At 71.8% G+C, this 910,038-nt stretch carries 786 protein-coding genes, 11 tRNA genes, 3 rRNA genes, 1 other RNA gene, 19 pseudogenes and 3 riboswitches (2 of these 823 running past the window's edge); of the genes and pseudogenes, 365 read left to right on the top strand and 455 right to left on the bottom strand.

Annotation, left to right across the window (positions count from 1 at the left end; all coding sequences use genetic code 11):
- Positions 1-743: pseudogene (locus RIU97_RS26625) on the top strand (GNAT family N-acetyltransferase); it begins 492 nt to the left of the window's first position.
- A 25-nt stretch (positions 744-768) separates the two neighbouring features.
- Here RIU97_RS26625 and RIU97_RS26620 read toward each other — a convergent pair.
- Positions 769-1,578: an Fpg/Nei family DNA glycosylase gene (locus tag RIU97_RS26620; protein ID WP_404960117.1), complete on the bottom strand. Its 810-nt coding sequence runs from the start codon at positions 1,576-1,578 to the stop codon at positions 769-771.
- Between the two features lie 70 nt (positions 1,579-1,648).
- The gene (locus RIU97_RS26615) at positions 1,649-2,134 is read right to left on the bottom strand and encodes a ribose-5-phosphate isomerase (RefSeq protein ID WP_250739491.1); all 486 of its coding nucleotides are present in this window, start codon (positions 2,132-2,134) and stop codon (positions 1,649-1,651) included.
- A gap of 219 nt (positions 2,135-2,353) precedes the next feature.
- Between RIU97_RS26615 and RIU97_RS26610 the strand changes: the two genes are divergently transcribed.
- Entirely contained in the window at positions 2,354-3,787 is a 1,434-nt protein-coding gene (locus RIU97_RS26610) for an amino acid permease (protein ID WP_404960116.1), read from the top strand.
- Positions 3,788-3,914: 127 nt separating this feature from the next.
- On the opposite strand, the gene RIU97_RS26605 is transcribed toward RIU97_RS26610, so the two are convergent.
- Positions 3,915-4,499, bottom strand: coding sequence for a biotin transporter BioY (locus tag RIU97_RS26605; protein WP_404960115.1), 585 nt, complete (start codon positions 4,497-4,499; stop codon positions 3,915-3,917).
- 310 nt (positions 4,500-4,809) lie between these two features.
- On the opposite strand from RIU97_RS26605, the gene RIU97_RS26600 reads away from it, so the two are divergent.
- Complete coding sequence (locus tag RIU97_RS26600; protein ID WP_404960114.1) at positions 4,810-6,207, top strand: amino acid permease; 1,398 nt, start codon at positions 4,810-4,812, stop codon at positions 6,205-6,207.
- Between the two features lie 72 nt (positions 6,208-6,279).
- On the opposite strand, the gene RIU97_RS26595 is transcribed toward RIU97_RS26600, so the two are convergent.
- Positions 6,280-7,062: an SDR family NAD(P)-dependent oxidoreductase gene (locus RIU97_RS26595; RefSeq protein WP_404962947.1), complete on the bottom strand. Its 783-nt coding sequence runs from the start codon at positions 7,060-7,062 to the stop codon at positions 6,280-6,282.
- A 181-nt stretch (positions 7,063-7,243) separates the two neighbouring features.
- Between RIU97_RS26595 and RIU97_RS26590 the strand changes: the two genes are divergently transcribed.
- Together RIU97_RS26590 and RIU97_RS26585 are read left to right on the top strand one after the other, a co-directional pair.
- Positions 7,244-8,644 (top strand): amino acid permease, encoded by a 1,401-nt coding sequence (locus RIU97_RS26590; protein WP_404960113.1) that lies wholly within the window; start codon positions 7,244-7,246, stop codon positions 8,642-8,644.
- A 160-nt stretch (positions 8,645-8,804) separates the two neighbouring features.
- Positions 8,805-9,461 (top strand): superoxide dismutase, encoded by a 657-nt coding sequence (locus tag RIU97_RS26585; protein ID WP_030016698.1) that lies wholly within the window; start codon positions 8,805-8,807, stop codon positions 9,459-9,461.
- A 128-nt stretch (positions 9,462-9,589) separates the two neighbouring features.
- Here RIU97_RS26585 and RIU97_RS26580 read toward each other — a convergent pair whose 3' ends face one another.
- Positions 9,590-10,234 (bottom strand): DsbA family protein, encoded by a 645-nt coding sequence (locus RIU97_RS26580; protein WP_388832810.1) that lies wholly within the window; start codon positions 10,232-10,234, stop codon positions 9,590-9,592.
- A gap of 137 nt (positions 10,235-10,371) precedes the next feature.
- Here RIU97_RS26580 and pepN (RIU97_RS26575) point away from each other — a divergent pair, with 137 nt between their 5' ends.
- Together pepN (RIU97_RS26575) and RIU97_RS26570 are read left to right on the top strand one after the other, a co-directional pair.
- A complete protein-coding gene (gene pepN / locus RIU97_RS26575; RefSeq protein ID WP_404960112.1) occupies positions 10,372-12,957 on the top strand; it encodes an aminopeptidase N in 2,586 nt (861 codons plus the stop codon).
- 279 nt (positions 12,958-13,236) lie between these two features.
- A complete protein-coding gene (locus RIU97_RS26570) occupies positions 13,237-14,199 on the top strand; it encodes a hypothetical protein (protein WP_404960111.1) in 963 nt (320 codons plus the stop codon).
- On the opposite strand, the gene RIU97_RS26565 is transcribed toward RIU97_RS26570, so the two are convergent.
- A complete protein-coding gene (locus RIU97_RS26565; RefSeq protein WP_404960110.1) occupies positions 14,175-15,068 on the bottom strand; it encodes a pyridoxamine 5'-phosphate oxidase family protein in 894 nt (297 codons plus the stop codon). The genes RIU97_RS26570 and RIU97_RS26565 overlap by 25 nt on opposite strands.
- A complete protein-coding gene (locus tag RIU97_RS26560) occupies positions 15,068-15,526 on the bottom strand; it encodes a VOC family protein (protein WP_404960109.1) in 459 nt (152 codons plus the stop codon). Before RIU97_RS26560 ends, RIU97_RS26565 begins: the two co-directional genes overlap by 1 nt.
- A 133-nt stretch (positions 15,527-15,659) precedes the next feature.
- Between RIU97_RS26560 and RIU97_RS26555 the strand changes: the two genes are divergently transcribed.
- Entirely contained in the window at positions 15,660-16,220 is a 561-nt protein-coding gene (locus tag RIU97_RS26555; protein ID WP_404960108.1) for a CGNR zinc finger domain-containing protein, read from the top strand.
- Between the two features lie 273 nt (positions 16,221-16,493).
- Positions 16,494-19,817, top strand: a complete 3,324-nt coding sequence (locus RIU97_RS26550; RefSeq protein ID WP_404960107.1) for a S8 family serine peptidase — start codon at positions 16,494-16,496, stop codon at positions 19,815-19,817.
- 86 nt (positions 19,818-19,903) lie between these two features.
- On the opposite strand, the gene RIU97_RS26545 is transcribed toward RIU97_RS26550, so the two are convergent.
- Positions 19,904-21,397, bottom strand: coding sequence for a M28 family metallopeptidase (locus RIU97_RS26545; protein WP_404960106.1), 1,494 nt, complete (start codon positions 21,395-21,397; stop codon positions 19,904-19,906).
- 260 nt (positions 21,398-21,657) lie between these two features.
- Between RIU97_RS26545 and RIU97_RS26540 the strand changes: the two genes are divergently transcribed.
- Positions 21,658-22,686 (top strand): aspartate-semialdehyde dehydrogenase, encoded by a 1,029-nt coding sequence (locus tag RIU97_RS26540; protein WP_404960104.1) that lies wholly within the window; start codon positions 21,658-21,660, stop codon positions 22,684-22,686.
- A gap of 165 nt (positions 22,687-22,851) precedes the next feature.
- On the top strand, positions 22,852-25,458 hold the full coding sequence (pepN, locus tag RIU97_RS26535) for an aminopeptidase N (RefSeq protein ID WP_404960102.1): 2,607 nt from the start codon (positions 22,852-22,854) through the stop codon (positions 25,456-25,458).
- 194 nt (positions 25,459-25,652) lie between these two features.
- Here pepN (RIU97_RS26535) and RIU97_RS26530 read toward each other — a convergent pair whose 3' ends face one another.
- Genes RIU97_RS26530 through RIU97_RS26515 form a run of 4 tightly spaced genes read right to left on the bottom strand, consistent with a single transcriptional unit; the run spans position 25,653 to position 29,833 of the window.
- On the bottom strand, positions 25,653-26,552 hold the full coding sequence (locus RIU97_RS26530) for a LysR family transcriptional regulator (protein WP_404960100.1): 900 nt from the start codon (positions 26,550-26,552) through the stop codon (positions 25,653-25,655).
- Positions 26,553-26,562: 10 nt separating this feature from the next.
- On the bottom strand, positions 26,563-27,486 hold the full coding sequence (locus RIU97_RS26525) for a DMT family transporter (protein ID WP_404960099.1): 924 nt from the start codon (positions 27,484-27,486) through the stop codon (positions 26,563-26,565).
- A gap of 53 nt (positions 27,487-27,539) precedes the next feature.
- Positions 27,540-28,472 carry an EamA family transporter gene (locus RIU97_RS26520; RefSeq protein ID WP_404960098.1) on the bottom strand — a complete coding sequence of 311 codons (933 nt, stop codon included), beginning with the start codon at positions 28,470-28,472 and terminating at the stop codon, positions 27,540-27,542.
- Positions 28,473-28,522: 50 nt separating this feature from the next.
- A complete protein-coding gene (locus RIU97_RS26515) occupies positions 28,523-29,833 on the bottom strand; it encodes an MFS transporter (protein ID WP_404960097.1) in 1,311 nt (436 codons plus the stop codon).
- 108 nt (positions 29,834-29,941) lie between these two features.
- Between RIU97_RS26515 and RIU97_RS26510 the strand changes: the two genes are divergently transcribed.
- Positions 29,942-30,433, top strand: coding sequence for a MarR family winged helix-turn-helix transcriptional regulator (locus tag RIU97_RS26510; RefSeq protein ID WP_404960096.1), 492 nt, complete (start codon positions 29,942-29,944; stop codon positions 30,431-30,433).
- A 153-nt stretch (positions 30,434-30,586) separates the two neighbouring features.
- Here RIU97_RS26510 and RIU97_RS26505 read toward each other — a convergent pair whose 3' ends face one another.
- Together RIU97_RS26505 and RIU97_RS26500 are read right to left on the bottom strand one after the other, a co-directional pair.
- The gene (locus tag RIU97_RS26505) at positions 30,587-30,826 is read right to left on the bottom strand and encodes a hypothetical protein (RefSeq protein WP_404960095.1); all 240 of its coding nucleotides are present in this window, start codon (positions 30,824-30,826) and stop codon (positions 30,587-30,589) included.
- 20 nt (positions 30,827-30,846) lie between these two features.
- Positions 30,847-32,862, bottom strand: a complete 2,016-nt coding sequence (locus tag RIU97_RS26500; protein WP_404960094.1) for a 4-alpha-glucanotransferase — start codon at positions 32,860-32,862, stop codon at positions 30,847-30,849.
- Between the two features lie 226 nt (positions 32,863-33,088).
- Here RIU97_RS26500 and RIU97_RS26495 point away from each other — a divergent pair, with 226 nt between their 5' ends.
- Positions 33,089-36,100 (top strand): beta-N-acetylglucosaminidase domain-containing protein, encoded by a 3,012-nt coding sequence (locus tag RIU97_RS26495; RefSeq protein ID WP_404960093.1) that lies wholly within the window; start codon positions 33,089-33,091, stop codon positions 36,098-36,100.
- Between the two features lie 156 nt (positions 36,101-36,256).
- Here RIU97_RS26495 and RIU97_RS26490 read toward each other — a convergent pair whose 3' ends face one another.
- Positions 36,257-36,793 (bottom strand): HNH endonuclease, encoded by a 537-nt coding sequence (locus tag RIU97_RS26490; RefSeq protein WP_189737015.1) that lies wholly within the window; start codon positions 36,791-36,793, stop codon positions 36,257-36,259.
- Between the two features lie 269 nt (positions 36,794-37,062).
- Between RIU97_RS26490 and RIU97_RS26485 the strand changes: the two genes are divergently transcribed.
- The 14 genes from RIU97_RS26485 to RIU97_RS26420 all read left to right on the top strand — a co-directional run bounded on the left by RIU97_RS26485 (position 37,063) and on the right by RIU97_RS26420 (position 56,296).
- Positions 37,063-38,160: a mechanosensitive ion channel family protein gene (locus RIU97_RS26485; protein ID WP_404960092.1), complete on the top strand. Its 1,098-nt coding sequence runs from the start codon at positions 37,063-37,065 to the stop codon at positions 38,158-38,160.
- Positions 38,161-38,308: 148 nt separating this feature from the next.
- On the top strand, positions 38,309-39,553 hold the full coding sequence (locus RIU97_RS26480) for an ROK family protein (RefSeq protein WP_404960091.1): 1,245 nt from the start codon (positions 38,309-38,311) through the stop codon (positions 39,551-39,553).
- 78 nt (positions 39,554-39,631) lie between these two features.
- Entirely contained in the window at positions 39,632-40,966 is a 1,335-nt protein-coding gene (locus RIU97_RS26475; protein ID WP_404960090.1) for an ABC transporter substrate-binding protein, read from the top strand.
- Positions 40,967-40,971: 5 nt separating this feature from the next.
- Positions 40,972-41,913 (top strand): carbohydrate ABC transporter permease, encoded by a 942-nt coding sequence (locus RIU97_RS26470; protein WP_404960089.1) that lies wholly within the window; start codon positions 40,972-40,974, stop codon positions 41,911-41,913.
- Positions 41,910-42,749, top strand: coding sequence for a carbohydrate ABC transporter permease (locus RIU97_RS26465; RefSeq protein WP_319731260.1), 840 nt, complete (start codon positions 41,910-41,912; stop codon positions 42,747-42,749). The genes RIU97_RS26470 and RIU97_RS26465 overlap by 4 nt, the downstream gene beginning before the upstream one ends.
- Positions 42,750-42,754: 5 nt before the next feature.
- Entirely contained in the window at positions 42,755-44,020 is a 1,266-nt protein-coding gene (locus tag RIU97_RS26460; protein WP_404960088.1) for a 6-phospho-beta-glucosidase, read from the top strand.
- Positions 44,011-45,006, top strand: coding sequence for an N-acetylglucosamine kinase (locus tag RIU97_RS26455; protein ID WP_404960087.1), 996 nt, complete (start codon positions 44,011-44,013; stop codon positions 45,004-45,006). Before RIU97_RS26460 ends, RIU97_RS26455 begins: the two co-directional genes overlap by 10 nt.
- A 214-nt stretch (positions 45,007-45,220) precedes the next feature.
- Positions 45,221-46,618, top strand: coding sequence for a hypothetical protein (locus tag RIU97_RS26450; protein WP_404962946.1), 1,398 nt, complete (start codon positions 45,221-45,223; stop codon positions 46,616-46,618).
- 200 nt (positions 46,619-46,818) lie between these two features.
- A complete protein-coding gene (locus RIU97_RS26445; RefSeq protein ID WP_404962945.1) occupies positions 46,819-47,769 on the top strand; it encodes a glutamate ABC transporter substrate-binding protein in 951 nt (316 codons plus the stop codon).
- 119 nt (positions 47,770-47,888) lie between these two features.
- Entirely contained in the window at positions 47,889-49,193 is a 1,305-nt protein-coding gene (locus tag RIU97_RS26440) for a hypothetical protein (RefSeq protein ID WP_404960086.1), read from the top strand.
- A complete protein-coding gene (locus RIU97_RS26435; protein ID WP_404960085.1) occupies positions 49,190-52,231 on the top strand; it encodes a tetratricopeptide repeat protein in 3,042 nt (1,013 codons plus the stop codon). The genes RIU97_RS26440 and RIU97_RS26435 overlap by 4 nt, the downstream gene beginning before the upstream one ends.
- A 3-nt stretch (positions 52,232-52,234) precedes the next feature.
- Entirely contained in the window at positions 52,235-53,866 is a 1,632-nt protein-coding gene (locus RIU97_RS26430; RefSeq protein ID WP_404960084.1) for a protein phosphatase 2C domain-containing protein, read from the top strand.
- A gap of 31 nt (positions 53,867-53,897) precedes the next feature.
- Positions 53,898-55,223 carry a VWA domain-containing protein gene (locus RIU97_RS26425; protein ID WP_404960083.1) on the top strand — a complete coding sequence of 442 codons (1,326 nt, stop codon included), beginning with the start codon at positions 53,898-53,900 and terminating at the stop codon, positions 55,221-55,223.
- A 44-nt stretch (positions 55,224-55,267) separates the two neighbouring features.
- On the top strand, positions 55,268-56,296 hold the full coding sequence (locus RIU97_RS26420; protein ID WP_404960082.1) for an FHA domain-containing protein: 1,029 nt from the start codon (positions 55,268-55,270) through the stop codon (positions 56,294-56,296).
- Here RIU97_RS26420 and RIU97_RS26415 read toward each other — a convergent pair whose 3' ends face one another.
- A complete protein-coding gene (locus RIU97_RS26415; RefSeq protein WP_404960081.1) occupies positions 56,297-57,286 on the bottom strand; it encodes a methyltransferase domain-containing protein in 990 nt (329 codons plus the stop codon). It lies immediately after the preceding gene.
- Between the two features lie 113 nt (positions 57,287-57,399).
- Here RIU97_RS26415 and RIU97_RS26410 point away from each other — a divergent pair, with 113 nt between their 5' ends.
- Positions 57,400-57,804 carry a globin gene (locus tag RIU97_RS26410; RefSeq protein WP_404960080.1) on the top strand — a complete coding sequence of 135 codons (405 nt, stop codon included), beginning with the start codon at positions 57,400-57,402 and terminating at the stop codon, positions 57,802-57,804.
- Between the two features lie 21 nt (positions 57,805-57,825).
- On the opposite strand, the gene RIU97_RS26405 is transcribed toward RIU97_RS26410, so the two are convergent.
- The 3 genes from RIU97_RS26405 to ettA are packed head-to-tail and all read right to left on the bottom strand — an operon-like array spanning position 57,826 to position 60,708.
- Positions 57,826-58,542, bottom strand: a complete 717-nt coding sequence (locus tag RIU97_RS26405; protein WP_404960079.1) for a hypothetical protein — start codon at positions 58,540-58,542, stop codon at positions 57,826-57,828.
- A complete protein-coding gene (locus RIU97_RS26400; RefSeq protein WP_404960078.1) occupies positions 58,539-59,033 on the bottom strand; it encodes an acyl-CoA thioesterase in 495 nt (164 codons plus the stop codon). Before RIU97_RS26400 ends, RIU97_RS26405 begins: the two co-directional genes overlap by 4 nt.
- A gap of 10 nt (positions 59,034-59,043) precedes the next feature.
- Positions 59,044-60,708, bottom strand: a complete 1,665-nt coding sequence (gene ettA, locus RIU97_RS26395) for an energy-dependent translational throttle protein EttA (protein WP_404960077.1) — start codon at positions 60,706-60,708, stop codon at positions 59,044-59,046.
- Between the two features lie 139 nt (positions 60,709-60,847).
- Here ettA and RIU97_RS26390 point away from each other — a divergent pair, with 139 nt between their 5' ends.
- Positions 60,848-61,306 (top strand): hypothetical protein, encoded by a 459-nt coding sequence (locus tag RIU97_RS26390; RefSeq protein ID WP_404960076.1) that lies wholly within the window; start codon positions 60,848-60,850, stop codon positions 61,304-61,306.
- 6 nt (positions 61,307-61,312) lie between these two features.
- Here RIU97_RS26390 and RIU97_RS26385 read toward each other — a convergent pair whose 3' ends face one another.
- The 5 genes from RIU97_RS26385 to RIU97_RS26365 form a co-directional block, all read right to left on the bottom strand.
- Complete coding sequence (locus RIU97_RS26385; protein ID WP_404960075.1) at positions 61,313-62,800, bottom strand: bifunctional phosphatase PAP2/diacylglycerol kinase family protein; 1,488 nt, start codon at positions 62,798-62,800, stop codon at positions 61,313-61,315.
- A 105-nt stretch (positions 62,801-62,905) separates the two neighbouring features.
- Positions 62,906-64,093, bottom strand: coding sequence for a thioester domain-containing protein (locus RIU97_RS26380; protein WP_404960074.1), 1,188 nt, complete (start codon positions 64,091-64,093; stop codon positions 62,906-62,908).
- A gap of 161 nt (positions 64,094-64,254) precedes the next feature.
- Positions 64,255-64,662: a single-stranded DNA-binding protein gene (locus tag RIU97_RS26375; RefSeq protein ID WP_404960073.1), complete on the bottom strand. Its 408-nt coding sequence runs from the start codon at positions 64,660-64,662 to the stop codon at positions 64,255-64,257.
- A 99-nt stretch (positions 64,663-64,761) separates the two neighbouring features.
- Complete coding sequence (locus RIU97_RS26370) at positions 64,762-66,624, bottom strand: GTPase (RefSeq protein WP_404960072.1); 1,863 nt, start codon at positions 66,622-66,624, stop codon at positions 64,762-64,764.
- A gap of 4 nt (positions 66,625-66,628) precedes the next feature.
- Positions 66,629-68,248, bottom strand: coding sequence for a dynamin family protein (locus tag RIU97_RS26365; RefSeq protein ID WP_404960071.1), 1,620 nt, complete (start codon positions 68,246-68,248; stop codon positions 66,629-66,631).
- Positions 68,249-68,580: 332 nt separating this feature from the next.
- On the opposite strand from RIU97_RS26365, the gene RIU97_RS26360 reads away from it, so the two are divergent.
- The 3 genes from RIU97_RS26360 (at position 68,581) to RIU97_RS26350 (ending at position 71,134) form a co-directional block, all read left to right on the top strand.
- Positions 68,581-68,653, top strand: a tRNA-Arg gene (locus tag RIU97_RS26360).
- A 167-nt stretch (positions 68,654-68,820) separates the two neighbouring features.
- Complete coding sequence (locus tag RIU97_RS26355; protein WP_404960070.1) at positions 68,821-69,720, top strand: serine hydrolase domain-containing protein; 900 nt, start codon at positions 68,821-68,823, stop codon at positions 69,718-69,720.
- Positions 69,721-69,820: 100 nt separating this feature from the next.
- A complete protein-coding gene (locus RIU97_RS26350; protein WP_404960069.1) occupies positions 69,821-71,134 on the top strand; it encodes a phosphoribosyltransferase family protein in 1,314 nt (437 codons plus the stop codon).
- A gap of 225 nt (positions 71,135-71,359) precedes the next feature.
- Here the strand turns inward: RIU97_RS26350 and RIU97_RS26345 are convergent, their stop codons facing one another.
- Positions 71,360-71,821: a phospholipase gene (locus RIU97_RS26345; RefSeq protein WP_404960068.1), complete on the bottom strand. Its 462-nt coding sequence runs from the start codon at positions 71,819-71,821 to the stop codon at positions 71,360-71,362.
- Positions 71,822-72,014: 193 nt separating this feature from the next.
- Here RIU97_RS26345 and RIU97_RS26340 point away from each other — a divergent pair, with 193 nt between their 5' ends.
- Positions 72,015-72,494 carry a hypothetical protein gene (locus tag RIU97_RS26340; RefSeq protein WP_404960067.1) on the top strand — a complete coding sequence of 160 codons (480 nt, stop codon included), beginning with the start codon at positions 72,015-72,017 and terminating at the stop codon, positions 72,492-72,494.
- 67 nt (positions 72,495-72,561) lie between these two features.
- Here the strand turns inward: RIU97_RS26340 and RIU97_RS26335 are convergent, their stop codons facing one another.
- Entirely contained in the window at positions 72,562-73,068 is a 507-nt protein-coding gene (locus RIU97_RS26335) for a MarR family winged helix-turn-helix transcriptional regulator (protein ID WP_404962944.1), read from the bottom strand.
- Positions 73,069-73,296: 228 nt separating this feature from the next.
- Here RIU97_RS26335 and RIU97_RS26330 point away from each other — a divergent pair, with 228 nt between their 5' ends.
- Together RIU97_RS26330 and RIU97_RS26325 are read left to right on the top strand one after the other, a co-directional pair.
- Positions 73,297-74,427 (top strand): NADH:flavin oxidoreductase, encoded by a 1,131-nt coding sequence (locus RIU97_RS26330; RefSeq protein WP_404960066.1) that lies wholly within the window; start codon positions 73,297-73,299, stop codon positions 74,425-74,427.
- A 151-nt stretch (positions 74,428-74,578) separates the two neighbouring features.
- Positions 74,579-75,466: a hypothetical protein gene (locus RIU97_RS26325; protein WP_404960065.1), complete on the top strand. Its 888-nt coding sequence runs from the start codon at positions 74,579-74,581 to the stop codon at positions 75,464-75,466.
- Positions 75,467-75,833: 367 nt separating this feature from the next.
- Here RIU97_RS26325 and RIU97_RS26320 read toward each other — a convergent pair whose 3' ends face one another.
- Positions 75,834-76,655, bottom strand: a complete 822-nt coding sequence (locus RIU97_RS26320) for an alpha/beta fold hydrolase (RefSeq protein WP_404960064.1) — start codon at positions 76,653-76,655, stop codon at positions 75,834-75,836.
- 151 nt (positions 76,656-76,806) lie between these two features.
- On the opposite strand from RIU97_RS26320, the gene RIU97_RS26315 reads away from it, so the two are divergent.
- From RIU97_RS26315 to RIU97_RS26290, 6 genes are all read left to right on the top strand, one after another.
- The gene (locus RIU97_RS26315; RefSeq protein ID WP_404960063.1) at positions 76,807-77,220 is read left to right on the top strand and encodes a GNAT family N-acetyltransferase; all 414 of its coding nucleotides are present in this window, start codon (positions 76,807-76,809) and stop codon (positions 77,218-77,220) included.
- Between the two features lie 195 nt (positions 77,221-77,415).
- Positions 77,416-78,369 carry an IS481 family transposase gene (locus RIU97_RS26310; protein ID WP_404960062.1) on the top strand — a complete coding sequence of 318 codons (954 nt, stop codon included), beginning with the start codon at positions 77,416-77,418 and terminating at the stop codon, positions 78,367-78,369.
- Between the two features lie 78 nt (positions 78,370-78,447).
- Positions 78,448-79,677, top strand: coding sequence for a S8 family peptidase (locus tag RIU97_RS26305; RefSeq protein ID WP_404960061.1), 1,230 nt, complete (start codon positions 78,448-78,450; stop codon positions 79,675-79,677).
- 211 nt (positions 79,678-79,888) lie between these two features.
- The gene (locus RIU97_RS26300) at positions 79,889-81,181 is read left to right on the top strand and encodes a hypothetical protein (RefSeq protein ID WP_404960060.1); all 1,293 of its coding nucleotides are present in this window, start codon (positions 79,889-79,891) and stop codon (positions 81,179-81,181) included.
- 85 nt (positions 81,182-81,266) lie between these two features.
- Positions 81,267-82,319, top strand: a complete 1,053-nt coding sequence (locus tag RIU97_RS26295) for a WxL protein peptidoglycan domain-containing protein (RefSeq protein ID WP_404960059.1) — start codon at positions 81,267-81,269, stop codon at positions 82,317-82,319.
- Positions 82,320-82,382: 63 nt separating this feature from the next.
- Positions 82,383-83,549 (top strand): hypothetical protein, encoded by a 1,167-nt coding sequence (locus RIU97_RS26290; RefSeq protein ID WP_404960058.1) that lies wholly within the window; start codon positions 82,383-82,385, stop codon positions 83,547-83,549.
- 87 nt (positions 83,550-83,636) lie between these two features.
- On the opposite strand, the gene RIU97_RS26285 is transcribed toward RIU97_RS26290, so the two are convergent.
- From RIU97_RS26285 to iolC, 4 genes are read right to left on the bottom strand one after another with little or no spacing between them, the layout of a single operon-like run.
- Entirely contained in the window at positions 83,637-85,136 is a 1,500-nt protein-coding gene (locus RIU97_RS26285; protein WP_404960057.1) for a CoA-acylating methylmalonate-semialdehyde dehydrogenase, read from the bottom strand.
- A gap of 12 nt (positions 85,137-85,148) precedes the next feature.
- Complete coding sequence (gene iolD, locus RIU97_RS26280; protein WP_404960056.1) at positions 85,149-87,023, bottom strand: 3D-(3,5/4)-trihydroxycyclohexane-1,2-dione acylhydrolase (decyclizing); 1,875 nt, start codon at positions 87,021-87,023, stop codon at positions 85,149-85,151.
- Positions 87,020-87,994 carry a 5-deoxy-glucuronate isomerase gene (gene iolB / locus RIU97_RS26275; protein WP_404962943.1) on the bottom strand — a complete coding sequence of 325 codons (975 nt, stop codon included), beginning with the start codon at positions 87,992-87,994 and terminating at the stop codon, positions 87,020-87,022. The genes iolD and iolB overlap by 4 nt, the downstream gene beginning before the upstream one ends.
- Positions 87,995-88,001: 7 nt before the next feature.
- A complete protein-coding gene (gene iolC / locus RIU97_RS26270; protein ID WP_404960055.1) occupies positions 88,002-88,967 on the bottom strand; it encodes a 5-dehydro-2-deoxygluconokinase in 966 nt (321 codons plus the stop codon).
- Between the two features lie 49 nt (positions 88,968-89,016).
- Between iolC and RIU97_RS26265 the strand changes: the two genes are divergently transcribed.
- The 3 genes from RIU97_RS26265 to RIU97_RS26255 all read left to right on the top strand — a co-directional run bounded on the left by RIU97_RS26265 (position 89,017) and on the right by RIU97_RS26255 (position 91,398).
- The gene (locus RIU97_RS26265) at positions 89,017-89,931 is read left to right on the top strand and encodes a sugar phosphate isomerase/epimerase family protein (protein ID WP_404960054.1); all 915 of its coding nucleotides are present in this window, start codon (positions 89,017-89,019) and stop codon (positions 89,929-89,931) included.
- A 20-nt stretch (positions 89,932-89,951) separates the two neighbouring features.
- Entirely contained in the window at positions 89,952-90,965 is a 1,014-nt protein-coding gene (locus tag RIU97_RS26260; protein WP_404960053.1) for a Gfo/Idh/MocA family protein, read from the top strand.
- A gap of 232 nt (positions 90,966-91,197) precedes the next feature.
- A complete protein-coding gene (locus tag RIU97_RS26255; protein ID WP_030710687.1) occupies positions 91,198-91,398 on the top strand; it encodes an AlpA family transcriptional regulator in 201 nt (66 codons plus the stop codon).
- Between the two features lie 89 nt (positions 91,399-91,487).
- Here RIU97_RS26255 and RIU97_RS26250 read toward each other — a convergent pair whose 3' ends face one another.
- Positions 91,488-93,761, bottom strand: a complete 2,274-nt coding sequence (locus RIU97_RS26250) for an MMPL family transporter (RefSeq protein ID WP_404960052.1) — start codon at positions 93,759-93,761, stop codon at positions 91,488-91,490.
- A 130-nt stretch (positions 93,762-93,891) separates the two neighbouring features.
- On the opposite strand from RIU97_RS26250, the gene RIU97_RS26245 reads away from it, so the two are divergent.
- From RIU97_RS26245 to RIU97_RS26235, 3 genes are all read left to right on the top strand, one after another.
- On the top strand, positions 93,892-94,551 hold the full coding sequence (locus RIU97_RS26245) for a TetR/AcrR family transcriptional regulator (protein WP_404960051.1): 660 nt from the start codon (positions 93,892-93,894) through the stop codon (positions 94,549-94,551).
- A gap of 264 nt (positions 94,552-94,815) precedes the next feature.
- On the top strand, positions 94,816-95,049 hold the full coding sequence (locus RIU97_RS26240; protein WP_319724103.1) for a cation transporter: 234 nt from the start codon (positions 94,816-94,818) through the stop codon (positions 95,047-95,049).
- Between the two features lie 129 nt (positions 95,050-95,178).
- Positions 95,179-97,479 (top strand): heavy metal translocating P-type ATPase, encoded by a 2,301-nt coding sequence (locus RIU97_RS26235; protein WP_404960050.1) that lies wholly within the window; start codon positions 95,179-95,181, stop codon positions 97,477-97,479.
- A 422-nt stretch (positions 97,480-97,901) separates the two neighbouring features.
- On the opposite strand, the gene RIU97_RS26230 is transcribed toward RIU97_RS26235, so the two are convergent.
- The gene (locus tag RIU97_RS26230) at positions 97,902-99,191 is read right to left on the bottom strand and encodes a citrate synthase (protein ID WP_267718657.1); all 1,290 of its coding nucleotides are present in this window, start codon (positions 99,189-99,191) and stop codon (positions 97,902-97,904) included.
- Positions 99,192-99,373: 182 nt separating this feature from the next.
- On the bottom strand, positions 99,374-101,620 hold the full coding sequence (locus tag RIU97_RS26225) for an ATP-dependent RecD-like DNA helicase (RefSeq protein WP_404960049.1): 2,247 nt from the start codon (positions 101,618-101,620) through the stop codon (positions 99,374-99,376).
- A gap of 264 nt (positions 101,621-101,884) precedes the next feature.
- Between RIU97_RS26225 and RIU97_RS26220 the strand changes: the two genes are divergently transcribed.
- Both RIU97_RS26220 and RIU97_RS26215 read left to right on the top strand, forming a co-directional pair.
- Positions 101,885-102,421 (top strand): DUF937 domain-containing protein, encoded by a 537-nt coding sequence (locus tag RIU97_RS26220; RefSeq protein ID WP_404960048.1) that lies wholly within the window; start codon positions 101,885-101,887, stop codon positions 102,419-102,421.
- Positions 102,422-102,463: 42 nt separating this feature from the next.
- Positions 102,464-102,976 (top strand): annotated as a pseudogene (locus tag RIU97_RS26215) (GNAT family N-acetyltransferase); the annotation flags it as partial.
- Here RIU97_RS26215 and RIU97_RS26210 read toward each other — a convergent pair.
- A complete protein-coding gene (locus RIU97_RS26210) occupies positions 102,882-103,862 on the bottom strand; it encodes an EamA family transporter (RefSeq protein WP_404960047.1) in 981 nt (326 codons plus the stop codon). The pseudogene RIU97_RS26215 and the gene RIU97_RS26210 overlap by 95 nt on opposite strands.
- An 82-nt stretch (positions 103,863-103,944) precedes the next feature.
- On the opposite strand from RIU97_RS26210, the gene RIU97_RS26205 reads away from it, so the two are divergent.
- Both RIU97_RS26205 and RIU97_RS26200 read left to right on the top strand, forming a co-directional pair.
- Positions 103,945-104,841 carry a LysR family transcriptional regulator gene (locus RIU97_RS26205; protein WP_404960046.1) on the top strand — a complete coding sequence of 299 codons (897 nt, stop codon included), beginning with the start codon at positions 103,945-103,947 and terminating at the stop codon, positions 104,839-104,841.
- A 348-nt stretch (positions 104,842-105,189) separates the two neighbouring features.
- A complete protein-coding gene (locus RIU97_RS26200; RefSeq protein WP_404960045.1) occupies positions 105,190-106,998 on the top strand; it encodes a glycoside hydrolase family 3 N-terminal domain-containing protein in 1,809 nt (602 codons plus the stop codon).
- 52 nt (positions 106,999-107,050) lie between these two features.
- Here RIU97_RS26200 and RIU97_RS26195 read toward each other — a convergent pair whose 3' ends face one another.
- From RIU97_RS26195 to RIU97_RS26185, 3 genes are all read right to left on the bottom strand, one after another.
- Positions 107,051-108,484, bottom strand: coding sequence for a S28 family serine protease (locus RIU97_RS26195; RefSeq protein WP_404960044.1), 1,434 nt, complete (start codon positions 108,482-108,484; stop codon positions 107,051-107,053).
- A gap of 84 nt (positions 108,485-108,568) precedes the next feature.
- Entirely contained in the window at positions 108,569-108,967 is a 399-nt protein-coding gene (locus RIU97_RS26190) for a hypothetical protein (protein ID WP_404960043.1), read from the bottom strand.
- 87 nt (positions 108,968-109,054) lie between these two features.
- The gene (locus RIU97_RS26185; protein WP_404960042.1) at positions 109,055-110,575 is read right to left on the bottom strand and encodes an aldehyde dehydrogenase family protein; all 1,521 of its coding nucleotides are present in this window, start codon (positions 110,573-110,575) and stop codon (positions 109,055-109,057) included.
- A gap of 168 nt (positions 110,576-110,743) precedes the next feature.
- Here RIU97_RS26185 and RIU97_RS26180 point away from each other — a divergent pair, with 168 nt between their 5' ends.
- Positions 110,744-111,298 (top strand): EF-hand domain-containing protein, encoded by a 555-nt coding sequence (locus RIU97_RS26180; protein WP_404960041.1) that lies wholly within the window; start codon positions 110,744-110,746, stop codon positions 111,296-111,298.
- A 15-nt stretch (positions 111,299-111,313) separates the two neighbouring features.
- Here RIU97_RS26180 and RIU97_RS26175 read toward each other — a convergent pair whose 3' ends face one another.
- Positions 111,314-115,144 (bottom strand): ABC transporter ATP-binding protein, encoded by a 3,831-nt coding sequence (locus RIU97_RS26175; protein WP_404960040.1) that lies wholly within the window; start codon positions 115,142-115,144, stop codon positions 111,314-111,316.
- Positions 115,145-115,367: 223 nt separating this feature from the next.
- On the opposite strand from RIU97_RS26175, the gene RIU97_RS26170 reads away from it, so the two are divergent.
- Positions 115,368-116,375, top strand: a complete 1,008-nt coding sequence (locus tag RIU97_RS26170) for a hypothetical protein (RefSeq protein ID WP_404960039.1) — start codon at positions 115,368-115,370, stop codon at positions 116,373-116,375.
- On the opposite strand, the gene RIU97_RS26165 is transcribed toward RIU97_RS26170, so the two are convergent.
- The 4 genes from RIU97_RS26165 to speB all read right to left on the bottom strand — a co-directional run bounded on the left by RIU97_RS26165 (position 116,365) and on the right by speB (position 120,387).
- A complete protein-coding gene (locus RIU97_RS26165) occupies positions 116,365-117,003 on the bottom strand; it encodes a hypothetical protein (protein ID WP_404960038.1) in 639 nt (212 codons plus the stop codon). The genes RIU97_RS26170 and RIU97_RS26165 overlap by 11 nt on opposite strands.
- A gap of 135 nt (positions 117,004-117,138) precedes the next feature.
- Positions 117,139-117,486, bottom strand: a complete 348-nt coding sequence (locus RIU97_RS26160; RefSeq protein WP_404960037.1) for a UTRA domain-containing protein — start codon at positions 117,484-117,486, stop codon at positions 117,139-117,141.
- Positions 117,487-117,692: 206 nt separating this feature from the next.
- Entirely contained in the window at positions 117,693-119,375 is a 1,683-nt protein-coding gene (locus RIU97_RS26155) for a thiamine pyrophosphate-binding protein (RefSeq protein WP_404960036.1), read from the bottom strand.
- Positions 119,376-119,421: 46 nt separating this feature from the next.
- Positions 119,422-120,387 (bottom strand): agmatinase, encoded by a 966-nt coding sequence (speB, locus tag RIU97_RS26150; protein ID WP_215020202.1) that lies wholly within the window; start codon positions 120,385-120,387, stop codon positions 119,422-119,424.
- Between the two features lie 116 nt (positions 120,388-120,503).
- On the opposite strand from speB, the gene RIU97_RS26145 reads away from it, so the two are divergent.
- From RIU97_RS26145 to tesB, 4 genes are all read left to right on the top strand, one after another.
- The gene (locus RIU97_RS26145) at positions 120,504-122,006 is read left to right on the top strand and encodes a PucR family transcriptional regulator (RefSeq protein ID WP_404960035.1); all 1,503 of its coding nucleotides are present in this window, start codon (positions 120,504-120,506) and stop codon (positions 122,004-122,006) included.
- Positions 122,007-122,113: 107 nt separating this feature from the next.
- Positions 122,114-123,184, top strand: coding sequence for an FUSC family protein (locus tag RIU97_RS26140; RefSeq protein ID WP_404960034.1), 1,071 nt, complete (start codon positions 122,114-122,116; stop codon positions 123,182-123,184).
- A gap of 187 nt (positions 123,185-123,371) precedes the next feature.
- Entirely contained in the window at positions 123,372-124,529 is a 1,158-nt protein-coding gene (locus tag RIU97_RS26135; RefSeq protein WP_404960033.1) for an acyl-CoA dehydrogenase family protein, read from the top strand.
- 26 nt (positions 124,530-124,555) lie between these two features.
- The gene (gene tesB / locus RIU97_RS26130) at positions 124,556-125,434 is read left to right on the top strand and encodes an acyl-CoA thioesterase II (RefSeq protein WP_404960032.1); all 879 of its coding nucleotides are present in this window, start codon (positions 124,556-124,558) and stop codon (positions 125,432-125,434) included.
- Between the two features lie 6 nt (positions 125,435-125,440).
- Here tesB and RIU97_RS26125 read toward each other — a convergent pair whose 3' ends face one another.
- The gene (locus tag RIU97_RS26125) at positions 125,441-126,274 is read right to left on the bottom strand and encodes a DUF4253 domain-containing protein (protein ID WP_404960031.1); all 834 of its coding nucleotides are present in this window, start codon (positions 126,272-126,274) and stop codon (positions 125,441-125,443) included.
- A 243-nt stretch (positions 126,275-126,517) separates the two neighbouring features.
- A pseudogene (locus RIU97_RS26120) lies at positions 126,518-126,610 on the bottom strand (hypothetical protein); the annotation flags it as partial.
- A gap of 74 nt (positions 126,611-126,684) precedes the next feature.
- Between RIU97_RS26120 and RIU97_RS26115 the strand changes: the two are divergent.
- The 3 genes from RIU97_RS26115 to RIU97_RS26105 are packed head-to-tail and all read left to right on the top strand — an operon-like array spanning position 126,685 to position 128,387.
- Entirely contained in the window at positions 126,685-127,365 is a 681-nt protein-coding gene (locus RIU97_RS26115) for an RHS repeat-associated core domain-containing protein (RefSeq protein ID WP_404962942.1), read from the top strand.
- A gap of 27 nt (positions 127,366-127,392) precedes the next feature.
- Entirely contained in the window at positions 127,393-127,896 is a 504-nt protein-coding gene (locus RIU97_RS26110) for a hypothetical protein (RefSeq protein ID WP_404960030.1), read from the top strand.
- On the top strand, positions 127,896-128,387 hold the full coding sequence (locus RIU97_RS26105) for a hypothetical protein (RefSeq protein WP_404960029.1): 492 nt from the start codon (positions 127,896-127,898) through the stop codon (positions 128,385-128,387). The genes RIU97_RS26110 and RIU97_RS26105 overlap by 1 nt, the downstream gene beginning before the upstream one ends.
- A gap of 59 nt (positions 128,388-128,446) precedes the next feature.
- On the opposite strand, the gene RIU97_RS26100 is transcribed toward RIU97_RS26105, so the two are convergent.
- The gene (locus RIU97_RS26100) at positions 128,447-129,253 is read right to left on the bottom strand and encodes a phosphatase (protein ID WP_404960028.1); all 807 of its coding nucleotides are present in this window, start codon (positions 129,251-129,253) and stop codon (positions 128,447-128,449) included.
- Between the two features lie 56 nt (positions 129,254-129,309).
- Positions 129,310-129,888: a TetR/AcrR family transcriptional regulator gene (locus RIU97_RS26095; protein WP_319722960.1), complete on the bottom strand. Its 579-nt coding sequence runs from the start codon at positions 129,886-129,888 to the stop codon at positions 129,310-129,312.
- A gap of 112 nt (positions 129,889-130,000) precedes the next feature.
- On the opposite strand from RIU97_RS26095, the gene RIU97_RS26090 reads away from it, so the two are divergent.
- From RIU97_RS26090 to RIU97_RS26030, 13 genes are all read left to right on the top strand, one after another.
- Positions 130,001-131,617 (top strand): carboxyl transferase domain-containing protein, encoded by a 1,617-nt coding sequence (locus RIU97_RS26090; RefSeq protein WP_404960026.1) that lies wholly within the window; start codon positions 130,001-130,003, stop codon positions 131,615-131,617.
- A gap of 16 nt (positions 131,618-131,633) precedes the next feature.
- The gene (locus RIU97_RS26085; RefSeq protein WP_404960025.1) at positions 131,634-133,736 is read left to right on the top strand and encodes an acetyl/propionyl/methylcrotonyl-CoA carboxylase subunit alpha; all 2,103 of its coding nucleotides are present in this window, start codon (positions 131,634-131,636) and stop codon (positions 133,734-133,736) included.
- Positions 133,733-134,668 (top strand): hydroxymethylglutaryl-CoA lyase, encoded by a 936-nt coding sequence (locus RIU97_RS26080; protein ID WP_404960024.1) that lies wholly within the window; start codon positions 133,733-133,735, stop codon positions 134,666-134,668. The genes RIU97_RS26085 and RIU97_RS26080 overlap by 4 nt, the downstream gene beginning before the upstream one ends.
- A gap of 7 nt (positions 134,669-134,675) precedes the next feature.
- Entirely contained in the window at positions 134,676-135,836 is a 1,161-nt protein-coding gene (locus RIU97_RS26075; RefSeq protein ID WP_404960022.1) for an acyl-CoA dehydrogenase family protein, read from the top strand.
- A 143-nt stretch (positions 135,837-135,979) separates the two neighbouring features.
- Positions 135,980-137,017, top strand: a complete 1,038-nt coding sequence (locus tag RIU97_RS26070; RefSeq protein WP_404960021.1) for an ABC transporter substrate-binding protein — start codon at positions 135,980-135,982, stop codon at positions 137,015-137,017.
- Positions 137,018-137,089: 72 nt separating this feature from the next.
- Positions 137,090-137,995 (top strand): siderophore-interacting protein, encoded by a 906-nt coding sequence (locus RIU97_RS26065; RefSeq protein WP_404960020.1) that lies wholly within the window; start codon positions 137,090-137,092, stop codon positions 137,993-137,995.
- A gap of 146 nt (positions 137,996-138,141) precedes the next feature.
- On the top strand, positions 138,142-139,632 hold the full coding sequence (locus tag RIU97_RS26060; RefSeq protein ID WP_383567545.1) for a pyridoxal phosphate-dependent decarboxylase family protein: 1,491 nt from the start codon (positions 138,142-138,144) through the stop codon (positions 139,630-139,632).
- A complete protein-coding gene (locus tag RIU97_RS26055) occupies positions 139,616-140,917 on the top strand; it encodes a lysine N(6)-hydroxylase/L-ornithine N(5)-oxygenase family protein (protein ID WP_404960019.1) in 1,302 nt (433 codons plus the stop codon). Before RIU97_RS26060 ends, RIU97_RS26055 begins: the two co-directional genes overlap by 17 nt.
- Positions 140,914-141,507, top strand: coding sequence for a GNAT family N-acetyltransferase (locus RIU97_RS26050; RefSeq protein WP_404960017.1), 594 nt, complete (start codon positions 140,914-140,916; stop codon positions 141,505-141,507). Before RIU97_RS26055 ends, RIU97_RS26050 begins: the two co-directional genes overlap by 4 nt.
- Entirely contained in the window at positions 141,504-143,285 is a 1,782-nt protein-coding gene (locus RIU97_RS26045; RefSeq protein WP_404960016.1) for an IucA/IucC family protein, read from the top strand. Before RIU97_RS26050 ends, RIU97_RS26045 begins: the two co-directional genes overlap by 4 nt.
- A gap of 196 nt (positions 143,286-143,481) precedes the next feature.
- The gene (locus RIU97_RS26040) at positions 143,482-144,585 is read left to right on the top strand and encodes an alpha/beta hydrolase (protein WP_404960014.1); all 1,104 of its coding nucleotides are present in this window, start codon (positions 143,482-143,484) and stop codon (positions 144,583-144,585) included.
- Positions 144,542-144,958, top strand: coding sequence for an alpha/beta hydrolase (locus RIU97_RS26035; RefSeq protein ID WP_404962941.1), 417 nt, complete (start codon positions 144,542-144,544; stop codon positions 144,956-144,958). The genes RIU97_RS26040 and RIU97_RS26035 overlap by 44 nt, the downstream gene beginning before the upstream one ends.
- Before the next feature lie 164 nt (positions 144,959-145,122).
- A complete protein-coding gene (locus tag RIU97_RS26030) occupies positions 145,123-145,494 on the top strand; it encodes a hypothetical protein (RefSeq protein WP_404960012.1) in 372 nt (123 codons plus the stop codon).
- Positions 145,495-145,687: 193 nt separating this feature from the next.
- Here RIU97_RS26030 and RIU97_RS26025 read toward each other — a convergent pair whose 3' ends face one another.
- A complete protein-coding gene (locus RIU97_RS26025) occupies positions 145,688-147,286 on the bottom strand; it encodes a beta-N-acetylhexosaminidase (protein ID WP_404960011.1) in 1,599 nt (532 codons plus the stop codon).
- A gap of 51 nt (positions 147,287-147,337) precedes the next feature.
- On the opposite strand from RIU97_RS26025, the gene RIU97_RS26020 reads away from it, so the two are divergent.
- The 3 genes from RIU97_RS26020 (at position 147,338) to glmS (ending at position 150,477) form a co-directional block, all read left to right on the top strand.
- Positions 147,338-148,222, top strand: a complete 885-nt coding sequence (locus RIU97_RS26020; protein ID WP_404960010.1) for a DUF4429 domain-containing protein — start codon at positions 147,338-147,340, stop codon at positions 148,220-148,222.
- A gap of 96 nt (positions 148,223-148,318) precedes the next feature.
- On the top strand, positions 148,319-148,594 hold the full coding sequence (locus RIU97_RS26015) for a hypothetical protein (RefSeq protein WP_030008735.1): 276 nt from the start codon (positions 148,319-148,321) through the stop codon (positions 148,592-148,594).
- A gap of 65 nt (positions 148,595-148,659) precedes the next feature.
- A complete protein-coding gene (gene glmS / locus RIU97_RS26010) occupies positions 148,660-150,477 on the top strand; it encodes a glutamine--fructose-6-phosphate transaminase (isomerizing) (RefSeq protein WP_327414143.1) in 1,818 nt (605 codons plus the stop codon).
- 108 nt (positions 150,478-150,585) lie between these two features.
- Here the strand turns inward: glmS and RIU97_RS26005 are convergent, their stop codons facing one another.
- Both RIU97_RS26005 and RIU97_RS26000 read right to left on the bottom strand, forming a co-directional pair.
- Positions 150,586-151,152 (bottom strand): acetate uptake transporter, encoded by a 567-nt coding sequence (locus RIU97_RS26005; protein WP_404960008.1) that lies wholly within the window; start codon positions 151,150-151,152, stop codon positions 150,586-150,588.
- A gap of 98 nt (positions 151,153-151,250) precedes the next feature.
- Positions 151,251-151,784, bottom strand: coding sequence for a universal stress protein (locus tag RIU97_RS26000; protein WP_319722977.1), 534 nt, complete (start codon positions 151,782-151,784; stop codon positions 151,251-151,253).
- A 321-nt stretch (positions 151,785-152,105) separates the two neighbouring features.
- Between RIU97_RS26000 and RIU97_RS25995 the strand changes: the two genes are divergently transcribed.
- The 4 genes from RIU97_RS25995 to RIU97_RS25980 all read left to right on the top strand — a co-directional run bounded on the left by RIU97_RS25995 (position 152,106) and on the right by RIU97_RS25980 (position 154,987).
- On the top strand, positions 152,106-152,561 hold the full coding sequence (locus tag RIU97_RS25995; protein ID WP_404960007.1) for a hypothetical protein: 456 nt from the start codon (positions 152,106-152,108) through the stop codon (positions 152,559-152,561).
- Between the two features lie 376 nt (positions 152,562-152,937).
- Positions 152,938-154,110, top strand: a complete 1,173-nt coding sequence (locus tag RIU97_RS25990) for a helix-turn-helix domain-containing protein (RefSeq protein WP_404960006.1) — start codon at positions 152,938-152,940, stop codon at positions 154,108-154,110.
- 104 nt (positions 154,111-154,214) lie between these two features.
- Positions 154,215-154,817: an oligoribonuclease gene (orn, locus tag RIU97_RS25985; protein ID WP_189737213.1), complete on the top strand. Its 603-nt coding sequence runs from the start codon at positions 154,215-154,217 to the stop codon at positions 154,815-154,817.
- Between the two features lie 97 nt (positions 154,818-154,914).
- Positions 154,915-154,987 (top strand) — tRNA-His (locus RIU97_RS25980).
- Between the two features lie 47 nt (positions 154,988-155,034).
- Here the strand turns inward: RIU97_RS25980 and RIU97_RS25975 are convergent.
- Complete coding sequence (locus tag RIU97_RS25975) at positions 155,035-156,060, bottom strand: LacI family DNA-binding transcriptional regulator (protein WP_404960005.1); 1,026 nt, start codon at positions 156,058-156,060, stop codon at positions 155,035-155,037.
- Positions 156,061-156,162: 102 nt separating this feature from the next.
- Between RIU97_RS25975 and RIU97_RS25970 the strand changes: the two genes are divergently transcribed.
- From RIU97_RS25970 to RIU97_RS25950, 5 genes are read left to right on the top strand one after another with little or no spacing between them, the layout of a single operon-like run.
- Complete coding sequence (locus RIU97_RS25970) at positions 156,163-157,512, top strand: ABC transporter substrate-binding protein (protein ID WP_404960004.1); 1,350 nt, start codon at positions 156,163-156,165, stop codon at positions 157,510-157,512.
- Between the two features lie 7 nt (positions 157,513-157,519).
- Positions 157,520-158,515 carry a carbohydrate ABC transporter permease gene (locus tag RIU97_RS25965; RefSeq protein ID WP_404960002.1) on the top strand — a complete coding sequence of 332 codons (996 nt, stop codon included), beginning with the start codon at positions 157,520-157,522 and terminating at the stop codon, positions 158,513-158,515.
- Positions 158,512-159,336, top strand: a complete 825-nt coding sequence (locus RIU97_RS25960) for a carbohydrate ABC transporter permease (protein WP_327414150.1) — start codon at positions 158,512-158,514, stop codon at positions 159,334-159,336. Before RIU97_RS25965 ends, RIU97_RS25960 begins: the two co-directional genes overlap by 4 nt.
- Positions 159,333-160,679, top strand: a complete 1,347-nt coding sequence (locus RIU97_RS25955; protein WP_404960001.1) for a GH1 family beta-glucosidase — start codon at positions 159,333-159,335, stop codon at positions 160,677-160,679. Before RIU97_RS25960 ends, RIU97_RS25955 begins: the two co-directional genes overlap by 4 nt.
- Positions 160,680-160,688: 9 nt before the next feature.
- Positions 160,689-161,594 (top strand): hypothetical protein, encoded by a 906-nt coding sequence (locus RIU97_RS25950; RefSeq protein WP_404960000.1) that lies wholly within the window; start codon positions 160,689-160,691, stop codon positions 161,592-161,594.
- Positions 161,595-161,636: 42 nt separating this feature from the next.
- On the opposite strand, the gene RIU97_RS25945 is transcribed toward RIU97_RS25950, so the two are convergent.
- On the bottom strand, positions 161,637-162,452 hold the full coding sequence (locus RIU97_RS25945; protein WP_404959999.1) for an SDR family oxidoreductase: 816 nt from the start codon (positions 162,450-162,452) through the stop codon (positions 161,637-161,639).
- Between the two features lie 83 nt (positions 162,453-162,535).
- On the opposite strand from RIU97_RS25945, the gene RIU97_RS25940 reads away from it, so the two are divergent.
- Positions 162,536-163,114, top strand: coding sequence for a TetR/AcrR family transcriptional regulator (locus tag RIU97_RS25940; protein ID WP_404959998.1), 579 nt, complete (start codon positions 162,536-162,538; stop codon positions 163,112-163,114).
- A gap of 18 nt (positions 163,115-163,132) precedes the next feature.
- On the opposite strand, the gene RIU97_RS25935 is transcribed toward RIU97_RS25940, so the two are convergent.
- Entirely contained in the window at positions 163,133-163,954 is an 822-nt protein-coding gene (locus tag RIU97_RS25935) for an NAD(P)H-binding protein (protein WP_404959997.1), read from the bottom strand.
- 105 nt (positions 163,955-164,059) lie between these two features.
- Here RIU97_RS25935 and RIU97_RS25930 point away from each other — a divergent pair, with 105 nt between their 5' ends.
- Both RIU97_RS25930 and RIU97_RS25925 read left to right on the top strand, forming a co-directional pair.
- Positions 164,060-164,563 carry a MarR family winged helix-turn-helix transcriptional regulator gene (locus RIU97_RS25930; protein ID WP_404959996.1) on the top strand — a complete coding sequence of 168 codons (504 nt, stop codon included), beginning with the start codon at positions 164,060-164,062 and terminating at the stop codon, positions 164,561-164,563.
- 154 nt (positions 164,564-164,717) lie between these two features.
- On the top strand, positions 164,718-166,061 hold the full coding sequence (locus RIU97_RS25925) for an MFS transporter (RefSeq protein WP_404959995.1): 1,344 nt from the start codon (positions 164,718-164,720) through the stop codon (positions 166,059-166,061).
- A 34-nt stretch (positions 166,062-166,095) separates the two neighbouring features.
- Here the strand turns inward: RIU97_RS25925 and RIU97_RS25920 are convergent, their stop codons facing one another.
- From RIU97_RS25920 to RIU97_RS25905, 4 genes are all read right to left on the bottom strand, one after another.
- Positions 166,096-166,398, bottom strand: a complete 303-nt coding sequence (locus RIU97_RS25920; RefSeq protein ID WP_404959994.1) for a hypothetical protein — start codon at positions 166,396-166,398, stop codon at positions 166,096-166,098.
- Positions 166,399-166,494: 96 nt separating this feature from the next.
- Positions 166,495-167,166, bottom strand: coding sequence for an NADPH-dependent F420 reductase (locus tag RIU97_RS25915; RefSeq protein WP_404959992.1), 672 nt, complete (start codon positions 167,164-167,166; stop codon positions 166,495-166,497).
- Positions 167,167-167,475: 309 nt separating this feature from the next.
- Positions 167,476-168,873: a sensor histidine kinase gene (locus RIU97_RS25910; RefSeq protein ID WP_404959991.1), complete on the bottom strand. Its 1,398-nt coding sequence runs from the start codon at positions 168,871-168,873 to the stop codon at positions 167,476-167,478.
- 7 nt (positions 168,874-168,880) lie between these two features.
- Complete coding sequence (locus RIU97_RS25905; RefSeq protein ID WP_361766617.1) at positions 168,881-169,570, bottom strand: response regulator transcription factor; 690 nt, start codon at positions 169,568-169,570, stop codon at positions 168,881-168,883.
- 79 nt (positions 169,571-169,649) lie between these two features.
- Between RIU97_RS25905 and RIU97_RS25900 the strand changes: the two genes are divergently transcribed.
- On the top strand, positions 169,650-170,192 hold the full coding sequence (locus RIU97_RS25900; protein ID WP_404959989.1) for a hypothetical protein: 543 nt from the start codon (positions 169,650-169,652) through the stop codon (positions 170,190-170,192).
- A gap of 24 nt (positions 170,193-170,216) precedes the next feature.
- On the opposite strand, the gene RIU97_RS25895 is transcribed toward RIU97_RS25900, so the two are convergent.
- The 4 genes and pseudogenes from RIU97_RS25895 to RIU97_RS25880 form a co-directional block, all read right to left on the bottom strand.
- On the bottom strand, positions 170,217-170,855 hold the full coding sequence (locus RIU97_RS25895; RefSeq protein WP_404959987.1) for a class I SAM-dependent methyltransferase: 639 nt from the start codon (positions 170,853-170,855) through the stop codon (positions 170,217-170,219).
- A gap of 213 nt (positions 170,856-171,068) precedes the next feature.
- Positions 171,069-171,218, bottom strand: a pseudogene (locus RIU97_RS25890) (spermine synthase); the annotation flags it as partial.
- 95 nt (positions 171,219-171,313) lie between these two features.
- Positions 171,314-172,192 carry a spermidine synthase gene (locus tag RIU97_RS25885; RefSeq protein WP_404959985.1) on the bottom strand — a complete coding sequence of 293 codons (879 nt, stop codon included), beginning with the start codon at positions 172,190-172,192 and terminating at the stop codon, positions 171,314-171,316.
- 34 nt (positions 172,193-172,226) lie between these two features.
- Positions 172,227-172,634 (bottom strand): hypothetical protein, encoded by a 408-nt coding sequence (locus RIU97_RS25880; protein WP_404959984.1) that lies wholly within the window; start codon positions 172,632-172,634, stop codon positions 172,227-172,229.
- A gap of 250 nt (positions 172,635-172,884) precedes the next feature.
- Between RIU97_RS25880 and RIU97_RS25875 the strand changes: the two genes are divergently transcribed.
- Positions 172,885-174,207: a tetratricopeptide repeat protein gene (locus RIU97_RS25875; protein WP_404959983.1), complete on the top strand. Its 1,323-nt coding sequence runs from the start codon at positions 172,885-172,887 to the stop codon at positions 174,205-174,207.
- An 18-nt stretch (positions 174,208-174,225) separates the two neighbouring features.
- Here RIU97_RS25875 and RIU97_RS25870 read toward each other — a convergent pair whose 3' ends face one another.
- The 3 genes from RIU97_RS25870 to RIU97_RS25860 all read right to left on the bottom strand — a co-directional run bounded on the left by RIU97_RS25870 (position 174,226) and on the right by RIU97_RS25860 (position 176,033).
- Positions 174,226-174,567, bottom strand: coding sequence for a VOC family protein (locus tag RIU97_RS25870; RefSeq protein WP_404959982.1), 342 nt, complete (start codon positions 174,565-174,567; stop codon positions 174,226-174,228).
- A gap of 323 nt (positions 174,568-174,890) precedes the next feature.
- Complete coding sequence (locus RIU97_RS25865) at positions 174,891-175,373, bottom strand: hypothetical protein (protein WP_404959981.1); 483 nt, start codon at positions 175,371-175,373, stop codon at positions 174,891-174,893.
- A gap of 63 nt (positions 175,374-175,436) precedes the next feature.
- The gene (locus RIU97_RS25860) at positions 175,437-176,033 is read right to left on the bottom strand and encodes a histidine phosphatase family protein (protein ID WP_404959980.1); all 597 of its coding nucleotides are present in this window, start codon (positions 176,031-176,033) and stop codon (positions 175,437-175,439) included.
- A gap of 198 nt (positions 176,034-176,231) precedes the next feature.
- On the opposite strand from RIU97_RS25860, the gene RIU97_RS25855 reads away from it, so the two are divergent.
- The 3 genes from RIU97_RS25855 to RIU97_RS25845 are packed head-to-tail and all read left to right on the top strand — an operon-like array spanning position 176,232 to position 180,306.
- Entirely contained in the window at positions 176,232-177,371 is a 1,140-nt protein-coding gene (locus RIU97_RS25855; RefSeq protein ID WP_404959979.1) for a hypothetical protein, read from the top strand.
- Positions 177,368-178,969 carry a hypothetical protein gene (locus tag RIU97_RS25850; RefSeq protein ID WP_404959978.1) on the top strand — a complete coding sequence of 534 codons (1,602 nt, stop codon included), beginning with the start codon at positions 177,368-177,370 and terminating at the stop codon, positions 178,967-178,969. Before RIU97_RS25855 ends, RIU97_RS25850 begins: the two co-directional genes overlap by 4 nt.
- Positions 178,966-180,306: an AAA domain-containing protein gene (locus RIU97_RS25845; RefSeq protein ID WP_404959977.1), complete on the top strand. Its 1,341-nt coding sequence runs from the start codon at positions 178,966-178,968 to the stop codon at positions 180,304-180,306. The genes RIU97_RS25850 and RIU97_RS25845 overlap by 4 nt, the downstream gene beginning before the upstream one ends.
- 14 nt (positions 180,307-180,320) lie before the next feature.
- Here the strand turns inward: RIU97_RS25845 and RIU97_RS25840 are convergent, their stop codons facing one another.
- The 4 genes from RIU97_RS25840 to RIU97_RS25825 all read right to left on the bottom strand — a co-directional run bounded on the left by RIU97_RS25840 (position 180,321) and on the right by RIU97_RS25825 (position 185,568).
- A complete protein-coding gene (locus tag RIU97_RS25840) occupies positions 180,321-181,427 on the bottom strand; it encodes a helix-turn-helix domain-containing protein (protein WP_404959976.1) in 1,107 nt (368 codons plus the stop codon).
- Positions 181,428-181,995: 568 nt separating this feature from the next.
- Complete coding sequence (locus tag RIU97_RS25835) at positions 181,996-182,580, bottom strand: recombinase family protein (RefSeq protein ID WP_404959975.1); 585 nt, start codon at positions 182,578-182,580, stop codon at positions 181,996-181,998.
- Between the two features lie 546 nt (positions 182,581-183,126).
- Positions 183,127-184,785, bottom strand: a complete 1,659-nt coding sequence (locus RIU97_RS25830; protein ID WP_404959973.1) for a recombinase family protein — start codon at positions 184,783-184,785, stop codon at positions 183,127-183,129.
- Between the two features lie 303 nt (positions 184,786-185,088).
- Complete coding sequence (locus RIU97_RS25825; protein WP_404959971.1) at positions 185,089-185,568, bottom strand: MarR family winged helix-turn-helix transcriptional regulator; 480 nt, start codon at positions 185,566-185,568, stop codon at positions 185,089-185,091.
- A 112-nt stretch (positions 185,569-185,680) separates the two neighbouring features.
- On the opposite strand from RIU97_RS25825, the gene RIU97_RS25820 reads away from it, so the two are divergent.
- The 5 genes and pseudogenes from RIU97_RS25820 (at position 185,681) to RIU97_RS25800 (ending at position 188,620) form a co-directional block, all read left to right on the top strand.
- The gene (locus RIU97_RS25820; RefSeq protein WP_404959970.1) at positions 185,681-186,250 is read left to right on the top strand and encodes an NADPH-dependent FMN reductase; all 570 of its coding nucleotides are present in this window, start codon (positions 185,681-185,683) and stop codon (positions 186,248-186,250) included.
- Between the two features lie 100 nt (positions 186,251-186,350).
- Complete coding sequence (locus RIU97_RS25815) at positions 186,351-187,235, top strand: aldo/keto reductase (protein ID WP_404959968.1); 885 nt, start codon at positions 186,351-186,353, stop codon at positions 187,233-187,235.
- A 187-nt stretch (positions 187,236-187,422) separates the two neighbouring features.
- The gene (locus RIU97_RS25810) at positions 187,423-187,764 is read left to right on the top strand and encodes a hypothetical protein (RefSeq protein WP_404959967.1); all 342 of its coding nucleotides are present in this window, start codon (positions 187,423-187,425) and stop codon (positions 187,762-187,764) included.
- A 173-nt stretch (positions 187,765-187,937) separates the two neighbouring features.
- Positions 187,938-188,556: pseudogene (locus RIU97_RS25805) on the top strand (bifunctional DNA primase/polymerase).
- Positions 188,547-188,620: transfer RNA gene (locus RIU97_RS25800), tRNA-Lys, on the top strand. Before RIU97_RS25805 ends, RIU97_RS25800 begins: the two are co-directional and overlap by 10 nt.
- A 64-nt stretch (positions 188,621-188,684) precedes the next feature.
- Here the strand turns inward: RIU97_RS25800 and RIU97_RS25795 are convergent.
- Positions 188,685-189,923: a M6 family metalloprotease domain-containing protein gene (locus RIU97_RS25795; RefSeq protein WP_404959966.1), complete on the bottom strand. Its 1,239-nt coding sequence runs from the start codon at positions 189,921-189,923 to the stop codon at positions 188,685-188,687.
- A 345-nt stretch (positions 189,924-190,268) separates the two neighbouring features.
- On the opposite strand from RIU97_RS25795, the gene RIU97_RS25790 reads away from it, so the two are divergent.
- The gene (locus RIU97_RS25790) at positions 190,269-192,164 is read left to right on the top strand and encodes a putative bifunctional diguanylate cyclase/phosphodiesterase (RefSeq protein WP_404959965.1); all 1,896 of its coding nucleotides are present in this window, start codon (positions 190,269-190,271) and stop codon (positions 192,162-192,164) included.
- A 118-nt stretch (positions 192,165-192,282) separates the two neighbouring features.
- Entirely contained in the window at positions 192,283-192,846 is a 564-nt protein-coding gene (locus RIU97_RS25785) for an ALF repeat-containing protein (RefSeq protein WP_404959964.1), read from the top strand.
- Positions 192,847-192,916: 70 nt separating this feature from the next.
- Here RIU97_RS25785 and RIU97_RS25780 read toward each other — a convergent pair whose 3' ends face one another.
- The 4 genes from RIU97_RS25780 to RIU97_RS25765 all read right to left on the bottom strand — a co-directional run bounded on the left by RIU97_RS25780 (position 192,917) and on the right by RIU97_RS25765 (position 196,049).
- On the bottom strand, positions 192,917-194,233 hold the full coding sequence (locus RIU97_RS25780; RefSeq protein ID WP_404959963.1) for a tachylectin-related carbohydrate-binding protein: 1,317 nt from the start codon (positions 194,231-194,233) through the stop codon (positions 192,917-192,919).
- Between the two features lie 97 nt (positions 194,234-194,330).
- The gene (locus RIU97_RS25775; protein ID WP_404959961.1) at positions 194,331-195,536 is read right to left on the bottom strand and encodes a peptidase S1 and S6; all 1,206 of its coding nucleotides are present in this window, start codon (positions 195,534-195,536) and stop codon (positions 194,331-194,333) included.
- A gap of 43 nt (positions 195,537-195,579) precedes the next feature.
- Entirely contained in the window at positions 195,580-195,855 is a 276-nt protein-coding gene (locus RIU97_RS25770; protein WP_404959959.1) for a hypothetical protein, read from the bottom strand.
- A 5-nt stretch (positions 195,856-195,860) separates the two neighbouring features.
- Positions 195,861-196,049 carry a hypothetical protein gene (locus RIU97_RS25765; protein WP_404959958.1) on the bottom strand — a complete coding sequence of 63 codons (189 nt, stop codon included), beginning with the start codon at positions 196,047-196,049 and terminating at the stop codon, positions 195,861-195,863.
- A gap of 265 nt (positions 196,050-196,314) precedes the next feature.
- Between RIU97_RS25765 and RIU97_RS25760 the strand changes: the two genes are divergently transcribed.
- Positions 196,315-197,301, top strand: a complete 987-nt coding sequence (locus RIU97_RS25760; RefSeq protein WP_404959957.1) for a LuxR C-terminal-related transcriptional regulator — start codon at positions 196,315-196,317, stop codon at positions 197,299-197,301.
- 3 nt (positions 197,302-197,304) lie between these two features.
- Here the strand turns inward: RIU97_RS25760 and RIU97_RS25755 are convergent, their stop codons facing one another.
- The 4 genes from RIU97_RS25755 to RIU97_RS25740 form a co-directional block, all read right to left on the bottom strand.
- A complete protein-coding gene (locus tag RIU97_RS25755) occupies positions 197,305-197,538 on the bottom strand; it encodes a DUF397 domain-containing protein (protein ID WP_404959956.1) in 234 nt (77 codons plus the stop codon).
- Complete coding sequence (locus RIU97_RS25750) at positions 197,525-198,373, bottom strand: helix-turn-helix transcriptional regulator (RefSeq protein WP_404959955.1); 849 nt, start codon at positions 198,371-198,373, stop codon at positions 197,525-197,527. The genes RIU97_RS25755 and RIU97_RS25750 overlap by 14 nt, the downstream gene beginning before the upstream one ends.
- A 176-nt stretch (positions 198,374-198,549) precedes the next feature.
- Positions 198,550-200,232: a glycosyl hydrolase family 18 protein gene (locus tag RIU97_RS25745; RefSeq protein WP_404959954.1), complete on the bottom strand. Its 1,683-nt coding sequence runs from the start codon at positions 200,230-200,232 to the stop codon at positions 198,550-198,552.
- Between the two features lie 254 nt (positions 200,233-200,486).
- Positions 200,487-201,602 (bottom strand): LLM class flavin-dependent oxidoreductase, encoded by a 1,116-nt coding sequence (locus RIU97_RS25740; RefSeq protein ID WP_404959953.1) that lies wholly within the window; start codon positions 201,600-201,602, stop codon positions 200,487-200,489.
- 229 nt (positions 201,603-201,831) lie between these two features.
- Here RIU97_RS25740 and RIU97_RS25735 point away from each other — a divergent pair, with 229 nt between their 5' ends.
- Positions 201,832-202,590: an IclR family transcriptional regulator gene (locus RIU97_RS25735; RefSeq protein WP_030718073.1), complete on the top strand. Its 759-nt coding sequence runs from the start codon at positions 201,832-201,834 to the stop codon at positions 202,588-202,590.
- 103 nt (positions 202,591-202,693) lie between these two features.
- Here RIU97_RS25735 and RIU97_RS25730 read toward each other — a convergent pair.
- The 7 genes from RIU97_RS25730 to RIU97_RS25700 form a co-directional block, all read right to left on the bottom strand.
- A tRNA-Lys gene (locus tag RIU97_RS25730) sits at positions 202,694-202,767 on the bottom strand.
- A gap of 39 nt (positions 202,768-202,806) precedes the next feature.
- Positions 202,807-203,109: a hypothetical protein gene (locus RIU97_RS25725; RefSeq protein ID WP_404959952.1), complete on the bottom strand. Its 303-nt coding sequence runs from the start codon at positions 203,107-203,109 to the stop codon at positions 202,807-202,809.
- Positions 203,110-203,217: 108 nt separating this feature from the next.
- Positions 203,218-203,628: a hypothetical protein gene (locus RIU97_RS25720; protein ID WP_404959951.1), complete on the bottom strand. Its 411-nt coding sequence runs from the start codon at positions 203,626-203,628 to the stop codon at positions 203,218-203,220.
- Entirely contained in the window at positions 203,625-205,364 is a 1,740-nt protein-coding gene (locus RIU97_RS25715; RefSeq protein ID WP_404959949.1) for an AMP-binding protein, read from the bottom strand. Before RIU97_RS25715 ends, RIU97_RS25720 begins: the two co-directional genes overlap by 4 nt.
- A gap of 26 nt (positions 205,365-205,390) precedes the next feature.
- Positions 205,391-205,984 carry a lytic polysaccharide monooxygenase gene (locus tag RIU97_RS25710; protein WP_404962940.1) on the bottom strand — a complete coding sequence of 198 codons (594 nt, stop codon included), beginning with the start codon at positions 205,982-205,984 and terminating at the stop codon, positions 205,391-205,393.
- Between the two features lie 220 nt (positions 205,985-206,204).
- A complete protein-coding gene (locus RIU97_RS25705) occupies positions 206,205-208,151 on the bottom strand; it encodes an SPFH domain-containing protein (RefSeq protein ID WP_404959947.1) in 1,947 nt (648 codons plus the stop codon).
- Between the two features lie 1,433 nt (positions 208,152-209,584).
- Positions 209,585-210,934, bottom strand: a complete 1,350-nt coding sequence (locus tag RIU97_RS25700; RefSeq protein WP_404962939.1) for a peptidoglycan-binding protein — start codon at positions 210,932-210,934, stop codon at positions 209,585-209,587.
- 226 nt (positions 210,935-211,160) lie between these two features.
- Between RIU97_RS25700 and RIU97_RS25695 the strand changes: the two genes are divergently transcribed.
- Positions 211,161-211,234: transfer RNA gene (locus RIU97_RS25695), tRNA-Lys, on the top strand.
- A 78-nt stretch (positions 211,235-211,312) separates the two neighbouring features.
- On the opposite strand, the gene RIU97_RS25690 is transcribed toward RIU97_RS25695, so the two are convergent.
- The 13 genes from RIU97_RS25690 to RIU97_RS25630 form a co-directional block, all read right to left on the bottom strand.
- The gene (locus tag RIU97_RS25690) at positions 211,313-211,972 is read right to left on the bottom strand and encodes a class F sortase (RefSeq protein WP_404959946.1); all 660 of its coding nucleotides are present in this window, start codon (positions 211,970-211,972) and stop codon (positions 211,313-211,315) included.
- Positions 211,973-212,037: 65 nt separating this feature from the next.
- Positions 212,038-212,643 carry a hypothetical protein gene (locus tag RIU97_RS25685; RefSeq protein ID WP_404959945.1) on the bottom strand — a complete coding sequence of 202 codons (606 nt, stop codon included), beginning with the start codon at positions 212,641-212,643 and terminating at the stop codon, positions 212,038-212,040.
- 123 nt (positions 212,644-212,766) lie between these two features.
- Positions 212,767-213,546, bottom strand: a complete 780-nt coding sequence (locus tag RIU97_RS25680) for an HAD-IIA family hydrolase (protein ID WP_384228836.1) — start codon at positions 213,544-213,546, stop codon at positions 212,767-212,769.
- Positions 213,547-213,711: 165 nt separating this feature from the next.
- Positions 213,712-215,250 (bottom strand): alkaline phosphatase family protein, encoded by a 1,539-nt coding sequence (locus tag RIU97_RS25675; RefSeq protein WP_404959943.1) that lies wholly within the window; start codon positions 215,248-215,250, stop codon positions 213,712-213,714.
- A gap of 131 nt (positions 215,251-215,381) precedes the next feature.
- On the bottom strand, positions 215,382-216,449 hold the full coding sequence (locus RIU97_RS25670; protein WP_404959942.1) for a 2-aminoethylphosphonate ABC transporter substrate-binding protein: 1,068 nt from the start codon (positions 216,447-216,449) through the stop codon (positions 215,382-215,384).
- Positions 216,450-216,485: 36 nt separating this feature from the next.
- Positions 216,486-217,283 (bottom strand): ABC transporter permease, encoded by a 798-nt coding sequence (locus tag RIU97_RS25665; RefSeq protein WP_404959941.1) that lies wholly within the window; start codon positions 217,281-217,283, stop codon positions 216,486-216,488.
- Positions 217,270-218,163, bottom strand: a complete 894-nt coding sequence (locus RIU97_RS25660; RefSeq protein WP_404959939.1) for a 2-aminoethylphosphonate ABC transporter permease subunit — start codon at positions 218,161-218,163, stop codon at positions 217,270-217,272. The genes RIU97_RS25665 and RIU97_RS25660 overlap by 14 nt, the downstream gene beginning before the upstream one ends.
- A 97-nt stretch (positions 218,164-218,260) precedes the next feature.
- Positions 218,261-219,337 carry an ABC transporter ATP-binding protein gene (locus RIU97_RS25655; RefSeq protein WP_404959938.1) on the bottom strand — a complete coding sequence of 359 codons (1,077 nt, stop codon included), beginning with the start codon at positions 219,335-219,337 and terminating at the stop codon, positions 218,261-218,263.
- Positions 219,334-220,029 carry a phosphonatase-like hydrolase gene (locus RIU97_RS25650; RefSeq protein ID WP_404959936.1) on the bottom strand — a complete coding sequence of 232 codons (696 nt, stop codon included), beginning with the start codon at positions 220,027-220,029 and terminating at the stop codon, positions 219,334-219,336. The genes RIU97_RS25655 and RIU97_RS25650 overlap by 4 nt, the downstream gene beginning before the upstream one ends.
- A 5-nt stretch (positions 220,030-220,034) precedes the next feature.
- Positions 220,035-221,156 carry a TIGR03364 family FAD-dependent oxidoreductase gene (locus tag RIU97_RS25645; RefSeq protein ID WP_404959935.1) on the bottom strand — a complete coding sequence of 374 codons (1,122 nt, stop codon included), beginning with the start codon at positions 221,154-221,156 and terminating at the stop codon, positions 220,035-220,037.
- A 159-nt stretch (positions 221,157-221,315) separates the two neighbouring features.
- Entirely contained in the window at positions 221,316-222,080 is a 765-nt protein-coding gene (locus RIU97_RS25640) for a GntR family transcriptional regulator (protein WP_404959934.1), read from the bottom strand.
- Between the two features lie 520 nt (positions 222,081-222,600).
- Positions 222,601-223,338 carry a hypothetical protein gene (locus tag RIU97_RS25635; protein WP_404959932.1) on the bottom strand — a complete coding sequence of 246 codons (738 nt, stop codon included), beginning with the start codon at positions 223,336-223,338 and terminating at the stop codon, positions 222,601-222,603.
- Between the two features lie 996 nt (positions 223,339-224,334).
- Entirely contained in the window at positions 224,335-225,474 is a 1,140-nt protein-coding gene (locus tag RIU97_RS25630; protein WP_404962938.1) for an ROK family protein, read from the bottom strand.
- A gap of 127 nt (positions 225,475-225,601) precedes the next feature.
- Here RIU97_RS25630 and RIU97_RS25625 point away from each other — a divergent pair, with 127 nt between their 5' ends.
- Both RIU97_RS25625 and RIU97_RS25620 read left to right on the top strand, forming a co-directional pair.
- The gene (locus tag RIU97_RS25625; RefSeq protein WP_404959930.1) at positions 225,602-226,705 is read left to right on the top strand and encodes a Gfo/Idh/MocA family oxidoreductase; all 1,104 of its coding nucleotides are present in this window, start codon (positions 225,602-225,604) and stop codon (positions 226,703-226,705) included.
- A 79-nt stretch (positions 226,706-226,784) separates the two neighbouring features.
- Complete coding sequence (locus tag RIU97_RS25620) at positions 226,785-227,153, top strand: ALF repeat-containing protein (protein WP_404959929.1); 369 nt, start codon at positions 226,785-226,787, stop codon at positions 227,151-227,153.
- 277 nt (positions 227,154-227,430) lie between these two features.
- On the opposite strand, the gene RIU97_RS25615 is transcribed toward RIU97_RS25620, so the two are convergent.
- The 5 genes from RIU97_RS25615 to RIU97_RS25595 all read right to left on the bottom strand — a co-directional run bounded on the left by RIU97_RS25615 (position 227,431) and on the right by RIU97_RS25595 (position 231,864).
- Positions 227,431-228,288: a fumarylacetoacetate hydrolase family protein gene (locus RIU97_RS25615; RefSeq protein WP_404959928.1), complete on the bottom strand. Its 858-nt coding sequence runs from the start codon at positions 228,286-228,288 to the stop codon at positions 227,431-227,433.
- A 172-nt stretch (positions 228,289-228,460) separates the two neighbouring features.
- On the bottom strand, positions 228,461-229,291 hold the full coding sequence (locus tag RIU97_RS25610; protein WP_404959927.1) for a YidC/Oxa1 family membrane protein insertase: 831 nt from the start codon (positions 229,289-229,291) through the stop codon (positions 228,461-228,463).
- 132 nt (positions 229,292-229,423) lie between these two features.
- The gene (locus RIU97_RS25605) at positions 229,424-229,741 is read right to left on the bottom strand and encodes a DUF6412 domain-containing protein (protein ID WP_404959926.1); all 318 of its coding nucleotides are present in this window, start codon (positions 229,739-229,741) and stop codon (positions 229,424-229,426) included.
- Between the two features lie 81 nt (positions 229,742-229,822).
- Positions 229,823-230,617: a class E sortase gene (locus RIU97_RS25600; protein WP_404959925.1), complete on the bottom strand. Its 795-nt coding sequence runs from the start codon at positions 230,615-230,617 to the stop codon at positions 229,823-229,825.
- Between the two features lie 41 nt (positions 230,618-230,658).
- On the bottom strand, positions 230,659-231,864 hold the full coding sequence (locus tag RIU97_RS25595; RefSeq protein WP_404959924.1) for an RNA-guided endonuclease InsQ/TnpB family protein: 1,206 nt from the start codon (positions 231,862-231,864) through the stop codon (positions 230,659-230,661).
- Between the two features lie 154 nt (positions 231,865-232,018).
- Here RIU97_RS25595 and RIU97_RS25590 point away from each other — a divergent pair, with 154 nt between their 5' ends.
- Positions 232,019-233,014, top strand: a complete 996-nt coding sequence (locus RIU97_RS25590) for an SEC-C metal-binding domain-containing protein (protein WP_404959922.1) — start codon at positions 232,019-232,021, stop codon at positions 233,012-233,014.
- A gap of 36 nt (positions 233,015-233,050) precedes the next feature.
- Here RIU97_RS25590 and RIU97_RS25585 read toward each other — a convergent pair whose 3' ends face one another.
- From RIU97_RS25585 to RIU97_RS25575, 3 genes are read right to left on the bottom strand one after another with little or no spacing between them, the layout of a single operon-like run.
- Entirely contained in the window at positions 233,051-233,977 is a 927-nt protein-coding gene (locus RIU97_RS25585; protein WP_404959921.1) for a YDG/SRA domain-containing protein, read from the bottom strand.
- 30 nt (positions 233,978-234,007) lie between these two features.
- Positions 234,008-234,304 (bottom strand): hypothetical protein, encoded by a 297-nt coding sequence (locus RIU97_RS25580; RefSeq protein ID WP_404962937.1) that lies wholly within the window; start codon positions 234,302-234,304, stop codon positions 234,008-234,010.
- Positions 234,305-234,343: 39 nt separating this feature from the next.
- Positions 234,344-234,625, bottom strand: a complete 282-nt coding sequence (locus RIU97_RS25575) for a hypothetical protein (protein WP_404959920.1) — start codon at positions 234,623-234,625, stop codon at positions 234,344-234,346.
- 176 nt (positions 234,626-234,801) lie between these two features.
- On the opposite strand from RIU97_RS25575, the gene RIU97_RS25570 reads away from it, so the two are divergent.
- Positions 234,802-235,338, top strand: a complete 537-nt coding sequence (locus tag RIU97_RS25570) for a GNAT family N-acetyltransferase (RefSeq protein WP_404959918.1) — start codon at positions 234,802-234,804, stop codon at positions 235,336-235,338.
- Between the two features lie 34 nt (positions 235,339-235,372).
- The gene (locus RIU97_RS25565) at positions 235,373-236,365 is read left to right on the top strand and encodes a hypothetical protein (RefSeq protein ID WP_404959916.1); all 993 of its coding nucleotides are present in this window, start codon (positions 235,373-235,375) and stop codon (positions 236,363-236,365) included.
- A gap of 11 nt (positions 236,366-236,376) precedes the next feature.
- Here the strand turns inward: RIU97_RS25565 and RIU97_RS25560 are convergent, their stop codons facing one another.
- The 5 genes and pseudogenes from RIU97_RS25560 to RIU97_RS25540 all read right to left on the bottom strand — a co-directional run bounded on the left by RIU97_RS25560 (position 236,377) and on the right by RIU97_RS25540 (position 241,745).
- Positions 236,377-237,591 (bottom strand): DUF445 domain-containing protein, encoded by a 1,215-nt coding sequence (locus tag RIU97_RS25560; RefSeq protein WP_404962936.1) that lies wholly within the window; start codon positions 237,589-237,591, stop codon positions 236,377-236,379.
- Between the two features lie 648 nt (positions 237,592-238,239).
- Positions 238,240-238,860, bottom strand: a pseudogene (locus RIU97_RS25555) (DUF1707 domain-containing protein); the annotation flags it as partial.
- A gap of 146 nt (positions 238,861-239,006) precedes the next feature.
- Positions 239,007-239,999, bottom strand: a complete 993-nt coding sequence (locus tag RIU97_RS25550; RefSeq protein WP_404959914.1) for an ATP-binding cassette domain-containing protein — start codon at positions 239,997-239,999, stop codon at positions 239,007-239,009.
- A 2-nt stretch (positions 240,000-240,001) separates the two neighbouring features.
- Entirely contained in the window at positions 240,002-240,766 is a 765-nt protein-coding gene (locus tag RIU97_RS25545) for an ABC transporter permease (protein WP_404962935.1), read from the bottom strand.
- A 175-nt stretch (positions 240,767-240,941) separates the two neighbouring features.
- Positions 240,942-241,745, bottom strand: a complete 804-nt coding sequence (locus RIU97_RS25540; RefSeq protein WP_404959913.1) for an ABC transporter permease — start codon at positions 241,743-241,745, stop codon at positions 240,942-240,944.
- Positions 241,746-241,931: 186 nt separating this feature from the next.
- On the opposite strand from RIU97_RS25540, the gene RIU97_RS25535 reads away from it, so the two are divergent.
- Positions 241,932-244,451, top strand: a complete 2,520-nt coding sequence (locus RIU97_RS25535) for a transglycosylase domain-containing protein (protein WP_404959912.1) — start codon at positions 241,932-241,934, stop codon at positions 244,449-244,451.
- 16 nt (positions 244,452-244,467) lie between these two features.
- Here RIU97_RS25535 and RIU97_RS25530 read toward each other — a convergent pair whose 3' ends face one another.
- The 3 genes from RIU97_RS25530 to RIU97_RS25520 form a co-directional block, all read right to left on the bottom strand.
- Positions 244,468-244,788: a multidrug efflux SMR transporter gene (locus RIU97_RS25530; RefSeq protein WP_319728230.1), complete on the bottom strand. Its 321-nt coding sequence runs from the start codon at positions 244,786-244,788 to the stop codon at positions 244,468-244,470.
- Between the two features lie 31 nt (positions 244,789-244,819).
- Positions 244,820-244,889, bottom strand: a riboswitch (guanidine-III (ykkC-III) riboswitch).
- A 63-nt stretch (positions 244,890-244,952) separates the two neighbouring features.
- The gene (locus RIU97_RS25525; RefSeq protein ID WP_030009035.1) at positions 244,953-245,294 is read right to left on the bottom strand and encodes a co-chaperone GroES; all 342 of its coding nucleotides are present in this window, start codon (positions 245,292-245,294) and stop codon (positions 244,953-244,955) included.
- A gap of 43 nt (positions 245,295-245,337) precedes the next feature.
- Positions 245,338-245,658 carry a DUF3618 domain-containing protein gene (locus RIU97_RS25520; RefSeq protein ID WP_404959909.1) on the bottom strand — a complete coding sequence of 107 codons (321 nt, stop codon included), beginning with the start codon at positions 245,656-245,658 and terminating at the stop codon, positions 245,338-245,340.
- A gap of 103 nt (positions 245,659-245,761) precedes the next feature.
- Here RIU97_RS25520 and bcp point away from each other — a divergent pair, with 103 nt between their 5' ends.
- From bcp to RIU97_RS25505, 3 genes are all read left to right on the top strand, one after another.
- Positions 245,762-246,229 carry a thioredoxin-dependent thiol peroxidase gene (gene bcp, locus RIU97_RS25515; protein ID WP_404959908.1) on the top strand — a complete coding sequence of 156 codons (468 nt, stop codon included), beginning with the start codon at positions 245,762-245,764 and terminating at the stop codon, positions 246,227-246,229.
- Between the two features lie 145 nt (positions 246,230-246,374).
- On the top strand, positions 246,375-247,013 hold the full coding sequence (locus tag RIU97_RS25510) for an HNH endonuclease (protein ID WP_404959907.1): 639 nt from the start codon (positions 246,375-246,377) through the stop codon (positions 247,011-247,013).
- A 48-nt stretch (positions 247,014-247,061) separates the two neighbouring features.
- Positions 247,062-247,134: transfer RNA gene (locus RIU97_RS25505), tRNA-Leu, on the top strand.
- 49 nt (positions 247,135-247,183) lie between these two features.
- Here the strand turns inward: RIU97_RS25505 and rdgB are convergent.
- The 4 genes from rdgB to RIU97_RS25485 form a co-directional block, all read right to left on the bottom strand.
- A complete protein-coding gene (gene rdgB / locus RIU97_RS25500) occupies positions 247,184-247,798 on the bottom strand; it encodes an RdgB/HAM1 family non-canonical purine NTP pyrophosphatase (protein ID WP_404959906.1) in 615 nt (204 codons plus the stop codon).
- A 7-nt stretch (positions 247,799-247,805) separates the two neighbouring features.
- On the bottom strand, positions 247,806-248,186 hold the full coding sequence (locus RIU97_RS25495) for a hypothetical protein (RefSeq protein ID WP_404959905.1): 381 nt from the start codon (positions 248,184-248,186) through the stop codon (positions 247,806-247,808).
- Between the two features lie 116 nt (positions 248,187-248,302).
- Positions 248,303-249,028 carry a ribonuclease PH gene (gene rph / locus RIU97_RS25490; RefSeq protein WP_030717976.1) on the bottom strand — a complete coding sequence of 242 codons (726 nt, stop codon included), beginning with the start codon at positions 249,026-249,028 and terminating at the stop codon, positions 248,303-248,305.
- Positions 249,029-249,123: 95 nt separating this feature from the next.
- Complete coding sequence (locus RIU97_RS25485; RefSeq protein WP_404959904.1) at positions 249,124-249,408, bottom strand: glucose PTS transporter subunit EIIB; 285 nt, start codon at positions 249,406-249,408, stop codon at positions 249,124-249,126.
- Positions 249,409-249,588: 180 nt separating this feature from the next.
- Between RIU97_RS25485 and RIU97_RS25480 the strand changes: the two genes are divergently transcribed.
- Together RIU97_RS25480 and RIU97_RS25475 are read left to right on the top strand one after the other, a co-directional pair.
- A complete protein-coding gene (locus RIU97_RS25480) occupies positions 249,589-250,890 on the top strand; it encodes a PTS transporter subunit EIIC (RefSeq protein ID WP_404959902.1) in 1,302 nt (433 codons plus the stop codon).
- Between the two features lie 312 nt (positions 250,891-251,202).
- Positions 251,203-252,429, top strand: coding sequence for a PTS transporter subunit EIIC (locus RIU97_RS25475; RefSeq protein ID WP_404962934.1), 1,227 nt, complete (start codon positions 251,203-251,205; stop codon positions 252,427-252,429).
- Positions 252,430-252,502: 73 nt separating this feature from the next.
- Here RIU97_RS25475 and RIU97_RS25470 read toward each other — a convergent pair whose 3' ends face one another.
- Complete coding sequence (locus RIU97_RS25470) at positions 252,503-253,255, bottom strand: MBL fold metallo-hydrolase (RefSeq protein ID WP_404959900.1); 753 nt, start codon at positions 253,253-253,255, stop codon at positions 252,503-252,505.
- Between the two features lie 239 nt (positions 253,256-253,494).
- Between RIU97_RS25470 and RIU97_RS25465 the strand changes: the two genes are divergently transcribed.
- Together RIU97_RS25465 and RIU97_RS25460 are read left to right on the top strand one after the other, a co-directional pair.
- Complete coding sequence (locus RIU97_RS25465) at positions 253,495-253,914, top strand: hypothetical protein (RefSeq protein ID WP_404959899.1); 420 nt, start codon at positions 253,495-253,497, stop codon at positions 253,912-253,914.
- 5 nt (positions 253,915-253,919) lie between these two features.
- Positions 253,920-254,267, top strand: coding sequence for a DUF488 domain-containing protein (locus RIU97_RS25460; RefSeq protein WP_404962933.1), 348 nt, complete (start codon positions 253,920-253,922; stop codon positions 254,265-254,267).
- Positions 254,268-254,479: 212 nt separating this feature from the next.
- Here the strand turns inward: RIU97_RS25460 and RIU97_RS25455 are convergent, their stop codons facing one another.
- From RIU97_RS25455 to clpS, 7 genes are all read right to left on the bottom strand, one after another.
- A complete protein-coding gene (locus tag RIU97_RS25455; RefSeq protein WP_404959897.1) occupies positions 254,480-255,430 on the bottom strand; it encodes a PLP-dependent cysteine synthase family protein in 951 nt (316 codons plus the stop codon).
- Positions 255,430-255,717, bottom strand: a complete 288-nt coding sequence (locus tag RIU97_RS25450) for a MoaD/ThiS family protein (protein WP_319728248.1) — start codon at positions 255,715-255,717, stop codon at positions 255,430-255,432. Before RIU97_RS25450 ends, RIU97_RS25455 begins: the two co-directional genes overlap by 1 nt.
- A 90-nt stretch (positions 255,718-255,807) precedes the next feature.
- On the bottom strand, positions 255,808-255,915 hold the full coding sequence (locus RIU97_RS25445; RefSeq protein WP_312847437.1) for a putative leader peptide: 108 nt from the start codon (positions 255,913-255,915) through the stop codon (positions 255,808-255,810).
- 77 nt (positions 255,916-255,992) lie between these two features.
- On the bottom strand, positions 255,993-256,415 hold the full coding sequence (locus RIU97_RS25440; protein WP_404959896.1) for a Mov34/MPN/PAD-1 family protein: 423 nt from the start codon (positions 256,413-256,415) through the stop codon (positions 255,993-255,995).
- A gap of 144 nt (positions 256,416-256,559) precedes the next feature.
- Positions 256,560-257,999: an amino acid permease gene (locus RIU97_RS25435; RefSeq protein WP_404959894.1), complete on the bottom strand. Its 1,440-nt coding sequence runs from the start codon at positions 257,997-257,999 to the stop codon at positions 256,560-256,562.
- 357 nt (positions 258,000-258,356) lie between these two features.
- Positions 258,357-258,956 (bottom strand): DUF2017 domain-containing protein, encoded by a 600-nt coding sequence (locus RIU97_RS25430; protein ID WP_404959892.1) that lies wholly within the window; start codon positions 258,954-258,956, stop codon positions 258,357-258,359.
- Complete coding sequence (clpS, locus tag RIU97_RS25425) at positions 258,956-259,270, bottom strand: ATP-dependent Clp protease adapter ClpS (protein WP_030717942.1); 315 nt, start codon at positions 259,268-259,270, stop codon at positions 258,956-258,958. Before clpS ends, RIU97_RS25430 begins: the two co-directional genes overlap by 1 nt.
- A gap of 80 nt (positions 259,271-259,350) precedes the next feature.
- Between clpS and RIU97_RS25420 the strand changes: the two genes are divergently transcribed.
- Together RIU97_RS25420 and RIU97_RS25415 are read left to right on the top strand one after the other, a co-directional pair.
- A complete protein-coding gene (locus RIU97_RS25420) occupies positions 259,351-260,679 on the top strand; it encodes a nicotinate phosphoribosyltransferase (RefSeq protein ID WP_404959891.1) in 1,329 nt (442 codons plus the stop codon).
- 155 nt (positions 260,680-260,834) lie between these two features.
- Positions 260,835-261,458, top strand: coding sequence for an isochorismatase family protein (locus RIU97_RS25415; RefSeq protein ID WP_404959889.1), 624 nt, complete (start codon positions 260,835-260,837; stop codon positions 261,456-261,458).
- A gap of 37 nt (positions 261,459-261,495) precedes the next feature.
- Here the strand turns inward: RIU97_RS25415 and RIU97_RS25410 are convergent, their stop codons facing one another.
- Positions 261,496-261,798 carry a hypothetical protein gene (locus RIU97_RS25410; RefSeq protein ID WP_037807208.1) on the bottom strand — a complete coding sequence of 101 codons (303 nt, stop codon included), beginning with the start codon at positions 261,796-261,798 and terminating at the stop codon, positions 261,496-261,498.
- A gap of 112 nt (positions 261,799-261,910) precedes the next feature.
- Positions 261,911-264,271, bottom strand: coding sequence for an immune inhibitor A domain-containing protein (locus RIU97_RS25405; protein ID WP_404959887.1), 2,361 nt, complete (start codon positions 264,269-264,271; stop codon positions 261,911-261,913).
- 472 nt (positions 264,272-264,743) lie between these two features.
- Between RIU97_RS25405 and RIU97_RS25400 the strand changes: the two genes are divergently transcribed.
- Positions 264,744-265,058, top strand: a complete 315-nt coding sequence (locus tag RIU97_RS25400; RefSeq protein ID WP_404959886.1) for a hypothetical protein — start codon at positions 264,744-264,746, stop codon at positions 265,056-265,058.
- 112 nt (positions 265,059-265,170) lie between these two features.
- On the opposite strand, the gene RIU97_RS25395 is transcribed toward RIU97_RS25400, so the two are convergent.
- Together RIU97_RS25395 and RIU97_RS25390 are read right to left on the bottom strand one after the other, a co-directional pair.
- The gene (locus RIU97_RS25395) at positions 265,171-265,854 is read right to left on the bottom strand and encodes an RDD family protein (protein WP_404959885.1); all 684 of its coding nucleotides are present in this window, start codon (positions 265,852-265,854) and stop codon (positions 265,171-265,173) included.
- A 266-nt stretch (positions 265,855-266,120) separates the two neighbouring features.
- A complete protein-coding gene (locus tag RIU97_RS25390) occupies positions 266,121-267,584 on the bottom strand; it encodes an RDD family protein (RefSeq protein ID WP_404959884.1) in 1,464 nt (487 codons plus the stop codon).
- A gap of 255 nt (positions 267,585-267,839) precedes the next feature.
- On the opposite strand from RIU97_RS25390, the gene RIU97_RS25385 reads away from it, so the two are divergent.
- Entirely contained in the window at positions 267,840-268,319 is a 480-nt protein-coding gene (locus RIU97_RS25385; RefSeq protein WP_404959882.1) for an SsgA family sporulation/cell division regulator, read from the top strand.
- A 145-nt stretch (positions 268,320-268,464) separates the two neighbouring features.
- On the opposite strand, the gene RIU97_RS25380 is transcribed toward RIU97_RS25385, so the two are convergent.
- Positions 268,465-269,847 carry an FAD-binding oxidoreductase gene (locus tag RIU97_RS25380; protein WP_404959881.1) on the bottom strand — a complete coding sequence of 461 codons (1,383 nt, stop codon included), beginning with the start codon at positions 269,845-269,847 and terminating at the stop codon, positions 268,465-268,467.
- A 124-nt stretch (positions 269,848-269,971) separates the two neighbouring features.
- Here RIU97_RS25380 and RIU97_RS25375 point away from each other — a divergent pair, with 124 nt between their 5' ends.
- Positions 269,972-271,513, top strand: a complete 1,542-nt coding sequence (locus RIU97_RS25375) for a tetratricopeptide repeat protein (RefSeq protein WP_404959880.1) — start codon at positions 269,972-269,974, stop codon at positions 271,511-271,513.
- Between the two features lie 106 nt (positions 271,514-271,619).
- Here RIU97_RS25375 and hppD read toward each other — a convergent pair whose 3' ends face one another.
- Positions 271,620-272,774, bottom strand: a complete 1,155-nt coding sequence (hppD, locus tag RIU97_RS25370; RefSeq protein ID WP_030717898.1) for a 4-hydroxyphenylpyruvate dioxygenase — start codon at positions 272,772-272,774, stop codon at positions 271,620-271,622.
- Positions 272,775-272,915: 141 nt separating this feature from the next.
- Here hppD and RIU97_RS25365 point away from each other — a divergent pair, with 141 nt between their 5' ends.
- From RIU97_RS25365 to RIU97_RS25355, 3 genes are all read left to right on the top strand, one after another.
- Complete coding sequence (locus RIU97_RS25365; protein ID WP_404959879.1) at positions 272,916-273,395, top strand: Lrp/AsnC family transcriptional regulator; 480 nt, start codon at positions 272,916-272,918, stop codon at positions 273,393-273,395.
- A gap of 93 nt (positions 273,396-273,488) precedes the next feature.
- Positions 273,489-274,136: an ArsR/SmtB family transcription factor gene (locus RIU97_RS25360; protein WP_404959877.1), complete on the top strand. Its 648-nt coding sequence runs from the start codon at positions 273,489-273,491 to the stop codon at positions 274,134-274,136.
- 75 nt (positions 274,137-274,211) lie between these two features.
- A complete protein-coding gene (locus RIU97_RS25355) occupies positions 274,212-275,552 on the top strand; it encodes an MFS transporter (RefSeq protein ID WP_404959876.1) in 1,341 nt (446 codons plus the stop codon).
- Here RIU97_RS25355 and RIU97_RS25350 read toward each other — a convergent pair.
- From RIU97_RS25350 to RIU97_RS25340, 3 genes are all read right to left on the bottom strand, one after another.
- Complete coding sequence (locus RIU97_RS25350; protein ID WP_404959874.1) at positions 275,482-276,279, bottom strand: S16 family serine protease; 798 nt, start codon at positions 276,277-276,279, stop codon at positions 275,482-275,484. The genes RIU97_RS25355 and RIU97_RS25350 overlap by 71 nt on opposite strands.
- A gap of 289 nt (positions 276,280-276,568) precedes the next feature.
- Positions 276,569-277,210, bottom strand: coding sequence for an IclR family transcriptional regulator (locus tag RIU97_RS25345; RefSeq protein WP_007264382.1), 642 nt, complete (start codon positions 277,208-277,210; stop codon positions 276,569-276,571).
- Between the two features lie 384 nt (positions 277,211-277,594).
- Positions 277,595-278,809, bottom strand: coding sequence for an IS110 family transposase (locus RIU97_RS25340; RefSeq protein ID WP_404953105.1), 1,215 nt, complete (start codon positions 278,807-278,809; stop codon positions 277,595-277,597).
- Positions 278,810-279,118: 309 nt separating this feature from the next.
- Between RIU97_RS25340 and RIU97_RS25335 the strand changes: the two genes are divergently transcribed.
- Positions 279,119-280,495: a hypothetical protein gene (locus tag RIU97_RS25335; RefSeq protein WP_404959873.1), complete on the top strand. Its 1,377-nt coding sequence runs from the start codon at positions 279,119-279,121 to the stop codon at positions 280,493-280,495.
- 104 nt (positions 280,496-280,599) lie between these two features.
- On the opposite strand, the gene RIU97_RS25330 is transcribed toward RIU97_RS25335, so the two are convergent.
- The 4 genes from RIU97_RS25330 to RIU97_RS25315 all read right to left on the bottom strand — a co-directional run bounded on the left by RIU97_RS25330 (position 280,600) and on the right by RIU97_RS25315 (position 284,619).
- Complete coding sequence (locus RIU97_RS25330; protein ID WP_404959871.1) at positions 280,600-282,384, bottom strand: DEAD/DEAH box helicase; 1,785 nt, start codon at positions 282,382-282,384, stop codon at positions 280,600-280,602.
- Between the two features lie 115 nt (positions 282,385-282,499).
- Complete coding sequence (locus tag RIU97_RS25325) at positions 282,500-282,913, bottom strand: type II toxin-antitoxin system death-on-curing family toxin (RefSeq protein WP_404959870.1); 414 nt, start codon at positions 282,911-282,913, stop codon at positions 282,500-282,502.
- Complete coding sequence (locus RIU97_RS25320; protein ID WP_404959869.1) at positions 282,910-283,110, bottom strand: hypothetical protein; 201 nt, start codon at positions 283,108-283,110, stop codon at positions 282,910-282,912. Before RIU97_RS25320 ends, RIU97_RS25325 begins: the two co-directional genes overlap by 4 nt.
- A gap of 54 nt (positions 283,111-283,164) precedes the next feature.
- Positions 283,165-284,619, bottom strand: a complete 1,455-nt coding sequence (locus tag RIU97_RS25315) for an MFS transporter (protein WP_404959868.1) — start codon at positions 284,617-284,619, stop codon at positions 283,165-283,167.
- A 181-nt stretch (positions 284,620-284,800) separates the two neighbouring features.
- Between RIU97_RS25315 and RIU97_RS25310 the strand changes: the two genes are divergently transcribed.
- Positions 284,801-284,872, top strand: a tRNA-Cys gene (locus RIU97_RS25310).
- A 60-nt stretch (positions 284,873-284,932) separates the two neighbouring features.
- On the opposite strand, the gene RIU97_RS25305 is transcribed toward RIU97_RS25310, so the two are convergent.
- From RIU97_RS25305 to RIU97_RS25250, 12 genes are all read right to left on the bottom strand, one after another.
- Entirely contained in the window at positions 284,933-285,481 is a 549-nt protein-coding gene (locus RIU97_RS25305; RefSeq protein WP_404959867.1) for a hypothetical protein, read from the bottom strand.
- Positions 285,481-287,763, bottom strand: coding sequence for a hypothetical protein (locus tag RIU97_RS25300; protein WP_404959866.1), 2,283 nt, complete (start codon positions 287,761-287,763; stop codon positions 285,481-285,483). Before RIU97_RS25300 ends, RIU97_RS25305 begins: the two co-directional genes overlap by 1 nt.
- Positions 287,764-287,776: 13 nt before the next feature.
- Positions 287,777-288,214 (bottom strand): hypothetical protein, encoded by a 438-nt coding sequence (locus RIU97_RS25295; protein ID WP_404959864.1) that lies wholly within the window; start codon positions 288,212-288,214, stop codon positions 287,777-287,779.
- 17 nt (positions 288,215-288,231) lie between these two features.
- A complete protein-coding gene (mycP, locus tag RIU97_RS25290) occupies positions 288,232-289,398 on the bottom strand; it encodes a type VII secretion-associated serine protease mycosin (protein WP_404959863.1) in 1,167 nt (388 codons plus the stop codon).
- 26 nt (positions 289,399-289,424) lie between these two features.
- Positions 289,425-290,828, bottom strand: a complete 1,404-nt coding sequence (locus RIU97_RS25285; protein ID WP_404959862.1) for a WXG100 family type VII secretion target — start codon at positions 290,826-290,828, stop codon at positions 289,425-289,427.
- Between the two features lie 41 nt (positions 290,829-290,869).
- Positions 290,870-291,403: a hypothetical protein gene (locus RIU97_RS25280; protein WP_404959860.1), complete on the bottom strand. Its 534-nt coding sequence runs from the start codon at positions 291,401-291,403 to the stop codon at positions 290,870-290,872.
- A 159-nt stretch (positions 291,404-291,562) separates the two neighbouring features.
- On the bottom strand, positions 291,563-293,860 hold the full coding sequence (locus RIU97_RS25275; protein ID WP_404962932.1) for a xanthine dehydrogenase family protein molybdopterin-binding subunit: 2,298 nt from the start codon (positions 293,858-293,860) through the stop codon (positions 291,563-291,565).
- Between the two features lie 50 nt (positions 293,861-293,910).
- Entirely contained in the window at positions 293,911-296,190 is a 2,280-nt protein-coding gene (locus RIU97_RS25270; protein WP_404959858.1) for a 2Fe-2S iron-sulfur cluster-binding protein, read from the bottom strand.
- Positions 296,187-297,080, bottom strand: coding sequence for an FAD binding domain-containing protein (locus tag RIU97_RS25265; RefSeq protein WP_404962931.1), 894 nt, complete (start codon positions 297,078-297,080; stop codon positions 296,187-296,189). The genes RIU97_RS25270 and RIU97_RS25265 overlap by 4 nt, the downstream gene beginning before the upstream one ends.
- A 374-nt stretch (positions 297,081-297,454) precedes the next feature.
- Positions 297,455-299,119, bottom strand: a complete 1,665-nt coding sequence (locus RIU97_RS25260) for a beta-N-acetylhexosaminidase (protein ID WP_404959856.1) — start codon at positions 299,117-299,119, stop codon at positions 297,455-297,457.
- A gap of 166 nt (positions 299,120-299,285) precedes the next feature.
- Positions 299,286-299,570 carry a DUF3039 domain-containing protein gene (locus RIU97_RS25255; protein WP_063754862.1) on the bottom strand — a complete coding sequence of 95 codons (285 nt, stop codon included), beginning with the start codon at positions 299,568-299,570 and terminating at the stop codon, positions 299,286-299,288.
- A 28-nt stretch (positions 299,571-299,598) separates the two neighbouring features.
- A complete protein-coding gene (locus RIU97_RS25250; RefSeq protein ID WP_327414269.1) occupies positions 299,599-300,159 on the bottom strand; it encodes a YqgE/AlgH family protein in 561 nt (186 codons plus the stop codon).
- 264 nt (positions 300,160-300,423) lie between these two features.
- Between RIU97_RS25250 and murA the strand changes: the two genes are divergently transcribed.
- Positions 300,424-301,764 (top strand): UDP-N-acetylglucosamine 1-carboxyvinyltransferase, encoded by a 1,341-nt coding sequence (gene murA / locus RIU97_RS25245; RefSeq protein WP_404959854.1) that lies wholly within the window; start codon positions 300,424-300,426, stop codon positions 301,762-301,764.
- 359 nt (positions 301,765-302,123) lie between these two features.
- Here murA and RIU97_RS25240 read toward each other — a convergent pair whose 3' ends face one another.
- The 8 genes from RIU97_RS25240 to RIU97_RS25205 all read right to left on the bottom strand — a co-directional run bounded on the left by RIU97_RS25240 (position 302,124) and on the right by RIU97_RS25205 (position 312,214).
- Positions 302,124-302,405, bottom strand: coding sequence for an HU family DNA-binding protein (locus RIU97_RS25240; protein ID WP_007264399.1), 282 nt, complete (start codon positions 302,403-302,405; stop codon positions 302,124-302,126).
- 340 nt (positions 302,406-302,745) lie between these two features.
- The gene (locus RIU97_RS25235) at positions 302,746-304,149 is read right to left on the bottom strand and encodes an NAD-dependent malic enzyme (protein ID WP_404959853.1); all 1,404 of its coding nucleotides are present in this window, start codon (positions 304,147-304,149) and stop codon (positions 302,746-302,748) included.
- Positions 304,150-304,665: 516 nt separating this feature from the next.
- Positions 304,666-306,972: a HelD family protein gene (locus RIU97_RS25230; protein ID WP_404959852.1), complete on the bottom strand. Its 2,307-nt coding sequence runs from the start codon at positions 306,970-306,972 to the stop codon at positions 304,666-304,668.
- Positions 306,973-307,075: 103 nt separating this feature from the next.
- Positions 307,076-307,648: a CGNR zinc finger domain-containing protein gene (locus tag RIU97_RS25225; protein WP_404959851.1), complete on the bottom strand. Its 573-nt coding sequence runs from the start codon at positions 307,646-307,648 to the stop codon at positions 307,076-307,078.
- 269 nt (positions 307,649-307,917) lie between these two features.
- Positions 307,918-308,484 (bottom strand): GNAT family N-acetyltransferase, encoded by a 567-nt coding sequence (locus tag RIU97_RS25220; RefSeq protein ID WP_404959850.1) that lies wholly within the window; start codon positions 308,482-308,484, stop codon positions 307,918-307,920.
- A gap of 9 nt (positions 308,485-308,493) precedes the next feature.
- Positions 308,494-309,681 (bottom strand): uroporphyrinogen-III synthase, encoded by a 1,188-nt coding sequence (locus RIU97_RS25215; RefSeq protein WP_404959849.1) that lies wholly within the window; start codon positions 309,679-309,681, stop codon positions 308,494-308,496.
- Between the two features lie 99 nt (positions 309,682-309,780).
- Complete coding sequence (locus tag RIU97_RS25210) at positions 309,781-311,151, bottom strand: nitrate/nitrite transporter (RefSeq protein WP_404959848.1); 1,371 nt, start codon at positions 311,149-311,151, stop codon at positions 309,781-309,783.
- Between the two features lie 97 nt (positions 311,152-311,248).
- On the bottom strand, positions 311,249-312,214 hold the full coding sequence (locus tag RIU97_RS25205) for a LysR family transcriptional regulator (protein ID WP_404959847.1): 966 nt from the start codon (positions 312,212-312,214) through the stop codon (positions 311,249-311,251).
- Between the two features lie 147 nt (positions 312,215-312,361).
- Between RIU97_RS25205 and RIU97_RS25200 the strand changes: the two genes are divergently transcribed.
- A complete protein-coding gene (locus RIU97_RS25200) occupies positions 312,362-313,627 on the top strand; it encodes an MFS transporter (RefSeq protein ID WP_404962930.1) in 1,266 nt (421 codons plus the stop codon).
- Positions 313,628-314,698: 1,071 nt separating this feature from the next.
- On the opposite strand, the gene RIU97_RS25195 is transcribed toward RIU97_RS25200, so the two are convergent.
- Positions 314,699-314,917, bottom strand: a complete 219-nt coding sequence (locus RIU97_RS25195; protein WP_404959846.1) for a hypothetical protein — start codon at positions 314,915-314,917, stop codon at positions 314,699-314,701.
- A gap of 157 nt (positions 314,918-315,074) precedes the next feature.
- Here RIU97_RS25195 and RIU97_RS25190 point away from each other — a divergent pair, with 157 nt between their 5' ends.
- Positions 315,075-316,319, top strand: a complete 1,245-nt coding sequence (locus RIU97_RS25190; protein ID WP_404959844.1) for a Twin-arginine translocation pathway signal — start codon at positions 315,075-315,077, stop codon at positions 316,317-316,319.
- A 1-nt stretch (position 316,320) separates the two neighbouring features.
- A complete protein-coding gene (locus tag RIU97_RS25185) occupies positions 316,321-316,635 on the top strand; it encodes a 4a-hydroxytetrahydrobiopterin dehydratase (RefSeq protein ID WP_404959843.1) in 315 nt (104 codons plus the stop codon).
- Positions 316,636-316,737: 102 nt separating this feature from the next.
- Here RIU97_RS25185 and ssrA read toward each other — a convergent pair.
- The 5 genes from ssrA to ftsE form a co-directional block, all read right to left on the bottom strand.
- Positions 316,738-317,126: a transfer-messenger RNA gene (gene ssrA / locus RIU97_RS25180) on the bottom strand.
- An 84-nt stretch (positions 317,127-317,210) separates the two neighbouring features.
- Entirely contained in the window at positions 317,211-317,696 is a 486-nt protein-coding gene (smpB, locus tag RIU97_RS25175) for an SsrA-binding protein SmpB (protein WP_351297541.1), read from the bottom strand.
- Between the two features lie 18 nt (positions 317,697-317,714).
- The gene (locus RIU97_RS25170) at positions 317,715-318,896 is read right to left on the bottom strand and encodes a S41 family peptidase (RefSeq protein WP_404959842.1); all 1,182 of its coding nucleotides are present in this window, start codon (positions 318,894-318,896) and stop codon (positions 317,715-317,717) included.
- Positions 318,897-318,963: 67 nt separating this feature from the next.
- Positions 318,964-319,932: a permease-like cell division protein FtsX gene (gene ftsX, locus RIU97_RS25165; protein WP_351297535.1), complete on the bottom strand. Its 969-nt coding sequence runs from the start codon at positions 319,930-319,932 to the stop codon at positions 318,964-318,966.
- Between the two features lie 16 nt (positions 319,933-319,948).
- Entirely contained in the window at positions 319,949-320,638 is a 690-nt protein-coding gene (gene ftsE, locus RIU97_RS25160; RefSeq protein ID WP_030011324.1) for a cell division ATP-binding protein FtsE, read from the bottom strand.
- A 238-nt stretch (positions 320,639-320,876) separates the two neighbouring features.
- On the opposite strand from ftsE, the gene RIU97_RS25155 reads away from it, so the two are divergent.
- Positions 320,877-321,068 (top strand): hypothetical protein, encoded by a 192-nt coding sequence (locus RIU97_RS25155; protein ID WP_030662818.1) that lies wholly within the window; start codon positions 320,877-320,879, stop codon positions 321,066-321,068.
- A gap of 113 nt (positions 321,069-321,181) precedes the next feature.
- Here the strand turns inward: RIU97_RS25155 and prfB are convergent, their stop codons facing one another.
- Positions 321,182-322,291: a peptide chain release factor 2 gene (prfB, locus tag RIU97_RS25150; RefSeq protein ID WP_404959841.1), complete on the bottom strand. Its 1,110-nt coding sequence runs from the start codon at positions 322,289-322,291 to the stop codon at positions 321,182-321,184.
- Positions 322,292-322,607: 316 nt separating this feature from the next.
- On the opposite strand from prfB, the gene RIU97_RS25145 reads away from it, so the two are divergent.
- A complete protein-coding gene (locus tag RIU97_RS25145; RefSeq protein ID WP_404959840.1) occupies positions 322,608-323,609 on the top strand; it encodes an isopenicillin N synthase family dioxygenase in 1,002 nt (333 codons plus the stop codon).
- A gap of 162 nt (positions 323,610-323,771) precedes the next feature.
- Here the strand turns inward: RIU97_RS25145 and RIU97_RS25140 are convergent, their stop codons facing one another.
- Together RIU97_RS25140 and RIU97_RS25135 are read right to left on the bottom strand one after the other, a co-directional pair.
- Complete coding sequence (locus tag RIU97_RS25140; protein ID WP_404959838.1) at positions 323,772-325,019, bottom strand: serine/threonine-protein kinase; 1,248 nt, start codon at positions 325,017-325,019, stop codon at positions 323,772-323,774.
- Between the two features lie 159 nt (positions 325,020-325,178).
- On the bottom strand, positions 325,179-326,990 hold the full coding sequence (locus RIU97_RS25135; protein ID WP_404959836.1) for a protein kinase domain-containing protein: 1,812 nt from the start codon (positions 326,988-326,990) through the stop codon (positions 325,179-325,181).
- A 459-nt stretch (positions 326,991-327,449) separates the two neighbouring features.
- Here RIU97_RS25135 and RIU97_RS25130 point away from each other — a divergent pair, with 459 nt between their 5' ends.
- The 5 genes from RIU97_RS25130 (at position 327,450) to RIU97_RS25110 (ending at position 336,709) form a co-directional block, all read left to right on the top strand.
- Positions 327,450-330,563 carry an FHA domain-containing protein gene (locus tag RIU97_RS25130; protein ID WP_404959835.1) on the top strand — a complete coding sequence of 1,038 codons (3,114 nt, stop codon included), beginning with the start codon at positions 327,450-327,452 and terminating at the stop codon, positions 330,561-330,563.
- Positions 330,564-330,660: 97 nt separating this feature from the next.
- Positions 330,661-332,022, top strand: coding sequence for an ABC transporter substrate-binding protein (locus tag RIU97_RS25125; protein ID WP_404959834.1), 1,362 nt, complete (start codon positions 330,661-330,663; stop codon positions 332,020-332,022).
- Positions 332,023-332,026: 4 nt separating this feature from the next.
- Positions 332,027-333,349 carry a carbohydrate ABC transporter permease gene (locus RIU97_RS25120; RefSeq protein ID WP_404959832.1) on the top strand — a complete coding sequence of 441 codons (1,323 nt, stop codon included), beginning with the start codon at positions 332,027-332,029 and terminating at the stop codon, positions 333,347-333,349.
- Complete coding sequence (locus tag RIU97_RS25115; RefSeq protein WP_404959830.1) at positions 333,346-334,347, top strand: carbohydrate ABC transporter permease; 1,002 nt, start codon at positions 333,346-333,348, stop codon at positions 334,345-334,347. Before RIU97_RS25120 ends, RIU97_RS25115 begins: the two co-directional genes overlap by 4 nt.
- Before the next feature lie 109 nt (positions 334,348-334,456).
- Positions 334,457-336,709 carry a CDP-glycerol glycerophosphotransferase family protein gene (locus RIU97_RS25110; protein ID WP_404959829.1) on the top strand — a complete coding sequence of 751 codons (2,253 nt, stop codon included), beginning with the start codon at positions 334,457-334,459 and terminating at the stop codon, positions 336,707-336,709.
- Positions 336,710-336,824: 115 nt separating this feature from the next.
- On the opposite strand, the gene RIU97_RS25105 is transcribed toward RIU97_RS25110, so the two are convergent.
- On the bottom strand, positions 336,825-337,439 hold the full coding sequence (locus RIU97_RS25105) for a TetR/AcrR family transcriptional regulator (RefSeq protein WP_404959828.1): 615 nt from the start codon (positions 337,437-337,439) through the stop codon (positions 336,825-336,827).
- 134 nt (positions 337,440-337,573) lie between these two features.
- Here RIU97_RS25105 and RIU97_RS25100 point away from each other — a divergent pair, with 134 nt between their 5' ends.
- A complete protein-coding gene (locus tag RIU97_RS25100) occupies positions 337,574-338,482 on the top strand; it encodes an ABC transporter permease (protein ID WP_404959826.1) in 909 nt (302 codons plus the stop codon).
- Complete coding sequence (locus tag RIU97_RS25095; protein ID WP_404959825.1) at positions 338,475-339,251, top strand: ABC transporter ATP-binding protein; 777 nt, start codon at positions 338,475-338,477, stop codon at positions 339,249-339,251. Before RIU97_RS25100 ends, RIU97_RS25095 begins: the two co-directional genes overlap by 8 nt.
- Before the next feature lie 209 nt (positions 339,252-339,460).
- Here the strand turns inward: RIU97_RS25095 and RIU97_RS25090 are convergent, their stop codons facing one another.
- From RIU97_RS25090 to RIU97_RS25080, 3 genes are all read right to left on the bottom strand, one after another.
- Positions 339,461-344,440 carry an NAD-glutamate dehydrogenase gene (locus RIU97_RS25090; RefSeq protein WP_404959824.1) on the bottom strand — a complete coding sequence of 1,660 codons (4,980 nt, stop codon included), beginning with the start codon at positions 344,438-344,440 and terminating at the stop codon, positions 339,461-339,463.
- A 365-nt stretch (positions 344,441-344,805) separates the two neighbouring features.
- Positions 344,806-345,468: an HAD family hydrolase gene (locus RIU97_RS25085; RefSeq protein WP_404962929.1), complete on the bottom strand. Its 663-nt coding sequence runs from the start codon at positions 345,466-345,468 to the stop codon at positions 344,806-344,808.
- Entirely contained in the window at positions 345,468-345,968 is a 501-nt protein-coding gene (locus RIU97_RS25080) for a DUF6912 family protein (protein WP_404959823.1), read from the bottom strand. The genes RIU97_RS25085 and RIU97_RS25080 overlap by 1 nt, the downstream gene beginning before the upstream one ends.
- Before the next feature lie 302 nt (positions 345,969-346,270).
- On the opposite strand from RIU97_RS25080, the gene RIU97_RS25075 reads away from it, so the two are divergent.
- On the top strand, positions 346,271-346,717 hold the full coding sequence (locus RIU97_RS25075; RefSeq protein ID WP_404959822.1) for an Rv3235 family protein: 447 nt from the start codon (positions 346,271-346,273) through the stop codon (positions 346,715-346,717).
- 237 nt (positions 346,718-346,954) lie between these two features.
- On the opposite strand, the gene secA is transcribed toward RIU97_RS25075, so the two are convergent.
- Complete coding sequence (gene secA, locus RIU97_RS25070) at positions 346,955-349,762, bottom strand: preprotein translocase subunit SecA (RefSeq protein WP_404959821.1); 2,808 nt, start codon at positions 349,760-349,762, stop codon at positions 346,955-346,957.
- 241 nt (positions 349,763-350,003) lie between these two features.
- Here secA and RIU97_RS25065 point away from each other — a divergent pair, with 241 nt between their 5' ends.
- Positions 350,004-350,585 (top strand): GNAT family N-acetyltransferase, encoded by a 582-nt coding sequence (locus RIU97_RS25065; protein ID WP_404959819.1) that lies wholly within the window; start codon positions 350,004-350,006, stop codon positions 350,583-350,585.
- Between the two features lie 9 nt (positions 350,586-350,594).
- On the top strand, positions 350,595-351,755 hold the full coding sequence (locus tag RIU97_RS25060) for a winged helix-turn-helix domain-containing protein (protein WP_404959817.1): 1,161 nt from the start codon (positions 350,595-350,597) through the stop codon (positions 351,753-351,755).
- 39 nt (positions 351,756-351,794) lie between these two features.
- Here RIU97_RS25060 and RIU97_RS25055 read toward each other — a convergent pair whose 3' ends face one another.
- The 6 genes from RIU97_RS25055 to mtrA form a co-directional block, all read right to left on the bottom strand.
- On the bottom strand, positions 351,795-352,547 hold the full coding sequence (locus RIU97_RS25055; RefSeq protein WP_383577554.1) for a response regulator: 753 nt from the start codon (positions 352,545-352,547) through the stop codon (positions 351,795-351,797).
- A gap of 193 nt (positions 352,548-352,740) precedes the next feature.
- Positions 352,741-353,436 carry a ribosome hibernation-promoting factor, HPF/YfiA family gene (gene hpf, locus RIU97_RS25050; RefSeq protein WP_404962928.1) on the bottom strand — a complete coding sequence of 232 codons (696 nt, stop codon included), beginning with the start codon at positions 353,434-353,436 and terminating at the stop codon, positions 352,741-352,743.
- Between the two features lie 293 nt (positions 353,437-353,729).
- Positions 353,730-354,533: a ComF family protein gene (locus tag RIU97_RS25045; RefSeq protein WP_404959816.1), complete on the bottom strand. Its 804-nt coding sequence runs from the start codon at positions 354,531-354,533 to the stop codon at positions 353,730-353,732.
- Between the two features lie 142 nt (positions 354,534-354,675).
- Entirely contained in the window at positions 354,676-356,538 is a 1,863-nt protein-coding gene (locus tag RIU97_RS25040) for an LpqB family beta-propeller domain-containing protein (protein WP_404959815.1), read from the bottom strand.
- Positions 356,528-358,483 (bottom strand): MtrAB system histidine kinase MtrB, encoded by a 1,956-nt coding sequence (mtrB, locus tag RIU97_RS25035; RefSeq protein WP_404959814.1) that lies wholly within the window; start codon positions 358,481-358,483, stop codon positions 356,528-356,530. The genes RIU97_RS25040 and mtrB overlap by 11 nt, the downstream gene beginning before the upstream one ends.
- Before the next feature lies 1 nt (position 358,484).
- Positions 358,485-359,174: a two-component system response regulator MtrA gene (mtrA, locus tag RIU97_RS25030; protein ID WP_327735705.1), complete on the bottom strand. Its 690-nt coding sequence runs from the start codon at positions 359,172-359,174 to the stop codon at positions 358,485-358,487.
- Positions 359,175-359,435: 261 nt separating this feature from the next.
- On the opposite strand from mtrA, the gene RIU97_RS25025 reads away from it, so the two are divergent.
- The 5 genes from RIU97_RS25025 to RIU97_RS25005 all read left to right on the top strand — a co-directional run bounded on the left by RIU97_RS25025 (position 359,436) and on the right by RIU97_RS25005 (position 365,434).
- Positions 359,436-360,683 (top strand): glycerophosphoryl diester phosphodiesterase membrane domain-containing protein, encoded by a 1,248-nt coding sequence (locus tag RIU97_RS25025; protein ID WP_404959813.1) that lies wholly within the window; start codon positions 359,436-359,438, stop codon positions 360,681-360,683.
- On the top strand, positions 360,683-361,318 hold the full coding sequence (locus RIU97_RS25020; protein WP_404959811.1) for a DUF4129 domain-containing protein: 636 nt from the start codon (positions 360,683-360,685) through the stop codon (positions 361,316-361,318). Before RIU97_RS25025 ends, RIU97_RS25020 begins: the two co-directional genes overlap by 1 nt.
- 347 nt (positions 361,319-361,665) lie before the next feature.
- Positions 361,666-363,141 (top strand): DUF4350 domain-containing protein, encoded by a 1,476-nt coding sequence (locus tag RIU97_RS25015; protein WP_404959810.1) that lies wholly within the window; start codon positions 361,666-361,668, stop codon positions 363,139-363,141.
- Positions 363,138-364,124 (top strand): MoxR family ATPase, encoded by a 987-nt coding sequence (locus RIU97_RS25010; RefSeq protein ID WP_327414306.1) that lies wholly within the window; start codon positions 363,138-363,140, stop codon positions 364,122-364,124. Before RIU97_RS25015 ends, RIU97_RS25010 begins: the two co-directional genes overlap by 4 nt.
- Complete coding sequence (locus tag RIU97_RS25005) at positions 364,124-365,434, top strand: DUF58 domain-containing protein (protein ID WP_404959808.1); 1,311 nt, start codon at positions 364,124-364,126, stop codon at positions 365,432-365,434. Before RIU97_RS25010 ends, RIU97_RS25005 begins: the two co-directional genes overlap by 1 nt.
- A 408-nt stretch (positions 365,435-365,842) precedes the next feature.
- On the opposite strand, the gene rrf is transcribed toward RIU97_RS25005, so the two are convergent.
- The 4 genes from rrf to RIU97_RS24985 all read right to left on the bottom strand — a co-directional run bounded on the left by rrf (position 365,843) and on the right by RIU97_RS24985 (position 372,559).
- Positions 365,843-365,959, bottom strand: a 5S ribosomal RNA gene (gene rrf / locus RIU97_RS25000).
- A 76-nt stretch (positions 365,960-366,035) separates the two neighbouring features.
- Positions 366,036-369,157: ribosomal RNA gene (locus tag RIU97_RS24995) — 23S ribosomal RNA — on the bottom strand.
- A gap of 277 nt (positions 369,158-369,434) precedes the next feature.
- Positions 369,435-370,959, bottom strand: a 16S ribosomal RNA gene (locus RIU97_RS24990).
- Together the 16S, 23S and 5S rRNA genes form the textbook arrangement of a ribosomal RNA operon.
- Positions 370,960-371,551: 592 nt before the next feature.
- Positions 371,552-372,559, bottom strand: coding sequence for a stage II sporulation protein M (locus RIU97_RS24985; protein WP_404959807.1), 1,008 nt, complete (start codon positions 372,557-372,559; stop codon positions 371,552-371,554).
- 111 nt (positions 372,560-372,670) lie between these two features.
- Between RIU97_RS24985 and RIU97_RS24980 the strand changes: the two genes are divergently transcribed.
- Entirely contained in the window at positions 372,671-373,609 is a 939-nt protein-coding gene (locus RIU97_RS24980) for an RDD family protein (protein WP_404959806.1), read from the top strand.
- A 4-nt stretch (positions 373,610-373,613) separates the two neighbouring features.
- On the opposite strand, the gene RIU97_RS24975 is transcribed toward RIU97_RS24980, so the two are convergent.
- The gene (locus RIU97_RS24975) at positions 373,614-374,234 is read right to left on the bottom strand and encodes a hypothetical protein (RefSeq protein WP_404959805.1); all 621 of its coding nucleotides are present in this window, start codon (positions 374,232-374,234) and stop codon (positions 373,614-373,616) included.
- A gap of 118 nt (positions 374,235-374,352) precedes the next feature.
- On the bottom strand, positions 374,353-375,789 hold the full coding sequence (gene ahcY / locus RIU97_RS24970; protein ID WP_401247637.1) for an adenosylhomocysteinase: 1,437 nt from the start codon (positions 375,787-375,789) through the stop codon (positions 374,353-374,355).
- 286 nt (positions 375,790-376,075) lie between these two features.
- Here ahcY and RIU97_RS24965 point away from each other — a divergent pair.
- A pseudogene (locus RIU97_RS24965) lies at positions 376,076-376,648 on the top strand (PTS fructose transporter subunit IIC); the annotation flags it as partial.
- A gap of 116 nt (positions 376,649-376,764) precedes the next feature.
- Here the strand turns inward: RIU97_RS24965 and RIU97_RS24960 are convergent.
- The 6 genes from RIU97_RS24960 to RIU97_RS24935 form a co-directional block, all read right to left on the bottom strand.
- A complete protein-coding gene (locus RIU97_RS24960) occupies positions 376,765-377,688 on the bottom strand; it encodes a cation diffusion facilitator family transporter (protein ID WP_404959803.1) in 924 nt (307 codons plus the stop codon).
- A 72-nt stretch (positions 377,689-377,760) separates the two neighbouring features.
- A complete protein-coding gene (gene manA / locus RIU97_RS24955) occupies positions 377,761-378,921 on the bottom strand; it encodes a mannose-6-phosphate isomerase, class I (protein ID WP_404959801.1) in 1,161 nt (386 codons plus the stop codon).
- 40 nt (positions 378,922-378,961) lie between these two features.
- Entirely contained in the window at positions 378,962-380,095 is a 1,134-nt protein-coding gene (locus RIU97_RS24950) for an SIS domain-containing protein (protein WP_404959800.1), read from the bottom strand.
- 82 nt (positions 380,096-380,177) lie between these two features.
- Positions 380,178-380,363, bottom strand: a complete 186-nt coding sequence (locus RIU97_RS24945; protein ID WP_319733427.1) for a Trm112 family protein — start codon at positions 380,361-380,363, stop codon at positions 380,178-380,180.
- 219 nt (positions 380,364-380,582) lie between these two features.
- Positions 380,583-381,953 carry a phosphomannomutase/phosphoglucomutase gene (locus RIU97_RS24940; RefSeq protein ID WP_404959799.1) on the bottom strand — a complete coding sequence of 457 codons (1,371 nt, stop codon included), beginning with the start codon at positions 381,951-381,953 and terminating at the stop codon, positions 380,583-380,585.
- Between the two features lie 77 nt (positions 381,954-382,030).
- On the bottom strand, positions 382,031-382,405 hold the full coding sequence (locus tag RIU97_RS24935; RefSeq protein ID WP_404959797.1) for a DUF3499 domain-containing protein: 375 nt from the start codon (positions 382,403-382,405) through the stop codon (positions 382,031-382,033).
- Positions 382,406-382,498: 93 nt separating this feature from the next.
- Between RIU97_RS24935 and RIU97_RS24930 the strand changes: the two genes are divergently transcribed.
- Entirely contained in the window at positions 382,499-382,975 is a 477-nt protein-coding gene (locus RIU97_RS24930; RefSeq protein ID WP_361756220.1) for a metallopeptidase family protein, read from the top strand.
- Between the two features lie 55 nt (positions 382,976-383,030).
- On the opposite strand, the gene RIU97_RS24925 is transcribed toward RIU97_RS24930, so the two are convergent.
- The 3 genes from RIU97_RS24925 to RIU97_RS24915 form a co-directional block, all read right to left on the bottom strand.
- Positions 383,031-384,515: a DUF5719 family protein gene (locus tag RIU97_RS24925; RefSeq protein ID WP_404959796.1), complete on the bottom strand. Its 1,485-nt coding sequence runs from the start codon at positions 384,513-384,515 to the stop codon at positions 383,031-383,033.
- Positions 384,512-388,129: a glycosyltransferase gene (locus tag RIU97_RS24920; protein ID WP_404959795.1), complete on the bottom strand. Its 3,618-nt coding sequence runs from the start codon at positions 388,127-388,129 to the stop codon at positions 384,512-384,514. Before RIU97_RS24920 ends, RIU97_RS24925 begins: the two co-directional genes overlap by 4 nt.
- 244 nt (positions 388,130-388,373) lie before the next feature.
- Positions 388,374-388,637 carry a WhiB family transcriptional regulator gene (locus RIU97_RS24915; protein ID WP_003983763.1) on the bottom strand — a complete coding sequence of 88 codons (264 nt, stop codon included), beginning with the start codon at positions 388,635-388,637 and terminating at the stop codon, positions 388,374-388,376.
- Positions 388,638-389,268: 631 nt separating this feature from the next.
- Between RIU97_RS24915 and RIU97_RS24910 the strand changes: the two genes are divergently transcribed.
- The 3 genes from RIU97_RS24910 to RIU97_RS24900 all read left to right on the top strand — a co-directional run bounded on the left by RIU97_RS24910 (position 389,269) and on the right by RIU97_RS24900 (position 392,217).
- On the top strand, positions 389,269-389,838 hold the full coding sequence (locus tag RIU97_RS24910; RefSeq protein WP_404959794.1) for a cysteine dioxygenase: 570 nt from the start codon (positions 389,269-389,271) through the stop codon (positions 389,836-389,838).
- A 109-nt stretch (positions 389,839-389,947) separates the two neighbouring features.
- Positions 389,948-390,907, top strand: coding sequence for a 2-phospho-L-lactate transferase (gene cofD / locus RIU97_RS24905; protein WP_404959793.1), 960 nt, complete (start codon positions 389,948-389,950; stop codon positions 390,905-390,907).
- 53 nt (positions 390,908-390,960) lie between these two features.
- On the top strand, positions 390,961-392,217 hold the full coding sequence (locus RIU97_RS24900) for a coenzyme F420-0:L-glutamate ligase (protein ID WP_404962927.1): 1,257 nt from the start codon (positions 390,961-390,963) through the stop codon (positions 392,215-392,217).
- A 25-nt stretch (positions 392,218-392,242) separates the two neighbouring features.
- On the opposite strand, the gene RIU97_RS24895 is transcribed toward RIU97_RS24900, so the two are convergent.
- The gene (locus RIU97_RS24895; protein WP_404959792.1) at positions 392,243-393,241 is read right to left on the bottom strand and encodes a DNA-3-methyladenine glycosylase family protein; all 999 of its coding nucleotides are present in this window, start codon (positions 393,239-393,241) and stop codon (positions 392,243-392,245) included.
- Positions 393,242-393,443: 202 nt separating this feature from the next.
- The gene (locus RIU97_RS24890) at positions 393,444-394,850 is read right to left on the bottom strand and encodes a peptidoglycan recognition protein (RefSeq protein WP_404959791.1); all 1,407 of its coding nucleotides are present in this window, start codon (positions 394,848-394,850) and stop codon (positions 393,444-393,446) included.
- Between the two features lie 139 nt (positions 394,851-394,989).
- Here RIU97_RS24890 and RIU97_RS24885 point away from each other — a divergent pair, with 139 nt between their 5' ends.
- From RIU97_RS24885 to RIU97_RS24870, 4 genes are all read left to right on the top strand, one after another.
- Positions 394,990-395,742, top strand: coding sequence for a TIGR03089 family protein (locus tag RIU97_RS24885; protein ID WP_404959790.1), 753 nt, complete (start codon positions 394,990-394,992; stop codon positions 395,740-395,742).
- 184 nt (positions 395,743-395,926) lie between these two features.
- The gene (locus RIU97_RS24880) at positions 395,927-397,225 is read left to right on the top strand and encodes an LCP family protein (protein WP_404959788.1); all 1,299 of its coding nucleotides are present in this window, start codon (positions 395,927-395,929) and stop codon (positions 397,223-397,225) included.
- Between the two features lie 222 nt (positions 397,226-397,447).
- The gene (locus RIU97_RS24875; protein ID WP_404959786.1) at positions 397,448-399,187 is read left to right on the top strand and encodes an LCP family protein; all 1,740 of its coding nucleotides are present in this window, start codon (positions 397,448-397,450) and stop codon (positions 399,185-399,187) included.
- A 59-nt stretch (positions 399,188-399,246) separates the two neighbouring features.
- Positions 399,247-400,956: an LCP family protein gene (locus RIU97_RS24870; protein WP_404959785.1), complete on the top strand. Its 1,710-nt coding sequence runs from the start codon at positions 399,247-399,249 to the stop codon at positions 400,954-400,956.
- A gap of 99 nt (positions 400,957-401,055) precedes the next feature.
- On the opposite strand, the gene RIU97_RS24865 is transcribed toward RIU97_RS24870, so the two are convergent.
- Entirely contained in the window at positions 401,056-402,081 is a 1,026-nt protein-coding gene (locus RIU97_RS24865; RefSeq protein WP_404959784.1) for a glycosyltransferase family 2 protein, read from the bottom strand.
- A gap of 290 nt (positions 402,082-402,371) precedes the next feature.
- On the opposite strand from RIU97_RS24865, the gene RIU97_RS24860 reads away from it, so the two are divergent.
- Positions 402,372-403,754, top strand: coding sequence for an LCP family protein (locus tag RIU97_RS24860; protein WP_404962926.1), 1,383 nt, complete (start codon positions 402,372-402,374; stop codon positions 403,752-403,754).
- A 38-nt stretch (positions 403,755-403,792) separates the two neighbouring features.
- Here the strand turns inward: RIU97_RS24860 and RIU97_RS24855 are convergent, their stop codons facing one another.
- Entirely contained in the window at positions 403,793-404,329 is a 537-nt protein-coding gene (locus RIU97_RS24855) for an acyl-CoA thioesterase (RefSeq protein WP_361756158.1), read from the bottom strand.
- Positions 404,330-404,435: 106 nt separating this feature from the next.
- Between RIU97_RS24855 and RIU97_RS24850 the strand changes: the two genes are divergently transcribed.
- On the top strand, positions 404,436-405,740 hold the full coding sequence (locus tag RIU97_RS24850) for an LCP family protein (protein ID WP_404959782.1): 1,305 nt from the start codon (positions 404,436-404,438) through the stop codon (positions 405,738-405,740).
- Between the two features lie 30 nt (positions 405,741-405,770).
- Here RIU97_RS24850 and RIU97_RS24845 read toward each other — a convergent pair whose 3' ends face one another.
- On the bottom strand, positions 405,771-406,853 hold the full coding sequence (locus tag RIU97_RS24845) for a sugar phosphate nucleotidyltransferase (protein ID WP_404959781.1): 1,083 nt from the start codon (positions 406,851-406,853) through the stop codon (positions 405,771-405,773).
- 108 nt (positions 406,854-406,961) lie between these two features.
- The gene (locus RIU97_RS24840; protein WP_327414339.1) at positions 406,962-408,134 is read right to left on the bottom strand and encodes an acyl-CoA dehydrogenase family protein; all 1,173 of its coding nucleotides are present in this window, start codon (positions 408,132-408,134) and stop codon (positions 406,962-406,964) included.
- A gap of 206 nt (positions 408,135-408,340) precedes the next feature.
- Between RIU97_RS24840 and RIU97_RS24835 the strand changes: the two genes are divergently transcribed.
- Entirely contained in the window at positions 408,341-409,684 is a 1,344-nt protein-coding gene (locus RIU97_RS24835) for a UDP-glucose dehydrogenase family protein (protein ID WP_404959780.1), read from the top strand.
- 120 nt (positions 409,685-409,804) lie between these two features.
- Here the strand turns inward: RIU97_RS24835 and RIU97_RS24830 are convergent, their stop codons facing one another.
- The 4 genes from RIU97_RS24830 to RIU97_RS24815 all read right to left on the bottom strand — a co-directional run bounded on the left by RIU97_RS24830 (position 409,805) and on the right by RIU97_RS24815 (position 413,848).
- On the bottom strand, positions 409,805-410,860 hold the full coding sequence (locus tag RIU97_RS24830) for a membrane dipeptidase (RefSeq protein WP_404959779.1): 1,056 nt from the start codon (positions 410,858-410,860) through the stop codon (positions 409,805-409,807).
- 140 nt (positions 410,861-411,000) lie between these two features.
- Entirely contained in the window at positions 411,001-412,179 is a 1,179-nt protein-coding gene (locus tag RIU97_RS24825; RefSeq protein ID WP_404959777.1) for a dipeptidase, read from the bottom strand.
- Positions 412,176-412,712 carry a 5-(carboxyamino)imidazole ribonucleotide mutase gene (purE, locus tag RIU97_RS24820; RefSeq protein WP_351298959.1) on the bottom strand — a complete coding sequence of 179 codons (537 nt, stop codon included), beginning with the start codon at positions 412,710-412,712 and terminating at the stop codon, positions 412,176-412,178. Before purE ends, RIU97_RS24825 begins: the two co-directional genes overlap by 4 nt.
- Positions 412,709-413,848: a 5-(carboxyamino)imidazole ribonucleotide synthase gene (locus tag RIU97_RS24815; RefSeq protein WP_404959776.1), complete on the bottom strand. Its 1,140-nt coding sequence runs from the start codon at positions 413,846-413,848 to the stop codon at positions 412,709-412,711. The genes purE and RIU97_RS24815 overlap by 4 nt, the downstream gene beginning before the upstream one ends.
- A gap of 197 nt (positions 413,849-414,045) precedes the next feature.
- Here RIU97_RS24815 and RIU97_RS24810 point away from each other — a divergent pair, with 197 nt between their 5' ends.
- On the top strand, positions 414,046-414,588 hold the full coding sequence (locus tag RIU97_RS24810) for a GtrA family protein (RefSeq protein WP_404959775.1): 543 nt from the start codon (positions 414,046-414,048) through the stop codon (positions 414,586-414,588).
- Positions 414,589-414,623: 35 nt separating this feature from the next.
- Here the strand turns inward: RIU97_RS24810 and RIU97_RS24805 are convergent, their stop codons facing one another.
- Together RIU97_RS24805 and RIU97_RS24800 are read right to left on the bottom strand one after the other, a co-directional pair.
- The gene (locus RIU97_RS24805) at positions 414,624-415,889 is read right to left on the bottom strand and encodes an ATP-binding protein (protein ID WP_404959774.1); all 1,266 of its coding nucleotides are present in this window, start codon (positions 415,887-415,889) and stop codon (positions 414,624-414,626) included.
- A gap of 140 nt (positions 415,890-416,029) precedes the next feature.
- A complete protein-coding gene (locus RIU97_RS24800) occupies positions 416,030-416,707 on the bottom strand; it encodes a response regulator transcription factor (protein WP_030659823.1) in 678 nt (225 codons plus the stop codon).
- A gap of 499 nt (positions 416,708-417,206) precedes the next feature.
- Here RIU97_RS24800 and RIU97_RS24795 point away from each other — a divergent pair, with 499 nt between their 5' ends.
- Positions 417,207-418,721, top strand: coding sequence for a peptide MFS transporter (locus tag RIU97_RS24795; protein ID WP_404959773.1), 1,515 nt, complete (start codon positions 417,207-417,209; stop codon positions 418,719-418,721).
- A gap of 62 nt (positions 418,722-418,783) precedes the next feature.
- Here the strand turns inward: RIU97_RS24795 and RIU97_RS24790 are convergent, their stop codons facing one another.
- The 8 genes from RIU97_RS24790 to hutU all read right to left on the bottom strand — a co-directional run bounded on the left by RIU97_RS24790 (position 418,784) and on the right by hutU (position 428,575).
- Positions 418,784-420,088 carry a hypothetical protein gene (locus tag RIU97_RS24790; protein ID WP_404959772.1) on the bottom strand — a complete coding sequence of 435 codons (1,305 nt, stop codon included), beginning with the start codon at positions 420,086-420,088 and terminating at the stop codon, positions 418,784-418,786.
- Positions 420,085-421,221 carry a hypothetical protein gene (locus RIU97_RS24785; RefSeq protein WP_404962925.1) on the bottom strand — a complete coding sequence of 379 codons (1,137 nt, stop codon included), beginning with the start codon at positions 421,219-421,221 and terminating at the stop codon, positions 420,085-420,087. Before RIU97_RS24785 ends, RIU97_RS24790 begins: the two co-directional genes overlap by 4 nt.
- Positions 421,222-421,226: 5 nt before the next feature.
- The gene (locus RIU97_RS24780; protein WP_404959771.1) at positions 421,227-422,264 is read right to left on the bottom strand and encodes a hypothetical protein; all 1,038 of its coding nucleotides are present in this window, start codon (positions 422,262-422,264) and stop codon (positions 421,227-421,229) included.
- Between the two features lie 16 nt (positions 422,265-422,280).
- Positions 422,281-422,958 carry an LPXTG cell wall anchor domain-containing protein gene (locus tag RIU97_RS24775; protein WP_404959770.1) on the bottom strand — a complete coding sequence of 226 codons (678 nt, stop codon included), beginning with the start codon at positions 422,956-422,958 and terminating at the stop codon, positions 422,281-422,283.
- Positions 422,959-423,071: 113 nt separating this feature from the next.
- On the bottom strand, positions 423,072-424,250 hold the full coding sequence (gene hutI / locus RIU97_RS24770) for an imidazolonepropionase (protein ID WP_404959769.1): 1,179 nt from the start codon (positions 424,248-424,250) through the stop codon (positions 423,072-423,074).
- A 109-nt stretch (positions 424,251-424,359) separates the two neighbouring features.
- The gene (locus tag RIU97_RS24765) at positions 424,360-425,697 is read right to left on the bottom strand and encodes a formimidoylglutamate deiminase (protein ID WP_404959768.1); all 1,338 of its coding nucleotides are present in this window, start codon (positions 425,695-425,697) and stop codon (positions 424,360-424,362) included.
- Entirely contained in the window at positions 425,688-426,878 is a 1,191-nt protein-coding gene (locus RIU97_RS24760) for an allantoate amidohydrolase (protein ID WP_404962924.1), read from the bottom strand. The genes RIU97_RS24765 and RIU97_RS24760 overlap by 10 nt, the downstream gene beginning before the upstream one ends.
- An 11-nt stretch (positions 426,879-426,889) precedes the next feature.
- Positions 426,890-428,575 carry a urocanate hydratase gene (gene hutU / locus RIU97_RS24755; protein ID WP_404959767.1) on the bottom strand — a complete coding sequence of 562 codons (1,686 nt, stop codon included), beginning with the start codon at positions 428,573-428,575 and terminating at the stop codon, positions 426,890-426,892.
- Positions 428,576-428,679: 104 nt separating this feature from the next.
- Between hutU and RIU97_RS24750 the strand changes: the two genes are divergently transcribed.
- Complete coding sequence (locus RIU97_RS24750; protein WP_404959766.1) at positions 428,680-430,035, top strand: diaminopimelate decarboxylase; 1,356 nt, start codon at positions 428,680-428,682, stop codon at positions 430,033-430,035.
- Positions 430,036-430,094: 59 nt separating this feature from the next.
- Here the strand turns inward: RIU97_RS24750 and RIU97_RS24745 are convergent, their stop codons facing one another.
- Positions 430,095-430,937 carry a MurR/RpiR family transcriptional regulator gene (locus RIU97_RS24745; protein WP_404959765.1) on the bottom strand — a complete coding sequence of 281 codons (843 nt, stop codon included), beginning with the start codon at positions 430,935-430,937 and terminating at the stop codon, positions 430,095-430,097.
- Positions 430,938-431,077: 140 nt separating this feature from the next.
- Here RIU97_RS24745 and RIU97_RS24740 point away from each other — a divergent pair, with 140 nt between their 5' ends.
- On the top strand, positions 431,078-431,458 hold the full coding sequence (locus RIU97_RS24740; protein ID WP_404959764.1) for a hypothetical protein: 381 nt from the start codon (positions 431,078-431,080) through the stop codon (positions 431,456-431,458).
- A gap of 337 nt (positions 431,459-431,795) precedes the next feature.
- Here RIU97_RS24740 and RIU97_RS24735 read toward each other — a convergent pair whose 3' ends face one another.
- Positions 431,796-433,181: a cystathionine beta-synthase gene (locus tag RIU97_RS24735; RefSeq protein WP_404962923.1), complete on the bottom strand. Its 1,386-nt coding sequence runs from the start codon at positions 433,179-433,181 to the stop codon at positions 431,796-431,798.
- Between the two features lie 128 nt (positions 433,182-433,309).
- Here RIU97_RS24735 and RIU97_RS24730 point away from each other — a divergent pair, with 128 nt between their 5' ends.
- The 3 genes from RIU97_RS24730 (at position 433,310) to RIU97_RS24720 (ending at position 437,318) form a co-directional block, all read left to right on the top strand.
- Positions 433,310-434,323, top strand: coding sequence for an SGNH/GDSL hydrolase family protein (locus tag RIU97_RS24730; RefSeq protein ID WP_404959763.1), 1,014 nt, complete (start codon positions 433,310-433,312; stop codon positions 434,321-434,323).
- 420 nt (positions 434,324-434,743) lie between these two features.
- Positions 434,744-435,964 carry an acetyl-CoA C-acetyltransferase gene (locus RIU97_RS24725; protein ID WP_404959762.1) on the top strand — a complete coding sequence of 407 codons (1,221 nt, stop codon included), beginning with the start codon at positions 434,744-434,746 and terminating at the stop codon, positions 435,962-435,964.
- A 538-nt stretch (positions 435,965-436,502) separates the two neighbouring features.
- Positions 436,503-437,318, top strand: a complete 816-nt coding sequence (locus RIU97_RS24720) for a hypothetical protein (RefSeq protein ID WP_327419269.1) — start codon at positions 436,503-436,505, stop codon at positions 437,316-437,318.
- Here RIU97_RS24720 and RIU97_RS24715 read toward each other — a convergent pair.
- Positions 437,302-437,646, bottom strand: a complete 345-nt coding sequence (locus RIU97_RS24715; RefSeq protein ID WP_404959761.1) for a hypothetical protein — start codon at positions 437,644-437,646, stop codon at positions 437,302-437,304. The genes RIU97_RS24720 and RIU97_RS24715 overlap by 17 nt on opposite strands.
- A 101-nt stretch (positions 437,647-437,747) precedes the next feature.
- Between RIU97_RS24715 and RIU97_RS24710 the strand changes: the two genes are divergently transcribed.
- Positions 437,748-437,978 (top strand): DUF4287 domain-containing protein, encoded by a 231-nt coding sequence (locus RIU97_RS24710; RefSeq protein ID WP_319721871.1) that lies wholly within the window; start codon positions 437,748-437,750, stop codon positions 437,976-437,978.
- 117 nt (positions 437,979-438,095) lie between these two features.
- Here RIU97_RS24710 and RIU97_RS24705 read toward each other — a convergent pair whose 3' ends face one another.
- Together RIU97_RS24705 and RIU97_RS24700 are read right to left on the bottom strand one after the other, a co-directional pair.
- Positions 438,096-438,947 carry a Bax inhibitor-1/YccA family protein gene (locus RIU97_RS24705; RefSeq protein WP_404959760.1) on the bottom strand — a complete coding sequence of 284 codons (852 nt, stop codon included), beginning with the start codon at positions 438,945-438,947 and terminating at the stop codon, positions 438,096-438,098.
- Positions 438,948-439,093: 146 nt separating this feature from the next.
- Positions 439,094-439,175: transfer RNA gene (locus RIU97_RS24700), tRNA-Leu, on the bottom strand.
- Between the two features lie 411 nt (positions 439,176-439,586).
- Here RIU97_RS24700 and RIU97_RS24695 point away from each other — a divergent pair.
- Positions 439,587-440,351, top strand: coding sequence for an ABC transporter ATP-binding protein (locus tag RIU97_RS24695; RefSeq protein ID WP_404962922.1), 765 nt, complete (start codon positions 439,587-439,589; stop codon positions 440,349-440,351).
- 59 nt (positions 440,352-440,410) lie between these two features.
- The gene (locus RIU97_RS24690) at positions 440,411-442,963 is read left to right on the top strand and encodes an ABC transporter permease (protein ID WP_404959759.1); all 2,553 of its coding nucleotides are present in this window, start codon (positions 440,411-440,413) and stop codon (positions 442,961-442,963) included.
- 94 nt (positions 442,964-443,057) lie between these two features.
- Here RIU97_RS24690 and RIU97_RS24685 read toward each other — a convergent pair whose 3' ends face one another.
- From RIU97_RS24685 to RIU97_RS24645, 9 genes are all read right to left on the bottom strand, one after another.
- Entirely contained in the window at positions 443,058-444,440 is a 1,383-nt protein-coding gene (locus RIU97_RS24685) for a class I SAM-dependent methyltransferase (protein ID WP_404959758.1), read from the bottom strand.
- Between the two features lie 145 nt (positions 444,441-444,585).
- Entirely contained in the window at positions 444,586-445,962 is a 1,377-nt protein-coding gene (locus RIU97_RS24680; RefSeq protein WP_404959757.1) for an NAD(P)/FAD-dependent oxidoreductase, read from the bottom strand.
- Positions 445,963-446,352: 390 nt separating this feature from the next.
- A complete protein-coding gene (locus RIU97_RS24675; protein WP_404959756.1) occupies positions 446,353-447,294 on the bottom strand; it encodes an exopolyphosphatase in 942 nt (313 codons plus the stop codon).
- The gene (locus RIU97_RS24670) at positions 447,291-447,830 is read right to left on the bottom strand and encodes a DUF501 domain-containing protein (protein ID WP_404959755.1); all 540 of its coding nucleotides are present in this window, start codon (positions 447,828-447,830) and stop codon (positions 447,291-447,293) included. The genes RIU97_RS24675 and RIU97_RS24670 overlap by 4 nt, the downstream gene beginning before the upstream one ends.
- 47 nt (positions 447,831-447,877) lie before the next feature.
- Positions 447,878-448,366 carry a septum formation initiator family protein gene (locus RIU97_RS24665; RefSeq protein WP_404959754.1) on the bottom strand — a complete coding sequence of 163 codons (489 nt, stop codon included), beginning with the start codon at positions 448,364-448,366 and terminating at the stop codon, positions 447,878-447,880.
- 100 nt (positions 448,367-448,466) lie between these two features.
- Positions 448,467-449,753 carry a phosphopyruvate hydratase gene (gene eno / locus RIU97_RS24660; RefSeq protein ID WP_393749080.1) on the bottom strand — a complete coding sequence of 429 codons (1,287 nt, stop codon included), beginning with the start codon at positions 449,751-449,753 and terminating at the stop codon, positions 448,467-448,469.
- A gap of 273 nt (positions 449,754-450,026) precedes the next feature.
- The gene (locus RIU97_RS24655; RefSeq protein WP_404959753.1) at positions 450,027-450,719 is read right to left on the bottom strand and encodes a transglycosylase family protein; all 693 of its coding nucleotides are present in this window, start codon (positions 450,717-450,719) and stop codon (positions 450,027-450,029) included.
- A 3-nt stretch (positions 450,720-450,722) separates the two neighbouring features.
- Positions 450,723-450,895, bottom strand: a riboswitch (cyclic di-AMP (ydaO/yuaA leader).
- Positions 450,896-451,174: 279 nt separating this feature from the next.
- On the bottom strand, positions 451,175-452,230 hold the full coding sequence (locus RIU97_RS24650) for a transglycosylase family protein (RefSeq protein ID WP_404959752.1): 1,056 nt from the start codon (positions 452,228-452,230) through the stop codon (positions 451,175-451,177).
- Positions 452,231-452,300: 70 nt separating this feature from the next.
- On the bottom strand, positions 452,301-453,608 hold the full coding sequence (locus tag RIU97_RS24645; protein WP_404959751.1) for a cytochrome P450: 1,308 nt from the start codon (positions 453,606-453,608) through the stop codon (positions 452,301-452,303).
- A 121-nt stretch (positions 453,609-453,729) separates the two neighbouring features.
- Here RIU97_RS24645 and RIU97_RS24640 point away from each other — a divergent pair, with 121 nt between their 5' ends.
- Positions 453,730-454,950 (top strand): globin domain-containing protein, encoded by a 1,221-nt coding sequence (locus tag RIU97_RS24640; RefSeq protein WP_404959750.1) that lies wholly within the window; start codon positions 453,730-453,732, stop codon positions 454,948-454,950.
- Positions 454,951-454,961: 11 nt separating this feature from the next.
- On the opposite strand, the gene RIU97_RS24635 is transcribed toward RIU97_RS24640, so the two are convergent.
- Positions 454,962-455,981: a nucleoside triphosphate pyrophosphohydrolase gene (locus tag RIU97_RS24635; RefSeq protein WP_404959749.1), complete on the bottom strand. Its 1,020-nt coding sequence runs from the start codon at positions 455,979-455,981 to the stop codon at positions 454,962-454,964.
- 28 nt (positions 455,982-456,009) lie between these two features.
- On the bottom strand, positions 456,010-456,633 hold the full coding sequence (locus tag RIU97_RS24630) for a SurA N-terminal domain-containing protein (RefSeq protein ID WP_404959748.1): 624 nt from the start codon (positions 456,631-456,633) through the stop codon (positions 456,010-456,012).
- Positions 456,634-456,810: 177 nt separating this feature from the next.
- Here RIU97_RS24630 and RIU97_RS24625 point away from each other — a divergent pair, with 177 nt between their 5' ends.
- On the top strand, positions 456,811-459,165 hold the full coding sequence (locus RIU97_RS24625) for a YfhO family protein (protein WP_404959747.1): 2,355 nt from the start codon (positions 456,811-456,813) through the stop codon (positions 459,163-459,165).
- Here the strand turns inward: RIU97_RS24625 and RIU97_RS24620 are convergent.
- Complete coding sequence (locus tag RIU97_RS24620) at positions 459,153-460,673, bottom strand: protein kinase domain-containing protein (protein WP_404959746.1); 1,521 nt, start codon at positions 460,671-460,673, stop codon at positions 459,153-459,155. The two genes, RIU97_RS24625 and RIU97_RS24620, sit on opposite strands and share 13 nt — an antisense overlap.
- Complete coding sequence (locus RIU97_RS24615; protein ID WP_404959745.1) at positions 460,670-461,296, bottom strand: hypothetical protein; 627 nt, start codon at positions 461,294-461,296, stop codon at positions 460,670-460,672. Before RIU97_RS24615 ends, RIU97_RS24620 begins: the two co-directional genes overlap by 4 nt.
- Before the next feature lie 220 nt (positions 461,297-461,516).
- Between RIU97_RS24615 and RIU97_RS24610 the strand changes: the two genes are divergently transcribed.
- Positions 461,517-462,218 (top strand): hypothetical protein, encoded by a 702-nt coding sequence (locus tag RIU97_RS24610; RefSeq protein WP_404959744.1) that lies wholly within the window; start codon positions 461,517-461,519, stop codon positions 462,216-462,218.
- Between the two features lie 60 nt (positions 462,219-462,278).
- Here RIU97_RS24610 and mfd read toward each other — a convergent pair whose 3' ends face one another.
- On the bottom strand, positions 462,279-465,818 hold the full coding sequence (mfd, locus tag RIU97_RS24605) for a transcription-repair coupling factor (RefSeq protein ID WP_404959743.1): 3,540 nt from the start codon (positions 465,816-465,818) through the stop codon (positions 462,279-462,281).
- Positions 465,819-466,258: 440 nt separating this feature from the next.
- Between mfd and RIU97_RS24600 the strand changes: the two genes are divergently transcribed.
- Complete coding sequence (locus RIU97_RS24600) at positions 466,259-467,518, top strand: DUF2079 domain-containing protein (protein ID WP_404962921.1); 1,260 nt, start codon at positions 466,259-466,261, stop codon at positions 467,516-467,518.
- Between the two features lie 86 nt (positions 467,519-467,604).
- Here the strand turns inward: RIU97_RS24600 and RIU97_RS24595 are convergent, their stop codons facing one another.
- Positions 467,605-470,190: an ABC transporter permease gene (locus tag RIU97_RS24595; RefSeq protein WP_404959742.1), complete on the bottom strand. Its 2,586-nt coding sequence runs from the start codon at positions 470,188-470,190 to the stop codon at positions 467,605-467,607.
- Positions 470,187-470,963 carry an ABC transporter ATP-binding protein gene (locus RIU97_RS24590; RefSeq protein WP_279399180.1) on the bottom strand — a complete coding sequence of 259 codons (777 nt, stop codon included), beginning with the start codon at positions 470,961-470,963 and terminating at the stop codon, positions 470,187-470,189. Before RIU97_RS24590 ends, RIU97_RS24595 begins: the two co-directional genes overlap by 4 nt.
- A gap of 377 nt (positions 470,964-471,340) precedes the next feature.
- On the opposite strand from RIU97_RS24590, the gene RIU97_RS24585 reads away from it, so the two are divergent.
- The 3 genes from RIU97_RS24585 to RIU97_RS24575 all read left to right on the top strand — a co-directional run bounded on the left by RIU97_RS24585 (position 471,341) and on the right by RIU97_RS24575 (position 474,498).
- Positions 471,341-472,951, top strand: a complete 1,611-nt coding sequence (locus RIU97_RS24585) for an MFS transporter (RefSeq protein ID WP_404962920.1) — start codon at positions 471,341-471,343, stop codon at positions 472,949-472,951.
- Between the two features lie 113 nt (positions 472,952-473,064).
- A complete protein-coding gene (locus RIU97_RS24580) occupies positions 473,065-473,928 on the top strand; it encodes a hypothetical protein (protein WP_404959741.1) in 864 nt (287 codons plus the stop codon).
- 3 nt (positions 473,929-473,931) lie between these two features.
- Positions 473,932-474,498 carry a hypothetical protein gene (locus tag RIU97_RS24575; RefSeq protein ID WP_404959740.1) on the top strand — a complete coding sequence of 189 codons (567 nt, stop codon included), beginning with the start codon at positions 473,932-473,934 and terminating at the stop codon, positions 474,496-474,498.
- Positions 474,499-474,515: 17 nt separating this feature from the next.
- On the opposite strand, the gene RIU97_RS24570 is transcribed toward RIU97_RS24575, so the two are convergent.
- Complete coding sequence (locus RIU97_RS24570; RefSeq protein WP_404959739.1) at positions 474,516-475,079, bottom strand: CGNR zinc finger domain-containing protein; 564 nt, start codon at positions 475,077-475,079, stop codon at positions 474,516-474,518.
- Between the two features lie 81 nt (positions 475,080-475,160).
- On the opposite strand from RIU97_RS24570, the gene RIU97_RS24565 reads away from it, so the two are divergent.
- On the top strand, positions 475,161-476,075 hold the full coding sequence (locus RIU97_RS24565) for an alpha/beta fold hydrolase (RefSeq protein ID WP_404959738.1): 915 nt from the start codon (positions 475,161-475,163) through the stop codon (positions 476,073-476,075).
- 55 nt (positions 476,076-476,130) lie between these two features.
- On the opposite strand, the gene RIU97_RS24560 is transcribed toward RIU97_RS24565, so the two are convergent.
- The 3 genes from RIU97_RS24560 to RIU97_RS24550 form a co-directional block, all read right to left on the bottom strand.
- Positions 476,131-477,003, bottom strand: a complete 873-nt coding sequence (locus tag RIU97_RS24560; protein WP_404959737.1) for a cellulose-binding protein — start codon at positions 477,001-477,003, stop codon at positions 476,131-476,133.
- 134 nt (positions 477,004-477,137) lie between these two features.
- Positions 477,138-479,765, bottom strand: coding sequence for an SUKH-4 family immunity protein (locus tag RIU97_RS24555; protein WP_404959736.1), 2,628 nt, complete (start codon positions 479,763-479,765; stop codon positions 477,138-477,140).
- 7 nt (positions 479,766-479,772) lie between these two features.
- The gene (locus RIU97_RS24550; protein ID WP_404959735.1) at positions 479,773-480,786 is read right to left on the bottom strand and encodes an SMI1/KNR4 family protein; all 1,014 of its coding nucleotides are present in this window, start codon (positions 480,784-480,786) and stop codon (positions 479,773-479,775) included.
- Between the two features lie 230 nt (positions 480,787-481,016).
- Here RIU97_RS24550 and RIU97_RS24545 point away from each other — a divergent pair, with 230 nt between their 5' ends.
- Complete coding sequence (locus RIU97_RS24545) at positions 481,017-481,595, top strand: YwqJ-related putative deaminase (RefSeq protein ID WP_404959734.1); 579 nt, start codon at positions 481,017-481,019, stop codon at positions 481,593-481,595.
- A 2-nt stretch (positions 481,596-481,597) separates the two neighbouring features.
- The gene (locus tag RIU97_RS24540) at positions 481,598-482,107 is read left to right on the top strand and encodes an SUKH-3 domain-containing protein (RefSeq protein WP_404959733.1); all 510 of its coding nucleotides are present in this window, start codon (positions 481,598-481,600) and stop codon (positions 482,105-482,107) included.
- A gap of 806 nt (positions 482,108-482,913) precedes the next feature.
- Here the strand turns inward: RIU97_RS24540 and RIU97_RS24535 are convergent.
- Positions 482,914-484,206 carry a sensor histidine kinase gene (locus tag RIU97_RS24535; RefSeq protein WP_404959732.1) on the bottom strand — a complete coding sequence of 431 codons (1,293 nt, stop codon included), beginning with the start codon at positions 484,204-484,206 and terminating at the stop codon, positions 482,914-482,916.
- Positions 484,207-484,337: 131 nt separating this feature from the next.
- Between RIU97_RS24535 and RIU97_RS24530 the strand changes: the two are divergent.
- From RIU97_RS24530 to pth, 6 genes and pseudogenes are all read left to right on the top strand, one after another.
- Positions 484,338-485,063: pseudogene (locus RIU97_RS24530) on the top strand (helix-turn-helix domain-containing protein).
- Between the two features lie 22 nt (positions 485,064-485,085).
- Positions 485,086-485,157, top strand: a tRNA-Gln gene (locus RIU97_RS24525).
- Between the two features lie 110 nt (positions 485,158-485,267).
- Complete coding sequence (gene glmU, locus RIU97_RS24520; protein WP_404959731.1) at positions 485,268-486,713, top strand: bifunctional UDP-N-acetylglucosamine diphosphorylase/glucosamine-1-phosphate N-acetyltransferase GlmU; 1,446 nt, start codon at positions 485,268-485,270, stop codon at positions 486,711-486,713.
- Between the two features lie 133 nt (positions 486,714-486,846).
- On the top strand, positions 486,847-487,824 hold the full coding sequence (locus RIU97_RS24515) for a ribose-phosphate diphosphokinase (RefSeq protein WP_030723354.1): 978 nt from the start codon (positions 486,847-486,849) through the stop codon (positions 487,822-487,824).
- Between the two features lie 182 nt (positions 487,825-488,006).
- Positions 488,007-488,591 (top strand): 50S ribosomal protein L25/general stress protein Ctc, encoded by a 585-nt coding sequence (locus RIU97_RS24510; protein ID WP_404959730.1) that lies wholly within the window; start codon positions 488,007-488,009, stop codon positions 488,589-488,591.
- Between the two features lie 99 nt (positions 488,592-488,690).
- Positions 488,691-489,281, top strand: coding sequence for an aminoacyl-tRNA hydrolase (gene pth, locus RIU97_RS24505; protein WP_404959729.1), 591 nt, complete (start codon positions 488,691-488,693; stop codon positions 489,279-489,281).
- 77 nt (positions 489,282-489,358) lie between these two features.
- Here pth and ppc read toward each other — a convergent pair whose 3' ends face one another.
- Positions 489,359-492,121, bottom strand: a complete 2,763-nt coding sequence (ppc, locus tag RIU97_RS24500) for a phosphoenolpyruvate carboxylase (RefSeq protein ID WP_404959728.1) — start codon at positions 492,119-492,121, stop codon at positions 489,359-489,361.
- A gap of 347 nt (positions 492,122-492,468) precedes the next feature.
- On the opposite strand from ppc, the gene RIU97_RS24495 reads away from it, so the two are divergent.
- Positions 492,469-493,449, top strand: coding sequence for an acyl-CoA desaturase (locus RIU97_RS24495; protein WP_404959727.1), 981 nt, complete (start codon positions 492,469-492,471; stop codon positions 493,447-493,449).
- A 172-nt stretch (positions 493,450-493,621) separates the two neighbouring features.
- On the opposite strand, the pseudogene RIU97_RS24490 reads toward RIU97_RS24495, so the two are convergent.
- Positions 493,622-493,759: pseudogene (locus RIU97_RS24490) on the bottom strand (helix-turn-helix domain-containing protein); the annotation flags it as partial.
- A gap of 98 nt (positions 493,760-493,857) precedes the next feature.
- On the opposite strand from RIU97_RS24490, the gene RIU97_RS24485 reads away from it, so the two are divergent.
- Positions 493,858-494,529, top strand: a complete 672-nt coding sequence (locus RIU97_RS24485) for a TetR family transcriptional regulator (protein ID WP_404959726.1) — start codon at positions 493,858-493,860, stop codon at positions 494,527-494,529.
- A 97-nt stretch (positions 494,530-494,626) separates the two neighbouring features.
- Here RIU97_RS24485 and RIU97_RS24480 read toward each other — a convergent pair whose 3' ends face one another.
- Together RIU97_RS24480 and RIU97_RS24475 are read right to left on the bottom strand one after the other, a co-directional pair.
- Positions 494,627-495,019 carry a VOC family protein gene (locus tag RIU97_RS24480; protein ID WP_404959725.1) on the bottom strand — a complete coding sequence of 131 codons (393 nt, stop codon included), beginning with the start codon at positions 495,017-495,019 and terminating at the stop codon, positions 494,627-494,629.
- A gap of 2 nt (positions 495,020-495,021) precedes the next feature.
- Positions 495,022-495,879, bottom strand: a complete 858-nt coding sequence (locus tag RIU97_RS24475; RefSeq protein ID WP_404959724.1) for a trans-aconitate 2-methyltransferase — start codon at positions 495,877-495,879, stop codon at positions 495,022-495,024.
- 161 nt (positions 495,880-496,040) lie between these two features.
- On the opposite strand from RIU97_RS24475, the gene RIU97_RS24470 reads away from it, so the two are divergent.
- Positions 496,041-496,538, top strand: a complete 498-nt coding sequence (locus RIU97_RS24470) for a MarR family winged helix-turn-helix transcriptional regulator (RefSeq protein ID WP_030386194.1) — start codon at positions 496,041-496,043, stop codon at positions 496,536-496,538.
- On the opposite strand, the gene RIU97_RS24465 is transcribed toward RIU97_RS24470, so the two are convergent.
- The 13 genes from RIU97_RS24465 to rsmI form a co-directional block, all read right to left on the bottom strand.
- Entirely contained in the window at positions 496,497-497,264 is a 768-nt protein-coding gene (locus RIU97_RS24465; RefSeq protein ID WP_404959723.1) for a LuxR C-terminal-related transcriptional regulator, read from the bottom strand. The genes RIU97_RS24470 and RIU97_RS24465 overlap by 42 nt on opposite strands.
- A gap of 481 nt (positions 497,265-497,745) precedes the next feature.
- Positions 497,746-498,705, bottom strand: a complete 960-nt coding sequence (galE, locus tag RIU97_RS24460) for a UDP-glucose 4-epimerase GalE (protein ID WP_404959722.1) — start codon at positions 498,703-498,705, stop codon at positions 497,746-497,748.
- 112 nt (positions 498,706-498,817) lie between these two features.
- Positions 498,818-499,510 (bottom strand): response regulator transcription factor, encoded by a 693-nt coding sequence (locus RIU97_RS24455; RefSeq protein ID WP_383577333.1) that lies wholly within the window; start codon positions 499,508-499,510, stop codon positions 498,818-498,820.
- A 127-nt stretch (positions 499,511-499,637) separates the two neighbouring features.
- Positions 499,638-501,407: a PQQ-binding-like beta-propeller repeat protein gene (locus RIU97_RS24450; protein ID WP_404959721.1), complete on the bottom strand. Its 1,770-nt coding sequence runs from the start codon at positions 501,405-501,407 to the stop codon at positions 499,638-499,640.
- Between the two features lie 43 nt (positions 501,408-501,450).
- Positions 501,451-503,091, bottom strand: a complete 1,641-nt coding sequence (locus tag RIU97_RS24445) for a PQQ-binding-like beta-propeller repeat protein (RefSeq protein WP_404959720.1) — start codon at positions 503,089-503,091, stop codon at positions 501,451-501,453.
- A 156-nt stretch (positions 503,092-503,247) separates the two neighbouring features.
- Positions 503,248-505,056, bottom strand: coding sequence for an ABC-F family ATP-binding cassette domain-containing protein (locus tag RIU97_RS24440; protein WP_404959719.1), 1,809 nt, complete (start codon positions 505,054-505,056; stop codon positions 503,248-503,250).
- A 53-nt stretch (positions 505,057-505,109) separates the two neighbouring features.
- Entirely contained in the window at positions 505,110-506,441 is a 1,332-nt protein-coding gene (locus RIU97_RS24435; RefSeq protein WP_404959718.1) for an acyltransferase, read from the bottom strand.
- Between the two features lie 210 nt (positions 506,442-506,651).
- The gene (locus RIU97_RS24430) at positions 506,652-507,563 is read right to left on the bottom strand and encodes a 4-(cytidine 5'-diphospho)-2-C-methyl-D-erythritol kinase (protein ID WP_404959717.1); all 912 of its coding nucleotides are present in this window, start codon (positions 507,561-507,563) and stop codon (positions 506,652-506,654) included.
- Entirely contained in the window at positions 507,560-508,480 is a 921-nt protein-coding gene (rsmA, locus tag RIU97_RS24425; RefSeq protein WP_404959716.1) for a 16S rRNA (adenine(1518)-N(6)/adenine(1519)-N(6))-dimethyltransferase RsmA, read from the bottom strand. Before rsmA ends, RIU97_RS24430 begins: the two co-directional genes overlap by 4 nt.
- A 79-nt stretch (positions 508,481-508,559) precedes the next feature.
- Positions 508,560-509,861, bottom strand: a complete 1,302-nt coding sequence (locus tag RIU97_RS24420; protein WP_404962919.1) for a ubiquitin-like domain-containing protein — start codon at positions 509,859-509,861, stop codon at positions 508,560-508,562.
- 444 nt (positions 509,862-510,305) lie between these two features.
- On the bottom strand, positions 510,306-511,187 hold the full coding sequence (locus RIU97_RS24415; RefSeq protein ID WP_404959715.1) for a TatD family hydrolase: 882 nt from the start codon (positions 511,185-511,187) through the stop codon (positions 510,306-510,308).
- A gap of 10 nt (positions 511,188-511,197) precedes the next feature.
- A complete protein-coding gene (locus tag RIU97_RS24410; protein ID WP_404959714.1) occupies positions 511,198-511,698 on the bottom strand; it encodes a hypothetical protein in 501 nt (166 codons plus the stop codon).
- Positions 511,699-511,859: 161 nt separating this feature from the next.
- Positions 511,860-512,714 carry a 16S rRNA (cytidine(1402)-2'-O)-methyltransferase gene (gene rsmI / locus RIU97_RS24405; RefSeq protein ID WP_404962918.1) on the bottom strand — a complete coding sequence of 285 codons (855 nt, stop codon included), beginning with the start codon at positions 512,712-512,714 and terminating at the stop codon, positions 511,860-511,862.
- Between the two features lie 152 nt (positions 512,715-512,866).
- On the opposite strand from rsmI, the gene RIU97_RS24400 reads away from it, so the two are divergent.
- The 3 genes and pseudogenes from RIU97_RS24400 to RIU97_RS24390 form a co-directional block, all read left to right on the top strand.
- The gene (locus tag RIU97_RS24400; RefSeq protein ID WP_404959713.1) at positions 512,867-514,636 is read left to right on the top strand and encodes a dolichyl-phosphate-mannose--protein mannosyltransferase; all 1,770 of its coding nucleotides are present in this window, start codon (positions 512,867-512,869) and stop codon (positions 514,634-514,636) included.
- A gap of 374 nt (positions 514,637-515,010) precedes the next feature.
- Positions 515,011-515,247, top strand: a complete 237-nt coding sequence (locus RIU97_RS24395; protein WP_404959712.1) for a helix-turn-helix domain-containing protein — start codon at positions 515,011-515,013, stop codon at positions 515,245-515,247.
- Positions 515,248-515,316: 69 nt separating this feature from the next.
- Positions 515,317-515,696: pseudogene (locus RIU97_RS24390) on the top strand (site-specific integrase); the annotation flags it as partial.
- Positions 515,697-515,809: 113 nt separating this feature from the next.
- Here the strand turns inward: RIU97_RS24390 and RIU97_RS24385 are convergent.
- Positions 515,810-516,475, bottom strand: a complete 666-nt coding sequence (locus RIU97_RS24385) for an IS5 family transposase (RefSeq protein ID WP_404959711.1) — start codon at positions 516,473-516,475, stop codon at positions 515,810-515,812.
- Between the two features lie 157 nt (positions 516,476-516,632).
- Between RIU97_RS24385 and RIU97_RS24380 the strand changes: the two genes are divergently transcribed.
- Both RIU97_RS24380 and RIU97_RS24375 read left to right on the top strand, forming a co-directional pair.
- Complete coding sequence (locus tag RIU97_RS24380) at positions 516,633-516,947, top strand: hypothetical protein (RefSeq protein ID WP_404959710.1); 315 nt, start codon at positions 516,633-516,635, stop codon at positions 516,945-516,947.
- Positions 516,948-517,953: 1,006 nt separating this feature from the next.
- A complete protein-coding gene (locus RIU97_RS24375; protein WP_404959709.1) occupies positions 517,954-519,249 on the top strand; it encodes a flavin monoamine oxidase family protein in 1,296 nt (431 codons plus the stop codon).
- Between the two features lie 174 nt (positions 519,250-519,423).
- On the opposite strand, the gene RIU97_RS24370 is transcribed toward RIU97_RS24375, so the two are convergent.
- Positions 519,424-519,696 (bottom strand): hypothetical protein, encoded by a 273-nt coding sequence (locus RIU97_RS24370; protein WP_404959708.1) that lies wholly within the window; start codon positions 519,694-519,696, stop codon positions 519,424-519,426.
- Positions 519,697-519,898: 202 nt separating this feature from the next.
- Positions 519,899-520,594 carry a histone deacetylase gene (locus tag RIU97_RS24365; protein WP_404959707.1) on the bottom strand — a complete coding sequence of 232 codons (696 nt, stop codon included), beginning with the start codon at positions 520,592-520,594 and terminating at the stop codon, positions 519,899-519,901.
- A gap of 140 nt (positions 520,595-520,734) precedes the next feature.
- Between RIU97_RS24365 and RIU97_RS24360 the strand changes: the two genes are divergently transcribed.
- A complete protein-coding gene (locus tag RIU97_RS24360; protein ID WP_404959706.1) occupies positions 520,735-522,360 on the top strand; it encodes a penicillin-binding transpeptidase domain-containing protein in 1,626 nt (541 codons plus the stop codon).
- Between the two features lie 69 nt (positions 522,361-522,429).
- On the top strand, positions 522,430-522,924 hold the full coding sequence (locus RIU97_RS24355) for a YbaK/EbsC family protein (RefSeq protein ID WP_404959705.1): 495 nt from the start codon (positions 522,430-522,432) through the stop codon (positions 522,922-522,924).
- Here the strand turns inward: RIU97_RS24355 and RIU97_RS24350 are convergent.
- The 4 genes from RIU97_RS24350 to RIU97_RS24335 form a co-directional block, all read right to left on the bottom strand.
- Positions 522,913-524,070 carry a serine hydrolase domain-containing protein gene (locus RIU97_RS24350; protein WP_404959704.1) on the bottom strand — a complete coding sequence of 386 codons (1,158 nt, stop codon included), beginning with the start codon at positions 524,068-524,070 and terminating at the stop codon, positions 522,913-522,915. The genes RIU97_RS24355 and RIU97_RS24350 overlap by 12 nt on opposite strands.
- A 222-nt stretch (positions 524,071-524,292) precedes the next feature.
- Positions 524,293-525,066, bottom strand: coding sequence for an energy-coupling factor ABC transporter ATP-binding protein (locus RIU97_RS24345; RefSeq protein ID WP_404959703.1), 774 nt, complete (start codon positions 525,064-525,066; stop codon positions 524,293-524,295).
- Complete coding sequence (gene cbiQ, locus RIU97_RS24340; protein ID WP_404959702.1) at positions 525,054-525,815, bottom strand: cobalt ECF transporter T component CbiQ; 762 nt, start codon at positions 525,813-525,815, stop codon at positions 525,054-525,056. The genes RIU97_RS24345 and cbiQ overlap by 13 nt, the downstream gene beginning before the upstream one ends.
- 1 nt (position 525,816) lies before the next feature.
- Entirely contained in the window at positions 525,817-526,866 is a 1,050-nt protein-coding gene (locus RIU97_RS24335; RefSeq protein WP_404959701.1) for an energy-coupling factor ABC transporter permease, read from the bottom strand.
- A 177-nt stretch (positions 526,867-527,043) separates the two neighbouring features.
- Here RIU97_RS24335 and RIU97_RS24330 point away from each other — a divergent pair, with 177 nt between their 5' ends.
- A complete protein-coding gene (locus tag RIU97_RS24330; RefSeq protein ID WP_404959700.1) occupies positions 527,044-527,478 on the top strand; it encodes an SsgA family sporulation/cell division regulator in 435 nt (144 codons plus the stop codon).
- A gap of 88 nt (positions 527,479-527,566) precedes the next feature.
- Here RIU97_RS24330 and RIU97_RS24325 read toward each other — a convergent pair whose 3' ends face one another.
- Together RIU97_RS24325 and RIU97_RS24320 are read right to left on the bottom strand one after the other, a co-directional pair.
- The gene (locus RIU97_RS24325; RefSeq protein ID WP_404959699.1) at positions 527,567-529,777 is read right to left on the bottom strand and encodes an MMPL family transporter; all 2,211 of its coding nucleotides are present in this window, start codon (positions 529,775-529,777) and stop codon (positions 527,567-527,569) included.
- Between the two features lie 128 nt (positions 529,778-529,905).
- Positions 529,906-530,496, bottom strand: a complete 591-nt coding sequence (locus RIU97_RS24320) for a TetR/AcrR family transcriptional regulator (protein WP_404959698.1) — start codon at positions 530,494-530,496, stop codon at positions 529,906-529,908.
- Between the two features lie 168 nt (positions 530,497-530,664).
- Between RIU97_RS24320 and RIU97_RS24315 the strand changes: the two genes are divergently transcribed.
- Positions 530,665-533,928, top strand: a complete 3,264-nt coding sequence (locus RIU97_RS24315; RefSeq protein WP_404959697.1) for a S41 family peptidase — start codon at positions 530,665-530,667, stop codon at positions 533,926-533,928.
- Positions 533,929-534,024: 96 nt separating this feature from the next.
- Here RIU97_RS24315 and RIU97_RS24310 read toward each other — a convergent pair whose 3' ends face one another.
- The 4 genes from RIU97_RS24310 to RIU97_RS24295 form a co-directional block, all read right to left on the bottom strand.
- Positions 534,025-534,201, bottom strand: a complete 177-nt coding sequence (locus RIU97_RS24310) for a hypothetical protein (RefSeq protein WP_404959696.1) — start codon at positions 534,199-534,201, stop codon at positions 534,025-534,027.
- A gap of 76 nt (positions 534,202-534,277) precedes the next feature.
- Positions 534,278-535,162, bottom strand: a complete 885-nt coding sequence (locus RIU97_RS24305; RefSeq protein WP_404959695.1) for an SDR family oxidoreductase — start codon at positions 535,160-535,162, stop codon at positions 534,278-534,280.
- Positions 535,159-536,085 (bottom strand): alpha/beta fold hydrolase, encoded by a 927-nt coding sequence (locus tag RIU97_RS24300; protein ID WP_404959694.1) that lies wholly within the window; start codon positions 536,083-536,085, stop codon positions 535,159-535,161. Before RIU97_RS24300 ends, RIU97_RS24305 begins: the two co-directional genes overlap by 4 nt.
- Positions 536,082-537,800 carry a flavin-containing monooxygenase gene (locus tag RIU97_RS24295; RefSeq protein ID WP_404959693.1) on the bottom strand — a complete coding sequence of 573 codons (1,719 nt, stop codon included), beginning with the start codon at positions 537,798-537,800 and terminating at the stop codon, positions 536,082-536,084. The genes RIU97_RS24300 and RIU97_RS24295 overlap by 4 nt, the downstream gene beginning before the upstream one ends.
- A gap of 123 nt (positions 537,801-537,923) precedes the next feature.
- On the opposite strand from RIU97_RS24295, the gene RIU97_RS24290 reads away from it, so the two are divergent.
- Positions 537,924-538,631 (top strand): MerR family transcriptional regulator, encoded by a 708-nt coding sequence (locus RIU97_RS24290; protein WP_404959692.1) that lies wholly within the window; start codon positions 537,924-537,926, stop codon positions 538,629-538,631.
- On the opposite strand, the gene RIU97_RS24285 is transcribed toward RIU97_RS24290, so the two are convergent.
- Entirely contained in the window at positions 538,613-539,416 is an 804-nt protein-coding gene (locus RIU97_RS24285; protein WP_404959691.1) for an exodeoxyribonuclease III, read from the bottom strand. The two genes, RIU97_RS24290 and RIU97_RS24285, sit on opposite strands and share 19 nt — an antisense overlap.
- Positions 539,417-539,533: 117 nt before the next feature.
- Here RIU97_RS24285 and RIU97_RS24280 point away from each other — a divergent pair, with 117 nt between their 5' ends.
- The gene (locus RIU97_RS24280) at positions 539,534-540,025 is read left to right on the top strand and encodes a GNAT family N-acetyltransferase (protein ID WP_404959690.1); all 492 of its coding nucleotides are present in this window, start codon (positions 539,534-539,536) and stop codon (positions 540,023-540,025) included.
- Between the two features lie 114 nt (positions 540,026-540,139).
- Here RIU97_RS24280 and RIU97_RS24275 read toward each other — a convergent pair whose 3' ends face one another.
- Positions 540,140-541,483, bottom strand: coding sequence for a CoA transferase (locus RIU97_RS24275; RefSeq protein ID WP_404959689.1), 1,344 nt, complete (start codon positions 541,481-541,483; stop codon positions 540,140-540,142).
- Positions 541,484-541,985: 502 nt separating this feature from the next.
- Here RIU97_RS24275 and RIU97_RS24270 point away from each other — a divergent pair.
- Positions 541,986-542,645, top strand: coding sequence for a LuxR C-terminal-related transcriptional regulator (locus RIU97_RS24270; protein ID WP_404959688.1), 660 nt, complete (start codon positions 541,986-541,988; stop codon positions 542,643-542,645).
- Between the two features lie 21 nt (positions 542,646-542,666).
- A pseudogene (locus RIU97_RS24265) lies at positions 542,667-543,164 on the top strand (aldo/keto reductase); the annotation flags it as partial.
- Between the two features lie 126 nt (positions 543,165-543,290).
- On the opposite strand, the gene RIU97_RS24260 reads toward RIU97_RS24265, so the two are convergent.
- The 8 genes from RIU97_RS24260 to galU all read right to left on the bottom strand — a co-directional run bounded on the left by RIU97_RS24260 (position 543,291) and on the right by galU (position 553,055).
- Positions 543,291-547,280, bottom strand: a complete 3,990-nt coding sequence (locus RIU97_RS24260) for a hypothetical protein (RefSeq protein WP_404959687.1) — start codon at positions 547,278-547,280, stop codon at positions 543,291-543,293.
- A gap of 365 nt (positions 547,281-547,645) precedes the next feature.
- A tRNA-Ala gene (locus tag RIU97_RS24255) sits at positions 547,646-547,719 on the bottom strand.
- A gap of 78 nt (positions 547,720-547,797) precedes the next feature.
- The gene (locus tag RIU97_RS24250; protein WP_404959686.1) at positions 547,798-548,832 is read right to left on the bottom strand and encodes a hypothetical protein; all 1,035 of its coding nucleotides are present in this window, start codon (positions 548,830-548,832) and stop codon (positions 547,798-547,800) included.
- A 169-nt stretch (positions 548,833-549,001) separates the two neighbouring features.
- Positions 549,002-549,631: a GNAT family protein gene (locus tag RIU97_RS24245; RefSeq protein WP_327419282.1), complete on the bottom strand. Its 630-nt coding sequence runs from the start codon at positions 549,629-549,631 to the stop codon at positions 549,002-549,004.
- The gene (locus tag RIU97_RS24240) at positions 549,628-550,251 is read right to left on the bottom strand and encodes a molybdenum cofactor biosynthesis protein B (protein WP_404959685.1); all 624 of its coding nucleotides are present in this window, start codon (positions 550,249-550,251) and stop codon (positions 549,628-549,630) included. The genes RIU97_RS24245 and RIU97_RS24240 overlap by 4 nt, the downstream gene beginning before the upstream one ends.
- Positions 550,248-550,727 (bottom strand): cyclic pyranopterin monophosphate synthase MoaC, encoded by a 480-nt coding sequence (gene moaC, locus RIU97_RS24235; RefSeq protein WP_030706954.1) that lies wholly within the window; start codon positions 550,725-550,727, stop codon positions 550,248-550,250. Before moaC ends, RIU97_RS24240 begins: the two co-directional genes overlap by 4 nt.
- A gap of 74 nt (positions 550,728-550,801) precedes the next feature.
- On the bottom strand, positions 550,802-552,148 hold the full coding sequence (gene glp / locus RIU97_RS24230) for a gephyrin-like molybdotransferase Glp (protein ID WP_404959684.1): 1,347 nt from the start codon (positions 552,146-552,148) through the stop codon (positions 550,802-550,804).
- Positions 552,149-552,152: 4 nt separating this feature from the next.
- Positions 552,153-553,055: a UTP--glucose-1-phosphate uridylyltransferase GalU gene (gene galU, locus RIU97_RS24225; RefSeq protein ID WP_404959683.1), complete on the bottom strand. Its 903-nt coding sequence runs from the start codon at positions 553,053-553,055 to the stop codon at positions 552,153-552,155.
- A gap of 94 nt (positions 553,056-553,149) precedes the next feature.
- Between galU and RIU97_RS24220 the strand changes: the two genes are divergently transcribed.
- Positions 553,150-553,764, top strand: a complete 615-nt coding sequence (locus RIU97_RS24220; RefSeq protein WP_404959682.1) for a 5-formyltetrahydrofolate cyclo-ligase — start codon at positions 553,150-553,152, stop codon at positions 553,762-553,764.
- On the opposite strand, the gene RIU97_RS24215 is transcribed toward RIU97_RS24220, so the two are convergent.
- Positions 553,759-556,623, bottom strand: coding sequence for a penicillin acylase family protein (locus RIU97_RS24215; protein ID WP_404959681.1), 2,865 nt, complete (start codon positions 556,621-556,623; stop codon positions 553,759-553,761). The two genes, RIU97_RS24220 and RIU97_RS24215, sit on opposite strands and share 6 nt — an antisense overlap.
- Before the next feature lie 257 nt (positions 556,624-556,880).
- Here RIU97_RS24215 and RIU97_RS24210 point away from each other — a divergent pair, with 257 nt between their 5' ends.
- From RIU97_RS24210 to mscL, 9 genes are all read left to right on the top strand, one after another.
- A complete protein-coding gene (locus tag RIU97_RS24210) occupies positions 556,881-558,365 on the top strand; it encodes a potassium/proton antiporter (protein ID WP_404962917.1) in 1,485 nt (494 codons plus the stop codon).
- Between the two features lie 366 nt (positions 558,366-558,731).
- The gene (locus RIU97_RS24205) at positions 558,732-560,096 is read left to right on the top strand and encodes an MFS transporter (RefSeq protein ID WP_404959680.1); all 1,365 of its coding nucleotides are present in this window, start codon (positions 558,732-558,734) and stop codon (positions 560,094-560,096) included.
- 67 nt (positions 560,097-560,163) lie between these two features.
- Positions 560,164-560,469, top strand: coding sequence for an FmdB family zinc ribbon protein (locus RIU97_RS24200; protein ID WP_404959679.1), 306 nt, complete (start codon positions 560,164-560,166; stop codon positions 560,467-560,469).
- 74 nt (positions 560,470-560,543) lie between these two features.
- A complete protein-coding gene (locus RIU97_RS24195; RefSeq protein WP_404959678.1) occupies positions 560,544-561,377 on the top strand; it encodes an S-methyl-5'-thioadenosine phosphorylase in 834 nt (277 codons plus the stop codon).
- A 65-nt stretch (positions 561,378-561,442) separates the two neighbouring features.
- Complete coding sequence (locus RIU97_RS24190; RefSeq protein ID WP_404959677.1) at positions 561,443-561,937, top strand: hypothetical protein; 495 nt, start codon at positions 561,443-561,445, stop codon at positions 561,935-561,937.
- A gap of 82 nt (positions 561,938-562,019) precedes the next feature.
- On the top strand, positions 562,020-562,577 hold the full coding sequence (locus RIU97_RS24185; protein ID WP_404959676.1) for a carboxymuconolactone decarboxylase family protein: 558 nt from the start codon (positions 562,020-562,022) through the stop codon (positions 562,575-562,577).
- A gap of 16 nt (positions 562,578-562,593) precedes the next feature.
- Complete coding sequence (gene pyrF, locus RIU97_RS24180; RefSeq protein ID WP_404959675.1) at positions 562,594-563,313, top strand: orotidine-5'-phosphate decarboxylase; 720 nt, start codon at positions 562,594-562,596, stop codon at positions 563,311-563,313.
- Positions 563,314-563,533: 220 nt separating this feature from the next.
- Positions 563,534-563,977 carry a hypothetical protein gene (locus RIU97_RS24175; RefSeq protein WP_404959674.1) on the top strand — a complete coding sequence of 148 codons (444 nt, stop codon included), beginning with the start codon at positions 563,534-563,536 and terminating at the stop codon, positions 563,975-563,977.
- A 123-nt stretch (positions 563,978-564,100) separates the two neighbouring features.
- Positions 564,101-564,601: a large conductance mechanosensitive channel protein MscL gene (gene mscL, locus RIU97_RS24170; RefSeq protein ID WP_404959673.1), complete on the top strand. Its 501-nt coding sequence runs from the start codon at positions 564,101-564,103 to the stop codon at positions 564,599-564,601.
- Between the two features lie 31 nt (positions 564,602-564,632).
- Here the strand turns inward: mscL and RIU97_RS24165 are convergent, their stop codons facing one another.
- Both RIU97_RS24165 and RIU97_RS24160 read right to left on the bottom strand, forming a co-directional pair.
- Positions 564,633-564,845 carry a hypothetical protein gene (locus tag RIU97_RS24165; RefSeq protein WP_404959672.1) on the bottom strand — a complete coding sequence of 71 codons (213 nt, stop codon included), beginning with the start codon at positions 564,843-564,845 and terminating at the stop codon, positions 564,633-564,635.
- A gap of 37 nt (positions 564,846-564,882) precedes the next feature.
- Positions 564,883-565,722 (bottom strand): hypothetical protein, encoded by an 840-nt coding sequence (locus tag RIU97_RS24160; RefSeq protein ID WP_404959671.1) that lies wholly within the window; start codon positions 565,720-565,722, stop codon positions 564,883-564,885.
- A 302-nt stretch (positions 565,723-566,024) separates the two neighbouring features.
- Here RIU97_RS24160 and RIU97_RS24155 point away from each other — a divergent pair.
- The 3 genes and pseudogenes from RIU97_RS24155 to RIU97_RS24145 form a co-directional block, all read left to right on the top strand.
- Positions 566,025-566,231: pseudogene (locus tag RIU97_RS24155) on the top strand (low temperature requirement protein A); the annotation flags it as partial.
- 1,793 nt (positions 566,232-568,024) lie between these two features.
- Positions 568,025-569,131 carry a helix-turn-helix domain-containing protein gene (locus RIU97_RS24150; protein WP_404959670.1) on the top strand — a complete coding sequence of 369 codons (1,107 nt, stop codon included), beginning with the start codon at positions 568,025-568,027 and terminating at the stop codon, positions 569,129-569,131.
- Between the two features lie 846 nt (positions 569,132-569,977).
- Positions 569,978-570,574, top strand: a complete 597-nt coding sequence (locus RIU97_RS24145) for a hypothetical protein (protein WP_404959669.1) — start codon at positions 569,978-569,980, stop codon at positions 570,572-570,574.
- A gap of 17 nt (positions 570,575-570,591) precedes the next feature.
- Here RIU97_RS24145 and RIU97_RS24140 read toward each other — a convergent pair whose 3' ends face one another.
- From RIU97_RS24140 to RIU97_RS24130, 3 genes are all read right to left on the bottom strand, one after another.
- Complete coding sequence (locus RIU97_RS24140) at positions 570,592-571,689, bottom strand: phage major capsid protein (protein WP_404959668.1); 1,098 nt, start codon at positions 571,687-571,689, stop codon at positions 570,592-570,594.
- Positions 571,690-572,144: 455 nt separating this feature from the next.
- Positions 572,145-572,411, bottom strand: a complete 267-nt coding sequence (locus RIU97_RS24135) for a hypothetical protein (protein WP_404959667.1) — start codon at positions 572,409-572,411, stop codon at positions 572,145-572,147.
- A gap of 497 nt (positions 572,412-572,908) precedes the next feature.
- Positions 572,909-574,606 (bottom strand): recombinase family protein, encoded by a 1,698-nt coding sequence (locus RIU97_RS24130; RefSeq protein ID WP_404959666.1) that lies wholly within the window; start codon positions 574,604-574,606, stop codon positions 572,909-572,911.
- A 108-nt stretch (positions 574,607-574,714) separates the two neighbouring features.
- Here RIU97_RS24130 and RIU97_RS24125 point away from each other — a divergent pair.
- Positions 574,715-575,674: pseudogene (locus RIU97_RS24125) on the top strand (low temperature requirement protein A); the annotation flags it as partial.
- A 167-nt stretch (positions 575,675-575,841) separates the two neighbouring features.
- Positions 575,842-577,089: a cytochrome P450 gene (locus RIU97_RS24120; RefSeq protein WP_404959665.1), complete on the top strand. Its 1,248-nt coding sequence runs from the start codon at positions 575,842-575,844 to the stop codon at positions 577,087-577,089.
- 86 nt (positions 577,090-577,175) lie between these two features.
- Here RIU97_RS24120 and RIU97_RS24115 read toward each other — a convergent pair whose 3' ends face one another.
- On the bottom strand, positions 577,176-577,670 hold the full coding sequence (locus RIU97_RS24115; RefSeq protein WP_319731091.1) for a DUF5949 family protein: 495 nt from the start codon (positions 577,668-577,670) through the stop codon (positions 577,176-577,178).
- Positions 577,671-577,727: 57 nt separating this feature from the next.
- Positions 577,728-578,327, bottom strand: coding sequence for a DUF4352 domain-containing protein (locus tag RIU97_RS24110; protein ID WP_404959664.1), 600 nt, complete (start codon positions 578,325-578,327; stop codon positions 577,728-577,730).
- 16 nt (positions 578,328-578,343) lie between these two features.
- Here RIU97_RS24110 and RIU97_RS24105 point away from each other — a divergent pair, with 16 nt between their 5' ends.
- Positions 578,344-578,967, top strand: a complete 624-nt coding sequence (locus tag RIU97_RS24105) for a DUF6299 family protein (RefSeq protein WP_404959663.1) — start codon at positions 578,344-578,346, stop codon at positions 578,965-578,967.
- A 173-nt stretch (positions 578,968-579,140) separates the two neighbouring features.
- Here RIU97_RS24105 and RIU97_RS24100 read toward each other — a convergent pair whose 3' ends face one another.
- The 5 genes from RIU97_RS24100 to RIU97_RS24080 all read right to left on the bottom strand — a co-directional run bounded on the left by RIU97_RS24100 (position 579,141) and on the right by RIU97_RS24080 (position 584,579).
- Entirely contained in the window at positions 579,141-579,308 is a 168-nt protein-coding gene (locus RIU97_RS24100) for a hypothetical protein (protein WP_404959662.1), read from the bottom strand.
- A gap of 71 nt (positions 579,309-579,379) precedes the next feature.
- Complete coding sequence (locus RIU97_RS24095; protein ID WP_404959661.1) at positions 579,380-581,467, bottom strand: SpoIIE family protein phosphatase; 2,088 nt, start codon at positions 581,465-581,467, stop codon at positions 579,380-579,382.
- Positions 581,468-581,479: 12 nt separating this feature from the next.
- Positions 581,480-581,776 (bottom strand): hypothetical protein, encoded by a 297-nt coding sequence (locus tag RIU97_RS24090; protein WP_404959660.1) that lies wholly within the window; start codon positions 581,774-581,776, stop codon positions 581,480-581,482.
- Positions 581,777-581,800: 24 nt separating this feature from the next.
- A complete protein-coding gene (locus RIU97_RS24085; RefSeq protein WP_404962916.1) occupies positions 581,801-583,102 on the bottom strand; it encodes an NAD(P)-binding domain-containing protein in 1,302 nt (433 codons plus the stop codon).
- Between the two features lie 67 nt (positions 583,103-583,169).
- On the bottom strand, positions 583,170-584,579 hold the full coding sequence (locus RIU97_RS24080) for an ATP-grasp domain-containing protein (RefSeq protein WP_404959659.1): 1,410 nt from the start codon (positions 584,577-584,579) through the stop codon (positions 583,170-583,172).
- A gap of 294 nt (positions 584,580-584,873) precedes the next feature.
- Here RIU97_RS24080 and RIU97_RS24075 point away from each other — a divergent pair, with 294 nt between their 5' ends.
- Positions 584,874-586,688: a glycosyl hydrolase gene (locus tag RIU97_RS24075; protein ID WP_404959658.1), complete on the top strand. Its 1,815-nt coding sequence runs from the start codon at positions 584,874-584,876 to the stop codon at positions 586,686-586,688.
- 5 nt (positions 586,689-586,693) lie between these two features.
- On the opposite strand, the gene RIU97_RS24070 is transcribed toward RIU97_RS24075, so the two are convergent.
- The 9 genes from RIU97_RS24070 to RIU97_RS24030 form a co-directional block, all read right to left on the bottom strand.
- On the bottom strand, positions 586,694-587,836 hold the full coding sequence (locus tag RIU97_RS24070) for a GNAT family N-acetyltransferase (RefSeq protein ID WP_404959657.1): 1,143 nt from the start codon (positions 587,834-587,836) through the stop codon (positions 586,694-586,696).
- Positions 587,833-588,711 (bottom strand): lipopolysaccharide biosynthesis protein, encoded by an 879-nt coding sequence (locus tag RIU97_RS24065; protein ID WP_404959656.1) that lies wholly within the window; start codon positions 588,709-588,711, stop codon positions 587,833-587,835. The genes RIU97_RS24070 and RIU97_RS24065 overlap by 4 nt, the downstream gene beginning before the upstream one ends.
- A gap of 47 nt (positions 588,712-588,758) precedes the next feature.
- Positions 588,759-590,147, bottom strand: coding sequence for a glycosyltransferase (locus RIU97_RS24060; RefSeq protein ID WP_404959655.1), 1,389 nt, complete (start codon positions 590,145-590,147; stop codon positions 588,759-588,761).
- Complete coding sequence (locus RIU97_RS24055) at positions 590,144-590,920, bottom strand: polysaccharide deacetylase family protein (RefSeq protein ID WP_404959654.1); 777 nt, start codon at positions 590,918-590,920, stop codon at positions 590,144-590,146. The genes RIU97_RS24060 and RIU97_RS24055 overlap by 4 nt, the downstream gene beginning before the upstream one ends.
- Entirely contained in the window at positions 590,910-592,829 is a 1,920-nt protein-coding gene (locus RIU97_RS24050; protein ID WP_404959653.1) for a lipid II flippase MurJ, read from the bottom strand. Before RIU97_RS24050 ends, RIU97_RS24055 begins: the two co-directional genes overlap by 11 nt.
- A gap of 503 nt (positions 592,830-593,332) precedes the next feature.
- Positions 593,333-594,721, bottom strand: coding sequence for an O-antigen ligase family protein (locus RIU97_RS24045; protein WP_404959652.1), 1,389 nt, complete (start codon positions 594,719-594,721; stop codon positions 593,333-593,335).
- Entirely contained in the window at positions 594,721-596,259 is a 1,539-nt protein-coding gene (locus RIU97_RS24040; RefSeq protein WP_404959651.1) for an exopolysaccharide biosynthesis polyprenyl glycosylphosphotransferase, read from the bottom strand. Before RIU97_RS24040 ends, RIU97_RS24045 begins: the two co-directional genes overlap by 1 nt.
- A complete protein-coding gene (locus RIU97_RS24035; RefSeq protein WP_404959650.1) occupies positions 596,256-597,455 on the bottom strand; it encodes a glycosyltransferase in 1,200 nt (399 codons plus the stop codon). Before RIU97_RS24035 ends, RIU97_RS24040 begins: the two co-directional genes overlap by 4 nt.
- Before the next feature lie 19 nt (positions 597,456-597,474).
- Complete coding sequence (locus RIU97_RS24030; protein ID WP_404959649.1) at positions 597,475-598,563, bottom strand: DUF3344 domain-containing protein; 1,089 nt, start codon at positions 598,561-598,563, stop codon at positions 597,475-597,477.
- 174 nt (positions 598,564-598,737) lie between these two features.
- Here RIU97_RS24030 and RIU97_RS24025 point away from each other — a divergent pair, with 174 nt between their 5' ends.
- The 5 genes from RIU97_RS24025 to RIU97_RS24005 all read left to right on the top strand — a co-directional run bounded on the left by RIU97_RS24025 (position 598,738) and on the right by RIU97_RS24005 (position 601,661).
- Positions 598,738-598,992 (top strand): chaplin, encoded by a 255-nt coding sequence (locus tag RIU97_RS24025; protein WP_404959648.1) that lies wholly within the window; start codon positions 598,738-598,740, stop codon positions 598,990-598,992.
- 118 nt (positions 598,993-599,110) lie between these two features.
- A complete protein-coding gene (locus RIU97_RS24020) occupies positions 599,111-599,521 on the top strand; it encodes a rodlin (RefSeq protein WP_404959647.1) in 411 nt (136 codons plus the stop codon).
- 238 nt (positions 599,522-599,759) lie between these two features.
- Complete coding sequence (locus tag RIU97_RS24015; RefSeq protein WP_351288079.1) at positions 599,760-599,993, top strand: chaplin; 234 nt, start codon at positions 599,760-599,762, stop codon at positions 599,991-599,993.
- A gap of 119 nt (positions 599,994-600,112) precedes the next feature.
- Positions 600,113-601,120, top strand: a complete 1,008-nt coding sequence (locus RIU97_RS24010; protein WP_404959646.1) for a chaplin — start codon at positions 600,113-600,115, stop codon at positions 601,118-601,120.
- Positions 601,121-601,313: 193 nt separating this feature from the next.
- Complete coding sequence (locus RIU97_RS24005; protein WP_404959645.1) at positions 601,314-601,661, top strand: hypothetical protein; 348 nt, start codon at positions 601,314-601,316, stop codon at positions 601,659-601,661.
- An 85-nt stretch (positions 601,662-601,746) separates the two neighbouring features.
- Here the strand turns inward: RIU97_RS24005 and RIU97_RS24000 are convergent, their stop codons facing one another.
- Both RIU97_RS24000 and RIU97_RS23995 read right to left on the bottom strand, forming a co-directional pair.
- On the bottom strand, positions 601,747-601,986 hold the full coding sequence (locus RIU97_RS24000; RefSeq protein ID WP_404959644.1) for a chaplin: 240 nt from the start codon (positions 601,984-601,986) through the stop codon (positions 601,747-601,749).
- A 155-nt stretch (positions 601,987-602,141) separates the two neighbouring features.
- Positions 602,142-602,717 (bottom strand): hypothetical protein, encoded by a 576-nt coding sequence (locus tag RIU97_RS23995; protein WP_404959643.1) that lies wholly within the window; start codon positions 602,715-602,717, stop codon positions 602,142-602,144.
- Positions 602,718-602,988: 271 nt separating this feature from the next.
- On the opposite strand from RIU97_RS23995, the gene RIU97_RS23990 reads away from it, so the two are divergent.
- A complete protein-coding gene (locus RIU97_RS23990; protein ID WP_404959642.1) occupies positions 602,989-603,399 on the top strand; it encodes a rodlin in 411 nt (136 codons plus the stop codon).
- 111 nt (positions 603,400-603,510) lie between these two features.
- On the opposite strand, the gene RIU97_RS23985 is transcribed toward RIU97_RS23990, so the two are convergent.
- A complete protein-coding gene (locus RIU97_RS23985; RefSeq protein WP_404959641.1) occupies positions 603,511-604,152 on the bottom strand; it encodes a vitamin K epoxide reductase family protein in 642 nt (213 codons plus the stop codon).
- A 192-nt stretch (positions 604,153-604,344) separates the two neighbouring features.
- Between RIU97_RS23985 and RIU97_RS23980 the strand changes: the two genes are divergently transcribed.
- Positions 604,345-605,115 carry a DUF6227 family protein gene (locus RIU97_RS23980; RefSeq protein ID WP_404959640.1) on the top strand — a complete coding sequence of 257 codons (771 nt, stop codon included), beginning with the start codon at positions 604,345-604,347 and terminating at the stop codon, positions 605,113-605,115.
- A gap of 51 nt (positions 605,116-605,166) precedes the next feature.
- On the opposite strand, the pseudogene RIU97_RS23975 reads toward RIU97_RS23980, so the two are convergent.
- Both RIU97_RS23975 and RIU97_RS23970 read right to left on the bottom strand, forming a co-directional pair.
- Positions 605,167-605,497: pseudogene (locus RIU97_RS23975) on the bottom strand (PfkB family carbohydrate kinase); the annotation flags it as partial.
- A 141-nt stretch (positions 605,498-605,638) separates the two neighbouring features.
- The gene (locus tag RIU97_RS23970; protein ID WP_404959639.1) at positions 605,639-607,201 is read right to left on the bottom strand and encodes an MFS transporter; all 1,563 of its coding nucleotides are present in this window, start codon (positions 607,199-607,201) and stop codon (positions 605,639-605,641) included.
- 62 nt (positions 607,202-607,263) lie between these two features.
- Between RIU97_RS23970 and RIU97_RS23965 the strand changes: the two genes are divergently transcribed.
- Positions 607,264-608,220: a helix-turn-helix transcriptional regulator gene (locus RIU97_RS23965; RefSeq protein ID WP_404959638.1), complete on the top strand. Its 957-nt coding sequence runs from the start codon at positions 607,264-607,266 to the stop codon at positions 608,218-608,220.
- Between the two features lie 187 nt (positions 608,221-608,407).
- Here the strand turns inward: RIU97_RS23965 and RIU97_RS23960 are convergent, their stop codons facing one another.
- Complete coding sequence (locus tag RIU97_RS23960; RefSeq protein WP_404959637.1) at positions 608,408-609,385, bottom strand: RNA polymerase sigma factor RpoD/SigA; 978 nt, start codon at positions 609,383-609,385, stop codon at positions 608,408-608,410.
- 196 nt (positions 609,386-609,581) lie between these two features.
- Between RIU97_RS23960 and RIU97_RS23955 the strand changes: the two genes are divergently transcribed.
- The gene (locus RIU97_RS23955; RefSeq protein WP_404959636.1) at positions 609,582-610,112 is read left to right on the top strand and encodes a GNAT family N-acetyltransferase; all 531 of its coding nucleotides are present in this window, start codon (positions 609,582-609,584) and stop codon (positions 610,110-610,112) included.
- Between the two features lie 54 nt (positions 610,113-610,166).
- Here the strand turns inward: RIU97_RS23955 and RIU97_RS23950 are convergent, their stop codons facing one another.
- The 3 genes from RIU97_RS23950 to RIU97_RS23940 all read right to left on the bottom strand — a co-directional run bounded on the left by RIU97_RS23950 (position 610,167) and on the right by RIU97_RS23940 (position 613,473).
- Entirely contained in the window at positions 610,167-610,985 is an 819-nt protein-coding gene (locus RIU97_RS23950) for a dioxygenase (RefSeq protein ID WP_404959635.1), read from the bottom strand.
- A 107-nt stretch (positions 610,986-611,092) separates the two neighbouring features.
- A complete protein-coding gene (locus RIU97_RS23945) occupies positions 611,093-612,631 on the bottom strand; it encodes an MFS transporter (RefSeq protein WP_404959634.1) in 1,539 nt (512 codons plus the stop codon).
- Positions 612,632-612,693: 62 nt separating this feature from the next.
- Entirely contained in the window at positions 612,694-613,473 is a 780-nt protein-coding gene (locus RIU97_RS23940; RefSeq protein ID WP_404959633.1) for a TetR/AcrR family transcriptional regulator, read from the bottom strand.
- A 301-nt stretch (positions 613,474-613,774) separates the two neighbouring features.
- On the opposite strand from RIU97_RS23940, the gene RIU97_RS23935 reads away from it, so the two are divergent.
- Both RIU97_RS23935 and RIU97_RS23930 read left to right on the top strand, forming a co-directional pair.
- Entirely contained in the window at positions 613,775-615,052 is a 1,278-nt protein-coding gene (locus tag RIU97_RS23935) for a M6 family metalloprotease domain-containing protein (RefSeq protein ID WP_404959632.1), read from the top strand.
- An 89-nt stretch (positions 615,053-615,141) separates the two neighbouring features.
- Positions 615,142-615,603: a hypothetical protein gene (locus RIU97_RS23930; RefSeq protein WP_404959631.1), complete on the top strand. Its 462-nt coding sequence runs from the start codon at positions 615,142-615,144 to the stop codon at positions 615,601-615,603.
- A 16-nt stretch (positions 615,604-615,619) separates the two neighbouring features.
- Here RIU97_RS23930 and RIU97_RS23925 read toward each other — a convergent pair whose 3' ends face one another.
- The 8 genes from RIU97_RS23925 to RIU97_RS23890 form a co-directional block, all read right to left on the bottom strand.
- The gene (locus RIU97_RS23925) at positions 615,620-616,372 is read right to left on the bottom strand and encodes a thioesterase II family protein (protein WP_404959630.1); all 753 of its coding nucleotides are present in this window, start codon (positions 616,370-616,372) and stop codon (positions 615,620-615,622) included.
- A 119-nt stretch (positions 616,373-616,491) separates the two neighbouring features.
- On the bottom strand, positions 616,492-617,913 hold the full coding sequence (locus RIU97_RS23920) for an NAD(P)/FAD-dependent oxidoreductase (RefSeq protein WP_404959629.1): 1,422 nt from the start codon (positions 617,911-617,913) through the stop codon (positions 616,492-616,494).
- Positions 617,906-619,096 carry a DUF6545 domain-containing protein gene (locus tag RIU97_RS23915; RefSeq protein ID WP_404959628.1) on the bottom strand — a complete coding sequence of 397 codons (1,191 nt, stop codon included), beginning with the start codon at positions 619,094-619,096 and terminating at the stop codon, positions 617,906-617,908. The genes RIU97_RS23920 and RIU97_RS23915 overlap by 8 nt, the downstream gene beginning before the upstream one ends.
- Positions 619,097-619,148: 52 nt before the next feature.
- A complete protein-coding gene (locus RIU97_RS23910) occupies positions 619,149-619,736 on the bottom strand; it encodes a toxin-antitoxin system, toxin component (protein WP_404959627.1) in 588 nt (195 codons plus the stop codon).
- Between the two features lie 17 nt (positions 619,737-619,753).
- The gene (locus RIU97_RS23905) at positions 619,754-620,386 is read right to left on the bottom strand and encodes a hypothetical protein (protein ID WP_404959626.1); all 633 of its coding nucleotides are present in this window, start codon (positions 620,384-620,386) and stop codon (positions 619,754-619,756) included.
- 84 nt (positions 620,387-620,470) lie between these two features.
- Positions 620,471-620,839 (bottom strand): hypothetical protein, encoded by a 369-nt coding sequence (locus RIU97_RS23900; RefSeq protein ID WP_404959625.1) that lies wholly within the window; start codon positions 620,837-620,839, stop codon positions 620,471-620,473.
- A complete protein-coding gene (locus tag RIU97_RS23895) occupies positions 620,836-621,408 on the bottom strand; it encodes a hypothetical protein (RefSeq protein WP_404959624.1) in 573 nt (190 codons plus the stop codon). The genes RIU97_RS23900 and RIU97_RS23895 overlap by 4 nt, the downstream gene beginning before the upstream one ends.
- Positions 621,405-621,755 carry a hypothetical protein gene (locus RIU97_RS23890; protein WP_404959623.1) on the bottom strand — a complete coding sequence of 117 codons (351 nt, stop codon included), beginning with the start codon at positions 621,753-621,755 and terminating at the stop codon, positions 621,405-621,407. Before RIU97_RS23890 ends, RIU97_RS23895 begins: the two co-directional genes overlap by 4 nt.
- Positions 621,756-621,854: 99 nt before the next feature.
- Between RIU97_RS23890 and RIU97_RS23885 the strand changes: the two genes are divergently transcribed.
- Complete coding sequence (locus RIU97_RS23885; protein ID WP_404959622.1) at positions 621,855-622,115, top strand: hypothetical protein; 261 nt, start codon at positions 621,855-621,857, stop codon at positions 622,113-622,115.
- A 751-nt stretch (positions 622,116-622,866) separates the two neighbouring features.
- Here the strand turns inward: RIU97_RS23885 and RIU97_RS23880 are convergent.
- Both RIU97_RS23880 and RIU97_RS23875 read right to left on the bottom strand, forming a co-directional pair.
- Positions 622,867-623,418, bottom strand: a complete 552-nt coding sequence (locus RIU97_RS23880) for an ImmA/IrrE family metallo-endopeptidase (RefSeq protein WP_404959621.1) — start codon at positions 623,416-623,418, stop codon at positions 622,867-622,869.
- Entirely contained in the window at positions 623,415-623,948 is a 534-nt protein-coding gene (locus tag RIU97_RS23875; RefSeq protein WP_404959620.1) for a helix-turn-helix domain-containing protein, read from the bottom strand. Before RIU97_RS23875 ends, RIU97_RS23880 begins: the two co-directional genes overlap by 4 nt.
- 136 nt (positions 623,949-624,084) lie before the next feature.
- Here RIU97_RS23875 and RIU97_RS23870 point away from each other — a divergent pair, with 136 nt between their 5' ends.
- From RIU97_RS23870 to RIU97_RS23855, 4 genes are read left to right on the top strand one after another with little or no spacing between them, the layout of a single operon-like run.
- Positions 624,085-624,348, top strand: coding sequence for a hypothetical protein (locus RIU97_RS23870; protein ID WP_404959619.1), 264 nt, complete (start codon positions 624,085-624,087; stop codon positions 624,346-624,348).
- 15 nt (positions 624,349-624,363) lie between these two features.
- The gene (locus tag RIU97_RS23865) at positions 624,364-624,807 is read left to right on the top strand and encodes a hypothetical protein (RefSeq protein WP_404959618.1); all 444 of its coding nucleotides are present in this window, start codon (positions 624,364-624,366) and stop codon (positions 624,805-624,807) included.
- Positions 624,804-625,304: a hypothetical protein gene (locus RIU97_RS23860; protein WP_404959617.1), complete on the top strand. Its 501-nt coding sequence runs from the start codon at positions 624,804-624,806 to the stop codon at positions 625,302-625,304. Before RIU97_RS23865 ends, RIU97_RS23860 begins: the two co-directional genes overlap by 4 nt.
- The gene (locus RIU97_RS23855; RefSeq protein WP_404959616.1) at positions 625,294-626,775 is read left to right on the top strand and encodes a ThiF family adenylyltransferase; all 1,482 of its coding nucleotides are present in this window, start codon (positions 625,294-625,296) and stop codon (positions 626,773-626,775) included. The genes RIU97_RS23860 and RIU97_RS23855 overlap by 11 nt, the downstream gene beginning before the upstream one ends.
- 345 nt (positions 626,776-627,120) lie before the next feature.
- Here RIU97_RS23855 and RIU97_RS23850 read toward each other — a convergent pair whose 3' ends face one another.
- Positions 627,121-627,441: a hypothetical protein gene (locus tag RIU97_RS23850; protein WP_404959615.1), complete on the bottom strand. Its 321-nt coding sequence runs from the start codon at positions 627,439-627,441 to the stop codon at positions 627,121-627,123.
- 776 nt (positions 627,442-628,217) lie between these two features.
- A complete protein-coding gene (locus RIU97_RS23845; RefSeq protein WP_404959614.1) occupies positions 628,218-634,574 on the bottom strand; it encodes an RHS repeat-associated core domain-containing protein in 6,357 nt (2,118 codons plus the stop codon).
- 544 nt (positions 634,575-635,118) lie between these two features.
- Here RIU97_RS23845 and RIU97_RS23840 point away from each other — a divergent pair.
- The 4 genes from RIU97_RS23840 to RIU97_RS23825 all read left to right on the top strand — a co-directional run bounded on the left by RIU97_RS23840 (position 635,119) and on the right by RIU97_RS23825 (position 641,672).
- The gene (locus RIU97_RS23840) at positions 635,119-639,099 is read left to right on the top strand and encodes a LamG-like jellyroll fold domain-containing protein (protein WP_404959613.1); all 3,981 of its coding nucleotides are present in this window, start codon (positions 635,119-635,121) and stop codon (positions 639,097-639,099) included.
- Between the two features lie 122 nt (positions 639,100-639,221).
- A complete protein-coding gene (locus RIU97_RS23835) occupies positions 639,222-639,692 on the top strand; it encodes a hypothetical protein (RefSeq protein ID WP_404959612.1) in 471 nt (156 codons plus the stop codon).
- A gap of 10 nt (positions 639,693-639,702) precedes the next feature.
- On the top strand, positions 639,703-641,142 hold the full coding sequence (locus RIU97_RS23830; RefSeq protein WP_404959611.1) for a hypothetical protein: 1,440 nt from the start codon (positions 639,703-639,705) through the stop codon (positions 641,140-641,142).
- A 38-nt stretch (positions 641,143-641,180) separates the two neighbouring features.
- On the top strand, positions 641,181-641,672 hold the full coding sequence (locus tag RIU97_RS23825; RefSeq protein ID WP_404959610.1) for a hypothetical protein: 492 nt from the start codon (positions 641,181-641,183) through the stop codon (positions 641,670-641,672).
- A gap of 572 nt (positions 641,673-642,244) precedes the next feature.
- Here RIU97_RS23825 and haaN read toward each other — a convergent pair.
- From haaN to RIU97_RS23790, 7 genes are all read right to left on the bottom strand, one after another.
- Positions 642,245-642,718, bottom strand: coding sequence for a cyclophane-containing RiPP N-acetyltransferase HaaN (haaN, locus tag RIU97_RS23820; RefSeq protein ID WP_404959609.1), 474 nt, complete (start codon positions 642,716-642,718; stop codon positions 642,245-642,247).
- Positions 642,719-642,796: 78 nt separating this feature from the next.
- Positions 642,797-643,951, bottom strand: coding sequence for an FxsB family cyclophane-forming radical SAM/SPASM peptide maturase (locus tag RIU97_RS23815; RefSeq protein WP_404959608.1), 1,155 nt, complete (start codon positions 643,949-643,951; stop codon positions 642,797-642,799).
- Positions 643,952-643,964: 13 nt separating this feature from the next.
- A complete protein-coding gene (haaA, locus tag RIU97_RS23810) occupies positions 643,965-644,156 on the bottom strand; it encodes a HaaA family cyclophane-containing RiPP peptide (RefSeq protein WP_383923002.1) in 192 nt (63 codons plus the stop codon).
- 106 nt (positions 644,157-644,262) lie between these two features.
- Positions 644,263-647,040: a cyclophane-containing RiPP biosynthesis TPR protein HaaT gene (haaT, locus tag RIU97_RS23805; protein WP_404959606.1), complete on the bottom strand. Its 2,778-nt coding sequence runs from the start codon at positions 647,038-647,040 to the stop codon at positions 644,263-644,265.
- A 464-nt stretch (positions 647,041-647,504) separates the two neighbouring features.
- On the bottom strand, positions 647,505-650,927 hold the full coding sequence (locus RIU97_RS23800; RefSeq protein WP_404959605.1) for an ATP-binding domain-containing protein: 3,423 nt from the start codon (positions 650,925-650,927) through the stop codon (positions 647,505-647,507).
- A 92-nt stretch (positions 650,928-651,019) separates the two neighbouring features.
- Positions 651,020-651,394, bottom strand: a complete 375-nt coding sequence (locus tag RIU97_RS23795; protein WP_404959604.1) for a hypothetical protein — start codon at positions 651,392-651,394, stop codon at positions 651,020-651,022.
- The gene (locus RIU97_RS23790; RefSeq protein ID WP_404959603.1) at positions 651,391-653,850 is read right to left on the bottom strand and encodes an AAA family ATPase; all 2,460 of its coding nucleotides are present in this window, start codon (positions 653,848-653,850) and stop codon (positions 651,391-651,393) included. The genes RIU97_RS23795 and RIU97_RS23790 overlap by 4 nt, the downstream gene beginning before the upstream one ends.
- Positions 653,851-654,149: 299 nt before the next feature.
- Between RIU97_RS23790 and RIU97_RS23785 the strand changes: the two genes are divergently transcribed.
- The 6 genes from RIU97_RS23785 to RIU97_RS23760 all read left to right on the top strand — a co-directional run bounded on the left by RIU97_RS23785 (position 654,150) and on the right by RIU97_RS23760 (position 666,131).
- On the top strand, positions 654,150-656,345 hold the full coding sequence (locus RIU97_RS23785; RefSeq protein WP_404959602.1) for an N-6 DNA methylase: 2,196 nt from the start codon (positions 654,150-654,152) through the stop codon (positions 656,343-656,345).
- Positions 656,346-656,435: 90 nt separating this feature from the next.
- Positions 656,436-658,445, top strand: a complete 2,010-nt coding sequence (locus RIU97_RS23780; RefSeq protein WP_404959601.1) for an N-6 DNA methylase — start codon at positions 656,436-656,438, stop codon at positions 658,443-658,445.
- Complete coding sequence (locus RIU97_RS23775) at positions 658,442-659,752, top strand: restriction endonuclease subunit S (protein WP_404959600.1); 1,311 nt, start codon at positions 658,442-658,444, stop codon at positions 659,750-659,752. The genes RIU97_RS23780 and RIU97_RS23775 overlap by 4 nt, the downstream gene beginning before the upstream one ends.
- Positions 659,753-659,754: 2 nt before the next feature.
- Positions 659,755-662,955: a type I restriction endonuclease subunit R gene (locus RIU97_RS23770; RefSeq protein ID WP_404959599.1), complete on the top strand. Its 3,201-nt coding sequence runs from the start codon at positions 659,755-659,757 to the stop codon at positions 662,953-662,955.
- Between the two features lie 130 nt (positions 662,956-663,085).
- Positions 663,086-664,342 carry a hypothetical protein gene (locus tag RIU97_RS23765; RefSeq protein ID WP_404959598.1) on the top strand — a complete coding sequence of 419 codons (1,257 nt, stop codon included), beginning with the start codon at positions 663,086-663,088 and terminating at the stop codon, positions 664,340-664,342.
- Between the two features lie 199 nt (positions 664,343-664,541).
- Positions 664,542-666,131 carry a protein kinase domain-containing protein gene (locus RIU97_RS23760; RefSeq protein ID WP_404959597.1) on the top strand — a complete coding sequence of 530 codons (1,590 nt, stop codon included), beginning with the start codon at positions 664,542-664,544 and terminating at the stop codon, positions 666,129-666,131.
- Between the two features lie 496 nt (positions 666,132-666,627).
- Here RIU97_RS23760 and RIU97_RS23755 read toward each other — a convergent pair whose 3' ends face one another.
- Positions 666,628-667,716 carry a helix-turn-helix domain-containing protein gene (locus RIU97_RS23755; protein WP_404959596.1) on the bottom strand — a complete coding sequence of 363 codons (1,089 nt, stop codon included), beginning with the start codon at positions 667,714-667,716 and terminating at the stop codon, positions 666,628-666,630.
- Positions 667,717-667,788: 72 nt separating this feature from the next.
- Positions 667,789-668,421, bottom strand: a complete 633-nt coding sequence (locus RIU97_RS23750) for a hypothetical protein (protein WP_404959595.1) — start codon at positions 668,419-668,421, stop codon at positions 667,789-667,791.
- Between the two features lie 185 nt (positions 668,422-668,606).
- Between RIU97_RS23750 and RIU97_RS23745 the strand changes: the two genes are divergently transcribed.
- Complete coding sequence (locus RIU97_RS23745) at positions 668,607-669,104, top strand: NUDIX domain-containing protein (protein WP_404959594.1); 498 nt, start codon at positions 668,607-668,609, stop codon at positions 669,102-669,104.
- A 22-nt stretch (positions 669,105-669,126) separates the two neighbouring features.
- Entirely contained in the window at positions 669,127-670,470 is a 1,344-nt protein-coding gene (locus RIU97_RS23740; RefSeq protein ID WP_404959593.1) for a hypothetical protein, read from the top strand.
- A gap of 7 nt (positions 670,471-670,477) precedes the next feature.
- Here the strand turns inward: RIU97_RS23740 and RIU97_RS23735 are convergent, their stop codons facing one another.
- Positions 670,478-670,846 carry an aminotransferase class I/II-fold pyridoxal phosphate-dependent enzyme gene (locus RIU97_RS23735; protein WP_404962915.1) on the bottom strand — a complete coding sequence of 123 codons (369 nt, stop codon included), beginning with the start codon at positions 670,844-670,846 and terminating at the stop codon, positions 670,478-670,480.
- A gap of 11 nt (positions 670,847-670,857) precedes the next feature.
- On the opposite strand from RIU97_RS23735, the pseudogene RIU97_RS23730 reads away from it, so the two are divergent.
- Positions 670,858-671,917, top strand: a pseudogene (locus RIU97_RS23730) (MFS transporter).
- Here the strand turns inward: RIU97_RS23730 and RIU97_RS23725 are convergent.
- Positions 671,895-672,152, bottom strand: a complete 258-nt coding sequence (locus tag RIU97_RS23725) for a hypothetical protein (protein ID WP_404959592.1) — start codon at positions 672,150-672,152, stop codon at positions 671,895-671,897. The pseudogene RIU97_RS23730 and the gene RIU97_RS23725 sit on opposite strands and share 23 nt — an antisense overlap.
- Positions 672,153-672,393: 241 nt before the next feature.
- A complete protein-coding gene (locus RIU97_RS23720; protein WP_063890625.1) occupies positions 672,394-672,717 on the bottom strand; it encodes a helix-turn-helix transcriptional regulator in 324 nt (107 codons plus the stop codon).
- Positions 672,718-673,248: 531 nt separating this feature from the next.
- Here RIU97_RS23720 and RIU97_RS23715 point away from each other — a divergent pair.
- From RIU97_RS23715 to RIU97_RS23690, 6 genes are all read left to right on the top strand, one after another.
- Entirely contained in the window at positions 673,249-673,710 is a 462-nt protein-coding gene (locus RIU97_RS23715; protein WP_252309401.1) for a hypothetical protein, read from the top strand.
- 261 nt (positions 673,711-673,971) lie between these two features.
- Positions 673,972-674,631 carry a hypothetical protein gene (locus RIU97_RS23710; RefSeq protein WP_252309402.1) on the top strand — a complete coding sequence of 220 codons (660 nt, stop codon included), beginning with the start codon at positions 673,972-673,974 and terminating at the stop codon, positions 674,629-674,631.
- A 225-nt stretch (positions 674,632-674,856) separates the two neighbouring features.
- A complete protein-coding gene (locus RIU97_RS23705) occupies positions 674,857-675,795 on the top strand; it encodes a hypothetical protein (RefSeq protein WP_252309403.1) in 939 nt (312 codons plus the stop codon).
- Entirely contained in the window at positions 675,788-677,263 is a 1,476-nt protein-coding gene (locus RIU97_RS23700) for a hypothetical protein (RefSeq protein ID WP_404959591.1), read from the top strand. Before RIU97_RS23705 ends, RIU97_RS23700 begins: the two co-directional genes overlap by 8 nt.
- Before the next feature lie 396 nt (positions 677,264-677,659).
- Positions 677,660-677,732 (top strand) — tRNA-Arg (locus tag RIU97_RS23695).
- Between the two features lie 231 nt (positions 677,733-677,963).
- Positions 677,964-678,830 (top strand): nitroreductase/quinone reductase family protein, encoded by an 867-nt coding sequence (locus RIU97_RS23690; protein WP_404959590.1) that lies wholly within the window; start codon positions 677,964-677,966, stop codon positions 678,828-678,830.
- On the opposite strand, the gene RIU97_RS23685 is transcribed toward RIU97_RS23690, so the two are convergent.
- From RIU97_RS23685 to RIU97_RS23660, 6 genes are all read right to left on the bottom strand, one after another.
- Positions 678,754-680,052, bottom strand: coding sequence for an ATP-binding protein (locus RIU97_RS23685; RefSeq protein ID WP_404959589.1), 1,299 nt, complete (start codon positions 680,050-680,052; stop codon positions 678,754-678,756). The genes RIU97_RS23690 and RIU97_RS23685 overlap by 77 nt on opposite strands.
- Positions 680,049-680,294, bottom strand: a complete 246-nt coding sequence (locus RIU97_RS23680; RefSeq protein ID WP_404959588.1) for a hypothetical protein — start codon at positions 680,292-680,294, stop codon at positions 680,049-680,051. Before RIU97_RS23680 ends, RIU97_RS23685 begins: the two co-directional genes overlap by 4 nt.
- A gap of 127 nt (positions 680,295-680,421) precedes the next feature.
- Positions 680,422-681,090 (bottom strand): sortase domain-bontaining protein, encoded by a 669-nt coding sequence (locus tag RIU97_RS23675; RefSeq protein WP_404959587.1) that lies wholly within the window; start codon positions 681,088-681,090, stop codon positions 680,422-680,424.
- Between the two features lie 183 nt (positions 681,091-681,273).
- Entirely contained in the window at positions 681,274-681,477 is a 204-nt protein-coding gene (locus tag RIU97_RS23670) for a hypothetical protein (RefSeq protein WP_404959586.1), read from the bottom strand.
- Positions 681,478-681,607: 130 nt separating this feature from the next.
- Positions 681,608-683,650 carry an MFS transporter gene (locus RIU97_RS23665; RefSeq protein WP_404959585.1) on the bottom strand — a complete coding sequence of 681 codons (2,043 nt, stop codon included), beginning with the start codon at positions 683,648-683,650 and terminating at the stop codon, positions 681,608-681,610.
- A 110-nt stretch (positions 683,651-683,760) separates the two neighbouring features.
- Positions 683,761-686,340 carry a D-alanyl-D-alanine carboxypeptidase gene (locus tag RIU97_RS23660; RefSeq protein ID WP_404959584.1) on the bottom strand — a complete coding sequence of 860 codons (2,580 nt, stop codon included), beginning with the start codon at positions 686,338-686,340 and terminating at the stop codon, positions 683,761-683,763.
- A gap of 186 nt (positions 686,341-686,526) precedes the next feature.
- On the opposite strand from RIU97_RS23660, the gene RIU97_RS23655 reads away from it, so the two are divergent.
- From RIU97_RS23655 to RIU97_RS23645, 3 genes are all read left to right on the top strand, one after another.
- The gene (locus RIU97_RS23655) at positions 686,527-687,261 is read left to right on the top strand and encodes a GPP34 family phosphoprotein (protein WP_030390041.1); all 735 of its coding nucleotides are present in this window, start codon (positions 686,527-686,529) and stop codon (positions 687,259-687,261) included.
- A gap of 275 nt (positions 687,262-687,536) precedes the next feature.
- The gene (locus RIU97_RS23650; RefSeq protein WP_361762318.1) at positions 687,537-688,421 is read left to right on the top strand and encodes a helix-turn-helix transcriptional regulator; all 885 of its coding nucleotides are present in this window, start codon (positions 687,537-687,539) and stop codon (positions 688,419-688,421) included.
- A 216-nt stretch (positions 688,422-688,637) separates the two neighbouring features.
- Positions 688,638-688,847, top strand: a complete 210-nt coding sequence (locus RIU97_RS23645) for a DUF397 domain-containing protein (RefSeq protein WP_319722484.1) — start codon at positions 688,638-688,640, stop codon at positions 688,845-688,847.
- 231 nt (positions 688,848-689,078) lie between these two features.
- On the opposite strand, the gene RIU97_RS23640 is transcribed toward RIU97_RS23645, so the two are convergent.
- A complete protein-coding gene (locus RIU97_RS23640) occupies positions 689,079-689,936 on the bottom strand; it encodes a hypothetical protein (RefSeq protein ID WP_404959583.1) in 858 nt (285 codons plus the stop codon).
- A 129-nt stretch (positions 689,937-690,065) separates the two neighbouring features.
- Between RIU97_RS23640 and RIU97_RS23635 the strand changes: the two genes are divergently transcribed.
- From RIU97_RS23635 to RIU97_RS23585, 11 genes are all read left to right on the top strand, one after another.
- Positions 690,066-691,298 (top strand): PLP-dependent aminotransferase family protein, encoded by a 1,233-nt coding sequence (locus tag RIU97_RS23635; RefSeq protein WP_404959582.1) that lies wholly within the window; start codon positions 690,066-690,068, stop codon positions 691,296-691,298.
- 222 nt (positions 691,299-691,520) lie between these two features.
- Positions 691,521-692,006 (top strand): hypothetical protein, encoded by a 486-nt coding sequence (locus RIU97_RS23630; RefSeq protein ID WP_404959581.1) that lies wholly within the window; start codon positions 691,521-691,523, stop codon positions 692,004-692,006.
- Positions 692,003-692,638 (top strand): hypothetical protein, encoded by a 636-nt coding sequence (locus tag RIU97_RS23625; RefSeq protein ID WP_404959580.1) that lies wholly within the window; start codon positions 692,003-692,005, stop codon positions 692,636-692,638. Before RIU97_RS23630 ends, RIU97_RS23625 begins: the two co-directional genes overlap by 4 nt.
- Positions 692,635-697,239: a putative T7SS-secreted protein gene (locus RIU97_RS23620; protein WP_404959579.1), complete on the top strand. Its 4,605-nt coding sequence runs from the start codon at positions 692,635-692,637 to the stop codon at positions 697,237-697,239. The genes RIU97_RS23625 and RIU97_RS23620 overlap by 4 nt, the downstream gene beginning before the upstream one ends.
- Positions 697,240-697,284: 45 nt before the next feature.
- Positions 697,285-697,782 carry a S1 RNA-binding domain-containing protein gene (locus RIU97_RS23615; protein ID WP_404959578.1) on the top strand — a complete coding sequence of 166 codons (498 nt, stop codon included), beginning with the start codon at positions 697,285-697,287 and terminating at the stop codon, positions 697,780-697,782.
- Entirely contained in the window at positions 697,779-698,543 is a 765-nt protein-coding gene (locus tag RIU97_RS23610; RefSeq protein ID WP_404959577.1) for a hypothetical protein, read from the top strand. Before RIU97_RS23615 ends, RIU97_RS23610 begins: the two co-directional genes overlap by 4 nt.
- A 29-nt stretch (positions 698,544-698,572) precedes the next feature.
- Entirely contained in the window at positions 698,573-699,124 is a 552-nt protein-coding gene (locus tag RIU97_RS23605) for a hypothetical protein (RefSeq protein WP_404959576.1), read from the top strand.
- A 2-nt stretch (positions 699,125-699,126) separates the two neighbouring features.
- Complete coding sequence (locus RIU97_RS23600) at positions 699,127-699,504, top strand: hypothetical protein (protein ID WP_404959575.1); 378 nt, start codon at positions 699,127-699,129, stop codon at positions 699,502-699,504.
- The gene (locus RIU97_RS23595) at positions 699,501-699,839 is read left to right on the top strand and encodes a colicin immunity domain-containing protein (RefSeq protein ID WP_404959574.1); all 339 of its coding nucleotides are present in this window, start codon (positions 699,501-699,503) and stop codon (positions 699,837-699,839) included. Before RIU97_RS23600 ends, RIU97_RS23595 begins: the two co-directional genes overlap by 4 nt.
- A 105-nt stretch (positions 699,840-699,944) precedes the next feature.
- On the top strand, positions 699,945-700,727 hold the full coding sequence (locus RIU97_RS23590) for an SDR family oxidoreductase (RefSeq protein WP_404959572.1): 783 nt from the start codon (positions 699,945-699,947) through the stop codon (positions 700,725-700,727).
- A gap of 51 nt (positions 700,728-700,778) precedes the next feature.
- Positions 700,779-703,355: a bifunctional FO biosynthesis protein CofGH gene (locus RIU97_RS23585; RefSeq protein ID WP_404959571.1), complete on the top strand. Its 2,577-nt coding sequence runs from the start codon at positions 700,779-700,781 to the stop codon at positions 703,353-703,355.
- A gap of 64 nt (positions 703,356-703,419) precedes the next feature.
- Here the strand turns inward: RIU97_RS23585 and RIU97_RS23580 are convergent, their stop codons facing one another.
- The gene (locus RIU97_RS23580; protein ID WP_404959570.1) at positions 703,420-704,505 is read right to left on the bottom strand and encodes a tyrosine-protein phosphatase; all 1,086 of its coding nucleotides are present in this window, start codon (positions 704,503-704,505) and stop codon (positions 703,420-703,422) included.
- A 1,486-nt stretch (positions 704,506-705,991) separates the two neighbouring features.
- On the opposite strand from RIU97_RS23580, the gene RIU97_RS23575 reads away from it, so the two are divergent.
- The 5 genes from RIU97_RS23575 (at position 705,992) to RIU97_RS23555 (ending at position 709,496) form a co-directional block, all read left to right on the top strand.
- Positions 705,992-707,209: an ADP-ribosylglycohydrolase family protein gene (locus RIU97_RS23575; protein ID WP_404962914.1), complete on the top strand. Its 1,218-nt coding sequence runs from the start codon at positions 705,992-705,994 to the stop codon at positions 707,207-707,209.
- Positions 707,210-707,320: 111 nt separating this feature from the next.
- Positions 707,321-708,181 (top strand): TIGR03619 family F420-dependent LLM class oxidoreductase, encoded by an 861-nt coding sequence (locus RIU97_RS23570; RefSeq protein ID WP_404959569.1) that lies wholly within the window; start codon positions 707,321-707,323, stop codon positions 708,179-708,181.
- A 45-nt stretch (positions 708,182-708,226) separates the two neighbouring features.
- A complete protein-coding gene (locus RIU97_RS23565; RefSeq protein WP_404959568.1) occupies positions 708,227-708,508 on the top strand; it encodes a type II toxin-antitoxin system Phd/YefM family antitoxin in 282 nt (93 codons plus the stop codon).
- Positions 708,509-708,511: 3 nt separating this feature from the next.
- Positions 708,512-708,790 (top strand): type II toxin-antitoxin system RelE/ParE family toxin, encoded by a 279-nt coding sequence (locus tag RIU97_RS23560; protein ID WP_404959567.1) that lies wholly within the window; start codon positions 708,512-708,514, stop codon positions 708,788-708,790.
- A gap of 133 nt (positions 708,791-708,923) precedes the next feature.
- The gene (locus tag RIU97_RS23555) at positions 708,924-709,496 is read left to right on the top strand and encodes a hypothetical protein (protein ID WP_404959566.1); all 573 of its coding nucleotides are present in this window, start codon (positions 708,924-708,926) and stop codon (positions 709,494-709,496) included.
- Between the two features lie 20 nt (positions 709,497-709,516).
- Here RIU97_RS23555 and RIU97_RS23550 read toward each other — a convergent pair whose 3' ends face one another.
- Positions 709,517-709,957, bottom strand: coding sequence for an ATP-binding protein (locus tag RIU97_RS23550; protein ID WP_404959565.1), 441 nt, complete (start codon positions 709,955-709,957; stop codon positions 709,517-709,519).
- A 129-nt stretch (positions 709,958-710,086) separates the two neighbouring features.
- Between RIU97_RS23550 and RIU97_RS23545 the strand changes: the two genes are divergently transcribed.
- Entirely contained in the window at positions 710,087-710,923 is an 837-nt protein-coding gene (locus RIU97_RS23545; RefSeq protein WP_404962913.1) for a Scr1 family TA system antitoxin-like transcriptional regulator, read from the top strand.
- The gene (locus RIU97_RS23540; RefSeq protein ID WP_404959564.1) at positions 710,920-711,165 is read left to right on the top strand and encodes a DUF397 domain-containing protein; all 246 of its coding nucleotides are present in this window, start codon (positions 710,920-710,922) and stop codon (positions 711,163-711,165) included. Before RIU97_RS23545 ends, RIU97_RS23540 begins: the two co-directional genes overlap by 4 nt.
- 80 nt (positions 711,166-711,245) lie before the next feature.
- Here RIU97_RS23540 and RIU97_RS23535 read toward each other — a convergent pair whose 3' ends face one another.
- On the bottom strand, positions 711,246-711,755 hold the full coding sequence (locus RIU97_RS23535; protein WP_404959563.1) for a hypothetical protein: 510 nt from the start codon (positions 711,753-711,755) through the stop codon (positions 711,246-711,248).
- A 202-nt stretch (positions 711,756-711,957) separates the two neighbouring features.
- On the opposite strand from RIU97_RS23535, the gene RIU97_RS23530 reads away from it, so the two are divergent.
- Positions 711,958-712,356 (top strand): VOC family protein, encoded by a 399-nt coding sequence (locus RIU97_RS23530; RefSeq protein WP_404959562.1) that lies wholly within the window; start codon positions 711,958-711,960, stop codon positions 712,354-712,356.
- Here the strand turns inward: RIU97_RS23530 and RIU97_RS23525 are convergent.
- Complete coding sequence (locus RIU97_RS23525; protein WP_404959561.1) at positions 712,320-712,499, bottom strand: hypothetical protein; 180 nt, start codon at positions 712,497-712,499, stop codon at positions 712,320-712,322. The genes RIU97_RS23530 and RIU97_RS23525 overlap by 37 nt on opposite strands.
- A 59-nt stretch (positions 712,500-712,558) precedes the next feature.
- Here RIU97_RS23525 and RIU97_RS23520 point away from each other — a divergent pair, with 59 nt between their 5' ends.
- Both RIU97_RS23520 and RIU97_RS23515 read left to right on the top strand, forming a co-directional pair.
- Positions 712,559-713,173 carry an NAD(P)-dependent oxidoreductase gene (locus RIU97_RS23520; RefSeq protein ID WP_404959560.1) on the top strand — a complete coding sequence of 205 codons (615 nt, stop codon included), beginning with the start codon at positions 712,559-712,561 and terminating at the stop codon, positions 713,171-713,173.
- A complete protein-coding gene (locus tag RIU97_RS23515) occupies positions 713,170-713,601 on the top strand; it encodes a nitroreductase/quinone reductase family protein (RefSeq protein WP_404959559.1) in 432 nt (143 codons plus the stop codon). Before RIU97_RS23520 ends, RIU97_RS23515 begins: the two co-directional genes overlap by 4 nt.
- 7 nt (positions 713,602-713,608) lie before the next feature.
- Here RIU97_RS23515 and RIU97_RS23510 read toward each other — a convergent pair whose 3' ends face one another.
- Both RIU97_RS23510 and RIU97_RS23505 read right to left on the bottom strand, forming a co-directional pair.
- Positions 713,609-713,887, bottom strand: a complete 279-nt coding sequence (locus RIU97_RS23510; RefSeq protein ID WP_404959558.1) for a hypothetical protein — start codon at positions 713,885-713,887, stop codon at positions 713,609-713,611.
- A 139-nt stretch (positions 713,888-714,026) separates the two neighbouring features.
- Complete coding sequence (locus RIU97_RS23505) at positions 714,027-715,592, bottom strand: APC family permease (protein WP_404959557.1); 1,566 nt, start codon at positions 715,590-715,592, stop codon at positions 714,027-714,029.
- Between the two features lie 312 nt (positions 715,593-715,904).
- Between RIU97_RS23505 and RIU97_RS23500 the strand changes: the two genes are divergently transcribed.
- The 3 genes from RIU97_RS23500 to RIU97_RS23490 all read left to right on the top strand — a co-directional run bounded on the left by RIU97_RS23500 (position 715,905) and on the right by RIU97_RS23490 (position 719,679).
- Positions 715,905-716,597 carry a hypothetical protein gene (locus tag RIU97_RS23500; protein ID WP_404959556.1) on the top strand — a complete coding sequence of 231 codons (693 nt, stop codon included), beginning with the start codon at positions 715,905-715,907 and terminating at the stop codon, positions 716,595-716,597.
- Between the two features lie 94 nt (positions 716,598-716,691).
- Positions 716,692-717,780 carry a DNA alkylation repair protein gene (locus RIU97_RS23495; protein ID WP_404959555.1) on the top strand — a complete coding sequence of 363 codons (1,089 nt, stop codon included), beginning with the start codon at positions 716,692-716,694 and terminating at the stop codon, positions 717,778-717,780.
- 54 nt (positions 717,781-717,834) lie between these two features.
- Complete coding sequence (locus RIU97_RS23490; RefSeq protein ID WP_404959554.1) at positions 717,835-719,679, top strand: hypothetical protein; 1,845 nt, start codon at positions 717,835-717,837, stop codon at positions 719,677-719,679.
- A gap of 91 nt (positions 719,680-719,770) precedes the next feature.
- Here the strand turns inward: RIU97_RS23490 and RIU97_RS23485 are convergent, their stop codons facing one another.
- From RIU97_RS23485 to RIU97_RS23465, 5 genes are all read right to left on the bottom strand, one after another.
- Positions 719,771-721,246, bottom strand: a complete 1,476-nt coding sequence (locus tag RIU97_RS23485; RefSeq protein ID WP_404959553.1) for an aldehyde dehydrogenase family protein — start codon at positions 721,244-721,246, stop codon at positions 719,771-719,773.
- Positions 721,243-722,982: an amidohydrolase family protein gene (locus RIU97_RS23480; RefSeq protein WP_404959552.1), complete on the bottom strand. Its 1,740-nt coding sequence runs from the start codon at positions 722,980-722,982 to the stop codon at positions 721,243-721,245. The genes RIU97_RS23485 and RIU97_RS23480 overlap by 4 nt, the downstream gene beginning before the upstream one ends.
- Positions 722,983-723,154: 172 nt before the next feature.
- Positions 723,155-724,276, bottom strand: a complete 1,122-nt coding sequence (locus tag RIU97_RS23475) for an LLM class flavin-dependent oxidoreductase (protein WP_030706821.1) — start codon at positions 724,274-724,276, stop codon at positions 723,155-723,157.
- A gap of 114 nt (positions 724,277-724,390) precedes the next feature.
- Positions 724,391-725,176 (bottom strand): SDR family NAD(P)-dependent oxidoreductase, encoded by a 786-nt coding sequence (locus RIU97_RS23470; RefSeq protein WP_404959551.1) that lies wholly within the window; start codon positions 725,174-725,176, stop codon positions 724,391-724,393.
- Positions 725,177-725,186: 10 nt separating this feature from the next.
- The gene (locus RIU97_RS23465) at positions 725,187-726,134 is read right to left on the bottom strand and encodes a TIGR03619 family F420-dependent LLM class oxidoreductase (RefSeq protein ID WP_404959550.1); all 948 of its coding nucleotides are present in this window, start codon (positions 726,132-726,134) and stop codon (positions 725,187-725,189) included.
- A 165-nt stretch (positions 726,135-726,299) separates the two neighbouring features.
- Between RIU97_RS23465 and RIU97_RS23460 the strand changes: the two are divergent.
- From RIU97_RS23460 to RIU97_RS23450, 3 genes and pseudogenes are all read left to right on the top strand, one after another.
- Positions 726,300-726,554: pseudogene (locus RIU97_RS23460) on the top strand (hypothetical protein); the annotation flags it as partial.
- A gap of 34 nt (positions 726,555-726,588) precedes the next feature.
- On the top strand, positions 726,589-726,930 hold the full coding sequence (locus RIU97_RS23455; RefSeq protein ID WP_404962912.1) for a hypothetical protein: 342 nt from the start codon (positions 726,589-726,591) through the stop codon (positions 726,928-726,930).
- A gap of 69 nt (positions 726,931-726,999) precedes the next feature.
- Positions 727,000-727,671, top strand: a complete 672-nt coding sequence (locus RIU97_RS23450) for a hypothetical protein (RefSeq protein ID WP_404959549.1) — start codon at positions 727,000-727,002, stop codon at positions 727,669-727,671.
- Here the strand turns inward: RIU97_RS23450 and RIU97_RS23445 are convergent.
- From RIU97_RS23445 to RIU97_RS23435, 3 genes are read right to left on the bottom strand one after another with little or no spacing between them, the layout of a single operon-like run.
- Positions 727,643-728,431, bottom strand: a complete 789-nt coding sequence (locus RIU97_RS23445; protein ID WP_404959548.1) for a L,D-transpeptidase family protein — start codon at positions 728,429-728,431, stop codon at positions 727,643-727,645. The genes RIU97_RS23450 and RIU97_RS23445 overlap by 29 nt on opposite strands.
- Before the next feature lie 26 nt (positions 728,432-728,457).
- Positions 728,458-729,789, bottom strand: coding sequence for an ATP-binding protein (locus RIU97_RS23440; protein WP_404959547.1), 1,332 nt, complete (start codon positions 729,787-729,789; stop codon positions 728,458-728,460).
- A complete protein-coding gene (locus RIU97_RS23435) occupies positions 729,786-730,448 on the bottom strand; it encodes a response regulator transcription factor (RefSeq protein ID WP_404959546.1) in 663 nt (220 codons plus the stop codon). The genes RIU97_RS23440 and RIU97_RS23435 overlap by 4 nt, the downstream gene beginning before the upstream one ends.
- A gap of 90 nt (positions 730,449-730,538) precedes the next feature.
- Here RIU97_RS23435 and RIU97_RS23430 point away from each other — a divergent pair, with 90 nt between their 5' ends.
- The 5 genes from RIU97_RS23430 (at position 730,539) to RIU97_RS23410 (ending at position 734,685) form a co-directional block, all read left to right on the top strand.
- Complete coding sequence (locus RIU97_RS23430; RefSeq protein ID WP_404959545.1) at positions 730,539-731,033, top strand: hypothetical protein; 495 nt, start codon at positions 730,539-730,541, stop codon at positions 731,031-731,033.
- Positions 731,030-732,148 (top strand): peptidoglycan-binding protein, encoded by a 1,119-nt coding sequence (locus tag RIU97_RS23425; protein WP_404959544.1) that lies wholly within the window; start codon positions 731,030-731,032, stop codon positions 732,146-732,148. The genes RIU97_RS23430 and RIU97_RS23425 overlap by 4 nt, the downstream gene beginning before the upstream one ends.
- Before the next feature lie 5 nt (positions 732,149-732,153).
- Positions 732,154-732,846 carry an ABC transporter ATP-binding protein gene (locus RIU97_RS23420; protein ID WP_404962911.1) on the top strand — a complete coding sequence of 231 codons (693 nt, stop codon included), beginning with the start codon at positions 732,154-732,156 and terminating at the stop codon, positions 732,844-732,846.
- 83 nt (positions 732,847-732,929) lie between these two features.
- On the top strand, positions 732,930-734,114 hold the full coding sequence (locus tag RIU97_RS23415; RefSeq protein WP_404962910.1) for an ABC transporter permease: 1,185 nt from the start codon (positions 732,930-732,932) through the stop codon (positions 734,112-734,114).
- Positions 734,115-734,241: 127 nt separating this feature from the next.
- Entirely contained in the window at positions 734,242-734,685 is a 444-nt protein-coding gene (locus RIU97_RS23410; protein ID WP_383571251.1) for an NUDIX hydrolase, read from the top strand.
- Positions 734,686-734,829: 144 nt separating this feature from the next.
- Here RIU97_RS23410 and RIU97_RS23405 read toward each other — a convergent pair whose 3' ends face one another.
- Together RIU97_RS23405 and RIU97_RS23400 are read right to left on the bottom strand one after the other, a co-directional pair.
- Positions 734,830-735,687, bottom strand: a complete 858-nt coding sequence (locus RIU97_RS23405; RefSeq protein WP_404959543.1) for a trypsin-like serine protease — start codon at positions 735,685-735,687, stop codon at positions 734,830-734,832.
- 81 nt (positions 735,688-735,768) lie between these two features.
- On the bottom strand, positions 735,769-736,260 hold the full coding sequence (locus RIU97_RS23400; RefSeq protein WP_404959542.1) for a GNAT family N-acetyltransferase: 492 nt from the start codon (positions 736,258-736,260) through the stop codon (positions 735,769-735,771).
- Positions 736,261-736,366: 106 nt separating this feature from the next.
- On the opposite strand from RIU97_RS23400, the gene RIU97_RS23395 reads away from it, so the two are divergent.
- Positions 736,367-737,719: a ricin-type beta-trefoil lectin domain protein gene (locus tag RIU97_RS23395; RefSeq protein WP_404959541.1), complete on the top strand. Its 1,353-nt coding sequence runs from the start codon at positions 736,367-736,369 to the stop codon at positions 737,717-737,719.
- A 205-nt stretch (positions 737,720-737,924) separates the two neighbouring features.
- On the top strand, positions 737,925-738,458 hold the full coding sequence (locus RIU97_RS23390) for an NUDIX hydrolase (protein WP_404959540.1): 534 nt from the start codon (positions 737,925-737,927) through the stop codon (positions 738,456-738,458).
- On the opposite strand, the gene RIU97_RS23385 is transcribed toward RIU97_RS23390, so the two are convergent.
- Together RIU97_RS23385 and RIU97_RS23380 are read right to left on the bottom strand one after the other, a co-directional pair.
- Positions 738,428-739,072 (bottom strand): hypothetical protein, encoded by a 645-nt coding sequence (locus RIU97_RS23385; RefSeq protein WP_404959539.1) that lies wholly within the window; start codon positions 739,070-739,072, stop codon positions 738,428-738,430. The genes RIU97_RS23390 and RIU97_RS23385 overlap by 31 nt on opposite strands.
- 232 nt (positions 739,073-739,304) lie before the next feature.
- Positions 739,305-739,784 (bottom strand): helix-turn-helix domain-containing protein, encoded by a 480-nt coding sequence (locus RIU97_RS23380; protein ID WP_404959538.1) that lies wholly within the window; start codon positions 739,782-739,784, stop codon positions 739,305-739,307.
- A 742-nt stretch (positions 739,785-740,526) separates the two neighbouring features.
- Between RIU97_RS23380 and RIU97_RS23375 the strand changes: the two genes are divergently transcribed.
- The 3 genes from RIU97_RS23375 (at position 740,527) to RIU97_RS23365 (ending at position 742,762) form a co-directional block, all read left to right on the top strand.
- Complete coding sequence (locus RIU97_RS23375) at positions 740,527-740,682, top strand: hypothetical protein (RefSeq protein WP_404959537.1); 156 nt, start codon at positions 740,527-740,529, stop codon at positions 740,680-740,682.
- A gap of 89 nt (positions 740,683-740,771) precedes the next feature.
- Positions 740,772-741,983, top strand: coding sequence for a JmjC domain-containing protein (locus RIU97_RS23370; protein ID WP_404959536.1), 1,212 nt, complete (start codon positions 740,772-740,774; stop codon positions 741,981-741,983).
- Positions 741,917-742,762, top strand: a complete 846-nt coding sequence (locus RIU97_RS23365) for an aldo/keto reductase (RefSeq protein ID WP_404959535.1) — start codon at positions 741,917-741,919, stop codon at positions 742,760-742,762. The genes RIU97_RS23370 and RIU97_RS23365 overlap by 67 nt, the downstream gene beginning before the upstream one ends.
- Here RIU97_RS23365 and RIU97_RS23360 read toward each other — a convergent pair.
- Entirely contained in the window at positions 742,719-743,609 is an 891-nt protein-coding gene (locus tag RIU97_RS23360; protein ID WP_404959534.1) for a hypothetical protein, read from the bottom strand. The genes RIU97_RS23365 and RIU97_RS23360 overlap by 44 nt on opposite strands.
- A gap of 170 nt (positions 743,610-743,779) precedes the next feature.
- Between RIU97_RS23360 and RIU97_RS23355 the strand changes: the two genes are divergently transcribed.
- Positions 743,780-744,097 carry a hypothetical protein gene (locus RIU97_RS23355; RefSeq protein ID WP_404959533.1) on the top strand — a complete coding sequence of 106 codons (318 nt, stop codon included), beginning with the start codon at positions 743,780-743,782 and terminating at the stop codon, positions 744,095-744,097.
- Between the two features lie 456 nt (positions 744,098-744,553).
- Here RIU97_RS23355 and RIU97_RS23350 read toward each other — a convergent pair whose 3' ends face one another.
- Positions 744,554-744,751, bottom strand: coding sequence for a hypothetical protein (locus RIU97_RS23350; protein WP_404959532.1), 198 nt, complete (start codon positions 744,749-744,751; stop codon positions 744,554-744,556).
- A 535-nt stretch (positions 744,752-745,286) separates the two neighbouring features.
- On the opposite strand from RIU97_RS23350, the gene RIU97_RS23345 reads away from it, so the two are divergent.
- A complete protein-coding gene (locus tag RIU97_RS23345; protein ID WP_404959531.1) occupies positions 745,287-746,549 on the top strand; it encodes an MFS transporter in 1,263 nt (420 codons plus the stop codon).
- Here the strand turns inward: RIU97_RS23345 and RIU97_RS23340 are convergent.
- Entirely contained in the window at positions 746,512-747,738 is a 1,227-nt protein-coding gene (locus RIU97_RS23340; protein WP_404959530.1) for an amidohydrolase family protein, read from the bottom strand. The two genes, RIU97_RS23345 and RIU97_RS23340, sit on opposite strands and share 38 nt — an antisense overlap.
- A gap of 132 nt (positions 747,739-747,870) precedes the next feature.
- Here RIU97_RS23340 and RIU97_RS23335 point away from each other — a divergent pair, with 132 nt between their 5' ends.
- The 4 genes from RIU97_RS23335 to RIU97_RS23320 all read left to right on the top strand — a co-directional run bounded on the left by RIU97_RS23335 (position 747,871) and on the right by RIU97_RS23320 (position 753,183).
- Complete coding sequence (locus RIU97_RS23335) at positions 747,871-750,972, top strand: BTAD domain-containing putative transcriptional regulator (protein ID WP_404959529.1); 3,102 nt, start codon at positions 747,871-747,873, stop codon at positions 750,970-750,972.
- A 171-nt stretch (positions 750,973-751,143) separates the two neighbouring features.
- Entirely contained in the window at positions 751,144-751,356 is a 213-nt protein-coding gene (locus RIU97_RS23330; protein ID WP_404959528.1) for a hypothetical protein, read from the top strand.
- Positions 751,357-751,521: 165 nt separating this feature from the next.
- Positions 751,522-752,247 carry a methyltransferase domain-containing protein gene (locus RIU97_RS23325; protein WP_404959527.1) on the top strand — a complete coding sequence of 242 codons (726 nt, stop codon included), beginning with the start codon at positions 751,522-751,524 and terminating at the stop codon, positions 752,245-752,247.
- Between the two features lie 96 nt (positions 752,248-752,343).
- Positions 752,344-753,183 carry a hypothetical protein gene (locus tag RIU97_RS23320; RefSeq protein ID WP_404959526.1) on the top strand — a complete coding sequence of 280 codons (840 nt, stop codon included), beginning with the start codon at positions 752,344-752,346 and terminating at the stop codon, positions 753,181-753,183.
- An 8-nt stretch (positions 753,184-753,191) separates the two neighbouring features.
- On the opposite strand, the gene RIU97_RS23315 is transcribed toward RIU97_RS23320, so the two are convergent.
- The 4 genes from RIU97_RS23315 to RIU97_RS23300 form a co-directional block, all read right to left on the bottom strand.
- Positions 753,192-753,857 (bottom strand): ABC transporter ATP-binding protein, encoded by a 666-nt coding sequence (locus RIU97_RS23315; protein WP_404959525.1) that lies wholly within the window; start codon positions 753,855-753,857, stop codon positions 753,192-753,194.
- A 38-nt stretch (positions 753,858-753,895) separates the two neighbouring features.
- Positions 753,896-755,803: a hypothetical protein gene (locus RIU97_RS23310; protein WP_404959524.1), complete on the bottom strand. Its 1,908-nt coding sequence runs from the start codon at positions 755,801-755,803 to the stop codon at positions 753,896-753,898.
- Between the two features lie 331 nt (positions 755,804-756,134).
- On the bottom strand, positions 756,135-756,419 hold the full coding sequence (locus RIU97_RS23305; protein ID WP_404959523.1) for a lactococcin 972 family bacteriocin: 285 nt from the start codon (positions 756,417-756,419) through the stop codon (positions 756,135-756,137).
- 232 nt (positions 756,420-756,651) lie between these two features.
- Positions 756,652-758,298 carry a FadD3 family acyl-CoA ligase gene (locus tag RIU97_RS23300; protein ID WP_404959522.1) on the bottom strand — a complete coding sequence of 549 codons (1,647 nt, stop codon included), beginning with the start codon at positions 758,296-758,298 and terminating at the stop codon, positions 756,652-756,654.
- Positions 758,299-758,392: 94 nt separating this feature from the next.
- Between RIU97_RS23300 and RIU97_RS23295 the strand changes: the two genes are divergently transcribed.
- The 3 genes from RIU97_RS23295 (at position 758,393) to RIU97_RS23285 (ending at position 760,824) form a co-directional block, all read left to right on the top strand.
- The gene (locus tag RIU97_RS23295; protein WP_404959521.1) at positions 758,393-759,544 is read left to right on the top strand and encodes a lipid-transfer protein; all 1,152 of its coding nucleotides are present in this window, start codon (positions 758,393-758,395) and stop codon (positions 759,542-759,544) included.
- Between the two features lie 81 nt (positions 759,545-759,625).
- Positions 759,626-760,051: a Zn-ribbon domain-containing OB-fold protein gene (locus RIU97_RS23290; protein WP_404962909.1), complete on the top strand. Its 426-nt coding sequence runs from the start codon at positions 759,626-759,628 to the stop codon at positions 760,049-760,051.
- Positions 760,048-760,824 (top strand): enoyl-CoA hydratase/isomerase family protein, encoded by a 777-nt coding sequence (locus RIU97_RS23285; RefSeq protein ID WP_404959520.1) that lies wholly within the window; start codon positions 760,048-760,050, stop codon positions 760,822-760,824. Before RIU97_RS23290 ends, RIU97_RS23285 begins: the two co-directional genes overlap by 4 nt.
- 35 nt (positions 760,825-760,859) lie before the next feature.
- Here RIU97_RS23285 and RIU97_RS23280 read toward each other — a convergent pair whose 3' ends face one another.
- Positions 760,860-761,351 (bottom strand): hypothetical protein, encoded by a 492-nt coding sequence (locus RIU97_RS23280; RefSeq protein WP_404959519.1) that lies wholly within the window; start codon positions 761,349-761,351, stop codon positions 760,860-760,862.
- A gap of 179 nt (positions 761,352-761,530) precedes the next feature.
- Here RIU97_RS23280 and RIU97_RS23275 point away from each other — a divergent pair, with 179 nt between their 5' ends.
- Entirely contained in the window at positions 761,531-762,055 is a 525-nt protein-coding gene (locus RIU97_RS23275) for a hypothetical protein (RefSeq protein ID WP_404959518.1), read from the top strand.
- Positions 762,056-762,159: 104 nt separating this feature from the next.
- Here RIU97_RS23275 and RIU97_RS23270 read toward each other — a convergent pair whose 3' ends face one another.
- From RIU97_RS23270 to RIU97_RS23260, 3 genes are all read right to left on the bottom strand, one after another.
- Positions 762,160-762,657: a peptidylprolyl isomerase gene (locus RIU97_RS23270; RefSeq protein ID WP_404959517.1), complete on the bottom strand. Its 498-nt coding sequence runs from the start codon at positions 762,655-762,657 to the stop codon at positions 762,160-762,162.
- 68 nt (positions 762,658-762,725) lie between these two features.
- The gene (locus RIU97_RS23265; protein WP_404959516.1) at positions 762,726-765,122 is read right to left on the bottom strand and encodes a PQQ-binding-like beta-propeller repeat protein; all 2,397 of its coding nucleotides are present in this window, start codon (positions 765,120-765,122) and stop codon (positions 762,726-762,728) included.
- Positions 765,123-765,490: 368 nt separating this feature from the next.
- Positions 765,491-766,282, bottom strand: a complete 792-nt coding sequence (locus tag RIU97_RS23260) for a VOC family protein (RefSeq protein WP_404959515.1) — start codon at positions 766,280-766,282, stop codon at positions 765,491-765,493.
- A gap of 285 nt (positions 766,283-766,567) precedes the next feature.
- Here RIU97_RS23260 and RIU97_RS23255 point away from each other — a divergent pair, with 285 nt between their 5' ends.
- Positions 766,568-767,215 (top strand): TetR family transcriptional regulator, encoded by a 648-nt coding sequence (locus tag RIU97_RS23255; RefSeq protein WP_362811166.1) that lies wholly within the window; start codon positions 766,568-766,570, stop codon positions 767,213-767,215.
- Positions 767,216-767,280: 65 nt separating this feature from the next.
- On the opposite strand, the gene RIU97_RS23250 is transcribed toward RIU97_RS23255, so the two are convergent.
- Together RIU97_RS23250 and RIU97_RS23245 are read right to left on the bottom strand one after the other, a co-directional pair.
- On the bottom strand, positions 767,281-767,763 hold the full coding sequence (locus RIU97_RS23250; RefSeq protein WP_404959514.1) for a nitroreductase family deazaflavin-dependent oxidoreductase: 483 nt from the start codon (positions 767,761-767,763) through the stop codon (positions 767,281-767,283).
- Positions 767,763-769,025, bottom strand: a complete 1,263-nt coding sequence (locus RIU97_RS23245; protein WP_404959513.1) for an acyl-CoA dehydrogenase family protein — start codon at positions 769,023-769,025, stop codon at positions 767,763-767,765. The genes RIU97_RS23250 and RIU97_RS23245 overlap by 1 nt, the downstream gene beginning before the upstream one ends.
- A 172-nt stretch (positions 769,026-769,197) precedes the next feature.
- Here RIU97_RS23245 and RIU97_RS23240 point away from each other — a divergent pair, with 172 nt between their 5' ends.
- Positions 769,198-770,391 (top strand): thiolase C-terminal domain-containing protein, encoded by a 1,194-nt coding sequence (locus RIU97_RS23240; protein ID WP_404959512.1) that lies wholly within the window; start codon positions 769,198-769,200, stop codon positions 770,389-770,391.
- Positions 770,392-770,448: 57 nt separating this feature from the next.
- Here RIU97_RS23240 and RIU97_RS23235 read toward each other — a convergent pair whose 3' ends face one another.
- Positions 770,449-770,655: a DUF4287 domain-containing protein gene (locus RIU97_RS23235; protein ID WP_404959511.1), complete on the bottom strand. Its 207-nt coding sequence runs from the start codon at positions 770,653-770,655 to the stop codon at positions 770,449-770,451.
- A 181-nt stretch (positions 770,656-770,836) separates the two neighbouring features.
- Complete coding sequence (locus RIU97_RS23230) at positions 770,837-771,076, bottom strand: hypothetical protein (RefSeq protein WP_404959510.1); 240 nt, start codon at positions 771,074-771,076, stop codon at positions 770,837-770,839.
- A gap of 154 nt (positions 771,077-771,230) precedes the next feature.
- Between RIU97_RS23230 and RIU97_RS23225 the strand changes: the two genes are divergently transcribed.
- Entirely contained in the window at positions 771,231-771,947 is a 717-nt protein-coding gene (locus RIU97_RS23225; protein WP_404959509.1) for a pyridoxal 5'-phosphate synthase, read from the top strand.
- On the opposite strand, the gene RIU97_RS23220 is transcribed toward RIU97_RS23225, so the two are convergent.
- The 3 genes from RIU97_RS23220 to RIU97_RS23210 form a co-directional block, all read right to left on the bottom strand.
- The gene (locus tag RIU97_RS23220; RefSeq protein ID WP_404959508.1) at positions 771,872-772,363 is read right to left on the bottom strand and encodes a Zn-ribbon domain-containing OB-fold protein; all 492 of its coding nucleotides are present in this window, start codon (positions 772,361-772,363) and stop codon (positions 771,872-771,874) included. The genes RIU97_RS23225 and RIU97_RS23220 overlap by 76 nt on opposite strands.
- Positions 772,360-772,812 (bottom strand): DoxX family protein, encoded by a 453-nt coding sequence (locus RIU97_RS23215; protein WP_404959507.1) that lies wholly within the window; start codon positions 772,810-772,812, stop codon positions 772,360-772,362. Before RIU97_RS23215 ends, RIU97_RS23220 begins: the two co-directional genes overlap by 4 nt.
- 83 nt (positions 772,813-772,895) lie before the next feature.
- Positions 772,896-773,666, bottom strand: coding sequence for a maleate cis-trans isomerase (locus RIU97_RS23210; protein WP_404959506.1), 771 nt, complete (start codon positions 773,664-773,666; stop codon positions 772,896-772,898).
- Between the two features lie 147 nt (positions 773,667-773,813).
- Here RIU97_RS23210 and RIU97_RS23205 point away from each other — a divergent pair, with 147 nt between their 5' ends.
- The 3 genes from RIU97_RS23205 (at position 773,814) to RIU97_RS23195 (ending at position 778,560) form a co-directional block, all read left to right on the top strand.
- Positions 773,814-775,004 carry a flavin-containing monooxygenase gene (locus RIU97_RS23205; RefSeq protein ID WP_404959505.1) on the top strand — a complete coding sequence of 397 codons (1,191 nt, stop codon included), beginning with the start codon at positions 773,814-773,816 and terminating at the stop codon, positions 775,002-775,004.
- Between the two features lie 390 nt (positions 775,005-775,394).
- Positions 775,395-777,629: an acetate--CoA ligase family protein gene (locus RIU97_RS23200; protein ID WP_404959504.1), complete on the top strand. Its 2,235-nt coding sequence runs from the start codon at positions 775,395-775,397 to the stop codon at positions 777,627-777,629.
- A 127-nt stretch (positions 777,630-777,756) separates the two neighbouring features.
- The gene (locus tag RIU97_RS23195) at positions 777,757-778,560 is read left to right on the top strand and encodes an enoyl-CoA hydratase/isomerase family protein (protein WP_404959503.1); all 804 of its coding nucleotides are present in this window, start codon (positions 777,757-777,759) and stop codon (positions 778,558-778,560) included.
- 1 nt (position 778,561) lies between these two features.
- On the opposite strand, the gene RIU97_RS23190 is transcribed toward RIU97_RS23195, so the two are convergent.
- Positions 778,562-779,353, bottom strand: a complete 792-nt coding sequence (locus RIU97_RS23190) for a VOC family protein (RefSeq protein ID WP_404959502.1) — start codon at positions 779,351-779,353, stop codon at positions 778,562-778,564.
- A gap of 149 nt (positions 779,354-779,502) precedes the next feature.
- Positions 779,503-779,769: a hypothetical protein gene (locus RIU97_RS23185; protein WP_404959501.1), complete on the bottom strand. Its 267-nt coding sequence runs from the start codon at positions 779,767-779,769 to the stop codon at positions 779,503-779,505.
- 373 nt (positions 779,770-780,142) lie between these two features.
- Here RIU97_RS23185 and RIU97_RS23180 point away from each other — a divergent pair, with 373 nt between their 5' ends.
- On the top strand, positions 780,143-780,760 hold the full coding sequence (locus RIU97_RS23180; protein ID WP_404962908.1) for a flavin reductase family protein: 618 nt from the start codon (positions 780,143-780,145) through the stop codon (positions 780,758-780,760).
- Here the strand turns inward: RIU97_RS23180 and RIU97_RS23175 are convergent.
- From RIU97_RS23175 to RIU97_RS23160, 4 genes are all read right to left on the bottom strand, one after another.
- Positions 780,750-781,082 (bottom strand): hypothetical protein, encoded by a 333-nt coding sequence (locus tag RIU97_RS23175; protein ID WP_404959500.1) that lies wholly within the window; start codon positions 781,080-781,082, stop codon positions 780,750-780,752. The genes RIU97_RS23180 and RIU97_RS23175 overlap by 11 nt on opposite strands.
- 102 nt (positions 781,083-781,184) lie before the next feature.
- The gene (locus tag RIU97_RS23170; protein ID WP_404959499.1) at positions 781,185-782,252 is read right to left on the bottom strand and encodes a Zn-dependent alcohol dehydrogenase; all 1,068 of its coding nucleotides are present in this window, start codon (positions 782,250-782,252) and stop codon (positions 781,185-781,187) included.
- Positions 782,249-783,460, bottom strand: coding sequence for an acyl-CoA dehydrogenase family protein (locus tag RIU97_RS23165; RefSeq protein ID WP_404959498.1), 1,212 nt, complete (start codon positions 783,458-783,460; stop codon positions 782,249-782,251). The genes RIU97_RS23170 and RIU97_RS23165 overlap by 4 nt, the downstream gene beginning before the upstream one ends.
- Before the next feature lie 16 nt (positions 783,461-783,476).
- Positions 783,477-784,388, bottom strand: coding sequence for an SDR family oxidoreductase (locus tag RIU97_RS23160; RefSeq protein ID WP_404959497.1), 912 nt, complete (start codon positions 784,386-784,388; stop codon positions 783,477-783,479).
- A gap of 108 nt (positions 784,389-784,496) precedes the next feature.
- Between RIU97_RS23160 and RIU97_RS23155 the strand changes: the two genes are divergently transcribed.
- The 3 genes from RIU97_RS23155 (at position 784,497) to RIU97_RS23145 (ending at position 786,808) form a co-directional block, all read left to right on the top strand.
- Positions 784,497-785,423, top strand: a complete 927-nt coding sequence (locus RIU97_RS23155; RefSeq protein ID WP_404959496.1) for a cyclase family protein — start codon at positions 784,497-784,499, stop codon at positions 785,421-785,423.
- A 146-nt stretch (positions 785,424-785,569) separates the two neighbouring features.
- Positions 785,570-786,256 carry a hypothetical protein gene (locus RIU97_RS23150; protein WP_404959495.1) on the top strand — a complete coding sequence of 229 codons (687 nt, stop codon included), beginning with the start codon at positions 785,570-785,572 and terminating at the stop codon, positions 786,254-786,256.
- A 99-nt stretch (positions 786,257-786,355) separates the two neighbouring features.
- Positions 786,356-786,808 (top strand): hypothetical protein, encoded by a 453-nt coding sequence (locus tag RIU97_RS23145; protein WP_404959494.1) that lies wholly within the window; start codon positions 786,356-786,358, stop codon positions 786,806-786,808.
- A gap of 153 nt (positions 786,809-786,961) precedes the next feature.
- Here RIU97_RS23145 and RIU97_RS23140 read toward each other — a convergent pair whose 3' ends face one another.
- From RIU97_RS23140 to RIU97_RS23125, 4 genes are all read right to left on the bottom strand, one after another.
- Positions 786,962-787,426: an ATP-binding protein gene (locus RIU97_RS23140; protein WP_404959493.1), complete on the bottom strand. Its 465-nt coding sequence runs from the start codon at positions 787,424-787,426 to the stop codon at positions 786,962-786,964.
- Positions 787,427-787,750: 324 nt separating this feature from the next.
- The gene (locus tag RIU97_RS23135; RefSeq protein WP_404959492.1) at positions 787,751-788,650 is read right to left on the bottom strand and encodes an acyl-CoA dehydrogenase family protein; all 900 of its coding nucleotides are present in this window, start codon (positions 788,648-788,650) and stop codon (positions 787,751-787,753) included.
- Between the two features lie 5 nt (positions 788,651-788,655).
- Entirely contained in the window at positions 788,656-789,810 is a 1,155-nt protein-coding gene (locus RIU97_RS23130; protein ID WP_404959491.1) for an acyl-CoA dehydrogenase family protein, read from the bottom strand.
- Positions 789,810-791,030: an amidohydrolase family protein gene (locus tag RIU97_RS23125; protein WP_404959490.1), complete on the bottom strand. Its 1,221-nt coding sequence runs from the start codon at positions 791,028-791,030 to the stop codon at positions 789,810-789,812. The genes RIU97_RS23130 and RIU97_RS23125 overlap by 1 nt, the downstream gene beginning before the upstream one ends.
- Before the next feature lie 133 nt (positions 791,031-791,163).
- Here RIU97_RS23125 and RIU97_RS23120 point away from each other — a divergent pair, with 133 nt between their 5' ends.
- Entirely contained in the window at positions 791,164-792,717 is a 1,554-nt protein-coding gene (locus RIU97_RS23120) for a class I adenylate-forming enzyme family protein (RefSeq protein WP_404959489.1), read from the top strand.
- A gap of 186 nt (positions 792,718-792,903) precedes the next feature.
- Here RIU97_RS23120 and RIU97_RS23115 read toward each other — a convergent pair whose 3' ends face one another.
- Positions 792,904-794,187: a maleylpyruvate isomerase N-terminal domain-containing protein gene (locus RIU97_RS23115; RefSeq protein WP_404959488.1), complete on the bottom strand. Its 1,284-nt coding sequence runs from the start codon at positions 794,185-794,187 to the stop codon at positions 792,904-792,906.
- Entirely contained in the window at positions 794,184-794,747 is a 564-nt protein-coding gene (locus RIU97_RS23110) for a sigma-70 family RNA polymerase sigma factor (RefSeq protein WP_361771257.1), read from the bottom strand. The genes RIU97_RS23115 and RIU97_RS23110 overlap by 4 nt, the downstream gene beginning before the upstream one ends.
- Positions 794,748-795,049: 302 nt before the next feature.
- On the opposite strand from RIU97_RS23110, the gene RIU97_RS23105 reads away from it, so the two are divergent.
- On the top strand, positions 795,050-795,568 hold the full coding sequence (locus RIU97_RS23105) for an EF-hand domain-containing protein (RefSeq protein WP_404959487.1): 519 nt from the start codon (positions 795,050-795,052) through the stop codon (positions 795,566-795,568).
- Positions 795,569-795,806: 238 nt separating this feature from the next.
- Here the strand turns inward: RIU97_RS23105 and purU are convergent, their stop codons facing one another.
- Both purU and RIU97_RS23095 read right to left on the bottom strand, forming a co-directional pair.
- Positions 795,807-796,685: a formyltetrahydrofolate deformylase gene (gene purU / locus RIU97_RS23100; protein ID WP_404959486.1), complete on the bottom strand. Its 879-nt coding sequence runs from the start codon at positions 796,683-796,685 to the stop codon at positions 795,807-795,809.
- Between the two features lie 14 nt (positions 796,686-796,699).
- Positions 796,700-797,146 carry a hypothetical protein gene (locus RIU97_RS23095; protein WP_404962907.1) on the bottom strand — a complete coding sequence of 149 codons (447 nt, stop codon included), beginning with the start codon at positions 797,144-797,146 and terminating at the stop codon, positions 796,700-796,702.
- A 196-nt stretch (positions 797,147-797,342) separates the two neighbouring features.
- On the opposite strand from RIU97_RS23095, the gene RIU97_RS23090 reads away from it, so the two are divergent.
- On the top strand, positions 797,343-798,632 hold the full coding sequence (locus tag RIU97_RS23090; protein ID WP_404959485.1) for an ABC transporter substrate-binding protein: 1,290 nt from the start codon (positions 797,343-797,345) through the stop codon (positions 798,630-798,632).
- Positions 798,633-798,635: 3 nt separating this feature from the next.
- On the opposite strand, the gene RIU97_RS23085 is transcribed toward RIU97_RS23090, so the two are convergent.
- Together RIU97_RS23085 and RIU97_RS23080 are read right to left on the bottom strand one after the other, a co-directional pair.
- Complete coding sequence (locus RIU97_RS23085; protein WP_404959484.1) at positions 798,636-799,910, bottom strand: hypothetical protein; 1,275 nt, start codon at positions 799,908-799,910, stop codon at positions 798,636-798,638.
- Between the two features lie 363 nt (positions 799,911-800,273).
- A complete protein-coding gene (locus RIU97_RS23080) occupies positions 800,274-801,656 on the bottom strand; it encodes a transcriptional regulator (protein ID WP_404959483.1) in 1,383 nt (460 codons plus the stop codon).
- Between the two features lie 216 nt (positions 801,657-801,872).
- Here RIU97_RS23080 and RIU97_RS23075 point away from each other — a divergent pair, with 216 nt between their 5' ends.
- From RIU97_RS23075 to RIU97_RS23065, 3 genes are all read left to right on the top strand, one after another.
- Complete coding sequence (locus tag RIU97_RS23075; protein WP_404959482.1) at positions 801,873-802,559, top strand: bifunctional DNA primase/polymerase; 687 nt, start codon at positions 801,873-801,875, stop codon at positions 802,557-802,559.
- Positions 802,560-802,668: 109 nt separating this feature from the next.
- Complete coding sequence (locus RIU97_RS23070; RefSeq protein WP_404959481.1) at positions 802,669-803,511, top strand: ABC transporter ATP-binding protein; 843 nt, start codon at positions 802,669-802,671, stop codon at positions 803,509-803,511.
- Complete coding sequence (locus RIU97_RS23065) at positions 803,508-805,238, top strand: transporter (RefSeq protein WP_404959480.1); 1,731 nt, start codon at positions 803,508-803,510, stop codon at positions 805,236-805,238. Before RIU97_RS23070 ends, RIU97_RS23065 begins: the two co-directional genes overlap by 4 nt.
- Positions 805,239-805,306: 68 nt before the next feature.
- Here the strand turns inward: RIU97_RS23065 and RIU97_RS23060 are convergent, their stop codons facing one another.
- Complete coding sequence (locus RIU97_RS23060) at positions 805,307-805,441, bottom strand: hypothetical protein (protein ID WP_404959479.1); 135 nt, start codon at positions 805,439-805,441, stop codon at positions 805,307-805,309.
- A 122-nt stretch (positions 805,442-805,563) separates the two neighbouring features.
- Between RIU97_RS23060 and RIU97_RS23055 the strand changes: the two genes are divergently transcribed.
- The 3 genes from RIU97_RS23055 to RIU97_RS23045 all read left to right on the top strand — a co-directional run bounded on the left by RIU97_RS23055 (position 805,564) and on the right by RIU97_RS23045 (position 806,785).
- On the top strand, positions 805,564-805,722 hold the full coding sequence (locus tag RIU97_RS23055; protein ID WP_404959478.1) for a hypothetical protein: 159 nt from the start codon (positions 805,564-805,566) through the stop codon (positions 805,720-805,722).
- An 8-nt stretch (positions 805,723-805,730) separates the two neighbouring features.
- Positions 805,731-806,303 (top strand): hypothetical protein, encoded by a 573-nt coding sequence (locus RIU97_RS23050; RefSeq protein ID WP_404959477.1) that lies wholly within the window; start codon positions 805,731-805,733, stop codon positions 806,301-806,303.
- Between the two features lie 170 nt (positions 806,304-806,473).
- The gene (locus RIU97_RS23045; RefSeq protein WP_404959476.1) at positions 806,474-806,785 is read left to right on the top strand and encodes a contact-dependent growth inhibition system immunity protein; all 312 of its coding nucleotides are present in this window, start codon (positions 806,474-806,476) and stop codon (positions 806,783-806,785) included.
- Positions 806,786-806,822: 37 nt separating this feature from the next.
- Here the strand turns inward: RIU97_RS23045 and RIU97_RS23040 are convergent, their stop codons facing one another.
- Positions 806,823-807,683: an alpha/beta fold hydrolase gene (locus tag RIU97_RS23040; protein ID WP_404959475.1), complete on the bottom strand. Its 861-nt coding sequence runs from the start codon at positions 807,681-807,683 to the stop codon at positions 806,823-806,825.
- Between the two features lie 351 nt (positions 807,684-808,034).
- Entirely contained in the window at positions 808,035-808,727 is a 693-nt protein-coding gene (locus RIU97_RS23035; RefSeq protein ID WP_319726830.1) for a metal-dependent transcriptional regulator, read from the bottom strand.
- 193 nt (positions 808,728-808,920) lie between these two features.
- On the opposite strand from RIU97_RS23035, the gene RIU97_RS23030 reads away from it, so the two are divergent.
- Positions 808,921-809,676, top strand: coding sequence for an SIS domain-containing protein (locus RIU97_RS23030; protein WP_404959474.1), 756 nt, complete (start codon positions 808,921-808,923; stop codon positions 809,674-809,676).
- A gap of 26 nt (positions 809,677-809,702) precedes the next feature.
- Here the strand turns inward: RIU97_RS23030 and RIU97_RS23025 are convergent, their stop codons facing one another.
- Positions 809,703-811,019, bottom strand: a complete 1,317-nt coding sequence (locus RIU97_RS23025) for a PAS domain-containing protein (protein ID WP_404959473.1) — start codon at positions 811,017-811,019, stop codon at positions 809,703-809,705.
- Between the two features lie 273 nt (positions 811,020-811,292).
- Here RIU97_RS23025 and iscB point away from each other — a divergent pair, with 273 nt between their 5' ends.
- On the top strand, positions 811,293-812,492 hold the full coding sequence (gene iscB / locus RIU97_RS23020) for an RNA-guided endonuclease IscB (protein WP_404959472.1): 1,200 nt from the start codon (positions 811,293-811,295) through the stop codon (positions 812,490-812,492).
- Positions 812,493-812,815: 323 nt separating this feature from the next.
- On the opposite strand, the gene pdxH is transcribed toward iscB, so the two are convergent.
- The gene (gene pdxH, locus RIU97_RS23015; RefSeq protein ID WP_404959471.1) at positions 812,816-813,478 is read right to left on the bottom strand and encodes a pyridoxamine 5'-phosphate oxidase; all 663 of its coding nucleotides are present in this window, start codon (positions 813,476-813,478) and stop codon (positions 812,816-812,818) included.
- A gap of 200 nt (positions 813,479-813,678) precedes the next feature.
- Between pdxH and RIU97_RS23010 the strand changes: the two genes are divergently transcribed.
- Positions 813,679-814,785, top strand: a complete 1,107-nt coding sequence (locus RIU97_RS23010; RefSeq protein ID WP_404959470.1) for a citrate synthase 2 — start codon at positions 813,679-813,681, stop codon at positions 814,783-814,785.
- 112 nt (positions 814,786-814,897) lie between these two features.
- Here RIU97_RS23010 and RIU97_RS23005 read toward each other — a convergent pair whose 3' ends face one another.
- The 7 genes from RIU97_RS23005 to RIU97_RS22975 all read right to left on the bottom strand — a co-directional run bounded on the left by RIU97_RS23005 (position 814,898) and on the right by RIU97_RS22975 (position 823,904).
- Positions 814,898-815,503: a TetR/AcrR family transcriptional regulator gene (locus tag RIU97_RS23005; RefSeq protein ID WP_404959469.1), complete on the bottom strand. Its 606-nt coding sequence runs from the start codon at positions 815,501-815,503 to the stop codon at positions 814,898-814,900.
- Positions 815,491-816,228 carry an enoyl-CoA hydratase family protein gene (locus tag RIU97_RS23000; RefSeq protein WP_404959468.1) on the bottom strand — a complete coding sequence of 246 codons (738 nt, stop codon included), beginning with the start codon at positions 816,226-816,228 and terminating at the stop codon, positions 815,491-815,493. Before RIU97_RS23000 ends, RIU97_RS23005 begins: the two co-directional genes overlap by 13 nt.
- A gap of 303 nt (positions 816,229-816,531) precedes the next feature.
- Positions 816,532-817,701: an acyl-CoA dehydrogenase family protein gene (locus tag RIU97_RS22995; protein ID WP_404959467.1), complete on the bottom strand. Its 1,170-nt coding sequence runs from the start codon at positions 817,699-817,701 to the stop codon at positions 816,532-816,534.
- The gene (locus RIU97_RS22990; RefSeq protein WP_404959466.1) at positions 817,698-819,629 is read right to left on the bottom strand and encodes an acetyl/propionyl/methylcrotonyl-CoA carboxylase subunit alpha; all 1,932 of its coding nucleotides are present in this window, start codon (positions 819,627-819,629) and stop codon (positions 817,698-817,700) included. The genes RIU97_RS22995 and RIU97_RS22990 overlap by 4 nt, the downstream gene beginning before the upstream one ends.
- Before the next feature lie 8 nt (positions 819,630-819,637).
- Positions 819,638-821,236: an acyl-CoA carboxylase subunit beta gene (locus tag RIU97_RS22985; RefSeq protein ID WP_404959465.1), complete on the bottom strand. Its 1,599-nt coding sequence runs from the start codon at positions 821,234-821,236 to the stop codon at positions 819,638-819,640.
- Positions 821,233-822,993, bottom strand: coding sequence for an acyclic terpene utilization AtuA family protein (locus RIU97_RS22980; RefSeq protein ID WP_404962906.1), 1,761 nt, complete (start codon positions 822,991-822,993; stop codon positions 821,233-821,235). Before RIU97_RS22980 ends, RIU97_RS22985 begins: the two co-directional genes overlap by 4 nt.
- A gap of 98 nt (positions 822,994-823,091) precedes the next feature.
- A complete protein-coding gene (locus RIU97_RS22975) occupies positions 823,092-823,904 on the bottom strand; it encodes a TIGR03084 family metal-binding protein (RefSeq protein WP_404959464.1) in 813 nt (270 codons plus the stop codon).
- A 313-nt stretch (positions 823,905-824,217) separates the two neighbouring features.
- Between RIU97_RS22975 and RIU97_RS22970 the strand changes: the two genes are divergently transcribed.
- Complete coding sequence (locus RIU97_RS22970) at positions 824,218-825,840, top strand: CocE/NonD family hydrolase (protein ID WP_404959463.1); 1,623 nt, start codon at positions 824,218-824,220, stop codon at positions 825,838-825,840.
- Positions 825,841-825,997: 157 nt separating this feature from the next.
- The gene (locus tag RIU97_RS22965) at positions 825,998-826,339 is read left to right on the top strand and encodes a DoxX family protein (protein WP_404959462.1); all 342 of its coding nucleotides are present in this window, start codon (positions 825,998-826,000) and stop codon (positions 826,337-826,339) included.
- Positions 826,340-826,394: 55 nt separating this feature from the next.
- Here the strand turns inward: RIU97_RS22965 and RIU97_RS22960 are convergent, their stop codons facing one another.
- Genes RIU97_RS22960 through RIU97_RS22950 form a run of 3 tightly spaced genes read right to left on the bottom strand, consistent with a single transcriptional unit; the run spans position 826,395 to position 830,607 of the window.
- Positions 826,395-826,754 (bottom strand): DUF1801 domain-containing protein, encoded by a 360-nt coding sequence (locus RIU97_RS22960; RefSeq protein ID WP_404959461.1) that lies wholly within the window; start codon positions 826,752-826,754, stop codon positions 826,395-826,397.
- Complete coding sequence (locus RIU97_RS22955) at positions 826,754-827,710, bottom strand: EamA family transporter (RefSeq protein WP_404959460.1); 957 nt, start codon at positions 827,708-827,710, stop codon at positions 826,754-826,756. Before RIU97_RS22955 ends, RIU97_RS22960 begins: the two co-directional genes overlap by 1 nt.
- A 47-nt stretch (positions 827,711-827,757) precedes the next feature.
- Positions 827,758-830,607 carry an FAD-binding and (Fe-S)-binding domain-containing protein gene (locus RIU97_RS22950; RefSeq protein WP_404959459.1) on the bottom strand — a complete coding sequence of 950 codons (2,850 nt, stop codon included), beginning with the start codon at positions 830,605-830,607 and terminating at the stop codon, positions 827,758-827,760.
- Between the two features lie 84 nt (positions 830,608-830,691).
- Here RIU97_RS22950 and serC point away from each other — a divergent pair, with 84 nt between their 5' ends.
- The 3 genes from serC (at position 830,692) to RIU97_RS22935 (ending at position 836,006) form a co-directional block, all read left to right on the top strand.
- Positions 830,692-831,810 (top strand): phosphoserine transaminase, encoded by a 1,119-nt coding sequence (gene serC / locus RIU97_RS22945; RefSeq protein ID WP_404959458.1) that lies wholly within the window; start codon positions 830,692-830,694, stop codon positions 831,808-831,810.
- Positions 831,811-832,251: 441 nt separating this feature from the next.
- On the top strand, positions 832,252-832,848 hold the full coding sequence (locus RIU97_RS22940) for a sortase domain-bontaining protein (RefSeq protein ID WP_404959457.1): 597 nt from the start codon (positions 832,252-832,254) through the stop codon (positions 832,846-832,848).
- Between the two features lie 32 nt (positions 832,849-832,880).
- The gene (locus RIU97_RS22935; RefSeq protein WP_404962905.1) at positions 832,881-836,006 is read left to right on the top strand and encodes a sacsin N-terminal ATP-binding-like domain-containing protein; all 3,126 of its coding nucleotides are present in this window, start codon (positions 832,881-832,883) and stop codon (positions 836,004-836,006) included.
- A gap of 447 nt (positions 836,007-836,453) precedes the next feature.
- Here the strand turns inward: RIU97_RS22935 and RIU97_RS22930 are convergent, their stop codons facing one another.
- Together RIU97_RS22930 and RIU97_RS22925 are read right to left on the bottom strand one after the other, a co-directional pair.
- The gene (locus tag RIU97_RS22930; protein ID WP_404959456.1) at positions 836,454-837,248 is read right to left on the bottom strand and encodes an SGNH/GDSL hydrolase family protein; all 795 of its coding nucleotides are present in this window, start codon (positions 837,246-837,248) and stop codon (positions 836,454-836,456) included.
- Positions 837,235-837,804 (bottom strand): PadR family transcriptional regulator, encoded by a 570-nt coding sequence (locus RIU97_RS22925; protein ID WP_404959455.1) that lies wholly within the window; start codon positions 837,802-837,804, stop codon positions 837,235-837,237. Before RIU97_RS22925 ends, RIU97_RS22930 begins: the two co-directional genes overlap by 14 nt.
- An 86-nt stretch (positions 837,805-837,890) precedes the next feature.
- Here RIU97_RS22925 and RIU97_RS22920 point away from each other — a divergent pair, with 86 nt between their 5' ends.
- Positions 837,891-838,313, top strand: a complete 423-nt coding sequence (locus RIU97_RS22920; RefSeq protein ID WP_404959454.1) for a nuclear transport factor 2 family protein — start codon at positions 837,891-837,893, stop codon at positions 838,311-838,313.
- Here RIU97_RS22920 and RIU97_RS22915 read toward each other — a convergent pair.
- Positions 838,310-840,763, bottom strand: coding sequence for an HAD-IC family P-type ATPase (locus RIU97_RS22915; protein WP_404959453.1), 2,454 nt, complete (start codon positions 840,761-840,763; stop codon positions 838,310-838,312). The two genes, RIU97_RS22920 and RIU97_RS22915, sit on opposite strands and share 4 nt — an antisense overlap.
- Positions 840,764-840,950: 187 nt before the next feature.
- The gene (locus tag RIU97_RS22910; RefSeq protein ID WP_404959452.1) at positions 840,951-841,247 is read right to left on the bottom strand and encodes a DUF2530 domain-containing protein; all 297 of its coding nucleotides are present in this window, start codon (positions 841,245-841,247) and stop codon (positions 840,951-840,953) included.
- A 128-nt stretch (positions 841,248-841,375) separates the two neighbouring features.
- On the opposite strand from RIU97_RS22910, the gene RIU97_RS22905 reads away from it, so the two are divergent.
- A complete protein-coding gene (locus RIU97_RS22905; RefSeq protein WP_404959451.1) occupies positions 841,376-842,824 on the top strand; it encodes an NCS2 family permease in 1,449 nt (482 codons plus the stop codon).
- A gap of 13 nt (positions 842,825-842,837) precedes the next feature.
- Here RIU97_RS22905 and RIU97_RS22900 read toward each other — a convergent pair whose 3' ends face one another.
- Entirely contained in the window at positions 842,838-843,020 is a 183-nt protein-coding gene (locus RIU97_RS22900) for a hypothetical protein (RefSeq protein ID WP_030156886.1), read from the bottom strand.
- Positions 843,021-843,149: 129 nt separating this feature from the next.
- On the opposite strand from RIU97_RS22900, the gene RIU97_RS22895 reads away from it, so the two are divergent.
- From RIU97_RS22895 to thpR, 3 genes are all read left to right on the top strand, one after another.
- On the top strand, positions 843,150-843,587 hold the full coding sequence (locus RIU97_RS22895) for a MarR family transcriptional regulator (protein ID WP_319728456.1): 438 nt from the start codon (positions 843,150-843,152) through the stop codon (positions 843,585-843,587).
- 25 nt (positions 843,588-843,612) lie between these two features.
- The gene (locus tag RIU97_RS22890; RefSeq protein WP_404959450.1) at positions 843,613-844,971 is read left to right on the top strand and encodes an MFS transporter; all 1,359 of its coding nucleotides are present in this window, start codon (positions 843,613-843,615) and stop codon (positions 844,969-844,971) included.
- Between the two features lie 92 nt (positions 844,972-845,063).
- Entirely contained in the window at positions 845,064-845,618 is a 555-nt protein-coding gene (thpR, locus tag RIU97_RS22885; protein ID WP_404959449.1) for an RNA 2',3'-cyclic phosphodiesterase, read from the top strand.
- Between the two features lie 137 nt (positions 845,619-845,755).
- Here the strand turns inward: thpR and RIU97_RS22880 are convergent.
- Positions 845,756-846,633, bottom strand: a pseudogene (locus RIU97_RS22880) (aldo/keto reductase).
- A gap of 47 nt (positions 846,634-846,680) precedes the next feature.
- On the opposite strand from RIU97_RS22880, the gene RIU97_RS22875 reads away from it, so the two are divergent.
- The gene (locus tag RIU97_RS22875) at positions 846,681-848,330 is read left to right on the top strand and encodes a recombinase family protein (RefSeq protein WP_404959447.1); all 1,650 of its coding nucleotides are present in this window, start codon (positions 846,681-846,683) and stop codon (positions 848,328-848,330) included.
- Positions 848,331-849,476: 1,146 nt separating this feature from the next.
- Here the strand turns inward: RIU97_RS22875 and RIU97_RS22870 are convergent.
- From RIU97_RS22870 to RIU97_RS22845, 6 genes and pseudogenes are all read right to left on the bottom strand, one after another.
- Positions 849,477-849,581, bottom strand: a pseudogene (locus RIU97_RS22870) (DUF2199 domain-containing protein); the annotation flags it as partial.
- Positions 849,582-849,607: 26 nt separating this feature from the next.
- Positions 849,608-849,829: a hypothetical protein gene (locus RIU97_RS22865; protein ID WP_404959446.1), complete on the bottom strand. Its 222-nt coding sequence runs from the start codon at positions 849,827-849,829 to the stop codon at positions 849,608-849,610.
- A 263-nt stretch (positions 849,830-850,092) separates the two neighbouring features.
- Positions 850,093-850,923, bottom strand: a complete 831-nt coding sequence (locus RIU97_RS22860; protein WP_404959445.1) for a helix-turn-helix domain-containing protein — start codon at positions 850,921-850,923, stop codon at positions 850,093-850,095.
- A complete protein-coding gene (locus RIU97_RS22855; RefSeq protein ID WP_404959444.1) occupies positions 850,920-851,444 on the bottom strand; it encodes a DUF6879 family protein in 525 nt (174 codons plus the stop codon). The genes RIU97_RS22860 and RIU97_RS22855 overlap by 4 nt, the downstream gene beginning before the upstream one ends.
- Positions 851,428-851,619: a hypothetical protein gene (locus tag RIU97_RS22850; protein WP_404959443.1), complete on the bottom strand. Its 192-nt coding sequence runs from the start codon at positions 851,617-851,619 to the stop codon at positions 851,428-851,430. The genes RIU97_RS22855 and RIU97_RS22850 overlap by 17 nt, the downstream gene beginning before the upstream one ends.
- A gap of 146 nt (positions 851,620-851,765) precedes the next feature.
- A complete protein-coding gene (locus RIU97_RS22845; RefSeq protein WP_404959442.1) occupies positions 851,766-852,086 on the bottom strand; it encodes a tetratricopeptide repeat protein in 321 nt (106 codons plus the stop codon).
- A 152-nt stretch (positions 852,087-852,238) separates the two neighbouring features.
- Between RIU97_RS22845 and RIU97_RS22840 the strand changes: the two genes are divergently transcribed.
- A protein-coding gene (locus RIU97_RS22840) for an IS5 family transposase (RefSeq protein ID WP_404953116.1) occupies positions 852,239-853,047 on the top strand; the annotation gives its coding sequence in 2 pieces (ribosomal slippage) (positions 852,239-852,571 and positions 852,574-853,047; 807 coding nt in all).
- A 13-nt stretch (positions 853,048-853,060) separates the two neighbouring features.
- On the opposite strand, the gene RIU97_RS22835 is transcribed toward RIU97_RS22840, so the two are convergent.
- Positions 853,061-853,336, bottom strand: a complete 276-nt coding sequence (locus RIU97_RS22835) for a hypothetical protein (RefSeq protein WP_404963121.1) — start codon at positions 853,334-853,336, stop codon at positions 853,061-853,063.
- Positions 853,337-853,563: 227 nt separating this feature from the next.
- On the opposite strand from RIU97_RS22835, the gene RIU97_RS22830 reads away from it, so the two are divergent.
- Positions 853,564-854,553: an aldo/keto reductase gene (locus tag RIU97_RS22830; RefSeq protein ID WP_404959441.1), complete on the top strand. Its 990-nt coding sequence runs from the start codon at positions 853,564-853,566 to the stop codon at positions 854,551-854,553.
- 84 nt (positions 854,554-854,637) lie between these two features.
- Here RIU97_RS22830 and RIU97_RS22825 read toward each other — a convergent pair.
- Positions 854,638-854,790, bottom strand: a pseudogene (locus RIU97_RS22825) (aldo/keto reductase); the annotation flags it as partial.
- Between the two features lie 59 nt (positions 854,791-854,849).
- Positions 854,850-855,536: a GDSL-type esterase/lipase family protein gene (locus tag RIU97_RS22820; protein WP_404959440.1), complete on the bottom strand. Its 687-nt coding sequence runs from the start codon at positions 855,534-855,536 to the stop codon at positions 854,850-854,852.
- 76 nt (positions 855,537-855,612) lie between these two features.
- Here RIU97_RS22820 and RIU97_RS22815 point away from each other — a divergent pair, with 76 nt between their 5' ends.
- A complete protein-coding gene (locus RIU97_RS22815; protein ID WP_404959439.1) occupies positions 855,613-856,611 on the top strand; it encodes a WD40 repeat domain-containing protein in 999 nt (332 codons plus the stop codon).
- Positions 856,612-856,731: 120 nt separating this feature from the next.
- Here the strand turns inward: RIU97_RS22815 and RIU97_RS22810 are convergent, their stop codons facing one another.
- The 3 genes from RIU97_RS22810 to RIU97_RS22800 all read right to left on the bottom strand — a co-directional run bounded on the left by RIU97_RS22810 (position 856,732) and on the right by RIU97_RS22800 (position 859,560).
- Positions 856,732-858,207: a flotillin family protein gene (locus tag RIU97_RS22810; RefSeq protein WP_404959438.1), complete on the bottom strand. Its 1,476-nt coding sequence runs from the start codon at positions 858,205-858,207 to the stop codon at positions 856,732-856,734.
- Between the two features lie 138 nt (positions 858,208-858,345).
- Positions 858,346-858,576, bottom strand: a complete 231-nt coding sequence (locus RIU97_RS22805) for a hypothetical protein (RefSeq protein ID WP_319728442.1) — start codon at positions 858,574-858,576, stop codon at positions 858,346-858,348.
- Positions 858,577-858,630: 54 nt separating this feature from the next.
- A complete protein-coding gene (locus tag RIU97_RS22800; RefSeq protein ID WP_404959437.1) occupies positions 858,631-859,560 on the bottom strand; it encodes a DUF3027 domain-containing protein in 930 nt (309 codons plus the stop codon).
- Positions 859,561-859,887: 327 nt separating this feature from the next.
- On the opposite strand from RIU97_RS22800, the gene RIU97_RS22795 reads away from it, so the two are divergent.
- From RIU97_RS22795 to RIU97_RS22780, 4 genes are all read left to right on the top strand, one after another.
- On the top strand, positions 859,888-861,255 hold the full coding sequence (locus tag RIU97_RS22795) for an MFS transporter (protein ID WP_404959436.1): 1,368 nt from the start codon (positions 859,888-859,890) through the stop codon (positions 861,253-861,255).
- A 241-nt stretch (positions 861,256-861,496) separates the two neighbouring features.
- Positions 861,497-861,991, top strand: coding sequence for a DUF2771 domain-containing protein (locus RIU97_RS22790; protein ID WP_404959435.1), 495 nt, complete (start codon positions 861,497-861,499; stop codon positions 861,989-861,991).
- Between the two features lie 13 nt (positions 861,992-862,004).
- Positions 862,005-862,730 carry a futalosine hydrolase gene (locus RIU97_RS22785; protein WP_404959434.1) on the top strand — a complete coding sequence of 242 codons (726 nt, stop codon included), beginning with the start codon at positions 862,005-862,007 and terminating at the stop codon, positions 862,728-862,730.
- Positions 862,717-863,568 carry a 1,4-dihydroxy-6-naphthoate synthase gene (locus tag RIU97_RS22780; protein ID WP_383569903.1) on the top strand — a complete coding sequence of 284 codons (852 nt, stop codon included), beginning with the start codon at positions 862,717-862,719 and terminating at the stop codon, positions 863,566-863,568. The genes RIU97_RS22785 and RIU97_RS22780 overlap by 14 nt, the downstream gene beginning before the upstream one ends.
- A 72-nt stretch (positions 863,569-863,640) precedes the next feature.
- On the opposite strand, the gene RIU97_RS22775 is transcribed toward RIU97_RS22780, so the two are convergent.
- Complete coding sequence (locus tag RIU97_RS22775) at positions 863,641-864,024, bottom strand: cold-shock protein (protein WP_030012939.1); 384 nt, start codon at positions 864,022-864,024, stop codon at positions 863,641-863,643.
- Positions 864,025-864,202: 178 nt separating this feature from the next.
- Between RIU97_RS22775 and RIU97_RS22770 the strand changes: the two genes are divergently transcribed.
- Positions 864,203-864,454 (top strand): hypothetical protein, encoded by a 252-nt coding sequence (locus RIU97_RS22770; protein WP_030727717.1) that lies wholly within the window; start codon positions 864,203-864,205, stop codon positions 864,452-864,454.
- Between the two features lie 67 nt (positions 864,455-864,521).
- On the opposite strand, the gene RIU97_RS22765 is transcribed toward RIU97_RS22770, so the two are convergent.
- Both RIU97_RS22765 and RIU97_RS22760 read right to left on the bottom strand, forming a co-directional pair.
- Positions 864,522-865,148, bottom strand: coding sequence for an HAD family hydrolase (locus RIU97_RS22765; protein WP_404959433.1), 627 nt, complete (start codon positions 865,146-865,148; stop codon positions 864,522-864,524).
- A gap of 164 nt (positions 865,149-865,312) precedes the next feature.
- Entirely contained in the window at positions 865,313-866,323 is a 1,011-nt protein-coding gene (locus RIU97_RS22760; protein ID WP_404959432.1) for a hypothetical protein, read from the bottom strand.
- 86 nt (positions 866,324-866,409) lie between these two features.
- Between RIU97_RS22760 and RIU97_RS22755 the strand changes: the two genes are divergently transcribed.
- Both RIU97_RS22755 and RIU97_RS22750 read left to right on the top strand, forming a co-directional pair.
- Complete coding sequence (locus RIU97_RS22755) at positions 866,410-868,893, top strand: helicase C-terminal domain-containing protein (protein ID WP_404959431.1); 2,484 nt, start codon at positions 866,410-866,412, stop codon at positions 868,891-868,893.
- A gap of 135 nt (positions 868,894-869,028) precedes the next feature.
- Positions 869,029-869,661 (top strand): DUF4291 domain-containing protein, encoded by a 633-nt coding sequence (locus tag RIU97_RS22750; protein WP_404959430.1) that lies wholly within the window; start codon positions 869,029-869,031, stop codon positions 869,659-869,661.
- On the opposite strand, the gene RIU97_RS22745 is transcribed toward RIU97_RS22750, so the two are convergent.
- From RIU97_RS22745 to RIU97_RS22735, 3 genes are all read right to left on the bottom strand, one after another.
- Complete coding sequence (locus tag RIU97_RS22745; protein ID WP_404959429.1) at positions 869,636-870,184, bottom strand: DoxX family membrane protein; 549 nt, start codon at positions 870,182-870,184, stop codon at positions 869,636-869,638. The genes RIU97_RS22750 and RIU97_RS22745 overlap by 26 nt on opposite strands.
- Before the next feature lie 126 nt (positions 870,185-870,310).
- The gene (locus RIU97_RS22740) at positions 870,311-870,775 is read right to left on the bottom strand and encodes an N-acetyltransferase (RefSeq protein ID WP_404959428.1); all 465 of its coding nucleotides are present in this window, start codon (positions 870,773-870,775) and stop codon (positions 870,311-870,313) included.
- A complete protein-coding gene (locus RIU97_RS22735; RefSeq protein WP_404959427.1) occupies positions 870,772-871,344 on the bottom strand; it encodes a peroxiredoxin-like family protein in 573 nt (190 codons plus the stop codon). Before RIU97_RS22735 ends, RIU97_RS22740 begins: the two co-directional genes overlap by 4 nt.
- 120 nt (positions 871,345-871,464) lie before the next feature.
- Here RIU97_RS22735 and RIU97_RS22730 point away from each other — a divergent pair, with 120 nt between their 5' ends.
- Complete coding sequence (locus RIU97_RS22730) at positions 871,465-872,085, top strand: TetR/AcrR family transcriptional regulator (protein WP_404959426.1); 621 nt, start codon at positions 871,465-871,467, stop codon at positions 872,083-872,085.
- A 375-nt stretch (positions 872,086-872,460) separates the two neighbouring features.
- Positions 872,461-874,104, top strand: a complete 1,644-nt coding sequence (locus RIU97_RS22725; protein WP_404959425.1) for a DNA repair helicase XPB — start codon at positions 872,461-872,463, stop codon at positions 874,102-874,104.
- On the opposite strand, the gene RIU97_RS22720 is transcribed toward RIU97_RS22725, so the two are convergent.
- Entirely contained in the window at positions 874,070-874,828 is a 759-nt protein-coding gene (locus tag RIU97_RS22720) for a glycosyltransferase family 87 protein (protein WP_404959424.1), read from the bottom strand. The two genes, RIU97_RS22725 and RIU97_RS22720, sit on opposite strands and share 35 nt — an antisense overlap.
- 143 nt (positions 874,829-874,971) lie before the next feature.
- Complete coding sequence (locus RIU97_RS22715) at positions 874,972-875,157, bottom strand: hypothetical protein (RefSeq protein WP_351296420.1); 186 nt, start codon at positions 875,155-875,157, stop codon at positions 874,972-874,974.
- Positions 875,158-875,456: 299 nt separating this feature from the next.
- Between RIU97_RS22715 and RIU97_RS22710 the strand changes: the two genes are divergently transcribed.
- Positions 875,457-877,511, top strand: coding sequence for a HelD family protein (locus RIU97_RS22710; RefSeq protein WP_404959423.1), 2,055 nt, complete (start codon positions 875,457-875,459; stop codon positions 877,509-877,511).
- A 186-nt stretch (positions 877,512-877,697) separates the two neighbouring features.
- Here the strand turns inward: RIU97_RS22710 and RIU97_RS22705 are convergent, their stop codons facing one another.
- A complete protein-coding gene (locus RIU97_RS22705; RefSeq protein ID WP_404959422.1) occupies positions 877,698-878,384 on the bottom strand; it encodes a copper homeostasis protein CutC in 687 nt (228 codons plus the stop codon).
- Between the two features lie 109 nt (positions 878,385-878,493).
- Here RIU97_RS22705 and RIU97_RS22700 point away from each other — a divergent pair, with 109 nt between their 5' ends.
- A complete protein-coding gene (locus tag RIU97_RS22700) occupies positions 878,494-879,207 on the top strand; it encodes a hypothetical protein (protein WP_404959421.1) in 714 nt (237 codons plus the stop codon).
- A 54-nt stretch (positions 879,208-879,261) separates the two neighbouring features.
- A complete protein-coding gene (locus RIU97_RS22695) occupies positions 879,262-880,473 on the top strand; it encodes a Cmx/CmrA family chloramphenicol efflux MFS transporter (protein WP_404962904.1) in 1,212 nt (403 codons plus the stop codon).
- A 6-nt stretch (positions 880,474-880,479) separates the two neighbouring features.
- On the opposite strand, the gene RIU97_RS22690 is transcribed toward RIU97_RS22695, so the two are convergent.
- The 4 genes from RIU97_RS22690 to RIU97_RS22675 all read right to left on the bottom strand — a co-directional run bounded on the left by RIU97_RS22690 (position 880,480) and on the right by RIU97_RS22675 (position 882,816).
- On the bottom strand, positions 880,480-881,430 hold the full coding sequence (locus RIU97_RS22690) for an IS481 family transposase (protein ID WP_404959420.1): 951 nt from the start codon (positions 881,428-881,430) through the stop codon (positions 880,480-880,482).
- Positions 881,431-881,581: 151 nt separating this feature from the next.
- The gene (locus RIU97_RS22685) at positions 881,582-882,106 is read right to left on the bottom strand and encodes an SMI1/KNR4 family protein (protein WP_404959419.1); all 525 of its coding nucleotides are present in this window, start codon (positions 882,104-882,106) and stop codon (positions 881,582-881,584) included.
- A 55-nt stretch (positions 882,107-882,161) separates the two neighbouring features.
- The gene (locus tag RIU97_RS22680) at positions 882,162-882,434 is read right to left on the bottom strand and encodes a DUF4031 domain-containing protein (RefSeq protein WP_362859540.1); all 273 of its coding nucleotides are present in this window, start codon (positions 882,432-882,434) and stop codon (positions 882,162-882,164) included.
- Positions 882,435-882,441: 7 nt separating this feature from the next.
- Complete coding sequence (locus RIU97_RS22675; RefSeq protein WP_361759131.1) at positions 882,442-882,816, bottom strand: hypothetical protein; 375 nt, start codon at positions 882,814-882,816, stop codon at positions 882,442-882,444.
- A 100-nt stretch (positions 882,817-882,916) separates the two neighbouring features.
- Between RIU97_RS22675 and RIU97_RS22670 the strand changes: the two genes are divergently transcribed.
- From RIU97_RS22670 to RIU97_RS22655, 4 genes are all read left to right on the top strand, one after another.
- Entirely contained in the window at positions 882,917-883,858 is a 942-nt protein-coding gene (locus RIU97_RS22670; protein WP_404959418.1) for a MurR/RpiR family transcriptional regulator, read from the top strand.
- A 130-nt stretch (positions 883,859-883,988) separates the two neighbouring features.
- Positions 883,989-884,912, top strand: a complete 924-nt coding sequence (murQ, locus tag RIU97_RS22665; RefSeq protein ID WP_404959417.1) for an N-acetylmuramic acid 6-phosphate etherase — start codon at positions 883,989-883,991, stop codon at positions 884,910-884,912.
- Between the two features lie 42 nt (positions 884,913-884,954).
- A complete protein-coding gene (locus tag RIU97_RS22660; protein ID WP_404959416.1) occupies positions 884,955-886,439 on the top strand; it encodes a PTS transporter subunit EIIC in 1,485 nt (494 codons plus the stop codon).
- A 72-nt stretch (positions 886,440-886,511) separates the two neighbouring features.
- Positions 886,512-887,747 (top strand): MFS transporter, encoded by a 1,236-nt coding sequence (locus RIU97_RS22655; protein ID WP_404959415.1) that lies wholly within the window; start codon positions 886,512-886,514, stop codon positions 887,745-887,747.
- A 118-nt stretch (positions 887,748-887,865) separates the two neighbouring features.
- On the opposite strand, the gene RIU97_RS22650 is transcribed toward RIU97_RS22655, so the two are convergent.
- Positions 887,866-888,087, bottom strand: a complete 222-nt coding sequence (locus RIU97_RS22650) for a hypothetical protein (protein ID WP_404959414.1) — start codon at positions 888,085-888,087, stop codon at positions 887,866-887,868.
- A gap of 136 nt (positions 888,088-888,223) precedes the next feature.
- Here RIU97_RS22650 and RIU97_RS22645 point away from each other — a divergent pair, with 136 nt between their 5' ends.
- Positions 888,224-889,171 (top strand): GNAT family N-acetyltransferase, encoded by a 948-nt coding sequence (locus RIU97_RS22645; protein WP_404959413.1) that lies wholly within the window; start codon positions 888,224-888,226, stop codon positions 889,169-889,171.
- A gap of 5 nt (positions 889,172-889,176) precedes the next feature.
- Here the strand turns inward: RIU97_RS22645 and RIU97_RS22640 are convergent, their stop codons facing one another.
- Entirely contained in the window at positions 889,177-890,610 is a 1,434-nt protein-coding gene (locus tag RIU97_RS22640; protein WP_404959412.1) for a hypothetical protein, read from the bottom strand.
- Positions 890,611-890,728: 118 nt separating this feature from the next.
- Between RIU97_RS22640 and RIU97_RS22635 the strand changes: the two genes are divergently transcribed.
- The gene (locus RIU97_RS22635; RefSeq protein ID WP_404959411.1) at positions 890,729-890,932 is read left to right on the top strand and encodes a hypothetical protein; all 204 of its coding nucleotides are present in this window, start codon (positions 890,729-890,731) and stop codon (positions 890,930-890,932) included.
- Between the two features lie 29 nt (positions 890,933-890,961).
- Here RIU97_RS22635 and RIU97_RS22630 read toward each other — a convergent pair whose 3' ends face one another.
- Positions 890,962-891,618: a hypothetical protein gene (locus tag RIU97_RS22630; RefSeq protein ID WP_404959410.1), complete on the bottom strand. Its 657-nt coding sequence runs from the start codon at positions 891,616-891,618 to the stop codon at positions 890,962-890,964.
- Positions 891,615-891,836 carry a hypothetical protein gene (locus tag RIU97_RS22625; RefSeq protein ID WP_383569812.1) on the bottom strand — a complete coding sequence of 74 codons (222 nt, stop codon included), beginning with the start codon at positions 891,834-891,836 and terminating at the stop codon, positions 891,615-891,617. The genes RIU97_RS22630 and RIU97_RS22625 overlap by 4 nt, the downstream gene beginning before the upstream one ends.
- A 156-nt stretch (positions 891,837-891,992) precedes the next feature.
- Between RIU97_RS22625 and RIU97_RS22620 the strand changes: the two genes are divergently transcribed.
- From RIU97_RS22620 to RIU97_RS22610, 3 genes are all read left to right on the top strand, one after another.
- Entirely contained in the window at positions 891,993-892,787 is a 795-nt protein-coding gene (locus RIU97_RS22620) for a Scr1 family TA system antitoxin-like transcriptional regulator (protein WP_404962903.1), read from the top strand.
- On the top strand, positions 892,771-893,025 hold the full coding sequence (locus tag RIU97_RS22615) for a DUF397 domain-containing protein (protein WP_404959409.1): 255 nt from the start codon (positions 892,771-892,773) through the stop codon (positions 893,023-893,025). The genes RIU97_RS22620 and RIU97_RS22615 overlap by 17 nt, the downstream gene beginning before the upstream one ends.
- Before the next feature lie 121 nt (positions 893,026-893,146).
- Entirely contained in the window at positions 893,147-893,695 is a 549-nt protein-coding gene (locus RIU97_RS22610; protein WP_404959408.1) for a Uma2 family endonuclease, read from the top strand.
- A 1-nt stretch (position 893,696) separates the two neighbouring features.
- Here the strand turns inward: RIU97_RS22610 and RIU97_RS22605 are convergent, their stop codons facing one another.
- Positions 893,697-895,097 carry a PQQ-binding-like beta-propeller repeat protein gene (locus RIU97_RS22605; RefSeq protein WP_404959407.1) on the bottom strand — a complete coding sequence of 467 codons (1,401 nt, stop codon included), beginning with the start codon at positions 895,095-895,097 and terminating at the stop codon, positions 893,697-893,699.
- Positions 895,098-895,163: 66 nt separating this feature from the next.
- Entirely contained in the window at positions 895,164-896,360 is a 1,197-nt protein-coding gene (locus RIU97_RS22600) for a S8 family serine peptidase (protein ID WP_404959405.1), read from the bottom strand.
- A gap of 363 nt (positions 896,361-896,723) precedes the next feature.
- Here RIU97_RS22600 and RIU97_RS22595 point away from each other — a divergent pair, with 363 nt between their 5' ends.
- Together RIU97_RS22595 and RIU97_RS22590 are read left to right on the top strand one after the other, a co-directional pair.
- Positions 896,724-897,065 carry a protease inhibitor I9 family protein gene (locus tag RIU97_RS22595; RefSeq protein ID WP_404959404.1) on the top strand — a complete coding sequence of 114 codons (342 nt, stop codon included), beginning with the start codon at positions 896,724-896,726 and terminating at the stop codon, positions 897,063-897,065.
- Positions 897,066-897,167: 102 nt separating this feature from the next.
- Positions 897,168-898,781 carry a serine/threonine-protein kinase gene (locus RIU97_RS22590; protein ID WP_404959403.1) on the top strand — a complete coding sequence of 538 codons (1,614 nt, stop codon included), beginning with the start codon at positions 897,168-897,170 and terminating at the stop codon, positions 898,779-898,781.
- 37 nt (positions 898,782-898,818) lie between these two features.
- On the opposite strand, the gene RIU97_RS22585 is transcribed toward RIU97_RS22590, so the two are convergent.
- From RIU97_RS22585 to thrC, 8 genes are all read right to left on the bottom strand, one after another.
- Positions 898,819-899,562 (bottom strand): SDR family oxidoreductase, encoded by a 744-nt coding sequence (locus RIU97_RS22585; RefSeq protein WP_404959402.1) that lies wholly within the window; start codon positions 899,560-899,562, stop codon positions 898,819-898,821.
- 84 nt (positions 899,563-899,646) lie between these two features.
- Complete coding sequence (locus RIU97_RS22580) at positions 899,647-900,246, bottom strand: phosphoribosylanthranilate isomerase (RefSeq protein WP_404959401.1); 600 nt, start codon at positions 900,244-900,246, stop codon at positions 899,647-899,649.
- A 29-nt stretch (positions 900,247-900,275) separates the two neighbouring features.
- Complete coding sequence (locus tag RIU97_RS22575; RefSeq protein WP_404959400.1) at positions 900,276-900,824, bottom strand: hypothetical protein; 549 nt, start codon at positions 900,822-900,824, stop codon at positions 900,276-900,278.
- 19 nt (positions 900,825-900,843) lie between these two features.
- The gene (locus tag RIU97_RS22570; protein ID WP_404959399.1) at positions 900,844-901,440 is read right to left on the bottom strand and encodes a hypothetical protein; all 597 of its coding nucleotides are present in this window, start codon (positions 901,438-901,440) and stop codon (positions 900,844-900,846) included.
- A 157-nt stretch (positions 901,441-901,597) separates the two neighbouring features.
- On the bottom strand, positions 901,598-903,220 hold the full coding sequence (gene groL, locus RIU97_RS22565) for a chaperonin GroEL (RefSeq protein WP_362815150.1): 1,623 nt from the start codon (positions 903,218-903,220) through the stop codon (positions 901,598-901,600).
- 349 nt (positions 903,221-903,569) lie between these two features.
- Positions 903,570-903,776: a cold-shock protein gene (locus tag RIU97_RS22560; protein ID WP_030009783.1), complete on the bottom strand. Its 207-nt coding sequence runs from the start codon at positions 903,774-903,776 to the stop codon at positions 903,570-903,572.
- Positions 903,777-904,190: 414 nt separating this feature from the next.
- A complete protein-coding gene (locus RIU97_RS22555; RefSeq protein WP_030718872.1) occupies positions 904,191-904,469 on the bottom strand; it encodes a MoaD/ThiS family protein in 279 nt (92 codons plus the stop codon).
- 37 nt (positions 904,470-904,506) lie between these two features.
- Complete coding sequence (thrC, locus tag RIU97_RS22550; protein WP_404959398.1) at positions 904,507-905,796, bottom strand: threonine synthase; 1,290 nt, start codon at positions 905,794-905,796, stop codon at positions 904,507-904,509.
- 17 nt (positions 905,797-905,813) lie between these two features.
- Positions 905,814-905,970, bottom strand: a riboswitch (SAM riboswitch).
- A 185-nt stretch (positions 905,971-906,155) separates the two neighbouring features.
- Between thrC and RIU97_RS22545 the strand changes: the two genes are divergently transcribed.
- Together RIU97_RS22545 and RIU97_RS22540 are read left to right on the top strand one after the other, a co-directional pair.
- On the top strand, positions 906,156-907,133 hold the full coding sequence (locus RIU97_RS22545) for a glucosyl-3-phosphoglycerate synthase (RefSeq protein ID WP_404962902.1): 978 nt from the start codon (positions 906,156-906,158) through the stop codon (positions 907,131-907,133).
- 49 nt (positions 907,134-907,182) lie between these two features.
- Positions 907,183-908,646: a trehalose-6-phosphate synthase gene (locus RIU97_RS22540; RefSeq protein ID WP_404959397.1), complete on the top strand. Its 1,464-nt coding sequence runs from the start codon at positions 907,183-907,185 to the stop codon at positions 908,644-908,646.
- 273 nt (positions 908,647-908,919) lie between these two features.
- On the opposite strand, the gene otsB is transcribed toward RIU97_RS22540, so the two are convergent.
- On the bottom strand, positions 908,920-909,768 hold the full coding sequence (gene otsB, locus RIU97_RS22535; protein ID WP_404959396.1) for a trehalose-phosphatase: 849 nt from the start codon (positions 909,766-909,768) through the stop codon (positions 908,920-908,922).
- A gap of 52 nt (positions 909,769-909,820) precedes the next feature.
- On the bottom strand, positions 909,821-910,038 hold the 3' portion of the coding sequence (locus RIU97_RS22530; RefSeq protein WP_037924728.1) for a DUF3263 domain-containing protein. It continues 19 nt past the right edge of the window; 218 of the gene's 237 nt are visible here — the last part of the coding sequence; its start codon lies beyond the right edge, outside the window; its stop codon occupies positions 909,821-909,823.

Below are 910,038 nucleotides of genomic sequence, written 5' to 3'. Positions count from 1 at the left end.
GCGCTGGCCGACTGCGAGCGGGTGTACGCGGCGCTGGTCCCGCGGCGGCCGGGCATGCCGGCCCGGCAGCCGGGCTGGGAGGGGCAGCCGCTGCTGGACCCGGCCGGGCAGCGCTCCGGTTCGTCCCCGCTGAAGTGCGTGATCGCCGAGCGGGCGGACGGTGAGGTGGCCGGGTACGCCCGCTACCGGGTGAGGGCGGACTGGGACCGGTCCGGCTCGGACGGCAAGGTCGAGGTGAGCGACCTCGACGCGCTGGACCCGGCGGCGACCGCGGCGCTGTGGCGCTTCCTCTTCTCGATCGACCTGACCTGGAGCGTACGGGCGTCCCGGCGGCCGGTGGACGATCCGGTGCTGCACCTGGTCACGGACGTACGGAGGTCGCAGCCGCGGGTCCGGGACTCGCTGCACGTACGGCTGGTGGACCTGGCGGCGGCGCTGGAGGCGCGGACGTACGGGGCTCCGATGGACGTGGTCCTGGGGTCGAGGACCTCTTCTGCCCGTGGAACGCGGGGCGGTGGCGGCTGGTCGCCGACGGCAAGGGCGCCGCCCGCTGCACGCGGACCGAGGAGCCGGCGGACCTGGAGCTGTCGGTCCGGGAGCTCGGGTCGGCGTACCTGGGCGGGTTGACGCTCACCTCGCTCGCCGCGGCCGGCTTCGTGCGCGAACTGCGCCCGGGCGCCCTGACGGAGGCCTCGCGCGCCTTCGCCGGTGACGTGGCCCCGTGGCTCCCGCACGGCTTCTAGTGCCGGTTCCGGTGCCGGGGCCCGCCTAGCGCTGCTGGCAGGCCGGGCACCAGAAGAGGTTGCGGGCGGCGAGATCGGCGGTACGGATCTCGCCCCCGCAGATGTGGCAGGGCAGGTTCGCCCTGCGGTAGACGTACACCTCGCCGCCGTGGTCGTCCACCCGCGGCGGCCGGCCCATCGCCTCGGGCAGGTGCTCGTCGCGGACGGTGTCGATGCGGTTGTTGCGCACGCCCTCGCGCATCAGGGCGGCCAGGTCCGCCCACATGGCGTCCCATTCGGCGCGGGTGAGGTCCTTGCCCGCGCGGTACGGGTCGATGCCGTGGCGGAAGAGGACCTCGGCGCGGTAGACGTTGCCGATGCCCGCGACGATCTTCTGGTCCATCAGCAGGGCGGCGACGGTGGTGCGGGACCGGGAGATCCGGGCCCAGGCCCGGCCGGGGTCGTCGCCGCGCCGCAGGGGGTCCGGGCCGAGCCGCTCGCTTATCGCCCGCTTCTCCTCGTCGGTGATCCACGCGCAGGTGGTCGGGCCGCGCAGGTCCGAGAAGTACGCGTCGTTGGCCAGCCGCAGCCGGACCGTGTCGGTGGCCGGCGGGGCGGGTGCGGGGCCGAGCGCGTACTTGCCGAAGAGTCCGAGGTGGATGTGGATCCAGCCGCTCTCCTCGAACCCCAGGAAGAGGTGCTTGCCGTGGGCGTCGACGCCGTCCAGGATCCGGCCGTCGAGCAGGGCCGCGCTCTCTGCGAAACGCCCCTGGGGGCTGCTGACGGCGACCTCCCACCCGGCGAACCGCTGCAGGTGGTCCTGCGCGAGGCGGTGGATCGTATGCCCCTCGGGCACGGCGAACTCCTGAGAAGAATGAAAACGGCCGTGCCACCCCCCGCAGGGAGCGGCACGGCCGGAAGCGGGATCAGCCCTGCGGGTGGTGGGCCGGGATCGGAGGGAGCTCGCCGGTCGTCTCGTAGGCGGAGAGCATGTCGATGCGGCGGGTGTGCCGCTCCTCGTCGGAGTACGGGGTCTTCAGGAAGGCGTCGATGAAGCTGACGACCTCGTCCTGGGTGTGCATGCGGCCGCCGACGGAGATGACGTTGGCGTTGTTGTGCTCGCGGCCCAGCTCGGCGGTCTGGACGCTCCACGCGAGGATGGCGCGGATGCCCTTGACCTTGTTGGCGGCGATCTGCTCGCCGTTGCCGGAGCCGCCGATCACGATGCCGAGGCTGCCGGCGTCCGCGGCGGTCTTCTCCGCCGCGCGGAGGCAGAACGGCGGGTAGTCGTCCACCGCGTCGTAGATGTGGGGCCCACAGTCGACGGGCTCGTGGCCGTTGTTCTTGAGCCAGTCCACCAGGTGGTTCTTGAGCTCAAAGCCGGCATGGTCGGATCCGAGGTACACGCGCATGGGACGAGTGTGGCACGAAGGCGCCCGGCGGCCCGCAGGGGGTGTCGCGTAAGTCACTTCTAAAGCTCAAGTAAACCCAAAGAGCGCAGATGGGACACGGCAGGACCTTGGTCCGGGACGTTCGTCCAAACGCAACGATCCGGATTGAGGTCTTCCGTCCTGCGTTCATCTCAGGTTTGAATGCCGGGGCTCGCAACCCGAGAACCTAAGGATCCGTCCATGAGCTCCACGACGACCCTCCAGAAAGAAGGCAACCCCACCGGCAACTCCGGTGAGGGCCAGCCCTCCGATGGTCTGAAGGCCGGTCTCAAGAACCGCCACCTGTCCATGATCGCCATCGGCGGCGTCATCGGCGCCGGCCTCTTCGTCGGCTCCGGTGGCGGTATCGCCAAGGCCGGTCCCGCCATCCTGATCTCCTACGCGCTGGTCGGCGCGATGGTCGTCTTCGTGATGCGGATGCTGGGCGAGATGGCCGCCGCCAGCCCGAACTCGGGCTCCTTCTCCGCCTACGCCGACCGGGCGCTCGGCCGCTGGGCCGGCTTCTCCATCGGCTGGCTCTACTGGTTCTTCTGGGTCGTCGTGCTCGCCGTGGAGGCCACCGCCGGTGCCGCCATCCTGGAGAGCTGGATCCCGGCCGTCCCGCAGTGGGGCTGGGCGCTGATCGTGATGGCGGTGCTGACCGCCACCAACCTCGGCTCGGTCGCCTCCTACGGCGAGTTCGAGTTCTGGTTCGCGGGCATCAAGGTCGTCGCCATCGGCGCGTTCGTGATCGTCGGCATGCTGGCCGTCTTCGGCCTGCTGCCGGGCTCGGACAACCCGGGCGCGGGCTTCGCGCACCTGACCGACGCGGGCGGCTTCTTCCCCAACGGCTACGGCGCGGTCCTCACCGGCGTGCTGATGGTCGTCTTCTCCTTCATGGGCAGCGAGATCGTCACCCTGGCGGCCGGCGAGTCGGAGAACCCCCGCAAGGCGGTCACCCGGGCCACCAACTCCGTCATCTGGCGGATCGGCGTCTTCTACCTGGGCTCGATCTTCATCGTGCTGACCCTGCTCCCGTGGAACGACAAGTCGATCACCGAGAAGGGCTCGTACGTCGCCGCCCTGGACTCGATCGGCATCGCGCACGCCGGCACGATCATGGAGGTCATCGTCCTGACCGCCGTGCTGTCCTGCCTGAACTCGGGCCTCTACACCGCCTCCCGCATGGCCTTCTCGCTCGGTGAGCGCGGCGACGCCCCCAAGGCGTTCGCCAAGGTCAACTCCCGTGGCGTGCCGGTGGCCGCGATCCTGGGCTCCACGGTCTTCGGCTTCGTCGCCGTCTACTTCAACTACGCCTTCAAGGACACGGTCTTCAACTTCCTGCTGAACTCCTCGGGTGCCATCGCGCTCTTCGTCTGGCTGGTGATCTGCTTCACCCAGCTGAAGATGCGCGGGATCCTCGTCCGCGAGGCCCCGGAGAAGCTGACCGTGAAGATGTGGCTCTTCCCGTGGCTGACCTGGGCCACCGCCGCACTGATCATGTTCGTGATCGGCTACATGTTCGTGGACGACGCCAACCGCGAGGTCGTCACCCTGTCCACCCTGGTGGCCGGCGTGGTCGTGCTGGTCGGTGTGGTGCTGGACTTCCGCCGCAAGCGGGCGCTGCAGGGCTGACCCCTTGCACCCGTACGTACGCCGGAGCCCGGCCCGCCAGTGATGGCGGGCCGGGCTCCGGCGCGTTGTGGAGACTGCTCAGCCGGGGACTGCTCAGCCCGGGGACTGCTCAGCCGGGGACTGCCGGTCAGCCGCGGCGGCCGACCAGCTTCCAGACGGCCGGCAGGACTCCCATGGCCAGCGCGGCCTTGAGGGCGTCGCCGATCAGGAACGGAACCAGGCCCTTCGCGACGGCGACGCCGAGGGACATCCCGGTGGCGGCCATCAGGTACGGCACGCCCACCGCGTAGATCACGGCCGAGCCCAGCACCATCGCGCCGGCCATGCGCAGGACCGAGCGGTCGGCGCCGCGCCGGGCGAGGGCGCCGACGAGGGTGGAGGCCAGCAGCATGCCGAGGACGTACCCGAAGGTCGCGCCGCCCGCACCGGAGCCGCCGTCCGCGAACCACGGCACGCCGGCCATGCCGACCAGGGTGTAGAGGGCGAGCGAGAGGAAGCCGCGGCCGGCGCCGAGGGCGGTGCCGACGAGCAGCGCGGCGAAGGTCTGACCGGTGATCGGCGCGGCCAGGCCGTCGACGTGAACGGAGATCTGGGCGGCCAGCCCGGTGAGCGCGGCGCCGCCGGCGACGAATGCGATGTCGCGGACGCGGCTCGCGGGCAGCAGGTCGGCGAGGACGGCGCCGGACCGGAGGGAGACGGAAGCAGTGCTCATGAGGGGGCTCCGCGTGAGGGTGGCCCCAGCGGTGGCTGGGGGGACGGGAGTGGCAGGACGATCACCGACGTTAGTCCGCGGTCCACCGCGCCCTCACCGTCGCCCGGGACAAAGCCCCGCTCCCCGCTTTGGTGGGGATGTCACAAAGCCGGCTCCCCCACCCGAGTCGACGTGATCCTCGTCACGAGGAACAGGAGACGACACGTCCGTTTTGCGCGGACGGCCGCCGCTCAGTGAGACTGTAGGGTCCCGCCAATCCTGTTGCGGAGCCCACACCACCGCTGGGCCGAACGAGAGTACGAGCACCCTCATGCGTGAGCCCCTGCAAGAAGCACCTCCCACGACGGGCGACCTGCCCGCGGAACCACTGAGCCACAGCCTCAAGCAGCGCCACCTGACCATGCTGGGCCTGGGCGGCGTGATCGGCGCCGGGCTCTTCGTCGGCTCCGGAGCCGGCATCGGCATCGCCGGCCCCGCGATCATCTGCTCCTACCTGCTCGCGGGTGTCCTCGCGATGCTGGTGATGCGGGCGCTCGGCGAGATGTCGGCCGCGATGCCCGCCTCCGGCTCCTTCTCCGTCTACGCGGAGAAGGCGCTCGGCCGCTGGGCCGGTTTCTCGGCGGGCTGGCTGTACTGGTTCCTGCTGGTCGTGGTGCTGGCCGTGGAGGCCACCGGCGCGGCGAAGATCGCGAACGGCTGGGTGCCCTCGATCGACCAGTGGGTCTGGGTGCTGCTGTTCATGGTGGTCTTCACCGTGAGCAACCTGGCCGCGGTGAAGAACTTCGGCGAGTTCGAGTTCTGGTTCGCCGCCCTCAAGGTCGGCGCGATCGTGCTCTTCCTGATCCTCGCCACCCTCGCGATCTTCGGCGTCCTCCCGGACACGGACCCGGTCGGCACGGCCAACCTCACCGGCCACGGCGGCTTCTTCCCCGAGGGCTTCGGCGGAGTGGTCGCCGGCATGCTGGCCGTCATCTTCGCCTTCGGCGGCCTGGAGGTCGTCACCATCGCGGCCGCCGAGTCGGACGACCCCGCGCGGTCGGTGTCCCGGGCGGTGCGCAGCGCGGTGTGGCGCATCCTCTTCTTCTACGTCGGCTCGATGGTGGTCATCGTGACCCTGCTGCCGTGGGACTCGCTGAAGCCGGGCGAGAGCCCCTACGTCGCGGTCCTCGACTCGATCGGCATCCCGGCGGCCGGTCAGATCATGAACATCGTGGTGTTCGTGGCTCTGCTGTCGGCGCTGAACGCGAACTTGTACGGGTCCTCGCGCATGGTGTTCTCGCTGGCCGAGCGCGGCGAGGCGCCGAAGTCGCTGCTGAAGGTCTCGGGCGGCGGCGTGCCGCGGCGCGCGGTGTTCGCGTCGGTGGCCTTCGGCTTCGTGTCGGTGGTGCTGAACCTGCTGTGGCCGGACACGATCTTCCTCTACATGCTCAACGCGGTCGGCGCGGTGCTGCTGTTCGTGTGGGCGCTGATCGCGGTCTCCCAGCTGAAGCTGCGCCGGATCATCGAGCGGGACATGCCGGAGCGGCTGACGCTGCCGATGTGGCTGTTCCCGTACGCGACCTGGGCGGCGCTGATCGGGATGGCGGCGGTGCTGGTGCTGATGCTGTTCGACGACTCGGCCCGGCCGCAGCTGCTGTGGTCCACGGGTGCGGCGGCCCTCGTCCTCGTGGTGGCCTTCGTACGGGAGCGGCGCACCCCGAAGCCCTGACCGGCCCCCGGCCCAGGGCCGGAAACCCGTGCGAAGGCCCCCCGCGCACCCGGCGCGGGGGGCCTTCGCGCGTCAGGTGCGCAGGTACGAGGCTCCGTTGACGTCGAGCACGGTGCCCGAGCTCCAGCGCGCGGCGGGCGAGGCCAGGTGCAGCACGGCGGCGGCGACCTCCTGCGGGGTGCCGACCCGGCCGAACGGGCTCTGCGCCCGGATCCGCTCGCCCTCCTCCCCCTCGAGCCGCCCGGCGACCCGCTCGGTGGCCACGAAGCCGGGCGCCACGGAGGCCACGGCGATGCCGTGCGGGGCCAGGGAGACGGCGAGGGACTGGCCGAGTGCGTGCAGGGCCGCCTTGGTGGCGCCGTAGGCGGGGTGGTCGGGCTCGCCGCGGAACGCCCCGCGCGAGCCGATGTTGACGACGCGGCCCTCCCGCCGGCCGGCGATCATGCGGCGGGCGACGCAGTGGGTGAGGTTGGCCGGGGCGAAGAGGTTCACGGCTGCCGTCTGCCGCCAGGCCTCCTGCCAGTCGGCGTACGAGGTGGTGGCCAGCGGGTGCGCGAGCATCACGGCGGCGTTGTTCACGAGGACGTCGATGCCGGCGAGCGCCTCCTCGGTCTCGGCCGCGAGGGCTTCCACGCGGGCCGGGTCGGCGAGGTCGCCGCTGACGAGGACGTGGCCCTCGCCCGGCAGGTCCGCGAGGGTGCGCTCGGCGTCCGCCTGCCGGACCGTGCAGTGCACCGCCACCCGGTCGCCCCGCTCGGCGAAGGCCGTGGCGATGGCCCGCCCGATGCCCCGGGAGGCTCCGGTGACGAGCACCCCCCGGCCCGTGGCGGCCAGTTCCCGTATGCCGTGGTCCATTCGTCCGTCCACCGGTCCCCCTGTCGTCGCGTCACCCTCATCCTGTCGGCAGCGTACGGGGATGATCACGGCCGGTCATCCGGCTGTCCGTATATCGGACGTCGACCATCCGAAGATCGGACAGAGGTGAGACTGGGGCACCTCATCACGTCCCCCCGCACACCGGACAGGCACACCCCCAATGAGCCAGAGCACCCTGACACCCACCGAACCGCCGCAGACCGACGCCGGCTCCCCGCTCGGCAACGGGCTCAAGCAGCGCCACCTCTCGATGATCGCCCTCGGCGGGGTCATCGGCGCCGGGCTCTTCGTCGGCTCCGGAGCCGGCATCGCCGCCGCCGGCCCCTCGATCGTGCTCGCGTACGCCGCGTCCGGGCTGCTCGTGATGTTCGTGATGCGGATGCTCGGCGAGATGTCCGCCGCCAACCCCGCCTCCGGTTCCTTCTCGGTCCACGCGGAGCGGGCGGTCGGCCCCTGGGCGGGATTCACCGCCGGCTGGATGTTCTGGACGCTGCTCTGCGTGGGCGTGGCCATCGAGGGCATCGGCGCGGCGCACATCATGACGGGCTGGTTCCCGGGCACTCCCTCCTGGATGTGGGTGCTGGTCTTCATGGCGGTGTTCTGCGGCTCCAACCTGGCCGCCGTCTCGAACTTCGGCGAGTTCGAGTTCTGGTTCGCCGCCCTCAAGATCGGCGCGATCGCCCTCTTCCTGGGCCTGGGCGTCCTGGCCGTCCTCGGCCTGCTGCCCGGCACCTCCTCCCCCGGCGCCGCCAACCTGCTCCACGACGGCGGCCTGCTGCCCCACGGCGTGGACGGCCTGCTGGTCGGACTGCTGGCCTCGGTCGTCGCGTACGGCGGGCTGGAGACGGTGACCATCGCGGCCGCCGAGTCCGAGAACCCCGTCGCGGGCGTGGCCAAGGCCGTGCGGACCACCATGTGGCGGATCGCGATCGTCTACGTCGGCTCCATGCTGGTCATCGTCACCCTGCTGCCGTGGAACGACCCGGCGGTCACGGCGGACGGCCCGTACGCCGCCACCCTGGACCACCTGGGCATCCCGGCCGCCGGCGAGATCATGAACGTGGTCATCCTGATCGCCCTGATGTCCGCGATGAACGCCAACATCTACGGCTCCTCGCGCATGGCCTACTCCCTCGTCTCCCGCGGCCAGGGCCCCAAGGCGCTGGGGAAGGTCTCGGGCGGGGTGCCGCGCCGGGCGGTGCTCGCCTCCTGCGGCTTCGGCTTCGTCACCGTGCTGCTGTCGTACTGGTACCCGGACACCCTGTTCGCCTGGCTGCTCAACATGGTCGGCGGGGTCATCCTCGTCGTCTGGGGCTTCATCGCCGTCTCGCAGTTCGTGCTGCGCCGGCGGCTGGAGCGGGAGGCCCCCGAGAAGCTCGTCGTGAAGATGTGGGGCTTCCCCTACCTCACCTGGGTGGCGCTGGCCGGGGTGGCCGGGATCCTGGTGCTGATGGCACTGGGCGAGGACACCCGGGTCCAGGTGGTCTTCACCGGCGGGCTCACCGCCGCCCTCGCGGTGACCGGATACGTCATGCAGCGCCGCGCCGCAGCCACGCGCTGACCCACGCTCCACCGCAGGCGGGCCCCGTGCATGCGCACGGGGCCCGCCTGCGTTTTACAGAGGTGACCCTTACATGTGAGGTGGAATAGATACTGCTAGCGTGCAGTTGCGCATTGATTGCAATAAGCAGTTGGCACGCTGAGGGGACCGGATAACACGCATGGCCATCTACACGCTTCCTGAGCTTCCGTACGACTACGCGGCGCTGGAGCCGGTGATCAACCCGCAGATCATCGAGCTGCACCACGACAAGCACCACGCGGCCTACGTCACGGGCGCCAACAACACGCTGGAGCAGCTGGCAGAGGCGCGCGACAAGGAGAACTGGGGCGCCCTCAACGGCCTCGAGAAGAACCTCGCGTTCCACCTCTCCGGCCACATCCTGCACAGCATCTACTGGCACAACATGGCCAGCCCGAAGACCGGCGAGGGCGGCGGCGAGCCCACCGCCGCCGACGGCCTGGGCGATCTGGCCGACGCGATCACCGAGTCCTTCGGCTCCTTCGCGAAGTTCAAGAAGCAGCTGACCTTCGCCTCCTCCGCCACCCAGGGCTCCGGCTGGGGCGTGCTCGCGTACGAGCCCGTCAGCGGCCGTCTGGTCGTCGAGCAGGTCTACGACCACCAGGGCAACGTGGGCGTGGCCAGCACCCCGATCCTGGTCTTCGACGCCTGGGAGCACGCCTTCTACCTGCAGTACAAGAACCAGAAGGTGGACTTCATCGAGGCGATGTGGAACGTCGTCAACTGGCAGGACGTGTCCAAGCGCTACGCCGACGCCAAGGCGAACACCCCGCTGCTGATCCCCGCCAAGGGCTGATCGCAGTACGAGCCCGTCCGCCTCGTGATCGTCTTCTCAACCTTCACCGGCGGGCGTGTCCAGCAGAAGACCCCCGCGAGGACGTGACTCGCGGGGGTCTTCCGTGTCCGAAGGTACGGGCCGGCGGACTACTCGAAGGACGGGCCCTTCGTACGGGTCCGCTTGATCTCGTAGAAGCCGGGCGTGGAGGCGACGAGCAGGGTGCCGTCCCACAGCCGGGCCGCGGCGTCGCCGCGCGGGGTCGGGGTGACGACCGGGCCGAAGAAGGCGACGTCGCCCTCGGCGCCCGGAACCGAGATCACCGGGGTGCCGACCTCCTGGCCCACGCGGTCGATGCCGTCGTTGTGGGAGGCCCGCAGCACCTCGTCGTACTCGTCCGAGTCGGCGTACGCGAGCAGTTCGGCCGGCAGGCCGACCTCGGCCAGCGCCTCGGCGATCACCTCGCGGGTCGGGCCCTTCTCGTCGTTGTGGATGCGGGTGCCGAGTGCGGTGTAGAGCTTGCCGGTGATCTCCTCACCGTGCTTCTGCTGGGCGGCTATCACCACGCGCACCGGAGCCCAGCCCTTGGGGCCGAGCAGCTCGCGGTAGGTCTCGGGCAGCTCGTCGAGCTTGTTCTCGTTGAGGACCGCGAGGCTCATCACGTGCCAGCGGACCTCGACGTCGCGGACCTTCTCGACCTCGACCATCCAGCGGGACGTCATCCAGGCCCAAGGGCAGAGCGGGTCGAACCAGAAGTCGACCGGGGTCTTCTCGCGCACCTGGGTCTCGGTCATGTCTCTCCTCGGTCTCGTCTCAGCGGAAAAGGGCATCACTGGCGCATGTTCTCCGTGGCCAACCAGTACGCCGTCGCACGCATTCCCCTCGTGCGAGGATTCGACCCAAGAACGCGATCACGCACGAAGGAGTGCACGTGCCCGGTGAGAATCTGTCCCGCGACGAGGCCCGCGAGCGGGCCGAACTTCTGTCCGTCGACGGGTACGAGGTGGTCCTCGACATCACGTCCGCGGTGGACGAGGCCGAACCGGCCGAGGGCCCCCGGACCTTCCGTTCGGTGACGACGATCCGCTTCCGGGCCGCGGCCACCGGCAGCTCCACCTTCGCGGACCTGATCGCCCCCTCGGTGAACGCCGTGACCCTCAACGGCCGGGCGCTGGACGTGGCCACCGTCTTCGACGGGGCGCGGATCGCCCTGGACGGGCTGGACGCCGAGAACGTCCTGGTGGTCGACGCGAACTGCGCGTACAGCCGGACCGGCGAGGGCCTCCACCGCTTCGTGGACCCGGAGGACGGCGAGGTCTACCTCTACACCCAGTACGAGCCGGCGGACGCGCGGCGGGTGTACGCGAACTTCGAGCAGCCGGACCTGAAGGCGCCGTACCGCTTCGAGGTGGCCGCCCCCGAGGGCTGGCAGGTGTGGAGCAACGGCGCGGAGGAGTCGCGCGAGGCCGGGGTCTGGCGGTTCGCCGAGACCCGGCCGATCTCCACGTACATCACGTGCGTGGTGGCCGGCCCCTACCACTACGTCACGGACACCTACACGCGCGGGGACCTGACCATCCCGCTGGGCGCGATGTGCCGCAAGGGCCTGGCGAAGCACTTCGACGCGGACGACGTCTTCCTGGTCACCAAGCAGGGCTTCGACCTCTTCCACGAGATCTTCGACTACCCGTACCCCTTCGGGAAGTACGACCAGGCCTTCGTGCCGGAGTACAACCTGGGCGCGATGGAGAACCCGGGGATGGTGACCTTCCGGGAGGAGTACATCTTCCGCGGCAAGGTCACGCAGGCCTCGTACGAGCGGCGCGCGAACGTCATCCTGCACGAGATGGCGCACATGTGGTTCGGCGACCTCGTCACCATGAAGTGGTGGGACGACCTGTGGCTGAAGGAGTCCTTCGCGGACTTCATGGGCTCCTTCGGGCTCGTCGAGGCCACCCGCTTCGACCAGGCGTGGGTGACCTTCGCCAACAACCGCAAGGCGTGGGCCTACCGCGCCGACCAGCTGCCCTCCACGCACCCGATCACGGCCGACATCCGTGACCTGGAGGACGCGAAGCTGAACTTCGACGGCATCACCTACGCCAAGGGCGCGGCGGTGCTCAAGCAGCTCGTGGCGTACGTGGGCCGGGACGCGTTCCTGGAGGGCGCGCGGCGCTACTTCAAGGCCAACGCGTACGGGAACACCACCCTGGACGACCTGCTGTCGGTCCTCGCGGAGGTCTCCGGGCGGGACATGGCCGAGTGGTCGCGGGCCTGGCTGCAGACGGCCGGGGTGAACGCGCTGACCCCGGTGGTGACCTGCGACGCGGGCGGCCGCGTGACCGAACTCGCCGTGGTCCAGGACGGCGACGCGGTGCCCGATCGGCCGACTCCGTCGGCGGGGCGCCCGCACCGGGTCGCGGTCGGCCTGTACCGGCTGGACGCGGACGGCTCGCTGGTGCGGTACGCCCGCGCCGAGGCGGACGTCGCGGGGGCGCGGACGGTCGTCGCCGAGCTGGCCGGGCAGGAGAAGCCCGCCCTCGTGCTCGTCAACGACGAGGACCTCACCTACTGCAAGATCCGCTTCGACGCGGTGTCGCTGGCCACGCTGCGCACGCACCTGGGCTCGGTGGCGGACCCGCTGGCCCGCGCGCTGTGCTGGTCGGCGCTGTGGAACCTGACGCGTGACGCGCTGATGCCGGCGCGGGACTTCGTCTCGCTCGTACTGGCCCACGCGGGCCGGGAGACGGACGTCGGCGTCCTGCAGATGCTGCACTCGCAGGCCTTGGCGGCGGTCACCCACTACGCGGCGCCGGACTGGCGGGAGCAGGGCGGCCGGGTGCTGGCGGCGTGCGCTCTGCAGGAACTGCGGTTCGCCGAGCCGGGGTCGGAGCACCAGCTGACCTGGGCCCGGTTCTTCGCGGCGGGCGCGACGACCGAGGGGGACTTCCAGCTGCTGCTCGGCCTGCTGGACGGCTCGGCCCGGATCGACGGCCTGGAGGTGGACCAGGAGCTGCGCTGGGACTTCCTGCTGCCGCTGGCCGCGCACGGGGCGGTGGACGAGGCCGTGCTCGCCACCGAACTGGCGCGGGACGACACGGCGTCGGGCAAGCGGCACCAGGTGCGGTGCCTGGCGGCGCGGCCGTCGGAGGCCGTGAAGGACCAGGCATGGGCGGCGGTCGTCGAATCGGACGCGCTGTCCAACGCGCTGGTGGAGGCGACGATCGCGGGCATGCAGCAGTCTTCGCAGCGGGGCCTGCTGGCGGCTTACGCGGGGCGCTACTTCGAGGTGATCGAGCGGGTGTGGGCGGACCGGTCGATCCAGATCGCGATGGACGTGGTGAAGGGCCTGTACCCGTCGCTGCAGAGCGACGCGGCCACGCTGGACGCCACTGACGCGTGGCTGTCGGCCCATGCTTCGGCTCCGCCGGCCCTGCGCCGTCTGGTGCTGGAATCCCGTGACGACCTGGCCCGGGCCCTTGCCGCGCAGCGGTGCGACGCGACGGCAGGCAACTAGCCTGCGGCGCCGCTGCTGGGGCTCCGCCCCAGACCCCGCGCCTCAAACGCCGGCGAGGCTGTATTTCAGCCCCGCCGGCGTTTGAGGCACGGGGGTTCGGGGGCGGAGCCACCGCAACGGCGCCGCGCCCGGGCCCCCTTAGCCGCCCCGCGCCGGATCCCCCGACCGGCGGAGCCATCGGCAGTCGAACGCCCGTACTTTAGCCCCAGCTTGTCCGGATTTGTCGACGAGCGTGTAACAGGGGTTAGCAAGGCCATGGCCTGAGGGAATCACCGCGTCATGAACCACAACGCACCCCTCCCCCTCGCCCACCTCACCGGCAGCCGCCCCCGCGTGCTGACCCTCGCCCAGCTGCGCGAGCACGGCGTCACCGCCTCCGACGCCGCCGAGCGGCCCTGGCAGCAGATCCTGCCGGGGGTGTTCCTGCTCCACTCCGGTCCCGCGACCAGCGAGGAGCGGCTGCACGCGGCGCTGCTGTACGCGGGGCGGCGCGGGGCGGGCGAGGCCATGATCACCGGGCTGGCGGCGCTCGCCCTGTACCGGTTCGCCTCCGCGCCCGCGCTGCTCGCCCTCTCGCACATCGACGTGCTGGTGCCCGGGACCCGGCGGCTGCGGTCCACCGGGGACGTGCGGATCGTGCGCGCGCACACCCCGCCCCGCTCCCAGGAGGTGACCGGCCTGCCGGTGGCGCCCGTCGCACGGGCCGTCGCCGACGCCGTCGCCCAGCTCTCCGACGCCGGCACCGTACGCCGCCTGCTCAGCGAGGCCGTCCGCGCCGGGCACTGCGAACCGGCCTCCGTCGTACGGGAGCTGACGGTGGGCCGGCTGCTGAACCGGCCGCACGTGGTCGACGCGGTCGAGTCGCTCCTCGCCGAGGGGCGCGCCATCGCCGAGGACCGGCTGTACCACCTCGTACGGGGCTACGAGCTGCCCGAGCCCGTGTGGAACGTGGACCTGCGGCTGCCCGGCGGCCCGCACCTCGGCGGGGTGGACGCGTTCTGGCCCGAGCAGTCCGTTGCCCTGGAGATCGACACGCGCGCCCCGCGCCAGGGCGAGGACGAGGAGTGGTCGGAGTCCGTCCGCAAGCGGGAGACGCTGGAGCGGCTCGGGGTGACCGTCATCCACATCACCCCGCGCAAGCTGCGCGACTGGCCCGAGCAGCAGGCCGCGGTCGTCCGGACCGCCCTGACGGCGTCCGGCGACCGCGAGCCCGCCGCCTATCTGGTGGTGCTCCCCAGGTGAGGCGAGTACTCCGGGGTGCTCCAGAGCAGCCGCCCCGGATGCAGGCTCTCCACCACCGACTCCACCCGGAAGCGGGTGCGGCGGCTCCCGTCGGCCCCGAACTCCGTCCCGGCCCGGCCGCTCAGCTGGAGGACCGCCCCGCTCTCCCAGTCCGGGAAGAGCAGCCCCGCCCGCGGGTCGGCCGTCAGGTTCCCCAGGGTCAGGAACATGGCGTTGCCCGCGTAGTCCGGCCAGGCCAGCTCGGTGGGCGAGAGCACCTCGACGAAGCCGGGCAGCCCGCCCCTGTGACTGGCGTCGACTCCGTCCGCCTCCGCGGTGGTGGCGACGAAGAAGGTGTCGGCGGCGCGGACGGCCCGTTCCTGACCGGGGGTGAGGGCGGGCCCGCGCCACAGGACGCCTGCTCCCTGCGCGGCGAGCTCCAGGGGCTGCCGTTTCTGCAGGTACTTGGGGCAGTTGGCGAAGACCTGCTCGGCCCGGACCGCGAATCCGCGACCGGTCGTCTCCAGGGTCCCGTTCAGCCTCATCCGGCGCCGGGTGCGCGGGTCGAGCGCGATGGTGCCGACCCGGGTCCCGTCCGTGGCCAGCGCGCCGGCGAGCGGATCGCCCGCCGGCAGTCCGCCGGCGACCGTGATCCGGTCCGGCCCGGTGGCCCGTACGAAGCCCGGCGGACCGGTGAGCAGGGAGGCCCACATGCGCCCCGAGGCGTCGGCCGCGCCGACGACGAGGTGCGGCTGGAGCCCGAGGAAGGCCGCGGCGACGTCCCGGACCCCCGCGCCGATCGAGCGGCCGACGTGCTCGGCGAGCTCGCGCACACCGACCCGCTCCTGCACGGCCAGTGCGCCCCAGTGGTACGCCCGCACCCCGGACATCAGAAGAAGCCGCAGGTCGGTGCGGATTCCACGGGGGCGGGTGCGTGCTCGGCGCCGGCCGGTACGGAGATCTCCAGGCGGGTCCCGTCGGGGTCGTGGAAGAAGATGCCACCGGACGCCGCTCCTTCGCGGTGGGCGACGACGCCGTCGTAGGCGAACTCGACGCCCAGGTCGCGCAGCCGCGCCTCGTACTCCCGCACCTCCTCGATCGCGCCGGCGGAGAGCGCCAGGTGGTGCAGTCCGGCCGCGGCCGGGGCGTACGCCCCGTCGGCCTGCTGCCACAGGGTGAGGACGAGCTCCCCGTCCTGGCCCAGGAAGGCGAAGCGGCGGTCCCGCTCCTTGCCCTCGCCCAGCACCTGGAAGTCGAGGGCGTCCCGGTAGAAGGCGAGCGAACGGTCGAGATCGGTGACGTTGAGGCCCACGTGCCCGGTGCGGAGCCTGCTGATGGCGGTCGTCATGACGGGTCCTTCCCCGAAAGCGGCATGCAAGGATTCCTAACCTTCTAAATAGAGATTAAAGGTTAGGCGGGGAGGCGTCAACCGTTCACGTACTCTTGAGGGGTTAGCGAACCGCCCAGGAGACGAGACGGACATGACGGCGGCGGACCCACGACCCCTGACCGGGGAGCCGGTCGCGCTCGACCTGCTCAACACCCGCTGGATGATCGACGGCGAGCTGCAGGACCTCTTCGCCGGGGCGGCCGGGCTGACCCGCGTGCAGGGGCTCGCGGTCTGGCTGGAGAGCACCGGCCTGGCCGGCCGCTTCCGCGCCGACGCCGCGACCCTCGTCCACCTGCTGACCGCGCGCGAGGCGCTGGCCCGCGCGGTCGCGGACCCGGCCGACGAGAGCGCCCGTACGCTGGTCGACGCCGTGCTGGAACACGGCCGGATCCGTGCCACCCTGACCGCCGAGGGCCCGGGCGAGCGCGCCGAGTTCGACGACCCGACCTGGGGTCCGGCCTGGACGGCGGCCCGGGACTACCTGGAACTGCTGGGCTCCGCGCCCGAGCGGATCCGCAAGTGCGCGTCCGGGACCTGCGTCCTGCACTTCCACGACGTCTCGCGCAACGGCACCCGGCGCTGGTGCTCGATGGCCGCCTGCGGAAACCGGGCGAAGGCCTCGCGCCACTACGCGCGCACGCGCGAGCGCTGAGCGGGCGAAATCTGTCACACCCGGACCGGGGCGCGACCGCGCTCCGGCACCGGCGCATGGCCGCCAAGTCGATAAATCGACTCTCCAGCCCCTGAGGTTCGCACCACTGTGCCCCGGTACGGCCGCGCTGGCGCATACTCCGCACTGGCGAGAGTCCGCCATGACAGGTCTCGGTCAATGACAACTCTCCCCAAAGAGCTGTCGCGTGAGGAAAGCTGACCGGTCACCCGGCACCGAAATCCGGACCGTATCTTTCACTTACCAGGGATGCTGATGACCCTCGAATCCCCCAGCTCCATACCCGGGGCCAGACGCGTCGCCCGCGTCGCGGCCGCGGCCGGTCTGGTCGCCGCCCTCGCGGCCACCGGCGCCGGACCCGTGTTCGCGGCGACCGGCGCGGACAACCCGGGCACCACGCCGGCCGTCAAGTCGGCCGACCAGAAGCTCGGTTCGGCCGACGCCGAGCTGCTCCAGGAGGCCAAGGCCAAGGGTGACGCGAACGTCACCGTCATGGTCGCGACCGCCCCCGGCCAGACCAAGCAGGTGGCCGAACAGCTCGACGCCGTACAGGGCGCCTCGGTGGGCCGGACGTACGACAACCTCGGTTACGTGCGCGCCACCCTGCCCACCGGCAAGGCGGAGGCCGCGCTGAAGGCGGCCGCCAAGCTGTCCTCGGTGCACGGAATCGACCTGCGGCACGAGATCCAGCTGCCGGACCCCCGTCCCGACGCCAAGGGCGAGTCGGGCGCGGTCAAGAAGACCGCCGCCGAGACGTACCCGGCGCCGGACAAGAACACCCCGGCGAAGAACCCGTACAACCCGTCCTTCGAGACGGGCGCGGTCGATTTCGTCAAGAACAACCCGCAGGCCGACGGCCGTGGCGTGACCATCGGCATCATGGACTCGGGTGTCGACCTCGGTCACCCGGCCCTGCAGAAGACCACCACCGGCGAGCGCAAGATCGTCGACTGGGTGACGGCCACCGACCCGATCACCGACGGCGACGCCACCTGGCGCGCCCAGATCACCCCGGTCACCTCCGCCGGCGGCACCTTCACCGCGGGCGGCCAGAGCTGGAAGGCCCCCGAGGGCAACTTCCAGTGGAGCCGGTTCAGCGAGTCGATCACCGCCACCGGCGACATGAAGGGCGACGTCAACCGGGACGGGGACACCACCGACCGGTTCGGCCTGCTCTACGACGTCGCCGCCGGCACCGTCCGCGTCGACACCGACCAGGACGGCGACTTCACGAACAACGAGCCGATGAAGCCGTACAAGGACGGCTACCAGATCGGCTACTTCGGCACGGACAACCCGGCGACCGACGTCGCCGAGCGCATCCCGTTCGTGATCGAGATCCGCAAGGACGTCCCGATGGACCCGCTGGGCGGTGACTGGGTCGGCAAGAAGGCCGACTTCGTCAACGTCGGCATCATCGAGTCCGAGCACGGCACCCACGTCGCCGGCATCACCGCCGCCAACAGCCTCTTCGGCGGCAAGATGAACGGCGAGGCGCCCGGCGCGAAGCTCGTCTCCTCGCGCGCCTGCTCGTGGTCCGGCGGCTGCACCAACATCGCGCTGACCGAGGGCATGATCGACCTGGTCGTCAACCGCGGCGTGGACATCGTCAACATGTCCATCGGCGGTCTGCCGGCGCTGAACGACGGCAACAACGCCCGCTCCGAGCTCTACAAGAACCTCATCGACACCTACGGTGTCCAGCTCGTCATCTCGGCGGGCAACGAGGGCCCCGGTGTCAACACCATCGGCGACCCCGGTCTCGCGGACAAGGTCATCTCCGTGGGCGCGGCGGTCTCCAAGGAGACCTGGGCGGCCAACTACGGCTCCGGCGTGGCCAAGAAGTACAACATGTTCCCCTTCTCCTCGCGCGGTCCGCGTGAGGACGGCGGCTTCACGCCGACCATCACCGCCCCCGGCGCGGCCATCAACACCATCCAGACCTGGCTGCCCGGCGCGCCCGTGAAGGAGGCCGGCTACACCCTGCCGGCCGGTTACGGCATGCTCCAGGGCACCTCGATGTCCTCGCCGCAGGCGGCGGGCGCCAGCGCCCTGCTGATCTCGGCCGCCAAGCAGCAGAACATCAAGCTGACCCCGGCGAGCCTGCGCGTGGCGCTCACCAGCACCGCGAAGAAGATCGACGACGTCCCGGCGCACGCCCAGGGCTCGGGCCTGATCAACGTCCCCGGCGCGTGGGAATCCATCCAGCGCGACGCGAAGGCCAACGAGTTCACCGTCAAGGCGCCGGTCGACACCGCGATCGACCAGTTCCTGAAGACCCCGGGCTTCGGCACCGGCCTCTACGACCGCGAAGGCGGCCTCAAGGTCGGCCAGAAGAAGGTCTACGACGTCGTCGTCACCCGCACCACGGGCGTGAAGTACGGCACCCGGCACAACCTGAGCTGGCGCAACAACGACGGCACCTTCAAGGTCATCGGCGGCTACGACTACGTCACCCTGCCGCTGAACAAGCCCGTCACCATCAAGGTCGAGGCCAAGGCCACCTCGGGCGGCGTCCACAGCGGCATCCTGCAGCTGGACGACGAGACCACCGAGGGCATCGACAAGCAGATCCTGACGACGGTCGTCGCGGCCAGCCCGCTGACCGCGCCGAAGTACACGCTGTCGGACACCTCCTCCGTGCAGCGCAACAGCCACAAGTCGTACTTCGTCACCGTGCCGCAGGGCGCGAAGACGCTGGAGGTCGCCCTCGGCGGTCTCCAGCCGGGCAGCCAGACGCGCTTCATCTCGATCCACCCGTACGGCGTGGGCGTCGAGGACAGCGCGACCACCCAGTGCTACCCGAACTACGACAACCCGGCCAACACCTGCCGCCCCGACCTGCGCTCGTACGCCGAGCCGCAGCCGGGCGTCTGGGAGATCGAGGTCGAGTCGCGCCGTACGTCGCCGCTGCTCGACAACCCGTTCAAGCTCGACGTCTCCGTCCTCGGCGCGGCCTTCGACCCGGCGGTCAAGGTCCTCCCCGAGGTCAAGCAGGGCACCCCGGCGCCGGTCCAGTGGACCGTCAAGAACGACGCCGCGGCCATCTCCGGCGGCAAGCTCAAGGGCGGCCCGCTCGGCTCCGCGAAGGTCGCCAAGCCGACCATCGCGAACGGTGAGACCCAGACCTCCGAGGTCACGATCGGCGAGGGCGTCTCCCGCCTCGACGTCGCCATCGGCAAGGTCTCCGACACCGGTGCGGACCTCGACCTCGAGGTCTACAAGGACGGCGTCAAGGTCGGCTCCTCCGCCGACGGCGACTCCGAGGAGGCCGTGAGCCTGGTCAACCCGGCCGCGGGCACCTACAGCGTCAAGGTCATCGGCTACGCGATCCCGGCCGGCACCACCACGTACGACTACCGCGACGTGTACTTCTCGGCTGCCCTGGGCTCCGTCCAGGTCGACGAGGCCGCCGCGGTGAACCTCGCCAACGGCGCCTCGGCGTCCGTCTCGGCGAACGTCCTGGTCAACAGCGCGGCCCCCGAGGGCCGTCAGTTCTTCGGCCAGGTCCAGCTGCTCAACGCCCGCGGCACCGCCGCCGGCACCGGCAGCGTGCAGATCGAGAAGGTCCTCCCGTAACCCGGTAGGAACCTGAGACGACAGCGGGGGCGGTGCTCGTACGAGCACCGCCCCCGCCTGTCTCCCCCGACCCGCGCGCTACGGGCCTACTTGCCCGGCGAGCGCAGCGACTCGGCGTAGGTGCCGACCGCGTGCGCGATCACGTCCAGGTTGGTGTCGAAGGCCTTGAGGTCCAGGTTCTTCAGGTCGTCGCCCGCCCCGTGGTAGTTCGGGTCGTACGGGGCCCCCGCGGTGCCGCCGTGACGCTTGGCCTGCTCTGCGGTCTTGATGCCCTCGGCGCCGGTGAAGGTACCGCCGGCCGGGATGCCGTTCGCGATGAAGGGGCCGTAGTCGGAGCGGCCGTCGAAGTCACTGCCCTCGTGCGGCTTGCCCTTCTTGTCGAGGAAGCCGTTGATCAGCGCCTCGATCTGCGCCGAGCCCGCCGGGCCGGCGCCCGCGCCCGTCTTGTCGGAGTCGTCGCCGTCGTAGACGAACTGCACCGGGTTCGGCGAGGCGATCATGTCGAAGTTCAGGTAGAGCGCGATGTCCTTCTTCTGCTTCTCGGACAGCTGCGCGACGTAGTGCTCCGAGCCCAGCAGGCCCAGTTCCTCCGCCGACCACCAGGCGAAGCGGACCTTGTTGGCGGGCCCCTTGCCCTTCTTGTCGGCTCCCTCGTCGGCCAGCTTCAGGGCCACCTCCAGCAGACCGGCCGAGCCGGAGCCGTTGTCGTTGATGCCGGGGCCCTCGGGGACCGAGTCCAGGTGCGCGCCGACGGTCACCACCCGGTCGGAGCGGCCGCCCCGGGTCTCGGCGATCACGTTGCGGGTGGTCTTCTTCTCGTGCTCCTGGTCCAGGTCCAGGCGTACGCTCACCTCGCCCCGGGCCGCGGCCGCGGCCAGCGCCTCGCCGTCGGCCAGCGTGATGCCGGCGCTCGGGATGATCCCCTCCTCGGGCGAGGAGAACCCGCCGCGCACCGGGGTGGTGCCGCTGTGGTTGTAGACGATGACGCCGACGGCGCCGGCCGCGGCGGCCGCCCGCTGCTTCTCCACGAAGGTGCAGGCGCCCCGCTTGACCAGGGCGATCTTCCCGGTGAAGGCACCGGCCCGGTAGTCGTCCGCCGTGCAGCCGGGGGTCTCGTCGACCCGCGCGAGGGCGAGCGGGGCGGCCAGGCCGCCGGCCGGGGTGGACTTGGTGAAGGTGAAGGCGGCGGTGGCCAGCTCGCGGCCCCCGGCGCCCTCGGCGCCGCCGAAGACGAAGGTCTTCTCCGTCTTCGTGTGCGCCTCGTAGATGTCGAAGTCCTGGTACGAGACCTGGTACCCGGCCTTCTTCAGGGTGTCGTGCACGTAGGCGGCGGAGGCCGCGTGGCCGGGCGTGCCGGCGGCCCGGTTGCCGCCGTTGGCGTCGGCGATCTGCTGGAACTTCGCCAGGTGGCGGTAGGCGCCGCGGGCGGTGACCTCCTCCACCAGCTCCTTGGCGAGCCTGCCCTCCCGCGGGTGGGCGGCCGCCGGAGTGGCGGTCAGCAGGACGGGTGCGGCGACGGCGGCGGCCGCGAGGGCGGCGAGCGCCGGTATGGACCGGCGGCGGTGGCGGATGGCGCGCACGGTGGATCTCCCCGAGTCGGATGTTCGTTCTGCGGTCGGCCATGTCCGGAATACGGGTCATGGCAGATCGGACGCTAACCGGCTCTGACCTGGCAAAACGAAGGTTCAGCGGCACTGCAACACGCCCGCCACGGACTCGTCACACGCGTTCGCATTCAGGACACCGTCCGTTCCTCGGACAATGGATTGGACAAGGCTCGTGGGGTCGAACGCATGATGGCTTCACGCGCGCCCGCGTCGTACGTACCAAAGGAGTCACCGTGAGGGTCGGAATCGTCGGAGCCACCGGACAGGTCGGCGGAGTCATGCGCGGCATCCTCGCCGAGCGGAAGTTCCCGGTGGACGAGCTGCGGCTGTTCGCCTCGGCCCGTTCCGCGGGCTCCACCCTCGAGTGGGAGGGCCGGGAGATCACCATCGAGGACGCGTCCACGGCCGACTACGCGGGCCTGGACATCGTGCTCTTCTCCGCGGGCGGCGCCACCTCCAAGGCCCTGGCCGAGAAGGTCGCCTCGCAGGGCGCCGTCGTGATCGACAACTCCTCCGCCTGGCGCAAGGACCCCGAGGTCCCCCTCGTCGTCTCCGAGGTCAACCCGCACGCGATCAAGAACCGCCCCAAGGGCATCATCGCGAACCCGAACTGCACCACCATGGCCGCGATGCCGGTGCTGCGCCCGCTGCACGACGAGGCCGGCCTGTCCGCGCTGATCGCCACCACCTACCAGGCCGTGTCCGGCTCGGGCCTGGCCGGCGTCGCCGAGCTGCGCACCCAGGCCTGCGCGGTGTCCGAGGCCGCCGACCAGCTGACCTTCGACGGCGGCGCGGTGGACTTCCCGGAGCCGGCCGTCTACAAGCGCCCCATCGCCTACAACGTCGTCCCGCTCGCGGGCTCGATCGTCGACGACGGCTCCTTCGAGACCGACGAGGAGCAGAAGCTCCGCAACGAGTCCCGCAAGATCCTGGAGATCCCGGAGCTCAAGGTCTCGGGCACCTGCGTGCGCGTGCCGGTCTTCTCCGGCCACTCCCTCCAGATCAACGCCCGCTTCGACCGACCGATCAGCGTCGAGCGTGCCTACGAGCTCCTCAAGGAAGCCCCCGGCGTCGAGCTGTCGGAGATCCCGACCCCCCTCCAGGCCGCCGGCAAGGACGCCTCGTACGTGGGCCGCATCCGCTCCGACGAGACGGTGGAGAACGGCCTCGCGCTGTTCCTCTCGAACGACAACCTCCGCAAGGGCGCGGCCCTGAACGCGGTCCAGATCGCGGAGCTCGTCGCGGAGGAGCTCCGCGGCTGACGCCGCCCGCACGGGGAAGGGGAGGAAGCCCGCACGGCTTCCTCCCCTTTCGCCGTATCCGGCCGGTTTCCGCCCCCCGTGTTCGCCGGTGGATTACTCCGCGCCGGTGACGCTCCCCTCGTGGAAGGATGACGGGGCAACGTCACCATCGAAGGAGATGACCGCGTGCCAGGCACGAATCTCACCCGTGAAGAGGCTCAGCAGCGGGCGAAGCTGCTCACCGTCGACTCCTACGAGATCGAACTCGATCTCAGCGGAGCGCAGGAGGGTGGCACCTACCCGTCCGTGACCACCGTGCGCTTCCAGTCGGCCGAGGCCGGGGCCGAGACCTTCATCGACCTGGTCGCACCGGCCGTGCACGAGGTGGTCCTCAACGGCAGGTCGCTCGATGTCGCGGCGGTCTTCCGGGACTCCCGGATCGCACTGGCCCATCTGACGGCCGGGGCCAACGAGCTCCGGGTCGTCGCGGACTGCGCGTACACGAACACCGGCGAGGGCCTGCACCGCTTCGTGGACCCGGTCGACCAGCAGGCCTACCTCTACACCCAGTTCGAGGTGCCGGACGCGCGGCGGGTCTTCGCCAGCTTCGAGCAGCCCGACCTGAAGGCCACGTTCCAGTTCACCGTGACGGCCCCCGAGGGCTGGACGGTCGTCTCGAACTCCCCGCGCGACATCTCCGAGGGGGCCGAGGCCGCGGACGTCAAGGACAACGTCTGGCGCTTCGAGCCGACCCCGCGCATCTCCTCGTACATCACGGCGCTCATCGTCGGCCCGTACCACGCGGTGCACAGCTCGTACGAGGGCAAGGACGGCCAGTCCGTGCCGCTCGGCATCTACTGCCGGCCCTCGCTCGCCGAGTTCCTCGACGCGGACGCGATCTTCGACGTGACCCGGCAGGGCTTCGACTGGTTCCAGGAGAAGTTCGCCTACGACTACCCCTTCGCCAAGTACGACCAGCTCTTCGTCCCCGAGTTCAACGCGGGCGCCATGGAGAACGCGGGCGCGGTCACCATCCGCGACCAGTACGTCTTCCGCTCGAAGGTGACGGACGCGGCGTACGAGGTGCGCGCGGAGACGATCCTCCACGAGCTCGCGCACATGTGGTTCGGCGACCTGGTCACCATGGAGTGGTGGAACGACCTGTGGCTGAACGAGTCCTTCGCCACGTACACGTCGATCGCCTGCCAGGCGTACGCCGAGGGCTCGAAGTGGCCGCACGCGTGGACCACGTTCGCCAACTCCATGAAGACGTGGGCGTACCGGCAGGACCAGCTGCCGTCCACGCACCCGATCATGGCGGACATCCGTGACCTCGACGACGTCTTGGTCAACTTCGACGGCATCACGTACGCCAAGGGCGCCTCGGTGCTCAAGCAGCTCGTCGCCTACGTCGGCATGGACGCCTTCTTCAAGGGCGTGCAGGCGTACTTCAAGGCGCACGCCTTCGGGAACACCCGCCTGTCCGACCTGCTGGGCGCCCTGGAGGAGACCTCGGGCCGCGACCTGACCGCCTGGTCGAAGGCGTGGCTGGAGACGGCCGGCATCAACATCCTGCGCCCGGAGATCACCACCGGCGCGGACGGCCTGATCACCGCCTTCGGCATCCGCCAGGAGGCGCCCGCGCTGCCCGCCGGCGCCAAGGGCGAGTCCACCCTGCGCCCGCACCGCATCGCGGTCGGCCTGTACGAGCTCCAGGACGGCGCCCTCGTGCGCACCGACCGGATCGAGCTGGACATCGACGGCGCGCTCACCACGGTGCCGGAGCTCGTCGGCCGGGCCCGCCCGGCGGTCGTCCTGCTGAACGACGACGACCTGTCGTACGCGAAGGTCCGCCTCGACGAGGAGTCCCTCGCCACGGTCACGGCGCACATCGGCGACTTCGCGGAGTCCCTGCCGCGCGCGCTGTGCTGGGCCTCCGCCTGGGACATGACGCGGGACGGCGAGCTCGCCACCCGCGACTACCTCGCGCTGGTCCTCTCGGGCATCGGCAAGGAGTCCGACATCGGCGTCGTCCAGTCGCTGCACCGCCAGGTGAAGCTGGCCGTGGACCTGTACGCCGACCCGGCGTGGCGGGAGCAGGGCCTGGCGGCCTGGACCGAGGCCACCCTGGAGCACCTGCGTGCGGCGGCACCGGGCAGCGACCACCAGCTGGCGTGGGCACGGGCCTTCGCCGCCACGGCCCGCACCGAGGGGCAGCTGACCTACCTGTCGGCGCTGCTCGACGGCGCGGCGGAGATCGAGGGCCTGGCCGTCGACACCGAGCTGCGGTGGGCGTTCCTGGAGCGCCTCGTCGCCACGGGCGTCCTGGACGAGCCGGCCATCGCGGCGGAGCTGGACCGGGACCCCACGGCGGCCGGCGAGCGCCACGCGGCGACCGCGCGGGCGGCGCGGCCGACGGCGGAGGCCAAGGCTCTGGCGTGGGCCTCGGTCGTGGAGTCCGCGGACCTCCCCAACGCCGTGCAGGAGGCCGTGATCGGCGGCTTCGTCCAGACCGACCAGCGCGAGCTGCTGGCCCCGTACATCGCGCAGTACTTCGCGGCGGTCAAGGAGGTCTGGGACACGCGCAGCCACGAGATCGCCCAGCAGATCGCGGTGGGCCTGTACCCGACGCTCCAGGTCTCTGCGGACACCCTGGACGCGACGGACGCGTGGCTGGCCTCGGCCGAGCCGAACGCGGCCCTGCGCCGCCTGGTCTCGGAGTCCCGCGCGGGCGTCGAACGCGCCCTGAAGGCCCAGTCGGCCGACGCCGCCGCCGCTGCCGCTCAGGTCTAACGGGCCCCCGGCCTCCGCCCGCACCCGCGGAAGCAACGCCTCCCGCGGGTGCGGCGCCGTTTCCGGGGGGCCAGCCCCCGGACCCCCGCGCCTCAAACGCCGGCGGGGCTGTATTTGAGCCCCTCCGGCGATTGAGGAGCGGGGTCCGGGGCGGAGCCCCAGGACGGGGTCCGGGCGGAGCCCGCAGCCCGCGCTCAGGGTGCGGCGGCGACGGCGCGCAGGGCGGCCAACACGTGGGACAGGGCGGGCGCGGATTCGGCGCCCCGCCGGACCGCGGCGATCACATGCCGCGTCGGCCGGTCCCGCGACAGCACCCGCACCGCCACCCCCGACGCCCGGCTCGACACCATGCGCGGGACCAGCGCCACCCCCATCCCCGCCTCGACCATGGCCAGGATCGCCGTCCAGCCGGAGGCCGAGTGCGCCTGTTCCGGGACGAAGCCCGCCGCCTCGCACGCGGTGCGGGTGATCTCCGACCAGGGGCCGCTGCCCCCGTAGATCCACCGGTCGCCGGACAGGTCCGCCAGCCGAAGCCCCGCCGCGCCCGCCAGCGGATGCCCCGGCGGGAGCGCCACGTCCAGCGGGTCCTCCAGGAGCGTCACCCGGGTGAACCGGGCGTCCCGCGCGGTCGGCGCATGGGCCGCCAGCGACAGCGCCAGGTCGACGCCCCCGGCCGACAGGAGCTCGTACGACTCCGCCGCCTCGGCCTCCCGGACCCGTACCTCCACCCCCGGACGGGTCGTGCGCAGCGCTGCCACCGCCGGGACCACGAGTGCCGGAACGGCCGTGGAGAAGGCGCCGACCCGTACCTCCCCCGCGTCCCCGGCCAGATACCCGGCCAGCTCCGCGTCGGCCGCCTCCAGCTGTGCGAACACCGCCTCCGCGTGCCGCAGGACGAGGTGGGCCGCGTCGGTGAGGCGGACCCGCCGGCCCTCGGCCTCCAGCAGGGTCACCCCCAGCTGCCGGGCGAGGTTCGTCAGCTGCTGCGAAACGGCCGAGGGCGTCATGTGCAGCGCCTCGGCCGTCGCGGTCACGGTCCCCTGTTCGGCGAGGGCCCGCAGGATCCGCAGCTTCTTGATGTCCCACTCGGTCATGGGCCCGAACCTACCGCCGGGCACCGAGCCCGACACCGCCCAGGATCAGTGCCATGCAGAGCAGTTGCGCGGGGCCGGTCTGCTCGCCCAGCAGCAGGAAGCCGAGCCCCGCCACGCACACCGGCTGGAGGTAGTAGACGACTCCGGCGCGGGCCGCCCCGATGATCGAGATCGCCTTGTTCCAGGCGAAGAAGGCGACGGCCGAGGAGAACACCCCGACGTACAGCAGCGGGCCCACGGTCCCGGTGGTGATGTCGAAGCCGCCCTGGACGGAGACGGAGACGGCGTAGACGGGTGCCAGCATCAGCGCGCCGAGCACGAAGGTGGTGATCAGGAAGGCGAGTCCGCCCAGTTCGGCGGGCTTGCGCCGCAGCAGGGCGCTGTACGTGGCGAAGGAGAGGGCGGCGCCGAACATCCACAGGTCGCCGGCGCCGAAGTCGAATCCGAGGGAGCCGTCACCGACGAGGAGCAGCACGCCGAAGGCGGCGAGCAGCATTCCGAAGGTCCGCCGGGGGCCGAGCCGTTCGCCGCCGAGGCGGGCGTAGAGCGCCATGATGACGGGCGAGGCGGCCATGATCATGCCCATGTTGGAGGCGGAGGTGGTCAGTCCGGCCTGGTGCACGAGCGTGTTGTAGAGGGCGACGCCGAACAGCGAGGCGAGGGCGATGTAGCCGAAGTGCCGCCGGATCAGGGCCCGCTGCTGCCAGGCCTGGCGGGCGGCGAAGGGGGCGACGGCGATCAGGGCGATGATCCAGCGCCAGAAGACCGCCTGGACGGGCGGGACGGTCTCGGCCATTCCCCGGGTGGCCACGAAGCTGCCGGACCAGACGACCGTCGCGGTCAGGGCGAGCAGGACGCCGAGTCCGGCGGCGCCCTTCTTCGCCGTGCTGCCGGGCTCGGCGTGCGAAACGGTACGGACGCGGTCGCGGTCCATGACGGCCACTGTGTGTCTCCCCCTCGGAGTCGGTCGGGCTCTGTGTCGTCGGACTACCGTCGCACCCTCTCATCGGTCAGGTCCATCGAAATGTTTTGATTGTTCTGTTCAGTAGAACTGAAAGGTCGCGGCTGGCGGGCGGCCGCCAGCTGACCGGCGACGGTGGCCCCGAAGGCGATCGCCATGCCCACGAGCTGTACGGGCGACAGAGCCTGGCCGAGGGCGGCCCAGCCGATGACGGCGGCGGTGAGCGGGGAGAGCGGTCCGAGCAGGGTGACCGAGGTGGCGGTGAGCTGTCCGATGCCGCGGAACCAGAGCCAGTACGCGATACCGGTGTTGATCAGCATCATGTAGCCGTAGCCGAGGAGGGCCTTGCCGTCGAGCGCGGGCGGGGCTCCCTCGACGAGGGCGGCGACCGGGATGATGAACAGCCCGCCGGCGGTGAGCTGCCAGCCGGTCATCGCCAGCGGGCCGACGCCTTCGGGGCGGCCCCAGCGCTTGGTCATGACGGTGCCCGCACCCATCGAGGCGGAGGAGATCACGCCGGCGATGACGCCGACGGCGTCGAGTCCCGCCTCGGCGGTGAGGACGACCATGCTCACGCCGAACGCCCCCACGACGGCCGCCAGTACGGTGCGCAGGCTCGCCCGCTCCCCGAGGACGAGGGCGGCGAGTCCTACGACGAACAGCGGGCCGGCGGCGCCCAGTACGGCGGCGACACCGCCGGGGAGCCGGTAGGCGGAGAGGAAGAGGAGCGGGAAGAAGGCGCCGATGTTGAGGATGCCGAGGACGGCGGACTTCCACCACCACTCGCCCTTGGGCAGGGTGCGGGCCAGGGCGGTCAGCAGCAGGCCGGCGGGCAGGGCCCGCATGACCCCGGTGAACAGCGGCCGGTCGGGCGGTAGCAGTTCGGTGGCCACGGCGTAGGTGGAGCCCCAGGAGATGGGGGCGAGGGCGGTCAGGGCGACGGTGGCGAAGCGCTTCATGGCGGGTGGCTCCTCGATCGGGTGAGGAAGGCGGGACCGGGCGGGACGGTTCAGGCGGCGACGGCGGCCGGCCGGCGCGCGGGGGCCGGCCCGCCCCCGGCCGCGACACGCGGCTCGGCGTGCACGGCCTCGGCCGGCAGGTGCCGCTCCAGCCGGACCAGCGCCAGGGCCGCGCCGAGGGCGGCGACGGTGAGGACGGCCCAGGGCAGGCGGCCGTCGACGGCGATCAGGGCGGTGAAGAGTGAGGGGGCGAGCGCACTGGCCAGCGAGTAGGACAGCTGGTAGGTGGCCAGGTAGCGGCCGCGGACGGCCTCGGGGGCGGCGGAGACCGACAGGGCGCCGCCGGAGGGGCTGTGCACGAGTTCGCCGACGGTGTAGACGACGACGATGACCAGCAGCGCGACCAGGGTCACGGTCTGGCCCGGGCGCAGCGTGCCGAGGACGATCTGTCCGACGAAGGCGGCGGCGAAGAGCAGGGCGCCGAGGGCGGCCGAGCGGGTGCGGCGGGCACCGGAGCGGCGGACGCGGCCCGCGATCAGCACGCCGGTCCCGGCGCACAGGACGGTATTGACGGTGAAGGCGGCGCCGGTGAGGGAGTCGGGGGCCGCCAGCCAGGTGGAGAGGTAGAGCGGGAAGAGGACGGAGAGGGCGGAGTAGCCGAGCGCGGCGAGGAAGTTGGCGGCGGTCAGTCCGAGGAAGGGGCGGTCGCGCAGGACCATCCGGTATCCGGCGGCGGCCCGCCCGGCGGAGCCGGCCGCGGCGTCGCGGAGCGTGCGGACCCGGCTGACGAGCAGTCCGGCGAGGGCGAAGGCCAGGGAGTTTCCCCAGGCGGTGTACGTGAATCCGCCGGTCCCCCACAGCGCCAGCACTCCGGAGACGAGCAGGGCGCCCGCGCCCATCCCGGCGTTCTGCAGGGCCCGGGTGGACGCCTGGAGCCGGTCGCGGGCGGCGCCCCGCGCCACCTCGCCGATCAGGGACTGCTGGACGACTCCGAAGGAGCGGTCGGCGAGCGCGGTGACGAGGGAGACGGCCGCGAAGGCGGGCAGGGAGCTCGCGAGGGGGTAGAGGGCGAAGCCGAGCGCCCGGATCCCGTAGAGCACCAGGCTGACGTTCTTGGCGCCGAAGCGGTCGACGGCCGAGCCGGCCAGCGGCATGAACGCCAGCCCGGCCAGTCCGGTGACCGTCATGACCAGGCCGACGAGGGTGAGGGAGAGGCCGGTGACGTGGTGGAAGAAGACGAGCGAGAACGGGACGTACATGCCGATCCCGATCGCACTGGTGCCGATGCCGAGGAGCAGCGACCGCTCCCCCGCGACCTTCGCCTCCCCGGCTGTCGCCGTCCTGCTCCTGAACACTGCCATGACGGCCTCTCCCCCGGATTCGGTTGCTCGTAAGTAGCTTATCGCTAAGCTACTTTTCGTCAAGCAACTTTCTTGCGAACGATCTCAGGGAAGCGGAATACTGCACTCATGAGTGACGACAAGGACGCCGTCGACGCGATCACGGCCCAGTGGTTCGCCGTGCGCCCCGACCTGGACACGGCCCCCATGGCCGTCTTCGGACGCATCTACCGGATCGCCAAGGCCATGGGCGACGCGATGGAAGAGCGCTACTCGCGCTTCGGCATCTCGCGCGGGGAGTTCGACGTCATCGCCACCCTGCGCCGTTCGGGCGCCCCGTACACGCTCTCGCCCCGCCAGCTCTCGGCCACCCTCATGCTCACCACGGGCGGCATGACCGGGCGGCTGGACAAGCTGGAGAAGGCCGGGCTGCTCTGCCGCAAGCCCGATCCGCACGACCGGCGGGGGCTCCAGGTGACGATCACCGACCGCGGCCTCGCACTCATCGACGAGGCGGTCGCCGCCGGCCTGGAGGTGCAGCGCGACGCGCTGACCGGGCTGAGCGACGAGGAGGTCGGCGTACTCACCGGCCTGCTGCGCAAGCTACTGGCCGGCATCTGAGGAATCCGAGGCGTCCGAGGCGTCCGAGGCGCCCGAGGCGCCCGAGGACACGACAAGGCGCCGGGGGTCGCCACACGGCCGATGCGAATCGGCGGTGCGGACCCCCGGCGCCCGGAAAGTCCTGCGGTCCCGACCCCGCGAGGCCTGACCTGCTCAGGCCTGCTTCTGCTGCCTGTCCGACTTGTCGAGGACCATCACGAGACCCGCGATGACCAGGAACAGCACGATCGGCAGGGCCACGTACAGGCCGAGCGTCTCGCCAATGCTGAGGCCCGGGCCCGGGTCGTCACCGTCGTCGCGGGTCAGCGCGAGGGCGGGAGACGTCATCAGCAGCATCATCAGCGTCGTTCCGGCCGTGACGGCGCCGGCGCGCAGAGCGTTCTTCTTGTCCACGGTGCAAACGTAGCGAACACCTAAACGGGGCGCGCGCCCGGGGGTGCCGTACGAGGTCGCACGCCCTCTGCCAGCGCCCCCAGCAGGGCGTTCGCCCGGGGCGAGGCGACCAGCTCCTCCAGCGTCAGCGGCCGCCCCCCGGCATCCGCCACCGGAAGCCGCCAATTGGGGTACTGGTCCCAGGTGCCGGGCAGGTTCTGCGGCCGCCGGTCCCCCACCGCGTCCGGCAGCCACACTCCGACCAGCCGCGCCGGGGTGCGCAGCAGGAACTCGTACAGGGCCCGTACGGCGGCCTCCTCGCCCTTGGTCTCCAGGCCGAGCCGGTCCAGCAGCTCCAGCCACTCGGCGGTGTCGGCGGCGTCCTCGGCCCGTTCCTGCGCGGCCGGGCGGGTCAGCAGGCCGAGCCGGTCGCGCAGTTCCACGTGCGCCCCGGCGAGCTTGGCGGCCGTGGGCGGCAGGTCGTGGGTGGTGGCCGTGGCCAGGCAGTCGGCCCGCCAGGCCTGCGGCGGAAGGGGGTTCCCGGTGCCGGCCCAGTCCCGTTCGAACCAGAGCACCGAGGTGCCGAGCACCCCGCGCCGGGCCAGCTCCTGACGGACCCGCGGCTCCACCGTCCCGAGGTCCTCGCCGATGACCAGGGCGCCGGCCCGGTGGGCCTCCAGGACCAGGATGGCCAGCATGGCCTCGCCGTCGTAGCCGACGTACGTGCCCTCGGCGGGCGGGGTCCCCTCCGGGATCCACCACAGCCGGAACAGGCCCATGACGTGGTCGATCCGCAGCGCGCCGGCGTAGCTGAACACCCCGCGCAGCAGCGACCGGAAGGGGGCGTAGGCGGTGGCGGCCAGCACGTCGGGGCGCCATGGCGGCAACCCCCAGTCCTGGCCGCGCGCGTTGAAGGCGTCCGGCGGGGCGCCGACGGAGATGTGCCGGGCGTAGCTGGGCGACCCGAAGACGTCGGAGCCCTGCGGGTGCACCCCGACGGCGAGGTCGTGCACGATGCCGACGGCCATGCCCGCCTCCCGGGCGGCCCGCTGGGCGGCGGCGAGCTGGCCGTCCGTCAGCCAGACCAGCCAGCGGTGGAAGTCAGCGCGCTCCTCCGGGTCCTCCCCCGCGTGTCCGGCGCACCAGGCGGCGTGCACGTCCAGTGCAGCGCCCTGCCCGTCGAGGAACGCGCGGTAGGCGGTCTCGCGTTCGGGCGTGCGCGGGACGGCGTACAGCAGCTCCAGGGCCTGCCGCTTGAGGTCCCATACGGCGTCCCGGTCGATGAGCGCGCCCTTCTCCAGCACCTCGTGGCGCAGTTGCGCGCCCTGGCCGACGAGTTCGGCGAGGGCCGCGCGGTCGGGGCAGTCGGCGTACTCCGGTACGTCCTCGATCCGCAGGTGGACCGGGTCCGGGAAGCGGCGCGAGGACGGCCGGTACGGGGAGGGGTCGGTCGGGGTGCCGGGCACGGCCGCGTGCAGCGGGTTGACCTGGATGAAGCCGGCGCCGTACGTGCGGCCGGCCCAGCGGGCGAGCGCCGCGAGGTCGCCGAGGTCGCCCATGCCCCAGGAGCGTTCGGAGAGCAGGGAGTAGAGCTGGACGAGCAGCCCGTGGGCCCGCTCGGGTGCGGCCGGGGCCCGCTCCGGGGCCACGACGAGGGTGGCCTCGGCGGTCCGCCCGTCGGGGGCTTCGGCGGTCACCCGGTGGACCCCGAGGGGCAGGCCGGGGCTCCACGGCACGTGCCCGCCGGTGTCCTCCAGCGCCACCCGGAGCCGGGTCCCGGGCGGCAGCGCGGCCAGGGCGGGCGGCCGCGCGGGAGGGACGGACGCGGCGGCGTCCCCCCGCCACTGCACCAGGGTGGGCGGCAGCAGCCGCGCGGCCCTCTCCCGCTCGGCGCCGTCGGCCTCCGCCCGGACGTCCCCGGGGGTGTCGGTGACCACCCCGATCAGGCCGAGGACGGCCTTGACGGTGGCCTCCGGGACCGGGACGGTGACGTCCTTGGCGGGCTGATAGGTGGTGGCGATGCCGTGCAGGGCGGCGAGCCGGGCCAAGTCGTCCATCTACGGGCGCTCCTTCGTGCGGCATGAGGCGGTGAGGGTGAGTCAGAAGAGTGGTGCAGAAGGGCGGGACGCCGCCGGGGAACACGGCAGCCATACCCACTCGGAGGGACCGCATTCCTGGCATATCCGGGTCAGATCACCCACCCGCATTGACACTCCAGCCGCACGGGTGGTGGGCTCGGGCTCATCCGTGCGAGTGGGGAACGTCTCGGGACGAGGAGGCTCTGTGCAGCTCAGGGGCAGGAAACGGTCGACGGCCGCCGCCATCGCGGTGATCGGGTCGCTGCTCGGCGGCGCCGTGGCCGCCGCGCCGCCCGGCAGCCTCACGGCGCCCTCCGTCCCGGACGCGCCGACCCTCGCACCGGGCGGCGGCGGCGCCGCGGTCGCCGCCAACGGCACCGTCGGCCCCGTGCTCGACCCCGGCGCCGACACCCCCCGGGCGGCCTCCGAGGGGCCCGCCGTGTGGCCGCGGCCGCAGTCGATGACCGCCGATCCGGCGCGCGAGGTGCCGCTGGGTGCGGAGGCCGTGCTGGTGGCGCCGGCCGACGCCGATCCGTACGCCCTCCAGGTGGTGCGGGACGCCCTGCGCCGGGCGGGCGTACGCACCCTCCACGAGCCGGCCCCGGGGACGCCGGTGCCCGAGCGGGGCACCGTCGTGCGGCTCGACGACGCGGGTGCCGAGCAGGCGCTGCGGGCGCTGGGCGCGGCCGCGGCGAAGGACCTGCCGGACGGGGGCTACCGGCTGGCGGTGGGGCGGCCCGGCGGCCGGGACACGGTCGCGCTGGCCGGCGTAGGGGACGCGGGGCTCTTCCACGCGGCGCAGACGCTGCGCCAGCTGCTCGCGGCGGGCCGCGGGAAGGTGCCCGGGGTACTGGTGCGGGACTGGCCGATCGCGCCGGTGCGCGGGATCACCGAGGGCTTCTACGGGCAGCCGTGGACCAACGAACAGCGCCTCGCCCAGCTGGACTTCATGGGGCGCACCAAGCAGAACCGGCTGCTGGTCGCGCCCGGGGACGATCCGTACCGGACGACGGGCTGGCGCACGGACTACCCGCAGGCGCAGCAGGAGGAGTTCCGCGCGCTGGCCGAACGGGCCCGCGCCAACCGGGTGGTCCTGGCCTGGGCGGTCACCCCCGGCCAGTCGATGTGCCTGTCCTCGGCGGCCGACCGGGCGGCGCTCGCGCGCAAGCTGGACGCGATGTGGGACCTCGGCTTCCGTGCGTTCCAGGTGCAGTTCCAGGACGTCAGCTACTCGGAATGGGGCTGCCGCGCGGACCGGGAGCGGTACGGGAAGGGCCCGGCGGCGGCCGCGAAGGCGCACGCGGAGGTCGCGAACGAGCTGGCCGCGCACCTGGCAGCCCGGTATCCGGGCGCGCCCGCCCTGTCGCTGCTGCCGACGGAGTACTACCAGGAGGGCACCACCTCCTACCGGACGGCCCTGGCGGGCGCGCTGGACCCGCGGGTGGAAGTGGCCTGGACGGGCGTCGGCGTGGTGCCGCGCACGATCACGGGCAGGGAACTGGCCGGGGCGCGCTCCGCCATGGGGCAGCAGCCCCTGATCACCATGGACAACTACCCGGTCAACGACTGGGATCCGGGCCGCATCTTCCTCGGCCCGTACGCGGGCCGCGATCCCGCGGTGGCGGGCGGCTCGGCGGCGCTGCTGGCCAACGCGATGCAGCAGCCCATCCTGTCGCGGATCCCGCTCTTCACGGCGGCGGACTTCGCCTGGAACCCGCGCGGCTACCGGGCCGGCGAGTCCTGGCAGGCGGCGGTGCGCGATCTCGCGGGCTCCGACCCGCGGGAGCGCGAGGCGGTGGCGGCGCTGGCCGGGAACACCGCGTCTTCGGGTCTGAAGCAGGAGGAGTCGGCCTATCTGAAGCCGCTGGTCGAGCAGTTCTGGAAGGCCCGCGCCGCAGGCGATCCGGCGGCCGGGGCCGAGCTGCGCAAGGCGTTCACGGTCCTGCGCGAGGCCCCCGGCCGGCTGCCGGCCCTGTCGGACGAGGCGGGGCCCTGGCTGGAGCGGCTGGCGCGCTACGGAGCGGCCGGCGAACTGGCCGTGGACGTCCTCCAGGCCCAGGCCCGCGGGGACGGGGCCGCCGCCTGGCAGGCGTCCCGGGCCCTGGCCGAGGCCCGCGAGGCACTGGCGGAACCGGGGACGGCCCGGGTGGACAAGTCCGTCCTGGAGCCCTTCCTGACGAAGGCGGCGGCGGAGGCGGACGCCTGGACCGGCGTCGCCCGCACCACGGGCACGGTGACGAAGGAGCCCGAGGCCTGGACGGTCCGGCTGGACGCCGCGCGCCCGGTGTCGGCGGTGACCGTGATGACGGAGCCGTTCCCGGCGGGGGCGCGGGGCGCGGCGGTGGAGGCGCACGTACCGGGCGAGGGCTGGCGCAAGGTCGCCGACGCCGCGGCCTCGGGCTGGACCCAGGTGGACACGGCCGGGCTGAGCGCGGACGCGGTCCGGCTGTCCTGGGCCGGGACGGGCGCCGCACCCGTGGTGCACCGGGTGGTCCCGTGGTTCGGGGACGGCCCGCGGTCCCGCTTCGAGCTGGCCGACGGGGCCGCGGCCGACGCCGAGATCGGCGGCGCCCCGCGGCGGCTCTCGGCGCAGCTGTCCGCGCTGGGCCCCGGCGAGGTCCGCGGGCCGCTGTCGGCGCGGCCGCCGGCGGGCATAGAGGTCCGTCTCCCGGAGGCCGCGGTGGCGCCGCGCGGCGGGCAGGTGTCGATCCCGCTGGAGGTCGTGGTGGCGCCGACCACCGCGCCGGGCACCTACCAGGTCCCGGTCACCTTCGACGGCGAGACCCGGACCCTGACCGTACGGGCCGTGCCCCGCACCGGCGGCCCGGACCTGCTGCGCACCGCGCGGGCGAGCTCCTCGGCGGACGAGACCCCCGCCTTCCCGGCCTCGGCGGCCGTGGACGGCTCCGCGGCCACCCGCTGGTCCTCGCCGCCGGTGGACGGAGCGTGGTGGCAGGCGCAGCTGCCCGCCCCGGCCCGGGTCGGGCGGCTGGAGCTGCACTGGCAGGACGCGTACCCGTCCGCCTACCGGGTGGAGACCTCCGCGGACGGCGTCACCTGGCGCCCGGGGGCGGCCGTCACGGCCTCGGCGGGCGGCCGCGAGTCGCTCCGCCTGGACGCGCCCGACACCCGCTTCCTGCGCATCACGTGCGACCGCCGCGCCACCCGCTACGGCTGCTCCCTCTGGTCGGTGGAGGCCTACGCGGCCACGCCGTAGCCCTGGCCGGGCGGTCGCGCGTTCGTCGGGCCGGTCTCCGCTCCCGCCCGAATGCGGCGCCGTTGCGGGGGCCGGCCCCGGGAGGCCGGCCCGCGGCCGGCCGGCGGGCGGGCGCAACCCGGTGGAGTCCGCTGCGTAGCCCCCGGCCGGGGCCCGTCAGGACGCCGCGACCCCGATGCGCTCCAGCGCGTCCTCGGCCCCGTACGGCTGGAGGTACGGCATCCAGCGGGGGTCCCGGTGCCCCGTCCCGATGATCCGCCAGGCCAGCCCGGAGGGAGGCGCCGGCTGGTGGCGCAGGCGCCAGCCCAGCTCCAGCAGGTGCCGGTCGGCCTTGACGTGGTTGCAGCGGCGGCACGCGGCGACGACGTTGTCCCAGGCGTGCTGCCCGCCCCGGCTGCGGGGGATGACGTGGTCGACGCTGGTGGCGACGGCGCCGCAGTACATGCACCGGCCGCCGTCCCGCGCGAACAGGGCGCGCCGGGTGAGTGGAACGGGCCCCCGGTAGGGGACCCGCACGAAGCGCTTGAGCCGTACCACGCTGGGAGCGGGGACGACCCTCGTCGCGCTGTGCAGATAGGCGCCGGATTCCTCCAGGGAGACCGCTTTGTTCTCCAGGACGAGGACGAGCGCGCGGCGGAGCGGTACGACGCCGAGGGGCTCGTACGACGCATTGAGGACCAGGACGTGCGGCACGGACTGCCTCCTTGTACGTCGGCGGCGCGTGGCTCGCGCCGGGACGATCTGCTCTCCAGTCTCTCCTTACGGCTGGTCGAAGCGCCACCACGCGCCCGTAACGGGTCCGAGGTGTTTTCAACCACAGTCAGTCATCCCCAGGTGAGTCTGGTCTCTCCCTCGAACACGGCACCAAGGTGAAGGGATTGCCCCGTTAGTGTGGATGGTCTGGCCCGTACGACCTCCCCCGGACTCCGTCCGGGGGGACCCCGGCGGGCAGACCGCTATACATGGAGGTTCCCGTCGTGCCCTGGCCCGCCGCTCTGCTGCCGTTGGCAGCCGACGTTCCGGACGCGCCCGCCTCGGTCAAGGAGGCGCAGGCCAGCGTCACCGAGGCCGCGAGCTTCATCGAGCAGAACTGGGCCACCTGGCTGAGCATCGGCCTGCGGATCCTGCTGATCGTGGTGATCGCGGGGGTCATACGGTCGATGGTCCGCAAGGCGCTGACCAAGCTGATTACCCGGATGAACACCAGCGCGGAGGCGGTGGAGGGCACCGCGCTCGGCGGGCTGCTGGTCAATGCCGAGCGGAGGCGCCAGCGTTCGGAGGCGATCGGCTCGGTCCTGCGTTCGGTGGCCTCGTTCCTGATCCTCGGCACGGCCGCGCTGATGGTGCTGGCCGCGCTGAAGATCGATCTGGCCCCGCTCCTGGCGAGTGCCGGTGTGGCCGGTGTGGCCATCGGTTTCGGCGCCCGGAACCTGGTCACGGACTTCCTGTCCGGCGTCTTCATGATCATGGAGGACCAGTACGGCGTCGGTGACAAGATCGACGCGGGCGTGGCCTCGGGCGAGGTCATCGAGGTCGGGCTGCGCGTGACCAAGCTGCGCGGGGACAACGGCGAGATCTGGTACGTGCGCAACGGCGAGATCAAGCGGATCGGCAACCTCAGCCAGGGCTGGGCGACCGCGGGCGTGGACGTCCAGGTCAAGCCCACGGAGAACCTGCCGCGGATCCGCGAGGTGGTCCAGGAGGTCGCCAATGCCCTGGCGAAGGAGTCCCCGTGGGACGAGCGCCTGTGGGGCCCGGTGGAGGTACTCGGCCTGGACGAGGTGCTGCTCGCCTCGATGACGGTGAAGGTGTCGGCGAAGACGATGCCGGGCCAGCAGTTCGCGGTGGAGCGGGAACTGCGCTGGCGGATCAAGGAGGCCTTCGACGCCGCGGGCATCCGGATCATCGGCGGCATGCCGGCCGCGGAGGACGAGGACGAGGCCCCGGCGGACCCGTCGGCCTCCGTCGCCGCGCCGTCGGCACTGGCGAACCCGGCCTCCCCGCAGTCGCTGGCCACCGCCCCGATCCCGCCGCCGGCCGGCCCGCGGATCACGAAGTAGCCGCTGCGCCCCCGTTCCGCCCCCGCTGCCCCGCAGGTCATTCGTGAATGACCTGCGGGGCAGCGGCATCGAACAGCGGCATTGACACGGATCGCACGGTGATAGGAAACTTACCTAACAGATCGCCTCGGTGAGGGAGAGCCGCTCCATGCCCGCCGCCACGCCCGGAACGCCCAGTCTGCTGCGCGCCATGAACGACCGGGCCGCGCTCGAACTCCTGCTGACGCACGGCCCGCTGTCGCGGACCCGCATCGGGCACCTGACCGGACTGTCCAAACCCACCGCCTCCCAGCTGCTGGCCCGCTTGGAAGCCGCCGGACTCGTCCTGGCCACCGGCACCGCCGGCGGCCGCCCCGGCCCCAGCGCCCAGCTGTACGCGCTCAACCCCCGCGCCGCGTACGTCGGCGGACTCGACGTCACCCCGGGGCGCGTGCTGGCGGCCGTCGCCGACCTCACCGGGACGGTGATCGCCTCCCACGAGGTTCCGTACACCGAGGGCGCCCAGGCCGTGGACCAGGTGACCGAGGCCCTCGGCGGAGCCGTCAAGGCCGCCGGACTGCACCGCTCCGACCTGCACCGGGTGGTCATCGCCACCCCGGGCGCCTTCGACCCGCAGAGCGGCCGGCTGCGCTACGCCAGCCACCTGCCCGGCTGGCACTCCCCCACCCTGCTCGAAGACCTGGCCGCGGCCCTGCCGATGCCCGTCGAGTACGAGAACGACGTCAACCTCGCCGCGGTGGCCGAGCAGCGCCTCGGCGCGGCCCGCGGCCACGAGGACTTCGTCCTGCTCTGGAACGAGGAGGGCCTCGGCGCCGCCCTGGTGCTCGGCGGCCGGCTGCACCGCGGCTGGACCGGCGGCGCGGGCGAGGTGGGCTTCCTGCCCGTGCCCGGCCGCCCCCTGGTCCGGCAGGTCACCCGGGCCAACTCCGGCGGCTACCAGGAGCTGGCCGGCGTGGAGGGACTGCCCCGGCTCGCCGCGGAACTGGGCATGGAGGCCGCGACCGGGCACGACGCAGACTCCGACGACGCCCCCGGCGGCCACGGCGGCCCGCACAGCCCCGAGGTCGCCGCCGCCGTCGCCCTGCTCGGGCGGGCCGCCGCCGCCCCGGAGGGCGCGCACCTGAGCTTCCTCCAGGCGTACGCCACCGCGCTCGCCACCGGTCTCGCCTCGCTCGTCGCCGTGCTGGACCCGGAGATCGTGGTCCTGTCCGGGGCCGCGATCAGCGCGGGCGGCGAGCCGCTGCGTGCGCTGCTGGAGGCCGAGCTCGCCGAACTGGCCCCCTCCCGGCCCCTGCTGGTCGCCGGCGAGGTGCGGGAACGGCCGGTCCTGCACGGCGCGCTGGAGAGCGCGCTGGCCGCCACCCGGGACGAAGTGTTCGACACCTCCCGCTGAACCGCCCCACCCGGCCCCGCCCCGCCCCGCCCCGCCCCCCACCGGAAGTTTCGTCCTCCGCAGAGAGCGAGCCCCGCCATGCCCAGAACCGGACGCCTGACCACCGCAGCCGCCCTCCTCGCCGCGATATCCGCACTCGCCACGGCCTGCACGGGCCAGAGCGCGGACACGGCGTCCGACGACCCGAAGGCGGACGTCACCCTGAACTTCTGGCACGGCTGGTCCGCGCCGAGCGAGGCCAAGGCGATCGAGGACAACATCGCCCGGTTCGAGCAGGCGCACCCGAACATCAAGGTCAAGGTCACGGGCAACATGACCGACGACAAGATCAACCAGGCCCTGCGCGCGGGCGGGGACAAGGCCCCCGACGTGGTGTCCTCCTTCACCACCGACAGCGTCGGCAAGTTCTGCAACTCCCGCGCCTTCGCCGACCTGAACCCCTTCCTCCAGAAGTCCGGGGTCGACAAGACGAAGGTCTTCCCCAAGACCCTGCTGGAGTACACCCAGTTCAACGGCAACCAGTGCACGCTGCCGCTGCTGCACGACGCGTACGGCCTCGTCTACAACAAGACCGCCTTCGCCGCCGCCGGCATCACCGAACCCCCCAGGACGTGGAGCCAGTTCACCGAGGTCGCGCAGAAGCTGACCAAGCTCAAGGGGGACTCGTACGAGCAGGTCGGCCTGATGCCCACCTTCCACGGCTACGAGACCACCCCCATGCGGCTCGCCGCCCAGTGGAGCCCCGCCTACTTCGGCGCGGACGGCAAGTCCGGCCTGGCGAAGGACCCGGGCTTCGCGAAAATGCTGACCGCGCAGAAGGACCTGGTGGACAAGCTGGGCGGCTACGAGAAGCTGGAACGCTTCCGCAGCACCTTCGGCGACGAGTGGAGCGCCGAACACCCCTTCCACACCGGCCAGGTGGCCATGCAGATCGACGGCGAATGGCGGGCCCCGATGGCCAAGGAGGCCGGGGTCGCGTTCGAGATCGGCACCGCGCCGCTGCCCGTACCGGACGAGCAGGCCGCCGACTACGGCAAGGGCTACCTCTCCGGCACGATCATGGGCATCGCCACCGGCAGCAAGAAGCAGAACGCGGCCTGGGAGCTGGTCAAGTACATGACCACCGACACCGAGGCGGTGGTGGCCTTCGCCAACGCCATCCACAACGTGCCGTCCACGCTGGCCGCCCTGGAGTCCCCGAACCTCCAGGTGACCCCGGAGTTCAAGACCTTCCTCGACATCGCCCGGCACCCCAAGTCCGGCACCACCCCGGCCCAGGCCGACGGCGGCACCTACCAGCTGACCTTCCAGGACTTCGCGTACGCGGTCGAGAAGGGCGACGTCACCGACATCCCGGCCGGCCTCGCCAAGGCCGACCAGCAGATCGACACGGACATCGCGAAGGCGAAGTAGCCCGGATGACCACCCCCACCCTGCGGTCGAAGCGCCGCCGCTCCGCCCTGCGGACCGCGGCCTTCATGTCCCCCTGGCTCATCGGGTTCGCGGTCTTCTTCGCCTACCCCCTGCTGTCCACCCTGTACTTCTCCTTCACCAAGTACGACGGCTTCCGGCAGCCCGCCTTCAACGGCCTGGACAACTGGAGCTACGTCTTCACGGACTATCCGCTCTTCTGGCCGGCCATGCGCAACACCCTGTGGCTGGTGGCGGTGATGGTGACCTGCCGGGTCGTCTTCGGCCTCGGCGTCGGCCTGCTCGTCACGAAGATCAAGACGGGGACCGGGATCTTCCGGACCCTGTTCTACCTGCCCTACCTGGCCCCGCCCGTCGCCGCGACCCTGGCCTTCGTCTTCCTGCTCAACCCCGGCACCGGACCCGCCAACACCCTGCTGGACGCGGTGGGACTGCCCACCCCGGGCTGGTTCACCGACGCCGACTGGTCCAAGCCGGCGCTCACCGCCCTCGCCCTGTGGGGGGTGGGCGACCTGATGGTCATCTTCATGGCCGCACTGCTCGACGTACCGAAGGAGCAGTACGAGGCCGCCGAGCTGGACGGGGCCGGGGCCTGGGCGCGGTTCCGGCACATCACCCTGCCCAACATCTCGCCGATCATCGCGTTCGCGGTGGTCACCGGGGTCATCCAGGCCATGCAGTACTACGCCCAGCCACTGGTCGCCGGAAAGGTCGCGGCCGGAGTCATCGGCGGCTCCGGCCAGCAGTTCGAACCCGGCTACCCCGACAAGTCCACCCTGACCCTGCCGCAGCTCGTCTACAACCTCGGATTCCAGCGCTTCGACTACGGCACGGCGTGTGTCGTCGCGCTCGTCCTGTTCGCCCTCTCCATGGCCTTCACCGCGCTCCTGATGCGGCGCCGTGGCGGACTGATCGGAGCAGGTGAGTGAGCACGCACGGACGCAAAGCCGTACTGCACTGGATCGGCGTCCACGCGCTCGGCGTAGCCGCGGCCCTCTTCTTCGTCCTCCCCTTCGTCTTCATCCTGCTCACCTCCCTGATGGGCGACCGGCAGGCGCTCACCCGCGACCTGTGGCCCGACACCTGGGAATGGGACAACTACGCCACCGTCTGGAACACGCCCGGATTCCTGACCTGGTGGCGCAACACCCTGTTGTACGCCGGGCTCGGCACCCTGTTGACCGTGGTCTCCTCCGTGCCCGTCGCGTACGCGCTCGCCAAGTTCCGCTTCCGCCTGCGGCGCCTCTCCCTGCTGCTCGTGATCGCCATGATGATGCTGCCGCCACAGGTGGTGGTCATCCCCATGTACCTCTTCTGGGCCAAGCAGCTCGACCTGTCCGGCACCCTGTGGCCGCTGATCGTCCCGATGGCCTTCGGCGACGCCTTCTCGATCTTCCTGCTCCGCCAGTTCCTGCTGACCATCCCCGACGAGTACCTGGACGCGGCCCGCGTCGACGGCTGCGGCGAGGTGCGCACCCTGCTGCGCGTGGTGCTGCCGATGGCCAAGCCCGGGATCGCCGCCGTCGCGCTGTTCCAGTTCTTCTGTGCCTGGAACGACTACTTCGGACCGCAGATCTACGCCTCCGACAACCCGGCCGCCTGGACCCTCAGTTACGGACTGGAGTCCTTCAAGGGGGCGCACCACACCAACTGGAACCTGACCATGGCCGCGACCGTGCTGGTCATGGCCCCGGTGATCGTCCTCTTCTTCTTCGCCCAGAAGGCGTTCGTCGAGGGAGTCACCCTGACCGGCGTGAAAGGCTGACGGCAATGAAACTCGCAGTGGTGGGCGGCGGTTCCACCTACACCCCCGAACTGATCGACGGCTTCGCACGGCTGCGCGACACCCTGCCGGTCACCGAACTCGTCCTGATCGACCCGGCCACCGACCGGCTGGAACTCATCGGCGGCCTGGCCCGGCGGATCTTCGCCCGGCAGGGGCACCCGGCCCGGGTGACCACCACCGCCGACCTCGACGCGGGAGTCGACGGGGCCGAGGCGGTCCTGCTCCAGCTGCGCATCGGCGGCCAGGCCGCCCGGCTCCAGGACGAGACCTGGCCCCTGGAGTGCGGCTGCATCGGGCAGGAGACCACCGGTGCGGGCGGCCTCGCCAAGGCGCTGCGCACGGTCCCGGTGGTCCTCGACATCGCCGAACGGGTCCGCCGGGCCAGCCCGGACGCGTGGATCATCGACTTCACCAACCCGGTGGGGATCGTCACCCGGGCCCTCCTCCAGGCCGGGCACAAGGCCGTCGGGCTGTGCAACGTCGCCATCGGCTTCCAGCGGAAGTTCGCGGCCCTCCTGGACCTGGCCCCCGGCGACATCCACCTGGACCACGTGGGCCTCAACCACCTCACCTGGGAACTGGGCGTGCGCCGGGGCGGCCCGGACGGCGAGGACCTGCTGCCGCGGCTGCTCGCCGCGCATGGCGAGGCGATCGCCGCGGACCTGCGCCTGCCGCGGGCGGTGCTGGACCGGCTCGGCGTCGTGCCCTCGTACTACCTGCGCTACTTCTACGCCCACGACGAGGTCGTACGGGAACTCGGCACGAAGCCCTCGCGCGCCGCCGAGGTCGCCGCGATGGAGCGGGAACTGCTCGCCCTGTACGGCGACCCCGCACTCGACGAGAAGCCGGCCCTGCTGGCGAAGCGGGGCGGCGCCTTCTACTCCGAGGCTGCCGTGGACCTGGCCGCCTCCCTGCTGGCCGGCGGCGGCCCGGCCGTGCAGGTGGTCAACACGTACAACAACGGCACCCTGCCCTTCCTGCCGGACGACGCGGTCGTCGAGGTGCAGGCGCGCGTCGACGCCTCGGGCCCGCGGCCGCTGGCCGTCCCCCGGCTGGACCCGCTCCACTCCGGGCTGATCTCGCACGTGACGGCGTACGAGGACCTCGCACTGGACGCGGCGCTGCGCGGCGGGCGCGAGCGGGTCTTCAAGGCACTGCTCGCGCACCCGCTGGTCGGCCAGTTCGACCTGGCGGAGGGGCTGACCGACCGGCTCCTCGCGCACAACAAGGAGCACCTCGCATGGGCGTGAACCTCTGTTCCGTCCTGGCCATCGACGCGGGGAACAGCAAGACCGACGTGGCCCTGCTCGGCCCGGACGGTTCGGTGCTGTGCTCCGGGCAGGCCGGCGGCTTCCAGCCGTCCCGGACGGGGGTGGCCGCGGCCGTCGACGTACTGGCCGAGGCGATGGCCGACGCCGGCCTGGACTACCGGGAGGGACGCGGCCTCGGCCCCTGCGCCGAGCACGTGTCGGCCTGCCTGGCCAACGCGGACTTCCCGGTGGAGGAGTGGAAGCTGGCGCGCGAGATCAAGCGCCGCAACTGGGGGCGCGTGACGGAGGTGCACAACGACACCTTCGCCCTGCTGCGCGCCGGCCTGCCCGTGGGCGCCGAGCCGCGCGGCGTCGCGGTGGTGTGCGGGGCCGGCATCAACTGCGTCGGGATGACCCCCGACGGGCGGACCGCGCGCTTCCCCGCGATCGGGCGGATCTCCGGCGACTGGGGCGGCGGGGGCGGACTGGCCGACGAGGCCATGTGGTTCGCGGCCCGGGCCGAGGACGGGCGCGGCGAGCCGACGGAACTGGCCCGGGCGCTCCCCGCGCACCTGGGCCTCGACTCGATGGCCTCGCTCATCGAGGCGATGCACCTGGGCCGGATCCCGGCCGGGCGGCGGCACGAACTGACCCCCGTGCTGTTCGCGGTGGCGGCCGCCGGCGACCCGGTGGCGCTGTCGCTGGTGCACCGGCAGGCGGACGAGATCGTGGCCATGGCCTCGGTGGCACTGGGCCGCCTGGGCCTGCTGGCCGAGGAGGTGCCCGTGGTCCTGGGCGGCGGCGTCCTGGCGGCCCGGCACCCCCAGCTGAACGACCGCATCGCGGCCCGCCTCGCCGACCGCGCCCCGCGCGCCCGCATCCACGTGGTCACGGCCCCGCCGGTCCTGGGCGCCGGCCTCCTCGGCCTCGACGCCCTCGGCTCCCCACCCCTCGCCTACGGAAAACTCCGTGCCCATTTCGGTTGAACCCGCCCCTGAAGGCCGCCGGTCTGGAACCGTTGGCGCTCGTGCAGGCGTATTGACGGTGAAGGGGTGACGGAGGGCGCCCCAGGGGGTGGATCTCCCCGGATGCAGCACCGGGTGCTGTGGTCGGCCGGCACTACGTCCATACTGCTGCGCAGGGGGTGCCTCCCGCCGTTGGCTGGGGGACTACAGGACCGAGGGGGAGGTCACGGTGGCGATCACATCACGCGCGCCCGGGGTCGGTGGTGCCGTGCCGCCCGCGGGGGCACCGGCTTCACCGCCCGACGGACCGCCCGGGCGGAGCACCGCCTGGGCCGAGGGTGTGGAGCGGCTGCGCGAGGCGGCGACCACCGAGCCCGGCCGCCTGCGGATCATCGGCGCCGCCCTGGCCGCCCTGATCGTGCTGTTCGGCACGGTGAGCGTCTTGGAGATCTCCGGCCGGACCACCGCCGCCGATGACGTGGTGGGCCGCAGCCAGCCGCTGAGCGCGGACGCGGCCAGCATCTACCGCTCCCTCGCCGACGCCGACACGACCTCCTCCAGCGGCTTCCTGCTGGGCGCCCAGGAGCCGCGCGAGGTCCGGCAGCGGTACGAGAAGGACATCGCGAACGCCTCCAAGCTGCTGGTGAGCGCGGCCGCCAACACCGGCGGCAACGAGGACTCCCGCGAGCAGATCACCCTGCTGAGCGAGCAGTTGCCGCGCTACACCGGCCTGATCGAGCAGGCCCGGGCCACCAACCGGCAGGGCCTGCCGCTGGGCGGCGCCTATCTCCGCTACGCCAACGAGCAGATGACCACCCAGCTGCTGCCCGCCGCGCAGCGGCTGTACGAGGCGGAGACCGGCCGGCTCTACGAGGACTACGACGACGCCCGCTCCTGGCCGCTGGCCTCGCTCGCTGCGGGCCTGCTCGCGCTCGCCGGGCTGGTGTGGGCGCAGCGCCGCAACTACCGGCACACCAACCGGGTCTTCAACCACGGACTGCTGGCCGCGACGGCCGCGTCGGTGGTCGTCCTGCTGTGGCTGGCCGTCGGCCACACGGTGGCGCGGTCCTCGCTGAGTGAAGCGCGGGCGGACGGGCAGGAGTCGATGAAGGTGCTCAACGACGCGCGGATCGCCTCCTTGCAGGCGCGGGCCGGTGAGAACCTGACGCTGATCGCGCGGGGCGCCGTACTGGCGGAGGACAAGAAGTCCGACAAGTACGACGTGGACTTCACGAACAACATGAAGCAGTTGGACGCCGGGCTGGCGACCGCGCTGCGACTGGCCGACGACGAGGCCGGCCGGGGCCCGGTGAACCGCGCCGTGGACGGTGTGGAGCAGTGGAAGCAGCGGCACACGGCGGCCAGGGAGGCGGACTTGAAGGGCGACTACGAAGCCGCGCTGCCCCAGGTCGTCGGGGACGAGAAGCACAAGGAGAGCAGCGGGGCCGCCTTCGACACGGTGGACGCCTCCCTGGAGCAGGCCGTGGCCCACGAGCAGCGGGAGTTCACCCGGGCGGCCCGGGACGGCATCGGCGCGACGGGCGGTCTGGTGACGGGCTCGGCGATCCTGGTGGTCATCGGCGCGGCGGCCGCCCTGCTCGGTATCGGGCGCAGGCTTTCGGAGTACAGGTGAGAGCGATGCGGATACGAGCGAGGCGGGCCGCCGAAGGTCACGAGCAGTACGAGGGGCACGGGTCCTACGAGGGCCGGGAGGGGCACGCGGGGCACGCCGGGCACGCGGCCCTCGAGGGCCGTGCCGGGGCTCCGGGCGGCGCCGCGTCCGGGGTGCGGCGGGCCGCGGGCCGGCTGCGCGGCTGGGGCGGCGTGAGCGCGATGGCCGTCGCCTGTGCGGTGACGGCCGCGGTCGTGCTGCTGCCGCTGGCCCACGCGACGCCCGACACCGGCGGTCCGGCGGTCCGCAAGCCCGCCGCGATGGCGGCGGCCCCGGCCGCGCCGTGGACCCAGACCGACACCTGCCAGGACCCCGAGGCGAGCCTGCGCCCGTCCGACGTGGACGGGGCGGCCATCGCGCGGATCAAGGCGGCGGGCAAGCTCGTCGCCGGCGTCGACCAGAACAGCTTCCGCTGGGGCTACCGCAACCAGACCGCGGAGGGCAACCACCTCGACGGCTTCGACATCGACCTGGTCAAGGCCATCGCCAGGGACATCCTGGGCGACGAGAACGCGGTCATCTACCGGGCCATCCCCACCAGCCAGCGCGTCCCGGCACTCCAGGAGGGCCGTGTCGACGTCGTCGTGCGGACCATGACCATCAACTGCAAGCGGCTGGAGGACGTCGCCTTCTCGACGGCCTACTTCGAGGCCGGGCAGCAGGTGCTGGCCCCCAAGGGTTCGCCGATCACCGGGTACGACACCTCGCTGAAGGACAAGCGGATCTGCTTCGCGGCCGGTTCCACGGCGGAGGCGGCGCTGAAGTCGCAGTCGTACGGCTCGGTCCCGGTCACCGTGGCCAACCAGCTGGACTGCCTGGTGCGGCTCCAGCTGGGCGAGGTCGACGGCATCATCACGGACAACGCCCTCGCGGCCGGCCAGGCCGCGCAGGACCCCTCGGTGCAGCTGGTGGGCTCGCCCTTCACCCGGGAGTTCTACGGGGTGGCGATGAACAAGGACGCCTCGGACCTGGTCCGCCGGGTCAACAAGGTGCTGGAGAACTACCGCGCGGGCGGCAGTGACAGCCCCTGGATGAGGGCGTACCTCAAGCACCTGCAGCCCGTGCTGCCCGGCGTGTCCGCGCCGCCCGCTCCCAAGTACCGGGACGGCTGAGGCCGGTGGCGGTTTCGGGTACGGGACCGGGTGCGGGGCCGGACACGGAGCACGCGCAGAGGGATTCGGAGGCGGCAGCGGAAGCGGAGGCACAGTCGGTGGAGGCGGGTTCGGCAGTGATGGACCGGGACGGCGTCGACCGCGCCCTGGCCCGGCTGGGCGCGGAGCACGAGGCCGTCGAGACCTCGCTGCTCGCCCTCCAGGACCACGCGGGGCGCCGGCTGCTGGAGGGCGCCGCGCTGACCGGGATCACCAAGGACCGGTGGACGGCCGCGGACGCGGACATCAGCCGGCTGTGGACGTACTTCGACGCCTACAGCGGGGCCCTGGCCGCGGCCCGGGAGGTCCGGGAGCGGCGGCGCTGGCCGAACCGCGAGGACCTGATCGAGCTGACGGAGCGGCTGCGCGGGCCCGGGGTGCTGATCGCGGGGGCGGCGGCGGAGGGTGTCGCGCTGGCGGAGCGGCTCTCGCTCGCCGAGCTGGTGGCGCGGATGAACGATCTGTACGCGCGTTCGCTGGACGTGGTGGTCGCCGCCGACGCCGTGTGGTCGGCGCTGCCCGCCCGGATCGACCTGCTCGCCGCCGAGCTGCACCGCACCCGCTCGCTCGCCCACTCGGTGGGCGTGCGCCCGGGCGAGCATCCCTCGGGCGACGACCTGGAGGACATCACCGCGGAGCTGACGCAGCTGCGGGCGCAGGTGATCGCGGACCCGCTGGCCTTCTGGCTGCCGGTGACGGGGAGCGCGGCACCCGGCGGTGGCCGTCCGGACACGGGGCGCTACGACCGGGCCGCGCTCGCGCTGGAGGACGTACGCCGGGAGGTCGAGGCGGTGCTGGACGTGCGGCAGGACGCCGAGCAGCGGCTGATCAGCCTGCGGGACGTGCTCTCGCGGGCCGACCGGACCCTGGCGGAGGCGCGGACGGCGCGCGGTGAGGTGCTGGCGAAGATCGCCGCGTCCGAGGTGCCGGCGGTGAGCGGCCCGCCGACGGTGCTGCAGGAGCAGCTGGCGGCGGCTGCCGAGCACCGGCGCCAGTCGCGCTGGCACCGGCTCTCGCCGCTGCTGGAATCGCTGGAGGTCCGGGCCGAGGAGGAACTGCGACGGGCCCGTGAATCGTTGACGGCCGTGACGGCGCCACTGGCGGTACGGGCCGAGCTGCGCGGGCGGCTCGACGCGTACAAGGCGAAGGTGGCCCGCCACGGAATGGCGGAGGATCCGGTGCTGGTCGAGCGGTACGACGCGGCCCGCCGGATGCTGTGGAGCGCGCCCTGCGACCTGCGGGCGGCCGAGCAGGCCGTTCTGCGGTACCAGCAGGCGGCGGCGGAGTCGCTGGTGCCGCAGCAGGCGAGGCACGAAGATCACCGGCCCGAGCAGTTCCGGCCCGAGCAGTTCCGGCCCGACGGGCCGGGGAAGGAGGACGCATGAGTCTGGTCGGAACCGCGTGCGTTCGCCCCGGCTGCCCGGGGACGTACGAGGACATGGGCGGCGGCGAGCTGTACTGCGACACCTGCGGGCTGGCGCCGGTCGGCTCGGTCGCGGCGGGCGCGGACGAACTGGTGTCGCCCCCGACGGGGATGACGAGCGCGGCCCGGGGCTCCCTGGGATCCGGCGGGTCCCGCGGGTCTCGTGGGTCGATGGGGTCGCAGGGTTCGCACGGCTCGGCGCGGTCCTCGGCCTCGGCCCGCTCCTCCCGGTCCTCGTCCTCGCGTCGCTCGGTGTCGGGGCGGCTGTCGCGGTCCCTGCCGGGGACGGCGTCCACCCGGTCGGTGTCGGTGCGCAGTTCGGGCTCGGCGGCGTCCTCGGGGCGCAGCCGGCTGGGCGCCGGGCTGGTCAACGTCCCGGAGGTGCCGCGTCCGAATCCTTCGGCGGCGGTCCTGGAGAACCCGGAGGTGCCGGAGCGCAAGCGGTTCTGCTCGCGCTCGGACTGCGGGGCGCCGGTGGGCCGGTCCCGCGGGGACCGGCCGGGCCGGACGGAAGGGTTCTGCACCAAGTGCGGGCACCCGTACTCCTTCGTGCCCAAGCTGAACGCGGGCGACGTGGTGCGCGGCCAGTACGAGGTGGCGGGCTGCCTCGCGCACGGCGGTCTCGGCTGGGTGTACCTGGCGGTGGACCGGGCGGTCGCGGACCGGTGGGTGGTCCTCAAGGGCCTGCTCGACACCGGCGACCAGGACGCGATGGAGGCCGCGATATCGGAGCGGCGCTTCCTCGCGGAGATCGAGCACTCCAACATCGTGCGGATCTACAACTTCGTCGAGCACCTGGACCAGCGGACCGGTTCGCTGGACGGGTACATCGTCATGGAGTACGTCGGCGGCAAGTCGCTGAAGGAGATCGCGAACGAGCGGCGGCGGCCGGACGGGCGGCGCGATCCGCTGCCGGTGGAGCAGGCGTGCGCGTACGGGATCGAGGCGCTGGAGGCGCTGGGTCACCTGCACAGCAGGAACCTGCTGTACTGCGACTTCAAGGTGGACAACGCGATCCAGCAGCAGGACCAGCTGAAGCTGATCGACATGGGCGCGGTGCGCCGGATGGACGACGAGGAGTCGGCCATCTACGGCACGGTGGGCTATCAGGCGCCGGAGGTCGCGGAGCTGGGCCCGTCGGTCGCCTCCGACCTCTACACGGTGGCGCGGACGCTGGCGGTCCTGACCTTCGACTTCCAGGGCTACACCAATGTGTTCGTGGACTCGCTGCCGGACCCCGAGCACATCGAGGTGTTCAGACGGTACGAGTCCTTCTACCGGCTGCTCGTACGGGCGACCGACCCGGATCCGGGGCGGCGGTTCTCCTCGGCGCAGGAGATGGCGGACCAGCTGACGGGCGTGCTGCGCGAGGTGGTCGCGCTCCAGACGGGCCGGCCGCGGCCCCAGCTGTCGACCCTCTTCGGCCCGGAACTGCGTGTTCCGGACACTCAGCTGTTCGCCGACGCCGCCTCGGGCGCGGTCGTGTCCCGGCTGGGCCACCGCCCGCTCGCCTCCCGGCCGCTCGCCTTCCGGCGGGGTGGCGGGCTGTTCGGGGCGCTCGGCCGCACCCCGGCCCGCTCCGCAGGAGCGCACGCGCCGGGCGCGGCCCCGCCCGGGGCTTCCGGCCCGTGGGGACCCCAGCACAGCGGGACGGCTCTGCCCGCCGGCAACCGACCCGGAGCGGCCGGGCTGCCCGGCACCCCGCCGGCAGGCGTCGCCCTGCCGGCCGGAGCACCCGGGGCCGGGGGGCCGTACGGCCCGGGTTTCCCGGCCGGGGCGGCAGGAGGCTCGGTGTCGCCCGCCGGGGCGTTCGGCCCGCAGGGCCACGCGCTCACCGGCGGCACCCCGCCGGGCGGGACGCCCCTGCCCGGCGGCGCGAGCCCGTCCGCGGCGGCCCCCGGCGGCACGCCGGGTGCATGGGCGCCCGCGTCCGGCGGTGCGGCCGTGCCCGCGCTCGGGAGCACCGCCACGCATGTGGCGGCGCCCGTGCCCCGGGCCCGTCAGGCTCCGGCGGCGGGGCCCGCACCGGCCCCGGTGTCCCCGGCCGCTCCCACCGCGGCAACGGCCACGGCGGGAGCGACCACCCTCGACGCCGGCGACACCGCGCTGGCCCTGCCCGTGCCGCTGGTGGACGCGGGCGATCCGAACGCCGGTTTCCTCACCGGTCTGCTGGCCTCCGCGCCGGGCGACCTGCTGGGCGCGCTGGCCTCGGCGCCCACCGACTCGGCCGAGCTGCGGCTGCGCGAGCTGCGGGCCCGGCTGGAGCTGGGCGAGCTGTCCTCGGCCGGGCGCACCCTGGCGGAGCTCGAGGCCCGGCATCCGGACGACTGGCGGGTGGTGTGGGCCCGTGGCATCGCCTCGCTGGCCACCGGTGAGAACGAGATCGCGGCCCTGTCCTTCGACGCGATCTACGACGCCTTCCCGGGCGAGCCCGCGCCGAAGCTGGCCCTCGGGCTGTGCGCGGAGGTGCTGGGCCAGCTGGATAACGCCGCCGAGTACTACCGGCTCGTGTGGATCACCGACCCCGGATTCGTGAGCGCGGCCTTCGGGCTGGCCCGGGTCCAGCTGGCCGCCGGCGACCGGGACGCGGCGGTGCGCACGCTGGAATCCGTGCCGGAGGCGTCCATCCACTACACCGCCGCCCGGGTGGCGGCCGTACGCGCACGTCTGCGCGACCGGTCCCCGGAGGAGGCTCTGCTGGCCGACCTGGCGGCCGCAGCCGACCAGGTGGAGGCCCTGCGGCGGTTCGGGCTGGACCCGGAGCGGCAGGAGCGGCTCGCGACGGAGGTTCTGGGCTCGGCCCTGGACTGGGTACTGTCGGGTAGCCGGGGTTCCGACCCCGGCCGGACCTCGCTGCTCGGCAGTCAACTGGACGAGCGGGGCCTGCGCTTCGGACTGGAGCGCTCGTACCGCGTCCTCGCACGGCTGGCGCGGCGTGGCGAGGAGAGGATCGAACTGGTGGAGCGGGCAAACCGTTTCCGTCCCCGGACGTGGGTGTGAGTGATGTCGATGCATCGGCTGTCGGGCTGCCCCAGCTGCGCGGAACCCCTGGAGGAGGGTGACCGTTTCTGCGGCGTCTGCGGCTACGCCGTGACCGCTCCTCCCCCGGCTGCGTCCGCGGACCACCCGACCATGCCCATCCCGCCGGCGCCACCGGCCCCGCCGGCCGCCCCCGCGGGCGGTTACGGGAGCCCGGCCGCCGCCCCGGCCCACGGCGCGTCCCACGACGCCGCCGAACCGGCGCCCGGCTGGGGCAGCGTGGCCGCGGCCGCGCCGACGCTGGTCGACGAGCCGGCCGGCTGGAGCGCCACCGTGGCGGAGCCCGGGCTGCTGCCGCAGCCGGGCCCGGCCGGGTCCGCGTACGGGAGCGCGGGCCACGAGAGCCCGTACGGCACCGGCACGCCCCCGGAGGGCACTCCGTGGGGAGCGGGCGACGGTTCGTACGCCTCCGGGTCCGCTCCGGAGCAGGGGCACGTCGGGCGGCCGCGGGGCAGCGCCGCGGAGGGCTTCGAGCGTGAGCCGGGCGGCCCGTCCGGGCCCTCGGGCCCGCAGGGCTGGGCGGACGGCGCCGAGACCCGCCACGACCGGCCCGGCGACAGCTCCGGCACGCCCCCGGAGGGGACGCCCTGGGGCGCCGCCGAAGCCCCGTACGAGACCCCGCCCCAGTCCGGCGCGGCGGTCGGCGGGAAGACCTGTGTCGCCTGCCGGGCCGGCCACGTGGACACCGACGGGTACTGCGAGCACTGCGGGCACGCACAGCCCCGGGAGCGGGACCACCTCGAAGAGGAACTGGGGAGCGTCGCCGCCGTCAGTGACCGGGGGCTGCGCCACCACCGCAACGAGGACTCCTTCGCGGTGGCGGCCACCGCCCTGCCCGACGGATCCGCCGCCACCGTGGCCATCGTCTGCGACGGCGTCTCCTCCGCGAGCCGCCCCGACGAGGCTTCGGCCGCCGCGGCCGCCGCCGCCAACGAGGCACTGCTGGACGCGCTCCCCCGTGGCGCGCACCCCCAGGAGGCCATGCACGAGGCGATCCTGGCCGCCGCCGCCGCGGTGAACGCCCTGGCCCCGGAGACCCCGGGCGCGCAGAACGCCCCCGCCTGCACCCTGGTGGGCGCCGTCGTCAGCGGCGGCCTGCTGACCATCGGCTGGGTGGGCGACAGCCGTGCCTACTGGGTGCCCGACGACCGCGTCGCGCTGCCCCGCCGTCTCACCGAGGACGACTCGTGGGCCGCGCAGATGGTCGCCGCCGGGCTGATGGGCGAGGCCGAGGCCTACGCGGACGTCCGCGCGCACGCCATCACCGGCTGGCTGGGGGCCGACGCGTACGACCTCGAACCGCACACCGCGACCTTCAAGCCGGACCACCCCGGGGTGGTGGTGGTCTGCACCGACGGACTGTGGAACTACGCGGAGTCCGCGCGGGAGATGGCGCAGGTGCTGCCCGCGGACGCGGCGACCCGCCCGCTGCACAGCGCGCAGGTGCTGGTGGGGCACGCCCTCGACGGCGGCGGCCACGACAACGTCACCGTGGCCGTGGTGCCGTTCGCCACGGACCCCGAGCAGCAACCGGGACCCGAGGTGGAGCCGGGCCCGGCAGCACGACCGGAACCGGAAGCGCGCCCGCAGGTCTGACCCGCCTGCCCGAGCCCTAGGAGTCCCATCGATGGCGAATTTCGCCAAGCCGAGCGCCCCGCGCTTCAGCGTGGAGGTGTACCAGAACGAGTTCCTCCCCGAGGGCGGGCGTGACGTCCACGCCATCGTCACGGTCACCGCCACCGGCGGTGCCACCGCCACCCGGGCGGCGGCCGCCGACGGCACGGCCGCAGTCGTGATCATGGTCGACTGCTCGGGGTCCATGGAGTACCCGGCGGAGAAGATGCGGGGCGCCCGCGAGGCCACGGCGGCGGCCGTCGACACCCTGCGCGACGGCACCTCCTTCGCCGTGATCGCCGGTACGCACGTGGCCAAGGAGGTCTACCCGGGCCAGGGCCGCCTCGCCGTGGCCGACCCGGCCACCCGGGCCCAGGCCAAGGAGGCCCTGCGCGGGCTCAGCTCCGGCGGCGGCACCGCCATCGGCACCTGGCTGCGCCTCGCCGACGGCCTGCTGCGCAGCTCGACGGCCGTCATCCGGCACGGCATCCTGCTCACCGACGGCCGCAACGAGCACGAGGAGCCGGCCGTGCTCCGGGCCACCCTCGACGCCTGCGCGGGCCGCTTCACCTGCGACGCCCGCGGGGTGGGCACCGACTGGGAGGTCAAGGAGGTCACGGGCATCGCGAGCGCGCTGCTCGGCTCCGCCGACATCGTGGCCGACCCGGCGCACCTCACCGAGGACTTCACGCACATGATGGAGAACGTCATGGGCAAGGAGGTCGCGGACGTCGCGCTGCGCCTGTGGACCCCGGTCGGCGCGGAGATCCAGTACGTGAAGCAGGTCGCGCCGACCGTGCAGGACCTGACCGACCGCCGTACCGCGGCGGGCCCGCGCGCCGGCGACTACCCGACCGGCTCGTGGGGCGACGAGTCCCGCGAGTACCACGTGTGCGTGCGCGTCCCGGGTGCGGCCGTCGGCCAGGAGATGCTCGCCGCCCGCACCACGCTCGTCCTGCCGGGATCGGCGGGCGGGTCCGAGACCGTTCTCGCCCAGGGCCTGGTGCGCGCGGTGTGGACGACCGATCTCGCCGCGTCCACCGCCATCAGCCCGCAGGTCGCCCACTACACCGGACAGGCGGAGCTGGCGCAGGCCATCCAACAGGGTTTGGAAGCCCGCAAACTGGGCGATGTCGATGGGGCCACGGCCAAACTGGGGCGTGCGGTACAGCTGGCGAGTGCCTCCGGGAACGCCGACACAGCAAGACTGCTGTCGAAGGTGGTGGATGTCGTGGACGCCGTGGCGGGTACTGTGCGGCTGAAAGCGAAGGTCGCCGATGCCGATGAGATGACTCTGGAAACGCGATCGACGCAGACCGTCCGAGTGAAGAAGACCTGAGACCTGACGTGAAGACGCAGGGAGAAGAAGGGGGAAGCGCCGCCATGCCGACCTGCCCGAACGGGCACCAGTCCGCCTCCGACGACTGGTGCGAGGTCTGCGGCCACCGCATGGGTGCCCCGGACGGCCCCCCCGCGGTGCCCTCCTACGGCTACGGTTTCCCCCCGACCGCCGGTGAGCCGACCGCCCAGGCCGAGCTCTGCCCGCAGTGCCGGACCCCGCGCGAGGCCATGGCCCCGTTCTGCGAGGAGTGCCGGTACAACTTCCTCACCCGTACGGCGACCTCGTACGCCCCGCCGGCGCCTGACCCCGGCCCGCAGCCGACCGGCGCGGGTGCCGTTCCCGGCCCCGGCCCCGGTGGCACGCCTCCGCCGCCCGTGCCCGCTCCCGGGAACTACTCCCAGGACCACTTCGAGTACCAGGGCTCGCGGCCGTCCCGGGTCAACCGGCCGGCCGAGCCGCTGCAGCGCGAGGACGACTGGCTGCTGCCGCCGCCCGCGCACGAGCAGCCGCACGAGTACCAGCAGTCCGCGCAGCCCCAGTACCAGCAGCAGCCCCCGCCGCAACAGCGGGAGTACCAGCAGGAGTACCAGCAGCAGGCCCCGCCGCAGCAGCAGTACCAGCAGCAGCCTCCGCCGCAGCAGCACCAGCCGTTCCCGCCCCAGGGCGGCTCCTGGTCCGCGACGATCGGCCCCGACCGCTCGTACTTCATGGCGATGATGCAGCGCAGCGGCCCCGAGGCGGCCGGGCTCAACCTGCCCGCCTACTCCCCGGAGCAGCACCTTCCGCTCGTCGGCGGCCAGATCACCATCGGCCGCCGCCGCGCCTCCAGCGGCGAGTCCCCCGACATCGACCTGTCGGTGCCCCCGGAGGACCCGGGCGTCTCCCACCAGCACGCGGTCCTCGTCCAGCAGCCCGACCTCAGCTGGGCGGTGGTGGACCAGAACTCCACCAACGGCACCACCATCAACGGCGGCGAGGAGCCGATCCAGCCCTACGTCCCGGTGCCGCTCACCGACGGCGACCGCGTCCACGTGGGCGCCTGGACCACGATCACCATCCGCCGCGGCTGATCACGCCTCCCCCAGGGGCCACACGTAGGGCCCCTGGGGATCGTCCAGCCACGCCCACTGGCCCTCCGCGCTGACCGAGACCCCGAAGCGCTCGCGGGCCGGGCGCCCCTCGCTGCGCCACAGGTCCAGGGCCTCGCGGGGGTGCAGTACGCCCGCGGTCAGCACGAGCATGAACTGGAACCGCTCGTTCTCCACCAGTTCGTACGGGATCCCGTACGCCACCCCGTCCGGGTCGGGCGGCGGCGCGGCCGTGGCCCCGCGCAGCGGGACGAAGTAGGCCGCGGTGTGCAGGAAGCGGCCCTCCGCGAAATCGGCGTCCCGCACCGTGAGCGCGATCAGCCCGGTCGACAGCGGGGCCAGGATCCGCGCCCCCGGCCGGCACTGGCCCAGCCAGGCGTGCGGGATCAGGGGCAGCGTGCAGGTCACCATGATCCGGTCGAACGGGGCCCGGGAGGGGCAGCCGCGCGCGCCGTCCCCGGTGACCACGGCCGGATGGTAGCCCAGCTGGGCCAGGTGCGCCCGTGCGGACTCGGTGATCTCCTCGTCCAGGTCCACGGTGGTGACGTGCTCCTCGCCGAGCCGGTGGCAGAGCAGGGCCGCGTTGTAGCCGGTGCCCGCGCCGATCTCCAGGACGTCGTCTCCGTCGTGCACGTCGAGGGCGCCCAGCATCTTCGCCATCAGGGAGGGCTGGCTGCTGGAGGAGACCAGCCGGCCGTCGCGCAGCCGGGTCGCCAGCGGGGTGTCGACGTAGACCCCGCGCAGCCAGCGGGCCCGGCGTTCGGGGTCGGGGTCCTCGGCCCAGAGCCGCTCGTGGCCGGCGCCGCGGCCGGTCCAGAAGTAGGGGACGAAGAGGTGCCGGGGCACGGCGGCGAACGCCGACCGCCAGAGCGGATCCTCCAGCACCCCGGCAGCGGTCAGCTCCCGCACCTGGGCCGCGTGCGCGGTCTCCCGCAGATCGCGCGTCTCGGTGCGTGCGGTGTGTGCGCCCATGCCTCCACTGTCCTGCGCACGGCCTCCGCGTGCGAACGCGCGGCCCCGGCGGGCCCCCGTCGAAGAGTCCTAGGACCCCGGTCCTCCGTCCGGGTGTCTGAGACGATGGTCGGGTGAATGACATTCCGCGGGGCACGGTTCAGGAGCAGACCTTTTACGAGCAGGTCGGCGGCGAGGACACCTTCCGCCGCCTCGTCCGGCGCTTCTACCAGGGGGTCGCGGAGGACCCGCTGCTGCGCCCGATGTACCCGGAGGATGATCTGGGGCCCGCCGAGGAGCGGTTCGCGCTGTTCCTGATGCAGTACTGGGGCGGGCCGGCCACCTACAGCCAGCACCGCGGGCACCCGCGCCTGCGGATGCGGCACGCGCCGTTCCAGGTGGACGCGGCGGCGCACGACGCCTGGCTCAAGCACATGCGGGTCGCGGTGGACGAGCTGGGCCTGGCGCCGGAGCACGAGGCGCAGCTGTGGAAGTACCTGACGTACGCCGCCGCGTCGATGATCAACACGGCGGGTTAGGGCAGGGGCCCGGCCTACGGATCAGACCGGACGGACCTGGAGGGCGGCCAGGCCGCCGGTGACGCCGGGGCGGCGGGTGGCGACGGAGCCGTACGGGGTGCGCAGCCGCAGCCAGCTTCCGGCGGCGAGGAGCGCCACGGGGTCGGGGGCGGCGGAGGCGGTGGCGGCGGAGGCGGGCACGGCGGCCCGTACCGGCCGCAGGAAGCCCAGGGACTGCGCGGCGTGCACGGCGCGCAGCGGGAGTTCGGTGTCGCCCAGGGTGCGGGACCAGATCTCGCGGCCGATGCGGTCGCGCTCGGACCGGGTCCGGTGCTGCGCGGGCAGGGCCTCGTCGCGGGCGCGGAACTCGGCGACGGCGGCCGCGACGGCCTCTCCCATCGCCCGGGGGCCGGGCAGCCCCGGCAGCTGCCGCCAGCCGCCGCGGGGCGGGAGCACCCCGGTCCAGGGCGGTCCGGTGACCGGCGCGGGCACGGTGGCCGCGGCCGAGGCCTCGTCGACGGACTCCAGGAGCTCGCCGGCGGACACGGTCAGGTCGAGCGGCGTGGCGACGGGCGCGGCGAGCCGCACCGTACGGATGGCCAGGACCTCGAAGGACGGCGGCCGTCCGAAGACGCCGAGCGCACCGCCGCCCGCCTGGAGGCGGACGGCGGCGGCGCGGTCGTAGTGCACCAGCCGGCCCAGGAAGGCGGCGAGGTCCGCCGCCTCCCCGGAATCGGCGAAGCGCAACTGCTCGTTCATGCCGCGAGGCGTCCTGCCCGGCCGCCGCCGGAAGCGGAGGCCGATGCGGACGCGGACGCGGTCACGGGCTCGTCGAGGTACTCCTCCAGGAAGCGCCTCTCCTCGGCCGTGATGCGGCGGGGCCGCCCCGCGGCGAGGTCGTAGGGCACGACCACGGTCTCGGCGCGCACGTAGACCGTCTCGGGCGCGTCCTCGGTCGCCTCGTCCTTGACCTCGTAGCGGATGGTCAGGGACGCGGCGCCTATCCGGGTCACCCAGGACTCGATGAGGACCGGCTCGTGACGGTGCACGAGGGGCAGCTTGTAGTCGATCTCGTGGCGGGCCACGACGGAGCCGCCCGTGAAGGATTCGCTGCCCTCCCCCGGCGCGAGGCGGAACATGAAGTCGATCCGCGCCTCCTCCAGATAGCGGAGGAAGACGACGTTGTTGACGTGCCCGAAGGCATCCATGTCCGCCCAGCGCAGGGGGCACCGGTAGTGGTGTCTGGCCATGACGGCTACCTCAGCCTCGGGTGAGCTTCTTGTAGGTGGCGCGGTGCGGGCGGGTGGCGTCCGCACCGAGACGCTCGACCTTGTTCTTCTCGTACGACTCGAAGTTGCCCTCGAACCAGTACCACTTGGACTCGCCCTCGTACGCCAGGATGTGCGTGGCCACCCGGTCGAGGAACCAGCGGTCGTGGGAGATGACCACGGCCGCACCGGGGAATTCGAGGAGCGCGTTCTCGAGCGAGGACAGGGTCTCGACGTCGAGGTCGTTGGTGGGCTCGTCGAGGAGCAGCAGGTTGCCGCCCTCCTTGAGCGTCAGCGCCAGGTTGAGGCGGTTGCGCTCACCACCGGAGAGGACGCCGGCCGGCTTCTGCTGGTCCGGGCCCTTGAAGCCGAAGGCGCTGACGTACGCGCGGGACGGCATCTCGACCTGGCCCACGTTGATGTAGTCCAGCTCGTCCGACACGACCGCCCAGAGGGTCTTCTTGGGGTCGATGTTGGCGCGGGACTGGTCGACGTACGAGATCTTGACGGTCTCGCCGATCTTGACGGAGCCGGAGTCCGGCGCCTCCAGACCCTGGATCATCTTGAAGAGCGTGGTCTTGCCGGCGCCGTTGGGGCCGATGATGCCCACGATGCCGTTGCGCGGCAGGGTGAAGGACAGATCGTCGATCAGCACCTTGTCGCCGAAGGCCTTGGAGAGGTTGTTGACCTCGACAACGATGGAACCGAGGCGCGGGCCCGGCGGGATCTGGATCTCCTCGAAGTCCAGCTTCCGCATCTTGTCCGCCTCGGCCGCCATCTCCTCGTAGCGGGCCAGACGGGCCTTGGACTTGGTCTGGCGCCCCTTGGCGTTGGACCGCACCCACTCCAGCTCTTCCTTGAGGCGCTTCTGGCGCTTCTCGTCCTTGCGGCCCTCGACCTTGAGACGGGTGGCCTTCTTCTCCAGGTAGGTGGAGTAGTTGCCCTCGTACGGGTGCGCGCGGCCTCGGTCGAGCTCGAGGATCCACTCGGCGACGTTGTTCAGGAAGTAACGGTCGTGGGTCACGGCCACGACGGCGCCCTTGTACTGGGAGAGGTGCTGCTCCAGCCAGTTCACCGACTCGGCGTCGAGGTGGTTGGTGGGCTCGTCGAGGAGGAGCAGGTCCGGGGCCTCGATCAGCAGCTTGCAGAGCGCGACGCGGCGCTTCTCGCCACCGGAGAGGTTGGTGACGGGCCAGTCGCCGGGCGGGCAGCCCAGGGCGTCCATGGCCTGCTCCAGCTGGGCGTCGAGGTCCCAGGCGTTGGCGTGGTCCAGGTCCTCCTGGAGCTTGCCCATCTCGTCCATGAGCGCGTCGGTGTAGTCGGTCGCCATCAGCTCGGCGACCTCGTTGAAGCGCCTGAGCTTGCCCATGACCTCGGCGGCGCCGTCCTGGACGTTCTCCAGAACGGTCTTCGACTCGTCGAGCTTGGGCTCCTGCATCAGGATGCCGACGGTGAAGCCGGGCGAGATGAAGGCATCGCCGTTGGACGGCTGCTCCAGGCCCGCCATGATCTTCAGAACGGTGGACTTACCGGCGCCGTTCGGGCCGACCACACCGATCTTCGCGCCGGGCAGGAAGTTCAGGGTGACGTCATCAAGAATCACCTTGTCGCCGTGCGCCTTGCGCGTCTTGCGCATGGTGTAGATGAACTCAGCCAAGAGAAACCGTCCGGCAGATCGATGGTGGGCAGATACACCCCATCTTGCCGTACGTCCATACCCGTGGGCGAATGGGCAGAGCCGGTGAGCTGGGGCGCGGCCCGCAGCGAGCCTCACGCCCTGGCCACCCCGGGTCGTCGTGGGTCGCCCTTCGCTGGACCTCGGGGACGAATCCGGAGCGGGTGGCCGCGCGCCGGCCGGCCGCGGTCAGCCTGCCGGCCGGCAGGCCGGCTACCGCCGCTACCGCGTGGAGCTCATGAACTACCTGTGGCTCGTCCACAGGGGAGAGGTCGCGCCGCAGGGACGGGCGGACCTGGAGGACGCCCGGCACGCCATGCACGCCGCGTTCTCGGAGGCCCAGATGATGGCCTCCGACCCGGTGCTCGCCGAGCTGGACGCCATGACCATCACCCTCTCCCAGGCGTACAGCCGGACCATGCGTCTGGAGGAGGGCAACCCGCGGCCCGGGCAGTCGTTCGAGGAGATGCACGCCACCCTGACGGGTGTCGAGGACCAGTGGCAGGCCATGCGCGGCGCCATGCGGGCCGACCTGGGGGTGGGCCCGGCATCGGACGGCCCGCCGGCGGTCGGCCCGTGAGCGGGATCAGCGGGGGCGGTAGATCGTGAGCGCGTCGGGGAGTTCGTCGAGGACGAGGGCGGGTGGGGCCTCGGCGTATTCGCCGTCGTAGGCGAGCGGGGTGCCCTTCGGGATGTCGCCGATGCGCAGGCTGCGCAGGCGGGTGGCGGTGTGGACCGGGGAGCGGCTCAGGGGGCCCGCGAGGGCGGCGGCCAGGAGCCGGGGGCCGGGGCGGCCGCCGCCGTAGACGATCCGGAGGTCGAGCAGGCCCTCGCCGAGGCTGTCGCGGCGGCGGGGGGTGGGGCCGGTGCCGTGGTAGGTGCCGTTGCCGGCGAACAGAAGCCACACGCTCCGGGGCCGCCCGGCCAGCCGCAGCCGCACGGGCCGCTGGGCGCGCAGCACCCGCCAGGCCGCCAGCAGCGCGGCGGGGCCGCCGCCGATGCGCGGGCCCCAGCGCAGCCGGTGGCCCAGCAGCTCCGGGTAGGCGCCGATGCTGAAGTTGTTCAGGAAGTAGCCAGGGTCCGCGCCCGGAGCGGCACCGGGGCCCGGGGAGAAGCGGCCCACGCCGACGCGGATGGCGTGCCCGTCGGCCACGGCTCGGCAGGTGTCCTCGCTGCCGCCGAGGCCGAGGTCCATCGCGAAGTGGTTGAGGGTGCCGCCGGGGAACACGGCCAGCGGCACCCCGGCGCGCAGGGCGGCGGTGGCGGCCGCGTTGACCGTGCCGTCGCCGCCGCAGACCCCGAGCACGGTGGCCCGCTCGGCCGCCGCCGCCAGGGTGGGGACCAGGTCGGCACCCTCGCACTCGATCACCTCGGCTTCGGGAAGCCGGGTGCGCAGGAGGTCGAGCCCCGCGACGGCGGCGGTCCCCGACCCGGTGTTGACCACCACGGTCAGCCCGGCCCCGTCGGGCAGCGCGGGCGCCCCGGCGGCCGTCCGTTCGTCGCCCGGCACGACCCGGGCCTCCTGTACGTCCCGCGCGAGGCGGCGTACGACTCCGGCCGCAGCCACCCCCAGCGCCGCGCCCGCGAGCACGTCGGAGGGGTAGTGCACGCCGGTGTAGACGCGGGAGAACGCCACGGACGCGGCCACCGGAGCCACCGCCGCGGCCCAGCCCGGGGACTCCAGCGCCAGCCCGGCGGTGAAGGCGAACGCCGATGCCGAGTGCCCGGACGGGAAGGAGGTGGTCTGCGGCTGCGTCGCCAGCTGCCGCACCGCGGGCACCCCGTCCAGCAGCGGCCGCGGCCGGCGTACGGACCACTTGCCGACGGTGTTGATGGTCGCGGAGGCCAGCGCGAGCGAGGCGACCGCGCGCCCGGCCGCCTTGCGGCCCCGGGCCGAGCCGAAGACGGCGATCGCCGCGGCGGCACCGCCCCACAGCACGCCGTGGTTCGCGGCCCGACCGAGCCGGGGCAGCACCCGGTCGGCCCCCGGCCAGTGCCGCCGGGCCACCGCGTCGAACAGCAGCCGGTCCCACCGCGCGACGGCACCCTGCCAGGTCAGTTGCTGATCAGCCATTTCCTGCCCCTACCCGGGGCGGCCGATCCGAATCTGCCCCGGCGGCCACCCGGCCCAACGGATCCACCGGGCCCGCGGGTCCCGCCCGGCGGCGCGCCGCGAGGGCTACGCCTCATCCTCCCCGTCCAGCGGGCGCTTGCGCAGCAGCAGGACCACCAGGCCGCCCAGGACCACCAGGCCCACCGCCAGGGAGGCGATGACCGGGGTGGCCGCCGAGCTGCCGCTGGTAGCCAGCCGCTCCTCGTCCGGGGAGGTCGTCGGGACGGCCGCCGACGGTGCGCCCAGCGCCACCGCCTCCGAGCCGGAGGCCGTGCCCGCCTCGGTCACGGGGGCCGGCGGCCAGAGCGCGGTGGCCGTGGCGGCGGCCGCGGACTCGCTGGAGCCCGCCACGATCTGCGTCTGTGCGGGCACCCCGCTGGTGAAGACCCGCCCGACCGGCACCTTGGTCGCACCGTGGACGGTGACCGAGGCCGTCCCGTCGGGGGTGCCCGCGGGCACCTCGAAGTACAGCCGGCTGCCGTTGGCCGCGGTGTCCACGGGCTGCCCCTCGGCGTCCACCACCCGCACCCCCATCGCAACGGCCGCCGCGTCCGGCACGACCGACACGCTCCGCGCCCCGGTCCGCACGGTCACCGGGCCGATCCGGGTGCCGACCGGCCCCGACACGTCGCCCGGGTCCAGCCCCAGCGAGGCCGGCGGCTCCGGCAGCTGCCCGGCCGCCCGCTGCAGGTAGTCGGCCAGCTTCTCCGCCGCCGGGTCCGCCGCCTCGACGTGCACCCCGTCCGCGAGCCGCCAGATCGCCACCTGGGTTCCGGCCGCCGCGCTCTCCGCGGTGAGCGCGTCGGCCCCGGCCTCCTTGGCGAGCCCGGCCAGATCGTTCAGCTGTGGGTAGGAGTGCTCCAGGACCCAGCGGATCCGGCCCGCCTCCCGGTTTCCGGCGAGCGGGCTGCCGCCCCAGCCGCTCTCGGTGTACCGGGCCTGCGGCTGGGCGTTGCCCGCCACGCCGACCCCGTACGTCTGGAGCATCCCGCCGCCGTCGACCCGCATCTCGTAGAGTCCGGCCGGGATCTGCCGGACCGATCCGTCTCCGGAGCGCAGGACCGCCTGCCCGTACGTCTTGAGCCCGTCCAGGACGGCGCTCGCGCCCTCCGGCGCCCGGGGCGCCACCGGGTCGGAGTCGGCGGCGGCCCGGGCACCGGGCGCGGCGGTGAGGGCCGCGGCCAGCAGGGCCACCGCCAGCGGCCGGCGCGCGGAGCCCCGTACCGCGGCGGGAGGTTCGAGAGGAGCAGGCACAGCAGTGGAACGAGGAACCGGGCCGGCGGCGGAACGAGGCGCGGAGCCAGGAGCGGGATCAGGAGCGGAGGATGCGGGAACGGCAATCGACACAGTCTTCCCCTTCGGGCCAAAGACCCAGGTGCCCGTGAGTACCGGGGAATCCTAACCGCCTCGAACACTCAGACCACCGCCGCCTTCTGAGTGGCCATCAGCGGGGTGTCCGTCCGCACCACGCGCCGGAAGGCCGCCGTCCCGCGGTTCAGGTCGTGTCCGATGGCGGAAGCGTCGATCTCCGCGGAGACCCACCGCTTGCCGTCCCCGTCGGGCGGGTCCTCCCGCACGCGCAGCCGCCCGTGCACCACCAGCGGTTCGCCGACCGATACGGAACCGGCGAGATTGACGGCGAGCGCCCGCCGCGCCCACACCGTGTAGAAGCTGGTGGTCCCGTCCGTCCAGGCTTCCTTGCGCCGGTCGAAGTACCTCGGCGTCACCGCGAACCGGAACCGCGCCGACGGACCGTTCACCGTTTCCTTGTAGTCGATCTGCGTGGCCACGCAGCCCACCAGCGTCACCTGGGTGTCGTTCATCCCGGCCGCCCTCCCCCGTCGTCCGTGCCCGCGCGGACCATCCGTACGAGCTACGACCCATGCTGGGGCGGGCCGCGGTTCCCCGCTCCGGCCTGTGGATTACTGGCGGGTTGTGGACAACCTGCTCCCCCCTGCGGCCACCGTGGCGTACTGCTCCCGCACCTCCCGGTAGCGCAGCAGCTCCGCCGCCACCGGTTCCAGCACCCGGGCCCGCCCGCAGCCGGCCGCCGCCTGCCGCAGCCTGCGCTCCGCGTCCTGCCCGTACCGGCGAGCCGGGCCCCGGGCCGCGATCGAGCAGGCCCATTCCACGAGGGGCCCGCCGATGATGCCCGCCACCATCAGCAGCACCGGCGGCAGCAGTCTGGGCTCCAGGACCCCGACGATCTGCCCGACCAGCCACAGCCCGCCGTAGATCTGCACGAGCGTCATGGCCGCCTGCGCCAGTACGGCCGCCGGCCACCACGTGGGCCGCGGCGGTTTGACGCTGGGCACCGCGACCGCCGCCCCCAGCGTCACCGCGATCTCGTCCAGCGCCTCCGGGAGCCGGTCGGCGCCGCGCACCGCGGTCTCCCGGACCGCCTGCGCCCACGGGTCGGGCAGGCCGGCCACGGCCTCGTCGGCGACCGCCCTTACGGCCTGCTCCACCCGCTGACGGGCGGTCACCTCCTCCTCGACCGGCACCTGCGCGACCGTCGTGCCCCGGCCGCCGATCGCCGCCAGCGCGGCCAGACCGGCCAGGGAGCGCGGCGCGCGCCGGCTCTCGTACCACCGCCACAGCCGCAGCCAGGGCGTCCCGCACGCCTTGCCGGCGTTGCGCCGCCAGGCGCGCTCGGCGGCGAGCCCGGCCGCGTACGCCCCGACCGCCTCGGCGAGGCGGTCCTCGAACTCGGCGCGCGCCGCCTCGCCGATCTCCGGCCCGGCGTGTCCGTCGGCGACGTAGAGCGGCCGCAGGCGCCCGGCGGCGCGGTCGACGTCGGCGGAGATCCGCCGGGTGGCGGCGCCCTTCTCCTGGGTGAACTGTCCGAGGAGTTCGCGCAGTTCCCCGACGCCCTCCCCGGTCAGCGCGGACAGCCCGAGGACCGTGGCGCCGGGCTCGCCGTGCTCGCCGAGCGCGATGCCGTCGTCGTCGAGGAGCCGGCGCAGGTCGTCCAGTACGAGGTCGGCGGCGTCGCCGGGCAGCCGGTCCACCTGGTTCAGCACGACGAAGGTCACCTCCGCGTGCCCGGCCAGCGGCCGCAGGTACCGCTCGTGCAGGACCGCGTCCGCGTACTTCTCCGGGTCCACCACCCACACCACGGCGTCGACCAGCGCCAGGACGCGGTCCACGTGGTCCCGGTGCGCGCCGACCGCCGAGTCCAGGTCCGGCAGGTCGACGAGGACCATGCCGCGCAGGGCCTCCGCCTCCGAGGTCTCGCGGGGCCGGCGGCGCAGCCGGCCCGGGATCTCCAGGCGGTCCAGCAGTCCGGCGGCCCCGTCCGACCAACTGCACGCGATGGGCGCCGCGGTGGTCGGGCGGCGCAGCCCGGTCTCGGAGATCTGCACCCCGGCGAGCAAGTTGAAAAGTGTGGACTTGCCGCTTCCGGTGGCTCCGGCGATCGCGACGACCGTGTGCTGCGGGGAGAGTCCGCGGCGCGCCGCCGCCTCGTCGAGGACCCGCCCGGCCTCGGCGAGGGTCTTGCCGTCGAGCCTGGTGCGGGACAGCCCGACGAGCTGGCGCAGCGCGTCGAGCCGCAGGCGCAGTGCCTGCGCCTCGGGGCTGAGCGGGGGCGCGGGCGACTTGCCGCCGTCGCTGCCCGCGCCGGAGACGGCCCGTACGAGCGCCTCGTCGCCGATGTCGCCCTCGTCGTCCCCGTCGGTCCCGTCGGTCCCGTCGTCCTCGATCCCTCCGGCGGCCCGGGGCCGCGAGCGCGCGATGAGTCCGTCGTCCCAGCGGTCGTCGGTCCGGTCGGTCAGGGCGGTCACCGCGTCACCTCTCCTTCTGCAGTACGGACAGCGCGGCAATGAGCTCGGCCTGTGGTTCCGGGGTCACTTCGAGCGCTTCGAGCGGGGCGAGCCGGCGGTCGCGCTCGGCGCGCAGCACCTGGTCGAGGTGGTCGCCGACCAGTTCGCCGCCCCGGTCGCGCAGCCGCAGGGCAGCCTGGGCGCCGATGCGTTCGGCGAGCTTCTCGCCCGCGGGCCGGGCACGTTTGCCGCCGAGGAGGGCGGCGACGAGCAGAGCGGCGACGCCGTCGGGGTCGGGTGCGGGCTGCTTGTCGAGCCGGGCCACCTCCTCCTCGGCGAGTTCCTCCAGCACGCGCCGCCAGCGCCGTACGGCCATGCCGATACGGTCCCCCGCTTCCCTGTCGGGCGCGGGCAGCGATACCGCGCCGGCGGCGGGCTCGCGCCGCCAGGCATCGGCGATCCGCTCGTCGGCGGCGGCGACGGCGCACTGGAGCAGGGCGGCGAGGGACTCGGCGAGGGAGTCGAGCAGTTCGTCGGCGCTCGTGTCGAGCGGGTAGCCGCGCCACCGGGTCAGCGCGTCCCCGGCCAGTACGGCGCCGTGGTCGAGGCGGTTGCGGACGCGCTTGCCCTCGCGCCGGTACGCGTCCTCGACGGCCGACGTCAGCCGTACGGCGGCGGCGTGCTGGGCGGCGACGGCGGAGGCGAGTTCCGGCATCCGGCGGCGGAGGGAGTCCAGCGCGCCGAGCGCGGTCCGCCCGACGGCGTACTGCCGGGCGGCCGGGTCCTGGGCGTGGTGGGCGAGCCAGGCGAACAGCGGGGCGACGGCGCTGGCCGGCAGCAGCCCGCCCCCGCCGGTCGATTCGGGCAGTTCGGGGACGGTGAAGCGCGGTACGTCGCCCAGCCCGGCCTTGGTGAGCAGGGCCCCGTACTGCCGTGAGACCTCGGCCAGCACCTGGTGCGGCACCCGGTCGAGGACGGTGATGAGGGTGGCCTTGTACTGCTTGGCGGTGCGCAGCAGGTGCCAGGGGACGGCGTCGGCGTACCGCGAGGCGGTGGTGACCATCACCCAGACGTCGGCGGCGCAGATGAGTTCGGCGGCGAGTGTCCGGTTCTCGACCACGAGGGAGTCGATGTCGGGGGCGTCGAGGATGGCCAGTCCGCGCGGCAGGCTGGATACGGTCTCGATGCGCATCTCGCGGGTGGCGTGGGTGTCGCCGTGGGCGCGGTCGCGGGGCCGGGACCGGGACTTGGCCGAGGGGGCCTCCTCCTCTTCGTGGGGCACCCAGACGCGCATCAGATCGGGCAGCACGCGCATTCCGGCGAACCAGTGATGGTCATCCGGATGGCAGACGAGCACCGGTGTGCGCGTGGTCGGGCGCAGCACTCCGGCTTCGCTGACCTGCCGTCCGACGAGGGAGTTGACGAGGGTGGACTTACCGGCCCCGGTGGACCCGCCGACGACGGCGAGCATCGGCGCCTCGGGCGCCTTCAGCCGGGGTACGAGGTAGTCGTCGAGCTGCGCGAGCAGCTCGGCTCTGGTCTGGCGGGCGCGCGGGGCGCCGGGCAGAGGCAGCGGCAGACGCACGGACGCGACCCGGTCGCGCAGGGCGGACAGGGCATCGAGCAGCTGAGGCCGAACATCCAAGGTCACCACATGCGAAGAATGCCCAATTTGGGACCATTTTTGAAGCTTATACGTCCTCTGCGCGCCGACCGCGACTCCAGTGGGACATTCTGGGCACGACGGACGAGTGGGGCGCAGGCATAACGAGTGCACAACACCAAGGGCGCCGCGGCGCAAAAGCGATGCGAGAATCGCACCTGCCTGCGATTATCGGGACCGCTTCACCGAACCTCCACATCGTGGCCCGCGAGTGAAGCAACCGGGACAAGGCGACCGGAGCCCTATCCTTGACCCGGCACGGACCACAGTCCCACCCCCACCAGGGGCTCCAGGCCCACCACGGCCACCTTCCGGCCCCCGTAGCTCAGTGGATAGAGCAGGTGCCTTCTAAGCACTTGGCCGCAGGTTCGAGTCCTGCCGGGGGCACTCTCTCCGCACCACCCGAGCCCTCCCTCCGCGGAGGGCTTTCGTGCAGGTCAGGGGCGTTTTTAGGACTGGCTCGGCCGCACCGCGGACGGGACGCTCCTACGCTGATGGGGACACCTTCGGGGGCTCGGCGACGTCTGGGCGAGCCAGATCGAAGGTGACCGGCCATGGGCAGGAATCACCCGTTCCGGGGGCGGTGCCGCCGGGCCGCCACACCCGCCGCGGCGGTTGTCCTGCTCGCCGCCCTGTGCGCGGGAACCGCCCCGGACCGGCACCTTCCGGCCTCCGTACGGCAGGACTTCGACACGGCCACCGTGGAGAAACTGGACGCGGCGCTTGAGAAGATCATGAAAGATGCCGATATCCCGGGCCTCAACGTCGGCCTGTGGATACCCGGCCGCGGCGTGTACGAGAAGTCCTTCGGCGTCGCCGACAAGAAAACCCTCACGCCGATGAAGACCGACCTCCACACGAGGATCGGCAGCGTCACCAAGCCCTTCACCGTCACCGCCGTCCTCCAACTGGTCGACCAGGGCAAGGTCGGACTCGACGATCCCATCTCGCGGTACGTCACCGGAGTGCCCGGCGGCGACGCCCTAACCGTCCGCCAGCTGGCCGACATGCGCAGCGGTCTCTTCGACTACACGCAGGACCAGAAGTTCCTCGCGGGCCTGCGCGACCACCCGCACCGCGCATACACCCCGCGCCAGATGCTGGACATGACTTTCGGCCACCCGCCGACCTGGGCGCCGGCCCTGGTGGACGGCCGGCTGCTGACCGAGAAGACGCAGGCGGAACGGCTCCGTACGCTCCCGACCGGGCTCCCCGGGATCTCCAACGGCCTCGGCATCCTCGACACCAACGGCTGGCTCGGCCACAACGGGGAGATCCCCGGCTACGAGTCCATCACCGCCCAACTCCCCGCCGAGCGGGCCTCCCTCGTCGTGCTCGTCACGTCCGACGTCGACCACGACGGCAAGAACCTGCCCTCCCCCGTCGGGAACGCCGTCACCTCCATCGTCACCCCCGACCACCTCTGGCCCGCCCCTGGTGCCCACCCACCCTGAGTAGCCCCCGGCGCCGACTTGCGGACGGCCCGCGGATGGGGTTGCGTCGAAGTAGGTGTGTGCGTGGTTTCCGTCTCCCCTGGTTTGGGGGTGAGCCCCCGTGCTGTTCATCCATCGCACGGACGCGGGAGAGCGTCTCGCCGAGGCGCTCCTTCACCTGCAGGGGGAGGACCCGGTCGTACTGGGCCTGCCCCGCGGCGGCGTCCCGGTGGCCTTCCAGGTCGCGCGGGCACTCGGCGCCCCGCTCGATGTGATCGTGGTCCGCAAGCTCGGCGTCCCTTACCACCGGGAGCTCGGCTTCGGCGCCATCGGCGAGGGCGGGGTGCGCGTCATCAGCGAGGACATCGTCCGCAGCAGCCGGGTGCGGCAGCAGGACCTCGCCGCGGTCGAGCACGCCGAGGAGGCGGAGCTGGCCCGGCAGGCGCGCAGATTCCGCGGCGACCGGCCGCGGGTGGCGCTCGCGGGCCGCACGGTGATCGTGGTCGACGACGGGATCGCCACCGGGGCCACGGCCGCGGCCGCCTGCGAGGTCGTACGGGCGCAGGGCGCGGCCCGGGTGGTGCTGGCCGTTCCGGTGGCGCCGCCGGACGCGGTCGCCCGGCTGCGCACCGAGGCCGACGAGGTGGTGTGCCTCTCCGCACCGCCCGCCTTCCGCGCCGTCGGCGAGTGGTACGAGGACTTCTCCCAGACTCCCGACGAGGAGGTCGTCGCCCTGCTGACGCGGGCGGCGGCCGGTCCGGGCCCGGCATCCGGCCCGGCCGCCCGGGCGGCCGCGGTCGAGGTGGACGCCGACGGCCTCATCCTGGCCGGGGACCTCGCCCTGCCGGAGGGCGCCGGGGCGGTCGTGGTGTTCGCCCACGGCTCGGGCAGCAGCCGGCGCAGTCCGCGCAACCGCGCGGTGGCGGCGGAGCTGAACCGGGCGCGGCTCGGCACCCTGCTCTTCGACCTGCTCACCCCCGCCGAGGAGGCCGACCGGGCCAACGTCTTCGACATCGAGCCCCTGGCCGGCAGGCTCGCGGAGGCCACCCGCTGGCTGCGGCGCCGCGTGCCCCTCCCGGTCGGCTACTTCGGGGCGAGCACCGGAGCCGCGGCGGCGCTGTGGGCCGCGGCGGGCGCCGCGAACGCCGGTGCGGACGCCGGTGCCGACTCCGGGATCGGCGCCGTGGTCTCCCGCGGCGGCCGGCCCGACCTCGCCGGCCCGCGGCTCGCCGCCGTACGGGCGCCCACGCTTCTCGTGGTGGGGGGCCGGGACACGACGGTGCTCGACCTCAACCGCGGGGCCCAGCGCGAACTGCGCTGCGAGAACCGGCTGGAGATCGTCCCGGGGGCCACCCACCTCTTCGAGGAGCCGGGGGCCCTGGACGAGGTGGCCGCCCTGGCCCGGGACTGGTTCGCCCGGCACCTCGTGCGGTGAGGGGCACCCGGCCGGGCCGCCCCCACAAGCCGCGCATGGCCGGAAATCGGCTGTGGGGCACACGGATTGGTGAAGCAGAAACGGGAGAACGTGTGAACGGGAAGAGGAGGCGTACGCGCCCCCGGGCGACCGCGCGCGCCGGCCGGCGGGCCACGCGATCGCCGTGTGATCCCTGGGCGATTCCCAGGGGATTGCCGGGAGATCCGTACGGGATCCCTACGAGAGCTACGAGATCCCGAGGAGCCTGACCGCCTGGTAGTACGTCCACGCGGTGCTCTCGCACGAGCCCTTGCGGCTGCCCGAGTACTGCGCGCAGACCCGCTTCATGTCCGCGAGGAACGCCTCGTCTAGCCGTGCCTTGGCGGCCGGAAACAGCCCTGCCGCCCGGTGGTTGCGGTAGCCGAAATCGTGGCGGTCGCAGGCGGTGGTGAAGGGGAAGCCGAAGGGGTTGTCCGGGGAGGAGGTGCAGTGGTCGGTCGACCAGTCGAAGCCGTACGCGGCCCACGCGCCCCGGTGCTCGCGCGCGTCGGCCCACGCCTGGTAACTGGCGGCGCTGCGCTGCGTCCAGCGGCTGAGCACCAGCGGTTTGTCGGCCGGGACCTCCGGTGCGGCCCAGGCGGCCGGAGCGAGGGCGAGCACCACGGCGGCGGCGGTGGCGAGAGCGGGGACAAGGCGGCGACGGCGCATGGAAGGTCCTCGGGGCCGGGGCGGACGGATCACCTCCGGCCAACTCCCGCGGACGGCGCCCGGTTACTGCGCGGCGGCCGGACCCGAACCGGTGCCCCTCCCAGGTATGAGACCGGATCAGACTTCCGGCCCACGCGCGGTTCGTCCTGCGGAGGGACGCGCGCGGAGCACCTCCCGGCGGAGACTGGACGGTATGAACCGCCGCCCGCTCGTCGTCGCCGCCACGGTGGGAGTCCTCGCCACCGCGGGCTTCGCCCTGCCCAACCTGCCGCCCAACCCCGTGACCGACAGGATCGACCAGCAGGTGTTCAAGGAGAAGGGCCGGCGTTTCGCGACCGCCGCCGATGCGCCCCCGCGCGGGCGGTCCGGCTTCGCGCTGCCGTCCTGGATACCCAGGGACGCCACCGACGTCCGCATACGGATGCGCACCAACGGCGAGGCCCGGATGATCCGGTTCACCCTGGGCGCGACGCCGCTCGACGGCCCGCAGTGCAGCGCGGGCACACCGAAACAGCTGGGCGCCCCGGACCTGCACGCCCGGTGGTGGCCGGGCAGCCTCCGGGCCGGGGTGCGGTCCGAGTGCCGGGACGCCCACCAGTACCAGGTCGCGGTGCGCGGCAAGCGCGTCTACGCCTGGACCGATGGCACCCCGTCCCCGGGCGGCGGGAACTAGATCCTGTCCGGGCGGTCTTCGCGAGCCCGGAAGGGGACCAGGGCTTGTCTCCCTGATCCGCGCACATTCAGTTCGCTGTGGGAGTCGCGGGTGCCTGCGGAGCAGGAGTCGGGGATTCGTCTGGGACCGGCGGGTGGCATGCGATGCGGGTGTCGCCTTCCTCCGTGCGCGGCCAGTACCGGCCTTCGAGGGCCTCGGCACTGCGGTTGAGCCGGACCAGGGCGTCCTCCAGCTCCCTTATTTCCTCAGGGGACCAGTCGGCGACGACCCGGGCCAGGCAGGACCGGTTGACCTCACGGTCTTCCGCGAGCCGGCGCCCGCCCTCAACGGTGATGCACAGCTTGCGGGCCATGCCGCCGTCCGGGTCCGCGACGCGCTCGGCCAGTCCGCAGCGCAGCAGCGCGGCCGTCTGGCGGTTCACGGTCGAGGTGTCGAGCCCGAAGGCCTCCGCCAACTGTCCGATGGACATGGGGCCTTGTGTGTCGATCCGGCTGAGCAGCAGGTACGCCGACCGCTCCAGGCGTTCGGGGTCGCGCTCGCGCCGGGCAAGCACTTGGTGCCGCGAGAGCAGCATCAGCTCCCGCTCCAGTTTCTCCAGCACTGCGCCTCCCGCTCCTTCCGGCGCTCCATTATCGCGGACCTGTGAACCCGGCGACCGGCGGACCCCTGCACGGCTCGGGCTCGACCCGCGGGCGGCGCCGCACGACGGCCGGACACAGCAATATGCATGATACATAGCATGTGTACTATGCATTTCTCGTTGTCACCCTGACGAGCCACAGTCTCAACCCGGAGGACCCGCATGACCGTCACCACGTCCACCGCCTCCCGCGCGGCCGAGATCCTGTCCCGGCCCGTCAAGCTGAACGGCCTGACCGTCCCCAACCGCATCGCGATGGCGCCGATGACGCGGATGTTCTCCCCCGGCGGCGTGCCCGGCGAGGACGTGCAGGCGTACTACGCCAGCCGGGCCGCCGCGGGTGTGGGCCTGATCGTCACCGAGGGCACCTACGTCGGTCACGACTCCGCCGGGCAGAGCGACCGGGTGCCGCGGTTCCATGGCGAGGACCAGCTGGCGGGGTGGGCGAAGGTCGCCGCGGCCGTGCACGAGGCGGGCGGCACGATCGTGCCTCAGCTGTGGCACATAGGCATGGTGCGCAAGCAGGGCGAGGCGCCGTATGCCGATGCCCCCGCTGTAGGCCCCTCCGGCATCCGCGTCGACGGCACCGAGGGGACCGGCAAGGCGATGACCCGCGCCGACCTCGACGACGTCATCGGCGCGTTCGCTCACTCCGCCGCGGAGGCCGCGCGGATCGGCTTCGACGGCGTCGAGCTGCACGGCGCCCACGGCTACCTGCTCGACCAGTTCCTGTGGGAGCGGACCAACCGCCGCACCGACGCCTACGGTGGCAACGCGGTGGCCCGGACGAAGTTCGCCGCGGAGATCGTGGCCGCGGTCCGCGAGCGCGTCCCGGCCGACTTCCCGGTGATCTTCCGCTACTCGCAGTGGAAGCAGGAGGCCTACGACGCACGGCTCGCGCAGACCCCTGAGGAACTGGAGGCGATCCTGGCCCCGCTGGCGGCGGCGGGCGTCGACGCGTTCCACGCCTCCACCCGGCGTTACTGGCTCCCGGAGTTCGAGGGCTCGGACCTGAACCTGGCGGGCTGGACCAAGAAGCTCACCGGCCGGCCGGCCATCACCGTCGGCTCGGTCGGCCTCGACGGCGACTTCATCCGTGCCTTCGTCGGCGAGGGTGCGGCCCTCGGCGACATCGACAACCTCCTGGACCGTATGGAACGCGACGAGTTCGACATGGTCGCCGTAGGCCGGGCGCTGCTCCAGGACCCGCAGTGGGCGGCGAAGGTCCTCGGCAACCGCTTCGACGAGCTGAAGCCGTACGACGCGGCGGCGCTCACGTCGCTCAGCCGGTAGCGCACGACCAGGCCCCCGGCTGCCCTCACCCAGGGCGGCCCGGGGGCTTCTTTGCGTTCTCCCGTCGTGCTGTGTGCTCGTGCTGCTGGTCGACGCGCGGTGTCCTGCGAGGTGTCGGCCGGGCCGCGGCGCGGGCGGGAGACTTGCGGGCATGGACGTGGAGTCGGTGGCGGTGGAGTTGTCCGAGCTGAGGCCGTCGGAGTTCACCGCGGCCCGGGACGAGTACGTGGCCAAGGCCCGCAAGGCCGGGGACAGGCAGCTCGCCGCCGCGATCGCGGCATTGCGGAAGCCGACCGTTGCGGCGTGGACGGCCGGTCTGCTGGCCCGCCGCAGGCCGAAGGAGGCGCACGGTCTCGTGCAGCTCGGCGAGGCGCTCCGTACCGCGCACCGGACGCTGGACGCCGAACGCTTGCGGAAGCTGTCGCATGATCAGCATGTGGAGATCGGGCGGCTCGCCCGTACAGCGCGCGCGCTGGCCGCTGAGGCCGGGCAGGCGGTGAGCGAGCCGGTGCTGCACGAGGTCGAGCAGATCCTCCACGCGGTCCTCGCCGATCCCGACGTCGCTGCGCAGTGGGCGGCGGGCCGCCTGGTGAAGGCCCCGGACGCGGTGCTGGGGTTCACCGGCTTGGAACCCCTGCCCGGCGCCGTTCCTCCCCGACGGGTGCAGGCGGCCCAACACGCCGGATCCACGACGGAGCACGTACGGCCCCCCGAACCGGATACGGGCGGGCGGGGGGTGCGGGCGCGCCGCGAGCGCGCGAAGGCGGCCCGGGCGGAGCTGGCCGAGGCCCGGGCCGAGGCGGAGCACCTGGAGGCTGCGCAGGCCGCCGCGCAGGAGCTGGTGGAGCGCGCTCGCGCGGCTGTGACGGCGGCGGAGGAAGGCGTGAAGGCTGCTGAGGAGCGGCTGGAGACGAAGCGCGCGGCGAGCACCGACGCGGCCGCCCGCCACCGGGAGGCCGGGCGAGAGGCTGTGAAGGCGCGGGCGCGGGTGGCGGCGGCGACACGGAAGGCCGAGAAGCTCACCAGCGCCGATGGGTGAAGCGCATCCTTCCTGCAGAGGGGCATGCACATGCTGCGCGGCGACCAGCCGCCCCCGGCAACGCTGGGGGCCGAGGGCGCGAGGGCGATGGTGGGCCGTGGTTCAATCCACGAGCGAGGTAGGGATGAAAACGGCCAGAGATGACCGAGCTGCCCGGCAGCGCAGGGCGGTCCGCATGGTGACGGTGGCGGCGTCCTCTCCGGACCAGCCGGCCAGGGCGGTCTCCAGCTTGCAGGCGAGGGCGACCGCGGTCCCGCAATGTCTGCTGGGCTTGTCACCAGGCGCTGTCGTCGGACCCCGGGATCGGCAACAGTGATCAGACCGATACTGATCCCCCAGATCGGCGACGAAGTCATCGCCTCCTGCTCTACTTGGGCGGTGCTGAACCCATTCGCGTAGAGCCGGTCGAGGGCTGAAGGCCACCGCAGGCCAGCGCCGTCGCGGTGGCGCGGGCGAAGCCGTCGGGGTTGTCCAGCATGATGTTGTGCCCGCAGTCGGGGACGGACACCACGGCGACGCCGGCCGCCTCCAGGGCCTCGGCGCCGGGAAGCGGGCCGTCCGCCGCCGGCAGCAGGTAGGTGCGGGGGACCTTCAACTCCCGCAGCAGCTCACGCATGGTGGGCGTGGTGCCCGCCGCGAGGTGGACGGCCGAGCGGTGGAGGGCCGTCCGGCCGGCGAGGCGCATCGTGGACCACCAGTGCGCGCCGACCCGGTCGCGCACCTCCGCCCAGCCGCCCGCCAGGAACTCCTCCTCCGTGTAGGCGGCGATCCCGCTGCTCCCGGGCGCCGCGGGGACGGGCGGAACCGGATCCAGGTTGGCGTCGACGAGCACCAGCCGGGAGACCAGGTGGGGATGGCGGTCGGCGAGCACGATCGCCACGGCTCCGCCCATGCTGTGGGCGATCAGCTCGGCGCCCGCCACGCCGGCCGCGCCGAGGGCGGCCGCCAGGGCGTCGGCGTGCGCCTCCAGGGTGTAACCGAACCCCTCGGGCCGGTCGCTGTGCCCGTGGCCCAGCAGATCGACCAGCAGGGAGCGCCGCCCCGCCAGCAGCGGATGCGTGGCGCTCGCCGCGAAGTAGGCCGGCGAGGTGGCGCCGAGCCCGTGCACGTACACCCGGGCCGGCTCCTCCCCCGGCAGCTCGACCCAGCGGATCCGGTCGTCCTGCGGTGTGACGACGGCGCTTCTCACGAGGCTCCCCCTCAGTCGTTCGACGGACGATCAGGCCCGTGCCGCGACCGTAACCCGCCCCGCGGCCGTCCGGTCGGGAGTTTCCGGCCGCCCGCCACGCCGCGGCGGGCTTCGGCTCACCATCCGTCATGCGCGCATTATCGTGGCGGGCATGGACATCCGCCGGGCCCTCACCCCCGCCGAGCTCGCCGCCGCCGAATCCCTCTTCGACGGGCCCGCCCGCGAGGAGTGGTCCGAGCGCTTCCTCGCCGCCCCGGGGCACGTGATGCTCATCGCCTACGTCGACGGCGTGCCCGCCGGGATGGTCTCCGGCATCGAGATGAGCCACCCCGACAAGGGCACCGAGATGTGCCTGTACGAACTGTCCGTGGACGAGGGCTACCGCCGCCGCGGGTTCGGCCGCGCCCTGACCCTGGCCCTCGCCGACGAGGCGAAGGCCCGCGGCTGTTACGGCATGTGGGTGGGGGTCGACACCGACAACGAGGCCGCCCTGGCCACCTACGACGCCGCCGGCGCCCGCGACGAGGGCGTCTTCTCGATGCGCGGCTGGCCCCTCACCCCGTAGGCCGCCTCGTTCGGATCCCGCCTGACCCGCGCCGCCCGGCTTGACCGGCACGATCCGAAAGGGACGACCTAGCTGTATTGCCCCGGGAGGTTGTGGACGGGTGATGCAGGTCTCGGCTGAGGCGTCTTGAACGGGTGAGGGCCTTCCGGGTTCGGTGTGGATTGCGACATCTCCACCGAACGACAGAAGGCCCTCATGCCCCACCGTAATGCACCCCTGACCGAGACCGGACGGCTGCGCCTGGCCCACTGCGTGGTCGTGGACGGCTGGCCGCTGCGGCGGGCCGCCGAGCGTTTCCGGGTCTCGCCGACCACGGCCCAGCGGTGGGCCGACCGCTACCGCGATCACGGCGAGGCCGGCATGCATGACAGGTCCTCGCGCCCGCATCACAGCCCACGCCGGATCCCGAACCGCACCGAACGCCGGATCATCAAGGTCCGTGTCCTGCGCCGCTGGGGACCGGCCCGCATCGCCCACCTGCTGGATTTGGTGCCCTCGACCGTGCACCGCGTCCTGACCCGCTTCGGGCTGGCCCGCCTGAGCCATCTGGACCGGGCCACCGGCCGTGTCATACGCCGCTACGAACGCGAGAAGCCCGGCGAACTGGTGCACGTGGACATCAAGAAGCTCGGCAACATCCCCGACGGCGGCGGCCACAAGACCCTGGGCCGCCAGGCCGGCCGCAAGAAACGCCCCCGCCTGGGCTACAGCTACATCCACACCGCCGTCGACGACCACTCCCGCCTCGCCTACAGCGAGATCCTGACCGACGAGAAGAAGGAGACCGCGACCGCCTTCTGGCAGCGGGCACAGGCGTTCTTCACCTCGTGCGGGATCACCGTGGAACGGGTCCTGACCGACAACGGGGCCTGCTACAAATCCCACACCTGGCGCGACGCCCTGGCAGCGGCCGGGATCACCCACAAGCGAACCCGGCCCTACCGGCCCCAGACCAACGGCAAGGTCGAACGCCTCAACCGCACCCTCCTGGAGGAATGGGCCTACGCCCGTCCCTACCAGTGCGAGCAGGAACGACGCGACGCGTTCCCGCAGTGGCTACACACCTACAATCACCACCGCGGACACACCGCGCTCGCAGGCAAACCACCCGCCAGCCGCGTCCCCAACCTCACAGGGCAATACACCTAGCCCGCACGGCGGCGTGTCGTGCGTCCACTCGGCGCACCCTCCGCGCGCCCGCGCCGCCGCTCGCCGAGCATCGGCCGCATGACCGCATTCGTCCCGCTCCTCCCCGCCGTCGCACTCCTCGCGGTGGCCACCACGGCCGCCGTCCTGCCGCCGCACCCCTCCTCCGCGGCCTCCTCCGCCGCAGCGCCCGTCACCCCCTACGTCGTCGTCCTCAAGGACACCAGCTCGCGCGCCCCGACCCGCGCCCTGGCCGCCGAGGCAGCGGACTCCGGCGACGAGGTCGGGCCGGTCTACGACGCCGCCCTCAACGGCTTCGCCGTCCGTACCACCGCCGCGCGGGCCGCCGCCCTGGCCGCCGACCCCCGGGTGGCCTCCGTGGAGCCGGACGCGGAGTTCCACACGAGCGCCGGCGCCGGCGCCGCAGCCCCCGCCTCCGCCCCCGCCGACACGCAGCCGCAGGCCCAGGCGCACGCACCCTGGCCGCTGGACCGCATCGACCAGCACGAGCTCCCGCTCGACGGCTCGTACACGTACCCCACCAGGGCCGAGGGCGTCACCGTCTACATCGTCGACACCGGGATCAACACCCTCCACGAGGAGTTCGGCGGCCGCGCCCGGTTCGGCTACAACGCGGTGTTCCTCGGGAGCTCCCGCGACTGCAACGGCCACGGCACGCACGTCGCGGCGACCGTGGGCGGGGAGACGTACGGGGTCGCGAAGGGGGTCTCGCTCGTCGGAGTGAAGGTGGCCGACTGCCGCGGTGCCGGAAGCCTGTCGGCCATCCTCAAGGGCCTCGACTGGGTGGTGAAGGAAGCCGCGAAGGCCCCGGAGACCCCGGCGGTGGCCAACATGAGCATGGGCGGCACCCCCAGCTACGCCCTCGACGCGGCGGTGATCCGGGCCGTGGCCTCCGGGATCACCTTCACCGTGGCCGCCGGCAACGACGGCAAGGACGCCTGCGCGGGATCCCCCGCCTCGGTCCCGCAGGCGATCACGGTCGGCGCGACCGACGCCGACGACCGGCGCGCGCCGTTCTCCAGCCACGGCCCCTGCGTGGACCTCTCGGCCCCGGGCGTGGGCGTCACCTCGGCATGGAAGGACTCCGCCACCGCCACCGCCCGCGCTTCCGGCACCTCGATGGCCGCTCCGCACGTGGCGGGGGTCGCCGCGCTCGTCCTGGCGAGCGGTACGGCCCGTACCCCGGCGGAGGTGACCGAGACGCTGCTGGACAGCGCCGTGCCCGACCGGATCACCGCGCTCCCGGCCGGCACCCCGAACCTGCTGCTCCACCTCCCCACCGCCCGCTAGACCCCGCGCACCCAGCCACCCCGACCAGTCGGTATCCGATGGGCCATCAGACTCTCCCTGATGGCCCATCAATTTCTGTGTGCTTCGGGCGAAAGCAAGTCATTGACTTCTCATCACCGTGACGCGTCAATATCGGCCACCGCACCGGCTCGGCCTCCCCCACACAGCGGGTGGGGGGAGGGGTTCGTCATGACGAAGGAGTCGCGACCCAGTGAGTACGAGAACGCTCAGACGAAGAGTGCTGGCCGGGGCGGGAGCCCTGTCTCTGGCCCTGACGGGCGGCGTGGTGGGCCTGGCAGGCTCCGCGCAGGCCGCGACGAAGACCACCGCCGTCTTCGAGAACTGTGACGCCCCGGCGCCGCAGCCGGACGGCTCGGGCAACCAGAACTGGACGGTCACCCTGCCCGACGGAGCCAAGGCCGGCGACGTCGTCCCGATCACGATCGACCCGGGCGCGAGCCCGCTGATCCCCGGGTTCTCCGTCACCACGGTGAACACCTCCAAGATCACCCTCAAGGTCGGGACGACCACCCAGGTGGTCACCAGCCCGCCCGAGACGGTCAGCGTCGTGGCCGGGCAGCCGCTCGACCCCAAGGCGTTCTCCGGAACGATCAAGATCCCGGACGGCACCGAGGGCACCACCGTCAACGTCGCCCTCGACCTGGCGGTGACCGACGCGGACCTCTCCGGTTCGGTCTTCACCACCACCTGTACCCCGGCGCCCCGCCCGAGCGCCTCGCTCGGCTCGGTCGCGGTCGAGGCCCTGCCCAAGGACCCGATCACGACGAAGCTGACGCCCAACAGCGGCCCGGCGGGCCAGGAGGTCGTCGTCAGCGGCGCCAACATGCCGCCCGGCCCCGTCACCTGCTCCGCCCTGCTCGCGGGTGCGCCGACCGGTGACAACGGCAACGGCACGGCGGACGCCGGCGGTGTGGCCACGTGCACCCTCACGGTCACCAAGAAGGCCGACGCGATCAAGATCAACGGTGCGACCACCTCCAAGCCGTTCGTGTTCGTGGAGGAGCAGGCCGGCGTCAAGAACCCGGTCGACGTCGAGGTCCTCCCCGGACCGCTGGCCCTCGGCCCGAAGGACGGCCAGCCGGCCGTCAACTTCGGCTCGGTCACCATCAACGGCAAGGCCCAGTCGGTGGTCGGCGTCTTCAACGCCGCGACCGTCCAGGACTTCCGCGGCGGCTCGCTGGGCTGGGACGTGACGGCGACGCGTACGCCGTTCCTGAACCAGGCCACCGGCCACTCGATGGCGAAGGCGCAGATCGGCATCCAGCCGTCCTGCACCGTGACCAACCCGGACAGCCCGAGCACCTGCACCGCGGGCACGCCCGGCGCGATCTCCGACGTCCCGATGAAGGTGGCCTCCCAGGCCGCCGGCGGGGACGAGCTGACCGGCGGTGAGTTCGCCGTCGGCGGCGCCGGGATGATCCAGCTCCCGCCCTTCATGTTCGCCGACACCTACCAGACGGTCGTGACGTTCTCGATCGCCTGACCCGTACGGCCCGCTCCTCCAGGTTGGTGCGGCGCTCCGGCGCCGCACCACCCCTTCCCCTTCCGGCGCCGACTGGAGACCGCCCATGCGCACCCGCAGCAGTACGCGTAGCCGCACCCGCACCTCTCTCCACGGGCTGCTCCTCGGCCTGCTGCTCCTGGGTGCGGGCCTGCTCCCGGCCACCGCGGCGAGGGCGGCGGACAACGGCACCTGGGGGGTCTTCCCCACGCCCGCGGCCGGTGCGGCGATGACCGACCGCGCGTACTTCTTCCACCAGGGCGCGGCCGGAACCTCCCTCGCCGACAGCGTGACGATCCTGAACTCCTCCGACAAGGACCTGACGTTCCGGATCTTCGCCACCGACGCGATGAACACCCCGGCGGGCGGCGCCTTCGCGCTGCTGCCGGCGGAGACCAGGCCCAAGGACGTCGGCGCGTGGATCGCGCTGCCGCCGGAGACCGCGGGCACCGTCACCGTGCCGGCCAAGGGCCGCAAGGACATCCCGTTCACCGTGAAGGTCCCGGCGGACGCAACGCCCGGTGACCACGTCGGCGGGATCGTCGCGCTGAACACCGCCGTGGAGGGCGTGCAGCAGGAGGGCAAGGTCCAGGTCGGGGTGAAGCGCTCGGTGGGCGCCCGGCTGTACTTCCGGGTGCCGGGTCCGCTGACTCCGGGTCTGAGCGTGGAGGACGTGCGGATCAGCCGGTCGGCGCCGCTGCTGCCCTGGGTCAAGGACGCCCGCGCCACGGTCTCGTACACGCTGGTCAACCGGGGCAACGTGGTCGTCGAGCCCAAGGTGACGGTCTCCGCCGAGGGCCTGTTCGGGCGCGGCGTGCTGGACCGGCCGGCCCGGGAGCTGAAGCTGACCCTGCTGCCCGGCCAGCGGATCGAGCTGACCGAACCCTGGCCGGACGCCCCCCAGTCCGACTGGGTGACCGTCCGGATCACGGCGGGAGCGACCGCCCACCCCGATCTGGTCTCGCGGTCCGAGACCGGCTTCATCGCCGTCCCCTGGCCGGCCGTGGGCCTGTTCCTGGTGCTGGCGGGCGCCGGGGTCACCCTGTGGGTGCTGCGCCGCCGGCGCCGCGCGGAACTCGAACAGGTGGAATCCGTCCCGGACTTGGCTCAGGCGCGCTGACCGGCGAAGGTGTCCCCGGGTGACGGTATTCGGCCATCACCCTGGGGCGGGGAGGCACCTTCGATGGAACGACAGCACGGCGACGCGGCCAAGGGCACGGGGCTGCTGACCCGCATCGAGCGCGCGCTGGGCACCGGCACCGCCGTCTATCTGCCCGGCAACGGCTGGATCCGGCTCACCCTCCCGCTCGACGACGGCGGCCCGGCACCCGTCACGGTGGACGTGATCGCGGACACGACGCGGGCGCCGCAGGGGATCGCGTACCTGCTGCCCGGCGGCGGCCTGAACTTCGCGGCGGACTTCTTCACCCCGGGCGGCCCGGACGACCACAACCTCGCCCACGAACTACGCCGCCGCGGCCTGCTCGTCGTCGGGGTCACCCCGCGCGAGGACGCCGCGTCCCCCGCCGACATCACCGCCGACTGGGGGCTCGCGGCGCACCGCCGGGACCTGGCCCGGGTCGTGGACGCGCTGGACTCCGTACTGCGGCTGCCCTACCAGTACGCCGGGCACTCCGCCGGGGCCGCCCTCGCCCTGGACGCGGCCTCGCACGACACCTCGCCCCGGCTGCGCCGGGTGGTGGTCCTCGACACGACCGGGCCGTACACCGGTGACCTGGCGCTGCGCGCGGCCGACACACGGGACGCGTACGCCACCCAGCTCGCGCAGGGCGTCCACATCGTCGACCCGGGACTCACGGCCGTGATCGCCGAGGCGGTGGCCGATCCGGACGGCGTCTCCCCGGCGCCCTGGCCGCCGGACCCGACCCGGCGCTTCACCCACGCCGGGCTCGCCCACTTCGCGCTGATCCGCACGGCCGCCCTCCCGGGGCCGGCGAACTGGATCTACGCCCAGGGCCACAGCGCCGGCGGCTACGCGTTCGGCGCGGCCCCCGTGGAGGACCGCTTCACCCTGACCCGCACCCCGCTGGCCACCTGGCACGCGGCCACCGCCGCCCTCGGCAGCGGCCTCCTGCCGACGGCCCTGATGCGGGATCTCGCCGCGGTCTGGGCGGGCGACGACGCCACGTACCGGATCGCCTGGGACCGGATCCGCGCCGAGGTGGCCTGGGTCAACACCGAGCTCGGCCGCGGTGACCACCCGCGCGGCGCGGAACTGATCCGCGCGTCCGGCAACGACCGCGTCGCCTTCACGGTGGTCCCGGGCTACGGCCACGGCGACGCGGTCTGGGGCACGGAGGCGGCGAAGGACGTCTGGTCGCTGCTCTGAGACGCGGCTCGCCCCCCGCGGTGAGAGGTGCGGGGGGCGAGCCGGGCCTACGGCGCTCGCGCGCGGTCAGCGGTGGGTGCTCAGTTCTCAGTGGTTGCGGGGGAAGCCCAGGTCCACGCCGGCCGGCGCGTCCGAGGGGTCCGGCCAGCGGGTCGTGACGACCTTGCCGCGGGTGTAGAAGTGGATGCCGTCGTTGCCGTAGATGTGGTGGTCGCCGAAGAGCGAGTCCTTCCAGCCACCGAAGGAGTGGTAGCCCACCGGCACCGGGATCGGGACGTTGACGCCGACCATGCCCGCCTCGATCTCCAGCTGGAAGCGGCGGGCGGCGCCGCCGTCGCGGGTGAAGATCGCGGTGCCGTTGCCGAACGGCGAGCCGTTGATGAGGGCCACGCCCTCCTCGTAGGTCTCCGTGCGCAGCACGCACAGCACCGGACCGAAGATCTCGTCGCGGTAGGCGTCGGAGTCGGTGTTCACGTTGTCGAGCAGGGAGAGGCCGATCCAGTGGCCGTTCTCGTTGCCCTCGACCGTGTAGCCGGTGCCGTCCAGGACCACGTCGGCGCCCTGGGCGGCCGCGCCCTTGACGTACGAGGCGACCTTGTCGCGGTGGGCGGCCGTGATGAGCGGGCCCATCTCGGAGGTCGGGTCGTTGCCGGGGCCGATCTTGATCTTCTCGGCGCGCTCGCGAATCTTGTCGACGAGGGTGTCGGCGATGGAGCCGACGGCCACGACGGCGGAGATCGCCATGCAGCGCTCACCGGCCGAGCCGTAGGCGGCGGAGACCGCCGCGTCGGCGGCCGCGTCCAGGTCGGCGTCCGGGAGCACCAGCATGTGGTTCTTGGCGCCGCCCAGCGCCTGCACGCGCTTGCCGTTGGCGGAGGCGGTGGTGTGGATGTGGCGGGCGATCGGGGTCGAGCCCACGAAGGAGACGGCCGAGATGTCGGGGTGGGCGAGGAGGGCGTCCACCGCCACCTTGTCGCCGTGGACCACGTTCAGCACGCCGGCCGGCAGACCGGCCTCGCTCGCCAGCTCGGCCAGCTTGTTGGAGGCCGACGGGTCCTTCTCGCTCGGCTTGAGGATGAAGGTGTTTCCGCAGGCCACGGCCAGCGGGAACATCCACATCGGCACCATCGCCGGGAAGTTGAAGGGGGTGATGCCGGCGACCACGCCGAGCGGCTGGCGGATGGCGGAGACGTCGACCCGGTTGGAGACCGAGGTCGACAGTTCGCCCTTGAGCTGGGTGGTGATCCCGCAGGCCAGCTCGACGATCTCCAGGCCGCGCGCGACCTCGCCCAGCGCGTCCGAGTGGACCTTGCCGTGCTCGGCGGTGATCAGCTCGGCGATGGCGTCGCGGTTGGCGTCCAGCAGGGCGCGGTAGGCGAACAGCACCTTGGTGCGGGCGGCCAGCGAGGACTGTCCCCAGGTCTGGAAGGCCTCCTTGGCGACCTGTACCGCCGCGTCGACCTCTTCGGCCGAGGCGAGCGCGACCTGCGTGGTGACCTCGCCGGTGGCCGGGTCGGTGACCGGGCCGTAGTTGCCCGACGCGCCCTCGACGGTCTTGCCACCGATCCAGTGGTTGACGGTCTTCATTGCCTTGCTCCTTCACAGATGGCGACGTCGCTGCGCGGCTTGCCGGTCGTACTCTTCACGGGCCTGGGCCGCCGCCCTGCGGGTCGCGGTCTCGGCCACAGGAACATCCCACCACGCCTGTGCCGGGGGCGGGCCCGACACAGTGTCGGGCGTTCGGGTCTGTGTGTAGACACATGTGGGACGCGTCGCCGAGCGGGCCTCGGCGAGGGCTTCGCGCAGGTCACGTACGGTGCGGGCGCGGATCACGGCCATGCCGAGGGAGGCCGCGTTGGCCGCGAGGTCCACCGGAAGGGGGTCCCCCGTGTACGAGGCGTCGGCCGCCCGGAAGCGGTATCCGGTGGCGAAGCCCTCGCCGCCCACCGCCCCCGAGAGACCGCCGATGGAGGCGTAGCCGTGGTTGTCGAGGATCACCACCTTGATCGGGACGCCCTCCTGGACGGCCGTGACGATCTCGGTCGGATTCATCAGGTACGTCCCGTCGCCGACCAGCGCCCACACCGGCCGGCCGGGCGCGGCCAGCGCCACCCCGATGGCGGCCGGGATCTCGTAGCCCATGCAGGAGTACCCGTACTCCAGGTGGTACTGGTCCGCCGACCGGGCCCGCCACAGCTTGTGCAGGTCGCCCGGGAGCGATCCGGCCGCGTTGACCAGGACGTCGGTCCCGTCGACCAGCCGGTCGAGCAGCCCGAGGACCTGGGCCTGGGTGGGCGGGAGGTCCTCGTCGGGGGCGGAGACGGCGTACGCGTGGTCGACGCGGCGCTCCCACGCGCTCTTGCGCTCCGCGTACGCCGTCTCGTAGGCGGGATCCACCCGGTGCCCGGCGACCGCCTCCCGGAGCTCGTCGAGCCCCTCGCGCGCGTCGGCGACCAGCGGCCGGGCAGCGAGTTTGTGGGCGTCGTACGCGTCCAGGTTGAGGCCGATGAACCGGACGGCCGGATTCTGGAACAGGGTCGCGGAGGCGGTGGTGAAATCGGTCAGCCGGGTCCCCGCGGCGATCACCAGATCGGCCTCCCGGGCCAGCTCGTCGGCGGTGGCCGTCCCGGTGTGGCCGATCCCGCCCACCTCGGCGGGGTGGTCGTACGGGAGCACGCCCTTGCCCGCCTGCGTGACGGCGACCGGGATCCCGGTGGCGCCGGCGAAAGCGGCCAGGGCCGCCTGGGCCTCGCTGTGCCGGATCCCGCCGCCCGCGATGATCAGGGGGCGCGCGGAGCCCCGTACGGCCTCGGCGGCCGCGGCGAGCTCGGCGCGGTCGGGCCGGGGCCGCCGTACGCCCCACACGCGCTCGGCGAAGAACTCCTCGGGCCAGTCGTACGCCTCCGCCTGCACGTCCTGCGGCAGCGCCAGGGTGACCGCGCCGGTCTGGACGGGGTCGGTGAGCACCCGCACGGCCTGCAGGGCGGCCGGGATCAGGGCCTCGGGGCGGGTGATGCGGTCGAAGTGGCGGGAGACGGGCCGCAGCGCGTCGTTGACGGAGAGGTCCCCCGCGTACGGGACCTCCAGCTGCTGGAGCACCGGATCGGCGGGCCGGGTCGCGAAGGTGTCCCCGGGGAGCAGGAGCACCGGGATCCGGTTGATCGTGGCGAGGGCGGCGCCGGTGACGAGGTTGGTGGCACCGGGCCCGATGGAGGTGGTGACGGCGTGCGCGGAGAGCCGGCCGCGCTGGCGGGCGTACCCGACGGCGGCGTGCACCATGGCCTGCTCGTTGCGCCCCTGGAGGAAGGGCATGGCCTCCGGGTCGGCCTCCAGCAGCGCCTGCCCGATGCCGGCGACGTTCCCGTGCCCGAAGATGCCCCAGGTGGCGGCGATCAGCCGCTGCCTGCGGCCGTCGCGCTCGGTGTACTGGCGGGCCAGGAAGCGTACGAGCGCCTGGGCGACGGTGAGCCTCACCGGGTTGCCTCCTCGGAGGGGAAGGGGAGCCGGGGGTCGATGTCCTGGCCGTCCCAGCTGCCGCGGATCCAGCCGTGGTCGGGGTGGTCCCGGATCAGCCACTCCCGGGTCTCGCCCGGCCCGGCCATCACGTTCAGGTAGTACATGTCGTGCCCGGGGGCGGCGATGGACGGCCCGTGCCAGCCGTCGGGGATCAGCACGGCGTCCCCGGTCCGCACCTCGGTGAGGATGTCGGTCTTCCCGGCGGGCGAGGGCGAGACCCGCTGGTAACCGAGCCCGGGGGTGTCCCCGTGCGGGGCGATCTCGAAGTAGTAGATCTCCTCGAGGCGGGACTCCTCGCCGGGATGGTGCTCGTCGTGCTTGTGGGGCGGGTAGGAGGACCAGTTCCCGCCGGGGGTCAGCACCTCGACGGCGATCAGCCGATCGGCGGGGAATGCGCCGGCCGCGGCGAAGTTGTTGACCTGCCGGGAGCACTGACCCGCGCCCCGCAGCTCTACGGGCACGCCGCCGGCCGGGCCGTACCGTGCGGGCAGCCGCCGCCGGCACCGCGCCCCTGCGAGCGCGAACCGCCCTCCCTCTGCCGAGGAGACCTCCATGTGCGCGTCCCTGGGCACGTAGGCGAAGTCGGTGGGCCCGCGGAACACCCCTTTCCGCCCGCTCAGTTGGAACACCTCCGGTTGACTGTTGGGGGCGCCGCCCCCAAACCCCCGCGCCTCAAACGCCGGCGAGGCTGAAATGCCCGGCCCCGCCGCACCTTCCAGCCCCTCCGGCGTTTGAGGAGCGGAGTCCGGGGCGGAGCCCCGGTCTTGGAGACCCGCCGGCGATTGCGGCGCGGGGTCGGGGGCGGAGCCCCGGGAGTGGACCTCGCAGCCGCCCGCGAGTGGGAGCACGATCCACTCCGACTCCCCGCACTCGTGCGCGTACACCTCCCCCGGCGCCAGGTCGAGGACGACCAGCCTCGTCCAGGACATCCCCCACTCAGACACCACCGGCACGCCCCAACACCTCCTCCACCTCGTGAGAGAACGGCATCGCGGTCGAGCACGCCAGCCGCGAGGCCACGATCGCCCCCGCCGCGTTCGCGTACCGCATCACCCGCTCCACCGGCCACCCCGCCAACAACCCGTGGCACAGCGCACCCCCGAACGCGTCCCCCGCCCCGAGCCCGTTCACCACCTGCACGGCAACCGGCGGCACCTCCGCCACCGTCCCGTCGCGGTGGACCGCCAGCACGCCCTCCGGGCCCCGTTTGACCACCGCCAGTTCCACCCCGGCGGCGAGCAGCGCCCGCGCCGCCGCGTACGGATCGGACTCGCCCGTGGCGATCTCGCACTCCTCTGCGTTGCCGACGGCCACCGTCGCCCACGCCAGCGCCCGCTCGTAGTACGGCCCGGGTTTCTCGCGCCACAGCATCGGCCGCCAGTCCAGGTCGAACACCGTCGTCCCCGTCCGGGCCCTGGCCTCCAGCGCCGCCAGCGTCGCCGCCCGCGAGGGCTCCTCGCTCAGGCCCGTGCCCGTCATCCAGAACACGCGGGCCGCCCGTACCGCCTCCAGGTCCACCTCGTCCGGGGCGATCTCCAGGTCCGGGGCCTTCGGCAGCCGGTAGAAGTACAGCGGGAACCGGTCCGGCGGGAAGATCTCGCAGAAGGTGATCGGCGTGGGCAGGCCCGGGACCTCGGTAGCCCAGCGGTCGTCCACCCCGAACCCCCGCAGCTCGGAGCGCAGGTACCCGCCGAAGGGGTCCGCGCCGGTACGGGTGATCACCGCCACCCGCCGTCCCAGCCGGGCGGCCGCGACGGCCACGTTGGCCGGGGAGCCGCCCAGGAACTTCCCGAAGGTCTCCGCCTCGGCCAGTGGTACGCCGGTCGTCAACGGGTAGAGATCCACCCCGATCCGGCCCATCGTGATCAGGTCGAACGCGAACGGATCGCCGGTGCCGGTCACAGTCACTCCTCCCACTCGTCTCCCTCGTCTCCCGCCTAAGGTGGCCGCTATGACGTCCTCCCCGCCCGCGTTGACCCGTATCCGCATCGGTTCGGCTCCGGACTCCTGGGGTGTCTGGTTTCCCGACGACCCCCGGCAGACCCCTTGGGAGCGTTTCCTCGACGAGGTCGCCGACGCGGGGTACGAGTGGATCGAGCTCGGCCCCTACGGCTACCTGCCCACCGATCCCGCCCGACTCGCCGAGGAAACGGCCAAACGCGGGCTGCGGGTCTCGGCCGGAACCGTCTTCACCGGACTCCATCACGGGCCCGCCGTGTGGGAGGGCACCTGGGAGCACGTGTCGCGGATCGCGGCGCTCACCCGGGCCATGGGCGCGGCCCATCTCGTCGTCATCCCCTCCTTCTGGCGGGACGACAAGACCGGGGAGGTGCTCGAGGACCGCGTCCTCACCCCGGCCCAGTGGCGTGAACTGACCTGCCAGACCGAGCGGCTGGGCCGGGAGGTCCAGGACCGGTACGGGCTGCGGATCGTCGTCCACCCGCACGCCGACACCCACATCGACACCCCGGAGAACGTGGCCCGTTTCCTGGACGCGACCGATCCCGGCCTCGTCTCGCTCTGTCTGGACACCGGGCACTACGCGTACTGCGGCGGCGACAGCGTCCGGGCGATCGAGACCTTCGCCGAGCGGATCGGCTACCTCCACCTCAAGCAGGTGGACCCGCGGATCCTCGCCGAAGTCCTCGCGGAGGAACTGCCCTTCGGGCCGGCCGTGGGCCGCGGGGTGATGTGCGAACCGCCGGCGGGGGTGCCCGCACTGGAACCCGTACTGGCGGCGGCCCAGCGGCTGGGCGTGGACCTGTTCGCGATCGTGGAGCAGGACATGTACCCCTGCCCGCCCGACCGGCCGCTGCCGATCGCCCGGCGCACCCGCTCCTACCTGCGCTCCTGCGGCGCCCGCTGACCACCCGGAGGGAACACGACATGACCAGCACGCTCGGCATCGCCGTCATCGGCACCGGGAAGATGGGCGCCGACCACGTGCGCCGGATCGGGCGGACCGTGGGCGGGGCCCGGGTGGTGGCCGTGGCCGACCCGGACGGGGACCGGGTCAAGGAGGTCGCGGGAGCCCTGGACGGCGCGAGTGCGCACACCGATCCGGCGGCCGCGATAGCCGCGCCGGGGGTTGAGGCCGTACTGATCGCCTCCCCGGGTCCCGCCCATGAGGAAGCGATCCTGCACGCTCTGGAACGGGAGCTGCCGGTGCTCTGCGAAAAGCCGCTGACCCCGGACCCGACGGGGGCGCTGCGCGTCATGGAGGCCGAACGGCGGCTGGGCCGGCGCCTGGTGCAGGTGGGCTTCATGCGGCGGTTCGACGCGGAGTACGAGCGGCTGAAGGAGCTGCTGGACGCGGGCGGGATCGGACGTCCCCTCTTCCTGCACTGCAGGCACCGCAACGCCTCCTCGCCGTCCTTCTTCACCAGCGACATGCTGATCAGCGATTCGGTGGTGCACGAGGTGGACGCGGCGCGCTGGCTGCTGGGGCAGGAGATCACCGCGGTGACGGTGCTGTCCCCCCGGCCCACGGCGGCCGCCCCCGAGGGGCTGCGGGATCCCCGGCTGGTGCTGCTGGAGACCTCCGGCGGGGCCGTCGTCGACGTGGAGATCTTCGTCAACTGCGGCTTCGGCTACCAGGTGCAGTGCGAGGCGGTCGGCGAGGCGGGCAGCGCCCGGATCGGCGACGGCCACGCGATGGTGATCCAGTCGGCGGGCCGGTGGGGCGGCGAGATCGTCCAGGACTTCACGGTGCGCTTCGCCGACGCCTACGACCGGCAGTTGCGGCGCTGGGTGGCCGCGGCCGCGCGCGGCCGGGTGGCGGGTCCGGACGCGTGGGACGGCTATGCGGCGGCCGCCGTCTCGCAGGCGGGGCTCGCGGCCGCGCGCAGCGGCGTACGCACCCTTGTGGAGCTGGCGGAGCGGCCCGCGCTGTACCGCTGATCCCTCCCTGCCCCGCAACCGACCCCTGTGCCGCATCTGTCACAGGGGTCCCCCTTGTGTCACGCATATCCGCATGACGCGGGTTTTCCGTCACAGGCGTTCGACAGCCCCTCCCCTGCCGTCACTCCGCGTCGTTCCCCGGGCACAACCCGAGTGTTCGTCAGCGTCCATGCGCCGGCTCCCCCGACGGCCTCCCGGCCGACCCTGCCGCGTGGACCAGGAGGTGTCCCGCATGAGCGACCGACAGCTGTGGTCGTACAAGGAAATCGCTGCCCACATCCGGGTCCAGCCGGACACCGTGCGCTCCTACCGCAAGCACGGCCTGCTCCCCCCGCCCGACCACGTGGAGGGCGGCAAGCCGTACTGGTACGCCGACACCGTCCGGGCCTGGGTGGCCCGCCGCCCCGGCAACCGGGGACGCCGCGAGGACTGATCCGTCCCCGGTACGGGGCGGGGCCAGCCGAGCCCCGCCCCGCCCCCCGGTCCTCCCCGACCGGCCCCGACCGGCCCGCCGGCTCCCGGCTAGGCGGTCCCGGCGGGCACCTTCTCCGGCTCCGGATCCGGCCTCGGTTCCGACTCCGACTCCGACTCCGGCTTCCGCTCTGCCACCGGCGGCAGGGACTCCCCCTCGCTCAGTCCGAACCTCTCGTGCAGTCGGCGCAGCGGGCCCGGCGCCCACCAGGTGGCCTTCCCGGTCAGCTTCATGACCGCCGGGACGAGGAGGCTGCGCACGACCATGGCGTCCATCAGCACCGCCAGCGCGATCCCGAGCCCCAGCATCTTGGTGTTGGTCACCCGCGAGGTCCCGATGGCCACCATCACCACGGCCAGGATCACGGCCGCCGCGGTGATCAGCCCGCCGGTGCGGGCCAGTCCGGTGCGCACGGCCCCCTCGTGGTCCCCGGTCCGGTCGTACTCCTCCTTGATCCGGGATATGAGGAACACCCCGTAGTCCATGGACAGTCCGAAGGCGATGCAGAACATCAGGACCGGCAGGTTGGTCTCGATGTCGCCGGTGGAGGTGAAGGAGAGCAGTCCGGAGAGGTTGCCCTCCTGGAAGACCCACACCACCGCGCCGAACATCGCCGTCAGGCTCAGTGCGTTGAGCAGGACCGCCTGGAGCGGTATGAGCAGGCTCCCGGAGAGCAGGAACACCAGCAGCAGCGTGGCGAGCACCACCACGGCCAGCGACAGGGGCAGCTTCTCGCCGATCGCCTTCTGTGCGTCGACGAGCACCGCCGCCTCTCCCGTCACGGAGGTCCGGAAGTCCGCGTCCACCGTGCGCACCTCGCCGACCAGGTCCTGGGCCTGCTGCCCCACCGCCTCGCCCTCGGTGGTGACCGAGAAGTAGGCGTACCGCGACGGGTCCGCGGAGCTCACCGGCCCGTCGACCCGGGCCACCCCGGCCAGGTGGGCCAGGCGTTCCCGGTAGGCGGCGAGCTCGGCGGGCCCGGCCGCGTCCTCGGCGAGGACGGTGAGCGTTCCGCCCGGGCTGCCCGGGAAGGCGTCCCGTATCTGCTGCTGGACCACATGCGACTCCGCGGTCTTCGGCAGCTGCCGGTCGTCCACCGTGCCGAACTTCACGCCGAGGAAGGGCAGTCCGAGGAGCAGCAGTCCCGCCGTCGTGGCCACCGCGAAGACGGGAGCCCGGCGCATCACCAGACGAGCCACTCGCGCCCAGCCCCGCCCCGGTTCGGCCGACACCTCCGCCGGCCGCCCGCGCCGCCACAGCCGCCGCAGGTCCAGGGAGTTGACCCGCTCGCCGAGCAGCACCAGGGCCGCCGGAAGCAGGATCAGCGCGGCCCCCGCGGCGAGCAGGACCACCGCCACCCCGGCGTAGGCGAAGGAACGCAGGAAGTACATCGGGAAGAACAGCATCGCCGAGAGCGAGACCGCGACGGTCAGCGCCGAGAACAGCACCGTGCGGCCGGCGGTGCGCAGGGTGTCCCCGACGGCGGCCACCGGGTCCCGTCCGGCGGCGAGTTCCTCGCGGAACCTGCGGACGATGAACAGGGCGTAGTCGATCGCGAGCCCGAGTCCGAGCGCGGTGGTCAGGTTCTGGGCGAAGACGGAGACGTCGGTGAACTCGGTGAGGCCGCGCAGCACCGCGTTGGTGCCGAGGATGGCCACGATGCCGACGCCCAGGGGCAGCAGGGCGGCGACGGCGCTGCCGAAGACGAGGATGAGCAGGACGAGGGTGACCGGCAGGGCGATCATCTCGGCGCGCAGCAGGTCTTCCTGGATGGTGGCGGTCACCTCGCGCTGGACCGCGGCCGGCCCGCCGAAGGAGACCCGCACCGGGCCGTGCTCACCCCGGTAGTGCGGGACGATCCGGTCCAGCACCGCGGTGGTGGTCTTCTCGTCGCCCAGGATCCGGGCGGCTATGAGGGCCTGCCGGCCGTCGCCGGAGCGCAGGGCGGGCAGCTGCGTGCGCCAGTACGAGCCGACGCCGACGACTCCCTGCTCGGCGGCGAGCTGCGCGGTCAGCCGCTCCGCCTCGGCCGCCACGGCGGGATCGTCCACACCGGCGGTTCCCGGACCGGCATCGACGAGCAGCAGCAGATTGGGCTGGGAGGCCGGGAACTCGCGCTCCAGGGCCTTGGCGGCGTAGGTGGACTGGGCGCCCGGGTCCTCCCAGCCACCGCTGCCCATCCGTTCGGCGGCGCCACCGCCCGCGAACACGGCCAGGGCCGTGACCACCAGGGCGAGCAGCAGCGAGATCCGCGGCCGGGCCGTGACGAACCGGGTCCACCTGCCGCTCTCCCCGGACGACGGCGGATTCTTGACTTCGGACATGGCTCGGTGTCCCCTTCACCGTGATTGCCAGGCCAAATAGACTGGCAAACACGAGCAGTCGCTCGCGTTTCTCCAGAATGCGAGCGACCACTCGCGTTTGTCAATCGCCCACGGGAAGCAAGGGATGGGAATGCCGGGGACACCGAAGGGCAAAACAACTGAAAACGGTGAAACCGCTGCACCGCGCCGCCGCCAGGCACGGGGCGAGCGCCGGGTCTCCCAGCTCCTGGCCGCCGCCGCCGGGGTGTTCTGCCGCACCGGCTACGCCGCGGCCAGCACCAACGCCATCGCCCGCGAGGCCGGCGTGTCGCCGGGCACGCTCTACCAGTTCTTCCCGAACAAGGAGGCCATCGCGGTCGAGCTCGGCGGACAGCTGCTCCAGCAGGCCCACGAGATGCACGGACAGGCCTTCCTGCCCGAGAACCTCCAGCGGCCCCTGCCCGAGCTGCTGGACGCCGTCCTGGACCCGGTCATCGCCTTCAACTGCGAGAACCCGGCCTTCTGGGCGCTCATGCACGGCTCCGGCATCCCGGGCGCCATCGACCAGGAACACTGGAAGCTGCACTCCAGCCTGCTCACCCGGATCGAGGGCGTGCTGCACACTTTCTGCCCGGAATCCGGGCCCGCCGAGCTCGCCCACACCTCGAACATGATCCTGGGCATCTTCAAGTCCTCGCTGGACCTGATCCTGGCCCACGAGGGTGCCGAGCGGGAGGCGTACATCGCGGAGCTGAAGACCGTCCTGCTGCGCTACCTCGAGCCGATGATGACCACGCCCCACGCCGACTGACCCGCCCCCGAGGCCACCGGCGTCCCGCGGCACGGGAGGTTCACGCCCGCCCGGGCCGGCCGGCAAGGCTTCCCGGGTGATCCGCTTCCGCCATTTACGTAGTTTTCAGCCAGGGTGGCCAGTTGTGCGCGCAGGAGCGAAAGACTGGACTCCGAGACTCGCTTTCATACCCCCCAGGGGTATAGTCTCGAAGAGTCGGGAGGACGGTGGAGTCGTCGGCCACCCCTCCCGGTGACCGGACACGCCCCTGAAGAGGAGAACGACATGACCGCCGAGACGGACACCCAGACCACCACCGTCTACCGGGTGACCGGCATGACCTGCGGCCACTGCGAGGGCGCGGTGACCAACGAGATCTCCGCCCTGGCGGGCGTCAGCACGGTCAAGGCCGTCGCCGCGACCGGCGAGGTCACCGTGGTCTCCGCCGCCCCGCTCGCGGACGAGGACGTCCGCGCCGCCGTGGACGAGGCGGGCTACGAGTTCGCCGGCCGGGTCTGAGCGGCACCCGCTCCCTCGGCAGCAACCGCGGCGGCCCGCACCACCCCAGCACCCGCGGTACCCCGCCGGGCCGTGCCGGCCAGCTCATACTGGACCCGTACGGCCCGGCCCTCCCCCTGGAGCCGGAACATGAGCAGCACAGTGCACGACGGACCGATAACGGCGGTCGAACTCTCGATCGGCGGGATGACCTGCGCCTCCTGCGCGGCCCGCATCGAGAAGAAGCTCAACCGGATGGACGGCGTCGAGGCCACGGTGAACTACGCCACCGAGAAGGCCCACGTCTCCTACACCGGTGACGTGCGCGTCTCGGACCTGATCGCGACCGTCGTCAAGACCGGCTACACCGCCGAGGAGCCCCCGCCGCCGGCCCCGGCCCAGGCCCCCACTGACGACGCGGCCCGGGCAGCGGCCCCGGCCGAGGCGCCGGCCGACGCCCCCGACGCGGCGCTGGCCGCGCTGCGCCAGCGGCTGCTGGTCTCCGCCGCGCTCGCCCTGCCCGTCGTCCTGCTCGCGATGGTTCCCGCCCTCCAGTTCGACAACTGGCAGTGGCTCTCCCTGACCCTCGCCGCCCCCGTCGTCGTCTGGGGCGGCCTCCCCTTCCACAAGGCGGCCTGGACCAACGCCCGGCACGGCGCCGCCACCATGGACACCCTGGTCTCCGTCGGCACGCTGGCCGCCTTCACGTGGTCGCTGTGGGCCCTGTTCTTCGGCCACGCGGGCATGCCCGGCATGCGGCACGGCTTCGACCTCTTCACGGCTCAGGGGGGCAGCATCGCGCGGACGGACGGGTCCTCCGCCATCTACCTGGAAGTCGCGGCGGGCGTCGTCTCCTTCATCCTGCTCGGCCGCTACCTGGAGGCCCGCTCCAAGCGGAAGGCGGGCGCGGCCCTCAAGGCCCTGCTGGAGCTCGGCGCCAAGGACGTCACCGTCCTGCGCGCGGGCCGGGAGGTCCGCGTCCCGGTGAGCTCGCTCGCGGTCGGCGACCGGTTCGTCGTCCGCCCCGGCGAGAAGATCGCCACCGACGGCACGGTCGTCGAGGGCAGTTCCGCCGTGGACGCCTCCATGCTGACCGGCGAGTCCGTCCCGGTGGAGGTGTCCGTCGGCGACTCCGTCACCGGAGCCACCGTCAACGCCTCCGGGCGCCTGGCCGTCGAGGCCACCCGCGTCGGCGCCGACACCCAACTGGCCCGGATGGCCCGGATGGTGGAGGAGGCCCAGACCGGCAAGGCCGAGGTCCAGCGCCTCGCCGACCGGATCTCCGGGGTCTTCGTGCCCGTCGTACTGCTGCTCGCGCTCGCCACCTGGGTCAGCTGGCTGCTGATCACCGACGACCCCGCCGCCGCCTTCACCGCCGCCGTGGCCGTCCTGATCATCGCCTGCCCGTGCGCCCTGGGCCTGGCCACCCCGACCGCGCTGATGGTCGGCACCGGACGGGGCGCCCAGCTCGGCATCCTGATCAAGGGGCCCGAGGTGCTGGAGTCCACCCGCCGCGTGGACACCGTGGTCCTGGACAAGACCGGCACCGTCACCACCGGCCGGATGACCCTCACCGGCGTCCACCCCGCCGAGGGCGTCGACGAGCGCGAACTCCTGCGCCTGGCCGGATCCCTGGAGCACGCCTCGGAGCACCCGATCGCCCGGGCCGTCGCCACCGCGGCGGCCGGGAGGGCCGGCGCCCTGCCGGTCCCGGAGGGCTTCGAGAACCTCGCCGGCCTCGGCGTCCAGGGCGTCGTCGACGGACACGCCGTGCTGGTCGGCCGCGAACAGCTGCTCGCCGACCGGTCGATCACCCTGCCGGCCGGGCTCGCCGCGGCCCGGGCGGCCGCCGAGGCCGAGGGCAGCACCGCCGTCCTCGTGGCCTGGGACGGGGCGGCGCGCGGGGTGCTGACCGTGGCCGACGCCGTCAAGGAGACCAGCGCCGAGGCGGTCGCCCGGCTGCGGGCGCTGGGCCTCACCCCGGTACTACTGACGGGCGACAACAGGGCCGTCGCCGAGACGGTGGCCCGCGAGGTGGGCATCGACGAGGTGATCGCCGAGGTGCTCCCGCAGGACAAGGTGGACGTCGTACGCCGCCTGCAGGCGCAGGGACGTACGGTCGCCATGGTCGGCGACGGGGTCAACGACGCGGCCGCGCTGGCCCAGGCGGACCTGGGGCTGGCCATGGGCACCGGCACCGACGCGGCCATCGAGGCCGGGGACCTGACCCTCGTACGGGGCGACCTGCGGGTGGCGGCGGACGCGATCCGGCTCTCGCGCCGGACCCTGGCCACCATCAAGGGCAACCTGTTCTGGGCCTTCGGCTACAACGTGGCGGCCCTGCCGCTGGCGGCCGCGGGCCTGCTCAACCCGATGATCGCGGGGGCCGCGATGGCCTTCTCCTCGGTCTTCGTGGTGACCAACAGCCTCCGGTTGCGCTCCTTCCGCTAGTGGATCTCCTCCCCATCACACACACAGTTTCTTCACGGGAGACGCAGATCACAGTGACCGCAACGTAACCATCCGGGGTCGTCACGGGTCTAATGGGGCGATGCAAAGAACGTCTTGGGGGACGTTCGACGGAAGCCCTGGGGGACTTCTGTGGCATCAGCCGGCCGGGACGCGTGCCCGCGGGAGGCTTTGAGCGGCCCTCCCGAACCGAACGGGTCCCGGCACACTGACGCCCCGACTCGGGTCCCGTGGGGGGAATCCGTTTCGGGGAAAAGGAAAGCGCCCCGACCGCCGACCCGTGGGGGGATCGACGGCGGGGCGCTTTTCGTACGCCTGGGGGTTACCTGCGGTGCTGTCCGCGCGGCCGCACGCCGCGCGGTGGAGAGCCTCGGGTCAGCGGGCCTCGGTCAGCGGGCCTCGGGTCAGCGGGACTCGACGGGCACGAAGTCGCGCAGGACCTCGCCCGTGTAGATCTGGCGCGGGCGGCCGATGCGGGAACCCGGCTCCTTGATCATTTCGTGCCACTGGGCGATCCAGCCGGGGAGCCGGCCGATCGCGAAGAGCACGGTGAACATCTCGGTCGGGAAGCCCATGGCCCGGTAGATCAGACCGGTGTAGAAGTCCACGTTCGGGTAGAGGTTGCGCGAGACGAAGTACTCGTCGGCCAGCGCGTGCTCTTCCAGCTTGAGCGCGATGTCCAGCAGCTCGTCGCTCTTGCCGAGCGCCGAGAGGACGTCGTGCGCCGCCGCCTTGATGATCTTCGCCCGGGGGTCGAAGCTCTTGTAGACGCGGTGCCCGAAGCCCATCAGGCGGACGCCGTCTTCCTTGTTCTTCACCTTGCGGATGAAGGCGTCGACGTCGCCGCCGTCGTTCTTGATGCCTTCCAGCATCTCCAGAACGGACTGGTTGGCGCCACCGTGCAGCGGGCCCCACAGGGCCGAGATGCCGGCGGAGATCGAGGCGAACATGTTCGCCTGCGAGGAGCCGACCAGACGCACGGTGGAGGTGGAGCAGTTCTGCTCGTGGTCCGCGTGCAGGATCAGCAGCTTGTCGAGCGCCGAGACCACGACCGGGTCCAGGTCGTACTCCTGGGCCGGCACGGAGAAGGTCATGCGCAGGAAGTTCTCGACGTAGCCGAGGTCGTTGCGCGGGTAGACCACCGGGTGGCCGACCGACTTCTTGTACGCGTAGGCCGCGATCGTCGGGAGCTTGGCCAGCAGCCGGATCGTCGAGAGGTGGCGCTGCTTCTCGTCGAACGGGTTGTGGCTGTCCTGGTAGAACGTCGACAGCGCGCTGACCACGGAGGACAGCATCGCCATCGGGTGCGCGTCACGCGGGAAGCCGTCGTAGAAGCGCTTCACGTCCTCGTGCAGCAGCGTGTGCTGGGTGATCTCGTTGCGGAACGACGCGAGCTGGTCGACGGTCGGCAGCTCGCCGTTGATCAGCAGGTACGCGACCTCGATGAAGGTCGAACGCTCGGCCAGCTGCTCGATCGGGTAGCCGCGGTAGCGCAGGATGCCCTGCTCACCGTCGAGGTAGGTGATCGCGGACTTGTAGGCGGCGGTGTTGCCGTAGCCACTGTCCAAGGTGACGAGCCCGGTCTGGGCCCGCAGCTTCGAGATGTCGAAGCCCTGGTCACCGACGGTGCTCTCGACCACCGGGTAGGTGTATTCACCGTCCGCGTACCGGAGTACTACAGAGTTGTCGCTCACGTCATCCCTCACCGACGTAGTGCCTCTTCTTCGAGGTGCCCTGACTGCCTCTACCTTCCCCCATTTGGCGCAGGAGAGTGCACTCGGGGTCGGCGTTTGGTGCTTTCGACGGCACTGAGTGCCGTCAAGCTGCTCATCCTGCCCCCTCCGCACCGGTGGTGGAACCCCAAATGATCGATCATCTAGGTGATGTTTCCCACCGGTATCCGGCCGGACAGCCGGGGCGCGACCGCCGTGTACCTCCTGCCTGCGGAAACGGTACGCACCGCCTGCCCGAGGGCCTTGCGGGACCCGACGAGGACGACCAGTTTCTTCGCCCTGGTCACCGCCGTGTAGAGCAAGTTGCGCTGGAGCATCATCCAAGCTCCGGTGGTGACGGGGATCACCACCGCGGGATATTCACTCCCCTGGGAGCGGTGGATGGTGACGGCGTACGCGTGGGCCAGCTCGTCGAGCTCCGCGAACTCGTACCCGATCTCCTCGTCCTCCTCCGTACGCACCGTCAGGCGCTGTTCGTCCAGGTCGAGCCCGGTGACCACGCCGACCGTGCCGTTGAAGACGCCGTTCGCCCCCTTCTCGTAGTTGTTCCGGACCTGGGTCACCTTGTCGCCCACCCGGAAGACCCGGCCGCCGAACCGCTTCTCCGGCAAGTTGGGCCGGGCCGGTGTCATCGCCTGCTGCAGCAGCCCGTTGAGGTTTCCTGCGCCGGCCGGTCCCCGGTGCATGGGAGCGAGCACCTGGACGTCCCGCCGCGGGTCGAGCCCGAACCTGGCCGGAATCCTGCGCGCCGCCACGTCCACGGCGAGTACCCCGGCCGCCTCGGTGTCCTCCTCCGGGAAGAGGAAGAAGTCCGGCAGCCCGTCCGTGATCGGCGGCACCCCGGTGTTGATCCGGTGGGCGTTGGTGACCACGCCGGACTGCTGGGCCTGCCGGAAGATCCGGGTGAGGCGGACCGCGGGCACCGGACCGCCCTCGGCCAGCAGGTCCCGCAGCACCTCCCCGGCCCCGACCGAGGGCAGCTGGTCCACATCGCCGACCAGCAGCAGGTGCGCCCCCGGCGCCACGGCCTTGACCAGTTTGTTGGCCAGCAGCAGGTCCAGCATCGAGGCCTCGTCGACGACGACCAGGTCCGCGTCCAGCGGCCGGTCCCGGTCGTACGCCGCGTCCCCGCCCGGCTTGAGCTCCAGCAGCCGGTGCACCGTGGAGGCCTCGGCCCCGGTCAGCTCGGACAGCCGCTTCGCCGCCCGGCCGGTGGGCGCGGCCAGCACCACCTTGGCCTTCTTGGCCCGGGCCAGCTCGACGATCGAGCGCACGGTGAAGGACTTTCCGCAGCCCGGCCCGCCCGTGAGGACGGCGACCCGGCGGGTCAGCGCCAGCTTGACCGCGTCCCGCTGCTCGGGGGCGAGCGTGGCCCCCGTCCGCCCGGCGAGCCAGCCCAGGGCCTTCTCCCAGTCCACGTCCCGGAACGCCGGCATCCGGTCGTCCTCGGCGTTCAGGAGCCGGCGCACCTGCCCCACCAGCGACAGCTCGGCTCGGTGGAAGGGCACCAGGTACACGGCGGTCAGCGGGTCCGGCCCGCCCTGCGGGTCGGGTACGGGCTCCCGTACGACGCCCTCCGGATCGGCGGCGAGCTCGGCCAGGCAGTCGATCACCAGCCCGGTGTCCACCTGGAGCAGCTTGACCCCGTCGGCGATGAGCCGCTCCTCGGGCAGGAAGCAGTGCCCCTGGTCGGTGGACTGGGACAGGGCGTACTGGAGGCCGGCCTTCACCCGCTCGGGGCTGTCGTGCGGGATGCCGACGGCCTGGGCGATCCGGTCGGCGGTGAGGAAGCCGATGCCCCAGACGTCGGCGGCCAGCCGGTAGGGCTGGTTCTTCACCACCGAGATGGAGGCATCGCCGTACTTCTTGTAGATGCGGACCGCGATGGAGGTGGAGACGCCGACTCCCTGGAGGAAGACCATGACCTCCTTGATCGCCTTCTGTTCCTCCCAGGCGGCGCCGATCAGCTTCGTCCGCTTGGGGCCGAGCCCGGGCACCTCGATCAGCCGCTTCGGTTCGGCTTCGATGACGTCGAGGGTGTCGGTGCCGAAGTGCTCCACGATCCGGTCGGCGATCTTCGGGCCGATGCCCTTGATCAGGCCGGATCCGAGGTAGCGGCGGATGCCCTGGATGGTCGCCGGCAGCACGGTCTTGTAGTTCTCCACGGAGAACTGCTTGCCGTACTGCGGGTGGGAGCCCCAGCGGCCCTCCATGCGCAGCGATTCGCCGGGCTGCGCGCCCAGCAGCGAGCCGACCACGGTGAGCAGGTCACCGCCGCCCCGGCCGGTGTCGACGCGGGCGACCGTGTACCCGCTCTCCTCGTTGGCATAGGTGATGCGCTCGAGCACCCCCTCGACCACCGCCAGTTGCACCGCACCGTTCGCCGCCATGACCCGAAGCTACCGGGTGGGACCGACAGCGCGTGAGGCCTGTGGACAGCGCGAAGGGGGTCCCGCCTCGCGGCCGGACCCCCTCACGGTTACCCCTCCCGTGTCGGACTTCCCGATCCCCCCAGATCCCTCCCCGGAAGTGCCGACGCAACATACGACCCGCGATACCCCCGCAGGGTTGCATCCGGAACCACAGCTTTACTTTTCCGTTACCCGACGCCCACTCAAGGTGCCACCAAATCACCGCAGAAGTAGCGTTCCGGCATGAGCCAATCCTCATTCCAGGACGACGTGCTGACCGAGCTGGGCGACGACAAGCTGACCGAGATCGCCGGGCTCCTCGGCACCGACACCGCCGGCGCACGGGACACCGTCGCGCAGACGGTCGGCGCGATGACCGGCGACCTCCAGCAGAAGGCCGGCGCCGATGACGACGACGGCGTGGAGGTGCGCCAGGCCTTCGCGGAGGTGGCCGAGCCGCCGCTGCAGGGCGTGGCCACCCTCGGCGGCGGCCTCGGCGGCATGCTCGGCGGCGGAATGATGGCCGGGGTGCTGGCCAAGGTGAGCAAGCCGGTGGCCAACGCCGTCTCCAAGAAGACCGGCATCCCCGCCCCCACCGTCGCCCGGGTCATCGAGCTGCTGATCCCGGTCCTGCTGGCCGTCTTCGCCAAGCGCGCGGCCGCCGGCAAGGCCGCGGGCGCCCCGGCCGCGGGCGCGGCTCCCGCCACCGCCCCGGCCGCGGCGGACGGCGGCGGCCTGGGCGACCTCCTGGGCCAGATCCTCGGCGGCGGCAGGAAGTAACCCGTTCGGGGGCCCGCGGCCATCCGGGCGGCCTAGAGTTGGCCCATGGCTGAGAGTGTGCGGCTGCGGGACCCGGAACCGGGCGACCTGGGATGGATCGTGCAGCGCCACGGCGCGCTGTACGCCGCCGAGTACGGCTGGAACAGCGACTTCGAGGGCCTGGTCGCCCGGATCGTCGCGGACTTCGCCCAGGACCACGACCCCTACCTGGAACGGGTGTGGATCGCGGAACTGGACGGCCGCCCGGTCGGCTCGGTGATGTGCGTGCGCGAGGACGGCGCACCCGGCACCGCCCGGCTCCGCCTGCTCCTGGTCGACCGGGAGGGGCGCGGCCGCGGCATCGGCACCCTGCTGGTCGACACCGTCGTCGCCTTCGCCCGCTCGGTCGGCTACCGCGAGCTGGTGCTGTGGACCAACGACGTGCTCACCGACGCCCGCGAGCTCTACCTGAAGGCCGGGTTCACCCTGATCGCGGAGCGGCCGCACCGCTCGTACGGAGTGAGCCTGACGGGGCAGGACTGGCGACTGCCCCTGCAGGAGGGCTCCCCGCGCTGACGCCCGAACCGACCCCCGTACGGTTCGAAGCGCGCGCGGGGGCCAGCGAGGTGAGCGCGACCCCGCCGACCAGGAGCACGGCCGCCAGCCAGCGCAGTCCGGAGACGGACTCCCCCAGCACCAGGGCCGCCGAGGACATCCCGAACACCGGCACCAGCAGCGAGAACGGCGCCACCGACGAGGCCGGATACCGGCGCAGCAGATGGCTCCAGGCCCCGAACCCGAAAATGGTGGAGACCCACGCCACGTACCCGATGACGCCCACCCCGGACCAGTCCAGCCCCCGCAGCGCGGCCAGGTCCCGCTCGAGCCCCTCGAACAGCAGCGACAAGGCGAACAGCGGCAGCACCGGCACGGTGCACACCCACACCATGAAGTTCAGGGCGTCGGGCGGGGAGGCCTTGCGGGTCAGCACGTTGGACACGCCCCAGCCGGCGGCGGCCGCGACGACCAGGGTGAAGCCGAGCACCGGCCCGCCGGTGCCCCCGTCCGCGGCGGCCACCGCGATCCCGGCGAGCGCGACGCCCATCCCGAACACCCGCACCCGGCCGGGCCGTTCGCGCAGGACCACCGCCGCCAGCACGGCGGTGAAGACGGCCTGGACCTGCAGCACCAGCGAGGACAGCCCGGCGGGCATCCCGGCCGCCATGCCGGTGAAGAGCAGCCCGAACTTCGCGATGCCGAGGGCCAGCCCGACCCCGAGGATCCACTTCCAGGCGACCTTGGGGCGCCCGACGAAGAACACGGCGGGCAGAGCGGCGACCAAGAACCGCAAGGCTGACAACAACAGCGGCGGAAAATGATCGAGCCCGATCTCGATGACGACGAAATTGACCCCCCAGACGGCGGCGACGAGCACGGCAAGTGCGGTGTGTACGGGACGCATGAACCCACCATCGCCGTCCCCACCATGTAGCACCAGCGCGAATCACTTCCGCACTCGATGAAGCATTGCTTACGATAGAGACATGCTCGATCTCGCCCGGCTGCGCGCCCTGCACGCCGTCTCCGTCCACGGCTCGGTCGCGGGCGCGGCGGCCGCCCTCGGCTACACCCCCTCCGCGGTCTCGCAGCAGATCTCCAAGCTGGAGCGGGAGACCCGGACCACCCTGCTGGAGCGGCGCGGGCGCGGGGTCGCGCTCACCGAGGAGGCCCGCCATCTGGCCGACACCGCCCAGCAGTTGCTGGCTATCGTGGAACGCGCCGAGACCACCCTGGAGGAGCGGCGCGGGCAGCCGAGCGGGCTGCTGACGGTGGCCGCGTTCGCCTCGGCGGCGCGCGGGCTCATGCCGGGCGTACTGGCCGATCTGGCCCGCCGCCACCCCGCCCTCGAAGTGCGCCTCACGGAGGTGGACCCGCACCTGTCCGTCGACCTGGTGGCACGAGGCGTCACCGATCTGGCGGTGGCCCACGACTGGGACATCGCCCCGCTGCCCGCACCCGAGGGGATCGAACAGGCGGTGATCGGCGACGACCTCTGCGACCTGGTCGTCCCGGCCGGCCACCCCTTCACCACGCGCCGGACCATCCAGCGCAGCGACCTCGGCGGCGAGCGCTGGGTCTGCCAGCCGCCCGGCCGCGTCTGCCACGACTGGCTGGTACGGACCCTGCGCACGGCCGGCTTCGAACCCGACATCGCGCACGTGGCCGAGGAGAACCACACCATCGTCGCCCTGGTCGCCGCCGGCCTCGGCGTCGCCGTCGTACCCCGCCTCGGCACCGGACAGCTGCCGCCCGGCGCGGTCGCGGTCCCCCTGGAACCGGGCCCCGTACGCCGCCTGTACGCGCTGTGGCGCACCGGAGCCGCCCGCCGCCCCGCCATCACCGAGGCCGTGCAAACCCTCCAGTCCCACTGGCCGGCGTAACCGCACAGGGCACCGAACCGGCCACGGCCCGGCCCTCCGACCCCCAGGGTGGTCTCGGCGGGGCCGGGTGTGTGCCGGGGCGCTCCCCGCAGGGCGCCGAACACAAGGTGCCCCGGCCCTCCGACCCCCCGCCACGTTCGGCGCCCGAGGAGACGCCCCGGCGCGCGCCCGGCCCCACCCCTCCCACAGGCCCCGCCCGGCACGGGCAACGGCACGGGCAACGGCACGGGCAACGGCACGGGCAACGGCACGGGCAACGGCACCGGCGGCACCGACAACCGGAGGTACTTGCCCAACACACCCCCGCACAGCCACCCCGCCCGGAGGGCAACCGGTAGGGTCCGGCCCGTGCCGCCCCACGCCTCCCGCCGGACCCTGCTCACCGCAGCCGCCATGGTCGCCGTCACCGCCGCGGGGGCCGCCTCCGCCGCGCTCGGCACGAGCAACACCCCCGACGACCCGCGGTCCCCCGAGGGGCCGCCGGGCCACCGCCCCGACCGGGCCCGCCTGACCCGCTTCATGGGCCGGATGGGCCTCGACGAGAAGGTCGGGCAGCTCTTCGTCTCGCGGGCGTTCGGCCACTCGGCGACCGACCCCGACCCGGCGGACGCCGAACAGAACCAGACGCTGTTCGGGGTGCGCACCGCCGCCGAGCTGGTCTCCCGCTACCACCTCGGCGGGATCGTCTACTTCTCCTGGGCCCACAACACCCGCACCCCGCACCAGATCGCCGCGCTCTCGGTCGGCCTCCAGCAGGCCGCGCTCACCTCCGGCGCCCGGATCCCGCTGCTGCTCTCCACCGACCAGGAGCACGGCGCCGTCGCCCGGATCGGCGCCCCCGCGACGCTCCTCCCGGGGGCGATGGCGCTGGGCGCGGGCGGCTCCACCGCCGACGCCCTGCGGGCCGCGCGCGTCGCGGGCGCCGAGCTGGCCGCCCTGGGCATCCGCCAGGACTACGCGCCGGTGGCCGACGTCAACGTCAACCCGGCCAATCCGGTGATCGGCGTACGGTCCTTCGGCTCCGACCCGCACGCCGTGGCGGCCCTGGTGGCCGCCCAGGTGCGCGGCTACCAGGGCGCCGGGGTGGCCGCCACCGCGAAGCACTTCCCGGGCCACGGGGACACCGAGACCGACAGCCACGCCGGCCTGCCGGTGATGCGGCACACCCGCGCCGTCTGGGAGGAGCTGGACGAGCCGCCGTTCCGGGCCGCGGTGAAGGCGGGCGTGGACGCGGTCATGACGGCGCACATCGTCTTCCCCGCGCTCGACCCCTCGGGAGACCCGGCGACCCTCTCCCGCCCGATCGTCACGGGCATCCTGCGCGAACGCCTGGGCTTCCAGGGGGTGGTGGTCACCGACGCCCTCGACATGGCCGGGGTCCGCCAGAAGTACGGGGACGACCGGGTGCCCGTACTGGCCCTGCTGGCGGGCTGCGACCAGCTGCTGAACCCGCCGGACCTGGGGCTCGCGTACCGCAGTGTGCTGGCGGCCGTCGAGGCGGGCGAGCTGACGGAGGCCCGGATCGACGAGTCGGTGCTGCGGATCCTGGAACTGAAGTCCCGCCGGGGGCTGTTCGACGAGGCCTACACGAAGACCGGGGCGGTGGACGCCACCGTCGGCATCCGCAGGCACCGGGACGCCGCCGACGAGATCGCGGCGGGCACGACGACCCTGCTGGCCAATCCCCGCGGGCTGGTGCCGATCGATGCGACGTCCGGGCCCCGGCTGCTGGTCACGGGGACGGACCCGGCCTCCCCGACGGGTACCACGGGTCCCCCCACGGCCGTACTGGCGCGCGAGCTGACCGCCCTGGGCTGCCGGGCCACGGCGGTGCCGCCTGCCCGTGCGGTGGCCGCTGCGGCCGGTCACGCGGCGGTGCTGGTGTGCACGTACAACGTGCCGGAAGAGGACAATCCGCAACGCCGGCTGGTGACGGACCTGATCGCGTCCGGCGTCCCGGTGATCCTGCTGGCGGTCCGCAATCCGTACGACCCGGCCCGGCTGCCGGCCTGCGCGGCCGAGCTGGCGACGTACTCCTGGACGGACGTGGAGATGCGGGCGGCGGCCCGGGTGCTCACCGGGGCGGTCCGGCCCGCCGGCCGGCTCCCGGTCCCGGTGCCGGGCCGCTACCCGCTGGGCCACGGGCTGACGCGCTAGTTCCGGCGTCAGCCCGCGGCCCGTGGTCCGGGACCCCGGGGTCCCGGCCCGGTCACGGCCGCAGCTGCGGCTCGCGCTCCAGGTCCTGCTGGTCGAGCTGCGCGTCGGCGGCCGCCAGCGGCGCCGCCTTCGACTCGTCGGCGATCGTGGCGGCCGGAGCCACCCCGGCCCACTGCAGGATCTTCGCGGTCGCGAGGGTCTTCTCGCCGTCCTGGAGCTTCGCGACGTTGGCCCCGTGGTTGGCGCCCGGCGCGATCATGACGTAGCTGTCGCGCACGCCGTACCCGAGGTGGAACGGCTCGGCGCCCCACGGGTCGTTCTGGCCGTACACGAAGAGCATCTGGTCGGCGTTGTTGCGCACCCACTTGTCCACGTCCGCCATGACCCCCTGCTGGAAGGTCATGGGGATGTCCCGGGGCACGAAGTTGCGCGGCGGCTGGTAGCCGTAGCGGCTCAGGTTGCCCAGGTGCGGCTGCTTGATGTCCGGGGAGCCGAGCTGCGTACCCGCCTGGTAGTAGTACGGCGCGTACGTCTCCAGGCCCTGGTCGGCGTAGGCGGAGAAGCCGGAGATCGCGTCGATCGTGTCCCAGATCTCCTGGTCGGTGGCGGTGGCCGCGGTCGGGATGGAGGCGCAGTCGGCGAGCAGGCTGTACTGCCAGAAGGCCCACACGTAGTCGAGGACGACGGCCTCGTAGGCCTTGTCGAGGTTGCCGACGGTGGTGAAGGTCCAGCCGTTCTCGGCCGCGGCCACGGCGTACTTGGCCTCCAGGGGCTCGCGGCGCACGAGCGCTTCGCGCTGCACCGCGTTCAGCTTGTCGCGGCACTCCTTGGTGCCGACCTTGGCGAAGAAGCGGTCGTAGGCCGAGTCCTCCTTGTTGACGACGTCGTTCGGCGCGACGTACGCGACGACTCCGTCCATGTCGCGCGGGTAGAAGCGCTCGTAGTAGGTCGCCGTCATCCCGCCCTTGCTGCCGCCCGTGGCCAGCCAGTTCTTCTTGTAGATCTTCTTCAGGGCGGTGAAGACGCGGTGCTGGTCACTGGCGGCCTGCCAGATGTCCAGGTTCCCCCAGTTGGCCGGGTCGGGCCGGGAGGGTGTGAAGAATCGATACTCCAGAGACACCTGGTTGCCGTCGACTATCGTCGTCGGCTCGCTGCGGCGCGGGCTGGTGCTGACGTTGTAGCCGGAGGTGAAGAACACCGACGGCCGCGAGACGTCCTTGTGCAGAAGGGTCAGGCGCTGCTTGAAGGTCCCCTTCCACGGCTGCCGGTGGTCCACCGGCTGCTCGTAGTTCAGTACGAAGAAGCGGTAGCCGGGGTACGGCTTCTCCTCGATCAGGCTCATCCCGGGAATGCCGAGGATCTGGTCCTTGATGTCCGTGGCGGCCGACGGCTGTGCGGCTGTGGCCGCTTGCGCCGTGGAGCCGGCCGCGCCCATCGTGCCGATGAGCACCACGAGCGACAGGAGCCATCCGAGCGTCTTGCGCATTCACCCTCCCCTTGAGTTCACTTCGGTCGCCGTGAACCTAGCCGGGGCAACACTCTGCTGAACAGACCTAGTTGGGCCGCTACCTCAGCACAGGATCCAGCCGGAGGTGGCCGATCCGGCACCCACGCTGCCCCTTACGTACACGCAGCGGGTGATCGCGCCGACGGTGACGGGCCCGGCGTGACGGGTGAATCGCCCGGCTTCCCGGACGGGGGCCCCACCGCGCGGCTGGATGCTCACCGCCATCTGCCGCCGCTCGCCGGGAACGCGGGCCACGGTCACCGCGCAGGCCTGGTTGCGGCTCTTGTAGACGCGCACCTCGCCCGTGTCGAAGGACACCGTCCTCGCCAGCCGGCCCCCGCAGCCGTCGGCCGCCGCCTGCGCGGGCGGTGCCGTGAACAGTCCGCCGGCGCAGAGCCACAGCGCCGTCGCGAAGACCCCCGGGGACGCGACCCCGCGGGCCCGTCCCCTCCACCCCTGCAACAACCTGCCCCCCGATCGGTCGTACGCACGGCACACGTACACACGTACGACGTCTGCACCCCGCGGAAGGTTGCGGTGAGCAAGGACTCACACGGCGGCCGCCGCGTGGTCGAAGACCGCTTCCCGGGGCCGCAGCGCGGTGGCGACGGCGATCGACTGGAGGTGTGTGGTGCGCACGGCGGGCTGGTTGGCCTCGCCGAAGACGCCGCCCGTCGCGCCCGTGCCGCCGTTGTACGGGAGTACCGGCAGGCAGCCGATGTGCGAGTCGTTGACCTTCAGCATGCCGCCGTTGACCACCTCCCCGCAGAAGCGCTCGACGACCGCCTCGTCCTGCGTCCACAGGGAGTTGCGCAGCCCGTAGCGGTTGGCGTTGAGGAAGCCGATCGCCTCGTCGAGCCCTGCCGGGGCCTCGGGAACGACCACGCACAGCAGCGGGAAGAAGGTCTCCTCGCGGAAGGCGCGCAGCCGGGCGGCCGCGGCCAGCCCGTCCACGCGGACGACGGCCGGGCGGATGAACGGCCCCGCGGCCGCCGGCACATCGTCCACGTCCACGAACTCGCCGCCGCACAGCAGTTCACCGCCGGCCGCCAGAACTTCGTCGAGGTACTCGGCGAACTCGGCCCGCTTGACCACCGGGCTCAGCACGGTGTCCGGATCCTCGGGCGGCCCCGGCCGGATGTCCCGCACCCGCTCCACGAGCTCCTTCAGCAGCCGGTCCGCCGCCTCCGGGTGGACGATCGCGAACTTCGGGGTCATGCAGATCTGGCCGGAGCCGTAGTACCGCTCGCACAGGGCCCGCGCGGCGAGGTCGGCCTCGGCGTCGGCCCACACCAGCACGCCGTCGTTCCCGGAGAGTTCGAGTACGGGCTTCTTGCCCGCGATGACGCACTCCCGCTCCAGCTTGAGCCCCTGCTCCGAGCCCCCGAAGAAGACCACGTCGTCGCAGTCGGGGCTGTCCAGCCACTGCCGCATCACGGCGCGGGCGTGCGTCGACAGGACGTTCAGGGTGCCGGGCGGGGCGCCGAGGCGCTCCAGGAGGGGGGCCACGATCTCCCGGTACACGAAGCTGACGCCGAGCGGGGCGGTCGGCGGCGCGTTGACGATCAGGGCGTTGCCCGCGGCCAGCGCCACCACCCCGTAGAAGGAATTGGAGGTCGGCGCGTTGCGTGGCGGGCTCAGGCACACCACCCCGTCGGGCTTGCGCACCATGCGGATTCGCCGGCCCGCCTCGGTCCGCTCCGGCTGCCTGAGCTGGGCGGCGTACTCGGCGACGGAGTCCGGGTGCAACCCGCAGGCCGTGGAGGCCAGTTCCCAGGCGGCCAGCCGCACGGGGTGCCCCTCTGCGACCAGCAGGCCGGTCAGCTCGTCGTACCGCTCGGCGATGGCCCGGTAGACCCCGTGCAGCAGCTCCAGCCGGTCGTCGAGCGGGACCCTCGCCCAGGCGGGCTGGGCGGTGCGGGCGGCAGCCAGAGCTCGCAGGCCCTGTTCGGGGGTGGACATGGCGACGCGGCCGGCGAGCAGGCGGTCGTCGTACGGGAGGTCCTCACCACGTTCCAGGCGGGCCTTGAGGGCGAGCACCTCGAACGGCTCGCGCAGGAGTTGACCCACCCGAGGGCAATAGACCCAACGGGTACCGGGCTCTTCCGCGCCGGCCACCCATACCTCGTAAGAGTGCATTCACAACTTCCTAGCGGGAGAACGGGAGTTCGCGATCAAGGCGGACATTACGCTAGGTGATCGAGAGCACGCTCACCGTAGCCGTGAAAGGCACTTGAAATGACGAACGACCTGCTCGACCGCAAGCTGGACCGCGCCTTCACGCACCTGGACGCCGACCGGAGCGGGGTGATCGACTCGGCCGACATCATCGCGCTCGGATCCCGGCTGCTGTCGGCCCTGGACGAGCCGGCCACTTCGCCCAAGGCCACCCTGGTGATGGGCGGGCTGGTCGACTTCTGGCAGGACCTCTTCACCGAGCTGGACATGGACCGGGACGGCAAGGTCACCCCCGAGGAGTACAAGCTGGGCATGACGCGCCTGTACGCGCAGGGCGGGCCCGCGTACGACCGGTCGTTCCGGCCGATGGTGCAGGCGATCCTCACGATCGTCGACACCGACGGCGACGGACGCATCAGCCCGGAGGAGTTCCACAAGGCCCAGGGGGCCTTCGACACGAAGCTGAGCCCCGCCGACGCCGAGGCGCTGTTCCAGCGGATCGACGCGGACGGGGACGGCACCCTGACGGTGGACGAACTCCTCCGCGCGGTACGCGAGTACTACACCGGCACCGACGAGGACGCCCCGGGGAACCTGCTCTTCGGCGAACTCTGACGTCCTGGCGGCCGCTCAGGCCGCGGCGCGCTCGTCCTCCCCGACGAAGGTGCGCCACAGCTTGGCGTACCGGCCGCCGCGCGCCAGGAGTTCGGTGTGGGTGCCGTCCTCCACCACCTGGCCGCGGTCCATGACCACGACCCGGTCGGCGCGCGCGGCGGTGGTCAGCCGGTGCGCCACCACCAGGGTGGTGCGCTTGCCGGCGAGCCGGTCCGTCGCCTGGTTGACCTGGGCCTCGGTGGCCAGGTCGAGGGCGGCCGTGGCCTCGTCGAGCAGCAGCACGTCCGGGTCGACGAGTTCGGCCCGGGCCAGCGCTATCAACTGGCGCTGGCCGGCGGAGAGGTTGCGGCCGCGCTCGGCGACGGTGTGCAGGTAGCCGCCGTCGAGGGTGGCCACCATGTCGTGGGCGCCGACCGCGCGGGCGGCGGCCTCCACCTCGGCGTCGCTCGCCTCGGGCCGCCCGTACGCGATGGCGTCGCGGACGGTCCCCGGGAAGAGGTAGGACTCCTGGGGGACGACGCCCAGGCGGTGCCGGTACGCCGTCAGGTCGAGCTCCCGCAGGTCGGCGCCGTCGGCGGTGATCCGGCCGGAGGTCGGATCGTAGAACCGGGCCACCATCTTGACCAGCGTGGACTTGCCGGCTCCGGTCTCGCCGACGAAGGCGACGGTCTGCCCGGCCGGTATCCGCAGGCTGATGCCGGCCAGCGCCTCGCCCTTCTCGCCGCGCTCCTCCGCCGTCCCGTACTGGAAGCGGACGTCCTCGAAGGCGATCTCCCCGCGCAGCGCCGGCACCTGCCGGGGCTCTTCGGGGAGCGGGGTGGTGGTGGGCTCGCGCAGCAGCCCCTGGATGCGCCCCAGGGAGACGGTGGCCTGCTGGTAGCCGTCGAAGACCTGGGAGAGCTGCTGGACGGGCGCGAAGAAGAGATCGATGTAGAGCAGGTACGCGACGAGCGCGCCGGTGGTGAGCGTCCCGGCCTCCACCCGGTTCGCGCCGACGATCAGCACGGCGGCCGCGGCGCCCGAGGACAGCAGCTGGACGAAGGGGAAGTAGACGGATATCAGCCACTGGCCGCGGACGCGCGCCTCGCGGTACGAGTCGCTGCGCTCGGCGAAGCGGGTGGCGCCGGAGCCCTCGCGGCGGAAGGCCTGGACGATGCGCAGGCCCGAGACGGACTCCTGGAGGTCGGCGTTGACCAGGCTGACCCGGTCGCGGGCGAGCTCGTAGGCGGCGACGGACTTGCGGCGGAACACGATGGTGCCGACGACGAGGACGGGGAGGGTCGCGAAGACGATCAGCGCGAGCTCGACGTCGAGGACGAGCAGGGCGACCAGGATGCCGAAGAAGGTGAAGACGGAGACGACGGCGGTGACGAGCCCGGTCTGCAGGAACGAGCTGAGCGAGTCCACGTCGGTGGTCATCCGGGTCATGATCTTGCCGGTCAGCTCGCGCTCGTAGTAGTCGAGGCCGAGGCGCTGGAGCTGGGCGAAGATCTTGACGCGGAGGGAGTACAGGACGCGCTCGCCGGTCCGGCCCGTCATGCGGGTCTCGGCGAACTGCGCGGCCCACTGCGCCACGACGAGGGCGAGGGCGAGCCCGGCGGCCACCCAGACGGCGCCGAGCACGGCCTGCTCCACGCCCTGGTCGATGCCGTGCCGGATCAGGATGGGCAGCAGCAGTCCGGCGCCGGCGTCCACGGCGACGAGGCCGAGGCTGATGGCGAGGGGCGCCCAGAAGCCCCCGAGCAGGCGGCGCAGGCCGTAGCTCTCCTCGGCGGCCACGGCGCGGGTCTCGTCCACCTCGGGTTCGTCGGTGGCGGGCGGCAGCGCGGCCACCTGCGCCAGGAGTTCGGGCGTCGCCGGCATGCCGGCGACGGCCCCGGCCATCGAGTGACCGGCTCCGGGGGCGGCGCTCGCGGCCGCGGGGGCCTGGCCGGTCTGCTCGTCCCGGCGCCGCCAGAGCTCGGGGGTGATCCCGGCCGCGACCCGGCGCTTGGCGTTGACCGGCTCGGAGTCGATCTCGGCTTCGAGCTCGATGTCCCGTTCGAGCTTGCGGTCGAGCTCGCGCTCGAACTCGGTCATCAGGGGCGCGTCCGGGGTCCGCGGCGAGCCGGCGCCGAGCGCGTCGGGGTCGGTGAGCAGCCGGCGGTAGAGCGCCGACCGGCTCTCCAGCTCCTCGTGCGTCCCGATGTCGGCGAGCCGCCCGCGGTCGAGTACGGCGATCCGGTCGGCCAGCGCGAGCGTGGAGCGGCGGTGGGCGATCAGCAGGGTGGTCCGGCCGGCCATGACGGAGCGCAGGGCCTCGTGGATCTCGTGCTCGACGCGGGCGTCGACGGCGGAGGTGGCGTCGTCGAGGAGGAGCAGCCGCGGGTCGGTGAGGATGGCCCGGGCGAGGGCGATGCGCTGGCGCTGGCCGCCGGAGAGGGTGAGCCCCTGCTCGCCGACCGTGGTGTCGTACCCGGCGGGCAGCGCCCGGATGAAGCCCTCGGCCTGGGCGGCGCGGGCGGCGGCCTCGATCTGCTCGTCGGTGGCGCCGGGGTGCCCGTAGGCGATGTTGGAGCGGATGGTGTCGGAGAAGAGGAAGGAGTCCTCCGGGACGAGCCCGATCGCGGCGCGCAGGGAGCCGTAGGTCAGCTCGCGGACGTCGTGGCCGCCGACGCGGACCGTGCCGCCGTCGGTGTCGTAGAAGCGCGGCAGCAGCAGCGAGACGGTGGACTTGCCGCTGCCCGAGGCCCCGACGACGGCGACGGTCTCGCCCTCCGCGACGGCGAGCGAGAAGCCGTCGAGGACGGGCCGCTCGGTGTCGTAGCCGAAGCGGACGTCGTCGAACTCGACGGTGGCGGGCGCGTCGGCGGGCAGCTCGTGGGTGCCCTCCTGGATGGAGGGCTCGGTGTCGATGAGCTCGAAGACCCGCTCGACGCCGGCGCGGGCCTGCTGGCCGACGGTGAGGACCATGGCGAGCATCCGGACCGGGCCGACGAGCTGGGCCAGGTAGGTGGAGAAGGCGACGAAGGTGCCGAGGGTGACCTGCCCCTTGGTGGCCATCCAGCCGCCGAGGGCCAGCATGGCGACCTGGGCGAGGGCGGGTACGGCCTGGAGCGCTGGGGTGTAGCGGGAGTTGAGCCGGATGGTGCGCATCCGGCCGGCGAACAGCCTGCGGCTCGCCGCGCGCAGCTTGCCGGTCTCCTGCTCCTCCTGGCCGAAGCCCTTGACGACGCGGACGCCGGTCACGGCCCCGTCGACGACGGTGGCGACGGCGGCGGCCTGGCCCTGGGCCCACCAGGTGGCGGGGAAGAGCTTCTTGCGGCTGCGCTTGGCGATGAACCAGAGGGCGGGGGCCATCAGCAGCGCCACGACGGTCAGCAGCGGGGACAGCCACAGCATGACCCCGAGGGATATCCCGAAGAGCAGGAAGTTCCCGATGGTCATGGGCAGCATGAAGAGCAGGCCCTGGATCAGCTGGAGGTCGGTGGTGGCCCGCCCGACGACCTGCCCGGTGGACAGCTCGTCCTGGCGGCGCCCGTCGAGGCGGGCGATGGTGTCGTACATGTCGGTGCGCAGGTCGTGCTGCACGTCGAGGGCGAGCCGCCCGCCGTAGTACCGGCGTACGTAGGTGAGCACGTAGACGAGCAGGGCGGCCGCTATGAGCAGCCCGGCCCAGGGCCCCATGGACTTGGTCTGGTCCCCGATGACGTCGTCGATGATCACCCTGGTGACCAGCGGTACGAGCGCCATGACGGCCATGCCGGCCAGCGAGGAGCCGAGTGCGAGCAGCACGTTCAGCCTGTACCGCCAGGTGTAGGCCGCCAGCCGCTTGCCCCAGCCCTGTTTCTCCCCAGCCGCCGTCACGTGGTGCCTCCCCGTTAGTCATGTCCTGCCGGAAGCGGCAACGCCCCGACCGGCGGATTTCATCCCGCCGCAACAATTCGAACGTGTACGCCGGGCGGCTCCGGCGCACGCGGGGAGCGCCCGGACGGGGGCCGGGCGGGTTCGATCGCCGGTTCCGCCCGGGGGTCAGCCGTGCGGCGCCGCCCCGGGTGCGGGTCCGGGGACCGGCGGACAGACTGGGCGCATGTCGGAGCCGCAGGAGCAGCCGCCGCCGGTACCGCAGGCGGCCGGACCGCAGGGGGCGGGTACGCAGACGGCCGGTACACAAGCGGGCGGTACGCAGGCGCCCGGCACGCGGGCGGCGAGCCCGTCGAAGGCGTTCCTGGAGAAGGTGGCGTACATCGCGGCCCCGGGGACCATCGTCCTCGGCCTCCTCTACTACTTCGGCAGCACCTACACCGAGGCGTACTACGCCACCTTCGGCGTGCCGGCGGCCGACCTCCAGCTCTCCGTCCAGGCCTACCTGGTCAGGAGCCCGGGCGCGATCTTCTTCCCGCTCTGGTTCCTGCTGTTCTGCGGGCTGGCCGTGCTGCTGGCACTGGGGTGGGCGGGACGGCTGCTGGCCGGGCCGCGGCAGAAGGTCCGGCGCGCGAAGGTGACCCGCTGGCTGCTCGCGGCCGGACTGTTCCTGGTGCTGGCGGGCTTCCCGGTCTTCTTCTGGGAGGACCGGCTGCCGCGGCTCCCCCGGGGCTGGCCGCGCGAGTTCGTGCCCTGCCTGGCAGTGGCCCTGGGTGCCACGCTGGCGTTCTTCGCCGTCCAGTTGCGCCTGAGCGCCGGGGACCCCGACGGCCAGGAGGGGCAGCACGGGGAGAGCCGTACGGCCGACCGGCTGTGGCTGGCTGCCGGCGCCCTGCTCCTCGGGGTGCTCACGATGAGCCTGTTCTTCGGCATGGCACGGTACGTGGCCATGGCCGGCCACAGCGAGGCCGTGAGCGACGCCGCGGAAGGCTACGTCTCCAGCCCGAGGCTGGTCGTCTACTCCCGGGTGCCCGTGACCCACCACGCGCCGGGCATCGTCTTCGACGACCTGGGCAGCGGCAAGGGCCCCTACCGCTACCAGTACCGCGGCTTCCGCGTCCTCGCGAAGACGCCGGCCCGCTTCTACCTCGTCTCCTACCTGCCGGGGCAGCGGGAGCGCACGCTGGTGGTCCTGCCCGACGACGACTCCGTCAGGATCGAGATCAGTCCGTGAGGGACGGCTCGGAAGTGTAGGCCTCGGGGGTCGGCGACGGAGACGACGACGGCGAGGGCGAGAGGGAGGGGGAGGGCGAGAGGGAGAGGGACGGCGACGGTGTCTCCGTGCCCGTGGTGTCCTCGTCGCTGGGGGTGGCCTCGCCCATGGCCTCACCGGAGATGGCAGCGGTCAGCACGTTGCCGTCGGACGTCGTCGCGGTCAGCTCGCCGGTGTAGGGTCCGGCCTCGGTCGCGATGTGCTGCACCCGGATCCGGCAGCTGCCGCCCGGCGGCAGTTCGACGCCCGTGCAGGCGTCCTCGACGATCGAAACCTCGCCGGTGTCGGTGGTGGCGGCGATGTTCTGGACGGTGACGGGGTCGCCGCCCGGGTTGACCACCGCGACGTCCCCGCCGGCCGGCTCGCCGACCTTCGCGGTCGGCACGCTGACCTGCGAGGTGGAGACGTCGGCCCCCTGCCCCAGGAACACCGAGGACGAGGCGGCCGGGGTGCTCTCCTGGATTGCTGTCGTCGGGATCGGGAGCGGCGTTTCGGCCCCGTCGGCCGACCCTGTGCTCTGGCACCCCGCGCTCGCGGCCAGCACCCCGGACACCACTGCCACGGCAAGACCGCGGACGACTGCGCTCATCACGGCACCACCACCTCCGCTCCCATTCCGGCCCGCCGCCCAACGTCCCACACCCGCGGCCCACCCGGCTCGATGACACAGCGTCATCACCTGAAGGAACGCGTCCGCAGGGACCGGCAGATGGCCGGGGCGCGGCTACGAGGCTTCGAAGTCGTACTCGAGGACGTAAGCCGAGGCGTCGAGGACCATCTCGTTGACCTCGACCACCTGCCCGTCGTCGGCGAAGGCGGTACGGACGACAAGGACGACGGGGGTCCCGGCGGCGAGGCCGAGGCCCGCCACCTCCTCCGCGTTCGGCATCCGGGAGCGGAGCTCTTCACGGAAGCGGGCGGGCTTGCACCCCAGCTCGGCCAGGCGGGCGTAGATGCCGCCGGGCCCGGTGTCGGGCTCCGCGACGGGAGTACCGGCCACGAGTGCGGCATCGAGGTACGAGGTGGCGACCATGACGGGCTTCCCGTCGAGCAGGAACCTGCGCCGGCGCACACAGGCGCGCGCCGCGCCCCGGTGTGCGCATGCAGTTCGCCGAGTGGAACGTCGGCGCGGACCCCCGCCGAAACAGCAGAGCTGCTGCTCTCCGAGCTGGTCACCAACGCCGTACGGCACGCCCGCGCCCCGCAGGGGCGGGACCCCCGGCAGAACGGGATCGGCAAGGCTGTCTGGGCCGAGGTCGGAGACGGGCCGACGCCCCGCTAGACGTGCGTCGGGGCGAACATCTTGAGGCGGGCCGGGAGGACGACGACCGAGGGGCCCGGGGTGGCGAGGGCCTTCTTGAGGTCGGCGGTCAGGGATTCCGGGGTGGTCGTGGTCGCCGGGACGTCGAAGGACGCCGCCAGGGCGGCGAAGTCGGGGCGGGTGAGTTCCGTGGCGGTGGCGCTGCCGAAGGACTGGGTCATGTACTCGCGCAGGATGCCGTAGCCGCCGTCGTCCACGATCAGCCAGGTGACGTCGAGGTCGTGCTGGCGGGCCGTGGCCAGGTCCGCGATCGAGTACATCGCGCCGCCGTCGCCGGAGACCGCCAGGACGGGCGTGCCCGGTTCCGCGACGCAGGCGCCCAGGGCGGCCGGGAAGGCGTAGCCGAGGCCGCCCGCGCCCTGGGCCGAGTGCATGGTGTTGGGGTGCTTCGCGTCGAAGGCGGACCAGGCCCAGTAGGACAGGATCGTCATGTCCCAGAAGGACGGGGAGCGCGGAGGGAGCGCGGAGCGGATCGAGGTCAGGAGCGAGCGCTCCAGGGCGACGTCCTGGGTGGCGAGGCGGGCCTCGATGTCGTCGAGGACCAGGCGGACGCGCTCGGGGGCGGCGGGGTCCTCGCGCTCGGCGACCGTCTCCAGCAGGGCCTGGAGGGCCAGGCGGGCGTCCGCGTGGATGCCGAGGGCCGGGTGGTTGGATTCCAGTTTGCCGAGGTCCGCGTCGATCTGGACGATCCGGCCCGTGGGGAAGAACGTGTGGTAGTTCGAGGAGAGTTCCCCGAGGCCCGAGCCGACGACCAGCAGGACGTCCGCGTCCTCCAGGAAGTCCGTCATGTGGCGGTCCTCCAGCCAGGACTGGAGGGAGAGCGGGTGGGTCCACGGGAAGGCGCCCTTGCCGCCGAAGGTGGTGACCACCGGGGCGTCGAGGCGTTCCGCCAGCTGCTTGAGCTTGCCGGCGGCGTCGGAGCGGATGACCCCGCCGCCCGCGATGATCACCGGGCGCTCGGCCGAGGAGAGCCAGTGCGCGGCCACGGCGGTGAGTTCCGGGCGGGGGGCGAGCTCGTGCGGGGTCGCGTCCATGCCCGTGACCTGGGGAATGAACGTCTCTGCGCGCAGGACGTCCTCCGGGATCTCCACCCAGACCGGGCCGTGCGGAGCCGTCAGCGCCGACTCCCAGGCCTCCGCGACGACGGAGGGGATCTGGGACGGGGTGCGGGCGGTGTGGACCGACTTCACCACGTCCCGGAAGGACGCCGACTGGTCGCGCAGCTCGTGCAGGTGACCGCGCCGGCCTCCGCCCAGGCCCGCGACGGGGACCTGCGAGGAGATGGCGAGCACCGGGGCGGAGGCCGCGGCCGCCTCCGCGAGCGCGGGCAGGGCCATGAGGGCGCCCGGGCCGGTGGAGAGGAGGAGGGGGACCGCCTCGCCCGTGATGCGGCCGTAGGCATCGGCGGCGAAGCCCGCGTTGTTCTCCGTACGGAGTCCGACGAGGCGCAGGTCGGAGCGCCCCACCGCGTCGAAGAGGCCGAGGGCGTGCTGCCCGGGCAGCCCGAAGACGGTGGTGGCGCCGAGCGAACGCAGCGTTTCCACGACCAGGTCCCCGCCCGTCCGCCCCGGCGGCGGGGCCAGGGCGGCGGCCGTCTGGGCCTCGGTGGGACGGAGTACCAGGTCGTGGTCGTGCGTCACGTGCGCTTACTCGCCCTTCGTGTTCGCCTTCGCCGCCGCGCTGTGCTTATCGGCCCTGCCTGGCGGCAGCGATCTGACGGCTCATGATCGTGGTCAGCTCGTACGCGGTGTGCGAGGCCGCGACCGAGGTGATCTCCGCGTGATCGTACGCCGGGGCCACCTCGACGACGTCCGCCGAAACCAGGTTGCAGGAGGACAGGCCGCGGATGATCTCCAGCAGCTCGCGGGAGGTCATGCCGCCCGCCTCGGGGGTGCCGGTGCCGGGCGCGTGCGCCGGGTCCAGCACGTCGATGTCGATCGAGATGTAGAGCGGGCGGTCGCCGATGCGCTGGCGCAGCTGGTCGGCGACCTCGTCGGCGCCGCGGCGGTAGACGTCCGCCGAGGTGACGATGCCGAAGCCCATCTTGGCGTCGTCGTCGAGGTCCTGCTTGCCGTACAGCGGGCCGCGCGTGCCGACGTGCGAGAGCGCCTCGGTGTCGAGGATGCCCTCCTCCACCGCCCGGCGGAACGGCGTGCCGTGCGTGTACTCGGCGCCGAAGTACGTGTCCCAGGTGTCCAGGTGCGCGTCGAAGTGCAGCAGGGCCACCGGGCCGTGCTTCTTCGCGACCGAGCGGAGCAGCGGGAGGGCGATGGTGTGGTCGCCGCCGAGGGTCATCAGGCGGGAGCCGGAGGAGAGCAGCTCGTCGGCCGCGGCCTCGACCGTCTCCACGGCCTCGTTGATGTTGAAGGGGTTCACGGCGATGTCGCCGGCGTCCGCGACCTGCGCGAGGGCGAAGGGGGAGGCGTCCTGCGCCGGGTTGTACGGGCGCAGCAGGCGCGAGGCCTCGCGGATGGCGTTGCCGCCGAAGCGGGCGCCGGGGCGGTAGGAGACGCCGGAGTCGAAGGGCACGCCGACGACGGCGACGTCGGCGGAGCCGACCTCGTCGAGGCGGGGCAGCCGGGCGAAGGTCGCCGGGCCCGCGTAGCGCGGGATGCGGGAGGAGTCGACGGGGCCGCGCGGCTGCGTGCTCATGGGGGGTGCCCTTCTGGAGGTCCTACAAGTGCGGTCCTTCGAGCGTAAGGCGGCGCCCACCGGGCGCGAAGTGTACGTACCATCCATACGACGCCCCTGATCTGTACGGAGTATCCATGGAGGCCCCGCCCACCACGCCGCCCCCGCCCACTACGCCGGTCCCCCTCGGCGCGCTGCTGCCCGACCGGGAGCTGGGCCTGCGCAGGCTCGCGGGCCCGGCCGAGGCCGATGTGCACGGGGTGCACGCCTCCGAGATGGCGGACCCGTCCCCGTACCTGCTGGGCGGCGAGCTGCTGCTGACGGCCGGGGCCGGGCTCGGCGCGGATCCCGACGGCTACGTCGCCCGCCTGGCCGAGGCCGGGGTGGCGGCGCTCGGCTTCGGCGTGGCGCCCGTGCACGAGCGGGTGCCGGCCGGCCTGGCCGAGGCGTGCGAACGCCACGGGCTCCCGCTCCTCGAAGTCCCGCCCGGCACCCCCTTCAGCGCGGTGGCCCGTACGGTCTGGCGGCTGATGGCGGGGGCCCGTACGCGGGAGCTGCGCCGGGTCACCGAGGCCCAGCAGTCCCTCGCGGCGGCGGCCGCCCGGCCCGATCCCGTCCCGGCGGTGCTGTCGCGGCTCGCGGCGAGCCTGGGCGGCCACGTCACGCTCCGCCCGGACGACCGCTCCGCGGGGAGCCCGCCGCCCGCGGAGGCCGCGGCTGCCCTCCGGGCGCTGCTGGCCCGCGTCGGCCGGGCGTGCGGGCCCGCCACCGCGACCGACCGGGCGGGCGGGTGGCACCTCACGGCCCACGCCCTGGGCGGCCCGGCACCCGCGGCGGGCCCGGCACCCGACGGCCTCCCGGGCCCCGGCACCCCGCCCGGGCCGGAAGCCCCGCCGCGGCCCTCGGCCGAGGCGGGACCGGAACCCGTACGGGCGCTCGGCACCGCCACGCCGGCCCGCGCCCCCGGCGACCACACCATCGCCTCGGTCGCGGCGGTGCTGCTGACCCTGCTCACCGCGCACCGCCCGGCCGGACCGGAGGCGGCGGCCCTGACCCGGCTGCTCCTCGACGGCGATCCCGCCGCGGCCCTCTCCCCCGGGCCCTGGCACGTGGTGCACGCCCGCGGGGCGGGCGACCCGCAGGCCCTGGCGGCCGCGCTGGGCACCGCACTGGTGGACCCGCGCGGGGATCGCGTACGCCTGCTCACCGAGCGGGATCCGGGCGCGCGGCCCGGGTGGCGCCTCGGGGTGAGCGCCCCGGCCGCACCCGACGCGCTGCCCGCCGCCGACGCGCAGGCCCGGCGGGCCCTGGAACGCGCCGAAGCGGCCCGCACCCCCCTGGCCCGGCACGCCGCCCCCGGCTTCTCGGGCCTGGTCGGCGAGGCGGAGGCCCGCGCGCACGCCGCGGCCCTGCTCGCGCCCCTCTCCCCCGTCCTGCGGGAGACGCTGCGCGGCTGGCTGGCGCACCACGGCGGGTGGGACCGCACCGCCGCCGCCCTGGGCGTGCACCGCAACACGGTCCGCCAGCGCCTGGCCCGCTGCGCGGAGCTGCTGGGGCGGGACCTGGACGACCCGGATACCCGGATGGAGCTGTGGTTCGCCCTGCGCTGGGAGGAGCCGCCGCGGGGGCCGGGCGGCTGAACGGCTCCCCGGCACCCGCCCCTTCGCCCCGGCCGGGCGGCTGACCGCGGGGGCGCGCGGCTCCTGCGGGCCCGCCGGGGACGGCGGGCGCCCCTACGATGTGCCGCATGCTCGCCAGCACGTCCGTTGCGGCGCTGAGCCGCCCCTTCGGTGAGCACCTGGCGCCGGCCGCCCGGCTGCTGGTGTGCGCGACCGTCCCCTGGTTCGTGTGCGTGTGGCTCGGCACGAGCACGGCCCCCGTGCCCGCGGCCCTGCCCGCCGTCCTCATCCTGCGCGACGACGTGTTCGCGGCGCCCCGGCTGGCCCTGGAGCGGCTGGTGGGGGTGGTGGTGGGCGTGGTGCTGAGCGTGCTGGTCCTGCACTGGCTGCCGACGGGCTCGCTGTCGTTCCTGGTCCTCGTCGTGTGCGCCTGCGCCGGGATGTACCTGCTGAGCCACAACGGCTCCCCCAACCAGCAGGTGCTGGTCACCGCCCTCGTGATCTACGCGACGCCGGTGCCGGGGTATCCGCTGGCCCGGCTGGAGGAGAGCGCGGTCGGCATCGCCGTCGTGGCGCTCCTCGGTCCGCTGCTGTGGCCCCCCGACCCGTACCGGGAGGCCGCGAGCGGCCTGGAGGAGTACCGCACCGGTCTCGGCGTCCTGCTGGAGCGGGTCGCGGCGCGGGCCGCCGCCGGGCGGCCCGCGGGCCCCGCCCCGGCTGACCCCTTCGCCCGGTGGCGCCGCCCGTACGAGCTGTCCGCCGCGCTGGACCGCAGGACGGAGCGCCTGCTGCTCCTGCCGCCGAGGCGGGCCCCGGCCGGGGCGGCGGACACGCTCCGCCCCCGGCTGCGGCTGGCCGCGCGGACGGCGCCCGCCCTGCTGTTCCTCTTGCGGGAGCTGGAGATCCGGTCCTCCTCCGCCGACGGGGAACGACGGGAAGCCGGCGAGGAGCCGCCGGAAGCCGCCCGGGGCGGGGCCGACGAGGCGCTGCGCGCCATGGCGCCGCTGATCGGGGCGACCGCCTCGGCCCTCGACGCGGCCCTGCGCGGCGAGGACTGCGCGCAGCGGCTCCGGCTCGCCCGCGGGCTCGAACTGCGGCACCGGGCCGCCCACCCCGGCCGCCGCGACGCGGTGCTGCGGGCCGGACTCCACCTCACCCACGAGGCGCTGGCCGAGCACCTCGACCCGGGCGCGGGCTGAACGCCTCGACCCGGGCGCGGGCTGAACGCCCCGACCCGGCCGCGGGCCGAGCGCACCCGCCCGGCGCCGCCGGCCCCGCATGAGGTCGGTCACCCACTATGGACAGGAGAGACAACCCGCCGGTAACTTAATCTGAGCAAGCGCTTAGATTCAGGCGGCGGACTGCCGCGACCGAAGGGAGCCGGCCGTGCGCCGTACGGTGTTCAACGAGGACCACGAGGCGTTCCGCGAGACCATCCGCGCCTTCATCGAGGCCGAGGTCGTCCCCGTCTACGACGAGTGGTTCGCCGCCGGACAGGCGCCGCGCGACTTCTACTACAAGCTCGGCGAGCTGGGCATCTTCGGCATCAACGTCCCCGAGGAGTTCGGCGGCGCGGGCCTGGACACCCACAAGTTCGAGGCCGTCCTGTACGAGGAGACCTCGCGCGCGGGCGTCAACTTCGGCGGCTCCGGCGTGCACGTGCTGCTCGCCCTGCCCTACATCAAGATGCTCGCCGACGACGAGCAGAAGAAGCGTTTCCTCCCGAAGTTCGTCTCCGGTGAGGAGATGTGGGCGCTGGCGATGACCGAGCCGGGCACCGGCTCCGACGTCGCGGGCATGAAGACCACCGCCAAGCTCTCCGAGGACGGCACCCACTACGTCCTCAACGGCGCCAAGACCTTCATCACCGGTGGCGTGCACGCCGACCGCGTGATCGTCTGCGCCCGCACCTCCGCCCCGAGCGCCGAGGACCGCCGCTTCGGCATCTCCCTCTTCGCCGTGGACACCAAGTCCGAGGGCTACTCCATCGGCCGCAAGCTGGACAAGCTGGGCCTGCGCACCTCCGACACCGCCGAGCTGGCGTTCGTCGACGTGAAGGTCCCGGTCGAGGACCTGCTCGGCGAGGAGAACAAGGGCTTCTACTACCTCGGCGCGAACCTGCCCTCCGAGCGCTGGGGCATCGCCTTCGGCGCGTACGCGCAGGCCAAGGCCGCCATCCGGTTCGCCCAGGAGTACGTGACGGAGCGCACCGTCTTCGGCAAGCCGGTCGCGCACTTCCAGAACACCAAGTTCGAACTGGCCGCCTGCCAGGCCGAGGTGGACGCCGCCGAGGCCGTCGCCGACCGCGCCCTGGAGGCCCTCGACGCCGGTGAGCTGACCGCCGCCGAGGCCGCGTCCGCGAAGCTGTTCTGCACCGAGGTCGCGCACCGCGTCATCGACAAGTGCCTCCAGCTGCACGGCGGCTACGGCTACATGAACGAGTACCCGATCGCCCGCCTGTACGCCGACAACCGCGTGAACCGCATCTACGGCGGCACCAGCGAGGTCATGAAGTCCATCATCGCCAAGTCCATGGGCCTGTAAGGAATCCGGGCACTTACCCTTCCCCCATGAACGAGGCACTGACGACGCTCCTCGATCTGCTCGACCTCGAGCAGATCGAGGAGGACATCTTCCGCGGCACCAGCCGGCCTTCGCTGGTCCCGCGCGTCTTCGGCGGTCAGGTCGCGGCCCAGGCTCTGGTCGCGGCCGGGCGGACCGTCCCCGCGGACCGCACCGCCCACTCGCTGCACTCGTACTTCCTGCGCACCGGCGACACGGGCGCGCCCATCGTGTACTCGGTGGACCGGATCCGTGACGGACGCTCCTTCACCACGCGCCGCGTCGTCGCCGTCCAGCACGGCCAGCCGATCTTCCACCTCTCCGCGTCGTTCCAGACGTACGAGGACGGCCTCGACCACCAGGTCGCGATGCCGTCGGCCCCGGACCCGGAGTCCCTGCCCACCGCGGCCGAATCGCTGCCCGCGTACCGGGAGATCTTCCGCGACCCGGGCACGGTGGAGCGGCTGATCGAGACCCGCGAGGCGGTGGACCTCCGGTACGCCACGACCCCGCCGTGGGGCAGCGTCGGCGAACCGGTGGAGCCGCGCTCACAGGTCTGGTTCCGTACGGCAGGCAAGCTGGACAGTGCCGATCCCCTGCTGCACACCTGCCTGGCCACCTACGTCTCCGACATGACCCTGCTGGACTCGGTGCTGCTCGCGCACGGCCGGGGCGGCTGGGCGGTGGGTGACGTGGTCGGCGCGTCGCTGGACCACGCGATGTGGTTCCACCGGCCGTTCCGCGCGGACGAATGGCTGCTGTACGACCAGGAGTCCCCCTCGGCGGCCGCCGGCCGGGGCCTGGGCCAGGCCCGCATCTGGACGCAGGACGGCCGACTGGCCGTGACGGTCATCCAGGAGGGTGTCGTCCGCGTCCCGCGCCCCTGACGGGTCTCAGTCCCACCAGAAACCCCAGAGGCTGCTGCCGGTGACCGCCTCGTCGGCGTAGGCACGGATCGTGCCGCAGCCCTGCCATATGTTGTCGGGCGCGAAGGCGAAGTGCTCCGCGGCCACCGGCAGCGCCCCGGCGACCGTACGCGGCGGGGCCGCGACCGAAACGTACAGCTCGTCGAAACCGAGGGCGACGACGCGGGCGCCGAACCGGTCCTCCCAGGACCGCAGGACCGCGCTGATGCGGGCGGTGTCGTTCTCGTGGTTGGTCGGCCCGCACCAGCCCATCGCCGTGGGTACGTCGGCTCCGCGGGCCGCGGGGACCAGCGCGAGCCGCGGGCTCGGCAGGGAACCGCCCCCGATCAGCTCGTCCGCCAGCTCACAGGCCGCGACCTCCGGATCCGGCCCGTTCTTCCCCGCGACCCCCGGCTCCGCGAGCCCCGGCCAGTCCCGGCCGAAGGGGGCGATGAGCTCCTCGCCCTCCTCCCCCTCCTCGGGGTCGGGGACCACGCCGTGCCAGAACTCGCGCAGCACCGGCTCGACGTGGTGGTCGTCCGGGTCGGACATCCGCTGCGGCCGCAGCTCCCGGTCCCTCCACCACTCCTCCAGGCCGCGCCGCCCTTGGAACAGCACCGCCTGCAGCCCTGCGGCCGCCAGAGCCGGGCTCCGGCACGCGGCGAGCGCACCGACACCCACGGGCCCGTCGGAGACCCACAGCAGCGGCCCGCCCCTCGCGGGCAGCACCGCACCGGGCGGCAACTCCAGCCCCAGGGAAAGCCCTTGAGGATCACCGGCCAACACGGACAACGAGGGGTGCGTCTTCGGCGTCTTCGGCATGCAAACGACCGTAGCCACCACCACTGACAAGCGGAGGGGGGTGAGGTCCCGCGGGACCTCACCCCCCTCACTGATGGGTCGGGATCAGAGAACGATGTCGTATCCGGTCCAGCCGACACCGATCAGGGTGCTGCCGGTGCCGGTGAAGTCGTGGAGCTCCCCGGTACGGGTCACACCGACCTGTTCCGGCTTGCCGTCATTGTTGAGGTCGCCGGCGAACGGGCTCCATTCGCCGTTCCACCAGCCCTCGCCGACGATGCTGGGGCTGCCGAGGCTGATGGAACCATTGCTGGTGTTCGGGTAGAGGTAGAGCTTGCCGTTGTTCCGGTGCGCCAGGATGTCGATCTTGTTGTCGTTGTTGAGGTCGGCGAACCAGCTCCTACGTCTACGACACCAGCGGCAACCGCCTCCTGCACAAGGAGAAGGACGCCACCACGCTCTACCTTCCGGCCGGCAACGAGCTCAAGCTCGACAAGGCCGGAACGGTCACCGGCACCCGCTACTACGGCGAGGTCGCGATCCGGACGGGTGGCAAGCTCGCCTTCACGCTGGCCGATCACCACAAGACCGGAACCACCCAGATCACCGCCGACGCGACGCGGACCGTCACCCGGCGCAAGACCGGTCTCTTCGGTGAGAACCGCGGCACCCAGCCCACCGGCTGGAGGGGCGACAAGGGCTTCGTCGGGGGGACCAAGGACACCGACACGGGCCTCACCCACCTCGGAGCCCGCGAGTACGATCCGTCGACCGGCCGATTCATATCCGTCGACCCGGTCATGGACGTCAAGGACTCGCAGCAGCTCCACGGCTACACCTACTCCAACAACAACCCGATGACCAACTCCGACCCTAGCGGCCTCAAGTACTTCGAAGGCGACGAAGACGGCGGCTTCCAGTCCTCGCCCCAGAACGTCGTCGAAGCGGCGACGAGGTACAGCGCCGGATACGGCACGAAGCGGACCTATCGAAAGCTCTCCTCGTGGGGAAATTCTTCCCCACGAAACCCATCAAAGAATCAACCTTTCGCATCCAAGAAACACACATGGCCCCTCTCAAAGATGGTACTTGACGCGAAAGTGACCAAGTAGGAGACATTGGGCGGCGGAGCCTGCGTCGTGGGCCTGATGCTCACCTGCGATTTGTGGGACCACTATCTGACCGGCGGCGGCATGGACAAAAATGTGGATGTGGACGAACTCCTGGCGACAGACGAAGGCTTCCGCATCGGAGATGAGAACGACCACGACAAGGCAGTGGGGGTTGAGGAAATCCTCCAGGAATGGGCGGCGGAGGCTAGCGCAGGTTGCGGCACCGCGGAGAGCTGCTCATTTGAGGGCGACAGCGAGTGGAGAGGAACCCATTTCACAGACCCTGACGGCGCGTTCGGAATCGGCAACGCTGAGATGCGAATCACCGCGCAAATGGACGTAGTGAGGTCGGGGTCCGAGCAACAGGTGAAGGCGCGCTACACCGTCGAACTCTACAAGGACTGGAATTTCGACAAAAACAAGTCGGCTTTGGGGATCAGCTTGGAGCCGTTCGCCGAAATGCACGAGTACGGCGTCGCACGCGAATATGCAATGGTGGGCAAGAGCAGCACCAAGGAGGACACGTACTGATGGGAACACGGTTCCAGCAGTCCGTTGCGCTCGCTTTCGCACTGGTCGGATTCATCTTTCTGACCGGATGCTCCGTCTGGAGCGGAGGGGAAGCGCGCTGCACCGCCACCACCATTTCACCGTCACTTCGTGAAGTTTATTCACTTCCCGAACTCCCGAAGGGCGCCGACGAAATTCGGATCTGCGAGGCGTCGGACAAGGACGGAAGCTGGGCCCAGCTGACGTTCAAGAGTCAGCCGGACGAAACCGTGGCCTACCTGAAGAGCCTCGACATGGACCCCGCGAAATTCGCCCCGGTGCCCCCCAAAAAAATGAATGAGCTGACGGATCGCGATGGAGACGGATGGGAGTTGACCAAGGGGCTGGACTATAAACGAGGCGGGAGGTCGATCAACTACAACGGTCACTGCCTCGTGCACTACAAGGCGTATGTCCAGAACACAGCAGAGTGGGACGGCCGCGTGTACCTGGGTATCTACTGCGCAAACTGACGCCTAGAGAACGGGCCCCGGCCGGGAATCCCGGTCGGGGCTTTTCTCTGTCCACCGCGCTACGCGCCCTGCAGGTCCGCCGCGTTCAGCAAGTACGCCACCATCGGGTCGTAGAAGCGCGGGTCGCGGACGTGGTCGTCCAGGGGGATCGCCACCTGGAGGGTGCCTTCGGCCTCGCCGAGGAAGAGGGCCGGGTCGTTGCAGTCGGCGTAGCCGACCGCGTCCAGGCCGCGCTGGGCCGCGCAGCCCGCCCAGCCATGGTCGGCGACGACCAGGTCCGGCTGCGGGCGGTTCTCGGCCATCAGGCCGTCCAGGATCGCGGCCATCGGCTCTGGCGAGTGGGTGTGCCACAGGGTCGCGCCCCGCTCCAGCACGGCGACGTCCGCGAACTGCCACACCGAACCCTCGTCGGCCAGCAGGCCCGAGGGGATGACGACGATCTCGCAGCCCGCGGCGCGCAGGGCCGCCGCCGTGGCCCGGTGGACGTCCAGCAGCCCGCCCGGATGCCCGGTGGCGAACAGCACGCTCTGCCGGTCCAGCGCCGCCTTGCGCAGCCGCGCCGCCAGCCGGTCCAGGCCCGCCACGGTCAGCTCCGGGTCGATGGTGTCCTGGCCGTACCGGAACGCCGGGTCGTCCACGACCCCGCACCGCTCCGCCATCACCGCGAGCACGTCCTGCTCGTCCGTCCACCGGTCGCCCAGCTCCAGGCCGAGCCAGTAGTGCCGGTCGCCGTTGGCGAGCTTGCGGTAGTGGCTCAGGTTGTTCTCGCGCGGGGTCGCGACCTGTCCCGCGATCCGCGTGCGGACCAGATGGTCGATGAGTTCGGCACGGCTCGGCGTCTCTATCGGCTTCGGCATGCGGGCCATTCTGCCGCCGCGCGGGCGGAGTCGGCGCGTCCATTCCGGTCGGCGGACGCCCCGGCTCATGCCGACAGCGCCCCGAACGCCCCGTGCGCGAGGCGGCGCAGCAGCGACTCCGTGGCCTCCCGCCCCAGGGCCGCGAGGTGGGGGGTGGAGTTCAGCAGGCCGAAGACCGCGTGCACGGAGACGCGCACCTCCGCCTCGACGACCTCCGGGTGCAGTTCCCGTACGACCTCCACCCACAGCTCCACGTACTGGCGCTGCAGCTGCCGTACGAGCTTGCGGTCGGCGTCCCGGAGCCGGTCGAGCTCCCGGTCGTGCAGGGTGATCAGCGCCCGGTCGTCGAGCGCGAAGTCGATGTGCCCGTCGATGAGGGAGGACAGGACCCGCTCCGGGGCGCCCGCCGCCTCCGCCACCCGGTGGCGGCCGCCGGTCAGCAGCCGTTCGCTGATGCCGACGAGCAGCTCCGCGAGCATGGCGTCCTTGCCCGCGAAGTGCCGGTAGAGGCCGGGGCCGCTGATGCCCACCGCGGCGCCTATCTCGTCGACGCCGACGCCGTGGAATCCGCGCGCGGCGAAGAGACGGGCAGCCTCACTGAGGATCTGCTCGCGACGGGTGGGGGCGGCCGCTCTGGTGCTCATGGGAAACCATTCTAGACAGGGCCGTTAGCGCTCGTTAACCTAGGCCGTACAGACGTTAACGCTTATTAACAGCGTGTACCGAGCAAGTGGAACGAGCAAGGGAGCTCGACCGATGCAGCAGGCACCAGTGCTGACGAGCGCCGCGGACCCGGCGTCCGAGGCCTGGCGGACCAACGAGGCCGCCCACCGCGAGCTGACCGAGGGCCTCCGCGCCCGGCTCGACGCGGCCCGGCTCGGCGGCGGCGAGAAGGCCCGCGCCCGCCACACCGCCCGGGGAAAGCTCCTTCCGCGCGACCGCGTGGACACCCTCCTCGACCCCGGATCGCCCTTCCTGGAGCTGGCCCCGCTGGCCGCCGAGGACATGTACGGGGGCGCGGCCCCCGCCGCCGGGGTCATCGCGGGCATCGGCCGGGTCAGCGGCCGCGAGTGCGTGATCGTCGCGAACGACGCCACCGTCAAGGGCGGCACGTACTACCCGATGACCGTCAAGAAGCACCTGCGCGCCCAGGAGGTGGCCCTGGAGAACCGTCTCCCCTGCCTCTACCTGGTCGACTCGGGCGGCGCCTTCCTCCCCATGCAGGACGAGGTCTTCCCCGACCGGGAGCACTTCGGCCGCATCTTCTACAACCAGGCGCGCATGTCGGGGGCCGGGATCCCGCAGATCGCCGCCGTCCTCGGCTCCTGCACCGCGGGCGGGGCGTACGTACCGGCCATGAGCGACGAGGCCGTCATCGTCCGCAACCAGGGCACGATCTTCCTCGGCGGCCCGCCGCTGGTGAAGGCCGCCACCGGCGAGGTGGTCACGGCCGAGGAGCTCGGCGGCGGCGAGGTCCACTCCCGGATCTCCGGCGTGACCGACCACCTCGCGGAGGACGACGCGCACGCGCTGCGGATCGTACGGAACATCGTGGCGACCCTCCCCGAGCGCGGGGCCCTGCCCTGGTCGGTCGAGGCACCGGAAGAGCCGAAGGTGGACCCGCACGGGCTGTACGGCGCGGTCCCCGTCGACTCGCGCACCCCGTACGACGCCCGCGAGATCATCGCGCGGATCGTGGACGGGTCGCGCTTCCAGGAGTTCAAGTCCGAGTTCGGCCAGACGCTGGTCACCGGCTTCGCCCGGATCCACGGACACCCGGTCGGGATCATCGCCAACAACGGCATCCTGTTCGCCGAATCCGCCCAGAAGGGCGCCCACTTCATCGAGCTGTGCGACCAGCGCGGGATCCCGCTCCTCTTCCTCCAGAACATCTCGGGCTTCATGGTCGGCCGGGACTACGAGGCGGGCGGCATCGCCAAGCACGGCGCCAAGATGGTGACGGCGGTGGCCTGCGCCCGGGTCCCGAAGCTGACGGTGGTGGTCGGCGGCTCGTACGGCGCCGGCAACTACTCGATGTGCGGCCGGGCGTACTCGCCCCGCTTCCTGTGGATGTGGCCCAACGCCAAGATCTCCGTGATGGGCGGCGAGCAGGCGGCCTCGGTCCTCGCCACCGTCAAGCGCGACCAGATCGAGGGCGCGGGCCAGGAGTGGCCGGCCGAGGACGAGGAGGCCTTCAAGGCCCCGGTCCGCGCGCAGTACGAGGAGCAGGGCAACGCCTACTACGCCACGGCGCGGCTGTGGGACGACGGGGTCATCGACCCGATGGAGACCCGGCAGGTGCTGGGACTGGCCCTGACCGCGTGCGCGAACGCCCCGCTGGGCGACTCGGGCTTCGGCATCTTCCGTATGTGACGTGAGGACCTCACTGATGTTCAGCACTGTTCTGGTCGCGAACCGCGGCGAGATCGCGGTCCGGGTCATCCGCACGCTGCGGCAGCTCGGCATCCGCTCCGTGGCCGTCTTCAGCGACGCCGACGCGGACGCCCGTCACGTACGGGAGGCCGACACGGCCGTCCGCATCGGTCCGGCCGCGGCCGCCGAGAGCTACCTGTCGGTGGAGCGGCTCCTCGACGCCGCCCGGCGCACGGGCGCCGAGGCGGTCCACCCGGGCTACGGCTTCCTCGCCGAGAACGCCGCCTTCGCCCAGGCCTGCGCGGACGCCGGGCTGGCCTTCATCGGGCCGCCGGCCTCCGCCATCTCCCTGATGGGCGACAAGATCCGCGCGAAGGAGACGGTGAAGGCCGCCGGGGTTCCGGTCGTGCCCGGCTCCTCGGGGAGCGGGCTGACCGATGCCGAACTGGTCGCGGCCTCCACGGAGATCGGCATGCCGGTGCTGCTGAAGCCCTCGGCGGGCGGCGGCGGCAAGGGCATGCGGCTGGTTCGCGACGAGGCGGTGCTGGCCGAGGAGATCGCGGCCGCCCGCCGCGAGGCCCGCTCCTCCTTCGGCGACGACACGCTCCTCGTCGAGCGGTGGATCGACCGGCCCCGGCACATCGAGATCCAGGTACTGGCGGACGCCCACGGGAACGTGGTGCACCTCGGCGAGCGCGAGTGCTCGCTGCAGCGCCGGCACCAGAAGGTGATCGAGGAAGCGCCGTCGGTCCTGCTCGACGAGAAGACCCGTGCGGCGATGGGCGCGGCGGCGGTCGACGCGGCCCGCTCCTGCGGGTACGTCGGCGCGGGCACGGTGGAGTTCATCGTCCCGGGCGGCGACCCGTCCTCCTACTACTTCATGGAGATGAACACCCGTCTCCAGGTCGAGCACCCGGTGACGGAGCTGATCACCGGGCTGGACCTGGTGGAGCTCCAGCTGCGGGTGGCGGCGGGCGAGCGGCTGGGCTTCGACCAGTCGGAGGTCCGGCTGACGGGTCACGCGATCGAGGCCCGCGTCTGCGCGGAGGACCCGGCGCGCGGGTTCCTGCCGTCCGGCGGTACGGTCCTGGCCCTCTCGGAGCCGGACGGCGGGGCGGTGCGTACGGACTCCGGGCTGACGGCGGGCGTGCCGGTGGGCTCCACGTACGACCCGATGCTGTCGAAGGTCATCGCGTACGGGCCCGACCGTGCGGCGGCCCTGCGGGTGCTGCGGGCGGCTCTGGCCGACACCGTGATCCTGGGCGTCCAGACCAATGCCGGGTTCCTCCGGAGGCTGCTGGCCCACCCGGACGTGGTCTCGGGCGATCTGGACACGGGCCTGGTCGAGCGCGACCTCGCCGGGCTCCTGCCGGAGGGGGTCCCGCCCGAGGTGTACGCGGCCGCAGCCCTGCTGGCGCACGGACCCCGGGCTCTGCCCGGACCCGCGCCGCAGACGCCGGCGGGGCTGGGAGTTTCGGCGAGGCCGGACGGATGGGTCGACCCCTTCGACGCCGCCAGCGGCTGGCGCCTGGGCGGCACGCCCGCTTGGACGGTCCACCACTTCCGCCTTCCCGGCCAGGACCCGGTGGCGGTCCGATCCCGCGCCAGGGGCACCGGCCACGAGCTGCTGATCGACGAGGCCGGGGCCGGTTCAGCCCGGCCGGCGATCGAGGCGCGGGGTCCGGGGCATAGCTCCGGCGCACCGGCCCTCGGCCGGATCATCACCCGCACCCCCGACACCGTCACGATCGAACTCGACGGCGTCACGCACCGGTTCAGCCACGCCGCCTCCCCGGAGGGGACCTGGCTCGGCCGCGACGGAGACAGCTGGCACGTCCAGACGTACGACCCCGTCGCGGCACACCTCAGCGGGGCCGGACGCGGCGGCGCCGAGACGCTCGCCGCCCCCATGCCCGGCACCGTCACCGTCGTCAAGGTGGCCGTCGGCGACAGGGTGACGGCCGGGCAGAGCCTGCTCGTGGTCGAGGCCATGAAGATGGAGCACGTCATCTCCGCCCCGCACGCCGGCACCGTCACCGAACTCGACGTGACCCCCGGGACCACGGTCGCGATGGACCAGGTCCTGGCCGTCGTCACCCCGGACGAGGAGAGCGAATGACCGGCCTGCCCATGACCGTCCCGGTCCCCGGCCTCCCCGCCCGGGTCCGGATCCACGAGGTCGGGGCCCGTGACGGGCTCCAGAACGAGAAGAGCGCCGTACCGACCGAGGTGAAGGCGGAGTTCATCCACCGCCTGGCCGCCGCCGGGCTCACGACCGTCGAGGCAACCAGCTTCGTGCACCCCAAGTGGGTCCCGCAGCTGGCCGACGCCGAGGCGCTGTTCCCGCAGCTCGCGGACCTCGACGGGGTCGCCCTGCCCGTCCTCGTCCCCAACGAGCGCGGCCTGGACCGCGCGCTCGCCCTCGGTGCCACCCGCATCGCCGTCTTCGGTTCGGCCACCGAGACCTTCGCCTCCCGCAACCTCAACCGGACCGTCGCCGAGTCCCTCGCCATGTTCGAGCCCGTGGTGGCCCGCGCGAAGCAGGAGAAGGCGCACGTCCGCGGCTATCTCTCGATGTGCTTCGGCGACCCCTGGGAGGGCTCCGTCCCGGTCCACCAGGTCGTACGGGTCGCCACGTCCCTGCTCGACCTCGGGTGCGACGAGCTGAGCCTCGGCGACACCATCGGCGTCGCCACCCCCGGCCACGTCCAGGAACTGCTCAGCGGCCTGAACGAGGCGGGCGTCGGTACCGACCGCATCGGCGTGCACTTCCACGACACCTACGGCCAGGCCCTCTCCAACACCCTCGCCGCGCTCCAGCACGGTGTGACCACCGTCGACGCCTCCGCAGGCGGCCTCGGCGGATGCCCGTACGCGAAGAGCGCCACCGGCAATCTCGCGACCGAGGACCTGGTGTGGATGCTCGACGGTCTCGGCATCGAGACCGGGGTCGATCTGGCCGCCCTCACCGCCACGAGCGTGTGGATGGCCGAACAGCTGGGGCGGCCCAGCCCCTCACGTACCGTCCGCGCCCTCTCCCACAAGGAGTAGTCACACCATGTCCCTCGACCACCGGCTCACCCCTGAGCACGAGGAACTCCGCCGTACCGTCGAGGCGTTCGCGCACGACGTCGTCGCCCCGAAGATCGGCGACCTCTACGAGCGGCACGAGTTCCCCTACGAGATCGTCGCCGAGATGGGCCGCATGGGCCTGTTCGGCCTGCCCTTCCCGGAGGAGTACGGCGGCATGGGCGGGGACTACCTCGCCCTCGGCATCGCCCTGGAGGAGCTGGCCCGCGTCGACTCCTCGGTCGCCATCACCCTGGAGGCCGGCGTCTCCCTGGGCGCCATGCCCCTGTACCTCTTCGGCTCGGAGGAGCAGAAGCGGGAGTGGCTGCCGAAGATGTGCTCCGGCGAGGTCCTCGGCGCCTTCGGTCTGACCGAGCCCGGCGCGGGCTCCGACGCCGGCGGCACCCGCACCACGGCCGTCAAGGACGGCGACGAGTGGGTCATCAACGGTTCGAAGTGCTTCATCACCAACTCCGGTACGGACATCACCGGTCTGGTCACGGTCACCGCCGTGACGGGCCGCAAGGCGGACGGCCGCCCGGAGATCTCCTCGATCATCGTCCCGTCCGGCACCCCCGGCTTCACGGTGGCCGCCCCCTACTCCAAGGTGGGCTGGAACGCCTCGGACACCCGTGAGCTGTCCTTCGACGGCGTACGGGTGCCCCTGGCCAACCTCGTGGGCGCGGAGGGCCGCGGCTACGCCCAGTTCCTGCGGATCCTCGACGAGGGCCGGATCGCCATCTCGGCGCTCGCGACCGGTCTGGCGCAGGGCTGTGTGGACGAGTCGGTGAAGTACGCCAAGGAGCGGCACGCCTTCGGCAAGGCGATCGGCGACAACCAGGCCATCCAGTTCAAGCTGGCCGACATGGAGATGCGCGCCCACATGGCCCGCATCGGCTGGCGCGACGCGGCCTCCCGGCTGGTGGCCGGCGAGCCGTTCAAGAAGGAGGCGGCGATCGCGAAGCTCTACTCCTCGACGGTCGCCGTCGACAACGCCCGCGAGGCGACCCAGATCCACGGCGGCTACGGGTTCATGAACGAGTACCCGGTGGCCCGGATGTGGCGGGATTCCAAGATCCTGGAGATCGGTGAGGGCACCAGCGAGGTCCAGCGCATGCTGATCGCCCGTGAACTGGGCTTCTCCGCCTAGTCGCAGGGCTCGTCCGCGTCCGGGCGGAACGAGGGGGCCCGAAAAAACTTAGGGCCCCCTTATCGTTTTCGGCCAAGGTTAGGCTAACCTTCCTCACGAACGGCTCAGTGGCCGCCCGGATACGCACGAAAACGGACATCGACATGCCCAAGTCCCGTACCTCCTCCCTCACCCGTCGCGGATTCATCGCGGCAGGCGGCGCCCTCGGCCTCGTGGCGGCGCTCGCCGCATGCGGTGGCACCGACTCGGCGAAGGGCGACGGCGGCAAGGACAACGGCGCTGCGGCCTCCGGCCCCTGGACCTTCAAGGACGACCTCGGCAAGGAGGTCACCACCAAGGCCAAGCCGAAGAACATCGTCGCCTTCACCGGCACCGCCGCCGCGCTGCACGACTACGGCATCCCGGTCAAGGGCGTGTTCGGCCCGACCACGACCGCCGACGGCAAGCCCGACGTCCAGGCCGGTTCGCTGGACGTCACCAAGGTCGAGATCCTCGGCAACGTCTACGACCAGTTCAACGTCGAGAAGTACGCCTCCCTCCAGCCCGACCTCCTCGTCACCAACACCTGGGACGGCTCCTACTGGTACGTCCCCGAGGCCTCCAAGGACAAGATCCTGACGCTGGCCCCGGCCGCCGCCATCTCCGTGGGCGGCGACACCTCGCTGCCCAAGGCCCTGGAGCGCACGGCCGACCTGGCCAAGTCCCTGGGCGCCGACCTGGGTGCCAAGAACGTCGTCGACTCCAAGGCGCGCTTCGAGGCCGCCGCCGCCAAGGTCCGCGAGGCCACCAAGGCGAACCCCGGTGTCAAGGTGCTGGCCGGCTCCGGCGCGGACGCCCTGTACTACGTCTCCACCCCGAAGACCGCGGCGGACCTGAAGTACTTCGAGGAGCTCGGCGTCGAGTTCGTCGTCCCGGAGAAGCTGGACGAGGGCGGCTTCTTCGAGAGCCTCAGCTGGGAGAACGCCGGCAAGTACAAGGCCGACGTCATCCTGCTCGACAACCGCACCGGCACCCTGCAGCCCGAGCAGCTGAAGGCCAAGCCGACCTGGGGCGAGCTGCCCGCGGTCAAGGCCGGCCAGGTCGTCCCGCGCGTGTCCGAGCCGATCTACTCGTACGACAAGTGCGCCCAGATCCTTGAGGACCTCGCCAAGGCCATCCAGGGCGCCAAGAAGGTCGGCTGACCCGGTCGACCCGCGGCGCCCGGTGACCCCGGGCGCCCGTAGGCCGTTCCGACTTCCAGGGGGATCCTCCGCATGACCGTCACCGCGTCCGACGACACCGCTCCGGCCGTCGCCCACTTCCGGTTCTTCGCGCTCGAAGTGGTCCGCACGCGCCGCCTCGGCCACTCGTTCCTGCGGGTCACGTTCGGCGGGGAGTCCCTCGCGGACTTCCGCTCGGGCGGCTTCGACCAGAGCCTGTCGCTCTTCCTGCCCCCGTCCGGCCAGGAGCACACGGTGCTCCCGTCCACGGACGAGGACACCTGGTTCGCCGCCTGGCGCGGGATGCCCGACGAGGAGCGGCCGGTGATGCGCTCCTACACGGTGCGCGAGCAGCGCCGTACGCCCGAGGGGGCGGTCGAGGTCGACATCGACTTCGTCCTGCACGGCGATGCGTCGCCGGCCTCCCGCTGGGCAGGGCGCGCGGTCACCGGCCGGCGGATCCTGGCCATCGGCCCGGCCGTCGCGGAGAACAAGTCCGTACGCTTCCAGCCGCCGGCCGCCACCGACGCGATCTGGATGTACGCGGACGAGACCGCCCTGCCGGCCGCGGCCGCGATCCTGGACCGGCTGGCCGCCGGGACCCGCGTCCGGGCCTGGTTCGAGGTCCCGCACGAGGACGACCGGATCGCGCTGGACACGCTCGCCGACGCGGACATCACCTGGATCGTGCGCGAGGGCCACGGCCGGGAGCGGACCGAGCAGGTGCTGAACGTGCTGCGCCCGGCCGAACCGCCCGCCGCCGAAGTCCCGTACGTCTGGCTGGCGGGCGAGGCCGGCACCATTCGCGCGGTGCGCCGCCACTTCGTGCAGGAACGATCCGTCGACCGCCGCGCGGTGCGGTTCACCGGCTACTGGCGGCTCGGCGCGAGCGAGGAGCAGCTCCTCGCCGAGGCGTACGCCGGCAAGGCGCCGAGCGAGGACCCGGCGTCCGAGCTGTAGTCGACTGCCGCATCCCGTAACACCGTTGGAGAGGGGCCCTGGCTTTCAGCCAGGGCCCCTCTCCATTTGGCTTGAAGTTAAGGTTAGGCTAACCTAAGCATCACACACCCCACTCTCCCCTTCTCCCCCTGCCCGGAGGAAAGTTGATGCGCTCGCATCTGCTGAATGAGACGACCGCGGACCTCTACCGGCGTTCCGTCACCGAGGGCGTCGACCGCGTCGCCGCCAAACTCGCGACCACGGAGCGGCCTCACACCGGTATATCCGTCGACGAACTCGCCCCGGTCATCAACGGGATCGACCTGGACAAGCCGCTCGCGGACGCGGCCGCCGTCCTGGACGAGCTGGAGGACGTGTATCTGCGCGACGCGGTGTACTTCCACCACCCGCGCTACCTCGGGCACCTCAACTGCCCCGTCGTGATCCCCGCGGTGCTCGGCGAGGCGGTCCTCTCGGCCGTCAACTCCTCTCTCGACACCTGGGACCAGTCGATCGGCGGCACGCTGATCGAGCGCCGCCTCATCGACTGGACCGCCCAGCGCATCGGCCTCGGCCCCGCCGCGGACGGCATCTTCACCTCCGGTGGCAGCCAGTCCAACTTCCACGCCCTGCTCCTCGCGCGTGACGAGGCCTGCCGCATCGTCATGAAGAAGGAGCTGGACGAGGGGCGCGAGCTCACCAAGGCCGAACTCCTCCCGAAGCTGCGCATCTTCACCTCCGAGGCCAGCCACTTCAGCGTGAAGAAGTCGGCCGCCATGCTCGGGCTCGGCTACGAGGCCGTCATCGCCGTCCCGGTCGACCGCAACCGCCGGATGGACACCGCGGTGCTCGCCCTGGAGCTCGAGGAGTGCGCCGCCGAGGGCCTCTTCCCCATGGCCGTCGTCGCCACCGCCGGCACCACCGACTTCGGGTCCATCGACCCGCTCCCCGAGATCGCCCGCCTGACCGCCGAGCACTCCGCGTGGATGCACGTGGACGCCGCCTACGGCTGCGGACTGCTGGTCTCCCCCACCCGCCGGCACCTCCTCGACGGCATCGAGCACGCCGACTCGGTCACGGTCGACTACCACAAGTCGTTCTTCCAGCCGGTCAGCTCCAGCGCGATGCTGGTCCGCGACCGCGACACCCTCAAGCACGCCACGTACCACGCGGACTACCTCAACCCGCGCCGCATGGCCGAGGAGCGCATCCCCAACCAGGTCGACAAGTCCATCCAGACCACGCGCCGCTTCGACGCGCTCAAGCTCTGGATGACCCTGCGCGTCATGGGCGCCGACGGCGTCGGATCGCTCTTCGACGAGGTCATCGACCTGGCCGCCGCCGGCTGGGACATCATCGACGCCGACCCGCGCTTCGAGGTCGTCGTCAAGCCGCAGATCTCCACCCTCGTCTTCCGCTTCCTGCCCGGCGAGGAGGTCCCCGCCGACCTCCTCGACGAGGCCCAGCTCCACGCCCGCAAGGCGCTCTTCGCCTCCGGCGAGGCCGTCGTCGCCGGGACGAAGGTGGACGGGAAGCAGTACCTGAAGTTCACCCTCCTCAACCCGCAGACCACGACGGCCGACATCGCTGCCGTCCTCGACCTCCTCGCCGCACACGCCGAGCAGTTCCTGGGAGAATCCCTTGCCGTCCACCACTGAGCCCCACGACTTCATCGGTATCGGCCTCGGCCCCTTCAACCTGGGACTCGCCTGCCTCACCGCGCCGATCGACGAACTGAACGGCCTGTTCATCGAGTCGAAGCCGCACTTCGAGTGGCACGCGGGGATGTTCCTGGACGGCGCGCACCTGCAGACGCCGTTCATGTCGGACCTCGTCACCCTCGCCGACCCGACGTCGCCGTTCTCCTTCCTGAACTACCTGAAGGACCAGGACCGGCTGTACTCCTTCTACATCCGGGAGAACTTCTACCCGCTGCGCGCCGAGTACAACGACTACTGCCGCTGGGCCGCCGACCGGCTCGACAACGTCCTGTACTCGACCTCCGTCACCGAGGTCACCTACGACGAGCAGGCCGCTCTCTACGAGGTCCGCACCGACAAGGGCGAGACCCACCGGGCCCGCCGCCTGGTCCTGGGCACCGGCACCCCGCCCTTCGTCCCGGAGGCCTGCGCCGGCCTCGGCGGCGACTTCCTGCACAACTCCGCCTACATGCAGAACAAGGCGGAGCTGCAGAAGAAGAGGTCCATCACGCTGATCGGCTCCGGCCAGAGCGCCGCCGAGATCTACTACGACCTCCTCGCCGAGATCGACACGTACGGCTACCAGCTCAACTGGGTCACCCGTTCCCCGCGGTTCTTCCCGCTGGAGTACACGAAGCTGACGCTGGAGATGACCTCCCCCGAGTACGTGGACTACTTCCACGCCCTCCCCGAGGACACCCGCTACCGGCTGGAGACCCAGCAGAAGAACCTCTTCAAGGGCATCGACGGCGACCTGATCAACGCCATCTTCGACCTGCTCTACCAGAAGAAGATCACCATGCCGGGGCAGGTGCCGACCACCCTGCTGACCAACACCTCCCTGAACAGCACGGCGTACGACACCGCCACGGGCACCTACACCCTGGGGCTGCGCCAGGAGGAGCAGGAGCGGGACTTCACCCTCGCCTCCGAGGGCCTGGTCCTGGCCACCGGCTACAAGTACCAGGTGCCCGAGTTCCTCGCCCCGGTGCGCGACCGGCTGAACTTCGACGGCCACGGCCGCCTCGACGCCGGCCGCAACTACAGCGTCGACACCACGGGCCGCGGGGTGTACCTCCAGAACGGCACGACCCACAACCACTCCCTGACCTCGCCCGACCTGGGCATGGCCGCGTACCGCAACGCCTACATCGTGGGCGAACTCCTCGGCCGCGAGTACTACAAGGTCGAGAAGTCCATCGCGTTCCAGCAGTTCGCAGCCCCGGAAGGCACGCACGTATGAGCACCACCACCGGTGAGATCCTCTTCACCCGCACCGACGCGGCCCTCGGGACCTTCGCCATCCGCCCGCTGGACCCCTTCGCCGATGCGGAGCTGCTGCACGGCTGGGTCACGCACCCCAAGGCCTCGTTCTGGATGATGCAGGACGCCTCGCTGCCGGACGTCGAGCGCGAGTACATGCGGATCGCCGCGCACGAGCACCACCACGCCTTCATCGGCCTCCACGAGGGCCGCCCGGCCTTCCTGATGGAGAGCTACGACCCGAGCGAGCTGGAACTGGTCGGCCTGTACGACGCCCAGCCCGGCGACGTCGGCATGCACTTCCTCGTCGCGCCGAGCGACCGGCCCCTCAGCGGTTTCACCCGCGCCGTGATCACCACGGTGATGGCCGCCCTCTTCGCCGACGAGGAGACGGAGCGGGTCGTCGTCGAGCCGGACGTCCGCAACACGGCGGTGCACGCCCTCAACGCGGTGGTCGGTTTCGCCCCCGAGCGCGAGATCCAGAAGCCGGAGAAGGAAGCCCTCCTCAGCTTCTGCACCCGCGCCCAGTTCGAAGCAGCCACCGGCATCACCCAGGAAGTGTCGATATGAGCCTGGCCGACGCCGTCTCCCACCTCTCCCCGGAGCTCTGGGCCCGCGCGAACCGCGCGCTGGTCCGCAAGGCGCTCGCGGAGTTCTCCCACGAACGCCTCCTGACCCCGAAGCCGCTGGGCGACTCCTGGTACTCGGTCCTGAGCGACGACTCCACGGTGGAGTACCGGTTCAAGGCCGTCCTGCACGCCCTCGACCACTGGTCGGTGGACGAGTCCTCGGTCACCCGCCTGCAGGACGGCGCCGAGCTCCCGCTGGACGCCCTCGACTTCCACATCGAGCTGCGCGAGGCGCTGGGCCTGAGCCCGGAGGTCCTGCCCGTCTACCTGGAGGAGATCTCCTCCACCCTGGCCGGCACGGGCTTCAAGTACACGAAGCCGCAGATCTCCTCCGACGTCCTCGCGAAGTCCTCCTTCCAGGACATCGAGACCGGCATGACCGAGGGCCACCCCTGCTTCGTGGCGAACAACGGCCGCCTCGGCTTCGGCGTGCACGAGTACCTCTCGTACGCCCCGGAGACGGCGAGCCCGGTCCACCTGGTGTGGGTGGCGGCCCGCAAGGACGTCTCCACCTTCACGGCGGGCGCGGGCCTGGACCACGACTCCTTCGTCCGCGCCGAGCTCGGCGAGGAGACGATCGCCGGGTTCGCGGCGCAGCTGGAGGCCCTGGACCTGGACCTGGCCGACTACCACCTGCTGCCGGTCCACCCCTGGCAGTGGTGGAACAAGACCACGGTCACCTTCGCCGCCGAGATCGCCAACCGCCGCCTCGTGCTGCTGGGCGAGGGCTCGGACGCGTACCTGGCGCAGCAGTCGATCCGTACGTTCTTCAACCAGAGCGCGCCGGAGAAGCACTACGTCAAGACGGCCATCTCGGTGCTCAACATGGGCTTCATGCGCGGGCTCTCGGCCGCCTACATGGAGGCCACCCCGGCCATCAACGACTGGCTGCACCAGCTGATCGAGGGCGACGAGGTCCTGCAGTCGGTGGACTTCTCGATCATCCGCGAGCGCGCGGCGATCGGCTACCACCACCGCCAGTACGAGCGCGCCACCGACCGCTACTCCCCGTACCGCAAGATGCTGGCCGCGCTGTGGCGCGAGTCCCCCGTCAACTCCCTCAAGGGCGACGAGCGGCTCGCCACCATGGCCTCGCTCCTGCACGTCGACGCCGAGGGCAAGTCCTTCGTCGGCGCCCTGATCGAGGAGTCGGGCCTGACCCCGGCGGAGTGGCTGCGCCACTACCTCCGGGCCTACCTGGTCCCGCTCCTGCACTGCTTCTACCAGTACGACCTCGCGTACATGCCGCACGGCGAGAACACGATCCTCGTCATCGAGGGCGGCGTGGTGAAGCGGGCGATCTTCAAGGACATCGCCGAGGAGATCGTCATCATGGACCCGGACGCGGTCCTGCCGCCCGCGGTCGAGCGGATCCGGGCGGACGTCCCGGAGGACATGAAGCTGCTGTCCGTCTTCACGGACGTGTTCGACTGCTTCTTCCGCTTCCTGGGCCCGATCCTGGCGACGGAGGGCATCTGCGAGGAGGACACCTTCTGGCAGGCGGTGGCCGACTGCGGTCACGCGTACCAGGAGTCGGTGCCGCAGCTCGCGGAGCGCTTCGCGCGGTACGACCTGTTCGCGGAGGAGTTCCAGCTGTCCTGCCTGAACCGCCTCCAGCTGCGGAACAACAAGCAGATGGTCGACCTCTCCGACCCCTCCGCCGCCCTGCAGCTGATCGGCACCCTCAAGAACCCCGTCGCGGCCTTCGCCCGGCGGTGACGCACGGGGCGGGTGTGCCGACTACGGTCCCTCGGCACACCCGCCCCTTCCGCGTCCCATGAATGAGCAACCGCGATGCCCGAACTCTTCGCACAGCTGCTCCGCCAGGACTTCTCCGACATGGACGCCGCCGCCGCGTCCTGGAAGAAGCTCGCCAAAGCCTTCGACGACACGCAGAAACGGCAGCCGCAAGCGCGTGACCGGCCCGCTGCACAAGGCCGGGTGGGCTGGTGTCAGCGCCACCTACGGCTTCGCGGCCATGGAGGCGACGGAGACCAAGCTGAACACGGCAGAGGTCAACGCCCGCCTGATAGCCACCCTCCTCGACGCGCTCAGCACGAAGATGCAGAACGCCCAGCGCAATCTGCGCAACGCGGTCAAGGATGCCGAGGCGGCCGGGCACAAGGTCCGTGACGACGGCTGGGTCGAGTCCAAGCAGGCGGTCGACCCCAAGTACCACAACGATCCCGACTACGCGGGCCTGCAGCGGGAGGCCAACGCCGGCCTGGGCGGGTTCCGTGCCCGGATCGACGCCGCGGTGGAGGAAGCCAGGACGGCCAGCCAGACCGCCGCAGACGCGCTCCACCAGTTGGACCCCTTCGACCTCGACAAGCGCTACGGCGGCGCGCACGCGGAGGAGGACGTGGCGCGTGTCGCCGAGTTCGCCGGCATCAACCCGAAGGACATCCCGGACGGCAAGGACCCACAGCGGTCCAAGGACTGGTGGGCCGGCCTGAACGAGGAGCAACGGGGATTCTTCCTCGCCGCCTACCCGGACCGGATCGGCACTCTGGACGGCCTGCCCGCACCCGTCCGCGATCAGGCCAATCGCGACACCCTCGACTTGCGCCTGAACGACTACGCGGTGCGGGAGGGAAGCCTCGGCTACCACGACCGGAGCATGAACAGGTCCCTGACCTCGCTCAAAGTCCGGCTGGAGAAGTCGGACACCGGCCCGGACCGCAAGCAGATGTACCTCCTCGGCTTCGGCACCGAGAGCGACGGGCGCGCCATCGTGGCGCTGGGCAACCCGGACACCGCCCGGCACACGTCGGTCCTCGTGCCGGGGACGGACAACCAGCTGGACAACTACGACGGTCAGCTGGACCGCATCGACAAACTGCAGGACGCGTCGGGAAAGTGGAGCGAGGGGCACGGAGACGATGTCTCCGTGATCAGCTGGATGGACTACAACGCCCCCGAAATGGACAACACCGTCGCAAGCCGGAGCCGGGCGCAAGCGGGGGCGGAAGGACCTGCGGGACTTCACTCACGGCCTCCGGGCCGCACACGAGGGTGAGCGCGGGCACCTGAGCGTCATCGGCCACAGTTACGGGTCCACCATGACCGGAGCGGCCGATGCCGGCGGATCCGGTCTGGGCGCGGACGACGTCCTCGTCGTCGGCAGCCCCGGCCTCACCGTGGATCGTGCCGATCAGCTGCACGTGAATCCCCGACACCTGTGGGTCGGAGCCGCCCCCGACGACTTCGTCTCCAACCACACCTCGGGACTCACGCTCGGGGTGGACCCCAAGGACCCGGAATTCGGGGCCCAGAGAATGTATGTGGACACCGAAGGACACAGCGGCTACTGGGACGACGGCAGCAAGAGCCTGGACAACCAAGGCCGCATCATCGCCGGAATCCGGCCCCAGACACAGCCGCGCTCGTGATCCGAAGGAGACCACGACCCATGCCCACGATGCGCAGGGCCTCCCTTGTCCTCGCCCTCACACTGCTGCTCGGAGGATGCATGTCAGACAGTGGCGCCAACGATCCGCTTCCCCGTATGAGCAGGGAAAGGGCTGAGACTTGGGCGCAGCACTGGGTCGACTCCATGGCTCGCACGACCAAGTCCGAGATCGTTTCGGGCACGCCCAGGGCGAATTTCACCAACTGCACCGGCAAGAAGGGCGAGACGGCCCACGACGGCCGGTTCACGCTGATGTACGACGCGCGCGCCAAGCTTCCTCGCGCCCAGTACGCCGAGGCCATGAGGGCGCTGCGGGACGAACTCAAGGCCCAGGGTTTCGAGATCGTCGGCTATCAGGAAGGCCCCGGGCAGGAGCGCGGAGCCTATCTGGTGCAGGCGGAGCATCCGAAGGACAAGCAGTACGTCTCCGTCGGCGACGTGACCGAGGACACGCTGACCCTGTCCGTCAACACCCCCTGCCTCCTCCCGCCCGACGCTGATCAACAGCAGCTCTGACGGGCGCGGGCCGGGGGCCGACGGCGGGCGCACGCTCCGGGGCGGCAAGGACACCGGCGGAGGCGGCTTCCGCAGCACCCCCGTGCCCGCGGAAGCCGCCTCCGGCTCTTCGGACGCCCCCGCGGCCCGCCCGGTTCCCAGTGTGGCCGGGCAGAAGGATGCCGTGGAGTCGATTTCTAGAAATATTTTCTAGTTACTGCGCCCACGGCACGTCCGGGGCCCGGTAGAAGCCGATGCCCTGCGCGTCGAGGCGGGGCTGCTGGGCCGCCAGGCGACGGCTGTACGAGGGCCAGTCCAGCGAGCCCGCCGGGGACCAGCCGAGCTCCGCCAGGCCCAGGACCCGCGGGAACGCCATCAGCTCCCAGTCGGCCCGCGTCGCGACGTTCTCCGTCCACAGCGGGGCCTCCACGCCCAGGACGGCGGACTCCGGGACCCCGGCCAGATAGGCCCCCGGGTTCCAGGAGTACGCCCGCCGCACCGGTACGTACCCGGCCCACGCCAGCCCCGGCTTCGTCGCCGCCTCGTACTTCATGTCCAGATACAGCCGGTCCGCCGGCGACAGGACCAGCCGGTGCCCCGCCTTCGCCGCCGCCACCACGGCCGCCCGGTCCGCGGCCGCGGTCTTGTCGTGGCCCCAGTACTGCAGCACCGCCCCCTGCGCCGGCCGCGCCGCCGCCAGCTGGTGCCAGGCCATCACCGTCTTCCCGTACCGGCCCACCACCGCCTGCGCCCGGTCCATGAAGGCCGCGTAGTCCGCCGCCGGCGTCGCGTGCGCCTCGTCGCCGCCGATGTGCAGGTAGCGGCCCGGGGTCAGCGCCGCCAGCTCGCCGAGCACCTCGTCGATGAACTCGTACGTCCGCTCCTTGCCGACGCACAGCGAGCTGAAGCCCACCTTCGTCCCGGTGTACCGGTCCGGGGCCTTCCCGTCGCAGGTCAGCTCCGGATAGGAGGCGAGCGCCGCGTTCACGTGCCCCGGCATGTCGATCTCCGGGACCACGTCCACGTACCGCTCCCCCGCGTAGGCCACCAGCTCCCGGTACTCCTCCTTCGTCCAGTGCCCGCCGGGGCCGCCGCCGACCTCGCTGCCGCCCCCGTACTCCGCCAGCCGCGGCCAGGAGTCGACCGCGAGCCGCCACCCCTGGTCGTCGGTCAGGTGCACGTGCAGCGTGTTGACCTTGTACTGGGCGAGCTGGTCCACGTACCGCTTGACCTGCTCCACCGAGAAGAAGTGCCGCGCGATGTCGACCATCGCCCCCCGGTACGCGAAGCGCGGCCGGTCGGTGACCGTCCCGCCCGGCACCGTCCCGGGGCCGGCCACCGGCACCAGCTGCCGCAGCGTCTGCCCCGCGCGGAAGAGGCCGGCCGGGGTCCGCGCGGTGAGGGTGATCCCGCCGGGACCGGACTCCAGCCGGTACCCCTCTTCGCCCAGCCCCTCGGCCTCCTCGTCGATGCCGAGCCGGATCCCGTCGCCCTGCGCCCCGTCGACCACCGGCAGCGGCAGCCCGCTCGGGCCGCGCAGCTGCTCCGCGAGGAGCTCGCCCACCCGGCGGACCTCCTCGTCCGCCCCCCGGCCGGTACGGATGACCGTGCCGGCCCCGAAGGAGTAGCCGGGCCCTTCGGCGCGCGCGGAGAGCGGCGCCGGCAGCAGCCGCTCGAAGGGGGCGAGGGCCGCGGGCGGATCGTCGCCGGGTCTGGCGTCGTCCCCGTGGGCGGTGGTGCAGGAAACGGAACCACCGAGGGCACCGAGGGCGAGGAGGGTGCCGAGCGTGCGTCGCAGTCGCAGGACTCTCATGGCCCAGGTATAGGCCAACTGGCCCGTCCGTGACGGTGGGAGAATCGCCGGATGGCGGAAATCATCCAGAAGGACGGCACTTGGAGCTTCGACGGGGACGCGGTGCGCATCGTGCCGGGCCGCGACAAGGGGGTGGCACTGTTGCGGCAGACCCTCGGCGAGGTGGTCGTGCCGCTGCGCGCGCTCGCGGGGATCTCGTACGAGCCGAGCCGCAAGGCGGGCCGGCTCCGGCTCCGGCTGCGTGACGGCGCGGACCCACTGCTCCAGGTGACGGGCGGACGACTGCCGGAGGCATCCGACCCGTACCGGCTGACCGTGGAGTCGGACCGCAGCGGGGTCGCGGAGTACTTCGTGGACGAGGTCCGCAACGCCCTGCTGCTGGACCAGGTGGACCTCGGCCCGGTGGACACGTACCTGCTGCCGGGGCCGCCGGTGCCGATCGCGGTGGGCGCGGGCGACGGGACGGCGGCCTTCGACGGCGACCGGGTGGCCCTGGACTGGAACTGGACCACGGAGGAGGCCAAGCGCTCCGGCGGACCGCGGGAATTCCGGATCGCCGATCTGCGCACGGTGGAGTGGTCCCCGTCGAAGGGCCTGGAGAACGGCTGGCTGCGCTTCACCCTGACGGGCGCCCCGCCGGCCCCGGCGCCCAAGTACGACCCGCACACCGTGGAGCTCTTCGGCTTCAAGAAGGACCCGCTGATGGCCCTGGTCGCGGCGGCCGTGGCCGTACGGATGCCCCACCCGGCGGCGCCCCAGGAGGGCCCGGCCGACGCGGTCGCCGCGCCCGCGGGGCTCTCCCCGACGGCCGCCCCCGCCGAGGACCACGACGCACTGCTGCGGCGGCTGCGCGAGCTGGGCGATCTGCACCAGGCGGGAATCCTGACGGCCGAGGAGTTCGCCGCGGCGAAACAGGCTGTTTTGCAGCGTTTCTAACCGGACCGACCCGCTCCCTGGTCCAGACCAGGAGGATCCTGCCCGATTTCGGGCAGGATCTTTGCGTTCGGCGCCATTAGCCGCCAATATCTACGAGTGCTCGATCGCCGCCCGTCGCATGACGACCTCGTCGACCACCTGGTGCGCAGCACCGCGCTGCAGCGCGGCGAGGCCGCCCGGGTGGTGCTCGACGTGCTCGCCTACTTCGACGAGACGACCGAGGAGTTCGTCCGCCGCCGCCACCGGGAACTGCAGTCCGGCGGAGCGGTCAACGCGGAGATCTTCGAGCGGATCGCGGCCGAGCTGCCGCACCGCGCCGTGGCGCCTCCGGAGCTCTCGCTCCGGCAGCTGCGCCGCATCGTCTACGGCTGAGCCGGCGGCCGCGGGCGCGGCTGTGGGCGAGTACACGAACCGAACTTCAGGAGGGGCAAAACCGTATGTGCGGAATCGTCGGTTACATCGGCAAGCGTGACGTGGCACCGCTGCTGCTGGAGGGCCTGCAGCGGCTGGAGTACCGCGGATACGACTCCGCCGGCATCGTCGTGAACAGCCCGAAGGCGTCCACCCTGAAGGTGGTCAAGGCCAAGGGCCGCGTCCGCGAGCTGGAGTCCCGCGTTCCCAAGCGCTTCACCGGCACCACCGGCATCGCCCACACCCGCTGGGCCACGCACGGCGCCCCGAGCGACATCAACTCGCACCCGCACCTGGACGCCGAGAACAAGGTCGCCGTCGTCCACAACGGCATCGTCGACAACGCCTCCGAGCTGCGCGCCAAGCTCGAGGCCGACGGCGTCGTCTTCGTGTCGGAGACCGACACCGAGGTCATCGTCCACCTGATCGCCCGCTCCGAGGCCGACTCCCTGGAGGAGAAGGTCCGCGAGGCCGTCAAGGCGATCGAGGGCACCTACGGCATCGCCGTCATGCACGCCGACTTCGCCGACCGCATCGTCGTCGCCCGCAACGGCTCCCCGGTCGTCCTGGGCATCGGCGAGAAGGAGATGTTCGTCGCCTCGGACGTCGCCGCCCTGGTCGCGCACACCCGCCAGGTCGTCACCCTCGACGACGGCGAGATGGCCACCCTCAAGGCCGACGACTTCCGCACCTACACCACCAGCGGTGCCACCACCACCGCCACGCCGGAGACCGTGGAGTGGGAGGCCGCCTCCTACGACATGGGCGGCCACGACACGTACATGCACAAGGAGATCTCCGAGCAGCCCGACGCGGTCGACCGCGTGCTGCGCGGCCGGATCGACGACCGCTTCAACACCGTGCACCTGGGCGGCCTGAACCTGGACCCGCGCGAGGCGCGCGGCATCCGCCGGGTCAAGATCCTCGGCTGCGGCACCTCCTACCACGCGGGCCTCATCGGCGCCGGCCTCATCGAGGGGATGGCCCGCATCCCCGCGGACGCCGAGCCGGCCTCCGAGTTCCGCTATCGCAACCCGGTCGTGGACCCCGACACCCTCTACATCGCGGTGTCGCAGTCCGGTGAGACCTACGACGTGCTCGCGGCCGTGCAGGAGCTCAAGCGCAAGGGCGCCCGCGTCCTCGGCGTGGTCAACGTGGTCGGCTCCGCGATCGCCCGCGAGGCCGACGGCGGCGTGTACGTGCACGCCGGCCCCGAGGTCTGCGTCGTCTCCACCAAGTGCTTCACCAACACGGTCGTGGCCTTCGCGCTGCTCGCCGTGCACCTGGGCCGCATCCGGGACCTCTCCGTCACCGACGGCAAGCGGATCATCGAGGGCCTGCGCAAGCTGCCCGCGCAGATCCAGGAGATCCTCGACGGCGAAGAGGACATCAAGAAGCTGGCCGCCGAGTTCGCCGAGGCCAAGTCGATGATGTTCATCGGCCGGGTGCGCGGCTACCCGGTGGCCCTGGAGGCCTCCCTCAAGCTGAAGGAGATCTCCTACATCCACGCCGAGGCCTACCCGGCCTCCGAGCTCAAGCACGGTCCCCTCGCCCTGATCGAGCCCTCGCTGCCGACGGTCGCGATCGTCCCGGACGACGACCTGCTCGAGAAGAACCGCGCGGCGCTGGAGGAGATCAAGGCCCGCAGTGGCCGGATCCTGGCGGTCGCCCACCGCGAGCAGGAGAAGGCGGACCACACCATCGTGGTCCCGAAGAACGAGGACGAGCTGGACCCGATCCTGATGGGCATCCCGCTCCAGCTGCTGGCGTACCACACGGCCCTGGCCATGGGCCGGGACATCGACAAGCCGCGCAACCTGGCGAAGTCGGTCACCGTCGAGTAGCCGACGGCCCCCGTCACATGAGTCGACCCCCGTGCGCCGTGCGCACGGGGGTCGACCCCTTCGGACCCCTGCGAAATCCCTGCGGATCCGCGCGGATCCCGGTGGTGCTCAGCTCGCGGCGACCGCGCCGCGCCGGGACTTGCCCACGGCCATCGGCCAGTGCGCCAGGGCCGCGGTGGCCCCGTACCAGGCCAGCAGCCCGGACACGGCGGCGACCCAGCCGCCCGCCTTGGCGAGCCCGCCGCTGTCCATGAACGAACCTATGGCCAGCAGGACGAGCGACAGGGTCAGCAGGCCGTAGACGCCCTGGCTGAACAGACCGCCCGCGGCGGCGACCGTGAGGGTCAGCGCGAGCATCGCGAACAGGACAAGAAACGTTCCGGCGGCTTCGTCGGAGACCGAAGCCCCCGCGCCCTTGGCCCACGTGAACCAGAAGATGCCGAGGCCCGCGAACGCGGTGCCGTTGAACCCGTTGCCGCCGCGGTACTCGAGGAGCCCGAGGAGGAACAGGGCCGCGCCGCCGACGTACATCGCGAGCGACACGGAGCTGGCAGCGGACACTCCGTCGATGACACCGGTGTGGCCGATACCGAATGCGAGAAGGGTGAGACCCAGGGCGATGTTCCCGAGGGTCGAAGTCGAGGCCGTGCTTCCCGCAGAGACACCATTGTCCACGGCGGGCTCCCTTCGATCTGCAGTTGTTTGCTGCGTCCCAGCAGCATTTATCTACCCTTTACACGAGGGCACAACCGCACAATCGACTTAACAGGGGGTCACGGAATGACAACAACCGGTCGCTGCGCGCGCTTGGCCAGACGGCCGGCCACCGATCCGAAGATCCGGCCCACGATCCCGTGCGTGGAGCCCACCACGATGGCGTCGGCCGAATACTCCCGGCCGACCTCCTCGAGCTCATGGCAGATGTCACCGCCCCGCTCGACCAGGATCCACGGCACTTCCGCCAGGTAGTCCGCGCAGGCGAGCTCCAGCCCGAGCACCTCGGTGCGGTGGTCCGGCACGTCCACGAAGACCGGCGGCTCGCACCCCGCCCACACGGTGGTGGGCAGCCGGTTGGCGACATGGACGATGATCAGACCCGATCCGGAGCGCCGGGCCATGCCGATCGCGTACGCGAGGGCGCGCTCACTGGACGTGGATCCGTCGAATCCCACCACGACTCCGTGCCGGAAGGCCGGATCGCAGGGCAGACGTGTCTGTTCCACCGCACGCAGATCGGCGGCCGACGCGGGGTCGGCGAGGCGTTTGCGCTTGCGGTCCGCGGGTTCGGAGAATTCGTGACCGGCCATGGGTATCTCGGCGAAGAGGTCCTTGGAGGAAGCAACAGGGGCGAAATCGGCGACACAGTGTGACGGAGCTCTGTCCGGGAAGCATCTTCCCAAGCCCATACCCACCAGGGTACGGCGACACTCCTGTCCTGCACAGGGCTTGCCGCCCTTGGAGAGCGTCCCAGGGAGCATGCCGGAGCGAGCGCTCCTTGGCAATGGCCACTGTCCCCTACAGCCAGTGACGAGTGGGGCCCCGCAACCCTTGCGCGCAGTGACCGAGCCGCGCCGCGCGGCGTTGGACACGAGTCCGACCGTCCAGGAAGAGCCCGCAGGGAGCACGCCGTGCCCGGTCATCCGGTTCACCCCGTCCAGCCAGCTCAGCCGACGCAGTCCGTCCGGTCCCTCCATCCCGCCGACGCGGGCCCGCACTTCACCCCGTCGCCGCGCCCCGGACTCCACCCGGCCCTTCACCCGTCCGTGCAGTCCGCCGGACGCGCCCATGACGACCCTGCGGGTGACGTGGTGCGCTGGGCCGCCTTCAGCTGCCTGCTCGTCCCCGTGGTCCTCGTCGTCTACGGAACCTCCTTCGGCGGGGCGGCCGTCGCGACCCTCGGACTGCTCGCCGTGACGGCCGCGTGCCGGGCCCTGCTGCGCCACTCGGAGAAGAACGAGCGGGCGGCGGCCCGGGTCCTGGCGGAGGAGCGGCCTGCGCCCTCCCGCCGCCGCCGGCACTCGCGCGGCGGGGCCGGGAACCGCCGCGGCTGCCACGGCTCCGGCGCCGGGTCCCCGCACGACTGACTCATTCGCACACCCACACACGCATGTTTTCAGCCAACTTCCCGGCAGGGCGCCCCCCTTGCCGGAATGTCCCCCCACCCCCCTCACCACCAGCGACTACGAGCCCCGGGGGGCGTAGCGGCCCTACGGGTACTGGCCACGGCCGGTGGGCGGACTTCCCATTCGGGTAGCGGAGCGGAACGCTTACTGATCGAATGCTTTTCGCCAAGTTGAGAAGTCGACATAGCGCTGCGTGCTGAACTTGTCACGCCGACACCACGGGACGCAGTAGATTCGATCATGTATTTACGGCGGGGGAGCCACGTGCAAGGCCGAGGGGAAACGTGCAGGTGCGACCAGACCAAGGAGTCGCGACACCCAAGGGGGGCTTAGCGCCATGAGCCAGGATTCCACCGCCGTCGTCACAGACGCCGGCCGGAAGCTCGCGGGGCGTCGCCGCAGGGAGATCGTCGCGGTGCTGCTCTTCAGCGGCGGACCGATCTTCGAGAGCTCCATTCCACTTTCCGTGTTCGGCATTGACCGGCAGGACGCGGGAGTTCCACGCTATCGACTGCTCGTGTGCGCCGGTGAGGACGGTCCGCTCAGGACCACCGGCGGACTCGAACTGACCGCGCCGTACGGGTTGGAGGCGATCGCCCGGGCAGGCACGGTCGTCGTTCCCGCCTGGCGCTCCATCACATCACCGCCGCCTCCGGAGGCGTTGGACGCACTGCGTCTGGCGCACGAGGAGGGGGCCCGGATCGTCGGACTGTGCACGGGAGCCTTCGTGCTCGCCGCCGCCGGTCTGCTGGACGGCCGGCCCGCGACGACGCACTGGATGTACGCGCCGACGCTGGCCAAGCGCTACCCGTCCGTCCACGTCGATCCGCGCGAACTGTTCGTCGACGACGGCGACGTGCTCACGTCCGCGGGCACCGCTGCCGGAATCGACCTGTGCCTGCACATCGTGCGCACGGACCACGGCAGCGAGGCGGCCGGGGCCCTGGCCCGCAGGCTCGTCGTGCCGCCGCGCCGCACGGGCGGACAGGAGCGGTATCTCGACCGGTCCCTGCCGGAGGAGATCGGCGCCGACCCGCTGGCCGAGGTCGTCGCCTGGGCGCTGGAGCACCTCCACGAGCAGTTCGACGTGGAGACCCTGGCGGCCCGCGCCTACATGAGCAGGCGCACCTTCGACCGCCGGTTCCGCTCGCTCACCGGCAGTGCGCCGCTGCAGTGGCTGATCACCCAGCGGGTGCTCCAGGCGCAGCGGCTGCTGGAGACCTCCGACTACTCGGTCGACGAGGTCGCCGGGCGCTGCGGGTTCCGCTCGCCGGTCGCCCTCCGGGGTCACTTCCGGCGGCAGCTGGGGTCCTCCCCGGCCGCCTACCGCTCGGCCTACCGGGCACGCCGGCCGCAGGCCGACGTGGCGCAGGTGTCCGAGATCTCGTCGGGGCCGGTTCCGCACCAGCGCACTCCGCAGCCCCACCGGGCGGCGGCGGCCCTGGCCGCGGCGGGCCCGACGGTGACGGAGCTGTACGCCCCGGGCCGGGTCCTGCGGGAACACGCGTAACCCCACCACGGGTACGGCAAGGGAGGTCCTCCACCGGTCATCGCCGATGGGGGACCTTCCGCATATGCGGTCCGCTCCGCAAGGGACCGCATAAGGTGGGACACATGAACGATCGCATGGTGTGGATCGACTGCGAGATGACCGGGCTCTCGTTGACGGACGACGCACTTATCGAGGTGGCCGCACTGGTCACCGACTCGGAGCTCAACGTGCTCGGCGAAGGCGTGGACATCGTGATCCGCCCGCCGGACGCGGCCCTGGAGACCATGCCCGACGTGGTGCGCGAGATGCACACCGCCTCCGGCCTGCTCGACGAGCTGGCCGGCGGGACCACCCTCGCGGATGCCGAGGCGCAGGTCCTGGCGTACGTGCGGGAGCACGTGAAGGAGCCCCGCAAGGCGCCGCTCTGCGGGAACTCGGTCGGCACCGACCGCGGCTTCCTGCTGCGCGACATGGCCGCGCTGGAGAGCTACCTGCACTACCGGATCGTGGACGTGTCCTCGGTCAAGGAACTGGCGCGCCGCTGGTACCCGCGGGCGTACTTCAACAGCCCGCCGAAGAACGGCAACCACCGGGCGCTGGCGGACATCAAGGACTCCATCACCGAGCTGCGCTACTACCGGGAGGCGGTCTTCGTGCCGCAGCCCGGGCCCGACTCGGACACGGCCCGGTCCATCGCCGCCAAGCACGCCGTGCCGGGCGCGTAGCGACTCCCGCGGAGAGGGGTGCGGGAAAGGGTGGAGCGAGCACCCTCCCGGACCCTGTACCCTTTTCTTCGGCCGGTCGGTTTTCCGACCGGACATGGTGGGTGTAGCTCAGTTGGTAGAGCACCTGGTTGTGGTCCAGGTGGCCGCGGGTTCAAGTCCCGTCACTCACCCTGTGGGAAGGCCCCGATCGCGAAAGCGACCGGGGCCTTCTGCTTTCCTACGAGGATTCGCGGACCACCAGCCGGTTCGGCAGCACCACGGACTCCTCGGCCGTCTCCCCGGCGATCCTCGCCAGCAGCACCTGCGCCATGGTGCGGCCCATCTCCTCGATCGGCTGCCGGACGCTGGTCAGCGGCGGGTCCATGTGCCGGGCGACCACCGAGTCGTCGAAGCCGACCAGCGCCACGTCCTGCGGAATCCGGCGGCCGGCCGCGCGCAGCTCCCGCAGGGCGCCCGACGCCATGACGTCCGAGGCGGCGAAGACCGCGTCGAGGCCCGGGCGGCGTTCCAGCAGCTCGCGCATGGCCCGGCGGCCGCCGTCCTCGGTGAAGTCTCCGACCGAGATCAGCAGCTCGTCGACCTGGTGTCCGGCGGCGGCCAGGGCCTGCCGGTAGCCGTCGAGGCGGCACTGGGCCCCGTACACGTCCAGCGGTCCGGTGATCGTGGCGACGGTGCGGCGGCCCCGCGCGAGGAGGTGGCGTACGGCCTCGGCCGCGCCCGACAGGTTGTCGGAGTCCACGCACGGGAGCGTCTCGTCGGCGGAGCGGCGGCCGCTGATCACCGTCGGGATGCCGAGCTCGGCCAGCAGCTCCGGCAGCGGGTCCCCGGCGTGGACGGAGACGAGCAGTACGCCGTCCACGCGGTGCCCGGACAGGTACTGGGCGAGCCGGCGGCGCTCGCGGTCGCTGCCCGCCAGGGTGAGGACGAGCTGGACGTCGGTCTCGGCGAGGGCGGCGCCGACCCCGCGGACCACTTCGGAGAAGTAGGGCTCGGCGAAGAAGCGGGCCTCGGGCTCGGGGATCACGAGGGCGATGGCGTCGTTGCGGTTGGCGGCCAGTGCCCGCGCGGCGCGGTTCGGTACGTACCCCAGCTCCGCCACGGCCGCCTCGACGGCAGCCCGGGTATGCTCGCTGACCTTGGGGGATCCGTTGATCACCCGGGAGACCGTGCCGCGCCCTACCCTGGCGCGCGCCGCGACCTCCTCCAGCGTGGGCCGTCCCCCGCTGCGCCCGTGCCCGTTCATGGCTTCCTCCCGGTTGTGAATCTACCTCTTGACGACTGTGGGAGCGCTCCCACACTGTGTCACAGAACACCCGGCACGTTCCGTCCTTCAGGGAGGATGCACATGCGAGCCCAAGCCCGAGTGCGAAGAAACCTCGTCACGGTGGTCACCGCGGTGGGCGCGGCCGCCCTGCTGCTCGCGGGTTGCGCGCAGGACCCGGCCGAGAAGCCGGACGCCGGCGCCCCGGGCGGCGGCAGAGGCGACAGCAAAGCACAGACCACCCTCACCGTCGGGGTCTTCGGGGCCTTCGGCCTCAAGGAGGCCGGGCTCTACGACGAGTACATGGCGCAGAATCCCGGGATCCGGATCGAGCAGACCTCCATCGAGCGCAACGAGAACTACTACCCCCAGCTCCTCACCCACCTGGGCACGGGCAGCGGGCTCGCGGACATCCAGGCCGTCGAGGTCAACAACATCGCCGAGATCACCGCCACCCAGGCCGACAAGCTCGTCGACCTCGGCAAGGCGCCCGGTGTCGACAAGGCCGCGTACCTGCCGTGGAAGTGGGCGCAGGGCACGGCGAGCGCGGCGAAGGGCGGGGCCACGGTCGGCCTCGGCACCGACATAGGCCCGCAGGGCATCTGCTACCGCAAGGACCTCTTCGAGGCGGCCGGGCTGCCCAGCGACCGGGCGGCGGTCGGGGCGCTGTGGGCGGGCGACTGGAACAAGTACCTGGAGGCGGGCCGGGCGTACAAGGCGAAGGCCGGCGACGGAAAGGCCTTCGTGGACTCGGCGTCGGGTGTGATGGCGGCGGTGACCGGAAGCAGCGCCCAGCGGTTCTACGACGAGCAGGGCAAGGTCGTCTACAAGACCAACCCGGCGGTGCGCGGGGCCTTCGACCTGGCGGCCTCCTTCGCCACCGACGGGCTGAGCGCCAAGCTCCAGCAGTTCACCCCGGGCTGGGACCAGGGCTTCGCCAACGGCTCCTTCGCGACGGTCTCCTGCCCGGCCTGGATGCTCGGCTACATCCAGGACAAGGCGGGTCCGGCGGGCAAGGACAAGTGGGACGTGGCGCAGGCGCCCAGGCCCAGCAACTGGGGCGGCTCCTTCCTCGTCGTGCCGAAGGCGGGCAAGCACGCCGAGGAGGCGGCGAAGCTGGCGGCCTGGCTGACGGCGCCGGCGCAGCAGGCGAAGCTCTTCGAGAAGCGGGGCAGCTTCCCGAGCGCGAGCGCCGCGTACAAGCTGCCGGCGGTGTCGGGCGCGCAGCACACGTACTTCGGCGGCGCCCCGATCGGCGAGATCTTCGCGAGGGCGGCCGAAGGGGTGCCGGTGACGGTGGTCGGCCCGAAGGACCTGGTGATCGCGCAGAACCTGGCCGACATCGGCATGCTCCAGGTCGACCAGAAGGGCCGGTCGCCGCAGGAGGGCTGGGAGGCCGCCGTGAAGGCGATCGACAACGCCCTGGACCAGTGAGGCGCAAGTGACGGACGAGACCGCTGTCCTGTCCCCTTCCGCCGTCGGCCCGCAGCGGCCGGCGGCGGAGGGGGGCGGCCGGGGCCGGCCGGGCCAGGTGTGGCGCTCGCGCCGCTACCGCTGGGACCTGCGCTTCAGCCCGTACGCCTTCGTGGCGCCCTTCTTCCTCTTCTTCGCCGCCTTCGGGCTGTTCCCGCTGCTCTACACCGGCTGGGCGGCGCTGCACCAGGTGGAGCTGACCGATCCCGACAGCATGACCTGGGTGGGGCTGAGGAACTTCACCCGGCTGTGGGACGACGAGTTCTTCTGGAACGCGCTGCGCAACACCTTCACCATCGGGCTGCTGTCCACGGTTCCGCAGCTGGCGATCGCCCTCGGCCTGGCCCATCTGCTCAACTACAAGCTGCGCGGGTCCGCCTTCTTCCGGGTCGCGCTGCTCACCCCGTACGCGACCTCGGTGGCGGCCGCCACCCTCGTCTTCGTGCTGCTCTTCGGCCGGGACTACGGGATGGTCAACTGGGCGCTCTCGGCGGTCGGTTTCGGGGCGGTGGACTGGCAGAACGACACCTTCGCCTCGCAGTTGGCGGTCTCCACCATCGTGATCTGGCGGTGGACCGGCTACAACGCGCTGATCTACCTGGCCGCCATGCAGGCCGTGCCGGGCGAGCTCTACGAGTCCGCCGCGCTGGACGGGGCCTCGCGCTGGCAGCAGTTCCGCCACGTCACGGTGCCCTCGCTGCGGCCGACGATCTTCTTCACCTGTGTCGTGTCGACGATCGGGGCGACCCAGCTGTTCGGGGAGCCGCTGCTGTTCAACGGCGGGTCGGGCGCGACGGGCGGCTCGGACCACCAGTTCCAGACGCTCGGGCTGTACCTGTACGAGCAGGGCTGGGTGAACCTGCACCTCGGTCGGGCCTCGGCGATCGCGTGGGCGATGTTCCTGATCCTGCTGCTGATCGCCGGGGCGGCGCGGCTGCTGCGCGGACGGAAGGACTCCCGATGAGATCACTGCGCGCGGGCCGGCTCACGTACCTGGTGCTCGGCCTCTTCACGGCCGGCTCGCTGTTCCCCCTCGTGTGGACGGCGATCGCGGCCTCCCGCAACAGCACGCGCCTGGCCCAGACCCCGCCGCCGTTCTGGTTCGGCGGGAACCTGGGGCGCAACCTCCAGATCGCCTGGACGGACGCCAACATGGGCACCGCCCTGCTGAACACCGTGATCGTGGCGGGCACGGTCACCGCGGGCACCGTGCTCTTCTCCACCCTGGCGGGCTTCGCCTTCGCCAAACTCCGCTTCCGGGGCCGCCGGATGCTGATGTCGCTCGTGATCGGGACGATGCTGATCCCGCCGCAGCTGAGCGTGGTGCCGCTCTACATGCTGATCGCGCGGCTGTCGTGGACCGACCGGCTCCAGGCGGTGATCCTGCCGACCCTGGTGGGCGCCTTCGGGGTGTTCTTCATGCGCCAGTACCTGGTGCACGCGCTGCCGATCGAACTCGTGGAGGCGGCGCGCACCGACGGGGCGAGCTCGCTGCGGGTCATGTGGCACGTGGTGTTCCCGGCGGCCCGGCCGGCGATGGCGGTGCTGGGGATGCTCACCTTCGTCATGGCCTGGAACGACTTCTTCTGGCCGATCGTCGCGCTGACCCAGAACGGCAGCCCGACGGTGCAGGTGGCCCTGACCGGGCTGGGCCGGGGCTACATACCGGACCAGTCGGTGATCATGGCGGGCGCGCTGCTGGGCACGCTCCCGCTGCTGCTGGTGTTCATCGTCTTCGGCCGCCAGATCGTCGGCGGCATCATGCAGGGAGCGGTCAAGGGATGACGGACATGCGATTCCCCGAGGGATTCCTCTGGGGCACGGCCACGGCGGCCTTCCAGATCGAGGGCGCGGCCGCCTCGCGCGGGCCCTCGATCTGGGACACGTTCTGCGCCACGCCGGGGAAGGTGTACGGCGGGCACACGGGCGAGGTGGCGGTCGACCACCACCGGCTGTGGCGCGAGGACGTCCGGCTGATGGCCGAACTGGGGCTCGGCGCGTACCGGTTCTCGGTGTCCTGGCCGCGCGTGCTCGCCGGCGGGATCGGCTTCTACGACGCGCTCGTGGACGAGCTGCTCTCCCACGGGATCACGCCCTGCGTGACCCTCTACCACTGGGACCTGCCCCAGGAGCTGGAGGCCGCGGGCGGCTGGCCCGAACGGGAGACGGCCTACGCCTTCGCCTCGTACGCCGCCCAGGTCGCGGAGGCGCTGGCCGACCGGGTGGAGCTCTGGACCACGCTCAACGAGCCCTGGTGCAGCGCCTTCCTCGGCTACGCCTCCGGGGTGCACGCCCCGGGCCGCACCTCCCCCGCCGACTCGCTGCGCGCCGCCCACCACCTGAACCTGGCCCACGGCCTGGCCGCCGCCGCCCTGCCCGCCCGGTCCCGGGTCGGCATCGCGCTCAACCCCAGTGCGGTGCGGCCGCTGACCGGCTCGGCGGCCGATGCGGACGCCGCGCGCCGTATCGACGCGCTCGCCAACCGGATCTTCACCGGGCCGCTGCTGCACGGCGCCTACCCGCAGGACCTGCTCGCGGACACGGCCGCGCTGACCGACTGGTCCTTCGTCCGCACGGGCGACGAGGCGCTGATCCACCAGCCGCTGGAATTCCTCGGCGTGAACTACTACACGCCGGCGGTGGTGTCGGCGGCCCCCGGCGAGGACGGCCCGCGCGCCGACGGCCACGGCGGCACGGCCCACTCCCCCTGGCCCGCGGCGGACACGGTGGCCTTCCACCAGCCGCCGGGCGAGCGGACCGACATGGGCTGGTCGATCGACCCCACCGGCCTGTACGACCTGCTGATGCGCTTCGCCCACGAGGCGCCCGGCCTGCCGCTGCTGGTCACCGAGAACGGCGCGGCCTACGCCCCGGACCTCCACGACCCGCTCCGCATCGCCTACCTGGAGGCCCATCTCGCCACCGTCCACCGTGCCTTGGCGGACGGCGCCCCCGTCGAGGGCTACTTCCTGTGGTCGCTGCTGGACAACTTCGAGTGGTCCTACGGCTACAGCAAGCGCTTCGGCATCGTGCACGTCGACTACGAGACCCAGACCCGCACCCCGCGCTCCAGCGCCCACTGGTACGCCCGCCTGGCCCGCAAGGGTGTGATCCCCGCGGGCTTGTAGATTCGGCCCATGCGCTTCACCACGCCGCCGCGCCCCCTGGACGTGGAGTCCCTCTTCCCCGAACTGGCAGCCCACCGCCGTACGGCGACCCGGTTGCACCCGCGTGCCGGGGCGGCCGGAGTGCGCGAGAGCCACATCGGCGGGCCGATGCTGTGGCCGGCCGACGAGCCGTGGCCGGTGTGCGAGGCCCCGCACGGGCGCGGCGCGTCGGCGGCCGGCCCCCGGCCGCTGCTGGCCGTGGCCCAGCTTTACGGCCGGGACGTGCCCGACCTGCCCGCCGGCCCGGACGGTGGCGATCTGCTCCAGGTGTTCTGGTGCCCCTTCGACGCGCACGGGCCCACGGGTGCCGGCATGTACGTGCACCTGCGCTGGCGCCGTGCCGCAGAGGTGCGCCAAGTCCTGGCCGAGCCCCCGGCCCCCGGTCCGGTCGGCTTCGACGGCTACCTGCCGAGCCCCTGCGCGCTCCACCCGGAGCAGGTCACCGAGTACCCGTACATCGAGCTGCTCACCGGAGCCCTCGGCGCCCGCGTCGAGGAGTGGGAGGACGCCCAGGAGGAGGCCGCCTACGAGGCCGACGGGAGCGGAGCGGACGGCGACGGCGACGGCGACCCCGTGCCGAGCTACCAGTGCGACCTCTCCATCGCTCCGGGCTGGAAGGCCGGCGGCCACGCCGCGTGGAACCTCACCGGGCCCGGGGCGATGGACTGCCGCACCTGCGGCTCGGCAATGGATCTGCTCCTGACGATCGCCACGCACGAGTGGCACTCGGACGGTACGAGCTGGATCCCGCTGGAGGAACGGCCGGACGACCGCGCCCACACTCCGACCGGAGTGGTCGTGGGCAACCACGGCAAGCTCAACATCATCACCTGCCCCCAAGACCCATCCCACCCGCACGAGTTCAGCGTGCAGTGATCCGGCCCGGCCCCCGCCTGGCGGGAAGGGGCGGGGCAGCGGTCAGCGGAAGGCCGGGGCGGAACGGGCGGCCCAGTCGGCGAAGGGGCGGGGTGCGCGGCCCAGGATCTGCTCCACGGCGGGGCTCGGTATCAGCTCGGCGGGCAGCGGTTCGCCGAGGATCCCCAGGGTGCCCTCCACGACCGGCTCCGGCATGAAGGTCAGCATCTGGGCGCGGGCCTCCTCCCGGGTCTGCTCGACGAACCGGACGGGCTCACCCAGGGCCGCGGCTATCGCCTCGGCCCGGTCCCTCGGCGTGACCAGGGCGGGCCCGTTGAGCTCGTAGGTCCGGCCCGTGTGGCCGGGATCGCGCAGGACCGCGGCCGCGACCTCGGCGACATCCGCCGGGTCGACGGTCGGCAGCCCGACGTCGCCGAACGGCGCGGCGGCGGTGCGCCGCGTACGGATCGTCTCGGCCCAGGCGTAGGCGTTGGAGTTCAGCCCGCCGGAGCGCAGGATCGTCCACTCCAGACCGCCCCCGCGGACGGCTTCCTCGAACTGCGCGGGGTGGCGGTAGACCTCCGGGCGTGTCCCGACGCCCTGGGACGAGAGCAGGACGACCCGGCGCACCCCGGCGGCCCCGGCCCGTTCGAGGATGCCCTGCGGGTCCTCGCCGGCGACGAGCAGGAACAGCGCGTCGGCCCCTTCCAGCGCGGGGCGCAGGCTCTCCGGCTCGGCGAGGTCGCCCTGGTGGTGGCGGACCCCCTCGGGCATGTGCGCCGGCCGCCGGGAGACGGCGGTCACCTGCACACCGCCCGCGGCCAGAATCCGTACCAATTCGCGTCCCACGTTCCCGGTCGCACCCGTTACCACGATCACGACGAACCCCCTGTGAGTGAGTTAGTTGGCTGACTTAGTTACGACCATAGCTCCCTTCCGATCACTCGTCTATAGTTAGTCAGGTGACTGACTCAAAGAAGTCCCGGCGTACGTCCGGCAAGCGGGAGCGCCTGGCGGCCGCCGCGGCCCAGGTGCTCCACACCCAGGGCATCGCCCAGACCACGCTCGCGGACATCGCCCAGGCGGCAGAGGTCCCGGTGGGCAACGTCTACTACTACTTCAAGACCAAGGACCAGCTCGTCGAGGCCGCGATCGACGCACACGCGCAGACCCTCCTGGGCCTGATCAGCGCCCTCGATGAACTGCCCACCCCCCAAGACCGCCTGAAGGCCCTGCTGAACGGCTGGGTCGAACAGCGCGAGCTCACCGCCCAGTACGGCTGCCCCACCGGCACCCTCGCCTCGGAGCTCGACAAGCGCGCCGACGGGCTCGACCAGTCGATCGCCGCGGTCATGCAGACCCTGCTCGCCTGGGCCGAGCAACAGTTCCGGGAGATGGGCCGCGCCGACGCGCGCGAGCTCGCGGTCGCCCTGATCGCCGCCTACCAGGGCATCTCACTGCTCACCAACACCTTCCGCGACCCGGAGCTCATGACCACCGAGGCCCGCCGCCTGGAGCGCTGGATCGACTCCCTCACCTGAGGCCGGGCGCCGCCGCACTCAGGCCGCGAATGCGTCGGCGTGATCCTTCACCCAGGTCTCGAAAGTGCGGGCCGGGTGGCCCGTGAGGCGCTCCACGGCGTCGGTGATCTCGACCGGGAGGCCGTCCGAGGCGGCCCAGAAGTCGAGCAGGGCATCGGCGTAGGCGCCGGGTATGTAGCCGTCGGCCTCGGACTTCCACCGCTCGGCGGAAACGGTCTCGAAGGGTATGGGCCGGCCGAGCGCGTCGCCGAGTATCGCGAGCTGGGTCGCGAAGGTCAGCGACTGCGGGCCGGTCAGGGTGTAGGCGCGGCCTGCGAGGGCGGGGTCGGTGAGCACGGCGAAGGCCGCCTCGGCCAGGTCGGCCTCGTGGACGGGGTCACAGTGGGCGCCCGGGTAGGGCAGAGGGACCGGGCGGCCGGACCTCACGGACCAGGCCCAGCCCTGGGCATTGCTCGCGAAGGAACCCGGGCGCAGCAGGGTGGTGCGCAGCAGGGAGGCCGACAGGGCCTGCTCTACGGCGAGGTGGGACGCGGACAGCGGGCTGCCGGCGGCGTCCGGGGCGAGCACCGAGGAGGAGGACAGGAGCACCGCGTGCTCGACCCCGGCGGTGACGGCCTCCTTGACGAAGGCGTCGATGCCGGCGGCCTCGGCATAGAGGAAGACGGAGCGGACACCGGCGAGGGCGCCGGGGAAGGTCGACGGGTCGGTGAGGTCGCAGTGGACCGCACCGGGCGTGCCCCGCTCCCGGGAGCCGAGGCGGTACGGGACACCGTGGGCGTCGAGGAGGGCGCAGAGGCCGCGGGCGACCGCACCGCGGCCGCCGGTGACGAGAATCGACATGACTGGTTCCTCATCTGGAGTTGGGGATAGAATCCACACGTGGCACAGATTCTGTGCGACACATTCTCTGCGTCACACAGATAAATTTGAAGCACGGAGGAGCCGATGTCAACCGATCCCACTCGTACGGGTGGTGCGGAATGGAGCCGGGCCGAGCTGCTCGCGCGCATCGTCACCGAGAGCCAGCGGCATTACGCCGACTACTCCCTCTTCAACCAGGCGATGGCCGATCACGTGGGCCTCCACCCCACCGACATGCAGTGCGTCGCCCTCCTCGACATGGAGCCCGAACCCGTCAGCACCGGCGACATCGCCCGCCTCACCGGCCTGACCTCCGGTTCCGCCACCCGCCTCGTCGACCGGATGGTCAAGGCCGGCATCGTCCAGCGGCACGCCGACCCGAACGACCGCCGCCGCTCCCTCGTCTCCCTCTCCCCCGAGGCCCGCGAGCGGATCGGGGCGGCATGGGACACCCCCGGCCGCGCCTTCGGCGCCGTACTGGAGAGCTACTCCGACGCCGAGCTCAACGTGATCGCCGACTACCTGCACCGCGCCGCCGAGGTCGGCCGCGCCCAGGCCAAACGGCTCACCTCCGGGGAAGACGGCTGACGGTCGGCCGGCCGGACACGCCCCTCGACCGGCCGCTCCGCCGCCGGGTCCCCGAGGGCTTCCGAAGGGGGCGTTCCGGCACTACGGTCCCGCTCAACGGGCAACAGCGCGCGCCGGAGAAACGGGAGGGTCGGCGTGCGGTCGGAGGTTGTCCGTGTCCCAGCCCACCCCCACGTCCGCGTCCGCACCCACGTCCGCACCCACGTCCGCGTCCGTACCCACGTCCGCACCCACGTCCGCGCCCGGCGGCTTCCGCCGGGTGTTCGCACTCGGCGGTACCGCCCTCCCCCTCTACGCGTTCCTCGCCCGGCTCCCCGCCGCGCTCTGCCCCATCGGAACGCTCCTGCTCATCAACGCCCGCGACGGCATCGGCGCCGCCGGCGCCGTCGCCGCGGCGCTCTGGCTCGGCCAGGCCCTCGGCGGCCCCGTCATCGGCCGGCTCGCCGACCGGCGCGGGCACCGCCCCGTCCTGCTCGTCGCCTGCGCCGCGAACTCCGCCGTCCTCCTCGCCCTCGTCGCGGCCGTCCTCGGCGGGCTGCCGCTGGCCGCCCGCATGGCGCTGGCCGTCGCGGCCGGGCTCACCGTGCCCCAGATCGGCCCGCTGGCCAGGGCCCGTTGGGCACGGCTGGCCGGCGGGGACAAGAAGGTGCTCGGGTCCGCCCTGTCCGTCGACACCACCCTGGACGAGGTCGGATTCATGGTCGGCCCCGCGCTGGCCGGCATCCTGGCCGTCACGGTGCATCCCGCCTCGGCGCTCGTCCTCGCCGCCGCGCTGATCCTGCTGTTCGGCACGCTGTTCGCCCTGCATCCGACGGCTCCGGGCCCGGCGGTCGCGGCTCCGGGCCCGGCGGTCGCCGCCCGCGGCGCGCGGCCCGGTGTACGGCTCTGGTCGCCCGGGCTGGGCCTGCTCTTCGCGCTGGCGGTGCTGCAGGGGGCCGCCTGGAGCGGGGCGAACACCGGCGTCAACGCGCTCGCCGAATCGGTCGGCAATGCAGGCGCGGCCGGGCTGGTGTGGGCGGCCATGGCCGTGACCAGCTCCCTCGCCGGCTTCGTCACGGTCTCCCGGCCCGGATCGGCGGACCTGACCGTACGCCTGCGGTGGACGATCGCCGTCCAGGCGGTGCTCACCCTGCCGTTGCCGGCGGTGTCGGGACTGTGGGGAGCCGCCTTCGCCGTCGCGGGCATCGGACTGGCCGTGGCGCCCCACCTGATCGCGCTGTTCGGCCTGGTGGAACGGGCCGGCCCGGCGGAGCGAATGGGCGAGGCCATGACCGTGGTCGGCAGTGGGCTGATCCTCGGCCAGGCGCTGGCCGCGGCCGTTGCGGGGCCGCTGGCGAGCGCCTACGGCCATCGGGCGGCCTTCGCCGTCGCGTGCGCCGCGGCGGCCGCCTCCGCCGTACTGGCCCTCTCGCTTGCGGGAAGAACCGGTACGGGCCTGCGCCAGGACCTCGGCCCGCACGAGGACCTCGGCCCGCACGGCGACCTCGCGCCCCACTAGGGCGCGAGGTCGGCCCCCGTCGTGTCGGACCTCGTCAGGACGGGGAGGACTGCATCGCCGCCAGGCCCTTCGCCAGGTCCTCGGCGTTCATGACGGGGCCGACCTCGAGCTCGGCGTTGAACTGCAGGAACAGGTCCTCCATCAGCGCCGGCATCCGCGAGCTGTCGTCCAGGTCGAAGACGATCCAGCAGGAGCGGACGCCCTCGTGCAGACCGAAGTAGGCCGCCTCCGGCTTCACCTTGTCCATCAGCGTCTTCACCGCCTGGGGCAGCGAGCCGGTCTTGATGCCCTCGTTGGTGGCGGCCGTGTCAAAGTGCGCCCTGAGCATGACTCTCATGCGTGGCTCCTTCCGTCACGCCCACCCTCGGCGCGGCCCGGGGGCACGGCAACATATGCGCCCCCGTCCGTGCGGGGCCCGACGGGTCCGGACCTCTCAGTCCGAAGACGCCCCCTGGATGTGGAAGTTGAAGTCCGTGTGCCCGAGCGAGCCCATCAGCCGGAGCCATACGGGCAGCAGCATCTCGGCGCCCCGGGCCGTCTCGATGCCCCCGAGGTCGAGGATGCTCGGCTCCGGCCAGCCGAAGGAGTGGAGCAGCTCCCGTACGGCCTTCTTCGCGTCCGCGTCCTCCCCCGAGAGGAAGACGTGGTGCTCCCCGGCGACCCGGCCCGGATCGACCATGACCAGGCAGTTCATCGTGTTGAGCGTCTTGACCACCCGCAGCCCCGGGAAGGTGCGCTGGATCAGCTCGCCCAGGCTGTCGGTGTCCACCGGGTCCAGGCTCGGCGGGAAGCCCCGCGAGAAGTCCAGCGGGTTCGCGACGTCGACGAGGATCTTGCCGTCCAGGTGCGCGGCGTCCGCCGCCGTCAGCGCGGCGATGCTGACCTGCCCGCCGGTGGCGTTGACCAGGGTGTCGCCGTCCCGCGCGGCCTCCGCGAAGCCGGCGAGCCGCACCCCGGGCTGCCCCGCCTGCCACTCGGCGTACTCGGCGCGCCCGGCGGTCGCGGCGGGGTCGCGGGTGCCGATGACCACCTCGTGGCCCAGGGAGGCGAGCCGGGCGGCCAGCGTGCGGCCGACGATCCCGGTTCCGAGGACTGCGTAGCGCATGCCTGATTCCTTCCGATCGGCCGGGGGAGCCCGGCTAGTCCAGGATCCCCACGTCGTAGAGGAATTGGTACCGGTTCGGGTGTACGCCGCGCCCATCGCCGCCAGCAGCATGAACATCCGCTGCACGATGCAGAACGGGCACGGCTACTCCCGCATCCCGAACTGGTAGAAGAGCCCGCCGCAGAAGACACCCGTCCAGCCGATGGCGAAGAAGCACGCGAACCAGTACTGCGCCCGGCCCAGCAGTCCGCCCTCCGGCGGGGCCTCCGCGCATGCCCCGGACCGTACCGAGGGGGCACGGGCCGCCCGCTAGGCGCGCCCCCGGTTACGTCGGTTGCCGCGCCGGCCCCGGCCCGCCCGCCCGCCGCCGCCCGGACCGCCGAGGGTCCGGCCGTCCAGGCCGATCCACACCCGGACCTCGGTCCCGCCGAGCACCGAGCGCCCCAGCCGTACGTCGCCGCCCGTCGACTCCGCGACGCGGCGCACGATGTCCAGGCCGAGGCCGGTCGATCCGTCGCGGTCGCCGTCGTTTCCGCGGCGCAGGGCCGCCTCCGGGTCGGCGATGCCGGGGCCCGCGTCCGAGACGAGCACGATGACGGCGTCCCCGGCATCGTGGACGTCCACCGAGAAGGGGGTGCCCTCGGGGGTGTGCCGGAAGACGTTGCCGAGCATGGCGTCGAGGGCGGCGGCGAGCTCGGGACGGGCCACGGGGATCCGGACCGTACGGTCCACTCCCGCGAGCCGCACCTCGCGGCCCTCGTCCTCCGCGAGCGCCGACCAGAAGTCCATCCGGTCGCGGATCACCTCGGAGGCGTCGCAGCCCGCGCCCGCCCCGACCAGGCCGGTGGCCGGGCGCTGCTCCCGCGCCGTACGGATGATCGTGTCGACCTCGCGCTCCAGCTGCTCCACCGCGGCCCGGGTCTGTTCCGCGGCCGGGCCGTCCCCGAGCGAGGCCGTGTTGAGCCGCAGCACCGTCAGCGGCGTCCGCAGCCGGTGCGAGAGGTCGGCGGCCAGCTCCCGCTCATTGGCGAGGAGTTCCACCACCTGGTCCGCCATCGCGTTGAACGCGACGGCCGCCGAGCGGAGTTCCTTCGGCCCCACCTCCGGCACCCGCGCTCCGAGCCGGCCCTCGCCCAGCCGGTGCGCGGCGTCCGCGAGCCGCTCGGCCGGCCGTACGAGCCGGGCGCCGAGCCGGTCGGCGACGCCCACCGAGCCCACGATCAGCGCGAGCCCGACGCCCGCGAGCACCAGCCAGGCGGTCGCGACGCCGTTGCTGACCTCGCTCTCCGGTACGAAGATCTCCACCACCGCGATGTCCCCGGAGCCGAGCGCGGTCGGCTGGAGCAGCGCCGAGCCGCCGCCGGCCGCCGAGGCGGTCGTGGCCCGCCCGATCCGCCGGGTCTCGGCGACGGCGTGCGCACCCGCCCGGCCCTGGCCGATCTCCACCGGGGCGCTGTCGCCGATGGCGGGCACGTGGACGGCCATCCGCCGGGCGGCGCCCATCTGCGTGGACTCCATCGCCTTCTGCAGCTGGACCGGGTCGGTGGTGATGGACAGGGTCGGCCCGATGGTGGCGGCCTGCCGCTCGGCGTTGGAGAAGGCCCGGTCGCTGGCCATCTCCTGGACGACGAGCCCGAGGGGTACGGCGAAGGCCACGACCACCATGGCCGTGACCGCGAGGCACACCTTGACCAGGGCCCATCTCATCGGGGCATCACTGCGGCGGCTCCAGCTTGACGCCGACACCCCGCAGCGTGTGCAGGTACCGCGGGCGGGCGGCCGTTTCGCCGAGTTTGCGGCGCAGCCAGGACAGGTGGACGTCGATGGTCTGGTCGTCCCCGTACGACTGCTGCCAGACCTCGGCGAGCAGTTCGCGGCGGGCCACGACCACCCCGGGCCGCCCGGCGAGGAAGGCCAGCAGGTCGAACTCCCGCCGGGTGAGGTCCAGTACGGTCCCGTCGAGCTCGGCCTGGCGGCGCAGCGGGTCGATGGCGAGCCCGCCGACGCGCAGGACGCGCGAGGGGGGTTCGGCCCCGGCGGCGGCCCGGGAGCGGCGCAGGACGGCGGCCATGCGGGCGGAGAGGTGCTCCACGGAGAAGGGTTTGGTCAGGTAGTCGTCGGCGCCGTCGTTGAGCAGCCGGACGATCTCCGCCTCGTCGTCGCGCGCGGTCGCGATGATCACGGGTACGTCGGTGATGCCGCGCAGCATCTTGAGCGCTTCCGACCCGTCCAGGTCGGGCAGCCCGAGGTCGAGGATGACCACGTCGAAGCGGTGGTGCGCGACTTCGCGCAGGGCCTCCAGGGCCGTGCCGACGCTCCGCACGGTGTGCGAGGCGTCGGTCAGGTGCCGGATGAGGGCGGAACGTACGAACTGGTCGTCCTCGACCACGAGCACACTTGCCATGGCCCGCACCGTAGTCCATTCGAGGGACTCAGCGGGGTGTCGGGCTGCTCTTGTGACGGGTGGTGCAGTATGTGCCCTGATGCGACGAGGACTTCTTCATGCCATGGCTTGGACGCTGGCGACCGGGGCGGCGGTGACGCTGTCGTGGTGGGGCGTGCACAGTGTCATGTCGGGGACGGCCTACGATCCGCCGCTCGCGGTGCCGCTCGCCACTCAGCCGCTGTCCTCCTCGACGCAGCGCGCGCAGCCGCCGGACGCCCCGGCGGAGTCCGCGTCCCCGTCGCCCTCCGCCTCGCCGACCCCGGCCGCGCCGTCGTCCGCCGGGGCCTCCCCCGGCAAGCCGTCCCAGAAGCCCGCGGCCTCACCCTCCCCCTACGGGCAGGGGGAAGGGCAGGATCCGGGCAAGGTGAAGGCCTACCCGGTCTCCGGTGGCCGGGTCGTCTTCTCCCTGGGCGCGTCCTCCGCCGAGCTGGTTTCGGCGACGCCGGCGGCCGGCTGGCGGATGCAGGTGTGGAAGCAGGATTTCTGGATCCGGGTCACCTTCACCCGGGACGGCCGTGAGGTGTCGGTGTTCTGCACCTGGCACGACCATCCGCCGCTGGTGGAGATCGTCGATCCCTGAGCCTGACCGCCCGGGCGGGAAGCCTCAGGCCGGGACCGTGCCCACCAGCACGAACTCGTTGTACGGGAAGACCTTGCCCATCGGCCGGGGGAAGGGGAAGGAGTAGGTCCGTCGGACCGCTATCCCGGCCTTGGCGGCGTGGCTGCGCAGCTCCTCGAAGCCGACCCAGCGGATGTGGGTGGCGTCGGACCGGAAACCGACCTCCTGCGGGGTGATCATGACGACCGAGCCGCCCGGCTTGACCAGCGGAAGGTACTGCTCCAGCAGCGTCGCCGCCGTGTCCTCCTCCACGTGCTCCAGCACGTGCGCGACCAGCAGGCTGTCGAAGGACCCGGGACCGCAGTCCGGGGCGGCGGCCAGCCCGTCGGGGGTGTAGGCGTTCAGTCCGCGCTCGCGGCAGGTCTGCACCGAGTGCGGGTTGTGGTCGACGCCGACGCTGTCCGGGCCGCAGTTGAGCAGGTTCCGTCCCAGCCCGCAGCCGATGTCGAGGACCCGGCCCAGGTTCAGCCGCTGCAGGTTCCAGCGGTACGGAGCCTGCGTGGGCAGCAGCCGCTTGATTCCGGACTGCTCCAGGCGCGCCAGCCGCTGGGTGTAATCGGAGCCGGCGGTGCTCGGGGTGGTGCCAGGGGTGGGGGCACCGGGGGTTGCGGGGAAATCAGACATTGCCTTGCCGTCTCCTGAACGCGTCGTAGGAGGGCAAGCCCTCCTAGGGGTTCACAGGCTACGCACGGCGGCCGCTCGCGGGGAGTACTCGACGGATCTTTATCCGCAACTGCACAAGGTGTATCCGGAACCGATCCGCGACCCCGCGTGGTCGCGGATCCGGAACCGGTTCGCGACCCCGCGGGAGCACCGCGCCGCGAGGGGCTCGCGCGGCTACCGGAAGACCGAGGGCGGCGGCTGCGGCGAGGCCACCGCGGAGGCGTCGGCTACAGGAGCCGCGCCGCCCGCGAAATCGGCCAGTGCCCGGCCGTGCTCGACCCGGCCCGGGTGGGGGTCGCTCGCGACCCGGCGGGTGAATTCCGCGCGTATCCGGAACCGATCCGCGACCCCGCGTGGTCGCGGATCCGGAACCGGTTCGCGACCCCGCGGGAGCACCGCGCCGCGAGGGGCTCGCGCGGCTACCGGAAGACCGAGGGCGGCGGCTGCGGCGAGGCCACCGCGGAGGCGTCGGCTACAGGAGCCGCGCCGCCCGCGAAATCGGCCAGTGCCCGGCCGTGCTCGACCCGGCCCGGGTGGGGGTCGCTCGCGACCCGGCGGGTGAATTCCGCGACGGGCAGCTCACGGTCGGACGCCACCAGGACGGCATTGCCGAATCGTTTCCCCCGCCACACCACCGGGTCCGCGGCCAGCGCCAGCTCCGTGAACCGGGACGCGGCCGTCGCGATCTGGCTCCGCAGGTGGGTCAGCGGCGGACCGTCCGCGAGGTTGGCCACGTACCACCCGGTGGGCGTGAGGGCCCGCCGTACGTCGTCCAGGAACTCGGTGCTCGTCAGGTGCGCCGGGGTGCGCGCCCCGCTGAACACGTCCGCGATCACCAGGTCCGCCCAGCCGTCCGGCACCTTCGCCAGGCCCGCCCGGGCGTCCACCGCGCGGACCCGGACCCGCGCCTGCGGGTCCAGCGGCAGGTGTTCCCGTACGAAGGCGACCAGTGCGGCGTCGATCTCCACGATCTGCTGCGTCGAGCGGGGGCGGGAGGCGGCCGTGTAGCGGGCGAGGGTGAAGGCGCCGCCGCCCAGGTGCACCACGTTCAGGGGCTGCCGGGCGGGCGCGACGAGGTCGATCAGGTGGCCGATCCTCCGCTGGTAGGCGAAGTCCAGGTACCCGGGGTCGTCCAGGTCCACGTGGGACTGCGGGGCCCCGTCGATCAGCAGGGTCCAGGCGGCGGCGCGCTCGCGGTCCGGCTCCAGCTCCGCCCGGCCGCCGTCCACCTGTCCGGTGACCGCCTCGGCGCTGCCGCGTCCGCGCTGCTTGCCCTTGTTCCTGTCCTTGCCTGCCACCACCCCATTGTGCCGGGCGGCAGCCGGGGAGGGGTCAGCGGCAGTTGTCCGCGGCCTCGATCAGCCGGGCTGCCTCGCCGAGCGCCGCGCGCAGCACCGCGGGGTCGGTGACCGGCCCGACGGCCTCCGGCGGGAGCAGCCAGCCGGTGGAGCCCGCGGTGGGCGAGGCCGCGTCGCCGAAGCGCATCCCGCGCCCGTTGGTCTGCGTACAGGCGCTGCCCGGCAGGTCCCAGGCGTCGGCGGTGCCGGGCGGGACGAGGAATCCGAGGGTGTCGCCGGAGCCGTCGTGCAGGACGGGTCCGACCCCGCCGGCCTGGCTGGCGGCGCGGCGGATGATGTCCACCGCCTCCAGACCCTGCCGCGTGGGCACGGTCACCAGGTCCAGATCGAGGTCCGGGGCCGTGCCGGGCTCGGACGCGGTGTTCGTTCCAGTGCTCTCCATGCCGCCCTCCACCAAGGGAACCCCTCCTCGATCCGTATCCGCATGGGTTCAACGCACGGGAACGTCAACGGGTGCGGCGGCAAGACGCTGCAAAGGATGGCAGTTCATGGCGGATCGCGGGTGAGATATCCGTTTTGTAGGCAAACATCGCATGAACACCCCGGCGCTGGCGGTACGTTCATGCGCGCCGGGCCCCACTCTCACACGTCACAGCACCGGCGCTGCGGTCCTTGCCAGAGAGGTCACGTCCATGGCGGCGTTCCCCCACTCACCCAACTCCACGTTCCGGCGGCTGCGCGGGCAGCACTCCCCGGCCGAGTTCGCAGCCCTGGTGCGCCGGGCGGCGAAGGAGATCGGAGAAACGGTTTCCTGCGACGCGCGCTACATCGGCCGGGTCGAGTCCGGCGAGATCCGCTGTCCCAACTACGCGTACGAGCGGGTCTTCCTCCACATGTTTCCCGGCCGCGCCCTGGCCGACCTGGGATTCTCCCCGCGCGCGAGCGTGCGCGGGCGATCGGCGCAGCGCGATCCCCTCACCACCGTCCCCACCCACCGTTCCCCTTCCAGTGCCAAGGAGAGCGACGTGCTGCGTCGCGCGTTCATGGCGGGCGGCTCCGCGACCGTGGCGGCCGCGACGCTCAGCCTCACTCTGCTCGGCGACACCCGCCGGCTCCCCTCCCGCGCCGGCGAGTCCGAGGCGGCCGCCGTCGAGGACGCGGTACGCCAGATCCGCCTGCTGGACGACCGGCACGGGGCCGACGCCCTGTACCGCAGGGCCGCCGAGCCCCTGCGCACCGCCTACGCCCTGCTCGACGCGGGGGCCACCCGGCAGTCCACCGAGGACCGGCTGCACGCGGGCGCCGGCGAACTGGCCGTCTCGGTCGGCTGGCTGGCCCACGACTCCGGCCGCTTCGACGACGCCCGCTCGCACTACGCGGAGGCCCTGGCGACGGCCCGGGTCGCGCGGGACGCGGGCCTGGAGGCGCACGCCTTCAGCAACATGGCCTTCCTGGCCCGGGACTGCGGCCGCTCCCGCGAGGCGGTACGGGCGGCCCAGGCGGGCCGCCGGGCCGCGCGCTCCCTCGGTTCCCCGCGGCTGCTGTCACTGCTCGCCCTGCGGGAGGCCGGCGGCTGGGCGGGGCTGGCCGACCGCAAGGCCTGCGAGGAGGCGCTGACCCGGGCCCATACGGAGTTCTCCCGGGGCGAGGCGGACGCCGACCCCGAGTGGATGTCCTTCTTCGGCGAGGCGGAGCTGGAGTCCCTTGAGGCGCGGTGCTGGGCGGCGCTCGGGGAACACGCCCGCGCGGCCCGGCACGCCCGCCGCGCCGCCGACCTCCAGGATCCGCACTTCGCCCGGAACGTCGCCCTCTACACGGCCGAACTGGCCGGCAACCTGGCCCGCGCGGGCGCCCCGGACGAGGCCGCCTGGGCCGGCGGCCGGGTGCTGGACCTGCTGACCGAGGTCCAGTCCACGCGGGTCCGGTCGATGCTCTCGGAGACGGCGGGCGCGCTCGTTCCGCATCAGCGCTCTCCCCGGGTGGGGGCCTTCCTGACGAGGCACGCGGCGGTCTGACCCCGCCGGTCAGCCGGGTCAGCCGCCGAGGTACTCGTAGACCCCGCCATCGGGGTGGCGCACCACCGCGCGGCGCCCGTTGGGCGTGGGGGCGGGTGCGGCGATCACCTCGCCCCCGGACGCGGCGCAGTGCGCGACCGCCGCGTCCAGGTCGGCCACGGAGAGGGTGGCGGCCACTCCCGCGAACCGATCGGCGATCGCGTCGGGCCCGCTGAACAGCAGGAACGGCCCGACGCTCGCCAGGTCCAGGCCGGCGAACCCGAACCGGGTCGCCGGCTGGCCGGTCAGCCGTACGTAGAAGTCCAGGGCCGGACCGAGATCGTCCACGCGCCGCCGCAGCACCACGGAGGTAATCGTCATGACCCCATCCTCCCCGCCGCCCGATGGCTCAACTCCCTTGCGGTGGCAGTCTTTTAGCGGTGCGGCGCCACTGCTGGGGCTCCGCCCCGGACCCCGCGCCTCAAACGCCGGCGAGGCTGAACCCGGCACCCGCCGGCGGTGACGGGAGGGGTGCGTGACGGGACGGCTGTGTGCCGGGGCGCTCCCCGCAGGGCGCCGAACGCAATCCCCTCGGCCCTGCGACCCCCCGCCACGTTCGGCGCCCGAGGAGACGCCCCGGCGCGCGCCCGGCCCCACCCGAACCGGCGGAGCCCGCCCCCCGGCCCCCTTGCGATGGACGCCTTTCAGGCGGATTCCCGGCCGTCTCCCAACGGCGGCAAGCCGTCCGCGCCACCCACGGGAGTACCGTCCGGTCTCAGGCCGCAGGCAGCCGCCAGGACGACGGACACATCGGCCTCCGGGACGGCGTCGCGAACCTCCGCCAGGACGCCGGGAAAGTCCTCGTCGTCGATGAAGCCCAGGTGCTCCTGGCGCAACCGGTGGACGATCTCGACGAGTTCGGGCCGCAGCCTCATCCAGGCGCGGGACGTACGGACTTCCTCGTCGACCTGGTCCATGAACCAGCGCATGACGTCGTACGGGATGTCGCCGCGCCGCCCGTGGGGGTCGAAACACACCGTCGGCTCCCGCGCCGGGTCCTCGTCGGGGACGACCGCGGTCAACAGGCTCCGCTGTTCGGCGACGAGTTCCAGCTCCAGGTACCAGGCGTCGTCGCGTACGGAGTACATCGCGATGATCGCGTAGTCGCCGGGGCGCGGGTTGGTCATGGCACGGATGCTGTCACAGCGCGTGCGGCGCGTCCTCCGGGTTTCGGCTCCGAGGGACACCCCCTACGCGTCGAGGTGTCCGGTGTCGTTCCAGCGTTCCAGGGCGGGGGCGCCGTAGGCCCAGCCGAGGACCGAGAGGGAGGTGGGTTCCAGGCGGATGCGGGCGCCGAAGGAGGCTTCGAAGCCGAGCCAGCGAGCGGCGAGGGTGCGCAGGATGTGGCCGTGGGCGAAGACCAGGACGTCGCGCTCCGCCGAGCGGGCCCAGGCGACCACCTCGTCCGCGCGCGCCGCGACGTCGGCGACGGACTCGCCGCCCGGGACCCCGTCGCGCCAGATCAGCCAGCCGGGCCGGATCGCCTGGATCTCGGCCGGGGTCATGCCCTCGTAGTCGCCGTAGTCCCACTCCATCAGGGCGTCCCACGGCTCCGCCCGGACCCCGAAGCCCGCCAGGTCGCAGCTCTCGCTCGCGCGGGCCAGCGGACTGGTGCGGACCTCGGTGCCGGGCAGGCTGTTCCACGGGTCGCGGGCCAGCCGCTCGCCGAGCAGCTTCGCCCCCCGCTTGCCCTCCTCCAGCAGGGGCACGTCCGTGCGTCCGGTGTGCTTGCCGAGCTGGGACCACGCCGTCTGGCCGTGGCGGGCCAGCAGGATGCGGGGGGCCATGGGGTACTCCCGTTTCATACGAATTCGTGCGCGTTCATGCGTTTTCCGGCCATTCACGGCCATTCACGGCCATTCGCTGCCATTCAAATCGTCCGTCCATCATCCATCACACGAACAACGGGGGACCCCGCCCACCCCCCGACGCCGGTTTCCGCGCTAAGTCCACGATTGTCAGTGGCGGATGGGACACTTCCGCCCGTGAGCTCCTACCCGCCCAGCAGTCCCGCGCAGCCGACCACACTGCGGCAGCGGCTCGCCGGCCTGCGCGGCCCGGCCGTGCCGCCCCGTCCGCTCGACGCCCGGGCGCTGGCGGCCCTCGCCGCCAATCCCGGCTGTGGCAGACGGGCCCTGCTCGACGGCGCCGGCGTGGACAAGAACGCCCTCGCCACCGCCCTCGGCTCGCCCGCCGCCTTCGGGCAGTCGCAGTTCGCCATAGTCCGCGGGAACTCCTTCGAGGCCAAGGTCAAGGGCGACGGCGGGGCCGAGCTGCTGCGGCTGGTCCACGCGCACCTCGACCCGGCCGCCGAGCCCCCCGGCGCGGGCGCCCACGTCCCCGACCTCACCGCCGCCGGGCCCGAGGGCCGCGCCGCCCGCACCGCGCTCGCCCTGCGCGAGGCCACCGCGGCGCGGGCGTGGACCCTGCTGGACCACCCGATGCTGGCCCTGGAGGTGGCCGGCTCCCCGGCCTACCTGGAGCCGGACGCCGTGGTCGTGCATCCCGACGGCCGCTGGACCGTCGTGGAGATCAAGTCGTTCCCGATGATCGACGGGTCCGCGGACGCCGCGAAGGTGGGCGCCGCCGCCCGCCAGGCCGCCGTGTACGTGCTGGCGCTGGAGAAGACCGCCGGGAAACTGGCGGGCGCCGAGGTCGGGCACACCGTGCTGCTGGTCTGCCCGAAGGACTTCTCCAACCTGCCCACCGCCTCCCCCGTCGACATCCGTCGCGAGCGCTCCGTGACCCGGCGCCAGCTGGACCGGCTGACCCGGGTCGAGGAGCTGGCCGCGGCGCTGCCCGAGGGCCTCAGCTTCGACCCGGCGACCCGGACCACCGAGGAACTCGTCGAGGCGGTGTCCGCCGTCGACGCCGCCTACGCCCCCGAGTGCCTGGCCGCCTGCGAGCTGGCCTTCCACTGCCGGGACCGGGCCCGCACCGCGGGGGCGGTGACCGCGCTGGGCCGTTCCGTACGGGGCGAGCTGGGCGCGCTCACCACCGTCGAGGAGGCCCTCACGGCGGCGGCCGGGGCCGGCTGCGCCGAGGATCCGACCGCAGCCGCCCTGCACCGCGCGGCCCGGCTGCGCGCCGAGGCGCTCGAGTCGGCGGCGGGGGTCGTCGCATGAGCCTGCTGAACACGCTGGCCCGGCTGCAGGCCGTACGGGCGGGCCGCGCCCAGCCGCTCGCGACCGTACGGCACCGCCACCTGAGCGAGCGCCCGATGGTCTTCGTACCGCTGACCACGGCCGGTGAGGCCGGGGCTCCGCTGGGCGCGCTGGTCGGCACGGACCGGCACGAGCCGCAGGTGTTCGTGATACCCCAGCCCCGCGACCGGGACCTGCGCTGGGCGTTCCTCGCGGACCTGGCGGTCCCCGTGCTGGCCCACATCGACGCGTACGCGGACGCCGTGGAGCCGGCCGAGCGCAGCGAGACCGACCCGGAGACGGGCAAGCGGGTCAAGGTGGAGACCGAGCTGTGCGTGGACGCGCCGCAGCTGATCGTGCCGAGCCGGGCGGGCATCGAGTACGTGCGGCTGCTGGGGCGGTCGATGCGGTTCCGGCGCACCGCCGAGGAGGAGCCTGAGAATCCGTATCCGGCGCCCTCGCAGGTGCCGATGCTGGGCCGCTGGTTCACCCACCTCGCCGAGCGCTCCCGGGTGCCCGGCTCCTCGATGCTGCTGTCGGCGACGGACCTGCTGTCCCGGCACTGGGCGACCGGCCAGAGCAATCTGGAGGACCAGCACCTGGGCGCGCTGCTGGGCTGGATCGACCCGCCGGAGGGCCTCTCGGGGGCCGAGGCGGCGCTCCGGGCGGAGCTGGGCCGCGACCGGGACGGCCGGCTGCTGTGCCCGCCGGCCGGTCCGGCCACCGACCCGGCCTTCGACAACAAGTTGCTGGCCCCGGCGATCGCCCGCTACGACGCGGCGCGCGCGGCCCTGGCCGCCGGGGCCGGGGACGACGACCGCGAGGTGCGCAGGGCCGAAGAGGTCCGCAAGGCCGGGGAGGCCGTGCGCCGGCTGGTCGTGGACCAGATGGCGGACACCTGGTGGGCGACGTGGGAGGCGATCGACCTGCTGCGCGCCCTGCCGCCGGGCGAGCGCGCGGAGGAGCGCTGGACGCGCGACCGCTGGTCGTACACCGGCCACCGGGACCGCGTACGGGCGGGCGAGCCGCCGCAGCCACGCCGCGACGACGCGGTGACGGCGGCCCAGAAGCTGGCCACGCGGGAGACCGAGCAGGTGCGGCTCGACGCGCAGGAGGCGCTGGACGACCCCCTCGTCATGGCGGGCCGGCGCCTGGCGGGCGAGGCCTTCGCCGGCGAGGTCACCGAGGTGGTGATGGAGTGGACGGAGTCGAAGAGGCCGAGCCCGCGCCCGCTGGTGACGGTGGCCACGGAAGACCGGCCGCAGCTCGCGGAAGGGGGCGGCGGGAAGGTGTTCCGTTCGCTGGACGGTCGCCCGCAGAGCGCGCAGTTCGTACGCTTCGAGGAGGACGGGCGGCTGGTGCTGCGGCTCCTCGACAAGATGGGCCGCGGCCGGGAGCCGGAGCCGGGCTCGGTGCCGGAGAAGGGCGACCGGCTGTGCTGGACGCTCTTCGAGCACGACGCGCGCGGCGGCCCGAAGCTCCCGGAGCCCGAGCAGACCCCGTGGACCCACGGCGGCCCGCCGGGGCACCTGAGCGCCGTTCCCCTGCCCGACGCCGTGACCGACGAGGACCTGCTGTGACCGCGACCGCATCCTTCGACCCCGGGGCCGCTGCCGCCGAGGCGACCGCCGCGATCCTGCGGGACACCCTGCACGGGGCCGAGCGGGGCGTGGTCGTCGACTCCCCGCCGGGAGCCGGCAAGTCCACGCTCGTGGTGCGGGCGGCCCGGGAGCTGGCCGCGGCCGGGCGCCGGCTGATGGTGGTGGCGCAGACCAACGCCCAGGTCGACGACCTGGTGCTGCGGCTCGCCGACAAGGATCCGGAGCTGCGGGTCGGCCGGCTGCACAGCAGCGAGGGCGACGCGTACGACCCGGCGCTGCGGGAGCTGCCCTCGGTGACCCTCTCGGCCAAGCCGGGGGACCTCGCGGAGCTGCCGGTCACCATCTCCACGGCGGCGAAGTGGGCCTTCGTCAAGGACGTCGAGCCCTGGCAGCACGCCATCGTCGACGAGGCGTACCAGATGCGTTCTGACGCACTGCTGGCCGTGGCCGGGCTGTTCGAGCGGGCGCTGTTCGTGGGCGACCCGGGGCAGCTGGACCCCTTCAGCGTGGTCGGTGCGGAGCAGTGGGCGGGCCTGTCCTACGACCCCTCCGCGTCGGCGGTGAGCACCCTGCTCGCGCACAATCCGCAGCTGCCGCAGCACCGGCTGCCGGTGTCCTGGCGGCTCCCGGCCACGGCGGCGCCGCTGGTCTCCCGGGCGTTCTACCCGTACACGCAGTTCCGCAGCGGTACGGGCCCGGGCGAGCGGCGGCTGTCGTACGGGGTCCCCTCGGACGGGTCGGGCCCGGACCGGGTGCTGGACGAGGCCGCCGAGGCGGGCTGGGGGCTGCTGGAGCTGCCCGCGCGGCACACCCCGCGCACCGACCCGGAGGCCGTCGGGGCGGTGGCCCTGGTGGTCCGCCGCGCCCTGGACCGCGGGGCGGTGACCTCCGACGAGCAGTCCGAGGGCCCGTCCCCGCTGACGGCCGACCGGATCGCGGTCGGCACCGCCCACCGCGACCAGGCGGCCGCCGTCCGGGCGGCGCTGGCCGCGCTCGGGGTCACGGGGGTCACGGTGGACACCGCGAACCGCCTCCAGGGCCGCGAGTACGACCTCACGGTGGTCCTCCACCCCCTGTCGGGCCGCCCGGACGCGACGGCCTTCCACCTGGAGACGGGCCGCCTGTGCGTCCTGGCCTCCCGGCACCGGCACGCGTGCGTGGTGGTGGCCCGGGCGGGCATAGCGGAACTCCTGGACGACCACCCCTCTACGGAACCGGTCCAGCTGGGCGTGACGGTGAAGTTCCCGGACGGCTGGGAGGCGATGATGTCCACGTGGGATTTCTGGTCCAACCACCGTGTCTCATGGCGGCCATAGGGCTACGGGTGCCCTCAGTGCCCGGTCACTTCATCCATGAGCATCCGCAGCGTCAGGGAGTGCTTCTCGGGTGGCAGAGCAGCCAAGGCAGCCTGCGCATACGCCACCCCTCCCGCACGGTCACCGGACCGAGCCAGCATCAGACCCCGATGGATCTCCAGGTGAGTACGGAAGCGAGGAAGCGTTTCGGGTAGGTCCCGAAGGGCTTCCTCCTGTGCGTTGACGGCTCCCTTCTCGTCACCGAGTCGGGCCAGCAGCAGTGACAGGAAGACGTTCATCCGCCACCAGGGAACGGCGTAGTCCGAGGTCTGTTCGTACGAGCCTGCTCCGTCGAAGATGCGCCGGCCATGGTCGGCAAGCTTCAGAGCCGAGTCCCGGTCACCTCGGAGTGCTGCGGCGTGGGCCTTGCCCATCACAGCGTTGAGCAACCCCAGGGAGGGATGCCCCCCTATGGCCAGGGCCTGATCGGCAAGCACGTCGGCAACGCCCAGGGAAGCACCTTCATAGCCCAGAGCGATGGCCGCCCGGCCTCGGACCCACACTCTCGCCTCGTCGTCTCCGGACTCGTCTGCGGCCTTCGCGGCCATGCGGTACCAGTGCACCGCCTTCGATCCGTCCGATCCCGGAAAGGTCTTGGCGTACAAGGTCATGAGGCGGGAAGCGACAGACCACAGCCGAGGGTTCTCCAGTTGCTGCTGGACGACGACTAGTTCGGCGGACACGCGGCGCTGGATGTCAGCCGCTCCCAGGGACATGTACTCGGTGCCGTAGGTCGCCAGCTTGCCTTCCCAGACGTCCGCTGTCGGGCCACCTTGCAGCCGGGCAGTGAATCCCTTGGACAGGAGATCCGAGGCAACCACAGGAGCTATGGAAGCTCCCGCAACATCGGTGAGGAACTGACGTCGGTCCACTTCACCTTCCAGGACAGCTAGGGGCACATCCAAAGCGCCAGACAGTGCAGCGAGGTAGAAGCCGCCGGGCCGGATCTTTGAACGCTCCCAGTTGCTGACGTACTCCCGTGAGAGTGCTGTCCCGTGCGCCTTGTTGATCTCAGAAGCTAGCCGCCCTTGGCTCCATCCGCGAGCCTTCCGCAGGTCCCTGATCAGCTGCCCTACGTCCATGCCCCCACCCTGCCACTACAGGTGCCACTAGACGGCCAAATTCCCTACTGATGAGGCCACTTCGCACTAGGAATCACACTAGGCCGTGCCGGTGATCGGCGGGACGATCACCGGCACCAGTGGGCGACGTGGATGGGGTGCAGCATGAGTGGCACAACGACAAGGCAGTGGCGCCAGGTTCCGCAACGCGATCCCTTCCCTAAGCCTGACCCCAAACCGGCTCCCAACTGCGCCGTGTGCGCCGCCCTGGCCAAACAGCGGACGGAGTACTACCAGCTGCGGGACTTCTCCGGAGTGGTGGACTGCAACGTAGAGATCCGTCAGCATCCGCACGGTCAGGCTGCCCGGTGATGCGCACCACCTTCCGATACGTCGAGCACTCCATTCGCCACGCTCCCGAGGGCGGAGTCACTTGGGAGGTCTTCTGCACCGCCGTTGGCTGTGGAGCCGACTCCGGTCCGCAGGAAGAGCAGGAGACCGCCCAGGACTGGGCCTTGCGGCACTCAGGCCGGACGGGCCACGAGCTGTTCCGCCGGGTGGCTACCGACCATGCACGGGTGACCCGCACCTAAGGTTCCCCAAGGTGCCTGTAGAGGGTTGCCCTGGACACTCCGAGAGCCTTGGCAATGGCACTGACGCTCTCCCCCTTGGCCTTCCGGACCTTGGCCACGGTGAGCTTGTCGTCAGTAATGACAGTGGGGCGGCCACCGGTCCGACCTTGAGCCTTGGCCGCTTCCAGTCCGGCCTTCGTCCGCTCCTTGATGAGGGATCGTTCAAACTCCGCCATGGCGCCAACCACCTGAAGCATGAGCCGGCCGTCCGCAGTGCCGGGGTCGATGTTGGCCAGGGCGCCAGTGATCACCTTGAAACCGATGCCACGCTGACTGAGTCCGTCCACCAGGGTCACGAGGTCGATGAGTGACCGTGCGAAGCGGTCCAGCTTCCACACGCAGAGACTGTCTCCACTACGGAGGTAGTCCAGTGCTGCTACGAGTTCCGGGCGCTCAGTGTTCTTCCCAGACGCCTTGTCGATGAAGATCCGGGAGCAGCCCGCAGCGTTCAGCGCGTCTATCTGTAGCTGTGTCTCCTGATCGTCAGTCGAGACCCGGGCGTAGCCGATGAGGGGACCGGTGGCCTTGGCGTTCGTCGTCATGACCAGACCGTCTCACAACTGGTCTCACAACATCAAGAGTTCTGAGCACGTTTTGAGATGCGTTTTGAACACGGCCCAGGGCGGCTTGGAGCCCCACGGCCAACCGTCCCGCAAACCATGGTTTCCGAGACTGCGGCAGGTCGTCACAGCGCGCTACCACCCCGGGGTAACACATGGCCCGATCTGGACGAGAACCGCACGGAGAGCCTTCCTCTGGTCATGTACGGGTTTCAGGGAGGCTGCAAGCCACCCTGCGGACCTCCCGTGTGCCGCCCAAGAGGAAGAAGGACTGGGTCCCACAAAGCCGCCAGGGGGCCTTCAGGCGCCTTCTCGGGCCCTTGCGCCCCGAGACGGTTCAGGCCCGGCGCCAATCCACGGTGATTTCCACCTTGCCCATGTGATCCCCATCTCACTTAGCTTGCATGCCGTCCCGGATACCCAAAGAGGACACGTACATTATTTATGCGGTTGGTTATATATCTACTACTAGTATCTAAGTAGTACTGAAGTGGGTCCCCTGCCTAAACAGGGGACCCAGGTCTTCAGTTAAGAGGTGCTGACCCTCAACCGGCCAATCTCCACATCCAAGACTTCCTTGAAGATCTTCAATGCTTCAAGATTCCAAGCTTCTTCGTCAATCGGCTCAACAGATCCAGCCAGAGCACCACTTGCCCTCTCGGCGACATCGTGCGGCGAGATGACATAGACAGCCATATCTCGCCCCTTTTCCTTGGGGTGCCCCCAGACGAAGAGCCGAAAGCCAGCTTCACGAAGGAAGGGCCCCTGCTCCTTCCAGCCTGTCATTTTGGACCACTTCTCGGCGTAGGTCTGGCCGGTGCTGGTGACCTCCCACCGCCCCGGCACGAAGGGTTCAGCCGTCAGCGCTTCGAGATTGGCCGCATGCCGCTCCATCGTGCCGGTCAGGGAAGAAATCACGGCAGGAGAAGCGGCCAAGGCGATTGATTGCGACAGATTGTCGATGGCGCGCTCAAGCTCCTTGATCTGCTTCCTGTTGTCCCTACCCGGAACGTACTGACGTTCCATGATTTCCTCTTCACCCAACTTGGCAAGGAACGCATGTTCCGCCATGGCGTAGAGCTGATCCTGAGGCCAGGAGACGGAGAACTCACACGCCCTGCCGTTGGACCATGAGGAACAGCGGAAGTACTTGTGGGACCGAATCTCTCCCGTGTTCAGCTTTCCGACCGAGCTGTTCTCGTACATCTTCTTTCCGCACGGACAGTGGAGAACGCCCGTCATGGGAGATGCATTGGACTTGATGCCCGCACGATGCTGGCCGAGGGCGGTAACGGCCACCTGCAACTTGGCAAATTCATCTTCGCCGAGGATTGGGTCTGCCCATCGCACAGGAATCCCATCACGGAGAAGCGGCTCACCCTTGTGCATGGCGATTCCTTGAAGGATGGGCTTCTTCAGGATCTTCCCCAAGGTGGCAGTGGTCCACCGAGTTCCCTTGATGGCTGTCTTGACGCCAGCCTTCTTCTCGCCTGCGTTCACGCTCCGCTGGTAATCCTGCGACGTGAGGACACCCCGCTTGTTCCAGTCCTCACAGAGGCGGCTCATGCTCCACCCCTGGACGCCGATTCGCTCGTACGCCTCACGGATCAGGGGCCCCGTCACCGGGTCGATAACCAGCTTGTAGCGCTGCCTGCCCTGGTATTCCGTCAGCACCGGTCGGTAACCGAAGGGCCAAGTCCCGCCACCCCACAGGGATTCATCACGATAGTACTGAGTCTGATTCCGGCGTTTCTGCACGATGGCTTCCCGGTACTCCTGCGCTTGCGTTGCCTTGATGTAGGCGATCATCCGGCCGTGGCCGGGGGTGATGTCCAAGGAAGGGTCATCGAGACAGATGACGTCCTTTCCTCCCTGGTAGCACTTGTCGGCAAACATCTCCCAGTGGGTCTGATTCCGAGTGATCCGGTCGAGGGAAGTGACCATGATCGCGTCCCACTCGTACCAGAGCGGCTCACGCATCCACTTGCCGAGGCTGGGCCGCTCTTCAGGGCGGACCGCACCCGACACGAACGAGTCCTCTACATCCCCCACGGCGTCGTACCGGCCTTCGGCAACCGCGCCATCCAGTGCCTCAGCCTGCCGCGCCAGGGCAGAACTGTCTTCAGAGTCTCGGCTGATGCGCCGCATCTTGAGGACGCGGCTGCCAGGTGACGGCTTGTTCAGCATGTCGTTCCCCCCTGTAGCTCCTCTGCTCACACCAAGCTACATGGTGATCCTGTTTTCCGAGGGGTGGGAGGCGAACCACTCGGTCCTGGCCCACCTGGCGGAACACCGCGTGCCCTGGCGCCCGTAAGGACGAGCGGCAGGCCCGAAGCCCCGCCGCTCGCCGGACGGAGTCCGGCACGCCGCCGGAGGCGGCAGACGAATACAGTCCGGACGGGTGGGAGGCCAACCACTCGGTCCTGGCCCACCCGGCGGAACACCGCGTGCCCTGGCGCCCGTAGGGGCGAGCGGCCGGGCCGGCGGGGCTCAGGTCTTGCGCTTGGCGCCCTTGCGTTCGCGCAGGAGTTCGCCGACCTCGGCCAGGGTGCGGAGCTGGTCCGGGGTCAGGACGTCGATCAGGTGGCGGCGGACCGACTCCACGTGGAGGGGGGCCGCCTCCGTGATCGTGGCCACGCCCGTGCCGGTGAGGACGACCTCCGCGCCCCGGCCGTCCGTGGCCACCTCCTCCCGGCGGACGATGCCGCGCTTCTCCATGCGGGTGAGCTGGTGGGACAGCCTGCTGCGGGACCACTGCATCAGTTCGGCCAGTGCCGTGATCCGCATGCGGTGGCCGTCCGTGGAGCCGAGCACCGACAGGACGTCGTAGTCGGCCTCGGAGAGCCCGCTGTCCTGGCTGAGGTCGCGCGCGATCTCCGCGTTGACCAGCGGGAACATGCGCCGCCACGCGTACCAGGCGTCCTGTTCGGGATCCGTGAGCCAGCGGGGCGGCTCGGATGCGGGGGTCATGCATCCACTCTAGCCAGGTCGGTGACACATCACCTATCTGGTTGACACGTCACACACACTCCCGCTTTTATAGGTGACACATCAACAACCGCACCGACCGGGAGACCATTCCATGACCCGCCTGCACGTCATCTCCGCCGCAACCCGCCCCACCTCCTCCGGCCGCCCCCTCGCCCGCTGGGTCACGGAGCAGGCCCGCGCGCACGGCGGCTTCGAGGTCACCCCCGTCGACCTCGCCGAGATCGCGCTGCCCTTCCTCGACGAACCCGAATACGCCTCGACCGGCAACTACGCCCACCAGCACACCCGCGACTGGAGCGCCCTGGTCGACTCGGCCGACGCCTTCCTCTTCGTCCTGCCGATGTACAACGGCGGCTTCAGCGCGCCCTTCAAGAACGCCATCGACTTCCTCTACAACGAGTGGAAGGGCAAGGCGGTCGGCCTCGTCAGCTACAGCGCCGGCCCCACCGGCGGCGTTCCGGCCGCAGAGATGCTGCTGCCGGTGCTCACCCGCCTCGGCATGCTGCCCGCCGAGCGCTCCGTCGCCGTCCCCGACATCCCCAAGCTGATCGGGCCCGAGGGCTTCGAGGCCCCCGAGGCGCTCACCGGGGACCTGGCCGGCGTACTGGACGACGTGGCCGCGCTCGCCGCGCAGCGCGCCGCGGAGTCCGTCACGGTCTGAGCAGGCTCCCGGTGAGGTCGCCGTACGCGGCGTGCGCGGGCAGCCCGCGCCGCGCGGCCCGGCCCGGCCCGAGGTTCACGTGGCCGCATAGCCTGCGCCGATGACTTCAGAAACGATCACTGCGGCCGCGGCGGGCACCTGGCCACTGGGTGACCTCACCGTCAACCGGGTCGGCTTCGGCGCGATGCGGCTCACCCACCTCGCCGACGGCTCCCCCAGCGACCGCGAGCGGGTGACCGGCGTGCTGCGCCGCGCGGTCGAGCTCGGCGTGAACCACGTGGACACGGCCTCCTTCTACTTCTCCCCGCTGCGCTCCGCCAACGAGCTGATCAACCGGGCGCTGGCCCCGTACGCCGACGACCTCGTCATCACCACCAAGGTCGGGCCGGGCCGCGACGCCGCCGGGCAGTGGTGGTGGGCGGAGCCCGGGCAGTTGCGCGCCCAGGTCGAGGAGAACCTCCGCCAGCTGGGCCGCGACCACCTCGACGTGGTCAACCTCCGCATCCCGCGCCGGGAGACGACCGGATCGATCGCCGCGCACTTCGGGGCGCTCGCCGAGCTCCGCACGGCCGGGCTGATCCGCCACCTGGGCATCTCCAACGCCCGCCCCGACCACCTCGCCGAGGCGCAGGCCATCGCGCCGGTGGTGTGCGTCCAGAACCCGTACGGGATCGGCTCCCCGGCCGAGGACCACGCCTTCCTCGACGCGTGCGGGGAGCAGGGCATCGCCTTCGTGCCGTTCTTCGCGATCGCCGGCGCCGGCAAGGAGGCGGGGGCGAGCGCCGAGGACAGCCCCGAGGTACTGGCCCTGGCCGAGGCCCACGGGGTGTCGGCGGCCCAGCTGCGCCTCGCGTGGACGCTGAGCCGCGGCCCGCACGTCCTGGCGATCCCGGGCACGGGGAACCCGGACCACCTCGTCGAGAACGTCGCCGCGGGATCCCTGCGCCTCACCGCCGACGAGGTCGCACTCCTCGACGCCCTGTGACCCGGCGGGGCCGTCCCGCCGGCTCCGGCCGATCGCCTGTGCGACTCCCCCGCCACTGGGGCGGCCGGCCTGCTCGTGCGCCTCGTCGGCCGTACAGGTGTTCCAGCCCATCGCGTGGGGTCTTGCGTGGCGTTGGACAATGGACGGTGGCCCGGAAGCATTTCGCACGCGCAGCAGGAGGACACGGATGGCAGAGCCCGAGCGGACCGAGCGACGGCTGCGGCCGGCGCCGCTCCTCTTCGAGCCCTCGGAGGCCGCGGGGGACCCGGAGCACTTCTTCGACCTGGAATCGATCGAGGACCCGCGGGAGCTGCTGACCCGGGCGACCGAACTGGCCCTCGCCTTCCGGGCGGCCCAGGACCGGGCCGTGGAGTTCCAGGCCCTGGCGGCGGCCCAGCTGGCGGACCCGCGGCGCTTCGACCGGCTCTCGCCCTCGGTGATCGCCGAGCAGGCGGAGTGGACCGAGGACTACGCCCTGAAGATGATCGAGTTCGGCGAATCCCTCCAGCGCAGCGCCGGTGCGCCGTAGCGGGGGCCGGGTCGGCCGCTGCGCGGAGCCTCCTGGAGCTCCGCGCCTCAAACGCCGGCGGGGCTGGATCGGCTGGCATATGCGGGGCGCAACATACCGCAGCGGCAGCCGTCGCGTCCCGGTTTTCGGTAACTCCCGGAAACCGGTTCGCTACGGCCGGTAGACCTTGGCATATGACGACCCTGACGACGGCTCCCCGCTGCACCGCCCTCGACACGCGGACCGCGCGCACCGCGCCCGCCACCCACGTCACCCCGCAGGGCGCCGCCTGGCTCGCCTCCGCGTCCGCCCGCCCCGGAAGCACCCTCGCGCTCTGGGAGGCCCGGCCGGGCATGCCCGCCACGCTGCCCTGCGGGAGCGCCTTCGACGTCGTCAACGTTCCGCTCGTGCTCGGGCGCCGCGTCCTGGACCTGCTCTGGGCCGAGGGCCCCGGATCCGGTCCGGTCGCCGTGCACCGCGGCCGGATGCTGCTCTTCGCCTCCCGCGGCACCGCCCACCGGCTCCCGGCCCTGCTGGCGTGGGAGGAGCGGGGAGGCTCCCGTACGGCCCCGGTGCCCCTGTGCCACGGCCCCGGCGACGCCGTCACCGTGCCGCCGCTGGCCGCCGGCCCCGGCCCCTCCCGGTGGCTGGTCGCCCCCGACGTGCGGACGCCGTGGCTTCCCGGGCCCGAGGCCCTGCTCTGGGCCTTCGTACGGGCGGCCCGCAGCCCCGCACCGACCGGACCTGGGGATATCGATTTTTCGTTCCGCGGATCCTCCTGCTAATGTCTTCCTCGTCACCAAGCGCCGCTAGCTCAGTTGGTTAGAGCAGCTGACTCTTAATCAGCGGGTCCGGGGTTCGAGTCCCTGGCGGCGCACAGACAAGAAGAAGGCCCCCACGCGAGTGGGGGCCTTCTTCGTCGTGCCACGACCCCGCCACGATCAGGTCGTGATCTTCACCGTGTACGCGCCCGACCGGGTCCGGTCCGCCACCTCGATGGTGATCCGCTCCCCCGGCACGGTGTACGTCTCGCCCACCTCCAGCGGCGCGTCCGCCAGCGGCGGGTACACCGAGCGGTCCCAGCACGCCTCCGTGTCGGGATGCGCGTCCATCACCTCGATGGGACCTCCGCCGGACGCCGCCTCGTTGCGCACCCGGTAGACCAGGACCCCTTCCGTACAGGTGTCCCCGTCGTTGCCGGCGGAGCCCCGCGCCTCGACGGCGATCGCGCTGCCGGGGCCCGTACGGATCACCGCGAGCCGGGTCCCGCCCGTGCCGCCGCTCGGCGGGGCCTGCGCCAGCGGCTGGAGGGTGTGCAGCGAGGAGCCCGACCGCACGCAGTCCACCTGGGAGCCGTCCAGCCAGCCCAGCTTCCACTTGTGCCAGGCGAAGAGGTCCGGGGCCATCCCGAACTGACTGCCCATGACGTCCCAGTCGCCGACGTACGTGTCCCAGTCGCCCTTGCCGTCCGTGGGCCGGTGGTAGAGGTCGGGCAGGTCGAAGACGTGGCCGGTCTCGTGGGCCAGCACGTTGCGGTCCGGCGGGTGGCGCTCGAAGACGGTGACGATCCGCCGCAGTTCGGTGCCGTCCGCGACGATCGGGCGGTCGAAGTTGACGACCTTCGTGGCGTCCGAGTCCACGCCGGGCGCGTCCGGGTCGGCGACGAAGTAGACGACGTCGTACTTGGCGAAGTCCACCTCGGCGTCGGCCGCCCTGACCGCGTCCCGCAGGTAGGCCGCCCGGTCCTCGGGGGCCCAGTCCCGCCTTATCCCGTACGCGGTCGACGGCTTGGGCATCCGGATCCACTGCTTCTGCGGGTGCGGGGCCAGCCGGAACCGCCCGTACGAGGCCTGCTCGAAGAACTGGCTGGTGGCGGGGAAGTAGTCGCCCGCGAGCTCCGAGGTCGTGAGGGTGCTGCGGTGGTCGGGGAAGGAGAGGAAGACCATGACCGCATCGAGCGTGCGCTCGGGCTTGGGATAGGCGCCGTTCCAGCTGTCCAGGCCCAGCGAGTGGTGCGCGCCCGTCCGGGTCAGCGCGCAGGGTCCGGCGCCGGAATCGGCAGCCACCGCGGGTCCCGCGACGAGCGACATGGCGGCGAGCGCAGTGAGGGAGGTGAGCGCCGCGGCGGTACTTCGGATGCGGGAACGGTCCACTCCCCCGGGTGTCTGCTGTCGCGCCACATCGACCTCCGGTGGTGGATTCGTGCCTGTTTAGCCACCTTGAGGGGATTGTCTTACTAATGCCCTGTTCCGCTGCCCCACACGAGTGAGCAATGGGGCAAGTCGGTGACCCCCGGACTTCACGCACCCGCCTACAGAACGTCACGACCGATCACGCGAGATCAGCCAGAGCCTCCGCATGTTCACAGCCGCGCAGAAACGATCAAGCGATCTTGGTCCGACGATCCGTCATCACGCCGAACTCCGGGACCTCGCGCGGCGACGCCGCTGGATAGGGCCTCCCGGCAGCCTCTATGATCGGCACACTTTCCTGCACGGACACTCACGAACACTGCGGGGCCAACGGTGAGCGGAACCTCAGAAGGAACCGGTTCGGCGGCCGACAGCATCCGATCGGCCATTACGGAGCGTCACCCGGCAGTGCCGGCAGTGCCGTCGCGCGCCGATGCGGAGCGGCGCGACTACCGGGCCGCCTTCAACGCGGCCCACCTCGCCATGGCGGTCGTGGACCGCGACGGCTACGTGGTCGCCGCGAACGAGGCCTTCGCCGGGCTGCTGGGCAGCGAGCCGCACGCGCTCGTCCACCAGTGCGCCGCCGACCTGGTGGACCTGGCCGCGGAGGCCCGCACCTGGGCCGCGTACCAGGAGGTGCTCCGCGGCCGGCAGGCCCGGCTGCGCTGCACCCGCCGCCTCAAGCACCCCGACGGGCACTCGCTGTGGACCGAGGTCACCCTGGGGCCCGTGCCCGGGACCGGGGACGTCCTGCTGTCCGTCTCCGACATCAGCGACCGGCGCGACCTCCAGGCCCGGCTGCGCCACCTGCAGATGCACGACCCGGTCACGCGGCTGCCCAACCGGGCGCTCTTCTTCGAGCGGCTCTCCGCCGCCCTGGAGGCCTCCTCGTACGACCACGGCGGCGGCACCGGCCGGATCGGGCTGTGCTACCTGGACCTCGACGGGTTCAAGGCCGTCAACGACACCCTCGGCCACCGGGTCGGCGACCGGCTGCTGACCGCCGTCGCGGCCCGGCTGACCCAGTGCGCCGACCAGTCCGGGTACGGGCGCACCGGCGGGCACCTGGTCGCCCGCCTCGGCGGCGACGAGTTCGCCCTGCTGGTCGAGGACTCCACCGGCACCGAACAGCTCGCCGACCTGGCCCGGAGCGTACTGGCCGCCGTCCAGGAGCCGTTCGACCTGGCCGGGCAGCGGCTGTCGGTCTCGGCGTCGATCGGGGTGGTGGAGCGGGCGACGGACGGCACCTCGGCGACCGGGCTGATGCAGGCCGCCGACACGACCCTGTACTGGGCCAAGGCCGACGGCAAGGCCCGCTGGACCCTCTTCGACCCGGAGCGCAACGCGCACCGCATGACCCGGCAGGCGCTCTCCTCGACGCTGCGCCCGGCGGTGGAGCGCGGGGAGTTCGAGCTGGAGTACCAGCCGCTGGTGGACCTGGAGAGCGGTGTGGTGCGCGGGGTCGAGGCCCTGGTGCGCTGGAACCACCCGCAGTTCGGCACGCTCACGCCGAATCGGTTCATCGGAATTGCGGAAGAGGACGGATCCATCGTCCAGCTGGGGCAGTGGGTACTGCGGACCGCCTGCCGGCAGGCGAGGCGCTGGCAGATCGAACAGCCCAGCGACGCGCCGGTCTTCGTGTCGGTGAACGTGGCCGTGCGCCAGGTGTGGGACTCCGACCTGGTGGGCGACGTGGCGGAGATCCTGGCCGAGACGGGCCTGGCGCCGCAGCTGCTCCAGCTGGAGCTGACCGAGTCGGCCGTGATGGGCTCGGCGGGCCGGCCGCTGCAGGCCCTGCAGGCGCTCAGCGACATGGGCGTGCGGATCGCGATCGACGACTTCGGCACCGGGTACTCGAACCTGGCCTACCTCAGCCGGCTGCCGGTCTCCGTGCTGAAGCTGGACGGCTCCTTCGTACGGGGATTCCGCTACGAGGAGGGCACGCACCCGAACCCGGCCGACGAGACCATCGTCGAGGCCCTGGTCCAGCTCGCGCACCGGCTGGGTCTGACGGTGACCGCGGAGTGCGTGGAGACCGCCGGACAGGCGGCCCGGCTGCGCCGCGTCGGCTGCGACACCGGGCAGGGCTGGCTGTTCTCGCGCGCGGTGGCTCCGGACGTGATCGCCGGCATGATCGGGCGCCAGACGGCGGCCTCGGCGAAGTCCTCGGCGAAGGCCGCCGCGCAGCCCGACGGGCCCGCCCCGCACCCGGCCGGCCCGGGAGTGTGAGATACGCCCGACGGTGGAACCAAACGGCCTGGCCTAGTGGGCAGTTGTCCCCGGTGCGCCCCCTTGTGACGATCTTCTTGCTGTCGCGACCGGACAGTCATTCGATTCAGGGGGACCCATGAAACTGACCCGAGCCGCCCTCGCCGTTGCCGCAGGCGCCCTGGCGCCGGCCCTGCTGCTCTCCACCCAGTCCTTCGCCGCCACGCCCGCCGCCGTCCCGGCGGCCGCGGCCACGGTCGTGGGCTCGGACACGGAGAACGCCTTCGCCATCGTCAAGCTCCTCGCCGACCCGGCGAGCGGCAAGGCCGTGATCCGCGAAGCCAACAAGGCCCTCAGCGGCACCCCCGAGGACCGCGTGGCCTTCCTGACCACCGGCCTGGCGAAGGCCCAGGACGAGGACAACAAGGTCACCATCCTCAGGGTCCTGTTCGCCAACCCGGCCACCGGCAAGGCCGTCAAGCGCGAGGCCAACAAGGCCCTGGACGGCACCCCGGCCGACCGGACCGCCTTCCTGAAGACCGGCCTGCGCCTGGCCCAGGCCGAGGACGACCGCGTGGACGTCGTGCGGATCCTGGCCCGCCCGGGCATCAGCGACGCGCTGCGCGCGGCGGCCGAGAAGGCGCTGAACGGCACCCCGGAGGAGCTGCGGCACTTCCTCACGGTCGGCCAGTTCCAGGTCTGACCGCCGGCTGGGACCCGTACGAGAAGGCCGGACCGCCCGATGGGCGGTCCGGCCTTCGCGCGCGCGGGGGCTATCCGTTGACGACCTTGTCGTAGCGCAGGGCGACGTAGCCCGAGGCGGCGTGGCCGGCGATGCGTCCGTCGCTGCCTCCGTTGAGGTAGTCCTGACCGCGCATCATGTCGTCGTTGGTGTTGGCCTCGTGGATGTACGAGAACTTCCCGGCGGCCTTGTCGACCCACTTCTCGAAGAGCACCACGTGCCCGTCCTGGGTGTTCAGCGCGTCGCCGGGCTGGAGGTCGGACTTGGAGATGGTGGTGCTGACGCTCGGCAGGCTGTAGGTCGTGTAGCTGCTGGCGGCGTGCCAGACCATGGAGACGAAGCCGGAGCAGTCGGTGCGGTAGGTGTGGTCGCCGTCCGGGTCGGTGGCGTAGGCGCCCTGGTTGTAGGGGATGTCACGGCTCAGCCAGTTCGCGGCGCGGCTCATGATCTCGCTGCGGGCGATCTGCCCGCCCTTGGTGGAGGGGGTGGGGGTGGGGGTGGGGGGCGCCGGCGGCTGGTAGGTGCAGTCGTTGGCGAAGGCGGAGAGCAGGCTCTGGGTCCAGCCGCTCGCGTCGACCGGGTCGGCGGGGTGGTAGGCGATGTCGTCGCCCTTGCCGTCGGTGGGGTCGGCGTCGTGGTACCAGTACATCCCGCCGTTCGTACGGCCGTAGTAGAGGCCGCCGCCGGGCGAGACCAGGTTGTCGACCGCCGACCAGCCGGAGCTCTTGAGCACCGAGCTCTCCCAGTCCCCGACGCCGTTGATCTGGTAGGAGAGCAGCCGGCCGTCGGACGTGCTGGCGATGAGGACGTCGTCGCCGGCGGCGGCGAGGGTCTTGAGGACGAAGCCCGTGTCGATCACGGCGTGCTTGGCGATGTGGGCGGGCCCGCTGGGCTTGGCCTGGGAGACGTTGTAGCGGTGGAGCTCGCCGGCGACCGTGCCGTAGAGGTGGCCGGCGCCGTCGTAGGTCAGCTTGTCGAAGGTCCAGCCGCTGTCCCAGATCTTGGTGACACCGGCCAGGGCCAGGGCGCTGTCGTTGGTCTGGACGTCGACGCGGTACAGCTCGCCGGCCGTCGACGTCACGAGAACGGTGTTGAAGTTCAGGGTGGCCATGGCCTTGGGCGTGAATCCGAGGTTCGCGCCGATCAGGGTCTTGACGCGGTCGCCGGTGTTGGGGGCTATCGCCGTGTAGGTGAGGCGTCCGTCGGGGAGGGTGCCGTAGACCGACACGTTGCCGCCGCAGATCGCGGCGGCCTGGGCGGGCGCCGAGGTGAGGGTGACCATGCCGAGGGTGGTGGCAGAGACGGCCAGGGTGGCGGCGAGGCGGCGCTTGAGGGACGACGAGAACATGGGTGTCTCCGGATTCTGGGCAGCCCTGACGTACGCGCGTCGGGCCGGGGAGGTGAGGGGGGAGAGAACGGAAGAGCGGGCGTGACTCGGGGGCCGCTCAGTACCAGTTGTTGTTCAGGAAGTGGGTCCAGGCGCCGCAGGGCGTGCCGTACTGGCCGTCGATGTAGGACAGGCCCCACTTGATCTGGGTGACCGGGTTGGTGCGCCAGTCATCGCCGAAGGCGTCCATCTTGGAACCGGGCAGGGCCTGGGGAATGCCGTACGCCGTGGAGTTCGGGTTGTCGGCCCAGTAGCGCCAGCCGCTCTCCCTGTCCCAGAGCTGCTCCAGGCAGTTCCACTGGGTGGTGCTGTTCCAGGCGCCGCCGTCGTGCTTGTTCATCAGGTCGCGGCCGGCCGCCTTCACGGCGGGTATGTCCTTGCCGTCGAGCGGGTCCGCGGTGGTGGTGCAGCTGAAGGTCGCCGGCTGGGCGGAGAGCAGCTCCTGCGTCCAGCCGCCGGTGTTGACGGGGGTTTCGTTGTGGTACGCGATGTCGCTGCCGCTGCCGTCGGCCGGGTTGGCGTCCTTGTACCAGTACATGGCGCCCGTGGTTTCGATCCGGCCGTAGTAGAGACCGCCGCCGGGCGATACGACCTGGTCGAAGCCGGACCAGCCGGAGGTCTTGAGGTCGTCCCGGTCCCAGGTGCCGTCGCTGCCGATCTTGTAGGAGTAGAGTGCGCCGGCCGACGTGGTGGCGAGCAGCCGGTCGTCGCCGGCGGCCGTGAGGGTCTTCAGGACGAAGCCGCTGCCGATCTCCTTGCGCTGGCCGATGTGCGCCGAGCCGGTCGGCTTGGGCTGCGAGACCAGGTACTGGAGCAGGACACCGCCCGCCGTGCCGTACAGGTGCCCGTGTCCGTCGTAGGTGAGCTTGTCGTGGGTCCAGCCGCTGTCGAAGATCTTGACGGGCGGGCGCTCCAGGACGAGGGACTCGTTGTTGGTGAGGACGTCGAGACGGTAGAGCGCACCGGACGTCGAGGTCACCAGAACCGTGTTGAAGTTGAGGGTGGCCATCGCCTTGGGCTCGAAGCCCAGGGCCGCTCCGACCCGCACCTTCTTCAACTGGCCGGTGGCCGGGGTGATGGTGCTGAAGGTGAGGCGGCCGTCGGGCAGGACGCCGTAGATCGAGGCGGTCCCGCTGCAGGTGGTCGCGGCCTGTGCGGCCGGTGCGGCGGCGACGGCCGCGGCGGTGAGCAGTCCGGCACCGAGGGCGGTGGAGAGGGCGGCTACCGCGCTCTTACGGGCAGCCTGGCGGAGGGTGGTGGTCACTGCGCTCTCCTGGGAACGTTCGCGAAGGGGGCCGAGGATGCCGTCAGCGGTGCGGCTCGGGGGTGCTGTAGCCGTGCGCCCGCAGCGGGGCGCGGGCGCCGTCGAGGATGGCGTGGGCCTGGGTGAGGGCCGCGGCTTCCGAGGCGGCCCGCAGGAAGAGGTAGACGTCCACGCCGTTGCCGGCGGCTTTGGTCCGCAGGTGTTCGAGACCGTGCGCGGCGGGGGTGTGGGCCCAGATCAGATCGGAGACGAGCGCGAGCACGCCCTCCTGGTCCGGATCATCCGTAGGCCCTGAGAGTGAGGCTCGGATGATGCGCATGCCGGCTAGTCCCAGTTGATGCTGTCCTCGACGGACGCGGGCGCCGTGTCCCAGTTGATGCTGCCGTCGGCGGAGGCGGAGGCGCTGATGTGGTGGCTCTCGGCGGAGACGGTCACCGAGGTGGTGGTGACGGCGGCGGCGCAGAGGGCGGTGAAGACGGCGGCGACAGCGGCGAAGCGGGCGGTGCGGGACATGGTTTCCCCCGAGGTCAGGAGCCGGTGAGCGATTCGTTCGGTGCGGTGTGCTGCGCGCTGATCCGGATCGTCCTTGCGGCTCTGGCCTGAGTCGGGGACTTTCGTCCCCGCCGTCCCGGTGAACACCATGTTGCTGCCGCCAGGACCCGCGAAGAAGAGGTTCCGGCTGTCACCAACAGGCCTGGCACCTTGGTGACAGACTTCGCCTACGATCACCGGGGCGGCGCTCGCCGGGACCGCCCAACTACTTCTGGGGGGCTGTGACTTGCTGCAAACACTGGGCCTCGGGGCCGACGTGGAATCCGTGTACCGGGGCATGCTGGCCGACCCTTCGGGAGGCGTCGCCGAACTGAGCACCCGCCTCGGCCTCACCGAGACCCAGGTCCGCGAGGGCCTGGACCGGCTCGTCGACCTCGACCTGCTCAGACCGTCGCGCGATTGCCCGGGCGCGCTGCGCGCGGTGAGACCCGAACTGGGCCTGGAGCTGCTGCTGCGCCGCCAGGAGGAGGAACTGGCCCGGCAGCAGCAGGAGCTGGCCCGCAGCAAGGCAGCAGCGGCACAGGTGGTCTCCGAGTTCGCGGAGCTCAGCCCGAACACCGAGGTCGACGGCGCGGAACGGCTCGTGGGGATGGACGCCATCCAGGGCCGCCTGGAGCAGCTCGCCCACGGCCTGACCCGGGAGTGCCTGGCGATCCTGCCGGGCGGCGCGCTCTCCGAAGCGAGCCTGGAGTCCTCCCGGCCACTGGACCAGGGCGCGCTGGCTCGCGGCATCGAGATGCGCTCGGTCTACCAGGACAGCGCCCGCAACGATCCGACGACGCTGGCCTACGCGCGGTGGCTGACCGAACAGGGCGGCCAGGTGCGGACCAGTCCGCTCCTGCCGCCGCGCCTCCTGATATTCGACCGCGCCGTGGCGGTGGTCCCGATCGACCCCGGCCACTCCCGTCTGGGCGCCCTGTGCACCAGCGCGCCCGGGATCGTGGCCTCCCTCACCACCCTGTTCGAGCAGACGTGGGCGGCCGCCGTACCCCTCGGAGCCGACCGCCCCCGCCCCAGCGACGCCCGCCCCACCGCGACCGAGCTCGAACTGCTCAAGCTCCTGGCCTCGGGCATGACCGACGAGGCCGCGGCCAAGCGCCTCGGGGTGTCCCTGCGCACGGTCAGGCGCCAGATGTCCGCCCTCATGGAACGCCTCCACGCGACGAGCCGCTTCGAAGCCGGCCTCAAAGCGGCCCAGCAGGGCTGGCTCTGACGGTCAGAGGCTGCCTACGAAGGCGGTGAACGCCTCCGGGGCGACCGTGAAGGCGGGCCCGTCGGGGTTCTTGGAGTCCCGGACCGCGACGCGGCAGGGCTGGGCGGCCACCTCGACGCAGCAGCCGCCGGTGTTACCGCTGTGCGAGGCCTTGCGCCATGCGGCTCCGCCGAGGGGGGCGCACTCGACGCACTCGCCGCCGTTGGTGCTGCTGTAGGTCGACTTACGCCACTGCACGCTCCTCAGGTCCACACTGGTCCCCATAGCGTTCCTCCATTACGCGTGCGATCAGAAGGGCCGAGTCCTCCGGCGAGAGTGCGTCGGCCTGCAGCCGAGCGTAGCCGAGGGAACGCTCTCGGATCACGGGCGGATTGGCTGTCATATGGCCCGAGTCATAGCTCTCCGTGTAGAAGAGATCGGGGTCGCGGTCGAAGCGGAGCAAGGTGAACGATCCCGTCATCCCGGTGTGTTCGCCGACCGAGAAGGGCATCACCTGGATTTGGACCCACGGCCGCTCAACAAAGGTGAGCAGGTGGGCCAGTTGTTCCCGCATGACCTCGCGGCCCCCGACCCTGCGATGCAGCAGCGCCTCGTCCAGCACCACCAGCAGGACCGGCGGGGTCTCGCGGGCCAGTATGCGCTGACGCTCCAGACGGGCCGCCACGATCTCGTCGACCCGGCCCGAGTACTCCACGCTCAGCAAGGCCTTCGCATAGGCCTCCGTCTGGAGGAGTCCGTAGACCACCTGCGACTGGAACGTGGAGATGAACGTCGCCCGGGCCTCCATCTCCGCGTACGCCTGGAACCACGTCGGCAGCACGCTCCGCAGGACCAGGCCCACCAGCCGGGAGAAGTGCCCGTCCGTCCCCAGCGCCGCGTCCACCCGTTCCGAGAAGTCCCGGGTCGGCACCCGCTTCGTGTTCTCCACCTGGCCGATCAGCGAGCCCGTGCAGTAGATGATGTCGCCCAGCTGTGACTGTTTCAGCCCGGCACCCTCTCTCAGTCGACGGAGTTCGTAGCCGTAGTAGTCCAGCGGCGAGGCGCTGGGGTCGAGGTCGCGGGCCAGGACCATGGAATGGTCACCCCCATGCAAACGCGGGTCGGAGCCGGATTCGGCTTGTGGCCGAGCGTAGTGGCGTCGACACGCAGAGATGTCCGGAATCCGGCAACCATGTCACACACCTCCGCCCCGCCCCCGGGAGAGAGGGGACAGGGCGGAGGCATCGCTCGGCGCGGGGTGGGGGGAGATCAGCAGGCGCCGAGATCCTTCCAGGCACCCCATTCACCGGTGGTGCCCGGCGTCTCGTTCTGCGTCCACCACTGGGCCTTGTACTTGCGGCCGTTGTGGGAGACCTCGTTGCCGGCGGTGTAGACGGTGCCCGCGACGTACGCCGGGAGCGATCCGCAGCCGGTCGGAGGCTGCGTGGTCGGCGGGGTCGTGGTGGGCGGGGTGGTCGTCGGAGGCGTGGTGACCGGCGGCTGCGTGGAGCCGCCCAGCGCGTCCGAGATCTGGTTCAGCAGCGTGGTGTTGTTGTCCAGGCCGAGCAGGGAGTACATCATCGCTCCGGCCAGGCCGCGCTGCTTGCCGTAGTCGACCCGGGCCTGGATGGACTTCTGGTTCAGGCCGGTGAAGAACTCGCCGTCCTTGTAGAAGTACGAGGCCTTGGCCTGGTCGTCCCAGAAGGTGCTCGCCGGGTTGTCGACGATGCCTCCGAGCTCCTTGTAGTTGGCGATGCCGGCCTGCTGGCTGGTGGGCCGGGCGCCCGAGGCGCCGGTGGCGGACTGGGCGAGGCCGTTGGCGGTCCCGGCGGGGACGCCCTTCCAGCCGCGGTAGTAGAACTCGTAGCCCAGGGTCAGCTTGTTGGCGGGGAAGCCGCCGGTGATGCCGTAGGCCGGGTTGCCGTCGATCCAGGAGTCGATCGCGTTGTCGATGCTGTACTTCTGGGTGCCGGGGGCGATCACGTCGGTGGGGTCACCGGCCGGGGAGTACAGCGGGGACTGGTGGTACGTCGGCCCGTCGCCGTCCCAGGCGCCGTGCATGTCGTACGTCATGATGTTGGCGTAGTCCAAGTACTGGCCGATCTTGTCGGTCTCGATGTACTTGATCTTGTCCTGGCCGGCCGGGAGGGCCGAGGTCAGCAGGAACTTCTTGCCGCCGTTGGCCGCGCCGTACGCGTCGAGCTGGGTACGGAACTCCTTGAGCAGAAGCGTGAAGTTCTGCTTGTCCTCGGGGGCGTAGTGGTTGCCGAGGTGGCCGCCCGACGAACCCGGGTACTCCCAGTCGATGTCGATGCCGTCGAAGATCCCGGCCGCGGCGCCCTGGCCGCCGTATCCGCCCTCGACCGGCAGGTTGCCCTTGATGTACTGGTCGATGCAGGAGGACACGAACTTCTTGCGGGAGGCGTCGGTCTTCGCCGCGTCGCTGAAGTACTTCGAGTAGGTCCAGCCGCCGAGCGAGATGTTGATCTTCAGGTGCGGGTACTTGGCCTTCAGCTGCTTGAACTGGTTGAAGACACCGACGATCGGCTGGTCCCACTTGTCGGCGACCCCGCTGACGCTGTCCGCGGCGCTGAAGGACTTCTGGTAGTCGGCGTACGAGTCGCCCGCGCCGTCACCGGCGTTGGGGTTGTTGTCGTCGCCCGCCGCCTTGTTCGCCTCGAAACAGGTGAGGTCGGTGGGGTGGATGTTGCCGAACGAGTAGTTGATGACGTCCAGCTTGCCCGCTATGCCGCGGGTGTCGAGGTGCTTGGGGTAGAAGGCGTTCCCGTACACGCTCCACTGGTCGTAGTAGGCGATGCGGACGCCGCCCGCCGCGGCGGTGGTTCCGGCACCGGCGGCCTGGGCCGTGCCGAGTCCCGCGAAGGAGGCAAGCGCTCCGGCTGCCAGCGCGGCCGTTGCGGCGGCCGCGATGAGGGGTTTACGGATGTGCATGAACTGCTCCGTGGGGGTGGGAGGGGAGAGCAAGACGTTCAGGTGAGAGAAGTGATAGCGATCACTCCGACCCCGCGTCAATGGTTCGGACCAAAGAAGGACTAGACCACTCCGGCGCTATCTCCCCAAGTCAGAGACCTGAGCGCACATCAGAAACCGCTCGCCACCCCGGGTGACGAGCGGTTTAAGGCTGCCTTCAGACATCCCCCCGCAAGGTTTCGTCAACAAACCAGCCAAACCCCGTTCGCAGGCGGTCAGTCGGCCGCCGGTGCCTGCACGGGCATGTCGTACGCATCTGCGACGAGCTCGTACGAACGCAACCGGGCCGCCCCGCTGTGGGCGTTGGCGGTCAGCATCAGCTCGTCCGCGCCCGTCCGCTTGGCGAGGTCGTCCAGTCCGGTGCGGACCTCGCCGGGGGTGCCGTGGACGATGTTCGCGAGCCATCCGTTCACGAACTCCCGCTCCCCCGGGGAGAAGGGGTACGCGGCCGCCTCCTGCGGCGTCGGAACCAGTCCGGGCCGCCCGGTGCGCAGCCGCAGCATCGACAGCGCGCCCGTGAGCACCTGGGCGCGGGCCTCCGCGCCGGTGTCGGCGGCCAGCGCCGAGACCCCGATGACGGCGTACGGGGCGTCCAGGACGGCCGAGGGGCGGAAGCTCTGCCGGTAGAGGTCGAGCGCGGGCAGGGTGCCGGCCGCCGAGAAGTGGTGGGCGTAGGCGAAGGGCAGGCCGAGCTCGCCGGCGAGCCGGGCGCTGAAGCCGGAGGAGCCGAGCAGCCACAGCGGCGGCCGCCCGGCGGGGCCCTGCACCGGGCCCGGTACGGCGTGGACGCGGGCGTACGGGTGCCCGTCCGGGAAGTCGTCGTCGAGGAAGCGGGTGAGCTCCATGAGCTGCCGGGGGAAGTCGTCCGCGGCCTCGTCGAGGCGCCCGGCTCCGCGCAGGGCGGCGGCCGTGCGCTGGTCGGTGCCCGGGGCCCGGCCGAGCCCGAGGTCGATCCGGCCCGGGGCGAGCGCCTCCAGGGTGCCGAACTGCTCGGCGATGGCGAGCGGGGCGTGGTTGGGCAGCATGACGCCGCCCGAACCGAGCCGTATGCGGGAGGTGTGCGCGGCGAGGTGGGCCAGGATCACGGCCGGCGAGGAGCTGGCGACGCCGGGCATGGAGTGGTGTTCGGCCACCCAGTGGCGGTGGTAGCCGCGGGACTCGGCGAGCCGGGAGATGGCCACGCTGGTGCGCAGGGACTCGTGGGCGGTGCTGCCGGCGCCGACGGTGACGAGGTCCAGGACCGAGAGCGGTACGGTTGCCGTGCCCTGCGCCGCGCCCCGGATGCTGCCGTTCCTGCCGTGCTGTCCATGTGCGCCACCGGTGTCACTCATCGTCGCTCCCGTCTCGCCGTGTCGTCCGTACGAAGAATTCGAACCGTGGACGGTGGCCGGGCATTCCCGGCGGACCGGTATAGCGCGCGTGACCATGGCATATGCCAATGGAGTAGATCCAGGCAGAGAGATATGATTGAGTCATCAATCTCCTCAACAGGCGCTCCACATGGGCCGCTTGATGGCTATCGTGGTAGGGCAAGCGGTAACAACCTGCTAGGGGGAAACCGTGGCGCTGAAGCCCGAGCCGACCGCGCCGTTCCACTCGGTGCAGTACGCACTACGCGTACTCGAAACGATCGCACGGCACACCGGCGGTGTGACCGACGTGCAGATCGCGCGTGAGACCGGCCTGCCCGCCGTCCATCTCGCTCCGATGCTGCTCATGCTGCGTCGGGAGGGGTATGTCCTGCAGGTGTCCGACGGCGCCTACGCCATAGGGGACTCCCTCGTCCTGCTCGGCTCGGGCATCGACCGGCAGCAGGCGCTCACCGACAAGCTGCAGGAAACCCTGGACCGGCTGCGCGACTCGGTCGGCGCGGCCGTCTACATCAGCCGGTACGTGGACGGCGAGGTCAGGATCACGCAGTTCGCGGACAGCCCCCGCACCCCGAAGGTGCACGAGTGGGTCGACTTCCGCTCCGCGGCGCACGCCAGCGCGGTCGGCAAGTGCCTGCTCACGCAGCTGGACCTGAACGGGCGGCGCGACCACCTGTCCCGGCACAAGATCGCCCGGCTCACGTCGAAGACGATCGTGAACGAGCGGATCCTCTTCTCCAAGCTGGACGCCCAGCCGGCCACCGTGCCGATGCTGGACCTGCAGGAGTACGCCGTGGGCACGGTCTGCGCGGCGGTCCCGATCACCGCCGGGGCCTCGGTGGGCTGCCTGGCCCTGTCGATGCCGGTCGAGCACGCGCACCGGCTGCGCGCCGCGGCGGACACCCTGAACCGGAAGGCCGCGCCGCTGCTGCTGTCGCTCACGCTCTAGCGCTCTGGCGGCGGGGCAGCACGCGGGCCGGTGCGGACCGGTGCGCGGGCCGGAAAACACTTCGGGCGGTTCCCGGTGAACCGGAAACCGCCCGAAGGACAGGTGCGCCGCCAGGGACTCGAACCCCGGACCCGCTGATTAAGAGTCAGCTGCTCTAACCAACTGAGCTAGCGGCGCCTGCTGACAGAGAAAATACTACCTGGTCCTCCGGGGTGCTCAAAACCAATACCCGGGTGCGGGCCTCGAACGTACGCGAGGGCCGCCGGAACGCGGCGGGAGCAGGACCCCGCCCTCGGCGAGGACGATCTTCAGGGATGGCGCGTCGGACTGCTCACCGGGCCCGGGATCTCCAAGCTCAGGACGGCCGGACCCGGGGAGACGGAACGGGTCGGCGTCGAGGGCGGTGTCGACGGGGACGGCGGAGCGCACGGCGATGTCGGCGAGGGCGCCGGTGAGGCCGTTGTCCGCGAGCACCTGGGGGCGGACGCCGTGGATCATCTCGCGGAGTTCGGTGAGCACCTCGCCGGCCTCGTCGTGGGCGGTGGTGAGCTCGTCGGCGAGCCAGACCGGGCGGTGCGTCGAGGCGGGCGAGGCGGGCGAGGCGGGCGAGGCGGGCGAGGCCGAGCGTCAGTGTGAGCGCGACCAGCCGGTGCCGGGCGGGCCGGTCACCCCGGCAGCGCCTTCGTCGGACTGCCCCAGGATGCCCCGCACGGCCTCCAGACTGTCGATCCGCTGTACCGGCGCATGGGCCTCCGCCTCCGAGAGGTTGGCGCGATACAGCGGCAGCAGGCTATGGATCTGCTGGCGGACCTGCTCCAGCGCGTGCTGGCGGGCCCGGAGCTCCTCGTCGTGCGCGGCGAGCAGCTGCAGTGAGGCGGGCGGGAGACCATCGAGCCGGCCCTGAGACCGACCGGCATCGTCGCCCCGCGCCCCTACAGCTCCTGGTAAGGGCCCGGTCCGCCCGGACAGGACCGAGGAGACTGATGAAATCTTGAAAACCCGATCGGTTTGCACCGGTTCAACCCGATCGGTATTCACTGGCAATCCAGCGTGGATCGGGCGGCCGGAGCGAAATCTTCAGGAGACCCCCAGCGGTCGAGCAGTTCGCGGCGGCCCTGGGCCTCGTACGACACGAGGAGGGCGGACAGCGCGGCCTCGTCCAGGCGTCGGTAGACGGATTGGCCGGGCGGGCGCCACCAGACGGGGTCCGGGCAGCGGAAGCCGGACCGGCGCAGGGCAACCCGGTGGACCTTGTTCGTTGCCGTGACCGGCATGGCCGGGAGGATGCGGACGTAGCGCGGGGACATCTTCGTACCCAGGTCCGGCTGCGCGAAAAGGAAGGCGGTGAAGGCCTCCGGGTCGAAGGCGGCCCCTTCCCTGAGGGCGACGGCCGCCATCACCTGGTCGCCCGCGACCTCGTCCGGGACCGCGTAGACGGCGACCGCCGCCGCGTCCGTCCAGCGGGCCAGGATGTTCTCGATCACCGCCGCGGCGAGGTTCTCGCTGTCGACCCGCAGCCGGTCGTCCGTACGGCCCGCGAAGTAGAGGAAGCCCGACGCGTCGCGGAAGAAGAGGTCTCCCGTCCAGTACCAGCCGTCCCGGGTGCGGTCGGCCTCGGCGGCCGGGTTGCGCCAGTAGCCCTCGAACAGGCTGCGGCCCCGGTTGACCAGTTCGCCGATGGCCGCGGAGCCGTTCAGCAGGCGGCCGTCCCCGTCCAGCACCGCGGCCGGGCATTCCGCGCCCGTCTCCGGGTCGATCACCGCCAGGTCGTCGCCCGCGCCCGCCCGGCCCAGCGCGCCCGGCGGGGTGTCCGGGGTGCGCTGGACCGAGGCGCCGCCCTCGGTGGCCCCGTAGCCCTCCACCAGCCGCACCCCGAACCGCTCGGCGAAGCGCGCCGCGTCCACCGCCCCGGCCTCGGTGCCAAAGCCGAGCCGCAGGCTGTGGGTGCGGTCGTCGGGGCGGGGCCCGGTGGCCAGGAGGTACTGGATCGCCCGGCCGACGTAGGTGAAGTAGGTGGCCCCGTACGCCCGTACGTCGTCCAGGAACGCGGAGGCCGAGAAGCGCCGGCGCAGCGCCACCGCGGCCCCGCCGGCGAGCGCGGGGAGCCAGTCGGCGATGACGGCGTTGCCGTGGAAGAGGGGCATGCAGATGTAGTGGACGTCGTCCGGGGTGACGGAGAACTGGCGGGCCAGTGCCGAGCCGGCCGCGGCGAGCCGGCCCTGGGTGCAGATGGCGGCCTTGGGGGCGCCGGTGGAGCCGGAGGTGAAGTAGAGGAGGAGGCGGGAGCCGGGAGCGGGGGCGCGCAGGGCCGCCTCGCCGGGTTTGGCCGCGGCGTAGGGCGCGAGCAGGGCCTCGTACTCCTCGGTGCCGGTGACCAGGATGCGCACGCCCGGCAGGTCCAGCCCGCGCAGCAGCGGCAGGTGGGCGGGCTCGGTGATCAGGATCCGGCAGTCGGTGTGCAGGATGTCGCGCGCCAGCTCGGGGCCGCGCCGGGTGGGGTTGATCCCGGCGACGGCGGCCCCGGCCAGGGCCGCCGCGCCGAGCCAGAACGGGAACTCGGGGGTGTTGTCGAGCAGTACGCCGAGGTGCGGCTCGGCCCCCGGAGGCATGAGGTCGACGAGGAGCGCGGCGCGCGCGGCGGCCTCCTGGGCGGTCCGGTGGTGGGTGAGGACGTGCCGTTCGGCGTCGTCCTCGTACATCAGCCCGGGCCGGTGGTCGCCCCATTGGCGCGCTATGAGCTCCGCGACGGTTTCGGGTGCAGTCGTCGTCCGCATGCCGCCGGAGGGTAGTTGACGTTCCGTCAGAATTGAACGTCGGAGCAGGCGTAGAAGGCCATCGGGGTGTCGTTGACGGTCCAGACGGCCAGGATCAGGTGCCGGCCGCTCTTGCCGCTCGGCATGGCTCCCTGGTGGACGGTGGTCATGGCGGGGCGGGCGCCGTTGTAGGCGACGGTGAGGAAGGGCTGGGGTTCGAGGTCGGCGCGGGTGAGGGCCTTGGTTCCGGTCCAGCCGTTCTTGGTGACGTAGTACTTGAAGTCGGTGGTGGAGTGGTTGGCGGTGAACTGCCACCGGAAGGCGTAGCTCTGCCCGCTGGTCACCTTGGTGGTGGGCCAGGCGCCACCGCGCGGGTTGTCGAGCTCGGCGAACTGCGAGAGCCCGCCGGAACATATCTTGCCGTCGGCGGGGCCGGCGGCCGGGAAGCCCTTGAAGCCCTCGACGCTCTGCGGCTCCCACTGGATCGCGCCGCAGTCGGAGACGGTCTTGTTGGCGCAGAGCTTCTGGCGGCTGATGGGGGTGTCGGTGTAGCCGTGGCTGCTGGCGCTGGGGGCGCCCATGAGGGTGATTCCGGCGACGAGGCCGAGGCCGAGCGCGGCGACGCCGGCCCGTCCGGGCATGCGGACGTTACGCATGATGCTCCTTGAACGTGGGGGGAGTTCGACGAGAGCGCGCGCGCTGCGTAGTGCGTGTGTGCGTGTGTGCGTGTGGGGATTTCAGGTCTAGACCAAGTCCCAGATTATTGACGAGAGTTGGCCATGTCCATACCAATGGGAGAACGGGTGGTCCGGTTGCTTCCGGCCACCCGTTCTCGTCGTCCTCGCCCCGCCGCTCGGAGCGCTACTCGGGGCGTCCCGTGTAGAAGGCGACCGTGAGGTCCTTCACCAGGGCCTTGCGCTCGTAGTCGTCGAGCTCGACCAGTCCGCGCGAGGTCAGCCGGTGGACGGTGTCGTCCACGGCGTCCACGACCGAAGTCAGCACGGTGTCCCGGTGCTTGGCGTCGATCGCCGCGACCCGGCGGCGCCGCATGGCCTCGGCGACCTCGGCCGCGTACTCGATGCGGGTCGGCTGGGCCGAGAACACCTCGATCCCGACGGCCTCGGTTTCGGCCGCCACCATCCGGGTCAGCGCGTCGCCGACCGCCTCGGCGTCCCGCAGGGTCGGGGCGTCCTCGTGGAAGGCGTCGGCGGGGAGCTGGGACAGCACGCGGGCCATGGCCGATTCGACCTGCTCGGCGAGGTACTCCGTGTGGTTTTCGACGGCGAGCGTGGCCCGGGCCGTGTCCTTGACCTGCCAGACGACCTGCACGACCACCTGGAGGGCGAGGCCGCCGGAGTCCACGGCGGGCATGGGGTCGCTGCGCCAGTGCCGCAGCCGTACGTCGACCCGGCGGCGCAGGAGGAGGGGGCTGACCCAGGTCAGGCCGGTACGGCGGACCGTGCCGCGGTAGCGGCCGAAGAGGGTGAGCACCCAGGCGTGGCCGGTACGGGCCCGGCCGAGACCGCCGAGCGCGACGAGGGCCACGATGCCGAGGAAGGCGAGCGGGGGCCAGTGGGTGGCGCGCAGGCCCTGGTAGGCGCGGGGGGTCGCGCCGAAGGCGGCCACGAAGGGGGCGGGGACGGCCCCGGCCCGCCAGAGCACGGCCGTGCAGCCGGCGAGCGCGATGCCGCCGACGGCCACACCGACCCAGCCGGGCAGCACCGGGCCGCGGTGCTCCCGGAGCCGGTCGTCGCCGCGGGGGACCCGGCGGCCGGGGGCGGGCCGGGGGGCGGCCTGTGACCGGCCGGGCCGGGTGGCGGGCGCGGGCATCGGCTTCGGCTCGCCGCGGAAGGGGAGGTGCACGGGCACCTCGGTGACCGAGGTGCCGCGGCGGGGCGGGAGGCCGGGGAGCTCCCGGGCCTCCTCCCCCTCCACGCCGCGCGCCACCGCCTGGGCGACGATCTCGGCGACGCCGGGCCCGGGCACGCCGGGCGGGTCCGCGGGGCCGAACTCGGGCTCGGGCTCGGGCTCGACGGTCCGCAGGCTCAGGGTGTCCACCCCGGCCTGGGCCTCCGAGTCCTGCGGGTGCGGGATCTCCGGGGCCGCGGCGGCCGCCACCGGCTCGGACTCGGACTCGGCCCGCGCCGCGGGCACTTCCCATCCGTGCGGGGGCACCGGTTCGTCGGCCTGCGCCGATCGGACCACCGGGGCCGCGACCCGGCCGAACGAGGTCTCGGCGGGGGCACTCGCCCCGGCCTCCTCGCGCGGGGCGCCCAGGGCGGCGGACGCCGGAGCCGGAGCCGGAGCAGCAAGCTCCGACTCCGCGCCCCACGCCGGGTGCGTTCGGGGCGCGTCCGACGCCGTACGGGAATCCGCGCACGGCGCGGCCACGGCCACGGCGGCCGCTGCGGCCGGGCCGAACGAGCCCGAGGCCCCGACCTCGGCCGGGTGCTCGCGCGGCACGTCCAATGCCGCACCGGAATCCGGGCGCGGCGCGGCCACGGCCACGGCCGAGCCGTGCGAGGCCGCAGCCCCGGGCTCCGCCGCCCGCGCCGGGTCCGGGCGGGACACGGACGCGGGAGCGGAGTGCGCAGCGCGGGCGACGCCGGCGAGCTCCGGCTCCGCGGCCGCCCACGCCGGGTGCGCGCGCCCCGCGAGCGGCGCCGTACGGGAAGCCGGGCCGGCGACCGGCTCCGGCTCTGCGGCCCACGCGGGGCGGGCATGCGGTGTGGCCGGAGCCGTCCGGGAATCCGAGCGGGCCGCGAATGCGGCCGCGGGAGCGAGTGCGAGTGCGGGCTCCGGCTCCACCCGCCCCGGGTGGGAAGGCGGCGCTTCCGGAGCCGATCGGGAATCCTGGCGGGACGCGGAAACGCCCGCCGGAGCGGGTGCGGGCGCGGGCTCCGGCTCGGCCGCCGACCCGACGTAGGAGCGCGACGCGGACGGTTCCGTTCGGAAACCCGAGCGGGACGCGGATGCGGCCGCGGGCGCGTGTTCCGGCTCGGCCGCCCACCCCGGGTGGGAACGCGGCGCGGCCGGGGCCGTACGGGAATCCGAGCGGGACGCGGATGCGGCCGCGGGAGCGAGTGCGGGCTCCGGCTCCACCCGCCCCGGGTGGGAACGCGGCGCTTCCGGAGCCATGCCCGCATCCCGGCGGGACGCGGATGCGGGCTCGGGTGCCGGTGCGGACAGCATGCCGCGGCCGGGCCCGCCTTGGGCAGCGGCGGACGCCGTGCGGGGTTCCGGGCCGGGGACCGGCTCCGGCGCCGGGCGGCCATGCGGGCCGGAGGCGGATTCGGGCTCCGGCTCCGCCGCCCACGCCGGGTCCGGGCGGGACACGGACGCGGGAGCGGACTGCGCAGCGCGGGCGACGTCGGAGGGCGCCCGCTCCGCGACCGCCCATGCCGGGTGCGCGCGCCCGGCGACCGATGCCGTACGGGAATTCGGGCCGGTGACGGGCTCCGCCGGGCGGGCGAGCGGCGCGAACGGTGTCGACGCGGATGCGGCCGCGGCCGCGGCAGCGGATACAGGCGCGGGGTCCGGCGCAGCCGCCCACCCCGGGTGGGAGCGCGGCGCTTCCGGTGCCGTGCGGGAATCCCGGAGGGATACGGATCCGGGCGCGCGGTCCGGTGTCGGAGCGGGCTGGGCCGACGGGCCGGGTCCGGCCGGGGCGACGGCGACGGGCTCCGGCTGCGTCGCCCACGCAGAGCGGACTCCGGGCGCGGACGGTGCCGACCGGGGGTCCGGGTGGGATACGGATCCGGGCGCCCGGTCCGGTGTCGGTGCGGGCTGGGCCGACGGGCCGGGTCCGGCCGGGGCGACGGCGACGGGCTCCGGCTGCGTCGCCCACGCAGAGCGGACTCCGGGCGCGGACGGTGCCGACCGGGGGTCCGGGTGGGATACGGATCCGGGCGCCCGGTCCGGTGTCGGGGCGGGCTGGGCCGACCGGCTGGGTCCGGCCGGGGCGACGGCGACGGGCTCCGGCTGCGTCGCCCACGCAGAGCGGACTCCGGGCGCGGACGGTGCCGACCGGGGGTCCGGGTGGGATACGGATCCGGGCGCGCGGTGGGGTGTCGGTGCGGACGGCGCCGACCGGGGGGCCGGGTGGGAGCTCGCCGCGGACGAAGGGGCCGGGGCCGGCGCCGCCGTCCACGTCGGGTGGGTGTGTGGCGCGGGTGCCGTCGGCGGTACGCGGAGGGTGCCCGTCGTCGAGGTGGTGCGCGTGGGGAACATCGTTACCTCCGTCATGCGAACAGCCGGCGCCAGGTTTCCGGGCCCGGGTAGCCGTTGGCCGAGGCTCCGCGCCAGCCCTGCGCGCGCTGGAAGGCCTCGACGTTGCGGCGGTCGGCCTCACCCCAGCGGGGGCCCGGGCCGGACGTGTAGTACTTGCCGAAGCCCTTCTTGCGCAGCTGCCGGGCAAGGGCCTCGATGGCCGCGTGCGACTGGCCCGGGCGGAACACCGCGAGCCCCGGGTAGGCCCGTACTCCGCCCGGTCCCGGCGCCGCGCCCACCAGGGGCGGGATGTCGGCGCCCTGCTTGTCGGCGAGCAGGCGCCAGGTGTGCGCGCCGGGGGTGCCGTCGGCGTCCGTGCCCGACCAGCCCTGTGCGCGCTGGAAGGCCTGGGTGGCCAGCTTGTCGTGGTCGCTCCACGTCCGGTCCGCCACCCCCTTGGGGTAGAAGCGGTACGCGCCGCGCTCGATCAGCATCCGGCCCAGTTGCTCCACGAAGTCGTTCGCGGCGCCCGGGGCGAACTTGTCCGCCCCGGGGAAGGCCTTGGCGTCGCCCGGCTTCGGGCCCGCCGCGGGCGGTTCGGGGACGGCGCCCGGGACCTCCGGAACGACCCCGCCCGTCACCCCGTTGAACCGGTACGGGACGTAATTGGCCGCGTTGCTCCAGTACCCGTAGGGCGTGGCCAGCTTCCGCGTGTTGGGGCGCGTCTGCTCGTAGGCGACGTAGTGGTTGCGCGTCTCGTCGACCCAGCCGCCGAAGATGACCACGTGCGAGCCGTTGTTGGGGTCCGCCGGGTTGTGGAAGAGCAGCATGTCCCCCGGCAGCAGATCCTCCTTGGTGATCTTCGTGGCGAACTTGTCGAGGCTGCCGGTCCACTCGTTCGAGCCGAGGTTCCAGGCCATGGAGACGTAGCCCGAGCAGTCCTGCCGGTAGCCGTCCGTGAAGTACGTGGACATGCTGTACGGAACCTGCGCGTCCAGCCACAGCTTCGCCCGGTTGATGATCGTCGTGCGGTCGATCCGCTTCACGGCGCCGGGCCTGGCGGGGGAGCCGGGGTGCCCGACCGGGCCGCCCTTCGGGCCGTGCAGCGGGGTTCGGCCGCCTTGCGGGGAGCCGGGGTCGTCCAGGGCCACCGGACCGGCGGCCGGGGTGGTCACGGCCACCGCGGCCGTGCCGCCACCGCCGAGGACCACTCCCGCGGCGGTGGCCAGGACCAGCGCCCGCCGGGCCCCGCGGGCCGCGGGGTGCCCCCCGTCCCGCAGCGGTATGGCCCGCGCGCGGGCGAGGGAACGGCGGCGCTGGGCGCATCCCCGGCACACGCAGTCGCCCGCGGGCTCGTACTCCTCGAAAGCGGGCATCGGCATCTGCACATGCGTCGGAGGCTGCGTCGTCATGCGGATCCGTCCACTCCCCTGCTCGTCCCCTGCTCGTCCACTGGTCGGCCGGGCCCACATCTGATAAAGCATCAGATGTGCACGGCGCAGACATATCGTGCACGATGAACCCCTTAAACATGGGTTAATCGGACAAGGTGGGCGTGGCTGGTCACGAGCACCCGCGGAGGTGGGGTAGAGTTTTCCCTGTCAGCAAGCGCCGCTAGCTCAGTTGGTTAGAGCAGCTGACTCTTAATCAGCGGGTCCGGGGTTCGAGTCCCTGGCGGCGCACAGACGGAGGAATCCCCTCGCAGCGAAAGCTGCGAGGGGATTCTTCGTTTCCCGGTCCGGCTGCTTTTCAGAACGCCGTCAGACCGCCGTGCCCTGGCGGGCTCCCACGCCCGTCAGGTAGGCGGAGACCACCACGTTCGCCGTGTACTCCTTGGCCGCCTTGTCGTAGGTGCCCCCGCAGGTGACGAGCCTCAGCTCGGCCCGGCCGCGGACCCGCGGGCCGTACGCCTTGTGCGCGTCGAAGGCCGCCCGCTCGTAGACCCGTACGTCCTCGATCGTGAACTCGGCGACCGATCCGTCCGCCCGCACCACCCGCACCTTGTCACCCGGCTGCACCGTGCTCAGGCCGTAGAACACGGCCGGCTTGGAGCGGGTGTCCACGTGCCCCACCATCAGGGCCGCCCCGGCCGTCCCCGGCTGGACGCCCTTGCCCCACCAGCCCACCGTGCCCGGACTGTCGTACGGGGGCGGTTCGAGCGCGCCGTCCTTGTCCAGGCCCCGGGGGATCACCGGGGCCTGGATGCCTATGGAGGGCACGTCGACGCGCTGGGGCAGGGCCGCGGCGAGCGGGGCGTGCGCGGCCGGCAGCCCCAGGCCCACCGCCCCGCCGGCCGGGCCGGTGGGCGGGGCGGGCGTCACGGTGAGCTGGCGGCCCCACAGCCACAGGCCGAGCACCAGCACGGACCAGGCGGCGAAGGTCAGCAGCCGGCCGCCGGCGGCGGCCTTGACCTCACTCATCCGGCCCCCGCTCGTCCACCGTCCGGTCCCGGCTCATCCACGGCCCGCCTCATCCGCCGCCCGCCTCACTCGCCGCTGCGGCGACGGCGCAGGGCCAGGGCCCGGCCCGCGACGGCCAGGGTGGCGACGGCGGCCAGGATGGCGCCGATCACCGTGTGCGGCAGGCTCGGACCGTCGTCGTGGTCCTTCTTGGCCGCGGCGGCGACCGGCTTGCCCGCCTCCGCGAGCTCGGCGGCCATGCCGCCGCCGCCCGCGTGGACCGGCCAGACCGGCGAGGCGTGGTGGGAGGGGTGGCGGTACTGGGAGATCTGGACGGAGCCGCTGACCCTGTCGTGGCCGTCGCACGTCACCCGGATGGAGTGCCAGCCGGGCGAGGCGTGCGAGCTGATCAGCGCCTCGCCGTAGAGCGGGCTGCGGCCGCCGTCGCGGCCGTGGAGGTCGACGTCCGCGACGAAGACGGCGGACTTGGCCGCCCCTCTGGTGCCGTCGCATCCGTTGACGCGCAGCTTGACCTGCGCTCCGGGGTGGGCCGGATCCGGGTCGACCGTGATGCTGCCGCGGTCGCCGCGGTCCTCCTCGCCCGCGAGGGCGGTGGGCGCGGTCACCGCGGAGAACGCCGCCAGGGCGACGGACACGGCGGCGGCACGGAGAGCGATCGGGACACTGCGCATGGTGAACCTCCTCGTCAAGGAGATTCACGCGCGGCGCGCCGCTCCGCATCCGGAACGGCGCCGTACGTGTCAGCCGCACGCCCCAAACGCGGTACGCCCTGTCGGCCGTACGCGCCGCATCCCTCAGACGAGGTCGACCAGATCCGCGATCGAGTCGACGGTCTTGGTCGGGCGGTACGGGAACTTCTCGGTGTCCGCGACCGAGGTCAGGCCGGTGAGGACGAGGAAGGTCTGCATGCCCGCCTCCAGGCCGGCCAGCACGTCGGTGTCCATCCGGTCGCCGATCATCGCGCTGGTCTCCGAGTGCGCGCCGATGGCGTTCAGGCCGGTGCGCATCATCAGCGGATTGGGCTTGCCGGCGAAGTACGGCTTCTTGCCGGTCGCCTTGGTGATCAGTGCGGCGACCGCGCCGGTGGCCGGGAGCGGACCCTCGGTGGAGGGGCCGGTCTCGTCGGGGTTGGTGCAGATGAAGCGGGCGCCCGCGTTGATGAGGCGGACCGCCTTCGTCATCGCCTCGAAGCTGTACGTCCGCGTCTCGCCCAGGACCACGTAGTCGGGCTCGTGGTCGGTCAGGATGTAGCCGATGTCGTGCAGGGCGGTGGTCAGGCCCGCCTCGCCGATGACGTACGCGGTGCCGCCCGGGCGCTGGTCGTCGAGGAACTTCGCGGTGGCGAGCGCGGAGGTCCAGATGTTCTCGACGGGCACGTCCAGACCCATGCGGGACAGGCGGGCCTGGAGGTCGCGGGGCGTGTAGATGGAGTTGTTCGTCAGGACCAGGAAGGGCTTGCCGGACTCGCGCAGCCGCTTGATGAAGGCATCGGCACCGGGGATCGGGGTGCCCTCGTGGATGAGGACCCCGTCCATGTCGGTGAGCCAGGATTCGATCGGCTTGCGCTCTGCCACTGGACTGTTCTCCGCTCTCGGTGGCCTGTGACCACCGGCCACCGACCACTGATTTCTGACCGCTGACCGCTGACCGCTGACCGCTGACTTCTGGTCTGTACCACCCTATCGGGGCCGGGCCGTGGACGCTCCGGCCGTCCACAGCCCGGACCACGAGGGCCTGGATCAGCTCAGACGGACGTTGTCGACGGTCCAGTACCAGTTGTTGTCGCCGCTGTAGCGGAAGCGGATCTGGACGTCGGTGGCGCCGGCCGGGACCTGGAGCGCGAGGGACTCGGCCCTGGCGACGGCGTCGGCGGTGTAGGACTTCACGACGGTCGGGGCGCCTCCGTTGTAGGAGACGAGGACCTGGGCGCTCTGGCCGGCCTCCTGGCGGTAGTGCGTCTGGAAGGTCAGGTTGCGCGTGCTGCCGCCGGTGACCGCCCACTTGGGGGTGATCAGGGTGGAGTCGAAGGTGCCCGTGTGGCTCTTGTCGTCCCACTCGTCGGAGTCGGCGACGGCGAAGACGTCACGGGAGCGGACGTTCAGCTCGCGCCACTGGTCGCGCTGCGCCTGGCTCCAGAACTCGTCGGTCGCGAAGGCCCAGCCGGCCCACTCGGCGACACCGCCGGTGCCCATCTTGGAGTTGTCGACGGACCAGCCCGCGGGCGGGGTGTGCGTGAAGCCCTTCACCCCCGCCGGGATGCCCGTCTCGTCCACGCGCGCCTGGAGGTTCGGGCGCAGGGTGTCGAAGGGGTCGTCGTCCGGCGCGTTCAGCGGGACTCCGTCGATGCCGGGGGCGGCGACGCCGACCTGGGCGAGCGCGGTCGCGGCCACGTCGACCAGCTTCACGTCGTCGCGGACCGAACCGGCCGCGATGCCCGCGCCCTTGGCGATGACGAAGGTGCCGCGCTCCTGGATGGTCGAGCCGCCGTGGCCGCCGGAGTTGGTGTGGCCGTGGTCGGTGGTGACCAGGACCTTCCAGTTCTCCTGGGCGTACGCCGGGCGGTTCTGGACGGCGGTGAGGAGCTGGCCGACCAGCCCGTCGACGCGGGCGATGGTGTCGAGGTACTGCTGGCTGGCGGCGCCGTAGGAGTGGCCGGCCGCGTCGATCTCGCCGAGGTAGACGAAGGCGGCGTCCGGGTTCTGGTCGCGCAGCTCGGCGGCGGCCGCGGCGGCGATCTTCGGGTCCTCGTTGCGGTAGCCGTCGCGGTCGCCCTTGAGGGAGAGGCGCTTGTCGACCTTGGCGGAGAAGATCGGGCCGTTCTGGTCGGTGGAGGTGATGGGCTCCCAGTCGGCGGCCGCGTACGTGTTGAGCGCCGGCCTGGCGTTCTCGATGCGGGTCAGGAAGTCCGGGTACGCGGTGTAGTTCTTGCCGGTGAAGGAGTTGTCCTTCACGCCGTGCTTGTCGGGCCAGACTCCGGTGGCGATGGTGGACCAGCCGGGGCCCGAGGAGGTGGCGGCCATCGGGTTCGCGTAGAGGGTGCTGCGGGCGGTGAGGCCCTGGGCCATCAGGCCCTGCAGGTTCGGCGCGTTGGCGGCCTTGACACGGTCCAGGACCGCGCCGTCGATGCCGATGACGAGGACCTTGTCGGTGCCGGCGGCGGCCGCGGAATCGTCGGCGGTGGCGGCGGTGGCGACGTGCGCGCCGAGGGCGGTGGCGAGCAGGGCGGTGGCGGTGGCGGCCACGGCGAGGGTGCGTCCGGCGGGGACAGCAGTGGGCACGAACTCCTCCGGGAGTGATCGTGGGAAGGCGCTGGGGACGTGCGCCGGGTCCGGACCGAAAGTGCGCCCTCGGTCCAGACCCGTTATGTAACAGTCACTCTGCTGGTCGTGGATGGCCAGGAGGCAACCAGTCAGCTTCCGGTTGCCGACTTCCACGCGTCGACGTAGCCGGTGAGGTTCTTGTCGATGTCGGCCCAGTCCGGCTCGAAGATCTCCACGCCCGCCATGATCTTGGTGAGCTCGACGGCGTTGGCGTCGGTCGGCTTGACGTCGGTGCGCGCCGGGAAGCCGCCGCCGACCTCGCTGACCAGCTTCTGGGCCTCCTCGCCGAGGAGGTGGTCGAGGAGCTTCTTGCCGTTCTCGGAGTGCGGGGCCTTGGCGACCAGGCCGGCCGCGTAGGGCAGGGCGAAGCTGGTGGGCTTGGCGCCGTCCTTCGCCGGGAACCAGATGCCCAGGTTCGGCATGGACTTGGACTGCGCAAAGTTCATCTGGACGTCGCCGTTGGCCACGAGGAGCTCGCCCTTGTCCGTCTTCGGCGCGAGCTTGCTGGTGGAGGAGGACGGGCCCACGTTGTTGGCCTGGAGCTTCTTCAGGTACTCCATCGCCGGCTCCTTGCCGCCGAAGTCGTGCATCGCCTTGATGAGGACGGCCGTTCCGTCGCCCGCGACGCCCGGGGTGGAGTACTGCAGCTTTCCCTTGTACTTGGCCTCGAGCAGCTCCTCCCAGGTCTTGGGGGCCTCGGGGAGCTCCTTCTTGTTGTGGATGAAGCCGAAGTAGTTGTTGACGACCGAGGTCCACTTGCCGTCGGGCGCCTTGTCCGCGCCGTTGACCTTGTCGGAGCCCTGCGGCCTGTACGCCTCGAGCAGGCCCTTGCCGTCGGCCTGCTGGATGAACGGCGGCAGCGTGATCAGCACGTCGGCCTGGGTGTTGGTCTTCTCGCGGACGGCGCGCTGCACCATCTCGCCCGAGCCGCCCTCGACGTACTTGACCTCGATGCCGGTCTTCTTGGTGAAGTCGGCGAAGACCTTGTCGTACCAGCCGTCGCCCTTCTCGCTCTTGAGGCCGTCGGCGCTGTAGACGGTGACGACCTTCTCGCCGCCCCGGGAGTCGGCGGAGTCGGCGGAGGAACCGCCGCAGGCGGTGAGGGCGAGGCTGCCGACCAGGGCGGCGGCGCTGCGGAGCAGGAGCTTGCTGGGCATGGAACTTCCTTACCGGGAAAGGGAGTCAGCGGGGAATCAGCGGTACGAGGCCTTGGTGCGGACGCGGGAGACGGCCAGGAGGACCAGCAGGGTGGCGGCCATCAGGACCACGGCGACGGCGGAGCCGCTGAAGAGCGAACCGCGGTCGGTGGCGGTGAAGATGCGGACGGGGAGGGGCATCCAGTCCGGCGGGTAGAGCATCATCGTGGCGCTCAGCTCGCCCATGGACAGGGCGAAGCAGAGTCCGGCCGCGGCCGTCAGGGACGGCAGCAGGAGGGGGAGCTTGACGCGCCAGAGCACGTACGCGGGGCGGGCGCCGAGGGAGGCCGCAGCCTGCTCGTACGCGGGGTCGAGCCGCACGATCGCGGCCGAAACCGACTGGTAGGCGAACGCCGTGACCAGGATCGTGTGCGCCAGGACGACGATCGAGCTGGTGCCGTTGAGCAGGACCGGCGGCCGGCTGAAGGCGACGAGCACGGCGAGGCCGACCACCACGGAGGGGACGGCGACGGGCAGCATGAACAGGGCGTCCAGGGCACGCTTCCCGCGCTTCCTCAGCGTGGCGGCGGCCAGCGCGGCCCAGGTGCCGACGGCGAGCGCGAGGAGGCTGGCGGCGAGGGCGGTCACCAGGCTGGTGGTCAGCGCCTGGAGGGATTCGCCGCGCACGGCGGAGGCGTAGTTCGCGGTCGTCGGGCCGGAGGGGAAGGCGCCCGACCAGTGGGTGGCGAAGGAAGCCGCGCCCACGACGAGCAGCGGCAGGGCGAACAGCGGCAGGAAGAGGAGGCCGAAGAGGCTCCAGGCGGCCCAGCGGCCGGTCTTGCTATGCACCAGCACGCTTGCTCACCACCCGGTAGAGGCCGAACAGGCCGACGGAGATCGCGATGTTGACGACGGCGACCACACAGGCGGCCGCGTAGTCGGATTCGAGGATGGCCTTGCCGTAGATGAGCATCGGCAGGGTCGTGACGTCCTTGGCTCCGGTGAAGAGGACGATCCCGAACTCGTTGAGGCACATGACGAGGACGAGGCTGCCGCCCGCGGCGAGCGCCGGGAGGGCCTCGGGCAGGATCACCTGCCGGACGATCCGGGCGGGCCGGGCGCCGAGGCCGGCGGCGACCTCCAGCTGAGCGGTGTCCAGCTGGGAGAAGGCCGCGAGCAGGGGGCGCATCACGAAGGGCGTGAAGTACGTGATCTCCGCGAGGAGGACGCCCCAGGGGGTGGTGGGGAAGTGGAAGGGCCCCTCGGCGGCCCCGGTGAGGCCGGTCCAGGCCCCGTTGGCCATGCCCACCGTCCCGTAGATGAAGAGGAGGGCGAGGGTGACGAGGAAGGAGGGGAAGGAGAGGAACACGTCGATGAACTTCGCGACGGCGCGGGCCCCGGGGAAGGGCACGAAGGCGATGATCAGCGCGAGGACGAAGCCGAGCACGAGGCAGCCGGCGGTGGCCCCGACGGCCAGCCGGACGGTGGTCCCGAGGGCCTCGCGGAAGCTCTGCGAGGCGAAGACCGAGGCGTACGCGTCGAAGGCGCCGCCACCGTTCTCGGGACTGAGCGACTGCTGGACGACCAGCGCCAGGGGATACAGGAACACCAACGCGAGCACGGCCACCGGCGGCAACACCCATACCAGCGCACTCTTCAGCCTCGCCGGCGCTCGAGGCACGGGGTCCGGGGCGGAGCCCCGATCTTTCAGCCCCGTCGCACCTTGCAGCCCCATCGCACCTTCCGGCCCCGCCGGCGGCTGGGGCGCGGGGCCCGGGGCGGAGCCCCGAACCTCCCCGGCGGGGACCGGCACGGCGGCGCGCCGCGTGGCCTCAGCCATCCGACGCCCTCCCCCGGCTACCGACGGGGGGACCCCCAGCGGCCAGCAGCACGGCGTCGCGCGGCTCGAAGTGCAGCGTGACCCTGTCCCCCAGCGCCGGAGTCTCCCGCAGCTCGGGGAGGTCCGCCTTGACCCGGTGGCCGTCGACGTCGACGTAGAGCCGGTGCGTCGATCCGCGCCACTGGACCTCGGCGATGGTGCCGCTCAGCGCGTTGGGGCCGGCCCCGAGGCCGAGCAGGTGCGGCCGTACGCACAGGGTGGCCGTGGAGCCGGGCGCCGCGCGGCCGCGGTCGAGGGTCAGGGCGCGGCCCTCGAAGACCGCGCCGGACTCGGCCACCGTCACCGGCAGCAGGTTCGCGTTCCCGACGAAGGACGCGGTGAACTCGGTCCGCGGGGCCCGGTACAGCTGCTGCGGGGTCCCGCAGTCCTGGAGGCGGGCCTTGTCCATGACGGCGATCCGGTCGGCCAGGGTGAGCGCCTCGACCTGGTCGTGGGTGACGTAGAGGATGGAGACGTCGGGCAGTTCGCGGTGCAGGCGGGCCAGTTCGGCGAGCATCCCGGAGCGCAGCTGCGCGTCGAGGGCCGAGAGGGGTTCGTCCAGCAGGAGCACCCCCGGGCGGATCGCGAGCGCGCGGGCGATGGCCACGCGCTGCTGCTGGCCTCCCGAGAGTTCGCGGGGGTAGCGCCGCGCGTAGGCGCCCATGCCGGTCAGTTCCAGGGCCTCGGCGACCCGGCCCGGTATCTCGGCCTTGGGTGCCTTCTGGGCCCGGAGGCCGAAGGCGACGTTGTCCTCGACCCGCATGTGCGGGAAGAGCGCGTACTGCTGGACGACCATGCCGATGCCGCGCTTGTGCGGCGGGAGCGCGGTGACGTCCCGGCCGCCGATCAGCACCCGGCCCGCGACGGGCCGTACGAAACCGGCGACCGCGCGCAGCGCCGTGGTCTTGCCCGAGCCGGAGGGGCCGAGCAGCGCCATCACCTCGCCCGGCTCGATGGTCAGGTCGAGGGAGTCCAGGACGGTCGTGCCGCCGTAGGCGACGCTGACCCCGTCGAAGCGGATGCCGCTCACGCCGACTCCAGGAGGAGGTCCGGGAGTTCGGCGACGGAGCCGAGGACGTGGGTCGCGCCGATACCGGTCAGCGTCGCGCGGTCGTGGGCGCCGGTGAGGACGCCCGCCACGATCCCGGCGCCGGCGCGGCGGCCGCTGAGCATGTCGTAGGCGGTGTCGCCCGCGACCACGGTGTCGCGTACGTCGGTCACGGCTCCGGTGCGCAGGAACGCGGTCAGCACCATGTCGGGGTAGGGCCGGCCGCGGCCTCCCGCGTCGGCGGGGCAGAGGGTGAGGTCGGCGAGGTCCTGCCAGCCGAGGGCGTCGAGGATGGCGTCCTGGGTGACGCGGGCGAAACCGGTGGTCAGGACGACGGTGCGGCCGTGGGCGCGGAGCTTCTCGATGGCGGCGCGGGCGCCGGGGAGCGGGGCGATGAGGCCGCCGTCCACGAGCTCCGCGTACGCCTCCTCGAAGGCGGAGTTGGCGCGCCGGGCGAGCTCCTCCGTACCGAAGAGGTGACGGAAGACGGTGATCTTGGACTCGCCCATGGTGTCGCAGACGTACTGGAGCTTGGCGGCGTGGTCGGGGGTGCCGGGCTCGACGCCCAGGCGCTCGGCGGCGCGTTCGAAGGCGCGCTCGACGAGGCCGCCGTCGGCGACGGTGGTGCCGGCCATGTCGAGGACGATCAGGTTCTGCGTGCGGTTCTCGGTCATCTGACTTACCAGCCCAGTTCGTTCGCGGTGGTCTCGGCTATGGCGGGCGAGCAGGTCATGCCGCGTCCGCCGGGTCCGGTCACCAGCCAGACGCCGTCGGCCACCTGCTGGCGATGGACGACGCGGGTGGTGTCGGTGCACTGCGCGTACACGCCCGCCCAGCGGCGCTGGATCCGCGGCAGCGGGCGGCCCAGGAAGCCCTCGACCACCCCGGTGAGGTGCTCGTAGGGGTCTTCGAGGGTGTCGAAGGCGAAGGGGTGCTCGTACTCGTGGGTGTCGCCGATGGTCAGTCCGCCGTCCTGGCGCTGGACCATCAGCAGCTGCATCTTGTGCGCGGCGGCGACCGGCGCCTGGTCCTGCCCGGCGTCGAGGGCGTCGAGCGCGGGGGACTTGTAGGCGGGGTAGTAGCGGAAGCTGTCGGCGTCGGCGACGGACGTGGTCAGCCGCTCGCCGAGCGGGGCGGTCTGCATCATCTGGAGCCGGACGCGGCGCACGGGCAGGTCGGGGACCAGCTCGCGGACCAGGCCGGACAGCCAGGCGCCGGTGGCGAGGACGACCGCGTCGCCGCGGTGCACGTCGCCGTGGTCGTCGCGGACGGCGCCGGGGCCCGTCACCTCGCGCACCTCCCGGCCGGGAAGGAAGGCGTACCGGCCGGTGGCCCTGAGCGCCTCCCTCAGGTGGAGCTGGGCGGTGCGGGGCTCGACGGCCGCGTCCCGCTCGCACCACAGGGCGGCCTCGAAGGCGCCGCGCAGGGCCGGGTTGATCTGCCGCGCCTCGTCTGCGGTGACCAGCTTGTAGCCGCGGGCGGCGGCGTCGGGGCGGGCCAGGGCCGCCTCGGCGACGGCGTACTCGCGGTCGGTGCGGACGGGGGTGAGGGAGCCGTTGGCACGGAAGCCCAGGCCGGGCACCTCCGCGCCGATGCGCTCCCAGAGCTCGCGGGCCCGCAGGGCGGTGTCGAGTTCCTCTCCCCCGGCCCGTCCGCTGACCCAGATCTGGCCGAAATTGCGCAGTGACGCGCCGCGGGCCTCCGCCTCTCGCTCGATCTGGACGACCTCGTGGCCGCGTTGGACTGCTTGCCAGGCGTGCATGGTGCCGACCACGCCGCCTCCGACGACTATGACTCTCACGCCGCCAACGGTGGGCGCGGACCGTGACCCGGAGGGATCCGTCCGGCAACGCGTCGGTGAACGCCCCGCGACACTTGGACTAGACCCGTTATCTTTTTGTGACCAGAGTGGGGTGTTCATATATCCCTTTACGGCTGGTAGGGGTGGATCGACCTGCGGCTATTCGGCCCGCAGGCGGGTCGTGAAGCTGAACCGGTCACCACGGTAGAGCGAACGGACCCGCTCTAGGGGCCGGCCGTCCTGATCCCGCGAGAAGCGGTGGATGAGCAGCATGGGAAGGGCCGGCGGGGTGCCGATCAGCAGCGCTTCGCGGGGGGTCGCGAGGACGGTCTCCAGCTTCTCGTCGGCCTCGCCGAAGGCGATGCCGAGGCTGTCGCGGAGGTATCCGTAGAAGGAGGAGTCCGGCTGGAAATCGCTGTCGAGGCGCGGGGCGCGGGCCACCCGGATGTACGTGCTCTCCAGGCCGACGCGCTCGTCGTCGGCCAGCAGGACCCGCTCCAGGTGCCAGACGGGCTCGCCGGGCTCGGCCCCGATGCCGGGGGCGAGGTCGGGCGGGCAGGGGAACTGCTCCAGGCCGATGAGGTGACGGCCCGGGCGGCGGCCCTGACGGCGCACGCCCTCCGTGTAGCTGGCGAGGGAGAGCGGCTGCTCCAGCTTCGGGCCGGCGACGACGGTCCCGCGGCCGGCACGGCGCAGCCGGCCCTCCAGCAGCAGCTCGCGCAGGGCCTGGCGGACGGTCTCGCGGGACACCTCGTACTGCTCGGCGAGATCCCGCTCGGTGGGCAGCGCGCCGCCCTCGCCGAGCTCGTCGAGGAGCCCGGAGACGCGGGCCTTGACGGCGTAGTACTTGGGGATGCGGCCGTGCTCGGGAATGCCGGAACGCACGGGTGAGCCGGGGCGGTGGCGCGGGGTCTGTTCTTCCACGCCGGGACTCTATGCGGGGCGCTGCGCGGCGCGGCGGGTCGGGCCGGTCGGGCGTCGCGTCGGTCGGGCGTCGCGTCGGTCGGGCGTCGGGTCGGTCGGGCGTCGGGCCGGTCGGGCCGGCCGGGGGCTCCGTCAGGGTGGGGCGGGGTCGGAGGGGCGGGGCCGGGCGCGCGCCGGGGCGTCTCCTCGGGCGCTGCGCAGCGCGGCTGGTCGGGCCGGTCGGGCCGGCCGGGGGCTCCGCCAAGGTGGGGCGGGGTCGGAGGGGCGGGGCCGGGCGCGCGCCGGGGCGTCTCCTCGGGCGCTGCGCAGCGCGGCTGGTCGGGCCGGTCGGGCCGGCCGGGGGCTCCGCCAAGGTGGGGCGGGGTCGGAGGGGCGGGGCCGGGCGCGCGCCGGGGCGTCTCCTCGGGCGCCGAACGTGGCGGGGGGTCGGAGGGCCGAGGGGATTGCGTTCGGCGCCCTGCGGGGAGCGCCCCGGCACACACCCGTCCCCGCCGGACCGACCTGGCCCTCGGGGGGGGGATCAGGGGCGATCGGCGGTACGCAGTCGTCGGGCTCCCAGCAGGAGCCCGCCGCCGGCGGCGAGCGCGGCCACGGCGCCCGCTCCGTACGCCCACTCGCGCGGGCCGGTGTGGGCGAGGGAGCCCGCCTCGACGGGATCCTCCGGACCCTCGACGGAGAACCGGTAGCCGCCGGCCTCGCCGATCCAGTCGCCGTCGTCGCCCTTGCGCTGGACCAGGGCGGCGTCGGCGAGGACCTCCCCGGTGGGCGCGTCGGGGGCGAAGGCGAGGCCGACCCTGACGGTCTTGGAACCGCCGGGGCCGACGGTGAAGCCGGGGAAGGCGTCGCCGCCGTCGAAGACGGCGATGATCTCGTCGCGGTCGCTCCGCTCCAGGCTGACGGGGAAGGTGCCGCCCGGCGCGTCGAACTCCATCCGCAGGTGAGCGGGGCGCAGGGTGCGGGCCTTGTCGGTGAAGACGACGACGGGGTGGATGGCCGTGCACTCGGAGTCCGTGGTGTTGGTCAGGTCCAGGTACCAGGTCTGCGAACCGCCGCCGGTGCGGTACACGGCCGGGCCGCCGCGGATGCGCGCCCCGATGGGGAAGGCGTGGCTCTTCCCGTCGCCACAGGTGGCGTGCGCGCGGGAGGGCAGCGCGGGTGCGGGCCGGGCCCCGCCGCCGGTGCCGATGTCCGCGGCCGCGGTGGGGGCGGTGGTGGCGACGAGTACGGCGGTGAGGGCAAGGGCTTTGCGCAGTCGCATGGAAGACCTTCGCTGCTCGCCGGACGGGACGATGATCGGACCAGGTGACAATCACCCCGGTCCTGCCCGCACCGTGCCACGCCCGCGGACCCCACCCCACGCGCCACGCCTGAGCCGTTCCGGTTTACGCCCGATCGCAGGACGGGTCAACCCCCGAACCATCCACTCCGCTCCAGCCTCGCCGCCGACGACGGACTCCGACTGGGAGCCCGGCGGCTGCGTACCCCTGATCGCCCCCGCGCTGCCGTCGGGCCCGCCGGGGCCGGGTGTGTGCCGGGGCGCTCCCCGCAGGGCGCCGAACGCAATCCCCTCGGCCCTCCGACCCCCCGCCACGTTCGGCGCCCGAGGAGACGCCCCGGCGCGCGCCCGGCCCCACCCGAACCGACGAAGCCCGCCGCCCCACCGGCGCTTGAGGCCCGGGCCCCAGGCCAGAGCCCCACCGTCAGCCCCGCCGCACACATCCAGCCCCGCCGACGCCTGAGGCGCGGCCACCGGGGCCGAGCCCCAACCCTCCAACCCGGCCGCACACATCCAGCCCCGCCGACGCCTGAGGCGCGGCCACCGGAGCCGAGCCCCAACCCTCCAACCCGGCCGCACACATCCAGCCCCGCCGACGCCTGAGGCGCGGCCACCGGAGCCGAGCCCCAACCCTCCAACCCGGCCGCACAATCCAGCCCGCCGCCGACCTGAGGCGCGGCCACCGGAGCCGAGCCCCAACCCTCCAACCCGGCCGCACACATCCAGCCCCGCCGACGCTCGAGGCGCGGCCACCGGAGCCGAGCCCCAACCTTCCAGCCCGGCCGCACACATCCAGCCCCGCCGGCGCTTGAGGCGCGGCCACCGGAGCCGAGCCCCAACCTTCCAGCCCGGCCGCACACATCCAGCCCCGCCGGCGCTTGAGGCGCGGGGTCCGGGGCGGAGCCCCGATCTTTGAGCCCAGCCCCGCCGGCGCGCGAGGCGCAGAACCGGGCAAGAGTCCCGGGGCGGGCCGGCCCGCTACGTCCGCCCGAACACAGGGCCCAGGACCAACTCCGCCGCCCCCTCCGCCACCCCCACCTCCGCGAGCGCGACGAAAACCCCGGCCCCCCACCCCCGGAGGGCCAGCACCGACCGGACCCCCTCCAGGAAGGCCCCCGGCGCCGCCGCCACCACACGCCCGCCGAGCAGCACACGGTCCACATCCAGCAGCGCGACCAAATTGGCCGCAGCCTCGCCCAGGATCCGTGCCGCCGCGGGAAGATCACCTCGGGCCACCGCCCCCAGGCACAGCGCCTCCACACAGCCGCGCGCCCCGCACCGGCACGGCGGGCCGTCCAGCAGGAGCACCTGGTGCCCGAACTCCCCCGCCGCCGAGTGCTCACCGCGGTAGACCTCGCCGCCCAGCCACAGCCCCGCGCCGAGCCCGGTCCCGACGTGCAGGTACACGCAGGTGCGGGGCCCTCCGCCGACAAACGGATACGCATACGCAGCCGGCGCGGCATCCGTGCCACGCCCGGCATCCGTGCCACGCCCGGCATCCGCGTGACGCCCGGCATGCGCGTCACGCCCGGCATCCGCATCCGGCCAGGCCGCCCGGAGCCACGCCCCGGCAGCCGCGGCCGCACCGGCGTTCGTGTCCTTGTCCAGCAGCACCGGCAGGCCCAGCCGCCCCTGCAGCACCCCCCGCAGCGGAAAGCCGTTCCAGCTCGGGAACCCCGTCACCCGCCCCATCGTCCCGGCCCGGTGGTCGAGCGGCCCCGGTGCGGCCACCCCGACGCCCAGGAGCGGCAGGCCGGCCGGGTCTCCGATCCGCGCGACCGCCCGTACGACGGCCTCCACCACCGCCTCCGGGCCGGCCCCGAAGTCCAGCGGGCCACCGCTCTCGGCAACGACGCGGCCCGCCAGGTCCACCCGTACCGCCCGGAGCGCGTCGCGGTCCAGGTGCACTCCGACGGCGTGATGTACGTCCGGCACCAGCTGTAGCAGGGTGCGCGGTTTGCCGCCGGTGGACGCGGCTCGCCCGGCCTCGGCGACCAGCCCGTCCGCGCCGAGCCGCGCCGTGATCTTGCTGACGGCCTGCGGAGTCAGTCCCGTACGGGCCGCGAGCTCGGCGCGGCCCAGGCCCGCCGGGCCCGCGCCGCGCAGCAGATCCAGCATCAGCGCCTCGTTGTACCCGCGCAGCGCCGGCAGGTTCACTCCGCCGCGCTCGTCCCCGCTACCCCTGTTCACGAGTCCATTGTCTACCTTCCTTGCACTTCGACAACACTGTTGCCAAAGTGGTTCCATGAGCAACCCCGTCTCCCCTTCCTCCCCCGCACCACTCCGCGTCGGCCTCATCGGCTACGGACTCGCCGGTTCCGTCTTCCACGGCCCCCTCGTGGCCGCCACGGACGGACTCGCCCTCGACACGGTCGTCACCTCCGACCCGGCCCGCCAAGCTCAGGCCCGCGGGGAGTTCCCCGACGTCCACATCGCCGCCACCACCGCCGAGCTGTGGGGCCGCGACCTCGACCTCGTCGTGGTCGCCTCCCCCAACCGGACGCACGTCCCGCTCGCCACCACCGCCCTCGAAGCCGGCCTCCCGGTGGTCGTGGACAAGCCGCTCGCCGCCACCGCCGCCGAGGCCCGCGCGCTCGCCGCCCTCGCGGACCGCAGGGGCACCTTCCTTTCCGTCTTCCAGAACCGCCGCTGGGACAACGACTTCCTCACGCTGCAACGCCTCCTCGCGGAGGGCGAACTCGGCGAGATCCAGCGCTTCGAGTCCCGTTACGAGCGCTGGCGCCCGCAGCTGAAGGGCGGCTGGCGCGAGTCGGGCGCCCCGGAGGAGATCGGCGGCCTGCTGTACGACCTCGGCAGCCACGTCGTGGACCAGGCGCTCGTGCTGTTCGGTCCGGCCGTACGGGTCTACGCGGAGGCCGACACGCGCCGCCCGGGCGCCGAGACCGACGACGACACCTTCATCGCCGTCACGCACGCGAACGGGATCCGCTCCCACCTCTACGTCAGCGCCACCACCGCCCAGCTCGGACCGCGGTTCCGCGTACTGGGTTCGCGGGCCGGCTACGTGAAGTACGGCCTCGACCCGCAGGAGGGCGCCCTGCGCGAGGGGCTGCGCCCTGACGGCGAGACGCCCTGGGGCGAGGAGCCCCCGCACCTGTGGGGGCGGGTGGGCTCCGGGGAGTCCCCGCTGACCGGCGGCGGAACCCCGTTGCCGACCGAGCACGGCGACTACCCGGCGTACTACGCGGCGGTGGCGGCCGCCCTGCGCACGGGCGGACCGGCCCCGGTCACGGCGCACGAGGCCGCGCGCTGCCTCGACGTACTGGAGGCGGCCCGCAGGTCGTCCGCGGAGGGCGTGGCGGTGGAGATTCCCGCCACACCTGCGTGATGCTCGCCGACCCGGCCAGCGGTCCGGGCGTACGCGAGGCGGCACGGAAAGCCTGGACGGCCAGGTGGAGCCGTTCAGGATGCTGAACGGCGCGGGCCGGGGCATCCACGACGCGGTCGTGAGGCTGCTGCACGACGGGGCCCCGGAGCAGGTGCGCCGGTTCATCGAGGTCGGCCGGCACGAGGCGCGCGCGAGCGACGGCCGGGTCGAGCGCGCACGGATGCCGCTGGACGCCGGCCCTGGCCCGAAGGAGGCCGCCATCGGCGCGCTCAAGGGCACGGCGGCGGACCGCGTCGCTTTCCTCAGGGCCGGCCAGTACGAGGCTCGCGCCGAGGACAAGGGCGGGCGAGGACGCGGCCGGGAAGCCGGGCAAGGACGAGTCCACCGGCACCGGGGGCACCACGCAGGTCGTGGCCACGGGCACCGGCAGCACGGGTGGCACGGGTGACGCCGGCAACGTGACCGCGGCGGGCGGGTCCGCCTCCGTCCCGCTCGCGAGCACCGGTGCCGGCACCGGCACCCGCACCGGCACCGGCACTAGCAGCGAGAGCGCCTGGATCGCGGGCGCCGGCGCCGCCGCGCTCACCGCGGGCGCTGGCCCGGTACTGGCCGGCCGCCGTCGCCGCATGTCGGTCGAGGGCCGAGCGGTCAGGGGCTGATCACACCGCACGCACGGAAAGGGGGCGGGACTGCCGATGGCAGCCCTGCCCCCTTTCCGTGCGTGTCTAGGCGCCCTTGAACTCCTGGCGCTGACGGCCCAGGCCCTCGATCGCCACCTCCACGACGTCACCGGCCCGCAGGTACGGCTTCGGCTCCGGCTGGCCCATGGCCACGCCGCCCGGCGTACCGGTGACGATGACGTCGCCCGGGTAGAGGGTCATGAACTGGCTCAGGTACCGGACGACCTCGCCGACCGGGAAGATCTGGTCCGAGGTGTTGCCGTCCTGCTTCAGCTCGCCGTTGACCCACAGCTTCACGTCCAGGACCTGCGGGTCCGGGACCTCGTCGGCGGTGACCAGCCAGGGGCCGAGCGGGGTGAAGGTCTCGCAGTTCTTGCCCTTGTCCCAGGTGCCGCCGCGCTCGATCTGGAACTCGCGCTCCGAGACGTCGTTGACGAGCACGTAGCCGCCGACGTGCGCGAGGCCCTCCTCGGCGGAGGACAGGTAGCGGGCGGTGCTGCCGATGACGACGCCGAGCTCGGCCTCCCAGTCGGTCTTCATGCTGCCGCGCGGGATCAGCACGGTGTCGTCGGGGCCGACCACGGTGTCCGCGGCCTTCAGGAACAGGATCGGCTCGGCCGGCGGCTCCGCGCCGATCTCGGCCGCGTGCCCGAAGTAGTTCAGGCCGATGCCCACGACCTTGCCGATGCGGCCGACCGGCGCACCGATCCGCAGCCCTTCGGCGCCCAGGACCGGAAGCTCACCGGACTCGGCCGCGTCCCGTACCCGGGACAGCACGGAGTCGTCGGCCAGCAGGCCGCCGTCCACATCCGTGATCAGGCCGGACAGGTCACGCAGGGTGCCGTCCTGGTCGAGCAGCGCGGGGCGTTCCGACCCGACGGGTCCGACACGCAGCAGCTTCATGGGCATTCTCCCGTGGTCGTGGGTGGTCGGCCCATGGGCGTGCCCCGGGCCGGCCGATGGGTTGCGGCCATCGGAGGATTGGTTGATCCTCCAAGATGTCCGCCCCATCCGCAAGACCCTGTTCACAGACTGGAACGCACCCCTCCATCGGCCGCAGCCGCCCGCTTTCCACCTACGCCATCTGTTCCACCTGTTCCGTCCGCTCTGCCTTCTCCGCACGCTCGGCCCGCTCCTTGCGGTACTGCAGCCAGATCCGCTCCGCCACCGACCACGCGGTGGTGGTCAGCAGGTACAGCCCGGCGGCCAGCGGCACCACGGCAGCCGTGATCAGCGTGCCGAACGACAGCAGGGGCAGTACGCCGCCCAGCTTGCGCATGACCTCCTGCTGCTCGGCACTCACCTCGGCGACGACCCCGGCCTTGGCGCCGGCCTTGGCGCCGGGCTTGGCACCGGGCTTGGCACCGGGCCTGGCACCGGGCCTGGCACCGGGCCTGGCTCCCGCCGTGGCCTTCGCCGCCCCCGGCTTGGCCTTGCCACGGCCGGCCGGCGCCGCCGCGGAGGCAGCGGCGGCCGCAGCCGCGGCCACGGCCGCCGCCTTGCGGCCCCGCACCGCGCTCCACGCGGCGACCACCGCGATCGCGCCGAACAGCCCGAGGAACACCAGCCCCTGCGCCCCGAACAGGCCGCCCTCCCCCAGCGCCTCGGTCCACCGGGAGCCCAGCGGCGCGGCGAAGAGCCGGTGCCCGAGCAGTTCGTTGGCCTCGCCGCCGACCTTCGCCGAGGAGAACGCCTGGTACATCACGAAGAACACCGGCAGCTGGAGCAGCAGCGGCAGACACCCCGCCGCGGGGGTCGCCCCGCGGAAGGCGGCCCGGCTCAGCGGGTGCAGGGCGAGCCGTACGAGGACGGTGAACAGCACGATCGCGGCAGCGGTCGCGGACTGGGCCAGTACCGGCTCGAGAAGCCGGCCCAGCTCAGCAACAAGGTGGGTGAAAACGGACACGTGGGCCCTCCGAAGGGTCTCGTCGAACATCGAAAGAGATGCATTTCGGCGTGACGACCCGCGAGGGGCGACAACAGTGATCAGTCAGCAGAAGGCGAGAACAAGCACGACAACGAGATGTACTGCGCGCCCCTACGCGGCCGTCAGGAGGGCACGGCCGGGCGCCCTGGGCCGGGACCGGCCCGAGGCGTCGGGATCACGCTGCGGCAGGAACGCCGTGCGTTGCTCGCGATCACGTATCGCGGTGCGTATGCGGTGCGGCGGGTGGGGCCGCACGAGCCGTGCGGCGGCGGCCAGGGCCTTGGTGCCCACGGCCACGGTGGCCGCGAGGGCCACCACGACGGCACCGAGCCCGCTCTCCCCGGCGAAGAGTCCGAGGACTCCCCCGAGCAGCACCAGCGGAAGCAGTACGGCAAGGGCCCGCGAGGCCCGGGCGAACACGCCGGCCATACGAACCTCCCCCTCTCCACTCCCGCACGCGAATTCACGTACGCGTTCGATGGTAACCGGCCCCGCTGACAACGGAACGGCTCAGGACGGCTTGAGGGTTCCCCAGACCACCAGCCGGTACTTGGAGCTGTACTCGGGCGTGCAGGTGGTGAGGGTGATGTACGCGCCGGGCTCGCCGTACCCCTGGTCCGGCTTCACCAGGCTCCGCGGCACGGGCGCGATCACCCCGGTGTCCCGCTCGGTCGTCTCGCTCAGGATCTTCCCGACCACGTACGTGTACCTGCGGCCCCGCATGTCGACGATCAGCTCGTCGCCCGCCCGCAGCCGGTTGACGTACCGGAACGGCTCGCCGTGGGTGTTCCGGTGGCCGGCCAGCGCGAAGTTCCCCCGCTCCCCGGGCCCGGCGGTCCCGGGGTACTGCCCGACGTAGCCCTTGTCGAGGACGGCCCGCTTGTCGATCCCCTGCGCGACGGGGACGACGAGGCCGAGGCGCGGAACGCGCAGGACGGCGTACGCCCGGTCCCGCGCCGACGGCCCGGCGGGGGCGGGCCGGGCGGACCGTCCGGGCCCGGCCGTCCTGGCGGAGCCGGGCACGGGTTCGGGACCGGCAACAGTCGCGGCCGGCTCCGGAAGATCAGACGGGCCAAGTGCGTCGGGTGGGCCAACTGGGTCAGGTGTGGGAGCCCGTCCCCAGGACCGCTCGAGGGCCTGGACCTGATCCTGCGCGGCGGCCGCGGCCTGCCGGTTCGTCCACCACACCTGGTGCACCACCAGCAACAACACCACCACCCCCACGGTGACGGTCAGCTCGGCGGCAGCCCACAGCACCCCCACGAGACCGACCCGGCGCGCCCGCCGACCGCCTTGAACCACCACAGGTATTTGACTCCTCCCCCTGAACGAGGGGGATCCCAGGCTCACGCTGCCTGACGGACCGGCGGCCCGTCAGGTCTTCCGCGATCGACGCCAGCCGGGTTGAGACCTGCCCGGACGAGCATCACGCGTGCGGAGTTCTTGTCTCTGGGTGAGACGGCTCCGCAGGCGGTGCACATGTACGTACGTTCTGACAGCGGCAGTGCGTGCTTGGCTCTCGCTCCGCAGTTTCCGCAGTCCATGGTGGTGTGCGCCGGGTGTACGAGGTGGAGGACCCGGCCGTGTTTGCGCGCCATGTTGATCAGCTCGCGCTTGGTGGCCGAGATGGACGCGTCGGTAGCCTTGCCTGCCATTCTGGGCTTGGCGAGGAACTTCGGTCTGAAGTCCTCCACCGCGATCTGGTCGAAGTCCGTCACGACGCGCTTGGCCCATTTACGGGCGGTGTCCTGGCGCTGTCGGGCGATCTTCTTGTGCACCTTGGCGACCTGCCGCCTCGCCTGCCGATAGCCCTTCGACGCGGCCTGCCCGAGCTTCGGCTTCCTACGGGCCATCATCCGCTGATAGCCGGCCAGCTTCCTGGCCGCCTTCTTCCCGTGCTCGGGATGCGGGAGATCGTGAGCGTCGCTGGTGGTTGTGGCGGTCTCCTTGACGCCCCAGTCGATGCCAACCGCCGCCCTGGTCGCGAGGAGCGGCTGCGTCTCTGTCTCGACGACGAAGGAGGCGTACCAGTGGCCGAGGCTGTCGCGGTAGACACGGACACTGGACGGCTCGGCGGGCAAATCCCGCGACCAGACCACCGTCAGGGCGATGCCACCGGCCACGTACAGACGGCCGTCCTTCAACCGAAAGCCCCGACGGGTGTAGTTGAGCGTCGGCTCAGCCACGTTCTTCCTCTTGAAGCGGGGCATCCCCGCCCGCTGGCGCACCGGCATCTGCGCCTTGACATCCGTCAACGCCTTGCCGCGGGACTTGGCGAAGTCTCGGATGATCTGCTGCTGCGGAACGCTGGCACCGGCCCGCAGCCACTCGCGCTCGCTGCGCCAGCCGGTCAGCAACTTGTCCAGCCGCGCCGGGCCGCACCCCTCCCCTGCCTTGTACGCCGCCCTGGACATGGCAACGCACTGGTTCCACACCCAGCGACCCCTATCCCACTCCGACACCAAGGCCGTCATCGCGGTGGACGACACGCGGAGCCGGTAGGTGAACCGTGTAGGCCCGACCCTCTCCCGTAGATCCGGCGCTGTCGTCATATCACCTACCTTACTGAGACAGTTGAGGCATGGCGGCAAAATGGCATATCCCTCTAGCCGCCCCCGAGGAGTCCTCCGGATTCTCAGTGATCCCGCACGGGCCGCACCCTAAGTCCTCCCCCGTCAACTGACCAGCAGCAGTACGGTGTGAACCATGCGCCCCGACACGCCTGCCGAGCACATCGCCGAAGCCGAGCGCCTCATCCGCACGGCGACCCGCTACCCCGAGGACCAGGAGCCCTTGCTCCTCCAGGCCGCGGCCCACCTCGAACTGGCCGACGCACGCGACCGGGCGAGCGCCCTCTACGACCAACTCCTGTCCTCCTCACCTTCCGACCCCCACCTGATCAAGGCCCTGCAGGCGGCGAACCTGTGGGAGTACGGCCACGAGGCGGAGGCCCGCGCCCTCATCTCGGGCATCCGCGCCGCCTCCCCGAAGGACCCGGCGCCGTGGGAGGTCATCGCGGAAGCCCTGGAGGCCCACGACGAGTTGGAGGCCTCGCACGAGTGCTTCACCGAAGCGGCGACCCTCCTGATCACGGAGGACGACCCGCTCACCCAGGCCACCACCGCCCTCCTGACGGGCCGCCACCGGGTACGCCGCCTCCTCGGGCGCCCGCACGACGACTGGGACATGGTCGCCGACACCCGCCACATCGGCCCGATCCCCCTCGACGAGCTCCACGACCCGAAGCGCATCTGGGCACTGGGCTCCGACGACCCCGCCGAGCTGCGCGCCGAGATCGCCCGCCTGCGCGCCGAACTGGGCGACCGCCGCGCGGCCCTCTCCCGCCCCTTCCCGGTGGCGATCCTCCACTGGCCCGCGCGCGAACTGGCCGAACTCCTCACCTCGTACCCCACGCTCGCCTCGGAGTACACCTCGCACGAGGCCCACCTGAGGGAGATCGAAACCTCCCTCCGCGCCCTCGCCGCCTCGGGCACCACGAACCTCGGCATCGTCACCGCGAGCGTCCCGTCCTACGAGGCCTTCGCCGCCTCCGAGAAAACCTCCCCGGCCTCCCCGTCCCTCCTGGCCGAATACGCCACCACCCTGGCCGCCCGCGGCAAAGCCACCCCCTGGCCCCCCACCCCCACCTCCTCCTGCTGGTGCACCTCGGGCAAGCCGTACGCGGAGTGCCACGGGGGATGAGGGCCCCAGCGGGCGGTAGCCACCCCGCCCCACCCGCTACGGGAGCCGGTTCGCCCACCGCTCGCGGTGCTTGCGCGCAAACTCGATGCCGATGTTGTGCCCCTTGGCCTGCGCAAGCGCCGCGCGGAACCGACCGGTGATTCCGTCGATCACGTCGAGCTCGTCCGTCAGCTGCAGGGCGCCCCGGTCGAACAGGGCGTGGCAGTTGGGGCACAGGCACAGCACGTTTTCGATCCGGTCGTGACCCAAGTGCGGCTTGCCGACGGCCTGTATGTGGGCCGCTTCGCTGTAGGCCTCGCCTTCCAGGGAAACGATCAGCCGCGCGCGACATATCTGGCAGGTGTTGTCGTACATCCTCTTCACCGCGCGCACGACCATGGAGTCACGCACCAAGCGATCCTGGGAGATGTAGCGCCGGGCCTGCTCCTCGAAGGGCGTCTCAGCGCCGGCCAACGGGTCCACTGACTGAGGGGTCGGCACCTGTCCGGGCTCGATCTTGAGCAGCTTGAACTGACAGATGCCGAAGCCTTCCTGCCCGACCGTCAGCCAGTGGTCTGCGACCCTGAACAGCCCGCGATAGACGTATCCCTTGGTCGCTCGCCGGCGCTTGCCCCGGGTGATCCCGAGGCCCTCGATCACGCGCACGGGGTGTCCCATGGCCTGCGAAACGACCAGCGCAGCGTTGCCCCGCTTCCCCAGGGACTGGTCGGCGACCATACGCCCCGAATCCCGGTCGCGGCCCCCTTCGCCCGTATAGACGATCACGTCGCCTTCGTCGCGATCGTCTATGTACCCGCCGGAGAGGACGATGGAGTCGGCACCCGTCTTCTCGGTGCCCGAGATTCCCTGGCCCTTGAAGCGGTGAAGGCCGTGGGCGTAGAGCTCCACATGACCCTTGAACCAGTCCCCCTCAGCCACACCGTCAGGGGTACCGAACGCAACGGATCTTGAAGGCGCAGTCATGCGCGCATCATGTCAAAGGATCAATCGGGCCTACCGGTCGGCCGCCGCATATGCGGCTGCGGCCATCGTGGTGGCGGCCGTGAAGACCGCGGGCCAGGGGCCGATCTTCTTTGCCAGGGGGTGGGAGCCCGCGAATGCCGCGAGGTAGGCCGCGCCGAGGAGGGCCGTCGTCGCCGGGGACGTGCGGCGGTGCCATTCGCGGGCCGCGACGGTGCCGGCGGCCGCGAGGACCACGCCGCCCAGGGGGCGCTTGCCGGTCCAGCGGGCGGCGGCGTAGCCGCCGACGAGGCCGCCTGCGGCCACGAGTGAGGTGGGGATCTGCGCCATGGTGGGGGCCTCCAGCCGTTCGGACGTCACCGGTCGAGGCTAACGCGGCCGGCGGGTGAAGCGGCGGGCGGCCGCCACCCCCAGCACCACGACGGCTCCGCCGAGGACACCGGGCGGGACGGTGTCCTGGACCGTACGGGGAAGGACGGCCATCACCCCCAGGAGGATGAAGAACGCCACGGCGCAGCCCCCGAGAGCGACCAGGACGCGGGTGATGAGGGTGTTCGGCACGCTGGGCTCCGGGGTGTCGTGCGAGGCGGGTGCGTCGTGCGAGGCGGGTGCGTCGTGCGACGCGTACGACTTCGCGCTCTGCCGGTTCAACGCCCGCCCGGGCGCCGCCGATACGGGCGGTCCGCGGCACCGTACGGAAGTCGGATTTGTCGCACACCCTCCGGATCCGCCCACCTGCCCTCCAGGGAACCTCCCCGGCGTAGATTCACTCTCTGAGAGGGGCGATACGACCGAAGCCGCCCAAGCCGGCCCAAGGAGCTGCAAACGTGATCTGTTATGGACCGGCCGTCCTGGACCTGTCGGACGAACTGGCCGACACCTACAGCGAGGTCTTCTCCGCACCGCCGTGGAACGAAGACGAAGAAACCATTCGCCAGTTCGCCGCCCGGCTCCAGGCCGACAGCCGCCGCACCGGATTCCGTACCGCCTTCGCCCAGTCGGCCGTCGGCATCGACGGATTCGCCACCGGCTGGCTGACCCCCAAGGCCTTCCCCACCGACCGGGCCTACGGGCAGGTCACCGCGCAGCTCGGCCGCCGGCGCGTACGGGAACTCCTCATCGGCGCCCTGGAGATCGACGAGCTCGCCGTACGCCCGCACGCGCGCGGCCACGGCACCGGCCGCGCCCTCCTCGCCGAGATCACCGCCGACGCCCCGGACGCCCGCGCCTGGCTCCTCACCGCCCGCGTGGCCACCGACACCGTCGCCACCTACCGCCGGCTCGGCTGGCACGAGGTCACCCCGCTGCCCGGAACGGAGAACGGCGTCGTCGTCTTCCTCGCCCCGAACCACCCCTCGGCCTGAGCATCGCCCGCACCCCACCGGGCATACCCGGGGCATGATCGCGCGTATCGCCGTAGCCCAGCGCCAGCTGAACATGGCCACCCACCACCAGCTCAAGCAGGCCGGGATCCCGGCCGCCACCATCAGCGGCCGCAGCCGCCACGGAGGGCCCTGGCAGCGGCTCCTGCCACGGGTGTACCTCCTGCAGACCGGCCCGCCGGACCCCCGGCAGCGGGCGCTGTCCGCCGTCCTGTACGCCGCCGAGCCCGCCGCCGATCCGCTGTCCGGGGCGACCGCCGCGCTCACCGGCGGGGCCGCACTCGCGCTCCTCGGCATCCGCGGCGCCCCGCCCGACCCGCTGCACGTGCTCGTCCGCTCCCCCCGCACGGTGGCGGCCGCCGACCGCGTCCGGCCCGGCGCGACCTCCCGCTGGCCCGCGACCATCCACATCCGCGGGGTCCCCAGCAGCCGCCCGGTCCGGGCCGCCGCAGACTTCGCGGCCCGCACCGAAGACCCGGACCTGGTGCGCTCCGTACTCGCGAACGTCGTCCAGGGCGGCTGGTGCCACCCGCACGACCTGCACGCCGAGCTGCGCGCCGGCCGCGTCCGGCACCGCCCCGCCGTCCGCGCGGCCGCCGCGGAACTACTCGCCGGAGTCCGCTCGATCGCCGAAGGCCGCGCCCGCGACACCCTGGCCGCCACGGACTTCCCCGCCCCGCTGTGGAACGCCCGCCTCTACGGCCCGGACGGCGCCTTCCTCGCCAGCCCGGACGCGTACTGGCCCGAGGAGGGCGTGGCGCTGGAGGTCGACTCCGCGGAGTACCACTACACGCGCGACGCGTGGCAGGCCACCCTGCACCGCCGGCTGCGCCTGGAGGCCCGCGGGGTCCTGGTCGCCAGTACGACCCCGGCGATCCTCCGGGAGCGGCCGGCCGACGTGATCGGCGCCCTGCGCGCACTCCTCGCCCTGGGCGCGGCCCGCCCCGCGCCGCCGGGCGTCACCGCCCGCGGGCACGCCCAGCTGGAGCTGCCGCTGCCGGGGCCGTAGCCCACCCCTGCCTACGCCCCGAAGGCGCGGGACACCGAGTAGATCAGCAGGCCCGCCAGGGCGCCGACCACCGTGCCGTTGATCCGGATGAACTGCAGGTCGCGGCCGATGTGGGCCTCGATCTTGCGGGAAGTGTGCTCGGCGTCCCAGCCCGCGACCGTGTCCGTGATCAGCGAGGTGATCTCGGTCCGGTAGGTGGTGACGACGTAGACCACCGCGCCCTCGATCCAGCCCTCCAGCTTCGCCTGCAGCCGCCCGTCGGTGGCCAGCCGCGCACCCAGCGAGAGCAGCGAGGCGCGGACGCGCAGGCGCAGTTCGCTCTGCTCGTCCTCCGCCGCCGAGATGATCATCGACCGGATCGCCGACCAGGCGGAGGCGATGACGTCCTGGACCTCGTCGCGCGCCAGGATCTCGGACTTGAGGCGCTCCACCCTCGCGCGCGTCTCCGTGTCCGACTGGAGGTCGGCCGCGAAGTCCCGCAGGAAACGGTCCACCGCCCCGCGCGCCGGGTGCCCGGGCATGTCCCGCATCTCCGTGATGAAACGGAGCAGCTCCTTGTAGACGCGCTCGCCCACCTTGCGGTCCACGAACCGCGGGGTCCAACCGGGGGCGCCGCCCTGGACCGCGTCCGTGATCGAGTCCCCGTGCGTGACGAGCCAGTCGTGCGCCTTGGCGCAGATGAGGTCGACGGCCCGGCGGTGGCCGCCGTCCGCGACGACCCGCTCCAGGGTCTTGCCGATGCCCGGCGCGATCTCGGCGGTCTCGGCGCGCCGGGTGATCGCCTCACCGACGACGGCCTGCACGTCGGAGTCGCGCAGTACGGTCAGGGCCCCGCGCAGGGCGGCCGCCAGCTCGGCCGTGACCCGGTCGGCGTGGGCGGGCTCGGCCAGCCAGGCGCCGAGGCGGCCGCCGATGCCGAGGGCGTGGAGGCGGGCCCGGACCACGTCGGAGGAGAGGAAGTTCTCGCCGACGAACTCGCCGAGGGTGACGCCGAGCTGGTCCTTCTTGGTCGGGATGATCGCCGTGTGCGGGATGGGCAGGCCGAGCGGCCGCTTGAAGAGCGCGGTGACGGCGAACCAGTCCGCGAGCGCGCCGACCATGCCGGCCTCGGCAGCGGCGGCCACGTACGCGGCCCAGCCGCCGGCGCCCCAGGCGTGCTGGGCGTACTTGGCCAGTACGTAGACCAGCGCCACCAGGCCCAGCAGACCGGTCGCGATCGTCTTCATCCGCCGGACCCCGCGCCGGCGCTCCTCGTCGGCGGCGTTGAACACGAACGCTCCGCGGGCGGGGGGCGGTACGGGTGGTGGCGGTGGTGCTGGTGGTGGCGTGGCGCTGCCTCCGGCTGTGCTGCGGTTCTCCACGTGCTCCTGCCTTCCCCCGGGGGCGCCGGTTTTGTCTGCACAGCATCCGACTCCCGGGAGGCCCGAGGAGTTCCCGCCACGCCCTTTCGCTCCCGCGGGGGTGGCGGTACGGGGCTGCCCCGCGCCCCGCCCTTCCGCTCCCGCGGGGGTGACGGTACGGGAGACCCGCGCCCCGCCATGCCGCTCCCGCGACGGGCCGCACGGGGTTGCAGGGCAGCAGGGATGGCTCCGCAGGGCGGCGCGTCCGGGGCGGGCGCCGGGCCGGCCTCGGCAGGTCGGCAGGACGACTCGCCCGCCGCGAGCCCACAGGTTCCGCCGGCCGACGCGCCCCCGGCCGGAGGCCCAGTGGCAGGCGGCGCGTCCGGGTCGGGCTGCGGTCCCGCAGGCTCCGGCCACAGCTCCAGCGGCCCCCGGGCCCCGCAAGGCGACGAATCGGCCCGGGTCCGGGCGACCGGCCGGCGCGGGCCCCGGACGCTACAGCTCTTTGCGGAGGGACGGGCCGCCCAGCGGCGGTTTGGGGTTCTTGACCTTGACCTCCACGCCGCCCCAGAAGGCGAAGCCCGTGATGACCACCCTCGGAGCGCCCGGCCGGGACGGGCCCGGGCTGTGGCGCTGGTCGAAGGCGCCCATGAAGCCGAAGCCCCGTACATCGAGCTCCACCCCCGGCGGCACCGTGATCTCGATGCCGCCCATGATCGCGACGCAGTTGATCACCACCTCGCGCTGTGCGAAGTCCGCCTCGCGCAGGTCCAGCTCGCCGCCGCCCCAGAACGCCACCGCGTCGAAGCGGGCGGGCACCGTCCACCGGCCCTTGCGCTGGAACCCCGACATGACCGCGACGGCCAGCGTGGAGGTGCCCGCCCCGCCGATCCGCCCCGCCCACGGCGCCGCCCCCGACCCGGCGACCGGTACCGGCTGCGCGGCCGGTCCCTCCGCCGCCGGAAGGTCCCGCGTCAGCGGCTCCAGTTCCGCGTACGTCCGGGACTTGTACGCCGCCTCCAGCCGCTCCTCGAATTCCTCCATGTCGAGCCGGCCCTCGGCGACGGCGTCCCGCAGACGCTCCACCACCCGGTCCCGGTCGGCATCCGACGCCCTCAGCTCCGGCAACGGCTTCTCCGGCCGCTCGTCACTCATGCGCACCAGACTATGCAGGGTTTCCCGGGAGTTGTATGGGGATGCCCAGGGCACGTCCCTGAGATCGACCCCGGTTTTCCCCTGATCGAGCCGATGAACCAGCCGGCGGATCAGCCGGCGGATCAGCCGAAGGATCGGCCGGGGAATCAGCCGCGGCCCGCGTACATGCGCGCGATCACGTCCTCGATGTCCGGCTCCCGCACCGACAGGTCCACCAGCGGGTACTCCGCCGCCACCGCCGCCACCAGCGGGGCCGCCGACGTCCCCGCCGGGAACGCCAGCCACTGCCGCGGCCCCTCCACCTTCACCACCCGCGCACCCGCCACCTCGATCGGCGCGAGCTCCCGCTCCAGGTCCACCACCAGGGTCCGCTCGCTCCCTCCCCCCGAGCCCCCCGAGCCCGCCGAACCCGCCTCGTGCAGACCCTCCAGCGCCCCGTCGTACATCAGCCGCCCGTGGTCGATCACCATCACCCGCTCGCACAGCTGCTCGATGTCCTGGAGGTCGTGCGTGGTCAGCAGCACCGTCGTCCCGAGCTCCTCGTTCAGCTGCCGCAGGAAGCCCCGTACCTTCGCCTTGCTCACCACGTCGAGCCCGATCGTCGGCTCGTCCAGGTACAGCACCTCCGGATCGTGCAGCAGCGCCGCCGCGATGTCCCCGCGCATCCGCTGGCCGAGCGACAGCTGCCGTACCGGTACGTCGAGCAGCTCGGCCAGGTCCAGCCGGTCCACGCAGCGCTCCATGTTCTCCGCGAACCGCGCCGCCGGGATCCGGTACATCCGCCGCATCAGCCCGTACGAGTCCTTCAGCGGCAGGTCCCACCACAGCGTGGTGCGCTGCCCGAAGACCACCCCGATCCGGTGCGCGAGGCGCATCCGCTCCCGCGACGGGTCGATGCCCGCGACCCGCAGCCGGCCGCCGCTCGGGGTCAGGATGCCGGTCAGCATCTTGATCGTGGTCGACTTGCCGGCGCCGTTGGGCCCGATGTAGCCGACCATCTCGCCCCGGGCGACCTCGAAGCTGATCCCGTCCACCGCCCGCACCCGGCGTTTCTCCCGGCGCATCAGGCTCACCCGGCGCCGTACGTCGAAGACCTTCTCGACCCCGTCCAGCGAGATCAGCGCTTCCGTGTCAGCCACAGCTAGCTCCCCGTGCTTCGGTACGAACGGACTCCCGCGCGCCACGCCAGCGACGCGGGCAGGAACACCACGAAGGCCACCAGCGGGCTCAGGTACGCGACCCACCCCGGCAGTCCCAGCGGATCGGGCCGCCCCAGCACGTGCAGCGCGGGCAGCCAGTTGACGAAGGCGAGCGGCACGATGAAGGTGACCCCGCGCAGCAGGTCCTTCCCGAAGACCGTCGGCGGGTACTGCAGCATCGTGCAGCCGCCGTAGGTGAAGGAGTTCTGCACCTCCGCCGCGTCCCCGGCGACGAACTGGAAGGCCGCCCCGGTCACCATCACCGCCGCGAAGATCGCCGCCCCGGCCACGATCATCACGGGCACCATCAGCACCTTCCCGGCCGTCCAGTCCACGTCCAGGGTCCAGACCGCCCAGCCCAGCACCCCGAGCCCCTGCATGACCCGCCCCAGCCGGCGCAGCGCGAAACGGTCCGCCGCCACCTGCGCGAGCACCGGGACCGGACGCACCAGCATGGTGTCCAGCGAGCCGTCCCGGATCCGGGCGCCGATCCGGTCGGTGTTCCCCATCAGCAGGTCCGCCAGGCCCAGGGAGGCCGAGCAGGACCCGTACAGGAGGGCGATCTCGGGCAGCGTGAAGCCGCCGAGGACGTCCACGTGGGAGAACATGATGAAGATCGCGACGAAGTCGAGGAGGGTGATCGCCGCGTTCCCGAAGGCGGACAGCGCGAAGGACGCCCGGTACGTCATCGTCGACCGGATCCACATCGCCACGATCAGCCCGTAGCCGCGCAGCCCCTCCCGGACCTCCCGCACCCGGTCGCGCCGACCCCGGGGACCCGCCCCCAGGGCCGTCAACTCCCGCCCCGGTACCGCCTCGACGGCCCCGGCCGCCACTGGCCCTGCCGCCTCCGCCGCCTCCAACGCCTCCACTGCCTCCGCCTCAGCCACCCTGGACCACCACCTTCCGCGTCGCCGCCGACTGCAGCAGCCGCCCGGCGCCCAGCAGTACGAGCGCCCACCCGGCCTGGAAGCCCAGCGCCCCGGCCGCGCCCCCGGCCCCCGCGTGCTTGCCCAGCAGGACGTCCATCGGAACCTGCAGCATCGCCGCCCACGGCAGGACCCGTACGAACTCGCCGAAGCCGCCCGGGAAGACGGTCAGCGGCAACAGCATCCCGGAGAAGAAGATCGAGACGACGGTGGCCATCATGTTGATCCCGGACCCGTCCATCAGCCAGAAGGCCAGCAGCCCCAGCAGGTAGCGCACCGCGAAACTCACCACCAGTCCGAGCGCGACGGAGAGCAGGAACAGCAGCCAGCGCAGCGGATCGGTGGGCAGCGCCAGCTGGAACGCCAGCGCCCCCACCACCAGCGGGACCAGCCCGCGCCCCAGCAGCTGGAAGCCCGCCCGGCCCATGTCGGCCGCGAGCCACCACATCTGGAGGTCCGCCGGCCGGTACAGGTCGACGGCGATGTCGCCCGTGCGCACCCGCTCCTGGATCTCCTCCTGGAAGCCGCCCCCGATCAACGCCCCTGCGGCGAGCAGCGACTGGCTCACCCACACGAAGGTCAGGGCCTGCGCCTGGTCGTAGCCGCCGAGCCCCGGTCGCTCGTCCCACAGTGCGATGTACGTGTACGCGACGATGAAACCGAACGTGGTGTTGGTGAAGACCCCGGCCGCGGTCGCCGTTCCGTAGGTGGCGTACCGCCTGAATCCCCCTGCCGCGACCGCCAGGTAGAGACGCACTCTCCGGCGCACCGTATCCCTCCGTTTCCCACGTCGTTCCTACGTCGGCCAAAGCGCGCGAGCTTAGTGCGGAGGGGCGATCCACGCGACCGATTTACGCCCGTCCGGAGCGGAATCACCGGCCATCGGGTAGACACCATGAGGTACAGAAGTGGATATTTCGAACGGCGTCGAGGAGTCCTGGAGATGAGCGACCAGTCACCACCCCCGGGCTGGACCCCTCGCGACCCGGACACCCCGCCCGAAGCACGGCAACCACGGGCGAACCAGCGGCCCCGCCAACAACCAGGGGACCGGCAACCGGAGACCCGGCAGCAACCGGAGACCCGGCAGCAACGGGAGGCCCGGCAGCAACCGCAGCCCGAGCCGCAACCCCGGCCGCCCGCACCGGGGAAGAAGCCCCGCCCGAAGCGGACCGGCTGGCGCCGCCTCCTCCCCACCTGGCGCATGGTCCTGGGCGCCGTCCTGCTCCTGGCCCTGCTCATCGGCGGCGCCCTCATGGCCGGCTACCTGCTGGTCGACATCCCACCGGCCAACGCCGCCGCCACCGCCCAGTCCAACGTCTACCTCTACTCCGACGGCTCCCAGATCGCCCGCGACGGCGAGGTCAACCGCGTCAACGTGCCGCTCTCCCAGATCCCGCGGACCGTGCAGGAGGCCGTACTGGCCGCCGAGGACCGGGACTTCTACTCCGAACGGGCGGTGGACCCCAAGGCGATGCTCCGCGCCGCCTGGAACACCGCGACCGGCAAGGGCACCCAGTCCGGCTCCACCATCACCCAGCAGTACGTCAAGAACTACTACCTGGGCCAGGAACAGACGATCAAACGCAAGGTCAAAGAGTTCTTCATCGCGATCAAACTCGGCCGCGAGAAGTCGAAGGACTACATCCTCGAGGGCTACCTGAACACCAGCTACTTCGGCCGCAACGCCTACGGCATCCAGGCCGCCGCCCAGGCCTACTACGGCAAGGACGTCAGCAACCTCACCACCGCCGAGGGCGCCTACCTCGCCACCCTCCTCAACTCCCCCAGCGCCTTCGACGTGGTCGCCCACCCCCAGAGCCGTCCCCGCGCCCTCGCCCGCTGGAACTACGTACTCGACGGCATGGTCAAGAAGGGCTGGCTGTCCGAGACCGAGCGCGCCACCACGCAGTTCCCCGAGCCCGGCAAGGTCCGCGCGGCCGCGGGCCTGTCCGGCCAGCGCGGCTACCTCGTCGAGGCCATCAAGGACTACATCGTCGAGAACAAGATCCTCGACGACAAGACCCTCGCCGAGGGCGGCTACCGGATCACCTCCACCATCGACAAGCGCCGCCAGAACGCCTTCGTCGCCGCCGTCGACGAACAGATGATCAGCAAACTCGACCCCGGAACGCGCAAGGCGGACCGGCTGGTGCGGGCCGGCGGGGTCTCCATCGACCCGGCCACCGGCAAGGTCGTCGCCATGTACGGCGGCATCGACTACACCAAGCAGTACGTCAACAACGCGACCCGGCACGACTACCAGGTCGCCTCCACCTTCAAGCCGTTCGTCTTCGCCTCAGCCGTCGAGAACGACTCCCGCACCCAGGACGGCCGCCGGATCACCCCGAACACCATCTACAACGGCGACAACAGGCGCCCCGTCGTCGGCGGCCGGATCCGCTTCAACCCCGAGAACGAGGGCCAGGTCTCGTACGGGAACATCACCGTCAACACCGCCACCGACCTCTCCGTCAACGCCGTGTACGCACAGATGGTGGTCGACGTCGGCACCGGCAAGGTCAAGCGGACCGCCATCGACCTCGGCATCCCCGAGGACACCCCCAACTTCGTTCCGGGCCCCGCCATGGCGCTCGGCACGATGCAAGCCAGCGTCCTCGACATGACCCAGGCCTACGCGACCCTCGCCGACCACGGCCGCCGCACCCCGTACACCTTCCTGGAGAAGATCACCAAGGGCGGCGACACGATCGGCCTGCCCGAGCGCACTCCCACCCAGGCCATCAGCCGCGAGGCCGCCGACACCACCACCTCCATGCTGGTCAGCGTCGTGGACAACGGCACCGGTACGGCGGCCCTCGCCGCCGGCCACCCGGCCGCCGGCAAGACCGGCACCGGCGAACTGGACCGCTCGGCCTGGTTCGCGGCCTACACCCCGAACCTCGTCACGGTCGTCTCGATGATGGGCCAGGACCCGGACACCGGAACCCTGCAGTCGCTCTACGGCGCCCTCGGCGAACCCCGTATCGGCGGTGGCGGCTACCCGGCCCGGATCTGGGCCGCTTATACGAAGACCGCCCTGGAGGGCACCGACCCCGTCGACTTCGACCTGGAACTCCAGCCGGGCGCGGCGCAACCCCCACCGCCCTCCCCGGAATCCAACCCTCCGCAGGAGACGCCGGACGACGAGCTCACGCCCACGCCTCCGGTACGGCCGAGCCCGCCGACGGGCGGACAGACCCAGGGCGGCCGCGACAACGGCGGCCAGAACCAAGGGGGTCAGAACAACGGCGGCCAGAACCAGGGAGGCCAGAACAACGGCGGTCAGGACAACGGAGGCCAGAACCAGGGCGGTCAGAACAACGGGGGCCAGACGCAGGGCGGCCAGGACAACGGCGGCACCACCGAGGGCACCCAGGGCACCCAGGGGACGACCACCCAGGGCGCCGACGGCGGGCCGGCCGATGGCCTGCGCCCTCCGCCGTCGGCGTTCCTCGAATGACCGCCGACGCGGGCGGTCAGTGACCGGAGGTCACCTTCAGCCCCACCACGGCGACCAGCAGCAGACAGATGAAGAAGATCCGGGAGGCGGTGACGGGCTCGCCCAGCACCGCCATGCCGAGCACGGCCGCGCCCGCGGCGCCGATGCCCACCCACACCCCGTACGCGGTACCGATGGGCAGGGTCTTCGCGGCGTAGGACAGCAGCACCATGCTGGCGACGATCCCGGCGCCCGTGAACACACTGGGCCAGAGCCGGGTGAAGCCCTCGGTGAATTTCATGCCGATCGACCAGCCGACTTCGATCACACCGGCGACGACGAGAAGAACCCAGGCCATGACGGCACCTCCGAGACATCGAGCGATACGGGGTGCGTCGTCTTGTCGTACCCGGTACGGCGCGTCTCGTCGGGTTCTCCTCCACCGTAGCAAAAGGCAGGCAAAGGGCAGCGAAAAGGGCCGGTGACCAAGGCCACCAGCCCTTCTGCGTTTCCGTTCGGGTCCTAGAGGTACAGGCCGGTGGAGTCCTCCGACCCCTCCAGCCGCTCCGCGGCCACGGCGTGCAGGTCCCGCTCGCGCATCAGCACGTACGTCGCGCCCCGCACCTCGACCTCGGCACGGTCCTCGGGGTCGTACAGGACCCGGTCCCCGGGCTCGACCGTCCGTACGTTCTGCCCGACCGCGACCACCTCGGCCCAGGCCAGCCGCTTGCCCACCGCGGCCGTCGCCGGAATCAGGATGCCGCCGCCCGAGCGGCGCTCGCCCTCCGGCAGGTCGGACTTCACGAGCACGCGGTCGTGCAGCATGCGGATGGGCAGCTTGTCGTGGGTGGTGTTCTCGCTCACGATCCGAACCTACCTGTCCGCGCCCGCCCCGTGCCGCTCAGGGTCACGCGCGCCTGCGTCGTGCCGACAGGACAAGCACACCGACGACACCCACCGCGAGCAGGGCGACCGGCACGATCCGCTCGGGGCGCGGAGTCCCGTCGTCGTTGCGCAGGCCGTCCCGCAGATCCGTCACGATGCGGTTCACCGTGGCGAAGGCCCGCCCGGCCGTGTGGTCGACGGTCGAGGCGACCCGGGCCCGCGCATCCCCGATGATCGTCTTCGGGTGCACGCGCACGCCGATCTCGTCGAGCGTCTCGGCGAGCTGCTCGCGGCGGCGGACGATGTCCGCCTCGATCTGTGCGGGAGTCCTGGCTTCGGGCACCGCGCTGCCTCCGTCGTCGTGGTCGGTGGGGGGTAGTCCCCGGTGAACAGTCTGTCAGCTTAGTCTCGAGACGTACCGATCCCCTCTTGAGGAGACTGTCCAGATGAGCGAGCGACTCCAGCCGGGCGACACCGCCCCCGCCTTCACCCTGCCCGACGCGGACGGCAACGAGGTCTCGCTCGCCGACCACGAGGGCCGCAAGGTGATCGTGTACTTCTACCCGTCCGCACTGACGCCGGGCTGCACGAAGCAGGCCTGCGACTTCACGGACAACCTGGCCGTCCTGGCCACGGCCGGCTACGACGTCATCGGCGTCTCCCCGGACAAGCCGGAGAAGCTGGCGAAGTTCCGCGAGCAGGAGAGCCTGAAGGTCACCCTGGTCAGCGACCCGGAGAAGGAGACCCTGACGGCGTACGGCGCGTACGGCGAGAAGAAGCTGTACGGCAAGACGGTCACCGGGGTCATCCGCTCCACGGTGGTGGTCGACGAGGCGGGCAAGGTCGAGCACGCCTTCTACAACGTCAAGGCCACGGGCCACGTAGCCAAGATCATCAAGGACCTGGGCATCTGACCCGCCCCCTTCCGACGGAGCGGCCCGCACCAATCCGGTGCGGGCCGCTCCGTTTATCGGACGAAACCGGCCGTAACCGCCCGACTATCGGTCCGTTACTCCATACGAGCGCCGCACACGCGGCCGACGAATGGAGGGGGCAAGGATGCCGGTCAGCCCGTACACGAGAGAACGCCTCACGGCGGCGGCGAGCACGTCGCGCACGCTGACGGAGGCGCTGGAGCGGCTGGGGGTGGACCCGAAGAGCGGCTCGCGGCGCTATCTGCACGGCCGCATGCGGAAGTTGGGCGTGGACGTCTCCCACTTCGAGGCGGAGGGGGTCAAGTGGACGCGGGAGGTCCTGGCGGAAGCCGTGGCCGCCTCGACGACCATGTGCGAGGTCCTGCGTCGCCTCGGCCTCGAGGTCGTGGGCGGCCATCACACCCATATCAGCCGCCGGGTGAAGGCCTTCGGCATAGACACCTCGCACTTCAAGCTGCCCTCACCAGCGGGGCGTCCCAAGGTCCGGCGAACGCCGGAGGCGCTCCTGATCAAGCAGGCCGGGCCGCACGCCCGCCGCATCCAGAGCGAACAGCTGAAGTGGGCGCTCAGGGCACGCGGCGTACTCGAACAGTGCGCGCGATGCGGTGTCGAGGCCCGCTGGCGGGGGCATCCGCTGCCTCTGGAGGTGGACCACATCGACGGCGACTGGCGCAACAACCAACCGGGAAACCTCCGGCTGCTGTGCCCCAACTGCCACGCGATCACCAGCACCTGGTGCCGGGGAGGTCGGCGAAACCGTTGATGCCGCTTCCCCCGCACGGCACGGTGCGCAGTAGAGTGTCCCTGACTCGCGCCCGTACGCGACCTGGTTAGCGGTGGTCTTTAGGTGGCCACGTATGTCGGTTCGAATCCGACCGGGCGTACCCAGGAAGAGGCCTGGTTCCCGATATCCGGGGACCAGGCCTCACTGCGTCAGCCCAGGAGTTCTCGAACCACCGGGACGAGGGCGCGGAAGGCCTGGCCCCGGTGGGAGATGGCGTTCTTCTCCGCCGGGGCGAGTTCCGCGCAGGTACGGGATTCGCCCAGGGGCTGGAGGATCGGGTCGTAGCCGAAGCCGCCCGTGCCGGTCGGGGTGTGGCGGAGGGTGCCCAGGAGGCGGCCCTCGACGACGCGTTCCGTGCCGTCGGGCAGGGCGAGGGCGGCCGCGCAGAAGAAGTGCGCGCCGCGGTGCTCGTCGGCGATGTCCCCGAGCTGGGCCAGCAGGAGGTCGAGGTTCGCCTTGTCGTCTCCGTGCGTGCCGGCCCAGCGGGCCGAGAAGATGCCGGGGGCGCCGTTCAGGACGTCCACGCAGAGGCCGGAGTCGTCGGCGACCGCCGGGAGGCCGGTGGCCTGGGCGAGGGCGTGCGCCTTGAGGAGGGCGTTCTCGGCGAAGGTGACCCCGGTCTCCTTGACGTCCGGGATCTCCGGGTACGCGTCCGCGCCGACCAGCTCGTGGGGCAGGCCGGCTGCGGACAGGATGGCGTGGAGTTCGGTGACTTTGCCGGCGTTGCGGGTGGCCAGGATCAGGCGGCTGGGAGTCGAGGTCATGCGCCCATTATCCCGGGGTGCAGACCTTGGAGATCTCGCTGGCCGCGTCCGCGACCGGCTGGATGTCCGGGACGGTGTTGCCGCTCTCGATGGAGGTGCGGACGTTCTTCACCGCCGCGTTCATCGAGTCGATGGCCTTGCCCAGGTCGGCGTTGTCCGTCTGGTCGCCGATCTTCTTGAGGTTCGACTCGATCTGGTCGAGCGCGGTCTGGGCGTCCTGCGGGCTGTTGCCCGCCTGGGAGACGGCCTGCTGGAGGTCGTTCGCGCCGTCGGTGATGGCCACCGCCGTGTTCGCGCAGTCCATCGCCGTGGAGATCGCGTCGCAGGCGGACAGGGCCGGGACGGTCAGTACGGCGGCCACGGCTATGGCCGCGATGCGGAGCTTCATGCGGTTCTCCCCGGGAGCAGGATTGGGATGCGTGGACGGGCGCACGGCTGTGACACCGTGCGCCCGTGTTGTGCTAGACGCCGGGCCGGGCCCGGCGGTTGCCGCCTGGGGTTCGCCTAGAGTTCGAGCGCACCGAGCTGGATGGCTTCCAGGTCCGCGCAGCCGCCGGCTGCGAGGTCGAGGAGGGCGTTCAGTTCCTTGCGGTCGAAGGGCTCGCCCTCGGCGGTGCCCTGGACCTCGACGAAGCGGCCGTCGCCGGTGCAGACCACGTTCATGTCCGTCTCGGCGCGCACGTCCTCCTCGTAGCAGAGGTCGAGGAGCGGGACGCCGTCGACGATGCCGACGCTGACGGCGGCGACGGTGCCGGTGAGCGGCTTGCGGCCGGCCTTGATGAGCTTCTTCTGCTGGCCCCAGGCGACGGCGTCGGCGAGGGCGACGTAGGCGCCGGTGATGGCGGCGGTGCGGGTGCCGCCGTCGGCCTGGAGGACGTCGCAGTCCAGGACGATGGTGTTCTCGCCGAGGGCCTTGTAGTCGATGACGGCGCGCAGCGAGCGGCCGATGAGGCGGGAGATCTCGTGGGTGCGCCCGCCGATCTTGCCGCGTACGGATTCGCGGTCGCCGCGGGTGTTGGTGGAGCGCGGCAGCATCGAGTACTCGGAGGTGACCCAGCCTTCGCCGCTGCCCTTGCGCCAGCGCGGGACTCCTTCGGTGAAGGAGGCGGTGCAGAAGACCTTGGTGTCTCCGAAGGAGATGAGGACGGAGCCCTCGGCGTGCTTGCTCCATCCGCGTTCGATGGTGACCGGGCGGAGCTGTTCGGGCGTACGGCCGTCGATGCGAGACATGGCTCCGAGCCTAGTCCCTGCGGTGGAACGCGAAGACCCCGTCCGGGTGGTTCCGGGACGGGGTCCGCTGTGTGGACGGCCCTAAGGGGTTCGGGTCACATCATGTCTTCGATGTCGGCGGCGATCGGGTCGGCGTCGGTGCCGATGACGACCTGGATCGCGGTGCCCATCTTGACGACGCCGTGGGCGCCGGCGGCCTTGAGTGCGGCTTCGTCGACGAGGTCGGGGTTGACGACCTCGGTGCGCAGGCGGGTGATGCAGCCCTCGACCTCTTCGATGTTGTCGATGCCGCCGAGCCCGGCGACGATCTTCTCAGCCTTGGTGGCCATGTGTTTCTCCCTGAGTGTTTCGAAGAACGAGTCTCGGCGCGGCCGGTCCATGGAGAGCCACCCGTGCGGTCCGCTTTGTCACGGTAACGCACGGTTGGCGCATCTACGCGAGCACATGACCGGTCTCTGCCGAATGATGACGATCAGCAGCAACCTGCCCGACAACTGGTCTACACCAGTGTGCCGCAAGTGTTGCGGCAGCCAAAAACGGGCCGGTCAGGGAGGACGCCGATGAGCGTGAGCATCTCCAAAGCAGCGCCACGCCCGTCGTGGCGGAACAACCTGTTCCAAGGGCTGCAGAAGATGGGGCGGAGCCTTCAGCTCCCGATCGCCGTACTGCCCGCGGCAGGCATCCTGTTGCGGCTGGGACAGCCGGACGTCTTCGGCAAGGACGGCCTGCAGTGGACGGACGTCGCCAGCGTGATGGCGGGCGCGGGCGGGGCGCTGCTCGACCCCGATCTCGGCCTCCCGCTCCTCTTCTGCATCGGCGTCGCCATCGGCATGGCGAAGAAGGCGGACGGTTCGACCGCCCTCGCGGCCACGGCGGGCTTCCTCGTCTACCGGGGGGTGCTGCACGCGTTCCCGAACGAGTGCCCGGAGGGAAGCCGGAACGTCGGGGGCGGCTGCCTGGGGCAGGACGACACCTTCGTCGCGTTCACCTACCAGAACCCCGGCGTCTTCGGCGGCATCGTCATGGGGCTGCTGGCGGCCTGGCTCTGGCAGCGATACCACCGGGTGAAGCTGGTGGACTGGCTGGGCTTCTTCAACGGCCGGCGGCTGGTCCCGATCATCACGTCCTTCGCCGCGATCGCCTTCGCCGCGCTCTGCCTGTGGATCTGGCCGCCGGTCGGCGCCGGGCTGGAGAGCTTCTCCGACTGGCTGCGCGGGCTGGGCTCCTGGGGCGGGGGCATCTTCGGCGTCGCGAACCGCGCGCTGCTGGTGATCGGCCTGCACCAGTTCCTGAACGTGCCGATGTGGTTCCAGTTCGGGTCGTACACGGCGCCGGACGGGAAGACGTACCACGGCGACATCAACATGTTCCTGCACGGCGACCCGAACGCGGGCCTGTTCCTCTCCGGCTTCTTCCCGATCATGATGTTCGCGCTGCCGGCGGCGGCGCTGGCGATCACGCACTGCGCGAAGCCGCAGCGGCGCAAGGAGGTCGGCGGTCTGATGCTGTCGGTGGCCCTGACCTCGTTCGTCACCGGGATCACCGAGCCGCTGGAGTACTCCTTCCTCTTCGTCGCGCCTGCGCTGTACGCGGTGCACGCGGTGCTGACGGGTGTGTCGATGGCGGTGACGTGGGCGCTGGGCGTCCACGACGGCTTCAGCTTCTCGGCAGGCCTGATCGACTACGTCATCAACTGGAAGCTGGCGACGAAACCATGGCTGATCGTTCCGATCGGCCTGTGCTTCGCCCTCGTCTACTACGCGGTGTTCCGTTTCGCGATCACGAAGTTCAACCTCGCGACGCCGGGCCGGGAGTCGGACGAGGAGATCGCGGCGATGGAGTCGGAGACCACCAAGGCCTGAACCCGCCCCCCGGCAGGGCCGGAACCCGGTCCGTCAAGGGCCCTCGGATCACGATCCGGGGGCCCTTCGGCATACCCCGGGACGTGTGATCCAGGCCACAGGAAATCGAAGGTTCCTTATCTAACCCTCACCGTGTTACAACTGGTCTACACCACAATTGGTGTAGACCACGAGGCGCGTTCGAGCCCCCGTGTATCCCCCCTTTCGAAGACGCCGCCGTCCCCGTTTCCCCTGGCGGCGCCTTGCCCACTGGAGGACCTTGTGACCACGGCTGCCGCCCCCGCGGCCGAGAAGAAGAAGGGCGCTGGCGTGATGGCCGTCATGCAGCGCATCGGCCGGAGCCTCATGCTCCCCGTGGCCGTGCTGCCTGCCGGCGCGCTCCTGCTCCGCCTAGGCGCGGACGACATGCTCGGCGACAAGGACGTCTTCCCGACCTTCGTCCTGAAGATCGCCGGTTACATGGCGGCCGGCGGTGGCGCGATCCTCGACAACATGGCGCTGCTGTTCGCCGTGGGCATCGCGATCGGCTTCGCCAAGAAGTCGGACGGCTCCACCGCCCTCGCCGCCGTCACCGGGTACCTGGTGTTCCAGAAGGTCCTCGCGACCTTCACCGACAGCAACCTGCCCAAGGTCGCCAAGGTCGTCGGCGGCAAGATCGTCAACGTGGACGCCCCGGTCAACGCGGGTGTGCTCGGCGGTGTCGTGATGGGCATCATCACGGCCCTGCTCTACCAGAAGTTCTACCGGACCAAGCTGCCGGACTGGGCGGGCTTCTTCGGCGGCCGCCGTCTCGTCCCGATCCTCTCCGCCCTGGCGGGTCTGGTCACGGGCATCGTCTTCGGTCTCGTCTGGCCGGTGCTCGGCAGCGGTCTGCACAACTTCGGTGAGTGGCTGACCGGCTCCGGCGCCGTCGGCGCGGGCCTCTTCGGTGTCGCCAACCGTGCGCTCATCCCGATCGGCATGCACCACCTGCTGAACTCCTTCCCGTGGTTCCAGGCCGGCTCGTTCGACACCCCGACCGGCGCCGTCCACGGTGACATCGGCCGCTTCCTCGCCGGTGACCCGACCGCCGGACAGTTCATGACCGGCTTCTTCCCGATCATGATGTTCGCCCTCCCGGCGGCCTGCCTCGCGATCGTCCACTGCGCCCGCCCCGAGCGCCGCAAGGTCGTCGGCGGCATGATGCTCTCCCTCGCGCTCACCTCCTTCGTCACCGGCGTCACCGAGCCGATCGAATTCACCTTCATGTTCATCGCCCCGGTGCTGTACGCGATCCACGCGGTGCTGACCGGTATCTCGATGGCCCTGACCTGGGCCCTGGGCATGCGCGACGGCTTCGGCTTCTCGGCCGGCCTCGTCGACTTCCTGCTGAACCTGGGCATCGCGGAGAAGCCGTGGATGCTGGCGGGCGTCGGCCTCTGCTTCGCGGCGGTCTACTACGTCGTCTTCCGCTTCGCGATCGTCAAGTGGAACCTCCCGACGCCGGGCCGCGAGTCCGACGAGGAGCTCGCCGAGCTGCTGAAGGCCGAAGCCAAGTAGGCCCGCTCGTCCACACGTCGAAGCCCCCGCTCTCCCGGAAGGGAGGGCGGGGGCTTCCGCGTGTTCCGGTCCGTCAGACCTCGTAGACCGCGCCCGCGTACGCCAGGTCGACCCGGCCGTCGTAGACCGCGCGGGCGTCGGCGAGGTTCTGCGCCGCGTCCGTCCACGGCGGGATGTGGGTGAGGACGAGCCGGCCGACGTCGCCGCCGCGCGCGTACTCGCCGGCCTCGCGGCCGTTCAGGTGCAGGTCCGGGATGTCCTCCTTGCCGTGCGTGAAGGAGGCCTCGCAGAGGAAGAGGTCGGTGCCGGCGGCGAGCAGACCCAGCTCGGGGCAGGCGCCGGTGTCCCCGGAGTACGTGAGCGAGCGGCCGCCGTGCTCGATGCGGATGCCGTACGACTCGACGGGGTGGGCGACCCGCTCGGTGCGGATCTGGAACGGCCCGATCTCGAAGTTCCCGGACTTCAGGGTGCGGAAGTCGAAGACCTCGCTCATCGAGCGCTCGTCGGGGACGTCGTCGTAGGCGGTGGTCAGGCGCCGCTCGGTGCCCTCGGGCCCGTAGACGGGGATGGTGCCGCAGCGGCCGCCCTCGTGCCGGTAGAAACGGGCGACGAAGTACGCGCACATGTCGATGCAGTGATCGGCGTGCAGATGGCTCAGGAAGATCGCGTCGAGGTCGTAGAGACCGCAGTGGCGCTGCAGATCGCCGAGGGCGCCGTTGCCCATGTCGAGGAGCAGGCGGAAGCCGTCGGCCTCGACGAGGTAGCTCGAACAGGCCGATTCCGCGGACGGGAACGACCCCGAACAGCCGACGACGGTGAGCTTCATGGAGCGTGAACCTCCGTGGACGGTCCGTGGACGGAATGCGGGCCGTGCGTGCGTCGAGCGTAAGGCGCGAAACGTCCGGTCGCTCCTCCGCGGCGGGCCGTTGTGGGGGAAGTCACCGCCTGCACCACTCATACCCAGTAATGGCAAGCGGTCAGGTGTACGGGCCTAGAGCAGAGTGCCCATGCCCCCGTACGGCCGCGCCGGGTGCCGGGTGCCGGTGGCGCGGCTACGGTCGGAACATGGACACGTCCTGGTGGCCCGCGGTCGCTGCGGTCGTGGCCGTCGCGCTGGTGGTGCTGGTCGCCGGGGGACGGCTGGGGCTCCCCCGCCGGGCCCCGTCGGCGCACGGGTCCGGTCCGCCGCCGCACCCGCGCGCCGGCGAGCTGTGGTCCCTGGCGGACGGCCGTACGTGTCTGGTCCTGGCGGTCGAGTCGGTACGGGGCCACCGCGCGCGGGTCGCGTGGATCACCGGGAAGTACGACGACCGGCGGGCGGGGGTGATCCCGCTGCCCCCGGGGACGGTGGGGGCGCAGGGCCGGGCGGCCTTCCTGGAGGCGGACCGGCCGGAGGAGGTGTCGCTGTGGGAGTTCCGCACGCGCAGGGGGGTACTGGACCCGGCGGTGTGGGACGAGATCAAGGGACTGGGAGGCGGGCGGTGAAGCCGGTGATCCGCTTGCGGCGCGTGTACGACCCGCCGGAGCCGGGCGCGGACGGGGTACGGGTCCTGGTGGACCGGCTCTGGCCGCGGGGCCTGGCGAAGGAGGCGGCGGGGGTGGACGAGTGGCCGAAGGCGGTCACGCCGTCGAACGAGCTGCGCAAGTGGTTCCACGGGGGTGGCTCCGCCGGGGAGTTCCGGGAGCGGTACGAGGCGGAGCTGGCGGGGCCGGAGGCGGTGGCCGAGCTGGCGCGGCTCCGTTCGCTGGCCGAGGCGGGCCCGCTCACCCTCCTGACCGCGGTCAAGGACCCGGCCGCCAGCCATGCAGCCGTGCTCGCTGACCTGCTGTCCGCCTAGCCGGGCCGACCCGGACCCGGTCCTCAAACGCCGGACGGGCTTGATTGTGCCCGGCGCCACTGCACGGCGCTCCGCGCCCGCGCCTCAAACGCCGGCGGGGCTGAAATTGCGCTCCGCGCAATCCAGCCCCGCCGGCGTTTGAGGCGCGGGGTCTGGGGCGGAGCCCCGGGAGGCGGCGCTTCGCCCGAGACGGCCGGGCAACCCCGCAGGGGCTACGCCCAGAGTTGGCCCTGGAGGACCTCGATGGCCTCTTCGGTGGTCGCGGCCGTGTAGACGCCGGTCGAGAGGTACTTCCAGCCGCCGTCGGCCACGACGAAGACGATGTCCGCCGTTTCGCCCGCGGCCACCGCCTTGCGGCCGACGCCGATCGCCGCGTGCAGGGCGGCTCCCGTGGAGACGCCCGCGAAGATCCCCTCCAGCTGCAGCAGCTCCCGCGTGCGCGTCACCGCGTCCGCCGAGCCCACCGAGAAGCGGGTCGTCAGGACCGAGGCGTCGTACAGCTCGGGGACGAAGCCCTCGTCGAGGTTGCGCAGCCCGTACACCAGGTCGTCGTACCTCGGCTCCGCCGCGACGATCTTCACTCCGGGCACGTTCTCGCGCAGGTAGCGGCCGACGCCCATCAGGGTGCCGGTCGTGCCGAGGCCCGCCACGAAGTGGGTGATCGACGGGAGGTCGGCGAGGATCTCCGGGCCCGTGGTGGCGTAGTGCGCGCCCGCGTTGTCCGGGTTGCCGTACTGGTAGAGCATCACCCAGTCCGGGTGCTCCGCGGCCAGTTCCTTGGCCATCCGGACCGCGGTGTTCGAGCCGCCGGCGGCCGGCGACGAGATGATCTCGGCTCCCCACATGGCCAGCAGGTCGCGCCGCTCCTGGCTGGTGTTCTCCGGCATCACGCACACGATGCGGTAGCCCTTGAGCTTGGCCGCCATCGCCAGCGAGATGCCGGTGTTGCCCGAGGTCGGCTCCAGGATGGTGCAGCCGGGGTACAGCCGACCGTCCTTCTCCGCCTGCTCGACCATGTGGAGCGCCGGGCGGTCCTTGATCGAGCCGGTCGGGTTGCGGTCCTCCAGCTTGGCCCAGATGCGGACGTCGTCCGAGGGCGACAGCCGGGGCAGCCGGACCAGCGGCGTGTTGCCGACCGCGGCCAGCGGGGAGTCGTAGCGCATTACTTCGATCCGCCGGCCACGGCCGGGAGGATGGTGACGCTGTCGCCGTCCTTGAGCGCGGTGGAGATGCCGTCGAGGAAGCGGACGTCCTCGTCGTTGAGGTAGACGTTCACGAAGCGGCGCAGCTCGCCGCCCTTGGCGTCGTCGACGATGCGCTCCTGGATGCCCTTGTGGCGGGTCTCCAGGTCGGCGAAGAGGTCGGCGAGGGTCGCGCCCTCACCGGAGACGGCCTTCTCGCCTTCGGTGTAGGTGCGGAGGATGGTGGGGATGCGGACCTCGATGGCCATGGCTGTCTCCAGTCGTCAGGGCGTAAGCAGGGGCGTGAGAACGTGCGGCGCGCGGTTCGTCGGCCCCCCCGCGCAGAGGGGCTCTGGTGCTCAGACGGCAGGACAGATGGCGCTGGCGAGGCGGCACAGGTCGACGTGCAGCCGCGCCACGAGCAGCAGCCTGCCGGGCGTCTCGATGCTCACGTCGTGGGAAACCATGCGGTCATGTTAACGATTCCCGGTCCCGGGTTTGGAGTGTGATCCCGCATCGTGGACGCCGACCGCTCACATGATGGTCAGTAGGCCTCGACGACCTGCACTTCTTCCTCGGTGATCACGCCGTCGACGATCCGGTACGAGCGGAACTGGAACTCTCCGAGGCCGTCCTCGTCCGCCGTCGAGACGAGGACGTAGTGCGCGCCCGGCTCGTTCGCGTACGTGACGTCGGTGCGCGAGGGGTAGCCCTCGGTGGCGGTGTGCGAGTGGTAGACGATCACCGGCTCCTCGTCGCGGTCGTCCAGCTCGCGGTAGAGCTTCAGCAGATCCTTCGAGTCGAACTCGTAGAACGTGGGCGAGCGGGCCGCGTTGAGCATCGGGATGAACCGCTCGGGACGGCCGGTGCCGGCCGGGCCCGCCACGACGCCGCACGCCTCGTCGGGGTGGTCCTGGCGGGCGTGCTCGACGATCTGGTCGTACAGGGCCTGGGTGAGGGTCAGCATGAGCGACAGGATAAGCAGACGGGCCCTTCCGTACCGAGGAGTGGTACGGAAGGGCCCGCATGATGGACAGACCAGCCCTGTGACAACGTCACGGGCCGCGGTTCCCGGCCGTGGCAGGCGGCCGGGACCCGCGGTCCTCGGGTGCTACGAGGCCTTGGTGAAGGCCGCGCCGCGCGGGTCGCGGGACTTCATCACCAGGTACGAGACGCCCAGGATCAGACCCCACAGCGGGGCGCAGTACAGCGAGACGCGGGAATCCTTGTCGGCGCCCATCATCACGATGACCATGCCGATGAAGAGCAGCGCGAACCAGCTCGTGTACGGGGCGCCGGGCGCGCGGAACGCGGACTGCGGCAGCTCACCGCGGTCGGCCTTGGCCCGGTAGCGGATCTGGCAGACCAGGATCATGATCCAGGCCCACATGCCGGAGATGGTGGCGAAGGAGACGACGTAGTCGAAGGCCTTGCCCGGGGCGACGTAGTTGATCCAGACGCCCACCAGCATCAGCGCGGCGGAGAAGGTGGTGCCGATGAGCGGGGTGCCGCTCTTGGTGAGCTTGGTGAAGACCTTCGGACCCTGGCCGTTGATCGCGAGGTCGCGCAGCATGCGGCCGGTGGAGTACATGCCCGAGTTGCAGGAGGACAGGGCGGCGGTCAGCACCACGAAGTTGACGATCGCGGCGCCGACGCCGAGGCCCATGCGCTCGAAGGCGGCGACGAAGGGCGAGACGCCCGGCTGGAAGTGGGTCCACGGGACGACCGACAGGATCATGATCAGTGCGCCGACGTAGAAGACGGCGATGCGCCACGGCACGGTGTTGATGGCCTTGGGCAGGGTCTTCTCGGGGTCCTTGGACTCGCCGGCGGTGACGCCGACCAGCTCGACCGCGAGGAAGGCGAACATGACGATCTGCAGGGTCATCAGCGTGCCGCCGATGCCCTTGGGGAAGAAGCCGCCGTCGTTCCACAGGTTGGAGACGGTGGCGGTGTCGGCCGCGTCGGAGAAGCCGATGGTGAGGATGCCGGCGCAGATCAGGATCATGCCGACGATGGCCGTGACCTTGACCATGGAGAACCAGAACTCCAGCTCACCGAAGAGCTTCACGGAGATCAGGTTGGCGGCGTAGAGGATGACGGTGAAGATCAGCGCGTAGGCCCACTGCGGGAAGCTGTCGTGGGTCCAGTACGACATGTACTGCGCGGCGGCCGTGACCTCGGTGATGCCGGTGACCACCCAGAACAGCCAGTACGTCCAGCCTGTGACGTATCCCCAGAACGGGCCCAGGAACTCGCGGGCGTAGTCCGAGAAGGAACCGGAGACGGGGCGGTACATGAGCAGCTCGCCCAGGGCCCGCATGATGAAGAAGATGACCAGGCCCGCGATCGCGTAGGCCAGGATCAGGCTGGGGCCGGCCTTGGAGATCGCCTTGCCGGCGCCCAGGAACAGGCCGGTGCCGATGGCTCCGCCGATCGCGATCATCTGGATCTGCCGGGCGCCGAGCGTGCGGTGGTAACCCTCGCCGCCCTCGCCCTGAGTGCCCTCGCCGGGCGTGTTGCCGTGCTGCTCGACCTGCACAGAGGTCATGTCTGGTGCGCCTTTCTCCACGCCGACCCGCGCCTTGACGGCTGCGGATCGGGTCCTCGATCCCCCCGGATACGGATGGAGTTGCACGCCGGCGGTCCGCCGGTCCAAGCGAGCCGGGGGGACATGGGTGGCGTCCCTTCGGCAGTCGTGAAGATTTATCACGTGCTTACGGCTGCCCGAGGGGGAGAAATGTGGCGCAGGGCACCAAAAATTCAGGACAAAGGTGAGCGAACAGATCAGATCACCGCATGGCGGTGATCTGATCGTTATCCGGATTTGAGCGTCCGCTGAGCGAACGGTGTACCCGCTTGAGGATCTTCAGAGGATCTTCGGCGGGTCCGGGCGCGCCTCAGCGGGTCACAGCGTCTCGATGAGCGTCTCCTGCAGCCCGCCCAGCCAGAGGTACGCCATCACCATCGGCTTGCGCGGGTCGTCGTCCGGCAGCCGGAACAGCGCCGCGCTCTCGTCGTCCTCGGTGATGTCGAGGCGGGCCGCGAGGGTCAGGCGCAGGTCGTTGAGCGCGCCGAGCCAGCGCAGCGGCAGCTCCCCGGTCAGCTCCAGCACCGCCGCCCCGTCACCGGCCGGGGTGAGCCCGTCCAGGCTGCGTACGACGGCCAGCGCGTCCTCCCGCTTGCGGGTGCGCAGGTCGTTCTCGGTGAAGCGGCGGAACTCCGCCGAGTGGGCCCGCAGCTCCTCCGGGTCCTCCTTGGGCCCCGGCCCGTCCGGGCCTCCGTAGGCGTCGGGGAAGAGCCGGGCCAGCGCCGGGTCGGACGGGGGCTCGGAGGGACCCTCGGCGAACAGCGCGGCGAGCGGGTCGGCGTCCTCGGCGGGCTCCGGCTCGCCGGGGCCGATCAGTTCGAGCATCTGGACGGCCAGGGAACGCAGGATGGAGATCTCGATCTCGTCGAGCGCGATGGCGGCGCCGCCGCCCTCCAGGGGCTGGAACGTGCCGCCCATCAGTTGCGGTCCTGGGAGAGGGTCGCCCACAGGCCGTAGCCGTGCATGGCCTGCACGTCGCGCTCCATTTCCTCGCGGGTGCCGCTGGACACGACCGCCCGCCCCTTGTGGTGGACATCGAGCATCAGCTTGTGCGCCACGTCCTTGGAATAGCCGAAGTACGCCTGGAACACGTAGGCCACGTAGCTCATGAGGTTGACCGGGTCGTTGTGCACCAGGGTCACCCAGGGGACGTCGGGTTCGGGTACCGCGAAGGTCTCTTCGGCCGATTCGGTGCGTTCGATCTCTACAGGAGCAACACTCACTTGTCCCATGCTGCCACCGCCGAGGGCCCGTCGCACAAACGGGTCGCACATCTCGTCACTTTGACGAAATGTGCGCTAGCATCCGTGACATGAACCCTGCGGACCTGGGCCTGCCGGTGGACGTGCCGTCGACAGCGCTCTTCACGGACCATTACGAGCTCACGATGCTGCAGGCCGCCCTGGCCAACGGCACCGCCGACCGCCGCTCGGTCTTCGAGGTCTTCACCCGGCGGCTGCCCGAGGGGCGCCGTTACGGGGTCGTCGCCGGAACCGGGCGGGTGCTGGACGCGGTGGAGAACTTCCGCTTCGACGGCGCGGTGCTGGAGTTCCTGCGCGAGCGGGCCGTCGTCGACATGCGGACCCTGGACTGGCTGGCCTCGTACCGCTTCTCCGGTGACATCTGGGGCTACCCGGAGGGGGAGGTCTACTTCCCCGGGTCGCCGATCCTGCGGGTGGAGGGCAGCTTCGCCGAGTGCGTGCTGCTGGAGACCGTGATCCTGTCGATCCTCAACCACGACTCGGCGATCGCCGCGGCCGCCTCCCGGATGTCCTCGGCGGCGGGCGACCGCCCGCTGATCGAGATGGGCGCGCGGCGCACGCACGAACTGGCGGCGGTGGCCGCGTCGCGGGCCGCGTACGTGGGCGGCTTCGCCTCGACCTCGGACCTGGCGGCCGGCTTCCGGTACGGGATCCCGACGGTCGGCACGAGCGCCCACGCCTTCACGCTGGTGCACGACAGCGAGCGGGACGCCTTCACCGCGCAGGTGGCCTCGCTGGGACGGGGCACCACCCTTCTGGTGGACACCTACGACGTGGCCGAGGCCGTCCGCACCGCCGTCGAGGTGGCCGGCACCGACCTGGGCGCGGTCCGGATCGACTCCGGTGACCTGCTGCTGGTCGCCCACCGGGTGCGGCAGCAGCTGGACGAGCTGGGGGCGACGGCGACGAAGATCGTGGTCACCTCGGACCTGGACGAGTACGCCATCGCCTCGCTGGCGGCGGCGCCCGTGGACGCGTACGGCGTGGGCACGCAGCTGGTGACGGGCAGCGGGCACCCGACGTGCTCGATGGTCTACAAGCTGGTGGCCCGGGCCGTTTCCGCGGACCCCAAGGCGGCGCTGGCTCCGGTGGCGAAGAAGTCCACGGGCGGCAAGACCTCCATCGGGGGCCGCAAGTGGGCGGCGCGGCGGGTGGACGCGGAGGGCGTCGCCGAGGCGGAGGTGGTCGGGATCGGGCCGGTCCCGTCGGCCCTGGCCGACCACCAGCTCCTGACCCAGCTGGTCAAGGCCGGCGAGGTGGTCGCCCGCGAGCCGCTGGAGGCCGCGCGCGACCGCCACCGCGCTGCCCGCGCGGGGCTGCCGCTGTCCGCGACGCAGCTCTCGCGCGGCGAGGCCGTGCTCCCCACGGAGTACGCGTAGCCGCAGCTCCACAGCCGGGGCTCCGCCCCGAACCCCCTACGGCGCTCCGCGCGGGGTCTGGTGCGGAGCCCCAGTTTCGGGAAGGGGCGGGGTGGGGGAAGAGCCTCCGCAGGGCCCCGCCGCCGCACAGAGACATCGAGCCGAAGGACTACGTCATGCACCGCGCACTGATCGTCGTCGACGTACAGAACGACTTCTGCGAAGGCGGCAGCCTCGCGGTCACCGGCGGAGCCGACGTCGCCGCCGCCGTCACCGAGTACATCGGCCAGGCCACGCCCGCGTACCGGCACGTCGTCGCCACCCGGGACCACCACATCGATCCCGGTGCCCACTTCGCGCACCCCCCGGCGGAGCCGGACTTCGAGACCTCCTGGCCCGTCCACTGCGTCGCCGGGACCGAGGGGGTGGGCTTCCACCCGAACTTCGCCCCCGCCGTGGCCTCGGGCGCCGTCGCCGCCGTCTTCGACAAGGGCGCGCACGAGGCCGCGTACAGCGGCTTCGAGGGCGCCGACGAGAACGGGGCGACGCTCGGCCAGTGGCTGCGGGACCGGCAGGTCACCGAGGTGGACGTGGTCGGGATCGCCACCGATCACTGCGTCCGGGCCACCGCCCTCGACGCCGCCCGTGCCGGCTTCGACACCCGGGTCCTGCTGGACCTGACGGCCGCCGTCGCCCCGCACACCACCGCACGGGCCCTGGAGGAGCTCCGTGCGGCGGGAGTGACCCTGGTGAGCCACAAGGCGGACCGGGACGGCCACGAGGACGCCCAGGGCGGCTAGAGACGGCTGGAGACGGCTGGAGACGGTAGAACATGGTCTAGGTCCCCAGCAGGGCCCGGATGGGGTGCCAGAGCTCCTGCGCGCGGTCGGGCGCGCCGCGCCACAGCAGGCCGTCCGGGTGGTGCAGGACGGCCGTGACCTCATCCGGCGTCGGCGGGTGCGCGTTGCCCCGCAGGTACACCGCCCGCATCCCGAGGTTCCGCAGCCTGGTCAGGGCGCGGGCCCGGTTCGCGGCGTGCACCAGAACGCGGACATTTCCGCCTTCTCCACACGGCCTCGGCAGCGTGAGCGCTACGACCACGCTGCCGCCTGGCAATCTGACGAAACCTCCACCGGGCATGGCTGTCATCTCCCCCGTCAATAAGAAACTCGTACCGGGCATCTAAACGCGATCGGCCGCCGCCCGCTAGAGGGCGACGGCCGATCATGCTTTGACCTGCGGTTTTACCGAATTACTTCGAGGAGGGACCAACCTCGACGGTCATGACCTCACCGTCGTAGGTCTCCTTCAGGATCTTGATCTTGGTGTTGGTGTCAGTGACCTTCACCGATCCGGTCGGGTTCTCGTCGTAGAAGTACTTGCCCTTGTGGTCGTCGAAGACCAGGTTGGCGGGCTTCGGCTTCAGGAAGAGCGACTCGCCGTTCTTGTGCAGCGTGAACGCGTCCGTCGAGTAGGCGCTGAAGGTCGCGTCGTACGGCTGGATCTTGTTCCGCAGCAGGGTGCCGTCGGCCCACTTCATGGGCTTGGCGTTGGCGTCGATCGGGAGGATCAGACCCTGGCCCGGGTGGGCGCTGGTGTTGTTGTCCTTCTGGCTGGTGTCCCACTGCCAGATGAGCAGGCCGTCCTGGTACGGGTAGTGCTCGACCCAGTCGGGCTTGGTGTTGCCGAAGCCGAAGTTGTACGGGCCGACCTTGAGGGTCTTGTCGTACGAGACGTAACGGCGGTTCTCGGCCAGGTAGTACTGCGCGTACTCCTTGGTGAAGCTGGCACCGATGCGGGAGAAGCCCTTGCCGGTCCAGCCGTTGTCGCCGTTCTCGGCGCCGTCGGTGAACAGCGCGGAGCCGTCCGCGGTGAGGGTCACGGCGTCGGCGGTGAAGCCCTTGCCGCCCGCGCCGCCGTCCGTCTGGTAGCGGAAGCGGAGGTCGACCTTCTTGCCCGCGTAGGCGTCGAGCGGGAAGTTCAGCGACTTCCAGGCACCCGAGACACCGGTGAGCGACGGACTGCCGGAGGCGTCGGCCGGGATGGCCGTGCCGTCGGCGGTGCCGGCGAGGGCGGTCCAGGTGGCGCCGCCGTCCGTGGACACCTCGGTGTAGAGGTAGTCGTAGTCGGCCTCGATGTCCCACCAGCCCTTGAGGGACAGCGCGGCGGACGTCTTGCCCGTCAGGTCCACCGACCGGGTGAGGGTGTTCTTGAGGTCGTCACCCATGCCGCTCCACCACTGGGCGGAGCCCTCGGCGGGCGCGACGACCTCGGTCTTGACCTGCTTCTTCGGCAGGTTGACGACCAGGGCCTGCTTGTCCTTGGTGTTGAACTCCGCCACGCCCAGCTTGTGGGTGGACTTCGTCGCGGCCTTCGCCGTGTCGTAGTTCAGCCAGCCCAGCTGGAGCTTGTCCCAGGCGGTCATGTCGCCCGGGAGGTCGCCGATGGAGTCCTTGCCCGCGCCGAGCCAGGAGCCGGCCGACATCAGGGACCAGAAGCCGACGCCGTTCTCGCCGCCACCGGAGGTGTCGTAGAGGTCGGGCAGGCCGAGGTCGTGGCCGTACTCGTGCGCGAAGACGCCGAGGCCGCCGTTCTCGGGCTGCATCGTGTAGTCGCCGACCCAGATGCCGGAGTTGCCGATCTGGGTGCCGCCGGCCTTGTTGTTGTCCGGGCCGGTCTTGCCCGCGGCGGTGCCGTAGGCGTACCAGCGGTGCGCCCACAGTGCGGTGGTGCCCTGCACGCCGCCGCCGGCCGACTCGTCCTCGCCCGCGTGGACGATCTGGAAGTGGTCGATGTAGCCGTCGGGCTCGTTGAAGTTGCCGTCGCCGTCGAAGTCGTAGCGGTCCCAGAGGTCGTACTGGGCCAGCTTCGCCTTGATCTCGGCGTCGGACTTCCCGGCCTTCTTCTGGGCCTCCACCCACGCGGTGACGCCGTCCTTGACGGTGTCCCAGACGTTGGAGCAGTTGGACTGGCCGCAGAAGTTGGAGCCGTAACGGCCCTCGTTGTACGGGACCTTGACCCAGTCGGCGACCTCGCCCTCGACCGAGTAGCGACCCGAGGAGGTCTTCTCGTAGTAGGTCTTCAGCGAGTCCTTGCCCTCACCCGACGCGAAGTACAGGTCCTGGAAGTAGTCGCGGCTGAAGTCCTTGCGCCAGGCGGTGCTGTTGTCCTTGGCGCGGTCCGGCTGGGCGATCGTGTTGTGCAGCGGACCGGGGGTGCCGCCGTACTTCGGGACCGCCGGCTGCGGGCCGGGGCCGTCCGGGTCGTGCATGGTCGTGCTGTCGACCTGGTCGCCGAACTCGACGAGGATCGTGAAGATCTTGTCGGTCTTCTCGCGGCCGAGCTCGACGTACTTCTTGTCGTCGAGCTTGACGACCTTGGAGGCGCCGCGCTGCTCGACGCCCTTCTTGCCCTGGAGCACCTGGTCCAGGGCGGCCTTGCGCTGCTGGGCCTGCTGCTCGCTGAACGGACCCTTCAGGTCGTGCTCGACGACCTTGGCAGGAGCGGTCGGGTCCTGCCGGTCGGCCGCGGGAGCCGGGGCGGCCGAGGCCTTGCCCTCGGCCTGGGCCGCGGTGACGGTGAAGAAGGTGGCGCTTGTCGCACAAGCAGCCATGGTCACGGTGACGGCGGCAGCGCGTATCGCACGCCGTCTGGCGGAATTGCTGGTCACTTGATGTCGTTCCCCTCCCGCGGCCGCGACGTAGGTCGGAACTTCTCCATAGGAGCGGGGGGTTCCGCGCGGCGCGCGTCTCAAGTGACGACATTTGACCGGAGAGAAGCAAGAAAAGACAGACCTTGACTTGCGCCTTACAACTGCACTATGCGGTCAGGGAGTTCCGGTATCCGGACGTTCCGCTGCCATACGGGGCGAAGGGCGCTTCCCGACCCCGTCGAAGGTCCGTCCCGTCCCCATTTCCCCCTCTGCCGCAGCGCGGAAAATGATCCCGTGCGCCCCCCGTGCTCCGGCACCGTGTGTTAGGTCACGCTTACCGGCGGTTCCTCTCGGGCATCTCCCGTCGTAGAGTCACTTGACGCGCGACCTAGTTGAGCCGACTCCCCCTCCCCTCCCGAGGACGGATATCGCCATGCCGCGTCCGACTGCCGCACAGCTCGCCTACGGGTCCGCCACGGTCATCGTGTCGACGATCGCCATGCTGCTGCTCTCGCAGACCAGTACCGGGCTCGGGGTCGCGGTCATCTCCGCGGCCGCGCTCGCCCTGGGCCTGCTCGTCGCCCTCACCGTGCCCGTGCCTCGCCGCCGCGGCCGTCACGCGGCCGGTACGAGGGCCTCCGCGGCCCCCGCGCCCGCCGCGCAGCCCGCCTCCCACGAGGGTGCGACGCCGGCCGCCCGGGTGCCCGATCCCCGGACGGCCGAGGCCGAACACCCCGTCCACCACTGAGCTTTCGCCCGCCGCGCGGACGGTGCGCGCGGCGCGCGGGAGCCGAGCGCGACGCGGCGCGGGCGGCCGCCCCGGAGGACGACCGCCCGCGCTGCACCGCGCTGCCCGCGTGCTAGGTGGCGGCCTGGACCACGACCGTCTTGGCAACCTTGTCGTGCAGGCCCTGCTTGTACGGCTTGTCGACGAGGATCGAGACCACCAGGGCGATCGGCCACAGGCAGAAGCAGCAGATCAGCGTCGGCAGCCAGAGCACGGCGGCGCGGCTCAGGGCCGCCTTGGAGCTCGGCACGCTGCCGTCGTTGAGCATCGCGACGCGCAGGCCCAGCGCCTTCTTGCCGACCGTCTGGCCGCTCTTCTTGGTGAACCACCAGTCGTAGCCGACGTACGCGACGATCGAGATCAGTGTCATCAGCAGGCCGCTGCCGCTGTACGACTTCGTGATGACCTCGCTGACGTCCTCGCCCCGGTCCGTCTCGACCATGTACCGGTTCGTGCCGAAGGCCAGCTGGATGAGGAACAGCGGGACGGCGACGATCAGCACGTCGATGATGCGTGCGGCGAGCCGCCTGCCGAAGTCGGCGAGCGGGGGCATGCCCGCGAGCGGATCGGGCATGCCGTGGCCGCCGCCACCGCCGTACGGGTCACCGCCGCCGTACGGGGGCGGCGGGGCGCCGCCGCTTCCGGGAGGCGGCGAGCCGTACGGGGAACCGCCCGACGGAGGCGTCGGCTCCTGGGGCTTCTTGCGGAACGGGTCCTCCTCGGGCGGCTCGCCCGGCGGCGGCTGGTCGGTACTCATGGCCCGAGTCGAACCCGGCTCCGTCACCCCCGCAACGGGACGGCGTCCGTTCGGGGGAGACGGCCGGTCGGCTGCGCCGCTCGTGCGGGGTCGGTTCGGGTGGGGCCGGGCGCGCGCCGGGGCGTCTCCTCGGGCGCCGAACGTGGCGGGGGGGGCGGAGGGCCGGGGCACCTCGCGTTCGGCGCCCTGCGGGGAGCGCCCCGGCACACACCCGGCTCCGCCGGAGTTCGGGGGTGCGTCGGGGTCCGTGGCCGCTGGGTGCCGGGTCAGCGGGTCACGTAGGTCTTCGCCGCCTTGTCGTGCCAGGCCTGGCGGCGCGGGCGGTCCACGAGGCACCAGAGGCTGCCGGGGACGCCGAGGAGGGCGTAGACGAGCCAGCGGCGCAGGGCCGCACCGAAGGTGGGCGGGCGGAGGGTGGCGGTGGCCAGCACGCGCACGCCGAGCAGCTTCTTGCCCGGCGTGCGGCCCCAGAGGGCCGTGGGGAGCGCCTCGTACAGCACCCCGAAGAGGAGGACCGCGCCGAGGACCAGGCCCAGGTGACCGGCGATGGTCTCGTCGAACAGCCAGACGGTGGTGGTGCGTCCGCCGGCGCGGGCGGCGTCGACCTTGGCCTGTACGTGGGCGGCGGCCTCGGCGAGGAGGGGCCGGGCGGCGGCCGCCGCGACGGCGGCGAAGACGAGGGAGTCCAGCGCGCGGGCCACGGCTCTGCGCGTCAGCCCGGCGGGGCGCACCGCCCGTTCGGCCATCCGCTCGAACACCTCACGGTGCGTACGGGTGCCTGCCGGGCGGGAGGCGGAGCTCTCCGGACGGTCGCCCTCGGACCCGCTCGGCTCCCAGCCCTTCGACCGGGGCTCCGCCGGGGCGGCCGGTGCCCCGGCGGACGGCACCTTCGGGCGGACTCCCGCGGGCCGGGGCGCCCACGCCTCGTGCCGGGGTGCCTCGGCGGCCTGTGCCGTGCCGGGGCGGGGCGCGGCGGGGAGCTCGGCCTCCGGGCCCGGATCGGCCGGGGCGGCGGGCCGGGAGGGGGCGGGGGCGGGGGCCGGGGCGGCGGGCCGGGAGGGGGCGGCCGCCCCCGGCCAGGAGGAGGTGGCTCCGGACACTCCGGCTCCGGGTGCGTCGGGCCATGCCGGGGCCGGGGCGACGGGGGCCGGAGCAGGGGCGGCCGGGGCGGGGGCCGGGGCCTGCGCGGCCGGGGCGGGGGCCGGGGCCGGGGCCTGCGCGGCCGGGGCCGGGGCCGGGGCCTGCGCGGCCGGGGAGCCCGCCGACAGGATGCCCATGGAGGACTGCGCGGGAAGCCGTGCGGGCGCCGCCGCGGCAGCCGCCGTACGGGCCAGGGAGATCCCCGCCGCCCGGGCGGCGGCCTGGCCGGCCCCAGGCCGAGGCTCCGGCTCCGGCTCCGGCTCCGGCTCCGGCGGACTGCCCCACGAGACCCGGTGGTCGCGGGGCCCGCCGAAGCCGGCCTGGTGCAGGGGGTCGGCCTGCCACACCGCGGGTTCGGGCTCGGCGACGGGTTCCGGCCCGCGTTCCCGTTCCGGTTCGGGCTCCGGCAGTGCCTCGGTCACGGAGGTCTCGTCGAGGAACACCGGACCCGTCTCCTGCGCGGGGGCGGGGCGGCTCGTGCCGGGCACCCAGGCCGCACCGTTCCAGTACCGGATGTACCCGGGGATGGACGGATCGGGGTAGTAGCCCTCGCGGGCCGCGTGCTCGCCGTCACCAGGGGAGGCCGTCATGTCCCCAACTCCGATCGTGGCTTGAGGCTTGTGCAAGGGAGGACCATAGCCAAGAACCTCGGCCCGACAGGTCCGGTAACGGGAGAATCCAAGCCATTGAGCGAACCTCACTCCCCCAACGCTTTTCGGTCAGCCAAAAGAATTCAGCCAATCTCCGGTTCGTTGCCGGAACTCGCGTCATACCCGGGCACATCGGCGCTCTCTCGGGGTGTGGGGCGCCATCAGGCCCCGGCACCGAACCGAAGTGAGGCCGTCATGCACCACCCCGTCATCGAGCGCGAGCTGGAACTGAAGCTGGTCCTGTCCCCCGAGCGCAGCATCCCCGTCCCGGCCCGGCTCCTCTACCTCACGGACGACCCGTACGCCGTCCACATCACCTTCCACACCGGCTCCAGCACCCCCGTCAACTGGACCTTCGCGCGCGAGCTGCTCGTCGAGGGGGTGTTCCGCCCGTCCGGCCACGGCGACGTCCGGATCTGGCCCACCAAGGTCGACAACAAGTCCGTGCTCTGCATGGCACTCAGCTCCCCCGACGGCGACGCCCTCCTGGAGGCCCCCGCCGGCTCCGTGTCGGCCTGGCTGGAGCGCACCCTGCGCGTGGTCCCGCCCGGCACCGAGGCCGAGCGGCTCGGCCTCGACGCGGCCCTGGCCGAGCTGCTCACCCCGACCCCCGCCGACGACCTGTGGCTGCACGACCCGTGGCCGTCGGACGAGTCGGCGGACGGGGACCTGTGATGGCGGACGGCCCCGGCCCCGGCCCGTACGGCCGGCTCCGGAGCCGGCTCCGGAGCCGGAGCCGGAGCCGGAGCCGGAGCCGGAGCCGGAGCCGGAGCCGGAGCCGGAGCCGGAGCCGGAGCCGGAGCCGGAGCCGGAGCCGCGGTCAGAAGAGCTTGCCCGGGTTGAGCAGCCCCAGCGGGTCGAAGGCCTGCTTGACGGCGCGCTGCATCTCCAGCCCCACCGGGCCGAGTTCGCGGGCCAGCCACTCCTTCTTCAGGACGCCGACCCCGTGCTCGCCGGTGATGGTCCCGCCCAGCTCCAGCCCCAGCGCCATGATCGCGCCGAAGGACTCGCGGGCCCGCCGCGTCTCGTCCTCGTCGGCGGGGTCGAAGCAGACGATCGGGTGGGTGTTGCCGTCTCCGGCGTGCGCGCAGACCCCGATGAGCAGGTCGTGGGCGCGGGCGATGGCGGCCGTCCCGTCCAGCATCTCGCCGAGCCGCGAGCGCGGTACGCACACGTCGTCGATCATCGTCGCGGGCCGCAGGGCCTCCAGCGCGGGGAAGGACATCCGGCGGGCCTGCAGCAGCAGTTCCGACTCCGCCTCGTCCTCGGCGGGCACGACGGCGGTGGCCCCGGCGGCGGTGCACAGCTCCCCCACGGCCGCGAGGTCCTCCGGGGCGTGCGGGGTGTCGAAGGCGGCCAGGAGGAGGGCCTCGGTGGCCTCCGGCAGTCCCATCTTGCCGAGGGCGTTGACGGCGCGGACGGTCGTACGGTCCATCAGTTCCAGCAGCGAGGGGGTCAGGCCCGCCTCCATGACGGCGCAGACGGCCTCGCAGGCGGCCGCGACCGAGGGGAACTCGGCGGCCAGGGCGAGCTGGCGGGGCGGCGCGGGCCTGAGGGCGAGGACGGCCTGGACGACGACGCCGAGGCTGCCCTCGGAGCCGACGAAGAGCCGGGTGAGGTCGTATCCGGCGACGCCCTTGGCGGTCCGGCGGCCCGTGCGCAGCAGCCGCCCGTCGGCCAGGACCACGTCGAGGCCGAGCACGTACTCGGCGGTGACCCCGTACTTGACGCAGCACAGGCCTCCGGAGGCGGTGCCGATGTTGCCGCCGATGGTGCACTGCTCCCAGCTGGAGGGGTCGGGCGGGTAGTACAGGCCCTGTTCGGCGACGGCCCGCGAGAGCACGGCGTTCACCACGCCCGGCTCGACGACGGCGATCCGGTCGACGGCGCTGATCTCCAGGATCCGGTCCATTTTCACCAGGGACAGCACGATGCAGCCGTCGGAGGCGTTGGCGCCGCCCGACAGGCCCGTGCGGGCGCCCTGCGGGACGACGGGGATCCGTAGGGCGGTGGCGGTGCGCATGACGTGCTGGACCTGTTCGACGGTCCGGGGCAGTACGACGACGGCCGGGGTCCCGGCGGCGCAGAAGCTGGCCATGTCGGTGGCGTAGGAGGTGGTCACCTGGGGATCGGTGAGCAGGGCGTCGGCCGGGAGCCCTTCGAGGAGGTTCGCTCGCAGACGTGCGGAGAGATCGTCATCCATGGGACCAGCCTGGCACCCCGGTGGGGCCCCTCCCAGAGGTCGTCGCGGGACCATCGGTGTGAACACGCCCGCGCCCCTCTTCGGGCACCTCCGTGAACTCTTCATATTGACGCACAGTGACCTCATGGACCGTATCGACGAGGAAACGCAGACACCGGCGCCGCCCGTGACCTTCACCGGCCGCAAGACGCTCGTGGCCGCCGCGGTCGCCGTGGTCCTGATCGCCGGGGCCCTGCTGATCCGCCCCGCCCGGACCGGTGACGACGCCCGCCCGCCGGGGCCGAGCGAGCGCGCCGCGTCGGCGGTGGGCATGGGTGCGCCCGCGGCGGCGGTGGACCTGACGGCGCTGGTGGCGGACCGGGAGAAGTGGGTCGCGAAGCACGCGGACGACGACGCCTCGTGGGCGGTCCTCGGCTCCGCCTACCTCGAACAGGCCCGGCGCACCGCGGACTCGGGCTGGTTCCCGAAGGCGGAGAAGGCGCTGAAGCGTTCGCTGGAGGTCCGCCCGGCGGAGAAGGGCAACTTCGACGCGATGACCGGCATGGGCGCGCTGGCCAATGCCCGCCGGGACTTCGGGAACGCCAAGAAGTGGGGCGAGCTCGTACGGGCGCAGGCGCCGAAGCGGTGGACGGCGTACCCGGTGCTCGTGGACGCGTACACCGGGCTCGGCGACTACAAGGCCGCCCAGAAGTCGATGGAGCTGCTGCTGGAGCTGCGGCCGGGCCTGGCGGCGTACGTCAGGGCCTCGCAGGTCTACCGGGACCGCGGCTGGCGCGAGGACGCGGTGATGTCGATGGAGCAGGCGGCGGGCGCGGCGAAGGCCCCCGCGGAGAAGGCGTACGCGCTGTTCCGGCTCGGGGAGCTGTGCTGGGAGCGGGGCGACGCGGCGGAGGCGCTGCGGCACTACGAGGGCGCGCTGCGGACGGATCCGGCGCAGGCGGAGGCGCTGGGCGGCCGGGCCCGTGCGCTGGCCGCGCTGGGGCGTTCCGGGGAGGCGGTGCGGGACTACCGGCTGGCGCTGGGGCGGACCCCGGTGCCGCAGCTGGCGCGGGAGCTGGGCGAGCTGCTGGAGTCGCTGGGCCGGGCCCGGGAGGCGCGCGTGCCGTACGACATGCTCGGTTCGATGGCGGCGCGGGACGGGCAGAACGGCGTCGACGACGACGTGGTCCTCGGCCTGTACGAGGCGGACCACGGTGATCCGTCGGCGGCGGTGCGGCGCCTGTCGGAGGAGTGGTCGCGGCACAAGAGCGTGCAGGTCGCGGACGCGCTGGGGTGGGCCCTGCACCAGGCGGGCGAGGACACGGCGGCGCTGGAGTACGCGAAGAAGGCCACGGAACAGGGCCTGCGCAGCGCCGACTTCTCGTACCACCGGGCGATGATCGAGCGCGGCCTCGGTGACGTGGCGGCGGCCCGCCGCAGCCTCCAGGACACCATGCGGACGAACCCGCACTTCTCGCCGCTGCGCGGGCCGCTGGCGAAGGAGGCGCTGACGGCGATCGGCCAGCCGGCACCGGGCGGCCCGGAGCACCTGCAGCCGGTCACTCCGTGGGTCGAGCCGGAGCTGCCCAAGCCCCGGCCCACGCCGAAGCCGAAGGCGTCGCAGGAACCGCAGGAACCGAAGGCGTCGCAGGAGCCGAAGCCGGCTCCTTCCCCGTCCACCCGCTGACCGGCCGGCCGCCGCGGCCCTCCCCTCACGGGGCCGCGACGCGGCCGGCCGGACACGGGCGGGCCCCCCGGCGCAGGCCGGGGGGCCGGGAAGCCGCGCGGGCGGCCTAGAGGTTGCCGCGCTTCTCCTGCTCGCGCTCGATCGCCTCGAACAGCGCCTTGAAGTTGCCCTTGCCGAAGCCCATCGAGCCGTGGCGCTCGATGATCTCGAAGAAGACGGTCGGGCGGTCCTGGACCGGCTTGGTGAAGATCTGCAGCAGGTAGCCGTCCTCGTCGCGGTCGGCCAGGATCTTCAGCTCGCGCAGCTCGTCGATCGGCACCCGGGTGTCGCCGACCCACTCGCCGAGCGTGTCGTAGTAGCTGTCCGGGACGGAGAGGAACTGGACGCCGGCCGCGCGCATCGAGCGCACCGTCGCGACGATGTCGTTCGAGGCCAGCGCGATGTGCTGGACGCCGGGGCCGCCGTAGAACTCCAGGTACTCGTCGATCTGCGACTTCTTCTTCGCGATCGCCGGCTCGTTGATCGGGAACTTGACCTTCTTGGTGCCGTCCGCGACCACCTTGGACATCAGCGCCGAGTACTCGGTCGCGATGTCGTCGCCCACGAACTCCTTCATGTTCGTGAAGCCCATGACCTTGTTGTAGAAGGCGACCCACTCGTTCATCCGGCCGAGTTCCACGTTGCCGACGCAGTGGTCGATGGCCTGGAAGGTGCGCTTGGCCGGGGGCGCGACCATCGGGTCGACGGCCACGTAGCCCGGCAGGTACGGGCCGGTGTAGTCGCCGCGCTCGACCAGCGTGTGGCGGGTCTGTCCGTACGTCGCGATCGCGGCCAGCACGACGGTGCCGTGCTCGTCCTTGACCTCGTACGGCTCGTCCAGGCCGCGGGCGCCCTGCTCGACGGCGTACGCGTACGCCGCGCGGACGTCCGGGACCTCGATGGCGAGGTCGATCACGCCGTCGCCGTGCTCGGCGACGTGCTCGGCCAGGAAGCGGCCGTGGTCGGTCGCCGGCTTGATGACCGAGGTCAGCACGAAGCGCGCGGAGCCGTTGGTCAGGACGTAGCTGGCCGTCTCGCGGCTGCCGTTCTCCGGGCCGGAGTAGGCCACGAGCTTCATGCCGAAGGCGGTCGAGTAGTAGTGCGCGGCCTGCTTGGCGTTGCCGACGGCGAAGACGACCGCGTCCATGCCCTTCACCGGGAAGGGGTCCGCCTCACGCGCGGTGTGCGGGGTGGTTTCGAGGTTCGCCAAAGACTCAGTCATGAGCGCAGAGTCCCGCCGATCCACAAGCTGCGCAATAGTTTCCTGTTTGCCTATACAAGGTGACCAGTCTGAGCGCAGGATGATTGAAACATCTGTGCACTATGACCACCCACGAGCACGCGTGGGCACCCGGAGGCCTCCATGGGCATCGACGAACTCGACGGCCGGCTCATCGTCCTGCTCGCCCGCGAGCCCCGGATCGGGGTCCTTGAGGCCTCGCGCCGCCTCGGCGTGGCCCGCGGGACCGTGCAGGCCCGCCTCGACCGGCTCCAGTCGAACGGGGTCATCCGCGGTTTCGGCCCGCAGGTCGATCCGACGGCTCTCGGGTATCCGGTGACCGCGTTCGCCACGCTGGAGATCAAGCAGGGGCAGGGGGCCGACGTACGGGCCCACCTGGACGGGGTGCCGGAGGTGCTGGAGCTGCACACCACCACCGGGCACGGGGACATGCTGTGCCGGCTCGTGGCCCGGTCCAACGCCGACCTGCAGCGGGTGATCGACCGCGTGGTCGGGTTCGAGGGGATCGTCAGGGCGTCGACGGCGATCGTGATGGAGAACCCGGTGCCCCTGCGGATCATCCCGCTGGTCCAGCAGGCCGCCGAGGACGACACCCGGCCCTGACGCCGCCCGGGGCCCGACGGCCGGCCGGGCATCCGAAGAAGACGTTGCAAAGAAATCCTTGCAGAGAAATCTTTGCAACTCTATCGTCGAGCCATGCCCGAGCACCCCGCAGACCCCGTTGACCCCGTTGACCCCGTAGAACCTGCGGGGCCCGCAGAGCCCAGCGTCCGTACGCTCGACGCCCGTTCACTGCGCGGCCTCGCCCACCCCCTGCGCATCCGCCTGCTGGGCGCCCTGCGCCACGACGGCCCCGCGACCGCCTCCCAACTGGCCGATCGGCTCGGGGAGTCGAGCGGCGCCACCAGCTACCACCTGCGCCAGCTCGGGGCGCACGGTTTCGTCGAGGACGCACCCGAGCACGGCAAGGGCCGCGAACGCTGGTGGCGGGCCGTGTACGACGCCACGGCCTTCGACGAGACACTGACGCTCGACGAGGACCCGGCCGTGCGCGGTGCGGCGGACCTCTTCCTGCACGAGATCGCGACGATCCACACGCAGGAGCTGAGCACCTGGCTCGGCAACGCCCACACCTGGCCCCAGGAGTGGCGGCGCGGCGCGGACCTGAGCGACTTCACCCTGCACCTGACCGCCGAGCAGAGCCTCGAACTGATCCACAAGATGCACGACCTGATCAACAGCTATCGCGACCTGCCGGCCTCGGAGGGCACGAAGGCGGTCCGCTTCCACACGCACGCCTTCCCGCGCGAGGCGGCCGTGCAGCGACCCCGCCGGGCCGAGTAGCGACCCGCCACACCCGCCGCCCGGCCCACCCGCCGCACCCACCGCCCCTCCCCCGCTCATCCCAGGAGTCCTGCCGTGCACGCCTTACTCCCCGACGGGCCGCCGCGCGCGGAGCGCCGTACTGACAAGCGCCCGCTGATCGGCGTACTGGCCGCCAACACGATTTCCATAGCCGGGAGTTCACTCACCCTCATCGGCGTCCCGTGGTTCGTGCTGCAGACCACCGGCAGCGCCGGCCGGGCCGGGGTCGTCGCCTTCTGCGCCACCCTCCCCGTCGTCGTGGCGGCCCTGATCGGCGGACCGGTCATCGACCGGACCGGCCGCCGCCGGATCTCCGTCGCCTCCGACCTGATCAGCGGCCTGTCGGTCGGCGCGATCCCGCTGCTGCACCACGCGGGCGTGCTCGACTTCTGGATGCTGTGCGCGCTGATGGCCGTCGGCGGCCTCGTGCACACCCCGGGCCTGACCGCCCGCCACGTGCTCCTGCCGGACCTCGCCCGGCACGCCGGCACCACCGTCACCCGCGCGGCCAGCCTCTACGACGCGGTCTCCCGCGGCGCCCGGATGATCGGGGCCGCCGTGGCCGGCGTACTGATCGCGGCGTTCGGCGCCGAGACCGTACTGCTGCTGGACGCGGCGACCTTCGGGGCGTCGGCGCTGCTGGTCGCCGCGTTCCTGCGCGGGGTCCCGTCCGCCGAGCCGCAGCCGGCCGCCGGCAAGGCGTCCCTCGCGGCGTACCGCACCGAACTGACCGAGGGCTGGGCCTTCCTGACCCGCTCCCGGCTGCTGCTGGGCATCACGGTGATGGTCATGATGACCAACGGCCTGGACCAGGGCTGGTCCTCGGTGCTGCTGCCCGTGCACGGCCGCGACGCCCTCGGCGGCGCCACCACGCTCGGCCTGATGATCTCCCTCTTCGGCGGCTTCGCACTGCTCGGCGCCCTGCTCTACGGGGTGTGGGGCGAGCGGTTCCCGCGCCGGACGGTGTTCGCGGGGGCCTTCCTGCTCTCCGGGGCGACCCGGTACGCCGTGGCCGCGGTCACCGACACGCCGCTGCCGCTCGCGGTGACCATGGCCCTGGCCGGCCTGTGCGTGGGCGTGCTCAACCCGATCCTGACCACGGTCATGTACGAGCAGGTGCCGGACGAGCTGCGCAGCCGCGTCGCGGGGGTGACCACGGCGGGCTGCGAGCTGACCATGCCGCTGGGCGGGCTGGCGGCGGGCCTGCTGGTCGACGGGTTCGGGATCGGTCCGGCGCTGCTGCTGTTCGGCGGCACCTACCTGCTGACGACGCTCGCCCCGCTGGTCTTCCCGGCCTGGCGCGGCCTGGACCGCGAGCCGGACGTCAGCAGGACGGAACGTCCTCTCCCCGCTTCAGCGCACGCAGGGAGTTCACCGCATCCGTCAGCGAAGTGACGGGGACCAGCCGCAGCCCCTCGGGGAGTTCCGACCGGGCGTCCGCGCACTCGGCCTTCGGCACGAGGAACACGCTCGCCCCGTCGCGCCGCGCGGCCTGGGTCTTCAGGGCCACCCCGCCGACGGCGCCGACCGTGCCGTCGGCGGTGATGGTTCCCGTACCGGCAATGCTCCGTCCGCCGGTGAGATCGCCGCCGCTGCCGTCGCCGTCGAGCTTGTTGACGACGCCGAGGGAGAAGAGGAGCCCGGCACTCGGACCGCCGACGTCGGCGAGGTTGAGCTCGACCTTCACGTCCTTCGGGTCCTTGTGGAGATAGCCGAGCGCGGCTTCGGCGGCGGCCGACTGCGACTTGGCCATCTCCTCCAGGTTGTGCTTCTCGATCTCCTCGTCGCTTCCGCCCGAGGAGTAGACGGCCTCCTTGGGCATGACCGCCTGATCGGTCTTGAACCAGTGGTCGACGAGCTCGTGCAGCCGCATGGTCGAGGACGGGCCGGTGGCCCGGATGGTCGTCATCCGCAGCTGGCCCTCGGTCTCCCGGACGGGCGCCCCGGTGACGGTGATGACCGGCTTGCCCTTGTCGGACCCCAGCACGTCGGCCGTGGGGCCGGGAACGGCGACCACGTAGGGCAGGGGTGCGAAGGCCGCGGCGACGAACAACCCGACCACGGGCACGGCACAGACGGCCAGGGCAACGGGACGCGACAGACGTGTGAGGCGTGAGAGCACCCACCCAATCTATCCGCCCATGCTCACACCGGCCCCGCCGGGCGATCCAGCCCCGCCGGGCGCTCCAGCCCCGCCGGGCCTCTTCAGCCGCGCCGGGCAATCCAGCCCCGCCGGCGTTTGAGGCGCTCTTGCAGCCCCGCCGGCGTTTGAGGCGCTGGGGGCATCTCCCAGCGGTAGCTGGGGGAGGGTCCGGGGGCAGCGCCCCCGGCGACGGCGCCGCACCCACCCCCCCCCCACACCGCCGCACCGCACCCGGCGAAGAACGTCGGGCTCAGCGCAGCGCGTCGGCTCAGCGCAGCGCGTCGGCGACTTCGCGCGCCGCGTCCACCACCCGCGGCCCCACCCGCTCCGGCACCGCATCGGCCAGCATCACGACCCCGACGCTGCCCTCCAGCCCGGTGATCCCCACGAGCGGCGCGGCCGCGCCACTCGCGCCCGCTTCGAGCTCGCCGTGCGTCAGCGTGTACCCGGGTTCGATGAGGGAGCCCTGACGGGCGGCCAGGATGGCCCGCCCGGCGGCCCCGCGGTCCAGCGGGTGGCGGAAGCCGGCCCGGTAGGCCACGTGGTAGTCCGTCCAGGTCGGTTCCACGACGGCGACGGCGAGCGCCTCGGTGCCGTCGACGAGGGTCAGGTGCGCGGTGGCCCCTATGTCCTCGGCGAGCGAACGCAGCGCGGGCAGGGCGGCCTCGCGTACGAGGGGATGCACCTGCCGGCCCAGCCGGAGCACGCCGAGCCCGACGCGGGCCCGGCCGCCGAGGTCACGGCGGACCAGGGCGTGCTGTTCGAGCGTGGCGAGGAGCCGGTAGACCACGGTGCGGTTCACACCGAGGCGGTTGGAGAGCTCGGTGACGGTCAGACCGTGGTCGGTGTCGGCGAGCAGTTTGAGGACTCTGAGCCCTCTGTCGAGAGTCTGGGAGGTTTCCGCGGTCACGACGCCTCTCCCTCTTTCGGTGAGCGGCGGTGACTCTCGGGGTGGAACGCCGCCGGTCCCGCGGCGGCGCACGGAGAGGCCGCCGGTAGCGGCCATGGCACCGGCTGCGCTCCCGCGGCGGCGCTGCCACGGTGCGTTCGATGCGGGGACAGTAGCGAGCAGGTCCGCTCAGCGGAAGGGCTCGTCCAGAATCCGGGCGCGTGCTACCCGTTTGTGCCGGTTCCTGATCGCTTCTGGTGTCGATTCGTAACCTCAATTGCCACAGGAGCTCTTTACCGCCCCATTACTCTGATCATGTTCAAAAAGATGGTCATTCGGCTCGGGGGGGTGTCTCTATGTCCTTCGTCAAGGATGTGGCGCCGGGTTTGAGGCTGTTTGGGGCGGTCATGCGGCGAGAGTGACGCTGGGGGTCCGGGATTCGTAGAAGGTTCCGTCGCGGAGCATGGCGAAGAGGACGCTGATGCGTTGGCGGGCGAGGCGGAGGAGAGCCTGGGTGTGGGTTTTGCCGCGGGCTCTTTGCCTATCGTAGTAGGCGCGGGAGGCCTGGTCGGCGTTCATGCAGGCGAAGGCGGAGAGGAACATGGCGCGTTTGAGCTGCCGGTTTCCTCCTCTGGGTGCGTGTTCGCCGTGGATCGAGGTCCCTGACGACTTCGTCGTGGGGGCGAGGCCGGCGTAGGAGGCGAGGTGGGCGGCGGTGGGGAAGCCGGTCCCGTCGCCGACGGTGACCAGCAGGACGGCGGCGGTCCTGACTCCGACTCCCGGCATCGAGGTCAGGACCTGGTGAAGAGGGTGAGCCACCAGCAGGGTGCTGATCTGGGCTTCCAGGGCCCGGCGTTGGTCGTGGACCGCGGCGAGCGAGCGGGCCAGCGACGGGATGACCACGTCGAGGGTGCCGGTTCCCGGGACCACGACGGTCTGTTCGTCGAGGGCGTCGAAGACGTCGTCGATCAGCCGGGCCGCCATGCGGGGGGCCTTGGGACGGATCACCTCAACGAGTCTGCGGCGGCCGGCTTTCCGCAGAGCGTTCGGGGATCCGTATCGCTCGAGGAGCCAGGTGACGGCGGGGTGGTCCAGCCGCGGGCCCAGGACCCGCTCGAGGCTGGGGTGGAACTGGGTCAGCAGACCGCGTATCCGGTTCGAAGTGCGGGTGGCCTCGGCCGCGAGGTCCTGGTCGAAGCCGGTCAGCACCGTGAGCTCGGCGGTGATCTCGTCGGTCAGCTCCAGCGAACGCAAAGTGTGAGGCATCGTCCGGGCCGCGTCCGCGATCACCGCCGCGTCCTTCGCATCGGTCTTCGCCTCGCCTGGATAGAGGTCGGCGATCCGTCGCATCGCGAGTCCGGGCAGGTAGGCGACCTGGCAGCCGGCGTCGCGGGCGACGGTCAGAGGCAGGGCGCCTATGGATGCGGGCTGGTCCACGATCACCAGGACGGTGCCGAACTTGGCTTTGAGCTTGTCGAAGACGGCCCGCAGCTTCGGTTCGCTGTTGGGCATCGCCTTGTCGAAGACCTTCTTCCCGGCCGGGGTGAGCCCGTGGCCGTGGTGGGCGGTCTTGCCGACGTCCATCCCGAGGAAGACGCCCACGCCTTCGGTGTCTAACATCGCACCCTTCCCAGGTGTTGACCGTGCCGGCCTCGGCAATGGCACCGTGCTCGCGCATCCACGTTATGTAGACCTGCCGCCCACGTCTGTGCCCGGCATTGCGCCGGACCGGGCGGTGGCCGGGTCTCTCATCAGCGTCTCCGACGGCACCCCTCGGACCCGGCGACACCACCCCCCAGGTCATGCCTTCGACAGAGGGGACACAGTCATACCGGGCCCGGAGGCCAGCGGCCCCATTGCAGGACCGCGAAAAACATAACGGGGGATGCGCTCGCGCGCACCTGGGCCGTTCGGAGGGGGAAAACCCGCATGAAGCTCAAGCGCATCGCCATGGTCGCCGCCGCCGCGGTGGTCGGCCCGACGGTCCTGATGGCCACGCCGGCCATGGCCGACGAGGTCCGCAACCCGGCGGTCACGACCCCGGACGCGGCGCCGAAGGACGACACGGCCCCGGCGACCGGAGAGACCCCGCAGGCCCCGCAGGCCCCGGAGGCGTCGAAGCCCGAGGCCGGGCAGCAGCCGGCGGCCCCGGAGGCCCAGCCGAAGCCGCAGCCGAAGCCGGCCGAGACGGTCACGTCCGAGGGCGCCGGAAAGACCGACCAGAAGACCGTCGCCTCCGCCCCGAAGCTGACCCTGGACGGCCTCCCGAAGGAGTTCAGGTCCGGCGCCGGCTGGAGCGAGTTCTCCCTGCACGTGGACAACTCGGGCCGTCCGGCCGTCGACGACTACTCGCTCGAACTGGTCCTGTGGACCCTCGACACCTTCGGGTGGGAGGCCGACGACATCCAGGCGGAGGTCTACGCGCCCGACTCGAAGGGCACCTGGGGCTGGCACGCCATCGCGGCGGACGGATCCGAGGAGGTCTACAGCCTCGGCGTCGCCGACGTGGACATCGAAAACAACGAGGTCTTCGACCTCAAGCTTCGTATGAAGTTCGGCAAGGACACGCCGTCCTCGCGATTCTCCCTGTCCACGACCGCCGAGGGCGGCACCGCGGACCGCGTCCGGTACGAGTCCAAGGTGACCTCGCCCGACGAGCAGGAGCAGAACAACGGACCGAAGGTCGCCCTGCAGGGCCTGCCGGCCGGCGGCTTCAAGGCGGGCGGCGGCTGGCAGCCGTTCTCGCTCGGCGTCGACAACTCCGGCAAGGAGAAGATCGACAACTACGGCTTCGCGGTCTTCTTCGACAACAACAGCGAAACCCTCAAGTCGAAGCACCTCGCCATCGAGGTCTGGGACGGCGGGCGCTGGGTCGACGCCAAGAACGACACGTCGAGCCAGGTGGCCTGGACGCTCATCGACCGCGCGGTCGGCAAGGACGCGAAGTTCGACATCCTGCTGCGGGCCAAGTTCACCGCGGACGCCCCGGTCGGCCCGATCTTCATGGCCGTGCTCGCGGACGACCACGGCGTGGACGGCATCACCTCCGACGTGGCCTTCGCCTACAGTTCGATCACCGCGCCCGGCACCGGCACCGGCGACGGCGGCAACACCGGCAACCAGCCGAAGCCCGAGGGCCACTCCACCCCGATCAAGGACACGACCCCCGTCGCCACCGGTGGCCAGCTGGCCGAGACCGGCACCGACGCGGCCACCAGCTGGGCCCTCGCCGGGGCCGGCGTGGCGCTCGCCATGGGCGCGGCCCTGGTCGCGGGCACCGGCCGCCGTCGCCGCCCCACCGCGTAACCGCGCAAGACCGTAAGACCGTCACAGGGGACGGGGTCCGTGCGATGCTCCGCACGGACCCCGTCCCCTGTTCTGTGTGAACTCACCGCGAACTCACCGCGGGGTCACCGCATGCGGGTGGCCCACTCCTGCACCTTCTTGATCCGCTCGCGCAGCTGCCCCGCCGTGGCCTCCGCGCTCGGCGGTCCGCCGCACACCCGGCGCAGCTCCGTGTGGATCACCCCGTGCGGCTTGCCGCTCTGGTGGACGTACGCGCCGACCATCGTGTTCAGCGACTTCCGCAGCTCCAGCAGCTCCTTGTGCGAGACCACCGGCCGCCGCTCCGCCGGCAGCTCCAGCAGGTCCGCCTCGGAGTCCGGCTTGCGGCGGCTGTGCGCGATCTGCCGCGACTGCCGCTTCTGCAGCAGCATCTGCACCTGGTCCGGCTCCAGCAGTCCGGGGATGCCGAGGTAGTCCTGCTCCTCCTCGCTGCCCGGGTGCGCCTGCATGCCGAACTCGGCGCCGTCGTAGAGCACCCGGTCGAAGACCGCGTCGGACTCCAGCGCCTCGAAGGACATCTGTTCGTCCTCGCCGGTGTCCTCGTCCTCCTGCTTGTTCGCCTCGTCCATCTCCTTCTCGGACTCGGCGTACGGGTCTTCCTCGCCCTGCTTCTTCGGCTTGTCGAGGACGTGGTCGCGCTCGACCTCCATCTCGTTGGCGAAGCCGAGGAGGTAGGGAATGGTCGGAAGGAACACGGACGCGGTCTCGCCGCGCCTGCGCGAGCGCACGAAGCGCCCGACGGCCTGGGCGAAGAACAGCGGGGTCGAGATCGTCGTCGCGTACACGCCCACCGCGAGGCGCGGTACGTCGACGCCCTCGGACACCATCCGGACCGCGACCATCCAGCGGCTGCCGTCCTCGCTGAACTCGTCGATCCGCTTCGACGCGCCGGTGTCGTCGGAGAGCACCACGGTCGCCTTGCTGCCGGTGATCTCCCGCAGCAGTTTGGCGTAGGCGCGCGCCGACTCCTGGTCGGAGGCGATCACGAGGCCGCCCGCATCGGGGATGCCCTTCCTGACCTCCGTCAGCCGCTGGTCGGCGGCGCGCAGCACGTTCGGCATCCAGTCGCCGCGCGGGTCCAGCGCGGTGCGCCAGGCCTGCGAGATGGCGTCCTTCGTCATCGGCTCGCCGAGCTTGGCGGCGATCTCGTCGCCCGCCTTGGTGCGCCAGCGCATGTTGCCGCTGTAGGAGAGGAAGATGACGGGCCGGACGACGCCGTCGCCGAGGGCGTTGCCGTAGCCGTAGGTGTAGTCGGCGGACGACCGGCGGATCCCGTCGTTCCCCTCCTCGTACGAGACGAAGGGGATCGGGTTCGTGTCGGACCGGAAGGGCGTACCGGTCAGGGCCAGGCGCCGGGTCGCCGGGTCGAAGGCCTCCAGGCAGGCCTCGCCCCAGGACTTCGAGTCACCGGCGTGGTGGATCTCGTCGAGGATGACGAGGGTCTTGCGCTGCTCGCACCGGTTGCGGTGCAGCATCGGGCGCACGCCGACACCCGCGTAGGTGACGGCGACCCCGTGGTAGTCCTTGCTGAGGGGCCCGGCGGAGTACTCGGGATCCAGCCGGATGCCTATCCGCGCCGCGGCTTCAGCCCACTGCTTCTTCAGGTGCTCGGTCGGCGCGACCACGGTCACCTGCTGGACCACGTGGTGGTGCAGCAGCCAGGAGGCGAGGGTCAGCGCGAAGGTGGTCTTGCCTGCGCCGGGGGTCGCGACCGCGAGGAAGTCCCGCGGCTGCTTCTCGATGTAACGGTCCAGTGCTCCCTGCTGCCAGGCGCGCAGTTTGCCCGCCGTACCCCAAGGGGCGCGGCCGGGGAAGGCGGGTGAGAGGTGGTGGGAGGCGGTAGTAGTCACGGTCTCCGGTTCGTCGCTCTCGGCAGTCGTACGTAGGACAACCGGGCCACCTTACCGGGACGGGCCCGCCCCTCGCGGAGGGACAGGCCCGTGACCTCGCGCGGTGCGGCGAGCGTCACATCGGCGGGACGAGCAGTGCCCTCAGCCGGCCGGCGATCCGCGCGACATCCGTCTCGTGCCCGGCGGCCACGTCGATGACCAGGCCGTAGGCGGCCTCCTGATCCACGTCGCCCGGGTCGGCCCCGTTCACCGCGAGGAAGGTGGCCGCGGCGAGCCAGGCGGTGCGCTTGTTCCCGTCGACCAGGGGGTGGTTCGTCGCGATGCCGTGGAGCAGCGCGGCGGCCTGCTCGTACGGGTCCTCGTACGCCGGCGTACCGAACATGCGGGCCCGGGGCCGGTGGACCGCCGACTCCAGCAGCCCGGGGGCCCGCAGTTCGACGGACTGGTCCTGGGCGAGGCAGGCGTGCCGGGCCACGCCGAGGACCTCGGCGAGCGTGAGGTGGCGCACCGGGACGGCGGCGGCGTTCACTGGCCGAGCCGCTTCAGCAGGGGCGCGTGGCGTTGCGCGAGCCGCAGCGCCTCGGCCCCGACCCGGTCCCGCTCGGCCCGCAGCCGCGCCCGTACGGCGTCCAGCGCGAGCTCCTCGGGCGACTGGCCGGTGGCGTCGGCAAGGTCGGCGCATTCCGCGCGCTCGGCGTCGGACAGCCGGATGATCAGCTCGTTCATGGCCGCAACGCTAGTGCGGCAGCGGCCGTGACGCAGCAGAATTCCGCGGCGCGCTCACGCCTCGGCGGGCTCCAGCCGGGTCGCGACCCAGGCGCCCACCAGTGCCACGCACGCCATCGGCAGGAACACCACCACGAAGGCGCCGGGGTGCGAGGCCGACGCCCCGTCCGTCAGGGCGTGGGAGGCGCCGACGGCTCCACCGCCCAGCGCGGCGAACGCGGCGCCGCCGCCCGCCAGCAGGACCACGTTCGCCAGCGCGTCCGAGATCTGCAGCGCGGCGGAGTTCGCCCCCGCCTCCTCCGGCGCCGACAGCTTCAGCAGCAGCACGCTCGTGGAGCCGATCACCAGCCCCATGCCCAGGCAGCCGACCGCCCAGGCCAGCGCCAGCGTCCACACCGGCACGGACTCGATCAGCACGGCGGGCGCCGCGGCGATGGCCAGGGCCACCATCACCATCCCGGCCACCATCAGCCGTTCGCGGTACGGGGCCATCCGCCCCTTCGACTGCACCCACGAGCCGCCCGCCCAGGTCACTCCGCCGAGCGCGAGCGAGAAGCCGGCCAGGGTCGGGCTCAGCCCCCGCTGGGTGACCAGCATCAGCGGTACGAAGCTCTCCGCCGCGATGAACGAGCCCGCGGCCACTCCGCGCAGCAGCACCACGGACGGCAGTCCGCGCCGTGCCAGGTACGTTCCGCGGGGCAGCAGCCCCAGCACGGCGGGCACGAGCAGGGCGACGCCGGCGATGCCCGGCACCAGCGACAGCCACCGCAGGTCCTGGGCGGCGTACTGGAGCAGGCCCGCGCCCAGCGAGATCCCGAGGGCCAGTCGGATCCGCCGCCGGTCGAAGGCCACGGGCGGCGCGCCGGGGTCGACGGGCCCGGACGCGGTCCGCCGTATCGCGGGCAGGGCCACCATCAGCGGTACGACGACCAGGGCCGGGATCCCGAGGAACACCCACCGCCAGCCGAGGTGCTCGGTGACCGTCCCCGAGGCCAGCGGCCCGACGATCGAGGGGACCACCCAGCTCGCGGCGAAGGCGGCCATGATGGCGGGCCGCAGCCGCTCCTCATAGGCGCGGCTGACCACCACGTACAGGGCGACGATGACGAGCCCGCCGCCGAAGCCCTGCACGGCCCGGCCGAGCACGAACACCCACATCGCCCCGGCGGTCCCGGAGACCACGAGCCCGGAGGCGAACGCGGCGATGCCGACGGCCAGCGGCCGCAGCGGCCCCTGCCGGTCGGCCCACTGCCCGGACAGGACCATGCCGAAGAGGCTGGTCGTGAAGTAGGCGGAGAAGGCGAAGGCGTAGAGCCCGATCCCCTCCAGCTCGCGCGCGGCGACGGGCATGGCCGTCCCGACGGCGGTGGCCTCGAAGGCGATCAGGAAGACGACGGAGATGATCCCGATGCTGAGCGTCCGGTACGCGGGCCCGAGGATCCCGCCCTGCTGCAGGGGCGGGATCGGTGTTCCGGTTCTCTGGGGCACGCGGGGCTCAAGGGCACTCATCGCCCCAGCGTAAGGTGCGTAGCCTCATCTCGACCCTGTCCATTCGACGGATCCCGCCTCCTCCCGGAGACCTAGGCCCCCGGGTCACTGTGAACGCGGCATGGCAGTCGTGTTGCACCCGCCGCGGAACCCTTCCCGCTCCCCCGCGGCCCCCGTACGGTCATGCACATCACCACCTCACAGCCGTGTGCCCGAGTGGTTGAGGGACTCGCCTGCAAAGCGAGTTACGCCGGTTCGATTCCGGTCACGGCTTCGCGGCGAGCCGCTCGGGGGCAGGCGCACCCCCGAGCGGCTTTCGCCTTGTCCGGCCGCCTCAGACGCCGCACTGGGTCTGCTGCTTCGCGGACTCCAGGTACTTCGTCATGAGCGCGGTGAACAAGGCCCGCGATGTGCCGGGCTTCATGTGCTCCACGGAGCCGCTGAGTCCCAGCTCGAGCTCGAAGGAGTCCTCGGACCCCTTGCAGGCGAGGGCGACGCGGGCACCCGTGTTCCACACGATCCCCTTGTCGCCGAGAGGAAGCGGATCGGGCGCGGGCTGATTCGGGTCGGTGGGGGGCCAGGTGAAGCTCTGTTCCAGAGGCCGGCGCGTGGCCGTGACGAGGACCCGGCCCCGGCCGTCGACGTAGACGTTGCACGTGGCCCCGCGGCGTGCCGCGGTCAGGCGGGCATCGACCGGTCCGGAGACCTCCACCGTCTCGCCGTAGCCCATCAGAGGCTCCAGGTCGGACCGGGTGAAGACGCCGAAGCAGGTGCGCTCCGGCAGCTGCGGGGCCGCCGCCTTCTTCTCCTCGGCGCAGCCGGTCAGCGCTGCCGCCGCGACCAGCACGACGGCGAGTAGGAGAGGGGTACGGACACTGCGCATCAGGAGCCGCCGTTCGACGTGGCGACCTGCCCACGGCCGACCGCGTGGGCGTTCGCCGTCTGCGTCGACGCCAGACCGGCGAGGGCGTCGATGCTCCGCTGGTTCATGCCCGTCCCCTCCGCGGCCTTGCGAACCGATTGCTCCGCGGACAGGCCGGCCTCCACCTGGGCTTGCGTGTAGTCGAGCACGGCCTTGTGATCGGCCTCGCCGGTCTTGTCGGCCTGATCCTTCTTCGCCCGCTCGACCACGCCCTCCGCGATGTCCTCCTGGAGCCACTCCACGACGTCGCCGGCCAGCGGCACCATCTCCAGGTACTTGCCACCTGCCGCGCTGATGACACGGTTGACCCACTTGGCGTTGTCCTCGACGCCCTTGACGTACTCCTCCGCCTTGTGGCCGTTCTCCGCGAAGGTCCCCTCGGCCCTGGCCTCGGAGAGGATGCCCGCGATCTGGCCGCCGGGGTGCACGGCGACCGTGATCGCCGCGTCGATCTCCTCGTACTCGCTCCGGTGCGCGATGACATCGTTGATGAGCGTCGTCGTGAACGCCCGCTGGGCGTTGGTGATGGCGCCGTACGCGTCCGGGTCCTGGCCCACCGCTGCGATGAACGCCGCCATGTCGGCCTTGTTGAACGCGGCCATCTCGCCATTGGCCTTGATCATCCGGCTGCCGTTCTCCGCCGACGCCTGGATGTCCGGCATGTACTCGGCCGCCATCTGCCCGAAGTGCCCGGACAGCCCGTTCAAAGGACCCTCCGGGTCCCCCGGCTTCGCGTCGACCAGCTCCGGCTTGTCGCCGATCTTCTCGACGACCCGTTCCATGACGGCCGCCATCTCCTTGGTGTGCGCGACCGGCGGGGAGTCCTCGTCGCCCGGGCTCCGGTGGGAGACCGCCGCCATGAGGGCGTCGCCGAGCGCCTGCTGGGCCGGGTGCAGTTCGCCGGTCCTCGTGATGTCGAAGCTGTCCATGTACGGCTTCTTGTCGAGCATGTAGTCGACCATGCCCCGGTCCTTGCCGTGCTGGCCGCCGACCGGCTTGTCGTCCTTCGTGACGATGCCGTCCTTGTCGCTGTCCTCGCGGACCGGCTCATTGAAGAAGGCCGTCGCCGCGTCCGGGTTGTTGCCCAGCGCCTCCATGAGCCCGGTCAGCGGGTAGAAGCCTCGGCCGTCCGTGCCCTGGCTGAGAACGGACTCCATGCCGTACGGGGTGTGGAACTCCCACGCCTGCGGGTCCTTGCGGTCCATGGCGACCATGTCGCGGCCGACCGAGGTCAGGAACTCCGCGTCGTACTTCCCCTCGCGGATCAGCGCGCCGAGGGCCTGGTAGCCGTAGATCTGCCGCACGCCCCCGAAGACGTCCATCTCCTTGCGGCCCGCCTTCATCAGCTGGGCCGTCCAGGCGGCGTCGAGGTGGTGGGGGACGTCCTTGTGCGTCGCGAGGCCGAGCATCGCGCCCATGTCGCTCTGGATGTTCGCGACCATCAGCGCACGGTCCTTGCCCGCCGGGCCGAGGCTCGTCGCGTCCAGGGACAGCTTGGAGTACGTCTCCAGCGTCCCCTCGGCGCCGATCGTGCGGTAGAAGCCCGTCGAGAACTCGGGGTCCTCACGGTTGTCGTCGAGCAGCTCCTCCAGCTCGCGCAGCGCCTCGACGTTGCGCGCCGTGCCGCCCTCGCCGGTGACCTTCTTCATCAGGTCGGCGGCGCGGGCCGCCTGTTCGGCGTCGAGGGTGTTGAACCTGGGTCCGCTGAAGTCGTGTTCGTCGGCGAGGTTCGCCTGGAGGACCCGAACCAGGGAGTCGTCGGCGTCCTGGGCGTCCTCGACGGCCCGGTTGACGCGGGACTGCCAGGCACTGCGGTTCGCGTTCAGGGTCTGCTGGTAGTCGGGGTCGTGCCGGGCCGCGTTCCGGTCCGCCTCGGTGGGCAGGGGGATCGCGGTGACCCGCCCGGTGGCATCGATCCGGAAGCCGGCCGCCGGCGCCTCGGCGGCGAGCTTCTTGAGTTCGTCCTGGGCGGCCTTGAACGTCGCGTACGCGTCGGCGAGGACCTGGTGCATGCCCTTGGCGGCCTTGGCCGCGTCCTCGAACTCCTTGGCCGTCTTGTCGACGAACCCGCGCGCCACGCCTGCGGTGACCCCGCTCCACTCGGCCTTGTCGGACTTCGCCTTCATGCCCTTGCGGGCGGTCTCGGCCATCTCGTCGAGCTTGCCGGCCATCGCCGTCCAGTCGGTGACCGCCGTCTGGAGCTTGTCCAGGGGCGCGTTCATCACGTTCTCGTACGTCAGCACGTCGGCGCCCCGCCTACTTCAGGTACTTGTCGATCGCGGACGCGGTGAAGTCCGCGTGGAGCTGCTGCTCGTCCTTGGCGTGGGAGGAGAGCGAGTAGTTCAGGCCGTTGGAGATGGTGGCGCAGGCCGCCACGAGGGTCTTGACCTGGCTCTCCCAGACGCTGTTGGCCTTGAGCAGCGCCGCCCCGCTGGCGAAGCCCTCCTTGGTGAGCGCCCCGGCGGCCTCGACGGTGGCGGAGGCGGCGTGCTTGCCGTCCGTCTGGAGGCGGGTGTGCAGCTTGTACGCGTCGGAGCCGATGGCACCGATGTGGTCCTGATTGAGTTCGAGGTCACCGCCACCGCCGCCACTGCCACCGCCGCCGCCTGGGTCGGCGGGCGCCTGGTTGAGCCGCCTGGACACGTTGGCGGTGGCCGTGGCGCGAGCCGCCGACCATTCCTTGTCGAACGACATCGCGTGAAACTCCAGGGTCAGCGGTTTCGGCGTACGACGACCACGGTCACGGCCCCGCCGATGAGCACACAGGCTCCCAGACCGAGTGCGATCCAGGGAAGCGAGCTACCGCTCTTCTTCTCCTCGTCCTTCGTCGCCGGCTTGGACGCGGCGGCGTCGGGGGCCTTGCCGTCTGCGGAGGGCGAGGGGGACTTGCCCGCGTTCGCGGCAGCCGCCAGGTCGGGCAGCGGGTACACGTCGGCCGGGCCGGGGTCGCCGGGGGTCTGCAGCGCGATCCGGGGGCGGACGATGCCGTAGCCGATGTAGTCGTTGCGCTCGACGCCGTCGGTGGGCTTGCCCGCGGTGTTCAGGAGGACACGCAGGACCTGGTTGTTGGTCCAGTCGGGGTGGACGGACCAGAGGAGGGCGGCGGAGGCGGCGGCCAGGGCGGAGGCGTCACTGGTGCCAGAGGTCTTACACAACCCCGTCTTGCCAGAGCAAGCAGTGAAAATATCGATGCCCGGTGCGGCCATGTCCACCTGGGGACCATGTTGGGACTCCTTGGTCGCCTCGCCCTTGGCATCTACTGCGCCTACGCCGACCACGCCAGGGGTCGCACCCGGGTACTCAACCTCGTTGCCTACGTCCCCGGAATTCCCTACGGCAGCGAAGACCAGTTTTCCCTTCGAGAGCGCATACTTCACCGCTTCGGCCCGCGCCCGGTCAGTCTCCGGCGTACCGCCGATTCCCAGGGAGATATTGATGACCTTGGCATCCGATTCTGCCGCGAACCGAATCGCCGCAGCCCAAGACGGTGTGGCCAATTCAGTGTTAGTAACACGGATTGGGAGAATCTTGACGCCGGGTGCCAGCCCGAAACCACCGTCGCCGCTCGGGTGTTTTCCCGTCGCAGCGATCATGGCGGCTACGCCTGTGCCGTGACCACTCTTGTCGTTACGCCCATCTCCACCTTGCGACACGAGATCCGCGCCAGGGACGATCTGACCCTTCAGTTCAGGGATCTCCTTGACGCCATCGTCGATGATCGCGACGGTTACGCCCTTGCCCGTGCTGACCTTCCAGATGTCGTCAGCCTTCATGGCGTCGAGATGCCATTGCTGGGATCGAATGGTCTCCGCATGGGCCGGGGTCGCGGCGACCCCGGCCAGGAGGAGACCCACCAGGGCCGAGGTCGCCTTGCGCATGCGCATCCCGTGCATGTCCGTTCTGCTCAGTCGATCACCGGCGGGACAACACGACGGCTGCCCTGCCAGGTCTCTTCGTCTTCGGCCAGGTAGTCGGGGCGTTCGCCCCCCTGGTCGTTCCGTCGCTTACCCGGAGTCTGCGTGCCGGCGCTCGCGTGGCCCATGGGCCCCATGCCCGCGCCGCTGCCGGCGCCATTGCGGACGAGACCCGAACCGCCCTGGGTGAACGCCTGACCGCCTGCGACCGAGCGACCGACAGCACCGGTCTGACGCCCTCCGACGACACCTCCCGGCTCCGAAGCCAGTCGACGTCCGGCAGGGAAGCCTCCCTGGCTGCTGCCGTGGGCACCACCGCCGCCGTGGCCCAAACCTCCGCCACCCATGGGACGGCCCGTCTGGGTGCCTTCACCGATGACCGTGCCACGCGGGATACCCGAGCTGGGGCCGGTGGACGTCACGGGGCGGCCGCCCATGATGCCCGAATCACGCGGGAGCATGCCCGGCGGCATGCCGCCGACCTTGCCCCCCGGAGCACTGGGACCAATCAGACCTGGGTACGGGCCACCCGGGCCGAGCCCCTTCACGCCACCGACCGGCGGGAAGCCCACGGGCGGGACGAAGGGACCCGGGGTGGGACCGACTGGACCGGGGCCGGTGGGCAGTGGCCCACCGGGCGTGGTCGTCACCGGCGGAGCAGTCCGATCCGGGAGCGTGGCCACGGAGTCGAGGTCCACGTCCACCTCACGGTCCGGAACCTCCGGCATGGAGACCGACGGAACCGTATTGTCCGGCTGCGGCTGACGCCCAGGCGCCCACCCGGGCTCACCCGAGGGCCCCCCGCCCGGCCCGCCGGATGGCACATACGAGGACCCTGCTGAGCCGCCGCCGCCATTGGCTGCCCCGGCTCCACCGGACCGTTCCACGTCTTCGTTGCCATAGCGGGCCGGCGGCAACAGCACCGGCGGCGGGGCCGGGAACGTCGGGATCGTCGCCTTGTCCATCTCCGTGGACGACAGCTGGTACGACTGCGCCAGGTTGGTCATCAGCCGCACCGCCTCGCGGTGGTCCGCGTCCAGAATCGTCTGCGCCTCCGCGCGGGCCGTCGCCGCGTCCGGGTCGTTGTGGTGCTCGAGGGCCGCTGCAAGGTTCTTGGTCGCGGTCGCATCGACGGCGGTCATCTTGGTGGCCTCGGTCATCGTCTGGACGACCTTGCCCATCCACTCCCCGCCCTTGGCGCTGTACTCGCTCAGGCGCAGCGTCGCGTTGCCCGCGCGGCCCACCCACTCCTGGAAGGCGTCGGCTCCTTCGCCCTCCCAGCCGGACACGACGTGGCGCTTGAGCGCCTCGCCGATCGTCTTGATCTTCGCGGCGGCCGCCGCCAGTTGATCGGCCCGTGTCTGTACCGAGGCAGGGTCCAGCGAAGCGATCATGTCCCGCATCTGCTGGTGCGTGAAGCCTTCAAAATCCGTCATCAGTAGTTACCTCCCGACGTGCTGGGCGACGGGGTCGGCTGGTTGGCTGCCGCAATGCGGCGCTGTTCCTCCGGCCACGGGTCCCGGTCTGGCACGTACTGCGCCTCCGCCTCCCTGGCGATGGCCGTCATGCGCCGCTTGGTCTCCTCGTCCACGCCGACGTAGCCCTTGCCCGCCGACAGGACCGCGATGCCCAGGGCCTCGATCTGCCCCGCCAGCCCCTTCGAGAGTTTCTGCAGCTCCGTGATGACCGTGTCGTACGACTTGAACAGCGCGTCGACCTCCGGGAAGCCCTTACCGAGCTTGTCCGCCGGCAGCTTGCCGTCCGCCAGCTTCTTGTGGTCCGCGTCGGAGCCGGTGAGGTCGTCCAACAGGGTGTCCACCATGCGCTTGTATTCGCTCAGCGAGTCGAACTCGACCCGCAGCGCCGCAGTGGCAGCGCTGTAAGCCGCCCCCGCGAGCGCGCCCATCGGGCCCGCCAGCCCCAGCGCGAGGGCCGCTGTTACCTGGCCCGCCCCGTTGTCCTCTGCCACGATGGCCTCCCCGTCTCCCCGTGGTCGCGGCGTTCCCGCCGCTCCCCGTCCCCGTTCGCACCCGCGTGCACCCATACGCGTGCACCCGTACCGATCACTCTAGCGACCAGTACCGACGGCCCCAAGTCCGGGGTTGCACGTGCAATGTGGGTCACACGGTCACGAGTTGGGCGATGCGACCGCCGCCGAGGGCCTGATCGGGAGCCTGTTGACCGGGCGGCCCGTGGCCGCCCGTACCGCCGAGGCGATCGCGGCCGGGGTCGTCACCACCGGGATGGCGCTCGCCGCCTTCGCGCCGAAGGGGGCCACCACGTCGCGTTCCTGGACCAGTTTGACGATGCGCACGGCCGGAGCGTCCAGCGACGTCGGCAGTGCGTAGCCCGTCAGGTCGGGGTGGCGGATCAGGCCGGAGACCGTGCGGAGGTTCTCCGTCAGGGCCGCGCCGACGCCCTGGGTGACGCCCGCCTCGATACGGGCCTCCAGCTGGCGGGGGTTGAGGATGCGGCCCACGTCCTGGGCGACCGCGAGCTCCACGACCCGTACCGAGCCGAGTTCGATGTCCACGTCCACCACCGCGCGGATCGCGCAGAAGGCGAGGCCCACGAAGGCGTCGCCCTGGCCGTCCGCGTCCAGGGGCTCCGTCGGGTGCGGGCGGCACTGGGCCGTGGCCCAGAGCTCCTTGCCCTCTATGGCCTCCGAGACGCTCATCGAGAAGGCGCCGTCGTACGACGTGATCCGGCCGTCCGCGATCTGCAGGAGCTCCGTCGACATGCCCAGCTTGTGGGCCATGGGCTGCAGGAGCTGGGTGCGGACCATCTTGGCCGCGCGCTCCACCGCGCCGCCCGACACCCACGTGTGGCGGCCGTGCGCCGACGGGCCCGCCGGCGGCTGGTCGGTGTCCACGGGGGCCACCGCCACCTCGTCGACGCCCAGCACCTCCTGGACGATCTGGCGGGCCAGCGTGCCGAAGCCCTGCCCGGTGTCGACCGCCGCGCAGATGACCGTGGCCGCACCGTTGACGACCTTCACGGTGGCCGTCGAGACCTCGTCCGTGCCCTCCGCGCCGAGCATGTGCACCATGCCGACGCCGTAGCCGACGCCGCGGCGCACCGCCCCCGGCTCGCCCGCGCCCTCCGGGCCGCCCGGCAGCAGCCACTCGTCCTCCGGGGTGTCCTTCGGGAGGGCGGGCAGCTCGAAGTCGCGGACCGCGCGCAGCAGTTCCGCCACCGGGGCCGGGCAGGTCACGGTCTGGCCGGTGGGGAGCAGGTCTCCCGTCGCCAGGACGTTGCGCATGCGCAGTTCCGCGCCGTCCATGCCGAGGGCGGCCGCGAGCTTGTCCATCTGGCCCTCGTACGCGGCGCACACCTGCATGGCGCCCTCGCCGCGGACGTGGCCGGAGGGCGGGTTGTTGGTGCGCACCGCCCAGCCTTCGACGAAGGCGTGCGGGACCACGTACGGGCCGCAGGCGAAGGCCACGGCCGCCGCCAGGGATTCCGCGGAGGCGTCGGCGTACGCGCCCGCGTCCATCAGGATCTGCGCCTCGACCTTGACCAGGCGGCCGTCCGCGTCCGCGTGGTGGCGGTAGCGCAGCAGGGTCGGGTGCCGGTGGGTGTGGCCGAGGAAGGACTCCTCGCGGGTGGCGGCCAGTTTGACCGGGCAGCCCGTGCGCAGGGCGAGCAGGCCGAGCGGGAGCTGGAAGGCGGCGTCCTCGCGGTCCGCCGTGGCGCCCGGCACGCCGGTGACCACCACGCGTACGCGGTCCGGTTCCAGTCCGAAGCAGGCGGCGGCCAGGGCCCGGTCGGTGTGCGGGTCGGTGGAGGCGGTGTAGAGCTCCACGCCGCCGTCGGGCCGCGGCACGGCCAGTCCGGCCTCGGCGCCGATGGGGGCGGGGTCCTGGCGGCCGATCCGGTACAGGCCCTCGACGACCACCTCGCCGGTCGCCTCCGGGTCGCCGTAGCGCAGCGGGATGTGCCGGATCAGGTTGCCGTCGGGGTGCAGGGCGGGCGCGCCGAAGGACTGCTCGGGGTCGGTCACCGGGTCGAGGAGCTCGTACTCGACGGCGATCGCGGCGGCGGCGAGCCGCGCGGTGTCCGGGTGGTCGGCGGCGACGGCGGCGATGGGCTCGCCGTGGTGGCGTACGACGTCGTGCGCGAACACCGGCCGGTCGGCGATCCGGCGGCCGTGCGTGGTGGCGCCGGGGACGTCGGCGTGGGTGACGACGGCGCGCACGCCGGGCATCTCGGCGGCGGCCGTGGTGTCGATGGACAGGATCCGGGCGTGGGCGTGCGGGGAGCGCAGCACGGCGGCCCACAGGAGGCCCTCGGCCCACAGGTCGGCGGCGTACGGGAAGGTGCCCTCGGTCTTGGCGCGGGCGTCGGTGGCGGGCACGGAGGCGCCGATGCCGCGCGGCACCTGCTGCTCCGAGGCCTCCGCCGACGGGGCGGCCAGGGCCGTCACCGTGCTGTTCACCGTTGTCGTCGCCGTCGCCGTAGCCGCGTCCTGCCCGCTCACGCCGTGCCTCCGTGGTGGATGCCGCCCTCGCCGGGCGCTGCCTGGTGCGGGATGCGCGCCTCCGGGGCCTGGCCCGGGGCATGGTCCGGAGCCTGGCCCTGAGCCGAGGGCTCGGCGGCGGCCGCCTCGCGTTCGGCCACGACCTCGCGCACGGCGTCGACGACCCCCGCGTAGCCGGAGCAGCGGCAGAGGTTCCCGCACAGCGCCTGACGGGTCTCCAGCTCGCTGGGGGCGTGATTGCCCTCCAGCAGGTCGTGGATGGTCATGGCCATGCCGGGCACGCAGAACCCGCACTGCACCGCACCCGACCTGCACAACGCCTGCTGCACGTCCGAGAGTTCCCCGTTCGTCGCGAGCCCCTCCACGGTGCGGACCTCGCTGCCGGCGGCCGTCGCGGCCGGGACCAGGCAGGAGGCGACGAGCCGGCCGTCGACCTGCACGGCGCATGCGCCGCACTCGCCCTGCGAGCAGCCGTCCTTGGCGCCGGCGAGACCGAGGCGCTCGCGCAGCACGTAGAGCAGGGACTCGCCGATCCAGGCGCCGGTGACGGGCCGGTCGGCGCCGTTGACGCGCAGGACGTAGGAGGCCTGCGGGTGCTCGCGATGGGCGACGGCCTCGGCCGCCGTCCCTTCTTCGTACGTCGCCACCGCGGCCGGGACCCCTTGGCCGGTCCCCGCGCCCGGGGGTGCCACGTCGCTGTCGGCGGTGTCCGCACCCGGCGTGAGGTCGGCCGGTGGCTCCGCCGCGGCCGGCTCCTCGGGCGAACCGGCGTCGGCAGCCGCGGGGCCGGGCTCCGGCAGGGCCGGCTCCGCCCCGGGCGCGGCGTCGTCCGCCACAAGCTCCGGCTCCAGCCCGGGCTCGGGCCCGGGCTCGGGCTCCGGCTCCGGCTCCGGCTCCGGCACCCTGTGGCCGAAGGCCGCGAAGCCGTGGCCGTCGGTGCCCCCGGGCTGCGCGGGCTCGTCGGGCTGCTCGGGCCCGTCGGGCGCCGCCTCGGCCCGCACTCCGCCGAAGAGGTCCAGGCCGCCGCCGCCCACCGGCTGCGGGGCCTCGGGCCCGGCAGTGCCGCCCTGCTCCGGCGCTTCGCCGAAGGCCGTGAAACCGCGCCCGTCGGTGCCCGCGTGCAGCGCCGGCCCGCCCGCGTACGCGCCGTGCCCGGCGTGCTCCGCGTACCCGGCGTGCTCACCCTGCTCCGCGTGCCCGACGTGCTCGCCGTGCCCGACGTGCTCGCCGTGCCCGGCGTGCTCCATGTGCTCGCCGTGCCCGGCCTGGCCCGCGTGCCCGACGTGCCCGGCCCGCTCCGCGTGGTCGCCCGTCCGGGCGCCCTCGGCCTGCTCCGCCGCCGTGCCGTGGGCGGCTTCGATGTCGTGGGGGGCCGGGTGCACCGGCTCGCCGTCCGGGAGCGGGGTGCCCACACCGGGGCCGCCCAGCACGCGCGGCCCGCGCCCGGCAGCGCCCACTCCGGGTCCCCCGCGCAGCCGCCCGGCGCCGTGCGCCGTCGCGGCGGCAGCGGCCGAAGCCGCCACGGCCTCGTCCGTGCCCGGCAGAACGCCCGGAAGGACGCCCGGCAGCATGCCCGCGTCCAGGTTCCCGTCCAGGTGACCGTCCGGGTCCCCGGCCGGCTGCTGCATCAGGTACGCCCACGGCGCCGCAGCGCCGCCCGGCAGTGTCGCCGGGGCCTGGCTCCAGTCGGCGTCCAGCCCGCCCGGCCGGAAGTCACCCTGCTGTCCGGGGAATTCGGAGTACTCGGGGACGGCCCACTGGCCCGTCGCCGAAGAGGCGGCCCCGGGTTCCTGCGCGGCCTCCGGGAACCGCCACTCCGCCGTCGCACCGGAATCGGGCAGCGGCTCCGGCTCCGCCTCGGCGAACGCGGCGGCGACCGACGCCGGGATGGGGATCGACGCCGGAATCGGCCCGCCCACCGACCCGGAGCCGGCCCCGGGACCGGACCCCGGATGCGAACCGCCCGCGGACCCCGGCTCGGCCTGGGCCGAACCTCCCGCCTCCGGCCACTGCACCGGGATCGTCCACGTGCCCGTGGCCGCCGGATCCGTGGTGGCGGTGCCGAGCGGCACGATCATCGGCGGCGGCACGTAACCGTGCCCGGGCGCCGCGAGGGGCTCCCCGGTGCCGAGCGCGTCCAGCATGTCCTGCGGCAGTTTCACGAAGGCCGTGGCGTCCGAGTCGTACTCGCCGCCCTGCGGGACCGGTTCCCAGCCCCAGCTCGCCGTGCCGTTCCCCTGGGTCACGTTCGCGTTCTCGTTCTCGTTCTCGCTCATGAGGTCAGTGCCCTCCCCAGGGCCCTGCGTGCCAGCACGGCCACCGTCCGCCGCAGATGCAGTACACCGGGAGCCACCGGCTCCCCCTGGTCGGGCACGCAGGCGGCCGCGACGTACTCGCCGAAGGCCTCCAGCGCCTCGGGGGCCAGGCTCCGCTCGCCGTCCCAGTCGATCAGCGAGGCCACCCACTGCTCGGCCTCCAGGGGCCGCAGCGGCATCGGGGCCACCGCACCGATCGCACAGCGCACGCCCCGGCGCGCGGGATCCAGTACGAGCCCCACGGATGCCACGGCGCGCCCCGGCCCGGTACGTCCCGTGGCCTTCAGGAACACCTGCGGCGCGTGCAGCAGCGGGACGCGGACGAAACCGATCAGCTCGCCGGGCCGCAGCATCTCGCGGCCGGCCAGCAGGTACGACACCGGGATCTCCCGCTGCCCGCCCGGGCCGACGATGACGAGGACGGCCTCCAGCGCGGCCAGTACGGGCAGTGCGTCACCCGTGGGAGCGGCGGTGGCGATGTTCCCGCCGAGGGTGCCCGCGTTGCGGATCTGCGGGGGCCCGGCGGCGCGCGCGGCGGCGGCCAGCGCGGGGATCAGTGCGGCGAAATCCGGCCGTCCCATCCGCGCGTGGGTGAGGCCGGCGCCGAGCAGCGCGTGGCCGTCCTGGTACTGCCAGCCGCGGATCTCGTTGATCCGGCCCAGGCCGACCAGCGCGGCGGGCCGCAGCAGCCCGGCGTTGACGGCGGCCATGAGGTCGGTGCCACCCGCGACGGGCACGGCCGCGGGCATGGCGGTGAGCGCCGCCACGGCCTCGTCGAGCGAGGCCGGCAGTGTCACGGACTGCGCCGCCTGGGGCCCGTGGGGGCCCTGAGATGAATCCGGTGCGTGCAGTGCATGCGGTGCGTGCGTGGTCAACCCAGCTGCCCCTTCCCGATGTCCCGGTCCCGGCGCTCACGCCTGTCCGCCGTACGGTACGTGCTCACCGCCGGGACGTGGCAACTCTGGCACATCTTCCGGGCCGCCCGGCGCGAGGGTCCACCCGGTGCCCCCGCCCCCCGTGCGACCCCCCGCACGCCCCCTCGCCCGGCTCCCGCGCGCCTGCGCCCCGGGCCCGCCCGTCCCGTGCCCGGCGCCCCGTACGGCCCGCTGTACCGCCTTCGCCGGACCTCCTCCCCGAACGTCCGATTTTCCCCGTATAGCGGGAAATCCAGGCAGAGTTCCGGACCCGTTACCATTCCGTTCAGGTCCGCGGCTCCGGCCCCGTGTCACACGTTCGGGGGCGCGCCCTCGATCGGGCGTCCCAGCACCCCGGGGCGCCGCTGCCACGGCAGGGGCCCGCCCGGTGGCCGGTAACCGACCCCGAGCGCGTCCAGCCGCGCGTAGTGCGCCGCGGCCATCCGGTCCTCGAACCAGGCGAAGTCGCGCTCCTCCGGGGCGGGCTGCCACGACCACACCACCTCCGCGAAGGCCGCCAGCCGCGGGAACACCTGGTAGTCGACCCGGTCCTGGTTCTCCATCACCTCGGTCCACACGTTGGCCTGCGCGCCCAGCACGTGCGCGGCCGCCTCCGGCGACAGCTTCGGCGGCACCGGCTCGAAGCGGTAGACGTCCTCCAGCGAGCGCACGTACCCGATGGGCATCGGCTCGTCCCCGCCGGCCGCCTGGCGGTGGTCCAGGTACACCTGCTGCTCGGGGCACATGACCACGTCGTGCCCGGCCTCGGCGGCGGCGATGCCGCCCGCGTAGCCGCGCCACGAGGACACGGCCGCTCCCGGCGCGAGCCCGCCCTCCAGGATCTCGTCCCAGCCGATCAGGCGCCGCCCGCGCTCCGCGAGCCAGCCGTCGAAGTGCCCGATGAACCACGCCTGCAGGCCGTCCTCCCCGTCCACCCCCAGCTCCCGGATCCGCTCCTGCGCGGTGGCGGAGGCCTTCCACTGCGCCTTCGGGCACTCGTCGCCGCCCACGTGCACGAAGGGCGAGACCTCCGCGGGGAACAGCTCCAGCAGCTCCTCGAACACCCCCTCGTAGAACCGCAGCACGGCCTCGGTCGGCGCGAGGACGTTCTCGGTGATCCCCCAGTCGTCCCACACGCCCAGGGCCGCCGTGTCGACCACGTCGGTGTTCCCCAGCTCCGGGTACGCGGCGATCGCGGCCTGCGAATGCCCCGGTACGTCGATCTCCGGGACCACCCGGACGTGCCGCTCGGCGGCGTACGCGACGATCTCGCGGATGTCGGCCTGCGTGTAGAAGCCGCCGTGCGGGGTCTCGTTCCACAGCGGCGAGGCCCGGTGCCCCCACCGGCTGCGCGCCCGCCAGGCGCCGACCCCGGTCAGGCGCGGGTAGCGCTTGATCTCGACCCGCCAGCCCTGGTCGTCCGTCAGGTGCAGGTGCAGGACGTTGAGCTTGTGGGCGGCGAGCAGGTCGATGTACCGCAGCACCCCGTCCTTGGGCAGGAAGTGCCGGGCCACGTCGAGCATCATCCCGCGCCAGCCGAACCGCGGGCCGTCCGCGACCGTGCCGTGCGGCAGGCTCCACGCCCGCCCCGGCCCCACCGGCGGCGCCTTCCGGTAGGCGTCGGGCCCGAGCAGCTGACGCAGCGTCTGGGCGGCCCAGAACAGGCCGGCGGCCGTCGCTCCCGTCAGCTCGGCGCCCTCCGGTCCGATCTCGATCCGGTACGCCTCCGGCCCCGCGTCCCCCACGCCGCCGGGGTCGATGCGCAGGCGCAGCTCCGCGCTCCGGCCGGCCGCTGCAGTGCCGGGCAGCTCCCACCCGGTGGCCGCCCCGAGCTCCCGCCGCAGCCAGCGGACGACCGTCCCGGTCCCCGGCCCGGCGTCGAGGCACGGCTCGGACCCGAAGGCGAAGCGGCTCCCGTCCTCGCTGAAGAGAGCGGCCCGGGGTGCGGGGATCAGGTCCATGCGGGTCAGGTCCATGCGTCGGCCCTTCGCGGCAGCGTATTGCGCCCTGCGCAACGCCCGTTCCGCAGAGTGCTCGTGGCGCCGACCCTAACGCGCCCCGCGGGCACGGCAAAGGCCCCCGAGCACGCTGTGGCGCACCGGGGGCCCTGGTCCCGCGAAAGAGGAGGAAGAGAGGGTCGGACTACTGGTCCTTGCCGCCCTTGTCCTTGTCCCCGCCGGGGCCCATGGACTCGTAGATCTCCTTGCACATGGGGCAGACCGGGTACTTCTTCGGGTCCCGGCCCGGTACCCAGACCTTGCCGCAGAGCGCGACGACGGGGGTGCCGTCGAGCGCGCTCGCCATGATCTTGTCCTTCTGGACGTAGTGGGCGAAGCGCTCGTGGTCGCCGTCACCGTGCGACACCTGCGGCGTCGGCTCTACGAGGGTCCCCGTGCCAGTCCCGCGCTCGGGCTCAAGAGTGCTCATGAACCCAGGGTACTTAACCCCGCGCCCGTCAGTTGAGCGACGGGTCGTCCGGATAGGTGGCGACCATCGCGAGATCGCTGCGCTGGCGGCGCAGCACGGCCCGCCACAACTGTTCGGGGTCGGGGTAGGACACGTCGCCGGGCTCCGACTCCACGACGTACCAGGCGCCGTCGCCCAGCTCCTCCTCCAGCTGGCCCGGGCCCCAGCCCGAGTAGCCGGCGAAGATCCGCAGGCCGCCGAGGGCCGCGGCCAGCAGCTCCGGCGGGGCCTCCAGGTCGACGAGCCCGATGGCCCCGTGCACCCGGCGCCAGCCGAGCGGCCCCTCCTCGCCCGGGATGACCGCCAGCCCGAGGGCCGAGTCCAGCGCCACGGGCCCGCCCTGGAAGACCACGCCGGGGGCGCCGGCCAGGGGCGCCCAGGCGAGCAGGACGTCGCCGACGCCGATGGGCGTGGGCCGGTTGAGGACAACGCCGAGGGAGCCCTGCTCGTCGTGGTCGAGCAGCAGCACCACCGCGCGGTCGAAATTCGGGTCCGCGAGGGCGGGGGTGGCCACGAGCAGCCGCCCTGTGAGGGAGGACACCTCGGTCATGCCGCCATGATCCCGCACATTCGCGCTTTGCGGGGCCCCGGCGGAGAGATCGGATCGTACGCAGCTCAGGGCGCACGGCAGCAGCCAGGAGCGCGCACGCACGGAGCAGCCGGAACGCAACGCTCCGCCATGTGGTGGATACGCAGGGTGTTGTACCGAATTCATGACAGTCCTACGGCCACGTCGGCCTTACGAACAAGGGGGTGGTGGCCCTTACCCTTTTCCCTGGCCCCCCTGCCCACCCCTCTTCGGAACGCGAGATTCATGACCGTCACCGACGATGTCCTGCTTGTCCACGGCGGCACCCCGCTTGAGGGCGAGATCCGTGTCCGCGGCGCGAAGAACCTCGTGCCCAAGGCCATGGTCGCCGCTCTGCTCGGCAGCGGACCCAGCCGACTGCGCAACGTTCCCGACATCCGTGACGTGCGTGTCGTACGCGGGCTGCTCCAGCTGCACGGGGTGACGGTCCGCCCCGGCGAGGAGCCGGGCGAGCTGGTGCTCGACCCCACCCACGTCGAAAGCGCCAACGTCGCCGACATCGACGCCCACGCGGGTTCGTCGCGCATCCCGATCCTGTTCTGCGGCCCCCTGCTTCACCGCCTCGGCCACGCCTTCATCCCGGGCCTCGGCGGCTGCGACATCGGCGGCCGGCCGATCGACTTCCACTTCGACGTGCTCCGCCAGTTCGGCGCGACCATCGAGAAGCGCGAAGGCGGCCAGTACCTGGAAGCCCCGCAGCGCCTGCGCGGCTGCAAGATCCGCCTGCCCTACCCGTCCGTCGGCTCGACCGAGCAGGTGCTCCTGACGGCCGTCCTGGCCGAGGGCGTCACCGAGCTCAGCAACGCCGCGGTCGAGCCGGAGATCGAGGACCTCATCTGCGTCCTGCAGAAGATGGGCGCGATCATCTCCCTCGACACCGACCGGACCATCCGGATCACGGGTGTCGACCGCCTCGGCGGCTACAACCACAAGGCCCTCCCGGACCGTCTGGAGGCCGCGTCCTGGGCTTCCGCGGCCCTGGCCACCGGCGGCAACATCTACGTGCGCGGCGCCCAGCAGCGCTCGATGATGACCTTCCTGAACACCTTCCGCCGGGTCGGCGGGGCGTTCGAGATCGACGACGACGGCATCCGCTTCTGGCACCCGGGCGGCCCGCTCAACGCCATCGCGCTGGAGACGGACGTCCACCCGGGCTTCCAGACCGACTGGCAGCAGCCGCTCGTCGTGGCCCTCACCCAGGCCTCCGGCCTGTCGATCGTCCACGAGACGGTCTACGAGTCCCGGCTCGGCTTCACCTCGGCGCTCAACCAGATGGGTGCTCACATCCAGCTGTACCGCGAGTGCCTGGGCGGCTCGGCCTGCCGCTTCGGCCAGCGCAACTTCCTGCACTCGGCGGTCGTCTCCGGCCCCACCAAGCTGCAGGGCGCCGACCTGGTCATCCCCGACCTGCGCGGCGGGTTCTCGTACCTCATCGCGGCGCTGGCCGCCGAGGGCACCTCGCGCGTGCACGGCATCGACCTCATCAACCGCGGCTACGAGAACTTCATGGAGAAGCTCGTGGAGCTCGGCGCGAAGGTCGAGCTGCCCGGCGGCGACCTCGTCTGAGCCGTACCCGCGTACGCGAAAGCCCCCCGGCCCCCTCGAGGGCCGGGGGGCTTTCCCGTGCTCCGGCCTGACACGCACTCACGTGCCCGCCTGCGCCCGCGCACACCCCGACGGGACGCGAGGGGGCCGGGCGGGGCCCCACGGCGCTCTGACGGGCCCTCACGGGGCCTGCGGCGCCCGCCGAGGAGCTCCCACGCCCCGGGCCCACCGCGCACCCGGCGCCGCGCGGCCCGGACAGGCCGAAGGGCGGCCACCCCGCCCGGGGGTGGCCGCCCTTCGCCGTTCTACGTATTACTGCTGCATCTCTGCCGTACTCGGCGTTCCAGGGGCCTTCGCGGCCCTCGGCGCCGGGTGCAGGACTACTTGCCCTTGGCGGCTTCCTTGAGCTTGGAGCCCGCGGAGACCTTCACGCTGTAGCCGGCCGGGATCTGGATGGGGTCGCCGGTCTGCGGGTTGCGCGCGGTGCGAGCGGCACGGTGGGTGCGCTCGAAGGTCAGGAAGCCGGGGATGGTGACCTTCTCGTCGCCCTTGGCGACAATCTCGCCGACGGTCTCGGCGAGCGCGGCCAGAACGGCGTCGGCGTCCTTGCGGGTCACCTCGGCGCGCTCGGACAGAGCGGCCACCAGCTCACTGCGGTTCATGTTGTACTCCCGTGTTCAACTTGCCTTAGAGGCGTGAGATCGAAGCCGATGCTGCCAGGGCCCTAGGACAGTCCCCGGACCCGGGTCTGAACGTCAGACCCTCTCGCCCGGTTACGCATCCTGCCCCCACCAGCGGCGGGAAAGCCAATCCGGCACCCGCCGGGGTCACACGAAAAGCGCCACAGTCACGCCGCGGTGACGCTCCGTCCATGCCTTCGCTCGCACGCCGCTGCGGACCGCGGACCCCGCGGGCATCCCCGCAACCCTAGAGGCGCCCCGCCGGGCCCGCATCTCGCGACGCGCCGGGAGCGGGGCGCCGTGAGGGCTCTCACAGCGGGCTTCAGGAGCTTGACGCCGCCTTGCGAACGGCGCCCGCGACCGCGCCCGCGACCTTGTCGTTGAAGACCGACGGGATGATGTAGTTCGCGTTCAGCTCGTCCTCGCCGACGACGTCCGCCAGCGCGCTCGCGGCGGCCAGCATCATCTCGGTGTTCACCGTGCGGGACTGGGCGTCCAGCAGACCGCGGAAGACACCCGGGAAGACCAGCACGTTGTTGATCTGGTTCGGGAAGTCGGAGCGGCCGGTGGCGACGACGGCGGCGGTCTGGCGGGCGACGGCCGGGTCCACCTCGGGGTCCGGGTTCGCGAGCGCGAACACGATCGCGCCCTCCGCCATGGCGGCGACGTCCTCGCCGGACAGGACGTTGGGGGCCGAGACGCCGATGAAGACGTCGGCGCCGACCACGGCCTCCTTCAGGGTGCCCGTGTAGCCCTCGGGGTTGGTGTTGTCGGCGATCCAGCGCAGCGGGGAGTCGGGGGCCGCGTCGACGAGGTCGGGGCGGTCCGCGTGCACGACACCGTGGATGTCGGCGCTGACGGCGTTCTTGACACCCGCCGCGAGGAGCAGCTTGAGGATGGCGGTACCGGCCGCGCCGGCGCCCGACATGACCACCTTGACATCGCCAACTGCCTTGCCCACGACGCGCAGTGCGTTGGTGAGCGCGGCGAGCACGACGATGGCGGTGCCGTGCTGGTCGTCGTGGAAGACGGGGATGTCGAGGGCCTCGCGCAGCCGGGCCTCGATCTCGAAGCAGCGCGGCGCGGAGATGTCCTCCAGGTTGATTCCGGCGAAGCCGGGGGCGATGGCCTTGACGATCGCCACGATCTCGTCGGAGTCCTGGGTGTCGAGGCAGATCGGCCAGGCGTCGATGCCCGCGAAGCGCTTGAAGAGGGCCGCCTTGCCCTCCATGACGGGCAGTGCGGCCATCGGGCCGATGTTGCCCAGGCCCAGCACGGCGGAGCCGTCCGTCACGACTGCGACGGAGTTGCGCTTGATGGTGAGGCGGCGCGCGTCCTCGGGGTTCTCGGCGATCGCCATGCACACGCGGGCCACGCCCGGGGTGTAGATCATGGAGAGGTCGTCACGGTTGCGGATGGGGTGCTTGGACGCCATCTCGATCTTGCCGCCGAGGTGCATCAGGAAGGTTCGGTCGGAGACCTTGCCGAGGCTGACGCCCTCGATCCCGCGCAGCTTCTCGACGATCTCGTCCGCGTGTGCGGTGGAGGTCGCGGCGATGGTGACGTCGATCCGGAGCTTCTCGTGGCCGGAGGCGGTCACGTCGAGGCCGGTGACCGATCCGCCGGAGGACTCCACGGCGGTGGTGAGCTGGGAGACCGCGGTTCCGCTCGCGGGCACTTCCAGGCGGACCGTCATCGAATACGAGACGCTGGGCGCCGTTGCCATGGCCGTGTTTCCTCTTCTGTCCCTGGTTCGCTTAACACAGGGCCCTGCTACACGGCAGGTGCGGCAGGGGACCTGTTGTCCGATCGTCCCACCTACCAGCCAGTACAAGGTAACCAGCTACAAACTTCGGAAAGACTCTTCCACCATACGAGATAGCAGGGGTGTTCGGAATGGTGGGTCCATACAAAACAGGTCCGCGCCCCCCAACTGGTGGAGGGCGCGGACCTGGTGATTCGTACGTCTATGACACCGACCCGCCATGCTCGCCTCGCGGCAAGTGGTCGCTCTAAGCGACGAAGGTTGGGCCCGGGGGCTTGGATCGAGTCGGTGCCGTACCCAGGCTAACAAAGGATCGCCGAATGTGATCCCCCTGCTCGCAGTCGGTTCGCGACACCACGCTCCTGGCCGCGGACCATACGGATGTACGGGGCCCTGAGCAGGGCCGGAGCCGTGCTGTGAACCGCCCCCGCCGGGCCGACACCGCGGGGCCGCCACCCGGCAGCCCCGCCCCGACCCCTACGGCAGCAGCAGCTCCGGCACCCCGTCCGCGTCCGGCTTGTCCCGGTCCGCCGAGACCACCGTCAGCTGCTGCGTCGCACGCGTCAGCGCCACGTACAGCACCCGCAGGCCCGCCGGGGACTCGTCCGCGATCTCCGCCGGGGAGACGACCACCGTGGCGTCGTACTCCAGGCCCTTGGCCTCCAGGCTGCCCAGCGCCACCGCCCGCGCGCCCAGGTCGGCGAGCCAGCCCGCGGCCTCCGCGCGCCGGTCCATGGCCACGACCACGCCGACGGTGCCGTCCACCTGCTCCAGCAGCCGCCGGGTCTCCTCGCGGACCGCCGCGCCCAGGTCGCCCTCCGCGGCCGTGAACCGGGGCTCGAGGCCCGTGGAGCGCACCGCCGACGGCGGCTCCATGCCGGGCATCGCCAGCCGCAGCACGCGGGAGGCGACCTCGGCGACCTCCGCCGGGTTGCGGTAGTTGACCGTCAGCGTGAACCGCCGGCGCGGCCGGCTGCCCAGCGCCTCGTCGCGGGCCGCGGCCGCCTCCTCCGGATCGGTCCAGGAGGACTGCGCCGGGTCGCCGACGACCGTCCAGGTGCCGTGCCGGCCCCGGCGGCCCACCATCCGCCACTGCATCGGCGTCAGGTCCTGCGCCTCGTCCACGATGACGTGCGCGTACTCGGTGCGCTCCGCCGCGAGCCGCTCGGCCCGCTCCCACTGGGTCTCCTCGCGGGTCGGCATCAGCTCCTCCAGCCCGCTGAGCTGGTCGAGCGGGTCCATCTCCCGCCTCCGCTTGGGCCGGGCGGGCGCGCCGAGCAGCTGCTGGAGCTCGTCGAGCAGCGCCACGTCGTGCACCGACAGGGGGCCCTTGCCGTCCGGGCCCACCCGGCGCAGCGAACGGGCCAGCTGGCGGGTCTCGCGCGGGTTCAGGTCGCGGCGCGACCAGCGGCCGAGGTGGCGCTCGTCGGCGAGCGCGGCGAGCACCGCGCGCGGAGTCAGCTCGGGCCACCAGGCGTTGAGGAAGCCGATGAAGGCGTCCTCGGTGGAGATGTCCTCGTCGAAGGCGGAGCGCAGCTCGGCGGCCAGTTCCGGGTCGCTGTGCCGGCCGGCGCCGCCGGACTTCGCGTACAGGGCGTCGAGCAGCAGCTTGCGGGCGCGCGGGCGCAGCAGGTTGACCGGTGCCGTGCCGCTGAGCACGTTCTGCCGGATCCGGTTCAGCTCGGCGGCCTCCAGCTCCTGCCGGCGGCCGAAGGCCACCACGCGCAGCCGGTCGGGGGCGCCGCCGAGTTCGAGCGCGCCCCGTACGGCCTTGCGGAGCACCTTGAGCATCCGGGAGGAGCCCTTGATGCGGGCCACGGCCGGAGAGTCGTAGGTGGTGGCCTCCGCGCCGTCGACGAGCGAGCCGAGGGCGCGGATGGCGACCTGGCCCTCCTCGCCGAGGGAGGGCAGCACGCCCTCGGTGTAGGCGACGAGCAGCGGGGTCGGGGAGACGATCAGGATGCCGCCGGAGTAGCGGCGCCGGTCCTGGTAGAGCAGGTAGGCGGCGCGGTGCAGGGCGACGGCCGTCTTGCCGGTGCCGGGTCCGCCGGCGACCTCGGCGACGGAGGCGGCGGGCGCCCGGATGACCAGGTCCTGCTCGGCCTGGATGGAGGAGACGATGTCCCGCATCGAGTGCGTACGGGCCCGCCCGAGGGCGGCCATCAGGGCGCCGTCGCCGATGGCGGGCAGCTCCCGGCCGTCGAGGAAAGCGGTGACCTCGGGGCGCATCAGGTCGTCCTCGACGCCCAGCACCTTGCGGCCCTTGGACCGGATGACGCGGCGGCGCACGACGCGGCCGGGCTCCTTGGGCGTGGAGCGGTAGAACGGTGCGGCGGCCGGTGCGCGCCAGTCGATGACCAGCGGCGCGTAGTCGGAGTCCAGGACTCCGATGCGGCCGATGTGCAGCGTCTCGGCGACGTCGGCCGTGAGGTCCGCGCGGATCGCGTCGTCGGCGGGCTCGACGGAGGTGTACGCGCCGTCCGGGCCGCGCTCCCCGTCCTTGCCGAGCACCAGGTCGATGCGGCCGAAGAGGAAGTCCTCGAACTCGTTGTTGAGCCGGTTCAGGTGGATGCCCGCCCGGAAGACCTGCGCGTCGCGCTCGGCGAGTGCGCCGGGCGTCCCCACTTGGCCGCGCTTGGCGGCGTCGTTCATGAGGAACTCCGCCTCGTGGATCTTCTCCTCGAGGCGTCGGTACACGTGGTCGAGATGCGTCTGCTCGACCGCGATCTCCCGATCGCGGACGGAATCCGCCGTGCTGTCGACAGCGGCATTCTGCGCGGCCACCAAGGCCCCCTTCTGACGTGCATGGGCGACCGTCAACCGTACGCGAACCGGCCCCCTGTCCGCACGCCCGTTCCGGAACCGGTCTCGCTGCGTGATACGCCCGCTACCGGGATCCGGACGCCAGGACCCGGCGGCGGTGCCGGGCGACGCGCTCGCGGTTGCCGCACAGCTCGCTGGAGCACCAGCGGCGGCGGTGGCCGCGGGAGGTGTCCAGGTAGACGCGGGTGCAGCCGTCGCCCTCGCAGGCCCGCAGCAGTGCCAGGTCGCCGGGGTCGGTGAGCAGCTCGACGGCATCCCGGGCGACGGCGGCGAGCAGCGCGCCGCATTCCACGCCGCCGCACAACTCCCGTACGAGCTGCCCCTCTTGGTCCCGTACGGCGCACAGTCCGGGGGGTGGTCCGGCGGCCAGCGCGTTGACCCGGGCGAGGGCGTCCGCCGTGCTCGCGGACGGGGCCGCGCCGCCGGCGAGCTCCGCCCGTACGAGGGTTTCCACGTCGCCGCGCAGGGCCCGGAAGGCGGCGGCCCAGTCGGGTCCCACCCGCGCCAGCGGTGTCCGGCCGGGCACCAGCCCGGCCCCGGCGAGCCACACCCGCAGCTCGTCGCCGTCCGGGATCCCCTCGTGGGGGGTGAAGGTGGCCACCAGGTCCAGACAGACGCGCCCGGAATCGAACCGCATGCCGTCAGCCTCCCGTCGTGGGGTGCGGTACCAGATTGCCGCCCTGCGGGTCGCAGCGGAAGCCCCCGAACCGGTACGCCCGGGCCGGGGCTGCGCCGACCCCGCCTGCGCTGCGCGCCCCTGCGGGCTGACGCCGGCCAAACCCAGCCCCGCCGGCGTTTGAGGCGCGGGGTCCGGGGCGGAGCCCCAGCAGCGGCGTCGCGGGCGCCGAACCGCTTCGTCCCGGGTGCGGCGCCGTGGCGGGGGCGCTGCCCCCGAACCCCCGCTCCTCAAACGCCGGAGGGGCTGGATCGTCCCGGCGGGTCGTCGTGCAGGAGGCGCTGGAAGAGGCGGTGGTCGCGCCAGGCGCCGTTGATGTGGAGGTAGCGCGGCGCGAGTCCGTACGGCTCGAAGCCCGCCTTCGCCAGCACCCGCTGCGAGGCGAGGTTGTCGACCAGGGTCCCGGCCTCCACCCGGTGCAGGCCGACCTCGTCGCGGGCGACCCGGCAGACCTCCTCCACCCCCGCGGTGGCCAGCCCCTTGCCGTGCCAGGCGGGGTCGACCCAGTAGCCGACGCCGCCGCTGCACAGCGGCCCGTGGGCGATGGAGCCCAGGTTGATCGCGCCGACGGGCGCTCCCGTGGCCGTCTCCACGAACACGTACGGGAGGATCCGCCCCGCGGCCCGCTCGGCGAGGATCCCCTCGATGCGTTCGCGCTGCCCCTGCTCCGTGTAGTACGCGTCCGACCGGATCGGCTCCACGTGCGCCATGAACGCCCGGTTCCGCGCGAACGCCTCCGCCAGCCCGGCGGCGTCGCCGAGCGCGACGCCCCTCATCTCCACGCCGTCAATGATCATCCCGGCACGCTAGCCGAGGACCCCCCTGGCCGTCACCGCGTCCAGCGGGAGCTCCCCGTACTTGGCCTCGCCGCCCGCGTCCAGCGACAGCCGGTACCCCCGCTTGACCACGGTCTGGATCAGGTTCGGCACGCCGAGCGCCGCCCGCAGCCGGGCCATCGCCGTCTCCACGGCGTGCTCGTCGCGGCCCGCGCCCGGCAGCACCCGCAGCAGTTCCGCGCGGGCCACCACCCAGCCGGGCCGCCGGGCCAGGGCCCGCAGCAGGGCCATCCCGGCGGGCGGCACGGGCCGCAGCCGCGCGTCCACCAGGACGGCGTGCCCGCGGATCTCCACCCGGTGCCCGGCCACCGGCAGCACCCGGGCCCGGCCCGGCAGTTCCTGGCAGAGCAGCTGCACCAGCGGGCCCAGCCGGAAGCGTTCCGGCTGCACCGTGGCCACCCCGTGCGCCTGCAGCGGCAGTGCGGTCACCGGCCCGACGCACGCCGAGACCAGCGGGCCGCGCAGTGCGTCCAGCACGGCCTCCCGTACGCCCCGCTCCTCGGCCCGGGACAGCAGGGAGGCGGCCGCCGGCGCCGAGGTGAAGCTGACGGCGTCCACCCCGCCGCCGACGATCGCGTCGAGCAGCCGGTCGAGCGGCCCGAGGTCCTCCGGTGCCATCCACCGGTACACCGGCACCACGACCACGTCGGCTCCGCCGGCCCGCAGCGCCTCGACGAAGCCGGGCAGCGGCTCCCCGTGCAGCTGGAGTGCGATCCGCCGGCCCGCCACCCCGGCCGTCAGCAGGCGTTCCAGTACCTCGGCGAGGGATTCGGACTCCGGGGACCAGGTCTCCACGAGCCCGGCGGCCCGGATGGCTCCCTTCACCTTCGGCCCGCGCGCCAGGAGTTCGGTGGCCCGCAGACGCTCCAGCAGTTCCTCGCCGATGCCCCACCCGTCGGCCGCCTCGATCCATCCCCGGAAGCCGATGGCGGTGGTGGCCACGACCACGTCCGGTGCGCAGCCGACGAGTTCCTTGGTGGCGGCGAGCAGTTCGCTGTCGTCGGCGAGGGGCACGATCCGCAGCGCGGGCGCGTGCAGCACCGCCGCTCCGCGCCGCCGCAGCAGTGCGATGAGTTCGTCCGCCCGCCGGGCAGCGGTGACGCCGACGGTGAAGCCCGCGAGCGGGCCGGTGTTCGTGTCGGTGTTCGTGTGGTCCATCGTGACCTGCCTAGCGACGCATGGGGGGCGGGGCGGAACGGGTGGACCGAGCCTGCCAACTCGGCATGTCGGACTCGGTTCACCCGTATTTCGCCCCGGTTACACCGACGTGAGCTGCGGTTTCGCTTCGACTCCGGGGGACGGGACCGCCGCGGCCGCCGGCCGGCGAAGGTATACCGCCCAGGTCACCGCGCAGCACAGGGCGTAGAAGCCGAGGAAGGTGACGAAGGCCGCCGTGCCGGAGCCGGAGCTGAGGAAGGCCTCCCGGAAGACGAGGTTGATGCCCAGACCGCCGAGTGCGCCGACCGCTCCGATGAGTCCCATGGCGGCCCCGGAGAGCCGCCGCCCGTAGGCCGCGGCCTCCTCGCCGCTCATTCCGCGGGCCAGTGCCTTCGCCTGGAAGATGCCCGGGATCATCTTGTACGTCGAGCCGTTGCCGAGGCCGCTCAGGACGAACAGCGCCACGAACCCGACGAGGAAGACGGGCAGCGAGGACCGGCCCGAGGCGAACACGACGACCCCGGTCGCCGCCGCCATCGCCACGAACGTCCCCAGGGTGATCCGCGCCCCGCCGAAGCGGTCCGCCAGAGCCCCGCCCACCGGCCGGATCAGCGATCCGAGCAGGGGGCCGATGAAGGTCAGCGAGGCGGCCTGCAGCGGGGTGCGGCCGAACTGGGTCTGGAGCACCAGGCCGAAGGCGAAGCTGTATCCGATGAAGGACCCGAACGTCCCGATGTAGAGGAAGGACATGATCCAGGTGTGCGCGTCCCGCAGTGCCTCGCGGACGGCGCCGGTGTCGTTGCGCACGGGCGCCAGGTTGTCCATCCGTACGGCCGCCAGCACCGCCGCGAGCACGATCAGCGGGATGTAGGCGCCGAGCAGCAGCCGCGGGTGCGTGGCCCCGGCGGTGGCGATGACCAGCAGTCCGGCCAGCTGGACCACGGGCACGCCGATGTTGCCGCCGCCGGCGTTCAGGCCGAGCGCCCAGCCCTTCTTGCGCAGCGGGAAGAAGGCGTTGATGTTGGTCATGGAGGAGGCGAAGTTGCCGCCGCCCACCCCGGTGAGGGCCGCGACGAGCAGGAAGGTCCCGTACGAGGTCCCGGGCTCCATCACCACCACCGCGGCCACCGTCGGCGCGAGCAGCATCAGCGCGCTGAAGACGGTCCAGTTCCGGCCGCCGAAGCGGGCGACGGCGAAGGTGTACGGCACCCGCACCAGGGCGCCGACGAGGGTCGCGGTCGCGATGAGGAAGAACTTCCCGGCCGGGTCGATCCCGTAGGCGGGGCCCATGAAGAGGACCATCACGGACCAGAGCGACCAGATGGAGAACCCGATGTGCTCGGAGAGCACGGAGTAGAGGAGGTTGCGGCGGGCGGTCCGCTCCCCCGTCTCCTTCCAGAAGGTCTCGTCCTCGGGATCCCACTGCTCGATCCAGCGGCCTCCCCTGCGCGGTGCGGTCGTACCGGTCATCACACGCCTCCACAGCTGTCGCGTCCGTGGTGACGACCGTAGGAAGGGCGCGTTTCGGCCCCGGTCCCCGCCGGATGACCGCCGGGAAACCTTGCTCTCACCCGCCGCCGGGGCCGTGTGTGAGCCGTGCCGGGAGCCGGCTCCCGGCGGGCGCTTGCAGCCACCCCCGCTCGGCCGCCAGCCCGGCGGCCGCCGCCCGCAGGGCGTCCAGGCCGGGGTGTGCGAAGCCCTTGCGCCACACCATGGACAGTGGGGACAGCGGCACCGGGTCGGTCAGCGGCCGTTTCACGCAGCCGGGCATGTCAAGGAAGTCCACGGTGGCCAGGACCGGGTTGCCGGTCTTGGCCATCACCCGGCGGAACTCCTCCTTGCCCATCGCCACCGGCGCGGGGGGCGCCATCAGGATCCCCCGGCCGGCGAACAGCTCGCGCGCCAGCCCGGTCCACTCCAGCGTCCGCGGGTTCCCGGCTCCCGCGTACACGGTCTCCCCGGCGAGCGCGTCCAGCGGTACGGTCTCCCGCGCGGCCAGCGCGTGCCCCTCGGGCAGCAGCACGGCGAGCGGCTCGTACCGTACGGGCGTCTGCGCGAGCGGCGCCCGCAGCGCCGGGTCCAGCCCGTCGGCGTACCCGAAGGAGACGTCGAGCCGGCCGGCGGCGATCTCGGCGGCGGCGTGGGTGAGGCCGCTCTCGAAGCGGGCCATCAGCTCGCAGTCGGGGGCGAGTTCGCGGGCCCGTTCCAGCACGGTCCGCGGAGTGCTCGGCCCGTCGGTGTTCAGGTCGACGAGGAGCGGGCGGGGCGCGGTGAAGGCGGCGGCGAGCTCCTCGTGCGCGGCCAGCACGCGCCGGGCCAGCGGCAGCAGCCGCTGCCCGTCGGCGGTCAGCTCCACCTGCCGGGTCGTCCGCAGGAACAGCGCCGAGCCCAGGGCCTGTTCGAGCCGCCGGACATCGCGGCTGAGCGCCTGCTGGGCCACGTAGAGGCGGGCGGCGGCACGGGTGAAGTGCAGCTCCTCGGCGGCCGCGACGAACCCGCGCAGCAGCCGCGGGTCGACATCGCGGGGAATCACCCCCGGAGACTAACAACGTATAGCGGTGAATGGGCTCCGAACAGGTGTTGGACCGGGAAGGGGGCCGGGCCCGAGGCTCTTCCCATGCCCGCCACCACCACGACCGCCGCCCGCACGGCCGCCGCCCGCACCGCCGGCACCCCGCGCATGACCGTCACCGGCAGCACCCTCGTCATCGCCGGACCGCCCGCCGGATCCCCCCGGCCGGCCCGCACGCCCCAGGGCCCCTACCGCCGCCTGTTCGCCCGGCCCGGCACCCGCGGATTCACCGCCGGGAACCTCCTCGCGCGGCTCCCCATGGGCATGTTCGGGGTCAGCGCGGTCATGATGATCGCCGGACAGCGCGGCTCGTACGCCCTCGCCGGCGCGGTCACGGCGACCGGCCTGGCCACCACCGCGCTGGTCGCGCCCTGGACCGCCCGGCTGGTCGACCGCCACGGCCAGGCCCGGATCGCCGTACCGGCCACCCTGATCGCGGTCCTCGGCTCGCTCTCGCTGATCGCGTGCGTCCGTACCGGGGCCCCCGCCTGGACCCTCTTCGCCTCGTACGCCGCGACGGCCACCACCCCCAACATCGGCGGCATGTCCCGCGCCCGCTGGACGCACCTGCTGCGCGACTCCCCGGCCGCGCACCACACGGCGATGTCCTTCGAACAGGCCGCCGACGAGCTGTGCTTCATGCTCGGACCGGTCCTGGCGGCCTTCCTCTGCAGCGCCGTCTTCCCCGAGGCGGGCACCCTCACCGGCGCGGCCCTGCTGCTCACCGGCATGCTCGTCTTCACCTCCTGCCGCGCCACGCAGCCCCCGGTGGCCGCGGCGCCCCGGAAGGGCTCACCGCTGCGCGCCCTCGGCCCGCTGCTGCCGCTCTTCCTCGTCACCGGCGTGGTCTTCGGCTCGATGGAGATCACCTCGATCGCCCACCTCGACGCCCGGGGCCTCGGCGCCTCCTCCGGCCTGGTCCTGGCCCTGCAGGCCGCGGGATCGTGCGCGGCGGGCCTGATCTACGGCACCCTTCGCCCCCGCTCGCTCAAGGCCTGCGTGTGCGCCCTGGCCGTCCTCATGACCCTCCCCTGGGCCGCCGCGGCCACCGGCTCCCTGACCGCCCTCGGCTGCGCCCTCCTGCTGGCCGGCATGGCCACGGCCCCGACGATGGTCACGGCGATGTCCCAGGTCCACGCCCTGACCCCCGAGGGGCGCCTCAACGAGGGCATGACGCTCGCGGTCACCGCGATCTTCGCGGGCATCGCGGCCGGCTCGGCCTGCGCCGGCCTCGCCGTGGAGCACGTGGGCCCGACCGCCGCGTACGCGGTGCCGGCCGCGGCCGCACTGATCGCGCTGGCGACCACCGCGCCGGGACGATTCGTAGGGCCGGCGAGTGATCGTTCCCGCGTGCTCAACAAGGTGCCGTTCTGATGACAGCGGCCCGCCCGGCATGACAAAGGCCCCGCAACCTCTCGGCTGCGGGGCCCTGCCGTCTCCGAAACTCACCGTCTGCTCGTAGCGGTCCAGGTAGGTTTCAGAGGATCGAAGAAATCAGACCTCGGACGGGTAGCACGCCGCACAGTGCACATTCCGAGGTGTGCACGTTTCCAGGTCGACCACTACGGTCACGCCGAACCCGTGCGGGCAGACTCTTCGGGGCTGCTTTCCGGGCCGGCGCTCAAACCGGTTCGCACCCCAGCTCGCCACCAAGTCGTGGAACCGAGGATCGACCCACACTCCTCGTGGCACTCCAGCGTCTTCACTCACCGCAACTCCTCACTCGCGGAACGTAGCCGACTGTAGGCCAGCGGAGGCCTGTCGTCAGGCCGGTGGGGCAGCGCATCCTGACCCGCCCTCCGTGCACTCGGTGTGCATGCAGTCACCGGCAGAGATCTCCGAATCCGCCAAGGGACCCCACAGATAGCTGTCCGGCTCGTACCCGGCCTCCCGAATCGCCTCCATCGTGCGATTCAGCGTGTCGGCATCACGCCGCAGCGTCTCGGAGCCCTCCGGCCTGTGGTCCACAACCCGGCCGACCGAGGAGCACAGCGCCCGGTACAGCTCTGTGTGCAGGATCAGTGCATGCCAGATCCACGATCTTTGAGGGGCGCAGGTGCCGGCCGGAGGACCGTGCAGCTGCCGCAACGAACTTGAGGGCCTCGTCCGTGATCCGCTCGGCCAGCGCCTCGTCCACGCGTTCATTCTCGCGCTGCACCAGGCGCACCACACGGGTCCAACCGTCGGCGGTCAGGAGGTGCTGGGCGGAGGTTGCCAGGGTGGGAGTCGCCATTTCGTTCCCTTCACGTGCGGGTTTCGGTGGTGCCGAGTCTCAGAGGGTGCCCGCAGGGCTGCCCCGGTCGGTCCGGGCGGCCGTAGTGCGGGGCGTCTTGGTGTAGCAGTCGGGGTGGGCGTACATGGGTGGCCGGGCAGCAGACGCAGAGAAGTCCGGGCCCACCCGGTTGGCGGGAATGGCCGCGACGTGCTTGTCGCAGTACACGCAACTCACACCGCCTCCAGCGTGCTCGGGTCCACGGTGAACTCACGCCCGTTCGCGCCCCGGACGTACGCGACGTCCGCGTAGCAGTGCCGGCCGTCAGCGAAGCCAGTGGTCCGGCTGAGCACGTCCATCAGCAGGCCTTCGCGGAGCGTCACCGCGTCGCGCACCTGCTTGTAGAGCAAGCGGTGTGGGACCGTCGCGATCGTCCCGTCCGTACTGGTCATACCGGTGCTCCCCTGCCGTAGTTCGCCCGCGCTTGGTGTGCGCATGGGTAGATGATGGGCGGGCACGCAGATGGGCAGATAGGCCATCGCGTGGCCATCGGTGGCCATGTGGCGGCCACGGCCGGGGACAGACGCGATGACACTTCACTCTGGGGCCATGGGGCACCGAAACGACGCGCTGCGGGCTGCTCGGCTCCGCGCGGGCTGGCGCAGCATGGAGTCCGCCGCTGAGGCACTGAGCCTCCACGGCCGGCAGTTCCTGGACGACGCTTCGTACGCCGTGTCTTCGCGGACGTGGCGCCGGTGGGAGGGACCCAAACCGGGCTGGCCGCCGGAGGAAACGGCAATCGTCTTGCACGACGCGCTCGGCCGGTGGCCGCAAGAGTTGGGATTCACGGCGCCCGCCGGGTGGATCCGCCCTGAGGCAGACCAAGAGGAAGACGTGAAGCGCAGGACGTTCATATCCGTCACCGCGGCCGCGCTCGTGCCCGGCCCGACCCCCTCTCAATACGTCGACCCCGCGCTCATCGACTACTTCCAGCAGCAGCTGGAAGGCCACTATCGGGCCGACATGTTCCTCGGGCCGCACGACTTGATCGGGACGGTGTCCGCCCAGTATCAGCTCATCGACAAGCTTGTCCGCTCAGCGAAGGGCGAGACCCGCCGCGGTCTTCTCCGCGTGGGAGCCGCCTACTCCGCGCTCGTCGGCTGGCTCTACCAGGACGCCGGCGATCTTGGCGCGGCCGCGTTTTGGCGGGGGGTGACCCAGGAGATCGCGGCCAGGTCGCGCGATCCACACCTCGTCGGGTACAGCCTCGTCAACCTGGCCCAGGTACGAACCGATCTCGGCGACGGCCATGGGGTCGTCGACCTGTGCGAGGCCGCACTCGACGACAACCGCCTGTTCCCGAAGGTCCGTGTGATGGCGCTGCAGCAGCAGGCCCACGGGGCCAGCCTCACCGGCGACCGCACCACCGTCGACAGACTCATCGATACCGCTGACGGACTCCTCGCCCGCGTCGATGACGATCTCCCCTGGGGCAACGCATGCAGGAGAACCCCGGGATATCTGGAGGTACAGCGGGCCACCTGTTACGGGCGGCTCGGCCTCGGTCGTGAAGCCGAACAGCTGTGGTCGCAGGTCATCAACGCGGTGCCCGCGACCGCCCGCCGGGACCGCGGCGTGTATCTCGCCAGGCACGCCACCGCGGCCGCCCACACCCAGGAGCCGGAGCAGGCAGTCGAGATCGCGCGTGCCGCTGTCGAGATCGCGGCCGAGACCCGTTCGGCACGCATGCTTCGTGAACTGGCCACCCTGGAGAGGGCCATGCGGCCGTGGCACGATGCCCCGGTAGGCCGGGACCTCGCCGAGCTCCTGGCGCCTGTGAACGAGGGGAGCTGACATGGGCGTACCGAAGCCACTGACGCACGAGGAGATCGCCGAAGGCTTGGCCAAGCTGCCGGGCTGGGCTCAGGATGGCGACGCAATCACTCGGACGTACGACATCCGCTATCACGCGGCGGTAGCCGCGATCGTCACGATCGCCGACCGTTCCCGGCGCATTCAGCATCACGCGGACCTAGACCTTCGCATCGACAGCCTGCGTGCCTCGATCACGACACACGACGCCGGGAATCGTCTGACTGCGGCGGACTTCGACCTCGCGCGCCGCATCGACGCAATTGTGGCCGCACACCAGGCCCTCCCGCTGGACTAGGGCCGAACGTTCGAACCGGATCGCCGGCATCGTCTACCGCGTGCGGACGCATGACAAAGGCCCCGCAGCCGAGAGGCTGCGGGGCCTTTGCCCACATGGGATGAGTGGAGATGGCGGGAATCGAACCCGCGTCCAACGGTGCAGAAGCAGGGCTTCTCCGAGCGCAGTCCGCTGCGCTTTTCTCGGCCCCGGAGATCACACGGACAAGTCTCCGACGGGCTCAGTCACTGTTTGATTTCCCTCCAACCCCCGTGACCGGGGCTAGAGGTTTAGATCCCTAATTGACGCCAGGATCCGGACCGGGACCACTTCCGGGCTGACGCTCCTCACAGAGGCTTCAGCTCACTGTTATTAGGCAGCGAGGGTGAAGCGGGAGTTATCGCTCTTGGAGTTGGCGATTATTGTTTGCGACATGTGGTTAGCGAGATCATTGCCGCTTCCTCGGCTCGCTTCCCCTGCATCGACATCCGCTGTCGAAACCGATCATCCCCATGTTTTTTTAACAAGGTGCTCCCACCGCCAGCGGCGGGTGCTGACGCCATCGTACGCGAAGTGGACCACCGCGTGCCAGGAGGTTAAACCGTGCCCCGCTGCTTGCGGCGGATGGCCGAGATCGTCCGGTTCGTCTCGCGGGTGTCCTGCTTCTCCCGCATGGTCTGACGCTTGTCGTACTCCTTCTTGCCCTTCGCCAGCGCGATCTCGACCTTGGCGCGGCCGTCCTTGAAGTACAGCGAGAGGGGCACGATCGTGTGACCCGTCTCCTCCGACTTGCGCTCCAGCTTGTCGATCTCCTCCCGGTGCATGAGGAGCTTCCGCTTGCGCCGGGCGCTGTGGTTGGTCCAGGTGCCCTGGCTGTACTCCGGCACGTGCACGTTGTAGAGCCACGCCTCGCCGCTCTCCACCGACACGAAGCCGTCCACCAGCGAGGCCCGTCCCTGGCGCATGGACTTGACCTCGGTCCCCGTGAGCACGAGTCCGCACTCGTAGGTGTCGAGGATCGTGTAGTCGTGCCGCGCCTTCTTGTTCTGGGCGATCAGCTTGCGCCCTTTTTCCTTAGCCATAGTGCGGTCATTTTCGCACTACGGACCCACCCCGAGGCCACCCAATACCGTGACGGCCCGTTCTTCGGCCCGCTCGCCCGCCGGCACGTCCGGGGTAATGCCCTCGCCGTCCAGGCTGCGGCCCGCCGGAGTGCGGTACGTGCCCACCGTCAGCTCGGCCACCGAACCGTCCGGGAGCTCGGTCGGCATCTGCACCGAGCCCTTGCCGAAGGTGCGGCTGCCCACCGCCACCGCCCGGCCCCGGTCCTGGAGAGCGCCCGTCACCAGCTCGGCCGCGCTCATCGTGCCGCCGTCGACGAGGGCGACCAGCGGCCGGGTGGTGTCCCCGCCCGGGGCCGCGTACAGGACCCGCTGGTCCCCCCGTACGTCGTACGTGGCCACGAGCCCGCCGTCCAGGAAGGCGGAGGCTGCGGTGACCGCCTCGGTGACCAGCCCGCCCGGGTTGCCGCGCAGGTCGAGCATGACGCCGGCGCCGGCCGGGGCGGCGCGGACGGCGGCCCTGACCCGCTCGCCGGATCCGCGGGTGAAGGAGGTGACCTTGATGACGGTGACGCCGTCCGGGCGCTGCCGCACGGTCACGGGTTCGGTGCGCAGCTGCTCGCGTCGGACGGTCTCGGTGAGGTCGGCGCCGTCCCGGCTCAGGTTCAGCACGACGGGGGTGCCGGCCGTGCCGCGCAGCAGGGCGACCACCTCGGTGACGGCCAGGCCGGTCACGGCGTGCCCGTCGACGCTCAGCAGCCGGTCCCCGGTGCGCAGTCCGGCCCGGGCGGCGGGGCTGCCGGGCTGGACCTTGTCGACCTTGATCACACCGTCGTGGGCGCGTTCGGCCCAGACCCCGACGCCGGTCCAGTGGCCGTCGAGGCCCTCGGCGAAGGCGGCGTACTCGCCCTGGTCGTAGACGGTGCCCCAGCGGTCGCCGCTGCGGCTGACCACGTCCTGGGCGGCCTTCTTGCCGGACTTCCCCTCGGCGACGGCCTCGGCGGCGGCGCGGGCGACCGCGTCACGGTCGGCGGTGCCGGCTGCCCGGGAGGCGCCGGACGCGGGGAGGTCCGTACGGACCTCGGCGGCCGCGGCGCCTTCCTCGTGCTCCCAGCATCCGGTTAAGGCTCCGGTGGCGACGGCGGCGAGGAAGGCCAACGTCAAAACGGCCCCGCGACGCAGGTCGCGGGGCCGGAGACAGAAGGCGGGCAGACCCGGCATGGCGCCGAGTCTAGGACAAGCCCCGCTCCGGTACGGATGGTTGGCCGGACCGCTCGCGGGGCGCTTGTCACACCTTCAGGTACTTGCGCAGGGCGATGAAGGCGGCCATGGAGGGCATCAGGAGGCCGATGAAGAGCACGTACGGGAGCTTCGCCAGCACCGATCCCCAGCCCATGAAGTCGATCAGCTGGATCTTGTCGCGCAGCCCGACACCGTGGTCGATCACGAAGTACTGGCCGGAGACCAGCATGGCGCAGGCGAAGAGCGCGCCGATGAGCCCGGCGAAGGCGGCCTCCATGATGAAGGGCACCTGGATGTAGAAGCTGGAGGCACCCACGAGCCGCATGATCCCCGTCTCCCGCCTACGGCTGAACGCCGAGACGCGCACGGTGTTGACGATCAGCAGCAGCGCCACGATCAGCATGATCAGCATGATGCCGAGGGCGGCGTAGTTGAGGTAGTTGAGGATCCGGAAGAGGTCGTCGATCGCCTGGCGCTGGTCGTCGACGGTGTGGATGCCGTCGCGGCCCGCGAAGGCGGAGGTGACCACCTTGTACTTCTCCGGGTTCTTGAGCTTGACCCGGAAGGACTCCTGCATCTGGTCGGGCGTGATGGAGGAGGCCAGCGCGGTGTGGCCGTACTGCTCCTGGTAGTGCTTGTACGCCTCGTCCGCGGACTCGTAGGCCACGGACTTGACCAGGGACATCTGCTTGAGCTCGGACTCGATCTGCTTCTTCTGCTCGTCGGTCACGGCGCCCTTGCGGCAGGTGGCGACGCCGCCGGCGCCGCCTCCCGAGCCGTCCGGCTTGGCGGCGGCCTCGCCGGCCTCCTGGGCGTCCTGCTTGTTGCAGAGGTAGATCGAGACGTTGGCCTTGTCGTACCAGAAGCCCTTCATCCTGCTGACCTGCTCGCTCATGAGCAGGGAGCCGCCGAACAGGGCCAGTGACAGGGCCACGGAGATGATGACCGCGAAGGTCATGGTGAGATTGCGGCGGAGACCTACGCCGATCTCCGACATGACGAACTGGGCGCGCATGACTCTCAAGGGCCTTTCAGTGCTGGTAGCCGTAGACGCCGCGCGACTGGTCGCGTACGAGTCGGCCCTGTTCGAGTTCGATGACGCGCTTGCGCATCTGGTCCACGATCTGCTGGTCGTGCGTGGCCATGATCACGGTGGTGCCGGTCCGGTTGATCCGGTCCAGCAGCTTCATGATCCCGACGGAGGTCTGCGGGTCGAGGTTGCCGGTGGGCTCGTCCGCGATCAGCAGGGCGGGGCGGTTGACGAAGGCGCGGGCGATGGCCACGCGCTGCTGCTCACCGCCGGAGAGCTCGCCGGGCATCCGCTCTTCCTTGCCGCCCAGCCCCACCAGTTCGAGGACCTGGGGGACGGCCTTGCGGATCTCGCCCCTCGGCTTGCCGATGACCTCCTGGGCGAAGGCCACGTTCTCGGCCACCGTCTTGTTGGGCAGCAGGCGGAAGTCCTGGAAGACGGTCCCCAACTGGCGCCGCATCTGCGGAACCTTCCAGTTGGAGAGCTTGGCGAGGTCCTTGCCCAGGACGTGCACCTGGCCGTGGCTCGCCCGCTCCTCGCGCAGGATGAGCCGCAGGAAGGTGGACTTGCCGGAGCCGGAGGAGCCGACGAGGAAGACGAACTCGCCCTTCGCGATGTCGAGGGAGACTTCTCTGAGTGCAGGACGGCTCTGCTTCGGGTAGGACTTGGAGACGCTGTCGAATCGGATCACGGGTGCACCACGGTCGCCGGGAGTAGGTGTGCGTGACCATACGCGAACGGGCGCGAGGTGTGGACCCGGCATCCGGACTTGCCCCTTTTATCCCGGGGTGCAGGTCGCTCCGGACCGTGGTTGCCCGGACGGGCCGCGCCGAATGTCGGCGAAGCTGGCACAGTGGTAGGGGGAACGCTCTGGTTCCCCACGCCGTTATAGGCAACAGACGACACCGAGGGGACGAGAGGAGGAGCGCATGACATATGACCGGCTCGTGTGCGCGAACTGCGCCGCACCCGTCAGCCAGGGCCGCTGCCCGGTGTGCCGGGCGAACCGGGAGCGCCTCCAGCAGGAGGGCCCCTTCTCCGGCCTGAACCCCGTGGCTCTCATCGTGCTCATGGTGGTCCTCGTGGCAGCTCTGGTGCTGGTGGCCCAGCAGACCGCCTAGCCGCGGTGCCCGCGGCCGGCCTCCGCGCCGCGTACCGATCAGATCACCACACAGGGCGAGGGCCCGGACATCGCTGATGTCCGGGCCCTCGTCCGCGTCTGTGAGGTCACTCGCTACGCGGTCTGCTCCTGCTGCTTGCGCCAGCGGATCCCGGCCTCCAGGAAGCCGTCGATCTCGCCGTCGAGCACCGCCTGCGGGTTGCCGACCTCGAACTCCGTCCGCAGGTCCTTGACCATCTGGTACGGGTGCAGGACGTAGGAGCGCATCTGGTTGCCCCAGGAGCTGCCGCCGTCCTTGAGGGCGTCCATCTTGTCCTTCTCCTCCTGGCGGCGCCGCTCGAGCAGCTTGGCCTGGAGGACGTTCATGGCGCTGGCCTTGTTCTGGATCTGCGAGCGCTCGTTCTGGCAGGAGACCACGATGCCGGTCGGCAGGTGCGTGATGCGCACGGCCGAGTCGGTGGTGTTGACGCCCTGGCCGCCGGGGCCGGAGGCGCGGTACACGTCGACGCGCAGCTCGGCCTCGTCGATCTCCACGTGGTCGCTGGTCTCGACGACCGGGAGCACCTCGACGCCCGCGAAGGAGGTCTGGCGGCGGCCCTGGTTGTCGAAGGGCGAGATCCGGACGAGGCGGTGGGTGCCCTGCTCGACGGAGAGGGTGCCGTAGGCGTACGGGGCCTTGACGACGAAGGTGGTCGACTTGATGCCGGCCTCTTCCGCGTACGAGGTCTCATAGATCTCGGTGGAGTAGCCGTGCCGCTCGGCCCAGCGCAGGTACATGCGCTGGAGGCGCTCGGCGAAGTCGGAGGCGTCGACGCCGCCGGCCTCGGCACGGATGTTGACCAGGGCCTCGCGCTCGGCGTACTCGCCGGAGAGCAGGGTGCGGACCTCCATCTCGTCCAGCGCCTTGCGCACGGAGACCAGCTCCGCCTCGGCCTCGGCGAGGGTGTCCGCGTCGTCCATCTCCTGGGCGAGGTCGAACAGCACCGCGAGGTCGTCGATGCGCCCGCGCAGGGCCTCGGTCTTACGGACCTCGGCCTGGAGGTGCGAAAGCTTGCTCGTGATCTTCTGGGCGGCCTCCGGGTCGTCCCACAGGGACGGCGCAGCGGCCTGCTCCTCGAGCACGGCGATATCTGCCCTCAGCTTGTCGAGGTCCAGGACGGCCTCGATCGACCCCATGGTCGAGGAGAGGGACTTCAGCTCTTCGGAAACATCGACGACTGCCACGGGTCCAGCGTAGCCGGTCCCCGGACAACGCCGTCCGGGCAGGCCGGATCGCCCGTACTGATGACGGCTCGTACGGGCGTACGCTCACGGTATGACCGTTCTCCTCGTCAAGCGCCGCCATGTCGACCACATGCGTGTCACGACGACGAGCTGTCTGCCGCCGGACCGTACCCAAGCCTGATCCACCCCGATCCGACTTGGTCCTGTACGCGGCTCACGCGGTCCCGGCACCACCCCTGTCGGCGACCCACCTCCACCCGCGGCCCCCACCACCTCTGGGGAACAGGACCCCGTGACATCCCGAAACGGAGCCGTCATGCCGTCCGCGCACACTCTCCCCGTCCTGGACCTCTCCCAGGCCGACGACCCGGCCCAGCGGGCCGACTTCCTGAAGCAGCTGCACGCAGCGGCCAGGGACACCGGCTTCCTGCACCTGACCGGGCACGGCGTCACCGCCGCCGAGAGCGCCCGCATCCTGGAGCTGACCAGGGCTTTCTTCGCCCTCCCGGAGGCCGACCGGCTCGCCGTGAGCAACCTGAACTCCCCGCACTTCCGCGGTTACACCCGGATCGGCCACGAGCTGACCGGCGGGGCCTCCGACTGGCGGGACCAGCTGGACGTGGGCGCGGAGCGCCCGGCGCCGGCGGTGGGGCCGGACGACCCGGCGTACCTGTGGCTGGAGGGCCCGAACCAGTGGCCCGCCGCGCTCCCGGAGCTCCGTACGGTGGTCCTGGACTGGCAGTCCCGCCTCGCGGCGGTGGCCCACCGGCTGCTCCAGGAGCTCCTCACCTCGATCGGCGCCCCGGCGGACTTCTTCGACGAGGCCTTCGCGGACCGCCCGCACCTGCACACCAAGCTGATCCGCTACCCGGGATCCGCCCCGTCCGGTGCGGACCAGGGGGTCGGCGCGCACAAGGACTACGGCTTCCTGACCCTGCTCCTGCAGGACTCGGTGGGAGGCCTGCAGGTCGTGCGCGACGGCGGCTACCTCGACGTCCCGCCGCTCCCCGGGGCGTTCGTGGTCAACCTGGGCGAACTGCTGGAGATCGCGACGGAGGGGTACCTGACGGCGACGGACCACCGGGTGGTGAGCCCGCCGGGGGCGGTGGAGCGGTATTCGGTGCCGTTCTTCTACAACCCGCGGCTGGACGCGGTGATCGAGACCGTCCCGGGCGAGTACCTGCGCTCCGCGCCCGGGGTCGCGCACGACGAGTCGAACCCGCTGCACGCCGAGTACGGGCGCAACGAGCTGAAGGGGTGGGTCCGGGCCCACCCGGCCGTGGCGCGGCGCTGGCACCCGGAACTCGTCACGGCGTAGCCGGGGCTCCGCCCCGCTGCCCCACCGGGCTCCCGCCCGGACCCTACGGCGCTCCGCGCCCGGGCCCCGATGACCGGTCTGCTCGGGCGCGGCGCCGCTGCTGGGGCTCCGCCCCAGACCCCGCTCCTCGAACGCCGGAGGGGCTGAAATGCTCCAGGCGGTCTACGGCTTGCGGGGGACGGACTGCTTGCTGTCCTGGGGAGGCGGGGCTTCGTCGCCCGAGAAGGCCAGCCAGCCGCCCAGGCCGACCGCCGCAGCCAGCGCAACGGCCGACACGGACAGCACCAGCCGCCGCTTGCGGGCGGCCTCCGCGCGGTGCCGGGCGGAGCCGGGCCGGTGGCCGCCGGCCGGACGCGGGACCCGCGCCGTGCCCAGCGCCCCGCCCGCCAGCTCGTCCGGCCCCGGCACCCGCATCGAGGTGTGGGTGTCCCGGTTGGAGTCCGTGGCGGACCCGGGGACGAGCGGGACGACGCCCCGGCGGCGGACCGGATCCGCGGCCGGCTCGTCCGAGGGCTCGGGGTCCGGATCCGCGTCGTCCGGTTCGTCCACGTCCAGCGGCGGCATCCCGGCCAGCAGGGGCAGGAGGTCCCGCAGCCGCACCGAGAGCTCCGACGCCCGCAGCCGCGAGGCCGGGGCCTTCGCCAGGCACTGCACGATCAGCTGCCACAGCTCGTCGGGGATCCCCGGCAGTGGGACGACCGTCTCCGTCACGTGCCGCCGCAGCACCGCGCCCGGGTGGCCGCCGCCGAAGGGGGTGAAGCCGGCCAGGAGCTCGTACAGGACGGTGGCCAGGGCGTATATGTCCACCGCCGCCCGCGGGGGCAGGCCCTCGACGATCTCCGGCGCCAGGTAGTCCGGCGTGCCGATGATCCGGGTGGTGGGGGCCGAGGCCCGGCCCGCGGAGGCCCGCCGCGGGGTGTCGATCAGCTTGGCCACGCCGAAGTCGGTCAGCAGCGCCGGATGCGAACCGCCCGGGCCGAGCGGGCCCTGCATGTCCAGCAGCACGTTCTCGGGTTTGACGTCGCGGTGGACGACCCCCGCCGCGTGCGCGGCGGCCAGCGCGTCGGCGACGTCCGCGACGATCGCGACGGCCGCCTCGGGGGCGAGCCGCCGTTCCCGGTCGAGCCGCGTGCGCAGGTCCGTACCGCGGACGAGGTCCATGACGAGGGCGAGGTCGTTGCCGTCCACGACGAGGTCACGGACGGAGACCACGTGCGGATGGTCCAGGCCGAGCAGCGCGCTGCGCTCCTGGACGAAGCGTCCGACCAGTTCCTGGTCGGACGCGAGGTCCTCGCGCAGCAGTTTGACGGCGACGGGCCCGTCAGGCCCCTCGCCCAGCCACACCGTGCCCGCGCTGCCGCGCCCAAGGATCTGGTGCGCGGTGTACCGGCTGCCGATCTTCCGTGCCACGACTGCTCCCTCAGCGGCTGGCGTACGCACCAAAGCTACGCGGCCGGGTGGGCGTTGGAGGCCAGCAGGGGCCCGGATTCGCGGCGACCTTCACTTCTGCGGGCGAAATCACCCCTCAGAAGTCGACAAATCCACGAAGTCAGCGCTACGGGCCTCGTTTCAGGACTTGGTGGAGCCCGAGGAAGCGGAGCCCGCGGAGTCGCCGACCGTGCTCACCCAGTCGGCGATGTCGCTGCCCCAGGTCCACAGCTGGTCCCACCAGCCGCGGCCGGTGCCGACCCACTCCTGGAGCGGGGTCAGCTCCCAGACCAGCCAGCCCGCCACGAAGAACAGCAGGATGACGACCAGGCAGCCCTTGAGGCAGCCGAGGCCGGGGATCCGCACCGGGTTGGCGCTGCGGCGGCGCGGCTCGCGGGGCTCCCGGGGGGCCGGCTGCCGGGGCGGCGGGCTCTGCGGGGGCTGCTGCTGCGGCGGCGGCTGCGGCTGCGGCTGCGGCTGGCGATACTGCGGCTGCTGCTGAGGCTGCTGGTACTGCTGAGGCTGACGCTGCTGCTGCGGCTGGTAGTGCTGCGGCGGCGGAGGCGGCGCGTACTGCTGCTGGGGCGGCTGCTGCGGCTGGCGGTACTGGGGCTGCTGCGGCTGCTGGTACTGCTGCTGCGGCGGCGGGCCCTGCCGGTACGGCTGCTGGGGCTGGGGCTGCTGTTGCTGCGGCCGGTGCTGCGGCGGCGGGGGCGCCTGCCGCTGCGGGCGGCGGCGCAGGGGGTCCTCGTTCGGGTCCAGGTACTGGACCTGCGTCTGCTCGTTGCGGTCGCGGGCGGCCTGCATCTGCGACTGCCACGGGTGCGGCTGGTCCGGCCGCTGTACGGGGGGCATCACCGAGGTCGGGTCGGCCCCGGGGGCCCCGGTGCTCGGCAGCACCGAGGTGGCGTCGGCCGCGCCGACCGGCGGCATGACGCTGGTCATGGCGTTCGGGTCGTAGGCCCCGGCGGGCGAACCGGCGCCGGCGGGCAGCGCCTGGGTGGGATCGGCGGCGCCCGGGGTCGCGGGGACCGGCGCCGGCGAGGGGTCGGGGGCGAGCAGCGCGCCCACCCCGAGCGCGGCCTCCACCTCGGCGGCCGAGGAGTGCACGCCGATGCCGGCGGCGACCACGCGCAGCGCGCGGGCCAGGCTGACGGCGCTGGGCCGCTCGTTCGGCTCCTTGCGCAGGCAGCGCTCGACGACCGTCCACAGCGGCTCGGGCACGGTCGGGGGGCGCTGCGGGTCCTCGCTGAGGTGGCGGTGGAGCACTTCGAGCGCCGTGCCGCCGGCGAACGGCGGCCGGCCGGTGAGCAGCTCGTAGAGGAGGATGCCGGCGCCGTAGATGTCGACGGCGGAGGTCTGCGGGCGGCCCTCGGCGGACTCGGGCGCGACGTAGGCCGGGGTGCCGACGAACTCGTGGGTGCGGGTCAGGCCCGGGGAGTCCGCGAGGCGGGCGATGCCGAAGTCGGTGAGCATCGGCTTCATCTGGCCGCCGCGCTCGTCGAGCAGGACGTTGGCGGGCTTCAGGTCGCGGTGGACCACGCCGTCGGCGTGGCTGGCGGCGAGTGCGTCCGCGATCTGCGCGGTCAGCAGGCTCGCGGCGACCGGCGTGAAGGGGCCGTTCTCGCGGAGGTACTTGTACAGGTCCGGACCGTCGATCAGGTCCATGACCAGGGCGAGCAGATCGCCCTCGACGACGAGGTCGCGCGTGCGCACGATGTTGGGGTGGGTCAGGCGCAGCAGGACCGAGCGCTCGCGCAGGAAGCGCATGACGATGTCGGGGTCCTGGGCCAGCTCCTCCTTGAGGACCTTGATGGCCACGGTCTCGCCGGGCTGTCCGGCGACGGCCGCCTCCGCGCCGGCGGCCTCCCTCTGGCGGGCACGCCAGACAGTGCCCGTGGCGCCGCGCCCGAGCGGCTCCTCGAGCAGGTATTTGCTGCCGACTGGCCGCACGTCTCGCGCTCCCCTGCTGTCGTCTGTTCGTGGTCGAGTCGTGGTCGAGTTGTCGTCGATCCGCTGATTGGTTTTCCGGCCCACTCTAGGGGGTGTCCCCGTGGAAGACGCCGGTCGCCGGAGGTTGGTTGCCGCACATATGTGCGGAGGGTGATGTTTGCGGGGTATGCCCGTGGCGTTTTTCCCTGTCTTTCCCCCGCTCGCTGTCCGTATGCGGTCGAGGTCCGCGGCGGGCCGCGACCGATCAAGATCATTTGTTGGCGGGTGCCGGGCGTGTTGTCCGCGACAGGTGCGAGGATGCACACGTACGGAACGGCACGGGACGGGAGCCCCGCCTTCCGGCAGACCTGACCGGACGACGCGTCCGTGCCGGGTGGGGGGCGATCGGGCAGCCATGTCCCGTACTTCCCCTGCCGGGCGCATACACCGCGCACCGCGCAGAAGGGACCGCTGACGGCGATGCAGATCCGGCTGACCGTCCTTGGGTCGCGCAGCGGCCACCAGACCGCGACCGCCCCCGCGAGCCGTGACGTGCTCGTCACGGCACCGGCCGGCACCGCGCTGGCCGCGGTCGCCTCCGGGCTCGCGGCGACCGTCGGCGGGCCCGACACCGGGGGCACGGTCGTGCTCTACGCCGGTTCCGAGCGCCTCGACCTCCAGCGGCGGGTGCTGGGCGAGCCGCCGCTCGTGGACGGCGCGGTACTGGCGCTGCACGGGCCCGTGCCGGACGTGCTGCCCGAGGACGGCCTCGGCGCGCCCCAGCTGCACGTCGTCGCCGGACCCGACGCGGGCGGCGTGCACCTGCTGCACAGCGGCCAGATCCGGGTGGGCCGCTCCGCCGACGCCGACGTCCCGCTGGACGACCCCGACGTGTCCCGGCTGCACTGCGCGGTCACGGTGATCCGCGACGGGCGGGTCGCGGTGGCCGACCTGGACTCGACGAACGGCACCACCCTCGACGGCTCCCCCGTGGGAGCCCAGCCGGTCGCCCTGCCGCCGGGGGCGCTGCTGCGGGTCGGCGAGACCACGCTGCGGCTCGCGCCCGCGGGCGCGACGCCCCCGCTGCCGGTGACCCCGGACCAGGAGGGCCACCTCTCCGTGCCGCCCCCGGCGGGCGCCGCCGGCTGGTCGGGCGCCGCCGGCGCGCCCGCCACCGCGGCCGCGGCGCCGCACCCCGGGACCCCGGGGCCGACGGGCACCGCCGCCCCGGCGCCCGACGGCTCCGCCGGAGCCGGACGGGTCACCGGGCCTGCCGGGTGGGCCGGTTCCGAAGGGACGCCGGGCGCCCCGGGCGGAGCCGGCTCGCCGGGCTCCGACGCGTCCGGGGCCGACGCGTCCGGGGCCGACGTGTCCGGGGCCGACGCCTCCCCGGGGCCGCGCCCCGGAACCCCGGCCGGACCGCCGGACGCCTACGGCGCCGCCGGATGGTCAGGTCCCGGCGCAACGTCCGGCGGCGGATCCGCCGGCCGCCGCAAGGGGCTCGGGGCCTGGGCCCGCAAGTGGGTGCGCGGCGAGGACCTCTCCGAGGCGGCACCGGAGGCGGCACCCGCCGCCGCTCCCGACCCCGACGACCCGGCCGCACTGCTGCTGGCCGCCATGGGACCCACCGAGCGCCTGTGGTCCCGTACGCCCGGGCAGCCCGGCCACGCCAGACTGCTGGAGGTGGGGCTCGGCGCCGGGAGCCGGGTGTCGCTGCCCGCCGTCGGCGCCCTCGGCATCGCCGGCCCGCGGGCCCGGCTGACCGGGGCCGCCCGCTGGGCCGTCGCCCAACTGGCGGGACTGCACGCGCCGGGGCAGCTGGAGATCGTGCTCGTCTCCACCGACCGGACGCGCGGCCTCGCCGAGCGGCGGCGCGACTGGGGCTGGCTCGGCTGGCTGCCCCACGTACGGCCCGCCCACGGCCAGGACTGCCGGCTCCTCCTCGCGTACGACCGCGACCAGGCCGCCGCCCGCGCCGGTGAGCTGACCCGGCGCCTGGACGACGGCCCGCTGGGCACGCACTGGGCCGCCGCCGATCCCGAGCGGGTCCGGCAGGCCGCCGACGCCTACGCGGGCCCGTACACGCTCGTCGTCGTCGACGGCGATCCCGGGGCGGGCGCGCTGCGCGACATCACCGGGCGGCTCGCCTCGCACGGCCCGGCCGCCGGGATCCACGTGCTCGCACTCGCCGAGGCCCCCGCCGCCACCGCCGCCTCGCCGGTCGCCGACACGTACGAGGCCGCGTGCGCGAGCAACCCCGCCTTCCGGGACTGCGGCGCGGTCGCCCTGCTCAGCGGGGACGTGGCCACCGCCGTGCGGACCTTCGCGGTCAGCGGCGGCCGGCCGGTCCCGTCCGGAAGCACCGCCACCGCCGACGCCGTCTCCGCCGCCTGGGCCGAGCGCTTCGCCCGGGCGCTGGCACCCCTGCGCACCACCGACGGCTGCTCCGCCGCCCCGTACCGGCCGTCCGCGGCCACCCTGCCCGCGACCGCCCGGCTGCTGGACGAGCTGGGGCTGGCCCGGGCCACCCCGGCCTCCCTGATGGCCCGCTGGGCCGCCGCCACCGACCAGGGGCAGGGCACGGGCGGCCTCGCCGAGATCGTGCTGGGCAGCGGCCGGCGCGGCCCCGTCGGCACCGAGCTGGTCCACGACGGCCCGCACCTGCTCATCGAGGGGCCCGCCGGGAGCGGGCGGACGGAGCTGCTGCGTTCGGTGGCCGCGTCGCTGTCCGCGGCCGCCCGGCCCGACCGGCTCGGGCTGGTCCTCCTCGACGGGGCCGGCGGCGAGCGCGGTGACGGGCTGCTGCCCTGCACCGAACTCCCGCACGTCGCCGCCCACCTGGTCGCCTCCGATCCGGTGCGCATGCGGGAGTTCGCGCAGGCGCTGGGCGCGGAGCTCAAGCGCCGCGCCGAGCTGCTGGAGGGGATGCCGTTCGCCGAGTGGCACGCCCAGCGCGAGGTCTCCGACCGGCTGGTCTCGCCCCGCCCGCCCACCCCGGGCGAGCTGCGCGGCGACCTCGACCCGCAGCGCACGGGGACGCTCCGGCTCCGTGCTTCGACGACCCGCACGGACCCGGCCGGCCCGAGCCCGCTGCCCCGCCTGGTGGTACTGGTGGACGACCTCGACGCGCTGGTCGCGCCGGGCCTCGGCAGTACGGGCCGGCCCGCCGCCGGCTCGGTGGTGCGGGCGCTGGAGGCGGTGGCCCGCGAGGGCGCCCGGCTCGGCGTGCACCTGGTGGCCACCACCGCCCGCCCGGACCGAACGGCCGAGACGGGGCTGGCCCGGCTGACCACCCTGCGCGTGGAGCTCGACGCCCCTGACCAGCCGGGCCCCGGCCGCGGCCTGCTCCGGCACGCGGACGGCCGCACGATCCCGTTCCAGGCCGGCCGGGTCACCGGCCGGATCCCGCGGACGGCGACCCTGAGGCCGACCGTGGTCCCGGTGGAGTGGGAGCGGATGGGTGATCCGCCGGCCCGCCGTCCGGTGCGCGAGCTGGGCAACGGGCCGACCGACCTCGCACTGCTGGCCAGCGCCCTGGACCGGGCCTCGCACCTGGTCTCGGCGATACCCGTGCTGTTCCCGCCGGGCCCCTGAGGCCGAACCGCACCCCCGCGAGGCGGTATTGCGGGGGCGCGCGGGTCGGCGTAGACCTTGTGGTCCGGGACACACCACGGGCATCGGGGGCAGAACCATGCGCAGGCACGGAACGAGCCGTACGACACTCACCTGGACGGCGCTCGCCGCGGCGGGCGCGCTCGCGCTCAGCGCGTGCGGCGGTGACACGGACGCGAAGACGGACCCGCCGAAGGCGGCGGGTCCGACCGGGCCCCAGGTGGAGTTACCGAAGCTCGACGGGGAGAAGCTCGAGGTCTCCGCCGTCTGGACGGGACCCGAGCAGGCGAACTTCACCAAGGTCCTGAAGGAGTTCGAGAAGCGGACGGGGGCCACCGTGACCTTCGTCCCGGCCCAGGACCCGATCGTCACCTTCCTCGGTACGAAGATCGCGGGCGGCGCCCCGCCGGACGTCGCGCTGCTCCCGCAGGTCGGGGCGCTGGTCTCGGCCGTGCAGAACAAGTGGGCGCAGCCGGTGGGCCCGGAGGCCCAGGCGCAGCTGGACAAGAACTACTCGGCGGGCTGGAAGTCGCTCGGCGCGGTCGGCGGCACCCAGTACGGCGTGTACTACAAGGCCGCCAACAAGTCGCTGATCTGGTACAACGCGAAGGCCTTCGAGGCGGCCGGGGTCAAGCCCCCGACGACCTGGAAGGAGCTGATCACGGCGGCGGACACGCTGTCCGCCTCCGGTACGCCGGCCGTCTCGGTGGCGGGCGCGGACGGCTGGACCCTCACCGACTGGTTCGAGAACGTCTACCTCTCCCAGGCGGGCCCGGAGAAGTACGACCAGCTGGCCAAGCACCAGATCAAGTGGACGGACGACAGCGTCAAGCAGGCGCTGACCACGCTCGGCGAACTGTTCGGGCGCAAGGACTTCCTGGCGGGCGGGCCGAGCGGGGCGCTGTCGACGGAGTTCCCGAAGTCGGTGACGCAGACCTTCACCGGAGGCGACCGGCCGGCGGCTGCGATGGTCTTCGAGGGCGACTTCGTGGCGGTGAACATCGCGCAGACCGAGGCGAAGGTGGGCGAGGACGCCCTCGTCTTCCCCTTCCCGGCGGTCGGCGGGAAGGCCCCGGTGGTCTCGGGCGGTGACGTGGCGGTCGCGCTGAAGCCGTCGAAGGGCGCGCAGGCGCTGCTGACCTTCCTGGCCTCGCCGGACGCGGCGGAGATCCAGGCCCGCGAGGGCGGTTTCATCTCCCCGAACAAGGCGGTGGACCCGGCGGCCTATCCGAACGACATCCAGCGGAACATCGCCAAGGCGCTGATCGCGGCGGGCGACGACTTCCGCTTCGACATGTCGGACCAGGCCCCGGCGGCCTTCGGCGGGACCCCGGGCGCGGGCGAGTGGAAGGCGCTCCAGGACTTCCTGGCGAACCCGTCGGACGTGGCGGGCGCGCAGGCGAAACTGGAGGCTGACGCGGCCAAGGCCTACGGAAACTAGGCCCGTGAAGGCCCCTGCCAAGGCCGCCCGCGGGCTGTCCGCGGAGGCCAGGCGCCGCCGTCTGGTCGCGGCGGCGTTCCTCCTGCCGGCCCTCGTGCTGCTCGGCGCGCTCGTCGTGCACCCGATCGGCTACTCGGTCTACCGCAGCTTCTTCGACCGCTCGGGCGGCGTGTTCGTCGGCGGCGACAACTACCGGGAGATCCTGAGCGACGACACCATCCGCACCGCGCTGGAGAACACGGCGCTGTGGGTGGTGCTCGCCCCGACCACGGCCACCGCCCTGGGCCTGATCTTCGCGGTGCTCACCGAACGGGTGTGCTGGGGCACCGCGTTCAAGCTGCTGGTGTTCATGCCGATGGCGATCTCGATGCTGGCGGCGGGCATCATCTTCCGGCTCGTCTACGACCACGATCCGGACCGGGGCGTCGCCAACGCGGTCTGGGTCGGGGTCCACGACACCTTCGCGGAGTCCTCGGCCTTCCCCAAGGCCCGCCCGGGCCGGGACTCGCCGCTCACCGACGCCGGCGGGGGCGCCTTCGTGACCCGCGACCCCGTCCGCGCGGGCACCCCGGTGCTGCTACCGCTGGTCGGCGTGGCCCCGGAGTCCCTGCCCGAGGGCACGCGGACCGCCAGGGCGGCGGATGCCGAGCCGGGGAAGGTCACCGGGACGGCCTGGCAGGACTTCACCCGCGGCGGGGGCGGCCGTACGAACGCGGTCGATCCGGCCGAGTCGGCCTTCGCCGGGATGCGGATCGAGGCGGTCAGGGACGGCCGGGTGGTCGACACGGCCACGGCCCGCGCCGACGGCACCTTCACCCTGTCCGCGAAGGCCGACGGGGCGCAGCTGCGGCTGCCCGCCGCGAACTTCCGGGAGGCGTACGCCGGGGTGCAGTGGCTCGGCCCGGCACTGGTCACCCCGGCGGTCATCGGGGCGTACGTATGGATGTGGGCAGGGTTCGCGATGGTGCTGATCGGGGCCGGGCTGGCCGCCGTACCGCGCGAGCTGCTGGAGGCGGCGCGGGTGGACGGGGCGAACGAGTGGCAGGTGTTCCGCCGGATCACCGTCCCGCTGCTGGCGCCGGTCCTGGCGGTCGTGCTCGTCACCCTCGTCATCAACGTAATGAAGATCTTCGACCTGGTCTTCGTGATCGCGCCGGGCGCGGTCCAGGACGACGCGAACGTGCTCGCGCTGCAGCTGTACCGCACCTCTTTCGGCACCGACGCCGATCCGGGCCTGGGCAGTGCCATCGCCGTGCTGCTGCTGGTGCTGGTGATCCCGGTGATGCTCGTGAACATACGCAGGCTCCGTAAGGAGGGTTCCCGATGAGCCGTTCCGACGCGGCGCCGGACCCGACGGGAGGCAACCCTCCGGCAGGCCCGCCCGCAGGTGCAGGCCCGGCAGACGCCGCACGCCCCTCCGCCGAGCACGCCGCAGGCGGCCCGGCCGGCGCCCGTGCACCTCGTGCCGATCGGGCCGCGGGCCGGCTGGCCGCGCGGGCCGCGCGGGCCGCGGGCGGGGCGCTCCGGGTGTTCCTGGTCCTGGCCGCGCTCTTCTGGCTGCTGCCCACCCTCGGACTGCTCATCTCCTCCTTCGTCTCCCCCACCGACCTCAACAAGGGCGGCTGGTGGCAGGTGCTGACGGCGCCCTCGCGGCTGACCGCCGGCAACTACGAGCGGCTGCTGGCCAACGACACCATCACCGGGTCCCTCCTGAACACGGTCGCGATCGCCGTGCCGGCCACCCTGCTCGTCCTGGTCCTGGGCGCGTTCGCCGGATACGCCTTCGCCTGGCTGGAGTTCCCCGGCCGGGACTGGCTCTTCCTGGTCGTCGTCGGGCTGCTCGTGGTCCCCGTACAGGTGGCGCTGATCCCGGTCTCCGAACTCTTCGGCTCCATCGGCCTGTTCGAGACCACGGCGGGAGTGGTCCTCTTCCACACCGCCTTCGGACTGCCCTTCGCCGTGTTCCTGCTGCGCAACTTCTTCGCGCAGATCCCGCGCGAGCTGCTGGAGGCGGCCCGCCTCGACGGGGCGGGTGAACTGCGGCTGTTCGCACGGGTGGTGCTGCCGCTCGGCGGGCCGGCGATCGCCTCGCTCGGCATCTTCCAGTTCCTGTGGGTGTGGAACGACATGCTCGTGGCGCTGGTCTTCGCGGACTCGGCGAACCCGCCGGTGACGGTCGCGCTCCAGCAGCAGGTACGGCAGTTCGGGAACAACATCGACGTGCTGGCGCCGGGCGCGTTCCTGTCGATGGTGGTCCCGCTCGTCGTCTTCTTCGCCTTCCAGCGGCAGTTCGTCACGGGGGTGATGGCCGGCGCGATCAAGTGAATGACGTGCGGCGTTGACGCTCCGTAACCTGATTGCCACACGCTGCGTAACCCGATCGCCACACCGGGGGTTCCTTGGCCATATGCCCGCGCCGACCCCTGGATGTGCCGTGCCCCGGTTCAGCGTCATCGTGCCCGCGTACAAGGTCCAGGCCTACCTCCAGGAGAGTCTGGACTCGGTCCTGACGCAGTCGTACCCGGATCTGGAACTGATCGCGGTCGACGACGCCTCGCCCGACGCCTGCGGTTCGATCATCGACGAGTACGCGGCCCGTGACCCCCGGGTCACCGCCGTGCACCTGGCGCACAACCTGGGCCTGGGACCGGCCCGCAACGCGGGCCTGGCCCGGGCCACCGGCGACTACCTGATCTTCCTCGACGGCGACGACACCCTCGCCCCCGGCGCCCTGCAGGCCGTCACCGACCGGCTGAAGGCCACCGGCTCCCCCGACGTCCTGGTCTACGACTACGCGCGCACCTTCTGGTCGGGCGAGCTGGTGCGCAACCGGCTCGCCCACCGGCTGTCCGAGGAGGGCCCGGCCAGCTTCCGGCTCGCCGACCGCCCGGCGCTGCTGGCCATGCTGATGGTGGTGTGGAACAAGGCGTACCGCCGCGAGTACGTGGAGCGCGAGGGGCTCGAATTCCCGCCCGGCTTCTACGAGGACACCCCCTGGACCTACCCGGCGCTGCTGGCCGCGGAGTCCGTCGCCGTCCTGGACCGGGTCTGCGTCCACTACCGCCAGCGGCGCACCGGCTCGATCCTGACCACCACGAGCCGCCGCCACCTCGACATCTTCGACCAGTACGACCGGGTCTTCGGCTACCTCGCCGGCCGCCCCGAGCTGGAGCGCTGGCGCCCCGCCGTGCACCGCCGGATGGCCGAGCACTTCTGCGCCCTGTACGCCGACCCGCGCCGCCTCCCGCGCGCCGGACGGGCCGAGTTCTTCAGCCGCGCCTCCGCCCTGCTGCGCCGCTACCGGGCCCCCGGCGGCAGGTCCGCGCTGCCGCTGTCCCTGTCGCGGACCGACCGGGTCCGCCACACCCTGATGCGGCTGGGCACCCGGCGCACCTACCGGCTGCTGTCGGCGCTGCGTTCGGCCGGGCTCGGACTGGGCCGCGCGGCCTCGGCCCTGGGGCGGGGCCTGCGCGAGACGGCCGTGCGCCTGCACTACCGGACCCAGCGCCTCCTCCCCCTGCGCCCGGAGCTGGCGGTCTTCTCCGCGTACTGGCACGGCGGCTACGCCTGCAACCCGGCGGCGATCGAGGCCACACTGCGCGAACTGGCGCCGCGGATGCGGACGGCGTGGATCTGCGACCCGGCGCACGCCTCGACCCTGCCCCGGGAGACGACGGCGCTGCGCCCGGGCTCGGCGGCGTACTGGACCGCCCTGGCGCGGGCCACGTACCTGGTCACGAACGTCAACTTCGACCGCGCCCTGGTCAAGCGGCCGGGCCAGATCCTGGTCCAGACCCAGCACGGGACCCCGCTCAAGCGCGTCGGCCTCGACCTCCAGGACCGCCCGGCGGCCACCCCGACGACGGACTTCGCGGGCCTGCTGCGCGGCGCCGACCAGTGGGACTACCTGCTCTCCTCGAACCGGCACTCCACCCTGGTCTGGGAGAAGGCGGTCCCGTCCTCCTACACGACCCTCGAATACGGCTACCCGCGCAACGACGTCTTCCACCGGGCGAGCCGCGCGGACGTACTGGAGCTGCGCGAACGCCTCGGCATCCCGGCGGGCTCGACGGCGGTCCTGTACGCACCCACCCACCGCGACTACCGGCGCAGCCGGCCCGAACACCTGGACTTCGAGCGGGTCCTGCGCGACCTGGGCCCGCGCTTCACCATCCTCGCCCGCACCCACCTCACGTACGCGGACACCGACCGCGCGTGGGAGCCGCACCCGCGGCTGCTGGACGTCTCCTCCCACCCCTCGGTGGAGGAACTCTGCCTCGCCTCGGACGCGCTCGTCACGGACTACTCGTCCCTGATGTTCGACTACGCGGCGCTGGACCGGCCGATCGTGATCCACGCGGACGACTGGGAGGCGTACGAGGCGGCCCGGGGCACCTACTTCGACCTGCGGTCGTGCCCGCCGGGCGCGATCGCCCGGACCCAGGACGAGCTGGTGGACATCTTCACCACGGGCCACTGGCAGGGCTCGCGCTCCGCGCAACTGCGGGCGGCGTTCCGCGCGCGGTTCTGCTCGTACGACGACGGCCACGCGGCGGAACGGGTGGTCCGGCGGGTCTTCCTGGGCCAGACGGCCCCGATCCCCGCGATCACCCCCCTGGAGGACCGCCACCCCGCCCCGGCCGCGACCCCGGCCCAGGAACCATCCCTGGCCCGCCTCTGGCCGTAGCCCCCCGCGCCGCCGCTGCTGGCCATTTCCCTCGGCCCGGTCGGCACCTCCAGCCCCGCCGGCGTTTGAGGCGCGGGGATTCGGGGGCGGAGCCCCCGCAGACGGCCCGCAGGGGTCAGGGGGCTCGCAGCCCCGCCACCACCGAGCGCGCGAGCTCGTCCAGATACCCGCCCGGGACGGAGTCCCGTACGACCACCTGCCTCCAGTACAGCGGCCCGATCGCCAGATCGAGCGCCCGATCCGGATCAACCCCCTCCGCCAGCTCGCCCCGCGCAACCGCCTCGCCCACGATCCCCGCGGCGAGCCGCCGCTGCCCCTCCAGCAGCGCCCCCCGCACCGCGTCCGCGATCTCCGGGTTCCGCGCCGCCTCCACCAGCAGGTCGGGGATCACCGCCGACGCCACCGGGTGCCTCAGCACGTGGGACATGACCTCCAGCAGCGCCCGTACGTCCCCGTACAGCGACCCCGTCGCCGGCACCGGCAGGCCGTCCGCCGCGAAGGCCCCCACCAGGTCCAGCACCAGGTGCAGCTTCGACTTCCACCGCCGGTACACCGCGGTCTTGCCGACGCCCGCCCGCCGCGCGATGCCCTCGATGGACATCCGCGAGAACCCGACCGCGGCCAGTTCCTCCAGTACCGCGCTGCGGATCGCCTCGGTCACGTCCTCGCGCAGGACGGCGGCGCCGGCGGGGGCTCTTCGGGCGGGGGCTGCGGCGGGGTCCTTGGTCATGCACAGAGCATAGCCGCGCCCCGTCACGACGATACGGTTGCGTTCCGACGCTGCGCACCCTAATCTCGCCGTAGCGACGATACGGACCCGTCCCATCGCCGGCCGACGCCCTGACCCCGTCGAAAGCGAACCCTGTGACCACCGCGACCGCATCCGAGACCGGCCCCGCGACCTCCGCGGAACTCGCCGACCTGGCCGCCGCCCACGGCCTCACCCTCAGCGGCGCCCGCCCCTCGCTCCCCCGCTACGTCGCGGAGCTCTGGGACCGCCGCCACTTCGTGGCCGCGTACGCCACGGCCCGCATGCAGGCCACGTACAGCACGGCCAAGCTCGGCCAGGTCTGGCACCTGGTGACCCCGCTGCTCAACGCGGCCGTCTACTACTTCGTCTTCGGCCTCGCGATGAAGGCCAGCAGCGGAGTGCCGGACTACCTGCCCTTCCTGATCACCGGCGTCTTCGTCTGGGACTTCATCGGCAGCTCCATCAACGCCGGCACCCGCGCCGTCCACAGCAACCTCGGCCTGGTCCGCGCCCTGCACTTCCCCCGCGCGAGCCTGCCCATCTCCACCGTCGTCCAGCTCTTCCAGCAGCTGCTCGTCACCATGGGCGCCCTCGTCGTCCTGCTGCTCGCCTTCGGCCAGACGCCCGGCCCGGCCTGGCTCCTGGCCGTCCCCACGCTCCTGCTGATGGCCGTCTTCGCCGCCGGCTGCGCCATGATCATGGCGCGCATCGGCAGCAAGAGCCCGGACGTCAGCCAGCTGATGCCGTTCGTCCTGCGCACCTGGATGTACTCCTCGGGCGTCATGTGGTCCATCGACCAGATCCACAAGACGGGCGACCTGCCGCACTGGGTGCTGACGATGCTCAAACTCAACCCCGCGGCCGTCTACATCGACCTGATGCGCTTCGCGCTGATCGACAGCTTCCAAGCGCATTCGCTCCCGCACCACGTGTGGCCGGTCGCCATCGGCTGGGCCCTGCTCGCCGGCGTCGGCGGCTTCGTCTACTTCTGGAAGGCAGAGGAGGAATACGGCCGTGGCTGACACCCGGGTCCGGACCCCCACCGTGATCGCGGACGGGGTCCACGTCATCTACAAGGTCCACGGCAGCGGAGGCCGCAAGGGCGGCGCCACCGCGGCCCTCAGCCGGATCTTCTCCCGCAAGCCGGCCCCCGGCGTCCGCGAGGTGCACGCCGTCAAGGGCGTCACCTTCACCGCGTACAAGGGCGAGGCCATCGGCCTCATCGGCTCCAACGGCTCGGGCAAGTCCACCCTGCTGGCCGCCATCGCCGGCCTCCAGCCGGTGGCCCGCGGCCGGATCTTCTCGCACGGCCAGCCGTCCCTGCTGGGCGTGAACGCCGCCCTGATGAACGACCTGACGGGCGAGCGCAACGTCGTGCTCGGCGGCCTCGCGATGGGCATGTCCAAGCAGCGGATCCAGGAGCGCTACCAGGGCATCGTCGACTTCTCCGGCATCAACGAGAAGGGCGACTTCATCTCCCTGCCCATGCGGACGTACTCCTCCGGCATGGGCGCCCGGCTGCGGTTCTCCATCGCCGCCGCCAAGGACCACGACGTACTCATGATCGACGAGGCCCTGGCCACCGGCGACGCCGCCTTCCAACGGCGCAGCCAGGCCCGCATCGAGCAGCTCCGCGAACAGGCCGGCACGGTCTTCCTCGTCAGCCACGGCATCAACACGGTCCGCGAGACCTGCGACCGCGCGATCTGGCTGGAGGCGGGCGTCCTGCGCATGGACGGCCCGGCCGCCGAAGTCTGCGACGCGTACGAGGCCTTCACCGCGGGCCGCTGACCAGCCCCGCCCCGGCCTTCCTGGGCTCCGCCCGGACCCGCGCCTCAAACGCCGGCGGGGCTGGAAAATCCAGCCCCCCGGCGTTTGAGGCGCGGGGGCTCGGGGGCAGCGCCCCCGCAACGGCGCCGCACCCGAGGACACCCACCACGAAACGGGCCGGGCCCGGGACCACAAGGTCCCGGGCCCGGCCCGTTCGGCAAACCAACCGATCAGCTGTGCACGCGCAGCAGCGACCGCATCGTCCGCATCGCCACCGACAGATTCGCCAGGTCGAAGTCGTCCGACCCCCGGATCTCGTCCAGCGTCGTCCGCGCCCGCCCGATGATCGCCGCGTTCTTCTCCTCCCACGCCTTGAAGCGCTCCTCGGGAGTCGAACTGCCGTTGCCCACCGACAGCACATCGGCGGTCAGCGCCGCATGCGCCGCGAACAGGTCCTCGCGGATCGACGCACGGGCCATCGACTGCCAGCGGTCGGCCCGCGGCAGCTCGATGATCCGGTCCATCAGCTGGGTGATGTCCAGGCGGTCGGCGAGGTCGTAGTAGACCTCGGCGACCTCCAGGCAGCCAACACCCGTGCGGTCCGCGATCGCGACGATGTCGAGCGTCGGGAAGGCGGAGGAGAACCCGGCCACCTTGGCGGCCAGTTCCTCCGGGACGCCCTCGCCCGTCAGCTCGTTGAGGATCGACCGGTACCACTCGAGGTCGGCGCCGCGCACCAGCTTCGGCAGCTCAGCCCAGACCTGGCCGACCCGCTCGGCGAAGAAGGCGATGGTCTCGGAGATCTGGAGCGGCTGCGGCCGGTTGTTCAGCAGCCAGCGGGTACCGCGCTCGACCAGGCGCCGCGAGTGCAGCCGCACCCGGGTCTGGACGTCGGCGGCGACCTTGTTGTCGAGCGCCTCCACCTCGTCCCACACCTCGGCCAGGCCGAAGATCTCGCGGGCCGCGAGCTGGGCCCGGACGATCTCCTCCGTGGAGGCCCCGGTCTCCTCGCGCAGGCGGTGCAGGAAGGTCGAACCGCCGGTGTTGACGGTGTCGTTGACCAGGATGGTGGTGATGATCTCGCGGCGCAGCGCGTGCGCGTCGATCTGCTCGGCGAACTTCTCGCCCAGGACGGCCGGGAAGTACGCGAAGAGCAGACGGCGCAGGTACGGGTCGTCCGGCAGCCCGGTGGCGATGAGCTCGTCCGCCACCGTGATCTTGGTGTAGGCGAAGAGCACGGCCAGCTCCGGCTGGGTCAGGCCCTTGCCGCTGCTCAGCAGTTCGCGGATCTGCCGGTCGGTGGGCAGGAACTCCAGCCCGCGGTCCAGCAGTCCGGCGTTCTCCAGGCGGCGCATGTAGCGCTGCTGGGCGTGGAGCAGGCTCGGGGCCTGGGCCGCGCCGTTGGCGAGCGCCGTGTTCTGCGCGTAGTTGTTGCGCAGGACCAGGTGACCCACCTCGTCGGTCATCTGGGCGAGCAGCTTGTTGCGCTGCTTGACGGTCATGTCCCCGTCCGCGACGACCGCGTTGAGCAGGATCTTGATGTTCACCTCGTGGTCGGAGGTGTCCACGCCCGCGCTGTTGTCGATGGCGTCGGTGTTGACCTTGCCGCCCTCGCCGCCGGCGCCGGTCCGGGCGAACTCGATGCGGCCGAGCTGGGTCAGGCCCAGGTTGCCGCCCTCGCCGATGACCTTGGCCCGCACGTGGGAGCCGTTGACGCGGATCGAGTCGTTGGCCTTGTCGCCGACGTCGGCGTGCGTCTCGGCCGTCGCCTTGACGTACGTACCGATGCCGCCGTTCCACAGCAGGTCCACGGGGGCCTGGAGGATGGCCTGCATCAGGTCGGCGGGGGTCATCTTGGTGACGCCCGCCTCGATGCCGAGGGCCTCGCGGACGTGCGCGTTGACCGGGATGGACTTCGCGCTGCGCGGGTGGATGCCGCCGCCCGGGGAGAGCAGCGAGCTGTCGTAGTCGGCCCACGAGGAACGCGGCAGCTCGAACAGGCGCCGGCGCTCCGCGTACGAGGTGGCCGCGTCCGGGGTCGGGTCGATGAAGATGTGCCGGTGGTCGAAGGCGGCGACCAGGCGGATGTGCTCGGAGAGCAGCATGCCGTTGCCGAAGACGTCACCGGACATGTCGCCGACGCCGACGACGGTGAAGTCCTGGGTCTGGGTGTCGTGGCCGAGCTCGCGGAAGTGCCGCTTGACGGACTCCCACGCGCCGCGGGCGGTGATGCCCATGCCCTTGTGGTCGTATCCGGCCGAGCCGCCCGAGGCGAAGGCGTCGCCGAGCCAGAAGCCGTAGGACTCCGCCACTCCGTTGGCGATGTCGGAGAAGGTCGCGGTGCCCTTGTCGGCGGCGACGACGAGGTAGGTGTCGTCCTCGTCGTGGCGGACCACGCCCTTCGGGGGCACGACCTCGCCGCCGACCATGTTGTCGGTGATGTCGAGCAGCGCCGAGATGAAGATCTTGTACGAGGCGATGCCCTCGGCGAGCCAGGCGTCGCGGTCCACCGACGGGTCCGGGAGGTTCTTGGCGACGAAGCCGCCCTTGGCACCGACCGGCACGATGACGGTGTTCTTGACCATCTGCGCCTTGACCAGACCGAGGATCTCCGTACGGAAGTCCTCGCGGCGGTCGGACCAGCGCAGGCCGCCTCGGGCGACCTTGCCGAAGCGCAGGTGGACGCCCTCGACGCGCGGGGAGTACACCCAGATCTCGAAGGCCGGGCGGGGCGCGGGGAGGTCGGGGATGGCCTGCGGGTCGAACTTCATCGACACGTAGGAGTGCTGCTCGCCCGTGCTGCTGGTCTGGAAGAAGTTGGTCCGCAGCGTCGCCTTGATGAGGGTGAGGAAGGCGCGCAGGATGCGGTCCTCGTCGAGCGAGGCGACCTGGTCCAGGGCCCCGTCCAGCTCCTCCAGCATGGCGTCGACGAGCTCGCTGCCGGCGGCCTGGCGGACGGGCGACATCCGGGCCTCGAAGAGCGAGACCAGCAGCCGGGTGGTGTGGACGTTGTTGCGGAGGGTGTCCTCCATGTAGTCCTGGCTGAAGGTGGAGCCGGCCTGGCGCAGGTACTTGGCGTACGCGCGCAGGACGACGGCCTGCCGCCAGGTGAGCCCGGCGCTCAGCACGAGGGAGTTGAAGTTGTCGTTCTCCGCGTCGCCCTGCCAGACCGCCGCGAAGGCGTCCTGGAAGCGCTCGCGGGCGTCGTCGCCGAGGTAGTTGGCCGCCGCGGCGTCACCGGTCCCGGTGGGCAGGGGCATCCGCAGGCCGAAGTCGTAGATCCACGCGCTGACCCGGTCCGAGCGGCGGAGCTCGTACGGGCGCTCGTCGGTGACCTCGACGCCGAGGCGCTGCAGCACCGGCAGGACCGCGGAGAGCGAGACCTGCTCGCCGGTGCGGAAGATCTTGAACCGGCGTTCGCCGGGGGCGGCGCCCACCGGCTCGTACAGCGAGAGCGCGAACTTCCGGTCGCTGGCGGCGAGCCGCTCCAGGTGGATCAGGTCGGCGACGGCGGCGCGCGGCGAGTGGTCGGCCTTGTAGCCCTCGGCGAAGGAGGTGCCGTAGCGGCGCAGCAGCTCCGCGGCGCGCTCCTCGCCGCACTCGGCGATCAGCGCTTCCTGGAAGCCGTCGGCCCAGGAGCGGGCGGCCTCGACGAGGCGGCTCTCGATGCGCTCGACGTCGCCGTCGGTCAGGCCGGGCAGCTCGGTGCCCTGCGGGACGCGGATGACGAAGTGGATGCGGGAGAGGATCGACTCGGTGTTCCAGGCGGTGAAGTCGACGCTGATGCCGCCGAGCTCCTCCTTCAGGATGTCCATCAGGCGCAGCCGGACGCCGGTGGTGAACCGGTCGCGCGGCAGGTAGACGAGGGCCGAGTAGTAGCGGCCGTACTCGTCCTGGCGCAGGTACAGCCGCAGCCGGCGGCGCTCCTGCAGGTACAGGACGGAGGTGACGATGGACTGCAGCTGGTCGACCGGGGTCTGGAACAGCTCATCGCGCGGGTAGGTCTCCAGGATCTGCGTCAGGTCGCGGCCGTCGTGGCTGGACGGCGAGAAGCCGGCCCGGTCCAGGACCTCGGCGACCTTGCGGCGGACGACCGGGACGCGGCGCACGGACTCGGTGTACGCGGCGGAGGAGAACAGGCCGAGGAAGCGGCGCTCGCCGACGACGTTGCCGTCGGCGTCGAACTTCTTGACGCCCACGTAGTCGAGGTACGAGGGGCGGTGCACGGTGGAGCGGCTGTTGGCCTTGGTCAGCACCAGCAGGCGGTGCTCGCGGGCCTTGGCGCGGGCGTCGGCCGGCAGCCGGTTGAAGGACGGCGAGACCGGGTGGCCGTCGTCCTTGCCGCTGTGGTGCGGGTCGGAGCGCAGGATGCCGAGGCCGGTGCCGGGCACGGCGGCCAGGGAGTCGCCGTCGACGAGGTTGTACTCGCGGTAGCCGAGGAAGGTGAAGTGGTCGTCGGCGAGCCAGCGCAGCAGCTCGCGGGCCTCTTCGAGCTCGTACTCGCGCAGGTCCGGGGCGGTGGGCTCCTCGGGCAGGCCTTCGGCGATGCGCAGCGCGGCGTCGCGCATCTTCTCCCAGTCCTCGACGGACTCGCGTACGTCGGACAGGACGCGCAGCAGGTCGGCGTTGATCTGCTTGAGGTCGGCGCGGTCGGTCTCACGGTCGATCTCGACGTGGATCCAGGACTCGACGAGGGAGTCGTGGGGGCGCGAGGTACGGGGGCCGTGGGCGTCGCAGTCGGGGCCGAGGATCTCGATCAGCTTGCCGGTGACGTCACGGCGGACGACGACCTGCGGGTGGATCACGACGTGGATGCCGCGGCCCTGGCGGGACAGCTCGTTCGTCACGGAGTCCACGAGGAAGGGCATGTCGTCGGTGACCACCTCGACGACGGAGTGGCTGGAGGTCCAGCCGTTCTCCTCGACCGTGGGGGTGTGCACGCGCACGCTCGCGGTGCCCTGCGGCCGGTTCTCGGCGAGCCGGTAGTGGGAGAGCGCGGCTCCGAACACGTCGACCGGGTCCCGGTCCGTGAGGTCCTCGGGCGCCGTGTGCAGGTAGTAGCGCTGGAGGTAGGAGAGCACCGCGTCCTGGTCTGGACGCTCTCCCTGCTCGGACCCAGTCGGAAGTAGCCCCCCGGCCGGGCTGTGCTCAGCTACCCGGGCCGCCCGTGCGAGCAGCTCGGCCTTTGCTTCGTCCAGCTTGGTCTGCATGTCCTCTGGCTCCTGTCGCGCGCCATTGCGTGACGTAGGTGAAGGAAGGAATGGCATAGCTCCGCGAGGCGGGGTGTCCGTCCGGGATCGACGCTATGCCGTCGAGAGAGCCGACCGGGAGGGAATGAGCCAAGATCGGCTGGAGGTCCCGGTGGCGGGGATCAGCGAAGGCCCGGGCACGGTCGTGCGCCGGGCGCAGGCCGGAGGCTCCAGTGCCCCCGAGGACTATCGCGCTGATCACGGGTACAAGGCTATCCCGACCTACCCCCAGGTCGTCATTCGCTGCATCTGTATAAATCTTGGGGTGAAACTTTGACAGTCTGGCCAGCGACGTGACCCGGCCGTCCGTGCAGCGGGCCGTCCAGTCACAATTCGGCCAGCTCGCGAGCTGTCCATACGGCCTCGGCCAGGGTGTCCACGACGGGCACACCGGCTGATTCCAGACTGCTGCGACTGTGCGAACCGCCCGTGTAGAGAACCGCCCGGGCACCGACGTGGGCGGCGGCCAGGGCATCGTCCACGGCGTCTCCGATGAGGACCGTACGTCCCGCCGTCACACCCGTCCCGTCCAGGGCGGCCAAGTGGCGTACGAGGTGTCCCGCCTTGGAGGTGTGGGAGGGCCCGGTCCGCCCGTCGACGCGCAGGAAGTGGTGGTCGATGCCGTGGGTCCGGACCAGCGGCACGAGCTTCTCGTGGGGCGCGAGGGACAGCAGGGACTGGGTGAGCCCGTCCCGCTGCCACTCCTGGAGCAGCTCCCGGGCACCCTCGGCGAGCCCGGCGTCCACGGCGGCGGCCCAGTAGTGCCGGTGGAAGGCCTCGTCCATGACCACCCACTCCTCGTCGGTGGGCAGCCGTCCCATGAGGCGCTCGTAGAACTTCGGCACCGGTACGACGTACAGGTCGCGGTAGGTCTCCAGGGTGATCGGCGCGAAGCCGAGCTCGGCGAAGGAGGCGTTGGTCGCGATGATGACGGCGTCGATGTCGTGGAGGAGGGTGCCGTTCCAGTCCCAGACGATGTGCTTTTCGATCACTTCAGCAACCCCGGAATCTCCTGTACGCCGAACCACAGCAGCTCGTGGTCCTCGGCTCCGTCGACGATGAACTGCGCGTCCGCGTCCCCGCCGTCGGCGGCGGCGAGGGCCTGCGCGGCGGCGGCCACGTCCTCGTCGGCGTCATCGGCGTCCACGTGCACGGCGGCGGCCACCGTGAGGCGTACGGCGCCGGCCAGGCTCACCTGGCCGAGAGTGGCCTCGTCGACCCCGGGGGTGGCGGTGGCGGCCTGGTCGTCGACGTCGAGGGCGACGACGACGCGGCGGCGCGGCGCGCCCGCGTCCGCGGCGAGCAGCCGCAGGGAGGCGGCCGCGGCCCGGTTCAGGGCCGCGTACTCCAGCTCCTCGATGTCGTCCGACACGTACCACTCGCGGAGCCCGGGGGTGACGGCGTACGCCCGCAGCGGGGCGGGGCCCAGCTCACCCGCCTTGTGCACCTCGGCGAGCCCGGGGAGGGTCAGGGGGACGTACACACGCATGGCCGGCTGCTTTCAGTAGTCGGAAAACTCCCCCAGGATACGACTCGGAGGGTCCGGCAGGGTGACGGAGTCCGTACCCCTTCGAGGTGCCGGACCAGGACCCGCGGCCGTCCACCCCGCTCCCCGGACGCGCGCGCTCCGGGCCCGCGGAGGGGCCGGTGCGCACTCGGATAGGTGAACCGGGGCGGCGGCCCGGCCGGCCGTGAGCGTGGTTGCGGAGCGTGTTCGGCGGCCGTAGAAGATCCCCATCAAGTTACCGCCCGGTACCCATCCGGGCCCGGCCTGTTCGGGGGCAGATCGCGATGGACACGACGACGCGCGGCACGATCGGCAACGACGGGAACCGCCGCCGGCCGGGCGGCGGTTCCCGGACCCGGCCCGCCGGACGGCGCGACCCGCGGCGCCCGGCGGGCCCCCCGCGCGCCCTGCGGCACGGCCCGCACCACTGGTTCGCCGAACACCTCCTCGCGGTGGTCAGCGGCCGCCGCCCGGTCCACTCGCTCCTCGGCCACACCGTCGGCCCCGCCTACCAGCAGCTGGTCACCCTGGCACCCGCGGACCCCCTGCGCGACCGCCTCCGCCCGGTCATCCGCCAGTGCGGCCGCTTCACCCCCGGCCCGGGCGTCATCGAAGCCTTCGCCCGCATCGCCACGGGCGACCGCCTCACGGCCATGGCCTTCCGCCTGGAACAAGGCCCGGACCTCCGCTGGCGCTGCGCAGCGGTAGAACTCCAGGGCCCTCTCCCTTGAGCCGCCTCAGCCCTGCCAGTCCCTCTCCAGCCCCGCCAGACCCTCGCCGGCACAATCCAGCCCCTGCCGGCGTTCGAGGCGATCCTTCTAGCCTCGCCGGCGTTTGAGGGGCGGGGTCCGGGGCCGGAGCCCCGGCAGCCGGCAGCCGGCCCGCACCCGCCCACACACAACGCGGCCGGGGCCGGACACCACCCACGGTGTCCGGCCCCGGCCGGGAGATCAGCGACCCCGCAGGGGTCACTTCTTGCGGCGCCGCCCGCCGGCAGCCTTCTGCGCCTTGCGCCGCTCCGCCCGCGTCATCCCGTCGCCCTCGCCACCGACGGCGTCACTGTCGAAGTCGCCCTCGACGACACCGCCCTCGCCGTCCACCGTCGGCGCCGAGAAGTGCAGCCGGTCCGGCCGCTGCGGAGCGTCCAGCCCCTTCGCCCGGATCTCCGGACGGCCGGCCCCGGCCGCCGCCGGCTCCTTCGTCAGCGACGGCGCCGCGTCCTGCACCGGAAGCTCCTCGACCTGCTGCTCGACCTGGACCTCCAGGTTGAACAGGTAGCCGACGGACTCCTCCTTGATGCCTTCCTGCATGGCGTTGAACATGTCGAAGCCCTCGCGCTGGTACTCGACCAGCGGGTCCTTCTGGGCCATCGCGCGCAGGCCGATGCCCTCCTGCAGGTAGTCCATCTCGTACAGGTGCTCACGCCACTTGCGGTCGAGGACCGACAGGACCACGCGCCGCTCCAGCTCGCGCATGATCTCGGAGCCGAGCGTCTTCTCGCGCGTCTCGTACTGCTCGTGGATGTCGTCCTTGACGGACTCCGCGATGAACTCGGCGGTGATGCCCGCGCGGTCGCCGGCGGCCTCCTCCAGCTCCTCGATGGTGACCTTGACCGGGTAGAGCTGCCGGAAGGCGTTCCACAGCCGCTCCAGGTCCCACTCCTCGGCGAAGCCCTCGACCGTCTCGGCCGCGATGTACGCGTCGATGGTGTCGTCCATCATGAAGCGCACCTGCTCCTGCAGGTCCTCGCCCTCCAGGACGCGGCGGCGCTCGCCGTAGATGACCTCGCGCTGGCTGTTGAGGACCTCGTCGTACTTCAGGACGTTCTTGCGCGTCTCGAAGTTCTGGGTCTCCACCTGCGACTGGGCCGACGCGATCGCGCGCGTCACCATCTTGTTCTCGATCGGCACGTCGTCCGGGACGTTCGCCATCGCCATGACGCGCTCGACCATCTGCGCCTTGAACAGGCGCATCAGGTCATCGCCCAGCGACAGGTAGAAGCGGGACTCGCCCGGGTCGCCCTGTCGGCCGGAGCGGCCGCGCAGCTGGTTGTCGATGCGGCGCGACTCGTGGCGCTCGGTGCCCAGCACGTACAGCCCGCCGAGGTCCTTGACCTCTTCGAACTCGGCCTTCACGGCCGCCTCGGCCCGGGTGAGCGCCTCGGGCAGGGCGTGCGCCCACTCCTCGATGTGCTCCTCCGGGTCCAGGCCGCGCTGGCGCAGCTCGGCCTCGGCGAGGTCGTCCGGGTTGCCGCCGAGCTTGATGTCCGTACCGCGGCCGGCCATGTTCGTGGCGACGGTGACCGCGCCCCGGCGGCCGGCCTGGGCGACGATCGTCGCCTCACGGTCGTGCTGCTTGGCGTTGAGCACCTCGTGCGGGATGCCGCGCTTGGAGAGCTGCTGGGAGAGGTACTCGGACTTCTCGACCGACGTCGTACCGACGAGGATCGGCTGGCCCTTCTCGTGCTTCTCCGCGATGTCGTCGACGACGGCGGAGAACTTCGCGACCTCGGTCCGGTAGATCAGGTCCGGCTGGTCCTTGCGGACCATGTCGCGGTTGGTCGGGATCGGGACGACACCGAGCTTGTAGATCTGGTGGAACTCGGCGGCCTCGGTCATGGCCGTACCGGTCATGCCCGACAGCTTCGAGTAGAGGCGGAAGAAGTTCTGCAGGGTGATCGTGGCGAGGGTCTGGTTCTCGTCCTTGATGTCCACCCCTTCCTTCGCCTCGATCGCCTGGTGCATGCCCTCGTTGTAGCGGCGGCCGGCGAGGATACGGCCGGTGTGCTCGTCGACGATCATGACTTCGCCGTCGATGACGACGTAGTCCTTGTCGTTCTTGAAGAGCTCCTTGGCCTTGATCGCGTTGTTCAGGTAACCGACGAGCGGGGTGTTCACCGACTCGTAGAGGTTCTCGATGCCGAGCCAGTCCTCGACCTTGGCGACACCGGACTCGTGGATGGCGACGGTGCGCTTCTTCTCGTCGACCTCGTAGTCGCCGGTCTCCTCGATGCCCTTCAGCGGCTGGCCGGCCTCGCCCTTGGTCAGGCGGGTCACCAGCTTCGCGAAGTCGCCGTACCACTTCGTGGCCTGGTCGGCCGGGCCGGAGATGATCAGCGGGGTACGGGCCTCGTCGACGAGGATCGAGTCGACCTCGTCGACCACGGCGAAGTTGTGGCCGCGCTGGACGAGCTCCTCCTGGGACCACGCCATGTTGTCGCGCAGGTAGTCGAAGCCGAACTCGTTGTTCGTGCCGTAGGTGATGTCGCAGCCGTACTGCTCGCGGCGCTGCGCCGGAGACATGTTCGCCAGGATGCAGCCGACCTCCAGGCCGAGGAACTTGTGCACCCGGCCCATCAGCTCGGAGTCGCGCTCGGCGAGGTAGTCGTTCACCGTGATCAGGTGGACGCCCTTGCCGGACAGAGCGTTCAGGTACGCGGGAAGCGTGCCGACGAGGGTCTTGCCCTCACCGGTCTTCATCTCGGCCACGTAGCCGAGGTGCAGCGCCGCGCCACCCATGATCTGGACGTCGTAGTGCCGCTGGCCGAGAACGCGCTTGGCCGCCTCGCGTACGGTCGCGAAGGCCTCGGGCAGCAGGTCGTCCAGGCTCTCGCCGTCCTGGAAGCGCTGCTTGTACTCGTCCGTGAGCGCACGCAACTCGGCGTCGGAGAGGTTGACGAAGTCCTCTTCGATGGAGTTGACCTGGTCCGCGATGCGGTGCAGTTTGCGCAGGATCTTGCCTTCGCCTGCACGCATGAGCTTGTTGAAGACGGACACCGAGGTTTGTCTCCTTGCCGGTCGGGCCTGGGCACTGTACGTACCGCGGGCACGGCAGGTGGGCCCCACCGCAACGGCCATCGTAAGCGAGGACGTGGCCACGTCGGGAGGTCCGCCGTTCCCGTGGGGGCACGGGTGCCCGGATTGAGAACGTACGGGGTACACGGAAGGTGCCGCATCCCCCCGGGGGATTCCCGGAAAGTGTTCGCTCCGGACGCTCCGCGGGCAGCAGAATCCGTTCATGGAGCCCATCACACTCACCACGGACCGGCTGGTACTGCGGCCTTTCGTCCCCGCCGACGAGGACGAGGTCTACGCGGCCGCGCAGGATCCGGCGATCCAGCGCTGGACCCTGGTCCCCTCCCCGTACGAGCGCGCGCACGCGCACGCCTTCGTGAACGAGCTCGTGCCGAACGGCTGGCGCGAGGACACGGCCTACCCCTTCGCCGTCCGCCTCGGGGCCGGGGGCCCGCTGGTCGCGGCCGTCGGCGTGCACGTCCACGGCGCCGAGTCGTACGAGATCGGCTACTGGGCGGTGAAGGAGCACCGCGGACGGGGCTACATGACCGAGGCCGTGACGGCCGTCGCCCGCTGGGCCTTCACGGCGCTCGGCGTCACACGGCTGGAATGGCGCGCCGAGCTGGGCAACGACGGTTCGAAGGCCGTGGCCGAGAAGGCGGGCTTCCGGGTCGAGGGGGTCCTGCGGGCCGGCATCGAGCAGCGTGGCACCTCCCGCGACTGCTGGGTCGGCGCCCTTCTCCCCTCCGACCTCGGGCTCCCCCCGCGGCTGCCGTACCTGCCCGCTGTCAGTGGCCCCGCCTAGGCTGCGGAGATGACTTCGCTCTCCCTCTCCGCCGACGAGGCCCGCCGGATCGCCCTGCGCGCACAGGGCTTCCTCGGGGCACCCGACCGCCGCGGCGGAGTGCGCGGAGTCCTGCGCCACCTGGGCGCCGTACAGCTGGACACCATCTCGGTGCTGGCCCGCTCGCACGAGCTGATCCCGTACGCACGCCTCGGCGCGGTCGGCCGCGACACCGTGGAGCGGGCGTACTGGTCCGACCGCCACGCCTTCGAGTACTGGTCGCACGCGGCCTGCATCCTCCCCATCGAGGAATGGCCGCATTTCGCCTTCCGCCGCCGGGCCAACCGGGCGCGCGGCCACCGCTGGCACGTCCTCGAGGACAAGGAGCGCTCGACGCAGGCCGTCCTGGACCGGCTGAAGTCCGACGGCCCGCTGACCTCCACCGAACTGGGCGGCGCGAAGAACGGCGGCGAGTGGTTCGAGTGGTCCGAGACCAAGATCGCGGTGGAGTGGCTCCTCGACACCGGCGAGGTGGTCTGCAGCGAGCGCCGCGGCTGGAAGCGGGTCTACGACCTTCCCGAGCGCGCCGTTCCGGACCGGCTGCTCCACGACGACCTCGACGACCGCGAGTGCGTGCGCCGCCTGGTCGCCCTGGCCGGCCGGTCCCTGGGCGTCGGCACCCGCGCCGACATCGCGGACTACCACCGTCTCAAGGGGGAGCAGGTCGACGCGGTGATCGCCGACTCCGGGCTGGTCCCGGTCGAGGTCGAAGGCTGGTCCAAGCCCGCCTGGGCGGACCCCGCCGCCCTCGCCACGGCCCCCCGGGGCCGCCATCGCACGACGCTGCTGTCGCCCTTCGACTCCCTGGTCTGGGACCGCCCCCGCACGGAGCGGATCTTCGGCTTCACCCACCGCCTCGAGGCGTACGTCCCCAAGCCGAAGCGGATACACGGGTACTTCGCGATGCCCCTGCTGGCGGCCGGCCGGCTGCAGGGCCGCGTGGACCCGGCCCGCGAGGGCCGCACGCTGGTCGCCCGGCAGCTCTCGCTGACCTCGCCGAAGGCCGCGGGCCCGATGGCACAGGCCCTGCGGGAAGCCGCGGAGTGGGTCGGCTGCGAGGACGTACGGATCGAGCGCGCGGGCTCGCCCGCGGAGGCGGCGGCCGTCACGGCGGAGCTCGCCGCACTCTAGTCCTTGTCGGGGCGGCAGGGCCCGGCCGGCCGATCCGGGTCAGCGGATTTCGAGGATCTTCTCGCGCATCGCGTAGACCACGGCTTCCATCCTGGAGTGCAGCTGCAGCTTCTCCAGGATGTTGCGGACGTGGTTCTTCACGGTGTTCTCGGAGATGAACAACTCCTTCGCGATGTCACGGTTGTTCATGCCGGTGGCCACCAGCTTGAGGACCTCCAGCTCCCGGTCCGTCAGCCTCGGCGCCGGCACCAGCCGGCGCTCGTCGGTCCGCTGGATCATCGACTTGAACTCGGTGAGCAGCTTCGACGCCATCGAAGGGCTGATCTGCGACTGGCCGTCGGCCACCGCCCGGATCGCCGTGGCCACCTCGTCCGTCGAGATCTCCTTCAGGAGGTACCCGGTCGCGCCCGCCTTGATCGCGTCGTAGAGGTCCGCCTCCTCGTCGCTGATGGTCAGCATGATGATCTTCGCGGAGGGGGCCACCTCCTTGATCGAGGTGCACGCCTCGATGCCGCCGCGCCGGGGCATCCGCACGTCCATCAGCACGATGTCGGGCAGCAGATCGGCCGCCTTGTCCACCGCCTCCGCGCCGTCCCCGGCCTCGCCGACGACCTGGATGTCCTCCTCCTGAGCGAGGACGATCTCCAGACCCCGCCGGAAGAGTGCGTGGTCGTCGACCACGAGCACCCGGATCGGTTCCCCGGCCGGCGAGCCGGCGGGCTCCGCCGACGCGTCCGCGCCGCGGCAGCCCGCGCCGTCGTCCCCGCGTACCGGCCCGAAGCTGTCCGCCATCGTTCCTCCCCCTGCATGTGCTGAGCTGCTGGGCCAACCGGACACACACCGCGGCCGGTTGACTGCCCGCCATGATTCCATGCCCGCGCCACGGCGCGGGGGGCCGTCGAGGACCCGCCTGGCGCAATACCCGTCATGCAGGTGCCCCCGCGCAGACGCCGGAGCGTCCGCGCGGGGGCAACGGATGGTCTGTTCAGCCGCCGAGCGCGCCGCCGGCGCCGCCTCGCGGCTCCTCCGAGCTGGAGGCACCGTCGGGGTTCACGTGGATGACGCCGTAGTCGTATGCGTGACGTCGGTAGACCACGCTGGGCAGCTTCGTCTCGGAGTCGACGAACAGATAGAAGTCGTGGCCGACCAGCTCCATCTCGTACAGAGCCTGGTCGAGCGACATGGGTGCGGCCGAGTGCGTCTTCTCGCGGACGACGAGCGGGCCTTCGCCCTGCACTTCGATGGGCCCGATCCGGGTGATCGGAACCCCGTCCGTCTTCTCCTCGGTGACCACCTGGCCACTGCCGTTGAGCGACGCGACGCCCGGCACGACGTCGGCGACCTCTGCCGCCGAGAGCCGGCCGTTGCCACGGCGGGTGTAGCGCTTGTCGTGCTGCTTGCGCAGCCGGGCCTCCAGCTTGTCCTGAGCGAGGTCGAGCGCCGCGTACGGGTCGGCGGCGGCGGCCTCGGCCCGGATCACCGGGCCCCGCGATCGCAGGGTGATCTCCACGCGGTCGGAACGGTCGGCCTGCCGCGGGTTGTGCTCCTTGGACACCTCGACGTCCAAGCTGATCACCTTGGCGTCGAGCTTCTGGATCCGCTCCGGATTCAGCTTCTCGGCCACGTGCTTGCGGAACCGCTCGGGCACCTCGGTCTTGCGGCCCTTGACGACGATGTCCACGCAGAACTCCGTTCCCGGATAGCTCCGCCCGACGGGGCGAAGCGTCTCCCTTTCGCACCAGACTCCGGTGAAGGCCGGAGCCTCGGACTTGGCGACTTTCACCTCCTCCTCCCCCATCGGCAAGATCAACACCCCACCGACTTCGGAGTCGAGAGACAGCCTCCTGAGTTCCTTACAACCGAACATATCCCTGTATGACGGTTGTCGGCACCCGCTACCGGAATGTACTTCCAGTCAGGTGGCTGTTCCCTCTTACTACCTGCAACGATGGGCCTTCCCCGCCAGTTCCAAATCTATTCACGAGATTTTTGACCTGTACGCGTAGCCGGCCGGCGGGGCCCCGCCCCGAGGAGCCGCCCGAAGGAGTCCGCGGGCGCGGCGACCACCGCTGCCCGCAGCACCTCCCCCGGGCCCGCGGTCAGCCCCGCAGTGCGCACCGCCCGGGCCGCCTCCGCCAGCGTCGCCCCGGTGGTGATCAGGTCGTCCACGAGGACGATCCGGGCCCCGTCCGTCAGCCGCGCCCCGTCCCGGCACACCGTCAGCGCCCCCGCGAGGTTCTCCCGGCGCTGCCGGGCCCCGAGCCCCGCCTGGTCGGCCACCGCCCGCCGCAGCCGCAGTACGGGCGCCACGCGCGCGGGAACACCGGCCCGCCGCAGCCGCCCCGCGGCCGCCAGGGCGATCCTGCGCGCCGGATCGTGCCCGCGCGCCCGGACCTGCCGCCGCGCCGACGGCACCGGCACCAGGGCCACGTCCTCCGAATCCGGCCCCGGCCCCGGCCCCGTACCCACCGGGCCGCACTCATCCCGCGGCCTGCCCGCCAGCACGGCCACCGCCAGGGCCTCGCCGAGCACACCGGCCAGCGGCAGCGCCCCGCGCTCCTTGTGGGCCAGCAGGAGGGCCCGTACGCCCCCCTCGTAGACGGCGGCGGCGTGCACCAGCGGCAGCCCACCGGGCCGCGGAGAAGGCCGCACCGGCCCCGCACCGGCCGCGCTCAGCGCCTCCCGGCAGCCCGCGCACACCAGCACCCGGACCGCTCCGCAGCCGGCGCAGTCGACCGGCAGGACCAGCCCGGCCAGCTCCTGCCACCAACCGCGCACCACTCCACACTGACGGCGGCGGACACAGCCCGCCACCCCTGTGGACAGAGCCCGCGACCGGGTCCGCGGCCGAGCCCGCGACCGGGTCCGGGTCCGGGTCCGGATCCGCCGGCCGAGCCCGCGCCGGGTCCGCGGCCGCAGGTCAGCCTGGGTACACCGGAGCCTGGCCGCCCGCCGCCACCGTGCGCCACTGCGCCCCCGGCGGCAGGTACACGATCCCGTCCTCCGAGTACGCCACCACCGGCTTCGGCTTCGACTCGTCCTCCGACGCCGCGGCCGCGACCGCGGACAGCCCGGCCGCCCCGGGCAGGCTCGCCGCGACCATCGAGCCGTCCGCCAGCATGTAGCGGGCCTGCTGCACCCCGCCGCTCTCCCGGCCCACCACGAGCAGCCGCCCGTGCGGCGCCCAGCTCATCGTCGTCACGTCCGCCATCTGCGGGGCCGCCGGGCGCAGCTCGCGCACCGACACCGCCGAGGCGTCGCCCTTGGCGTCGGGCCGTTCTATCCGCCCGACGTACAGGTTCTTGCGGCTGTTCTTCTCCACGAGCAGCGCGATCCGCACCCCGTCGGAGGAGGCCTTCAGCGAGGCGATCCGCCCGCCGTCCAGCCCGGCCACCTGCACCTTTTCCGGGGCCCCGGCCCCGCCCGGCACCCGCCACAGCCCCGGGTGCTGCGCATCGCCGTCCGCGACCCACAGGTCACCGGCCGCGTCCCAGCTGGGCGCCGTCAGCGTACTGCCCTTCCCGACCGGCAGCGGCTGCGGCATGGGCCCGCCGCCCACCAGGGACACCACGTACAGCCCGTGCCCGTCCTGGGAGACCACGGCCGCGCGCCGCTCGTCGTACGTCAAGGCCGCCGAGCCGACCTTGAAGGCGGGCAGGGTGTTCAGCGGCCCCGGCACCGGCTCGGCCTTCTGCTGTTCCTCGCTGGTCACGTCCAGCTTCATCCGGACCAGCCGCTTCTCGTTGTCGACGAAGTACTGGTAGTCGGGGATCCGCGGCCGGTTGGCGATCGCGGCCGCGTTCAACTCGGTCACCGAGCACAGCGAGGACGACTTGCCGTCGGAGCGCAGGATCTCGACCTGGTCGAGCCGGGAGCCCGTCAGGTCCTTGACCGTGTAGAGGAGTTGGGTGGCCATCTTCTTGCACTGCGGCTGGGCGACGTTGTCGGCCTTGTCGTTGAGCGGCACCCGCAGCGTGTTCTGGCCGTCGTACGAAAGGGACTTGGTGCCCTCGCGCAGCTCCGTGCCGGTCGGGAAGCTGGACTCGACGACGGGGCCGAGCCACCTGGACGGCCCGGCGAGCAGCGACTGCACCGTCTGCGTGGTGGGGTCCATCCGCGAGTCCGGATCGGTGCGCTGACGCACGTAGACGGGGTCGGCGACGAGCGTGCCGCCCGCGAAGTAGTACTTGTTGACCGGCATGTAGATGCGCTGGAAGTCCGACTCGCTGAGCACGAGGCCGTTGGGCGGCTGCGAGATCCGCCACTGCTTGTCCTCGTCCTGGACGAGCTGGAGGTACTCCTCGTACTTCTCGCCGCCGGTCTGCGGCTGGTACGCGCTGCGCTCGTCCACGGTCGCGAGCTTCGTGCCGGTCACCTTCCAGCGGGGCCCGTCCGGGTCCTTCTCGCCGCGGATCGAGACCCGGTCGAGGCCGGACGAGAGCACGGTGACGGCGGAGCTGGGCTTCCAGCTCTTCGCGGCCTCCTCCGTGAGGTACTTGCGGGCGGTCTCCAGCTGCGGGTCGTCGCTGGTCATCGCCTCCAGGAAGCCGTCGACGATGTCGGCCGCGCTCGCCTTGTCGGCGGGCGGCACGCCGAAGACGCGAACCTGGGAGTCGACGCCCTGCGAGGCCTGCACCGGGCGGATCTCGCCGTGGTCGGGCATGGAGGCGCAGCCGGCGAGCAGCAGCCCGGCCGCGCCGAAGGCGTACGCCCGCAGCGTGCGCAGCCGCCGGCCCCGTACCCGCACGCCCCCGGGCCGGGCGTTCTCGGGCTCAGCGTCCATCGGCTCGGTCCTCCTGTTGTGCCTGGTCGGCCGGGCGGGCCACCACCCGGGCCCCGTTGCCCGGCAGGGCCGTCGGGTCGGCGGGCACCGGCAGCGCTCCGGTGACCGGCGACCGCGGCGGTATCGGCGACCGGTCGCCGGCGTCCGGGGCCGGGCGGTCCGCCGCCCGGCCCGCGGCCTCGGCGACGGCCCTGGCGCGGTTGGCCCGCGAGTCCTCGGGTTCCAGCGGGATGGGCGAGCCCCGCAGCGGCTCGTCGGCCGTGCGCGGCAGGGTCAGGCGGAACTGCGAGCCGCCGCCCGGCTCGCCCCAGGCCTGCAGCCAGCCGCCGTGCAGCCGGGCGTCCTCGACGGCGATGGACAGGCCGAGGCCGGTCCCGCCGGTCGTGCGCGCCCGCGCCGGGTCGGCCCGCCAGAAGCGGTTGAAGACGCGGGTGGCCTCGCCGGGCTTCAGTCCCACGCCGTAGTCCCGTACGGCGACGGCGACGGCCCCGCCCGCGGACGCCAGCCGGACCACCACGTCGCGGCCCTCGCCGTGCTCCACGGCGTTGACGACGAGGTTGCGCAGGACGCGCTCGACGCGCCGCGAATCGGCCTCGGCGATGACCGGCTGGGTGTCGCCGAGGACCCGGATCCGCGTGCCCTTGTGCTCGGCGAGCGGCTCGGCCCCGTCGATGACACGGCGCACGACGTCCCGCAGGTCGATCGGCTCGGCCTCCAGGGCCGCGGCCCCGGCGTCGAAGCGGCTGATCTCCAGCAGGTCGGAGAGGAGCGACTCGAACCGGTCGAGCTGCCCGGCGAGCAGCTCGGCGGAGCGCGCGGTGATCGGGTCGAAGTCGACCCGGGCGTCGTGGATGACGTCCGCGGCCATCCGTACGGTCGTCAGCGGGGTCCGCAGCTCGTGCGAGACGTCCGAGACGAACCGGCGCTGCATCCGCGACAGCTCCTCCAGCTGCTGGATCTTCAGCTGGAGGTTCTGCGCCATCTTGTTGAAGGCCTCGCCCAGGCGCGCGATGTCGTCCTCGCCGGTGACCTTCATCCGCTCCTGGAGCCGCCCGGCCGAGAGCCGCTCGGCGATCCCGGCGGCCATCCGCACGGGGGTCACGACCTGGCGTACGACGAGCCAGGCGATGCCGCAGAGCAGGACGACGACGAACAGGCCCGCGGTCACGATGGTGACCTTGATCAGGTTGAGGGACTCCTCCTCCTGCGTGAGCGGGAAGAGGTAGTACAGGTCGTACGGGTCCCCGTTGATGTCGGTGAGCCGCTTGCCCACGACCAGCGCCGGCTCGGGGGCCTTGTCACCGGCGCCCGCCGTGTAGCGGATCTCGGAGAAGGTCTTGAACGCGCCGGTCGCGTGGTTGACGGCCCGGCGCAGCTTCACGGGCACGCTGGCCGTCGGATCGACGTTGCCGGAGGCGCGGGCCCCCTTGACGCCCTGCGTCCCGGGCAGGGTCTGCTCCCCGGTGCCGGCGCCGAGCGCGACGACCTCGAAGGCCGTCTGGCCGCCACTGGCCAGCTGCTTGACGAGGGAGTTCATCCAGGTGCTGGCGTCCCGGCCGACCTTGTTGTCGGTGGCATCGGGTCCGTCCACGGTCGCGGGGGCGTTGGCCTTCTCCTGCGCGACCGCGAACCCGCCCGCCGCCTGGCTCTGCGCCGCCTGCTCCTTGGCCTCGAGCAGCCCCCTGCTGACCTGGGCGATCACGACGACGCCCAGGGCGAGGACCACGGCGAGCGAGATCAGCAGGGTGGCGGCGACCACCCGGAGCTGGATGTTGCGGCGCCACAGCCGGACAGCCGGAACCAGCGGCCGGCGTACGAGGCGTACGAACAGCCGCAGCACGGGGCTGCCGGGCGCTCCGGCCCGGAACGGCCGGCCGGCCCAGAGGCCGCGCCAGCGGGAACCGCCGCGGCCGCGGCCGGACGCGGCGGACGTGCCGGACTGCACCTCAGCTGGGTCCGGCCTTGTAGCCGACACCGCGCACCGTCACGACGATCTCGGGGCGCTCCGGGTCCTTCTCCACCTTGGAGCGCAGACGCTGCACATGCACGTTGACCAGGCGGGTGTCCGCCGCGTGCCGGTAGCCCCAGACCTGCTCCAGCAGCACCTCGCGGGTGAACACCTGCCAGGGCTTGCGCGCGAGGGCGACCAGCAGGTCGAACTCGAGCGGGGTCAGGGCGATCGAGGCACCGTCCCGCTTGACCGAGTGCCCGGCCACGTCGATGACCAGGTCACCGATGGCCAGCTGCTCGGGTGCGGGCTCCTCCGACCGGCGCAGACGGGCCCGGATGCGGGCCACCAGCTCCTTCGGCTTGAACGGCTTGACCATGTAGTCGTCGGCCCCCGACTCCAGGCCCACGACCACGTCCACCGTGTCGCTCTTGGCGGTGAGCATCACGATCGGCACACCGGACTCGGCCCTGATCAGCCTGCACACCTCTATGCCGTCCCGTCCGGGCAGCATGAGGTCGAGCAGTACCAGGTCCGGCTTCGCCTCCCGGAAGGCAGCAAGTGCCTTGTCACCGTCCGCTACGAACGACGGCTCAAAACCTTCTCCACGCAGCACAATGCCGAGCATCTCGGCCAGCGCGGTGTCGTCGTCGACGACAAGGACGCGTCCCTTCATGGTTGACATCATCCCATTAGCTAATCGTTACCTGGCGGTGAGCTGTCCCACAGCCAAAAGGGCTGGAAATCGCCCCTCGGACCTGCGTGGAGATCAGGTCGACCAGTCTCGCCCGGATCCGGGCGACAATTGAAGGTAAGGGCTGCCGGAGGTCCGGGGGGACGGCCAGGGTTACGGGGGCCTCACAATCCCCTACTCCGTTCGGGACCCCCACGTGGCACGATGGCAGCGACCGGCGCCCCCGCCGCAGCAGGTGCACGTGAAGGAGCGACGATGAACGACTCTCCGGGCTGGGCTACGCCCGGATCCTCTCCGTCCGACGGCGAGCGGCCGGGAACCCCCGCCGACCAGCCGGGCACCGACGGCGGCGCGCAGCAGCCCGGCCGGCCCGCAGGCGACCCGAAGTGGTCCGCCGAGCAGCCGCCGCCCGGCCAGTGGTCGAGCCCGGGCACGACCACTCCCGAAACCCCGCCGGCACCCCCGCAGCCCGCCACGGGGGGCTGGGGACAGCGCCAGGACACCCCGTACACAGGCCAGGAAGGCCCCCAGTACGGCTACCCGGGCGGCCCCGGCCAATGGGGCAGCCCCCCGGCCGCCAAGCCCGGTGTGATCCCCCTGCGCCCCCTGGGCCTGGGCGAGATCCTCGACGGCGCGGTCGCCACCATGCGCACCCACTGGCGCTCGGTGCTGCCCATCACCCTGGTCGTGGCCACGGTCGTCCAGGTGATCAGCGTGCTCGTGCAGAAGTACATGCTGGCGGACGTCGTCCTCGCGCCGGACGAGGGCGCCACCCCCGAGGAGATGCTCGACGGCCTCGGCAGCGCCCTGTCGGTGTCGGTGGTGACCCAGTTCATCCAGATCCTCGGCACCATCGTGGTCACCGCGATGCTCACCATGGTCTTCAGCCGGGCCGTGCTCGGCCAGAGCTCCTCGGTCTCCACCGCCTGGCGCGAGGCCCGCCCCCAGCTGCTGCGCCTCATCGGGCTCACCCTGCTGCTGGCCCTCGGCGCCGTCCTGATCGGCGCCGTCCTGGTCCTGCCCGGCATCACCGCCGACAGCGCCGGCCTGATCATCCTCGGCTTCGTCGCCTGGCTCCCCCTCCTCGTCTGGCTGGGGATCAAGTTCAGCCTGGCCTCGCCCGCCCTGATGCTGGAGAAGAGCAGCATCTTCAAGGCCTTCGGCCGGTCCTCGAAGCTGGTCAAGGGCTCCTGGTGGCGCGTCTTCGGCATCACGCTGCTGACCGGCGTCATCGCCTTCGTGGTCGGGCTGATGATCGTCGGCCCGCTCCAGGTGGTCGGCGCCCTCGCCTTCGGCGGAGGGTTCGACGCCCTGCAGGACGGCAGCGCCCAGACCGCCTGGGGCACGCTGATCTTCTCCGCCATCGGCCTGATCATCGCGCAGACCATCGTCATGCCGATCCAGTCCGGCGTCACCGTCCTCCTCTACGTCGACCAGCGCATCCGGCGCGAGGGCCTCGACCTGGAGCTCGCCCGGGCGGCCGGCGTCGAGAACTACGGGTGATGCGCGCGGAGGTCCCGCCGGTGACGACACCGCGCGAGGCCGCCCGTGAGGCGGCCGAGCGCGAGCTGTCCAAGCCGATGTACCACGAGAACGACCCGAGCCTGGTGGACCGCGCGACGCGCGCCTTCTTCGACTGGCTCGACGACCTGTTCGGCGCCGCCGCCGGGGCAACCCCCGGAGGCGCCGTCGGCCTGATCGCCGTCGTCCTCCTGGCAGCCCTCGCCATGGCCGCCCTGTGGTGGCGCCTGGGCTCCCCCAGCCGCACCACCACCTCCCCGGGCACCCTCTTCGACGACGGCATCCGCAGCGCCGCCGACCACCGCAAGGCCGCCGACGCCCACGCCGCCGCCGGCCGCTGGACCGAAGCCGTCCAGGAACGCATGCGCGCCGTCGTCCGCTCCCTGGAGGAGCGCACCCTCCTGGACCCCCGCCCGGGCCGCACCGCCGACGAGGCGGCCGCCGAAGCCGCCGCCTCCCTCCCCGGCCACGCCGCGGACCTCCGCGCCGCCGCCCGCACCTTCGACGACATCACCTACGGCGGCCGCACCGCCGACGCCGACACGTACACGCGCCTCCGCTCCCTCGACCTCACCCTCACCAACGCCAAGCCCCTCCTGACGGGACCCACCCCATGACGCCCCACGGCGGGACCACACCGGGCCGTCCCACCGGAGGCACAGCCGGGGACGGGTGTGCACCGGAGCGCCCCCCACAGGCCCCGGAACCCAACACGCCCCGCCCCGCCGACCCCCAGGATGGTTCCACCGGGGCCGGGTGTGTGCCGGGGCGCTCCCCACAGGACCCCGAACCCAACACGCCCCACCCATCCGACCCCCAGGATGGTCTCGGCGGGGCCGGGTGTGTGCCGGGGCGCTCCCCACAGGACCCCGAACCCAACACGCCCCACCCCTCCGACCCCCAGGATGGTCTCGGCGGGGCCGGGTGTGTGCCGGGGCGCTCCCCACAGGACCCCGAACACAAGGTGCCCCGGCCCTCCGACCCCCCGCCACGTTCGGCGCCCGAGGAGACGCCCCGGCGCGCGCCCGGCCCCACCCCTCCCACAAGCCCCGGCACGGGCAACGTCGGCAGCGGCGGCAGCGGCGGCAGCGGCAGCGGCAGCGGCGGCAGCGGCGGCAGCGGCAGCGGCAGCGGCGGCAGCGGCAGCGGCAACGGCAGCGGCGGCAGCGGCAACGGCAGCGGCAGCGGCAGCGGCAGCGGCAGCGGCAGCGGCAGCGGCAGCGGCGGCGGCAGCAACGGCAGCAACGGCAACGGCAACGGCAACGGCGGCAAGCCAACCCGCACCCGCCCCCGCCCCCACCCCCGCAAAGCCCGCCTCATCCTCGCCACCGCCGCCGTCCTGGCCATCGGCGTCACCATCCTGGTCGCCCTCAACTCCGGCACCCGCCACGGCTACCTGGACCCCCGCTCCGCCGACCCCTTCGGCAGCCGCGCCGCGGCCGAGCTCCTCAAGGCCCGCGGCGTCACCACCCGCGTCGTCACCACCGCCGCCGAGGCCGCCGACGCGGCCGGCCCCCGCACCACCCTCCTGGTCACCGACCCCGACCGCCTCGGCACCACCCAGCGCCGCACCATCCGCTCGGCCATCGACCTCTCCGGCGGCCGCACCGTCCTGCTCGCCCCCGGCAGCCACAGCCTCCCCGACCTCTCCCCCGGCGTCCGCACTGCCGGAGACGCCGCCCCCGACGAGCTCGACCCCGCCTGCACCCTGCCCGCCGCGACCTCGGCCGGCCGCGCGGCAACCGGCGGCGGCCTGCGCTACACCACCGCCCTCCCGGGAGCCACCGCCTGTTACCCCAGCGGCGGCCACCCCACCCTGCTCACCCTCCCGGCAGGGACCCGCGGCGACACCGTCCTCCTCGGGTCCGAGACGGTCCTCCTCAACGAGAGCCTCGCCGAGGAAGGCAACGCCTCCCTCGCCCTCCAACTCCTCGGCTCCCGCCCGGAACTCGTCTGGTACATGCCGTCGCTCGCGGACTCCGACCCGGACACCGGCGCCTCCGAGGACAAGAGCCTCTTCGCACTCGTCCCGGACGGCTGGTCCTGGGCCCTGCTCCAGCTCTTCCTCGCCGCCGCCGTCGCCGCACTCTGGCGCGCCCGCCGCCTCGGCCCCCTCGTCACCGAGAAGCTCCCCGTCGTCATCCGCGCCTCCGAGGCGACCGAGGGCCGGGCCCGCCTGTACCGCAAGGCCGGCGCCCGCGACCGCGCCGCCACCGTGCTGCGCGCCGCCGCCCGCGAACGCCTCGCCGCCCTCACCGGCGTACCGCACACCCAGGCCCACGACCCCGCCGCCCTCACCTCGGCGGTCTCCGCCCGGCTCACGGACGGCACTTGGGACGTCACCGCCCTCCTCTTCGGCACCACCCCCTCCGACGACGCGGCACTCGTCGCGCTCGCCGACCACCTCGACGCCCTCGAAAGAGAGGTCCGTACGTCATGACGTACCCGGCCACCGAGTCCACGGCTGCGACCGCGGACAGCGCCCGCGCTTCCCTCGAAGCGCTCCGCACCGAGATCGGCAAGGCCGTGGTCGGCCAGGACTCGGCCGTCACCGGTCTCGTCGTCGCGCTCCTGTGCCGCGGCCACGTCCTCCTCGAAGGCGTCCCCGGCGTAGCGAAGACCCTCCTCGTACGGGCCCTGGCCGCGTCCCTCGAACTCGACACCAAGCGCGTCCAGTTCACCCCCGACCTGATGCCGAGCGATGTCACCGGCTCGCTCGTCTACGACGCCCGCACCGCCGAGTTCTCCTTCCAGAACGGCCCGGTCTTCACCAACCTCCTCCTCGCGGACGAGATCAACCGAACGCCCCCGAAGACCCAGTCCTCCCTCCTCGAGGCGATGGAGGAACGCCAGGTCACGGTCGACGGCACCCCGCGCAAGCTCCCCGAGCCCTTCCTCGTCGCCGCCACCATGAACCCGGTCGAGTACGAGGGCACGTACCCCCTCCCGGAAGCCCAACTGGACCGCTTCCTGCTCAAGCTGACGGTTCCTCTGCCCTCCCGCGAGGACGAGATCGGCGTCCTGACCCGCCACGCCGCCGGCTTCAACCCCCGCGACCTGCACGCCGCCGGCATCCGCCCGGTCGCCGGCCCGGCCCAGCTCGAAGCCGCCCGCGAGGCCGTCGCCAAGGTCTCCGTCTCCCCCGAGATCGCCGGCTACGTCGTCGACATCTGCCGCGCCACCCGCGAATCGCCGTCGCTCACCCTCGGCGTCTCCCCCCGCGGCGCGACCGCCCTGCTGGCCACCGCCCGCGCCTGGGCCTGGCTCACCGGCCGCGACTACGTCACCCCCGACGACGTCAAGGCGCTCTCCCTCCCCACGCTGCGCCACCGCGTCCAGCTGCGCCCGGAAGCGGAGATGGAGGGAGTCACCGCCGACGCCGTCATCACGGCGATCCTCTCCCACGTCCCCGTCCCCCGCTGATGGCCCTCACCGGACGCGCCGCCCTGCTGGCGGCCCTCGGCAGCATTCCGGTCGGCGTCCTCGAACCGAGCTGGACGGGGATGCTCGCGGTCAACGGCCCGATCGCCCTGGCCTGCGCGGTCGACTACGCCCTGGCGGCGCCGGTCCGCAGCCTCGTACTGGCCCGCTCGGGGGACACCTCGGTCCGTCTCGGCGAACCGGCGGACGTCCACCTCACCGTCACCAACCCCGGCGGCCGCACGCTACGGGCCCGCGTCCGCGACGCCTGGCCGCCGAGCAGCTGGCTCCCGGGCACGGAGAGCGCCGCCTCCCGCCACGAGGTGGTCGTCCCCGCGGGCGAACGCCGTCGGCTGACCACCCGTCTGCTCCCCACCCGCCGCGGCGACCGCCGCGCAGACCGGGTCACGATCCGCTCGTACGGTCCCCTGGGCCTGTGGGCCCGGCAGGGAACCCACCTGGCCCCCTGGACGGTCCGGGTCCTGCCGCCCTTCACCAGCCGCAAGCACCTGCCCTCCCGGCTGGCCCGGCTCCGCGAACTGGACGGCCGTACCAGCGTCCTGACGCGCGGTGAGGGCACCGAGTTCGACAGCCTCCGCGACTACGTCCCCGGCGACGACACCCGATCCATCGACTGGCGCGCCACGGCCCGCCAGCACAAGGTGGCCGTCCGCACCTGGCGGCCCGAACGCGACCGGCACATCCTCATCTGCCTCGACACCGGCCGCACTTCGGCGGGCCGCGTCGGCGACGCCCCTCGCCTGGACTCGGCGATGGACGCGGCCCTGCTCCTCGCCGCCCTGGCCACCCGCGCCGGCGACCGCGTGGACCTGCTGGCCCACGACCGCCGCCCCCGCGCCCAGGTCCAGGGACGCGCGGCGGCCGACATCCTCCCGTCTTTCGTCAACGCGATGGCCCCCCTCGAACCCGAACTGGTGGAGACGGACGCCCGCACCCTGGTCTCCACCATCCTCCGCAGCGCCCCGCGCCGGTCCCTGGTGGTCCTCCTGACGAGCCTGGACGCGGCCCCGATCGAAGAGGGCCTCCTCCCGCTGCTGCCTCGGCTCACCCAGCGCCACACGGTCCTGCTGGCCTCCGTCGCCGACCCGCACGTCGCCGAGATGACGAAGTCCCGCGGCAGCGTGGACGCGGTCTACGAGGCCGCGGCCGGCACCCAGGCCCAGGCCCAGCGCCGCCGCACCGCCGACCAGCTCTCCCGGCACGGCGTCCACGTCGTCGACGCGACCCCGGACACCCTGGCCCCGGCACTGGCCGACGCCTACCTCGCCCTCAAGGCCGCCGGCCGCCTCTAGACGGTCGTCCGGCTGCATGCTCTGGCAGGGGCACCCACCAGGAGGACGCATGGCGGACTTCACCCCCGAGCAGGTGCGCCGCATGCACGACTTCGCGGAGCAGCTCGCGGAGCTGGCCGAGCACCACGAAGTCCGGTGGAAGGTTCAGACCACCGACGGTCAGCTCGTCCTCACGATGTTGTGCCCAACAGCTCCGCACGGGCTCAACGTGATGCGGCTGCGTCGTCAGATCGAGGCCCAGACACGACCGTCACCGCTGGCCGCTGGACGCTCGACACGAGCAGTCTCAAGAGCTACCCCGCCGACTGGTGAGACGGGGCGGGGGCCGCGTCAACGCGACACTGCCGGTAAACGCAGAAAAGCCCCGCACCGGACCCGAAGGTCTGGTGCGGGGCTTCCGCAATGATTGTTCGGCGGCGTCCTACTCTCCCACAGGGTCCCCCCTGCAGTACCATCGGCGCTGAAAGGCTTAGCTTCCGGGTTCGAAATGTAACCGGGCGTTTCCCTAACGCTATGACCACCGAAACACTATGAAATTTGAACGCTGGCATGAACACAGCTGTTCGTTATTTCAGAACTAACACAGTGGACGCGAGCAACTGAGGACAAGCCCTCGGCCTATTAGTACCAGTCAGCTTCACCCGTTACCGGGCTTCCACATCTGGCCTATCAACCCAGTCGTCTACTGGGAGCCTTACCCTCTCAAGGAGGTGGGAATACTCATCTTGAAGCAGGCTTCCCGCTTAGATGCTTTCAGCGGTTATCCCTCCCGAACGTAGCCAACCAGCCATGCCCTTGGCAGGACAACTGGCACACCAGAGGTTCGTCCGTCCCGGTCCTCTCGTACTAGGGACAGCCCTTCTCAATATTCCTACGCGCACAGCGGATAGGGACCGAACTGTCTCACGACGTTCTAAACCCAGCTCGCGTACCGCTTTAATGGGCGAACAGCCCAACCCTTGGGACCGACTCCAGCCCCAGGATGCGACGAGCCGACATCGAGGTGCCAAACCATCCCGTCGATATGGACTCTTGGGGAAGATCAGCCTGTTATCCCCGGGGTACCTTTTATCCGTTGAGCGACGGCGCTTCCACAAGCCACCGCCGGATCACTAGTCCCGACTTTCGTCCCTGCTCGACCCGTCGGTCTCACAGTCAAGCTCCCTTGTGCACTTACACTCAACACCTGATTGCCAACCAGGCTGAGGGAACCTTTGGGCGCCTCCGTTACCCTTTGGGAGGCAACCGCCCCAGTTAAACTACCCATCAGACACTGTCCCTGATCCGGATCACGGACCGAGGTTAGACATCCAGCACGACCAGAGTGGTATTTCAACGATGACTCCACCCCAACTGGCGTTGAGGTTTCACAGTCTCCCACCTATCCTACACAAGCCGAACCGAACACCAATATCAAACTGTAGTAAAGGTCCCGGGGTCTTTCCGTCCTGCTGCGCGAAACGAGCATCTTTACTCGTAGTGCAATTTCACCGGGCCTATGGTTGAGACAGTCGAGAAGTCGTTACGCCATTCGTGCAGGTCGGAACTTACCCGACAAGGAATTTCGCTACCTTAGGATGGTTATAGTTACCACCGCCGTTTACTGGCGCTTAAGTTCTCAGCTTCGCACGCCCGAAAGCGCACTAACCGGTCCCCTTAACGTTCCAGCACCGGGCAGGCGTCAGTCCGTATACATCGCCTTACGGCTTCGCACGGACCTGTGTTTTTAGTAAACAGTCGCTTCTCGCTGGTCTCTGCGGCCACCCCCAGCTCACGGAGTAAATCCGATCACCAGTGATGGCCCCCCTTCTCCCGAAGTTACGGGGGCATTTTGCCGAGTTCCTTAACCATAGTTCACCCGAACGCCTCGGTATTCTCTACCTGACCACCTGAGTCGGTTTAGGGTACGGGCCGCCATGAAACTCGCTAGAGGCTTTTCTCGACAGCATAGGATCATCCACTTCACCACAATCGGCTCGGCATCAGGTCTCAGCCTTAATGAGGGACGGATTTGCCTACCCCTCGGCCTACACCCTTACCCGGGACAACCACCGCCCGGGCTGGACTACCTTCCTGCGTCACCCCATCGCTTACCTACTACAAGTCTGGTTCGTCGGCTCCACCACTTTCCTTTCCCCGAAGGGTCCGGAACGGCTTCACGGACTTAGCATCGCCTGATTCGATATTGGGCGTTTCAAAGCGGGTACCGGAATATCAACCGGTTGTCCATCGACTACGCCTGTCGGCCTCGCCTTAGGTCCCGACTTACCCTGGGCAGATCAGCTTGACCCAGGAACCCTTAGTCAATCGGCGCACACGTTTCTCACGTGTGTATCGCTACTCATGCCTGCATTCTCACTCGTGAACCGTCCACAACTAGCTTCCGCTGCTGCTTCACCCGGCACACGACGCTCCCCTACCCATCACAGCGGGCGTTGGCCCTATTGCTGCAATGACACGACTTCGGCGGTACGCTTGAGCCCCGCTACATTGTCGGCGCGGAATCACTTGACCAGTGAGCTATTACGCACTCTTTCAAGGGTGGCTGCTTCTAAGCCAACCTCCTGGTTGTCTCTGCGACTCCACATCCTTTCCCACTTAGCGTACGCTTAGGGGCCTTAGTCGATGCTCTGGGCTGTTTCCCTCTCGACCATGGAGCTTATCCCCCACAGTCTCACTGCCGTGCTCTCACTTACCGGCATTCGGAGTTTGGCTAAGGTCAGTAACCCGGTAGGGCCCATCGCCTATCCAGTGCTCTACCTCCGGCAAGAAACACACGACGCTGCACCTAAATGCATTTCGGGGAGAACCAGCTATCACGGAGTTTGATTGGCCTTTCACCCCTAACCACAGGTCATCCCCCAGGTTTTCAACCCTGGTGGGTTCGGTCCTCCACGAAGTCTTACCTCCGCTTCAACCTGCCCATGGCTAGATCACTCCGCTTCGGGTCTAGAGCGTGCAACTCAATCGCCCTATTCGGACTCGCTTTCGCTACGGCTTCCCCACACGGGTTAACCTCGCTACACACCGCTAACTCGCAGGCTCATTCTTCAAAAGGCACGCAGTCACGACCGTTGTTCCGAAGAACAACGGCGACGCTCCCACGGCTTGTAGGCACACGGTTTCAGGTACTATTTCACTCCGCTCCCGCGGTACTTTTCACCATTCCTTCACGGTACTATCCGCTATCGGTCACCAGGGAATATTTAGGCTTAGCGGGTGGTCCCGCCAGATTCACACGGGATTTCTCGGGCCCCGTGCTACTTGGGAGATGAGCAAGCAAGCCGCTGATGTTTCGTCTACGGGGGTCTTACCCTCTACGCCGGACCTTTCGCATGTCCTTCGACTACATCAACGGTTTCTGACTCGCCGACCGGCCGGCAGACCGATCAAGCTCATTCCCACAACCCCGCATGCGCAACCCCTGCCGGGTATCACACGCATACGGTTTGGCCTCATCCGGTTTCGCTCGCCACTACTCCCGGAATCACGGTTGTTTTCTCTTCCTGAGGGTACTGAGATGTTTCACTTCCCCTCGTTCCCTCCACATGCCCTATGTGTTCAGGCATGGGTGACAGCCCATGACGACTGCCGGGTTTCCCCATTCGGACACCCCCGGATCAAAGCTCAGTTGGCAGCTCCCCGGGGCCTATCGCGGCCTCTCACGTCCTTCATCGGTTCCTGGTGCCAAGGCATCCACCGTGCGCCCTTAAAAACTTGGCCACAGATGCTCGCGTCCACTGTGTAGTTCTCAAACAACGACCAGCCACCCATCACCCTGCTCCACTCGGGAACAAGTTCACTGGGGCCGGCACTGAAGACATGACCTTACGGCCGTACCTTCAGGACCCAACAACGTGCCAAGCACGATCCTCCGTCAGTGACTCACTTTCCACGCCGAGCAGTACTCGTGATTCGGAAACCGTGCCAACTAATCAACGTTCCACCCATGAGCTGACCGTGCAGAACATTTGTCTGCAATCGGTACTGTGCTCCTTAGAAAGGAGGTGATCCAGCCGCACCTTCCGGTACGGCTACCTTGTTACGACTTCGTCCCAATCGCCAGTCCCACCTTCGACAGCTCCCTCCCTTACGGGTTGGGCCACCGGCTTCGGGTGTTACCGACTTTCGTGACGTGACGGGCGGTGTGTACAAGGCCCGGGAACGTATTCACCGCAGCAATGCTGATCTGCGATTACTAGCAACTCCGACTTCATGGGGTCGAGTTGCAGACCCCAATCCGAACTGAGACCGGCTTTTTGAGATTCGCTCCACCTTACGGTATCGCAGCTCATTGTACCGGCCATTGTAGCACGTGTGCAGCCCAAGACATAAGGGGCATGATGACTTGACGTCGTCCCCACCTTCCTCCGAGTTGACCCCGGCGGTCTCCTGTGAGTCCCCATCACCCCGAAGGGCATGCTGGCAACACAGGACAAGGGTTGCGCTCGTTGCGGGACTTAACCCAACATCTCACGACACGAGCTGACGACAGCCATGCACCACCTGTATACCGACCACAAGGGGGGCACTATCTCTAATGCTTTCCGGTATATGTCAAGCCTTGGTAAGGTTCTTCGCGTTGCGTCGAATTAAGCCACATGCTCCGCTGCTTGTGCGGGCCCCCGTCAATTCCTTTGAGTTTTAGCCTTGCGGCCGTACTCCCCAGGCGGGGAACTTAATGCGTTAGCTGCGGCACCGACGACGTGGAATGTCGCCAACACCTAGTTCCCAACGTTTACGGCGTGGACTACCAGGGTATCTAATCCTGTTCGCTCCCCACGCTTTCGCTCCTCAGCGTCAGTAATGGCCCAGAGATCCGCCTTCGCCACCGGTGTTCCTCCTGATATCTGCGCATTTCACCGCTACACCAGGAATTCCGATCTCCCCTACCACACTCTAGCTAGCCCGTATCGAATGCAGACCCGAGGTTAAGCCTCGGGCTTTCACATCCGACGTGACAAGCCGCCTACGAGCTCTTTACGCCCAATAATTCCGGACAACGCTTGCGCCCTACGTATTACCGCGGCTGCTGGCACGTAGTTAGCCGGCGCTTCTTCTGCAGGTACCGTCACTTTCGCTTCTTCCCTGCTGAAAGAGGTTTACAACCCGAAGGCCGTCATCCCTCACGCGGCGTCGCTGCATCAGGCTTTCGCCCATTGTGCAATATTCCCCACTGCTGCCTCCCGTAGGAGTCTGGGCCGTGTCTCAGTCCCAGTGTGGCCGGTCGCCCTCTCAGGCCGGCTACCCGTCGTCGCCTTGGTGGGCCATTACCCCACCAACAAGCTGATAGGCCGCGGGCTCATCCTTCACCGCCGGAGCTTTCAACCCCCGCCCATGCAGGCAGGAGTGGTATCCGGTATTAGACCCCGTTTCCAGGGCTTGTCCCAGAGTGAAGGGCAGATTGCCCACGTGTTACTCACCCGTTCGCCACTAATCCACCCCGAAGGGCTTCATCGTTCGACTTGCATGTGTTAAGCACGCCGCCAGCGTTCGTCCTGAGCCAGGATCAAACTCTCCATGAATGTTTACCCGTAATCGGGTGCACACATCACTTAGAGCGGGCACGTCAGGTCGGAATAAGACCGACGCGCCACAACGTCCTCGCTGTGTAATTGCCTGCCAGTGCCCGAAGGCCCGACAGGACTTTTTCAAAGGAACCTCATCCACCGAAGTGGACGGGGTATCAACTTCTGGCGTTGATTTTTGGCACGCTGTTGAGTTCTCAAGGAACGGACGCTTCCTTTGTACTCACCCTCTCGGGCTTTCCTCCGGGCTTTCGTTCTGTGTTCTTGCGTTTCCGACTCTATCAGACTCTTTCGGGCCTGACTTCCTCGGTGCTTTCCAGTTCCTGCGCTTTCGCGCTTTCCCTTTCCGGCGATTCCGACTCTATCAGAAGTTTTCCACCGGATTTCCCGGCTTGGATTCCTGAATGAGGAGTCGGCTACGCCCCGCTGGAATTCAATTCCTTGATGGGGGCGAGAGATAGGTTAAACCATCGCTGCCGAACTTGTCCAGTTCGAGGCAACCGTTCGAATCTACCTCCCCACGCGCTCCGTGTCAACGGCCTTCGCGGGACGACGAGGAGACTAGCAGCTCAGCAGGGTTGTACGCACATCAGGCCGCGGTCGGGAGCGTCGCCGTCCGGTCGGCGGCCTCGACGTCGCCCACCTCGCCCGCACGCGAGGCTCTGCCGCCCAGGACGAAGACGTAGAGCAGGAAGGCCGCCTCGGCGACGACGCCGATGGTGATGCGGGCCCAGGTGGGGAGGCCCGACGGGGTCACGAAGCCCTCGATCAGGCCCGAGATGAACAGGACCACCGCGAGGCCGATGGCCATGCCGAGGGCGGCGCGGCCCTGTTCCGCCAGGGCGGTGCGGCGGGTGCGGGGGCCCGGGTCGATGACCGTCCAGCCCAGCCGCAGGCCCGTGCCCGCGGCGACGAAGACCGCTGTCAGTTCGAGCAGGCCGTGCGGGAGGATCAGGCCGAGGAAGACGTCGAGGCGACCGGCGGAGGCCATCAGGCCGAGGCCGACCCCGAGGTTGGCCATGTTCAGGAACAGGATCCACAGCACGGGGAGTCCGAGGAAGGCACCGAGGACGAGGCAGATCGCCGCCGCCTGGGCGTTGTTCGTCCAGACTTTGGCGGCGAAGGAGCCCGCGGGGTGGCTGGAGTAGTACGTCTCGTACTCGCCGCCCGGCTGCGTGAGCGCCTTCAGGTCCGCCGGGGCCGCGATGGCGCCCTGGACCTCGGGGTGCGTGGCTATCCACCAGCCGATGAGCACGCCGAGTGCCGTGGAGAGCAGCGCGGTCGGTATCCACCAGCGGCGGCTGCGGTAGACCGCGGCAGGGAAGGCCGCCGTGAAGAAGAGGGCGGCGTCGCGCCAGCCGGCCCGTCGGGTGCCGGTCACCGTGGCGCGGGCGCGCGCAACCAGCTGGGTCAGCCGGCCCGTGAGCATGGGGTCGGGGGTGCTGGACTGGATGAGGGAGAGGTGGGTGGAGGTGCGCTGGTAGAGCGCGACGAGTTCGTCGGCCTCCGCACCGGTCAGCTTGCGGCCGCGGCCCAGGAGCTGCTCCAGGCGGTCCCATTCCGCGCGGTGTGCCGTCACGAAGACGTCGAGATCCATCCGGTTGCCGCTCCCCTGCCCCAGGTCACCTGCTGCTGCCTATTCCTCGTGTGGTCAGCTTGGCAGACTGGATGCCGTTGGGGCGGGGCAGGTCACATGAGAGGTGCTGCGGTGAGCGATCTGGTGACGGGGGACGCGGTCGTCCTGGGGTTGCGGCCCGCGAGGCTGCCGAGCCGCGGGCTGGCGATCCTCCTCGACCTGCTCGTGTACGTCACCGGGTACGTGCTGCTCTCGGTCGGGCTGGCCCTCGCGACCGCCTCGCTGGACGACGCCGCGCAGGCGGCCGTGGGGGTGGCGAGCTTCCTGCTGTTGCTGGTCGGCGTGCCGATCGCCGTGGAGACGCTGTCCCACGGGCGGTCCCTGGGCAAGCTCGCCTGCGGGCTGCGGGTGGTGCGGGACGACGGCGGGCCGATCCGGTTCCGGCACGCGCTGGTCCGCGGGGCCATGGGAGTGGTGGAGCTGCTGCTGACCTTCGGGACCGTGGCGTGCATCGCCTCTCTGGTCTCGGCGCGCGGGCGGCGGCTCGGGGACGTCTTCGCCGGGACGCTCGTGGTCCGGGAGCGGGTGCCGGGGGCCCGGGTGATGCCGGTGCCTCCGCCGCCGCCGTGGCTGGCCGGGCGGTTCACCGGGCTGGACCTGTCGGCGGTGCCGGACGGGCTGTGGCTGGCGATACGCCAGTACCTGACGCGGATGAACCAGCTGGATCCGCAGGTGGGCGCCGCGATGGCGGCGAGGCTCGCGGACGATCTGGTGGCGCGCACGGGGGCGCCCGCGCCGGCGGGGGTGCCCGCTGCCGCGTTCCTGATGGCTGTCGTGCACGAGCGGCAGTCGCGGGACGCCGCCCGGGCCTTCCGGTCCGCCGCTGCCGCCGCCCCCGCGCCGGCCCCCGCCTTCGCGCCGGCCCCCGCCTTCGCGCCGGCCCCGGCTCCCGCCGGGTTCGCGCCGACGGCCGTTCCGACGCCCGTTCCGACGCCGGCTCCCTACGTGGCTCCCGCGCCCGTGGCCCCCGTGGAGGCTCCGCGCGCCGGCGGGTTCGCGCCGCCCGCCTGAGGGGTCAGTGCTCCTCGAAGGTGGAGGGCGGGGTCTCCAGGTGTTCGAGCTCGATGCCGGGGGCCGAGAGCACCACGTCGCCGGCGATGTGGATCGTGTGGACCTCGCCCGTGTCCAGGGCGCTGACCTGGTACTCGTCCACAAGGAGCGGGCCGCTGTCGGTGGGGTGTTCCTCGCGGGCGAGCAAGGCCCACGCCTGGTCGACCGTACGGGGGGCCAGGACCGGGTCGGTGAGGGCGAGGAGCCGGACGCGGGTGGCCGGGGCGCCGGGGGTCAGGCGCAGCAGGCGGGCCGTGGCGATCAGGAAGGCCGGGGAGGTGCCGGTGAAGCCGGGGGCGGCGATGTTGCCCTCGGTGGCCTCGGTGCCGGTGGGGTCGGTTCGGACCCAGGTGACGCCGTCGATGGCGGCGCCGCGGACCTGCCAGCTCGCGGCGTTCACTTCGAGGCGGATGGGGCGGCCGAGTTCGTCGATCGCGAGGTCGACGGAGCCGCGGTGGTCGCCGTTCGGGGCGGTGAGCTGGGAGACGTAGCGCCAGCCGGAGGGGCCGGGGGCGCAGTGGAAGTGCTCCTCGCCGAGGGGGGCGTGGTCGTGCGGGTCGTGGAGCGAGTATCGGCCGCGGGGCATGGTGCGCACACTTCTCGGGGTCGGGGGTGTCGAGCGATATGGGGCAGGCCCCCGGCACGGGTGCCGGGGGCCTGCCTCACGTGGTGCCGCCGCTGATCAGGAGCTGATCAGGAGTTGATCAGTAGCGGTAGTGGTCCGGCTTGTACGGGCCCTCGACCTGGACGCCGATGTAGGCGGCCTGCTCCGGGCGCAGGGTGGTGAGGCGGACGCCGAGGGCGTCGAGGTGCAGGCGGGCGACCTTCTCGTCGAGGTGCTTCGGCAGCACGTAGACCTCGGTCGGGTACTCCTCCGGCTTGGTGAAGAGCTCGATCTGGGCCAGGGTCTGGTCCGCGAAGGAGTTCGACATCACGAAGGACGGGTGGCCGGTCGCGTTGCCCAGGTTCAGCAGACGGCCCTCGGACAGCACGATGAGGACCTTGCCGTCGGGGAACTTCCAGGTGTGGACCTGCGGCTTGACCTCGTCCTTGACGATGCCGTCGATCTTCGCGAGACCGGCCATGTCGATCTCGTTGTCGAAGTGGCCGATGTTGCCCACGATGGCCTGGTGCTTCATCTTGGCCATGTCGGCGGCCATGATGATGTCCTTGTTGCCGGTCGTGGTGATGAAGATGTCCGCCGTCTCGACGACGTCGTCCAGCGTGGCGACCTGGTAGCCGTCCATCGCCGCCTGCAGCGCGCAGATCGGGTCGATCTCGGTGACGATGACGCGGGCGCCCTGGCCGCGCAGCGACTCGGCGCAGCCCTTGCCGACGTCGCCGTAGCCGAAGACCACGGCCGTCTTGCCGCCGATGAGCACGTCGGTGGCACGGTTGATGCCGTCGATCAGGGAGTGGCGGCAGCCGTACTTGTTGTCGAACTTCGACTTCGTCACCGCGTCGTTCACGTTGATCGCCGGGAACAGCAGCGTGCCCTCGGACATCATCTCGTACAGACGGTGGACACCGGTGGTGGTCTCCTCCGTCACGCCGCGGATCTCGGACGCGAGCTGGGTCCACTTCTGGGGGGACTCGCCGAGGGTGCGGTTGAGCAGGGTGAGGATGTGGGCGTACTCCTCGGAGTCCGCGGTCGACGGGTCCGGGGCCGCGCCGGCCTTCTCGAACTCGACACCCTTGTGGACGAGCAGGGTGGCGTCACCACCGTCGTCGAGGATCATGTTCGGGCCGCCGGTGGGGGTGTTCGGCCAGGTCAGCGCCTGCTCGGTGCACCACCAGTACTCCTCCAGCGTCTCGCCCTTCCAGGCGAAGACGGGGATGCCCTGCGGGTTCTCCGGGGTGCCGTTCGGGCCCACCGCGATGGCGGCGGCCGCGTGGTCCTGGGTGGAGAAGATGTTGCAGGAGGCCCAGCGGACGTCGGCGCCGAGGGCGGCCAGCGTCTCGATCAGGACGGCGGTCTGGATCGTCATGTGCAGCGAGCCGGTGATGCGGGCGCCGGCCAGCGGCTGCGCCTCGGCGTACTCGCGGCGGATCGACATCAGGCCCGGCATCTCGTGCTCGGCCAGGGTGATCTCCTTGCGGCCGAAGGCGGCAAGGGACAGGTCTGCGACCTTGAAGTCCATGGGTGCTGCTCCTCATGGTTCGAGAGGTGGGTACGGCTGGTCCGTGCGCCGTCCTGGGGACGGGACACCGAGCACAGTCCGTCGGGGGTCCTCTCTCCCCTCGGCCGGTCGCAAGGACCGCCCGACCCGCCATCAGCAGCGACGCCTGACACTGACCACGAATCTACACCGATCGGTGGAGTGAGCCCCAGTCAGACGAGGAAGAAGGCGTGTGGTGATGTCAGGCCCTCCGACTGGAGCTTTCAGGGCCTTTCGGACTTTTGATCCGCTGTTCACGCGCGGGAGGATGCCGGTGGATCGGGAACTCACGCGCGATCCCGCAGGACCCATCGCCGCCGGCAAGGAGGTCGACCGCGAGCGCTTCGCGGGCAAGCGGGTCCTCTCCACGGGGGTCGCGGACGGCATCCGCCGGCCGGAGGAGCTGATCGAACGCGTGCGGAGCGCGCCCGTGCAGACCGGAACGGCCACCGAGGGCGCCTCCGGCGGTTTCGGCGGTGTCGGCGGTGTCGGTGGTGTCGGTGGCAAGGAGCGGAGCCTCGCGTACAAGGCCCTGATGAACGGCGTCTCGTACATGATCTCGTTCGTGGTGGTGGGCGGTCTGCTCATCGCCATCGCGCTGGCGCTGGGCGGGCACGCGACGGCCGAGGGGTACGCCACGACGCCGGGCATGTTCTGGGACCACGTCTTCCAGATCGGCGTGCTCGGCTTCACCCTGATGATCCCGATCCTGTCCGGGTGCATCGCGTACGCCATCGGCGACCGGCCGGCGCTCGTGCCCGGCATGATCGGCGGCTTCATAGCGAACACCGGCGCGCTCTACGGCTCCGAGTCGGGCGCGGGCTTCATCGGCGCGATCGTGCCGGCGCCGGCGCAGCCGGGCTGGGGTGCCCCCGCGCCCGGAGCCACGGACTGAGGGCCGGGGTGTGCGAAGGCCCCCGCGGGCTGGTGCTCGCGGGGGCCTTCGTACGTCCGTGGTTACTTGGCGGCTTCGGGACGGTAGATGTCCGGCTCCAGGTAGATCACGCGGGCGATCGGGACCGCCTCGCGGATGCGGGCCTCGGCGGCGTTGATCGCGTCCGCCACCTCGGTCGCGGTGTCGTGGCCCTCGACGGCGATCTTGGCGGCGACCAGCAGTTCCTCCGGGCCGAGGTGCAGGGTCCGCATGTGGATGACGCGGGTGACGACGTCGCCGTCGACGAGCGCGGTCTTGATCTTCTCGATCTCTTCGATGCCCGCGGCCTCGCCGAGCAGCAGGGACTTGGTCTCCGCGGCCAGGACGATCGCGATCCCGATGAGCAGGACGCCGATGCACAGGGTGCCGATGCCGTCCCAGACGCCGTTGCCGGTCAGCAGGGCGAGGCCGACGCCGCCGAGGGCCAGCACCAGGCCGACGAGCGCCCCGAGGTCCTCGAGGAGGACGACGGGCAGTTCGGGGGCCTTGGCCCGGCGGACGAACTGGGTCCAGGTCTGCTTGCCCCGGATCTCGTTCGACTCCTTGATCGCGGTGCGGAAGGAGAAGGACTCGGCGATGATCGCGAAGACGAGCACGCCGACCGGCCAGTACCAGGCCTCGATCGGGTGCGGGTGGTTGATCTTCTCGATGCCCTCGTAGATGGCGAACATGCCACCGACGGTGAAGAGCACGATGGAGACGAGGAAGGCGTAGATGTAGCGCTCGCGCCCGTACCCGAAGGGGTGTTGCGGGGTCGCCTCGCGCTTGGCCTTCTTTCCGCCGAGGAGCAGCAGCCCCTGGTTCCCGGAGTCCGCCAGCGAGTGGACGCTTTCGGCGAGCATCGACGAGGAGCCGCTGAAGAGGAATGCCACGAATTTGGCTACAGCGATGGCGAGGTTGGCGGCGAGTGCCGCCACGATCGCCCTGGTACCGCCCGACGCGCTCATGGGTGCAGGATGTCCTTCCTAGCCACTGACTACCGGCCGCACATTGTTGCAGCCGCCGGGACGGACGCGGCGTCAGACCACCACGGTGGCACGGAAGACCGTACCGCTTCCGGACAGTTCGACCTTTTCGCCCGCCGGTACGAAGACCGATTCGCCGGGTGTCAGCGGCAGTTCGCCGGCCGTCACGGAACCGGCCGTGCACAGCAGGATCTGCGGGGCGTCCAGCGACAGCACGCGGGAGACGCCGCCGGGCGCGAGGAGGAAGCGGGAGAGCCGGAACTCGTCGATCGGGCTCTCGTAGACCTCCTCGCCGCCGTCACCTTCGGGGCGCAGCACGTTCGGGTCGCCCGGCTCGAACTTCGCGATCTTCAGCAGCTCGGGCACGTCCACGTGCTTGGGGGTGAGTCCGGCGCGCAGCACGTTGTCGGAGTTGGCCAGCAGCTCGACGCCGAGGCCGTCGATGTAGGCGTGCGGGACGCCGGCGCCGAGGAACATCGCCTCGCCGGGCTGGAGTCGGACGTGGTTGAGCAGCATGGCCGCGATGACTCCCGGATCGCCCGGGAAGTGGTGGGCGAGGGTGGCGTACGGGGCGTACGGGCCGCCGAGGCGCTCGACGGCGGCCGCGATCTCGTGGACGGTGTGGGCCATCTCGGCACGGTCCGCGGTCAGTACGGCGGTGAGCATCTCGCGCAGGGCCGCCTCTTCGGGGTGCGCGTGCAGCAGGTCGACGTACGGCTTGAGGCTGTCCACGTCCAGGCCCGCGAGGAGTTCGGCGGCCTCCAACGGCGTGCGGAAGCCGCACAGCCCGTCGAACGCGGTGAGCGCGCAGATCATTTCGGGCTTGTGGTTGGGGTCCTTGTAGTTGCGGTGGCCCGCGTCGATCGGGACCCCGCGGCGCTCCTCGTCCTCGAAGCCCGCCTTCGCCTGGGCCAGATCGGGGTGGACCTGGAGGGAGAGCGGCGCACCTGCGGCGAGGATCTTGAGGAGAAAGGGCAGCCGGGGGCCGAACTTGGCGACGGTCGCCGCTCCGAGCTCGCCCTCGGGGTCGGCCGCGATGACGTCCGAAAGGGCCACCTCGCCGGCGCCGCGGTCGAGGCGGGAGGGGGCGCCGGGGTGGGCGCCCATCCACAGTTCGGCCTGGGGCTCACCGGTGGGTTCGACACCGAGGAGCGCGGGGAGGGCCGTGGTGGATCCCCAGGCGTAGGGGCGGATCGTGTTCGTCAGGCGGTCCATCGTCGTCTTCCTGGATAGAGCCGGGGCGTGTGCGTGTACCTCAGCTGTGTCCCCCGGAAGCCAACGCCAGGTAGGCGGTGGCGAAATCCGTGACGGCGAGGAGTTCGGCGAGCTGCTCCAGCTCGACGCCCTCCTCCGGTTCGAGTTCGCTGATGGCCGTGTCGTGGCTGAGGGCGAGCTCGCGTGCGGCGGGGGCGGCGGTGAGGCCGCCGGCCGGCCGGTCACGCAGCAGGACGATGCGGGCCCGAAGGGCCTGGGGCTCTTCGACCCGGTCACGGAAGAAGTCTTCGGGGTCGGCGCCGGCGGCGAAGGCTCCGGCGAGCAGGATGCCGTGGGCGGGCAGCGCCTCGGGGAGCACGGCGGACAGTGCGGGGCGGCCGGCGAGCTCGGCGAGGGTGGCGGCGAAGCGGCGGCCGGCGGGGGCGGCGCCGGTGCCCTCGCTCCAGATGAGCGGGAGGGAGTCGGCGAGCTCGGCGGCGAGGGTCTTGGCCGGGTTGGAGTAGGTGGCGATGGCGGGCCCGCAGCGTTCGGCCGTGCGGTCGAGCCGGTCGGCGACGAGCTGCAGGGTGTCGGGGGCCGCGGTGATCAGGCCGACCTTGTCGAGGAGCAGCAGCAGGGGCGTGAGCAGCGCCCACAGGGCGCCCGGGCCCGCGGCGGCGGATTCGTCGTACTCCTGGTACGGGGCCTTGGCCATCGGTACGAGGAGCCCGTGCGCGCCGTCCACGGCCTCGCTCAGCGGTGAGCGCTCGGGGGCGACGGCGACGACGGTGCAGCCGCGCCGGTACGCCTGCTCGGCGAGGACGGCCAGGCCGGGCTCGGTGCCGTCGGTGGTGGCGATGAGCAGCAGGTCGACCGAGCCGGCCCAGCCGGGCAGGGCCCAGCGCAGTGCGCCGGCGGCGTGCGCGACGCCGGTGGGGTCCAGCCGGATCACGGGCGCGGACGCGCCGGCGAGGGCCGCCAGCAGGTCGGCGACGCCGGTGGCGGCGGTGCCGGGCCCGGCGATCAGGACGGCGCGCGGGCGGCCGTCGGGGCGCAGGTCGGCGAGGCCCGCCTCGTTCGCGTGCCGGGCTGCGGTACGGACTCTCGCTCCGGCCTCGGCCGCGCCGCGGAGCAGGCCCCGGCGGTCGACGCGGGCGAGATCGTCCGGTGCGTCGAGGAGCGACTCGTCGAGCATGGCGGCCTCCGGCGGTGTTGACGGATCCAGGGTTGCGGAATCGGTCTCAGCGTCTGCGTGTGCCTACGCGGCGCGGCAGGGGTCAGGCGGGGCGGCGGGCCTCGTCGACCAGGAGCACCGGGATGCCGTCACGGACCGGGTACGCGAGGCCGCAGTCCTGGCCGGTGCAGATCAGCTCGGGGGCCGTCTCGTCGGCCGACTTGTCCTCGAGGGGCGCGTGGCAGGCGGGGCAGGCGAGGATCTGCAGGAGGCCGGCTTCGAGCGGCATGGGGCGGTTCCCTTCGGGCATGCGGATGGTTCTGGGGTGGGGCGAGGTCAGCGTACCGCCGAGTCACCTCCGGTGCGGGCTGGAGTGTCCCTGTGGGGACGCCCGTGGTTCAGTGCGGCGCCGTTGCGGGGGCGCTGCCCCCGAGCCCCCGCGCCTCGAACGCCGGCGGGGCTGGATGCGGCCGGGGGCGGAAGAGGTCCCGCCCCCGGCCGATGAGCATCAGGCGCGGATGAGGGCCAGGACCTCGTCACGGACCTTCGAGAGGGTCGCCGCGTCGCGGGCCTCCACGTTCAGGCGCAGCAGGGGCTCGGTGTTGGAGGCGCGGACGTTGAACCACCAGTCCTCGCCCGTCACCGTCAGACCGTCGAGCTCGTCCACCGCCACCCCGTCACAACCCGCATACGCGGCCCTCACCGCCGCCAGACGGGCCCCCTGGTCCGCGACCGTCGAATTGATCTCACCCGAACCCGCATACCGGTCATACGAAGCCACCAGAGCCGACAGCGGACCGTCCTGACCACCCAGCGCCGCCAGCACGTGCAACGCAGCCAGCATGCCCGTGTCCGCGTTCCAGAAATCCTTGAAGTAGTAGTGCGCCGAGTGCTCACCACCGAAGATCGCACCCGTCTTCGCCATCTCCTCCTTGATGAAGGAATGACCGACACGGGTACGGACCGGGGTGCCGCCGTTCTCACGGACCACCTCCGGCACCGACCAGGAGGTGATCAGATTGTGGATCACCGTGCCCGTCCCCCCGTTGCGGGCCAGCTCACGCGCCGCCACCAACGCGGTGATCGCCGACGGGGACACACCCTCACCCCGCTCGTCCACGATGAAGCAACGGTCCGCATCACCATCGAACGCGATACCCAGATCCGCACCCTCCGCCAGCACCCGCGCCTGCAGATCCACGATGTTCTTCGGATCCAGCGGGTTGGCCTCGTGGTTGGGGAACGTGCCGTCCAGCTCGAAGTACATCGGCACCAGATCCAGCGGCAGACCCTCGAACACCGTCGGAACCGTGTGACCGCCCATGCCGTTGCCCGCGTCCACGACCACCTTCAGCGGACGGACCGACGCCAGGTCCACCAGCCCCCGCAGATGCGCCGAGTAACCGGGAAGGCTGTCCTGCTCCGTGACCGTGCCCGCAACCGTGCCGGCCGCCACCGCCGGGGCGCCTTCGTCGGACCACTTCTCCACCAGCTCACGGATCTGCGACAGACCCGTGTCCTGGCCCACCGGAGCCGCACCCGCCCGGCACAGCTTGATCCCGTTGTACTTCGCCGGATTGTGCGAAGCCGTGAACATCGCACCCGGCAGATCCAGCGAACCCGACGCGTAATACAGCTGATCCGTCGAACACAGACCGATCAGCGTCACATCCACACCCCGCACGGCCGCACCCCGCGCGAACGCCGCCGACAGACCCGGCGACGACGGCCGCATGTCATGACCGATCACGATCGCCGAAGCCCCCGTCACCTCCACGAACGCGGCACCGAACAGCTCCGCCAACGACTCGTCCCACTCGTCCGGCACGACACCACGCACGTCATACGCCTTGACGATGTTCGAAAGATCTGCGGCCACTGCCTGCCCTCCTGAGGTTCTGTGCGGTTCAGCAAACCTACCTTGAACCAGGAGCTCCGTTTCAGACGATCGGAGCGTCAGGAATCGGGCGATCTCAGGACGCGCAGGTGTCCGCGGCGGGTCTCGCCGGTGACCGGGCCGCCCTGGCCGGAGCGGCCGGCCTCGGCCGCGCGGCCGGGCGGGCGGGCGGCTTCGCGGACCGCGTTGGCGAGGGCTTCGAGGTCGTCGCCGCTGGGGCGGGACGGCCCGGAGCCGTCGGACAGGCGGACGACGTCCCAGCCGCGCGGGGCGGTCAGGCGCTCCGAGTGCTCGGCACACAGGTCGTAGCAATGGGGTTCGGCGTAGGTGGCGAGCGGGCCGAGAACTGCGGTCGAATCGGCGTAGACGTACGTCAGTGTCGCGACGGCAGGGCGGCCGCACGCGGTGCGCGAACAGCGACGTACAAGGCTCACGACGTTGGACGGTACCGCACTCTTGACCGGGCCGCGACGACTCCACCGCCGCTCACTCCCCCGTGTCGTGCTCGGAGCTACCCTGCGGGGGTGATGGACACCCCTCTGCCTCCCTGCCCCGGCGAGCCCCCTGCAGCGGCCCCCACCGAGCCGCGTCCGCGCCGGCGGGACCGGCACGGACGCGGGATGCGCGGGCCGGTGGCCCCTCCTCAGGTGCCGCTGTCGGCGAGCCGGTCGGAGCTGTTCGGGGACCTCGTACGGGATTCCGTGGAGCGGCTGGAGCGGCGCTGGCCGCAGCTGGCCGAGGTGGAGTTCCTGGTCGGTGACGTCCCGGGCCCGCCCGGCGGTGCGGACGGCGGCTGGAACGACGAGGCGGTGCCGCTGGGCGCGGTGTCGGAGTCCCGCGAGGGGCGGCCGGCCCGGGTCGTGGTCTTCCGGCGGCCCGTGGAGATCCGTACGAAGACGCGGGACGAGAAGGCGATGCTGGTCCACGAGATCGTGGTGGAGCAGGTGGCGGAGCTGCTCGGGCTGTCGCCCGAGACCGTGGACCCGCGCTACGGGCAGGACTGACCGGAGGGGGCGGGGGACCGGGAGGTCCCCCGCCTCTTCGCCCGGCGGAGCCGGGTTACCTGGTCAGGACCGAGAGGTCCTGGGCGGCCCGCGGGACGGCGACCGTGGAGTGGTCGTCCGACAGGGGCTGGACGGTGAACATCGCGATGCCCTCGTCCGGGAGGGACAGGGTGCGCGCCGCGTGGACCGGGCCGCCCGAGAGGGTCTCGACGGTGAGCGCGTAGGAGCCCTTGCCGCCGGCCGGGGCCAGGGCCAGCGTCTGCGTGGTGCCGGCCTTGACCGTGACCTCCTGGGAGGCCGGCTCGCCGCCGCCGGTGCCCGGCGAGGCCGTCACCTTGACCTTCGCGTCCGCGCCCGGGGCGGTCAGCGACAGCACGGTCGCGTTCTCGTCGGGCCGGTTGTCGGCCACGGTCGCCCGGGTGCCGACCGGCCCGGCGGCCGGGACGAAGCCGAGCTCCTGCTTGGCGCCGCTGCCGCGGACCACCCGTACCGCCGCGACGACCGGGGCGGCCTTCTTGGCGTCGGCCGGGCCCAGCAGCAGCGAACCGGCCTCGCCGCGGGTCACGTCCTTGAGGTCCACGACGGCCGTCATGCCGGCCTTGACGTGCAGCTGTTCGCTGCCCGCCGGGCTGATCGCACCGCCCGGCGCGGCTAGGCGCACCTTCAGGTCCGCGTCCTCCTCGCCGGGCACGAAGGCGACGAGCCGTACGGAGGCGGCGTCCGCCGGGATGCCCGGCAGCACCAGCGAGCCCGCCGGGTCGGTGGAGGCCGGCAGCCAGTCGGCGCCCACGCCCTCCTCGGCGACCTGCACCGAGGCGCCCACCCGGCCCGCACGGGTCGTCACGTGGGCGGTGGCGTCGGCGAGCTGGATGCCCGGGACGAGGGAGGAGAGCAGGACCGTCTTGGTGGACTTGGGGTCGACCCGGATGCTCTCGCCGGCGCCGCCCTCGGGCTTGGCCAGTCCGTCCGGACCGAAGAGCTTGATGTCGACGATGGCGGCGGCGTCGTCGGGGTTGGTGAGGTGGACGTAGTCCTCGCGGCCCTTGGCCGTGCTCACCGCGGGGAACCAGAAGTCGGTTCCGGGCGCGGTGCAGCCGACGCCGAGCACGCCGCGGGCCCGGCCGACCGAGACCTTGGTGGTCAGCTGCGCCGTCCAGCCGGGGGCGAGGACCCCGTCGGCGCTGCCCGTGAGGGCGGGCGCGTCGGCTCCGCTGGCGGTGGCCCCGACGGGCTTGCCCGGTTCCTTGGGCTCCAGCACCGGCTTGGCGTCCTTGGTGGCGCCGAGCAGCCGGGCCGAGCCCTTGCCCTCTCCGGCGGGGGCGCCGGGGGTGAAGGCCGTGTACGTGGTCTCCGCGATGTCCGAGGAGCTGGGCCCCGGGCACACCAGCAGGGACCGCTCCACCGGCATCCGGGCCGCGGCCGCCGCTTTGCCGTCGGCCGTACTGCTGTCGGCGGCGGGGGCGGTGAGGGCGGCGAGTCCGGTGAGGGCGGCCAGCGCCGCGGTCACGGCGGCCAGCGTCAGGGGTGCGCGCTGCTTCACTGCTGGGGGCTCCCGTCAGGACGCGGGTCGTGCGGTGCGTGGGGATCGTGCGGTGCGTGGGGGTCGTACTGGTCGTACTGCTCGTACGGGTACTGCTGCGGGTACGGCGCCTCGTAGGCCTGCTGCCCCTGCTGTCCCTGCTGGTCGTACGCCGCCGGGTACTGCTCGTACGGGAGCGGCTGCTGGGGCTGCGGCTCGTACGCGTAGCCGCCCTGGTCGCCGTAGGCCTGGTAGGCGTACGTCTCCTCCCCGTACACCGGCTGCGCCGGGATCTGCGCGTACGGATCGGCGACCGCGGCCGTCTCCACCGGTACGGGGGCGGGCTCGGCCTCGGCGCGCAGCCGGCGGGCGCGGCGGCCCTCGCCGGCCTCGCCGGGGCCGGGCTGGGACGGGAACGCGGCCTCTTCCTCGGGCAGGTCGTCGTCGAGCTGGGCGCGGCGGCCCGGCAGGGCCATCACCAGGAGGACCAGGGCGAGGAGGCCCTGCGCCCAGTACCAGGCGGTCTGCGGCAGGGAGTCCTCGTGGACGAGGTCGAGGCGGCCGCCGGCGGCGGGCAGTTCGAAGCCCTGCGCCCAGCCGTCGAGGGTCTTCGCCTTGAGGGGCTTGCCGTCGAGGGTGGCCTGCCAGCCGGCGTCGGCCCGGTCGGCGATGCGCAGCACGCGTCCCGCCTCGCCGTCGGGGATCTTGCCGTGGGCCTCGACGGGTCCGGCGGCGACCGGGATCGGCGCCTCGCCCTGCTTGCCGGAGACGATGACGGCGCGGGGCAGCCAGGGCTCGACGCCCCACAGGGCGGTGCCGTCCTGCTGGTGACGCCGGCTCAGGCCCGGGGTGGCGTCGAGGACGCGGCGGATCTCTTCGGGCCCGCCGGGGCGGAACATGACGAAGCGGATGGCGTAGGCGCTGAGCTGGCTGGACTGGTCGGCGCCCGAGCCCGCGACCAGGTTGGAGACGACCTTGTCGAGGCGGGGGTCGCCGCCGGTCCGGGCGGTGATCTCGGCGTCGCCGAGGCGGCCGCCGGAGCCGCGGACGAGGCTGTAGGAGACGGTGGCGGGCTCGTCCAGATCGAGGATCAGGGTGCGGGTCTGGTTGTCGTCGCCGCCCGCGTCGGCGACGAAGGCCGGGACCTGTACCGGGTCGCGGCGCTCCAGCGCGCCGTCGGCGCCGGCGATCATCCAGGTGGCCGCGGCGACCAGCGGGCCCGCGGCGGCGGCGAGGGCGATGAGTGCGGCCAGCGGCTGGCGCCAGCCGAAGCTGCGGGCGGCGACCCGCTCCTTGGCTCCGTCGGCGCCGAGCGCGGCGGCCGCGAGGAGGGCGAGTCCGTAGACGAGGGTGGCGGGGCCGGCCCAGGCGGTCCGGTTGGCGAGGACGGCGAGGAGCAGCGCGGCGAGGGCGGCGGCCCAGGCGGTGCGGACGGCGAACTGCCGGTCGGTGCGCAGCAGGGCGGCCAGGGCGGCGAGGACGATGCCGACGAGCAGCAGGCCGGCGCCGGTTCCGGGGCCGCCGGGGCGGATGGCGAGCAGGTCCAGGGCGCGCGCGGAGCCGGCTCCGTAGGGCAGTCCGGCTTCCTGGAGGAGGCGGCCGGGGTGCGTGAGCAGGCCGATCGACCAGGGGGCGAGCACGAGCAGCGGGACGGCGAGGGTGGCGAGCAGCCGGGGGCCGTACGCCTTCCAGTGTGCGCGGCGCAGGACGAGCGCGGCGGTGCCGAGGACGGCGGCGAGCGGCCAGACCACGGGGGTGAAGGCGGTGGTCAGGGTCAGCAGGAGCGTGTACGTCCACACCGCGCGCCAGCTGCCCCGCTTGTCGGCGGTTCCCCCGCCCCCGCCGAGGGCGAAGGCGGCGACGGCGGAGCGGGCGATGAGCGGCAGTACGACGGCGAGGACGGCGGTGCCGAGGCGGCCGCCGGCGAGGGCTCCGGTGACGGCGGGGAGGAAGGCGTAGGCGACGGCGGCCCAGGCGCGCAGCAGCCGGGACTCGACGAGCGGCCGGGAGGCGAAGTAGGCGGTGAGGCCGGCGAGCGGGACGGATCCGACGAGCAGCAGGGTCAGGGCGGCCTGGGTGGAGCCGAACAGGAGGGTGGCGAGGGCGCCGAGGACGGCCAGGTAGGGGGGCGCGGAGGCGGTGGAGCCGGTGCCGACGGGCTGCCAGCCGTCGGTGTAGGCGCGCCAGAGGTCGAAGCCGCTGTCGGGGGCGGGCAGCAGGGCGCCGCCCATGAGGGAACCGCCGCCGATCAGGCCGCGGCAGGCGGCGAGGGAGACGAGCAGGAGGAGGCCGAAGAGGACCGGCGCGGGGTTGCGGGCGATCCGCCGGAGGCGGGCGAAGCGTTCCTCGGCCACCGCGTAGTCGCCGTCTTCGCCGGGGGCGGTGAGGATGCTGCCTCCGCCGTGCCGGCCGGCGGGGGCGACGTCGGTGTCGCGGTCGCCGCCGAAGTAGCCGGCGAGCTGTTCCGCGTTGGCCCGCAGGGAGGCTCCCGGCGGGGGGAAGAGCGGGCGCAGGTCGGCGGCGGGGACGGCGGGGCGGCGGCGGGCCTTGCGGGCGGCGAGGAGCCGGCCGGGGCGCAGCAGGGTGGCGAGGAGGCCGGTGATCTCGTCGACGGCCTGGCCGGGTGCCTTGCCGATGAGGTAGGCGAGGGTGCGCAGGACGGTGCCGAGGAGGACGCGCAGCAGCACGTAGGGCAGGGCGCGGCCGGAGCTGTTGGCGAGGATGGTGTAGACGGCGCCGGCCTTGTCGACGCGGTGCGGGCTTGCCGTGGTGCGGGCGGCGCAGTCGACGGTGCGGCGTTCGCGGGCGGAGGCCTCGGCGTGGCGCAGTACGGCGTCGGGGGCGACGAGGACGGTGTGGCCGGCGCTCTGGGCGCGCCAGCACAGGTCGACGTCGTCGCGCATCAGGGGCAGGCGCCGGTCGAAGCCGCCGAGGTCGTCGTAGACGTCGCGGCGGACCAGCATGCCGGCGGTGGAGACGGACAGGACGGGGCGGACCTGGTCGTGCTGGCCCTGGTCCTGTTCGCGTCGGTCGAGTCCGGTCCAGCGGCGCCCGCTGCGGGCGATGGTGACGCCGGCTTCGAGGAGCTGCTTCTTGTCGTACCAGCCGCGCAGTTTGGGGCCGATGACGGCGGCGTCGGGGTTCTCCTCGGCGACGCGGAGCAGTTCGGTGAGGGCGTCGGGTTCGGGGGCGCTGTCGTCGTGCAGGAGCCAGAGCCACTGGACGGGTTCGCCGTGGGGGAGTTCGGGGAGGTCGTACGTGTCGTCGCGCCAAGTGCGGCTGACGGGGTCCCAACCGCTGGGGCGCTTGAGGTACGGGAGGTCCTCGGGGGTCAGGGTGCCCGCGCTCCGGGCGGATTCGTCCACGGCCGTGCCGAATCCGGTGCGGCGGGCGAGGTGCAGGACCCGGTCGTCGCCGAGGGCCTCGGTGAGCAGCCGCGCGGATTCGTCGGCGCTGCCGGTGTCGGCGGCGATGTGGTTCTGCGCGGGGCGTTCCTGGCCGAGGAGGCCGGCGAGTGTCCGGGGCAGCCAGCGGGCGCCGTCATGGGCGACGAGGACCGCGGTGACGACGTGCCGGGGGAACTCGGGTGTGGCGGGGGCCTGGTGGGAGGCCGCCGACTGGCTGTGCAGGGACATCGCGCTACTGGCCCTCCGGCCTGGGGGTCCCTCCGGACGGGGCCGGGGGGAGGGTCCGGGGGTGGTGTGCCCTCGGAGGCTGCTGGACAGCGCCCCACCCTAACGGCTGGCAACACAACGGTCCGCCTCCTGCGGGGAAGGTGCAGGAGGCGGACCGTTCGGCGTGCTGTGCGTGGTGTCTTTCGTTCGTTCGATATGTCGTGCGTTGTGCGGTGGGTGCCGGGCCGGTGGCGCCTCGGCCGTTTCAGACCGCTGCCTTTTTCAGGCGGCGGCGCTCGCGCTCGGACAGACCGCCCCAGATGCCGAATCGCTCGTCGTTGGCGAGGGCGTACTCAAGGCATTCGGAGCGGACTTCGCAGGCGAGGCAGACCTTCTTGGCCTCGCGGGTCGAGCCGCCCTTCTCGGGGAAGAAGGACTCGGGGTCGGTCTGGGCGCACAGAGCGCGCTCCTGCCATCCGAGCTCCTCGTCCGCCTCCTCGACCAGCAGTTCCTGAAACAGCTCGGTCATGTGCGCCCCTCGCTCTGTCTGTGCGTCCCCGTGGTGATGCCGTTACTGATCGCTACGTAACGACACGAGTGAAATTACAAGTGCGTGGCTCCGGAGCAGTCAAGCCGGGATCTGCTATTGGGCCTCTTATTCACTCTGCGGAACCAAGCGTATGCAGAAAGTGTTCATATCGCCAAAAATCGTGACACATGCATCAGGCGTCGCGAGACTGCCCCCTTCACCCGTTATCCACGTGCCACCCATGGGCGGGGTTGCGATCCGGTCGGAGAAGCGGCGCAGATCACATTCCGGTTACGAGGTGGCGGGTTCTGGTTTGAGCCCTGGCACAGCGCCACATCCCCTGACGCGGAGTGCACAAACCTTTCTCCGGGCACAGCAACCGGATGAGGTGAAACTTTTAGCCCAAACCGGACATTGGGTTGACAGTCCGACCCTCCACCCGTTCTCCTTGTTCGCATGTCAGCGCCCGCAGCCGCCACCCGGACCCCCATTCGTGGGTTCCTGTGCGCTGCCCAGGTTCGCTGTTGCTGTTGCAGCTGTTGATGCCCCCGGAGCCCCGGCTCCCGTGAGCTCCGGCCCGCCCCCACAGCAACCGCCCGCACGACTGACATCCGTCGAGGTAACCCCCACGATGAACAGCACGCACAGCGCCACCCCCACCGCAGCCCCCGCCTCCTCCGCCGCTCCCGCGCCCGTCGCGGCCGCCGCGCCGGTCGAGAGCGACCTGCAGATCGCCGGCGACATCCTCGCCGTCCAGCACCTCCTCCAGCCCGCCCGGGAACACCCGGCCACCGTCGCCGAGTTCGTCGGCCTCGCCCGCTCCATCGCCGAGGACCGCGCCTCCTGGGAGCACCTCGTCCAGTACGACGCCACCACCCGCTGGTACCACCGGCTGCGCACCGGCCCCGGCTACGAGGTCTGGCTGCTCAGCTGGGTCCCCGGCCAGGGCAGCGGCCCGCACGACCACGGCGCCTCCTCCGGTGTCCTGACCGTCCTCGATGGCGAGCTCACCGAGCACACGTCACGCGGTCGGCTCACCCACCGCCCCGGATCCCAGCGCGTCCTCGCCCCCGGCTTCGCGCACGAGGTCGTCAACGACACCCTCGACGGCGCGGTCAGCCTGCACGTGTACTTCCCCGGCCTGACCGAGATGCCCATGCACAGCTGCTCCCCGGCCGAATCCGAGTCCGTCCCCGCCTGACCCGCCCGGCGGCCCCGCTGACGGTCCCGCCCTCCCCCAGCCACCGCTGGGAGGTGCCCCCACCGACCACCGCCCCTCAGCGACCGCCTCCGGCTGACAGACTGTCCGCATGCGCATTGTTGTTCTGGCCGGCGGTATAGGCGGCGCCCGGTTCCTTCGCGGACTCAAGTCGGCGGTGCCCGACGCGGACATCACGGTCATCGGCAACACCGGTGACGACATCCACCTGTTCGGGCTCAAGGTGTGCCCCGACCTCGACACGGTGATGTACACCCTCGGCGGTGGCATCAACGAGGACCAGGGCTGGGGCCGCACCGACGAGTCCTTCACCGTCAAGGAGGAACTCGCGGCGTACGGGGTCGGACCCACCTGGTTCGGCCTCGGCGACCGCGACTTCGCCACCCACATCGTCCGTACGCAGATGCTCGGCGCGGGCTACCCGCTGAGCGCGGTCACCGAGGCCCTCTGCGACCGCTGGCAGCCCGGGGTGCGGCTGCTGCCCATGTCCGACGACCGGGTCGAGACCCACGTCGCGATCACCGAGGCGGGCACCGGGGAGCGCCGCGTCATCCACTTCCAGGAGTACTGGGTCCGGCTGCGCGCCGCGGTGGACGCGGAGGCCGTCGTACCCGTGGGCGCCGAACAGGCCAAGCCCGCCCCGGGCGTGCTGGAGGCCATCGCCGCCGCCGACGTGATCCTCTTCCCGCCGTCGAACCCCGTGGTCTCGGTCGGGACGATCCTCTCCGTGCCCGGCATCCGGGAAGCGGTGGCCGCCGCCGGGGCGCCCGTGATCGGCCTCTCCCCCATCGTCGGGGGCGCGCCCGTGCGCGGGATGGCCGACAAGGTGCTGGCCGCGGTCGGCGTCGAGGCCACGGCCTCGGCCGTGGCCCTGCACTACGGGACCGGGCTGCTCGACGGCTGGCTGGTGGACACCGCCGACGCGGACGCCGTCGCCGAGGTGGAGGCCGCCGGGATCACCTGCCGCGCGGTGCCGCTGTTGATGACCGACCTGGAGGCCACCGCCGAGATGGCGCGGGCCGCGCTGGAACTGGCGGAGGCCTCCCGGTGACGGAGCCGACCACAGGGCACGCTCCCTCGTACGAGGTGCGGGCCGTCGGCGGGATGCCGGAGGTCGGGCCCGGCGACGACCTCGCGAAGCTGATCACGACGGCCGCCCCCGATCTGCGCGACGGGGACGTCCTGCTCGTCACCTCGAAGATCGTCTCCAAGGCGGAGGGCCGGATCGTGGAGGCGGACTCGCGCGAGGAGGCCATAGACGCCGAGACCGTACGGGTGGTCGCGCGCCGGGGCCCCCTGCGCATCGTCGAGAACCGGCAGGGCCTGGTGATGGCCGCCGCCGGGGTGGACGCCTCCAACACCACCCCCGGCACGGTGCTGCTGCTGCCCGAGGACCCCGACGCCTCGGCCGCCGCGATCCGCGCCGGGGTGCGCGACATCCTCTCCGTGGACGTGGGCGTGGTCGTCACCGACACCTTCGGGCGGCCGTGGCGCACCGGGCTCACCGACGTGGCCATCGGCTCGGCCGGAGTACGGGTCCTGGACGACCTGCGCGGGGGCACGGACACGCACGGCAATCCGCTCAGCGCGACGGTGGTGGCGACCGCGGACGAACTGGCCGCCGCCGGCGACCTGGTCAAGGGCAAGGCGGCCGGGCTGCCCGTGGCCGTCGTGCGCGGCCTGGACCACGTACTCGGCGAGGGCTCCACGGCGCGGGACCTCGTACGCACCCCCGCCGACGACATGTTCCGGCTGGGCACCTCGGAGGCGGTACGGGAAGCCGTCACGCAGCGCCGTACCGTACGGGCCTTCACGGCGGAGCCGGTGGACCCCGGCGCGGTACGGCGGGCGGTGGCGGCGGCCGTGACGGCCCCGGCCCCGCACCACACGACGCCGTGGCGGTTCGTGCTGCTGGAGTCCGAGGCCTCGCGGACGGAGCTGCTCGACGCGATGCGGGACGCGTGGATCGCGGACCTGCGGGCGGACGGCAAGTCCGAGGAGTCCGTGGCCAAGCGGGTGCGGCGCGGGGACGTGCTGCGGAACGCCCCCTACCTGGTCGTGCCGTGCCTGGTGACGGACGGCGCGCACCACTACGGGCACGCGCGGCGGGACGCGGCCGAGCGGGAGATGTTCGTGGTCGCCATGGGCGCGGGCGTACAGAACCTGCTGGTCGCGCTGGCCGGGGAGCGGCTGGGGTCGGCGTGGGTGTCCTCGACGATGTTCTGCCGGGACGTGGTGCGGGAGGTGCTGGGGCTGCCGCAGGACTGGGACCCGATGGGGGCGGTGGCGGTGGGTCACCCGGCCGCGGCGCCGGCCGGGCGGGCGGTCCGGTCGGCGGAGGACTTCATCCGGGTGCGGTAGGCCTCCGGGTCAGAGGGCCGCGAGGTCAGAGCCGGCCGATGTCGCCGCGCGGCATGCGGGGCGTGCGGCGGGGCGGGGTGTGGCCCGCGAGGAGGATGAGCCGGGCGGCGCGGTGGCGCTGCCCGGCGTACGGGGCGAGGAGCTCCAGCATGGCGGCGTCGTCGGTGTCGCGGTCGCCGACGAGGGCGTAGCCGATGATGCCGGGGAGGTGCAGGTCGCCGGTGGTGACGGCGTCGGGGTCGCCGTTGCTGCGCTGGAGGGTTTCGGCGGAGGTCCACGGGCCGATGCCGGGGACGGCCTCCAGCCGTCGCGCGGCCTCGGCCGGGCCCAGGGCGACGGCCTCCTCCAGGCGGTTCGCCACGCGGGCGGCCCGGACGATGGTGGCGGAGCGCTTCGCGTCGACCCCGGCCCTGTGCCAGTCCCAGGACGGGATCATGGCCCAGGTGCGGGCGTCGGGCACGACGTACAGGTCCTGCGGCCCGGGCGCGGGCTCGCCGTACTGCCGGACGAGGCGGCGCCAGGAGCGGTAGGCCTCGTCGGCGGTGACCTTCTGCTCCAGGATCGTGGGGACCAGGGACTCCAGGACCATGCCGGTACGGGTGAGGCGCAGGCCGGGGCGTCGGCGGTGGCTGGCGTGCACGAGGCGGTGGCGGGGGACGAAGACGGCCGGGTCGTCGGCGGCGCCGAGGAGCACGGGGAGCTGTTCGAGGAACCAGTCGGCGCCGGGGCCCCAGGCCTCGGCGTGCACCTGCTCGCCCGCGCGGGCCGCGCGGAGGGTGGCCGGGCCCTGCGGGGTGCGGGCGGTGCGCCAGACCGAGCCGTCGGGGGTGGTGCGGAAGGTGGGGTCGGCGGGGCCGCGTCTGAGGGGGCCGAGGGTGAGGCCGAGGTCGAGGGGACCTTCGGGGGTCCACAGTCGTTCCTTGACGCCGGCGCCGGCGGTGGCGGTGGTTCCCCGGCCCGGGGGTACGTCGGTGCGTCCGCCGCGCACGGCGGTACGGGTGAGCGGATCGAATCGGCCGGCCATGCGTCGAGCCTAGCCCCGCCACCCGACCTCCCGGGGCTCCGCCCCGAACCCCCTACGGCGCTCCGCGCCCGCGCCTCAAACGCCGGCGGGGCTGTATTCCAGCCCCGCCGGCGTTTGAGGCGCGGGCGTCTGGTGGCGGAGCCCCCCGGGGCCGAGGACCGGGGACGGGGCCGCGCGTATCGAACCTGCGGGCCGCCGGAGGCTAAGGGCGGCCTTGGAGTTTCGCCGAGTTCGTGCGCGTCGTCGGGAGTTTGCCGTACAGCCTCTTGCCCGGGCATTCCGTCGCGAAGCCGTCGCGGTGGCCCGAGATGATGTTCATCGAAACGTTCCTGCCCTTGGGGTAGCGGTTGCCGCCGCCCGACGTCAGGGTCGTCTTCGCGCGCGGGTCGCGGCCGAAGAGGCCGAGCTTCCAGGCCGTGAGGCGGGCGACCGAGTCGACCGCCACCGCCGGGGGCGCCGCTGAGGTGTAGGTGCCGAGCACCACGACGCCCATGCTGTTCGTGTTGAAGCCCATGGTGTGGGCGCCGAGCACCGCCTTGGAGACGCCGCCCGCGCGGCCCTCGTAGACCGTGCCGCACTTGTCGACGGCGAAGTTGTAGCCGAGGTCGCGCCAGCCGCTGCTGATCACGTGGTAGCGGTACAGGCTGCGCAGCACCGCCGGGGCGTCCTTGCAGGCGTAGTTGTTGCCGGAGGCGCTGTGGTGGACGAAGGCCGCCTTCACCGTGCTCGTGTAGACGAAGGCCTTCTCGCGCAGGGACTCGTTGGCGCCCCACCCCTTGCGGGTGACGATCCGCGGGCGCGGGCCGATGAACGGGGCGGCCGCCGCGGTCAGTTCGCCGTCACTCGCGAAGACGGCGTCGGCGGTGGAGTCGGCCTTGTTCAGCTCGGTGATCTCGTCGGCGCCGAGCGCGGCGTGCGGCAGGTTCGCGGCGGAGGACTCGGCCATCTCCATCGTCAGGCCGGGGGCGACCACCTCGCCCTTGTCGTCGCCGACCGGGCCGCCGTTCTTGCCGTCCGCGGCCCTGACGGGCACGTCCGCGCCGGGGTCGACGAGTTCGATCCGCATGCCCGAGGGCAGCCGGAATCCCGGGCGGGTGGCCGGTGCGTCGCCGGGTTCCGCCTGGACGCGGACCTCGACGCCGTCGGACTCGCCGACCCACAGCGGGGCGGTGGCGCCGCGGACGCGGCCGGACGTGCGTTCCGCCGCGCCGGGGTCGGCCGCGTGCTCGCTGTTGTGGATCTCGACGTCCTGCCAGTCGGACCAGGTGGCGGTCCGGGCGGAGCGGGTGCGGACCTGGACCCGGCCGTGGAGCTCGGTAGCGGCGTCGTCCCAGACGACGCCGACCAGCGAGAACGTCTTGACCTCGCGGGCGGCCAGGCCCTGCGTCTCGGCTCCGCGGGGCGAGGCGCTCATGCCGGGGACACCGGGGATGCGGTTCGCCGCGGGTCCCAGGGGGACGAGCGGCAGCGACTGGGTGGACCCGCCTGGGGTCACGGGAGCGACCGCGCCCGTACCAGGAGCGGCCAGGGCCGGAGTAGGGAGCGCGAGGGGCAGGGCGAGTGCGGCGGCCGTCGCGACGCCGATCGAGGAAGCAAGGAATCCACGCATGAAAAGGATGGTGAACACCCGCACGGCCCGGCGCCATCCGAGAACTGACGGTGCGTCCGGTGACGGGCCGTGTACCCCTCCCCCGTACGGTGGAGCCGACGGCCCCGTACGGGGGACGTGCCCGCGTACCCTGTGCCGGGTGAACGCCACTGACCGCACCCCTGCCGACCTGCTGCGATCCGCGCTCGCCGCCGATCCGGGCCGCCCGCTCGTCACCTTCTACGACGACGCCACCGGCGAGCGCGTCGAATTGTCCGTCGCGACCTTCGCCAATTGGGTGGCCAAGACCGCCAATCTGCTCCAGGGCGACCTGGGCGCCGAGCCCGGTGACCGGCTCGCGCTGCTGCTCCCGGCGCACTGGCAGAGCGCCGTCTGGCTGCTCGCCTGTGCCTCGGTCGGGGTCGTGGCCGAGATCGGGGGCGATCCGGCCGGTGCGGACCTCGTCGTCAGCGGGCCGGACACGCTGGAGCAGGGTCTGGCGTGCGGCGGCGAGCGGGTGGCGCTCGCGCTGCGGCCGCTGGGCGGGCGCTTCCCGCAGGCGCCGCCGGCCGGGTACGCGGACTACGCGGTGGAGGTGCCGGGCCAGGGCGACCGCTTCGCCCCCTTCGTGCCGGTGGACGCCGAGGGCCCCGGGCTGGTCGTCGGCGGGGAGGAGCTCTCGTACGCGGAGCTCACCAGCCGTGCCCGCGAGGACGCGGCGAAGCTCGGCCTGGGCGCGGACGCGCGGGTGCTGACCGGGCTCGGCTACGACACCTGGGACGGGCTCTCGGCCGGGCTCTACGCCGCGCTGGCCTCGGGCGGGTCCGTGGTGCTGTGCCGGAACCTGGACCGGCTGTCCGCGGAGGCGCTGGCCCAGCGGGTCGAGAGCGAGCGCGTCACCCACACCGTCTAGGCTCCGGCGCCGGCGCCCGTCACCCACACTGCTCAACTGCGACAACGGGCGATTTGTCACCCGAATGGCTCTAGACACGACCCCGCCCCCAGGCTGCCCCGGCGGCCCGGGGGCAGGATCGGCAGTGGCCGCACTCACCCGTACGGCCGGGCCTGAGGTCGTAGCGGCGAGGGGACGGACGCCAGTGACGGGCAGCGCAGGCATACCGGGCGCCACCGATGCGGCCGGGGGCGCCGGACGGCCCCCGCGGAACCGCAGGCGCCGGCTGCTGCGCTGGATCGGCCTCGGGCTGGCCTTCCTGGTCCTGGCGGGGGCGGCCACCGGCTGGTGGCTCTACAACAAGCTCGACGGGAACATCACCGAGGACACCTCGGTGGCGGCCGAGCTGGGCCGCTACGAGCGCGACCGCCCGGCGCACCTCGCCACCGGCTCCCAGAACATCCTGCTGATCGGCTCGGACTCGCGCTCCGGCAAGGACAACGCCCCGTACGGGCAGGACGAGGGCACCCAGCGCTCGGACACCACGATCCTGCTGCACCTGCCGCAGGACCGCAGGAGCGCGACCGCGGTGTCGATACCGCGGGACCTGATGACGGAGATCCCGCCCTGCCTGAAGGCGGACGGGAGCCGCACCGGCGATCGGTTCGCGCAGTTCAACTGGGCGTTCCAGTGGGGCGGGGCCGCCTGCACGATCCGTACCGTCGAGAAGCTCACCGGCATTCGGATCGACCACCACATGGTGATCGACTTCGGGGGGTTCAAGAAGATGGTCGACGCCATCGGCGGGGTGGAGATCTGCCTCAAGGAGCCGGTGGACGACTCCGAGGCCAAGCTGAAGCTGGCCGCCGGACGGCAGACCCTCCAGGGCGAGCAGGCGCTCGGCTTCGTCCGCGCCCGGTACAGCCTGGGCAACGGGAGCGACACCGAACGGATGGAGCGCCAGCAGCAGTTCCTCGGCTCGCTCGTCAAGAAGGTGAAGAGCAACGGGGTTCTGCTCAATCCGGGGCGGCTGTATCCGCTGCTGGACGCGGCGACCTCCTCGGTGACCACGGACCCCGGGCTGGCCTCGCTGCGCGACCTGTACGAACTCGTGCGGGGCATACGGGACATACCGACCGGCCAGGTGCAGTTCCTGACCGTGCCCCGCCGGCCCTACTCCGCCGACCCGAACCGGGACGAGCTGGCGGAGCCCGACGCGGCGCGGCTGTTCGAGCAGCTGCGGAGCGACCAGCCGGTGACGGTCGCCCCGCCGGAGCCCGTGACCACTCCCACCCCCAGCCCCTCGCTCCCGCCCGCTTCCACCCCCACAAACGCGCCCACGAACGCGCCCACGGATGCGCCGGCGGACACACCCGCGGACGGCACCGAACCGGCCACGACCCCCGGGGTGACAACGGCCACGCCCCCCGGGGGAACCGCGACACCCCCCGGTCCCGTCCCCACCTTTACCGGCACCACGGCGGAGAACGCCGACTGCCGGTAAAGCAATCCCAAAAGCCGGTGACCGAACCGAGTGGGATGGGCGGTTCGCCCCGTTATAAGGGGAGTGGAATTTGTCACCAGCATGGTTTGCGGCCGAACAGGGCGGATAGGGTGAGCGATCCGGTGCCCGGCCGGACCAGAGACAGGGCACCAGCAGCCGGATCGTTGACCGGGCGCCTGGGGGAGGCGCGTCGCGAGGCACCGACGGAGGATTCGAGCAACCGTGGATGCGCAAAGCCGTGGACGGGCGGACGAGATCGACCCCGCCGACCAGTGGGTGCTCAATCCCCGCACCGGCAGCTACGAACTGCAACTGGGCGACTCCGCTGCGCAGCAGCGGCCCAAGGTCGCCGCACCGCGCAGATCGGCGTCGGCCCCTGCCGCCCCCACCGCCCCCTCCCCCGGTGTACCGAAGCCGCGCCGCGGCGACGGCCCGCCCGGCGGGCGCCGCGGCGGCCGCTCCCGCAAGGGCGGCGGTGGCGGCGGACGCCGTAAGAAGGCGCTGCTGATCACCAGCGGGACGCTGGCGTTCCTGCTGGTCGGCGGCGCCGCGGCGGCGTACCTCTACTACGACCACCTGAACGGCAACCTCAGCGTCACCGACGTCGCGGGCGCGGGCACCGGCGGCTTCAAGAAGGACCAGGCCATCAACATCCTGGTCATCGGCACCGACAAGCGCACCGGCGCGGGCAACGAGGACTACGGGGACAAGGACAGCGTCGGCCACGCCGACACCACGATCCTGTTCCACGTCTCGAAGGACCGGACGAACGCGACCGCGCTGTCCATCCCCCGCGACCTGATCACCAACATCCCGGCCTGCCCGACGAAGCAGCCGGACGGTTCGACGAAGACGATCGCGCCCACCAAGAGCACCCGCTTCAACACCAGCCTGGGCCAGGAGGGCCGCGACGCGGGCTGCACCATGCGCACGGTCAAGGAACTCACCGGGATCGAGGTCGACCACTTCATGATGGCCGACTTCAACGCCGTCAAGACGCTGAGCACGGCGGTCGGCGGAGTGCCGGTGTGCCTGGCCAAGGCCGTGAACGACGAGGAGGGCTCCCACCTCAAGCTGGGCCCCGGCGAACACCGGCTGGAGGGCGAGCAGGCCCTCGCCTTCGTCCGCACCCGGCACGGCTTCGGCAACAACAGCGACCTCGACCGGATCAGGATCCAGCAGCAGTTCCTGGGTTCGATGATGCGTGAGATGAAGTCCAAGGAGACGCTGACCAGCCCCAAGAAGTTCCTGTCCCTCGCGGAGGCGGCCACCAAGTCGCTGGCCGTGGACTCGGGGATCGGATCCATCGCCAAACTCACCGACCTGGCAGGTGAGTTGAAGAACATCGACACGAAGAACGTCACCTTCACCACCCTGCCCGTGAAGGACAATCCGGCCGAACCGGAGGGCAACAAGGCGACCGTCGTCGTCGAGAAGTCCCTGGCCGACCCGCTGCTGCAGATGATCCGGGGGGACGTCTCGCTCACGGAGGTCGAGAAGAAGGAGCAGGCCGCGAAGGAGGCGGCCGACGCCGACGCGAAGGCCAAGCAGGACGCGCTGCTCCAGGGCAACCGGGCGCCCGCGGGCGACGTACGGGTGAGCGTCTACAACGGCGGCGGGCCGAAGGGCGCCGCCTCCACGACGCTGAACTGGCTCCAGAACACCAAGGGCATGTCCAAGGCGAGCAACCAGGGCAACGCCCCGGCGAAGGCCGGTGCCACGCAGCTGGAGTACGCGCCCAACCAGGCCGACCAGGCTCGGGCGCTGGCGGACGCCCTGGGACTGCCCGTCACCGCGCTGAAGATGGGGACGGCGGACGCGGCGGCGAAGGCCCCGATGAAGCTGACGCTGGGTCCGGACTTCACCGAGCCGGGAGCCCCGCTGTCGGCGGCCCCTGCCGTGCCGGAGCTGTCCGACGACGTCCAGCAGGCCCAGGCCGACAAGGCGGTCTGCGCCAAATAGCGGGACGCAGCCGGTCGTACCGGCACACCACGACCAAGAAGGATCTTGAGGGGGGACGCGTGAGGCACAGCAGCGTGCGGGGGGAGGGGGCGACCGCCCAGGCCACCGGGGAGATATCCGGCGGCGGGGCGGACGCGCCCGGCGTGGTGCCCGCACCGCGGGGCGGCTCCAGGGCTGCCCGGCGTGCGGCCGCCGGCCAGCGCCCCAGCAGGCGGGGGCGGCGGCGCGTGCTGCGCTGGGTGTCCTCCGTCCTGTCCCTGCTCATACTCGGGACGGCAGCGGCCGGATACCTGTACTACCGCCATCTGAACGGCAGCATCCACACGGACGCGCTGAACCTCGGCGAGACCAAACTGGGCGGCTCCAAGCCCAACGCCTTCGGGCAGACCCCGCTGAACATCCTGCTCATCGGCTCCGACGCGCGCAACGACGCGGAGAACCAGGCTCTGGGCGGGGCCACGGACACCTTCGACGGCCCGCCCCTCGCGGACGTGCAGATGCTCCTGCACCTGTCCGCCGACCGCAGCAACATGTCCGTGGTCTCGATGCCGCGCGACACGATGCTGATGATGCCCAAGTGCACCGAGCCGAACGGCAAGGTGCACCCCGCCAGCAAGGGGCTCGTCCAGACCAACGAGTCCCTGCAGCGCGGCGGACCGGGCTGCACCGTCGCCGCGTGGACCGAGCTGACCAAGATCCCCATCGATCACTTCATGATGATCGACTTCAAGGGCGTGGTGTCCATGGCGGACGCCATCGGCGGCGTCCCGGTCTGCGTCGAGCAGAACGTGCACTCCCGCACCCGCGACGGCAAGGGCTCGGGCCTGAAGCTGCCGAAGGGCGAGAACATCATCCAGGGCGAGGTGGCCCTGCAGTGGCTGCGCACCCGCTACGGCTTCGAGGACGGCACCGACATCGGGCGCACCCACGCCCAGCACCAGTACATGAACTCGATGGCCCGCGAGTTCCGCAAGAACGCCAAGCTCACCAACCCGGTGAAGCTCAACAGCCTGGCGCAGGCGGCGATCCAGGCCATGGTCGTGGACACCGGCCTGAACAAGATCGACAAGCTGTACGACCTCAGCATGGAGCTCAAGAAGGTTCCGCCGGGGCGGATCACCATGACCACCATGCCCTGGGTCTACAGCACGAAGCCCGGTCTGGACGGACGCGTCGAGCCCATGGCGGGCGAGGCCGAGGACCTGTTCCGGATGGTCCGCGAGGACATCGCGCTGGACGGCAAGGGCTCCGGAGCCCCGACGGACGGCGCCTCCCCCTCGCCCGGCGCGAGCGGTGCCCCGTCCTCCCCGGCCCAGCAGCCGACCACCGCCCCGACCACCGCCCCCGCCTCCGCGCCGGCGAAGATCGTGCTCAGCGTCCGCAACGCCACCGCCGGCAAGGACGGCGCCCAGGCCAGGGTCAAGAACCGGGCGAACGACGTGGCCGCGGTGCTCGCCGGCAAGGGCTTCACCAAGGCCGGCGCCGACACCCAGACCGGGGCCGAGGACACCACGGTGGTCCGCTTCGCCACTGACGGCCAGGCGGCCGACGCTGCCGCCGTGGCCACCGCGCTCGGTCTGCCGGCCGCCTCGGTCCAGAAGTCCGACGAGGTCTCCGGGATCGTCCTGTTCGTCGGCAAGGACTGGCGGACCGGGGACGCTCCGACCCCGCCGCCGCCCGCCCCGACCGTGGCCCCGACGTCCGCGCACGCGCTCAACGGCGACAACGACAAGGCCTGCATGCCGATCCAGCCGGGCTTCACCTGGTAGCGGGTCCCCGGACTCCCCTGAGCAGACGGAAGGGGCCCGGCGCGGACGCTGTTCACACAGCCTCCGCGCCGGGCCCCTTCGTACGTCCGGACGCGCGGGTCAGACCTGCGAGGAGTCCCGGTGCACGGCCGGGCGGCGGCTCGCGATGAGCTTGTTCGCCAGGGCCTGCGGGCTGGTCAGGAAGCCGAAGCCCCAGCACAGGTGCATGGTCGCGAGGGCCACGGGGATCTGTGCCCGGGCCTTCAGCGGCAGCCCCTTGCCGGCCGGTACGGAGCCCACGGCGATCGCCGCGAGGTAGCCGGCCGGGACGGCGAAGCCCAGGGGGGTGACCGTCACGCCCACGACCACGCCCGCGGCGAGCGCGCAGACGAGGGTCGGCGGGGCCAGGTAGCGCAGGTTGATGGAGCCCGAGTGGTAACGGGCCACCACGTGCCGCCAGCGCCCGTAGTCCTTGTACTGCTTGGCCAGGGCCTTGACCGAGCGCCGGGGGCGGTACTGGACCTTCAGCTCCGGCGAGAACCAGATCAGGCCGCCGGCTTCGCGGATGCGGAAGTTCAGCTCCCAGTCCTGGGCGCGGATGAACTCCTCGTTGTATCCGCCCTGCTGTTCCAGCGCCTCGCGGCGGAAGACACCGAGGTAGACGGTCTCGGCCGGTCCCGCCTGGCCGCCGGTGTGGAAGGGCGCGTTGCCGACGCCGATCTTCGAGGTCATCGCGGCGGCGACGGCCTCTTCCCAGGCGTTCTCGCCTTCGGCGTGCATGATCCCGCCGACGTTCTGCGCACCGGTCTCGTCCAGGAGGCGGACGGCGGTCGCGATGTAGTTCGGCGAGAGCATGCCGTGGCCGTCGACGCGTACCACGATCGGGTGACGCGAGGCCTTGATGGCGGCGTTGAGCGCCGCCGGGGTCCGGCCGGTGGGATTCGGGACGGTGTGGACTCGGGGATCCTCGGCGACGAGTTCGGCGGCGATCTCGTCGGTGCGGTCCGTGGACGGCCCGAGTGCGATCACCACCTCCATCTCGCCCGCATACTCCTGTTCCAGGATGTGGCGGACGGAATCGCGGAGGTAGTGCTCCTCATTGAGCACCGGCATGATCACCGAGACTGCGGGCTGCTGGGCGGGCATGTGGTCCTTCACGGTCGGGTATCGGTGTCACGTTACCGCGTACGGGGGAACCAGGTGCGCGCCGAGTGATCGGTAAGGACAACGGCTGATCGTATGGGCCTACTGTTCTGACGAATCAGCTGGATCCGACTCGACTCCCGACCGTTCTCCCTGCTGCTCCCGCGGAGGTGTCCACCGTGCCCCAGCCGCACCGCCCCACCCGTCCCGCCGGGCCGTCCCAGCCGCAGCGCGCACGGCGCGGCGGTGGCGGCGGCCCGGCCCGGCGCCGGGGCGAGCGCCCCCGGTGGGGGGTGCGGCTCGCGGCCGGGCTCTCGGTGGTGGTGCTGGGCTCCGGGGCCGTCGGGCACGCCGTGATGACCGGCCTGGACACCGGGATCGAGCGGGTGGACCCGTTCAAGGACATGAAGAACCGCCCGCAGGCCGGACACGGCCTCAACTTCCTCCTGGTGGGCACCGACGGCCGGGAGAAGATCAGCCCGGAGGAGAAGCGCGAGTACCGCCTGGGCGGGGTGCCCTGCCACTGCACGGACACGATCATGCTGGTGCACCTGTCGGCCGACAAGGAGCGGGCCAGCGTGGTCAGCCTGCCCCGCGACAGCTACGCCGAGGTGCCCGCGCACCGGGACCTGGTCACCGGCAAGGCGCACCGGGCCCACCCCCTGAAGCTGAACGCGGCGTACGCGGAGGGCGGCCCCAACCTGACCGTGCGGACCGTCGAGAACATGACCCGGGTGAAGATCGACCACTACCTGGAGGTCGACTTCACCAGCTTCATGAAGACGGTCGACGCGATGGGCGGCGTGGACGTCTGCACGGCCAAGACCATGCGCGACCCGAACACCGGCCTCGACCTGCTGCCCGGCACCCACCGCCTCACCGGCGGCCAGGCCCTGCAGTACGTGCGCTCGCGCCATGTCGACAGTGCCTCCGATCTCGGCCGGATGCAGCGTCAGCAACGGTTCATCGCCGCCCTGATCAAGCAGGCCACCGGCGGCGGGGTGCTGCTGAACCCGGTCAAGTTCAAGGAGGTCAGCTCCACCCTGCTCGGCTCGGTGCGCGCCGACAAGGACTTCGGCTCGGAGCAGATGCTGGCGCTCGGACAGGCGATGCGGGACTTCACCCCGTCCTCGTCGGAGTTCGCCTCGGTGCCCGTCGGCGACCCCTCGTTCCGCCTCAAGGGCATCGGCTCCACCGTGAAGTGGGACGAGCCGAAGGCGGCCAAGCTGTTCGAGGCCCTGCGGGAGGACCGGCCGCTGGCGCCGCCGCGGCCCGGGAAGACCGGCGCCGGCCGGCCCGCGGCGGTCCCGGTGGACGTGCCCCCGCAGCAGGTCCGGATCCAGGTGGAGAACGGGACGCGCATCGACGGGCTGGGCGGGCGGGTCGACGCGGCGCTGCGCGCCACCGGCTTCGACACCACCCGGGCCCCGGGCAACGGCGCCAGCCGCGACGTCAGGCGCACGGTGATCACGTACGACCCGCGCTGGGACCGCTCCGCCCGGTCGGTGGCGACCGCCCTGCCGGGCAGCGAACTGCGGGCGGTGGCGGGCCAGGGCCGCACGGTGCTGGTCGTCGCCGGCTCGGACTACCGCAAAGTGGTGCCGGTCCGCGCGGAGGACCCGTACCAGGGCGCCTTCGGGGTGGTCACCGGTGACGAGGTGGTCTGCGGGAAGTAGCCGGGCCGGTCCGGGCCTGGCCGGTCGGGGCCGGGCTGTCAGTCGTCGAAGCCCTGGGCCGCCCGCTCCTCGCGCAGCGCCATGATCGCCTGGCGGCGGGCGAGGCGGTGGGTGCGGCGGATCTGGGCCTCCTGGTAGCGCCGCTCGTCCCGTTCCGTCTCCGGGAGCACCGGCGGGACCTGGCGGGGCTTGCCGTCGGCGTCCACGGCCGCGAACACGAGGTAGGCGCTGCCGACCTGGGTGGCGGGCGTGGACTCGTTCCACCGCTCCGCGAGGACCCGTACGCCGATCTCCATCGAGGAGCGGCCGGTCCAGTTGCACTGCGCCTTCACGTGGACGAGGTCGCCCACGCGCACGGGGGCGAGGAAGGCCATCTCGTCCATGGAGGCGGTGACCGCCGGGCCGCCGGAGTGCCGCCCGGCCACGGCGCCCGCCGCGTCGTCCACCAGCTTCATGATCACGCCACCGTGCACCGTGCCGAGGAGGTTGGTGTCGTTCGCGGTCATGATGTGGCTGAGGGTCGTACGGGAGGCCGCGGTCGGCTTCCCGGGCAGCTCGCCCGGTATCTGTGTCATACGGACACCTTAGAGCCGTACCAGAGGCATCAGCTTCGCAACAGCCCCGGTACGGATCCCGCCCCGGGCTGTCGGTCGGCCCGCCCGGGCAGGCATCCTAGGGCGCATGAATGACTGGCCAGAAGGTCGTGACGACGGCTACGGGCGCGGCAGCGCCCAGCCGCAGCCCGAGGGCGCCCAGCGGATGCGGCACGTCCAGCGGCAGCCGCAGCAGCAGCCGCGGCCCGCGCAGCCCCCGCGCCCGCAGCGCCCGGCGGGCCCGCCGCCCGCGCACGGCGTGCCTCCGCAGCAGGCCGGCGGCCACGACACGTACGGCGGTTACGACAGCGGTTACAACACCGGCCAGGTCTACGGGTCGCCCGCCGGCGGCGCCCCGGGCGGTCCCGGCGGACCCTCGGGACCCGGCCGCCCCGGACGCGCCCCCGGCCCCGCCCCGGACTGGCGCAAGCGGATCAAGATCGGCTCGATCGTGCTGGTCTCCGCCCTCCTGGTGACCACGGTCTCCACCTACTTCTGGGCGGACTCCAAGGTGCGCCGCGAGGTGGACCTCTCCAAGGTCATCGAGCGCCCGAAGGAGGGCGACTGCACGACGTACCTGATCGTGGGCTCCGACAGCCGCGAGGGCATGTCCGACGAGGAGAAGAAGAAGCTCCACACGGGCTCGGCCGAGGGCAAGCGGACCGACTCGATGATGATCCTGGCGAAGTGCTCCAGCGGGAACACCATGATCTCGCTGCCGCGCGACTCGGACGTGGAGATCCCGTCCTTCGTGGGCTCCCAGTCCGGCAAGAAGTTCCCCGCCCAGGGGCGCAGGGTCAAGCTCAACGCGGCGTACGCGGAGGACGGCCCGGAGCTGCTCGTGCGGACGGTGGAGCACAACACCGGTCTGCGCATCGACCACTACGCGGAGATCGGCTTCGCCGGCTTCGCGAACATCGTGGACGCGCTGGGCGGCGTGGAGCTGGACATCGAGGAGGGCTTCAAGGACGAGAAGTCGGGCGCCGACTTCAAGGCGGGCAAGCAGACCCTCAACGGCGAGCAGTCGCTGGCCTTCGTACGGACCCGCTACGCCTTCGCCGAGTCGGACCTGCAGCGGACGAAGAACCAGCAGAAGTTCCTGTCGGCGCTGGCCAGCCAGGCGGCGACCCCGTCCACGGTCCTCAACCCGTTCGACCTCTACCCGCTGCTCGGCGCCGGCCTGGACACGCTCATCGTCGACAAGGACATGGGCCTGTACGACATGGGCCAGATGTTCTTCGCGATGAAGGGCGTCAACGGCGGTGACGGCGTGTCGATGAACATGCCGATCTCCGGACAGCGCGGCGGCAACCTCGTCTGGGACAAGGCGAAGGTGCAGCAGCTGGTGAAGCAGATCCAGAACGACGAGAAGGTCACCGTCCGCGGCAACTGACCGCGGCGGCGCCCCCTCCCCGGACCCGCGTCAGGCGTCCGGGGAGAAGCGGATGGCGGCGGCGGGCAGCTGCGCCTCGCACCACACCCGGGCCCCGGAGCGCAGTTCGTTGTCGGCCCCCACCACGGCCCCGTCGCCGATGACGGCGCCGTCCAGCACCGTTCGCGCGCCCACCGCGGAGCCGGCGCCGATCAGGCTGGCGCTCACCTGGGCGTCCGGGCCGATGACCGCCCCGTCGAGCACGATGGTGCCCTGGACGACCGCTCCGGCCTCGATCCGGGCGCCCGCTCCGACGACGGTGCCCCCCGACAGCTTGGCCCCGGCCGCCACTTCGGCGCCGGGCAGCACCAGGGACTCGCCGCGGCGTCCGGGGACCGCCGGGGAGGGGACCACGCCGCGGACCAGGTCGGCGGAGGCCTGGATGATGGATTCGGGCTTGCCGAGGTCCATCCAGTAGCTGTTCTCGGTGACGCCGTGCAGCTTGGCCCCGGAGGCGAGCAGGCCGGGGAAGGTCTCGCGCTCGACGGAGACCGGCCGGCCGGCCGGGATGGAGTCGATCACGCTGCGGCGGAAGACGTAGCAGCCGGCGTTGATCTGGTCGGTGATGATCTCCTCGGGGGTCTGCGGCTTCTCGGTGAAGGCCAGCACCCGCCCCTCGGAGTCGGTGGGGACCAGGCCGAAGGCGCGCGGGTCCTCGACGCGGACCAGGTGCAGGGAGACGTCCGCGTCGGCCGCCTCGTGCGCCTCGACGAGACCCGCGATGTCCAGGCCGGTGAGGATGTCGCCGTTGAAGACGAGGACGGAGGAGTCCGGACCGCCGGTCAGGCGGCGGCCGGCGTTGCGGATGGCGCCGCCGGTGCCGAGGGGCTCGTCCTCGACGACGTACTCGAGGCTGAGGCCGAAGGCGGATCCGTCGCCGAAGTAGGGCTCGAAGACCTCGGCGAGGTAGCAGGTGGCCATCACGATGTGGGTGACACCGGCGGCTGCGGCCCTGGCTATCTGGTGGGCGAGGAAGGGAACTCCGGCCGTCGGCACCATCGGCTTGGGCGTGTTCACCGTCACCGGACGCAGGCGCGTCCCTTGTCCGCCGACCAGCAGGATCGCTTCCGTCATTGCGTTCTCCCCAACCGATTCCGGCGTACGAAGGTCCAAATTTAGCCCATCCGGGGCGTGCAAAGGCCGGAGACGGATATGTGCATCCGCCTCCGGCCTGGGAGGACGTTACGGCAGGTTGCGGGCCATGACGATCCGCTGGACCTGGTTGGTGCCCTCGTAGATCTGCGTGATCTTCGCGTCGCGCATCATGCGTTCCACCGGGTAGTCACGGGTGTAGCCGTACCCGCCGAGGAGCTGGACGGCGTCCGTGGTGACCTCCATGGCCACGTCGGAGGCGAAGCACTTGGCCGCGGCGCCGAAGAAGGTGAGGTCCTCGTGGGCGCCTCCGGCGGAGACGCGCTCCGAGCGGGCGGCGGCCGAGTACGTCAGCTGGCGGGCGGCCTCGATCTTCATGGCCATGTCCGCGAGCATGAACTGCACGCCCTGGAAGTCGCCGATCGGCTTGCCGAACTGCTTGCGCTCCTGGACGTAGCCCTTGGCGTAGTCCAGGGCGCCCTGCGCGATGCCGAGCGCCTGGGCCGCGATCGTGATGCGGGTGTGGTCCAGGGTCTTCATCGCGGTGGCGAAGCCGGTGCCCTCGGCCCCGATCATGCGGTCGGCGGGGATCCGGACGTTGTCGAGGTAGACCTCGCGCGTCGGGGAGCCCTTGATGCCGAGCTTCTTCTCCGGGGCGCCGAAGGACACGCCCTCGTCGCCCTTCTCGACGACGAAGGCGCTGATGCCCTTGGAGCGCTTCTCCGGGTCGGTGACGGCCATGACCGTGTAGTACTCGGAGACGCCCGCGTTGGTGATCCAGCGCTTGACGCCGTTGAGGACCCAGAAGTCCCCGTCGCGCACGGCGCGGGTCTTCATGCCGGCGGCGTCGGAGCCCGCGTCCGGCTCGGAGAGCGCGTACGAGAACATCGCGTCGCCCTTGGCGAGCGGGCCGAGGTACTTGGCCTTGAGCTCCTCGGAACCGGAAAGGATCACCGGGAGCGAGCCGAGCTTGTTGACGGCCGGGATGAGGGAGGAGGACGCGCAGACGCGGGCCACCTCCTCGATCACGATCACGGTGGCGAGGGCGTCGGCGCCCGCGCCGCCGTAGGTCTCGGGCACGTGGACGGCGTGCAGGTCGCTGGCGACCAGGGCGTCGAGGGCCTCCTGCGGGAAGCGGGACTCCTCGTCGACCGCGGCGGCGAACGGCAGGATCTTCGCCTCGGCGAGCGAGCGGACCGACTCGCGGAGCATGTCGTGCTCCTCGGCCGGGCGGTACAGGTCGAAGTCGGCAGAACCCGCCAAGATCTCTCACTCCCCAGGGTGATGCGTGATGCTAACTACCGTTAAGTAACCCAAGCTTAGTGGTCCGGTCACGGATGGCGATATGGACGGCCTACGTGAGTTGCATGACAGCGGTGTCGACAGCACCGGGCTCCTGGGGAACGTCCCCGCTGGTGGGCCCGACTATGCTCAGTGGCCGCAAACGGCCCCGCACCTCTGGAGCACCCATGGCCCCCCTCAGGATCACAGTGATCGGCACCGGATACCTCGGCGCGACCCACGCCGCGGCGATGGCGGAGCTGGGGTTCGAGGTGCTGGGGCTGGACGTGGTGCCCGAGAAGATCGAGATGCTGGCGTCGGGCCGGGTGCCGATGTACGAGCCCGGGCTGGAGGAACTGCTGGCCCAGCACGTGGCCGGGCTGCCGGGCTCGACCGGGCGGCTGCGGTTCACCACCTCCTGGGAGGAGGTCGGGGAGTTCGGCGACGTCCACTTCGTGTGCGTGAACACCCCGCAGAAGCACGGCGAGTACGCGTGCGACATGTCCTACGTCGACTCCGCGATGGCCTCGCTGGCCCCGCACCTGACCCGCCCCGTCCTGGTGGTCGGCAAGTCCACCGTGCCGGTGGGCTCGGCGCAGCGGCTGGCGGCGAAGCTGGCCGAGCTGTCCCCCGCGGGCGAGGACGTGGAGCTCGCCTGGAACCCGGAGTTCCTGCGGGAGGGCTTCGCGGTCCAGGACACCCTGCACCCCGACCGGATCGTGATCGGCGTCCAGGGCGAGCGCGGCGAGAAGCTGCTGCGCGAGGTGTACGAGACGCCGATGTCCGAGGGCACCCCGCTGGTCGTCACGGACTTCCCGACCGCCGAGCTCGTCAAGACCGCCGCCAACTCCTTCCTCGCGACGAAGATCTCCTTCATCAACGCGATGGCGGAGGTCTGCGAGGCCGCCGGCGGCGACGTGGTGAAGCTGGCGGAGGCCATCGGCTACGACGAGCGGATCGGCGCGAAGTTCCTGCGCGCCGGGATCGGCTTCGGCGGCGGCTGCCTGCCCAAGGACATCCGGGCCTTCATGGCGCGCGCCGGTGAGCTGGGCGCCGACCAGGCGCTGACCTTCCTGCGCGAGGTCGACTCCATCAACATGCGGCGGCGCGGACACATGGTCGAGCTGGCGCGGGAGGCCGTGGGCGGGTCGTTCCTCGGCAAGCGGGTCGCGGTGCTCGGCGCCACGTTCAAGCCGGACTCGGACGACGTACGGGACTCGCCCGCGCTGAACGTGGCCGGGCAGATCCACCTCCAGGGCGGGCAGGTCACCGTCTACGACCCCAAGGGCATGGACAACGCCCGGCGCGTCTTCCCGACCCTCGGGTACGCGGACTCCGCACTGGCGGCGGCCCGGGGCGCGGAGGTCGTCCTCCACCTCACCGAGTGGCGCGAGTTCCGGGAGCTGGACCCGGCGGAGCTGGCCGGCGTCGTGACGGACCGGCTGGTGCTGGACGGTCGCAACGCGCTGGATCCCGTGCGGTGGCGCGCCGCCGGGTGGACCTACCGGGCGATGGGCCGCCCGCGGGCCTGATCGCCGTGGACGGGTGCGGGTCCTCCCCCGGACTCCGTCCGGGGGAGGACCCGCAGGGGGCTCTGCGCCCGAGCTCCCGAGCCTCAAAGGCCGGCGGGGCTGGATGGTGCGGCGGGGCTGTCAGCGAGTTGCGCGGCGGGCCGTGAATTCTGTGTCACGGACTACGCGCAGGGCGTTGCCCCAGGTCAGGAGGGCCAGGTCGGATTCCGGCCAGCCTCGTTCGAGGAGTTCCGCGATCAGCCGCGGGTAGCCCGAGGGGTCGGTCAGGCCGGCCGGGTGGGGGCCCTGCGGTTCGGTGCCGAAGGCGGCGCCGAGGCCGACGCTGTTCGGGCCCGCGACGGCCCGTACGTGGTCGAGGTGGTCCGCGACCGCGTGCAGGGAGTCCCCGGTGCGTGCGGCGTCGAAGGTGACCATCGCGAGGCCGTTCGCCTCGCCCAGCGCGAGCAGCACCTCGTCGGGCACGTTCGCCGGATGCGGGTTCAGCGCGGCCGCCGCCGTGTTCGAGATGATCACCGGGGACTTGGACGCCCCCGCGATCTGGCAGGCGACCGCCGGCGGGCAGCCGGTGATGTCCAGCATCATCGCCAGCCGGTTCGCCTCCCGGACCACCTCGTGGCCGAAGGCCGTCAGGTCGTCCTGCGCCCAGGTCGCTCCCGCGGGCGCGAGGATCCGTACGCCGAGCGTGTGGAAGGCGCGCAGCGCGCCCAGCGAGTCGGTCAGGGTGCGGCCGGGCACGGGGCCCAGGAACGAGGCGATCCGGCCGCGGTTGCGGGCGTCCGCCATGTCGTCGGCGCTGAGCGCCAGGCGCAGGCTGTCGGGGTAGCGGCGCACCAGGGCCAGCGCCACGTCGATCTGTTCCAGGGTGTCGGAGACCACCTGGTCGCCGGCGGTGTCCCCGCGCATCCGGCCCGGCGGTACGAGCAGGGACCAGAACTGGGCCCCCACTCCCCCGGCGCGCAGCCGCGGGATGTCGGTGTCGACACCGACGTCGGGGGTGTCGATGTCGTGGTACGGGCTCTGGCGCAAGGTCCAGACGAGGGTGTTGCACCCGTCCGCCACAGGATGGACGGACAGCAGCGCGACGGCCCGGTCGAGGGCGCCCGCCGCCACCTCGGCTGCGGGAAGGTCTTCGGCTCCGATGCCCACGGAGTGGGGTTCGTCCTGCAGGTCGGCCATGGCGTTCGCTCCGGTCTCGGCGGCAGCAGGGAGGAGAGATGGTGCCACCGTGACATGTGGGACGGCTGGGACGCCCGGCAGATGTGGCGTTCGGGTGAATCCGCAGGTCACACCCAGTCACCACATCCGCCGTGCCCCTGCTAGATCACCGCGTTCGACGGGCCCCGGGACGCCGAGAGGTCGCGCGACACCGCTTCCGCGTCGCGCAGCACCCGTACCGCGTTGGACCAGGTCAGCTTCGCCAGGTCGGCCCTGGACCAGCCGCGCGCCAGCAGCTCGGCGACCAGGTTCGGGTAGCCGGCCACGTCGTCCAGCCCGGACGGGGTGAAGGCCGTGCCGTCGTAGTCGCCGCCGATGCCGATGTGGTCGACCCCGGCGACCTCGCGCATGTGGTCCAGGTGGTCGGCCACCGTGGCGGCCGTGGCCACCGGACGCGGGCGCTCCGCCTCGAAGGCCCGGTGCAGGGCCATCGCCTCGGGGGTGGTGTCCAGGTGGTGGAAGCCGTGCGCCCGCAGGTTCTCGTCCGCGGCCAGGGTCCACTCGACCGCCGCCGGGAGGATGAACTTCGGGACGAAGGTGGCCATCGCCACCCCGCCGTTGGCCGGCAGCAGCGCCAGCACGTCGTCGGGGATGTTGCGCGGGTGGTCGCAGACCGCCCGCGCCGAGGAGTGCGAGAAGACCACCGGCGCGGCCGAGACCGCGAGGGCGTCCCGCATCGTCGTCGCGGCCACGTGCGAGAGGTCCACCAGCATGCCGACGCGGTTCATCTCGCGGACGACCTCGCGGCCGAAGTCGCTCAGGCCGCCGTGCCGGGGCTCGTCGGTCGCCGAGTCCGCCCAGTCGATCGTGTCGTTGTGCGTGAGCGTCATGTACCGCACGCCCAGCTGGTGCAGGGCGCGCAGCGTGGCGAGCGAGTTGTTGATGGAGTGGCCGCCCTCGGCGCCCATCAGCGAGGCGATCCGGCCGTCGGCGCGGGCCGCCTCCATGTCGTCCGCCGTCAGCGCCCGCACGAGGTCGCCGGGGTAACGGGCGATCAGCTGGGCGACGACGTCGATCTGCTCCAGCGTGGCGCTGACGGCCTCGTCGCCGGCGTAGTCCGAGCGGACGTACACGGACCAGAACTGCGCGCCGACCCCGCCGGCGCGCAGCCGTGGGATGTCGGTGTGCAGGTGGGCGGACTGGTCGCCCGCGATGTCCCGTTGCGCCAGGTCGTAGCGCACCTGCTCGCGCAGCGCCCAGGGCAGGTCGTTGTGGCCGTCCACGACGGGGTGCTCGGCCAGCAGCTCGCGCGCCTCGTCCAGACGCTGCGCGGCGCTCACTTGCCGAACCCGAAGGACTCCGCGTTCGCGACCTTCGTACGCAGCCGCTTGCCCTTCTCGGTCGCCTGGTCGTTGAGCTCCTGCTGGAAGTCGCGCATCCGGGCGAGGAGGTCCTTGTCGTGGGCGGCCAGCATCCGTACGGCCAGGAGGCCCGCGTTGCGCGCCCCGGCGACCGAGACGGTGGCGACGGGAACCCCCGCGGGCATCTGGACGATCGACATCAGCGAGTCCATGCCGTCGAGGTACTTCAGCGGCACCGGCACGCCGATGACGGGCAGCGGGGTGACCGAGGCGAGCATGCCGGGCAGGTGGGCGGCCCCGCCCGCGCCCGCGATGATCGCCTTCAGACCGCGGTCGGCGGCCCGCTCCCCGTACGCGATCATCTCGCGCGGCATCCGGTGCGCGGAGACGACGTCGACCTCGTAGGGGATCTCGAACTCGTCGAGGGCCTGCGCGGCCGCCTCCATGACGGGCCAGTCCGAATCGGATCCCATGACGATGCCGACGACGGGGGCTGCGGCGGAGGTGCTCATGCGGTGACCGTTCCTCTGAGGTAGTCGGCAGCGTGGCGTGCGCGCTCCAGCACATCGTCCAGATCGTCGCCGTAGGTGTTGACGTGGCCGACCTTGCGGCCGTGTTTCACGTCCTTGCCGTACATGTGGATCTTCAGCTGGGGGTCGTGGGCCATGCAGTGCAGGTACGCCGCGTACATGTCGGGGTAGTCCCCGCCCAGCACGTTCGCCATGACCGTCCAGCGGGCCCGGGGGCGGGGGTCGCCCAGGGGGAGGTCCAGGACCGCGCGGACGTGGTTGGCGAACTGGGAGGTGACGGCACCGTCCTGGGTCCAGTGGCCGCTGTTGTGCGGGCGCATCGCCAGTTCGTTGACCAGGATCCGGCCGTCGGTGGTCTCGAACAGTTCCACGGCCAGGTGGCCGGTCACGCCGAGTTCCTTGGCGATGCGCAGGGCGAGGGCCTGGGCCTCGCCCGCCAGGGCCTCCGAGAGGTCCGGGGCGGGGGCGATCACCGTGTCGCAGACCCCGTCCACCTGGCGGGACTCGACGACGGGGTAGGCCACCGCCTGGCCGTGCGGGGAGCGGACGATGTTCGCCGCGAGCTCGCGGACGAAATCGACCTTCTCCTCCGCGAGGACCGGGACGCCCGCCTTGAAGGGGGCCTCCGCGTCCTCGGGGGTGCGGACGAACCACACGCCCTTGCCGTCGTACCCGCCGCGCACGGTCTTGAGGATGACGGGGAACCCGCCGACCTCGTCCGCGAAGGCCGCCGCGTCCGCCGGATCGCTCACGATCCGGTGGCGGGGGCTGGGCGCGCCGATCTCGTCGAGCTTGGCGCGCATCACCCCCTTGTCCTGGGCGTGCACCAATGCGTCGGGCCCCGGGCGGACGGGGATGCCGTCCGCTTCCAGGGCCCGTAGGTGCTCCATGGGTACGTGCTCGTGGTCGAAGGTGATCACGTCACAGCCGCGCGCGAAGGCACGCAGCGTCTCCAGGTCGCGATAGTCGCCGATGACGACATCGCTCACGACCTGGGCCGCCGAGTCCTGCGGGGTGTCACTGAGGAGCTTGAATCTGATGCCGAGGGGGATGCCCGCCTCGTGGGTCATGCGGGCGAGCTGACCGCCGCCGACCATGCCGACTACCGGGAACGTCACTCCTCCAGGGTATCCGCCGGTATTCGGCCATCAGGACCCGCATGGACACGAACTGGCCCGGACCCGTCGGTGTGCCGTGCGTCGCACGGTGTCCGAAGGCACAGACTGGGCTGTGGGGGGACACTTACGATGGGCGGGTTGACGGAGAACACCGGACGCCCTTAGCGGGGCGGTGACCGACAGGGACTGACCTTCTGATGAGCACGCCGGGGAACGGATCTGTTCTCGAACGCGTACGCGGTCTCGTGCGAGAGGTCGCCAAGTTCGGGGCGGTCGGTGGTCTGGGTGTGCTGGTCAACCTGGGCGTCTTCAACCTGATCCGGCACACGACCGACCTGCAGGTGGTGCGCGCGAGCGTGATAGCCACCGTGGTGGCCATCGCCACGAACTACCTCGGCTTCCGCTACTTCGCCTACCGGGACCGCGCCAAGAGCGGCCGCACCCGTGAGCTGGTGCTCTTCGCCGCGTTCAGCGGGATCGGCCTGGTCATCGAGAACGGCGTGCTCTACACCGCCACCTACGGCTTCGGCTGGGACGGCTCGGTGGCCAGCAACGTCTTCAAGTTCATCGGCATAGGCACCGCCACCGTGTTCCGCTTCTGGTCGTACCGGACCTGGGTCTTCAAGGCCCTGCCCGAGGCGCGGCCCGAGGCCGCCGAGGCGCTGCCGGGGGCCGCGGTGCTGCCCAGGCCGGAGCGCCGGCCGGAGCCGGTGCCCGAGCCGGAGCCCGCGAGCAACTAGGACGCGCGCCCGGGCCCTCTCCGGGCGGAGAGGACCTAGCGCACGGTGGTCTCCGGCTCGGTCCGTTCCGGCGCCGTCCGGCTGAGGAACAGCGCGAACACCGGCGGCTGCGTCTGGAGCAGCTCGAGGCGTCCCCCGTCCGCCTCCGCGAGGTCCCGGGCGACCGCGAGGCCGATCCCGGTGGAGTTGCGGCCGCTGATGGCCCGCTCGAAGATCCGGTTGCCGAGGTCCGGCGGGACCCCCGGCCCCTCGTCCGTGACCTCCAGCACCGCCTGGTTGCCGATGACGCGGGTGCGCAGCGCGACCGTGCCGCCACCGTGCATCAGGGCGTTCTCCACCAGCGTGGCCAGCACCTGCGAGACCGCGCCCGGGGTGCCGACGGCGCGCACGCCCTGCTTCCCGGAGCGCACGATGGCCCGGCCCGCGCTGCGGTAGGCGGGCCGCCACTCCTCCACCTGCTGTTTGACGACCTCGTCCAGGTCGAAGGGGACCGCGGAGCCCGTCCGCGGGTCCCGCGAGTTCGTGAGCAGCCGCTGCACCACGTCCGTGAGCCGCTCCACCTGGGTGAGGGCGATCGTCGCCTCCTCCCGCACGGTCGCCAGGTCGTCGGTGACCGTGATCTCCTCCAGCCGCATGGACAGTGCGGTGAGGGGGGTCCGCAGCTGGTGCGAGGCGTCCGCGGCGAGGCGCCGCTCGGCGGTCAGCATCCGGCCGATCCGCTCGGCGCTGGAGTCCAGTACGTCGGCGACGCGGTCGAGCTCGGGGACCCCGTACCGCTTGTGCCGGGGGCGCGGGTCGCCCGAGCCGAGCCGCTCCGCCGTCTCCGCGAGGTCGGTGAGCGGGGAGGCCAGCCGGTTCGCCTGGCGTACGGCGAGCAGTACGGCCGCCACGACGGCCAGCAGCGCCACCGCGCCGACCACCGCGAGGGTCCGCCCGACCTCCTTGGTCACCGTGGAGCGGGACTCCTCGACGGTCACGACCTCGCCCTGCTCACCGCGCGCGGTGCCGCGGATGACGCTGTCGGGGATCGGGGCGCCCACCTCCACGGCCGTCCGGCCGGGGATGGTGATCCGGGCGTAGTGGCCGGCGTCCAGCTGCTCGGCGAGGGCGACCGGGTCGATCGGCTTGTGCTCCAGGACGTTCGCCTCGACGATGCCCACCAGCCGCAGCGCCTCGGACTCGATGCGGTCCTGGGCGCTGCTGGTGATGGTCCGGGTCTCCACGATGACGAGGGAGACGCCGAAGACGGCGATCACGACGAGCACCACGGCGAGCGTGGAGTTGATGAGGCGGCGGCGCATGCCTTAGAGCATGCCCTAGCGCCGGTCCGGGGCGGACCGGAGCGGGCCGGGCGCCCAGCTCCTGCGGGCCGGGGCTCAGGCCCTTGCGGGCCGGGGCTCGAGGTCTTGCGGGCCGGGGCTGAGGTCTTGCGGGCCGGGGCTCAGCTCTTCTCGAAGCGGAAGCCGACGCCGCGGACGGTGGCGATGTAGCGGGGGTTCGCGGCGTCGTCGCCCAGCTTCTTGCGCAGCCAGGAGATGTGCATGTCGAGGGTCTTGGTGGAGGACCACCAGGTGGTGTCCCAGACCTCGCGCATGAGCTGGTCGCGGGTGACGACCCGGCCGGCGTCGCGGACCAGGACGCGCAGCAGGTCGAATTCCTTCGCCGTGAGCTGCAGCTCCTCCTCCCCCATCCAGGCGCGGTGCGATTCGACGTCGATCCGCACGCCGTGGGTGGCGGGGGGCTGGGCGGCCTCGTTGGCGCCGCGGCGCAGCAGGGCCCGGACCCGGGCCAGCAGCTCGGCGAGCCGGAAGGGCTTGGTCACGTAGTCGTCGGCGCCGGCGTCCAGGCCGACGACCGTGTCGACCTCGTCCGCGCGGGCGGTGAGGACCAGGATCGGGAAGCCGTGGCCCTCGGCCCGCAGCCGGCGGGCGACTTCCAGCCCGTCCATGCCCGGCAGGCCCAGGTCCAGGACGACGAGGTCGACGCCGCCCTGCAGTCCCGCGTCCAGGGCGGTGGGGCCGTCCTCCCGGACCTCGACCTCGTAGCCCTCCCGGCGCAGGGCGCGGGCCAGGGGTTCCGAGATGGATGCGTCGTCCTCGGCGAGCAGTACACGCGTCATGTGGGTGATGGTAGTCCGCGGCGACTGAATCGAGGGGCCTGCCTGCACACCCCTTCCGAACTGGGCTTATGAACTACTAAGCGCCTTCGAATATGGCCGGACGGTTCCCGACTCACCTTGTGATCCATCTCTCAAGTCCTTTCATATGCCGCAGTGTCGTGTCGTATGGTGGCGAGACGCCTGATGCACTACCTCAGGGACCTTTGTGCCGAAAAGCGAGCCGAGGGTCTCTATTGCTGTCCTGACCGGACAGGCAGTCTTGTTGGGACTTACCTGTTCCGGGCTCGACGACAGTGAATGACCTCTGGGCCGGGCCCCTCGCGCGATGCTGTGCGGGCGGGCGTGGATCCCGGTTACGGATGTTCCCTTCGCCCCCAACCCCATGGGGGGCGAGACCCCCGGGCGTGGGGTGGGAGATCCGTCCGCCGGTGCCGGCCACCCCCCACCGGGCGCGGATGAGCTCACGAAGCCAAGCGTCCCGAGCAAGCAAGGATCGACCATGGCTTCCAGCCTGACGACGGCTTCTCCGAGCCCCGCTCACGAGAAGACCCTCCTCGGCCACCCGATCGGCCTGGCCACGCTGTTCATGACCGAGATGTGGGAGCGCTTCTCCTACTACGGCATGCGTGCGCTTCTCGTCCTGTACTTGGTCTCCGGCGGTACGGACGCCGCGACCGGGAGCCAGGGCGGTGGCCTGGGCTTCAAGATGGGCGTCGCCACGGCGATCTACTCCGTCTACGTGGCCATGGTCTACCTGATGGCCATGCCCGGTGGCTGGTTCGGCGACCGCGTCTGGGGCGCCCGCAAGACCGTCACCATCGCCAGCTTCGTGATCATGGCCGGTCACGTGGCGCTGGCGCTGCCCGGCCAGATCTCGTTCTTCGCGGGTCTGCTGCTGGTCGCGGTCGGCTCCGGTCTGCTGAAGGCCAACATCTCCACGATGGTCGGCCACCTGTACGCCGGCCCGGACGACCCGCGTCGTGACGGCGGCTTCACGCTGTTCTACATCGGCATCAACCTGGGTGCCTTCGGTGCCCCGTGGGTCATCGGCATCGTCGGTGAGACCGTCAACTGGCACCTCGGCTTCCTGCTCGCCGCGATCGGCATGGGCATCGGCCTGGTCATGTTCCTGGTGTTCGGCCGCACGCTGAGCCCGACGAGCAACATCGTCCCGAACCCGCTGTCGGTCACCGAGCGCAACGGCCTCGTCGTCAAGGTCGTCGCCGCCGTGGCGATCATCGGCGCGTTCTACGGCACCGTGGTCGCGATGGGCATGTTCACCATCAACTGGGCGCTGTACCCGATCACCATCGCCGGTCTGGTCATCCCGGTCACCGTGCTGGTGCGCATCAAGCGGGACAAGGCCCTGTCGGGTCCCGAGCAGTCCAAGATGTCCGCGTACATCTGGTTCTTCGTCGCCGCCGCCGCGTTCTGGATGATCTACGACCAGGGTGGCTCGACGCTCTCCCTGTTCGCCGACAACAACACCGGCTCGGTCTTCGGCTGGACTCCCTCCACCGTCCTGTACCAGGCGCTGAACCCGCTGTTCGTCATGGCGCTGGCCCCGCTGTTCGCGTGGGCGTGGCTGTGGCTGGCCCGCAAGAACCAGGAGCCGAACACCATCGTGAAGTTCGCGATGGCCCTGGTCCTGGTCGGCGCGTCCTTCTTCATCTTCATCATCCCGATGAGCATGGCGGGCGACGGCACCCTGGTGTCGCCGATGTGGCTGGTCTCGATCTACATGATCCAGACCATCGCCGAGCTGTGCCTCTCCCCGGTCGGCCTCTCGGTCACCACCAAGATGGCTCCGCAGAAGTACGCCTCCCAGATGATGGGCGTCTGGTTCCTCGCGGTCACCGCCGGTGACTGCACCACCGGTCTGCTCGCGCTGGCCGGCGTGGACCTGAACGGCACGGTCATCATCGGCCTGCAGGCCGCCGCGGCGGCGCTCGCGGGTGTCGCGGTCTTCATGTACCGCAAGAAGGTGCAGGCCCTGATGGGCAACGTGCACTGACGCACCCCCGCATGACGGCGAACGGCCCGGCACACCGGAAGGTGTGCCGGGCCGTTCGCGTGTCAGCGGGTGCCGCGCAGCCGGCGCCACGGGGTGAACGTGAACACCGCGCCGCCGAGCAGGATCACCGTGCCGGCGACCAGGGCCAGGGCCTTGATGCCGCCCTCGTCCTCGGCGCCGGTCTCGGCGAGGCCGCCGGAGGTGCTGCTGCCGGAGACCGTCGAGGAACCGGAGCCGCCCGGCTGGGCGGCGGTGTCCAGTTCCAGCGAGACGCCGCTGCTCGTCGCCTTGCAGGGGACGTTGATCGGCGTGGAGCCAGGGGCCATCGTGACGTCGATCGTCAGCTGGTCCGGGCTGAGCGTCACCTTGCCGGACTTGCCGGGCTTGTAGGTGCCGGTCATGTCGCTGAGGCTGACCGGGGCCTTGTCCGGGATCGGCTCGGCGTTGGCCGGGCCGGATACCTTGACCGTGCCGCTGTCCGCCCCGCCCAGCTTCACGTCCATCGAGGGCTTGAGGGCTCCGGCGGGCAGGGCCATGGGCGCAGCCATCGCGCCCTTGGCCGTCTTGACCGTCAGGTCGTAGCTGCCGCCGTTCTTCTTGGCGTTGATGGTGACCGGGGTCTTGATGCCGCCCGGGACGACCGGCCCGCAGTCGAAGGCCACCTCGACCGCCTTGCCCGGGAAGTCGGTCTGGCCGCCTCCGCCGCCGGTGGTGGCACCCGAGGTCGATCCGCCCGTGGTGGTGGAGCCGCCCGTGGTCGTGCCACCGGTCGTGGTCGTGCCGCCGGTCGTGGTCGTGCCGCCGGTCGTCGTACCGCCGCTGGAGCCGGCCGACACGTCGATGGTGGCCCCGACGCCCACGGTGCCGGTCGGCGCGCACTTGGTGACGAACGTGCCGAAGGAGAAGGTGACCGCCACGTCGTACTTGCCGGGGGTCAGCGTGATCTTCCCGGCCTTGGTGAGCTTCAGCTTGCCCTTCATCACGGACATCTGCATGGGCGCCTTCTTCGGGATCGGCGGGTTCTTCTTCTCCCCGACGACCTTCAGCTCACCGCCACCGCCGCCCACGGTGATCCAGCCGGTGGGCTGGACCGCGTCCTGCGGGATGTCCATCAGGTCCGTGTTGTTCGAGGCCGGCTTCACCGTCTCCCAGGACACGTCGACCTCGTCGCCGACCTTCGCCGAGGCCGGAGCGGTGACCTTGGCGGTGGTCTCCCCCTCCACCGGACTGCCGCCCCCGGCCGGGGGAACGCACTTGACGTTGAACTTGGTCTCCGCGGCATGGGCGGGGGTCGTACCGATGGCGATACCGGCGCCGCCGAGCAGCAGCGCGATCACGGCCGCGCTCACCCTCCGTTGGGTCTTCACGAATGTCCCTTCGTCGTCGAACGGTTCTCAGACGGTGCGGACGCCTGTGGTGCTGTGCCCGGCGCGCTGTCCGGGGTGAACCACGGCAGGACCGCCGTGGTGGTCGAAGGGGGCTCCGCCGGCTGCGCGGAGCGGGCCGGCGCGGCCGGGCGCAGGCCGGGCAGCCGGGCCGTCACGGCCGATGCGGCTTCCGCGGGCCGTACGCCCCGGTGGCGGCCCGCCGCGGGCACGGCGCGCGGCCGGACCCTGTCGACGACGGCCATGCCGATGCGGAAGACCGCGGCCGGGATCACGAGCAGGAGCAGGCCCCAGAAGAGCAGCACCCCGTACGGGCGGTCCACGCCCCAGGGCTGGGTGGCCACGACGGTCTCGCCGTACTTGAGGGAGATCGTGTAGTCGCCGTGGGCTCCGGCGGTGAGGGCGACGCCGAGGGCGATCTCCGCCTTGCCGCCCGGCGGGATGGTGCCCTTCCACCGGACCTCCTCCCACAGCGGGGCGAACACCCCGTGGGCGGTGCCGAGCTGGAAGACCGGGTCCTTGACCGGGGCCGAGCCGAGATTGCCGACGGTGACCTTGAACTTCCGGCTCGGCGGGGCGCCGAACCAGGTCAGCACCCCGTCCTCGCCCTCCAGCCGGACCCCGGTGAGCATCGCGAGGCGGGCCGTGCCGGATTCGGCGGGCAGTTCGGCCACCGGGTGGTCGGTGATCTTCAGGGGGGCCGCGACGGTGGACTGGTCGCCGTTGACGGAGGTGACGTTGACGACGCAGGGGCAGGGCTTGGGCGGCGCGACCACGGCCAGCTGGGCGGAGAAGCGTCCGTCGTCGGCGACGGAGACGGCGGCGCCGTCGGCGTTGGCGCAGCTGTTGGTGCCGCCGATCATGTTCTGTCCGCAGACCAGCAGCATCACCAGCGTCTTGGCCCGCCAGCCGGTGCCGGTGACGGTGATCTCCGTGCCCTTGGCGGCCTCCTGGAGCGAGAGGGCGACGGTGGGCTCGCCCTCGTCGGCCTCGGCCGGGGCGACGGGGAACAGCGCGAGGGCGCACACCGCCAGCCCCGCCAGCCCCGCCAGGAGGAACCGGACCGTGCGGCCGGCCTTGCCGCGGACCTTGCCGCGGACCTTGCCGCCGACCATGGCGCTCACCTGGACGCTCCCGTCAGTTCGTGTTCCGGTGCAGGGGTCGGGCCGGGCCGGGCGGACGTCTCCCCGGGCACCTCGCCGCCGGGCGGATCCTGCCGGGTGCGCCGGCCCCGTACGAGGAACAGCGCGGCCAGCGTGGTCCCGCCGAGGCCGAGCAGGCCGAGGCCCGTCCAGCCGGCGGCCCGCCACGGCACGAACCAGGCGGACGCGCTCCCCTCGGCCCGGGCGCCGCCGGGGGCGGTGACGGTGACGCTCACGCGGACCCGGTCGAGCACCGGGGCCCCGGGCCAGGGTTCGGTCAGCTCGACCCGCTGGCCCGGGAGCAGTTCGACCGGCAGGGCCCGGGCGCCACGGCCCGGTACCTCGCCGAAGCGGCCCTCGGCGCGCAGGGACAGCTCGGGGGCGAGGGCCACGTTGCCGCGGTTGACCAGGGTGTACGCGACGACCGCGGCCGCGCCCCGGCCCCGTACGGCGACGTCCTCGACGGTGAGGGCGGCCAGGGTGGGGCCGCCGACCCGCAGGTGGACCCGTACGCCCACCTCACGGCCGGCTTCGGTGGCGACCACGGCGGCGGGGTGGTCGCCGGGCGGGGACGAGGGCGGCACGGTGACGGTGAAGGGGACCACCGCGCGGGTGTGGGGCGGGATCTTCACGGTGGCTCCGGCGCCGAAGCTGATCCAGGCGCCGGCGCCGGTGGACGCGGCGGCGGGGCGCACCGCGAAGGCGCCGCCGGCGGTGTTGTAGGCGTCGGCCCCGCGCAGGGTGACGGTGTGCTCCCGGTCGGTGGTGTTGGCCAGGGCGAGGTGGTCCTCCAGGACGGTGCCGGCGGTGCCCGCCATGTAGAAGTACGGGCGCGTGGAGTACGGGCGGGCGCCGGTGCGGGGGACGGCCTGGCCGGCCGCGGGTTCGGCGGTCCAGCCCGGTTCGTCGGCGGTCGCGCCGTACGCGGGCTGGGCGGGGCCCGCGTACAGGGCGGTGGCGGCGAGCAGGATCAGGCCGGCGCGCTTGAGGCGGTGGGGGGCGTGGAGCACGGGCATGGCCGGGGTGCTCCGTTCAGGACCGGGCCCGCTGGCCGCGCCGGGTCAGCCAGAGCACGCCGGCGACGCCCGAGAGCAGCACGGTGCCGCCGAGGGTGCCGAGGGCGAGGGCGGAGTCGGTGGGTCCGGTCTGCGGGAGGGTGTTCGCGTCCGAGCCGCCGCCGGACTGGGCGGCGGCGCCGCCGGCGGCCGTGACGTCGAGCCCCAGGGACGGGCCGGGGCTGTTGCCCGGGGTGCAGGTGGTCGTGGTACCCATCGCCTTGATGGTGAGGACGCCGGCGGTGAAGGTGACCTTGCCGCTCTTCTTGGGCGTGTAGGTGCCCGAGAGGTCGGTGATCTTGATGGGTGTGTCGGCGGGCGCGGCCTCGGGGTTGGGCGGGCCGGAGACCGGTACGGACACCTTCTCGGCGCCGTCGACGAGGATGACGGCGCTGGGGCTCATCGCGCCCTTGCCCAGTTCGATGGGGCTGGACGAGACGCCCTTCTGGAAGGACATCGTCAGCTTGTACGCCTCGCCGTCCTTGACGGCCTTGATGTCGATGGGCGAGATCGCCGACTTGTCCCCGATCGGGGTCTTGCAGTCGTACGCCACGTCGACGACGGCGGCGTGGGCTGCGGGGGCGGCCAGCAGGACCGCCGATCCGGCCAGCGCGGAGGCCAGCGCGAGCGCGGTGGAGCGTTTGCGGTCGGACACCTTCGTCTTCCCCTCGGGCCACAAATAACTGACGACACATCAGATTGGTGGCTCAAGGTACGCCCGGGGTCTTACGGAGGGAAGACAAAGGACAGCCCCGGATTGACCGTTCGTCAGTGCGTCCGGCGGCCCCGCTGCCAGACGGCCGAGACGAGCGGGACGCCCGGGCGGTAGGCGAGGTGGACGTGGCTCGGGGCGTCCAGGAGGGCCAGGTCGGCGCGGGCTCCGGCGGTCACGACGCCGATGTCCTCGCGGCGCAGGGCGCGGGCGCCGCCGGCGGTGGCCGACCACAGGGCCTCGTCCGGGGTCATCCGCATGTCGCGCACGGCGAGGGCGATGCAGAACGGCATGGAACTCGTGTAGGAGGATCCGGGGTTGCAGTCCGTGGACAGCGCGACGGTGGCGCCCGCGTCGATCAGGCGGCGGGCGTCGGGCCACACCGCGCGGGTGGAGAACTCGGCGCCGGGCAGCAGGGTGGCGACCGTGGTCCCCGCGGCCTGGGCGAGGGCGTCCACGTCGGCGTCGGTGAGGTGGGTGCAGTGGTCGGCGGAGGCGGCCTCCAGCTCCACGGCGAGCTGTACGCCGGGGCCGTAGGACAGCTGGTTGGCGTGCACGCGCGGGATCAGGCCGGCGGCGGCGCCCGCGGTGAGGATCGCACGGGCCTGGTCGCCGTCGAAGGCGCCCTTCTCGCAGAAGACGTCCACCCAGCGGGCGTACGGGGCGCAGGCCGCCAGCATCTCGCCGGTGACGAGGTCGACGTAGGCGGCCGGGTCCTCGGCGTAGTCCGGGGAGACGATGTGCGCGCCGAGGTAGGTGACCTCCTCGGTGTGCGCGGCGGCGATCCGCAGGGCGCGGGCCTCGTCGGCGACGGTGAGGCCGTAGCCGGACTTGGTCTCGAAGGTGGTGGTGCCCTGGCGGCGGGCCTCGTCGAGATGGCGCACCAGGTTGGCCTCGAGCTCGGCGTCGGTGGCGGAGCGGGTGGCGGCGACGGTCGTGCGGATGCCTCCGGCGGAGTAGCTGCGGCCGGACATGCGGGCGTTGAACTCGGCGGTGCGGTCGCCGGCGAAGACGAGGTGCGAGTGGGAGTCGACGAAGCCGGGGATGACGGCCCGGCCCTGCGCGTCGAAGGCCTCGTCCGCGGCCGGCGCCTTGGCGGCGGGGCCGACCCACGCGACCTTGTCGCCGTCGATGACGACGGCGGCGTTCTCGATCAGGCCCAGGGGTGAACCGTCGCCGACGGACGGGTCGTTGGTGACGAGACTGCCGATGTGGGTGATGAGGGTGGTGGTCACGGGGGGTTCCTCTCAGAGCTTGCTTGTCCCCCACCCCGCCCCTTCTCCCCCAGCTACCGCTGGGGGAGAAGGGGCGGGGTGGGGGAAGGGCCCGCCGCAGGCGGCAGGGTCAGGCTCGCAGGGCGGCGATGGCGTCGGACAGGGCGGTCGGGACGTCCTCGACGAGGGTGTGGGCGCCGTCGCGGACGACGTGGCGGCCGGCCACGACCGTGTGGCGGACGTCCGACGCAGTGGCGGCGAAGACCGCCGTCTCGGCGCCCAGCCGGGCCGGCGGACCGGCCGTGCGGACGGAGTCCAGCGCGATCGTGGTGAAGTCCGCGAGCGCGCCCGCCTCCAGACGCCCCGCGTCGGCGAGTCCGAGCGCCGCGTGGCCGTCCTCGGTGGCGGCGGCGAGCAGCGCGTTCGCCGTCCAGTGGCCCCGGGTCCGGCTGCGCAGGCGCTCGTTGAGCTCCATCGCGCGGGCCTCCTCGAGCAGGTCGATCACCGCGTGGCTGTCGCTGCCCAGGGACAGCGGGCTGCCCGCGTGCTGGAGGCGGGTCGCCGGGCCGATGCCGTCCGCGAGGTCCCGTTCGGTGGTGGGGCACATGCAGGTGCCGGTGGTGGTCCCGCCGAGGAGGGCGATGTCCATGTCGGTCAGGTGCGTGTTGTGGACGCCGGTGGTGCGCGGGCCGAGCACGCCGTGGTCGGCCAGCAGCTGGGTCGGGGTGCGGCCGTGGGCCGCCTGGCAGGCGTCGTTCTCGGCGGTCTGCTCCGAGAGGTGGACGTGCAGCGGGGCCCTGCGCTCCTCGGCCCAGCGGGCGACGGTGGCCAGTTCGGCGGCCGGTACCGCGCGCACCGAGTGGATGGCGGCGCCGATCAGGGCGTGCTCACGGGGCTTCAGCGCGCTCGCGCGCTCGGCCCAGGCCTCGGCGGTGCCGTCGGAGAAGCGCAGCTGGTGGCTGTTGGGGGCCTCCCCGAAGCCGGAGGACAGGTACGCGGTGTCCAGCAGGGTGATCCGGATGCCGGCCGCCGCGGCCGCCTCGATCAGGGCCTCGCCCATGGCGTTCGGGTCGGCGTAGGCGGCGCCGCCGGGCGCGTGGTGGACGTAGTGGAACTCGCCGACGTTGGTGATGCCGGCCAGCGCCATCTCGGCGTAGACGGCGCGGGCGAGCGCGAAGTAGCTGTCGGGCGTGAGGTTCTGGGCGACCTTGTACATGAGGTCGCGCCAGGTCCAGAAGGTGCCGGAGCCGACCTGGACGGTGCCCCGCAGGGCCCGGTGGAAGGCGTGGCTGTGCGCGTTGGCCAGGCCCGGGAGCGTCAGGCCGCGCAGCACCTCCGCGCCCGGGGGCGGGCTGTCCACACCGGTGCGCAGGGCGCCGATCCGCCCGTCGGCGGTGACCTCCAGGGCGACGCCCGGCTCGACGTGGGTGCCGAGCCAGGCGTGCTCCAGCCAGTACGTCAGCGGCATGCCAGTCCTTCCAGTACGTCGGCGAGGGCGAGCACACCGGCCACGCAGTCGTCCTCGGCGGCGAACTCCCGCGGGGAGTGGGAGACCCCGGTCGGGTTCCGTACGAACAGCATCGCGGTCGGGACGGCGGCGGAGAGGATCCCGGCGTCGTGTCCCGCCCCGGTGCCGAGGACGGGGACGGCCCCGCCCAGGATCCGGTTCATCTCGTCGCGCAGGGCGTGCTCGAACTCGACGACCGGGGTGAAGGACTCCCGGACGATGCCGAGGTCGATGCCGTCCTGGTCGGCGCGCTCGCGGGCGGCCTTCTCGATGGCGGTGACGACCGTGTCGAGGGTGGCCTGGTCGGCGGCCCGGGAGTCGAGCCAGCCGCGCACGAGGGAGGGGATGGCGTTGACCCCGTTGGGCTCGACCGAGATCTTCCCGAAGGTGGCCACGGCGCCGGCGAGGGCCGCCTCGGTGCGGGCCGCGAGGACGGTCGCCGCGTACGTGAGCATCGGGTCGCGGCGGTCGACGAGCCGGGTGGTGCCGGCGTGGTTGGCCTCGCCGCGGAAGTCGAACCGCCAGCGGCCGTGCGGCCAGATCGCGGAGGCGATGCCGACGCGGTCCCCGGACAGGTCCAGGGCGCGGCCCTGTTCCACGTGGAGTTCGACGAAGGCGCCGATGCGGGCGAGCCGTTCGGGGTCGGCCCCGATGGCGTCGGGGTCGTATCCGGCGGCCTCCATGGCCTGGGGCAGGGAGATGCCGTCGGCGTCGCGGAGCTCGTACGCCTTCTCCTTGGTCAGCTGCCCGGCGGCGAGCCGGGAGCCGACGCAGGCGAGGCCGAAGCGGGCCCCTTCCTCGTCACCGAAGTTGGTGAGGGCAAGGGGCCTGGAGAACTCCGCGCCCCTCCTGCGGAGTTCGTCCAGGGCCGCGAAGGAGGACACCACCCCGAGGGGGCCGTCGAAGGCCCCGCCGTCGGGGACGGAGTCCAGGTGCGAGCCGGTGACCACGGCGTCCCCCGCGAGGGGGTCGCCGAGCCAGGCCCACTGGTTGCCGTTGCGGTCGGTCTCGTACGTCAGCCCGCGCGCCTCGGCCTGCTCCTGGAACCAGGTCCGGCAGTCGGCGTCGGCCCCGCTCCAGGCGTAGCGGCGGTATCCGCCGGTATCGGCGTTGCGGCCGATGGGCGCGAGCTCGGCCCACATGTCGTGGAAGGTCACGCGTCGTCGCCCTCGCGCATCGGAACGCGGACGCCGCGCTCGTCGGCGACCGACTCGGCGATGTCATAGCCCGCGTCGACGTGGCGGATGACGCCCATGCCCGGGTCGTTGGTGAGGACGCGGCGGATCTTCTCGCCGGCCAGCGGGGTGCCGTCGGCGACGGTGACCTGGCCCGCGTGGATGGAGCGGCCCATGCCGACGCCGCCGCCGTGGTGGATGGAGACCCAGGAGGCGCCGGAGGCCACGTTGACCATGGCGTTGAGCAGCGGCCAGTCGGCGATGGCGTCGGAGCCGTCGAGCATGGCCTCGGTCTCGCGGTACGGGGAGGCGACGGAGCCGCAGTCGAGGTGGTCGCGGCCGATGACGAGCGGGGCGGCGAGGGTGCCGTCGGCGACCATCTCGTTGAAGCGCTCGCCGGCCTTGTCGCGCTCGCCGTAGCCGAGCCAGCAGATGCGCGCGGGCAGGCCCTGGAAGTGGACGCGCTCGCCGGCCATCTTGATCCAGCGGTGCAGGGACTCGTTCTCCGGGAAGAGCTCCAGCAGTGCCTTGTCGGTCTTGTGGATGTCCGAGGCCTCGCCGGACAGCGCGGCCCAGCGGAAGGGGCCCTTGCCCTCGCAGAACAGCGGCCGGATGTAGGCGGGGACGAAGCCGGGGAAGGCGAAGGCGCGGTCGTAGCCGGCCAGCTGGGCCTCGCCGCGGATGGAGTTGCCGTAGTCGAAGACCTCGGCGCCGGCGTCCATGAAGCCGACCATGGCCTCGACGTGCTTGGCCATGGACTCGCGGGCCCGGGTGGTGAAGCCGGCCGGGTCCTTGGCGGCGTAGGCGGCCATGTCGTCGAAGTCGACGCCGGTCGGCAGGTAGGCGAGCGGGTCGTGCGCGGAGGTCTGGTCCGTCACGATGTCGATCGGGGCGCCCTCGGCCAGCATCTGCGGGAGCAGGTCGGCGGCGTTGCCGAGCAGGCCGATGGAGAGCGGCTTGCGGGCGTCGCGGGCCTCGACGGCCAGCTGCAGGGCGTGCTGCAGGCTGTCGGCCTTCACGTCCAGGTAGCGGTGCTCGATGCGGCGCGCGATGGCGCGCGGGTCGACGTCGATGCAGATCGCGACGCCGTCGTTCATCGTCACGGCCAGCGGCTGGGCGCCGCCCATGCCGCCGAGGCCGGCGGTGAGGGTGATGGTGCCCGCCAGGGTGCCGTTGACCCCTCCCTTACCCATTGAATGCAGCTTGGCGGCGACGGCGGCGAAGGTCTCGTAGGTGCCCTGGAGGATGCCCTGGGTACCGATGTAGATCCACGAACCGGCCGTCATCTGGCCGTACATGGTCAGGCCCAGCTGCTCCAGGCGGCGGAACTCCTCCCAGTTGGCCCAGTCGCCGACGAGGTTGGAGTTGGCGAGCAGGACGCGCGGCGCCCACTCGTGGGTCTGCATCACGCCGACCGGGCGGCCGGACTGGACGAGCATCGTCTCGTCCTGCTTGAGGGTCTGGAGGGTGCGGACCATCGCGTCGTACGAGCGCCAGTCGCGGGCGGCCTTGCCGGTGCCGCCGTAGACGACGAGCTTGTCGGGGTGCTCGGCGACCTCGGGGTCGAGGTTGTTCTGGAGCATCCGCAGCGCGGCCTCCTGCTGCCATCCCAGGGTGCTGAGCTCGGTGCCTCGCGCTGCACGTACGGGGCGGGGTCCTGACATGGCGGTGCCTCCTCCGATGTTGGTATTTCCATTCACATCCTGACGCGCTGAATAGATTCAGTCAACAGCTGCGGGCGGCCCCGTCGAATGATGGGATGGCGGACATGGCTGCACACACGGATGGGGGCGGGGAAGCCTCCGCGCGCCGGGATCTGGCCGTACGGGCTGCCGTCGACCAGGGACTCGTGGGCGGGGCCGACTCCGCGGAGCCACTGACCTGCCTGCTCGACACCGCCGGGATCCGCGCCTCCGCCGCCGCTCTGACCAGCGCCTTCGCGGCCGCCCTGGCCCCCGGCACCCCCGTCCTGCACGCCTTCGCCGTCAAGGCCGCCCCGCTCGTCCCGGTGCTGCGGCTGCTCGCGGACGCCGGACTCGGCTGCGAGGTGGCCAGCCCCGGCGAGCTGGCGCTGGCCCGGGCCGCCGGGGTGCCCGCCGGTCGGACCGTCCTGGACTCCCCCGCCAAGACAGCCGCCGAACTGCGCGAGGCCCTGGCCCTCGGCATCGCCGTCAACGCCGACAACCCGCAGGAGCTGGCACGCCTCGACGCCCTCGTCGCGCAGGCGCCCACCGGGGCCCCGATCGGCCTGCGGATCAACCCGCAGACCGGCGCGGGCACCATCGACGCGCTCTCCACCGCCACGGCGACCTCGAAGTTCGGGATCGCCCTGCGCGATCCCGGCGCGCGCGAGTGGCTCGTACGGGCGTACCTGGACCGGCCGTGGCTCACCCGCCTGCACGTCCACTCGGGCTCGCAGGGCGTCCCCCTGGCCCTGATCGCGGAAGGCGTACGGGAACTGCACGCGCTGGCCGAGGAGATCAACGAGGCGGCCGGACGCCGCCAGGTCGACACCCTCGACATCGGCGGCGGCCTGCCGGTGAACTTCGCCTCGGACGAGGAGACGCCCCGGTTCGCGGAGTACGTGGCCGCGCTGCGCGAGGCGGCCCCCGCGCTCTTCTCCGGCGCGTACGGCCTGGTCACGGAGTTCGGGCGGTCCCTGCTGGCCAAGCACGGGCTCGTCCTGGCCCGGGTCGAGTACACCAAGACCACCGGGTCCCGGCCGATCGCGCTCACCCACGCCGGGGTGCAGCTGGCGACGCGCACCGCGTACGCGCCGGCGGCCTGGCCGGTGCGGATCCTGCCGTACGACGCGAAGGGGGCCCCGAAGAGCGGCGCCCCGGTCGCCCAGGACGTCGCGGGGCCGGCCTGCTTCGCGGGAGACCTGCTCGCGACGGCCCGTGAGCTGCCGCTCCTCGCCCCCGGCGACCTGATCGGTGTCCCGGACACCGGCGCGTACTTCTTCACGGCCCACTACGGCTACAACAGCCTGCCCCGCCCGGCGGTCCACGGCTTCACGGTGGGCCCGGAGGGCCGTGTCCGCTTCGCTCTGGTCCGCCCGGCGCAGTCCGTCGAGGCCATCGTCGCGGAGGCGGGGGGCGCGCTCGGTGACGCCCTGCTGTAGCCGCTGCGCGGGCCCCGCCCAGACCCGCGCCTCAATCGCCGGCGAGGCCGAACGGGCGGCTACTCCACGAAGAGGCCGCGGGCGGCGGCTCGGGCGTCGAAGGCTTCCAGGCGGGCCTGTGCGTCCGGGAGGGCGTCCGCCATCGCCTCCAGCAGCACCCGCCCCAGCAGCATCGGCGCGCACGCGGTGTCGAACGCCAGGCCGGTCCCGACCGGCGCCGGGATCAGCAGGTCCGAGTGGCGGGCCACGGGCGCGAAGGCCGAGTCGGCGACCGTCACCACGGTCAGCCCGGCCGCGCGCCCGTGCTCCAGCGCCTCCGCCACCTCCCGGGGATGCCGCGGCAGCGCGAAGCACAGCAGCGCCGAGGCCCCCGCGCCGACGGCCGCGTCGATCCGGTCGGCGAGCATCGAGCCGCCCTCGTCGAGGAGGCGTACGTCCGGGTGCACCTTGGCCGCGAAGTACGCGAACCCGCGCGCCTGCGAGGACGCCGCCCGCAGCCCGAGCACCGGCAGCGGGGACGAGGCGGCGAGCAGCCGCCCCGCCTCCTCGACCGGCGCCGGATCGGCGAGCATCTCGGCCAGCTGCCGCAGGTTCTCGATCTCGCCGAGCACGGCCTGCTGGTACTCGTTGTACGAGTCCTCCTGCACGGCCTCGGCCCGCTCGGCGGGAGCCACCTCGCGCAGGTGGCGGCGCAGCGCGGGATACCCGTCGAAGCCCAGCGCCACCGCGAACCGCGTCACCGACGGCTGGCTCACCCCGGCCAGCTCGGCGAGCTCGACGCTCGACAGGAAGGGCACCTCCGCCGCTCCGCGGACCATGCAGTGCGCGATCCGCCGCTGGGTCGGCGTCAGCCGGTGCCCCTCGAACAGCTTCTGCAGCCGCGTGGCCGGGCTGTCACTCATGCCGTCCCCTCCGTCCCGGTGAGTTATTCAGTCACGGAGCACTCTGCATGCGGTTATGCAGCGGGGCAAGCCGTGCCCGCGATCCGGATAGGGGGGCTAGCCCCAGTGCCGGGGCCCGCGGCGATTCCTACCGTGGAGGCATGGACGCCCACGCCCAAGAGCTGAAGAAGGAACTCGACGCCACGATGGACGCCCGGCGGGAGCTGGGTCCGGAGTACGAGGCCGCACTGGTGGACTCGTTCGTCGAGAAGGTCGACACCCAGGTCCGGCGGCGCCTCGCGGAGGAACGCCTGTCCGCGGCCCGCGGCGACGCCCGCCCCTCCGCCTCCCCGGCGGACGGCAACTTCGGCGAACGCTTCGGCTTCGCGATCATCACCCTGGTGCTGGCGGTCCCGCTGTCGGCCATCGCCGCGGCGGAGGCGCACCTGAGCGGCCTCCTGGTCACCTGGGCCGGGATCGTGGGCGTGAACTTCATCCACGCCAGCAAGCGGTTCCGGCGCGGGTCCGCCGACCGGGCCTAACCCGGGCCCCCGCGCCTCGGACGCCGACGGGGGCGGAGGCGGGGGCGGGAAGAGTTGCGCGGGGACCGCCGCACCCTCGGTTGCCCGAGGGGCGGGACGACGGCGGCCCCCGCGAAGGACACGGCCGGGTCAGGGCCGTCCGCGTCCGTGGCGTCCGCGCGGTCCGGGAGCCGCTCCGGAGGTGCGCGTACGCCGTTCGGTGGTGCCGGCCGGGATCCGGTCTCCCGGGCTTCCCTGCCGACAACCACCACTGTGCCGGAGCCGTGTTAAGCCGGTGCTGCCGTCACGTGTCGTGCCCGTACCGTTTGCGCGAAGGCCACGCGCGGCCCCGTACGGGCTACTTGGGGGACTTGGCGAGGAACGCCAGCAGGTCCTGACGGCTCACCACACCGGTGGGCTTGCCCTCGACCAGCACGATCGCCGCGTCGGCCTCGCCGAGCACCGCCATGAGTTCGGACACGGGCTCGCCCGAGCCGACCTGCGGCAGCGGCGAGCTCATGTGCTTCTCCAGCGGGTCGGTCAGGGAGGCCCGCTGCGCGAACAGCGCCGCCAGCAGCTCCTTCTCGACGACCGAGCCGATGACCTCGGCGGCCATCACGTCCGGGTGACCGGCGCCCGGCTTGACGATGGGCATCTGCGAGACGCCGTACTCCCGCAGGACCTCGATCGCCTGGCCGACCGTCTCCTCGGGGTGCATGTGGACGAGGGAGGGGATGCCGCCCTCCTTGTCGTTCAGCACGTCACCGATGCGGGCGGCCGGTCCGGCCTCCTCCAGGAAGCCGTGGCCCGCCATCCACTCGTCGCTGAAGATCTTGCTCATGTAGCCGCGGCCGCTGTCCGGCAGCAGGACGACGACCACGTCGTCCGGGCCGAGGCCCTCTGCGGCGCGCAGGGCGGCCACGACCGCCATGCCGCAGGAGCCGCCGACGAGCAGGCCCTCCTCCTTCGCCAGGCGGCGGGTCATCTGGAAGGAGTCCTTGTCGGACACCGCGATGATCTCGTCGGTGACGTTGGGGTCGTAGGCGGTCGGCCAGAAGTCCTCGCCGACGCCCTCGACGAGGTACGGGCGGCCGGAGCCGCCGGAGTAGACCGAACCCTCGGGGTCGGCGCCGATGACCTTGACCTTCCCGCCGCTGACCTCCTTGAGGTAGTTGCCGGTACCGGAAATCGTGCCGCCGGTGCCGACGCCCGCGACGAAGTGGGTGATCTTCCCGTCCGTCTGGTCCCACAGCTCGGGGCCGGTGGTCTCGTAGTGCGAACGGGGGTTGTTCGGGTTGCTGTACTGGTCGGGCTTCCAGGCGCCCGGGGTCTCGCGCACGAGGCGGTCGGAGACGTTGTAGTACGAGTCCGGGTGCTCGGGGTCGACGGCGGTCGGGCAGACCACGACGTCGGCGCCGTAGGCGCGCAGCACGTTGATCTTGTCCATGGACACCTTGTCAGGGCAGACGAAGATGCACTTGTAGCCCTTCTGCTGGGCCACGATGGCGAGTCCTACACCCGTGTTGCCGCTGGTCGGCTCCACGATGGTGCCGCCGGGCTTGAGGGCTCCGCTCTGCTCGGCGGCCTCGATCATCCGTACGGCGATCCGGTCCTTCACGGATCCGCCGGGATTGAAGTACTCGACCTTCGCAAGGACGGTGGCCTGCAGGCCTTCGGTCACACGGTTGAGCTTCACCAGCGGGGTGTTGCCGACGAGGCTGATCATCGAGTCGTGGAATTGCACCATGTTCTCCAAGGAGGGGACTCCACGGGTTCTCCGGGAGGCACGGCCAGAGTATGCGCAAAGGGATTGGCTGACCGTCCGTACGGGGCAGGTAGGGGTCAATGAGGACCGAGGAGGTGGCCTGAAGGGTGTCCAGGGCGAGAACGGCCCGCCGGATCGCGGCGGGGGCAGCGTACGGCGGGGGCGGACTCGGACTGGTCGGGGCCGCCGCCGTGGGGCTGGTGCTGGCCGAGGTGCAGTTCGCCAAGCGGACGGTGGGCACCGGGCTGGGCGAGCCGCCGCGCGCCGACGGGCTCTACGGGAGCGAGTTCGGCGGCCCCGAGCAGAGCCCGGGCCCGCTGCGCCTGGGCATGCTGGGCGATTCCACGGCCGCGGGACTCGGCGTACGGCGGGCCCGGCAGACTCCGGCCGCCCTGCTGGCGTCCGGGCTGGCGGCGGTGGCCGAGCGGCCGGTGGAGCTGCGCAACGTGGCCCTGTCGGGAGCCATGTCGGACGACCTGGACCGGCAGGCGGGGCTGCTGCTGAACGACGCGGGACCCGCCCCGGACGTGTGCGTGATCATGATCGGCGCGAACGACGTGACGCGCCGGCTGCCGCCGACCCAGTCCGTGCGCTGCCTGACCTCGGCCGTGCGGCGGCTGCGGATGGCCGGGGCCGAGGTCGTCGTGGGCACCTGTCCGGACCTGGGCACGATCGAGCCGGTGTACCAGCCGCTGCGCTGGGTGGCCCGGCGGGTCTCACGCCAGCTGGCCGCCGCGCAGACCATAGGAGTGGTCGCGCTGGGCGCCCGGACGGTCTCCATGGGTGACCTGCTGGGCCCGGAGTTCGCCGCGAACCCGCGCGAGATGTTCGGCCCGGACTCCTACCACCCGTCGGCTGAGGGGTACGCGACCGCCGCGATGGCCGTGCTGCCGACGCTGTGCGCCGCGCTCGGCCTGTGGCCGGAGTCGGACCGGCTGGACGTGTCCCGGGACGAGGACATGCTTCCGGTGGCGAAGGCCGCGTCCGCCGCCGCGGGCCAGGCGGGTACGGAGGTCACGGCCGTCCGCGGCCCGTGGGTCCTGCTCAAGCACCGCCGCCGGCGCCGGGTCCGGGCCGAAGACCCCGCATCCCCGGCCGCCGGCGTCTCCGGCCCCGCCTGACCGCCGCGCGTCGATACAGCCCCGCCGGCGTTCGAGGCCCGGGGCCCGGGGCACGGCCCCGCTCTTTCAGCCCCGCCGGCATTCGAGGCCCGGGGCCCGGGGCACGGCCCCGCTCTTTCAGCCCCGCCGGCGTTCGAGGCGCGGGGCCCGGGGCACGGCCTCGCTCTTTCAGCCCCGCCGGCGTTCGGAGGCGCGGGGCCCGGGGCACGGCCTCGCTCTTTCAGCCCCGCCGGCGTTTGAGGCGCGGGGTGGGGGGCAGGGCCCCACCAGCGGCGCCGCACATCTCGACGTGCAGGCCCCGCCCGATGGACCGCGACCCCGCGGGAGCGACCGGCATCACACCCCCCGCCCGGTGACCTCGACCGTACGGGGCGGTAACTTCGCATGCGGTCCCGCAACGACGCACCCCTTGGAGTCCCGATGCCCGAAGCCGTCATCGTTTCCACCGCCCGCTCCCCGATCGGGCGCGCCGGCAAGGGCTCCCTCAAGGACGTCCGCCCGGACGACCTGACCGCGACGATCATCCAGGCCGCCCTTGCCAAGGTCCCCGAGCTGGACCCGCGCCAGATCGACGACCTGATGCTCGGCTGCGGTCTCCCGGGCGGCGAGCAGGGCCACAACCTGGCCCGCATCGTGGCCGTGCAGATGGGCATGGACTACCTGCCGGGCACCACGATCACCCGCTACTGTTCCTCCTCGCTCCAGACCTCCCGCATGGCCCTGCACGCCATCAAGGCCGGCGAGGGCGACGTCTTCATCTCCGCGGGCGTCGAGACGGTCTCCCGGTTCGCTAAGGGCTCCTCGGACGGCCTGCCGGACACGCACAACCCGCTCTTCGGCGAGGCGGAGGCCCGTACGGCCGCCGTCGCGCAGAGCGAAGGCTCCTCCTGGCGCGACCCGCGCGAGGACGGCCTGATCCCCGACGCGTACATCTCGATGGGGCAGACCGCCGAGAACCTGGCCCGCCTCAAGGGCGTGACCCGCCAGGACATGGACGAGTTCGGCGTGCGCTCGCAGAACCTCGCCGAAGAGGCCATCAAGAACGGCTTCTGGGCCCGCGAGATCACCCCGGTCACCACCCCGGACGGCACGGTCGTCTCGACCGACGACGGTCCGCGTGCCGGCGTGACCCTGGAGGGCGTCCAGGGCCTCAAGCCCGTCTTCCGCCCCGACGGCCTGGTCACGGCCGCCAACTGCTGCCCGCTCAACGACGGCGCCGCGGCGCTGGTCATCATGAGCGACACCAAGGCCCGCGAGCTGGGTCTGACCCCGCTGGCCCGGATCGTCTCCACCGGCGTCACCGCCCTCTCCCCCGAGATCATGGGCCTGGGCCCGGTCGAGGCGTCGAAGCAGGCCCTGAAGCGGGCCGGCCTGACGGTCGGCGACATCGACCTCTTCGAGATCAACGAAGCCTTCGCGGCCCAGGTCATCCCGTCGTACCGGGATCTGGAGATCCCCCTCGACAAGCTGAACGTCAACGGCGGGGCCATCGCCGTCGGTCACCCCTTCGGGATGACCGGTGCCCGCATCACCGGCACCCTGATCAACAGCCTGCAGTTCCACGACAAGCAGTTCGGCCTCGAGACGATGTGCGTCGGCGGCGGTCAGGGCATGGCCATGGTCATCGAGCGGCTGAGCTGAGCCGTAGCGGAGGGTAGGGGTTGCCCCGAGGAACGAGGGGCGGCACCTGCCCGCAGCGGTGGCGAAGCTCAGCGCGACCAAGAAAGCGAGCGGCTGAGCTGAGCCGTAGCGGAGGGTAGGGGTCGCCCCGAGGAACGAGGGGCGGCACCTGCCCGCAGCGGTGGCGAAGCTCAGCGCGACCAAGAAAGCGAGCGGCTGAGCTGAGCCGTAGCGGAGGGTAGGGGTCGCCGCGAGGCGACCCCATTGGATCAAGGCCGGTGCCCAGGCGCCGCAAGGGATCCGGCCGGATCCCTTGGGGCGTACTGACACCGGATCTAATCCCGCCGCCGCCGACCTGTGACCGAATCTCCCCCAGGATGTGACCTATCTCCTGGGGGATTGGCGTTTTCGCAGGTCAGCGGCAATACAGGGGGCGCGGGTGTGACCAAAGCCCTGTCCAATTCGTGACGTAATGCACTGCACGCCATTCCCAGGTCGGGACACTCTGATGTAGGAAGTCGGGGGATCGAATCACCTCAGGAGTTAGTCAGTGAGCGCCATGTCTCTTGCCCTGCTGCTGACCACTGCCGCTGCCGCGGCCGTGGGCGCTGCTGCGCTGCACGCCGTCCACGGTCTGCGCAAGCAGGTCACCGCCCTGCGCACTGAGCTGGCTGCGCCGGTCCACCACCGCGGTGCGACCGTCCCGCACGCCCGCAGCGCCGTGGAGTCCCCCGCCGCGGAGATACGAGCCGCCGTGGCCGAAGCCCTCGCCGAGGAGCGCGAGCGCGAGCTGGCCGAGGCGCGCGCCTTCTGGGCCGCGCAGGAGGCCCGTGACGCCGCCGACGCCCCGTCGCTGCTGGGCGGGCTGGCCGGGCTCGGCGAGGACAGCCCCGTCTTCCTGCCCCGGCAGGCCGACATGGTGGGTCTGGAGCCCGTCCTGGGCGAGGACGCCCTCGACGAGCTCCCCGGCTACCCGGAGGATTCGGCCGAGCTGGCCGCCGCCCGCCGGCGCCACCCCTCGCACCCCGACTTCGTACCGGTCCAGGCCTCGCACCCCGGCGCCGACCACGAGCGCACCGTCAACCGCCTGGAGGAGCTCGCGGAGGCCCGTACGGCCCTCGCGGACGTCCGCCCCGGCCCGCTGGGCACGCTCGACGTGTACGTCTTCACCGACGGCACGACGCTGTGCATGACCCCCGGGCACCGGGAGACCGCGGAGCGCCTCGCCGAGGCCCTGCGTTCGGGCACCGCCCCGGTCCTGCTCGGTGGCTCGGGCATCTCCGGCGCCTACGCGCTGACCTTCTCCTGCGGCGACTCCGAGGACCCCGACAGCAACGTCTACATCCTCGCGGACCGCGTCATCGCATCGCTCTGATCTCCGCCTGCTCCACCAGCCCCACGGCCTCGTCCAGCATCTCGGACGGGGCCGTCGCGCTGTCCGGGGCGACGGCGGCGGCGCGCAGCGCCTCGGCGAGGTCCAGGCCGGCCACCGCCACCTGGTCCCCGACGACGAAGATGCCCGCGTCCGGAAGCTCCCGCGGCGCCTGCCCGGGCGTCTCCAGCCGCTGCGCCCGTACGGAGAGCTCGCGGGCCAGTTCCAGGGCCGCGGCGGCGGCTCCCTGCTGCAGGCGGCTCTGCGGCGAGGCCCGCAGCCGGTCGGCGAAACGTTCCACGACGGCGGTCAGGGGCGAAGTATCAAGCACCCGGCCGACCCTACGCGCCGCCCGGGCACCATTGCCAACGGGCGAACTCTCCGGCACGGTGGCGGGAAGAGAACAGCACGGCGATACCTCCGGAGGCGCCCATGTCCGTAGAGTTCTCCGAGCAGACACACCGCAACATGATCGACAGAATCCCCCAGACCACCGGTCGTGAGGTCTCCGACTGGCTCCGCGCCGTCGACGAAGGCCCCTCACTCGTCCGGTTCGAGGAGAAGGTGAGCTGGCTGCGCGGCGCGCACGAGCTGTCGTACGGCCAGGCCAAGGCGATCATCCACGAGTACGACCTGCGCAGAGCAGCGCGCCGGTTCGGCTGAACCCCTCCCCCGACCCCCGTGCCCCCTATACGCGGGAAGGCCCCGCGAGCCGTGTGCTCGCGGGGCCTTCCCGTGCTGTGGGTACCGCGCGCAGGCCGTGGCGGCCTGCGGGTCCTGCTAGTCGTCGCCCGAGAGGATCGAGAAGATGCGCAGCATCTCCACGTAGATCCACACCAGGGTCATGGTGAGGGCGAAGGCCGCCAGCCAGGCCTCCTCGCGGGGGGCACCGTAGGTGATGCCGTCCTCGACCTGCTTGAAGTCGAGGGCGAGGAAGCAGGCGCCGAGGATGACACCGATGGCGCCGAACAGGAGGCCGAGGCCGCCGCTGCGGAAGCCGAGGCCGTCACCGCCGCCGAACACCGCGAAGAGCGTGTTCGTGAGCATCAGGAGGATGAAGCCCAGGGCCGCTGCCATCACGAAGCCGTAGAAGCGGCGGGTGACGCGGATCCAGCCCATCTTGTACCCGAGGAGCACGGCGGCGAAGACGCACATCGTGCCCATCACGGCCTGCATGACCACGCCGGGGCCGAGGTAGGTGCTGACGGCCGCGCTGATGACCCCGAGGAAGACGCCCTCGAAGGCCGCGTAGGCCAGGATCAGACCCGGGGAGGGCTTGCGCTTGAAGGACTGGATCATCGCGAAGACGAACGCGACCAGCATCGCGCCGATGGCGATGCCGTACGACTTGTTCACGTTGGCGGGGTCGACGGGCAGGAACACCCAGGCGAGGGTCGCCGTCACGATGAGCGTGCCGAGCGTCATGGCCGTACGGCTCACGACGTCGTCCATGGTCATCGCGTTGGCGCGCGCCGGGGCCTGCGGCATACCCGTCGCCGGGTCGGTCGCGTACGGGTTCGTCGCGTACGGGTTGGTCCCGGCCTGCTGGTGCTGCGGCGCTTCAAAGCCCGCGTAGCCACCGTTGTCGCGGCTGAACCCCCGTCGCGAGAAGACCGGGTTACTGCTCCTCATCTCACTCCTCCGTGGCCGCCGAGCGCGGCCTTGCAACAAGAGTAATGCGCTCGCAAAGAAAGCACCCTACTGCTGGAGGAGGATCTTAGGAGAAGGCAGGGCGGAGCGCAGGGGATAAAGGAGCGAGCCTCGCGAGAGCTGCGGAGTGCCCGGAGCCGGACTTGAACCGGCACGGCCCGAAGGCCAGCGAGGTTTAAGCTCGCCGTGTCTGCATTCCACCATCCGGGCAGGGCGTGGCGGCCCCCGTGGAAAAAGCCTTCAACGCTGATCCGAGCCTATCTGGAACGCCGTCGCCGCTGACCGGCCGTCAATCCGATGTTGTCTGATTTTATTGGCGCTTGAGGGATCGTCAGGCCCGAGAATGCACGGTCGGCCCGTTCTGGGCGCCGATCACCACGTGTACGGGATTGACGGGATTTCGATGGCCCGCGCCACCCCGCGCGCCACCCTTCCCGCCACCCCGGGACACCGCCCCTCCGATCAGGGCTCCTGTCATACCAGAGGAGGAGGCACACGCCCCCTCCGTCAGACTCCAGTGGGCCGGGAAACAAGCTCGGCGGCTGATCCGGAGCGGGGGTACCCGCGGCAAGGATGGAATCGTCCCCGCACCGCAGATCGAGGAGCCGTCCTGTGACCACCATGAACTACGCCCCGCACACCGCCCAGGCCGTGGCCGCCCGCGCCACCGGCCTCTCCAAGGTGTACGGCCAGGGCGAGACCCAGGTGGTCGCCCTGGACAACGTCTCCGTGGACTTCGGACAGGGGCAGTTCACCGCGATCATGGGCCCCTCGGGCTCCGGCAAGTCCACGCTGATGCACTGCGTCGCCGGCCTGGACACCTTCTCCGCAGGCTCCGTCCGGATCGGCGACACCGAGCTGGGCACCCTCAAGGACAAGCAGCTCACCCAGCTGCGCCGGGACAAGATCGGCTTCATCTTCCAGGCCTTCAACCTGCTGCCGACCCTGACGGCCCTGGAGAACATCACGCTCCCCATGGACATCGCCGGCCGCAAGGCCGACAAGCAGTGGCTGGACAACGTGATCAGCATGGTCGGCCTCTCCGAGCGCCTCTCCCACCGCCCCACCCAGCTCTCCGGCGGCCAGCAGCAGCGCGTCGCCGTCGCCCGCGCCCTGGCCTCCCGCCCCGAGATCATCTTCGGCGACGAGCCCACCGGAAACCTCGACTCGCGCTCCGGCGCCGAGGTCCTCGGCTTCCTGCGCAACTCGGTGCGCGAGCTCGGCCAGACCGTCGTGATGGTCACCCACGACCCGGTCGCCGCCTCCTACGCGGACCGCGTCATCTTCCTCGCCGACGGCCGGATCGTCGACGAGATGTACGGGCCCACCGCCGACGGCGTGCTCGACCGCATGAAGGCCTTCGACGCCAAGGGCCGCACCAGCTGACCCGGGATCTCCCTCCCCGGCCCTCCTCCAGACTTCCAGCCCCAGGACTGAGATCCCCCATGTTCCGTACCGCCCTGCGCAACGTCCTCGCGCACAAGGCCAGGCTGCTGATGACGGTGCTCGCCGTCACCCTCGGCGTCGCCTTCGTCTCCGGCACCCTCGTCTTCACCGACACCCTCAAGAAGTCCCTCTCCGGCCAGAGCGCCAAGGACTACGCGGGAGTCGCCGTCTCCGTCACCTCGTACGGCCAGGGCCGCGACGAGAACGGCCAGAAGGAGGGCGAGCCCGGCCTCAGCCAGCAGACCCTCGACAAGGTCAAGGCGCTCCCGGGCGTCGACTCCGTATCCGGCCGCGTCTCCGGCTTCGCCGGCGTGGGTGACGAGAGCGGCAAGCTGATCGGCTCCGGCTGGTCCAACAAGGGCGGCAACTACACCCCCGTCAAGGACGGCAAGGACCCGCGCTACGCCTTCGTGCAGGGCGCGGGGCCGGCCAAGGCCGACGAGGTCGCCCTCGACAAGGCCACCGCCGACACGGGCAACTACAAGGTCGGCGACAGGGTCCGCGTCGCCACCAACGGCCCGGTCAAGGAGTACTCCCTCGCCGGCGTCTTCACGACCGAGGACGGCGCCGTCCAGGCCGGCGGCAGCCTGGTGCTCTTCGACACCAAGGTCGCCCAGGAGCTCTACCTCAAGCCCGGCTACTTCCAGGAGCTGTCGGTCGGCGCCGAGAACGGCACCTCCGCCGACAAGCTGCTCGCCGACATCAAGCCGCTGATCGACAGCAAGCACACCAAGGCGCAGACCGGCGCCGCGCTCGCCGCGGAGCAGGCCAAGCAGATCGAGAAGGGCCTCGGCCAGATGGGCACCATGCTGCTCGTCTTCGCCGGCATCTCGCTCTTCGTCGGCATCTTCCTGATCTACAACACCTTCACCATGCTGGTCACCCAGCGCACCAAGGAGCTGGCCCTGCTGCGCGCCGTCGGCGCCAACCGCGGTCAGGTCATGCGCTCGGTGCTCGCCGAGGCCCTGATCGTCGGCCTCGTGTCCGCCTCCATCGGCCTGCTCAGCGGCGTCGGCCTGGCGGTCGGCATGCGCTCCGTGATCGGTTCCTTCGGCGCCAAGCTGCCGGGCGGCGACCTCGTGATCGCCCCGGGCACCGTCATCGCGGCCCTGGTCATCGGCGTCGTGGTCACCACCCTCGCCGCCCTGCTGCCGGCCTGGCGCACCGGCCGGATCGCCCCGGTCGCCGCCATGGGCAGCGCCCACCTGCCGGCCACCTCGAAGTCCCTGGTCGTGCGCAACGTCCTCGGCTCGATCATCAGCGTCCTCGGCATCGGCCTCGTCCTGCTCGGCGTGTCCTCGGGCGGCGACACCGGCCGCATGACCATCGGCGCGGGCGCCTTCTTCATGCTGATCGGCATGATCGTGCTGCTGCCGCTGCTCTCCAAGCCGGTCATCGGGGCCGTCCGCCCGCTGCTGCAGAAGGTGTTCGGGATCCCCGGCAAGCTGGCCTCCCAGAACGCCGTCCGCAACCCGCGCCGCACCGCCGTCACCGCCGCCTCCCTGGCGATCGGCCTGACCCTGGTCACGACCCTGTCCGTGCTCGGCATCACGGTGGGCAAGGTCGTCGACCGCATGAGCACCGAGAAGCTCAAGGCGGACTACCGGATCTCCATGGCCGGCGACATCGGCGGCCTCGACAAGTCGGTGGCCGAGACCCTGGCCAAGGCCCCCGGCATGAAGGCCGTCTCCCCGCAGACCGCCGGCTACTTCATGGTCGGCGAGAGCTTCCGGTCGGCCTCCGGCGTCAACCCCGCCGCCATCGGCCAGCTGCTCAACGTGGAGGTCCTCAGCGGTTCGCTCGACAGCCTCGGCAAGGGTGAGCTCGCGGTCGCCGAGAAGACGGCCAAGGACCAGAAGCTCAGCGTCGGCTCGACGCTCCAGGTCCAGTACGAGGACGGGGAGAAGGGCTCCCTGAAGGTCGGCGCGGTCTACAAGGACATGGAGGGCCTGCTCTCCCCGTACGTCATCGACGACAAGATCCTCAGCCCGCACAGCGAAGAGCCGTTCATCCGCGAGGTGTACGTCAACGTCGACGGCGGGGCGTCCAAGGCCGGCCAGCAGAAGGTCGTCGACGCCCTGGGCAAGAACCCGGCCATCAACGTCGCCACCCAGCAGGACATGCGCAACGAGATGGGCGGCCAGATCAACCTGATGCTGAACATCATGTACGGCCTGCTCGGCATGGCACTGATCATCTCCGTGCTCGGTGTCGTCAACACCCTGGCGATGTCCGTCTTCGAGCGGACCCAGGAGATCGGCATGCTGCGGGCGATCGGCCTCGACCGCAGCCGGGTCAAGAACATGATCCGTCTGGAGGCCGTGGTGATCTCGCTCTTCGGAGCGGTCCTGGGCGTCGTCATCGGTGTCTTCCTCGCCTGGGCGGTCGGCACCACGCTGGCGAAGGCCATGCCGAACTACGAACTGGTCCTCCCGTGGGACCGGATCGGCATCTTCCTCCTGCTGGCCGCCGTGGTCGGCGTCCTGGCCGCCATGTGGCCGGCCCGCAGCGCCGCCCGCCTGAACATGCTGACGGCCATCAAGACCGAGTAGCCGGACGCGGGACAGCGACAGGACAGGGCCCCGGGGCGACGAGCCCCGGGGTCCTGTCCCGTTGTGCACGTACGTTTCCGCTACGCCGTTTCCGCTACGCCCCCCAGGTGCGCAGCCGCAGCGGCAGTCCGGACCCGCCGGTGGCCGAGGGCTTCACGGCGAGGACCTGGTTGACCCCGAGCCGGCCGTGCTCGAAGCCGAGCGCGCAGGCCGCCATGTAGAGCTGCCAGACCCGGGCCCGGCCCGGCGAGGTGAGCCGCACCGCCTCGTCCCAGTGCTCGTCCAGCCGCGCCACCCAGGCCCGCAGGGTGAGCGCGTAGTGCTCGCGCAGCGCCTCCACGTCGCGGACCTCGAAGCCGGCCCGCTCCAGCTCGCCCACGGTGGTGCCGAGCGGGGAGAGCTCGCCGTCGGGGAAGACGTAGGCGTCGATGAACTCGTCGATCCGGTGCGCCGCTTCGTCGGGATCCGGCGGGCGGGCGATCTGGTGGTTCAGCAGCCGCCCGCCGGGGCGCAGCAGGGCGTGGAGGGTGCGGGCGTACTCCCGGTAGCGGTCGGCTCCGACGTGTTCGGCCATCCCGATGGAGGAAATCGCGTCGTACGGGCCGTCCTTGACGTCCCGGTAGTCCTGGATGCGCAGCTCGACGAGATCGGCCAGGCCCTCCTCGGCGACCCGCTTGCGGCCGTACGCGGCCTGCTCCCGCGAGAGCGTGACGCCGGTGACCCGGACCCCGTACTCGCGGGCGGCGTGCAGCGCCATGGAGCCCCAGCCGCAGCCGACGTCGAGGAGGCGGTCGCCGGGTTGCAGGGCGAGCTTGCGGCAGACCAGGTCGAGCTTGTCCCGCTGGGCCTGCTCCAGGGTGGAGCCGGGGCTCCAGTAGGCGCAGGAGTACACCATCGAGGGGCCGAGCACCCGCTCGTAGAAGTCGTTGCCGACGTCGTAGTGGTGGCTGATGGCCCGGCGGTCGCGGCCCTTGCTGTGGCGCGGGCCGCCCCGCCGGGCCGCCTCCTCGGCGGGGGGCGCGGGCGGCGGCAGCGGTCCGGCGAGCGCGATCAGCTCCCGTATGGCGGCCCGCTGCGCCGGGTCCCGGAGCAGCCGGGCGGCTTCCGGCACGGCGAGCGGACGGGACGGTCCGACGCGCCGCGCGAGGCCCTCCAGGGCCGCGAGCGGCCCGCCGCGGCCTGCGGGGGGCGGCGGCCCGTCCTTCGGGGGCCGTTCCCACAGGACCCCCGCCACGTGGTCCAGCAGGGCGAACAGATCGCCTTCGACGGTCAGTTCCCCCGCCACCCAAGCGCGGGCCAGGCCCAGTTCGCCGGGCTTCCACAGCACCCGCCGCACGGCGCGGCGGTCGTGGATGACGAGCACGGGGCCGGTGGGCGGGCCGGCCTCGCTGCCGTCCCAGGCCCGGAGGCGCACCGGCAGCGGGGCACCCAGCAGAGTCTCGGCAACAGCGGCCAGCCGCGGCGCGGCGTCGGTCATGGCGCACCTCCACAAAAGCTCCGACCCCTCCGTCTACCCATCCCGGGGCCCGAGTACGCCGAAGGGGCCGCCCGCACCACGGATGGCGGGCGGCCCCTTCGGGGACGTGCAGGTACTGCTCAGGGTCCTGCCGGCTGGCGCCGGGTCAGGAAGCCTTGGCCTTCTGGGCCGTGGCGGCCGGAGCCGGGGCGGGCTTGGCGGCCTCGTAGAACTCCTCGCGCGGGGTCTCGAGAGCACCCAGCGAGACGACCTCGCGCTTGAGGAACATGCCGAGGGTCCAGTCGGCGAAGACGCGGATCTTGCGGTTCCAGGTCGGCATGGCCATGCCGTGGTAGCCACGGTGCATGTACCAGGCGAGCCGGCCCTTGAGCTTGATCTTCATCTTGCCCATGACGATCATCGCGACGCCCTTGTGGAGGCCGAGGCCCGCCACCGCACCCTTGTTGGAGTGCGAGTACTCGGCCTGCGGGAAGCCCCGCATGCCCGAGATGACGTTGTCGCCGAGGACCTTGGCCTGGCGCAGCGCGTGCTGGGCGTTCGGCGGGCACCAGGCGTTCTCGACGCCGGCCTTGCGGGCGGCGACGTCCGGAACCTGGGCGTTGTCGCCCGCGGTCCAGATGTAGTCCGTGCCGGTGACCTGGAGGGTCGGCTGGGCGTCCACGTGGCCGCGGGGGCCCAGCGGCAGGCCGTAGCGGGCCAGCACCGGGTTCGGCTTGACGCCGGCGGTCCAGACGATGGTGTGGGAGTCGACCTCGAGGCCGTTCTTCAGCACCACGTGGCCGTCCACGCAGGAGTCCATGGAGGTGTTGAGGTAGATCTCGATGCCGCGGGACTCGAGGTGCTCCTTGCCCCAGGTGCCGAGCTTGGGCCCGACCTCGGGAAGGATCTTGTCGGCCGCGTCGACCAGGATGAAGCGCATGTCCTCGCGCTTGATCGTGGAGTAGTACTTCGCGGCGTCGCGGGCCATGTCCTCGACCTCGCCGATGGTCTCCGCACCGGCGAAGCCGCCGCCGACGAAGACGAAGGTGAGGGCCTTGCGGCGGACGTTCTCGTCCGTCGTGGACTCGGCCTTGTCGAGCTGCTCGAGGACGTGGTTGCGCAGGCCGATGCCCTCTTCGACGCCCTTCATACCGATGCCCTGTTCGGCGAGGCCGGGGATCGGGAAGGTGCGGGAGACGGCGCCGAGCGCGATCACCAGGTAGTCGAAAGGCAGCTCGTACGCCTCGCCGACCAGCGGCGTGACGACGGCGACCTTGCGGTCCTGGTCGATGCTGGTGACCCGGCCGGTGAGAACCTCTGCCTTGGGCAGCACGCGTCGCAGCGGGACGACGACGTGCCGAGGCGAGATACTGCCTGCGGCCACTTCAGGGAGGAAGGGCTGGTAGGTCATGTACGAGCGCGGGTCGACGACCGTGACGGTCGCCTCGCCGTAACGCATCTTCTTCATGATGCGCTTGGCTGCGTACAGGCCTACGTACCCACCTCCTACAACGAGGATCCTGGGACGCTCCGTGGTGCTCATGCAACGAGTATCCAGCACCCAAAGGGGTGCCGCTCGTGAGCCCCTTCACAAGGAGTGGGAGGGCCTCTGCTACACTCCGCCGCCCACGTGACGGACGTCATGGCGCGCAACGGGAACCACGGTGTAACAGGAGTCGTTGTTCACCCGTCCTGAACTGGCCTCCAAGGCCTCAACCGGACTGGACCACAGGGGTTCGTCGGTACCTCCGACACGGAACCCGCGGCGTCCGCCGATCGCACGAACACACGCAGAAAAGGGCCCGAGGGCCTCCGGAGGGACCCAAACGGCCCTTCCAGTGACCCCGCAGGCCCCTTTTCCTTGTGAAGAACTTCACGAAGTTGATGTGGATCACGAGTCCGAAGACCCCTCAACCCCTGGTTCGAAGGTCGTTCAGGCGATGGACCAAGCGATTCCGTCGAGGATGTCGTGCTCGGACACGATGACCTCGGTGGCGCCCACCCTCTCCATGATCGCCAGGAGCACCAGCACGCCGGCGCCGATCACGTCCACCCGGCCCGGATGCATCACGGGGATCGCCGCGCGCTCGGCGTGCGTCGCCGTCAGCATCCGCTCGCCGACCTCGCGGACCTGCTCGTAGGAGATCCGCGAGTGGTGGATCTCCGAGGAGATGTACTCCGGCAGGCCGAGGACGATCCCGGCGACCGTGGTCACCGAGCCGGCCAGGCCCACCAGGGTGCGCGCCTCGGCCAGCGGGACCGTCTCGGCCGCCAGGTCGAGGGCTGCCTCGATGTCGGCCCGTATGGCGGCGATCTGTTCCGGGGTGGGCGGGTCGGTCACGACCCCGTCGACCACCAGGTGACGCTCCGTCATCCGCACGCAGCCCACGTCCACCGAGCGGGCGGCGCGCACGTGGTCCTCGCCGACCACGAACTCGGTCGAGCCGCCGCCGATGTCCACCACCAGGAACGGCCGCTCCAGGTGATCGTGCGCCACGAGCTCCCTGGTGGCGCCGGTGAAGGAGAACTCGGCCTCCTGGTCGCCGGAGATCACCTCGGGCTCGACGCCCAGGATGTCCAGGACGCCCTGGACGAACTCGTCGCGGTTCTCGGCGTCCCGGGAGGCGGAGGTGGCCACGAAGCGCACCCGCTCCGCGCCGAGTTCCTTGATGACCGCCGCGTACTCGCGGCAGGCCGCGAAGGTCCGCTCCAGCGCCTCCGGGGCGAGGCGCCCGGTCCGGTCCACGCCCTGGCCGAGGCGGACGATGGTCATCCGCCGGTCCAGCTCGGCCAGCTCACCGGTGGCCGGGTCGCAGTCCGCGACGAGCAGCCGGATGGAATTCGTACCGCAGTCGACGGCCGCGACCCGCGTCACGCGTCCGTCTCCTTCTTGTCCCCGCACGGCGTGACGCACGCGCCCTTGGCCCACCACTCCGGCAGCATCGCCAGGGCCTCGTCGCCGAACGGGTTCACGCCCGGGCCGGCGGCCAGGGAGTGGCCGACCAGTACGTGCAGGCACTTCACCCGGTCCGGCATCCCGCCGGCGCTCGGGAAGCCCTGGAGCACCTCGATGGCGTCGCGGCGCCGGATGTAGTCCTCGTGCGCGGCCTGGTAGGCGGCGGCGAGTTCCGGGTCCTCGGCGAGCCGGGCCTGCATCTCCTTCATCACGCCGTTGGCCTCCAGCGTGCCGATCGCGGAGGCCGCGCGCGGGCACGTCAGGTAGTACAGCGTCGGGAAGGGGGTGCCGTCGGGGAGCCGCGGGGCGGTCTCCACCACGTCCGGCTGCCCGCAGGGGCAGCGGTGGGCGATGGCGCGCAGCCCGCGCGGCGGGCGGCCGAGCTGCTGCTCGAACGCCTCGATGTCCGCGTCGGTCGGCTCGGTCCGGTCGGTCTGGGGCGGGGGCGTCTGCATGCCTGGAGGAAGTCTCTTCGTTCGGTTCTATGACGGATGGAACTGGTTCAGTCGCCGGGGCGGTCGGCCTTGTCGACGCCGTCCCAGACGTTCGAGTACCAGGGCCGGTCGGAGCCGGCCTGGCCGGTCCGGTGCGGTTCCGCGGGCTGGGCCCCGGGGTCGCTCATGATGTAGCCGATCTCCCCCGGGCGCAGGAAGTGCAGGTGCCTGCGCGCCTGCTGCTCCGCGTAGGCGTCGTCCTGCCAACGGGCCTTCTCGTCGCGCAACCGCTCCAGGCGGTCCCGCGCGGTGGCGGCCGCCCGCTGCTGCTCCGCGATCTCCGTGCGCTGGGACACGTACTGGCGCATCGGATACGCGAGGGCGACGACCAGGGTACAGAGGACGAGCACCAGGAGCGCGGCCCGGCCGGTGAGCCGGCTGCGGCGGACCTGCCGGCGCGACTGCGAGCGGTACACGTGGGCGGCGGTCCGCTCGCCGAGCTGCTTGAGCCTGGTCGCGGTGGAGAAGGTGGAGAACCGATCCCGGTTCCCGGCCATTGGTCCGCCTCCCCTGTGTACGCACTACGCAAATACGTCCCCGCACACGGTACGGGACCGAGTGCGGGGACGTACGGAGGCCAGCCCCTCAGGGGGGTGATTAGCCCTTGAAGCGCGGGAAGGCGCTGCGGCCCGCGTACACCGCGGCGTCGTCGAGGATCTCCTCGATGCGCAGCAGCTGGTTGTACTTGGCGACGCGGTCCGAGCGGGCCGGGGCGCCGGTCTTGATCTGACCGCAGTTCACGGCGACGGCGAGGTCGGCGATGGTGACGTCCTCGGTCTCACCGGAGCGGTGGGACATCATGCACTTGAAGCCGTTGCGCTGGGCCATCTCGACGGCGTCCAGGGTCTCGGTCAGCGAACCGATCTGGTTCACCTTGACGAGCAGGGCGTTCGCGGAGCCCTCCTCGATACCGCGGGCCAGACGCTCGGGGTTGGTGACGAAGAGGTCGTCGCCGACGATCTGGACCTTGGCGCCGAGGCGGTCGGTGATGGTCTTCCAGCCGGCCCAGTCGTCCTCGAACAGCGGGTCCTCGATGGAGACGAGCGGGTACGCCTCGACGAGCTCGGCGTAGTAGTCGGTCATCTCGGAGGCCGAGCGGGACTGGCCCTCGAACTCGTACTTGCCGTCCTTGTAGAACTCGGACGCGGCGACGTCGAGCGCGAGCGCGATGTCCTTGCCCGGGGTGTAGCCGGCCTGCTTGATGGCCTCGACGATGAGGTCGAGCGCGGCGCGGTTGGACTCCAGGTTCGGCGCGAAGCCGCCCTCGTCGCCCAGGCCGGTGGAGAGGCCCTTGGTGTGCAGGACCTTCTTGAGGGTGTGGTAGACCTCGGCACCCCAGCGCAGCGCCTCGGAGAAGGACTCCGCGCCGATGGGGGCGATCATGAACTCCTGGATGTCCACGTTGGAGTCGGCGTGCGACCCACCGTTGAGGATGTTCATCATCGGAACGGGCAGCAGGTGCGCGTTCGGACCGCCGAGGTAACGGAAGAGCGGAAGGTCCGAGGCCTCGGACGCGGCGTGCGCGACGGCGAGGGAGACGCCGAGGATGGCGTTGGCGCCGAGCGAGCCCTTGTTGTCGGTGGCATCCAGGTCGAACATGGCCTGGTCGATCAGGCGCTGCTCGGTGGCGTCGTAGCCGACGAGCTCCGGGCCGATCTGCTCGATGACGGCGAGGACGGCCTTCTCGACACCCTTGCCGAAGTAACGGTTGGGGTCACCGTCACGGAGCTCGATGGCCTCGAATGCACCGGTGGAGGCGCCGGACGGAACTGCAGCACGGCCGGTGCTGCCATCGTCGAGGCCCACCTCGACCTCGACCGTGGGGTTGCCTCGGGAGTCCAGGATTTCCCGGGCTACGACGACGTCGATGGACGGCACGAGCATCTCCTTCTGGGATGTGACGCTGGGTGTGCGGTGGCGTGTCAGGCCGTGGGACGGCCCTGCCGCTTAGAGCCTAACCGGCCCGGAGCACTCGACCGCCCGACCGCCCGACCCCTGGGACGAAAAAGGGACCGAATACCCCTCTTCCGGGACATAGGTCTCTGGATATCGCCCGTCACCCGGTACGCACGCCGCCGCCCGGCGCGTGGGGGGAGACGCGCCGGGCGGGGGGAATGCTGTGCGTTGCGCACGCTCCTGCGGCTATTGCCGCAGTGTTCAGCTGAGCTTCAGCTTCTGACCCGGGAAGATCAGGTCGGCGTCCGAGACGATGTCCTTGTTCAGCTCGAAGAGCTTCTCCCAGCCGCCCTTGACGCCGTTGGCCTCGGCGATGGTGCCCAGGGTGTCGCCCGCCTTGACCTCGTACGAGCCGTTGCCGGTCTTCGGGGCGGCGGGGCGCTCGGAGCGGGTGGTCGGGGCCTCGGAGCGCTTGGTCTCCTTCTTCGGCGCGACCTTCGGGGCGACCTTCTGCTCGGTCTTCTTCGAGTCGGCCTTCGGCTTGTTCTGCGTCGAGGTCTCCGTGCCGCCACCGGTGTAGGAGGAGTTCGACAGGCCCTTGCCGCAGCTCGGCCAGGCGCCCTTGCCCTGACCCTTGAGGACCTTCTCGGCGACGGCTATCTGCTGGGACTTCGAGGCCTGGTTGGCCTGCGCGGCGTACGACTTGCCGCCGTACGCGGCCCACGTGGAGGACGAGAACTGCAGTCCGCCGTAGTAGCCGTTGCCCGTGTTGATGGACCAGTTGCCGCCGGACTCGCACTGGGCGACCTTGTCCCACTCGGACGCGGTGGCGGCGCTGGCGGTGCCCGCGGCCATCAGGGGGGCGGCGACGGCCACACCGGCGACACCGGCGAGCGTGACGATGCGGACGGCCTTGGAGCCGCGACGGTGCTTGCCCTTGCCGGAAAGCAGCATGGAGTTTCTCCTCACCGACGCCTGCGAGGTGAGCTGTCGGGTTCGGGCGAGTGAGTTGCCCGGCCGTGCGACCTAGCGCACGTCTTAACCCCTAGCCGGTGGCGTGACCGTCTCTCAACGGCCGCTCCCGGCACCTACCTTGGTTCCCCCGCTCCTGCCTTCGGCGCTTGACGCGACGACTGTTCCCCCCGTCCGCCGGCAGGATTCGGCGATGCGGTCGAAGGAGCCCGCGGTGGCGGGCGATTCAGAAGGTAGACAGGTCTCTCCCCGATGTTCAACGAGGAACATCGGGGAGAGGGGGCCCCTACTTGCGCTCCCCGCAGGGGCGTTTGCGCAGGTGAGGGCGGGGTTTGCGGAAGCCCCGAGGCGGGACACGCCAGTTGACCGGAAGAGACGCATGTCTCACTTACAGATAACCGACAATCAGGTCTTTCCGGGTGGTTGAAGTGTCCCTATTACGTGCTTAGATCCAGGTTCTGGCCGGGCTTGATCAGGTTGGCGTCCTCGCCGATGACCTGCTCGTTGGCCTCGTAGAGCCCGTTCCAGCCGCCCTTGACTCCCTTGGCAACCGCGATGGTCGCCAGGCTGTCGCCCTCCCGGACCGTGTACGTGGGCTTCGACGCGGCGTCAGACGGGACCGGGGCCTCGGCCGCGGGCGCGCCGCGGTGCTTGCCGCTGCCTTCGCCCGGAGTGGCTTCCGGAGCGGCTTCCGGAGCGGCGCCCGGCGTCGCCGGAGCGGTCGGGGCGGCGGGGTCCACCGGGGTCGCACCGGGGGTGGCGGGCGGGGTCGTGGGCGCCGAGGGGTCGACCGGGAGGGTCGGAGCCGTCGGGTCGGCGGGCGGCAGCGGCGTGGTGCCCGGGGTGCCCGGGGTGCCCGGGAGCACCGGCTGGGACGGGTCGGCGGGAGGCGTCGTCGGAACGTCCGGCGCCGGCATGACGGGCAGTCCGACGGACGGCGCGTCGGGGATGAGGAAGGGGCTGCCGGTCGGGCTGGGCGCCGCGTGGGTCGGGGCGCCGAAGTCCTTGGCCGGCTCGCCGCCGGTGGTGGACGGCACCGCGTCGTCCGGGCGGGAGGGGGAGGGGGCGATCGGGCCGGAGGTGCCGGGCAGGCCCGGGTCCACCTTGGCGGCGGGGCCCTGCTGCTCCAGGCCGGCCGAGGTGGCGCACAGCGGCCACGCCTGCGGTCCCTGCGAGGCCAGTACCCGCTCGGCCACGGCTATCTGCTGGGACCGGCTCGCGAGGTCGGCCCGCTCGGCGAAGTCGAGTCCGCCGGCGCTCTGCCACTCCTCCTGGGTGAACTGCAGCCCGCCGTACGCGCCGCTGCCGGAGTTGGCACTCCAGGAGCCGCCGCTCTCGCACTCGGCGACCTTGTCCCAGGTCGCGGTGTCGGCAGCGGTGGCATTGGTGGCGGCTAGCAGCGGCAGAGCCAGCGCGGAGCCAGTGACTCCGGCTGTGACTACCAGCGCGGGGACCTGGCGGGGGCGTCTGTGGCGGCCGTTCCCGGAACGCATGAGGGTGCACCTTTCGCATAACAGCGGGGTAACGGCAGAACCTAGCGGGCCTCGAACGATTGTCACAAGTTCAAGCGGGATCTGACTTTTCATCAGAAGCCGCGCAAGTGTTTTGAGCCGTGAACCGGACGGGAAGAGTACGTAGCCCTCGCATGATCAACCCCCCGCGCCAGCGCAGGTCTTGGGGTGGAACGGCTAGTTCCAGATCGGGCAGCCGCGTCAGCAGGGTCGCGAGCGCCGTCTGCCCTTCGAGCCGGGCGAGCGGAGCGCCCAGGCAGTAGTGGATGCCGTGCCCGTACCCGAGGTGCTGGTTGTCGGTCCGGGAGAGGTCGAGGGTATCCGGTTCCGCGAACCGTTCGGGATCGCGGTCGGCGGCCGCGAGGACGACCAGGACCGGGTCCCCGGCCTCGATCCGCTGCCCGCCGAGGGTCAGCGGCCCGGTGGCGAACCGCCACGTCGCCAGCTCCACGGGGCCGTCGTAGCGCAGGAGTTCCTCGACGCCGGTGGCCAGCAGTCCGGTCTCGCCGGCGGCGAGGGAGCGCTGGAGGCGGTCGCGCTGGCCGGGGTTCATGAAGAGTGAGTGGACCCCGTTGCCGATGAGGTTCACGGTCGTCTCGAAGCCGGCGAAGAGCAGGATGAAGGCCATGGCGGTGGCCTCGGCCTCCGTGAGGTGGTCGCCGTGGTCGCTCGCCCGGATCAGGTCGGAGATGAGGTCATTGCCCAGGTCGTCCCTTTTGCGGTGGATGAGTTCGCCCAGATAAGTCCGCATCTGCTTCACCGACCGGGCGACCCCGCCACGCGGACCGCCGCCGTGGCGGATCATCATCCCGGCCCAGTCGCGGAAGTCGTCCTGGTCCTCGCGCGGTACGCCGAGCATCTCGCAGATGGTGTAGATGGGGAGCGGGAAGGCGAACTCGTGGATGAGGTCCGCCTCCCCTTTCGCGGCGAAGGCGTCGATCAGGTGGTCGGTGAGCGCCTGCACCCGCGGGGTGAATTCGGCGACGCGGCGCGGGGTGAACGCCTTCGAGACCAGCCGCCGCAGCCGCGTGTGGTCCGGCGGGTCGATGTTGAGCAGGTGCGTCATCAGCTCCGCCTTGCGCTCCCCCGGGATCCCGGTCTTGCCCTTGGCGTGCGCGGGCTCCGCGTGGTGCGCCGGATTCTTGCTCAGCCGCTGGTCGGCGAGGGCCTGGCGGGCGTCGGCGTACCGGGTGACCAGCCAGGCGTCGACCCCGCTGGGGAGCTTGGTGCGGTGCACCGGGGAGTGATCGCGCAGCCAGGCGTAGGCCGGGTAGGGGTCGGTCGCGAACTCCCAGTCGAAGAGGGTCGGGCCCTCGGCGGTAGGGGTGTCGGCGGGATCTGCGGGGGTCTGCTCATGCACGGCACGACCGTATCCCGGCGCCGGACCGCCATCCCATATGGCCCGTTCGCCGCGGCTGTCCGTAGATCGCCCATCGCTTGACCTCACCTCCCCCGACATTCCTACTTTCGGTTTTGTGGATGTGAGGATCTTGAAAAGCAGTTTCGCGGTGGTGGAGAGGCGGGCCGAGCACGCGGTCAAGTTCTTCTACTCCCACCTCTTCTGGCACAACCCCGGGATCCGTGACCTCTTCCCGGCCTCCTTCGAGGACATGGAGCGGCAGCGGGACCGCCTCTTCGCCGCGCTCACCCACGTGATCGCCCATCTCGACGACGAGAGCCTCGTCCCCTACCTACGCGACCTGGGGCGCGACCACCGCAAGTTCCTGGCCCGCCCCGAGCACTACGCGGCCGTGGGCTGCAGCCTCCTCGCCGCCCTCGCCGAGACCTCCGGAGAGGCCTGGACGCCGCGGGTCGAGAAGGCCTGGGCCGAGGCCTACCAGGTGATCGCCGACGCGATGATCGCCGGCGCCGACGCGAGCGCGGACCCGCCGTGGTGGGACGCGGAGGTCGTGCGCCACCTCCAGTACGGGCCGGACATCGGCGTGCTGACGCTGCGGCCGCACGCCCCCTTCCCCTACCTCCCGGGCCAGTACACGAGCGTGAGCAGCGAGCGGGTCCCGACGACGTGGCGCACCTACTCCATCGGCAACGCCCCCCGCCCCGACGGCACCGTAGACCTCCACGTCAGCCGGATCGACCAGGGGCGCCTCAGCACCGCCCTGGTCCGCGAGACGCAGCCGGGCGACGTCCTGCGGCTCGGCGCCGCCGGCGGTCGGCTGACCTTCCGCCGCGCCGACCGCCCCGTCAGCTTCATCGCCGCCGGCACCGGCTGGGCGCCGATCCGGGCCATGCTGGAGGACCTCGCGGAACACCCTCCCGATCAGGACGTACGGCTCTTCGTGGTGGCGCGGGACGGCGCGCACCTCTACGACCGCCCGCTCATCGACGCGTACGCCGCCTCCTGCCGCTGGCTCGGCGTCACCTACATCACGCCCGCCCCCGGGCAGCACCGCAACCAGGCCACCGACCGGCTCGCGACCGCGCTCGGCCACCGCGCCCTGTGGCCGGACCAGGACGTCTACCTCAGCGGCCCGCCGCAGTTCATCGAGGAGACCGCTCACCTCCTCCAGGAGCTGGGCGCCCGCCCCGGCCGCCTCTTCCACGACGCCGTACCCGCCGCCGGCACGGGCCAGGGGCCCGGAGGCCGCCCGCTGGGCTTCGGCGAGTGGTTCCTGAGCCGCCCGTCGCCGCACTGGCACAACCCCGCGGACCGCGCGCCCCAGGACCACGGGACGGACTGAAGCCGCCGGTCCTACTCGCCGACGCCCTCGGCGGCGCGGATCGCGTCCCGGTAGACGCGGGCCGCCGCGCGCAGTGCGGTCTCGGGGTCGGTCCCCGCCGCCTCGGCACGTGCCGCCAGTGCCAGCAGTTCGTACCCGATCCCCTCGCCGCGGGGCAGCTCCACGGCCACACCGCCCGTACGGACCCGGCCCGCGAGCTTGGCCGCGAGCGCCAGGCCGGGCTGGCCCACCGGGATCCCGTCGGTGACCGACTCCCGCTGCTTCTCCACCGCCTTGGTCCGCTGCCAGTGCGCGTTCACGTCCTCCGGCGTCTCGGCCTCCGCGTCGCCGAAGACGTGCGGGTGGCGGCGGATCAGCTTCTCCACGAGGGTCCCGGCCACGTCGTCGATGGAGAAGGCCCCGGCGGCGTCCTCCCCGTCCTCGCCGTCCTCGGCACCGCCGCCCTCCTCCGCGATCCGCGCGTGGAAGACCACCTGGAGCAGGACGTCGCCGAGCTCCTCGCGCAGCTCCTCCCGGTCCCCGTCCTCGATGGCCTCGACGAGTTCGTACGCCTCCTCGATCGCGTACTTGGCCAGGCCCTCGTGCGTCTGCTGCGAGGTCCACGGGCACTCGCGCCGGACCCGGTCCATCACCTGGACCAGGTCGAGCAGGCGCGCGCCGGGCAGGTCGTACGAGCCGGGCAGCAGCTCCAGGTCGGGCATGGAGACCCGGCCGGAGCCGGCCAGCCGGGCCAGCCCGTCGGTGAGGCGCCGGTCGCCCTCCCCGCTCGGGAGCAGCACGACCGTACGGCCGCCCGCGCAGGCCTCGACCAGCTCGTGCGCGTCCGGGGTCCCGAACGCGACCTCGATGCCCGCCTCCCGCAGGTACGGCAGCTGCGGGTGGCCGGGGTCGGCGCACAGCACCCGGTCCGCGGCGTGCAGGGTCTGCCACGCCGGCCAGGACAGCACGCCGGGGGCGACCCGGTGGCTGGTGGTCAGCAGGACGATGCGGCCCGTGGGCTCGGCGGCGGTGGGCTCGGAGTGCTCGGTCACCCTCCGAACCTACCTCCGGCCGGGCGCGTCAGGCTCCGGCGGGTGCCTGCTCGGGCTGGGTCCGCTGGGTGATCCAGGGGGTCTCGCCGGCGCCGAGCTTGATCTGCTTGACGTCCCAGGAGCCGTAGCGCGGGTTGACCTCGATGTGCAGGTCGGTCGCGGCGGCCCGGGCGGGCTCCTCCAGCTTCCCCTGGCCGTACTTCGCGGTCAGCTTGGTCAGCAGGACCCGGTCCCGCAGGAAGCGGTCGACCTGGCCGGGAGCCATGGCGCCCTTCTGCAGGAGCAGCGCCTCGAACTGCTCGGTCCCCTTGTTCTCGTCCACGTACCCCGTGCGCTCGTCCTCGATCTCCTTGACGGAGGCGGAGATCCCGGCGGTCTTGGCCATCTTGTCGATGACGTGGCTCTGGAGCATCGAGTCGAGCTTCTGCCGCTCCAGGTTGGGGGTGCTCGCGATGAGTTCGGCGGCGGCCTGCCCGGTCCGGTTCTGCGCCGCGCGGACGTCCTTGACCTGGGCCTGGAGGGCGGCGGTGGTGATCCGTTCACCGCCGACGACGGCCGCGGTGCCGGGCCGGGCCTCGCCCGAGCAGGCGGACAGCAGGGGCGCCGCCAGGAGCAGGGCGGCGGAGACGGAGAGCGCTGTGCGACGGTGCAAAGGAGCCTCCAGGGCCGGGAGATTGTGCGTCGGTGCACAAGGGCCGTGCGGTGATCGATGGTATGCAGTCAGGGTGGTCCGAGCCACCGGTTCGACCAACGATTCCCGAGGTGTCGGGGTGCGCGTTCATCTGGCGGCCATCCTTCGGTCCCCCGGTGGTGCCAGGGTCGGCCCACCATGTCGACACCGCACCGCTCACAGCACCGCTCGCCGCGCCGCCTGAGCCTGTCCGGCTCGGCGCTCGCCGCCCTGCTCACGGCGGTGGCCGTGTGCGCCGGGGACGCCGCCGCCCGCGTCTTCCCGTACGGATCGCGCCACCGCAGCATCAACGACCTCGGCAATCAGTTCGTGCCCTTCCACGCGCACCTGTGGGACCTCCTGCACGGCCGTGCGGAGGGCGGACTGCTGTTCAACTGGCAGTCCGGGTACGGCACCAGCTTCCTGCCCGACCTGGGCACCTATCTGACCAGCCCGCTCTCCGTCCTCGTCGGGCTCTTCCCGCGCGCGGACATAGACCTCGCGGTCTACGTCGTCACCGTGCTCAAGACGGCGGTCGCGGCGGCGGCGATGGCCTGGCTGCTGCGCACCCAGCGCCGCGGGCCGTGGTGGGCGGCGGGGCTGCTCGGGGCCTCGTACGCACTGTGCGGCTGGTCGGTGATCGAGGCCTCCTACAACCCGATGTGGCTGGACGGGCTGATCGCCTTCCCCCTGCTGTGCCTCACCGGGGAATGGGCCCTGCGCGGGCGCCGGCTCCTGCTCGCGCCGCTGGTCGTCGCCGTCTGCTGGACGGCGAACTTCTACACCGCCTACATGGCGACGCTCGGTGCGGCGCTGGTCCTGGTGGTACGGGTGGTGCTGACCCGGGAGGGACTGCGGACCCGGGCGGCGGTGATCGCCCGGGCGGCCGGGACGACCCTGCTGGGGATCGTGCTCGCGGCTCCGGTGCTCGTTCCCCTTTTCCTCAGCTCGGGCCGGGCCTACCCGGGGTGGGTCAAGGAGTTCCGGCCGGTGTCCTGGGCGGACCTCTTCGCTCGGCTGCTGCCCGCGACGTACTCCTTCTCCTCCCCCGCCGTCTTCGTGGGCACCGGGACCCTGCTGCTGGTGGCCGCGCTGCCCTTCCACCGGGCGGCGGCGGTGCGCACCCGGCTGTGGTGGGCGGGTCTGACCGTGGCCGTGGCGCTCTCCCTCCAGTGGGCCCCGACCCACCTGGCCTGGCACCTCTTCGCGACCCCGAACGGAAGCCCGTACCGGCAGACCTTCGTGCTCGCCGGGATCGCCGTGATCGCCGCCTGGACCGGGCTGGCCGCGGGCCTGCCCCGGCTTCCGGCGCTGGCGGCGGGCGCGGGCCTGCTCGCGGCCGCCGTGCTGTGGGCGCGCGGGAGCACGCTCGGGACGGACTGGGGGTACGCGCTGTTCGCGGGCGGGCTGGCACTGGCGGGCGCCGCCTGGTGGGCGCTGCGCCACCGCCGGCTGGCGCTCCCGGCGGCCGGGCTGCTGGCGGTGGTCCTGCTGGCCCAGGCGGCCGCGACGACCGCCTACGGTCACAAGGGGAAGCTGGGCGGGCTCGACGACTACCCGTCCTGGGGGGCGGCCCACACCGCGCGCGCCGAGGCCCTGGCCGGCGCCGAGGGCTGGCCGGCGTACCGCACCGACCCGAGCCGGCCCGCCCTGTCGGGCAACGACCCGATGCTGCTGGGCGGGGAGGGCGGCTCGTACTACAGCAGCCACACCCCGGAGGTGTTCACGCACACGATGGTCGCCCTCGGGGCCGGCTGGACCTCGCGCGGGCGCAACGTCCAGAGCATCGACAACCCGGTGACGGACGCCCTCTTCGCGGTCGGCGCGCGCCTGCAGCCCGACGGCACGGTCCGCCGCGCCGAGGTCCCCCCGCTGGTGACGACCCGCCCGCCCGGCGCACCCGTCTCCTACGGCGACTCCCCCTTCGCCAACCAGGAACTGCTGCTGGGCGCCCGGGTGTACGAGGACCCGCTCGCGCCCGGCGTCTGCCGCGCGGGCACGGAGGCCTACCTGTGGGCCCCGGAGTACAACGCGACGGCCCGCCTCGCGGACGGGCCCGCCTTCCGCCTGAACGGCAGCGCCCCCCGCAACCGGGCAGCCCTGCAGCCGATGGGCGCCTCCCGCGGGGCCTCCTCGGCCCTGGTCTTCGACGCGGCCCCGCCCCCGCGGTGGACCCTGTCCTGCCTGGACCGCGCCCGGCTCGACACCGCGGTGGCCACCCTGCGCGCCACGGCGGCGACCTCCCTGCGCGTCGGCTCTTCGCAGATCCGGGCCGAGCTGCCCGCGGGGGCCACGGGCACGGCGGTCCTCTCCGTCCCCGCGATCGCCGGCTGGACCTGCAACGGCCGCCCGGCCGCGGCCCATCTGGGACTGGTCGCCCTGCCCCTGGACGGCCGCACCACCACGCTCAGCTGCTCGTTCCGCCCCCCGGGGCTGCTCCCGGGCGCCGCGGCGGCCGCGCTGGCCCTGATCGTCCTGGTGGGCCTGGCGATCGGGAGGCGTCAGCGCACCTGACCCAGCCAGTGCAGGGTCCGGCGGATCTCGGCGGGGAAGGGATGCGCCGGGCCGTGCAGGCGGTCCGCGTCGAACAGCAGCCGGGCCAGGGTCTCGTGGGCCGCCTGCCGGTCGCCGAGGGAGAGCAGCAGGTGGGCGATGCGGCGGCGGACCTCCAGGGGCAGGCCCGGGTCCGGGTTGGCGTAGTGGTTCTCGAAGAGCGGGAGCAGCGAGCGGTACTCCGCCAGGGCGGCGGCCGGTTCGCCGAGCTGCTCCAGGCACTGGGCCGCGTCGTAGCGGAAGCGCAGGGACTGAGGGTCGCCGGCCGGGAACTCGTCGGCGAGGCGGCGCAGTTCCGGCAGCGCGCGCCGGTACTGGCCGTCGTCCATGAGCGTGGCGGCGTACTGCTTGCGCAGGGAGCGGACCACCGGGGAGCGCTCCCCGTGCTCGGCGGCCGCCGCCGGGAGGATGCCGCCGAGGATGTCCCCGGCCTGGGTGAGCCGCCCCTGGTCCAGCAGCTTGCGGGCCTCGTCCACGGCGCCGGGGATGTCGGGCCGGGCGGGCGTCGGGACCGGGGTCGGCGGTGAGGTCGGCTGCGGCGGGATCACGGTGGCCCGGTCCGGCCAGGGGGCGTGCGGGCGCAGGAAGGGGCGGGTCGGGTCGAGCGGGCCGGCGGGGGCCCGGCTGCCGCTGGCGGGCAGCAGCGGGGCGAGCGCCTCGTACACGGCCTGCGCGGAGCCGGGACGGTCCTGCGGGTCCTTGGCGAGCAGGCGCATCAGCAGCGTCTCCAGCTCCTGCGGGATCTCCGGGCGCTTGGGGCGGACCAGGGCCGGGGGCTCGTACAGGTGGCGGTGGAGCACGCCCAGGGCGGTGGAGCCCGCGAAGGGGACGTTGCCGCTGAGGAGTTCGTAGAGCAGCACGCCGAGCGCGTACAGGTCGGTGTACGGGCCGACCGCGCCGCTCATGGCCTGCTCGGGCGCCATGTACGCGGGGCTGCCGATGGGTGTGCCGGTGCTGGTGAGGCGGGTGGTGTCGGTGTCCATGACCGAGGCCACACCGAGGTCCAGGACGAGCACGGTGCCGTCCGGGCGGATCATCACGTTGCGGGGCTTCAGGTCGCGGTGCACGATCGGCACCGCGTGCACGGCGGAGAGCACCGAGCACAGCTGCGCGACGACGGCGACCGCCCACTGCCAGGGGTAGGGGCCGTGCTCGGCGAGGTGGTCGGCGAGGTCGGTGCCCTCGACGTAGCCCATGACCAGGAAGAGTTCGTCGCCGTCGCTGCCGGCGTCGTGCACGGTGACCAGGCCGGGGTGGTCGACCTGCGCGGTCACCCGGCACTCGCGCACGAAGCGGCGGCGCAGCTCCTCGGCGACGGTACCGGGGCCGGCGACCTTGTCGGGGCGCAGCAGCTTGACGGCGACCCGGCGGTCCAGGCGCTTGTCGTACGCGGTCCAGACCTGGCCCATGCCGCCCTGCCCCAGGATGGAGGCCAGCTGGTAGCGGTCTCCGATGAGCCGGTCGGTCACTGATTCGGGTCCTGGATCGCGGTCTGGTTCGGGTCCTGGTAGGGCCCGCCGGGCGGCGGGGTCTGCTTGCGCAGCAGCTCGCTGAGCTCGTCGAGTTCGGCGCGGACCTGCCCGATGCGCGGCGGCGGGGTCGGCTGCGGGGGCGCCTGCGGCGGGGCCGGCGCGGCAGCGGGCTGCTGGGGCACGGGCGTCTGGGCGTGCGGGTACCCGTAGGCGGGCGAGGCCTGCTGCGGGTGGGCGTAGGGCGCGGACGGATACCCGTAGGCGGGCAGCGCCGCCCTCCGGGCCTCGTGGTGCTTGATGTCGGCGACGAGGAAGTACACGCAGATCGCGAAGCCGGTGAAGATCGAGCCACCGGCCCCCAGGTTGCCCTGCCAGCCGTTGACGTCGGGGGTGGGGTCGAGCTGGATCAGCGTCATCCACAGGACGGCGAGCGCACCGCTGACCACCAGCAGCACCCAGTCACGGGACTTGCGGGTGACCAGGGCGAGCCGCAGCATCGAGCCCCAGGCCAGGAAGCCGCAGCTCAGGATGGGCAGCAGCATGAACACCACGCGCAGTGCCACCACGCCCCCGTCGGTGGACTGGGGGGCGTGCTGCGGCGGAAGGCCGGGGCCGTGCATCGCTGCTCCTGACGGGCCGTGCGGAAGAAGTTTCGGGTCTGAGGGTATACAGCGTTCCCGGCCATGAGTGAGGGGATGCGCGCAACCGTTGCACGCTCGCTGCACGGCACCCCCGCCGGCCGGCCGGCCGCCCGCGCCCGGAGCCCCGCCCGCCCCGAACCGCCCTTCGGGCGCCCCGTACTCTCCTTGCGACCTGCACCCCGTCGAAGTGAGTCCCTCCGTGCACACCGCTCACCGTCTGACCGCGGCCCTCGTCCTCGCCGGCGCTGCCGCACTCGGGCTCACCGGCTGCCTGGACAAGCCGTCCCGGTCGTTCCCCGGCGCGTCGGCCCCCAAGATGCTGAGCGAGTCCGTGACCGCACTGCGCAGCGCGTCCTCGTTCACCGTCAGCGGCAAGACGGTGACCAAGGGCGTACCGACACAAGTCGACCTCTCGATCAGCAAGACCGGCGAATGCACGGGCACGATGTCGTTCGAGAGCGGAGTGCTGAAAGTGGTCCGCACCCACGACCACGTGTTCCTGCAGGGCAACGAGGCCTTCGCCCGCGCCCAGACGCAGGACCTGCCCGCGGATGAGGCGGAGCAGGCGTTCAAGGACACCACGACCCTGTGGATGCGCAAGAAGGCCTCGGATCCCGCGCTGAAGGCACTGGCCGCCCTGTGCGACCGGGACGGCATGCTCAAGGCGTTCTACAGCTTCTCGGGCGACGCTGTGGAAAGCGGGCAGGCCGACGCCGGGGGCCAGAAGGCGGTGTCGATCGTCGCGGCCAAGCACGTCTTCCTCGTGGCCGCCGAGGGCGAGCCGTACCTGCTCAAGGTGACCAAAGCCGGCCCGGGGGGGATCGACCTCGCCTACACCGGCATCAACCGACCGGTACAGGTGGACGTTCCGGCCGAGAAGGACGTCTACGAGGCCGGCTGACGCGTGCTCCGGCCGCCCCGGGACCTCTGGGTCCCGGGGCGGCCGAAAGCGGCGATCCGGCTAGGAGCCGAGGATGGTGGTGAGGAACTCGCCGGTCCAGGCCAGCAGTTCCCGGCCGACCACCGGCTTGCCGCCGATCTTGCCCGCCTTCGGGCGCGGGACCAGCACCTGCGAGGTGGCGGGCTTGAGCACCGTCCCCGGGTAGAGGCGCTTGAGGCGCAGCTCCTGCGACTCGCGCAACTCCACCGGCCCGAAGCGGACGTTGTTGCCCTGGAGGGTGATGTCCCCGACCCCGCAGGCCCGGGCGAGCATCCGCAGTCCGGCCACCAGCAGCAGGTTCTCCACCGGCTCGGGCAGCTTGCCGTAGCGGTCGGTGAGTTCCTCCCGTACGGCCTTGATGTCCGCCTCGGAGTTGGCGGAGGCGATGGACCGGTACGCCTGCAGGCGCAGCCGCTCGCCGGGCGCGTACTCGTGCGGGACGTGCGCGTCGACCGGAAGCTCGATCTTGACCTCCAGCGGCGGCTCCTCCTCCACCCCGCCCTCGACGGCGGCCCGGTAGTCGGCGACGGCCTCGCCGACCATGCGGATGTAGAGGTCGAAACCGACGCCGGCGATGTGACCGGACTGCTCGCCGCCGAGCAGGTTGCCCGCACCGCGGATCTCCAGGTCCTTCATGGCCACGTACATGCCCGCGCCCATCTCGGTGTGCTGGGCGATGGTGGCCAGGCGCTCGTGCGCGGTCTCCGTGAGCGGCTTCTCCGGCGGGTAGAGGAAGTAGGCGTAACCGCGCTCGCGGCCACGGCCGACCCGGCCGCGCAGCTGGTGCAGCTGGGACAGGCCGAAGTTGTCGCCGCGCTCCACGATCAGGGTGTTCGCGTTGGAGATGTCGATGCCGGACTCGACGATCGTCGTCGAGACGAGGACGTCGAACTTCTTCTCCCAGAAGTCGACGACGACCTGCTCCAGGGCCTGCTCCGACATCTGGCCGTGCGCCGTCGCGATCCGCGCCTCGGGCACGATCTCGCGCAGCTTGGCGGCCGCCCGGTCGATGGACTCGACCCGGTTGTGGATGTAGAAGCACTGGCCCTCGCGCAGCAGTTCACGGCGGATGGCCGCGCCGATCTGCTTCTCCTCGTACGGGCCGACGAAGGTGAGCACCGGGTGCCGCTCCTCCGGCGGGGTGGTGATCGTCGACATCTCGCGGATGCCGGTCACCGCCATCTCCAGGGTGCGCGGGATCGGCGTCGCGGACATGGTGAGCACGTCGACGTTGGCGCGGAGCTTCTTCAGCTGCTCCTTGTGCTCCACGCCGAAGCGCTGCTCCTCGTCGACGATGACCAGGCCCAGGTCCTTGAACTTCGTCTCCTGCGAGAAGAGGCGGTGGGTGCCGATCACGATGTCGACCGAGCCCTCCTTCAGCCCCTCCAGGGTGGCCTTGGACTCCGTTTCGCTCTGGAAGCGGGACAGCGCCTTCACCTTGACCGGGAACTGCGCGTACCGCTCGGAGAAGGTGCCGAAGTGCTGCTGCACGAGCAGGGTGGTCGGCACGAGGACGGCGACCTGCTTGCCGTCCTGGACGGCCTTGAAGGCGGCGCGCACGGCGATCTCGGTTTTGCCGTAGCCGACGTCGCCGCAGATCAGCCGGTCCATGGGGACGGACTTCTCCATGTCCTCCTTGACCTCGGCGATGGTGGTGAGCTGGTCGGGCGTCTCCGCGTACGGGAAGGCGTCCTCCAGCTCGCGCTGCCAGGGGGTGTCCGGGCCGAAGATGTGGCCGGGGGCCGCCATGCGGGCGCTGTAGAGCTTGATGAGGTCGGCGGCGATCTCCTTGACGGCCTTCTTCGCGCGCGCCTTGGTCTTGGTCCAGTCGGCGCCGCCGAGCCGGTGCAGGGTCGGGGCCTCGCCGCCCACGTACTTGGTGACCTGCTCCAGCTGGTCGGTGGGGATGTAGAGCCGGTCGCCGGGCTGCCCGCGCTTGGCCGGCGCGTACTCCACCAGCAGGTACTCGCGGGTGGCGCCCTGGACGGTCCGCTGGACCATCTCGACGTAGCGGCCCACGCCGTGCTGCTCGTGGACGATGTAGTCGCCGGCCTCCAGGGTCAGCGGGTCGATCGTCTTGCGGCGCCGGGTCGGCATGCGGCCCAGGTCCTTGGTGGCGGTGCGCTGGCCGGTCAGGTCCGTCTCGGTGAGGACGGCGATCTTCAGGGCCGGGTCGACGAAACCGTTGTCGACCGAACCGCAGGCGACGTGGACGATCGACGGCTCCAGGGTGCGGAGCTCGGACTCCAGCCGGGCCGGGATGCCCTCGCCGCCGAGCACCTCGACGGTACGGGCGGCCGGGCCGTGGCCCTCGGTGAGGTAGACCGTGTGCCAGCCGTCGGCGATCCAGCCCTTGGTGTCGGCCAGCGCCCGGGCGGTGTCGCCGCGGTAGGCCTCCGGCGCGTGCATGCCGAGCTTCAGGGTGTCCCCGCCCACCGTCTCGTCGGCGGCGAAGGGGGAGACCGACCACCACATCATGTTCAGCTCGCGGGCCCGGTCGCGTACGTCCGCGATCCCGCGCAGCGAGGCCGCGCCGACGTCGATGGGGGCCTCTCCGCCGCCCGCCGTGGCCGCCCAGGAGGCCATCAGGAACTCCTGGCTCGTCGCGACCAGGTCGGCGGCCCGGGTGCGTACCCGCTCGGGGTCGCAGACCACGGCCATCGAACCGGCGGGCAGGACGTCGATCAGCAGCTCCATGTCGTCGACGAGGACCGGGGCCAGGGACTCCATGCCCTCGACCGCGATCCCCTCGGCGATCTTGTTCAGCAGCTCGCCGAGCTCGGGATGGGCCTCGGCGAGCGCTGCGGCCCGCTCCCGTACGGAGTCGGTCAGCAGCAGCTCGCGGCAGGGCGGGGCCCACAGCCCGTGCTCGGCGACCTCCAGGGAGCGCTGGTCGGCGACCTTGAAGTAACGGATCTCCTCGACCTCGTCGCCCCAGAACTCGATGCGCAGCGGGTGTTCCTCGGTGGGCGGGAACACGTCGAGGATGCCGCCGCGCACGGCGAACTCCCCGCGCTTCTCGACGAGCTCGACGCGCCCGTACGCGGCGGCGGCCAGCGCCGCCGTGACCTCCCCGAGGTCGGCGCTCCCGCCCTGGCGCAGGCTGACCGGCACCAGCTCCCCGAGCCCCTTGACCTGCGGCTGGAGCACGGACCGGATGGGAGCGACGATCACGCTCACCGGCCCGGCCGCCGGATCGTCCTTGCTGGGGTGCACGAGCCGGCGCAGGACCGCGAGCCGGCGGCCCATGGTGTCGCTGCGCGGGCTGAGCCGCTCGTGCGGGAGCGTCTCCCAGGACGGGTAGTCCACCACTGTGTCCTGGTGGCCCGGCGGCATCATGGAGCGCAGCGCGGCGGCCAGGTCCTCGGCCTCGCGCCCGGTGGCGGTGACCGCGAGCACCGTCCGCTCGGTCCGCCGGGCCAGCGCGGCGATCGCGAAGGGCCGCGCGGCGGCGGGACCGACCAGGTCCACGTGCATGCGGTTGCCGTCCCCGGCCGCGGTGACCGCCTCGGCGAGGGCCGGGTCCCGGGTGACGGCGTCGAGCAGTCCGTGCAGGCTCATGAAGGAGGCTTTCCGTCCGGTGAAGGGGCAACGCGAAGGGCCCGACACGTCGCACGGGCCGGGGGTTCCCACCCTACGACGCGCCCCGCCGCCACGCGCGGGGGATTCAGGTCGCCCGTGCGGGTGACGGAGCCGGCGCCCGCACGGGCCCGGACCGCAGGGCCCACGGGAGCAACCGGGGGTGGGTTCGCACCCCTCTACGATGTCGAGGTACTGACGTCCGAGCTCGCCGAGGGGGCACGAAGGCCGTGACGAGCGATGCCATAGCCCGGCCGGAAGCCGCGGCGGTTCCGGCGCGTCCGGACCCGGTGCAGGCGAAACCGGCGCAGGCCAAAGCGGCTCGGGCTAAGCCGGCCGGGAGCCGGTGGGCCGGACCGTACGCGGTCGCCGGCGGCCTGTTCCTCGTGTACCTCGTCCTCTCCGTCGGGCGGTTCCGGCGGATGGACTGGGCCTCGTGGGACCTGGGCATCTTCGAGCAGGCGATCCGCGCGTACGCGCACCTGCAGGAGCCCGTCGCGGACCTGAAGGGGCCGGGGGCCAACATCCTCAGCGACCACTTCAGCCCGGTCATCGCGCTCGCCGCTCCCCTCTACCGGCTCTTCCCCGGCCCGCTCACCCTGCTCGTCGTGCAGGCCGCGCTGTTCGCACTCTCCGCCGTCCCCGTCACCAGGGCGGCCGGACGGCTCCTGGGCCGGGCCCGCGGGGTCGCGATCGGCATCGCGTACGGGCTGTCCTGGGGAGTCCAGCGGGCGGTGGAGTTCGACTTCCACGAGATCGCCTTCGCCATGCCCCTGCTGGCCTTCTCCCTGGAGGCGGTGCTCGCCCGGCGCTGGCGGGCCGCGCTGCTGTGGGCGCTGCCGCTGGTCCTCGTCAAGGAGGACCTCGGCTTCACGCTCGCCGCCCTGGCCGTGGTCGTGACCTGGCGCGCTTGGACCACCGACCGCCGCACCGCGTGGACCGCGCTCGGCGTCGCCGCCTTCGGCGCCGTCTTCGCCGTCCTCGTGTTCACCGTCTTCATACCGGCCTTCGCGACCGAGGGCTACGGCTACTGGCACAAGATCGACGGCGGCGGCCCGTTCGCCGGCACCGGCACGAAGCTCGCCACCCTGGGGTGGGTGCTGATCCCCACCACCGGGCTGCTCGCCCTGCGCTCGCCGCTGCTGCTGGTCGCCGCGCCCACCCTCGGCTGGCGCTTCCTGTCCGGGGACGACCACTACTGGTCCACCGACTGGCACTACAGCGCCGTGCTCATGCCCGTCGTCTCCCTCGCCCTCGTCGACGCCATCGACACGTTCCGGCGCAGCGAGCGGCCCCGGCTGCGCGCGTACTCCCTCCAGCTGCCCACCGCCGTCCTCGCCGCCGGCCTCGCCCTGGCCGCGACGGCCATGCCGACCGCGAAGCTCGCGGAGGCGCGTACGTACGAGAAGCCCGACCGGGTCACCGCCATCGAGCGGCTCCTCGACCGGATCCCCGACGGGGCCACCGTGGAGGCCGACACCACGCCGCTGACCCGGCTGACCTCCCGCTGCCGGGTCCTGTGGATCGGCGGCAGCAAGGGCGTGGTCCCCGACTGGATCACCATCGACAACTCCTCCCGGTGGGCCGGCGACCCGGCCGTCTACGCCGGCCAGCTGCACCCAGGTGAGCGGTACACCCTGGTGGGCGAGGCCGCCGGGATCGTCCTGCTGCAGCGCGGCTGACGAGCGGCTGACGGGCTGACGGCAAGGCGCCGGCCCGGAACCAAAGGTCCCGGGCCGGCGCCCTCCCCCGTACGACCGCGCAGCGGTCACTCGCTCGCGATCGCGTTCAGAACGTTCATCCGCCCTGCCCGGAAGGCCGGGACCAGTGCGGCGAACAGGCCCACGAAGGCCGAGGCGGCGAACACCCCGATGATCGTCGGCCACGGGATCTCCAGGACCTTCAGGCCCTGGAGCGCCAGCAGCTGCTGGGCGCTGGCCCCCCAGCCCATGCCCAGCCCGAGGCCGAGCAGGGCGCCGAAGAGGGCGATGACCACCGACTCCAGGCGGATCATGCGGCGCAGCTGGCGGCGGGAGAGGCCGATGGCGCGCATCAGGCCGATCTCGCGGGTCCGCTCGACCACCGACAGGGCCAGGGTGTTCACGACGCCCAGGACGGCGACGATGATGGCGAGGCCGAGGAGCCCGTAGACCATGTTCAGCAGCTGGCCGACCTGGTCCTTCAGGGCCTGCTTGTAGTCGGCCTGGTTGCGCACCATGTACTGCGGGTACTCGGCCATCGCCGCCTTGACCGCCTTGTACGCGGCCGCGTCGGACTGCCCGTCCTTCGCGCTGGCCAGCAGCATGAAGGGCAGCGGCAGCCGGTCGGCCGGGACGTTGGCCCGGGCCACCTCGGTGCTGATGTACTTCATGCCCTTGTCGATGTTGCCGCTGTCGCTGGTGATGGCCGCGACCTTCAGCTTGACGGTGTTGCCGCCGGTGAAGGCGACCGTCATCTCGTCGCCGAGCTTGATGCCGTGCTTGGTCGCGTACTCCGAGCCCACCGACATGGAGTCCTTGCCGTACGCCGCCGCGTGCTCGCCGGCGACCATCTTGCGCCGGATGTCCTGGGCGTACGTCGGGTCGGTGGCGCCGAGACCATCCTCTTCGGTGGCGCCGTCGGGGGCGGTGAGCGTGGCCGGCACCTCCCGGTAGGCGGTGACGTGGTCGAGGCCGCCGGTGGAGCGCAGCGCCTGCTCGGCCTGCGGCAGCACGGGCTGCCCGGTCTCGGAGTTGATGATGTAGTCCGCGCCGACGGACTTGTCGAGCTCGTCGGTGGCGGAGGCCACCATCGAGGAGCCGACCACCGACAGGCAGGCGACCAGCGCGAGGCCGATCATCAGCGCGGCAGCGGTGGCGCCGGTGCGGCGCGGGTTGCGCAGGGCGTTGCGCTCGGCGAGCCGGCCCACCGACCCAAAGGGCCGCAGCACCACGCCGGAGAGCACCCGGACCACGCCCGCGGCGAGCAGCGGGCCGATCACGATGAAGCCGATGAGGCTGAAGACGACGCCCAGGCCCAGCCACAGCGATCCGGTGCCGGCCTTCTCGGCGGCCGCGGCGAGGAAGAGCCCCGCGGCGCCGATGCCGGTGAGGACGAGGCCGAGGGCGGCGCGGATGCGGCCGGCCTTCTTGTCACCGGGGGTGCCGGACTCGCGCAGCGCGGCCATCGGGGAGACCTTGCCGGCGCGGCGGGCCGGGACGAAGGCGGAGACGACCGTGACGAGGACACCGAGGACGATGCCGACGACCGGGGTGGTCCAGGCGACGGTCAGGTCGTCGGTGGACAGGTGCATGCCCATCTGGCCCATGAGCTTCATCAGGCCGACGGCCAGGCCCACGCCCGCGCCGACACCGAGGACCGAGCCGACCACGCCGAGCAGGAAGGCCTCGACGACCACGGACTTGAGGACCTGTCCGCTGTCGGCGCCGATGGCGCGCATCAGGCCGATCTCGCGGGTGCGCTGGGCGACCAGCATGGAGAAGGTGTTGAAGATCAGGAAGATGCCGACGAGGAAGGCGATGCCGGCGAAGCCGAGCATCACGTACTTCATGACGTTCAGGAAGGAGCCGACGTCCTTGCGGTTGGCGTCCGCGGCTTCCTTGGCGGTCTGCAGCTTGTACGTGTCCGCGCCGACGGCGGTCGCGATGTTCTGCTTGAGCTGCTCGTCGCTCACCCCGTCCTTGGCGGTGACGTTGACGTGCGTGAAGGAGCCGGCGGAGCCGAGCAGGGCCTGCTGCGAGGTGGCCGTGTCGAAGTAGACGACGGCCGCGCCCGGGTTGGTCACGGTGAAGGTGGCGATGCCGGTGATCCTGGCGCGGATGTCACCGGTGACGGCGATGGTGCGCAGCTCGTCCCCGATCCCCAGTCCGTGCTTCTCCGCGGTGTCGGCGTCGACCATCACCTCGGTCGGGCCGCGCGGGGCCTGGCCCGAGGTGATCTTCATGGACTTGAGCTCGTTGTCGCTCCAGTTGCCCGCGATGGTCGGGGCACCGGTGGTCGAGCCCATGTTCTCGTTCTTGGAGTTGACCACGGTGACGGACATCGAGACGACGCCGCCCTCGGCGCTCTTGACGCCCTCGGCCTTCTTGACCTGCTCGACGACCGAGCCCGCGAGCATCTCGGGCTTGCCGCGGTCCGGGGTCTCCTCGCCGTCCTCGGCCGCCTTCGGGCTGACGGTCACGTCGGAGTTGGTGACGGCGAACAGCTTGTCGAAGGTGGTGTTCATGGTGTCGGTGAACACCAGGGTGCCGCAGACGAAGGCGACGGAGAGCAGGACCGCGACGGCGGAGAGCGCCATCCGCCCCTTGTGCGCGACGAAGTTGCGCCGCGAGGTCTTCAGGACGGTGTTGCTCATGACGTCCGCCCGCGCGCGTCGAAGTCCTTCATGCGGTCCAGGACCTGGTCGGCGGTGGGCCCGTACATCTCGTCGACGATCCGGCCGTCGGCCAGGAAGATGACGCGGTCCGCGTAGGAGGCGGCGACCGGGTCGTGGGTGACCATGACGATGGTCTGGCCGAGCTCGTCCACCGAACGGCGCAGGAAGCCGAGTACCTCCGCGCCGGCGCGGGAGTCCAGGTTTCCGGTCGGCTCGTCGCCGAAGATGATCTGCGGGCGGGCGGCGAGGGCGCGGGCGACCGCCACGCGCTGCTGCTGGCCGCCGGAGAGCTCGGTCGGGCGGTGCTTGAGCCGGCCGGCGAGACCCACGGTCTCCACGACCCGGTTCAGCCACTCCGCGTCGGGCTTGCGGCCCGCGATGTCCATGGGGAGCGTGATGTTCTCCAGGGCGTTGAGCGTGGGCAGCAGGTTGAAGGCCTGGAAGATGAAGCCGATCCGGTCGCGGCGCAGCTGCGTGAGCTTCTTGTCCTTCAGCCCGGTGATCTCGGTGTCGTCCAGGTGGATCTGCCCGCTGGTCACCGTGTCGAGACCGGCGAGGCAGTGCATCAGCGTGGACTTGCCGGAGCCGGAGGGGCCCATGATCGCGGTGAACTGGCCGCGCATGATGTCCACGTCCACGTCGTCGAGGGCGACGACGCGCGTCTCCCCGGAGCCGTAGGCCTTGACGACCTTGCGCGCCCGGGCCGCGACGGCTGCATGCCCTCCAGTACCCCCGTGCCTGGTTTCGGTCATAGCCGTTGTCACGGTCTTTCTCCCTTTTCGCCTGTGTGCGTCTGCGTGCGTCGTCGTCATGAAGTCTGCGGCGGGTGGGGGCCTTGGCACGCTGGTGCCCATCGCCGTATCCACCCGGGGGTTATCCCCACCCCCCACCTCCCGGTCCGTATGTTCCAGTTAAGGAGACGCCCGGTGGCCCCACCTCCTCCGCCGGGAGGAACCGCCCCTGGCCCGTTGTGCGGAGGGACCCCTAGGGGATGTCCGCCCTTCGGGGGAGAGGGCCTGGGGGATACCGCGGGACGCGGGGGCGGTGAGAAGGTGTTCCCCGCAGTTACGTGCAGGGGGAAGGAATCTCGGTGGCCGCAGCGGAGAGCACGGGCGGAGGCCAGGACGGCATGCCCGAGGGGCGCGCGGACCACCTGCCAGGGGCGGCGGGGGCGGCCGTTTCGGCCACGGGCTCGCAGCCACCGGCCGGTGCCGGTGCGGGCGGCGCTGGGGCCGCCCGGCAGGCCGGCGGCCGGCCACCGGCCCCCGTGGTCGCCTCGCTGATGCTCGGCATGGCCCTCGTCGCCCTCGACAGCACCATCGTCGCCACCGCCGTCCCGCAGATCGTGGGCGACATCGGCGGCTTCTCCGTCTTCTCCTGGCTCTTCTCCGGCTATCTGCTGGCCGTCACCGTCACCCTGCCCGTCTACGGGAAGCTGTCCGACACCTTCGGCCGCAAGCCCGTCCTCCTCTTCGGCATCGGCCTCTTCCTCGTCGGTTCGCTGCTGTGCGCGCTCGCCTGGAACATGGCCGCCCTGATCGCCTTCCGGATCGTCCAGGGCCTGGGCGGCGGCGCCCTCCAGGGCACGGTCCAGACCCTGGCCGCCGACCTCTACCCGCTGAAGGACCGCCCGAAGATCCAGGCCCGGATGTCCAGCGTCTGGGCCACCTCGGCCGTGGCCGGCCCGGCGCTCGGCGGACTCCTCGCCTCGTACGCCCACTGGCGCTGGATCTTCCTGCTCAACCTGCCGCTGGCCGCCCTGGCCTTGTGGATGGTCGCCCGTCACCTGGTGGAGCCCGTACGGTCCCCCGGGCGCCGGGGGCCCGTCGACTGGGCGGGCGCCCTGGCCGTCTTCGCCTGTGGCGGGCTGCTGCTCTTCGCGCTCGTCCAGGGCGGGGTCGCCTGGCCGTGGCTGTCCGCGCCCTCGCTGGGGCTGCTGGGCGCGAGCGCGGCCATGGCCGCGGTGGTGGTCGTGGTGGAACGCCGGGCCGAGGAACCGATCCTGCCGGGCTGGGTCTGGCGGCGGCGCACCATCGCCGCGGTCAACCTGGCCCTGGCCGCGCTCGGGCTGCTGATGGTCGCCCCTATGGTGTTCATGCCGACGTACGCGCAATCCGTGCTCGGCCTCGGGCCGGTCGGCGCCGGGCTGGTGATGTCCGTGATGACCCTGAGCTGGCCCATCAGCGCCGCCCTCAGCCAGCACGTCTACCGGCGCATCGGCTTCCGGAACACCGCGGCCGTCGGGATCGGCCTCGCCGCGGTGATCCTCTACTCCTTCACCCTGCTGCCGCACCCCGCCCGGCCCTGGCAGCCCGCGCTGATCATGCTGCTGCTGGGCGCCGCCCTCGGCCTCTTCCAGCTCCCGCTGATCGTCGGGGTCCAGTCCACGGTGGGCTGGGCCGAGCGCGGGACCACCACGGCCTCGGTGCTCTTCTGCCGGCAGGTAGGCCAGAGCGTGGGCGCCGCCCTGCTCGCGGCCGTGGCCAACGCCACCATCGCCGCCCGCCTCGCCGATGCCCCCGTGCCCGGGCTCCCGGATCACCTCGACGACGTGGCGAAGGCACTGGAGCGGCCCGAGCTGCTCCCGCGGGCCGCCGCCGACTACCTGCGCGAGGCCGTCGCCGCCGCCGTGGAGCACATCTTCCTCGGCGCGAGCGCGGCCGCCGCGGCCGCGCTGCTGATCCTGCTGCTGGTGGCGCCCCGCAGGTTCCCGGTCCTGCCGGAGCTGCGCGAGGAGTAGGCCTGCGCGAGGGGCGGCTGCCGGGGGACAACAGCCGGGCGGCCGCCCCGACTTGTCATGGCCCGGGACAGTGGGAGACCCTCGTACGCAGCACCGTTATCCGGGGGGACGACATGGCATCCGCACTGTTCGCACTGCTGTTACTGGCCGCGCTGGCCGGCCCGATCGGCCTGCGGCTGCGCCGCAGCCCGGCCTTCGTCACCGGCCGCGACGGCCGGCTCTCCACCTCCACGACGCTCGCCCTGGCCTGGACGGTGATCCTGGTCTGGCTGCTGCTCGCCATCCTCGCGTACGGGCTCGCCTCGGGCGGCGGAGTCACCTACTTCCGGGGCGCCGACGGCCCCTTGTCCCAGCTGACCACGGTCTACCTGCCGCTGCTCGGCGGCCCGTACGTGGCGCTGATCGCGGCGAAGACGGTCGTCGGCCTGCGCGTGGAGAACGGCACCCTGGCCAAGCCGGCCGCGAAGCCCACGCAGTCGGGGCGGCGGCCGCTGCGGGAGCTGATCGCGAACGACAGCGGGCGCACCGACCTCGTCGACCTGCAGTACGTCGCGCTCAGCGCGGTCACGATGCTGTACGTGGTGCTGTTCTTCCTCGCGGACGTGGGCGGCGGGCTCCCGCGGCTGCCCGCCGAGATGTGGGCCCTGACCGGCGCCCCGGCGGGCGCCTATCTGGTGAACAAGATGGCCGTCCGCGCCAACCCGGTGATCACCGACGTCTCCGTCGCCGACGGCCTGCTCACCGTCCAGGGCGGCGGCTTCGGCCCCGGCCCCGCGGGGGCCCCGGCCCAGGTGAGCGTGAACGGCGCCGCCGCCCCCGCCTTCCTCGACCCGGCGACGGGCACCCTGAGCGCCCCGCTCCCGCAGGGCACGGCCGCCCCGTTCGAGGTGACGGTCACGGCCCGGGGCCTGCGCAGCGACCCCTACCGTTACGAGTCCCCGGCCCGCCCGGCCCCGCAGCAGCAGCCGGCCGGCTAGGCGATGCCCGCCACCCGTATCGCGCCGTCCTGGCGCGCACCGTCGAGGACCTGGCTGAGCCCCGCGGAGGCGCGCGCCCGGTACGCCGAGATCCCCACGCCCCACGGCACGTACACGCTCTTGCGGGAGCCGGGCGCGCGGCTGACCGCCACCGCCCGGGCCGAGGCCCGGGAACGCTGGCAGCTCGTGCTCGGGGAGGACACCGTGCTGGAGGTCGACGACGCCGCGCCGCCCTGGCACGGCGTGCGGACGCGGATGCGGCGCGGGGTCCACGGCACGCTCGACGGCGTGCCGTTCACGGCGCGGGCCCGGGGAAGATCGCCGCTGCCGAGCCGCCGGGGCATCCACTTCGCCCTGGACGACGGACGGACCCTGTCGTTCACGGCGCACGGGCTCCACCGGAGGTTCGTCCGGGAGACCGGGACCGGCGGCGGGGCACGGGTCATCTCCCGTTCGCGCGGCGGCGGATGGGAGACGGACGGTCTCGACCGCGGCGAGCTGGCGCTCCTGTGCTTCGTCACGGTCGCCCGCGTGGACGTGCTCCTCACGGCCCCCCTCCGGGACCTCTAGGCCGTCTCTTCAGCCCTTCACCCGTCCGACTGCCCCTTGTGGCGGGCGTAGTAGCGGGCCACCCGGGCCCGGTTGCCGCAGACGGAGGCGACGCACCAGCGGCGGCGGGGGTGCGCCGGGAGGAAGAGCAGCACGCAGTCGTGCGCCTCGCACTCGCGGACCTGCCCCACCCGGGGGTCCGTCAGGAGTTCCGCGACCGCCTCGGCCAGTTCGGCCGCGAGCCGCGGGACCGGGCCTGCCGGCCGGTGCGCGGGCGCGGTCGTGCCGCCCTCCTGCGTCCAGGCCAGCACCCGGTGGGACGGCGCCGCGGCCAGGGCCCCGTTCAGCGCGGCCAGTGCCCCGGCCGGGGGCCGCTCGCCGCGCCGGGCCGCGGCGAGCGCCGGGCGCGCGGCCTCCCGTACGGCCCGTACGGCGGCCACCTCGGCCGCGCCCGCCGCGCCGACCGGGGTCAGCCGACCGGCCTGCGCGTCCAGCCAGGCCGCGAGCCCCGCCGGGTCGGCGACGAGGTCGCCCTCGGCGGTAAGGGTGTTGAGGAGGTCCAGCGCGAGGGGTTCGCCGGTGAGCGGGAAGGTCACTGTCACCCGACTAATGCTACTGCAACCACTTGACCCATTAGCGATCACCGGCAAAACTAATGGAAACGAAGCCGCAGGAGGCATGTGATGACCGCTCGCCGCACCATCCCGACCGTCCAGCACCGCACCGCCGACGTGGACGGAGTCCGCGTCGCCTACCGCGAGAGCGGCCCCGCCGACGGCCCCGTCCTGCTGCTCCTGCACGGCTTCCCCACCGCCTCGCACCAGTTCGCCCGCCTGATGGACGCCCTCGGCGACACCCCCTACCGCCTGATCGCCCCCGACTACCCCGGCTTCGGCCGGACCGAGGCCCCGGCCGCCTTCACGTACGCCTTCGACCGGCTCGCCGACATCGTGGAGGGCTTCACCGACGCCCTCGGGCTCGACCGCTACGCCCTGTACGTCTTCGACTTCGGCGCCCCCGTCGGACTGCGGCTCGCCGCGCGCCGCCCGGAACGGGTGACCGGCCTGATCGTCCAGAACGGGAACGCGTACGAGGAGGGCCTGTCCGACGCGGCCCGCGAGTTCGCCGGACTCCGGCGCGAGGTCCCCGGCAACGAGGAGCGGATCCGCGGCCTCTTCACCCTGGAGGGCACCCGCTTCCAGTACGAGACCGGCGTCGCCGACACCGCCCTCATCTCCCCCGACAGCCTGACCCTCGACGTGCACCACCTCGGCCTGCCCGGCCGCGCCGACGCCCAGGCCGACCTCGCCTTCGACTACGCCTCGAACTTCGCGCACTACCCCGCCTGGCAGGCGTGGCTGCGGAGCGCGGGGGTGCCGGTGCTGGTCGTCTGGGGCGCGGGCGACCCCTTCTTCACGCCGGCGGGCGCCAAGGCCTACCTCCAGGACGCCCCGGACGCCGCCGTCCACATCTTCGAGGGCGCGGGCCACTTCGCCCTCGAAACCCACCTCCCGGAAATCGCCCCCTTGATCGAGGCCTTCCTCACCGAACTGGCCGCTTCCAGTCCCGCCGCACCCTCCGGCCCCGCCGGCGTTTGAGGCGCGGGGTCCGGGGGCCGGCCCCCGGCAGCGGCGCCGCGGGGGCCGCTCCGCGTCAGCCCTCCGCGGGGGCCCGGCCCGTCAGGGCCGCCAGGCTGGAGCGGACGTGGTTCATGTGGGCCCGCATGTCCTCCTGGGCCTCCGCATGCTCCCGCAGGACCCGTTCCGTCTCCCGCCCCACCCGCTCCTCCCGCACCCGCGCCGCCGCCACCAGCTCCGCGGCCCGCGCCTCCGCGTCCTCCTGCCCGTGCCGGGCCGACTCCTCCGCCTCAGCGAACCCCCGCCGGGCCTCCGCCAGGCGGGCCTCCGCGTGCCGCTCCAGCTCGTCGAGGCGCGCCTCCAGCTCCGCCTCCCGCGCCGCCAGGCCCCGCTCCGCCGTCTCCCACCGCTCCGCCTGCTCCTGCTCGCGCTCCGCCAGCTCCGCGTCCGCCCGCCGCCGCGTCTCCGCCAGCGCGGCCGCCGCCTCCGCCCGCCACGCCGCCGCGTCCTCCCGCGCCCGCCCCCGTACGTCGTCCGCCTCGCTCTGCGCCCGCAGCAGCCCCTGCCGGACCCGGACCTCCGTCTGCTCGCGCACCGCCTCCGCGTCGCCCCGGGCCAGGTCCGCCGCCCGGTCGGCCCGCGCCTCGGCCGCGCCCAGCGTCGCGAACGCGTCGGCCCGGGCGTCCATCCGCAGGGCGTCCGCCTCCTCCTCCGCCAGCAGCAGGATCCGGCGGGCCCGCTCGCCCAGTTCGTCGTACGTCTGCGGGGCGAGTCCGGCCACCGCCTCCCGCAGCCGGGCCGCCTCCGCCTCCATCTGCTTGGCCAGGACCGTCAGCCGTGCCACCCGCTCCCAGGCGTCGTCGCGGCTCCCGGAGAGCCGGGCGAGATACCGGTCGACCTCTTCCATGCGGTAGCCGCGACCGCGCACGGTCGCAATGGGTGCACTCATCCTGGATGCGCCTCTCTCGCGGGGATTCCCGTCAAGGATGCGCCATTTGATCCCAGAAGCCGGAATGGCCGGGCCGAGACCCCCTCCGAGGGTCCCGACCCGGCCATTCCACCCGTCACCCGATCAGGGCGACCTCAGAGCAGTCCGTCCCACATCTGCTCCAGCAGCACCGACCACCAGCTCTCCGGCGACGCCAGCGCCGCACTGTCGAGGCCCGCCAGATTCGCCTGGAAATCGACGGTCCACCGGCCGGCCTGCTCCGGCGTCAGATGCTGGCGCAGCCGCCACATGTGACCCAGCATCGCCAGCGACCGCGCGAACTGCGGCAGGCTCGAGTTCACGAACTGCGGCGGCACCGGAGCACCCCCCGGACCGCCCTCGACCGGCACCGCAACGATGTGCGCGGTCCCGTACTGCACGCAGAGCGCCTTGCCGAAGTCGCTGCCGATCACCAGGTACGAGCCCGCGTCCGACGCCGGCTGCACCTGCCGCTGCGCGGCCATCTCGGCCAGCGTCGGAACCGGCTGACCCGGCACCGCCTGCGCCCAGAAGAACGGCCCGAAATCGACCGGCAGACCCGACCACATCAGCGTCTGCGCCACGATCTCCGGCACACCCTGACGGGACACCGCCCGCTGGTCGAAGCGGAACACGCCCTGCGGACCGAAGGCCCCCGCCAGCTCCTGCGCGATCGCCTCCAGCGGGATCGCCGGCTGCAGCGGAACCTGCGGCAGCGGCGCCCGTACCGGCGCGGGGCGCGCCGGACCGTCCGCCACCTGGTGCAGCTCGCCCTGGTGGGTGATCAGGTGCCGCATGCCCGCCTGACGGCCCGCGTGGTCCTTCCCGTACGGGGCCACGCTGGTGATCCGCACCTGCGGCCAGGTCTCCCTGATCATCCGGGCGCAGTAACCGCCGGGCAGCTCACAGGACTCCAGCTCGGTGTGCAGCTCCAGGACCTGCTGCGGCGGCACGTTCATGGCGCGCAGCTCGTGCAGGATCTGCCACTCCGGGTGCGGGGTACCGGGCGCCGAGCGGCGGATGAGCTGCTGCTCGGAGCCGTCGGGCGCGCGGTAGCGCAGCACGGCCTGGTAGCCGGGGCCGACCGTGGGCGCACCGGTCGGGGCCGGAGGCTGCGCCACGGGTCCGCCCGGCGGCGGACCGGGAGGCGCCGGAGGCTGACCCGTCACGGACGGGCCGGCCAGCATCGTCGCGGCATGGTCCAGCCCACCACCGGGCGCACCGGGCGCACCGGGAGCCCCCGGCGGACCGGGAGGCTGCGGTACGCCGGGACCCGCGAGCATCGTCGCGGCGTGATGGGCCCCGCCACCGGGGGCCCCGGGGGCACCGGGCGGACCGGGAGGCGCCGGAGGCTGACCCGTCACGGACGGGCCGGCCAGCATCGTCGCGGCATGGTCGAGCCCACCACCGGGCGCACCGGGGGCACCGGGCGGACCCGGCGGGCCGGGAGGCTGCGGCGCGCCGGCTCCCGGAGCACCGGGCGGACCGGGAGGCGCGGGCGGCCGGCCCGTCACGGCGGGACCGGCCAGCATCGTCGCGGCATGGTCCAGCCCACGGCCGAGCGACCCGGGAGCACCGGGCGGACCCGGCGGGCCGGGAGGCTGCGGCGCGCCCGCACCCGGGGCACCGGGCGGACCGGGAGGCGCGGGCGGCTGACCCGCGCCCGGAGCACCGGGTGCGCCGGGCGGGCCGGGCGGGCCGGGCGGCTGGGGAACACCGGGACCGGCGAGCATGGTGGCCGCGTAGTGCGCCCCGCCACCGGACGAACCGCCCGCACCGGGCGCACCGGGCGCACCGGGCGGACCCGGCGGCGTCGACTGCTGGCCCGCACCGGGCGCACCAGGCGCACCGGGAGGCGTCGACGGCCGGCCCGCGGAGCCACCCGGCCGGGAGACCTGCGCCTTGCTCGTCGGCGCGTCGGCGATATCGGCCGCCGGCGAACCCAGCGCGGGCACCACGGCGGTCCTCGGCAGCTGGCTGCCACCCGGCAGCAGCGTGGTCTTCGCCTCCGGGGCCACACCGGAGGACGGCCGGTCCTCCAGGTCCGAACCGGAGAGCGGCGGCGCGAACACGGTCGCGGGCAGCGGCACGGACGCGTCGTCCGTACCGGAGTTCACATCGGTACCCGCCCACGGCGTGGCACCGGTCGGCACGGCCGGGGCGGGCGCCGGCGCCGGCGCCGGGGCCGCCGGTACACCGTCGTTGGCCGTGGGCTCGTAGGGGATCTCGCCCCCGCGCCGCAACGGCACCGCTTCCACCGGCGCCGAAGACGAGGCCGCAGCCGCAGGCGAGGCCGGAGCCGCGGCAGCGGCCGGCGCGGCATCAGCGGGCTCCCCGGGAGCGGAAGCCCGCGCGGGCGCGGGCGGAATCCCCGCCCGGTCCGCGGCCTCCTGCAGCCACTCCGGCGGACTCAGCATGAAAGAGGTCTGCTCCGAGTCGATCCGCGGCGGCGGAACCGAGGCCTCCGAAGCCACGGCGGCCGCCACGGCCCCGTACTCCTCCTCGTACCGGCGGATCACCTCACCCACCGGCAGACCCGGCCACAGCGTCACCTCCCCGCTGTCCCGTGCGATGACCAGCCGCTGCCGTCCACCCCCGGACACCGGACCCGCCGCACGGTCCTCCGCCCACACCACGAACCCGAGTCCGAACTCCCGTACGCGCACCTCGCGGTGCTGGTACGCGGGCACGTCCCCGTTGATCCACTCCTCGGCGCGCTCCTGCGCCTGCGCAAAGGTCACCATCGCGCCGTCACCCCTCATCCGAACCGGCACGCACCGACGGAACCGGCCCCGCCACGGGAACCGAGCGTGCGAATCCGCCGTCCACCATCAGACCGGCCACCGTCTCCAGCTCCGGCGGATTGCCCGCCAGCCGCTCCAGAAAGGCGTCGAAATCAGCACCGCACGGCAGCAACAGCCGCTCCACGCGCTCCTGTACCGACCAGCCGTCCTGGTCGCGCGCATCGTCGTACGGGGAGAACCACACCGAGCCGATGCCCTCGCCCTTCACCTTCAGCGCGAGCAGCCCGCCCTGAGCGAAGGCCACGCAGAGGTAGTCCTTCGTCAGGTGGTCCCGCAGGCACTTGTTGACGTACACCAGGTCGTTGACCGCCGCCTCCTCACGCACCGTGAAGAACGGCTGGTCCACCAGCAGACCCAGGTCCACGTCCAGGCCCGCGCCCACCGGCGCGCAGCCGCCCGCGGCCTTCAGGAACGAGCGGTACGCCTCCGGCAGCCGGTAGCCGAGATCCTCCTCGACCCCCTGCACCTGCTCCTCGGACACCGACACCACCGACTTCGGCAGCCCCATGTGCACCGGACGCACCTCCTGCAACGGCCGCGTCCCGCGCTTCTCGTGGTCCACCGGAGCCGTCGCCAGCCCCGCGTGGTGCCGCAGCAGCGCCTTCACCTCGACCGGGACCAGCTCCATGCGCCGGGAACCCGCCACGTGGTGCCAGGTCCAGCCGTGCGGGGTCGCCACCGGCCCGACCGTGTCCCACAACTCGTGCCCGGCGGCCTTCATCGCCGCGTTCGCGGACACGCAGTCCGTCAGCCGCAACTCGTCCACGCCGAAGCCCTCCGGCGGCTCGGCGATCTCCACCGCCGCACGCGCGTACGCGGAGAAGTCCGGATGCCCGTTGCCGTCCATCCGCACCCCGTGGGGATGCCGAGCGGCCCGGACCGGGTCCGGGAAATGCACGACCTGCCCCGAGTAAGCGGCGTTGGGTGGCGCGGCCTGCTGCCCGAGCCGACCTGTCGTCATGGCGGTAGCCCCCTGCTGGATCTGGCTGGTTCACCACAGCCTATGCGCTGGGGCAAGAGCCTCACCCGCACCCGACCGGCGCACCCGCCCGAGGGCCGGGAACATCCGAATTGATACAAATATTCGACCCCGCTTCCGCATGACAGATGACATTTGACAGGCTGTCCCCGCAGCACGGGGGCGTGCGCGACAGCGGTCACCACCGCCGCCACGGGAGGGAAGGCGCGACCATGCACCACACGGCAACACGCACAGAACCGGGCGACACCGACCCGGAGGCACCGGGCACGGCGGCAGCCGCGGGCCCGGCCGGCGAAGCGACCGGCCCCGCCGGCGACCCCCGCCTGCGCTGGAGCAGCACCGACGGCCGCCCCTTCGCACCCGTCCTGCGCTTCCGCCGCGACGGCATCCTCCCCACCGTCGCCGCCGCCCTCTCCGTACGCGGCGAAACCCTCACCGGCACCGCCGGCAAGGCCGACCAGCCCCCCGTGCTCCACCCGCTCGTACAGGACTTCCTCGACACCCTCACGAGCGGCCAGCGCGAACGTTTCACCGGCCGCTGCCCCGAGGCGATCCTGCTCTCCCGCCACCTCGCCGCCGTCGAAGCCGCCCGCTCCCGGCGCGCCTCCCGCAAGCCCCTCTCCGCGAGCGAGGCCCGCCGCTCCCTCAAGCACTCCAAGATCACCGCCCGACGCATCCGCGAGGACGGCGACCCCCTCCACGGCAGCTACGCACCCCCCTGCCGCTCCTGCGACGCCCTCCTCGCCCACTTCGGCGTACGCCCCGTCGACCTCACCCCAGCCGAGTAGCCATGAACCCCACCTCCGCCTCCTACGACCGCTCCTCGGCCACCCGCTTCCCGGTCGCCGTGGACTCCGCCCTGCGCACGGCCGGCTGGGAACCCGGCCGCTGGGACATCAAGCAGGCCGAGTACTGGGCCGACGCGCTCCGGGACCACACCACCCCCGCCGGACACCGGCACACCGTCTTCCCCGCCGCCGTCGAGGCCTGGGCCGAATTCGGCGGCCTCACGGTCACCGCCCCCGGGCCCGGCCGCCAGATCGCCCCCACCCCGGTCCGCCTCGACCCGCTCACCGGACTCCACCTCGCGCGCACCTTCGCCGACCTCGGCCGGGCCCTGTCCACCCAGCTCTGCCCCCTCGGCGTCGAGGCCGACGGAGGCTCCCACCTCGCCCTCGACCGCGAGGGCCGCGTCTACGGCATCGACCACACCGGCGACTGGTACCTGGGCTCCACCCTCGACGAAGCCCTCACCCTCCTCCTGACAGGCCTCCAGCCCACCCGCCTCACAACGGCCTGACCCGTCGGCTCCCTTCTGGGGACGCCACCCTTTCCCGGTGCGGCTCCACTGCCGGGGCTCCGCCCCCGACCCCGCGCCTCAAACGCCGGCGAGGCTGGACGGTGCGGCGGCGCTGAAGGATCGGGGCTGGGGGTGATCCCCGCAGGGCTCCCCTGGCCCGGCCGGCCGGAACACAGCAGCCGTGACCCGGCCCACCGGTTCCGCCGGGCCGGGTGTGTGCCGGGGCGCCCTTGGCCTGGCCGGCCGGAACGCAGCAGCCCCGAATGACGCCCGGCCGCTGGTTCCGCCGGGGTCGGGTGTGTGTCGGGGCGCCCTTGGCCTGGCCGGCCGGAACGCTGCAGCCCCGAACGACACCCGGCCCGCCGGTTCCGCCGGGGCCGGGTGTGTGCCGGGGCGCCCTTGGCCTGCCCGGCCGGAACGCAGCAGCCCCGAATGACGCCCGGCCGCTGGTTCCGCCGGGGTCGGGTGTGTGCCGGGGCGCCCTTGGCCTGCCCGGCCGGAACGCAGCAGCCCCGAATGACGCCCGGCCGCTGGTTCCGCCGGGGTCGGGTGTGTGCCGGGGCGCTCCCCGCAGGGCGCCGAACGCAATCCCCTCGGCCCTCCGACCCCCCGCCACGTTCGGCGCCCGAGGAGACGCCCCGGCGCGCGCCCGGCCCCACCCCGCCCACAGCCCCCGGCACAGGCACGGCACGGGCACGGCACGGGCACGGGCACGGGCACGGGCACGGGCACGGGCACGGGCACGGGCACGGCACAGGCACGGCACGGGCAGGCTCCGGCACAGCCCAGTCCGCCGAGGCCAGCGCCTAGCGCACCGGCAGCACCGCCGACACCCGGAAACCCCCCGCATCCGTCGGCCCCGACACGAAGACCCCGCCCAGCCCGAGCACCCGCTCCCGCATGCCCACCAGCCCGTTCCCTCCGCTCGGCAACCCGACCCCGTCCGCCTGCCCCTCGCACGGCCCGTTCTCCACCTGCATCGCCACCTCCGCGCCCCGATGCGCGAGCCGCACCACGACCCGCGCCCCCGGAGCGTGCTTGTGGCAGTTGGTGAGCGCCTCCTGCACCACGCGGTACGCCGCCTGCTCGACCTCCGCCGCGTACGCCGCCCCTTCACCCTGCACCAGCATCTCCACGACCATCCCGGCCGCCCGCGACTGCCCGACCAGCGCCTCCAGCTCGCCGAGCGAGGGCCCCTCCTCGGCACACCCCACGAGCGCGACCGGAGCCACCGGCGCGGCGGCGGCCACCGCGGCCGCGGCCGCCGGAGCGGCGGCGGCCACCGGCGTGACCGGCTTGGGCGCCGCCCTGAGCACGCCGAGCATCTCCCGCAGCTCCGTCAGCGCCTGCCGCCCCATGTCACCCACCAGCGCGGCGTTCTTCGCGGCCCGCGCCGGATCCTTCGCCACCACCGCCTCCAGCGCGGCCGCGTGCACCACCATCAGCGACACCCGGTGCGCGACCACGTCGTGCATGTCCCGCGCGATCCGGGTCCGCTCCTCCGTACGGGCCCACTCGGCCCGCTCCTCCGCCCGGTCCGCCAGCAGCGACAGCTCCCGCTCCAGCGAGTCCGCCCGTTCCTGCAGGCTCTCCATCAACCGCCGCCGGGCCCCGATGTAGAGCCCGAGCAGCAAGGGCGGCACGGTCAGCGCCACCGCGACGAACCCGGACAGCGCGACCACGAGCGTCGGATCGGCCTCCACGTCCCCGCGGGTCTGCAGGTACATCACCACGAAGGTCGCGGCCAGCGACATCGAGGCCAGCGTGGCGATGATCCGCCGGGGCACCTCGGAGGAGGCGAGCGAGTACATCCCCACCACCGAGAGCAGGAACCCCATCGCGGCGGGCGCCACGGCGATGCCCACGAGCACCACGGCGATCGGCCACCGCCGCCGCAGCACGAGCGTGCTCCCCACCACCAGCCCGAACGCCACCCCGACCGCGGCCGGCAGCCCCGCCTCACGGGCGAAGGTCCCGCCCTCCCACGCACACTCGACGGCGGACACCCCGCCGAGCAGCACATCCACCACGGCATCCCGCCGCCGCGACCACCACAAAGGCGGCCCAGCGCGGCCTTCCACTTCCCCCGTACTGGTCATGCCGTCCAGCCTACGCAGGGGCCCCAGCACAAAGGCGAACAGAATTCCTGCAAACCAGGGGTAATCGCACGTACGACTGAATCGTCCGCCCACCAAGACCCGAATCCTGCATTCCGGACGACATTGGCGACATGACCGAAATCCGACGTCGCCCCGGCGACGGCACCGGCGGCCTCCGCACCGGGAGCGCGACCTTCGAGAACCTCCGCGAGCAGGCGGTCACCCTCCGCCGCGAGGGCCTCAGCCGCCGCCAGATCCGCGACCGCCTCGCCGTCCACAACAACGAGATCCTCTAACCGCCTCCTCGACGGCGAAGCGCCACCCGAATGGACGAAGCGCCCGAACGCCAAGGACGATGTCCGCGCCCGCGCCCGCGAACTCCGCCTCCAGGGCATGACCTACGACCAGATCCAGGTCGAACTCGGCTGCTCGAAGAGCTCGATCTCCCTGTGGGTCAGGGACTTCCCGAAGCCCCCGCGGACCCACCGCCCAGCCGGCACGGACATGGTCCGCGCTTCGTCAACAGCGACCCGAACATGGTCCTCACCTTCCTTCTTGCCTGGCTGCGGCTCATGGGCGTGACGGACGACCGGCTGCGGTTCGCGCTCCAGATCCACGAGACCGCCGACGTCGCGGCATCGGAGCAGTACTGGAGGGAGGTCGTGGGACTCGACGCCTCCCACTTCGGCCAGACCACGCTCAAGCGCCACAACCCGCGCGCGAACCGCAAGAAGACGGGCGACACGTACAACGGATGCCTCGCGGTGCGAGTCCTCCAAGGCGCCGATCTTTACCGTCGCATTGAGGGCTGGTGGTGCGGCATAGTAGGTGCCGTCGACTCGACCACAGAGGCGTAATGTCCGGTTTAGTTGATAATGGTCCCCTGTGGTGTAATTGGCAGCACTGAGGCTTTTGGTGCCTTATGTCCGGGTTCGAGTCCTGGCGGGGGAGCTCAATCAAGTTCGGGTCCTGACTGTCACGGTCGGGACCCGCGTTCGTTAGGGGTCACTGGGGCCCCGGTATCCTTCACGGGTCCACCCCCGAAGCCGAAGGGCATCCCCGTGAGCGCCAACCGCCCGGCAGCCGTCGTCGTACTCGCAGCGGGTGAAGGCACCCGCATGAAGTCGGCCACCCCCAAGGTTCTGCACGAGATCTGCGGGCGCTCGCTCGTCGGTCACGTCGTCGCCGCCTCCCGTGAGCTGGACCCCGCCCACCTCGTCGTGGTCGTCGGGCACGCCCGGGAGCAGGTCACCGCGCACCTGGCCGACGTCGACGCCGGCGTCCGCACCGCCGTCCAGTACGAGCAGAACGGCACCGGGCACGCCGTCCGCATGGCCATCGAAGAGCTCGGCGGCCCGGTCGACGGGACCGTGATCGTGGTCTGCGGCGACACCCCGCTGCTGACCGGGGAGACGCTGCGGCAGCTGGCGGCGACGCACGAGGCCGACGGCAACGCCGTCACCGTGCTCACCGCCGAGGTGCCGGACTCCACCGGCTACGGGCGGATCGTCCGGGACGCCGGCGGCGCCGTGACGGCCATCGTCGAGCACAAGGACGCCTCCGACGCCCAGCGGGCGATCCGCGAGATCAACTCCGGCGTCTTCGCCTTCGACGGGGCCCTGCTCGCCGACGCGCTCGGCAAGGTCCGTACCGACAACAGCCAGGGCGAGGAGTACCTCACCGACGTCCTCGGCATCCTGCGCGAGGCGGGGCACCGCGTCGGCGCGGCCGTCGGCAGCGACCACCGCCAGATCCTCGGGATCAACAACCGCGTCCAGCTGGCCGAGGCCCGCGCGCTGCTGAACGCGCGCCTGCTGGAGCAGGCCATGCTCGCGGGCGTGACGGTCGTCGACCCGGCCAGCACCTTCGTCGACGTGACCGTCACCTTCGGGCAGGACGCGATCGTGCACCCCGGCACCCAGCTGCTGGGCGCCACGCACATCGCCGAGGGCGCCGAGGTCGGCCCCAACACCCGGCTGAAGGACACGCACGTGGGTACGGGCGCCCGGGTGGACAACACGGTCGCGGAGGGCGCGGTCGTGGGCCCGCAGGCCACCGTGGGTCCGTTCGCCTACCTGCGTCCGGGCACGAACCTCGGCGCGAAGGCCAAGGCCGGCACGTACGTCGAGATGAAGAACGCGACGATCGGCGAGGGCACCAAGGTGCCGCACCTGTCCTACGTCGGCGACGCGACGATCGGCGAGTACACGAACATCGGCGCCGCGAGCGTCTTCGTGAACTACGACGGTGAGCACAAGCACCACACCACCGTCGGCTCACACTGCAAGACGGGCTCGGACAACATGTTTGTGGCTCCCGTCACGATCGGGGACGGCGCCTACACGGCCGCCGGATCCGTGATCACCAAGGATGTGCCGCCCGGCGCCCTGGCCGTGGCCCGTGGCCAGCAGCGGAATATCGAGGGCTGGGTGGCCCGCAAGCGTCCGGGAAGTGCGGCCGCCACGGCGGCGCAGTCGGCTGCCTCGGAGGATTCCGAGCGCCACTGAGGTGAACTGACCGGAAACAGGTGCGCCTACGACGGCGTACCGTGATAGGTGCACGCAATTCGGCTGGCTCACCGTGTGCGGGACGGACGCACATGGGGGCGAGCAGCTTCAACACGTCTGAGGAGACAGTGCTGTGACCGGGATCAAGACGACCGGCGAGAAGAAGCTGATGCTCTTCTCCGGCCGCGCCCACCCCGAGCTGGCCGAGGAGGTCGCGCACCAGCTGGGAGTCGGCCTCGTGCCGACCAAGGCTTTCGACTTCGCGAACGGTGAGATCTACGTCCGCTTCCAGGAGTCGGCTCGCGGCGCGGACTGCTTCCTGATCCAGAGCCACACGGCTCCGATCAACAAGTGGATCATGGAGCAGCTGATCATGATCGACGCGCTGAAGCGCGCGTCGGCGCGTTCCATCACCGTGATCATCCCGTCCTACGGGTACGCCCGCCAGGACAAGAAGCACAAGGGCCGCGAGCCGATCTCGGCCCGTCTGGTCGCGGACCTGCTGAAGACCTCGGGTGCGGACCGCATCCTCACGGTCGACCTGCACACGGACCAGATCCAGGGCTTCTTCGACGGCCCGGTGGACCACCTCTCCGCCCTGAACGTCCTCGCGGACTACGTGGGCGCCAAGGTGGACCGCACCAAGCTGACGATCGTCTCCCCGGACGCCGGCCGCGTGCGCGTGGCCGACCGCTGGTGCGACCGGCTGGACGCGCCGCTGGCCATCGTGCACAAGCGCCGCGACAAGGACGTCGCCAACCAGGTGACCGTCCACGAGGTCGTCGGTGAGGTCAAGGGCCGCGTCTGCGTCCTGGTCGACGACATGATCGACACCGGTGGCACCATCTGCGCCGCGGCCGACGCGCTGTTCGCGCACGGCGCCGAGGACGTCATCGTGACGGCCACGCACGGCATCCTGTCGGGCCCGGCCGCCGACCGCCTGAAGAACTCCAAGGTCAGCGAGTTCGTGTTCACGAACACCCTGCCGGACCCGTCCGACCTGGAGCTCGACAAGATCACGGTGCTGTCGATCGCCCCGATGATCGCGCGCGCGGTGCGCGAGGTCTTCGAGGACGGTTCGGTCACCAGCCTCTTCGAGGAACAGCAGTAACCGCTCCGCGGTAGATCCTTTTTGGTACGGCCTCCCCCGCCGGGTACACTCCATGAGTTGCTCGGCGAGGGAGGCCGTACCTGTTTTCGGGTGCGGATGCTCCGTTATCGACGCGCTCTTCGTAGCAGGCCGTTCCGGCCGGGTGACTGTCGTCCTTTTCCGTCACCCCACGAGGAGTGAGCATGTCCGAGGTCAAGCTTTCCGCCAAGGTCCGCACCGAGTTCGGCAAGGGCTCTGCCCGTCAGGCCCGTCGTGACGCCCTGACCCCCGCCGTCATCTACGGCCACGGCACCGACCCGAAGCACGTCAACGTCGACGCCCACGCCCTGCAGCTGGCGCTCCGCACCCCGAACGTCCTGATCTCCCTGGACATCGCGGGCGACGGCACCGAGCTGGTCATCCCGAAGGCCGTGCAGAAGCACCCGCTGAAGCGCTCGATCTCCCACGTCGACTTCCTGATCGTCAAGAAGGGCGAGAAGGTCACCGTCGACGTCGCGATCGTCACCGAGGGCGAGCTGGCCGCCGGCGGCAACATGCTGGAGACCCTCCAGAACACGATCTCCGTCGAGGCCGAGGCCACCCACATCCCGACCGAGGTCACCGTCTCCATCGCGGGCCTCGAGGCCGGCGCGACCATCCACGCCAAGGACCTGGTCCTCCCGGCGGGCACCACCCTGGCCGTCGACGGCGACATCGCCGTCCTGCAGGTCGTGTCCCCGCAGGCCGAGGAGCCGGCCGCCGAGGCGGCCGAGGGCACCGAGGCCTGAGCCTCGCCTTCCCCCCTCAGCAGTTGCTGACCGACCGCCGTCCGGCTCCACTGGAGCGGGACGGCGGTCGTCTTCGTTCAAGGCCTTAAGGAGCTTTTGATGTCGGACGACGCGGCACCCTGGCTGATCGTCGGCCTCGGCAATCCCGGACCGGAGTACGCGGGCAACCGCCACAACATCGGCTTCATGGTGGCCGACCTGCTGGCGGAGCGGATCGGCGGGAAGTTCAAGGCGCACAAGGCCCGGGCCCAGGTGGTCGAGGGCCGCATCGGCGCGCCGGGACCGGGGAACCGCCGGGTGGTGCTGGCGAAGCCGATGACGTACATGAACCTCTCCGGCGGTCCGGTGACGGCTCTGCGCGACTTCTACAAGGTGCCGCTGGACCGGATCGTCGCGATCCACGACGAGCTGGACATCGACTACCCGACGCTGCGCCTGAAGCTGGGCGGCGGGGACAACGGCCACAACGGTCTGAAGTCGATGACGAAGTCGATGGGTCCGGACTACCACCGGGTCCGCTGCGGCATCGGCCGGCCGCCGGGCCGGATGCAGGTCGCGGACTTCGTGCTGAAGGACTTCTCGTCCACGGAGCGCAAGGAGCTGGACTGGTTCGTGGACCGGGCCGCCGACTCGGTGGAGTGCCTGGTCCAGGAGGGGCTGGAGCGCGCGCAGTCCACGTACAACTCCTGACGGACACGGCCGCCTCGTGGCGGACGTGACGGAGCCCCCGCACCGGCCGGTGCGGGGGCTCCGTCGTGTCCGGGGGCTCAGCCGGTGTTGCGCAGGCCCGCGGCGACGCCGTTGACGGTGAGCAGCAGGGCGCGGGCGAGGAGGGGGTCGGCCTCCTCGCCGCGGGCGGCGGCTGCGCGCTGGCGGGCCAGGAGGGAGACCTGGAGGTAGGAGATGGGGTCGAGGTAGGCGTCGCGGACGGCGAAGGTCTGCTGGAGGACCGGGTTGGAGTCCAGGAGACGGCTGCCGCCGGTGATGCGCAGGACCTCGTTGACGGTGAGCTCGTGCTCGGCCTCGATGCGGGTGAAGACGTGCTTGAGGTGGTCGGGCACGAGGGTGTCGACGTAGTGGCGGGCGATCCGCAGGTCGGTCTTGGCCAGCGTCATCTCGACGTTGGACAGGAAGTTGCGGAAGAAGTGCCAGCGCTCGCCCATCTCGGTGAGGGCGTCCTGCAGGCCGGCTTCGCGCAGGGCCTTGAGGCCGGAGCCGACTCCGTACCAGCCGGGGACGATCTGGCGGGACTGGGTCCAGCCGAAGACCCACGGGATGGCGCGCAGGCCGTCGAGGCCGGCGCCCGAGTCGGGGCGGCGGGAGGGGCGCGAGCCGAGGTGGAGGTCGGCGAGCTGGTCGACGGGGGTCGCGGCGAAGAAGTACGCGGGGAGGTCGGGGTCCTCGACGAGTGCGCGGTACGCGGCGTGGGCGGCGTCGGAGACGGTGTCCATGGCCGCGTCCCAGCGGGCGAGGGCCTCGTCGGACTGGCGGGGCGCGGTGTGCAGGGCGGAGGCCTGCAGGGTGGCCGCGACGGTCAGTTCGAGGTTCTCGCGGGCCAGGGAGGGGACGAGGTACTTGTCGGAGATGACCTCGCCCTGTTCGGTGACCTTGATCTCGCCTTCGAGGGTGCCCCAGGGCTGGGCGAGGATCGCGTCGTGGGAGGGGCCGCCGCCGCGGCCGACGGTGCCGCCGCGGCCGTGGAAGAGGCGCAGCCGGACGTCGTAGCGGTGGGCGACGTCGCGCAGCCGCCGCTGGGCGCGGTGGATCTCCCACTGGCTGGTGGTGATGCCGCCGAACTTGCTGGAGTCGGAGTAGCCGAGCATGACCTCCTGGACGTCGCCGCGCAGGGAGACGAGGCGCCGGTAGGAGGGGTCGGCGAGCATCTCGTCGAGGATGACGTCGGCGGCGCGCAGCTCGTCGGTGGTCTCCAGGAGCGGGACGATGCCGATCTTGGCCCAGCCGCCGTGGAGGTCGATGAGGCCGGCTTCGCGGGCCAGGACCGCGGCGGCGAAGACGTCGTCGGCGCCCTGGCACATCGAGATGATGTACGACTCGATGACCTCGGGGCCGAACTTCTCGAAGGCGTCCTTGATGGCGAGGAAGACGCCGAGGGTCTTCTCGCCGGCGGCGTCGAGGGGCGCGGGGGTGGGGGCCAGGGGGCGGCGCGAGCGCAGTTCCTTGGCGAGGAGCTTGCCGCGGTAGTCGCGGGGCATGTCGGCGTAGCGCCAGGACTCCTCGCCGAGCCGGTCGAAGAGCTGCCCGAGCGCGTGGTGGTGGGCGTCCGCGTGCTCGCGTACGTCCATGGTTGCGAGCTGGAGGCCGAAGGCGGCGAGGGTGCGGATGGTGCGGTCCATGCGGCCGTCGGCGAAGAGGGCGCCGCGGTGCTCGCGCAGGGAGGTCTGGATGAGGGTGAGGTCGGTGAGCAGCTCGGCGGTGCCGAGGTAGTCGCGGCCTTCCTCGTGCGGGGTGCCCTTGGCGAGGCGCTCGCGGGTGTTGAGGAGCTTCTGGCGGATGCAGGTGGCCTTGAGGCGGTACGGCTCCTCGGCGTTCAGCCGCTTGTAGCGCGGGCTGATCTCGGGGAGGCGTTCGAGGTCGGCCTGGAGGGAGGCGAGGAGTTCCTCGGTGGCTCCGGTGTAGCGGATGGAGTTGGAGAGCAGGCCGCGCAGGAAGTCGATGAGTTCGAGTGCGTCGGTGATGCCGTGCTCGTGCTGGAGGATCAGCACGTCCCGGGTGACGTCGGGGGTGACGTTGGGGTTGCCGTCGCGGTCGCCGCCGATCCAGGTGCCGAAGGTGAGCGGGCGGGTGCCGGCGGGGAGCTCGACGCCGACGCGCTGGAGCTCGGCGGCGAGGTCCTCGAGGACGTCGCCGACGGCGCCGGCGTGCAGCTCGTCGAGGTAGTAGATGGCGTTGCGGGCCTCGTCGGCGGGCTCGGGGCGGACCACGCGCAGCTCGTCGGTCTGCCAGACGAGGTCGATGTTCTCGGCGAGGCGCAGGTCGTGGCGGCGGCGGTCGCCGGCGCCGGTGACGGGCTCCTCCAGGAGGGCGGCGATGCGGCGCAGCTTGTTGAGGACGCTGCGGCGGGCCGCCTCGGTGGGGTGTGCGGTGAAGACCGGGCGGACGTTGAGGTTCTTGACCGTCTCGCGCAGGTGTTCGGGGTCGGCGTCCTTCAGCATGTCGGCGGTGCGGGCGAGGAGCCCGCCCTCGGCGGCACGGTGGGCGCGCAGTTCCTTGCCGCGGTGCACCTGCTCGGTGACGTTGGCGAGGTGGAAGTAGGTGGAGAAGGCGCGTACGAGCTTGGCGGCGGTCTCCAGGTCGGTGTCGCCGAGCAGCTCGGCGGCGGCTTCGCCGTCCGTGCGGGTGAGGGCGCGCACCTTTTCGACGAGGTCGAGGAGTTCCCGGCCCTCCTGGCGTACGAGGGTCTCCCCGAGGAGGTCGCCGAGGCGGCGGATGTCCGCGCGCAGTTCCGCGTTGGCGGTGGCGGCCGGGGTGAGGGGGGCCTGGCCCTGGGGGGCCTGGTCAGCACTGCTCACAGGTGCGGCTCCTTGCAGTGTTCGAGCGCTACTGGGCGGTGGGCTGCCGGCCGCGCGCTCCGATGCCCCTGCGGACTCGGTCCGGGGATCGTCGCTCCTGATGCGCAGCTCGGGCTGCCCGTGCGGACCGCGCTGTCCGACGGGACCAGGATAGGTGTCCGAGGCGTGTGCCTGGGCAGACGTCTCACTAGGCGGCGCGTGAACGGTCGGCGCGCGCGTCGTGCACCGATCGCGCTCCTCTTGCCCTGGGACCCGGTTTTGCCATACTTACGATGCCGTAGGTTACGGGTCCGTAGGGTTCGTAGCCAGGGAGCCTGCCGACTTCTCTCACCCCCCAGGGGACACCCATGCCCACCAGTCCCGATCTGATCGAGGGTGCCTCGGCGCCCTCCGACACATCTGCGCCGTCCGCGACCCTCGGCGGCGAGAACAAGCGGTCCGTCGAGCAGATGGCTCTGCTGCTGTTCATCACCGTTCCCTTCGTGGCCCTGCTGGCGGCCGTGCCGCTGGCGTGGGGCTGGGGGGTGAGCTGGCTGGACCTGGGCCTGATGGTCTTCATGTACTTCCTGGCCTGCCACGGGATCACCATCGGTTTCCACCGTTACTTCACGCACGGTTCTTTCAAGGCGAAGCGGCCGCTGCGGATCGCCTTGGCCGTGATGGGTTCGATGGCGGTGGAGGGGCCGCTGGTGCGCTGGGTGGCGGATCACCGCAAGCACCACAAGTTCTCCGACCACGAGGGCGACCCGCATTCGCCGTGGCGGTTCGGGGAGACGCTGCCGGCCCTGATGAAGGGGTTGTGGTGGGCGCACATCGGCTGGCTCTTCGACGAGGAGCAGACCGATCAGCAGAAGTACGCGCCCGATCTGATCAAGGATCCGGCGATCCGGCGGATCTCGCGGGACTTCATCTTCTGGACGATGCTGTCGCTGGCGATCCCGCCGCTGGTGGGCGGTCTGGTGACGATGTCCTGGTGGGGCGCCTTCACGGCGTTCTTCTGGGGTTCGCTGGTGCGTGTCGCGCTGCTGCACCACGTGACGTGGTCGATCAACTCGATCTGCCACGCGGTGGGCAAGCGGCCGTTCAAGTCCCGGGACCGCAGCGGCAACGTGTGGTGGCTGGCGGTGCTGTCCTGCGGGGAGTCCTGGCACAACCTGCACCACGCCGATCCGACCTCGGCGCGGCACGGTGTGCTGCGCGGCCAGATCGACTCCAGCGCGCGGCTGATCCGCTGGTTCGAGCAGCTGGGCTGGGCCACGGACGTGCGCTGGCCGTCGGCGGCCCGCATCGACGCCCGGCGCAGGGAAAGCGACGCGAAAGCGGCTTGACCTCTTCCCCTCCCTAGAGGGAGGGGATTCCCACCCTCGCGGGTGAGGTTTCCTGCTTCCACGGACCGCCCTGGCCGAGAGGAGGACTCCCGTTGAGGTCTTACATCCGTTCCACGGGCAGTGACCGCCAGCCCGGCGGCCAGAAGGTTGATCGCTGCGTTCTCCTCGCGGTCCAGGCCTCGGTACGAGCGGCAAGGGCCAGATTGTCTACCTTCCGCACGCAACCGAACGTCCGCGACAGCTCCACAGCCTGCGCGGCCGTCGGATAGAAGCGGCACTTGAACGCCCGCTTCACAGGAGAAGCCCCCACGCCCGGGACGCTAGGCGCGTCCACGATCCGAACGCAAGCACAGGCCAGAGCCTTACGCGAGCAGTCGCAGGCGGAGGCTTCCACACGAGGAGACTGAGATGATGGGGGGCGTGGCGATCGACGGCAGTTCCAGCAGCGACAAGCCCAGGCGCGGCCGCCGGGTCCGGATGACGGGCGCGGAGCGGCGCCAGCAACTGCTGGACATCGGCCGGACCCTGTTCGCGGAGAAGGGCTTCGAAGGCACGTCGGTGGAGGAGATCGCGGCGAAGGCGGGGGTGTCGAAGCCGGTGGTGTACGAGCACTTCGGGGGCAAGGAAGGGCTGTACGCGGTGGTCGTGGACCGGGAGATGCGCCAGCTGCTGGACGGGGTGACGGGGGCGTTGACGGCCGGGCATCCGCGGGAACTGCTGGAGCAGGCGGCGTTCGCGCTGCTGGACTACATCGAGTCGTACACGGACGGTTTCCGGATCCTGGTCCGGGACTCCCCCGTGGCGCAGTCGACCGGTACCTTCGCCTCGCTGATCAGCGATATCGCCACGCAGGTCGAGGACATCCTGGGTCTGGAGTTCAAGGCGCGGGGCTTCGACCCCAAGCTGGCGCCGCTGTACGCGCAGGCGCTGGTCGGGATGGTGGCGCTGACCGGGCAGTGGTGGCTGGACGTCCGCAAGCCGAAGAAGGCCGAGGTGGCCGCGCACCTGGTGAACCTGGCCTGGCACGGGCTGGACGGGCTGGAGTCGAAGCCGCAGCTGGTGGGCCGCCGCAAGAGCTGAGCGCCCGCCGCACGAGCTGGGCACCGCAGCGCGCGTACGACGGCGCCCCGTCACCGGATCCTCGGTGGCGGGGCGCCGTCGTGTGGTGCGGGCCGGGTCAGCCGCACTCTTCCAGGGCTTGCTGTTCCAAGGTGTGCTCTTCAAGGAATTCGAGCCGGTTGCCGACGGGGTCCTCGGAGTAGAAGCGGCGGTGGCCGGGCAGGTCGTCGTCCCAGACGACCTTGGCCCCCCGCTCCTCCAGTCTGCTCGCGTAGGCCTCGATCCCGGTCACCCGCAGCCCCGGATGGGCCTTGCGGGCGGGCCGGAAGTCCTCCTCGATGCCGAGGTGCAGCTGTACGGGCCCGGCGGCGAACCAGCAGCCCCCGCGGGCGGCGAGGACGGGCGGTTTGGGGATCTCGGTCATGCCGAGTACGTCGGTGTAGTACGCGCGGAGCCGGTCCTCCGAGTCCGGCGGCGCGGCGAGTTGGACGTGGTCGACGGCGGTGAGCACGGTCAGGCCTCCTTGCGGGCGACGGCGAAGATCCGGCGGAACGGGAAGACGGTGCCGCGGGGCCCGGCCGGGTAGGCCACGCGCAGCCGGTCGCGGTATTCGGCGAGGAAGGCGTCCGCGGCCTCCCGGTCGTCGCCGAGGGCGGTGAGGACGGGCCGCAGGGCGGTGCCCTTGACCCAGTCGAGTACGGGGTCGGGGCCCTGGAGCAGTTGGTGGTAGGTGGTCTCCCAGACGTCGGCGGCGCAGCCGAGCGCGGTGAACCGGGCAAGGTATTCGGCGGGTTCGAGGATGTGGATGTAGCGGGCGCCGTGGCCGGCGAGCCGGGACCGCCAGCGCGGGGTGTCGCACAGTTCGGCGAGCAGGGCGTGGCTGGGGGCGGTGAAGTTGCCGGGAATCTGGAAGGCGAAGGTGCCGCCGGGGCGCAGGCCGTTGATCCAGGCTCCGAAGGAGCCGGCGTGGCCGGGGACCCACTGCAGGGCGGCGTTGGACACGATCAGGTCGTAGGGCTCCTCGGGGAGCCAGCCGGCGAGGTCCCCGTGGCGGAAGTCGAGGCTGCCGCCGCCGGTGGTGGGCCCGGCGTGCTCCTGGGCGGCGCGGTGGAGCATCTCCGGGGAGAGGTCGAAGCCGGTGATGCGGGCGCCGGACCAGCGGTCGGCGAGGAGCGCGGTGACATTGCCGGGGCCGCAGCCGAGGTCGGCGATGCGGGCGGGCCGGTTGGGGAGTTCGGGTATGCGGGTGAGGAGGTCCAGGAAGGGCCGTGTGCGATGGCCTGCGTGCCGGAGGTACTGCTGGGGATCCCAGGTGGGAGCGGAGGGCGCGGTGGACGTGGGGGTCCTGGAGTGCGCGGTATCGGAATACATGTTCGAGCCTCCCTGCTGGCGGGGCGGTCGGAAGCGGAATCTGTTCCGGCCCCCTCCATGCCCCATGCTCGCGCGATTTATATCTCGACGTCAAGATGCTTGTGATCAAGATACTCGGTATGAAGAGACTTCACATCGACAGACCCCTTACACTGATCGGCATGGAGGACGAGGTCGACCGACTGGTGGCGGCATGGCGGCGGGAGCGCCCTGACCTCGACGTGGAACCGCTCGAGGTACTGAGCCGCGTCAGCAGGCTCGCGCGCCACCTCGACCGCGCCCGCAGGCTGGCCTTCTCCGAGCACGGCCTGGAGCCGTGGGAGTTCGACGTCCTGACGTCCCTGCGCCGGGCCGGCGCACCCTACCAGCTCTCCCCCGGCCAGCTGTTGACCCAGACCCTGGTCACCTCCGGCACCATGACCAACCGCATCGACCGGCTCGCCAAGAAGGGCCTCGTCGAGCGGCTCCCGGACCCCAGCGACCGCCGCGGGGTCCTGGTGCGGCTCACCCCCGAGGGCCGGGACCGCGCGGACCAGGCCCTCGCCGGACTGCTGGCGCAGGAGCGGGCGATCCTCGCCCAGCTCTCGCAGAACCAGCGCGGTGATCTCGCCGGGCTGCTACGCCAGTTGACCGCTCCGTTCGACAACATCCCCGGCTAGGTCGGCCGGTCGTACGCCGGCCCGCCGGGCCAGCGCCACCGCCGCCAGGGTGGAGTGCACACCGAGCTTGCCCAGCACGTTCTGCATGTGGGTACGGACGGTGTGCGGGGACAGGAACAGGCGCGCGGCCACGTCCTTGCGGCCCAGACCCGCCACCATGCAGCGCAGCACCTCGTGTTCGCGCGGGGTCAGCGACTCCACGAGCCGTTCGCTGTCCGTGCGGTGCTTGCGCGCCGCGGTCAACTCCCGGAGCACTCCGGTCAGCAGCGCGGGCGGCAGGTGGGTCTCCTCCCTCAGGACCCCGCGGATGACGGCCAGCAGCCGCGAGAGCGAGCAGTCCTTCGCCACCCAGCCCGAAGCCCCGGCCTGCAGCGCGTGCGCGGCCCGGCGGGGGTCGTCGCGCTCGGCGAGCACGACCGTACGGACCCCGGGGTGGGTCACCCGCACCCCGGCGACCAGAGCGATCCCGTCCGAGCCGGGCGGCGGCGGCCCGGAGCCCGGCTCCCGCGGGGCGGGCACCGCCCCGGCGACCGCGCCGAGATCGGCGTCGACCAGCAGGACGTCGAAGCGGCGGCCCTCGGCCACCGCGCGTTCGAGGCAGCGCAGCGCGGCGGGGCCGCTGCCGGCCGCGGACACGTCCACGTCCGGCTCGGCCGCGAGCGCGGCTGCGAGCGATTCGGCGAAGATGCGGTGATCGTCGACGACGAGAACCCGGATACGAACCACAAAACCCCCAAGGGTAGGGGAACGGACGACGGCGGGTACGGCGCCCGGACCGGGTGATCCGCAGCTGCCCCGGCCGCCGCCGCGACACCTCTGCACTACCCCGGACCGGACGCCGTACCCGACTTGTCTCGACCCCTGAATCAACACCGGCCCCCACCGGTGTCACGCATCAGCGTAGAGCCGGGGGCCTCTCACGGTTGGCCGAATAGCAGAAGTTTTCCCAGCGATTTTCCGGCGCAGGCGTTCTGAACTGCCTTTGTGGTGGCTTGAAATCACCTGTACCACAGGTCCGGATGGCGGCTTCCGCACCGGCGCGTGCCACAGGCAGTTGCACGGGGGGCAATCCACCCGGCGTGTGCACGCCGGGCGCCCGCGCACAACGCACGGCCGCAGCGCACGGCCCCAACGCACGCGCCCCCCCGCACCGGGCAGGGTGCGGGGGGCGGGCAGGACAGCGGTGTTGCGGGGGGTTACCCGTGAGTCAGGAGGTGTGCGTGCGCGCGAAGTTCCACGCGTCCGTGATGATGCCGGTCAGGTCCGAGCGGCTCGGGGTCCAGCCGAGGCGCTCGTGGGCCGTGCGCGCGGAGGCGACCAGCATCGCGGGGTCGCCGGCCCGGCGCGGGGCGACGACCTCGGGGATCTCCCGGCCGGTGACCTTGCGGACGGTCTCGACGACCTCGCGGACCGAGAACCCGCTGCCGTTGCCCAGGTTGCAGATCAGGTGCTCGCCCTCGGCGGCGACCCGCAGGGCGGCCAGGTGGGCCTCCGCCAGGTCGGCGACGTGGATGTAGTCGCGCACGCAGGTGCCGTCCGGGGTCGGGTAGTCCTCGCCGAACACCGAGATCGACTCGCGCTCGCCCAGCGCGACCTGGAGGACCAGCGGGATCAGGTGCGTCTCGGGGGTGTGCCGCTCGCCGAACTCCCCGTAGGCCCCGGCCACGTTGAAGTAGCGCAGGGAGACCGCGGCCAGGCCGTGCGCCACGCACTCCCCCGCGATCATGTGGTCGACGGCCAGCTTCGAGGCGCCGTACGGGTTGGTCGGCGCGGTCACCGAGGCCTCGGTGAGCAGGCCCTCCGCCGGCTCCCCGTAGGTGGCGGCGGTGGAGGAGAACACCAGCTTGCGCACGCCCGCCTCGCGCATCGCGCCGAGCAGGGCGAGCGTGCCGCCGACGTTGTTCTCCCAGTACTTGCCCGGGTTCACCACGGACTCGCCGACCTGCGAGGAGGCCGCGAAGTGCAGCACCGCGTCGTAGGAGGAGTCCAGGTGGCGGGCGGCGTCCTGGATGCGGCCCTCGATGAAGGCGGCGCCCGCCGGGACGCCGACGCGGAAGCCGGTGCTGAGGTCGTCGAGGACGGTGACCTCGTGGCCGGCCTCCAGGAGGTGGGCCGCGACCACGCTGCCGACGTATCCGGCGCCACCGGTTACCAGGTACTTGCTCACTCGCCTACTGCCTCTCGCGGGGGAGCACGCGCGGGAGCGTGCGCGTGCTAGGACACTGGCTTACCCGATTCGACGCCCGCGGGGAAATCGGCGCCGCCGCGGCGCCGGTCCGTCAGTCCCGCACGGCGGCGGCCGGCCGCACCGGCAGCGCCCGGTCCAGCAGGCCGGTACGGGCGGCCAGCGCGGCCGCCTCCAGCCGCGATCCCACGCCCAGCTTCATCAGCACCCGCTGCACGTGGGTACGGGCGGTGCTCGGTGCGATCTCCATGCCCGCGGCGATCAGCCGGGTGTCCTCGCCCTCGGCGACCCGCACCAACACCTCCACCTCGCGCGGGGTGAGCAGGCGCAGCAGCCGGCTGCCCTCGTCGTCGGGCTGGGCGGCGGGGTTCAGGAGCTCGGCGAAGGCCCCCTGCAGCAGCTGCGGGGCGATCGCGACCTCGCCCGCCCGCGCCTTGGCCAGCGCCCGCTCCACGCCCTCGATGCGCTCGTCCTGGCGCACGTACCCGGAGGCGCCGGCGGCGAAGGCGGCCGCGATCCCGCGCGGGCTGGGCACCGGGCCGAGGACCACGACGGCGATCTGCGGGCGCTCCCGCTTGATGCGGACGACGGGCTCGAAGACCCCGGCCTCGGCGGGGGTGGCCGTCCCGAACAGGCAGACCTCCGGGGCCCGTCCGATGACCAGCTCGGCCGCGCCCGCGGCCGGGGCGGCGGCCGCCAGGACCCGGTGGCCGCGCAGTTTCAGGGCAGAGGCCAGTGCCTCGGCCAGCAGCCGGTGCTCGTCGACCACCACGACCCGTACGCCCATTGAGGTACCCACCCCCCACCCTTCTGCCCCGGCAAGCTACACGCTTGTTCGACGGTGCGCGGGGGTTACCGCGCAGAAGCCCCCGGAAGGCGGACCTTCCGGGGGCTCGCGGCGGTGTGCGGGCGGATCAGCTCGCGGTGAAGGAGGTGAAGATGAACTCCGGGTCGGACGTGGCGGAGTACGGCTTCTTGACCGAGGTGCGGGCGAGGAAGAGCTTCCCGTTGTGGTAGCGGTACTCGTGGTACTCGGGCGAGTAGGCCGTCTCGATGCGCTGGGTCGTCTTGTCCGACGGGTTCTCCATCAGGACGGTTTCCTTCATCGTCTTGCCGTCGATGCTGACGATCTGGCCGCCCTTGTCGTAAGGGGGCTCCTTGTAGGCGATGATGTTCGACCCGTCCATGCGCAGCGGGTACAGCTTGTACCGCTCGCCCGCGTCGGCGCGGTCGGTGGTCTGCTTGCCGGTCTCCAGGTCGAAGGAGAGCAGCTCGTTGGTCTTGCCGTAGGCGTCCTTGCCCTGGTGCTCGTAGGAGGGCAGGTAGAGCTTTCCGTTGCCGACGATCATGCCGGAGCACCGCTCGACCTCGGTGTGGCACTCACCGCCGAAGGTGCCGGAGGAGAGCGAGATCTTCGTCTTCAGCTGGCCCGCCGCGTCGAGCACGAAGAGGTCGCTGACACCGCTGGCGTTCTTGGCGGTCTTGCCGACGTCGGCGGAGACGATCAGGGGCTTGGTGGAGACGATGCCGGCGTTCTCGATGCCCGCGGAGAGCTTGTACGAGTACTGCGGCGCGCCGGTGGTCGGGTCGAGGGCCTGCGCGTACAGGGTCTGGCCGGAGCTCTGGCCGCACCTGCGGATGACGGCGAGGGCCTCGCCGCCGCCGTAGCCGACGTCGCGGCAGCCTTCGCCGTCGACCTTGGGCAGCCACAGGGACTTGCCGTCGGCGAGGTTCCAGGCGGCGCCGCCCGAGGGGCCGCCGGCGGCGACCGTCTGCCCGCTGAGGGTGACCTCGTAGTAGGACACGGGCTTGTCGCCGCTGGTGGCGCCCTTGGCGTTGCCGGTCCAGAGGAGCTTGCCGGCGTTCAGGTCGATGACGCCGACCTCGGTGCACGCCGGGTACTTGACCTCCGGCGTGGGCTTCGTGGGCCGGAAGATCACCGCCGCCTTGTTGTCGGAGACGTGCCGGCTGGCTCCGCAGAGCTCACCGGGGAGGGGGACCTCCCACTTCATGCCGCCGTCGACGACGTTGTAGCCGACGATCTTGTATACGTCGGACTTGATGTAGGTGGAGTCGGTCAGCCAGGAACCGGGGACCTGGACCATCTCGTCCGGGGTCGGGCTCGGCTGGTTGACCAGCACCTTCGACTTGGTGTTGGAGGGCACCTTCTCGCTGCCGCCCGCACCGGGCTGGGACTTGTCGTCCCCCGGCTTGGCGGGGCCGCTGTCCGTGGTGTCCTTCGTGCCCTCGGCGCCGCCGTCGCCGGAGACGTACCAGAGGCCGCAGCCGACGATGAGGACGATGGCCAGCAGGGCCGCGCCGACGATCATCAGCTGGGTGCGCTTGTCGTTGCCGCCGCCGGCCGGGGCCTGGACGGCGGTGACCGCGGCACTCGGCGCGCCGAAGGGCGGAGGGGTGCCGGGGGCGCCGAAGGGCGGCGGGGTGCCGGGCTGCTGCGGGTAGCCGTAGCCGGGCCCGGTCTGCGGGTACCCGTACGCGGGCTGCGCGGCCGGCTGCTGCGCGGGCGCGGGCGGTCCGGCCGGCGGGGCGGGGGGTCCGGCCGGCGGCACGGGCGCGCCGAACCCGCCCGGGGCGGGGGTCCCCCCGGCCGGGGCCGGGGGCGGATCCTGCGGCGCGCCGAAGCCGCCGGACGGCGGCTGGCTGGGGGGCGGCGGGGTACTCATGGGTTGCTCTTGCCTCTCGCTGGGCTGCTCGTTGGACGCGTTGTCACTTGCCGAAGACCATCAGGAGCTTCTCGTCCGTGCCCTTGGCCTGCAGACGGGAGGTGGAGATGAAGAACCGTCCGTCCACGTAGTCGAGCTTCGGAGTGCGGAAGGAGCTCTCGATCGGCGCGGCCGGGCCCGACGGGTGGCGCAGGAGTGCGGTGGGGGTGCCGCCGCCGGCCGGGATGGAGATGACCTCGCCGCCCTGATCCTCCTCGGCCTTGCGGTAGGCGATCAGCTGCCCGTTGGCGGCCTTGAGCGGGGTGAGGGTGCGCTTGTCGCCGGCCGGGGTACGCCACTTGGCCTTGCCGGTGGCCAGGTCGAAGGCGACGATCTCGTTGGCCTTGCCGGCCTCCGCCGCGGTGGGGAGGTACAGGGTGCCCGCGTCGACGACGGCCGAGGGGCAGGTCGTCAGGGCCCGGAAGATGCCGGTGTCGCCGCAGCCGACGGCGAAGCTGCCCTCGCCGGCGAGGGTGGCGGTCTGCTTCCCGTCGGGTCCCAGGACCACGATGGAGCGCTGCTTGGCCTCCTCGTTGCCGATGTCGAGGACGAGCGGGTCCACCGAGTAGATGCTGGTGACCTTGAACTTCTTGGGGAGCCGGAAGGCCCAGGCCTTCTGACCGGTGACCGGGTCGACCCCGTGGACCTCGGCGCTGGCGTCCTCGTCGCTGCAGGTGGCGACGGCGATCATCTTGCCGTTGCCGGCCTCGTAGCCGTCGGGCTTGCAGCCGGTGCCCATGGCGCTCCCGAAGAGCTTGTCACCGTTGCTGATCTTGAAGGCGCTGGCGGTGCCCCCGCGGCTGACGGCGACGGTGTCGCCGGTCATGGCCAGGGTGGGGCTGGTGAAGATGTCGAAGAGCCCTTCCTTGGGCACCTCCTTCGACCAGACCTCCTTGCCGGTCTTGAGGTCGACCACGCGCATCTGCGTGCAGGAGGCGTTCTCCCCCTCGCCGTCGCGGTACATGACGACCGTCTTGCCCTCGGCGGTGACGTCCCGGGCGACGGAGCAGATCTGGGCTGGGAAGGCGAGCGTCCACTTCTCCTTGCCGTCGGTGACCGCGTAGCCGTTGAGGGACTTCCAGACGCTCTTGACGACGGTGTCGCCGACGACCCACTGGGCCGCGGAGTCGACGCCCATGCCGGGGCCGTCGACCTTGGCGGTCTTGAACCAGAGGACCTTGTCCTCGCCCTGCTTGCGGCCGGAGTTGAGGTCGGCCTGCTGGCCGCCGGAGCCGTTGCCGTTGCCGTCGCCGTGGTCCACGGACGGGGAACCGGAGGGCTTGGCGTCGGTGGACTCCTGCGCCACGGGCGGCTTCGGGTCCTCGTCGTCCCCGGAGAAGGCGACGTAGCCGGCGACCGCGACGGCGAGGACGGCTGCGGCGGCCGAGGCGGCGATCAGCACGGTCCGCTTCTTCTTCGGCGGCATCCCGGGGGCGCCGGGCGCACCGGGCATCCCGGGCGGCGGCGGGTAGCCGTAGGCCGGCGGCTGCTGCTGGACGGTGGGCGGCTGCTGCGCGTACGGGGCCTGCTGCGCGTACGGGTTCTCGCCCTGCGGGTATCCGTACCCCTGCTGCGGGGGGCCGGGCAGGTGACCGTAACCGGAAGGAGTCGGTGGCTGGTTCGGCGGCTGGGGCGGCTCGGTCATCAGCGCACGCTTTCGGCTTCGGCGGGTCGGGGAGGATGACCTTTCTATCACTGCCGGCCCTCGAACACCGGGCCGGTCCACCCCCTGTTCCCAAGGGAGGACCGGCCCGTGACGCCGTCGTTATCCGGCCAGTTGGCCCGGCCGGGCGAGCGGAACCTAGGCCTCCTCGGCCAGCTCCAGCCAGCGCATCTCCAAATCGTCGCGGTCCGCGAGCAGTTCGCGGAGCTCCGCGTCGAGCTTGGCCACCTTGTCGTAGTCGGTGGAGTTCTCGGCGATCTGGGCGTGCAGGTTGCCCTCGCGGTCGGCGAGCTTGTTGAGCTGCCGCTCGATCTTCTGGAGCTCCTTCTTCGCGGCGCGGGAGTCCACCGAGGCGGCGGTCTTCGCCGCCGCGGCGGCGGTGGCCGGGGCGGGCGCCGGGGAGGCCGCCTCGATCATCCGCCGGCGGCGCTCCAGGTACTCGTCCAGGCCGCGCGGCAGCATCCGCAGGCTCGCGTCGCCGAGCAGCGCCATCACCGTGTCGGTGGTGCGCTCGATGAAGAACCGGTCGTGGGAGATCACGATCATCGAGCCGGGCCAGCCGTCGAGGAGGTCCTCCAGCTGGGTCAGGGTCTCGATGTCGAGGTCGTTGGTGGGCTCGTCGAGGAAGAGGACGTTGGGCTCGTCCATCAGCAGGCGCAGGATCTGCAGCCGGCGCCGCTCGCCGCCGGAGAGGTCGCCGACCGGCGTCCACTGCTTCTCCTTGGTGAAGCCGAACTGCTCGCACAGCTGGCCCGCCGTCATCTCGCGGCCCTTGCCGAGGTCGACGCGGTCACGGACGCGCTGGACGGCCTCCAGGACCCGCAGGGACGGGTCGAGTTCGCCGACCTCCTGCGAGAGGTAGGCCAGCTTGACGGTCTTGCCGACGGTGATCTTGCCGGCGGCGGGCTGGACGTCGCCCTGGGTGCGGGCGGCCTCGGCCAGGGCGCGCAGCAGGGAGGTCTTGCCGGCGCCGTTGACGCCGACGAGGCCGACGCGGTCGCCGGGGCCCAGGTGCCAGGTGAGGTGCTTGAGCAGTTCCTTCGGACCGGCGTGCACGCCGACGTCCTCGAGGTCGAAGACCGTCTTGCCGAGGCGGGCGTTGGCGAACCGCATCAGCTCGGACTTGTCGCGCGGCGGCGGCACGTCGGCGATCAGCTCGTTGGCGGCCTCGATGCGGTAGCGGGGCTTGGAGGTCCGGGCGGGGGCGCCGCGGCGCAGCCAGGCCAGCTCCTTGCGCATCAGGTTCTGCCGCTTGGACTCCTCGGTGGCAGCGATGCGGTCGCGCTCGGCACGGGCGAAGACGTAGTCGCTGTAGCCGCCCTCGTACTCGTGCACGTCACCGCGCTGGACGTCCCACATGCGGGTGCAGACCTGGTCGAGGAACCAGCGGTCGTGGGTGACGCAGACGAGCGCGGAGCGGCGCTCCTGGAGGTGCTGGGCCAGCCAGGAGATGCCCTCGACGTCGAGGTGGTTGGTGGGCTCGTCGAGGATCAGGAGGTCCTGGTCTGCGATGAGCAGCTTGGCGAGGGCGATGCGGCGGCGCTCGCCGCCGGAGAGCGGGCCGATGACGGTGTCGAGGCCCTGGCCGAAGCCGGGCAGGTCGAGGCCGCCGAAGAGTCCGGTGAGCACGTCGCGGATCTTGGCGTTGCCGGCCCACTCGTGGTCGGCCATGTCCCGGATGATCTCGTGGCGGATGGTCGCCTTGGGATCGAGGGAGTCGTGCTGGGTGAGGACGCCCATGCGCAGGCCGCCGGACTGGGTGACGCGGCCGGTGTCGGGCTCCTCCAGCTTGGCGAGCATCCGGATGAGGGTGGTCTTGCCGTCGCCGTTGCGGCCGACGACGCCGATCCGGTCCCCCTCGGACACGCCGAGGGAGATGCCGTCCAGCAGGGTACGTGTGCCGTACACCTTGCTGACTGCCTCGACATTGACCAGATTGACGGCCATCAGACGCGCTCCAGGTGGGGTACCCCCGGACGGACTCTGGGGGAGGGGGTGGATCAGCTGCCCAGCCTAACGCTCCGGGCCGGGGCTGACCGTTCCACGAGCAGGGCGCCCGCGAGGGCCATCCCGATGGCGACCGGCGCGGTGACGGGGAAGGCGATCAGGGTGGCGCTGTGGCCGTCGAGCAGACCGCCGAGTCCGGTCATGGACAGGCCGAGGATGCCGAGGAGGCACAGGGTGATGCCGAGGGCGGCGACGGGGCCGCCGCCGGCGCCGCCGGCCGTGCCGGTGCGCGGCGCGGCCGGGGCCTCGAAGCGGCGGAACAGCGTGACGAACACGGCCGTCAGGGCGGTCGCCGCCAGGATCCGTACGGGGACCTGCGCCCACCAGGCGGAGCCGGCCGGGGCCGGGAGGTCCAGGCCGAGGGCGAGCTGGGCCCCGTACACGCCGAGCATGGCGGTGAGGTGCCACAGGAAGGCGGTCATGGCGACGCCGTTGGCGGCGACCACCCCGCGCCAGACCCGGGGGCGGGCCAGCCAGTGGGTGGCGGGCCGGGCCAGCAGCTGGACGGCGCCGACGAGCCACATGCCGTGCGCGAGCAGGGCGAGGGTGGGCGGGGCCATGTTGGACACCTTCTCGCCGGGCATCCCGACCATGGACAGCGGGTACGGGCCGTACGCCACCAGCAGGACGGCCCCGGCGAGGCCCGCGGCGGCGAGGGCGGCGGGCCGGCGGATGCGGCCGTCGGCGCGGAGGAAGCCGAGCTGGTGGACGGCGAGCCAGACGAGCGCGAAGTTCAGGAACTCGACGTAGGGGACGCCGAACGTGAAGCGCAGTACGTCGACCAGCGCGGACGCTCCGGCCAGCGCGGCGAACGCGGCCCAGCCGTGGCGCTCGTGCAGCTTCAGCAGGGGCGGGGTGAAGGCGACCATCGCGAGGTAGATCCCGATGAACCACAGCGGCTGGGTGACCAGGCGCAGCGCGGCCCCGGTCAGCCGGCCGTCGCCGTGCCCGGCGAGCTGCACGGCGAGCGCGGCGGCGGCCCACACCAGGACGAAGACGAGGGTGGGGCGCAACAGCCTCTGGAGCCGGGCCCGGAGGAAGGCGGCGTAGACGGAGGTCTCGCTGCGGCGGGCGAGGGAGCGGTAGGACAGGGCGTGCGAGAACCCGCCGACGAAGAAGAACACCGGCATGACCTGCAGCCCCCAGGTGAGCACCTGGAGGGCGGGCACGAGGGCGAGCAGGTTCCCTATGCCGTCGCTGCTGACGGCGGCCATCAGCCAGTGCCCGCCGATGACGGTGCCGAGCGAGGCGACCCGCAGCAGGTCGACGTACCGGTCCCGGCCGGGTGGGGTGGCGAGGGCGAGGTCGCGTGCGCTGGCTGTCATGGGACTACGGTCGCCTCCGGCGCGGGCGCCCCGCCAGGGTGCGGGTACTCAACTCCCGCCTAGGTACCGGGGCTCCGCCCCGCACCCGGCTCCTCAAACGCCGGAGGGGCTGAAAGATCGCCTCAATCGCCGGCGGGGCTGGAAAATCCAGCCCCGCCGGCGATTGAGGCGCGGGGTCCGGGGGCTGGCCCCCGGCAGCGGCCCGCGGGGTCAGGACGGCAGGATGGTGGCGCCCGGGGCCGGGCTGGACGCCACGCGGGTGGCACGGCAGGTGCCGGACGCTTCGAGGGCGGCGGCCACCTTCTCGGCCGACTCCTGGTCCGCGACCAGGAAGGCCGTCGTCGGGCCCGAGCCGGAGACCAGCGCGGCGAGCGCACCACCGTCCACGCCTGCGGCCAGCGTCCGCGCCAGCTGCGGCCGAAGGGAAAGCGCCGCCGCCTGAAGGTCATTGGCCAGGGTGGCGCCCAGCGCGTCGGGATCACCCGAGGCCAGGGCCGCGAGTAGCGCCGGGGAGGCTTCGGGGGCCGGGACCGGGGCGGCGGCCGTGAGCCGGTCGAACTCGCGGAACACCGCCGGGGTGGACAGCCCCCCGTCGGCCACCGCGAACACCCAGTGGAACGCCCCCGCGGCCACCGGGGTCAGCAGCTCGCCGCGGCCCGTGCCGAGCGCGGCCCCGCCGACGAGGCTGAAGGGGACGTCGCTGCCGAGCTCCGCGCAGATGTCGAGGAGTTCGGCGCGCGGGGTGTCCAGGCCCCACAGGGTGTCGCAGGCCAGCAGGGCCCCCGCGCCGTCCGCGCTGCCGCCCGCCATTCCTCCCGCCACCGGGATGTTCTTCGCGATGTGGAGGTGGACGGCGGGCTCGATGCCGTGGCGGGCCGCGAGGATCTCGGCGGCCCGCGCCGCGAGGTTGGTGCGGTCCAGCGGCACCTGGTCGGCGTCCGGGCCCTCGCAGGTCACCGTCAGCGTGTCGGCCGGGGTGGCCGTGACCTCGTCGAACAGCGACACGGCGAGGAAGACGTTGGCCAGGTCGTGGAAGCCGTCGGGCCGGGCCGCGCCCACCGCCAGCTGCACGTTCACCTTCGCGGGGACCCGTACGGTCACGCCCGTCGTGCGCGCGCTCACAGTGCGGGCCTCTGCGCCGCGGGCTTGTTCTCGGCGATCGCGGCGAACTCCTCCACCGTCAGGGACTCGCCGCGCGCCTGCGGCGAGATGCCGGCGGCGACCAGCGCCGACTCGGCGCCCGCCGCCGAGCCGGCCCAGCCGGCCAGCGCGGCGCGCAGCGTCTTGCGGCGCTGTGCGAACGCGGCGTCCACGACCGCGAAGACCTCCGCCTTGGAGGCGGTGGTCTTGATCGGTTCGGTGCGCCGCACCAGCGAGACGAGACCGGAGTCGACGTTCGGGGCGGGCCAGAAGACCTTGCGGCCGATGGACCCGGCGCGCTTGACGTGCGCGTACCAGTTGGCCTTGACCGAGGGGACCCCGTAGACCTTGTTGCCGGGCTCGGCGGCCAGCCGGTCGGCGACCTCCGCCTGCACCATCACCAGGGTCCGCTCGATGGTCGGGAAGCGGTCGAGCATGGTCAGCAGGACGGGCACGGCCACGTTGTACGGCAGGTTCGCGACGAGCGCGGTCGGCGCCGGGCCGGGCAGTTCCGTCACCAGCATCGCGTCGGAGTGGACCAGCGCGAAGCGGTCCTTCTTCGCGGGCATGCGGGCCTCGATGGTGGCGGGCAGCGCGGCCGCCAGGATGTCGTCGATCTCGACGGCGACGACCCGGTCGGCGGCCTCCAGCAGCGCGAGCGTCAGCGAGCCCAGGCCCGGGCCGACCTCGACGACCACGTCGTCCGGTCGGACCTCGGCGGTCCGCACGATCCGGCGGACCGTGTTGGCGTCGATGACGAAGTTCTGCCCCTTCTGCTTCGTCGGGCGTACGCCGAGTGCGGCGGCCAGCTCCCGGATGTCGGCCGGGCCGAGGAGGGCGTCGGGCGTGCCGGGGGTACTGGAGGAGGGGTTCTCGGGCTGCTGCTCTGCGGTGCTCACCGGTAAAGCGTCTCAGATCGGCCGGGTGATCCCGAGCCGGACCGGGTGTCCGGCTCGCGGAGGCGTTCCGGCGTGCCCGCTACGACGTGAGCCTGCGGCCGCAGTGGGGCCACGGGCTCGCTCCCCGCTGCACGTAGAGCTTCTTCGCCCGGTAGGTCTGTTCCGAGCCGGACGCGTCCTGGGGGCGGCCGCTGCCGCCGAGGCCCTGCCAGGTGCGGACGTCGAACTGGTAGAGGCCGCCGTACGTTCCCGAGGCGTCGGTGGCCCAGGGGCGCCCGCCGGACTCGCACTGGGCGAGGGCCGCCCAGTTGAGGCCGTCGGCGCCGGCGACGGAGCTGGGCAGCGGCTTGGTGCCGACCTTGACGAGCTGGGTGACGGGCTCGCGGACGACCTCGTCGGCGATGGCGCGGGGCGTCTGGCGGACCCCGTTGACGGTGCGCAGGGTATAGGTGACCCGGCGCGCCCCGGGCCGGCCGGCGCGTTCGACGACCTCGGTGCCGGCGAACAGGTCGGGGTCCTTGACCTTCTCGGTCTCGAAGGGGATGCGCTCCTCGCGGACCTCGCGGGTACCGGTGACGCGGAGCACGGTGACGGTCTGGCCGTCGCGCGGGAAGGCGGTGGGGGGTACGGAGGTGGTGTCCTGGCCCTGCAGGGTGATGCCGGCCTGGTCGAGGGCCTCCTGGACGGTGGCGGCGTTGGTGCGGATGGTGCGTTCGCGGCCGTCGGCCATGAAGGTGACGCTGCGTTCGGTGCGCACGCTCAGGGCGAGGCCGGAGCGCGGGACGGGCGCGGTGCGGGGAGCGGAGAGGTAGGCGCCTTCGGCGCGGATGCCGAACTGGCGCAGCGCGCCTTCGACGGTGCGGGCGGTGGTCCACACCTGGCGGTGCTGCCCGTCGAGGGTCAGGCGCAGGGGGCGGCCGTAGCGGACGACGATCTCCTCGCCGTCTTCGAGGGGTTCGCCGGGGGCGGGGGCGACGAGGTCGTGGGGGCCGACGCCGAGGCCTTCGGCGGCGAGCAGTTCCTCGACGTCGCCGGCGAAGGTGTGCAGGTTCCTCGGGACCCCGTCCACGGTGAGTCGTACGGACTTGTCGGCGGCGACGAAGGCCGTCGTGCCGCCCGCGAGGAAGGCGACGACCAGAGCCTGGGGCACGATCCGCCGCCAGTTCCCGCCGGGGGGTTCGGCGGGGGCGCCGCGGCCGCGGGCGGCGCGGCGGCGTCCGGTTCCGGGCGGCGCGGCCGGGGCGTCGGCGGGCGCGCCGCGGCCGCGGGCCCGACGCCCGGTCCCGGGAACCGCCGGAGCGGCGGGGGCGGCGGGGGCGGGTGCGACGGCGACGGCGGCCGGGCTCGCGGCCCGGCGGCGGCCGGAGCCGGGCGCGGCCAGCGTGTCGGCCTCGGAGAGCCGGGCCAGTTCGACCAGTTCGGCCAGCTCCGCCACGGCGGCCAGCTCGGCGAGTTCGGCCGGCGTTCTGCCCGGACGGCCCGGACCGGTGGCGGTGTCCGCGCCCCGGCGGCGCCGGCCGGCCCGCCGGCTCCCGGCGCGCGGGCCCGGGACGCCGGGATCGGGGTCCCGGAGCGTGGCCCCGGGATCCGCCGTACCGGCCGTCCAGGCCGGGGGCTCGGCTCCGTACGCCTCGGGGACGGGACCGGCACGGCGGTGACTGCCCTGCGTATCGCTCACGACGCTCGCTCCACTGGTGATCCGGCACCCCCGGGTTCGGGCACGGCACCCTAGCGGAGGAGTCGTCACGCTCCAAAGTCGGACGGGCACTCAGCGTGTCGGAGCGGGTGGTGCGGAGCCGGGTGGATCACCGGTGGACGGGCGGATTCAGTAGGCGAAGGCGCGCGCCGTGTTGGCGGCCAGCGCGGTGGCCATCGCGTCCTCGTCGATGCCGCGGACCGCGGCCATCGCCCGCACCGTCAGCGGAATGAGGTACGGCGCGTTGGGTCGTCCGCGGTACGGCGCCGGGGTCAGGTAGGGCGCGTCGGTCTCGACGAGCACCAGCTCCAGCGGGGCCACGGCCAGCGCCTCGCGCAGCGGCGCCGCGTTCTTGAAGGTGACGGTCCCGGCGAAGGACATGTAGTACCCGGCGGCGGCGCACTCGCGGGCCATGTCGGCGTCGCCGGAGTAGCAGTGGAAGACGGTCCGCTCCGGGGCGCCCTCTTCGCGCAGGACGCGCAGGACGTCCGCGTGGGCCTCGCGGTCGTGGATGACGAGTGCCTTGTTCTGCCGTTTGGCGATCTCGATGTGGGCGCGGAAGGAGCGCTCCTGCGCGGCCATCCCCTCCGGGCCGGTGCGGAAGTAGTCCAGCCCGGTCTCGCCGACCGCCTTCACGTGGTCGAGGGCGGCCAGCGCCTCGATCTCGGCGAGCGCCTCGTCCAGCGCGCCCTCGCCGCCGCCGGCCCTGGCTCCCTGACGCGACCAGCCGTCGGGATCTCCCAGGACGATCCGGGGGGCTTCGTTCGGGTGAAGGGCGACGGCCGCGTGGACGTTCTGGTGCGCGGCGGCCGTCTCGGCGGCCCACCGGGAGCCCTTCACGTCGCAGCCCACCTGGACGACGGTGGTCACGCCGACCGAGGCGGCCTTCGCGAGGCCCTCCTCGACGGTGCCCGCCTGCATGTCGAGGTGGGTGTGCGAGTCCGCCACCGCCACCCGGAGGGGTTCGGGCAGCGGAGGTAGTGCGTCCTTGGAGGCGGAGGAAGGGCTCATACGGCCGATCTTATGACCGGCGGAAGATGCCCATCAGGCGGGAGAGCAGGCCCCGGCGCTCCCGGGCCTGGTCGACGGCGACGGGTCCGGGGGAGTCGTGCGTCCCCCTGCGGGGCTTCGGGGTCCGGGGGACATTGGCCCCGGCCGGCACCGGTCCGGCGATCCCGGGGGCGATGCGGTGGTGGTAGAGGTGGTCGATCATGCCGAGCACCGAGGAGACCTGGCCCGCGCGCATGATCCGTACGACGTGTCCGCCGCAGTTCATGCAGGTCGGGTTGGACAGCGGGGAGGGCACCCGCTCGCCGTTGACCGTGTACATGATGAACGGCTCGCCCCGGCCGTCGAGGTGGTGCTCGATGGCGTACGCCTGCTCCCAGGCGTACCCGCACCTCATGCACGCGAAGGAGTAGGCCTCGTGCACGGTCTGCACGCCGGGGCTGGAGACGGCGGCAGGGCCGGCGGCGGGGACCGCGGCGGGGACGGGTACCGGGGTGTCAGCGATCTCACTCATGCCAGCTCCTCTTGTTCCACTGGTGCCATTGCCAGTGGACGCCTCTTAGGGCGGGAGCGCATCAGGCCCTGTCCAGTGTTGGACGGTCTTTGGGCGAGTCCATGCCGAAAGCGCCCGGTGCGCGGTCTGAGCTTTGCTTTTCAGGTTAGCCCTTTACCGACTTACGGCATCTTCTGTGCCGCATTCTTTGCCGCGACCACGGCGTCGAACACCTCGCGTTTGGGTACCCCGGCCTCGGCCGCGACCGCCGCGATGGCCTCCTTGCGCCGCTCCCCCGCCTCCTCGCGCACCTGCACCCGGCGCACCAGCTCCCCGGCGTCCACATCGCCGGGTCCGGCGGCGGGGGCGCCCTCCACGACGACGGTGATCTCCCCGCGCACCCCTTCGGCGGCCCAGGCCGCGAGCTCGCCGAGCCCGCCGCGCTTGACCTCCTCGTACGTCTTCGTCAGCTCGCGGCAGACCGCGGCCCGCCGCTCGGCGCCGAAGACCTCGGCCATCGCGGCGAGGGTGTCGTCGAGCCGGTGCGGGGCCTCGAAGTAGACGAGCGTGCGCCGCTCGCCCTCGACCTCGCGCAGCCGGCCGAGGCGCTCGCCCGCCTTGCGCGGCAGGAATCCCTCGAAGCAGAACCGGTCCACCGGCAGCCCGGACATCGCCAGGGCGGTGAGCACGGCGGACGGCCCGGGAACGGCGGTGACCTTGATGTCCTTCTCCACGGCGGCGGCGACCAGCCGGTATCCGGGGTCGGAGACCGAGGGCATGCCGGCGTCGGTCACGAGCAGCACGCGCGCGCCGCCGGCCAGGGCCTCGACCAGCTCGGGGGTGCGCGCGGACTCGTTGCCCTCGAAGTACGAGAGGACGCGCCCGGTGGTGTGCACGCCGAGTCCCTGGGTCAGCCGGCGCAGGCGCCGGGTGTCCTCGGCGGCGATCACATCGGCCCGCTCCAGCTCGGCCGCGAGGCGCGGCGGGGCGTCGGCGAGGTCGCCGATGGGGGTGCCGGCGAGGACGAGCGTGCCCATCGGGCCTTCGGCCGCGGCGGCGGTGGAGGCGGGCTGGGTACCGCGGGGCTGGTCAGTTGTCACCCGCCCATCCTCTCAGTCCCGCGCCCCGCCGCCCCGCGTCAGGCCCCCGCCACTGGGGCTCACACAGATCTCTTCCCTACGATGTGCCGGTGACCAGTACCGCGACGCCGTCGCCCAGCCCCGCGGGGGCCCCTGCCGCCTCGCCGGCGGGGCGCGAAGTAGAGCCGCCCACCTGGCTGCGCCGGCTGCGCGGCTTCGGCTACGCGCCGATTGCCGCCGCGTCGCCGCGCGCGGACGTCCGCACCCGGCTGGTGCCCCCGTACGCCAAGCCGTCCCGGCAGCTGTGGCTGACGTTCGGTCTGCCTCCCGAGACCTGGGGCATCTGGCAGCGCATCTTCTCGTGGGCGGGGCCGCTGCTGGTGGCGCTGGTCGCCGGGGTGCTGCGGTTCGTGCACCTGGGCAGCCCGAAGGCGGTGATATTCGACGAGACGTACTACGCCAAGGACGCCTGGGCCACGGTCCGGCAGGGCTACGAGGCGAGCTGGCCCAAGGACATCGACAAGTCGATCCTCGCCAACCCGGACGGGGTCGCCCTCCCGGTGGACCCGGGCTACGTGGTGCACCCGCCCGTCGGCAAGTGGGTGATCGGGCTCGGCGAGTGGATGTTCGGCTTCACCCCCTTCGGCTGGCGGTTCATGACCGCCGTGCTCGGCACCCTGTCGGTGCTGATGCTGTGCCGGATCGGGCGCCGCCTCTTCCGCTCGACCTTCCTGGGCTGTCTGGCGGGCACGCTGCTCGCGGTGGACGGCCTGCACCTGGTGATGAGCCGCACCGCGCTGCTGGACCTGGTGCTGATGTTCTTCGTGCTCGCCGCGTTCGGGGCGCTGCTCATCGACCGCGACCGGGCCCGGGCCAGACTCGCGGACGCGCTGCCGGTGGACGAGGAGGGCCGGACCCGGCCCGACACGAAGATCGCCGAGTCGCTGCGGCTGGGCTGGCGGCCGTACCGGATCCTGGCCGGGGTCTGCCTGGGGCTGGCCGCGGGCACGAAGTGGAACGGCTTCGTCGTCCTGGCCTTCTTCGGGGTCCTCACCGTGCTGTGGGACGCGGCCGCGCGCCGCACCGCGGGCGCGGGGGCCCCGTACGCGGCGATGCTGCGCCGCGACGCGCTGCCGGCCTTCGTGTCCACGGTGCCGGTCGCGATCGTGACGTACGTGGCCTCGTGGTCGGGCTGGATCTTCAGCCCGGACAACGGCAAGGGCGGCTACCTGCGCGACTGGGCGGCCAAGAACGACACGCACAGCTCGCTCTCCTTCCTTCCGGAGTGGCTGCGCAGCCTGTGGCACTACGAGACCGAGGTCTACAGGTTCCACGTCGGGCTGACCTCGGGGCACACCTACGAGTCCAACCCGTGGAGCTGGCTGGTCCTCGGCCGGCCCGTCTCCTATTTCTACGAGTCCCCCGAGCCGGGCACCGACGGCTGCCCGGCGACCGAGGCGGGCAAGTGCGCCCGCGAGGTGCTGGCGCTGGGCACCCCGCTGCTGTGGTGGGCGGGCTGCTTCGCGCTGCTGTACGTGCTGTGGCGGTGGTTCTTCCGCCGCGACTGGCGGGCGGGCGCGATCGCGTGTGCGGTGGCCGCGGGTCTGCTCCCCTGGTTCAACTACCAGGAGCGGACGATCTTCTACTTCTACGCGGTGGTCTTCGTCCCGTACCTGTGCCTGGCGGTGGCGATGATGATCGGCGCCCTGCTGGGCCCGGCGGGCTCGTCCGAGCGACGGCGCGCGCTGGGCGCGATCGGGGCGGGGGTACTGGTCCTGCTGATCGTGTGGAACTTCATCTACTTCTGGCCGATCTACACGGGCCAGACCCTGCCGATGGACTCCTGGCGCGGCCGCATGTGGCTGGACACCTGGGTCTAGCAGGTGCAACGACGGGCCCGGCACCTTCTGGTGCCGGGCCCGCTGTGGTTGTTGCTGGTGGTCGCTGGCCGTCCTGGGCCGCCCTCGACGGCCCACGGACGGCCCCCCGATCCGAGCCCACATCTGTTCAGGAAGTCCGCCTGAACCTCACTCGCTGAACAGCCGCTAGCCAGGAGAGCTGAAGCTGGCAAAGGAGTCGGCAATCTCCTGCATCTGAGTCACCACCACTTCTGCACCGGCTGAGGCGAGCGAGAGCTGCTTGCGGGGCTTATTTGCATAACCGACGATTTGTGCACCGGCTGCACGGGCCGCAACGACGTCGGTGATCCGAACGTCGGACAGACACGGGCCCCACCCAACCCGCCGGAGGAGCAATGCCCGCCCAGAGCGACCCCCGCGCCCTCCTGCGCGCCGGCCTCCCCGACCGATACCTGAATCCCGACGACGTCGCCGAACTCTTCGACGTTCCCGTGGAGACCGACTACCAGTGGCGCAAGAAGCGCACCGGTCTGCCTGGATTCCGCGTCGGCAAACACCTCCGCTACGACCCCGCTGACGTCTACGCCTGGGTCGCCGAGCACAAGCGCGCGGACCTCAGCCAAGCCGCCTAACCCACCACCCGATCACGAGGGCGGGCCCAACAGGGCCCGCCCTCAGCGCTTCCCCAGAAAGGCGCTCACGTGGCAGGCCACGTCCAAGACCGCTGGTACAAGACCGAGACCGGGCCTGACGGCAAGGGCCGGCGAGTCAAGACCGACCGATACGCCAGCGGCGCGCGCTACCGCGCCCGGTACGTCGGGCCCGACGGCACCGAGAAGAGCAAGTCGTTCCCGGACAAGCAGAAGCGACTTGCCGAGCCGAGGCTGAACGAGACCGCGGCCGACATGTCCCGAGGGCAGTACGTGGACCCGCGCGCCAACCGCATCACGTTCCGGCAGTTCGCCGAGAACTGGGTGAAGACCCCCACGACGGAGATCAAGAGCCGCGATCTGCGGAGCGGCGGCTGAGGCTTCACGCCTATCCGTACATCGGCACCCGCCCCATGCCTTCGTTCCAGCCGTTGACGGGCTGTTCGAGGCCTCTCCGGACCGTGATCACGATCCCGAGACGGGCCAATAGGGCTGCGGCGGCCCTGGTTAGCGGGAAGCCACTAGGGAGCGTATTGAGTCGTGATCAGTGGGTGGTCCGGGTGAGGTCTTTGACCCAGATCATCGAGGCGCACAGGTGGAGGCCGACGAGGTAGCTGTCGGGGGTCTTGTCGTATCGGGCGGCTACGCCTCGCCAGGCCTTGCGCTTGTTGATCAGGCGCTCGACGGTGTTCCTCTCCTTGTAGAGGTCGGCATCGTGAGTGACGGGCCGCCCGCCTCTGGAGTCCCTATTCTTCCGGTTTGCGGCCTGGTCCCCCTTCTCCGGGATCACCGCCTTGATGCCGCGTTTGTGCAAGTGGGTCTGGTTGCCGCGGGACGAGTAGGCCTTGTCCCGCGGCGACCGCGTCCGGCCGGGTGCGGGGACGGCCGACGGGCCACGGACCCGGATCTTCGCCAGCACGGGAATGAACTGCGGGCTGTCCGCTGCCTGGCCCGCGGTCAGCACGAACGCCAGCGGGCGGCACTTGCGGTCGGCAGCGAGATAGACCTTGCTGGTCTGCCCGACCCTGGAGCGGCCGAGGAGAGCGGCCTTCGGCCGGAGTTTTCGTCGGCGCCGGATGCGTCGCCACTCCTCCCGCTCGGGATCGGTCTCGGCGTCCTGCCCGTTTCGTTCTTCGAGGCTGCCCCTTTTGACCTGGCCTTCTCCTTGCCGATCTGAGCTCTCGAATCGCAGGTTCCACTCTGAACGCACCCGAGTTGCATGACTGGCATCGCGGAAGAATCATGAAAGTGGGGCTTCATCGCGAGCCTCCTGTCCCCCCGTTGCCGAAGAACACCGGCGCACCCAGAACCCGGCTCACTTGCTGGGGTCTTCGACCTGAAAGCCAGGCTGAGGGGAAGGCTAAAGAATGGCTACGTTTCAACTGCTGGGACTAAAATGCTGGGAAACCACGGACGGATTTGGAGCCGATCAGGTACGGATACTCTTCCTCGACGAATTGATGTTTCATGATAGCGATATGAACGAGGGGGATGAGTGGGAGCTGAATGATTCCATGGAATTTACGGGCTCTGGAAAAGTATGGGTAGAAGAAATCGATTCCCCAAGCGACCATGACCTCATTGATTCCTTCTTCGTCAGCGCCGATAACCCGGGCGAGCAGGTGGTGACGCTGACGGGCGACGACTCCCACTACGACCTCCGCTACAGGATTGACGCCTGACGGCGCCCTCCCGGCGAGGACCGGCCCGGCTCCCTAGTCGGGGCCGCCTGCTTGCCCCATGAACAGTGGAACTCCTGGTTGCATTTACTCGCAACGCCGACTAAGGGACCGGCCGGTCACGCACCCCGGCCAGTACGATTCCGCCCCGCCAAAGGGCGGCCAGGCCCCTGCCGAGCAGGGCACTCCGTACGGCACACCCGCCCAACTGCCCTCACGGTACGGAGCGGTTCCTGGATAAGCCGTACAAGAAACAAGCCGGGCAACTGGAAGGCGTGGGGCTGCCCCGCCCCTCAGGGAGCCTCGGACGCCTACTCTCTTGCGAACCCGGCGGCCATAGACGGCCTTTTTTAAGGCCTCTCCAGACCATGATCACGGCCCCGAGGGCGGCCCGGCGGGGTCACGGCGGTCCCGATGGCGCGGGAAAGCCGCTGTTCCGGGCCTTGCGTGCCTTGATGAGTGGAATTCCAATTACTTCTGGCCGATCTACACGGGCCAGACCTCCCGATGGACTCCTGGCGGGGCCGCATGTGGCTGGACACCTGGGTCTAGCAGCGAAAACGAGGGCCCCGGCACCGGATGGCGCCGGGGCCCTCGTCGTTGTCAGCGGTGGTCGCCGGCAATACGACTAACTCTGCGGGTTTTGCAAGCTCATCGGTAACGGCCCAGTCGTGGGAACCCTATTTTGAGGGCGGCCGGGAGCCGGGGGGATTCGTTGGCCGGTCCAGGCGGAAGAGGGTCAGGTGTCGGGGCTGTGGAGGATCGGCCCCGTGGAGGGGTGCGGAGTTCCCCTACAAGCCTGCGGCCACCGACACCTTTCGTGGGCTGAGAAACGGTCATGTACCCGGCGTGCCACTGGTTTCGGCGTACCCAGAGGAGATCAATCCGGAAGGCTGAATTCCAGACAGAGCGTGGCGCGCGACCGGCTGCCGCCCCTTCCCGGATAGTGGCTCGCGAGTCAGGCCAGACGACGGTGAGGGAGCAGATCGTGGCGACGTCAGATTCTGAAGTGGATGTCCTGATCGTAGGCGGCGGTTTCGCAGGCGTGACGGCCGCGCGTGAATTGTCGGCGCGCGGTCGCCGGGCGGTCCTGGTCGAGGCGCGTGACCGCCTGGGCGGCCGCACCTGGACGAAGGACCACGACGGGCATCCGATGGAGTTCGGCGGCACCTGGGTCCACCCTCTGCAGCCGCACGTGTGGTCCGAGGTCGACCGGTACGCGGTCGAGACCGAGACGTTCCCGGTGCTGGAGGGACTGCGGCAGGCCGTCTTCTCCGAGGGCCGCGTCGTGGACCTGTCCGACGACGATCTCGAACGGGCCCTGGAAGCGTTCGACGAGTTCTGCGCCCCGGGCATGAGCCTGTTCCCGGAGCCGTTCCTGGAGACGGTGAGTTCGGACCCGGATGGCCTGGGCGGGCGGTCTCTGCGTGACCTGCTCGACTCCTTCAAGGCCGAGCCGGCGATGCGCGACTGGGTGGAGGGGATGTGCTGCCTGGTCGCGTTCGGTCCCCTCGATCAGTCCGGCGCCTCCGAGATCTACCGGTGCCACGCTCTGGCCGGCTACAGCGCGGCGCAGGCCATGGCCTCCCTGTCGCAGACGAAGCTGGTCAAGGGGACACGCGAGCTGATCAACTCCATTGCCGGGCAGGCCACCCTGGCCGACATCCGTCTCAACTCGCCCGTGCGGCGTGTCATCCAGGCCGACGGTGGAGTGCGGGTCGAGCTGGAGAACGGCGAAGATGTCAGCGCCCCGACCGCTCTGATCGCGCTGCCGATGAACGTCCTGAACAGTGTGAAGTTCGAACCTGAGCTGTCCGAGATCAAGAGGACCGCATCGGCCGACCGTCACGCGGGTGCCGGCAGGAAGTGCTTCGTCCGCGTCAAGGGCGACATCGGCAACGTGAGCATCGTGGCCCCCGAGGCCCAGGCGGTGAACTTCGTGGTCACCTACACCCACGGCCCGGAAGGCTCGTGGCTGATCGTGTTCTCCGCCAACCCGGACAAGCTGCAGATGCCCCAGTTCGACGACACCCAGGGCATGCAGACTGCGCTGCAACCGCTCCTGCCGGGCGTCGAGGTGGAGAGCATCGTCGGCTGGGACTGGTCCAATGACCCGCTGGCGCTGGGCACGTGGTGCATCTACCGGCCGGGGCAGTTGGCGAAGGTGCTGCCGGACCTGCGCACCACCGAAGGACGGCTGTTCTTCGCGGGCGCCGACTCGGCGACCGTGTGGCGTGGTTTCATCGACGGGGCGATCGAGAGCGGCTACCGCTCCGCCCGCGACATCGACGACTACCTGGCCTGAGGCGGGACCGCGGCCCAGAGCTGAGACAGCGGTCCACCCACTGCGCCGAGCGCCGTGCGGGGCCCGCGTTACGGGCTCTGAGCAGCGCGGACCACGGGCCGGTACCTCTTGGTGCCGGGCCCGAACGCCGGAACGAGGGCCCCGGTGCCGAACGGCGTCGGGGCCCTCGCGGTGCTACTGGGGGGCCACCCGGCAGGCGTTGGCCGCGTCCTCCTTGGAGATGCCCGCCTCGTCGAGGCTGGCGGTGCAGCTGGTCTGGTTGCCGATCTCGCCCTCGTAGCAGGCCTGCCGGACATCGTCCGTGACCTGCACCTTCTTCGCCGCCAGGGACTGCTCGCAGGCCTTGCTGTCCGCGTGGGCGGCTGGGACGGTGAAGACGGCTCCGCCGACGGCGAGGGCCAGGCCGGCGAGGATGCTGGGGATACGGGCCGACGGACGCATGCGCATGCACCTGCTCTCTCGGTCGGTCACGCGATCGGCGGGTGCGCCGGACCACGGGCGGGGGCGGCGGCGCAGAGCGGGCACTCGGAGGGGCGACCGGCTCGATGCAGCGGTCACCCTCGCCCTTTCGACGCTAGAGCACGGCCCCGGCGCACGCATTTCAGGCCGGGCGGGTCACGGGCAGGTCAGGAAGAAGCTCAGGGGGAGGTCAGGGGGAGGTCAGGAGGGCCGCGATCCGGTCCGCGTTCCAGTGGCCGGCCGCGCCGGGGCACCGGGCGAGGTAGTCGGCGACGGACCGTGCGTCCCAGGCCCCGGACTCCAGCAGCCCTGCCGCGAGGTGCGTCACGTAGGCGGCGGCCGGTCTGACCCACTCCACCTCGTGCATGCCCCAGGGCGCGGTGAAGGTCAGCACGGGGATGCCGTCCAGGGCGCCGGAGCAGACCAGCGTCTCGTACCGGCCGGGTCCCAGCTCGTCGCGTCCCGTGCGCAGGACCCGGGTGAGGTCGATGTCGGCCCCGGGCTCCCGGTACATCTCCTGGGCGGCGATGTCGGAGAACTGCTGGACGGTCACCAGGTGGGCCCGCGCGCGCAGGCGGCCCGGCGCCGCCGGGTCGTAGAAGGCGCGGCCGCCCGTCCACACGACGGACTCCGTGGCGAAATACAGGCGGCCGGGCAGTTCGACGGGGACCGAGCGGGCCGGCGCGCGGGGGTCGCGGCATCCGGGATAGCCGCGTGCGGCGCCCGCCGGGGTGCCTCCCGCCAGGTACGCCGGGGTGCCCCCGCCGAGGTAGCAGGCCAGCCTGCCCCGGTGCATGTTCGAGCCGTAGGAGGTGTACCAGATCCGCTCGGGCAGCGGGCCGCCGCTGCCGAGCGCTTCCACTGCCGGGAGTCTCGTCGTGGTCATCGCTTCGTTCAACGACCTTCGCAGTCGCGATGTTCCGGTCCGGTAACAACGGCCGGAACGAATCGCTCCGCCGCGTAAGGTCCACACCAAGGTTCTTTGAACGCGTTCAGGGAACTATGGGCTCCTGGGGAGGGGACGCAGTGAACGGGGCAGCGAAGGGTGCCATCGTCGGCGGGGTGTTTCTCGCGATGCTCGGCGGCGCCGGGTACGGGGTGTACGCCCTGGTCGGGGACAGCGGCGAGGGGAACGACGGCGACACCTCCGTCCAGGCGGAGAAGGGCAGCGGCCCGGTCGGTGCGAAGGAGACCGCCGCGACCGCAAAGGCCTTCCTGGCCGCGTGGGCCGCCGGGGACGAGCGGGTGGCCGCCGACCTGACGAACAACGCCGCGGCCGCACAGGCCGCCGTCGGCGACTTCAGGACCAAGGCGTACGTGTCCAAGGCCGTGATCACCCCCGGCCCGCCGAACGGCACCACCGTCCCCTTCAAGGTCGAGGCCGAAATCACGTACGAGGGCACCACCAAGCCGCTGGCCTACGATTCCCAGCTGACCGTCGTGCGCGGGGTGACCAGCGGGAAGCCGCTGGTCGACTGGCAGCCCTCGGTGATCCACCCGCAGCTCCAGAAGGACGAGAAGCTGCGCGCGGGCGCCGCGCCGAGCCCGCCGGTCAAGGCGGTCGACCGCAACGGCGAGGAGCTGACCCCGGAGAAGTACCCCTCGCTGCGGCCGATCCTCGACGAGCTGCGCCAGAACTACGGCAGCAAGTCGGGCGGCAGGCCCGGAGCCGAAGTATGGATCGAGCCCGCCCTCAAGGAAGCCCCCAAGCGGACCCTGCTGACCCTGGTCGAGGGCGAGCCGAGCACCCTCAAGACCTACCTGGACGCCACGGTGCAGGCGGCGGCCGAACAGGCCGTCGCCAGGTACCCCGAGGCCTCGGTGGTCGCCGTCCAGCCGAGCAACGGACACATCCTGGCCGTCGCCAACCATCGCACCGACGGCTTCAACGCGGCCATGAGGGGTGCCAGGGCCCCCGGATCCACGATGAAGATCGCGACGGCGGCCATGCTGATCGACCGGGGCCTGGTCGCGGCCGACAAGCCGGCGCAGTGCACGAAGGAGGTGATGTGGGGCGGACGCACCTTCCACAACCTGGGCAACTTCGAGCTGCCGGGCGCGAACTTCGCGATGAGCTTCGCCAAGTCCTGCAACACCGCCTTCATCAAGCCGGTCGGCGTGATCCACGACGACGCCGCGCTCTCGAAGGAGGCCAAGGAGGTCTTCGGCATCGACCTGGACTGGAAGACGGGCATCAAGTCCGTCGACGGCACGGTCCCGACGGCGACGGGCGCGGAGGAGGCCGCCGGGTACATCGGGCAGGGCAAGATCACCATGAACCCGCTGAACATCGCGTCCATCACCGCGACCGCGCGCACCGGCACGTTCCGCCAGCCGCTCCTGGTCTCGCCGGAGCTCGACGGCCGGGAGATCGCGACGGCGCAGCGGAAGATGAAGCCCTCGGTGCAGCAGCAGCTGGTCTCGATGATGCGGCTGACGGCGACCTCCGGCACCGCCGAGAAGGTGATGCGGTCGGTGGGCGGCGACAAGGGCGCGAAGACGGGCTCGGCGGAGGTCGACGGCGCCGGCAGCCCGGACAGCTGGTTCACGGGCTACAGCGGCGACGTGGCCGCGGCCGCGATGGTCGAGGCCGGCGGCCGCGGCGGCGACTCGGCGGGCCCAATAGTCGCCGAGGTCCTCAAGGCCGGCTGACCGGCGTCACCCCGCCCACGTGCTGAAAGCCGGATGACGCCTCCTCGTGGAAGGCGTTAGCGTCCGGGCATGACGACCACAGCGCACCCCCGTTTCGCCGAGGCACTGACCGCCCTCGGCATCGACGCCGAGGTACGGGCCTTCCCGGAGGCCACCCGGACCGCCGCCGAGGCCGCGGCCGCGATCGGCTGCGAGCTCGGCCAGATCGTCAAGTCGCTGATCTTCGCGGCGGACGGCGTTCCCGTCCTGGTCCTGATGGACGGGGCCTCCCGCGTGGACGTCGCGGCGGTCGGCCGCGAGCTGGGCGCGGCCCGGGTGACCCGGGCGGACGCGACCGTGGTCCGGGAGACCACCGGCTACGCCATCGGCGGGGTTCCGCCCTTCGGGCACCGTACGCGCACCCGGGTGCTGGCCGACCGGTCGCTGCTGGTCCACGACACGGTCTGGGCGGCGGCCGGGACCCCGCACACGGTGTTCCCGATGGCTCCCGGCGAGCTCGTCAGGTACGCCGGGGCCACCGTGGCCGACGTGCGCGAGCAGCCGTCGGAGCCGTCAGAGGGCTGACCGCAGGGCGCGGACCAGGGCCTGGGCGCGCGGGTCGGCGGTGACCGACTTGGCCAGGGCGTTGGTGACGTAACCGAAGCCGATGCCCGCCTCCGGGTCCGCGAAGGCCAGGGATCCGCCGCGGCCGGGGTGGCCGAAGGAGGCCGGGGAGAGCAGCGGCGAGGCCGGGCCGTGCAGCATGTAGCCGGGGCCGAAGCGGGTGTTCACGACGAGCACCCGGTCCGGGCCCGAGGAGAGCTCGCGGCCGGCGAGGGCGGTGGTGGCCGGGGTGAAGATCCGCGCGCCGTCCTCGACCACCCCGATCGTGGCCCCGTAGAAGCGGGCCAGCGCGCGGGCCGTGCCGATGCCGTTCGAGGCGGGGAGCTCGGCGGCCCGGTAGGCGGGGTCGTTCTCGTCGGGCAGCGGGTCGATGGCGGTGAAGGCGCGGCGGGTGAGGGAGTCCGGGTCGGCGTAGGCCTCGGAAACGTTTCTGCGCGGCCTGGTCCTGAGCATGCCGGCGCTCTCCGGCGGGTCGACCGGGGCCACGCGGCCCACCCGGTGCGTCTCGGCCTCCGGCAGCCCTACCCAGAAGTCGACGCCCAGCGGCTCGGCCATCTCCTCCGCCAGTACGGTACCCAGCGTGCGCCCGGTCACCCGCAGCACCAGCTCGGACAGCAGCCAGCTGTAGGTCTGCGCGTGATAGCCGTGCTCGCTGCCCGGCTCCCAGAAGGGCTGCTGCGCGGCGACGGCGTGCGCTCCGGAGACCCCGTCCGCGGCCTCGGCGGCGGTCAGCCCCCGGTCCAGCACCGGGACGCCGGCCCGGTGCGCGAGCAGGTCGCGGACGAGGATCCGCTCCTTGCCGCCCGTCTTGAACTCCGGCCAGTACGAGCCCACCGGCGCGTCCAGGTCGAGCAGCCCGCGCTGGTGCAGCAGCAGGGGGACGGCGGCGGCCACGCCCTTGGTCGCGGAGCGGACGATCTGCGCGGTGTCCCCGGTCCAGGGGTCCGTGCCGTCGGCGTCCTTGGTGCCGCCCCACAGGTCGACGACCTTGCGGCCGTCGCGGTAGACGGCCACGGCCGCCCCGCGGTCCCCGAGCACCTCGAAATTGCGCACGAACGCGTCCCGGACGGGCTCGAAGCCCTCCGCCACCGTCCCGTGGACATCCACGTCTACTCCCAGCACCTGCCGCGACGCCCGACGGCGCCTACGCCTACGCCTACGCCTACGCCTACGCCTACGTCTACGTCTACGTCTACGTCTACGTCACAATGCAACGCCCGCCGGACGACCTTGCTTCCCGGGTCCCCGAAGCGGCCCATCGGCCCGGCCCCCGACCGGCGGACGGAGTCCGACTCAGCGGCCCGGAGCCGGGAGGCGCCCCGGCGCCGATCAGTGCGAGGGGCGCGTCAGAAGGGGCGTGCGGGGGTCGAAGCCGAACGGGAGCTCCAGCCGGTGGGCGCGCATCAGCTTCTCGTCGCACAGCAGGTCCTGCGTGCGGCCGTCCGCCGCGATGACCCCCTCGCTGAGGATCACCGCGCGCGGGCACAGCTCCAGGGCGTACGGCAGGTCGTGCGTCACCATCAGCACGGTCACGTCGAGCGAGCGCAGGATGTCCGCGAGCTCGCGGCGCGAGGCCGGGTCCAGATTGGACGAGGGCTCGTCCAGGACCAGGATCTCGGGCCGCATGGCCAGGACGGTCGCCACCGCGACCCGGCGGCGCTGCCCGAAGGACAGGTGGTGCGGCGGCCGGTCGGCGAAGTCCGCCATGCCGACCTGGTCCAGGGCGGCCCGGACCCGCTCCTCCAGTTCCGCGCCCCGCATTCCGGCCGCGGCCGGCCCGAAGGCCACGTCCTCCCGCACGGTCGGCATGAACAGCTGGTCGTCGGGGTCCTGGAAGACGATCCCGACCCGGCGCCGGATCTCGGCGAGGTTCCGCTTCTCCACGGGCAGCCCGGCCACGGTCACCGCGCCGACCCCACCGGCCAGGATGCCGTTGAGGTGCAGCACCAGGGTGGTCTTGCCGGCGCCGTTGGGACCGAGCAGGGCGACCCGCTCGCCGCGCCCGACGGTCAGGTCCACGCCGAAGAGGGCCTGGTGTCCGTCGGGGTAGGCATAGGCGAGGCCGGAGACTTCCAGCGAAGGGGTGAGGTTCACAGCGTCCATCCCATCAGACAGACGGCGAGGGCCGTCACCGGGAGTACGGCCGCGTACGCCCACTGGGTGCGCGTGGCCACGACCTCGTCGATCACCGGCATCGAGCCGGCGTAGCCGCGGCTGACCATCGCGAGGTAGACGCGCTCGCCGCGCTCGTAGGAACGGATGAACAGCGCGCCCGCGGTCTTGGCGAGCACCCCCCAGTGCCGGATCCCGCGGGCTTCGAACCCGCGCGAGCGGCGGGCGATGGACATCCGGCGCAGCTCGTCGCTGATCACGTCGCCGTAGCGGATCATGAAGGAGGCGATCTGGACGAGCAGCGGCGGCAGCTTCAGCCGCTGCAGGCCCAGCAGCAGGGCCCGCAGTTCGGTCGTGGAGGCCAGCAGGACGGAGGCGGCCACGCCGAGCGTGCCCTTGGCGAGGACGTTCCAGGCGCCCCACAGGCCGGAGACGCTGAGGGACATGCCGAGCACCTCCACCCGCTCTCCCTCGGCGACGAAGGGCATGAGCACGGCGAAGGCGACGAACGGGACCTCGATCAGCAGCCTCCGCAGCAGGAAGCCGGCCGGGATCCGGGCCACGGCCGCGGCCGCCGCGATGAGGACGGCGTACAGGCCGAAGGCCCACACCGCCTCGCGCGGCGTGGACACGACGACCACGACGAAGCCGAAGGTCGCGGCGAGCTTGCAGTGCGGGGGCAGGTCGTGCACCGGCGTGTGCCCGTGCCGGTAGAGCTTGTGGGCATGGCCGGCGCCCATGTCAGCCCGCCGAGACGGAGGTGGCGGTCAGCTCCTCCGTACGGCGCCGGCGCACGGCCCAGAAGATCCCGGTGCCGGCGGCGACGGTCACGCCCACGCCGATGACCCCGGCGAGGCCGCCGGACAGCCGGGCGTCGTCGACGTTCTTGACGCCGTAGTCGGCGAGCGGGGAGTCGGCGGCCGCGTGTTCCTCGACCTTCTCGTCGATGCCCTTGTCGGCGGCGACCTTCTCCAGGCCGTCGGGGCTGGCGGACGCGTAGGAGGAGACGAACCCGGCGAGGACGAACGCGGTGACCAGGCCGGTCGCCCACACCTTCTTGGTGGAGCGGGCGGCCACCGGGGTGGCGGGGGCGGCCGCGGGGGCATCGACGAGCTCGCCGCCGACGCGCAGCTTGAGCGGCGCGGTCAGCCCGCGGGCGCCGTGCACCAGGTCGGGCCGTACGGCGATCACGGCGCCCACGGTCGCGGCCGTGATGGCGGCCTCGCCGATGCCGATGAGCACGTGCACGCCGACCATGGCGGTGAACACCTTGCCGATGGCCACGTCGGTGGTGCCGCCGATCGCGTAGATGGCGGTGAAGGCCGCGGCCGCGGCGGGCACCGAGAGCAGGGCGCCCGCGAAGGCGGCCACGGTCACGGAGCGGCGGGTGGGCGGCAGGATCCCGAGCAGCCCGCGGAAGATCGCGTAGGCGACGACGACGGTGACGACGCCCATGACGGAGACGTTCACGCCGAGGGCGGTCAGCCCGCCGTCGGCGAAGAGGATGCCCTGCATGAGCAGGACGACTGACACGCACAGCACACCGGTGCAGGGGCCGACGAGTATCGCGGCGAGGGCCCCGCCCAGCAGGTGGCCGCTGGTGCCGGCGGCGACCGGGAAGTTCAGCATCTGGACGGCGAAGATGAAGGCGGCGACGAGGCCGGCGAGCGGCGCGGTGCGCTCGTCGAGCTCGCGGCGGGCGCCTCGGAGGCTGACGGCGACCGCGACGCCGGCCGCCACTCCGGCGGCCACCGAGACGGGTGCGTTGATGAAACCGTCGGGCACATGCATGGAGTGGCTCCGCTTCCTTACGCCTTAACGCAGTGTTTAACCGTTCAAGAATAGTGCCCAGTTGCAAACCGTTGGCAAGAGCGAGTCCGTCACAAAAACACCCGTGCGGTTTCGTCGGAATGTGCGAGGCTGGAGGACAAGCGGACGTAAATGTTCCGATTTCGAGGAGCCTGGTCGATGTCAGCCACCGCCGAGAATCCACCAGCCACCGCGACCGCCACCGCGACCGCGACCCTGTCCACGACGACCATCCCGGTCGAGGAGCGGGTCCGCGCCCGGGTGATCACGGACGATCCCCTCTACCGGACCATCCCGGTCGCCCTGCGCTTCGCGCCCGCCGAGCCGCTGGCCGTGCGGATCGTCTTCCCGGCCGATCTGTCACCCGAGGGCACCGACAACGAGTGGGTCTTCCCCCGCGCCCTGCTGGAGGCCGGCCTCCAGGCGCCGACCGGGACCGGGGACGTGCGCATCTGGCCCTGCGGCCGCGTCCAGGCCGTGGTCGAGTTCCACTCCCCCGAGGGCGTCGCCGTGATCCAGTTCGACATCGCCGCGCTGCGCCGCTTCCTGCGCCGCACGTACGCTCCGGCCGCCGCCGCCACCCGTAGGGCGTAGGGCGCGGGTACGAAACGGGCCCGGCCCCGCACCACCTGGTGAGCAGGCGGTGCGGGGCCGGGCCCTCTGCCGGCCGGACGGCGCGGGGTCAGGCGTTGACCAGCTCGCGGTCCTTGTCCGGGCCCTCGGGCGACTGCGCGGACTGAGAGAGGTGCTTGCGCAGGCTCTCGCCCTCCACGTCCACGTTCGGCAGCAGCCGGTCCAGCCACTTCGGCAGCCACCAGGCCTTGTGCCCGAGCAGGGCGAGCACCGCCGGGACGATGGCCATGCGGACCACGAAGGCGTCGAAGAAGACGGCGACGGCCAGACCGAAGCCGATCATCTTGACCATCTGCTCGCTGGCTCCGATGAAGCCCGCGAACACCGCGATCATGATGACGGCGGCGGCCACGACGACCCGCGCGCTGTACTGGAATCCGGTCACCACGGCCTGGCCCGGGCGCTCGCCGTGGACGTACGCCTCACGCATGCGGGTGACGAGGAAGACCTCGTAGTCCATGGCCAGACCGAAGACGACGCCCACCATGAAGATCGGCATCATCGACATGATCGGGCCGGTCTGCTCCACGCCGAAGAGCGAGCCGAGCCAGCCCCACTGGAAGACCGCGACGACCGCGCCGAGGGCGGCGACGACCGAGAGCAGGAAGCCGAGGGCCGCCTTGAGCGGGACCAGGATCGAGCGGAACACCAGCATCAGCAGCAGGAAGGCGAGGCCGACGACGAGCGCCAGGTAGGGCAGCAGCGCGTCGTTCATCTTCTGCGAGAAGTCGATGTTCATCGCGGTGGCGCCGGTGACGAGGACGTCGTCGCCGCTGCCGTCGCGGATCTCGTGGACCAGGTCCTCCGTCTGCGTGGAGGACGGGCGGTCCTTCGGGATGACGGTGATGACCGAGGCGTCGCCGCTCTCGTTGGGGGTCGGCGGCGTGACCGCGACGACGCCCTCCAGGCCCTTGATCCGGTCGACGGTGGAGTCGGCGAGGGCCTTGTCCCCGTCCACGACGACCATCAGCGGGCCGTTGAAGCCCGGGCCGAAGCCCTCGGACAGCAGGTCGTACGCCTGGCGCTGGGTGGTGGAGACCGGCTGGGCGCCGTCGTCCGGCAGACCCATCTCCAGCTTGCTCGCCGGGATGGCGATGACGCCGAGGCCGATCACACCGGCCAGCAGCACCATGACCGGGCGGCGCAGGACGAAGCGGGCCCAGCGGGTCCCGCCGTTGGCCTTCTTCTCGTCGGCCCCGGAGGAGGGACGCGTGCCCTTGCCGAACAGCCTGCTCTTCTCGCCGGCGGGCAGGACCTTCTTGCCCGCGAAGCCGAGGATGGCCGGGACCAGGGTCAGGGCGACCAGGACCGCGATGACCACCGTGCCGGCGGCCGCGACGCCCATCTTGGTCAGCATCGGAATGTTGACGACGGCCAGGCCCACGAGGGCGATGACCACGGTCAGACCGGCGAAGACGACGGCGGAGCCGGCGGTTCCCGCGGCCCGGCCGGCGGCCTCGTCCCGCTCGCGGCCCTCGGCGAGCTCCGCGCGGTAGCGGGAGACGATGAAGAGGGCGTAGTCGATGCCGACCGCGAGGCCGATCATCATCGCGAGGGTGGAGGTGGTGGAGCCGAGGTCCAGCACGTTGGCGAGCGCGGTGATGGAGGAGACGCCGATGCCCACGCCGATCAGGGCGGTCAGCAGCGGCAGCCCGGCGGCGATCAGCGAGCCGAAGGTGATCACGAGGACGATCGCGGCGACCATGATGCCGATGATCTCGCCGGAGCCGGTCTCGGGGGCCGCCATCAGCGCGTCACCGCCGATCTGGACGTTCAGGCCGGTGGCCTTGGCCGCGGTGCCGGAGTCCTTCAGCGCCTCGCGGGTCTCGTCCTTCAGCTCCATGCCGCTGACGTCGTACTTGGCGCTGACGTAGGCGGTGGAGCCGTCCTGGCTCACGGCCTGGGCCTCGTACGGGTCGGCGACCGAGGAGATCTGCTCCGCGCCCGGTCCCGACTTCAGGCCGGCGACGATCTTCTGCACCTCGGCCTTGGGGCCGGGGTCGGTGACCTTGGCGCCCTCGGGAGCCTTGATGACGATGCGGGCGGTGGCGCCGTCGGCGGCCATGCCCGGGAACTTCTCGTCCAGCAGGTCGAAGGCCTTCTGGGCCTCCGTGCCGGGTATCGAGAACGAGCCGGAGGTGGGGGCGCCGGCCGAGGCCGCGCCGAAGCCGGCGGCGAACAGCAGCGCCACCCAGATGAGGGCGACGAGGCCGCGGCGCCGGAAGGCGCCCCTGCCGAGCCGGTAGAGGAAGGTAGCCACGTCGGTGGTTCTCCCGTTCAGGTCGTGGGATGGATCCGGAGGGATCAGGGCGTAGAGAGCCGGCCCGACGACGAGAGCGGCGTGTCAGGAGCAGCGGGGAGCGGTGGAGACGAAGGGGACGGGGTGGATCAGACGCCGAGGGCGGGGAAGACCACGGCATCGATGAACTCACCGAGGAAGGCCCGGTCCACGGGACGGTCCTCGATCAGCGGGAGCGCGATGAACGCCCCGATGAGCATGTGCGGTACGAAATCCAGGGCCGGACAGTCCGGTCGGATCTCGCCCCGGTCCACCGCGCGCTGGAGCATCGCCTGGAGACCGTTGATCTCCGGGTCGACCAGCAGGTCGCGCAGGGCCTTGTGGAGCTCCGGGCTCTCGTGGACGGCATGGGCCAGGCCCCGCATCAGCGCGGTGTCCTTGGCCATCTGCGCGTCGTCGGAGTGCTCCACCATGAGCGCGAAGTCCCCGCGCAGGGTGCCCGTGTCGATCTCCCGCAGCGAAACGGGCTGCGTGCATCGCAGGGCCTTGGCGACCAGCTCCGGCTTGCTCCCCCACTGGCGGTAGAGGGTGGCCTTGCTGGACTTCGTACGGGCGGCGACCGCATCCATGGTCAGCGCCTCGTAGCCGACGTCACGCAGGAGGTCGAGGACCGCCTCGTGCAGTTCGGCCTGCCGTTCGGGGGTGATCCGGCTGCGCCGGGCCGCCATCGCCTCGGTCATCTCCGTGCCTCCGTCCGAACGCGCCTCTTATCGAAACGAACGTGTTCCGTACGCTGAAGACGATACCCCTCACGCAAGCGAAACGAAACCGTTCCGTTTCGCTCGGAGGAGTGGCATGGATCACCTGTACGAGTTGCCAGGGCCTCCCACCGCGGAAAGCATTGGGGGGTGAGTCACGACGTCGCGTACCTCCGGTTCCCGCACCTGCACGACGACCTCCTGTGCTTCGCCACCGAGGACGACCTCTGGGTCGCCCCGCTGGTCCCCGACGGGCAGACGCCCGGCCGGGCCTGGCGGATCACCGTCGACCGGACGCGGGTCAACCACCCGCGGTTCTCCCCCGACGGCAAGCACATCGCCTTCGCCACCTGGCGCACCCTCGATCCCGAGATCCACCTCGCCCCCGTCGACGGCGGCCCGGCCCGCCAGCTGAGCCACTGGGGCGCCATCGACACCCGGGTCTGCGGCTGGGACCCCGAGGGCAACATCCTGGCGGTCTCCTCACGGGGACAGCCGTTCTCCTACTACTCCTGGGCCTACAAACTGCCCACCGACGGCAGCCCCGGCGGACGCCTCCCCTGGGGGCCCGTGTCCGACATCCAGGTCGCCGACATCGACGGCGAGCACCGCACCCTGCTGCTCACCGGCAAACCCCCGCACGAGCCCGCCGCCTGGAAGCGCTACCGCGGCGGTGCCACCGGACGGCTGTGGCTGCACGGCCGGCAGCTGCTGGAGGACGTCGAGGGACACCTCGACGCGCCGATGTTCGTGGGCGGCCGGATCGCCTTCCTCTCCGACCACGAGGGCATCGGCAACCTGTACTCCGTCCGGCCCGACGGCACCGACCTGCGCCGCCACACCGATCACGAGGAGTTCTACGCCCGGCACGCCTCCAGCGACGGCTCCCGGATCGTCTACCAGTGCGCCGGGGAACTCTGGCTCGTCGAGTCCCTGGCCCCCGACGCCGTGCCGCGCAGGCTCCAGGTCCGCCTCGGCGGGCCGCGCGCGGGCCGGCGCACGTACCAGGCGTCGGCCGCCAGCAACGTCGACTCGCTCTCCGTGGACACCACCGGCCGGGCCAGCGCGGTCGTGGTACGCGGCAGCCTGTACTGGCTGACCCACCGCGACGGGCCCGCCCGGACCATCGCCGACACCCCGGGCGTACGCGTGCGGCTGCCGGAGATGCTCGGCAGCGGCGGGCAGGTCGCCTACGTCACCGACGCCGAGGGCGAGGACGCGATCGAGATCGCCTACCTGCCCCGGGCCTCCGGGGAACGCGAGCCGCGCCGGCTGGCCTCGGGCGAGCTGGGGCGCGTCACCGAGCTGCTCTCGGACCCGGACGGGGAGCGGCTCGCCATCGCCTCCAACGACGGACGGCTGCTGCTCGTCAACGCGACGGAGGAGTCCAACGGGGAGGTCACCGAGCTGATCCGGTCCATCAACGGACCCGTCACCGACCTGGCCTTCTCCCCCGACGGGGCCTGGCTGACCTGGTCGCATCCGGGCATCGGCCGTTCACTGCGGCAGATCAAGATGGCCCGCATCTCCGGACCGGGCGCGCGAACCATCGTCGACGTCACCAACGGCCGCTTCGAGGACGAGAATCCGGTCTTCACCCGGGACGGGCGCTACCTGGCCTTCCTGTCGTGGCGCGGTTTCGACCCCGTCTACGACGTGCACACCGGCGACCTGTCGTTCCCGCTGGGCTGCCGCCCCTACCTGGTGCCGCTGTCCTCCGCGACCCCTTCCCCCTTCGCGCTCTCCGCCGAGGGCCGGCCCGCGGCGGGGGGACTGGACCCCGTCGAAGGGGACTCGGCCGACGGCGACGGCTCCGTGACCGTGGAGGTGGAGGGGCTGGAGAGCCGGGTCACTCCCTTCCCCGTCTCCGCGTCCAAGTACTCGGCCCTGTACCCGGTGCACGGCGGCGGGCTGGTGTGGCTGCGCTGGCCGATCTCGGGCGCGCTCGGCGAGACCTTCGCCAACCCGAACGACATCAGCGGCAAGCCCACGCTGGAGCACTTCGACCTCACCAAGGCCCGCAAGACCGAACTGGCCTCGGGGCTGGACTGGTTCGCGGTCAGCGGCGACGGCACCCGGCTGGTGATCAACGACGACGGGGACCTGCGCGCGGTCCCGGCGACCGAGTCGGGCGACAGCGACTCGACGGTCTACCTGGACCTGCGGCGCATCCTGCACGAGGTGGACCCGGCGGCCGAGTGGCGCCAGGCCTTCGAGGAGGCCGGGCGGATCATCCGCTCCTACTTCTGGGAGCCGAAGATGTGCGGCATCGACTGGGACGGGGTGCTGCGCCAGTACCGCCCCCTGGTCGAACGGGTCGCCTCCCCCGACGAGTTCGCCGACCTGCTGCGCGAGGTCCTCGGCGAGCTCGGCACCTCGCACGCCTACGTCTCCCCCGCGCGCCGCAACGAAGGTCCCCCGCACTACCAGCGGGCGATCGGCCTGCTCGGCGCCAACCTCTACCCCCGGGACGGGAGCTGGGTGATCGCCCGGATCCTGCCCGGCGAGTCCTCGGACTCCAAGGCCCGCTCCCCGCTGGCCGGCACCGGCATCCGGGAGGGCGCCGTGCTCACCCATGTGGACGGACGGCCCGTGGACCCGGTGGCCGGCCCCTATCCGCTGCTGTCGGCGGCGGGCGGGACCACGGTCGAGCTGACCTTCCAGCCCGCGGAGGGCGAGGGCCGCGCCCGGCGGGTCGCCATCGTGCCGCTGATCGACGAACGGCCGCTGCGCTACCAGGACTGGGTGTCCAAGCGGCGCGAGGTGGTCCGGGAGATCAGCGGCGGCCGGTGCGGCTACCTCCACATCCCCGACATGGGCGGCTCGGGCTGGGCGCAGTTCAACCGCGACCTGCGGATGGAGATGTCCCGCCCCGCGCTGATCGTGGACGTGCGCGGCAACGCGGGCGGCCACATCAGCGAGCTGGTGGTGGAGAAGCTGACCCGCTCCATCCTCGGCTGGGACCTGACGCGTGACGCCCAGCCGGTCTCGTACGCCTCCAACGCGCCCCGCGGTCCGATCGTGGCGCTGGCCGACGAGGCGACCTCCTCCGACGGGGACATGATCACCGCGGCCTTCAAACTGCTGGGGCTGGGCCCGGTGGTGGGCCAGCGCACCTGGGGCGGGGTGGTCGGCATGACCGGCCGGCACACCCTCGGCGACGGCACGGTGATCACGGTGCCGATGAATGCCGCCTGGTTCCCGGAGTACGGGTGGTCGGTGGAGAACCACGGCGTGGAGCCGGACTTCGCGATCCTGCGCACCCCGCTCGACTGGGCGGAGGGGCGGCACGCCCAGCTGGACGACGCCGTGCACCTGGCGCTGGAGCTGCTGGAGCAGGACCCGGCCGCGGTGCCGCCCGGCTACACGGACGTACCGGACCGGCGCCGTCCGAAGCTGCCGCCCCGGGAGTAGTGGGCCGCCGGGGCCGCCGGGAAAGGAGCATGCGGAAGGGGCGCGATCCACACCATCGGGGATCGCGCCCCTTCGCAGGTTCTACGAGCAGTCCGGTCAGGCGTCGAACTCGTCGCGCACCCGGTCCGCTTGCTCCTGCTGCGGCCTGCGCTTCGACTTCTCCTGGAGCTTGGCGGTGCGCTCGGTCGCCTCGTCCTTCGCGCCCTTGGCGCCGTTCTGCGCCCTGTCCTTGAGCTCTTCGGCCTTGTCCTGGAACTGGTCCTTGATACCCATGCTGTTCACTCCATGAGGGGTGTTGGTGGTGGGGCCTCGACCAGACTTGCACGGGCGGACAAAGCTCGCATTTCGATCAGTTACTCTGCGTGCGCTCCTTCTCGTCCGCGGCCCCGCCGGCCCCTACAAGCCCCTTGGAAACGCCGGAAAGCCGCGGCTCGAAGCGCTTCATCTCGCGCTGTCCGACCGTGGCGATGAGCCCGGGCAGGTAGCCGCGCATCCCCTGCATCCCGCGCAGCCACCACTGCGCGTACACGTGCGGGGAGCGCCGCTCGATGCCCGCGACGATCCGGTCGACGGCGGGACCGAGCGGGTAGGTGCGGTTCGACGGCCACGGCAGCCGCTGGCGCAGCTCCCGCATGACCTCGTCCTGGTCGGCTCCGCGCACCATGTCGGTGTCGGTCCAGGAGAGGTAGCCGACGCCGACCTTGACTCCCTTGTATCCGACCTCGGCGCGCAGGCAGTGGGCGAAGGCCTCGACGCCCGACTTGGACGCGCAGTAGGCGGTCATCATGGGCGCCGGGGTGATCGCGGCGAGCGAGGCGATCTGCAGGAAGTAGCCGCGGCTCTCCATCAGTACGGGGAGGAAGGCGCGGGCGGTGACGGCCCCGCCGATGAGGTTGACCTCGATCACCCGCCGCCAGGCGTCGGGGTCCGAGTCGGCGAACGGCCCGCCGGCGGCCACGCCCGCGTTGGCGACGACGATGTCGACCTTGCCGAAGCGCTGCTTGACCTCCTGCGCGACGCGGGCCATGGCCTCGTGGTCGGTGACGTCGGCGTACCAGTGGTCGCTGTCGGTGTGCAGCCGCCCGGAGACCTCCTTGAGGGCCTCCGGCTCCAGACCGACGAGGGCGATGCGCGCACCCCGGGCGGAGAGCTTGCGGGCGAGCAGCTCGCCGACCCCGCGAGCGGCGCCGGTGACGACGGCGACCTGGCCTTCCAGACTCCTGCGAGCACTCACGGCGTCTTCTCCTTCTCGGTGGTGTCGAGATACAGCTCGGTCAGCTCCCGCAGGGCCCGGGTGACGGCCTCGGGCGCCTCGACCGGGGTCATGTGTCCCATGCCGGCGAGCTCGGTGAGGCCCACGCAGTTCGGCAGCGCGGCGGCGAGCCCGCGGGCGTGCACGATCGGGGTGAGCCGGTCCGCGGTGCCGCCGATGACGGCGGTGGGCACGGTGAGGCGGGCCACCTCGGCGTCGAGGTCCAGCCCGGACAGCACCTGGGACCAGGCGTGGCGCACCCCGGTGGGGCAGGCGTGGACGATACGGGCGCACGCCTCGACCTTGTCGGGTGCGGAGCCGGGGCCCATCGTCGCGTACTTCAGGATCTTCCTGGCGACGGGCGTGACCGGCCCGAGAGGGGCGCGGGACCCCAGGACCGCGCCGGTGATACGGGTCCGGGCGCGCCCGGCGCGCCCCGGCAGCACCTGCGCCTCCGCGACCAGCCGGGAGCTGCCCGTGCTGCACAGCAGGGCGGCCGCGGCGTGCTCGGCGAACTCGGGCCGGCCGGCCGCCGCCATGATCGTCATACCGCCCATGGAGTGCCCGGCGACCACCGCCCGCTCGCCGGGGGCGAGGGTGGCGCCGAGCACCGCCACGAGGTCGTCGGCGAGCGCGGTGGTGCTGTGCGCCCGGGCGGCGGGGCTGCGCCCGTGGCCGCGCTGGTCGTAGGCGATGACCCGGTGGGTGGCGGCCAGGGCCCGTACCTGCGCGGCCCAGAACGCGGTGGAACAGGTCCATCCGTGCGCCAGCACCACGGCCGGCGCCCCCTCGTCCCCGTGCACCTCGACGTGCAGGCGGGCCCCGTCGGCGGAGTCGGCGACGAGCTCGCGCCGCGCGGTGGGCGGCGCGTAGGGCCCGGAGACGACATGCGTCAACCGGCTCACGCGGCCCCCTCCGCATCAAGTTCAGCCCCGCCGGCGTTTGAGGCGCTGGGGGCACCCCCAGCGGTAGCTGGGGGAGGGTCCTGGGGCAGGGCCCCCGGCAGCGGCGCCGCACCGGCCCCCACGGCGCCTCCTCGGGAGCGACGCGGCTTCGGCGCGGCGGCAGCCGCAACCGCGGCCGGGACCCGCTCGCGCTCCCGCACCCGTACGACCTCGTACTCCGCCAGATCGACGGTCCGCGTCTCCCGGCGGAACTCACCCGTCGTCCCCGGCCAGACCGTCGTGTTGCGGCCCTGCGCGTCCAGGTACCAGCTGGTGCAGCCGCCGGTGTTCCACACCGTCCGCTCCATGCGGGCCTGCACCTGCCGGTTCCACTGGATCACGGCGGACGGCCGGGCGCCGAGCGCGACCTTCCCGCCCAGGCCGCTTCCACCGAGGAGGGCGAGCTGCCGCAGGTAATCGGCCATGTAGGTGAGCTGCGACTCGATCATCAGGATCATCGAGCTGTTCCCGAGTCCGGTGTTCGGGCCGATGATCGTCATCCAGTTGGGGAAGCCGGCCGCGGTGGCCCCGCGCAGCGCCTGCATCCCGTCCTTCCAGGCGTCCGCGAGGGTCTGGCCGTCCGCGCCGACCACCCGGTCGGCGATCGGCATGTCCGTGACGTGGAAGCCGGTGCCGAAGATGATCGCGTCGACCTCGGTCTCGGTCCCGTCGGCGGCGACCAGCACCGAGCCGCGGATCTCCTTCAGCCCGGAGGCGACCAGGTCCACATCGGGCCGGGCCAGGGCCGGGTAGTACTCGCTGGAGAGCAGGATCCGCTTGCAGCCGATCCGGTAGGACGGCGTCAGCTTGGCGCGCAGCGCCGGGTCCTTGATCGAGCGGGCCATGTTGGCCTTGGCCAGCGACTCGATCAGCCCGAGCTGGTTCGGCCGCTTGGTGAAGGCGCTGACCTGGAGCTCCCGGATCCCCCACAGCAGCCCTCGGCGGGCCGCCCGGGTGAAGGGCAGCTGGCGGTGGAGCCAGCGCTCGACGGCGGTGATGGCCCGGTCGGTGCGGGGCATGACCCACGGCGGGGTCCGCTGGAAGAGGGTGAGGTGCTCCACCTGGGGGGCGATGGCGGGCACGATCTGGATGGCGGAGGCGCCGGTGCCGATCATGGCGACGCGCTTGCCGCGCAGGTCGTAGTCGTGGTCCCAGCGGGCGGAGTGGAAGACCTTGCCGGGGAACTCGGCGAGTCCGGGGATCTCCGGCATCTTCGGGTCGGAGAGCGGCCCGGTCGCCGAGACGACGACGTCGGCGGTGAGGTCCCCGGCGGAGGTCTCGATCTCCCAGTGCAGCTCGTCGGCGTCCCAGCGCGCCATCCGGACCTCGGAGTTCAGCCGGATGTGGCGGCGCAGCCCGAAGGTGTCGGCGACGTGCTCCAGGTAGGAGCGGATGGCCGGCTGGCCGGAGAAGGTGCGCGGCCAGTCCGGGTTGGGCGCGAAGGAGAAGGAGTACAGGTGCGAGGGGACGTCGCACGCGCAGCCGGGATAGCTGTTGTCGCGCCAGGTGCCGCCGACCGAGTCGGCCCGTTCCAGGACGACGAAGTCCGTGATCCCCTCGCGCCGCAGGCGTACGGCCGCGCCGAGCCCGCCGAAGCCCGACCCGATCACCGCCACCCGTACGTGCTCGCGTCCGCGCTCGTCCTTGCCGCCCATGCCCGCCGCCTTCCGCCTCATCCGCAGATACCATCGGAACACTGCCAGCAATCACTGGCACAATCGGGAGGGTAGAGCAGCCCCGTACTCATGGGTAGGGGTCACGCCGGGAAAGTTACTGTCGGTACGCCATAAGGTGCGCCTGTGGCGAAGGATGAGACGGAAGCGAAGACGGAAGCGAAGACGGTGCGCGAGTACCGCACGGAGGAGCTGGCCGAGGCGGCCGGCATCCCGGTCCGCACCCTGCGCTTCTACCGCGAGCGCAAACTGCTGCCACCGCCGCGCCGCGAGGGGCGGATCGCCTGGTACGACGACCACCACCTGGCCCGGCTGCGCACCATCGCGGCCCTGCTGGAGCGCGGGCACACCCTAGGGGGCATCGCCGAGCTGACGGCCGCCTTCGAGAGCGGCCGCGACGTGAGCCAGCTCGGTGAGCTGCTCGGCATCGGCTGGTCGGAAGAGACCCCGGTCCGGCTCACCCCGGAGGCGCTGGCCGACTACTTCGAGGGCGAGGTCACCCCGGAGAACCTGGCGGCCTCCCTCGACCTGGGCTACCTCGCCGTGGACGGCGACGCGATCGTGCACGTCAGCCGGCGGCTGCTGGACGTCTCCTCTGCGCTGGTCCGCGAGGGCGTCCCGCTGGCGGCGGTCCTGGAGACGGGGCGCCGCGTCCGCGAGCACGCGGACGCGATGGCGCTCCTGTTCACCGAGCTGATATCGACCCACATCTCGCCCTCGCAGGACGCCCTCACCCGGCTGCGTCCGCTGGCGAAGAGCGTGGTCGAGGCCGAGCTGACGATGGCGATGGACCGCTTGCTGGCCTCCGCCGCCGGTCAGGAACCGAGCTCGTAGACCACGGTCACGGGCGCGTGGTCCGACCAGCGCTCGGGGTGCGTCTCGGCCCGCTCCACGAACGCCTTGACGGCCTTCGCGGCCAGCCCGGGCGTCGCCACCTGGAGGTCGATCCGCCAGCCGGCGTCGTTGTCGAAGGCGCGGCCGCGGTACGACCACCAGGAGTACGGGCCCTCGGTGTCCGGGTGCAGCTCGCGCACCACGTCCACGTACCCGGCTTCGGCGTACACCTTCCCGAGCCACTCCCGCTCCTCGGGCAGGAAGCCGGCGTTCTTCCGGTTCGTCTTCCAGTTCTTGAGGTCGGCTTCCCGGTGGCAGATGTTCCAGTCACCGCAGACCACGACCTCGCGCCCGTCGGCGGCGGCCCGCACCTTCAGCGCGGCGAGGTAGGTCAGGAACTCGCCCATGAACCGGTACTTCTCGTCCTGCTTCTCCGTCCCGGCCTCGCCCGAGGGCAGGTAGAGGCTGGCCACGGTCACACCGGGGAGGTCGATCTCCAGGTACCGCCCGGCGGTGTCGAATTCCTCACTGCCGAATCCGACCTGCACCCGTTCGGGCGCACGCCGCGTGTAGAGCGCGACGCCGGCCCGCCCCTTGGCGGCGGCCGGCGCGAACACGGTGTGCCAGCCGGCGGGGGCCCGGACCTCGTCCGGAATCTGCGCTTCCTCGGCCCGCACCTCCTGCAGGCAGACCACGTCGGCGTCGGATCCCTCGAGCCACGCCCCGAAGCCCTTCTTGGCGGCGGCGCGGATCCCATTCACATTCACGGACGTCACAGTGATCAAAACAAGCTCCCCACATCGCACAAAACGGGAGCAGCCTACCCGCCGGACCTTCGGCCGGGCGTTCCCGTCTCACGGCGGGCACGCGGGCCGGGTGGGGCGGTTCCGTACGATATTCAGATGCCTCACCGGATACAGCTCCGCACCGTGCCGTACGACCACCCGGACGCGGCCGAACTCAACGACCAGGTCCAGCTCGAATACCGGGTGCGGTACGACGGTGAGGGCGACGTGACCTTCCTGGACCCGGCGATGTTCGCCCCGCCGCAGGGCCTGTACCTCCTGGCGTACGACGCCACGGGCGCCCCGGTGGCGAGCGGCGGCTGGCGCATCCAGGACGAGAACGACCAGGGCTACTCGGACGGCGACGCCGAACTCAAGCGCATGTACGTCGTCCCGGAGGCCCGCGGCCTGGGTCTGGCCCGCCGCATCCTGGCCGCCCTGGAAGCCGACGCCCGCGCGTCGGGCCGTCTCCGCATGGTCCTCGAAACGGGCGACCAGCAGCCGGAGGCGATAGCCCTCTACCTCTCCTCGGGCTACACGATGTCCCGGAAATTCGGCCACTACCGCTTCCACGACTCCAGCCGCTGCATGACGAAGCCTCTGCACTAAGCCAGCCCCGCCGCACCAATCCAGCCCCGCCGGCGTTTGAGGGGTGGGGGTCCCCCCGGACGGAGTCCGGGGGAGGGTCCGGGGCGGAGCCCCGGCAGCCGGCGCGCAGGCGACCTACCGCGGGAGCCAGACGGCGGCGTCCGCGCCCCAGCGGGACGGCCCGACCGCCCACTCCCCGAAGGGACTGGCGGCGTGCCGCAACACCCCGTACCCCGACACCGTCTCCCGCAGCCACGGCTCCGCCGCGTACCCCCCGGCAGCAGCGGGAGGGGCGGGCGACAGATCCCGCACCAGCCACGACGCCGTCCCCGCGAGGGAGAACCGCAGCCGCCACCCGCCCCCACCCGCCAGCGCCCTCAGCACACCGGCCGCCACCAGGTACCCCGTCCCGTGGTCCAGCGCCTGCGCGGGCAGCACCCCGGGCACGTCCCCGTCCCCCGCACAGCGCGCAGCGATCCCGTACCCGGCCTGCACCAGCGAGTCGAACCCCCGCCGCGCAGCCCACGGCCCGCGCCACCCCCACGCGCACAGTTCGGCCACGACCAGCCCCGGCCGCCGCTCCAGCAGATCCGCCGGGTCGAGCCCGAAGCGCCGCAGCGCCCCGGGCCGGTACCCCGTCACCACCACGTCGGCCCCGGCGAGCAGTCCCTCGAAGACCGCCCGGTCCCCCGGCGCCGCCAGGTCCAGCCGCGCCGACCGCTTCCCGAAGCCGGTGTCCGCGTACGCGTCGTCCGCCTCGGGCAGTCCCGGTGAGTCGATCCGCAGGACGTCCGCCCCGAGCAGCCCGAGCGTCCGCGTCGCGACGGGCCCGGCGATGACCCGGGTCAGGTCCAGCACCCGCACCCCCGTGGCGGGTCGACCTGCCGGGGCCGGGCCGAGCTTCCGTCCCCGCGCGCCGGTCCGGCGTACGGACTCCACCAGCGGCTGCGGCTCTCCGTACTCCCGCGCCACGGCGACGGCGAGTCCGCCCTCCCCGTAGGCGAGTTCCTGCACCTCTACGGCCGTCCGCCCCGCCACCGCGGCGCGCAGCGCCTGCGGCGTCGCGGTCGGCAGGCCCAGCGCCCGCACCAACGCGGCCTCGTGGTGCGGGTAGTTGGCGTGCGTACGGACCCATCCGTCGGCCGTCCGCCAGAAGCCCGACAGCGGGGCGAAGACCACCGGCGCGCGGCCTTCCACGCGCAGGTGCCGTTCGCTGACGAAGGCCGTCGCCACCGCGCCCTCGTCCACCACGAGGGGAGACGCGTCCCCCGTCGCGCCCGCGCCCCGCACCGCGGCGAGCTCTCCCGCCGCCAGTCCGCAGACGCTTACAGTGGCTCGCGCCAACTCCCGCACCGGCAGCGGACCTTCTTCGAGGTTCCCGGTTCCGGAGAAGCGGACGCGACGGACGAGTTCCGGTGCTCCTCCGAGAGCCGCCCAGGCTTGCGCCGTCCCACCGTCCCGTTCGTCACCGATCTCCATGAACCCATCATTTCCCACCTTTCCGACCTATGGCCCCGATGTGGTTCACCCGTGGAATTCATGCTCGCGCCAGGCGTTCCCGTAGTCAGCGGGGAACAGGCAGGATGATCACGCATTGCGCAAACCAGCAGGGTGGACATATGTGCACGGACACGGACACGAGGGATGCGGGCGCCACCACAGGGGCCGGTGGGGCCGGCGGAGCCGGCGGTGGCGAGATCTGCCCGGACGGTCTCCGGTACTACGCGGACCTCCTGTGCGAGCGGGTCCCTTCCGGCGACTGCCCTCCGTGCCTGCTCGGCCTGGGGCTCGTCCGGCGGCTGCCCGACGGCTCCCTCGCCCCCGTCCCGCCCCGGCTCGCCGCCGGCGCCCGCGTGGACCGCCTGGAACGGGCCATCGAGGAGAAGAGGAACGCCCTGGAGGCCGTCCGCTCCTCGATCTCCCGGGCCCAGGAGGTCTATCTGGACAGTTACGACGCACGGACGCCCATCCGGTCCGCACGGTGCGGGGTCCGGGCACCATCACCGCCACCCTCGCCGCGGCCGTCCGGTCCTGCCAGGACGAACTGCTCACCGCCCAGCCGGGCGGCGGCCGCCCGGAGAAGACGCTCCGCGAGGCGCTCCCCAGCGACCTCGCCGCCCTCGGCCGCGGCGTGCGCCAGCGCACGGTCTACGAGCACACCGTCCGCTCCCACCAGCCGACCCTGGCCTACGCGGAGCAGATCGCGCAGGCGGGCGGCGAGGTCCGCACCCTGGACGAGGTGTTCGACCGGCTGATCATCTGCGACCGCAGGATCGCCTTCGTCCCCGACCCGGGCGCGGAGCGCAGCCAGGTCGCCCTGGCCATCGAGCATCCCGGGGTCGTCCGCTACCTCGCCGGCATCTTCGACCACACCTGGAAGCGCGCCGCGCCGCTGCGGGACGCCCCCGGCGGCAGGCTGCCGGCCGAGCTCACCGACGACGTCCGCCGTACGGTCCTGCGCCACATGGTCAACGGCCACACCGACGAGGCGATCGCCGCGCGGCTCGGCATGAGCCCGCGCAGCGTCTCCAACCACATGCGCTGGGCGGCCGAACTGTTCGGCAGCCGCAGCCGCGCGCAGCTCGCGTACCTCATCGCCCGGAGCGGCTTCCTCGACGAGCGCCCGTCAACGGGCCGGTGAGGAAGGGGGCAATACCGTGTCATCGGCACCGCTGCCGAGACCCGCCGCGAAGTGAGCGTGCTGAGCCTCGGCACGATGACCTTCGGCACCACCGTCGACGAGGCCACCGCGTACGCGATCCTCGACCGCTTCGCCGAAGCGGGCGGCACCTTCATCGACACCTCCGACAACTACGCGTTCTGGGTCAACGGCACCCGGGGCGGCGAGAGCGAGGAGCTGATCGGACGCTGGCTGCGCAGCCGCGGCATCGGCGACGAGATCACCGTCGCCACCAAGCTCGGCGCCCGCCCCAACCAGCCCACCACCGGCTTCAGCCTCGACGTGGAGGGCCTGTCCGCCAAGGTCATCCGGGAGTCGGCGGAGCGCAGCCGGGAGCGGCTCGGCATCGAGCGCATCCACCTGCTGTACGCGCACATCATGGACGAGAACACGCCGCCGGAGGAGACCGTGCGGGGCTTCGCCGAGGTCGTCGCGGACGGCACGGCGGGTCTGCTGGGCGCCAGCAACCACTGGGCCTGGGCGCGGTGGACCTGGACCTCACCCCGGAACAGCGCGCGAGGCTCGACTCGGTGAACTGACCCGGGCACGCGGAAGGGCCCGTCCGATCGTCGGATCGGACGGGCCCCTCGTCGTTCCGCGGGTCCGTCAGGAGGTGAAGTAGCCGTTCAGATCGGCGATCACATCGGCGGAACCGGTGTTGTTGTAGAAGGTCACCCGGCCGTCCACGACCGGGACGACCACCAGGTTGGAGACCGTCTGTCCGGCCGTGAAGTTGAGGTTCGACACGTTGGGACGCGGCACCCCGTGCGGCTGGACGATCAGGTGGCCGTCCTGCGTCGGACCGGTGACGGTGACGTTGAGGACCACCGCGGTGACCCCGGTCAGCGGCACGCCCTCGACGCCGGCGATCTGCAGGCTGACGACACCGCCCTGGCCGACGGAGCCGGCGCGGGCGCCCAGACCGTAGCGGGTGTCCAGCAGCCGCACCGGCGAACCGGCCGAGAAGGTCGACCCGGTGGCCGAGTAGTACCCGGTGACGTCCGCGATCAGGTCGACGGAGCCCGAGTTGTTGCGCAGGTCCACCTTCCCGTTCACGACCGGCACCGTCACCAGGTTCGGGACGACCTGCCCGGCGGTGAAGTTGAGGTTCGACACTCCCGGCGCCGCCTGCCCGTTCGGGTAGACGGTGACGTGGCCGGCGTCGGTCGGACCGACGGCGGTCACGTTCATGACGACCGCGGTCACCCCGCTCGCGGGGACGCCCTTCACACCGGCCACCTGAAGCGTCACGACCCCACCGGGACCGACGCGCTCCTTCTTCGCCCCGGTGCCGTCACGCGTGTCCAGGAACCGGGTGGGCGTGATCGGCGTCAGCGCGGAACCGGTGGCCGCCTTGTCGGTGTAGTACCCGGTGACGTCCGCGATCAGGTCGACCGAACCGGCGTTGTTGCGCAGGTCCACCTTCCCGTTGACGACCGGAACGGTCACCAGGTTGGGCACGATCTGCCCCGCCGAGAAGTTGAGGTTCGACACCGCGGGCTTCGGCTGCCCGTTCGGGTAGACCATCACGTGCCCGGCCTCGGTCGGACCGACGGCGGTCACGTTCATGACGACCGCGGTCACCCCGCTCGCGGGGACGCCCTTCACACCGGCCACCTGAAGCGTCACGACCCCACCGGGACCGACGCGCTCCTTCTTCGCCCCGGTGCCGTCACGCGTGTCCAGGAACCGCGAGGGAGCGATCGGCACGAACCGGCTCTTCGAGAGCGCCGCCGCGGCCGTCACCGTGTACGCCTTCGGCAGGTAGCCGGGGGAAGGCACTCCGGGAGTGGACACGTAGCCGTCGCGCACGACGTCGTAGGTGCCCGGCGCCAGCCCGTTGGTGTCGACCAGCACGTCGAGCGCGGTGCCGTCGGCGTTCACGGAGAGCACCTTCATGACCGGCTTCGGGTCGCCACCCGTGTCACTGCGCACCAGGTGGAGCTTGGTGTCCAGGGTGAGCCCCGTACCGCGCACGACGGCGTGGGTCCGCGTACCGGCGGCGCCCGTCGCCGGGCTGATGGACGTGGGCAGGGCCCCCGGCTGCGGGAAGGTGCACTCGGAGTCGCACAGTCCCTGCAGGCTGTACTCCACGGGCGTGGCGCTGCGGCCGGCGCTCATCAGGAGTACGGCCTGGCCGGCTTCGGCGTTGCCGAGGGTCAGGCACCGGGCGCCGAACACGCCCGAGAACTGGGTGCACTGGAACTCGACGCTCGTACTCGTCCACTGAGCCGCACCGTGCAGGTTCAGGGACGGGTGCTCACTGGTGGTCGTGCTGCTGCTTCCGGCGACCTTGAAGGCCTGACCGGGCTTCACCTCGACCACGGCGCAGTAGCCCGTCGAGGACTCGGAGAGCACTCCGCTCCGCGCCGGGAAGCCGTTGACCGAGATGGGGTTGGCCTTGCACTCCGGCGCCCATCCGGCTGCCGTGCCGACCTTCCAGGTGTCCACGTTGGTGTGGATCGGCTTGTCCTTGAAGCCGGAGGCGAGCACGATCACGACGTACGACGTCGACCCGGTGACCCGGCAGGAGAGGCCCCACTGACGGCAGGCGAACTTCCCGCTGGAATCGACCGCCATCAGCATGGTGGACGGTCCGTACCGCGGGTCCTCGAGGGTCCGCGAACTCAGCCAGAACTTGTCCGTGGCGGCGCCGGTGACCCGGATGCAGCGGGCGTCCAGGGCCGAGGTCAGGTCGAAGGGGGTCGACTGGCCGGTGACCGTCGTCGAGGCGGGCGTGGCGCACTTCGCGGTCGGCGAGATGTCACGGCGGACCACCTTGTAGGTGTCCGTTCCCCAGCCGGTGAAGACGACCATCGCGGTGTACGGCACACCGGCGCTGAGAGCGCAGGTGGTGGTCGAACCGCCGACGGTCGAGCACACCGTGGTGCCCGCGGGGTCGACCACCTGGATCGAGCCGTTCACCTTGTTCTGCTCGTTGGTGTAGTCGAGCATCTCGGCCGTGGAGTGCTTGTCCGCCGGCAGGCTCAGGCACTGCTGCCGAGCCTCCCCACCGAGCGGGACCTCGGCACCCCAGGAGCCGTCGAAACCGGTCTGCGGCCAGGCGGCGCAGCCCGCGGCGTCACCGGTCCGGTGGATCACCAGCCGGAACGCCTGGGACTCCGCGCCGCTCAGCACCGCACGGAACGGGGCGGTGCCGGTCAGCTTGCAGACGTAGTACGAGTAGCCGTCCTCCTCGCACTGCTTGGCACCGGCGGCGTCGTAGACCGTGACAGCGGCGCTGGTGCCCTCGGCGGGCGGCCGGTTGAGCAGGTACAGGCCCTGACCACTGGCGGTCGGCAGGGTCAGGCAGAGCTGCTGCCCGGGTCCGCCGAAGGTGCCGGTGGCCGGACCGGCCACCAGGCCGTTGTCGTGCGTCGCGGTGCAGCCGCGGGTCTCCTTGGCGGAGTGGAACGCCATGCCGAACGCGCCGGCGTCGGTGCTCCGGGGGTCGACGGCCCAGGTGTGGTCACCGGGGGTCAGCTCGCAAGCGCCCTGTCCGCAGGCGGTGATCGCGCTGCCCTGGGCGTCGAACACCGCGCCGTACGGAACGCTTCCGGAGGCGACCGGAGCGAACGTGTGGTGCGCGGCCTGCGACACCCGCAGGGTGCGGCAGCGGGCCGTGGAGCTAAGGTCCGGGGCGGCCCCGAACGCCTGCGGTTCCACGACCGCGCAGCCCTCGGGCTTGGAGAGCCGTGCCACGGTGAGGTCGTAGTTCTCGGCGGTACCGGAGCCCTGGAGCACCGACATCCGGAACGGCGCGGTACCGGTGAGCTTGCAGTCGAGGGTCTCGCCACGGTGGCTCTCCGTGCTGCAGACCATCTTGCCGGTGGCGTCGTAGACGTCCTGACCCACCCGGTACGTGGACGCGTAGCTGCGCAGCACGTCGTTGGCGGCCAGGTCCAGGGTGTAGCAGTCGCCCGCCGAACCGGCGGCCGGCGAGCCGTGGAACACGGTCGGGGCGCCGAGCTTGCGGTCGGCGGCGCCGACCGCCTTGCAGGCGGTGGAGGAGAGCAGCGGGACGTACGACACGGAGATGGCGTTCTCCGCACCGTAGGAGTCCGTGACCTCCAGCTTGTACGTGCCGGCCGTGCCCGTGGCGCATCGCTGCGCCGCACCGGCACTGCCGGCACCGAGGACGCTCTCACAGGTGACCGTGGTGCCGTCCGGGGCCACCAGCTTGTAGTTGGCCCAACGCTGGGTGACGACCTGGTACAGGACGACGTCCTTCTGCTGCGGCAGTGCGAGCGCGAAGGAGGCGGTCTTGTACGGGTCGACCGTGCAGGTGACGGTCGTGTGCGGCGCGAGGCCCGCCGGGCAGGCCTCGGCGGCGTCGCTCTTCCCCAGCGCACGCACGGCGGCCTCGTGGTCGGCCTTCGGGTCCGCCTTCGGCGGAGCCTTGGGCCCGGCCGGCGCGGCGGGCCCCGCCTGCGGCGAGGCGGTGGCCTCGGGCGGCACCGCCGCCGCGAAGGCGGATCCGGTCTGGCCGGTGAAGGCGGTCAGGACGGCGAGCAGCAACGCCCCCGAGACGACACCCGCGCGGGCGCCCCTCCCCCGTCCGTCCCGCGGTCTTCTGCCGATCGGCAGCAATCTCATGAACCCCCCAGTCAAAGCGGCCCCACCCCGGTGACCATCACGGGAGTTACGGGCAGGCGGAGTTTATCCGCCGGTGACTGCCGGGACGCAGGGGTTTACCCACCGGTACGGTCACACCGGAAACCAGAAGATCACGACTGTCAGCGGGTCCCCCCACGGCTCTGCCGCGCCGAACTGTCGCCGGGTCACGCCCCGTCGGACCGGGGTTCCCAGGGGGATGGATCGGCCCCACCAGAAGTCCGTTTGTGGGCACGGGGGATGCGGCCCCACCTCGAACACCCCTGGAAACGCCGAAATCCCGCCCGGTCTTTCGACCGGACGGGATCTCATGACGCTCACGAGAGCTACTCGCGAACTGTCGTTTGTGGACCTGTGGGGATTTGAACCCCAGACCCCCTCGATGCGAACGAGGTGCGCTACCAGACTGCGCCACAGGCCCTTGCGACGTGTGAAACATTAGCATCCCCGCACGGCTGCTCCAAAACGCGTATTCCGGAGCGTCCGCGCAGGTCACCGATCACTCGTTGGCGGCGCGCGGGCGGTCGTCGCTCTCGTACTGGTCGAACAGCGGGGTGCGGGCGCCGGCCTGGCCGCGGGGGCGCGGAGCGGTCTGCGGCTTCCCGTCCGGCTTGGGGGCCGCGGGCTGTGCGCGCAGGCGGGGTTCCGTCGGCTCGGCCGTGCTGGAGCGGGTCGCGCTCCAGGCGTCCGGGGACGCCGGGCCGGTGGCGCGGGGGGCGACCGGGGCCGTCACGTACGTCGGCAGCGGGACCGGGACCGGCTCCCAGCTGTCACCGCGGGCGGGGCCGCGTTCGCGCTCGCGCTGCTGGTCCACCCACTCGGCGTGGTCGGTCTGCTCGACGAGCGCGCGGCGCCCGGCCTCCTGCGGGGAGACCGGTGGCGCAGGGTCCGGTTCGGTGCCCGCGGGAGCGGCCTCCCCGGAGTCGCGGCGGCGCGGGCGGTTCTCCCGCAGCTGCCGCGCGGCCGCCTCGGCACGCCGCCGGTCCATCGTGAACTCGTAGCGCCGTCGCTCCTGGACCCGCAGGTGCACGATGTACGTGCTCAGCAGCAGGGCGGGCACCGCGGGGGCCCACAGGAAGCGGAGTCCTCCCACCGCCGCGACGACCGCGCCGAGGGTGAAGACCAGGAAGAGGAGCGCGGTAGTGCGCCGGCGGCGCGCGAGGACCTGGAGGCGCTGTTCGCGCCGGGCCCGCTCCGCGCGCTGCTCCCGCTCGGCGGCGTCCGGTCTCGGCTCCGCCCTGGTCGGGGGCACGACAACGGCCCGGGCGTCGGCGTCGACGGAATTCACCTTTTCCGTCGCGGCGTCCGGGTCCGCGTGGGGCGGGGGCCCCGCCTCCTCGTCACCGCGCTCACGCAGCCCCTTGGCGTAACGGCGCTCCATTCCCGCCCGGCCGGAAAGCAGCCGAATGGCAGTGGAGAAGCGTTCCGTCGGACGGGCCTCGTTCAGCTCGTCCTGCCTCCGGAGCCACATGGGCACCAAGTAGGCGGCCCAGGCCCCGACAATGACTGCGTAGATGAGGCCGCTGCTGCTCACACCTCACACCGTAGAGGGGCGCGGGCGGGGGGATCGGCCAATTGGGCCGGTGTGTCGCGCGATCTCGCTGATATCACGGACTTTTTTTGTGATTCTTCGGATCAGGTTATGGGCGAATCGGTCCCCGGCCCCTCGCCGCCCCCATTATCTCGAACGAATATTCGGTTATCTATTTGGGCGGTGCCTGCGTGTGACGTGCCCGGTGCCAGCGGCGCAGCAGCCCCTCCGGCACCTCCTCCACCGTGACCGCGTAGACGAGGTGGTCGCGCCAGGCGCCGTCGATGTGCAGATAGCGCGGCCGCAGCCCCTCCTCGCGCAGGCCCAGCTTCTCCACGACCCGCCGGCTCGGCCCGTTCTCGGGGCGGATGCACACCTCGATCCGGTGCAGGCCGACCTTGCCGAAGCAGTGGTCCACCGCCAGCGCGACCGCCGTCGGCATCACGCCGCGGCCCGCCACCTCGCGGTCCACCCAGTAGCCGACGTGGGCCGCGCACATCGAGCCCCAGGTGATCCCGGCGACCGTCAGCTGGCCCACCAGGCGGCCCTGGTACTCGATGACGAAGGGCAGCATCCGGCCCGCGTTCGCCTCCGCCCGCAGGTGGCGGACCATCTGGCGGTACGTGGGCCGCTGTATCACCGGCCCCCACGGGGCGGGCGGCGGAATGGTCGCCTCCCACGGCCGGAGCCAGTCCCGGTTGCGCCGGTTGACCTCGCGCCAGGCCTTCTGGTCCCGCAGTCTTATCGGCCGGAGGGTCACGTCGCCGTCCGTCAGGACGACCGGCCAGGAGGGGCCGTTCAGCTCTCGCTCCCGGAGGGTCCCGCCGGTCTGGGGTGGTCGCCGCCCCGGATCTGGTCGACGGCGTGCGGAAGGATGCGGGAAAGGACGGCGAGGCCGTCGCGCACCCCGCCCGTCGAACCGGGGAGGTTGACGATGAGGGTGTGCCCGGCAACCCCTGCCAGGCCCCGGGACAGGGCCGCGGTCGGCACCTTCGCCAGGCCTTCGGCGCGGATGGCCTGCGGGATCCCCGGAATCTCGTAGTCCAGCACCCGCGCGGTGGCGTCCGGGGTGCGGTCCGTCGGCGAGATACCGGTCCCGCCGGTGGTCAGGATGACGTCGTAGCCGCCGGCCACGCCCTCGCGCAGCGCCTGCTCGACGGGGTCGCCGTCCGGGACGACCCGCGGGCCGTCCACCGTGAAGCCGAGCTTCTCCAGCGCCTGCGCCAGCAGCGGGCCGCCCTTGTCGGCGTACACGCCCTGCGAGGCCCGGTTCGAGGCCGTGACGACGAGCGCCCGGCCCGTGGCGGCAGGTGCCGGTACGGATGCGGGCGCGGGTGCGGTCGCGGGCGCGGATACGGCTTCGGGGGTCTGCGGGGCGTGGCCGACGTGGCTGTGCACCTCACCGCCGCGCGGGGCGTTCACGAGCGCGCCCAGTCGCCGGACTTGCCGCCGGTCTTCTCCTCCACCCGGACGTCCGTGATGACCGCGCCCTTGTCGACCGCCTTCACCATGTCGATCACGGTGAGGCCGGCGACCGCGACGGCGGTCAGCGCCTCCATCTCGACGCCCGTACGGTCGGTCGTCTTCACGGTGGCGAGGATCTCGACGGCGTCGTCGGCGACCTTCAGGTCGACCTTCACGCCCGAGACCGCCAGCGGGTGGCAGAGCGGGATCAGGTCCGGGGTCTTCTTCGCCCCCATGATCCCGGCGATCCGCGCGGTGGCGAGGGCATCGCCCTTGGGGACGCCCTCGCCGCGCAGCAGCTCGATCACCCGGGGGGAGACGAGCACACGTCCACTGGCCCGGGCCGTCCGGGTGGTGACGTCCTTCTCCGAGACGTCGACCATCCGGGCCGCGCCGGCCTCGTCGATGTGGGTCAGCCTGCTCTGCGTACTCATACTCTGCGCGTCGCTTCCGTCCGGGCCCCCGAGGGGCCTGTGTGGTGCAACACGCTACCCGCACCGGCCCCACTTCAGCCGAGCAGGACCACTTCCAGCTCGGTCCCGGGCTCCACCGAGGTGACGTCCTCCGGTACGACCATCAGCGAGTCGGCGTGCGCCAGCGCGGCGATCAGGTGGGAGCCCGATCCGCCGACCGGGCTGACCGTGCCGCTCTCGGCGTCGTACTTGCCGCGCAGGAACTGGCGGCGGCCGGCCGGGGAGCCGAGCGCCTTGTCGGCCGTCAGCACCGCCCGTACGCTCGGCCGCCGGACCTCGGGCTCCGGCAGGCCCATCAGGGTGCGGATCGCGGGGCGCACGAACAGCTCGAAAGAGACGTACGAGGACACCGGATTGCCGGGCAGGGCCAGCAGCGGGGTGTGGTCCGGGCCGATCGTGCCGAAGCCCTGGGGCTTGCCGGGCTGCATGGCGAGCTTGCGGAAGTCGATCCCGCCGCCCTCCACGTCCCCGGCGGCCGCGTCCCCCGAGCCGACGGAGGACAGCGCCTCCTTGACCACGTCGTACGCGCCGACGCTGACCCCGCCCGTGGTGACGAGCAGGTCGGCGCGGATCAGCTGGTCCTCGATGGTGGCGCGCAGGGTGTCGGCGTCGTCGGCGACGGCGCCGACGCGGTACGCGATGGCCCCGGCGTCACGGGCGGCCGCGGCGAGCGCGAAGCTGTTGGAGTCGTAGATCGTGCCCGAGGTGAGCGCCTCGCCGGGCTGGACCAGCTCGCTGCCGGTGGACAGGACCACCACGCGCGGCCGCGGCCGTACGCGGACGGTGCCGCGGCCGATGGCCGCCAGCAGGGCGATCTGCGGCGGCCCGAGGACCGTGCCGGCGGCGAGCGCCAGGTCACCGGCCTGTACGTCGCTGCCGCGCGCGCGGACGTGCGCCCGCGCCTCGGCGGAGCGGTGCACCCGTACCTCGCCGCCCGCCTGCTCGGGGGCGGCGCTGGCCGGGGTCATCCCGGCGGCCGCGCCCCCGCCCGTGCCGCCGTCGGTCCACTCGACCGGGACGACGGCTTCCGCGCCGGGCGGCAGCGGGGCGCCGGTCATGATGCGGGCGGCCTCGCCGGGGCCCACGGTGGGCAGCTCACCGCTGCCCGCCGCGACGTCCCCGATGACCGTCAGCACCGCGGGGAACTCCTCGCTCGCACCCTGGACGTCGGCCGTGCGGACGGCGTAGCCGTCCATGGAGCTGTTGTCGAAGGGCGGGAGGGCGACGGGCACGGTGACGTCCTCGACTAGGACACAGCCCTGGGCGTCCAGCAGCTGGAGCTCGATGGGCTCCAGCGGCCGGACGGCCGCGAGGACGTCCGCGAGGTGCTCGTCCACGGACCACAGACGGTGGCCGGTGTCCTGCGGTGCGGAACTGCTCAAGGTGCTACATCTCCTCCGTGACGTAACGGTGAAGCCAGGTGCGGAACTCCGGGCCGAGGTCCTCCCGCTCGCACGCGAGGCGGACGATGGCCCGCAGGTAGTCGCCGCGGTCCCCGGTGTCGTAGCGACGGCCCCGGAAGACCACGCCGTGCACCGGGCCGCCGACGCTCTCGTCGGCGGCAAGCTTCTGCAGGGCGTCGGTGAGCTGGATCTCCCCGCCGCGGCCCGGCTCGGTCTCCCGCAGTATGTCGAAGATCGCGGGGTTGAGGACGTAGCGTCCGATAACCGCGAAATTGCTGGGCGCGTCCTCGGGCTCCGGCTTCTCGACGAGGCCGGTGATGCGGACCACGTCCTGCTCGTCGGTGGCCTCGACGGCGGCGCAGCCGTAGAGGTGGACGCTGGCCGGGTCGACCTCCATGAGCGCGATGACGGTGCCGCCGGTGCGGGCGTGGATCTCGGCCATCTGACGCAGCAGCGGGTCGCGCGGGTCGATGAGGTCGTCACCGAGGAGGACGGCGAAGGGCTCGCGGCCGACGTGCGGCTCGGCGCAGAGCACCGCGTGGCCGAGGCCCCGCGGGTCGCCCTGGCGGACGTAGTGCATCGTCGCGAGGTCGCTGGATTCCTGGACCTTCTTCAGCCGGTCGTCGTCGCCCTTGGCGATCAGGGCCGACTCCAGCTCGTAGTTCCGGTCGAAGTGGTCTTCCAGGGCACGCTTGTTACGCCCAGTGATCATGAGTACGTCGTCGAGCCCGGCCGCGACGGCCTCCTCGACCACGTACTGGATGGCCGGCTTGTCCACAACCGGGAGCATTTCCTTCGGGGTCGCCTTGGTCGCCGGAAGGAAGCGAGTACCGAGGCCAGCGGCCGGAATCACGGCCTTCTTGATCACGGGGTGCAACATAGTCATGCCCCGAACGATAGTGGGTCCCGCCGAACGCCCGACGAGATCGCAGTAGGTAGATCCATGTATGACCCGATTCGCAAGGATATTTGATTTCCTCGTGACCGAGCACCCGCCCACCGCGTCCGCCAAGGCCGGGCTGCGCCGAGAACTTCTCGCCGCACGCCGCGCCTTGTCCCCCGAAGCCTGCCGCACGTCGGCCGCCGCGCTCGCCGTCAGGGCCCTCGAACTGCCCGAACTGGCCGACGCCCGCACGGTGGCGGCGTACGTCTCCGTCGGCACCGAACCCGGCACCCGCGCACTCCTCGACGCCCTGCGCGCGGCCGGCAAGCGCGTGCTGCTGCCCCTGCTGCTGCCCGACAACGACCTCGACTGGGCGGCGTACGAAGGCCCGCAGAGCCTCGCCGAGGCCGCCCACCCCGGGAAGATGCGGCTGCTGGAGCCCACCGGGCCGGCGCTCGGGCCGGATGCGGTGACCGGGGCCGACGCCGTGCTGCTGCCCGGCCTCGCGGTGGACGGGCGCGGCATGCGGCTCGGCCGCGGCGGAGGTTCGTACGACCGCGTGCTGCAGCGGCTGGAGCGCGCCGGGGCCCATCCCGCGCTGGTGGTGCTCCTCTACGACGACGAGGTGGTCGCGCGGGTCCCGGAGGAACCGCACGACCACCCCGTACAAGCGGTGGCGACCCCGTCGGGGGTGCGCCGCTTCAGCTCATGAACCCTCCGGCTTGAGGGTCAGGGTGTCGACCGTGGCCTTCTCGACGGCGTCCTTGCCGAAGGGCCACTCCAGCAGCTCGCCCTTGGCCCACAGCGTCGTCTGGTCCGTGTAGTGCGAGTTGTACGCGTGGCCCGAGGCGCCCGTCAGGTTGATCCAGCGGGACTTGTCGAGGTCGTTGAGGTTGACCACCATGCGCATCGACGGCACCCACGTGACCCCGTACCCGCTGGAGGCGTTCCAGCCGGTCGCGTTGACGGTGGCCTCGCCGCCGCCCAGGTTCCACGGGCCGCGGTTGAGGAGCCACTGCATGAAGCCGGGGCCCTCGGTGCCGATCGTCTGGTTCTTCAGGTTCAGCTGGTGCAGCCGGCCCCAGCTCCAGGTGGACTGGTCCTTGCCGAGCTTGGCGGTGAGCTCCCAGCGGGCGTCCTTCATGGCTCGGGCGAACAGCTCGTCGCGGGTGGTGGTCTCCGGCTGGGTGAGGGTCCTGGGTGAGCTCCACCACTGCGACTTCTCGTCCTTGACCAGGCGGCGGACCACCTCGAACCAGCGGTCGCCGCCGTCCGGCTGCGCCGAGTCGGGTCCGCGGGTGCCGCATTCGCGGACGGTCTTGGCGAGGTCGTCGGCGGGGCCGGTGCCGTTGCCGAGGACGTTCATGCAGCTGCCCTCGATCCGCAGCTCCTTGGGCATCTTGTCGCCGAAGGACAGCTTGAGGATGTTGCGCCAGACCGCGTTGAAGTAGGCCGCGGCCGCCGAGTCGGGCTCCTGGGTGTAGTTCCAGCCGTCCAGCAGCTTCTGCGCGGCACGCACGCCCGGGTCGGAGACCTGGATCTTCGCCAGCATCGGGGTCAGCAGCGCGGCGATCTCGCTGCTGTTGTCCATCTGCATGGTGCGCATGTCATCGGTCGAGATCTTCCCGCCGTCCTTGATCTTCGCCTCGATGAGGTCGTTGATCCGCTGGCTGCGGGCGCCGTAGCCCCAGTCGGTGGTCAGCAGGTACGGGTACTTGCCCGCGCCGGTCCCGCTCTCCGCTACGGCCTGGTTGGCGGTGACGATGTAGCCGCGCGACGGGTTGGAGTCGAAGGGCATCTCGCTCTGCGGGATGTAGCCGGCGGTGCCGTCCTTGCCGCCCTTCCAGGCGTACTTGGAGTCCCAGCCGGGGGCGGGCATCCGGCCGTCGCCCTGGCCGCGCATCGGGATGCGGCCCGGGGCCTGGTAGCCGATGTTGCCGTTGAGGCCCTTGCTGTCGGCGTAGATCAGGTTCTGCGAGGGGACCTCGAAGTCGGCGGCCGCCTTGCGGAAGTCGTCGAAGGTCTTGGCCCGGTCGAGCTTGAAGACCGCGTCCATGGACTTGCCCGGGTCCAGCGCGGTCCAGCGCAGGGCGACCGCGTAGCCGTCGCCGCGGTCGGGGGCGGAGCTTGCGACCGGGGCGCGGGTGCCGACCGTGGCGAGTTCCTCGCTGCGGTCGGAGACGAGCGGACCGTTGTTGGTGGTGCGGACGGTGATCTTCTTGCTGTCGCCGCCCGCGACCTTGATGACCTCTTCACGGGTGGTGAAGGGGAGCACCTTGCCGTCGTAGACGTAGCCCTCGGGCTTGACCTGCTCCAGGAAGAGGTCGGTGACGTCGGCGCCGAGGTTGGTCATGCCCCAGGCGATGTCGGCGTTGTGGCCTATGACCACGCCCGGCATGCCGGAGAAGGTGTAGCCGGCCACGTCGTACTGGCACTGGGCCGAGACCGTGCGGCAGTGCAGGCCCATCTGGTACCAGACCGAGGGCAGCTGCGGGGACAGGTGCGGGTCGTTCGCGAGCAGTGGCTTGCCGGTGGTCGTGTACTTGCCCGAGACGACCCAGGAGTTCGAGCCGATGCCGCTGCCGTTGGGGCCGAGGATCGCGGGGACCTTGTCCAGGGTGGCGGCGAGGGCGGTCAGCTGGTTGCGCAGGCCCACGGTCGCGCCCTGGGCGGTGACGTTGTCGGCGAGGCCGGTTCCCGTTCCGGTGCCCGTGGCGGCCGGGCCCGTGGAGGCCTGGGAGCCGAGGGCGGTGCCGCTGCCCGAGCCGGTGCCGGTGGAGCCGGACCCGGAGCCCGCGGCGCCGGAGGCCTGGGGCGCGTACTTGCCGCCCTCGACCTTGCCGCCCTCGACGATCGGCTTGTTCCGGTCGAAGGGGTACGGCGGGTAGAGCTCGTCGATCTGCGCCGCCGAGAGCTTGCTCGACATCAGCGCGCGGTCGATCTCGTCCTGCATGTTGCCGCGCAGGTCCCACGCCATCGCCTTGAGCCAGGCCACCGAGTCCACCGGCGACCACTGCTCGGGCTGGTAGCCGTCGCTCAGCTTGAGCGCCGCGTGCTCGACGGAGAGGTCCTTGCCGGACTTCCCCTTCAGGTACGCGTTGACCCCGTCGGCGTAGGCCTGCAGATACTTCTTCGTCTCGGGCGACAGCTTGGTGTCGTACTCGGCCTGCGCGACCTGGCGCCAGCCGAGCGTGCGCAGGAAGGCGTCGGTCTCGACCTGGCCGGAACCGAACATCTCCGAGAGCCGCCCGGAGGTCATGTGGCGGCGTACGTCCATCTCCCAGAACCGGTCCTGCGCGTGCACGAAGCCCTGCGCGCGGAAGAGGTCGTCGTCATTGTCCGCGTAGAGCTGCGGAATGCCGTGGGCGTCGCGCTTGACCTCGACGGTCCCGGTCAGGCCCGGCACCTTGAGGGAGCCGGTCGTCTGGGGGAACGAGGCGCGCACGCCGTCCACGCCCCAGTACGCCCCGTAGCCGAGGCCCGCGAAGAGCGCCAGGACCAGTACGAGCACGATCAGACGGGCACGTCGTCCCTTCTTCTTGGCGGGAGGAGCGGTTTCGTTGGCGGGCATCGCTGTCCTTAGAGGGGCAGGGTGGTCCTGGGAGTACTGGGAGCAACCATAGGCGCAGGACCGGCTTCGTTGATCCTCCAGGGGTAGAGGTCCGAACGACAGGGGCGAACAGCCGTTTCACAATGTGGTTATCGCGTAAAGGGCGCGTCAAAGATTAGGTAAGGTAACGAACTACTTGCCGAAGTCGTCGCCGGGAGGATCGATCCGCCGGGTGCATTGAGGAGGGCCGCCCGCTGACTGTCCACACGCTCAATGAGCTGCTGCTGGTCTGCTCGCTCGTACTGCTCGTCGCCGTCGCGGCGGTGCGCGTCTCTTCGCGCAGCGGCCTGCCCAGCCTGCTCATCTACCTCGGCATAGGCGTCGCGATAGGCCAGGACGGCATAGGCAACGTCGTATTCGACAATGCCGAGCTGACCCAGGTCATCGGTTATGCCGCGCTCGTGGTGATCCTCGCCGAGGGCGGTCTGGGCACGAAGTGGAAAGAGATCAAGCCGGCCCTGCCGGCGGCGATCATGCTGTCCCTGGTGGGCGTGGCGATCAGCGTGGGCGTGACGGCGGCAGGAGCGCACTACCTGGTCGGACTGGAATGGCGGCAGGCCCTCCTGATCGGCGCGGTCGTCTCCTCGACCGACGCGGCGGCCGTCTTCTCGGTGCTGCGGAAGGTCCCGCTGCCCTCCCGGATCACGGGTGTCCTGGAGGCCGAGTCCGGTTTCAACGACGCACCCGTCGTCATCCTGGTGGTGGCCTTCGCCACCGTCGGCCCGGTGGACGAGTGGTACGTCCTCCTCGGCAAGATCGCGCTGGAGCTGGCGATCGGCGTCGCGATCGGCCTGACGGTCGGCTTCCTGGGCGCGTACGGCCTGCGACACGTGGCACTGCCCGCCTCCGGCCTCTACCCGATCGCCGTCATGGCCATCGCCATCACGGCGTACGCGGCCGGCGCGATGGCGCACGGCTCCGGCTTCCTCGCCGTGTACCTCGCCGCGATGGTGCTCGGGAACGCGAAGCTCCCGCACTGGCCGGCCACCCGGGGATTCGCGGACGGGCTCGGCTGGATCGCCCAGATCGGCATGTTCGTGCTGCTCGGCCTGCTGGTCACCCCGCACGAGCTGATCCGCGACTTCTGGCCCGCCGTGGTCATCGGGCTCGTGCTCACGATGGTGGCGCGGCCCCTGGAGGTCTTCATCAGCCTGCTGCCCTTCCGGATCCCGTGGCAGGAGCAGGCCCTCATGTCGTGGGCGGGCCTGCGCGGCGCCGTGCCCATCATCCTGGCGACCATCCCGATGGTGTCCGGAATCGAGGGCAGCGACCGCGTCTTCAACATCGTCTTCGTGCTGGTCGTCGTCTACACCCTGGTGCAGGGGCCGACCCTGCCCTGGGTGGCGCGCAAGCTGAACCTCGGCAAGGGCGAGGAGACCGCGTCGGACCTCGGCATCGAGTCGGCGCCGCTGGAGAAGCTGCGCGGACACCTGCTCTCCTTCGAGATCCCGCCGGCCTCGCGGATGCACGGCGTGGAGGTGAGCGAGCTGCGGCTGCCGCCGGGAGCCTCGGTCACGCTGGTGGTCCGGGAGGCGAAGAGCTTCGTACCGCTGCCGTCGACCGTGCTGCGGCGCGGGGACGAGCTGCTGGTGGTGGCCACGGACCCGGTGCGGGACGCGGCCGAGGCGCGGCTGCGGGCGGTGGCGCGGGGCGGCAAGCTGGCGGGGTGGCTGGGCACGGGGAACGGGACCGGGTCGCGTTAGAGCGACGTTCTAATTCGACATTTTCACCGCAATCTGCCCGGACTTATCCCCATTTCCAAGCCCTCCGCGTGCGAAGCTCCCGTTAATCACAGGTGAAGACACGGCTTGTCAGCGCAATCACAGGGCGTGGTAGTGGGTTCCCCTGTACGATGAAGGCACAACAGATCGAACCAACTCTGCCTGACGCAGAGCTGGCGCGACCGCAAAGCGGCCGTGGCACCCTCCCGCAGTGGGCGCCCAGGTATCACTCGGTTCTGCGCAAGAGGACAGCTCTCGGGGCTCCCACATGTACGGGTGCGGCCGCTCACAAAGCGAAGCACCGTCCGCAGACGGGGAAGCTCTACCAGGCAGCGGAAAGGCAAGGCCGTGACATCCGCGGTCACGACCGACAAGTCCGCCCGCCCCGGCTACGGGCAGCTCATGCGCACGCCCGGCGCCCTCGGCTTCGTACTCCCCGGCTTCGCAGCACGACTGCCCTTCGGCATGCTGACCATCAGCATCCTGCTGCTGGTCCAGCACACCACCGGCTCCTACGGCAGCGCCGGCATCGTCGCCGCCGTCACCGGCGTCTCGATGGCGCTCTCCGCCCCCGTGATGGGCATCTTCACCGACCGCTTCGGCCAGAGCGCCGTCCTGCTCCCCGTGGTCCTCACGCACGCCGCCGCCGTCAGCGGCCTGGCCGCGCTCGCCCTCGCGGGCGCTCCGGTCTGGGCGCTGGCACTGGCCGCCGTACCCGCCGGCGCCTCGGTGCCGCAGGTGGGCCCGATGGTCCGGGCCCGCTGGGCCGCCAAGCTGGAGGGCTCGCCGCTGCTGCCCACGGCCGCCGCGTTCGAGTCCGTCACCGACGAGTTCACCTTCGTCGTCGGCCCGGTCCTGGCGACCGCCCTGTGCACCGGCGTCCACCCGGCGGCCGGCCTGGTCACCGAGGCCGCGCTGACGCTGCTCGGCGGCCTGCTCTTCGCGGCCCAGCGCGCCACCCAGCCCAAGCCCCACGCCCCGGCGGCCGCCGGTGAGAAGCGGGCCTTCGCCCTGTCCTTCCCGGGCCTGCGCGTCCTGATCTTCGCCTTCCTCGGGATCGGCGCCGTCTTCGGCGGCATGCAGGTGTCGCTCGCCGCCTTCTCCAACGAGATCGGCAACCCCGGTGCCAACGGTCTGCTCTACGGCGTCTTCGCCGCGGGCAACATGATCGCCGGCATCGCCATGGGCGCCATCGCCTGGAAGATCGGCCCGCGCCGCCGGCTGATCCTGGGCTACATCGGCCTCACCGCCGCCGCGTCCGTCCTGTGGGCCGCCCACTCGATGATCCTGCTGGGCGCGCTCGGCCTGGTCGTCGGCCTGTGCATCGCCCCGGCGCTCATCACCGGCTACACGATGGTCGAGCAGCTGATCCCGGCGAACGCCCGGACCGAGGCCTTCACCTGGCTGACCGGTTCGATCGCCTTCGGTCAGGCCATCGCCGTCATCCTGGCCGGCCGCCTGACGGACGCGCACGGATCCTCGTACGGCTTCCTGGTGCCCATGGGCGCCACCGCGCTCGCGCTGGCCACCCTGCTGGCGCTGCGTGCGAAGCTGGCCCCGAAGGCCCCGAGCCGGATCGTGAACTCGTCCGGGCCGGCGGACGCGACCGCCGCTGCGGCCGTCCCGGCGGCCTCGGCCGCCTCCGCGCCGGCCGCCCACAACCGGGTGAACGAGCGTGGGATGGGTCACCGCGTGCCGGTGACGGTGGACTGATCCGCCGGAATACGTCACCATGGAGCGTCGTTAGCACTCATTGAGTCAGAGTGCCAGGAGGAAATTCGTGCCGACCTATCAGTACCAGTGCACCGAGTGCGGTGAGGGCCTTGAGGCCGTGCAGAAGTTCACCGATGACGCACTGACCGTGTGCCCGAGCTGCGACGGACGCCTGAAGAAGGTGTTCTCCGCGGTCGGCATCGTCTTCAAGGGCTCCGGTTTCTACCGGAACGACAGCCGTGGCGCCTCGTCGAGCAGCACCCCTGCCTCGAAGCCGGCCTCGAGCTCGTCCACGACGTCGACCGCCGCCGCCCCTGCCGCTTCGTCCTCCTCGGCGTCGTCGAGCAGCAGCAGCTCCACGTCGGCCGCCTGATCGCTTCGCCTAAGGCCCCGCCCGCCCCTGACCGGGCAGCGGGGCCTTCGGCATGCCCGGTTAGGGTGGGCCGCATGGTGAACGCAGAGATCGGTGTCATCGGCGGCTCGGGCTTCTACTCCTTCCTGGAGGACGTCTCCGAGATCCAGGTGGAAACCCCGTACGGGGCCCCCAGCGACTCCCTGTACGTGGGTGAGCTGGCCGGCCGCCAGGTGGCCTTCCTCCCCCGGCACGGACGCAGCCACACCGTCCCGCCGCACAAGATCAATTACCGGGCCAACCTGTGGGCCCTGCGCTCGGTCGGCGTCCGCCAGGTGCTGGGCCCGTGCGCGGTCGGCGGCCTGCGGGCCGAGTACGGGCCGGGCACCCTGCTCGTTCCCGACCAGCTGGTCGACCGTACGAAGTCGCGTGCGCAGACCTTCTTCGACGGGGAGCCGCTGCCGGACGGTTCGGTGCCGAACGTCGTGCACACCACCTTCGCCGACCCGTACTGCCCGGTGGGCCGGTCCGTGGCGATCGCGGCGGCCCGGGGCCGGGACTGGGAGCCGGTGGACGGCGGAACCATGGTCGTCATAGAGGGACCCCGCTTCTCCACGCGCGCGGAGTCGCAGTGGCACGCGGCGGCGGGCTGGTCGGTCGTCGGCATGACCGGGCACCCGGAGGCGGTCCTCGCGCGCGAGCTGGGGCTCTGCTACACCTCGATGGCCCTGGTCACGGACCTGGACGCGGGCGCCGAGACGGGCGAGGGCGTCTCCCACACCGAGGTCCTGAAGGTGTTCGGCGAGAACGTCGGCCGGCTGCGCGAGGTGCTCTTCGACGCGGTGGCGGCCCTGCCGGCGACGGAGTCCCGTGCCTGCCTGTGCACGCACGCGCACGATGGCTGGGACCTGGGCATCGAGCTGCCGTAGTCCCCTCTGCGGCGTCCCCGGGGACGCCCCGGCCAGGTGTCAGTGGCGGCCCCTAGCCTGCGCGCATGGGAAATTGGGGCGGGATGGCCGTGGCGCGTGCCACGGTGGCAGAGCTGCGGGAGTTCGCGGCCGGGGCCGGGTGCGCGGACGTCGACGGCGACGCGGACCTGGGTGGCGGCTGGTCGGCCGTGTACTACCCCGACCAGCCGGAGGGCGCCGCGGCGGCCCTGGCGCGGCGGACCGGGGCGCCGGTGCTCACGGTGGCCTACCTCGACAGCGATGTCGGCTTCGTCGAGGGCGCCACCTTCGCCGGGGGCCGCTGGAAGGCGCTGCTCAACCGGAACACGGCCGGGGACTACGAGATACCCGTCGACCGGTTCCCCGTCGAGGCGGCCCTGGCGGGCGCGCTCGACTGGGCGGACGCAGCCGGGCTGACCGCGGACCCGGACGGGATCCGGTCCGCTCTCACCGGCTCCGAGGCCTTCGCGGAGGACCTCACGGCCCGGCTCCTCGGCGCGCTCGGGATGGACTGGGCCGTGCTCGGCGAGGAGAGTGCGTAGCGGCTGTCACGTCCGGCGCGGCTGTCCGGTCCTCCTTGGTGAAGGCGGAAACAAGACCGCCCCTGCCCGGGAGATGACCGTCATGCCGCGTATCTCGCTCGCCCCGCCCCGCACCCTCCTCATGCGCATCGGCTCCTGGTACTCGCGCCGTACCTACGGCAAGGTGCTCGACCCCGGCCAGGCCTACGGGCACCACTCGCGCGTGCTGTTCTCGTACGTCCGCCTGGAACGGCAGGCGGCGAAGTGGAACGCGCTCGACCCCGGTCTCAAGCACCTCGCCGTGATGGCGGCGGCGGCCCGCGTCAACTGCTCGTGGTGCATGGACTTCGGCTACTGGGAGGGCCATGAGAAGGGCATGCCGGCCGAGAAGATCGAGCGGGTGCCGCGGTGGCGGGAGGCCCGCGAGGTGTTCACCGACCTGGAAATGCTGGTCATGGAGTACGCCGAGGCCATGACCGAGACCGAGCCGGCGGTCACGGACGAGCTCGCCGCGGAACTGATCGCGCGGCTCGGCGAGGCGGCGTTCGTCGAGCTCACCGCGATGGTCGCCCTGGAGAACTGGCGCTCGCGCGTCAACAGCACCTTCGGCCTGACCAGCCAGGGCTTCGCAGAGGCCTGCCGGGTCCCGGCCGGACCCTGACCCCGACAATGACGGCGTGAACACGGACTCCCCCGTCGCCGACCGCAAGGTCATCGTCGCCCTCGACTTCGACGACCGCCGGGCCGCCGAGGAGCTCGTCGAGCTCCTCGGCGACGCGTGCGGCGCCTACAAGATCGGCCTGGAACTCCTGACCGCCGCGGGCCCCGGGCTCGCGCGGGACCTGGCCGAGCGGGGGCACGAGGTCTTCCTCGACCTGAAGCTCTTCGAGATCCCGAACTCCGTCGCCGGCGCCGTCCGGGCCGCCGGAGCGCTCGGCGCGTCCATGGTGACCGTGCACAGCATGGGCGGTACGGGGATCATGGCCGCGGCGGTCGAGGCGGCGCGGGAGTTCCCGCGGCTGCGGGTGCTCGCGCTGACCGTGGTCACCAGCATGACCGCCGGCGACCTCGCCGACATCGGCATCGAGGCGGACGCCGAGGAGCAGGTGCTGCGGCTGGCCCGGCTGGCGGTGGGCGCGGGATGCGACGGGGTCATCGCCTCGCCGCGGGAGGCCGGGCCGCTGCGCCGGCTGCTGGGACCGGACCGGCTGATCGTGACGCCGGGGGTGACGCTGGGGCCGGACGGATCGGCGGGCGGCCCGGCAGGCGGGCACGCGCGGGCGGGGACGCCGCAGGCCGCCTTCGCGGCCGGGGCCTCGCACGTCGTGGTGGGCCGGTCGATCGCGCGGGCCGCGGACCCGGTGGCCGCGCTGCGGCGGGCGCGGGCCGCCGGTTAACTCCTGCGGGTGACGGGGTTGTCCACAGGCTGGGGACCGTCCACAGGCTCCGGCGGGATCCCGGGGGAGGCCGGATCGTGGGATGTGTCCGGGCGACGGGTCCGGGCACGGCAACTCACTCGGTCTGGTGGTGTTCGTCATGTCCCTTTGTTCCACGGCTTCTTCGACTTCCTCCGCATGTCCCCCCGCGCGCCCGGTCCCGCCGTTCCCGCCGCTCCGTGTGGGGCGGGGCGGGGACCGGCTGCGCCGGGCCGTGCGGCGCAGGCGGCGGGCCGCCTCGGCCGGGCTGGCCGTCGTGGCGGCGGCCCTGGCGGTGGGCGGGACGGAGGCGCAGGCCACGCGGGGCGCCGCACCACCGCCGGTACGGGCCTCGCACAGCGCCTCTCCGCCCGCGGCGGTGCGGATGGTGTCGGCGCCGGTGCGCATCGCGGACGCCGCGACGGTGCGGCTGCTGCGGCCCGGGGACCGGGTCGACGTGGTCGCGGCCGAGCGCGCCGGGCCGCCCAGGGTGGTGGCCGCGGGGGCACGGGTTGCCGAAGTGCCCCGTCCGGACGCAGGCGTTGGGGACGGTGGGGCGCTGGTGGTCCTGTCCGTGCCCCGGGACACCGCGCGGGATCTCGTGGGGGCGGGCGCCATGACGCGACTGGCGGTGACGTTGTGTTGATTCGCACCCGCGGTCGGTCGATTCGCCGTGAGACGGGGGCCGATTGGACACGCCGTGCCCGGACTGCCGTAGCTTTCGGAACCGTTGGCTCCGTGTTCGGCACATGTGAAGAAAGGCTCAGTGGTGAGCGAGAAGAAGAAGGAGAGCGTGCTGGCAGGCTTCAAGGCCTTCCTGATGCGCGGCAACGTGGTCGACCTGGCGGTGGCCGTGGTGATCGGCGCCGCGTTCACGAACATCGTGAACGCGGTGGTCAAGGGGCTCATCAGCCCGGTGATCGGCGCGGTGGGCACGCAGAGCCTGGACGGCTACAAGTCCTGCCTCAAGAGCCCTTGCGGCATCGGCACGAACGGCCAGCCGACGGGCGTGGAGATCCTCTGGGGCTCCGTGCTGAACGCCACTCTGACCTTCGTGATCACGGCGGCGGTCGTCTACTTCCTCATGGTCCTGCCCATGGCGAAGTACCTCGCGCGGCAGGAGGCCCGCCGCAAGGCCCGGGAGGGCGTCCAGGAGACCATGGAGATCACCGAGCTGGAGGTCCTCAAGGAGATCCGGGACACCCTGGTCGCGCAGCGCACCAACGGCGCCCGCAGCGCCGCCCCCGGGGGTTCGCGCGACGCGTTCTGACCGATCCGGCCGTCCCGGCCGCCTCGGCGGGTCAGATGTGGTGCGGGGGCTTCTCGTCGAGGAAGCGGGCCAGGTCGGCCGCGCTTCCGCCGGCGGGCGGCCGCTCGCCCCAGCCCCGGTCGGTGTCGTCCGAGGACTGCTGGTCCAGCGGGTCGTCGAAGACCAGCTTCGGCTTGGGCCGGGGCCGGTCGCCCTCGGGGACGGGACGCGAGGACTGCGGGTCGGAGGCGGGGGCGCTGCTCATGCCTCCAGGGTACGGCCGCCCCCGCCCGCGGCCCGGCTCAGCTGGAGGCCTCGGCGCCCTTGCGGGCGTAGAACCACCAGCACACCGCGAGGCAGCTGGCGTAGAAACCGATGAAGAGCCACAGCGCGTGGGTGACGGCCATGGCCGCGAACACCGCCGGGATGAACAAGAAGCCGTAGGCGGCGATGGCGGAGGAGAATCCGGTGACGGCGCCCGCCTCCATCTCCGACTGCTTCAGGGCCGCGGCCTGCGCCTCGGGCCCCTGGCCCTCGGCCTCCCGCATGTGCTGGTCCCGGAAGATCACCGGAATCTGCCGGAAGGTCGAGGCGTTGCCGAGGCCGGAGAAGGCGAAGGCCGCCAGGAAGCCGATGAAGAAGGCCCGAAGCTGCCCTGATCCCCGGCGTGCGGCAGCGCGAAGACCACCACGACCAGGGAGGCGGCCATCCCGACGAAGGACAGCATGGTGACCCTGGCGCCGCCGACTTTGTCGGAGAGCCAGCCGCCGGCCCAGCGCATGAGCGCGCCGACGAAGGGGCCGATCCACGCATAGGTGGTGGCCTGGTAGCCCTGCGCCTCGATTGTTCTGGATCAGCAGGGGCAGGCCCGCGGCGAAGCCGATGAAGGAGCCGAAGGTGCCGACGTAGAGCCAGGTCATCAGCCAGTTGTGCTTGCGCCTGAAGATGATCTTCTGCTGGCTGAAGGGGGTGGAGGCGACCTTCAGGTCGTTCTGCCCGAACCAGGCCACCAGGGCCAGGACGATCAAGACCGGCACCCACACGAAGGCGGCGTTCTGGAGGCCGGCACCGCGATCCACAGGTTGCGGGTCGCGACCCGCTTCCCCGTGGAGCGCCAGAAGGCCGGATCCTCCGGCGACCACTGCGTGATGGTGCGGCCGGGGCGGTACTGCGCCGGATCTGCGAGCGGCAGCTGCCTCTGTACTTCCTGCGTGGCGGAACTCATGGCGTGGTCCTGAACTGCGAGAAGGGTCTCCTGACCCATCCAGGCTCCGGTGCCGGGGGCACCCCGCGGCAGAGGAGAAGGCACTGTGGGCCACGGGACAAGGTCCCGTCCCCCACAGTGCGTTGGTCGCTGCCCCGGCGGCCGCCGCCCGGGGCACAGGGGTGGCGCCGGCAGCGCGTCCGGCTGCCGGAGGCAGGTCCCTCTGGTCTCCTGGCCGGTATGGCCTACTCCCCCATGACCGCCCGCAGCCCGGACGAGGACCACCGCGCGTCCACCCCGCTGGAGCTGTTCTTCGACCTCTGCTTCGTCGTCGCGATCGCGCAGTGCGGGGCACGGCTGGTGCACTCGCTGGCGGAGGGCCATCCCGTCACCGGGGTGATCGGCTACTTCTTCGTCTTCTTCGGGGTGTGGTGGGCGTGGCCTAACGGTGCAACAGGTTGATCTGAGCCTAGCGTCTCCCCTGGTCCGGGGACCATCCGCACAGCAGGAAGCCCCGCCCGCCTGCCTCGGGGGGAGCGGAGCAGCACACGGGCGGGGCCTCGGGGCTGGGCCGTCAGGCAGCCCCCTTCCTCTCAGCCGGTCAGCTCCGGCCGACCGGGCGAGAAGGGCTTCAGGTGGACTACTTGGAACGTTGTGGCCGGTGAGATACTCGCGCGCTTCCAGCGGATACCGATTTCCCCGCCCCCGTGGCGGTCACGCAATGGGCGCATTCCGGCTTCATGCCAACCGCCGTGACCGCGTTCACGTCCGCAAGTAGCAGAGTCATTCAAGTGCCCGCCATAAGGCGGCACCCCGTCCGGCACGCGACGAATTGCCGCCAGCTGATAGGGGTAGAGCTTCACCCATGCTCCACACGGTGCGGAGCGCTCCGTGTTGTAGCGGTCAGACAGGACAGACACGTGTGCACTCCGACTCTCGCTAGCACGACTTCAAGCATGTGCTTTAGGACTCTGGGGCTGATTCCCAAGTGGACCCCTATTTCTAGATAGGTCTCACCGTTGCGCATGCGCTGCCGAATCTTGTCCTCATGCGCGGCTATGTACTCTCGCTGTTGCCGCATTTCCCGGGCGGACTGTTTGCTCACCGGTACGGGCTTCCGCAGTCGCCCCCGTGGCCTGCCGGTTGGCTGCACGTGTCAGCGTGGGTGCAGTGCAAGATGACCTGCATGTCTACCGCGTCGCCTTCCCAGACCAGCCAGAAGGCGCCGGGGGCGTCATCTCGCGACTCTGCCAACTTGCCGGTGTGCTCCCCGTGGTGACTCTTGCGGAAGTCGCACACCGCGCCGTGCCTAACAGGAACCATTTCTGCGGGGTCCACGAAATTAGCCAAGAGAGTCTGGACGTTGTCCGGAACGCTGGCCCCCGCAAGGCACCATTCGTCAAAGGGGTTCGGAGTGGACGGCTGCACTGTTCCACCTTTCGGCCAATAAGCGTCAGCCGGAATGGCGGTTAACTCCGGCCGGTAGTCGGTCACTGGCCAACTCCATTTCGACTGCCTCGACGGCTGCTTGTACGAGTTGGGGGGCGGCATCGCGTATGGCACTCATCCACTCACGGGCTTCCCGGGCAGCGAGGATTTCGGCAAACCCCGCATTGAGTAGCGCCCGTTCCTCCGGAGTGAAGGACTCCCGAAAGTCGTTCACGCTCTCTCCCTCGCTGCATGGATCTCTTCCGGCTTTGCCGGTCGCAGCGTCTCGGGTTGGGCGTACCACTTTCCGCCGGTCCCGATCGGCCGAAGCCGGTAACCCTCCCCCCGCACGAAGCCCAGGGAGCGACCCACACGGCCCGTAGCGGCGTCCACGACGGCGTCTCCCGCCTCGGGCGCATACGGGGGCTGACGGGCCGTCCCAGGGGCGTTCACAGCTTTGCCCTCAGCCGGGCATGAACCGTCAGAAGGAGAGCCCTGTTCGGCACGGCGTAGCCCTTGCGCGGCACCCAGGGGGGAACGTCGGCCCATGCGGGGAACGGGTCGCGCTCGCCTTCGGGTCGGAGCCGGTGGAAGTCCCCGCGCGCTATCGCGTGATCCAGATTCGCCACGCTGTCGCCCGCCATGGCTCGCACAGTGCCGTTCGCCATCAGCCCTCGCCGTCCCCTCGGGTGTCGGTCCGTGGATATTCCCGCGACGCAGGGGGCCGAAGTAGGGGCATTCCTAGGGGCAAGTGCTGGTCGATCACCCGTTCTTGCCCTGTCTAGGGGCAGCGGTAGGGGCAAGATGAACCCATGGCTATTGGTGCGCTGATCACGGATCTACGCAAGGCTCGCGGCTGGAGTCAGGGGCGGCTAGCGTCAGCGATCAATGACGCCTTCGGGACGAACCTTGATCGGGAGTACGTGAGCCGCTGGGAGCGTTCCAAGGTGACTCCGGGGACTTACTACCTCCGGTGCCTGTCGGCCGTCCTGGACGTGCCCCTAGCCGCTCTAGAGGGTGAAGTGAAGCGTCGTACGTTCCTGACCGATGCAGCCGGGGCTGCCATAGCGCCCGTGGTCGCCTCAGACCTCTTGAGTGTGGGGTTCGCCGCCCGGCTCCAAGGGGGTCCCTCTGCGGAGTCGTGGGAAGCCAAGCTAGCCACGTACGGCACGGAGTACATGAGCCTCGGCGCTGCCGACATTCAACAACGTGTATCCGGTGAACTCGTCGTCGTGCAGCAGCAGTTGGACGAACCTCGGTTGTGGTCGGTGGCCGCTCGGCTCATGACCCTCTACGCCAAGACGTTTCCCGGCTCGGACGGCTCCAAGGCGGTTCAGTGGTACCGCATGGCAGCGGAGGCAGCTGACCAGTCCGGCGACGACGAAGCACGCGTGTGGGTCCGAGGTCGAGCAGCCATTGCCCTCGGGTACGAGGGGGCGTCACTCGGCGTCGCTGACGTGCTGGCCGATCAGGCAATGGCGATCAGCGACCGGCCGTCGCTGGGGCTCCTGAACGCGATCTACGGCAAGGCACACGCAGCAGCGATCCGGGGCGACGTGGCCACCGCGCGGAAGCTCATGGAGCAGGGGCGGCGCGTGTTCGACAAGGCCGGGTCGTACGAGCAGACCAGTGACTACGCGGTGCCGTGGTGGCGGCTCAACGTCTTCATCTCGCTTCTTGCCGCCCGACTCGGAGACGAGACCGCAGCGGTAGCCGCACAGGAGGCAGCACGGCGCGAGCTGCCCGCATCGCTACCCAGGTTCGCGACTCATCTGGAGATGCACCGGGGCCTCATGCTCGCCCGGTCCGGCGACGTGTCCGGCGGAGTGACCTACGCACGGGCTGCCTTGGACGCGCTGCCCCCGGAAAAGCACTCGCTGACTCTCCGGCTTCTCATGGCCGAGGTGGAACAGTCCTGACGCTCGCCTGAGATTCGAAGGCCGCCCGACCCCTTGCAGCACTTGGCCCGACCCCCCAGCCGGCGAGGGGTGGGCCCTTCGAATCGCAGACAGCCCAGAAACGCCGAATGCCCCCCGCCGCCCAGACGGGCAACAGGGGGCAGGGGTCAGGGGTCAGAAGTGCCGGGGGCAGCAGCCGACCGCGAAGAGATCCAACGCGCTTGGCACTGAGCCGAGTTCGAGCTGAAATAGCGTCGCCAGCACGGGCCATAGCGGGTGTTCTAGCGGGTCGTGCTCAGCCAACTCACAGCAGAGTTCCCGGAGTTCGTCACTGGCCATTGCGGTACGCGTCCAGAGCAGCGACAGCAGCCGCGCGGGCAGCGTCGATGGGGTCGGCCGAAGCGGCGGGGTCGGCCGTCTTCTCGTGTGCCGACAGGGCCGTGTCGAGCTGACCCAGGAAACGCAAGAGCGGGTGGGCCACGGGCACGCCGGACGAGCCAGGGACCGTGACGCCTTCAGCGACGATCTGAGCCGCTACCGCATCCCAGACGGCTCGGAGTGCCGGGTACCGCTCCCCGTCCCCTGAGGCGGGCTCAGGGCGGATCTTGGATGCCGTCGCAGTGACCTTGCGGGCGCGGGCTGCCGCCTTGCGGTGAGCCTCGCTGCAATACCGGGTGCGCCGGTCGGCGTCGGCAGGAATCGGCACTTCGCACGGGGCGTGCGCACACCTTCGTCTCATGAGTTCCCCCTCTTGAGTTGGCGGACAGTCCGGAAAGGCTTGTCCGGGACGGACGCGAAAAAGGAGCTGGGACTGGGATCGCTGTGACTGTTGCCGTCGAACTTTTCCCGCACCCTCCCCTCCCCGGAATGAGTTCTCAACCGAATGGCATTGCTTCATTCGATGACTGCAATGCAAGCGGTTTCGCGATTGAACGGAACGGATGTGACCCGCACAATGTCGGTGCGTTTCTCGTCGCGTGTGCAGCCAATGCACCAGACAGCAGGATCGCGCTTCTTGTTGCTGAAAAGAACAGCGAGGCCGTCAACGGGGCCAAAGCCGTTGCAGTGCTGGCAGTGGAGAGTGTGCCCGCGAGCAGCCATGTGCTGGACGTTTCTCGCAAGCTGCGTAAGCACTGGATTGCTGTGGAGCCGGGCGGCCCGGACCTTGTCGATCCGGGCACCCATAGACTTCATCATTCGGCCACCCCTACCGGGGGCTCCAGCGCCATCATCCGCCACTCGCTCATAAGGCGCGCGCACTCCTTGCACACCACCCGAATTCCATATTCGGGAAATGTGCTCTTCAATCTGATGAACCCAGCCTCATGCACGCGGCTGGTCAGCAGGAGCTCAATGCCCCCATCGATTGGGTATCGCTTTGCGTCCTTCTTGCAACGCTTCGACGGGCAGGCCCACAATCCGTCTGCCGACTGCGCCCTCACTTTCGCGAGCGCCTTACGCTGATTGTCGTTGTAGTGCATTTACGCGACGGCCTTGGTCAGCACCTGGACTCGGGCGGCATTAGAAACATGGACACCGCCGATACGGGCACGACCCGCTATGAAAGTCTGGTCGTGCTTGAATGCTTCCTCCATGGTGTCTGTACCCGCCACCTCAAAGGCCTTGCGAATTCCCATCGCTACGGAAGCGGCGTCAAGCACCACGATGGTTCCTTCCGGAAGGGTGGGAGTTCCATCAGCAAGCGGGGGCAGGACGGTCAGCTCGGGAAGCTGGGAAAGTCGAGCGGCGTCAACAGTCTTTCGGATTGCAGCAGCGGTCTTGGGGTGGGCAAAGATGCCGGTGGCGATTCCGCCCGATGTCTCAACCCTGGCGACGGCATCGGCGAGCGCGTCGTAAGAGACCCCGGCAGCGGGATAGGTTCCGGCAGTTCCATCCGCCAAGAGGCCAGTGACAGCGTGGTCGCCATCGTTGGCGCCGTTCATTACTGCGTGGTCGATACGCTGCCCAACGGCCGCAGCGAGCGCATCTCGAATGGAGTCGTCCTGAGTGGGCACATCGGAAAGCGATTCGTTCGATGCGGAGACGATCGCCGAAACCTTTACGGACCGGACGAATATGCTCTGCACGGGAGCCTCGGAGGCGGCCTGAGCGGCATTACGAGGCTGGACAAACGCAGTCAGTGCGGGGGTCACCGGAATGTACCCGTTGGCCTTGTCGAACGTGAAAGAAGTCAGTCGGTCGATAAGACGGCTACCGCGCCCACCGGCCGAGAGGATCAGATCTACCGGGCGCGTGTCCTCGGCATCGACAAAGTCCAGCGATCGAAGCTCAGACAGCTTCCGACCGTAAATCAGAACCTGATCCCGGGAGCGCTGCGCGTGAGTGACAAGCGAGGGATACAGGCTAAGGGTGCGCTGATCCATCTCGTCGGCACGGGCAGCCTCCTCGACTGCCTCCCTCACGGCCGTGTCATGGCGCTTGATGGTGTCGAGAAGGAGGGATTCGCGCTGACGGTCTACGGCGCTGCGAATACCGCGCTTCGTGAGTTCTTCGAGACCCCGTACGGCGCCTTCCCGGGCGTGCAGCGAGTCGGCAACAGCGTTTGCGTTGAGGTTCATTCAAATTCCAATCGGTTCTTTACTGCCGGGGTCATGCCGGCTGAAGCGAATTGATTACGGGGCGTCGTTCATGACGCGCACGCGCCGACATACGACGTCGGCAACCTGGAATTCATGCCGGAGGAATGCAATCTGAATTGCTTCCCGCGCATCACGTCGGGCTTCTCGGGCTTCATTGGTGACGCTCTTCCAAAGTCGTTCGCGGAGCCGGAGGAGATCCGCAGGCGTCAGCCCTCGGCGCTCACGGTCATAGGTTCGATGGCAGCGGCGACAAAGCGGGATGTAGAAGTCTGGGTCATTGCAGTACGCGCGCCCCCTGGCGTCCCGTTGGATATCCGGGGCCGTCCAATCGAGGGCGTACTGTGCGGCATCCAGCCCGCAGTATTCGCACTCCTGGTAAGCGGGGGGACCGAATTTCTTCTTGGCTCGTGCGTGCGCACTCTCATATGCGGCCTTCACGCGCCCATGCCGTTCTCAGTAATACGGCGTGTGGTGGCGGTCTTGGCCTGCTGGACTGCGAACGTAATTGTGGAGTAGGCGGCAATGCTGCTGATCAGTTCCGGCAGGAACTCCATTGCGGGATGAGGATCTCCCTGGGGAAGGGGTCCGTCCTGCGCCACCTCGTCCAGAACGCTGCTCAGTAGCTCAACCAGGCGCAGCCGAATATTCGGGTCCCTAGGGGGCGGAGTGGTTCGCTTCGGCATATCGGCAGGTGTTGCCATTTTTGTTTCCTTGTTTTTGGGTATACGAAAGCCCCCGACCTGAGAAGCCGTGCCAGCGGCAGTCTCAAGACGGGGGCAAATCTTCGGGATTGCGTGCCACTGGCATGGCGTACGCAACGGAGAGGGGGCGAGGGGCTAACCCGGCGCTCCGTTTCTCACTTGTACTAGAGCGGAAGGGATTCTCATCCCGCGACGGCTCGGGTGGGTGTGCAGAATTGCAGCTTTGTAAGGAGAATCTGATACTGCTTAGAGAACTCTAATAGCTTTCTAGAATTGCTTACAAAGCTGCACTTCTGCATGACGTCGGCACCCTGCTGACTGCTGCCGCAGTACCCAGCGCCTCAGCAACCCTCCGCTGGAAAGCCCACGGCAGCAGCTCAGGGGTGCCACTCGGGGCCCGCCGCGCGGTGGGCAGCGGCTCCGTGGGGATCGTGGGCATTAAAGGGCCCCGCCCGGCAAGTAGATGCCGGGCGGGGCTGGGAGGGGCTTAGGGGGCCCTACGCGGCCTCGTGGGCCTCGCGCTGGAGGCAGGTTCGTTCGACGGAATGGACCGCCTCATCTATGTCTCGCGTGTCGCGCTTGTCCCGCCACTCCAGGATTAGCCGCTTCTCAATGGGCGTCCGGTCTCCCTTCCCCTTCGCAGGCAGGATGGTGACGGATTTGAGCGCAGCTTGAATAAGCGCGCGCCGTCCATCGATTCCGGCACCTTCCCAAAGAGTGGTCAGAGCTTCAACGCTCATCAGCGGCGAAAGGTCGGCTAGCTTTCCAAGTTCGGCAAGCTCCACCTTTAGCCCAACTATCTGCGCTGCCAGGTCGGACCGAAGAGAGTCATACATAGACTCGTCCATTCCCCCGCTGACACCAAGGAAGAATTCCTTGTTGAGCTTGAGTTCGCGAGACGCTGCGCGATCGAGTGCAGCAGATACGGCTTGCTTCCTCGCTTCCTTTGTCGGGTCCTCATAGGAGAGCCAACGTCGGGCAATTGCAAGGATGGTCGGCGAGTCCACAGGAAGACTGAGTATGTGTTGCGTCCAGATTGCCTCCATTGCTGCGTCTAGCCGATCCCTCTTTGTGGAAACACCGACGCACACCGACGGCCCTTGGTTGACACGGGCAATACACCGATAGTTGCTGCCACCGTTGCCCATGAGGCCCTTGCAGTACGGGCAGCGGAACGATCCGGTCATGATGGTTGCCGCTTTACGTATGCCGCGTGTCCGATCTCCAATGGCAGTGCCAGCGCGGGACCGCCCGGAGATAATTGCCTGGATTTTCTGCCATTCGGCGAAACTTACGACTCCCTCGCCCGCCATGATGGGGTGGCCGTCGTGGCCCATGAGTGGTCCGCCTCGGAACCACTTCTCAAGAGGGTTCCCAAATTCGTCCGTGGCCCGCTCTCGATCCGGGATGCAACCTGCCCAGGCAGGCGAGTGTGCGAGCTGAATTACCGTCTGCGCTCGCCACTGCTTACCTTTTCGCGTGGGAATCTTGCGCTTGTTCAGGCTATTAGCGATCTCAGCCGGAGTTACTCCATTGAGGAGGGGTTCCGCAATGAGATACCGGGCGGTTTCGTACTCGGCTGGGTTGTGCTGGAGTCGGCCGGATCCCTTGGGGCACTCCAGCCCGTATGGGGGGATTCCACCAACCCAGCGGCCTTCCCGCTTGTGCGCATCGACGCCGACTTTGGTGAAGTGCGCAATGTCTGCTGCCTGTTCCCGTGCCTGCTCGCTGAGGATGGCCAGGACCATGCGCGATCCCTTAGAGGAATCGATCTTTTCGACTGTCACGACGATACGTGCACGGCGCTTGTCGAACGCGTCTAGAAGTGTGCCCACCTGTCCCATGCCGCGCCGGGACAGCCGACTCGTCTTGTACACGTAGAGCGTCTTCGACTGCCCGCCGATTACAGCGCCCGTCGCGTTGTCGAACTCCTCGCGCTTCACATGAGCCTTGCTCGCTGAGCGCTGTTCGAACCAAACACGTCGGACCTTCTTGCCGTCCCCCTCCGCGTAGGCACATATGTCGCGCACCATCTGACGCAGCGTCGACAAGGTGTCCTTCTTCTTGCTGCGCCTTACGTACATCTCTGCCAGGTCGTCCGGGGACCCGGTCGGGACCTCCCAGAGTCCTAGGCGCTGTAGCTCCTCGTCCGCAAAGCCCAGGGTCCGCAGGGTGGCCAGGTCGTCGCGTTCCATGTTCATCCGATCCGCCGAAGTAACCCGCTGCTGACGGGCTAGGCGCGGAAGGGATTCCTAGTACGCGTTTTGCCTGGTCAGAGCGGTGATGCTCCGTTGGTCCACGGGTGGGCGTGGATGAACTTCACGTGGTTCGCCTCCGCCTACGACTGCGACGACGTGCCGTACCGGATCGCGACCCTGGTGCAGATCGCCGGTGTGCTCGTCTACGCGGCGGGGGTGAGCCGCGCCTTCGACGAGAACGACTGGACCGTCGCCGTCGTCGGCTACATCATCATGCGCGTCGCACTGACGGCGCAGTGGCTGCGGGCCGCCTCCGGGGAGACCGGCACGGCCCGCACGGCGGCGCTGAAGTACGCCGCCGGACTGGTGCTCTGCCAGCTCGGCTGGGTGGGGCTGCTGTTCGCCCCGGACGACTGGAAGCGGTGGCTGTTCCTGGTCGTGGCCGCCTGCGAGCTGCTCGTTCCGGTGATCGCCGAACACGGGCACCAGACGCCCTGGCACGCCCACCACATCGTGGAGCGGTACGGCCTGTTCACCATCATCGTGCTCGGCGAGACGATCGCCGCGAGCACGGTCGCGGTCAAATCGGCGCTCGACGAGCACGAGGCCCTCGACCTGCTGCTGCCCATCGCGGCGGGCGGACTGCTGATCGTCTTCGCCGCCTGGTGGATCTACTTCGCCGTACCGATGCACGAACGGCTGGCCTCCAACCGCGAGGCGATCCCGTGGGGGTACGGCCACCTGCTGATCTTCGCCTCGGGTGCGGCGATCGGCGCCGGCCTCGAGGTCGCGGTGGAGCACGCGGTCCACAAGGCGCACGTCTCCCAGCTCGCCGCCAACGCGGCCGTGACCGTCCCGGCCGCGCTTTTCCTGCTGATGGTGTGGCTCCTGCACTCCCGCCACTTCAAGCGCGGCCTCGCCGAGCAGCTGGTGCTACCGGTCGCGGCGCTCGCCGTACTGGCCTGTATGTGGACGGGCCCGTACGCCGTGCTCTGGGCGGGGCTGGTGTCGACTGCGACCGTGGCGGTCGGCGTGGCCCTGTCGACGCGGTCGAGCCCTCGTTGACCGCCTGCGGCCCGGCCTCCCGGGGCTCCGCCCCAGACCCCGCGCCTCACACGCCGGCGGGGCTGAATTCAAGCCCCGCCGGCGTGTGAGGCGCGGGTCCGGGCAGAGCCCGGCAACAGCGCCGCGCGGAACCGTCACTCCCGCGCCCCCGCCGCCGTTTCCAGGCCATGACACTCCCCGCACAACGCCCCGGCGAAAGCCCCGCCAGGGAACTGGCCGAGCCCGGCTTCTGGCAGCAGCCCCCCGCCCACCGCCTCGCCGCCTTCGCCCGCCTGCGGGCCGTCGGCTCCCCCGTCTTCGTCCCCGAAGGGCCCGGGTACTGGGCCCTCGTACGGCACGCCCAGGTGCAGGAGGCCAGCCGCCTCCCCAAGGTCTTCGCCAGCGCCCCCGGTGTGACCACCCCCGAACCGGCCCGCTGGGTCCGCGCGCTGTTCGGCGACTCGATGGTCAATCTGGACGGCCCCGACCACGCCCAGCTCCGCAAGATCGTGCAGCGGGCGTTCACGCCCCGCCTGCTGGCGGCCGCGGAGGAGGACATCCACGCGGTGGCGGCCCGGATCGTGGACGACGTACTCGCAGACGAGCCGGACGAGTTCGTCTCGTCGGTGGCCTCCCGGCTCCCCCTGGACGTCATCTGCAACATGATGGGCATCCCCGAGCACTACCGCGCCGAGATCGCCGACCGCGTCAACCACGCCTCCGAGAACATCGGCGTGGAACGGGGCCTGACGGCCCGGCTGCGGATGCCCGGGCGCGGGCTGCGCGCGCTCGCCCGCATGCAGCGGATGGTGGCGGGCATCGGACGGGAGCGGCGCAAGAACCCCACCGACGACCTGATCTCGGCCCTGGTCTGCGCGAACGTGGACGGCCAGGCCCTCGGGGCCCGCCAACTCGGCGCCTTCTTCTCCCTCTTGATGGTGGCCGGGGTGGAGACCACCCGCAATGCGATCACCCACGGGCTGACCCTGCTCACCGACCACCCGGACCAGCGGGACCTGCTGCTCTCGGACTTCGAGAAGTACGCGGACGGCGCGGTGGACGAGATGATCCGCCACTCGACGCCGATCATCCAGTTCCGCCGGACGGTGGCCGCCGAGCACACCATGGACGGGCACGTGTTCCGGCCGGGCGACAAGGTGGTGCTGTACTACGCCTCCGCCAACCGCGACGAAGCCGTCTTCCCCGACCCCGACGCCTTCGACATCACCCGCTCGCCCAATCCGCACCTGGGGTTCGGCGGCGGCGGCCCGCACTTCTGCCTGGGCGCGCACCTGGCCCGGGTGGAGATGAAGGCGCTCTTCCGCGAGCTGCTCACCCGGCCGGTCGGGCTGCGCGCGGTGGGGCTGCCGGACCTGGCGGGGTCGAACTTCGACAACCGGGTCCGCTCGCTCAAGTTCGCCTTCGAGCGCCCCTGACGGGGCCCGGGAAGGAGAGGAACCGGCCACCGGGCAGGCTGGGAGCCCGGCGGCCGGAGCGGGTGGTGGCGGCACCCGGCGTGCGGCTACTTCTGCAGGCGCCGCACGGCGAGGACGCAGTGGGCGCTGCCCGTGAGCACGGACTCGTCGCCCGCGAACTCCTGCAGGGTCTTCGCGTCGACCGGCTGCCCGGGGACCGCCTCGGGCCAGGCGCGCGTGGCGAACAGGAAGTAGGCCTGCCCGCTCTCGTCCGCCGCGGCGACCCACTCGTCGGGGGCGGTGCACTGCGCGTTCATCCCGGGCAGGGTGAGCGCGATCTGGTTGCCCTCCAGCAGGATCTGCACCGGAAAGGCCGCCGGGTTGCGCGTACCGTCCATGACGACGTCGCCGATGGGCAGGCCGATCTCCTCCAGCAGCCCGCGGGCCGCCGCCTCGCCGGCCTCCCGGCCCTTCGGACCGTCGCCGAGGGTGTAGGCGAGGAGGTACGGGATGTCGTGCGCCTCGGAGGGGTCGCCGATCCAGGCGAGCACGGAAAGGGTGCCGAGCTGGGACCGGTCGATTTCGGCTTGAGTAGAAGTCATGCGCCGCACCCTAGTGGTCCCGCCCCCGGCCCTTTCACGGCCTTTCACCCGGGCGGGCTAGACCGCCCAGAATCCCTCTCCGGAATTCGCCCGCATGTTCGCGTCCTGGTACTGGAGGCGCACAATGCGCGTGTTTTCCGGGATTTCGAACACCACCCATCCTTCGGCCCGCTCACCCACCTCCAGGGAATCGAAGAGGAGCGGTTTGCCGGTGGTCAGCTCACCGGTGGACACCACCGGGTGGCGCCGCCCCTCGCTGTCGTGCGCCCACATGCGTCCGAGGGCCCCGTACGAGGTCCCGCCCACGTTGACGAAGGACATCTGGGCGGCCACCCAGCGCTTGCCGGCGGGCGGGGCGTAGTTCTTCTCGACGCTGATCGCGGGGTCCACGTACGAGGCCAGCACGGCCTGGAGGTGCCGGCCGACCTGCGCGCCGTCCACCCGTACGGAGTCACCCACATGGGCGAGCTTCATGGCGGTCCGTACGGGTGCCTCCGCGCCCGGCGCCCCGTCGTCCACCGGAACGGCGGGCGCAACGGCCGGGGCGAGCGCGGCTCCCTCGGGGGCGCTCTGGCAGGCCGTGGCACCGAAGAGGAGGAACGGGAGGAGGGCGGCGGCGAGGACGGGGGTGTGGCGGCGGGCGGCGGACTGACGCATTCGCGATCCCTTCGGGATGTATTTCGGTCAGTCTCACGCCCCCGAGCGGGCAATTGCACTCACCGACACGAGTGCGCCCGCGGAGTGCGTGCGACCGGTTGCGGCCAACTGCCAGCACAATGCGTTCCGGCGGATTCCCGCCACACGGATCCATCTGGAGGAAAGAATGCGCATGTCCGGCCGCCGAATGGCACTGGCAGCTCTCTCCGCACTGGCCGCCACCACGGTATTCACCGTCCCGGCCGGGGCCACCGTTTTCAACCAAGGTATTTCCGTACATCATGACGCTCACATCGAAGGGGACGGCGGCGTCATCCTTTCCGGCACGTACCACTGCGAGCAGGCGTCACCCTCAGGGGCGATGCAGATCAAGGCGACCGTCGAGCAGGACGGCAGCACGCTGAGCATCAACGCGGAGCAGCCCGTCTGCGACGGCACCGAGCGCAGGTGGGTGGCGCACACCCCGGCCCGCGTCGAGGGCCTGCCGGTCGGCTCGCTGGCCCTCGGCGAGCGCCTGCACGCGGGCCGCGCGAAGGTCACCGCGGAGCTCCAGGAGATCCGCCTCTCGGGTCTGATGCCGCGGTCGGTCGCCACGGTCGCCCAGGACACGCAGGACGTCGAGGTCCACGCCGGGCACTGAGCGGCAGCGGGCCCGTGGCAAGCGCCCGTCCCCTCCGGTAGCCGCCGCTACCGGGACCGGGCGCTCGGGGCCCGCCCGCCCGGCAGACACGGCACACCGCCACACCCGCCCCACACCCGCCCCACACCCGCCCCATGGCCGCACCCGGCGGCGCACCCGCACCCCGACGGGCGTCAGCGGCACTCGGGTACGACGTCCGTCATCGACATGAAGGCCACCGACCGGCATTCGGCGTCCGCGTGCGGACGCCCCGTCGTCCAGTCCACGACGGTCGGCGCCCCGGCCGCCAGCAGGACCAGGGCCAGGGCTCCCGTCACGGCGGCCTTGCTCAGCCCGCGCACAACACGATCCGTTCCATGGACCGCATCATCACCCCGCCCCCGGCGCCCCACAACCCGGGGTGACCGTCCGGTCACCCGGCGCTCCGGGGATTGCCGCCGACGGTGAACTCGCACCACACCGCCTTGCCGTCGCCCCGGGACTCCACTCCCCAGTGCGTGGCCAGCGCGTCCACCAGCAGCAGCCCGCGCCCCGTGGTGGCCGCCTCGCCCGGCGTCCGCCGGCGCGGCCACACGCTGGAGCGGTCCTTGACCCACAGCCTGATCCGCCGGACGGGCTCGGGCAGCACCTCCATGGTCAGCACCGCCCCGCCGTCGGTGTGCAGGAGGGCGTTGACCAGCAGCTCCCCGGCCGCCAGCTCCACGTCGTCGGCCAGATCCGGCATGCCCCAGTCGCGCAGCGCCTGGCGCAGGGCGTAGCGGGCCTCCGAGAGGCCTTCCGGGTCGGCCTGGTGGACGTACTGGTGGATGCGGGGCGCCCGGTGGGTGCCCGGGTCGGGGGCCCGGCGCAGCACCAGCAGGGCCACGTCGTCGCCGGAGCCCCAGCGCTCCCAGAGCCGGTCCGAGAGGTGGTCGGCGAGCGCCTCGGGCGCTTGCGGGCCACTGCGCACCGCCTGCGCCAGGGCCGCCATGCCCTGGGTGATGGTGGTGCCCGGCTCCTCCACCAGGCCGTCCGTGCACAGCACGAGCGTCTCCCCGGGGACCAGGTCGAGCCGGGTCTCGGGGAACTCCTCCTGCTCGAAGACCGAGGCCAGCCCCAGCGGAAGGCCGCCGCGCACGTTGGGCCAGCCCGTACGCCCGTCCGTGTGCCGGATCAGCGGGCCGAGGTGGCCCGCGCGGACCGCCCGTACGCCTCCGGTCTCCAGGTCCACCTGCGCGTACATACAGGTGGCGAAGCGCTCGGTGTCCAGTTCGGCGAGGAAGCGCGAGGCCCGGGCCAGCACGGTGGACGGCGGATGGCCCTCCCCCGCGTACGCCCGCAGCGCGATCCGCAGCTGGCCCATGATGGCCGCCGCGTGCGTGTCGTGGCCCTGTACGTCGCCCACCACGATGCCGACGCGGTCCCGGGGCAGCGCGATCACGTCGTACCAGTCCCCGCCGACCTCCCGCCCGCTCCAGGCGGCGTGGTAGCGGACCGCGATCTCGCCGCCGGTGATCTCCGGGATCCGGCGCGGCAGCATGGCGGCCTGCAGGCCCGTCGCGAACTCCCGCTCCTGGTCGAAGAGGAGAGCCCGCTGCAGGGACTGGGCCACGATGCCGGCCAGGCCCAGGCACAGGTTCCGCTCCTCCGGGCTGAACTCGCTGCGCCGCCGGTAGAAGAGGACCAGCCCGCCGATCGCCTTGGCCTGCGCGATCAGCGGCAGGTAGGCGGCCGCGTCGAACCGGATCCGGTTCAGGTAGTCCGCCAGGAGCGGGAACTCGCCGCCGAGCTCGGCGAGCGAGGTGACGAAACGTGCCTGCCGGGTGAGCACCGCGTGCGACAGCGGCAGCGAACCGTCCAGCCGGGTGAACCGCCGCTCGCCGAGGATCTCCAGCGACTCCCCGCTCAGCGCGATGATCTTGATGGTGCCGCCCTCGACCAGCCCCAGGGCCAGCCCGTCCGCACCGAGCCGCTCCAGCGCGCCCGCCCCGGTCAGCGCGGCCGTGACGTCGTCCACCGTCACCGCCCGCGACAGGGCCTCCGTGGTCCGCTGCACGATCGTCGTCTGCTGGGCGCGCGCCGCCTCCAGCTTGCGCAGCAGCGTCGCGTGGGCCAGCTCCGCCGTCGCGTCGCGGACGATCCCCACGATGCGCTGCGGCTGCCCCTCGCCGTCCCGCAGGACCCGGCCCGAGGTGTGCGTCCACTGGTCGAGGCCGTCGCGCCGCTGCACCGTGAAGTACGCGCCGTACGTGTCCCCGCCGCTCTCCAGGACCCCCGCGATGGTCTCGGTCAGCCGGTCCCCGTCCTCCGGCCGGATGCGCAGCCCGACCCCCTCCGGGGTGCCGTCGAACTCCTCCGCCCCCAGGTCGAAGACGGACATCGCGGCGTCGTCCAGCACCACCGTCCCGGCGCCCAGGTCCCACTCGAAGCTGCCCATGCCGTTCAGCGCGAGCCGCTCGCCGGGCGCGGTCACGGGGGGACGCCGGACCGGCTCGGGTCCCTCGCGCTCCGCCGCTGCCACCTTCGACACCACCTAACGGCCCGGCCAGCACGGCTGCGAGATCAGCCGCTCCCACTCCTCGTCAGGATGCCCCGGAAGGGTGCGCCCGGCCTCCCGCCAGCGCTTGACGACCGAGAGGTAGATCGAGGGCTGGTCGGCGGACGGTGCCGTCGCGTACGGGCCCCCGTACGGGCCCGCGTACGGACCCCCGTACGGGCTCGCGTACGGGGCACGTTCGAAGCCGCCGGACCTCGCCGTCGTGGCGGGCTGTTCCGCGCGGCTGGCGGGAATGCGCACCCAGCCGCGGCCCTGTGCTCGCTCCGCGCTCATCACGGACCCCTCTCACCGCGGATCTCACCGCAGATACGTCGTCGGATGCCCTGGGGGTACCCCCGGAGAAGGTCCGGGGGAAGCAGCCCGGTCGAACCGGGCGACACCGGTGGAGCCCGGCCGCGGGCCCCGGGCACCGAGGCGCTTGCGGACTCCTCTCACCAGTCTCCCCGCCGTGAAGCCCGCACCGTGCACGAATCGCATGGAAGGGCCGAATGAGGGAGCCGCCAGCAGCCCCGCGAAGAACAGTCCGGGCCACGAGGACTCGAAGCTGGGACTCAGCTCCGGCGCCCTGCTGCCCCCCACGGTCTCCAGCCCCGCGCGCAGACCCGCGTCGAGCAGCTCCAGCCGGGCCAGGTCCGGGACGAAGCCGGTGGCCGCGATGACGTGCGCGACGTCCAGGACCACGGATTCCCCCGCCCGGGTCGTCAGCCCCAGCCGGGTCCGCTCGCCCGCCGCGACCGCCCGCTGCAGCCGGTGCCCGAGCATGACGGGAACGCGCCGCTCGAAGCGGTCCCGCAGCCACCAGGCGCCGGCCGGGCCCAGCGCGGTGGCCGCGATCCGCTCCCGGGTGGACGCGGGCAGCCTGTGCACCGCCCACGGCAGCTCCGACCACACCCAGCTGCGCCAGCCGGTGCCGAGGCCGCTGTGGGGATCGCGCAGGGCGCGCAGCGCGGGCCGGTCCAGGGGCTGCGGGACGGTGTTCCAGTTCAGCCGGGAGCGGCGGGCGACCAGGCACGGCCGGGCGCCCTGCTCGGCCAGCAGGGCGGCGGTCTCCAGGGCCGCCTGCCCGGCCCCGAGCACGGCGACCTCGCGGCCGGCGAAGCGGGTCAGGTCGCGGTGGCCGCTGCTGTGCGAGTAGTGGGCGGGCGGGAGCCCGCCCAGCCCCTCGGGCTGGTGGACGAAGGGCATCACCCCGACCGCGAGGGCGACCGTGCGGGCGAGCAGGGGCGGTCCCTCGGCGGTGCGGACGCGGAAGCCGTCGCCCTGCGGGGTCACCTCCGTGACGGTCACCTCCTCCACCTCCGGCGCGGCCTGCCGCGCGAACCACATCCCGTACGCACTGAACGTGTCGATCGGCAGCGGAGTGCCGTGTTCCGCGGCCAGTCCGCGCGTGGCGCAGTACTCGGCCAGGGTGTGCCGCCCGTCCGGCGCGGACAGGTTGGAGGACCAGGGCTCCGACTTCAGGTACATGCCGTCGGGCATGTGGTCGCGCCACGAGGCCATGGGCCGCCCCAGCAGCCGTACGCCGAGCCCCGCGCCCGCCGCGTGGGCGGCGATGGACAACCCGTACGGGCCCGCGCCGATCACCACGAGATCGTCGATCCGCGTCACGGCCGCTCCTCCAGCTCGATGGTCACCGGCCCGGCCCGGTCGGCCGCGCCGGCCGTGGTCAACGCGTCACCAGCTCGTCCGGCTCGGCCGACGCCTCCGGCGGTACGGGGCGGGAGGCGGGCGCGCCGGCGGCCCCGGCGACAGGTGTGGTGGCGGGCCCGGTGGCCGGCGCGGCCGCCGACTGCTCCCCGCCGCGCTGGCGGGGCGTACGGACGACCGCGCGCGCCGTGCGGCGGCCCTGCGCCGGGACCCCGCGCAGGACCCGCACCCCCTTGCCCGCACCGCGCCCCAGGAAGGCGCCGAGCATCGCCAGGAACGGCCGCAGGTCGTCGGCGGCGAACCAGGCCGTCTCCACACCCCCGCCCCTCTTCGGGGCCGGCCCCGCCGCCGTCCGGCCCGGGCCGGACGGCTGACCGGCGACCACCGGCGGGTCCATGTCCGCGGCGCCGTCCGCCCGGTCGGCCGCCGCCGGACCCGCGGAGCCCACGGTCCGGTCAGCCGTCCGGACCGCCGTCCGGTCCGCCCCGCGGCGGCGCGGCAGCGAGCCGCCCCGGACCGCCGCCAGCAGCGCGTAGTTCTCGGCGACGAACACCCGGCCCGGACCGCCCGAGGGCTGCGGCACCCGTTGGCCCGTCAGATCCAGGTACATCGCCTGGACCACGTCGAGTCCGGCCGCGTCCGTGAACAGCCTGAACTGCGCGCCCGGACGGGGATTGAAGTCCACCAGCCGGAAGCACCCCTCCTCGTCCCGGCGGAAGTCCAGGTCCAGGATCCCCTGGTAGCCCAGCCGTTCGGCGAGCCGCAGCGCCGCCTCCTCGACCGCCGGGTCCGGCAGCCAGCGCCCCACCGCCGTCAGCCCCGTCCGCACCGGCCAGGACAGTTCCTTGCGCCCCGATCCCGCGAGGAGCGGAAGACCGCCCCGGGTGAAGGCGCCGTGGAAGAACCAGTCGGTGTCCGGACCGGCCGGCAGGAACCGCTGGAGGAGCAGCCGGCTGCCGGCCTCGGCGGAGCGTTCGTACAGCCGGCGCGCCTCGGCGGCGGTGTGCACCAGCGTGGTGCTCCGCAGCCCGTCGGCCCCGGTGGGCAGCAGCCAGGGCCGGCTCCACTTGGCGACCACCGGCAGGCCGAGCCGCCAGGCCGCCTCGGCCGCCTCCGCCCCGCTCGCCGGGATCACGGTCTCCGGGTGCGGGACGTCCCAGCGCGAACAGAGCCGCGACAGCTCGGCCTTGTCGGCCACCCGCGCGGGCAGGTTGTCGGGCTGATGGGGGATCCGGAACCGGTCTCGGAGCATCGGCGCGACCCGGGACACGGCGATGGCGCTCAGGTCGTCCATGGCGATGAGCACGGCCTGACGGCCGATCCGCTCCGACACCCCGGTCAGGCACTCCAGCAGCGCCTCGGGCGCCTCCGGGTCCAACCCGCCGGCCGGCCCCGCGTGCACGGCGCGCAGATACCGCGAACGCCCCATGGGACCTCCCCCGGCCTCGACGACGGCATGGACCTCCACGCCCTTGCGGCCAAGGGATCTGACGGCGCCGAGGGTTCCGTGGTGGAACGGATTCCGATCGAGTCTGAGCACAACGGCGGGCACATGGTTGAGATACGCGTGCATGGCAACGGTGTCTTTCACCTAGTCGGACCAAGCGGGGGTGGTGTGCACCTGCTAATGGCCTACGCGGCAGTCACCGAACAGGCCATTCGTCAGATCTGATGCCTAACGTCTTTGGTAAGCACACCGATTCAGGAAAGCTCGGGAGACGCCATGCCCAGACCACGCCGCCGACTGGCGAGCACCTGCATCGGTACGGTCACGGCCGGACTGCTCGCCACCGGGGCCGCGCTCGCGGCCCCCGGCGAGGACCGGTCCGAGGGCCCGGACATCGCCATGGGCGCCTATCTCGACTACGGGCCGCCCGGAGTGGCCCGGATCCCGCACCTGTCGGACTGGCTGGGCGGCAAGGAGATCCGGGTCGGACACACCTATCTCCCCGGTGACCAGTGGGCCGGCATCGAGGGCAGGGTCTCCTTCCTGGCGGACTGGGCCGAATGGCGCCAGGCCGAGGACGACCGGATGTTCGTCCTCAACGTGCCCATGCAGGAAAGGAACGAGGACCGCGTGCCCGACTACGAGGTGGCCCAGCTGATCAGGGCGGGCGCCGAGGGGCAGTACGACCGGCACTTCAAGAGGCTCGCCAAGCGGCTGGTGTCGCTGGGCGTCCCGGACACGGTCATCGTGCTCGGCTGGGAGATGAACGGCGCCACCTACACCCACCGCTGCGCGCCGGACCCGGAGAACTGGAAGGCGTACTGGAAGCGCATCGTCACCACGATGCGCTCGGTGCCCGGGCAGGAGTTCAAGTTCGACTTCGCTCCGAACAGGGGTACGGACGCGATCGGCTGGACGAAGTGCTACCCCGGCGACGACGTGGTCGACATCATCGGAATGGATTCGTACGACCAGGCCCCCGGCAGGACCTTCGACGACCAGATCACCCAGCCGTACGGGCTCCAGCGGCACGTCGACTTCGCGAAGGCACACGGCAAGGCGATCTCGTACCCGGAGTGGGGGCTGTTCCGGCGCGGGGACAACCCGGAGTACGTACGGCGCATGCTGAAGTGGATCGAGCAGCACAAGCCGCTCTACCACACCATCACCGACTACTGCCCGCACGGCGTGTGGCAGTGCAAGCAGAACCCGGAGTCCGCGAGGGCCTTCCGCGACGCGCTGATGCCCGAGCGGCCCGGCCCGGTGATCCCGACCCCGGTGGTGCCCACACCCGTGGTCCCGACCCCGGTGGTCCCGACCCCCGTGGTGCCCACGCCGGTCGTGCCCACGCCGGCGTTCCCGACCCCGCAGATCCCGACCCCGCAGATCCCCACGCCCTCGGTCCCCACCCCGGGGATTCCGACGCCCGGGATCCCCACGCCCGAGGTCCCCAAGCCCTCGCCCGTGGCACCGAGCCCCGTGACGCCGAGCCCCGAGGTCCCGCGACCGACCCCGAGCCCGCTCGTCCCCACGCCGGTCACCCCGAGCCCGGAGGTCCCGGCACCGGTCACTCCGGCACCCGTCACCCCGAGCCCCGAAGTCCCGGCACCGGTCACTCCGGCACCCGTCACCCCGAGCCCCGAAGTCCCGGCACCGGTCACTCCGGCACCCGTCACCCCGAGCCCCGAAGTCCCGGCACCGGTCACTCCGGCACCCGTCACCCCGAGCCCCGAAGTCCCGGCGCCCGTCACTCCCAGCCCGCTCGTCCCGACGCCGGAGGTCCCCGCTCCCGAAGTGCCCGAGCCTTCGCCCGGGCTCCCGACGCCCGAGCTGCCCGAGCCCTCGCCCGTGGCCCCGAGCCCCGAGGTCCCGGTCCAGTCGCCCACGCCCCCGGCCTCGCCCGTGGCGCCCTCGCCGGCCGTGCCGAAGCCCGAGCCCACGCCGCCGCAGCCCCTGCCGCAGCCGCCGCTCAACAGCTCGCAGTGGTGCGTGCCGCTCAACTTCGGTGAGTGGCTCTCCAAGCTGGTCGGCAAGCAGTCGGTCTGCGTGAAGATCGACTGGGGCAAGGACTTCGGCTTCTGGCCCTTCTAGACGGGTCATCGCACCCGCAGTTCGTTGAGCCGCGCCCGCCAGTCCCTGGCGGCCGGCAACGCCTCCCGCAGCGCGCCCACCGCCCGCTCGCGCCCCGTCACCTGCGACTCGTGCAGCCGCAGCAGGGGCGCGAGCGCGGTCGTGGCCAGCAGGAACCGCTGGTTCACGACCGCCTCGGGCCGCCAGTGGTTCTTGTACGGCTCGTTGCCGCGCAGGAAGCTCACCACCGGCCGGCCCTCGGCGAGCGCCCGCCCGGCCTCGTAGCGCAGCAGCAGCGTCGCCACGTCCACCTTCCGCGTCCGCAGGTCCGGGTCGGCCCCGTAGAGGTAGCCGCCGCTGAGTCCGGCCGACAGCAGCGTGACGTTGGCCGCCACCACCTTCCCGTCCAGCCGGAACTCCGTCAGACGGCCCTCCCCCGCCCGCACCATCCGCCGGGTGGCCCGGGTCAGGTGCTCGGCGAAGCGGGGCCTCAGGTGCTCGGGGGTCACCCCGCGGCCGCGCCACTGCTTCTCGTGGAGCCGCAGCAGGCTCCGTACGGCGCGCGGCACTTCCTGCTCGGTGACCTCGTGCTCCTCGATCCCGGCCGCGTCGGTCTTGCGCAGCTTGGCCCGCACCCGCTGGGCGCCCGACGCCGGCATCCGTTTGACCAGTTCGTCGAACGGCAGCGTGGGCAGCTCCATGCAGGTGGAGTCGGTGAGCTTGCTGGAGACCCCGGGCCACTGCCGGTACAGCTCCTCGGCCGCGGCCCCGGGACGCACCTCCCGCAGGTCGACGACGGCCCCGCGGGCGGCCCGGTGCAGCCCGCGGGCCAGCGCCGGGACGACCTGGTCGGCGTACTCGGCGGCCACGAGCACGTCGGAGTAGTCGGTGATGGGGCCGCCGAGCGGCACCAGCAGCGGCATCGGCCGGTGTACGAGCATCAGCGCGGCCGCGCCGACCAGTTCCTCGCCGCGCCGGACGAGGACGATCCGGAGCCGGCCGTCCTTCCCGTACGACAGCCACCAGGAGTGCAGCCAGGCGTGGCTCTGGAAGGGGGTGGCGGTGGGACAGCCGCGGAAGAGCCGGTTCCACGGCTCCTCCAGCGCGGCGAACTGCCGGGGGTCGCGGCACAGCGTCACCGACAGGGCCCCGGCGGAGCCCGAACTCATCGCACGGACTCCTTCTCCTTGGCCGAGGCGGGCTCACCCTGGGCGGGGAGCGAGGCGTACTCCTCGACCGGGGACGTCACCGCGGGCTCGGCCGGGGACGCGGCCACGGCCTGGACCGGGGCATGGACCTGGGCCACGGGCCCGTCCGCGTGCTCCTCGGGGCGCCGCGCACGGCCGGGCCGGGCGAGCAGCCACAGTCCGCCGAGCAGCCCGCCGGCGCACATCCCGACGGCGCCGCTGATGGCGGCGGACGGGGAGGCGGGCTCGGCCGGGGCCACGGCCTGGTTGAAGAGGAGCAGCTGGACCCCGGTGTTCTTGGCGGCCTGATTGCTGCTCAGCGAGAGGGCGTCGGCCACCGCGTTCGCGACGTCGGCGGCCTCGGACGGGCTCTTCGAGGTGCCCGTGATGGCGATCATCGGGGACTCGGGAGAGGTCTCGGCCCGTACCTGGGTCCGCAGCTGCCGGGCGGTGATGCCGGCGCGGGGCTGGGCGTAGGCGAGGGTGGAACTGCTGGTGGCGATCCGGGCGTACGCCTGCGCGAAGCCGAGGGCGGTGGCCGGCTCGGTGGTTTCGTCGGGCACGGCGACGACGTAGCTGGTGGCGGCGTACTCGGGGGCCTTGAGCACCCCGTACGCCCCACCCGCGGCCAGCCCCAGCACGGCGCACACGGGCAGCGGCCACCACGCGGGCGCCGCCGGCAGCCGCCGCCGGGACTTCTTCTCGGAGCGGTGGTCCGGCTTCTTCTCGGCGGACCTCCTCTGAGACTTCCGCTCGGGCTTCTGCTCGGACTTCTGCTCGGACGTCCGCTCGGACCTCGGCTCGGGCCTCTGCTCGGACTTCTTGTCGGACTTCTTCTGGTCGGCGGTATCGGCCATGAGCGTGCTCGCTTCCTGGGTGGAGGGTGGTTCGGGGAGGGGACGGATCAGCCGGTTCCGGTCGGGCTCTCCGCCGGACCGGGTCCGACCGGCTTGCGCCGGGCACCGACGACGGTGGCGGTGGCGGCTCCGGCGCCGGGCACCCGCTCGGACACGGCCGCGCCCCGGACCGACGGGTCCGGGACCGAGGCGTCCGGGCCGGACGCGGCCGGGTCCGACGGGTCCGGGACCGAGGCGTCCGGGCCGGACGCGGCCGGGTCCGACGGGTCCGGAGCGCCCGGAGCGCCCGGGTCCCGGGCGAACCGGGCGGTGCCCGGCGCGGCCGAGAGGGCGAGGTCGTACACGTCCAGCAGCTGCCGCGCGCTGCGGGCGATGTCGTAGCGGCGGACCACCGGCGGCGGGGGCAGCCGGCGCGCTCCCGCCTCCATGTGCCCGCGCAGCGCCGCGACCAGTTCCTCCGTGCCGGTGCCGATGCGGCGGGCTCCGGGGGCCTGGGCGGCAGGCAGGTCGTCGATGGCCGGGCAGGTCACGTGCAGGACGGGGAGTCCGGCGGCCAGCGCCTCCACGACCGCGAGCCCGAAGGCCTCCTCCCGCGACGGGGAGACGAAGACGTCCATGGCGGCCAGCAGCGCCGGGATGCCGGGGGTGCGGCCGTCCGCGCTGTCGCCCAGCGGGTCCCGCTCCCCGAGCAGGTGGATCCGGCTCTGCGCGCCGAGCTCGGCGGCCAGCCGGCGCAGCCCCGCCCGCTCCGGCCCGTCCCCGGCCAGCAGCAGGTGCGCCCCGGGCAGTGCGGCCACGGCCCGGACCAGGACGTCGAACCGCTTGCCCGGGACCAGCCGCCCGACCCCGCCGACGACGAAGGCGCGTTCGGGCAGGCCGGTCCGTGCCCGCGTGGCCCGCCGGACGCCCTCGTCGAAGCGGAAGCGGACGGCCTCGATCCCGTTGGGTACGACGTGCACCCGCGCGGCCGGCACCCCCCACCCCTCCAGCCGGGCGGCGACGGTGTCGGACACGGCCACCGTCGCCGCGCCGAGGCGTTCGCTGGCCAGGTACAGCGCCCGTACCCCGCCGGACAGCGGCCGGCCCTCGATCTCGCCCTCGCCGAGGGAGTGTTCGGTGGCCACGGTCGCCCCGGCGCCCGCGAGCCGGGCCGCGAGGCGCCCGTACACGCAGGCCCGGTACAGGTGGGTGTGCACGAGGTCGTACTGGCCGCGCCGGATGAACCGCACCAGCCGCGGCAGCGCCCCCAGGTCCCGGTTGCCGCGCATCCCCAGGTGCACGACCCGGACCCCGTCGGCGCGCAGCCCCTCGGCCACCGGCCCGGGGTTGGTCAGCGTCAGCACGTCGCACTGCATCGGCATGTGCCGCAGCAGCAGCCGCAGCTGCTGCTCGGCGCCACCGACGCCGAGGCCGGTGATGATGTGCAGCGCCTTCACCGGTACACCGCCCGGCGCAGCTCCCGCGCCTGGTGGCGCAGCTGCTTGATGCGCAGCCGGGCGCCGCCGTCGGCCTGGCTGACGTGGGTGCGCGGCAGGGCGTGCGGGCCGGTGAGCCGCCCGGGGGCGATGGCGCAGCCGTAGCCGTAGCCGGCGGCGCGGGTGGCGTCGACGACCCGGGCGTCGAGGTGCCCGTACGGGTAGCAGAACCCCTCGGGCAGGGCTCCGGTCAGCTCGCGCAGCAGGTCGCGGCTGCCCCGGAGCTCCTGCTGGAGGACGTCGTCGGCGGCCGCGGTGAGGTCCTGGTGGAGCAGCCCGTGCGAGCCGATCTCCTGTCCCGCGTCGGCGACCTCGCGGATGCCCTCGGCGGTGAGCAGGGACTTGCGCGGCCCCAGCGGGTCCCACACGTTGTCCACGCCGAGGCGCCCGGGCAGGACGAAGAGGGTGGAGGTGCAGTCGTAGCGGCGCAGCAGCGGCAGCGCGTGGGTCAGGAAGTCGGTGTAGCCGTCGTCGAAGGTCAGCCCGACCAGCCCGGCGCCGTGGCCGGCCGCGCGGGCCCGGAGCAGTTCGCCGACCGAGACCCCGCGCAGGCCGCGGGAGCGCAGCCACACCAGCTGGGCCTCCAGGACCTGCGGGGTCACGGTGATGCCGTACGGGTCCTCGGCGGGGTCGGTGAACTCGGCGACCGAGTGGTACATCAGGACCCATGGCGAAGCGGTCCGGCGGGTGGGGACCAGCGCGGCGGCGGGGGCCGTGTCGGTGTCAGCGGACATTGCGGAACCTCTGCGTGAACTGGGAGATCTGACCGGGCAGGGCGGTGACTTCGAGGGCGCGTATGGCCATGCCGGTGGCTCCGAACATGGCCGGGACCAGCAGGCAGCCGAGGGCTGCGCTGAGCATCGGGTCGGGGATCATGGGCGCGGCGATCCAGCCGGTGACGCAGGCGGCGACGGCGGCCACGGCGAGCCGTCCGATGCTGACGGCGACCCGGCGGACCTGGATGGCGATGATCCGCGAGCCGAGTCCGGTGAGCAGCAGGGCGGCGGTGGTGGAGATGCCGGCGGCGTTGGCGGCGGCGATCCCGTAGGTTCCCCACCAGCCGACGGCGAAGGCTCCGGCCACGATGTTGACGAGCAGTCCGGCACCCATCGCGAACGCCGGGAACCAGGTGGGCCGGGCGGTCGAGAAGAAGGGCCGGGACAGTGCCCCGACGAGGCAGTGGCCGAGCAGTCCGAATCCGTAGACCCGCATGACGGAGGCGGTGGCGAGGGTGTCCTGGTGGGTGAAGGCGCCGCGCTCGAAGAGGACCTGGATGATCTGGGGCGCGTAGCCGATGACGAGGGCGGTGCCCATGAGGACGGCGAGCGACGCCAGTGCGAGGTCCTGCTCCACCCGGCGCCGGGCCTTCTCCAGCTCCCCGCCGGCCATGGCCTGGGCGACGACGGGGAAGGTGACGGTGCAGATCATCAGGGAGAGCACCATCGGCATCTGCGCGACCTTCTGCGCGTAGTTGAGGTGCGAGATCGCCCCGGGCGGGAGCGAGGCGGCCAGGAACCGCTCGACGAGCACCTGCGACTGCCGGAAGACGGCGAAGAAGATCACGGGGGCGATGACCCCGAAGGCGATGAGGGTGGGGCGGTCGCGGTCGCGCTGGCTGCGCGGGGCCCTCTTGGCGCGGGGCGGGCCGAAGCCCACGTTGCGGATGAAGGCGGGCAGCTGGACGAGGACCATCAGCAGTCCGCCGACGGCCACCCCCGCGGCGGCCGCCCGCACGCCCCACAGGGCGTGCAGGGCGACCATGGTGCCGATGATCCCGACGTTGTACGAGACGTAGATCGCGGCGGGCGGCACGAAGGAGCGGTGGGCCCGCAGCGCGGCGCTGAAGTACCCGGCGATGCCGAAGGAGATGACGGTCAGGGCCGTCATCCGGGTGCACTGGACGGCCAGTGCGGGGTCGGGCAGGCCGGGCGCGAGCACGGCGACGACCGCCGGCGCGGCCACGATGAGCACGGAGGCGACGGCGGCCACGAACACGGCCAGCCGGGGCAGGGTCGCCCCCACGAGCAGCCGTACGGGGTCCTGCGCGCGGGCCTCCTGGCGGGTGAGGCCGGCCCGGCTGGCGGCCCGCCGGGCCAGGGCGTGGCTGAAGGCGGGCACCATCAGCAGCGCCATGGCGTCCTCGATGAGGAGCGTCGAGGCCATCTCGGGCACGGTCCAGGCGATCAGGAAGGCGTCGCTGTCGTGCCCGGCCCCGAAGAGGTGCGCGATGGTCTGGTCGCGCACCAGCCCGAACACCGCCCCGGCGGCGGTCAGCCCGGCGGTGACGGCGGCGGCCTTCGCCAGGAACCGGCCGAGCGGCGGACTCCCGCCGGGGGTGGCGGGATCGGGGAGCTCGGCGGACCCGCCCGTGCACCTCCCGCCGGGGGTGCCGGGCGCGGAAGGCCCGCCCGCGCCGCGGGCCCTGCCGAACCGGCCCCCGACGGGTGCCGCCTGGGCCCCACTGGGTGTGGCGGCTACGGAGGGCTCGCCCGCGCGACGGACACGGCCGGGCCGGCCGCCCGCCTGCGCCGGGGCTTCGGGCACGTCGGTCGGGGCGCCCGTGGCTCGCGCCGCCACCCGTACGCTGCGCCTTCCCGAGGCGCCGCCCGGATAGCCGGCGGAGCCGAACACGGGCTGCCGCACGGCCGGCTCACCGCCGGGCACGGCCCCGGCGACGAACCCGGGATCCACCGGACCCCGCGCACGCGCACCCGGCGCCGCGGGGGCTCCGGCCGAACGGGACGCCCCTGCGGCGACGCTGCGCCCCGGCACGGCGCGGGCGGCGAAGCCCGGATCCGACGACGCGGGGGCTCCCGTCGAACGGGTCCCCGCCGCGGAGCCGTTCCGCGCGGGCAGGGCGCCGGTGACGAACCCGGGGTCCGCCGAGCCGGGCGCACCCGGATCCTGTCCAGGGGCCGCACCGGGAAGGACCGGGCCCCGGCCAGATCCGGGCGTGCCGGGGCCGCCCTGGGCCGCGGGGGCTCCGGCCGGACCGGACCCCGCCGCAGGGCCGTTCCGGCCCGGGAGGGCGCCGGCGGCGTGCCCGCGGGCAGCGGCCGGGCGGGGTGTGCCGGGGGCGGACGGGACACGGGCGTGGCCCGCCCCGGCCGGGGGGCCGGAGGCGGGCCGCCAGGGCGTGGTGTCCGTCACCGGCGAGCCGCAACCCCGGGGGCCCTACCCCGTGCACCCGCACCGCCGGCGGCCCCGCGCAGTGGACCCGAGGCGCCCTGGGAGGGCAGCGCCCACCAGGCCGCCAGGCCGATGATCACTCCGGTCAGCACGGTGGACGGCCCCCCGATGTCGGCGTAGAGGAAGTCGGTCAGCTGCCACACGAACAGCCCCGTCGCGATCAGCCCGCAGTCCCGGATCCCCTCGCCGGCGGCGAGCCTCCGGAGCCCCGCGACCAGCAGCGCCGCCCAGCCGCCCGCCAGCGCGATCAGCCCGATCAGGCCCTGCTCGCTCAGGATCAGCAGGTACATGTTGTGCGGGGAGAGCAGCGGCTGGCGGAGGTACGCCTGCCCCGCGCCCGCGGTGTCACTGCCGGAGGAGAGCCCCAGCGAGGAGTGGCCGTCGCGGTGGGCGGGGAAGCCCTTCAGGCCCACCCCCACCGCCGGCCGCTCGCGCCACATCGACCCGGCCGCGGCCCACATCGTGTAGCGGTCGGTCACCGACTGGTCGGGGGCGCTGGAGACCTGGGTGATGGAGGTCAGCCGCTCGGCGACCATGTCGGAGCCGACGCCGAGCCCGCCCACCAGGACCACACCCGCCGCGGTGAGCGCGAGGAGCACCTTCAGCGCCCGCCGGATCCCGGCCAGCACCATCACCAGCACCGCCGCGCCGGCGGTGGCGATCCACACGCCCCGGCTGAACGACAGCACCAGCGGCAGCACCAGCGCCAGCGCCACGCCCCCGGCGATCCGCCGGACCCGCCGCGGCAGCCCCGGCGCCAGCGCGGCCGCGGTCGCCACGACCAGCCCGTACGCCACCACGGTGGCCATGCCCATGACGTCACCGGGGCCGAAGGTGCCCACGGCCCGGACGTCCTGGCCCTGGTAGGAGGCCCCGGTGTGGGTCACGTACTGCACGACCCCCACCGCGCCCTGCACCAGCGCGAGGACCACGAAGCACCCGGCGGCCAGCCGGAACTCCGCGGCGTCGCGCACCAGCAGCACCACGGCCGCCGGGACGAGCACGAAGACCTGGAGGTAGCGCACGAACCCGGGCAGGGCCGCGTATGGATCCCCCGCGGTCATCGTCGCGATCGCGAGGCCCACGGCCGGCGTGCCGAGCACGAGCACGCCCAGCGGGGTCAGCGTCCGCACCCGGCCGCGCAGCGCCTGCACCGCGCAGACGAACGCCAGCAGCAGCGAGGCGGCGTCGGCCGGGCCGACCTTCCCGGAGGCGGTCGCGTCCCCCGCCGGGAGCGGGGCGAGCAGGAACAGCACGGTCGCGGCCAGTGGCAGCAACGGCCAGTGCCGGCGCAGCAGTCCCGGCAGGTCGGGCCGGGCCCAGGGACCGGTGACGACGAGGCTCATCAGCTGCCCCCCAGCCGGAAGCGGAAGAAGGAGGCCGCGGTGCGGGCGAGGATCCACAGGTCCTGCCACAGCGACCAGGTGTCGATGTAGTGGTTGTCGAAGCGGGCCCGGTCCTCGATGGAGGTGTCCCCGCGCAGACCGTTGATCTGGGCGAGGCCGGTGATGCCGACGGGCATCCGGTGGCGGGCCTCGTAGCCGGGGTGGACGGTGGAGAACTTGGCGACGAAGAAGGGCCGTTCGGGGCGCGGGCCGACCAGGGCCATGTCACCGCGTACGACGTTCCACAGCTGCGGCAGCTCGTCGAGCGAGGACTTGCGCAGGAAGGAGCCGACCGGGCTCATCCCGCGGTCGCCCGCCACCGTCCAGCGGGTGGCGGCCTCGTGCGCGTCGGCGCGCAGGGTACGGAACTTCAGCAGGGTGAAGGGGCGCCCGTACAGGCCGACCCGCTCCTGCCGGAAGATCACCCCCGGCCCGTCCCAGAGCCGTACGGCCAGCGCGCACAGACCCATCACGGGCGCGGCGGCGATCAGCGCGACCAGGGCGAGCACGGAGTCGATGCCCCGCTTGGCCCAGCGCTCCAGCGGCCGGGCCGGGCGCGGCAGCAGCGGCTGCACGGCGTACCCCCACAGCTGGTCGGCGGGGTGCGCGAGGCGCATCCCGGTGACCTTGGCGGTGCCGGCCGGGTCGGCGAGCCACAGCCGGCAGCCGTGGTCGTGGAAGAGCCGGACGAGGGCGGCGGTGCGCTCGTCGGCCTCCGGGGGGCGGGTGAACACCGCGTGCCCGACGGAGTTCTGGATGACCGCGCGCCGGATGTCCTCGTGGGTGGCGAGCAGCGGCAGGGGGCCGCCGTCGCCCTCGGTGGCCACCGCGGTGTCGGCGATCCCGACGGGGCGCAGCCCGAACTCGGGGCGGCCGTGCAGGGCCGCGGCCACCGCGCTCGCCCCGGCGCCGGGTCCGACGACGAGGGCGGAGACGGGCCGGCGTACGGCCGCGCGGCGCTGGAGCTGGTTGACGAGGCCGCGTCCCGCGCAGACCAGGACGACCTGCAGGCAGACGGCGGTGAAGAGGGCGGTCCAGCCCAGGGCCCGCACCGGGTCGACGGCGGCCAGTACGGCGGCCGCCCCGCACCACAGGACGGCGGACCGTCCGGCCAGCGCGGGCAGTTCGAGGAGCGCGGAGGGGGCGAGCCGCGGCCGGTACAGCCCGGCCTGCGCGTGCAGCGCGGCGAGCAGCAGGGGGAGGGCGGCGACGACCGGCACCGCCACGGGGGCCGGCAGTGCCGGTCCGGGCAGGGTCGTCGCGGTGAGTACGGCGGCCAGCGTGTCGGCGGTGAGCAGCGGCAGTACCCGGCCGCGGCGACGGACCCGCTGCGGGCGTACGGCGGACCTGGCCTGGTCCGTCCTGGGCCCGCGCGGGGGGTGGATGGCGGTCGCGGAACGGCGGGCCGCCGCGTGTGGCGCGGGCGCGAAGGCGCTGCCGCCGGCGGGCCCCGTGCCGCCCTGCCCGGTGTGCCGGGCGGGTGCGCTGTCCATCGTCATCGGCTGATGCGCTCCTGGTTCAAGGGCCGGGGCCTGCCCAGCAGTTCGTGGTATAGGCCGGTGACCGCTTCCGTGGTCCGCCGCACGTCGAAGTCGGTCCGTGCGTGCTGCCGTGCTTGCTCCCCCAGTTCGGCGAGGAGCCGCGGCTCGGCGAGCAGCCGTCCCAGGGCCTTGGCCAGCGCCGTCGGGTCCTCCGGCGGCACCAGGCACAGGCGTCCCTGGCCGGGCGGCAGGCTCTCCCGGGCGCCGCTGACGTCGGAGACCAGGACCGGGCGACCGCAGGCCATGGCTTCGAGCGGGGCGAGCGCCATGCCTTCCCACCGCGACGGCAGTACAACGAGATCGGCGGCCCGAAGCCACGGTCGGATGTCGGCGGCGGCGCCCGCGAAGTGCACCCCGTGCGGGGCCGTGTGGCGCAGCCGTTCGGTGTCGGGGCCGTCGCCGACGAGGGCGAGGCTGGCTCCCGGGACGGTGCCCAGCAGCTCGGGCCAGGCCCGCAGCAGGATGTCCTGCCCCTTCTGGAGGCAGATCCGGCCGACGCAGACGGCGAGCAGACCCCCGTCTGCCAGGCCGCCCCGGAAGGCGGCGGGCAGCGGCAGTTCGGCGCGTGCCCGGGCCCTGTCCTGTCCTGGGTCCGGCCCGCCGGGGCGGAAGTGGTCCAGGTCCACGCCGTTGCGGATCACCGACCACCGGGCGGTGATGCCCTCGGTCTCGCCCGCGCGGCGTTCGGCCTCGCTGACACAGAGCACCCGGTCGGCCCAGCGGGCCCCGTACCGCTCCCAGCGCAGGGCGAGCGCGGCGGTGGCCCCGCCGACCGCGTCGAAGGACCAGGCGTGGGGCTGGAAGACGGTGGGCACGGCGCCGCGCGCGGCGAGCCGCCCGGCGAGTCCGGCCTTGGCGCTGTGGGCGTGCAGCAGGTCGGGGCGCACCTGGCGGAGCAGCCGCCGGGCGCCGATCAGCTCGGCGGGCAGCCCGGGCCCGGGGGCCCGCCCGGCCCGCCAGGTGAGGACTTCGGCCCCGGCGGCGCGGGCGGCGTCGCCGAGGGTGCCGCCGGGCGGGCAGCCGACGACGGTGCGGAGACCGTCGGCGGTCTGTGCGCGGACGAGGTCGGTGACGACCCTGGCCACGCCTCCGTCGACGGGCTGTACGAGATGGAGGACGGTCGTGGGCTGTGCCGCCCGAGGTTGTGTGGGCACGTGGAGTGGTCTCCTACGTTCAGCGGCGCGCGTCTGTCTGAACGAAGAGCACACCGAGGAAATGACCCTGACTTTCACCCGTGAACCTGAAGTTCAGACTGCGGGCTCCACCGGACAGTGCGGGACTCAGGTCGAACACGTCCGCGTCATATCCGAGATTGTTCACATGTTCGGGCTGTCGCACGAACGGTCGGTCGCCGAATTCCGTGATCGTGGAATTCATCACATCATTAAAAGGATTTTCTGCGTCGCTGAGGCTCACCCGGCGCCCGCTGTCGGCCGTCACGGTGAGTGAATCTCCCAGAGTGCCCCGGTCGCCGTCGTACGCGACCACCCCGACCCGGCCCGCGGACCCGGCCGGCGCGTCCAGACCCTCGATCTGGACCGTTCCGTCGCCCGCCCGGGCGGCGATCCCCTCGAAGCCGTCCCACAGCGAGATCCGGCGGACCGGCTCCTGCGGGTGCTCGTAGGCGACGACCAGCGTCCAGCCGCCCCAGGCCCCCACCTCGGAGTGGCCCATGGCGATGTTGAGCTGGGCCACCGTCCACATGCCGGCGCCGCCCTTGCGGACCAGCGGGGTCACGTCGGCGGAGGCCTGGTAGGCATCGCTGCCCGCGTCCGTGCGGTGGCCCATCACCGTGTCGGCGAGGACCTCCTTGTACTCGCCGCTGGGCTCGGCGACCAGCACCCGGCCGTTGTCCTCCGGCGGCTTCTGCTCGCCCACCCGCAGGTTCCCGCCCCAGTAGAGACGGGCGTACGAGACCTTCGCGCCCTGGGGGACCTTGAGCTCGGCGCGGGTGGAGTTGTAGGTGTCCGGATCCTTGTCGACCTCGCTGTAGAACATCTCGAAGTCGCTGTTGACGCCGGCCGCGCCGCGCTTGACCTCGGCGCACGGCTCGGCCTGCGGGGACTCCTCCTTGCGGCAGCTGATGCCGGAGTTGGAGGCCCGTACCAGCCCGCCGTGTTGCACGGCCTGGTAACGCTGGGTGAACGGCACCCGCGGCAGCTCCTTGGGAGCGGGCGCCGCCCACGCCGCCGGGGCGTTCACGGAAAGGGTCAGGCAGGACAGCAGACCGAACGTGCCGAGGATTCTGCGGGAGGAACCCATGACCCTGTCTCCATTTTCGATCAAGGGGACAAAACAGGAGTGAACTTTGGCAGAAATCGGGCGGGAAATCACGCCGGACTCGCTCGTACGGCCTTTTGGGCGATCGGACGCACCCTCGGAACGGGCGGGTCGTTATGCGGTGCACCATTGTTCGAACCGAAAGGAAATGCGGAGATGAAGAAGAAGCTGGCACGCGGCACCACCATCGCCGTCGCGGGCGCCGCCGTGCTGCTGGGCGGCGCGGGCCTCGCCTCCGCGCACGGCGGGGACGGAGCCACGGCCAACGGCGTCACCGCCGGGTCCCCCGGCGTCCTGAGCGGCAACCTGCTCCAGGTCCCCGTCGACGTCCCGGTGAACGTCTGCGGCAACACCGTGAACGTGATCGCCCTGCTGAACCCCTCGTTCGGCAACACCTGCGTGAACGCCTGACCGTCAACCGCGTCGGCCGAAACGGCTGCATCCGGGTGAATGCACGCAACCCGAGCCGGGGCCGAGCCGTTGATCCGGTTGCTCCGCTACCGGGCAATCCTGCAAAAAAGGGACCACAATGATCAAGAAGATGATGGCCTCGGCCGCGGTTGCCGCCTCGGTCGTGGGCATCGGTGCCGCCATGGCTCCCCAGGCGATGGCCATCGGCAACGACGGCGGCGTCACCAGCGTCAACGGGAACAACGCCGCGCAGATCTACGGCAACCAGGCCACCTACGGCAACATGAGCCCGCAGATGGCGCTGATCCAGGGCTCCTTCAACAAGCCCTGCATCGCCCTCCCCGCGAAGGCCAACGTGCAGTCCGTCCTGGCCCTGGTCAACGTCGGCGTCCAGGACGTCCCGATCCTGTCGAACCCGCAGAACCAGCAGTGCACCGAGAACTCCACCCAGGCCAAGGGCGATGAGGCCCTCTCGCACATCCTGGACAACATCCCGGTCCTGTCCGGCAACGTGTCCCAGGGCAGCTGACCCGAGCCGTGCCAGCGAGGCCGTCGCACCTTCGGGTCGCGGCGGCCTCGCCGCGTGTGGAGCCGGGCCGTACCGTCCGGGAAATTCACGACAAAAAACCGCCCGGGCGCCCCGAATTCAAGCCGGGCATCGGAGTGAATTGCCGGGCACCCGCCGAAAATGTGCGGTTTCTTTTCCCCGGGCCGCTCGTTGTTAATTCTGCAGTGGATACGCCCCTGCGGGAAGGATCGAAATCAAAATGACGTACAAGAAGGCAGTGGTGCTGGCCGCCGGCGCCCTGATGGCAGTCGGTGCAGCCTCCCCCGCCATGGCCGACGCGGACGCAGCAGGCAAGGCCGTGGGTTCCCCCGGCGTCCTGTCCGGCAACCTGCTCCAGGTTCCCGTGCACGTCCCGGTCAACGTCTGCGGCAACACCGTGAACATCATCGCGCTGCTGAACCCCTCGTTCGGCAACGTCTGCGTCAACGCCTGACGAAGCGCCTGCCCGCAAGGGCAAACCTCCTCGGGGTGGCCTCGGAGTGCACGGCGGTGCACTCCGAGGCCACCTTCGATTCAGCACCGGCCGCAGCGCCGGTAGACAGGGAAGGACCCATGCGACAGGTACTGAGCCGACAGGTACTGGGCAAGGGGATGCTCACGGCGGCGGCCGCGTCGAGCCTGCTGTCGATCGCGACCGGCGCGGCGTACGCGCACTCCGGGGCGACGGCCGAGGTCTCGCATTCGCCGGGTGTGCTGGCCGGCAACAGCGTCTCGGTACCCATCACCTTCGCGCCGAACGTGTGCGGCAACAGCGTGGACGGCGGTGCGGCGCTCAACCCTGCGATGGGGAACACCTGCGCCACCTCCACCGGCTCGCACACCGACGACGGCTACGACTACGGGCGCTACCTCAGCCCCGAGAACGCCGAGGCCTTCGAGCGCTACCTCGAAGAGCGCCCGGGCCGGCACGCGGTACCGGAACAGCGCCAGGAGTCGCGGCCCCACGAGGCACCGCGGCACGAGGCGTCCCGGAACGACGGGCCCCGCCCCGGCGGTCCCCGGCACGCGAAGCCGCGCCACGAGGAGCCGCGCCACGAGGGAGGCTACGGCGAGGAGCAGGGCGGGGAGGAGGGCAAGGACGAGGAGTGCGACGACCACCCCGGGTCCGCGCCGCCTCCGCCCGAGCACCACGCGCCCGCGCCCGCGCCCGACGAGCCGCACCCGATGCCGGAGCCCGTGGAGGAGCAGCCCGCACCGCTGCCCGCCCCGGAGCCCTTCCCGGCACCGGCCGAGGAGCCGCCGCACACGCTTCCGGCCCCGGCGCCCGTCGTGGACGAGGGTCCCGCGCCCCGGCCGCCGCACGGGCGCCAGCCCGTGGAGCACCCTGCGCCCGTCCCGGCGCCGGCACCCGAGGTCGTGCCGCCCGCGGACCAGCCCCCGGCCGCCCCGGCTCCGGCTCCCGCCCCGGGACCGGCGCAGGCTCCGGTTCCCGCTCCGGCGCACGTGACCGCGCCCGTGCTGGCGGAGACCGGCGCGGGTCAGCCCGCGGCCGCGGCGGCCCTCGCCACGGCTCTCATCCTGGGCGGCGCCATTCTGTACCGGCGCTCCCGTATCGCCTGACGGGCAATAACGGTAATCAGAAGAAATATCGGCCGGAGAATCCTCGTCGGATTCTCCGGCCGCTGCATGACCGCGTTCTTCACCGCGCACTCGTTCGCGTTTCCGCAGCGTCGGGGAATCGTTACCCAGGACGAAAGCGGCGCGACGGTCGCCGCTGACGCCTCTGTCCACGAAAAAGAAGAGGATTTCGATAATGAAGCTCACGAAGGTCGCCGCTGTCGTCGCTGGCTCCGTCGCCGCCCTCGGCGCCTCCACCACCGCCTTCGCCGCCGAGCCCCCGGCCGCGATGCCCCCCATGAGCCTGACCAGCGGGGCGACGGAGGCGCTCAACGCCGTCGGGCCGTTCACCGAGTCGGCCCCGCAGACGGTGGGCAACGCGCTGGCCGAGCAGGGCGAGTCCGTCAACAAGGTCGTGGACACGGCCCAGCGGGTCAACAAGGTCCGCAACGAAGTGCCCGGCACCGTACTGGGCCTCGCGAACGGTGCCACCCAGGCCTCCCCGCTGCTCGGCGGAGTGAAGCTCAACGGCGGCCAGGGCTGAACCGCCCCTTCTGAAACGCGTGCCGACACGACTGTGGGCGCCACCGGCCAGGCCGGGGCGCCCACAGTCGGTCGTGCAGTGAACGTCAGTCGTTGAAGCAGTGGTTGCCGAACGCAGGGTTCAGCGCACCGATGATGTTCACGGTGTTGCCACAGATGTTGACCGGGACGTGCACCGGCACCTGCAGCAGGTTGCCGGACAGGACGCCGGGGGAACCCACGGCCGCGCCCTCGGCCTGCGAGTCGGCGACGGCGGAGCCGGCGGCACCGGCCGCAGCGAGACCAGCGGTGGCCAGGACCAGGGCGGCCTTCTTGGCAGAGTTCATGGGAAGTGCACCTTCTGTTCGATGTTCTGCCCCGATCCGGGGCTCACATCGAGCGAAACGGTCCACCCTCCCATGACGACACGGCCACGCGCACGATCAGACCTGTTCGGCTCAATTGTCGTAACCATGCGGCGGGTTCCCGGTCGTCCCGCGCCCTACGGCAGGGCGGGAAGGTCCGGGATGTCCGGAATCTCGGGGATCTCGGGGATCTCGGGGATCTCGGGGATCTCGGGGATCGCGGGGAGCTCGGGGATCGCGGGGAGCTCGGGGACTGCGGGGAGTGCAGGGACTGCGGGGAGTGCAGGGACTGCCGGAAGCTCCGGGACCGCCGGAAGCTCCGGGACCGCGGGCACCGCAGGCACGGCGGGCACCTCAGGAACCGCGGGCACCGCGGGGATCAGGTCGGACAGGTCGGGGAGCTGCAGGTCCGGGAGCTTCGGCAGCTCGATCGGCGGCAGTTTCACCCCGTCCGGCAGCAGGCCTCCCACGGACGCGAGCAGGTCCTGCAGGGTCTTGGTGAGGCCCGCGAGCAGGTCGTCGATCGGACCGGCCGCCGCCGCGCGCCGCTCGATCTTGTCGACCTGCTGCTGGACGGAGGCCACTCGGCCGTTGAGCGCGGCGGAGCCGTCACCGTCCGCGGCGCCCGCGGGGGCAGCCGCGCCGGACAGTATGACGACGGCGAGGGCCGACGGGACGAGGAGGCGGGCGCGGGACGGCTTCGTACGGCGCATGAGCGTTCCTTCTGGGTGGTGGCACACAAACGGACCCGAATGATCCGCTTCCTCACCCACCGTGCGAACACCTCGTACGGAGCGCAACCGGAACCTGAGCGCTTGCGGGCTGCGTACGGGCTTCGCGCACGTGTCCGCAGGCCACTCACCCGGGCCGGGGAAAAGCTCGGCGCTCGCACGCCGTTTGAGTGAAGGACCGGAACCAACCCTCTGACAGGGCAGTTGACCAGGGCGCTCCATCAGCGGGCACTCGTGCGACAGAAGGATCAAGATGTTCAAGAAGTTCATGACCGCCGCCGCGGTCTCCGCCGTTGCCGTCGGCGCGGGCGCTGCTGCTGCGGCCCCGGCCATGGCGATCGGCAACGACAACGGGGTCACCACCGTCAACGGCAACGGTGCCCAGCAGATCTACGGCAACCAGAAGACCCACGGTGACCTGAGCCCGCAGCTCGGCCTGGTCCAGGGCACCCTGAACAAGCCCTGCATCGGCCTGCCGGCGAAGCTCAACGCCCAGTCGCTGATCGCCGCGCTCAACATCGGCGTCCAGGACATCCCGATCGCGTCGAACCCGCAGAACCAGCAGTGCACCGAGAACTCCACCCAGGCCAAGGGCGACGAGACGCTCTCGCACATCCTGGACAACATCCCGATCCTGTCGGGCAACGCCTCCGTCGGCAGCTGATTTCCGCTGCCCGCGCCCTTCGGGGCGATCGCGGGACGAAGTGACGAGGGCCCCGGCGGCGTCCAGCCGCCGGGGCCCTCGCACGTGCCGTGCCGTAACTTCCGCCCGCGGTCAGCCGGTCCAGAAGTCCCACCACCGGGTGAGGACCAGCATGCCGATCACTCCGATGTGCAGGGCGGGCGGGGCCCAGCCGAACTCGGTGAAGAAGCCCCGCACCGGGCCGGGGGCGGGCAGGGCGCGCGTACGGACGTTGTGCGCGGTGACCGCCCAGAACATCAGCAGGGTCGCCACCCAGGCCAGGCAGCACCACAGGCACAGCGCGTTGATCTCGTAGAGCGACTGGACCATCAGCCAGGTGCAGAAGCCGACGCCGAAGAGCGTGCCGGCGTTCAGTCCGAGCCAGAACCAGCCGCGGTAGCGGGCGCCGGCCAGCAGGCCCGCCCCGACGCACACCACGACGGCGTACCCGAGGAGCCCCAGCATCGGATTGGGGAAGCCGAAGGCCGCCGCCTGCTCGCTCTGCATCACGCTGCCGCACGAGACGACCGGGTTCAGACTGCAGGCGGGCTTGAAGTCCGGGTCCTCCAGCAGGAGGAACTTGTCGAGGGTGATCACCCAGGAGGCCAGCAGCCCGGCCGCCCCGGTGAGGGCCAGCAGCCAGGCCAACCCTCTGGGCGGGGTGTCCCGTTCGCCCTCGTGTCCACTGCGGGGCCGTTCCTGCTGGCGCGGGACGCCCACTGTATTCGTTGCCATGCGGCCCATAGTCCCGCGCTCCCGCACAGAGCGGGCCTAACCGTGCCCATCCGTACGCAAGTTGACCTGAAGGGGTGGCGGGAACCTCCGATGCTTCCCGGACGTTTTGCCGAACCCCGGACGTGATGTCAGAGCCAGGGGTTACGTTGAGCTTCCGCGAAGTGACAAGCTGCGACGGCCTGGAGACCCACCTTGAGCGATCCGTACGAGACAACCGAGGCGCACCTCGAACGACTCCTCGGCCGCGCCCTCAACTCCTTCGACCTGCCGGACAGGTTGGTCGAGCGCCTCGGCACGGCGCTCGCCCACAGCTCTTCGCTCTACACCACCCACCGCAGCCCGGCGACGGGGGTCTGGCGGGAGACCCACCGGCACACCTATCTGCTGGCCGACGGCGGTTCGGTCTCCCTGTGGGAGCTTTCGTACCTGCTGGAGGGCGAACGCGGGGTCCGCCACGAGGTCTTCGCGAGCAAGGCGGAGACGTGCCTGGCGGTGTCCCGGCTGTTCGGAGAGGCCTCCGCCGGGGCGGCTCCCGATCCGGTGCTGCTGCCGGGAGACGAGGAGCCGGAGAACGACATGGCGGTGCTGAGCGAGCTGTTCGCGGACCCGGCACCGGCCCGGCGGCACCGGGACTACGCGGTGGAGCAGTCCGCCGACCACGCCCGGCGGGTGCTGCGCCGCGCGGAGAACGGGGACCGGCCCGGGGAGCCGGTGGCGGCCCTGCTCCGGTCGGCGTACGCGCACCGGATCACGCAGGCGTTCGGCGGCCGGCAGTCCCTTTCGGACGGCCGGGACGCCGGCTTCAGCCTGTACGAGCACGCCTTCGTGCTGGTGGACGGGACCGAGGTCAGCCTCTGGGAGGTCGAGCACACGGCGACGCCCGACGGACGGCACATGTGCGAGGTGTACGAGAGCGAGGCGGCCGCGCGCGAAGCCATGGAACTCCGCGCCCGCGTGCGCTGACGCTCCGCCGGGGTCGGCGGAAGGAGATGCCGACCACGGCCTGCCGACCTCTCACGGTGTCGCGGGGTCGGTGAGGGGGAGGTCCAGGGGCAGGCTCCGGGTGATGCGGACCTGATCGGGGCGCAGGTCCGCCGGAGTCGGCACGGCGCTGCCGGGCAGCTGGACGGCGGCCGCGCCGTGGGCCAGGGCCGAGGGCGTCGGGCCCGGCACCTCCCGCGAGCAGGAAACCGGCCAGGGCGGCGTCGCCCGCGCCGACCGTGCTGCGGACCGCGGGGGCGGGGGCGGTGCCGTAGTAGGTGCCCTCCGCGGAGACCAGCAGCTGGCCGTCCCCGCCCAGGGAGGCCAGTACGGTCCCTGCGCCCAGTGCGCGGAGCTCCGGTGCGTCCTGTGGGTTTACGTCCGTTCGATGCCCGTATCTGCGGCTTCCCCTCACCGTATGCCGATTTTAGGACAGAAACCAAGAAAAACGGACATGCCTACCCAGGGGGGCGGGCATGTCCGTGCGGTGGAGCGGAGGGCCGGATCAGCCGGCCGGGACCTTCTCGGGGGTCCGGCCCGCGTGCTCGGCGGCGCCTTCGCGCTGCTCCATCGGGAGCGCCCGGCGCGGCAGGACGAACATCACCGCGAAGATCACGACGAGTACGGCCACGACCCACCACAGCGCGCCGCGGAAGGCCTCCACGTACGGCGGACCGAAGACCATGTCGTCGTCGATCAGGCCGAAGAAGACGACGGAGGTCAGGGCGAGGCCCAGGGCGTTGCCCATCTGACCGGTGGTGTTGATCAGGCCCGAGGCGGATCCGGCGTGCTGGCGCGGCACCTCGGAGAGCACGGTGTCGTTCAGCGGGGCCACGATCAGACCCATGCCGACGCCCATGACGACCAGCGGGGCGGCCATCTGCCAGGAGGCGATCTCCATGCCGTAGTGCTGCGACTCCCAGATGTAGAGGAGCAGCCCGGCGGCCATGATCAGCGCGCCGGCCTGGAGCACCTTGCGGCCGAAGCGGGGCACGAGCTTCTCGACCGAGAGACCCGCGGCGACCGAGACGGCGATGGAGAACGGGATGCCGGTGAGACCGGCGCGCAGCACGCTCCAGCCGAGCCCCATCTGCATGTACATCGTCCAGACCAGGAAGAAGATGCCGGTGGCGATGCCGAAGGTCAGCTGGACGGCGATGCCGCCGGCGAAGCTCTTGACCTTGAAGAGGGAGAGCTCGACGAGCGGGGAGCCGTCCTTTTTGATCTTGTACTTCTCGTACGCGATGAAGGCGGCGAAGACGAACGGCGCGGCGATCATGCAGCCGAAGCCCCACAGCGGCCAGTCGTTCTCGTGGCCGTGGGTCAGCGGGAAGATCAGCAGGACCAGGGCGAGGGTGGCGAGGACGACGCCGACCAGGTCCAGGCGCAGCGCCTGCGGGGCCTTGGACTCGGCGATGAACTTGCGGCCCAGGATCACGCCCATGATGCCGACGGGCAGGTTGATCAGGAAGATCGGGCGCCAGCCGAGACCGAAGAGGTCCCACTCGATGAGCAGAGCGCCGAGGAGCGGGCCCGAGACGGCCGCGAGGCCCACGATCGCGCCGAACATGCCGAAGACCTTGCCGCGCTCCTGCGGCGGGAAGGTGACGTGGATGATCGCCAGGACCTGCGGAACCATCAGGGCGGCCATGCCGCCCTGGAGGAGGCGGGCGACGACGAGCACGTCCGGGGTCGAGGCGATGCCGCAGAGCAGCGAGGCCGCGGTGAACCCGGCGATGCCGATGAGGAAGATGCGCTTGCGGCCGTAGATGTCACCGAGACGACCGCCGGTGATCAGGCCGGCGGCGAAGGCGAGCGCATAGCCCGCGGTGATCCACTGGATCGCGCTGGTGGAGGCGCCGAAGTCCTCGCGCATGGTGCGGATGGCTATGTTGACGATCGTGACGTCGACCAGGTCCATGAAGGCCGCGGTCATCACGATGGCGAGCGCCAGCCAGCGGCGGCGGTCGGCGGGCGAGCTGGGTGCGTCGGGGGCTACGTCGTTCCGCTCTTCTTGTGCGGGCCCGTTCTCTCTTTCGGGCGATGTCTTGGGCGTCTCGGTGCTCATGAGGAGAAACCTAGACGGCGTCTAGGTCAGTCCGTGTCCTATTTCGCTGGCAGCCTGGATTCATGACCGACACCCCCGCACGGCTGCTGTCCCTGCTGTCCCTCCTCCAGACCCCGCGCGAATGGCCGGGCAGCGAGCTGGCGCAGCGGCTGCGGGTCAGCGCCCGCACCATCCGGCGCGACATCGAGCGCTTGCGGGAGCTCGGCTACCCGGTGGAGGCCACGCTGGGCGCCGAAGGCGGATACCGGCTGGTCGCGGGCGCGGCGATGCCGCCGCTGCTGCTCGACGACGAGGAGGCCGTGGCGATCGCGGTGGGGCTGCGGGCCGGGGCCGGGCACGCGATCGAGGGGGTCGAGGAGGCCTCCGTACGGGCCCTGGCCAAGCTGGAACAGGTCCTGCCGTCCCGGCTGCGGCACCGGGTGAGCGCGCTGCAGTCGGCCACGATCGCGCTGACCCGCGGAGACGGGGCGAGCGTGGACCCGCGGACGCTGACCGTGATGGCGTCGGCGGTGGCGGGGCCGGAGCGGCTGCGGTTCGCCTACCGGGCGGGGGACGGGGCCGAGTCGCGGCGCCTGGTGGAGCCGTACCGGCTGGTCAGCACGGGGAGCCGGTGGTACCTCGTCGCCTACGACCTGGAGCGGGAGGACTGGCGGACCTTCCGGGTGGACCGGGTGTCCGAGGCGTTCGCGACGGGGGCGCGGTTCGCGGCGCGGGCGCTGCCCATGGAGGCGGAGGAGTTCGTACGGCGGGGGTTCGGCGCGCGGGGCGCGGAGACGTACGTGGTGGAGGTCGACTTCGAGGCGGGCCCGGCGCAGCTGCCGGAGTGGCTGCGGAGCGCGGCCCTCCCGGGCGGGGGCGGGCAGACCTCGGTGCGCTTCGAGAGTGCGGACGCTCCGGAGTGGATGGTGGCGCGGCTGGCGCTGACGGGGCTGCCGTTCACCGTGCGGGGGCCTGCGGCGCTACAGGCCGCGGCCGGTGCGCTGGCCGCGCGGCTCACGTCGGCGACGGCCGCACGATAACCGGGGCCCGCCCCGGCCCCTGTGGGCTCCGCCCCCAGACCCCCGCTCCTCGAACGCCGGAGGGGCTGAATCGTGCCGGCGCCGGCGTGTGAGGCGGGGGGTCGGGCGGGACCCGGGAACGGGGAGCCCCGGCGCCTGGGGGGGATAGGCACCGGGGCTCGTACAGGGGGCTTGGCTGCGGGCCGCTCTAGGCCACGGCGTCGAAGCCCGTGTCGCGCGCCATCCGCTTCAGTTCCAGCAGGGCGTGCTTCTCGATCTGGCGGATCCGCTCGCGGGTCAGGCCGTGCTGCTTGCCGACCTCCGTCAGGGTCCGCTCGCGGCCGTCGTCGATGCCGTACCGCATCTTGATGATCGACGCGGTGCGCTGGTCGAGCTTGCCGAGCAGGTCCTCCAGCTCCTCGCTGCGCAGCAGCGAGAGCACGGACTGCTCGGGCGAGATGGCCGAGGTGTCCTCCAGGAGGTCACCGAACTGCGTGTCGCCGTCGTCGTCCACCGACATGTTGAGGCTGACCGGGTCGCGCGCCCAGTCCAGTACGTCGCCCACCCGCTTCTCCGTGGTGTCCAGCTCGGCGGCGATCTCGGCGTGCTCCGGGTCGCGGCCGTTCTCGCGGTTGAACTCGCGCTGGACGCGTCGGATCCGGCCGAGTTCCTCGACCAGGTGGACGGGGAGGCGGATGGTGCGGGACTGGTCCGCGATGGAGCGGGTGATGGCCTGGCGGATCCACCACGTGGCGTACGTGGAGAACTTGAAGCCCTTGGCGTAGTCGAACTTCTCGACCGCGCGGACCAGGCCCGCGTTGCCCTCCTGGATCAGGTCGAGGAGGGGCAGGCCGCTGCGCGGGTAGCGCCGGGCGACGGCGACGACGAGGCGGAGGTTGGAGCGGATGAACACTTCCTTGGCGCGCTCGCCTTCGGCGGCGAGCGCCTCCAGCTCCTCACGTGCCGGGGACTCGCCCTTGCGGTCTATCTCGCCGTCGAGGATCTGCTGGGCGTAGACGCCCGCCTCGATGATCTGCGAGAGCTCCACTTCCTTGGCCGCGTCGAGCAACGGGGTACGCGCGATCTCGTCCAGGTACATGCCGACCAGGTCGCGGTCTGCGATCTCCCCGCCCACAGCGCGGGCGCTGCTCGTGGACTGACGACGGGCGACGGCGCGGGTTGCCATGCGTGCTCCCTTGCGATGAAGTTCGGTCGCGGTGCGGCTGCCGGACGGCCACCGTGGTGGGGTGGTACGTCCTCGGACACTCTCCCGAGTGCCCGCTTCCGAAGGAAACAACGACTGGAATCGGGACAGAATTCCCACGTCGTTCCCTCTTTTTCGAGATCTTGCAGTATCCTGCCCTGCCACGAGAGGGGGCCGAATGCCTCGGAAACTCGAAGAGGTGCAGGTCAGGCCCGGAACCGAGGCCGATCTCGCCGCGCTCACGGACCTCTACAACCATTACGTCCGTGAGACGGCCGTCACGTTCGACACAACCGAGTTCACTGCGGAACAGCGCCGCCCCTGGCTGCACTCCCACCCTGAAGACGGCCCGCACCGGCTTCTGGTTGCCTGCACGGCCGAGGGAATCGCCGGATACGCCACAAGTGGGCCGTTCCGCCCGAAACCGGCCTACGCCACCTCAGTGGAGGCGAGCGTCTACCTCGCCCCGCACGCGGCCGGGCGGGGCATCGGGACCCAGCTCTACGAGGCGCTCTTCGCGGAGCTGGCCGAGGAGCCTGTGCACCGCGTCTTCGCCGGGATCGCCCTGCCGAACGAGGCCTCGGTACGCCTCCACGAGCGCTTCGGCTTCCGCCGCGTCGGAGAGTTCACGGAGGCGGGATGGAAGTTCGACCGCTACTGGGACGTCCGCTGGTACGAGAAGCGGCTGGACCGCCACCCGTCCGGGTGAGGTCTCCGTGCCGTGATCCATCGGCGAGGACGTCACCGGGGCGCCCCGGACCGCCTAGCCGAACTGGAGGGAGCGCTTCGAGAGGCCCATCCAGAAGCCGTCCACCGGGTCGCGGCGGGTGGTGAGGTCGCCGGTGGCCTCCGCCGCGCCGAGGGTGACGAAGAGCGGGGCGAAGTGTTCCGTACGGGGGTGGGCCAGGCGGCCCGACGGGGACTTGGTCTCGAAGTCGAGCAGGGAGTCGATGTCGCCGGAGGCGAGGGCCTCGTGGCCCCACGCGTCGAACTCGGCCGACCAGGCGGGGACGCCCGCGTGCCGCAGGGCGGCCAGGTTGTGGGTGAAGAAGCCGCTGCCGACGATGAGGACGCCCTCGTCGCGCAGGGGCGCCAGCTTGCGGCCGATGTCCATCAGGCGGCGCGGGTCCAGCGTGGGCAGGGAGATCTGGAGCACCGGTATGCCGGCCTCCGGGAACATCTCCACGAGGGGGACGTACGCGCCGTGGTCCAGCCCGCGGTCCGGTATGTCCTGGACCGGGGTGCCGGGGGCCTTGAGCAGCGCCCGGACCGACGCGGCGAGCCGCGGGGCGCCGGGGGCGTCGTAGCGGACCTGGTAGTAGTGCTCGGGGAAGCCCCAGAAGTCGTAGACGAGCGGGACCCGTGCGGTGGCGCCGAGGGCGAGCGGGGCCTCCTCCCAGTGGGCGGAGACCATCAGGATCGCCGTGGGGCGGGGCAGGTCCGCGGACCAGGCGGCGAGCTCGCCCGGCCAGACCGGGTCGTCCGCGAGCGGCGGCGCCCCGTGGCTGAGGTACAGCGCCGGCATGCGGGTCCCCTGCGGGGTCGCGCCCGTGGGGGTCGGGGGTGCAGTGGCCGGGGTCATGGGGCGCTCCTCCGTCGTCGGTACGGGGCTACCCGAAAAGACTAACCCCGCTTGGTTCAAATTTGAACCAAGCGGGGTGATCAGTCATTCCCGTGCGGGTACCGCCGTCAGTGGGCGATCACCGGGACCTTGAGCTCGGCGTCAGCGCCGTCGCCGCCGCCGGAGGCCACCGGACCGCCGACGTTCGGACGGCCGGTGGTGATCAGCGTCAGGGCGATGACCGAGCTGGCGGCCAGGATGCCGACCGCCCACCAGATGGCGGAGGCGTATCCCTCGACCATGGCCTGCGCCTGGATCAGCTGTCCGGCCGGGCCGCCCGCCGCGGCCTCGGCCGCGTGGTCGGTCAGGTACGCCGTGGTCGCCGAGGCGGCGATCGTGTTCAGCAGCGCGGTGCCGATGGCGCCGCCGACCTGCTGCGAGGTGTTGACCATGGCGGAGGCGACTCCGGCGTCGGCCGGGTTCACCCCGTGCGTGGCCAGGGACATCGCCGGCATGAACGCCGTTCCCATGCCGAGGCCGAGCAGCAGCTGCGCCGGGAGGATCAGCGCCGGGTACGAGGACCCGACCTCCAGCTGGGTCAGCAGCAGCATGCCGACGGCGGCGAGCAGGAAGCCCGGCCCCATCAGCAGGCGCGGCGCGACGCGGGTCATCAGGCGGGCGCCGATCTGCGTGGAGCCCAGGATCATGCCCGCGATCATCGGCAGGAAGGCGAAGCCCGTCTTGACCGGCGAGAAGCCCTTCACGACCTGGAGGTAGTAGGTCAGGAAGAGGAACAGGCCGAACATGGCGATGACGGCCAGGCCGAGCGAGAGGTAGACACCGCCGCGGTTGCGCTCCAGCAGGACGCGCAGCGGCAGCAGCGGGGACTTCACCTTGGACTCGACGAGGACGAAGGCCCCCAGCAGCAGCGCCGACGCGACGAACATGGCGACCGTCAGGCCGTCCGACCAGCCGGCGGACTCGGCGCGGGTGAAGCCGTACACGAGGGCGACGAGACCGGTGGTGGACAGGACCACGCCCGGGATGTCGAGCGGCGCGCGGTTGCGGGAGCCGGCGGGCTCGCGGATGACCATCCAGGCACCCACGGCCGCGACGATCGCGAACGGGATGTTGACGAAGAAGGTCCAGCGCCAGTTGAGGTACTCGGTGAGGAAGCCGCCGAGGATCAGGCCGACGGCGCCGCCGCCGCCCGCGATCGCGCCGTAGATCCCGAAGGCCTTGGCGCGCTCCTTGGCGTCGGTGAACATCACCGCGAGCAGCGAGAGGGCCGCCGGTGCGAGCAGTGCGCCGAAGGCGCCCTGGAGGGCGCGGGCGCCGAGCATCATGGCCTCGCCGTTCGCGGCGCCGCCGAGCGCGGAGGCCAGGGCGAAGCCGATGAGGCCGACGACGAAGGCGTTCTTACGGCCCCACTTGTCGGCGATGCGGCCGCCGAAGAGGAGCAGGCCGCCGAAGGCCAGCGCGTACGCGGTGATGACCCACTGGCGGTTGCCGTCCGAGATGCCGAGGTCGGTCTGGGCGGACGGCAGGGCGATGTTCACGATGGTCGCGTCGAGGACGACCATCAGCTGGGCCAGGGCTATGAAGACGAGTGCCTTCCAGCGGCTGGGATCGGCAGCCAGCGGCGGTGTCGCGGCTGTTTTTGACATGGGGGTACCCACTTCACTGTGCGGAATGACTGAAAAAGGCTAGTTGGCAAGCTTTGTGCGCGTCACATGGTTTTTTGCCGGAGGTCGTCGAAAGTGGCCGCCGAACCCGGCAGTTCGGAGCGGGCCGGAGCCCTCAACCCGTCGAGGAAGAGCTGGAGGTGACGGTGGGCGAAGCGGTCGGTGTCGAGGCAGGCGGTGCCGGGAAGCGGTCGGCTGAGCTGGGACAGGGCGACCATCAGGTCGCCGACGCCGATGTCCGTACGGATCGCTCCGGCGTCCTGGCCGGTGGCCAGCAGTGTCCCGACGGCCGACTCCAAGGCGGTCTGCGCCGCGAGGAGTTCGGGGTGTTCGCGGTCGAAGTCGTCGGCGAGCATGGGGCACAGGGCGCCGATCCGCTCGTCGGCCGCGGCGTGCGTGAAGCGGCACAGCGCGGCGAAGGCGTCGGACTCCTCGGCGAGGGAGGCCTCGGCCGAGGCCGTGACCCGGCTCATCACGAAGAGCACGACGTGACGGACGAGGGTGGGCCGGTCGGGGAAGTGCCGGTAGAGGGTCGCGTTGCCGATGCCGGCCCGCCGGGCCACCTCGTCGAAGGGGGCCGCGGAACCGAACTCGACGAAGACCTCGCGGGCCGCCGTCAGGATCCGCTCACGGTTGCGGACGGCGTCGGCGCGCGGACGCGGGACGCCGGAGCCGGCGCCCGCGCGGGACGCACGCGGCGCGCGGACACCGGCCGCCTCCCGCACGCGCGCCGGCTTCGGGGCCGGGGCCTGCGCCGACGCCGGGTCCCCGTCCGCCACGAGGGCGGACGGGGCCGCCGGGACGGTGGCGGTGGGGCGCTTCATTCCGGGGCCTCCCTGGCACGGTGACACGCAGTACGGACGGCTCGCCGCACGGACGGCTCGCTCTCGCCGTACGGACGGCTCGCTCGGCCCGCCCAAGCGGGGAGCCGGTCCCCGCTTTGCGGGACTCACGTACAAACGGGGATCCGGTCCCCGGTTATTTCACTCCCTCGTGTGACCTGACTCACAAGCCGGTCCACGTTCGGCCTCTCCCGACGCGCGGGCGCGCCGCGCCCGTCGGAGGGTGATCGCACAGAGCGCAGACCGGAGAGGGCCGGCTGCCGCGGACCCGAAGGCGATCTCCATGCCGCAGACCCGCCACCGGATACGCAAGCCCCGCCGCACCAGCGCGTTCATCGGCCTGACCGCGCTGGCCCTCGGCGTCTCCGCGACCGCGAGCACCGGAATATCCAGTCGCGGGCACTCGGCGGCCGGCCCTGTGGCCACGACCGTCGAATCGGCTCTCGCGCCCTGCCGGATCGCCGGCACCATGGGCGTGCAGATGTCCGAGGGCCTGCCGACCCCGGCCGGGTACTCGCGCTCGACCGGCGAGGTCCGCGCCCTGAACCTGATGGTCGACTTCCCCGACGCCAAAGGAGAGGGCGCGGCCGCTGACCGGCTGGCCGAGTTCTTCCCCCAGACCGCCGACTGGTTCCGCACCAGCTCGTACGGCCGGCTCACCTACCGGCCCGAGTCCCCCATAAGGAACTGGCTGCGGATGCCGATGCCCTTCGCCGCGTACGGGATCGAGCGCGGGTCCCCGTACGAGCCGGGCTACCGGCAGCTCGTCGAGCACATCGCGAAGACCGCCGACCCCGAGGTGGACTTCAGCCGGTACGACCTGATCAACATCCTGGTCACGCCGAACGCCGGGCCGTCCGCCCTGGACACCGTCCTCTCGGTGACCTTCTCGGGCAACGGCGAGGCCCCCGTCGCCGACGGGGTGCCGCTGGCCAACACGTCCTTCATCTACAGCCGGCAGGACGACGGATCCGGAACCTACCGGGAGACCGGCTTCCGGGTGCTCCCGCACGAGAACGGGCACGTCTTCGGACTGCCCGACCTCTACACCTCCGACGGCGGGAGCACGGTCGGGCACTGGGACATCATGAGCGAGGACTGGGGTGCCAACAACGACCTCCTGGGCTGGCACAAGTGGAAGCTGGGCTGGCTGGACAGCACGCAGATCAGCTGCGCGTCCAAGCCGGGCACCAGCGACCACACCCTGTCCCCGCTGGGAGTGCGGGGTGGCACGAAACTGGCCTTCATCCCGTTGTCGGAGAGCGCCGGGTACGCGGTGGAGGTGCGGACCCGGGCCGGGAACGACGAGGCCGTGTGCAAGCCCGGCGTCCTCATCTACAAGGTGGACTCCGACGTGGACACCGGGCACGGCCCGATCACGGTGTCGGACAGCGCCGGCGCGAGCGGCGGCTGCACGCGCCGGCCCAATGTGCACGCAGAGCTGTCGGACGCCCCGTTCCGGCCGGGCGAGACCTTCACCGACGAGAAGGCGGGCATCAGCGTCTCGGTGGTGGGCCAGCTGCGCAACGGCAGCTACCAGGTCCGCGTCACCCGGCCGTAGCCCTCGAAGGGACCAACCGCCTTCGGCCGGCGGGGTCCTGAGTATCCGTACTCAGGGTCCCGGCCCGCTGTTCTGCAAGGCTTCGCTCCATGAAGAACGCCTGGACCGTTGCCGGAGCAGCCCTCACCGGCGCCCTGACGGGGTGGACGGCGCTCGCGCTGTGGCAGTGGGCCGACGCCGAGGAGATCCGCGACTGCGAGGGGAGCGTCTCGCTCTGCCTCAGCCCGTACCCACTGATCGGCCTCCTGATGTGGGTGGCCCTGGCCACGCTCTTCCTCGCCGTCGCCCTGCCCCTGACGGGGGTGCGGCCGCGGAAGACGGCGACGGCGGCCTCCCTCGCCCTCCAGATGTACGCGCTGGCCATCATCGGACCCCTGGCGCCGCGCGAGGCCCCCGACACCACCGCGCCGAACCTGATCGCCCTGGCCCTCGGTCCGTCGCTCGTCGCCGTCTGCGCGGTGCCCGCCTGGCGCCGCGCCGGGCTCATCGCCGTCGGCGTGCTGGTGGCGGCGGGCCTGCTCGCCATCGGCATCGACAAGCAGATGTTCTGAACCGCGGGGCCGGGTCTCAGAGTTCTGCCGTGAGGGCCTCGCGCAGGATGTTCCCGACCTCGCCCCGGTGCTCCTGGGCCAGCAGGAAGAAGTGGTCCCCGGCGAAGCGGCGTACGCGGCACGGCCCGGTCGTGTGGTCGGCCCAGCCGTCGAGCGGCTCGTGCGGGACCAGCGGGTCCGCCGTGCCGCCCAGCACGTGGAGCGGCACGTCGAGCCGTACCTCCTCGAACCCCGCCGCGGCCTCCCGGCTGAGTGCGATGTCGGCCCGCAGCACGCGCGTGACGTGGGCCAGCATGTCCGGGTCCTGCAGGACCCGCTCCGGCGTACCCCCGCCCTCGCGCAGCAGCCGGACGGCGTCCTCCTGGGTGACCGTGGTGTGCGCCCGGCGCGGGGTCCGGCCGGGCACCTGCCCACTGACGACGGCCGCCCGGCACTGCGGGCCGAGGAGCACGGCCGCGCGGGCGGCGAGGAGCGCGCCGAGGCTGTGCCCGAAGACCACCGTGGGCAGCGGCTCGCGGCCGAGCACCTCGTCGGAGACGGCGCCCAGGACCTGGTCGAGCCGGCAGCCCGCGGGCTCGCCGAAGCGGCGCTCCCGCCCGGGGAGGGAGAGCCCGAGCACTTCCACGTCCGCGGGCAGCGCCTCGACGACGGGGTAGAGCGTGCTGGGCCCGGACCCGGAATGCGGGAACACCAGGAGGCGTACGCGGGGCACGGCAGCCGTGCCCGGCGGCCGCAGCAGCGGCCACCAGGGGACGGTGGGGGCGTTCATCGTCGTCACCTCGAAGCTCCCGTTCACGGGCAGTTGATGATCCTGCTCAGCGTACGCAGCGGACCGAGCCCCGTAGGTCCTGCCGCGGGTCGACCGGGAGGCACAGCGGGACGTGCCTGCTAATCGAGGGGTGAGTCGGTCGTTTCCAGGCCGTCCAGCAGCATGCGTTCAGCGGGGGTGAACGAGGGGCCGTGGCTCGGTGAGCGCAAGGGGCCGATGAGCGCCGTCAGCAACGTGCCGGGCTTGACCAGCGAGGGGGGCTGGGCCTGGAGGGACAGCACGTCGGTCAGGGCTGTGGCGGCGTGGAACGAGCCGGTGGCGGTCCGCGACAGGCGGCTGACATAACGGTGGAGGAGACGATCGGCAAGGTTCGGGCGCTTGCCCCGGGTCGTGGGGAAGTGGATGTCCTGCCCCACGGAAAGGGCCCACGCAGCGTCCACGGGGCGGGCGATGGCGCGCTGAGCCCGGCGGGCCAGACCGGGACCGGCTCCGGTCGAGAGCAGATCGCGTAGGGCCAGTGCCCCCAGCGCTGCCACCGACATCCCCTGCGCGTATACGGGGTTGAAGGCCGCGACGGAGTCTCCCAGTGCCACCAGGCCCTCAGGCCAGGGACGGAGCCGTTCGTAGTAGTAGCGCCTGTTCTCGGTACTGCGGGTGACGCTGACGTCGGTGAGCGGTTCGGCGTGCTTGAGGAGGTCGGCTATGACGGGGTGGCGCAGCGTGCGGGCAAAGGGTTCGAATGCCTCCGCGTCACGGGTGGGCCGTCCGCCAGGGGCACCCATCAGGCTGACGTGCCAGCGGTCGCCTTCGATCGGCAGGATGCCGCCGGCCTTGCCCGGATGCGGGAGACTCGGGTCGGCTTGCACGCCGACGACGGGCCAGCCCCGGGTCGGGACGGGGGCACGGTAGATGCGGCTCGCGTAAGCGAGGCCCGAGTCGATGCGTTCCTCGGCGAGGCCGGTGATTCCGAGTCCGTTGAGCCACTGCGGCATGCGGGTGGCCCGGCCGCAGGCGTCGATGATCAGGTCGGCGCGCAGTTCCGCTTCAGTGCCGTCGTCCGCTTGGACACGCACACCGGTGACGGTGCTGCGGTCGCCGAGCAGTCCGACGACCCTGGACTGCGTGCGCACCCTGACCCGGGAGTCTTTCAGGACCTGCTCCCGGACGACGAAGTCGGTCAGGTCCCGGCTCGCGGTGATCACGTAGTGGGTGGCACGCTCCCAGCGCCGGTACCAGCCTTCGGGAGAATGTATGACCATATTGGTGGTAACGGGTATGCGGTGGGCACCTGCGGCCAGCAGCAGCCCGGTACTGCCCGGCAGGAGGGCCTCGATCGCCTCCGCACCACCGGTTTGCAGCCAGTGGATGTGGACGGCCTGGGGGACTCCGGTACGCGGATCAGGTCCTGCGGGCAACCCGTGGGCCTCGATGATCTCCACGGAACCGACGTGGTCCTTGACGGCGGCCGCCGCGAGCATGCCGGCCATGCTGCCGCCGATGACTACGACCCGTCGAGGTCGCCGGCTTGAGGCTTCATGCATGACGCACTGCTTTCTGCGCGGGCCCGTGGTGCTCATGGATGTCTTGGACGACGGGCGAGGTCAGTGCCAGCGACAGCGGAACCAGGTCCCGCGCGCGCCATGCCGACCCGTACGTGGCATCTCGCGGCTGCTCCGGAACGGCACGCTGCCGTTCGCGAGCGATGAGGAGCATGGCCGCATCCGCAGTGACCGCGGCGGAGAAGACGTCGTCATCCTTACAGAGCGCGGCGCGGTAGGCCACCTCCCGGACAGCGGGGTCGCAGTAGGGCGTCAGCGTGAGAAGGGCGTCGTACAAGGCGGTTTTCCGTGCCGTCAGGAGCACGGTCGGCGCAGTCCCCCACCAGGGCAGCGAAGCGCGGACGGCGTTCGGAGTGGGCACGTCCTGGAGGGCCCGCCACAGCGGGGCGAGCTGCCACAACTGCCGTACGGCCCGGGCGCTCGTCATCACACGCGGACCGGCCAGCGGGAGGGCGAAGCCGACGGCACCGAGGATGGTGGAGGGGGCGACCAGCTGGGGGGAGACCTCGTCGACGAGGAAGTCGAGGTTGTGGCCGGTCCACCGCGCAGCCACCGCCACCAGTCTGACGACCGCGTTGCACACGATGAGCAAGTAGGCGGGAGCCAGGATGCGCAAGCCTGCGCGCAGCGACCCGTGCACCTCTCGGGACCACCGCCAGCACAGCGCGCTCGCAGCCGTCATCGCCACGCCCTGCGCCAGCAAATAGGTGAGGATCATCTCCCGGATGTACGGCGTGTCGGCGTAGTACACGTCGAAGAGGGCGACCTGTTCCACGGGAGCGCTGCCCGCCCAGTACAGGGCGAAGATCGTGAGGATGGCCAGGCTGTAGACGGCCACGCACAGGCGTGAGGCGCGCAGCGTCTGCTGCGGGGGTGTCGGCCGCCAATTGATGATCAGCAGGAGGCTCGCTCCGGAGAACGCGGTCATCGTCGCGAAGAACACCGGGGCAGCCAGATTCGCCATCCCGGTCAGCCGGTTGAGCGCGACGATGGACCCCGGGGCCGCGAGGAGCATGCTGCATCCGCCGGCGAAGAGCAGCACGCAGGCCGCGCGCAGCAGCATGTCGTGTCGCCTGCGGGCCAGCGCGGGTAACTTCGAGGTGCCGACCAGCAGAAGAGTGATTCCGCTGACGTAGTAGACGAGATTGCCGGACGCGGATGTCACCTTGCTGTTCTCTCCTCGGTGCGGGCGCTGCAGAAGACCTGCGCAGTACCTGTCAGTTCCGGCGGAAGCGGTGTGCCATCGAGGCCTGGATGCGCCCGGCAAGGTCCTGGGGGTCGGCCGAGGAGCGGGCCTCTTCGAGCGCGGCCTGTACGTCTGTGGCGAACCGGAAGCCGAAGCGCTCCGCATCGACTTCCTCGTCGACCTGACGGGTGTCGGCGCGTGTGGCGACGTGGAGGGGGGCGTCCATCCGCCCGGTGGTCAGGAGATCGGCGTCGACGACATCGGAGATCACGGTCATGAGTTCCTCGAGAGCAGCGGTCTCCTCGCTCCTTCCGGCACGCGACGCGCCGGGACCATGGTGGGTGACGCTGCCGCAATGGCCCTGGAACATGTGCCACACCTCGTGCCCGATGATCACGAGCTGGTGCTCGCGATCAGTGTTCTCCTCGTAGACGATCAGGTCGTGGCTGGTGCGGTCGATCCACAGTCCACTGGCCGTCCCGGGCGGGAAAGTGGCCTTGCGCAGCCGGACGGACCGCCCCCGCACTTGGCTCAGGGCCTGCCCTAAGGCGGGGATGACCTCCCCGTCACCGGCGGGTGGCTGCAAGTTCCTGACGAGCTGGGCGCTGAGCCGCCGCATCGCCCTCGATCCCGTCCTCATCGCACGTCTTCGCTCTCGTCGAGTTCGAGCAGTGCCTTCAAGGTCGCGTTGAGCACGCTCCAGCGATCTGGTGGTAGATCCCTTGCCCTCCTGAGGGCGATGCCCCGGACGTCCTCGTACTCCAGCCGCACGGAAGCCATCGGATCGAGGGCGTCTTCCAGCCCCTCCTGCGCCGGCCGAAGCGCGGCAAGGACGGGCAGCAGAGCACGGTTGAGGGCCTCGGGAGCAGGGGCCGTGAAGAACGCCTCGCCCCCTCCGACGCCGAAGAAGCCCACGAGACCGTGGAGGAACTCAACGCTGGGCACCTTCTCGCCGGAGCACACCTGCCGCGCCCAGAACGCGGACACCCCCAACTCCCGGGAAATACCGCCGGCGAGGTCTGACATGCGTGTGCCGGTACGCGCGAGGTGTGCGTCCGCGAGGGCTTTGACGCGTGCCCGGACCCGTTCGCCGACCGTGTCGAGCGGCGGTTCGCCGCCTCGCAGCAGGATGCGGACCGTCTCCTCGGGGAGAGCCGTCCTGGCTGCCAGTTCTTCGGGGTCGAGCAGCTCCGACCGACTCATCTTCCGCTCCTGGACGAGCACTTCGAGGCGCTCAAGCGTCGTGTGCAGAGACGGGGCAGGGCCCACCGGGGTACTCCCATGTGCGCAGGAAGAGAAGCTGGCGTGCACATGGCACCGTACCCCGCACCCCCCGCGGATCTCAACGATCGTTTACCGGCCACGCGTCGATCGCTGACTGGATGCGACCGCCGCCCCGGCGACTCCGCGGGGGCCTACGCCCGCCAGGATCAGTACAACCGGGAGGGCGAACCACCAGCGCCGAAGGCGCACCAGCGCGACGAAGGCCTCCGTGACCGCGGCCGTCAGCAGCTCGGTCACCAGGGCGAAGAGGGACATCGCCCGTGCGGTGTCCGTGATGGTGCTGTCCCACTCTCCTTGCGGCTCGGCGAGCAAGGCGTTCAGCAGGAAGAAGCCGCCGATCGTGTTCAGTCCCAGCAACAGGACGGCGCACAGAGTCGTCGCGACCGGCCCCCCGCCCGCGGGCGTGCGTGCGGGACTCTTCGCGTCCTGCTCAGTCACCCAGGGCCTGCCTTGCCTCGTCGAGCTTGTACGTGAAGCCGCGCCCGTAGGCTTGGGCGTCGCCTGTCTGCCAGTACGGCCGCGGCCGCGTCGTAGTGGGGCTCCGCCTCATCGCGGATCTCGTCGACGTCCACGGTGATCTCGGCCAGCCAGTCGAGGACGCCGGTCCTCTTCCGGAGGTCTTCCCACTGCCGCATCGGCTCCGCTCGCCGTGCCGTCTCCGTCACGGGTGTGGCCACCCGTGACATGACCCGGGACAGAGTGGCCTCGCTCGACCGTCCGCTTTCGAAACGCGTCTTCGCGCGGCCGACGGCTTCCGCGTAGTCGACGAGAGCGGCCCAGGACTTGCGGAAGGCACCCGAGAGAGCGGTGGCCAGGCTGCCCGCCTCACGCAGCCGCTCCTCGTACAGGTCGTTGGCCTCACTCACCCACTCGGTACGCGAAGCCTTGAGGAACGCGCCGTCGGCCGACTCCAGCAACTGGTGGAGGCGGCGGTATTCCTGGGCGTTCCGTTCGATCAGGGCCGGATTGCACAGTTCGAGGAACTCGACGTCGACGCGGTAGGTCACTGCGGTGACCTGCCCTCGGACGGAACGAAGCGTCCCGATACGAGAACCCTGCGGATCTGCTCGTCCGTCGCGTGATCGGCTTCGGCGTAGTCGCCCGCGGCGGTCCTGAGCTTCGTGGAGAGGGCTGCGAGGAGGGACACGGTGTCGAGGTACTGGTCCCTGCTGAACCGGGCGAAGGAGTCGAGTGCCTCGGACACATCGTGGTGGGTGCGCGGCGCCTTGGCCATCACGGTCAACTCGCCGTCGGGACGCCCTGTGTAGAGCAGCCCCGCGAGCTCCACCAGCACGTGGGAGTTGCCGTTCATGGACGCGCCACTGGCCGTGTAACCGTCGCTGTGCCCCGTCACGTTCCGCCCCCGATTCGATCACGGTTGCACGACCATAGAGGGAGTGCGTTCCGCATTCGCACAGCCGTTCCAGATCTGGCTGAGAGTTGACCCTCCGAGGTGGGTGCACCGGCTGAGTTTGGCCCACCGGTACAACAGCGGCTGAAGCACCTCCAGCAGATCCCGCAAGACACCCTGGCCCACCAACTCGTCTACCCGTACCGCGCCGACTCCGATTCGGTCCACAGTCAGTTCGACCTCAGCCTCTGGAACCGCCGCATGATCGCCTACGGCGTCGAACGCCAGAAGCTGTTCGTCCTGGGCTTCGCCCTCTCCCAGAACGCCACCAGCCACCAGCTCCACCTCGGCAAGGCCGCATAGACCGAGATCCACAGACCCCGCAGACACATCGACGGCCGCGCCCACCGAGGGCGCGGCCGTCTTTCGTGCCCCGGGTCCACAGCCGACCCGAGCCACCCCGGACGCGAAACGGACATCAAGAAGCGCTTCGGCGACGCCCCCACCGTCCCGACAAAGGCCCCGCACACACGACATCGCCGAAACGGCGCAGGTCACAGGGCCCGAGATGGACGTGCTTGAGGCGCGCGACAATCGAGGCGACCACTCCCAGCCTGATCCGCTAGGCTGTCAGCGGTCAGACGGCTACCAGGCGTGTGCCCGGGAAAGTGTCCGCGAGGACGCTGCCCGATCCGCAGACGCACGCAAGCTGACCAGGACGTTTGTCCGTCCGAGTCGGGCGGCCCCAGCGGGGTTTCCGACAAGGTTCGCGACGAGCCCCCGCCTTCGTCGCCTTCGTGGGGCTTGACGGAAACCCTAGAAGCCCAGGTCAGAGGCTTGCTGCGGAAGCTGCCGAAAACGCTCCGCTCCCTTCTCGGAACGCTCAGCCCATCGCTGCAGGTCAGCACGGCTCCCTACCATCGCTTGAGCAACTGCCCCGTGGTACCGCCTCACGCCCGCTGAACATCGGCGCAACGACACACCTCTAGTACGCGCGCGCGTTCATCGCTGGCGGCCGCCCGGACTGCGCCACAGAGCGCACCAACCGACGTACATGCCCGCTCCCTCCACGTCCGGCGGTAAGCGGCAGCCCCACGGCGCCTGCCTCACACCGTCAGCGGCCTCGGACCTGCTTGGCCACCCCAGTGGTGTTGTACCGATACCGAGCCATCTCCTCGGTCACTCCGTAATGCTCGGCGATCTGTACCGGCCCCCATTGGCGGCGGACTGCGCCGAGCAGCAGGGGGCGCGGAAGCATGAGTGTTCCGCCAAATGCAGTGGCCTGCTCTTCCTCGTCGGGACGGCAGGTCCTGAAGGGCATGCCATTGACTTCGCGAATCTCGGTGAGGTCATGGTTCAGGACGAGGTGGGAGAGCTCATGGGCCACATCGCTGGCCCTGCGACCCGGGGTTCGGAGCGGGTTGGTGACGACGACGTTCTTGCCAGAGACCTGGAAGGTGGCGGCGGAGAAGGCGTACGCCTGGACCCGTTCGAGTTCTTCGAGGCGGGTGCGGCCGACGAGCTGCTCGGCGCTGATGATCTTGACCTTGAGGTAGTCGGCGAGGTCATCGACGTTCAGGGCATCGGTGTCACTGAGGTCGAGTTCGCGGCGCAGCCGAAGGGCTTCTCGCTCGGCGTTGGCCTTGAAGCCTCGGGGGAGGGTCACAGTTCGCCTGCTTCGACAAGTCGTTCAAGTTCGGTGTTCATGTCGGTGAGCAGGTCGGCGAGCCGCTGGGGGACGCCAGGACGCAGCACCGAGGCAGCCCGGAGGTGGCAGGCAAGGGCGGGTACGGCGGGGACCGCCTCCTTCGCGAGAGCGTCGTAGAGGTCGCGCAGAACGGAGCTGATCTTGTCCGCCGCGTCGCCGGTGAGCCGAGGGTCTGCGTGGAGGTGGGTGATGGCCTGATCGAGGGGCGAGATCTGGCGGGTGACGATCGGGGTGAAAAAGCGGCTCGGGGAGACGCCAAGCCAGGCACAGAGGCGGGTGAAGGTGGCGAGGTCGGGCTGGGCGCCGGCTTCGACCCGGGTGAGGGTGCTGAAGCTGACGCCCGCTTCGGCGGCGGCCCGCCGGAGAGAGAGGGGGCCGCGGCGCTCCTTCAGGAGGCGTCCGAGTTCGGCGATGTCGAACTGTTCGACAGCATCTGGTCCGGTCGTCTCGGGGTCCGGGAGGGGGAGCTGGCTCCGGTCGGGGCTCATACGGGCAGCGTAGCGCGCAGCAATAGGGCGATGCCTCTTGACTGCATCACCCTGAGGTGATCACACTCACAGTAGATGCATTGACGCTTTGTTGAATCAACAGCTCCGTCAACCCCCAAGAATCCAGGAGACCGCTATGTCCCAGCCCCACCAGATCAAGACCACCGTGACCTCCGCCCTCGCCGAGCACCCGTACAAGCACGACTACACCCCGCCGGTGACCGCAGCGAGCGTCCTCTCCGACGCCCTCACCGCCTTCGGCTTCGCCAGCGACGGCACCACCCGCTACTACCTCTTCCACAACGGGCACGAGGTCCCGCCCGGGGCAACGGTGGGCCAGCTGGCCGGGCAGGCCAAGGCCGTCCACCTGAAGCTGCGCACCGAGACCACCAACGGCTGAGCCCGGGAATCAGTCGTGGATCTCGAGAGCCGTCTGCGGCTGGCGGGCGATGTCCCGGCGGTCGAGGAGTTCCTCTCTTCGACCGCCGGCCGCCTCCACCACCGCGACCAGGACCCCGACGGCCTGTTCTGGGCCGAAGTGCAACCGGACAACGGTGAGCGCGCAGCGTTCATCGCCCGGATCGAATGGACGGTCTACCCGGACCGGCCGCCCTCCCTCCTCTTCGTCGAGTCGATCGGCGACTCCAGAGTCGGAGCGCCCAATGCCTGGCCGGGAGCGAATGGCTACCGCTACGCCTCCAACGACGTGTGTAAGCCGTTCACCGCCGAAGGCCAGAGGCTCCACCCCGAGTGGGGCAGCGGGCCGCACTCCTGGCGGAGCACTGGCAATCCCTTCCTGCACGTGATGGAGAACGTGCAGGACGACATCGATCGCGTTGACGGGAGGCGTGCAGGATGACCACCGACACGAGGGAGCTGGTGCTGCCGGCCGGTGCGGTCGACCCGGTGCTCCAGGAGATTCGGCGCCACGGGCTGGCTGACCTGGAGACCGGTGCGCTGCTGCTGACCGGGCAGTCGGACATGCGCGTGCTGGTCGTGGCGGTGGCCGGGACGGCGGGGATCGTGCGAGGTCCGGGTCTGTTTGCAGTGAGCGCGGTCGCGTACGACCGACTGTTCACCTTCGCCGAGGAACGGTCTTACCGGGTGCGGGCGATGGTCCACTCGCATCCCAAGGAGGCTTTCCTGTCGCGGACCGACCGCGCGTACTCGTTGCGGGTGCCGGGGTTCGTCAGCGCTGTCGTACCGACCTACACAGCGCCGCCAACCAACCTGGCATCGTGGGGGTGGTGGCGTTTCGAGCGGGACTGGGTGCCCTGCACCACTCCAGCGGTCGACCCTGCTCTGCCCCCGGTGCACACGGTGGTGTTCGACGAGGAGGGTGTCCGTGAGCACTGATTACAGCCGCAGCGTACGCCTGGGCGGCATGGCCGCCGGCGTGGAAGAGACCACTTTGAGGGAGCGGATGGAGGGCGCGCTGGTCCACCTGACCGCGGACGGGCGCATGCCCGCAGCCAGCGAGACTCTCGACGTACTGGTGGCAGATCTGCGCCGGTGGCCGGTCCGGCTGAGTCTGGACCCTGGCCGCGGACCGGGACGGCTCGACGCCCCACTCATCCGCAGGCTGGCGGTAAGGGCGACAGAGATCGATCCGGACCGCCCGCTCCGCGTCGGCGAGGCCCAGAGCCAGGCGCCGCTGCACCTGCACGTGGGAACCGCACCACCGCCGGGTTCTACGGTGGCCGGCGCGCCGGACGGGCACGGCGTCCGTCTGCGACACGCCGGCCATCCCTTCCCCCGACTCAACGCACCCGGTACGGGGCTGGGCGCGGTCCTCACTGCAGCGATGCTGGCTGGCGAGGCATTCAAGGTCGTCGCCGGGCTGCCGGAGGGGAAGTTCCAGATGACTCCGGTCGTGGACTTCTGCCCCGTCCTCCCCGGTGAGCGACCCGGGACCGTCGTCACCCCGCTGCCTGCGCTGGACCAGGTGCTGCTGGGCGGAGGCGGAGCGATCGGCACCGGCATCGCCCTGGTCCTGGACCTACTGGAGGCCACCGGCAAGTTGACGGTGGTGGACAAGGAGGTCTTCGAGAAACCGAACGTCACCTCGTACAGCATCGGTACCCTGGCCGACGCGGCTGCGGGCCTGTCAAAGGTGCGGTTGATCGACGCACACCTACGGCGGATCGAGGTGACCCCGTTCCACGGGACGATCCAGGCTTCCATCGAAGCCGTCGATGCGGGCACCCTGCCGTGGCCCCGGATCGTCCTGGGGGGACTGGACAGCATCGAGGCCCGACACGACCTGCAGCGGCTGCATGCCGATCTCATCCTGGATGGCGGCACCGGCGGCCCGGTCGGCACCACGGTCGCACTGCACGAGGCTCTGCCCACCGGCCCCTGCCTGCGCTGCTTCTTCAAGCCCAACCACACCGGGAAGAGCCCGGAGCAGCGACTACACGAGCTGACCGGGCTCCCGCTATCCCGAATCGCCCGCGGACCGGAGCCTCTGACCGAACGGGACCTGGAAGGTCTGATCGATCAACAGCGAGAACTTGTCAGCCAGTTTCTCGGACGACCGGTGTGCGGGCTAATCAACTCAGCTGAGCTGAAAGGTAGAACGGACGACACGTTCCGTCCCTCGGCTGCATTCGTGGCACAGCAGGCCGCCTGCCTGGTCGTCGGCGCCTGGATCGCACGCAGCACAGGCCTGCTCAGTGGGCCTCCACGGCGCATCGAGTACGACACCCGCTTCGGCCCACGACCCGACCAGATGATTGACCACCGACTTCCCGCAGCCGAGTGCGTGTGCCAGAAGGACGCTGCTCTCATCAACCTCATTCGGGAAGCCCGACGCATCCACCATTGACGCCCGGCTGGAGGTGGCGGCTGGGAGCAGAGTGGTGCAGCGTACATGTAATGGCTCTAACAGACACTGCCGGAGCGCCGTCCCCGGACGCGCTCCGCAATGGGTAGCCCAAGGCAGCTCGAGGTCGACAGCCTGCCTACCGATCCCAGCCAACCAGGTCGAGGAGACCCCCTAGCCCCCAACCTTGAGCCGCCGCCCAGCGAAGCTCGGCGGCACCTCCGCCGTCCCGACGGCGGCCTAAACAGACGGCACTACCCGACCTGGAATCTTGCCCCTCGACTCGGACAGACACGACGATGGCGGGGACGCGCCGTGCAGGCTACGCGAGCGGTGTGCACGGCACACTCAGATCCAGTTTCCCCAGCCGAACGTGACGATGTAAGCGCGGCGGACGGCGCCCCACCCACGACCACTACCGATGAAAATTGCACCCAGGGCAATGAGAAACCAAGCCGCGAATCCGGCAGCCACTATCAAGGCCCATCGAAGGCCGGCGAAACTGCCAACCACGATCAGGGCGACGGCTGTCACTACCAGGCCAAGATGAGCAGCTGGGAGATCCGTACGCAGCGCCGCGCGCACGGAATGGCGTTCGTCACAAATGTCCCGGGTGTACGGGAGGGCAGCCGAGTCGGCGCCCCTCGCCTTCTCAGAGTCATCGTCCACGAGCAAGCCCCCTCCAGATCCGGATGCAGCACCAGTAGCCTACGTCCAATCGGGATCCGCGTCGGTGTACACCAGGGCATCCTCGGCAGGATGAGCGAAGCCCTCTTGACAATCCCGGAACCGGCACGACCCGACACTCTCAATCGGCACCCCCAGAACAGCGGGGCTCAGGAAAAGTCGGCCGGGTCAGGAACACGCAAGTACCGGACAATGGTGTCGCTGTCGGCGGCATAGCACAGAATTCGAAGATCCCCACCGTCCGGCGTTCGATACTGCAAGATCTGCATCCCTGGCCGCCAATGGGAATTACGCGAGACTCTGCCACCCGCCGGAATATGCGTAATTCTCTGGAGCGGCCGAATGAAGCATACACCTGCAGCACCCCTAGCCAGCTTCCCATAGACAAAGCCCGTCTTACCGATACCGGCTGCCCACGCCAACCTACAAGGGACGGAAAAGCCCTCCCGCGGGGCACCGGCCACAGACCGTCTAGCGGCCCTTCGGGAAACCACAGACCTCATTACGGCACCAACGGCCCACGAGGCCAAAGCAACCATGACGCCACCTATTAAAATCTCCACACCCAAACACCTTTTCCTTCAACAGCAGGCCATCAATTCAGCACATGGAGATCACGCATGTGATCACCTGATCGCCGATGTCCAACGCTCGCCAAATCCCTTGCGCCGCGGCAACTTTGAACCGACTAGAACCAACAAGGCGCCGCTGCCCGAAGGAAAGTCGGGCAGCGGCACGCCTCTAACCCTCGCACTCAACTAGAATAGGTTCTTCATGTATGTGACCACCCTCCCCGTCATGCCAGCGTAGTCGTTCCTGGCAAGGCCAGCGAATAGCGGGTCAGAGGCCCCTCGAGTCGTCAGCCCCGGACCCGCGATGCCCTGCTTTGGGCCCAGAACGAGGCCGCCCAGAAGACCTCGCCCAAACGTTGCACCGCCGATCATCCCCATAGCCTCGGCCTTCGCGGTAGGGAGCAGGAACTGAGTTGCCCCGCGAGCCCTTTCCTCTTCGGATGCAACCGCCATGTGAGCGCCTAATCCAGCCGTGAATAGTGCGGCAGCGCCTACTAAGAACAGCCCGCCGCCACAGACTACAGACGCGATACATGCCGCCGTGCCTGCCGCCGCAACAACTCCGATGGCGAGATTTACACCCTTATGCTTCCACCAGTCTGAACTCCCAAGGCTGACGTTCCACGCGTCACGGATTTTCGCGACAAAACCCTTCTTCTGCGGCTTCTTATCCGCCTTCACCGAGGAAGTTGACCAACCCCTATTGGAGGACTTACATCCGGGGTCTTTTCGACAGGCATAGTTGGCGCGGATCTTCCGTTTCACATACGCCGTATCGAGCGTCCCGCCGGCAATGGCGACTTCTTTCTCATAGTTGTGGCCGTAGTCGTACGCATTGCTGCCGTTGGTGCATTTGTACATGCCACTCTGGCACTCCGGGAGGGCCTCACCCGTGGGGTCCCACTCGGTGAGCGGGCTGTTGTTGCCGTACTGATAGGCGTTGTGCTGGCGCGGGTCGTCCGCCACCATCAGCGGGTCCACTGAGAGGAAGCGGCCCATCACCGGGTCGTATTCGCGGGCCTTCAGGTGGATGAGTCCGGTGCTCTTGTCCTGCGTGCCTCCGACGAAGCCCCGTTCTCCCGGCCACGCGGCCGGCCCCGAGCCGCGGTCCTCGCCGAAGGGCTTGGTCGCGCGGCGCTGGACCTGCAGGGTTGCGGCATCGACGGCGGTGGTGCCGGTGTTGTGGTGGTCGGCGGCGACGTAGGAGATCTTGCCGTCGGACGTGCGGACGACGGTGGTGCCGCCGGGGGCGGCGTAGTAGCGCGTACCGGACACTGCATTCGTGCTGGTGTTGAGGGTGAGCTCGTTCGAGCCGAGGTAGAGAGTTGTCTTCCCCGGGTCCCTGCGCAGCAGCCGGTTGCCGTCGGCATCGTAGAGGTACGTGGACGTCCCGGCAGCGGTTGTCGCCGAGGCGAGTTTGCCTTCGGGCGTCCAGGTCAGCGTCTGCGTGGTGTCCGTGGCACCGGGGCGGGTGAGTGTGTTGCCTGCTGCGTCGTAGGTGGTCGCCCTGCTGACGGACGGGCCTGCGCCTGTGTTCTTGGTGGTGGAGGTCGGGGCGTGGGGGCGCGGGGAGCCGGGCGCCGGGTAGGTGTGAGTGGTGGTGACGGTCTTGGCCGGGTCGCCGGCGGGGTCGTGGTCGGTGGATGAGGTGCGGTTGCCGGTCACGTCGTAGGTGAAGGACTGGTGGTACGGCGCGGTGCCGCCGACCCTGCCGGGCTGCGGAGCGGCGTTGGCGCAGGCGCCGATGCCGGGGACGGACGGTCCGGGCTGGGTCGTGGTGGTTCCGGTGTCGGTCCAGGCCTGGGTCAGGCGGCGCAGGTAGTCGTGCGTGAAGCACTGGGTCTCGCGTGCGGCGCCCTGGGTGCTGGTGACCGAGGTGACATCGCCGACCGGGTTGTAGGTGTAGTCCGTGATGTCGACAGGTGACCCGGAGTCCTGCTTCTTGAGCTGAGTGTTCAGGAGACGCCCGGTGGCGGGGTCGCGGGTCTGGGTGAAACTGACCTGCCGCGGGTCGTCACCGAAGGTCGTGCGCTGCACCATGCCGAACTCGTCGTAGTCGGTGAAGTTGACGTAGCCGACGTTGTCCGATCCGTAGGAGACTGGCAGGCCGTTGACGTTGCGGCCTGTGCTCAGGCGCTCCTCGGGCAGGCCGCCCATGGCGGGCAGCGTGGTGCGGCGCTCCAGCCCCGTGATGGGGTCGTAGGTGGTGGCGGAGGTGTAGGTGCCGGTGAGTGCGCCTTCGCCTGCGGGGACCGTGAGTTTGGTGCCGGTGGACCGGTATCCGGTGTCGTATCCGGTGGTCTCCTGACGCCAGGGCTTACCGTCCACCCAGCTGGTGGAGGCGGTGAGCTGGCCAGGGAGCAGGGTGTCGTACTCGTAGGTGGCCAGCTTGGTGCCGTCGACGGTGTTCAGGTTGCGGGAAGTGGGGCGGCCCAGGATGTCGTAGGTGGTGAAGACCCTGGTGCCGCGCGCATCCTCGGTGGATACGGGACGCCCGGCATCGTCGTACGTAGTGGTCGAGGCGCCCTTGTCGGGATCCAGCGAGCGGATCTGGCGGCCGCGGAGATCGTATTCGTAGGTCCAGACGTTCCCGGCCGGGTCTGTGATCCGGGTGAGCTTCCCATCGGTGTTGTACGCGTACCGGGTGCTGTCGAAGTCGCCCTCGGGCTTGGCGGACTTGTACTTGCGCCGCTCGACCGTGTGGCCGAGGGCGTCGGTGATGACGCTGCCGGCCGTTTCTCCCTTCGGCGGGGTGGTGTCGGTACGGTCGGCGCCGGGGTAGGCGGTGGTGGTGCGCCACTGCTCGATCGCCTTGGACGAGAAGGTCTTGGCGACCGGACGGCCGATACCGTCGTAGAGGGTGCCGTTCTGGCCCGGAACCATGTTCTCGTCGGCAATGAAGCGGGTCTTCACCGGGTCTGATGTGGTGTTGAAGTACTGCTCGTTGGTCTTGAAGGCACGACCGTGGCTGTCGTAGTGCGTGTCCGTGATCAGACGGCTGGTTGCCGCTCCGTTCTGCGGGGTCGACTGGACCTGGACCTGCTGTCCGAACGCGTCGAGGATGGCGACGGAGGTCGCGTACGACTGGTTCGAGCGGAGCGTCCGGGTGGTGACGGAACTCGCGGCCGTGTTGGTGAGGTCGTACTCGAAGACCTTGCTGGCGCCGGCGCTGCGTGCGCGGCCGGGGAGCCAGACGCCCGTGGTCCTGCCGAGCGGGTCGTAGGCCACCTCGGTGGTGCGGTTGTTCTGGTCCACGGTCTTGACCGGCACAGCACGCAGCGGGTGCAGGGTCGTCGTGGTCGTCCAGTCCTTGGCGTTGGTGACCTTGACCGTGGTGGCGGGAGCTGGCGCGGCCGGCTCGTAGACAGTGGTCGTCTTGGCACCGGCGGCATCGGTGGCACTGATGACGCGACCGTAGGCGTCGTAGGTGGTGGCGCTCTTCACGCTGTACTTCGGCTGACCGGACTCGAAGCGGTCCAGTTCCTCCGTACTGGTGACCTGGCCGGATCCGGTGAGTGTGCCGTGGGGCTGGCCATCGTAAAAGGTGCGGTTGCGGCTGAGGGTGTTCGCCTCCGTCGCGTCCGCGGTGCAGTCGCTGCTGCGGGTCTCGACGGTTTCGGAGACGCGGTCGATCATCCAGTTGGCGGTGTTACGGGCATAGGACGTCACGGTGCAGGTGTCCGGGAATCCATCGGCCCGGTCCAGGGTCCATTGCTCCATGCCGTAGGTATCGTCGTACTTCACGGTCTCCGAGGTGGTCTGCCACGTCTTGTCGGCACGCAGCTTCTTCTCCTGGAAGGAGCCCTCGCGCTGTATCTGAGCGGTGAGGGCGGGAAGCTTCGTACCTCGGCTGTGAGTTGCGGTGGCGGCGGAGAGCCACGGCTCGTTCTGGGACACGGTGACGAGTTCGCCGCCGTCGGAGGCGAAGGTCTGGGTTTCGCGGAGGGTGCCGGCAAGCGGGTTGCTGTCCTTGACCGTGTTCCCTGTGAGGCCGGTGAAGGTGGCGGTGCGCTTGCTGCCGTCGGCCTTGACGTCTCCGTCCATACCGCGCAGGTAGAAGTTCGCGGTCTTGGAGACGGCGTCGGGGGCGGTACCGGCGCGGGTGATGACCTGTTCGTAGCCGCGGAACTGGTTCCAGGTCCGGCGCTTGTCCTCGGTCAGTTCCTCGTCGTCCCGGTGCCACGCGGCGCCGCCGACGTACTCGTACCGCGTCTCCTGGGGGCGGGACCCGCCGAAGGGGTCGATTTCGGTGACGCGAGTGACGACGTACTTGTGGAACCAGTCCAGGGTCGGATCGTTCGGGCTCTTGTCGTCCGGGTTCCAGTAGACCGGGAAGCAGCGTGTGGTGTTGGCGTCTTTCGAGGACGGCAGGCCGGCTCCCGGACCGCAGTCCGGGTCCGCGTATCCGACATCGATGACCTGGCCCGTCTCGGATGTGATCCCGACGATGCGGCGCCGGTTCATCGCGGGCCTGTTGTCGACACTGGAGTCGACGCGGTTGTTCCTCAGCTTGCCGGTGAAAGTGACCGGCTTGGTCTCGAACGTGCTCTCGCCGTCGTAGCCGGTGCGGGTCAGCGAGGAGAGCCACAGGGCGGGCGCGGTGTGGTCCTCGGGATTGGGGAACTCGTGCTTGAGCTCGTAGAGGTCGACGTTGTCGTAGCCGCCGGCGGTGTTCAGGACCTGGGTAGTGATCTTGGTGAGGCGCTTGGTGGTCCAGAACGTGGCGGAGTAGTTCTCACAGGTGCCCGTGCCCGCACACTTCTGGTCGAAGGGGACGTCGGGCCACTTGGTGGCGTTGGCCTTGGTCAGCTTGGCCGAGGCACAGTCGAAAACGTCCTTCTCGGGAAGGCAACGCTCCGAGGTGCCGAAGAGCAACTGGGCGGTCGGCTTGACGGTGTCCGCATCGGTGAGCTTCAAGCCATATGTGATCTTGTTGAGATTCCCGCCACGAATGTACGGGGTGAGATCGCCATTGGGTGTCGCCGCCGACGCTCCGCGCTTGTAGTGATTGGTTTCCGTGTCGTACCAATGGGTGATCAGCCCGCCGCGCGGGTCGACCACGAAGTCCAGATTCCAGCGCCAGGCCTGCTGACACCAGGACGCGGCAAAGGTGGACTGGTGGCACTCCTCGCCGGCGTTGTTGCCGTAGACCGGTGTGGTCCAGGCGGAGTTCGTCGGCGGAGCGGTTGTGCTGCCCGGCTTTCGGCCCGCGCCGAAGTAGTACTGGGTACCGTCCGCGGTGGTGACCTTCCAGTACTCACCATTGTTGTCGCCATTGATCGCGCCGGTCAGCCGTTCGACCTTCGATGCGTCGTCGTCCTCGAGCCGCCAGGTACCGGTCGCGTCGTGCCGCACGAGGGTCGAGGACTTGCCGTTCAAGGAAAGGGTGGCGTTGTGGCCGGCCAGACACTGCTCGCTCGATTCGGCCTGACCGTCCTTGGCGCACGGCTTGAAGGCCCGTTCGACGAAGCCGGGCGAGTAGTCCCAGCCTTCACCGATCCACGAAGCCTGGTTGTTGGTGGCAGCGGTGCGGCCGTCAACGGATTGGGAGTTGTAGGCGAGGGAGACAGCGGGCTTGGAACCGCCCAGCCCGTCGGGAACGTTGATCGGGTACGACCAGGAGAAGCCGCCCGCGTTGCCGCCACTGGTCCACTTGCCGGAGGGCGCGAGGCTGGTGGCCGTATACGTACCCGCCGGGCCGCCCGGAGCCGCTGAAGCGGCGATCACGGTTGCCCCGCCCGTGGCGTCCGAGGCGCTGCCGGCACGCTCGCCGCCCGCTGCCGAGGCTCCCTTGAGGGTCACTTCCGTGCTGAGGAACCCGGCACGGTTGCCGTCCTTGGCGGTCGGCAGGGGTGTCTGCGTACGGCACTCCGCCCGCTCGGGAGTCGTCAGTGCGCACTCGGGCAGAGCCACCAGGCGGGCTCGTGAGAGCCAGTCGCCGCCGAAAGCTCCCGCGATGTACGAGGCGTCCACCGAAACTCTGACAGGGCCGCCCTTCGGCGCTTCCCCGACTGGTCGGACTGCGAGCAGCAGCCCTTGCACACCAGCCTTCTCCGCAGCCGACCTGTCCGTGACCTGCACGGCGGCCTTGCCGGTGCGCGGCGCGTCCTTGGCCGGCGCCGAGCTCACCCAGACGGGAGCAGCACCCGCGCGGCTCGGGTCGGCGGCGAGAGGCGCGGCGACACCGGAGGGCGTAGGCGCGGCGAGAAGATTGCTGCGCGGAGGGAGGGACGACACCGCGCCCAGGTCCACTTCCGCCCGCGAAGCGGGTGGCCAGTACACGTCCACCGGCCGCCATGCTCGCGCCCCGTCGCCCTTCGGAGTTTTCGCTTCCGCTTTCGGGGCGTTCTTCCCGGAGACCGATTCGGTCTTCTTCAGGCTGCCTGGTGACCAGCGACGCTGTTCTTTGGGCTGCCACTGCGCGGCCTCGGCCGTGCCTGATCCGACGACCAGCGAGAGCGCCACTAATACCGGAATCGCGACGCTCTGTTTAATCTTCGATTTTCTTCTTACTGGCTGAAATCCAGCCGCTGGTACCGACACGGCATTCCCCCCAAGGTCGCCGAGTGGATCAATTGGCCTGGCAGCCTAGCGCGTTAGCAAATCGCAAAATCGAGAGCAATTCAGACAAGGAGTGCCCCACCGGCGTGCACATCGAGGAAACATGACCGAAAATAGCCCGTCAGGCAGCAAAGTGACTCGATCACGTCAGTCAATTGATCCCGATTACGGAAATAAGCTCCAAGGAATCTGCGATTCCAGATTCACACCCGCAGCGACTGGAAGCAAAGGGCTGTTAGCGTTCACGCCCAGTTGACAGCCATCTATTCAGACCGGGGAGTCCGCCGTGGGGGGCACACTGAGAGAGAGGCGACCAGCCAGTCGGCCGATCGCCGTTGCAGGAATGGTCTTGCTGACCCTGACCATCACATCCGTTGGCGGAGCGCCCACCGCGTCAGCGGCATCCGGAGTGGGCAGACCGGCAGCACCGGCCGCCCAAACGCCGCCGAAGCGGCCTACTACCGAACGGGAACGAGCAGAGGAGGCCGCCCTCGCGGAGGCCAAGCGCACCGGAAAGCCCGTACCCGTGGCGGCGGCGACGACCGAGACCGACACCGTGGTGGCCAATCCGAACGGTTCCCTCGGCCTGACGCGCAGCGTCACACCCTTGCGCACCAAGCGCGACGGCAAGTGGGTCGACCTCGACGCCACCCTCGTCAAGGCGGGCGACGGCACGCTCCGCCCGAAGGCCTCAGTCGGCAGCCTGACCCTGTCCGGCGGCGGCACCACGCCACTCGCCACTCTGGACCAGGACGGCAAGCAACTGGTTCTGAGTTGGCCTGAGCCGCTCCCCACCCCTGCCCTGGACGGCGACAGCGCCCTCTACCGCGAAGTGGTGCCGGGCACCGATCTGAAGGTGACGGCCGACAAGGCCGGTGGGATCTCGCAGATCCTCGTGGTCAAGTCCTCGGAAGCCGCCAGGCATCCGAAGCTCGCCAAACTGACCACGGGGCTCAAGGGCCAGGGCGTGACCGTTTCCTCCGACGGCCACGGCAACCTGAAGGCCTCCGACGCCTCCGGCCGTACCGTCTTCCAGGCACCCACCCCGACGATGTGGGACTCCACCGCCCCGGTCCGGGCCCCGCTCACCAAGTCCTCCAGCCCCGCCACGTTCTCCGAGGCGGCCAAGAGGACCGCGCCGGCCGGTTCGGACGACGAGCCTGCCAAGCCCCTCTCCGGTACCGACGGCCCAGGAGACTTCGCAAAGGTGTCCCGACTCCGGACCGAGCTGGGCAAGGAGTCTCTCGTCCTGACCCCTGACCAGGCCTTCCTGGCGGACCCCGCCACTGCGTACCCGGTCTACATCGACCCGGCCTGGCAGCCCACCAGCCGCGGCACTCAGCACTGGGCATGGGTCCAGGAGGCGTACCCCACCACCGTCAGCTATGACGATTACGGCGACACCTACGACCCCGGCGTCGGCTACCAGCGCTGGCGGACCAGAACCGGGCTGGAGCGCTACTACGTCCAGCTCGACACCAGTGATCTGGGCGACAAGAGCATCAAGAAGGCGTCCTTCTTCGCGACCCAGTCGTATGCGGCGGACGCGACGTGCAGCAGGACCTACGACGTGGACCTGCACTCCACCGAACCGCTGCTCTCCGACATCACCTGGAACACCCAGCCGCGCGACTGGGAGGTCCTGCGCACCACCGCTCTCAACAGCGCCGGCGGCCCGGGCTGCCCGGGCTCCACGACACGCGGCGAGTGGGACGTGCGCGACCACATCGCTGCCAACCACTGGCGCGGCAGCGTAACTTACGGGCTTTTCGCTTCCAACGAGTCGAAGAGCAGCGGCAATAGCTCCTTCAAGAGGTTTACGCGCGACAAGAACAATCTGCCGTTCCTGTATGTCGAGTACAACCGGCCCCCGTACGCCCCGTGGGAGCTGGGTACCTACCCGGCCCCCACGAACCCGAACGGCAACGGCTGCGGCTGGGTGGGCGCCACCAATTACGCCGGCCTCAGCATCAGCGCATGGATCGGGGACCCGGACGGGCAACCGAACGACGCCCACTTCCTCGTCTACGACACTGCGGACTCGAGCCTCGCCTTCGACAGCGGCTGGATCGGAGCAGCGAGCGGCACGCACTGGGTCTCCGCCCACCCCACCAACCTCGCGGACGGCCACTCCTATACGTGGCGCGTCCAGAGTGGTGACGGCGACGTGAACTCCAGTTGGGTCACCGGATGCAGCTTCACCATGGACACCCAGCCGCCGTCCGTTCCCGTGGTCACCTCCGCCGAATACCCGCCGTCCGGCACACTGCCCGGCTCCACGCAGCACATCGGCCAGTCCGGAACCTTCACGGTGAAGTCCACCGATTCGCTTAGCGGCGTCATCTCCTACGAGTGGTCTCTCAACGGAACCATCCCGGTGGGCGGCGCCAATTCGGTCGACGTCGGCGCTGATGGAAGCGCCACCATCAGACTCACCCCCACGACCTGGGGCACCAACATCCTTCGCGTCCAGTCAGTGGATCGCGCGGGCAACCGCTCGCAGCAGCACACGTACGCCTTCTACGTGCCCGACAACCCGAACGCCAAGACGACCCTCGGGGACATCACCGGCGACGAACGCGTCGACTTCATCGCCCCCACCGGCAACGGCGATCTCGTCGTCTACCCGACCGCCGTCGACCCGGGCGCCGGCGGCGTCATCGCCTCCAACGCGGCCAACAGCCCTGGAGGCAAGGGCTGGGGCAACGGCACGCTGACCACCCACCGCGGCGGCAACGGCATCCGCATCGACGACCTGTGGACCTACCGCGACGGACAGCTCACGCTCTACCGCAACTCCCTCACCCAGGGCGGGCTCGCAGCCAACGGCGGCCTCTACTACCACGCAGCCAAGGCCATGCCCGTCCAGCGGCCCTACACGGAGGACTGCACCGTCGCCGCGACAGGCCGGCCGTGCGGAAGCGAGTACGTCGAAAACTGGACCCGGGTCAACCAGATCCTCGCCGTCGGGGACGCGCTGCCGGAAGCAGGCGTCGCACCTCGTAACGACCTGCTCACGGTGGAGAACGACGGCACGAGTAGCTCGCTGGTGTTGTTCCAGGGCACCGGTGCAACGGGCGAGCTGCGCGATCCGGTCGTACTCGTCCTCAGCCCCTCCGGTTGGGACAACCTCACCCTGCTGGCCCCTGGCGACGCCACCGGCGACGGGCTTCCCGACCTCTGGGCCCGCGACAACATCACCGGCGACGTCTACCAGTACGCGAACGTCGCCGGAAACCCTGCAGCCCTCGGCGACCACACCAGGCGCACCAAGATCGGCTCCGGCCTCAAGGCGGCCGACCATCCCGTTGTCGGCTCGTCGGGCGACACCAGCGCCGACGGCATTGCCGATCTCTGGGCACTGGACAGCCTCCACCGGCTGCGGACCTGGGGCGGCATCGCGACCTCCGGAAAGGTCACCGGATTCGGGGCTGGCCACACCATGGGCGACGCCCGCATATCCAGCTCTCACTGGAGGCTGAACGAAGGCACCGGAAGTGCGGCCGCCGACTTGCGCGGCAGGAACAACGCCACGCTCAGCACCACTGGCGCCACCTGGGCCGACGACACCGTGGCGGGCGCGGCCACCAAGGTCGTCGCCCTCGACGGCACAGGGTCCGGAACCGTCACCACTGCCGCCTCTGGTCTCGACACTTCCCGCAGCTTCACCGTCTCCGCCTGGGTCAAGTCCAAGGAGAAGGCTGTCGTCCTCAGCCAGGACGGGCAGAGCTCCAGCGGCTTCGCGATCTGGCACGACCAGGACGGCACGTGGCAGTTCGGACTGTCGAAGAAGGACGACGACAACTGGGACTACGACCGGACCCATGTCGTCAACGACGCCGCCAAGGTCCAGGTCAACGAGTGGACCCAGCTCACCGCCACCTACGACGACCGGACGGGGCTGATCGCCCTCTACGTCAACGGCACCCTCGCCGGCACCGGCCACCACGCCAAGGGCAATGCCTGGAACGCCACCGGCTCTCTGGTCCTGGGCCGCTTTAAGAATGCGGGCCAGCCCTCGTCATTCTTCCAGGGGCGCATCAGCAACGTGACGGTCTTCAACCACTCCACCGTCCCCTCGGCCACCAGCACGACCCTCGTCTCCGCGGTCAGCGCCACCAAATGCGCGGACGACAACCACGGAAGCACGGCTGAGGGCAACCGCATCCAGATCTGGGACTGCAACGCCGACCCAGGCGCCCCCCAGCTCTTCGAGATCCGCGAGAACGGCGAGATGCGCGTGGTCAGCAAGTGTGTGACCGCCGCAGGCGGTGGCGTCGCGAACGGAACCCCCGCTCAGCTCGCGGCGTGCGACGGAACCGGGGGCCAGCGATGGCTCCCCACTGCTGCGAGCGGCTTCTACAACCCGCAGTCCGGCCGCTGCCTCGACCTCCCGAGCGCACGGATCGACAACGGCACCCAGCTCGTGTTGTTCGACTGCAATGGCTCCAACGCGCAACGCTGGCATGCCTTCGGTCTGGCCTCTCCTCTGGGAGCTGCCGGCTGACCCCTGACGGATGCCTTGGGCCCGCTGTCTCCGGTTTCACCTGGGGCAGCGGGCCGATCAGCTTGTACAAGGGGCGGGGTGGTGCCCGGGAAAGTTCCGGCATGTCATGATCAAATAACGCCATGGTGTGGGATGAGTGGGACAAGGCGAAGGCAGATGTCGCCGGCGAGCGCCAGGTGTCGATGCGCCTCAACCAGCTGACCAGCGAACCTGGTGGTGGGCAGGCCGACCTGGTCGTACACCAGGATGACCTGGGCGAAGTGGGGCGCGAGGCGTTCCTGCTGCATGGGCAACTGCAGAAGCAGGCCGACATCGCCGGCGCCGGTGCCGACGGTTCAGGAAGCGGCTCCACGATGCAGGCCGCAGCATCTTTGAAGACGGCCGGCTTCTCACTCGGCGGCGAGCTGGAGACCACCGTGTCCGTGTGGACCTCTCAGGTGAAGACGGTCCTGCAGGCATGCGCCCACATCTCGAACCACCTGGACTACTCCAAGAAGGCGCACGCCGCGGACGACGAGGCCATCGCGGCCTCGCTCCGCAACCGCGACGGCTCGGCCGTGTCCGTCTCCCGTATCGACGAGTACCTCAAGTAGGGAGCACGGCATGGACTACTCGGACCTCATGGAACTGGACCTCACGAAGTTGGGATCCGCCGTTCAGGACTGGAAGCGCACGGCCGACGCTCTGCAGAGCCTGGGGGGACAGGCGCGCGACGGGGCAAAGGCCAAAGCCGAGAAGGCTCGCTGGGAAGGCGTGAACGCCGGTGTGACCCGCGCCTTCGTCGGCAAGACGGTCAAGGAGATAGAGGACCTCCACACGGAAGCCCAGAGCATCTTCAGCGTCCTCCAGGACGCCCACTCCGAACTGGTGGCCATCCAGCAGCAGGCGAAGAACGTGACCGCCGACGCCAAGGAGGCAGGCTTCAACGTCCGTGTGGGGCAAGGCGGAGCGGTGACGATCGAGGATGCCTTGGTCTGTGAGGTGGACGGTCCCGGCCAGCGCAAGCAGGACCTCATGCGCTGGTACGCCGACACCCTGAGCGGAGTGGTGAGCCATGCGGCCGAGGTCGATGCCGCTGCCGTACGCGCTTTGCGCGGCAGCCACGGCGCGGATCCGCACAACGCCGGCCATGCGACGTACACCTCCCTCGACCAGGAGATGCTCCCGCGAGCACTGAAACTGGCCGGGCTCGGCGAGGAGGCCGACACCAAACAGCGGAAGGAGCTGCAGCGGCTCTGGCAGTCACTCGGGCCCGAGGCTCGGGCCCAGCTGTGGACCCAGCACCGGGACGACCTTCTTGCTGCCGGCCTGCTTCGGCCTCAGGTCAAGCAGGTCGCCGCGGACGACGGCGCCGGCCCGTACGACCTCAAATCGCCAGGAATATCGGACTACTGGAAAGAGATCCAGGCCAACGGCATCTCGAACTCCGGCGACTTCATGGGCAAGACCGACGCGGCCCGACACATGGATCACTACCTCAACGGCAGCGGCAAGACGCTCGATCTGGACGTCGACCGCATGCTGGCCGACGACCCGGCGCTCCGGGACGAGGTGGCACGGATCCGGGCCGCAGAGCAGGACGAGTGGCGGCAGCAGGCACTGGAAGTGTTCGAGAAGTCAGGCGGCAAGCCCGTCGCCATCCCCGTGGAATCCAGCAGTAGTGGATACGAGCACGAAAAGGGGCCGGACGGCACGAACAACTGGTACCTGGCCGTAGGCAGCGGCATGACCAACACGACCGGGGTGGTCACCGCCGTCCCCGGACCCGACGGGAAGCCGCAGGTCAGCATCGACTACCAGGTCAACGTGTGGGACCGGTACAACTGGGACCCGGGCAAGGCCACGCCGATCGGACCGACCACTGTCACCGACGCCGACATGGCTCGTATGCACACAACAGGACTGGCCAGGGAGTTCGACATGCGAGGAAGCAGCTCGGTACAGCAGCACGATCTGTCGGCAGGAGGGTCCTGGCCCGCACCCGAGGACACCGGGCGGAGCGGCACCCGCACGGATATCGGCCGTAACTCGGCCGCCCGATGATCCGCGCGCGACGCCCAGGGCGCGCCCCGGCGCTTGCCATGGCGACGGTGCTGCTCGGCGCCCTCGCCGCCGGATGCTCCGGGGCGTCCGGCGGTAGCGGCAGGGAAGGCGGCCGCTCGGCGGACCCGGGGACGTCCGACTGGGTCGAGGGGGCCACCGCTGAGTCCATCGCCCGGACCCTGCACGTGGAGGTCCCCTCTGCAGCGACTCAAACCGCGGCGGCGCACCGCAGGGGGTTCCAGGACGACGGCTTGATCCTGTCCTTCGTCCTGCCTGCGGAAGCTGTGGAGCCCTTCCTCACCCAGCTGAAGCCGGAGCAGCCCCTCAGACTGCGCGCGCAGCCCTTCGCCGCCGAGGCAACACCGGCCACACCGTTCGCACGCCTGGGGCTGCCGGAACCGGATTCGCTTCCCAAGGTCCGGGAGGGTCAGGTGTGCGCTCCCTGCAAGGGCGACCTGAACTGGCTCAAGGTCGCGGTGGCACAGATCGACGAACGGAGCAGCCGCGTCTACCTGAGAGGGGTCGACTGACGCCCGAAAAAGCTGCGGTGCGGTCTGACACCCAGCCGTCCGCGGAGACAGCGGCATTGCAAGCACACGTCAACCGGTCGCGCCCCGGCAGGGGGAAGGTCGGTCCAGTCGCCTTCGCCGCCAGGGCGCTGGCCCATCAGAACCCCCAGGCCCCGCGCCCCCGGCAATGCATGCGACCACTCCCAGCACAATCCAGGCAGCTCACATCACGCAAGCGATGTCTGGCACTCCTCGCACCGCCTGATCGCCTGCCGTGTGATGTTTCCCTCGGTCGCGGTCGCCGGATGGCTACTGCTCAACCGGTGCCACAGCCCGCCCGGAGGTGTGGGGATCCATCCCCAGCGCGGGGCAGTCACCAGTTCCTCGGTCAGATGGGTGGAGGCCCCGGGAATGTGCGCGTACTGCGTCGGTGAAATCAGAATCGTGTCCGCAGGGAAACGTCGCCACTCCTGCCGGGGCGAGGGCGCTGGGCGGGCTTTTGGCGTGGATCCGTCGGGCGGGCACGCACAGCCCAGCCCGATGATGAAGTCGCAGCGCTCGCAACGCCATTCCTTCACGGCCCCGCCCCACTCTCACGTCGTACCGGTGTCCACACGGTAGACGATCTTCCCGTCGAACTCCGCGAACCCCAACGACTTGTAGAAGGCGCGCGCGCCGGGGTTGTTGCGGTCCGTCATCCACTCGACCCGGCTGCATCCGGGACGTGCTGAGGCCAGGGTACGGAGCTCGTCCATGAGGCGGGCGCCGACGCCCTGGCGGCGGAGGGTGCCGCGGACATAGAGCTCTTTCAGGAAGAGAGAGTGGGAGGAGCCGGCCGCCGGCCAGAGGAACGAGTAGGCGGCGAGCCCGACGAGATCACCAGCCTCGTCCTCGACCAAGAGAGCGGACGCCAACGGCGGGGAGCCGAAGAGCGCCTCCTCCACCTGGGAGCGGCGCTCCTCGAGTGGCTGGATCTCGGTCGATCCGTAGAACCGTTCGATCTCCTCGATCAGATCGGCCACTGCCACGGTGTCGCGCCTTTCGGCGGGGCGGATCGTCACGGTCATCGACATCTCCTGTCGCTCTTTCATCGCTTCACTCGTTCGTTTCAATGCGTGATCCTGGCGTGGCGGCACGGCTCGTGGCTATGGGGGCGTCATCGCCTGAGGAGCCCAGCCGTGCTGGCGCAGGGAGCCCTGAACATGCCGGATGAGGTACGCCAGATCCGCGCAGTAGACGGAGGGGTTTCGGTAGCCGCGGTCGGTGCTGAAGCGGTGCGGTAGATAGCCCCCACCGCACACCTCCACCAGAGGACAGCTCTGGCACTGATCGGCGAGCGCGGCCTTCCCGTTCTGCCGGTGCAGGAGCTTCGGATGGTGAAGGACCTCATTGAAGGACTGGCTGAAGACGTCGCGTCCCAGCCAGGAGGCGCCTTCCTCGACGGACCGCAGGGTGTCCACTCCCTCGATCGTGCCGTCCGACTCGATCACGATGCTCGTCGGCGGGGCCAGACCGAGGGACTCCACCGAGCTGTGCACCCCGGAGCTCAGCGCCACGATGTCCTCCAGCATCCGCACACTGTGCCGCTGCTCCGGCCGGGCGAGCCAGGCGTCGTAGACGCGGCTCATCCACAACCCGTACTCGGGCACACTCGGGTCGTCGCGATGCGGCGGCTCGTCGTGCGTCCCGTGCGGCAGGCCGAAGTCGATCACAGGCGGCTCGAACGACGCCAGGTAGTCGTGGACCTCGACCGGGTCGTTGGCCAGGTCGACGACGGCGAGCAGCCCTGCGAACAGGTGCGGCCGGGACCGCAGGAGTTCGATGCCTCGTACGGCCGAGGCGGCGCTCGATCGCGAGGCGTGCGTCAGCCGGTGCCGGTCATTCGCAGTCGGCGGTCCGTCGAGGCTGACGCCCACGACGACCTCGTACCGCTCGAAGAGGTCCAGCCACGGCTTCGTGATGAGTGTCCCGTTGGTCTGAAGCTCGAAACGGACCGCCACACCGGCCGGAACTCCCTCCCGTACGGCGCCGAGCAGGTCTGCCATGTGCCGGGGGCCGGCGAGCAACGGCTCACCGCCGTGCAGTACGACGTGCACGCTCCGCAGGTCGTGCACCGCTGCGTGCTCACCGATTCGCAGCCCAGCCGCCCGGGCCACGTTCGTACTCATCCGGGCAGGCAGGTGCCGCCACGCCTGGTCAGCGGAGTTGAAGACGTAGCAGTAGTCGCAGTCGATGTTGCAGCGATTGGCAACCTTGAGGATGAACGACCGAAAGGGGGCAACGTTCGCGCGCGGTGTCATCGAGCGGAACGGCTCACAGAGGCCAGGTCCAGATCAGCGAAGCGTGGTGACCACCCTCGCCAGCGTGGTTCGACGCCGTCTGCTCGGCCGCCAGCCGCTGCCGTACGCGGACGGCGACACGATCCAGGACGGCCGAACCGTTGATGGACTCCGCGACGACGGGCGCCGGAGCATGCGGCGCGGGAACGGGCGTACGTGACGGCATTCGACGCTCCTCGGGGCAGTGCAACGGCGATTGAGGCGGCAGACCAGCCCGCAAGGTAGCAGCGACGCTACCCTCGGCGACATATCGAATCCAGCCACGTGCCCCGCTACTCGGCCTGCGACGCAATGAGCCGCTCGACGACATCTGCCGCCCCGCCGATGCCCAACCGTCGGTACACATCGCGCGCTTCACGCAGCGCCCCTTCGCCCCGCGCCCGTTCGCCGGCCGTCCAGTCGCAACGGCCGATCCCCTCCAAAGCCCGTGCCTCTTCAAGCGGGCAGCGGATGTCGCGGGCCAGCCCCAGCGCCTGCTCGAAGAGTCCGCGGGCGGCAGCCCAGTCACCGGAGGAGTGCAGCAGCGTCCCCCAGTGGTTCAGGACCTCCGCCTCACCGGACCGGTCGCCGAGCTCTCGGAGGATGTCCAGACTCCGCCGGACCGACTCGACGGCACCGTCCCGCTCGCCGGCGACCCCGCGCGCCGCACCCAGCTCGCCCAGAGCGGCGGCTTCGCCACCACGGCTGCCGAGATCGCGGTACGAGCCCAGGGCGTCATCCAACAGACGGATCGCCTCCGTGACGTTCCCGTCCATGCGGTCCAGTACCCCGAGGTAGCGAACGCTGTTCGTGCGGCCGAACCGTTCGCCGAGCTCCGTGAAGTACTCCAGTGCCTGGGTGTGAGCCTCCCGCGCTCCGGTGGGATCGCCGGTCAGGCGCCGTACGACTCCGAGCTCGTTGAGGGCGTACGCCTGGTGGACCCGGTCGTCGAGTTCCTGGTAGATGCCGAATGCCTCACAGTGGCGCTGCTCAGCCAGCTCATACTCGCCCAGGAGACTGTGCACGACGCCAAGGTCCCGAAGTGAGTTGGCCTCTCCGTACCGGTCACCCAGCTCCCGGTAGATCGCCAGCGCTTCGGTCTGTGCCGCAACCGCTGTGTCGAACTGGCTGGTCTGCCTGCGCACCATGCCGAGGTCCGCGAGCGCGTTGGCCTGGCCGAGACGGTCGCCGATCTCCCGATAGAGCGCGAGGGCCTCGGTCTGCGCCCGGGCAGAGGCGTCGTTGTCCGCGGTCATGTACCAGACGATGCCGACCTGGTTCAGAGCGTCGGCCTTGCCTCGCTTCTCGCCGACCGCCTCGTACTCCGTCACCGCTTCGTTCAGTGCCTCGATGGCCTCGGGGTAGGCCGCCATGAAGCGCCGGACGACGCCGAGCTCGGCCAGCGCGTTGGCCAGCGCCCGCCGGTCGCCGGTGTGCCGGGCGGCCTCGGCGGCGGTCCGGTGGAGGCCAACGGCTTGGTCCCAGGGCCCGGCCTGCCGCAGGAAGGGCGCCATCGCCGCAGCCATGTGGATCACCAACTCGTGCAGCGCGAGATCGTTCGCCCTTCGGATGCAGGCCAGGACGTTGGCCCGCTCGTCCTCCAGCCAGCCGAGAGCTGCCGTACGTGAATCGATGGGAGGAGTCTCGAACTGGGCGGCTTCATCCGGAGGATTCGGAGTGGAGGCGCCGCTGCGGGCAATGTGTCTGTTCGCGACAGCGAGGGCGGCCAGGTAGTAGGAGCACACGCGCTGAACGGCATGAACAGGGGCCATGCTGCCTCCCTCGTCGGCGAGACCGCGGGCATAGTCGCGTAGGAGGTCGTGAAGCCGGAACCGGCTCCCCGGGTGTTCCTCGATCAGATGGGCGTCGTAGAGCGTGTCGAGTCCCTCGCGTGCTGCCGCCACCGAGACCGAGCCGAGCGCGGCCCCGGAGAAGGCATCGAGCTCGGTTCCAGGGTAGAGGCCGAGACACCGGAAGAAGTGCTGCCGCTCAGGTGTGAGGTCCTGGTAGGACAGACTGAACGTTGCGGCGACCGCGCGCTCCCCAGCTCGGAGCTCTCCCAGCCGGTCTCCGGCGGTGACCAGACGCGCACGGAGATCCTCGGCGCTCCACGACGGGCGATGGCGCAGCCGCGCGGCGAGCAACGACACCCCCAGTGGCAGGTACCCGCACAGCTCCACCAACTGCTCGAGGACGGACCGATCGAGCGACTCCGCCGATCGCCCGCTGAGGCGTACGAACAGGTCGACCGCATGCTCCGCCGGCAACGCCTCCACTGGCAGGACCACCTCCTCGTACGCAGCCAACCGCTTCCGGCTCGTCACCAGCACGAGACAGTCGCTCCCGCCGGGGAGCAGGGGCTCCAGCTGGCGATAGCTGGACGCGTTGTCGAGGATGAGCAGTGCCTTCTTGTTCGCGAGCTGGCTCCGCCACATGGCCGCCCTCGCCTCGGTGACCGCACCCAAGTCGTCGCCGACAGGGATCCGCTGCGCCGGCACTCCGGTCGCCGCCAGCAACGATGCGAGCGCTTCCGTGGCCTGTACGGGGGGCCTTCCCGTCGTGTGCCCGTTGAGATTCACGAAGAGCTGGCCGTCCGGGAACCGCTCCGACAGCACATGCCCTGCGTGTACGGCGAACGTCGTCTTCCCGACTCCTGGCATTCCGTCGATCACGTGCACAGGCAGCGCCTCGCCACTCTCCTGCGAGTTCCGTACGGACCGCACCAGCGCCTCGAGCTCGGCGGTCCGGTCGGTGAACGCGGTGGTGTCGCGCGGCAGGGACCGCAGGACGAGGGCAGCACCTGGAGGCACCACCCCTTCCTCTGGCTGGGGCGTCGGCGCGGTGCGGCGTTCCGGCGCCCCCGACTCCGACAGCGCGGCAAGCAGCACCGCCAGCCCGACCATGGCCCCACCGAGCAAAGCGAACGAGAACCAGCCATGCCGCTGCAACCACCCCAGCCACCCGGGCCACTCCGACTCGGACACGGCGTTGGTGACGAGCCCCACGAGCATGGTCGTAACGGCTCCGCCGGCGGCCACGACGGCGACGGAAATCCCCCGCCGGAGCCTCATACGTGGGTCGTCTTGACGGAGCAGGGAATGGTCCGTTCGGACTGGCCGCCTGTGGCGCGGCACGGCCTTCCAGCTGTAGCTCTGGTCACGAACGCAACCCCCGAATCCGACGCCCTATCGCGCATAAGCGGACCAGCTCTCACGGAACCTGGTCAAGGTCAGCTCCCCGCCACACACCGGCTCGTATCAGCCAACCTGTGCGTGGCTTCAAAAGCTGGGTGCACCGACGCCCCCTTTTACGGAGCCGGCCAGATGACCAGGTGAACGTGCTGCTGATCGTCAGCGGAGAGTGATCCTCGGCAATGGGTGTGTAGTCAGCCCTGGTAGCGTCGCCAACCGCTTGATCCCGGGCGCCCCTGAGGGGCCACAGGCGTCTGACCTGCTCGACTTCACTCCCCACCCCGCGGTGTCACCTGCTTCTGCTTCGCCTGCTCCAGCAGGCGCAGGCGAGAACTGAATGACGGCTACTGGTGATTGCTCACCCCGGAAGAGCCGAAGGCCGTGTGCGCGTTCTCGCCGCCCCAGCCGGTCGGGCTGCGCCAGATGACATTGACACGAAAGACGTCGCGAATCGTGTCGACAGACCAGTCTTCGGCAGGCGGTTCGGAGAGGACAAGGTAGAGACCGTCGGCCGGCGCGGGCAGCGTGTGGTTGATCTCGAGCAGGCGGGTCGCGCCCGATCGCAGGTCCACATAGGTGGAGCAGCCTGCGCCCAGGGCCTCGTAGAGGAAGAGACCGTGCTGGGTGACGCAGCTGACGTCGACGACCGAGGAGTCGGCCGGCTGGAGGTCCGCCCAGAGAAGTGATGCCTTCAGCGCATGACGGACCGCCTCGTGCTTCTTGCACGTACGGTCGGCCCCGGCAGCCGCTTCCAGCGCTCGGAGGAAACCGTCCTTCGTGGTCGCAGCCGGTGTTGCGTCGGCGGTGTCCGCGGTGGTCATCTGCACCTCTTCCTTCTGATCTGGTTGCGTCGGGGCGACGGGAATCGCGCCGTCAGAGTTCGGCTTCGTCGCCGTGCCGAAGCGCTCTTGAAGCTCTCGCCGTGCTGCAGCGAGGGGCCCTGCCCAGCCGGAAGCTTCCAGCCCCTCCGCGAGCCGACCTGCGTCGAAAGTGCCCTCCTTGATCGCACGGTTGGTTGTCCCGGCAAGGTCTCGAAGAGCTCCGAGTCGCTCTCTGTCCGGATCACCGAACAGATGAAGTACATCGACCCAGTCAGCCTGGTCCCGGCGAAGGATGCGGTTGGCCATGCCCTGGAGTTCGGAGAGGCGGCTGCGGGCGTCGGGAACGTCGCCGTCGCTGCCGGTCAGTTCTCCCAGCACGTCCAGCGCCGCGAGGTAGCGCCCCGCCATCCGTTCCGAGACGGGCGACCGGCCACGCTGATCGGCGGTGAGCACCGTCTGACTCGTGTCGTTCGCGAACACCCAGCAGTCCAGCTCGTCACCCCGGCGCGGGGGAACCGATCCTTGGCGGACGGTGAGCACGAGCGGCCGACCGATCACCGGAGACAACGGCCTGACCTTGTACCGACCGCCAGAGACGTGGCCCACGACCTCGACCCGGACATCGCTGCCGATCCGGGGAAGGCTTTCCGCCGCGCCCGCCGGCCGGGCGTCCGGTGCCGCGGGTTCGGTGTCGTCCGCGGAGGCGGTGAGCGCCTCCGGCAACGCGGCGGTGTGCAGGACGGTCAGGCTCTGGGTGCTGCGGGTGAGGGCCACGTACAGCTGGCGCAGCCCGGCCGGACCACGGTCGGCGATCGTCGCGGGCTCGACGACCAGGACGTGGTCGTACTCCATTCCCTTGGCCTGCGCGGCGGCCAGTACGGACACGGCATCGCGATCGCGCTCGGCGATGTCGCCGCCCTCGTGGATTCGGTGGCTGATGGCGTCCAGCCAGTCGGAGTCGTCGGGGACGATGACGGAAACGGAGCGGGGGCTGTTGCCGTCGCTGGTGCGCACCAGTCGTGCCACGTGGGCGACGGTGTCGTCGAGCAGCTTCCACGGTTCGGTCGCCACGGTCCGCACGGCGTCCACGCCCGCCTCACGGACAGCCTGTGGATAAGGCAGGGACGGGGCGACCACGCGGGCGAGAGGGGCGACGAACTCCATGATCTCGGCGGGGACGCGGTAGCTGGTGGTGAGCTGAGCCACGCTCCAGTCGCCGTGGTCGGAAAGGAGTGCGCCCAGCAGGTCCCAGCTCGTCGGGATGTGGGCGCCCGTCGCCTGCGCGAGGTCGCCCAGGACGGTCATGGAGCCGCCCACGGCACACCGCCGCCGCAGGGAGCGGGCCTGCATGGGCGTGAGGTCCTGGGCCTCGTCGACAACGATGTGGCCGTATCGCGGTGGGGTATCCCCGCCGATCAGAACCCCGAGCTCTTCGAGGCAGACGTGGTCGTCCAGGGTCCACGGGTCGGCGTCGGCGCTGGCGGCGCGGGCCCGCAGCAGGGCCGTCTGCTCGTCCTCGTCGAGGATGCCGTCGGCGCAGTCCCGCAGGAGGTCGGCCGAGTCGTAGAGGCTGCGCAGGGCCTCCCGGGGTCCGGGGGACGGCCAGACGCGTTCGACGAGGCGCTCGACCCGGCGGTTGCGTTCCAGGTCGCGGCGGATCGTGCCGGCCTGTCCGCGGCGCGGTGCGACATCGGCGAGCTCTTGGAGAAGCCGGTCGACGAACAGGCCGCGGAAGCGGTCCCGTCGCTCCCGGAAGGGCCCATCGCCGGCGTGAGCCTGGTCGAGGAGGGCGAGGACCTCGGACTTCGGCACGCGGAGGGTCGTACTGCCGGCGGTGACGACGACCCCGGGCTCGTCGCCCTCGTAGGAGGGGGCGACGGTGAGGGCGTCGAGGGCCTCGGGACGGTAGTCGCTCTCGACCCGGCGCCGCAGTACGGCCGCCATGCCTTCCCCCGACTTCGCCAGACGCGCCTTCGGCGAGTCCACACCGAGGATCTCGCCCTCCCACAGCCGGTCCAGCTGGACGGCGTTGACGTCCCGGGTGCCGAGGGTGGGGAGGACCTGGCCGACGTATTCGAGGAACCGCTGGTGGGGGCCGATGACGAGGATGTCCTGGGCCTTGAAGTGCTCGTTGTTGACGAGCCAGGTCACCCGATGGAGACCGACCGCCGACTTGCCGGTACCGGGGCCGCCCTGCACGACGAGGATGTCCGAGGGCGAGCCGGTGACCAGCGCCATCTGGTCACGGCGGATGGTCTCGACGATGTCCCTCATCCGACCGCCGCGCGACCGCTGGAGCTCCTGCAGCAGGAAGTCATCCGGCTGGGGTGCCTTACGCCGCTGCCGTCGTACGACATCGCCGGGCGTGGGGGCCGACGTTTGTTCCGGGGCGGGGGACGCGTCCGCCTCCTCCGCCGGGCTGTCGTCGGCGGCCTGGCGGGGCGCCGGTACGTCGGCGGACTCGGGTACGCCGACGGGCTCGGGTACGGGTACGGGAGCGGGTGCCGGCGGGGAGATCTCGTCGAAGTAGCCCTCGACGATCCGCTGTACGCAGCGGAGCTGCCGGCGCAGGACCACCTCGCCCGGGTTCTCGGGCCGGGTCTCGATCCACTTCTTCGCCAGGGGGCTGGTCCACATCAGAACCACCGGCTCGTGCGAGGAGTCGTGCACGCTGCGGCGCCCGATGTACCAGGGACGCGGCTCTCCTCTCGGGTCCTCCGGGGCGTCGACGCGGGAGAAGACCAGCGCCTCGTCGCCCAGACCTCCGTAGGCCTCCGCCCGCGCCTCCGCTTCGGCCCGGTTGGCGATCCCGTCCTTGCCGCTCGCCGAGGCGGTGGCCGCCGAGGTGCCGCTCAGTTCAGCCAGTTTCGTCGTGTAGCAGTCGTATGCGTGGTCCACCGCCCGCTGCTCGCCGGCGAGGGTCTCGTCCCGAGTGGTGGTGCTCATGTGCGTCCTCCCTGCGGTGCCGGGGGACACCGCCACGGGCATGTGCCCGTACCCCGTGAAACAACTATCAGAAAACGGACGGTGACGAACGGTCAGTTGCCGAGTTCCTGGACGAGACCGCCGGCCTCGACCCGCCAGACCCGCACCTGGTCGTACGTGGGTCCGAGCTCGTACAGGTGGTAGTGGCATCCCAGACTCAGCTGGGACCAGAGGGCCTTCGCCCGCCGGGCCGTTTCGGCCGGCGCGACGGAGTGCAGCAGGAGCAGCTTGGCGCGCCCGGTGGTGCGGGGCAGACCGGGCATCACGGCGTCCAGCACCCGGTCGACGCAGAGCTCCAGCGCGGTCCGCAGCGCGAGGCAGGCGCCGCGGTGCCGGCCGGCGGTGGTGGCGTCGGCGAGTTCGCCGTCGAGGAGGCGGTCGGCCGTCAGCAGCAGGCCTTCGACGGACGCGGGAACAGGGGTGGTCATGCGGTCACCTCCGGCTTGCGGATCTTCTGCGCCAGGTTCTCCACGTCCGAGACGAAGCGGTGCGGGTCGGGGATCGAGGCGCCGCTGGAGTGGGACCCCTTCTGGCACTGCTGGATCAGCGACCATGCCGGGCTTCCGTAGCGGCGGAGCACCTCCCCCGTGACGTCGTTACCGCGCCTCACGTCGCCGAAGAGGGCGAAGGCCGCGACCTCCAGGAACCTCTCCGCGCTGTCGATCGCGGTCTGGAGGTCGTGCTCCGAGCCGCCGGTGCGGTGGTGGCGGATCCACGCGGCTTCGAGGAACGCGTTCTCCAGGGCGATCCGGCACAGGCCGGGCAGCACGTGGCGGTACGTCTCGGGGGGAAGCCCCGGAGTGGCGGCGATGGCCCGGGCGTCGCCGATGGCCTGCGCGACCGGGTCGTCGACGCAGTCGACCTTCACCCGGGACCCCTCGCCACGCGTCAGCTGGAAGACCGTGACCGGCAGCTCCTGGTCGGTGAACGCCTTCTGCAGACGGGGATCGTGGGTGAAGACGACGATCTGCCGGTGCCTGCCCAACTCGTGCAGTACCTGGGCGAGTCCGTGCACCTTGGTCGGGTCCATGGACTGCACGGGGTCGTCGATGACGAGGAAGCCGAACGGGCTGTCCGCGGTCGTGGCCCTCGGCAGGAAGAGGGAGAGCGCGAGGGAGTGCAGCTCCCCCTGGCTCATGACGTCGAGCGCCGGGGCGTCCTGACCGTCGACGGAGGCCGCCATGACGAGCTTGCGGACGTTCGCCTTCTCGCTGCCCTTCAGGCTCACGGCCGTGAGGTCGACGTTGCTCTCCTGCCGCAGGCGCTCCCAGATGCCCTGCGTGGCGTCGGTGAAGCGCTCCATGCGCTGCTCCCGCAGCTCGGTGGAGAGGTCCTTGAGCCACTTCACCGCCTTGCGGAGGTTACTCAGGAGAGGCTTTTCCCGCTCGGTCTCGCGCGCCTTGTCCGCCCAGGCGGCGAGCCGGGTGACGAGCGCACGCCACCGCTCGCCGCGCTCCTCCAGCTCGTGGGCCGCGTACCTCCTGACGGTGTCGCAGGCGTCGACGAGGACCGTGGCGGCCTCCTCGGCGCTCCGGGCGAGCTCGGCGGGGTCGGTGATCTGCCGGCAGTCGGCCCACACCTTCCACGGGTCGGCCAGTGCAACCGGGATCCGCTGGGGGTTCTCGATGAGGTTGTGGAGGTTCCGCTTGCCGGTCCGGACGGCGGCGTGCGCGTCCTCGGCGGTCTCCGCCTCGTGGCGCAGCTCCGCCACCTGTCGGGAGGCGCGGTCGTACCACTCCCGTCCAAGGACCCGTTCCGCTCCGCACGTCGGGCAGACGTCGCCGTCGGGGTGCCGGTCGGCGTGGGCGAGGGCCTTCTCCAGCAGGTCGGCGCGCAGCCGGGCGTTCTCGGCGTCGGTGCCGTGCAGGTCCTCCACGTCGGCGAGCGCGTTCCGCAGCAGCCGGACGGCCTCCTTGACTTCCGCCAGGTCGGGCCCCTGCACCCCGGCCTCGATCCGGAGCTCGGCGAGCCGGCTGTCGTCGGCCGGGGGGAGACCGGCGACGAGGGCATCGATGGTGTCGAGGTCCAGGGCGCCCGGGGTGTCCACGGCGAGCAGGGCCTGTACGGCGCGGTCGTCGTCCTCCAGGGTGTAGAGGGCGTCCTTCAGGCCGGGGAGGGCGTCCTTCATCTCCTTCGCGACGGCAGCGAGGGCCTTCTCCCGCGCGCTCAGCCGGTTGGTCGCGGTGGAGAGCAGCTCCATGCCGAGGATGGTGGCGATCGCGTCGTACCGCTCGGACGGCTTGCCGGTGAGCATGAGGTCGAGGTCGGTGTACGAGAGGAACGGCCGGTGGTCGGCGAGGGCCGTGTCCCAGCCGGCCTCGGCCACGGGGACGGTCCCGTGACCCGGGCGCTTGAAGGTCGCTTCGGAGCTGCCGAACTCCTGGCTCGTCCAGGTGCGGGTGAGGGTGCTGTTGCCGGTGTCGCCCTCGATCGCGAGCTTGAGCTCGATCTTGGGGCTGTCGGCGTTGTGGAGGTTGTACCAGTGACCGCCGCGCGTGGCGTCCTGGCCCGGCCGGTGGGCCCGGGTGCCGGTGAAGCCGACCTCGATGGCGTCGGCGAGGCTGGACTTGCCGGAACCGTTGCGGCCCACGACGAGGTTGACGCCCGGGCGGGGGCTGAGGCTCAGCCGGGCACGAGGCCCGATGCCGCGGAAGCCGTTGACGGCGAGGGAACCCAGGTAGATCCGGCCGGCCGGGGAGGTTCCACGGGTCTCGTTCTCGCCCAGCGCCTCCTTCAGCAGCGCCTTCACGGACTCGGGGAGTGCCGCCTCGCCCAGACGGGTCCGTACCAGATCGGCCAGGGGCGGGGGCTGGTCGGCGGGGTTCGGCCGAGCGGGGTCGGTGGGTTCGTCCGCGTTGCGCTGGGGCTGTTCCGTCACGGTCATGTGCGTCTCCCGGGGGCCGGATGCTCGTTCGGAGGGTGGGGCGGACACCGGCACGCGGTGGGTGCAGATGGCGCCCCGGCGTTCGCGTCGGCGGGTCCACAGTGCGGTTGCGCAGTTAGCTCACGCTTCCACTCGGAACCATGACTAGATAAGCATGACACTGAAAGCACTGTCAAACGGCTTGACGAATTTGACGACTGTTGTAGTGTGTTAACCGTCCCTGCCCTACTGGCCCGAGAGGTGCGGAGCCCCACGCCATGCCCCAGCAGCCACCAGCCCGACCGGCGCCCTCAGCGCATGTGACGGCCGCCGAGATCTCCCGTATCGCAGGGGTCACGCGCGCCACCGTCAGCAACTGGCGCCGCCGCCACGACGACTTCCCGGCTCCCAGCGCAGGCACGGAATCCAGCCCGCTCTACGACCTGCCGGCCGTCCAGGCATGGCTGCGGGGCCGCGGGCACACCTCCACCGCCTCGCCGACCGAGGAACTGCGTACGGCGCTCCGACTGCTGGGACCCGGCTCGGGAGTGGCCGCGCGACTGTTCCCGCTGGCGGCCGGCGCGTCCCGCCGCACCCCGGAGGAGCTGGCCGAACTCGCCGCCCTGCCCGACGACCGGTTGATCGCCCGAGCGGAGAAGACCGCGCGCGAGCTTCCGGCCGCCGTGCCCGAGGCCGAGCCGGTCCGCTACGGTCCGGACGACGCGGACGCGGTCCGCGCGCTGCTGGGTTGCGTCCGTGAGGCGGGGCCGCAGGCCGCCGTCGACGTCCTCGCCGAACGCGAACTGGACGAGGGCGCCGTCAGCGGCGTCTACCAGACCCCGGAGGGCCTGGCCCTGCTCATGGCACGGCTCCTGCCCGCCGACGCGTCCCGCGTCCTCGACCCCGCCTGCGGCAGCGGCACTCTCCTGGCTGCCGCCGCCCGGCAGGGCGCGCGGGAGCTGTTCGGGCAGGACTCGCTCCCCGTCCAGGGCCGGCGCACCGCGGTCCGGCTACTGCTGGCCGCACCCGAAGCCGAGACGGCGATCCGCGTCGGCGACAGCCTGCGCGACGACGCCTTTCCCGACGTCACCGTGGACGCCGTCCTGTGCAACCCGCCGTTCGGCGACCGGGACTGGGGTCACGACGAGCTGGCCTACGACCCGAGGTGGGCGTACGGACTTCCGCCGCGCTTCGAGTCCGAACTGGCCTGGGTGCAGCACGCCCTCGCGCACCTGGAGCCCGGCGGCCACGCGGTCATGCTGCTGCCGCCCGCACTCGCCTTCCGCTCCTCCGGCCGCCGCGTCCGCGCGGAGCTCATCCGCGGCGGAGCCCTGCGTGCCGTCGTCTCCCTTCCGGCGCGTGCCGCGTATCCGCTCCACATCGGCCTGCAGATCTGGGTGTTCCAACGCCCCGAACCGGGCGGCACGGACCGTACGAATGTGCTCTTCGTCGACGGGGAGGGCGAGCAGCGGGAGGGCGTCCCGGGCACGGCGTCCGCCACCGACACGGCCACGGCCGACGCCGGCACCCGTGGTGGCTCACGCCCCCGCCGCTCAGGCTCGTCCTCTTCCAGCGCCTCTTCCTCCACCGCCTCCTTCGACTGGCCGGGGCTCACCGACCGGGTCCTCGGCCAGTGGGCCGCGTTCACCACCGCACCCGACGCCTACGCCGACGAGCCCGGCGTCGCCCGCGCGGTGCCGCTCGTCGACCTCCTCGACGACGTCGTCGACGTCACCCCGGCCCGCCATGTCCGGGCGACCGCGGCCGACATCGACCCGGCCGCCCTGGCCCGCCGCGTTGACGACCTGCACGGGCAACTGGCCGAGCAGGTCGCCGCGCTGGCGGCCTCCTCCGCCTCCGGCGGGTGGCAGCCGTCCGGGGCCTCGGCCCGCGAGTGGCGTACGGCGACCGTCTCCGACCTGGCACGCGGCGGAGCCCTGACCGTGCTGCGGGCGGCGACGCCCGGCACCCGAGGCTCCAAGGGCTCCGACGCCCCCGCCGTGGAGCGGCCGGTCCTCACCGCCCGCGACATCGCGGCCGGAAACCCGCCGTCCGGCACGGCTGTCGACATCAACGCGGATGCCGCCCAACCCGTGGTCGCCGGGGACGTCCTCGTACGCGCCGTCGCGGGCGGCGGCGACGCGGCCGCGATGACCCGGGTCGCGGACGACCGGGACGCCGGAGCCCTGCTGGGTCAGCACATCCACCTCCTGCGCCCCGACCCGACTCGCCTCGACCCGTGGTTCCTGGCCGGATTCCTCGGCGCCGAGGACAACATCGCCTCCGCGTCGACCGGCAGCAGCCTCGTACACGTCACACCGGGGCGCCTGCGCGTGCCGCTGCTGCCCCTGGAGGAACAGCGGCGCTACGGGGCAGCCTTCCGCCGCGTACACGAGCTCCGCGCGGCCGCCCGCCGAACCGCCGACCTCGCCGCCGACGCCGCGGCCACCCTGACCACTGGCCTGACCGCGGGCGTACTCCTGCCACCGGCTGGCCCGGGCAGCCGTTCTGTCTGAAACGCCCCACGCGTCCCACCGCACACGACCACACTGGATCCCTGCCGTCCCACGCACGGACGGCGCTCTTCGGAAGGAAGCCGGGACCTCTTGAACAGCAGTAAGCACACGGAGCTGGCGAACCACGCCTGGTCCGTCGCCGATCTCCTCCGCGGCGACTACAAGCAGTCCGACTACGGCAAGGTCATCCTGCCGTTCACCGTGCTGCGCCGCCTGGAGTGCGTCCTGGAGCCGACGCGCGAGAAGGTCGTCGAGACCGTCGCCAGGTTCGCGGGCCAAGAGATCGACACCGACCACTTCTTGCGCAAGGCCTCGGGCAACTCCTTCTACAACAAGAGCGACCTCACGCTGCGGAAGATCGCGGCCGACCCGCAGAACGCGGCGAAGAACCTGCAGATCTACGTCGGCGCCTTCTCCGACAACGCCCGCGAGGTCCTCGACAAGTACGAGTTCAACCAGCAGGTCAGGAAGCTCGACAGCGCGAACCTGCTCTACCAGGTCATCGGCAGGTTCACCGACCTCGACCTGCACCCCGACGTCGTGCCCAACCACAACATGGGCTACATCTTCGAGGAGCTGATCCGCCGCTTCGCCGAGCAGTCGAACGAGACCGCAGGTGAGCACTTCACACCGCGCGAAGTCATCAAGCTGATGGTCAACCTGCTGGTGGCTCCCGACGCGGACGCCCTCAGCCTGCCCGGTGTCGTCCGCACTGTCATGGACCCGGCCTGCGGCACGGGCGGCATGCTCAGCGCCGCCGACGACCACATCAACGCGCTCAACCCGGACGCGACGGTCGAGGTGTACGGGCAGGAGCTCAACCCCGAGTCCTGGGCGATCTGCCGGTCCGACCTCATGATCAAGGGCCAGGACCCGGAAAACATCCGCTTCGGTAACTCCTTCTCCGACGACGGCCACGCCCGCCGGAAGTTCGACTACATCCTCGCCAACCCGCCGTTCGGCGTGGAGTGGAAGAAGGTCAAGGAGGAGGTCGAGTACGAGCACACCTCGCTCGGCGACGCCGGCCGCTTCGGCGCGGGCCTGCCGCGCATCAACGACGGCTCGCTGCTCTTCCTCCAGCACATGATCTCGAAGATGAAGCCGGTGCACGTGAACGGCGGGGGCGGCTCCCGCATCGCCATCGTCTTCAACGGCTCCCCGCTCTTCACAGGTGCGGCAGAGTCCGGCGAGTCCAAGATCCGCCGCTGGATCCTGGAGAACGACTGGCTGGAGGCGATCGTCGCCCTCCCGGACCAGCTCTTCTACAACACCGGCATCTCGACGTACTTCTGGATCCTCACCAACCGGAAGGACGCCGACCACAAGGGCAAGGTCGTCCTGCTCGACGCGCGCGACCAGTGGGTGAAGATGCGCAAGTCGCTCGGCGACAAGCGCAAGGAACTGGGCGACGGGACGAACGGCCGCCCCGACCATATTGGCGACATCACCCGGCTGTACGCGGAGGCGCTGCAGGTCGCGAAGGACCCCGGGCACCCGCTGCACGGCAAGGTCAAGATCTTCGCCAACGAGGACTTCGGCTACCAGCGTATCGCCGTCGAACGCCCGCTGAAGCTCCGCTTCGAGGTCACGGAGGGGACCCTGTCCGCGCTGGCGGAGGCCAAGCCGGTGGCCAAGCTAGAGCGGAGCGAGGAATTCGTCGCAGCGGTGAGTACGTTGCTCGGCTCGTCCTGGACGACGAAGTCCGAGGCGCTCATCGCGCTCAAGGACGCAGTGGTCGCGGCCGGCCTGACGTGGCCGACGGGCGCGCCGTTCGCGAAGGCGGTACGGGAGACGATCGGCGTCCGGGACCCGGAGGGCGAGGTCCAGAAGCTCAAGGGTGCGGCGGAGCCGGACGCGGACCTGCGGGACTACGAGAACGTCCCGCTGGGCGAGGACGTCGAGGAGTACCTCAAGCGCGAGGTGCTGCCGCACGTTCCGGACGCGTGGATCGACCACACGAAGACGAAGATCGGCTACGAGATCCCGTTCACGCGGCATTTCTACGTGTACAAGCCGCCGAGGCCGCTGGCGGAGATCGACGCGGAGTTGAAGTCGCTGGAAGCAGAGATTCAGGCGCTGCTGGGTGAGGTGACGGCATGACAGACACAAACGTTGCGCCGTGGCTCGTGCATTCCCGTTGGCCGACAGCTCCAATCCGCCTTGTCGCTCGTCTCGGATCCGGTCACACGCCCAGTCGAAGTGTTCCTGAATACTGGGAAAACTGCACGGTGCCATGGATCACCTTGGCTGACGTCTGGCAACTCAGGACGGGAAACGTCAGCGTCATCTCCGAAACCAAGGAGAAGGTCAGTTCGCTTGGCCTCGCACACTCTGCTGCTGTTGAACATCCGGCAGGGACCGTCATCCTTTCTCGCACGGCCTCAGTCGGATTTTCGGCAATCATGGGAACCAGCATGGCAACAAGCCAGGACTTTGCAACCTGGATTTGTGGACCGCGCTTGGATCCAAGATTCTTGCTGCACGCGCTCAGAGGCATGAGTCCAGATTTGAAGCGCGTCGCCACAGGCTCGACGCATAAAACCATCTACATGCCGGATATTGAGCAGCTCAGGGTTCCACTGCCTCCGCTGGATGAGCAGCGCCGCATCGCCGACTTCCTCGACGCCGAGACCGCCCGCATGACTACCGTCGGAGACGCACTGCGCCAGTTCGACCGGGACGTCCGCGAGCGTGAGCGCGCAGTATTGGCTCATCAACTAAATGCCGGTGTTCGCAGCGTCCGCACCGAATTGCCTCCAGGTTGGCAGTGGACACCTCTCATGCACCTAACCGATCCACTTCGGCAGATCATGTATGGAATTGTCTTGCCTGGACCGAATGTTACCGATGGCGTTCCCATCGTGAAGGGCGGAGACGTTGCAGCCAATCGCTTGTCTCTAAATTCGCTGAATCGAACAACTCGCGAAATCGAAGCCAACTATGCTAGATCCCGCCTCAAGGGCGGTGATCTAGTTATTGCAATTCGGGGAAGCGTTGGCGAAATTGCCGTTGTGCCTGATGAGCTGACAGGAGCAAACCTGACTCAGGATGCCGCCCGCATCTCAATCAACAGGTCAGTGCATGCCGAGTGGCTACGCCTAGTCCTCGACTCCCCTCTCGTGTCTCACCAGATCCAGCAACGGATCACTGGAGCAACTATCAAGGGGATCAATATCTGGGAGCTGAAAAGAGTTCTTGTGCCGACGCCAGACAGAGAAACCCAGGCCGTTTTGGCAGCCACGGCGGGTCGCGAAATCGAGACGCATGAAGATCTACGCTCTCGCGTGGCGCAGCACAATCATCTACTTACTGAACGGCGTCAAGCCTTGATCACCGCCGCCGTAACCGGCCAGTTCGACGTAACCACTGCCAGCGGGCGCAATGTAACGGACGGAGTCACCGCGTAGCCATGAGCCCCATCCACACGGAGTCCGCCTTCGGCGAGGCCATCGTCGCCGCCATGGTCGAGCGCGGCTGGCGCGAGGCGTGCCCGCAGGACTACCGGGCCGATCTCGGCCTGGACACCAACGAGTTGTTCACCTTCATCGGGGCGACCCAGCCCGACGAGTGGAGCGAGCTGCTCACCGTCTACGGCGGCGACCCGAACGAGGCGCAGCGCGGATTCGCCGGCCGCCTCGACCAGGCCATCGCCACCAACGGGCTCCTCGACGTCCTCCGCAACGGCGTCAAGGACCGAGGGGTCCTGCTCCGCGTCGCGTACTTCAAGCCCAACCTCGTCGCCCACGACTCCGTGCTGGACGGCTACCAGGCCAACCGCCTCACCGTCGTCCGCGAGCTGGAGTACGCGACCAAGCAGGCCGACTGGGGCAACCGGCTGGACCTCGCCCTCTTCCTCAACGGAATCCCGGTTGCCACGGCCGAGCTGAAGAACCCGCTGACCAAGCAGGGGGTGGAGCAGGCCAAGGAGCAGTACCGCACTGACCGGGACCCCACCGAGCTGATCTTCACGCGCCGGGTCGTTGCGAACTTCGCCGTGGACCCGGACCTGGTCTTCGTCGCCACCCAGCTCAAGGGCAAGAACACCCGCTTCCTGCCGTTCAACACCGGCTCCAACGGCCCCGGCCAGCCCGGCGGGGCCGGCAACCCGGCCCCCACCGCCTACGGCACGTACGCGACCTCCTACCTCTGGGAGCAGGTCTGGCAGCCGGACAACTGGCTGGACCTGCTCCAGCGGTTCGTGCACCTGCACAAGAGCAAGACGCCCGGCGGCGGCACGACGAAGACGATGGTATTCCCGCGGTTCCAGCAGTGGGACGCGGTCAAGAAGCTCACCGCGCACGCCGCCACCCACGGCGCCGGCCACGACTACCTGGTCATGGCCTCGGCCGGCTCGGGCAAGTCGAACACCATCGGCTGGCTCGCGCACCGCCTCAGCGACCTGCACGCCCCGACCGACCCGCGCGAGCTCGACCCCGAGGCCATCGCCAAGGGCCTCAAGCCGGGCGTGCCCGTCTTCGACAAGGTCATTGTCATCACCGACCGCCGCAACCTGGACGCCCAGCTCCGGGAAACGGTCGGCAACTTCGAGCAGACCGCGGGCCTCGTCGTGAAGATCGACGAGAAGTACGGAGCGAAGGGCGAGCAGCTCGCCAAGGCGCTCTCTCGCGACACAGGGAAGATCGTCACCGTCACGCTGCACTCCTTCCCGGCGCTGCTGGACTACCTTCAGCGCAATCCCACGGAGATCCAGGGCAGCAGCTTCGCGATCATCGTGGACGAGGCGCACTCCTCGCAGTCCGGTGACGCCGCCACCGCCGTACGTTCCGCGCTGCGCGACCTCGGTCTGGACTCCGACTCGGACGACGCGGGCGCGACCACGGTTAAGGCCCCGGCCGCCGCCACCCTCGACGAGCAGCTCAAGAAGAGGGCCGAGCAGCGTTCCCGCGCCGCGAACCTCTCCTACTTCGCATTCACCGCCACGCCGAAGGCCAAGACCCTCGAACTCTTCGGCACGCTCCAGGACATCGACGGCAAGGCGGCCTACCGGCCCTTCCACACGTACTCCATGCGGCAGGCGATCGGGGAGGGCTTCATCCTCGACCCGCTGCGCAACTACGTCACGTACAACACGTACTGGAAGCTGGTGAACCAGAACCCCGACGAGCGGGAGGTCGACCCGTCGAAGGCGAAAAGCCTGCTCGCCCGGTACGCGCTCACCCATGACTCGACGGTCGCCCAGCACGCCCAGGTGATCGTGGAGCACTTCGTGGCACACAGCCGGGGGCGTCTCGGCGGGCGGGCCAAGTCCATGGTGGTGACCGCCTCCCGGCAGTCCGCCGTGGAGATGGCTCGCGCGATCAAGAGCTACCTCAAGGACCGGGACTACGACACCAAGTACCCCGACCTTGGTCTCCTCGTCGCGTTCTCCGGCTCGCTCACCCTCGACGGCGAGGAGACCACCGAGCCGAAGGAGAACGGCGGGCTGTCGGAGAGCGCGCTGCCGAAGGCATTCGCGTACACGCGTGCCGACGACAAGGCCGTCCGGGCCGGTGGTGCGGGCCAGCGCGAGTACCGGATCCTGGTCGTGGCGGAGAAGTACCAGACCGGCTTCGACCAGCCGCTGCTGACCACGATGTACGTCAACAAGTCGCTGACCGGTATCTCCGCCGTCCAGACCCTGTCCCGGCTGAACCGGACCGCCGAGCGCAAGACCCAGGCGGACCTGGCGGTCCTGGACTTCGTCAACGACGCAGGCGACATACAGGACTCCTTCCGCCCGTACTTCGAGGAGGCGAACACCCTCCCCTCCGACCCCAACCTGCTCTACACCGCGCAGAGCCGGGTCATGCAGGCGGCGATCCTGTCCGGGCAGGAGATGGACGAGTTCGCCGCCGCGTACTTCGCCGCCAAGGAGAAGGCCGCGGGCTCACAGTCCAAGTGGGAGAAGCTGCACGCCGAGCTGTACCGGCAGCTGTCCCCCGCCGTCGCCCGCTTCACGCTCCTGCTCGAAAGCGAGGACACGGACGACCAGGAAGCCGCGGAGGACTTCCGTGCCGCCCTCAACGACTACGTCAGGAAATACGGCTTCCTCGCGCAGATCGTCCCCTACCAGGACGCCGAGCTGGAGCGGCTGCACCTCTACGGCCGCTACCTCCTCAACCGGCTGCCACGCCGGGCGGACGGCGGCGTGGACATCGGCGAGATCGACCTCAGCCACATGCGGGTGGAGAAGACCGGCGAGTACGACGTCTCCCTCACTTCCGAGGGGCCGACGACGATGCAGGGCTTCGGTGACGGCACGGGTGGTGCCAAGGAGGCGGAGAAGTCGCTGCTCTCGAAGTTGATCGACGACTTCAACGAACGCTTCGGCACCGAGTTCACCGAGCAGGACGTCATCCGCCCGTTCGAGGAGGCAAAGGCCGACCCGAAGGTGCGGGCGGCAGCCGTCGTCAACGACGAGGAGAACTTCGGCCTCGTCTTCGACAACGTCTTCGCGGACAAGATGGCCGACCACATCGACACCATCGCAGGCATGGGTCGCCAGTACTTCGGCCCCGACAAGGGCTTCAAGTCCACCCTGGACCGCAGCGCCCGCAAGGCCGCCTGGCGGATGATCCGCCGCGAGGAGGGCCTGGACGACGACGTCTGATGTGTACGTGCGCCCCGGCCGGAAGCGCCGGCCGGGGCGCCCTTTGGAGGAAGACCTCGGCCCGCACACGGCGATCGCCGTGCTCACCCCACTACCCCTCAACTGCGAAAAGCCACTTCAGGAGCGGGCAATGGACAACGCGATTCAGCTGATCAGTGACGGTGATGGACTGGCGGTCATCGGGAATCCGACGGATGTCGAACGCTTCCTCGCCTCGGAGGGACTGCCGTCGAAGGACCTCGGACCAGGACGGCTCAAGTCCGTCTTCGACACCGGGGCTGCAGTCGCGCAGGCAGGTTCGGAGATCGCCGGCAACTCGGGTCGCTGGGTGAAGCTGACCACGGAGTCCGCGCAGCGTCTCAAGAAGTACGGGCTGATGGAAACCAAGACGCCAGGCGTCAGCCATGCAATGTTGGGCAAACCCGGCTCGATCACGTCATGGCTCCAGATCGAGAAGGGGGCCGGCTCGTTTCTGACCAACCCGGCGCGTCTGGCTGGTGCCGCGGGGATCATGGCGCAGCTCGCGATGCAGCAGACCATGGACGAGATCACCGACTACCTCGCCGCGATCGACGAGAAGGTCGACGACGTGCTCCGCGCCCAGAAGGACGCTGCGTTGGCCCGCATGATCGGCATGGACCTCGTGATCGAGGAGACCATGACCATCCGAGAGCAGGTGGGCCGGGTCTCCGACGTCACGTGGTCAAAGGTGCAGGCCGCGCCGGCGACGATCGCAGAGACCCAGGCGTACGCATTGCGTCAGCTCGACGCACTCGCGGAGAAGGTGGAACGCAAGAACCAGTCCAAAATCGGCGATCTCGCCACGGCGGCCACCGAAGCCGAGTCCAAGGCTCAGGAGTGGCTCGCCGTCCTGGCTCGTTGTTTCCAACTGCAGGACGCGATAGCCGTGCTCGAACTCGACCGAGTGCTGGACGCGGCTCCGGAGGAGCTGGACCGGCATCGCCTCGGGCTTCGGGCTGCCCGACGGAACCGGCTGGATCTCATCGCGCGGAGCACCGAGCGTCTGGTGGCCCGGATGAATGCGGCTGCTGCCACCGCCAACGCGAAAGTGCTGCTGCACCCGACCAAGTCCCCGGCCATAGTCCAGTCGAGCAACCATGTCGCAACCGGCGTCCATGACTTCCACGGACGGCTCGGAATTGAGTCCGGCCGCCGGTCATCGGACGCGAGACGATGGGTGCACGCGGCCGCGGAGGCGAGGGACAAGGCGCTCGAGACAGGAGCAAAGGGCGTCGGTGCCGCCAGAAACCTCGGCAACGAGACCCTCGACCGGGCCGGCTCGATGAAGGGGAAGGTCTCCAGCGGGATCGCCGAGCTGGCGCGCCGTCGGCGCGGGGACGAGAAGGAACGCGACCAGGAAGGCTGAACCTGATCCGTCAGTCGGTCCCGGATCTCCGGAGTGGCGGCGTTCCTTGTCTCAGTCAACCGTGCAGGACGCGGGTGCCGGTCCCAGCGGTCGGCGGCCCCGTGGCCCCTTGCGCACCATGACCGCTGGACGGCGGATCGCCCCTGCGGCCACACTTGACCCCTGACCGTGACTGTTCATCACGCACACCGGGGGCAAGGTGCCGCAGGAGGCGATCTCCGACCGCTACGAACTCCTGGAGGAGCTCAGCCACGGCGGCATGGGCGACGTATGGCGCGGCTACGACGCCGTGCTCGACCGGCCCGTCGCCGTGAAGCTCATCCGGCAGGCGTCGGTCACCTCCCCGCAACTGGCCGAGGAGTTCGCCAAGCGCTTCCGCCGCGAGGCCCGCATCACCGCACGCATCCAGCACCCCGGCGTTCCGCAGGTGTACGACGCGGTGCTCGACGCGTCGTACGAGCGGCTGTTCCTGGTGATGGAGCTCGTCGACGGTGTGCCCCTGTCGGCCTACCTGGGCCCCGGCCGGCCGCTGCCGGTCAGCTGGGCCGCCGCCGTCGCCGCGCAGGTCGCGACCGTACTGTCGTACGCGCACGACGTCCCGGTGATCCACCGCGACCTCAAGCCGGGCAACATCCTCGTCGCACGCGACGGCACCGTGAAGGTCCTCGACTTCGGCATCGCCGCGATCCTGCGCACCGACGTCACCAAACTGACCGCCACCGGCAGCCCCATCGGCACCCACCAGTACATGTCGCCCGAGCAGGTGCGCGGAGGACGCATCACCCCGCAGACCGACCTGTACGCGCTGGGCTGTGTGCTGCACGAACTCCTCAGCGGACGACTCGCGTTCGAAGCGGACAGCGAATACCTGCTGATGTACCAACACGTCAACGCCGCCCCCACCCCCCTGCGGCAGCTGCGGCCCGACGTCCCCGAGGCGCTGGAAGAGCTGGTCCTGCACCTGCTGCGCAAGGCGCCCGAGGCGCGGCCCGCCGACACGCAGGAGGTGTACGCGCGACTGCTGCCGTTCCTCCCGCCTCCGGGTCAGGAGCCCGGCACGGCCGATGCCGGGCCGGCCGGCGCGCCCGACCCGACGGGCGTCTTCCGTCGTCCTTTCGCGCCCCGCGCCCGCGCCCAGTCGCCCGCACCTGATGGTTTGCCGCCCACGGCCGTCCTCCCGGGGGCCCTGCCGGTGCCCGTTCCCGCCCAACTGCGCGGGGACATCAAGGAGGCGTACGCCCATTCCGACGCCCTGCTGGAGGAGGAGCGGTTCGCTCAGGCCGCCGAGGTGCTCGGCGAGATCATCGAACCTGCGGCCCTCGCCCTCGGCTCCGAGAGCAAGGCCGTTCTGGCGCTGCGCCGCCAGCGAGCGGCAATCCGCCTCCTCGGCGGCGACTACCGGGCCGCCCTGCCCGAGTTCGAGGCCCTCGCCGACGCCTACGCCCGCGTCACCGGACCCACCGGCGAGCAGTCCCGCGCCTGCCGCGCCCAAGCGGCCCGGTGCCGCGCCGAACTGGGCCAGGTCACCGTCGCGCTCGCCGCGCTCCAGGGCGTGCTGAACGTCGTGCGGGCCGTCGACAGTGACCTGAGCGAGGAAGCGGTGGAGCTGCGGCACAACATCGGGATGCTGCTGCTCGCCCAGGGCCAAGCCGCCGAAGCCCGGCAGGTCCTCGAGCCGCTCCATCAGGACATGTGCATGGTGTTCGGCCCCGACGACGAGATGACCGTCGAGATCGCCGCGGCGCTGGCCCTGATCCGCCTGGACCTCGACGGCGACTCTGCCAGGTAACCCGCTCGTACACCTCGCAGGCTCGGCTGGAGTCACTGAAGCAGGCCAAGGACCCGCACGTCCGCACCATCCGCATCGCCCAGGGGATCCGCGGCGTCGCCCTCGCTCCGGATAGTGGCGACATCTTCGTACTGCTACGCGTGATGCCGCACGACAAGGCCATCGCCTGGGTGATCAAACAGCGCGCCAGCCTCGCTGCACCGCTTGTGAGGTACGGAACACGCACACCTGCATCGAGGCCCTTCGGCTCCCCTGTGCCGGTCGCCAGGTCCAGCTCCGCGACGACCGCCTTCGAGCCGCGGGCCGCCGACTTCCCCATTCCTCAGGCGTTCCCGCGGCGGCCGTCACCCCGAGGCCCGGCGACCTCGCTCACCCCGTGCTGTCCGGTGCGCTCGAACCTTCGGCGGGCATCCCTTCCACCTCATCGTTGCGGTCCTCAGGAGCCCCTGCAGGAACGGACCGCGAAAGGGCGAAACCGAGGACGAGCATCGGCCATTCAGGGCACCAGGGACAGGGCGCGCCGAGGCTCCGATACGGCCCGCTGGCCGCCGCCGTCGACCATCGTCATGGTCAGGCCGAAGAGCATCTTGTTCATCTCGTCCGGCGTGAGGCCCAGCTCGGCGGCCACCGCCGCCGGTTTCATCCCCGTGGAGCGCAGGCCCTGGAAGACCTTGGTGAGCACCTGGGACGTCTCCCGCTTCTTCATGCCTTCGGGCTCCGCCTTGCGGTAGCCCCGCTGGCTCAGCTCGGTGCAGGCGGAACGGTACTGCCAGTCGGTGAGGAGTCCGAGGTCGTGCATGCGGTAGGTCAAGGCCATCGCGGACACGTTCCAGATGGCCTTGCCCTTGAGGATCTGATCGACGTGGGCCCCGGCCGGCATGTGGCCCAGCACGCTCGAAGCAGGCATGAGGAAGGCACTGGCGAAGTCGTTCGCCTGGCGCTCGGCCTCAGGACCGGCACACTCCCGGTCGCTGCCGTGCATAACGAGGTGCCCGAGTTCGTGGGCGGCGTCGAAGCGGCTGCGCTCGGCGGACTTCATCGTGTTCAGGAAGACGAACGGGGTCCTCCCGCGCCAGACAGCAAAGGCGTCGACTTCCGCGTAGTCGGGCGCGAGCGAGAAGACTCGGACGCCGTGCGCCTCCAGGAGGTGCACCATGTTGGGTGCTGGGGAGCTCCCCAGCCCCCACGCCGTGCGGACCATCTCGGCCGCGGTCTCGGGGTCGGGCTTGCCGAGAGAGGGAATGTCGGCGACCGGCAGACGGAAGCGTTCCTCGATCCAATCGTAGAGGAGCGCGGCCAGCGTTCCTGCCGCGCGCGCGGCGTCGAGAGTGCGGGCCGGAGTCTTGCTTCGAGCACGCCACGAGATGCCCTCGGCGGGCAGCTCGTCGATCTCCGGACCGGTGAAGAAGTCTCCCGGGAAGCCGAGCGCGCCTGCGAGCCGCTCCACGGTGGTACGTCGAGGTGCCGTCCGGCCGGTCTCATAGTTGGACAGGCTCTGAAGCGAGACCCCCGCGAGTTGGGAAAGCTCGGCGAGGGTCAGGCTTCGGCGCTTTCGGGCCAGCGTGATGCGGGACGGGGTCACCATGGTGAGACTGCCTCGGGATCCGGATGGTGCGGGTGGGGCGGCCAGTATCGCGGCCACCTCACATGATGGGGCTCAGCGAAACTCGACGGAGATGTCGATCTCGTCGGGTCCATCTTCGTCCGACAGTTCGATTTCGTCCATCTCGATGACCGGCAGCAGTATCCGCTGCTCCCACTTCACGACGAACCCGCGATCGACCTGAGCGGGCAGCGACAGCTCGCTGTGGATCCGCACCCCGCCCTCGGCCTTCACTCGGTACGAGACCAGGAACCAGGTCTTGAGCTTCAGGGCCTCGTCTTCATCGAGGAGGACTTCGTTCGGATCGACGGGCGGCGGGAAGAGCCCGAGCTGCACGTTGTGTTCGGCGGCGCGCTCCGTGGCGGCGCCCCTCTTGTGGAGGTTGGTGGGGTGGAGGCTCGCGCTACCGGTGGCCGCGTCGCCGACCATCGTGCCGATGGCGAGCGTCTTCTCCGGGTTGCAGACGAGTTCGAGATGGTCGTGGAGAAGCCGCTTCCACCCCTCGTGGCGGATGTGCGCTTCCCTCAGCATGCGCACGTGCTCCTGATAGGCGCGCGTCCCGGCAGTGTTCGCCGGATGGTTGGGGGTGGCCGTTCGCCGCGCCGCCTCGCCGGCATACAGAGCCGGGTGCAGGTACTCCAACTTCGTTCCCAGTGCCGCCAGCTGGGCATGGACGCCTTGGGACACGGAGCCTCCGATGATTAGGCAGGAAGTTATAAGGAGGCTACCGCAAACGAGGCATCAGTTTTATAAGTTTTCCCTCCACGAGCCTTAAGATGATGCGTAGTTGCGCCCACCGAATGTTGCCGACCCAAGCACGGCTTCAGAGCACGCCGCGGCCCGCTTGGTCGCCAGCCCGACGAAGGAACCCTGTGACTCAGCAGACCGACGGCCCCTCCCAGGACCTCAAGCCGGCGTTCGACTCGATGACCCTGCTGGTCGCGGCGGTCATCGTCCACGACCGGGCCGCCCATCGCGTCGTGCTCCTCCGGCGCGGCGAGAACGCCAAGTTCGGCCCGGGCTTGTGGGACCTACCTGGCGGCAAGAGCGAGCCCGGCGAACCCATCACCGAAACCGCGGTCCGCGAGCTCTATGAAGAGACCGGCCTCACGGTGGAAGCCGACTCGCTCGAGGTCGTTCACGTCATCCACGGCGCCTGGGGTGTCGAGGCCCCCAACGGTTACCTAGCGGTCGTCTTCGCCACTCACGAGTGGACCGGCAAGCCCGAGAACCGCGAGCCCCACAAGCACTCCCAGGTCCGCTGGGCCCATGTCGATGCCCTGCCGGGCGAATTCGTCCACACGTCGGGCAGTGCCCTACTAGCCTTCCTCCACGGCGGCTCCCAGGTCACGCTCCGAGGGTGGTCGTAGACCCTGGAGGCAGGAGAGAGCCATGTCCGATTCGCCTTGGGACGCCGCTCTGTCGCCCATCCAGCCGTTCCACCCCTTCAACGACGTCGGCGAGCCGGTCGGTCTGCACCGCGGGCAGGTCAGCGGTGTGCGGGATACAGAGGTGCCCGGTGAGGTGAGCCTTGCGTGTTCACCGGTTCTCAGCCTCGACTGGAGCGTCACCCTCGAGCCGAACTCGCATCCGTACGCGCAGGACACAGCCGTCCTGCGGCTTCCTCGGCCGTACGGTGAGGCAGAGGTGGAAGCCTGGGTCCGCGATTTCGACGAAGGCTGGATCAACGGAGCCGTCCTGGGAGACAGCAAGGCCCCTCTGGCACGGATCGCGGTCCACTGGTTCAACCTCCCCCGGTTCACCGGGCAGCATCACCTGACCGACCGGATCGAGGGTGCGGATCGGTACTGGTCCGGGGGCCGCTGGTCCCACGAGGTCGACGGCTGGAAGATCGTGCTGGACGTACGCCCTGACCACCGCGCTGTCTGGGAAGGACTCCTCAAGACCCGGCTCTACGCGATGACGCATGTGATGGAGATCAGCCGTGCGGACGGACGGCGATTCACCGCCAGTGAGGCCACGCACCTTCTCACAGCCCTGCACCTCGGCATGTCGTTCTCGCTTGGCCGCTGGACCGCTCCGCTCCTCCCTGTCGGTCTCGGGGCTGACGGGCAGGCCGTCTGGGAGTCCTGGGGTGCCCTGCACTGCGATCCGGCGCGGAGGCACTCCTCCGGCTGGTGGGACTCGTGGGACATTGAAGCCCTCGGCAGGTTCCTTGACGGGCTCGTCCCGGTGATGGCCGATCCCGTGATCGCGGAACCGCTGAAGCTGCAGATCAGCTACGCGATCACGGCCATGCGTGACCAGGGATTCGTGGAGCAGCGCGTGATGATCGCCGCTGCCGGACTGGAGCACGCCATGTGGCAGCGTCTGTTCGTCCGTGGTGTTCTCACCCGCGCGGAGTACAAGAACACCCGCCTGTGGCCTGCCCACGCGAAGCTGCGGAAGGTTCTCGGGGAAATCAACGTCGCAGTCTCCATCGACCGCAACCATCTGCCCGCGATGGCCGCCTTCGCCGACGAGATGCGCCGACGGACCGGACAGGTCTGGGACGGGCCCTCCGTGGTGACGAAGATCCGCAACTACATGGTCCACCCGGAGGAGGACCAGAGGGAGCTCTACCGGATACCCGGCCTCGTCACGGAGGTGTGGGTACTTGCCCGCCACTACCTGTCCCTGCTGGTCCTCGAGTCACTGGGCTATCGCGGACCGCATCAGAACCTGTCGAAGATCCGCGGCATGGCAGGCGAGGTCGAGGAGACTCCCTGGCCCTGACTCGGGCCTACCCGACATCTTTTCCGAGTCGCGCAACGAAGTCCGCGACTCGGGTCAGTGCCTCCGCCAGGCGGGCCGGCGGGACCGTGTAGGAGATACGGACGTGGTTGGGGGCCGCGAAGTCGGCGCCTGGGACGACCGCGACGTTGGCCTCCGCGAGGAGGAGTTCCGCGAAGACCTCGGCCGAGGTGATGGTCTGGCCCGCCAGGGTGCGGCCGTAGGTGCCCGAGATGTCGGCGAGGAGGAAGAACTCGCCGGTCGGGTCGCCGTCGACGTCGATGCCCGGGATGTCCGCGAGCGCCTTGATGGTGGTCAGGCGGCGGTCGTCCAGTTCCAGTCGCCGGCGTTCCAGCTCGGTGGTGAGGTCGGCGGTCAGGGCGCCGAGGGCTGCCTTCTGGGAGATGGAGGAGGGCGCGGAGGCGGTGTGGCTCTGGATCCCGTGATGGCCTGGGCCACCGAGGGCCGCGCGCGGTGATGACCGCGGGCTCCGTCCTCGGCACCCTCGCACTCCTCGTGATCGCGACCGCCCCCAACCTGGCCGTCTTCACACTGGGTTGGGTGCTCGTCGGCTTGAGCATGGCCGCCACCTTCTACCCGCCCGCCTTCGCCGCCCTCACCCGCTGGTGGGGCCCGGACCGTATCCGCGCCCTGACCATCGTCACCCTCGCCGGCGGCCTCGCCTCCACCGTCTTCGCACCGCTCACGGCAGTCATCGCGGAGCACCTGAGCTGGCGCGCCACGTACGCCGTCCTCGCGGCGATCCTCGCCGCCGTCACGATCCCCGCCCACGCCCTGGCCCTGCGCGCCCCCTGGCCGGGCCGCCCCACCGCAAGCTCCCACCACTGACGGCACCACACCCATACCCCGCAGCCGCCCCTTCATCCTGCTGGCCGTGGCCTTCACCCTCTCGGGCTTCGCCATGTACGCCGTCGTGATGGGCCTCATCCCGCTCCTCACCGAACGAGGAGCCACAGCCACGCAAGCCGCCTGGGCTCTGGGGCTCGGCGGGGCAGGCCAGACCCTCGGCCGCACCCTCTACTCGGCCCTCGCGACCCGCACCTCGGTCACGACCCGCACCGCCACCCTGATCGCCCTCGGCGGTGCGACCACGGCATCACTGGCCTTCACCCCAGGCCCCATGCCGCTCCTGATCGCCCTCGCGATCCTCGCCGGAGTCGTCCGCGGCAACCTCACGCTCCTACAGGCCACCGCGGTCACCGACCGCTGGGGCACCACGCACTACGGCCGCCTCTCAGGGTTTCTCGGCGCACCCACCCACATCGCCGCAGCCCTCGCTCCCTGGGCCGGAGCCGCCTTCGCCACGCAGTTCGGCGGGTACTCCCCGCTCTTCGCAGCCCTCGTCGCCACTTCGTTGCTCGCGACGGTGCGCGCCGTGGCATCAGCGGCGAGAAGGCCCCACCCGGTCAGTTCCGCCGATCCGAGGTGAGCGTGATCCAGCCGTCCGGGATCCAGCCTTCGAGGTAGCCCTCCAGGAACGGCTCGAGCTCCGGGATTCCGAGGTGCGCCACTTCCCCGAGCGCCTGGCGCCACGGAAGCCACAACTGTGATGGCCAGGGGCCGCCTTCGACGTGCGTCGTGAACAGACGTGCCTTCCGATGTGCGCCGTCACCGGGCGACACGCCATCCAGCCGGGCCACCGTGCCGCCGAACCGGAAAGCCAAGCCGGCAGCGAGTCGGCATGCAGCCGCTCTGTACGACTCACCCGGGGCACACGCGCCCATGGGGAGGCTCATGAGCCCCGGCGAGTACTGGACAAGGCCCATCCGGTGAAGGTCGTCGAAGCACACGAGATACACCACACGCCGCCGCAGCTCTGGTGCATACATACCCACAAGAAAAAGAATGGCCCGTCGGGAGCGCGACGCACTCCGGGCGGACCGAACGGGTGGGTAGTCGGCGATCTCAGGACTCGGGCGGCGCGGGCGGCAGCGCCGCCGGCCCGGGCCAGATCTGGAAACCGAAGGACGCTTCCAAGCGGGCGAGCGTGCCCGAGTCCGGCATGACCCTGCCGTTGAGCACCCTGCTGATCGTCGAATGGGTCAGGCCGGTCGCTGCCGCGAGGCTGCGCAGCGTATGTCCGGTGGAGGACATGGCCCGCGCGAGGTTCCGGGAGAGGGACTGGCCGTAGTAGGCACTGACCGGAGCATCAGGAGCGAGAGCGGCATTGGGCCAAGCGCCGTCCACGACGTAGTCGCGCGGCTGCTTGTCGTTGCTGCTCCGGGGCATGCCGAGATCATCCCACGTACCCATGGGGCCGACCCTTCCCTTGTCTCGGATCCCGTAACGGAGACCTCTTGCGTGTTGCAAGTACGGAACAGCGTAAGGGTCCACGAACCGTCCGTGCGGCACATTCCAGGGTTTCGGCAGCGCTCCGTGGTGGCGGGCGACGACACCACCCGGTCCCTCACGCGCCACTCGGCTACTACGCGCGCCCGATGCGCCACTCCGGCAAGCGTTCTCAGATGCACCGAGACCGGAGACATCATGCAAGTCATAAGAGACATAGCCTCCAACACGACTTACTTACAGCGGAGTTGCACCCAACCCCAGAGACTGCACGCTCGCATCTATGCATTTGCCTGCGGAGCGGGCGAGGGCTCGCTAGCTTGTGGGTGGATCATCCGAGGGGAGCGGAGCATGACCACAACAGGAGCGGGGTCCGCGCACCCTCTCGTTGAACACCTTCGCGAGATCCAGGCCGGGGAACACGCCAAATGGGTCATCGCGACTGGCGTGTTGGCCGAGGTGCGACAAGAGATGGCCGACCTCCAACGTCGCTTCGAAGAAGCGGAGCGATCCCTCCTGGCGGCCGACGTACGACTGTCGGCCGTGAGCGACACGGTTCGCCAGGCCGAGGAGTTCTTGGGGGCGAAGCAGCCCTCACATCCACCGACGGATCCAGGTGAACGCCCGAATCCCGCGGACCCGCAGAGCTCCGGCTCCGACGCCCGCGACTCCGGTGTGCCACATCAGGCGGCGGGGCGGCCGGCCTCCGGCGTCGACACGGAGCAGAAGTCCCTCACAGAGCTGGTCCTCGAAGCGCTCGCGGACGGCCTGGACACACCGACCTCCAAGATCGTCGCCCATGCCCAGCTGGAGCGTCCGGACGCGACACCTCGGCAGATCACCAACTGCGCCAGCCACATGCGGGCCAAGGGGAAGGTCCTCATTGTCGGCCGCGGACTCTACCGACTGGTCAGCAAGGAGCCGCGCACGTAGAGATCGCCATCTTCCAAACAGAAAAAGGCGCCGCCCGGGTGGGAAGACCCTGGCGACGCCGTGACACGTCAGCTGAGGGCCCACGCGCCGCCTCCAGGCTAGGCCATGGAGTAGCGGCCCACCCGGCCCTCGGGAATTTTGTGCATTCAGCACTTGATCATAAATGAGGGCCCACGCCATGCCATCTGACGCATTCATGCACCACTGGCCCCTACAGGTCAGCAGCAGTCAGGCGCTCCAGTACCCCCACGGGGGTGTTCGATGAGTGCCGCAGACAAAGTCCGCATCATCATGCCCACCGGCGGAATGGCCACCCTGCGGCAGCTGAAGGTGGTCGACGCCGTCGCCGAACTGGGCGGCGACGACCGCCTGGCCATCCCGGTCTCAGAGATCGCCACCAAGGTGGGGCTCAGCGCCTCCAACATCTCCTCCTCGCAGGGCTTTCTTCGTCAAGCCGGCCTGCTGGAGACGCACCACGGAGCCCTTTCGGTCACCGATGCCGGCTTTCAGTTGACGCGGCTCCGGGCGGAGGACTCCGCCCGCGCTCGCCTCTTCCTGCATGACCACTGGCAGTCCGCCTGGTTCACCAAGGCCGCCAAGCGCCTCCTGCGACAAGGGCCGCGGCAGAGGACCACGCTCGCCGAAGAGCTCGGCCAAGGGCTGCCCGCAGCGGCGCCCGAACGCGGGCTCTATCTGGTGGACTGGCTCGACTACGCCCTGATCGTCCACGTCGCCAAGGACGGACTGGTCCGCCTCCCGGGCTCCATCCCCACACCCCCGCCCCCCGCCGCTCCGGCATCAGGCCTGTTCCTCAGCTCCGTCGAAGAGACCATGGCGCTACCCGACGACACCTTCGTAGCGGCCATGCGGGCTTACGGGACCCTCGTGAGCTCGCTCCGAGGGCCGGCGGCCCGCGCCTAGCCAGGCCGGCTCGCCCCGCCGCACCGAGTGACGCCCCGGGCCGTCCTGCCCGGGGTCTCTTCGGCGCGTCCTCATCCATTCGCCCACGCCGGGTTGCAGCGGAGATCACACATGCCCACCGTAATGGTGCAAGTACGGAACACAATGAATCATTCGAATCTTCCCAGTCAGAGGGTCGGGGGAGGGGTCGAACTGCTCTCCCCGACCCTCCGGAGGACCGTCATCATGGGAAGCGACCTGTCTCTCATCCATGCCATCGACCTCGTCATCGACGCATGGCGGGAGATGACCGCCCTCGACGAGATGTCCGAACAGACCTTCGACAAGTTCGGTCTCCTCATCAAGAGGTTCGGACGGAACGCCACTGCGCGAGGCGTACTGCTCATCTCGGACGTCACCGATGGCATCGCCGAGGACTTCGTGAACGCCAAGGGCCGGAGCCGCCACGGCCACGTCTCGGACTCGGCGGTGGCTACCCGCCGAGTCCGCCGAAGCGTCTTGCGAACCGCCTTCCGCACCCTGCACGAGCTCGGCCTGAGCGACCAGGATCCGACACGCAACATCGTCCTGCCCGCCCGCACCTACGAAGGTTCCCGTCCTCTCACCGAAGACGAGGCCGTACTGCTGCGCCACCACGCCGCATACGCGGCCCGGCCGACCCGGCACGCAGCCGCGGCCGCCCTCGCCCTGGCCGGCGGGCACAGCGGCGAGATCGGGCACAGCGTCGTGGCCGACCTCGACCTGCCGCACAGCCGCGTCTGGATGCACGGAGCGCGCAAGTACGACCCCCGCTGGTGCCGGCTGGACGCCTGGAGCCGCCACGTATTGGCCGATCGAGCTCGCCACGTCCTCGCTCAGCACCCGGACAAGAGCACCGCGCGCCTCGCGGTGTCCTGTACCCCGGCACCCGATCCGGCCCTGCAATCGCGCACGTGTGTCGCGCTCCGCGATCTGCTGCGCAGGATCGGCCTTGACGGGGAACCCGACGTCACCCCGGCTTCCGTCACCACCCGTGCCGCCGTCGAGACCTTCGAAGTGACCGGCCGCATCGAGGAATCCGCCCGAAGGCTCGGGATCCGATCCCTGGACAGGGCCGCCTCCATCGTCGGCTATGACTGGCAGACCGACCCCGCCTACACCGACGGGGGTCCGGCCCGTGCCTGACGACGTCTTCGGAACCCCCAAGCCCCAGTCCGAACGCCCGCACCGCAAACGCCAGCTGACCGACCAGGACCAGCGCAGCATCGCGGAGCGCGTCCGCGACTGCCTCGACTACCCGCTCCTCTACGAGATGGCGGAACTCCTGCCCCCTCCGAACGTCGTCGGCTGCCCCCGCGAGTACCCGGGCATCGTCTACCTGATCATGGCCACCCTCACCCCGGTGACGAAGTCCAAGCGTTCCACCACAGGACTCCTCGCCTCTCCCCAGGACTGGCGCAGCGTACGGGCGAGCATCCGCCGCCACCTGGGCCGCAGGGCAGCGGCAGCCCTGCCCCTCTCCGCGCCTTCCCGTGGGCAGTACCAGGACGCCCTGAACAACCTTCTTGTACCGGCCGCCGACGCACTCGAGGAGGCATTCCGCAGGTATGCCGCCCAGCAAGCCCTGAGCCAAGGGCTGTTCCCCTCGGACACGCCCAAGGTATGGAGCCGCCCCGAACGCCGACAGCTCCTCGTCGGCGACGCCACCGTCCCCAAGGCACCCTCCAAAGCGCGCGCCGTGGAGATCGCGGACGAGGACACCGGCCTGATCCGAAACCACCGCGTCGACCCGGCCGCCCGCATCTACTACGAGAACGGAGAGAAGGAGAAGCGGCGGGTACGCGGCACCAAGTGGTTCTTCGCCTCCGGACGCGACACCGGCTACTGGACCCGCGTCATCCTCAGCTTCGCCCACGTCGCCGGCGGCGAGTACGAAGACGAAGCGGCCATCGCCGTACGCCAGTTCCGCATGCTGAAGGACGCACTGCCCCACTGCATGGGCGTCGTCTACGACGGAGCCTTCCGCGGTGTCCACCGCGACGCCCTCGCCCGGACCGGCCTATTGGCCATCAACAAGCAGCACGGATCCGTCGCCCCCGTCTTCTACGAACGCATCAGCCCCTGCCGAAGCGGCCACGAGCTCTGGTGCGACCAAGGCCGCATCGCCGAGAGCATCCGCATCGACGACGGCACCCGCATCCTCGAACCCCTCCCCATCACCAAACTCGAGCACCGTGCCGGAGCCGCCAAGAGCCGCTGGTACCACGTCCTCAAGATCCCCTGCCGCCACGGCGACCACGACTACCGCGTCCCCGTCGGCATCACCACCACCCCCGCCGACCGGTCACTGCGCTCCGCAGACACCGGCAAGCGCATCAAGAGCGACAGTGAACGCGGCTTCCACAGAGCCGAATACCTCCAGCAGATCCCCGAGGCCAGCCTCACCCACCAGCTCCTCTACCCCTACCGCGCCGACTCCGAGTCCGTACACAGCCAATTCGACCAGAGCCTCTGGAACCGCCGCATGATCGCCTACGGCGTGGATCGCCAGAAGATCTTCGTCCTCGGCTTCGCCCTCTCCCAGAACGCCACCAGCCACCAGATCCACCTCCAGGCCCGCAGCAACGCCCAACAGGTCCTCCGCATCGCCTGACACCCCTCGACCCCACGACGGCCGCGCCCACCCCAGGGCGCGGCCGTCGCTCCGTTAAGGCCCCATCCATGGCAAGCGGAACAGAACGGACGCTCCAGCAGCCTGCCCACACCCGTGCAGCACCCCCGGCCTCCCCACCCACCACCCCAGACGCTCAGAAACCCCAGGTCACGACGATGCCTTCACCTCAGGCCCACTCCCACGGCAATCCATGCGACCACTCCCAGCACGATCCGCTAGGCTGTCAGCGGTCAGACGACTACCAGGCGTGTGCCGGGGAAAGTGTCCGCGAGGGCAGCTCCACCCGGGCGGGCGCACGTCATCTGACCAGCACGCTTGCCGAAGCGGCTCGGGTGATCCCTCTGGGGTTTCCGGCAGCGTTTCCGACAAGCCCCCGCCTTCGTAGCTCAGGGGATAGAGCACGGCTCTCCTAAAGCCGGTGTCGCAGGTTCGAATCCTGCCGAGGGCACACTCCGAGGACCTCCAGCCGGAAGCGGCTGGAGGTCCTTCGTCGCTCTGTGGTTACATGGCGCACGTGTCGCGTGACGCCGCCTACTGAGATGTGGGCCGGGCGGTGGTTGGGCAGGCACCTGTTCTCGAAGGACCGGGCCCATGGGCATCTACGCCACCGGCTACGGGTGATCTCCCTCGGTTTTGCCGCTGCCATCGCACGCACACACCGTGAGGACGTTCACACTCCGTGTCACTTTCGTTCCATCAGACTGTCATTGATGAGTTCAGGGCCAACGCCGGCCGCGTCGGCGGGCCCTTCGAAGGGTCCGAGCTGATCCTGCTCACCACCACCGGAGCCAGGTCCGGGAAGCCCCACACCGTCCCGCTCGGGTTCCTGCGCGACGGAGGCCGCGACCTCGGGGGGCTGCTCGTCGTGGCGTCCGCGGCCGGGGCCGACCGGCATCCCGCCTGGTATCACAATCTGCTCGCGCGCCCCCTCGTACAGGTGGAGACCGGGGCCGAGGAGTACGGGGCCGTGGCCGTGCCCGCCGAAGGGGCGCGGCGGGACGAGCTGTTCGCGCGCGTCGTGCGCGAGGAGCCCGGGTACGGGGAGTACCAGGCGCGCACCGGGCGGGTGATCCCCGTCGTGGTGCTCCAGCGGACGCACGAGGCGGCCTCGGGCGAGGGCGGGATCGCCGGGAAGCTGCTCGACGTGCACGGGTGGCTGCGGGCGCAGCTGGCCCTCGTACGGGAGCTCGTACGGGATCGGGCGCGCGAGGAGCCGCGCGGTGGCGGGGCGCTGCCGCTCGGGCTCCAACTGCGGCAGCACTGCTTGGCGTTCTGTCACTCGCTGGAGTTCCACCACAAGAGCGAGGACGTCGGCCTCTTCCCGTACCTGGAGCAACAGCACCCCCACATGCGGGAGTTCTTCCGCAGGCTCGACGCCGAGCACCGCGGCATCGCACGGCTCCAGCAGGAGCTGATGCAGGCGCTGGACGCGCCGGGCGGTACGGGATTCGGTGAGCGGGTGGAGCGGCTCAGCGATGAGCTGGAGGCTCATCTCGACGCCGAGGAGGCGCAGTTGCTCCCCGTACTGCGGGCCCTGGGAGCATGACGCGGGCCTCGGCGCCGCCCTCCTCCCGGTTGCGGAAGGCGAGGGTGGCGCCGAGGGCCCGCGCCTGGCCCACGGCGATGGTCAGGCCCAGCCCGTGGCCCTTGTTCGTGCCCTCCGTACGGAACCGCTGCGGGCCGTTGGTGAGGAGGTACTCCGGGTAGCCCGGGCCCGCGTCGGTCACGGTCAGGGTCCGGCCGTCGACGGTGACCGTGACCGGGGCCGCGCCGTGGCTGTGCGCGTTGGCCACGAGGTTGCCCAGGATCCGCTCCAGGCGGCGCCGGTCCGTCTCCACCCGCGGGGAGGAGACCACGTCCAGGACCGTGTCGGTGCCGGAGGCCCGGATCGTGCGCGCCGCCAGATCGGCCAGGTCGTACCAGTCCAGCTCCACGCGCTCGCTGCGCGTGTCCAGCCGGGAGATCTCCAGCAGGTCCTCGGTCAGCGCGCGCATCGCCTGTACGCGGTCCCGTACGAGCTCGGCCGGACGGCCCGGGGGCAGCAGCTCGGCGGCTGCGTTCAGGCCGGTCAGGGGGGTGCGGAGCTCGTGGGCGACGTCCGCCGTGAACCGCCGTTCCGCTTCGAGCTTGCACTGGAGCGACGAGGCCATGGTGTCCAGGGCCCGGGAGACCGCCGCCACCTCGTCCTTGTTCCGCGCGCTGTCGTCGACCCGCGCGTCCAGGTCGCCCGCGGTGATCCGGCGGGCCACCTGCGCGGTCAGGTGCAGCCGCCGGGTGATGCGGGTGACGCCGAACGCGCCGATGAGGAGGGTGGCGCCGATGGCCAGGCCGGAGGAGCCGAGGATGGCCCGGTCCAGTTCGGCGATGGTCTGCTCGCCGGCCCGGAAGTCCACGGACACGGCTATCGCGGTGCCCTCCTCGGCGGGCGCCGCCGCCCACATGGCGGCGCGGCCGCGGTGCTCGCCGAGCGCGGTGCCGCGTTTGCCGTCGACGGCCCGTGCGCGCAGCTCGGGGGGCAGGCCGACCGGGTCGATGCCCTCGCCGCGGGGCAGGCGCGCACCGGTCTCGTAGGCCCTGATGGTCCGCTCCAGCTTCGTCTGCGCCTTCTCGCGGGCGGTGGCGACGGTCTGGTGGGTCATGGCGCGGTGCACGAGGACGCCGAGGAGGGCCGCCAGCCCGCAGCACATGAGGGTGATGAAGACCGCGGCCTTCCAGATCAGGGTGGAGGTCCAGGCGGGCAGCCGCGGGCGCGGCGGCCGCGCTCTCATCGGCGGGGCTCCGCCGGGGTGCCGGTGCCGGTGCCGGCGACGATGTCGGAGACGGTCACGGAGCACATGGCGGTGACGGGGCACATGGCGGTGCCCGAGGGCGTGGCGGTGCCCGAGGGCGTGGCGGTGCCCGAGGGCGTGGCGGTGCCCGAGGGCGTGGCTGTGCCCGAGGGCGTGGCTGTGCCCGAGGGCGTGGCTGTGCGCGTGCCTGTGCCCATGGTGGTGCGCTGGATGTTGCTCATGGTCCCCGTTCCCCGTCCCCTGTTCCGCGGTCCCTGCTCCGCGGTCCCCGTTCACCGTTCACCGTTCCCCCGGTGAGCTCACGGTAGTGCGCCCGTTTCGGCGGGTGGTCGGCGGGATCGCGCCGGATCAGGCCACGAGGTCGGCGTAGAAGATGACGTTGTTGGTGCGGTGCCCGTCCTTCACCTCGCCGCCGCATGTCAGCAGGCGCAGCTCGGGCCGGCCGGTGTCCCCGTAGACCTTGCCGGTCGGAAAGTCCTTCTTGTTCACGTCCTCGATCTCGCGGATCTTGAACCTGGCCGTCTTCCCGTCCTCGCGCGGCACCTCCACCACGTCGCCCAGCCTGAGCTTCTTGACGTCCTTCATCAGCGCCGGCCCGTGCCTGGTGTCGAAGTGCGCGACGAGCACGGAGACCCCCTTCTCGCCGGGGGTGACCCCCTCGGTCCACCAGCCGGGGGTGTCCGCGTCGGTGTCGGCGTCCGGCACGCCGAGCTCGCCGGAGACCGGGTCCACCGAGAGGTCGACCATCCGCTTCGCGTCCACGCCCGCCGCGTCGATCTTCATACCGGTCGGCTTCGACCTGGGCAGCGCCGGGGCGACGTCCGCGACGGGGGCGAGGGCGGGGGCGGCGGTGCTGCCGACCTCGGGGTCCGGCGGCAGCTTCGTCCCGCCGCCCCCGCAGGCCGCGAGGCCCCCGGAGACCGCGAGGCCCCCGGAGACCGCGACGGCGAGGGCGGCGGCCGCCACGGCGCGGCCGGTGCGGGCGCTGCGGACGGGGGCGGCGAGGGTGCGGGTCATGGCGTGCGTACTCCGTGCGGGCAAGCGGGCGGGTGGGACGGCCATGACGCTACGGGGGGCATATGTGGGTGTTCCGTCGGTGATGTAACGGTTCTCCCGCTGCCACCCGGAGAACGGGCTCCGACGGAAAAGGCCCTCCCGGCCGAAACCGGAAGGGCTACGTCCAGCGACGGGTCTACTCGGTCAGCTCAGGCCACTGGTGCGTTCGCCGATGCGGTCACCCTGCGGAGTGCCGGCCCGCTTGAGCGCGGCCTTCGTGTGCGGTCCGCCCTTGACCTTGCTCCGTACCGGACCGTCGAAACCGTGACCCGGCGTACGCGGCGGCTGCGCCTGCTCCTGCACCTTCGCGATGGCCGTCCGGACGTCGCGCTTCTGCTCTTTGTTCATCCCGTCGTCAACTCCCTCGGGAAGCACCCAATCGGACTACTGGGATCGTATGCATATATACCGACCAACGCACCCGGACCGGCACGTAAAGAAATCCCGGTCCGGATCCCGGTCCGGATCCCGGTCCGGATCACCGGCGCGGCGGAGCCGGCAGCTTCGGCTGTCCCAGCGTCTGGTGGACCAGGTCGTCCGGGCAGGGCGTCCCCCGCGGCAGCTGGTACTTCGCCGCCACCCGGTACTCCCCCGGCGCGGGCGCCAGCAGCTCCGTCCACACGTCGCCGGTGTCGTCCGGCGCCGCCTTGAACAGGCACCCGGCGGTGTTCGCGTACTCCTTGCGGAGCGCGCCGCCCTCCCCGCTCCCGCCCCGCGCCTTCGACGCGAAGGTCTCCTGCGGCGGCGGTACGGGCTTCCCCGCCGCGTCCACCAGCCCCAGCCACGGGGAGTGCGGGATCCGCACCAGCACCCGCCCCGGCTTCTTCACGTCGATGACCAGCCGGTCGGCGCTCGCCCGCACCACGGTCGCCGGTCCGGCCACCAGGTCCGTCGGCTCGTGGACCTTGAACAGCTGCCAGTTCGCGTCGCCCCACACCTGCTGGAGGTACGGGAGCCCCTGGCGCACGAGCTTCGCCTCGTCCTCCCCGCCCGAGTCGGGTTTGTCGGCCGGCAGCACCACGTAGTGCACGGCCCAGCGCTCCAGCCAGGCCCGGTAGCTGTCGGCGGTGAGGGTGTCGTCGTAGAAGAGCGGGTTGCGCTCCAGGTCGGCCTGCCGGTTCCAGCCGCGCGCGAGGTTCACGTACGAGGGGAAGGCGGAGGACTCGCGGTGGCTGCTGGCCGGGACGACCTCGACCCGGCCGCGGTCGGCGCCCGCCTTCTGGAGCCGGTCGACGAGCGGGGCCAGCTCACGGTTCCACGCGGCCACCGGGGTGGTGCGGATGATGTCCGTGATGCTGTTGGCGGTGATCCAGGCGTTCAGCCCGACGAAGGCGAGCAGCACCCCGTACCAGCGCCGCGAGCGCGGGACCTCGTACGCGAGGGCCGCGAGCAGCACGGCCCCGCCGAACAGCATCACCAGCCGGGTGACGTTCGAGCCGACCTGGGAGTCGATCACCCAGGTCAGGAAGACCCCGAGGGCGTAGACGGCGGAGGCGATCCGGACCGTCTTCCACCGCTTCGGTACGAGGAACAGGATCAGCAGCGCGAACACGAACGGCAGCCCGGCCGAGCCGATCTTCATCGGCTGTGTCCCGGAGAACGGGAAGAGCCAGGCCGACAGCCCGACCACGGCCACCGGGGCCAGCCCCAGCGCGTACGCACCCGGGCGCCGCCGGCTCAGGAACAGCGCGGCCGCGACCACCCCGAGGAACAGGCCCGCGACGGGGCTGGCGGCGGTCGCGAGTCCGGCCAGCGGGGCCGCCACCGCGGCCTTGGCCCAGCGCCGCCGCGCCCACTTGCGGGGCCAGCAGAAGACCGCGGCGACCGCGGCGAGCGCGAACATCGCGCCGAGACCGAAGGTGACGCGGCCGGAGAGGGCGTTGCAGAACAGCCCGTACGCCCCGGCCAGGGCGGGCCACAGCGGCTCGCGCACGGCCCCGCGGCAGCGGGTGAGGATCAGCGCGAGCAGCCCGGCCGAGACGGTGCCCGCGATCATCATCGTGGTCCGGACGCCGAGCATGTGCATGAGGTACGGCGAGACCACGCTGTACGAGACGGGGTGCATGCCGCCGTACCAGGCGAGGTTGTACGCCGAGTCGGGATGGCGGCCCACGAACTCGGCCCAGGCGTCCTGGGCGGCGAGGTCTCCGCCGCTGTTGGCGAAGCTGAAGAACCAGACGACGTGCAGTACGGCGGCGAGCGCGGTGGCGACGGCCACGGGGTGGCGCCGGGCCCCGTCGAGGGCGGCGCGGACCAGGCCGCGGGCGGTGCCGCGGGTCCGTATGCCACCGGGAGCGTGGGCGGAGGTGGCGCCGGGCGCGGCGCCGGGGCCGGGAGCGGCGCCGGGGCCCGGGCCGGGCGCGGCGCCGGGGCCGGCGGACGGCGCGAGCACCCCCGGGCCGGCGGACCGCTCGAGTACCCCGGGGCCCGTGCCCTCGCTCCGGCCCTGCCCCTCGGCACCCCCGCCGTCGGCCGACGGGATGGCGTCCTGACGCCGGCCCTGCTGCTCAGCAGTGGTCACTGCCGCTCTCCCCAACACATGAGTCCACACCCGCACACGTCCCGGGTGCCAAGACGCGCCCCGGCGCCCCGGGGTTGCCCGGGGCGCCGGATCCACGCTCTCACCGGATGTCAGCCGACGCGCGTCAGCTTGCTGCCGATGCCCGGCGCCGCCAGGCCGCTCTGCAGGGCCACCGGCACCTTCACCTGGCTGGCGCCCTCGCCGACGGTCAGCACACCGACCTCGGTCCCGGCCGTAGCGGTCTGCGGCATCTTCGCGCCGCCGTCCGCGAGCTTGACGTCGACGGTCAGCGAGGCCCAGCCGACCGCCTGCACGTCGGCGGTGGCCACGACGGGCGTCCGGCCGCCGAGACCGTCGTCGACGTAGCCCACGACCTCGCCCTTCTTCACGACGGTCGCGCCGTCGAGGACCTTCTGGGTCTCGAGCATCAGCTGCTTGCTCGCGGCGAGCACGCTGTCGATGATCGGCGCCTTGTGCTGGCCGAGGACCGCTCCGACGATCAGCTGGTTGGTCTTGCCGACCTTCTTCTGGGCGGCGAAGAGGAGGTTTCCGCCCGCCTTGGTCGTCGTACCGGTCTTGATGCCGAGCGCGCCGGTGGGTCCGGTCAGACCGTTCCAGTTGCGCCAGTTCTTGCCGGACGGGTCCACCCAGCTGGTCTTCTTCGTGATGTCCAGCAGCGCTTCCATCTCGACCAGCTTCAGGCCCAGCTTCACCTGGTCCTCGGCGGTGCTGACCGTGGTCGCGTCCAGACCCGAGGGGTCCGTGTACGTGGTGTTGGTCATGCCGAGGTCCTTGGCGGTGTCGTTCATCTTCTTGACGAACGCCTCCTGGGAACCGGCGTCCCAGCGCGCGAGCAGCCGCGCGATGTTGTTGGCCGACGGGATCATGAGGGCGGCGATCGCGTCGTACTCCGAGATCTTCTCGCCCTCCTTGACCGTGTCGAGGGTGGACTCGTTGTCGGTCGAGTTGTTCTTCTTGCCCTCGGTCTCGGCCGTCTTGTCGACGTCGATCATCGCGCCCTGCTCACCCTTCTTCATGGGGTGGTCGCGCAGGATGATGTACGCCGTCATCGACTTGGTGACGCTCGCGATCGGCACGGGCTTCTGCTCGCCGGACTGGCCGAGCGTGCCGAGGCCGGCGGCGGCCATGTAGGCCTGGCCCTCGGCGGGCCAGGGCAGCTGGGGCTTGGAGCCGTCGAAGGTGTACGAGGACTTCGCGTTCATCACGAGCCTCGGCTCGGGCAGCGGGCGCACCAGCTGCACGACGGCCAGGATGATCGCCACGAGCACGACGAGCGGGGCGTAGATCTTGAACCGCCGGACGGCGGTGCGCATCGGGCTCGGCGGCGGAGGCGGGTTGTTCGTGAGGTCCGCCAGCATGTCGAGCGGCGGCTTGGGCGGCAGCGGCTGCTGGGTGGTCCGCTCGGACCGGTCCACGGCGGCGGGCAGCTTCGGCCGCTGCCGGACCTCGGGCGCCGGTGCGACGCTCTCCGGACGCAGCGGCACGAAGGTGCTGCCCTTGGGCGCCTCGGCGGCGGGCTTGGCCTCGGCGGGCTTGGCCTGGGCCGGGGCGAACCTGGCTTCGGCCGGCTTGGCCAGGGTCGGCTTCGGGGGGGCGGGCTTGGCGGCGGCGGGCTTCGGAGTCTCCGCCTTGACCGCATCCACCTTGGGGACCCGGAAGACGGCGGTGCGCTCGCTGTCCGCGGGCTTCCCGGCCGCGGGCTTGTCGGTGGAGGGCTTGTCGGTGGAGGGCTTCACCTCATCGACCGAAGCCGAACCGGAAGGCAGCTTCACCGCGCGGAACACGGCCGTACGCTCGCTGTCCGCGGGCTCATCGGCAGCGGGCGCGGGCTTCGGCCGCTCCGGGGCGGAGGCCGAACCGGAATCCAGCTTCGGCGCTCGGAACACGGCGGTGCGCTCGCTGTCCGCAGGCTCTTCGGCCGCGGGCGCGGGCTGGGGCTTGGGCTCGCCCTTCTCCGCGCCGGCATCCGGCTTCACCGCACGGAACACGGCGGTGCGCTCGCTGTCGGCGGCCTTCTCCGCAGCGGGAGCCGCCGCCGGGGCAGCGGCATCGGCATCGACATCGCGCTTCACCGCACGGAAGACAGCGGTGCGCTCGCTGTCCACGGCCTTCGGCTTCTCCGCGGCCGAACCGGAACCTGAATCGGAAGGAGAAACGGAACCAGAACCGGAAGCAGAACCGGAAGCAGAATCCGGCTTCTCGGAACAGGCGTCCGAAGCGGCCTCGCGCTTGGGCGCGGCAGCCGTCTCGTCGGCCGCGGGCTCCTCCGCCGGCGCCTCGGCATCCGCCTCCGAATCCGCGGCGGGTTCCACCCGTTCGGAGGTCTCCGCGGGTCCGTCGGCCTTGGCGACCCATGCCGCCACCGCCTCGCGCAGCGGATCCCGCTCGCCCTCGGTTCCGGCCACGGGCTCGGGCTCGGCCTCCACCTCGGGCTCGGGCTCCACCTCGGGCACGGCAACGGCCTCGGCCTCCGGCGCCGTGTCGGCCTCCGCCTCGGGCTCGGGCTCGGCAACGGGCTCAGGCTCGGCCTCCGCCTCGCCGGCGCGAGCGTCCTGGTCTTCCGGATCCCTCGGCCGGAACACCGACAGCCTCGGATCACGCTCCGCGGACGACTCCGCCGCCCCCGGCGCTCCTGCATCTACCGACTTGTCGGGGGACTCGCCCGCCACCGTTCCTCCTCCATAGCCGCCACGTCCGGCTGTCCGAATGTCTAACAGTGTCCCGTCTCGGGGGCATCGCCCCCGTGCTAGACGAGAACGACATAGCTGCGGGTTCCCCCACAAAGCGGCCACGCGCTCTCGACAGATGAATGTGAGAGGCGTCACCCTGTCACTCATCCACGCGGGGAGGCATGGATGGGCAGGAGCCGCAGAACAATTCCGGAGGAGCTTCTGCTGCTCGCCTTGGACCCGGCCACGGGTACCACGGCGCAGCCGCAGTCGCTCGACCTCGGCCTGGCCGGGGCACAGCTAGTGGAGCTGGCTCTGGCAGGACGGATAGCCCCTGATGGGGATCGTATCGCCGTGGTGATGCCACGGCCGACAGGAGATCCGACTCTGGACTCCGCACTGGAACTGCTGCGCAGGCGCGGCAGCCCGGTACGGGCCGTCCACTGGATCGGCGGACCCCGACTGGGGCTCCGTCAGATTTACCTCGCTCATCTGGAGCGCTGCGGCATGGTCCATGCCGTCGCGGGACAGATGTGCGGTGTGTTGCCGACAACTCGCTACCAGGCGACGGACACGGAGATCAGCCGGGAGATCCGAGCCCGGCTCGACAGTGCGATCCGCACCGGCGTACCGCCGGACCCGCGGACCGCGGCGCTTGCCGCACTGGCCCACGCGGTCGGACTCGGCAAGCACCTGTACCCCGGCAACGAGGGGCGGTCGTCCAGGTCCCGGCTGCGGGACCTGATCCGGCACGACCCGATGGGCGGACTCGTGGCGCATGCCGTGATGGACGTCCAGAACGGTGTGGCCGCACAGCCGCGCCGTGACCGCGCACCGGCACCACCTGCCCGGGCCACGGCGAGCAGCGTTCCGCTGCAGCCGCGCCGGACGGGTGCGATGGCCCGCGCGGCCGCGCACTGATCCACCGGTTACAACCAGTTCGGGTCCACAGATCCATCCCGGATCCATCTCAGCTCGATCGCAACGCCATCGCCGTGACCGACGTCCGCAAAGACCCGGTTCGGGAACCGCCAGCGCGCGGGGTGGCGGGGCCGGTTCGCCGACCCCGCCGCCCCGCGCGTCTGTGTTTTCCCTGCCGTTCCCCAGCGGCGGCGCCCGCTTCGGTGGCAGTCTGCTCGACATCAGACACGCAGAGAGACCGCTGCACGACAGAAGAAGGCGGAGGTGCCGTTCCCGTGGCGTCCAATGTCAATCCCACCGTCCGACGCCGCCGACTGGGTATGGAGTTGCGCAAGCTCCGCGAGGACAAGGGCATGACGGCCGAACAGGTCGCCGAACGCCTCCTCGTCTCCCAGTCGAAGATCAGCCGGCTGGAGAACGGCCGCCGTTCCATCAGCCAGCGCGACGTCCGCGACCTGTGCGACGTGTACGAGGTCGAGGACCGCCGGCTCATCGACTCGCTCATGCAGATGGCCAAGGACTCCCGCCAGCAGGGCTGGTGGCACGCCTTCGGCGACATCCCGTACAGCGTGTACATCGGCCTGGAGACGGACGCCGCCAGCCTGCGCACGTACGAACCCCTGGTGATCCCGGGTCTGCTCCAGACCACGGAGTACGCCCAGTCCCTCGTCCGCGGCGCCTGGCCGGAGACCGCCCCGGCCGACGTGGACAAGCGGGTCCAGGTCCGGATGCACCGCCAGAAGCGGCTCTCCGAGACCGACAACAACAACCCGGAGCTCGGCCCGCTGCGCCTGTGGGCCGTCATCGACGAGGCCGCGCTGCGCCGGCGGGTGGGCGACGCCCAGCTCATGACCCGGCAGCTGGAGTACTTGATAGAGCAGTCCGAGCAGCCGCACGTCACCGTGCAGGTGATGCCCTTCTCGCTGGGCGCCCATCCCGGGGTCAACGGCCAGTACGCGATCCTGGAGTTCCCGGACGCGTCCGACTCGACGGTCGTCTACATCGAGGGCGTGACGAGCGACCTGTACCTGGAGAAGGCCAACGACGTGCAGAAGTACAGCGTGATGTACGAACACCTGCGCGCCCAGGCCCTCAACGTCGACCAGACCCGGCAGTTCATCTCCGGGATCATCGACGAATATGCCGACAAGGGCGAATAGAACGAATAGAGCGACTAACGCCGTGATGTGCCGGGCGAGTGGCGGAGGGGCCGGTACGGTACACCGTCACTCCCCGGCCACATAAGGCCTGAATGGAATATGCCACTCGGTCGGGTGAACGCTTCCTTCACCTATCAGGAGCTGCGGGTAGCGTCGATCAGGTCAGCCGGAAATGGCCGACGAGACACCGGAACTACTCGCTCACCGGAGAGAAACATGGCTATTCGTCAGGGCGCCACGGTCAACTGGGTCAAGTCCTCCTACTCTGCCAACGGCGCCTGCGTCGAGGTCAAGTCCCCCGTCATGGAGGCCATCGCCGTCCGCGACTCGAAGGTGCAGGACGGTCCGTCCCTCACCTTCGCACCCGGCTCCTGGACCTCCTTCGTCGCCGACGTCACCGAGGGTCGGCTGGGACGCCTCGCCTGAAGATCACGGCGCGTCCCAACCGTTCCGCTCCCACAGGCAGCAACAGCGCTGCTCACCACATGTGCACCACTGACTGGAGCCCTCTCGACCGGTCCGCCGTCTTGGCCGAGGGGGCTCGGCCATGCCCGCGCACGTGTGCCCGTACGGGCACACGTACGGGCACACGTACGGCGAGGAACACACATGCAGGCACGGGCACGCATGCAGCCGCTCGCACGGCCGGTGTCACGGTCAGCGCAGCTGGTCGACGTACCGGTCCGTCCCCGGCACCGTGGGGATGAACGGCGCCACCAGCTCCACCCGCCCCAGCCCCGCCTCGGCGACCTCCGTGTCCAGCCCCTGGAAGCGGTCCCAGCACTCCCGCGGATCGGCCTCCAGGAACCACAGCAGCGTCAGCCGGGTGTCGATCCCCTCGACCTGCTTGACGTACGTCATCCGGTCGCCGGGCAGCGGGGTCGGCCGGAAGACCGTCACCATCGCGGCCGGGGAGCCGTGCAGCCGCTTCGGGAGGGCGCGCGAGCGCAGCCACTCCAGCAACCCGGCCCGCTGATCGGGCCCGTCGGCGTCGACGACCTGGACCACGAGGCCGGCGTACGGGTGGTCGAGGGCGTGGAAGTCCCGCGGGCCGGCGGCGCCGTCGCGGTAGACGGTGGCCGCGTGGTCCTGGAAGGCCGTGAAGACGTGGGTACGGTCCTGGTAGACCCGGCCGTCGCGGTTCAGGCGCTTGTTGATGCCGACGGTCCACTTCATGTGCTCGTCGTAGCGGCCCTCGGTGACCCAGTACGTCGATATGTAGCAGCCGGCGGAGACGGGCTGGGCCACGGCCGACTTCTCGGGGTAACGCAGCTCCTGGAGCTCGCGGGTGGCCACCCAGCGGCGGCCCGCGTACATCCAGGGCATGGCCATGGCGCCGGCGTAGTAGTGGTCGTCCTCGTACCAGCGGTTGTAGGCGTACTCGTGGCCCGGGTGCGGTTCCACCATGGTGATCAGCGCGTGGCCGGGGCGGACGCCGTAGGGGCCGACGGACGCGAGCGCGGCGTAGTCGTCGACGCGGGTGTCCTGCTGCGGTTCCTGCTCTCCTGTCGTCATGGGAACGGTCTAGCTGATGCCGCGTCAGATAGGGAGGGGTCGGGAAGGGGGGTCCACCCCCTGATACATACATGCCATCTACAACCTTTCCTGGCCACGATGCGCGCACCCGTCTCCGGAGGAGCGCCCATGCCTGCTGCCGCCGCGCCTGCCGGCACCGCTGTGCCCGCATCGCCGCCGCCCCCGTTCGCCGCCCGCGCCGCCTCGGTCGAGGGTTCCCCCGTACGCGAGATCCTCGCGCTCACCGAACGCCCCGGGATCATCTCCTTCGCCGGCGGCCTCCCCGCGCCCGAGCTCTTCGACACCGAGGGCCTGCGGGCCGCGTACGACGCCGCCTTCGCCGCATCGGCGCGGCGCGCGCTCCAGTACTCGACCACCGAGGGCGCGCCGGAACTCCGCGCGGCCGTGGCCGCCCGGACCACGGCGCGCGGCCTGCCGACCGGCGCGGACGACGTCGTCATGACCTCGGGCTCCCAGCAGGCCCTCACCCTCATCACCACCGCCCTGATCGAACCCGGGGACGTGGTGCTGGTCGAGAACCCCACCTACCTGGCGGCGCTCCAGTGCTTCAGGCTGGCGGGAGCCCGGGTGGTGGCCGTCCCCTGCGACGGGGAAGGCATCGTCCCCGAGGCCCTCGCGGAGCTCGTCGCACGGCAACGCCCGAAGCTGCTCTACACCGTCCCCACCTTCCAGAACCCGACGGGACGCACCCTGCCGGCCGCCCGGCGGACGGCGGTGGCGCGGATCGCGGCGCGCCTCGGGCTGTGGCTGGTGGAGGACGACCCGTACGGCGAACTGCGCTACGAGGGCGCGGACGTCCCGTGGCTGGCGGCGCATCCTGGGGCGGAGGACCGTACGGCCCTGCTCGGCAGCTTCTCGAAGATCATGGCGCCGGGGCTCCGGCTGGGCTGGCTCCGGGCTCCGGCGGCGCTGCGCCGGGCCGCGGTGGTCGCGAAGCAGGCGGCGGACCTCCACACCTCCACGGTGGACCAGCTGGCCGCGGCGCACTATCTGGCGACGGCGGACCTGGACGCCCACATCGCCACGGTCCGCGCGGCGTACCGCGAACGGCGCGACGCCCTCCAAGTCGCCCTGAGCCGTACCCTCCCGGCGGACTGCGAGTGGAACCTCCCCGAGGGCGGCATGTTCGTCTGGGCCCGCCTGCCCGAGGACCACGACGCGAGCGACCTGCTCAAGACGGCGGTCACCCACGGCGTCGCCTTCGTCCCGGGAGCCCCCTTCCACGCGACCGCCCCGGACCCCCGCACCCTCCGCCTCTCCTTCACGACCCACACCCCACCGGAGATCACGGAGGGCGTGGCCCGCCTGGGCCGCGCCCTGACGGAGTACGGCACCGGGTGAACAGGCGCCCGCCCCGGGCGGCGGGATTCCATTGCTATTGCAACGGAATCCCACCGCGCGGGCGGCGGAGGTCACATGCCGGCCAACTCGCTGACCTGAGCACAGATACGTCGCATCGCCAGCAGTCGAGGGCTCCGCACACCTGTCTCGATATGTGCGCTACCGAACAGTGAATTTGGCTCGCCCCGCCCCACCATGCAAAGGTGCGTTCGATTAGGACGCATGGGGTGGGGGGTCCAGGTGGGGTTCGACGAGGAGTGGGGTCGGCTGCGGGCCGATGCCGTTGAGCGGCGCGCGGCTACGAAGCCGTCGGATGAGGGGGCCGTCGGGTCGGTCGAAGCCGATCCGGTGGCGGAAGCCCGGGAGGCGGTGCTGGAGCGGCTGGCGGACTTCCGCAGCCGGGTGGTTCTGGTCCCGTTGGACGCTCGGGGCGGTCTGTGGACGTCCGAGTTCGGAGGTCTGGACTGGATCTGCGTCTTCTCCGACGCGGAGGCGTTGGGGCGGTTCGCCGAGGCTCGCGGTGAGGGCGGCCGCGAATGGACGTACCGGCGGGTGGTCGGTGCGCGACTGCTCGACGAGCTGGTGCCTGCGCTGGACTTTCCGTGCGGGGTCGCGTGGAACGCGGCGGGGCCGGACGGCATGGTGCTCCCGCCGGTGCGGGGAATCGTCCCGGACAGGGCGGCGCTCGACGGGGAGGCGGCCGCGTGAGCGGGGACGGGGCGGATCTCGACGTCTCGAAGCAGGCGTTGGGCGAGATCGCCAAGGGGATCACGGACAGCCTGGCCGAGTTGAAGGAACTGGGGTCGGTGGGCACGGCCGGCATGGGCGGTGGCTTCACCGAGCTGGGGCTCACGGGAATGGAGACCGGGCACGCGGGTCTGACGTCCGCGCTGGGCACGTTCTGCGAACGCTGGGGCTGGGGGGTCCGCTCGCTGGTGCAGCAGGGGAACACGTTCGCCATGAACGTGGGCCTGTCCGCGGGCGTGGTGTACGAACAGGACCAGTACATCCAGGGCAGCTTCAAGGTCGTGACGAACGCGGCGCTCGGCAATCCGTACGCCTCCGAGAAGGACGTCATCGACAAGGACTGGGGCGAGGTCTTCTCCGACAACCCGATCACCCAGATCCGGGACGCCGACTACAGCCGCGAGTCCTTCGGCCAGGCCACGGAGAACGGCAACGAGGCCTGGAAGACCGCGGTCCGGGACGTCAACAGCTCCGACATCCTCCTGTCCAACCAGATCCTCGACACCGTCGGACTCCGGGACGACATGGACGGCATGGTGAACGACTTCGTCGGCCCCGCACCCGAGCCGCAGCCCGGTGGTGAGGGCCGATGACGGACTGGGGCGGCCTGGTCGACAAGGGTCTCGACAAGATCGGGGACGGGGTCGATTCGGCGAAGAAGGTCATCGGTCACGGGGTGGACCGGGCCACCGACGAGGTCGGTGGCGCACTCGACCGGGTCGGCGCGCACGGCTGGGCGGACAAGGTCGAGGACTTCGGCGACGGCGTCGCCTCCCGTCTCGGAGCCTCGGTACGGGAGCAGGAACTCGGCCAGAGCGAGCAGGCGGACGAGCTGGTCCACGGCAAGCCGTCGGCGATCCGGGCGTCCGCCAAGCACTTCGCCGACTTCCAGGCGGCTTTCGAGCGGGTCGGCCAGGGCATGAAGGCCCTCGACTCGGACCGGTGGAAGGGGCAGGCCGCCGACGCGTTCCGCGAGAAGTTCGCGATGCACCCCACCGACTGGCTGCGCGCCTCCGACGCGTGCGAGTCGGCGAGCGGCGCGCTCACCCGGTACGCGGAGACGGTGGATTGGGCGCAGAAGCAGGCAGGGGAGGCCATCGCGCTCCACAAGGCGGCGGTGAAGGCGTCGAAGGACGCCCACGACGCGCATGTCGCCAAGGAGGATGCCTACAAGGCGGCCTCGAAGGCCGGCCGCGATCCGGGCCCGGTGCCGGTGGAGGGCGCCGACCCGGGTGAGGCCGCCCGCAAGTGGGCCAAGGAGATCCTCGACGAGGCCCGCAGGCAGCGCGACGAGGCCGCCGCGACGGCCGAGCGCACCCTCGAGGCCGCCATGGAACACGCCCCGGCCAACCCCCCGGCGATGGACCAGCTCCTGGCCGGGATCAGCGACTACGTGGGCTCGGAGGCGGTCGAGCTCAACCACTTCGTGGGCGGCGTGGCCAAGGGCGCGGCGGGGACGCTGAACTTCGCCCGCGGCCTGAACCCGTTCGACCCGTACAACCTGACGCACCCGGCCGACTTCCAGCAGAACTTCAGCATGACGCTGGCCGGTCTCGTCTCCACCGCGTCCCATCCCGAACGCATCCCCGGCCCGATGATCGACAGCTTCATGAAGGACCCCAGCGAGTTCCTGGGCCGTCTCGTCCCCGATCTCATCGGCTCGAAGGGCCTGCCCACCCTCCGGGCCGGCGCACGGTTCGCCGAGGAAGCGGCGAGCACGGGCGCCGCGCGCGCGGCCACCAGGGCCGAAGCCGAGGCTGCGGCTCGCCGCAAGGGCGACCTGAAGTGCAAGGCCGACCCGGTCGACGTCGCGACGGGCCGGATGGTCCTGCCGCAGACCGACCTGGTCCTCCCGGGCGCGCTGCCGCTCGTGTTCACCCGTACCTTCGAGTCCTCGTACCGCGCGGGCCGCTGGTTCGGGCCGTCCTGGGCGTCCACGGTCGACCAGCGCCTGGAGATCGACGAGGAAGGCGTGATCCTCGTACGCGAGGACGGCAGCCTGCTCTCCTACCCGCACCCCGAGCCCGGAACCTCCGGAACCCCCGTACTCCCCGGCCACGGCCAACGCTGGCCGCTCACCCGCGACGCGGACGGCGGATACACGGTCACCGACCCCGAGTCCGGCCACGTCCGCCACTTCACGGACGAGGGCCTCCTCAGCCAGCTCGACGACCGGGGCGGGGCCTGGATCGCCTTCGAGTACGACGGGACGGGCGCGCCGACCGCCCTGTCCCACAGCGGCGGCTACGAGCTGCGCCTCAGCTCATCGGAAGGCCGAATAACCGGCCTCGCCCTCGCCGACGGCACCGAAGTGCTCCGCTACGCGTACACCGACGGCCACCTCACCCATGTCACCAACTCCTCGGGCCGCCCCCTCCGGTTCGGCTACGACGCACTCGGCCGGATCACCTCCTGGACCGACACGAACGACCGTCACTTCGACTACGTCTACGACGAACAGCACCGCTGCACCGCCCAGTCCGGCACCAACGGGCACCTCGGCGTCCGCTTCACCTACGGGGACGGCTCCACCACCTACACCGACTCCCACGGCCACCAGACCCGGTACCTGGTCGACGACCGCGCCCGGATCACGGCCGAGACCGACCCCACCGGCGCGACCACCCGGTTCACCCACGACGCGTACGACCGCCTGCTGACCCGCACCGACCCGCTCGGCCACACGACCCGGTACGTCTACGACGAGCAGGGCCGGCTCACCACGGTGGTCCGCCCCGACGGACGCGAGGTACGGGCCGAGTACGACGCGCTGGGCCTGCCGGTCACGGTGATCCGGCCGGACGGCCGGGTGACCCGCACGACGTACGACGCCCGCGGCAACCGCACCTCTGCCACCGCACCGCACGGGGCGACGAGCCGCTTCACCTACGACACCCGCGGCCACCTGGCCTCGGTGACGGACACCCTGGGTGCGGTCACCACGGTCCGCTGCGACCCGGCCGGCCTGCCCGTCGAGATCACCGACCCGCTGGGCGCGACGACCCGGTACACGCGTGACGGCTTCGGCCGCCCGATCGCCGTCACCGATCCCCTCGGGCACACCACCCGCCTCACGTGGAGTGTGGAGGGCCGCCTGCTCCACCGGGAGACCGCCGACGGCGGCACGGAGTCCTGGACCTACGACGGCGAGGGCAACTGCACCACCCACACCGACCCGATGGGCGGGCTGACGCTCTCCGAGTACGGGGACTTCGACCTCCTCACAGCCCGCACCGGCCCGGACGGCGTCCGCTACTCCTTCACCCACGACACCGAGCTGCGCCTCTCCTCGGTCACCAACCCCCAGGGCCTGACCTGGACCTACGCCTACGATCCCGCCGGGCGACTGGCCTGCGAGACGGACTTCGACGACCGCACCCTGACCTACGGCTACGACGCCGCGGGCCGCCTGGTCTCCCGTACGAACGCCCTCGGCGCCACGACCACGTACGCGCACGACGCCCTCTCCCTCCTCCTGCACAAGGAGACGGCGGACGGCATCACGTCCTACGAGTACGACGCCTTCGACGAGCTCGCCCGGGCCGTCTCACCGGACGGCACCACGCTGACCCTGCAACGGGACCGGTACGGCCGCGTCGTCTCGGAGACGGTCGACGGACGCACCCTCACCCACACCTACGACGTCGCGGGCCGCCGGGCCGGCCGTACCACCCCCGCCGGGGCCTTCTCCGAGTGGACGTACGACGCGGCGGGCCGCCGCAGCGCCCTCAGCGCATCGGGCCGCACCTTGACCTTCGAGCGGGACGCCGCAGGCCGGGAGCTGACCCGCACCATCGGCGCGGACCTGGCCCTGACCCACGCCTACGACCCGGTCGGACGTCTCACCGACCAGCACCTCGTCGGCCAGGACGGCCGCACCCTCCAGCGCCGCGGCTACAGCTACCGCGCCGACGGCGCCCTCACGGCGATCGACGACGCGCGCGCCGGTCCCCACACCTTCACCCTGGACCCGGCAGCCCGGGTCACGGCAGTCGACGCGTCCAACTGGACCGAGCGCTACGCCTACGACGACGCCGGCAACCAGACCAGAGCCTCCTGGCCGACCCGCCACCCGGGCGCGGAGGCCCAGGGCGAACGCTCGTACACCGGCACCCGCATCACCCGCGCCGGCTCGATCCGCTACGAACACGACGCCCTCGGCCGGGTCGTCCTCCGCCAGAAGACCCGCCTCTCGCGCAAGCCGGACACCTGGCACTACGAGTGGGACGCGGAGGACCGGCTGAGCGGGGTCACCACCCCGGACGGCACGCGCTGGCGCTACCGCTACGACGCCCTCTCCCGCCGCACGGCCAAGCAGCGCCTCGCGCCCACCGGCGAGGTGGCGGAGGAAACCCTCTTCACGTGGGACGGCACCACCCTCTGCGAGCAGACGGCCGGCCCGGTCACCCTCACCTGGACCCACCACGGCCTGCACCCGCTCACCCAGGCGGAGCGTGTCCTCGGCACCACGGACGACCGCTTCTTCGCCATCGTCACGGACCTCATCGGCACCCCGCGCGAACTGGTCGACGAGGCGGGCGAGATCGCCTGGCGCGCCCGCTCCACCCTCTGGGGTTCCACCACGTGGACCCGCGACGCCGCCGCCTACACCCCGCTCCGCTTCCCGGGCCAGTACTTCGACCCCGAGTCGGGCCTCCACCACAACTACTTCCGCACGTACGACCCCGAAACGGCCCGCTACCTCACCCCGGACCCCCTGGGCCTCACCCCGGCCCCGAACCCGGCCACGTACGTCCACAATCCCCATACGTGGTCGGACCCGCTGGGGCTTGCTCCGGAAGGCTGCCCTGAGGAACCTGTCAAGCTGTATCGATCTCCCACCAAGGGCCACAGACCACTTGAAGCTCGGGGACTGGACCCTTCCCTCCACCCGGACACAGCGGAAGGCGGCCTTGGGACCGCCTATCTCGGCGAGAGCGAAGAGGTCGCTCGCAGGTATGCCGTCCAGGGAAGGTTTGAGGATGGCTACCACGAGTTCACGATGAAACCAGGTTTCCTAGAGGCATTCCCACCCGACGGCCTACCGGGTAGACCAAAACTCAGAATCACTCACGACGGCAGGCCGGGCGAGTGGCAGTGGGTCATTGACCAAAGCGACATTCCGCTCTTCAACTCATTCATCGACGACGTAATATGGATAAACTGGTACAACGGATACCGCTGGATAGATTGATACTATTCCGCACCCTCACCCATCTCACGAAGAAAGACCTCTGACATGCAAACGGGGCCCGCGCTGCAGCCCGGACAGGTCTGTAAGGGAGTCGTCACAGCAGTGTGCGACTACCACCTGAATGTTGCCCTGGAAGGAGGAGCGCACGGTACGGTATCGTCCGCGAACCTGTCATGGATGAAGGTAGATCACCCTGCCCAGGTTGCACAGGTTGGCCAAACGGTAACGGTCGTCTTCTTGAGCGCCGATCCAGATCGCGACACCATCTCCCTATCACTAAAAGACATTGAACCCGACCCTTTCATTGAGTTCGCCCGCACCGAACTAGGGAAGATCACCCCGGGAAAGGTTACAAAGCTCGCGACTATTGGGGTCTTCGTGCAGCTCCCGTCAGGATTCGAGGCCCTTCTGCCGAACACCGAGCCCCGGGGAGGAGGGGCGAATCGCGCTAGGGTCGGCGACGAGTTCAAAGTCAAGGTGGAGTACATCAACTTGCACCACCGCCAAGTAAGGGTTTCCATTCCCAGCAGTGACGCGGCGTGACGCGGTTGGAGGAGCTGCTCGGGACCGACTTCGAGGGGCAGCGCACCGACGATGTCGATGACGTCATCTACGGCGGCTACGACTACGCCGAGCATCGGGAGCGGGTGCCCGGGCTCGTCTCCCTGCTCGGTGATGCGTCGGCAACGGACCGCGAGAGGTATCTGGCCTGCCTGACCCTCGTGGCCTGGGGTGAGCCGGCAGGGTACGAGACGGTGCGCGAGGCGACCCTGGACCCGCGGGCCACGCCTTGGTACGACCTCCTCATCGACCGCAAGTTCTTCGTGGACAGCAGCTACGGGCAGTTCTCCGCAGCCGCCGCCGACAGCCGGGAGCTCGCCGAGGAGAAGGGATCGTCGGCGCTCCGGCTGGAAACCTTCCGCTCCCTCATTCACATTGCGGACAGTGAGTACTTCGAGGAGAAGCTCGGGGACTATCTGGACGAAGCCGTGGTGCGGGCCTGTCTTCCCGACATCCGCACCGTCATCAGCCGGGGCCTTGGGTCCATCGCTGCGGGGGTTCGATACCGGTTCGACGTGGCGACCCAGCTCGTCGATCTCGCCAACTCGGTTGTCGTCGTCGACGAGGAACCGGCCGTGGAGCTCGTCCTGCGGATCCTGCGGGCCGCACCCGCGGGCCGCACCATGGCCCATGCCGTCGCCGCGGTGCACCGGGCCAAGGGGCCGGCCGGGCAGGTGCTGGCCGATCATCTGTACCGCAGCGGCAACGCGCACGTACGGGCCCTGCTCGCCGAGCACGGCTGAGCGCCGAGGTGCCCTGAGGAGGATGGCGTATGGAAATGAACCGCTCGATGGCCCGCCTGCTGGGACGGGTCGACACCGGGGGCATCACCCCGGACGAGGCTCCTCCAGGGTTCCTTCGCATCGCGGAAGGCGGCTGGGAGGTCGCCCCGAGCGGCGCGCACGTCTTGTCGGCGCTGAAGTCCGCTCCCTCGGGACCGTTCTCGGACGTGGTGCACGAGGAGTACACCGTCAATGGCCGCGCAATGACGGACTACGACCTTCCGGCCTCTGGGGAGGACAGGGAGGACAGGGAGGACAGGGAGTCGAGGCTGTTGCGGCGTTGCGTGGCCTACGCGAGCAGCTGTCTTCTGGGTGCGGACGAACTGAACTCCACCGTGGAGGTCTCCGCATACATCTCCATGTCCTACGGCGGCCTGGCCGACGACCACCTCACGGCGAACGTCACCTTCTGCGGGGACCACCCGGGCGTCCGCCCCTATGCGGCCGACCCGGAAGCATTCGCAACTGAATCCGTTCTCAGGCTCCGGCGCGCGGGCGAGCCGCCGTGGAGCGTGGGGGACCACGACTCGGGAAGGGGATGACGATGGCACGTGGTTCGAGGGCTCGTGCCGCTCTCACCCGCTTTGCTCCGCTCTTCTGGTTCCGGTCGCCCGCCGAGCGCCATCCCCGCCTCGGGCACGTGCAGATCGCACACCTCGGCTGGCGATTCGCGGAGCCTCACGACGGGTTCAAGCCCGTCTTCGAGGCAGTGGCGCGCGACGCCCCGCGCCATGTCGAGTGGCGGTTCAAGGCCGCGAAGAACTGGCTGATCCTGCCCGTACGCCTCACCGAGGAGTCGGCGCGCAATGGCGACGGCTTCGGCGAAGCGCAGGTCACCGTCGACAGGGATCAGGACTTCTGCATCCTCGCCGCGAAGGACATGGATCTGATCCTCCGGGCCATCGAGGACGCCGCGCCATGAACGACAAGGCCGCACGCCGGAGGCAGTGGAGGACTGCCGGGGAAGTCCCCGCAGGTACGGGAACCGGCCGGCGGTTGGACCTCATGAGGAGGTTGTTGCGCGCCGAGATCCAGCCGGGGAGGTTCGCCAAGCAATGGCTGGACGCCCGCAGGAAGGCCTTGGGCGAAGGCGAGCGCGTCGGAGACCATCTCTGCCGAGCGCTCAACCAGGTCTTCTACGCATTGGATGACTACCCGATCGATCCAGCCTTTCGGGAGGACGGAGACACCACGGACGCAGAGCTCCTCGAGATCGTGAACCAGGCACTCGCGCGGATCGATGGGGCCGGGAACTGACAACGGCGTCGCCTCCGCCACCCATCAGGTCCCCGCCCCTTCACACCGCCGCGCCCGCGCCGTAGCCTGACGCACCGTCAGATTCGCCGCGCCCGGAGGTCCGTCATGATGTTGCGAGGGAAGACCGTCATCGTCTCCGGCGTCGGGGCCGGGCTCGGGCATCAGGTGGCCGCCGCCGTCGTGCGGGACGGGGGGAATGCCGTGCTCGGGGCGCGGACCGAGGCAAACCTCGCCAAGTCCGCCGCCGAGATCGACCCCGAGGGCGTGCACACCGCGTACCTGGCGACCGACATCGGCGACGAGCGGCAGTGCGAGGCCCTGGCCGAGCTGGCCCGGGCGCGGTTCGGGGGCGTGGACGCCGTCGTGCACGTGGCCGCCTGGGACTCGTACTTCGGGGGACTGGAGGACGCCGACTTCGGGACCTGGCAGCAGGTCCTCGACGTCAACCTGCTGGGGACCCTGAGGATGACCCGGGCCTGCCTGCCCGCGCTCAAGGAGCGCGGCGGATCCGTGGTGATCATCGGGACGCAGTCCGCCGTCGCCGCGCCCAGCGAGGTGCAGCAGGCCGCCTACGCCGCCTCCAAGGGAGCCCTGACCTCCGCCATGTACTCCATGGCCCGCGAGCTCGGCCCCCACCGGATCCGCGTCAACACCGTGCTGCCCGGCTGGATGTGGGGGCCGCCGGTGCAGGCGTTCGTCACCTTCACAGCCCATACGGAGGGGGTTCCGGAGGCCGAGGTGCACGGTCGGCTGACCCAGCGCATGGCGCTGCCCGATCTCGCCACCGACGGGGACGTCGCCGACGCCGCCGTCTTCTTCGCCTCCGACCGGGCGCGGGCGATAACCGGCCAGTCCCTGCTGGTCAACGCCGGTGAGCTGATGAGATGAGCCACTCCGCAGCCGCCCCACCGCCGGAACGTCGGATCGTATGCTCGGCCCATGACCACTCCGAGTGACGCTCCGACCGACAACGCGATGCGCCGCGCGCTCCGGCGGGCGCGAGACGGCGTCGCCCTCGACGCGACCGAGGCGGCCGTGCTCCTCCAGGCGCGCGGCGAGGCCCTGCGGGACCTCGCCGCGTCCGCCGCACGCGTAAGGGACTCCGGGCTCGCCGCCGCCGGGCGGCCCGGTGTCATCACGTACTCGCGCAAGGTCTTCGTTCCGCTCACCCGCCTGTGCCGCGACAGGTGCCACTACTGCACCTTCGTGACCGTGCCCGGCAAGCTCCGCAAGGCCGGCCACGGCCTGTACCTCTCCCCCGACGAGGTCCTCGACATCGCCCGCCAGGGCGCGGCGATGGGCTGCAAGGAAGCGCTCTTCACCCTCGGCGACCGTCCCGAGGACCGCTGGCCCGAGGCCCGCGAGTGGCTCGACGCGCACGGCTACGACGACACCCTCGCCTACGTCCGCGCCATGGCGATCCGCGTCCTGGAGGAAACGGGGCTGCTCCCGCACCTCAACCCCGGTGTCATGTCGTGGTCCGACCTCCAGCGGCTGAAGCCCGTCGCGCCGAGCATGGGCATGATGCTGGAGACCACCGCCACCCGCCTGTGGTCCGAGCCCGGCGGCCCCCACCACGGCTCCCCCGACAAGGAACCGGCCGTACGGCTGCGGGTGCTGGAGGACGCGGGGCGTTCGAACGTCCCCTTCACCACCGGGGTGCTCATCGGGATCGGCGAGTCCTACGAGGAGAGGGCCGAGGCCTTCTTCGAGCTCCGCCGGATCCAGCGCAGCTACCACGGCATCCAGGAGGTCATCGTCCAGAACTTCCGCGCCAAGCCGGACACCGCCATGCGCGGCATGCCGGACGCGGAGCTGGAGGAGCTGGCCGCCGCCATCGCCGTCGCCCGGCACGTCCTGGGCCCGATCGCCCGGATCCAGGCCCCGCCGAACCTGGTGGACGCCGAGTACGCGCTGCTCATCGGCGCGGGCATCGACGACTGGGGCGGGGTCTCGCCGCTGACCCCCGACCACGTGAATCCCGAGCGTCCCTGGCCGCACATCGAGGAGCTGGCCGAGCGCACCCGGGCGGCCGGCTTCGAGTTGCGCGAGCGCCTCACCATCTATCCGGAGTTCCTGCGGCGCGGCGAGCCGTGGCTGGACCCCCGCCTGCTGCCGCACGTCCGGGCGCTGGCCGACCCGGAGACGGGACTCGCCGACGAGGCGGCCACCGTCGAGGGACGGCCCTGGCAGGAGCCCGACGAGGGGTTCGTCGCCTACGGACGCACCGATCTGCACGCCACCATCGACACCGAGGGCCGCACCGGCGACCGCCGCGACGACTTCGACCACGTCTACGGCGACTGGGAGGCGCTGCGCGAGGCCGCGGCTCCCGGGATGGTGGCCGAGCGCATCGACACCGACGTGCGCGCCGCCCTCGCCCAGGCCGCCGACGATCCGACGGAGCTGACCGACGCGCAGGCGCTCGCGCTGCTGCACGCGGACGGCCCGGCCCTCGACGCGCTGTGCCGGATCGCCGACGACCTGCGCAAGTCGGTCGTGGGCGACGAGGTCACGTACATCGTCACGCGGAACATCAACTTCACCAACGTCTGCTACACCGGCTGCCGTTTCTGCGCGTTCGCGCAGCGCCGCACGGACGCCGACGCGTTCACGCTGTCGCTGGACCAGGTCGCGGACCGGGCCGCCCAGGCCTGGGACGTCGGCGCGGTCGAGGTGTGCATGCAGGGCGGCATCCACCCGGACCTGCCCGGGACGGCGTACTTCGACATCGCGCGCGCGGTGAAGGAGCGGGTCCCCGGCATGCACGTGCACGCCTTCTCCCCGATGGAGGTCGTCAACGGGGCCACGCGGACGGGGATGTCCGTACGGGACTGGCTGACGGCGGCCAAGGAGGCCGGGCTGGATTCCATCCCGGGCACGGCGGCGGAGATCCTCGACGACGAGGTCCGCTGGGTGCTCACGAAGGGGAAGCTGCCGACGGCGGACTGGATCGACGTCATCACGACGGCGCACGAGCTCGGCATCCGGTCCTCGTCGACGATGATGTACGGGCACGTGGACCAGCCGCGGCACTGGCTCGGCCACTTCCGCACGCTGGCCCGCATCCAACAGCAGACCGGTGGTTTCACGGAGTTCGTCACGCTCCCCTTCATCCACACCAACGCGCCCGTGTACCTGGCGGGCATCGCCCGGCCCGGCCCTACGGTCCGCGACAACCGCGCGGTGACGGCGATGGCGCGGCTCCTGCTCCACCCGCACATCACGAACATCCAGACGAGCTGGGTGAAGCTCGGTGCGGAGGGCGCGGCCGAGATGCTCCGCTCCGGGGCAAACGACCTGGGCGGGACCCTGATGGAGGAGACCATCTCCCGGATGGCGGGGTCGAGTTACGGCTCGTACAAGTCGGTCCAGGACCTGATCGCTGTCGCCGGGGCGGCCGGGCGGCCCGCGAAGGCCCGTACGACGCTGTACGGGGAGGTGCCGCGGGAGCGGCAGGACGCGGCCCGCGCCTCGGACGGGCACCTGCCGGAGCTGCTGCCGGTATTGGACTGACGGCGGCGCGCGGTGCCCGGCCGGTGTGGCGTCCGGGCGGGCCCGCGCGCGCTCTTGGTGGCGGTCAGCCGACGAGCAGGTCCTTCTTGAGCTGGCGCAGCTCGCGGGAGTCGATGCCGAGGCCGTCCTTCAGGTACCGGTCGAAAGAGCCGTACTTCGCTTTGACCTCGTCGTAGGCGGAGTTGAGGTACTCGGGGCGCACGTCGAGCAGCGGCTTGTAGACGGCGGCCTGCTGGGCGGGCAGGTGGGAGAGGACCGCGTCGTTGGCGGCCTTGCGGTAGTCGTTGCTGGCCAGGTAGTCGGCCATGACGGTCTCGCTCGGCACGCCGAGGGCGGTCAGCAGGGAGGCGTTGGCCCAGCCGGTGCGGTCCTTGCCGGCGGTGCAGTGGAAGAGGACGGAGCGGCGGTGGTCGTTGCGCATCCCGTCGAAGACCTGGGTGTACGCCTTCTTGCCGCCGTCGCCGCTGACCATCGTCTTCTCGGCGTCGACCATGGCCTTGACCGCCTCGTCGGGGGTCTTGGGCAGGGTCTGGAAGGAGCCGGAGCCGGCGAAGACGTCGGCGACGACGTAGGTGGCGCCGGCCGGGAGCTTGTCGGCGTCCTTGGTGCGCTCGTCCTGCATCCGCAGGTCGAAGACGGTCTTGACGCGCAGGCGCTCCAGCTTGGCCAGGTCGTTCGCGGTCAGCTTGTCGAGGGCGTCGGAGCGGTAGATCTCGCCCATCTTGACCCACTGGCCGGTGGTGGTGCGGTAGCCGCCGGCGTCGCGGAAGTTGACCGCGCCGTCCAGCTTGATGAGGCGGTCGGCGAGGCGCAGGCCGCCGCCGCGTTCCGGCTTGAAGTCGAACCACTGGCGGTCGGCGGCGGGCAGCCCCGTGACCACGGCCCGGCCCTCGGCGCCGCCCTTGGCGACGACCTTGCCGTTCGCCTTGATCTCGATCCGCTTGGTGCCCCGGGCCTTCCACTTCAGGGTGAAGGAACCGTCGGCGCCGGCGGTGACGGTGGCCTCGGTGAAGGGGATGGCGGAGCGGTCGTTCTGGTGGCCGGCCCACGGGAGGTGGTCCAGGCCGGAGGCGGTGGCGGCGGGCGCCACGACCAGGGAGGCGGTGAGTGTGGCGGCGACGGCGGTCGCGGCGAGGAGAGCCTTCTTCATGCGTTCGAGGCTCATCGGCCCCGGAGAACGTCGGATGAACGAGGCGTGGCCGAAACCAACCGGCTCGACGGCGAGTGGCAAAACGTGCCATGAGCCAGATGGCGGCCGGAAGTATTCGCGATCTGGCCGTTCTCTGATCACTTACGCGCCTCTTGGCGAACCACTTCCGGATTCGATCGAAGCTGTCCACTACAGTGCGGGTTTCGCATGCGCGGCGGGTACGAGTGCAGTGCCGGGTGCCGGGCATCGGGTGAAGTGGTCAGCGGGGGGGGGCACGGTGGCGGGGGTGGACGAAGTGATCGGTACGAACGGCGGGGCGCATGCACCTGCGGTGGGCCCTGCAGCAACGGCCGGGCCCGCCCTGCCCGGTCACCCGGCCGCAGCGGCCCACGGCCCCGGCGCGCCGGTCGGGACCGCCACCGGAGCCATGGCAGGCCCCGTAGCCGGAGTCCCGGCCGGACCCCCGCCCTTCACCGCACCCGCGGCGGGCCCGGCGCCCGGGTTCTCCGCCGGACCGGGAGCCGAGGGCGTACCCGCCGCGCCGATGGTCGGCCCCGGATACGCGGCGGGACCCCTGGCCAGATTCCCGGCCGGACCCCCGCCCCTCGCCGCACCCGCCACCGAGCCCGCGGCTCACCCCGCAGCCGGGTTCCCCGCCGGGCCGGCGGCGGGAACGGCACCCTTCGGACACGTGCCCGCACCCGCTGCCGCAGCCGGAACCGCGGGCACACCCGCCGCGCCGATGGTCGGCCCCGAACCCGCGGCAGGACCCCTGGCCGGGTTCCCGGCCGACCCCCCGCCCCTCACCGCACCCGCGACTCGCCCCACAGCCGGGTTCACCGCCGTGCCCGGGCCGGAAGCCACGCCTGCGGCCGGAGCCGCACCCGTCGGACACGGGGTGAGCCCCGTAGCCGGAACCGCGGGCGTACCCGCCGCACCGATGGTCTGCCCCACGGCCGGGACCGCCGCCGTAGCCGCACTCACCGGGTACGGGGCCCAGTTCGCCGCCGGGCCCTCGGCCGCCGCCGGAGCCGGGGTGGGCCCCGTGGCCGGAACCGGGCACGGGGCCGGCGACGGGCCCGCCGGGCACGTGCCCGCACCCGCCCCCGCAGCCGCAGGGCAGGAGGCGAGCCCCGGCACCGGACACCCGGCCATGCCTGTCGCGCCCACCGGCGGACCCGGGCACGTGCCCGCACTCGCTGCCGCAGCCGGACCCGCAGGGCAGGGGGCGGGCTCCGGAACCGGACACCCGGCCGTACCTGCCGCACCCACCGGCGGACCCGAGCACCGGTCCGCGCCCACGGCCGTTGACGGACCCGCCGGGCAGGGGCCTGCGGCCGGAGCCGGACACCCGCCCGTACCCGCCGGGCCCGGGGCCCGGTTCGCCGCCGGGCCCGCGGACGGACCCGCCGGACACGTGCCCGCACCCGCTGCCGCAGCCGGACCCGCAGGGCACGGGCCCGGGGCCGCGGCCGGCGACGGCCCCATGGGGCACGGGCCCGCGGCCGGAGCCCACGGAGGCGGGGACGTGGCCGAGCTCGCCGCAGGCGGGGGGCGGACGTTGGGACGGGCCGTCGTCACCGGGCTCTGGGGGCGCATCGAGCAGCAGGACTTCCGCGGCCGCGTGCGCGGCACGCTCCTCGGCTCCGCGCTCGGGGACGCCCTCGGCGCCCCCCTCGCCGGCCTCACCCTCGACGGCATCCGCGAGGCCCACGGCCCGGACGGCCTCACCGCGCCCGCGCCCGCCGACGGCCGCCGCGGTCGGGTGACCGCCGCCACCCAGCTCACCCTCTTCACCGTGGACGGGCTGATACGGGCCCACGTACGCCGGGACACCGGCGCCTGGCACCCGCCCACCGACATCCACCGCGCGTACCTGCGCTGGGCCGCCACGCAGAACGACTGGGGCCCCGACGAGCGCCGCAAGGACAACGGCTGGCTCGCGCAGGAGGAGTGGCTCTACGCCCGCCGCAGCCCGGACCGCGCCTGCCTGACCGGCTTCGCCGACGAGATCCTCGGCACCCTCGACCAGCCGAAGAACCCCGCCGCCCGTGACGCGGCCGCCGCCGCCCGCTCGGCCCCCTTCGGGCTGCTGGTCGGCTGGGAGCCCGCCCTCGTCCTCCAGCTCGCCGTCGAGTGCGCCGCGCAGAGCCACGGCCACCCCACCGCCTCCCTCTCGGCCGGCGCCCTCGCCGTCATCGTCCACGGCCTGACCCGAGGCGACTCCCTCGACTCCGCCGTCCAGCGCACCCTGGGCCTGCTGGGCGCCCGCCCCGGCCACCAGCCCGTCACGGACGCCCTCCAGCGCGGCCTGTCGGCCGTCACGCAGGGCTCGCCCGGCCCCCGGGCCGTCGAAGCCCTGGGCCGGGCGGCCGGGGGTCCCGGCGCCGACGGCCCCGACGCCGCGGACGCCCTCGCCGTCGCCGTGTACTGCGCCCTGGTCGCCGAGGACGTCGCGCACGGCCTGCGCCTCGCCGTCAACCACGGCGGCGACTCCACCGCCGCCGGGGCCCTGTGCGGGGCGCTGCTCGGCGCCCTGCACGGCGAGACGGCCCTCCCGGCCGCCTGGCTCGCCGAACTGGAAGGCCGCGCCACGCTGCTGGAGATCGCCGACGACTTCGCCCTGGAGCTGACGCAGGGCCCGTCCCTCCACAGCCCGGCGGAGGCCTCCCCCGGCTGGCTGGCCCGCTACCCGCGCGGCTGACGCACGGCAGGCGTACGGCCGAAGCACGACCCCGCCGTCTGACGCCCCCTCAACAATCGTGGGTCCAGCCCGTACCGTTGCGGGTCCCACGTCTCGGAGGTGCCAGAGCCCATGCGGATCGCCACGACCATCTTCCTCACCGACCGCACCATCTCCCCCGTACGCCTGGCCCGCAGCCTGGAGGAGCGCGGCTTCTCCGGCCTCTACCTCCCGGAACACACCCACATCCCGGTCGCCCGCGACACCTCCGCCCCCATGGGCGGCGAACTCCCCGAGATGTACGGGCGCACCCTCGACCCCTTCGTGGCCCTCGGCCAGGCCGCCGCCGTGACCGAGCGGCTGCACCTCGGCACCGGCATCACCCTCGTCGCCCAGCACGACCCGATCGGCCTCGCGAAGCAGGCCGCCACCCTGGACCACCTCTCCGGCGGCCGTTTCACCCTGGGCATCGGCTACGGCTGGAACGTCGAGGAGGCCGCCGACCACGGCGTGGAGTGGCACACCCGCCGCGAGCTGGTCCGCGACCGCATGGCGCTGATGCGCGCGCTGTGGGCCCCGGAGCCCACGGCGTACGTCGGCCAGTACTGCTCCGTCCAGGCCAGCAGCGCCCACCCCAAGCCGGTCCAGACCCCGCGCGAACTCGGTCCCGGCGCCCCCCTGTACGGCCCGCGCACCCTGATCGGCGGCGCGGCCGGCCCGAAGCTCTTCGCCGCGATCGCCGACCACGCCGACGGCTGGCTCCCGATCGGCGGCCGCGGCCTCACCGAGTCCCTCCCGGTGCTGCGCAAGGTGTGGGAGACCGCCGGACGCGACCCCAAGTCCCTCCAGGTGGTCCCGTACGCCGTCCAGCCCACCCCCGGCAAGCTGAGCCACTACGCCGACCTGGGCATCGAGGAGGTCGTCCTCCAGCTCCCCTCGGAGCCGAAGCCGCAGGTGCTGCGCACCCTGGACGAGTTCGCCCAGTACCTCTGACTCGGGACGCGGGCGCCACTCATGTACACCTGGTACATTCATGACATGAGCGAGCCCGTGATCGAGTCCATGGCAGAGGTACGCAGCCACTTGGCGGACGCCATAGACCGCGCCCACCGCGAGGGAGTGCCCACGATCATCACGCGCCGTGGCAAGCAGGAAGCCGTCGTGATCGACATCGACGAGTACCAGAGGCTTCGCCGCCTCGCCGACGAGGCCGAGGACTCCTGGCTGAACGGCCTAGCCGACGAAGCCGAGAGCGAGGGCGTCGAGGGTTCCGTTTCGCTTGAGGAAATGGCCGCCATCCTCCGCGACCAGCAGGCATGACGGATGGGATACGTCACCCGTTTCACCCCCTACGCGCAACGCGACTTGCTCAAGGTCCCCCGTCCCGACGCCGTGCGCGTCCTGCACCGGCTGGCCGAACTACAGAATGCCCTCACTGCGGGGGACACGGCAGCGTTCGACATCAAGGCCCTCCAGGGGCACGCGTCGCGCTGGCGCCTGCGCGTCGGCGACTACCGCGTCGTCTACACCATCGAGGATGACCGTCTCATCGTCTGGGTGCTGGCGGCGGGGCACCGGCGCGAGGTGTACCGCGGCCGCTGAGGCCACGGAGACTCTGAAGCTGCTCGGCGAGCGGGTGGCCGAGGTGGTACGGGAATCCCGCGCCCCGGCGGTCCCGGGAGGAGCCGCCGAAATCCCCTCGACGGCCGCGGCCCGCCGCGCCGATCATGACGCCATGACGAACCTCGGAGCGGACACCGACGCCATGGACCGGGACACCGAAAGCCGGTGGGAGGGGCTCCCGGCCGGTATCCGCGCCCAGGTCGACGGATACGTCCTGCAGGACGGCAGCTTCCAGGCGATCCGGCTCGTGTGGGAGGCCGGCCGCGCCCAAGGCGTGGGCCTGTACGAGGCGCAGGAGATCGTCCACCTGCGCTACCGGCACTTCGGCGACCGGGTGGCCCGTACGCCCGACTCGCCGCTCGACCTGGACTCGCTCGCCGCCCTCGCCCACGGCATCCGCGCCCGCGTGGTGGCCATCGAGGCCGTCTGGGACGGGGACACCGTCCACGACTGGTTCGTGAACCTGCTGGCCGTCACGGACGAGCCCGCCGGGGAGAAGTGCCTGGCCACGATCTACTGGGGTACGGCCGTACGCGCCCTGGACGGCGCCGACGAGGGCTCCCTCCACCCCTCGGCGGCCGCCGCCACCCGCGCGGGCGGCGACCTGGCCGCCCACCTCGGCGTGCCCTTCCACTTCGCCAGCCCGGACACCCCGGACGACGAGGCGCCCCGCTGGCGGCCCTGACCACCCGGGGTGCTCGGCCCCTACGTCCGCGGCCCGGCCCGGCGTGTCAGTTCGGCCCAGACCGTCTTGCCGATGACCCGGTCCGTGACCCCCCAGTCGGCGGCGACGGCGTCCACGATGCGCAGCCCGTAGCCGGATTCCGCCTGGTAGGCGTGCGGCAGCAGGGCGGGGCGGCGGTCGCGTCGGGCATCGGACACTTCGACGCGCAGGGCGTTCTCCAACAGCGTCAGCTTGAGCTCGAAGTCCCGCCCGGGAACCCGCCCGTGGGCGACGGCATTGGCGGCGAGCTCGGCCACGAGGAGTCCGGCGTCGGCGGAGAGCGCGGTGGATTCGGGAAAGCCCCAGTCGTGCAGTTCGACGAGGGCCAGCTGGCGGGCGAGGCGGGCCCCGCGGCGGGTGGAACTGAAACGCTGAGTGAACACGCGTACGAGGGTCCGGGCGGAGCCGGAGGGTGCGGTCATGGCGCCAACATCCCGCCCGACCAGGCTCGTTCAACACCACCCGGACTCGTACAAACCAACTGTACGAGTCCACTCCCTGGACAGTGGGAGTCACCGTGCGTGAACCTTCCTGTCGGGGAGGTGACCGCCATGGTGAGTGCCGACGACAGCGGTGACGGCGAGGTCGAACCGGATGACACCCTGCGCAGCTTCGGCGAGACGGTCAAGGCCTCCCGCAAACGGGCCGGCCTGACCCAGGAGCAACTGGCCCCGCTGATCGGCTACTCGGTCCAGTACGTCGGCTCGGTCGAGCAGGGCCGCCGCCATCCGTCCCGGAAGTTCATCAGCAAGACCGAGACGGTGCTGGACACCTTCGGCGTCATCGACATCGCGGCGAAGCGGCTGGAGCGGCGGCGGGGGCTGGCGTCCTGGTTCCGGCGGTGGGCGGAGCTGGAGGAGGTGGCCGTCACGCTCAACACGTACGAGTGCCGGTCGATCCCGGGCCTGCTGCAACCCGAGTCCTACGCCCGCGCCCTCATCGACAACGTTCCGCCGCTGGCGACCCCCGAGGAGGCCGACGCCCGTGTGGCAGCCCGCATGGAACGGCAGAAGCTGCTGTTCCGCACCCCGTACATCCTCTTCAGCTTCATCATCGAGCAGGCGCTGATCGAGCGGCGAACGGGCGGGCCCGAGGTCACGCGGGAGCTGATCGACCGCCTCCTGGAGTGCGGGAGGCTTCCCAACGTCGACATCCAGATCATGCCGACGGTCAGCCCGGAACACGCGGGCACCGACGGCCCCTTCCAACTACTGGAAACCGATGAACACGAGTGGCTCGGCTACACCGAGGGGCAGCAGTCGGGCCAAGTAATTTCCGACCCGAAAGACATCAGCCTCCTCCACCAGCGGTATGCCAAACTTCGCATCCAGGCCCTCAATCCCGCGGACAGCGCGGGCCTGTTGATGCGATTGCGAGGATCCCTGTGAACAGCTCCCCGTTGCGGTGGTTCAAGAGCAGCTACAGCGGCAGCCAGGGCGACAGCTGCGTCGAGGTCGCCCTCTCCTGGCACAAGTCCACGTACAGCGGCAGCCAGGGCGACGACTGCGTCGAGGTCGCCGCCTGCACGGACGCCGTCCACATCCGGGACTCCAAGGTGACGGCCGGGCCCGAGCTGGCCGTCGCGCCGGCGAGCTGGGGCGCGTTCCTCGGCGGGATCACGGCGGGCTAGCCGGGTGGCTCCCCGCGCGATGAGATCCGCGCACGGGGAGGACGCCGGGCCGGCCTTCTCACCGGGCGGGCCAGGGTCGGTCAGAGGTAGAGGTCGATCGTGAAGCGCCTCAAGCCCATACCGATCGTGTCGGCGTGGACCGAGCCACGAGCCCGGTCGAAGTCCCCGGTGCCACCGGTGATCCCGTTGTCGAACGACGGGGGAGGCCCCGCATTGAGGTGGCCGAAGACCATCCCCTGCACGGAGAGCTGGCCGCGGCCCTCGAGGGTGTAGGTCACGACGCACACCTCCGCTCCGCCGTCGATGGTCCGGGTGGTGGTGCAGGTGCCGTTGGTCTCGCCGACCTTGGTGACGTTGTTCTGGTCGTAGAGGTCCGAACGGAAGACGGTCCGGTCGCCCTGGGAGGGGCCGGTGGGACTGACGGGGAACGGCGTCTGTTGGACGAGCCTGCCGACGAGTGTGATGACCCGGTGCTTGCCCTTGTCGTGGGCGGAGTCGATGTCCGTCGCGGCGCCCGCGCCGGGGGCGCAGGCGAGAAGGGTGACCAGCGCAGTGGCCGTGCCGAGACAGGCTGCTCTGATGGGGCGCATCGTGCGGCTCCTGAGGTTCATGCTCATGGATGGTCAGGTGACGAAACTGTCGTGCGATTGCATTCATAACCTCGGCTCCGTCCCCGCCCGGAACATCCCGGTACGACCCACCGGCAGATCCGACCGATCGGACCAGCCACTGGCCAAAGCTTCGCCGTGGCCGGAGTGCCCGCGCCCCGGCCGGTTTCGTACGCTGCCCGGCATGATCACTTCACGTACCCACGTCCGCGTCGCGCGGCCCTCCCTCGACCTGAAGGCCGCCGAACGCTTCTACGTCGACGGCCTCGGCCTGGAGGTGCAGTGGCGCAGCACCGAGAGCGCGCCCGGGGAGCACGACCTGCTGATGGTCGGGCCGGCCGGGGGCGGTTGGCACTTCGAGCTGACCCGGGACGCCTCGAACCCGATCCCGCCCGCTCCGACCGTCGACGACCTCTTCGTGGTCTATCTCGGCGAGACGCCCGACGAGGCCCTGGTCCAGCGGCTCGTCGAGCACGGCGGGACGCGCGTCACCGCCCACAACCCGTACTGGGAGGAGTGGGGGGTCACCATCGAGGACCCCGACGGCTACCGGCTCGTGCTCTGCTCCCGTACCTGGGGCTGAGCGGCGGCCAGCGCGGCCTCCTGGGCGTCGAGGAGCTCGTCCCAGTGCTCCCGGGCCCACTTGTCACCGATCCGGAACGGGACCAGCGGGGACGGGCAGACGGGGTCGAACATCTCCGGGTCCAGCGGCGCGGGTTGGGTCATGATCCCTACGGTAGGGCCGGTATCCGGTCGGTAACCAGGCCCCTCCCTACGCTCCCCCCATGACGAACGACAAGAAGGCCAGGAAGCTCATCGTGTTCGGGGCCGGCGGGCGCGTCGGCCGGGCCGTCACCGCCGAGGCCAGGGCGCGGGGGTACGAGGTCACGGAGGCGGGCCGGGCCGACGGGGAGGTGACCTCCGCGGCGGACGTGGCACGGCTGGCGGCCGGGCACGACGCGGCGGTGGTCGCGGTGTACGACGCGCAGGCGGCCCCCGGGGCGTTCTTCCCCGCCGTCGGCCGCGCGCTGGCGGCGGGACTCCCGTGGGCGGGGGTGCGGCGGCTGGTGGTGGTCGGGCTGGCGTCCGTACTGCCCACCGCGTCGGGGGCGCTGCTGATGGACACGCCGGGGTATCCGCAGGAGTGGCGGGAGTTCTACGCGGGCTACGCGGCCGGGACCGACGCGCTGCGGGCGCAGGCTCCGGCCGGGCTGGACTGGGCGGTGCTGAGCCCGGCCGGGGACTTCGCCGAGGGCGGTGGCGCGGCGGCCGGCGGGTACGGCTTCGCCGCGGCGGACGCCGCGAGCCGGATCACCCACGCGGACTTCGCCCGGGCCGTGGTGGACGAGGCCGGGGCGCCGTCGCTGCACCTCGCGCACGCGGGGGTGATCCCGGCATGACGAAGGTGACCGACAGTCCGGACGCCTGGGTCGCCGCGCACATCCGCCGCTTCGAGGAGACCGCGGGGCAGCCGCGGCCGGGGATCTCGGACCTGCTGCTGACCACGCGGGGCCGGAAGTCGGGGTTGTACCGCCGCACGGCGCTCGCGTACGTGCGGGACGGGGAGACGGGCGGGGCGGCGTACGTCCTGACGGCCTCCCACGCGGGCGCGGACCGGCACCCGGCGTGGTACCTGAACCTGGCCGCCGACCCGGCCGTCACCCTCCAGGTCGGCGCCGAGACCTTCCCGGCGACGGCCCGCCGCGCCACGCCCGCCGAGGCGGACCGGCTGTGGCCGGTGGTGGTGGCCGCGATGCCCTCGTACGCGGCCTACCGCGCGGCGACGGCCCGCGAGATCCCGCTGGTCCTGGTCACCCGTACCGGCTGAGTCCGGGTCACTTGACCTGCGGGGTCCGGGGGAGGTTGTCCAGGGGTGCCTTGAGGGAGGCGTCCGTGGCCCCCGTGGCGGTCCCGGCGGCGGAGCTGGTCACCGCGACCGCCGTCTTCGCGTCCTGGACGGTCTGGGCCGGGTGGTCGACGATGTCGACGACGCGGCCGACGACCGGGGGCGCCTGGGCGGGCGCCTCGTCGGCGTGCGCGGCGACGGGGGTGAGTGCGAGGGCGGCGCCACCGGAGACGACCAGGGCGGCGAGGGTGCGCTTCATGGCATTCATGCCCCGCCCAACGACTCCCCCGCACCCGTGGTCACCACCCCCTTCCACCGGAACGCCGGCGGCCCCGGATCGGGGGGACCGGTCCGGGGCCGCGGGGATGACTCGGCGGGTGTTGCGCGGGGGGCGCGCGAGGGGGTGGTCAGTCCTCGACCACCAGGGCCGGGGTGGACTTCGTCAGGACCTCGCCGCGGAAGAAGGCGGGGCTGCGGCGCTCGGTGACGAACATGACGACCAGGCCGAGGGCCAGCAGGCCGACGCCGATGACGAAGACGTTGCCGACGCCGAGGCCCGGGATGGTGGAGCCGGAGCCGTAGGACGGGTCCCAGGCGTCGTAGAGGGTCTTGAAGAAGACCGCGGCCAGCAGCAGACCGCCCAGGACCGGGAAGACGCCCTTGAAGAGCAGGTCGCGGGTGGAGCGGCGCAGCTCGGCGCGGAAGTACCAGGCGCAGGCGAAGGCCGTCAGCGAGTAGTAGAAGCAGATCATCAGGCCGAGCGCGAAGATCGTGTCGGTCAGGACGTTCTCGCTGACCAGGGTCATCACCGTGTAGAACGCGCCGGTGGCGACGCCCGCAATGACGGTGGCGCGGCCCGGGGTCTTGAACTTCGGGTGGACCTTGGCGTAGGAGGGCGGCAGGGCCTCGTAGGTCGACATGGCGAGGACCGTGCGGGCCACCGGGATGAAGGTGGTCTGCAGGGAGGCCGCGGCGGAGGCCAGGACGGCCACGAAGAGCAGGACGCCGAGCACCGGGCCCATCACGGGGCCGGCGAGGGCCGCGAAGACGTTGCCGGAGGTCTCCTCGTTGGCCAGGCCCAGGCCTTCGCCGCCCGCGCCGACGGCCATCTGGGCGGCGACGCCGGTGGCGAGGTAGGAGCCGACCAGGACGACCATCGCGATGAGCGAGGCGCGGCCGGGGGTCTTCGTGGAGCCGGTGGTCTCCTCGTTGGTGGCCAGGCACGCGTCCCAGCCCCAGTACATGAAGATCGAGAGCGAGAGTCCGGCGGTGAAGGCCGCCATGGACTCGACCGCGAAGGGGTTCATCCAGGACCAGGAGAAGTCCAGGCCGGTGTCGAAGGTGCCGGCGGAGGCCTTCTGGAAGGCCATCGCGACGAAGAGGGCGAGCACGACGAGCTGGAGGCCGACCAGGGCGTACTGGACGCCCTTGGTGGCGGTCATGCCGCGGTAGCTGATGGCGGTCGCGACGGCGATCAGCGTCAGGCAGGTGGCGATGTGGACGAGCTTGTTGTCGTCGAGGGCCGCGATCGACTCGTTGCCGGTGATCTCACCGGCCAGCAGCCAGAAGTACGAGGTGGCGACGCCCGCCAGGTTGGAGAGGACGATGATCGTGGCGATCACCAGGCCCCAGCCGCACATCCAGCCGATCCGCGGGCCGAAGGCCTTGACGGTCCAGGTGAAGGAGGTGCCGCAGTCCGGCATGGCCTTGTTGAGCTCGCGGTAGGCGAAGGCGACCAGGAGCATCGGGAGGAAGCCGGCGAGGAAGATGGCCGGCATCTGCATGCCGACCTCCCCGGCGGTCGAGCCGAGGGTCGAGGTCAGGCAGTAGACGGGGGCGACGGTGGAAATGCCGATGACGGCGCTTCCCACGAGGCCGACGGAGCCCTTGCCGAGGCCCTTGCCGCGAACGTCGCCCTCGGCGACGCCGCTTACCGTGTCTCCGGCCCGAGGCCGAACGTCCAGCTGAGTCATGGGTCAGGACGTTAGATGCTGCGCATTCCACATCTGGAGGATCGAAGTCCGGAATCCGGCCGCCCCGAACGCCTTGGAATCCCGAGGTTTGGATCGTTAACGAACCCTTAATACAAGGTTCACCCCTGCATCCGCCCACGCTTCAGCAGGCTCCCAGGGGAAGCTTTCGGCATGCGGAAACCGCAGCCATGTCCGTTTTGGGCGTTTTCAAACTTTCCCGTGCGAGTTTTCCGCCATCCGGTTTGCCGCGGACATGACCACCGCCCTAGAGTCGCCGCCGTTCAAGGTCATTTACCGGGGGACACCACACACATGCGTTTCAAGCCACTGCTCATCACCGTCACGGCCACCACGGCCCTGCTCTCCCTCACCGGCTGCGGAGGCGGCGACAACCCGACGCTCGGCGGCATCGGCGGGGATTCCGTCGCGACGGGCGGAGACAACGCCTACAACGGCACCGGCGACGGCGGCCCCAACGAGGGCACGCTGGACAACCCGACGAAGAACGGCGGCGTCAACGGCAACGCCCCCAAGGACGGGACGGCGTTCCAGAAGCTCCCCAAGGCGGCGACCATGGCCGCGGCCGCCCGCTTCGTCAACGGATTCACCGACTGCGACCCGATCAGGGCCATCCCCCTGGACAGCGGCGAACCGAGCACGGGCCCGGACCAGAAGTTCCTCAAGTCCGCCGCCGTCATCGAACGCGGAACCTGCGGCAGCCGAGGCCGCACCAGCATCTACATGATCAAGGACGCGAAGGCCTTCCAGACCGCCTTCAAGGCCGAGGTCGCCGCGCAGCAGGGCGGGAACCGCAACAGCGGCATCGTCATCGGGCAGGACTTCGCCATGGGATCCGAGAGCTCGGACGCCATGAGCTCCCTGCTGACCCCGCAGGCCGGACTCCTGATGCTGAACTGCCACGAGGGCTTCACCCCGCCGAGCGGCTACCGGAAGGAACCGGCCCTCGTGAAGGGCTGCGTCCTCACCGACTACTACGTGGACTGAGCGGACGACCCGGCACGACCGGCCCCGGACCGCGGCGGCGACCGCCGCGCTCCGGGAGCCCCCGGACCCGGCCGGCATCCGCAAGACTGTCCCCATGCCCACGGCCGATGAGCTCCTCAGCGCGGAAACCGTCAGCACCCTGGCCCGGCTGCTCGCCCGGGCGGGCGGCCGCCGGTCCTCGCCCGCCCTGCTCGCCCGCGCCGGCTCGCTCGACGGGCTGACGTACAGCGGCCGCGTCGGCGCCGTCCGCGACGCGGTCCTCGCCGACCTCCCCGAGGACTGGCCCGGCTTCGAGGCCGTCGTGCGCACCGCCCTCGCCGACCCCGGCTTCGAGGGCTGGATGACCTTCCCCGTCAACGAGGCCGTCGCCGTCCGCGGGCTGGAGGTGTTCGAGCCCGGGCTGGCCCTGCTGCACGACCTCACCTCCCGGCTGACCGCCGAATCCGCCGTACGGCCCTTCCTGCGCGCCGACCCGGCCCGCGCCCTGGCCGTCGTACAGAAGTGGACCGACGATCCCGACCCGCACGTGCGGCGCCTCGCCAGCGAGGGCACCCGGCCCCGGCTGCCCTGGGCCCCGCAGCTGCCCGCCTTCGTCGCCGACCCGCGCCCGGCCCTGCCGGTACTGGACGCCCTCTACCGCGACGAGTCCGCGTACGTGCGCCGCTCCGTCTCCAACCACCTCAACGACATCAGCCGCGACCACCCCGCCCTCGCCGTCGAGACCGCCGCCCGCTGGCTGAGCGGACCCACCGGCACGACGGACCGCGTCGTACGGCACGGCCTGCGCACGCTGATCAAGGCCGGCCGGCCCGAGGCGCTGACCCTGCTCGGGCACTCCCCGGACGTGCCGGTCACCGTGCTCGGGCCCGAGGTCACCACCCCGCGGGTCGCCGTCGGCGAGTACCTCGTCTTCGACTACGCGGTCACCAACACCGGTACGCTCCCGGCCGAGCTCGTCGTCGACTACGTCGTGCACCACACGAAGGCGAACGGCACCCGCACCCCCAAGGTCTTCAAGCTCCTCACCCGCGCCCTGGCCCCCGGCGAGAGCCTCAGCGGCACCAAGCGGCACTCCTTCAAGCCGATCACCACCCGCCGCTACCACTCCGGCGAGCACCTGGTGCAGCTCCAGGTCAACGGGCGGGTCCGCGGCGAGGCCGGATTTTCGTTGGACGCGTCCTGACCCGGCCTGGCAGGCTCCTCGCATGACCTACGGAATCGAGTCCCACCCCGCCCGATGAGCGTCCGCGACGAGCGCGAGCCGCTCGCCCCCCGGACGACCTCCCTGTACGACTACGCCCTCTTCCGTCACGGCATCGAGCCGGAGGGCCGGGTCCCGCGCCGCGGCTATCCGCTGCCCGAGGGATCCCCGCCGGAACCCGGCCGCCCCCGCCTGCCCTGGAAACGGGCGCAGGCCGAAGTGAGCTCCGCGCTCACCCCCCTGCTGGCCGACACCGACCCCGTCCGGGCCGCCGAGGCCGTCCACCGGCGGGCCGACGCGCTCGGCATGCCCTCCCGCGCCCTGTGCGCGGCCGCCGCCCGGCTGCCGCTCACGGACGAGGACGCCGCCCGGCGCACCGCCCGGCAGCTGACCCGTACCGGCACCACCCCGGCCGCCGTCGGCGTCGGCCTCGGCCTCCTGACCCGCCTCGGCGAGCCCGAGGACGTGCCCTGCCTGAAGGTCCTCGGCCTGCTGAGCAGCTTCGGGCCGGCGGCCGCCGACGCGCTCGACCCGCTCGACCGGCAGGCGGCCGCCCTGCTGGTGATCCGTGGCCGGGACCGGTCCGAGCAGCTGACCCCGCTCGTCGGGGCGATCGCGACCGGCGATGCGGAGGCCGTCCGGGCCGCGCTGGTCGCGGTGCCCGACGAACCACGGGCCTTGCTCTCCGCCCGGCGCATCGCCGAGGCCGCCGACCTGCACGGGCTGCTGCGCGCCCGCCCCGTGGACCCCGAACTGCTGGCCCTGACGGGCCGCCTGCTGCACCGGATGTCCCGTGATGTGGGGCGCCGGGCCGAGATCCTCGACTACCTGTCGGCCACCCACGTGTACGCGTACTTCGTCGGGTACGCCGACCGGCTGCCCCCGACCCCGGAGCTCCACGAGCTGCTCCTCTCGATCGCCCTCGACCTGCACAGCGGGCCCGCCGCACTGCTGGACTGGCGGCCCCACCGGCGGGAGGCGCTGCTCGGCGGCCTGGAGCGACTGCTGGCCGGACCCGCGTGGGCCCTCGGACCCGACGCACCGTCCGGGGGCGAGGACCCCGCTCCGGCAGCGGAGCGGCGGCGCGCGGACTGGATCCGGCGTACCGGGCGCAAACCGTTCGCCGGTACGGCGGCGAGGGGCTCGCACCCGCGCTGGGAGGTGGCCGTGGTCCACGACGCCGCGGACTCGAACTCCGTCGAGACCCGGATCCTGGTGGACGGGCTCCCGCTGCTGCCCGCGCTGTTCGGGAAGGGGCCGGGCCTCCCTCCCGAGCACCTGGTCGACCGCGGCGAACTTCGCGCCGGGCCGGAGCCCCGCGAGGTGCTGCTCGCCGAGGCGGACTGCACCGAAGGCTGCTGCGGCGCGCTGTACGTGACGATCCGCCGGGACGGCCCCGAGGTGGTGTGGGACGGCTGGCGCGGGGCGGTGGGCCCGCAACCGCCCCCGTACCGCTTCGACGCCGCCGCCTACGACGCCGAGGTCGAACGCGCCGAGCGGGACCACTCCTGGTGCTGGCCGGCCCGGCGCACGGCGCGGCTGATCGCGGCCGGTCTGCGGGAGCGGCCGGAGCTGCTGAGCCGGTGGGACCTCTCCGCCAACTGGATCGCCACCGACTGGAACGATCCGCACACGTCGGTGCTGTGGCTCGTGTTCACTCCCCCGGACGGCGCCCTGGGGCCGGAAGGGACCCCGCTGCGGCTGTACTTCGAGTGGCGCCTGCCCGACGACGGCACCCCGCCCGAGGTGCTGGCGGCAGCCGCGCTGGAACGGATCGCGAGGTCCGACCCGAAGGGCTTCGCCCGCCTCCGGCGGGGCAGCAGCGAACTCGCCGCGTCCCTCGGCTACAGCTGGTCGGACGGGTCCGGCCAGGACGCGTAGGAACGCGACGGCCGGCCGGGGAGCACACCCCCGGCCGGCCGTTGCCGCGCTTCGGCCCGGCTCGGCCCGCCTCAGCCCGCCTCGGCCCGCCTCAACCCGTCCAGACGATCGACTGGATCTCGCTGTACGCGTGCAGCGCGTACGAGCCCACGTCGCGTCCCACCCCGCTGCGCTTGAAGCCGCCGAACGGGGCCTCCATGTTCCGGCCGATGGTGTTCACGCCGACCCCGCCCGCCCGCAGCCGCCGCGCCACGCGGAACGCGCGCGCCGAGTCCCCGGACCACACGTAGCTCAGCAGGCCGAAGTCGCTGTCGTTGGCCAGCCGGACCGCCTCGTCCTCGTCCCCGTCGAAGGGGACGACCACGACCACCGGGCCGAAGATCTCCTCGCGGACCACCCGCATGTCGTTCGTGCAGTCGACGAGGAGGGTCGGGGCCACGTAGAAGCCCTTGCCGTCCTCCCCCACCACCGGGCGCTCGCCGCCGTACGCGATCCGCGCGCCCTCCTTCTTCCCCAGCTCGACGTACGACTCCACGCGGTCCCGGTGCGCCGCCGAGATCACCGGGCCCACCACCGTGCCGGCCGCCGCCGGGTCGCCGACCTTCATGAAGGCCAGGTAGCCGGTGAGCTTCTCGATCAGCCGGTCGTAGACGGAGCGGTGCGCGATCACCCGGGTCGGGGCGGTGCAGATCTGCCCGGAGTAGAAGGAGAAGGTCGTCCCGATCCCCATCACGGCCGCGTCCAGGTCCGCGTCCCCGAAGACGATCGCCGCGCCCTTGCCGCCGAGCTCCATCAGCTGCCGCTTCATCGTGCGGCCGCAGACCTCCGCGATGCGCTGCCCGACGCCCGTGGAACCGGTGAAGGACACCATGTCCACGTACGGGGAGTCCACGGCGGCCTCGCCGACCTCCACCGACCGGCCGTTCACCACGTTCACCACGCCCGCCGGCACCCCGGCCTCCGCGAGCGCCGCGGCCATCTTGAACACCGACAGCGGGTCCTGCGGGGCCGGTTTGACCACCACCGTGTTGCCCATGGCCAGGGCCGGGGCCACCTTGCCGGCCGGGTTCGCCCACGGGTTGTTGTACGAGGTGATGCAGGTGACCACGCCGACCGGCTGGCGCACCTCCAGCGCGCCCAGGATGCCCGCCCGCCCCATCGGGCCGGCCTCCGTGACCTGCGGCGGGAGGCCCTTCTCCACGGGTTCGAGGGCCCCGCGCGCGTACCGGCGGAAGCGGGCCACCCCGACGCCGACCTGCATGCCGCGCGCGATCCCGGCCGGCGCGCCCGTCTCCGCCCGGGCCAGCGCCGTCCACGGCTCGAACTCCCGCTGCATGATGTCCGCGGCCCGGTCGAGGATCGCCGCCCGCGCCTCGGGCTTCGTACGGGACCATCCCTCGAAGGCCTCGGCCGCGGCGCGGGCCGCGTCCTCGACCTGCCCGCGCGAGGCCTCGGGCGCGAGCCCGACCACCGACTCGTCGGCCGGGTTGACCACCTCGTAGTGACCGCCGGCCGGCCCCACCCACTCGCCGCCGATGTAGAGCTCCTGCGCCTGCGCGTCCGTCATCGCGTGCTCACTGTCCTCGTGTCCCGGCCCGACCTGAGCACGATGCCCGGCACGGCGCCCGTCACCTCGTCGTCGCGGATGGTCTCCACGCCGTTGACCCGTACCGAGACGATGCCGATGGCCCGCGCGTCCAGCCGCGGGCTGTCCCCGGGCAGGTCGTGGACGAGCGTCGCCGGGCCCGCCTCGATGCGTTCGGGGTCGAAGAGGACCAGGTCCGCGTGGTAGCCCTCGGCGACGCGGCCGCGCTCGCGCAGCCCGAACAGCCGGGCCGGGTCGTCCGTGAGCATCCGTACCGCCTGCTCCAGCGGCACCAGCTTGCGGCCGCGCAGGCAGTCGCCGAGGAAGCGCGTCGTGTACGGGGCCCCGCACATGCGGTCCAGGTGGGCGCCGGCGTCGGAGCCGCCGAGCATGACGTCCTCGTGCTGCCAGGTCTCGGCGCGCAGCGTCCAGCTGGCCGGGTCGTTGTCGGTGGGCATCGGCCACAGGACCGTGCGCAGGTCGTCGTTGGCGCAGATCTCCACCAGGCAGTGGAAGGGGTCCTGGCCGCGCTCGGCCGCGATGTCGTTGACGACGCGTCCGGAGAGGCCCTCGTTCTCCTTGCTGTACGTGTCGCCGATGACGTACCGGCCGAAGTTGGCGAGGCGGCGGAAGACGCCGGCCTCCTTGCTGTCGGCGCGGCGCAGCATCTCGGCGCGTACGCCGGCGTCGCGGAGCTTCGCGATCCGCTCCGGGACGGGCAGGCCGAGGATCTCGCCCCAGCCGGGGATGAGGTTCAGCGCGCAGAAGGTCCCCAGCGACATGTTCATGGGGGTGAGGATCGGCATCGTCAGCGCGACGATGCGGCCGCCGGCCTTGCGGGCACGCTCGCTGGGGATCAGCTGGCGCGGGACCCGCTCGGGGACGGAGGCGTCGATGGTGAGGACGTTCCAGTTCAGGGGACGTCCGGCGGCCGCGCTCATGTCGACGAAGAGGTCGATCTCCTCGTCCGAGAACTGGTCGAGGCAGCCGGCGACGATCGCTTCGAGCTGGGTGCCCTCGTGTTCGGCGACGGCCTCGGAGAGGGCGAGGAGTTCGGCCGGCTTCGCGTGCCGGGAGGCGACGGGGGCGCCGGAGCCGTCGGAGTGGGTGGAGGACTGGGTGGTGGACAGGCCCCAGGCGCCGGCGTTCATGGCGTCGTGGAAGAGGTCGAGCATCTCCTGCATCTGCTCGGGGGTGGGCTGCCCGCCGACGGCGTCCTCGCCCATGACGTGACGGCGCAGGGCGCAGTGGCCGACCATGAACCCGGCGTTGACGGCGATCCGGCCCTCCAGCGCGTCGAGGTACTCGCCGAAGGTGGACCAGGTCCAGTCGACGCCCTCCTCCAGGGCCTTGAGGGCCATGCCCTCGACCTTGCTCATCATGCGGCGCGTGTAGTCGGCGTCTTCCGGGCGGGCCGGGTTGAGCGGCGCCAGGGTGAAGCCGCAGTTGCCGCCGGCGACGGTGGTCACGCCGTGGTTCATGGAGGGCGTGGCGTACGGGTCCCAGAAGAGCTGGGCGTCGTAGTGCGTGTGGGGATCGACGAAGCCGGGGGTGAGGACCAGGCCGGTGGCGTCCTCGCTGGTACGGGCCTCTTCGGTGACGCTGCCGGGCGCGGCGATCACGGCTATCCGGCCGTCGCGCATCCCCACGTCCGCGACGCGGGCGGGGGCGCCGGTGCCGTCCACGACGGTCGCGCCCTTGATCAGGTGGTCGAGCATGACGTCCCTTCGCACTTTGAGCCTCGCCGGCGTTTGAGGCGCGGGTCCGGGGCGGAGCCACAGACCCGCGCCTCAAACGCCGGCGGGGCTGGTTTTGGCCCCGGCCGGAGGCCGCCCGGCCGGGGCCGGTGCGGGACGGCGGTCCGGGAAGACGCCGTCCCCGCTCTCCGGGTCAGACGGCCTGACGGAAGCGAGTCGTGCGGTGCACCGGGTCCGTGTCTATCTCCGGGATCACGTGCTCGCCGATGAGCTTGATCGTGGTCATCGTGTCCTCGTACGAGACCCCGGTCGGCAGACCGAAGGAGAGCTGGTCCGCGCCCGCCTGCTCCCAGCGCTTGCACTGGGCGCGGACCTCCGACGGGTCACCGCAGATGAGCAGTTCCTCCGCGATCAGCAGCTCGATGATCTCCGCGTTGTACTCCGGCAGGGTCTCCGGCCACTGCGGGATCGCCTCCGGCCGCGGGAAGGTGTCGTGGTAGCGGAAGACCAGCGACTGGAAGCGGTTCATGTTCGCGTTGACCGCGATCTCCACCGCCTTGTCGTGCGTCTCCGCACAGATCGCCGTGGACGTGACCATCACGTTGTCGTTGACGAAGGCGCCGATCGCCTTGGCCTCCCGGATCGCCGTCTTGTACTGGTCGAGGACCCACTCCATGTCCGAGACCTTCTGGACGCTGAAGCCGAGGACGCCCAGACCCTTCTTCGCCGCCATCGCGTACGAGGACGGGGACCCGGCGGCGTACCACATGGCCGGGTGCGCCTTCCCGTACGGCTTGGGGAAGATCTTCCGCGGCGGCAGCGACCAGTGCTTGCCCTGGAACCCCTCGTACTCCTCCTGGAGGAACATCTTGGGGAATTCCGCGATGGTCTCCTCCCAGATCTCCTTGGTGCCGTTCATGTCCTCGATGCCGGGAAGGAAGCCGAGGATCTCGTGGCTGCCCGCACCGCGGCCGGTGCCGAATTCGAAGCGGCCCTTGGAGAGGTGGTCGAGCATGGCGACCTTCTCGGCCACCTTGACCGGGTGGTTCACCGGGGCGAGCGGGTTGAAGATGCCGGAGCCGAGGTGGATGCGCTCGGTGGCGTGGGCGAGGTACCCGAGGAACACCTCGTTCGCCGACAGGTGCGAGTACTCCTCCAGGAAGTGGTGCTCGGAGGCCCAGGCGTACTTGAAGCCGGACTTGTCCGCCTGGATGACGTACTCGGTCTCCTCGATCAGCGCCTTGTGCTCTGCCTCGGGGTCGACCTTGGACCGCGCCTCAGGCACGTATCCCTGCACAAAGAGCCCGAATTCCAAGGGGTTCACCGTCCTTTGGTTTCTGACGTTGCGTCAGATTCGATGCCTCGACTGTTCCATCGCGGGGGCGGGAGCGTCAATACCTGACGCTCCATCAGATAGATCGGCGGGCCGCTACAGGATGCTGACGCCCGCCATCCAGCCGCCGTCGATGACGAACGGCTGGCCGGTGATGTACGAGGAGTCCTCGCCGGTCAGGAAGAGCGCCAGCTTGGCGATCTCCTCCGGCTGCCCCACCCGGCCCATCGGGACCACCCGCTTGTAGAGCTCCGCCATCGCGTCCCGGGCCTCGTCGGTCATGTTCACCGGGTCCAGCAGCCCCGGATTGGCCATCGGGGTGTCCACGGCGCCCGGGCACATCGCGTTGACCCGGATCCCCTTGGCCGCCAGCTCCAGTGCGGCCACCCGGGTGAGGCCGAGGATGGCCGCCTTGGTGGCGGCGTAGGTGCCGACGTACGCCATGCCCGTCAGGCCGGTGTACGAGGAGGTGTTGACGATGGTGCCGCCGCCGGCCGCCTCGATCTCGGGCGCCACCGTCTTGATGCCGAGGAAGGCCCCGACCTGGTTGACCTGGACCACCTGCTGGAACTCCTCCAGCGGGGTCGAGGTCAGCTCGTTGAAGCGCAGGATGCCCGCGTTGTTGACCAGGCCGTCGATCCGGCCGAAGGCCTCCTTCGCCGCGGCGACCGCGCCCGCCCAGTCCTCCTCGCGGCTCACGTCCATCCGCACGTACCGGGCCCGGTCCTCGCCTATGTCCTTGGCCACCGCCGCGCCCTGCTCGTCCAGCACGTCACCGAGGAGCACCTTGGCGCCCTCGGCGGCGAAGAGCCGGGCCTCCTGCTCGCCCTGGCCGCGTGCCGCGCCGGTGATGATGACGACGCGCCCGTCCAGCTTGCCCATGCCCGTGCTCCTAGTCGTTGAGGTGCGGCGCGACGTCGGCGCCGAAAGCGGTGATCTGGTCGACGAGTTCGGCCCGGTCGCGGCTGCGGAAGCGGACCTGGATCTGGTCCACGCCGAGCGCCTTGTACTCCCGCAGGGACTCCGCGAGCACCTCCGCCTTGCCGGTGAGGGCCCGGCGGCCGGTGTCCCAGCCGGGCTCGCCCACGTACAGCGCCTCGGTGATCGCGCCGATCTCGCAGGGGCCGGCGATCCCGGCCCCGGCGCGCAGTTCCCTGATGCGGGCGATCTGCGCGGGGAGCTTGTCGCGCGGGTCCCCCTGCGGGAGCCAGCCGTCCCCGCGGACCGCGGCCCTGCGGACGGCGGCGGGCGAGGACCCGCCGACCCAGACGGGGATCCGCTCCTGCGCGGGCCGGGGCAGCTGGCCGAGATCCTTGAAGGCGAACAGCTCGCCCTCGAACTCCGGGTACTCCTCGGGCCCCAGCGCCGCCCCCAGCGCGTCCAGGGTCTCGTCGAGGACGGCCCCGCGGCGGGCGAAGTCCACGCCGAGGATCTCGAACTCCTCCTGGACGTGCCCCGCGCCGACGCCGAGGATCAGCCGGCCGCCGGAGAGGTGGTCGAGGGTGGCGTACTGCTTGGCGCTGATCAGCGGGTGGCGCAGGCCGAGGATCGCGACGTGGCTGAGGAGCCGGACGTTCTCGGTGACGCCGGCGAGGAAGGACAGGGTGGCCACGGGGTCGTACCAGACGGTGCTCATGGGGCCGGCGAGCCGGCGCGGGACGGCCACGTGGTCGCAGGTGGCCACGTACCCGAAGCCGGCCCGGTCGGCGGCCCGTGCCACCTCGGCGAGATCCGCGGCGGTGGCCGACGCCTCCCAGGGCTCGGCGTAGATGGTGCTCTGCGACTGGATCGGGAGCTGCATCCCGTAGACCAGCCGACCTTCCGGAAATACGCGCGCCATGGCGGGCCCGCCTCGCCTTCGTCTGCCGATTCGTCCTATCGGTGCCGGGCCATCGTCGTAGCTGACGGTCCGTCAGGCAAGAGGGAGGGCCGGACCTCGCAGGCCCCGGACGTTGCGGGTACGGGTGCGTACCCGTACCCGTGCACTAGGGGAAGGAGCACGCTCATGGCCGACGCCAACATCCGCATCCCCGAGGAAGCCAAGGACAGACTCGCCGCCATAGCCGCCGCCGAGGGGCTGTCCCTGCGCGCCTATCTGGCCCGTCTCGCCGAGACGCTGCTCACGCCGGCCGAGCGGGCCGAGCGGGCCGAGCGCGCCCGCGCCGCACTGCAGGACTGGAACGGCTACGCCCCGACCGTGTCCGAACAGCAGGACCTGGACAGCGAGTTGGACCGGCGCCTGGCGGGGGCGAGGGGCCGTGACGGAAACGCACATCGTGCTGGACGAGACGGCGATGGTGGCAGCAGGACAGGGCAACGTCCTCGCTTCCCGCCTCATCCACCGCGCGCACGCCGAGGCCGGCTGGTACCTCTACGCACCCTCGTGCGCCCTGGTCGAGGCCGACCGCGCCCGGCCCGGCACGGCGGAGCACCTCGCCGCCCTGCCGGGCCTCACCGTCCTCGACCTGGATCTGCCCGCCGCACTGGCGCTCGCACGCCGGGAGACCTGGGCCGCGGCGCACACCCAGTACGCGGCCCAGCCCACGCCCGAACGGCACGAAGGGGCGATCATCGCCACCACCCTCCCCAAGCGGTGGGAGGGCGAGCCGGTCCGCGTCCTGGAGCTGGGTGTCTGACCGGCCCGGGGTCAGAAGCCTTCGACACCCACTGGTTCGAGAGCTGCGAGACGCCCTAAGGTGCGGCGGATGGACCTGATGCTCACGCTGGTCAGCGGGATCGCCTGGACGGTCGTGTACGTGGAGGCGATCCGCGTCGGGCTGCGGGACCGGACGTACGCGATGCCCGTCGCCGCGCTCGCGCTGAACTTCGCCTGGGAGGCGACCTACGCCGTCCACGGGTTCACGGCCGGACTCTCCGCGCAGGGCGTGGTGAACGTGGTGTGGGCGGCGGCCGACGTGGTGATCGTCTACACCTACCTGCGGTTCGGCCGGGCCGAGCTGCCGGACTTCGTGACCCGGCCGCTCTTCGCCACCTGGTCCGTTCTGGTGTTCGGTACCGGCTTCGCCGTGCAGTGGCTGTTCCTCGCGCACTTCGGGGTGCACGACGCGACCCGGTACTCGGCCTTCCTGCAGAACCTGCTGATGTCCGGCCTGTTCATCGCCCTGTACGCCGCCCGGCAGGGGCCGCGCGGGCAGTCCCTGACCATCGCCGTCGCCAAGTGGCTGGGGACGCTGGCCCCGACCCTGCTGTTCGGGGTGGTGGAGGGCTCCCCGTTCATCCTCGGGCTGGGGATCCTGTGCAGCGTCTTCGACCTCGCCTACATCGGGCTGCTGCTCCGGCCGCGGCCCGGCGGCGGGCCCGGGAACCGGAACCAGGTCCGGCCCGGGGTCAGAAGCCTTCCGGACCCATCACGATGACCGGCTTCGCCGCCGGGTCGAGGGTCTCCAGGACCTTCTTCATGGCCTCCTTCGGGATGCCGACGCAGCCCTGCGAGGGGCCGTCGTGGTCCACGTGGAGCCAGATGTTGCCGCCCTTGTCCTCCCCTTCCGGCATGACCGGGTCCAGCGGGGACCTGCCCGGCCTGCGGTTGAAGTCGATGGCGACGACGTAGTCGAAGGAGCCCGCCAGGGACTCGCCGTTCACCCCGCGGCCCGAGGCGACGAAGCCCTTGTTCTTGTCGTACGGGAGCCGGGTGCCCGGCGGCTTCGGCAGCAGGCCGCCCGCGTCGGTGAGCGCGAAGACACCCTGCGGGGAGGTCAGGTCCCCGTACGTGCGCTCCGCGGACCAGCCCTTGGCCCCGTTGCGCGCCGGCCAGCTCTCGGCCTGCACCCAGTCGGCGCCGGCGGCCGGGCGGGTGTAGAGCGCGGCGGTGGACTCCGAGGAGTCGCCGGCCTTGCCGGTGACCAGGATCAGCTGGCGGGACTCGGCCGGGATCCGGGCCCGGGTCTGCTCGCTGATGCCGGTCAGGCCCTGCAGGGCGGACCGCTGGACGTCACGGGCGGCGCGCTCCGCGGCCTGCGGGCGGGCGTCCGTGCGCACCTGCGGCGCGGCGCCGGCGGCCCCGCCCGGGTCCTGGGCGAGGTACACGAAGCCGACCGCGAAGGTCGCGAGGCCGAGGGTGGCGGCCAGGGCCAGACGGCGGGGCGTGCGGGAGCGGGCTCGGGCGTGCTTGCTCATTAAACCGACCGTACAGCAGGCGGTCTTCAGAGGCGGTGTGCCTGCGGTGTGCGCGTCCCGCCGGACACCGGGAAGCGCACACGGACCGTCAGACCGCCGTCCGGGCCCGGATTGGCCTCGGCCACCAGCTCCGCCCCGTGCGCCCGCACGATCGACGCGACGATCGAGAGACCCAACCCGGCGCCCTCACCTGCGGTGTGCTGCCGCTCGGCGCGCCTGCGGAAGGGCTCCAGGAGGCCCGGCACATCGGCCGGACCTATCACCGGACCCGTGTTCGAGACCGTCAGTTCCCCTTCTGCGGAGGTCGCCACGGTCATCCGGCCGCCGTCCCGGTTGTGACGTACCGCATTGATCAGCAGGTTCCGCAGGAGGTGGCCGAGCAGCACCCGGTCGCCCGTCACGGTCAGCGGCGCCAGGGTCCGTACGACGGTCAGCCCCTGCTGCGGGCAGGCCGCCAGCTCGGCCGCCGCGAGCGCCGCCAGGTCCACCGGCCCGGTCGCCTCCAGCCCCTGCTCCGACACGGCGAGCAGCAGCAGCGACTCGATGAGGTGCTCGCTGGAGTCCGCGACGCCGATGAGCTTCGCGCGGATCCGGGCGACCTTCTCCGGCGACGGGTCCCCGGCCAGCCCGATCTCGGCGGCCGCCCGCTGCACGGCCAGCGGGGTGCGCAGTTCGTGCGCCGCCTTGGCGGCGAACCGCCGTTGGGCGGAGACCAGATGCTCCATCCGCCCCAGCATCGCGTCGAAGGTGTCGGCCAGCTCCTTGAGCTCGCCGGGCGGGGCGTCGAGGGAGATCCGCTCGTCGAGGTTCTCCCCGGACAGGCGGCGAGCGGTCTCGGTGATCACGCCGACGGGGCGCAGCACCCGGCCGGCCATCCACCAGGCGAGCCAGATCGACAGCACGGCGAAGACGGCCAGGGCGAGGAGGGAGTACATCAGCAGCCGGTGCCGGGTGGCGTCGGTGACGGCGTCCGAGAGGTTCTGGGTGAACGCGTAGCCCTTGAGCTCCTCGGGGGTGAGCGGCTCGCCCGAGGGCCGCCGCTGCGCCGGTTCCCAGCTGCGGCCGACGTCGGCCCGCGGGCCGGGCGTGGCGGTGCCGGGCGTGGCCCCGGGTGAGGTCCCGGGCGAGGGGAGGACGTAGGCCGGGCTGACCGTGCGGACGGCCCCGCTGACGCTCGCGTAGAGGCCCTGGCCGACCAGGACGTAGACCAGCGCGACCAGTCCGCCGCCCGCGAGGAGCAGCAGCGAGCCGTAGAGGGCGGTGAGACGGCCGCGCTCGGTGCGCAGCACTCTCCCGGCCCGGCGGCGGGCCGGGAGGCGAAGGGTCTTCGGCCGGCGCGGCTTCGGGCGGCGCGTCACGGCGCGGCGATCCGGTAGCCGGCGCCCGGCACCGTCTCGATCAGCGGCGGCTCGCCCAGCTTGGCGCGGAGCTTGCTGAGGGCGACGCGGACGGCATTGGTGGAGTAGCTGGTGTCCTCCTCCCACACCTGCTCGATCAGGTCGTCGTTGCTGACGACGGCGCCCTCGGCGCGCAGCAGGGCCTCCAGTACGGCGAACTCCTTGCGGGACAGCGCGAGCCGGTGCCCGTCGCGGGTGGCGCTGCGCCGGGCGGTGTCGACGGCGATCCCGGCGCGCTCCAGTACGGGCGGCAGGGCGGGGCGGGCGCGCCGGCCGAGGGCCAGGACGCGGGCGAGGAGCTCGTCGTAGGCGAAGGGTTTGGTGAGGTAGTCGTCGGCGCCGAGCCCGAGGCCCTCCACGCGGTCCCGTACGGTCCCGGAGGCGGTCAGCATCAGGACGCGGGTCAGCAGCCGCTCGCGCACGACCTGCCGGCAGACCTCGTCGCCGTGCAGGCCGGGCAGGTCGCGGTCCAGGACCATGACGTCGTACTCGCCCAGGCGCAGGCGCCGCAGGGCCTCCGGGCCGTCGCTCGCCTCGTCGACGGCGAGCGCGTCGCGGCGCAGCCCCTCGGCGATCATCTCCCGGAGGAATTCCTCGTCCTCCACCACCAGTACGCGCATGACGTCCTCTTTACCGGAGAACCGCATTTCGCCGTTGTAAGCAGGGTGCGAGAGGGAAGCGAAAGGCCCTTTCACCGCAGGCTCGGGCCCATGAAGCGATCCCTGATCATGACCACGGCCGCGGTCGTCACCGGGCTGACCCTGTTCGCCACCGCCTGCGCGAACGACTCGTCGCCGGGGAAGAACGACGCCTCCGGAGGCGGTGGCGGCGGGAACGGCAGCGGCGCCGGCGCGGACGCCGACCGGGCCGTGAAGATGCGCCAGTGCCTGCGCGACCACGGCATAGACGTGCCCGACCCCGAGCCCGGCCAGGACCCGCGCGGGATGACGCTCGGCGGGGGCGCCGACCCGCAGAAGATGCAGGAGGCCATGAAGGCCTGCGGGATGGGCGGCCCGGGGTCGGGCAAGGAGCCCACCCAGGAGGAGAAGGACCAGGAGCTCAAGTGGATCCGGTGCATGCGCGAGAACGGGGTCGCCCTCAAGGACCCTGAGTACAACGGCGGCATGAAGAGCGCCACCGAGATCCCCAAGGGTCAGGAGAAGGCCTTCGAGGACGCCCAGAAGAAGTGCGAAACGGCCCGATGAGGAAGCGCGTCAAGTGGCTGCTGGGGTCACTGGCCGCCGTCCTTGCCGTCTCGGGCGGCGGCTACGCCGTGATCGCCCATCCGCAGCGCGGCGCCGGCGGGCAGGAACAGCGCGAGGCCGGCGGCCTGCCGCCGGCCACGGCGCCGGTGCAGCGCGGCGACCTCAGCTCGGGCCTGCAGGTGGAGGGCACCCTCGGCTACGCGCAGGAGCGCAAGCTGAACGCGGGCGGGCCGGGCGTGCTGACGTGGGTCGCCGCCGAGGGCTCGGCGGTCGAGCGGGACGGGAAGCTGTACGAGGTCAACGGCAGGGCGGTGCGGCTCATGTACGGGTCCACGCCGATGTACCGGCCGCTGAAGAGCGGCGACAAGGGCGAGGACGTCAAGCAGCTCAAGCGGAACCTGCAGGCGCTGGGGTACGGGACCGGGCTCGACCCGGAGGACGGCGTCTTCACGGCGGGCACGGCGACGGCGGTCAAGCGGTGGCAGAAGGCGCACAAGGCGGCGGAGACGGGCGAGGTCGGCAAGGAGGACATCGCCTTCGCGTCGGGGCCGCAGCGGGTGCGCAAGAGCGACTCGGCGGTCGGTGACGAGCCGGGGCCCGGCAAGCCGGTGCTGACGGTGACGGGCACCGAGCGGATCGTCCGCTTCCAGATCGATGCGGCCAAGGCGGGAGCGGCGAAGGCCGGCGACCCGGTGACCGTACGGCTGCCCGGGGGTGTCACCGCCACCGGGAAGATCGACTCCGTGGGCGGGACGGCCGCTCCGGACGACAAGAACGGCGGCGCGGGCGGTGGCGGTGGCGGTGGGGGTGGGGGTGGCGGCGATCAGAAGGCCAAGGTCGAGGTGTCCGTCACCTTCGACAAGCCCGCCGAGGTCAACGCCCCCGACCAGTCCCCGGTGACCGTCGGCCTCACCGGCGAGACCCGCAAGGGCGTGCTCTCCGTACCGGTCAACGCACTGCTCGCCCTCGCGGGCGGCGGCTTCGGCGTCCAGGTCGTGGAGGACGGCCGGGCCCGCGAGGTCCAGGTCGAGCTGGGCATGTTCGGCAACGGCCGGGTCGAGGTGACCGGCGGCGCCCTCGAGGAGGGCATGCAGGTGGGGATCCCGACGCTGTGACGCACCTGGAGACAGTGGTGGAGCTGACCGGGGTCACCAAGGAGTACCCCGGCGGGGTCACCGCCCTGCGCGCGGTCGACCTCACCGTCACCGCCGGCGAACTCCTCGCCATCGTCGGCCCGTCGGGCTCCGGCAAGTCCACCCTGCTGCACATCGTCGGCACCCTGGACCGCCCGACGGCGGGCGGCGTACGGATCGCCGGGCACGACATCGCGGCCCTCTCGGACCGTTCGCTGTCGGCGCTGCGGTCCCGGCACGTCGGCTTCGTCTTCCAGTCCTTCCACCTGGTGCCGGGCATCAGCGCCCGGGCCAACGTCGCCGAAGGGCTGCTCTACAGCGGCCTCTCGCGCGCCGAGCGCGGCCGCCGGGCGGCGCAGGCCCTGGAGCGGGTCGGCCTCGGGGACCGGATGGACCACCGGCCGCACGAGCTGTCCGGCGGGCAGAAGCAGCGCGTCGCCATCGCCCGGGCGGTGGCGGGCGCACCGGACCTGCTGCTGGCCGACGAGCCCACGGGCGCGCTGGACACGGCGTCCGGGGAATCGGTGATGGAGCTGCTGCACGAGCTGAACCGGGACGGGGCCACCATCGCCGTGATCACCCACGACAGCGAGATCGCGGCGAGCCTGCCGCGGCAGGTGCGGATCCGCGACGGGGAGATCGTGGCGGACGTACGGAGCCGGGCGGGGGTGGTGGCGTGAGGGGCCGTACGAGGACACGTACGGGCGCGGAGACGGGTGCAGGTACCGGCGTCGGCGCCGGCAGGGGCAGGCGGGCCCGGAAGCTGACCCCGCCGAGGCTCTCCCCGCGGGACGTCCTGCACGTCGGATCGGCGGGCCTGCGCTCGCGGCCGATGCGGGTGTTCCTGTCCGCGCTCGGCATCGCCATCGGCATCGCGACGATGATCGCGGTGGTCGGGATCTCCTCCTCCAGCCAGGCCAAGCTGCTGCGCGAACTCGACGCGCTCGGCACGAACATGCTGGTCGCGACGCCCGGCAAGGGGATGTTCAGCGGCCAGGACACCAAGCTGCCCAAGGACGCCCCCGGCATGGTCTCCCGGATCGCGGGGGTCGAGTCGGTGGGCACCACCGGTGACGTGGCCGAGTCCGTACGCCGCTCGGAGAACATCCCGAAGGAGGAGACGGGCGGGGTCGTGCTCAAGGCGGCCAAGGACGACCTGCTGGGCACCCTGCGCGCAGGGATGGCCGACGGCACCTGGCCCAACGGGGCCACCGGCCGCTACCCCTCGGTGGTGCTCGGGCACGTCTCCGCGCGCCGCCTCGGCATCACCGGACCGGGCCAGCAGGTCTTCATCGGCGGCCGGTACTTCACGGTGATCGGCATCCTGAAGCCGATCCCGCTGGCCCCCGAGATCGAGCGCTCCGCGCTGATCGGCTGGGACGCGGCCGAGCGGCTGCTGGGCTTCGACGGCCATCCGACGGCCGTGTACGAACGGTCGGCGGACGACCGGGTGGCGGCGGTCAGGAAGCTCATCGCCCAGACGGCCAACCCGCAGACGCCGAGCGCGGTCGCGGTCACCGACCCCTCGGCGGCGCTGCAGGCGAAGGCGGCCACGGAGGGCGCGTTCAGCACGCTGCTGCTGGGACTGGGCGGGATCGCCCTGCTGGTGGGCGGGGTCGGCGTCGCCAACACCATGATCATCTCGGTGCTGGAGCGGCGCCACGAGATCGGCCTGCGCCGGTCCCTGGGCGGGACGAAGGGGCAGATCCGGATCCAGTTCGTGACGGAGTCCCTGCTGCTGTCCGGCCTCGGCGGGCTGGCCGGCATCGTCCTCGGCGGCGCGGCCACGGCGGTCTACGCCCGCGCCGGCGACCTGCCCTGGGTGGTCCCGCTCTGGGCGGTGACCGGCGGCTTCGCCTCCACCCTGGCGATCGGCACCCTGGCCGGCCTCTACCCCGCGGTGCGGGCGGCCCGCCTGTCGCCGACGCTGGCGCTGGCGGCGGCGTAGGGCGAGCGGGGCCGGGTGGGGGGCCGGTGGGGAGCCACGGCCCGGGGGACGGGTGGCGGAGGAGCGGGCGAAAGACGGTGAGGCCGAGCCCGTCCCCCGGAGCCGATCACCGACGTACCCTGAGTCGATGAGGCGAACTCCACGTCACGCGGCGCGCGTTGTCATCCTGTCCCCGGCCGGATCGGTGTTCCTCTTCCGCGAGGACAACGTGGAGGTCGGCATCCACTGGCTGCCGCCCGGCGGCGGCATCGATCCCGGCGAGAGCCCCGAGGAGTGCGTGCGGCGCGAGCTGCGCGAGGAGACCGGCTGGACGGACCTGGAGCCGGAACGGCTGCTGTGCACCTGGGAGCACGACTTCACCCACCAGGGCATCCCGGTCCGCCAGCACGAGCACATCTACCTCGCCCGCGGACCTCACCGCGAACCGGTGCTGGAGGCTCCGGGAATCCACTGGCAGTGGCTCCCCGCGGACCGCCTGGCCACCCTGGGCGAACCCCTGTGGCCCCCGCGCCTCCCGGACCTCCTGGCGAACGCCCCGGCGGAACCGGTCCACCTGGGCCTGCTGGCCTGACCGGCGGCGTCAGCCGGTACCGGCCGGCCCGGCGTGCGCGGTGTGCTCGGTGTCGAGCTGGTGGTCGGCCCAGATGTAGCTCTCCGGAAGCAGCCCGGTGAGGGGCACGATCCGGGCTGCGTGGTCGTCTCCTCCGCCTTCGTCCTAGCGGGCGGCCGGGGCCTTGGCCGTGGCCTTCCCGTACAGCGAGGCCGCGTATTCGCCGAGGACCGTGCTGGTCGACACGTCGTCGGTGTCGCCGCCCGTGAGGATGCCGATGACCTTGCCGTCGCGGGCGATCCACGCGCTGCCGCTCGTACCGCCGGGGAAGTCGGCGCAGTCGAAGCGCTGTTGGGTCGGGCTCTCGCGGACGGCGACCGCCGTGCAGGTACGGGGGATCTTGCGGTCGGCGGGATAGCCGGTGACCGTGACCTCCTCGCCCGCGCGCCCGCTGGTGTCGAGCACGGCCGCGCCGGTCACGTCCTCGATGGTGCGGCCCTTGGCGTCGGGGGCGAGGCGGGCGAAGGCGAGGTCGTAGTCGTCGTCCGTACCCTCGGCCCAGCGGTCGTCCTCGAAGACCTCCTCGATCTTCCAGGTGCCGTACGGGGCCATGCCGTTCGCGTACGCAGGTGCGAAGACGGCGGTTCCGTCGCCCTGGTCGCCCTCGAGCAGACAGTGTCCGGCAGTGATGATCATGTTCCGGCCGGGGCTGTGCACCACGGTGGCCGTACAGAAGTGATCACTGTCCAGGCCGTCCGTGAACAGGGCCCCGGTGAAGGCCGCGGGACCACCGGGCGGGGGCGTGACGGCAGGCGGCAGGGTGGTTCCGGGCGGGGTCGAAAGCTGGGGCTTCGCCGCTTGCGATCGCGATGTGGCCGTCGGCGACGCCGTCGGCCCGGCCTTCGCGCGCACGGGCGCGGCCCCCTCGGGCGGCGGCACAAGCTCGGCCACCGCGGCGGAAGCCCCCAGAGCCGCCACCGCACACAGCACCGCCGTCACGACGGTCCGCTTGTCCACCGGCATGATGATCCTTCCGATTTGCCCTGGCGAAGCATGCCTTGGGGGCAGGGCCGGGTGCAAGGGGCGGGTGCAAGGGCGGGGCGGTCAGGCGGGCGTGCGCAGGTCGCACAGAAAGCGCAGGCCGGGGCGGCCGTCGAGCTGGATTCCGCCCGTGGGCACGAAGCCCGTGCGGGCCAGTACGGCCCGGGAACCGGGGTTGTCGAGCGTCGTGACCGCCCGCAGCGCGGTCAGGCCGTACTCCGTGACCGCGAGGCCACACGCCTCGCGCACGGCCGCCGTGGCCAGGCCCCGCCCGGCGGCCTTCTCGGCGATCCGGTAACCGAGCTCGGCCGAACCCTGCGCCACGTCGACGAGGTTGACCCGCCCCACCACCTCGCCGCCGTCCTCCACCAGGACGTGGAAGTGGCACAGCCCCGCGTCCTGCTCGGCCATCAGCGCCCGGTGCCGCTCGTCGAACTGGGCGAAGTACTGATCGCCGCGGTCGGGAACGGATGCCGCGAAGTACTCCCGGTTCTCCCGCTCGAACTCGAACAGGGCCGGAGCGTGGTCGAAGCGCAGGGGCTGGAGTCGGGGCATGCCCCGATGCTAGCCGTACCACCAACTGCGCCGTTTGCACGGGCATTTGGCTGCTTGATCTAATCATCGCTCCGATACCTGATGAGAGGGCGACGAACACTTGCGATTGACAGGCAAGCACCGGATATCCATGGTGGCCGCGGCGGCCGCGGTGGCGATCGTGGGAAGTCTGCAGCTCTCCTCCACCGCGTTCGGCACCGAGGACACCGGCGAGACGGCACCGCCCACGGCCGGGGCACCGGATTCCCACTCCATCGACTCCCTCGACTCCCCCGACTCCCACGCGGAGGACTCCGCCACCCACGGCTCCGACGGCACCGTCTTCAAGGACGGCGTCATGTCGCTCGGCGCGGAGGCGCCGAAGGCCGCCCCGAGGTCGGCCGCGTCGGGCGCAGCGGCCGCGGCGGCCGCTCCCGCACCGCCGTCGGGCGAAGGGTGGAAGCTGAGCGGCGCCACCAAGTGGCTGCAGACCGGCTACACGATCAAGTTCTACGACCAGAAGTCCGCCGACTGGCTGGCCCCGTACGCGCAGGCCTCCGCCGCGGACCTGCGCCGCATCACGAACCTGCCGGTCACCGTCGACACCACTCCGGTCGGCTGGGACTACGTCCGCCCCAAGGGCGAGGTGATCGTCGGCGTCGCGCACCGCCCGTGCGTGCCCCCCGCCGGTGAGGGCAGCATGGGCAGCACGGGCTGGAAGGTGGTCCGCGACGGCTCGGGCACCGCCAACCTCAGCTGCGGCTTCACCACCTCGTCCGTGGCCGAGACCGTGACCAGCGGCCACGCGTACATAGACGACGAGTTCTTCACGCCGGCCGGCAAGCCGACCGCCGCCATGGGCGAGACGTACATGCGCAACCACGTCAGCCACGAGCTCGGGCACACGCTGGGCCTGACGCACGCCAACCGCAGCCTGAACAAGAGCGACTGCGTGAAGGGCACCGACTCGGGCCAGTTCCCGGTCATGTGCTCGCCCACGTACGCGTACCAGGACAAGCGGGCGGGCAACTACGTCCAGCAGTTCGACGTCCAGGGCCTGCGCCGCCTCGCGGCCGGCGCCGGCGCCGCGCTGTCCCCGCAGGGCCGGGTGACCGGGATCGGTTCCAAGTGCCTGGACGTCAAGGGCGGCAAGGCGGCGAACGGGACGCAGATCCAGCTCTACGCGTGCAACGGCTCCGCCGCGCAGTCGTGGATCCTGGGCAAGGACGGCACGTTCCGCGCCTTCGGCAAGTGCCTGGACGACGCGCGCAACGCGAGCACCAACGGCAACAAGATCAGTCTCCACGACTGCAACGGCACGGCGGCCCAGCGCTGGTCCGTCAACGCCAAGGGCCAGATCGTCCACGTGGCGTCCGGCAAGGTCCTCGACGCGACCGGCGGCGCGACCGCCAACGGCACCGTGGTCCAGCTCTACACGGCGAACACGAACAAGCGCCAGGTGTGGGTCACCCCGAAGTAGCCCGCCCCGCACCGACCCGACAGGCCGCCCCGGATCACCGCGGGCGGCCTGTCTTCACATCCACCACCGTCGCGACCTGGCCGATCCCTTGGGGGCAGAGCTGCAGGGAGTCCGTATTCGTCACTGTGACGTGAATTTGCCTGAACCTGGCTGTAGTTCAGCCTCGCTCTGCCATGCTGGAAGCCGATCGAGAGGGGCCGCAGCGATGCAGTGGAAGATCCACGGGGAACGTCCGATCTACGAGAACCCATGGGTGAACTTGTGGCTCACCGACGTCGAGACGCCAGACGGGCACCGCTGGGAACACCACGTCGTCAAGCTCCGCCACCTGGCTGTGGCTGCTGTCGTCAACGACCGTCAAGAGGTCCTGATGATGTGGCGCCACCGCTTCATCACGGACGCGTGGGCCTGGGAACTGCCTATGGGCCTGGTGGAGGCGGACGAGACCCCCGGCGAGGCTGCCGCCCGTGAAGTCCTCGAAGAGACCGGCTGGCGTCCGGGCCCGATGAAGCCGCTGGTCTACGCCGAACCGGCGAACGGCATCACGGACTCCCAGCACCACCTGTTCCGCGCCGACGGCGCCACGTACGACGGCCCGCCGACCGAGAAGAATGAGTCGGACCGGATCGAGTGGATTCCCCTGGCGAATATCCGGGGCATGATCGACCGCCGCGAGATCGTCAGCAGCGGCTCCCTTGTCGGGCTCCTCTACGTCCTGATGGACGAAGGGGTTCGCTGACCCGGCGGGCGAAGCATTCCCCGTAGACGTGCCTCGAAGGCAACCGCGGCCGGCACCTCGCGATACGGCGCAAGCTGCTCATAGAACTCGCGAAGGTGCCCGGCCACCCGCTCGGACGACACCGCTGCGGCGGGCACAAGCGCCTCCATCGCCGTGTGGCAAGCCTGGTCGAGCTTGCCCCGCTGGAGCTGCGTACGGGCCAGCCAGAAGGCGTGGAACGCCCGGCCCCGCTGGTTCGCGGGGTCCTCCCGCTCCAATGCATCCGCGATCAGCGGTTCGGCAATCGCCGCCTCGCCGAGGCGGCCGTGCGCAATTCCCGTGTCCACGATGAGCTTCGGCTCATCGAAGTACGTCACCCATGCCGGGTCCGGATCGCCCTCGTGGATGTGCTCGAACTGACTGTGAGCCTCGGAGATCGCGGTATGTGTCTCCCTACGGTCCCTCAAGGTGGCGTGGGCGAAGGCTTCGCGCATGGCCAGCATCGCCCGCACCCTCGGCGTCGTCCCGCTGGCGGCACGGGCCTGGTCCTGGGCAGCAGACACCAGGGCAAGCGCGTCCGCCGGCTTGTCCTGGTAGGTCGCTTGCAGGCTCATGCAGGCCAGCACGTTGGCCATGAAGGGATGGTCGTCAATCTCCCTGGCCAGTTGCAAAGCTTCCGAGAAGTAGGCGCGAGCTTGGTGGTACTGCCGAGCATCGAAGTACGTCCAGCCCGTCAGCCGCGCCAGCTCCGCCGCGACGCCGTACAGGCCGTTCTGTATCGGTGTTGGCCGCTGATCCTTCAGCAGTCCTTCGACGTATCGAAGCTGGCCGATGACGGCCGGTCGAAGGGCCTCCCCTCCGTGTTCGTCATCGCGTCGCCAGTAGTCCTCGATCGAGGATCGGAGCGCCTGGAGAGTGGAGGCTCGGATTGGTCCCGGCAGCCATGGCGAGGATGCTGTCCACCTCCACCCCGGGTAAGGCCGCAAGCGGCCTGGGCTCAACGGGCAAGTGAACGAACTCCAATGGCTCCTGCTCGGACACCACGAGCGCCGCCGACGTTTCCCACTGTCGTCGGGCAAGCCCGAGCATGTGTCCTGGGATGCGCAAGCCGTCGGCAATCCGCTCGATCACGTCCATGTGGAGGAGCTGCCGCTGGCCCGCGATTACCTCACCGACCCGGCTCGGCGTCAGCTCACACAGGCGCGCGATCATCGACGGGTACATGCCTGCCCGAGTCTTGACCAGGCGGAAGATCCGCGCGAAGTCGCGTACGTGGCACGCGTCGGTCATCTCGGGATCGATGAGCAGACTTGCCGGTAGTTCCTTCGTTCGACGTGATTCGGGCATCGGGCACGCTCCGGAGGAAGACTACGGATCGCTTCAAGGTCTCAACCGACTGTGATATTAACCAAGTTGGGTAATCCGCTGGGCCTTTCTGGCCCGTCGTCCTGATCGCGATGCTTTGGGACATGGCGAAGCGACCGAGGATGACCGCCTTGAACGATTCGGCGGGTACTCCCGACACAGAGCGAACGACTCTAGCGAAATCCCCTGGCCTGGGCGTAGAAACCCGCGTCCTGATGAGCATCCGGGTATCGCGGGACTCGGGCCGGACGTGGTCGCCGAGCACGCGGGTCCTGGAAAGCGACCCGTACGACATCCTCTTCAACCCCGGCCGCTACCCCCCGTGCGAGTGCCCCCGCTGTGACGGTACGTCGTCGTCGGCCCATGGCATTCGGCCAGCATCCATCGCTCCGGGGGCCGCGTAGTGACTCCTTTCCGACGGCGAAGGCCCCTAGAGCGGGATTCCCGAGTACGTGGTCGACCGCCGTGGGGCTGGCGCCAGCAGCTCGCCGTGCTCCTCTACGCCGCTGTCGTCATCGTCCTGCTGGTCACCCTGGCCATCGCTGCTGATCCCGCCCGCTGACCGGCAACCGGCTTCCGACACGAATCCCGCTTCGCTCGATCCGTGGCCTCGTGCCACCCCCGTCTCCTCACCGGCCCGGAAACAAGAGGGCTGGTGAGGCACGCCCCATCAGGGCTGGGCCAGCATCCGTTGGCCCTGCAATTCCAGGAAACGGAGACACACATGGCAGCGCAGAAGGAAGACCTTCTGATCGGCGTCGAGAGCCTGATCAAGGTCCAGAACCGCTTCACCGTCGAGGCGTCGGAATCCGACCCCACCGGCACCTCTGCGGGCGACGACGGCGAGAACCGCGACGGCCTGAAGCTCCCACAGGAGTAGCCACACCAGCTCGCCACAGCACCAACCGGGGGCTCGGCATCCACGGCGGGCCCCCGGCCCTCACACCAGGACGTAGACCGGAGGAACACGTGGACCACCACTTCGTCACCGCGATGGAAAAGGCCCTCAGCTGGGACGGCCCCGGTGAGCTCGGAGCCGCTTTCGCCCGGGGAACGATCGAGGATCTCGGTCTACTCGATCGTCTGCTCAACCCCATGAAGCTGCTGGACCTGGTGATGCGCCGCAGCGTCACCACGCCCCAGTTCCGCATCTTCCAGGCCGGGGCCGAACTGCACCCCGGCCGATACGTCCACTCCTCCGTCACCCGGCGGGGACAGGCCATCCCCATGGCCGACATGCACCGCGTCGGCGCGCTGATGCGCGAGGGCTGCACCATGGTCCTGGACGAGGTCGACTTCTTCGACCCGGCCATGGAGGCCACCTGCCGCGCGCTCCAGTGGTGGGCACGCGAGCTGGTACAGGTGAATGCCTACCTGACCACCCAGGATGCCAGCGGCTTCAAGCTCCACTGGGACGACCATGACGTCGTGATCGTCCAGCTCGCCGGCCGCAAGAGCTGGGACGTCCGCGGCGCCTCACGCAAGGCGCCGATGTACCGGGACTCCGCCCCCAACTCCGAGCCCAGCGAGGAAATCGTGTGGCAGGGCGTCATGGAACCCGGCGACGTCATGCACATCCCGCGCGGCTTCTGGCACCAGGCCACTCGCGACGACCAGGGCGAGGGCTACAGCCTGCACGCCACCTTCGGCATCGTGAAGCGCGTCGGAGTGAACTGGCTGGCCTGGCTCGCCGACCGAGCCCGCACGCAGGAGCTGTTCCGGTACGACCTGGACCGTTGGGCCTCGCCCGGCCAGTGGGACGGGCAGCAGCGGCTCCTGGCCGACGCCGTCGCAGAGATGGCTATGAAGCTGACCCCGCAGGACTTCCTCGAGGCCCGCGAACGGGAACGCCTGGCTGCCCGACACGTCCCGGCCACCGGCCTGTTCGGCAAGCCCGCGGCCGTCGTGTGCGTCACCGACTTCGAGCCCGTGATCGAGGAGCACGGCGACATCGTGGATGTCCTCGCAGCGGGCAAGAAGCTCACGTTCACCGGCAAGGCGTACCCCGCTCTCGCCCTGCTGTTGAGCGGCCACCCCGTCGACATCGCTGACGTCGCCCAGAAGACCGGCGTGGACGTGGAACAGCTCACCGAGATCCTGCTGAAGGAGGAACTGTGCACGGAGCTGACCCCCGCCTTGTCCTCGGCCTACACCGGTCTCGTCACCACCGCGACATCCTGACGGCCGCGCTCGATCTTGGCGTCACCGCCCTGGACACCGCGGCTCCCTACCTCGGCTTCCGCTCGCACGCGGTACTTGCCGAGACGGCAGCCGATCTGCTGCCGAAGTTCACCCTCTCCACGAAGGTTGGCTTCTTCCAGAGCGCCGGAGGTACCGAGCACTCCCTCGATCCGGGCCGGCTGCGTCTGGCCGTCGAGAAGGCCACCCGGGAGCTCGGCGGAGAACCTGACACCGTGCTCCTCCACAACCCCGAACGGAGTCTCACGGGCCTGTCCCCGGCTGATAGCCGAGCTCTCCTGGGCAGCGCCTGCACCGCCCTTGCCGACGCCGCCCGCGACGGCCTGTGCCGGGCCTGGGGAGTGGCCTCCTGGGACCCCCGGCCGCTCGGCATGGTCCGGGTGGACGACCTGCCATCTCCGGATGTCTTGATGGTCCGAGCCGGGTTCCTCGTAGGGATCGACCTCCTCGATGCCACGGCCGTCCTACGCGACGTCTGGAGGATGGGCGAGACCTGGGGCATGAGCCCCTTCGGTGGCGGCCGCGGGAAGGTGTGGGAGGGGTTCGACCCTCGACCGTTCCTGCGACCCCATCACGGGGACCTGTCTCGCGTACAGGCGGCGTTCCGGACCGCGTTCCACCTGCCCAGTGCCACTGCGGTGGCGGTCGGCACCGACAACTCCGGCCACCTGGCTGAGCTGGTCCAGACCCTGAGCGCCGGGGTGGACACTGCCGCTGTCAGCGAGTACCTCCGCGCCCTCCACTCACACCGTCAGAGCTGATCTCAGCCACCAGCCGCTCGGCCTCCTTTCGCGCCGGCGCCAGCAGCGGATCCTCCTCATAAGCGTGGGGTCCGACGATCTTCGCCAGGAAGAACAGCGACATCAGCTTGCCGTCCCGGCTCTCCAAGTCCGCACGCCGCTCCTGCTGGACGCGGGCCGCGAGTGCCGGAACGGCAAGCGCATTGCCCCACAGCGTTGCAGCGTCCAGGCCCCGGGGCGCCATGCCCCAGTCCTCCCAATCGATGATGAAGAACTCCGGTCCCATCACGTTGGCCCAGGTCAGATCCGCATGAGCCGGCACCCACCGCTCGATCCGGGTATCGGTGACGCCAGGGAAGACCTCCCCGAGGGTCCGGCTCACCTGCTCCTGCGTGATCGTCATCGTGTCCGGCGTCGCAATCCGCGGCGTCCGCTGTGCGGCAAGCGCGTCCAGCGAAGCATTCAGCGCCTTCCACCACGCATGCGGCAGGGCCGGTTCTTCGAGCACCAGGGCGCCCTTGGCGATGGACGGCGACGCAATGAGCTCCAGCTCATCCGCGCGCCACATCGCCGGCTCGCCCGGCTCCCGCCACGCCACACCCTGGTACCACTCGGGCATCGCGACCCCTTGCAGCACGGCGGCGGCCTCTGTCCCGTTCCAGCCCTGCGGGCCGATCCGCTCGAATCCCCGCCGCTCGATACGCACCCACGTTCCCCGCTCCGTACGGCCGCCCAAGGAACGGCGCTTGCGTACCAGCTCCTGCCGATCCAGTTGCACATGCAGGGCCTCTTCCACGCGCTTCAGCACGTCTTCCACCGGCTGACGGCGCAGATCCACACGGGCAGCGCCAGGCAGGGAAGCAGTCATCACGACCTCCTCGGAGAACGGAAGACCGTAGCAGCAGAGGCGCCCAGACACGACCTGACCCGGCGATCAGTCGTCCTCATCGATCACCGTCTGGCCACCGCAGCGGCAGGAGGGCTAGGACGCTGCGCTGGAAGGAATCCCGGGGCCACCCTTTGGTGACAGCAAGGGCAGTGCGTCACCGTCAGAGGATCGATCCGCACGGGCCCGAAATCGACCTGCCGAGCTTCGATCTCACGCCGATCCTTCTCGGCAGCGAATTCACCAACGGCTCGATGGAACCTGGCGTACAGCGCCTGCCGGTCACGGCGCCTCTGTTGTTCCAGGCCAACTCTCCACCAGGCAACCTCCGAGGGGTCGAAAGAAGTACCGCAGTGCTTGTTGACCAGGGAGACGATCTGCACAAGCAGATCGGTTTTCAAAACCTCTTCACTGCAGCCTTCAAGAAAGACCCTGAGGACATCCTCGGGCGTGGGCGGCCGATACTCTGATGCCTCAATAAGGAATCTCGCGGCCGGGACAGCCCGCCAAATGCGCCACTTGATCCACCCCTGCGCAGGAGTCGGGGTCAGACACGCACCCGCACGACGTCTACCGCCCTGGAAGTAGCTGATGTCAACGTCCCGCATTCGTTCGGCAACCCGTTGAATGTTCCGGACATCACCTTGACTGACGTACTGCCGCCCATACACTTCCTGGGCGATCTTTTCCCATCCGACATGCACCGGATAGGGCTCAACAGTATTCGCCTGTTCGAGTGCGCTTCTAATGGCGCTCTGAATTGGGGTGCGGCGGCGCATGCTTATGCAGACTAGCGGAAGCGAGTGACATCGATCAGATCGACACGCCTCGGTCAAGTACCAAGAAGACGGCAAAGATTCGACCCCCTCATATGCGACGACAATCGCCGTGGGCCCATGTTCAGGAGTCAACCTCAACCCGGACCGTCAGCGACGCCCCGCGCGCAGGCGCTGCCGCGCCGCGATGCCGAGCGTGATCCCCCAGAGGAGGAAGAGGGTGTACCAGAAGAGCCCCCAGGCGGCTTGGGGATGGGCGTCCTTGGCGGCGAAGGCCGGGGCGGAGACCACCCGGCCGGTGGCGAGCAGGTACTGCATCGCGAAGTACGTGAAGCCCCACAGGGTCATTCCGATCGCGGCGAGCCCCCGCCGGTACGGCGGTCAGGGCGGCCGGGATGCGCCGGCCCCACGAGCCGACCAGGGCGAGGGAGAGGACCGCGCCGAAGACCGCGACCGCACCCATCACCCAATAGCCGATCGCAGCCTCCGCATTGTCCCTCGGGGCAGAGGCGAAGTCGCCGGGGAACATGGCCGCCACCCCGGCGCCCCACCAGAAGGGCGGGGCCGCGTATCCGAGGGCGGCGACGGCGGCCGTGTAGCCGGGCCAGGTGCGCCGCCGGGCGAGCGGCGAGGTCTTCGTCGCGGTGGCGCCAGAGCTGGTGGTCACGGTCTCCATGAGGTCCCCCGGAGTGCTCGGTTCGGTGGGGCGGTCCAGGCTTTCCCCGCCTGACCCCAGCCTCTCCGAACGGGCACCCTCCGCGGATCGCGCGGCGGCACGACCCCGCCCTCCCCCGTGCGGGGGAGAGCCACTCCCCGGACGAGGTACGGGAAATAGGGCGGTTGCCCGATCCCGGCGCCCCCTCCTCAGACGCACGCTGGTCCGATGAGCGGTGGGGGAACGGGGCGGGTGCTGCGGGACCGCAATGCGGGGCTGTATCTCGCCGGGGTGGTGGTCTCCGGGTTCGGCACGACCTCGATGTGGCTGGTGGCCGGGATCTGGGTGAAGAAGCTGACCGGGTCGGACGCCCTCGCGGCGCTGACGGTGTTCGCCCTGTGGGCGCCCGTGCTGGCCGGGCCGGTGCTGGGGGCGCTCGCCGACCGGCTGCCGCGGCGGCCGGTGCTGGTCGGCGCCGGCCTCGTGATGGCCGCGGTGCTGCCCGTACTGCTCCTGCTCGATTCGGCGGACCGGGTGTGGCTGCTGTTCGCCGTCCTGCTGGTGTACGGGGTCTGCGGCACCCTCCACGAGGCGGCGGAGGCGGCGCTGGTGCCGCAGGCCCTCGACGGCCGGCTGCTCGGGGACTTCAACGGGCTGCGGATGACGGCGAACGAGGGCGTGAAGCTGCTCGCGCCGCTGCTTGGCGCGGGCCTGTTCGTCCGCTACGGCGGGGCGTCGGTGGCGCTGCTCGACGCGGTGACGTTCGCACTGGCGGCGGGGATCTTCGCCCTGCTGCGGGTCCGCGAGGAGAAGCCGGAGCGGATCACGGAACCCCGCGGTTCCGCGCGGCTGCTGGAGGGCGGGCGGCAGCTGTGGGGCTCACGCGCGCTGCGGCCCCTGGTGCTGGCCGGCGCCGCGGTGATGTTCCTGGCGGGTCTGAACGGCGCGGTGGTCTACGCGGTCGCCGGCGGCGTGCTGGGGCACGCGCCCACCTACGTGGGGGTGCTGTACGCGGTGCAGGGCGCCGGTTCCGTCCTGAGCGGCCTCGCGGCGGGCACGCTCCTGCAGCGGCTGCCGGAGCGGGTGTTCACGGCCGCGGGAGCGGCCGTGTTCGCGCTGGGCGTCGGGGCCAGGGCGCTGCCGTACGACGCGGCGGCCCTGGCGGGCAGTGCGGCGATCGGCGCGGGGCTGCCGTGCGTGCTGGTCGCCGCGCTGACCGCGGTGCAGCGCGAGGTCCCGAACGGCGTCCTGGGCCGCGCCGCCGCCACGGCCAACACCCTGGTCTTCGTACCGAACGCGCTGGCCCTTGCGCTGGGGGCCGGACTGGTGGCCCTCGTGGACGTACGGGTGCTGCTGCCGGTGCTCACGGCGGCGGGCCTGGCCGTGGCGCTGCTGCTCGTGACCGCGCGGCCGGGAGGGGGGACGGGGCCGCGCGGCCGGCCAGTCGTAGCGGTTACGCCCCCGGTCCCGCCCACAGGCCGTCGGCCGTGAGCCCCAGCAGGTCGATCGCGTTGCCGCGGACGATGCGGTCCACCACGTCCGGTGCCAAGTGGCCCATCTGCGCCTCGCCGACCTCGCGGGACTTGGGCCAGGTCGAGTCGGAATGGGGGTAGTCCGTCTCGTAGAGGACGTTCCCGACGCCGATCGAGTCGAGGTTCTTCAGGCCGAAGGCGTCGTCGAAGAAGCAGCCGAAGACGTGCTCCGCGAAGAGCTCCGACGGCGGGCGCAGCACCTTGTCCGCGACTCCGCCCCAGCCCCGGTTCTCCTCCCAGACCACGTTCGCCCGCTCGAGGATGTACGGGATCCAGCCGATCTGGCCCTCCGCGTACATGATCTTCAGGTTGGGGAAGCGCTCGAACTTGCCACTCATCAGCCAGTCGACCATCGAGAAGCAGCAGTTGGCGAAGGTGATGGTGGAGCCGACCGCCGGCGGGGCGTCCGCGGACGTGGACGGCATGCGGGAGGAGGAGCCGATGTGCATGGCGATGACCGTGCCGGTCTCGTTGCACGCCTCCAGGAAGGGGTCCCAGTCGTCCGTGTGGACGGACGGGAGGCCCAGGTGCGGGGGTATCTCCGAGAAGGCGACCGCGCGCACGCCGCGCGCCGCGTTGCGGCGGACCTCCGCGGCGGCCAGGCGGGCGTCCCAGAGCGGGATCAGGGTGAGGGGGATGAGGCGGCCGCGCGCGTCGGGGCCGCACCACTCCTCGACCATCCAGTCGTTGTAGGCCCGTACGCCGAGCAGTCCCAGCTCACGGTCCTTGGCCTCGGTGAACGTCTGGCCGCAGAAGCGGGGGAAGGTCGGGAAGCACAGGGCGGACTGGACGTGGTTGACGTCCATGTCGGCGAGGCGGTCGGGAACCGAGAAGGACCCCGGGCGCATCTGCTCGTAGGTGATGACTTCCAGTTTGATCTCGTCGCGGTCGTACCCGACGGCCGTGTCGAGGCGGGTGAGCGGCCGGTGCAGGTCCTCGTACACCCACCAGTCGCCGATCGGGCCGTCGTCGCCCTTGGCTCCCATGACGGGGGCGAACTTGCCGCCGAGGAAGGTCATTTCCTTCAAGGGGGCGCGGACGACGCGGGGGCCGGTGTCCTGGTACTTGGACGGGAGCCGGTCCCGCCAGACGTGGGGGGGCTCAACCGTGTGGTCGTCCACCGAGATGATCTTCGGGAAGGTCTCCATGGCTCATACGGTAGCGCTGATCTGACGAACCGTCAGCTAGTTGGTCCGTGATCGGCCATGGACGGGCTGACGTGTACGCGCAAGACAGGGCAGACTGACCCTTACACCGAACGGAAGGCAGGGGGACGACAGATGGACGGCGTACCGGCCATCCCGCACCCGCGGAAGCATCCCGAGGGAGCCCGGCCCACCAGCACGTCCAAACACCCGGCCCCGAGCCCGACCCCGGGCTCCGCCCCGGCGGCCACCTCCGCCCCGATCACCTCGGCCTCCGCCTCCATCACCTCGGCCGCCACCTCCGCCACGGCCGCCACCCACGCCGCCCCGGCCGAGTCCCGCTTCGCCGTCCTCGGCCCCGTCCGCGCCTGGCGCGGCGCCGAGCCCCTGCCCTCCGGCACTCCCCAGCAGCGCGCCCTGCTCGCCGTCCTGCTGCTGCGCGACGGCCGCACCGCCACCGCGCCCGAGCTCATCGACGCCATCTGGGGAGAGGACCCGCCGCCGCAGGCCCTCGCCACCATCCGCACGTACGCCTCCCGCCTGCGCAAGGTCGTCGCCCCCGGGCTCCTCGTCACCGAGTCCGGCGGGTACGCCATCCGGCTGCGCTCCGCCGCCACCCTCGACCTCGGCGTCGCCCGCAGCCTCGCCGCCGACGCCGACGCCGCCCGGGCCGCCGGCGACCGCTCCCTCGCCCGTACGCTCCTCGCCCGCGCCCTCGACCTCTGGGAGGGCGAGCCCCTCGCCGGGGTCCCCGGCCCGCACGCCGAGACCGAGCGCACCCGGCTCGCCGAATGGCGCCTCCAGCTGCTGGAGACCCGCCTCGACCTCGACCTGGAGGTCGGCCACCACGCCGAGGCCGTCTCCGAGCTCACCGCCCTCACGGCCGCCCACCCGCTGCAGGAACGCCTGCGCGAGCTGCTGATGCTCGCCCTCTACCGCAGCGGCCGGCAGGCCGAGGCCCTCGCCGTCTACGCCGACACCCGCCGCCTCCTCGCCGATGAACTCGGCGTCGACCCGCGCCCCGAACTGGCCGCGCTCCAGCAGCGCATCCTGAACGCCGATGCCGATCTCGCCCGCGCGGAAGACCCGGCCCCGGCCGCCGCGACCGTCCACGTGAGGCCCGCCCAATTGCCCGCGACCGTGCCCGACTTCACCGGCCGATCCAGCTTCGTCAACGAGCTCGGCGCCATCCTGTCCGGCGGCGCCCAGGACCAGGTCATGGCCGTCTCCGCGCTCGCCGGCATCGGCGGCGTCGGCAAGACCACCCTCGCCGTGCACGTCGCCCACGCCGCCCGCCCGCACTTCCCCGATGGACAGCTCTACGTCGACCTCCAGGGCACCGAGGCCCGCCCCGCGGAACCGGAGGCCGTCCTCGGCTCCTTCCTGCGCGCCCTCGGCACTCCCGACACCGCCATCCCCGACTCCCCCGCCGACCGGGCCGCGCTCTACCGCTCCACCCTCGACGGCCGCCGCGTCCTGGTCCTGCTCGACAACGCCCGCGACGCCGCCCAGGTCCGCCCGCTGCTGCCCGGCACCGCCGGCTGCGCCGCCCTCGTCACCAGCCGGGTCCGCATGGCGGGCCTCGCCGGGGCCCATCTCGTCGATCTGGACGTGATGAGCCCCGAGGAGGCCCTCCAGCTCTTCACCCGGATCGTCGGCGAGGAGCGCGTGCGCGCCGAACGCCAGGCCGCCCTCGACGTCGTCGGCGCCTGCGGCTTCCTGCCGCTCGCCATCCGCATCGCCGCCTCCCGGCTCGCCGCCCGCCGCACCTGGACCGTCTCCGTCCTCGCCGCCAAGCTGGGCGACGAGCGGCGCCGCCTCGACGAGCTCCAGGCCGGCGACCTCGCCGTCAAAGCCACCTTCGAGCTCGGCTACGGCCAGCTGGAACCCGCCCAGCAGCGCGCCTTCCGCCTCCTCGGCCTCGCCGACGGCCCCGACATCTCCCTCTCGGCGGCCGCCGCCGTCCTCGACCTGCCCGAGTACGACACCGAGGACCTCCTCGAAGCCTTAGTCGACTGCTCCCTGCTCGAATCCGCCGCCCCCGGCCGCTACCGCTTCCACGACCTCGTACGCCTCTACGCGCGTGCCTGCGCCGAGCGCGACGAGCAGCCCCCTGGCGGGCGCGAGGCCGCCCTGGACCGGCTGCTGGACTTCTACCTGGCCACCGCCTCCGGGGTGTACGCACTGGAACGCCCCGGCGACCGGCTGCCGGCCCACCTCTCCGACTCCCACTACCCCGGGCTGGTCTTCGCCGAGCCGCGCGCCGCCCTGGACTGGCTGTACGCCGAGGCCGACCCACTGCTGGCGTGCGTACGGCAGGCCGCCGTGCGGGGCGGCGAGACGCTGGTCCTGCGCCGGGCCGTGGACCTGCTGTGGGCGGCCAAGGACCTCGCCGAGTCCGGGGCCAACTCCAAGCAGTACGAGTCGGCCGCCGTCGCCCTCCGCGACGCCGCCCAGGCCGCCAAGGACCCGTACGCCGAGGGCCGCGCCCGCACCACCCTCACCAACGTCCACCTGGTCGCGGGCCGGTTCACCGCGGCCGACGACGAGGCCCGCCAGGCCACCGCGCTCGCCCGCGAGGCCGGCGACCCGCTGCCCAGCTGCTGGGCGCCCAACGACCGCGGGATCATCGCCCTCTACGAGGGGCGGCACGCGGACGGCGAGCGATACCTGCTGGAGGCCATCGAGAACTTCCGAGCCGACGCCAACAACGTCGGCGAGGCCAGCGCCCTGTGCAACCTGTCCCGCATCCACGTGGAGCTGGGCCGCCTCTCCAGCGCCATAGACCTCGCCCAGCAGGGCATCGCCATCTACGACCGGATGGGCCTGACCCTGCGCCTGGCCAACGGCCGCTACGCACTGGGCATCGCGCTCACCCAGGCGGGCCGCCTCGGCGAGGCCCTCGCCCAGCTCACCGAGGCGCTGTCCCTCTTCCACGAGAACCGGCAGCCGCTGTGGGAGGGCGTGACCCACTTCCGGCTCGCCGTGGCCCACCTGGCGGCGCGCCGGCCCACCCTGGCCGCCTCGCACGCCGAGCAGGCGATCGCGCTGCGCGGCATCGGCGGGGAGTGGCGCCGGGCGACCGTGCTGACGGTGCTGGGCAAGGCGCTGCGGCGGCTGGGGCAGACGGACCGGGCGCGGGCGTGCTGGCGGGACGCGGAGGCCGTCTTCCGGCAGCTGGGGTCCACCGAACTGGGCGAGGTGCAGGCCCTGCTAGCCTCGGAGATCGCGGCCTGACCTGCGACGATCCCCGTTGAACGAGGCGTTCATCGTTCGTTTATCGCCGCTCGGCACGATAGGTGCATCGACCCGGCGCGTCGGGGGGCACCCGGGTCGGTAGGAGGACTACCCGCTCGGCGGTCATCGGGGGAATCGCCGAGCGGGCCTACCCATCCACCAGGAGAACCGATGACGACGAACGAGAACATCCTGCCGGCCGACGGTGACAGCAAGTCGCTCGACGACCACGCCCCGGGCGTCGACGTCGAGACCCTGGACAACCACGCCTCGGGCATCGAGATCAAGCCGCTCGACCCGACTCCGGTTCCCACTCCGAGCCCGGCGACGCCGGCCGAGGAGATCCAGACGCTGGACAACCACGCGTCCGGTCCGCGCCCGTAACACGCACACGGCACCACGCACACGGCACGACGCAAGAACGCAAGACGTACGGGGGATTCAACGGGGGAACGGCGGTCGCGGTGGCCCGGAGGGGGAGCCACCGCGACCGCCGCACGTCTGCGTCCGGTCCGTACCGGGCTCCGGATCGCGGCATAGGCTGGGGGTGTGTTCTCCTCCCACGGACCGAGCGTCCGCGAACTCGCCGTGCAGGGCCTCTCCTCGATCGAGCGCGGCTACGACCTGCTCGCGCCGAAGTTCGACCGGACGCCCTTCCGCACCCCTGACCGCATGCTCGACGCCGTGGAGGAGACCCTCGCGCAGCGGGAGGGCACCTTCGGCGCCGGGCTCGACGTCTGCTGCGGCACCGGCGCCGCGATCGGGATGCTGCGGAGGCTGTGCCGGGGGCGGGTAACCGGTGTGGACCTCAGCGCGGGCATGCTGGCCGAGGCCGGACGGGCCCACCCGGACGAGCGCGTGGACTTCGTACGGGCCGACGCGCGGGCGCTGCCGCCCGCGCTCGGGGACGCGTACGACCTGGCGGTCAGCTTCGGCGCCTTCGGCCACTTCCTCCCGGCCGAGCGGCCCGCCCTCTTCTCCGGGGTGCACCGCGCGCTGCGCGCCGGCGGGGTGTTCGCCTTCCCGATCGGCGCCCCGATCCCGCCGAGCTCCCCGGTGTGGTGGGCGGCGGCGGGCTTCGACGCGGCGATGCGGGTGCGCAACGCGGTGTGGCGGCCGTCCTTCGTCATGTACTACCGCACCTTCCCGCTCAGCGGGGTCCGCCGCGACCTGGAGGCGGCCGGCTTCACCGTGGAGACCGTGCCGCTGGATCACTTCGGGCGGCAGGCCGGGGGCGCTCCCCGCTGGCGGCTGGTGCTGGCCCGGCGTACCTAGCGGAATCACTGCGTCACCACCGGTGCACGGGACACAATCGATGAGGGTTCGTCAGGCAGCGCGCTTCCGCACCACCCTCACCCTTTGGAGCAGCCGGTGTCGTCGCAGGAAATGCCCATAACGATCACCCCTCAGCAGGCCGCCCACGGTGTGATCCTCCCCGTTCTGCTGGCGAACGGCCCGGCCCGGCTGCGCATCCCGGCCTGCCGGAACGGCGATCTCGTCCGGGCTCGCGTCGGGGACCAGGAGTTACTGCTGCGCATCCGCGTCTCAGGGGCCGCAGCGGGAACCGGAGCCGGAGTGGGAGCCGCATTCGCGACCGGCGCCGCCAGCGCGACCGGCGGCGCGACCGGCGGCGCGGGTGCGGGCGCGGGCGTGCCGCGGTCCGGCCCGTCCTCCACGGCGAACGGCCGCGGGTGCATCGCCGCGTTCCTCGTCGCCGCCGTGGTGGTCGCCGTCTTCATCGCGGTGAACAGCGGGGACGACGGCGACGGCAAGAACTCCGCCTCCCCGACCCCGACCTACTCGACCGGCGCGTTGTCGCCCCCCTCCGCCACGCCGTGGACGGCCGAACCCACCACCGCCCCGAACCCCGTGCCCACCCGGTACAGCCCGGAACCCGCCCCGGAACCGACCCCGGAACCGACTCCGGAGCCGACTCCGGAGCCGAGCCCGTTCGACCGGGGCACCTGCCTCAACGGGCAGCTGCCGGACTCGACGACGCCGCAGAGCGTCAGCGGCGTGGACGAGGTCTCCTGCTCGGCGTCCGACGCCCACTACAAGGTGATCGAGAGCATCCCCGGCACCTCGGACATGGACCGCTGCAACTCCAACCCCAAGACGCAGTACGCGTTCTCGTACCGCTACACGCGCGGCGCCACCGTCCTCAACCAGTACGTGTACTGCCTGGTCGGCCTCGGCTCGTACGCCCGCTGAGCGGTGGCCTACTTCGCCTGCGCGCTCCGGAGGGAAACGGGCTGGTTGACGGCGAACGTGCTGTCGCACCGGTCGCGGACGTAGTCGTTGTGGGTGGCGATGACGACGGCGCATCCAGCGGCGCTCATCTCGCGGAGGATGTCGACGACCATGGTGGTGTTCTCCTGGTCGAGAGCCCCGGTCGGCTCGTCCGCGAGGACCAGGGCCGGCTGCTTGACGATGAGCCGGGCCAGGGCGACACGTTGTTGCTCCCCACCGCTGAGGTGGTGGATCTTCTCCTTCTGGCGCCCGGCGAGGCCGACGCGCTCAAGGGCTTCGGCTGTGGTGACGCGCCGTTCCTGCGGGAGCGTGCGCTGTGGCCTCACGGCGATCTCCAGGTTGGCCGCGACCGTGGCGTTCTCGATCAGGGCGTAGTTCTGGAAGAGGTAGCCGAGGACGTTCCGGCGGAACGCGCGGATCCCCCGCCGGTTGAACTTGGTGATGTCCTCGCCGTCGTGACGGATCGCTCCCGCGCTCGGCTTGTCGAGGAGGCCGAGGCAGTTGAGGAGGGTGGACTTGCCCGATCCGCTGGGGCCCACGAGTGCGAGCATGTCGCCGCGGTCGATGGTCAAGGTCACGTCGGTCCACAGGGGCCGGGTGCCGAACGACTTCGCCAGGTGGTCGATCTCAATCATGGTGGTGCTCCTGCTGAAGGCTGCGGTCGAGGCGGGGCTCACGATTCCGTCGCCCCTTCCTTGGCGATGCGGCTGTGGAAGAAGGCCAGGGCGACGAGTACGGCGACGACCTCGGTGACGATCAGCCCGGCGGTGAGGGCGATGTCGAGTGTGGTGACGGTGACCGGCGGACGGGGGGCGGGTACGCCCATGGCCGTGAACTGCTCGAGTTCCTGGTTCTGCTGCCACACGTTGAACGGGACCCAGGCGGTGAGGAGTACGACGAGCACGCCCTCCACGGCGAGTGCGGAGCGGTGGGTGGCGGCGAACGTCCAGCCGCTGATGTGCTTGACGAAGATGGCCTGGGCGTTTTTGCGCGAGTAGACGATACAGACGCCGACGCCGGTGATGAGGAGCACTGCCACGGCCACGATGAGGTTGAAGAGCTGCAGCCGGAGATTGATCTCGGCGTCCCGCATCTGCAGGGCGGCGTTCTGTCCGATCGGGCGCAGGGCGGTGACGTAGGTCTGCAGCTTGTTCGCCGCGATGCCGGCCAGGATGTCGTCCGGGTCGGTGAAGACCACTCCGCCCTGGGTGGCGAACGCCGTGTAGGCGTTGTCGGTGAGGAAGGTGGACCCGTTGGGTACGACGACGAGGACGGGGTCGCGTACGAAGGAGCGGTCCTGGTCGGCGGTGTGGGCGCCGCTGAAGGTCTGGTCACCGAGGCTGTAGGCGAAGACGGACTGACCGCTCTTGGCCCGGAGCGTCTCCACCGCGTCCGGCCGGATGAGCTTCGGGTCGGTCGGGCTGAGAATCCCGGGGATCCTGGCGGCGATGGTCGTCGCGTGCGCGCCGAGGGACTCGGGGACGATGAGGCGCACCTTGCGGGCGTCCGGGGCCGTACCGCCCTGAGCCGCCGGGGTGTGGCGCTGTCCTGCGGGGTCCAGGAACGGCTGCTTGGCGAGGAAGGTCTCGTTGACGATGAGCATCTCGCCCTGGGGCAGGTGCGCGGTCGGGGCGATTCCCTGGAGATCCCGGCGCCCGGCGATGATGGTCTTCCCCTCGGCGTCGGATCGGCGCAGCCACTGGCCCACCGGCGCTTCCATCCGGGGCGATTCGCTTCCGAGGCTCCCGTTGAGACGGATGGCCGTGGCGTCGCGGGCCGCGGCGTAGGCGATGCGGCTGTCCTGGCGGGCCGCTACGTCCTGGCTGGCCAGGACGACGTCGGTGGCGATGGCCAGGGCCAGGAGGAGTGCGGGGATGCGTACCAGGTAGGCGCTGGCCGAGGCCGCCCGGGCCGGGAGTTCGCCCTTGAGGGCGTGCAGCACGTCGGTCCGGAACGTCAGGGCGAGGGCGGCCGTGTGGGTGGCCAGCATCAGCAGGACGATCACACCGGTGAGGACGGCGGCCACCGACGCGAACAGGCCGAGCCATGCCAGGCCGTTGTAGAGGCCGAGGAAGGCGAGCGCGGCAGCGGCCACCCCTCCTGCCGCCGCTGCCCAGAACACCGCCAGCTGGCGCAGATCACGCGCGAGGATGTCGGTGAAGGATTTGCCCTGGAGCCGCAAGACCCCGTACGCCTTGGCGTTGAGCAAGACGCCGGCGCCGGTCATCGTCATGGCGGCGAGGGCGACCACGAGGGCGGACCAGTACAGGGCGGTGTCCGTGTAGTAGGGCGCCAGTGCGCTGAAGGAGAGCGGGTGATCGGCGCTGGCGCTCAGGCCGAGGCCGGAGAATTCGGCCACCAGCGCGTTGGCGTCCTCGGGGGTGCCGAAGATGTAGTAGATGCCTCTGGGGTCCCGTTGCCCGACGTCTGCGATCGGGTGGACATCCGTACGGTAGTCCCGTCCGAACGCCGGGTAGCCTTCGCCCGGCCATGACGCGGCATCGGATCCCGGCCTGCCCGGGGCGAGATAGAGGTGCCGGCGCCTGTCGGGATCCTGCAGGTCCGGCACTTCCCGTGCCACCGTGACGCCCCGTCTTGCGGCGAACGCGGACACCGCATCGGCGACTTGAGCGCCGCTTGCCGAGTCTTCGGACTCGGACACCCACACGAGCGCCGAGTGACCCAGTACCCAGTCCTCGTCCAGTCCTCGCACGAACAGGAACGCTACGACCGCCGAAAAGGCCAACACGGCGGCATGGACGAACTTGATACCTCGGTGCAGCATCTATTACCTAGGTCAGGGCACTCAGGGAGCACATCTCGGCACGGCGCGGAACGGGCCGCGGGGAGACTCTCGCCTCCCCACGGCCCGGATCAGCTACGGGGAACCCGGAGCTGCGACTCGCCCTGGATCAGCAGGAGGAACGGTAGTACGACTTGTTGCCCGAGCGGGCCTTGGCGACCGAGGCCAGGGCCCACGTCCCCTTGTCGGCGTTGCCGCTCGAGGCGAAGTAGGCGCCCTGCACCGAAGACCCGTGGCACTTGTCGGGGTGGTAGTAGTTCGAGTACGCCTTGCCGTCGGAAACGCCGTAGTTCCAGATGCCACCCGAGACGTTGTCGGCCATCGCCGGAGTGGCGACTGCCGCCACGAGGACGCCGGCGGCGAGGGCGGTCTTGATACCACGCTTGATCTGCACGAGGGATCTCTTTCAGCTAAACGATCTTGTCCTCGTAAGAGTGCCATCAAGCCATGTCCACGATTACCAATCAGTACGATCATGGCTTGATTCATTCGAAATATTTCCAATAATCGCTGTTTAATGCCTAGTTACGCTGGGTAGCTTGGCCTGTTCCGCCTGGCGCGCGCCGCGGCGTTGGAGAAGATCCGGCCAGCGGCGCGCACGCCTGCCATGACCGGAAGGCACCGGTCTAGCGGGCGCGCAGCTCGCGCTTGAGGACCTTGCCGCTCGCGTTGCGCGGCAGCTCGGAGACGAACTCCACCGCGCGCGGCACCTTGTAGTTGGCCATCTCCCGCCGGGACCAGGCGATCAGGTCGTCGGCGGTGAGCGTGGAGCCGGGGCGGCGGACCGCGTACGCCTTGCCGACCTCGCCGAGGCGGGGATCGGGGACGCCCACGACCGCGACGTCCGCGATGTCCGGGTGCAGGCCGAGGAGTTGCTCGATCTCGGCGGGGTAGGCGTTGAAGCCGCCGACGATGAACATGTCCTTGATCCGGTCGGTGATGCGCAGGTTGCCCTGCGCGTCCTTGAACCCGACGTCTCCGGTGTGCAGCCAGCCGTCCCGGGTGATCGCCCTGGCGGTCTCGTCGGGGTCCTCGAAGTAGCCCTGCATGACGTGGTAGCCGCGGACCACGATCTCGCCGGCCTCGCCCGTCGGCCGCGGCGTCCCGTCCGCGCCGACGATCACCACCTCGGTGTCCGGGATGGCCCGCCCCGAGGTCTCGGAGATGATCTCCGCGGGGTCGCCCCGCCGGCACATGGTGACGATGCCGCTGGCCTCGGAGAGCCCGTACGCGGTGAGGACGGTGGCGATGTGCAGCTCGCCGCGCAGCCGCTCGACGAGCCGCAGCGGGACCACGGCCGCACCGGTGACGACCAGGCGCAGGGCGGACAGGTCGTGGTGGTCGCGCTGGGGGTGGTCGAGGAGGGACTGGTGGAGGGTGGGCGGCCCGGGGAGGACGGAGATCCGCTCGGCGGCGACGTTGGCGAGGACGGTGTCCACGTTGAAGACGGGCTGCGGGACCATCGTGGCCCCGCGCATCAGGCAGGCGATGATCCCGGCCTTGTAGCCGAAGGTGTGGAAGAAGGGGTTCACGATCAGGTAGCGGTCGCCCTCGCGGAGTCCGGCGAGCTCGCACCACACGTCGTAGCACCGCAGGGACTGGGCGTGGGTGATGACGGCGCCCTTGGGGCTGCCGGTGGTGCCGGAGGTGAAGATGATGTCGGAGGGGGCGTCGGAGGGGATGGACGCGGCGCGTTCGCGCACGGCTTCGGCCGGTACGCGGTCCCCGCCCGCCAGGAAGTCCTTCCAGGTGCGGAAGGACTCGGGTGCGTCCTCGGCGAGGACGACGACCTGCTCCAGGTGCGGGAGCCCGCGCAGCGGCCCGGCGCCGGGGCCCTCGCCCGCGGCCCGGCGCAGGGAGGCGACGTAGGAGGTGCCGAGGAAGGTGCCGGTCACGAAGAGCAGCCGGGCGCGGCTGCGCTGGAGGACGTACGCCGCTTCCGCGCCCTTGAAACGGGTGTTGAGGGGGACGAGCACCGCGCCCGCCGAAACGGCGCCGAGCGCGGAGACGATCCACTCCAGGGTGTTGGGGGCCCAGACGGCGACCCGGTCGCCGGGCTCGACGCCGGCGGCCATGCAGGCGGCCGCGGCGCGCTCGACGCGTTCGCCGAGCTGCGCGTAGCTGATGCGGACGCGGCCGTCGACGACGGCCTCCTGGTCGGCGTACCGTACGGCTGCCGCCCGGACGAGCCCCGCGATGCTGCCCCAGCGCAGGTCTGCGCGTACGTGGTCGCTCACGTCGTCGCGTACGGCCCCGCGTGCGTCGTCGCCCATGCGTGTCATCCTCCCGCGAACCCAGTAGCTGACTATCCGTCAGATTAGCTGTAGCCTTCGCGGCTGTCAGTACTGGCGCACCCCGGAGGTGGCGATGGCGGCAACGCTCAAGGACGCTACGGCGATAGTGGGCATCGGGCAGACCGCCTTTGCCAAACGACTGCCGCAGTCCGAAAAGGAGTTGGCCTGCCGGGCGATCCTGGCCGCCCTCGCCGACGCCGGCATCGAGCCCTCCGAGGTCGACGCCTTCTCCTCCTACACCATGGAGGAGACCGACGAGGTCGAGGTCGCCAAGGCCATCGGCGCCGGCGACGTCACTTTCTTCTCCAAGATCGGCTACGGCGGCGGCGGTTCCTGCGCCACCGTCGGCCACCTGGCCTCGGCGATAGCCACCGGCCAGGCCACCGTCGGCGTCGCCTGGCGCTCCCGCAAACGCGGCTCCGGCCCGCGCCCCTGGAAGAACACCGCCGTCCAGCTGCCCACCCCCGGCCAGTGGACCCGCCCCTTCGGGCTGCTGCGCCCCGCCGACGAGATCGGCATGCTGGCCCGTCGCTACATGCACGAGTACGGCGCCACCCGCGACCACCTCTTCAACGTGGCCATGGCCTGCCGCAACCGGGCCAACGCCAACCCGGCCGCGATGATGTACGAGCGCCCGCTGACCCGCGAGATGTACATGACCTCCCGCTTGATCAGCGACCCGCTCTGCCTCTTCGACAACTGTCTGGAGACCGACGGGGCGCTGGCCTGCGTGATCGTCTCCGCCGAGCGGGCCCGGGACTGCCGCCAGAAGCCCGTCTACGTGCACTCCGTCGCCCAGGGCCTGCCCTCCCAGCACCACGGGATGGTCAACTACTGGAACGACGACCCGCTCTCCGGGCCCGCCTGGACCGCCGCCCGCCACCTGTGGAAACAGGCCGACTTCGGGCCGCAGGACGTGGACGTCGCGCAGATCTACGACGCCTTCACCCCGCTGATCCCGCTCTCGCTGGAGGGCTACGGCTTCTGCGGGCGCGGCGAGGGCGCCGCCTTCACCGAGGGCGGAGCCCTGGAGATGGGCGGCCGGCTCCCGATCAACACCGGGGGCGGCGGCCTGTCCGAGGCGTACGTCCACGGCTTCAACCTGATCAACGAGGGCGTCAAGCAGCTGCGCGGCATCTCCACCGCCCAGGTGCCGGACGCCGCGACCTGCCTGGTGACGGCGGGCGAGGGAGTCCCGACGTCCGCGATCCTGCTGAGGAGCTGACCGATGACCACCACGTCCGACGCGTCCGCCGCACCCGCCGCTTCCGCCGCACCCGCCGCACCCGCCGCTTCCGCGGACGGACTGCTCCTGCCGGTCCCCGACGAGGACGGCACCCCCTTCTGGGAGTACGCCGCACGGGGAGAGCTCCGCATCCAGGCCTGCGCCGCCTGCGGCCGGCTGCGCTTCCCGCCCCGCCCCTGCTGCCCGCACTGCAGATCCTTCGACAGCAAGTGGCGCCTCATGAGCGGCCGCGGCCGCATCTGGTCCTACGTCCGGCCGCACCCGCCGCTGCTGCCCGCCTACGCCGCGCAGGCCCCGTACAACGTGGTCCTCGTGGAGCTCGCCGACGCCCCGCACATCCGGCTCGCCGGGAACCTGGTGACCTCGGCCGACGCCCGGCTGGACTCGATGGACCCGGCCCGGCTGCGGATCGGCGCGCGGGTCCAGGTGGCCTTCACCGAGATCGGCGGGATGGCCGTGCCGCGCTGGCTCCTGGAGAAATCGTGAGCGTACGGGTGGAGCGGGACAAGGCGACCGGGGTCGCGGTCGTCACCCTGGACCGGGAGCGCAGGCACAATGCGATCGACCTGGCGACGGCGGACGAACTGAGCACGGTGTGGCGGGAGTTCCGGTTCGCGGAAGACGTGCGGGCGGTGGTGCTCACGGGCGCCGGGACGGCCGCCTTCTGCACCGGCATCGACCGCGGTGTCGACGTGCCGCAGCCCGGATCCCCGTACTCGGCCGACGATCCGCTCATCGCGATCGGCCCCAAGGCGGGCGACCTGTGGAAGCCGGTCGTCGCCGCCGTCAACGGCATGGCCTGCGGCGGGGCCTTCTACCTGCTGGGCGAGGCGGAGTTCCTGATCGCCTCCGAGACGGCGACCTTCTTCGACCCGCACACGGCGTACGGGATGGTCAGCGCCTACGAGGCCGTCTACATGGCGCAGCGCATGCCCTTCGGCGAAGCCGCCCGGATGTCCCTCATGGGCACGGCCGAACGGCTCTCCGCGCGCCGGGCCCACGAGATCGGGCTCGTCTCGGAGCTGACCGCGCCCGACGGGCTGCTCCCCGCGGCCCTGCGGGCGGCGGAGACCCTGGCCGGCTTCCCGACGGAGGCCGTACAGGGCACCGTACGCGCCCTGTGGTCGGCGAAGCAGGCCGCGCTCCAGCAGGCCCTGGCCCAGGCCCCGGCGCTGATCGCGCTGGGGAACCTGGCGCCGGAGCGGCAGGCGGAACTGTTCGCGGGGCGGCGCGGGGCGCCGGAGCCGCGGGTGCGGTGAGGCCGGGCGGGCCGCGCGGGCGGGCCGCCTGTGGCCTACGCCCGCTCCACCGTGCCCACCAGGCAGTTCTTCACCTCTGCGGCCTTGCCCGGGGCCGTCATCGGGACCACGACCGTCCGGCTCTCGCGCGCCTTGAGCGTGACTTTCAGGGAGCCGGCGTCGAGGGCCGCACCGTTCGCACCGCTGAAGGTCACCGGCACCCGCACGGTGCGCTCGGCGTCCACGGTGGAGGTGACCTGGACGGTGGCCCCCTTCTTGTCCGCGCCGACGCAAGCGACGAGCACGGCCCGCGCGGGCGGCGACGTCGGGCTCGCCGAGGGCGTCGGGCTGCTGCTGCTCCCGTTGCCGTGACTCTTCTTCTTCTTGCTCTTGGAGCTGGAGCAACCGCCCCCGCTGCTGCCACTACTGCTCTTGCTCTTGCCGCTGCTCCCGCTGCTGCTGCTTCCGCCGTGCGACGAGAAGCCGGTCAGCGCGAAGACGACGGCCACGAGCACTGCGGTGAACCTGATACGACGCCCAGCCACCATGGCTCGAACCCCTCCCTGGACAACGGCGGGCCACGCTATCAGTGCGCCGCCGCGCCGGTAACGGGCCGGTAAGAGATCGACTCCTCGCCGGGCCGGACTCCGTCCGGCCGCCCCCGCATGCGCGGCGCAGACGCCGGGCGTAGCGTCGGGATCAAGACCCCCAGCGCGAAGGGCCGGGCATGATCCGCAACGTACTCGGCTCGCTGATGGGTCTGATCGGAGCGGCGGCCGCCGTCTGGAGCCCCTTCCGTGCCTGGTACGACGGCCGTCACGGACGCGACTACCGCGTCCAGGAGCTCTTCACCGCCGCCGGGATCACCGATCACAGGGCCGCCCTGTTGGGCTCGCTCCTGCTCCCCTTCGTCTTCGCGGCCGCCCTCACGCTGGCCGCGGTCGTGCTGCGCTCGCGGCTGCTGATGGCACTGGCCGGGATCATCGTCCTCGGCTTCGCCGTCCTCTGGATGGTCCGCCAGGGGCAGGCCGCCGGGAGCCTCTCGGTGGGCGGCGACGACCAGGGCCTCGGTGACGGCCTCGCCAACGCCTTCGGCGCCGGCGCGCTGATCCTCCTGGGCGCCGCCGTCATGCGCGGCCGCCCCACCCGCCGCGCCCGGCCCCTCCCCCCGACGACCACCGCCCCGGAGCCGTACCAGGTCCCCCCGGCGAACGAGCCGTGGCCACCGGCCCCGCCCCGGGACCACACGTAGCGCAGACGACGGACCTCACCGCAGCGGCACGAACGGCGTGGAAATGGCGGCGGCCCCGGCCCCCGGGTGGGGGCGGGGCCGACCGGCCGGGCAGGCGGGTGGGATCAGACGGTTTCGACGACGCCGGAGGCCGCGATCTCGACCTTGCCCTTGGGGGCGCCGGACTGGGTGCCCAGGGCCTCGATCTGGTCCACGAGCTCCTTGCCCTCGACGACCTCGCCGAAGACGACGTGCTTGCCGTCGAGCCACGAGGTGACGACGGTGGTGATGAAGAACTGCGAGCCGTTGGTGTTGCGGCCGGCGTTCGCCATCGACAGCAGGTACGGGCGGTCGTGCTTCAGCTGGAAGTTCTCGTCCTCGAACTTCTCGCCGTAGATGGACTTGCCGCCGGTGCCGTTGTGGTTGGTGAAGTCACCGCCCTGCAGCATGAACTGGGGGATGACGCGGTGGAAGCCCGAGCCGGCGTAGCCGTAGCCGTTCTGGCCGGTGGCCAGCTCACGGAAGTTGCGCGCCGTCTTCGGGACGACCTCGTCGAAGAGGCTGAAGACGATGCGGCCGGCGGGGGCGCCGTTGATGGTGATGTCGAAGTAGACGTTGCTCATGGGGTCCATCCTGTCACTCCCGGTGCGGTGCGCTACCCGGCGGGGCCGGAGCCCCGCCTCCGGGCAGGTCAACCGCTCGTACGGGTGCCCGTGCCCTTCGCCGCGTCCAGGGCGTACACGCAGCGGTCCTTGCTGCACGCGTACACCACGCCCGCCTCCGCCACCGGCGCGCCCGTGATCTCGCCGCCCGTGGCCAGCTTCCAGCGGAGCTGGCCACCCGCCGCGTCCAGGGTGTAGAGGCAGTGGTCGGCCGAGCCGAAGTGCACCCGGCCGTCCGCGACCGCCGGCAGGCCGGTGATCTCGCCGCCCGCCGCGAAGCGCCACTTCGGCGTGCCGGTGACCGCGTCGAGCGTGTAGAGCGCGCTGCCCGCGCCCAGGTGCACGTTGCCGTTCGCGACCAGCACCGGGTCCGAGGACTGGCGGGCCTCGGTCGCGATCCGCCAGCGGTCGTGCCCGGTGGCCGCGTCGAGGGCGTAGACGGTGCCCAGGTAGTCCGCGAGGTAGACCCCGCCGCCGGTGACGGCCGCGCCCGGCGCGAAGGCGGGGGCGGCCAGGAAGACCGCGGGGGCCTCGAAGTGCCAGCGGACCCGGCCCGAGGCCCGGTCCACGGAGAGCACCCGGGTGCCGGCCGCGATGTACACGTTGCCGTCGGGGGCGGGGGTGACCCGCACGGGCACGTTCCCGCAGGAGGCCGCGTCGCCGACCGGGTACGACCAGGACTCGCGGCCGCTGCGGGCGTCGAGCGCGCGCAGCCGGGCGTCCTGCCACACGTAGACGGTGCCGTCGTGGAGGACGGGGGCCGCCTCCGGGGTCTCGAAGTCGCTCTGCGCGCCGGTCAGCTCCCACAGCTTCTGGCCGTTGGAGGCCTCCCAGCCCTGTACGCCGCCGCCGCGCGTGGCGGTGACGACCGTGCCGCGGTCGGCGCGCAGCGCGTACACCCAGGCGTCGGCGGACAGCCGCCACCGCTCGGAGCCGTCGGAGGCGTCGAGCGCGTAGAGGGAGGGGCCGTCGGAGGCGTGGATCCGGCCGTCGGAGACCGCCATGGACCAGGCGACGTCGCGGGTCTTGAACTGGCGGCGGCCGCTCGCCACGTCCAGCGCGTGGACCTCGAACGAGGTGACGTAGAGCAGGTTGCCGGCGACGGCCGGGGTGCCCCAGACCTCGTTCGACATGCGGAAGCGCCACGGGCGCCAGCGGCCGCTGTCCGGGGCCGGGCTCGGGCTCGGTACCGCCACGGCGGACGGGGTGACGGCCGCCGCTCCGCCGGGCGGGCGGACCCAGCCGGTCGCCGAGTCGGCGGCGGAGGCGTGCGCGGCCGGGGCCGCGGCGGTCGCGCGCGGACCGGGCCCGATCGGCACCGGCGAGCCGCCCAGGCGCACCGGCTCGCCCGAGGGCGCCGGGGACATCGGCGGGTGGTGCGGGCGCTGCGGTACGGCCTGCCCGGTACGCGGGTCCACCCACGGGTCGGCGCCGCCGCGCGGGCGGCGGTGCGTGGCGGCCCCGGAGGCCGGGCCGCCGGAGCCGGCGTCCCGGCCGGGGCCGGGGGCGGGAACCGCGGCCGCGGGCGTACGGTTGCCCGCCCGCCGGGCCTCGATCATCGCGACGGCCCGCGCGGGCAGCCACGCCGAGGCGGTGCCGCTGTCGTCGCCGCCGTCGAACAGGTGCGGGGCGAGCTGCGCCTGCAGGTCGGCCGGGGTCGGCCGCTGCGTGGCGTCCATCTGCATGCAGGAGTCGATCAGCGGCCGCAGCTCCTCGGGGAGCCCGTCCAGGTTGGGCCCCTCGCGCAGCAGCATGAAGACCGTCTCCACCGGGTTCGCCCCGTGGAACGGCGGGTGCCCGGTGGCGGCGAAGACGAGGGTGGAGCCGAGCGAGAAGACGTCGCTGGCGCCCTTGACGCTGCGGGAGTCCTTCGCCTGCTCGGGCGACATGTAGGCGGGGGTGCCCACGGCGACGTTCGTCATGGTCAGGCGGGTGTTGGAGACCCCGCTGGCGATGCCGAAGTCGATCACGCGCGGGCCGTCCTCGACGACGAGCACGTTGGACGGCTTCAGGTCGCGGTGGACCAGGCCCGCGCCGTGGATGGACTGCAGGGCCTCGGCGATGCCGGCCGCGAGCCACCGTACGGCCTGGGCGGGCATCGGCCCGCACTCGTTGACGATCTCCTCCAGGGAGGGCGCCGGGACGTACGCGGTGGCCAGCCACGGCACGGCGGCGCGCGGGTCGGCGTCGACCACGGCCGCGGTGTAGAAGCCGGACACGGCACGGGCCGCTTCCACCTCGCGGGTGAAGCGCACCCGGAACAGCTGGTCCTCGGCGAGTTCGGTCCGCACCGTCTTGATCGCGACCCGCCGTCCGGACGCGGACCGCGCGAGATAGACCAGCCCCATGCCGCCGGCGCCGAGCCGTCCCAGCACCTCGAAGGGGCCGATCCGTCTCGGGTCGTGCTGCGTCAGCTGCTCCACCACTCGCCTCCACACCTCCCCGTACGGGCCCTCGCCGGGCCCGCTCCCACCGGCACGGGGCCCTGGGCCCCGTGCAGCGTCTCACTCCGGGCGCCGCCCGGGTCGCGCAACCCCGATTCTGTCAGGCCCGGGCCGGGTCCGGCCCCGGCACGTCGAGCAGGGCGGTGTGATCTGCCCGGCGAAACCGTCCGCGGGGCCGGTCGGCTGCGCCGCTCGTGCGGGGCCGGGGGCTGTGGGCGGGGCGGGGCCGGGCGCGCGCCGGGCCGTCTCCTCGGGCGCCGAACGTGGCGGGGGGTCGGAGGGCCGAGGGGATTGCGTTCGGCGCCCTGCGGGGAGCGCCCCGGCACACACCCGTCCCCGGCGGAACACACCTAGGCCGCCTTGGTGCGGGGTTCCGAGAGCAGCCCGAAGACGGCCCCCTGATTGTCGGCGACGACCGCGATCCGCCCGTAGGGGGTGTCGAAGGGATCGGCGGTGACCCGGCCGCCGAGCCGCTGCGCCGTGGCCACGGACTGGTCGCAGTCCGGTACGGCGAAGTAGACGAGGAAGTGCGCGGGCATGATCTCCGGGAAGGCGTCGGTGATCAGGCTGCGCCCGAGGACGGCGCTGCCCGTGCCGGGCGCGCTGCCGGGCGGGGACCAGATGCGGTACTCGACGCCGGCGTCGTCCTGGTCCTGCGGGACGTAGCCGAAGACCTTGGCGTAGAAGACGTCGACGGCGTCGCGGGCCCGCGTGTAGACCTCGGTCCAGCAGTACGTGTACGGCTCCTGCTGGGCCTCGAAGCCGTGGTGGGTGCCTGGCTGCCACAGGCCGAAGACGGCCCCGCCGGGGTCGGCGGCCATCGCGGCGGTGCCGTACGGGCCCACCGGCATCGGGTCCATCACCATCTGGCCGCCCGCGGCGCGGATGCGCTGGGCGCAGGCGTAGGCGTCGGTGGTGTAGAGGTAGACGCCCCAGACGGTGGGCATCCGGCCGTCCGGTTTGGGGGCGAGGGCGGCCACGTTGCGGCCGCGGCTGTAGGCCTGCGTGTAGTGGCCGTACTCGGCTCCCGCGCTGTCCGCGAAGGTCCACCCGAACAGCTCGCCGTAGAAGCGCTTGCCCGCCTCGACGTCCGGAAGCGAGGCGTCCACCCAGCAGGGTGCGCCTTCCACGAATGCGGCCATGGGCCCGGTTCCTTCCGTTGTGCGGGGGTGTGTACCCTCTCACCTCTCTCAGCCATGATCCGCCCGAAAACTTGTCCACAGCCTGTTGATAAGACTATTCGGGGGAAACCTTGCGGAACCGGGCGACACGCCCGGCCTGCGATTACGGGGCGTACCCGGGGCGCGCCCGGCCGGAAATCCGCCTCCGCGACCCCGCGGACCGCCTCCCGCCCAGGCCAGGGACCCCGTAACCCCATTTGCAGGCGGCCGAATAGCGCGCCGATCACCCCTCGGTAAGCTGACGGCATGACAGGACAAGTACGCACCGTCGACGGGCGTGTCGCCGGCCGGCGCGGCCAGGCGACGCGGCAGAAGCTGCTCGACTGCCTCAGCGAGATGCTCAGCTCCTCGCCGTACCGCGACGTCAAAGTGATCGACGTCGCCCGCAAGGCCGGTACCTCCCCCGCGACCTTCTACCAGTACTTCCCGGACGTCGAGGGCGCCGTCCTGGAGATCGCCGAGCAGATGGCCACCGAGGGCGCGCAGTTGACGTCGCTCGTCGAGGGCCGGACCTGGGTCGGCAAGTCCGGTTGGTCCGCCGCCGAGGAACTCGTCGAAGGCTTCCTCGAGTTCTGGCGCCGCAACGACGCGATCCTGCGGGTCGTCGACCTCGGTGCGGCCGAGGGCGACAAGCGCTTCTACAAGATCCGCATGAAGATCCTGAACTCGGTCACCAACTCCCTGACGGAGTCGATGAAGGAGCTCCAGGCCAAGGGCAAGGTCGACAAGGACGTGAGTCCCGCGGCGATGGCCGGTTCGCTGGTCGCGATGCTGGCCGCGGTCGCCTCGCACCAGAAGGGCTTCCAGACCTGGGGCGTCAAGCAGGCCGAGCTCAAGCCGAACCTGGCGCTGCTCGTCCACCTCGGCATCACGGGCAAGAAGCCCACCAAGTAACGGCGGATCCCTTCGGGGTCCGCCGCCTTGGGCGGCTCCGGGCCGGCGTGTACGACCGCCTGAGATCAGCGACGCTCCAGGCGGAACAACCGGATCTCGCGCTCGATGCGCGCCTGGTACGTCGCGTACGGCGGCCAGAACCTCAGCACCGCCTGCCATACCGCAGCGCGTTCCTCCCCCGCCAGCAGCCGGGCCCGCACCGGGATGTTCCGGCCTTGCCAACTCACGTCCGCGTCCGGGTGCTTGAGCAGATTCCCGGTCCATGCCGGGTGCCCGGGCCGGCCGAAGTTGGAGCCGATCAGGACCCAGCTCGTGCCGCCGTTCTCCGGCATGCAGGCGAGCGGGGTGGTGCGCGGCTCGCCCGTCTTGGCGCCCCTGGCGGTGAGGATCACGCCCGGCAGCATCTGGGCGCTGAGCATGACCTTGCCACGGGTGAGCTTGTGCACCGCCTTGTCCAGGGCGGGGATGAAGTGCGGTGCGATCTTGGCGAAGAGCAGGGTCGAGGAGACCTTCTGCATCAGCTTGACGCCGGGAGCCACGCGAGCCATCAGACGGCCACCTTCTCTTGGGCGGGCGGGACATGGGGCGCGGCCGCGGCCGTCGTGGACGTGACCGCCGTGGGCGCGGCGGGGGCCACGGCCGGGGCCGGGGCGGCGAACAGGCCCGCGCGGTCCGCGGCGTGCGCCCGCAGCCGGTGGACCGGGCCGAAGAGCAGCTCGTCGGCCGCCGCCCGCTTGAAGTAGAGGTGCGCGTCGTGTTCCCAGGTGAAGCCGATGCCGCCGTGCAGCTGGATCGCCTCGCCGGCGGTCAGCCGCAGGGCTTCGAGCGCCTGGGCGAGGGCGAGGCCGCCCTGGTCCGGGTCCCAGGCGGCGTAGCAGGCCGCCGAGCGGGCCGCCTGCACCTGTACGTAGAGATCGGCGAGCCGGTGCTTGACGGCCTGGAAGGAGCCGATCGCCCGGCCGAACTGCTCGCGCTGGCGTACGTACTCCACGGTGCGGGCGAGCGCCTGCCCGGCCGCGCCGGCCGCCTCGGCGGCGAGCACGGCGGCGGCGGTGCGCCCGGTGGCGGCGAGGGCGCCCGGCACGTCGCCCTCTTCGTCGCCGAGCAACTCGGCGGGTACGTCGCGCAGTTGGATCCTGGCCTGCGGGCGGGTCTCGTCCAGTACGGCCTGCCGGGACCGTACGAGGCCGGGCGCGTCCTCCCGCACGAGGAACAGCAGCGTACGGCTGCGGGCGAAGCCCCCGGCGTGCGCGGCGACCAGCAGCAGCGGGGCACTGTGCCCGTCGAGCACCTGGGCGGCCTCCCCGTAGAGCCGCCAGCCGCCCGCCGCGTCGGCGCGGGCCTGCACCCCGCCCGCGCGGCCGCCGCCGGACCACTGCCCGGCGCCGTCCTCGCCGGTCAGCGCGAGCGCCGTGGCCAGCGCCGGGCCCGGGACGGCGAGGGCGGCGGTCAGTCCGCCCGCCGCCAGCGGCGGGAGCAGCGCGGAGCGCTGGGCGTCGGTGCCGAGGGCGGTGATCAGGGGCGCGCAGAGCACGGCGGTGGCCAGCAGCGGCGAGGGCAGCAGCGCCCGCCCGGTCTCCTCGCAGGCCAGGGCCAGGTCGGCGGGGGCGCAGCCGACGCCGCCGTACTCCTCGGCGATGGCGAGGCCGGGCAGCCCGAGCCGCTCGGCAAGCTGCTGCCACAGCTCCCGGTCGTATCCGGCGGCGGTGCGGACGGCCGCCTTGACCTCGTCGGGGCCGCAGCGTTTGCCCAGGATCTCGCGCAGGGTACGGCGCATCTCTGCCTGCTCCGCGGTGAAGGCGGCATCCATCGTCTGGCTCCTCCTGGGGGCACCTCCCGGCGGCGGCCGGGGGCTGATCTGACGGGCCGTCATGTTAGGCCCGGCGGCGGCAGATGCACAGGGGGCGGCGAGGGCGGGTTGCGGGCGGGGCGGGGCCCGGACCCCTAGCATCTGACGATACGTCAGATGTACCGTCCTTCCCATGCCTGGACTCACACCTGGAACCGTGTCCCGCGCCCGCCGGAGGGTCGCGGTCGTCGGCGTCGCCCTCTCCGACTGCGGCCGGGTGGACGGCCCCACCCCCTACGCCCTGCACGCGCAGGCCGCCCGGCGCGCCCTGGCCGACTCCGGCCTGGACCGCTCCGTCATCGACGGCCTCGCCTCGGCCGGCCTCGGCACGCTCGCGCCGGTCGAGGTGGCCGAGTACCTCGGCCTGCGCCCCGCCTGGGTCGACTCCACCTCCGTGGGCGGCTCGACCTGGGAGGTCATGGCCGCGCACGCGGCGGACGCCATCGCCGCGGGACACGCCAACGCCGTCCTGCTGGTCTACGGTTCCACGGCGCGGGCCGACATCAAGGCCCGCCGGCGCACCTCGAACCTCTCCTTCGGGGCCCGTGGACCGCTCCAGTTCGAGGTCCCGTACGGGCACACGCTGATCTCCAAGTACGCGATGGCCGCCCGCCGGCACATGCACGAGTACGGGACCACGCTCGAGCAGCTCGCCGCGGTGGCCGTACAGGCCCGGGCGAACGCGGCGACCAACCCGGACGCGATGTTCCGGGACCCGGTCACGGTGGACGAGGTCCTGTCCTCCGACATGATCGCGGACCCCTTCACGAAGCTGCACTGCTGCATCCGCTCGGACGGCGGCTGCGCCGTGCTGCTGGCGGCGGAGGAGTACGTACCGGACACCGCGAAGGCTCCGGTCTGGGTCCTCGGCGCGGGCACCTCCGTCTCCCACACCACCATGTCGGAGTGGGAGGACTTCACCGTGTCCCCGGCGGCCGTCTCGGGCCGCATCGCCTTCGAGCGGGCCGGCCTCACCCCGGCGGACGTGGACCTCGCGGAGATCTACGACGCCTTCACGTACATGACCCTGGTGACCCTGGAGGACCTCGGCTTCTGCGCGAAGGGCGAGGGCGGGGCCTTCGTGGAGAAGGGCCGCCTGCTGCGCGACGGGGAACTCCCGGTCAACACCGACGGCGGCGGCCTCTCGGCCTGCCACCCCGGCATGCGCGGCCTGTTCCTGCTGGTCGAGGCGGTCCGCCAGCTCCGCGGCGAGGCGGGCCCGGGCCAGGTCACCAAAGGCGGCGGCCGCCTACCGGAGATCGCCCTGGCCTCGGGCACGGGCGGCTGGTTCTGCTCCTCGGGCACGGTCCTGCTGGGCCGGGGGTAGGGGCGGGACCCCGGCCCCCGGGCGGCGGCGCCTCCTGGCGCGGGCGGGGCCGGCGGGCTACTCGCCCTCGGCGAGGGTATGGGCGACGAGGGCGTTGGCGTGGCCGTGGCCCAAGCCGTGTTCGGTCTTGAGCCAGGTGACGAGCTCCATGTGCCTGGTCAGCGGCGAGGACCTGATGAGGTCCTTCCACTCGGCGATCGGCCGGCCGTGCTTCTTCTCGATCGAGGGGAAGTAGCTGGCGGGGCCCTTCACGGTCTCGGCCATGGTGTCCGTCTCCTTCGTCTCGGTGCCGTTGCAGGTATGACCGCGACCGGACGCCGAACGCATCGGTCCTGCGGAGAATTTCCGAAATCCCGTGGCGACGTCCGCGCCTACCAGTCCACCTGGTTCAACGGACGTCCGTCCCGGTCCAGTTCGACCTCGTGGTGCCGGTGATCGTAGTCGGTCAGGCGGATGCGGTCCGGGCCGGTCCAGTCGGCCCGGAGGACGCCCTTCGGCCAGCTGACTCCTCGTATTCCGGGGACGGGAAGGGGTCACCGGCCAGTGCGTACACCGGGGTGGCCGGTACGCCGAAGACGGCCGCGACCACGAGGGCGCCGACGGTCGCCTTGCGGACCTCGGGGCGGCGGGAGGAGAGCAGGACCCCCGCCGTCAGGGAGAGGGCGGCGAGGGCGGCGAGAAGCACGGGGGGGGTCGAGGTCGGCTAGGACGGCCAGGCCGCCCGGGTGGTCGTACAGCGGGGCGATGACCGGGGTCCCCGCCAGGGCCGGCGCGAGAGTGACGAGGCCGCGTGCGACACCTCGGTGAACGTCCATGGAGCGGCACCCTAGCCTGGGGGCATGACCAGCGAGATCAGCGAGATCGGCACTGACGGCACCGACGACTTCCACGCCACCCTGCACTCCCTGCGCGTGTGGGACTCCCCGCTTCCCGGCTTCGACACCGGGGCCGCGCCCGCCGAGCCGCTCCCGCTGTTCAGGGAGTGGTTCGTGCACGCCGCCCGGGCGGGGCAGTTGGAGCCGCACACGATGAGCCTGGCGACGGTGGACGGCGCGGGGCGGCCCGACGTGCGGACGCTGGTGCTGCACGACGCCGACGCGCGGGGCTGGCACTTCGCCTCGCACGTCACCAGCGCCAAGGGTGTGCAGCTGGCCGCGCGGCCGGAGGCGGCGCTCGGGTTCTACTGGCCGACGGTGGCCCGGCAGATCCGGATCCGGGGCCGGGTCACCGCCTGCGGGCCCGAGGAGAGCCGCGCGGACCTGGCGGTCCGCTCGCGCGGGGCGCTCGCCGCCGCGCTCACCGGGCGTCAGAGCGAGGTGCTGGAGTCGGCCGAGGACCTGGTCCGGGCCTCCGAGCAGGCCTGGGAACGGGCCGGGGCCGAGCCGGACGCACCCGCTCCGACCTGGACGCGGTACGTACTGGACGCCGACGAGGTGGAGTTCTTCCAGGGCGACCCCACCCGCCGCCACACCCGCCTGCGCTACCGCCGCACCATCGACCCCGGCACCGCCGCCGACACCGGGGGCTCCTGGGTCCGCGAGCTGCTCTGGCCCTGATCCGGCCGGAAGACCGCCACCCACACCCCTTCCGCCGCCTCGCGGAAGGTGACCGTCAGGGCCATGCCGATGCGCAGGTCCGCCGCCTCGCAGGACACCACCTCGGTCATCATCCGCGGGCCTTCCGCCAGGTCGACCACCGCCGCCGTGTACGGGACGCGCGTGCCGAAGGGCGGGAGGTCGTTTCGGTGGATCACCGACCAGGTGTAGAGGGTCGCCCGGCCGCTCGCCGGCTCCCACGTCACGCGGTCCTCACCGGCCCAGCAGTACGGGCAGAACTCGCGCGGGTAGTGGTGCGCCCGCCCGCAGTCCCCGCAGCGGCGCAGCAGGAGCCGGCCTTGCGCCGCCGCGTCCCAGTAGGTGCGGGTGAAGTCGTCGCTCTCCGGGAGGTCGTAGCGCGCCGTGCCGCCGCTCACAGGAAGAGTCCGATCGCCGCGTCGAGGGACCAGGTCTGCCAGGACACGGCGAAGAGCGCGACGAGCGAGATGAGCGCCATCATCGCGTTCTGGCCCTGCTCGGCCCAGTCGTGGATCATCAGCACCAGGTAGAGCAGGTTCAGCAGCAGCCCGCCTACCAGGGCGACCGGGGTCAGGAAGCCGAGGACCAGGCCCAGCCCGAGCGCGAGTTCCGCGTAGACGACGATGTACGCCATCGCCTTCGGGCGCGGCGCGACGACCAGTTCGAAGCCGCCCTTGACGAAGGTCCAGCGGTGCTTGTTCGCGACGTCGGCGGCCCACGCGATGCCCGTGCCGCGTTCGAACCAGCCCTTCTTGTCCTTGTGCCGCCAGCTCTCCAGCCACCACAGGCCGAGGCCTATCCGGAGCACGGCGAGCCATTCGGCCCCACTGAGCCAGATGGTCTGCATCGGCAGCCCCCACCCCTCTCATCACTGATCTGACGGTACGTCAGTTCAGCGGATGCGGGGCGATCCCGCAAGGCCCCGGCCGGCTACGGGTCGGCGAAGAGCCTCCCGTACCCCGTGACCCCGTCGGTGGCGGCGCCCGCCGCGCGCAGGGCGGCCCACAACAGGACCTGGTTCGCGGTGAGGACGGGACGGCCGAGGGCCGCCTCCAGCGCCTCGATCACGCCGACCGCGCGGAAGCCGTTGCCGCCGACGACCACCGCCTCCGCCTCGTCCGGGGCGAAGGACACCACCCGGTCCAGCAGGGCTTCGGGCCGGATGCGGCTCTGGTCGCTGGGCAGGTCGCACGGGGCCGCGCGCACCACCGCGAAGCCGGCGTCCTCGTAGTAGGCCCGGCCCAGATCGTTCAGGGCGGTGTCGAACCACGGCGGATCCACCAGGCAGATCCGGCCGGCGCCCAGGATCCGCAGCGCCTCGGCCGTCGCGGCGCACGGGGCGACGACCGGCAGCCCGTGGGCGCGCGCCGAGAGGCGGGCCAGCATCCGCGCCTCGCCGCGCGCCCCGATCGCGTACGCGGAGCTGGTGAAGGCGAAGCCGATCGCCGCCACCGGCGCGGCCGCCAGCAGCTCGGCGGCCTCGTCCACGTACGGCGGCTCGGCGAAGGCCCGTACCGGGGCCAGCGGGATGGTCGGATCCATCGCACCTCCGCGGCCCATCGCGCCGAACGGCACCCGGGCGGCGTGCAGGCCCACGTCCGCCGGGGCCATGGCGCGCAGTTCCGACTCGGGTCCGACATCGGCGTGCGGGGTGAGGACACCCAGGCGGACGCGCACGTCCCAGCCGTCGGGTCGCCACATCGGTCACTCCAGCCTCTCCGGAAGCGGGAACCTCACCCTGCCACCGGGGAGGACGCACGGCCCGCCGCCCCGCCCGTGACCGATCCGCAATCGATTCCCTCCTTGTCCGAGACCCATCAACTCAGCGTGGCGATACGATCACACCTCATGCCTGGAGTCCCCGCAACACCCGACATGACCACCCAGCCCCGCCCCGTGTACGTCATCGGAGCCGGCCCCGGCGGCCTCGCCGTGGCCGCCGCGCTCCGCGCCCGCGGGGTCCGCGCGGTGGTCGTCGAGAAGTCCGACGCGGTCGGTTCGTCCTGGCGCCGGCACTACGACCGGCTGCGCCTGCACACCACGCGCCGGCTCTCCGCCCTCCCGGGCCTGCCGATGCCGCGCCGCTTCGGGCGCTGGGTCTCCCGTGACAACGTCGTGCGCTACCTGGAGAAGTACGCCGAGTTCCACGAGCTGGAGCTCGTGACCGGCGTCGAGGTGACCCGGATCGAGCCCGCCCCCGAGGGGGAGGACGGCTGGACCCTGCACGCCAGCGGCGGCCGGGTGCTGACCGCCGCGGCCGTCGTCGTCGCCACCGGGTACAACCACACGCCGGCGGTCCCCGACTGGCCGGGCCTGGACACGTACGGCGGCCGGCTGCTGCACGCCGCCGACTACCGCAACCCGCAGCCCTACGCCGGCCAGGACGTCCTCGTCGTCGGCGTCGGCAACACCGGCGCCGAGATCGCCGTCGACCTCGTCGAGGGCGGGGCCGCGCGGGTGCGGCTCGCCGTGCGCACGGCCCCGCACATCATGCGCCGCTCCACCGCCGGCTGGCCGGCCCAGCGCAGCGGGATCCTCGTCCGGCGGCTGCCGGTGAAGCTGGTGGACGGCCTGGGCCGGCTCGTCACCAGGGCCTCGGTCCCGGACCTGTCGGCGTACGGGCTTCCGCGCCCCGCCACCGGCCTCTACAGCCGGGTGAAGGAGGGGGCGATCCCGCTCCAGGACGTCGGCCTGGTCGACGCGGTGCGCCGCGGCGCGGTGGAGCCGGTGGCCGCCGTGAAGGCCTTCGACGGCGCCGAGGTGGTGCTCGCGGACGGCTCGCGGATCACCCCGGACGCGGTGATCGCGGCCACCGGCTACCGCCGCGCCCTGGAGGAACTGGTCGGCGGCCTCGGGGTGCTCGACGAGCGGGGGCGGCCCCGAACGCACGGCGCCCGCACCTCGCAGCAGGCCCGCGGGCTGTACTTCACCGGCTTCACCAATCCCATCAGCGGGATGTTCCGGGAGATGGCCATGGACGCGGAGAAGATCGCCAAGGCCGTGGCCCGGCAGGCGCGCCGCCAGGCGTCGTCCCGGTAGGGCCGGCCGCCGGAGCCGGCTGCCCTCGCCGCCTCCCGCACCGAGTCCCTCACCGGGGCGGGACGCCCCGCCCCCGAGGCCCTGACCGGCGGCTACCACCTGGCCTTCGCGGTCGGGGCGGCCCTCCTCGCCGCGGCCCCGGCCGTCGCCTTCACGGTCCTGCGCCGCCCGCAGGACGCCCCGGGGGAGGCGACCGCCGAGCAGGACGCCGTTGGCCGAACCGCGCTCTGGACCGACCCCGCGGGGATCTGACACCGTTCACCACATCACCTCCACCAGCTTTCCTGCGCAGCCCTGTTCCTGACGGCACGTCAGTTCAGTAATCTGACTACACGTCAGTTATTGAGTTCCAGTTCCATCAAGGTTCATCGAGCAGGAGCGGGCGGAACGATGCTTGGATCTACTCACGGCACCCTCACCACCGACTTCCGCGCACGTGTCGAGGCCTGCGGGGAGACCCCAAGGACGGCCGTCCACTCATCGGCGGCCCCCTCCGCCGACGACGCGGTCGCCGTGGACGTCAGCGGCCGGCCGCTGCACGCCGACGTGCCCGACCTCGACCGGTTCTTCCGGCCCGAGTCGGTGGCCGTCATCGGCGCCTCCGATGCCGAGGGCAGACCGAACACCGGCATCACCCGCCAGCTGATCGCCTGGGCGGAGCGCGTCGGCGCCCGGATCCACCCCGTGCACCCCACCCGCCCCACCGTCTTCGGGCTGACCTGCCACGCCTCCGTGGCCGACCTGCCCGAACAGGTGGACCTCGCCGTCCTCCTCGTCGCCCACCCGCTCCCCGTCATCGAGGAACTGGCCGAGACCAAGGTGAAGTTCGCCGTGGCCTTCGCCTCCGGCTTCGCCGAGACCGGCGACGCGGGCGCCGCCGCCCAGGACCGGCTCGGCGCCGCCGTCCAGCGCTCCGGCCTGCGCCTCCTCGGACCCAACACCAACCTCAACGCCTTCGAGGAGTTCCGCGACGACCTCGACGGCCCGGCCATCGCCCTGATCACCCAGTCCGGCCACCAGGGCCGGCCCGTCTACACCCTCCAGGAACTCGGCATCCGGCTCTCCCACTGGGCGCCGACCGGCAACGAGGCCGACCTGGAGACCTCCGACTTCATCTCCTACTTCGCCGAGCAGCCCGAGGTGGGAGCCATCGCCTGCTACGTCGAGGGCCTCAAGGACGGCCGCTCCTTCCTCCTCGCCGCCGACCGGGCCGCACGCAACGGCGTCCCCGTCGTCGCCGTCAAGGTCGGCCGCACCGAGACCGGCGCCCGCATGGCCGCCTCCCACACCGGCAAGCTGACCGGCGCCGACACCGTCGTGGACGCCGCCATGCGCCAGTTCGGCGTGATCCGCGTCGACGGCCTGGACGAACTCCAGGACACCGCCGCGCTGCTCGCCCGCGCCCGCAAGCCGAAGGCCGACGGCGTCGTCGTCTACTCCATCTCCGGCGGCACCGGGGCGCACTTCTCCGACCTGGCCACCGAGGCGGGCCTGACCCTGCCCACCCTCTCGCAGGCCAAGCAGGACGAGCTCCACCAGTGGATCCCGGAGTACCTGAACGTCGCCAACCCCGTCGACAACGGCGGCCACCCGGTCGGCGACTGGCGCGGCCGGAAGATCATCGACGCGATCCTCGCCGACCCGGCGGTGGGCGTGCTGATCTGTCCCATCACCGGCCCCTTCCCCCCGATGAGCGACAAGCTCGCCCAGGACCTGGTCGACGCGGCCGAGGCCTCGGACAAGCTCATCTGCGCGATCTGGGGCTCCCCGGTCGGCACCGAGGACGCCTACCGCACCACCCTCCTCGGCTCCTCCCGCGTGGCCACCTTCCGTACCTTCGGCAACTGCATCACCGCCGTCCGCGCCTACCTCGGCCACCACCGCTTCACCGCCGGCTACCGCTCCCCCTTCGAGGACGCACCGCGCACGCCCTCGCCCTCGTACCGCAAGGCGCAGGCCCTCATGCGGCCCGGCCAGCAGCTCAGCGAGCACGCGGCGAAGCAGCTCCTGCGCGCCTACGGGATACGGGTCCCCCGGGAGCAGCTGGTGACGAGCGCGGCGGCGGCCGTCCGGGCGGCCGGCCTGGTCGGCTACCCGGTGGTGATGAAGGCCTCGGGCCCGCAGCTGGGCCACAAGACGGAACTCGGCCTGGTGAAGATCGGCCTGACCTCGGCGAGCCAGATCCGCGACGCGTACCGGGAACTGACCGACATCGCACGCTACGAGAACGTGCCGCTCGACGGGATCCTGGTCTGCCAGATGGTGGAGCGGGGGGTGGAGATGGTCGTCGGCGTCACCCAGGACGACCTCTTCGGCCCGACGGTCACGGTGGGGCTCGGCGGGGTCCTGGTCGAGGTCCTCCACGACGCGGCGGTCCGCGTCCCGCCCTTCGGCGAGGACCAGGCCCGCGCGATGCTCACGGAACTGCGGGGGCACGCGCTGCTGGAGGGCGTACGGGGGGCGCCGCCGGCCGATGTGGACGCCCTGGTGGAGGTCGTGCTGCGGATCCAGCGGATGGCGCTGGAACTCGGCGACGAGCTGTCCGAGTTGGACATCAACCCCCTGATGGTCCTCCCCCGCGGTCAGGGGGCCGTGGCCTTGGACGCCCTCGCCATCTGCCGCTGACGGCCGTCTCCCGGGGCTCCGCCCCAGACCCCGCGCCTCAATCGCCGGCGAGGCTCAAAGATCGGGGCGGAGCCCCCGCAGCGGCTCCGCGCCCCGCCACTTCGCCCACCCCGAACGGGAGTTCACCATGACCGGCATCACGGAGGACGAAGTCCTCCACCGCGTCGACAACGGCGTCGCCTGGATCACCCTCAACCGCCCCGAGGCGATGAACGCCGTCACCTGGGACCAGCGCGAGCGCGTCATCGCGCTGCTCGCCGACGCCTCCGCCGACCCCGCCGTCCGCGCCGTCGTCCTCACCGCCACCGGCAAGGGCTTCTGCGCGGGCGCGGACCTCCGCGGCGGCGGCGCCCCCGCCGGCGAGAGGGTCGCCGGCGACGTGGCCCGCATGATCCGCCTCGGCGCGCAGCGCCTGATCACCGCGGTGCTGGACTGCGAGAAGCCGGTCCTCGCCGCCGTCAACGGCACGGCCGCCGGCATCGGCGCCCACCTGGCCCTCGCCTGCGACCTCGTCATCGCCGCCGAACCGGCTCGTTTCATCGAGGTGTTCGTCCGCCGCGGCCTGGTCCCCGACGGCGGCGGCGCGTATCTGCTGCCCCGTCTCGTCGGCCCGCAGAAGGCCAAGGAGCTGATGTTCTTCGGCGACGCCCTCCCGGCGGCCGACGCCGAGCGCCTCGGCCTGGTCAACACGGTGGTTCCGGCCGAGGAGCTGGAGGAGACGGCCCGCGCGTGGGCCGAACGGCTCGCGCAGGGCCCCACCCGTGCCCTCGCCCTGACGAAGCAGCTGGTCAACGCCTCCCTGGACGGTGACCGGGCAGCCGCCCTGGCCGCCGAGGCCACCGCTCAGGAGATCAACATGACCACGGCCGACGCGAACGAGGGCGTGGCGAGCTTCGTGGAGCGCCGCACGCCCAAGTACCTGGGCCGGTGAGCTACATCTGGGGGTTCGGCTTGAGCAGCGCGAACACCGCGCCGAAGGGGTCCGCCAGCCACGCGAGCCGCCCGACGTCCGGTACGTCCGCCGCCGGCATGAGCACCGACCCGCCGCTCTTCTCCGCCTTCGCGATGGTGCCGTCCACGTCCGCCACGTGGAAGTACGGCACCCAGCGCGCCTTCTCCTCCTCGCCGCCCGCGCCCTCGCCCAGCGGCGCCACCCCGCCGAAGGAGGCGTCCTCCTGGTCCCCGTCGGCGGTGCTCAGGACGCGGTACGTCATCCCGGGCACGTCCATCTCGGCGTACCGCCACCCGAACAGGTCGGCGTAGAAGCCGATGGCCGCGACCGGGTCCGCCACGTGGAGCTCCGCCCACACCAGCGTGTTCTCGGCGGAGGCCACCTCGAACCCGGCGGTGTTCCCGGGCTGCCAGCAGGCGAACTCGGCGCCCTGCGGGTCGGTGAAGTGCGCGAGCCGGCCCTCCCCCATGACGTCCCCGGGCTCCATCCGGACCGTGCCGCCGCCGTCGCGGACGGCCGCGGCGGTGGCCTCGATGTCGGGGGTCATGAAGTGGTGCATCCAGGCGGACGTCGCCCCCTCCTCGGTGAGCGGCCCGAGCGCGGCGACGGTCTTCCCGTCCACCTGGAAGAAGCCGTAGCCGCCCGCTTCGGGCCCGGCGGAGGCGAAGTCCCAGCCGAAGACGTTTCCGTAGAAGGCGGCGGCCGCCTTCGTGTCGGGGCTGCCGAGGTCGAGCCAGTTGGGTGATCCGGTGCTGAAGTCGGTGCCGAGCATGGGGGTCCTCCCGGGAGTACGGCGGCGGTACGAGGTCGCTGCCACGATGCCGAGCCTTCACCCCCGCCCCGGCGTACGGACCCACGGAAGCGGCACGGTTCACCCGTGTGGGGGAAAGGGGGACCGGTGCCTCGCCGCATGCCCCCGCTTCAGCTCCGGACCCGCTCCAGCGCCGGCAGGAACTGGTCGTAGAAGCTCACCTTGAGCCGCAGCGAGCTCTGCTCCGTCTTCTTGAAGCAGTCGGCGGTTCCCTCGCCGTCGCCGATCAACTGCCGCAGCCGGTTGCCCAGCCGGTCGGAGTGGCTGGTGGCCAGCAGGTTCACGGTCTCCAGCGAGTGCTTCTTGGCATCGTGATGGTGGTGCGGGTAGTAGAAGCGCGAGCGGTTCTCGCCGTCGCGCACCAGCAGGGGCTCCATGCGCTCGTGCCCCCGGGGGCCATCCTGTCGAGCCACCCGAGGACGTCGGCGAGCAGGACCCCGATGCCCGCGGCTGCCATCGCACCCAGTGAGATCCGTTCGGCCCGGTAGCGAAAACCGTTGCCCATGACCACCCCAGCCCCCGACGTCGTTGTCGTTGGCCAAGACCATACACACGGGCCTCCTCACCCCACTCGTTGCCCCATGTCGCCTTCCTCACAAGGGAGTTCAGGCCATTGGCCGGATCACGGAAGGCCGCTGGAGCCCGGCGCGAAGGCCCGAGGTCAGCGCGATCCGTCAACGCGCCCGCGCCCACCCCTTCCTATCTGACGAACCGTCAGCTTCAATCGTCGGTGTGATGGGACATGCAGGGATGGCGGCCACCGTCGTCCGATACCTCAGGTCAGTCGGCGCCCCCACCTCCGCCGCGACGGAGCGGGAACCCGAGCCCGTCGACGCCCTGCCGCGCCCCGACCTGCGGGCCGTCGGCGAGGACGAGCGCGCACCGGTCAGTCCCGCCGAGTTCCGGGCCGTGCTCGGGAACTTCGCCAGCGGGGTCACCGTCATCACCGCGCCGCCCGGCGAGGACGAGGACGGGCCGGCCGGCTTCGCCTGCCAGTCCTTCGCCTCGCTGTCCCTCGACCCGCCCCTGGTGACCTTCATGGTGGCCCGTACGTCGACCACCTGGCCGCGGATCGCCCGCGCCGGGGTGTTCTGCGTCAACATCCTCGGAGCCGAGCAGGGCGAACTGTGCCGGTCCTTCGCCGTCAGCGGCGCGGACAAGTTCGCCGGGGTGAGCCACACCCCCGCCCCCGTCACCGGATCACCGCAGCTCGACGCCGTGCCCGCCTGGATCGACTGCCGGATCCAGGCCGTGCACACCGGCGGGGACCACCTCATCGTCGTCGGCCGCGTCGTGGCCATGGGCGCGGCCGGCGAGGGCGAGCCGCTCCTCTTCCACAAGGGCCGCTTCGGCCGCTTCAGCGACTGACCCGCCCACGGCGACGCCCCAGCAGCCGGGACTGCTCGGCCTTCAGCCGGGCGAACCGGTCCCGCGTGTACTCGCGCATCTCGCGGCCCGGGAACGGAATCCGCGACAGGTGTTCCTCGTGGTCGCCCGCCGCCCACCGCGCGGCGGTGATCTCGTAGCCCGAGACGTGCGCGCAGAGCGTGAGCAGCACCTGCGGCATCTCCTCCTCGATCAGCAGGTCGCCCTTGCGGACCACCACGTCCCGCATGGCCTGGATGTTGGGGATGAAGACGGTCGTCGCCCACGTGCGCCACTGGGCGAGCTCCTCGTCGGTGGGCGGCACCTCGTGGTCGAAGGGGTCGCGGCCGTCCGGGCGGGCGTAGCGCTGCGGACGGCTGGGGCGGTCGGGAGGAGCCCCGGCCGTCCCCGGCAGTGGCGCCCGCGGTCAGAAGGTGAGCACCCCGCGCGCCACCCGCCCGTGGTGGGCGTCGTCGACGGCCTTGGCGAAGTCCTCCACCGGGTAGACCTCCGTCACCAGCTCGTCCAGCAGCAGGCTGCCCTGCCGGTAGAGCTCGGCGTACAGCGCGATGTCGCGCTGCGGGCGCGAGGACCCGTACCGGCAGCCCATGATCGTCTTGTCCAGGTACATGGAGGAGGCGAGGAAGGACGCTTCCTCCGTGAATCCGGGCACGCCGAGCAGGATCGCCTGACCGTGCCGGTCGAGGAGGTCCACGGCCTGGCGGATCAGCTTGACGTTGCCCACGCACTCGAAGGCGTGGTCGGCGCCGGTCGGCAGGATCTCGCGCACCGCCGCCGAGGAGTCGGCCACGGCGGAGGCGTCGATGAAGTGCGTGGCCCCGAACTGCCGGGCCACCGCCTCCTTGGCCGGGTTCGCGTCCACGGCGACGATCGTCGTGGCCCCCGCTATCCGGGCCCCCTGGAGCACGTTCAGCCCGATGCCGCCGGTGCCGATGACGACCACCGACTCGCCGCGGTCGACGCGGGCCCGGTTCAGCACCGCGCCCACCCCCGTGAGGACCCCGCAGCCGATGAGCGCCGCCGAGGTCAGCGGGATGTCGGCGGGGATCTTCACGGCCTGGACGGCCTTGACGATCGTGCGCTCCGCGAAGGCGGAGTTGGAAGCGAACTGGAACAGCGGCTTCCCGCCCCGCGAGAACGGCTGCCCCGGCATCCCGATCGCCTTGCGGCACATCGTCGGCCGGCCCCGGTCGCAGTCGGCGCACGCCCCGCAGTTGGCCAGGGTGGACAGCGACACGTGATCGCCCGGCGCCACGTGGGTGACCCCCGCGCCCACGGCCTCCACGATGCCCGCGCCCTCGTGCCCCAGTACCACCGGCGGCGGGAACGGAATCGTCCCGTCGATGACCGACAGGTCGCTGTGGCACAGCCCGGCCGCCCCGATCGCGACGAGCACCTCCCCCGGCCCCGGGTCCCGGATCTCCAGGTCGTCGACCACCTGGGCCTGCTTGCCGTCGAACACGACGCCTCTCACCTGGACTCCTTAGGCAGGCCGAGCACGCGCTCGGCGATGATGTTCCGCTGGATCTCGTCCGAGCCGCCGTAGATGGTGTCGGCACGGGTGAACAGGAAGAGCCGCTGTTCCTCGTCGAGTCCGAGCTCGTACGGGAGCCCGGGCGCCCAGGCCGCCGGACCGGCGGTGGCCGCCGCGCCGCGCACCTCCACCGCCAGCTCCCCGAGCCGCCGGTGCCAGCCGCCCCACAGCAGTTTGGCCACGCTGGGCGCGCCCGCGTCGTCGGTGGCGCCGCCGAGCGTGCGCAGGGCGTTCCACCGCATCGTGCGCAGCTCGGCCCACTGCCGCACGAGCCGGTCCCGCAGGACGGGATCCCCCGTGCCCGGAGCCGCCCGCGCCGCGTACGCCGCCAGCACCCGCTCCAGTTCCGCCGCGAAGCCGATCTGCTGCACCAGCGTCGAGACCCCGCGTTCCAGGGCGAGCAGGCCCATGGCCACGGTCCAGCCGTCGCCCTCCCCGCCGACGACCTCCGCCGCCACCGCCCCGTCGAAGAAGACCTCGTTGAACTCGGATGTCCCCGACATCTGCCGGATCGGCCGGACCTCGACGCGGCCCGGCTGGTCCATCCGTACGAGCAGGAAGGACAGCCCCCGGTGGCGCCGGGACCCGGGCTCGGTGCGGGCCAGGACGAAGCACCAGTCGGCGTCCCGGGCCAGGGAGGTCCAGATCTTCTGCCCGGTGACCCGGTACAGCCCGTCGGCCGGGTCCCGCAGCGCGGCCGTACGGATCCCCGCGAGGTCGGAGCCGGCCCCCGGCTCGCTGTAGCCCTGGCACCACAGCTCCTCGCCCCTGGCGATCCCGGGCAGGAAGCGGTCCCGCTGCTCCCGGCTGCCGTACGCGATCAGCGTGGGCGCGAGGAGGTTCTCCCCGATGTGGCCGACCCGGCCGGGCGCGCGCAGCGCCGCGTACTCCTCGGCCCACACCACCTGGCCGGTCAGCGAGAGCCGCCGCTGCCCGTACGCCCCGGCCGGGACCTCCCAGCCCTGCCCGATCCAGCCGCCGCTGCCCAGCTCGCGCTCCCACGCGCGCCGGGCCTCGACCCCCTCGTGTTCGCTGCCCGGCCCGCCGAGGCCGACGGCCTGCGCGTACGGGCCCACGAGGTGCTCCGTCAGCCACGCCCGGGCGTGCCCGCGCAGCTCCTCGTCCTCGGCCCCGAAGCTGAAGTCCATCCTGCTCAGGCCCCCCCTATGCGTTGGGACGGTCCTTGGCGGCCGCCGCCTTGGCCATGGCCTCAAGCTGCGCCAGCATCGGCATCGGGTCGGTGCCCACCGTCCCGGGCAGGAAGTCGGCGATCTTCTCCGGGGTCCAGGAGCCCTCGGCGTACCCGGCGCGCAGCTCGCGCGGCTGCGCCCAGACGGCGATCTTCGGGCCGGCGATCGTGTAGACCTGCCCGGTGATGTCCTCGGCCCTGGCGCGGTCGCTGAGCAGGTAGGTGACCAGCGCGGCCACGTCCTCCGGCTCCCCGATCTCCTTGAGCTCCATGGGAACGTTCGCCGACATGCGCGTACGGGCCACGGGTGCGACGGCGTTGGCGGTGACCCCGTACTTGGCGAGGCCCAGTGCCGCGGACCGGACGAGGGAGATGATCCCGCCCTTGGCCGCGCTGTAGTTGGCCTGGGCCACGGATCCCTGGTGGTTGCCGCTGGTGAAGCCGATCAGGGTGCCCGAGCCCTGCCTGCGCATGACGGCGGAGGCGGCGCGGAAGACGGTGAAGGTGCCCTTGAGGTGGGTGGCGACCACCGGGTCCCACTCCTCCTCGGACATGTTGAACAGCATCCGCTCGCGCAGGATGCCGGCCACGCACACGACGCCGTCGATGCTGCCGAACTGCGTGAGCGCGGTGTCCACGATGCGCTGGCCGCCCGCCATGGTGGAGATGTCGTCGGCGACGGCGACGGCCTCGCCGCCGGCGGCCCGGATCTCCTTCACCACGCCGTCGGCGATCTCGCTGGTCGGTTCGCCGCCCTCGATCCCGACGCCGTAGTCGTTGACGACGACCTTGGCGCCCTCGGCGGCCGCGGCGAGTGCCACGGCCCGCCCGATGCCCCGGCCGGCGCCGGTGACGGCGACGACCTTGCCTGCCAAGAAGTTCCCCACGTCCGGCCCCTTCCCGCGTTTTCTGACGGACCGTTAGATTCTATGGGTAGTCAGATGCACCTGCACAAGCCCTCGTTGCCGTATCCACGCAAGGAGCTGTCGACGCCCATGACCCTGCCCGCCGCCTTCCACGACATCGCCAAGCGCGTCAACAACTGGGGACGATGGGGCGCCGACGACGAGATCGGCACCCTGAACCTGATCACGGACGAGGTCGTCCGGGCCGCCGCGGCGGAGATCCGCAGCGGCCGCCGCGTCCCCCTCGCCCTCCCCCTCAAGGAGGACGGGGTGCAGGTCGGCATGATCCCGGGCCGGATCAACCCGCTGCACACGATGGTGCAGATCAACCAGGAGATCTTCGGCCCTGGCACGGTGGCGTGCAGCGACGACGCCGTGAGCATGGGCCTCCAGGCGGGCACCCACTGGGACGCCCTCACCCACGTCTCGCACTCGGGGAAGATCTACAACGGCCGCCCGGCCGGCACCATCACGGCGCACGGCCGCGCCGAGTACAGCGGCATCGACAAGGCCGGCCCCGTCGTCTCGCGCGGGGTCCTCCTGGACGTGGCCCGGGCGAAGGGCCTGGACCGGCTGGAGGGGGGCCACGCGGTGACCCCGGAAGACCTGGCGGAGGCCGAGGAGTTCGGCGGGATCACGGTCCGCCCGGGCGACATCGTCCTGGTCCGCACCGGCCAGATCCAGGTCTACCTGGCGGGCGACAGACACGGCTACGGCTTCCCCTCGCCCGGCCTCTCGGTCCGTACCCCGGAGTGGTTCCACGCCCGCGACGTGGCGGCCGTCGCGAACGACACCCTCACCTTCGAGATCTTCCCGCCGGAGATCGACGACCTGTGGCTGCCGGTCCACGCCCTAGACCTGGTCGAGATGGGCATGCACCAGGGCCAGAACTGGGATCTCGAAAAGTTGTCCACAGCCTGTGCAGAAGAGAACCGGTACTCCTTCTTCCTCTCCGCCATGCCGGAACCCTTCGTCGGCGGCACGGGTACTCCCGTGGCCCCCGTGGCCATCCTCTGACCAGCAGGGAAGCGCCGAGGCCGGAGGGGGCCGCACTGCGGCGACGTGGGTGTCCGACCCTCGTGGAACCATGAGGTGTTCATGACGCGTCACCGTTCGCGCGTCACCCCCCGTCCCCACCACCCTTCCCTGCAGGAGAAGCCCGCATGGCCAACCCGTACCAGGTACCGCCGCCGCCCGCCCCCAGGCGCCGCTCGGGCGGCAACGTCGTCGCCGTCATCGTCCTCGCCGTGATCATCATCGGCGGCTACTTCACCCTGCAGTCGCTCCGCAAGGACGACGGCAAGCCCGCGGCGTCCACCTCGGCCTCCCCCTCCGCCAAGCCCACGGCCAAGGACCCCGGATCCCCCGAGTCCTCCTCCGACACCTCCAGCGCGTGGAAGGTCGGCGACTGCGGCGGCCCCGACCCGGCCAAGGCCCCCGACGGGTACAAGCGGACGGGCTGCTCCGACTCCGGTGCCTCCTTCAAGGCCATCGACATCAAGGAGGCCAGCATCCTCCCGGGCGCGATCCAGTGCCCGCCCGGCACGGACCTGATGATCGACGTGAGCATCTCCTACGGCGGCAAGTCGAGCGGCATCCCCACCAACACCGTCTGCGGCCGCAACCTGTCGGACGACCACCCCGGCGACGCGGGCGCCGGCGGCGGCCAGCTCGTCAAGGGCGACTGCGTGACCTCTCAGGCCAAGGAGGTCGCCTGCGGCGGCTCGGGCGCCCAGAAGGTCCTCGGCCTCGTCAAGACGAAGTCCGAGTGCCCCTCCGGCACCACGGACCCCATCGAGCTGACCATGGCGATCGGCCGCCCGTACGACGTGATCTGCACCGACGGCTGACCCTTCACCCCCGCCGCCCCCGCGCGACGCCGCCCACCGGCCGGCGAACCGCGGGGGCAGCCGGGCACGTGCACGACCAGGGGCGGCGGAGAGCGAGTGATGGTGGAGACCTTCAGGTTTCGGTTCATGAAGGGCGGCGCGGGACTTGCCGCCGACATCACCGCGGCAGCGTACGAGGTGGACTCCCCGCCCCCGCAGGCCCTGCGCGCGTACGGGTCCCTCCACCTTTCCCTGCCGGCGGGCGGGCTGTACTGGAAGGACGCGGCCTGGCTCGCCTTCGGGATGTCGCTGCATACGCACGAGCTGGTCGCGCGAGTGGCGGGCCGTGGTCACCTGGTTCTGGAGGTCGCCTCCCTCGCGTACCCGGGCGCCGACTACCAGTCCGAGGTCGCCGCGCTCGCGCTCGACGGCTGGATCCACCAGCACCTCCGGCTCCCTCCGTGCGGGAGTGCGGTCCGCCACGACCGGGCCGGCCGGCGGTTCACCTTCGACTGGGCCGGGGTCGACACGCCGTTCGCGGACGACCTTCCGCCGCTGCCGCAGCCGGAGTGATGCGGGTGGCGGCGGCGCGCATGCACGCCCCGAGCGCGGCACGGCAGCCGCCACCCCGCGACCCGCACTCGTCAAGGCGTGCCCTTGGCGTCCCCTCGCGTCGAATCGCTCCACACCAGGGTGATCAAGATGTGACGGAACGTCAACACCTCGTTAGAGGTACACGCGCGGTTCCCGCATGGAGGTGTGAATTTCCGCCGGCCCGTCGGAGGCGCAGTCCGACGCCGCCTTCTCCGCGCGGTCGATCTCGCACCAGATGCGTTTGCCCGCACCCTCGCGCTGCCAGCCCCAGCGGTCCGCCAGGCCGTCCACCAGCTCCAGGCCGCGCCCGCCGGTGTCGTCCCCGGCCGCCTGCCGGCGGGCCGGTGCCCGGTCGCTCGCGTCGGCCACCTCGACCCTCACCCCGGGTCCCCCGAACAGCATCCGCAGCACCGCCGGACAGCCCGTGTGCACGACCGCGTTGGTGACCAGCTCGGAGATCAGCAGGATCAGCGTCTCGGCGAGCGGCTCGTCATCCCCTATGCCCGACCCCGCCAACCGGGAACGGGCCCACCGGCGGGCCCGGCCGACCTCGGCCGGGTCCGGTCCTACCTCCAGCTGAACCTGAAGCACCTGCACCGCTCACACCATCCGAACCGGCGGACACTTCGCCTCGCGACAGGATGGGATCACCCACTGTGATCCCCTTGCGGAGCAGCATGGTTGACGTACAGTCACCACAACAAGCGCTTCGGGCATATTCCCGCGCGAAGGAGTGGGCGTGGTGCATACTGTGCGACGCTCGCGCCGCTCAACCGCTCGCATCTGTGGGAGCGTACCGGAGCAAGCCCCCGACTCCGGTCCGTAACGAGAGGGGCGAAGGACACAAACCGATATCAACTCTCTGTAATCGGACATGCGTCCCGTGGCGTTCCTCCCGTGCCCCGCAACGGCCGCGGCCGGCTACCCCGCCGAGTCCAGCAGCTCCGCCGCCAGCAGCTCCTCCGCCTCCCCCGCCGTCCGCCACTGCCCGGCCCGCACCCACGCCCGCTTCAGGTGCAGGTGCACGTCCGCCTCCCAGGTGAAGCCCATCCCGCCGTGCACCTGCAGACAGTCCCGGGCGCCGCGCACCGCCGCCTCGTCCGCCAGCAGCTTGGCAGCCGCCACCTCTCCCGGATCTCCCGTCACCGCCGCCGCGTAGACCGCCGTACGGGCCACCTCCGCCCGCACCAGCATCTGCGCGCACAGGTGCTTGACCGCCTGGAACGCCCCGATCGGCTGCCCGAACTGCTCGCGCTCGCCCGCGTACCGGACCGCCAGCTCCACCGTCCGCAGCGCGCTGCCGACCTGCAGCGCCGCCGTCAGCAGCGCTCCCGCGGAGCGGTACTCCGACACGTCCCCGGGCGCCGGCGCCACCCGGTGCAGCGGCGTCAGCGGGTCCACCGAGCGAACCGGTGAGCCGGCGGGCACCCCCGGCTCCCCCAGCACCGCGTCCGCCTCCCCCAGGTGCGCGACCAGGCCGCCCTCCAGGTCGAAGGCGGTCACCACCGCCGTCCCCGCCGCCGCCCCCGGGACCACCCCGGCCGCCAGGTGCGTGGCCACCAGCGGTCCCGGCAGCAGGGCCCGCCCGGCCTCCTCGAAGACGAGCACCGCCTCCGGCAGCCCGAGGCCGACGCCGCCGGCCGACTCGGGCAGCCGCAGGGCGAAGAAGCCCGCCTCGCCCAGCTCCCGCCACAGCCCCCGGTCCACGGCGGCGCCCGTGTCCACCGAGGCCCGCAGCGCCTCGCGCCCGTACCGCCCCGCGAGCAGTTCCCGTACCCCCGCCCGCAGGTCCCGCTGTTCCTCGGTCGGCTGGAAGTGCACGCCCCTCACCGGCCCTTCGGGAGGCCGAGGATCCGCTCGGCGACGATGTTCTGCTGGATCTGCGAGGTGCCCGCCGCGATCGTGTACGAGAGCGAGGAGAGCCGGTCCAGGGTCCATTCCTCCTCCAGGGACAGGGAGGCGGCGCCCAGCACCTCCGCCGCCACGTCGTACAGCTCCTGCCGCGCGTGCGAGTAGGCGAGCTTGAAGACCGAGCCGCCGATGCCGGGGACCCCGCCGGAGCCCTCGGACTCGCTGACGTTCCACTGGGTGAGCCGCCACAGCGCGCCGAACTCCCCGTACAGCCGTCCCAGCCTGCGCCGCAGCACCGGGTCGTCCCAGCGGCCGTTCGCCTTCGCCGTACGGGCCAGCTCGCCCAGGGTCCGGCGGCAGGCGACGACCTCGCCGACGAAGGCGGTGCCCCGCTCGAAGGAGAGGGTGACCATGGTGACGCGCCAGCCGTCGTTCTCGGCCCCGACCCGGTTCGCGACCGGGACGCGCACCTCGTCGAGGAACACCTCCGCGAACTCGGCCGACCCGGCGAGCGTGCGCAGCGGCCGCACGGTGATCCCCGGCGCGTCCATCGGCATGGCCAGCCAGGAGATCCCCCGGTGCTTGGGGGCCTGCGGATCGGTCCGCACCAGCAGCTCGCACCAGTCGGCGACCTCCGCGTGCGAGGTCCAGATCTTCGACCCGGTGACCACGTAGTCGTCGCCGTCGCGGACCGCCCGCGTACGCAGGGAGGCCAGGTCCGAGCCCGCGTCCGGCTCGCTGAACCCCTGGCACCACACCTCGTCGCCGCGCAGCACGGGCGGCAGCCAGCGCGCCCGCTGCCCGGCCGTGCCCTCGGCGGCGATGGTCGGGCCGGCGTGCAGCAGCCCGACGAAGTTCGCGCCGACGTACGGGGCCCCGGCGCGCTCCGTCTCCTCCAGGAAGATCAGGTGCTGGGTCGGGGTGGCTCCGCGGCCGCCGGCGTCCACCGGCCAGTGCAGGCCCGCGTAGCCGGCCTCGTACAGCCTGCGCTGCCAGCCGAGGTCGTACGCGCGCCGGCCCGGCCAGTCGTCCGGGCACGGTTTGGCGGGGAGCTCGGGCAGCACCTTGCCGAGCCATGCGCGCAGCCGTGCCCGGAAGTCCTGCTCCTCCTCGGTGTAGGTCAGATCCATCAGCGGCTCCTGCCCCGGTCCAGGTCCAGGTCCAGGTCCAGGTCCAGGCCGAGCATGCGGATGGCGTTGCCGCGCATCAGCTTGTAGACCGTCTCGTCGTCGAGGCCCTTCACGTGGTCGAGGGCGACCTCCTTGGTGTGCGGGAAGGTCGAGTCCACGTGCGGGTAGTCGGTCTCGAAGGTGGCGTTGTCGCGCCCCACCACGTCGATCGAGGCGATCCCGTGCTTGTCGCGGAAGAAGCAGCAGAAGATCTGCCGGTAGTAGTACGTGGACGGCGGCTCGGGGATCAGGTCGCGGACCCCGCCCCAGGCCCGGTGTTCCTCCCAGACGTCGTCGGCGCGCTCCAGGGCGTACGGGATCCAGCCCATCTGGCCCTCGCTGTAGGCGAGCTTGAGCGTCGGGAACCTGACGAGGACGCCGCTGAAGAGGAAGTCCATCATCGAGGCCATCGCGTTGTTGAAGCTGAGCGAGGCCTGCACGGCGGGCGGCGCGTCGGGGGAGGCGGCGGGCATCTGGGAGCTGGACCCGATGTGCATGTTGACCACCGTGCCGGTCTCCTGGCAGACGGCGAAGAAGGGGTCCCAGTAGCCGGAGTGGATGGACGGCAGGCCCAGGTGGGTGGGGATCTCGGAGAAGGTCACGGCGCGCACCCCGCGGGCGGCGTTGCGCCGGATCTCCGCGACCGCCAGGTCGATGTCCCAGAGCGGGATGATGCACAGCGGGATCAGCCGGCCGCCGCTGTCGCCGCACCACTCCTCGACCATCCAGTCGTTGTAGGCGCGCACACAGGCGAGGGCCACCTCCTTGTCGTGGGCCTCGGCGAAGGTCTGCCCGCAGAAGCGCGGGAAGGTGGGGAAGCACAGCGAGGCCTCGACGTGGTTGAGGTCCATGTCGGCGAGGCGGGCCTTCGGGTCCCAGCAGCCGCGGCGCATCTCCTGCCGCGTGATGCCCTCCAGCGTCATGTCGTCGCGGTCGAAGCCGACGGCTGCGATGTTGCGCTTGTACGGGAACTTCAGGTCCTCGTAGATCCACCAGTCGGTCGGCGGGCCGTCGGGGTCCATGGTGATCACGTACTTGCCGCCCGTGTACGCCAGCTCACCGATGCCGGCGGTGAGCGCCTTGGGCCCGCGGTCGCGGTACTTGGCGGGCAACCAGACGTCGAAGAGGTGTGCGGGTTCGATCACGTGGTCGTCGACGCTGATGATCCGAGGCAGTTCCATGGGCTCCCCAATCCGATGCCAATCTGATGGATCGTCAGAAACAAGCTAGCCCCGCCACCCCTGGACCGACAAGCGCCGGAGCCCTACGCTCTGCGCTTGATCTGACTAACCGTCAGCTATGGGGAGGTCTGGGATGACGGACACCGCGATCGCGACAGAACTGAGCGGCTCCCGCACCCTGTGGGAACTCATCACCCGCCGGGCCGCACTGACCCCCGACGCCACCGTCCTGATCGAGGCCGCCGAGGATCCGGCGCAGGACCGCCGGCTGACCTTCGGGGAACTGCGCGACCGTTCCGAACGCGTCGCCGCCGGCCTCTACGCCATGGGCGTCCGCCCCGGCACGGTCGTCGCCTGGCAGCTCCCCACCCGCATCGAGACCGTACTGCTCTCCGTGGCCCTCGCCCGGCTCGGCGCCGTCCAGACCCCGGTCATCCCCTTCTACCGCGACCGCGAGGTCGGCTTCGCGCTCCGCGAGTCCAAGGCCGAGTTCTTCGCCGTCCCCGGGATCTGGCGCGGCTTCGACCACCCCGCGATGGCCCGTCGGCTCGGCGCGCGCGGCGTCTTCGAGGCCTACGACGACCTCCCGGACGGCGACCCCTCCGCACTCCCGCCGCCGCCCGCCTCCGGCACGGACGTCCGGTGGATCTACTGGACCTCCGGCACCACTTCCGACCCCAAGGGCGTCCTGCACACCGACCGCTCCCTGATCGCGGGCGGCTCCTGCCTCGCGCACGCCCTGCACCTGACCCCGTACGACGTCGGCTCGATGGCCTTCCCCTTCGCGCACATAGCCGGGCCCGACTACACCGTGATGCTGCTGCTCTACGGCTTCCCCGCGGTCCTCTTCGAGAAGTTCGCGATGCCGGACGCGCTGGACGGCTACCGCCGCCACGGGGTCACGGTGGCCGGCGGATCGACCGCCTTCTACTCCATGTTCCTGACGGAACAGCGCAAGGCCCCCTCGGCCCCGCTCATCCCCACCCTCCGCCTCCTCGCGGGAGGTGGCGCCCCGAAGCCCCCGGAGATCTATCACGCCGTCGTCCGCGAAATGGGCTGCCAGCTGACCCACGGCTACGGCATGACCGAGGTCCCGATGATCACCATGGGAGCCCCGGACGACACCCCCGACCACCTGGCGACCACCGAGGGCCGCCCCCCGGCCGGCATGTCCATCCGCATCACCACCCCGGACGGCACCCCGCTCCCCCCGAACACGGACGGCGAGGTACGGCTCCGGGGCGAGGCCGTCTGCCAGGGCTATCTGAACCGGGACCAGTCGGCGGAGGTCTTCGACGCCGACGGCTACCTGATCACGGGCGACCTCGGCCACCTGACCCAGGAGGGCTACCTGGTCCTGACCGGCCGCAGCAAGGACGTCATCATCCGCAAGGGCGAGAACATCTCGGCGAAGGAGATCGAGGACCTGCTCCACCTCCTCCCGGGCGTCGCCGACGTCGCGGTCATCGGCCTCCCCGACCAGGCCCGCGGCGAACGCGTCTGCGCGGTGGTCGAACAGATACCGGGCGCCGCCCCCTTGACCCTGCCCCGGCTGACGGCCCACCTCCGCGCGGAAGGCCTGGCCACGCACAAGCTCCCGGAACAACTGGAGCTGTTGGAATCCCTCCCGCGCAACGAGGCCCTGCGCAAGATCCTCAAGTACAAGCTCCGCGAGCGGTACGCCTGACGTCGCCCCAACGCGCCGCCGAGTCGGACGAGGCGGGCCGCCCGCCGCCGAACACCTCGTCGACGAGGCTTTGCGTCACCCTCTGGAACGCCGCCGCCAGGGACAACGCGGCGTCGTCGGCGTAGTTCAGCGCGGCGGTCAGGGTCCTACAGCCCGCGGCTCATTGCAATGAACTGAAGGTGAACGCTACAGCCGGCTCAGGGACGCCGCCGCGAACAGGACGTCGCGGATGGCCTCGCGGTCGCCGTGCTGGCCCACCGCCGCGTCCTGGGGAGAGATGTGACCGGCCGCCAGCTGGCAGAACTCGATGCCGTCCAGGGCGATCTCCGCCACCGTGCGCTCCGGCGACGGCTTCGCCCCCGGCGAGTCCAGTGCGACGTCCCACCCGCCGCCACCCGCGCCCTCGATCTCCAGGTGCAGGGTCCGCCCCGGCGCGCCCGCCGCGACCAGGCCCCGCGCCGGAGCCGCCAGGCCCGCGCGCCGCCGCTGCGCCAGCGCGCCCGGCAGGAGCCGCGCCGCCAGGTCGATCATCCGGTGCAGGTGCGGCCCCGACGGCGGCTCGTACGGGTAGTCCACCGCCTCCGCGATGTCCCACGCGTGCACCCAGCACTCGAAGGCCCGCTCCAGGAACGCGTCCCCGAGCGGCAGCGCGAAACTCCCGTAGTCCACGGACAGCTCGGCGACGCCCCGGCCCGCGAAGGACACCGTGCGCACCAGCGTGTGCCCCTGCTCCCGCCAGGGCTCGCGGACCTGCCGCGTCGTCGGGTACGCCGAGGCGTTCCAGAAGTGCTCCGTCCGCGCGGTCGGACCGCCCTTCGGTGCGTCCGGACCCAACGGGTCGTCCAGCCCCAGCGCGTTGGCGAGCAGCCCGTCCACCGTCATCAGGTGCCCGATCACCCCGGCCACCGTGGTCCGCTGCGAGCGGCGCCGCTCCTCCTCGAACCACTTCAGCCGCACCGGGGTGTGCCACTCCGAGTCGCCGAAGTCCTGGAGCAGCGCGTCGAGCCGCGCGGTCTCCGTGTCGTACGGGCTCGCCCACACCGGCACCGGGATGCGCGCCGGCCGCTTGCCCAGGCAGTCCTCCAGGACGCGCGAGCGCAGCAGCGGTTTGAGGTCCAGGGTCTCCTCGGGGTGCAGCAGTCCCACCGCGTCGCGCAGCCGCAACGCCTCCTCCGCGCAGGGTGCGCACTCGGTGAGGTGGTCCTCGACCGCCTGGGTCTCCTCGGTGGAGCAGGCCGCCAGAGCCCACGCGCCGAGCAGGGACTTCAGTACGGCGTGCGAGGGCGGCGGCACGGGTTCCGGCTCCGGGAAGGATTCGGGTACGGGCTCCGGGAGCGGCCGCGGCATGCGCGGCGGCTGCGGCGCGTACCCCGGCTCCAGGTCGTCGGCGGCTCCGCGCGGACCCGGTATCCGCGGCTGGCCGCCGGGACGCTCGTATCCGTCGTCGGGCGACTCGGCAGGGCCGTTCATCGGGGTGTTCCGTATCCGGACTGGGCGGTGTCCTCCTGCGGGAGGGCGTTGGCGGTCGACAGCAGCTGCAGGCCGAGCCGCAGCCGGCGCCGCGCCTCGTCCTCGCTGATCTGCAGGTCGGCGGCGGCCTGTCGGTAGTCGCGCCGCTTGAAGTACGCGAGTTCGAGCGCGGCGCGCAGGGGCGCGGGCATGGAGGTGACGATGTAGTCCGCGCGGGCGGCCGCGTTGGCACTGCGCACCTTCTGCTCCAGCTCCTCGCGGGAGCCCCGGCCCAGCTCGGCCTGGCGCAGCCGGGCCACCGCCTGGCCCTGGGTGATCCGGGCGACCCAGGAGCGCATGGAGCCCTGCTTGGGGTCGTAGGCGTCCGGGTTCTCCCAGATGTAGCCGAAGACCTCGCGGGTGATCCGGTCCGCCGCCTTCTCGTCGCCGAGCACCCGGTGCGCCAGGCTGTGCACGAGCGAGGCGAAGCGGTCGTACAGCTCTCCGAGCGCGGCGGCCTCGCCGCGGGCCAGGCGTTGCTGCATGCGGCGGTCCCAGCGCGGTGGTACGTCCTTCGGCATAAGTGCCCCCAGCCGTGTGTCGACGCAACGAATGTAGTGGGCACATGGCGGATCGCGCCCGTTTTGGGAGAACCTCCCCCTGGAAGTGAGCCCTCCGTGATAGGGGCGTGGCAGGGCGTGAACGGTGGTACGGCCGACGACACATGGGGACAGGTGTACGCGCCCCACCGCGCTCCCCGTGCGCGGGTTCGATGCGGCAGCCTCCTTGACCACTTCGCTTAACGCGCAGGCCACGTAGGCCTTACGCTCCTGCCTTGTCTTGAACTGAACCCCACCGCATACGTGAAGGCGGAACGCCGAACATGGACAGCGCAGAATACGAGCGCAAGATCGCCGCCCGATTCGCCACCTTCGACCAGGACGGGTCCGGGTATATCGACCGGGAGGACTTCAGCGCGGCCGCGAAGGCCGTCCTGGCCGAATTCGGCACCGCAGCCCGCTCGGACAGGGGCCAGGCCGTCTTCGCGGGGGCCGAGGCGTTCTGGCAGGGGATGGCCGGGATCGCGGACGTCGACGGGGACCAGCGGGTGTCCCGCGAGGAGTTCATCACCGGGGCGGCGAAGCGGCTGCGCGACAATCCGGAGCGGTTCGCGGAGATCGCGCGGCCGTTCCTGCGGGCCGTGATCGCGGTGGCGGACGAGGACGGCGCGGGGGCGACCCCGCAGGCCGCCGCCCGCGTCCTGCGCGTCCTGGGCACCCCGCCGGACCTGGCTCCGCAGGTCGCGGCCGCGCTGGACGCCGACGGCGACGGCCGCATCTCGGAGGAGGAGATCCTGTCGGCCTTCGCGTCGTACTGCGGGGTGGAAGCCCCCGACGCGTAGCGCGAACCCAGCAGTCAATGCCAAGGCCGACCGCCCCCACCGGTCCGACTCGTCCTTGCCGGGCCCACTCAGCCGCGCCGGCACATCCCAGCCTGGCCGCACCATCCAGCCTCACCGGCACCATCCAGCCCCGCCGGCACCATCCAGCCCGGCCAGACCGGGTGCAGCCAGGCTGGATGGGCCCGGCTAGATGCTCCTGGCCAGGAGTGATGCGTCCGGCAGGAGCGAGAAGGGGGCGTTAGCCGAAGACGACCGTGCGGGAGCCGTTCAGGAGGACGCGGTGCTCGCTGTGCCACTTCACCGCGCGCGCGAGCGCCTGGCACTCCACGTCCCGCCCCACCGCCACCAGCTGGTCCGGGGTCACCTCGTGCCCCACCCGCTCGACCTCCTGCTCGATGATCGGCCCCTCGTCGAGGTCCGCCGTCACGTAGTGCGCGGTCGCGCCGATCAGCTTCACGCCGCGCGCGTGCGCCTGGTGGTACGGCTTCGCGCCCTTGAAGCTCGGCAGGAACGAGTGGTGGATGTTGATGATCCGCCCGCTCAGCTCCTTGCACAGGGTGTCCGACAGCACCTGCATGTACCGCGCCAGCACCACCAGCTCGACGTTCTCCGCGCGCACGAGCTCCAGCAGCTGCGCCTCCGCCGCCGCCTTCGTGTCCTTCGTCACCGGGATGTGCACGAACGGGACGTCGTACGAGCTGACCAGTTCGGCGAAGTCGGTGTGGTTGGAGACCACGGCGGCGATCTCGACCGGCAGGGCGCCGATGCTCGAGCGGAACAGCAGGTCGTTCAGACAGTGGCCGAACTTCGACACCATGAGGATGATCCGCATGCGCTCCTCGGAGCGGTGGATCTGCCAGTCCATCTTGAACGAGTCGCCGATCGCGGCGAAGCTGGCGCGCAGCTTCTCGACGGTCACCGCGGGCTCGGCCTCGAAGTGCACCCGCATGAAGAAGAGTCCGGTTTCCCGGTCTCCGAACTGCTGGCTGTCCACGATGTTGCAGCCGGTCATGAAGAGGTAACTCGACACGGCGTGCACGATGCCCTGCTTGTCGGGGCAGGACACGGTCAAGACGTACTGGGGCTGGGCCTGGGCCTCATTGTGCGGGTCGCTCATGACCGCACAGCCTTTCACACCGCGCGGGTGAGGATCCTCAACATTTCCAGCGACGTCGGCCGGACGTCCGGGTCGTCCCCGTCCGCCTCGGCCAGCCGTACGTGCGCCTCGCGTGCGGCGCGTACCGCCTCGGGCCACGCGTGGTGCTCCAGGTAGGCGGAGACCGGGGCGTCGGGCCCGACCTGGTGGAGGATGCGGAGCACCCGCAGCACGGCGAGGTCGACGAGGGTGGCCTCCTGCGAGTCGCGGAAGATCGTGCCGACGTACTTCTCGGCCGACCAGCTGTCGAGCCAGGTGTCCTCGACGAGCCGGTACACGGCGTCGGTGACGTCTCCGTACCCTTCGGCGCCGGTCAGCCACGTGTCCTCGTGGAAGGCCGGATCGGAGAGCATGTGCAGCGCCGAGCGCACGTTGCCGCGCCAGCGCCACCACGGCATGTCGTTGAGGGGCATGCCGCCCATGGTGGAGGAGCGGCCGCCGCGGCGGGAAGAGTTCTTCGAACCTTGGGCGAATGTCACGCTTTCGATCGTACGTTCCCGTTGAACGCGATCTTCAGGCGCCTGCGGCGGACGGCGCCCCCGTAATTCACCTGGGCGTCACCGGATGTTGTGTCCATCTCACTCGACAGTTACCTGCGGGGCGGAATGGTGCATGGACATGACCATCTCGCGACGCGCAACATCCCTGTCCCGCACCTTCGTGGCCACGGCGATGGGCGCATGTCTCGTCGCCGGGTGCGGGGTGCTCCCCGGAGGCTCGGGGGGCTCCGGGGAGACCATCACGGTCATGACCTTCGCCCCGGAAGACACCAAGGCAACCAACATGCCGGGAATGACCGGCATGGCCAAGGCGTACGAACGCTGGGTGAATTCCAAGGGCGGGATCAACGGTCACAAACTGCGCGTACTGACCTGCAACGAGAAGAACACGCCCACCGGCGCCGCCGACTGCGCCCGCAAGGCCGTCGCCGAGAAGGCCGTCGCGGTCGTCGGATCGTACAGCCAGCACGGACGCGCCTTCATGGCCCCGCTGGAGGCGGAGGGCATCCCCTTCATCGGCGGTTACGGGGTCTCCTCCGAGGAGTTCCAGTCCCCGCTCTCCTACCCCGTCAACGGCGGCCAGCCCGTCCTCATCGCCGGCGCCGGCCACCAGCTGGGCCGCGCGTGCGACCAGGTCGCCCTGGTCCGCCCCGACACCCTCGCGGGTGACACCCTGCCGGTCCTGCTCAACGCGGGGCTGCGCGCCAACAAGATGGCCGACGCCGCCGACATCCGGGCCGCCGAGGACTCCGCCGACTTCGGACCGCAGGCCCGGGAGGCCCTCTCCCACACCACCGGCACGGGGAAGGACAAGGAAAAGGAGAAGGGCTGCGTCACGGCGGTCCTCGGCGAGCGCACCGAGACCTTCTTCGACGCCTTCCGCCGGACCGAGGTCCAGCGCAAGAAGCCGCAGATCTCCTCCGTCCTGGGCAGTGTCAGCCAGTCCCTGGTGGACCGCACGGGCGGCAAGGAGAGCCCCTTCGAGGGCGCGTACCTCACCAGCTGGTACCCGGTGGCCTCCGATCCGGTCTGGACGCCGATGCGGAACGTCGTCACCGAGTTCGCCTTCGGCGACGACAGCGTCGACCCCGACGACAGCGGGGTGCAGACCACCTGGATCGCCTACACCGTGCTGAGCGAGATCGTGAAGCGCTTCACGAAGGACGAGGAGATCACCGCCCGCATGGTCAAGCGGTCGCTGAACGAGGCCCAGCCCGTCAAGACCGGCGGCCTCACCCCGGACCTGAGCTGGCGCTACCAGGACATGCGGGCCGTGGCCGGCTTCCCCCGCATCGTCAACGGCCAGGCCACCTTCCAGATCGTCCAGGCCGGGCGGCTCGTGGCGCAGCCCGGCGAGCAGCCCCTGGACATGACCCCGACCCTGGTCCAGGCCCCCCGCACGGCCTGATGCTCAGAGCTGGGACTTGTCGCGCTTGGTGAGGCCGTACTTGGCCGCGATCGTGTTCCACATGACCGCGGCGGACTCCTTGGCCTTCGTCGCCTCGCCGCTCGACCTGTTGCCGTCGGAGGCGTTCTTGGTGACCTTGGCCTTGCCGTCCTTGCACTTGTCCTCGTCGACGTCGTCCGCCCAGGCGGCGTAGCTGCCGTCGGCGTCCGCGGAGGACTGCCAGGCCTTGGTGAGGGCCGCGGACAGCTTCACGTGGTCCGGGAGCTTGTCCACCTTCAGCTCCTGGAGGCGGGTGACGAGTTCCTCGCGCTGGCGGGCCGCGTCGCGCAGGTCGGCGCTCGCCTGGCCGAGGTTGTTGCAGCTCTTGATGTCCTCGACGGCCTTGATCACCGAGGCCCGGCTGTCGTTGCTGTCCGCGAGGAGCTTGTCCAGCTGGACGGCCTGCGGGCGGGCCGGGTCCACGGGAGCCTCGCCGCCGGGGGCGGCGGAGGCGCCGCTCGCGGCCGGCGCGGCGGGCACCGCGCCCGGGTCGTTGTTCTGCGGCTTGCCGTCGCTGAGCAGCGAGCCGACGCCCAGCCCGACCACGGCCAGGCCGATGACCACGGCGGCGATGACCGCGGGCGAGATCCGGCGGGGTGGCTCCGGCGGCGGGGGCGGGGCGGGGGCGTACTGCTGCTGCGGGTGGGGCTGTACGGGGGGTACGGGGCGCTGCGCGCGCGGCGGGTAGGGGCGCGGCGGCGGCTGGCGCAGCACGGGCTCCTGGACGGGCGGCAGGTGCTGGGTGTGCCCGGCGGAGTCGTCGTCCCCACGGAACAACCCGTCAAACCCCTCGACGGCGCGGTCGGCGGGCACCGGCGGTATGTACTGCGTCGCCGCCTCGCCGTGCGCGGGGGCCGCCGGGACGGGCGGAATGTACTGGGTGGCGGCCTCGTCGTGCCCGGGGCCGCCCGGGACGGGCGGGATGTACTGCGTCGCGGCCTCGTCGTGGGCGGAGGCGGCCGGCACCGGCGGGATGTACTGCGTCGCGCCTTCGTCGTACGCGGGGGCCGCCGGCACGGGCGGAATGTACTGGGTGGCGGCCTCGGGCAGCGGCGGGTACCCGTAGCCGTGCGGCTCCCCCGGTCCCTCGTAGCCGGGCCCGACGACGTGCCCCGGTGCCACGTGCGGGTACCCGTACGCGGGCCCCGGCTGCTCCGGGTACACCGGATACCCGGACGCCTCGTCCGGACCCCACGGGGCACCCGGCTGGGGGGCACCCCCTTGTCCGCTCTGCGTCACCGGGACTCCTTCTCCGACTCGCCCGACCCTACGGAACCGTCGGTCACGCTACCCGGTCACGCACCGCCACCGTGAGACCACCCGTCAAACCCAGCCCCGCCGCACCTTCCAGCCGCGCCCGGCACCATCCGGCCCCGCCCGCACCATCCAGCCCCGCCCGGCACCATCCAGCCCCGCCCGGCACCATCCAGCCCCGCCGGCGTTTGAGGCGCGGGGTCCGGGGCGGAGCCCCGATCTTTGACCGGACCGTGGGCCGGCTGCGGGTCCGTTGCCGGGGGCGCCGCCCCCGGACCACCGCGCCTCAAACGCCGGCGAGGCTGAATTCGCCCGGGCGAAGCCGAAGAAGGCGGCGGCGCCGGAGCGTCAGGCGACCCTGGCTTCCAGGCGCGCCCCGAACTCCCGTACCGCCGCCTCCTCCCGGTAGGGCTCCAGGCGGGTGCGGAAGTCCTCCAGGTACTCCGCCCCCCGGTTCGACCGGAGCCCCTCCAGCAGTTCCGCCGCCTTCGTGGCCGTCTGGCAGGCCTGTTCCACCTCCCGCTGCTGCACCTGCGCCGCCGCCAGCAGCAGCAGCCCGATCGCCCGGCGCCGCGCCTTGCCCGCCGGGAGGCCCCGTAGCGCCTCCTCCGCCCGCTTGCCCGCCGCGTCCGCCTGGCCCAGGTCCCGGTGGCAGTGCGCCAGCTCGTCCGCGAGGTACGCCGCGTCGAAGTGGCGGATCCACACCGGGTCGTCGCCCGACTCCGGATCCGCCCGCTCCAGTGCGCTGACCGCCCGCGCCGACAGCACCGCCGTGGCCCGGGTGTCCCCGAGCAGCGCGTGCCCGCGCGCCTCGGCGGCGTAGAACATGGCCTCGACGCGCGGGGTGACCTGCCCGCGCGTCCCCTCCTGGGCGGCCCGCGCCAGCTGCGCGATCTCCCGCGGGTTGCCCAGCTCGGCGGTGAGGTGGCTCATGGACGCCGCCAGCACGTACCCCCCGTACGCCCGGTCGCCGGCCGCCTGGGCCAGCCGTAGCGCCTGGATGTAGTACCGCTGTGCCAGACCGGGCTGTCCGGTGTCCACCGCCATGTAGCCCGCCAGCTCCGTCAGCCGGGCCACGGCGGCGAACAGCGCCCGCCCCACCGGCTCCCGGTACGAGCCGCCGATCAGCCCGGACACCACCGAGTTGAGGTAGTGCACGACCACCGGCCGGACGTGCCCGCTGCCGAAGCGGTGGTCGAGGTCCTTGAGCGCCTCGGTGGTCGCCCGTACCGCCTCGACGTCCGGCATGCCGACGCGCGAGCCGCCGCTGCGGGCCACCTGGATGTCGGCCCCGGTGATCAGCCAGTCACGGCTCGGCTCGACGAGCGCGGACGCGGCCACGCTCGAACCCGCGAGGAAGTCGCGGCGGCCGACGTCGCTGCGCCACAGCTCGCAGACCTGCTCGATCGCGCCGATGACGGTCGGCGAGAACTGCAGGCCGACCCCGGAGGCGAGGTTCTTGCCGTTGGCCATGCCGATCTCGTCGATGGTGACGGTCCGGCCGAGCTTGCGCCCGATCGCCTCGGCGATGATTCCGGGCGCCCGGCCGCGCGGCTGCTGGCCGCGCAGCCAGCGGGCCACGGAGGTCTTGTCGTAGCGGAGATCGAGGCCGTGCTCGGCCCCGCACATGTTCACGCGCCGGGCGAGCCCGGCGTTGGAGCACCCGGCTTCCTGGATGAGCGCCTGCAACCGTTCGTTCGGCTGGCGGGCGACGAGAGGCCTGGCTGCCATGAAAACCCCCTGCTGGCCGCGGGTGATCCGTTGGAATGATCACTTCCCGCCTGATGTGCGGAGAATCTTCCGCTCTGCGTCGTGTCGCTACCCAACTCCAGCGCCCCGGCCTCCCACGCGCCCCCACGCGTGCATCAGTGCGCCCCGTATGCAGGATCGATGCTCCGTCCACCCGCTGGTTTACGCCCGTAACCCCGGGTGACCCGGGGAGTTGTGATGGGCGTGGAAGAGACCATCGGAGTCACCAAGACCGCACCCATCCCCAAGCAGCGCGGCGAACTGCTGCTGGACCATGCCGTGCGGTACGCGGAAGAACGGCACTGGGACGTCTTCGCCGGCACCTGGCTGGAGCCCGGCGACGGCCGGGAGCTGTGCTCCTGCGGGGCGGCGGACTGCCCCGCGCCCGGCGCACACCCGGCGGTGAAGGACTGGGCGGCGCAGGCCACGGGCAGCGCGGTCCAGGTCCGGCGGGTCTGGGCGAAGCACCCGGAGGCCTCGATCCTGCTGCCGACGGGCCGGACGTTCGACGCGCTGGACGTGCCGGAGTCGGCCGGATTCCTGGCGCTGGCGCGGCTGGAGCGGATGCAGCGCACCCTCGGCCCGGTCACCCTCACCCCCGACCACCGGATGCTGTTCTTCGTCCTGCCGGGCGCCGGGGTCAAGATGGCCGACCTCGTACGGAAGCTGGGCTGGTCGCCGACCGGCATCGACCTGGTCGCGCACGGCGAGGGCGAGTACGTGGCCGCGCCGCCCACCCGCTTCGGCGGCCGGGGCGCCGTCCAGTGGGCACGGCGGCCCACTCCGGCGAACCGCTGGCTGCCGGACACGGAGGAGCTGATCGACGCGCTGGCGTACGCGTGCGGGAGCGAGGCCGCGGCGGACCGCAAGCGGCGCCAGGCCTGACCTGAGGTTCATGACCTGAAACTCATGACATAAGTAACTGCTCGGGCCTCTCCCCCTCCTCCTATGGTGAGGAAGGAACGACCAACGGGGACGCAAGAGAGGCAGGCCCATGCCGGACCAGGGCGATGCGACGGGTGGAGCGTACGGGACGGGTGGCGCGGTGACCGCGCCGTCCGCCGTGCGGGTGGAAGGTCTGTGGAAGCGCTTCGGCGAGCAGGTGGCCGTCGCCGGGATCGACTTGGAGCTGCCCGCGGGCCAGTTCATCGGTCTGGTGGGCCCGAACGGCGCGGGCAAGACGACGACCTTGTCGATGGTGACCGGCCTGCTGCGCCCGGACATGGGGCGCGTCTTCGTGGCGGGGCACGACGTGTGGGCGGACCCCACCGAGGTGAAGGCGCGGATCGGCGTGCTGCCCGAGGGACTGCGGCTCTTCGAGCGGCTGTCGGGGCGCGAACTGCTCGGCTACATGGGCCGCATGCGGGGGCTGCCGGGCGAGGAGACCGACAAGCGGGCGACGCAGCTGCTGGAGGTCCTCGACCTCGCGGGCTCCCAGCACAAGCTGGTCGTGGACTACTCGACGGGCATGCGGAAGAAGATCGGCCTGGCGGCCGCGCTGCTGCACAACCCTGAAGTGCTGTTCCTGGACGAGCCGTTCGAGGGCGTCGACCCGGTGTCGGCGCAGACCATCCGCGGGGTGCTGGAACGTTACACCGCGTCCGGTGCCACGGTCGTCTTCTCCTCCCACGTGATGGAGCTCGTCGAGTCGCTGTGCGACTGGGTGGCCGTGATGGCAGCCGGCCGGATCCGCGCCGCGGGCCCGCTGGCCGACGTACGGGGCTCCGCGCCCTCCCTCCAGGCGGCCTTCCTCGAACTGGTCGGCGCGCACGGGCGCGACGCGGCCGGGGACTCGCTGGAGTGGCTCGGCGGCGGCTCCGGGACGGTCGCGCGATGAGCTCGCCCGCCACCCCCGCCCCGGGGCACACGGGGGCCGGTACCGGTATCGGTGCCACTGCCGGTATCGGTGCCACTGCCGGTGCTGGTGCCGCTGTCGGCACTGGCGCCCCGTCGGCCGCTTCCGTCACCTCCGTCGCGACGGTCCCGCTGACCCCGATCTTCATCCGCCTCAAGCTGTCGCTCCTGCGCAACGGCCTGAAGGGCTCCTCGAAGCGCAAGGCCGCCTACTTCTCGACCCTCGCGTTCGCCCTGCTCGTCGGCTTCTTCCTCACGCTCGGCCTGGCCCTGCTGCGCGGCAACGCCCACGCGGGAACGGTCGTCGTCCTGCTGGCCGCGATCCTGGCGCTCGCCTGGGCGTTCATGCCGCTGTTCTTCCCCACCGGGGACGAGACGCTCGACCCCAGCCGGCTGGTCATGCTGCCGCTGCGCCCGCGTCCTCTCGTACGGGCCCTCTTCGCCTCCTCGCTGGTCGGCATCGGGCCGATGTTCACGCTGTGCCTCGCGGTCGGCTCGGTGGTGGCCGTCGCGCGCGGCGCCGCCGGGGCGGCGGCCGCGGTGGTGGCCGCGCCGCTCCTGCTGCTCGGCTGCGTGGCCCTCGCGCGGGCGGTGGCCACGGCCAACGTGCGGCTGCTGACCAGCCGCAAGGGGCGTGACCTGGCCCTGCTCAGCGGCCTGCTGATCGCGGTGGGCGGGCAGCTGGTCAACTTCGGCAGCCAGCGCCTGTTCCAGGCGGGCGGCTTGTCGACGCTGGAGCCCGCCGAGGCGGTGGTGCGGTGGCTGCCGCCGGCGACCGCCGTCGGCATGGTGGACTCGGCGAGCGAGGGCGCGTACGGGGAGGCGGCCGCCCAGCTGGCCCTGACCCTCGGCGCCCTCGCCGGCCTCCTGTGGTTCTGGGAGCGGAGCCTGACCAAGCTGATGGTCACGCCGGACGGCTCGACCATCGCGGCCGCCCGGCCGACGAAGGAGCGGCGCACGGGCGGCTTCTGGTCCCTGCTGCCCGCCGGCCGGACGGGCGCGGCCATGCAGCGCACCCTGCGCTACGCCGTCCGCGACCCGAAGACCAAGGCCTCCTGGGTGACCGCCCTGGCGATCGGCCTGATCATCCCGGTCTTCAACGCCCTCCAGGGCACCGGGTCCGTCTACCTCGCCTGCTTCGGCGCGGGCATGCTGGGCGTCCAGATGTACAACCAGTTCGGGCAGGACACCTCGGCGTTCTGGATGGTCGCGCAGACCATCTCCAGCACGCGTGACGCGTACGTGGAACTGCGCGCCCGCGCCGCCGCGCTGGCCCTCGTCACGGTCCCGTACACGGTCCTCGTCACCGTGATCACGGCCGCGCTGGTCGGCAACTGGCGTGCCTTCCCGGCGGCCACGGGCCTGGCCCTGGCCCTGCTGGGCTCGATGCTCTGCACGGGCGCGCTGGCCTCGGCCCGCTTCCCGTACTCCATCCCGTCGGACGGCGCCTTCAAGAACGTCGTCCCGAGCCAGGCCGGGCTCGCCTGGTCGGGCATCTTCGGCGGGATGCTGGCCTCGGCGGTGGTCTGCGCCCCGGTGATCGTCCTGACGATCTGGCTCAACGTGGCCGACCACCACGACGTTTCCTGGATCGTGCTGCCCGTGGGCGTGGCCTGGGGCGCGCTGGCCACCTGGGCGGGCCTGCGGCTGGCGGCCCCGACGGTGGCGCGGAAGCTGCCGGAGATCCTGTGGGCGGTCAGCAAGGGCTGAGAACGGCGAAAGGGCCGGCCTCCGCTCCCGAGAGGGAGCGGAGGCCGGCCCTTTCTGCGACTACAGGCTTATTCCCAGGCGGTGGTCGCGGTGACGTGGGTGTCGCCGTCGGCGTTCTGGCCGGCGAGGGCCGGGATGAGCGCGGCGAGGGCGAGGGCGGCGACGGCGGCGACCGCGGCCTTGGCGATACGAGTGCGAAGCATGGGGATGTTCCTCTGCGAAAGCTGGGTGAGCATGTGGTCCGGCCTCGCGTCCGGCGGTGACGTTTCGTGCTGGTGATCATCACCTTAGTCACAGCCCGGGGCGGGAAGAAACGCTTCCACTCGTGGGGTCCGGCACAGTCGGTCCGGGTACAGCCGGCGGGGAGCAGGACGAGCGCGTCCAGGCCGGCCCCGTCCGCGACGCCCATGGGGTGAGCACGCGCCTCAAGTACGACGCGAGCCTCAATCCGCCCTTCATCGTCGCCACGTCGATGCCCGAATAATGGATCCGATGATGCACGATCTCACCGCGAAAGCCTGGGCAAACGGACTTGCCCTGTACGAGGACCGCTGGGCATTGGCGGCCGTGGCCCCACGTGATCACACGGAATGGTGGTTCGACGTCGCGGCGATCATGCGCGGTGAGACCACTGATCCGCGGGGCTGGGCGACACTCGATCCGTACGAGGAGGAGGTCGACCGCGAGGTCCAGACGTTCGCCTGGATCGAGCCCCCCAGCACTCCGGCGGACGTGGCGCGGTTTCGGCGCTCCGTCCATGAACTCCCGCGGTCCTCGGCCAAGTCGCTGATGGTCCTTATCGCACTCGTCGGCATGAATGCGTCGAAGACCTGGCACTTCGAGGAGCGTCGACCAGAGATGGAACGCCGCGCCGTGCTACTGCTCTCACGCTTTCCCGACGGCACCCGCTTCTACTCCAACATCGCCTGGGAAGGCGAACAGCCAGATTTCTACGAGCAGCCGGTCAACGGGACCTTTCCCTTCAGCCGAAGCCGTTGGGACGCAGGCCTGATCGCGGTCAACGACACCGAAGTCGCCATGATCTGGACCTTTGAAGCTCTGTGACCCTCCCGCCCCGACCCGGTCGGCCGCGTCCTGCTCCAGGCCATGGCGTTCGCCGGGCGCGGGCCGGTGGACGTGCGTGCCGCTCGGGTGGTGCTGCGGCGCGAGCCCGTCGCCCCCAACGGCTTCGTCGTGCAACCACCGTCCCGATCTACCTGTAGAGGCCGTCCCCGATGTCCATGAAGCCCATCGACTTCGACCGCCGCTACGGCGAGCTGAACCAGGTGATCAGCGCCTACGTCGGCCAGCCCGCCGACCACGAGGCAGCCGTACGCGCATACGACGCCTCGACGGACCGCTCCCTCGTGACCCGCCTCATCGGCGAGATCCGCGAGCTGCTCGCTCTCGGGCCGGACGAGGCGGAACATGCCCTCGCCGTGGCAGAGCTGGGCATGGAACTCGACCCGCCGACACCTCATTCGACGGGCAGCTGGCTCAGCGCTGTGGCCGATCAGCTGGGCGGCTTCCGGCCCGAGTACGCGTAGTCGGCCACTGGCCCGCTGCGCAGGATGCTCGGGCCCGTCACGGTGCCTCGGCCTTGATGCCGTCCAGGAAGGGCTCCACGGCCGCGCGCCAGGCCGTCGGCTGGTCGTAGTGGAGGTAGTGGCCGGCGTCGGGGATCTCCGCGTACTGGCCGGCCGGGAGGACGCGGACCATCTCCTGGGCCTCGGCCCGGCCCAGCTCTCCGTCCAGGCCGCGGACCACGAGGGTGGGGCAGCGGACCTGGGCCAGCTCCTCCCAGTGGGCGTCGTGGACCCAGGTCTCGCGGGCCGTCAGCATCTGGCGGCGGGAGAAGAGGGGGCGCCAGCCGTCCGGGGCCTCGTGCATGACCTCGGCGAAGAAGGCACCGCGGGCGGGGTCGGGGCGCTCCACCCGGGGGTCGTCCTCGCCGAACCAGCGGCGGGCCGCGTCCTGGGTGGGGAAGGGCAGGGGCCAGCGGTGGAACCAGTCCTCCCACTCCTGCTGGGAGGCCGCGCCGAGGGCCGAGGCGCGCATGTCGCAGATGACGAGGGCTTCGACGAGGTCCGGGCGGCGGGCCGCGAGCTGCCAGGCGGTGAGGGCGCCCATGGAGTGGCCGATGAGGGTCACGGGGGCGAGGCCGAGCTGCTCGACGGCGGCCTCGGCGTCGGCCACGAACGCCTCGCGTGTGTAGGGGCCGCCGGGCGGGCGGTCGCTCTGCCCGTGGCCGCGCTGGTCCAGGGCCACCACGCGGCGGTTCTCGCGGAGCCAGCGGGCGGTGCCGGACCAGTGGAAGGCGCGGCCCATCAGCCCGTGCAGTAACAGCACTCCGGGGCGGGGGCCGGCCTCGGCGGCCGTATCGCGGAACTCCCAGGCGGCCAGGCGGACACCTCCGGCCCCTGTCACATCGACGCGCTGTACCACCGCAGATGCACCCCCTTCGCTCCCCGTCAGACTATCGAACCCGTATTCGAAAACAGGGTTCTCGCCCACAACACCGCTCTTTCGAGTGACCTTGCTCAAGGATTGGCCGCCGCTGCCGATGGAGATCCTTTCAACAGGGAGGCGGGCCGCTCGGGGAAGACGGTCCGAAGGGGAGACCTTGAGAGCTCGGGGCTCCGGGTCACAAGGGGAGGACCGGTCCCGGCGCCGCAAGGCGCCGGGACCGCCCACTTCCCACCAGTCCAACGAAACGAATCCGCTCCGGCAACGAATCGACGCCGGCGCTCGCGATCGCCCGCGTCGAAGTGGTGGAGGTCGTCCGGGTCGTCGAGGTCAGCGCTTCGCCACGAAGACGTGGGAGGCGACCTCCGCGTCCAGCTCGGCGGCCTCGCCGCCACTGCCGACCAGCACACCCCCCGGGGACTCCGTCACGCTCACCACCGAGCCGGGCTGAACGCCCGCCCGCCGCAGCGTGTACATCAGCTGGGCGTCCGTCTGGATCGGCTCGCCGATCCGGCGGACTACCACGGTCTTGCCCTCCGCGCCCGGGTCGAGCTCGGACAGGCTGACCATGCCGTCCTCCAGGAACGGGTCCGCCTCGGCCTTCTCGCCCAGCTCCTCCAGCCCCGGGATCGGGTTCCCGTACGGCGATTCGGTCGGGTGGCGCAGCAGCTCCAGCACCCGACGCTCCACCGCCTCGCTCATCACGTGCTCCCAGCGGCAGGCCTCGGCGTGCACCTGCTCCCACTCCAGACCGATGACGTCGACGAGCAGGCACTCCGCGAGCCGGTGCTTGCGCATCACCCGCGTCGCCAGCCGTCGCCCCTCCTCGGTCAGCTCCAGGTGCCGGTCGCTGGCGACGGCCACCAGGCCGTCCCGCTCCATCCGCGCCACCGTCTGGCTCACCGTCGGGCCGCTCTGGTCCAGCCGTTCGGCGATACGGGCGCGCATGGGGACCACACCTTCCTCCTCCAGCTCGAGGATGGTGCGGAGATACATCTCCGTGGTATCGATCAGTCCGGACATTCGTGCCCCTCGGATTGCGTGCGCTGGCCCTGCCCCCAATTCTGACGCATCGGGCCGACAACCGTCCCGTGCCGACGGTCAAGACCGGTCCCGGACATCTCGTGGCGTCCGTATTGACACGCCCTTGGTCCAGACCGCACGGTGAGCGGCGGACACGGACGCACCCCCCCACCTCCGGAAGGGCCATCGTCGTATGAGCGAGAGCAAGCTGGCCGGTCAGTTCTTCGACGCCGCCATCGGTCTGCTGGAGCGGGTGCGGGACGAGGAGGCCCCGCACATCGCGGAGGCCGGCTCCCTCATCGCCGACGCCGTCGCCTCCGGCAACCGGCTCTTCGCCTTCGGCGCCGGGCACTCCTCGCTGCCCGCCCAGGACGTGGTCTACCGGGCCGGCGGCATGGCCCTGATGAACTTCCTCGCCGTCCCCGGCACCGTCGGCATCGACGTCATGCCCGCGACCCTGGGCAGCGCCCTGGAACGGGTCGACGGCCTCGCCGCCGCCGTCCTGGACAGCAGCCCCGCCTCCGACGGCGACGTCCTCGTGATCATCTCCCTCTCCGGGCGCAACGCCCTGCCCGTCGAGATGGCCATGAACGCCCGCGCCATCGGCCTCAAGGTCATCGGCGTGACCTCGGTGGCGTACGCGACCGGGACCAAGTCGCGGCACGTCTCCGGCAGCTTCCTGAAGGACCACTGCGACGTCGTCCTCGACAGCAAGATCGCGGTCGGGGACGCCGAGCTCAGCATCGACGGCATCGACGCGCCCTTCGCCCCCGCCTCCACCGTCGTGACCAGCGCGATCATGCAGGCGGTCATGGCGGCCGCGGCAGGCGAGCTCGCCGCGCGCGGGGTGGAGCCGCCGCTGCTGCGCTCGGGCAACGTCGACGGCGGCCACGAGTGGAACGGCCGCGTGATGCGGGAGTACGGCGACCGGATCTTCTTCCGCCACTGACCGGGCGGTCCGGGTCGCGGCGGGCACTAGCCCGGCCGGTGCCCGCCCGCCGCCAGGTCCAGATCGGCGGCCACCCGGGCCGCGACCTCCTCCGCGTACTCCGCGTCCGCACGCTCGAAGGCCGCCCGCGTGGGCCCGCGCACGAACGTCAGCGCCCCCAGGGTCCGCCCCCGGCTGCGCAGCACCGTGCACAGCACGTGCGCCGCGCCCTCGGGCCACTGCCGGGCCCGCGCCCACTCCGCGTCCGCCTCGCCGCGCGGGGCGCTGGTGCGCACCGAGCCGATCCGGTCCAGGGCCTGGAGGGCGGGATGCCCGGCCGCGTACCGGACCGGGATCGACCCGGGCCCCGGCAGCGCCGGCGGGGACGCGGCGGACCGTACGAGCCTTCGCCGCTCGGGGTCGGCCGCGGGATCCAGTACGTCCAGCAGCACGTGCTCGGCGAAACCGGCAAGGGCGAAGTCCAGGCGTACGGCGGCCGCCTCCGCCGGGTCCTCGCACTCGGCGGCGGCCCGCCCCGCGCGGTGGAGCTGGTGGGACCGGAACCGCAGCTGCGCGGTGTCCAGCTGCTCCTGCCGGGCCTGGGTGACGTCCTGGAACAGCCAGCCGACGCCCAGCGGCACGGGCTCCTCCGCGAGCGGCGAGGCCAGTCGCAGGAACCCGCACCGCCAGCACCTGCGCCGCACCCCCTCGGCGGTCCGCACCGACACCCACATCTCCACCGGCGCGGGCGGCGCCCCCTCGGCGAGCACGTGCTGGAGCGCGCCTTCGAGTTCCTCCACGCCCTGGGTGAGCAGCTCCCCGAGCGGGCGCCCGAGCAGGGCGGTCCGGCCGGTCCCGAAGGCGCGCGCGGCGTGCGCGTTGACCACGGCGGGCCGCAGGTCGACGTCGACGAGGACGACGCCCCACGAGGCGTCCTCCATCAGGGCCTCGCTCAGCGCGATGGACCGCTCGAGGTCGATCTGCGCGTGCACCTCGCTGAAGGCGCAGTACACCCCGGCGGGTTTTCCGTCCGCACCCGGCACCCCGGCGGACTGGGTCCGTACGAGGACGCGCCCGCCGTCCTTGGTGAGCAGCGCGAACTCGTGCACCTGCCGGCCGGGCACGTGCTGGGCGGCCATGAGTCTGTCCTGCACGTCGTGTGCGTCGGCGGCCCGCACCGCCCACCCCTCGAACCCCTTGCGCCCCACGGCCTCGCCGGCGGACCAGCCCAGGATCCGTTCGGCCTCGCGGTTCCAGTGGGTGATCACGCCGTCGGCGTCGAACGCGCACAGGGCGGCGTCCATCCCGTCCAGCAGCGCTGCGAGCAGATCGTCTGCGGTCTCGTTACGTCCGGAAGCAGTCACCTGGCACCCCCAGCAGGTGTTCGCGTGTGCGGCACGTCGGATCATTCAACTGGAACGTGACGCAGCCCACACTGCATTCAGGGAAATCAGTACGCCTCCCCTACTGCCCGGGAAAGCACGACCCGCACGACCACACGTTCGAGTGACCTCTCTTGATCGGCTCACGGACTCCCGGCGACAACGCCGGGCACCGGTGTGGAACATGGGCGAGGGGAGATCGGCGCGGTCCGCACCGGGACACGTCGGCGGCACGCCCGATCCGCCGCTTCGGCAGTGGAGACGGCAGAGACCGGGAGCGGTGACGCTCCCCGCCTGGCAGCGAGCCGGGTGTTCGTACTGGCGAAGGGGGGCGAACCGCTCATGTCCTGCCATCCGGCCCGTGCACGCGAGTTACTCGACAGTGGACGTGCCGTCGTGGCGCGGCGGGCTCCGTTCGCCATCCGGCTCAAGCACAGGACCCGTGCGGGCTCTGCCGTAGGGGGCGTACAGCTGCGCCTTGATCCAGGCTCCAAGGCGACGGGCGTCGCCATCACGGATGAACACCTCCGGGTCGGCTCGAAGGGACGAACCACGGTCGCCCGCCGGGGTCTGATCACGATCGAACTCCGGCACCGGGGGCAACAGATCCGCGGCGGCATGATGCGACGCGCCGCCTATCGCCGCCGAAGGCGCTCGGCGAACCTCCGGTACCGGGCGCCCCGGCACGACAACCGCCCCCGGCCGGACGGCTGGCTTCCCCCGTCTGTGCGCCATCGCGTCGACTCGACCATGTCCGTTGTCATGCGACTGCGCCGATACGCACCGGTGCGTGAGATCCACGTGGAACAGGTCGCGTTCGACACGGCCGCATTCGCCGGAGCCATTCCGTCCGGCGCACTTGAAAGCACCACGTCGACGCACGGCGGATCCGAGATCCGTGAGTTTCTCCTGGCCAAATGGAAGGGATCTTGCACCTACTGCGACGCCACAGGGGTGCCTCTCAACATCGAACACGTCCGCCCACGAAGCCGCGGTGGATCGGACCGGGTGTCGAACCTCGTCCTCGCCTGTGTTCCCTGCAACCAGGCAAAGGGGACGGCGCCCATCGAAGAGTTCCTCTCCGACCAGCCGGCCCGCCTGGAACGCGTGATCATCCAGCTGAGGAGACCACTACAGGACGTGGCCGCCATGAACGCCACCAGGCTCCAGCTCGTGAAGGAGCTCGCAGGCCAGGGTGTGCCGGTGCACGCATGGTCGGGCGGGCGTACCCGCTGGAACGGGGACCTGGTAGCGGCCGTCGTCCCCCAGGGGAAGTGGGCCGGCAGCTGGGTGGGACGCATCGCGGTCCGAACCAGTGGTCAGCATCGCATCACCACGTTGACCAGCCGCTTTGATGTCTCCCACCGGAATTTGCGGCTACTCCAGAGAGCCGATGGATACGCCTACGGATTCGCCGCCGAAATTCGATTGAGCGAACGGCACGGGCCTGCCTAGAGTAGACACACACTGAAAGGAGGTGATCCCGGAAATGTATGAAATCCGGACGCGTGAGGTGGCTGCGGGCTAAGCGCCCGTCGTCGCACGCACCCAGTGCGGTGCCCGGCGGGATCGCCAGGCGCCAATCCACAGCAGTCACCCGACCCGCGGGCTCGCCGGTACGTCCGGCCGGCTTCTCTCACTGCAGGAGAGAGACCCAGAGCCCGCGGGTCGCCTGCGTTCACCGCTCCCGCTCGGGGTGAGCAGGGCCCGGGCGGCCGCCCGGGAGCGGTTCGTGCGGGCGGGCCGCTGACCGAACCCTCCCGCCCGGCGGCGCGCGGCTACGGGCAGAGCCGCTCGACGCGCCACTTGCCCGCGTCCAGGACGTAGCGCAGCCGGTCGTGCAGGCGGTTCTCGTGCCCCTGCCAGAACTCCACCTCTTCCGGGACCACGCGCAGGCCGCCCCATTCCGGCGGGACCGGGACCTGCTCGCCCTCCGGGTAGCGGGCGTCGAGCTCGGCGTAGCGGCGGTCCAGTTCCGCGCGGGAGCCGATCACGCTGGACTGTTCGCTCGCCCAGGCGCCCAGCTGGGAGCCGTGCGGGCGGGAGCGGAAGTACGCCGCCGTCTCGTCCCGGCCGATGCGGGACACGGTGCCGGTGACGATCACCTGGCGCGAGATGGGGTGCCAGGGGAAGAGCAGGGCTGCGTGCGGGTTCTCGGCGAGCTCGCGGCCCTTGCGGGACGCGTAGTTGGTGAAGAAGACGAAGCCTCGCCCGTCGAACTGCTTCATCAGCACCGTGCGCGAGCTGGGCCGGCCGTCGGGGGTGGCCGTCGAGACGACCATCGCGTTCGGTTCGAAGAGGTGCGAGTCCGCGGCCTGCTGGAACCACAGGGCGAACTGGTCCATCGGATGCTCGGCGAGGGTCTCCTCGAGGACGATTTCCGAGCGGTACTGCTTGCGCATCGTGGCGGGGTCAATGTCCTGGTCGGTCACGCTGGCCATCCTGCCGCAGGCGGGCCGGTGACGGTGTGCCGTATGTCACGCTTCCGCAGTCGAGGCGGAGCGGCCAAAATCTTGGGGCCGGTCCGAAGGTCGCCACGCGGGTGACCAACGGCCGTGCCGGGCATCAACGGGGATGACCGCGCCGGACCGCGAGTCACGCCGGGAGCCGCGCGTGTTCGCACTATCTGAGGAGCCGCCTGATGTCCGACTTCGTACCCGGGCTCGAAGGGGTCGTCGCGTTCGAGACCGAGATCGCCGAACCGGATAAGGAAGGCGGTTCCCTCCGCTACCGCGGGGTCGACATCGAGGATCTCGTCGGGCACGTCTCCTTCGGCAATGTCTGGGGCCTGCTGGTCGACGGTGCCTTCAACCCCGGCCTGCCCGCCGCCGAGCCCTTCCCCATCCCCGTCCACTCCGGTGACATCCGCGTCGACGTGCAGTCCGCGCTCGCGATGCTCGCCCCCGTGTGGGGTCTGAAGCCACTGCTGGACATCGACGAGCAGACCGCCCGCGACGACCTGGCGCGCGCGGCCGTGATGGCGCTGTCGTACGTCGCCCAGTCCGCCCGCGGCCAGGGCCTGCCGATGGTGCCGCAGCGGGAGATCGACAAGGCCGAGTCCGTGGTCGAGCGGTTCATGATCCGCTGGCGGGGCGAGCCGGACCCGAAGCACGTCAAGGCCGTCGACGCGTACTGGACCTCGGCCGCCGAGCACGGCATGAACGCCTCCACGTTCACCGCGCGGGTGATCGCGTCGACCGGCGCGGACGTCGCCGCCGCGCTCTCCGGCGCCGTGGGCGCCATGTCCGGGCCGCTGCACGGCGGCGCACCCTCCCGCGTGCTCGGCATGATCGAGGAGATCGAGCGCACCGGCGACGCCGTGGCGTACGTGAAGAAGGCCCTGGACAAGGGCGAGCGGCTGATGGGCTTCGGACACCGCGTCTACCGCGCCGAGGACCCGCGCGCCCGCGTGCTGCGCCGCACCGCCAAGGAGCTCGACGCGCCGCGCTACGAGGTGGCCGCCGCGCTGGAGAAGGCCGCACTGGAGGAGCTGCACGCGCGCCGCCCCGACCGGGTGCTGGCCACCAACGTGGAGTTCTGGGCCGCGATCATGCTGGACTTCGCGGAGGTCCCGGCGCACATGTTCACCTCCATGTTCAGCTGCGCCCGTACCGCCGGCTGGTCGGCGCACATCCTGGAGCAGAAGCGCACGGGCCGCCTGGTGCGGCCGTCGGCCCGCTACACGGGGCCGGGCCGGCGCAACCCGCAGCAGATCGAGGGCTACGCGGACATCGCCGCGACCGCGTGACCGCGTGACCGCGTGACCGCGTGACCGCGTAGACGGGCAACCGCTGGGCGCCGTATCCCGATACCGGGGTGCGGCGCCCTGTCGTTTCCCCCGCCGCTTCCCGGCCGGGGCCTCAGGGCAGGGCGGCGTCGAGGATGCGGGCCCACTGGGCGACCACGCGGGCCCGGCGGGCCGTGTCGTCGGTGAGGACGTTGGCCAGGCCCAGGCCGCGAGCCATGTCGAGGAGCCCCTGCACGGTCTCCCGTACGCCCGGCGCGGACTCGTCGGCGCCCAGCAGCTCCACGGCGATGCGGTGGGTCTCGCGGCCGACCCGGGCCTCCAGTTCGGTGACCCGGGGACGCAGCTGCTCCTCGTTGGAGGCGGCGACCCACAGCTGGAGCGCGGCCCGGAAGAGGGTGCCCGTGTAGAGGTCCACGAGTGCCTGCACCACGACGGGGCGGGCGGCCGGGCCGGCGTGGAACAGGTCGCGCAGGGCCGTGGACCTCTCCTCGGCGACGTACTCGACGGCCGCGGTGAACAGGTCCTCGCGGGTCGGGAAGTGGTGCTGGGCGGCTCCGCGCGAGACGCCGGCCCGTTCGGCGACGACGGCGACGGTGGAACCGGCCCAGCCGTGTTCCGCCAGACAGGACACGGCCGCCTCCAGGAGGTGGCGGCGGGTGACGCGGCTGCGCGCCTGCTTGGGGCCGGCCGCGCCGGTCGTGCCGGTCACAGTGCCCATGACGGTTCCCGGCGCTCGAAGCGGGCGGTGATGCCCTCACGGGCCTCGGCGGACGCGAAGAGCTCACCGGACAGCTCCGTCAGACGGGCCCCGTCGCGCTGCAGGGCCTCGCGCACGGCGGCGGCGGTCAGCGCCTTGGTCGCGGCCAGGCCCTGCGGCGAGGCCTTGCGCAGGCCGGCGAGTACGGGCTCCAGGGCCTCGTCCACGTCCTCGGCGTGCAGGGTGAGCAGCCCGATCCGGGCGGCCTCGGCGGCGTCGAAGGCCTCGGCGGTGAGGAAGTAGCGGGCGGCGGCGCGGGGGTCCAGGCGCGGGAGCAGCGGCATGGAGATCACCGCGGGGGCGAGGCCGAGGTGGGTCTCGGTGAAGGCGTAGGTGGACTTCGGGCCGGCGGCGGCGATGTCGCAGACGCCGAGCAGCCCGAGGCCGCCGGCCCGGACGTGGCCGGTGACGCGGGCGAGCACGGGCTTGGACAGCTCGGCGATCTCGCGGAGCAGGGCGAGGAAGTCGGCCGGGGCGCTGGGGGACTTGAGGTCGGCCCCGGAGCAGAAGGTGTTGCCGGTGTGCGTGAGGACGAGGGCCCGGACCGCCGGGTCCGCGGCTGCGGTGGCGAGGGCAGCGCGGGTCGCGGCGACGAGCTCTGCGGAGAGGGCGTTGCGGTTGGCCGGGGAGTCGAGGGTGAGGGTGGTGACTCCGGCCGCGGTTGCGGTGTGAACGGGTTGGACCATGTCTCCTCCGGAGGGGTGTGCGGGTATCCGTGCTGGCCGGGATCCTCCCGGGGAGGGTATGCGGGTCGCCTGCGGCGTCGCTCCCCCGGCCCCGCCGAAGCCCGGCCCCGCCGAGCCCTGGGGCTCCGCCCCAGACCCTCCCCCAGATTCCGTCCGGGGGACCCCCACGCCTCAGACGCCGGCGGGGCTCAAAGATCGCCTCAATCGCCGGCGGGGCTGGATGTGGCCGGCGTCAGCCTGCAAGTGCGAGCAGGGCCGGGCACTTCGGCCCCTCCGGCGTTTGAGGAGCGGGGTGCGGGGCGGTCAGTAGGACTTGGGGAGGCCCAGGGTTTGGTGGGAGATGAAGTTGAGGATCATCTCGCGGCTGACCGGGGCGATCCGGGCCACGCGGGAGGCGGTGATGAGGGAGGCGAGCCCGTACTCGCGGGTGAGGCCGTTGCCGCCGAGGGTGTGTACGGCCTGGTCCACCGCGTGGACGCAGGCCTCCCCCGCCGCGTACTTCGCCATGTTCGCCGCCTCCCCCGCCCCCATGTCGTCCCCCGCGTCGTACAGGCGGGCAGCCTTCTGCATCATCAGGCGGGCCAGTTCGAGCTCGATGTGCGCCGCGGCCAGCGGGTGGGCCACGGCCTGGTGCGCGCCGATGGGCGCCTTCCACACCTGCCGGGTCTTCGCGTAGTCCACGGCCTTGGCGAGGGCGTAACGGCCCATCCCGATGGCGAAGGCGGCGGTCATGATCCGCTCGGGGTTGAGTCCGGCGAACAGCTGGAACAGGCCCGCGTCCTCGTCGCCGACGAGCGCGTCGGCGGGGAGCCGCACCTCGTCGAGGACGAGCTCGAACTGCTTCTCCGCGGCCTGGAGTTCCATGTCGATGACCGAGCGGGAGAAGCCGGGGGCGTCACGGGGGACGATGAACAGGCAGGGCTTGAGGCTGCCGGTCCGGGCGTCCTCGGTGCGGCCGACGATGAGGGTGGCGTCGGCGATGTCGACGCCGGAGATGAAGGCCTTGCGGCCGGTGAGGATCCAGTCGTCGCCGTCGCGGCGGGCCGTGGTCGTGATCCGGTGGGAGTTGGAGCCGGCGTCGGGTTCGGTGATGCCGAAGGCCATGGTGCGGCTGCCGTCGGCGAGGCCCGGGAGCCAGGCCCGCTTCTGGGCCTCGGTGCCGAAGCGGGAGATGACCGTGCCGCAGATGGCGGGCGAGACGACCATCATCAGGAGCGGGCAGCCCGCCGCGCCCAGTTCCTCCAGGACGATGGACAGTTCGGCGATGCCGCCGCCCCCGCCGCCATACTCCTCGGGCAGGTTGACCCCGAGGTAGCCGAGCTTCGCGGCGTCGGCCCACAGCTCGTCGGGGTGGCCGCCTTCGCGGGCGACGCCGGCGAGGTACTCGCGGCCGTAGCGCTGCCCGAGGGCGGCGACCGCCGTGCGCAGGGCCTGGTGCTCTTCGGTCTCGATGGTGCTGGTGGCGGAGCTCATGACTGCGGTTCCTCCTGGACTACGGCGAGCAGGGCGCCGAATTCGACCTGTTGGCCGGTGGCGGCGTGGAGCGCGGTGAGCGTGCCGGAGGCGGGAGCGAGGATGCGGTGCTCCATCTTCATGGCCTCCAGCCAGAGCAGGGGCTGTCCGGCGGTGACGGGGCTGCCGGGGGCGAGGCCCTCGGCGATGCGGACGACGGTGCCGGGCATGGAGGCGAGCAGGGAGCCCGGTTCGGTCCGGTCCTGGGGGTCGGGGAACCGGGGGAGGGGGTTGAGGGTGTGGGCGCCGAGCACGGAATCCACGTAGATCTCGGTCGCGTCCGCCCTGTTCGAATTACGTTTCACGTGGAACACCCGCCGGATTCCCTCGATTTCGAGGGTGACGAGGGTGGGGGTGGCGGCCAGGACCCGGATACCGGGGTGGTCGACGAGCCGGCCGCCCTGGTAGCGGACCTCGTACTCCGCGCCGGCCACCGCGTACCGGCGGATCTGCGGCTGGGAGCGGACGTTGCGCCAGCCGCCGAGGCGGGCGGCGAGCGGGGCGTCCGGGGCGGGGGCCGCCTCAGCGAGTGCGGCGGCGAGGGCCGCCTGGGTGGCGTCCGGTGCCCCCTCGGTGAGGGCGTGGAGGTGGCGCTCGTAGAAGCCGGTGTCGAGCTGCCCGGCGGTGAACTCCGGGTGGCGCAGGGACCGTACGAGGAGCTCGCGGTTGGTGGTGAGCCCGTGGATGCGGGCTCCGGCGAGGGCGTGGGCGAGGGCCCGTACGGCCTCGGCGCGGGTGGGGGCGTGGGCGATGACCTTGGCGAGCATGGGGTCGTAGTGGATGCCGACCGTGTCCCCGTCGGTGAATCCGGTGTCCACGCGGACGTCGCCCGGGACGGCGAGGGTGTGCAGGGCCCCGGTCTGCGGGCGCCAGTCCTGGGCCGGGTCCTCGGCGTAGAGGCGGGCCTCGACGGCGTGGCCGGTGGGCTCCGGCGGCGACGGGGGCAGGGCCTCGCCCTCGGCGACGCGCAGCTGGAGGGCGACGAGGTCGAGGCCGAAGACTGCTTCGGTGACGGGGTGTTCGACCTGGAGGCGGGTGTTCATCTCCAGGAAGTACGGGCGTCCGTCGGGGGTGACGAGGAACTCGACGGTGCCGGCGCCCCGGTAGGAGACGGCGCGGGCGGCGGCGACGGCGGCGGCGTGGAGGTTCTCGCGCAGGGCTCGCGGCAGGCCGGGCGCCGGGGCCTCCTCGATGACCTTCTGGTGGCGGCGCTGGAGGGAGCAGTCGCGGGTACCGAGCGCCCAGACGGTGCCGTGGGCGTCGGCGAGGATCTGCACCTCGACGTGGCGGCCGCGCTCGACGTAGGGCTCGGCGAAGACCTCGCCGTCGCCGAAGGCCGAGCGGGCTTCGGCGGAGGCCGCGTCGAGGGCCTCCTCGAGGCCCGCGAGGTCGCGGACCACGCGCATCCCGCGTCCGCCGCCGCCGGCCGCGGCCTTCAGGAGCAGGGGCAGGTCGGCGGAGGTGGCGGCGGCCGGCTCGACGGGGTCCAGGAGCGGCACCCCGGCGGCGCGCATCAGGTCCTTGGCCCGGGTCTTGGAGGCCATGGCCTCGATGGCCTCGGGCGGCGGGCCGATCCAGGTCAGGCCGGAGTCCTGGACCTCGCGGGCGAAGCCGGCGTTCTCGGAGAGGAAGCCGTAGCCGGGGTGGACGGCGTCGGCGCCGGCGGCGAGGGCGGCCTTGATGATCAGGTCGCCGCGCAGGTAGGTGTCGGCGGGGGCCGCACCGGGCAGGCGTACGGCCGCGTCGGCGTCGCGCACGTGCAGGGCGTCGGCGTCCGGGTCGGAGTGGACGGCGACGGTGGCCAGGCCCAGGGCGCGGGCGGTGCGGAAGATCCGTACGGCGATCTCGCCGCGGTTGGCGACGAGCAGGGAGCTGATCGGCTGCATCATGTGCGGGCTCACATCCGGAAGACGCCGAAGCCGCCACGGGCGCCCTCGACGGGGGCGTTGTGGACGGCCGACAGGCACAGGCCGAGGACGGTACGGGTGTCGCGCGGGTCGATGACCCCGTCGTCGTACAGCCGCCCGGACAGGAACATCGGCAGGGACTCGGACTCGATCTGCGCCTCGACGAAGGCGCGCATCCCGGCGTCGGCCTCCTCGTCGTACGGCAGCCCCTTCGCGGCGGCGGACTGCCGGGACACGATGGAGAGCACTCCGGCGAGCTGCTGGGGGCCCATGACGGCGGACTTGGCGCTGGGCCAGGCGAAGAGGAAGCGGGGCTCGTAGGCGCGGCCGCACATGCCGTAGTGGCCGGCGCCGTAGCTCGCGCCGATGAGCACGGACAGGTGCGGGACCTTCGAGTTGGAGACCGCGTTGATCATCATCGAGCCGTGCTTGATGATGCCGCCCTGCTCGTACTCCTTGCCGACCATGTAGCCGGTGGTGTTGTGGAGGAAGAGCAGCGGGATGTCGCGCTGGTTGGCGAGCTGGATGAACTGGGCGGCCTTCTGGGACTCGGCGCTGAACAGCACGCCCTGCGCGTTGGCGAGGATCCCGACCGGATAGCCGTGGAGGGTGGCCCAGCCGGTGACGAGGCTCGTGCCGTAGAGCGGCTTGAACTCGTCGAAGTCGGAGGCGTCGACGATGCGGGCGATGACCTCGCGCGGGTCGAAGGGCGTCTTGAGGTCGGGCGGGACGATGCCGAGGAGTTCCTCGGGGTCGTACTTCGGCTCCTGCGCCGGGGCCGGATCCGTGTGGGTCTTGCGGTGGTTGAGCCGGGCGACGACGCGGCGGGCCTGGCGGATCGCGTCGTACTCGTCGAGGGCGTAGTAGTCGGCGAGACCGGAGGTACGGGCGTGCATGTCCGCCCCGCCGAGGGACTCGTCGTCGCTCTCCTCGCCGGTGGCCATCTTGACCAGCGGCGGACCGCCGAGGAACACCTTCGAACGGTCCTTGATCATGATGGTGTGGTCGGACATGCCGGGGATGTACGCGCCTCCGGCGGTGGAGTTGCCGAAGACGACGGCGACGGTCGGGATCCCCTCGGCCGAGAGCCGGGTCAGGTCGCGGAAGATCGCGCCGCCCGGGATGAAGATCTCCTTCTGGGAGGGCAGGTCGGCGCCGCCGGACTCCACGAGACTGATGCAGGGCAGGCGGTTCTGCCGGGCGATCTCGTTGGCCCGCAGCGCCTTCTTCAGCGTCCAGGGGTTGCTGGCGCCGCCGCGGACGGTGGGGTCGTTGGCGGTGACCAGGCACTCGACGCCCTCGACCGTGCCGATGCCGGTGACCATGGAGGCGCCGACGGGGTAGTCGCTGCCCCAGGCGGCCAGCGGGGACAACTCCAGGAACGGGGTGTCCGGGTCGAGGAGCAGCTCGACGCGCTCGCGGGCCAGGAGCTTGCCGCGCTGCTTGTGGCGGGCCGTGTACTTCTCGCCGCCGCCCTGCAGGGCCTTGGCGTGCTCGGCGTCGAGGGCGGCGAGGCGTTCCAGGGCGGCGGTACGGGCCTGCGCGTGCTCGGGGGCGTGCGGGTCGACGGTGGTGCGGAGGCGGGTCATGGGCCGGTCCCCTCCGGGGCGGTTTCGGGCAGCAGGTGGGTCGGGATGTCGAGGTGGCGGGCGCGGAGCCATTCGCCGAGGGCCTTGGCCTGGGGGTCGAAGCGGTGGCCGGAGGCGACGCCGGCGCCGAGGATGCCGGTGAGGGTGAAGTTCAGGGCCTTCAGTTGCGGCAGCGCATGGCGGGTGACGGGGAGACCGCGGGTCTCGGGGAGCAGGTGCCGGAGCACCTCTGCGGTGAGCGTGTCGTGCAGCCAGACCCAGGCTTCGTCGGATTCGACCCACACCCCGACGTTGGCGTCCCCGCCCTTGTCGCCGCTGCGGGCCCCGGCCACCGCCCCCAGGGGGGCGCGGGTGGTGGGCCCTGCGGGCGGCTCGTCCCGCACCCCGCCCCTTCCCGCACTGGGGCTCCGCCCCAGACCCCGCTCCTCAAACGCCGGAGGGGCTGGATTTCGGCTGGCGTTTGAGGCGCGGGGTTCGGGGCGGAGCCCCGACGGGGTCTGGGGCGGAGCCCCGGTTTCGGGAAGGGGCGGGGTGGGGGAGAGGCTCCGCGCAGCGGATACCGGCAGGCGGGTGCCGTCCGGGAGGACTGCCACGTGGGGGACCGAGTCTGCCGGGGTCAGGGTCGAGGTGAAGACCCCGTACGGCTGGGCCGGGCCCGGTGGGGTGGTGACGTGGAAGCCCGGGTAGCTGCCCAGGGCCAGTTCGACCGCCGTCGAGGTCAGCGCGCGGCCCACCCGGTCCGGGGACGGGTCGCGGACCACCAGCCGCAGCAGGGCACTGGCCGTCTCCTCCGTCGGGGCGTCCTCGTGGTCCGTGCGGGCGAGGGTCCAGTCGGCGGTGGCCACGCCGTCCAGGGCCTCGGACATCTGCGTGCGGACCAGGGCCGCCTTCGCTTCGATGTCCAGGCCGGTCAGGACGAAGACGACCTCGTTGCGCCAGCCGCCGATGCGGGTGACGCCCACCTTGAGGGTGGCGGGCGGGGGTTCGCCGAGCACGCCCGAGATGCGGACGCGGTCGGGGCCGTCCTCGGAGAGGCTGACCGTGTCCAGGCGGGCGGTCACGTCCGGGCCGAGGTAGCGCACGCCCTGGGTCTCGTAGAGGAGTTGGGCGGTGACGGTGCCGGGGGTGACGGCCCCGCCCGTGCCGGGGTGTTTGGTGATGACCGCCGAGCCGTCGGCGGAGATCTCCGCGAGCGGGAACCCGGGGCGGCGGACGTCGTGCGCGGTGAAGAAGGCGTAGTTGCCGCCGGTGGCCTGGGTTCCGCACTCCAGGACGTGGCCCGCTACCACCGCCCCCGCCAGCTGGTCGTAGTCGTCCGGGGCCCAGTCGAACCACCAGGCCGCCGGGCCGCTGACCAGGGCCGCGTCGGTGACCCGGCCGGTCACCACCACGTCCGCGCCGGCCGTCAGGCAGGCGGTGATGCCGCCGCCTCCGAGATAGGCGTTGGCGGTCAGGGCCCCGTCCTCGTGCCCGGTGAGGTCGTCGCCCTCGACGTGGGCCACCGTGACGGGGACGCCCGCCTTCGCCGCCAGGGCCCGTACGGCGTCGGCGAGTCCGGCCGGGTTGAGACCGCCCGCGTTCGCGACGATCCGTACGCCCCGCTCGTGCGCGAGCCCGAGCCCCTCCTCCAGCTGGCGCAGGAAGGTCTTGGCGTAGCCAAGGTCCGGGTTCTTCAGGCGGTCGCGGCCGAGGATCAGCATGGTCAGTTCGGCGAGGTAGTCCCCGGTCAGCACGTCGAGCGGGCCGCCGGTCAGCATCTCGCGCAGGGCGTCGAAGCGGTCTCCGTAGAAGCCGGATGCGTTGCCGATGAGGAGCGGCCGGCCGGCAGGGGGCCGGCCGGCGGGGGGCCGGGGCGTCACCGGGCGGCCCCCGGCTCGCGCCCCGCGCCCGCCGGGCCCGCGAAGGCCTGGGCGATGTCCAGCCAGCGGTCCGCGTCGGGACCGGTCGCGGTGAGGGCCAGGTCGGCGCGGTGGGCCCGCTGGGTCACCAGGAGGCAGAAGTCGAGCGCCGGGCCGGTGATCCGCTGCGGGGCGTCCGGCGGCCCGTACGTCCACACACCGGCGCCGTCGGGGGCCGTCAGCTCGACCCGGAACTCCCCGGATGGCGCGGGCAGTCCGCGTACGGCGTAGGCGTAGTCGCGGGCCCGTACGCCGATCCGCGCCACGTGCCGCAGCCGCGCGGTCGGGGCGCGGCGCACGCCGAGCGCGTCGGCGACGTCCTGGCCGTGCGCCCAGGTCTCCATCAGCCGGGCGCTCGCCATGGAGGCGGCCTTCATCGGCGGCCCGTACCAGGGGAACCGGGTGTCGGGCGAGGCTGCGGCGAGCGCCTCGCCGAGGGCGGCGCGCGTGGCCCGCCAGCGGGCGAGCAGTTCGGCGGGCGGCAGCGCCGCGCCCTCCTCCGCGCCCTCGTCGACGAAGGAGTCGGGGGCCTTCAGGGCCTCCTCGACCATGAGGCCGAAGCCGGTGGCGTCGGTGAGGGAGAGCAGTGAGGCGCGGTCGGTCCAGTACAGGTGGGCGATCTGGTGGGCGATGCTCCAGCCGGGCGCGGGGGTGGGCCGGGCCCAGTCGGCCTCCGGCAACTCCCCTACGAGTACTTCGAGTTCACGACCCTCCTCGCGCAGATCGGCAAGGACGGCGACGGCTGCGTCGACGGCGGACGGATCGGGCACGGTGCGCTCCCCTCTCGGCGTGAGGGAAGACTGGCAGTACCCGATAAAACAATCAAGCACGCTTGCATGGTTTTCTCGGGAGGCGACACCTTCCCGCCACCCGCACCAAATCACCGCAAAGGAAGGGGAGTTGCCGCACCGCCCGGCCGACCGCAGGTCCCGCGGCGCGGCGGCCGCCGGGCACGGAGGGGGCGATTCAGGCCGTAAGCCGGAAACTCGCGATACGTCACCGGATGTCCCGTCGATACTGAACGTTCCGCTCCGGGCCCGGGCGCGCACCACGTTCGATCCACGACGAAGAGGATGGACTGACGTGACTCCAGCCGCCCAACCCCCCTTCTCCCTCTATCCCGAACTCGACGCCAACGCCCTCAGCGCCTTCGTCGCCGCCCTGGAGAGCGGCGACGTCACCGGCCTCGCCCCCGCCCGCGCCGCGGAGGTCGCCGAGGTCCGCTCCCTCGCCGTGTTCACCCGCGGCAAGGTGACCGGCGCCGACGGAGACCTCCTCGACGCCGCGCTCTGGCGGCACACCGGGCCCCAGCCGCGCCCGGTGATCGTCATGCCCTCGCCCTGGACCAGCCTCGGCTGGCTCCCGTACGCCGTCCAGGCCAGCCTGTTCGCGGCCCGCGGCTACAACGTCCTCGCCTACTCCGCCCGCGGCTTCGCCGGATCCGAGGGCCAGGCCGACGTGGCCGGCCCGCTCGACGTCGCCGACGGCAGCCGGGCCCTGGACCACCTCATCGAGCGCAGCTCCGGCCCCGTGACCAGGATCGGCTTCCTCGGGGACTCGTACGGCTCCGGCATCAGCCAGCTGGTCGCCGCGCACGACACCCGCGTCGACGCCGTGGTCGCGCTGAGCAGCTGGGGCGATCTCGGGGAGGCGTTCTACGAGAACTCCACCCGCCATCTCGCCGCCGTCCGGGCCCTGCTCAAGGCGGCCGCGAAGGCGCGGCTGAGCCCGCAGACGCACAGCGTCTTCGACAACGTCCTGGGCAACCGCGACATCCCCGGCACCCTGCGCTGGGCGGAGACGCGCTCGCCCTTCAGCCACATCAAGGAGCTCAACCGCCGCCAGGTGCCGGTCTTCTTCTCGCACGCCTGGCACGAGACGCTCTTCCCGCCCAACCAGACCCTGAAGATGTTCAACGAGCTGACCGGCCCCAAGCGCCTCGCCGTCTCCATCGGCGACCACTCCGGGCCGGAGATGACCGGCATGCTCGGCCTGCCGAACCGGATCTGGACGGACGCCCACCGCTGGTTCGACCACCACCTCAAGGGCATCGACAACGGCATCGGCGCCGAGGGCCAGGTGCTCGGCGAGGTCATGTGGAGCAAGACCCTCGAACCCCGCCCCAGCTGGCCCTCCCTCACCGAGAGCGTGCAACGGCTGCACCTGGCCGACGACGGGGAACTGGCCGACCAGCCGCAGGCCGGCTGGACCGCGACCGTGGTGTGCGGGGTGGACACCCCGGCGACCGTCGCCGACAAGGTCGTCGAGTCCGGATACGACGAGATCGCCGGCCGCCCGAAGGTCTACCCGACCGACGCCATCGACCGCACCGTCGCCGCCGTGTGGGAAGCGGACCCGGCCGCGGAGACCGTCCGGCTGCGCGGCATTCCGCGGCTGCGCGTGACGTACCGGGCGGCGAACCCCGGCTCCACCTTCGTCGCGTACCTCCTCGACGCCGCGCCCGACGGCGCGGCCCACATCGTCACGCACGCCCCGTACACCGACGCCGACTCCCCGCCCGACAGCCTGATCAGCGCGGACATCGACCTCCAGGCGACGGCGTACGACGTGCCGCGCGGCCACCGCCTGATGCTGGTGATCGACGCCCGCGACCCGTTCTACGGCGACGCCAACCTGCCGCGCGCGACGCTGGCCTTCACCTCACCCGAGGCGACGCCCTCCTACCTGGACCTGCCGCTCGGCTGAAAGCCGTGAGCCCGCCCGGGCGGTCCCCCGCGGCCGGCCGGGCGGGCGTGCAAACCGAGGAGAAAAAAATTCCCCCGACCGGTCACACTCCTGCGTTCCCCCGGGTCAGTGGAGTGAAAGGCACGCAGAGAGCCGCCGAGCAGAGGGAGCCCGCATCATGTCCACCACCGCCACCGTCATCACCCTGGTCGCCGCTTTCATGGCCGGTTTCTCCGGCGCCTCGATCTTCTTCGGCGCCAAGTTCACCGTCGAGCCGCTCGCCGAGTACGGCGTCCCGCGGACCTGGTGGAGCTGGCTCGCCACCGCCAAGGTCGCCGGCGCCGCCGGCCTGGTCGTGGGGCTCTGGGTCCCGGCCGTCGGCATCGCCGCCGCCATCGGCCTGGTCCTCTACTTCACCGGCGCCGTCATCACCGTGCTGCGCGCCCGCTCCTACGCCCACGTCGCCTTCCCGATGATCTACGCCGCCCCGGCGGCCGTGGCCCTCGCCCTCGGCTTCTGAGCGCGTCGGCGGGGCGGCGGGGCGGCGGGGCGCCGCGCCGGCCTCCGCGACCGCGCTACGCGCAGACCGGCCCGGGGGCGGCCGTCGCCGTGGCGCGCAGGAGGTCGCGCAGGAGGTCGAAGTCGACCTTGGCCGGGTTGCGGAAGCGGAGGCAGGCCTTGCCCATGTCGTGGGCGGCCAGGCGGTCCTCGAAGGCGTCCCGTACGTCCGTGCGCAGCAGGTAGAAGGAGATGTACTGCTTCTGGTTCGCCCAGGCGATCTCCCCGACGGTCTCGCCCGGCCGCACGTACGCGGGCATCCCGTACGCGATGACCTCCTCGAAGCCCGTCAGTTCCGCGAGGCACAGTTCCCTCAGGCGGGTGAGGGCGGGGCGGCGGGCCTCGGGGGCCCCGGCCAGGTAGGTGACGACGTCCATCAGGCGGGCTGCTTCCGGATCTGGGAGCGGACCGCGCCCATGCTGGCCGCGATCACGAGGGCGATGGCCAGGGCGTCCAGCGCGGACATGGCCTGGTTCAGGACGAGGAAGCCCGCGGTGGCGGCGATGGCCGGCTCCAGGCTCATCAGGATCGCGAAGGTCGGGGCCGGCATCCGCCGCAGGGCGAGCATTTCCAGTGTGTAGGGCAGGACAGAGGACAGTACGGCCACGCCGACGCCCAGCGCGAGGGTGCTCGGGACCAGCAGGTCCGAGCCCGCGCCGACGATGCCCATCGGCAGCGAGAGGACCGCGGCCACGGCCATCGCCAGGGCCAGGCCGTCCGCCTGCGGGAAGCGGCGCCCCGTACGCGCACTGAACACGATGTACGCCGCCCACATCGCGCCCGCACCGAGCGCGTAGGCCGCGCCCAGCGGGTCGAGGGAGCCGAAGCCGAGGCCGCCCCCGCCGTGTCCGGAGAGCAGGACCACGCCGCCGAGGGCGAGGCCGGCCCACAGGACGTTCACCAGGCGCCGGGAGACGAAGACGGACAGGGCCAGCGGCCCGAGCACCTCCAGGGTGACGGCCGGGCCGAGCGGGATCCGGTCGATGGCCTGGTAGAAGAGCCCGTTCATGGCGGCCATGGCGACGCCGAAGGCGAGGACCGTGCCCCAGTCGGAGCGGGAGTAGCCGCGGACCTTGGGCCGGCACAGGAGCAGCAGCACGACCGCGGCGGCCGCGAGGCGCAGGGTGACCACGCCCGCCGCACCCGCCCTCGGCATGATCATGACCGCGAGGGCGGCGCCGAACTGCACCGAGATCCCCGCCGAGATCACCAGCGCGACCGGCCCGAGACCACGGCCACGGCCCTCGGCGGGCAGCGGGGCCGGTACGGGGGCGGGGACCGCCGCGGCGGTCGGCGAGGGCGACGGGGAGGTGGATGAGGAAGGTGCGGGCATTCATCCAGATTACGCGCTCCGTAAGGAGTGTCGAGCCGTGTCTTGCCTTACAGATCCGCTGCCAGACCCTCCGCCAGGAGTTCCGCCAGGTGGCGGGCCCGGACCCCACCCAGCTGGGCGATCTGGGTGCGGCACGAGAAGCCGTCCGCCTGGATCAGCGCCTCCGGACCGGCCGCGCGCAGCGACGGGAGCAGCTGTTCCTCCGCGCAGGCCACCGACACCTCGTGGTGGCCCGGCTCGAAGCCGAAGTTCCCGGCCAGGCCGCAGCAGCCGCCGCTGAGCTCGCCCACGAGGCCGGCGCGCTCGCGCAGCCGCCGGTCCGCCGCGTCGCCGAGGACCGCGTACTGGTGGCAGTGGGTCTGCCCGGCCACCGCACGTTCGAGTCGGGGCGGCTGCCAGTCCGGGGCGTACTCCTCCAGGGTCTCGGCGAAGGTGCGGACGGCTGCCGCCAGGCGGGCCGCGCGGGGGTCGTCGGGGAGGAGGGCGGGGAGGTCCGTACGGAGGGCCGCGGCGCAGCTGGGCTCCAGCACCACCACGGGGGCCCGGACGTCACCGAGGGCGGTCAGCGTGCGGTGGAGGACCTTGCGGGCCCGGTCGAGGCGGCCGGTGGAGACGTAGGTCAGGGCGCAGCAGACCGTTCCGCGGGGTGCGGACACCCTCAGGCCCGCGGCCTCCAGTACCCGTACCGCTGCGCGGCCGGCCTCCGGGGCGAGGTACTCCGTGAAGGTGTCGGGCCAGAGGGTGACGGTGGGGGTGGCCGTGGGTTCGGTGCCCTGCGGGCGGCTTCCGGGCTCTGCCCGGACCCGCGCCTCGAACGCCGGCGGGGCTGCAAGGTGCGCCGGCGGGGCCGGCAGGTTCGGGGCGGCTGGACGGTGCCCCGGCGGCAGCGCATCGCGCAGGGCCGCAGCACGGGCCCGCCACCAGCGGCTGAACGGCTCGGCCGCAAGGGCCGGGAGCCCCCGCTCCCGCGTCAGGCCCGGGACCGGGAGGACGCGGGAGGCCGCGTTCACCACGCCCGCCATCCGCAGCGCAGCGATCAGGCGGAGCCAGGCCGGGAGGCCGCCCAGGGTGTAGTGCGCGAGCGGGCGGATGCGACCCGACCAGTGGTGCTGCAGGAACTGCGCTTTGTACGTGGCCATGTCCACGCCCACCGGGCAGTCGCTGAGGCAGCCCTTGCAGCCCAGGCACAGGTCCAGCGCCTGGGCGACCTCCGCCGAGCGCCAGCCGTCCCGCACGATCTCCCCCGCGAGCATCTCGTGCAGCAGCCGGGCCCGGCCGCGCGTGGAGTGCTGTTCCTCCCCCGTGACCCGGTACGACGGGCACATCACCCCGGGCCCGCCGACGTCCGTGGTGCGGCACTTCGCGACCCCGACGCACCGCGCGACCTCTCCCGCGAACGGCGTGGCCGGCAGCACCGCGAAGCGGAGGTTCTCGTCGAGCCGCGCGGGCCGGACCAGCATCCCCGGGTTCATCCCGCCGACCGGGTCCCACACGTCCTTGTACGCGCCGAAGAGCCCGATCACCTCCGGCCCGTACATGCGCGGCAGCAGTTCGGCCCGCGCCTGTCCGTCGCCGTGCTCCCCCGACAGCGAGCCGCCGTGCGCGACGACCAGATCGGCCAGGTCGCCGGAGAAGGCGCGGAAGCGGGCCACCCCGGCCGCCGAGACGAGGTCGAAGTCGATGCGCACGTGCACGCAGCCCTCGCCGAAGTGCCCGTACGGGGACCCGCGCAGCCCGTGCGCGGCCAGCAGCGCGCGGAACTCCCGCAGGTACGCACCGAGCCGGGCCGGCGGCACCGCGCAGTCCTCCCACCCCGGCCAGGCCATCTCGCCCCCCGGCAGGCGCGTCGCCGTGCCCGCCGCGTCCTCCCGGATCCGCCACAGGGCCCGCTGCCCCGCCGGGTCGGTGACGACCACCGCGTCGAGCGCGTCGGCGCCCCGTACGAGCTCCCGCGCCGCGGCCTCGTCCCGCATTTCCACGAACAGCCAGGCCCGGCCCCGCGGCAGTCCCGTGGCCCCGCGCACCAGGTCCTCCGCCATCCCCTCCACCGTCAGCGGCCGGTACGGGAGCAGCCCGGCGGCCGCGTCCGCCGCCGCGCTCTCGTCGGCGTACCCGAGGACGGCCAGGACCGGCGCGCGCGGCGCCTCCACCAGGCGCACGACGGCCTCGGTCACCACCCCGAGCGTGCCCTCGCTCCCGCAGAAGGCGCGCGCGAGCTGCACCCCGCGCTCGGGCAGCAGCGCGTCCAGTCCGCCGTAGCCGGAGATCCGCCGGGAGAAGCCGCCGCCCATCCCGGTGCGCAGGACGGCCAGGTTCCCGTCGACCAGCTCCCGCAGGCCGCGCGGCGCCCCCGACCAGCCCGTCCCGATGCGGTGGGTGGCGCCCCCGTACGCCGTCACCGCCAGCTCTGCCACGTTGTCCGCGGTGGTGCCCCAGGCCACCGAGTGGGCGCCGCACGCGTTGTTGCCGATCATTCCGCCGAGGGTGCAGCGGGAGTGCGTGGAGGGGTCGGGCCCGAAGGTGAGCCCGTACGGGCGCACCGCGTCCCGCAGCCGGTCGAGCACCAGGCCGGGCTGGACCACGGCGGTGCGGGCGGCCGGGTCCACCGACACCACGGCGTTCATGTGCCGGGTGAGGTCGAGGACCACTCCGGTGCCGGTGGCCTGGCCGGCGATGGAGGTCCCGCCGCCGCGCGGGACGACCGGGACGCCGGCCGCGGCGCACACGCGGAGGGCGGCCGCCACGTCCTCGGCGTCGCGCGGGGCGACCACACCGACCGGGACGCGCCGGTAGTTGGAGGCGTCCATGGTCGCCAGTGCCCGGGCGGCGGCCCCGAAGTCCACCTCTCCGCGCAGCTCCGCCCGCAATGTCCGTTCGAGTTCCCCGGGTGACGTCACGCCCCCACCCTCGCACCGTCCGGCTGCGTCTCATCGGGTGGACGCGCCTCCAAGGGGCGGACCTGGACCGGATACGCTCCGCTCGTGGCTGAGATCCAGATTCCCGCTGACATCAAGCCCGCCGACGGACGCTTCGGCGCGGGCCCCTCCAAGGTGCGGACCGAGGCGCTGGACGCCCTCGCCGCCACCGGTACCTCCCTGCTCGGAACCTCACACCGCCAGGCCCCGGTCAAGAACCTGGTCGGCTCGGTACGCCAGGGCATCCGGGACCTCTTCTCCCTCCCCGAGGGCTACGAGGTGATCCTGGGCAACGGCGGCTCCACCGCCTTCTGGGACATCGCGACCGCCGGCCTGATCGAGCGGAAGTCCCAGCACCTCACCTTCGGCGAGTTCTCCTCCAAGTTCGCCAAGGCCGCGAAGCTCGCGCCGTGGCTGGACGAGCCGTCCGTGATCTCCTCCGAGCCGGGCACGCACCCGGAGCCGGTGGCCGAGGCGGGCGTGGACGTGTACGCGTACACCCACAACGAGACCTCGACGGGTGTCGCGGCGCCGGTCAAGCGCGTCACGGGCGCCGACGCCGGTTCACTCGTCCTGGTGGACGCGACCTCGGGCGCCGGCGGCCTGCCGGTGGACATCACCGAGACGGACGTCTACTACTTCGCCCCGCAGAAGTCCTTCGCCTCGGACGGCGGCCTCTGGCTGGCCGCGTTCTCCCCGGCCGCCCTGGAGCGCGCCGCCCGCGTGCACGCGTCGGGCCGGCACATCCCGGAGTTCTTCTCGCTGCCGACGGCGATCGACAACTCGCTGAAGAACCAGACGTACAACACCCCGGCGCTGGCCACCCTCTTCCTGCTGGACCAGCAGCTGAAGTGGATGAACAGCCAGGGCGGCCTGGAGTTCACCACCGGCCGTACGGCGGCCAGCGCGCGCAACCTGTACGGCTGGGCGGAGGCGTCGAAGTACGCGACCCCCTTCGTCGTGGACGCCGACAAGCGCTCCTCGGTCATCGGCACGATCGACTTCTCGGACGACATCGACGCGGCGGCCGTCGCCAAGGTGCTGCGTGCCAACGGGATCGTGGACACCGAGCCGTACCGCAAGCTGGGCCGCAACCAGCTGCGCGTCGCGATGTTCCCGGCGATCGACCCGGCCGACGTGCAGGCGCTGACGGCCTGCATCGACTACGTGATCGAAAAGCTCTGACGATCGGTACCGAGGCCCCCGGTGACGTGAAGTCGCCGGGGGCTTCGCCGTTCCCGGTCTCCCGTGCACGGTTTCGGCCAGCGTCCGAGCTCAAGTACACGGAAAGTCCGCATTCCAGTTGCATCCGCGGGCGGGCATCCCGTGCAGAGCACGGAAGAGCCCGGCCGCTGGGCGGGCCGTTCAATTCACCGACGAGATCAGGCCATTCGAAGATCGCGGGCGGGTGGGGGAGGTTGGTCCGACCAAGGGGGCGACGCCTACTGTCGCCCCAGGTCACCACCGGTTCGCGCTCGTCAGCTGATCGTCGGTGGACCGCCCTCGCCGTTTGACCCGGTGCGGACGGTCCGCTAGCTGCCGGCCGCCCCCGCGATGCCGGGCCACTCCCTCCCGTGGCCCGGCGTCCGGAGCGCCACCGCCCAACCCACCCCGCAGGCGCCCGGAGTGAGCCTGTCCACCGACTTCGGCCGCCCCGGCGACAAGGTCGGCGTCACCGTCAGGACCGGCTACCACGGGGTCAAGGCGTACGCGGGCGGCAAGCAGTTCGGCACTGTCAAGTTCTCCACCGAGGGCAAGAGCACCCCGGACGTGACGCCGCAGCCGGTGAAGCCCCAGCCGCCCGAGCCCCGGCCGCAGCCGCTGAAGCCCGGCGAACACCGCAAGCCCAAGGGCTCCGTGAACACCGGTGAAGCCCCGGCCGCAAGGGCGGTGCCGAAGGCGCCCCGGTCCCCGCGGGTCCCCCGGGCCGTCTTCTTCGACCTCGGGAAGCTGAGGAAGGACGACGAGGTCGACGTGCACCGGGCCGACGGCACCACCGCCGTCTTCGCGGTCGACGCGATCGGCACGTACGAGAAGGACGCGTTCCCCACCGACAAGGTGTACGGGGACACCCGCGGCAGGGCCGAGCTGCGCCCGATCACCTGCGGCGGCAATCTCACCCCCGACCGCCACTGGGACGCCAACGTCGTCGTGTTCGCGCACCTCACGGGCGAGGCCCAGTTCCGTACGCGATACCTTCAGGGGTCCGGAGGCAACTCTTGAAGGCGGCACAGCGTGGAGGCAGCGGCGTGAGCGTGCGAGTGACGGCGGCACAGAGCGGCGTGGACCCCTTCGGCACGGCCCGGCTGCGGCGCGGGGTGCTCGACGCCTGGGGCGCGGGCCCGGCCCGGTTCCGCGAGGACGCCAACGCCGAGGAGGACCTCGCGCTCGGCGGGTACCGCGACCGGCTCGTCATCGAGCTGGCGCAGAACGCCGCCGACGCCGCGGCCCGGGCCAAGGTGCCCGGCCGGCTGCGGCTCACCCTGCACGAGGGCGAGAACGGCCACGCGCTGCTGGCCGTCGCCAACACCGGTGCCCCGCTGGACGCGACGGGCGTGGAGTCGCTGAGCACCCTGCGCGCCTCCGCCAAGCGGGAGCCGTCCGGGGACAGCGTCGGCCGCTTCGGCGTCGGCTTCGCGGCCGTCCTGGCCGTCTCCGACGAGCCCGCGGTGCTCGGCCGGCACGGCGGCGTCCGCTGGTCCCTGGCCGAGGCCCGCGAGCTGGCCCGGGAGGCCTCCGTCGGCAGCCCCGGCCTCGGCGACGAACTGCGCCGCCGCGACGGCCACGTCCCGCTGCTGCGGCTCCCGTTGCCCGCCGAGGGCACCGCCCCCGACGGCTACGACACCGTCGTGGTCCTCCCGCTGCGCGACGCCGCCGCCGAGGACCTGGTGGAGCGGCTGCTGACGGGCATCGACGACGCCCTGCTGCTCACCCTGCCCGGACTGCGCGAAGTGGTGGTGGAGACCCCGTCCGGCGGCTCCCGCGCGCTGTACCGCCGCGACGAGGGCCCGTACACCGTCATTGAGGACACCACCGCGTCCGGCACCCGCACCAGCCGCTGGCGCACCGTCCGCCACGGCGGCCCCATCGAGCGCGCCCTGCTCGCCGACCGGCCCGTGGAGGAACGGCTGCGGCCCGCCTGGGCGGTGTCCTGGGCCGTGCCCGTCGACCCCGACGGCGCCCCGCTGCGCCCGGCCACGGCGCCCGTGGTGCACGCGCCGACCCCCACCGACGAGCCGCTGGGCATCCCGGCCCTCCTCATCGCGACCCTGCCGCTGGACACCACCCGCCGGCACCCCGCGCCCGGGCCGCTGACCGACTTCCTGGTGGAGCGCGCGGCCGACGCGTACGCCGAACTCCTCGGCGCCTGGGACCCGGTGAGCACCGGCCTCGTCGACCTGGTCCCCGGCCCGCTCGGCAAGGGCCAGCTGGACGGGGCCCTGCGCGCCGCCGTGCTCCAGCGGCTCCCCCGTACGGCCTTCCTCGCACCGGCCGCACCGCCCGAGCACGCCGAGGAGCGGACCGCCCTGCGCCCCTTCGAGGCCGAGGTGGTGGAGGGCGCGGGCGCCGACACCGTACGCGTCCTCGCCGAGGTCCTGCCGACGCTGCTGCCGGCGGGCCTGGAGCGCCGCGCCGAGCTGCGCACCCTGGGCGTGGGCCGGCTCCCGCTGGGCGATGCCATCGAGCGGATCGCGGGCATCGAGCGGACCCCCGAGTGGTGGCACCGGCTCTACGACAGCCTCGCCGGGGTGGACCCCGACCGGCTGTCGGGCCTGCCCGTGCCGCTCGCCGACGGCCGCACCACGATCGGGCCGCGCCACGTCCTCCTCCCGTACGCGGACACCCCGGCGGACCTGGCCCGGCTGGGGCTGAAGGTGGCTCACCCGGATGCGGCGCACCCGCTGCTGGAGAAGCTCGGAGCCCTGCCGGCCACGGCTCGGGCCGTGCTGACGACCCCGCAGGTGCGGGCCGCCGTCGCCGGTTCCCTCGACGCCGGGGAGATCTGGGACGAGGACGCGGGCACCCTCGACGCCGACGAGCTGGCCGAGGTGGTCCTGGGGCTGGTCCGGGAGGCCGATCTGGCGCCGGGCGACGAGCCCTGGCTGGGCGCGCTGGCCCTGCCCGACGAGGACGGGGAACTCGTTCCGGCGGGCGAACTGCTGATGCCGGGCTCGGCGCTCGCCGCGGTCATCCGCGAGGACGAGGTCCCGTACGTGGACGCCGATCTGGCGCAGCGCTGGGGCGAGGGCCCGCTCACCGCCTGCGGGGTGCTGGCGGCGTTCCAGCTGGTGCGCGCCACCGATGTGGTGCTCGACCCGGACGAACTGGAGCCGAGGGAAGGGGACTTTGCCGAGCCCGACGACGCGGGGCTGCTGGACGCGGTCGACGTGTGGTGCGAGGACCTGCTGGACCAGCTGCCGGACACCCCGGTCCCGCCGGTGGCGACCGAGCTGGTCGCCGTACGGGACCTCGACCTGGTCGACGACGACTGCTGGCCGCAGGCCCTGGCGATGCTCGCGCAGCCGCCGCTGCGCGACGCGCTGACCCAGCCCGTACGCGTGCTGCTGCCGGACGGCACCACGCAGTCGGTGCGCTCGTACACCGCGTGGTGGCTGCGCGACCACCCGGTGCTCGACGGCCGCCGTCCGGCGGGCCTGCGCGCGGCGGGCGGCGACCCGCTGCTGGCGGGCCTCTACACCCCGGCGGACGCCACGGGCTTCGAGGACGAGCAGGTCCTGCGGGCGCTGGGCGTACGGACGACCGTGCCGGCCCTGCTGGACGAGCCCGGCGGCGCGGCCGAGCTGCTGGCCCGGCTGGCCGACCCTGAGCGCGAGGTGACGGGCCGGCAGCTGCACGGCCTGTACGGGGCGCTGGCCGATCTGGACCCCGAGCAGGTCACCCTGCCGGACGAGCTGCGCGCGGTGGTGGACGGCGAGGTCCGGGTGGTGGACGCGGCCGACGCCGTGATCGCGGACGCCCCGGACCTGCTGCCGCTGACGGAGGGGCTCCCGCTGCTGCCGGTGCCGCCGTCCCGCGCGGCGGACCTCGCGGAGCTGCTCCAGGTGCGCCGCCTGTCGGAGACGGTCCCGGCGGAGGTGACGACGCCGGGCGAGGAGCACGAGGTCCCGGAGTCCGTGCGCGTGCTGCTGGGGCCGGCCACCCCGGCGACGTACGTCGAGCACGAGGAGCTGATCGCGGGCGGCACGGAACTCGACTGGCGCCGCACCCCCGACGGCACCCTCCACGCGTCCACGCTGGAGGGCGTGGCGGCCGGTCTCGCCTGGTCGGCGGGCCAGTGGCCGCGCCGCTTCGAGGTGGCGGCGCTGCTGGAGGACCCGTCGCGGACGGCGGAACTGGCGCGGGACCGCTGGTTCGACTAGGACGTCTCCTCCGGACCGCGCCGAGGCGGCGGGCTTCGCCGGTGCGGGTGGGGCCGGGGCGGCGGGCTTCGCCGGAGCGGCCGGGGCCGGGGCGGCAGGCTTCGCCGGAGCGGCCGAGGCCGAGGCGGCAGGCTTCGCCGGAGCGGCCGAGGCCGAGGCAGCAAGCTTCGCCGGAGCGGCCGAGGCCGAGGCAGCAAGCTTCGCCGGAGCGGCCGAGGCCGGGCGCGCGCCGGGGCGTCTCCTCGGACGCCGAACGTGACGGGGGGTCGGAGGGCCGGGGCACCTTGCGTTCGGCGCCCTGCGGGGAGCGCCCCGACACACACCCGGCCTTGGTGGGAGCAGCGGCGGGCCGGTCTTCGGGCGTCGCCGCCGCCGTGGCTGCAGTGTTCCGGCCGGCGAGGCCACCGGCGCCCCGGCACACACCCGTCCCCGGTGGTAGCAGCGGGCCTAGGTCGGCGAATCGCTCAGCGGCAGCAGGGTGGGGCGCTTCGCGGTGCGGCCGTCGCCGGAGGAGCGGCCGCGCAGCCGGCGGCCCAGCCAGGGGCCGAGGAACGCGGCGGCCCAGCGCAGTTCGGCGGCGGCGGCCGCCGCGGCCGACCGGCCGGCGGGGTTCGGCTGCGGCGGCAGCGGCAGGGTCCAGCTGTCGTCGCTGCCGGGCAGGTGGAGGGCCTGGGCGAGGGCCGCGGCGATCCGTTCGTGGCCGAGCGAGCTGGCGTGGAGCCGGTCGTCGGTCCACAGCCGCGGGTCGGTGACGATGGCCGGCCGGGCGGTCTCGGCGACGGTGACCCCGTGGCGGGCGGCCGCGGCGCGGATGCGGTCGTTGAGGTCGGTTATGCGCGACGAGACGGGCCGGGCCAGGGGCACGATCCTGCCCAGGTCGGGGAAGGTCACGGTCGCCACGTGGGTGCCGGCGGCCGTGAGCGCGGCGAACATCTCCTCGAGCTGCCCGGCGACCTCCGCGGCGTCGAACCGGGGCCGGAGCATGTCGTTGACCCCGGCGACGACGGTGGCCAGGTCGGGGCGCAGGGCCAGGGCGGGGCCGAGCTGTTCGGCGCGGACCTGGCCGGCGAGGCGTCCGCGTACGGCCAGATTGGCGTACTGGAGGCCGGGGCTGGCGGCCGCGAGGTGCCCGGCGAGGCGGTCGGCGAAGCCGCGCAGGCCCGCCGTGTCGTTCCCGTCGCCGAGGCCTTCGGTCTGGCTGTCGCCCAGGGCGACGTAGCGCAGGTATTCACCGTTCGGCACGAGTCTTCTGCCTTTCCCTGAGGATGGCCGCGCTGCGGCGGCACCAGTCGCGGTGGCCCTGCTCGAAGGCGATGCCGCGCAGGCCGGTCAGGTACCCGCCGATCCGCTCGCCCCGGAGCAGGTACTCCTCCTCGTCCACGTCGCCGCGCATCTTGCGCAGCACCCGGCCGAGGAGCTCGATCTTGGCTTCGGCCGCGGACGCCCGATCCTCGAGCTGTTCGATCACCGGCGCGGTGCCGATCCGGTCGGCGTTCTGGACCTTGACGAGGAGGTCGTCGCGGATGACCGGCGGCTTCGACGCGGCCGCGGCGAAGGCCTCCAGCTCGGTGCGGCCGGCGTCGGTGACCTGGAACAGGCGCTTGTTGGGCCGGGTCTCCTGGACCACCTGACGGCCCTCGACCAGCCCGTCCTTCTCCAGCTTCGCCAGCTCGGCGTAGAGCTGCTGGGGGGAGGCGTGCCAGAAGTTCGCGACGCCGATGTCGAACGACTTCGCCAGTTCGTACCCGCTGAACTCGCCGTCCAGCAGCGCCGCCAGTACGGCGTGTCGCAAGGCCATCGAAGCGGCCCCTTCCGTTTCCTCGTCCTCCCCCACATCATACTCATGAATATGACTACTCAATTTCTTGAGTATGAGGAGGGGCCATGAAGGAGCAGCAGACCGCCGAACGCTTCCGCGCCGCCGTGGAGGAGCGCGACGCCGCCGCATTGGAGGACCTGTTCACCGAGGACATCCGGTTCTACAGCCCGGTGAAGTTCACCCCCTTCGAGGGCCGCCCCATGGTGCTGGGCCTCTTCGGGGTCCTGCTGCGGGTCTTCGAGGACTTCCGCTACGTCGGCCACTTCGAGGGGACGGCCGAGACGAGCACCGACGGCACGGAGGCCTCCTCGGCGATCCTGGCCTTCCGCGCCACCGTGGACGGCAAGCAGATCCACGGCATCGACCTGCTGCAGTTCGACGATGCGGGCCGGGTCAAGGAGTTCACCGTGATGGTCCGCCCCCAGTCCGCCGTCCAGGCCCTGGGCCAGGCCGTCCTCGCCGGCCTGGTCGCCGAAGGCCTCGCCTAGGCCGGGAAGCGGCGGTTCACCCAGCGGAAGGTGAACTCGATCAGGGTCGCGGCGGCCGCGGCGACGGCCACCGCGATCCAGGGCATCGTCGTGCCCACCAGCTTGAGCTGGAAGAAGTCCTGGAGCCACGGCACCACGAGGACGATCAGGAAGGCTCCGCCCATCGCGCCGACCAGGCCGACCCGCCACCACGTGTACGGGCGGGCGATGATCGCCAGGACCCACATCGAGGTCAGGAACAGCGTGAGCGTCGCCGCGCTGGTCTCGGCCTTCAGGGCCTCCGGGCCGGTGTAGTAGTGGCGGGCGACCAGGTACGTCACGAAGGTGGCCGTCCCCGCGATCGCGCCGCCCGGGATCGCGTACCGCATCACCCGTTTCACGAAGTGCGGCCGCGCGCGCTCCTTGTTCGGGGCGAGGGCCAGGAAGAAGGCCGGTATGCCGATGGTGAGCGTGGACAGCAGGGTCAGGTGGCGGGGCAGGAAGGGGTACTCGACCTGCGAGCACACCACCAGGATCGCCAGGAGGACCGAGTAGACCGTCTTGGTGAGGAAGAGGGTCGCGACCCGGGTGATGTTGCCGATGACGCGGCGGCCCTCGGCGACCACCGAGGGGAGGGTCGCGAAGCTGTTGTTGAGCAGGACGATCTGCGCGACGGCGCGGGTGGCGTCCGAGCCCGAGCCCATCGCGACGCCGATGTCCGCGTCCTTGAGGGCGAGCACGTCGTTCACGCCGTCGCCGGTCATGGCGACGGTGTGGCCGCTGGACTGCAGGGCACCGACCATGTCCCGCTTCTGCTGCGGGGTCACGCGCCCGAAGACGGAGTTCTCGTCGAGGACACGCGCCATGTCGGCCTGCTCGGCCGGGAGCTTGCGGGCGTCCACGGTGTTCTCCGCGCCCGGCAGCCCCAGCTTGCCGGCGACCGCGCCGACGGAGACCGCGTTGTCGCCCGAGATGACCTTCGCCCTGACGTTCTGGTCGTCGAAGTAGCGCAGGGTGCCGGCGGCGTCGGGGCGCAGCCGCTGCTCCAGGACGACCAGGGCGGTCGGCCGCACGCCGGTGGCAACGGCCTCGTCGTCGAGCTCGCGGCCGGAACGGGCCAGCAGCAGGACCCGCAGGCCCTGCTCGTTGAGCGCGTTGATCTCGTCGAGGGCGGGGTCCCCGGCGGGGAGCAGCACGTCGGGGGCGCCGAGCAGCCAGGTGTTGTTCTCGCCGTCGCCCTCGCTGAAGCTGGCACCGCTGTACTTGCGGGCGGAGGAGAAGGGCAGGGACTCGGTGCAGCGCCACTCCGCGCTGTCGGGGTAGGCGTCGATGATCGCCTGGAGGCTGGCGTTGGGCCGCGGATCGGACTCGCCGAGGGCGCCGAGCACCTTCTTGACGTACGCCGCGTCCGTGCCGCCGAGCGGGCGCAGCTCGGTGACGTCCATGCCGCCCTCGGTGAGGGTGCCGGTCTTGTCGAGGCAGACCACGTCGACGCGGGCGAGGCCCTCGATGGCGGGCAGCTCCTGGACGAGGCACTGCTTGCGGCCGAGGCGGATGACGCCGATCGCGAAGGCCACGGAGGTGAGGAGGACGAGCCCCTCGGGGATCATCGGGACGATGCCGCCGACGGTGCGGGCGATGGAGTCCTTGAGGTTGTTCTCCTTGACGAGCAGCTGGCTGACGATCAGCCCGATGGAGGTCGGGATCATCATCCAGGTGACGTACTTGAGGATGGTGGAGATGCCGGAGCGCAGCTCGGAATGGACGAGCGTGAAGCGCGAGGCCTCTTCGGCGAGCTGGACGGCGTAGGCCTCGCGGCCGACCTTGGTGGCGGTGAACGCACCGCCGCCGGCGACGACGAACGAGCCGGACATGACCTGGTCGCCGGGCTTCTTGAGGACGGGGTCGGCCTCGCCGGTGAGGAGGGACTCGTCGATCTCCAGCCCCTCGGCCTCGCCGACGGCCCCGTCGACGACGACCTTGTCGCCGGGGCCGAGTTCGATGACGTCGCCGAGGACGATCTCGGAGGTGGAGATCTCCGCGGTGCGGCCGTCGCGGCGCACGCTCGGTTTGGCCTCGCCGATGACGGCGAGGCCGTCGAGGGTCTTCTTCGCGCGCAGTTCCTGGATGATGCCGATGCCGGTGTTCGCGATGATCACGAAGCCGAAGAGGCTGTCCTGGATCGGCGCGACGATCAGCATGATCACCCAGAGCACGCCGATGATCGCGTTGAAGCGGGTGAAGACGTTGGCACGGACGATGTCGACGGTGGAGCGGCTGCTGCGGACGGGGACGTCGTTGACGTCGCCGCGCGCGACGCGCTCGGCGACCTCGGCGGTGGTCAGCCCGCCGGGCTTGAACCGGGGCGCGGGTGGCCGCACCGGGTGAACCGGATCGAGCTCCGCCCCCGCGTCGATGGCGGCGCCGGCTCGCTCCGGCCCGTCCCGATCGATCTTCGCCCGCTGCGTCATGCCTTCGACGTTAAGCGGGGTTCGAACGGTTCACCCGCCGAGCGGCGGGAAGATCCGACCTCGGGATGACCCGAATCGTCCTCTGGTAGGGGCCGCGGGCCGGCGCCCGGCGGGCCGGCGCCCGGCGGGCCGGCGCCCGGCGGGCCGACCGGCCGAGGCCGGGGGGCGGCCTCGCGGTGGCCCGTACTCAGGCCTGCGGGGTCGGGCCCGGCCGGTCGTCCTGCTCGGCGTGCGCAGCAGCCTCGGCGTGGCGCGCAAGGGCGGCTTCGCGACCGCGGACGTACCAGATGCCGATCAGGCCGAGGAAGCCGCCGGCCGCGCAGGTCCAGACCCACCACAGCTGGCCGCGGTCGGCGAACCACCCGTAGAAGGGGAGCTGGACGAGGAAGAGGGCGAACCACAGGATCGTGCCACCCGTGACCGTCGCGACGACGGGGCCCTCCAGGGGCTCGGGCGCCTCATGCTTCGCAGTCCATTTCGCCATGCGGCAAGTCTAGGCGCGCGGAATCGTCGTCTACGCGCGGAGATGGACGCTCCTTCGCTCATGTGTTCATACTGAAACGGTTTGGGCGCGGCCCATTTTCTTCGTATGAACCACCCAATGAGGACCGTATGAGCTCCCCCACGGCCACCGCCCCGGACCCTTCCCTCCAGGGACCCTCCGGAGGACTCGACCGCTACTTCAAGATCTCCGAGCGCGGTTCGACCGTCGCCCGCGAGGTCCGCGGCGGCTTCGCCACCTTCTTCGCGATGGCCTACATCATCGTGCTCAACCCGATCATCCTGGGCAGCGCGAAGGACATGTACGGGCACCAGCTCGACAACGGTCAGCTCGTGACGGCCACCGCCCTGACGGCCGCCTTCACCACCCTCCTCATGGGTGTCATCGGCAACGTCCCGATCGCGCTCGCCGCCGGCCTCGGCGTGAACACGGTCGTCGCCCTCCAGCTCGCCCCGCGCATGAGCTGGCCCGACGCCATGGGCATGGTGGTCCTGGCCGGCTTCGTGGTGATGCTGCTGGTCGCGACCGGCCTGCGCGAGCGGGTCATGAACGCCGTGCCGCTGGGCCTGCGCAAGGGCATCGCCATCGGCATCGGCCTGTTCATCATGCTGATCGGCCTGGTCGACTCGGGCTTCGTCTCCCGAATCCCCGACGCCGCCCACACCACGGTCCCGCTCCAGCTCGGCGGCACCGGCCACCTGGACGGCTGGCCCGTCCTGATCTTCGTGATCGGCGTGCTGCTCACCCTCGCCCTGCTGATCCGCAAGACCCCGGGCGCGATCCTGATCTCCATCGTGGTGATGACCCTCGCCGCGGTCGTCGTCCAGCTGATCGCCAAGGTGCCCGACCCGGGCTGGGGCCTCACCGTCCCCGAGTGGCCGGGCAACCCGGTGGCCGCGCCCGACTTCGGGCTGGTCGGCGAGGTCAGCCTCTTCGGCGGCTTCGGCAAGGTCGGGATGCTGACCGGCATCCTCTTCGTCTTCACCGTGCTGCTGTCCTGCTTCTTCGACGCCATGGGCACGATCCTGGGCGTCGGCGACGAGGCCAAGCTGATCGACAAGAAGACCGGCGAGTTCCCCGGCATCAACAAGGTCCTGCTGATCGACGGCCTGGCCGTCGCCTCGGGCGGCGCCACGTCCTCCTCGGCCACCACCTGCTTCGTGGAGTCCACGGCCGGGGTCGGCGAGGGAGCCCGTACGGGCCTGGCGAACGTCGTGACGGGCGCCCTCTTCGGCGTGGCGCTGTTCCTCACCCCGCTCGCCACGATGGTCCCGTCCCAGGCGGCCACCCCCGCCCTGGTGGCGGTCGGCTTCCTGATCCTGGCGGGCTCGGTCAAGGACATCGACTGGAGCGACTTCACCATCGCCGTCCCGGCGTTCCTGGCCATGGTGATGATGCCCTTCACCTACTCGATCACCAACGGCATCGGCATCGGCTTCATCAGCTTCTGCGCCCTGCGCGCGGCAACCGGCCGGGGCCGCGAGGTCCCGGTGGCCATGTACGTCGTGTCGGCGGTGTTCGTCTTCTACTACGCGATGCCGGCCCTCGGCCTCACGTAGGCCCTGCCCGGGCTCACGTCAGCCCGTAGAACTTCTCTGTCTCGTCGACGGCCGCCTTGAAGCGCTCGTCGAAGTCATCGCGGATGAGCGTCCGGACCACATAGTCCTGGACGCTCATTCCGCGTTTGGCGGCGTGAGTCCGGAGCCTGTCGAGGAGCTCCCCGTCTATGCGCATGCTCAGCACATGTGTCCCCATGTCGAAAGAGTCGGGGCACAGGGTGCGGACGCGTGTCACTTTCGGCCGCCGACTCACCCGTACGAGTGACCCGTGCGTCACACCCGAAAGTGGTGTTCCTTAGCGAGAGTAATGAGTTACTCTAAATACATGCCTGACCTTTCCCATGGCGACGACGCTGCCGCCGTGAACGACCTCCGCTCCGCCGTCATGCGGCTGGGCCGGCGCCTGAAGCACCAGCGCGTCGACGAGTCGCTGAGCCCCACCGAGATGTCGGTGCTCGGCACCCTCGCCCGCTGCGGCCAGGCCACACCCGGGGAGCTGGCGCGGCGGGAGCACGTCCAGCCGCCGTCGATGACGCGCATCGTCGCGTTGCTGGAAGCCAAGGGACTGGTCACGCTGGAACCGCACCCCGACGACCGCCGCCAGAAGGTGGTCCGCCAGACGGAGGAGGCCGAAGCGATGCTCGAAGAGAGCCGCCGCAAGCGCAACGCCTTCCTGGCCGGGCTCGCGGCCGAGCTGACCGAGGACGAATGGGCCAAGCTGCGCGAGGCCGCACCCGTCCTGGAGAAGCTCGCGCACCTGTAGGAACGACGCCAGGAGGCGAACGCTTTTGAGTACGGGAACCGGAGCAGACTCCGCACCCGGCCACATATCCACCCCTACCAAGGCCCCTGCGGCCCCCGCGGGCAAGAACTCGATGTTCAGCTCGCTGAGGATCCGGAACTACCGGCTCTTCGCGACCGGGCAGGTCGTCTCGAACACGGGCACCTGGATGCAGCGCATCGCCCAGGACTGGCTGGTCCTCTCACTGACCGGCTCCGCCTCCGCCGTCGGCATCACCATCGCCCTGCAGTTCCTGCCGATGCTGGTGTTCGGCCTCTACGGAGGCGTACTCGCCGACCGGCTGCCCAAGCGGCCCCTGCTCCTCGCCACCCAGAGCGCGATGGGCCTGACCGGCATCGCCCTCGCCGCGCTCACCCTGGCCGGACACGTCCAGGTGTGGCACGTCTACCTCGCCGCCTTCGCGCTCGGCCTGGTCACCGTCGTCGACAACCCGGCCCGGCAGACCTTCGTGTCCGAGATGGTCGGCAAGGACCAGGTGGCCAACGCCGTCAGCCTGAACTCCGCCAACTTCCAGTCCGCGCGGCTGGTCGGCCCGGCGATCGCCGGCGTGCTGATCACCGCCGTCGGCTCCGGCTGGGCCTTCCTGCTGAACGGACTGTCCTTCGCCGCGCCCATCGCCGGCCTGCTGCTGATGCGCTCGCACGAGCTGCACCCCGTCGAGCCCCGGCCCCGCGCCAAGGGGCAGCTGCGCGAGGGCCTGCGCTACGTCGCCGGCCGCCCGGAACTGATCTGGCCGATCGCGCTCGTGGGCTTCGTCGGCACCTTCGGGTTCAACTTCCCGATCTGGCTGTCGGCCTTCGTCAGCGACGTCTTCCACGGGGACGCGGGCACCTACGGGCTCTTCAACACCCTGATCGCGGCCGGGTCCCTGGCGGGCGCCCTGCTCGCGGCCCGGCGCGGCCACTCCCGCCTGCGACTGCTGGTGGCCGCGGCCGTGCTGTTCTCGCTGCTGCTGCTCGTGACGGCCTTCGCGCCCGGCTTCTGGCTGTTCGCGGCGCTGCTCGTGCCGATCGGAATCTTCGGCCTGACGGTCAACGTCACGGCGAACTCCAGCGTGCAGATGGCGACCGACCCCGAGATGCGGGGGCGGGTCATGGCCCTGTTCATGATGGTCTTCACCGGCGGCACCCCGCTGGGCGCCCCGCTGCTGGGCTGGATCACGGACACGTACGGCGCACGGATCGGCATGGCTGCGGGCGCCGTGATCTCGCTGGCCGCCTCCGTCGCGATCGCGGTGGTCCTGGCGCGCGTCGGGAACCTCCGGGTACGGCTCAGCCGCCGCGGCGTGACCTTCGTCCCGGCCGCCACCGCCTCGCGCAGCCGCGAACTGGTGACGGTCGCCTGACCCTGCCTGTGTTCCAGTCCCGCCGGCGTTTGAGGCGCGGGGGTTCGGGGGCGGAGCCCCCGACAGCGGCGCCGCGGTCGTACTCTCGGCGCATGAGACTGTTCGCAGCCGTCCTGCCGCCCGACGCGGCCGTCGCCGAGCTGGCCCAGGCCGTGGACGCAGTCCACGACGACCGGCTGACGTGGACCGCGCGAGCGGGCTGGCACTTCACGCTCGCCTTCATGGGCGAGGTCCGCGACGACCTGCTCCCCGACCTGCACGCCCGCCTGGAGCGCGCAGCCCACCGCACGGCCCCGTTCTCGCTGCGCCTGCACGGCTGCGGGCACTTCGGGGACCGTGCGCTGTGGGTCGGCGCGGCCGGGGAGCTGACCGTCCTGCGGATGCTCGCGGAGCGGGCCGATGCCGCCGCCCGGCGGGCCGGGGTGCCGATGGACCAGCACCGCCGCTACACCCCGCACCTCACCCTGGCCCGCAGCCACAGCGCCGCCACGCCCCTGCGCCCGTACCTGGACGCCCTCGCGGACTTCGAGGGCACGCCGTGGCAGGTCAACACCCTCAGCCTCGTCCGCAGCAACCTCCCCGTCAGCGGGGTGCCCGGCGAGCAGCCCCGCTACGAGACCGTCGGAGCCTGGCCGCTGCGCGGCTGAGCCGTACCGCGTGCGGGACCACCCGCGGGCCGCGTTAGGCTCGACGGGTGGATCCCAAGACCAGAAACCGTGTGATGGCCGGTGTGCTCGTGCTGATGTTCGTCGTCGTGGCCGTGGCGGCTGCCGTCGGGCAGTAGCTACCAGGCGAAGGCCTCCGGCGAGGCTCCCGGGCCGGGGAAGATCTCGTCCAGGCCCGCCAGGACCTCCTCGGAGAGCTCCAGCTCCACCGCCCGCAGCGCCGAGTCGAGCTGTTCCTGCGTCCGCGGCCCGACGATCGGCCCGGTGACCCCGGGACGCGTCAGCAGCCACGCCAGCCCGGTCTCGCCCGGCTCCAGGCCGTGCTTGTCCAGCAGGTCCTCGTACGCCTGCACCTGCGCGCGTACGGAGCTGTTGGCGAGCGCGTCCGCAGACCGGCCGGAGGCGCGGCGGCCGCCCTGCACCTCCTTCTTGATCACCCCGCCCAGCAGGCCGCCGTGGAGCGGGGACCACGGGATGACGCCGAGCCCGTACGCCTCCGCGGCCGGGATGACCTCCATCTCCGCGCGCCGCTCGGCGAGGTTGTAGAGGCACTGCTCGCTGACCAGCCCGAGCCGTCCGATGCGTGCCGCGGCCTCGTTGGCCTGGGCGATCTTCCAGCCGGGGAAGTTCGAGAGCCTGCGTAGAGGATCTTGCCCTGCTGGATCAGGACCTCGACGGCCTGCCAGATCTCCTCGAAGGGGGTCCGCCGGTCCACGTGGTGGAACTGGTAGACGTCGATGTAGTCGGTCTGCAGCCGCTTGAGGCTGGCGTCGACGGCCCGCCGGATGTTCAGCGCCGACAGGCGGTCGTAGTTGGGCCAGGTCTCGCCCTCGGGCGCCATGCTGCCGTAGACCTTGGTGGCGAGCACCGTCTTCTCGCGGCGCCGGCCGCCCTGGGCGAACCAGGTGCCGAGGATCTCCTCGGTGCGGCCCTTGTTCTCGCCCCAGCCGTAGACGTTGGCGGTACCAAACAATCCACTTTGACGCCCGACCCGCAGGGGCCCTAGCGTCGATCTCCAAGCACCACAGGGGATGGGGAGCGCAAGTGGCAAGAGTCCTGGGAGTAGTCCGCCTGTCGAAGGTGTCGGACGAGACCACATCGCCGGAGCGCCAGCGCCGATCGGTTCAACGATGGGCCGACCAGGAAGGGCACGTCGTTGTCGGGTGGGTCGAGGACATCGACGTATCCGGCGGTGTCGAGCCCTGGAAGCGCCCGGAGTTCAGTAGGTGGCTGCCTTCTACGATCGGCAAAGAGGTCAGCTCGATCGAGCACCGGATCGCGCTGGAGGAGTCCCGCGCCGACGAGTACGACATCATCTGCGCGCTGAAGCTCGACCGCCTCTCCAGGCGTGTGCTCCACGTGCACACACTCGTGGAGTGGTGTGAGAAGCACGGCAAGGAGGTCGCCACCGTCGAGGACGGGATCAACCTGAACACGCAGATGGGCAAGCTGCTGTTCAGCCTGATCGCTTCCTTCGCGGAAGGGGAGCTTGAAGCCATCAAGGCCCGGGCGAAGTCCTCGTACAACCACCTGGTGAAGGAGGGGCGCTGGCGCGGTGGTCGAATCCCGTACGGCTATCGGGCGGAGAAGCAGGACACCGGTGACGGCTGGGGGCTGGTTCTGGACGACTACGGAACGGACACCGCCGGGACGCTGCGCGAGATCGTCCGCCGGCTTATCGAGGGCGAGTCGGCGAACAGCATCGCCCAGTGGCTCAACGAGGACCCGACCAAGACTCCGGTATCGCTCGATGCTCAGCTGATCAGGAACGGCAAGCCCCCGAAGGGCGGCCGGTGGACCGCCGCGAACACCGCCAAGGTGGTGCGCTCCCTGAACGTTCTCGGTCAGATGGAGGTGACGGAGGAAGTTGTCATCGACGGCCAGAAGACGAAGCGAACCCGCGTCGTCCGTGACGCGGAAGGGCGTCCTCTTCAGCGTGCGGAGCCGCTGATCACCCAGGAGGAGTGGGAACTGGCGAACAAGAAACTGGACGAGAACACCAGCAAGCGCAACGGCAACAGGAAGGGCGGCTCCCCCATGCTCAGGGTCGCCTTCTGCACCTGCGGAGAACCGGCGTACCTCGGCCCGGGGCGGAACTGGCCCTACTACCGCTGTGCATCCCGGACCACGCACAAGCCCTGCCCTACGGGCAGCAAGGGCATTGCGGCTCATGTGCTGGAGGGAGCCGTCGAGGAGGTCTTCCTGCGTGCGGCCGGCGATGTCGAGATCGTGCGAAAGGTCTTTCGCCCGGCCGTCGACTTCACGCGGGACATCGAGGAGGTGAACCGCGCGCTGGCCGAGCTGCGAGAGGACCGCGAAGCCGGTCTCTACTCCAGCGAGCTGGGCAAGCAGGAGTACCGAGAGACATACAAACGGCTGGACGGACGACGCGAGCAACTCATGGCCCAGCCCACCCGGCCGGACGGCTGGGACGAGATCCCGACGAATGAGACCTACCGCGAGCGCTGGGCAAAGCTGTCGACCCAGCACGAGAAGGGCAAGGAACTCCGGTCAGCCGGAGTCAGGGCGGTCATCCACGCCGAGAAGCTGCCGCCCCTGACTGCTGTGCAGGCCATGTCCCCGGAAGGACATGACGGCATGTGGCAGGAAGGGAAGGGCCGCGTGCAGGTCTTGATCCCGATGGACTTCAAGCGCCGCGTCCGGGACTTGGCGGCGGTGCACAGCGAGAGCTGACCGTCTCCTCCGTGGACGACAGGAGGGCCCCGCTACGGGCCCTCCCCTGCTCTGTAGGATTCCTGCCAGGTCGCCGCCGTCGCTCCCGACTGCACGAGACCGAGTCCGGGTCAGAAGCCCCGGGCACCCTGTGAGGACTATCCCGGCCGTGGCTGGTCCACCCCCGCGAAGAAAGAGAGGCACATGTCCCGCCATCAGGCGGGGGTAACTGGCGCACCCATGCGCCGCACAGGAAGGAACCGCGCTAAGTGGCCATCCACTTCGGCACCGGCCGCCCTTGGGGCGGAGTCTCCCAGCACGAGTACAGGCGCACGGCCCGGGACTCCCGGCACGAGCTCGCCTACCGCGTCCACTTCGCCGCCCTCGGGTGGGCCGACTGTCAGGGCCACGCGAGCTTCGGTCCGGGGAAGTTGGCCGCCCTGCTGGGCACGAAGAACCAGCCCCTGTCGGACCAGAGCGCGACCAATGCCGTCATCCGAGCGAAGCGGCTGGACCTCGTGTCACCGCGATCCGGGGCCACTTGCCTCGTTGTCCTTCCTCACCTCTTCCAGAAGAGGAAGGGCGCCCCGGGCCCGTGCCGCATCCACCAAGACCGCTAGGCACCGCTCCCGCGTGTAGCCCACACACGCCTCACGTGTACCGGCAACGCCTCTGAGCTGCGGAAACGCACGCCGCCTCTCTTATCTATTTGGCCTCACAGTGCGGCCCCTGCCGGGGCCGACAGCACAAAGCGTCATGCTGAGCAGCGGCGAAGGGGAGCAAGGCGCGGCAGCGCCCGCAGCGGCAGAGGCAAGGGCGGCCGTCAGGCCGCCGTCGCCCGAGCCTGCTTCGACAGAACGGCCCCACAGGGGCCCAAGAAACGAAGGACAGGAAGCGAACCAGGTGGGGCGCTGCGCGCCCCCAAAAGAGTGAAGCCTCGAAAGATGAACTCAAAGGGGCTGCACTCTTGTGCAGCCTCCTGGCCAACGGTCGGATGGGGTGAAGCGGCTTGACCTGTGTGTTCTTCACAATCGCCGCCCTTCGCCATCGCCTGACGGCCTTTGGAACCGTGGCAGGATCTCAGCCGCCAAGACGTGGCGGTCTGCCCTGTCAGACCCAGGGGGTCATACCCCACCCCTTCGCCGCCGACCTGAACGGCTGTGCCGGTCAGCCGTTCTCGGCGTTGTCATGGAGGGCGGCTTCGGCAATCTGACGTACGCGGTCGAGAGTGATGCCGGTGCGCTGCTCGACTGCGAGGGGGTGGTCGGTGGTTCGAGCTCGCACGATGAGACCGAGGGTTATCCCGTGCGCTCGACCCACGCGAAGGACGTGCACCAGCGGCGGAAACCTTGGTGCCCCGTTCGGCCTGCGTGGCTCATGCACTCGATGTCCACCGCTGCTCCGTCGTCCGAGGCCGGCGCCTGCCAGTCGCAGCGCAGGCACTCGGCCTCGAACGTCACGTCCGTCCCCGGGTGCCGACTGATGCGGTGTTCCACGTACCGCAGGACTGAACTCGTCATCGCAACCTCCGGGTCCGGTGCGGATGGTTGCGGATCTCCACGTCGGCGTCCGTCGCCGCCGACAGATCACCCAGATCCCGAGCCTCCTGCCCCTGCGCGACCAGGGCCGTACACACCCCACACCCGTCCGCCGGTTTCGGCGGCACGTTCGGCAACGACAGGTACATCGGCCCCGACATCGTCGTCTTCGCTCTGCTCACGCTGTGCGCCTCCCCGCTCGCTCAATCGGTGGAGACGATGGTCCAGCCGCTGATCAGCGGGATCTAGCCCGTTTCCCGTTCACGCAAGAATCCGTCCCGGATGTCAGCAAGCATCGCTCTCATTGCGTCGCCGACGGTGGCCACTGAGGCGAAGCGCTCGTACTTGTCGACGTACAGGGCGACATCCCTTGGATCGGTCACAATCACCTCGGCATGCGTGGTCTCGACCGTCACCATTCGGTCGTCCCGAATGACGAAGGAGTGCCCCGGCACGTCGGTCTGCGGACGGTCCAGGGGGACGACTCGGACGTCCACGCTCGGCAGGCGGGAGACGGAGGCGATGCGGTCCAGCTGGCCGGCCATCATCGCGGGCGGGAGAAGACGCCAGCGCAGCACAGGTTCCGTGATGACGAAGCGGAGCTGTTTGCCGGTGTCGTACAGCACCCGTTGACGCTCGATCCGAGCTCCGATGGTGCGGGCAAGCTGGTCCTCGCTCAGTCCCTTGCCTTGCAACACGGCGCGTACATATTCGGGTGTCTGCAACAGCCCGGGGACCAGGGACGGCTGGAACAGCCGCAGGAGCTTCATCGAGGCTTCCAGAGCCCGGATCTCCTCCTGCTTCCGGTGGAAGCCCATACGCCGGAACAGCCGCCAGGCCGTCGCCTCCGTGGCCTGAGCACGCGCCGCAGCCATGTACTCGGCCTTGACCTGCTCGGACACATCCAAGGCCGTAAGGATGCGCTCCACGTCCACCACACTGGGCGCCACGTGGCCGTTCTCGATCTTCGACAGCTTGGCGGTGGACATGACGGCGCTGCGTGCGACGGCCTTGGCCTCCTTGCCGGATGCCTGCCGGAGCGCCCGCAGCGCTGATCCCAGTTCGGTTCTGTTCACCCGCCGTACTTCGCCCACCATTCGGAGAACGGCTCGGCGTGAGCGAGAGCCGTGTCCCGGTAGCGGACGAAGTCCGCCGCCCGCCCGGTATCAAGGAACTCCGGCCCGCGGAACGCACCCGTGTCGTCGTAGTTCATGACAACCGGGGAAGTCTCGTCGAACAGCCAGAAGTCCGGCACCCCTTCCAGGGGGTTCGGCTTCTCGGTGATGTCCAGGATGAAGAACTCCTCACCGCCCGTCATGTTCTTCATGTACCCCCAGCCGAGCTCGTAGCGTAGGTAGGCCGTCAACGGTCGGGAGACGATGTGCACCCGGTACATCCGTCTGCCGGCCTGCGTGGCGGCTCGGACGGTCTCGACCCACCCCGCGTTGTAGTCCTCCGGCTGCGGCTCACCCGCGAGGAACGCGCGCAGGTTCTCTGCGCTCGACGGCAAGTTGTAGTCATCCAGGATCTCCAGCCGGAACGCTTCTCGCTCGAAGGTCTTGAACCGCTCAGTCAGGTTGCTAGATGAGCTGATCACGGATGGCCTTCCGGATGAGTTCCATGGGGATCTCGACCAACGTCTCGTGCGCGGGGACTGCCAACCCGTGGTCAGTCGGCGTCTCACCCTGGACCAGGAGTGTCCCCCTGTCCGTCGCGTACAGCGTTGGGCAGTCCCCGTTCTCGCAGCTCGTTACAAGCTTCCTGACCTTCACGCCGTGCCCCCTCGCTGTGCCCGTCTGTGGTCAGATCCCATGCTCTCGACCATCACTGGGTCGGCGCAAGGGCTGGCAGTTTCCAGAACGGGAAAGCTGGGATCGCAGCAGAAGGACCTGAAAGGAAACTGCAGAGCCCAAAAAACTCAAGCCTCTAGATCCTCTATGTGCTCCAGAGTGTGAACCACATCTGGATGCCCCTGTCCCATCAGGCGGACCTGATCCGCATATAGAGCACGGAAAAGTGCCAGCGCCTGCTCAGACTCTCCCATCAGAAGTACATGAAAGGCAAGGTAATCCCGAGCCTGCAAGGTTCGACTATCGTCTTCCCCATGCACCCGAGCACGATCTTCAGCAAGCCGCCTGTAGGCCAGCAGGGCAGACTCCATATCCCCAGAGCTACGCAACCACGAAGCCAAGCGCATAACCGTCGAAATGGTTTGCGGATGATCCCGGCCGAGGATCATTTCACAATCCACAAGCAGTTTTGAGAAGCCAGATACCGCCACATCAATTTCGCCGCTTCGCCCCTTCCAATGCCATAGAGCTCGTAACAGGATCTTGTTGAGATGCCCTGGTCGGGCGTAACCAGTGCGATGATTCGGCCGTTCGTGAGTGCGTGAGCACTCGGCCGTGGATCGTGGACGACGACTTGTGGGCACTGATCGAGCCGCTGCTGCCGCCCTGGCCTACGAGGTCGCCAGGGCCGCGGCCGGTGGCAGACCGGTTGTGTCTGCAGGGCATTCTGTACGTCCTGCACAACGACATCGCCTGGCAACTCCTGCCGCCTGAGCTGGGGTTCGGCTCCGGACAGACCTGCTGGCGAAGGCTGGAGCGGTGGCAGCAGGCCGGAGTCTTCGACCAGCTGCACCGGATCCTGCTCGCCGAGCTGAACGCGGCCGGCCGGCTCGACTGGTCGAGGGCGTGCGTGGACGGCTCTCACATCCGCGCGAAAAAGGGGGAGCCGACACCGGTCCGTCGCCGGTCGACCGGCGGAAGACGGGCAGCAAACACCACTTGATCTGCGACGGACGCGGCACCCCGCTGAAAGTCATCACGACCGCGGCGAACGTCAACGACGTCACGCAAACCCTCGCCCTGGTCGACGGCATCCCGCCGGTGGCGGGCCGCCCCGGCCGTCCCCGCAGACGCCCGGACGCTCTGCTGGGAGACAAGGGGTACGACTCCAATCCCAACCGGGAAGAGCTGCGCAGACGCCGGATCCTGCCCGTCATCTCCCGCAAGGGCGCCCCGAACATCAAGGGCATGGGCAAACTCCGCTACGTCGTCGAGCAGACCTTCGCCCTCCTGCACCAGTTCAAACGACTCGCGGTCCGCTGGGAACGCCGCACCGAACTCCACGACGCGCTCGTCTCCCTCGCCTGCAGCCTCATCTGCTGGAGACGCCTCAACAAGCCCGATTCATGATCGTGTTACAAACTCATAGGAGCCCTTGCGTATCAAGAGTATCAGGGTGTCGTGGACCCCTTTCTATCAGATTTGCGTTTAGGATCTCCTCGCTGATCACAGCAGCTGCCGCCGGGGCCCCACCTGCACCAATAGCATCCGCCACACAGTCGGCCAGCGGGAGGTAGACCCGGTTACCCGAGGCTGCGAACTCCGCCGACTTCTTGAGCATGCCCTCGGCGATCTCTTCCTCCGAGGCCGTCGGCTCGATGCCGCCGAACTGCTCAGCGATGCTTCTGCTGATGTCCATCGACCTGATCATCGTCGGCGACATCCGGCTCCTGCCCTGCTCCCCGGCCGCCGCCGAGGGCTTCTACCGGCTGGTCGATGCCACATGAGGGTCGGCCGCCAAGACCGTACGGAGGGCGGTGGTCAGCCGTCTGTGCATCAACGCGACCATGCACGTTGATGCATAAATCGAGGGCTGCGCGAGCTGCTCTTGCCTGGAGTGCACTCGAAGCAGTTGGCTTGGGTCCCATGAAGTACACGCAGCTCGGACGCACCGGACTCAAGGTCAGCCGACTCGTCCTCGGCACGATGAACTTCGGTCCGCAGACCGACGAACCGACCAGCCACGGCATCCTGGACGCCGCCCTCGACGCGGGTCTGAATTTCGTGGACACGGCCAATGTCTATGGGTGGGGTGAGAACAAGGGCCGCACGGAGGAGATCATCGGCACCTGGTTCGCACAGGGCGGTGGCCGGCGCGAGAAGACGGTCCTGGCCACCAAGGTCTACGGCTCCATGTCCCGCGAGGGCGAGACCTGGCCCAACGAGGACCGGCTGTCGGCGCTGAACATCCGCCGGGCCGTCGAGGCCAGCCTCAAGCGGCTCCAGACCGACCACATCGACGTCTACCAGTTCCACCACATCGACCGCCGGACCCCCTTCGAGGAGATCTGGCAGGCCGTCGACGTCCTCATCCAGCAGGGGAAGATCCTCTACGCCGGCTCCTCCAACTTCCCCGGCTACAAGATCGCCCAGGCCAACGAGACGGCTACCCGGCGCGGGATGGTCGGCCTGGTCAGCGAGCAGTGCCTCTACAACCTCGCCGAGCGGCGCGCCGAGATGGAGGTCATCCCGGCGGCCCAGGAGTACGGGCTCGGGGTCATTCCCTGGTCCCCGCTCCACGGGGGCCTGCTCGGCGGTGTGATCAAGAAGGAGGTCGAGGGCGGCCGCCGCGCCTCCGGCCGGTCGGCGGACGCGCTGGCCAACAGCACGGTACGGGCGCAGATCCAGGCGTACGAGGACCTGCTCGACAAGCACGGCCTGGAGCCCGGCGAAACCGCCCTGGCCTGGCTGCTCACCCGGCCGGGCGTGACGGGCCCCATCGTCGGCCCGCGCACCGACGACCAGCTGGAGAGCGCACTGAGGGCGCTGGAGGTAGAGCTGAGCGAGGAGGTGCTGGCCGGACTGGACGAGATCTTCCCCGGGCCGGGACCGTCCCCGGAGGCCTTCGCCTGGTGATCAGGTAGCCGTACGTACGGTGGTCGTCGTGCCTTCGCCCTGGGCGGCGGCCACCTTCTACTCAAGCTGGCATCAAAGTGACTGGTTGGCGGTGTCGAAGAAGTTGATCCCCGCGTCGAGGGCGGAGTCCATGATCGAGTGGCTTTCGGGCTCACCGGTCTGGGGGCCGAAGTTCATGGTGCCGAGTACAAGTCGGCTGACCTTGAGGCCGGTACGTCCGAGCTGTGTGTACTTCATGGGACCCAAGCCAACTGCTTGGAGTGCGCTCGAGGCAAGGCCCTTCCGTGAAAGGGGTGTTACAGCGGGTTGTTCTGCACCCGCCCGGGCCTGTACGGGCCGCCGATCCCCCACGCCTGGTGCAGCACGGCCGCGAACTCCCCCGCCAGCCGGTGCTCGCCGGAGACGTTGGGGTGGGTGCCGTCGTAGGTGTCGTGGTGGATGTCGTACGCGTCCGGGCGCGCGGCCAGCAGGACCGGTGAGGCGGCGGTCGTCAGATCGGCGACGGCCTTGGCGAGCAGCTCGTTGAAACGGGCGACCTCGGCCGCGAAGGGCGCGTCCTCCTCGGCCCGGCTGTTCGGTATGACGGGCAGCAGCACCATGCGGACGCCGGGGCGGGCGGCGCGGGCCCCGGCTATGAAGCGGCGGACGTTGGCGGCTGTCTGCTCGGCGTCGGTGTAGAAGCCGAGGTCGATCAGGCCGAGGGAGACGAGCAGGACGTCGGCCCGGGCGGCGCCTGCGGCGGGGCCGACGAGGGGGACCATGTGCTGCCAGCCCTCGCCCCAGCCGGCCAGGTGGCGGCGGGCGTCCGCGGGGAAGGCGGGGTCGGCGTACGCGTCGGAGCCCTCGTACAGCTCGCTGCGCGGGCCGACGATCCGGTAGGGGCCCCCGAAGGTCGAGTTGAGGTGCTGCCACATCCGGTAGCGCCAGGTGAAATCGCCGGCGCGTCCGATGGTCATGGAGTCGCCGACGAACATGAAACGCATCCGGTCATCATCGCGGATCGCGCGACAGAAACCTCTGTGACGCCGGACACGGGGCACGTACTGGCAGGCTGGGGGCATGCGCATGCCCCTGCCGTCCGCCGCCGCCGCTGCCCTTGCCGTTGCCACTGCCGCCCTCGTCGTGCTGCCGGGCGCGGCCTTCGCGGCGGAAGCCCCCGCAGCCTCCTCGTTCACCATCTCCGATCCGCGGATCAAGGAGTCCAGCGGGCTCGCGGCCAGCCGGATCCACCCGGGCGTGTACTGGACGCACAACGACAGCGACGACGGCCCGTACGTCTACGCGGTGGACTCGGCGACGGGCAGGACGGTGGCCCGGCTGACGCTGACCGGGATCGGCAAGCCGCGCGACGTCGAGGCGATCTCGCTGGGGCCGGACGGACAGCTCTACGTCGGCGACATCGGCGACAACCGGAACGGCACCTGGGACCACGTGTGGATCTACCGCTTCCCGGAGCCGAAGCAACTGGCCGACGCCACGGTCAAGGCCACGCAGTTCACGGTGCGGTACGCCGACGGGCCGCGCAACGCGGAGGCGCTGATGGTGCATCCGGTGACGGGGCGGGTCTACATCGCGAGCAAGGACGAGAGCAAGGGCGGAGTGTACGAGGGGCCCGCGGAGCTGTCGGCGGACGGCTCGAACGTGTTCCGGCGGGTCGCCGACGCGCCGTGGGTGACGGACGGGGCGTTCTCCCCCGACGGGAACCGGCTGACCCTGCGGGGCTACTTCACGGCGCGCACGTACCCGTGGAAGGACGGCAGGCCGGAGGGCGAGGGCGAGCGGGTCGACGCGCCGTGGCAGGGGCAGGCGGAGTCGGTGACGTACACGCCGGACGGCTCGACGCTGATGTTCGGCGCGGAGGGCGAGGGCAGCCGCGTCATCGCCGTCCCGGCGAGCCAGGCCTCCCCGGGCGCCCCGGCCTCGCCGAAGCCGGGCTCCCCGTCGGGGGCTGCGCCGTCGCCTGAGCCGACGGGGGGCTTCGGCAAGGGAGCCGTGGTCCTGGCGGTCGGCCTGGCGGTCGTCTTCGTCGCGAAGCGCCTCCTGCGCCGGCGCGGCTGACCGGGGCTCCGCCCCGCACCCCGCTCCTCAAACGCCGGAGGGGCTGGATATGTCAGCCTCGCCGGCGTTCGAGGCGCGGCGGTTCGGGGGCAGGGCCCCCGACAGCGGCACCGCAGGGAGCTACTCCTCCCGGATGGGGACGCGGCCGTTGACTGTGGGAGCGGCGGAGCCACCCGTGGGACCTGCTGAGCCGCCCGCAGGGGACTGGCCCATCGTGGCCAGGAGTTGGCGTGCCACGCCCAGGCCCGTGCCGCCCATCGTCAGGGCCTTGGCGAACATCTCCGACATGCCCTCGGCCCCGTTCAGCAGCACCATGTGCTCCACGTTCCCGAAGGCCCCCGCGCCCGCCTCCACGATCGCCGGCCAGTTCTCGGCCAGCTGCTGCGCGACGACCGCCTCCTGGTTCTCCGCCAGTGCGGCGGCCCGCGCCTTGATCGCCTCGGCTTCGGCCAGACCGCGCGCCTTCGCCGACTCGGCCTCCGCGAGGCCGCGCGCCTGGGTGGCCGCCGCCTCCGCCTCACCCGTGGCCCGCGTCGCCTTCGCCGACGCCAGACCCCACGCCTCCGTGGCCGTCGCGTCCGCGGTCGCCGCCGTCGTCACCCGCGTGGCCTCCGCGGCCGCCGCGAGCTCCGTCTCCTTCGCCTTCGCCTGCGCCGCGGAGATCCGCGCGTCGCGCTCGGCCTCCGCCCGGGTCCGCGTCTCGTACGCCGCCGCGTCCGCGGGCTTGCGCACGTCCGCCTGCAGCTGCTGCTCGCGCCGGTGCGCCTCCAGTTCCGCGACGCGGGTCTCCTGGACGACGACCTCCTGCCGTGCGGCCGCCTCGGACAGCGGGCCCGCCTGACGGGCCGTCGCCGCCGCCTTGTCGCGTTCGGCCTGGTAGCCGGCCTGCAGGATCTCGCTGTCCCGCGTCGCCTCGGCCATCCGGGCGAAGGCGGCCTGTTCGGCCTCCGTGGCCAGCCGGTTCGCCTCGGCCTGCGCGATCCGCGCGTCCCGCTGCACGGCGGCCGCGTGCGGCATCGCCAGGTTCTTGATGTAGCCGGTCGGGTCCTCGATCTCGTGGATCTGCAGCGAGTCGACGATCAGTCCGAGCTTCTCCATCTCGGTGCCGCAGGCCATCCGGGTCTGGCCGGTCAGCTTCTCCCGGTCGCGGATCATGTCCTCGACCGTCAATCCGCCCACGATGGACCGCAGATGGCCCGCGAAGACGATGTGCACCCGCTCCGGCATCATCTTCTGCTGGTCCAGGAAGCGGCGGGCCGCGTTGGCGATCGACACCAGGTCGTCGCCGACCTTGAAGATGACCACGCCCTTCACCCGCAGCGGGATGCCCTGGTGGGTGACGCAGTCCACGGACAGCTGCGTCTCGTTGAGGTCCAGGGACAGTTTCCGCACCGCCTGCACCCCCGGCAGGACGAGCGTTCCGCGCCCGGTGACGATCCGGAACCCCATGCCCTGACCGACACCCTCGGTCTTGTGCGTGGAACCGGAGATGACGAGTGCCTCGTTGGGTTCGGCTACCCGCCACATGAGCTTGAACAGGCCTATCGCGGCCACGATTGCGGCGAGAACGATTCCCGCCACGACGCCGATAGCCATCGGCAACGCCCCCTTTGTTCCAGTGCCGTTCGGCACCGATGAGGGCGAGTCTGCGCCTGCCGCGCCCCGGCGTGAAGACGGGGGCGCGGTCTTGTCGCCATCTTGATACGCACAGGTCGCGCGGGGATGGCGGCCGTTTCAGTTGTCGTAGGCCGCCATCACGTACACCGTGCGCGGCGGCTGGTACTCGACCACCGTCACCACCGTGCCGACGGCCAGCCGGCCGGTGCCGTGGACGGGGTGGGCGAGGAAGTGCTCCGCCCCGCCCCGGATCCGTACGATGACCTCGCCCACGAGGCCCGGTCCGACCGTCCCGGTCACCCGGCCGGTCATTCCCACCATGTCCGTGTCCGCGCCCGTGTCCCCCATGGGGCGAGGGTACGCCGCCGCGCCGCGCGGCGACCCGGCAGCGGCGGCGCGTCGTTACGAGTGGCCGAGGTCCTCGGCCGGGAGGTCCGCGACCGGGACCGAGCCCGTGTCCGTGTCCGTGGCAGCGACCGGCCGCAGGGTGAACTCGTCCGAGGCCATCGAGTCGAGCACTGGCGGAGCGGGCCGCATCGGCGTCGGCATGACCGCGGCCTCCGAATGGCCGCCGCAGCCGTAGGACAGCGACACCAGGCGGCCGTCGGCCGGGCTGAACTCGTTCGCGCAGACGCCGAAGGCCTGGCCGAGCGAGCCGCCGATCGCGACCAGGAAGCCGCAGGAGACACAGGACGCGGGTGCGGCTTGCGCCATCGGGGTCTTCGCGCCGAAGCCCTCGTCCCAGCGGTCCGCCGCGCTGTGCAGCCCGTACCGCGACAGCACGCGCGCCCGGCGCATGCCCAGCTCCTCGGCGACCGAGGTGATGGAGCCGCGTACGGGGACCACCGCGCGGTCGGTGACGTCGGCGTCCTCGGCCTCGACCAGTTCGGCCATTTCGGTGGAGACGACCGAGTTCGGCGGCGGGGTGTCCTCGCCCGACCAGCCCGGCTCCAGGCGCAGGTCCTCGGCGTCCGTGGGCAGCAGGTCGCCCGGGCCCATGTCGCCGGGGCGCAGCCGCTCGCTCCACGGCACCCACTCGGGGGCCAGCAGGGCGTCGTCGCCGGGCAGCAGCACCGTTTCGTCGAGCGTGACGTTCTTCGCGCGGGAGGCGCGGGTCACGGTGACGGCCCAGCGCCAGCCCCGGTAGCCCGGTTCCTTGGACTCGAAGAAGTGGGTGACGACGCGGTCGCCCTCCGCCACGGCGGAGACGTGCGCGCCCACCACTCCGGGGAAGGCGGCCTCCTCGGCCGCCGCGCGGGCGAGCTCTACCGCCTCGACGCACATGCGGTCGGGGGTACGCGGGGTACGGCTTCGCGTCGTCGCAGCACTCACTGGTCTCGTTCTCTCCTACGCCGTCTCACGTGTGCGCCGTCCGTACTGTCGTCCACAACGACCCGTCGGTGCTGTCCGTACGTGGCGCGGGCGGAGCGGACCAGAGGGCCGCGTCGACGTCCGCACCCGATCGGACTCCGGGCGCACCTCACTGCGACCCATTCTGCGGGATCACGAAGAGGCGCGCGGCCAGGAGCAACCGCCGGTGGCGCGCTACGCACGCTACCTCCTCTTAAGCCTCGGGCACACATGCAAGGTCCGATTCGCGGACAAGCCACCGGCTCCGTGACGCGCCGGGAGGCGCCCACGAGGGCCGGGTGGGGCACTATGTCGAGTGTGGCACCCGCACGGTCGTCCGACGACGGCTCGGGACCGGCCAAGCGGGCCGGCCGGGCTGTCGGGCGTGCCCTGCACCTTCCGTTCACGGGTACGGCGCGCGGGATCCGGCGGGCCACGCACGCGCACGGGGCCGGGGAATCGGGCCTCGGCAAGCTGATCGAGCTGCACGCCATCAACGGCGCCGGCGACATGATGATCACGGTGGCACTGGCCTCCACGGTGTTCTTCTCCGTACCCACGGACGAGGCGCGGGGCCGGGTGGCCCTGTACCTGGCGATCACGATGGCCCCCTTCACCCTGCTGGCCCCCGTGATCGGGCCGCTCCTGGACCGGCTGCCGCACGGCCGCCGGGCGTCGATGGCGGCCGCGATGCTGGCCCGTGCGCTGCTGGCGCTGATCATGTCGGGCGCCGTGGAAACCGGGGGGATCCAGCTGTATCCGGCGGCGCTGGGCGTGCTGGTCGCGTCCAAGTCGTACGGGGTGGTGCGCAGCGCGGTGGTGCCGAGACTGCTGCCGCCGAAATTCTCACTCGTCAAGGCGAACTCGCGGGTCACCCTGGCGGGCCTGCTGGCCACGGGCGTGGCGGCGCCGGTGGGCGCGGGGTTGAACGCGATCGGGCCGCAGTGGCCGCTGTACGGGGCCTGCGTCATCTTCGTGTGGGGGGCCTTCGCGGCGTTCACGCTGCCGCACCGGGTGGACGAGGCGAAGGGCGAGCGCCGTGCGCGGCTGTCCACGCACGAGGCGCACTCGAAGCGGCCGGGCCTGCGGACGATCAGCCGCTCGGTGCTGTGCGGACTGCTGGCGAACGCCTCGATGCGCGCGCTGTCCGGGTTCCTGATCTTCTTCCTGGCGTTCCTGCTGCGCGAGCATCCCCTGGAGGGGCAGAGCGCGGCGGTGTCGCTGGGGATCGTGGCCGTCTCGGCGGGCGTGGGCAACGCCTGCGGTACGGCGGTGGGCGCGTGGCTGCGGGCCCGGGCGCCGGAGGTCATCATCGCGGCGGTGCTGTGTCTGACGCTCGGGGTCGCGGTGCTGGCGGCGGTCTTCTTCAGCGGGCTGTTCATGGCCGTGCTGGGCGCGACGGCGGGCTTCTGCCAGGCGCTGGCGAAGCTCTCGCTGGACGCGATGATCCAGCGGGACATCCCGGAGGCGGTGCGCACGTCGGCGTTCGCCCGTTCGGAGACGCTGCTGCAGGTGGCGTGGGTGCTGGGCGGCGCGATCGGCATCGTCCTGCCGCTGAACGGCGTACTGGGCATGTCCGTGGCCGCCGCGATCGTCGCCCTCGGCACGACGATGGCCCTCCGCGGCGTCACCTCCGCGCCCCGCCATCCGAGCGCCTCCCGCCCCCGGGTCGCATAGCCGGCCGGCCGCCGCTGCGGCGCCGCTGCCGGGGCTCCGCCCCGGACCCCCGTACGTGCGCTTCGCGCCCGTGCCCTCAAACGCCGGGCGGGCTGGAAAATCCAGCGCCGCCGGCGTGTGAGGCGCGGGGGTCCTGGGGCTGGCCCCCGGCAACGGCGCCGCAGCCGGACAATGCGCCGCGCCGCAGGCCACTGGTACCCCATGCAGCGGCGCAGCCCAGGGGCCCGATAGCCTTCGGCTCATGACCGCACCGCTTTTCTCGGGTAGGGCCCGCCGCAGCGTCGCGGCCCTCGGAGCCGTGTCCGCCGGACTCCTCCTCCTCTCCGCCTGCGGCGGAGAAAAGCCGACCCCCCTGGCGACCGTGACGGTCGGCAGCTCGTCGGTGTCCACCGAAGCCTCCTGCCACGGTGGCAAGGAGCCGCTCTCCATGGACGAGGTCCAGGAGTGCCTGACCAACTTCAAGGACCCCAAGACCATCGAGTACGCCCGTGGCGACACCCTGCGCCTCGGGGTCGAGCCGGAGGTCGTCGAGGACGGCAAGAGGTGGTCGGCGGTGCTCGACGGCCAGCCGATCACCGAGCCCTCCTCGAACACGTACCGCAGCTTCCCGGGCGCCGACGTCTTCGCGACCGGCGGCCAGGGCGAAGCCCCGGCGTCGAAGAAGCTGGCGTTCCTGCAGATCGGCGAGGACGGCAAGCCGCTCGCCGTCTGGTCCTTCAACCTCAAGCTCAAGTAGCCGGACGGCACCGGTGCGCGCGCTCGTCGTGACCGCGGTGGTGGCGGAGGCCGACTCCGTCGTTACCGGTCTGACCCCTCATCCGGACGCTCCCGGTCCTGAGCCGCGCACCCTCCCCGGCGGGTACCCCATCACCCGCCGGGACCTTCCGGGCATCGCCTTCGACGTGCTCGTCGGGGGCGTCGGGCCTGCGGCGGCCGCCGCGGGCACCGCCACCGCCCTGGCCCTCGCCGACTACGAGCTCGTCGTCTCCGCCGGCATCGGCGGCGGGTTCGATCCCGCCGCCCCGCTCGGCTCCCTGGTGGTCGCGGACGCGATCGTCGCCGCCGACCTGGGCGCCGAGACCCCCGAGGGCTTCCTCGACGTGAGCGCGCTGGGCTTCGGCCGCAGCGTGCACCTGCCGCCGGCCGAGCTCGCCGCGCGCGCCGCCGAGGCGACCGGGGCGCTGCTCGCGCCCGTACTGACCGTCTCGACCGTCACCGGGACCGCCGCCCGGGCGGCCGGGCTCGCCGCCCGGCACCCGATGGCCGGGGCCGAGGCCATGGAGGGCTTCGGGGTCGCGGAGGCGGCGGCCGCGCACGGACTGCCCGTACTGGAGATCCGCGCCGTGTCCAACGCCGTGGGCCCGCGCGACCGTGCCGCCTGGCGGATCGGGGACGCGCTGGGCGCGCTCACCGCCGGCTTCCGCGTGCTGGGGCCCGTACTCGCGAACTGGGGAGAACGCCATGAGCACCGGTGAACCGCTGAAGATCGCCTACTCGCCCTGCCCGAACGACACCTTCGTCTTCGACGCCTGGGCGCACGGCCGGGTCCCGGGCGCCCCCGCCCTCGACGTCACCTTCGCGGACATCGACCTCACCAACGGCATGGCCGAGCGCGGCGAGTTGGACGTGCTGAAGGTGTCGTACGCCGTGCTGCCGTGGGTGCTGGAGGAGTACGCGCTGCTGCCGTGCGGCGGTGCGCTGGGGCGCGGCTGCGGCCCGCTGGTGCTCACGCGCGAGCCGGGTCTGGACCTGGCGGGGAAGACGGTCGCGGTGCCGAGCGAACGCTCCACCGCCTACCTGTTGTTCCGGCTGTGGGCGGCGGACGTCCTGCCCGAGGGCGTCGGCAAGGTGGTCGTGCTGCCGTTCCACGAGATCATGCCGGCGGTGCGCGACGGCCGGGTGGACGCCGGACTGGTCATCCACGAGGCCCGGTTCACCTATCAGGATTACGGGCTGCACTGCCTGGCCGACATGGGCGAGCACTGGGAGTCCACGACGGGTCTGCCGATCCCGCTCGGCGCGATCATCGCGAAGCGCACGCTGGGTGCGGAGCGGCTGCGCGCGCTGGCCGAGTCGGCCCGTACGTCGGTCCGGATGGCCTGGGACGACCCGGAGGCCTCGCGCCCGTACGTGCGCGCCCACGCGCAGGAGCTGGACCCGGCCGTGGCCGACCAGCACATCGGGCTCTACGTCAACGAGTTCACCGCTGACCTCGGCGACTCCGGTTACGCGGCGGTGCGCGGGCTGCTGACCCGGGCGGCGGCGGAGGGACTGGTACCGGCCATCGCGCCCGGCGCGCTGGCCTTCCCGTAGTCCCGGACGCCCCTCGCACGACCGCGCCCCGCCGCTCTTCCCAGTGGCGGGGCGCAGGTGTGCGAGGGGTGGTCAGACGTCCAGCTGGTCGGCCACCGCGCGGAGCAGTCCGGCGATCTTCGTGCCGTGCACCTTGTCGGGGTAGCGGCCGCGCTCGAGCATCGGGGTGATGTTCTCCAGCAGCGTCGTGAGGTCCTGCACGATCGAGGCGAGCTCGTCGGGCTTGCGGCGCTGGGCTGCCGCCACGGACGGCGCGGGGTCCAGTACGGTCACCGAAAGTGCCTGGTCACCGCGTTGTCCGGCGACGACGCCGAACTCGACTCGCTGACCGGGCTTGAGGGCATCGACCCCGGCAGGGAGCACCGACGAGTGGACGAAGACGTCGCCGCCGTCGTCGCGGGAGAGAAAGCCGAAGCCCTTCTCACTGTTGAACCACTTGACCTTGCCGGTAGGCACGTCCGTCCTCTGTCCTTGTGCTCGTCGGGGGTCCGAAGTGCCGTGAACGGCTCCGGACAACAGCGCAGCGGGCCATGTGTGACCCGCCACCTCAAGGCTAATGGTCGGGGGCCGGGTGACAAGACGTTCCCCGGTCCTTCACGGTCGGCTGCTTCGGCCAGGGAACTACCCTGGTGAGGTGACTGTTACTCCTCATTCAGACGAAGCGCGGCCCGGCGACGGACTGGTCAAGGCCGGCGGCATCGTGTTCATCGCCGGTGCCGTGGCCACGCTCGCGACGATGGCTCCGCTGTTCCTCGACGTCGATCCGTTCCCGCCGTACGCGTGGGCGGTGTGCATGCTCATGGGCGTCGGCTTCGCCATCTCCGCGGCGGGCGTGCTCCGCTCGGCCGCGGCGCAGCGCAGGGCGGCCCGGGCCTCGCAGGCCTGAGCCGGGGGCCGCGCCTGGCCGGGTCCGGGCCGAGGAGTGCGCCTCACGAGCCTGAGCCGGTGTCCGTTCAGACGGGCTGTGCGGCGACGTACCGCGCGAGCCACTCGGGCAGCGCGTTGAGGTCCGGCAGCACCACGTCCGCGCCCGCCGCGCGCAGTTCCGGCTCCGGGCACGGGCCGGTCGGCACCGCCACGGACAGCGCGCCGGCCGTACGGGCCCCGCGTACGTCGCCCACGTGGTCGCCGACGTAGACCTGCGCGCCGTACTCGCGCAGCGCGCCGGCCTTGGCCTCCGCCCAGAGCCAGCCGATGACCGCGTCCGGCTCGATGCCGAGGTGCGCCAGGTGCAGCCGGGCATTGGGCTCGTGCTTGGCCGTGACGACGATCGCGCGGCCGCCGAGCGCCTGGACGGCCTCGATCGCCTCGCGGGCGCCCGGCATCGCCGGGGTCGGCTCGATGGCGTGCGCGGGGTAGATCTCGCGGTAGCGGTCGGCCACGGCCGGGATCTCGGCCTCCGGGAACCAGTACGCGAGCTCCTCGTCCAGCGGCGGGCCCAGACGCGTGACCGCCTCGTCGGCGTCGATGAACGTGCCCGTCTCGGCCGACAGGGCCTGGTAGGTGGCCCTGATGCCCGGACGGGAGTCGATGAGGGTCATGTCGAGGTCGAAGCCGACGGTGAGGTTCATACGGGCCATTGTGCCGAGGCGGGGTGACAGGAGGCCGACAGCGGGCCTACAACGGGGGAACGTACGCTGAGGGCCGCCTTACCAATTCGTGAAATAGGTGACATGGCCGGCGTTTGAGGCGTGGGGTCCCGGGGCGGAGCCCCAGGGGGAGGGGCGAGGCCCGGCCTCGCCCCTCAGCGCCGGCGGGCCCGCCACACCAGGTAGACCACGGAGGCCAGCGCGGCAGACCGCAACAGCCACGGCCACATCCCGTGCAGGGCCCCGCTCAGCTGCTCGTCCGCCAGCGTCTCGCCCCACCTGCCGTTCATCCGGCCCCACAGCCAGACCGCCGCCCCCGCGAGGACCACGCCGGGCGGGCCGAAGACGGCCCACTTCCGCTCGGCCGGCCGCAGCACGCGCGAGGCGTACGGCAGGAGCCAGCCGACGACCAGCAGCAGCCAGTACCCGGTGGCCACGCCGACGACGAGGACGGCCGCGGCCAGCAGCAGGAGGGCGTTCGGGCGCGGCCGGGCCGGGGCCGCGGCCGTTTCCTCCGGCTGCGCGGCGGCGGCCTCCTTCCGGGCCCGCCGCCGCTCGCGCAGGAACCGTACGAGGCTCCGCGTGCCCGACGGCGCGGGCCCGGGCGGGGCCTGCGCCTCCTTCCCGGCCCCGTCGCGCTCTTCCTCCGCGTCCTCCTTGAACAGGTCCGGGATCTCGATCCCGCCCGCGAAGCCGTCGACCTGCGGGCCCGAGCCGTACGCGGCGGGGGACACCCGCCACCAGTCGGGCTCGGCCCCGCCGGACGGGCCCAGCTCGTCGAGCCCGGCCAGGTGCGGCGGCACGTTCCGGGGCTCCGCCGCCGGCCGCGGCGCGGGCGCGCCCGGGCGGCGGAGGCGGCCGGGGGCACGCTGCACGGGTACCGACGCGCCCGGGGCGGAGGGCGCGGCCGGCCCCGGGGCGGGGGCTGCGGAGCCCTGCCGGGAGCCGAGGGTGTCCAGGACCTCCTCGGGCGTGCCGATCCGCTCCAGGATGCGGCGTACGGCGGCCGGGGTCTCGGGTTCGTACTTGGCGCGCCGACGGTCGATCTCGTCCCGCAGCCCCGCCACCAGGCGCATCCGGTCGCCGGAGGAAAGCTGCCGCTGCTGGGCCAAGTCCCCGACGCGGCTCAGATATTCGTAGACCAGATGGTCGCTTTCGATCCCCATGCCCCGGCTCCTCCCGTACCGCCCACCCGAAAGGTAGCGCGTGCGCCCGTGGAGCCGTCGCGGGCACAGCGGATACCGTTGGCCGGATGGGGACCGGCCGACTGACCGGCCGACGCGACCAGGAGGCGACTGTGCCCGAGGCAAGCACTGCGGGGGGATCCGGCGGAAGCGGAGCCCCGCGCTCCCTCGCCGAGGCGCTGCGCGCCCGCGACGACGCGGCGCTCGCCACCCTGCTGCACGCGCGCCCTGACCTGCTCGGTCCGGTGCCCGGCGACGTGACGCAGCTGGCCACCCGCGCCGGCACCCGGGCCTCGGTGGTGCGGGCGCTGGAGCGCCTGGACCGCTTCACGCTGCAGACGGCCGAGGCGCTCGCCGTGGCCCCGGACCCGTGCCCGTACCCGGTGCTGGAGTCGCTGCTGACCGGCGAGGAGGGCACCACCGGTGAGGACAACGGCGCCCGCGCCGCGCTCCCACGGGCCCTGGGCGCCCTGCGCGACCAGGCCCTGGTGTGGGGCGACGACGACCGGCTGCGCCTGGTGCGCACCGCCCGCGAACTGCTCGCGCCCTCCGCGCAGCGGCCTTCGCCGACCGGCCTCGGTCCCACCGTCGCCGAGGCCACGTCCGGCATGTCGCCGACCCGGGTCCAGGAGATCGTGGCGGCGGCCGGGCTGCCCGCGACGCACGACCCGGTGTCCGCGGTCTCGGCGCTGACCGGGCTGTTCACCGATCCGGAGCGGATGTCCGCGCTGCTGGACGAGGCTCCGGCGGAGGCGCACCAGGTGCTGGGGCGGCTCGTGTGGGGGCCGCCGTACGGGGAGGTGACCCCGAACCCGACCGCGCCCGTGCGCTGGCTGCGCGACCGGGGGCTGCTGCTGCCCGCGACGGCGCGGACCGTCGTACTGCCCCGCGAGGTGGCGCTGCACCTGCGCGGCGGGCTCGCGCACCGGGACACCGCGCCGGTGGCTCCGCCGGTGGCCGTGCACCGCGAGCACCGTCCACAGCTTGTGGACGCGAACGCCGCCGGGCAGGCGCTGGCCGCGCTGTCCACCGTCGAGGAACTGGTGAAGTCCTGGGAGCACGCCGCTCCGCTGGTGCTGCGGGCGGGCGGGCTCTCCGTACGGGACCTGAAGCGGGCGGCGGCCACCCTGGACACGACCGAGCCGTCGGCGGCGTTCTGGATCGAACTGGCCTACGCGGCCGGGCTGCTGGCCAGTGACGGGGAGGCGGACGAGCGGTACGCGCCCACTCCCGCCTTCGACGACTGGTGCGAACTCCCGCCCGCCGAGCGGTGGACGGCGCTGGTGGAGGCCTGGCTGCCGGCCACCCGCACGTCCGGCCTGGTCGGCGAGCAGGACGCCAAGGGGCGCACGCTGTCCGCGCTCGGCCCCGACCTCGATCGCTCCGCCGCCGCCGAGGTGCGCCGGCGCGTCCTGGAACTCCTCGCCGCGCTGCCGGAGGGCGGGTCCCCCGACGCGGAGGCCCTGCTGGACCGGCTCGCGTGGGAGCGTCCCGTACGCGGTACGAGCGATCTGCGCACCCGCCTCGCGCGCTGGGCGCTGGCCGAGGCGGAGGTCCTCGGGGTGACCGGCCGGGGCGCCCTGTCCGGGCCCGGCCGGGCCCTGCTCGCGCACCAGGACCCGGCGCCGCTGCTGGCACCGCTCCTGCCCGAGCCGGTGGACCACGTCCTGCTGCAGGCCGACCTGACGGCGGTGGCCCCCGGTCCGCTGCGCCGGCCGCTCGGGGACACCCTGGCGGTGCTGGCCGACGTGGAGTCCAAGGGCGGGGCCACGGTGTACCGCTTCACGCCCGGCTCGGTGCGCCGGGCCCTGGACGCCGGGCACGCCGCCGCCGACCTGCACGCCTTCCTCAAGGAACACAGCCGCACCCCGGTGCCGCAGCCCCTCGCCTACCTCATCGACGACGTGGCCCGGCGCCACGGCCACCTGCGCGTCGGCGCGGCCTCCTCGTACGTCCGCTGCGACGACGACGCGATGCTGGGCGAGATCCTCGCCGACAAGCGCTCGGCCGGGCTGGGTCTGCGCCGTCTGGCCCCCACGGTCCTGGCCGCACAGGCCGAACCCACCACCCTGCTGGAGGGGTTGCGGGCGATGGGGTACGCGCCGGCCGCGGAGTCCCTGACCGGCGACGTCCTGGTGGCGCGGGCCGACGCCCACCGCGCACCGGCCCGCTCGGCGCCCGTACCGGTGCCGGACGGTCCGCCGGTACCGGACGCGACGCTGCTGGGGGCGGCCGTACGCGCGATCCGCGCGGGCGACCTCGCGGCGACGGCGGTCCGCAAGGAGCCCGCGCCGTCCACCGGTGCCCCGGGCGAACTCCCGCGCACGAGCGCGGCGGAAACCCTGGCGACCGTCCAGGCGGCGGCCCTGACCGGCTCGGCGGTGTGGATCGGCTACGTGAACGCGGACGGCGCGGCCAGCCAGCGCGTCATCGCCCCGGTCCGCGTGGAGGGCGGCTTCGTCACGGGCTACGACCACACGGCGGACGAAGTCCGCACGTACGCCCTCCACCGCATCACGGGCGTGGCCGAACTGGCCGAAGACCAGGTCTAGCGCATCCAGCCCAGGCCAATCCCAGCCCCGCCGGCGTTCGAGGCGCGGGGTCCGGGGGCAGCGTGCCCGGCAACGGCGCGGCACCCGCACCGAAAACGGCTGGCAGGCCGCGAGGCCGTCCCGCACTCTGAGGCCATGCCAGCCGCCGTACCCACACCCGCCCACCAGATCCGCGCCTCGCACACCGCGACCACCCTCACCGTCTACCAGGCCTACGCCCCCCGCCTAGGGGACCCGGCGGCTCGCGACGGCCGCTTCCCGCCCGCCTGGAAGCGGGAGCGGATGACGTGGATCAAGCCCTCGTTCCTGTGGATGATGTACCGCTGCGGCTGGGCGACCAAGACCGACCAGGAGACCGTGCTGGCCGTCGAGATCACCCGTGAGGGCTTCGACCGGGCCCTGCGAGAGGCCTGCCTCTCCCACTACGAGCCGGGCGTGCACGCGGACCGGGCCGCTTGGAAGGCGTCCCTGCGCGAGGCGCCCGCCCGGGTCCAGTGGGACCCGGAGCGCGACCTCCACCTGAACCCGCTGCCGTACCGCTCGCTCCAGATGGGCCTGTCCGGCCCGGCCTCGCGCGCGTACGCCGACGAGTGGACGGTCTCGATCCGCGATGTGACCCCGCTGGCCCGGCAGATCCACGGCCTGCTCCGGTCCGGCGGAGCCGAGGCGGCCCGCGCCCTGCTCCCGGTGGAGACGCCCTACCCGTCGGGCCCGCTGGAGCACCTCCGTACGGCGGCGGCGGTCAGTCCCGGACGAGGAGGACGATGAATCCCACGACGACGCCCAGCAGCAGGGCGAACCAGGAGTAGCGCGGACGCGACTCGCGCAGCACCGGGAGGTAGTGGTCGGCGGCGAAGCGGCCCGGGCCGGTGAGGGTGAGGGCGACGACCCCGGCGAAGAGGAGCACTTCGAGTTCCACGCCCTTGGGCGGGAAGTAGGCGCTCAGGCCACGGACGTCGAGGACGTTGATGAAGATGCCGGTCAGGGCGGCGCCGGCGAGCGGGGTGAGCAGGCCGAGGGCGAGTCCGAGGCCGCCCAGGGTCTCGGACAGTCCGGCGATGACGGCCATGGCGTCCCCGGCGGGATAGCCGGCCATCGTGAACCCCTTGCCGGTCGCGGTGAGGCCCGGGCCGCCGAACCAGCCGAAGAGCTTCATGGTGCCGTGGCCGACCATGCTGAGGCCGACGACGAGCCGGAGCACGAGCAGGCCGGTGTCGTGGGTGGCGGTGGTGGCAGGGGCAGGGGCCGAGGCGGCACGGAAGAGCGCCTGGTCCCGTCGTACATGCGTCATGAGCGTCCGTTCTACGTCGCCTGTGAGCGACGGCCACCGTATGACGCCCGTCCGCGACGACCCGGCCGCAACGTCGCCGGTCTCCGTCGACGACCCGTTCGGCCGCAGGCCCGCCTCCGGCCCGGCTCACCTGGCCGCGTAGTCGATCAGCCCCGGGTCGAACGGCCACACCTCGCGGAGCCACCCCCGCACGGCCTCGTACAGGGTCGCGTCGAGCGGCGCCCGGTCGGCGCGCACCCACGAGCTGACGTGGATCCGGCCGGGCGCCTCCTTGGCCGGGTAGATGTAGAGGCACCCGACGACGTCGTCACCGTCCAGCACGCTGTACGTGAACCCGGTCCGGGCCTCGAAGTCCCGCGCATGGCGCACCAGGTCGGCCCGGTTGGCCTCCGCGGACATGCCCTCCAGCGGCGGCCAGTTCTTCCCGTGGAACCCCGGCGTGGCCCGGACGTGCGCGATGCTGCCGCTCCAGGCGGCGAGGTCGCGCTCGTTGTGCCGCTCGCCGAGCGGCTCCAGCCGGAAGCCGTCCGCCACGAGGGTCCGCGGCACTTCGAAGCCGGCGGGCACGAAGGGCTGCTGATCGTGGTTCATGCCCGGACCGTACGTGCGCGCGCCGCCAGTGTCAGCACCTTTTCCACCGGCCACTGGTCGTCGACGTGCTCCCCGTACGACCTGGCGAGGACCGTCCCGTCGGGCGCGATCAGGAAGTCCGCGGGCAGCCCGAGCCGCCCGCCCGCCTGGGTCCGCGACGGCGCCTTCTGCCGCCCCCGCAGCAGTTCGACCGTGCCGAGGGCGATCGCCCGCAGTACCGGCCCCCAGGCGCGCGGGCTCAGCAGGGACCGGTAGGACGACTCGACGCCGAATGCGGCGTACAGCCGCTTGTCCGGGTCGGCGATCACCGCGAACGGCAGCCCCGCCACGTGCGCGCGCAGCTCGTCGGCGCCGGAGTGGAAGACCACGACCTCGCGGATGCCGGCCGCCTCGATCTCCGCGTGCCGCCGCACCACCGAGCGCAGGTGCAGATGGCAGACGGGGCAGCCGGCGAACCGGCGGAACTGCAGGTGGACCAGCCGCTCGGGGTCCGGGACGGCGACGGACGAGCCGTCCGTGACGGCGGTGAGGACGCGGGTGGGGACGAGGGAACCGGTGTCGAGCTGCACGAGGACCTCCACAAGGTCACGGGCGGCGGGGCGGCGGGGCGGCGGGGCCGCGCGGACCCCTCCGTAGGCGTATGCCGTACACCTAACAGCGTAGGCGTATGTCGTACGCTGTCAACCACCATGCCGCGCCCCCGCTCGCTCACCCAGGACCAACTGGCCGCTGCAGCCCTCTCCGTGATCGACCGTGAGGGACTCCCGGGGCTGTCCATGCGCGCCGTCGCCGTCGAACTCGGCATCAGCACCATGGCCCTGTACCGGTACGTCCAGGACCGCGGGGAGCTCGAAGCCCTCGTCGTCGAACTCGTCCTCAGCGCCGTCGACAGCACCCCGCCGCCCCCGTCCGCCGGGCCCTGGCGGGCACGCATCACGCTCCTCGTCGACCGGCTGCGGGACACCGTCGGCGCGCACCCCGCCGTCCTGCCGCTCACCTTCGCCCACCGGCACCGCTCCCCCTGCGTGCTGCGCTGGGGCGAGACCGTCCTCGGGGTGCTCACCGAGGCCGGACTGGGGGCCGAGGAGCGGATCATCGCCCTGCGCGCCCTGCTCGCCTACGTGATCGGCGCGATCCAGCAGGAACACCTCGGCGCCCTCTCCGGCGCGGGCACCAACGCCATGGCCGACCTCCCGGCGGACGCGTTCCCGTACCTGACCGAGGCCGCCCGCGGCGCCCGCTCCCTCACCCCGGACCGGGAGTTCCACGGCGGCCTCGCCCTGCTCCTGGCCGGCCTGGACCGGCCCTAGGCCCGCGCCAGGCCGGGGCCTAGGCCCGCGCCAGGCCGGGGCCTGGGCTCGCCGCCAGGCCGGGGCCTGGGCTCGCCGCCAGGCCGGGGCCTGGGCTCGCCGCCAGGCCGGGGCCTGGGCTCGCCGCCCGACCGGGGCCTGGGCTCGCCGCCCGACCGGGGCCCAGGGTCGCGCCCGACCGGGGGCCAGGGTCGCGCCCGACCGGGGGCCAGGGTCGCGCCCGACCGGGGGCCTGGGGGCGCGCCCGGCGCTCCGAAACGGCACCGGCGGCGGTCCCGCGCGCCGAGAACCGCCCGGCCCGCCCGGCGATACGGCAGACTGGAGGTTTGGCCGCCCGCGCCCGGGCGGCCGTCTCACCGCCGGAAAGGGACGCGCGTGAACGGACCGCTCATCGTCCAGAGCGACAAGACCCTCCTGCTCGAGGTCGACCACGAGCTCGCCGGAGCCGCGCGCCGCGCCATCGCTCCGTTCGCCGAGCTGGAGCGGGCCCCCGAGCACATCCACACCTACCGGATCACCCCGCTCGGCCTGTGGAACGCCCGGGCCGCCGGTCACGACGCCGAGCAGGTCGTCGACGCGCTCGTCGAGTACTCCCGCTACCCCGTCCCGCACGCGCTGCTCGTCGACGTGGCCGAGACCATGGCGCGCTACGGCCGCCTCATCCTCTCCAAGCACCCCGTGCACGGCCTGGTCCTGACCAGCACCGACCGGCCCGTGCTGGAGGAGATCCTGCGGTCCAAGCGGATCACCCCGCTCGTCGGTGCGCGGCTCGACGCCGACACCGTGGCCGTGCACCCCTCCGAGCGCGGGCAGATCAAGCAGACGCTGCTCAAGCTGGGCTGGCCGGCCGAGGACCTCGCCGGTTACGTGGACGGCGAGGCGCACGCGATCGAACTGGCCGAGGACGGCTGGGCGCTGCGCCCGTACCAGCAGCAGGCCGTCGAGGGCTTCTGGCACGGCGGCTCCGGCGTGGTCGTGCTGCCCTGCGGCGCCGGCAAGACGCTGGTGGGCGCCGGGGCCATGGCGATGGCCAAGGCGACCACGCTGATCCTGGTCACGAACACCGTCTCGGCCCGCCAGTGGAAGCACGAGCTGGTCAAGCGGACCTCGCTGACGGAGGAGGAGATCGGCGAGTACTCCGGCACCCGCAAGGAGATCCGGCCCGTCACGATCGCCACGTACCAGGTGCTGACGACCAAGCGGAAGGGCGTCTACCCGCACCTGGAGCTCTTCGACTCCCGGGACTGGGGCCTGATCGTCTACGACGAGGTGCACCTGCTGCCCGCGCCGGTCTTCAAGTTCACCGCCGACCTGCAGGCCCGCCGCCGGCTCGGCCTGACGGCCACCCTCGTACGCGAGGACGGGCGGGAGTCGGACGTCTTCTCGCTCATCGGGCCGAAGCGGTTCGACGCGCCGTGGAAGGAGATCGAGGCGCAGGGCTACATCGCGCCGGCGGACTGCGTCGAGGTCCGCGTGAACCTCACGGAGTCGGAGCGGCTCGCGTACGCGACCGCCGAGACGGAGGAGAAGTACCGCTTCTGCGCGACGACGGCGACGAAGCGGAAGGTCACGGAGGCGCTGGTGCGCAAGCACCAGGGCGAACAGACCCTCGTCATCGGCCAGTACATCGACCAGCTCGACGAGCTCGGCGAGCACCTGGACGCCCCCGTCATCAAGGGCGAGACCTCCAACGCGCAGCGCGAGAAGCTCTTCAACGCCTTCCGCGAGGGCGAGATCAGCGTGCTGGTCGTATCGAAGGTCGCGAACTTCTCCATCGACCTGCCGGAGGCCACGGTCGCCATCCAGGTGTCGGGCACCTTCGGCTCCCGCCAGGAGGAGGCACAGCGCCTGGGCCGCGTCCTGCGGCCGAAGGCGGACGGTCACGAGGCGCGCTTCTACTCGGTCGTCGCGCGCGACACGATCGACCAGGACTTCGCGGCGCACCGCCAGCGCTTCCTGGCCGAACAGGGCTACGCCTACCGGATCATGGACGCCGACGAGCTGCTGGCGAGCGACTGAGGGCCGCCGGACGGCCGTCCCGCGGGCCCGGGGCGGCCGGGGCGGCCGGGGCGCGGGCTGCGGCGATCAGCAGGGCCAGCAGGGGGACGCACCAGACCCACAGGGCCGGCCAGTCCGGTAGCGGGGCGCGGGCGGCGGCGGGTAGTTGCCGGGTCCAGAACGCGGCCGAGTCCTGCGGGAGGACCAGCAGCCCGAGCAGCGCGGTACCGGCGAGGGCGGCCAGCGCGGTCAGTCCGGCCCGGACGCGGCGGGTCGCCAGCAGGTACGGGACGAAGGCCGCCGGGAGGAGGGTGATCCCGGCGGCGACGCCCAGCGCGAAGCCTTTGCCGAGCGCGGCGCCCGGCCGGCCGAGATCCCACAGGACCAGGCAGGCGAGTGCCAGGTTGATCTGACCGGGGAGCGGCGCCTGGAACAGCGGCCCCAGCCACAGCCCGGCGACGCTCGCGGCCAGAACGGGACCGGGCCTGGCCGCCAGTCCGGCGAGGCGCCAGGACAGGCTGATCAGCAGGGCGAGCAGGCCCGCGTCACCCAGGACGAGGACGGCCTTCAGCACGGCGGCGGGCAGCCAGGCGGCCGGCGTGAACAGGATCGCCGCGAACGGCGGGTACACGGCGGACGGGCGCCACTCCGCGGCACAGAAGCCGTCGACGAGGGCATCGGCCACCGGAACGCGCAGGGCGACGCCGAGCACACCCAGCACGAGCAGCGAGCCCGTCACCAGCACGCCGGCAAAGGGCAACGGTAAGCGGCTCTGGGCAGGACTCCGGTTCACGCGCGTGACCCTAGTGGATCACCCAACGCACCTTGCTGCGCGGCCAGTCCACCCGCGACCAGCCCGCCGCCGGCAGGCGCGGGCGGCGGGGGTGGTCAGCGGCGTATGACGCCCGCGTCCTCGGCGTATTCGCCGAGGACGACGACGCTCACGGCGGCCGCCGCGAAGATCTTGGCCGCCTGCAGCGCGCGGCCGAGGGGGCGGCGCGGGCGGGCGTCGGAGAGGGCGGTGGCGCCGCGCGGGCGGCCACCCTGGACCGGGGTGAAGGTTGCGGTGCTCATGTATCCATGGTGCGTTTGCGCCACGCGGATCACATCGCTCTGGGGGCGTAACCGCGGGCCCGGCGGCCTCCTCCTCCCGGCCCATGCCGACCCCTAGGGACCTCCCTGAGGTATGACACTCCCCGGTATGACACCCGTACGGCGGTCCCGTACGGGAGGACTCAAACCCGTTCGCACCGCCGCGCCGCCGCGGTTAGAATCTCCGCTCTTGCCAGCCTCCCACCGCCTCATCGGGGAGAGCCGCCCCCCGGCCGGAACCGGCGGGCTTCTGTTCCGTACCAGCAGCTGGAGGCCTTCCCGTGCCCGCGCACGCCCCCGAGTCCGACCCGCTCGCCCGCGAACGTGCCCACCTCTCCGCCTCGCGCTCCGCCCTGCGCGCCATGCGCGAGGACGTCGAGGCCCTCGACATCCGCGACGTCACCGCGAACTGGGTCAACGCGATCGTCCTCCAAGCCCAGATCGACGACCGCATCAAGGCCCTCGCCGACCTCTCCCACACCCCCCTCTTCTTCGGCCGCCTCAACTACCTCCACGCGCCCGGCGCCGAGCTCGCCGAGGGCGCGGAGGGCGAGCAGTTCTACATCGGCCGCCGCCACGTCCACGACGCCGACGGCGATCCGATGGTCATCGACTGGCGCGCGCCCGTCTCCCAGCCGTTCTACCGGGCCTCCAAGACCGACCCGCAGGACATCGCGCTGCGCAGGCGCTTCGGCTACACCGGCGGCGAGCTGACGGCGTACGAGGACGAGCACCTGTCCGACCCCGCCGAGGCCGCCGCCGTCAGCAAGCTGCTCCAGCAGGAGATCGAGCGCCCGCGCGTCGGCCCCATGCGGGACATCGTCGCGACGATCCAGCCCGAGCAGGACGAGATCGTCCGCTCCGGCCTCTCCGGTTCCGTCTGCGTGCAGGGCGGCCCCGGTACCGGAAAGACCGCCGTCGGCCTGCACCGTGTCGCGTACCTCCTCTACGCGCACCGCGACCGCCTCGCCCGCACGGGCACGCTCGTCATCGGGCCGAACCGTTCCTTCCTGCACTACATCGAGCAGGTCCTGCCGGCGCTGGGCGAGCTGGAGGTCAAGCAGGCCACCGTCGACGACCTGGTCGCCCGCGAGGGTCTGGAGGTACGCGGCACGGACGCCGCCGAAACCGCCGTGGTCAAGGGCGACGCCCGGATGGCGGAGGTGCTGCGCCGCGCACTCGTCTCTCACGTCAGCGCGCCGGCCGAGCCCCTGATGGTGGTGCGCGGTTCGCGCCGCTGGCGGGTGCCCGCGTACGAGATCGCCGAGATGGTCGAGGAGCTGCAGAAGCGCGACATCCGCTACGGCGCGGCCCGGGACGCGCTGCCGCAGCGGATCGCGCACGCGGTGCTCGTACGGATGGAGCAGGCGGGCGAGGCACCGGACGACCGCGTGCAGGACGCGGTGGCCCGCAACGCGGCGGTGAAGGCCGCGGTCAAGGCGGTCTGGCCGCCCGTCGAGCCGGCGAAGCTGGTCCTGCGCCTCCTGTCCGACCCCGACTTCCTCGCGCTGCACGCGGCGGACGTGCTCACCGCCGACGAGCAGAAGCTGCTCCTGTGGCCGAAGCCGTTCCGGAGCGTGAAGGCGGCGAAGTGGTCTGCGGCGGACCTGGTGCTGATCGACGAGGCCGCCGACCTGGTGGAGCGGACGCATTCGCTGGGCCACGTCGTGGTCGACGAGGCCCAGGACCTGTCGCCGATGCAGTACCGGGCGGTGGGCCGGCGCTGCACGACGGGCTCGGCGACGGTCCTCGGCGACCTCGCGCAGGGCACCACCCCGTGGGCCACGCGCAGCTGGGACGAGGCCCTGACCCACATGGGCAAGCCGCAGGCCGTGCTGGAGGAGCTGACGGCGGGCTTCCGCGTCCCGCGCGAGGTGATCGCGTACGCCTCCCGCCTCTTGCCGTCGATCTCCCCGGGGCTGGCCCCGGTCTCCTCGGTCCGCGAGACCCCGGGGTCGCTGCTGATCTCGCAGAGCTCGGACCTGACGGCGGACGTGGTGGCGGCCTGCCGCGCGTCGCTCGCCCACGAGGGGTCGATCGGCCTGATCGCGGCGGACGCGCGGATCCCCGCGCTGGCGGAGGCCCTGCTGGCGGCGGGCCTGCCGTACCTGGCGCCGGGCGAGGAGACCACGGCCGAGTCGCGGCTGACCCTGGTCCCCGCCTCCCTGGCGAAGGGTCTGGAGTACGACTACGTGGTCCTGGACGAGCCCGCGGCCATCGTCGACGGCGAACCTGACGAACGCACGGGCCTGCGCCGCCTGTACGTCTGCCTCACCCGAGCCGTCTCCGGCCTCACGGCCCTCCACGCGGCCCCCCTCCCGGCCGCCCTGTCCTGACCCACGGCCCCGGGCCCTCCCCAGACTCCGTCCGGGGGACCCACGCGCCTCAAACACCGGCACATCCAGCCCCGCCGGCGTTTGAGGCGCGGGGTCTGGGGCGGAGCCCCAGGTCTTTCGGCCCCGCCGGCGTTTGAGGCGCGGGCGCGGAGCGCCGTAGGGGGTTCGGGGCGGAGCCCCGGTTCGTCAGGTCAGGGCCGAGCGCCACTGGGCGACGGCCTCGGCGGAGACCGGGCGGCCCCACCCGGAGGGACGGGCCGCGCCGCCGATGTGGAACGCGTCGATGCCGGCCGAGCGCAGCACCGGCAGGTGCGAGAGGGTCAGCCCCCCGCCGACCAGCATCCGCGCCCCGTACCCCGGCTCCCCCCGCCGCGCCGCCTCGGCGGCCAGCACCGGCAGCCCCTCGTCGACCCCGGCCGCCGAGCCGGCCGTCAGGTACGTGTCCAGGCCGGGCAGGTCGGCCAGCGCCTTGCGCAGCTGGTCCCGGTCGGCCGCGCGGTCGATCGCCCGGTGGAAGGTCCAGCGGCAGCCCTCCAGCTCCGCGACGACCGCCTCGACGGCGGCCAGGTCGGGGGTGCCGTCCGGGTTCAGGAAGCCGAGGACGAACTCCTGCGCGCCCTCCGCCCGCAGCTCCCGCGCCGTGCGGACCAGTACGGAGACGTCGCCCGCCGCGAAGCCGTCCGTCTTGCGGAGCATCACGCGCAGCGGGATGTCGACCGCCGTCCTGATCGCCGCGAAGGTCTCACGCGGCGGGGTGAGCCCGTCGGCGGCCATGTCGGTGACCAGTTCGAGTCGGTCCGCCCCACCGGCCTGGGCCGCGATCGCATCCTCCGCGTCGAGGGCGATCACCTCCAGGAGCGCACGGTTGCTCATTCGTTGCCGTCCTTCGTCCGGTATGAAAAATAGGTCTAGTCCAATATCCAGGGTACGGGCCTCCCCCCGCGCTTCACCAGCACCATCACGCCACCCCCACAATGTGCCCATGGACACAGGCACCCAGCACCGCGACACCCCCGGTGGCACCGGCCCCGACACGACGGCCCTCCAGGCCCGTTGGCGGGTGACCGTCACCGCCGCCGGCGCCGCCGCCGACCGCGATCCCGCCCCCTACGCCGACCGCCTGCTCGCCGCCTGGGCGGAGCCGCAGCGCCGGTACCACACCACCGCGCACCTGGCCGACGTACTCGCGCGGATCGACGTACTGGCGCCGCACGCCGCCGACCTGGCCGCCGTGCAGCTCGCCGCCTGGTTCCACGACGCCGTCTACCGTCCCGACCGCTCCGAGAACGAGGAGCGAAGCGCCGCCCTGGCCGAGCGCGCCCTCCCCGAGCTCGGCATAGAGACCGCCCGCACCGCCGAGGTGGCCCGGCTGGTCCGGCTCACCGTCACCCACGACCCCGCCCCCGGCGACACCGACGGCGAGGTGCTCTGCGACGCCGACCTGGCCGTCCTGGCCGGCGCCCCGGAGGCCTACGCCGCCTACGCGGCCGCCGTGCGCGCCGAGTACGGGTTCGTCCCGGACGAGGCCTTCCGCACCGGCCGCGCCGCGGTGCTGCGCCAGCTGCTCGACCTGCCCCGGCTCTTCCGCACGCCCTACGGCGCCACGCACTGGGAGGCCCCGGCCCGCGCCAACCTCGCCGCCGAGCTCGCCGCCCTCGCCGCCCCCGACGCCTCCGACGCCTCCGGGGGAATTTGATCGCGTTCGCGATGGTTGGTGTCAGTCATGCCCGCAGATGCCGCACGCCCCCGCATGCCCGTCGCCGTCTACATCCTCGGACTGTCCGTCTTCGCGCTCGGCACCAGCGAATTCATGCTCTCCGGCCTGTTGCCGCCCATCGCGGAGGACATGGACGTCACCATCCCGCAGGCGGGCCTGCTCATATCCGCCTTCGCGATCGGCATGGTCGTCGGGGCTCCGCTGCTGGCCGTGGCCACCCTGCGGCTGCCGCGCCGCACCACCCTGATCGCCCTCATCAGCCTCTTCGGCCTCGGGCAGGTCGCGGGCGCGCTGGCCCCCTCGTACGAGCTCCTCTTCGCCTCCCGCGTGGTCTCCGCGTTCGCCTGCGCCGGCTTCTGGGCCGTCGGCGCGGCCGTCGCCATCGCCATGGTCGAGCGGGACCAGCGGGCCCGCGCGATGGCCGTCATGATCGGCGGGCTGTCCATCGCCAACGTCCTCGGCGTCCCCGCCGGGGCCTTCCTCGGCGAGCACCTGGGCTGGCGCTCGGCGTTCTGGTCGGTCGGCGCGGCCTCCGCGATCGCCCTCGCCGGCATCCTGGCGCTGATCCCGAAGATCCCGCTGCCCGCCGAGAAGCCCTCGCTCGGGCGCGAGCTGCGCATCTACCGCGACCGCCAGGTGTGGCTGTCCATCGCCGTCACGGCGCTGGCCGCGGGCGGCGTCTTCTGCGCGTTCAGCTACCTGTCACCGCTGCTCACGGACGTGGCCGGGCTGGACTCCCGGTGGGTCCCGTGGATCCTCGCCCTCTTCGGCATCGGCGCGCTGGCCGGCACGACCGTCGGCGGGCGGATCGCCGACGCGCACCTGTTCGGCGTGATGATCTGGGGCATCACCGCCTCGACCGTCTTCCTCGTCGTGCTCGCCCTGCTGGCCCCGGTCCAGGTCGCGGCGGTCGCCCTCGCCTTCCTGATCGGCTTCTCGGCCTTCTTCACCGCCCCGGCGCTCAACGCCCGCATGTTCAACGTGGCCGGCGCCGCCCCGACCCTGGCCGGCGCCACCACCACGGCCGCCTTCAACCTCGGCAACACCGGCGGCCCCTGGCTCGGCGGCACCGTCATCGACGCGGGCCTGGGCTTCGCCGCCACCGCCTGGGCGGGCGCGGCGATGACCGTCACCGCGATCGGCCTCGCCGTGGCCGCCCTCCGCCTGGACCGCCGCCGGACCGCCCCGACCCGCGTCGTGGCCTCCTCGGCACCGCTGCTCTCGGGCGCGCCCGAGAAGGTCTAGGACGACCTAGGTGTGTTGTCCGGACAGGTTGGTGACGCGGCTGGCGGGTGTTTGGCCTTGGATGCCGGTGTGGGGTCGGTGGTAGTTGTACCAGTCGATCCAGTCGGTGAACGCGGTCTGTCGTTCGGCGTCTGAGGTGTAGGGCTGCTGGTAGGCCCATTCCTCGAGCAGGGTGCGGTGGAAGCGTTCGACCTTGCCGTTGGTCTGCGGCCGCCAGGGCCTGGTCCATCGCGGGCTGATGCCCAGATCACGGCAGGTGTCGCGCCAGGTGTTCTTGCTGTAGGCCCAGGCGTTGTCGGTCAGGACGCGTTCGACGGTGACGCCTCGTTCTGCGAACCAGGCGACGGCGCGGGTCAGGAAGGCTGCGCAGGTGGGGGCGGTCTCGTCGGGCAGGTCTTCGGTGTAGGCGAGGCGGGTGTGGTCGTCGAGGGCGGTGTGAAGGTAGGCCCAGCCGGTGCCGGTCTTGTTGCGCCGGCCTTCGGCCCGGCCGAGGGTCTTGTGGCCGCCGCCGTCGGGGATCCTGCCGAGCTTTTTGACGTCGACGTGGATCAGTTCGCCCGGCCGGGAGCGTTCGTAGCGGCGGATGGGTTCGCCGGTGGCCCGGTCCAGGGTGGCCAGGGCCGGCTGACCGTGGCGGGTGAGGATGCGGTGGGCGGTCGAGGGCGCGATTCCCGCGCGGGCGGCCAGTCGCAGGGGTCCGATCCGGTATTCGCGCCTGAGCCGCAGCACATGTTCCTCGACTGCGGGGGTCCGTCGCGGCTGGTGGTGGGGGCGGCTGGTCCGGTCACTCATTCCGGCGACGCCCAGCGTGCGGTAGCGGGTGGCCCAGCGGGCCGCGGTGGTGTGGCTGACCTGGAAGCGTTCTGCTGCCCGGCGCACGGGCCAGCCGTCGTCCACGACACAGCGGGCCAGCCGAAGTCGTCCGGTCTCGGTCAGCGGGGCATTACGGTGGACCACGAGGGCCTCCTCGGATCGGTGGAGATGTCGCAATCCACACCGAACCCGGAGGCCCTCACTCATTTCAAGAACCCAGTACGCGTGTCACCAACGTCCCGGGACAACACACCTAGGCGCGGTCCCGCCCGGGGGCGGGGGCAGTGGCAGGGGCTCAGCGGCAGAGCTCGAAGATGTCGTCCTCGAAGGTGTCGAACTCCGCCTGCGCCTCGGTGATGATCTCCCGGGCGGGCCGGCGCGGGGTGGTCGCGTGCCGCTCGGCGATCGCCGCCAGGGCCTCGTCGGGGCGCGCCTCGCGCTCCCCGTGCAGGGCGGCCTCGCGCGGCCCCCCGTCGGCCAGCACCCAGAGCAGGTCGGACAGGTTCCCGGCGACCACGCCGACCTCGCCCTCGGAGTCCATGAACACGACGGGCTGCTCGGCGAGCGGCCGCCTCCGGCGCGCGTACCAGATCGCGGCGAGGCCGCCGGAGCCGTCCTGGCCGAAGATCCGCAGGCCGGCGGCGTCGAGCTCGTGGTTCGCCGTCCAGTGGCGCAGCCAGTCGGTGGTGTCCTCGGCGGACCGGAAGGCCTCGTACGGGGCGAAGTCGACGCCCTCGTCGCCGTAGTCGAACTCGATCCGGGACACCTCGGTCAGGGCGGGCGGGAAGCGGCGATCGTCGTCGCCGGTCGTGCTGAACATTCCCGCAGGCTAACGGCCCCCACCGACAGCCTTCCGAAAACGGCGGCCGCTACGGCTACGGCTGCGCGGGCCGGCCCTTCGGGCGGCGCAGGCCGGCCTCGGTGAGGCGGCGGACGAGTTCCTTGCTGCCGATCTCCACCGCGCCCGCGCCGACCGCGTCGGCGTACCGGTACGAGGGCACGTCGTAGTGGTCCCGCTCGAAGGCGCGCGGCGGGCAGCCGATCCCCGCCGCGAAGGCGTGCAGCTCCTCGTACGAGACGTCGCTGACGAGGTGGGACCACATGCGGCCGTGGCCGGGCCAGGTCGGCGGGTCGATGTAGACGGTCACGGGCGGCTCACCGGAGACCGAAGACCGGGCCCAGGCCGCCGACCGCGGCCACTTTCACGCCCGCCTCCGAGCACACCCAGTGCGGGTCGGGTCCGAGTTCCGGCTCCACGTCGAGCGCGTGCGGATCGCCGTGGGTGCAGACCGGGCACAGCGGCCAGCGGCCGTACTTCTCCAGCAGCGCGTCCTGCACGTCCTGGGCGACGAGTCCGGCGAGATAGTCGACCCCCTCCGGCCACTGCTCCACCCACCAGCGGCGGTGCGTGACCGAGTCCTCGACGAGGGAGACGACATCGGCATCGGCGACCTCGCCGGCGGCGAGATCGGCGAGAACAAGTGCACGGGCGACGTGCAGCGCCTGTTCCAAGGGGGTCGCGTGGTCCATGGGCCCATTGTGGCCCCGAGGAGGCCCGGTGACGAAGGGCCTCTTTCCGGGGGCCGTATGGCGTATTGACGCCCACCACCCCCGAAAATAGGTTTCAGGTGTGAGCGAGAACACGAAAGAAACTTTCAGCCGTCGTCCTCAGACCGCGCCCGCCCCGGCGCCCTCCGCCCTGCGGGCCCGGGTCCGGAGCCTCGCCCCGTCCATGACGCGCTCCGTGCAGGCCGTCGCCGAGGCCGTCGCCTCCGATCCCGCCGGGTGCGCGCGGCTCACCGTCTCCGGCCTCGCCGCGCACACCGGCACCAGCGAGGCCACCGTCGTCCGCGCCGCCCGTCTCCTCGGCTACCCCGGCTACCGCGACCTGCGCCTCGCGCTCGCCGCCCTCGCCGCGCAGCAGGAGTCCGGCGCCGCCCCCGCCGTCACCGTCGACATAGCCGTCGACGACCCGCTCGCCGACGTCGTCGCCAAGCTGGCCCACGAGGAGGCGCAGACCCTCGCCGACACCGCCGCCGGACTCGACCTGGCCCAGCTGGCCGCCGCCGTCACCGCCCTCGCCACCGCCCGCCGCATCGACGTCTACGGCGTCGGCGCCTCCGCCCTCGTCGGCCAGGACCTCGCCCAGAAGCTGCTGCGCATCGGGCTCGTCGCCCATGCCCACGGCGACCCCCACCTGGCCGTCACGGGCGCCGTCCAGCTGGGCCCCGGCGACGTCGCCGTCGCGATCACCCACTCCGGTTCCACGGGCGACGTGATCGAGCCGCTCCGCGTCGCCTTCGAGCGCGGCGCCACCACCCTCGCCCTCACCGGCCGCCCGAACGCCCCCGTCGCCCGCTACGCCGACCTCGTACTGGCCACCTCCGCCGCCCGCGAGACCCAGCTGCGCCCGGCCGCCATGTCCAGCCGGACCAGCCAGCTGCTCGTCGTCGACTGCCTCTTCGTCGGCGTGGCCCAGCGCACCTACGAAACCGCCGCCCCCGCCCTGGCCGCCTCCTACGAAGCCCTCGCCCACCGCCATACGGCCACATCAAGCCCCGCCGGCGTTTGAAGCGCGGGGTCCCCGGGGCTGAGCCCCGGTCTTTCAGCCCCGCCGGTGTTGGAGGCGCGGGGTCTGGGGCGGAGCCCCGATCCCGAAGCCCAGCCCGCACACCGGCACCGACCCCCAGGGAGCCCCACCCATGACCCCGTACGCCGACCTCCGCGCCCAGCTGGAAACCCTCACCACCGAGGCCTTCCGCCAGGACTTCGCCGAGATCGACCGGCTGCCCACCCTCGACATCGCCCGCACCATGAACGCCGAGGACGCCACCGTCCCGGCCGCCGTCGCCGCGCAGCTCCCGCACATCGCCGCCGCGATCGACGCGATCGCCGAGCGGATGGCCCGGGGCGGCCGCCTCGTCTACGCGGGCGCCGGCACGGCCGGCCGGATGGGCGTCCTGGACGCCAGCGAGTGCCCGCCCACCTTCAACACCGACCCCGCCGACGTCGTCGGCCTCATCGCGGGCGGCCCCTCCGCCATGGTCAAGGCCGTCGAGGGCGCCGAGGACTCGCCGGAGCTGGCCGCCGCGGACCTCACCGCGCTGGAGATCGGCCCGGACGACACGGTCATCGGCATCTCCGCCTCCGGCCGCACCCCGTACGCGATCGGCGCCGTCGCCTTCGCCCGTACGCGCGGCGCGCTCACCGTCGGGCTCTCCTGCAACGCCGGCTCCGCCCTCGCCGCGACCGCCGAGCACGGCATCGAGGTCGTCGTCGGACCCGAACTCCTCACCGGCTCCACCCGCCTGAAGGCGGGTACGGCCCAGAAGCTGGTGCTCAACCTCATCTCGACGATCACCATGATCCGCCTGGGCAAGACCTTCGGGAACCTGATGGTCGACATGCGCTCCTCCAACGAGAAGCTGCGCGCCCGCGCCCGCCGCATCGTGGCGCTGGCCACCGGCGCGCCCGACGAGGAGATCGAGGCCGCGCTCACCGCCACCGGCGGCGAGGTCAAGAACGCCGTCCTCGTGATCCTCGGCGGCGTCGACGGCCCGAAGGCCGCCGAACTCCTCGCCGCCTCCCACGGCCACCTCCGCACGGCCCTCACCGAAACCCGCTGACCCCTGCCCCCGCCCGCATCCCCCAACGCAAGGCGACCCCACATGTCCACTGACAAGAACCGCGCCACAGCCGCCGCGATCCTTCCTCTGGTCGGCGGCCCGGACAACGTCACCTCCGTCGCGCACTGCATGACCCGGCTGCGCATCACACTGCGCGACCGTTCACTGGTCCAGGACGAGGCCCTGCGGGCCCTCCCCGCCGTCCTGGGCGTGGTCGAGGACGACACCTACCAGATCGTGCTGGGCCCGGGCGCCGTCGCCCGCGTCACCCCGGAGTTCGAGGCGCTGGTCGAGGAGGGCCGCTCGGCGGCGCCCGCCGCCCCCTCCCCGCACGCCGTCACCGCGGAGGACCTGCAGGCGCAGGGCGCGGCGCTGAAGGAGGCCCAGAAGGCCCGCAACGCCACCCCGTTCAAGCTTCTGCTGCGCCGCGTCGCGAACATCTTCGTACCGCTGATCCCGGCGCTGATCGGCTGCGGCATCATCGCGGGCCTGAACGGCCTGCTGATGAACCTGGGCTGGCTGCCCGCCGTCGTCCCGGCGCTCGCCGCCATCGCGTCCGGCTTCATGTCGCTGATCGCCGTGTTCGTCGGCCACAACACCGCCAAGGAGTTCGGCGGTACCCCGATCCTGGGCGGCGCGGTCGCCGCGATCATCGTCTTCCCGGGCGTCGTCAAGATCGACGCCTTCGGCCAGCAGCTCTCCCCCGGCCAGGGCGGCGTCCTCGGCGCGCTCGCCGCCGCCCTGCTCGCCGTGTACGTGGAGAAGTGGTGCCGCAGGTGGGTCCCCGAGGCCCTGGACGTCCTCGTCACCCCGACCCTCACGGTCCTGATCTCGGGCCTGGTCACCCTCTACGGCCTGATGTTCCTCGCCGGTGAGGCCTCCGCGGCCATCGGCACCTTCGCCGACTGGCTGCTCGCGACCGGCGGCGCCTTCGCGGGCCTGGTCCTCGGCGGGCTCTTCCTGCCGCTCGTGATGCTGGGCCTGCACCAGGCTCTGATCCCCATCCACACCACGCTCATCGAGCAGTCCGGCTACACCGTGCTGCTGCCCATCCTCGCCATGGCGGGCGCGGGCCAGGTCGGCGCGGCCATCGCCGTCTACTACCGGCTCCCGCGCAACGGTCCGCTCCGCACCACCATCAAGTCCGCCCTCCCGGCCGGCTTCCTCGGCGTGGGCGAGCCGCTCATCTACGGGGTCTCCCTCCCCCTCGGCCGCCCCTTCGTCACCGCCTGCGTCGGCGGCGCGGCCGGCGGCGCCTTCGTCGGCCTCTTCAACCAGCTCGGCGTCGCCTTCGGCTCCACCGCCATCGGCCCGTCGGGCTGGGCCCTGTTCCCCCTGCTCGACGGCAAGTCGAACCCCGGCATCACCATCGCCATCTACGCGGGCGGCCTGGCCGTCGGCTACCTGGTCGGCTTCGCCGCCACCTACTTCTTCGGCTTCACCCGCCAGATGCTGACCGACCTCAACACCGACCCGACCCCGGCCACCGCGGCCGCCGAGCCCTCCAAGGAACCGGCCCTGACCTGACGCCCGCCCTTGCCGTGACCGCGCCGAGGCAGCTTGCCCTCCAGTTGGTCGAGGCCCCTAGCGTCAGCGGCCATGGCATCCCCCGACACCGCCCGGCACGGCTCGGCGCGCCCGGCCCTTCCCCGCACGTACCTCGTCTGGCTCGCCAGCACCCGCGCCTCGCTGCTCGGTGACGCCGTCCTGTACTTCGCCCTCGGCTGGGCGGCGAGTGCCCACGGTGGCGGGACCGGCGCTCTGGTCCTGACCGCCATCACCCTTCCCCGTACCTTGCTGCTGTTGCTGGGCGGCGCCGTCGGCGACCGGTTCGGCGCCCGCAGGGTGATGGTCGTCGGGGACGCCGCGATGCTCACGGCCACGCTCGCGCTGGCCCTCGCGAGCTCGCGCCTGGACGCCTCTCCCTGGCTCCTCGTCACGGTTGCGGCGGTGGTCGGCACGGTCGACGCGTTCTACCTGCCGGCCGCCGGGTCCATGCCCCGCACTCTGGTGGGCGAGGCGCAGCTCCCCCGGGCGTTGGCCGTGCAGCAGGCGGCCGGACAGATCGCCTCGCTGCTCGGGGCTCCCCTGGGCGCCGTACTCGTCGCGGCCGCCGGCCTGACCGGCGCGGCGCTCGCCGATGCGGGCACCTTCGCGGTCGTCCTCGTCGTGCTCGTCCGCGTCCGGCCGGCCTTCGCCGTCGAACGGTCCCCTCGCAGGGAGGGTCTCCTGGCAGGGGCGGCGGACGGGGTGCGGGTCGCCGTGGCGGATCCGGTCCTGCGGTCCGCGCTGCTGCTGACGGCCGCTGCCGCGTGCTTCCTCCTGCCGGTGGTGTCCCTGCTGAACCCGCTCCTGTCACGGGAGCACGGCTGGAGTGCCGGGGCGGCCGGTCTGATCGCCGGCGGCCAGAGCCTGGGGGTGGTCGCCGTGGCACTGGTGGTCTCGCGGCGGGGCACCGTGCGCCGGATCGGCAGGGGTGCGGCGCTGGGGCTGTGTGTCGCGGCGCCGGGCATCACCGCGGTGGCGCTGGCCGGGCAGGCCTCCGTGGCCGTTGCCGTGGCCGGGGGAATCGTCACCGGTGCGGGTTCCGGGATGTTCGCCTGCCACATCGGTCCGCTGGTGCTGACCGGCGCCCCGGGCACGCACCTGGCCAGGCTGCAGGCGCTGCTGACGCTCGTTCAGAGCCTGGCGCTGGTGGTGGGCAACAACGCCCTCGGCGCACTGGCCGACGCCCGGGGAGCCACGCTCGCCACGGCGGTGTGCGCGGCGGGCGCCTGCGCCGCAGGACTCACGGGCCTCGCCCTGAAACCGCTCGGCCGCCCGCGCCAGCCGTGACCCGGGGCCGGCCGACTCCCCTGCCCGGCACCGGTCAGAGGGAGTCGTGGACAACAGGGCGGTTGTCCGTGGGAAGACTCCATGCAATGGCCGACAGCCGTTGCCCTGCCTGTGATCGTTACGTGGGTGTCGTCTCTCGGCGTCCGGCCGCCGTCGGTGGGGTGGCGGCTCCGTTGAGGCAGCGGTCGAGGAGTGCGTGCATGCGGGGGGCCGGGAGGGACGGGTTGGCCGCTGCGCCCTCTGCGGTGCGGGGGTCGGCGAGGAGGGTCTCCAGGGCTTCCGGTGTCAGGCGCGGGGTGGCGGCGGCCGCCCGGCACACCGACTGGTCGGGATCTCCCACCGGGGGTTCAGGCAGAGTGGGATCGGCTGCGGCCAGGGCGCGGCCCTGCACCGTCAGACCTCCGGCTCCGCCTCGCCCCAAGCCCCGTACCTCAGGCTGCGGTTCCGCGAGGAGGGACCGGCATAGGCTGCCCTCCATGGAGATCCCCGCCGGGGCGGCCGCCCTCGAAGTCATCCGCCTGGACCCCCGTCAGTTCCACCCCTGGGGTCCCATATCCGGCGGCACCACCGTCACCCTGTGGACCGGCGCCGAGGCCACCGAGACCCTCGCCCTGCTCGAAGCCCTGCCCCCCGGCAACCGGGCCCGGTGCTTCGTCCCCACCTGGGGCCTGCGCGCCCACGACGCGGAGCTGAACCACCTCTACGACGTCATCCCCTGCTTCTCCTGCAACCTCGCCCTGCTCACCGGCCCCGCGGTCCCCGAGCACCTGAGCCGCGGTTACGGCTTCGACCGCAAGAGTCCCGCGGCCAAGGCGCTCCTGTCCCGCCTCCGCGCCGCCGAGGAGATCCCCCCGGTCGTACCGGCCGGCCGGATGCGGGCCCTGCCCCAGCCCGTGCTCGACCTCCCCGGCGGGTGGCTGCTGCGCCCCTGGGAGCCGTCCGACGCCCCCGCCCTGATCGCTTCCGGCCTCGACCCCGACATCCAGCACTGGAACCGCACGGGCCGGTTCACCGAGGGCCGGGCCGAGAAGCGCATCACGCGCTACCGCCGCAACTGGGAGGCCGAGAAGTCCGCGATCTGGGCCGTCGCCCCCGCCGCCGGCGGCCCGGCCGTCGGCCTGATCGGGCTGGCCGACCTCGATCTGGCGGGCGGCAGCGGCGAGATCCTCTACTGGCTGCTGCCCGCCGGCCGCGGCAGCGGCCTCATGGTGCCGGCCACGGAGACCGTCACCCGCTGGGCCTTCGACGACCTCGGCCTGCACCGCATCCGCATCACCCACTCCGTGGCCAACCCGGCCTCGTGCGCCGTCGCCACGAAGGCCGGCTACCCCTTGGAAGGCACCATGCGCGGCGCCCTCCTGCACAGGGACGGCTGGCACGACGAGCACCTTCACGCCCGCCTGCGCACCGACTCCCCGGTGTAACCGGGTCACTTGGGCGGGCTCGCGCCCTTCTCGGTGGAACGTGCCTTCTCCAGGAGCTCCCGGTACGGCGTCTGCGCCGTGGCGCCGCGCACCTGCGAGAGGCCGTACCGCTCACTGGCTTCTCGGTTCTGCAAGGGCATGGTGGGAACGAAGGATATCCGTTCACCCGGGGGTGACACATGCACATCGACACGCGGCCAGTCACCACTGTCGACCCTCCACACGGTGATGCGCTGCTGACCTCGGGTCACGTTCAACATTTCGGTGCTGTTCGAAATGGTGGTCCGATATCTTGATTTCGCACCGCGCGGATCCCCCTGCTCGCACATCACTCCGAAACGCCACCCCTCCCTCTCCAGGTTGGTGTGCTTGAAATCGGTGGCCATTGTCATTCTGTCTTTCCTGATCACGTACACCTCGGTCTGGGCTCTGATCGCCTCGTAACCGCGCTTCTCAGGATTCTCGATCTCAACGACCACGTCCTGCGCGACCTCTTCCCCCGGATTCAACACGTGGCCCACCGGAGTCACGAACTCACCGTCGTGGATCAATTCGTAGTCGGCGGGCTTCACCTCGGAGGGGCCGCTCGCAGGTCCGCCATGGATCCAGTAGATGCTGCCGAGGACGTAGACGGGAACCTGTCCGGCGTTCTTCACGTACAGATGGGCCGTCACATACATCGACGCCCCGTTCTTCACCTGGTTCGACTCCCTGAACTCGGCCCCGCTCAGTATCAGCGGGGTCGTCACATAGGGAACATAGATCTGCGCGTACGCCAGGTTGGCGACGGCGAGAAGGGTGGAAACGATCGCCCCGATCGCAATCTTCCTGGGAATGCTGAGACCCTTCCACGCCCGACATTTGGCCAGTTCGAGCAGGGCCATCGAAGACCAGACGAGGAGGCCTATCGCAATCACGGTGTAGCCAGTGAAACGCTCACCTATCTGCAGCAGAACGACAGAAATGCTACAGAGGAGGGTGATGACGACTCCGACCAGAACGACCACCCCCGAGTAATTCCATCGCCGCATCTCCCAGAAGTCGACAGCGGCCGCGGCGGCGATCACCTCCACCAAGGCCACGACGAGAATGGTGAATCCAGCGATGCGTCCGCCGTAGGTCAGGGCATCACCGCTGTCCGCTATTCCGACCCGGAAGAGCAGACATGCGGTCACGAGGAGGCCGAAAACCACGATGCCTCCGTTGGCTCGTCGCATCCACGCTTGGTCCGGCCAGTAAGTGCCGTCCTCGCCGAGAAAACGGATGGGGTGTCCGTCCTCCACGCCTTCACGGCTCAGGAGTTTCTCGAGTTCCTCTTCGGACCAGACCCTGCCCACCGACCTGCCGTCGATCAGAACCTTCCGCAAGCCGAGGTCGTCCGGCGCTCCCACGGTCACGATGCGCGTGTTCGCCATGACACCAGACTGCCGCTTGTCCACGGGAGGCGCTTCTGGAGAGCGCACTCCACGTGTGCCCGCACGTCAGGGTGCGGGCGGCGCGGCGCAGGGGGAAGCTGGTGTTGAGGTGTTGGCGTCCCTCGTCCCCACGGGAGTTCTCATGCGAACACGACTTCTCGGCTTCGCCGCCGCCCTCGTACTGGCCGTTCTCGGCGCCACGGCCCCCATTGCGCAGGCCGCCGTACCGGCTGTCGCCGGACCGACGTGCGTGGACGGAAGCGGCACGGTGGAGTACGACTCCACCGCCGGCCAGTGGATCTGCGTAGGCGGCGAGTACGACGGCGAGCTCATCACCAAGACCTGAACGCCGGCCGTACGCGCTTCCCGAACGGCTCAGCCCGCGGCGGTACGCAGGAACCGCACCAGGTCATCGGTGCTGTAGCCGAGCTTCGGGCCGCGCTCGGCGGCCATCAGCAGCAACTGGCCCACGATCTCCGCGCCCCAGCCGTCCACACCGTCCCGCGACCATTCCCACAGCTTCTCGATGCCGAGGTCGGACATGAGCAGCCCGTGCTCCGCCCGGATCTCCCGGCAGGTCTCGGCAACGGCATCCAGCAGCCGCGCGCCCGGCCGCTCGCAGCGGAGCCCGAAGTACCCGCCGACGTCCTCGGCCACGCACCCCTCCGGCGGCCTCGCCTTGAGCCCCTCGTAGCGCGGATCGTCGAACCCCGGATGCTCCCCGAGCGGGCAGTGGATCAGCGTGAACCGCTGTCGGCCCGGCGGCGGAGGCGGCGGCCGCCGCGCCGTCAGCCCGAAGGCCTCGTGCACCAGCGCCGTCGCCTCCTCCGCCGTATCGGCCGACCGCCTCTCCCGCCGGTCCCCGTCATCGCCGACCGCGGTCCACTGCCCGCTGCCCTCGTCGTCCTGCACGCGCACGGAAAGTCCCATGCCCCCACGCTTCCACCCGCCACGGACAACCACGGCCTCCAAGCCGCGCAGCCTCCAGCCGAGTTCGAAGGCGAACTGGGCGGCGTCGACCGCCTCGCTCACGCGCCCGCCGCCCGCTCGTGCAGTACGGCGGCCAGCCGGAGGGCGGTGTCCAGGTTGCAGCGGCCCAGGTCGACGAGGGGCAGCCCGTAGCTGCCGGCGGCCGAGACCCGTTCCACGTCCAGGGAGGGGAAGACCACGCCCACCCCGCCGAGGGCCTCCTTCAACTCCCGTACGGCCTCCTCGGCCGCCTGGACCCGTTCCGTGGGCGTGAGCACCATGACATGTCACCTTTCTACTCTGAGTGGTCGGGTTCTGCACACAGAGTGGCGACGCGCTGGCTAGCCTTTCAAGGAAGCACCGAGAACAACCCCACCTGTTGGCCCGGGAGTTGCCATGGCAGGTAGAACCTCGATCCCTCCTCCTCACCCCGCGCCCTGCTCGGCGCCGAGCTGCGCGTGGCGCGCGAACGAGCCGGACTCAGCCAGGCCGAGTTGGGTGAACCGCTCTTCGTCAGCGGATCGTTCATCGGCCAGCTCGAAGCCGGCACGCGCCGCATGCACATCGAATTCGCGCGCCAGATAGACGACATCCTCGACACGAACGGCTTCTTCGTCCGCAACTGCGGGGCGGCGGCCAAGTCCAAGTACCCGGACCACTTCGCGGCGGCGGCCGAAGCGGAGGCTCTGGCGACGGCCATCCGCGAGTACGCGCCCCAGCTGATCCCGGGGCTGCTCCAGACGGCGGCGTACGCGCGCGAGGTCTTTCGCGCGTACCAGCCGACGGCCACGGAAGAGACCATCGACGAGCTCGTCACGAACCGACTGGCGCAGGCCGCGCTGCTGAACGACCCAACAACCCCGATGTTGTGGTGCGTCCTTGACGAGGCGGTACTGCGTCGGTGCGGGGAGAACCCGGCAGTGCTGGCGGAGAACCTGCGCCACATCGCAAGCCTGATCCGACAGCACCGCGTCATCGTGCAGGTGCTCCCGTTCAGCGCCGGCTTCCACGCGGGAATGCTGGGGTCCCTCAAGCTGATGTCGTTCGACGACGCACCTCCACTCGCCTACGTTCAAGGCATGGGCACAGGCCAGCTGTTCGACGACCCGTCCACGGTTGCCCAGCACACCCTGACCTACGATCTGCTCACGGCCAACGCGCTGTCGCCACGCAAATCTCTGGCCTTGATCGAATCGGTCGCGGAGGATTACGAACATGACCAGCACGCCTGAGTACGACCTCTCGACGGCAACGTGGCACAAGTCTTCCTACAGCGGCGGCGACGGCGGCGACTGCCTGGAGATGGCCACCTGGCGCAAGTCCACCTACAGCGACGGCAGCGGCGGCAGTTGCCTCGAAGTCGCCGACGGCCACCCCGGCGTCGTTCCCGTCCGGGACTCCAAGGTCCCGGACGGCCCGCACCTCACCTTCAACGGCCCGGCCTGGGCGGCGTTCGTCACCAGCCTCTGACCCGTCGAACCCCGCCGTTCACACCATCGCGCTAACCGTCCACGACCGGGCAGATACGGTGCGACATATGCCTCTAGCGTATGCCGCACCGCACCGTAGCTGAACGGAGTCGCACATCGAGATGCCCCTCGATGACTTCGAAGCACTTGAGCGCGGCGCGCCCGAAACCGTGACGCTCGAATTCATTACGGGAAAGCTGGAGGTCAAGCCAGTGCCCGACGGTGACCACGGAGCCATCTTCATGTGGGTGCTGCGACAGTGCATGCAGCAGCGCCCCGAGCTGGCGCTCTACCCGCAGCGGGGACTGGAGGTCGAGCGATGTCGGGCGGGCCGGGCCCGGGTGGATGGCGCTCTGGCGCCCGTCGGGACGTTCGCCGGTGCGGGCGAGTGGGCCGATCCCGCAGGGGTCCTGATGGTGCTGGAGATGACCTCCCACGACTCCGACACCAACCTCCGCATCCGTCGCGAGAAGCGGGACGGATACGCCGCAGCCGGCTTCCCGGTCTTCCTCCTCATCGACCGGGACCGGCACGCTCTGACCGTCTACAGCCAGCCCGAGTACGGCAGATACCGCCTCGACCTCGCCTTCGCGTACGGCACGACCGTCGAGATCCCCGACCCGGGGGGCATCACCCTGGACACCGAGCCCCTGAAGGACTTCGCGGCCTGACTCACCAGCCGATCGCCGGGGCCACGTCGAAGATCGGCGGGAGGCGGCCGTCGTCGTCGAGGTTGACGAACGTCGTGCCGTAGAGGGCGAACGACTCGCCCAGCCGGAGGCGTCGCAGGACCGTCGACTCGCCGCCCGGCTTCCCGGTGTGCGGGTCGAGGTGCCACAGGTGGGTGTACCCGCCCTCCGAGACCACGGCGATCCGGCCGGTCCGGTCGGCGGCCAGGGTGCGGATCCGCCAGTCGTGGTCGAAGGCGCGGGTCCACAGGTGGCGGCCGTCCTTCAGGGAGAACGCCGCCAGGACCTCCCGCTTCTCCCGTTCCGGGACCGCCGCGTACAGCACGTCGCCGACGACCAGCCACGCCGCGGCGCCCGTGGTCGGAACGTACGGCGCCTGCGACTCCGCACGCGGGCGGCCCGCGTCGTCGAACGCCAGCAGGCGCCCGTCACCGACGGCGGCGGCCGGGGAGGCCGACACGATGCGCGGGGACTCGTACCCGACCGGCATCGGGAACCGCCAGGCGACGGCACCGGTGCGGGCGTCGAGCGCGAACAACTCGACTGCCTTGTCGGTCCGGGCCAGGAGCAGGACCCGGTCGGGGCCGGCGGCGACCTCCATGGCGACGGCGCGCGCGGGCAGCGGGGAGCGCCACAGCTCGGCGCCGGTGGCCAGGTCGTGGGCGCGTACGGCGTCCGCGGTCGCGGTCACGGCCAGGGAGCCGCCCGCGGACGGCCTGCCCACGAGTTTCGGGATGTCCTTGGTCCAGCGCTGCTCGCCGGACGTGACGTCCACCGCCACCAGGCGGTTGCCGCACGCGCCCTCCGCGGTGGCCAAGGTGAGCAGGCCAGTGCCGGAGGGGGTGTCCGCGCTCATCGCGCACACCGCGCCGCCGGTGGGGGCGGGCAGGCCCCAGCCGTGGCGGCCCTCCCCGTTGTAGCCGGTCACACCGTCCGCGCGGGCCCGGATCACGAACCCCGTGGCCGGGTCCCCTGCCCAGGAGCCGAGCGGCTTCCCGGCGGCCGCGCCCTCCGGGGCCTGGTACGAGAAGAGGTCCATGTGCGGGCCGCGCAGCCAGGAGAAGCCGCGCCAGCCGGGCCACAGGGCGACGAGCGCGATGACTACGGCCATGGTCCAGCCGACGGCGGAGCGGTACCCGCGGCCCTTCACGGCCGACCACCACAGGACGCCCGCGGCGAGCCCGGCGGCCAGGGCCCACAGCACCAGAGCGCCCAGCCCGCGCGGGCAGCCGCCGGAGCTGCACACCAGGTCGGAGGCCATGTCCGTGGCGGTCAACTTGATGCACAGGACGGCGTACAGCACCGCGACGGCGCTGAAGGCGCAGGCCGCGGCAAGCCGCACGTGGTCCCGGAGCCGCTTCACGAGCGGCGGTGGCGTGTCCATGATCCCCCCCCGGCCGCAGCCTAGCCGCGATCCGGCCGGGCCGGGTCCCTCAGGATCACATGACGGTCAGAGACCGCCGGTGTTCAGCAGCACGTTCGGGCTGGTCCTGCTGATGCTCTTCAGGACGTCCTTGGTGGCCTCCGTGTCGAGGAACTCGTTGAGCTCGGCCGGGTCCGCGTTCGGGTGTGCCTGCTTGTAGAGGGCGACCACACCGGCGACGTGCGGCGAGGCCATCGACGTGCCGTCGAGGGCCACGCTGCCGCCGCCGAGCTTCGCGGAGACGATGGCCTGGCCCGGGGCGTAGAGCGAGACACACGTGCCGTAGTTGGAGAAGTCGGTCTCCTCGTCCCACTGGTTGGATGCGGCGACGGTGATCACGCGCGCGGCGGACGCGGGTGAGATGGTGCAGGCGTCCTTCGCGGAGTTGCCCGCCGCGATGACCGGCAGGACACCCGCGTCGGAGAGCGCGGTCGCGGCGTTGTTGACCGCGTCCGACCTGTCCCCGCCCAGGGAGCCGTTCAGCACGGCCGGCTGCTTGGCGTTCTTCGCCACCCAGTCCATGCCCGCGATGATGCCCGACCACGTGCCCTTGCCGTCGCAGCCGAGGACGCGGACGCTCACCAGGTTCGCCTTGCGCGCCACCCCGTGCGTCCTGCCCGCGACCGTGCCCGCAACGTGCGTGCCGTGGCCCTGGCAGTCAGCGCCGTTGCGGCCGTCGTTGACGGCGTCGAAGCCGAAGCGGGCACGGGTGGTGCCGTCGGCGCCGGTGAACTCGGAATGGCCGTAGTCGATGCCGGTGTCGAGGATGTACGCGGTCACCCCGGCGCCGTTGCCCTGGGTGGTGAAGCTGCTGTCGAGCGGCAGCTCCTTCTGGTCGATCCGGTCCTGGCCCCACGAGTTCGACGGGGCCCGCATCGCCCCCTGGGAGCTCTTGATCGGCGCGGACTGGACCGCCGCGTCCTCCTCGACCGACTTCACCCCCAGGCTGTTGCGGACGAGCGTCAGCTCCAGCGAGGTCAGCGGGACCGCGAAGCCGGTCATCGCCGACGTGTAGACGAAGGACGGCTTCAGTCCGAGCTTCTTCGCGATCTTCACCGCGTCCTGACCCTTCTCCAGGGTCACGATGTACTTGCCGGGCACCGGATTGACGGCCTTGACCAGCGGGGCCGGGTTCGGCTCCGGGGCCGCGGCCGAGGCCGTGCCGACCGCGACCGGGGTGATGGTGAGGAGGGTGGCGGTGGCCAGACGTGCGAGCAGGCGCATGAAAGCAACTCCCTGACGGGACGAAAGATCGGCACGGGTGAGCCGCCCCCGCGGCATCGAGTGCTTCGGCGGGTGCGGCCCCATTTCCATCGGTGCCACCTACACGCGCCTTGAACCACCGCCCCCGCCTGGCCGATCGTCCGGCGCGCGCGTCAACACGTCCTATCGCACAAGCTGCGGAAAGGGTTGTCCCGCTCTGCGGTCACGGCCGGGCCCCGGACCGCGTACCCGACACCGCCGCAGCAAGATCACCCGTACGGCCCGCCCCCACACCAGGGAGCGCACGGCCGGTGCGCCGCCCGTGCCCCCGCCTCACTCCCGGACCTCGTTGACCTGCACCGCAGCGCGTGATGGCGTCGCCCCATGCGCAACCGTCTGAGCCGAGCCCTGCCCGTGGCCGTCGCCGTCCTGGCCGCCGTCACCGTCGCCCTGCCCGTGTCCGCAGCCACCGCCGCCGAATCCGTACCCGCGTCCCACGCGGGCCCCGCCGACCACGCCACGTACATCGTCACCGTGCACCCCGGCCTCGACCCGGCCGCCGTCGCGGATGCCTACGGGATCACCCCGCTGCACGTCTACCGCAAGACGCTCAACGGCTTCGCCGCCCGCCTCTCCCCCGATCAGGTCGAGGACCTGCGGGCGACCGCGATCGTGGAGTCGGTCGAGAAGGACGGCGGCGCGTCCTCGTTCGGCCCCGGCGTCTGACCTCAGCGGGCTCCCCGGCAACTCCCCGCCCTTACGCGTTGCTTAAAGTGATGCGGATCAACTCATCGGTTGATCGGGGGGTCGGGGGGATCGGGGAGGCCGATGAACAGCGCGACCGAGGTGTTCGAGCCGCTGCGCGCGGAGGATCCGCAGACCGTCGCCGGGTACCGCATCGCGGCCCGGCTCGGCGCTGGCGGCATGGGCCGGGTCTACCTTTCGCACACCCCGGGCGGCCGCCCGGTGGCGATCAAGGTGGTCCGGCCGGAGCTGGCCGAAGACCCCGCGTTCCGGCGGCGGTTCCGCCGGGAGGTGGTGGCGGCCCGGCGCGTCCGGGGTGCCTACACCGCCGAGGTGATCGACGCCGATACGGACGCGACGCTGCCCTGGCTGGCCACCCTGTACGTACCCGGGCCCTCGCTGTCGGAGGCCGTCGCCAAGCACGGACCGCTGCCGGTGCCCGCGCTCCTGTGGCTGATGGCGGGCATCGCCGAGGCCCTGCAGGCCATCCACGCCGAGGGCGTCGTGCACCGGGACCTCAAGCCCTCGAACGTGCTGCTGGCCTCCGACGGGCCCCGGGTCATCGACTTCGGCATCTCGACGGCCTCCGACACCACCGCGCCCACGGCCACGGGCAGCACCATCGGCACGCCCCAGTACATGGCCCCCGAGCAGGCGCTGGCGGGCGAGACCACACCCGCCACCGACGTCTTCGCCCTGGGTCAGACGGCGGCGTACGCGGCACTGGGCGAACCGCTGTACGGCACCGGCCCCTCGATGACCGTGCTGTTCCGGATCGTGCACTCCGAGCCCGACCTGTCCCGGCTGCCGGAGCAGCTGCAACCGCTGCTCGCCCGCTGCCTGGCCTCCGACCCGGAGGAGCGGGCCACCCCGACGGAGATCGTGGAGTGGTGCCGGCAGCAGCTGGGCGAGGACGCGGACGACACGAGCGGCGGCAGCCCGGCCGTCTGGCGGGAGGTGCTGGGGCCGGAGGTGGAGGTCCCGGATCCGGCCCCGCAGCCCGCCACGGGGCACGAGACGCCGATGGTCTGGGGGCCTACGCCGCAGACTCCGGAGGAGCGGCGCAAGAGCCGGAAGCGTGCCGCCGTGGCCATCACCGCGGCGATGGCGGTGGGAACGCTGGTGCTGGGCGGCCTGGCCTGGACGGTCAAGGAATCCGCGAAGCGGATGCTCGACCGGGAGGCCTCCGCGGCCAGGTCCCCCGGCCCGGCCGTGTCTGCCCCGGCCCCGGCCGGCTCGGCCACCGGCGGCAAGGCGGCCGAAGGCTCCGGATCCACACCCGCGCCGAGCGCGTCCCAGCCGCCCAAGGCGAACCCGTACCCCGCCTTGCGCCTGAACGACGAGCAGAGCTCGATCACCCTGGGGGAAGCGCTCGTGCGCAACGACCGCAGCGGAGAGGTACGCATGAGCTGCAAGAGGAGCATCTGCAGCCTGGAGAGCGACACCGCCACGATCATCATGCTGTACGGCGAGACGCAGGGATCCCTCGACTCGTGCCGGAGCACGCTGGCGCTCACGACCGACCGGAGCTGGACGCTGGCCGGGGCGGCGGGCGGCAGCCAGTTCTGCATCAGGAACAAGGCGGGGGACGTCGGGCTGTACGTGCTCCAGTTCAAGTCGACCGCGGACGTGATGGGGATGTCCCAATGGGTGTCCGGGGACTTGACCGTCTGGCGACAGGCGATGCCCGCCACCTGACGGTCCGCCACCGCCGGGCCGACGGCCTGGACGCGGGTCAGAGCCCCGCGCCGCCGGTCGCGTCGACCACCCGCCCCGTCACCCACCGCGCGTCGTCGGAGGCGAGGAAGCCGACGATGTCGGCGATGTCCTCGGGGCGGCCGACCCGGCCGAGCGCGGCCAGCGAGGCGGCGTGCGCCTCGGCCTCGGCGTTGCCGCGCAGCCAGCCGGCGTTGACGTCGGTGTCGACGATGCCGGGTGCGACCGAGTTCACGGTGATCCCGCGCGGGCCGAGGGCCTTCGCCAGGTTGAGCGTGAGGGTGTCGAGCGCGCCCTTGGTCGCTCCGTAAGCGAGGATCTCGGGCATCGCGATCCGGGCGGCGCCGCTGGAGATGTTGATGACCCGGCCGCCGTCGCGCAGCCGCCCGAGGGCCTCCTGCACGACGAAGAACGGCGCCCGTACGTTCACGGCGAAGACCCGGTCGAAGTCCTCCTCGGCGACCTGGCCGAGCGGAACAGGCAGTCCTATGCCGGCGTTGTTGACGATGATGTCGACCCCGTCGAGCCCCAGCGCGTCGTACGCCGCCCAGAGCGCGGCGGCGTCGCCGTGGTGCCCGAGCTCCGCGTGGAGCGCGTGGGCCCGGCCGCCGTTCTCGGTGATCCGCTCCACGGCCTCGCGGGCCGCCGCCCCGTCGTTCGCGTACGTCAGCACGACGGTGGCCCCGTCGGCGGCGAGCCGCTCGGCGATGGCCCGGCCGATGCCCCTGCTGCCGCCCGTGACCAGCGCGTTCTTGTTCTGCATGGGTCCCCCCGATTCCGTAATGATCACTACAGAAAGACCGTAACACAATTTCCGTAACGACCACTACAGAACTTGGAGGTCCGGCTAGCCGCGGGCGGCCTCGACGAAGGCGCGGATCAACTCCGGCGACTTCATCCCACGTTCGCGCTCCACCCCGCTGGACACGTCCACGCCCCAGGCCCCGGTCACCTCGACCGCCTCCCGCACATTGCCCGGGTTCAGCCCGCCGGCCAGCAGCCACCGCCCCTCGGGCGCGGTGAAGTCCGCCGAGCCCCAGTTCCACGGCTTTCCGGAGCCCGGGTCGGGGGCGTCGAGCAGGAGCAGGTCCTCGCCGTACTCGCCGCAGCGCTTCACGTGCTCGGCGGTGGCCCGCAGCAGGGTCCGGCCCTCGGCGTGCAGCGCCGCGAAGTCCCCGGGCCCCTCCTCGCCGTGCAGCTGCACCCCCCGTACGCCGCTCTCCTGGGCGAACCGGCGCACCTCCGCCACCGACTGCCCCCGGAACACCCCGACGGTGAGCACGCCGTCCGGCACCCGCGCGGCGAGCTCCCGCGCGGTGGCGGCATCGACCGTACGCGGGCTGCCGGGCGCGAAGACGAACCCGACGGCATCGGCCCCGGCGGCCACGGCCACGTCGACATCGTGCGCGGTCTTGAGCCCGCAGATCTTGACGAAGAGATCAGCCATGCGCCCAGCCTATGCCGACCCGGGCCGCGTCAGCGGCCCAGCTGCACGGGGCCCAGCACCGACCCGCCGACCGCGGCCGCCAGATGGGCCGCGCCCGCCTCGTCGGCGGACCGGAAGTGCACGTAGACCGTGTGCCGGCCGTCGGGATGTTCCTCGTTGACGTCGAGTTCCACCCGCTGGTTCGTCGTGTGCTGCGACGCGGACGGGATCCCGGGGACGGACGGCCAGTCTCCGTACCAGAGCATCGTGGCCGCTCCGCGGCCCAGCGCGCGCAGGAAGCCCTGTTCGACGGGGCCCGGAGCCGCGTACGCGTCAACGGTCAGCGGCAGTTCGGCCGCCAGCTCCCGGTCGTCGCCGGGCAGTTCGGCGCCCGCGAACCAGACGTCCCGGGCCCAGTCGTGCGACGGCTCGAACAGGCCCGTCGGAAGGAGCGCCGCCAGCCCCCGGGCCTCCTCGACGGTGTGCGCCTGCGCGCACAGCCACATCTGCGCGTCGAGCGGCTTCATCCGCGCGCACAGCAGGCGGGCCAGCCGGTAGGCCTCGGCGAGGTCGTCGGTCCGGAACACGGGGTAGGCCATCGAACTTCCCATCGCCCGCTCAGCAGCCCTGCTCCGGCCCGCCCAGCACGCTGCCGCCGATCGCGGCGGCGAGCCGCTCGGCGCGGCCCAGGTCTCCGAACTTGGTGACGTGGACGTAGACGGTGTGGACCCCGCTGACCTTCCGGGACCACTCGCACTCGTCACTGTTGAGGACCAGCTGCACGCCGTCGTACTTGGGCGAGGCGTACGAGCCCAGCTCGGGCTCGTCGGGCCAGCAGCCCTCCCAGCCGATGGACGCCGGGCCCGCACCCACGGCGCGGACGAACTCCTCCTCGGCCACGGCGGCCGGCAGTTCCGTATAGGTGAAGTCGAGCGGGACCTCCGCGGCCAGCTCCGCGTCGGTGGCCGTCCGCACGTCCACCTCGAAGTAGAGGGGCTCGTCGGTCTGCGGGTGCGTGCGCATCTCCGTGTAGTCGTAGTGCGCGTCCGGCAGCAGCGCCGCCATCCGCCGCACGTCCTCGACCGTGCTCAGCTCCGGCCCCACCCGCACCTCCTCGTACCGGCGGGCCAGCAACCCGCACAGCAGCCGCGCCCTGGCGTACGCCTCGGCGGGATCGGTGGTGCGGTAGACGGGGTACGCGACGGAGTTGCCCATGGCCGTACGGTCACACGGCCGGACCCACCCCGACCAGCGGTTTTACCCGCCGACCGGCGACGGCCGGCCGGAAACGCCCGAGGGCGGCACCCCCCGTGGGGGGTGCCGCCCTCGTTCGAGAACAGCCGATCAACCAGTGGCCGGAGCCAGGGGTCGATCAGAAGTCCATGTCGCCGCCCGGCATGCCGCCCGGGGCGCCGGCGCCGGCCTTCTCGGGCTTGTCGGCGATGACGGCCTCGGTGGTGAGGAACAGCGCGGCGATGGACGCGGCGTTCTGCAGGGCAGAGCGCGTGACCTTCGCCGGGTCGATGATGCCCTCGGCGATCATGTCGACGTACTCACCGGTCGCGGCGTTCAGGCCGTGACCGATCGGAAGGTTGCGCACCTTCTCGACGACGACGCCACCCTCGAGACCACCGTTGACGGCGATCTGCTTCAGCGGGGCCTCCAGGGCGAGCTTCACGGCGTTGGCACCGGTCGCCTCGTCACCCTCGAGCTCCAGCTTCTCGAAGACCGCGGAAGCCTGCAGCAGGGCCACGCCGCCGCCGGCGACGATGCCCTCCTCGACGGCCGCCTTCGCGTTGCGAACGGCGTCCTCGATGCGGTGCTTGCGCTCCTTGAGCTCGACCTCGGTCGCGGCACCGGCCTTGATGACGGCCACGCCGCCGGCCAGCTTCGCGAGGCGCTCCTGGAGCTTCTCGCGGTCGTAGTCCGAGTCGGAGTTCTCGATCTCGGCGCGGATCTGGTTCACGCGACCGGCGACCTGGTCGCTGTCACCGGCACCGTCGACGATGGTGGTCTCGTCCTTGGTGATGACGACCTTGCGGGCGCGGCCGAGCAGGTCGAGACCGGCGTTCTCCAGCTTGAGGCCGACCTCCTCGGAGATGACCGTGCCGCCCGTGAGGATGGCGATGTCACCGAGCATGGCCTTGCGGCGGTCGCCGAAGCCCGGGGCCTTGACGGCGACGGACTTGAAGGTGCCGCGGATCTTGTTGACGACCAGGGTCGACAGGGCCTCGCCCTCGACGTCCTCGGCGATGATCAGCAGCGGCTTGCCGGACTGCATGACCTTCTCCAGGAGCGGCAGCAGGTCCTTGACCGAGCCGATCTTGGAGTTGACGATCAGGATGTACGGGTCGTCGAGGGACGACTCCATGCGCTCCATGTCGGTGGCGAAGTACGCCGAGATGTAGCCCTTGTCGAAGCGCATGCCCTCGGTGAGCTCGAGCTCCAGACCGAAGGTCTGCGACTCCTCGACGGTGATGACGCCTTCCTTGCCGACCTTGTCCATGGCCTCGGCGATGAGCTCGCCGATCTGGGTGTCGGCGGCGGAGATGGAGGCCGTCGAAGCGATCTGCTCCTTGGTCTCGACATCCTTGGCCTGGGCGAGCAGGGCGGCGGAGACGGCCTCGACGGCCTTCTCGATACCACGCTTGAGGGCCATCGGGTTGGCGCCGGCGGCTACGTTGCGCAGGCCCTCGCGGACGAGCGCCTGGGCCAGCACGGTGGCGGTGGTCGTACCGTCGCCCGCGACGTCGTCCGTCTTCTTGGCGACTTCCTTGACCAGCTCGGCGCCGATCTTCTCGTACGGGTCCTCGAGCTCGATCTCCTTGGCGATGGAGACACCATCGTTGGTGATCGTGGGGGCGCCCCACTTCTTCTCAAGGACGACGTTGCGACCCTTGGGGCCAAGGGTGACCTTGACGGCGTCGGCGAGCTGGTTCATGCCTCGCTCGAGACCGCGCCGGGCCTCCTCGTTGAACGCAATGATCTTGGCCATCTGAAGTGGTCCTCCCGGACAGCGGTGGATTGCTCCCGGACCGCGCCCGCGCCCGCGACGGACGGCCTGAGTGCCCGGCGGTTCCTTCCCGCCGGACCCTGCGGGCCTCACCGACCCGGTCCTCGTTTGGTAGCACTCTCACCAGGAGAGTGCTAACGCCAATGATTAGCACTCGACCCCTCCGAGTGCAAGCGGCTTGGGGTATCGCCCCGCCGATACCTGGCGCAGGGCGGGCACAGGGCGGGCACACGTACGAGGGGCCCGCATCCCGTGTCCAGGATGTGGGCCCCTCGTATGGTCTTGCAGGTCTTCGTTGAACACTGTGCGTCGGTGGTCGATCGCTCCAGGACTAGCCGAGCGCGAGCTTGACCATGTCCGCCTGCGGACCCTTCTGGCCCTGCGAGATCTCGAACTCGACCCGCTGACCCTCTTCAAGGGTGCGGTACCCGTCCATCTGGATGGCGCTGTAGTGGACGAACACATCCGCACCACCGTCGACCGCGATGAAGCCGTAGCCCTTCTCCGCGTTGAACCACTTGACGGTGCCCTGAGCCATGCCTAACTCCCCTATTACTGGCCCTTGCGCGGGAACGCACTTCGCGTTCCCGGGTCAGAACTTGCGTCGGAACGCGTCGACCGAGGCTGAATGTATCTGCGCGAGTGCTGTCTGCAACAGGTCAATCCGACGAGAATTCTGGACACAGGAAAACATTGAAATAGAGTGAAAATTTGCCATACTCCAGGGCAACTCGGGCCCGGCATATCTCGCCAAAGCCCCATACCGCACTTGCATGTTGACCCGATGTCGACCCTCACGCGACCCGTTCATATGCAGCGGGCAAGTCCGGCGGAGGGGACTTCCCCAACTCTACCGCGCCCAATCAAGCAGAATTGCCCCCTCCGCTTTTAGCGGAGGGGGCAATTTCGGTTTGCGCGTGTCACCTATCAGGTGGCAAAGGGGCCGAGAGGATCAGCAGCCGCCCGCGACGGCCGGGATGATCGAGACGCCGGCGCCGTCCGGCGTCTTCGCCTCCAGCCCGCCCTCGAAGCGCACGTCGTCGTCGTTGACGTAGACGTTCACGAAACGGCGCAGCTTGCCCTGGTCGTCCAGGACGCGCGCGGCGATGCCCGGGTGGCTCGCCTCCAGGGACTGGATGACCTCGGCGAGGGTCGCGCCCTCGGCGGGCACCTCGGCCTGACCGCCGGTGTAGGTGCGCAGGATGGTGGGGATGCGGACGTTGACGCTCATGGCGCTACTGCCTTTCCGGTAGAGCAGGGGAAGAGGGTCAGGCCAGGCCGGCGGCGCGGAACGCGTCCAGGCTCGGGCGGATGGTGGCGGTCTGCCCGCTCTCCGCGGCCACCGCCTCCAGGGTCTTGAGGCCGTCGCCGGTGTTGAGGACGACGGTGGTCAGCGTCGGGTCGAGCTGCCCGTTCTCGATGAGCTTCTTCGTCACGCCGACCGTCACGCCGCCCGCGGTCTCGGCGAAGATGCCCTCGGTCTGCGCGAGGATCTTGATGGCCTCGACGACCTGCTCGTCGTTCACGTCCTCGACGTAGCCGCCGGTGCGGCGGGCGATGTCCAGGACGTACGGGCCGTCCGCCGGGTTGCCGATCGCGAGGGACTTGGCGATGGTGTTCGGCTTCTGCGGGCGGACCACGTCGTGACCGGCCTTGAAGGCGGTCGACACCGGGGAGCAGCCCTCGGCCTGGGCACCGAAGATCTTGTACGGCTTGTCCTCGACGAGGCCGAGCTTGATCAGCTCCTGCAGACCCTTGTCGATCTTCGTCAGCTGCGATCCGGACGCGATCGGGATCACGAGCTGGTCGGGCAGCTGCCAGCCGAGCTGCTCGCAGATCTCGTACGCGAGGGTCTTGGAGCCCTCTCCGTAGTACGGGCGCAGGTTGACGTTGACGAAGCCCCAGCCCTCGCCGAGCGGATCGCCGATGAGCTCGGAGCAGAAGCGGTTGACGTCGTCGTAGTTGCCCTCGATGCCGACCAGGTCGCCGCCGTACACACCGGCCATGACGACCTTGCCCTGCTCCAGGTCGTGCGGGATGAACACGCAGGAGCGGAAGCCGGCCCGGGCGGCCGCGGCGCCGACGGCGCCGGCCAGGTTGCCGGTGGAGGAGCAGGAGAGGGTGGTGAAGCCGAAGGCGCGGGCGGCCTCGACGGCGATGGCCACGACGCGGTCCTTGAAGGAGTGCGTCGGGTTGCCGGAGTCGTCCTTGACGTAGAGCTTGCCGGTGACGCCGAGCTCCTTGGCCAGGTTGGCGGCGTCCACGAGCTTGGTGAAGCCCGGGTTCAGGCTCGGCTTGGAGGCCACGTCCGCGGGGACGGGCAGCAGCGGCGCGTAACGCCAGATGTTGTTGGGGCCGGCCTCGATCGCGGCGCGCAGGGCCTCGACGTCTTCGGATGAACCAGTACCGGCCGGGAGGTCGTAGGCGACTTCCAGCGGTCCGAAACACTCGGCGCACGCGAAGATGGGGCCGAGTTCGAAGCGGGTACCGCACTCGCGACAGGAAAGACCGTTGGCAGGTCCGAGATCGACAGAGGTGGCGACAGTCTGTGCAGCCATGATGGCGAGGCCCTTTCTCCTCATCTTCCCCATGGCGCACTTCGCCATGAGACGGAATTGGCACCTTCCCTAGCCGGGGACCTCGCTGACGTCGCTGACGAGCGATCGCGAGAACCGACTGGAGGGTTGCCGGGGCTTCAACGGGCCGTGTCCCTCTGCCCCTCTGGATGAGCGGTATGGCACCGGCACACGCGCTCTGTGGCGCGCCGGTGCGTTTGTACGCGGGGACCCCCGGCATGCGGTGGTCCTTCGCGTTGTTCAAGACTGTAACCGAAGGGCCGGGCGGTTGAGACAGCCGTCCGAACCGCGAGATGGATCTCATATCGGCCGATAACGCCGACAAGCAGGGAGTACTGAGGGTGCTGGAAGAGGTGGAGCGCTGGCTGGCAGACCGCTCCTGGTCAGCCGCCGACCGACCGCTCGACCAGCTGCTCGACCGGAAACGGGCGGCCGGGACCACGGTCAGCGTGGTGCTGCCCGCACTGGACGAGGAGGCGACGGTCGGCGCGATCGTCGAGGTCATCCGGCGCGAGCTGATCGAGGGACTGCCGTTCCCCCTGGTGGATGAGCTGATCGTGATCGACTCGGGCTCGACCGACCGTACGGCGGAGGTCGCGGCGAAGGCCGGAGCCCGGGTGGTGCACCGCGACGAGATCCTGCCGAGGATCCCGGCGCTGCCCGGCAAGGGCGAGGTGCTGTGGCGCTCGCTGCTGGCCACCAGCGGGGACATCGTCTGCTTCGTCGACGCCGACCTGCGGGACTTCTCCTCCGCCTTCGTCTCGGGGATCGTGGGACCTCTGCTGACCGAACCGGACGTGCAGTTCGTCAAGGCCATGTACGACCGCCCGCTCGGCGACGCCCCCGGCCAGGGCGGCCGGGTCACGGAGCTGGTCGCCCGCCCCCTGCTCAACCTGCACTGGCCGCAGCTGGCCGGCTTCGTCCAGCCGCTGGGCGGCGAGTACGCCGTACGCCGCTCCCTGCTGGAACGGCTGCCGTTCCCCGTCGGGTACGGCGTCGAGCTGGGCCTGCTGGTCGACGCACTGCACACGGTCGGACTGGACGCGCTCGCCCAGGTGGACGTGGGCGTACGCGTCCACCGCCACCAGGACGGGCAGGCGCTCGGCCGGATGGCCGCGGCGATCTACCGCACCGCCCTGCTGCGGCTGTCGCGCGGCCACTCCCCCAGCTACCGCTGGGGGTACTCCCACGTACGGCCGGAGCTCACGCAGTTCGAGCGGGGGCCGGAAGGTTTCGTGCCGCGGACGTACCCGGTGGACACCGAGGAGCGGCCGCCGATGCTCGGCGTCAAGGAGTACGCGCTGCGCCGCGTGGCGTGACGTCGGCCTGGAAAGTTTGAGCGAGTGCGGGCCGGGCTAGGTTCGCCGCATGGCTTCTCAGGTACTCGTCGCCGCCAACCGCGGCCCCCTCTCGTACGCAATCGATGCCGAAGGCGTCCTCAGCGCCCGGCGCGGCGGGGGCGGTCTCGTCTCCGGGCTCTCCGCGGCCCTCGCGGAGCAGCCAGGGGCGCTGTGGATCTGCGCGGCGCTGTCGGAGGCGGACCGGGAGGCGGTCCACCGGGGGGTGACCGAGCCCGGTGTCCGGATGCTGGACATCGATCCCGCGGTGTATGACGCCGCCTACAACGGCATCGCCAACTCCGTGCTGTGGTTCACGCACCACCACCTGTACGACGTCCCGCGCGAGCCGGTCTTCGACGCGGAGTTCCGCCGGCGGTGGGACGCGTACGTCGAGTACAACCGGGCCTTCGCGCGCGCCCTCGCCCAGGAGGCGGCCGAAGGGGCCCGCGTCCTGGTGCAGGACTACCACCTGGCGCTGGTCCCGGGGCAGCTGCGGGAGCTGCGGCCCGACCTGCGGATCGGGCACTTCACGCACACGCCGTGGGCCTCGCGGGAGTTCATGAACATGCTCCCGGACGACATCCGGAGCCAGCTGGTGTGGGGCATGCTCGGGGCGGACCGGCTGGGCTTCCACACGTGGGAGTGGGCGTACAACTTCGCCAGCGGCGCGAGCAGGGACGACGCGGACGGCATCGCGGAGGCGTACCTCCCGGCCGGGGCCCCGGAGCGCGGGGTGTGGCACCGCCGGGCCGCCCCGGACGGGCGCGGCTACGCGAAGCGGCAGTTCACCGAGGTGACCAACTACCCCCTCGGGGTGGACGCGGACGAACTCAAGGCGCTCGCGCACCGGCCGGAGGTGGACGAGAAGCTGGCGCAGCTGCGGGCGGAGGTCGGCGACCTGAAGACGATCGCCCGGGTGGACCGGACCGAGCTGTCGAAGAACATCCTGCGGGGGCTGCTGGCCTACCGGGAGCTGCTGACGGTCCACCCGGAGTGGCGGGGCCGGGTCGTCCACCTGGCCTCGGCGTACCCGTCGCGGCAGGACCTGGCGGTGTACCGGGCGTACACGGAGTCGGTCCGGGAGCTGGCCGCGGAGATCAACGAGGAGTTCGGTACGGCGGACTGGCAGCCGGTGCTGGTGTCGGTGCAGGACGACTTCGCGCGGTCGCTGGCGGTGTACCGGATGGCGGACGTGGCGCTGGTCAACCCGGTGCGGGACGGGATGAACCTGGTGGCGAAGGAGATCCCGGTGGTGTCGGAGGCGGGGTGCGCGCTGGTGCTGTCCACCGGGGCGGGGGCCTACGAGGAGCTCCGCCAGGACGCGCTGACGGTGAACCCGTACGACGTGTCGGCGACGGCCGAGGCGTTGCACGCGGCGCTGGGCATGCCGGCCGCCGAGCGTGCGGAGCGCACGAAGCGCCTGGCCGCCGCCGCCACGGCCCTCCCCCCGGCCGCCTGGTTCGCAGCCCAGCTGACCGACCTCCCGGCCTGAGCCTCCCGGCCTCACCGCCGCTGCTGGGGCTCCGCCCCGCTCTTTTCAGCCCCGCCGGCGTTTGAGGCGCGGGGGTCCGGGGGCTGGCCCCCGGCAACGGTGCCGCGCCGCCGCTGGGGGCTCCGCCCCAGACCCCGCTCCTCAAACGCCGGAGGGGCTGGATATGCCGCTCCGCGGCCCACCAGCCCTCCGGGCGGAAGACGCAGGCTGACGCCGGCCAAATCCAGCCCCGCCCGCGTTTGAGGCGGGGTGCGGGGCAGAGCCCCGGTCTTTTCAGGCTCGCGCGGCCTTGGCCAGGGCGGCCAGGAAGGCGACCACCTCGCCCGGTCCGGCCAGGACCAGGTCGGCCCGCGCGGCGAGCTCGGGGACCTCGGCCGAGCCGCTGCAGATCAGGAGGCCCGGAAGCCCGTCGGCCCGGCGCTTTTCGACCGCCGAGTACGCCGCCAGGTCACCCAGGTCGTCGCCCGCGTACAGCACCGCCTCCGCGTCCCGCTCCGCCAGGAACTCCGTCAGGGCGACGCCCTTGTCCATGCCCGGGGGCCGGAGCTCCAGGACCGCCCGGCCCGGCTCCACCATCAGCCCGTGCCGCGCCGCCAGCTCCGTCAGGGGCTCGCGCAGGGCCGCGAAGGCCGCCGCGGGGTCCGCGGCCCGCCGGGTGTGCACGGCCAGCGCCCGGCCCTTCTCCTCGATCCAGGTGCCCCGCCAGGCCCCGATGGAGTCGAGGAACCCCGGCAGCTCGGCCCGTACCGCCGCCACCCCGGGGTGCTCGGCCGGGGCGTGCACGATCCCGGTGACCGCGTCCCAGCGCTCCGCGCCGTAGTGGCCGAGGACGACGAGGTGTTCCAGTCCGGGGACCCCGGCGAAGCCCCCGTAGCGGACGGCGACGCCGGCCGGCCGGCCGGTGATCACGGCGACCGAGGCGACCTCGGGGGCGAGCGCGGAGAGGGCCGGGACGGCTCCCGGGTGGGCTCTGGCCTGGTCGGGGTCCGGGACGATGTCGGCGAGGGTGCCGTCGAAGTCCAGGGCGACCACGGACCGGCGGGGCGCGCGAAGCAGAGCTTCGAGTCCCTCGCGTCCGGCTGCGGTGACGGGCATCGGCAGGTCGTGCGGGTGGCTCCCCATACGGACGACCCTAACGGCCCAGCCCGGCGACGGCTACGGCACGGGCGGCGGGCTATCGCCGGGCCCGCTGCGCTTCGCGGATCCGCCGCAGCCGGTTGACCGTGCCCGGTGCGTGGGCCAGCGCCCGCGGGTCGTCCATCAGCGCGTTGAGCAGCTGGTAGTAGCGGACGGGGGTCATCCCCAGTCCTTCCCGTATGGCCCGTTCCTTGGCTCCGGGCCCGGGCCAGGTGCGTCCCTCGTACGCGAGCACCGCGGCCTCCGTGGCCGTCA

Source organism: Streptomyces sp. 147326 (assembly GCF_045000215.1).
Taxonomy (GTDB): domain Bacteria; phylum Actinomycetota; class Actinomycetes; order Streptomycetales; family Streptomycetaceae; genus Streptomyces.
This window is presented reverse-complemented; position numbering and strand designations above follow the sequence as displayed.

Excerpts from the sequence above, each read along its gene's own strand:
- RIU97_RS26615 (WP_250739491.1), bottom strand. The coding sequence starts at position 2,134 with ATGCGCGTGTACCTCGGATCCGACCATGCCGGCTTTGAGCTCAAGAAC.
- RIU97_RS26610 (WP_404960116.1), top strand. The coding sequence starts at position 2,354 with ATGAGCTCCACGACGACCCTCCAGAAAGAAGGCAACCCCACCGGCAAC.
- RIU97_RS26605 (WP_404960115.1), bottom strand. The coding sequence starts at position 4,499 with ATGAGCACTGCTTCCGTCTCCCTCCGGTCCGGCGCCGTCCTCGCCGAC.
- RIU97_RS26600 (WP_404960114.1), top strand. The coding sequence starts at position 4,810 with ATGCGTGAGCCCCTGCAAGAAGCACCTCCCACGACGGGCGACCTGCCC.
- RIU97_RS26595 (WP_404962947.1), bottom strand. The coding sequence starts at position 7,062 with ATGGACCACGGCATACGGGAACTGGCCGCCACGGGCCGGGGGGTGCTC.
- RIU97_RS26590 (WP_404960113.1), top strand. The coding sequence starts at position 7,244 with ATGAGCCAGAGCACCCTGACACCCACCGAACCGCCGCAGACCGACGCC.
- RIU97_RS26585 (WP_030016698.1), top strand. The coding sequence starts at position 8,805 with ATGGCCATCTACACGCTTCCTGAGCTTCCGTACGACTACGCGGCGCTG.
- RIU97_RS26580 (WP_388832810.1), bottom strand. The coding sequence starts at position 10,234 with ATGACCGAGACCCAGGTGCGCGAGAAGACCCCGGTCGACTTCTGGTTC.
- RIU97_RS26570 (WP_404960111.1), top strand. The coding sequence starts at position 13,237 with ATGAACCACAACGCACCCCTCCCCCTCGCCCACCTCACCGGCAGCCGC.
- RIU97_RS26565 (WP_404960110.1), bottom strand. The coding sequence starts at position 15,068 with ATGTCCGGGGTGCGGGCGTACCACTGGGGCGCACTGGCCGTGCAGGAG.
- RIU97_RS26560 (WP_404960109.1), bottom strand. The coding sequence starts at position 15,526 with ATGACGACCGCCATCAGCAGGCTCCGCACCGGGCACGTGGGCCTCAAC.
- RIU97_RS26555 (WP_404960108.1), top strand. The coding sequence starts at position 15,660 with ATGACGGCGGCGGACCCACGACCCCTGACCGGGGAGCCGGTCGCGCTC.
- RIU97_RS26550 (WP_404960107.1), top strand. The coding sequence starts at position 16,494 with ATGACCCTCGAATCCCCCAGCTCCATACCCGGGGCCAGACGCGTCGCC.
- RIU97_RS26530 (WP_404960100.1), bottom strand. The coding sequence starts at position 26,552 with ATGACCGAGTGGGACATCAAGAAGCTGCGGATCCTGCGGGCCCTCGCC.
- RIU97_RS26525 (WP_404960099.1), bottom strand. The coding sequence starts at position 27,486 with ATGGACCGCGACCGCGTCCGTACCGTTTCGCACGCCGAGCCCGGCAGC.
- RIU97_RS26520 (WP_404960098.1), bottom strand. The coding sequence starts at position 28,472 with ATGAAGCGCTTCGCCACCGTCGCCCTGACCGCCCTCGCCCCCATCTCC.
- RIU97_RS26515 (WP_404960097.1), bottom strand. The coding sequence starts at position 29,833 with ATGGCAGTGTTCAGGAGCAGGACGGCGACAGCCGGGGAGGCGAAGGTC.
- RIU97_RS26510 (WP_404960096.1), top strand. The coding sequence starts at position 29,942 with ATGAGTGACGACAAGGACGCCGTCGACGCGATCACGGCCCAGTGGTTC.
- RIU97_RS26500 (WP_404960094.1), bottom strand. The coding sequence starts at position 32,862 with ATGGACGACTTGGCCCGGCTCGCCGCCCTGCACGGCATCGCCACCACC.
- RIU97_RS26485 (WP_404960092.1), top strand. The coding sequence starts at position 37,063 with ATGGAGGTTCCCGTCGTGCCCTGGCCCGCCGCTCTGCTGCCGTTGGCA.
- RIU97_RS26480 (WP_404960091.1), top strand. The coding sequence starts at position 38,309 with ATGCCCGCCGCCACGCCCGGAACGCCCAGTCTGCTGCGCGCCATGAAC.
- RIU97_RS26475 (WP_404960090.1), top strand. The coding sequence starts at position 39,632 with ATGCCCAGAACCGGACGCCTGACCACCGCAGCCGCCCTCCTCGCCGCG.
- RIU97_RS26470 (WP_404960089.1), top strand. The coding sequence starts at position 40,972 with ATGACCACCCCCACCCTGCGGTCGAAGCGCCGCCGCTCCGCCCTGCGG.
- RIU97_RS26460 (WP_404960088.1), top strand. The coding sequence starts at position 42,755 with ATGAAACTCGCAGTGGTGGGCGGCGGTTCCACCTACACCCCCGAACTG.
- RIU97_RS26455 (WP_404960087.1), top strand. The coding sequence starts at position 44,011 with ATGGGCGTGAACCTCTGTTCCGTCCTGGCCATCGACGCGGGGAACAGC.
- RIU97_RS26445 (WP_404962945.1), top strand. The coding sequence starts at position 46,819 with ATGGCCGTCGCCTGTGCGGTGACGGCCGCGGTCGTGCTGCTGCCGCTG.
- RIU97_RS26440 (WP_404960086.1), top strand. The coding sequence starts at position 47,889 with ATGGACCGGGACGGCGTCGACCGCGCCCTGGCCCGGCTGGGCGCGGAG.
- RIU97_RS26435 (WP_404960085.1), top strand. The coding sequence starts at position 49,190 with ATGAGTCTGGTCGGAACCGCGTGCGTTCGCCCCGGCTGCCCGGGGACG.
- RIU97_RS26430 (WP_404960084.1), top strand. The coding sequence starts at position 52,235 with ATGTCGATGCATCGGCTGTCGGGCTGCCCCAGCTGCGCGGAACCCCTG.
- RIU97_RS26425 (WP_404960083.1), top strand. The coding sequence starts at position 53,898 with ATGGCGAATTTCGCCAAGCCGAGCGCCCCGCGCTTCAGCGTGGAGGTG.
- RIU97_RS26420 (WP_404960082.1), top strand. The coding sequence starts at position 55,268 with ATGCCGACCTGCCCGAACGGGCACCAGTCCGCCTCCGACGACTGGTGC.
- RIU97_RS26415 (WP_404960081.1), bottom strand. The coding sequence starts at position 57,286 with ATGGGCGCACACACCGCACGCACCGAGACGCGCGATCTGCGGGAGACC.
- RIU97_RS26405 (WP_404960079.1), bottom strand. The coding sequence starts at position 58,542 with ATGAACGAGCAGTTGCGCTTCGCCGATTCCGGGGAGGCGGCGGACCTC.
- RIU97_RS26400 (WP_404960078.1), bottom strand. The coding sequence starts at position 59,033 with ATGGCCAGACACCACTACCGGTGCCCCCTGCGCTGGGCGGACATGGAT.
- RIU97_RS26385 (WP_404960075.1), bottom strand. The coding sequence starts at position 62,800 with ATGGCTGATCAGCAACTGACCTGGCAGGGTGCCGTCGCGCGGTGGGAC.
- RIU97_RS26375 (WP_404960073.1), bottom strand. The coding sequence starts at position 64,662 with ATGAACGACACCCAGGTGACGCTGGTGGGCTGCGTGGCCACGCAGATC.
- RIU97_RS26355 (WP_404960070.1), top strand. The coding sequence starts at position 68,821 with ATGGGCAGGAATCACCCGTTCCGGGGGCGGTGCCGCCGGGCCGCCACA.
- RIU97_RS26345 (WP_404960068.1), bottom strand. The coding sequence starts at position 71,821 with ATGCGCCGTCGCCGCCTTGTCCCCGCTCTCGCCACCGCCGCCGCCGTG.
- RIU97_RS26340 (WP_404960067.1), top strand. The coding sequence starts at position 72,015 with ATGAACCGCCGCCCGCTCGTCGTCGCCGCCACGGTGGGAGTCCTCGCC.
- RIU97_RS26335 (WP_404962944.1), bottom strand. The coding sequence starts at position 73,068 with ATGCTGCTCTCGCGGCACCAAGTGCTTGCCCGGCGCGAGCGCGACCCC.
- RIU97_RS26330 (WP_404960066.1), top strand. The coding sequence starts at position 73,297 with ATGACCGTCACCACGTCCACCGCCTCCCGCGCGGCCGAGATCCTGTCC.
- RIU97_RS26325 (WP_404960065.1), top strand. The coding sequence starts at position 74,579 with ATGGACGTGGAGTCGGTGGCGGTGGAGTTGTCCGAGCTGAGGCCGTCG.
- RIU97_RS26315 (WP_404960063.1), top strand. The coding sequence starts at position 76,807 with ATGGACATCCGCCGGGCCCTCACCCCCGCCGAGCTCGCCGCCGCCGAA.
- RIU97_RS26310 (WP_404960062.1), top strand. The coding sequence starts at position 77,416 with ATGCCCCACCGTAATGCACCCCTGACCGAGACCGGACGGCTGCGCCTG.
- RIU97_RS26305 (WP_404960061.1), top strand. The coding sequence starts at position 78,448 with ATGACCGCATTCGTCCCGCTCCTCCCCGCCGTCGCACTCCTCGCGGTG.
- RIU97_RS26295 (WP_404960059.1), top strand. The coding sequence starts at position 81,267 with ATGCGCACCCGCAGCAGTACGCGTAGCCGCACCCGCACCTCTCTCCAC.
- RIU97_RS26290 (WP_404960058.1), top strand. The coding sequence starts at position 82,383 with ATGGAACGACAGCACGGCGACGCGGCCAAGGGCACGGGGCTGCTGACC.
- RIU97_RS26285 (WP_404960057.1), bottom strand. The coding sequence starts at position 85,136 with ATGAAGACCGTCAACCACTGGATCGGTGGCAAGACCGTCGAGGGCGCG.
- iolB (WP_404962943.1), bottom strand. The coding sequence starts at position 87,994 with ATGTCCTGGACGAGGCTGGTCGTCCTCGACCTGGCGCCGGGGGAGGTG.
- RIU97_RS26265 (WP_404960054.1), top strand. The coding sequence starts at position 89,017 with ATGACGTCCTCCCCGCCCGCGTTGACCCGTATCCGCATCGGTTCGGCT.
- RIU97_RS26260 (WP_404960053.1), top strand. The coding sequence starts at position 89,952 with ATGACCAGCACGCTCGGCATCGCCGTCATCGGCACCGGGAAGATGGGC.
- RIU97_RS26255 (WP_030710687.1), top strand. The coding sequence starts at position 91,198 with ATGAGCGACCGACAGCTGTGGTCGTACAAGGAAATCGCTGCCCACATC.
- RIU97_RS26250 (WP_404960052.1), bottom strand. The coding sequence starts at position 93,761 with ATGTCCGAAGTCAAGAATCCGCCGTCGTCCGGGGAGAGCGGCAGGTGG.
- RIU97_RS26245 (WP_404960051.1), top strand. The coding sequence starts at position 93,892 with ATGCCGGGGACACCGAAGGGCAAAACAACTGAAAACGGTGAAACCGCT.
- RIU97_RS26240 (WP_319724103.1), top strand. The coding sequence starts at position 94,816 with ATGACCGCCGAGACGGACACCCAGACCACCACCGTCTACCGGGTGACC.
- RIU97_RS26235 (WP_404960050.1), top strand. The coding sequence starts at position 95,179 with ATGAGCAGCACAGTGCACGACGGACCGATAACGGCGGTCGAACTCTCG.
- RIU97_RS26225 (WP_404960049.1), bottom strand. The coding sequence starts at position 101,620 with ATGGCGGCGAACGGTGCGGTGCAACTGGCGGTGGTCGAGGGGGTGCTC.
- RIU97_RS26220 (WP_404960048.1), top strand. The coding sequence starts at position 101,885 with ATGAGCCAATCCTCATTCCAGGACGACGTGCTGACCGAGCTGGGCGAC.
- RIU97_RS26210 (WP_404960047.1), bottom strand. The coding sequence starts at position 103,862 with ATGCGTCCCGTACACACCGCACTTGCCGTGCTCGTCGCCGCCGTCTGG.
- RIU97_RS26205 (WP_404960046.1), top strand. The coding sequence starts at position 103,945 with ATGCTCGATCTCGCCCGGCTGCGCGCCCTGCACGCCGTCTCCGTCCAC.
- RIU97_RS26195 (WP_404960044.1), bottom strand. The coding sequence starts at position 108,484 with ATGCGCAAGACGCTCGGATGGCTCCTGTCGCTCGTGGTGCTCATCGGC.
- RIU97_RS26180 (WP_404960041.1), top strand. The coding sequence starts at position 110,744 with ATGACGAACGACCTGCTCGACCGCAAGCTGGACCGCGCCTTCACGCAC.
- RIU97_RS26170 (WP_404960039.1), top strand. The coding sequence starts at position 115,368 with ATGTCGGAGCCGCAGGAGCAGCCGCCGCCGGTACCGCAGGCGGCCGGA.
- RIU97_RS26165 (WP_404960038.1), bottom strand. The coding sequence starts at position 117,003 with ATGAGCGCAGTCGTCCGCGGTCTTGCCGTGGCAGTGGTGTCCGGGGTG.
- speB (WP_215020202.1), bottom strand. The coding sequence starts at position 120,387 with ATGAGCACGCAGCCGCGCGGCCCCGTCGACTCCTCCCGCATCCCGCGC.
- RIU97_RS26145 (WP_404960035.1), top strand. The coding sequence starts at position 120,504 with ATGGAGGCCCCGCCCACCACGCCGCCCCCGCCCACTACGCCGGTCCCC.
- RIU97_RS26140 (WP_404960034.1), top strand. The coding sequence starts at position 122,114 with ATGCTCGCCAGCACGTCCGTTGCGGCGCTGAGCCGCCCCTTCGGTGAG.
- tesB (WP_404960032.1), top strand. The coding sequence starts at position 124,556 with ATGAACGAGGCACTGACGACGCTCCTCGATCTGCTCGACCTCGAGCAG.
- RIU97_RS26125 (WP_404960031.1), bottom strand. The coding sequence starts at position 126,274 with ATGCCGAAGACGCCGAAGACGCACCCCTCGTTGTCCGTGTTGGCCGGT.
- RIU97_RS26105 (WP_404960029.1), top strand. The coding sequence starts at position 127,896 with ATGGGAACACGGTTCCAGCAGTCCGTTGCGCTCGCTTTCGCACTGGTC.
- RIU97_RS26100 (WP_404960028.1), bottom strand. The coding sequence starts at position 129,253 with ATGGCCCGCATGCCGAAGCCGATAGAGACGCCGAGCCGTGCCGAACTC.
- RIU97_RS26095 (WP_319722960.1), bottom strand. The coding sequence starts at position 129,888 with ATGAGCACCAGAGCGGCCGCCCCCACCCGTCGCGAGCAGATCCTCAGT.
- RIU97_RS26090 (WP_404960026.1), top strand. The coding sequence starts at position 130,001 with ATGCAGCAGGCACCAGTGCTGACGAGCGCCGCGGACCCGGCGTCCGAG.
- RIU97_RS26085 (WP_404960025.1), top strand. The coding sequence starts at position 131,634 with ATGTTCAGCACTGTTCTGGTCGCGAACCGCGGCGAGATCGCGGTCCGG.
- RIU97_RS26080 (WP_404960024.1), top strand. The coding sequence starts at position 133,733 with ATGACCGGCCTGCCCATGACCGTCCCGGTCCCCGGCCTCCCCGCCCGG.
- RIU97_RS26075 (WP_404960022.1), top strand. The coding sequence starts at position 134,676 with ATGTCCCTCGACCACCGGCTCACCCCTGAGCACGAGGAACTCCGCCGT.
- RIU97_RS26070 (WP_404960021.1), top strand. The coding sequence starts at position 135,980 with ATGCCCAAGTCCCGTACCTCCTCCCTCACCCGTCGCGGATTCATCGCG.
- RIU97_RS26065 (WP_404960020.1), top strand. The coding sequence starts at position 137,090 with ATGACCGTCACCGCGTCCGACGACACCGCTCCGGCCGTCGCCCACTTC.
- RIU97_RS26060 (WP_383567545.1), top strand. The coding sequence starts at position 138,142 with ATGCGCTCGCATCTGCTGAATGAGACGACCGCGGACCTCTACCGGCGT.
- RIU97_RS26050 (WP_404960017.1), top strand. The coding sequence starts at position 140,914 with ATGAGCACCACCACCGGTGAGATCCTCTTCACCCGCACCGACGCGGCC.
- RIU97_RS26045 (WP_404960016.1), top strand. The coding sequence starts at position 141,504 with ATGAGCCTGGCCGACGCCGTCTCCCACCTCTCCCCGGAGCTCTGGGCC.
- RIU97_RS26030 (WP_404960012.1), top strand. The coding sequence starts at position 145,123 with ATGGCTCGCACGACCAAGTCCGAGATCGTTTCGGGCACGCCCAGGGCG.
- RIU97_RS26025 (WP_404960011.1), bottom strand. The coding sequence starts at position 147,286 with ATGAGAGTCCTGCGACTGCGACGCACGCTCGGCACCCTCCTCGCCCTC.
- RIU97_RS26020 (WP_404960010.1), top strand. The coding sequence starts at position 147,338 with ATGGCGGAAATCATCCAGAAGGACGGCACTTGGAGCTTCGACGGGGAC.
- glmS (WP_327414143.1), top strand. The coding sequence starts at position 148,660 with ATGTGCGGAATCGTCGGTTACATCGGCAAGCGTGACGTGGCACCGCTG.
- RIU97_RS26000 (WP_319722977.1), bottom strand. The coding sequence starts at position 151,784 with ATGGCCGGTCACGAATTCTCCGAACCCGCGGACCGCAAGCGCAAACGC.
- RIU97_RS25990 (WP_404960006.1), top strand. The coding sequence starts at position 152,938 with ATGAGCCAGGATTCCACCGCCGTCGTCACAGACGCCGGCCGGAAGCTC.
- orn (WP_189737213.1), top strand. The coding sequence starts at position 154,215 with ATGAACGATCGCATGGTGTGGATCGACTGCGAGATGACCGGGCTCTCG.
- RIU97_RS25975 (WP_404960005.1), bottom strand. The coding sequence starts at position 156,060 with ATGAACGGGCACGGGCGCAGCGGGGGACGGCCCACGCTGGAGGAGGTC.
- RIU97_RS25970 (WP_404960004.1), top strand. The coding sequence starts at position 156,163 with ATGCGAGCCCAAGCCCGAGTGCGAAGAAACCTCGTCACGGTGGTCACC.
- RIU97_RS25960 (WP_327414150.1), top strand. The coding sequence starts at position 158,512 with ATGAGATCACTGCGCGCGGGCCGGCTCACGTACCTGGTGCTCGGCCTC.
- RIU97_RS25955 (WP_404960001.1), top strand. The coding sequence starts at position 159,333 with ATGACGGACATGCGATTCCCCGAGGGATTCCTCTGGGGCACGGCCACG.
- RIU97_RS25950 (WP_404960000.1), top strand. The coding sequence starts at position 160,689 with ATGCGCTTCACCACGCCGCCGCGCCCCCTGGACGTGGAGTCCCTCTTC.
- RIU97_RS25935 (WP_404959997.1), bottom strand. The coding sequence starts at position 163,954 with ATGTCGATTCTCGTCACCGGCGGCCGCGGTGCGGTCGCCCGCGGCCTC.
- RIU97_RS25930 (WP_404959996.1), top strand. The coding sequence starts at position 164,060 with ATGTCAACCGATCCCACTCGTACGGGTGGTGCGGAATGGAGCCGGGCC.
- RIU97_RS25920 (WP_404959994.1), bottom strand. The coding sequence starts at position 166,398 with ATGAGAGTCATGCTCAGGGCGCACTTTGACACGGCCGCCACCAACGAG.
- RIU97_RS25915 (WP_404959992.1), bottom strand. The coding sequence starts at position 167,166 with ATGCGCTACGCAGTCCTCGGAACCGGGATCGTCGGCCGCACGCTGGCC.
- RIU97_RS25910 (WP_404959991.1), bottom strand. The coding sequence starts at position 168,873 with ATGAGATGGGCCCTGGTCAAGGTGTGCCTCGCGGTCACGGCCATGGTG.
- RIU97_RS25905 (WP_361766617.1), bottom strand. The coding sequence starts at position 169,570 with ATGGCAAGTGTGCTCGTGGTCGAGGACGACCAGTTCGTACGTTCCGCC.
- RIU97_RS25900 (WP_404959989.1), top strand. The coding sequence starts at position 169,650 with ATGCGACGAGGACTTCTTCATGCCATGGCTTGGACGCTGGCGACCGGG.
- RIU97_RS25895 (WP_404959987.1), bottom strand. The coding sequence starts at position 170,855 with ATGTCTGATTTCCCCGCAACCCCCGGTGCCCCCACCCCTGGCACCACC.
- RIU97_RS25880 (WP_404959984.1), bottom strand. The coding sequence starts at position 172,634 with ATGGAGAGCACTGGAACGAACACCGCGTCCGAGCCCGGCACGGCCCCG.
- RIU97_RS25875 (WP_404959983.1), top strand. The coding sequence starts at position 172,885 with ATGGCGGCGTTCCCCCACTCACCCAACTCCACGTTCCGGCGGCTGCGC.
- RIU97_RS25870 (WP_404959982.1), bottom strand. The coding sequence starts at position 174,567 with ATGACGATTACCTCCGTGGTGCTGCGGCGGCGCGTGGACGATCTCGGT.
- RIU97_RS25865 (WP_404959981.1), bottom strand. The coding sequence starts at position 175,373 with ATGACCAACCCGCGCCCCGGCGACTACGCGATCATCGCGATGTACTCC.
- RIU97_RS25860 (WP_404959980.1), bottom strand. The coding sequence starts at position 176,033 with ATGGCCCCCCGCATCCTGCTGGCCCGCCACGGCCAGACGGCGTGGTCC.
- RIU97_RS25850 (WP_404959978.1), top strand. The coding sequence starts at position 177,368 with ATGAGCCTGCTGAACACGCTGGCCCGGCTGCAGGCCGTACGGGCGGGC.
- RIU97_RS25840 (WP_404959976.1), bottom strand. The coding sequence starts at position 181,427 with ATGGACGTAGGGCAGCTGATCAGGGACCTGCGGAAGGCTCGCGGATGG.
- RIU97_RS25835 (WP_404959975.1), bottom strand. The coding sequence starts at position 182,580 with ATGACGACGAACGCCAAGGCCACCGGTCCCCTCATCGGCTACGCCCGG.
- RIU97_RS25830 (WP_404959973.1), bottom strand. The coding sequence starts at position 184,785 with ATGCTGAACAAGCCGTCACCTGGCAGCCGCGTCCTCAAGATGCGGCGC.
- RIU97_RS25825 (WP_404959971.1), bottom strand. The coding sequence starts at position 185,568 with ATGACCCCCGCATCCGAGCCGCCCCGCTGGCTCACGGATCCCGAACAG.
- RIU97_RS25820 (WP_404959970.1), top strand. The coding sequence starts at position 185,681 with ATGACCCGCCTGCACGTCATCTCCGCCGCAACCCGCCCCACCTCCTCC.
- RIU97_RS25815 (WP_404959968.1), top strand. The coding sequence starts at position 186,351 with ATGACTTCAGAAACGATCACTGCGGCCGCGGCGGGCACCTGGCCACTG.
- RIU97_RS25810 (WP_404959967.1), top strand. The coding sequence starts at position 187,423 with ATGGCAGAGCCCGAGCGGACCGAGCGACGGCTGCGGCCGGCGCCGCTC.
- RIU97_RS25785 (WP_404959964.1), top strand. The coding sequence starts at position 192,283 with ATGAAACTGACCCGAGCCGCCCTCGCCGTTGCCGCAGGCGCCCTGGCG.
- RIU97_RS25780 (WP_404959963.1), bottom strand. The coding sequence starts at position 194,233 with ATGTTCTCGTCGTCCCTCAAGCGCCGCCTCGCCGCCACCCTGGCCGTC.
- RIU97_RS25770 (WP_404959959.1), bottom strand. The coding sequence starts at position 195,855 with ATGCGCATCATCCGAGCCTCACTCTCAGGGCCTACGGATGATCCGGAC.
- RIU97_RS25765 (WP_404959958.1), bottom strand. The coding sequence starts at position 196,049 with ATGTCCCGCACCGCCCGCTTCGCCGCTGTCGCCGCCGTCTTCACCGCC.
- RIU97_RS25750 (WP_404959955.1), bottom strand. The coding sequence starts at position 198,373 with ATGGTCCTGGCCCGCGACCTCGACCCCAGCGCCTCGCCGCTGGACTAC.
- RIU97_RS25745 (WP_404959954.1), bottom strand. The coding sequence starts at position 200,232 with ATGCACATCCGTAAACCCCTCATCGCGGCCGCCGCAACGGCCGCGCTG.
- RIU97_RS25740 (WP_404959953.1), bottom strand. The coding sequence starts at position 201,602 with ATGAGTGACACCGGTGGCGCACATGGACAGCACGGCAGGAACGGCAGC.
- RIU97_RS25715 (WP_404959949.1), bottom strand. The coding sequence starts at position 205,364 with ATGCGGACGACGACTGCACCCGAAACCGTCGCGGAGCTCATAGCGCGC.
- RIU97_RS25710 (WP_404962940.1), bottom strand. The coding sequence starts at position 205,984 with ATGCCCGGACGGGCCGGCGTCGCCGCGCTCGGCCTCGGCCTCGTCGCC.
- RIU97_RS25700 (WP_404962939.1), bottom strand. The coding sequence starts at position 210,934 with ATGCCGATGCCCGCTTTCGAGGAGTACGAGCCCGCGGGCGACTGCGTG.
- RIU97_RS25690 (WP_404959946.1), bottom strand. The coding sequence starts at position 211,972 with ATGAGTGAGGTCAAGGCCGCCGCCGGCGGCCGGCTGCTGACCTTCGCC.
- RIU97_RS25685 (WP_404959945.1), bottom strand. The coding sequence starts at position 212,643 with ATGCGCAGTGTCCCGATCGCTCTCCGTGCCGCCGCCGTGTCCGTCGCC.
- RIU97_RS25670 (WP_404959942.1), bottom strand. The coding sequence starts at position 216,449 with ATGCCCAGCAAGCTCCTGCTCCGCAGCGCCGCCGCCCTGGTCGGCAGC.
- RIU97_RS25660 (WP_404959939.1), bottom strand. The coding sequence starts at position 218,163 with ATGGGGCTGCAAGGTGCGACGGGGCTGAAAGATCGGGGCTCCGCCCCG.
- RIU97_RS25650 (WP_404959936.1), bottom strand. The coding sequence starts at position 220,029 with ATGACCGAGAACCGCACGCAGAACCTGATCGTCCTCGACATGGCCGGC.
- RIU97_RS25635 (WP_404959932.1), bottom strand. The coding sequence starts at position 223,338 with ATGCGACTGCGCAAAGCCCTTGCCCTCACCGCCGTACTCGTCGCCACC.
- RIU97_RS25630 (WP_404962938.1), bottom strand. The coding sequence starts at position 225,474 with ATGCTGGATCTGCTGCGCGGCGCGGGCCCGGCGGGCCTGGGCCGCGCC.
- RIU97_RS25625 (WP_404959930.1), top strand. The coding sequence starts at position 225,602 with ATGAGCAACCCCGTCTCCCCTTCCTCCCCCGCACCACTCCGCGTCGGC.
- RIU97_RS25620 (WP_404959929.1), top strand. The coding sequence starts at position 226,785 with ATGCTGAACGGCGCGGGCCGGGGCATCCACGACGCGGTCGTGAGGCTG.
- RIU97_RS25615 (WP_404959928.1), bottom strand. The coding sequence starts at position 228,288 with ATGAAGCTGCTGCGTGTCGGACCCGTCGGGTCGGAACGCCCCGCGCTG.
- RIU97_RS25605 (WP_404959926.1), bottom strand. The coding sequence starts at position 229,741 with ATGGCCGGCGTGTTCGCCCGGGCCTCGCGGGCCCTTGCCGTACTGCTT.
- RIU97_RS25595 (WP_404959924.1), bottom strand. The coding sequence starts at position 231,864 with ATGACGACAGCGCCGGATCTACGGGAGAGGGTCGGGCCTACACGGTTC.
- RIU97_RS25590 (WP_404959922.1), top strand. The coding sequence starts at position 232,019 with ATGCGCCCCGACACGCCTGCCGAGCACATCGCCGAAGCCGAGCGCCTC.
- RIU97_RS25585 (WP_404959921.1), bottom strand. The coding sequence starts at position 233,977 with ATGACTGCGCCTTCAAGATCCGTTGCGTTCGGTACCCCTGACGGTGTG.
- RIU97_RS25580 (WP_404962937.1), bottom strand. The coding sequence starts at position 234,304 with ATGGCGCAGATCCCCACCTCACTCGTGGCCGCAGGCGGCCTCGTCGGC.
- RIU97_RS25565 (WP_404959916.1), top strand. The coding sequence starts at position 235,373 with ATGATCGCGCGTATCGCCGTAGCCCAGCGCCAGCTGAACATGGCCACC.
- RIU97_RS25560 (WP_404962936.1), bottom strand. The coding sequence starts at position 237,591 with ATGAAGACGATCGCGACCGGTCTGCTGGGCCTGGTGGCGCTGGTCTAC.
- RIU97_RS25545 (WP_404962935.1), bottom strand. The coding sequence starts at position 240,766 with ATGTGGATCCGGTCGACGATGACGTACCGGGCGTCCTTCGCGCTGTCC.
- RIU97_RS25535 (WP_404959912.1), top strand. The coding sequence starts at position 241,932 with ATGAGCGACCAGTCACCACCCCCGGGCTGGACCCCTCGCGACCCGGAC.
- RIU97_RS25530 (WP_319728230.1), bottom strand. The coding sequence starts at position 244,788 with ATGGCCTGGGTTCTTCTCGTCGTCGCCGGTGTGATCGAAGTCGGCTGG.
- bcp (WP_404959908.1), top strand. The coding sequence starts at position 245,762 with ATGAGCGAGCGACTCCAGCCGGGCGACACCGCCCCCGCCTTCACCCTG.
- RIU97_RS25510 (WP_404959907.1), top strand. The coding sequence starts at position 246,375 with ATGCCGGTCAGCCCGTACACGAGAGAACGCCTCACGGCGGCGGCGAGC.
- rdgB (WP_404959906.1), bottom strand. The coding sequence starts at position 247,798 with ATGACCTCGACTCCCAGCCGCCTGATCCTGGCCACCCGCAACGCCGGC.
- RIU97_RS25495 (WP_404959905.1), bottom strand. The coding sequence starts at position 248,186 with ATGAAGCTCCGCATCGCGGCCATAGCCGTGGCCGCCGTACTGACCGTC.
- rph (WP_030717976.1), bottom strand. The coding sequence starts at position 249,028 with ATGTCTCGCATCGACGGCCGTACGCCCGAACAGCTCCGCCCGGTCACC.
- RIU97_RS25485 (WP_404959904.1), bottom strand. The coding sequence starts at position 249,408 with ATGGACCGGCCGCGCCGAGACTCGTTCTTCGAAACACTCAGGGAGAAA.
- RIU97_RS25480 (WP_404959902.1), top strand. The coding sequence starts at position 249,589 with ATGAGCGTGAGCATCTCCAAAGCAGCGCCACGCCCGTCGTGGCGGAAC.
- RIU97_RS25475 (WP_404962934.1), top strand. The coding sequence starts at position 251,203 with ATGGCCGTCATGCAGCGCATCGGCCGGAGCCTCATGCTCCCCGTGGCC.
- RIU97_RS25470 (WP_404959900.1), bottom strand. The coding sequence starts at position 253,255 with ATGAAGCTCACCGTCGTCGGCTGTTCGGGGTCGTTCCCGTCCGCGGAA.
- RIU97_RS25465 (WP_404959899.1), top strand. The coding sequence starts at position 253,495 with ATGGACACGTCCTGGTGGCCCGCGGTCGCTGCGGTCGTGGCCGTCGCG.
- RIU97_RS25455 (WP_404959897.1), bottom strand. The coding sequence starts at position 255,430 with ATGCGCTACGACTCCCCGCTGGCCGCGGTCGGCAACACGCCGCTGGTC.
- RIU97_RS25450 (WP_319728248.1), bottom strand. The coding sequence starts at position 255,717 with ATGGCCATCGAGGTCCGCATCCCCACCATCCTCCGCACCTACACCGAA.
- RIU97_RS25445 (WP_312847437.1), bottom strand. The coding sequence starts at position 255,915 with ATGGTTTCCCACGACGTGAGCATCGAGACGCCCGGCAGGCTGCTGCTC.
- RIU97_RS25440 (WP_404959896.1), bottom strand. The coding sequence starts at position 256,415 with ATGCTGACCCTCACCCAGGCCCTGTACGACCAGATCGTCGAGCACGCC.
- RIU97_RS25435 (WP_404959894.1), bottom strand. The coding sequence starts at position 257,999 with ATGACCTCTGTGCAGGTCGAGCAGCACGGCAACACGCCCGGCGAGGGC.
- RIU97_RS25430 (WP_404959892.1), bottom strand. The coding sequence starts at position 258,956 with ATGGGCGGCACGTTCCAGCCCCTGGAGGGCGGCGGCGCCGCCATCGCG.
- clpS (WP_030717942.1), bottom strand. The coding sequence starts at position 259,270 with ATGGGACAAGTGAGTGTTGCTCCTGTAGAGATCGAACGCACCGAATCG.
- RIU97_RS25420 (WP_404959891.1), top strand. The coding sequence starts at position 259,351 with ATGAACCCTGCGGACCTGGGCCTGCCGGTGGACGTGCCGTCGACAGCG.
- RIU97_RS25415 (WP_404959889.1), top strand. The coding sequence starts at position 260,835 with ATGCACCGCGCACTGATCGTCGTCGACGTACAGAACGACTTCTGCGAA.
- RIU97_RS25410 (WP_037807208.1), bottom strand. The coding sequence starts at position 261,798 with ATGCCCGGTGGAGGTTTCGTCAGATTGCCAGGCGGCAGCGTGGTCGTA.
- RIU97_RS25405 (WP_404959887.1), bottom strand. The coding sequence starts at position 264,271 with ATGGCTGCTTGTGCGACAAGCGCCACCTTCTTCACCGTCACCGCGGCC.
- RIU97_RS25400 (WP_404959886.1), top strand. The coding sequence starts at position 264,744 with ATGCCGCGTCCGACTGCCGCACAGCTCGCCTACGGGTCCGCCACGGTC.
- RIU97_RS25395 (WP_404959885.1), bottom strand. The coding sequence starts at position 265,854 with ATGAGTACCGACCAGCCGCCGCCGGGCGAGCCGCCCGAGGAGGACCCG.
- RIU97_RS25390 (WP_404959884.1), bottom strand. The coding sequence starts at position 267,584 with ATGACGGCCTCCCCTGGTGACGGCGAGCACGCGGCCCGCGAGGGCTAC.
- RIU97_RS25385 (WP_404959882.1), top strand. The coding sequence starts at position 267,840 with ATGCACCACCCCGTCATCGAGCGCGAGCTGGAACTGAAGCTGGTCCTG.
- RIU97_RS25380 (WP_404959881.1), bottom strand. The coding sequence starts at position 269,847 with ATGGATGACGATCTCTCCGCACGTCTGCGAGCGAACCTCCTCGAAGGG.
- RIU97_RS25375 (WP_404959880.1), top strand. The coding sequence starts at position 269,972 with ATGGACCGTATCGACGAGGAAACGCAGACACCGGCGCCGCCCGTGACC.
- hppD (WP_030717898.1), bottom strand. The coding sequence starts at position 272,774 with ATGACTGAGTCTTTGGCGAACCTCGAAACCACCCCGCACACCGCGCGT.
- RIU97_RS25365 (WP_404959879.1), top strand. The coding sequence starts at position 272,916 with ATGGGCATCGACGAACTCGACGGCCGGCTCATCGTCCTGCTCGCCCGC.
- RIU97_RS25360 (WP_404959877.1), top strand. The coding sequence starts at position 273,489 with ATGCCCGAGCACCCCGCAGACCCCGTTGACCCCGTTGACCCCGTAGAA.
- RIU97_RS25340 (WP_404953105.1), bottom strand. The coding sequence starts at position 278,809 with ATGTTAGACACCGAAGGCGTGGGCGTCTTCCTCGGGATGGACGTCGGC.
- RIU97_RS25335 (WP_404959873.1), top strand. The coding sequence starts at position 279,119 with ATGAAGCTCAAGCGCATCGCCATGGTCGCCGCCGCCGCGGTGGTCGGC.
- RIU97_RS25320 (WP_404959869.1), bottom strand. The coding sequence starts at position 283,110 with ATGAACGAGCTGATCATCCGGCTGTCCGACGCCGAGCGCGCGGAATGC.
- RIU97_RS25315 (WP_404959868.1), bottom strand. The coding sequence starts at position 284,619 with ATGAGTGCCCTTGAGCCCCGCGTGCCCCAGAGAACCGGAACACCGATC.
- RIU97_RS25305 (WP_404959867.1), bottom strand. The coding sequence starts at position 285,481 with ATGCGCAGTGTCCGTACCCCTCTCCTACTCGCCGTCGTGCTGGTCGCG.
- RIU97_RS25295 (WP_404959864.1), bottom strand. The coding sequence starts at position 288,214 with ATGTCGTTCGACAAGGAATGGTCGGCGGCTCGCGCCACGGCCACCGCC.
- mycP (WP_404959863.1), bottom strand. The coding sequence starts at position 289,398 with ATGCGCAAGGCGACCTCGGCCCTGGTGGGTCTCCTCCTGGCCGGGGTC.
- RIU97_RS25285 (WP_404959862.1), bottom strand. The coding sequence starts at position 290,828 with ATGATCGCTTCGCTGGACCCTGCCTCGGTACAGACACGGGCCGATCAA.
- RIU97_RS25270 (WP_404959858.1), bottom strand. The coding sequence starts at position 296,190 with ATGAGCGAGAACGAGAACGAGAACGCGAACGTGACCCAGGGGAACGGC.
- RIU97_RS25260 (WP_404959856.1), bottom strand. The coding sequence starts at position 299,119 with ATGGACCTGACCCGCATGGACCTGATCCCCGCACCCCGGGCCGCTCTC.
- RIU97_RS25255 (WP_063754862.1), bottom strand. The coding sequence starts at position 299,570 with ATGAGCACTCTTGAGCCCGAGCGCGGGACTGGCACGGGGACCCTCGTA.
- RIU97_RS25250 (WP_327414269.1), bottom strand. The coding sequence starts at position 300,159 with ATGACCGAGGTGTCCTCCCTCACAGGGCGGCTGCTCGTGGCCACCCCC.
- murA (WP_404959854.1), top strand. The coding sequence starts at position 300,424 with ATGACCGTCACCGACGATGTCCTGCTTGTCCACGGCGGCACCCCGCTT.
- RIU97_RS25240 (WP_007264399.1), bottom strand. The coding sequence starts at position 302,405 with ATGAACCGCAGTGAGCTGGTGGCCGCTCTGTCCGAGCGCGCCGAGGTG.
- RIU97_RS25235 (WP_404959853.1), bottom strand. The coding sequence starts at position 304,149 with ATGGCAACGGCGCCCAGCGTCTCGTATTCGATGACGGTCCGCCTGGAA.
- RIU97_RS25225 (WP_404959851.1), bottom strand. The coding sequence starts at position 307,648 with ATGCGGTTCGATTCCGGGCGCGTCTGTCTGGACCTGGTGGCCACCTTC.
- RIU97_RS25220 (WP_404959850.1), bottom strand. The coding sequence starts at position 308,484 with ATGATCATTGACGGCGTGGAGATGAGGGGCGTCGCGCTCGGCGACGCC.
- RIU97_RS25215 (WP_404959849.1), bottom strand. The coding sequence starts at position 309,681 with ATGGACCACACGAACACCGACACGAACACCGGCCCGCTCGCGGGCTTC.
- RIU97_RS25210 (WP_404959848.1), bottom strand. The coding sequence starts at position 311,151 with ATGACCGGTACGACCGCACCGCGCAGGGGAGGCCGCTGGATCGAGCAG.
- RIU97_RS25200 (WP_404962930.1), top strand. The coding sequence starts at position 312,362 with ATGACCGTCACCGGCAGCACCCTCGTCATCGCCGGACCGCCCGCCGGA.
- RIU97_RS25195 (WP_404959846.1), bottom strand. The coding sequence starts at position 314,917 with ATGACCAGTACGGACGGGACGATCGCGACGGTCCCACACCGCTTGCTC.
- RIU97_RS25190 (WP_404959844.1), top strand. The coding sequence starts at position 315,075 with ATGGGGCACCGAAACGACGCGCTGCGGGCTGCTCGGCTCCGCGCGGGC.
- RIU97_RS25185 (WP_404959843.1), top strand. The coding sequence starts at position 316,321 with ATGGGCGTACCGAAGCCACTGACGCACGAGGAGATCGCCGAAGGCTTG.
- smpB (WP_351297541.1), bottom strand. The coding sequence starts at position 317,696 with ATGGCTAAGGAAAAAGGGCGCAAGCTGATCGCCCAGAACAAGAAGGCG.
- RIU97_RS25170 (WP_404959842.1), bottom strand. The coding sequence starts at position 318,896 with ATGCCGGGTCTGCCCGCCTTCTGTCTCCGGCCCCGCGACCTGCGTCGC.
- ftsX (WP_351297535.1), bottom strand. The coding sequence starts at position 319,932 with ATGCGCGCCCAGTTCGTCATGTCGGAGATCGGCGTAGGTCTCCGCCGC.
- RIU97_RS25155 (WP_030662818.1), top strand. The coding sequence starts at position 320,877 with ATGACATATGACCGGCTCGTGTGCGCGAACTGCGCCGCACCCGTCAGC.
- RIU97_RS25145 (WP_404959840.1), top strand. The coding sequence starts at position 322,608 with ATGCCGTCCGCGCACACTCTCCCCGTCCTGGACCTCTCCCAGGCCGAC.
- RIU97_RS25130 (WP_404959835.1), top strand. The coding sequence starts at position 327,450 with ATGCAGATCCGGCTGACCGTCCTTGGGTCGCGCAGCGGCCACCAGACC.
- RIU97_RS25125 (WP_404959834.1), top strand. The coding sequence starts at position 330,661 with ATGCGCAGGCACGGAACGAGCCGTACGACACTCACCTGGACGGCGCTC.
- RIU97_RS25115 (WP_404959830.1), top strand. The coding sequence starts at position 333,346 with ATGAGCCGTTCCGACGCGGCGCCGGACCCGACGGGAGGCAACCCTCCG.
- RIU97_RS25105 (WP_404959828.1), bottom strand. The coding sequence starts at position 337,439 with ATGACCAAGGACCCCGCCGCAGCCCCCGCCCGAAGAGCCCCCGCCGGC.
- RIU97_RS25090 (WP_404959824.1), bottom strand. The coding sequence starts at position 344,440 with ATGCAGACCAAGCTGGACGAAGCAAAGGCCGAGCTGCTCGCACGGGCG.
- RIU97_RS25080 (WP_404959823.1), bottom strand. The coding sequence starts at position 345,968 with ATGCGTGTGTACGTCCCCCTGACCCTCCCCGGGCTCGCCGAGGTGCAC.
- RIU97_RS25075 (WP_404959822.1), top strand. The coding sequence starts at position 346,271 with ATGGACACGACGACGCGCGGCACGATCGGCAACGACGGGAACCGCCGC.
- RIU97_RS25065 (WP_404959819.1), top strand. The coding sequence starts at position 350,004 with ATGGAGCCCATCACACTCACCACGGACCGGCTGGTACTGCGGCCTTTC.
- RIU97_RS25060 (WP_404959817.1), top strand. The coding sequence starts at position 350,595 with ATGACTTCGCTCTCCCTCTCCGCCGACGAGGCCCGCCGGATCGCCCTG.
- RIU97_RS25055 (WP_383577554.1), bottom strand. The coding sequence starts at position 352,547 with ATGGCGGACAGCTTCGGGCCGGTACGCGGGGACGACGGCGCGGGCTGC.
- RIU97_RS25040 (WP_404959815.1), bottom strand. The coding sequence starts at position 356,538 with ATGGACGCTGAGCCCGAGAACGCCCGGCCCGGGGGCGTGCGGGTACGG.
- mtrA (WP_327735705.1), bottom strand. The coding sequence starts at position 359,174 with ATGATGTCAACCATGAAGGGACGCGTCCTTGTCGTCGACGACGACACC.
- RIU97_RS25025 (WP_404959813.1), top strand. The coding sequence starts at position 359,436 with ATGAACGACTCTCCGGGCTGGGCTACGCCCGGATCCTCTCCGTCCGAC.
- RIU97_RS25020 (WP_404959811.1), top strand. The coding sequence starts at position 360,683 with ATGCGCGCGGAGGTCCCGCCGGTGACGACACCGCGCGAGGCCGCCCGT.
- RIU97_RS25010 (WP_327414306.1), top strand. The coding sequence starts at position 363,138 with ATGACGTACCCGGCCACCGAGTCCACGGCTGCGACCGCGGACAGCGCC.
- RIU97_RS25005 (WP_404959808.1), top strand. The coding sequence starts at position 364,124 with ATGGCCCTCACCGGACGCGCCGCCCTGCTGGCGGCCCTCGGCAGCATT.
- RIU97_RS24985 (WP_404959807.1), bottom strand. The coding sequence starts at position 372,559 with ATGGATCTCGACGTCTTCGTGACGGCACACCGCGCGGAATGGGACCGC.
- RIU97_RS24975 (WP_404959805.1), bottom strand. The coding sequence starts at position 374,234 with ATGCCCCGCGGCCGATACTCGCTCCACGACCCGCACGACCACGCCCCC.
- ahcY (WP_401247637.1), bottom strand. The coding sequence starts at position 375,789 with ATGGACTTCAAGGTCGCAGACCTGTCCCTTGCCGCCTTCGGCCGCAAG.
- RIU97_RS24960 (WP_404959803.1), bottom strand. The coding sequence starts at position 377,688 with ATGAGCGCGTCGGGCGGTACCAGGGCGATCGTGGCGGCACTCGCCGCC.
- manA (WP_404959801.1), bottom strand. The coding sequence starts at position 378,921 with ATGGACCGCCTGACGAACACGATCCGCCCCTACGCCTGGGGATCCACC.
- RIU97_RS24950 (WP_404959800.1), bottom strand. The coding sequence starts at position 380,095 with ATGCTCGACGAGTCGCTCCTCGACGCACCGGACGATCTCGCCCGCGTC.
- RIU97_RS24945 (WP_319733427.1), bottom strand. The coding sequence starts at position 380,363 with ATGCCGCTCGAAGCCGGCCTCCTGCAGATCCTCGCCTGCCCCGCCTGC.
- RIU97_RS24930 (WP_361756220.1), top strand. The coding sequence starts at position 382,499 with ATGGACACCCCTCTGCCTCCCTGCCCCGGCGAGCCCCCTGCAGCGGCC.
- RIU97_RS24920 (WP_404959795.1), bottom strand. The coding sequence starts at position 388,129 with ATGTCCCTGCACAGCCAGTCGGCGGCCTCCCACCAGGCCCCCGCCACA.
- RIU97_RS24915 (WP_003983763.1), bottom strand. The coding sequence starts at position 388,637 with ATGACCGAGCTGTTTCAGGAACTGCTGGTCGAGGAGGCGGACGAGGAG.
- RIU97_RS24910 (WP_404959794.1), top strand. The coding sequence starts at position 389,269 with ATGAACAGCACGCACAGCGCCACCCCCACCGCAGCCCCCGCCTCCTCC.
- cofD (WP_404959793.1), top strand. The coding sequence starts at position 389,948 with ATGCGCATTGTTGTTCTGGCCGGCGGTATAGGCGGCGCCCGGTTCCTT.
- RIU97_RS24900 (WP_404962927.1), top strand. The coding sequence starts at position 390,961 with ATGCCGGAGGTCGGGCCCGGCGACGACCTCGCGAAGCTGATCACGACG.
- RIU97_RS24895 (WP_404959792.1), bottom strand. The coding sequence starts at position 393,241 with ATGGCCGGCCGATTCGATCCGCTCACCCGTACCGCCGTGCGCGGCGGA.
- RIU97_RS24890 (WP_404959791.1), bottom strand. The coding sequence starts at position 394,850 with ATGCGTGGATTCCTTGCTTCCTCGATCGGCGTCGCGACGGCCGCCGCA.
- RIU97_RS24865 (WP_404959784.1), bottom strand. The coding sequence starts at position 402,081 with ATGCCCGCCCAGCAGCCCGCAGTCTCGGTGATCATGCCGGTGCTCAAT.
- RIU97_RS24855 (WP_361756158.1), bottom strand. The coding sequence starts at position 404,329 with ATGACACAGATACCGGGCGAGCTGCCCGGGAAGCCGACCGCGGCCTCC.
- RIU97_RS24850 (WP_404959782.1), top strand. The coding sequence starts at position 404,436 with ATGAATGACTGGCCAGAAGGTCGTGACGACGGCTACGGGCGCGGCAGC.
- RIU97_RS24845 (WP_404959781.1), bottom strand. The coding sequence starts at position 406,853 with ATGACGGAAGCGATCCTGCTGGTCGGCGGACAAGGGACGCGCCTGCGT.
- RIU97_RS24835 (WP_404959780.1), top strand. The coding sequence starts at position 408,341 with ATGGCCCCCCTCAGGATCACAGTGATCGGCACCGGATACCTCGGCGCG.
- RIU97_RS24830 (WP_404959779.1), bottom strand. The coding sequence starts at position 410,860 with ATGGCCGACCTGCAGGACGAACCCCACTCCGTGGGCATCGGAGCCGAA.
- purE (WP_351298959.1), bottom strand. The coding sequence starts at position 412,712 with ATGAGCACCTCCGCCGCAGCCCCCGTCGTCGGCATCGTCATGGGATCC.
- RIU97_RS24810 (WP_404959775.1), top strand. The coding sequence starts at position 414,046 with ATGAGCACGCCGGGGAACGGATCTGTTCTCGAACGCGTACGCGGTCTC.
- RIU97_RS24805 (WP_404959774.1), bottom strand. The coding sequence starts at position 415,889 with ATGCGCCGCCGCCTCATCAACTCCACGCTCGCCGTGGTGCTCGTCGTG.
- RIU97_RS24800 (WP_030659823.1), bottom strand. The coding sequence starts at position 416,707 with ATGACGCGTGTACTGCTCGCCGAGGACGACGCATCCATCTCGGAACCC.
- RIU97_RS24795 (WP_404959773.1), top strand. The coding sequence starts at position 417,207 with ATGGCTTCCAGCCTGACGACGGCTTCTCCGAGCCCCGCTCACGAGAAG.
- RIU97_RS24785 (WP_404962925.1), bottom strand. The coding sequence starts at position 421,221 with ATGGTCGGCGGCAAGGTCCGCGGCAAGGTCCGCGGCAAGGCCGGCCGC.
- RIU97_RS24780 (WP_404959771.1), bottom strand. The coding sequence starts at position 422,264 with ATGCCCGTGCTCCACGCCCCCCACCGCCTCAAGCGCGCCGGCCTGATC.
- RIU97_RS24765 (WP_404959768.1), bottom strand. The coding sequence starts at position 425,697 with ATGCCGCTGACGTACTGGCTGGAGCACGCCTGGCTCGGCACCCACGTC.
- RIU97_RS24760 (WP_404962924.1), bottom strand. The coding sequence starts at position 426,878 with ATGTGGGCCGAGCTCGCGCCCATCGGCCGCAACGCCGATACCGGCGGA.
- hutU (WP_404959767.1), bottom strand. The coding sequence starts at position 428,575 with ATGTCAGGACCCCGCCCCGTACGTGCAGCGCGAGGCACCGAGCTCAGC.
- RIU97_RS24750 (WP_404959766.1), top strand. The coding sequence starts at position 428,680 with ATGGCTGCACACACGGATGGGGGCGGGGAAGCCTCCGCGCGCCGGGAT.
- RIU97_RS24745 (WP_404959765.1), bottom strand. The coding sequence starts at position 430,937 with ATGAGTGACAGCCCGGCCACGCGGCTGCAGAAGCTGTTCGAGGGGCAC.
- RIU97_RS24740 (WP_404959764.1), top strand. The coding sequence starts at position 431,078 with ATGGACGCCCACGCCCAAGAGCTGAAGAAGGAACTCGACGCCACGATG.
- RIU97_RS24725 (WP_404959762.1), top strand. The coding sequence starts at position 434,744 with ATGCCCGAAGCCGTCATCGTTTCCACCGCCCGCTCCCCGATCGGGCGC.
- RIU97_RS24720 (WP_327419269.1), top strand. The coding sequence starts at position 436,503 with ATGTCTCTTGCCCTGCTGCTGACCACTGCCGCTGCCGCGGCCGTGGGC.
- RIU97_RS24710 (WP_319721871.1), top strand. The coding sequence starts at position 437,748 with ATGTCCGTAGAGTTCTCCGAGCAGACACACCGCAACATGATCGACAGA.
- RIU97_RS24705 (WP_404959760.1), bottom strand. The coding sequence starts at position 438,947 with ATGAGGAGCAGTAACCCGGTCTTCTCGCGACGGGGGTTCAGCCGCGAC.
- RIU97_RS24695 (WP_404962922.1), top strand. The coding sequence starts at position 439,587 with ATGAACTACGCCCCGCACACCGCCCAGGCCGTGGCCGCCCGCGCCACC.
- RIU97_RS24690 (WP_404959759.1), top strand. The coding sequence starts at position 440,411 with ATGTTCCGTACCGCCCTGCGCAACGTCCTCGCGCACAAGGCCAGGCTG.
- RIU97_RS24685 (WP_404959758.1), bottom strand. The coding sequence starts at position 444,440 with ATGACCGACGCCGCGCCGCGGCTGGCCGCTGTTGCCGAGACTCTGCTG.
- RIU97_RS24680 (WP_404959757.1), bottom strand. The coding sequence starts at position 445,962 with ATGAGCACCACGGAGCGTCCCAGGATCCTCGTTGTAGGAGGTGGGTAC.
- RIU97_RS24670 (WP_404959755.1), bottom strand. The coding sequence starts at position 447,830 with ATGCAGACGCCCCCGCCCCAGACCGACCGGACCGAGCCGACCGACGCG.
- RIU97_RS24665 (WP_404959754.1), bottom strand. The coding sequence starts at position 448,366 with ATGGCCGGGAACCGGGATCGGTTCTCCACCTTCTCCACCGCGACCAGG.
- eno (WP_393749080.1), bottom strand. The coding sequence starts at position 449,753 with ATGCTCGTGCCGTCCATCGACGTCGTCGTAGCCCGGGAAATCCTGGAC.
- RIU97_RS24655 (WP_404959753.1), bottom strand. The coding sequence starts at position 450,719 with ATGCTGCTTTCCGGCAAGGGCAAGCACCGTCGCGGCTCCAAGGCCGTC.
- RIU97_RS24650 (WP_404959752.1), bottom strand. The coding sequence starts at position 452,230 with ATGCGTTCCGGGAACGGCCGCCACAGACGCCCCCGCCAGGTCCCCGCG.
- RIU97_RS24625 (WP_404959747.1), top strand. The coding sequence starts at position 456,811 with ATGTCGACACCGCACCGCTCACAGCACCGCTCGCCGCGCCGCCTGAGC.
- RIU97_RS24615 (WP_404959745.1), bottom strand. The coding sequence starts at position 461,296 with ATGCACGGCCCCGGCCTTCCGCCGCAGCACGCCCCCCAGTCCACCGAC.
- mfd (WP_404959743.1), bottom strand. The coding sequence starts at position 465,818 with ATGAGCCTGCACGGACTGCTCGACGCCGTCACCCGGGACCCGGCCCTC.
- RIU97_RS24600 (WP_404962921.1), top strand. The coding sequence starts at position 466,259 with ATGGACTGGGCCTCGTGGGACCTGGGCATCTTCGAGCAGGCGATCCGC.
- RIU97_RS24595 (WP_404959742.1), bottom strand. The coding sequence starts at position 470,190 with ATGAGCAACACCGTCCTGAAGACCTCGCGGCGCAACTTCGTCGCGCAC.
- RIU97_RS24590 (WP_279399180.1), bottom strand. The coding sequence starts at position 470,963 with ATGACCGAAACCAGGCACGGGGGTACTGGAGGGCATGCAGCCGTCGCG.
- RIU97_RS24585 (WP_404962920.1), top strand. The coding sequence starts at position 471,341 with ATGCCCGAGGGGCGCGCGGACCACCTGCCAGGGGCGGCGGGGGCGGCC.
- RIU97_RS24580 (WP_404959741.1), top strand. The coding sequence starts at position 473,065 with ATGGCATCCGCACTGTTCGCACTGCTGTTACTGGCCGCGCTGGCCGGC.
- RIU97_RS24575 (WP_404959740.1), top strand. The coding sequence starts at position 473,932 with ATGCCCGCCACCCGTATCGCGCCGTCCTGGCGCGCACCGTCGAGGACC.
- RIU97_RS24565 (WP_404959738.1), top strand. The coding sequence starts at position 475,161 with ATGACCGCTCGCCGCACCATCCCGACCGTCCAGCACCGCACCGCCGAC.
- RIU97_RS24560 (WP_404959737.1), bottom strand. The coding sequence starts at position 477,003 with ATGAGTGCACCCATTGCGACCGTGCGCGGTCGCGGCTACCGCATGGAA.
- RIU97_RS24555 (WP_404959736.1), bottom strand. The coding sequence starts at position 479,765 with ATGGTGACCTTTGCGCAGGCGCAGGAGCGCGCCGAGGAGTGGATCAAC.
- RIU97_RS24550 (WP_404959735.1), bottom strand. The coding sequence starts at position 480,786 with ATGACGACAGGTCGGCTCGGGCAGCAGGCCGCGCCACCCAACGCCGCT.
- RIU97_RS24545 (WP_404959734.1), top strand. The coding sequence starts at position 481,017 with ATGCACCACACGGCAACACGCACAGAACCGGGCGACACCGACCCGGAG.
- RIU97_RS24540 (WP_404959733.1), top strand. The coding sequence starts at position 481,598 with ATGAACCCCACCTCCGCCTCCTACGACCGCTCCTCGGCCACCCGCTTC.
- RIU97_RS24535 (WP_404959732.1), bottom strand. The coding sequence starts at position 484,206 with ATGACCAGTACGGGGGAAGTGGAAGGCCGCGCTGGGCCGCCTTTGTGG.
- RIU97_RS24510 (WP_404959730.1), top strand. The coding sequence starts at position 488,007 with ATGTCCGAGGTCAAGCTTTCCGCCAAGGTCCGCACCGAGTTCGGCAAG.
- pth (WP_404959729.1), top strand. The coding sequence starts at position 488,691 with ATGTCGGACGACGCGGCACCCTGGCTGATCGTCGGCCTCGGCAATCCC.
- RIU97_RS24495 (WP_404959727.1), top strand. The coding sequence starts at position 492,469 with ATGCCCACCAGTCCCGATCTGATCGAGGGTGCCTCGGCGCCCTCCGAC.
- RIU97_RS24485 (WP_404959726.1), top strand. The coding sequence starts at position 493,858 with ATGATGGGGGGCGTGGCGATCGACGGCAGTTCCAGCAGCGACAAGCCC.
- RIU97_RS24475 (WP_404959724.1), bottom strand. The coding sequence starts at position 495,879 with ATGTATTCCGATACCGCGCACTCCAGGACCCCCACGTCCACCGCGCCC.
- RIU97_RS24470 (WP_030386194.1), top strand. The coding sequence starts at position 496,041 with ATGGAGGACGAGGTCGACCGACTGGTGGCGGCATGGCGGCGGGAGCGC.
- RIU97_RS24455 (WP_383577333.1), bottom strand. The coding sequence starts at position 499,510 with ATGGGCGTACGGGTCGTGGTGGTCGACGAGCACCGGCTGCTGGCCGAG.
- RIU97_RS24450 (WP_404959721.1), bottom strand. The coding sequence starts at position 501,407 with ATGAGTACCCCGCCGCCCCCCAGCCAGCCGCCGTCCGGCGGCTTCGGC.
- RIU97_RS24445 (WP_404959720.1), bottom strand. The coding sequence starts at position 503,091 with ATGACCGAGCCGCCCCAGCCGCCGAACCAGCCACCGACTCCTTCCGGT.
- RIU97_RS24440 (WP_404959719.1), bottom strand. The coding sequence starts at position 505,056 with ATGGCCGTCAATCTGGTCAATGTCGAGGCAGTCAGCAAGGTGTACGGC.
- RIU97_RS24435 (WP_404959718.1), bottom strand. The coding sequence starts at position 506,441 with ATGACAGCCAGCGCACGCGACCTCGCCCTCGCCACCCCACCCGGCCGG.
- RIU97_RS24415 (WP_404959715.1), bottom strand. The coding sequence starts at position 511,187 with ATGAGCCCTTCCTCCGCCTCCAAGGACGCACTACCTCCGCTGCCCGAA.
- RIU97_RS24410 (WP_404959714.1), bottom strand. The coding sequence starts at position 511,698 with ATGAGTGAGATCGCTGACACCCCGGTACCCGTCCCCGCCGCGGTCCCC.
- rsmI (WP_404962918.1), bottom strand. The coding sequence starts at position 512,714 with ATGGGCACGCTCGTCCTCGCCGGCACCCCCATCGGCGACCTCGCCGAC.
- RIU97_RS24395 (WP_404959712.1), top strand. The coding sequence starts at position 515,011 with ATGCCCGCCCAGAGCGACCCCCGCGCCCTCCTGCGCGCCGGCCTCCCC.
- RIU97_RS24380 (WP_404959710.1), top strand. The coding sequence starts at position 516,633 with ATGGCTACGTTTCAACTGCTGGGACTAAAATGCTGGGAAACCACGGAC.
- RIU97_RS24370 (WP_404959708.1), bottom strand. The coding sequence starts at position 519,696 with ATGCGCATGCGTCCGTCGGCCCGTATCCCCAGCATCCTCGCCGGCCTG.
- RIU97_RS24365 (WP_404959707.1), bottom strand. The coding sequence starts at position 520,594 with ATGACCACGACGAGACTCCCGGCAGTGGAAGCGCTCGGCAGCGGCGGC.
- RIU97_RS24355 (WP_404959705.1), top strand. The coding sequence starts at position 522,430 with ATGACGACCACAGCGCACCCCCGTTTCGCCGAGGCACTGACCGCCCTC.
- RIU97_RS24345 (WP_404959703.1), bottom strand. The coding sequence starts at position 525,066 with ATGGACGCTGTGAACCTCACCCCTTCGCTGGAAGTCTCCGGCCTCGCC.
- cbiQ (WP_404959702.1), bottom strand. The coding sequence starts at position 525,815 with ATGGGCGCCGGCCATGCCCACAAGCTCTACCGGCACGGGCACACGCCG.
- RIU97_RS24335 (WP_404959701.1), bottom strand. The coding sequence starts at position 526,866 with ATGCATGTGCCCGACGGTTTCATCAACGCACCCGTCTCGGTGGCCGCC.
- RIU97_RS24330 (WP_404959700.1), top strand. The coding sequence starts at position 527,044 with ATGTCAGCCACCGCCGAGAATCCACCAGCCACCGCGACCGCCACCGCG.
- RIU97_RS24320 (WP_404959698.1), bottom strand. The coding sequence starts at position 530,496 with ATGACCGAGGCGATGGCGGCCCGGCGCAGCCGGATCACCCCCGAACGG.
- RIU97_RS24310 (WP_404959696.1), bottom strand. The coding sequence starts at position 534,201 with ATGGGTATCAAGGACCAGTTCCAGGACAAGGCCGAAGAGCTCAAGGAC.
- RIU97_RS24295 (WP_404959693.1), bottom strand. The coding sequence starts at position 537,800 with ATGAGGCGGAAGGCGGCGGGCATGGGCGGCAAGGACGAGCGCGGACGC.
- RIU97_RS24280 (WP_404959690.1), top strand. The coding sequence starts at position 539,534 with ATGCCTCACCGGATACAGCTCCGCACCGTGCCGTACGACCACCCGGAC.
- RIU97_RS24275 (WP_404959689.1), bottom strand. The coding sequence starts at position 541,483 with ATGGAGATCGGTGACGAACGGGACGGTGGGACGGCGCAAGCCTGGGCG.
- RIU97_RS24260 (WP_404959687.1), bottom strand. The coding sequence starts at position 547,280 with ATGAGATTGCTGCCGATCGGCAGAAGACCGCGGGACGGACGGGGGAGG.
- moaC (WP_030706954.1), bottom strand. The coding sequence starts at position 550,727 with ATGAGTACGCAGAGCAGGCTGACCCACATCGACGAGGCCGGCGCGGCC.
- galU (WP_404959683.1), bottom strand. The coding sequence starts at position 553,055 with ATGACTATGTTGCACCCCGTGATCAAGAAGGCCGTGATTCCGGCCGCT.
- RIU97_RS24215 (WP_404959681.1), bottom strand. The coding sequence starts at position 556,623 with ATGCCCGCCAACGAAACCGCTCCTCCCGCCAAGAAGAAGGGACGACGT.
- RIU97_RS24195 (WP_404959678.1), top strand. The coding sequence starts at position 560,544 with ATGGTGAACGCAGAGATCGGTGTCATCGGCGGCTCGGGCTTCTACTCC.
- RIU97_RS24190 (WP_404959677.1), top strand. The coding sequence starts at position 561,443 with ATGGGAAATTGGGGCGGGATGGCCGTGGCGCGTGCCACGGTGGCAGAG.
- RIU97_RS24185 (WP_404959676.1), top strand. The coding sequence starts at position 562,020 with ATGCCGCGTATCTCGCTCGCCCCGCCCCGCACCCTCCTCATGCGCATC.
- RIU97_RS24165 (WP_404959672.1), bottom strand. The coding sequence starts at position 564,845 with ATGAGCAGCGCCCCCGCCTCCGACCCGCAGTCCTCGCGTCCCGTCCCC.
- RIU97_RS24150 (WP_404959670.1), top strand. The coding sequence starts at position 568,025 with ATGGCTATTGGTGCGCTGATCACGGATCTACGCAAGGCTCGCGGCTGG.
- RIU97_RS24145 (WP_404959669.1), top strand. The coding sequence starts at position 569,978 with ATGAGTTCTCAACCGAATGGCATTGCTTCATTCGATGACTGCAATGCA.
- RIU97_RS24140 (WP_404959668.1), bottom strand. The coding sequence starts at position 571,689 with ATGAACCTCAACGCAAACGCTGTTGCCGACTCGCTGCACGCCCGGGAA.
- RIU97_RS24135 (WP_404959667.1), bottom strand. The coding sequence starts at position 572,411 with ATGGCAACACCTGCCGATATGCCGAAGCGAACCACTCCGCCCCCTAGG.
- RIU97_RS24130 (WP_404959666.1), bottom strand. The coding sequence starts at position 574,606 with ATGGAACGCGACGACCTGGCCACCCTGCGGACCCTGGGCTTTGCGGAC.
- RIU97_RS24120 (WP_404959665.1), top strand. The coding sequence starts at position 575,842 with ATGACACTCCCCGCACAACGCCCCGGCGAAAGCCCCGCCAGGGAACTG.
- RIU97_RS24115 (WP_319731091.1), bottom strand. The coding sequence starts at position 577,670 with ATGACTTCTACTCAAGCCGAAATCGACCGGTCCCAGCTCGGCACCCTT.
- RIU97_RS24110 (WP_404959664.1), bottom strand. The coding sequence starts at position 578,327 with ATGCGTCAGTCCGCCGCCCGCCGCCACACCCCCGTCCTCGCCGCCGCC.
- RIU97_RS24105 (WP_404959663.1), top strand. The coding sequence starts at position 578,344 with ATGTATTTCGGTCAGTCTCACGCCCCCGAGCGGGCAATTGCACTCACC.
- RIU97_RS24090 (WP_404959660.1), bottom strand. The coding sequence starts at position 581,776 with ATGAGCGCGGAGCGAGCACAGGGCCGCGGCTGGGTGCGCATTCCCGCC.
- RIU97_RS24080 (WP_404959659.1), bottom strand. The coding sequence starts at position 584,579 with ATGGGGCGTTCGCGGTATCTGCGCGCCGTGCACGCGGGGCCGGCCGGC.
- RIU97_RS24075 (WP_404959658.1), top strand. The coding sequence starts at position 584,874 with ATGCCCAGACCACGCCGCCGACTGGCGAGCACCTGCATCGGTACGGTC.
- RIU97_RS24070 (WP_404959657.1), bottom strand. The coding sequence starts at position 587,836 with ATGAGTTCGGGCTCCGCCGGGGCCCTGTCGGTGACGCTGTGCCGCGAC.
- RIU97_RS24065 (WP_404959656.1), bottom strand. The coding sequence starts at position 588,711 with ATGGCCGATACCGCCGACCAGAAGAAGTCCGACAAGAAGTCCGAGCAG.
- RIU97_RS24055 (WP_404959654.1), bottom strand. The coding sequence starts at position 590,920 with ATGTCCGCTGACACCGACACGGCCCCCGCCGCCGCGCTGGTCCCCACC.
- RIU97_RS24045 (WP_404959652.1), bottom strand. The coding sequence starts at position 594,721 with ATGAGCCTCGTCGTCACCGGTCCCTGGGCCCGGCCCGACCTGCCGGGA.
- RIU97_RS24040 (WP_404959651.1), bottom strand. The coding sequence starts at position 596,259 with ATGACGATGGACAGCGCACCCGCCCGGCACACCGGGCAGGGCGGCACG.
- RIU97_RS24030 (WP_404959649.1), bottom strand. The coding sequence starts at position 598,563 with ATGGGTTCCTCCCGCAGAATCCTCGGCACGTTCGGTCTGCTGTCCTGC.
- RIU97_RS24025 (WP_404959648.1), top strand. The coding sequence starts at position 598,738 with ATGAAGAAGAAGCTGGCACGCGGCACCACCATCGCCGTCGCGGGCGCC.
- RIU97_RS24020 (WP_404959647.1), top strand. The coding sequence starts at position 599,111 with ATGATCAAGAAGATGATGGCCTCGGCCGCGGTTGCCGCCTCGGTCGTG.
- RIU97_RS24015 (WP_351288079.1), top strand. The coding sequence starts at position 599,760 with ATGACGTACAAGAAGGCAGTGGTGCTGGCCGCCGGCGCCCTGATGGCA.
- RIU97_RS24010 (WP_404959646.1), top strand. The coding sequence starts at position 600,113 with ATGCGACAGGTACTGAGCCGACAGGTACTGGGCAAGGGGATGCTCACG.
- RIU97_RS24005 (WP_404959645.1), top strand. The coding sequence starts at position 601,314 with ATGAAGCTCACGAAGGTCGCCGCTGTCGTCGCTGGCTCCGTCGCCGCC.
- RIU97_RS24000 (WP_404959644.1), bottom strand. The coding sequence starts at position 601,986 with ATGAACTCTGCCAAGAAGGCCGCCCTGGTCCTGGCCACCGCTGGTCTC.
- RIU97_RS23995 (WP_404959643.1), bottom strand. The coding sequence starts at position 602,717 with ATGCGCCGTACGAAGCCGTCCCGCGCCCGCCTCCTCGTCCCGTCGGCC.
- RIU97_RS23990 (WP_404959642.1), top strand. The coding sequence starts at position 602,989 with ATGTTCAAGAAGTTCATGACCGCCGCCGCGGTCTCCGCCGTTGCCGTC.
- RIU97_RS23985 (WP_404959641.1), bottom strand. The coding sequence starts at position 604,152 with ATGGCAACGAATACAGTGGGCGTCCCGCGCCAGCAGGAACGGCCCCGC.
- RIU97_RS23970 (WP_404959639.1), bottom strand. The coding sequence starts at position 607,201 with ATGAGCACCGAGACGCCCAAGACATCGCCCGAAAGAGAGAACGGGCCC.
- RIU97_RS23965 (WP_404959638.1), top strand. The coding sequence starts at position 607,264 with ATGACCGACACCCCCGCACGGCTGCTGTCCCTGCTGTCCCTCCTCCAG.
- RIU97_RS23960 (WP_404959637.1), bottom strand. The coding sequence starts at position 609,385 with ATGGCAACCCGCGCCGTCGCCCGTCGTCAGTCCACGAGCAGCGCCCGC.
- RIU97_RS23955 (WP_404959636.1), top strand. The coding sequence starts at position 609,582 with ATGCCTCGGAAACTCGAAGAGGTGCAGGTCAGGCCCGGAACCGAGGCC.
- RIU97_RS23950 (WP_404959635.1), bottom strand. The coding sequence starts at position 610,985 with ATGACCCCGGCCACTGCACCCCCGACCCCCACGGGCGCGACCCCGCAG.
- RIU97_RS23945 (WP_404959634.1), bottom strand. The coding sequence starts at position 612,631 with ATGTCAAAAACAGCCGCGACACCGCCGCTGGCTGCCGATCCCAGCCGC.
- RIU97_RS23940 (WP_404959633.1), bottom strand. The coding sequence starts at position 613,473 with ATGAAGCGCCCCACCGCCACCGTCCCGGCGGCCCCGTCCGCCCTCGTG.
- RIU97_RS23935 (WP_404959632.1), top strand. The coding sequence starts at position 613,775 with ATGCCGCAGACCCGCCACCGGATACGCAAGCCCCGCCGCACCAGCGCG.
- RIU97_RS23930 (WP_404959631.1), top strand. The coding sequence starts at position 615,142 with ATGAAGAACGCCTGGACCGTTGCCGGAGCAGCCCTCACCGGCGCCCTG.
- RIU97_RS23925 (WP_404959630.1), bottom strand. The coding sequence starts at position 616,372 with ATGAACGCCCCCACCGTCCCCTGGTGGCCGCTGCTGCGGCCGCCGGGC.
- RIU97_RS23920 (WP_404959629.1), bottom strand. The coding sequence starts at position 617,913 with ATGCATGAAGCCTCAAGCCGGCGACCTCGACGGGTCGTAGTCATCGGC.
- RIU97_RS23910 (WP_404959627.1), bottom strand. The coding sequence starts at position 619,736 with ATGCGGCGGCTCAGCGCCCAGCTCGTCAGGAACTTGCAGCCACCCGCC.
- RIU97_RS23875 (WP_404959620.1), bottom strand. The coding sequence starts at position 623,948 with ATGAGCCCCGACCGGAGCCAGCTCCCCCTCCCGGACCCCGAGACGACC.
- RIU97_RS23870 (WP_404959619.1), top strand. The coding sequence starts at position 624,085 with ATGTCCCAGCCCCACCAGATCAAGACCACCGTGACCTCCGCCCTCGCC.
- RIU97_RS23860 (WP_404959617.1), top strand. The coding sequence starts at position 624,804 with ATGACCACCGACACGAGGGAGCTGGTGCTGCCGGCCGGTGCGGTCGAC.
- RIU97_RS23835 (WP_404959612.1), top strand. The coding sequence starts at position 639,222 with ATGGTGTGGGATGAGTGGGACAAGGCGAAGGCAGATGTCGCCGGCGAG.
- RIU97_RS23830 (WP_404959611.1), top strand. The coding sequence starts at position 639,703 with ATGGACTACTCGGACCTCATGGAACTGGACCTCACGAAGTTGGGATCC.
- RIU97_RS23825 (WP_404959610.1), top strand. The coding sequence starts at position 641,181 with ATGGCGACGGTGCTGCTCGGCGCCCTCGCCGCCGGATGCTCCGGGGCG.
- haaN (WP_404959609.1), bottom strand. The coding sequence starts at position 642,718 with ATGACCGTGACGATCCGCCCCGCCGAAAGGCGCGACACCGTGGCAGTG.
- RIU97_RS23815 (WP_404959608.1), bottom strand. The coding sequence starts at position 643,951 with ATGACACCGCGCGCGAACGTTGCCCCCTTTCGGTCGTTCATCCTCAAG.
- haaA (WP_383923002.1), bottom strand. The coding sequence starts at position 644,156 with ATGCCGTCACGTACGCCCGTTCCCGCGCCGCATGCTCCGGCGCCCGTC.
- haaT (WP_404959606.1), bottom strand. The coding sequence starts at position 647,040 with ATGAGGCTCCGGCGGGGGATTTCCGTCGCCGTCGTGGCCGCCGGCGGA.
- RIU97_RS23800 (WP_404959605.1), bottom strand. The coding sequence starts at position 650,927 with ATGAGCACCACCACTCGGGACGAGACCCTCGCCGGCGAGCAGCGGGCG.
- RIU97_RS23795 (WP_404959604.1), bottom strand. The coding sequence starts at position 651,394 with ATGACCACCCCTGTTCCCGCGTCCGTCGAAGGCCTGCTGCTGACGGCC.
- RIU97_RS23790 (WP_404959603.1), bottom strand. The coding sequence starts at position 653,850 with ATGACCGTGACGGAACAGCCCCAGCGCAACGCGGACGAACCCACCGAC.
- RIU97_RS23775 (WP_404959600.1), top strand. The coding sequence starts at position 658,442 with ATGACAGACACAAACGTTGCGCCGTGGCTCGTGCATTCCCGTTGGCCG.
- RIU97_RS23770 (WP_404959599.1), top strand. The coding sequence starts at position 659,755 with ATGAGCCCCATCCACACGGAGTCCGCCTTCGGCGAGGCCATCGTCGCC.
- RIU97_RS23765 (WP_404959598.1), top strand. The coding sequence starts at position 663,086 with ATGGACAACGCGATTCAGCTGATCAGTGACGGTGATGGACTGGCGGTC.
- RIU97_RS23755 (WP_404959596.1), bottom strand. The coding sequence starts at position 667,716 with ATGGTGACCCCGTCCCGCATCACGCTGGCCCGAAAGCGCCGAAGCCTG.
- RIU97_RS23740 (WP_404959593.1), top strand. The coding sequence starts at position 669,127 with ATGTCCGATTCGCCTTGGGACGCCGCTCTGTCGCCCATCCAGCCGTTC.
- RIU97_RS23720 (WP_063890625.1), bottom strand. The coding sequence starts at position 672,717 with ATGCCCCGGAGCAGCAACGACAAGCAGCCGCGCGACTACGTCGTGGAC.
- RIU97_RS23715 (WP_252309401.1), top strand. The coding sequence starts at position 673,249 with ATGGCCGACCTCCAACGTCGCTTCGAAGAAGCGGAGCGATCCCTCCTG.
- RIU97_RS23710 (WP_252309402.1), top strand. The coding sequence starts at position 673,972 with ATGAGTGCCGCAGACAAAGTCCGCATCATCATGCCCACCGGCGGAATG.
- RIU97_RS23705 (WP_252309403.1), top strand. The coding sequence starts at position 674,857 with ATGGGAAGCGACCTGTCTCTCATCCATGCCATCGACCTCGTCATCGAC.
- RIU97_RS23685 (WP_404959589.1), bottom strand. The coding sequence starts at position 680,052 with ATGAGAGCGCGGCCGCCGCGCCCGCGGCTGCCCGCCTGGACCTCCACC.
- RIU97_RS23680 (WP_404959588.1), bottom strand. The coding sequence starts at position 680,294 with ATGAGCAACATCCAGCGCACCACCATGGGCACAGGCACGCGCACAGCC.
- RIU97_RS23675 (WP_404959587.1), bottom strand. The coding sequence starts at position 681,090 with ATGACCCGCACCCTCGCCGCCCCCGTCCGCAGCGCCCGCACCGGCCGC.
- RIU97_RS23670 (WP_404959586.1), bottom strand. The coding sequence starts at position 681,477 with ATGAACAAAGAGCAGAAGCGCGACGTCCGGACGGCCATCGCGAAGGTG.
- RIU97_RS23655 (WP_030390041.1), top strand. The coding sequence starts at position 686,527 with ATGGGCAGGAGCCGCAGAACAATTCCGGAGGAGCTTCTGCTGCTCGCC.
- RIU97_RS23645 (WP_319722484.1), top strand. The coding sequence starts at position 688,638 with ATGGCTATTCGTCAGGGCGCCACGGTCAACTGGGTCAAGTCCTCCTAC.
- RIU97_RS23640 (WP_404959583.1), bottom strand. The coding sequence starts at position 689,936 with ATGACGACAGGAGAGCAGGAACCGCAGCAGGACACCCGCGTCGACGAC.
- RIU97_RS23635 (WP_404959582.1), top strand. The coding sequence starts at position 690,066 with ATGCCTGCTGCCGCCGCGCCTGCCGGCACCGCTGTGCCCGCATCGCCG.
- RIU97_RS23630 (WP_404959581.1), top strand. The coding sequence starts at position 691,521 with ATGGGGTGGGGGGTCCAGGTGGGGTTCGACGAGGAGTGGGGTCGGCTG.
- RIU97_RS23620 (WP_404959579.1), top strand. The coding sequence starts at position 692,635 with ATGACGGACTGGGGCGGCCTGGTCGACAAGGGTCTCGACAAGATCGGG.
- RIU97_RS23615 (WP_404959578.1), top strand. The coding sequence starts at position 697,285 with ATGCAAACGGGGCCCGCGCTGCAGCCCGGACAGGTCTGTAAGGGAGTC.
- RIU97_RS23605 (WP_404959576.1), top strand. The coding sequence starts at position 698,573 with ATGGAAATGAACCGCTCGATGGCCCGCCTGCTGGGACGGGTCGACACC.
- RIU97_RS23600 (WP_404959575.1), top strand. The coding sequence starts at position 699,127 with ATGGCACGTGGTTCGAGGGCTCGTGCCGCTCTCACCCGCTTTGCTCCG.
- RIU97_RS23595 (WP_404959574.1), top strand. The coding sequence starts at position 699,501 with ATGAACGACAAGGCCGCACGCCGGAGGCAGTGGAGGACTGCCGGGGAA.
- RIU97_RS23590 (WP_404959572.1), top strand. The coding sequence starts at position 699,945 with ATGATGTTGCGAGGGAAGACCGTCATCGTCTCCGGCGTCGGGGCCGGG.
- RIU97_RS23585 (WP_404959571.1), top strand. The coding sequence starts at position 700,779 with ATGACCACTCCGAGTGACGCTCCGACCGACAACGCGATGCGCCGCGCG.
- RIU97_RS23580 (WP_404959570.1), bottom strand. The coding sequence starts at position 704,505 with ATGAAGAAGGCTCTCCTCGCCGCGACCGCCGTCGCCGCCACACTCACC.
- RIU97_RS23575 (WP_404962914.1), top strand. The coding sequence starts at position 705,992 with ATGGGGCACGGGCCCGCGGCCGGAGCCCACGGAGGCGGGGACGTGGCC.
- RIU97_RS23570 (WP_404959569.1), top strand. The coding sequence starts at position 707,321 with ATGCGGATCGCCACGACCATCTTCCTCACCGACCGCACCATCTCCCCC.
- RIU97_RS23565 (WP_404959568.1), top strand. The coding sequence starts at position 708,227 with ATGAGCGAGCCCGTGATCGAGTCCATGGCAGAGGTACGCAGCCACTTG.
- RIU97_RS23560 (WP_404959567.1), top strand. The coding sequence starts at position 708,512 with ATGGGATACGTCACCCGTTTCACCCCCTACGCGCAACGCGACTTGCTC.
- RIU97_RS23555 (WP_404959566.1), top strand. The coding sequence starts at position 708,924 with ATGACGAACCTCGGAGCGGACACCGACGCCATGGACCGGGACACCGAA.
- RIU97_RS23550 (WP_404959565.1), bottom strand. The coding sequence starts at position 709,957 with ATGACCGCACCCTCCGGCTCCGCCCGGACCCTCGTACGCGTGTTCACT.
- RIU97_RS23545 (WP_404962913.1), top strand. The coding sequence starts at position 710,087 with ATGGTGAGTGCCGACGACAGCGGTGACGGCGAGGTCGAACCGGATGAC.
- RIU97_RS23535 (WP_404959563.1), bottom strand. The coding sequence starts at position 711,755 with ATGCGCCCCATCAGAGCAGCCTGTCTCGGCACGGCCACTGCGCTGGTC.
- RIU97_RS23530 (WP_404959562.1), top strand. The coding sequence starts at position 711,958 with ATGATCACTTCACGTACCCACGTCCGCGTCGCGCGGCCCTCCCTCGAC.
- RIU97_RS23525 (WP_404959561.1), bottom strand. The coding sequence starts at position 712,499 with ATGACCCAACCCGCGCCGCTGGACCCGGAGATGTTCGACCCCGTCTGC.
- RIU97_RS23520 (WP_404959560.1), top strand. The coding sequence starts at position 712,559 with ATGACGAACGACAAGAAGGCCAGGAAGCTCATCGTGTTCGGGGCCGGC.
- RIU97_RS23515 (WP_404959559.1), top strand. The coding sequence starts at position 713,170 with ATGACGAAGGTGACCGACAGTCCGGACGCCTGGGTCGCCGCGCACATC.
- RIU97_RS23510 (WP_404959558.1), bottom strand. The coding sequence starts at position 713,887 with ATGAATGCCATGAAGCGCACCCTCGCCGCCCTGGTCGTCTCCGGTGGC.
- RIU97_RS23505 (WP_404959557.1), bottom strand. The coding sequence starts at position 715,592 with ATGACTCAGCTGGACGTTCGGCCTCGGGCCGGAGACACGGTAAGCGGC.
- RIU97_RS23500 (WP_404959556.1), top strand. The coding sequence starts at position 715,905 with ATGCGTTTCAAGCCACTGCTCATCACCGTCACGGCCACCACGGCCCTG.
- RIU97_RS23495 (WP_404959555.1), top strand. The coding sequence starts at position 716,692 with ATGCCCACGGCCGATGAGCTCCTCAGCGCGGAAACCGTCAGCACCCTG.
- RIU97_RS23490 (WP_404959554.1), top strand. The coding sequence starts at position 717,835 with ATGAGCGTCCGCGACGAGCGCGAGCCGCTCGCCCCCCGGACGACCTCC.
- RIU97_RS23485 (WP_404959553.1), bottom strand. The coding sequence starts at position 721,246 with ATGACGGACGCGCAGGCGCAGGAGCTCTACATCGGCGGCGAGTGGGTG.
- RIU97_RS23480 (WP_404959552.1), bottom strand. The coding sequence starts at position 722,982 with ATGCTCGACCACCTGATCAAGGGCGCGACCGTCGTGGACGGCACCGGC.
- RIU97_RS23470 (WP_404959551.1), bottom strand. The coding sequence starts at position 725,176 with ATGGGCAAGCTGGACGGGCGCGTCGTCATCATCACCGGCGCGGCACGC.
- RIU97_RS23465 (WP_404959550.1), bottom strand. The coding sequence starts at position 726,134 with ATGGCGCGCGTATTTCCGGAAGGTCGGCTGGTCTACGGGATGCAGCTC.
- RIU97_RS23455 (WP_404962912.1), top strand. The coding sequence starts at position 726,589 with ATGGTGGCAGCAGGACAGGGCAACGTCCTCGCTTCCCGCCTCATCCAC.
- RIU97_RS23450 (WP_404959549.1), top strand. The coding sequence starts at position 727,000 with ATGGACCTGATGCTCACGCTGGTCAGCGGGATCGCCTGGACGGTCGTG.
- RIU97_RS23445 (WP_404959548.1), bottom strand. The coding sequence starts at position 728,431 with ATGAGCAAGCACGCCCGAGCCCGCTCCCGCACGCCCCGCCGTCTGGCC.
- RIU97_RS23435 (WP_404959546.1), bottom strand. The coding sequence starts at position 730,448 with ATGCGCGTACTGGTGGTGGAGGACGAGGAATTCCTCCGGGAGATGATC.
- RIU97_RS23430 (WP_404959545.1), top strand. The coding sequence starts at position 730,539 with ATGAAGCGATCCCTGATCATGACCACGGCCGCGGTCGTCACCGGGCTG.
- RIU97_RS23425 (WP_404959544.1), top strand. The coding sequence starts at position 731,030 with ATGAGGAAGCGCGTCAAGTGGCTGCTGGGGTCACTGGCCGCCGTCCTT.
- RIU97_RS23410 (WP_383571251.1), top strand. The coding sequence starts at position 734,242 with ATGAGGCGAACTCCACGTCACGCGGCGCGCGTTGTCATCCTGTCCCCG.
- RIU97_RS23405 (WP_404959543.1), bottom strand. The coding sequence starts at position 735,687 with ATGCCGGTGGACAAGCGGACCGTCGTGACGGCGGTGCTGTGTGCGGTG.
- RIU97_RS23400 (WP_404959542.1), bottom strand. The coding sequence starts at position 736,260 with ATGCCCCGACTCCAGCCCCTGCGCTTCGACCACGCTCCGGCCCTGTTC.
- RIU97_RS23390 (WP_404959540.1), top strand. The coding sequence starts at position 737,925 with ATGCAGTGGAAGATCCACGGGGAACGTCCGATCTACGAGAACCCATGG.
- RIU97_RS23385 (WP_404959539.1), bottom strand. The coding sequence starts at position 739,072 with ATGGCCAACGTGCTGGCCTGCATGAGCCTGCAAGCGACCTACCAGGAC.
- RIU97_RS23380 (WP_404959538.1), bottom strand. The coding sequence starts at position 739,784 with ATGCCCGAATCACGTCGAACGAAGGAACTACCGGCAAGTCTGCTCATC.
- RIU97_RS23375 (WP_404959537.1), top strand. The coding sequence starts at position 740,527 with ATGGCAGCGCAGAAGGAAGACCTTCTGATCGGCGTCGAGAGCCTGATC.
- RIU97_RS23360 (WP_404959534.1), bottom strand. The coding sequence starts at position 743,609 with ATGACTGCTTCCCTGCCTGGCGCTGCCCGTGTGGATCTGCGCCGTCAG.
- RIU97_RS23350 (WP_404959532.1), bottom strand. The coding sequence starts at position 744,751 with ATGACCCTGTGGGGCTTCACGTACTTCGCGATGCAGTACCTGCTCGCC.
- RIU97_RS23345 (WP_404959531.1), top strand. The coding sequence starts at position 745,287 with ATGAGCGGTGGGGGAACGGGGCGGGTGCTGCGGGACCGCAATGCGGGG.
- RIU97_RS23340 (WP_404959530.1), bottom strand. The coding sequence starts at position 747,738 with ATGGAGACCTTCCCGAAGATCATCTCGGTGGACGACCACACGGTTGAG.
- RIU97_RS23335 (WP_404959529.1), top strand. The coding sequence starts at position 747,871 with ATGGACGGCGTACCGGCCATCCCGCACCCGCGGAAGCATCCCGAGGGA.
- RIU97_RS23330 (WP_404959528.1), top strand. The coding sequence starts at position 751,144 with ATGACGACGAACGAGAACATCCTGCCGGCCGACGGTGACAGCAAGTCG.
- RIU97_RS23315 (WP_404959525.1), bottom strand. The coding sequence starts at position 753,857 with ATGATTGAGATCGACCACCTGGCGAAGTCGTTCGGCACCCGGCCCCTG.
- RIU97_RS23300 (WP_404959522.1), bottom strand. The coding sequence starts at position 758,298 with ATGGGCGACGACGCACGCGGGGCCGTACGCGACGACGTGAGCGACCAC.
- RIU97_RS23295 (WP_404959521.1), top strand. The coding sequence starts at position 758,393 with ATGGCGGCAACGCTCAAGGACGCTACGGCGATAGTGGGCATCGGGCAG.
- RIU97_RS23280 (WP_404959519.1), bottom strand. The coding sequence starts at position 761,351 with ATGGTGGCTGGGCGTCGTATCAGGTTCACCGCAGTGCTCGTGGCCGTC.
- RIU97_RS23275 (WP_404959518.1), top strand. The coding sequence starts at position 761,531 with ATGATCCGCAACGTACTCGGCTCGCTGATGGGTCTGATCGGAGCGGCG.
- RIU97_RS23270 (WP_404959517.1), bottom strand. The coding sequence starts at position 762,657 with ATGAGCAACGTCTACTTCGACATCACCATCAACGGCGCCCCCGCCGGC.
- RIU97_RS23260 (WP_404959515.1), bottom strand. The coding sequence starts at position 766,282 with ATGGCCGCATTCGTGGAAGGCGCACCCTGCTGGGTGGACGCCTCGCTT.
- RIU97_RS23255 (WP_362811166.1), top strand. The coding sequence starts at position 766,568 with ATGACAGGACAAGTACGCACCGTCGACGGGCGTGTCGCCGGCCGGCGC.
- RIU97_RS23250 (WP_404959514.1), bottom strand. The coding sequence starts at position 767,763 with ATGGCTCGCGTGGCTCCCGGCGTCAAGCTGATGCAGAAGGTCTCCTCG.
- RIU97_RS23245 (WP_404959513.1), bottom strand. The coding sequence starts at position 769,025 with ATGGATGCCGCCTTCACCGCGGAGCAGGCAGAGATGCGCCGTACCCTG.
- RIU97_RS23240 (WP_404959512.1), top strand. The coding sequence starts at position 769,198 with ATGCCTGGACTCACACCTGGAACCGTGTCCCGCGCCCGCCGGAGGGTC.
- RIU97_RS23235 (WP_404959511.1), bottom strand. The coding sequence starts at position 770,655 with ATGGCCGAGACCGTGAAGGGCCCCGCCAGCTACTTCCCCTCGATCGAG.
- RIU97_RS23225 (WP_404959509.1), top strand. The coding sequence starts at position 771,231 with ATGACCAGCGAGATCAGCGAGATCGGCACTGACGGCACCGACGACTTC.
- RIU97_RS23215 (WP_404959507.1), bottom strand. The coding sequence starts at position 772,812 with ATGCAGACCATCTGGCTCAGTGGGGCCGAATGGCTCGCCGTGCTCCGG.
- RIU97_RS23210 (WP_404959506.1), bottom strand. The coding sequence starts at position 773,666 with ATGTGGCGACCCGACGGCTGGGACGTGCGCGTCCGCCTGGGTGTCCTC.
- RIU97_RS23205 (WP_404959505.1), top strand. The coding sequence starts at position 773,814 with ATGCCTGGAGTCCCCGCAACACCCGACATGACCACCCAGCCCCGCCCC.
- RIU97_RS23200 (WP_404959504.1), top strand. The coding sequence starts at position 775,395 with ATGCTTGGATCTACTCACGGCACCCTCACCACCGACTTCCGCGCACGT.
- RIU97_RS23195 (WP_404959503.1), top strand. The coding sequence starts at position 777,757 with ATGACCGGCATCACGGAGGACGAAGTCCTCCACCGCGTCGACAACGGC.
- RIU97_RS23190 (WP_404959502.1), bottom strand. The coding sequence starts at position 779,353 with ATGCTCGGCACCGACTTCAGCACCGGATCACCCAACTGGCTCGACCTC.
- RIU97_RS23185 (WP_404959501.1), bottom strand. The coding sequence starts at position 779,769 with ATGGAGCCCCTGCTGGTGCGCGACGGCGAGAACCGCTCGCGCTTCTAC.
- RIU97_RS23180 (WP_404962908.1), top strand. The coding sequence starts at position 780,143 with ATGGCGGCCACCGTCGTCCGATACCTCAGGTCAGTCGGCGCCCCCACC.
- RIU97_RS23165 (WP_404959498.1), bottom strand. The coding sequence starts at position 783,460 with ATGGACTTCAGCTTCGGGGCCGAGGACGAGGAGCTGCGCGGGCACGCC.
- RIU97_RS23155 (WP_404959496.1), top strand. The coding sequence starts at position 784,497 with ATGACCCTGCCCGCCGCCTTCCACGACATCGCCAAGCGCGTCAACAAC.
- RIU97_RS23150 (WP_404959495.1), top strand. The coding sequence starts at position 785,570 with ATGGCCAACCCGTACCAGGTACCGCCGCCGCCCGCCCCCAGGCGCCGC.
- RIU97_RS23145 (WP_404959494.1), top strand. The coding sequence starts at position 786,356 with ATGGTGGAGACCTTCAGGTTTCGGTTCATGAAGGGCGGCGCGGGACTT.
- RIU97_RS23130 (WP_404959491.1), bottom strand. The coding sequence starts at position 789,810 with ATGGATCTGACCTACACCGAGGAGGAGCAGGACTTCCGGGCACGGCTG.
- RIU97_RS23125 (WP_404959490.1), bottom strand. The coding sequence starts at position 791,030 with ATGGAACTGCCTCGGATCATCAGCGTCGACGACCACGTGATCGAACCC.
- RIU97_RS23120 (WP_404959489.1), top strand. The coding sequence starts at position 791,164 with ATGACGGACACCGCGATCGCGACAGAACTGAGCGGCTCCCGCACCCTG.
- RIU97_RS23115 (WP_404959488.1), bottom strand. The coding sequence starts at position 794,187 with ATGAACGGCCCTGCCGAGTCGCCCGACGACGGATACGAGCGTCCCGGC.
- RIU97_RS23110 (WP_361771257.1), bottom strand. The coding sequence starts at position 794,747 with ATGCCGAAGGACGTACCACCGCGCTGGGACCGCCGCATGCAGCAACGC.
- RIU97_RS23105 (WP_404959487.1), top strand. The coding sequence starts at position 795,050 with ATGGACAGCGCAGAATACGAGCGCAAGATCGCCGCCCGATTCGCCACC.
- purU (WP_404959486.1), bottom strand. The coding sequence starts at position 796,685 with ATGAGCGACCCGCACAATGAGGCCCAGGCCCAGCCCCAGTACGTCTTG.
- RIU97_RS23095 (WP_404962907.1), bottom strand. The coding sequence starts at position 797,146 with ATGGGCGGCATGCCCCTCAACGACATGCCGTGGTGGCGCTGGCGCGGC.
- RIU97_RS23090 (WP_404959485.1), top strand. The coding sequence starts at position 797,343 with ATGACCATCTCGCGACGCGCAACATCCCTGTCCCGCACCTTCGTGGCC.
- RIU97_RS23080 (WP_404959483.1), bottom strand. The coding sequence starts at position 801,656 with ATGGCAGCCAGGCCTCTCGTCGCCCGCCAGCCGAACGAACGGTTGCAG.
- RIU97_RS23075 (WP_404959482.1), top strand. The coding sequence starts at position 801,873 with ATGGGCGTGGAAGAGACCATCGGAGTCACCAAGACCGCACCCATCCCC.
- RIU97_RS23070 (WP_404959481.1), top strand. The coding sequence starts at position 802,669 with ATGCCGGACCAGGGCGATGCGACGGGTGGAGCGTACGGGACGGGTGGC.
- RIU97_RS23065 (WP_404959480.1), top strand. The coding sequence starts at position 803,508 with ATGAGCTCGCCCGCCACCCCCGCCCCGGGGCACACGGGGGCCGGTACC.
- RIU97_RS23060 (WP_404959479.1), bottom strand. The coding sequence starts at position 805,441 with ATGCTTCGCACTCGTATCGCCAAGGCCGCGGTCGCCGCCGTCGCCGCC.
- RIU97_RS23050 (WP_404959477.1), top strand. The coding sequence starts at position 805,731 with ATGATGCACGATCTCACCGCGAAAGCCTGGGCAAACGGACTTGCCCTG.
- RIU97_RS23045 (WP_404959476.1), top strand. The coding sequence starts at position 806,474 with ATGTCCATGAAGCCCATCGACTTCGACCGCCGCTACGGCGAGCTGAAC.
- RIU97_RS23035 (WP_319726830.1), bottom strand. The coding sequence starts at position 808,727 with ATGTCCGGACTGATCGATACCACGGAGATGTATCTCCGCACCATCCTC.
- RIU97_RS23030 (WP_404959474.1), top strand. The coding sequence starts at position 808,921 with ATGAGCGAGAGCAAGCTGGCCGGTCAGTTCTTCGACGCCGCCATCGGT.
- pdxH (WP_404959471.1), bottom strand. The coding sequence starts at position 813,478 with ATGGCCAGCGTGACCGACCAGGACATTGACCCCGCCACGATGCGCAAG.
- RIU97_RS23010 (WP_404959470.1), top strand. The coding sequence starts at position 813,679 with ATGTCCGACTTCGTACCCGGGCTCGAAGGGGTCGTCGCGTTCGAGACC.
- RIU97_RS23005 (WP_404959469.1), bottom strand. The coding sequence starts at position 815,503 with ATGGGCACTGTGACCGGCACGACCGGCGCGGCCGGCCCCAAGCAGGCG.
- RIU97_RS23000 (WP_404959468.1), bottom strand. The coding sequence starts at position 816,228 with ATGGTCCAACCCGTTCACACCGCAACCGCGGCCGGAGTCACCACCCTC.
- RIU97_RS22995 (WP_404959467.1), bottom strand. The coding sequence starts at position 817,701 with ATGAGCTCCGCCACCAGCACCATCGAGACCGAAGAGCACCAGGCCCTG.
- RIU97_RS22990 (WP_404959466.1), bottom strand. The coding sequence starts at position 819,629 with ATGATGCAGCCGATCAGCTCCCTGCTCGTCGCCAACCGCGGCGAGATC.
- RIU97_RS22985 (WP_404959465.1), bottom strand. The coding sequence starts at position 821,236 with ATGACCCGCCTCCGCACCACCGTCGACCCGCACGCCCCCGAGCACGCG.
- RIU97_RS22980 (WP_404962906.1), bottom strand. The coding sequence starts at position 822,993 with ATGCTGACCGGCGGCCCGCTCGACGTGCTGACCGGGGACTACCTCGCC.
- RIU97_RS22965 (WP_404959462.1), top strand. The coding sequence starts at position 825,998 with ATGTCCACCACCGCCACCGTCATCACCCTGGTCGCCGCTTTCATGGCC.
- RIU97_RS22960 (WP_404959461.1), bottom strand. The coding sequence starts at position 826,754 with ATGGACGTCGTCACCTACCTGGCCGGGGCCCCCGAGGCCCGCCGCCCC.
- RIU97_RS22955 (WP_404959460.1), bottom strand. The coding sequence starts at position 827,710 with ATGCCCGCACCTTCCTCATCCACCTCCCCGTCGCCCTCGCCGACCGCC.
- RIU97_RS22925 (WP_404959455.1), bottom strand. The coding sequence starts at position 837,804 with ATGGCCTTGCGACACGCCGTACTGGCGGCGCTGCTGGACGGCGAGTTC.
- RIU97_RS22920 (WP_404959454.1), top strand. The coding sequence starts at position 837,891 with ATGAAGGAGCAGCAGACCGCCGAACGCTTCCGCGCCGCCGTGGAGGAG.
- RIU97_RS22915 (WP_404959453.1), bottom strand. The coding sequence starts at position 840,763 with ATGACGCAGCGGGCGAAGATCGATCGGGACGGGCCGGAGCGAGCCGGC.
- RIU97_RS22910 (WP_404959452.1), bottom strand. The coding sequence starts at position 841,247 with ATGGCGAAATGGACTGCGAAGCATGAGGCGCCCGAGCCCCTGGAGGGC.
- RIU97_RS22905 (WP_404959451.1), top strand. The coding sequence starts at position 841,376 with ATGAGCTCCCCCACGGCCACCGCCCCGGACCCTTCCCTCCAGGGACCC.
- RIU97_RS22900 (WP_030156886.1), bottom strand. The coding sequence starts at position 843,020 with ATGGGGACACATGTGCTGAGCATGCGCATAGACGGGGAGCTCCTCGAC.
- RIU97_RS22895 (WP_319728456.1), top strand. The coding sequence starts at position 843,150 with ATGCCTGACCTTTCCCATGGCGACGACGCTGCCGCCGTGAACGACCTC.
- thpR (WP_404959449.1), top strand. The coding sequence starts at position 845,064 with ATGAGACTGTTCGCAGCCGTCCTGCCGCCCGACGCGGCCGTCGCCGAG.
- RIU97_RS22865 (WP_404959446.1), bottom strand. The coding sequence starts at position 849,829 with ATGACGAGTTCAGTCCTGCGGTACGTGGAACACCGCATCAGTCGGCAC.
- RIU97_RS22845 (WP_404959442.1), bottom strand. The coding sequence starts at position 852,086 with ATGATCCTCGGCCGGGATCATCCGCAAACCATTTCGACGGTTATGCGC.
- RIU97_RS22835 (WP_404963121.1), bottom strand. The coding sequence starts at position 853,336 with ATGGACATCAGCAGAAGCATCGCTGAGCAGTTCGGCGGCATCGAGCCG.
- RIU97_RS22830 (WP_404959441.1), top strand. The coding sequence starts at position 853,564 with ATGAAGTACACGCAGCTCGGACGCACCGGACTCAAGGTCAGCCGACTC.
- RIU97_RS22820 (WP_404959440.1), bottom strand. The coding sequence starts at position 855,536 with ATGCGTTTCATGTTCGTCGGCGACTCCATGACCATCGGACGCGCCGGC.
- RIU97_RS22815 (WP_404959439.1), top strand. The coding sequence starts at position 855,613 with ATGCGCATGCCCCTGCCGTCCGCCGCCGCCGCTGCCCTTGCCGTTGCC.
- RIU97_RS22810 (WP_404959438.1), bottom strand. The coding sequence starts at position 858,207 with ATGGCTATCGGCGTCGTGGCGGGAATCGTTCTCGCCGCAATCGTGGCC.
- RIU97_RS22805 (WP_319728442.1), bottom strand. The coding sequence starts at position 858,576 with ATGGGGGACACGGGCGCGGACACGGACATGGTGGGAATGACCGGCCGG.
- RIU97_RS22795 (WP_404959436.1), top strand. The coding sequence starts at position 859,888 with ATGTCGAGTGTGGCACCCGCACGGTCGTCCGACGACGGCTCGGGACCG.
- RIU97_RS22790 (WP_404959435.1), top strand. The coding sequence starts at position 861,497 with ATGACCGCACCGCTTTTCTCGGGTAGGGCCCGCCGCAGCGTCGCGGCC.
- RIU97_RS22780 (WP_383569903.1), top strand. The coding sequence starts at position 862,717 with ATGAGCACCGGTGAACCGCTGAAGATCGCCTACTCGCCCTGCCCGAAC.
- RIU97_RS22765 (WP_404959433.1), bottom strand. The coding sequence starts at position 865,148 with ATGGCCCGTATGAACCTCACCGTCGGCTTCGACCTCGACATGACCCTC.
- RIU97_RS22760 (WP_404959432.1), bottom strand. The coding sequence starts at position 866,323 with ATGGGGATCGAAAGCGACCATCTGGTCTACGAATATCTGAGCCGCGTC.
- RIU97_RS22755 (WP_404959431.1), top strand. The coding sequence starts at position 866,410 with ATGGGGACCGGCCGACTGACCGGCCGACGCGACCAGGAGGCGACTGTG.
- RIU97_RS22750 (WP_404959430.1), top strand. The coding sequence starts at position 869,029 with ATGCCAGCCGCCGTACCCACACCCGCCCACCAGATCCGCGCCTCGCAC.
- RIU97_RS22745 (WP_404959429.1), bottom strand. The coding sequence starts at position 870,184 with ATGACGCATGTACGACGGGACCAGGCGCTCTTCCGTGCCGCCTCGGCC.
- RIU97_RS22740 (WP_404959428.1), bottom strand. The coding sequence starts at position 870,775 with ATGAACCACGATCAGCAGCCCTTCGTGCCCGCCGGCTTCGAAGTGCCG.
- RIU97_RS22730 (WP_404959426.1), top strand. The coding sequence starts at position 871,465 with ATGCCGCGCCCCCGCTCGCTCACCCAGGACCAACTGGCCGCTGCAGCC.
- RIU97_RS22715 (WP_351296420.1), bottom strand. The coding sequence starts at position 875,157 with ATGAGCACCGCAACCTTCACCCCGGTCCAGGGTGGCCGCCCGCGCGGC.
- RIU97_RS22705 (WP_404959422.1), bottom strand. The coding sequence starts at position 878,384 with ATGAGCAACCGTGCGCTCCTGGAGGTGATCGCCCTCGACGCGGAGGAT.
- RIU97_RS22700 (WP_404959421.1), top strand. The coding sequence starts at position 878,494 with ATGGACACAGGCACCCAGCACCGCGACACCCCCGGTGGCACCGGCCCC.
- RIU97_RS22695 (WP_404962904.1), top strand. The coding sequence starts at position 879,262 with ATGCCCGTCGCCGTCTACATCCTCGGACTGTCCGTCTTCGCGCTCGGC.
- RIU97_RS22685 (WP_404959419.1), bottom strand. The coding sequence starts at position 882,106 with ATGTTCAGCACGACCGGCGACGACGATCGCCGCTTCCCGCCCGCCCTG.
- RIU97_RS22675 (WP_361759131.1), bottom strand. The coding sequence starts at position 882,816 with ATGGACCACGCGACCCCCTTGGAACAGGCGCTGCACGTCGCCCGTGCA.
- murQ (WP_404959417.1), top strand. The coding sequence starts at position 883,989 with ATGACCCCGTACGCCGACCTCCGCGCCCAGCTGGAAACCCTCACCACC.
- RIU97_RS22660 (WP_404959416.1), top strand. The coding sequence starts at position 884,955 with ATGTCCACTGACAAGAACCGCGCCACAGCCGCCGCGATCCTTCCTCTG.
- RIU97_RS22655 (WP_404959415.1), top strand. The coding sequence starts at position 886,512 with ATGGCATCCCCCGACACCGCCCGGCACGGCTCGGCGCGCCCGGCCCTT.
- RIU97_RS22645 (WP_404959413.1), top strand. The coding sequence starts at position 888,224 with ATGGAGATCCCCGCCGGGGCGGCCGCCCTCGAAGTCATCCGCCTGGAC.
- RIU97_RS22635 (WP_404959411.1), top strand. The coding sequence starts at position 890,729 with ATGCGAACACGACTTCTCGGCTTCGCCGCCGCCCTCGTACTGGCCGTT.
- RIU97_RS22625 (WP_383569812.1), bottom strand. The coding sequence starts at position 891,836 with ATGGTGCTCACGCCCACGGAACGGGTCCAGGCGGCCGAGGAGGCCGTA.
- RIU97_RS22615 (WP_404959409.1), top strand. The coding sequence starts at position 892,771 with ATGACCAGCACGCCTGAGTACGACCTCTCGACGGCAACGTGGCACAAG.
- RIU97_RS22610 (WP_404959408.1), top strand. The coding sequence starts at position 893,147 with ATGCCCCTCGATGACTTCGAAGCACTTGAGCGCGGCGCGCCCGAAACC.
- RIU97_RS22605 (WP_404959407.1), bottom strand. The coding sequence starts at position 895,097 with ATGGACACGCCACCGCCGCTCGTGAAGCGGCTCCGGGACCACGTGCGG.
- RIU97_RS22600 (WP_404959405.1), bottom strand. The coding sequence starts at position 896,360 with ATGCGCCTGCTCGCACGTCTGGCCACCGCCACCCTCCTCACCATCACC.
- RIU97_RS22595 (WP_404959404.1), top strand. The coding sequence starts at position 896,724 with ATGCGCAACCGTCTGAGCCGAGCCCTGCCCGTGGCCGTCGCCGTCCTG.
- RIU97_RS22590 (WP_404959403.1), top strand. The coding sequence starts at position 897,168 with ATGAACAGCGCGACCGAGGTGTTCGAGCCGCTGCGCGCGGAGGATCCG.
- RIU97_RS22585 (WP_404959402.1), bottom strand. The coding sequence starts at position 899,562 with ATGCAGAACAAGAACGCGCTGGTCACGGGCGGCAGCAGGGGCATCGGC.
- RIU97_RS22580 (WP_404959401.1), bottom strand. The coding sequence starts at position 900,246 with ATGGCTGATCTCTTCGTCAAGATCTGCGGGCTCAAGACCGCGCACGAT.
- RIU97_RS22575 (WP_404959400.1), bottom strand. The coding sequence starts at position 900,824 with ATGGCCTACCCCGTGTTCCGGACCGACGACCTCGCCGAGGCCTACCGG.
- RIU97_RS22570 (WP_404959399.1), bottom strand. The coding sequence starts at position 901,440 with ATGGGCAACTCCGTCGCGTACCCCGTCTACCGCACCACCGATCCCGCC.
- groL (WP_362815150.1), bottom strand. The coding sequence starts at position 903,220 with ATGGCCAAGATCATTGCGTTCAACGAGGAGGCCCGGCGCGGTCTCGAG.
- RIU97_RS22560 (WP_030009783.1), bottom strand. The coding sequence starts at position 903,776 with ATGGCTCAGGGCACCGTCAAGTGGTTCAACGCGGAGAAGGGCTACGGC.
- RIU97_RS22555 (WP_030718872.1), bottom strand. The coding sequence starts at position 904,469 with ATGAGCGTCAACGTCCGCATCCCCACCATCCTGCGCACCTACACCGGC.
- thrC (WP_404959398.1), bottom strand. The coding sequence starts at position 905,796 with ATGGCTGCACAGACTGTCGCCACCTCTGTCGATCTCGGACCTGCCAAC.
- RIU97_RS22540 (WP_404959397.1), top strand. The coding sequence starts at position 907,183 with ATGGCTTCTCAGGTACTCGTCGCCGCCAACCGCGGCCCCCTCTCGTAC.
- otsB (WP_404959396.1), bottom strand. The coding sequence starts at position 909,768 with ATGGGGAGCCACCCGCACGACCTGCCGATGCCCGTCACCGCAGCCGGA.